Below are 922,746 nucleotides of genomic sequence, written 5' to 3'. Positions count from 1 at the left end.
GCGCCGGTGAGCTCGGTGCGGGTGCGCTCGGCCATGCCGCGGTCGCGCAGACGCTGGCGGAAGGTGCCGTAGCGGTTGCGGGCGTACACCTTGCCCCCCACGCGCATCACCTCCAGGCCCTGGTCCCGACTGTTCTCCAGCACACCATGGAAATCTCCGCTCACACCACCCGGGCCGGCGCGGAAGGTGCGCGTCTCCGTCAACTTGGTGGGGACGGTGCCCTGGGCGCCGCTCCACTCGTAGGTGACGGTGGCCTTGAAGGAATGGGGCCCCAGGCGCTCGGTCACCTCGGCGGCGTCCATAGAGAGGATGCGGCGGGCCACGCGGGGATTGTCCGCCACGTCCTCGGGCGGAAGCTTCTCGGCGGCCGAGGCCACCACCTTGGGCGGATCCTCGGGCGAGAAGATGCGAGCCTTGGCCGCCTTGTCGACAGGGTCCTGGCAGGCCACGGTGGCGAGCGCCAGGGTGGCGGCGAGGGCAAACTTGGGAAAACGGGTCACGACTCCTCCGGCTCCATGCGGGGGGGTTGCCCAAATTACGGGGTGGGTGCTGGAGCGGCAAGGGACGGCTTGCGCGCGCCAATGTACGGGATACAACGCCACCTATGCAGAACCTGCGTGACAAGCTCTTGAAGGCCGGCCTGGTCTCCGAGGACCAGGCCAAGAAGGTGGAGACCACCGCCCCGACCGCTCGCCGTCCCGCCCCGTCGCAGGAGGCCCGGCGCGAGGGCCCGCCCGCCCGGGAGGACAGGGGGCCGCGTGAAGCACGGGGTCGCGACGAGCGGCCGCCGCGCCGCGAGGGCCGGGAAGGTGGGCGTCCGCCGCAGGGTGGCGCTCCTCGGGGTCCAGGTGGGCGGCCGGGTGGCGGTCCTCGGGGTCCGGGTCAGGGTGGACGGCCCCAGGGTGGACGTCCGCAGGGCGCGCGGCCGAGCGCGGAGCCCTCTGGCGGCATCGTGCCCAAGCTGCCTCCGCTGCCGGGCTCGAAGGCGGCCCAGCGGATGGAGTCCAAGAAGCAGGTGGAGCTGGACCGGAAGCTGCGCGAGCTGGTGCTCGGCGGGCAGGTGCCCGTGGACGTGGGCGCCACCGTCTTCTACTTCATGACGCGCAAGGGGAAGCTGCGCCGCCTGGAGCTGACGGAGACGCAGGCCAAGCAGCTCGAGGAAGGCACGCTCGGCGTGGTGGAGCGTCCGGAGCCGGCGCAGATCGAGCACTCGCTGGTGCCCTCCGCGGTGGCCGAGCAGATGTACGCCGTCTCGAAGAAGTCGGTGCGCTTCCTCAACCGGAAGGACTCGCCCATCGGCTTCATGAGCGACGACCAGGTGAAGGAGAAGCAGGAGGCGGAGGCCCGGGGCGAGGCGCCGGTCGAGGAGGCCGACGACGAGTCCACCGAGGGCGAGGAGTCCGCTTCGGCCGAGGCCGCCGCCGAGGGCACTCCCAGCCCCGAGGGCAGCACCGAGCCCACGCCGTCCTGATACCGCGTCCCCTCCCCTCTCCCTCCGGGAGAGGATCCCCCCCGTCGTTCAAAGGGGGGGCAAGCTCCCCGGGGTGAGGGGATCGGTGACCCCGGGTTGCACACGAAGGCCCTGGCCCGAGAGGACCAGGGCCCGCGTATTCTCAGACAGTGACTACCGGTTGAAGTGCGAGGCGATGACGCTGGCCACGCAGCAGGTGAGCTTCTTACCGGTGGGGATGTGGAGGAACTCGTTGGGCCCGTGGGCGTTGCTGTTGGGGCCGAGCACGCCGGTGATGAGGAACTGGGCCTCGGGGAAGCGGCGGCCGAGCATCTCCATGAAGGGGATGGTGCCACCCTCGCCCATGGCCATGAAGGGCTTGCCGAAGAAGTCGCGCGAGGCCTCATGGGTGGCCTGCTCCAGCCACTTCTCGAGCGGCGGCGCGTCCCAGCCGGCGCTGGCCTTCTCCCCCTCGAAGGTCACCTTGGCGCCGTAGGGCGGATCCGCCTCCAGCGTCTGCTTCAGGGCCTGGACGGCGGCCTTGGGATCCAAACGGGGAGGAATCCGCAAGGACAGCTTCACCGAGGTGAAGGGGCGCAGCACGTTGCCCGCGCTGCCCAGGGCCGGCATGCCCTCCACGCCCGTGACGGAGAGCGCCGGGCGCCAGGTGCGGTTGAGGATCTGCTCGGCACGGTCCACCGTCACCGGACGGGCACCGGGCACCCAGGGGAACTTCGAGTACACCTCTTCGCCAAGCACCTCGGCCACGGCGTCGGCCTGCTCGCGGCGAGCCTGGGGAATGTGAACCTGGAGGCCGTCGACGCGGATGAGGCCCGTCTGCTCGTCCTCCACGCGCGAGAGGAGCTGCCGGAGAATCCGGAAGGACGAGGGCACGATGCCGCTGGCATCCCCCGAGTGCACGCCCTCGTTGAGGATGTCCACGCGCAGGTTGCCGGAGACGAGCCCGCGCAGCGAGGTGGTCATCCACAGCTGCTCGTAGTTGGCGCAGCCGGAGTCGAGGCACACCACGAGCGAGGCCTTGCCGATGCGCGGGGCGAGGTGCTCGATGTACGCGGGCAGGTCATAGCTGCCGCTCTCCTCGCAGGCCTCGATGAGCACCACGCAGCGAGCGTGGGGAATCCCCTGCTCCTTGAGCAGACGGAGGGCGGCGAGCGAGCCGAAGGCCGAGTAGCCATCATCGGCGCCACCGCGGCCGAAGAGCTTGTCGCCCTCGCGCACCGGCTCCCAGGGGGAGAGGCCCGCGCGCCAGCCCGTCATCTCGGGCTGCTTGTCGAGGTGGCCGTAGAGCACCACGGTGTCATCACCGGAGCCCGGGATGTCCATGTAGATGACGGGGGTGCGCTCCTCGCCCTTCTCGTTCTTGAGCGTCACCACCTCCACCTTCAGCCCGGGGATGTGCTTCACCTGGGACTCGCACCAGCCGGCGATGAGCTTCACCGCCTTGTCCATGTGCCCCTTCTTCGCCCAATCCGGCTCGAAGGCGGGAGACTTGTTGGGGATGCGGATGTACTCGTGCAGCTTGGGGAGGATCTCCTCCTCCCAGATGCGCTCGGACGAGGTGGCGGCGGTGGCGATGTTCAGCCGGGGGCTGGTGCTCATGCGGAAATGGCTCCGGAATCAAACGGAAGGCTCCTCCATCTACACCACCCCGGGCCCCAATGTGTGAGCCTCGCACGATCGCAGGTCTGCTCCCCGGGCGAGCCCACACCCGGGGTGGAGGCATGACGCAAGGCGCCACGCCCCCCTGAATTCCGAGGAACCTGCCCTTCCTGCTCCCGAGCCACCGCCCGCTCAGGGCTCGGCGCTCGGCGCCCTACTTCTCAAGTCCAGGAGGATTCAGCTGAAGGCATCGAAACCGGTGATGGCCTTGCCGAGCACCAGCGTGTGCACCTCATGGGTGCCCTCGTAGGTGAAGACGCTCTCCAGGTTGAGCATGTGGCGGATGGGCGGATAGGCGTCCGTGACGCCGTTGGCGCCGTAGATGCTCCGGGCCACGCGGGCAATCTCCAGCGCGGCCTTCACGTTGTTGCGCTTGGCGAGGCTCACCATCACGGGGGTGGCCTTGCCCTCATCCTTGAGGCGCGCCAGCCGCAGCGAGAGCAACTGCGCCTTCACAATCTCCTGCAGCATGTCCGCCAGCTTCTCCTGGGTGAGCTGGTAGGCGGCGATGGGCTTGTCGAACTGGCCTCGGGAGAGGGAGTACTCACGGGCGCCCTCGAAGCAGGCGATGGCAGCACCGGTGACGGCGAAGGCGATCGTCATGCGCGCATTGTTGAGACAGGACAGGGGCCCGCGCAGACCCGTCACTCCGGGCAGCACGTTGCTGTCCGGCACGCGCACGTCCTGGAAGGACAGCTCGCTGGTGGTGGAGGCACGCAGGGAGAACTTTCCCGGAATCTCCCGAGCGGTGAAGCCGGGCATCCCCTTCTCCACGAGGAAGCCGCGAATGGACTCGGGGCCGCCCTCGTCCGTCTTGGCCCACACCACGGCCACGTTGGCGACGGTGCCGTTGGTAATCCACATCTTGGAGCCGTTGAGCACCCAGGTGTCGCCATCACGGCGGGCGCGGGTCTTCATGCCACCGGGGTTGGAGCCGAAGTCGGCCTCGGTGAGGCCGAAGCAGCCGATGAGCTCGCCACGGGCCATGCCGGGAAGAAAGCGCTGTTTCTGCTCCTCGCTGCCGTAGGCGTGGATGGGGAACATGCACAGCGAGCCCTGCACGGAGGCGAAGGAGCGCAGTCCCGAGTCCCCGCGCTCGAGCTCCTGAAGGATGAGGCCATAGCTGACGGTGTTCATCCCGGCGCAGCCGTAGCCCTGGAGGTTGGCGCCGAGCACCCCCATTTCACCGAGGCGCGGCACGAGGTGTGCGGGAAAGGTGCCCTCGCGGAAGTGCTTGCCGATGATGGGAAGCACCTCGGTGTCGACGAAGCGGGCGACGGTGTCGCGGGCGGCCTTCTCCTCGGCGGAGAGCAGGTCGTCGATGCGGAAGAGGTCGGTGATGTCCGCGCGCGGCATGGGGAGGATCCTCCAGGAGTTGGGGCGAGGCTGGGGGCTTGTATCACCGGGCGGGCCAGCGGAACGAGGGCCGGGTATGGTCCGGAGCCATGACGACATCCAAGAAGACAGCGGTGGTGACGGGCGCGAGCCGCGGAATCGGACGGGCCCTGGTGCAGGCCTACGTGAAGGAGGGCTACGAGGTGTGGGCGCTGGCACGAGCGGCGGACGCGCTGGAGCAGCTGGCGCGCGAATCGGGCGGTGCGGTGCACCCGCTGGCGGTGGACGTGGCGGACGAGGCGGCGGTGCTGGCCGCGTGCAAGAAGATTCTCGAGGCGGGGACGCCGCGGGTGATGGTGAACAACGCGGGGATCGCGGTGTCGGCGCCGCTGAACAAGACGACGACGCAGGACTTCCAGCGGGTGATGGCGGTGAATGTGACGGCGCCCTTCCTCTTCAGCCGCGAGCTGATCCCGGCGATGGCGGCGGCAGGAGGGGGCCGGGTCATCAACATCGGAAGCATCACGGCGTGGAAAGGGGCGAAGTACACGTCGGCGTACTGTGCGTCGAAGCACGCGCTGCTGGGGCTGACGCGCGGGCTGGCGGTGGAGTGGGCGCGCAAGAACGTGACGGTGAACATCGTGAATCCGGGCTGGACGGAGACGGACATGCTCACGAACGCGAAGGCGGCGATCTCGAAGAGCACGGGCCGCACGGAGCAGGAGGCGCACGAGGCGCTGGCGAGCATGAACGCGATGGGGCGAGTCATCCAGCCGGAGGAGGTGGCGGCGCTGTGCCTCTTCCTGAGCTCGGACGCAGCGGCCACCATCACCGGAGCGGCCTACAACATCGACGGTGGCGAGGTGGGGTGATCACCACCGCTTGCACCCAGCTCGCCACTCACTGGGCCGTCGCTTCAACCTCGGGGGTTGCCACCGGCACCGCGCCCGGCGGCCTGTCCCAGGAGCCATTCTCGCACTGGAGCAGGCGCTCGAAGACCGCGAGCGCCTGGGGAGACCCCGACGTGCGCAGCTTCTCCTCCATGCCGATGTTGAGCAGCTCCATGTAGAGGCGCTCGGCATAGGCCGCGCTCTCATCCGTCTCCAGCTTCAAGAGTTTGAAGTTGTCGCGCAGGGACAGCCCGGGAAGCAGCCCCAGCTTGCGCACGAGCGACTCCACGACGTACCGCTGCGCCGGACGCCCGCTGCGCATCACCTCCTGGATGGGCGCGGAAGTCAGGCGGCTCCTGTCCCGCCGCTTGACGCGCCGTTGCAACCAGGACTCGGACGTGGAGATGGGCAGATCCGTGGTCTCGCCATCCACCTTGGCGAAAGCATGGGCCTCCGCGTAGCTCACCCGCCCATCCCCATCGTAGTCGGCCGAAGTCACCACCTTACCCGTCCGCCCGAGGCCACTGAGCCCCGCGAAGAAGCTGGAGCTGTAATCCTTGTAGTCCGCCTCATCCACCTCCGGAGTGCAGCCAACGGAGGGGAGATAGTCCACGGTGGCGAAGAAGCCACAGCGGGGCTGGGCCACCACCGGCCGTTTGGGATTGGCGTCCTGGTAGATGAAGTTGGCGAACGAGCCCGCGTAACACTGGGACATCACCGTGACCACGGGCGTGGTGCTCGGGAGCCGGTTCAGGAACAGGCCGAACGCCCGCACCGTCAGCGAGTCCCCCTCCCAGAGCGCCAGGTGGTTGTTGTTCCGGTGCCGGCCGTTCAAGCCCCCGTGCCCCGTGAAGTAGATGAAGACCGGCTGCTGGGGCGTATCCCGCGCGCTCTGCTCCACCCACTCCAGGAAGTGCTCCAGGGTCGCCGGGCCCTTCAAGTGGGGAATCTCCAGGGCCTTGAACTGCTCGCGCGCACCTTCACCGAGGTAGCGCACCGTGGCCTGTCCATCATTCCCATTGGCGAAATAGACGGTGGCGGAGGCGGGCGCGAGTCCGTGCGCCTCGAGCGTCCGCTGGAAGTAGCGGACATTCTTCTCCAGGGCGATCTCATTGCTGGAGGGCTCACCTCCACCGCCCAGCACCAGGAAGTTGGAGGCGCGTGGCGGGGCAACGAGTGACGCCAGGGGAGACACGGGCTCGGCCTCCTCGGCCTCCTTGTCGTCCTCCGGGGAGGGCACGGGCCACTCCGCGGCGTACTCCGTGTCATCGGAGATGGGGGCCCCAGCGCACCCCAACATCCCCATCCACCACAGCACCACCACGCCGCTCTTGGCCCTGAGTCCGCGCCTCATACCCGTGAGTCTACCGCAGGGTCTTCAACGCTTCCGCCCCGAGCCGCCGAAACCGTTCTCCGCGAAGCATGGGGCGCGCTAGAACCCCGGTCTCATGAAGGTTTACGAGATTCGCGACGGATTCGGGTTGGACAAGCTGGTGGCCGCCGAGAGGCCGGACCCCATTCCGGGCCCCATGCAGGTACGGGTGCGGGTGAAGGCCACGAGTCTCAACTACCGCGACCTGATGATGGTGGAGGGACGCTACAACCCGCGGCAGAAGCTGCCGCTCGTCCCCAACTCGGATGGAGCGGGCGTGGTGGACGCGGTGGGACCGGGTGTCACCCGCGTGAAGCCCGGGGACCGGGTGATGAGCCTCTTCGCGCAGACGTGGCTCGCCGGACCCCCCTCGCGCGCCGCGCAGGGCAGCACCCTGGGCGGGCCCCTCGATGGCGCGCTCGCGGACACGATGCTGCTTCACGAGGACGGCGTTGTCCCCACGCCCGCGTACCTCACCGACGAGGAGGCCTCCACGCTGCCGTGCGCGGCAGTCACCGCGTGGAGCGCGCTCGTCACCCAGGGAGGGCTCCAGGCGGGAGACACCGTGCTGCTGCAGGGCACCGGAGGCGTCTCCATCTTCGCGCTGCAGATCGCCCGGATGATGGGGGCGCGCATCATCCTCACCTCCAGCCGGGACGACAAGCTGGAGCGAGCCCGTGCGCTGGGCGCGCACGAGGGCATCAACTACGTGACGACGCCAGACTGGGACAAGGCGGCACGCGCCCTCACCGGCGGCACGGGCGTGGACCATGTCGTGGAGGTGGGCGGCGCCGGCACCTTCGAGAAGTCCCTGCGCGCAGTGCGCGTCGGGGGCACGGTGTCCGTCATCGGCGTGCTCAGTGGTGGCGCGGGGGCCATGCCCCTCACCCCCATCCTCATGGGCAACCTGCGCGTGCAGGGCATTCTCGTGGGCCACCGCCAATCCTTCGAGGCCCTCAACCGTGCGCTCACCCTGCACAACGTGCGTCCAGTAGTGGATCGCGTCTTCTCATTCTCCGAGACGCGCGCCGCCTTCGAGCACCTCAAGAGCGGGGCGCACTTCGGCAAGATCGTCATCCGCGTGGACTGAGGACCGACAATTCTGGTCACCCCACTGGCCAGAATTGTCACCTCACGAAGAGCGAGCAGGCAGGCAGCTTGGAATTCCAGAGGGTTGGCTGAATTCCAGTTCCTGGCACGACGAGTGCTGACGGCATGGCGACCGGCAGGAGTCTGTCGGCTCTCATCCTCGAGGAGAAACCATGCTGAGCAATATGCCCAAGGCTGTCTTCAACGGCCTGGCGGCCGTGACGGTGGCAATCCCGGTCCTGGCTTGGAGCAACATCCTGCCGGTCCACAACGTGCGGTCGTCTGCCCTCTACTTCTTCCACGAGAGCAACTACACCCAGAACCAGCACACCAACCACACGGTGACGGGGGGCTTCGCGACTTTCTCCTGGCAGGAGAACACGCTCCAGGGTTTCGGCAACCTGCGCACGAAGGTGGGTAACGGCGACATGTACGAGTTGAGGATGGTGCGCATCACCTCCACCGACTCCCAGTCAGTCAATGGCGAGTGGGACGTGTTCAAGAATGGCGACCCCACGTGCGCCGGGTGCAAGGGTTCCCTCTACGTTTCCCCGCCGGGAATTGGCACCGAGTACCTCAAGGGCTACGTCGACAACGGCAAGGTCGGCTATTCCTTCGCTGGGAATCTCGACGCCAACACCCGCTACGACTACTGAGCCGGCTCCATGCTGGGAGAGCCTCACGGCTCTTCCAGCACCGTCCCGCTGGTAGCACCGCCCGCGCCGCCCTGCCCCGTTCCCTCATGTACCCACCGGGCCAGCTCCGGTGGACCCGCCTCGGCACGTGCACGGCGCAGCGGTGAGAGCATCCGGCGCAACGCCTCGGCCGAGCCCGGCCTGTCCTCCGGCCTCCGCGCCAGGCAAGCCCGGAGCACCGGCCAGAGGTCCTCCTCCACGTCCGTGAGCGGCCCCACGTCCGCCTCGCGGATGCGCTCCATCGTCTCGAAGGGTGTCTCCCCATCGAAGGGCCGCCGCCCCGTGAGCAGCTCGTGCAGCGTGGTGCCCAGGGAGAAGAGATCGCTCGCGGGGGCCAGCGCGCCGCCTCGCACCTGCTCGGGGGACATGTACGCGTACGTCCCCTTGCGCACCCCGGCGCGCGTCTGCTCCCGCAGCAGCGTGGCCTTGGCAATGCCGAAGTCGGCCAGCTTCACCTCGCCCAGGCGGGACACCAGCACGTTGGACGGCGTGACGTCCCGGTGCACCAACCCGAGCGGCCGGCCCGGCTCGTCCTCCAGCCCGTGCACCGCGGCGAGCGCCAACGCGAGCTCGTCCGCCACGAACAGTGCCAGCGCCGACCCGGGCCGCCCGCGCGCCAGGAGGCTCGCCAGGTCCGCGCCCTCCACGTAGTCCAGCCGCACGTAGTAGGCCCCGTCCGCGTACCCCAGGTCGTGTACCCCCACGAGGTTGCGGTGGCTCAGCCTCGCCCCCAGCCTCCCCTCCTCGAGGAACATGCGCTCGTAGGTGGGATTGCCCACGTGCTCGGGACGGAGCACCTTGAGCACCACGCGCTTCTCGAAGCCACTGGCACCAAAGGCCAGCGCGAGGAACACCTCGGCCATGCCCCCCGCGCCGAGCCGGCGCACGAGGCGATAGGGGCCCAGCTGTCGCGGCAACTCCCTCACCCGCCCTAGACTAGCGCAGCCACCGTGTCCAAGACCGTCCTCTCCACCCAGAATGAGTCCCCCGGGAGCCCCCCGCCCCGGCGCTGTCAGCTCGTCGTCATCGATGGGCCCGACGCGGGGCGCGCGGTGGCGCTCGGAGAAACACCTGTCCGGGTGGGCACGCGCGAGGGGTGCGCGCTGCGGCTGAGCGACCCGCGCGTCTCGGGCGAGCACCTGGAGGTCCACGCGGAGGGCGCGGGCTTCGTGGTGAAGGATCTCGGCAGCCGCAACGGCACGCTGTACGAGGGCTCGCGGATTGGCGAGGTGCGCGTGCGAGTGGGCGCCACCCTCAAGGTGGGGCGGAGCTTCCTGCGCATCCAGGCCGAGGGGCAGCCGTGGGAGCTGGCTCCGAGCCAGGCGCGGCGCTTTGGAGAGCTGGTGGGCGAGAGCCTCGCCATGCGTGAGCTGTTCGCGGTGCTGGAACACGTGGCGCCCACGGACACGACGGTGCTCATCCAGGGAGAGACGGGGACGGGCAAGGAGGTGGTGGCGCGCGCGCTCCACGAGGCGAGCGCCCGGCGCAAGGGGCCGTTCGTGGCGGTGGACTGCGGCGCGCTGCCGGAGGGGCTGGTGGAGAGCGAGCTCTTTGGCCACGTGCGCGGAGCCTTCACGGGAGCACTGGCAGCGCGCTCGGGTGCCTTCGTGCGGGCCAACGGAGGCACGCTCTTCCTCGACGAGCTGGCGGGTATTCCGCCTCCGGTGCAAGCGCGGCTGCTGCGAGTGTTGGAGGAGCGCCGGGTGCGCCCGGTGGGAGGAGACGCCGAGCAGGCCGTAGACGTGCGCGTGGTGGCGGCCTCGCGGGTGGACCTCTCGCTGGCGGTGGCCGAGGGCACGTTCCGGCCGGACCTCTACTACCGGCTGGCGGTGGTGACGCTGCCCCTGCCCCCGTTGCGGCAGCGCCGGGAGGATCTGCCGTTGCTGGTGGCCGAGCTGCTGCGCCGCAGGGGCTTCGAGCCCGGACCCATCCGGGGCCCGGGGTTGGAGGTGCTCTCGGGACACGACTGGCCGGGCAATGTGCGCGAGCTGCGCAACGTCTTGGAGCGGGCGCTGGTGCTCTCGCGCGGGGCCCACGGTTTCGAGGAGCTGCGCCTGTCGCTCCAACCGCAGGGGACGGGGACGGAGGTGCCATTGCGCACGGACCTGCCCTTCGCGGAGGCAAAGCAGGCCCTGGTGGACGCCTTCGAGCGGCACTACCTGCGCGACGTGCTGGCGCGAGCGGGCGGCAACCTCTCGGAGGCGGCGCGGCAGGCGGGAGTAGATCGCAAGCACCTGCGAACCCTGGCCCGCCGCCACGGCCTGCTCCCCGAGGAGCCCGACTGACCCCCTACCGCGTGCCCACACCCACCACGATGGCAGTGATGTTGTCCCTGCCGCCCGCGGCATAGGCCTCCTGTACCAGGGCCTCGGCCACCCCGGCGGAGTGCCCCTGCCCCAACCCGGCGGCGAGCCGCTCCGGCCCGAGCGGCTCGTACAGCCCGTCCGAGCACAGCAGGTACACGTCCCCCTCACGCACCTCGAGCGGCCGCACGGTGGGCTCCGCGTTCTCGGTCCCCAGCGCTCGGGTGATGAGGTGGCCATAGGGGCTCTCCCCACGCGCGGGCGTCTCGACGCCGGACTCGCGCATCTCCTCGAGAACGGAGTGGTCGCGGGTCAACGCCTCCAACTGTCCGTCCCGCAACCGGTAGAGCCGGCTGTCCCCTACGTGTGCCACGGCCGCGCGCCGGCTCCCCAGGGCAAGCGCCACCACGGTCGAGCCCATCTCGCGCAGCTGACCCACGCGGCGCGAGAGCACGGCACGCTGGGCGAGCACAGTGCAGTTGCGCAGCAGCTCCTCCTCGCGGCTGTGGCCCGGCCTCGGGCGATGGGGCCAGGTGGCCTCGGGGTCCCGGGCCAGGCGCTCGCAGAAGCCGGAGAAGGCATCCACCACGCACCGGCTGGCCACCTCACCCCCCTCGTAGCCACCAAGCCCGTCGGCCACTACGAACAGGCCCAGGTCCCCCCGGGCAATCCAGGCATCCTCGTTGTGGGAGCGGCGTCCCACGTGCGTCCATCCCGCGCTGTCGATTCGCATCGGCTCTTCCTCCCTGCCCCGAGCAGGAGCAAGCCAAGGGCCGACGCCAACCCCGCGAAAGGACTCGGGCGCCTGGGGTCTCCCGTCCCCACCGCTTCCGCCTGGGAGTCCACCCGCTGGGGACTCCAGACCCCACCCCGCGCTCTGGCCTGGTCCCTTTCAGGTAGGCCCGCGAAGGAGTGCCACGGCCATTTCCCCTCTCCCCCCGGGAGAGGATCCCCCCGTCGTTCAAAGGGGGGGCAAGCCCCCCGGGGTGAGGGTATCGGGTGAACCTTTCGACCTTACCCATTTTTCTGAGGCCCGAAGGAACTGGCCCAGACAGTGGGTGAGAAGCTCATGGGCTCACGGCGAGAGAACTACCCAACACCGGCAGCGCGAGGCGGGGCTGGGGTAACTTGGCCGCCCTGGGTGCGGCATCTGCTACGGTGGACCGGAGAGGTTCTCCACCCTGGCACTACCATCCCACCTTCTCCTGGCTCTCCTCGCCCTGTCCCTGGGAACGCCCGCGGCAGCCCAAACCCAGCCCCCGGCGCGTGAGCGCCAGGAGCGGCAGGTTGTCCTCCCCAGCAATCCCAATGAATCGGCACCGGAGGCGCGGGTGGCGGCCGGCATTGCCACCTACTTCCGCTTCGATGCCCCCCTCGACAAGGCTTCCTTGGATCTCGAGGGCCGACCGGCGCGCTTCCGGTGGGTGGACGTGGGCGAGCGCCTCATCGCGGTGGAGCCCTCCGTCGACCTGGGAGCCGAAGAGAAGCTCGTGGTGCGGGTGCGCTACAAGGACGGCGCCTCCCCAGCGGTGGCCATGCTCGTGCTCGTCTCTCACCCCACGCTGGTGGACAAAGAGGTGGAGGTGGTGCGCCGCCCTCGCACCGTTGAGGCGCTGGAGGCCACGCTGGCTGATAAGGAGGCGGAGCTCGCGGCGCTCCGCGCCTTGAGCGGGCCCGCTGGGCTCGTGTTTTCCGGGCGGCTCGACCCGGACGGGGTGCAGGCACGGCGCATCATGAATGCACCCGCAGGTGCGCGGGGTGGGCTGAATGTGGCGGGCGGAGAGGGGTATCGCGCCGGCTCCTGGGCTCTCGCCGTCGTCCGTGTGCGCAACCTTCCGGGGCAAAGCCCCTGGATGCCAGGCGTGGCGCGGCTAACCCGTGCGGATGGTACCGCCGTGAAGGTGCGCTCCGTGGACATGAACAAGGCGCAACTCGCGCCGGGCGAAGAGGGCCTCGTCGCGGTGGAGCCTGAGGCCCCCTTCTGGAAGGTGGGCGAGGTCTTCCGCCTCGAGCTGCTGGACAAGAGCGGCGTCCGGCGCCTCCCCATCCTCGAAGTGGCTCTCTAGGAGGCAGGCATCATGACGATGGAAGCCCTGCACCCGGACCACCTTCAACCCGGCCACGTGGTGGGGCCCTGGCACATTGTCCAGGTGCTGGGCCGTGGAGGTTCCTCCCGCGTCTTCAAGGTGGAGCGCGACGGCCGCCCCTACTCCATGAAGATGGCGCTGCTCCCCCTCACCCAGTCCAAGGAGGAACTCACCGAAGAGCAGTACGTGGAGGAGAAGAGCGCCTATCGGCGGCTGGCGCACGAGGCCGCGGCCCTCTTCACCTACGCCACCCATCCCAACCTGCTGCGCGTGTACGCGGTGGACTTCTGGCCCAACCCCACCAAGGGCTACGCCTTCATCATCACCGACTACGTGGACGGGGATACCTGGCACCAGTGGCGCTGGCGCAAGCCCCCTCACGCCGCCGGGCTGGTGGACACCTTCTCCGCCGTAGTGCGCACCGTGGGCGTGCTGCACGCACGCAGCGTGTACCACCGGGACTTGAAGGCGGAGAACATCCTCATCCGCCGGGAGGACGGCAGGCCCTTCCTCATCGACTTCGGTACCGTGCGCCTGCCGGGAGCCCTGACGAAGACGCTGGGCCTGCCCGAGGGCGTCCTGCACCTGTTGCCGCCCGAACTCCTGGCCTACACGCGCACCGAGGCGTGGAAACGGGGCGAGCCCTTCCAGGGGGGCGTGGCCGCGGATTTGTACGCACTGGGGGTGTTGCTCTACCAGGGGCTCACGGACCTCCACCCTTTCGACCCCGAGCTACCAGACAAGGAGCTTCTGGCCGCCATCGCCAGCGTCCCTCCAACCGCCCCACACGTCCTCAACCCCCTGGCACCGCGCGCCCTCAGTGACATCACCCTGAAGCTGCTGGAGAAACGGCCTGAGGACCGGTACCCGGATACAGACGCTGTGCTCCAGGCTCTGGAGACGGCCGTCGAGAGGGTGAGGCAGTCCCCCGCCTGGAAGGTGCCTCTCTTCGCCGTTGAGGATAGCCCGGCGGAGCCACTATCTCAGGAGGTGGCGGAACGGCCGGCCCAGCCGCCGGAGCCAGCGCGCGAGGCCCCGGTGGAGGCTCAGCCACCCAAGGAGGAAGAGAGCCAGGAGGAGTCGGAGCAGACAACCCCTACTGCGCCGGGCGGTCCGCGGCGCGCAAGGCGGCCCCTGTTCCTGCTCGCGGGCCTGACCGTGCTCGGCCTTGCCTTGTGGCTGGTGCACTCCACACTCGCCCCCCCACCCGAGGCGCTGCTGCCTTGGTCTGGCCCCGAAAAAGGAAGCCCACCTGTGTCCACCTCTTCGCGCTCCACCCCCTCGAGTTTCCTCGCCGCTTGGCTGTGCGCTGTCTCCGGCATCGGCTGCCCCGCCGCCCAGGTGAAACCCCCGGAGTCCACCGACTGCCCCAAGGAGGCGACCGAGGCCATGTTCCAGGAGTTGAAGGTTCGGACTGGCAGTCGCCTTCGGGCCGTCGTGGACATGAACCAGCCCGGCGACATGAGCGAGGTGGGTGTCTACCAGGATGGCCCCGTCATCGGCCGCCTCGTGGAGGGCGATGGCAACCTGCCCGAGGGGACGCTGCTACACGGCCGGCTCTGGACTGGCCCCGGCATCTACGACGTCGCTGCGGATGTGGAGCGCCCGGCCGTCATGGGCCGTTACACCCTGGCCGAGTTACCGGATGGACGGAAGTACCCCGTGTGCTTCGTGCTGGGCGACAAGTTCGGGCGCGTGCCCAAGCATGAAGGCTCTAAGGAAGGGGCTGCCGTGCTGAACCGGGAGCTACCGGTGAGCGCCGTCTGGCGCTGGCCTTAGCGCTCTTCTATCTCCCGGAGAGAGGACCCCAGGCAGCGCCGCCTGCAACGAGTGGCTCGAAGGCTCTACGGCAACACGAGGCCATCATGTTCACGACTCTCTGTGGTTAGTGCGCTGGGGGCAGGCGCACCAAGCCGCAAAGGTGCTTTACGATCCAGGTTCTCACCTGTTCGATTCGAGTGACTTGGTTGTTGGCGATGTCCTTTACGAACTGCTCGGCCACGTCGGGCGGCACGTCGACGTCGAGTTTCTCGTGGGCTAAAACCTCACACATGGCTGCCCAGGCGACTCTCTTGTTGCCATCAACGAAGCACTGTTTCTTGGCGAAGTAGAACAGGATGTAGGCGGCGAAGAGGAGCAGATCATCCCCCTCTCGTTCCGCTTGGCCCGGGAAAAACACCATCCCGTTCCACGCTGCGCCCAAGGTGCCCTCCGGGCAGCCCAGCTCCCTCACTCCTGGAAGGCCGGGGTGCTCGCGGATGCCACGTTCATGCAGAGCCATCAGCCGGTCCAAGGTACACAGAGAGTCCCACGGGCAGGGCTCATTCATTGCGACAGCCTCCGCAGCAGTTCCTCCCACTTGCGGAAGATGTGGTCCTCACGCTCCTCGGCCGTCATCATGGGGCTCGGCACGTCAGCAGAACGAATCCAGAGCAGCCGCGGATTGTCGCCTGTCAGGGTCATTGCCTCCGCTGCTTGATTACGCAGCGACACAGCCTGCTCGACGAGTTCCGCTGTAGCAGCTAGCGAAAGGATCTGCCCTTCGTAGGGCGCGAAACGAACCTCGTACCGGAGCGGCTCGCCGAAGGTGACTCCGACCACCAATCCCATCACTTTCAGGAGCTGCGGCATGTCGATGACGGGCTCTGCCAACGTCATCTTCTGAAATTCGAGTCGATCCTCCTCCATGCCGTTATGAATGATGGAGTAGCTTTGCGACTCCAACCCATCGGGGAGTTTGCTGAGGAATTCATACACCCACTTATTGCGCCTGCGGCCTTGGCTTTCCTCTCGAATGCTGGCGAACAACTCGTGGACGACGCTTTTTGCGACGTCGTCCATGAAGAGTGGAACGGAGTGCTTCGATGGGAGCGGTACAATGTCGAGCGTCACATCTGCCGAGCCGGTCTTGTACGCACTCAGCTGCAGGTCAACCAAGCTACGCTTGGTCGCCCTTGTTGTGTCGAGTGTCTCCCCCACTGCCTTGGCGACGTGCTCCGCAGCGACGTTACGCGTGGCCTTGAGCAGAGCCTGAAGCGCGGCGCCGAATGCAGCAAGGCTGAGCCGCCCGTCTGCTAGTCCGGGCGTAGCACCATCCCATATGACGCGCAGCTTCGTGCTCACGTGCCTTCAGTACCACAGAGCCGGCTCTGCTTGACAGAGCGCACTTTGCGGCTATGGCCCTCTTTGCCTCGCAACCCCGATAAGTGGGCAACAAAGAGAGAGCGGCCCACCTCCTTCTTGGCGTCGGCTACAGTCCGACGAACTCACACTCCCGCACGACGACGTTCATCAGCAGCCCATCCACCCGGCCGCGGACGGTGACGCGCGCTCCCGAGGAGAGAGAAGCCGCCTTCTTGGCGTGGACTTCGTCGAAGAGGCACTGCACCACAGGAATCTCGAGCTGCTGGCCAGTGCCCAGGGTCACGTAGATGCTGTCGACGATGTCCCGCTTCACGTCACGGACGATGCCCGTCGTCTGGATGATGCGGCCCTTGTAGTTGGCATCCGCGCGCACCTCGTTGCCGCTGTACTCGCCGAGGAGGGTGCGGATATCCACCGGCGTCGCGGGCTGAGTGGACCTGGCACTCGTCCGAGTTGCCGACGCGCTGCCGCGGTTACCTCCATTCGACAGCGACGAGATGCACGTGCCGAAGAAGCACAGGCCGAAGAGGCCCGCCAGCGCGATGGCCACCTTCTTGCCGATGGAGGCACGTCGAGGCGGCGGTGCTCCGCACTTCGGGCAGGCCGCTGCGTTGGTCGCCACCTCGTTACCGCACTGTTTGCACTTCACCAGCGCCATGTGAGTTCCCCAGGGATGGATGCCTGCGCCACGTTTACGACGCTAGCGGCACGACGCTAGCGACGTGGCCCGCCCGTTGTAGACGCTCCTACGGTCGGTCGCAAGATGCCGCGGCCCCGCCAACGCCGACCCGAACGGGCGGAGCAGTACGAGAGCGCCGCCTACCGTGACCTACAGGCGCGGCTGGCCGCTTCCGTGCGGCACCTGCGCGAGGTCAAGGGCTGGACGCAGGAGGAGGCCGCACACCGCTGTGGCATGACGACACGCCTCTTTCAGCGCGTAGAGGGCGAGGACGTGAACCTCACCTTTACGACGCTCGCGCGCCTTTGCGATGGCTTCGAGGTGGATGTGGTGCAGGTCCTCAAGCCGCGCACATGAGGCACGCCAGGGCGGGCGGAGTCTCATAGTCTCGGGCGTGAAAGGCCAAGCCGGACACGGACTGCGACACTGCTCAGGAGCCCACTCCGAGATGCCCAAAAAAGCAGACGGCCCGAAGCGTAGATAGCTTCGGGCCGCCGCTTGCTGCACCTATGTTCTAGGCGCAACGCCGCCGATTGGGGCAGTTGCGCGCGTGCAGGACGAAGCACGTCTTGCCGATGCTCTTGGCATAAATCCGCTTGCCAGAGCGAGTCGTGATGTACGCAGAGCGCTTACAGTTGCACTCGATGTAGCTGTTCATGTGGGCTCCTTTCGTGTGCCCCGTACTCGCACTCATGCGAGCCAGGGAGTTGACACGGAGGCACCCTCTCCGCGCTGGCCAGACAGGGCCTGCGGTTGACGACAGGCAGTGCAACACGTACTGTCGCCATTACTCGTCCCCACGAGGTAATGGCGGGTTCCGTGTTAGTTCCCGTCGAACGGCCGGACCATGGGTTCATCCCGTGGTTCCCGGCCGAAGTTTTTTCGGGGCTATACCCCGTTGAATGTATCGAAAGTGGCGCGCCCTAGGCGGCGGCCGTGCCTTCCTCCGAGGTCTTCTCGGCCTTCACACGGGGAGGAGGAAGAGGGCGGCTGAACTCTCCGCGACCGTCTTTCTGCAGTACCCCCCGATCACCAGCCATTCGATTCAACCAACTTGCGACGGCGGAGTAGCCCAACTCCGGCCCAACCACCGCCTTCGCCGCATCGTAGACTTCAGCCGTGGTGTGCGTCTTCCCATCGTTGAACACCGCGAGCGCGGCTTCGTGCCAGGCCCCCGGAGCGATGGGGGGCGAGGTTGCGGCATCAGACGACACGGCGCCAGAGACCAACACGCTTTCCGCAGGGCGGGACGGAAGAAGAACCCCGGCGAGCAGCTCTCGCGAGCGCTCGAGCGCCGCGATATCCGCATCAAGGGTTTCACGGGCCCGGCGCTTCTCCGAAAGGAGTGCATCTATGGCAGCCAGGGCAGTAGGCGAGTTCACACTCTCTGATCTACCCGCCCCCTGCCAACTCGTCAACGTGGTCAGCGCGGGGGTGCCAACTTCGGCTTGGTCCTGGGAAATGCGCAGACTGTCGTCCTGCCCTCCCGTGCCGTGATGCGCCGCGTTATGCCCAGGCCCCATTGATACCCCTGGGTGGTCACCATGCACTGGCACGATTCTCCTCCGCATTCGCATATCGCCTCCGGAGTGACGCCCTCGCGCACCCCCATCAACCAGGGCGAGCGCGTAAACACCTGGAACCCTTGGGCATGCTGGTTCCAGCACTCGGCATATCAGCGCGCAGTCCCGGTGTCCTTCTTTCGCCAACAAGAAACATCGTTCCCTGTGGACTGCGCAGGTAGCAGAGTCACCCACCTGAAGCTGTAGGGCTGAATTACGGCCCTCCGTCCATGGTGTCCCGGAGGAGGCCCCCGATGCCCTCAAGCAGCCGGTAGTAGAGGTACTCGGGCACCGGCCCAAAAGCCTTGAAGCTGGAGGAAATGCGCTCCACCTGCTTGCGAGGCCCGTGCACCAGCAGCGCGAGGAAGCCGTAGGCGAGAAGCACGAGCTGCACCATGCGCTTGAGCCCCGTCCACGTGAGGGCGCGCACGTCCTCCAAGTCGAAGCCCTGCTTGGTGAAGCGGTTGGCCTCCTCAATCCCCCACCTGTCCAGGTAGATGTTCGCCACGCGCCGTGCGTCGTCGGCCGTCTTCACCTCCAACGTGGTGAGGATGGCGAGCGGCTCTTGCCCCAACGCGCCGCCGCTGACGGTGACGAGGGAGTAGGGCTTTGCGCCTGGCTTGCCCGTTTGCTTGTTGGAGGAAGGGTGCTGCTGCTGAAGGTGCACGTTGCTCACCCACCCCACCTGGAGGAGCCAGTTTTGCTTCTTGGTGCCACGAGGCCGGTGGAAGTACAGGCGCGGTGTGCTCTCCACCAGCCCCTTCACATTCGTCTTCCCCTCGGGAGTGAAGAGGGTACGGCTGTTGCCCTCGAGGCGCAGACGCACGGCGAAGTCCACGCCCATTTCCTTCATCTTCATGAAGAAGGTGCCACCGTCGAAGCCGCTGTCGAAGGCCCAGAAGGCGTTGTCCGGCACGTGGTTTCGCACCGTCGCGATGGCGTCGAACACCGTGGCATTCTGACTCTTGTACTCGGGCGACTCCGTTGAGAAGAGCCGGGACAGCAGCGGCAGACGTCGTCCGCGCACGCCCACGGCCTCGAGGGAGATGATGTCGTAACCATCCCCCACCTCCTTCGTGGAGCCATCAAGGACTCGGGCCAGGTACGGCATCTTCCTCGCGCGTGGTTTGGTGATGTCGGTGATGTCCACGGCGATGGTGGGCCGTGGGAAGCGCTCGTCCCGAAGAATGGGAGCGACGAGCTTCAGGTAGTCCTGCTCCACCGCCCTGTCGTCGTAGCGCTCGTTGCCGAGGTTGCGCGAGAGGCGCTTCTCCGTGTGGATGAGGCGGCTCGGCTCCTTCAGGGCCCGGCCGATTTGGGAGAGAAGGACGCTCTTCTTCTCCATCAGCCCGAAGAGGGCCTCGCGCAGAAAGCGGCGGTTCGGCTTGTACAGCCGCCCGCCCACCTTCTCCACGTAAGCGTCGAAACGCTCGGCGATGGACTTCTCGCGAGGCACACCTCTCCCGACGCTGGACACGTGCGCCGGTGGTGCCTACGTTTCCTGTGTCCCCTAGCAAGGACAGGAGCGTGGCATTCCAGTGCCCGTTCCAGCATTGAAGGGAAGCAGGGCTGTTCCAGCAGCTCCGCCTCCCGGAATGAGGGCCGGCCTTCCAGGGCTCGGCCTTTTTTCTTTCCCGTCTCCTTCGGCTGCACCTCCTTGGTGTCGGGCTCTCCGGCCCGGTTTGCCGTGCGGCAAACTCGTCGCTCAGGCCACCTCGCCCCACTCACGCGGTAGCGCGGCGCAAGCAGTCCCCGAAGATGGGATCGCCGCGCTCAACGTCAATGGCGGGTAGTGATCAAACGCCGGTGCGGAAGCCATGTTGCCGACATCACGCACCGCACTGCCTCGAGAGACTGCACGGCGCTGCGCAGAAGAGCGCGCGCACGTGCCTTCCAGCAGGCCCGGGGTGGACGCCCTGGCGCGCACTGGCGCGGGCACTGAATGAGCGGTGTCCGGGCCTCGCAGCGACACGGCAGGTGTCGGGGCCACACGACGCGGAAGACGGAACTCAAGAAGCAGGTGGTTCACCACGGCGTTGGTGAACCTGCCAGCCTCGTGAGGTTACGCAAGAAACACGACGCTACAGGTAGTTACAGAGTCCCGATTAAAGACACCGCGGACGGTCTGTTTCTGCGTCCGCGCTCAAGGGCCCTCAGAAGAAATGGGTAAGGTCGAAGTGAACCTGGGTTGAACCCCCAGCCCACACTGAGGGCCACGGGTTGAAGCACGGGTTCGGATACCCTCACCCTGACCCTCTCCCGAAGGGAGAGGGAACATTCATCCCCTTCGGTCACTTTCCTGAAGGGGATTGACGTCGCCGGCCCCAGGGAGGGAGCACCATGCAGGTACCGTCGCGTAAAGCGCTGCTGTCGGAGCTGGACTCGTCGAGCCATGGAGCACGCCTGGCCCGGGTCGCCAAACTGGGGCGCGATGGCCGGGGCAGCCCCGAGCTGAGACAGCTCATGGACGAACTCCTGTCCGGCACGGCCTATGAGGCGAGCCTGGCGCTCGAGCTGGCCCATGGCGCACGCGACGAATCCCTCATCCTGCGAGGCCTCACCCACCCGTCCTGCCTCGTGCGCGGCCAGGCCGCCGCCCTGGCTGGCAGCGCCATCCAGGACGATGCGGCCCTCGAGCGCGTCCTCCCGGAGCTGGCCCCCTTTGTCCGCCGCCGGGTCCTCAAGGGCGTGGCGCTGGCCCGAAGGAACGTGCTCGCGGCCCGGCTCCTCCCCCTCGTCCTCACCCGGCACGGCGCCGCGGAGGCAGCCCTGCTTCTCACCGCCCTGGACGCGGACTCGGTGCGCCGCCTGCTGCCCGAGCTCGAGCACACGTTCCGCGCCTGGCGCACGCTGGTGCACTGTCACCCGGACGCGGTGCTGGACTTCATCCGCGCGCGCCTCACACGCGCCCCGGAGCGCGAGCGCGTCACCCTCTTCTCCATCTACCGCGTTGCGCTGGCCGAGCTGACGCTCTCCCATGGCGAGGCCGTGCTCGTCCTCGTGCGCGACTTCGCGCCTCCAGATGTGCTCCCGCTCTTCGTGCAGGACACACTGCCGCGGCTCACGCGCAACCACCCCGAGCAGCTCTTCGCGCTCCTCAACCGTCCCGCCTATCGCTCAGCGCGGTTCCCCCAGGAGATGACGGCCGGCCTGCTGCGCCAGCTCCGCTTCTTCTCCCACGCCCAACAGCTTGACCTCGCGAGGGCCCTCGCGGACTCCCCCCTCCAGCTCGCCCGCTTCCTGGAGGCCCTGCCCCCCACCCAGCGCGCCGGCCTCTTCGCCCACGCCTTCGAGGGAACACCGCCCCGCTTGCACCCCGGGGCCCTGCTCCAGGTCCTCCCTCATGCCCTACGGGATGCCGAGGCCGCGCGCCAGCTCGGCCTGCGCGAGGTGCAGGAGAACCGAGACCAGCAGCTCGCCATGCACGCCCTACGCACCATCGAGCACGCGCGCGAGCCCCTCCAGAAGGCAGCCTTCGCCAGCAAGGCGGAGGACCGGGCCCGGGCGCTCTCGCTGCTGGTGTCCAGCACGGGCTTGTCCCGCCGGGGCCTGACGGAGACGCTCACGTACCTCTCCCGGCTGAAGAATGAGCAGGACCCGGTGCGCCAGGCGGCCCTGAGCGCGCTCGCCCAGGTGCCCCCGTCCGTCTTCGAGCCCGGGCACATCCCCGCCCTCGAGTCACTGGTGACGTACGTCGTCGAGGCAAGGGACACCTCGCGCGGCACGCAGATCGCTCTGCAGGAGCTGGCCTTCCGGCTCATCCGCACCCACGCCACCACGCCCGAGAGCCCCTTCTTCCGCTTCGCCCTCGACACGCTGAAGCGACTGGCCGGCCAGTCTGGAACCATTGCTCTGCCCCCGCTGGAGCGCGACCTGCCGCGCGGCACCGAGCACCACCTCTTCTCGGCCCTGCTCCCGATGATTCGCGCCGCCAGCGAGAGGGAGAGCTACGGCCTCATCCTCACGCTCACCCAGGCACTCGGCCGGCGGGCGTGGAACGTGGACATGCTCCAGGCGATGCTCGAGCCCATCACCCAGGCTACGCCCGATTGGCTCGCGCAGCAGGCCATCCAGCTCTGGCTCGCCGCGCCGCGCACGAGAGACCTCCGGGTGCGCAAGCTGTTGGAGCGCGACGAGACCACCGTCACCCAGGCCATCGTCTTCGAGCACCTCCACCGGCGCCGCCAGGAGTGGTTGGATCCCTTCCTCCAGGGGCGGCGCCTGCGGGGGCGCTACAGTACGGGGAAGACGGGCTGGGTGCCCCCGGCCCGCGGCGGCTTCCATCGCTGGCTGCCGCGCCAGCAGCTCCGCTTCCGAGACCTGCTGCTGCTCGTGGCCCGGGACACCGAGCGCAGCGCCTGGGAGCGAATGAGCGTGGTGCACATCCTCCCCCGTTTGCAGGTGGTGGAGGTAGACACCCTCACGCCCTTCCTCGAGTCGCAGGATGTGACCACGGTGGAGGCCGCGCTCGGGGCGCTCGCGTGGCTGGACAGACCGGAGCCGGCGCTGCCCCTGCTGTTGGATCACCTCGACGGAGACCGGGCCCGGGTGGCCATGTACGCAGTGCCCCGCGTGGCGAAGCTCGTCTCCCCCGACACGTTGGCCTCCACGCTCGGCGCGCTGCTCTCCCGCGAGAAGCTCAAGGTGACGGTGCACAAGGAGGCCCTGAGGCTGCTCGGCACCTTCCGCTCCACGCGCAGCATGGCCCTGCTGCGCCAGCAGTGGGACAAGCCCAACCTCCACCGGGACGTGCGCATCGCCGTGGGCCACGCCGCGCGCCAGCTCCTCGATGAGCCCGCCGCCTGGGAGCTGCTGGAGAGCATGGCTCGGAGCCCGGACGCCTACGTGGCCGCGAGCCTCCTCGAGGTGCACCCCGGGCAGCTGCCCCTGGAGGTCCGCCCCCGCTATGCGGCGCTCGTCCTCGAGGTGTCCCGCCACCCGGAGCTCACCGTGCGCCGGCAGGCCTTCACAGTGCTCCCAGGCTGGTCCTCCGGAGTGGAGGAGCAGGTGGCACGAGAGTCGGCCGGGCGCGTGCTGGAGCTCTCGGGTGGCGCCGAATGGCTCGAGGCCGCGCGGGCGTTGGTGGAGGCCACACGCGAGGGAAAGGCCTTCGAGCAGGTGGTGGCCTGCACCTCCCAGCTCGTTTCCGCGCCCCCGGCCCCCGACGCCACTCCCGAGCGGGACGTCCCCGCACGCCAACGCCTGAAGGGGCTCCACCGGGTGCTGCTCGGGTTGCCCCGACCGGTCCGCCTACGCCTGAGGACACACCTCGACGAGGTTGCGCGGGTGCTCGCCCGGGACGCCTCGCTGTGGCCCGAGAGCGCCGCACTCCGGCTGGCCAGCCTGGAGTGGCGCGAGGCCCGAGCCGCCTCGGAGGTGCTGCATGAGCTGGCGGCGGAGACACGGGAGGAGCCTCTCTTCGCTCCATCCCTCGCTACTGCCGTGGCCACTCAGGTGGTGGACCCCAGCGCCGAGTGGACTCCCGAGACACTGCTGGAGCTCGCGGACCAGGTGGGCTCCGAGCTGCCGCTCACCGCGGTGGTGCTCGTCTCCGTGGCCGGGCAGCGCTTGAACTGGCGCGAGGACGCGGCCCGCCGCCTGCGAGCCCTGCGTCAGCATCCGGTCGCCGCCGTCCGTACGGCTGCCTACGCCACCGTCACCGCGAACGAGTAGCCCGCCTCTACCTGGACACCGCTTTCGGCGGAAGCGCGAGGGGCCACAGTCGGGCCAGGTCCCCGCGCAGCGCGGCGGCATCCGGGTAGCGCTGCTCCGGGTGCTTCTGCATCAGCTTGAGCACCACGCGCTCGAAGGGCTCGGGCAGGCTCGGGTTGAGCGTGCGCGGCGGCGTGGGTTGCTGCTGCACGTGCAGGAACATGAGCGGCACCGGCTGCGGATGGCGGAAGGGGAGCTGCCCGGTGAGCAGCTCATACGCCACCACGCCCAGCGAGTAGAGATCGGTCGCGGGCGACACAGGGTGTGCACCGGAGATCTGCTCGGGCGCCATGTACTCGGGAGTGCCGAGCACCGCGCCCTGCGCCGTCACACCCGCCACATGCGTGCTCTTGGCGAGCCCGAAGTCCATCAGCTTGAGGATGCCCGGCTTCGTGAGGAAGAGGTTGCCCGGCTTGACGTCACGGTGCAGCACGCCCCGTCCGTGTGCGTGCTCCAGCGCGGCCGCCGCATGGGTGAGCCACCGCAACGCCTCCGCCAGAGTGGGGCGAGGGCCCATCAGGCGGCGCTTGAGGTCCATGCCCACCAGCAGCTCCGTGGTGAGGAAGTGCCGGTCCCCATCCACCCCCACGTCGTGGACGCGCACGATGTTGGGATGGTCCAGCCCCCGCGCGTGCTCCACCTCCTGGCGGAAGCGGGCAATCTGGGAAGCGTCCGCGCCCGGCACGGAGAGCACCTTGAGCGCCAGGTGCGCGCCAGTGGGGAGGTCCGTCACCTCGTGCACCATGGCGCTGCCGCCGGAGCCCAGCCAGCGCTCCACCCGGTAGCGCTCGGCCACCACCTGCCCCGGAATGAGCCCTCGCACCGCCGGTTGACCCGCCGCCACCTCGGGACGCGGGTGCTCACTGCTGCCCATCAGCAGCGTGCGCGCGGGCCCGCTCCCCCGCGACTCGCGCGCGGGCACCGGCCCCTGGGGGGGAGCCACCACCGCTCCCTCCTCGAGATTCAGGTACGCGACCCCGCTGTCGTGCTCCTCGTCCGTCACGGTGGCATCCCCTCCCGCGCCACGTCAGCCGGCGAGCAGCGACACGTTGGAGGGCAGACCACTGCCCTCGATGTCCAGGTGCGGCGTGGGCAGGTTGTACTCGGCAGCAGCCGTGGTGGCCTCCATCATGATGGGGCCGGAGATCTCCGGCGGCTCGCCGCGGCACAGCAGCTCCACCACGTGCTCCACCGTCCACCGCCCCAACCGCTGGATGGACACCTGGCCGTCTTTGATCCGAGCCGTCTCCGGCAGCTCCGTGCTGCCCAGCAGCTTCTCGTCCGCCGAGCCCCCCAGGTAGCCGCGCGCCAACGTCAGCACCCGCTCCAGCACCACGTTCCACGCCTGCAGGTGCGAGCGATCCTGCGCCTCGTCCATGATGTCCAGGCCCACCGGCAGCTTCTCCATCCGGTCCAGGAAGGTCTGGATGAGTGGCCCGCGGATGAGCCGTCCGTGCTGCGGCGCGATGATCTCCACCGCCGGCTCCAGCTTGCGGATGACCGCCACCACGCGCTGCAGCGCCAGGTTCACCGGCATGTAGATTTGATGGAAGGCGCGGATGCCGGTCCAGTCGGACTCATCTGCCCAGAGGCCCTGCGCGTTGACGTCCGTGACGCCGCCGAACAGGTCGCCGGTGAAGAGCACTCGCGTCTCGGGGTCGTAGAGCATCACCGCGCCGCGGAAGTGGCAGAAGGGAGAGGGTACCGGCAGCAACCGGTGACCGGTGGGCACATTGAGCCCGTGGCTGAACTTCTCCGTGGCGATGAATCGGCCACGCGGCAGGTTCTGGTGGACGATGAGCCGCCAGGTGTCCTCGGAGCAGAGGATGCCGGCCTTGGGCGCATAGCGCGCCGAGATGATGCTCGCCGACGAGCCCACGTCTGGATCCTGGTGGTTGATGAAGACGGCGCTCAGCCGATCCAACCCGCCGATGAGCGACGTCACCTTGGTGGACACCGTGGAGAAGTCACTGCTCGAGCCCGGGTCGATGAGCAGGTTGAACTCGTTGGGCCGGCCCGTCTTGGGCTCCGTGCCCCGGAAGCGGCGCAGGTACGGGTTGGAGTAGAAGATGCTGCCGGGATCCCTCTTGCCCACCCAGAAGGTGTCCGGAGCGATCTCCACGGGAACCAGCCGCAAGTCGTTGGTCTGGCTATCGGACGGACGAACGTTGCTCGGCGGGATGTTTCGATTCGGGGACGCCTGGACGCTGCTCATTCGGGCACTCGCTGCGGGGGGGGGATAGCCCCTGAGAAAAGGGGGACATCCCCTGCCGTAGCAAGGCGTGGGCCGACCGGGAGCCAGAGTGCTCCGTGCTCCCGAGCACGCAACCACTGCGCGGCCGTCTCTCCTTGGACCGCAAATCGTGCGCCGGAGCCGGCGTCTACGGGGCCTTGGGGTTCCCCGGCTGCCCGGACAGGTCGTTCAGCGCGTCCTCGGCTTCCTTCACGTCCTTCGCGTACTCGTCCAGGTAGCGCTGGCGCTCCTCGCTCGTCCACTCGTCGGGGGAGAATCGGTCAACCGTGTACTGCTGGGTGGCGTGCACGTAGCCGTAGAGCCCCTTCATCAGCTCGCGGTCTGGATCTCCCTGCTCCCGGAGGAGAAAGCCCTCCACGTCGCGCAGCCGGAGGGGGAAGTCGGGATTCTTGTCGTGAATCATCAGCCCGAAGACGGAGAGCTTCACCTCGCGGGCGCCGGCCTCCAGCTCCTCGTTGAAGTCCACATACGCGAACGGAACACCCGCCTCGTCATCGAGCCGCCCCGCCATCACGTAGCGGCCGGGCTTGCGCACCTGCAGGCCCACGTAGAGCCGCAGCGAGCCCTGCTCCACCACCTCGCGCACCTTTCCAGTGAAGGTGGCGGGCGCGGCCGGGGTGAAGACGATGTCGAAGAAGGCACCGCCCTCGGTACTGCCGGCGCGCACGCGGAACTCGATACGCAGCGTGCCCTCGAACATGGCGAAGCCCTGGCGCGAGGGCTGGAAGCTCCCCGTCCACATGCCGTCACCGGCCACCTCGTCGCCATTGCGACCCGTGTCGTTGAAGTCCAGCGGCACCGGGGCGGTCTGCCCGCCCTGCGTCATGTGCGGGGCCTCGCGGGCTACCGCCGAGTGCACCTCGCACGGCAGCGGCTGGCCGGTGTTCGCGTTCTCGCAGCCCACGAAGAAGCGCACCACCTCATCGCCCACGACGTAGACCTTCTCCTGCTTCAACTTCAGCGAGACGTCCCGCTGCTCCTTGTCGAGAGACTGCTTGCGCTCCGGCGAGGACGGGTACACCAGGTCCGGGTGCTCCGAGATGGGCCGCGAGTCATGCGGGTAGCGCGTGGACTGCCGGTAGGAATCCAGGGTGAAGCGGGCCCGCGCCAGGCGCTTCTCCCACAGCTGTCGCTGCGCCTCGCGCTCGGCCTCCTCGGGAGACAGGGCGGGCTGGCCGGGCTGCTGCGCGAGGACTCCAGGCGAAGGCCGTACTGGCCCGCGAGGCGGTGGCTCGGCCTGGGCAATGCCTGGAGACTCCGGACCGGACGCGGACGAATCCTCCGCACCCGGCCCGGGACGGATGAGCCCCACGGAGAGCAGCAACCCCCCCACTCCCAACACGAGTGGAACGAGCAAGAGGAGCCATCTGCCACGGCGGGAAGGGCGCTGATTCATGGGGTACATCCAATGCTGCCAGAAACGGCCTACTTGGCGTAGGTGACCATGTCGGAGCGCACGGGCCCGACGATGCCCGCCCAGTTGCCGGCGGCGTAGTGGTCGTAGGCCTCGCCGTCATCACGCAGCGACACCGAGTGGTAGCTCCACTTGGCCTTGCCGTTGCTGGTGGCCGCGGTGCCCGTGTTCAGGGTGCCGTCGCAGAACCAGTCACCGGGGTTGCAGAAGCCTCCGGTCGCGGAGACACCGCCGGTGGAGTGATAGGCCACGGCCTCGTCATCCTGGCCGGGGAGCACGCCGGAGTAGGCCGTGCCCCTGGAGCCGGCGAACATGTAGAACCACAGGGAGCGCGTGGTGTTGTGGTTGTACATGGCGCGCGCCGTGGAGGTCACCAGGTCGCTGGTGAGCGGCTCGCTCGTCGCCCAGTCACCGTAGTTGGCCAGCTCGCTGCCGCCGCCAGCGCCCGAGGCCACGTCCACCCACTTGATGTTCCAACCCACCTGGGTGCCGCCCGCGTCGCCGCACACGCCGGAGGCGTTGGGGACGGCGTTCTTCTTGTTGCGCGTGGAGCCGCCGTACATGGACAGCGCGTAGCCGATCTGCAGATTGCCCGCGCTGTGCGAGGCGATGTAGCACCAGTTGGTGCCCGTGCAGAAGCAGTCCAGCGCGTCGCGAACGCGGAAGTTCTCCACGGAGATCTTCTGCGTACCGTTCCAGTTCACGGCCTTCTTGTTGATGCCGGCCGCGGTGCCGCTCGGACCCCAGTAGCTGAAGTCGGCGTAGTTGCCGCGCTGGGTGCTGCCGCCGTTACGGCCGTGGATCCACAGCGAATAGTTGGTGGCCGATGCCTCCGCGCCCACCAGGGCGGTGGCCGCGACGATGGCCGTGCTCAAAAGCTTCTTCATGAGAGAGCGCCTCCTGCTCTTGCTTCCAAGGGGGTACCCGTCTGGCTGTCCGCCAGTCAGGCAAGGCCACTCTACTCGCGCATTCTCAAAAACCGAAAACATTTCATTCCCATTAAATAAGAGATTCCCGACACACCGTGTCAAACCAGGATTCCTCGACGCATTGCGTCAGGCTCCGAGCGGGAGAGCAGGCGCCGCGCACACCGGATGGGGAGAGCACGGGCGGAAGGAGGCCTCCGGGGCGCGGGGCGCGGATGCCTAGCTTGAATCGCGTCCTCTCACCCATTGAGGAGGCCCTGCCCATGTCCTCGATAGATGCGCCCCTGACGCTGTTGGATCCCGAAGGCGGTTGGATCAATGCCCCTGTGCACGTGCATGACCTGCGCGGCCGGCCCACGCTGCTGTACTTCTGGTCTGAGCTGAGCAAGACGAACCAGGAGCAGCTGCCGCTGGTGAAGACGCTGCTGGACGAGTTCATCCCCAAGGGTCTCCAAGTCATCGGCGTCCACGTCCCCATGGAAGGAGAGGACCTGGGCCATGCGCTGGACACCAATGACATCGAGGCCATCGTGAAGCGGATGGGCTTCCGGCACCCGGTGGCGGTGGATGACGGCTCGATGGAGCAAGCGTACGGGGTGGAGGAGGTCCCGACGTTCCTGGTGTACGACGCGTTCGGAATCCTGCGCCTGCGCGTGGCGGGCGAGGCGGCGACGAACCCCGAGCTGCGGCGGCTGTTGGATCGAATCACCGGCCCCGAGGCCACCACTGGCGCGTTTGCGCCCTGAACCAGCGCGCACGAGGGATGACATGGCAGGCCGGAACAAGAAGGAGGCCTCCCGTCTGTCGCTCGGGGCTCTGACCGCCGCGGGAGTAGGAGCGGTGATGGGGCTCCGGGCGCTGTTCCGGGAGAAGGTGAGCTTCAAGGGCCGCACGGTGTTGCTGACGGGCGGCTCGCGGGGACTGGGGCTGGTGATGGCCCGTCAGTTCCTGGCGGAGGGGGCGCGCGTCATCCTCAGCGCCCGGGAGGAGGTGGAGCTGGCCCGGGCCCGGAACGAGCTGGAGGGCAACGGGGGCGAGGTGCTGGCCATCCCCTGCGACGTGAGTGATCGCGTGCAGGTGGAGGCGATGGTGGCGCAGGTGCACGACCGCTTCGGCGCGGTGGATGTGCTGGTGAACAACGCCGGAGGCATCCAGGTGGGCCCGCTGGAGTCGATGACCGAAGAGGACTTCGACGAGGCGATGGACGTGCACTTCTGGGCGCCGCTCTACACGACGCTGGCGGTGCTGCCGGAGATGAAGCGGCGAGGCTGGGGGCGCATCGTGAACATCTCGTCGATTGGCGGGAAGGTGAGCGTGCCGCACCTGGTGCCCTACTGCGCGAGCAAGTTCGCGCTGGTGGGCCTGTCGGACGGGTTGAGGGCGGAGCTGGCGCAGGACGGCATCCTGGTGACCACGGTGTGCCCGTCGCTGATGCGCACGGGGAGCCCGCCCAACGCGTTCTTCAAGGGCGACCACGAGGCGGAGTACGCGTGGTTCGTGCTGGGAGACTCGCTGCCGGGGATGTCGATGAGTGCGGAGCGGGCGGCGAGGAAGATCCTCGAGGGGTGCCGCCGGGGCGACGCGGAGCTCCTGGTGGGCCTGCCGGCAAAGGTAGCGGCCCTGGCGAGGACGTTGGCGCCGAACCTGACGGCAGCGGTGCTGGCGCACGTGAACCGGCTGATGCCGCAGGACAGCAACACGGACCGGTACCGGGGCCGGGACAGCGAGACGCCGCTCACGCGCTCCTGGGTGACGAAGCTGACGAGGCAGGCAGCCCAGAAGAACAACGAGGAGCTGCTGCACTGAGCAGCCCCCCACCCACTCACCACCCATCCAACCCCCTTCCCCACTCCTCCCTCTCCCTCTGGGAGAGGGTCGGGGTGAGGGTATGAGGGCCCCGGCTCATGAACCCATCCGGGGCCCGCGCGCTGATGCGTCAGTCCAAGAGGCTCACGCCTTGCCAGGCTCGCCCTTGTCGAGCTCCTCCCACCAGCGGCCCTTGTCCTCGGCGGCGCGGGCGAGCTGCTCGCGCAGCGCTTCGATCATCTTCACGTTCCCGTCCTGCTCGTAGCCCTTGAGGGCTTCCTGGCACGAGGGTACGCGCTGGAGGAAGTCGCGCAGCCGCTCGAGGGTGAGCTCGGGCGCGTACATCCCGTACCCCAGCTTCTCCAAATAGAGAGCGTTGAGCACCTGCTCGAACTGGCCCTTCACAGGCAGCGAGAGCATGGGCTTGTGGAGGTAGACGGCCTCGCTCATGAGCGTGTAGCCGCCACCGGCGACGACGGCGCGGGCGGTGCGCAGGTCATCGATGAAGCCCTTCTCGCTGAAGGGGCGGTAGAGGAGGTTGCCGTCCCGCACGTCCTCGGTGATGTCGCGGCGCATGCCGTAGATGTGGCAGGGCAGACCGCTCTGCTTGAGGATCTCCGGCAACTGAGCGTTGGTGGTGGAGGTCTGGTAGACGAGCAGGTGCTCGCCGGGCTCGGACTTCGCGGAGAGGATCTCCGGCCGCAGGATGGAGGGCAGCAGCGTGGTGCGCTCCTTGCGGACGGGCGGGTAGAAGAAGGTGGTGACGAGGTAGTGGAAGCTCCCGGGCAGCTTGGACTTGACCAGGGCCTTGGTGGCCTCGAAGTCATCCTCGAAGCCTGCGAGCAGCGCGGGGTCATGCTTGCAGCGGTTGATGATCTGCATGTTGTCCACGCTGATGACGGGCAGGCGGTGGTTGCGGGCGAAGAGGTAGCTGAAGCTCTCGAAGTCGCTCACCACGACGTCCGGCTTGAACTCCTCCACCAGCTCGAAGTACTGGCGGACGTTCTGCGGCCAGCCCTTGACGGCCCCGGAGAGGTTCTGCAGCAGCGTCTGCCACTTCTTCACCGAGTTGCCCTCATAGGCGATGGTGAAGCCCCAGATGCCATGCACGTTCTCGAAGCGCTTGGCCAGGTAGTCCTTGGCACGCCCGGAGACGACGATGTGGACCTCGTGCTCCTTGCTGAGCTCCTCGAGGAGCACGCGGGAGCGGGTGGCGTGTCCCATACCTTCACCAACGACACCGTAGAGGATTCGCATGGGGCGGCAGCATACGCGGGATGTGGCGCGCGAGCCCATGCGGCGGTAGCGTCTCCCCCATGCAACACGAGGGAACGGACGCCAAGAGCCCGAAGAATGCGGCGGGATTGACCCGAGCGGCCCTGCTGGGGCTGACTGGCGGCATCCTCGTCGGAGGCCTCTTCCTGTTGGGTGTGGGACTCAAGACGCGCCTATCACCGGCGGACTGCACGGGCCTGTCCGAGATGGAGTGCAGCTTCATGCGAGAGGCCGCCCTGGAGCTCAGCCGCATGCAGGTCATCGTGGGCTCCGGTCTGCTGGCACTTGGTGCCGCCGTGGTGGTGCTGCTGCGCTCGAAGGCGCGCTCGGACACCCACTGAGGACACTTCGTCCTCCAAGGAGGCCGCCTCTCCCACCTCCACGCCCCTCTTCCGTCAAGCAGCCGAGCGAGCGAGCGGGGTAAGTGCTTTTGCCGGTGCAGCGTAGAGCGGCTAATTAGCTCTAGCCTCGACATAAGGCTTCGGTTAGGAGAGGCCCCCTCTTATGCAGCTTGAATCCTTGAAGATGTTTTGTGACGTGGTGGAGACGGGCTCCTTCTCGAGGGCCGCGCAGCTCAACCATGTGACGCAGTCGGCGGTGAGCCAGCAGATTCGCGCGCTGGAGAACCGCTATGAGCAGAAGCTCCTGTCGCGCAGCGCACGCCAGGTGACTCCGACGCCCGCGGGCGAGCGGCTGTTCCGCGGGTGCAAGGAGATCCTCGCCCGCTTCGCCGAGGTGGAGAACGAGATCCGCGAGCAGTCCACGGAGGTGCAGGGCACCACGACGGTGTCCACCATCTACTCCGTGGGCCTGCACGAGCTGCGCAACGTGCAGAAGCAGCTGCTCAAGACGCACCCCAAGGTGAACATGCGCCTGAACTACCGGCGCAATGATCAGGTCTACGACGACGTGATTCTGGGGGCGGCGGAGATTGGAATCGTGGCGTACCCGCAGCCGCGCGCGGGCGTGGACATCCACCCGTTCCGCGACGACAAGCTGGCGGTGGTGTGCTCGCCCACCCATCCGTTCGCCACCAAGTCGAAGGTGAGCCTCACGGCGCTGTCGGGCGTGCCCTTCATCGCCTTCGATCGCGAGGCCCCCACGCGCAAGGCGCTGGACCGGCTCTTCCGCGAGAAGAACGTGGACATCAACCCGGTGATGGAGATCGACAACATCGAGACCATCAAGCGAGCGGTGGAGATGGGCATTGGCGTGGCCATCCTCCCCATGGCCACGGTGGCGGCCGAGATGGCGCAGGGATCGCTCGTCTCCAAGCCCTTCGCCGAGGGTCCGGTGTCGCGGCCCATCGGTCTGCTCATCCGCAAGGGCAAGTACCTGGATCGCTCGTCCGCCGCGGTGCTCGAGGCCTTCAAGCTCGCCGAGGCCACGGGCGAAGATCACTGACCCCGTGAATCCATCCCCCCTCTCCCTCTGGGAGAGGGCTGGGGTGAGGGTCTGCCCCCCGTCTCAGGCGGCGGTCTCGATACCCGAGGCAGGCGCCAGCACGTGCAGCCAGGGCGTCAGCAGCCGGGCGCACTCCGCGGGGTGGGTGAAGTAGGGCACATGGCCCGCCCCGCGCAGCAGGTGCTGAGGCGTGCCCGGGGGCAGCGACGCCGCCAACCGCGCCATCGTGGAGGCAGGCACCAGCACGTCGCGGTCCCCCTGAATGCACAGGCATGAGACGGGCAGCCGGCGCAGGTCGGGCGGAGGCGGCTCTCCACGAATGGCAAAAGCCCGATGGAGCGTGGTCATCCGCTCCAGCGTCGTGGTGGGCACCACCTCGGGCACCTGCTCAGCCGGAACACGCTTCCACGAGGCCACACAGGCCGTGAGCGGGCCGGGACGTCCCAGGACAGCAATGGGCCCCATCATGGCGATGAGGTGGCCACGCAGCCCCAGGTGCTCGGGCCGGGTAAAGGAGCCGAGGAAGGCCACCCCGCGCACAGCGCCCGCGGCGGCCAGGTGCCCGGCCACCATGCCCCCGAAGGAGCTGGCCACCACCGCATCCACCTGTCCGGCCGCAGTCAGCACCTGACGCGCCAGCTCTCCTGCCCCACAGGCAGCATGACGCCCTTCCGGGTACTCGACGAGGACGGGACGGGCCATGAAGGAGAGCCGCTCGGCCAGAGCCCGGAAGCCCGCGCCCCGTGCACCCAGCCCAGCGAGCAGCAATACCCGTGGACCCGTGCCTCGACCCATCTCCGTCAGCTCAACGACCCGACGCATATTCCTCCTTCGCGAACGCGCTCCGAACACCGCTCGCGCGCCGCTTCTGCCCGCCCGTGCACGCCTCCCTGCCTACCAGGAGACCTCGACCTCCGTCTCGCGCAGGCTCACCTCCCGTCCGGTGGTGTTCACGTCCGCCATCTTCGTGGACTCGAAGAGGCCCCGCACCGCGCCCACGAGATACTCGGAAGGCAGGGTGCTGCCCCTGACGAGGACGAGGCCGCTGTTCGGTCCCGTCCATCGCACTGAGCACTCCCCGTGCCGGACAGACGTGCGCCAGGCGGAGGGAAAACCGTTGAGCATCCGCCTCGGCTCTCCCCCGGCCAGCATCGTCAATACTCGCCCCGCCGCGGACTCCAGGTACTCCGGCGCGACCTGCTGCCCCAGGCACCGCATTGCCGCATCGAAACCTCCGTGCCGCTCGCTCAGCGCCCAGGCCGCGGCGTAGAGCAGCCGGTTCAACGTGCCGACGGGATAGCTGAAGAAGGCCATGAACCTGCTGCCTCCGGCCACCTCGATGCAGCGGTTCAGCACCACCTCGTCGCCCAGGCCGCGCACCACCTCCAGCGCGCCCGTGAAGAAGAAACCACGAAGGGTGTCCTCCGGCCTGCGCAGAGCCAGCCGTTGCTCCAACTCCTGCGGTGAGCCCTTCTCCATCACGTCCCAGTCTCGAGTGGGGGCTCCCCGCCCGGCCCCTGTCCCGGGCGCGAGTATTGGAATTGCGGAGATGGAATCAAGACGCGCCGCATGCCGACCTGCGGCGTCGTCCCACCCTGGGCCACCGCTGGAGACGAGGTAACCGCCTCGTGTTGGAGGATGGACGTCACCCTCGGAGCCCCCTGCCTTCCCCGGGGGTTGTCCGGTCTACACTCCATGCTCATGAGCGCGCTGACCGCAGGTGACGTCCTCGGAGGGGAGTGGCGCATCGTCCGTCCGGCCTTCGGGGACGATCCCGGCTCGGAGTACCGGGTGGAGCCCGTCACAGGAGGGAGCGCCCGGCGGCTCACGCTATGGCGCACGCTGCGGGCCCCCGCCTCCACCGAGGTGAAGCGTTTCGAGGAGCTCATGCGCGCGGGTGAGCGAACGCGACACCCCGCCTTCCCACCCGTGGAGGCCCTCGGGTACGACAAGACCCGCGAGGCGCTGTGGATGGTGCGGCCCTGGTGGAATGGCGAGTCGCTGCCGTCGATGCTGGGAGGACTCCATCCGATAGGGCTTGATCTCCCCTACCTCCACGCACTCGCGGACCAGCTCGCGCAGGCGCTCACCGCCGCCCAGGCCGAGGGCATCGCCCATGGCCGGCTGCGGCCCACGCGGTTGCTCGTCGCCCCCGGCGGGAAAGGCGTGCGGCTGTGCCTCCTGGACCTGGGGTTGGAAGCCTTCCGGCGCACTCACGCCGCTGCCTGGCTGAAGCCGCCCCAGGTGGGTGCGGCCTACGTGGCGCCCGAGCTGGGAGACACAGGTCCCGTGCCGTCCTCGGCCGATGTCTTCTCCTTTGGGCTCATCGTGCGGGACATGCTGGCCACGCGGCGGGATGGGGCCTGGCAGGGACGCTGGGAGCACTGGGTGGAGCGGGCCACGGCTTCGGAGCCAGGCAAGCGGTTCAGATGCCTCACCGAGGCCATGAAGATGCTGCTGCCCGTGCTGAAGGCGCTGCCGGATGACCCACCGCCCCCGCCGCCGAACTACGAGCCCGCCCCCCCCACCTGAGGTTGACGCTCAGTACATCTTGCGCAGGCGCGCGGCGAAGAAGCCGTCCCAGTTCTCGGGGCCCGGCAGCGTGCGCAGGTAGGCTTGGGTGAGCGGGAGCTTCACTGACTCGTGCAGCACCGGCGGCTCCGCCGTCCACTCGGGGTGGCTGCGCAGGAACATCTCCACCTGATCCTGCCCCTCCTGCGGCTCCATCGTGCACACCGCGTACACCAGCAGACCTCCGGGAGGCACCGCCTCCTGGCAGTTCTCCAGGATGCGCCGCTGCAACGTCGCCAGGCGCCCGATGTCCTCCGGCTTGCGCCGGTAGCGCAGCTCCGGGTGCCGCCGCAGCGTCCCCAGCCCCGAGCACGGCGCATCCACCAGGAACGCGTGGAACTCGCCCCACTCCTCTGGCCAGGGCTGCGATGCGTCGTGCGCCTCGGCCTTCAACCGCGCGGCGAGGCCCAGCCGCTTCGCCTCGGACTCAATCTTCCGCAGCTTGTTGGCGTGGAGGTCCGTGGCCACCACCTCGTGCTTCTCGGCCTGGTGGCACGCCTTGCCGCCCGGCGCCGCGCAGGCATCCAGCACCCGCGCCGTCTCCGGGATGTCCCCGTACACGCCCACCAACTGAGCCGCCTCGTCCTGCACCTGCCACAGGCCCTCGGCGTAGCCGTACACGTCCTCCAACCGCCCCACCGGCGGCATGATGATGCCCACCGGAGACACCGCCGTGGGCCGCACCTCCAGCCCCGTCTCGCGGAACTGCTCCAGCAGCGCGTCGCGCGTCACCTTCGCGCTATTGGCGCGGATGACCACCGCCGGCGTCTGGTTGTTGGCGGCGAGCATCGCCTCGGCGCGCTCGCGGCCGAACTGGCGCATCCAGCGCTCCACCAGCCACTTCGGGTGACTCTCCCGCACCGACAGGTACTCGGTGAGGTCTCCCTCCGGAGGCAGCGGCTGCGAGGGCAGCGAAGCCAGCTTGCGCAGGATGGCGTTGACGAAGCCCGCCGCGCGCACCAGCCCTACTTCCTTGAGCGCCTGGACCGTCTCGGCCACGGCCGCACGGGCCGGTACCCGCGTGTAGAAGATTTGGTAGGCCCCCACGCGCAGCGCGGCCAGGACCTTGTCCTCCAGCGCGTCCAGCTTGCGATCCGCGAAGCGGGTGACGGCGTAGTCCAGCGCGAGCTGCCGGCGGGTAGCCCCGTAGGTCAGCTCGGTGATGAGACCTGCGTCCCGGGGATCGGCTGGTGGCGATTCCGAGAGCATCGTGTCGAGAACAACGTTGAGGTACGCATCCGTGGCCCGGACGCGACTGAGGACCTGGATGGCAATGGCGCGCGCGTTCATCCTTCCCTCCCCGTACCACACTTCCCCCCCTGGCGCCCTACCTGCCCATCACCCTGGCGGCCCAGCCGCGCGTCTCCTCGTCCACGTTCTTCATCAGCGAGTCGAAGCGCCCCGCGCGCATCAACTCCACCAGCCGCTCGTCCCGCGCGAGGATCTCGGTCGCATCCCAGGGGAAGATGAGGTCCGTTTCGCCCGTCTCCTGATAGTGCGGGTCCGCGACCAGCGTTTCCAGATAGCGCGAGTAACTATCGAAGAAGCGGTCCACGTTCGAGGCGATGGGCATGACCTTGGGTTCGAACTCATAGGTATCCACACGCACCACTGGCTGCCTACCCCACCGGTCCTCAAGACCAGGCACGGTGGCATAAGCATGGATATCGCCGCCAAAAACAATCACAGGCTCACCCAGCTCTTCCCACCAGTTCTCCCGCCACCATTTGTTGTCTTTTTCCAAAGCACGTTCTTCATCGTTGGATTGCGAGAGCACCCAACCCATCACCTTTGTAGCGAAATCAGCGCGTCCCAATCGCGCATAGACACTCGCCAGTACTGGATCGAAGGGAACACCTTCCAACAAACACCCACTCCTCAATGGTTCACGGGCGGGTGGAGAGATACTCAAACCCAAGCTCAATCTCTCACATACTTCCAACAACCGCTCCAACCCGGACAGAGTCTTGATTCCCATCACCCCTTCTCGTCTTGGCAGAGGGCTCTACCGCCCCATCACCTTGGCGGCCCAGCGGCGCGTCTGACCGTCCACATCCTTCATCAAGGAGTCGAAGCGCCCCGCGCGCATCAACTCCACCAGTCGCTCGTCTCGTGCGAGAATTTCGACGGCGTCGTAAGGAAACCCAATATCCACTTCACCCGACGCTTGATAGCTGGGCTCTGAAACCTTGGCTTCCAGGTAGCGCGCGTAGGTGTCGAAGAACCAGTCCACGTTCGAGGCTACAGGAATGACCCGGGGCTCGAATTCATAGGTGTCCACCATGACCACGGGCTGCATTCCCTGCCCATCCGCGAGACCAGGCACGGTGGCGTAGGTGAAGACACCACCACCGAAGATAACTACGGGTTCTCCCAACTCCTTCCACCAGTTTCCTCGCCACCACTCATTACGTTCCCGCAGCGTTTGCGCATTGTCATCCCATCGAATGAGCGCCCAGCACATTACCTTTTCGGCAAACACAGCATGTCCAAAGCGTGCGTAAACGCTCGCCAGTATTGGATCGAAGGAAACGCCTTCTAGCAAACTCCCAGCCCTCAACGGTTCATGAGCGGGTGGTGAGGTCTCCAGTCCCAGATTCAACCGCTGGCATACCTCCAACAGCCGCTCCAACCCAGGCAGGCTCATGGACTTCACATTGCTCCTCCTTGTCTAGACGGCTAGGCGAGACCAGGAAATCGGCTCTGCAGTTCGCGAAGCGCAGCATCCTTGGCTTGTTCGGCAGTTTTCAAAACCCCTGATGGATCATCAATTCGGTGGTACCAGGGCTCGAACTGCCTATCAATGATTTCGGCCGCTCGTCTCACTTCATCGGCTGTCGGAGTGGGACGGGCTTTTCGAAACCGCGCCCACAAGAAGTTGATTTCTTTGTGAACATACTCCTGCAACATCGTCAAGTTCTCCGCAGCATTGATGTTTTCATCCGGGAAGAGGTGGGCGTATTGAAGCGGACGCCGGTGATGGACGGGAAACTTTGAACCCAGATCTTTCAAAGCTCTAGCGAACTGCGGATACAACTCCGCGTAATAAACGCGAGCCTCCTCTCGAAGTGTGTTTTTCAAATCAATATTGAGCGGCTCCTGGATGGCCTGCTCGAGGCGGACGAAGAGTCCTCGCAGCGTCTTGCGCTCGCTGCGGCTCAGGGCCTGCTCGCCCTCCAGTGCCACCTTCTGCCAGAGTTGCGTGAACGTCGTCCTCTCCTCCTTGGTCAGCCGCTTGAGCGAGGTGCGCAACCACCCGGCCACCACCTCGGGCTCCCGCCCCAGCGCCCTCGTCACCCACTCCAGCCCCTCCGTCGCGAAGAAGCCCAGGCTCCTGGCGATGATTCCCAGCGCGAACCACAGCGCCATCTCCTCCACGCCCCGCTGCGCCAGCCAGGCCGAGCCCTCTACCACCCCCTCCCGCCAGCGCAGGAGGGTGGCCTCGTGCATGGACAGGTACCAACTCTGCCCGGGCTGCACTGGCGGGCGCTCCACCCGCGCGGATTCCACCCAGCCTCGCGCCCGCGCCTCTCCCAGCAGGTGCTCGGCTCGCAGAACCACGAGCACCGTGCGCGGGCCCAGCCCCTCGGTGAAGGGCAACAGCACCTGGACGAGATGCCCCGCTACCTCGGGTGACAGCGCAAGGGGACTCCCTCCCGGCCCCTCGCGCGTGCGCCGCACTTCCCGCAGCTCCCCGCCGGCGAGTCGGCCGTCCTCCAGCCGGACCTCGAGTTCCACCCGCGCCGCGCCACCGGCCGGCACCTGCACCGCTCGCGACAACCTCCTGGCCGCCTCCTGAAGGGTGAGGACGGCACCAGCCGGAGTGCCCGGCGTGCGCACCGGGAGTCTCCTGGCCTCGGGAGGCCGGGCGGACGGACGCGAGGCATCGTAGTCCACCGCCCAACGTGCCTCCTCGCGCCGCAGCCTCACCACCACCTCCCCCGTATGCCGGCCCGCGTACTCGGTGAGGACGAGGCGCAGCACCCGCGCCAGCCCCTCCGCATCCACCGGCCGCCCCACGCGCCCGCCGCCGCGCTCCTCCTGGTAGCCCACCAGCGTCAGCGCGCCCCCCTCCACCCAGAAGGTGAAGGCCAGCACCGCCCCCACCTCCTCCACCCCGCTGCACAGGCCCACCACGCGAGCCAACGCCCTGTCCGCCTCGGCCTCCCGCGCCTCCTCCGGCTCCCTCCCCTCCCGCTGCGCCGCCAACACCAGCGCTTCCGCCCTCGCCTCCTCCACCCGGCGCACCCTCTCCCTCACCTCCTCGGGGTTGGCGAGGCCCTCCAGCCCGTCCCCCCACGCCTCCACGGGGGTGTCCGCTGAAACGGAAGGCACTCCCACGGACCCTCCGCTTCCAGAGGTGCCTGCTGCCTTGAAGAAACGGGGGGCCGGCGGCCGAGAGCCCGAGCCTGTCAGCACGCCAGCCCTGGGTACTCCCGTGGCGCACGCGGCCTGCAACAGGAACGTGATGAGAACCCAGCCCACCACCCAGGGCGACGGCCGTGCCACCCCTGACGAGCACTCGCGGCCCCGACGCTTGGACATGGCTCTCATCCAAACAAGGAGCAAGGCCTGGAAACCAGGACCTCGGAGCTCAGGAGGTGAAGCGGCCCCGGGTTGTGGCGCTCGGTGCGGGACAGCCCCTCACCCTTCCAACCGGGTCATCATGTCCACCAGGTCCGAGTCCGACAGCTTGTTCGTGGGCATGGTGGAGAGGGTGAGCCGCTGCAGATAGTCCTCCAGCAGGTCCCGGTAGCCGCTCTCCGCCGGGGCCCCACTCTGCACGTCCGTCCACTTCGAGCGAGCCCACGTCGCCAGCTCCGCCGGGGTCAGTCGTCCCGCCAGCCGGTCGGCGATCTTCTGCCGCACCAGGGCCCGGGTGAGGAAGTTCGCCGCAGGAGTCCCCTGCGCACCCTTCGCCTTGCGGCCCAGCGTCTTCGAAGGCGTGCCAGCTGCGGCCGGAGCCTCCACCCCCTTGCGGCCCAGCGTCTTGCGAGAGCCACTCACCGGGGCCAGGGCCTTCGCCGGAGCATCAGCGGCGCGCGCGAGGGCCTTTGCTGGCGCCACAGCCAGGGACTTCTCCCGGGGGATGTCCTTCTTGCTACGCCCGAGCGTCTTCCCCTTCCCTGCCTCCTCCGCCTCCTCGTCGTCTCCAGACCAGGCCGCATCCACCACCCCATCGTCCTCCGCGGCCTCTTCGCCCTCCGTCTCCTCGTCCTCCGCGACCTCTTCTTCCTCCACCGCCTCCTCGTCCTCCTCCGTCAGCTCCCCGGCGAGGTCACCGCTGGCGAAGCGCTCGAGCGCCTCGAGGTACGAGTGAAAACCCTGGCCCTCGATGGTGGAGGCGCAGGCCTCGCCCACCACGGACTCCCGCTCGCCGAGCCGCTCCAGGTACACCTCGATGGCGGGCACGCCCACCAGCTCGAGCGCCTCCATGAGCGGGTAGGAGCCGAAGAGACCCGCGGGGCTCACCACCACGCCATCCAGCCCGGAGCGCTCGGCATGCAGGGTGTCGATCAGGACGCCCTCATGGTTGGACTGCACCACCTTCAGCTCCAGCCCCAGCTCCGTAGCCCGGGCCAGCAGGGCGGCATCGAGGTCCGCCAGCCGCCCTCCCTGCCTGCCCTCCCGCTCACCCAGCAGATTCAGGTTCGGCCCGTGCAGTACCAACAGCCTCTTGCCCATGTCGCGTGTCCTCTTCCTACGTCTCGAAGGGCCGGCTGCCCGGCGCCAGTTTGCGGCCAGAGAGGAAATCGCCCGCCGTCATCACCCGCTTGCCCTCGGGCTGCACCTCCAGCAGCACCAGCGAGCCCTCGCCACACGCCACCTCCAGCCCCTGTGGCCCCGCGGACACCACCGTGCCCGGCGCACCCTGTCCCTGCCCCACCTTCGCCCGGTGCACCTTGAACAGCTTGCCCTCCAGCGTGGTGAAAGCCCCCGGCCAGGGGGTGAAGGCCCGCAAGCGCCGCTCCAGCACCACCGCCGGCCGCGTGAAGTCGAGCTTCCCCTCTTCCTTCTCAATGATGGGGGCGAGCACCACGCCCTCCGAGGGCTGCGGCTTCGGCTTCAGCTCGCCATGCAGGTACGCGGGGAGGCACTCGCGCAGCAGCTCTCCGCCCAGCTTGGACAACTTGTCGTGAAGCGTGGCGCTCGTCTCGTCCGGGGCGATGGGCATGCGCTTCTCGGCCAGCACCGGGCCGGTGTCCAGGCCCTCGTCCATCACCATCAGCGCCACGCCCGTCTCCGCATCTCCATGGGCGATGGCCCACTGGATGGGGGCGGCACCCCGGAAGCGCGGCAGCAGCGAGGCGTGCACGTTGAGGCACCCCTTCACCGGCGTCTCCAGCAGATCCTTGGGAAGAATCTTGCCGTAGGCCGTCACCACGGCGACGTCCGGGGCGAGCTTGCGCAGTTCCTCAGAGAAGGGAGGAGTGCGCAGCTTCTGGGGCTGCAGCACGGGCACGCCGCGCTCGAGGGCGTAGGCCTTTACCGGGGAGATGGCGAGCGCCTGTCCACGGCCCTTGGGCTTGTCCGGCTGGGTAACAACGGCCACCACGTCTCCGAGTTCGAAGAGGGCGGCCAGGGAGGGCACGGCGAACTCGGGCGTGCCCATGAAGACGATGCGGGGGCGGGTCATATAGGGGAGTCTTCTGCTGCACCCGGGCGATTCAGGCAACGGACTTCAGCGCACCCGAGGTGGGACCTTCGGTGGCCTGACGTTTCCGGGCACGGATGGAGCCGAGGATGCTGAGCGCGGCCTGGGTCTCCTGGGTGGTGGCCAAGGGCTGCAGGGTCTCGATGACCTCGGAGAGCAACCGGGCCTCTTCGGCCTCGCGCTCGCGGATGCGGTCCACCGCCTCACTGAAACGGTCGAAGAAGCCGCGCAGCTCGTCCTTCTTGCGCAGCGGGCGCATGCGCGGGTAGCGGCCGGCGGCAAGCGTCGCGATGTAGAGGCTCATCACATACACAGGGCCGGCCACGCGGTGGGTGAGCACGAGCCCCATGAGGGCCAGCAGTCCCGCCACGCACAGCGCGCCCAGGCCGGTGAGCCACAACATCGTCTCGCCACTGGTGGCCAGGGCCAGGGGGGAGGCGCCGCTGTCCACCGCGGCCTTGTGCGCCCGGTACGCCAGCACCCCGACGAGCAGCACCCCGCCTCCGCCGAGCGCGGCGAGCCGGAGCATGTACCGGAGTTGGAACCCGGCATCGACCAGATATTTCCGGCGCACAACATGAGGACGGGTGGAAGGTTGAGTATCGACGGACATGGCGTTGAGCAGCGTACTCCAATCTCCGGGGTCGGTTTGCCCCTTCCGACAGGATGGGTTTACAGGGAACGCACCTACAACCCATCGGGGGGTCTCATGTCTCGCCTACTTGCCGCATCGAGCCTGGCGCTCGTGCTCCTTCTTTCCGGGTGCAAGGTGGACCCGGCCTCCCCGGACTACTGGGAAAAGACACTGGGCAAGGCCCGGCGGGCGCAGGACAAGGTCCGGGTAATCGAAACCCTGCGCAGCTCGGGCAACCTCAACGCGAGCTTCCTGCCCTTCCTGCACGGGCAGCTCGCGTCGGACGAGAAGCCGGAGGTGAAGGCCTCGGTGGCGCGGGCGCTCGCCGACGTGAAGAACCCGGCCTCGGTGGAGCCGCTGGGCAATGCGGTAGACCTGAGCGTGACGGACTCGGCCGGCAACCTGATGAACAAGGAACTGGCGTCGGCGTTGGGAGAGATTGGCGACCCCAAGGCAGTGCCAATGCTGATGAAGCTGCTGAAGGCCCGGGACAACTACACGCGAATCGAAGCCGTGGAGGCCCTGGGCCGGATGCGCGTGAAAGAAGCCGTGGAACCGCTCATGGCGCTGGCCACCGATGAGGGGTCCGAGCTCTTCTTGAACAAGAAGGCCATCGAAGCACTGGGCCGTATCGGGGACGCACGGGCAGTGCCGGTGCTGATGCGGATGCTGACGAAGGAGCGCCGGGGGGTGTCCTTCTACGTGGAGAGCTCGTTCTCGCTCTTCCAGTTGGGCCAGCCTGCGTCGGATGCGCTGCTCGCGGTGTTGGAGGGCAAGGACACCGAGCTGTCGAGCTGGGCCCAGCGCCATGGCATCAATCCCGCGAGCTACTCCTTCAAGGCGGCACAGTTGCTGGGAGACCTGCGAGAGCACCGGGCGGAGACGACACTGGTGAAGCAGCTCGAGTTCAAGCACGAGGATCCGCGAATCCAGGCCATCGTCCGGACGCGGGCAGCGGATGCGCTGGCGAGGATGCGCTCGGCGGCGGCGGTGAAGCCTCTGGCGGCGCTGGTGTCCGAGCCGGATGCGGGGGTGCGCGGGGAATACACGTACGCGCTGGCGCGGCTGGGCGGACGCGAGGCGCTGCCGGCGCTGGAGAAGGCTGCGGGCCTGGGGGACTGGTACGCGCGCGAGGCGGCCCTCGAGGCCCTGACGATGCTGGGAGACGCGCGGGAGAAGCCGGTGCTGGAGAAACTGGCGGCGGCGGAGCCGGCGAGAACAGCAGCAGAGTGCGAGGCCCTGGGAGGCGAGGGGTGTGGAAACCCGGCGGCACTGGGGAAGAAGCGGGTGGAGCTGATCGCCCAGCACGGCAAGCGGCTGGAGGCGGCCAAGGAGTGCGGGACGGATACGGGCTGCTGGGTGAAGAAGCTGGGGGACGCGGACAAGGGCGTGGTGGCGCGCGCGGCGCTAGAGGTGGGGCGAGGCAAGTCGGCGACGCACGTGGGGGCGCTGCTGGCGCGGATGACGGAGAAAGATCCAAACACGCGGATGGCACTCATCCTCGGGGCGGAGTGGCTGGTGGAGGATGCGAAGGACGCCGCGGCCCTGGCGCGCAGCGCGCTGCCCACGCTGGAGAATCAGCTCGCCGACGAGAAGAGCAGCACGGAGTACGTGAGGGCGAACGAGGATCTGCGCCGGCTGGTGGCGCGCCTGCAGCGGCAGAAGACCTGAGAGGGCCCCTTTTCAACTGAGCTGGTCCCCGGCCCCAGCTCAACCCCTCGCGCGCCGCCGCGAGCCCAGCACCAGCAGCGCCAGCAGGGCTGGCACCGCGAGGCCGCCTCCGGTGCTGCCGCAGCCCGACCCGCCCTCCAGCCCGATGGAGCGTCCATCCCCCTTGAGCGTCAGGATGAGGGGCTCTTCATCACCCGAGGCCTGCAGGTGCAGCTCGCCCTCGATGAGCCCCGCCTTCTTGGGCGCGAAAGTCACTCCGACCGTGGCCGTCTGGCCCGGAGCAATGGGAGCCTTCAACCCACTCGCGTCCACCTTGAAGACGTCCTGGGTGAGCTCCCTCACCGACACCTGCCGCGGCGTGCTGTAGCGGTTGGTGATGCGGACCTCCCGGGACTGGCTGCTCTTGCCCACGTCCACCCGGCCGAAGTCCAACAGCGCATCGACGGGCTCCATCTCCAGCAGGCTGTCCAACGCCTGGCCGCGCAGGCCCACCTGCGCGGCGCGGGGAAGCTTTGGCACCACGGTATCGAAGACCAGGGTGGCATAGGCCGCGGTGGACACACCGGGCTCGTAGAACACGTCGACGCTGATGGACTCGCCGGGACCGAGCACGTCCGTCTCCAGGTTGGCGCGGAACTGGGCCGGCGGGTCCTGGTTTTCCAGCCTGGGCTCGTCCAGCTGAATGCTCTCCTGGCTGATGTTGGTGAGCGTGAACTGGCCGGCGGCGAAACCCGGCAGGACCACCGTCCCGAAATCCAGCTGAGGGCGCGAGACGGAGAGCACCGAGGAGATGCCCGTCCCACTCAAGTCCAACACCACCTTGGGCGCTCCTGGCTCATCGCACGTCACCACCAGCCGGGCATGGGCCTGTCCGGTCTCCGTGGGAGTGAAGGTCACCGACAGCGCTTTGGATTGATTCTCCGGCAGCGTGAAGGGAAGGGCTGGCGGCGGCACCAGTGAGAACGGGGAGGTCCCCAACCCCTCGATCTCCAGCCTGGAGACCGTCACCGGCAACCACGGGCCATTGGTGATTCTCAGGGACCTGGCCACGGAGGATGTGCCCTGGAGCTGCACACCGAAGTCCAACAGGCCTGGCGAGAACTCGAGATCCGAGCAGACGCTGTAGCCCACCAGTTCCATGAACAGTGTCGGTTGCTTGGGATCGTCTGACGAGACCACCATCCCCGCCAGGTAGTGCCGCTGCGTGGTCGGGCTGAAGGTCACCGGAACCAGCGTGGAGGCGCTTGGATTCAGCGTGAGGGGAAGCGTGGGCAGGGCCAGCGAGAAGAACGCCGCGTCATGTCCAGTCAGCCCCACCGAGTTCACGGTGAGCGGGAGCTTGCCCTCGTTGGTGAGGGTGACGGGGAGCGAGGAGGGGACGCCCGCATGCACCTCGAACTCGAGGAAGCCACCGTCAGGCACCACCGCGAGCGAGGGCTGCCCGCCGGAGCCCGACAAGGAGACGTGAGCAGTGAGGGGCTTGTCGTTCTCGACAATCAGCTCGCCCGAGAACTGCTCGAGGCTAGAGGGAGTGAAGACCAGATTGAGGGTCTCGGTGGCTCCCGTGTCTATGGGGAAGGGAGTGCTCGGCCCCACCACCGAGAAAGCCCCCTGGGTAGAGAGGACCTTCGTGATGACCACGGTCGCGGAGCTCGTGTTGCGCACCGTCACCTGAAGCTGGGTGCTGGGGCTGCCTGGCCGCCGTACGCCGAAGTCGATCAAGGAAGGGCTGAGGACGAAGGGCGGCGTGTCGACGGTTCCGGTGCCGGAGAGCTCCACGGAGGAGAGCGACGTGGTCACATCGCTCGTAAGCTCCAGCCTCCCGAAGAAGTTCCCCGCCCCCGAGGGGGCGAACCGCACCTTGAGGCTCGCCGACGCCCCTGCCTTCAAGGTGAGCGGGGTGACGGGAACGGAGGAGAGCATGAAGGGCCCAGTGCTCCCATTCGGATCGCGCACGATCTGGAGCGAGGACACAGTGATGTCCTCGATGGGGTCCGTGTTCGTCACCGTGACCGACAGATCGTTCGCGGTGCCAACCTTCCGGGTACCGAACTCGAGGGGCGCGGGGGACACCTGGAGGGCTCCACCCAGACGGGCGGTGACGGTCGCCGGGGCCGGAGGTGCCTCCGGTACCAGGGACCCACAGGCGGCCAGCAGGCCCAGGCACATCCAGACCACACAACGGATTCGGATCATGGCACCCTCCAGATGAGGCGCCGCGCTAAGATAGCCGAACCCATGGATGCAAGCCCTTTTCACCGCGCGGCCCTCGCGCTCGCCCTGCTGGCCGCACCGGTGGCCCTCGCCCAGACGGAGACGACCACCGACACGCTGCCGGGCTTCGAGCTGGAGCGCCTGGAGCCCAACCCGGGACGGGGCGCGATGCTGGCCGGCGGCGGCGCGCTGATGGTCCCCGGTGGCCTGCGCCTGATGGTGCTCGGCAACTACCAGCGTCAGCCCCTGGTGCTGCTGGACCAGGACCAATCGCTGGCGGTGGTGGGCGACAAGGTCGTGGGCCTGCTGTCGGGCAGCTACACGGCGCTCTCGTGGCTCGAGCTGAGCGCGCAGGTTCCCGTGGTGCTCTGGCAGAAGGGGGAGGACTTGAGCTCCGCGGGCATCTCCGCGCCCGCGGCCCAGGGGCTCGGCACCCCGTACCTCCAGGCGCGCGTGGGGCTGCTGTCCCAGCGCGAGCGGCAACCCGTGGACCTGGCCCTGGACGTGGGCTTCGGCCTGCCGCTGGGCAACGCGCTGGCACTGTCGCGGGACTCAGGGCTGCGCTTCCTCGCCCGCATGGCGGTGGGAGGAAAGGTGGGCTGGGTGCGGCCGTCGCTCGAGGCGGGCGTGCTGCTGCACCGCGAGATTCCGCTCGGCCTGAGCGAGGGCCAGGGCTCTGCGGCCAGCCCCGAGATTCGCGTGGGCGCGGGGCTGAGCACCGAGAGCGCGCCGCTCCGGGCGGAGCTCTCCGCGCGGGCCACGCTCCTGTCCACCAAGGCCGCGGTGGAGGTGCTGGGCGGCCTGCACTACACGCTCGGCTCCGGCATCGAGGTCTTCGCCCTGGGGGGGCCGGGCCTCGGCTCCATCCCGGGCATGCCGCGCTTCCGCGTGGTGGCCGGCCTGGCCTACAGCATGGAGCCACCGCCCCGGCTCGTGTTCCTCGAGGACAGCTCGTCCGCGCAGCTCCAGAACGCGGGACAACCCACCGTGGGAGGCAATGAGCGCGGACCCCAGCCCGTCAGGACCTGGGACCTCGACACGCTCGACTTCGCCGAGCCCGACTCGCAGCAGCCCCTCCAGGGCAACTCCACCGAGCAGTTCGCGCTGCATGGCACGGTCCTCTTCGAGGATGGCAGCGCGGAGCTGCCCAAGGTGCTGCCGCTGCTGGACCGGGTGGCGCTGATGCTCCAGAGGCTGCCGGAGGGCGCCACCGTCGTCATCGAAGGCCACACGGACGCAGAGGATGATGACGGAACGGACCGGCTGCTGTCGCTGCGGCGGGCGCAGGCGGTGCGGCGTTACCTCACCGCCCGGGGGGTGTCCGCCGAGCAACTGAAGATCCGCGGCTTCGGCTCGAAGTGGCCAGCGGCCTCCAGCCGCGCCGACGAAGCGCGCCAGCTCAACCGCCGGGCCGAGGTCTATGTCCTCACCGAGCCGCCCAAGCCCCCCGTGAGCCGGAGCACGACCCAATAGTCAGGCGCTGGCGCTCAACACCACCACGTGGCCGATGACGGGCTCGCCCCGCTCGGTCCGTAGCACGGCCTCGCGCTCCAACAGGGGGGCCAGTCCCGCCTCGCGGGCACACGCGCGCAGATAGTCCACTCGGTGCACATAGCGACCGGTGGGCTGGAGCTGGTAACCGGGCCCGAGGCCCTTCTCCACCGTAAAGGCAAACAGGCCGCCGGGCGCGAGCCGCTGGGCCACATGCGCGAAGAGCGTCTCCAGGGCGCCGAAGTACACCAGCACGTCCACGGCGGCGATCAGGTCGTGTCGTGACTCAGACGCGGCGAGCCACGCGGTGATCTCGCCCGTGTGCAGGGCGTCGTACACGCCGCGCTCGCGCGCTCGCGCCAGCATGCCCGGAGACAGGTCGATGCCCGACAGGCGCCGGGCCAGGGGCCGCAACAGCACGCCGGCCAGCCCGGTTCCACAGCCCAGCTCCAGCACATCCAGCCCGCTCCGTCCCCCGAGCGTCTCGCGGACTGCGTCAAGGACGTGCTCGGGCCCACGGTACGCGAGATCACCGCGCAGCTTGTCGTCGAAGTGGGAGGCGTACTGATCAAAGAGCGCAGCCACGTAGGGGTCGGCGGCGCGCGCCGTTTCGGAGGCTCCCGTCTCGGCGGCCTCCAGGAAGGAGACGGAGGCCTCCCACTGGTCCTCCGGAATTCCCAGCTCCCGGCAGCGCCTGGCGTGGAGGCGGCGACGCAAAGGCACGCACTCCTCGGAGCGTCCCGTCTCGAGCAGGAGCTTCATCAACGCCCGCAGCGCCCCCTCATCCTCCGGCGCGCGTCCGAGCAGCTCACGCAGAGCCGCCTCGGCTGCGAGCGTCTCGCCCCAGGAACGCAACACCGCCGCCCCGTGCATGCACGGCACCTGCCGGGCGCCCAGGAAGCCTCGCTCCGTCAGCCGCGCGCGCCAGTCAATGGATGTCATGGCTTGTCCTTCCCGCCTTCCGCACGAGCATGTCACCGCGAAACCACCCTGGCGAATTCCCGTCGTTTCCTTGCGCGCACCGGGATGTGGCGGTAACGCCAGACACAACCATGCCCTTCGACGTGAGGAAGATTCTCGAGCAGCTCGAAGCGGGCGCTCCCGCCCAAGAGGGGCTCCCCGCCTGGCTCGAGGAGAGCTGGAAGGACCCGGAGGGCTTCACCGCCGCGCTGGCCTCGGCCCAACCCGGACGGGGCTCGTCCCTCAAGAGCCGCACTGGCCAGTTCATCGACTTCTTCCAGGATCTCGTCGCCCGTCACGCGGGCACGGACCTCATCGCCCTGCGCACCTGGGACAAGACGAATGGCTGGCGGACGCTGAGCTACCGCCAGTTGCAGGAGCAAGCTTCACGGCGGGCCGCAACGTGGGCACAGCAGGGCATCAAGCCCGGGGCCAAGGTGTGCCTGCTCTACCACCCCGGGCCCGAGCTGCTCGTCTCGCTCGCGGCCGCCCTGGGCCTGGGTGCCTGCATCAGCTTCCTCCAGCCCCAGGGTTGGAGCTTCGTCTCACGCCGCCTCGAGGCGCTCGCGCCCGAGCACATCGCCTCCGAGAACCACCAACTCCCCTTGCTCCAGGGCTTCGAGAAGCTCCTGCTCGACAACCGCCGCCCCGCCACCGCTGCCTTCTCCTCGTATGCGTACAAGCCGAAGGAGCACGTGGGCATGCTCTTCTCGCCGCTGGCGGACCCCACCGACAAGCCCGTGCCCCTCACCGCCGCCGACGCCTGGAGCGGAGCGCTCGTGGACGGGACGCTCACCTTCAATCTCGGCCCCGGTGAGCACCTCGCCGCGCCCGGCTTCCACCCGCGCCAGCACCTGCCCGCCCTGCTCTTCTGCACCCTGCTGCGCGGCGCCACCTTCGTCCACCTCGAGCATGCCGACGTCGCCGCCAGGCCCGCCCTGCTCATGGAAAATCCGCCGCGAGCGCTCGGTGTCACCGCGGCCCTGCGCGACGTCCTGCTGGACGCCGGCCTCTCCCTCCAGAAGGTGGGGCACTGGTTCCGCAACCCCGAGGAGCCACTCGACTGGCAGCGCTGGCAGGACTGGGTGAAGCAGTGCGGCCTGTCCGCAGTGCCTACCTCCAATGTCCTCATCGACCCGGCCGCCGGGGGCGCGGTGCTCTGCTCACCGCGGCGCGCCGGAAACCCGCCCAACCCGGCGTTGCACACCCAGGCGTTCCCGGCCCCAGGCCGCGCGTGGATGCTGAAAGACGGCTTCCATGACTGGGCGCAGAAGAACCTCGGCAAGGACGGCCCGGAATCCCCGACGGACTCGGGCCTCTTCACCCTGCTGCCGGACAAGGACCGGCCGCGGCCCTACATCCTCCTCACGAAACTCCGGGGCCAGTACCACTACGTCGGGACGATCGACTCCCGGAAGGAGGGGCGCGTCTATCTCCAGGCCGAGCTTCTCGAGTCGCTCGAGGAGCTCCCCTCGCACCGCGGCACCTCGGTCCTCACGGTCCCCACCGGAATGGCCGGCAAACACCGCCAGGTGCTGCTCGTCTTCACCGGGGCCCCGTCCCGGGAGGCGGCGGTTTCCGAGCAGGACATCCAACGCCGCGTCGAGCTCCAGCTCGGCCCCGAGCACATTCCGGACCGCATCGAGCGCTTCCAGCTCTACCCGCGCCACGACAAGAAGGGCCGGCTCGACGAGGCCTGGTGTCACTCGCAGTACCTGACGGGCGCGCTCCACCGGAAGTCCAAGGACCCCCTCTTCCAGGCCCTGACGGCGCTGCGCGGCCACATTCTGGAGAAGGCGGCGGAACCGGGTGACGATGCCCCGGCGAGCCCCTCTTGAAAGGAAGCCGTCCATGGGAGTCCAGGTCGTCTTGGGAGCCATGATGCAGTGCAGCTTCGGCGTGGCGCCCTCGACGTTGATGGTGCTGCCCGCCAACCGGGTGCTCGCCACGACGCCAGCGGCCAACATCATGGACAACAAGCCGCTGATGAATGTCCTCCCCTTCGGGATGTGCCAGTCGCCCTCCAACCCCACGGTGGCCGCGGCCACGGCGGCGGCCCTTGGGGTGCTCACCCCCATGCCGTGCATCCCCGCCACGGCGGCTCCCTGGGTCCCCGGATGTCCCAAGGTCCTCATCGGCAACATGCCGGCGCTCACCAGCGACTCCAAGCTCATCTGCAGCTATGGCGGCGTCATCCAGATTGTCAGCCCCGGTCAGTTCACGGTGATGGATTCCTAAGATGTCCGAGACAACCCCCGCCCTGCTCGATCTCACCTATCTGGAACCCTCCACGGCCCAGCCCCCGGATGCCGAGAGCACGGAGGACCGGCTGGAGCGGCTCACCGCGCTGGTGAACCAGGGCAACTACCCCCAGGCCGCATCGGAGGCAGAAGCCTTGCTGGGCGAGGGCGTGCGCGACGTGCGGCTGGTGCATCCCTACCTCTTCGGGGCCTTCCTCGAGCATGGTCTTCACGCCCTGCCCTCCCTCTTCGCCTTCCTCTCCAAGCTCCTGACGAGCCAATGGGAGACCTTCGGCCCTGAGGACAAGAAGACCGTCTACCTCCAGAGCGGCCTGCGCTCGCTCTTCAAGACCCTGTACCGGCACCTCGAGTTCCACGCGCGCAGCAAGGACGAGACGTGGCATCAGTGGTGCGCGCCGGACAACCGGGAGCCACTGCAGGATGCGCTCATGCTCGAGCCGGAGGTGGTGGAGGCCCTGGGCAGGACGCTGCCTGGAAGCGGTTGCGAGCCCCAGCTGAAACAGCTCGTCACCTGGCTCGAGTCCCACCTGTCCGCCCTGCCCCATGCTCCCGAGCCACACGAGGAGGACCCGGCCGAAGAGGACGCTCCGGAGCACGACGAGGAGGAGTTCGAGGAGGAGCCACCGAAGGCCGCTCCCCCGCGCACGTCGGCAGCGCCCCAGGCTCCCGCCGCCGGCCCCTCGATTCCCATCTCCCCTGCGCTCGCCCTGCTCATCCGCAAGCTGGATGCCTTCGACATGCTCGTGGAGCGCAAGGACCTGGCGCGCGCCAGCGTGGTGGCCGCGGACGTGCTGCACACGCTCGACCATTTCGACCCGCGCTTGTACCTGCCCACCCTCTTCTCCCGCTTCTTCTCCGGCCTGAGCACGTACGCGGACAGCGTCGAGCGCCTGCTGCAGAGCACCGACTCGCTGGCCTTCCGCTCGCTCGAGCAGCTCTACCGCGTGGACCTCGACGCCTTCCTCGCGCAGCAGGGCGGCGAGCCGCTGGAGTAGTCCCATGGCCGGCCCCTCCCTCGAGGAGCGCATCCGCGAGCGCATCCACCTCTTCGACATCCCCGCGCTGCTGGAGTTGCTGGCCCACTCGGGCTACGGCGATGCCGAGTTCGAGTACCGCAGCCTCCGCACCCACGTGCACAAGGGACACCTCGTGCACGACATCCAGTTCCTCACCGAGAAAGACGAGCGCGGGCGCGAGCGCAAGCGCGTCATCATCACGGTGAACGTGGGACTGCTCAGCGTGCAGTCGCTGCTGCCCTCCTTCATGCTGCGAACGCTGGATCAGCAGCAGGACGGCCGCATGGAGGACTTCCTCCGCTTCTTCGACCATGAGCTGCTGCGGGCGCGCTTCGCCGGGCTCTACCCGAACCGGGACGAGACGCTGCTGCCCGGCTGGGAGAAGTCCACCACCGACCGGCTGCGCCTGCTGCGCCCCACCAGTCCCAGCACCCTGCACTGGCTGTTCGCCAAGGTCTTCCCCGAGACGGACATCTCCGTGCGCCGTCAGGTGCGCCGCCAGCCAATCCCCAGCCGCAACATCCGGCTCGGGGCCTCCGCGCTCGGAGACTCCACCGCCATGGGCGGCTTCGCGCAGGTGCCCACCGGCGGCCTGGAGGTCTCCATCTTCTGTGACGAGCCCTGGTGCGGCACTGGCAAGCCCTGGGCACACGAGGCGCCCGAGCGGCTGAAGACTCGCATCCTCCCGCTACTGGCCGACACACCCCTGTTGCTCACCGTCCTCCTCGTGCTGCGCGACCACCCCAATCACATCCGCGTCGACGACCAGCGCACCATCGAGGACGACAGCTACCTCGGCTACGATCCCCTCAAGGTGGGGAAGGACGACGCGCAGCGCATCATCCTCTTCTCTGGAAACACGGAGCGACAGGCCGCTACAACAGGCCAGGCACCACGGCGGACGATCCGCCGCGCAAGTTGATTTCTTGCCCCGCTCCGGCCTCGCGCTACGTTGTACGCACAACACGTGGCGGTCCCATGGATGTCTGTCCATGGAACGCGCACCGCCTCCGGGGAGGAGTGACAGTGCCCATCCAGGACAGGCTACCCAAGTCCCGCATCACACTGACCTATCGCACAAACATCAACGGCCAGGAACAGGAAGTCGACCTGCCCTTCCGCGTGCTTGTGCTCGGCAATTTCTCACACGGCACCTCGTCTGACTTCAAGGGGACAACCCCAGACGGGAAGCCCAAGGACATCGATCTCGACGAGCGGAAGATCCGCTCGGTCACCGGTGGCGGCAAGCAGCTCGACAAGCTGATGGCGGACATGAAGATGTCCCTGCCGCTCGCCGACGAGGTGCCCAACGCCAATCCCAATCTGCCTCCATTCCCGGTCACGCTGACGATCGACTCGATGAAGTCCTTCCATCCGGACGAGATCGTCAAGCAGGTGCCCCAGCTCCGCGCCCTGCGGCTGCTGCGCAAGCTCCTGGAGAGCATCCAGTCCAACATCGACAACAACAAGATCCTCCGGGGCCAGATCGAAGAGCTGTACAAGTCCGAGGATGGCATCAAGAAGCTGCAGGACGGGCTCGAGGGCCTGCTGGTGCCCGCGCTCCAGGACAGCCTCACGTCCACGTTCGCCAGCTACGACGCGATGAAGGCCGAGCTCAAGAAGTTCTGGACGGACGACGCGCTCGCGACGCTGGCCGCGGACGACGCGCTCAAGGCGCTGAGCAAGGACGACAAGCCCGAGACGCTCAAGGGCCAGCTCCCTGCCATCGCCACCGCCTTCAATGCCCTCAAGCCGGCCGAGCCGCCCCTGGATGCGCTCAAGAGCATCACCGACGCCGCCGCGCTCAAGACGAAGCTCACGGAGCTGGCCGCGGATGCGGCGACCTGGCAGAAGCTCAAGGACGCGCTCGGGTCGCTCCAGACTGGCCTCACGGAGCTCCAGGCGAAGGTCGAGGAGCTCCCGTTGAAGGCGCCCCCGCAGCTCTCGCCCATGAAGAAGGCTCCCAGCTTCAAGAGCCTGGACCTGCCCCAGGACGGTTCTGGAGCCTGACCCCCCGCTACGCCAAGGAATCCTCGCCCCATGGCCGATACGAACGCCACCGAACTGCTGAACAAACTCTTCACAGGGGTGAAGCTCGGGGAAGTGCCCGCCAAGCCCCTGCCCATGCTCGAGACCGGGCTGCAGCCCGCCTACGCGAACGCACTCGACGAGAAGGACGTCAAGGAGAACGACCGCTTCCTGTCCTCCCTGGCCGCGCTCCTCTACAACGTCGAGCCCGTCAAGCGCGATGACGATGCCACCAAGTTGCGCTTCGACAAGGGCTCGGTGGCCAAGGCCATCCAGCGCGTCGACGAGCTCATCGAAACCCAGCTCAACTCCATCCTCCACGACGAGAACTTCCAGAAGATGGAGGCCGCGTGGCGTGGGCTGGAGGACCTGGTCAACAACACCAACTTCCAGGCCAACATCACCATCGAGCTCCTGGATGTGAAGAAGGAGGAGCTCGCCCAGGACTTCGAGAGCAACTCCAGCGACATCTTCTCCAGCTCGCTCTTCAAGAAGGTCTACGTCCAGGAGTACGATCAGTACGGCGGACGTCCCTATGGCGTCATGCTCGGCCTGTACGAGTTCGATCCGTCCCTCCCGATGGAGCTGGCCTGGCTGGAGCGCATGAGCTGGGTGGCCAATGCCGCCCACTGCCCCTTCATCTCCGCCGCTGACTACAGGTTCTTCTCGCTCGACAAGAAGACCTTCGATGCCCAGGGGCTCGAGGCCCTGCGCAGCCTGGATGGTGTGCTGTCCGAGCCGCGCTACAGCAAGTGGAAGATGCTGCGGGACTCGGAGTCGGGCGCCTACATCGGGCTCACCCTGCCGCGCTACATCCTCCGCCAGCCCTGGCACCCGGAGAAGAATCCCTGCGACGAGGTCTCCACCTTCACGGAGAGGACGCTCGAGTACGCCGAGGTGGACGAGCAGACGAAGCGGGTGCTCGAGCTGCTGCCGGACGACGATGAGCGCAAGAAGCCCAAGGCGGTGGAGGTCATCTCCAAGAACTACCTGTGGGGCAACGCCGCCATCCTGCTGGCGCGCAACCTGGTGAAGGCCTTCGAGCAGTCCGGCTGGTGCCAGTCCATCCGCGGCCCCAAGGGCGGCGGGCAGATCAAGGGCCTGCCCGTGGACACCTTCGAGCTGCGCGGCCAGAAGGCCATCCAGCCCCCGGTGGAGATGATCATCCCCGACTACCGGGAGTACGAGTTCGCCCGCAACGGCTTCATCCCGCTCGTGTACCGGAAGAACGAGGGGGAGGCGACGTTCTTCAGCACCCAGTCCCTCAAGTCCACCAAGCGCTTCAAGGACGCCAAGGACTCGGAGAACTCGCAGCTCGTGGCCAACCTGGCCTACACGTTCTCCATCACCCGCATCGCGCACTACATCAAGTGCATCATGCGCGACAACATCGGCAGCACCGCGGACGCGCCCTACATCCAGCGGCAGATCGACGCGTGGCTGGCCGGGTACGTGACCACGGTGATCAACCCGGATGACCTGACGCTGCGCCGCTTCCCCTTCAAGGCCACCAGCGTCAACGTGGTGAACAAGCCTGGGCAGATCGGCTGGTACTCGTGCGTCATCTCCGTGCTGCCGCACATCCAGTTCGAGGGCCTCGATGTGGAGCTGCGCCTGGAGTCGCGGCTCGGCTGACGCCCCCTCACCCTTTCGCAATCAGGAGTAGACGATGCCCCAATTCGCGCGCGCCCTGGATGTGTACCAGGGATTCAACTTCAAGAAGGACAAGCAGACCCCGGTCGGCTACATCATCTCGATGACCATCGGCGGCAAAGCACTCTCCGCCGACCAGGAGACCATCAAGAACCCCGAGGAGCCGACCAAGAACCTGGACGGCAACGTGGTGGCGGTGCTCAACCACTACCTCTGGGAGACGGGCTCCACGGACGCCGTCTACCTGTCCGGGCAGGTCTCCACCGCCAACAAGCAATTGCTGGCATCCATGCTGCTGGGCGACTGGGCCAGCATCGACGTGGTCTTCAAGTACGTCCTCTTCGAGTACGACCCGCTGGCCAAGAAGTATTTCAAGTCCAACTACCTGGACAAGGAGCTCAACGGCCTGCTGGAGAAGAACGGGGACGACCTGAACCTCGCCATCGCGGACAACGAGTCCACCGAGGTACAGTCACCCAAGAACTTCACCTTCCAGGTGGGCATCAAGCCCCAGACGGTGGAGCAGACGATCAACGTGGCCACCGCCGCGTCCAAGAACATCGTCAAGCAGTGGGGTGTTACGGAGACCAAGGCGAAGTAACGCCCTGGTCCCCCGCCAGCGGAAGACCAAGCCATGCAGCCTCACAAGCTTGCGCGGGTCCGCTGGCGGGTTGGCCAGACGCTGCTCCCCGCCCATTTCCAGAAGCAGGAGCAGTCGCTGGCGGCCGAGGCCCGGCTCCAAGCCGGGCTGTCGGGCCTGCCCCAGTACGGCATCGCCTCGCTCGAGTTGGACAAGGACCAGCTCAAGCAGGGCGTCTTCAGCATCAAGGCGATGACTGCGCTGACGCGCAGCGGCTTCCTGGTGGACGTGCCGGGCAACGCCACCGTGAAGGAGTACGCCCTGAAGGAGGCTGGCACCTCCGAGGTCACCCTCTACCTCTTCCAGAGCCAGCAGGAGCCGGAAGAGGACGATGATGGGCCCCTGCCCGCCTCCGGTGTGCCCCTCGTCGTCCACGAGCTGTTCATCTCCCATCTGCAGACCGTGGAGCACGCCCGGCGGCTGATGACGCTGGCCACGGCGACCATCGACCACAAGCGCAACTGGCGCCTGTCCTCGAAGAAGGCACCCCCGCTGCTGCAGGTGGGCTCCAATCCTCTTCTCGATGAGCTGCTCAGGCGGTTGGACAAGCTGCTCAGCCGGGCCCAGGGCGAGCTGCGCACCTTCCTCGGCGGTGCCCAGGACAACCTGCTGCGCAAGGATCAGCTCACCAATGCCCGCCGCGCCTATTGCGAGGTGCGCGCCCTGCAGTCGCTGCTCGCGGACATGGAGGGAGGCATCCATCCGCATCCCTACGTGTTCTTCAATGCCTTGCGCCGGCTCTATTTCGAGATCTGCTGCTACTACCAGGTAGAGCCCGACGACAAGCAGATGCCGGAATACCGGCACGACAAGCCCGGTCTCAGCCTCAGTGGTTGGATGTCGCTGCTCGATTTCAACCTCAAGGCCCGTGGCACGCAGCCCACCGTCAAGGCCTTCACCTTCAAGCCCAAGGAGGGGCTGTTCCTCATCGAGCTCGGGGAGAAGGATGGGATGACGAAGCCCCTCGAGCAGGACTTCTACCTGCTCATCAAGCGCAAGGAGCCGCAGGGGGGCCGCTCGAAGGAGAAGGAGAACCTGAAGGTCAAGCTGGCCAGTCCGGCGCGGCTGGCGGATGTCCGCCGCCTGGCGCTCAAGGGCATCCCCTCCCAGCATCTCGCGGCCCCCGACTTCCCCCACGACATGCCGCTCGACATCGAGTGGCACCAGCTCAAGGCCGAGGGCAAGGAGTGGCCGCACGCCCTGCGCGAGAACGGTCTGGCGCTGGCCTTCTACGCCACGCCCGCGCTCGAGGGCGCCGAGGTCTCCCTCTTCTGGCGAGGGAAGTGAGATGGTGCGCCGCCCCTTCCTGGACAAGCTCCTCGGAGACAAGCCCGGCCCCCAGGCCCACGACGAGCTGGCCCAGGTGATTCGCAACATCGAGGCCGTCCTCAACACCCAGGAAGGCTATGGGTACTTCCGGCGTGACTTCGGGCTCGGGGACTACACCGGGAAGCGGGGCACCAGCGCCCTGGTGAAGACGCTCACCGAGGAGCTCCAGGAGGAGATCGAACGGTACGAGCCGCGGCTGCGGGACGTGGAGGTGAAGATGCTCGGCCGGGACGCCACGCTGTGGCTGCACTTCGAGCTGACGGCGATGCTGAGAGGCACCCCCCTCACGCTGCAGCTCCTCTTCGATACCGTGAGCAGCCGCGTGCGTATCCAGAGGAAGGAGTGACATGCGCGGGCCCACCCCGGACCGGCTGGTCGTCTCCCTCTCGCTCTCCATCGACGGCACCACCCACACCCTGCCCCCCGGCAACATCCAGTCCTTCGAGCTGGAGCTGCACACCTGGGGCCTGGAGGGCCGCGTGGAGTTCATCCTCGCGGACACCCAGGGACACGGCGGCCAGCAGAAGGACGCGCTCCTGGCCGACTTCCTGAAGCCAGACCTGGCCGAGGTGACGCTGGAGCTGAAGGCCGTCCACACCGACGCCCCGAAGCGCCCCACCCCCACCTCGCTGAAGGTGAAGGGGCTGGTGGCGGACAAGACGCTCACCGAGCTGCCCGCCACTCCCGCGGCCGGAACGCCCCTCCTCCACCGCCGCTACGGCGTGCGCTTCGTCGACGCCGCGCGGCTGCTGTGGAGCCAGCACTTCCCCTGCGTCCTCTACACGCAGAAGACCTTCCAGGACGTGCTCGACGCGCACAAGGGAGAGAAGATCTCCCTCACGTATGACTGGGACGCCGTCCTCGGCGCCACCCGTCCCCAGCTCTTCCTCGGGCTGGGCCCAGAGGCGGACGCGAGCTTCTATGATCTGCTGCTCTGGTACGTGGACGCTCACAACGGCGTGCTCACGTACGACTATGAGTCGCAGGGCTACAAGCTCTCCGCCGCCAAGGACACCCAGGGCACGCCCCTGGAGCCGCGCGCCGCGGACGTGGCCTCGCTGGAGGTCGTCTTCCCCGAGGTCATCCGCCACGACGTGCGGGTGCTCAACGCCATCGCCGAGGACCCCACCACCGAGGACCTCACCCAGACCCAGGCCGTCTCCGGCATCCGCCAGGACGTGCTGCTGCGCACGCCCATCTCCGACGAGGTGCAGGCGCGAGTGGACCGGGAGAAGGCCCGGCTGACGGCCCGCGGCCTGGAGCTGGTGTTGGACTGGAACCGCTTCCCCGCGCTCGCCTTCGTGCCGGGCACGCGGATGAAGCTGCCCTCCACCCAGGGCTGGAGCGCTGCCGGAGTGCCCGCCGACGAGACCTTCCGCGTCCGCCACATGTCCCTGCGCGGCACGGCCATGGACGTGCAGCTCGACTCCGGGCTGGATTCACCGGATGCCGGCTTCCACTTCCAGATGCGCACCCGGCTGGAGCTCCAGGACGAGACCTTTCTCGAGCTGCCCGCCTACACCCCGCCGCGCTACCCCCGCTATGTAGAGGGCACCATCGTCAGCGAGGTGGGTGAGGACGCGGACGAGACCTGGCAGGCCTATACCGACTCCGACACCTCGTTGGACCAGTACAAGGTCAAGATTCCGCTCTGGGATGACCAGGTCATCACCGTCCCGTTCAACCCCAACCTGCTGCCGGGCCACTACTACTTCCCCGCCTACAAGGGCGAGCGGGTGCTGGTGGCGCTCGACTTCCAGCAGGCCTGGCTCAAGCGCTTCCTCGACTGGCGCGCCGGAGCCCGCATGCCCCAGGACGGCCAGGGTGTGCAGCTCCTCATGGGCAAGACGACGCAGAGTGGTACGGCGATGAAGCACTTCTACGAGGACTCCAAGCCCGTCTTCCAGTTGATGCGCACGAATGACAAGGACACGGGGACGCTGCGCATCAAGGAGGGCTCGCTCTTCATCCAGGTGAAGGAGGAGGAGGGCTGAGCGGTCGGGAAACTTGCCCTACCCCCCTTCACGGGGTCTCCTCGTCCCGGCCATGGCGAAGCTGGTCTGCACCATCGAGCTGGACAAGGAAAAGGGCATCACGGTGAAGGTCGAGGATACCCAAGGCCAGCTCACCCAGACGATGACCCTGGACGGCGAGGGCATCACCCTGGAGGTGAAGAGCTCTTCCGACACGAGCACCATTGTCCAGAAGGCAGACAGCGTCACCGTGACCTGCAAGGACTTCAAGGTGACCGCGGACACCGTCACGCTCGAGTCGAAGCAAGCCTCGAAGTGGACGAGCCAGCAGACCCTCGAGCTGAAGAGCACGCAGGACATGACCTTCACCTCGAGCGCGAAGCTCACCCAGAGCGCCACCCAGGACCTCGCGCTCTCCTCCTCCACCGGCAAGGCCAGCATGAAGGCCAGCGCCAGCAAGGTGGAGCTCGAGGGGATGCAGGCGAGCCTGAAGGCCACCGCGGGCGAGGCGAAGGTGGATGGGTTGCAGCTCGCGCTGTCTGGCTCGGCCAAGGCGGAGCTGAAGGCCCCCATGGTCACCGTGTCTGCCCAGGGCAAGCTCGGGCTCGAGTCCACGGGCATGGCCGATCTCAAGGGCTCGATAACGAGTGTCGGCGGCTCGCTCGTGAAGCTGGGGTGAGGGACGCATGGACACCACGGATCAGCTCTACCAGGACTTCCTCTCCGAGATGGACATGCTGGAGCGCTTCCGCCAGCGCTACCGGCAGACCCATCCCTCCGCCCCCCTGGAGCGAGAGGATCCCGACGTCCGCCGGTTGATGGAGTCGATGGCCTTCTTCTCGGTGCAGACGCGGCGCGCCACGCTGCACAACCTGCGCGCCACCTGGATGCGCCTGTTCTCCAGCTTCTTCGACTTCCTGCTCGAGCCGCTGCCGGCCACGGCGCTGGTGCGCGCGGTGCCGGACAAGAAGATGGCCGAGGCGGTGGTGCTGCCCCGAGGCACCGAGCTGCGGCTCACTCCCACCGAGGGCGTGGCTGGCTCCTTCCGCCTCCAGAGAGACCTCCGGGTGCTCCCGCTCGAGCTGGAGAGCTCGCGGCTGGTGGAGCTGAAGAACGGAAACCTCCGCGTCATCCTGAGCTTCGTGTCGGTGCTGAAGGACAACAGCCGCAAGGACTCGGTGGGCCTGCTCAGCCTGCACGTGAGACACCTGGACGAGTACCGCTCCTCGCTCGCCGTGTACCACGCGCTGCGCCAGCACCTGGAGTCGGTGAGCGTCTACTACCACGACGGCGACGACAGCGAAGACGGCAACGCCTACGAGACCGCCCGCGGCGCGCCCTGGAAGCCCTGCAAGCATTCCTACCGCCACCCCGACGAGGTGGAGGACTCGGCCGCCTTCTCCCATCCGCTGCACCGCGTGCGCTCCTTCTTCCAGCTCCCCGAGCAGGGCCTCTTCCTGCACGTGAATGTGGCGCCCCACTCCCGGGAGTGGAAGCGCTTCAGCCTCTGCCTGGACTTGAAGAAGGAATGGACAGTGGGGCGCTCGGCGCGTCCCGACTTCCTCGTGCCCTTCGTCGCGCCGGTGGTCAACCTCAAGGCAGAACCGGCGCAGCTCCTCTCCGTCGACGGCACGCGCTCCGAGTTCCCCCTGCTGAGCCAGAGCGCCGGGCGTGAGTTCCGCCTCCAGTCGGTGAAGGCCGTCTACGAGCTGACCCCCTCGGGGCGCTCGCCCATGCGCCCCACCCATCTGCCGGGCAAAGAGGCGAGCTACGAGCTGGAAGAGGAGCTCGCCGAGGACTTGAGCCCGCGCCACCGGCTGGTGGTCCGCATGCCCGAGGCCTTCACCGAGCCGCGCAAGGTGATGGTGGACGCGCTGTGGTACCAGCCAAAGTTCGCCTCGCAGGCCATTCCTCCCTTCAAGGTATCCACACCGAGCCGGCACGTGGAGGGCATGGGCTGGGAGATGGTGGGCGCGCTCCAACCGCACCGCGACAGCCCGGTGCGCGACAACGTGGCCGCGCTCACCCAGCTCCTGGCCTGGAAGACCAGGCCGACGCTCACGCGCGAGCAGCTCCTCCCTGTGCTGGCCTCGCTCGGCACTCCCGCGGAAAACCCGTTCCAGGCCCTCCTTCCGCTGCTGGGCGAGCTGAAGGTCTCCACGCTGCCGGACGGAGCCATGCGCGGCTCGGGCCTGCGGCACGTCTACGAGCTGGAGCTCGACGCCTTCGAGCCCAGCTTCGAGCCGCTGATGGTGTGTCTGTTGGAGCAGGTGAAGGAGGTGCTCGATGCCTGGAACGCCGAGGCCTCCGTCGAGCTGCGTCCCACGGTGCGCGGCTCGGGCCCGCTGAAGCTCTGGGGGACGCCGTGAAGCGCGCACAGTGGAGGAGTGTCTTCGACACCTACCAGCAGGCGTGCACGCTGCTGGAGGAGTACCTGCCCAAGGAGACGGCCACCGGCCCGGGAGACCAGAAGCCGCCGGCTGGGGACCCCCAGGAGCTGCTCCGCGAGCTGCACAAGCTGCTGCGGGAGGGCATCAAGTCGCTGGAGCAAGCGCTGCTGCGCGATGACCAGCACCTGGGCGCCCTGGAGCTCGAAGACGTCCTGCGCCCCTTCGTGTACCTGGAGGACGAGCTCGTCCAACGCCGGCTGGCCGAGACGAAGCGGAGCGAAGAATGGCCGATGTTGCAGTTCGAGCGCTTCCAGGAGGACTCGGGCGGCGATCTCTTCTTCGAGCTGGCCGACGAACGGCTGAAAGACTCGCCGGGCTCCTCGACGCTCATCTACGAGATGCTGCACTTCTGCCTCACCGCGGGCTTCAAGGGCCGCTATGAGGACAGACCGGCGAGGCTCCGCGACTACAAGATGCAGCTAGCGGAGAGGATTCCACAGCCAGAGCTGGCGAGCGCCCCTCCCGTCCCCGTCACCACCGGGGAGACCCGGCTGCCCGAGGTCCCCTACCTCTATTACGGGGTGACCGGTTTCTTCGTCCTGGCCCTGCCAGTGGTACTGTGGTGGTCATCGAGGTGAATCGAGAGGATGAAGGAGGCGACCGTTACCGCAGACAACGGCCGCGCTCCCCGGGGCGTGCAGGAGAGCCGGGGAGTCGCCGGCCCGCGCCCCACCCCGTCGGAGGGCGTCTCGGTGGGCCCGGAGCTGCTACTGCGGCGGCTGGCCCTGGCCATCGAGTCAGAGCTGCCCCCGCGGCTGCGTGAGGGCGTGGACCCTCTGCTGACCGAGGTACGGCAAGGCGTGGCGGCGCTCTACCCGGGACCGGACCGGGCGCCGCTGACGCCCAAGAAGCGTCAGGAGGAGCGCGAGCAGCTGGGCCAGACGTTGGACACGCTGGAGGAGGTCCTCGAGGCCCTCCAGGTCGCCGCGCACCACCTCCAAGGGAAGGGGTGAGGCGTGGAGACGCTCGGCAAGCTCTGGGACGTGGTGGCCGCGCACTGGGTGCTGATCCTACTGGCCGTGCTCGCCGTGGGCGCGGTGGTGGCCTTCGTATGGTGGCGCAAGAAGAACCCGTCGAAGAGGACCCCGGACGCGGGCACGTCCCCGGCCATCGCCTCCAACCGGCTGCTGCGCGCGCGCCAGCGCTTCCTGAGCGGCATGGAGCTGGTCAAGCGCGCCGCCATGCGAGAGCTGCCCACCGTGGTCGTGTTCGGCCCGCTGCGCGCCGGCAAGACGGAGCTCATCCAGCTCGACGCGGACTATGAGGCGCAGAAGCGCCAGTACCTGCCCAGCTACGTCGACGACGAGCTGATGCAGCTGTACGCCGGGCCGAACACGGTGGTGCAGGAGGTGTCGGCGAAGCTCCTCGAGGACGAGTCTCCCGAGGCCCGCCGTGCGCTGCAGCGACTGTGGAAGGAGTGCTTCGTCAGCAAGCAGCAGGGGCTGGCCGTCATCACCCTCCGGGTGGACTGGCTCGTGGACACCCTGCCCGATGATCAGAAGCGCATCGCCCAGTTTCTGCGCGGCAAGCTCAACCTCATCTCGGAAGCGTGCCGGGTGCCGGTGGAGACGCGCATCTGCGTGACGCACCTGGACCTGCTGCCGGGCTTCACGGACTTCGCGGACCTGATGCACCAGCACGGGGGCTCGCTCACCTTCACGCTGCCCCGGCCCTCCGGTCCCCGCGTGGACGCGACCGAGCTGGCGAAGCTGGAGCAGGAGCTCGTCACCCTGCTGGAGGCCCAGGAGCGCTTCCTCTCCCTGGGACTGACCACGCTCTCGGTGGAGGCCTTCGGGCGGCTGGAGCGATTCTTCTCCCAGAGCGGCAAGGCCTTCAAGGCACTCGCCCGCTTCGTCACCTCGCTGCGCGAGGGCAGCGCCCTCTCCCTCCAGCCCGACCTCCAGTCCCTGTACCTGTCCTTCAAGCCCACGAAGAGCACGGAACAGGCCCGCCCGGTGGGGGCGCTCTCGCTGTCCACCACGGAGCAGCAGGCCCTGGAGCAGCGCAAGCGCTACCTGCGCAAGCACCTGCGCAACTGCGCGGTCATCGCGGCCATCTGTTGCCTGCCGGTGCTGGCCGCGCACGGCAACTTCTATCTGCGGCTGCGGAGCTCCGAGAAGCGCCTGGAGCAGTTCGCCACGCAGATGGCTCCGCTCCCGGCCCACCATGACCTGAGCCTCTTCGAGGGCCAGGTGGTCGAGGTGGGGCAGAAGATGAATGAGCTGTGGAAGGCCATGGGCTACTGGCCTCCGCTGAAGTCCAGCCACCCCCAGCGCGTGGAGGGTCTGAAGACAGACCTGGCCGCGGTCCTCCGCCAGGTCCACCTCAAGCCCACCCTCGAGCAGTGCGGCAAGTCTCCGCATGCGTGCCGCCCGGAGCAGCTCGTGCACCTGCTGGCCATCCTCTATTCCTCCCGGGACGAGGATCTCGGCAGGCTGGTCATCAAGGACAGCTGGAGCAAGCATCGCTGGGAGTGGGCACCGGAGACGGAGCACTACAGCTCCCTCATCGAGCAGCGCACCAGCTGGGTCTCCGCGCTCGGCCTGAACGAGTCACTGGTCGAGGACTATGTCCTCTGCAGCAATACGCCCTGGCAGGCCTCGATCGATCCGAAGGATGACTGGGCGCGCTGGCCCTTCCAGCGGGAGCTCTCGGGCAAGGCGCAGCTCCAACGCTGGATGAAGCACCTCCAGGAGTTGAAGCGGGTCATGCAGGCCGAGTCGTGCGAGGAGCTGGCGAAGCTGGAGGAGCTGCGGCCGGAACGGGAAGCGCTGAAGGGGACCATCGAGGACAGCGTGATCTTCGGGAGCTCGCTGAAGCGGATGCGCCCCTACATGGAGAAGGTGCTCCTGAGCGCGTCCTCCAGCACGCCCACTCCGCCGGAAGAGGCGCGCAAGAAGCTCAAAACCATCCAGGGCTCCCTCGATTCCATTCAGGAATCCCTCGACTGGGTGAACGACAACCGGCAGACGCTCACGGCATTGCTGACCATGGAGGAGGACGCCTACGACGGTTGGAAGGCGGTCGAGAAGCTGTCCATCGCCGCGCGGCTCACCCGGGATGGGCTCTGGGACACCTCCAGCGACGACGGCAACCTCAATGTGGTGTCGCCCGCCTCGCAGCCCGAGGCTCCCGCGCAGCCGCTGCCCGTCGCTCAGCAGCCCAAGCTTCCCGCGCAGCAGGCCAAGCCTCCCGCGCAGCAGGCCAAGCCTTCCGCTCAGCAGACCAAGCCCGACGTGCGGCTGGCTTCGCATACGTCTTCCGCCCAAGCGCCGCTCCAGGTGACGGTGGCGCAGAACTACTTCGACTTCATCCCGCAGAAGCACTCGCGAGAGCTGATGCGGATGCTCATCGACAAGGACGCCTGCAAGCCGGCGAACAAGGCCACCGCGGACGCCAAAGACGCCACGGACGCCACGAAGGAGACGGCGGAGCAGAAGCTGCTCCGGCTGAACTTCGAGTTCTACACCCAGCACAAGCCCCTGGTGGATGAGTTCACCCAGCTGATGCAGAGCGCCCAGCTCTCCCCCACCGAAGCCCCGCAGCGCCAGGAGCTCGTGCGCCAGCAGGTGGACACGTTCGCCCTGAACTACCGCGAGGCCCTCTTCGACCGGGTATCCGCCTACAACTTCGAGCCCACCCCCTCCCTGTACAAGGCGATGGGAGAGATCACCCAGCCCGCCTCGAAGCTGGTGGACATGCTGCGCGACGTGTCCAGCCGGGCCAACCTGGAGCCGATGGAGGGGCCCTACTACGACTCGGTGCGCAACGCCGTGACGCCCTTCTCCCCCATCGTCCAGCTCATGGTGCAGGACAAGAACGGCAACTACACCGCGCTCGATGCCTACCGGATGCTGCTCGCGCGCTTCATCGACGAGCTGAACGCCAGCAAGCCTTCTGGCGGCAAGGACGCCAAGGAAGAGAAGGCGGACAAGGCGGACAAGGCCGCGGAGGGCGAAGCCGACGGTCCCCCCAAGCTCACCGAGAAGCTCTCGCCCCTGGGGCGGCTGGCGCTCTCCATGCTCCTCGAGGAGAAGGGCTCCTACCTGCGCGAGGTGGACGCCTGGATGGATGCCCAGGGCCTCATCGGTCCGCTGCGGGTGCCCTTCCGCAAACCCTTCGAGCTGGCGCGGGACCTGGGCAGGCAGGAGATCCAGGACCTGTTGCGGCGCGAGTGGGACGCGGTGGCGTCGCAAAAGCTCTGGCCGCTGCTGGAGCGCTACCCGTTCCGTCCGGAGTCACTGGAAGAGCTGGAGCCCAGCCAGCTCGAGGTGCTTCGCCGCAAGGACGGCTCGTTCTGGCAGTTCGTGGAGCGGATGATCTCCCCGGTGTGCGAGGAGCGCGGCACGCAGTGGGCGCTGCGAAGCGCGCTCAGGGGCCGGCTGGCGCTGCCGAGCAAGATGCTGACCACGCTCGGCAGGGTGTCCGAGCTGTCACGCGTACTGTGGGATGACGAGGGCAAGCCCCGTCCGCTGATGCTCCAGGTGATGCCCCAGCCGCTGCCGCCCTCTCCGGCCAAGGACTGGTTCATCACCATGGCCACGCTCAAGTGCGGCAAGGCCACCGCCTCCAGCTACAACCAGGCCCCCTCCTGGCAGGACTTCCCCGTCACCTGGTGGAGCCAGCCAACGGCCTCGCTCAGCCTGGAGCAGCGCTCGCCCAAGCAGGAGAAGCAGCAGTACAGCACGCTGGAGAAGTCCTCCTCCTGGAGCTGCTTCCGCCTGCTCGAGTCCTCCGCCACCTTCAGCTCCGACCAACTCCGCACGTGGCGCCTGCACCGGCGCGGCGCCGAGCCCAACAGTCCAGCGGTGGAGCTCAAGTTCCGCGTGAGGGGCGAGCCCTGGACGCCGTTCCGGGAGGTGGTGCGGTGAGCACTCTTCTTCGGTCCCTGGCGGCGCTGGCGACCCTGGTGCTGGGAGGGTGCCTGCCGGGCCACCTCTCCCTCAGCGTCAAGTCGCCCGCGGGCAGCAACGAGGGGCGCCCGCTCTACATGCTCGTGCGCAAGGTGGACGCCAAGCAGTACGCCTCCGAGACCTACTCCGAGGTGGCCGCCAGGGTCGTCGACCCGGATGAGTCGGTGCTGCAGCGCGAGGTCATCTACCCCGGTACCCTCCAGAACATCCGGGTCAAGCTGCCGCCGGAATCGCCCGTAGCCGTCTACTTCCTCTTCACCACGCCGGATGGTCCCTCGTGGCAGGTGTTGCTCGAGCCGCCGGTGAAGTCCTCGCTCGACATCGAGCTGGAGGGAAACCGGATCCGGGCCGAGGTCACCTCGGGTCCGGCCATTGGCGCCGAGCCCAAGCCGCCCGAGCTGAAGCCTCCGGAGCTGCCCGCTGCCGGCGAGAAGAAGTAGGCGGCCCCGAGCCTCGCGCTCAGAGGGTGCGCACCTGAGCCCCGAGCGCTTCGAGCGCCGCCGACACCTGCGCCCGGACCGCATCCACCGGCTGGGAGAAGTTGGCGCCGGCCTCGAGCGAGTCGATCACCGCGAGCAACTGCGTGCGGGCCGTGTCGACACGGGACGAGAGCTGCTCGAGCTGCGCCTGCGCCGGCTCCTTCGTGCTGGCCGCGCTCCCCTGGAAGCTGGTCAGCGCCTGATCCACCCGCTCCGTCAGCGTCGACTCGAGCCGCGCCATGGCCTGCCGTGCCGACTCGAGGGCCGTGTCCACCGAGGCGCCCACCCCATCGACACTGGATTTCACCTGCCCCCGGGTGGAGGAGATCTGCGACTCGGCGTTCGTGCGCACCGACTCGAGCTGCGCGAGCGCGGTCTTGACGCCGTTGTTGAGCTGCTCCTGGAGTGAGCCGAGCTGCTGCTTCACCTGGGACTTCAGCGACTCCACACGCTCGGCCACCTGCTGCTTCAAGGCATTCACCTGCTGCACCGCCTGGTCCCGCACCGTGCCGATCTGCTGAACCACGCTGGCCACCACCTGGTCCACCTGCGCCAGGGCCTGCTGGATGCTCTGGAGGATGCTCTGGGTGAGGGTGTCCACCTGCTGCAGGAGCTGCTGCTGCACGCTCTGAAGCTGCGCGAGCGCCTGGGACTGCACGGTCTGCACCTGCGAGAGGATCTGCTCCTCCATCGACTTCAGCTGCGAGGCCACCTTGCTGGCGATGGCGTCGAGCTGGGAGGTGATCTGCGAGACCACCTTGTCGATGGCCTGCATGGCCGGCTTCACCAGGGGCTTGGGCAGGGCCGAGGCGGGAATGGCCTCGAGCAGCTCCATGGCCCGGGCGCGCAAGGCCTCGAGCGAGCTGATCAGGCTCTGGAACAGGGTCTGGAGCTTGTCGAGCTGCTCGGGCAGTACCGCGAAGAGCGCCTCGAGCTGCGCCTGAAGCTGGGCGAGCTGCTTCAGGAGGCCGTCGAGCGTGGAGAAGACCTGGTCGAGCGCCTTCTGCACGGGCTCCTTGATGGACGCGACGGTGGTGGTCGTGGTCCGCACCAGGGTGTCCAGCGTCTGGCCCACCGTGGTGATGACCGAGTCGATCTGCGACTGCACCTGGTCGATGAGCTTCTCCACCAGCTCGATCTGTCCGCTCAGTGCGCCCACCAGGCCCGTCAGCGTCTGTTCGAGCGTGTCGAGCGCTTGCGAGGCCTGGTCCCGCCCGCTCTGGAGCGTCCCCCCCACCTCGGTCTCCAGCGTGTCGAGGACGGTGTTGGCTGAGTCCGCGGCGGACTGAACCTTGGAGCGCAACGGCACGAGCTGATCCCGGAGCTGGCCGATCTGGCGCCGGGCCTCGGCCTTCATCGACTCACCGGTCGACTGGACGCTGTCGTGGATCGTCTGCAACGTCGCGGAAGGGGGAGCGGAGACAGACTCGAGGAATTGGGAGAGCTGGGAGGTCCTCGCCTCGGCCCTCCCGCGCGCCGAGGAGACCTGGCCGAGCACGGAGTCGAGGGCAGCCGTGAGCTGCGAGACCGTGCTGTCGAGCGTGCCCGCCACCTGCGCCTGGGTCTGGTCGATCATCGCCCGGCCCCGCTGCTGCCGGGACTGGAGCGCCGCGGGTGTGCCCCCCTCCGCCTTCAGCCGTGTATCGAGCTCGGAGGAGAGCGCCTCGCACTTCTGGCCCACCTCCTGTCGCAGCGACTCGAGCTGACCCTGGGCGGACTGCCCGGACTCGCGGGCCTTGCCCTCCACGGACTCGCAGCGGGACGAGACATCAGAAGTGAGTGTGTCGAGCGAGCCACGAATCTTGCCCGCGGTGTCCTCGAGCTGCTGCCGGAGGGCGAGTACCTCGGACGCCACCTGCTCGAACTTGGACCACAGCGCCTTCATCCGTTCAGGGCTCCAGCCCGGCCAGCTCGGTGTCGAGCGCCTCGATGCGAGACGAGAGCCCCGACACCACCGTCTCCACGTCGGGGCGGATGCTGGCGATGGTGGCCACGACTCCGTTCACGAGGGACTCGAGCTGGGCCCGGGCCCCCTGCACATGGGTCCCCACCCCCGCCCCGAAGGTCTCCACCTCGCCCCGGAGTTCCGTCACCGCACCACGCAGTTCCTGCATGACTCCTCCTACCGCGCTCCGGGCCTCAGCGCAGCTTCTCGAGCGCCGCCCGAGCCTCTGTCGCCGCCCCTTGCACCTGGGCCGAACGATCCGCGAAGCCATCCAGCGCGCCGGTGAGCTCCCCCTTGGCGGCGGCCACCTTCGCGCCCAGCGCCGCCCGAGCGGAGGCCAGCGCGGCCATCGTCTCGGCAGTGGCGCTGTCGATGCCCGCCTGGATATTGCCCACCGACTGCCGGTAGCTGGCCTTGGTGTCGCCGATGGCTCCGCCCACGGCCATGGAGAAATCCCCCTTGGCGGCCTCGACCTTGGGGGTGACGTCGTAGGTGGACTCGGACTTCTGGGCGCCCTGCTCCTCCTCGACCTTGAGGAGCATCGTGCCCTCGCTGATGCGGACGGTCTGCTTGTCCGCGGCCGAGACGCGCCGCAGGTTCCACACCGGCTTGCTGTCCTGGTAGTCGTGGGAGAGCGCCGTCTGGCTGGTGTCGTTCTTCCCGAGCAACATCTGGTCGCCCTGCCCGTCCTGGGGCATGTGCACGGTGTCGCCCCAGTCGAGGAAGCGGCGCAGCTCGGCCCGCTCGAAGTAGAGCGCCAGCAGCACCCGCCCGTTCTTGTAGGGCGGGAAGTAGAAGTGCCCCGGAAAGAAGCCGGGCTCGGCGGGGATGCTCACCGTCTTGTTCCACAACGGCACCTGCACACGATGCTGGGAGATGGACGTCTTCTCGTCCTCCAGCAGGAACCAGCTCCGGTCCTTCTCCTGGCCTCCCGGGCTGACCACCTTGCCCTCGACGTAGATGGGGTAGCGCGGCGGGCGGTACGCGGGGAAGGTGGGCACCGGCTCGGACTTGGGCTCGAGCCGGGCCGCCATCTCCAGCGAGTAACCGGCGTCGGGGGACTGCTGCTCGTCATGGGGGCCCTCGCGCAGGGCGCGGCCCTCGAGCTCCAGCGAGAGCACCCGCTGGTCCTCCCCTCCCCCCGTCAGCGCGGAGCTCCAGAGGCCCCCTTCGAGCCGCACCAGCGCGCCAGGGTGCACGGCCACCGTGGGGAGCTGCCGGAAGGTGACCTGGAGCTGGCGCTGCTGCCCCCGGAGGCGGCCCTTCTCGAGCGTCTGCCGCTGCTCGGCCACGGAGGTGAGGGGCGTGCGCAGCAGCACGTCGTGCGAGATACCCTGCGCGGCCTGCGACTGCTCGAGCGCCACCGTGGTGGACCCCTGGGCCAGGGCATTGAGCACCCGAGCCGCGTGGCGAATGGGCGGAGGGAGCTGGACGTCGACCCGTTCAACCTCGCGGCGGTCGAGCGTGGCCGCGGTGCCGCCCTGGGGCTTTTTGCCGGAGAGGAGGTACGTGTCCTTCTGGCTGTCGTAGCTCCACACGCCGCCACGCGAGTGCGTGTACCAGAGGACGAAGTCGTAGAAACTGGTCCGCCGATCGTCCTCGCCCAGGGCGAGGCACAGCAGCGGATGCTCATCCTGGAGCACATCCCAGTCACAGGTGAGCTGGAGGGGGCCCGCCTTGTGCGCGGTGAGCAGGTCCGCCATCGTCTTGTCGGTGTACAGCTCGGTGGGGCGGTGCTGGCGCCAGAGCACCTGGGCGGCGTCCGCGAACTCGAGCGAGTAGTGACGAAATGCCCGCTCCTCCCCGTCGAGCCCACCGTGGGAGAGCCCCGCGAGGCTCCGGGTACGGACCAGGCCCTGGACGACGAGCGGTGCGGGGGGCGTGCCCTCCATGGGATACACGCGGGCCACGGACAGCCGGAGCTGGAGGAGGTCCGGCGCGCGGAAGGCGGCGAAGAGCGGGGCGTCCTGCTTCTCCAGCGAGGTCCAGAAGGAGACCGAAGCGGTGAAGCCATAGGGGGCCAGGCGCACGGAGAAGTGCTTCACCTGTCCGCCCGGAATGGAGAAGGACTGGTCGCCCGCGGTGAGCACCAGCTCGAGCTTCAGCTTCTCCTGAAAGGCCATGCCTCATTCAACCCCAGCCCTACCGGGAGGCAACTCCGAGGCCAATCTACGTGCTGGCGCCGGGCGAACGGGTCAGCCCACCTTGCGCTCCGTGGACCCAGCCTCGCTGCTCACGACTTCTCCCTCGAGGCTCACGGGCTCGGACGCGGGCTCGTCTTGGAAGGCACTCGGCAGCAGGTTGAAGGGCAACACCTTCGCCAGGGCCACCAGCAACAACATCCCTCCCGGTGCCGCGAAGATGGCGAGCGCCGGAATCGCCTTCGCCACGTCAATCAATTGCGCCCGCATGCGCTGGCGCTCCTCGGCCGTCAGCGCCTGCCCTCGTGCGGCCTTGGTGAGCAAGTGGTACAGCTCGCCCGTCTCCCGCACCTCCTGCATCAGCCGGTGGAAGTTCCGCTCCAGCGTGTTCTGCATGCGGGACACCATGTCCTCGCCCATCAGATTCGCGGCGGAGGACACCGTGAACACATCCACCACCGAGCGGTTCTTCGCGTAGAACTCGGCCACCTCCAGCTCCAGCTGGTGCACCGTGCTCTCCGGCACCCGGAGCTCATGCGCGAGCTGATCGATGAAGGCGCGCTCGCCCCGCGTCCGCCGGCCATCCACCAGCGAGGCCAGCAGCGTCTGCTCCAGGATGAACCGTCGCAGATCCACGCTGCTCACGTTCTTCACCGTCGTACTCAAGGAGCGGCGGCGCTCGAAGGCCTGCCTCACGGCGACGCGCAGCTCACCCTCGAGCTCATCCGGAAGCCCCAGGTCCTCCACCTGCCGGAGGATGGCGCGGCGCGCGGAGAACGTAGGCTGCCGGTCCACGCAGGCCAGGCCCGTGAGCACCTCCACGAGGAGCGCCTTCTGCCGGGCGGCGAAGTCGATGCGGCGCCGGGCCATCTCATGGTTCAGCCCCCCGCGGGAGAAGTAGTCGAGCGCCTGCCGGCCGAACATGTGTGCGTCGGCGTAGAGGGCCCCGTTGTGCAGGACGAGCCCATACGCTGGATCTCCTGACAGCGAGAGGGCACGGCGCTCCAGCGCATCCTCCACCCGGCCCCACAGCCGCTTTGGAACCTCCTGCCCCTGGCGCACCTTCTCCTCAACGGAGCGCGCCTCGTCGAGCTGGCCAGTGAGGACGGCGAAGAGCAGCAGCAGTTGCTCGCGGCGGGGCCCCTCGGGCGAGCCGGCCAGGATCGCAATGTCCAGGGCCATGCGCGCGAAGGTCCGCATCACCGCGCGGAAGAGCACCTCCTCGGGAGAACCTGTTCCAGCAGACTCGGAGGATGTGCCCTCGGCGGAAACGCTACCGTCCGCGGGAGTGCCGTAGAGCAGCCCGCTGGCGCGCAGCATCCGGCGCACATACGAGCGGGCGCGGGCCCGGCCTGAGCTGGACTCGGAGAGTCCCGACGGCACCACCGGAGCCGGCGCGCGCACATGGGCCGCGACCGACTCCTCGAGCAGCGAGGACAGCCAACCCGCCTTGCCTAGATCCATTCGAATCCACCCCAGGTGCCGCGCGAGGCGGTGTTCCCGGAAATACTCCACTTACGTCCCGACGCCAACGGCCCCACCCCACGAGGAGGTGGAGCCGTTGACAGACACACGCGTGCTACAGCGCGGTGGCCTTGCCGATCTCCAGCGACATGAGCTTGTTGCGCATGTGTGTACTCCTCCTCGGAACGACAGGTCTCCCGCAGTGCCACCGGGGCACCCTGCGGTCGAGGGGCCGCATATTCGGCGAGCGGGCAATCGTCCAGAGGCAAATCTGGCAGCTGTCACAGGCTGGTGGACAGTTGCACCCATCAGGGCGTACGCGTCGCGGCATACCCGCTATAGCCTTCACCGACTGTGGACCATCGCTTTCAGGTCAACCTCCGGGGGGTCATCGACCTCCTCTCCCACCACCTCTACAGCACGCCCGGCGTGTTCGTGCGCGAGCTGCTGCAGAACGCCACCGACGCCATCCGCGCCCGGCGTCACCTCGAGCCCCCCCACCCCGGAGCGGTGCGGGTGGAGCTCATCGAGAAGCAAGACGGTGGCCTGCCTACCCTGCTCTTCAGCGATGACGGCGTGGGGCTGACGGAGGAGGAGCTGCACCGCTTCCTGGCCACCATCGGCGAGAGCTCCAAGCGCGAGACGCTGGAGGCACGCCGCAACGACTTCATCGGCCAGTTCGGCATCGGCCTGCTGTCCTGCTTCATGGTGTGCGACGAGCTGCTGGTGGTGACGCGCTCGGCCAAGGGAGACGGGCGCACCATGGAGTGGCGGGGCCGGCATGACGGCACGTACGCCGTGCGGCCCTCCGAGCACCCGCTGGAGCACCCGGGCACCCAGGTCTTTCTCGTCGCCCGGCCGGACGCCGCTGAGTACTTCACCGCGGAGCGGGTGCGGCAGCTCGCGGTGCACTACGGGGGCCTGCTGCCCTTCCCCATCCACCTCATCGCGGACGGCCGCACCGAGCACCTCAACCCAGCCCCTCCTCCCTGGCGCCGCAAGTACGAGAGCGCGGCCGAGCGCCGTGCAGCGCTGCTGGCCTACGGGCGCGAGGTGTTCGGCCAGGACTTCGTGGACTGCATCCCCCTGCGCGCGGAGGCGGGCCAGGTGGAGGGGGTGGCCTTCGTGCTGCCCTTCTCGCCCCACTTCAACGCGCGCCAGAAGCACCGCGTGTACCTCAAGGACATGCTGCTGTCCGAGAGCGCGGAGAACCTGCTCCCGGAGTGGGCCTTCTTCGTCAAGTGCGTGGTGAATGCCCAGGGCCTGCGCCCCACCGCCAGCCGCGAGGCCTTCTACGAGGACGACACGCTGGCGCGCGCCCGCGACTCGCTCGGCCAACTGCTGCGCCAGTACCTGGTGGACCTGGCCCACCAGGATCCGCGCACCTTGCAGCGGCTCATCGCCCTGCATGGCCTCTCAGTGAAGGCGCTCGCGCTGGACGATGACGACTTCTACCGGCTCGTCATCCACTGGCTGCCCTTCGAGACCACGCTGGGGATGATGACGCTGGGGCACTACCGCCAGTCCTTCCCCATGGTGCGCTACGTCAACACGCTGGATGCCTTCCGGCAGGTGGCACGCGTGGCGGCGGCACAGGGGCTGTGCATCCTCAACGGGGCCTACACGCACGACACCGCGCTGCTGGAGAAGCTGCCGCGCGTGCTGCCGGACGCCCAGGTGGAGCTCTTCTCCGCGGCACAGCTTCCCCAGGGCTTCGAGGAGCTGACGGCGGAGGAGCGACAGGCGGTGGCTCGGCTGCGACAGGTGGCCACGGAGGCGCTGGAGCCGTTCCGCTGCGAGGTGAGCATCAAGAAGTTCCTCCCTCCCGAGGTGCCCACGCTCTACGGAGACGTGGACGACGGAGCCTTCCGGCGCGACGTGGAGCGCGCCCGCGAGGAGACGGACGAGCTGTACGCCTCGGTGCTGGAGGGAGCGCTGGCCGAGTCTCGCGAGGAGGCGCGGCCACAGCTCTGCTTCAACCTCCGCAACCCCGTGGTGCGCAGGCTGGCGCGGGTACGGGACGAGGCGCAGCTCAAGCTGTCGGTGGAAATGCTGTACGTACAGGCGCTGCTGCTGGGACACCGCCCGCTCAACGCGCGGGAGATGGCGCTGCTCAACCGGGGGCTGCTCGGCCTCATCTCGGCGCGCCTGGATGACGACGAAGGTACAGGAGGCATTCATTGACGGAGCAGGACTGGCGCGAGCAGGTGAATCACTTGCTCGGGCGCGCGGAGAGACTGGACCCGGGCGAGGCCAAGGTGATGGCGCTCGAGGAGGCCGCTCGGCTCGCGGACGCGCATGGGGACATGCCGCTCGCCTTCGAGGTGCGGGGCGCCATCATCGACGCGGCCACCTTCGGGGGCTTCCCAGACCGAGCCCTGGTGGCCTTCGCCTGGTGCCGGGGGCAGCAGCAGCGCGACCCGGTGCGCTACCCACCCGAGGATTTGCTGTGGAAGCAGAAGTGGGTGGTGGGCCGGCTCGACGAGTTCCCTCACATCAGCCGCAAGCAGATTGCGGGCGCGCTGGACGATGTAGAGCAGTGCTTCACGAAGGCGGGAGCCGGACGGCGGGCGATGCTCAAGCTGCGCTACCAGGCCGCTCGAGACATGGGCGACACCACGGTGGCGGAGGAGTTCTGGGCGCAGTGGGTTCGCGAGCCGCGCGATCACCTCACGGACTGCCGCGCCTGCGAGCTGGATGACGAGCTGGACCACCACCTCGACCAGGGCGAGTACGCCATGGCGCTGGAGAAGGCACGGCCCCTGCTCGAGGGACGCAGCGCGTGCGCGGAGGTGCCGCACCTGACGCTCGGCAGCGTGCTCTACCCTCTCTTCAAGCTGGGACGGTTGGAGCAGGCGCGCGACTACCACCTGCGCGGCTATGCCCTGGTGCAACGCAACCGGGAGTTCCTCGCCACCGTGGGCGAGCACCTGGAGTTCCTGACACTCACGGGCAATGTGGAGCGCGGGCTGAAGCTCTTCGAGCGGCACGTGGGATGGGCGCTGGAGCATGCCAGCCACCGAGACCGATTCACCTTCCACTCGGCCGCGCTCGCACTCATGGAACAAGCCCTCGCGGAAGGACGGGAGCAGGTGGCGATCTCCCTCCCGCGAGCGTTCACGCTGTACTCGCCCGAGGGGGCCTACGAGACACGGACCCTTCGCGGCTGGCTCGCCTCTCAGGCAGAGGGCATCGCGGCGAAGTTCGACTCGCGCAACGGGACGGACCGCTTCGGCCGGCTGCTCGCACGGACACGGCGGCTCGGCACCGAAGTGGTGCCCTTTCCCATTGACAGTCCTCTCCCAGGATAACGAGCCTTTCGAGAAATACCGGCACGCCTTGTAGTAGGCTCGGGAGCTTCACTCATGCTTCCGAGGGGTGCCTCGTGTCTCTGAAAAAGTCGTTGTTCTCCGTGCTGCTGTCATCGCTGGCGCTGGTGGGTTGCGGGTCCGGAGTGGATGGGCAGCCGGATGACCTCAATGATGGGCGTGGCCCCATCGTCTTCCCCGAGGGGACCGGCTTCACCACGGACGGTGGTGTCGATGCGGGCAACCCGTACGCAGTCAGCGGCAGCCGTGTGATGCACTACCGCATCGACATCGGCGACTTCACCCAGCCCGTGGATCCGTTCTCGCCCGAGCTGAGGGCCTTCACGTTCCAGGACGGCAGCACGCGCTCTATCACGGTGGAGACGGCGCCGGACGGTACCTTCCGTCTCCCGGATGCACCCACCGGCCAGTACTACCTGCAGCTCGGCACCTTCTACGTCGTGTCCGACTCGCGCACGATGAACCTCGACCGCTATGACCTCGGCCGCCGCGATCGGGTCACCGCCGCGACCATCCCCTTGACGCTGACCGCGTCCAACCTCGAGCCCCAACCGTATGAGGACTACCCGACCTGGGATGCCATCAGCTCCAACCTCGGCGCGGCCACGTCCCTGTACGCCGAGACCCCCGTGGCCGCGGGGGCGACATCCGTCGACCAGCTCCCCTTGAGCTCCTTCTCGCTGGTCTCCACGGACGAGCATCTCGTGGACGCGTCGCGAGGCGACCGCCTGTACGTCAACCACTACACCACCCGCGACACCGGCACCTACAGCTACACCACCCTCGACCGGTTCTTCACTCCGGAACCCGTCACCATGAGCCCCACCACGAGCACCGACCTGAGCGGCACGTTCCAGGAGGCGCCCCAGTACACGGCTCGCTTCGAGTGGTGGCGCTCGCGCTTCGAGGCCTATCAGGTCCAGGCGCACCCGCAGTCGATTCCCTATGACCAGTGGATCAGCATCTCGCCCACGCCCTGGAGCTCGGATTCCTGGTACGGCTACTCGGGAGACCTGATGTACGCCAGCTTCTCCGGCATCACCGACCTCGTCACGAGCTTCACCTACGGCAACCCCTACCCCTTCAGCTGGGGCGCAGTGGCCTCCGTCTCCCACACCTTCCAGGTCATCGCCACGCGCCTGCCCGGAACGACGTCCGGCGGCCTCAACGGCGTTCTCTCCGACACGCGTCCTCTGGCTATCGCCACCGCTGGACCCATCGCCCCGCGCATCACCCCGCCGTGGGGCCTCACCGTGAACGGGAGCAACGCCCAGCAGGCACTCACGCTCGGCTCGCTCACGCCTCGCGTCACCTGGAAGGCTCCCCTCGTCGGCACGCCCTCCGTCTACCGCGTCCGCATCTCCCGGCTGACCGTGAGCGGTACGCGGACGAACCCGCTCAGCGTGGCCACCATCCACACGACCTCGACGTCCGTCGACATTCCTCCGGGCGTGCTGCAGCTCGGCCAGAAGTACGCCATCCACGTCCACGCCTACGTCACTCCTGGCGTCTTCCCCGCCGCGCATCCCTACGTGCTGGAGTCCCTCGTCGATGTCGCCAGCGCGAGCACGGTGAGCAGCATTCTCACCGCTCCGTCGAGCATGCCTCTCGCCCCGGAGCTCCAGGTCGAGCCGCAGCCGTCCTTCGAGCCGGAGCCCGGCATCAAGCCCACCCGTCAGTATCGGATGATTGAGCAGCTCCCGGTTCGGCGCTGAGCTGAGACTCGGATTGAACCCGTGGCCCTCTTCTTGGCCACGGGTTGGAGCACGGGGACGGGAACCCTCACCCCGACCCTCTCCCGGAGGGCGAGGGAGAGGGGGCACGGTGGTGGGGGTTTATCGACGGGTCACGGACGCCTGTCCGGGGCCTGCTGGCGCGTCTTCTCCGGATCCTTCTCCACCACCGGGCCGAGGATCTCATCGATGCGCTTCATCACGTCCGCGCTCAGCTTCACCCCCGCCGCCTTCACGTTCTCCTTCACCTGCTCGGGCCTCGAAGCACCGATGATCGCCGACGACACGTTCGGGTTCTGCAGCACCCATGCCACCGCGAGCTGAGCCATCGACAGCCCTACTCCGTCCGCCACCGGTTTCAGCTGCTGCACCCGCGTGAGCACTTCGTCTGTCATGAAGCGCTGAATGAACCGCGAGCCACCCTTCTCATCCGTGGCCCGGCTCCCCTCCGGCGGCTTCTGGCCCGGCTTGTACTTGCCCGTCAGCACGCCCATCGCTATCGGCGACCAGACGATCTGCCCCACCCCGAGTTCTTGCGAGGTGGGCACCACCTTCCCCTCGATGACCCGCCACAGCATCGAGTACTGCGGCTGGCTGGAGACAAGTTGGATGCCCAGCTGCTTCGCCAGCGTCACGCCCGCGCGAATCTGCTCCGCCGTCCACTCGGACACGCCGATGTAGAGCGCCTTGCCCTGGCGGACGATGTCGGCAAAGGCCTGCATCGTCTCCTCGAGCGGCGTCTCCGTGTCGTAACGGTGTGCCTGGTAGAGGTCCACGTAGTCTGTCTTCAACCGCCTCAGCGAGCCGTTGATGGACTCCAGGAGGTGCTTGCGCGACAAGCCCCGGTCGTTGGGCCCCGGCCCCGTTGGCCAGTACACCTTGGTGAAGATCTCCAGGCCCTCGCGGCGCTGCCCCTGGAGCGCACGGCCGAGCACCTCTTCAGCGCGCGTGGCGGCGTAGACGTCCGCAGTGTCGAAGGTGGTGATGCCCTCGTCGAGTGCGGCCCGCACGCACGCGAGCGCCGCTGCCTCTTCAACCTGGGAACCATGGGTCAGCCAGTTCCCGTAGGAGATCTCGCTGACCATCAGCCCACTGCTGCCGAGATGTCGGAAGTGCATGCGCGAGCATTAAACCGCTGAGCGAGACGGCACCACCAGAACCTTCCTGTCCTCCTCCACTGGACGCGCCGGTAGCGAAACAGTGAACACCGTCCCGTCTCCCAGCACGCTGCGCACGGCGATGTCCCCCCCGAGCCGGCGCACGATGTTCCGGCTGATGGAGAGCCCCAGTCCCGTCCCCGTCGAGCCCTTCGTGGTGAAGAAGGGCTGAAAGAGCCGCGACAGCACCTCGGATGGGATGCCAGGCCCCGTGTCGCTGACCTCGATGATGGCCATGTCCGCCTCGCGGCGGGCCGTGACGCGAATCTCCTTGCGCGGGCTATCCCTCGCCTCCAGGGCCTGTGCCGCGTTGACGAGCAGGTTGACGAAGACCTGCGAGACCGGCCCCGGGCTGCCCTTGACCTCCAAGCCCCCGGGCAGCTCCGTCAGGACGCTCGCCTGCCGCATCGTCTCCACCCGGGCAATCCGCAGCGCCGAACGGATGGCCTCGTTGAGCTCGAACCAGCCTCCGGCCTCCTCGTCCGTCTTCGCCAGCGAGCGCATGTCTCGGACGATGTCGCTGATGCGCAGGGCTCCCTCGCGAGCATCCACCACGGCCTGCTCCAGCTCCACCAGGTCCACCGGCTCGCCCTCGCGCAACGCCGCCACCTGCTCCTGGATGTAGCCCAGGTTGCTGAGGACGTAGGCCGCTGGGTTGTTGATCTCATGCCCAATGCCCGCCGCTACCTGCCCCAGCGTCGCCAGCCGCTCCGAGGACGCGAGCTGGCAGGCCAGACGCCAGTTCTCCAGGGCGAGCACCACATGGCTCGCCAGCATCGCCGCGCGGTCCAGCTCCTTCTTGCCGAACATGCGCAGCCCGTCCCTGCGCAGCAGGCCCAGCACGCCCAGCACCCGCTCCCCCACCGCCAGGGGATGGAGGATGACCGACACCTCTCTCCCCAACGCCTGGATGGAGCCGAGCCGCCGATCCTCCAGGCCAGGTGCCGCCAGGGCCGGCGTCCTGTCCGAGGACAGCGCCTGGACCACTCGCTCGCCCAGCTCGCGCAGCAGGCTGCCCTCGGCATCGGAGGACAGGCCGCACGCATGCGCCACCTGGAGCCGCCCCTGCACGTCTTGCATCAACAGCACCACCGCGTCCGCCGCCATCAGACCCCGGCTCCCCTCCACGATGGCCTGGGGAATCCGGTCGAACTCGTTCGTCTCGAAGAAGGACTGGCTGGCCCGCACCAGGTCCGCCGAGATGTTGAGCCGGTAGCGGTCCAGTGCGCGCGTGACGCACGAGTACATCTCTCGGATGTTGAAGGGCTTGCGGATGAGGTCGAACGCACCAGCCCTCATGCACTCGATCGCCGTCTCCACCTCCGCATAGCCGGTGGCGACGATGACCTCGGTGGCCGGCAACACCTGCTTGGCCTCGCGCAGCAGCTCGAGCCCACTCATGAAGGGCATGCGCACGTCGGTGATGATCAGCCCGGGCGAGCACTCGTTCAGGAGCCGCAGGGCGGCCTTGCCGTCGGAGGCCTCGGTGACGGCGTAGCCCTCCTGCTCCAGCTGGTAGCGCAGCAGCAGGCGCATGTCCCGCTCATCGTCCACGACGAGGATCTGCTCAGGCATGGGGGAAGGCCGGGTCGAGGGAGAAGTGCTCGGATTCACGCGGAGACCTCCGTGGGTTGTACCGGCGCCAAGGGGAACCACAGCCGCACCGTGGTGCCGGCACCAAGGGCCGTCTCCACGTCGATGCGGCCACCGTGCGACTCGACGATGCTGCGGGTAATGGACAGCCCCAGGCCCGTCCCCTGCCCCACCGGCTTGGTGGTGAAGAAGGGGTCGAACATGCGCTGGCGCACGTCCGGAGCCATCCCGCTTCCGGTATCCGTCACGAACAGCTCCATCTCATTCCCCGCTGGAATGACATGGGCCCCCATGGACACCGTGCCGCCCGGAGGCGTCGCATCCAGCGCGTTGCCCACCAGGTTCAACAATGCGGACTCCATCTCCGGCACGTTGGCCTCCAGCCCAGGCAAGTCCGCCGGAGGCTCGATGATTTTCAGCTGGACCTCGCCGCGCTGGGCCTGACCGATGGCCAGCTCCTGCACCCGCTCCAGCATGCGCCCCACCTCGATGCGCTCGCGCGCTGGGCCGCTCCTGCGAGAGAAGTCCAGCAGCGTGCGCACCAGCCGGGCACAGCGCTGGGTGTGCGTCTCGATGAGCGTGAACGCCGTGCGCGACGCATTGTCCAGCGTGGGCCTCATCAACTGGGCCTGCGCGAAGCCGAGGATGACGCCCAGCGGGTTGTTGAGCTCGTGCGACAGGCCCGCCACGAGCGTGCCCACCGCCGCCATCTTCTCCGACTGCACCAGCGACTCACGCAGCCGCTGCACCTCGCGCAGGTCCCTCGCGATGCAGACGTGCCCCTGCACCTGCCCGGCCGCATCGAGGATTCGCGACAGGGCGAGGTGCACGGGGATGACGCCCGCCTGCTGCGTGACGAGCGACAGCTCGGCCTCCACCGTCTCGCCGCTACCCGCCCGCGCGAGCAGCCCGGTGATGAGCTCGCGCGACGCCTCGGGCACCATCCGCTCCTGGAAGGACGTCCCCAGCAGCTCCAGCCGAGGCCACCCGAAGAGCTTCTCCGCCGCTTCGTTGCACACGAGCACCCAGCCCTCCACTCCCACCATGAGGATGGCGTTGGGTGAGGAGGAGGTGATCTGCGCCAACAGCGAGAGGTGCTCCCGCGAGCGCTCCAGCTCGGCGCCACGGTGGGCGAGCCGCTCCAGCATCAGGTTGAAGGTGTCCGCGATGGCGTCCAGCTCGTCCCCGGTGCGGACCTGGATGCGCTCGTTCAGGTCTCCCCCGTCGATGATGCGCCGCATGGAGACCTGCAACTGCTGGAGCGGGCGCATCAGCAGCCGGGTGCGCCAGAAGATCAGCAGGATCAGCACCACCGCCATCCCCACGCCGCCTTGGATCATCCGCTGGCGCAGCACCTCCACCGGGCCGGAGATGTGCTCGGCCGGCACGGAGAGGACCAGGGACCAGCCAAAGCCATGCTCCTGCGCGAAGCCCTCCACCGGGACCACCAGGTAGTACATCCCGTCGATGAGCGCCGTGTTGCGCCGACCGGGCGCGGAGGACAACGACCGCAGCTCGCCAATCACCTGCTCGGACAGGTGGCCGGTCAGCGGCACCTCCCCGTCCAGCAACACCACCTCGATTCCCTGGCGCGCGGCGCCGCCCCGCACGAAGGAGAGATCAAACCGTGCAACCAGGGCCCCCTCGGTGTGCTTCTGGTAGACGACGGGGAAGGCGAAGAGCACGCGCGCTCCACGCCCCTCGGAGACCACCAGCGCCTGGGGCTCGCCGCTGGCGACCTTCGACCACCAGGGTGCCTGTGCGAAGGAGCCGACACTCTCGCTCTGGCCGTTGCGGGCGATGACTCGCCCCTTGAAGTCGAGCAGCCACAGATCGCTCTCGCCGGGCAGGCTCAACCGCTGCATGAGGGGCTCGAGGTAGTCGCTCCGGCCCAGCGTATCGATGACGCTGTTGGTCATGAATGGGTTGGAGGCGAGCGACTGCGCCGCGGTCCACCGCAGCCGAAGCTGCTCGTCGATTCCGCCCGAGGCGAAGTGGGCCAGCTCGAGCAGATGCTCCCGGCTCGCCGTCTCGAGCGCCCAGTGCGCTCCGCGGGACACGGTGGCGACGAGAGCGCCCACCATGACCATATCGACGAGCAGGAAGAAGAGGAGGAGCTTGCCTTGGAAGCTCCGGAAGAGATTCACGATGGTTCCTACGGCTGGCTGAGCACCAGCACGCCTCGCGGGTTGAAAGTGGCCAGCTTGAAGTCCGAGGGGCTCAGCGCCTCGTGGCGCGAGGGAGTGAAGGCGGGCTGATAGGTACGCACCAGGCCCTGGTAGGAGCCCAGCCGCTCCAGCGCGTCGCGCACCCGGGGGCGCTCGGTGGACTTCGCCTTCTGAATCGCGAGCGCGAGCAGCCAGACGGCGTCATAGGCCTGGGCTGTCCCCGCATCACTGAAAATCTCCTCGTCGGACTGGGTGCCAAACAGCGTGTGGTACTTCGCGGCGACCGCCCTGGCCTTCGCGCTTGGGTTGCCCAAGAAGGAGAAGGTGTGCACCACGCGCAGGTCCACCCCGGACAGGGCTTCTCCTGACTGCCGCACGAAGTCGCCTCCGATGATGCCCGAGTGCGCGTAGATGGGGAGCCGCTTGCCCGGAGGTCTGCGCGCCACGGTCCTCACGATGGCGGCCCCCTCGGGCGCGTTGGCTACCATGAGGAGCGCCTCGGCCCCCGCCCGCTCCACCGCGGCCAGGTGCGTCTCCATGTCCGCATCGGCCCAGTTGAACCACTGCACGGACGCGGGCTTCAGGTTGCGCCGGGCCAGCGCCGCGAGGAGGGCCTTCTCGTTGCTGCGGCCCCAGGCGCTCTTCTCCAGGATGACCCCGAGCCGCTTGTGGCCCCGCGCCAGTGCCCGCGCGACCAGGAACTCCCCCACCCGCTCGTCGTCTATGGAGACCCGGAAGACGTAGTTGGGAGTCAGCTCGTGTTGGACCATCCCGGTGGCCGCCGCCCAGGGGCTCACCACGATGAGCTGGTGCTCATGGATGAAGGGCAGGTTCTGGATGACCGGCGGGCTGTGCAACCCCGAGAGGATGGCCACCAGGTGAGGCATGCTCGCGAGCTCCGGAAGCTGCTCCGTGGCTCGCGCAGGCACGCCGTGGTGGTCCCTCACCACCAGCTCCAGCTTGCGCCCGTCCAGCAGTCCTCCCTGGGCGTTGAGCTCCGAGATGGCGATGAGTGCCCCGCGGCGGATGGCCTCGCCCGCCATCGCCGAGCCGGAGCTCATGTCCGCGTGCAGCACCAGGACGATGGGCGCCTTCTCCTGCGCCACCGCCACGCCGCAGCACAGCAGCGCGAGACCGAACACCCCTGGCAGCAGTCGTCTCATGGCTCGCCCAGAAATCCTGGGATGCCAGAATATACGAGCCCGACGCGTTTGGGGCCATGCGACCCGAGACCCTCACGAACGCCGGACAGGTACGCCCGGCGTCCGAGCAGGGAATCTCACCGCTTGAGATTGCGGAAGGGGTTGTTGAAGGGCTCGGCCGAGGGCTTCTGCGAGGCCGGAGCCTTGCCGCCCCCCTGCTTGCTGGCCGCCGGAGCGGGCGCGGGTCGCGAAGCGCCACCCGAGGAGCGCGTATCGCTCCCAGAAGAGCGAGGACTCCCAGCGGGTGCCGCCGAGGTGCCCTCGGTGACGGCACGCACGGACAGTGCGAGGCGCTTGCGGGCGAGGTCCACGCTCAGCACCTTCACGGTCAACCGGTCGCCCACCTTCGCCGCCTCGCTGGGATCCTTGATGAAGCGGGTGGAGAGCTGGGACACGTGGACGAGCCCGTCCTGGTGCACGCCCACGTCGACGAAGGCCCCGAAGGCGGTGACGTTGGTGACGACGCCCTGGAGCACCATCCCCTCCTTCACGTCCTCCAGCTTCTGCAGGTCCTCACGGTAGGCGGGCGGAGTGAAGTCGCCGCGAGGGTCGCGGCTGGGCTTCTCCAGCTCGGCGAGGATGTCCTTGAGCGTCATCTCGCCCAGGTCCGGTCCCAGGTAGCGCTTGGGGTCGATCTTCCGCACCAGCGCGGAGTTGCCCACCAGCTGCTTCACGTCCACGCCCAGGTCCTTCGCCATGCGCTCGACGACGCCGTAGCGCTCCGGGTGCACGGCGCTCGCGTCGAGGGGCTCGGGGCCATGGACGCGCAGGAAGCCAGCGGCCTGCTCGAACGTCTTCGGACCCAGCCCGCTCACCTTGAGGATTTCGCGGCGCGTGGTGAAGCGGCCCTTGGCGGCGCGGTGGGAGACGATCTTCTTCGCCAGCGTGGGGCCGATACCGGACACGTGCTCCAGCAGCTGCGGCGACGCGGTGTTCACGTCCACGCCCACCGCGTTGACGCACGAGTCCACCACCTCGCCCAGCTTCTTCTTGAGCAGGCCCTGGTCCACGTCGTGCTGGTACTGCCCCACGCCGATGCTCTTGGGGTCGATCTTCACCAGCTCGGCGAGCGGATCCTGCAGCCGGCGGCCGATGGACACCGCGCCACGCAGCGACACGTCCAGGTCGGGGAACTCCTCACGCGCCGTCTCGGAGGCCGAGTAGATGGAGGCCCCCTGCTCGCTCACGGACACCACGGGCACCTGGGAATCGAGCGCCTTGAGCACCTCGCGCACGAAGGTCTCCGCCTCGCGGCTGCCGGTGCCGTTGCCCACGGCGATGAGCTCGGGCTTGTGCTTGAGGATGATGGCTCCGCACTGCTTGGCGGCGGCCGCGCGCTCACTGCCGCTCCTCTCGGTGTAGAGCGTGGCGGTGTCCACCAGCTTGCCAGTGCCATCCATCATGGTGGCCTTGATGCCGGTGCGCAGGCCCGGGTCCAGCGCGAGCACGGGCCGACTGCCCGCGGGCGCGGTGAGCAGCAGGTGGCGCAGGTTCTGCCCGAAGACGGTGATGGCCTCGCGGTCCGCGCGCTCCTTGAGCTCGTTGCGCAGCTCGGACTCCAGCGAGGGGCCCATGAGCCGGTCCCACGAGTCCTCCACCGCGGCGCGCAGCTCGGGGGCAAAGGGAGACTGGGGCTTCGTCACCACGCGCGAGGACAGCGTCCCCTTCACCTCGTCATCCGGGAGCGCGAGCTGGATGCGCAGCACTTCCTCGGCCTCGCCACGCAGCAGCGCCAGAATCCGGTGCGAGGGCGCCTTGGACAGGTCCTCCTCGTGGTCCGCGTAGTTGTCGAACTTGGTGGCCTCGCCCTTCTTCTTCGCGACGATGGCCGAGCGCAGGCGGCCCTTCTGCACGCACATCTCGCGGGCAGTGCGGCGCAGGCCCGCGTCATCGGCCACGCGCTCGGCGCAGATGTCACGCGCTCCGGCGAGCGCCGCCTCCTGGTCCGGCACTTCCTTGCCCGCGTTGACGAAGGCGCGCGCACGGGCAGCCACGTCCTCCTTCTTCCCGGTCTCCTGCTTCCAGAGCAGGTCCGCGAGCGGCTCCAGGCCCCGCTCCCGGGCGATCGCCGCGCGGGTGCGGCGCTTGGGCTTGTAGGGGAGGTAGAGGTCCTCCAGCTCCGTGCGCGTCTTCGCCCGCTGGAGCGCCTGGGTCAGCTCCGGGGTGAGCTTCCCCTGCCCCTCGATGGTGCGGAGGATCGTCTCTCGGCGCGAGTCCAGCTCGGCGCGCTCGGCGGCCCCGTCCAGGATGGCTTGGATCTGAACCTCGTCCAGGCCCCCCGTGGCCTCCTTCCGGTAGCGGGCGATGAAGGGGACGGTCGCCCCGTCCTCACTCAGGGCGAGGGTCCGGTCCACCTGCTCGGGCTTGATGCCCAGTTCCTTCGACAGCTCGATGGCGTAGACGTGCATGGCGACACAAACCCTACACCATCCCACATGAAAAGGCGAGCCCCCCCGGCTCCCCTGACGGGCACTCCGCGCCCCCACCGAGCGGGCGGGGACGCGGAGGCCCTGACACGAGCCTCAGGGCTTGTCGGACGGCACCTCACCGGTGAGCACGCAGAAGAGCGCCACCGGGTCGCACTTCACCGGGAAGATGGGGTTGATGCCCGAGCCGCGGTAACGGCCCGACGCCGGATCCGGGTTCGGGTCGCACTTGGAGTCATCCGGCTTCCCGCCGGTCCCGCAGCTCACCACGGGCCAGATGCCCTTGACCGTGTACTCGGCGGTGCAGCCGTTCTCGGAGTAGCGCAGCTCGGCGGTGAACTGCGTGCCCGGTATTTCCGGCGTGTTGTAGACGCGCAGGTTGGACCACGCGTAGGTGAGGCTCCGGTTCGCCCCACCCGTGGTGGAGCGCAGCACGACCTGGGTCGGGTTGAGCGAGGGCACCTCGCAGAAGTTGTCCGGGCCCGGAGCGTCCGTGCTCAGCGCGCCCAGGGAGTGGGGCTGGTGTGCGTCCGGCTCCACCTGGTACTTCGGATCCACCAGCAGCTCGCCGACCACGCGCGAGCGCATGGTCACCGAGTCCGGGGCGCTGGGGTCCACGCTGAAGTACTTCTCCATGCCCACGCGCTCCGGCTTGAGCTGGGCGCACTCCTGGGTGGCGTCCTGCCCCTCCTTGAGCGTGTAGACGGTGGCGAAGGCCCCCTTGGCCACCACGCACTGCGGATCCTGCTGATAGGTGCCACAGGCACCCAGGGTGGAGGCGGCCAGCACCGCCCCCGTGCCCAATCCAATCAATCGAAGGTTCATGGCGTTTCTCCCAGGTGCTCGCACTAGAAGCTCAGCTTCATGCCGAAGCGGATGGACCGAGGCGCCTGGTATGAGGTCGGCTTCTTGAAGTTGGGGTTGATCTCGGCCGCGGAGAGGGTCCGAGAGTCCTCCACCGGCTTGTTGGCTTCGTAGACCTTGACCTTGCAGTCGCCCTGCCGGCAGGCCTCCACATCCGCCGCCGTGCCGCCCCCCTCGATGGGGTGTACCTGGGTGAAGGTGAACGTCTGATCAATGCCCGTCACGCCCTGGAAGTTGAAGACGTTGAAGACGTCCAGGGTGAGGCTGAGCGTGTAGTTGCCGAACAGCTTGCGGTTGATGCCCACGTGCGTGTCCAGGTTGTGGATCCACGGCAACTCGCCCCCGCTGCCACGCGGCAGGATGAACGTCTCCGAGCCGCTGCGCCGCGGGTGGTAGCCCAGGTAGTTGAGCGGCGCGCCCGAGCGGGCCCGGTAGCCACCACCCACGTTGAGGCTCAGCTCCTTGGTGAGCTGGAACTCCTTGGCGCCGAAGACCTTGAAGGCGTGCGTGCGGTTACCGGGCAGCGGGCCGTCGCGGTTGACGGTGAGCGACAGCAGGTCGAAGTCGCGCGTCAGGTTGGGCGAGAGCTGGCCGGTGTCCGCGCGGAACAGGCCCGAGTAGTTGCCCTGCAGCGAGGACCACGTGTAGCTGACCTGGGCCAGCCACTGATTGGAGAAGGCCTTGGTGTAGTAGACGTTCACCGCGTCGTAGTCGCGGCGCGCCAGCGGGAAGTCCTTCGAGTAGCCCTTGCCCGGGTTGCCCAGGAAGAAGGTGGTGCCGTCGTCGCGGCTCATGTCCTCGATGACGTCGTTGAGGTAGCGCTTGGTGTACATCAGGCCCACGCGCCCGAGCAGCACCTCGTACTCGCCGCCCACCACGAACTCGTCGCTGGACTGGGCTCGAATGTTGGGATCCACCGGCACGCGATCGCCACCCTCGGAGAGCCACTTCTGACTGGAGCTCTCCGGGCCACCGACGACCCGCCGGTTGTCGTCCGTGTTGCAGTCCCCACCCTGCAGCAGGTCGGCGGGGTCCAGGGGGTCGCACCTGGGCGCGTTGTAGGTGGCCGACAGAAGCTGCTGCTGGGGGAACGACAGGACGGCCATGTCCAGGGGGATGTTCTCGTAGAAGCGCGCGTAGTTGACGAAGAGCTTCGAGCGCCCCTGCTGGGTGAAGTCGTAGATGACGCCGACGCGGGGCGACCACTGGTGGGGCAGGTGCAGGCCCACCTTGCCATCCAGGCCCCAGATGGTCTGCGTGTCGTAGCGCACGCCCGCGTTGACCGTCACCTTGTCGAGGATGGACCAACTGTCCTGGACGAAGCCGCCGAACGTCATCGAGGTGGTGGTGCCCCGCAGGCTGGTGAGGGGCTCGGGCTGGTCCGGCCCCTGGAGGTAGCCGTACTGGACCCGGCTCTCGAAGTTGGTGCCGTCCAGGCTCTCGCGGAAGGTGGTCAGACCGGTGCGCGCGCGGTCGATGAAGAAGCTGGCGCCCTCGGCGTCAACGCCGGCCTTGATGACGTGGTGGCCGAGCGCCTCGAACAGGTAGGTGCCCAGCACCTTGCCCTGGTAGCGGTCCATCTTCGAGATGTTGATGGTGCCGGTCCCGCCCCCCACGTACGAGGTGACGGGGCACCGGGTGGCGTTCAGCCCCGCCGGGGAGTCACAGACGGAGGGGTCGGGAAGCTGCTCGTACTCGGTGATGCTGTGCCAGTCGCGCCGCGTCACCCCACCGGACACGCTGCGCGAGCGCCGCCAGGTGACGTTGGGAATCGCGGAGAGCCCCGTGCCCGAGGAGAGCCCCGAGCCATCGGACGGAAGGGTGGTGGCGTCCTGGCGGTGCCAGCCAACCGTCGCGTCGATCAGCAGCGACTTGTTGAAGAAGGAGGAGCTCTGCTTGGCCACCACGTCCAGCGCGCTGCTCGTGCGGCGAGTGGCGATGGTGTCATAGGCGCCCTGGACGTAGGCCGTGCACGACAAGCCCTCGCACACCTCGGGGGCGCCATCGCGGCTGAAGGCGTAGCGGTTGGCCCCGCCCGACCAGGTCGGCGTGCCGTACACCGACAGCGACAGGTTGTGGTCCTGGTTGAAGAGGTAGGTGAGCTTGCCGATGTACTGGATGGTCCGCTCGTCCGCGAAACGCTCCGTCCGGGCGCCCGCGATGGGCGTGGCGATCTGGTAGCCCGTGGCGGTGTCCTTGCGCGGCACGCCAATGTCCGAGCAGCCGATGTCGTCGTTCTTCTCCGTGCAGATGTCCAGGACGCTGATCTGCCGCGCCACCTGGATGCGGTTGAACGCCGGGGCCACGCCCGCGAAGAACCACAGCTTGTCCTTCACGATGGGGCCGCCCAGTTCGAAACCGAAGTCCCCCTGGTTCCACGGCGTGCCCTTGGCGGAGATGACGCTGCCGGCCTGCAGGATCTCCGGACCCGCCGACTGCAGGAAGCCCGGGGCCACGTTGCCGAACACGGAGCCGTGGAACTCGTTGGAGCCGGACTTGGTGACCACGTTCATCACGCCGCCCGTGGAGCGGCCGAACTCGGGCATGTAGCCACCGGTGATGACGTTGACCTCCTTGACGAACTCCACCGAGAGCGGCGTGCCGATGGTGCCCACGGCCGGGTCGTTCACCGACAGACCATCCACCACGAACTGGTTCTCCGGCGAGGTGCCTCCGTTGATGCTCACGCCGTAGGTGTCCTCCTGGGCACCCGGCGCCATCTCGGCCAGGGACTCGAAGGAGCGCGAGGCCGAGCCCTTCGAGCCCGGGCGGCTCACCGCCAGGTTCTTCAGCATGTTGGCGTCCACGCTCATGCCCGAGGTGCTCGAGGCCACGTCCACCGTCGGCGGAGCGGCCGTGACGGTCATCTCCTCGCTCAGGCCCCCCTCCGGCAGCAGCTCCACGTTGAAGCGGATGGTGCGGTCGATGCGCAGCTGGATGTCGTTGCGAATGAAGAAGCGGAAGCCCTGGGCCTCCACCCGGAGGGTGTAGGTGCCCGGCGGCAGCTGCGGAATCCGGTACTGGCCGCTGGCGTCGGTCACCACTATCTGCTCGCCCTGAAGACTCGGAGACGTGGCCGTCACCAATGCGTCCTGCACTGGCTTCTTGTCGGCCGAGTTGATGATTTTACCGGTGATGACGGCGGTGCCCTGGGCCCATGCGCTGGTCCCCACTAGCAACAGCAGGACACACCACGCGCGCGCGAGTCGAACGTGCGAAGACAAGATGCTGACCCCTCCTGGGAAGTGGGGCGCACATTAGTCACATTTTCGAAACTTGGGAATTCACCGCTCGTAGCAGATGATTCGCTCCACGCGGTAATGCCCCGCGGGCTCCACCGGCCGCAGCAGCATCAGCTCCGCGGGCAGGCCCACGCGCAAGGTGCGCTCGCTCCGGGGCGGCAGGGGCAGCGAGTCCCCCACCTTCACGTCCCCGGAGGGCAGCGGCACGACGGTGAGCCCGGTGCCGTCCACCCTCTCCACGGCTCCATAGACGCGCAGATCTCCCAGCTCCTCGATGGAGCCTGAGAGCACCACGGACGCAGTGCCCTCGCGGGTGCGCACCGCCTGGGCCGCCGCCACGCCCACGTCCGCGAGGAAGGCCTCCCCCGCCTCGCCGAAGACGTGAGCGCCCTGGATGACAAGGTGCAGCATGCCTTTGCTGTCATTGAGGGGGATGGACTCGTAGCGCTCGAGGTCCGCGTGCTCCACCGCGCCGCTGGCGAGCGCATCCAAGGCGGACACCAGGGCCACGAAGTTGAGCCGGAGCAACGGCTCGTCGGGCTCGGCCGAGGGCCACGGACCGGTCTCGATGAGCACGGTAGGCGTGCCCCAGCGCACCAGGTTGTCGCCGAAGGCGCGGACCTCGAAGGAGTCGTCGTAGCGACCAATCTGGCCGGGCGCGAGTGGCTCGAGAGCATCCCGGATGACGGCGCACACCTTCTTGGCGAGCACCCGGCCCGGGTTGTCGCCGCGCGAGGCGTCAAAGGGCGGAGCGAGCAGGGAGATGGAGGCGGGCTGAGCCGTGCCGCCCCCTACCGCCGTGCGCCAGCTCTGGTTGTGAAGGTTGAAGCCGAGCGACGGCTGGAGCCTGTCGCGGAGCGCCTTGAGGGTCCGGCCCTCGGGCGTCTGGAGGGCCAGCGCGTCCCGGTTGACGTCGATGCCCTGGGCATTGCGCCGCTGGAAGCGCTCGGCGCCGTCGGGGTTGAGCATGGGCACGGCGTGCAAGGTGAGCGCGAAGAGCAGCCGGGCCACTCGGGGGTGAGCGCGATGGCGGCGGAGATACTCGAAGAGATCCAACAGGGCCGTGGTGGCGGTGGGCTCGTCCCCGTGCATCTGGGACCAGAGGAGGATGTGCCGGGGGCCAGTGCCCACGCGAACGAGGCGCAGCGCGCGGTCTTCCACCGAGCGTCCTACCTCTTCCAACTGGAAGAGATCCGGCGCCGTCTGGTGGAGGCGGCGGAGCTGGGCTTGCACGTGGACATGGCGGACGAGCGCGGGGGACGGCAGGCCCTGGAGGCGGACATCGGCCCAGAGGGCGAAGAGCTCCTGAGGGGTGGCGGGGGCGGTCACGATAATCCTCTCTTTATCCCGGTGGGTGCCCCGGAGTCGCGGATGGGAGATGATGGCGGGAACCCATGCTGCCTGAACCCATCCGCAACGCGATCGACGTAGCCAGTAATGCCGTCTGGGGCCCCTGGACGATGGCCCTCTTGTTGGGAACTGGTGTGTTCCTGACGATCCGGCTGCGGTTCGTCCAGGTGACGCACTTCCGGGAGGGACTGCGGGCCATGGCGCCGGCCCAGGCGAGTGGCGCTGGAACGCTGAGCCCCTTCCAGGCCTTCATGACAGCGCTCGGAGCGTCCATTGGCACCGGCAACATCGCGGGTGTGGCCACGGCCATCGTGAGCGGTGGGCCGGGCGCGCTGTTCTGGATTTGGGTGTACGGCTTCTTCGCCACGACCATCAAGTTCTGCGAGGCCGTGCTGGGCATCCAGTACCGCAAGGTGAACGGAGAGCGGCTGTCAGCGGGTCCCATGCACTATCTGAAGGACGGGCTCGGCTCGCCGAAGCTCGCCTGGCTTTACGCGGTCATCGCCGGCGTGGCCGCCCTCACGACGACGCCCTTCACCCAGCCCAACTCCATGGCTGTTGTGCTGCAGAGCCAGTTCAACATTCGCCCACTGTACTCGGGCCTGGCCATCGCGGTGCTCACGTGGCTGGTGGTCATCGGCGGCGTGAAGAGCATTGGCCGCGCGGCGGAGAAGCTCGCGCCCTTGAAGGTGGGGCTGTACCTGGCCGGAGGGCTCATCGTCATCCTCACCCATGTCGCGCAGTTGCCCTCGGTGTTCTCGCTCATCCTGCGCGAGGCGTTCTCCATGGAGGCAGCCGGAGGTGGTGCACTCGGGGTGGGGATGATGGCGGCCATGCGCTATGGCATTGCCCGAGGCATCTATGCCAACGAGGCCGGGTACGGCACGGCGGCGGTGGCGTACGGCACGGCGCGGACGGATGCACCGGTGAAACAGGGACTCCAGGCCGTGATGGAGGTGTTCATCGTCTCGTGTGTCACCTCGACTATCAGCGCGCTGGTGATTCTCGCGAGCGGAGTGTGGACGTCCGGGAGCACCAGCACGGCGGTGGTTGCCGAGGCCTTCAACACGGCGATTCCCACGGTGGGCGGATGGGTGGTCGCCTTCTGCGCCTTCCTCTTCGGCTACACGACTCTGATTGGCTGGGCCTACTACGGCGAGCAGTTCCTCGAGTATGCCTTTGGCCTGCGCATCACCAAACCCTACCGGTGGATCTACTGCGGCCTGGTCGTCTTCGGCGCCACGGGCAAGGTGGAGACCATCTGGGCCTGGGGAGATCTGATGAACGGCCTGCAGGTGTTCCCCAACCTCGTGGGCCTGATTGGGTTGAGCGGCGTGGCCGCCTCGGTGCTACGCAAACCCAAGGCGCAGGAGGCCCAGGTGAGCACGGCCGCGCCTCCTCTCGCCTGAGGAAGTAGTCTCGAAGGCATGAGCCTTCCAAGCTTCCATGAAGTGGCTGGCGCTCCTGGGTGAACAAGGCAAGACGCCCACACATGCGCAATTTCAGAATCGAGGAAGACAGGGCTGCAGGATACACGGGCTACATCGACGGCACGCACAAGTGGGGGCTTCCGGGCATCATCTGCCCTGTGTGCAAGGCCACCTGGAGTTCCATTTCCACAGCGTACCCCTCCGTGGACCTGACTCCAGTGGAGTCCCTGGCCGACTTCGAGAAGGCCCGGCCCGAGCCCGCGGACGAGTACGAGAGGTTGTGTGAATTGGTACGTCCCCTGCTGCCTCCAGGAGCCGTGCTCGAACCCGGGACCAGTTTTGGTCCCATCGTGGGCAAAGCCCAGGGGCGATTCGGGCAATTCGTCTCTCCCGTTCCCTGGATCCTGCTGGTACAGCGCGAGGCCCTGGAGAAGCTCCAGGCCGAGGGTCTGCGAGGACTCAAGGGATGCCGCACCGACTTGCGTTTCCGCCAGCGTGCATCACCCGAGTTGCTCGAGCTGGAACTCCTCCCCGTGGGTAAGGTGCACCCGGACTGTCTGCCCCCGACTCGCAAACCACCCTGCGCTCGGTGCGGTCAGAACCGCATCCCCCTGCCCGATAAGCTCTTGCTGGACGCATCCACGCTTCCCAACCACCTGGACCTGTTCCGACTGGAGGACTACTCCACCGAGCTCATCTGCACCGAGCGCTTCGTCGACGCCTGCAAGCGCCTCGGCCTGGGCGGCGTTGTCTTCCACCCCCTCACCACCCGGGGCCACAGTTAGGATGCCGCGCCATGCCGAGCGGCCCACGCATCCTCCTCATCGCGGAACGATTCCCTCCTGACCTGGGAGGCCTCGCGCGCAGCGGTGCTCGCACCGCGGGCTCCCTGGCCCGGCTCGACGCCCAGGTGGACGTCCTCACCTGGACCCGCACCCTGCCCCCCGGTGCCCTCCAGTCGCTCGACGCGGGCGAAGTCGCCGCCTCCGCCCGAGGGGCCACGCTGCACCGGCTCGGCCTCTTCGGACAGACGGACACCTCCATGCAGCACACGCTCGACGTGCTCGACTTCCTGCACTCGCAGCGCCGCTATCAACTCGTCTGGGGGCACTACCTCTCGCCCCCGGGCTTCATGGCCGTCACCTTCGCCGGGCTCGCTGGCATCCCCTCTACCGTCAGCGCTCGCGGCAACGACGTGGACCAGGCCATGTTCCCCCCGGGGGACTTCGCCCGCCTCCTCTGGACGCTCCAGCGCGCCACCGTCCTCACCGCCGCCTCGGGAGACCTCGGACGCAAGATGACCATGCTGCTCGGGCACGACCCGGGCGTCGAGGTCATCCCCAACGCCGTGGACACCACCCTCTTCCGCCCCGGCCCGGCAGACCCCGCACTCCGCGAGCGCCTCGGCATCCAGCCCGGCGAGCTCGTGCTCGGCTTCTCCGGAGAGCTGCGCCACAAGAAGGGCGTCCCCTTCCTCCTGTCCGCCCTCTCCGAGGTGCGCAAGGTGCGACCTGCCTGTCTGCTCGTCATCGGCGAGGTGCGCTCGCGCGAGCAGGAGCACCTCACCGCCTTCCGCGCCGAGCACCCCGAGGATGCCGCGCGCATCCTCGTCACCGGCCGGCTCGATGCACCCGAGGACGTGGCGGCCCACCTGCGGCTGTGCGACGTCTACCTCCAGCCCTCCCTCTGGGATGGCATGCCCAACGCGATGCTCGAGGCCATGGCCTGTGCCCGCGTGGTCGTCGCCAGCGACGCGGGCGGCATCCCCGAGGCCATCGACTCCGGGCACAACGGCTTCCTCGTTCCCAAGGCGCTGCTCAACCACCTGGGGCAGGCAGTCATCGACGTGCTCAGCTTGTCCGAGGAGCGCAGGGCCACCATCGGCGCCGCGGCCCGCGCCCGCATCGAGGAGCGCTTTCAGGCACAGGCCGAGGCCGCGGCGCTCCAGCGGGTGCTGGACCGCACCATCCCGAAGGCCTCCTCGTAGGCCACCACCAGCGACTCCTGCGCCCGCGCCCAGGTGAAGTCCCGCTCGACGTGGGCCCTCCCCTGCTGGCTCATCCGCGGGCCGAGCGCCGGGTCCGCCTTCAACGCACGCACCGCCTCGGCAATCGCCTTGGGCGAGCCCGGACGGACGAGGAACGCGTGCACCCCGTGCTCCGCCACCGCGCGCACCACCGGCAAGTCACTCGCCACCACCGGCGTGCCCGAAGCCATCGCCTCCAGCAGCTTCAACGGGCAGCATCCCTGCACGAGGTTGCGGTCGTTGGGCGGCAGCGGCACCAGCACCACGTCACAAGCATGGTGAAGCCTCGCCAGCTCCGCCTGCGGCAGGGCATCGAGCACCTCCACCGCGCCCTCGCCCACCAGCTCACCGCACATCTCCAGCAGCTCGCGGCGCTGCTCCCTGCGCGCGGGGCCCACCAGGGTGAGCTGGGCTGGGACGTCGCGGCGCAACAGGCGGCACGCCTCGATGGCATGGTGCACGCCCTGCCACGAGGTCATCGTCCCGCTGTACAGCAGGCGCACGGGCCGGTCCTCCCAGGGACGAGGCGCCTGGTAGGAGAAGAGCCCGGTGTCCACTCCGTTGGGGATGACGCGGATGCGGCCGGGCGCCACGCCTCGCGACTCCAGGTGGCGAGCCGTCACCCCGCTCGGCGTGAGAAGCAGGTCCGCATTCTCCAGGCACAGGTCTTCCTGGGCCACCAGCTTGCGCAGCAGCTCGTCGTCATCGGCGACGGCGGGCGCGTGGTACTTCAGCTCGATGGAGGGCAGGCCGTTCACCTCGAACACCAGATGCTCGGTGAGCTGCTCCTTGCGCCGGGCGATGGGGTAGCCCTCGAAGATGGAGCGCACGTGCACCACGGATGCCCGCTCCCTCCCTCGCCACCAAGCCGCGAGCTCACCCCGGAAGCACATGGCCTGCTGGATGAGATCCGGCCCCTGCGCCCGCATCGGGTGGAAGCGCACGCCCTCCGGCGGCGGCTCGCCTGCCTCACCCCCGATGGCCAGCAGATCCAACCCGCCAAAGGCCCGGCCGAGCGCCTCGACGAAGGCACGGATGTGGACCGCCGCTCCCTTGGGCGCGGGAAAGCGGTCGAAGGACGCGTAGATGATTCCGGAGGAGGACACGGCCCGCGCAGTATCCCGTCTGGGGGCGCTCCGCACCAACCCCCGATTGACCATCGAGAGGGCGGACTCCTACGCTCCTCCTCCCCTTCACTCCGAGAGCGGACCTTGGCCGTCGACGTCGAGCTGTTCAGCAAGGAGACCATCTACCGCGCCAGCCTCCCCTGTACCCAGGTGCTCGAGGACCTCCAGCGGATGGGGAAGCTCGATGCCATCAAGGAGAAGCAGCAGGGCCGGGCCTTCAACGTGGGCTGCGGCACCCTGGTCGCCGCCACGCTCCTCTTGTTCGTGGGCTTCGTCGTCGTGGAGGACTTCGAGCTCTCCGTGGTGATGCTCTGGAGCGGAGGGGGACTGGCCCTCGTGGGCATCGTCGCCTTCATCCTGCGCTCCCGCTACGAGCGGTTGAACCTGGAGAACCGGCGCTACGAGCTGGTCTCCCACACGGTGGGGCTCCTCCAGGCCGATATCTCCCCAGACGAGCCGGTGACGCTCGAGCTCGATCTGCGCCCGGAGACGCACTCGGACAAGTACAAGAACGACAGCAGGACCCGGAGCGGCTGGAACGTGAAGCACTACCTGGACCCGTGGCTCTCCCTGCAAGGACGGCTGCTGGACGGGACGCACTTCAGCCTGGAGATGACCGAGCGCATCCAGATGCGCAAGCGGACGAAGACCACGCCGCGGGGAAAGACGAAGTTCCAGAACAAACGCAAGTCGGACGCGCTCCTGCGTCTGCGGCTCCGGGTGAAGCCCGAGCGCTACCAGCACCTCGCACGGATAGGCTCCCAGGCCGAGGGAGCCTTGCAGATCCTCAAGGGCACCCGGCTCAAGGATCTCAGCGTGGACCCGGATCGCATCGACCTGACGCTCGTCGTGGACTCCGCGTGGCGCGCCGGTGACGCGCCTTCCCCGCCGCCTCGGACCCACGGCCCCCCGGAGCTGAACGGCGTCCGGGTGGTGGCGATGGCGTTCCTGAGCCTCTACCAGCTCCTCAACCTGTCACGCGCCCTCGACAAGAAGGCCGTGCACCCGCCCACGGGCTGAGCACACATGTCCCCTTCCCACCACGAGCCGCTCGGCCCCTGCCAGGAGAGAGCCGGGTTCCTCTTCGCGCACGACTGCCCCCGGCCCGCCCTCCAGCATTGCGCCCAGTGCGACAAGCCCATCTGCGCCGAGCACTCTCATCCGTGGAACAGCCAGCAGGTGTGCACGGACTGCTTCAAGGCCACGCGCAAGGAGGAGGCCGGAGCCGCGAAGTTCCGCCGTCCGACTGAGGGCGCGGACTCGGACCCCTACCTCTATTCCAGCTACTACTACCGGGGCTACGGCTACTACAGCCATGGCTACTGGGGCCATGACGTCCTCCACGATCCCAACGACTTCACCGAGGCTGATGGCATGCCCCTGCGCCTGGCCAACAAGGACAGGCGCGAGTTCGAGGAGGACATGGGCGGAAGCTGAGCCATGAGCAAGGAACACTGGCTGCTCTATGCGCTCGGCGGAGGCCTGGGACACCTCACGCGTTCCATGGCGCTCGGACGCGCGGCCCGCCAGCGGGGCCACCGGGTGGAGCTCGTGACGAACAGCCCCTTCGCGCCCGAGCTGCCGCTGGAGACAGAGCTGGGCGAGGGCAACGTCCACCGACTCGGCGCGGAGCTCGACAAGCACGCGGTGCGTGAGGCCATCGAGCAGCTGCTCGACCGTGTCCGCCCCGAGGTGTTCGTCGTGGACACCTTCCCGCGCGGGCTCGGCGGAGAGCTCGCACCGCTGCTGCCAGGAATGAAGGCGCGGAAGGTGCTCGTGCACCGGGACCTGCACCCGGACTACGTCGAGCGTTTCGGACTGGCCCGGTTCATCGACACCTTCGACCGGCTCATCGTCCCCGGCGAGCCCGCGCCATTCGCCCATCACCCGCGTGCCGCGAGCACGCCGCCCTGGCTCCTGCTGGATGCCGGGGAGTTGCTGGATGTCCCCACCGCACGCAGGAAGCTAGGCGTGCCGGCCGGGGAAGAAATGGTGCCCGTGGTGGCCGTGCTGGCCTGTGGCCGACCGGAAGAGGTGGAGGAATCCGCCGCGCTCGCGGAGACCCTCCAACGCGCGCCCAACCTACGAGCCTTCGTCAGACTGCTGTCCCCGAGTGCCCCGCCGCGGCTCTGGCCGGCCCTGTCGGTCATGCGAGGCATCGACGTCCTCGTAGGCGCGGGCGGCTACAACACTGTCCAGGAAGCACGCGCCACGGGGACACCGCTGGTGGCCATCGCCCAGCCCCGACTCTATGACCGACAGGCGCTGCGGCTCCGGGCCTCCGAGCGGATCTCCTCACTCGATGAGGCCCTCGAGCGCGTGAGGGTGCTGCTGCGAAGCGGGTCCTCAGCGTGCTCCGAGCGGCCAGTCCCCTCCTACGTCAACGGGACCCACGAGGCGGTGCGACTCATCGAGGAGACACGCACCGCCCGGTCTGGCTGAGCACACTTCGAGGGGGCAACCCGCGTCAGTGCGCGAGGAGAGAGCCATCCCAATCAGGCACTTCCTCTTGGGAGGATGGCCGCGACTCGCGGGAGGACGGCTGCGGCTGCACTGCTCAGTGGATGAGCAGGTGCACCTGCTCCAGCAGCAGCGCGCAGACCAGTCCGCCGTAGGTGCCCAGCACGTAACCGGCCACCGCCAGCATGACGCCCACGGGCGCGAGCGACGGATGGAAGGCCGCTGCCACCACCGACGCCGAGGCCGCTCCACCCACGTTGGCCTGGGAGCCCACGGCCGCGAAGAAGATGGGTGCCCGCAGCAGCCGCCGCGCCCCCATGATGAAGGCCGCGTGGATGACCATCCACACCATGCCCACCGCCACCAGTGCCGGTGCATCCAGCAACCGCCGGAAGTCAGCCTTCGCGCCAATGGTCATCACCAGCACGTAGAGGAACAGCATGCCCACGCGGCTGGCCCCGGCCCCCTCCAGCTTGCGCAGCGGGGTGAACGACAACACGACGCCCACCGTCGTCACCAGGAGGACCACCCAGGTGAAGCCCGTGATGATGGTGCCGATGTCCGGCAGCTGCTTCGCCAACGCCGTACACGCCACCGTGGTGCCAAACCCGAGGGTGAGGATCCACACCAGGTCCGTCAGGCTCGCGGGCCTCAGCACCGAGGCCTGGAAGCGCTCCACCTGCTCGCGCACCACGTCGATGGCCCGCCGGTCCGCGCCCATGCTCGTGTCCATCGCCAGCTCACGGCCCGCGAAGTAGAGCAGCACCGCCGTCCACATGTTCGACACGCCCACGTCCACGACCACCAGCATGCTCAGCGTGTTGTCATGCGTCCCGATGCTCTGCCCGATGGCCACGAAGTTGGCGCTGCCGCCAATCCACGAGCCGCTGAGCGCCGCCAGCCCCTTCCAGGCCTGGTCTCCGAGCTCCGCCGGCACCAGCCAGCCCAGCAGCAGGTACGCGATGGGCCCCCCGAGGATGATGCCCGCCGTCCCCGCGAGGAAGAGGACCACCGCGCTGCGTCCCAGCCGGGAGATGGCCGGCAGGTCCATGGACAGCACCTGGAGCACCAGGCTCGTCGGCAGCAGGTACGCCGACACGTAGCTGTAGAGGTCCGACTTCGTGGGGATGATGCCCGTGTTCGACAGCAGCGTGGGCACGAAATAGACGAGCACGAGGATGGGCACGACCCGGAAGACGCGCCCCACCACCGGGTGCCGCTCGGCGGCGAACAGCAGCGACAGCACGGCCAGCAGCACCGCGAGCACCGCCATCGGACTCTGGATGAGCGGCTCGGTCATGGGCTGGACTGCGGCTCCACGCCGAGCCCGGGCCCGTCACCCAGGCGGATGCGCCCTTCCACCACCGGGTGCCCCTTGAAGGGGTCCGCCGAGATGAGCAGGTTGCCGTCCAGGTCCAGCCAGTCCACCAGGGGCCCCAGGTGCGCCGCCGCGGCGATGCCCACCGACGTCTCCACCATGCACCCCAGCATGATCTTCAGCCCGCAGGAGCGCGCCGTCTCGATGATGCGCAGCGCCTCGCGGATGCCACCGCACTTCTGCAGCTTCACGTTGATGCCGTGGTAGCCCTCGGCCAGCCGCGGCACATCCGAGGCCATCATCAACGCCTCGTCCGCCACCAGCGGCAGCGGCGAGCGCTGGCGCAGCCACTTCGCTCCCTCGACGTCCGCCGCCGGCAGCGGCTGCTCCACCAGCTCCACGCCCTGCGTCGCCAGCCACTCGATGTGCTTCAGCGCCTCGTCCGGCTTCCAGGCCTCGTTGGCATCCACCCGCACCGTCTTGGGAGTGGCGGCCCGCACCGCGCCGAACATCTCGCGCACCGACTGCGCGCCGAGCTTGATCTTCAGAATGGGGTACGGCTCCGCCTCGCGCACCTTCTGGGCCATGGCCGCCGGATCGTCGATGCCGATGGAGAACGACGTGATGGGCATCCGCGAAGGGTCCAGCCCGAACATGCGGTAGAGCGGCACTCCCATGCGCTTGCCGGCCAGGTCGTGCAACGCAATGTCCAGCGCCGCCTTCGCCGCGTGGTTGCCCGGCAGGGCCTCCTCGATGCGCTCCGACAGGACACGGAAATGACGCGGGTCGCCATCGAGTGCCGGAGCGAGCTTCTGGAGCGCCTCGGTCACCGTCTCGGCGGACTCCCCGTAGCGCACGTTCGGGGCGGCCTCGCCCCGGCCAATCAGGTTGCCCTCGCGCAGCTCAACGATGACGTTGCGCTTCGAGGTGCTGGTCCCCCGCGAGATCGTCCAGGCGTGGCGGAGGGGTAGCTCGATGACTCGGACATCCATCGGAAGTGACATGCGATGAGCCTCCCAGGGAGAGCCGCCATTACCATAGACTGAGAATATGCGCCCCCTGTTCTTCGCTCTCGCCCTCCTGGCCGTGCCGGGTTGCAGCCACGCCGCCGCCCCGTCCCGTAGTGCCCCGCCCCGGGCCGCCGAGGAGATGAGGACGCTGCTCACCGAGCTCATCGCCGTGGACACCTCCAACCCTCCGGGCAACGAGGCCGCCGCCGCCCAGGTGGCCGCGCGCTGGCTCCGCGAGGCCGGCATCGAGTCCCAGCTCTTCGAGCCCGTGCCCGGACGTGCCCACCTGCTCGCCCGGCTGAAGGGCACTGGAGGCGCACGCCCCGTGCTGGTGCTCGCCCACCTGGACACCGTCCCCGCGAAACGAGAGGAGTGGGCGTCGGACCCGTGGACGCTCACCGAGCGCGACGGCTTCCTCTACGGGCGCGGCGTCCAGGACAACAAGGGCATGGCCGCGGCCAGTGTGCTGGCGCTGCGCCGGCTCAAGAGCGACAAGGTGAAGCTGAAGCGCGACGTGGTGCTGGTGCTCAGCGCGGACGAGGAGGCGGGCGGCAAGGCCGGCATCGACAAGCTGTTGGAGCACCACCCGGAGCTGCGAGAGGCGGAGCTCGCCATCAACGAGGGCGGCCTCACGGAGCTGTCCGAGGACCGCAGCCGGGTGCGCTTCGTCAACCTCCAGGCCGCGGAGCGGGTGTCGCGCAACGTGACGCTGAAGGCCACCGGCCCCGGCGGACACTCCTCGGTCCCACCGGCCGCGCCCAACCCCATGGTGCGCCTGGCGGCGGCGGTGGCCCGCGTCGGGACGCTCACCTTCCCCACCCGGCTTACCCCCGTGACCCGGCTGAACGTGGAGGGCCGCGTGAAGGTGACGGGCGGCGAGCTGGGCGAGGCCCTGAAGCGACTCTCGGCCTCGCCGGACAACCCGCCTCAGGAGGCGGTGGATGCCATCGCCCGGCTGGAGCCGGCCCTCGCCGCCGTGCTGCGCACCACCTGTGTGCCCACCGTCTTCAACGCCGGCACCCGGCCCAACGTCATCCCCGCCACCGCCGAGGCCACCGTCAACTGCCGGCTGCTCCCGGACGAGGACATCCAGGCCTTCCGTACTCGGCTCGTCGAGGCGGTGGCCGACAAGGACATCCAGGTGGAGCTGAACATGACGCCGCCGGACTCGCCCGCCTCGCCCGTGGGAGGCAACGCGATGTTCCGCGCCGCCACGGCCGCCGCCGCGAAGGTGTGGCCGGGCGCCCCCGTCTTCCCCCGCATGTCCACCGGCACCACCGAGTCCACCGCGCTGCGTCGGGCGGGCATTCACGCATATGGCATTGATCTCTTCGCCCTCACGCCGGACGACGCCCGCACGGCCCACGCTCCCAACGAGCGGATTCCCGTGGCCTCGCTCCAGCCTGGCGCCGAGTTCGTCTACCAACTCCTGTCCGAGCTGACGAAGTAGCCCCCGGACCCTTTCCCCGACAGCACCCGAGCAAGCCTGATGAAGACCCCGACGAAGACCCGAGTTCCGCTGTATCTGGTCCTGCTGGCCTCGACGCTGACGGCCTGCACGTGGCAGGCCCGGCCAACACCCCAGGAGGAAGGACCGGTGGCGAAAATCTGGAGGAAGAGCGCGCAGACGCGCGACTTCGAGCGCTTCACCCGCCAAGGCACCGCGCTCACCGCGGAGGGAGCGCTCGAGCTCGACGCGGCCACGGCTCTCTCCACGCCCGATCCGTTCCCCAGCCACACGCCGCCCAATGCCCAGACGCCGCTGCCCGCGGGCAGCTACGTCTTCGGCAGCGCGGCCTCGGAGGAGCACACCATCTCCGGCGGCTTCGACAACGTGGTGCCCTCGTTCGACGTGCTGACGCCGCCTGGCACGTGGGTGCGGCTGACGCTCGCCGCTCGCGTGGAAGGCAATTGGACGAAGGACTACGACTTCGGCGTGTGGGCCTTCGACAAGGGCACCGTGGCGCGTCACAGCAAGGACCGGCAGGAGGACGAGAGCGGCAAGGTCTTCACCGACACGCTCGCGCTCAAGAAGAAGGCGGACGCCCTGCGAATGACGGTGTGGCTCTTCTCCTCCAAGCCCGGGGTGAGCCCGCGCGTGCGTGCGCTCACGGCGGCGATGACGCACTCGGACCGCAAGGCCACGGAGGAGCCCTCGGACAAGCGCGCCTGGGGGACGGTGCTGGAAGTGCCGGGCCGCTCGCAGATGCTCTACCCGCCGGATGGGGGCGCGTGGTGCTCACCCACCTCGGTCTCGATGATTCTCGCGTACTGGGGCGGGAAGCTGGGCCGCAACGAGCTCGTGGTGCCGGTGCCGGTGGCTGCCGAGTACACGTATGACACGGTGTACGAGGGCACGGGCAACTGGCCCTTCAACACGGCCTATGGCTCGGCCATCGGGGACGGGGCGCTGCACGGATTGGTGGCGCGCTTCGACTCGTTCACGCAGGTGGAGCGCCTCATCGCCGAGGGGATTCCCGTCAGCATCAGCATCGCCTACGAGAAGGGGGAGCTGAGCGGCTCGCCCATCCAGCGCTCGGACGGGCACCTCATCGTGGTGAAGGGCTTCACCCCGGAGGGGGACGTCATCTGCAATGACCCCGCCTTCCCCAACGACGAGCTGGTGAACGTGACGTACAAGCGCCAGGAGCTGCTGAAGGCGTGGGACCACTCCCGCCGCTCGGCCTACGTGCTGTGGCCCTCGGGCACCGCCCTGCCCGCTGGTTCGCTCACCTTCGTGCAGTGAGGCGGGAACAGGCGCTCCCGGTCCAACCCCCGGAGCGCCTGCGTCACCGGCACCGTCTCTTTAGAATCGTAGGGTGGATCTGGCCCCACCCTACCGCAAGTACTGCGCTCAATACGCTGCGGCGTACGCGGCCTTGATTTCGTCCATCAAAGGCTCGGCGCCATACGTGAGTCCGTCGCCGTCGACCCATTCCACGTCGCCGTTGATCATGATGACGATACCGTCGCCGGTGCTGCGATCGATCTTGAAGTAGGTGCGCGAACCTGGCTCATCGCCCCCGTGATCGACGACACGCGGATAGCCGTCCGCTTCGATCGTGGTGGAGAGTTCGACCCCGAGCCCGGACCAATCGCTTCCATCGTACAGCACCCTGCGGTACTGCCCCGCCACGCACGTCTCCTTCGCCGTGCCGAGGTCGATCGAGATCTCAACCCCTTTGACGTTGACGGTGCTCGTCCCCAAATCGATCGTCGTCGTCGCGCCCGGATTGGAACAGGGCTTGAACGACGACGCTCCGTTCGCGGCCGGCGTCAGGATGGTGTTGACGTCCGACTGCTGCATGACGCGGCGTCCACTGCTAGTGACTCCGCCGTTGGCGAGCGCAACCACCAACTCTGCATACTCACGGGCGTTTGCCAGCAGGCCACTCGCTGCTTTGACGGTGGTTTGCAAAATGCCGGAGCCGCAGTTCTCGCAGCTATAGGGCCTGGCGAGATTCGTCATCGACGTCTGTGCGGTCTCGAAGGTGCTCAGCGACAAGCCCGCGGCGTCGAAGACGTTCTGCTTGAGGTAGTCCTTGAACGCGAGCGGCGATGCGAGCTGGAGGATATGCTCGGCCACAATGAAACCGCCGCCCGAGTACTCAATCCTCGTCTTCGGCGTGTAAAGCGGCTCAATGCCCCCGTCGAAGTAGTCGTTGTGTCCATCCGTGCCCATGAATACGTCCACCATCGAAGGGACATCGCCTGGTGGCCACACACCTATGGAGTCAGTATCCAGGCCTGCGGTGTGGTTGAGCAAGCGGCGCACGGGAATGAGTTGTGGGTAACTCTCGGTACCGCCGCGGAATTTGTCATCCACCCAGTCCGCCAGCAAGCTATTCGGATAGGCATTGGCATAGGATTGCACGGTACGGTCGAGGTCAATGACCTTCTGACGGTCGGCAATCACGAGTCCGATCGAGCTGACAAACTTCGACAGCGAGGCCGTCGAGTAGATCGTATTGGCCGTGGTGCGCCGGGCTGCCGGACGATCTTGACAGCCGTACCAGTGGTGCTGCGTGATGGCTCCATTCTCGATGATCACGACCGAAGCGCCGCCGACGTGGTGGTACTCGACTTGACTCTGGAGCGTCAGGCCCTTGTTTCCCTTTAGCCCAACGAGGCTTGAGGCGAACTTGGCGTAAGTCGCATCGGACGGGGAGGTGGTGCCATGGTAGTTGCAGGTGGCCGTATTCCGCGCGTCCGGGTGGGCCGGGGTGAGGTCAGGGATATTCCCCGTGGTGCCCCCTGTCCCGGAGCTGCTGCCCGTCCCGGGCTCATCGACGGGAACCAATTTGGCCTTCGGATTGCCCCAAAGCACTTCGACCCGACCTGCACCGTCGCTCGCTTTCGGGAAGCCTTGGACCTTGTTAGCCAGGCTGAGCAAGGGCAGCGGCCGGTCCATCGTCGCACCGAAGCTTGGAGCGGAGGCGCCGAGCAGCACGGCCAGCAGTAACGCCGGTGCGACGCGTAGTCGCCACCGCGGCACTCGCATGGAGACCTTCGAGGATTCGATCATCGCTCGTTCTCCAGATTCGCAACCCGTCATGAGAGTTTTCTCCTTCGAATCAAGATGAGTGTGCCGGTGGTGCAGTGATTGGGCAGGTGTGCCTCGGCGGTGGTCAGGTTGGCGCCTCCCAATGGGAGTCGGCTGCAATTCGGGTGGTGTCTGATTTTCTGCTTCCAAAGGAAAGAGAAGCCGAGTGGCGGATGTGACCAGCGTTCACGAATGATGTGATTTTTGATGTGATTTTCTCGGTGGGGACGTCTTCGCCTGCCCCCGGTGTGGAGGGCACAGGAAGCACACCGACCGTCACACGAGAAGGGCACCGTGGTGCGTCACAGCAAGGACCGGCAGGAGGACGAGAGCGGCAAGGTCTTCACCGACACGCTCGTGCGGAGGGGGACGTCATCTGCAATGACCCCGCCTGCCCCAGCGACGAGTTGGTGAACGTGACGTACAAGCGCCAGGAGTTGCTGAAGGCATGGGACCACTCCCGCCGCTCGGCCTACGTGCTGTGGCCCTCGGGCACCGCCCTGCCCGCTGGCGCGCTCACGTTCGTGCAGTGAGTCGGCCCTGGGCGCTCCGGTCCATCCCCGGAGCGCCCGCGTTGGCCTCAGTCGAGAAACGCACGGGTCAACAGGTCCCGGAACGACTCGAAGGCCGGCTGGGCGATTTGCTCCAGCTTCTCGCGGAAGGGAGGCTCGCCGTGGACGATGTCCCCCGCCAGCTCATGGTCAATGAGCACTACGGGACAGTCGCCATCCTCGCGCCGCCGCTGCGTGTCGAAGCAGAGAGGCCCCGCGTCGTTCGTGTCATGCGCGAAGGCCAGGTAGCCCGCCTCATGCAGCGGTGACCAGGCCTCGAGCATGGACTGAAGCTCACCGAGGGGCGCGTCGCTCGGCAGTGCCGGCAGACGCACGCCACCGCCCCCCAGGTCCATGACGAAGCTCGTGGTGAGGAATGCTCGGAAGAGCGGCGGGAATTCGGCACCGAACTGCTTTTCGAGGGCACGGACCTCTGCCTCGGTCACCGTCGAGGGGAGCGGCTTCCATGATACCCAGCCTTCCGGGTCCACCTCTTCGGCCCACATCGCCTGTGGAACGCCCCCATCCTCCGGGTCTGCATCGGGCTCCTTCGCCACCCCCATCATCAAGCCCGTCGCCGTGTAGTCGGCGATGAGGTTCTCGATGAAGCGGCGATCTTCGTCTTTGACGAACGCAGTCATGACCGCGAAGTGTAGCGACCCCACCCCCACCCCGGCAGGTACCAGAGGCCCTCACCGCCCAGAAGGTGACGTGAGCAGTTCCCCCGAGCCATTCGCGGAAGGACAGCGTCTCCAGAGCACCACCGGGCCCCACCGCCGCAGGACGCAGAACCCCGCCGCCGCCACCTGCTGCTCTCCGAGCGCCGACCCGTTGACGAGCACATGGGAGAACTGAGCCTCGGTGAGCGCGCCGTCCAGCTCGCGAACCAGGGGCTTGGGACGCACGAGCAGCGGCACGTCGCGACGTAGGTAGAACCGGCCGCTCACATTCCATTCCTGCTGCCCGGCGACGATGAGCCCGGTGAGCGAGGGGTCCCGTCCAGCGAAGACGAGGGCATCGATCTGCTCCGTGGCGAGCCCGCCCGGCATCACCACGGTAGCCGCTGCCAGCGAGGAGAGCGCGTACACCCCCACGAGCCCGCCGAGCACCCGGCGGGAGCTGACGCGCTGCGAGAGGGTGCGCCAGGCCGGTCCCGCGGCGAGGACCACGAAGAGCGGCAGCAGCGGCGCCAGGAAACGAATCTCCTTGTGCGCAAGCAGGGACATCACCCCGAGGTAGAAGACGAAGGAGCCTGCGAGCAGATCTCTCCGGGCCAGCCCGCGCCCGAAGTGCCAGACGAGCAGCAGCGGCACCATCCCCGCCAGGGTGGGCAGGTACCACCACCAGGGCTTCGTGCCGAACTTCACCGAGCCACCGGTGAGGATGTTGAACTCGAAGTACTTCCAGAGGGTGTGCCAGGGCGCGCCCCAGGTGAGCCAGTCGAGCAGGCCGAGCCCCAGGAGCACCACGCCTACGCCCAGCGCGCCGCCCGCCAGCGAGCGCCAGCGCCGCGCCACCAGCAGGCTCACCGCGATGGGCACGCCGAACACCGCCGAGGGGTAGCGCACCACGAAGGCCAGGCCCAGCAGGACGCCACTCCAGAACCCCGCACGCAGGTCATCTCGGGCACGGGCGCGCCAGGCCCAGAGGAGCGCCCCGAGCAACGGCGCCACGCTCAGTGAGTCCGCCAGGGGCCTCGCGGCGTAGAGGAGCCATCCGCCCCAGGTGACGTGGACAGCCGCCGCCAGGAGCGCGGCTTCGCGACCATCCCGCTCCTCGACCAGACGGAACAACGCCAGGGTGCCCCACGCCTGCACGGCGGCACAGCAGGCCCACACCACCGAGGCCAGGGCCCACGCGTGCTCAATCCCCATCCCTCGGCACAGCGCGAGGATGCCCCCGAGCACCCCAGGGACGGCCCAGTTGCGCAGACCCTCCACCCACTCCCAGGCCATGATCCAATACCCGAAGGCCAGCCCATGGGCCGGCTCCAGGAACTGGAAGACCTCGTCCGGGTGCTGACGGCCGCGCTTGAGTGCCACCACCGCGACGGCGAGCACCGCGCCCACAATGGCGATTCTCCGCTCCCACGCGGGCTTGAGAGGTGAGGAAGGTTTCATCGATGCGGGGAGCCTCCGCTCCCGGCGCGGAGATTGCCACGAATCGCGGCGTCTGGTGCCTGCTCGCTGGCCCTGTTGGAAATCACTGCGTCCGCGACAGGGTGAAGCTGTGCCCGGCGTTGCCGACCTGGAGTTCCAGGGAAGGGTCCAGGAAGAGCAGGACCTTCTCGTCCACCAGCAGATACGTGGCGAACTCCGGCGGCGCCGAGTCGTCGAGATGAATCACGACCGCATCGGCGTCCCAAGGAGTGCCTACGCTCGTCGTCCAGGTGCCCGAGCTGGGATAGCGCTCGTTGCCCTTTCCCACGTAGATCCGCTCCAGGTAGTACCGGCTCGGCGACCCGTCGCTCTCGTTCCGATGCAGCGCGAGGCCGACTTTGATCCGCTCACAGTCGCCACAAGGGACGCGCCCCTCGAAGACGCCGTAGCGGTATGAGCCCGTCGGCGGCAGGAGCCGCCCTGGATCCGCGGGTTGTTCGCTACCGTCCGTCACGCACGAGAGACCGACGAATGCGATCGCGGCGAGAGTCAGCAGGTTCTTCATCGGTAAGCGCCTCCCCATCCATGCACTCCAGACCCATACGGGGTCGGGAACGTGACCGCGACGTTATCAACCGCACGCTGTCGGTGGACGCACGAAACTCGGGCGAAGCCGGCGCCGAGTGCATGATGGTGCTCTCGAATGAAAGGGGTTCCTGTGTTGCCTGTCCGAATCTCATGCTCGACGCTGCTGCTGGCCCTCATGGCCGCCTGTGCACACAACCCGCCGAAACCGGGTGGAGGAATGACCGCCGCCACCGGCTGCGCGACCCAGGAGACCTTGTGCTGGGACTTCGAGGAAGGGGCGCTGCCAGCCGGCTGGACGGCGCATCGCGACGAGTTCAACGGACAGCTTCTCGTGGACGACTCGCGTGCCTGGTCCGGTAGGTACGCGCTGCACGCCAAGGAGCTGGTCGGCGGCAAGGAAGGGACACAGGGCGGCCCCAAGAAGACCATCCGCATCAACCTGCCCGCCCAGTTCGGTCCCGTGCTGTGGGGCCGAGCCTACGTCTACACGACTCCCGAGCGACCCGCGTCACACGCGGGGCTCTTCAACGCACGGTACCCGCGGCCTGGAAGCACCGCGCGTGCGTTCGATACGCTCGACTGGTACGAGGTCGCCACCTACCAGCAGAAGTACATGGCCATCTGGCACCCTCCCGAACCGCCCGGATTCCCGGAGTGGGTGCAGGTCTCCAACACGCCCCTCGTGCTCAATGCGTGGGTCTGCCTCGAATGGCTCTTCGACGGGGCCAATGGCTCTCACCCGGAGGCCGCGGAGCCGCGCGTCTGGCTGGACGGAGTCGAGCTCAAGTGGCCCGAGCGGTTCGTCTTCTCAGATCCCCCCACGACGGTGCCGCCCATGCGGGAGAAGGCCACCGACTTCCTGGTGGTCGAGACCGGCGTCTTTCTCTACCAGGGCCTCTCGGTACCCACCGACTGGTGGATCGATGACCTGGCCATCGGCAAGCAGCGTATCGGCTGCGGACATGGCCGTCTGTCCCAGTAGACACCTTCTGGCCCGAGACTTGCGAGCAAGCCACCGTTGACGGAGGAACGGATGGGCATTCGTGCGGGCGTGGTGGGTGCAGGACTCATGGTCGTTTCACTCCTCGCGGTGGGTTGCACTGACCGGCCCAGGACAGACGGCCCGCCGGTGACTCAGGAGCCCGAGCCCTCGGTGGGAAACGAATTTCCCCCAGAGACGCCTCCCGTATCCCCAGACGATGCCGGCACGCCCCCGACCGATCCACCGGAGGAGGACGCGGGGACTCCGCACGAGCCTGGCGAGCCGCCGGATGCGGGGACTCCGCCGGATGCAGGCCCACCGCCGGATGCAGGCACGCCGCCGGATGCAGGCACACCGCCAGACGCGGGGCCGTGGCCGGTGGACGCGGTGCTCAATTACACGCGGTCGTTTGGCGTCGGCACCCCACAGAGCGTGGGGCTCGATGAAGGGCTGAACTTCTGGTTCCTCGATGGCAACCGCATCGGCGTGATGCGCCCGGGCGATACGGCTCCGAAGTGGACCACGGGCATCGGCCAGGCGCGCCAGCCGTTCGGTTCGGATTCGCTCGCGGTCGACTCGACGGTCATCTGCGGCGGAGAGGCCGGGCGCGCGTACGTGGGATACCGCGCTCGCGAGATGCAGCGGGAAGAAGGGATTTCGCAGCGCACGTACATCCCCGGGCCGGGCGAGCCGAACTACACGCCCGAGCGCTACGCCGAGTACCAGAAGGGAGATCTCGATGCGGTCCGCCTCCAAGCGGACGGGACCGTCGCGCTCGAGGAGCACATCTGGCGCTCCATTGGCTCGTCGAATGCGGGCAGGCAGATCGGCATCCACAACACGAACGACTTTCACTACGAAGAGGATCGCAGCATCCTGAACTGTGCTCGCGTGACGCGCGGCCCGTATCGCGGCGACCTCTACATCACGACGAACCACGGGGTGACGCGCATCCAGGGGCTCACGTACAACAGCCACCGTCATCCGGGCTGGTACCTCATCACCACCAATCCGGACGGCTCGAAGAACGAGTCGCTCCAATGCCCGCCGATGTACGGGCTCGGCCTCGCGCGGAACGGAGACGTCCTCGTGGCGAACGAGCAGATGCTCGGCGTGCTCATTCCCAGCGGGAAGCTCGAGGAGTGGGACCGCGAGAAGACCTGGGAAGGGCCCACGCCCTGGAGGTACAAGGGCTTCAACGAAGTGCTCAACGGTCAGGCGTCCGATGACTACTGGCGCGCCTTCGAGCAGACCACCTCGGGTGTCTACTATCTGGGGAGCGCGGAGTTCGGCGTCTGGGCGATGACGCCGAAGTCTCGTTCCGCGGGGAACTGGTCGAAGCTCGCCAGGCTGCCGACGAATCGGATTCTCGCGCTCAAGTCGACGGACGATGGCGCGCTCTACATCGGCACGAATGGCGAAGGCCTCTGGCGGCTGGAGCCGGACGGCGTGACGTTGACCCGAGTGCAGGAGGTGTCCGGTCAACGCGTCCTGCAGCTCGTCTATGAACCCACCGTGACGCCGAGCATGCTGCTCGTCCTCACCGACCAGGGACTGACCGTCCTCCGCGGACCGTAGGGCGGCGAAGCCCCTGGTGGAGCCAGGGGGTCAGGGGTTGCCCGTGGCGTAGGCGAACAGCTCGATGGGGGTGGCGTAGTAGCTCCACCCGAAGAAGCCGCCTGCGCATGCTCGTCGTATCGTTGCCCAGGCCGCGTCAACGCCCGGGCGCTGCGATCTCCCGTTGACGGCACGGGGCGCGGCTCCGAACATGAGCAGAGGGGCCGGCCAACTCAGGGGAAAACCCATGAATCACCTGCAGCCCTCTGCCCGGGCGGCTCACACGCGTGGCTCCGTGTCACGTCCCGTCGTTCTGTTCCTGCTTCTGGCGCAAGTGGCCGCTACCGGATGCCTGATCGAGCCGGAGCCCATGCCGACCGAGCCGGAGCCCGTGCCGACCGACACGACTCCGACCCCGGCGCACCCCTACACCCTGGCCGCGGTGCCCTCCGAGGAGATGGCGGAGGCCAACCCACCGCAGCAGTCTCGCGCTTTTCGCGGCGTGCTCACCACCGGCTCCCAGCCCTGTCCTCCGTACTTCCATTGCGACGCCTTCGTGGTCACCGCGCAGACGAGCGGGCTCGTGAAGATCAGCTCCGACGTCCTTCAGGTGAACCCGGACGTCTACCCGAACGGCTACGGGTATCCGCTCACCATCGCGCCCATCGAGGAGGGCGTGACCCTCACCCAGTACGGGGGCGAGTACCTCCAGAACGCGCTCGAGGACGGGACGGCGGTGCTCCAGTACCCGGTCCAGAAGGAGCGGCAGTACATCCTCGTCTACAAGACGTTCAGCAGCTTCATGCCGCTCACGCACCGACTCAGGCTGCCCGCCTCCCTGAAGATGGAAGGCAGGATCACGACCCTCTCCGAGCCGGTGTCCCCGTAACCCGAGGCAACGCGGGACCTCAAACCGCCGAGAACCTCTTCGCCAGACGCTGCTGCTGGAAGCGGGCGACTATGAAATCCACGAACGCACGGGTCTTCGCCGGCAGCAGTTTCTGGCTCGGGAAATACAGCGAGATCGGCCCGGCGTCCGTGTACCAATCGGGCAGGAGCCGGACGAGCGCACCGCTCTCCAGGTAGGGCAAGGCGTGCGGCATGACGACCAGGGCGACCCCCAGTCCCATGACCGCGGCTCGGCAGATGGCCTCCGGATCATTCAGGACCACGCGCGGCTTGAGTTCCACCGTGAACGGGTCACCTGCTGCAGTGCGCATAACCCACGAGCGAATCCTTCCGCTCTGCGGCGAGCGCATCACGATGCCGTTGAACGACGCCAGTTCCGCTGGCGACCTTGGCCGCTTCTTGCCCGACAGGTACGCCGGTGACGCCACCGCGATGATGTGAGCCCTCGCCAGCTCGCGGGCCACGACTCCTGGCGTCAGCTCGATGCCACCGCCGATGGCTGCGTCGAAGCCGTCAGCGATCAAATCCACCTGCCGGTTGTCGAACTGCCAATCCGGCAGCACGGCGGGATGGAGCGTCAGGAACTCCTGCAGGAGCGGCAGGACGTAATCGAGGCCGAACGCAGGCGACATGCTGACCTTGAGGGTCCCGGACGGCTGACCCGCGGCGGTGGCCACGTTGGCGATGGCTCCCTGAATGGTCTCCAGGCCGCCGCGGACCTCCTGCAGGAAGCGCTCTCCGGACTCCGTCAGCGTCAGGCGGCGCGTGCTTCGCTGGAACAACCGCACTCCCAGCCGTGCTTCGAGCGTCGCGACGTTTTTGCTGACCGCGGCGGGCGTCAGGCCGAGTCGTCGCGCCGCGGCCGAGAAGCTGCCGGTCTCCGCGCTGCGAACAAACGATTCGAGGTGGCTGAGCGATTCCATGGAGTGATTCTCAACCATGGGTTGAAGGTCATTCAACGGATTACCCGCTACCCGGTTGCAGATGCGGAGGCCATTGTTCGCCTCGTCATCGTTGCTCAACCGGAGACTCACCATGTCGAAGACCCAAACAGACCCACGTCCCCTCTCTGGCAAGGTCGCCCTCATCACCGGAGGCTCGCGCGGCCTCGGCGCGGCCATCGCGAAGCGGCTGGCGCGAGATGGCGCCTCCGTGGCCCTCACCTACACGAGCTCGCCGCAGAAGGCGGGCGCGGTTGTCGCGGCCATCGAGACCGATGGTGGGCGCGCGGTTGCCATCCGCGCCGACAGCGCGGACCCCGAGGCCGTCAGGAATGCCGTCGCGCAGACCGTGAAGGCGTTCGGACGCCTGGACATCCTCGTCAACAACGCGGGGGTCACCTCCCTGGCGCCCATCGACCAGTTCTCGCTGGAGGAGTTCGATCGCCTCGTCGCGGTCAACGTGAGGGGCGTGTTCGTGGCGACCCAGGAGGCGGTGCGCCACATGGGCGAGGGAGGCCGCATCATCAACATTGGCAGCATCAACAGCGACTTCATCCCGTTCGCGAACGGCTCGGTGTATGCCCTGACCAAGGGAGCCGTCACCTCCTTCACGCGAGGCCTGGCCCGGGACCTCGGTCCGCGAGGCATCACGGTCAACAACGTGCAGCCCGGTCCCGTCGACACAGACATGAACCCGGCCAATGGCCCGTTCGCCGATGGTGTGCGGGGCTACATCGCGGTGCAGCGCTATGCGCAAGGTGATGAGGTGGCGGGCATGGTGGCCTACCTGGCCAGCCCCGATGCGTCCTTCGTCACCGGCGCCAGTCTGAAGATCGACGGCGGGTTCACCGCCTGAGCCCTCAACCCTCGCTCACGAGAGGAGTTCGTCATGACATTGGGAATCATCGGTGCAGGTGCCATCGGGCAGGCGTTCGCGCGCCAGGTGGTACGCGCTGGACTCGACGCGTTGATCAGCAACAGCCGTGGGCCGGAATCACTTGCCGAGCTGACGCGGGAGCTCGGCCCGCACATCAAGGCGGCCAGCGTGTCGGAGGCGGCGCAGGCGGACATCGTCCTGCTCGCGGTCAATGGGTGGGCTGGGTGGGGTTGGAGACGTCCAGACGGAGAGCTTCTTGCCCACCAACACCATGTTGTGGATGGAGATCTCCGGGCGGAGCCGGAACGAGCCGATCTTCACGATGTTCGCGGGGTCCGTGACGCCGAGCATGCTGCTCGTCCTCACCGACCAGGGACTGACCGTCCTCCGCGGACCGTAGGGCGGCGAAGCCCGTCGTGGGGGAGGCCAAAACCGCCACCGACGATGAGCGCGACCTTGGGTCATTCCGAGACGGTCTGGGGCGAAAGGAGGTTCTGCCGCACCGGCAGCACACTGAGGAGGGCACTGGCCTATGCGTCTGACCGCTTCACCTCCTCAATGCTCCGGCCGTGCGCCATCACCCAGTCGAGTGCCATTCGCACCCGGGGAGCGAGCAGCCGCCGCGATGGGTACACCGCGAAGAACTCGCGTGGCTCGACCGTGCGCCCCGTCACCGTGAGCCGCACGAGTGCCTTGCCTTGCTCTTCAATCGCCTCGCTGGAAGCGCAGACCACGCCCAATCCATGCACCGCCGCGGCGATGGCCACCCGTGGATCATTCACGTTGAAATGCTCGCGTGGCCGGAGCTCCTCGATGGAGCCGTCCCGCCGGCAAAAGCGCCATGCGCCACCGGGCCGGGTGAGGATCGCGGGCACGGAGCCGAGCGAGTCGCGCTCCAGCCGGGTGCGGCCGTTCAGGACCTGACGCACGAATCGCGGTGATGCGGCGAGTGCGAACGGGATTGACCACATGCGCCGCGCCACCAGTTCCTGGTCGTGAATGGGTCCGGCGCGAAAGGCCAGATCGAAGCCCTCCTCGACCAGGTCCACCACGGCGTTGGTGAGCTTGAGCTCGACGGTGAGGCGGGGATATCGCGCGGCGAAGGAGAACAGCGCTGGCGCGATGAGCTGCGTGCCCGTCTGCACGGGTGCCGTTACCCGGAGCCTGCCGACGGGTTCGTCCTGGTGCTCCGCGGACCTGTCGAGCACGGAGGTCAGCTCGTCGAGCAGCGGCCCCACGCGCTCGAGCAATCGCGCGCCCTCGTGGGTGAGGCCAACGCTTCGGGAAGTGCGCTGGAGCAGCCGGGCCCCCAGCTTTTCCTCCAGTTGCGCCACCCTGCGGCTCACCGTGCTGGTGGGCATGCCCGTGCGCCGCGCCGCCTCCACGAAGCTCAAATGCTGCGCGACCGCCACGAAGATCCTCACGTCATCCAATGACATCATCCCATCCATGGGATGGAGCCTGCCACTCCATCCCATTGAACCCAAGGTTCCGTTTACGTTACCGATGGGCCATGAACCTCGAAAACCAACACGTCGTCATCATTGGGGGCTCGTCTGGCATTGGACTCGGAGTGGCCAGGGCCTGTCTGGAAGATGGAGCCTCCCTGACCCTGGTGAGCCGTTCGTCACAGAAACTCGCCGAGGCCGCCGCCGGACTCGGGGCGACGCACCGCGTGCGCACCTTCTCCGCCGACATGACGCAGGAGGACCAGGTGCGACGGCTCTTCGACGAGCACCCACCCGCCCACCACGTCGTGGTCACGGCAGTGCAGCCCTACTACCAGCCCATTCGCCAGCTCGAGCTGGCCGGGGCGCGCCGCACCATCGAGTCCAAGCTCGTGACGGCGCTCCTCGTCGCCAGGTACGCGCGGCTCGAGCAGAACGGCTCGCTCCTCTTCACCACGGGAATCGCGGCGGACCGGCCCGGGCCTGGCGGCTCGGTCATCGCTGCGGTGAATGGCGCCCTCGTGTCGCTCGTGCGGGCCCTGGCCCTCGAGCTCGCGCCGGTACGGGTGAATGCGCTGTCTCCGGGATGGATCGATACGCCCTTCTGGGACAACTTCGCTGGCAATGCCAAGGCCCAGCGCTTCGAGCAACACGCACGTCGGCTTCCAGTCGGGCGCGTGGGGGCCCCCTCCGATGTCGCCCACGCCGCCCTCTTCCTGATGGGAAACGGCTTCACCACCGGCGAGGTGCTGCATGTCGATGGGGGGCACCGGCTCGTCTGAGGGCTGTTCCCGTCCCGAACAGGTCCATCGCCACCAGTGCGCCGCACCCGCTCCCCAGTCGTTCTCCGAAGTCCCGGCGGAGCTTCGAGGAGGCTGTCTACCCAGCGTCGGACAGTGACTCCGGTTTGCCCGAGACCACCTGCCGCAGCACCGCTCGGAAACCGGAGGGATAGGACTCATCGCGCTCCAGGAGCGCGTTCACGCGGGTCCCCGAGAAGAGGTAGCAGGACTCTCCCTCGGGCAGCCTCCCCGTCCGGCATACCTGCGCCAACACCGCCGCGCGGTCGCGCAGATACGTGAGCGCCGTTCGCACAGTGAGCTCCTCACCGCGCAGGCCTCGCGTCCAGGGCTCCGGCTCCACGGGCTCGAGCGCCGCCACTCGCTCCAGCCAGTGCAGCCACGCCTGGGCCTCCTGCTTCTGCCCCGCCTTCAGGAGGTGTTGATGCCAGTACACCGCCAGATACTCGGGGCTGTTCCAGTACGGGCGAAGGGCCTCGTAGCGGTTCCCTCGCTCGGCGCCATCCAACCAGTAGGGCGTGGCAATCGAGCCCACCAGAACATCTCCTCCGAATCGCGGTGGCTGTGTCTCCGCGAGGAGCTCGTGCAGCCTCGCCCACACGCGCTCTGGCGTCCCCACGAGGGCGCGAGCTTCTGGGGGTGGAAGCGGCACGGAGCGAGCAGCGGCCCGGGCGGCCTCGATCCCGCCCCTGTCCACGCCTCCGCCGGCTGCGCCATCGCGACGAGGCCACGCCGCGAGCGCGAGCACTCCGGGCGTGCGACCCCAGACCTCCAGGCGCCGTGCTCGATCCGGTACGGGCAGCGGAAGCGCCGGCTCCAGAGAGGGCAACATCCGTCCCTCGATCAGCCCGGCCCGCTCGGAGACGAAGTACACCGTGTCCCCATCCACAGCGCCCAGGTTCTCCAGCGCCACCAGTTCCAACCCCGCATAGGGCGGCTCCATCCGAGCCGCGATCGTCCGGTGCTTCTCGCGGTAGATGAGGCTCAGCGTCTCGCCGTACCAGCGCATGAACAGGAGCCGGCAGCCAAAGTAGGGGTTGTACGTCGGCACCTCGAGACGGGTGAGCCGCTGGCCTCGCCAGGCCACGTGCAGGTCGATGCTCACCGGCACGTACCCGCTCTGCGGTACGCCAGACTGCTGCTCGATCCAGGCCACCCGCCCGGTCTCCGGGTCCACCATGCCACCGAGCACCTCGAGGCTCGCGCCGGCGGGAAGCCGCTGCATCGTCCCGAAGCTGATGGCCTCGGCTCGCTCGCCGTGGCGCTCCTCGTAGGGAGTGTCCTGCCCCAGCGCCCGGCCAATCGCCGCCAGCAACGCCAGGTGCTCCGCATCGGATGTATCGGCCGTCATCGAGCCCTCGTCTCTTCGCCGACGTTATGCGAACGGTCCCCGGGCGAGAGGCTCATCTCCGCGGACACATCCGGCCGGATGGACCGCCGCATGGGCATCGCGACGGCCATCCTCCTGTGCGCCATCAAGGGCCGTCAGCGGGGCTGAGGCCCTCGCGGCCCACCGGGTGGCCTACTGCTCGCGCAGGATGAGCAGCCCGCGCCAGGAGTCCGCCACGTAGATGTACCCATCGCCGGGGACGCGGAGGCTGAAGGTCCCGGCGAAGTAGAGCCCCGGGTCCGAATCCAGCTCGCGCCAGGTGTTGTAGTACGCCACCTGGGTGGGCTGGGTGGGGTTGGAGACGTCCAGCACGCGCACGCCCTCCTGGTACCAGGCGACGTAGAGCTTCTTGCCCACCAACACCATGTTGTGGATGGAGATCTCCGGGCGGAGCCGGAACGAGCCGATCTTCACGATGTTCGCGGGGTCCGTGACGTCGAGCACGCGCAGGTGCTCGCCCGGGCCCTCACCGCCCTCGAAGGCGAGGGTGCGGCCCGCGAAGGTGCCCACCGCGTTGGCGTGGCTGTACTGCTCGGGGTATGTGAACTCGCCGAGCGTCCGGATGTCGTTAGGGTTGCTCACGTCCGCCACCATGTAGCCGCGGGTGGCGAAGTTGACGTAGAGCCGGTCCCCCTTGGCGAACATGTCGTGCGGCAGCCCGGGGTACGGCGCGTAGCGGTTGAGCTCGACGGGCTCCAGGGGCGTGGTGATGTCGAAGATCAGGACTCCCGAGGAGGACGCGGCGTAGAGGCGATTGCCCTCGGCGAAGACGGTGTGGACGTTGATGTTGCCGCCGGGCAGTTTGCGCAGCAGCTGCGGGTCCGCTGGAGTGCTGATGTCGAAGACGAGCACGCCCCTGCTTGCGCTGGCCACGTAGAGCGCGTCCCCCTTGGCCCACACACCATTCCAGAAGTTGTCGGTCTCCAGTTGGATCGTCTTCACCTTCACGAGCGCGGATGGATTGCCGACGTCGAAGACGGTGAGGCCGCCGGCCCTGCCCAGCTCGACGGCGGACACCACGTAGGCGTGGCCCTTGGTGACGTAGACGTCCACCGGGGCACCAATGGCCACGGGGTTCTCGGAGACGAGCTCCAGCCCCGAGGCCTCGGACTCTCCATCGCGCCACTTCAGCCGTCTGGCCTGGAAGGTCTCCGTCAGGAGGACCCTCCCGTTGCGGCAGAAGGCGCTGCAGCCGGTGAAGCCAGGGGCCTGGGGCGCCTCGCAGGTGGCGAGCAGCGTGCCGATCGTGCCGCCATCCGCGAAGGTGCGGGTGGAGGAGTAGAAGCGGGCGTTGCCGTCCCTTGCCTCCAGGGTGATGGGCTCGGCGTTGAGGTACTGGGTGCCGCCGTCACTCTTGAGGACGAGGCCGGCGGTGAAGAAGTAGGGGGGCTCGTCCGAGGAGCGGGTGGTCAGCATGTACTGGCCCTCGATCCCCGCGTTCGCGAGCGAGCCCGTGTTGCATGCCGAGAGGTCGAAGATGCTGAAGTCGGTGCAGGAGCTACCGTGGGGGGTGGTGGTGAAGGTGCAGGGCGCGAACGGACCCGTGTCCGTCCACGTGTTGCCCGTCTCCTCGAGCGGCACGTAGCCGCCATCCCACTCGTAGCCCGTGCCAGCGTCCGGAGTGGAGGCGTCCGGCGAGTCCGGCGTGGACGGTGGACAGCCGAGCAGCGCGGCGACGCAGACGAGCAGGGGGGTCCAGGTGAGGCGATTCCAGGTCATGCAGGCAGCTCCCGTGCGAAGAGGGGCTCGCATGCTCCGGAAGGCCCGCCTCCCCGCGCAAACGGAGGGCTCCACCGGGCAAGTGTCAACCCGGGCGGATTGAAGCCAGATGCGAAGCCTTCAGCAGGACTTCACGGGAGGCGTCGGCCCGGGTCACGGGCGCGTCGGGCTCGAAAAGCAAGGGGCCGCCCCCCTCTCGGGAGACGGCCCCTCGGTACTTCAGGCACGCAAGGCTCGGACTACTTCACGGCCTTCACGCGCTGGCGCTTCTCGGAGGGCTCGGCGGGAGCCTCCTCAACCGGAGCCGCGGCGGGCGCAGCCGGCTTGCCGATGCCGTACTTCTCCATCACCTGCCGCTCCACCTCCACGCGCACCTCGGGGTGGTCGCGCAGGTAGTCCTTCGCGTTCTCACGGCCCTGGCCGATCCGCTCGCCCTTGAAGGAGAACCAGCTTCCGCTCTTCTCGACGATGCCGTCGTTGGACGCCAGGTCGATGAGGTCTCCCTCCTTCGAGATACCCGTGCCGTACATGATGTCGAACTCGACCTCCTTGAATGGAGGCATTACCTTCTCGACGCCCCATGACGGGATGATTTCGTGAACGAGTGCAGACAACACACTTCTCGAAATCAAGTCAGAACAATATCAACCTCACCTTGCTTGATTCCGTGATCGCCGAACAAGTGCGTTTGAGTGGGGCGCAAGAATGGCCGCTCCGTGAGTCTGAGCTTCTTTCGCGGAAAGGCGTTTCTCAAAGCGTCCATGGTCGTTTCAAACGTCTCCGGTCGCCTACTTGTCCTAACATAAACAGAAGCGGAGCGCATCAGAATTTCAGACGAGCCCAAGAATACGGAAAATAGCAGTTTTCTGTAAGCCTCAAAATTCTCGAAACGATTCTGATGCACGCCACTACTAGGCTGCCTAGCTGGGGTTGTTGATCCACCAAGCAGCCAAAGCCGAAGCCACTGGTCGTAGTGGTAATTTGTAACTGCAAAGTATGGCGGCGACGTAAAAAGCAACCTTGCTCGTCGCATTTTGCTGCAACGAACTTCTCCAATCAATTTTGGAAGCAACTCGACACTGTCGCCCAACAAGACCCTGCTTTCCGTTCTAGAGGGAATTCCCTTTGCATAGCGCCAAGAAAGCCGACTTATGAGAAACTTTGCAGGATCTATCCGTGGCGGACTCAAGCGCCTTTCAGTCCACCATTTCAGAGCATAGTCTGGAGCCATTGCCTTTGCTTGGTGGAGCTGATTCGACAAGGCAGTTCCCTTTTTACCATGCAAATGAACCAACAATAGGGCCATGGCGGTCCAATCGGTCGCTCGACTCTTCCAACACAACTCCGTTCGCGCAGCCAAAAGGTAGCGCCGCACATCCACGCTGAAGCATTTATGAAAGAACGGAGGAAGGGTCTTGGCTGCTGCACCATAGCTGACAGAACTCTCCCTAAGCTCCAAATAGCGGCGAGAAACCTCCTCACAAGAGGCTGGATGAAGCTTGGCTTGCGAGTAGATCCATCCTACTGGGTTAATCTCAACCCCTACGCCGATTCTTGATTGCGCTGTAGCACTAAATACTGCAGTCCCTCTTCCTGCGAATGGATCAAAAACCAGATCTCCTGAGCTGGTATATTGAGCAATCACTGCATCCGCAAACTGAGAGGGAAACATCGCATAGTAGGGACCTATGCCCGCCCATCGAGCCTCTGCAGTTTTATATGTCTTAGCTGACGCCTCCATTGCCATGGTCGCGGAACGTGTGTCTACCTCAAACGCTCAGCAGTCTCCGCTCTTTTCTATACAATTCAAAACGCCTAACCAGAATTTTAAACCGCTCTCGAAGGCTGCTCTGATCATTAGTATTGCGGCTCAGAGTCTCGTACTTCGAGAGTTCCTCGTCCGCACTATTCCCCTGACGAACTTGTTCCTTGTTTTCATCTCGTTGGCCTTGAAACTCAGCCAGAAATGCGCGAAGGATTTTCCCATCGACTGACGAATAGTGTCGGAAGAACCAATAATAGACAACAACGGGTCCTTCAGAGGACAGAAGCGGATCCTTTTCTGAGAATGCATGAACCATCCGGTTCATATTATCTACAACTCGCTCCTCGGCCCTCTCTAGCTCTGTCGGGTTTGCCTCAGCTCGCGCAGCAAGTCGCTCTGGCTTATGAATCAGCTTGTCCAGTTGGGCCTTTTTAGTATCTGCAAAATCGCCCAGAAACTCGATCAGAAGTAACTTCGCTGCCACGTTGCGATCTTGGGCTCGAGCCGTCTTGAAACTTACGCACGCGGTCAATAGCCGGTGACTGGACAGGCGCCTTACAATCTCAGAGCCTGGGCCCGGCATAGCATTGCGAATTTCGGCGCCAGTTAGAGGCTTACTGCTGTTGAGCCTCACGAACAAGTCGTTGATTCTGGCTGCCTCATCAGAAATCACGCTCATTGTTGTGATATTAAAATTCTCAAACTTACTGGCAATCTTCGGGTACTGCATCTTCAGTTCTTTATATGTAAAACCACCGAGATCAACATCAGGCTGGTCTTCCAGCAAGAAGTCTTTCGCCAAAGGCAATGTGCCATCGAAGAATTCGAATATCGACTCAAGACGCTGGCGCCCATCAATGACCGCATATGGCTTCCTACTAAGATTCAGCGACGTGTTCGTGTACGTAAAATCTGCTATATAAATCTTAGGCAGATCAAACCCATTCAATATTGAATCAATCAAGTACGCCTTTTGCTTGGCTTTCCAGACACCTCCTCGGCGCTGGTAGGGCGGGTTCATATCAATATTTTCCCGCTCATCATTCCACCACGCAAGGGTGCGAGCTTCGAAGGGCCGTATCTTGAACATAGATTCAAACCTGGAATCCGGAGTACCGCTTCAATTCCTTGGCCAACCCATCAAGATCTGGGAATATTACCGAGTCGGTAATACCTATCTTAGCGAGGGAAGAGCGGAGCGAAAGAATCGTACCACTTGGAATCACTACCCTTGTCAGCACATCGCTGTGAGCCTTGATTCTAGCGTGGCTTTCCTCCATAGGAGTTACTTCTTTGCCAAACACAGTGAAGGCTCCACGCTGAGCCACTATTCTTGGGCTATTATGCGTTCCGTACAGAGCAACCGGCTCATTGGGTATGAGGTCTACATCTACATTCTCTGACCGAGGCATATAGCCCTTCAAATGCTCGTCTGTCCCAGACAAGATTCCGCGTTTATACGATAGGTGATTTAGCGCACTTCTGTTCCACGCGACCGGGTCCAAAACCCACACTGCTGCATCATCTGTCGGCGTATTGCTATTCGCGGGCGGAGAAGTCAGTGCGAAGAACAATGCGATGTGAGGATTTTCGGTCCAGTCAAGAAGACGAGTCGGGACTCCGAAGTGCTGCATAAGGAAAAGGTAGTCCCATGGCTCATGCACGGCTCTGGTGAGATAAGGAACAGAGCGTTGCTTGAAGCGCCGAAGCAGCTCAACCTCCATTGCGATGATGCTATTGACATCCTTCTTGGTGGGATGCCTGTAAAGCGAGGGAATAAGAGTGTGTTTGCAGGTTCCACAACCTCGATACCAAAGACCCTGCTCAGAGAACTGGCTCACCTTCTCAACCAGCTCAGAATATTCCCCCAGCGTAGTAATGGTTTTGACCGAATACGAGGGGGCTGGCGCTACAGTAGCAGGGGCTGGCGCTACAGTAGCAGGGGCTGGCGGTGCACTACTGGGGGGCGAACTGGCCGACATGCAGCAATTGTCGGATGCATGTAGTGCTCATTCAAGAGGTAATAGAGGGCTCTAAGCATCCCCCCAAGCGGGAAAGGGGGGATGAGGCAGAAAGACCCGGAGAGCCCGGGTCCTTGATACTAATGTAGCGAACTAGGTTAGCTCACGAGCCTTTGGCAACACATTCTAGCGCTAGAACACCTTGCGAGCCCCGCCGATGTAATGGTAGGCCCCGAAGAGCTACCAAAAGTAAGGGGCCGCCCCCCTCTCGGGAGACGGCCCCTGGGTACTTCAGGCACACAAGGCTCGGACTACTTCACGGCCTTCACGCGCTGGCGCTTCTCGGAGGGCTCGGCGGGAGCCTCCTCGGCCGGAGCCGCGGCGGGCGCAGCCGGCTTGCCGATGCCGTACTTCTCCATCACCTGCCGCTCCACCTCCACGCGCACCTCGGGGTGGTCGCGCAGGTAGTCCTTCGCGTTCTCACGGCCCTGGCCGATCCGCTCGCCCTTGAAGGAGAACCAGCTTCCGCTCTTCTCGACGATGCCGTCGTTGGACGCCAGGTCGATGAGGTCTCCCTCCTTCGAGATACCCGTGCCGTACATGATGTCGAACTCGACCTCCTTGAACGGAGGCGCCACCTTGTTCTTCACCACCTTCACGCGGGTGCGGCTGCCCACCACGTTCTCGCCATTCTTGATGGCGCCCACGCGACGGATGTCCAGGCGCTGCGACGCGTAGAACTTCAGCGCGTTACCGCCCGTCGTCGTCTCGGGGTTGCCGAACATCACGCCAATCTTCATACGAATCTGGTTGATGAAGATGACGCACGTCTGGCTCTTGCTGATGGTACCGGTCAGCTTGCGCAGCGCCTGGCTCATCAGTCGGGCCTGCACACCCATGTGCGCATCGCCCATCTCGCCCTCGAGCTCGGCCTTCGGCACCAGCGCCGCCACCGAGTCCACCACCAGCACGTCGATGGCGCCCGAGCGCACCAGCATCTCGGCGATCTCCAGCGCCTGCTCGCCCGTGTCCGGCTGGCTCAGCAGCAGGTCATCGGTGCGCACACCCAGCTTGCGCGCGTAGCCGATGTCCAGCGCGTGCTCGGCGTCGATGTAGCCGGCCACGCCGCCGCGCTTCTGCGCCTCGGCCACGATGTGAAGGCAGAGGGTCGTCTTACCGGAAGACTCCGGCCCGTAGATTTCAACGATGCGGCCCTTCGGCACACCGCCCACGCCCAGCGCGATGTCGAGCGAGACGCTTCCCGTCGAAATGGCCTGAACATCCCGGACCAGCGGCTCCTCGTTTCCGAGCCGCATGATGGACCCCTTACCGAACTGGCGCTCCACAGCGGACATCGCCAGTTCGATCGCCTTCTCCTTCTCTGGATTCACGGCCATTTCGTCTTGCTCCTTGCGTATGCGGCGAGCCACCCCGGCCCACCTGAACCCGCGTTTAGTATCGCGTAAGGATGACCCTAGTCCATCCCTCTGACATGACCCACGGCGTTCAGCGCCGAGGCAGCATGAGGAGCAGCCAGGCCAACAGTCCAGCCACCCCGCTGAGGGCTCCGTAGTAACCGCCGAAGACACCCAGGTATAGCTGAACGAGCGACAGGACGAGCAGCCCCAGCAGGCCCGCCCGCTTCGACGCCGAGCGTTCAGGGCCCAACACCCCCGGCACCAGGGTCATCAGCATCAGCCCCATGAGGAGGGTGAGGGGCAGCACCGACCCCCGGAGGGGCTCTCCCATCAGGGAGGGGAGCACCCACTGGGCGACGATGCCCGCCACCAGGACCGTCCCGGCCATCGTGGGCGCCCACGGGGAGACCTGGGCGTCCCCGGTCTCGTCGCGCAGCCAGGCCAGGTCCTCCGGGCGAACCTCCAGTGCGTAGGGGAAGCCGAACTTCGTCAGCGCCTCGATGGCCGCGGCCCGGCACGTGCGGCCCCCTGCCTCCTCCAGCCCCGCGAGCTGGCCGTCCTCCAGGAGCTGATGGAGCAGGTCCGCCGCCTCCCGCGAGCCCCTTCCAGCCGCCAGTGCGTCCAGCGCCTGGTTCAGCTTCCCCGCCACCAGCGCGCGCTCGGCCTCGGTGGCCGCCGCCCGCCCCTCCTGCACGAGGGCGAGTACCTGTCCCGGCGCCGGCTCGGGCACGGCGAGGCTGGCCGGCTCCTCCCAGGGAGCCAGGGAGGGCAGCTCCGCGCTCCCTTCTTCCCCTGGCTCGCCCTCACGGGAACCGGAGCCGGGCGGGCGTGTGTGGGTGGTGCTGGACACGGCCGGGACTGTAACGGCCGGCTCCCCTCCCCTTCAAAGCCTCCCGGCGCTCCCTCCTTAATAGAGCTTCCGCCAGCCGACGCCGGGGCCACCCCGACGCCTTCCGGGCGACACCTCCCCGTCCGCCCGAAGAGATGTGGGCCCTCATCCCACCTCCAAAGGAGACGTAGGTGGGGGCTCCAGTAGGCTCGGCGCGAAATTGCCCCGCAACGATTTCTGGGGTCCCGGGTTGGACGAGAGCGTGGAAGCGGACTCGGACGCACAGATGATGCTGAAGGTGGCGGCGGGCGACCGGCGGGCATTCGCGCTGCTGTTCGACCGGTACCACGTGAGCGTGGCGCGCTTCGCGTTGCGCTTCGTCGGAGACCGGGAGCGGGCCGAGGAGCTGACGCAAGACATCTTCGTGAAGCTGTACCGCAATGCGAAGAGCTACAAGCCGTCGGCGAAGTTCAAGACGTTCCTCTTCCGCGTGGCCACCAACCACTGCCTCAACGAGGTGCGGCGAGGAGAGTACCGGGTGGAGCACACCTCGACGGAGGCGGAGGCGGAAGAGGGCGGGCTGGAGGTGGCGGGAGGAGAAGGAGACAGGCCGGACCAGGCGCTGGCGGGGCGAGAGCTGGAGCGAGCGGTGGGCGAGGCGCTGAAGGCGATGAGCGAGCGGGAGCGGGCGGCCTTCACCATGTGCCGCTTCGAGGGAATGGCGTACCGGGACATCGCGGAGGCGCTGGAGGCGAGTGAGGCGGCGGTGAAGAGCCTCATCCACCGGGCAACGCTGACGGTGGCGCGCAAGGTGGAGGAACTGCAGACGGGCTCCGTGCCCGCGAGGAGCAGGGCATGAGTTGTCCATTCGAGGAAGACCTGACGGCGTACGTCGACGGGGAGCTGCCGCCCGCGCGACGCGCCGAGGTGGAGGCGCACCTGGGAGGCTGCGCGGGGTGCCAGGGGACGGAGGCACTGCTGCGGCGCACGGTGGCGCGAATGGCGGAGCTGCCCGAGTTCACGCCCTCGCCGTCCACGCGGCGCGAGGTGCTGGCGAAGATCGACGCGCTGCCGCCGACCCTGGGCGAGCGGCTGAGGGCGCTGCTGAAGCCCTCGGTGCTGGTGCCGGCGGCGGGACTGGCGGCGGTGGCGGGGTTGGCGCTCTACACCACTGCTCCGAGCGAACCCGCCCTGGACGAGGCGGACGCGGGCACGCTGGAGCTGGCGATGAATCTGGAAGTGGTCGAGGACTACGACGTCGTCGGCCTGGAGAATGGCGAAGACCTGGAGGTGATTGCGAACCTCCATGAGCTGGAGGTGCAGTGATGATGGGCCGGAGCAACCTGGCACGAACGGGCATGCTGGTGGCGCTGCTCCTGGGCGGAGCGGGTCGAGCGCAGGAGCCCCAGCAGCCGGAGCCCCCGAAGCAGCAGGAGCCGCAGCGGCCCCAGACGGCGGCCGAGCGCTTCCAGCAGCTCTCCCCCGAGCAGAAGGAAGCCCTGCGGGCGAAGCTGCGCGAGCTCAAGGCGATGCCGCCGGAGGAGCGCGAGCGCATCAAGGGCAACCTGGAGCGCTGGAGGCAGATGCCGCAGGAGGAGCGCGAGCGCGTCCGGGCCAACCTGCGCGAGTTCCAGCGGCTGACGCCCGAGGAGCGCAACCAACTGCGCGAGCGCTTCCGCGAGTTCCGTGGGATGAGCCCCGAGCGCAAGGCGGAGGTGCGCCAGCGGGTGCGGGCGTACCTGCGCGCGCACCCGGAGCGGCGCGAGCAGATGATGGAGAACATGCGCCGCTGGCGGCAGATGACGCCCGAGCAGCGCGAGCAGATGCGCGAGCGGATGCGCGAGAGGCGGCGGCGATGAGTTGGCGCCACGCGCTGCTGCTGGCCGCCGTCCTGGCCTCCGGAACGGCCGCGGCCGCCGAGCCCCCACCTCCGCCCCCCAAGCAACCCCCTCCTCCCACGAGCCAGAAGGCCCCGGCCCCCCGGGACACGACGCCGGAGCTGTCCGAGGAGGACAAGGAGGTGGTGGAGAATCTCGAACTGTTGGAGAGCATGGACGCGGTGGAGGACCTGGACCTGCTGCTGGAGTTGAGCCAAGAGGAGTAGACTGGCGCACCGTGCAGCCTGCCCCGTCCAAGACCGTGGAAATCCCCTCGCGCCGCTTCGGGCGCTACGTGCTCCGCTCGCGCCTGGGCTCGGGGGGTATGGCGGAGGTGTTCCTCGGAGAGGCGAAGGACGAAAAGGGGACTCCCTTCAAGGTGGCGCTGAAGCTGATGCGCAAGGACGTCGCCGCCGAGTCCTTCGCCGACGAGGCGGATTTGATGGGCCTGCTGGAGCACCCCAACCTGGTGCGCCGGCTGGAGATTGGCGAGGCCTTCGGGCGCTACTTCATCGCCATGGAGTTCCTGGTAGGCGGAGACCTGGAGGGGCTGCTCCAGGCACACCACCGGCAGGGGCAGAGCATCCCGGTGGCGGCGGGTGTCCACGTGTGCACCGAGGTGCTGCGGGCGCTGGCCTACTTCCACCAGGCGCGCACGCGCAGCGGCCGGCCTTTGGAGCTCGTCCATGGGGACGTGAATCCCTCCAACATCTTCTTCTCCGGACAGTGCGAGGTGAAGCTCGGCGACTTCGGAGTGGCCAAGGCGCGTGGGCTGGACCTGGGCCCCGAGGACGGAGTGACGGCGGGCAAGCTGCACTACCTGTCGCCGGAGCAGACGCGCGGGGACTCGGTGACGCTGGCCTCGGATCTCTTCTCGATGGGCATCGTCCTGCACGAGCTGGTGCTGGGCGTCCACCCCTTCGAGCGCGACAGCGACGACCCCGAGGTGGTGATGGCGGCCATCCGCGCGGCGAAGCTGAGCCTGCCGGACACGCTGGACAAGCGGCTCGCGGCCATCGTGCGCAAGTCCCTGGCACCGGATGTGAACCAGCGCTACCGCACGGCGGGCGAGTTCGCGGGAGCACTGCTGGCCTGGGCGCTGGACACGGGCCAGCCCTTCAGCCCGCGCGAGGTGCAGGCCAGCCTTCAGCAGGCGCTCTCTCTAGCACTGTGGGAACGAGAGAAGAGCAACCCAAGGTAGTCCAGAAGCGAGACCGCACGAAGGACAACGAATGGTCCGAGGGCGGCGGTACTGATCCTTTGACAGCCCGCGGGGCCCCCCTTACGGTGGCGCGCGTCGCTGGTGCCCGAGTCTCGGCTCGGGCTTGAAAGGGAATCCGGTTTGAATCCGGAGCTGCCCCGCAGCGGTAAGCGAGAACGAACCCGTCCACACACACTGGCCGAGAGGCTGGGAAGGGGACGGTAGTAGGAGCCGGCGATGAGCCGGGGGCTCGCGAGCCCGAAGACCTGCCAGCACCTGCCTCTGGGAGAAATCCGGGGCGGATCGACCTGGACGCCTCGTGGGGAGGCGGGAGGTTCCGTGCGTCACGGGTTCCCCGTGGACGCTCGGCCCGTCCCCTCTCCTCCTGTGGTGCTCCAGTCGCCCGAGGGGGCGAGGGTCGGCCTGGCGAGTCATCGCATGTCGCGCTCGCGACACAGGCAGACCTTTTCCTCCGCGGTTCCACGTGGTCGCGAACGGAGGAGGAGGAGCATGCTGAACGGAACCCACACCACGTCCACGCCGCCCACCACCATGAGGGTGCGCAAGCGCAGCGGGGAGCTTGAAGGCGCGGACCTGAACAAGATCGTCCGGGCAATCAGCCGCTGTTGCGACGGGCTGCGCCAGGTCGATGCCATCCGCGTGGCGACGAAGACGATCGCCGGACTCTATGACGGTGCCTCGACGCAGGAGCTCGACCAGCTCTCCATTCAGACCGCGGCCTCGCTGACGCTGGAGGAGCCCGAGTACGCCAGGCTCGCGGCACGGCTGCTCGCGACGTACATCGACAAGGAGGTCTCCGGGCAGGAGATCCACTCCTTCTCGCAGTCGATCGCCGCTGCCCACCGGGTTGGCCTCGTGAACGAGCGCGTGGCTCGGATGGTCTCGACACATGCGCGCAAGCTGAACGACACGATTGAGCCCTCGCGCAACCGGCTCTTCGAGTACTTCGGGCTGCGGACGGTCTATGACCGCTACCTGCTCAAGCACCCGAAGACGCGCGAGGTGCTCGAGACGCCCCAGCACTTCTTCATGCGCATCGCGGTGGCGCTGGGAGAGACGGTGCCCGAGGCGCTCGAGCTCTACCGACTCTTCTCGATGCTCGAGTACGTGCCGAGCTCCCCCACCCTCTTCAACTCCGGCACGTGCCACGAGCAGCTCTCGTCCTGCTTCCTGCTCGACTCGCCCGGGGACGAGCTGGAGAGCATCTACCAGCGCTACACCGACGTCGCGCTGCTCTCGAAGTTCTCGGGAGGCATTGGCCTCGCGTACCACCGGGTCCGCTCGCGCGGCTCGCTCATCGGGAGCACGAACGGGCACAGCAACGGCATCGTCCCGTGGCTGAAGACGCTGGATGCTTCGGTGGCGGCGGTGAACCAGGGCGGGAAGCGCAAGGGCGCCTGCTGCGTGTACCTGGAGACGTGGCACGCGGACCTGGAGGAGTTCCTGGAGCTGCGCGACAACACCGGCGACGAGGCGCGGCGCACGCACAACCTGAACCTCGCGAACTGGATTCCGGACCTCTTCATGAGGCGCGTGGAGGCGGACGGGTTCTGGTCCCTCTTCGACCCGAAGACGGTGCCGCACCTCACGGACCTCTATGGCGAGGAGTTCGAGCGCGCCTACGAGAGGGCGGAGCAGCAGGGCCTGGCGCTCAAGACGATGAAGGCGCGGGAGCTGTACGCGCGCATGATGCGGACGCTGGCTCAGACCGGGAACGGCTGGATGACGTTCAAGGACAAGTCGAACCGGGCCTGCAACCAGACAGCGCTGCCGGGCCGGGTCGTCCACCTGTCGAATCTCTGCACGGAGATTCTCGAGGTGACGTCGCGGGACGAGACGGCCGTCTGCAACCTCGGCTCCATCAACCTCTCGCGGCACACGTCGGTGGACGAGAGCGGCCGGGTGTCCTTCGACTGGGGCAAGCTCGCGCAGACGGTGCGGACGGCGGTGCGGCAGTTGGATCGGGTGATCGACCTGAACTACTACCCCATCTCCACGGCGAAGGACTCGAACCTCCGCTGGCGCCCGATCGGCCTGGGCATCATGGGCCTGCAGGACGTGTTCTTCCAGATGCGCCTGCCCTTCGACAGCGCCGAGGCCCGGGCCATCTCGCGGAAGATCTCCGAGGAGATCTACTTCCACACCCTCTCCACCTCGGCGGAGCTGGCGGCCGAGCGCGGTGCTCACCCGTCCTTCCCCGAGACGCGGGCCGCACGCGGTGAGCTCCAGTTCGACGCGTGGAACGTCGTCCCCGAGGACACGGCGCGCTGGGACACGCTGCGTACCCGGGTCCGGCAGGTGGGCCTGCGCAACTCGCTGCTGATCGCCATTGCGCCGACGGCGACCATCGCGTCCATCGCGGGCTGCTACGAGTGCATCGAGCCGCAGGTGTCCAACCTCTTCAAGCGCGAGACGCTCTCGGGAGACTTCCTCCAGGTCAACCGCTACCTCGTCGAGGAGCTGAAGACGCTCGGGCGCTGGAACGAGGACATGCGGGCCCGCATCAAGCTCGCCGAGGGCTCCATCCAGTCGCTCGAGGAGATTCCCGCTGACGTGCGGGCCATCTACCGCACGGCGTGGGAGCTGCCCATGCGCTCGCTCATCGACATGGCGGCGGACCGGGGTGCCTTCATCGACCAGAGCCAGTCGCTCAACCTGTTCATGGAGTCGCCGAACATCGGCCAGCTCAGCTCCATGTACATGTACGCGTGGAAGAAGGGGCTGAAGACGACCTACTACCTGCGCTCGCGGCCAGCCACGCGCATCGCGAAGGCCACGGTGGACGCGGCCCGCGGCAACACGGACGTCAAGCCGAACGGCCACGAGGTCCTCCGGGCGGAGCCGAAGCCCACCGACACGGAGGCCGTTGCCTGCTCTCTCGAGAACCCCGAAGCCTGCGAGGCCTGCCAGTGAGTGCCCCCATGAACGAGAGCTGGACCCCGATGAACCTCCCGCCGGTGCACGAGACCTCCAAGGCAGCGCCCAACAAGGCCTCGCACGCGATGCCCAAGACGGGAGCGCGCCTGCTCGATCCGGGCCTGAACCTCACGCTCCGGCCGATGCAGTACCCGGTGTTCTTCGAGATGTACCGCAACGCCATCAAGAACACCTGGACGGTGGAGGAGGTGGACTTCTCGACGGACGTGGGGGACCTGCGCTCGAAGATGACGGCAGCGGACCGTCACCTCATCCAGCGCCTCGTGGCCTTCTTCGCGACGGGCGACTCCATCGTGGCGAACAACCTCGTGCTGAACCTCTACAAGCACGTGAACGCGCCCGAGGCGCGCATGTACCTGTCCCGGCAGCTCTACGAGGAGGCACTGCATGTGCAGTTCTACCTCACGCTGCTCGACACGTACGTGCCGGACCCAGCCGAGCGGGCCACGGCCTTCGCGGCGATCGACACCATCCCGAGCATCCGCAAGAAGGCGGAGTTCTGCTTCAAGTGGATGGACTCCATCGGTGAGCTCGAGCGGCTGGAGACACGGGAGCAGCGGCGCAAGTTCCTCCTGAACCTCATCTGCTTCGCGGCCTGCATCGAGGGGCTCTTCTTCTTCGCGGCCTTCGCCTACGTGTACTTCCTGCGCTCGCGGGGGCTGCTGCACGGACTGGCGGCCGGGACGAACTGGGTCTTCCGCGACGAGAGCGCGCACATGGCCTTCGCCTTCGATGTGGTGAAGACCGTACGCCGCGAGGAGCCCGGCCTCTTCGACGCGGAGATGGAGCGAGAGGTCGTCACCATGCTGGAGGAGGCGGTGGCGTGCGAGCTCCAGTTCGCCGAGGACATCCTGGGGCTGGGGGTCGCCGGGCTCTCGGTGCACGAGATGAGGCAGTACCTGGAGTTCGTCGCCGATCAGCGGCTGGTGATGCTGGACCTGCCGAAGCGCTACGGCGCGAAGAACCCGTTCGGCTTCATGGACCTGCAGGACGTGCAGGAGCTGGCGAACTTCTTCGAGCGCCGCGTCTCGGCGTACCAGGTCGGTGTCGTGGGAGAGGTCACCTTCGACGCGGCCTTCTGACAGCACTCTGAAATGAAAACGCCCGGGGACCTCGCGAAGAGGCCTCCCCGGGCGTGGGAGAGGGCCGGAAGCAGGCCCCCGGGAGCGCGGCGGACTACTCCACCGTCACGCTCTTGGCGAGGTTGCGCGGCTGATCCACGTCGTTCCCGCGCAGATCCGCCACGTGGTAGGCGAGGAGCTGCAGGGGAATCGTGGCCACCACCGGCGCGAGCAGCGCGCTGGCGGCGGGGATGCGGATGACGTGGTCCGCGAGCGAGGCCACGTGCGCGTCATCCTCGTCGATGATCGCGATGACCTTGCCACCGCGCGCCCGCACCTCCTCGATGTTGCCGATGATCTTCTCGTAGGCCACGTGCGGCTGCTTGGGCGCGATGACCACCACCGGCATCTTCTCGTCGATGAGCGCGATAGGACCGTGCTTCATCTCGCCGCCGGCGTAGCCCTCGGCGTGGATGTAGGAGATCTCCTTGAGCTTGAGCGCGCCCTCGAGCGCCACCGGATGCATGGGGCCGCGGCCGAGGAAGAGGAAGTCCTGCGCGTTCATGAACTCACGCGCCACGCGCTTGACCGAGGCCTCGCACTTGAGCACGTCCTCGATCATCTTCGGAATCTCGGTCAGCGCCGTCAGGTGCTCCTGCGCCGCCTTGACGGTGAGCGTGCCGCGCATGCGCCCGAGCTTCACCGCCAGCAGGTAGAGACCCACCAGCTGCGTGGTGAAGGCCTTGGTGGAGGCCACGCCAATCTCAGGGCCCGCGTTGGTGAGGATGGTGATGTCCGCCTCACGCGTCATGGCGCTGCCGATGACGTTGCACAGAGCGAGCGCCGTGGCGCCACGCGCCTTGGCCTCCTTGAAGGCCGCCAGCGTGTCCGCCGTCTCGCCCGACTGGCTGATGGCGATGGCCAGGTGCGAGGGCTCCACGATGGGATCGCGGTAGCGGAACTCACTGGCCAGCTCCACCTCCACCGGCAGGCGCGCCAGGGACTCGATCATCGCCTTGCCAGCAATGCCCGAGTGCCACGAGGTGCCGCACGCCAGGATGGTGATCTTGGTGAGCGCCCGCACCTTCTCCGGGCTCAGGTTCCAGCCCTCGAAGTGCACGTCGCCCTCGGAGAGGAGCATGCGGCCACGCAGCGTGTCCGCCACGGCGCGAGGCTGCTCCATGATCTCCTTGTGCATGAAGTGCTTGTGGCCGCCCTTCTCCGCCATCATCGGCGTCCAGTCGATGCGGCGGGTGGGCCGGTTCACCTTCTGGCCGGTGCGGCCGTAGATGTCCACGTTCGAGGCGGTGATGACAGCCAGGTCACCCTCCTCCATGTAGACGAAGTCGCGCGTGTGCTCGAGCAGCGCCGGCACATCGCTGGCCACGAAGTTCTGACCCTGGCCCAGACCCAGCACCATGGGAGAGGAGTCCTTGGTGCAGACGATCCGGTTCGGGTCGCTGGTGGTCACCACCGCCAGGGCGTAGGTGCCCTTCACCTGGGCGATGGCCGCGCGCACCGCGGCGGGCAGATCCAGGCCGCTCTTGAGCTCATCGGAGATGAGGTGGGCGAAGACCTCGGAGTCCGTCTCGGAGGAGAAGTGGTGCCCCTTGGAGCGCAGCTCCTCCTTGAGGGCCAAGTGGTTCTCGATGATGCCGTTGTGCACCACCGCCACGCCACCATAGGTGTGCGGGTGGGCGTTCTCGTCCGAGGGACGCCCATGCGTGGCCCAGCGCGTGTGGCCGATGCCGATGGTGCCTTGCGGCACGTCTGTCTGGACGCGGGTCTCCAGGTTCTTCAGCTTGCCCGTGGCCCGCACCACGTTCAGGACGTTGCGGTTCATCACCGCCACGCCCGCGGAGTCATACCCCCGGTACTCGAGCTTCTTCAGCCCAGACACCAGAATGGGTGCCGACTCCTTGTCCCCAACGTACCCAACAATGCCGCACATGTTGTCCGTCCTCTCTCACGCCCGAACCCCGGATTGCAAATTCCGGGGGCATCTCCACCCACATCGGGCGACACCTGTCGCCCTGATGACAAGCAAAACTCGGGCCCGTTAGCCCCCGGAGGCCTTGCCCGACTTGGACGGGCCTGCTTCCGCGGACTTGGCCATGCGTGCCTTCTTCCTCTCCACCCAGCCTTCCATGTTGACCTGTGGCGTGCGTGACACAGCGAGGCTCCCAGGAGGCACATCTTTCGTCACCGTGGAGCCCGCGCCGACATACGCACCATCCCCGACTTTCACAGGGGCCACGAGCTGGGTGTCCGAGCCGATGAAGACGCCATCGCCCAGCTCGGTGAGGTGCTTGTTCACCCCGTCGTAATTGCAGGTGATGGTGCCGGCGCCCACGTTGACCCCGGAGCCAATCTTCGCGTCGCCCAGGTAGGCCAGGTGGTTGGCCTTGGAGCCGCGGCCGAGGCGGGCCTTCTTCGTCTCCACGAAGTTGCCCAGGTGCACCTCTTCCGCGAGGTCCGTGCCGGGCCGCAGCCGGGAGAACGGGCCGAGGATGCAGCGCTCGCCCACCCGGGCCTCCTCCAGCACGGTGTACGGCTTGATGGTCGTCCCGTCAGCCACCGAGGAGGCGTGCAGGACGCTGCCCTGTCCGATGGTGACGTTGCGGCCAACCACCGTGGCGCCCGACAGCGTCACCATGGGGGCAAGCTCCGTGTCCGCCCCGATGACCACGCCCTCCTCGATGTACGTGGTGGCCGGGTCCGCCAGGGTGACGCCGTTGCGCATGTGCCAGGTGTTGAGGCGCGCCTGGAGCTCCTTCCCGCGCGCCGCCAGCTCCACCCGGTCGTTCACGCCGGCCGTCTCACCGAACTCGGCGTCGATGGAGCCCACCGGGCCCTGGGCCGCGGCCATCTCCACCAGGTCCGTCAGATAGAACTCGCCCTGCGCGTTCGCGCTGCGAATGTTGGCCAGCGCCTTCCACAGGAAGGAGGACTCCACCAGGTAGATGCCGGCGTTGCACTCACGCACCTGACGCTGCTCGGGCGTGGCGTCCTTGTGCTCGACGATGCGCACCACCTTGCCCATCTCGCGGATGACGCGGCCGTAGCCGGTGGGATCGGCCGGCGAGGTGGACACCAGGGACAGCACGCCGCCGCTCTTCTGGTGCGCGGCGCTCAGTGCCTCGAGCGTCTCGCGGCGCACCAGCGGCACGTCACCGTAGAGAATGAGAACGCGCCCGCTGAAGTCCTTCAGGGACTCTTCCGCTGAGCGCACCGCGTCCGCCGTGCCCCGCTGCTCCTTCTGGAGCGCGAAGCGCAGGGGCGCCGTGGGGAAATGCGAGCGGATGGAGCGCTCCACCTCGCTGGCCTGGTGACCCACCACCGGCACCACGGGAGAGGCGCCCAGTTCCAGCGCTCGCATGAGGGGATAGGCACAGATGGGCTTGCCGAGGATGGGGTGAAGGACCTTGGCCTTCTCCGACTTCATCCGCGTGCCCTTGCCCGCGCACAACACCACCGCCGCCAAAGGAGCTGTCATAAGCGGCGATTACTAGGGACGCGAAAGCGGCGCGTCAACCGCGAGCTGCGGGGCGCGTCGCGCGGATGCCCTCCGGGCGCGCCCTCACTGAGACGGACAGCGTGTTGCTCTGCACGGTGATACCGAACGTCGGTCGGAGGAAGAGCGTTGTCACCGTGGCATCTGGTGAGGTCGACATCGGCTTCATTGTCGTCAGGTTGGCGTTCATGAGTCCCCCGGCATGACCGAGCGTCATGCACAGGATGCCCTCGCCTGTGCCCCGGTCAAACTCCAGGCCGAGCATGCTGGTGTCAGCCGGACACTTCTCAATGATGAAACGATTCGTGGCGAGTCCGGGCGCGCGCCGGGATACTCCAGAACCCGAACCCTGTGAAGCACCTGCTGCACGCCCTGTACGAGGGCCATGCACGTGGAGACGGTAAAGATGCGGGCACACCGGAAGACGTGGTGGAGCGTGGCCTTGTCGCTGCTCGTGGTGGCGATGCCAGCGTGGGCGGCGAGGCCCTACCGAGGCGGAGCGGTGGCCACGGCGCACCCGATGGCGAGCGAGGCCGCGCTGCGGATGCTGGACAAGGGCGGCAACGCGGTGGACGCGGCGGTAGCGGCGGCCTTCACGCTGGCAGTGGTGGGGCCGTACCACTCGGGCCTTGGCGGCGGCGGCTTCGCGCTGGTGCACGACGCGAAGACAAGTGGAACGCAGGTGCTGGACTTCCGCGAGGTGGCGCCCAAGGCAGCCACGCGGGACATGTACCTGAAGGACGGACAGGTGGTGCCAGGGCTGTCCACGGACGGTGCGACCAGTGTGGCGGTGCCCGGTGCAGTGGCCGGCTACCTGGAGCTGCTGGAGAAGCACGGCAAGCTGCCGCGCGCGGTGGTGCTGCAGCCCGCCATTGAAGCCGCGCGCAACGGCTTCTGGGTGTCACCCAAGTACCAGGCACTCGCCACCCTGCGGCGCGACTGCCTGCGGCAGGACCCCGAGGCCGCGCGCATCTTCCTCGCCAAGAACGAGCAGGGCGAGCTGGACGTGCCGCCCATCGGCCACCTCGTGCGTCAGCCGGAGCTGGCCCGCACGCTCCAGACGCTCGCGAAGAGCGGCCCCAAGCCCTTCTACTCGGGCCCCATCGCGCAGGCGATGGTGGACACGGTGAAGGCAGGCGGCGGCGTGCTCTCGCTCGAGGACCTCAAGGACTTCAAGACGCGCGCCCATGCGCCGCTGGAAGGCAGCTACCGCGGCCACCGCATCCTCACCATGCCGCCCCCGAGTGCCGGTGGACTGGCGGTGGTGCAGGTGCTCGGTGCGCTGGAGCGGCTGCGTCCCCAGGGCCTGGAGTTCCGCGAGCCGGAGACGCTCCACCTCTACACCGAGGCGGTGCGCCGCGTGTACGTGGACCGGGTGAAGTACCTGGGCGACCCGGCCTTCGTGAAGATTCCCATGGAGAGCCTCACCTCCTCCGGCTACATCGCGGACCTCGCGGGCAGCATCGACCCGAAGAAGGCCACGCCCAGCGCGTCGCTGCTGCCCCCCGTGGAGGGCGCCAGCGGCTCCACCCTGAAGAAGCCGGACGGCACCTGGTACGACCCCTCCAGCGCGCCGGAGAAGAAGAACACCACGCACATCTCCATCATCGACAAGAACGGCAACGCGGTGGCCCTCACCACCACGGTGAACTACGCCTTCGGCTCGTGCCTGGTGGCCAAGGGCACCGGCATCCTCCTCAATGACGAGATGGACGACTTCGCCGCGCTGCCCGGCGTGCCCAACGCCTACGGACTGGTGACGGGCGAGGCCAACGCCATCGCCCCGGGCAAGGTCCCCCTGTCCTCCATGTCCCCTACCCTCGTCTTCTCCAAGGAGGACCCCAAGAAGGTGATGCTGGCGGTGGGCAGCCCGGGTGGCTCCACCATCCCCACCACCGTCATCCAGGTCATCTCCAACCTCGTGGACCACAAGATGGACGTGGTGCGCGCGGTGGGACAGGGCCGGCTTCACCATCAGTACCTGCCGGATGAGCTGTGGGTGGACCGCTGGGGCCTGGAGGCCGCCACGCAGGCCGCATTGGAGGCCAAGGGTCACAAGATTCGCAGGCAGGAGGCCTGGGGTGACGCCGAGGCCGTTTACAGCGACCCGAAGACGAACCTGCGCTACGCGGCGAGCGATCCCCGCAACGAGGGCGCCGCCCTCGGCCAGGACTGACGGACAGGACCGGACAAGACCGTGGCCACCTCGCTCCTCCAGCTCTTCGACGCGCACCTCCACCCGGAGGCCCTCAGCGACCAGGACCTCGAGTCCATGCGCTTCTTCGGGGTGGAGCGGGCGTTGGTGGTCGCCCACCACCTGCCCGAGCCCACCCCAAAAGCCCTGCGCAAGCACTTCGATGACCTGATGCTCCGGCAGCTTCCTCGCCTGGAGCGCCTGGGCATCCGCGCCTGGGCGGCGCTGGGCGTGCACCCGCGCTGCATCCCCCGCCGCGGCCTGTCCGAGGTGCTCGCGAGCCTCCCCGACTACTTCCGCGGAGGACGCGTGGTGGCCCTGGGCGAGACGGGACTGCACTCAGGCGGCATCGAGGAGGAGGAGGCCTTCCTCGAGCAGCTCGCGCTCGCGCGCCAGCTCAAGCTCAAGGTGCTGGTGCACACCCCGGTGCACGACAAGGAGCGCCATACCCGGCGCATCCTCACCCTGCTGAGGGACTCCGGCGTGCGGCCCTCCCGCGTGCTGGTGGACCACGCCAACGGCCGTACCGTGCGCAACATCCTCGGCTGTGGGCATTGGGCGGGGCTGACGCTGCACCCCGAAGCACTCAAGGCCGAGCGTGCCGTGGCGCTGGTGCGCCGGCTTGGCAGCGAGCGGCTGGTGCTCAACTCCGACGCCGGCGATGGCGCCGGCGACATCCTTGGGCTCGCACGCGTGGCCAACCTGCTGACCAAGGCGAAGCTCTCGGAACGAGTGGTGAAGCGCGTGGCTCATGACAACGCCGCGCGCTTCTACCGGCCTCGTTAGTGAAGCGCGCTGGACTCCTCCGGGTGCAGCGTCAGCCGCTGCGCCTCGTCCAGCCTGGCCTGCACCGGAATGCCCCGATGCCGGTACTGCGCCAGCGAGTCCGCCACTTCGTCCAGCAACAGCTGGTAGCGCTCGTCCAGCTCCACAGCGATCAACATCATCGTCTCGCCCGCGTCCTCGACGCCCGGGCGGTACACCTGGCAACGCTGGAACCGCGCCCAGCGGCCATTCGCCATCTTCACAAGCTCGCCATCGTAAGCCATGCGCAGTCCCCCTTTCGACCGTCCTCGACAGGAAGTCGGGAAGTGAATGGACGCACTGTAAGCACAAATTTTCCGCGCGTCACCCCCCCTGCTGAAAATTCGTGAAAGGCCCCTGATATTGGTCGTTTACCGGACGCTTCCCCTCGAAACAGCCCGCCCCCCCAGCCGAGCGCTGTCCGCTGTGTAAATTTGCTGAGCTGTTAAGTTGTTGATTTCCAATGCTCTGCGTCGTCCGGATGCGTCAACGGGCCAACACACCCAACCTGGGTGGATCAGCCCCGCCCCACCCGGCGGAACACCTCGCACGGGGGTGGTGACGGCGCGCTGCCCGTGAGTCCGGTGGCAAGAGCGAACGCGTTCCCTTACATTGGTTGGAATGAAGTTGACCCAGTTGTTCCGCCGCGACCGGACCATCATCAAGCGCGCGGACGCGCAGGACCAGGCCGAGAAGCTGTTGGCCGAGTCGCTCCGTCTGCTCAGCCAGGTGTGTACCAAGGTCGCGGATCTCATCGAGACCCAGCGGCTGGAGCGCGCTGGCTACTCGAACAACGCCTACCTGAGGCGCGTGGACAACCAGCAGCAAGGGGACGTGGAGCGGAAGAAGGAGTAGAGCTTCGCTCCGCATGCACCACCCCGACGATTCCCCGGCCTGCCTGGGTGCCGCATCTGGCTGGCTGGCGCCCGGTGGCCCAACACTCCCCCTACCGGCCTTGAATGATGAGGAGGGGCCCCGGCTGCCCGAGGGGCTGCCGCCCGTGGTGGATGCCCACGTCCACCTCTTCCCGGACGGCGTCTTCGAGGCGGTATGGCGCTGGTTCGACCAGTACGGCTGGCCCATCCGCTACAAGCTGCACACCCCTCAGGTGGTGTCCTTCCTGCTGTCGCGAGGAGTGCACCGGGTGGTGGCGCTCCACTACGCGCACAAGCCGGGCATGGCGCGCTTCCTCAACAGCTACATCGCCGAGGTGGCTCGGGCCGAGCCGCGCGTGTTGGGGCTGGCCACCGTGCTGCCGGGCGAAGAGGGCGCGGCGGACATCCTGGCCGAGGCCTTCGCATCGGGACTCAAGGGCGTGAAGCTGCACTGCCACGTGCAGTGCTTCGCCCCGGACGCGCCCGCGCTGCACGAAGTTTATGCCGCCTGTGCCCGGGCCGGGCGGCCGCTGGTGATGCACGCCGGCCGCGAGCCCGCCAGCCCCCAGTACAAGTGCGACGTGCACGCCCTCTGCTCGGCCGAGCGCGTGGAGCGGGTCCTGAAGGATCACCCGGGCCTCAAGCTGTGCATCCCCCACCTGGGCGCGGACGAGTTCGACGCCTACGAGCGGCTGCTGGAGCGCCACGACAACCTCTGGCTGGACACCACCATGGCGGTGGCCGGCTACTTCCCCATTCCCGTCCCTCGCCGCTTGCTGGACGTGCGCCCCGAGCGCATCCTCTACGGCACGGACTTCCCCAACCTGCCTTACGCCTGGGACCGCGAGCTCAAACAGTTGTTGGCCCTGAAGCTCGGGGACGAGGCGGAGGCGGGCATCCTGGGGCAGAACGCCCTCCAGCTGTTCGAGGGATGTTGAAAACCGGGCACACCCCTTCCGGAACCGGGGGGGCGTTCGCATCTTGCCCCCCATAGAATCTGCCTTCCCTGCCGGAATACGCATCGAGGCCCCGCCATGTCCTACATCCTGGTCGTCGACGACGACGCGAGCCACCGCACGCTCATCTGCGATGCCCTAGAGGAGATGGGCTACCGCACGGAACAGGCCGCCAACGGCCGAGAGGCCCTCGACACCCTGGAGGGAGAGATTCCCCAGGCCGTGCTGTTGGATCTGCGCATGCCAGTGATGAGCGGCTGGGGCCTGCTGGACGCGCTCAAGAAGATGCCGCGAGCGCGCGGGCTGCCGATCATCATCATCTCGGGCTACGGCTTCGAGTGGGAGGCGGAGCTGGTCGGCGCCGCCGGCTACATCTCCAAGCCGGTGGACCTGGACAAGGTGAGGATGACGGTGCAGCGCATCATCGGCCCCCCGGAGGTGGCCATGGTGCACTGAGCAGCACTCCCGGGAACGCGCCGCTCACGCGAAGACGACGGTCTTGTTCCCGTGTGGCAACACCCTGTCCTCCAGGTGCCAGGCAACCGCGCGCGCCAGCACGGTGCGCTCCACTCGGCGCCCGATGCGGACCAGGTCCGCCACCGCATCTCGATGCCCCACCCGATGCACGTCCTGCTCGATGATGGGCCCCGCGTCCAGCTCGGCCGTCACGTAGTGCGCCGTCGCTCCAATCAGCTTCACCCCGCGAGCATGCGCCGCGGCGTACGGATTGGCCCCCACGAACGCCGGTAGGAAGCTGTGGTGGATGTTGATGATGGGCCGGCCGCAGCGCTCGATGAAGTCCGCGCTCACAATCTGCATGTAGCGGGCGAGGACGATGAGGTCCACCTGGTGGTCCTTCATGAGCTCGAGCGCGGCCGCCTCGGCCTGGGGCTTGGTGCTCGCGGTGACGGGGATGTGGTGCAGCGGGACGCCGAAGGGAGCCACCACCTCGCGCGCATCTGGATGGTTGCTCACCACCAGGGGGATGTGCGCGGCCAGCTCGCCCTTCTTCCACAGCCAGAGCAGCTCCTGGAGGCAGTGGTCCTGCTTGGAGACAAAGACGGCCATGCGCTTGACGCGCGCGGCGGGGGCGAGCCGCCACTCCATCCCGAAGCGCTGGGCCACCGGGAGGAAGGCCTCCTCCAGCGCGGCGAGCCGCTCCTGGAGCCCGGGGAGATCGAACTCCAGCCGCATGAAGAAGCGGAGATCATCGGGCTCGGTGTGCTGGTCCGAGTCGACCACGTTGGCGCCGTGCTCGTAGAGGAGCTGGGACACGGCCGCCACCACCCCGGGGCGATCCACGCAGGTGATGAGGAGCCGGGCGCGATCCACGTTCGTCTGGGAGGGAGAGTCCATACGGGGGTGGATCCTACACGCCAGGGCGGCCCCTCCGGGGGCCGGACCTCGGGCATCAGGGGGATTGCCGGGGGGCGGCGGAGTCGGCTCTGATCCGCCCCACGCATGTCCTCCCCCCCCACTGACCTGGCCGTCGATGCCCACGGGCTCGTGAAGCGCTTCGGCGAATTCACCGCACTCAACGGGATGGAGCTGACCATCCCCCGAGGCTCCTTCTACGCCTTCCTCGGCCCCAACGGGGCGGGCAAGTCCACCACCATCGCGCTGCTCACCGGGGTGTACGCGCCGGACGCCGGCCGCATCTCCCTGCTGGGCGTGGACGCGGTGGCCCGGCCGATGGAGGTCAAGCGCCACATTGGCGTGGTGCCCGAGGAGCTGAGCCTCTTCGAGCGGCTCACCGGCAGGCAGTACCTCACCTTCTGCGGGCGAATGTACGGGCTGAGCGGGGACGAGGCGGCGGCACGGGCGGCCGAGCTGCTCGAGCTGACGGAGCTGACGTACAAGGCGGGCGCGCTGGTGGCCGAGTACTCCAAGGGCATGCGGCGGCGGCTGGCCATTGCCGCGGCGCTCATCCACGCGCCGGAGCTGGTGCTGCTGGACGAGCCCTTCGAGGGCATCGACGTGCTGGCCGCGGGCGTCATCCGCGAGCTGCTGCGCGAGCTGAGCCGGCGGGGCGTGACGCTGCTGCTCACCACGCACGTGCTGGAGATCGCCGATCGGCTGGCCACGCACGCGGGCGTCATCCGCGGCGGGAGGATGCTGGACCAGGGGACGGTGGAGCAGTTGAGGGAGCGCTATGACTCGCCCTCGCTGGAGGCCGTCTTCGAGAAGCTCATCTCCGTGCCGGCCGCGCGCAACGCGAAGCTGTCCTTCTACGGAGACGCGCCGCCCGCCGAGGTGGTGCAGCTGCGCCGGGGGTCCGCGTGAACCGGGCCGCCACGCCGGGCTTCTTCCGGCACCTGTGGTTGTTGTGGGGCCTGCGCCTGGACATCGGGCTCAACCAAGGGCCGGGGAAGAGCCGGCTCATGGCCGTGGCCGCCTTCCTCCTGTCGAGCGCCCCCGCCTGGGGCCTGGGCGTCACGTTCTACGGGCTGATGCGCCTGCGGACCATCGCCGAGAGCGAGATCTGGCCCTTCTTCATCCTCAACCTGCTGTGCTTCGTCACCTCGGCGGTGTGGGTGACGTGGCCGCTGATGAGCGCGGGCGTGGATGACCACTCGGAGCTCAGCCGCTACGCCCCCTTCCCCATCTCGCCCTTCCGGCTGCTCATCGCCTCCACGGTGGCCAGCCTCTTCGAGCCTCGCGCGCTCGTCTTCTACGCGCCCCTGACGGGAGCGGCGCTCGGCTTCGCCTCGGTGCATCCGCTGCGCCTGCAATGGTTCGCGGTGCTCCTCTATGTGCTCTTCGCGCTGCTCAACGCCGCCTGGAGCCGAGTAGGACTGCACCTCGTGCTCAACGTGCTGCGCGAGAAGCACAGTGCCCAGCTCATCGGCGGTGGCTTCGTGCTGTTCCTCGTGGCCGCTTCCCTCATCCCGCCCATCGACACCTCGTGGCTGACCGCCGTGGGCGAGGGGGGCGTGGACAAGCTGGACATGGCCATCATCGTCGACGCGACGATTGCCCTGGGGCGAGTGCCCTCGGGCTTCTTCGGGGACGCGCTGCTGGAGCTCACCTATGGGTACCGGCGCAATGCCCTGGCCAATGGCGTGGGCATGGTGTTCTTCGCCCTGATGGGATTGGGGCTCGCCTACGCGCTGCTGCTGCGCTTCCACCGCAACGTGGGCCGCGCCGGCCCTTCCGTGAAGGAGTCCGGAGACAACGACCCATTCGCTCGCACGCGCACCGTGTCCACCACGCTGCTGGTGCGCGAGGCGTTGGATTTGTGGCGCAACCCGCGCGCCCGACTGCTGGCGTCCGTGCCCTTCGTGCTGGCCATCCTGCTGAAGCTGACCTCAGGCCGGGCCCTCTTCGAGTACCTGCTGGGCGCGAGCGCGGATGCCTGGTTGATGGGCGGCCTGTGCATCTATGGCGCGGTGGTGATGGCCTCCACGTTCTCGCAGAACACGTTCGCCTATGACGGGCACGGCCTGGCCCTGCTCATCGCGGCCCCCGTGGAGTTGGGAGACGTGCTGCGGGCAAAGAACGTGGTGCAGGGCGCGGCGGCAGGAGGCATGGCCCTGCTGGTGGGACTGTTCTACCGGGTGTACTTCGGCAGGGGCTCGGCGCTGGACTTCCTGTGCGCCATGGCGGCCGTGCTGGCTGTCATCCCTGTGCTGCTCGCAGCCGGCAACTTCCTGTCCCTGTACTTCCCCGTGAAGTTCCACGCGAGCCTCAAGCGCCGGGACAAGCTGCCCCTCACCGCCTCCATGCTCGGCATCGTCGCCGCGAGCGTGGGGTGCGCCCCCTTCATCTGGGCCCTGCGATTCGCCGGAAAGAGCGGGCCCAATGGGCAGACACTGGCGATGATCGCCCTGTGCGCCGTGGTCAACGTCATCATGTACCGCGCGCTGCTCCCCCTGGCCCTGCGGCTGCTCGGTCAGCGGAGGGAGATTGTGTTGCGCGCGGTGACGCGGGAGTGACCTATCCGGACCCTCGACGCCGCGGTCCAGGTCAACTCTTGCGAGTGCGCATTGCGCGAGAATCAGCGGAACGGGTTCCAGATGAATCCCGTGCAGATACAGGCTCTATTTCCTGCCGGATCATCTCCAGATTCTTGCGAACAGCCTCGTGCAGGGCCTCTTTCGGTGAAGCAGCCCTGAAGTGCCGCTCAACCAGAGCCACCAAGCGCCGGGGGGCGGGAAGATGAAACGGGTTGGACTGAGCCCATCGCGCCAGTGCGGCAGCACCCCCCGTATTGCCCGGAGGGCATCGAGTCGAGCCAGCGGCTCGGCAAGTACCGCTGGGTCGTGGAGCGGACGCTGGCGTGGTTAGGACTACTTGGTGGTGCAGACCGGCTGTCGCCCCGCCTCTAGTTGGGAGGCCAGCTCGATCTGCGTCTCAATCGGTGACCAGTTCCAGCATGACCAAACGCGCGCCGTGTTGTCCCGGCTGGTGGTGAGGATGCGAGAGCCGTCGGGGCTGAAGGCCGCCGCCTTCACAGCGCCGACGTGACCGGAGAGGGTGTGAAGGAGCGTGCCTGAGACGGCGTCCCAGACGCGCGCCGTCTTGTCCGAGCTGGCGGTGAGGATGCGAGAGCCGTCGGGGCTGAAGGCCGCTGCCACTACTGCATCGGAATGACCGGAGAGGGTGTGGAGGAGCTTGCCGGAGGCGGCGTCCCAGACGCGCGCCGTCTTGTCCGAGCTGGCGGTGAGGATGCGAGAGCCGTCGGGGCTGAAGGCCGCCACCACTACTGCATCGGAATGACCAGAGAGGGTTTGGAGGAGCTTGCCGGAGGCGGCGTCCCAGACGCGCGCAGTCTTGTCCGTACTGGCGGTGAGGATGCGAGAGCCGTCGGGGCTGAAGGCTGCTGCGCGTAAGGAGGCGTCAGCGAAGAGGCTGTAGCGGAGCTTTCCGGAGGCGGCGTCCCAGACGCGCGCCGTGGAGTCCAAGCTGGCGGTGAGGATGCGAGAGCCGTCGGGACTGAAGGTCGCTGCCCACACATAGAGGGAGTGACCAGAGAGGATGTGGAGGAGCTTGCCGGAGGCGGCGTTCCAGACGCGCGTCGTGCTGTCCTCGCCGACAGTGAGGATGCGAGAGCCGTCGGGGCTGAAGGCCGCTGCCATCAAGGGGGCGTCAGCGAAGAGGAAGTGGAGGCGCTTGCCGGAGGCGGCGTCCCAGACGCGCGCCGTGCTGTCCAAGCTGGCGGTGAGGATGCGAGAGCCGTCGGGACTGAAGGTCGCTGCCACCACGGTGGCGGAGTGATCGGAGAGGGTGTGGAGGAGCGTGCCTGAGACGGAGTCCCAGACGCGCGCCGTCCTGTCCGAGCTGGCGATGAGGATGCGAGAGCCGTCGGGACTGAAGGTCGCTGCCATCCCAACACCGGAGTGACCAAAGAGGCATGTGGCGGCTTTGTCAGAATCCACATCCCAAACGCGCGCAGTCTTGTCCGTACTGGCGGTGAGGACGCGAGCGCCATCGGGGCTGAAGGCCGCTGCCGTCACAGCGCCGACGTGACCGGAGAGGGTGTGGAGGAGCGTGCCTGAGACGGCGTCCCAAACACGCGCCGTGGAGTCTTGGTTGGCGGTGAGGATGCGAGAGCCATCGGGGCTGAAGGCCGCTGCCACTACGGCATCGGAGTGACCGGATAGGGTGTGGAGGAGCGTGCCTGAGACGGCGTCCCAGACGCGCGCCGTCTTGTCCGAGCTGGCGGTGAGGATGCGAGAGCCGTCAGGGCTGAAGGCCACTGCCACTACTGCATCGGAATGACCGGAGAGGGTGTGGAGAAGCTTTCCGGAGACGGCGCCCCAGACGCGCGCGGTCTTGTCCGAGCTGGCGGTGAGGATGCGAGAGCCGTCGGGGCTGAAGGTTGCTGCCTTCACAGCGCCGATGTGTCCGGAGAGGGTGTGGAGGAGCTTGCCGGAGGAGGCGTCCCAGACGCGCGCCGTGGAGTCTTGATTGGCGGTGACGATGCGAGAGCCGTCGGGGCTGAAGGTTGCTGCCTTCACAAAGATGGAGCGACTGAAGAGGGTGTGAAGGAGCGTGCCGGAGGCGGCGTCCCAGACGCGCGCCGTGGCGTCGTCCCCGCTGGCGGTGAGGATGCGAGAGCCGTCAGGGCTGAAAGCCGCTGCCACCACGGCGTCGGCGTGACCGGAGAGGGTGTGGAGAAGCTTTCCGGAGACGGCGCCCCAGACGCGCGCCGTCTTGTCCCCGCTGGCGGTGAGGATGCGAGAGCCGTCAGGGCTGAAGGCCGCTGCCACTACGGCATCGGAATGACCGGAGAGGGTGTGGAGAAGCTTTCCGGAGAAGGCGTCCCAGACGCGCGCCGTGGAGTCTTCGTTGGCGGTGAGGATGCGAGAGCCATCGGGGCTGAAGGCCGCTGCCAACACGGAGCCGCGATGCTCGCGCAAGACCATCAGACCTGGCTCCTTGCTCCAAGCGGACAAAGCCTTTGCGATGTCCTCATTTGGAGCGATGCGCCAGGCTTCCTCGATGTCGAGGCGACTCTTCCGCGGATCGTCCCTGAGTTCCATCAGTGACTTCGTTGTCAGTTCTCGTGAGCGGGCGTTATCTCTCTCCTGCTGAGCTTGCTTCCGCTCCTGCTGGGCTTGTTGCCAGAGCACGAAAATACCAAGTCCAGCCACGGCCAGCATCAGGACCAGCACCTTCAGGCGTCGCGCGGACAAAGCTTCCGTGCGCGCTCGTTCCGCCTCGGCCCTTCGTCGTGCCTCGGCCTCCCTGGCCAGTTGCTGTGCGCGCTCGAACTCCTGCTGCTTGCGTGCCTCCTTCTCGCGCCGCTCCGCGTCTCGATGCTCCAGGCTGGCTCGCAGGAAGTCGCGCTCGCGCTGGTTCAACGGCCCGGGATTCTTCGCGAAGCGCTCCTCGGCCTCCAGCAGCCGCGAGCCGGTGTACAGGTAGCTGGAGTCCCGCTTCTGCTTGTCCCACTCGTTGGCCGCCTCGGTCAACCGCCGGAGGACCCGCCATTCCTGCCGGCCCTCGTCCAGCCATTGGCGCAGCGTGGGCCACTCGTGGATAAGCGCCTCGTGCGCCACTTCCACCGTGTCCCCGTCGGCGACCAGGAGCCGTGTTTCCGGTCCCGACAGCACTCCCAGGACGTGCTCCACCTGCTCGGCAGAGACACCGGCCAGCTCGGCGCGTGCCATACGCCGCCGTGTATCGGGAGTGCCCTCGCCCTGAGAGGTGAGTCTCAGGAAGAGCTGGCGGGCCAGGTCCCGCTCCTCGGGATTCAAGGCCTCGTAGCAGGCCTGCGCGCGCCGCTGGAGCGCTCCCGCCACCCCGCCGCTGGCCTCGTAGGCGGACAACGTCAGCCAAGCGCCTCTGCGTGCCCGCCACAGTTCGTAGAGGGCATGCTCCAGTAGGGGCAGGGTGCCCGGCTCCTGGGACACATCCTTGAGGATGGTGCCCACCAGCCCCTTCTCCAGGAAGGCCCCCACTGCCTGGGCCGGGCGAACGATGGCATCACGTAGGGCATCAGGGCCCAGGCAGCCCAGCAGCACCTGATGTTCCTGCATCAGCTCCCGGAGCGCGGGCATGTTCAGGCAGCGCTCGAAGAAGTCCGCGCGCAGGGTGACGATGACCTTGAGGGAGCCGCGTCCCTGCTCGACGGCGTCTCGCAGATTGGAGACGAAGGCCGCCACTTCCTTCGAGGCCCCCTCCCCGGTGGCCAGGGTGAAGAGCTCCTCGAGCTGGTCTACCACCAGCACGAAGATGCCCGGCTGCCCGGCCGTAAGGGTTCGCACCGCGTCGCAGAGGGCCTCCGGCCGGGAGGCGAGGCGCCAGGCAAGGTCCTCGGCGGTGCGCAGCCGGTCGGCGGGGGGCACCAACGTGGCGAGCTGGTCCGCAAGGGCCCGCAGGGGCCTGTCCCCGGGAGTCATCGTCTTGATGTACGGACGAGGGCCGAGCCCGGCCGCGGGGTCCTCCAGGCGCGGGAGGACCCCGCCACGCACGAGAGAGGACTTGCCCACGCCCGAGGCCCCCACCACGGCCACGAAGGGGTGCTGCTTCAGCTTGTCGAGCACCGTCTGGATTTCGGAGTCACGGCCGAAGAAGAAGCGGGCATGAGCCTTGTCGAAGGGCAGCAGGCCTCGATAGGGAGCCGGCTCGTCCGGGAGCCGGTAGGTATCGCTCGCGGGGGCCAGCCCCTTGATGCCGGCCACCAAGCGCTTGAAGGCGTCGGCATCATCCAGCCCCGAGCGGAAGTCCACCCAGGTGCGTTGGGAGATGAAACCCTCAAGGTCCTCGGGATTGGCGCCGGGCAGGAGGATGGGGATGACGCGGCACTCGTCGCGCGAACTCACCGCGCGGGAGAGGGCCAGTCGCAGCTCCGCATGATGCCAGGGGCTGACGCCGGAGGCGCCGAAGAAGACGGCCACCGACTCGCTCTCCCCCAGGGCCTTCTCCAGCTCGGCTTGCCAGCTCTCGCCCGGCACCAGGTGCCACTTGTCCAGGAAGGGCTGGAGCCTCGCTTCTTCCTTCAGGCGATGGGCCAAGAGTTCGACGGCGCTCTTGTCCCGGCTGTTGTGGGACAGGAACACATCGAAGCTTCGCCCTCCCGGGTCGGCAACGCTGTTGCTCATTCGAGACCTCGGGCCGGAGCATGGCCTACGTGTTGGAACCATGTCCATCCGGCGCCCGGGCTCCGTGACGCTGTTCTGAAATGCCTAGACTTTCTTTCCATGCGTATTCCGGCCATCGTGCTCACCCAAATCGGCCGCTCGTGATCACCTGGCTCGGTCATCGTGATCGGAGCGAAGCGACGCTGAGAGGGTGTTGAGCAGAGGCGACCAACTATCTCCCCGACTCGATGAATACCGACGACGAAGATTGAGGCTGGCATGACTTCCGGCGTAAGGTGGCCGTTCCTACGGGAGGAGTCATGCGAACATCCACCGCCGTCCGGGCCGCCGCCCTCGCGCTCACCTTGCTGGCCAGGAGCGCCACCGCTCAGGTTCCTGCCTCCGGGCTGACGCGAACACTCACCGTCCCCGCTCCGCCGGAGGCCGATGCTCCAGCGCCCCCCATCTACCTGCGCAAGCACATGGTGACGACGCTCCAGTTCGAGCTCTCCATCCGTGCCACCACCCTCTCCGGACCCGGTGCGGAAGACGTCACCGTCCAGCAGCTCGGCGAGGATGCTGTCGTTCTCCGCCCCTCGAGAAGCCTGCCCGAGTGGCGCAAGCCCACGCTCACCGTCGTGGCGAAGGATGGTGTCAAACACGCCTTCACGCTCGTCATGGGCGAGACCGAGATGGATGTACAGGTACACATCCAGCGAGGACAGTGCCGCGCCTCGGAACCCGAGGACCTCGACGCACTGGCGGCGGAGCTGTTGCTCCGCGAGCCCGTGCGCACCATCCGCCAGCTCTCGTTCCGGCAGGACAACAAGCTGGTGAGCACTGGAGGAGCCACGCTTCAGGTCTGGGGCACCTTTGCTCTTTCGCGGCTCGCGCTCGTGGCCCTACACATCGAGTCGACCGGCGAGCCCTTCTCTTTCGATCAAGCTCGCTTCGAGAATCCCGCCGGACGCATCCAGGTGCTCGGCACCCGTCAGGACGCCGAGGGGAACATCTCCATCGTGGTCAAGCGCCCCGAAAACGAGGCCGACGGCATTCCCTACTCGGTCGAAGTGAGTGAAAGAAACGGACCTCGAAAGCTCATCGCCAAGGTCATCCCCTGGCCGGCCATGGCAGACTCAACGCCGAGCCAACCACTGGGCACGCAAGGGCATCCCGAAGCTGATCCAGATGGTGGTGTTCACAACCGGGAACTCCCCAGGCCGTAGCTCCTTCAACGCCGCCAGCATCTTTGGATCGTCGTTGCCGACATTCACGCCCGGGTGGGAGCCGGGGCCCCAGCGCTCCAATCCGGGCTCCTTGCCCCAGACGTCATACCCGATGGCGCAGATGGGAAGCTTGCGGCCATCCGCCAACTCCAGTTCCTTGAACTGCACGGACATCCGGTTGCCGTAACTCTTCGCCCGCCCATAGAGCTTCGCCCCCTTCATGCGCCGCCCCAGCTCCGAACGCGGGAAGTCCGGCCCCAGGTGCAGGCCCTCCCAACGCGCCACCAGCGGGCCCTCCTTCATGAAGAGCGGTGTCTCCTGTCGACGAAGGTAATCAGACCCCAACCCCACGTCGTACGGCTCGCCCGTGCCCAGCCCCAGTGCCTCGATGGCCACCCGCGCCTCCTTCGGGCAGTCCTCCAGCCACTCGGTGTCCACCTGACGCACCTGCACCGCCGCGCATGCGCTCGCCGATAGGCCCACGCACAGCGTCAGCACCTTCATGTTCACGCTCACCGCCACCGTCTCCGGCGACTTGCTGCTCTTGGACGACACGGGTTTGCTTCCTTTCTTCTCGTCTCGGGGTCCGTAGAGGTCGATCTCCGGAATCTTGAAGTAGCTGCTCTTGAACATGGGAAGGAGGACTTCGAGCACCTTCGGGTTGTCTCCAAGGGCGTGGATCACTCCCTCCCCCATGTGGGACTCGACGAACAGCTCCACGTAGAGCTCCACGATGCTCGGATGGCAGAGCCCGTGGGGAAGTTCCTCCTCCTGCAGCTTCACTCCTCCCGTGAGCGGCCGGACGCTATCCGTCCACGGTGCCTGGAGCCCCAGCCTCGGCCGCCAGACGATATAGCCCTCCTTCCCAAGGTCCTCGTCCCAACCCAGATCACCTGGGTCCTCCGCCGCGGCGACCTCCCCTTCCCCGGCCTCTCCGGGTTGCGCTCGCGGCAATTCCACCGGGCGAGGTCCGGGTTCCAGGCGGCTCCACTTCCACAGCCTCCAACCTCCCACGCTCGCGAGCGCGAGCATCCCGCCCACCAGCAACAGCGTCTCCATCCGATTCCGCGCAGCCATCGCGAGCAGACCTCCCATGGGGGGCAATCCGCCCTCCGAGGTTTCCTCGCGGAGCATAACCCACCTCGGCGGTCTCTTGTCGAGGCGTACTCTCGGAGTCACCCCGCCATTGGGGCTCGCCCCGTCCCCTCCGTGCTAGAAATCCCCCCATGCCCATCGCCGAGCTCAACCACCAAGGCATCTATTTCGAGGACTCCGGCGGCTCCGGTCCCGCCCTCATCCTCGGTCACGGCTTCCTCATGGACGGCCGCATGTTCGACGCGCAGGTCCAGGCGCTCGCCCCCGAGTTCCGCGTCATCCGCTGGGATGCCCGCGGCTTCGGCCGCACCCAGTGGGACGGCAAGCCCTTCGATCTCTACGACTCCGCCTCGGACTGCATCGCCCTGCTCGACTACCTCGGCATCCAGAAGGCCATCGTCGGCGGCATGTCCCAGGGCGGCTACTGCGCCCTCCGCGTCGCCCTCCGCTACCCCGAGCGCGTCCGCTCCCTCGTCCTCATGAGCACCCGCGGCACCATCGACGAGCCCGAGGTCCGCGCCGGCTACCGCCAGGTCCGCGACTTGTGGGGCACCCCGGGCGCCACCGAGAACATCGTCCAGAATCTCGCCAGCGGCATCATCGGCGACTCCCGCTTCCACTCGCCCTGGCTCGATCGCTGGCGCCAGACGCCCAAGGCCCACTTCGTCGCCGCCATGAACAACCTCATCGACCGCGACGACATCCAGCCTCGGCTCGGCGACATCCGCTGCCCGGCCATCGTCTTCCACGGCACCGATGACACCGGCATTCCCCCCTCCGAGGGCGAGTACCTCCACAAGTCCCTCCCCGGCAGCAAGCGGCTCGTCCTCGTGCCAGGCGCCGCTCACGCCGCCAACTTCACCCACCCCGAGGCCGTCAATCCGCCCCTCGTGGAGTTCCTGCGCGCCCACGCGTGAGTGATGGAGCCCCGTATATGGACATGCACCCCATCGCAGGTGTCATCTGGTACGCCGTCGGGCGCTTCTACGAGGCGCAGGATGGATCCCTCCAGGACCTGGGCTACTTCGCCCACCTCGGCGGCATCCAGCCCCTCTTCAACAGCCATCATCCCGGCGAAGCCTCCGCCTTCTTCACCTTCCGCTCCGAGCCCTTCACCGCCCGGAAGCTCCACAATGGGGATCTCTCGCTGTCGCTCGATGCCACGGGGAGCTTCACGCTGTACCTCAACCGCGAGCCCTGTGGAGACTTCTCCCGCCCCGAGACCTTCTCCCGCGGCGAGCCCATCGCCACCTTCCAGCGACTGTCCGCCGTGGTGGGGACCTCCGTGGGACCGATCGGCACCAACTTGTTCTCGGCGGCGCTGATCTCCAGCTCGACGTTCCACTTCCAGGGCAAGGACTGGAATCTGGAGCGACTCATGCCCCACGGCATCACCCAGATGGGCGTGGCCAGCACCACCGTGATCACGCCGCCGCAGGGTTTCAAGGCGGTGACTCCGTTCGTCGGCTCGGCCATGGCCGTCGGGGGGAACGTGCGCTGGCCTTGAGGCACGTTGCATGATGTGCCCCCCTGTCGGGATGTGGGGCGCGCGAGCGGCCGGGCAATGAGGCGCCTGCTCTCCGGTAGGCACCTCGGGGGTGCTCTCAATCCGAGAGCTGGGGTGATGGGCGCGCACCGGCCGAGCGTGCCCGGTAGTGCTCGGGGCTCTGGCCCGTCCAACGCTTGAAGGCCCGGTGGAAGACCGTTGGATTGGCGTAGCCCAGGAGGTAGGAGACCTCGGCGATGCTCAACCGCTTGTCGAGATAGACCTTCGCCAGCTCTCGCCGCAGCCCATCGAGCAGCGCCTCGTAACGGGTTCCCTCCTCCTTCAGCCGGCGCTGGAGGGAGCGTGGACTCATGTGGAGCTTCGCCGCCACCGCCACCAGGCTGGAGTCCCCTCCGCCCAGCGCCCCGCGCAGCACCGTCCGCACCTGCTCGCTCAACTGGCTCGTGGAAGGCAACTGCTCGACCTTCGCCTTCGCCTGCTGCTCGAAGAAGGAGAGGAAGAGCGCGTTGGCGTGGGTGAGCGGCAAGTCCAGCGTGGCGTTGGAGAAGGCAATCTCCGTGGTCGACGCCCCGAAGGAGACCGGAATGCCGAAGAAGTCCTCGTGCGCGGAGCTGTCGGGAGGAGGCTCGTGCTCGAAGTGAACCCAGAGCGGCCTCACGGGCATGGTGGTGAGCGCACGTGTCGTCAGCAGCAGCTCCGCCAGGATGCACTCCGCGAGGACCCGGTGGATCGGCCGCCGCGGCTCATGAGAGAGGAAGCGGATGCTGCCGCCGCCCTCGCAGGGCTCCAGGGTGAGGCGCTCGAAGTCTTCCCAGAGCCGTTGGTAACGGAAGGCCCGTTCGAAGCCCTCTCGCAGCGTGGGGCTGGCCATCAACACCAGCCCGCTGACGCCATAGGCTTCCAGGGTGAACTCTCGCGCGAGCTCGAGCCCCAACGTGGGCTCCTTCACCCGGGAAGCAAGCGCCTCCATCAGCGCCTCGAATGAGGAGAGGGGAATACGTGCCTCGGGCTCCCGCAGCAAGGAGCAGTCCAGGCCCGCCTCCTGGCACAGCGCGGTCTCATCCAGTCCACGCCTCCGGGCAAGCACCAGCTGGGGGAGTGCCAGACGAGCGGAGATCTGGATGGACGGTTGGGTCATCCGCGTGCGCCTCCAGGAGAACCCTGGGGATGGTGTGGCGCGTCCTGCAAGTCACTCTGGCGCGTCGGGTCAGTCCCCGCGGTGCTCACCACAAGCGTGGTCCGCATCTTCCCAGATGAACGATGCCCATCTGGAGCGCGGCTCCAGCGGGCCTGGAAGAAAGGGAACGGTCATGGAGAGCACGATCGCGGAAATGGGGCTGGGAACGGGCGCGCATCGGCCGAAGGACAAGGCGGAGCTCTTGAAGTGGATTTTCGAGGAGATGGAGAGGGTGGGGGATGTGAAGCCCTTGCTCGATCACCTGGCGGAGGACGCGGTCTGGATGGTGACGATTCCGGACGGAACGCCCCTCAGCGGAGAGTTCCGCGGCAAGCAGGCGGTGGCCGCGTACTTCGCCGCGCTGCCTGGAATCGCCGAGTTCCATCAGGAGCGGCCCCAGGAGTACATCTCCCACGGAGACAAGGTCATCATCCTCGGGGAGGATTCCTTCCTCGTGAAGAAGACGGGGGAGACCTTCCGGAGCGAGTACGCGCTCGTCACGGACTTCCACGCGGGGCTCATCACGAGGATGGTGGTGATCCAGAATCTGTGCGGTATCGCCGAGGCGTATCGCGAGCACTGACCCACTCCCTCGAGTCCACATCCAGGCCCAAGGACTGGAGCTTCGAGGTGAAGAGGTTGGCGGTGGGCTCCTCGCACCGGCATGTCCGTGTGCCCGTGCGAGCTCCCATCCGCCACCTCGCTGCCGAAATCACCCGCCCGGCTTCATGACATGGGGACGGGCCAGCAGCCGCTCGACATAGGCATCGATTGCGGGCCGGCCGGTCGGCGCCGCCCACCTCCGCATCCAGATGCACATCGAGCCGATCATCACATCGGCCGCGGTGAACCAGTCACCAAACAGATAGGGGCCCTTGCCCAGCTCCTCTTCCACCACATTCAGTGCGGTGTCGAAGTCCGTCCAGCCACGCTGGGGCAACGTCTCCACCTTCAGCATCCTGTCGGCCATGGCGGGTTCGAGTTGCGAGGTCGAATACACCATCAGGGAGAGATAGCGCCCCCGCTCCGGTGAGCCGCTCTTCGGCGCGAGCCTGGCCTGGGGGTACTTGTCGGCGAGGTACAAACAGATGGCCGCGCCCTCGAACACCTTCGCCTCGCCATCCACCAGCGCCGGCAGCTTGCCAGCGGGGTTGATCTTCAGGAACTCCGGCGTCTTGTGCTCGCGCTTCAAGAAGTCGATGGGCACGAGCTCGTACTCCGCTCCACACTCATCGAGCATCCACTTGCTGACCACCGCACGGCTGTGGGGATTGAAGTAGAGCTTCATCGGTTCTCCGATGGCCGTCTCGTTCTGTATGCAGAACATTGGCCTGCACTCCGGGTCCAGAACAATGGAGCCGCGAGGCCGTTCATGTGAGCTGGCTCGATCGGACGTGGCGCGTCCTGCAAGTCATTCTGGCGCATCAGGACAGCCACACTGGGGAGCCCCCATGCATCTGGAGCTCCCCAGTCCCCTGCGCTCAGTAGGTGATGCCGTGCTTCGCAGCCTTCTCCTTCACGCCCTTCATCACGTTGGCGTCGAAGGAGTCGTCCTTGTCCGCCACGTTCTTCATCCTCCAGGCATCCCGCTCCGCCGCCAGCTTCGCCGCCTTCTCCTCCAGTGCCTTCCGCTCGCCCGCCAGCTGCTTCACCTTCGCGTCCCGCCCCGCCGCGTCCAGCCCCTGCAGCTCCTGCGGCAGCTCCTCCTCCTTCACGCTCGCCAGCGCCTCCGGCTGCGCCGCCAGGTCCACCGCGCCCCCCACCGCCGCCGGTGCGCTACTCACCGAGGCCGCCGCCCCCGACCCCTTCCCCGCCCCACGCGTCGTCTTCATGAACTGGATGCGATCCGCCGCTGCCTCCGGGGCCAGCCCCGCCATCTGCTCCGCCCGCGCCCGGTTCGCCACCTGCGCCTCCTTCTTCCCCGCGTACATCGTCTTGCTCGCCAGCTCCGCGTTCACCTTCGCCAGATCCGCGTCATACGGCGTCGCCACCGCCACCATCCCGCCCGACTGCTCCAGCGACTCGTACCGCCCATCCGTCGTCTTCGCCGCCAGCTTCCAGTGCACCTCCGTCTCCGCGTCCCCTCCGCAACGCACCGTGTTCACCACGATGTGCTTCTCCGCCGCCCGCTTCACCCAGTGCTTGAAGTTCCAGTCGTCGTTGCGCTGTGCCGGCGGCGCGTCCCCCACCAGGAAGATGAGCTTCATCGTCTCCCGACTCTGGTCCCACGACAGCTTCGACACCGCCTCGCCCAGCCCCCGCCCCACGTGCTCCGGCGTGTCACCGCCTCCGTCCGCCTGCAGCGCCCGCAGGTGCGTGAAGAGGCCATCCAGGTCCTCCGTGAGCTCGTACCGCTTCGTCACGTAGGCGTCCCCCACGTCCCGGTACGCCACCAGCCCCACCCGCACCTGCGGCGTGGGCTTGCCCTGTGCAATCCGCGACGCGATGGAGAAGATCTTCTGCTTCGCCCCCTCGATCAGCCCCGCCATCGAGCCCGTCGTGTCCAGCACGAAGACCACGTCAATCCTCGGACGCGCCTGCTGCTGTGACGTCTGCTGGGACGGCTGCGGCTGCGGCTGCTGCGGCTGCGGCTGCGGGACCGGGGCTCCCGGGGCCTGCGGCGGAGTGGGCTTCGGGGGGACCCCGGCGAGGGCCAGGGAAGAAGCGGACGTAAAGAGGGCCAGCGCGGCCCCGAGCACGGGGCGCGTGAGGGACTTCAGGTTCATGGCAGGGCTCCGGGAGAGAGGTATTCCGGGTCGGATTTCCAGCGGGCTCGCTGGTGTAACGGACGAGCCGCCAGATGGGTCTATCGCTCCCGGTTGCACCCGCTCCGGCGGGGCGCTACGCCTGCTCCCACCCGTGCGCGTCTTCCACTGCGACCAATACGTCGTCCCGCTCCCCCCGGGGCACCGCTTCCCCATGGAGAAGTACCGCCTGCTGCGCGAGCTGCTCCTGCAGCGCGGCGTCCTGTCCTCCGACAGGCTCCGGGCCTCCGAGCCCATCTCTCGCGAGGACCTGGAGCGCGTCCACACCCCGCGCTATCTCGACGCGCTCTGGACGGGCACCCTCTCCGAGGCCGAGGTCCGCCGGCTGGGCTTCCCCTGGTCCGAGGACCTGCTCCTGCGCTCGCGCGCCTCCGTGGGAGGCACCGTGGGCGCCGCCCGGGCCGCACTCGAGGATGGCCTCTCCGGCAACCTCGCCGGGGGCACTCACCATGCCTTCCCCGACCATGGCGAGGGCTACTGCGTCTTCAACGACATCGCCGTGGCCATCCGCGTCCTCCAGGCCGAGCGGCGCATCCAGCGCGCCGTGGTCGTGGACCTGGACGTGCACCAGGGCAACGGCACCGCCGCCGTCTTCGAGGGCGATGACTCCGTCTTCACCTTCTCCATCCACGGCGAGCACAACTTCCCCTTCCGCAAGCAGCGCTCCAGCCGCGACGTGGGCCTGCCCGATGGTGTGGACGACCGCGCCTACCTCGACGTGCTCGCCATGCACCTGCCCGAGGTGCTCGAGGCCGCTGGCGCCGACCTCCTCTTCTACCAGGCCGGGGTGGATCCTCTCGCCGAGGACTCCCTCGGCCGGCTCTCCCTCTCGCACGCAGGAATGAGGGAGCGCGACCGGCTGGTGCTGGAGGCCGCATGGCACCGCGGCCTGCCTCTCGTGCTCACCCTCGGGGGCGGCTACGCGAAGCCCATCACCGCGACCCTGGAGGCCCACGTCGGCACCTACGAGACGGCCCTCTCCGTCTTCCGGTAACGGGGTGACAGCTGCCACCCTGGCGACGGGAACTCCTCGTAGACTTCCAGATGGCTGATTCAGGAGGCCCCTGCGTGAATGCTCGGATGATTGGACGCATTGCTCTCGGCGTTGCCTTGATGGCCGCCCCCCTCGCCCACTCGCACCAGACGCCCCCCGGCGACGTCTACCCGGTCGTCACCCGCTCGGACCGCGGCTTCGTCGTGGCGTTCCGCTCGTCCATCGAGGACCGCTACTACTCCCAGCCGTATGGTCTCGATGGCAAGCCCTCGGCCGCGAAGACGTCCATTCGGAAATCCCAGGTCCCGCCCACCGTGCGGTCCCCTGGCGCGTGGCTCCGAGCGCGCCGTCTTCTGGGTCAACGAGGACCACCAGCTCATGTTCGCCTCCTGGGTGGCCTACTCCGAAGCGCCCGTGCAGACCCGGCTCGTGGGTGACGGATTCGACATGGACACCTCGCTCTCCTCCGCGGTGAACGGCAACGTGGCCCTCGTGGCCGCACACCTCCCCGACTCGAAGGGCCTGTTCCACATCCGCACGTGGACCGCTCCCTGGCCCGTGACCTCCGCCAGGTAGCAGGCGCGCCAGCACGGCCCCGCGACGCCGCGAGAGAAACACCGTGGCCACGTCCATCACCGCCTCGCTCGCCCCCGGCTCCACTCCCGGCAGCCCGTATACCGCCTCCACCCGGAAGCCCTCGGCCGGCGCGAGCGCCATCCGCAGGTCATCGGCAATCGGCGTCACCAGGAAGTCGAAGTCCTCCTCGAACACCTTCCGCGTCCGCTCCGCATCGCTCAGGTAGAAGTAGTTCGACCCGCGCACGGAGGAGATCTTCGTGACCAGCTCCTGCCCGAACGCGATGTTCACCCCGAATACCGTTGTCTCCCGGCCCTTCTGTGCGTGGCTGCTCAACAGCTCCATGAACTCGCCATCACCCGTGGCGCCCACGTTGGGCATCGCGTCCGTGAAGAGGAAGAGCCGGCGCGAGCGCGAGGGATCCACCTGCCTCGTGGCGAGCTGGTTGAATCGCCACTGTTCATGGCACCACCACAACCCATCAGCGTGAACGCCGCACCCAGCGCGGCGAGGAGCCTTCGCGTCATGTCTTCCTCCAGGAAAGGGGTGCTGGCGCCACAGCAAGCCCCGTTCCACGCGAAAGCCTTTGATTTCACGGAGAGTGAGCCCCCGGAGGCCCGTGGCCCATGACAGCCATGCCCTATGACACGTCTGGATTTACCAGCGGCGGTGCGACAGGGCCCGCCCCGTCCCTCCATGGCCTTCCTCGAGTGAGCCCATCCATCCTGGGCGTTGGCGGGAGCGAGGCTCAGGGGCAGGTGCCGGGATCGCACGCGTAACAGAAGCGACGCAGGTACGGCGCGAAGAGCCGGCTGCCAGGCGCGGTGGCGGCAATCGCAGCCGCCGAGAGGTTGGCCGGCATGCACTCGTCTCGCGCCATCGAGGTGTGCTCCGAGCACTGCGCCGGAGGCTCCGCAAAGCTCTGGTTCGTATACGAGAACGGCATGGGCGGGATGGTGTCGATGACACTGCGGCCCCACCCAGTGCCGTCGAGCGACGTTCCGCTCGTGCCGAGCCCGAGCGCTTGCCACGTCGCCGAGGGGGCATAGGGCATTGGCTCGTTTCGCCGGTGCGTGACGCCGTACTTTCGACGCCCACTGCTGGCGTCCGGCAGGAGGGTGGTCCACTCGGCCGGCAAAGGGCCGGCGGCGCCATTGCACGTGTCATTCCCGCCGTCGATGATGAACAGGCCATGTACCTGCATCTTGCGCGAGATCAGCGCGGCGTGTCCGGCCCCCTGGGAGAAGCCAGAGATGATGATCTGGCTCCAGACGATGCTGGCGGACGTGATGTTCCCTGCTGTCGGCACGTAGTAGCTGGACCAGCCTCCCGCCGGGTCGTTGGCGTCGAGGTACTCCAGCACACGGTAGAGGCGCTCGAGCACCGAGTCGCCGCGCTCGATGTTGGCCTCGGAGGAGACGTCGGTGCCGAGGACCGCCTCCATGCGCGCGAGCCCCTGGCAGTCGTTACCGCAGGGATTGGCTCCGGAACACGCATCCTTCACGGAGACACGATTCTCGTAGGAGAGCCCGATCGTGCGGTATCCCGCGTAGGCGGCGGTAGCCAGCACGAGATCGTGCTTGTCCGGCTCCATGTGTGTACCCGGTAGGAACACGACCAGGGGCGCACGAGGCGTCACGGCGGCATTCGGCTTGTAGACGTGGGTCCTCGCGCACGGAGTCTCGTTTGAATTGAACCCGCCGACGCACGCGGTAGGCGCTCCCGCCAGCAAGGCCACGGGATCGATCCGAGCGACGAGAGAGGGTGGCTGAGCTGTGTACGCGCTCGCCGATGGGCAGCTTTGCACGGGAATCACGACTCTTGTGGTGGACTCTGTTTCCCGTGCCGGCTCTCGAGCCAGAGCGCCGCACGCGGCCAGTGTGAGGCACAGGCCAGCGGAAGCAGCATATCGGCGTGTTCCGGGTATGCTCATGACTCTCTCCGTCTGCCCCGAAGGGCAGCATCCATTGGTACGTCACCTGAGCGCGCCGCTTCCCACCTGCGGCGATTCACACCAAATCACCGGGCTATCAAATGGGTAGAGGGCGGTAGCGCGAATGTGATGACGCGCCGGCACGTGGGGCCCCGGACAGAACGGGGCGGGCCGAGCCGTGAACCAAAGATGCTTAGGGTCTGGCCTTCCTCCTTGGACACCTCCCTACTCTGAGTCAGGTGGATGGTCGGTCGAGGGTTGGCATGCCAGCCAAACTCATTCCAACGCTTGACGCCCACACACTCAGGGGCGCGCGGTGTCACCTCCGCCACGGCTCTCTACCTTCGGGGGGAGTGAGTGCGTGGCGACCAGGCCACGCGCTCACCCAACCCGGGGCTACGCCTCTTCCCGGCTCACGCCAGGTCGAAGAGCAGCGCCTCCAGCGGCTCCGTTGCCGACAACACCAACTGCGACTCCTCGGACACAGCCACCCCGTCCCCGGCCTTCAGCGCCACGCCGTTGAGCGTGCCCGCGCCGCGCGCCACCTGCAGCCAGACGTGCCGGCCCGGCGCCAGCGAGAACCCGGTCTTCTCGCCCTTGCCCAGCAACGTGCTGTACAGCCGCAGGTCCTGGTGCACCTTCAGCGCTCCGTCCTTCCCCTCCGGCGACACCACCAGCCGGAAGCGACCCTGGCGCTCCTCCTTCGTGAACGCCTTCTGCTCGTAGCTCGGCGTCAGGCCCTTGCTCTCGGGGATGACCCAGATCTGCAGGAAGTGCAGCTCCTCGCCGCTCCGGTTCATCTCGCTGTGCAGCACACCCGTGCCCGCCGTCATCCGCTGCAGCTCTCCCGCGCGCAACACCCCGAGCGTGCCCATGCTGTCGCGGTGCTCGATCTGCCCCGAGAGCACGTAGGTGATGATCTCCATGTCCCGGTGCGGGTGCGTGCCGAAGCCACTGCGCGGCGCCACCCGGTCCTCGTTGATGACGCGCAGCGCACGGAAACCCATGTGCTCCGGGTCGTAGTAGTCCGCGAACGAGAAGGTGTGGTGGGAGTCCAGCCAGCCGTGGTTGGCATGGCCGCGCGCTTCAGCGGGTCGAACGTTCAACATGGGGTACTCCTTTTCTCCAGTCCTCTTGGATGCATCAGGGGCCCGTGGCGATTCGCCGCGTGCGAGCAGCGTCCCGCCCATCAAGCCCGTTACTCCGGCCACCAGCCCGCCAGCAAACTGTCGCCGGTTGAGCTTCCGGCCAGCCTCTCTCCGCTTCACGCCACCTTCTCCACCGCCACCGCCTTCACCACCTGCACGTCCAGCTCGATGTCGATGCGCTCACCCACCAGCACCCCGCCCGTCTCCAGCGCCTTGTTCCACGTCAGCCCGAAGTCCTTGCGCTCGATGCTCGTGCGCGCGCTGAACGCCAGCCGCTCGGTGCCGAATGGATCCTTCACCCGGCCGAGGAACTCGGCGTCCAGCACCACCTCGCGCGTGGTGTCCTTGATGGTCAGGTCCCCCACCACGCGGTAGTGGTCCCCGCCCGCTGGGAGCACCCGCCGGCTGTGGAAGATGACGCGCGGGAAGGCCGCCACGTCGAAGAAGTCCTGCGAGCGCAGGTGGTTGTCCCGGGCCTCCACCTGGGTGTCGATGCTCGACGCGTCGATCTTCACCTCCGCCTGCGCCTTCACCAGGTCGCCGTTCGTGAACAGCCTCCCCTCGTAGCGGGTGAAGCGGCCGTGCACTCGCGCCACCACCATGTGCCGCACGATGAAGCCGATAGAAGAGTGGGTCGGATCAAGCTGCCAGGTCTCGATGGACATTGAAGTCAGCTCCTGTGGAAGTGCTTCTCTGGCCTCTCCCTAGAGCAACCCGCTTGCCAACACCCAACCCCCTGGAATTACAGAAGCCGAGCCCGCTGGAGCAGGTTCATGCTCTCAAAATGAGAGTACATGCCTATCATGTGGAGAGCGCCTCCCCCTCCATCCAGGAGCCGCCCGCCTGGCCCTCCGCGGCCTCCGGTGCCTCCGGGCGAGCGCTCAGTGTTGGGACCCCGGTGGGTGCCTACCTCATCCGAGAAAGTCCTCAAGCACGGGGGGTAGCACCATGGACGTCAACGAGGTCATCGACAGGGCTCGCGACGCCTTCAGCGTCCGGCGTGTCTTTGGAGATCCCATCCAGCAGGGCGAGGTGACGCTCGTCCCCGCGGCCAGGGTGAGCGGAGGCGGCGGAGGAGGCGGCGGCGAGGCCCCCGCCACCGCGGGCGCGGAGGCCGAGAGCACCGGCAAGGGCTACGGCAGTGGCTTCGGCCTGAACGCACGGCCCGCCGGGGCCTTCGTCCTGCGCAATGGAAAGGTGCGCTGGATGCCGGCGGTGGACGTCAACCGCATCATCCTCGGGGCCCAGGTGCTGATGGGCATCGTGCTGCTGACGTTCGGCCAGCGGCTCGCGCGCTACCTGTTCCTGGAGAACAAGCCCCTGCGCCGCAAGCACTTCGCGCGGTGAGGAGACGGGAGCGCGGCCCATCCCCTGCTTCGGGTGGGCCGCGTGCGCTGCTCCAGGCGTAGCGCCCGTCAGAGCACCTCGCCCACGAGGAAGCCCGGAGAGCCATCCCCCAGCTGCCCGTACTCGTTGCTCCCCCACGTGCTGATCGAGCCGTCCGAATTCAGCGCCAGGGAGTGGGCAGCGCCGGCGGCGACGGCCGTGGCGTCCTTGAGCTCCCGTACCACGACCGCCATGGTCTGCGCGGTGGTGGAGCCATCTCCGAGCTGTCCGTCATCGTTGCCACCCCAGGCCCACACCGAGCCATCGCTCAGCCGGGCCAGGGAGTGCGTCTTGCCGGCCGCGACGGCCGTGACATTCGTCAGGCCCTCGACCTGGACCGGAGTGGCGCTCGAGGCAGTGGTGCCGTCCCCGAGCTGCCCGGAGGAGTTGTAACCCCAGGCCCACGCCGTGCCGTCGGACCTCACCGCCAGCGAGTGGTAGTCCCCGGTGGTGAGCGCCTGGATGCCCGTGAGCAACGGCAGGACCACCGGGATGAGGCTCGAGGTGGTGGTGCCGTCTCCAAGCTGGCCGAACGCATTGCCACCCCAGGCCCACACCGTTCCATCGCAGCGCAGCGCCAGGGAGTGGCCAGCGCCGCCCGTGACGGCCTTGACGTCGAGGAGGCCCTGCACCTGCACCGGAGTGGAGCGCGAGGTGGTGGTGCCATCCCCGAGCTGGCCCGAGGAGTTGTCACCCCAGGCCCACACCGTTCCATCCGCGCGCACTGCCAGGGAATGGTGGGTGCCTGCCCAGAGGGCCACGACATTGGTGAGCCCCTGTACCTGCGCCGGGGTGGCGCGCGAAGTGGTCGTGCCGTCCCCGAGCTGGCCGGAGGAGTTGTCACCCCAGGCCCACACCGTTCCATCGCAGCGCAGCGCCAGGGAGAAGGCGGCGCCGCCCGACACGGCCTCGATGCAGCGGAGGTCCGGCACCACGACGGGAGCCAGGCTGGAGGCGTACCCGTCCTCGCCGAGCTGCCCGTGGCTGTTGTTTCCCCAGCTCAACACGACGCCATCCTTGCGCGCGTAGAGGGAATGGCCGGAGCCCGCGGCGAGCTGCGAGGCGCGAGGCATGCCCTTCACCTGTCCAGGGAAGGGGTACACGTTGGTGGCGCCATTGCCGAGCTGGCCGGTGGAGTTGTCACCCCAGGCCCACACCGTGCCGTCCTCGCGCAGCGCAACGGAGATGCGGCCACCGGCCGACGGGGCCGTGACGCGCGAGAAGCCCGGCACTCGCACCGGAGTGGACACCGCGGTGTTGGTCCCCAGTCCAAGCTGGCCCGTCGCATTGCGACCCCACGCCCAGAGCTGGCCGTCCGTGCGCAGCGCCAACACATGGCTGCCCCGGCAGGAGAGGGCCGAGATGGAGCCCGAGATGCCAGCCACCTGGGCAGGCAGGGAGCGGGGGGTGGTGGTGCCATCCCCGAGCTGGCCCTGGCCATTGTCCCCCCACATCCACACCGTGCCGTCCCCGCGCACGGCCGCCGAGTGGTAGGGCCCGACTTCAATGGACACGACGTTGGAGAGTCCCTGGACCTGCACGGGGACGGTGCGCGAGGTGGTGGTGCCATCCCCGAGCTGGCCATAGGAGTTGTCACCCCAGGCCCACACCGTGCCGTCCGACTTCAGCGCCATCGAGTGGTAGAGGCCGGCGGCCACGCGGGTGACGCCCGTGAGTGACACCACCCGCTGGGCCGGGGTCCGCGCAGTGAAGGAGGTGGTGCCATCTCCGAGCTGGCCCGCGGTGTTGTCACCCCAGGCCCACACCGTGCCATCCGACTTCAGCGCCATCGAGTGGTAGGAGCCCGCGGCAAGGCTCACCGCGTCCGTCACTCCCGGCACCTGGCCTGGCGTGGAGCGCTTGCCCCCCGAGCTATCGCCGAGCTGGCCGGAGGTGTTGTCGCCCCAAGCCCACGCCGTGCCATCCGACTTCAGCGCCATCGAGTGGAAGCTGGAGACAGCGAGCGCCGTCACGCCCGACAGCCCCGGGAGCTGCACCGGAACCGGGCGCTGGGTGAAGGTGCCATCCCCCAGCTGGCCCTGGCCGTTGTCCCCCCAGGCCCACACCGTGCCATCCGGCCGCAGGGCGAGGGCATGCACATCCCCCGCGGCGACGATCGCGATGCCGGAGAGCCCCTGCACCGGGCCCGGAACGGGGCGCCAGCTCGCGCTGCCATTGCCGAGCTGCCCATGGGAGTTGTTGCCCCACGCCAGGACGGTGCCATCACCGCGCCCGACCAGGACGAAGGAGTTGCCACAGGCGAGGGCCTGCACATTCAAGAAGCCGGTCACCAACCGCGGCAGGCGCAGCGGGCTGGCCACGGACTGGCCCGCCTGGCCCTGGGTGTTGTCTCCCCAGGCAAACACGGAGCCGTCAATGTGCCGGGCCACCGAGTGGTAGGTGCCGCTGGCGACGGAGACGATGTTCGACAGGCCGTGCACCTGCACCGGCGTGAGGGACGAGGCCGTCCCCTCATCTCCGAGCTGGCCGCGGGAGTTGTCCCCCCAGGCCCACACGCCGCCCGCGGAGCTCACCGCCACGGAGTGGGAACCGCCTCCGGAGATGGACACGATGCCCGTGAGGCCGGACACCTGCACCGCCACGGAGCGCGTGGTGGTGGTGCCATCCCCAAGCTGACCGGAGGCGTTGTTACCCCACGTCCACACCGTGCCGTCCTCGAGCAGGGCCATGGAATGGGAGTCGCCAGCGGCAATGGCCTTCACCCTCGACAGTCCCGACACCTGCGTCGGGGAGCCGCGGCTGGTGGTCGTGCCATCCCCCACCTGGCCCAAGGAGTTGTTGCCCCACGCCCACACCGTGCCATCCGACTTCAACGCCAGCGAGTGGAGGTTGCCCGCGGCGATGGCCGTCACGCCCGACAGCCCCGTGAGCTGTGCGGGGAGCGAGTGCGCGCTGGTGGTGCCATCCCCCAACTGGCCATCCCCGTTGCCGCCCCAGGCCCAAACCGTGCCACCCTGGCGCAAGGCCAGCGAGTGGTTGTTGCCAGCCGCCACGGCCGTCATGTTCGTGAGCCCCACCACCTGCGTGGGAGTCAAACGTTGCGCGGTGGTGCCATCCCCGAGCTGCCCCTGGGCATTGTTGCCCCAGCTCCACACCGTGCCAGCTGGCGTGACGTACAGCGAGTGTCCCAACCCCGCCGCCAGGCGGTAGGGCCGCCCCTGCACGATGACGACGGGAGCCCGCTGTTGCCCTGGCGTCCCTTCGTCCGTCCACTCTCTCCCACCACATCCCACCACCAGCGAGGTCACGGCCAGAAGGAGCGCTACCGGCAGGCTCCTCGACAAGGTGCTCCCCATCATACATCCCTCTCGTTCGTGCCTCGGCAACGACGGATACGAGGCAAGGCTTGCGTCATCCACAGCCCCCCCCGCGTCTCACCCGGGGCACGAAGCCCCGCCCTCCTGACTCCGACAGTCAGGCAATGAGCACACCCATATGCAGACAACCCTGACTTATAAGCAACTGGGTGACACACGACTCTCCGGGTGTCCGGGGTGTCCCACCCTTGCGCTCCACGCCTAGAGCGGCGCGTCATCACCCCCCACGGCGAAGTCAGGCCCGCCCTGCATGCTCCGTCAGGCGCCGAGTGCAGAAGCCACCGCGTGTTACTAGGTTGACGCTCCCATGACTGTTGAACCCTCCCGCCGACAGGCCGCGCTGGAAGCGCTCGCCCTGGATGATGACGCCCTACTCCGCACCTGCGAGGTGGAGTTCTTCATTGCCTCCGGCCCAGGCGGCCAGCACCGCAACACCACTGCCAGCGGCGTGCGGCTGACCCACCCGCCCACCGAGCTGTCCGTCACTGGAACCGAGCGCCGCAGCCAGTCGCAGAACAAGGGCGCCGCGCTCGAGCGCCTGCGCGAAGGACTCCAGGCCCTCACCTACGTGCCCAAGAAGCGCCACAAGACGAAGCCCACCAAGGGCTCGCAGAGACGCCGTTTGGACACCAAGAAACGCGAGGGCGAGAAGAAGGCGCAGCGCAGCAAGAAGGTCCAGTGGTGAGAGGAGATAACCCCATGCCCACCCTGGAAGACGCCATCGCCTTGGCCGTGGAGGCCCACCGGGGCCAGCGCGACAAGGCCGGGCAGACGTACATCCTCCACCCCCTGCGGGTGATGATGCGCCTGGAGACGGAGACGGAGCGCATGGTGGCCATCCTGCATGACGTGGTGGAGGACTCGCCCTGGACGCTGGAGCGGCTGCGCGAGCTCGGCTACCCCGAGGAGGTGCTGGGCGCGCTGGACTGCCTGACGAAGCGCGAGGGCGAGACGTACGAGGCCTTCATCGAGCGCGTCCTCCCCCACCCTCTCGCGCGCCGGGTGAAGCGAGCGGACCTGGAGGACAACATGGACGTGCGGAGGCTGCCGGCGGTGACCGCGAAGGACGCGGAGCGGCTGGCCCGCTACCGGGCCGCCTGGGCCCGACTCCAAGAGGCGTGAGCGCCCACTACCAGGAGACTTCCAGCGCGATGCTGAGCTCTCCCGTCTTGCGCGCGCGGATGTCCACGCCCTTCACCCCGAGCTTCTTGGCGATCGCCTGCGCACCCCCCACGTGGTACGCGAGCGGCATGAAGGTGACCTCGACGGTGAGCACGCCCCGGTTCGTCCCGGGCCAGGTGAGCGCGGGCTTTCCGTAGCTCGTCAACACCCAGTAGAGCGTCTGCAGGGCGATCATGAACTGCTGGGGCGTGTTCCCCGCCTGCTGCAGCGCCGTGCGCCCCACCGGCGTCTCCATGTAGCTGGAGCCGGCCTTGAAACCAATCTGCCGTAGGACTTCCTCGGAGCCGCCGTACTTGCCGCTCAGGGAGCGGGCCGCGGCGGAGAGCAGCAGAATCAGGGAGCGGGTCGGGTAGTTGAAGAACTCGACGAAGGACTTCTCCCCGCTCGCCGCCAGGCAGCGCTGCACCACCGCCTCGTCACCCCCGAGCTCTCGGACCACCCGCAGCAGGGACGTGAACAGGAAGCCGCGCGTGGTGTGCTGCGGCGTCGCCAGGCCCAACCGCTCCTGGAGATCCTGCTCCGCGTCGTAGGCGGTGTCGTTGCCCGGATTCGACTCAGTACTCATCTCTTGGTCCAGCAGCCGCGGGCTCGGTGAGCAGCGCCGCGACCCCGGATACTACAACGGTTCAGTCCAGGACAATGCATTGGGAAGGCATCCAGGACCAAAGCAAACGGCCCAGCGCGCCACGAAGGGCACGCCGGGCCGGCTGTTCGGGGGGCGGGGGAAAACCCCCTCACCCCCACCCTCTCCCAAAAGGAGAGGGAGTTACGCCTTGGCCAGCTGACGCATCACGTAAAGCAGGATGCCGCCGTGGCGGTAGTAGTCGAGCTCGTTGGGCGTGTCGATGCGGCACAGCGCCGTGAACTCCTTGCTGCCGCCCTCGCCCGTGGCCTTCACGGTGAGCTTCTTCTGCGGGGCCAGGTCGGTGGAGATGCCAGTGATTTCAAACGTCTCCTGGCCGGTGAGGCCCAGACTCTGCGCGTCCTGGCCCGCCTCGAACTGCAGGGGCAGCACGCCCATACCAATCAGGTTGGACCGGTGGATGCGCTCGAAGCTCTTGGCGATGACGGCCTTGATGCCCAGCATCGCCGTGCCCTTGGCCGCCCAGTCGCGGCTGGAGCCCGTGCCGTACTCGGCGCCGGCCAGCACCACCAGCGGGGTGCCGTCCTGCTGGTACTTCATGGAGGCGTCGTAGATGCTCATCCGCTCGCGGGTGGGGATGTGGACGGTGACGCCACCCTCCACGCCGGGAACCAGCAGGTTCTTCAGGCGGATGTTGGCGAAGGTGCCGCGCACCATCACCTCGTGGTTACCGCGGCGGGCGCCGTAGGAGTTGAAGTCCTTGGGCTGCACACCCTGGTCCATGAGGTACTTCGCGGCCGGGCTCGTCTTGGCGATGTTGCCCGCGGGGGAGATGTGGTCCGTGGTGACGGAGTCACCCAGCAGCGCGAGCACCCGGGCGGACTTGATGTCCGAGAGCGGCTTGGGCTCGGCCGGGATGTTCTCCAGGAAGGTGGGCTTGCGCACGTAGGTGGACTTGGGGTCCCACTTGAACGTGTTGCCACCCCCCGCCGGGAGCTTCTGCCAGAGCTGGTCGCCCTCCATGGCGCGCGAGTACTGGCTGCGGAACTGCTCCGGCTTCACCGAGGACTTGATGAACTGGCCAATCTCCTCGGAGGAGGGCCAGATGTCCTTGAGGTACACGGCGCGGCCGTTGCGGTCGGTGCCGATGGGCTCGGTGTCCAGGTCCTTACCCACCTCACCGGCCAGCGCGTAGGCCACCACCAGCGGCGGGGAGGCCAGGTAGTTCATGCGCACGTGCGGGTTGATGCGGCCCTCGAAGTTGCGGTTGCCGCTGAGCACCGCGGCCACCACGAGGTCGCCCGAGGTGACGGCGTCGGCCACCGGGTCCGGCAGCGGGCCCGAGTTGCCGATGCAGGTGGCGCAGCCGTAGCCCACCACGTGGAAGCCGAGCGCCTCCAGGTAGGGCATGAGGCCGGCCTCCTTGAGGTAGTCCGTCACCACGCGGCTGCCCGGGGCCAGGCTCGTCTTCACCCAGGGCTTCACGTTGATGCCGCGCTCCACCGCCTTCTTGGCCAGCAGGCCCGCGCCCAGCAGCACCGCCGGGTTGGAGGTGTTGGTGCACGAGGTGATGGAGGCGATGACGACGGCGCCGTGGCCCAGCTCGTAGCTCTGGTTGCCGGACTTCACGGTGACGGTCTGCTTGAGGCGCTCGGGAGGCACCGGGGCCGCGGGGGCCTTGGCCTTGCCACCGCCCTCGTCGTCCTCGCCCTTGCTCTTGCCCGCCGACAGCATCTCCACCAGCGACTTCTCGTAGGCGCCCTTCATGTCCTTGAGCGTCACGCGGTCCTGCGGACGCTTGGGGCCGGCGAGGCTGGGCACCACGGTGGCCAGATCCAGCTCCAGCGTGTCGGTGAAGACCGGGTCCGGGGTGTTGGCGGTGTGGAAGAGGCCCTGCTCCTTGAAGTAGGCCTCGGCCAGGGAGACGAGCTCTTCCGGACGGCCGGTGAAGCGCAGGTAGTTGAGGCTCTCCTCATCCACCGGGAAGAAGCCGATGGTGGCGCCGTACTCGGGCGCCATGTTGGCGATGGTGGCGCGGTCCGGCAGCGACAGGCTCTGGAGGCCGTTGCCGTAGAACTCGACGAACTTGCCCACCACGCCCTTCTTGCGGAGCATCTGCGTGACGGTGAGCACCAGGTCCGTCGCGGTGGCGCCCGCCGGCAGCTTGCCCGTCAGCTTGAAGCCCACCACCTGCGGAATCAGCATCGTGATCGGCTGGCCGAGCAGCGCGGCCTCGGCCTCGATGCCGCCCACGCCCCAGCCCACCACGCCCAGGCCGTTGACCATGGTGGTGTGGCTGTCGGTGCCCACCAGCGTGTCCGGGCACACCACGTTGCCCTGACGGAAGGACACCTGGGCCAGGTACTCCAGGTTCACCTGGTGGCAGATGCCCACGTCCGGGGGCACCACGCGGAAGCTCTTGAACGCGTTCTGGCCCCAGCGCAGGAAGGCGTAGCGCTCCTGGTTGCGCTCGAACTCGAGCTCCGCGTTGGCCCGGAAGGCGTCCGTGGTGCCGAAGACGTCCACCTGGAAGGAGTGGTCGATGACCAGGTCCGCCGGGTTGCGAGGGTTGATCTTCGCGGGATCTCCCCCCATGGCGGCGAGCGCCTCGCGCATGGCGGCCAGGTCCACCACCGCGGGCACGCCGGTGAAGTCCTGCAGCAGCACGCGCGCCGGGTGGAAGGAGATTTCAGTGTCCGGCTCGGCCTTGGGGTTCCAGGCGAGCATCTTCTCCACGTGCTCGCGCTTCACCACGCGGCCATCCTCGTGGCGCAGCAGGTTCTCGAGCAGGATCTTCAGCGAGAAGGGCAGGCGGGCCACGGAAGCGTGGTCCTTACCCACCTTGGCGAGGCTGTAGAAATCGTACGTGGCCGAGCCGACCTTGAGCTGACTCTTGCTCTTGAAACTGTCCGTCATTGTGAGTGCCGTCCTTCCGTCCGTCAGATGACTGGAACGCAGACGCCAGAAACGCGGACTCTGGCGTCTGAAACCTGCGGGTCTTCTAGGCCCGCCGGAAGCGGCTTGCAAAAGGATCTTGCGGGCACTGCCAGGAGCGGACGGTCGGGGTGTGTTTCACCGGCCGTCCGGGTCCCCCGCCGGGGCCGCCCCGCCCGGCGAGCGGTCCCCGAGCAGCCGGGCAGTGCGCTGGAGGCGTTCGGTACCAATCTTCATCAGCGCGTCCCGCATCCCCGGGACGTTGAAGAGGTGCCGCTCGAAGGCGGACCGGTCCAGCCGCAGCAGCACGCTGGGGACGTCCGCCCGCACCATGGCCGTCACCGGCTTGTTCATCAGCAGGGAGATCTCCCCGAACACGTCCCCCTCGCGCAACACCGGGTAGGGCGTCTCCTTGCCGTCCGGGTGCATGTGGTAGGGCGTGCACCGGCCGCGCAACAGCAGGTAGAGGGCATCCCCCATCTCTCCGGCGGTGAGCAGCGTCGCGCCCGCCGCCACCCGCTGGAGCTGGAACTCCCGGGCCAGCGCCCGCCGCTGCTCCAGGCGCAGCGGGGAGAAGATGGGGTGGGTGCGCAGCAGGCTGTCCGCCGCGCGCTTGCGGCAGAAGGCCTGCACCACCCGATCCACCAGCGGATGCTTCTGGGCGAGCTCGAGCATCCGCGCCCGACGCAGCTCCAACAGCACCGAGGGCATCGACGGCATCACCGTGTACAGCCGGGGCCCCTCGGTGATGAGCGCCATCTCTCCGAAGACGCCCCCCTCCACCACCGGCCCCTCCTGAGGCCCCCTGCCCTCCAGCAGCCGCCAGACGTCTCCCCGCCCCTCCACCATGAAGAACATGGACGCGCCGGGGTCCCCTTCGCGAATCACCGGCTGGCTGGTGGCGTACGTGCGCACCTCCACCGCCTCGAGCAGCGAGATGAACGCATCCCGGCCCAGCATGGAGAAGATGGGCACCGCCACCGGATCCTCCCGCTCCGGGAGGAGCTCGAGCTCGGCGGAGACCTGGTCTCCCGCCCCTGCCTCGGGCTGCACCGGGTAGCGCGCATAGAGGTTGGCGATGAAGGCCTGCGTACGGGTGTGCTCCGGCTCCAACCGCAGCAGCTCCTTGCAGGCCACGATGGCACGCAAGAGCTGACTGCCCTGGGCCCAGGCCCTGGCGAGGGCCTCGAAGCCGGCGGCAGCCTCCTCGCGTTGGCCCTGCTGCTCCAGCCTCTTCAGCTCAGCCAGGGCCTGGTCCACCCGCCCGTTGGCGGCCAATTGCCCGGCCAGCTCCCTCGACCGGAGAAGGGTATCGGCTCCGTCACTCATCCGTGCTCACGCTCACAAACGCCGCACGCTATCACTCCAGGGGCCTCAAGCGCTTGGGAGCATCTGTCCACCAGCCAACGCTGGAGTGAACAAATCACCGACCTTGTCCAAGCGTCGGCGCACGGTGTCCAGAGTGAAGCGTTTGGGGTCCAACCGAGGCGTCACCTCGGACCAGGCGAGGGGCGTGGACACGGGCGCGTGAGGCAGGGCCCGCAAGGAGTACGGCGCCACCACCGTCTTGCCCCAGGCGTTTTGCTCTGCGTCCAGGTACAGCCGCCCCTGGCGCCGCGCCTTGGAGCGCTCGGTGGTGGCCAGCTCCGGATGCTCGATGGCAAGAGCCTCGAAGGCCTTGTGCGCAAAGGCCCGGGCCTGCTCGTAGGTGTGACCGGGAGCAATGGGCACCAGCACGTGCAGGCCCCGCTTACCGGACGTCTTCGGCACGCTGGTCAGCTCCAACCGCTCCAGGTAGCGCCGCAGCGAGGTGGCGAGCTGGATGAGATCGTCGAAGGTGCCCGCCGGCCCGGGGTCGAGATCGAACACCACCCAGTCCGGCGCCTCCAGGTGCGCCACCCGGCTCGACCAGACGTGCAGGGTGAGCGCGGACTGGTTGGCGAGCCACAACAGCGACTCGGGCCGGTCCACCACCACGTGGGGAAGCGAGCGCGCCTCGTGGTGGATGCACACCGTGGTGAGCCAGTCCGGCGTGCCCTGCACTCCCTGACGGAAGAAGCCGGGCTCGCCCACGCCCCGAGGCCACTGCTGCAACGTGAGCGGACGGCCCTCGAGCGCCGGCACCATGAAGGGCGCCACGTCTCGGAAGTAGGCGAACACGTCCGCCTTGGTAAGGCCCTTCTCCGGGAAGAGCACGCGCTCGCCATGGGTGAGCACCACGGGCGCCACGGGGCGGGAGGCACGGGTAGTTTGCTTGCGAGCCACGGCAGTCCTGCCCGCGGCCCGCTTCCCCTGACGCACCTTCGTCCCGGTCCGACGGTGGGGGCCCCGCGTGGCGCGCACGGGAGTGCTGCGCGGCTTCTCCCTCACGCACTCCTCGGGACGCTTGTCGGTGCGCAGCCCCTGGAAAGACGGGTGGCGCAGCCGGCCGTCGTCCGTCCACTCGGTGAAGGCCACCTGGGCCACGTAGCGAGGCTTCACCCAGAAGGCGTCCTCGTTGTGCAGGGCATCGCGCACGAGCGGGGCATCCTTTACCGGAGGCTTCTTCACCACGTCGCGGGTCAGGAGCTCGCGCAGCTCGCGCCGCGTCTTCGTGGAGTAGCCCGTGCCCACCTTGCCCGCGTAGCGCCAGGTGTCGCCCTCGCGCACCGCCACCAGGAGCGAGCCCAGCTCCGGCCGCTCGTTGGCCATGGGCGTGAAGCCCACGATGGCGACCTCCTGGTTGGCCTGCACCTTGAGCTTGAGCCAGTCGGCGCCGCGGCCCGGGGTGTACGGGCTGCCCACGCGCTTGGCCATGACGCCCTCCAGCCCGCGCCGCCTCGCCTGCGCCAGCGATTGCTTCGCACTGCCCTCCACCTGCTCGGCAATCGCCAGCGGAGGCTTCACGCGCGCCAGGAGCCGTTCGAGCCTCGCCCGGCGCTCCTCCAGCGGCAGGGCACGGACGTCCTCCCCATCGAGCCACAGCAGGTCGAAGATGACGAAGCGCTCCTCGACGCCCTTGCCGAGCAACTGGAAGCGCGAGCGGCCCTTCGGGTCCAGGGCGACAATCTCCCCGTCCACCACCCCCTCGTGCTCGCCGAGCGACTCGAGCGCCCGGAAGATGGCGGGGAAGCGCAAGGACAGATCGTTCCCGCTGCGCGACTGAAGGGCGATGCTGCCTCCCTGGAGCGCGGCGATGGCGCGGAAGCCGTCGTACTTCACCTCGAAGCGCCAGTCGGCATCAGCGGTAGCCTCTACCTGGGCCAGGGTGGCCAGCATGGGGGGAAACACCTTCGCGAGCAGCGCCTCGGGCGTGCGCACCTTCCCCTTCGCTCGCGAGGAACGAGAGGCGCGCGCAGGCCGAGGTGCGGCGCGTTGGGTGGTGGTGCGCCGGGTGCGGCGGACGGGCCCGCGGGTGGCGCTCTGGCCGGACTTCACGGACTCGGGGTGCTCGACGGTGACGTCGTAGCCGGGCCGCTCGGTGCCATCCTTGGCCTTGAAGCACAGCCACTGTGCCTTCTTGCTCACTGGACGCGTGCGGATGAGATGCCACCCGCCCTCGAGCTTCTGCCCGTGTAGCACCACGTGCAGCCGCCCACGCGCGAGCTGCTCGGAGGCCTGGCCCGACGGCACGGTGTCGAAAGTGCCCTCCTCCCACAGGAGCGAATCGCCCGCCCCGTAGGCGCCCTCGGGGATGCGGCCCTCGAAGGAGGCATAGGCCAGCGGATGGTCCTCGGTCTGGACCGCGAGCCGCTTGTCCGCCGGGTCATGGCTGGGGCCCTTGGGAATGGCCCAGCTCACCAGCACGCCGTCGATCTCCAGCCGCAGGTCATAGTGCAGCCGAGTGGCGTCATGCTTGTGCACCACGAAGATGGGGCCGCCCTCACTCCGTAGCGCCGGGACCTCCGGAGCAGGCTCTGAGGTCAGGGAAAAGTCTCGCTTGGCGCGGTACGTCCCCAGGCGCGCACGAGCGGAAGTCTTGGATCGTCGCGAGGTCGCCATCCCCGCAAGGGTCGGCACGCCCGGACCGTGCGGCAAAAGCCGAACCGGGGGTCCTCAGCCGCCCGCTTCCTTTACCTTCCCCGTCAAGTTGAGAGGGAGACCCCCGGAGTTGGCACGAGCAAGGAAGGCCTCAGCTCTCCTGCCCGGTAGGCGTACACATTGACTACCCTGTTAGGCGGTTGTGATTCCAATCCAGGTGATAGCGTGCCCCCGCCACGAAGGAGGGGCTGTGTACTATCAGGATCTGGGTGAGGAGTGCATGGTGGGGGTAGGCCCGTGGGTACGTGCGGTGGGATGGCTCGACATCGCGTACCCGTACACGCAAGGAAGCGTGGAGCCCGCCTTCCTGGAGGCACTTCAACAGCATCTGAAGAGGCCCTGGACCCCCGTCGCCTCGGCAGGGCCCCACTTCTGCCAGTTCTGCCCGGAGAAGCCTCGGGGTGGAGCCGCGAACGTGTGGATTCCCACGGAGCGCCATGTCTTCATCGCGCCGGAGCTCATCGTCCACTACATCACCGACCACGGCTACCGCCCCCCGGAGGCCTTCATCGAGGCAGTGCTCGCCTGCCCGGCCCAGAGCTCCCCGGAGTACATGGAGCTGATCCGCCCCACCCAGCAGCGCTATGAGGAGATGTCGAGAGTGAGTCGACACCCACGCCGCTGAGGAGGGCTATCCCGGGTCGAGGGCCCAGGAGCCTTTCTCCCACCGCGTCAGGGCTTGCTGGGCGCGAAAGGTGTCGCCGCCCGCTCCAAGCCCGCTACAACAGGGGCGACGGCAAGGGCCTCTTTTCGTGGGGAAGGCGAATCTCGTCTTCCAGCTGGAGCCCGTCCGTCCAGTTCTTGGAGTCTTCGTTGAGCACCAGGTGCCCGCTGAGCCTCTGCAAAACGATGTGCTCCCCGTTGAAGAGCAAGACCCCGTCTCGTCCATACTCCAGCAGGAACATCGTCGCGCGCAGCATGATGCGATTCCCCTGCTCGTATTCGTCGCTATTGGGATCGAGTCGAAATCCCACGGATAGATCTGGCCTGAATTGAAAGGACTCCTCAACCATGAACAAGGATGGCAATGTTGCCACTCTTGATGGCAATGAGTTCCTTGAGTCCAGGAATCGGCCAATCCGAGAGTTGCGGACCCGCGCCGCTGATGCTCCGGCGTCCCGCACTCGTTGACGTCAACGAGTGATGTATGGAATTGTGTGATACTCGTTGACGTCAACGAGTGAGGCCCGGGACTGGCGTTGTCCGCACCTTCAACGAGGCACACAGTAGCGCTGGCGCTTGGCCGGGGGGCTGCGGTTGAGCTCTGGTTTCGCCTCGGGGTCCACCTGACGCACCCTGGGCCGTGGCTCCCCCTCGGGCGGCTCGATGAGGGTCTCGAACCGGTTGGTGTTGAGGATGGTACTGCCCGCGCTGCAATCCACCTGATCCAATCGTGCGTCCGTCAACGCGTATCCCTCGTACGTCGGAGCACCAAACACCTTCTCGAAGGTGCTGACGGCCGCTCCGCAGATGGGCAGCCAGGAGCCGTCGGGCAGTTGGATGCGGTGGAGCCGGATGTAGACGCGCATCGGCGTGATCTCCGCCTCGCCCTCCGCGATGAGCTCCTGATCATCATCAATCGGATAGATGTAGGCCCTGACGGGCCCGGGCTTGAGGTTGATGGGTCCATTCTCGTCGCGGGAAGACTCCGAAGAGGCCTCGGTGCCTGACGCCAGGAAGGTGGGGTGCAGTTCTCCACGAACGAACCCCAGCTTGATGGGAGTGGCACGGGCCTCGGGTGGGCAGCGCGCGAGGAAACCGGAGGGGTCCGGGCGCACGGGAGGCGTGGTGACGCATCCGGCGAGCTGCGCGAGAGCCACTCCCCATACGGCATGGCGCATGGCACACCAGAGCGGCGAGGCTTCGGGCGGAGCAGCGGTGGCGGAAGGGTCCTGGGGGTTCTGGGAAGAAGGCACGGGCGGTGCTCCTTGCTTGGAGAGTGCCGGCGGAGCCGGCGCGGTGGGCTCCACATGAGGGGGCGGGTGAAGCCACCACCACCCTAGCCCGAGCAGTCCCAGCACGAAGCACCACTCCACGAGCACTCCTGGCCAGTGCCTCGCACGGCCCGCGCTCGCGGAGTCCTCGGGCGCTCCAGCGGGACCCGGCTCCGGTTGCGCGCCCTCCAGCGCCGGCGTGCTTCCGCATTCCCCCCCTCCGCCTCCCTTTCCCTTCTTGGAGAGCGGCACCGCGGGCATCCGCCAGGGCTCCGACTGGCCCTCCTCCGCTCGCAGCCGCTCCAGCTCCTCGCGCACGGCCCGGGCGCTGGCGGGGCGCTGTGCGGGCTCCTTCGCCAGCAGCCGCATGGCCAGCGCGGACAAGGAGGCGGGGGCCTGGGGAGCGTGCTGCCGGGGCTCGGCGGGCGTGACGGCGACGATGGCCGACAGCAACTGATCCAGCGGCAGCTCCGGGTTGAAGGGGCGCAGGCCCGTGAGGGCCTCGTAGAGGAGGATGCCGATGGCGTACAGGTCCGCCGTGGGCCGCGCCTCGAAGCGCGAGCCCTCCTCGAGGGCCTCCTTTCCCAGCAGGAAGCGGATGGCCTCGGGGGGCTGGCAATAGAGCGTGCCCGGTGCCAGTCCCTGAGTCAGCGGGCGCGCGCACGGCAGGTGCACGGCCCCCAGGTCGATGAGGAAGGGCCAGCCATCTCCCTCTCGCACCAGGATGTTGTCGGCCTTGAGATCCCGGTGGCAGATGCCTCGCTCGTGCATCATCTCCAGGGGGCGCAGGATGGCGATCAGCACCCCCACCCACTGGTGGGGCGTGGCCCGCACGTTCAAGCGCCAGTCGTGGAAGGTGTCACCCGGGACGTGGTCCGTGATGAAGAAGGAGTAACCCGTCCGGGGATCTGGCCATCTCCCCAGCTCATGGACGGGCAGCAGGTGGGGGTGTGCCAGGTGTTCCAGCGAGACGGCTTCCCGGCGCATCCAGCCGTCCGCGTGGTCCGCCTCCGCGTCCGAGGCGGGCTGCAACGCCATCTTCATGACGTACGGCTGGCCCGCCTTCTCCACCAGGAAGACGAGGGAGAAGCCGCCCGTGGCCAGACGGCGCACCACGCGGTACTCCCGCACGCGATGTCTCGGACGAAGCTGGTTGGGGTGCACAGCCTTCCTCATGGCAACGTGAGCGCCAGCTCCGTGGCATCCGCTCCCTCCCCCTCCAGCCACAGGCGCAGGGTTCCTCCGGGGAGGATGGCCACCAGGATGTGCCGCGCGGCCCTCCTCGGGGAGGCGGACGCCGGGACATAGAGGTGGGGCAACCTCACCGAGGCGCCCCCCTCCAGGGAGGCCCGGAGCCGGAGCCGATTCCAGTCCCGGGCAGAGGGTGCGAGCTTCCGGTTGGCCGGCGTGGAGAGGGTGACGAAGACGTGCTGGCCCATCCGGAGGACCGAGTCCACCTGGGCGAGAAGACTGCCCCGCAGGCTCACCTGGGTCTTCGGCAGGGTCAGCTCCATCCGTCCCTCGGGCGCGTCCTGGAGGAGGCGGACCACACCGTCCACGCCCGCCTCGCCAGCCACGGGCACCTGGAGCCGGATGAGCCGCACCTCTCCATCCACCTCGCCGCGGCGGGTGACGAGCGCGAGCCGGAGAGAATCGCCCGGCGGCAGCGGCACGGTGAGCACCAGGCGCTCCCCCTCGGAGAGCTCGTCGGAGGGCAGGACGATGAAGGAGGACCCGTCCACCGGCAGCAGCCTGACGCGCCCGCGCTCGTCCTCGAGCACCGGGCCGCCGGGACCCAGCGGCACCTCCGTGGCGACGACGGTGGCGGTGCCGCCCGCGACGAGCACCTCGGGCAGCGCCTCGCCGGGGGCCGTGGAGACATGAAGGGTGCGCCTGCGTGACACGCGCTCGGCGGGCCGCTCCCGGGCGGTGGCCGGGAGGAACGGCAAGAGGAGCGGTACGAGGAGAGCAACCCAGGAGATGGAGCGCACGCGAGCCCTTCGCCGTGAGGTGCCGCACGCTAACCGGGGCACCAAGGGGCGGGCAAGCTCCAGTCCACTCCGGCGGTCACGCCCGTGAACGTGACTTCGGAAATCTCCCATGGTACGTGGGAGCCAACCCCGGAGATATGATGACACACCCTACCCTACGCACCCTCCTCCAGCTGTCGTTGCTGCTGCTCCCCCTGGCCGCCAGAGCGGCCCCGGACCCGTCCTGGCTGCACGAGGAATGGAAGCCCCAGTCCCGCGAGCTGCGGCTCCACGAGCGGCCCGCCGCCTCCGAGCTCGAGGTCCGGGTGACGCGGACATTGCTCTCGGTGGTGCAGTTGATGGATGGGCAGGTCGATCTGGAGCACACCACGTTGAAGGGGGCTGGCGAGCGCATCCGGATGAAGCAGCAGGGCGGCAACCTGCTGCTGCTCGACGTGGTGGGGGACCTGAAGCCGGGCGAGCGCCTTCCCTTGTCGGTGGCCTATCGGGGCGGCAAGCGGCTGGAGCTGACGCTGGTGCGGGGCGAGCTGAGGACGGATCTCCGGCTCCGGGTGTACCAGCGCCCTCCGCCCACGAAGGAGGAGGAGGAAGCGGCCCTGGCGGAGTCATTGGCGGGACTGGCCGTCGAGTACGAGGACCATGAGCTGAGCCGGGGGCAGATGACCTGCTCGCCCGAGGAGCCGCAGGAGGCGCCACGGGTGGGCCCTGATGGCGTGCGGGAGTCGCGCTTCCGCTGCGAGCCCGTGCCACACGAGTGCGGGGTGAAGCTGCCCTCGTGGCTGCACCGGCGGGAGTCGCCAGGCCGACTCACCATCAACGGCCGGGAGGGAGGCGGAGGCGTGGTGGGCATGATGGGCAACAGCATCGCCTATCAGATGCCGCTGCAGACGGTGGTGGTCATCTCCGTCTTCAACATGGACCCCGAGCGGCGCTGGCGGCCGGGCGAGTACGCGCTGAGGCGGGAGGCCACGGGCGAGGCGGTGCGCCTGCGCGCCGTGAAGGTGGAGGTGCCCGAGGAGGGCGTGGACTTCGGCGCGGTGGGGTTGATGGGCTTCGTCATCGACACGCCCCGCTCCGGCTCCGAGCGCTTCGTCCTGGAGGTACTCGAGAAGGATGGCGGGCCTCGGAGGATTCGCGTGGAGGGCATGACGTTCGAGGAGCCCGTGCAGGACACACACGCCCGGTAGGGGAAAGCCCCGCCGCCTGGTTGGGCGGGGGGCTCAAGCCCGCTACAACAGGGGCGATGGCATCCTGCTCATGGAGATGCCCAGCTACCCCGGGTCGAGGGCCCAGGTGCCTTCCTCCCACCGCTTCAGTGCCTGCCCGGCTTCAAAGGGCACGAGACCCTGGCCCTTCGCTGCCTCCTCCAGAACCGCTTTGGCCTCGGCCGTCCGATAGCGGAGCAAATGCGCGGCGGCCATGACACGCACGTCCATGCGCTCATGCTTGAGCAGCACGAGGAGGGCTTCACGCCCAGCATCACCGTGGGCCAGGAGCTTATCGACTGCGGCACCGTACTTCCTGGCGTGCTTGTTCCCGGTCTTGGCATCTCCCCTCCAGATGGCGTCGGTCTGCGCGGCCACGTTCTGAGCGAATTGCTCGACCAGTTCCTCCAGCTTCATCACCAGAATCCCTTCGTCACGTTCTCGATGGCCAGCAGCCCGAACTCGCGTTGAGCCTCGTACGACTGCGTGCTCAACCACTTTCGCACGGTCAATCGATCCGAGCCCGTGATGCTACGCCGAATCGACGAGTAGATCGCGCTGATGCGGGTGTGGAAGCCCTTGTCCAACGGGACAATGTTCTCGGTGTTTTGAACGGCCTGCGCCCCGAACCGTTTCTCGTTGCCCGGCGTCTGCTCGACGATGTGGTGCCACTCCTTCCCAGGGCCCGCCGAGCCCATGGCCCGCTTGAAGCTCTTGTACGAGCCCCACGCCCTGAAGCCGTTGGGAGGAGCCTTGGCAGCGGCTCCGCTCATGGCCTGGGCTGTCATGGCGACGGCACCAGGAGCGAGGGCGATGGTGACGGTCTCGGCACTCACGGCGACCGTCTTCACTTCCCCCACCGCCGCGAGCCGGAGGCCCACCTGCGTCTCGGCTTGTACGGCCGCCTGCATCGAGCCGGGTAGCTTCGGCACCTTTGTTGCCAGCCCCGGTGCCGTGTTGCCGATGGCCGCCATGGCGAGCATGGCGAACGCTCTCGCCGCGTTGCGGCCCATGAGCTTGCCGTACCGCTCTCCCGCCTCGCGCAGCTCGTTGAACGGGTGGCTACTCCGGATCGAGCGCCCAGGTGCCTTCCTCCCACCGCTTCAGTGCCTGCTCTGCTTTGAATGAGACCAGCCCCTCCCCCTTGGCGACCTCCTCCAAGACCGCTTTGGCCTCGGCCGTCCGATAGCGGAGCAGGTGCGCGGCGGCCATGACTCGTACGTCCGGGCGTGGGTGCTTGAACAGCTCGGCCAGTGCGTCGCGTCCGGCATCACCGTGGGTCCGGAGCTTGTCGAACGCGGCGCCGTACTTCTTGGCGTGCTTGTTCCCGGTCTTGGCATCTCCCCTCCAGATGGCGTCGGTCTGCGCGGCCACGTTCTGCGCGAACTGTTCGACAAGTTCCTCCAGCTTCATCACCAAAACCCCTTCGTTACTTTTTCGATGGCGATCAGCCCGAACTCGCGTTGGGCCTCGTACGACTGCGTGCTCAACCACTGCCGGACGGTCAAGGTGGACGAGCCGGTGATATCCCGCTGAATGGACGAGTAGAGCGAGCTGATGCGGGTGTGGATGCCCTTGTCCAACGGGACGATGTTCTCGGTGTTTTGAACGGCCTGAGCCCCGAACCGTTTCTCGTTGCCCGGCGTCTGCTCGACGATGTGGTGCCACTCCTTCCCTGGGCCCGCCGAGCCCATGGCCCGCTTGAAGCTCTTGTACGAGCCCCACGCCCTGAAGCCGTTGGGAGGAGCCTTGGCAGCGGCTCCGCTCATGGCCCGAGCCGTCATGGCGACAGCGCCAGGGGCAAGGGCGATGGTGACGGACTCGGCGCTCACGGCGACCGTCTCCACTTGCCCCACCGCCGCCAGACGGATACCCACCTGCGTCTCCGCCTGCACGGCCGCCTGCATCGAGCCGGGCAGCTTCGGCACCTTCGCGGCCAACCCCGGTGCCGTGTTGCCGATGGCCGCCATGGCCAGCATGGCGAACGCTCTCGCCGCGTTGCGGCCCATCACCTTGCCGTACCGATCTCCCGCCTCGCGCAGCTCGTTGAACGTGGTGGCCCGGTCCGCCTCGTTCATCAGCCGTTTGAAGCCAACAACAAGGCCCCAGAAGGTATCGACGCCCACGTAGGCGATGAGCGTAGCAGTCATCACCGCGGCAAGGCCCTTGGAGACCGTCACATCCGGGATGGAGAGGAGCACCAGGTACGTGGTCCAGGTCCAGAGGACCGCCGCCACCATGGCGTGGGGGTCGGCCATGTCCTTGAACGTCTCCAACATCTCGTCCAGTACAGCGCCCCTGGCGAGGGCCAGAGCCAGGGCGAAACGGCCATCTCCGTTGACGGTGGGGCTTTCCGTCAGCAGGCGGAGACAATCCCCGGGCCTGCCGGTTCGCTCGCACCAGCGCAGGTAGTCGCGCGTCAGCTCTACCTCCGTCGAGTCCTCCTCCAGGTGCTCGCCCGGCTCGAACGGCGTGATGCGGTGGCTCGGTATCTCGTACGTGTACGAGCCGCTCCGTGCCGCCACCTCGAACAGCCGCCGGGCGGCTTCCTGGGGTCGGTCGGGAGGTCGCGCGTCCCGGGCAAGCTTCGCCACGGCCTCCTCGAACTCGTCATCATCCAGTTCCACCGGCTCTGCCCTGGAGCGCGGAGTGAAGACGAGGGCTTCGCTCTGACCCGTGTCCAGGCGCACCACCCGGGAGGCAGAACCACACCCGGCGAGGAGCACCAGCAGCACGACCGTGCAGTACGGCTTCATGGGGATTCCTCCCGGTCCTGGCTACCCCGCTACGGGTAGCCAGTCCGGAAGAGTACCCAATGGATACGAAGCAGCCCCACCGGTTCTGAAGACCGGGCGGGCCCCTACCCGCGCCTCAGCGCCCCTTCGAGGTCTCGCGCTGCTCGAGCTGGACGATCTCGTCCACCACCTGCGGCTCGGCCAGCGTGGTGGTGTCGCCCAGGCTGTCCATCTGGCCCTCGGCCACCTTGCGGAGGATGCGGCGCATGATCTTCCCCGAGCGCGTCTTCGGCAGGCCGCTCACCACGCGGATGCGGTCCGGCGTGGCCAGCGGTCCGATGATGCGGCGCACCTGCTCCTTCAGCGCGCCCACCAGCTGCTCGGAGCTCATGTCGCCCGCCTTCACCGTCACGTACGCGCAGATGCCCGTGCCCTTGATGTCGTGCGGGAAACCCACCACGGCAGCCTCGGCCACCGACTCGTGCGCCACCAGCGCGCTCTCGATCTCCGCGGTGCCCAGCCGGTGGCCAGACACGTTGAGCACGTCATCCACGCGGCCCGTAATCCAGTAGTAGCCGTCCTCGTCGCGGCGGCAGCCGTCACCCGTGAAGTACATGCCCGGGTACGTGGAGAAGTACGTCTCGCGGAAGCGCCGGTGGTCTCCCCAGATGGTGCGAGCCTGGCCAGGCCATGGACGCTTCAGGCACAGGTTGCCCGAGACACCATTGCCCTCGATGACCGTGCCCTTCTCGTCCACCAGCACCGGCTCGATGCCGAAGAACGGGAACGTGGCGCTGCCCGGCTTCGCGGGCGTGGCTCCCGGCAGCGGCGTAATCAAGATGCCGCCCGTCTCCGTCTGCCACCAGGTGTCCACCACGTCGCAGCGGCCCTCGCCCGCCACCTCGTGGTACCAGCGCCACACCTCGGGGTTGATGGGCTCACCCACCGTGCCCAGAATCCGCAGGCTCTTGCGCGAGGTCTTCTTCACCCAGTCGTCGCCCTCGCGAATGAGCGCGCGCAGCGCCGTGGGCGACGTGTAGAGGATGGTCGCCTTCAGGTCATCCACCACCTGCCACATCCGGCTCGGATCCGGGTACATCGGCGTGGACTCGAAGATGACCGTCGTCACGCCATTCACCAGCGGGCCATAAATCAGATAGCTGTGGCCAGTAATCCACCCCACGTCCGCGCTGCAGAAGAAGATGTCGTCCTGGCGGATGTCGAAGACGTACTCGTGCGTCATCGACGTGTAGACGAGGTAGCCAGCGGTGGTGTGCATCACCCCCTTGGGCTTTCCGGTGCTGCCCGAGGTGTAGAGGATGAAGAGGGGATCCTCGCTGGACATCCACTCCACCGGGCAGGTGGAGCGGTACTTCGCCATCTCGTCCTCGAGCACCTTGTCGCGCCCCGGCTTCATGGGCACGGCCTTGTCGGTGCGCCGGCTGACGAGCACCGTCTCCACCTGGGTGAGGCCCTCGAGCGCCTGGTCCACAATGGACTTGAGCGCCACGGCCTTGGGGCCGCGCGGCGCCTCGTTGGCGGTGACGACAATGCGCGCCCCCGAGTCGAGGATGCGGTCTCTCAGGGACTCGGCGGAGAAGCCGGCGAACACCACCGAATGCACCGCGCCGATGCGCGCGCACGCCAGCATGGTGTAGGCCACCGCGGGCGTCATGGGCATGTAGATGCAGACGCGGTCCCCCTTCTGCACGCCATGCGCCTTGAGCACGTTGGCCACGCGCGCCACCTGGTGCTTGAGCTCGCGGAACGAAATCCGCTGGTACTGACCCGGCTCATTGGCGGCCCAGATGATGGCCGTCTTGTCCGGCTGCGTGTGCAGGTGCCGGTCTACCGCGTTGTGGCAGGCGTTGATGCGCCCACCGCCGTACCAGGAGAAGTCCACCTCATTCATGTCAACGTCGAGCACGTTGGTGGGTGGGTGGAACCAGTCCAGCCTCTTCGCCTGCTCGCCCCAGAAGCCAGCGGGGTCCTCGAGACTCTGGCGGTAGAGGCGGCGGTACTCCTCGAGGCTCTTCACGCGCGCACGCGCAGTGATGTGCTCCTTGGGCGAAACAAGCATGGTGGTCTCCCCCTGGGGTAGGAATGGGTTCAAGTTGGAGTGCCTACAACGCAAGCGCCATGCCTTCCCAGGAAATCTCGTGCTTCCGGTGGGTTGTACACTGGACGCGGTGCGTCGAGGCGTCACTCGGGGAAACGAACGTTACCTTCCGTAACGTCCGGGCGGATTTGAGGGCCCCCTCGGGGGCGGGATAGCGTGTGCGCCGCCTTCGCTCCCACCCATGCTGCCCCCAAAGAACCTCTACGCGTTCGTGGTCCTCGGAGGGCTCGCCATGGCCGGCGCCCTCGGAGGACTGCTCTACTTCGTCACCGGCCACCCCAATGACGCCGCCGGCTGGTGCGTCCTGCTGTTCGGCACCCCGGCGCTGCTCCTGGTGACGCGGTACGCCTTCTGGTTCCTCGGGGAGGCCCGGCCCGACCAGGAGCGCACCCGCTTCCTCTCCCAGCTCGCGGAGGGGGACCTCACCCACCCCGCCCACGAGAGCATGGGGGACCAGCGCGAGGTACGCCGGCTGCTCATCTCCCTGCGCCGCGCGCTCAGCCAGGTGCAGCGGATGACGGGCAACGTGCGCCGCACCTGCCAGGGTGTCTCCGAAGAAGTGCGAGCCCTGCTGGAGGCCGCGCGCCGTCAGGGCGGAGCCGTGGAGCGCTCGCAAGAGTCGGTGAACAGCATGGGCCAGAGCCTCCAGGCCGCGGGCAAGCGCGTGACGCAGCTGGAGACCTTCACGCGGGAGACGAAGGGCTCGCTGGTGGAAATGACCGAGCGGCTCGGCCAGGTGGCCGAGGCCCTGCTCGCGCTGGACGAGTTCTCGCACCGCACCACCGAGCAGGTGCAGGCCATGAGCGAGCGGCTGCACCACATCGCCTCCTCGGGCGACGAGCTGGGGCGCTTCGCCAGCGAGGCGGAGGCCTTCGTCCAGGTGGTGCACACGGGCATCGACGCCGTGCGCCACCGCGCCACGGAGACGAACCAGCTCGCGCACGCGGTGACGGCCACCGCCGAGCGGGGCGAGGTGCTCGTCAACGACTGCGTCCAGGGCATGTACCGGGTGGAGGAGACGGTCCGCAAGGCCGCCGGACTGGTGGACTCGCTGGGCGTGCGCTCCACGCAAATTGGCCGCATCGTGGACGTCATCCAGGAGATTGCGGACCAGACGAACCTGCTGGCGTTCAACGCGGCCATCATCGCTGCCCAGGCGGGCGAGCAGGGCCGACCCTTTGGCGTGGTGGCCGATGAGATTCGCGGCCTGGCCGAGCGCACCGCCCGCTCCACGCGGGAAATCGCCACCATGGTCGGAGGCATCCGCCGGGAGCTGGACACGACGGTGACCCTGGTGAAGGAGGGCCGCGAGCAGGCCAGCGCGGGCGTGCTGCTGGGAGACCGGGCGGCCGAGGCGCTGATGGAGATCCGCACCATCACCCAGCGGACCTTCTCAGCGGTGGAGGCCACGCTGGCGGAGACGAAGCGCCTGGAAGTACAGGGCTCCACGGTGGTGGAGGCCAGCCATCGGGTGGCGCGGCGCGTGGACGACGTGACACGAGCGGCCATGGAGCAGGCGGGGCACGGGCGCGAGCTGGTGCACCAGACGCAGCGGATGGCGAAGCTGGCGCAGGAGGCCTCGCACAAGGCCGAGGGCCAGGCACGCACGGGCAAGGACCTGTCCAACGCGGTGGGGAAGCTGAGCGCGGCCATCGATGAGATTCGCGCGGCGCACGTCGTGCTGATGCGTGGGGACTCGGCCATCAGCGACGAGGTGTCGCGGGTGCGCGAGGACGCGCTCCAGGTCATCCGCATTGGCGACGGGCTGAGCCGCACGGTGGAACAACTCGCGCACGAGGCGGCCAGCCTGGATGGAGAGGTGTTCCGCTTCCGGCTCCCGGCGCCGAAGGCGGGCGGCACGCTGCGCGCGGGCATCCACCAGACGTCGATCATTCACGCGGTGGGCCGGTTGGATCCGCTCTTCAGCGTGGAGATTCAGATCGCCGAGCTGTGCGCCTGCGTCTTCTCCAACCTGCTGCGGCTGGAGGATGGCGTGCTGGTGCCAGACCTGGCCGAGCGCTGGGAGTCTGACTCCTCGGCGTGCCGCTACCGCTTCCACCTGCGCCAGGGCATCACCTTCCACGACGGCACGCCCCTGACGGCGCGCGACGTGAAGCGCCACTTCGAGCGGCTGCTCAATCCCGCCGAGAAGTCGCCGGACCGGGGACTGCTAGAGGACGTAGAGGGTGCCCGAACGTTCGTCGCAGGCCAGGCGCGCGAGGTGACGGGCATCGAGGTGCTGAACGAGCACACGCTGGAGATCCGCCTGGAGGAGCCCAAGGCCTTCTTCCTCCAGCTCCTGGCGCAGTCCGCCACGGGAGTCGCGCGGCTGGACTCGCGCCAACAGGTGGTGGGGTCGGGCCCGTTCCGGCAGGTGGACGTCGGAAGGGAGCACATCGTGCTCGAGCGCAATCCCACCTACTGGCGCCAGGGACAGCCGTTGTTGGACAGGCTCGAGTTCCAACTGATGGGCTCGCGCGAGGAGGCCATCACGGCGCTGCGCAAGGGGACGGTGGAGTTCGTCTCCTATCTGCATGCCACACATGTGAAGGAGCCCGAGCAGGAGGGGTGGCAGATCGCCACGGGCATCACGCCGTCCACGGCCATCCTCGGCTTCAACCTGAAAGATCCGGCGTACAGCGATGTCCGGGTCCGCAAGGCGCTCCGGGCCGGTCTGGACATCCAAGCGCTGGTGGACCACTTCTACAAGGGGGCACGGCTGGCGAGCACGATGACCCCGCCGGAGCTGCTGGGGGATGACAGCCTGCTGCCCGAGCCGCACCTGGACATGGAGCTGGCCGAGCGGCTGCTGCGCGAGGCCGGGGTGCGGCGGTTGCACATGACGCTGTACCAGACGGAGGAGCGGGACACGTCGGCCGAGGACGCCCTGCTCTTCCGCCCGCTGGTGGAGGCGAAGCTGGTGGAGCTCGAGCACGTGCGGATGGGCGCGGAGGAGTACTCGGCGCGGCGGCGCGAGGGGCGGCTGCCACTCTTCCGGTTGCACTGGATCTCCGACTTCCCGGACCCGGACAACTTCCTCTACTTCCTGCTGAGCTCGCAGGCGCAGAAACTGTACATGCTGGGCTACCGCAACGAGGAGGTGGATCAGCTCACGGCGGAGGCGCGCGTCACCATTGATCCGGAGCGGCGCAAGCAGCTCTACCGGCGCGCGGAGCGGATGGTCCACGAGGACTGCCCCATCGTCCCTCTCTTCCACCCCCGCGTTCATGCCGTGACGAGCGGCCGGGTGCAGGGACTGCGGCTGCACCAGACACCTCCGCAGGTGCGCTACGAGGAGCTGTGGCTGGACACAACGAATGACGAGGCGCGCTAGCGCATGCCCCCTCTCCCAGAGGGAGAGGGGACATCCACGGGCTCTCGGACCAGGTCCAAGAACTTCGTGGGCACTCGCCACCCTCAGAGCACCTTGCGGAAGGCGTACAGCACCCGCTCGAAGAGCTTCTGCCAGAGGGGGCGACGGCGGAATTCGGCCAGGTCCACCTCGCGGCAACTCTGGCAGTCGCCGCGGAAGGACTCCTCCAGCCTGCGCCCCAGCCGCGGATCGGCGAAGACAGCATTCACCTCGTGGTTGAAGAGGAGCGAGCGCCGCTCGAGGTTGAACGAACCGATGGTGCCCCACACCCCGTCCACCACGGCCGTCTTCGTGTGCAGCACGCAGCGCTCCCACTCGAAGATGCGGACGCCCGCGGTGAGCAGCTTCTCGTAGAAGGCACGCGTGGCGTGCACCAGCCAGGGGTGATCGCTCTTGGCGTTGAGCAGCAGGCTCACCTCCACCCCGCGCTGAGCGGCCTCGCGCAGCACTGCCACCAGCTTGCGGTCTGGAATGAAGTACGCGGCCGCCACCAGCACGCTGCGCCGCGCGCGGGAGATGGCGTGCAGGTAGGCGCGGTGGATGCTGCGGCGGCTGGAGAGCACCGCCAGGCTCACCTCGCCACGCCGATGCAACACGGCCGCCCGCCGGCGCCGGCGTGTCTCGCGCCAGGAGCGGAACTTGTCCTGGAAGGCCATGCGCCAGGTGGCCACGAAGCGGCGCTCCAGCTCGTACACCGCGGGCCCTTCCACGCGCAGCACATCGTCGCGCCAGGCACCTCCCTGCCCTTCGGGTGCCCAGTGCGCGGAGATGTTCACCCCGCCGATGAAGGCCATCTCGCCGTCCACCGCCAATATCTTCCGGTGGTCGCGCCGCAGCAGGTGACGCAGGCCGCGACCGAGGCTGGTGAAGGGCTTGAAGGGGCGGATGTCCACCCCGCGCGCGCGCAGGGACTCGAAGAAACCGCGCCGGCTCGTCCAGGAGCCCAGCGCGTCGTAGAGCACCCTCACGTGCACGCCGCGCCCGGCCGCCTCCGCCAGCGCCTCTCCGAACAGCTCTCCCACCGCGTCGGAGATGAACATGTACGTCTCGAGGTGGATGTAGCGGCGGGCGCCCCGGATGGCCGCCAGCATCGCCGGGTAGGCCTCCACCCCGTCGCGCAGCAACTGACAGCCATTGCCCCGGAGCATCAAGTGCGAGCGCGGCAGGTAGTAGCGGGCGAGCAGCGCGGAGGAGACGTGAGGGCTCCACACCGGCTCATGGGCAGGCGGGCAGCCAGCCTCCTGCCTGGGTGACTCCCCGGGCTGCTCCTCGGCCTCCGCGCTGATTCCCACCTCCTGCTCACGCATGGTGGGACAAGGGTGCGAACGGCCGGGCCATCCGGCAACCAGTGGGGCCTGCCCCAGGTACAACCCCGGGGCGGCCCTGACGTCACCTGCTGGACGGTGCGGCTACATCCCCAGGTCAGCGCGTTTGATCTCCGCCATGCGGGCGCAGGGCTGATCAAAGTCACCCGGGAAGTACTCACGCGTATGGTCCAGCGTGGCCGAGGCCGCCTGCCAGTTGCTCTGGTTGACGTACCCCTCCACCTCCAACATCAGCTTGGCGCACACGCGGTCCAGCTCCTTCTGCGTGTCCTTCACGCGCTCGCGCGCCTCGAAGTAGAGGTCCGGCTTGGGCTCGGGGTGGGCCTCCAGCAGCAGCCACGCCTCGCGGAAGGACTTCCACGCCTCGTAGCGGTTGCGGGCACCCACCTCCTTGTTGTCCATGTTCTTGCGAGCGCGCATGTACGCCTTGCGCGCTTCCTCGACGAGCTGCTCGGGCGGAATCTCCGGCAACAGCACCTTCTCCAGCCAGATGTTCCAGATGCGCCACTCGTCCTCGCCGGGCGGGTTCTTCGTGTTGTCGAAGGCGATGCGGTTGACCTCGCCCTTCTTGAGGAGCTGCGAGGGAATCATCAGCTCCAGCACACGGTCCTGGCTGGCCAGCGTGTCCGGAGGCACCTTGCCCACGTCCACGCCGTTGATCGTCACCAACACCTCGCCATCGGAGATGCCCTGCGCCTGGTAGTGCAGGATGGCCAGCGCCCGGGTAGCGGCGGTGTACTCCCACTCGAAGATCTTCTGATCCTCGTTGGGCCACATCACGCCCTCGCCCAGACCGAACGAGTCGTCGATGGGATTGCCGCTGAGGGTTGCGGGCTCGGGGCCCCGCGCCACCTTGGTCTCGCCGCCGAGCACCAGCCAGTACACCACGCCCACGATGCTCAGCGCCGCCACCACGCCCAGGCCGATGAGGCCGCGGCGCACCATGGGGCTCGCATCGGCCCAGAAGAGCCGAGCCTGGGCCACCAGGCCTGGAGACTCGCGACGGATGCGAGCGCGATCCGCGGCGGACAGTCCCCCACCCTGGGCCGCCGGAGCGGAACGCGCCACTGCGTTGGCCGTAGGGCGCCGGGGCGGGGCCGCGGGGGCCGACTCAGAGGCACGCGCCAGGGCACCGGGCCCGGCGGCCGGAGCATTGGCACGGGTGGACGTGCGGGGAGAAACACCCCCAGTAGCAGCAGGCAGCGCGGGCTGCGTCCCCGCACGGGTGGAGGTGCGCAGGGTCTGAATGGGGCGCGTGGTGTTGAGCTGCGCCTCCTCCAGCTCCTCCTCGTTGGCGCCCTCGGGGGCCAGGGCCGAGCCGCGGTTGCGCTGACGCGACACCGCGTCCACGGACACGATGCGCGTGCTGCCGGCACTGTCGCCCACCCCAGCATCCGTGACGGGATCGCCCGCCACCGGCCTGAAGACGAACACCACCGGCCCGAGCGACAGCTTGTCGCCCTCCGTCAGTGCCAGCTTCTCCTTCACCTGCTTGCCATTCACCTGCGTGCCGTTGGAGCTGCCCATGTCCTCGACGAAGTACTCCCCACCCTCGGCGAAGATGCGGCAGTGACGGCGGGAGATGCCCGCGTCGTACAGGACAACGTCACACTCGTTGACGCGGCCGATGAGGACGGAGTCCTGCTCGAACTCGAACTCCTTCCCGGCCTCCTTGCCCTCGGCGATCGTCAGCTGAAAGCTCATGAAAACCTCAGACTCCTAACGCGGCCTTCGCCGCCCGGGCCACGGCCGCGCGGGCCGAAGCGGGCTCGAGCACCTCGGCCTCTCCGCCGAACGATAGCACCCACTGCGTCAACCAGCGCTCGTTGTCGCCCGCAACCCGGACTTCGACGCCCCCATCCGCGAGCAGGCGGGCGTCCTCGCCGAAGCGCTCCCGGACGTAGGGGGCCACCAGCTTGGAGAAGCGAACCCGGACGGCGGCATTGGTCCGGACCGGGTTGGGCACCTCGGCGCGGGCGTCCTCCCGAGGCTGGAAGGCGGTGTCGGTGACGGCCAGCGCCTGCATCCGGTCCACCCGGAAGAGCCGGTCGTCCTGACGGTTGAGGTCCCAAGCTTGGAGGTACCACTGGCCCCGGTGGCTGAGCAGCTCGTGCGGCCGCACACGGCGCGACTCGGGGGCGCCCCGGCCAGGGGTGGCGTAGTCGAAGGACACCTCACGCCGCTCGTGGATGGCTCGGGTGAGCGGCCCCAGCGCCTGCGGGGCCTCCACCGCGGCGTCGATCTTCCGGTACATCTCCCGGAAGCGCTCGCCAGCGCCCGGAGGCAGCACGCCCTCCAGCTTCTCCACCGCGCTGCGCAGCGCATCCCCCGCCGCCGGGCGCAGCAGCTCCGCCGAGGCGGCCAGGGCCGAGGCCTCGCCCACCGTCAGGCGCGGCGGCGCGGACAGCCGCTGGTCGAGGTCCACGTAGACGCGGTCGTTCTCGACGTAGATGTCGATGTAGTCGTCCGGGTTGAAGGGGGGCCGGCCCACGCAGGTGAGCAGGTCCAGGTCCTCCAGCAGGTGCTCCCGGCTGACGTTGAGGGCACGCGCCAGCTCCTCCACGGAGATGCCGGGGCGCGAGGACACGAAGGGAACGAGGAACAGCAGACGGCGCAGACGCTCGTGGACACTCATGCCGCCACCTCCTCACGGGGAGCGTGCTTCTCGAGGATGAGCGCGGCCATCTCCTTCACCCGCTGCCGGGCGTCTTCGGGAGCCTCCACGCGGCAGTCCGGCCCGAGCTGCATGCAGAAGCGCAGCAGGCCATCCATGAACGTCACCGGCAGCTCCACGAGCACGCCCTCCCCGTCCTCGGCCGGGGCCACGGAGGCACCCGGGAAGAGCGAGGCCCCCCGGTTCATCAGCTCGCCGGTGAGACGCAGGCGCGCGTCCACGCGCTCGTGGAAGCGGTGCTGCCAGGGGTAGCTGGCCACGTGGTTGTCGAAGGCGAAGCCCTCGGGCACCTCGAAGTCCGGAGTGCGCGGCCGGGCGGTGTTCGCCTTGAGCGAGCGGATGCGGTGCACGTGGAAGGTGCGCACCCCCTGGCGCAGGTGGCAGTAGCCCACCAGCGTCCAGATGCCGCGGCGGAGCACCAGCCCGTACGGGTCCACCTTTCTATCCGTGAGGTCCGGACGCTTGGGCGAGGCATAGGACATCTGCACCCACTTGTGCGCGGCACAGGCCTCCCAGAGCGCCTCCAGGTGCGCGGCGAGCTGCGGACCATCCTGCTCCGAGCCCAGCTCCATGCGCACACGCGGGGTGGGCAGCGCATTGCCGGCGAAGAAGCCAATCTTCCGCAGCGCGTGGGACAGGTCATCACGCCCGGGGAAGGCCCCGGACGTCAGGGCGGCGCTGCCCGCGGCATAGAGGACGGCCAGCTCCTCCTTGGTGAGGTCCACCTCGGGCAAGTAGTAGGCGTCGCGGTCGACGATGTAGCCGTCCTTCCGCTCGTCATCTCCCTGGATGTAGGTGAGGGGAAAGCCCAGTTCGAGCAGTTCCGCCTTGTCGCGCTCGAACTTGCGTTCGGCGGCGTCATCGGAAATGCCCATGTAGTCGAGGGGGAAGTGCTCACGCAGCTCCGCCCAGGAGATTGGTTCCCGAGCATCCAGGAACAAGGCGACGAGATCGAGGAGGCGTTCGGTACGGTCCATCGGAAGGTTTCGACAATGCGCAAAAGCGTCTGGCCGGGTCAAGGCAGGGAGTCATGACAACGGGCGGATGCCCGCTCACGCTCCGTGGGGGCCTGGATCTACCCGGAGGAACAGTACCTGAACAGCTTTTTGCTGAACGCACGTCCAGGTGTGCCTAAGGGTGAGCTGAACCGACCCGAGGGTTGGCAAGCGAGCGTTCATGGCCTCCGGGCTCGCGAACGGAGCGTATCTGGGATATTCCTTGGGAGCGACGACGAGTGCGCCTGGCCGGGGCGGGCTCGCCTGGCCGCAAGCACTGTGAGGACCCACTATGACGCGCTCCACCCTCATCAAGAAGGCATGGCTCGGGCTGGCGCTGGTGGGACTCGCCTGCATCGCGGGGATGCCCTCGCAGGCCCAGGCCGAGCCGCTGTACTTCGCGCTGGAGGTGAGGCGCGAGGGGCGGCTGGTAGCCCAGCCCAAGCTGCTGGGAGAGACCGGCCGCACGGTGCGTGCCGAGCGGCGCAAGCCGGGCGCGCGAGAGCCGGACTACCGGCTGGTGCTCACCCCCACGGCCGAGGGAGAGGCGTTCCGCCTGGAGCTGGACCTGATGCTGCCGGAGCTCAAGGGGCACTCGGAGCTGGCGCTGCTGCACGGCCAGGAGCGCCGGGTGCAGCTCGGTCGCTATCCGGGGGACCTGGAGGTCTCGCTGCTGCTCATGAAGGTGGATTCGCCCGAGTTCCGCGCGCTGATGGACCTGTCGGCTGAGCCCGCGGTGGGCGGTTCCGGCCGCCCCATCTGAGGCAGTCCCCTACAGCACCGCCAGGTCATCGCGGTGCACCGCCTCGTCGAGGTATCGGTAGCCCAGCAGGGACTCGATATCGGCGCTCTTGTGCCCCGCGATGCGCCGCAGCTCGCCATCGTCATAGGAGCTGAGCCCCCGGGCGAACACCTGCCCCTGCTCGTCGATGAGATCCACGGGGTCTCCGCGGCCAAAATCCCCTTCCACCGAGCGGATGCCCGAGGGCAGCAGGCTGCGCTTGCTGGCGACAACCGCCTCGCGAGCCCCCGAGTCCACGACGAGCTTGCCCTTGGGCTTGAGCGCATGGGCGATCCACGCCATGCGCGCGCTGCGCCGGGAGCCGGAGGTCTCGAAGAGCGTCCCCACGGGCTCGCCGGACAGCACGGAGCGCAGACGGCCGGGCACGGCCCCCGAGGTGATGAGGCAGCGGACACCCAGCTCGGTGACGCGGGCGGCGGCGCGAATCTTGGTGGCCATGCCCCCTGTTCCCACCAGAGAGCCGGAGCCTCCAGCCAGGGCAATCAACTCGGGAGTGACAGCCTCCACCTCGGGGAGCAGGCGGGCGTTCGGGTCCTTGCGCGGGTCGGCCGTGAAGAGGCCCTCCACGTCGGAGAGGACGACGAGCACATCCGCCTCCACCACCCCTGCCACCAGGCCAGCCAGGGTGTCGTTGTCACCGAACTTGAGCTCGTCCACGGAGACGGTGTCGTTCTCGTTGATGATGGGGACGACATTGGCCTCGAGGAGGCGCTCCAGCGCGTGCTTCACGTTGAGGTAGCGCCGACGGTCCTGCACGTCCCCATGGGTGAGGAGCACCTGGGCGACCCGCCGGTCCGCCTTGCCGAAGGCCTCCTCGTACGCCTGCATGAGCCGGCTCTGACCCACCGCGGCGCAGGCCTGCTTGCCTGGAATGTCCTTGGGACGCGCGGGCAGCCCCAGCCGCTCGACGCCCAGGGCAATGGCACCGCTGGACACCACCACCAGCTCCCGGCCCTGGGCCGCCCAGAGCAGATCCTCGCTCAGCGCCTCGAAATGGGCCCGGTTGAAGCGCCCCGTGGCGTTCGTGAGGGCGTTGGTCCCAATCTTCACCACCACGCGCCGGGCGGCGCGCACCGCGTCTCGTCCAGAAGAAGTCACACACCAAAGGTATGCCATCAATGGTGTCAGGCGGGACACCCAAACTTCGTCCTGCCCCGGAAGCACTCGCCACGAAGGCGTGTTGCATGAAGTCGGGCTTTCGGGACCCCCCGGAGATGAATCCGGGCCCGAAGACACCTATCCTCAGGAGTGACAGGGATGGGGCGACGGCGTAGCGCGGACGCCCCTTCCCTCCGCGCGGGAGAAGGACACGTTTGAAGGAAATCTACGGAAACACCCTCGGACTCAAGGCAAGCGAGCAGAGCCGGTTGCGCAACACCTACCGCCGCCGCGTCTCGCCGCATGAGATCGTCTCTCCCGAGCTCGCCCGTCATCTCACCGAGCTGTCGAGGGAGACCCATCGTCAGATCGGCGTCCTCCTCAACCGCAAAGGCGAAATCGAGTACGTGGTGGTGGGCAACGCCCACAAGCTGGAGCTGCCGGACATCGGCCGTGCCCGCGCCGGACAGGTGCGTCTGCGCGGTCTGCGCCTGGTGCACACCCACCTCAAGAGCGAGCCGCTCACCAAGGACGACCTGACGGACCTCGCGCTGCTGCGCCTGGACATGGTCGCCGCGGTGGGCGTGGGCGACAGCGGGCTGCCCGGCGTGCTGCACTACGCGCACCTGGTGCCCGAGAACGGCACCGGCGACTTCTGGAGAGTCAACACCCTGCCGGACGTCCACGACGGCCAGCCGGATGTGCTCGACACCCTGGAGGCGCTCGAGGAAGAGCTCAACCGCAAGGCCGCCGCGCGGACCATCTCCGGCCGCGACAAGGCCATCCTCGTGGCGGTGTGCCTGGACGGCAACCGGGCCCACGCGGAGGCCAGCCTCGCCGAGCTCAAGGAGCTCGCGCGTACCGCGGGCGTCGAGGTCATCGACAGCGTGCTGCAGATGCGCCGCGAGGCAGACCCTCGCTACCTCATCGGCCGCGGCAAGCTGGAGGACCTCAACCTGCGCTCCATGCAGGCCATGGCGGATGTCCTCATCTTCGACAAGGACCTCACCCCCTCGCAGGGCCGTCACATCAGCGAGGCCACCAGCCTCAAGGTCATCGACCGCACCCAGCTCATCCTCGACATCTTCGCCCAGCGGGCACAGAGCGCCGAGGGCAAGCTCCAGGTCGAGCTGGCCCAGCTCAAGTACCGCCTGCCCCGCCTGGTGCAGAGCGACACCTCCCTGAGCCGTCTGGCCGGTGGTATCGGCGGACGAGGCCCCGGTGAGACGAAGCTGGAGATCGACCGCCGCCGCGCGCGAGACAGAATCAACCACCTGGAGAAGCGCATCGACGCACTCTCCCGCGAGCGAGAGGTCCGCCGGGCGCAGCGCAACCGCAGGGAGCTGCCCGTCATCTCCATCGTGGGCTACACCAACGCGGGCAAGTCCACGCTCCTCAACGCCATCACCGGCTCCGAGGTGCTGGTGGAGAACAAGCTGTTCGCCACGTTGGACCCGACCAGCCGCCGGCTGCGCTTCCCCCAGGAGCGCGAGGTCATCATCACCGACACGGTGGGGTTCATCCGGGACCTGCCCAAGGACCTGGTGGCTGCCTTCCGCGCCACGCTGGAGGAGCTGTACGACGCGGACCTGCTGCTGCACGTGGTGGACGCGAACGACCCGTCTCGCGACGACCAGGTGGAGGCCGTCGAGAACATCCTCGACTCGCTGGACCTGATGCAGAAGCCGCGCCTCATGGTGTGGAACAAGGCGGACCAGCTCACCCAGGAAGAGGTGGGCTCGCTGCTGCGCACCCGCGGGGGCGTGGCCATCAGCGCCGTCAAGCGCGAGGGCCTGGCTGCCCTGCTGTCCAAGGCGGACACCACCCTCTTCGCCGAGGGCGCCTCGCAGAACCTCGGCGTCGTCACCCAGGACGCGTCGCACACCTTCGGGACCCTCGGGCTCGTCGAGGGCTCGACCGGGCCTGACTCCAAGCCGCTCGAGGAGCCTCTCGAGGACGAAGAGGTGCCCGAGCAGAACCTCGGGGCAGCGTAGCCCCGGGGTTGCGGGCGGGCACCGGGGCCTTCTACAGTCCCGGTGCCTTGCTCACGCCTTCCCTCATCTCCCTGTCCCTGCTGGCGCAGCTCCCCATCCCCGGCCTGGAGCGGGGCCCCGAGAAGCCCGCCTCCTCGGTGGACCCGAACTACTTCGAGCTGCTCGAGCGCAACAGCCACATCATCTACCCGGCCCTCGCCGTGGCGGTGCTGGGGCTCATCACCATCGCCATCCTCCAGGCCTCCAAGGCCCAGGACATGGATGGTGCCGTGAAGGCCGAGTTCAAGAAGCTCATCGTCGATGAGCTGCGGCGCTACCCGGCGGGACTGGAGACCCCGGCGCTCGCGGCGGCCACGGGGCTGGACCGCAGCAAGCTGGTGCGTCTGTTGGACCAGATGCAGCAGGAGGGCGTGCTCCTCTCGCACACCACCACCCAGCGCCAGACGGTGTGGCGAGTGAAAGGCGTCGGCGGCCGCGCGTACTGAGCGCCGCCCCCGGCCTCACACCAGCTCGGACTTGGGCTGGCGCGTCATCAGCTCCACCACCGCGGCGCGGGCACTCTTGCCCTCGTAGGCAATGGCGTACACCTGATCGCAGATGGGCAGCTCCACCCCCACCTTGCGCGACAGGTCCCTCGCGCTCTTGGCCGTCTTCACGCCCTCGGCCACCTGCTTCATGTCCGCCAGAATCTCCTGGAGCGCGCGGCCTCGGCCCAGCTCCATGCCCACGTGCCGGTTGCGGCTGAGCTCGCCGGTGCAGGTGAGCACCAGGTCCCCCATGCCGGACAGGCCCGAGAGCGTGAGCGGGTTGCCGCCCTTGCGCACCGCCAGGCGCGTAATCTCCGCCAGGCCACGGGTGATGATGGCCGCACGAGCGTTGTGGCCCATGCCCAACCCATCCGCGATGCCAGCGGCGATGGCGATGACGTTCTTCAGCGCGCCGCCATACTGCACCCCCACCACGTCATTGGAGGTGTAGGAGCGGAACGTCTCCGTCTGCAGCGCCTTCTGGCAGCGCACCGCCACCTTGTCCCAGTGCGAGGCGATGGTGACGACGGTGGGCATGCGCTGGGCCAGCTCCTTGGCGAAGCTGGGACCGGAGAGCACGGCGATGTAGGGGTGGTACTCCTCCGGCAGGCAGTCCTCGAGCAGCTCCGTCATGGTGAGGAGCGTCTCGTTCTCAATCCCCTTGGCCACCGTGATGATGGGCGCGTGCTTGGGCAGGTACGGCAGCGCGTGGGAGATGACGTCGCGCGTGGCATGGCTGGGGGTGGCCAGCACCACCATCTCCGCACCCTCCAGCGCCACCTTCAGGCTCGTCGTGGCCTGGACGCGAGGGGAGATGGGGATGCCGGGGAGGTAGCCGGAGTTCTCGTGGCGGGTGTTGATGGCGTCGGCCAGGGCGGCATCCCGGCCCCACAGGCCCACCTGCTCGCAATTCACGGCGAGCACGTTGGCGAGGGCGGTACCGAAGGAGCCGGAGCCGATGACAGCTGCGCGCATGGGACGATTCTCCCGGGGGAAGGAGGGGGGTGGCGCAGCTTAGACCACACCTCTGCCGGGAACGAGGTTTCCCAGCGAGCGAGCGGCGCAGCGTCGGGCAGCAAGCAGGCCAGCACTTCCTCGTGGCCATGCAGGGGGTTTGCCGGTCTACCATCCGCCGCCTCACGGGTGTGCGCACACAGAGGGAGCCAGGGATGAGGGTCGGAAGGGGCGCGGGAGTGGTGCTGGCACTGGCGCTCGGTGCCTGCCGCTCGCGGGACGCGGGAACACCGGACGCGGGCGTGCTGCCGCCTCCGAGCGCCCTCTCCTGCGAGGGACTCGTCACCCCCGAGATTCGCGACGCCCTGCCCGGCTTCAGCTTCAAGGAGGAGCGGACGTGCCCGAGCTGCGGGCCCATCTGCACCTTCCGCTCGGCCGAGCAGAAGGACGTCACCGTCTCCATCGCCTACGACTGCCACAAGCTCCCTGATGGGCAGGACGTGCGCGGACTGCTCGCCCCTACCCTGCGCGCCGGAGGCATCGAGGTGCCCGCGCTGGGCAAGGCCGCCGCCCGCCGCGAGCCCGTCCCCGGCATGCTCCAGGTCGTCACCTGGGACGATGACACCCCCTGCGGCATCGTCGTCACCTGGCTCGGCAAGGACAAGGACCGCGCACTCGAGCTCGCCCGCACAACGCTCTTCGGAATCACCCATGAGCGCCTCATGCACGCCGGCACGCCGCCCCCCGCCCCCTCCCTGGACTCTGCCCCCCAGGGCGTCGGCCTGGCGCCAGACGCGGGCCTGCCCTGACGCTCCCCCTCCCTCCCCAGGGAGGACACCCGAGCCGCAACGAAGTCGAGCACCCGGTCCACCGGAGAGGTAAAGGAGAGGGGCCGTGGCAAGCCCCCAACCCTCCATCATCCTCAGCTTCCGGCGCACCTTCGCGCTGCTCATCGTCCTGGTGGTGCTGCCCTCGGCCGGGCTCTCCGGCTTCGGGGTGGTGGCCATCATCAACGAGCGCGCCGCGGTGGAGAAACGGCTGGAGGCCACCTGGCAGGGAACTCTCGAGACCCTCACCGAGGACCTGCCCGCCGCGCTGCGCTCCGCGCGCTTCGTGCTCGTGGACGGCCAGCCCCGTCTCGTGACCTCCGACGGGCGCCTCCTGTCCACCCCGGCCTCCTTCCGCGTGGAGGGCAAGCAGGTGAGCTCTCCCGACGCCGAGCTCGCCGCCGCCCTGCAGGCCGTGCAGTCCTCGTCCGCGGACTTCCCCGCCGGCACCTCGCACTTCTCCCTCATGGTGGGCGGGCGCGCCACGCTCCTCGCCGCCGAGCGCCAGGGCGACGTGGTGCACGGCGTCCGCCTCTCCCAGGACGCCGTCGAGGCGCTGATCGAAGAGCGGGCCGAGGGCCAGGTGACCTCCAGCGAGCCCGTGCGCTTCGTCCTCCTCGCCCGCCAGGAGGCCACCGGCGAGGGACTCATGGGCAAGCTGGCGTTGGAGGTGGCCCAGGCCCGGGCCAGCGCGCTCGGGCCCCTCGTGCTCGCCGAGCAAGTGCTGCCTCCACCGCTGCAGGACTTCCGGCTCGCCGTGGTGCCCACCGGAGAGGATCCCATCGCCCGCGCCTCCACCCGCAACCGCGTGGTGTACGTGGTGTTGCTCGGCCTCTTCTACGTCACCCTCACCTTCGGCGTCGTCTACACCGGCCGCGTCCTCTACCGCGAGGCCCGGCTCTCACGCATGAAGACGGACTTCGTCTCCTTGGTCAGCCACGAGCTGCGCACCCCCATCACCTCCATCCGCATGTTCATCGAGACGCTCGCCCTGGGCCGCGTGAAGGACCCGGCACAGACGCAGCAGGTCCTGCAGCTGCTCACCCAGGAGACGGAGCGACTGGGCACCCTCGTGGACCGGGTGCTGGACTGGGCCCGCATCGAGAGCGGGCGCAAGGTGTACCACCGCGAGTTCCTCCCCGTCCCCGCCGTGGTGGATGCCGCCGTGACGGCCTTCCGCGCCCAGCGCCTGGAGGGCGAGCTGCGACTCTCCGTGGACCTGCCCGAGAATCTCCCCCAGGTCCAGGTGGACCGGGAAGCCATCGCCGGGGCCCTGCTCAACCTGCTGCAGAATGCCTACAAGTACAGCAAGGAGGACAAGCGCATCTCCCTCATCGTCCGTGCTGATCGCAAATGGGTGGACCTCACGGTGGAGGACCACGGCGTGGGCATTTCGCCCCGCGACCGCAGACGCATCTTCGAGCGCTTCTACCGAGTGGACAATCTGCTCACCCGCAAGACAGAGGGCAGCGGGTTGGGGCTGGCCATCGCCAAGCACATCGTGGAGGCTCATGGGGGGCGCATCACCCTGAAGAGCGAGCTGGGAAAGGGCAGCCGCTTCACCATCCAGCTCCCCGTGGGGAAGGCATGAGCGACAAGCCAACACGCATCCTGGTGGTGGAGGACGACCTGGCCATCCTCACCGGCCTGTCCATGAACCTGAACTTCGAGGGCTATGAGGTCCTCCAAGCCCAGGACGGCCGCACGGGGCTGGCCCGCGCACTCGACGAGTCGCCGGACCTGCTCGTGCTGGACGTGATGCTGCCCGAGCTCAATGGCTTCGAGGTGCTCAAGGAGCTGCGCCAGCGCGGCCGCGACATCCCCGTGGTGGTGCTCAGCGCCAAGAGCGCGGAGATGGACAAGATCCTCGGCCTCAACCTGGGCGCCGACGACTACGTGGTGAAGCCCTTCGGACTCCAGGAGCTGCTGGCGCGCATCAAGGCGGTGCTGCGCCGGCGCTACCCCTCCCAGGGACAGCCCCAGCCGGTGGGCTTCGGCGACGTCCAGGTGGACCTGAGCGCCAAGACGGTCTCGCGCGCCGGGCAGCCCGTGGAATTCACGGCCCAGGAGTTCAAGCTGCTGGCCCACTTCCTCGCGCACGCGGGACGCACCTTCAGCCGCGAGGAGCTGCTCAGCGCCGCCTGGGGCTACGACTACGAGGGCAGCGCCCGCACCGTGGACAACTTCATGCGCCAGCTCCGGCTCAAGCTGGAGCCAGACCCCGAACAGCCCCGGCACTTCCTTACCGTGCGAGGGCTCGGATACCGCTTCGAACGCTGAGGAGCCCATGATTCGCCCAAGCGCACAGCGAAAGTGGAGGGGGATCGCCTTGTGGGCCACGGTGATGACGGGCACGGCCCAGGCCACGGAGACGGATCAATACTTCGCCATCGACAAGCGGCCGCTCGACTCCCTCGGCGCCCTCAACGAGAAGGTCAACCGGGACATCCTCGGGGCCCTGGAGCTCGTCAACCGGCGCACCAACTGGGACTCATACTCCTGCCAGGACGTCGCCCACCGCGTCTACCAGCGCTTCCGCATCTCGGGCCTCCACAAGATTGAGCTCTGGGCCGAGAACTCCCCCCGGATAGACCGGGTGCCCTCCAAGAAGGACCATTCCCACTTCGAGAAGCACTCCTCCATCTACCGCAGCGGGCGCCTCTGGGACTGGGGCCTGTCCTTCGGCGTCAAGGCGACCTTCAACGTCGCCGGTGTCCACATGGGCGCCGACAAGCTCTCCCACTTCTTCAAGACGGGATGGAAGTATCACCAGCGCTACCTCGCCCTCACGAAGGCGGGAGTCCCTGAACGCGAGGCGCTCGAGCAACTGGTCCGCTACGGCGCGGAGACGGAGAGCAGCTCGCTCGGCCTCGCGACAACGGAGGTCTTCTCGTTCGGAGACCTCGAGGCCAACTACCAGGGGTTCCTCTTCTACCGGAGCCTGTGCCAGGACGAGAACCCGCGGCTGCTGAAGACCTCAGAGGGATGGAGGCTGACGCGCCCCTTCGACTGGCGCGAGCATGTCTCTCCCGAGTTCGACGAGACCTGGAACAACTCCGCCTTCACCCCGAAGCGCTGGAGCGAGGTCCGTGCCAACCTGCGGCGGGATTACTGCGAGCGGCTCGACAGCGACACGTTCGTGGAGCACTACCGGTTCTATTCGCGCTACGAGCGGAGCGCCGACGACTTCAACCTCCGCTACGTCCGGGAGTTGGTCGACCGGGGTGAGTTCCCACGCCAGGAGGACTTCTCCATCTGGACAGCGTGTGGACGAAGCCGGCCAGACTTTCACGCGGGCGCGGCGGAGGCTCTCGCGGGCGGAACAAGCGGGAGCGCCGGACCCGGGCCGGAGAACAGTACAGGCGGGCTCCCCGCCCCGGCGCCACAGTACGAGGCCCCGCGTTTCGACGGCTCCCTCTTCCAACCGCAGCTCGAGGCTGGCGGAGGCGGATTCCAGAGCGCCGGCTCCGATTGGAATGCCCTGCTCCGGATGCGCTTCGTGCTCCACGAGACCGTGGTGCCGGAAGACGCGTGGGATGCAGTGCGGACCCCGGAGTACCTGCTCTGGGCCTCACTCGACGGACACCTCGCACTGGGCCGCGGCCCAGCGGAGCTTACGCTGCCGTATGCCGACCTCCGCTTCACACCCGTGCAGCAGCGCTTCGAGCTGAACAACGTTGCCACCGGCGACGAGCTGGCCGTCGGTGTGGTCCTGCTCCCGGCGCGCCTCACGCGTTTCACCACGCTCGACCGGAGCTTCGGCGTCGAGGCCTCCCTCGCCGGAGTCCGCGGGCGGCTGGGAAAGCGCTTCGGTGAACGGCAGCGGGCGGGCGTGTTCGCGTCCCTGGCGCTGGATGCGGTCGGCTACAAGGCGGCGCTCCACCTGTCGGATGGGCACGCGTTCCAGGGAGTGCACGCCGCCACCCTGGCGGTGGAGACCGGCGCGGAGCTGCTGCTCGGAGAACAGCTCCGGCTGGGACTCGTCCTGTGCGGGGGCGCGGGGCTCAGCCTGGGGTGGGACCCTGGCGGTGGTGGATTCACGGCCCCTTCAGACCTCGGGGCCTACGCCGAAGCGCAGGTAGACGTGACGCGCTTCTCCCGCCTGTTCGTCCGCGGCCAGCTCGACGCTCTCCACGAGCCCGGGCGGGACCGGACCCTGTCCACCCCCACCGTCCTTGGCGGCGCCGCGTTCAGGTTTTGAGCCTCACCCTTCCACCACGCCGATGTGCCGCGCGTCCTCGGGGTCGAACGGCTTGCCGTCGAAGCGGCCGTAGCGCTCCCGAGGTGTGAGCCCGCAGGACTTCATCGCCGCGTCCAGCTCCTCAGCGGCAAAGGGCCTCAGCCTGAGGCGGTGGATGCCGAGCGGCGCCCCGGGCTGCCGACGCTCGCGCAAGTGGAAGGCGAACACCGGCCGGCGCGGCTCGAGCGCGGAGCCCGGCTCCTCGTCCTCCCGCTGAGGGGCGGGCTCGGGGGGCGGGTTCAGCACGTCGTAGGCGAAGATGCCCCCAGGCTCCAGGTGGTGGCGCACCGTGGACAGGAAGGCCTCGAGGTCCTCGTGCGAGCCCATCATCCCCAGGGCATTTTGGGGAGCGAGCACCACGGGGAAGCGCTCGGACAGGCGCAGCGAGCGCGGGTCGGCCTGGTGGAAGCGCACACGGCCCGCCACCTCGGGAGACTCCGAGCCGCGGTGCTCCTCGGCCGCCTGGACCATCCGCTCGGAGGGGTCCACGCCCACCACGTACATCCCCGCACCAGCCAGCGCCCAGGCCACGCGTCCGTTGGCCGAGCCCAGCACCAGCACGGGTCCGCCATGCTCGGTCGCCTGGCGTGTGTAGAAGGCAATGTCGGGCTCCTGCCCGACGAGGGAGAGCGGCGTGCGGCCGCGCGCGTCGTTTCCGGCCATCTCTTCCGCACTAGCACGGTTGGAGGCGTAAAGGGGTCAGGACCCTGCCATTCCTGGGCACCGGGCTACCCATGGGCTGTCCGGGAGCCGACGCATGGGCCCGTCTTCCAGAGGAGCCGGGCTGGCACCCCGCTTGCGATGCCGGGCAGCAGGGGTGCCGTGTGGGTACCCGAATTCCACAGAACGGGTGGGCAGCGACATGAAGGGCGGATGGCGGTGGGCGGCGGCGCTCGTCGTGACGGGCGCGATGTGGGCAGGCTGCAAGCAGCAGGCGGGGCACGACCAGTCCGAGCAGGACAACCCCGGACTGGACACTCCCCGGGAGGACGGGAGCGGCACCCAGACGCCTGACTCGGGCACCCAGACGCCCGACTCGGGCACCCAGACGCCTGACTCGGGCACCCAGACGCCCGACTCGGGCACCCAGACGCCTGACTCGGGCACCCAGACGCCTGACTCGGGCACCCCGCCGCCTCCTCCGCCACCTCCTCCCGAGGAAGCCATCGAGTTCACCTCTCCCCCGGGCTGGCGCTTCTACGGCATCCAGCACGGCGGGCCCCGGCGCGTCTACGGCGTGACGGCGGACGAGGGCGGCAACGTCTGGGTGGCCGGCGGCGAGGACGGCCTCTTCTTGCTCCGCCCAGGCGCCGAGCGCCTCCAGCGCTACACCATGGAGAACGGACTGCGCCCCTACGGCTTCATGCCGGACGGCAGCGTCCCTCCGGGCGAGAAGTACCTGAAGGTCATCTCCGTCGCCGGTGGCCCCGCGGGCACCGTCTTCGTGGGCTACGAGGGCAGGCCCGGCAAGAACTCGGACCACTGCGAGGGCAACTGGGACGGCCCCAGCCCGGACCCCTCCCGCTACAAGAGCGGTGACGCGGACAAGGTGACGCTGCGCTCGGACGGCACCCTCGACGTCGTCCACTACGACATCTTCTCCGGCCCCAACGTGGTGCGCGACGAGATGCGCGGCCGAGAGAAGCTCTGCAACATCCTCCGCATCGCCTACGACAAGAACACGAACAGCGTCTGGTTCGGCGGCAACCACGGCTTCGCCCGCGGCGACGCCCGCTACACCGGCAACAACACCTGCAATGGACAGCTCTCCTGCTCGGGCGTCATGGAGCACGTGCACCCGCACGTCAACGCCTTGAATGCCAATGGCGACGCCATCCTCCTCACCGACGCCTACTACGGCGTCTCCGTCCACCCCAGCGGCGATGTCTTCTTCGGCGGCTCCAACCGCTCCACCCGCTTCCGCTACGGCACCAACAGCAACAACTACTGGCGCGCCCAGAGCATGAGCGAGAACCGGGACTACGCCTGGAACCGCTTCGACATCTGGCCTGACAAGGTGGGCGAGCCGAACATGCCCCGCGAGGCCGATCGCGTGGATGACCACGTGTCCGGCCTGGCCGTGGCCGGAGATGACACCGTCTGGGTCAGCTCCTTCACCCGCGGGCTCGCCCGGATGAACGCGGAAGGCGGCGACGTCCGCTACGTCAACGTCGGCGTCCCCCACCTGTCCGCCGTGGCCGTGGACCCCCGCGACGGCAGCGTGTGGACCGGTGCCCGCTGGCTCGGCTCGGTCTTCCGCCTCAGGGGTGGCCAGGTCACCTCCTACGGCTGCGGCGACTTCGGCAGGCGTCTGTGCATGAGCACCGTCTCCGACATCCAGGTGGACCGCCACGGCCAGCGCCGCATCCTCGTGGGCTTCATGGGCAGCAGTGAGAACCGCGTGCCCGGCGCCATCGGCATCTACTCCGGGGACTGAGTTCCACGGGGTGCAGCACGGTTCCCCTCCGTCCTCACGGAGGGGAACCTGGGGGGTCCGATACCCTCACCCCGTCCCTCTCCCGAGGGGAGAGGGGAAGTGGAGGGGAAGTGGGGGTCTTGGAAGTGAAGGGGGTTCAGCTCAGGCGCAGGTGAACGACCAGCGGCAGTTGTTGGAGATGCACTCCCGGTCGGAGGCGCATGCCGCTCCCCGCGACTTCTTGTTCTGGCACTTGCCCGAGTTCGTTCCCCAACCGCAGTACTGGTTGCTCGCGCAGTGCGAGTCGCTGTCGCACAGGCATGAGCCCGTGGGGTTGATGTAGCAGTCCGCGCTGCACCGGTCCGTCGTGCACTCCTTGTCCGACTTGCACGTCTGCCCGTACGTCTTCGACCGCGGCGTGTAGCACCACCCCACCGTGTCCGCGCATCCACCGCACGCCCCCGACAGGCACTGTCCATCCCGGCTGCACGAGGCCCAGTTGGCCTTCTTCGCCACGCAGTCGTTGTCGCCCGGGTTGGCCGGAATCTCGTCCTGGCAGTAGCTCGTCGAGCCGCAGTCCCCATCGTCGTTGCACACGCAGCGCCCGTCGAACGTCGAGCACAGCACCGAGGTGCACTGGTCGCTGATGCACTCCGCGTCGAAGCGGCAGCCCTCGTTCAGCGTCTTCGAGTCCGGCGCGTACGCCTTGCCGCACACCGTGGGGTAGCGCGCCTCGCGCACGGACTTGTCCTCGTAGGCGGCAATCCCGCTCGTGTCGATGTCCGAGGCCGGGTCCGCCATGCCCGTGCGCGGCCCGTTCGCCCGCTCCCACATGCGCAGGAACGTCTCCGACGAGCCAGAGAGCCCCGCCGTGTTCGCCCCCAGCCGCCCCAGGTCCTTCAGCAGGTCCGGCAAGAGGCCCACGTGCGCCAGGCCGTACTCGTCGAAGTCCGTGCCCAACCGCCCCGGCCCGGACACCTCCTGCTGGTGCTCCTGGTCATCCGCCTCGGCCTGGAAGCCGGCCGAGCACGCTCCCTTGGACCCGAAGCGCGGCCGCGTCTGCTGGATGAAGCCGTTGAAGTCCGCGCCAAAGGCCATGGGCACCTTCAGCCCCTGACGGCCAAACTCGTACGCCTGCGCCACCGAGCGGCTGGAGCCCTGGCAGTTGTTGGCGATACCGGACTTCGTGTACGCGCGCGTCTCGTCGTGCGCCGTGCGCAGGCCGAACATGCCTCCCGTCTGCCGCAGGTAGCGCACCACCCACGCCGGCGTCGTCTTCTCGTTCTCCGCTAGCTTCGGGTTCATCACCTCGCGGAAGTGGCCATGCGAGATGTAGAGCGGGTAGTAGTTGTTCGCCTGGGCGATGGCGTAGGCGTCCTGGGTGCTCTTCTCGGACAGGTGCGCCATGTCCACGAGCATCCCCTTGGCCATCATCGCCTGCACCAGCGCCTTGCCATCCGCCGTGAGCCCCTTCGTGTTGCGGCAGTTTCCCGCCGCGTCCCGCGCCACGTCGAAGCCAAGCGTGAAGGAGCCCGTCGTCACCCCGCAGTCGTAGTCGATGTGGCAGTTCTCGGTGAACTGGGCCGCCTGGAAGATGGCGTTGTGCAGCGCCGCGCCACCGAAGCGGTTGTCCAGCTGGTGCACCGGCTGGAGGGAGCGCACGCCCTGGGCGTAGAAGCGGTCGAGCTCGCTGCGCCAGTCCTTGGTGCCGAAGAGCTTGCTCGTCTCGATGGAGAGCACCAGCGCCAGCTTGCCGGCCCCGATGATCTGCCGGGCATGCGCGGGCGACAGGGCGATCTCCGCCCAGTCCGTGCGCGCATCGAAGTCACGCGCCATCTGGAGCTGCACCTCGACGTCCGCCATCTCGTCACACGGGCGCTTGAGGTTCTGGTACGGCAGCACCTTGCACAGGAAGCCGTTGCTCACCAGCGACACCACCACCAGCGACATGCCGCCCTGGTGCGCCTGCCGCAGCCAGCCCTCCCAGGATTGCTGGTGGGCAATGGTGTCCCAGCGGGGCCACTCGGTGCCCACCTCGCGCCGGCCCAGGTGCAGGCCCGTATCCCCCTGCGTGCCCTCCATCTTGCCAATGAACTCCGAGCCCACCGCGCCCGCGATGCCAAAGAGGTCCGAGAGAATCGGCACGCCCCGCAGGTCCACGCTGCCCGAGTTGGGGCACAGGTTGAGCAGCTCGCTCAGGTCCATGCGCACGCGGGCATGGTCACTCTCCGGTGCACCGCCGTCACAGCGCGTCAGCGTGCCGGTGTGACTGCCGTGGAACCAGCCGCCGCCAAAGGCCTCCTCGGCGAACATGTGGTGGTGCAGCTCCGCGAAGCCGCTCACCACCCGCTGCTGGTTCGTTCCTACTTGGAGGGGCTCGGGCTCCGGCGCCACGGGAGTGCACCCCTGGGCCAGGGCGAGCGATAGAGCCAGAACGAGCACGGCTCCGCATTGAGGGGGGGATTTCATGATAGGGCTCCTTTACGAGGAAAGCCCTACTTATAACGGTCATTGCCCCCAAAAATGAAGGGAGAGGCGCACGGAGAGTGCAGCTTCAACCGGTGCGCCGCTCGGCGAGAAGGCCGAAATGGCGCCGGACGCGCTCGGCGGGCCCGAACAGTCCCGCCAGCTCCAACCGTTCCGCGGCCCACGTCACCGCCGCGGGCAGCGAGGAGGCGACGTAGTACGGCGAAGGCATGGGCTTGAGGTGGATGAGGATCCTCGCCCCCAGCGCCATGAGGGGCGAGGTGATGATGCCCGCGGTCCCAAGAGAGCAGCTGCGGAACAGCGCCTCGTGCTCCTTGATGAAGTCCGCCTGCCGCTGGCGCTGCTCGGACGTCGTGTTCTTCAGCAGGTGCGTATCCAGGATGCCGACATACCGCTCCCCCCGGCGCAGGTACGCCAGCAGGCGGCCCAGGTACTGCTCCTGCTGCGAGTTCGTGAACGCACTCGGGAAGCGCACCTGCAACAGCGGCCAGAGGGAATCGTCGATCGTGATCGAGGCCGAAGGGTCCATACGGCTCAGGGGGCGGGGGAACGTTCATCCTACGTCAAGGGCGCGCGATACTTCTCGAGCAACACGCCGCCCATCAGAGTGACCCCCGCTCCGTTTCACTGGTCACCGGTGACCAGTGGAATTGCCCGGCTCCGTTTCACTTGTCACCGGTGACAAGTGGAATGCCCAGTTCCGTTTCACTGGTCACCGGTGACGAGTGGAATGCCCCCCGCTCTATTTGGACACCTGCTCTGCATCACGAAGGAAACTCAGCCGCATGAACGCCGAGCGATTCTGGAAAATCATCGAGTCGTCCCGGAGCGGGTTCGACCCAGACCGACTTGACGGGAACATGGAGCAGCAGTGCCTGGAGCTCAGGCGCATGCTGTTGGAGCTTCCGCCCGAGGAAATCCTCGAATTTCGCAACCAGCTTCTCGAGCGAATGGCCGTGGCATTCCACTGGGACCTGTGGGGGGCTGCATACATCATCGCGGGCGGCTGCTCGGACGATGGCTTCGCGGACTTCCGGAGCTGGTTGATCTCCATGGGGCGCCGCGTCTTCGAGGCCGCGGTAGCAAATCCGGACTCACTCGCCGAGGCCGCCAATGCCCCTGGCGTCGAGGACGTATTCTTCGAAGAGTTTCAATACGTGCCGGCCCAGGCCTACGAGGAGCTGACAGAACAAGAGCCTCCCGCGTACGCAGGACCCTCCCCCGTTGAACCCGCTGGAGAGAGGTGGAGCGAAGACGAGGGGAACCTCGCGCAGAGGCTCCCCAGGCTCTGGGCAAGATACCGGCGGGGTTGAGCCGTCCCCACCGCCCTACTTCGCCAGCGTGCGGTACTTCTCGTACAACGCCTGCTGACGGCTGGTGAGCGGCACCTGCTTCCCGCTCAGCCACATGCCCACCGGACGGCTGCTCACCTCCAGCGGCTCCCCATTCCACAGAACCAGGTCCGCCACCTGCCCCGGCGCCACCTGACCTCCCTCCAGCCCAAAGGCCTCCGTCACGTTGGACGTAATGGCCCGCAGCGCATCCTCGTACGGCAGACCCCACGCCACCGCGTTACCCGCCTCCTGAGCCAGGGTGCGCACCATGTGCGGCTCGCCCATGGTGGAGATGAGCACCTTCACCCCCGCCCCGCTCAGCAGCGCCGCCGAGTCCATCCGGCTGTTCAACCCGTCGAAGCTCGAGGGCAGGTTCTGCGTCGGCTGCACGATGACTGGCACCTTCGCTGCCGCCAGCTCCGGCGCCACCATCCACGCCTCACGCCCTCCGGCGATGAGCAGCTTCAACCCGAACTCGCGCCCCAGCGCCAACGCAGCCCGGATGTCCGACACCCGGTTGGCCGTCACCACCACCGGCAACGCTCCCGTCAGCGCCGGCTGCAGCGCCTCCAGGTCCAACCGGCTCGCCGCCAGCGTGCGCATGCGGTTCTGCTCGAAGTCGCCCTTGCGCTTGTTGTACTCGCGCGCGTCCGACAACAGCTCCCTCAGCCGCTCCAGCACCAGGGCGCGCGAGCCCGACACCGCGTCACGCCCGGAGACTCCCAGATTCACATGCAGGGCCAGCGGCGCGCGGCGCACCGTCCCGTCCGTACCCACCCATGCGCTCTGCCCCGACACCAGCCCGCCCGCCGGCACCACTCCCGCTGCCGTGACGCCTCCCAGCCTCGCCACCGGGAAGGTCTCCGCCGCCGGGTTGAGGCTGTCCGCCACTCGCAGCGCGGCCCGAATGGGCTCCTTGACCGACTCGCCCCTCAGCACGTCGTCCACCGTGCTCTCCTCCATCCCCACCTCCACCACTCCCAAGCTGGTGAGCGGATCCACCAGGCCCGGCGTCAGCACCCGGCCCTTGCCCTCCACCACCCGGCACCCCGCGGGCACCGCGCCTGGCGCCCCAGGCTGCACCCGCGTCACCTTCCCGTTCTCCACCAGCACGAAGGCGTGGGCCTGCCACGTCCCCAGGGAGAGCACCGCCACGTCCTGGAACGCGGTGCACGTGCCAGCCTCCACGTCCAGCGGCCGGGCACACGAGGCCTCCCGCGAGGGCTCGCAGCGCTCACCGAGCCCCGTGTCCTTCAGCAACGGCGGAGCCCCAGGCTTCACCGCCAGCTTCGCCGAGCCCGCGGCACGCTCGCCCAGCTCGAAGTCACTCGCCTCCACCGCTCCACCGTCCGCGTCATAGGTGACGACCCCATCCGCCCAGACGCGCTGCGCGCGGGCGTAGACGGACAGCGGGTGGTTCTTCCACAGCACCACGTCCGCCATCTTCCCCGGCTCCAGCGAGCCCGTCCTGTCCTCCACCCCCATCACCCATGCGGCGTGCAACGTCACCCAGCGCAGTGCCTCCTCCTCACTCAGGGGAATGCCGGACTCGCGCGCCCGCCACAGGGCCTTGCCCGCCTCCTGGTTGAGCCGCTGAATCCCCAGCGCCGAGTCCGAGTGGATGACGGCGCGCCCACCCGCCTGCGACACCAGGCCCGCGTTCTCCGGAATCCCGTCCCAGGCCTCCATCTTGAAACCCCACCAGTCCGCCCACGTGGCCACCGCCACGTTCTTCTCCGCCAGCCGGTCGCGCAGCTTGTAGGCCTCCAGCGCGTGGTGGAAGGCGCGGATGCTGTAACCAAACTCCTCGGCCACCTGGAGCATCACCGCCATCTCGTCCGCCCGGTAGCAGTGGTTCTGCACGAGGATGTTGCCGCGCATCACCTCCACCAGCGTCTCCAGCTGCAAGTCCCTCAGCGGCGCGGGCCCGGCCTCCTCGGGCTTCTTCGCGCGCTTCTTCTCCCATGCCTCCCAGCGCTCCTGGTACTCGCGGGCCCGGGCGAAGGCCTGGCGGTAACCAGCCACGTTGCCCATGCGCGTGGAGGGCGCGCGGCGATAGGCCGTGCCGTAGACGCGGCGCGGGTTCTCACCACACGCCATCTTCAGGCCGTCCTTCGCCCCCGGAAAGCGCATCTCCGCCGCCGCGCGGCCAAAGTGCAGCTTTACCGGGAAGCCCCGCCCTCCAATGAGGTTGGCACTGCCCGGCAGCACCAGCAGCGAGGTGATGCCACCCGCCGCCGCGCGGCGCAGGCCTGGATCCTGCGGCCAGAAGGAGTGCTCGGCGGACACCTCGGCCGTCACCGGGGCCGTGGCCTCGTTGCCGTCACTGGTGGAGGTGGTGTCCGGCGAGGCGTACACGCCTAAGTGACTGTGTGCGTCAATGATGCCAGGCGTCACATACAGCCCTGTTCCATCCACCTCCTCGGCGCCGGGCGGGGTGGTTACCTCCGCGTTACGGCCCACCGCCACAAGCTTCCCCTCTGCGAAGGCCACCGCGCCGTCCTCGATGAACGGGCCCGAGGCCGGCATCACCGTCGCGTGACGCACCACTACCGCGCGTGTCTGGTTCCACACCCGCGCTGGGACGCCCGGTGAGGAAGCAACCTTTGCGGGTGGGTCCCCAGAGGGCAATGTGCGGGAGGAGACGGTTGCGCAGGAGGTCAACAGCAGCAGGGAAATGTGGCGGTAGCGCATGACCGGGCTCGTATCACGGTAGAATCCCGTGCGCCCATGCCTTCCGCCTCCCCTCCCCCACCCCCACGCACACCGTCCTCGGAGATAGGGCTCGCGGCCCTCGAGGACGTGCGGAGCCAGGAGGGCTGAAGTCTCCCGTCTCCCCTCTCCCCCACCGCAGCAGCAAGAGCAGCCCATGACCGCGTCCATTCCCATCCAATTCCCGAGTCAGTTCCGGGGCATGTTCCAGCGCGTCGAGTCCACCTATCGCCCTCTGCTGGAGGATGCGCTGAAGAAGGTCCACCAGGTCCCCATCCCCGTGGAGCTGCGGCCCTTCTTCGATCACGTCACCGTGGAGAGCCCTCAGCCCTCCTTCATGCTCATCCCGCTGATGTTCCTCGCCGCCGCCGAGGCCTCCGGGGGAATCACGCCGCGGCACATCGACGCCCTGCCCTCGATGCTGCTGAGCATGGAAGTGACGGCCATCGCTGACGACACCGTGGACCGCACCCCCATGCGCTCCGGACGGATGAGCTTCCCCCGCCGCTTCGGCGAGGCGAGCGCCACGCCCTTCACCGGCGCACTGCTCATGCTGATGGCCCAGCACGCCCGGCGCTGCCCGCCCGAGTTCAACGACGCGCTGCTCCAGTACGTCCTGCGCATCTTCTCCATGTTCCTCTGGGAGCGGCAGAACACCTACCCGGAGCAGGCCACGTACGAGCACTGGCTCTCCCAGCGCTACGCCGCGACGGGTGTGGCAACGGCGTTCGCCATCGACAGCGCCCTGGCCCTCAACGGCCGCGCGCCCCTGCCTGCCTCCGTGGTGGAGCGCTTCAGCTTCATCTTCCAGGACGTGGATGACCTCGTCGGCCTCCTCGAGCGCCGCGACGAGCAGGGGGAGAACGATGACCTGCAGATGGGCATCGTCACCCGGCCCCTCATCCTGTCGCTCACCCGCAGGCCCGAGCTCGCCTCACTCGTCGAGCAGCTCTGGAAGGAGTACCGCCCGCTCCACCGCGCTTCCCTCATCGAGTTCCAGCAGCAGCACGCGGAGGTCTCGGACCGGACCCGGTTCCTCCACGAGCGCCTGCGCCAGGCGATGCTGGAGATCGGCGTCCCGGAGGCGGCTCGCTGCATGATTGAGGATCTCCGCCTGTGCCTGGAGGAGACCCCTACCCCCATCCGCCCCTTCCTGCGCGAGTTGACCCTCTCCATTATCGACCGCCTGCAGCGCTGTGAGGATCCAGAGGTGAACCGCATCCTCGCGGAGTGCTTCCTCGAGGAGAAGCAGGACGAGGCCACCCAGCCCGGACGGAGCTCCACCCCGGCCCGGGAGCCCCGGACCATCTGCGTCTATTGCTCCTCCAGCGGCGTGGTGGAGCCGGCGTGGTTCGAGCTGGCCGCTGCGCTGGGGGCGGAGATCGGCAAGCGCGGCGACAGGCTCGTCTTCGGCGGCGGCAACACGGGACTGATGGGGGCGGTGGCCCACGCCACGCGCGAGCACGGGGGCGAGGTCATCAGCGTCATCCCAGAGGTGATGCGCGGTACGCCCTATGTCTTCGAGCCCTCCACCGAGCTCGTCGTCACGAGAGATTTGCGCGGCCGCAAGGCGGCCATGGAGACGCGGGCCGACGCCTTCGTGGTGCTCCCCGGCGGATTTGGCACGCTGGACGAGACGCTGGAGATCATCGCCTCCAAGCAGATGCACATGCACCGCAAGCCCATCGTCTTCGTGAATGCGAAGGGCTTCTGGGAGCCGCTGGTCTCCCTGTTCGAGCACCTCTTCCGGGAGCGCTTCGCCAGCGCGCAGCACCACCGCCACCTCTACCACCTGGCCCAGGAGCCTGCGGGCGTCTTCGAGTACCTCGACGCCTACGTGCCCCCGCCCTTCCCCGCCAAATGGTTCTGAGCGCCGACGCAGCACGAGGAGAAAGAGTCGTGAAGAAGATTACGTTCGTGAGCACCAACCGCGGAAAGGAGAAGGTGCTGGCGAAATGCGTCGCGGCAGTGGGCTACGAGCTCGAGCGCCTCGAGCTCCCCATCATCGAGCCCCAGGGCAGCACGCTGGAGGCCGTCGCACTGGACAAGGCGAGGCAGGCCGCCGCGTACTTCGAGGAGCCGCTGGTGGTGGAGGACAGCGGCTTGAGTGTGGACTCACTGGCCGGCTTCCCGGGCCCGGTGACGAAGTACGCGCTGGAAACCATCGGCGTGGCCGGCCTGTTGAGGCTCACCCATGGGCAGCAGCGGACCTGCCGCTTCGTCGGCGCGCTGGTCTACATGGACCAGGACGGCGTGCCCCACACCTTCACTGACAGGCAAGCCGTGGGGACGCTGGCCCTGGAGCCGGACGCAACCCGGGCCACTGACGCGTGGTCATCGCTGTGGAGCATCTTCATTCCGGAGGGCGGCTCGAAGCCCCTCTCCGCAATGTCGCCGGCCGAGCGCGACGAGCTGTTCGCCCGGTGGCAGCCCCACTCGGTATACGCGCAGTTCGCACGGTGGCTGGCGGAGCGGGACGGAGCAGCGCTCAAGAGGAGCGGCGGCGGCGCGCCATGAGTGGAGCGAGCGCCCCCAGCAGCAGCCAGGGCGCATCCGCCGCAAAGCCCGAAGTGCAGCCGCACCCGGAGTCTTCCGGTCCACCGCTCGGGGCGGCCCCCACCCGCACGGTGAAAGAGCAGCTCGCCGTGTTGCCTGCACTGTCGGACGCCGTCACGCGCACCTCGGTGTCGCCCAGGGGGAAGGTGGCACCGGGCGGCGTGCTGTAACCGAGGGTGACGTCCGAGGCGGTGTCCGTCGCCTGCGCAGGCGCGTAGTGGACCACCGCGCCCTCGGTGCTGGTGGCGATGACTTCCACGTCCGCCGGGCAGGTGAGGTCCGGCGGCTTGCAGTCACCGAGGAAGGCCGGGGACAGCGAGTACGGCTCCCTTCCCCGGCTCCCTTCCTGCGCGGAGTAGTAGAGGGTGCCGCCCGTGAACGTCAGCGCCCGCGGCGCCTGGCCCGCCACCGCAGGGTCCACCACGCGCGTCCCCGCCTCCGTTCCATCGCTCACCCATAGCGCGACGCCGGAGCCCTCGTCCGCCGTGAAGAAGAGCCTCGAGTCCGCCGCTGTCAGCGCGAGGGGCGACGAGCCCGCACTCCCGAGACGAATGTCCCTGACGCGCACCGTGCCCGCCTCTGTCCCATCGCTTCTCCACAGCTCGGCCCCGCTGGCTCCATCCTCCGCGACGAAATAGAGCGTCTCCCCCACGCCAGCGAAGAGGCGCGGATTCGAGCCCGTGGCTCCAGCATGGATGTCCCTGACGCGCCGGGTGCCTCCGGACGTCCCATCGCTCACCCAGAGCTCGGCTCCCGTCAGCTCGTCATCCAGGCGGAAGAAGAGCTTGCTGCCCGCCGCCTCCAGTTCGTCGGGCGCGGGGTGTAGCGGCTTGCCGAAGATGTCTCGGACGCGCACCGTGCCCGACTCCGAGCCGTCGCTCATCCACAGGTCATCATCCGTGGTGCCATCGTTGGCCGTGAAGAAGAGCGTGCTGCCCACCGCCGTCAGCTGGCTGGCGTAAGAGCTGCCCTCCGCCGCCGCGATGTCCTTGACGAGCTGCGTGCCCGCCTCCGTTCCATCACTCTTCCACAGCTCGAAGCCGTGGGTGCCGTCGTCGGCGGTGAAGAAGAGAGCGTTGCCCATGCGCCTCATCGAGCGGGCGGAGATGGAGGTGCCAGTGCCGGGATGGATGTCCTTGAGGAGCCGCGTGCCCTCGAACGTCCCGTCCGACACCCAGAGTTCCCGGCCCGTCAGATGGTCGCCGGCAGCGAGGTAGGCCTTGCCGCCCAGGACGAGCATGTCCGTGGGGTTGCCTCCCTCCTCCCCGAGGTTGAGCTCCCGAACCATCACCGTGCCCTCTCGCGTCCCGTCGCTCTTCCACAGCTCGAAGCCGTTGGTGCCGTCGTTCGCGGTGAAGAGAAGCCCCCCGTTCAGCTCGGTCAGCAGCGCGGGATTCGCGCTGTCCGACCCGAAACGGATGTCCTTGACCAGCACCGTGCCCGCCGCCGTCCCGTCGCTCTTCCACAACTCCGCGCCATGCTCCCCATCGTTCGCGACGAAGTAGACCGTCTCGCCGATGCGCAAGAAAGAGGTGGGCGACGCACTGGCCGCCCCCGGAGCGATGTCCGCAAGGGCAGCCGGAGGACGGCACTCGGGTCGTGGAGTGACCTCCGCATAAGCCAGCGAAGTGCTGCTTCCCACCAGCGCGAGCGCCAGAGGCCAACCCCACGCCATGGACCGATGAGACATCCGCTCTCTCCCTTCACAGCGAGGCGCCACCGCGGGGGCACCGCCAAATGACACAGGGGGCGCGGAGCCCGGGAGGTCCCCGGAAGCCTCGCGCCCCCTGCATGAAAGCCCGCTACGCCTTGGATTGCATCACCGGGAGGGCAAACCTCCCGGTCCTCCGGCGAGACGGATTACAGCCCGGTCAGGTCGTAGTACTCCGCCGACGCCTGGTCGTGGTTGCTCGCACCACCCACCGCCAGCACCGTGCCGTTGTTGAGCAGGGTCGCGGTGTGCTTGTAGCGGTCCACGTTCATGGCCGCCGTGTCGCTCCAGGTGCCCGCGGCCGGGTCATACAGCTCGGACGAGTTCAGGATGCCCGGCAACTGGTGGTAACCACCGGCCACCAGCACCCGGCCATCCGGGAGCAGGGTGGCGGTGTGCCACCGGCGAGGCGAGCCCATGCTGCCCGTGGCCGACCAGGTATTGGTGGCCGGGTCATACACCTCCGCCGAAGCACTCAGCGCCACGTCGAGGCCCGAGCCACCCGCCACCAGCACCTTGCCATTGGGCAACAGGGTGGCGGAGTGGGAGGAGCGGCCCGTGCCCAGGCCCGCCGCGGCCGTCCACGTCCCGGTGGCCGGGTCGTAGAGCTCCGCGGAGGAGAGCAGGTTGTCGGAGGCATCGCTGCCGCCCGTCACCAGCACCTTGCCGTTGGGCAGCAGCGTCATGCTGTGGAAGGCGCGCGCCGTGCGCAGGCTACCGGTGTAGGACCAGGTGTTGGTGGCCGGGTCATACAGCTCGGCCGAGGCCAGCGTGGCGCTGTCGTGCTCACCGGTGCTGCCACCGGCCACCAGCACCTTGCCGTTGGGCAGCAGGACGGCGGTGTGGTGGAAGCGCAGGGTGTTGAGTTGGCCCGCGGGCTTCCACTTGCCCAGCGACGCGGAATACACCTCCGAGGTGGCGTTGGTGATGGAGCCCGAGTCACCGCCCGAGATGAGCACCCGGCCATCCTGCAGCCTGGTGGCCGTGTGACCGCGGTGCGTGCCCAGCGTGTTGCCCGTAGAGGACCAGGTCTTGGTCTCCGGGTTGTACAGCTCCGAGGTGGTGTTGAAACCACCGGACACCAGCACCCGGCCATCGTCCAGCAGGGTGGCGGTGTGCAGCAGCCGCGGCAGGGCCATGCTGCCCGTCAGAATCCAGCCACCGCCCGGGTCCTCGCACGAGCCAGAGGCGCCCGGAACCACCGTCACCGTCCGGGTGATGGAGTCAGTCTGGCCGGCCGAGTCCGCCACCGAGTACGTGAGGGTGTAGGTGCCCGGCACGCGGGTGTTGACGGAGCCGGAGACGACCACGTCGGACGATACGTCACCGTCGCAAGCATCGAACGCCTGCACGCCCGTCTCGACGTACGGCTGGCCGCACTCGAGCGTCATCGACTCGTAGCCAACCAGCACCAGCAGCGGAGCGGTGGTATCCGACACCACCACGCGGGTGGTGCAGGTGGACGTGTTGCCGAAGCTGTCCGTGGCGGTGTGCGTCACCAGCGTGGTGCCCAGCGGGAACACGCCGGAGCCGTAGTCGCTCAGGGTCACGCCGCCGCACGCGTCGTAGGCGGACAAGTCGATGCTGACGAAGCCGCCGCCGTAGGAGCACTCGGTCGTCTCTTCTTCCGCGCAGTACAGCGTCGGGGCCGTGGTGTCGGCGATGGTCGCCATCGCCGTGCAGCTCGACGACAGACCGGTGTTGTCGTAGCAGGTCAGCGTGATGGGGATGTTGCCGATGCCCAGGGGTCCGGGCGGCGTCTGGACGCAGTACGCCAGGTCTCCATCCAGGTCATACGAGCCATTGTTCACGTCAACCGTGGCGCCGCAGGTGTCGTCCACCGACACGCTCACGTCCTTGCACTGCGCCACCGGAGGACGGTTGCCGCCGCCAATGGACCGGCAGGAGGCGCTGCACGAGCCGGAGCCGTTGGCCGCGCCGGTGTCGCACTGCTCGCCCGGATCCACCTTGCCGTCACCGCACCAGTGCAGGCGGCACACGGACGAGCACAGCGTGCCCGGCACACCGTTGCTGGCGCCGGTGTCACACTCCTCGGGGTACTGCACCACGCCGTCGCCGCAGCGCAGGGGGATGGCACCGCGGGCCAGCACGTAGGGCACGCCATGCGAGCCATCCGCGAAGTCCTGCGAGCCCGGCAGGCGCGAGCCATTCTCTGGATCTCTCGCGATGACGAGCGGGGTGAAGTTGGCGGCCGGGTAGGAATCAAAGGCCTCGTGCACGGAGCAGTCCCACTTGGAGAGCATGTCATCCGTCAGGCCTGACAGCGCGTCGTGCGTGGCCACGATGTGCGCGTTGTCGTAGCAACCCACGCCTGTCACGGTGAAGGACCCGAACGGCTCCAGCACCTGCACCGGCGTCTTGGGCGCGGTGTCGTGGTAGTAGCAGCTCAGGCTGATGTAGGCGCCCGTCTTGCCCTCCTGCGCGGCAGCGAACCGGACGGCGTTGTGCGTGACCTGATCCTCATTGTGGTACACGGGATCCGTCCCCACGATGATGACGTTGCCATCCACCACGGGGCCCCACTTGTCGCGGGTGTTCACCGCCGCGGCGATCAGCATCAGGGTGCCACCACACGTGGAATCACCCAGGATGATGGCGCGATAGCTGGCGAAGTCCGCCGAGCTCTTCGCGGACCAGTTCGCGGGGGAGACCACGTCCACCGTGTAGCCCAGGCTCCGGGCGGACACCGCCTCGACGCTGTCGTTGCCACCCGTCACCGAGCTGCTGAGGATGAGCACCTTGTTGGTGCTGCTCAGCCCCTGCGGGCGCGTGCTCATCGCGGAGGGAGCGACCTTCTCGGACGACGGGCTCGCGCCGTCCACCTCCGATGGCAGCTCTCCGCCGCAGGCCGCAACCAGCAGCACGCTCAAGGCCATCAGTATCCGGTGGCGAATGCCGCTCCCATGTCTCGTCTGGGTATCAAACTGCATCAGTACCCGCTCCCCTCTGTTCAGACGCATCGCGCTCTCCCCGAGCTGCTCTGCGACCATGGCGGCGTCCCCACCTCCACCGCGTTGTCGGCACTCCCGGTTCTGACCTCGGACGTCCGGTCCAAACGGGCAAATGTAATTTTATACCGGGACTACCCGAATAATAGAATCAATCATTCAAGATGACCATCCGGGTAATGCCGGAATATCACCTTGATGACGCGGTGCGGCCCGGGACTGTGGGGTGCCGTTCAGGGTTGGGTACGAGTGCCCTCCAGAAAGGCCCCCAAGGTGCGCGCATAGTCCACACCCATACGCTGGGGGACGGTGTCGTGGTCGGCGCCCTCCACGAGGACGAGCTGCTTGGGCTCGTGGGCCACGGAGTAGAGGTGCTCGGAGAACTCGGGGCGGATGAAGTCGTCCGCCGTGCCGTGCAGCAGCAGCAGGGGCACACCCTGGAGTGAGCGCACGCGCCCCTCTGTGTCCCAGGTGCCCTCGGAGAAGAAACTGGCGGGGAGGTCCATGTTGCTGGAGTCACGCACCAGCCCCTGCACGGAAGTGAAGGGGGACTCGAGGACGAGGGCCGCGGGCGGCACGTGGGCAGCGAGCTGGGTGGCCACTGCCGAGCCAAAGGAGCGCCCGTAGTAGACGAGGCGGTCCGCCGGCACACCCGCCCGCGCGGAGAGCCACGCGAGCGCCGCCTTGCTGTCCTCGAGCAGACCCGGCTCGGTGGGCTCCACGTCGGTGGAGGTCCCCCAACCGCGGTAATCGAAGACGAGCACGTCGTAGCCAAGGTTGGCCAGGCCCTTGGGCCGGGAGATGTGCGCATCCAGGTTGCAGCAGATGCCGTGGAAGTAGAGGACGTAGGCACGAGGAGGCTGCTGTATGGCTTTGACATACGCGGCCCCCAGCCGCACCTGGCCGTCCACCACGAGCTCCACGGGCTCAATCTGCTCGGGAGACACCGTCTCCTCGGGGGTGTCGCCCTGGGCGGGCAGCGTGTAGTGGTCCACGCGCGTGCGACTGTAGAGGAAGGGGTCCAGGTCATAGCAGGCCCCCACGCCCACCATGGCGCTCAACAGCCCGACTGCCAGTAGACGGCGGCTCATTCCTCATCCCCTCCGAAGCGGTAGCGCACACCCAGCAAGGCACCCAGCGCGCCCATGCCGCCAGGCCCCTGCCAATCCGCCGCGTTGAAGCGGGTGGCGTAGTCCGGCTGGTACCAGCGCAGCTCCAGCTGCACCCCCCACGAAGCCAGCCGCACCTCCTCGCCAACGGCCAGCGACAGCAGAGGCGGCCCACCTGCGAGCTGCACCAGGCCGGTGGCCGACGCATACGAGAGGAAGCGCCCGCCCAGGAGGTAGCTGACGGTGGGCGACACCTCGAGGTAGGCGCGCGGGGACACCTGGCGCGAGGCGAGCACGCTGGTGAAGCCATAGAGGCGCCCGCCGAGGGAGAGGGCCGGCACCGCGCCGTCCTGGGCGAGTGCCAACCAACTGCCGCCCACGTCCAGGCCCGCCACGCCAAAGGAGAGCGAGGTGAGGTGCACATGGGCTGCCACATCAGCGCGCTCGGCCACGCCGTAGCGGGCACCGACGGTGCTCAGCGGCACGGGAATCACGGGACCCACGCGCACCAGGGGCCCGCCAATGGCCCCCTCTACCTGCACGGCGCCTCGAGGCACCGGGCGCACCTGGGTGGTCAACCCGCATCCCGTGGCGAGCAGGGCGGGCAGGAGCAACAGGGCGGTTCTCATCACGTCCCGCCCCATAGCGGAAGTCGGGACAGGTTGCCCAGTCCCCCCTCCCCCATCAGTCCCAGGTCACCACGTACTCATTCTCGTTGGGGGACAGCGAGCGAGAGCTCACCTTCGTGCCCTTCACCTTCGCCACCTCACACATCGCAGTGAGCCCACCCTCGGTGTGCGGCCGGGGCATCACCTCGCGCTTGGCGAGGATGCCACTCCTCGGCCCTGTCAGCGTCACCTTGAGCTCCACGTGCTTGGACGCCATCTGCATGCCCGTGGGGATGTTGGTGAGCAGCCGCCTCGGGTCCCCCTGCGCCATCAGGATGAGCACCTTGCCCGCCGCAGACGCGTAGAAGGCCTTGCCCCCGGCATAGCCAATCTCCCACATGGCCCGCTCGAAGCCGCCGAACCTGTCGCTCATCCGCCGCGCCGCCGCGTAGAGCAGCTTGATGTACGAGTAGTGCGCGTAGTTGAAGAAGTCCAGGAAGCGCGCCTCGCCGCAGGCCGCCAGGCACTCCTTGACGGCCTCGTCACCCTCCAGCCGACGTACCAGCTCCAACACGCTGTTGTGGAACAACCCTCGCATGAGGTCGTCTGAAGAGAGCAGGGAAAGACGCCACTTCAGCTCCTCGTCCGAACCAAGCTGCAACAGCGAACTCCATCCCCACATCGGGTGAGCGAGGTTACTGAGTTCAGGGTAGCCCGGCACGGAGGGCGAAGGTAGAGGAATGGGCTGCGCCGGGAGCAGGGTCGCGGTGACGAGGAAGGCTCTGTTACGGTGAGAGCATGTCTTCGACGCTCGTGCTGGGGGGCTCCGCGGTCGTCCCGTCGCTGCTGTTGCTCTGGTACATCTACGCCAAGGACAGGAACCCGGAGCCGCGCGGGCTGCTGCTGAAGACCTTCCTGCTGGGGGCGGCCATCTGTGCCCCCGTGGTACCGGTGGCCATGTGGCTGGAGTCCCTGGGCCGTCAGTGGGAGACGGGCATCTGGAGCACGGCGCTGGTGCAGGCCTTCCTCGGCGCGGCCATCCCCGAGGAGCTCTTCAAGTACCTGGTGCTACGCCGGTACGTCTGGAACAAGCCCGCCTTCGACGAGCCGCTGGACGGCGTGGTGTACGGCGCCACCGCATCGCTCGGCTTCGCCACGCTGGAGAACATCCTCTACGTGGGTGATGGCGGCATGGGTGTGGCGGCGCTGCGCGCCCTCACCGCCGTGCCGGAACATGCCTTCACCGGGGTCATCATGGGCGCCTTCTTGGGCCGCGCCCGGTTCGCTCAGGACGAGGGCCAGCGCTTCGGGCTCCTGGCCGCGGGACTTGGCCAGGCCATCCTCCTGCACGGCGCCTATGACGCCTTCCTGATGACGGGGACGGGCTTCGCCCTCCTGGCGCTGCCAACGCTCCTGCTCACGGTGCGCTGGGGCCGCGGCCTCTACAAGGGACTGCAGCAGCAGCAGGCCCTCGCGGGCACGGGCCAGGTGGCCGAGCGTTTCGTGGCGGAGGAGCAACTCCTGGTGAGCGAGCCCGCCCGGCTGGCCACGGGGGGCATGAGCTACACTGCGGTCGCCACGGAGCTGAGAGCCGAGCACGTGCGGCTGTCCTCTGCTCTACCGCCTGAGCCCCAGCGCACCTTCTTTTCCTGGCTCAAGCTGGGCCTGGGCGGCCTCGGGCTGACCGCCTGCGGCCTGGGGTGGCTGATCGTCGCCGCCATCCTCTTCGGCGAGCCGGCGGACACCGACGTCGCGGTGACCGTGGTGGTCCTGTGCGCCATTCCCACCGCGCTCTTCCTGCTCCTCTTCCGCTCGGGACTGCGCGGCCCGTTCGAGACGGGCGCTACGGCAGCACTTCGAAGCTGACCAGCTCTTCCGTCTGCCCGCCGGTCTCCTTCACCTTGCCAATGCCGCGAACGTACCAGTAGGTCTTCGTCTTGCTGGTGCCCGCCTTCTGCAAGACGAGCGCACGGAAGGTGCCGGCGGGGACGGTGACGGGCTCGTCGTCGGCAAGCACCGTCCAGCGCTCACGGACGGTCTCCGTGCTCGACAGGCCCTCGGAAGGCAGCTTCGTCTCCGCGTAGACCTCGAGCCAGGTGGCGCCTACCGCGACATGCTCGGGCGCTTCGTCCACATGGAGCTTGGCGGGTGCCCAGTGCTCCTCGGTCTCGACAGTGTCCGTGTTCGCCTGGAAGGACTGCTCCCGGTAGCGGATGATGCTCGTGCCCGAGAGGACCTGCCAGCTCACGGTCTTGTCCGCCGCCCCCTTGCGCGTCACCACCTTGTTGGCGAGGACGTCCCGGTTCGGCCCCGTGCCTCCGACAGGCTCCAGCGCGCCCACCGTGGTCTCCTTCTCCGAGACCTCGCCATCGTCGATGACCCGATAGGTCCAGCGGTTTCCCGCCTTCCACGGCAGCAACGGGCCTGACGTGGGCTCGACAGTGGAGTCACTGGAGCCAGTCCCACCGCAGCCCGCGGCGATGAGTCCCACCATGAACAGCGTCCGCAACAACCGAGCGGTGTGTCTCATCATTGCCCCCGTCCCGGGTGCGGCCGCGCCTGCTTGACCGTCAGGGCTGGCGTCTCACCAGGCTCACCGTCGAACTTGAACTCGACATCCATGGCGTACCACCCGGTGTTTCCCGCACGTGGCCCGTAGGCCGGCGAGAACCGCTGGTGGATGAGCTCGAGCGCCTTGCCGAGCTCGTACACCTGGGCGGACGTGAGCACCGTCTGGCCCGTCACCACCAGGTTGGAGTGAGACAGGTACGTGAGGGGAAGCCCGGGTTGGTTGAACTCGTAGATGAACTGGTCGCTCGTAATGCCCGGTGGGGGATGCACCACCTCGGCATCCCCGCCCACCTGCACGTTCACATAGAACCCAGGCTGCAGGCCCGACGGGTCGAACGGGTTCGCCGTCAGCGCGACACCATTGGCCTCCTCATCGGGGAAGTTGTGGTGCACCAGCAGCGCCATCACGATCGACTTGTGGTCGATGCTGTGGAACTCACGCTCCTCGAACGTGCGGAACAGCCAGATACTCGCCCAGGTCTTGCGAATGGCCTCGAGGACGTCCTCCCAGTCACTGGGGTCTCCCGTGTGCGACTCGTAGCACCCCGCGCAGGGGAAGCCTTCCAGGTCCTCGCTGTTCGTGCTGGTGCGGAACCGCATGGTCAGCCCCGGGTAGTCCGCCGCCAGCTTCTCCTGGAGCATCCGCTGAAACTCCGCGTTCACCGGAGCCGCCTTCATGGCCGCGCGGAACTCCTTCAGGCGCGCGTCACGAACCTCCGGCTTCGCCTGGAACTCGGGGTCCGCCAGCAGCTCATCCAGCCGCGCGTAGAACCCGTTCTCCTCCATGAACTGCACGTAGTACCAGGCAGGAATGGCGAACGCCTTGCGCACGGGGAGATCCTCCGTCGTGGCCAGGACCGAGTAGTGCGCGGCCTTGCCTCCGAACGCCGGGATGGCGGCCTTGAGCGCCTCGCGCAGCGAGCCCGTGCCACCGGTCACGACGTCCTCGATGTCACGAAACTCCTTCACCGTCAGGTCGGCTGAGGGCAGCACCACGGGCACCGGCTTGTGCTCCTCCCAGTACGCATCCGCCTCGGCCACCGTCACCTCCTCGACGCTCCAGTCGAACGCGCCGACGGTGAGCCGCACCCACTTGCCCTCGAGCGCCCGGAGCTGAGCGTTGGTCATGGCCTCGCGCAGCCCCATGTTGGGCGTCTTCCGGTTCTGGGACAGCACGTTCACGTGCGACAGCGGCGTCTGGAACTCCTCGGTGATGATGCCCACCACGGTGGAGATGTCGTTGGGCAGGCGATCCAGCACGACGATGTCGCGGTACGCGAGATAGGTCGTCTCCAACTCCTCGGCCTGAATGAAACGCAGCCGTCCAACCGAGGTGGCGAGGTTGAGCGGCTGGTAGTCGGTGGCCGCGTAGAGCTCGTCCGTCGTCATCACCCGGATGCTGGACGCCAGGTTCTTCGCCTCCGCCTCGACCGCCTGAGACGTGGGGTGGAAGACCAACGCGGAGCCGAAGTAGCCCGCGTCACGCACGGACTCGTAGAGCTGGGTCATCAGCTCCGCCGAGGCGGTGTCGTAGGGCGCGAGCTCGAGAGCCCAGACACCGGGCCCCTCGTAATACGTGACGGCTCCGAGCAGGAAGCGGCGATCCGGCGCGTAGTACTCGGTCTGGTTGAAGTCCGCCAACGAGCCGACGATCGGCAGCCCCTGGCCGGACAGGTGCGAGGAGACGAACTGGTAGTGGATGGCGTACTTCTGGCTGTTCTGGAAGTAGAGCGAATCGCCGTCGAAGCGGTCCATCACGACCTTCACCGAGCGGGCGCCCGGGATGCTCGTGTCGAGCGGCTCCGACGCGAGGACCGTGAAGTCCCCCTGGCACCCGAGACTCTTCAGGAACTCGGGCGCTGGGTCGCCCTCCGCCAGCTCGCAGGTCCACTCCTTCACCTGCTCCTCAGGGGACGGGCTCGAGGTGCACGCGAGGGAGAACGCGACTGCTACCAGGATGAATGTGTATGGACGCAAGACGGCCTCCATCGGAGCGCTCAAGGAGTGGTGGCGAAGCAATAGAGGCCTCCGTAGCCGCCGCCGCCGCCCACGGTGGGCGAGCTGCCGCCAGGTCCGTTGTTGGAGAGGTTGACGCCAGCCGCGCAGCCCGGCGCCTGATGGTCGGAGATCCAATGTCCCCCGTTGGAGGGGTTGCTCGCGCTGCGAGGCCAGGAGTGACCGATGTAGGGCCGCCCTGTAGAGCCGACAGAGCTCGTCCAGTCGTTGCAGGTACTGGCCATGCCGCCGCCCGCGAACTGCCCCTGCTTGTTCGAGCCCGTCAGGGTGTCGTGGTTGTCGACCCCCTGGTGGTTCGGCTCGCCGCGCTCGTTGGGGAGGTCGTTCTTGAGCTGCGCGTCTCCCTGCGGACGCGCGCTCAGGAGCGCCGCCTTGTTCTCGGCTACGAGCCGGCCGCTGCGGTCGTACCAGGGCCCCTCACCAATCCGCTCGATGGCATGGACGGGACCGCCAGTGGCACTGCCCGTCGACGTGCTCAAGAAGGCGCGCCAGACCTTCTGCCCGGCGCCGGCCAGACCCATCTCCGCGATGGTGCGGCAGAGCTCGTCCGCACCTTCCAGCCCCGTCGCCTTGCCGTAACGAAGATCGCCGCCAAAGCCATTCTGGCTGCCGGAGAGTTGGCGCATGGCCTCGATGCTGGTGACGAAGAAGCTGAACTTCTCGAGGTCCCCTGGACCCGGGTCGCTCACCGTCGAACCGTCGCCCGTCCCCTCCCCGCCGCTCCCCGTGCCATCCAGGCCGCACGCCAAGCCACCAACCCCCAGAGCACATAGGGCCGCTGCAGACACCACTCGTATTCTTCTCATCGGGAGAGCCTCCTATCCCTTCGCTTCACTGGCAGGTCAGATCCGGCTGGCAGGTCTTGCCCTCCGGACAGTCCTCATCACCACTGCACGACACGAGTCCGGGAATGAGGATCTCGCGGTCCACCTGGGACAGGACCAGCAACTCCACACATCCGACGCTGGTATCCGCCGAGTCCGCGGAGCGCCGGCTGATGGTGATTTTGGGAAAGCCGGCCACGCCCACGTCGAGCAACTTTGAGATCATTCCCGCGGGGAGGGTGTAACTCCCGGTGTCCGGGAGGCCATCACACTCGAGCGAGGCGGCGATGCCTCCGTGGTGCGCGAGATCCACAACGAGTTGGATGCGTGCCGCCGCAGCAGAGGTGGACGGTGCCCACGACACCGTGGCGGGCTTGCTCCGTTCGAGCGTCATGGCTTCTTCGGGAACGACGAGGGCGCTGACGCCCTGGCCCCGCAGCGTGAAGGACTCCACCTCCGAGCCAGCCGCCACAAGCTTGATGCTCGCGCCCTCATCAAAGCCGGGATGCGGGAGCGTCGTCCCGCTGCTGGAGTAGAACCTCGCGGAGCTCGGCGACAGGGAGAGCTCGGACTTCAATCCCCGCACACGCACGGAGCCCACGTTCCGCGCGGTGGGATAGGGAATGCAGACCCCCTCCTCACCGCAGGTCTGTGAAGCACCGCAGGCCGGCTCGCAGAAGAGCGTGCGTCCACGCAGCAGACGGCACTCGCCCTCCTGGGCCTCCACCTGTCTCACATTGGCTGGAACGACACCGCTGAGCACCCGTCCCTGAACCGCCGTGTATCCCTCCCCAAGCTCGACGATGAATTGCCCCGCCCGCTTGCTCGCGTCACAGGGCGAATAAGTGAGCTCCGAGGTGTCCGTGTCCTCGCTGTCATCCGAGGGAGCCGGAGTCGAGGAGTCACAGCCCAGCACCCATACCGCCAGGAAAAGGGGCCATGCGCGATGAGATGTCTTCAAGACGGTCTCCAGGAGCAGACAGCAAGGGAGCGGCCACCGGACAGGCGTTGTCCACTCCCCTGCGCCGTGCCTCAACTGTTACCACGATGTGCCAGGCTGAAAGACTATCCGAAATGAATTGAAACAAAGACTCTCAACCGGGCACGGATGGACAGCGCGTGCTCAGCGGGGGCCGGTGGCGGAGCCCGAGCCATCCGGATGAGGCCCGCGCCCACCGGGGCCGCCGTCATGCCCGCCGCGCCCACCGCCATGCCCGCCTCGCGGCGCATACGGCTCGCCATCGAGCGTGGCCGTGCCGCACTCCGGGCCGAAGCTCAGCACGTGCTCGGTTCCGTCCTCCAGGACCTGACGCACAGTGCCGGAGATGGGCGAGCGGCAGACGGATGGCGCCGGCCGGAGCAGGTCCGTCACGGTGATGGTGGAAAGACCCGTGTCCGAGTACGTGGCTTCGAAGCTTCCATTCAGTGCGCGGGTCGGCTCCTCGGCGGAACGGTCGATGGTGACGGTGAGCGTGCCCGTGAGGTGGAGACTCCGTGTCACCTGCCCCTGCGCGTCCCGGACCTCGCGCGTGGTGTCCAGCGTACCGGTGCGAGTGGAGATCGTCTCGCTGGCGGACTGGCGCCCCATCGCGGTGGTGGTGCCCTGGAAGCTCCGCACACTGCCGTCCGACAGAGTCTGCGTGGTAGCGAAGGTCGCGCTCTGGATGTTGTCGAAGCTCACATCCTCGGCACCGCAGGTTCCATTCACGGTCACGTCATGGACGAGCTCCACCGTGCCACTGGAGCTGACAGGCCGGGGCCGTGCATCCGCCTGCTGCGCCTCCGAGCCCTCTGGAGGCGGCGGACGATGCCCCTCGTGCCCCTTGCCTGCCTCGCAGTCACTCCACTCGTAGCGCATCCGGGAGGGAATCGTCCGGTCGCACACCTGCACCTCGGTGACCTCCGGCTCCGAATCGCAGCGGACCGCGTCCTGCTGGTTCCGCCCCAAGCGGCCCAGGTCGCGATCCAACCCGACAATCAGCCGCTCCAGCTCCGCGAAGTGGGACGAGTCGCTCGCCGTCCCGAGTGCGTCGCCCGCCTCAGCGACGGCGGCCTCCTGCGCACTCTCGCTCGAGTTGGCTCCACAGCCCGCACCTAGCGCGGCCGCGAGCAGCACGGCCCCCCACAACTTGTCCCGGCCCAGGCCCTTCTTCGCATCCAGCCCACGCTTCATGGTCCTGACTCCTCGACACTCCCGTGTCCACGTCGCGGGGCACCGGCCTGCCCCGCTGAGCATCAAGGTAGGAACCAGATCTTAAGAAACTCTTACGGGGCCTCCCGTACAGCTCACGCGAGCCAGATGGCCTCGACGCGGGAGCGCACCTGGCGCCGCCCCTCGGCGAAGCCCGGCAACGTCCGGAGGGGCACGAGCGCCGGGCAGCGGTCTATCCACTCCAGGTCGATGAGCGCCGTCTCCACGGCCCGGCGGAAGTACCCCATCGCCTGCTCCGCGTGGCCGCAGAGGCCGAGGATCTCGGCGGAGATCTGACACATCAAGGAGACGAACCGCGGGCTGTTCGTCCGAGAGAGCGACTCCTCGAACATGGGGATCAGCTCGAGCGCACTCACCTCGCCCAACGCCGCGGCGGCATAGCGGCCGGTGATGACGGCGATGAAGTCCAAATCCGCGGCCGTCTCGGCCTTGCTGCGCCGTAGCTCCTCCGTGTTCCGGGTCCACCCGGCGACCCGGACCCGCAGCGATTCCGCCGCGGCGCGGTGCGACGGAGATGCGCTCAGCCGCTCCACCGCCCACCAGTAGTCGTCCATCTTCCCGCGCAACGCGCTGCAGCGAGCCAGCTCGAACAGCGCCGTCACCAACGTGGGAGACAAGTCATAGGCCAGGCGCAGCCGCACGAGCCCCTCATCCGCGCGGCCCGCCTCACACTGCAGGCTGCCCAGGTACTGCAGCGTCGGAGCATGACAAGGCGCGATGTCCAAGGCCGTGCGCAGAGACGACACCGCCGTGCGCCAATCATCCACCTGGGCGGAGAGCATTGCCCGAGCCAGGTGCGTCTCGGCTATCTCCGGCGCCAGATGCAGGGCCCGCTCGACGCTGGCGCGCGCGGCCGCGGCATGGTCCCGCTGGGCGTCCTTCATGCCCATGAACATCACGCGCAAGCTCGCGATGGCATGGAGCGCAATGGCCGGCGCGAAGTCCGGCGCCTGCTCCAGGCACGACTCGAGCAACACCAGGGGCCCTCCGTCGTGGCCCCCGCGGAAGGCCGCATGCAACTCGGTATCCGCCTGGCGGTACAGCGCCAGCACCTCAGGAGGAGTACTTGCGCGCCAGGCCAAGAGAACCACCTCGCCTCGCAGCTCCTCGGCGATGCGCGGCACCAGCCGGTCCTGCAGCTCGAAGGCGTCGGTGGAGGTGTACTCGAACCGGCCGCTCCAGACCTGGGTGCCGGACTGCGCCTCCAGCAGCCGGATGGAGACCCGCACCGCCGGACCCGCGCTCTGCACCGTCCCCTCCACGACCAGATCCACCCCAAGCTCGCGCCCCACGGTCCGCGGGTCGCGCTCGTTGCGGAAGCGCGCCGTCACCCCGCTGCCGGGCACGCGCAGCCCGCGCGCCCGGGAGAGCTGATCAATGAGGGCCTCGGTCAGCGAGTCCCCCAGGTACTCGGAATCGCGTGGCCCCTGGAAGCGCAGCGGCAGAATGGCCACGCCCTGCTTCGGCGTCGGCGTGGTGGTGCGAGGCGTGTTGCGCGTGGTGAACGTCGATGCACCGAGCCCGGGGATGTGCCCCCCCGTCATGGGCCCCTGGGTGGGCGGACCCGACAAAGTGGGCTCCCCCACGCTGACGAGCCAGTCCCGCAGCGCCCCGGCCACCTCGAGCGCGCTCGCTGGCCGCTCCTCGGGAGCGCGGCCCAGGCAGCGGTGCACCAGTTCGGAGAGGGGCGCGGGGACGGTGGCGCGCTGCCGCAAGTCCGGAGGAGTCTGGCGCAGGCGGGCCATGGCGGCGGCCCATGGCGTCTCCCCGGAGAAGGGCACCTCGCCGGTGAGCAGCTCGTACAACAACAGCCCCACCGCGTAGAGGTCCGCACGCGCGTCCACCTGCTCGCCGGATACCTGCTCCGGCGCCATGTACATGGGCGTACCCACGGCGCCCATGGTGCGCGAGGCGACCTCCCCTGCCACCGCCCGGGCGATACCGAAGTCGGTGAGGACAACGCGCCCGCCGGCCTCGACGAGGATGTTGGCCGGCTTCAGATCACGGTGCACCACCCCTGCGGCATGGGCCGCTGCCAGCCCCTCGCAGATGGCCAGGGCGATGCGGGCGGCGCGAGACGCGGCGAGCGGGCGCTCCCGGGCCAGCAGCGCGCGGAGATCCTCCCCCTCGACAAACTCCATGGTGAGGAAAGCCTGGCCCTCATGAGTGCCCAGGTCGTGCATCCGCGCCACGTGGGGGTGGGTAATGCGGCGGGCGAGGCGGACCTCGCGGGAGAAGCGCTCGAGGGCGTCCGGGCCCGCGTCCTTGCCAAGTTCCAGCGTCTTGAGGGCCACCACGTCGCCCACGAGGCTGTCGCGCGCCTGATACACCGTGCCCATGCCGCCACGGCCGAGCATGCGCACGAGGGCGTAGCGCCCGGCGAATAGCGGCCCGGGCGAGGGCTCCTGGGTGGGAGAGCCCGCGGAGCGGATGACGGTGTGGTCGCCCCCTTCGAGGGCGGAATCGGGGGGTGGGGAGTTCTCGGGCAAAGCACCTGGAATCTACCCCGGGCCCCCCATGTCCCGCCATTCACGGGGGTACAAAACCCGGCCCGCCCAGGAAAGGTTCCTCACGGCTGCCAGGAGGGGTGTGCATACTCCCGAGCCCGCGAATCCTCGCCAAGAGAGACCCTCGATGACGGATACCTGCATCCGCAACTGTCACGCACTCGTACCGGACGCGAGCGGCTCGCTCACCATCTCCCGAAATCAGGACATCCTGGTGCGGGGCAACCGCATCGCGGAGCTCCGCCCCACCGGGGGCCCCGTGGAGTCCGGCGTCACCGTGCTCGAGGGGCGGGGGATGCTCGCCATGCCCGGGCTCATCAACACCCACGCCCACGTCCCCATGGTGCTCTTCCGCGGGCTGGCCGAGGACGTGCCCATCGAGCGCTGGTTCAACGAGTTCATCTGGCCCCTGGAGAGCAACCTCACCGAGACGGATGTCTACTGGGGCGCGCTGCTGGGCCTCATCGAGATGATTGAGGGTGGCGTCACCACCGTGGCGGACCACTACTTCCACATGGATCGGGTCGCCCAGGCCGTCGAGGAGGCGGGCACTCGGGCGCACCTCGGGTGGGCCATGTTCGGCAGCAATGGACTCAAAGCACTCGCCGAGTCCGCCGCCTTCGCCGAGCGCTGGAGGGGCGGCGCGGGCGGCCGCATCACCACCTGCATGGCCCCGCATGCGCCCTACACCTGCGATGACGGCTTCCTGCGCGCCTCCGCCGGGCACGCCAATCGGCTCGGGATTGGCATCCACATCCACGCCGCCGAGGAGATGAATCAGACGAACGCCAGCCTGGAGAAGCGGGGACTGACTCCCATCCAGGTGCTCAAGGATACCGGCGTGCTCGGCGTGCCCACGATCATTGCCCATGGCTGCGGCCTGCTGCCGCAGGACATCGAGCTGCTCGCGAAGTATCGCGATCACGTGGGCATTGCCCACGCGCCCAAGACGTATCTCAAGCTGGCAATGGGCATCACCCCCATCCGAGCCTTGCGCAAGGCCGGAATCGCAGTGGGCCTGGCGACGGATGGGGCGGTCAGCAATAACACGCTCGACGTCTTCGAGAGCCTGCGCCTCATGACGCTGATGCAGAAGCATGAGGCGCTCAACCCCGAGGCCCTGCCCATTCCCGAGGCGCTCGACATCGCCACGCGAGGCAGCGCGGCCGTGCTGGGGATGGGAGACCGGCTTGGCACGCTCGCGCCCGGCTACCAGGCGGACATCATCCTCGTGGACACGAAGGGGGCGCACTGGCAGCCGCCCCACAACCTCGCCGCCGGACTGGTGTACAGCGCTCGTGCCAGTGATGTGCACACCGTCATGGTCGACGGCCGCGTCATCCTGCACGAGCGCCGTCACCTCACGCTCGACAAGGAGCGAGTGCTCGCCGAGGTCGCGAACACCATGGAGCGCATGGCTCGGCGAGTGCCCGAGTCACGCATCCAGAGTTACAAGCCGTGAGGCTCGACACATTCAGCAACAACTTCGAGGGACTTCTGGGTGCTGAGCTCACCCCACCGCGCGCACGGGCTGGGGCTGGAAGCCATCCAGGAGCGCTTCCATGAGCCGCTCCACCTGGGCCAACGGCACGCCCTGAATGGTGAGGAGCGTCTCGCCCTTCTGGACGCTCGTCTTGAGTTGCACACGGCCGCCCTGGGCGAAATGCCGCGAGAAGCTGTCACGCATGAACTGGATGCGGGCAGCATCGGTGGCGGGCATGGGGGCGCGGGAAGGCTTGCGCATGTGCTTCGCCGCCTGCCTCAGCTCGTCCAGGCTGCACTCGGCGAAGGACTTCTGCTCCACGGTCCCGTCCTCCTGCGGCACGTCAATGGGCGTGAGGCCCGGGTCTCCAACCGTGGGCTGGATGTCGGCCTGCTTCGCGTAGGTGCGCAGCGTGTAGAGCTTCATCACGCCATGCGTCCTGCACGCCTCCTCGGAGAACTCCCGGGCCACGGCACCGTATCGGGACAGGGTGGACTGCGAGAGTTCCTGAATGTGCTGGGTGAAGTACACCTGGGCACTGTCGTAGTTCTTCTGCTCCGCCAGCTTGTTGTCCACGACGTAGTTGTAGAGGCGGCCAATGTTGTAGTGCCCGGCATTGCCCTCCTTCAGATGCGCGAGGATGGCATCCCGCACCTGCTCAAGCGTCAACGTGAGAAGATTGCTGCTTGCGTTCGTTTCCATGATTCCCCCCAAAAATGGAGAAGAGGTGAAACAGCCACGGGTCATCGCGGCTGACCGAGCACATGGCATGTACCGGGCCAGAGGATGGGCTCCGTGAAATCACCTACTTGCGTGAGAGGTGCTCGCAGAAGAGTCCCGGTGCCCGGAGAAAACCGTCCACGCTGCGGGACTCCTCATTCCACTTGTCACCGGTGACAAGTGAAACGGCGCGGATGCATTCCACTTGTCACCGGTGACAAGTGAAACGGCGCGGATGCATTCCACTTGTCACCGGTGACAAGTGAAACGGCGCGGACACCTCCCGCCTCCAGAGGTGTACAACTGCGGGATGAAGAAGGAGTCCACGCGTGGCTGAAAAGAAGACCTGGAAGGGCGGACGCCTGGGACCGTTCCACCTCGGCAAGCGGTACAAGAACGTGGGGGTGGACCTGGGCCGTCTCTACGCGGCGCACAATGTCCACACGGGCGATGCCGCCCTCGTCGTGATGCCCGGAGATCGCACGGACTGGGAGCCCGGCGAGTCCTGGCGCCTGCGCGCTACCGCAGAGTCCGAGCCTCCCTATCTCGCGCTTGAGGTGGAACAGGCGCCTGCCTCGGGCCGGCTGCCAGATTTGTCCAACATGCTCGACCTCCTCACTTCCGCTGTGGAGCGATTGGAGAAGAACGAGGAGGCCCGAGCCCATCTCACGGGCGGCTCGGTGAGCGCCTGGAAGCGGTGGGTGGGGCGTATGAAGCGGCTGCTCCGCTCACCGCGCGGGCTGATGGTCGCGAGCCTCACCGTGCTCGCCCTCGGGGCGCTCCTCCTCTGGCCACTCTTCTGGGGAGATTCAGAAGGACCCAATGGCGAGCGGGCCAGCGCCGGTGCGTTGGCAGTGACCGAGTTCCCAGCGCCCGCGATGGTGGACCTGGACACCGCGAGTGTGCCGGCCATCACCTATCCGCTGCCCGCCAAGCCATTCAGCGATCAGGCAAAGGCCCCCTGCTTCCCCAAGTCTGGCGAGGTGGAGATCAACGGCGGATGCTGGGTGGAACTGGCGAAGCGCCCGCCCTGCTATGAGGACCAGGCCGAGTACCAGGGCAAGTGCTACATGCCGGTCTCTGCGAAATCCCATCAGAAGAAGCTGCGCGAGCCGCACTCCGTGCAACCGTAACCGCGTCATCCGCTATGTTGCGCTCCCCTACCTGGAGCGGAACAACGCATGAGAGGACGCCTCTCCCTGCTGCTGGCCGGCTTGCTGCTGCTCTCGCCCGGTTGTCACCGAAGCACGAGGTCCGACGAGGCAGCCGCCGACTGCCGGCACTCCGAGTCCATCTGCGGCACGGGCACCTCCTGTGCCGCCAACGGACAATGCCTGGTGGACTGCCGGCAGAACCTCGCCGAGGCCTGCGGCTCAGGGCTGCTCTGCAACCAGGGCACCGGTGCGTGCGAGGCCGCCCAGAAGCTGGACTGCAACGCGGTGCCCGGCCTCTGCTGGGAGAACCAGGTCTGCGACGCGCCCACCGGCTACTGCCGCGAGGCCTCCATCGACACCGAGCTCGCCTATGACGTCCAGCTCTACGACTACACGCTGCACGTCGACACCGCCGCGAGCACCTTCTCCGGGCAGGTGAACATCTTCCTGGTGGCCACTCGCAGCGGAACGGGAACCCTCACGCTCGACGTGGGAAAGACCGAGGAGGTCCCCGTCGCGGCAGGCACGGCACCGTACACGCCGTACACCGTCACCTCGGTGCGGGGCCGCTCCGGCGCGGAGCTGGCCTTCACCCAGGACTCCACTGCCGGCACCCTCACCGTAACGCTCGGGACACCGCTCGAAGCCAACGCCTCCGAGGTCCTCACCGTCGCCTACCACGGGCCCCTCAACCCCATCTCCGACAGGAAGCATGCCCTCTACTTCACGGGCCTCATGAAGCGAGAGGGCAAGCTGGGGCACCCGCTCGTGCAGACCTTCGGATGGCCCAATCACACGCGCCGCTGGCTCCCCAGCCATGACCACCCCCGCGACATCGCTCGCGCCATCGCCCGTGTCAGCATCGACAATAGCCTCCCCGTCCAGGCCAACGGCGTGCTCGTCCAGGAGTCCAGCGACGCCACCCGCCGCCGCACCTTCCTCCTGCGCCAGCCGGTGCCCACCTACGCCCTGCACTTCATCGCCTCTCACTCCACCCGCGTTCCCCTGGGAACCGTGGAGGGAGTCCAGGTGGACGCGTACACATACCCGGTGGCCTCGGAGAGCGCTGTTCCCCCTCGCTGGTGGGCAGGAACGCTCGGGGCCATGAAGTACCTCAACGAGGCGCTCGGGCCCTTCCCCTTCGAGCGCTACGCGATGATGCAGGTGCCCTCGGCCCTGGGCGGGATGGAGCACGCCACCGTGGTGTCCATCGCCGACACCCGCTCCGAGGGGCCCGATGAGGACGGCCATGGGCACCGGCTCGTCATCCACGAGATGCTCCACCACTGGTGGGGCGACAGTGCCCACCAGGCGAGCTGGGAGGAGTTCTGGCTCAACGAGAGCCTCGCATCGTTCTACACCGCTGAGGTGGTGGGCGTGCTCGGCAGCAGGAGCGCGTTCCAGGCGGAGTTGGACCGTATGAAGGCGGCCATCTTCAATGCGCCTGCCCGCTACGATGACGACGCGCTCCGCTGGTCACGCCATCCCGAGGAGGTCCCCGGAGCCACCACCCAGGCCTCGTTCGCCGCGCCCTACGTCAAGGGGCCCTGGGTCTGGCAGATGATCCGCCGCCAGCTTGGCGAGCCTGCCTTCGCCGCCTTCATGAAGAAGTTCTACACGGCCACGCGCTTCAAGCCCTACAGCACCGCCCAACTGCTCGCTCTGCTCAACGCCGAGGGCTCGGTGGATTTCACTCCCTTCTTCAAGGAGTGGGTGTACGGCAAGGGCTGGCCCAAGCTCGCGAGCACCTGGAGCTACGACGGGGCCCGCCGGGTCATCCGCCTCACGGTCCGGCAGACCCAGGACGTGGCCCGTTACGGCACCTATACCTTTAGCGGGCCCATGGCGCTGACGTACGCCTTCGACGATCAGAACCCGGCCACCGCCACCTGCACCGGCGAGGTCACCTTCACCGGGGGAGCGCTCGAGTCCACGGTGGAAATCCCGTGCACCCAGGCGCCCACCACAGCAAGCCAGCCGTTCACCCGGGACCTGCTCGTCGAGCTCGTCCCGTAGCGGAGTCAGGACCCATCACCAAGTCCTGGAAACCCGACATGAACACCAGAACACTCCCCCAGAGGCTCATGGCGTTGAGCCTCAACCTGCTCCTTCTCTCTTGTAGCGCCACCCAGCACGTGGTCCCGGGTCCTGCCGGTCCGCACGAACTCTCCAAGTACGTGCTCATCATCCAAGAGACGCCGGACGGGAAGTCGAAGCACGAATGGAAGCCGCTCAGGGATTTCGAACTGACGAAACTCCAGTACGCCATGAACACGGTGACCACCCATCGAGGCATCGTGCGCGTCTCCTCAACAGGATTGGAGGACTATTGCTACGGCAGGGGCCAGCAGTGCAAGGAGGACTGCCTCAGGAGCCGTAACCCATTCCCCGTGGGTCACCTGCGCTATCCCAGGTACAAAGGTCCGTGGCGTGACGGCAAGACCTGGTGGTGTCGAGAGTCCTGCGGAATGCTCGAGGATATGTGCAGGAGGGGGATGGGCGAATGGGCCGAAGAGTACGCTGCGGAGTTCGATTCGACAGAGTCGGCGGTTGATTGGCTCGAGAATCACCGTGAGGAGATTCTGGTGGGTACGGTCATCGTCATCGCGGGGGTCGCCTTCGTCGCAGTGACCATGGCCTCGGGCGGAAGTACCCTCTACTTCGTGCCCCTCTTGATGTTCGCGGATGCCCCCCAGGGAGTGCCCCCCGAGGCCCCGATTGCGGAGAGGACACCGTGAGAATCCAGGAACTCCTCGCAGATGCATCACAATTCATATCGCCCCGGTGGAGGGCGGCGCTGGCCAAGGGTAGAGCACAGGAAAAAGAGCTCTGGGGCTACCTGTACGAGCTCACATCCTTCATCCTGGAAACCGGCCAGGCCTATCGGTTCGAGAACCATCTCGAGGGGCTGGATTCCACCTCCCGTCCACGCGTCAGCGCCGCGCTCGATGCGCGCACGGAGGGGACCTCGCGAAAGGCGATGGAGCTTCTCCTGAAGGTGTGGGACGAGACGCCCGAACCTGGACAGAGACAGTCCGTGCTCGTTCTCATCGGCCTCCTCGGCTTCATTGCTGGCACAGGACAGGTCGATGCTTTCGAGGACTACGTCAAGAACCGGCTCGAGTATGCCCCGCTCGCCATGGCCTGCTTCGCGACGCGCGATGAAGCGGAGGCATGGCTGAAGGGCCTCGCGGAACCGCCAAGCCCTGCCCGGATCATCATCGGCGATGAGTACCATCAGGTCTGGTGCCCTCAAGTAGACAGCACTCGCACCATCATTCGCGATTATGTCATCGAGTCCTACATCGAAGAGCTCACCGCGCGGGGAATACCCCCCGCGGTGCCATCATTCGAGACCCGCGCAGAAGCAACGGCGTGGCTCGCGAACCACCCGGCTGCTCCCTTTGCCTTCGTGTCCATTGCAGGGGAGCGCTACCTCGCGGTGCGCCACAAAAGGCTGAATCGCCATACTCTTCACCATGTCGCCTCCGCGTTGAGCGAATGGGAAGAGGAGAAGATGAGGAGGGCCGGGGAATAGTTCCTCCCCCTCCCTCCTCCAACATTGGAGAGGCTCAGTTCTCCACGGCACCGGAGAGGAAGATCCAGTTCTCGATGGAGGTGAGTTCCTCCTGGGGCAGCGGCGAGTTGCCGTTGAGCGGGTTGATGGGCATGCGGCTGCCGGTGATGCTGCCGTCGCCCGTGAGCTTGAGGAACAGGTAGCTCTTGTCCAGGCTGCCCGGCTGGATGAGGTTGAGCGTGGGCTTCTGCAAGGAGGGCTTGAGCACCAGGCGCTCATAGACGTCATGGGCAGAGCCAAGCAGGTTCAGCCCGCCTTGCGGATTCTCACCCCCGTGGCAGCCACCACAGTTGGACTGGAGGATGGGCAGCACGCGCGCGCCCCACGTATCTCCGGAGCCCGCGAGGCTCAGGGCCGAGGGGTTCGCCGAGTACGAGCACTTGTTGTAGTCGATGGACGAGCCCAGGCTCCACTGGGTGGTGTTCGGGTCGAGTCCCTCGATGAAGCACATCAGCGCCAGCATGTCCTGCACGTTCGGCGGCTGGTTGGCCAGCGGCATGCGAGTGCCGGGGACCGACTGCTCACCCATGTATCCGCGCAGGCGTGCCACCAGGTAGCTCTCCTCGGGCTTGCCCGGCTTGATGAGCGGCACGGTGTTGCCGGCAATGCGCGCGCCGTAGGTGCCATTGCGGTTCTGGTCCCCCTGGACGATCCCGCTGGCCACCAGGCTCTCCACGGTGTCTCGCTGGTTCTCTCTCACCTCGGCGAAGAGGTGCCGCCGGTCATCGAGCACCCACCAGTTCGTGTCGTAGCTGGCGAAGGCCAGCTCCTGCACGTTGCCCTGCTCGTTGACGAAGTTGCGCAGGAAGGTGCCGGTGGCGTTGATGCGGTCCTGGGTCACGGGCACGGGGTCATGCAGGTACAGGTGCAGACCCACCGTGGTGGCGTCCGGTCGCGTTCCCCTGGGGTCCAGCTCCGGCGTCTCCCCGGGGATGAGCTCGAACCAACCAATCTCAATCTCCTTGAAGGACTGCTCAACGAAGCGGAAGCGGTCCCCCAGGCGCTCGCACCGGTCAAACACACCGGTCGCGGTTCCGGACTGCACGTTGCACGGGGCGCCGATGGAGGCCACGAAGGTGCCCGGCGTGTGCAGATCCGGGTACTCCTTCTGGTTGTGGCACACGCCGTTGGTGCCGCTGCACGTGCGCATCACCAGCTTGCGGTGCAGCTCGATACCGGTGGGGTAGATGAGCTGGGCGCCCAGCACATCCACGTCCGAGCCCGTATATGGAGTCCCCACCGAGGAGCCGCCCGGGGTGGGACGCGCCGGGTCGAAGGGGATGGTGCCCGGATCATTCTTGTTGAAGTCCGTAGGGCCGCAGGCCAGCGCCAGGGCCCCGAGAGTGGCGGCAAGAAGAGAGCGCTTCATGCGAAGAAGTCCTGGATGGGGGCGTCAGCGGGGAAGACGCCCTGGTGGTCGGCACCGAGCATGTCCAACATCGTCTTGAGCACGGAGCGGTACGAGTACACCGGGCCGGTGGCCTTGAGGTTGGAGCGGTTCACCGAGCCGAGGCTCTTGCCGCCCTTCCCCGCCCGGGAGATGACGCCGCCCATGAAGGGCATGGACATCCACCGGGTGGCCAGGTCGCTGCCGTGGTCGCTGCCGTTGGCGGAGTTGTAGCGGCTGCCACCCGTGGTGCGGCCAAACTCGCTGCCGAGCACCACCAGCGTCTTGTCCCAGTACGACCCGCCCTCGGGGTGCGTCATCCGCTGGAGGGCCGTGCGCAGGCCACTCACCAGCCGGTTGGCCGCGTCCATCTCGTTCGGCAGCTCCATGTCCTCGCGCGAGTGGAAGTCGTAACCGCCCTGGTTGAGGAACACCGCCGGGCAACCGAAGTGGAAGAGGCGCAGCGCGAGCGCCGCCCGCATGCCCGTGCCGTCCTCGCCCAGCAGCGTCACCAGCTCGCTGTTCTTGATGCCATCCGCTTCCTCCTGCGACTGCCTGTTCACCCGCAGCAGGGGATTTCGGAAGATCTTCCCGTAGTCGCTCGTGGCCTTGCGCGTCTGCTGGTACGTCTCCACGCCTCCGCGCAGTGCCGTGTGCAGCCGTGCCTGGAAGCGGGCGTCCATATTGCCAGCCACCTTGGCCGCCCAGGGCGGCAAGATGGAGTCCGGGTCCGCGCTGAAGCGCTCGAAGCCGCTGCCCTCCAGCACCGGCGGCCGGTAGGTGGCGTACTCGCCCGCGCCCGTGGCCATGCCCGCCTCACCCAGGCTGAAAGCGGGCAGCAGGGTGATGCCCTCCTCGGCCGCCTTCCTCACGCGCTCGCGTACCCCGTAGTTGACGAGCGTGAGGAAGCCGGTAGCGCCACCCACGTAGCCCGTGAGGAAGCGCTCCAGGCCCGTGCCATGGCCACCGTCCGCGCGCGCCGAGAAGGGCTCGTGGTCCACGCACGGCAGCACGCACATCTCGTTGGTGAATTCGTTGACGGGCTTCATCCCCAGGTCGCGCCGGACCTTGTTGGTCTCACCCTCCAGCCAGGTGGCGCGCTCGAGCAGCTTGCCCGCGCCCCACTCGGTGCCGGCGGCGCGCTTGTCCGAGGCCCCGAAGGGGTTGAACTCGTCGGTCACGTCGCTGTTGAAGGCGGTGGTGAAGCGGAAGCCGCCAGACAGGCGGATGTAGATGAGGTGGCGCACCTCGCCAAACCCGGGCGTCTGGGCACGGGCCTCGCGCGGCAACCACAGGTGGGGGAAGGCCAGGGCGGCGGTACCTGCGCCCAGCCCCTGCAACAGCCGGCGGCGACCGAAGGTGCCGGACTTCTTGTCATCAGAGTCGGACATGGGAAGGGCTCCGGGGCTAGTAGAAGACGCGCTCGGCGCTGGAGAGCAGCGCGAAGCAGTAGGGACGGGCGAACTCTTCCGCCGGACACAGGGTGAGGGCGCACTCGGTACCCGCCGCGCGGGCCTCGGCCTTCTCCGTGTCATCCGGCGAGCGGCCAAGCAGCAGCCGATACTGGTGGGTGGCAATCTGCTCGGCCACGTCCGCGTCCACCGCGCGGCTCGGGTCCATGCCACCGGGCAGCAGCTTCTCCACTGCGGCTCCCTTCACCTTGGGGTCCTGCGTGGGGTTGCACAGCTCCTGCACGAAGGACAGCTGGGTGGCGGTGGTGAGGATGCTCACCACGCGGAAGCGCCCGCCCGACACGTTCTCCGGGCAACCGCCCAGGGTACGCGCCAGTTGCGAGTAGCGCTCGTCCAGGTCGCCCTTCTCGTTCAGCTTCCAGCGCGACTGCTGCAGCAAGCTGAAGCTGGCGACACTCCCCGACTCCAGCAGATTCTCCGGCTGGCTGATGCGGTGGTCGCAGCCGGGCAACTCATAGCCGGTGTTGCGGGCCATGGAGTCAATCCACACCTCGGCATCCACCTGCTTGAGCGGGCCGTACGTCCACCGGTAACCGGAGGCCGAGGCGCCCTCGGCGGACTGGAGGTAGGCCGCGGAGGTGGCCACCGCGTAGTGCACCGAGCGGATGTCACCGTTGTGCTGCAGCACCCAGCGCACCAGCTCCTCGCGCACCTCGGGGACACGTGCGGACAGCTCATATCCCAGGTACTGCATGAGCACCTCGTCCACCGCGCGCTCCCAGAAGGCCAGGTCTCTCGCGAGGATGCGGCCCGGCGTCTGCAGCTTCGCCCACTCTTCGGGCTTGAGCAGTCCGCTCCACATCATCGGCTCGCCCGTCCCCGGGTCGCGCGAGGCGCGCAGGTCCGGGGTGAAGACGAGCTCGTTGTAGCCCCACAGCACGCTGGCGCACTCTCCTCGGGACACCTCGTCCACCTGCCCGTTGTCGTCCAGGCAGCGGAAGCGGATGAAGGCATCCGGCAGGCGCATGCCGAGCTGCGGGTGGTCGTAGTAACCCGAGTGCCACAGCTTGTAGAGCCGCGACATGTCCGCGCGCTCATGCTCGAAGGGAGGGCGGCCCAGGAAATGGTTGAAGAGCGCCTCCGCCTTGTCGCCCGGGTCCGCGTAGCGGCGCGTCAGCACCGGATGGGCGCTCACCACCGCGGCGAACAAGTCATACGGCACCCGCCCGCGGTGCAGCTTCTCCACCAGCCGATCCATGTCGTAGATGGCCTGGAGGCTCGTCACCTCGTTGCTGTAGAGGAAGCGGTCCGCGGCCCGGCGCTGCTGGACGAAGATGAAGTCGTCGCTCTCCATCAGCGTCTTCACCGTGGCCCCCCACCCGCCCGAGCACGTCGCCTCGGCCTCGTCCGCGCCAGGCACGCGCCCCAGCATGTCCACGAAGAGCCGGCGGCAGGCCTCGGCATGCACGATGGGGCGGTTGGACAAACCCACGCCCCAGAGGCTGCGGCACAGCCCGCGGTTGACGGGGTTCTGCAGGCCCGCCCCGTTGCAGTACGCCACGCAGTCCGCATCACAGTCAGGCGGGCGCGTCTCGTTGGGCAGCGAGCCGACCGGGCGCGCCGCGGGCAGGGTGTCATCCCCCCCCGCGAAGGTGCCTTCCGTAATGGGGTCCCCGTTGCCCACCATGCCACCGGGGCCTTCGGCCACCTGCTCCGGCTCGAAGGAGTAGGTGGGCTGGCACGCGGCCAGCATTGTGAGTGCAGAGAAGAGAAGCGTCCGAGAGACTGTCATGCACGACTCCCAGCGAAAAAAGGGAATGCCTCAGAGGGAGAACTCGGCTCCGATGGAGAGCCCCAGGCGCAGCCCCAGGGTGCTCCAGTTCTTCGAATAGCGGAACCCGGAGATGTCCTGGCTCGTTGCGAAGAGGAACTGCTGCCCGACCTGGCCGAGCAGATCCGCGCGCAGCCAGATGCGATCGCTCATCTGCCGCCGCGCGCCCAACGACGGGCCCACCAGCCAGCCCACGCGCGGCACGCTCCACGCGTCCACGCCCTGCGCCTGGAGGTTGCGGATCGTCTCGGCGAACTCGAGGCCGGGAATGAGGAAGGAGAGCCCCGCGCGCCCGGCGAAGACGACCTCCATCTTGTCGGCGACGGGCAGGCCGTACTCCCCGGAGACGAACGCCTCGTTGAGGATGCCGAAGCCGAACTGCTGGCCTCCAGACGCGACGTAGTTGCCCAGGATGCGCACGCCCGCGCCCACCCGCAGCCGCTCGCTCACCGTGGGCACGGGGGTGTTCGCCCAGGCCGTGAAGGACAGGAAGCCCGCCGAGTAGTCGAAGGTCTCGTCCAGCTGCACGGCGTTGATGTTCTGCACCCCCGTCATCCGCGCCGATTCCAGGTAGAGATCGGGACTCACGCCGATGCGCATGCGGCCCTGGGCAACGGAGGGAGCCTTCGACTCGGCCGCGGCGGAACGGGACGCCGTGGACTTCGACGCCGGAGTGGGCCGGGCCTCCGCTACGGTTTTTGGCGCGGGCCGGGCAGGCTCCTCGGCGACCTTCGTCTCCACGGCGGGCGCGGGAGGCGGCTTTGCCTCGGCCGCGGGAGCGGGAGCAGGCTCGGGCTCAGCGGGGGCCGGCTGCGCGGCAGGCTCCGCCGGAGTGGTCTTGGAGGAGCTCGTCCGGGACGACTTCGAAGACTTCGAAGTCTTCGAGGACTTCTTGGACGGAGCGGCCTGGACCGCCGGAACGGCAAGGACCAGCAGCGCGGAGAGGAGGCCGCAGCAGACGCGAGGCAGCGGCTGGAACATGGGGCGCGAGCGGAGGGAGGGCAGCACGGGAAGACTCGGGAGCAGGAGGCACGAACCGCGAAGGTCTACTTCAGGACTGCGCTCCTCCCGGGTCCCAGCCAGACACGGGAGGAGTGAGGCAACAGCGGAGGACTCAGTTGCGGCGGCGGCGCAGCAGCGCCAAGCCAGCGGTCAGCGCGAACGCCACCACCGGAGCACCACCGGTGGAGGAGCAGCCACCCTCCTCCTCTACCGGCTCGTTGCTGCCGGTGACGGTCACGCTCAGCGTCGTGACCGCGGCCGCGTCTCCGGTGACGTTGTTGTCACCGTTGACCGAGTTGCCGGCGGCGAAGAGCTTGACGGTGCCCGCCGAGGGGGGCGCCACCAGCGAGAAGTCAAACGTGATGGCGCCGCTGGCGGCGGGCTTGGCCGCCTTATGGGTGAGCTCGTTGCTCTGCTTCTTGGTATCCGTGCCGGGCTCGAGCGACGCCGCCGTGTTGTCCACGGCCACGTTCATGCCGCCCTTCAAGCCAGGGCCCCCGGTGATGGTGAGCTTGTACTGGCCCGTCGCACCTGCGGCGAGCGTGGTGGGGCCGGTGAGCTCGACGGTAGGCGCGGAACCGCCCGTGTGGCAGGTGGAGCACGTCTGGCTCGTCTTGCCAGAGTTGGCAGTCATGCCTGCGGAATTGGCGAGGGCGGGGGCGGACAGCAAGCAGGCCGTGAGCACTCCAGCGGCACCGTACGACGGGAACTTCATACAACCTCCATGAGTGGGGGTTCTCTATTTAACTCGCTTCGCCCCCTTCCTCCCATGGCCCCCTGACAACTCGCGGGGGAGCCGCTCTTCCCTGGACCGTGCCGCCGAAGAAGAGCGGTATGGCCGTAAAAGCTCCCTACATCAGGCGCTTGCACCTCCATGTAATCTGGAGCGGGCTAGCGGGCCCGAGAGCTCACGGCTGCCGGGTGAAGACACAGGCCGGAGCCATCGCCGTCCCCCCAGCCACATGGCCCGGGCAGGAAGCAGTGCCCCCATCCAGGGTGGAGTACGTCTTCGGATAGTCGGTGTGCGCGGTGCGCAGCGTGTAATCCGCTGGTGCGTAGTCCTTCCGGTCCACGGCGCGCACGGACACCTCGACGATGCCACCCCGGATGAAGCGGGGCTCGAGGCAGGCACAGGCGTAGGGCTGCACCGTCACCTTCGTGACGCCCCCTGCGCGCTCGAGTGCGTACAGAGGCTGTAGGCCGCCGGGACTGTCGCTCGGCGAGTGCCAGGCACGCTGCGGCTCTCCGCGATACGTGAGCGTCAGCGGCGCCCCGGTGCTACCGGTGGACACCCGCGTGCAGCCGGTCCCCGACTCCGGCCGCTCCGCATCACAGAAGGTCAGGTCCAGCGCGAGGCCCAGGGGCATGCCCCCATCGGGCAGGTCGGCCACCTCCCACTGCAGTTCCCAGGTGCGGTCGATCGGCTCCATGAGGCCCGCGGGCAACTGGAAGGCGAAGGTGTCCACGTCGCTGGGCACGGCATCGTAGTCCGCGGGGCCGCGAATGCCCTGCCCCTTCGCCGGGTCATTGCCGACGAGCCCGCCCAGGCCGTAGGAGATGGAACCCCTCACCTCGTAGTCGTCACCCCTGGGCGGCTCGGGGAAGGACGTGCCGGCATCGTCACTCGCCAGCACCTTCGGCGTCTTCCCTTCCGTCTCCGAGCTGCGGGAAGTCTCGTCCGGGTCGCTCAGCCACTCCACCTCCAGACGGTAGTCCTGGTCGTCCGCCCAGTGGGAGCCCTCGTCGTGGATGAGGAAGGAGTAGCGCACGGAGGCGGCGTGCGGCGGCACCGGCAACACGCCCTCGAGGTTGCGCAGGTCGGAGAAGGACTCGGACTCATCGCGCGAGGAGTGCAGGCACAGCGGCGTGCTGTTGCTACACCAGCCATCCACCAGAGACGTCACGGCTGGGTCCGTTCCATGACCGTTCCCCTTGGGGCACACCTCTGCCTTCGTGATGCAGTCGGTGGTGGAGCCCGACACCTCCGTGAGGACGCGCACCCGCCGGTTCGGGAGCCCGGGCAGCGGAGGGAAGCGGCCGCCCGAGGACAGTGGCGCCAGCCGGTAGTGCAGCACGGAGTGCGCGGTGTGGGGGGACAGGCGAACTGCATACCAGTCCTTGTCCTGCACCGAACCCAGGCGTCCGGTGAAAGACGTCGTCCTCGACGGGCTACCGGTGAACTCCACCACCTTCGCCCGCCCCAGCTCGTCATTGCCGCCAGGCCCCTCATTCGGGTCACCCTCCTCCAGCACCTTCACGTCCACCATGTACGTCTGGCGAAGGTCTCCCAGCGCCGGGAGGTCATCGGAGGTGTCACCGTCCCAGCCTCGCACCCGCACGTGCCACGTCCCCGCCGCCGTCACCCGGCGCGCGGTGGCCAGGTCCGCAGCCTCGGAATGGGTGCTCACGTGGCCGCCAGCCTCGGTTGTGCCGTCCGGGCGCAGCAGCTCGTACGAGAGGAGCCAGGCCGGAGGAGGCTCGGGCGCCAGGCTCGGCGCCGTCACCCGCACGTAGGCAATCCTTCCGGCCGGCACGTCGAAGGAGAAGAGGTCCACGTCCCCGTCGGTGGCCAGGTACCCGGAGACACTCCCCGCCTGGACATCACCCGAGCCCGTCAGCGGCACGGGCGTAGCCTCCGTGTCGTTGGGCTCGTTGCCGTCCGGGTTGTCCAGCACCTCCACCAGGAGGGAGTACGGGTTGTGCGTGTCGAAGCCGGGGCGGCTGGGGTCGGAGGGCACGTCCTCGAGCCGCAGCACCAGGCTCGCGCCCGGCTCGGTGATGGGAAGGAGGAACCCGACCGGCCCAGGCTGGCCCTGGCCATGCACATCCACCCGCCGGGGCACGAGCGAGTCGCCGTTCTCTCGCAGGAGGCTGACGGACAGGTTCACCTCGGTGAGGGGCACGGGGTAGACGGCGGTGACGCGCAGCACCGAGCGGGGCCCCACGTCCGAGGGGATCCGCACGCTGTACCAGTCGGAGTCGTTCTCGAAAGAGAGGTAGCGGTCCTCCAGGGGCACGCCGAGCGTGAGCTGACAGCCGGGTGAGCGCAGCGCCTGATGGCGGTCATTACAGAGGTCGGCGCGCTCCTGTTCCTTTGGGGGGCAGGCGGAGAGGAGCAGCAGCACGAGCGGCAGCAGTCGAACGGACACCGGGGGGCAAGCCATTCGCAGGGGGGTGCTCATCCGGCGGGATTGTAGAACCGAGCCCGCACTGCGAGCGCAAGAGCCTCTCGTCGAGGGTGGCAGCCGGGTGCCGGAGGGGCCGGGTCACCGACCCCCCTGGGGGGGACAAACGTCTCACGAATACCCACAAGTCCGCCGGGTGAGGATATGGTGAGGCCCTACCCGTTCACGTTGGCCCTCCGCATGTACCTGCGCAGCCTCACGCTCCAGAACCTCAAGCTCCTGCGGGATGTCGCCATCTCCTTCACCCGCTCGGATGGGGAGGTCCGGCCCTGGACCGTCTTCGTCGGGGAGAACGGACTGTGCAAGACGGCCATCCTCCAGGCCATCGCGCTCGCCGCGAGCGGCTCCTCGCTGGGTAGCGAGCTCGCGGACGTCACCTCGCTACCGGACCGGCGGCTGCCCTCCAGCGAGCTGATGCTCATCGGCGCCGAGTTCACCTTCGGTCAGGAGGGCCATAGGACGCGTGGCTATCCCGGCCTGGAGAAGAGGCACTCGCTGCCGCCCTATGTGAGGAGCTCGGTGGCGGCCAAGAGCACCTGGCGCGAGCTGGTGGGCAATTCGAGGTACGTCGGCGTGGAGCACACGCGCGTCTTCGATCCCATCCGAGAGGCGCGCCGCACGCAGCTTCCGGGGTGGTTCGTCGCGGGCTACGGCACGGCGCGCTCCCTGCCCCGCCCCAATGCCATTCAGGGCGAGGGCCTGTCGGATCCCATCAAGCAGCGCCTGGCGAACCTCTTCGACCAGGGCAGTCTCATCGCCACCGGCTTCGCCGACGTCTTCGAGCCGGCCCAGGCCAAGGCCTACAGCCGGGTGCTCCGGCAGGTGCTGCTGCAGGGCAACCTCCTGCCGGGCCTCGTGGGCCTGGAGCTGCGGAGCCACGGCATCGTGCGCACCCGGCAGGACGTGCTGGAGGCCCACCGCTTCGAGCTGGAGATGGGCGGCCAGCGCATCAAGATTCCCGCCACGTGGTTGTCCCATGGCTACCAGAGCTCCATCGCCTGGCTGGCGGACCTGATCGGCCACTTCCTCCTCGAGGCGGGCAAGCCCGTGGCGCCCGAGAAGATGGAAGGGCTCGTGCTCGTTGACGAGCTGGACCTGCACCTGCACCCGCGCTGGCAGACGACGCTCGTTCCCGCGCTGAAGGCGACCTTCCCGCGGCTCCAGTTCGTCGCCACCACCCACTCGGCAATGCTCCTGCCCGGGCTGGAGCAGGAAGAGGTGCTCGTGCTCCGTCAGGACGAGGACGGCAATGTCGACGTCGCCCCGGCACCTGCCTCGCCCTCGTGGCTGACGGGCAGTGAGCTCTTCGACGTGTTCTTCGACAAGAAGGGCAAGCCCCTGCGCAGCAGCCGGAGTCCCGCGCCCCGCAAGAAGCAGCCCGCGCCGGAGAAGGCGCAACGCGCCCCCAAGACGGCCGCCCGGACGAAGCGGAAGTAGGCGCCGGACCTCGACACAGGGAGGCTCCGGCAACGGCCTCAGTCCTCCTGCGTGAGGTACCTCAGCAGCTCTTCCTCGTCGTTCGTCACCAGGCGCCGGATGGTGTCCTGCCTGGCGTAGCGTTTGACCTGCAGCATGCCGACGGCGCTCTGGACGAGCACGCCCACCTTGCGGAAGCCGCCGATCCACCGAGCACGGACGCGCTGCAAGGCGGCTTCGAACTCGGGATCATTCCGGCCAGGAACGGCCCGGATGTCGGCGATGAGCGCGTAGCGTGCCCGGCCCAGGTCGTCCAAGGCCTTGATGAGCGCCTCGAATTCGGCATCGAACTCCTGGAGGGTGCCGAAAGGCTTGTCGCTGCGAATGGTACGGATGATGCCCATCCGCTCGTCGACGAGGACGGTGAAGTAATCGCTCCGGAACACCTGCTTGGACATTGCCGCTACTTTCTACACCGTCAGCGGCTCGGTGGTGAGGGCCTCCGAACCGGGAGGCACCTCCGCGTCCGGTGAGTCCAGCAGGACCAGCAAGGGGATGGCTGCCCCGGTATCCCCGAAGCTGGCCATGCCGCGCACGGTGCCCTCCACGCGCGAGCCATCGGGCCGCTTGAGCGAGAGCGTCTGCCCCACCCGCACGATGGGTGCGCGCCGCGGGATGCCGGGCGAGAGCAGCACGCCTCGGCCATCCAACCGTTGGATGGCATCCACGGTGAAGAGGTAGCGCTCTCCGCCGCCCGCCCCCACCTGCCGCGCGAAGAAGGCGGCCAGCCGCTCCATCAGCAGCATCGCGTGTTGCTGCACTCGCGCCACCCGGGGAGCCTCCCGCTTCAGCAGCTCCTCGGCGGTGAGCCCCACGCGGGTCGCGTCCTCCTGCGAGCTGTGGACCCAGCGCTCGAACAGGCCCCCATCCACCTCGGGGTGGAACTGCACGCCGTAGGACTTGCCCACCCGGAAGGCCTGCTGCGGGTAGCGGGCAGTCGAGGCCAGCAGCTGCGCTCCGGGGACTGGCTCGAAGGTGTCCCCCTGCCAGTGCAGGACGTCGAAGAACTCCTCGAAGCCGGCGAACAGCGGGTCCGACAGCCCCTCCAGCGTCAGTGACACCGGGTGGACGCCCAGCACCGGGCCCTTCTCGCCCGGGTGGACGCGGGCGCCCGCCGCGGCGGCGAGCAACCGCGCGCCCAATCCGAGGCCAAGGCTCGGCCGGCCCGCTTCCAACCGACGGGCCAGCAACCGCCGCTCCTCCTCCAGCAGTGGCGGGGGCTCTCCCTCCTGGAGTCCCAGGGACTTCCCCATCACCACGACGAGATCCGCCTCGGTGTCCTCCGGGCGCGGGTCTCGGCACCGGACATCCAGGGTGAAGCCCGAGCGCCGCAACGCGGGGCCGAGCTGTCCGGGACCCTCGTCTTCGTCGTGGATCAGAACAACGGCGGTTCGGGGGGATGGGGGAGACGCGTTCATGCCGGGAACATTTGCACGCGGGAGGCCGGGTGCAGGGTCCGTCTGTCTACGCAAGAGGGCCCCGGTGCCGCACTCCATCCTCTGGGTGACAGTGGCGGGCGCCAGGCGTTCACGGTCGGGGCCACCCCAGCAGCACGGCCCCGAGCATCACCAGTCCAGCGCCGAAGAGTTGCCGCCGGCCCATCCTCTCCCCCTGGAGTGCTCCGAGCCCCAAGGCGAACGCGATGGAGGTATTGCGCAGGGTGAGCACGGCGCCAGTGCCACTGTGCACCAGCGCCAGGAGCAACAGCGAGAAGGAAAGCGTACACAGCAGTCCAGCCACCACCAGGAGCAGGGGCCGCGTCATCACCTTCCGGAGCAGCGCCCCCCAGCCCGCCTCCTCGCGGCGGCGCATGAGGATGATCAAAGGAAGCGCCACCCCGAGTGACAGCGTGAACAGGGCCGGAGGCTGTGCACCCTCGCCCAGGGCGCGCTTGTAGCTGAGGTTGAAGCCGGCGATGCACGCGGCGCTCACCAGGGCCCAGAGCACGCCCTCGCCCACCGAGCCCCGGGGCAGCACGAGGTTCATCGTCGCCATGCCCAGGGCCACCAGGGCCGCACCGGCCACGGCCCCGGGGGTGAGCTGCTCGCCCAACCACAGCACGGATACGGGCCAGACGAGCAAGAGCGCCCCACCACGGGACACCGTGTACGCAAGCCCCAGCGGAGCCCGGCGCAGCGCCCGGGCGAGCGCGACCAGGTAGCCGCTCTCCAGGACGCCAGCCACGAGGGACCAGACCAAGGCCGCGGAGGTGGGAAACGCCGCCCCCTGAAGGCCGAGCGCCCATAACCCACCGCACACCACGGTGACAGCGATGACGCCCACCACGGCGGACTCTGGGTCCTCGTGACGCTTGAGGAGCGCGTTCCACAGTGCGTGGAAGAAAGCGGACGACAGCACCAGCACCAGCGCGGCGGAACTCAACGCACCTCCGGGAGACGAGCGCGAGAAAGCGGCGCACTCCATGCCATCGCCGCCCCGACTTCAACCCCTCCGGCTCCCGGACACCGCCCCCCAACGCCTGCCCTCCTCCCCTCCGAAACCTGTATTCATGATGCACGTTTTGCGGGGCCAGGACCCATGGACGCACCGGTTGCGTGCACGGAGGGTGCGAGCCCGAGGGGAGACGGCATGGAACGGGGCTTGCTCTGGGAGGCCACACCCTCCATTCAGGAGCCCCCGGTCATGCAACACAAAAAGCTCTGGCTCGGCCTTGGCGCCGTCGTCCTCGTCTCCTTCCTGGTGCTGGGAGGAGAGGGAGTCCGCATCTCGCGCACCCTGCCGCCCATTCCCGAGAAGGTGGTGACGACCGAGGGAACGGTGCTGTTCACGGGCGAGTCCATCCTGCGCGGGCAGAACGTGTGGCAGTCCATTGGAGGCCAGCAGGTGGGCTCGGTGTGGGGCCACGGGGCGTACGTGGCGCCGGACTGGAGCGCGGACTGGCTGCACCGCGAGGCCACCTTCGTGCTGGACACCTGGGCCCGCGCGGAGAGCCGCGCCTCCTATGCCCTGGCCCCGGCCGAGCGCCAGGCGGCGCTGCGTGTGCGGCTCGCGCAGGAAATGCGCACCAACACCCATGACGCGAGCACGGGCACGGTAACGCTGAGCCCGGTACGCGCCGAGGCGATTCGCGTCAACGCGGCCCACTACGCGGACGTCTTCGCCCAGGGCCGCTCGGCCTATGCCATCCCCGAGGGCGCGCTCACGGATGCCCAGAAGCTGAAGGACCTGGGAGCCTTCTTCTGGTGGACGAGCTGGGTGGCCTCGACGAACCGGCCCGGAGACACGATCAGCTATACGCAGAACTGGCCGCACGAGCCGCTCGTGGGCAACCAACCCGCCCCGGGTGTCCTGATGTGGAGCATCGCCTCCGTGGTGCTGCTGCTCGCGGGCGTGGGGGCGATCATCTGGTACTTGAGTGGAAGGAAGGAGGACGAGGAGCTGGCGCCGCCCGAGAAGGATCCGTTCTCCAGCATGCAGCTCACCCCGAGCCAGCGGGCTACGGGTAAGTACTTCCTGGTGGTGATAGCGCTGTTCCTGGCGCAGGTGGGGCTGGGCGGAGTGACGGCACACTTCGGCGTGGAGGGCGCGGGCTTCTACGGCGTGCCGCTGGCGAAGTACCTGCCCTACGCGGTGACGCGGAGCTGGCACACGCAGCTCGGCATCTTCTGGATTGCCACGGCGTGGCTGGCCACGGGCCTCTTCGTGGGCCCCGCGGTGAGCGGGGTGGAGCCGAAGTACCAGCGCGCGGGCGTCAACTTCCTCTTCGTGTGCCTGCTCATCATCGTCGTGGGGGCGCTCTTCGGGCAGTGGGCGTCGGTGCAGCAGCGGATGGGCAGCGGGGACTATTGGTACTGGTTCGGCCACCAGGGCTGGGAGTACGTGGACCTGGGCCGCTTCTGGCAGCTCTTCCTCTTCGTGGGCCTCTTCGTCTGGCTGTTCCTCACGGTGCGGGCGGTATGGCCGGCGCTGAAGAAGCCGTCCGAGGGCCGGCCGCTGCTGATGCTCTTCGTCATCTCCTCGCTGGCGATTGCCTCCTTCTACGGGGCGGGGCTGATGTACGGGCAGCGCAGCCACATGGGCATGGTGGAGTACTGGCGCTGGTGGGTGGTGCACTTGTGGGTGGAGGGCTTCTTCGAGGTGTTCGCCACGGTGGTGATGGCCTTCCTGTTCACGCGGCTGGGGGTGCTGTCGGCGCGCGCGGCGGTGCCGGCGGTGCTCTTCACCACCATCATCTTCCTGGGCGGCGGCATCATCGGCACGTTCCACCACCTGTACTTCTCGGCGACGCCGGCCTCGGCGATGGCGCTGGGCGCGACGTTCAGCGCGCTGGAGGTGGTGCCTCTGGTGCTGGTGGGCCGCGAGGTGTGGAGCCACATCCGCATGTCGAGGCTGCCAGGGTGGATGGAGCAATACCGCTGGCCCATCCTGTTCTTCATCGGGGTGGCGTTCTGGAACCTGGTGGGCGCGGGCCTGTTCGGCTTCCTCATCAACCCGCCGATCGCGCTCTACTACATGCAGGGCCTCAACCTGACGCCGCTGCACGGCCACACGGCGCTCTTCGGGGTGTACGGCATGCTGGGCATCGCGCTGATGCTCTTCTCGTTCCGGATGATGCAGCCGGACGCGAAGTGGAAGACGAAGCCGCTGGCGTGGGCCTTCTGGAGCATCAACGCGGGGCTGGTGCTGATGGTGGTGCTGTCGCTGCTGCCCATCGGGGTGCTGCAGACGAAGGCGGCCATCGAGCGGGGCACGTGGTGGGCGCGCAGCGCGGAGTTCATGCAGACGCCGCTGATGGACACGCTGCGCTGGCTGCGAGTGCCCGGGGACGTGCTCTTCGCGGTGGGGGCGCTGCTGCTCGCATGGTTCGTCGTAGGACTGAAGACGGGCTGGTCGCTCGAGCGGATTGAGGAGCCTCGGACGAGCCCCGAGCCCGAGCGCGTGGGAGTGGCGGCCCCGGCCCATGCCGTCGTCCAGCGCCGCTGACGCCCCACCACCCAAGCCCCCTGCCCAAGCTCCCCCACTCTCCCCCAATTTCCCCTCTCCCCCCGGGAGAGGGACGGGGTGAGGGTGTCGAGCTCCCCGGGTTGAACCCCGTCAGGGGCGCGGCTCGAAGCGGATGGGCAGGCGGGTGGTTCCATGCACGTGGATCGCCTTTCGAGGCTCCCAGGGCGCGTCGCTCGCGAGCGCGAAGCCCCGCACCCGCTCCAGCAAGACGGAGAGACCAACCCGAGCCTCCAGCCGAGAGAGCGGCGCCCCGATACAGAAGTGGATGCCGTGCCCGAACGCGATGTGCGGGTTGGGCTCTCGGGTGATGTCGAACCGCTCCGCGTCGTGGAACTTCCGCGGGTCCCGATTCGCGGAGCCGATCATCGCCAGCACCATCTTCCCGGCGGGAATCACCTGGCCGTGGAGAGAGACCTCGCTCCGCGTCACGCGGAACATCGCCTGGACGGGCGAGCGGTAGCGCAGGACCTCCTCGATGGCCGAGGGCAGGAGGCCGGACTCGGCCCGGAGACGGGCGAGCTGCTCCGGGTGCTCGACGAGGCACAGGAGCGCGTTGTTGAGCAGGTTCGTGGTCGTCTCGTGGCCGGCCGAGAGGAGGAGTTGGAAGAAGCCCAGAAGCTCCTCTTCCGTCAGCCGCGCACCGTCTACCTCGGCCTCGACGAGCCGGGTCAACAGGTCGTCCTTTGGCACCGCCCGCCGCTGCTCGACCAGGTCCCGGAGGTAGACCCGCATCTCGCTCGACACGGAGGCGAACTCCCCCTGTACCCGGGCCGCCTCTTCGCTGCCCGCGACGGCGTAGCCGAGGGCCATGATCACATTAGGGTTGCAGGTCATGGAGCGCTCGAACGAATCGCGGATCGGAGCGGTGCTCACGGACGCGTTCGCGGTACGCGCCTCGACGGCGACGGCCTCGACGCCTCACACGCAGCACGGCGTGGGGCTGCTCGTCGGACTGGACAGCGACGTCACGGTGACGGAGCCGGGTCGAGCGAGCGTGTGCGGGCGAGTCGTCGCGGTCCCCCCTCATCTGCTGCACGCTGTCGACAGCCCCGGGCCCACGCTCGGGTTCCTCTACGACCCAGAGCTGGCGCCGCACGTCGCGGGCTACACGAGCGGGAGTAGAGGGGCCTTCCCGCTCGAGGGCCGGCTCGCGGCACGTCTCGAAGCGGCGCTGGCCACGCACCGCGCGTCCCTGTCCCGGCCCGAGGTCCTCGACGGCCTGGCGCGCGAGTGCTCGGACTGGCTCGCGGGGGAGTCGCCGCGCCGAGAGCCTGACAGACGCGTCGCCCGCGTCCTCGAGGCCTTGAGGGATCCAACCATCGACCGGCGTCTCGTCGTCGAGCGCACCCGGCTCTCCCAGGCGCACCTGCGGGCGCTATTCGTTCGCGACGTAGGGCTGCCCATCCGCACCTTCCAGCTCTGGCGCCGGCTCCTCGTGGCGGTGGCGGCCGGAAGTGCGGCCACTCAGGCCGCGGAAGCGGAGGAGGGCGGCTCCTGCTCCGCGAGCAGCGCGTGGATGCGCGCGCGCAGCGCCTCGGGCTCGAAGGGCTTGTCCAGGCACGGCCGCTGGGTGGTCGCCAGGAACGCGCGCGCCTCCTCACTGAAGGCGCCTCCCGTGAGGAACACCACGCGCTCGGCCTGACCGGGCAGCTCGCGCACCAGCGTCTCGTACAGCTCCAGGCCCGTCATCTCCGGCATCATCACGTCACACAGGATGAGCGAGTAGCGCTCCCCGGCCCGCAGCCGCTCCAATGCCGGGCGTGCGCCTCTGAAGGCCGCCACCTCGTGCTCTGGCGCCAGCGTGCGGGACAGCGCGGCGAGCAGCAGCGGCTCATCGTCGATGACCAGCAACCGGCCGCGAGGGCCCTTTCTCTCGGAAGCGGTGGCGCTCCCGGTGGAGACGACAGGTGAGTTCTCCAGGGCAGAGCGCAGCACCACCTCGAACGTGGTGCCCCGCCCCACCTCGCTGCGCACCCGGATGTCTCCGCCCATGGCCTGCACGTAGCTATGACAGATGGACAGCCCCAGGCCCGTGCCTACCCCCACCGGCTTGGTGGTGAAGAAGGGCTCGAAGATGCGGGAGAGCACCTCGGGAGGAATGCCCGTGCCGGTGTCGCTCACCGACACCACGACCCAGCCCTGCTCGTCCTGGGAGGTGGTGATACGAATCTCATGCTGGCCGGCCTGTCCCTCGGGGATGGCCTGGGCGGCGTTGATGAGGAGGTTGAGGAACACCTGGCCCAGCCGCGTCTCGTCCCCGAGCACGGCCGGCACCGGGCCATAGTCCTTCACCACTCGGGCGCGGTGGCGCACCTCCGCGGCCGCGATGGACAGCGCCAGGTCCAAGGCCGCATGCACCTCCACCAGTTGGTCCCGCTCGGGCTCCACCCGGGAGAACGTCTTGAGGTCCTGGATGATGCGGCGCATCCGCTCCGTGCCCTGGAGGGCCTCGGAGATGGCCTGCTCCACTTCCGCCCAGCGCTCGCGCTCCTCTCCACGTGCCGCCATGTCCCGCACTTCCGTGGCGACGTAGTGGACGTTGGAGATGACGAAGGCCAGCGGGTTGTTGAGCTCATGCCCCACGCCGGCGGCCAGCGTGCCCACCGCCGCCATCTTCTCGGCATGGACGAGCCGCTCGCGGGTGGCCTGCAATTCCTGGAGGCGATCCTCCAGGTCCTCGTTGAGGGAGGCCAGCTCCGCGGTACGCAGGTCTACATGGGCCTGAAGCTCGCGCTCGCGCTGGCGAGCCCGCTGCAGGCGCAGCCACACCCCACCGGCCACCCCCAGCACTGCGACCAGCACACACGCCACGCGGAACGTGAGTGTCTGGTGGAAGCGGGGCTGCAGGTAGAACGTCACCTCCACTCCCGGGGCTGCGCCGCCGCCGTCCTCGTACTCCGCCTCCACGCGGAAGCGGTAGTTCCCGGGCGGCAGGCGGGTATAGGAGGCCACACGCTGCGCTCCGGCCTCCACCGGCTCCGCGTCGATGCCCTCGAGCTGGTAACGAAAGCGCAGCCGCCGGGGAGCGCGCAGGCCCGCGGACGTGAACTGGAGCTCGAGCCGTCCGTCCCCCGCTGGGATGTGACCCCACTCGGAGCGGGGGACAAGGCGACCGTCCACCCGGAGCTCCTCGATGCGCGCGGGCGGAGGCGGCGTGCGCGTCCGCTCCTGCTCCGGGGTGTAGACCACGGCGCCGCGGATGGTGGGAAACCACAGCCGGCCATCGCGGGTGCGCAGGCCCGCAGGTGCGCCCAGCCCGTTGCACTCCTCCGAGCGCATCCCATCTTCCGTCCCGTAGACCCGGGAGGTGACGCGCGCCCGCTTCCCCGCGGCCACCTCCTCCAGCTCCGCCAGGGGCACGCGGAAGATGCCCTTGTTCCCACTCATCCACAGGTGGCCACGCTCATCGGAGAGCAGCTGGAAGGCCCGCTCGTCGAACAGCCCTTCGTCGCTCGTGAAGCGCCGGAGCTGTCCCTTCCGCCACCGGTAGATGCCCTCGCCCGAGGCTATCCAGAGCGTGCCATCTGCCTCCTCGTGGAGCGCCAGGACCTTGCCATCCAGCGGCTGGGCCTCGGAGGCCAGCACGGTGGTCTGGTCGTCGAGGAGATGAACCAGGCTCCCGCCCCTCGTGCCCACCCAGAGGCCCCCCGCGGCGCTCGGCCGCAACAGGGTGAGATCCTGACCGGGCAGGCCTCCGCGTGGCGAGTAGGGCTCGAAGCGCTCCCCGCGCCACCGGAAGAGTCCCGTAGGAGTGCCGACCCAGAGGGTGCCGGCGGCGTCTACGGCCAGCAGGAAGGCCCTCGAGTCCCCCAGCCCCTCGGCCGCACCAAACGAGGTGAACGCGCCCGCGCGCCAGCGGCTGATGCCCCCCCGCGTGCCGAACCAGAGGCTACCGTCCGGGGTCTCGGCGATGGCCCGGACCCGGTCCAGGATGAGCCCGTCGCCCGTGCTCCACGACGTCACCCGCCCCTCCTGCATGCGGCTGACACCGCCTCCCACGGTGGCGAACCAGAGAGCGCCGTCGCGCGCCTCGTGGATGGCCAGCACCATCTCGTGCGCCAGCCCCTCCGGAGGACCATAGGGGGTGAAGGGCGCATCCTGGAGCCGGTGCAGTCCCCGAGCCTCCGTGCCAATCCACAGGTTGCCCTCGGCATCCTCGAGCAAATCACTCACCACGCTGTGCGCCAGCGGATGCGCCTCCTCCAGGACGGTGACCCGGCCCCCCACCACTCGCCGCACGCCGTGGCCCAGACTCCCCACCCAGAGGCTTCCCTCCCGGTCCACGAGCATCGCCGAGATGGGAGCCCCAGCCAGGCTCGCCTCGGGCACCCGCCGCATGACGCCCTTCTGGAGCCGGTACACCATCCCCTGCTCCGTGCCGGCCCAGAGCGTGCCCTTCCGATCGACCGCCAGCATGCGCGCCGCCTCCTGGGGCCCATCCTCGAAAGGCAGAGGCGCCGTCCAGGCCGAGCCATCCCACCGTTGGAGGCCACCGGTGCTGGACACCCAGAGGCCGCCGGCCGCGTCCTCGGCGAGCGCCAGCGGCTCATCGCTGGCGAGCCCGTTGGCCTTTTTCCAGGTCCGGAAGCGGCCCTCGGAGAGCCGCGTCAGGCCATCTTCGGCCGTGACGATCCACAGGCTCCCATCTCGGGTGGCCAGCAGCTGTTGGGGATGATCCAGGACGGTGCCCGAGGGCGGGACAACGGGCTGGAAGACGCCCTCCCGCATGCGGACGAGCCCCTTCTCCAGGCCGATCCACAGCGTCCCATCCGGACTCACCGCGAGGTCATGGATGTTCCGGCCCTGGAAGGCGGGCGTGTTCGTCTTGTTGAAGACGCTGAAGCGGACCCCGTCGAAGCGCACCAGCCCTTCCCAGGTACCGCCCCAGAGGTAGCCATCCGGTGTCTGCGCCAGGGACAGGACGCTGTTCTGCGGGAGCCCGTCCGCTGTCTGCCAGGCTCGGTGAGGGAACTGGCGCGGCGCCTTGTCCGGCGCCAGGGCCATGGCGCTCTCTCCACCTGCGAGCAGCCCCACGAGCACCACGGCCACGAGCAGGTGTGCGCGAAGCCGGAGGGGGACGGGCTCGCGAGGGGCCTCCTTCGGGGAGCCAAGCGTGGGACGCATGCGAGAAATCAGCGTGCACTCACGGTAGCGGGTGAGCCCCTCCGGGGAAAGACGGCGGGTGGACGGGAAGGAGCGGGCAGTGACAAAGAGCCCTTGCCTACCCGGCCCGACACCAGGGGGCCGAGCCGTCGGCAACCGCGGGAAGCTACGAGCCGAGGCGCTTGCGCAAGGTGTGCAGGGCCCACGCGCTGAAGAGGATGCCGAGAGCGCCCAGGCCCAGGAGCACGAAGGTGCGCTGCGCAAGGAGGCTGGAGCCGAGGTAGATGGTGCCCACCGCGTACGGCAGCTCCGCAACGGCCAGGACCAGCAGGTACCTGCGGAGCCCATAGCGCGCCAGTCCGAGCACATAGCCGGGAATCTCGGAGGGGACCGCGAGCTGGAAGAGGAGCACCAGGCCAAAGGAGCTGTGCTGGGAGATGCGCTCCTCGTAGCGGCCGAGCAGCTCGCCGGACACGAGCCGACGGACCACGGGCCGGCCCCAGGAGCGGGCGATGCCGTAGGCGCAGATGCCTCCGAGCATCCAGCCGCACCACAGCAGGACCACGCAGAGGGGCTCTCCCCAGGTGTGGACGGCCACGGGCACGAGCACCGCGCTGCTGAAGAAGGCCATCATCGCCGAGAACGCGGACAGCAGGACGAAGAGCGCCGCGCCCCAGAAGGGATGCGCCTTGATGACGGGTTCGGCCTTCGTGAGGAGCCAGGTCAGGGAGGACTGGAACGGCTCGGAGGAGGCGAACAGCACCAGCCCGCCGAGGAGGAGCAGCAGCAGGAGCACCCGCTTCCACTCCGTGGAGAGCCAGCCTGGCTGGTGGCCCTGCGTCATCGTGCTCCGTCGCATCCAGGCTCCGGAAAGGGCGGTAGACCTGAAGATAGGCAGCGAGGAGGCTCCTACCCGCGCCCCTCTCAGTGAGCGCTCTCTGGAGCCCTCGCGGAGGAGCCATGCGAGCGGTCTTCCCAGGCTGCGCCGGGTGGGAGCCGGGAAGGCGCCTCCCCATCTTTATGGATGGAGTCCGCGAGAAGACCTGGGGGGCGGCATGAGATTCGGAACGAGAGGTTTACTGGCCGCTGTAGCGGCGCTCGTCGTGGTGGCCGGGTGTGAGAAGCGCGAAGCCCGGGAGCGAGAGCGAGAGACGGTGGCGGCCCCGATGAAGTCGGAACCGGGCACGACGAATGATGGCCGGCCTCCCCCACCCTCTCCGGCCACCCAACGGCCCCCGAGGGAGGAGCCCCCACCGACGGCGAAGGTGGCGCGGCCCCCCAAGCCTCCAGCGCAGCCAGCGCCGGACGAAGCCGGAGCGAGCACCACTCAGCCACGGCAGGTCTCGGGAGAAGTGCTGGCCTTCACCGGCAAGGAGCTGGTGGTGCTGTCCGCGAGTGAGGGACAGGACGTGCGGATGCTCGTCATCTCGGGCACCGAGGTGCGCGTAGACGGCCGGCCGGCCACCGCGGCCGACATTCGTGAGGGTGGTGAGGTGCGCGCCACCTATGAGATCGCCGAGGGTGAGCCCGTCGCCCTGCTCGTGGAAGTGCGTAATCCCGAGGGTTCTGCACCTCCGGCGGGTGACACGGCACAGGAGCCCGAGAAGCCTCTCTTGGATCAGCCCAAGATTCCGAAGAGCGACGACTGATCCACGGTGGGGTGCAACACGGGGACGGATACCCTCACCCCGACCCTCTCCCGGTGGGAGAGGGAGGGATGCTCGAAGGGATGCTCGGAGGGTTGCTTGGGCGGATGCGCTGGGGGTGACTCAGCCGATGCGCAGCCGACGATCAACCGCCTCGGGGGGTGCCGCAATCGGAGCAGAAGCGGGCGTTGGGCTTCAACTCCGTGCCGCACTGGGTGCAGTGCGCCTTGGCTGCCTCCAGCGGCTTGCCGCACTCGGAGCAGAACTTGCCTCCCTCCACCCGGGCGTTGCAGTGGGGACAGGCCGCTGCGGCCGCGGTGCGGTGCGCCTTCATGTCCAGCGACTCCACCTGGTCCACCTTGCGCGCCTTGTCCCAGGCCTGCTCCACCGACACCTTCGACTGGATGTGCGCGGCCTCCTCCTGGAGGTTCGGCGCGCATCCCTCACACAGGCCTCGCGACTCGTTCCAGCACGCCTGCGGACACACCCACTGGCCGCAGCGGGTGCAGTGCTTGAAGTGCTTCTTCCCCTCCTCCACCGCCTCGGCGTAGGCGTCGTCCCAGGCGCTTCCGCGCAGCGCGTCCTTCACGTGCTCGCCCGCGTAGGCCGCCCGCGACAGCGAGCCCCCGAAGAACGAGCCCGCCGCCTTCAGGAAACCCGCCGCCATGCCCATCTTGTTGGCGATGAAGGGCGACATGTGCCCGTTGCGGCACTTGTCGCAGAAGAACTCGAACTGGAAGCCGTAGTTGTTGGAGCGGTCGGTGTAGTTGCGGGTGAACTGGATCATCGCCATCGGCGCGAGCCCCCTTCGGCAATCGAATCACCCGCGAGGCTACCCGAGGCCGGCCTACTTCTTCCAGACGGCCCAGTTGGTGCCGGAGTTCACCAGCGTCCAGCCGGTGCCCGGCGACCACGCGCCAGGGCCCACCTTCATCGCCAGGCTGCCGCTGTTGCCGGTGATGATGGCGGCGTACTTCGTCGTGTCCGCGGCCTGGATGCTCACCGCCGAGGTGGAAGTGACGCCCTTCTCCTTGCGCGCCGCGATGAGGCTCTTGATGGCGGCGGCGTTGCCCCAGTCATAGAAGTGCACCCAGTAGACGCAGGGGATTCCCGGGTGCGTCAGGATGTAGGCGTAGCCCTGCATCACCTTGTCGCTGGGGAAGGGCCAGTGATTCTGGCCGCCACTCGGGTGACTCGGGCCGGTGTCGTGGTTGTCGATGAACGTCACCGACTTGGCCGCCCACCAGCCAATGGCACCCGAGGGCTTGCCCGCGCTGTCCTTGAGCCGCCAGAACTCGTTGTACTGCACCGCCTGCTGGAGGATGCCCTTGGTGGTGAAGTCGAACGCCGCCGACTTGCCGGCCGTGGCGTCGATCCAGTTCATGATCTGCTGACGGTGGGCGTCTGGGTTGCCCAGGTTCAGGTCCGTCCACAGCTCACCCACCGAGAAGTAGGGCACCGTGCCGGTGTTGTAGTTGCCAACGTACGAGCCGTTGTAGCCCTTCACGTAGTCATAGCGCCAACCGTCGTAGCCGATGCTGGACTTGAGCCAGTTCATCCACGCCTTGACGTCGGTCTGCACGGTCCCGTTGGTGTGGTCCAGGTCGCGCGCGGCGTTGAAGCCATCCCCGGTGTCGGCATTGCCGGTGGCGCCCGTCCACTCATCGCCCTTCGCCACCGCCCACGAGCCCCAGGTGGGGTTGGTGAAGTCCGCCCAATTGCTGGTGCCCACGCGGTGGTTGACCACGATGTCCGCGATGGCCTTCACCCCATAGGTGTGCAGCGAGCCGATGGCGCCCTTGAGCTGCGCCTCCGTGCCGTAGGAGCTGCTCTGCACGTAGAGCTGCCGCGGCAGGTAGCCCTCATTGGCCGCCGAGTCCCCCGAGGGCGGGAACCACACCATGGTGAAGCCGCTGTTCTTGATGTCGGCGGCCTTGCCCTGGATGACGCCCCACCACGCAGACGTCTCGGTGGACCGCCAGTGGAAGGCCTGCAGCATCACGTCGCTGCTGTTGCCGTCCAGCGGGCCCGCGGATGCGGTGAACGAGGCCACCAGTCCCAGGGCACACGACAAGGACACAACTCCGCCAAGCACCTTCTTCTTGAGCATTCGGCTCTCCGGGGGGGAGGAAAGCGGGCAGGCGATTTACGGCCCGTTTGCTGGTTAAGCGAGTTACGGCGGGCTTAACGTCCTACACACAACCCGCTCTTCGCAAGGCCATCAGAAAATTTTGGCCCTGTTCCACCCTCGAAGCCCTCTGGCCCACCGGGAGGGGTGGGCGGGAGCATGGAAAACGAATGGGGTGCGCGCCGGGTGGGCGTTAGGATGAGAACAATGGCCGAACAGTCCCCCCCCTACTGGGTCCTCATCTCGGTCCTGTTCAGCTCCCAGCCGTTGACGCCTTCGCTGGCCATGACGCTGCATCAGGTCGCGTACGACCTCTACCGGCGCGGCGACACGGTGCAGCCGGTGGCGGGAGATCTGCTCACAGGCAAGGTGCACAACCTGCGCAAGGACGTGCAGATGGGCGCCATCTCAGGCCCCGCCTTCGAGGCAGAGATTGAAACGGAGCGCGGCTCCGGCGTGGTGCGCTTCCTGCTCACCCGTCAGGGGCTGGAGATGATGGAGGCAGTACCTCCTGAGCCGCCGCGCCCCAAGTACCTCAATTAGTGCACCCGGACCTTCTCCACGCGCTCCTTGCGCGGGAGCTTGGGCCCGCTCGCGGGACGAGGCCGCTTGCGCGTCACCATGCGGGCAATGCCGTAATAGAGCTGCTCCTCGGTGTACACCTTGCGCACCCCGCGCGTACCGGGGACATAGGCGGGCCCGGGCCGCTCCAGCCACTGCAGCACCCGGAGCTCTCCCGAGTGCGCGAAGCTCTTGAGCAGCTCGGGCGGGCACTGCCGGAGGTAGCGGCGCACCAGTGGCCGAAGCCGGCGGGGGAAGTCCTTGCCCAGCACCGAGTGCCTGCGCCCCGCATGCAGCGTGCCGTCGAAGCGCCGCGACATGTGGAAGAGCTCGTGCATCACCGTCTCGATGCGGCCCTTGGGCGTGGAGGAGCGGAAGAAGAGCGGGCGCAGGGTGATGCAGTAGAGCATCCGCTTGCCCTTGAGGCGGACAATGGGCTTGCGCCGCCCCGTGCGGTCCGTGCTGCGCCCTCCCCGGAAGCACAGCGGCTTCACCGTGCCACGCGAGGCCCGCCGCGCCTCGCCCGCGATCACCAGGATGCGGCTGGCCTTCACATGGGAGAACTCGGGCATCTTCGCGGCGATGTCGCGGATGAGCGTGCGGATGACCTTGTTGAGGTTCAGGCGACGGTGGGCCACGGTGTAGTCAACAGTGTACCCGAAATGCCCTTGAGGCCAGCCCGAACGCACCCCACCTTGGCGCCATGCGTTCTGCCCCGCGTGCCACCGTCCACCTCCTGACGCTCGCCGCCTGGCTGGCCGGGTGTGCCTCCACACCGCCCCCAGCCCCCGTGGGCCCCGCCTCGCTCGGCGCCGAGGAGACCACCGTCGCCGCCCAGGGCCTCACCGAGGTGAAGTTGCGCTACTCCGGCCAGCTCACCAGCCCCGGCGCCGCCGTGCTGGAGAAGGCGGACTACGAGCTCGTCTCCGATGGGCAGGTGGTGCAGAAGGGCTCGGCGCCCCTGGGGGTCACCCTGGCCCCCCATGCCCCCACGCCCTTCTCCTTCCAGGCCGAGGCCGCCTACGTGCGCACGCCGGAGGACCTGCGGGCGCTGAGCCAGCGGGGCGGCACCCTGCTCGTGGCGCTGCGCGGCACGCTCACCGTGCGCGTGGGCGACTCGGTGCGGACGCTCCCCTTCGCCGCCTCCCGGCCGGTGCGCGTGCCGCGGCTGCCCGTGGTGCGGCTGGAGAGCCTGGATGGGGCCCGCTACTCGGAGGAGCAGGTGGATCTGCTGCTGCGCCTGGGCGTGGAGAACCCCAACCCCTTCCCCCTGCGGCTGGACGGGCTCACCTGGGCCGTCTCCGTGGGAGGCCGGAAGCTGGGCGAGGGCGCTCAGGGCAAGTACGACACCGTGGACGCGTCGGCCACCGGGGTGTATCCCCTGGAGGTGGCGGTGACGAAGGAGACGTGGGGCCAGGACGTGCGGGCGCTCATCGCCAAGGGGACGCTGCCGTATGAGGTCGCGGGCGAGCTCACAGGCCCGCTGGTGCACGTCCCCTACTCGCTGTCCGGAGACGTAAAGCTCAACGTGTCGCGGTAGTGCCCATCTACCTACTCGGAGAAGACCCGGAGCTCTTCCCTCCCCCGGAGAAGGCGGACCGGAGCGGACTGCTCGCCGTCGGAGGGGACTTGAGCCCCGAGCGCCTGCTCTCGGCGTACTCCCAGGGCATCTTCCCCTGGTACAGCCAGGGTCAGCCGCTCCTCTGGCACTCGCCGAATCCGCGCTTCGTGCTCACGCCGGACAAGCTCCACGTGGGCCGCTCGCTGCGCAAGACGCTCAAGGCCGGCGTCTATGAGATTCGCTGGGACACCGCCTTCAAGGACGTCATCACCGCGTGTGCCAGCACGCCGCGTCCCGGCCAGGACGGCACGTGGATTACGGAGGAGATGCGCGAGGCCTACGTCACCCTGCACGAGCTGGGCTTCGCGCACTCGGTGGAGGCCTGGGCCCAGGGCGAGCTGAAGGGCGGCTTCTACGGCGTGTCGCTGGGGGCCGCCTTCTTCGGCGAGAGCATGTTCGCCCATGCGCCGGACGCCTCGAAGGTGGCCTTCACCACCGCGGTGGAGCGGTTCCGCGAGTGGGGCTTCCACTTCATCGACTGCCAGGTAGAGACGGAGCACCTGACGCGTTTTGGCGCCGAGCACTGGCCGCGCAAGCGCTTCCTCCAGGCGCTCGACCGGGCCCTGCAAGAGCCCACCCGCCGCGGCAAGTGGACGGAAACCTGAGCCTCAGCCGGCCCGAGCCTCACTCCCCCGAGCCTCACTCACCCGAGCATCCGTCAGGGGCAGCTCGAGGGTGAAGGTGGCTCCCTGGCCGGGGCCCTCGCTCGAGGCGTGGAGCTCACCGCCCAGCTCCCTGGCCGCCAGCGCGCTGATGTGCAGCCCGAAGCCGTGCCCGTCCTTCTTCGTGGAGAACCCTTGTGTGAACAGGCGCACGAGGTTCTCCGGGACAATGCCCACCCCGTTCTCCTTCACGATGATGCGCAGCCGCTCTCCGGCCTGCTCCACACGGATGAGGAGCTGCTTGTCCGCGCGCCCGCTGTCCATCAGCGCATGGCGCGCATTGCTCAGCAGGTTCACCAGGATCTGCAGCAGCTTGTGGCGATCCACCATCACCGCGGAGAGCTGGGTGCCATACTCGCGCCGCAGCTGAATGCCCAGCTGCTCGTAGGACACGGCGTGCAGGCGCATCGCGTCGTCGATGAGGCAGGGCAGCTCCACCCGCTCCACCACTCCGGCGAAGCACGCGTGCTGCTGCTGCATGCTCACCACGGACTTGATGTGCTCCACGCTCTCGTCCAACACCCGCACCTCATCGAGGACCGCATCCCGCTCCCGCATGAGCTGCTCCGCGAGCGCGTGGAGGTAGCCCGGCACCTGCCGGAGCTGCGGATTGGCGGTGAGGAGGGAGCCTGGCGCCTCGGAGTGCTCGCGCAGCAGCTCCGCCGTCTTCGTCAGTCCGGACACCCGCAGGGCGCGCAGCCGCTCGGCCACGACTCCCGCGGAGACATTCACGCTGTTGAGTGTATTGCCCACGTTGTGCAGCACACCGGTGGCGATCTCCGCCATGCCCGCCCGGCGCGACACGTCCAACAGGCTGCGGTGCAGCTCGGCCAGCCGGGACTCGGCCTCCTTGCGCTCGGTGATGTCCCGGCCGAAGAAGGTCAACCCCACCACGCCCCCGCCCTCCTCCAAGATGGGGTTGATGACGATCTCCACAATCAGGAGCCTGTCCCCCAGCTGGAAGCTCGCCTCCGTCTTCGCGCGCTGTCCCGCGAGCGCCTGGGTGAGAGGTCCGCGCAGGTGCTCCTGAATCTCCAGAGGGAAGGCATCGAGGATGGGCTCACCCGGCTGTCCCTCCCTGCCAAGCGTCCGCCGCAACAGCTGCCGCATCGACGGGTTGGCGGTGAGGAGCCGCCCCTGCCTGTCGAGGGACATCACCAGATCATCCGTGCTCTCGAAGAGGCTGAGCAGCTTGCTCTCGCTCTCGCGCAGTGTCTTCAGGGCCCGTTGCAGCGCCGAGTGGGAGGCCTCGCGCGCCGTGACGTGCAGCCAGTTCAGGGCCCACCCGCCCAGCAACGAGAACCCAGCCAGGAGGCTCATCCGCTGCGCCATCTCGTCCGGGAAGAGCGGGCGCGACAGCTCGAAACCCACCTGCTGGAGCGGCTGCAGAAGCAGCGCGTTGAGACCGAAGAGCACGGTGAAGGCGAGCCCCATCCTCGCCCCCAGCAGATAGGCGGCCAGGGCCGGCAGCAACATGGTCGCCGCGTGGGTGGAGGCCTGCTGGACGCCCATGGAGCGCATGGCGGCCAACATTCCCACCCCGAGGATGGAGCACAGCAGCAAGGAGGCCAGCCGGGGCGAGCGCCCTCGTCGCGCGAGCACCAGCACGCTCAGGTAGCCCGCCAGCACCAGGGGCCCCGCCACCAGGTAGAACGAGCGCTCTCTGGACGACAGGCCGGAGACCGTCATCTGCACGGCCATCACCAGGTTGAGGGCCGCGGCCCCCACCAGCACCCGGAGACGGCCGAGCTCCTCCGGAGGCAGTCGCCGCTGCTCCTCCGACAGGAGCTGGTCCAACCCCTCCAGGAACCAGGCCCGGAGTCCACCTTCCCGCGGCCACGTCCTGGTGGACAAACTCGACATGACAACCCCCCCGGTGCGACATCCAGCAGGGAAGTATGACCGAGAGCCTGGGTTTGCTTGCAAATCAGAGGGTAGGACGGACGCCTTCACCCTGGAGGGGCAGCTCGAGGGTGAAAGTGGCCCCCTGGCCAGGGCCCTCGCTCTCACACCGGAGGGTACCGCCCATCTCCTCGGCGGACAGCGCGCTGAAGTGCAGCCCGAAGCCGTGCCCGTCCTTCTTCGTGGTGAAGCCCTGGGTGAAGAGGCGCGCCAGGTTCTCCGGGGCAATGCCCACCCCGTTGTCGGCCACGGCGATGCTCAGCCTCTCTCCAGCCTGCGCCACGCGCAGGGTGAGCTGCTTGTCCGCGCGCCCGCTGTCCACCAGGGCATGGCGCGCGTTGCTCAGCAGGTTCACCAAAATCTGCAGCAGCTTGTGCCGGTCCACCATCACCGCGGAGACCGGAGCGCTGTACTCGCGCCGGAGCTGGATGCCCAGCCGCTCGTAGGACACGGCGTGCAGGCGCATCGCATCGTCGAGCAGCCCGGGCACCTCCACCCGCTCCACCACTCCGGCGAAGCGCGCATGCTGCTGCTGCATGCTCACCACGGACTTGATGTGGTCCACGCTCTCGACCAGCCGCCGCAGCTCCTCCAGCACGGACTCCCGCTCCTGGGTGAGCTGGCCCGAGAGCGCCGCCAGGTAGGCCGGGAACTGCCGGCCCCGCGCGTCCTCCTCGAGGAAGGTACCCAGCCGCGAGGCATTCTCCCGCAGCAGCTCCACGGCCCGCTCCAGGCCGGTGACACGCGAGCCGCGCAGCCGCTCCACCACGAGGTTGGCCGACACGTTCACGCTGTTGAGCGTGTTGCCCACGTTGTGCAGCACACCGGTGGCGATCTCCGCCATGCCCGCGTGGCGCGACACTTCCACGAGGTTGCGGTGCAGCTCCGCCAGCCGGGCCTCGGCCTCCTTGCGCTCGGAGATGTCCCGGCTGAAGAGCGTCGCGCCTACCACCCGTCCCCCTTCCCACACCGGGTTCAAGATGATGTCCACCGTCAGGGAGCGGCCCCCCAAGACGGTGTGCTCCTCCGCGCGCACCCGGCTCCCCTCCAGCGCCTGGCGGAACTGCGCCTGGAGCGCCGGAGAGGACATCTCCAGGAAGGACGCGCCCGCTTCGAGCGACCTGCCCTGGAAGCGCTGGAACAGCAACCTGGCCTTCTGGTTGGCGGTGATGACGCGCCCTTCCGTATCGAGCGCCAGCACCACGTCCTCCGTGCTCTCCAGGACGCTGAGCAGCTTGCTCTCGTTCTCGTGCAGCGTCTTCAGGGCCCGCTCCAGCACCCCGTGGGACTCCTCGCGCACGGCGTTGTAGAGCCAGCTCAGCGCCCAGCCCATCAACAGGCTGAGGCTGGTGATGATGTTGCCCATCCACACGGCCGGGTTCTGGAAGAGCGGCCGCACCTGGCCAAAGCCGGAGTGGTAGAGCTGGTGGCCCAACCCCACGTACACGATGAGGAGCGTGGTGAAGAAGAACCCGCGGCGCGGCCCCAGCAGGTAGACGGCCAGGGCCGGAAGCAACATGCCCACCGCGTGCGAGACAGTCCCCTGCGTGTCCCAGGGCAGGGTGCCCAGGATGAAGCCCGCGGACAGGGCCGAGCACAGGAGGTAGGACGGAACGGTCGGCGAGGGCAGCCGGCGCGCCAGCACCAGCACCAGCACGTAAACCCCCATGGCCAGCCCCGCCACCAGGCCTTGGGCCAGACGTTGCGCGGGCGGATGGAGGGGGATGGTGAGCAGGTACAGGCCGTTCAACAGCATCAGCAGGCCCGTGGCTCCCAGCAGCGCCCGGTAGCGCCAGAGCTCCTCGGGAGGCAGCCGACGCTGCTCCGGCGTCAGCCACCTATCCAGCCGCTCCAACACCCATGCTCGCGGGCCGCGGCCCATTCAAGCCCCCTCTTTCACACCGAGCGCTTCAGCGCCAGCAGGGCACTCTCCGCGGCCTGTCCCGTGGCCATGGGCAGCAGCACGCGGAAGGTGGTGCCCTGGCCGGGGGAGCTGTCCACGGCGATGTCCCCGCCCAACCGCGTCACAATACCATGGCAGATGGACAGGCCGAGCCCCGTGCCCGTTCCCACCGGCTTCGTTGTGAAAAAGGGCTCAAAGAGGCGGCTGAGATGCTCCGGCCGGATGCCGCTGCCGTTGTCCTGCACCTCCACCGCGACCATGCCGTCCTCGCGCGACAGGATGCCCACTCGCAGGAGGGGCTGCTCGCGGCCCGCCAGGGCGTGGGTGGCGTTGACGATGAGGTTGAGGAACACCTGCCCCAGGCCGTGTTCGCTACCCCACACGGGCGGCACCTCTTGGAAGTCGCGGACCAGGCGCAGCTCCGGACGCAGCGCCCGCGCCGCCATGGAGATGGACAGCTCCATCACCTCGCGCACGTCCACTGGATCCCTCGGCGGCTCGTCCATCCGGGCGAAGATGCGCACATCCTGGACGATGCGCTCGATGCGCTCGGCCCCGACGGTGGCATCGCGACAGGCGTCCGTCAGGCTATCGCGGGCCTTCAGCCCTTCCTCCTTGCACGGCAGCTTCTCGAGCCCATGCACCACGTGGCGCAGGTTGGAGAGGATGTAGCTCAGGGGGTTGTTGACCTCGTGGGCCAGGCCCGCGGACATCCGCCCCAGGGCCTCCAGCTTCTGCGCGTGAATCAGCCGGGCATTGGCCTCCTCCAGCGCCCGCGTCCGCTCCTCCACCATCCGCTCCAGGTCCTCCATCCGCTGGTGGCTGGCGCGCAACAGCTCCCACTTCTCGCAGAGCGCGTGCGCCATCTGCCGCACCTCGATGCTGTCGAAGGGCTTGCGCAGGATGAGCAGCCGCTCACTCGTCCCCAGCTTGCGAGACAGCTCGTCCCAGGAGTAGTCGGAGTGGGCCGAGCAGAGCACCACCTGCAGGTCCGCCTCCTCCTGCCACATGAGCCGAGTCGCCTCCACGCCGTCCATGCCCGGGGGCATGCGGATGTCCACGAAGGCCACTGCGTACGGGCGCCCTTCACGCACCGCGTCTCGCACGCGACGTACGCCCTCTTCCCCGCCCAGCGCGAAGTCCAGCTCGAAGCGGGTGGTGCTGCTCTGGGGCGGTGCATCCCCGAAGAGCATGGACTCCATCGCGTCCAGCTCCTCGGAACCCTCGCCGCTCCTGGCGAGGATCTTCCGGAAGTCCTGGTGGATGGCACTGTTGTCGTCGACCACCAGGATCCGGCGGCACTCCCCCGTCGGAGGACTCATGGGACAATGGGTACCACGTGACAAAAGCCACGGGCAACGTGCTCGCCCGTGGCTCTGTCGCCTCCTCGGCCCACCCACATCCACATCCACATCCCGCGGGGACAGCTGCCTGCCCGCTCACACCGCGGGTGGGCGCCTGCCCGCTGGAGCACCGGGCCTTAACTGGCAGGCACCTCTCGGAAGGCGGCGAGCGAGCGGCCTGTCAGCTCAAAGGGGCCGGCGGGCACGGGCTCCTCGGGGCCCCGCCGGTCATCCGCGGTGTAGAACTCGATGACCCACCGAGAGCCCTGCGCCGGGGACGGCACGGTGAAGCGAACGGTCTCGTGGTGGGCGTTGAGCAGCACCAGCAGGGCGTCTCCGATGATGCGCTGGCCGCGCTCGTCGGGTGAGGGGATGGCGTCGCCCCCCAGGAGGAACGCGAGGGAGCGGATGAAGGGCTTGTTCCAGTCCTCCTGGCTCATCTCCGTGCCGTCCGGGCGGAACCACGTCAGGTCCTTGTACTCCGAGTCCCAGATGTGTTTGCCCTGGAAGAAGCGCCGGCGTTGCAGCACCGGCTGGCGGTGGCGGAACTGGATGAGGCGCGAGGTGAACGCGAGCAGGGCCTGCCGGCGCTCGTCGAGGTTCCAGTCCACCCAGGACAGCTCGTTGTCCTGGCAGTAGGCGTTGTTGTTGCCACCCTGGGTGCGGCCCATCTCGTCGCCGGCCACCAGCATGGGCACGCCCTGGGAGAGGAAGAGCGAGGCCAGCAGGTTGCGCTTCTGGCGCTCGCGCAGGGAGATGACACCAGGGTCCTGCGTCTCGCCCTCGACGCCGCAGTTCCACGCCTGGTTGTCGTCGGCGCCGTCGCGGTTGTGCTCGCCGTTGGCCTCGTTGTGCTTGTGGCTGTAGGTGACGAGATCGTGCAGGGTGAAGCCGTCGTGAGCGGTGACGAAGTTGATGCTGGCTTGTGGCCGGCGGCGTGCCTCCTGGTAGAGGTCCGCCGAGCCCGCCAGCCGGTAGCCCACCTCGCCCGCGGTGTCCTCATCGCCCTTCCAGTAGCGGCGCAGGGCGTCGCGGTACTTGCCGTTCCACTCGCGCCAGGGCGCGGGGAAGCCACCCACCTGGTAGCCGCCGAGCCCCACATCCCACGGCTCGGAGATGAGCTTCACCCGGCCGAGCACGGGGTCCTGGTTGATGATTTGGAAGATGGGGGCGTTGGGGGAGAACTCGCCCTTGCCCACGCGGCCGAGCACGGTGGCCAGGTCGAAGCGGAACCCGTCCACGTGCATCTCCTCCACCCAGTAGCGCAGGCTGTCCACGATGAGGCGGGCCGTCTGGGGGTGGGAGGCGTTGAGGCTGTTACCGCACCCGGTGAAGTCCAGGTAGTAGCGCGCCTCGGGCATGAGCCAGTAGTAGCTGGCGTTGTCGATTCCCTTGAGCGACAGCGTGGGCCCCAGGTGGTTGCCCTCGCACGAGTGGTTGTAGACGACGTCGAGCAGGACCTCGATGCCGGCGGCATGCAGCGCCTTCACCATGCCCTTGAACTCGTTGACGGCGCCCCCCGGGGTGCGGCGGCTGGCGTAGTGCGCCTCGGGGGCGAAGTAGCACAGGGTGTTGTAGCCCCAGAAGTTGGACAGGCCCTTCTCGCCCAGGAAGGAGTCATCCGCGAAGGCATGCACCGGCAGCAGCTCCACCGCGGTGACACCCAGCTCGAGCAGGTGCTCGATGACAGCCGGGTGGCCAAGGCCCGCGTAGGTGCCGCGCTGGTGCTCGGGCACCTTGGGGTGGCGCATGGTGAGGCCCTTCACGTGGGCCTCGTAGATGACCGTCTTGCGCCAGGGCACGTCCGGGCGGCGATCATTGCCCCAGTCGAAGTAGTCACCCACCACCACGCCCTTGGGCACGCCCGCGGCGCTGTCGCGCTCGTCGCGCATCAGGTCCTGCTTGTCGTTGCCGAGCGTGTAGCCGAAGACGGGCTGGGACCAGTCCACGTCGCCATGAAGTGCCTTGGCGTAGGGGTCCACCAGCAGCTTGTACGGGTTGCAGCGGTGGCCCTTCTGCGGCTCGTAGGGCCCGTGGACGCGCAGGCCGTAGAGCATGCCCGGCTCCAGCCCCGGCACGTAGCCATGCCAGACGCCATCCGTCATCGCCGCCAGGTCGAAACGCTCCACCTCCTTCGAGGGGTTCTGAGCATCGAAGAGACAGACCTCGACGCGGGTGGCGACCTGCGAGAAGACCGCGAAGTTCACTCCCGTGCCGTCGAACGTCGCGCCCCGCGGGTACGGCTTGCCCGGCCAGACTTCCCTCGTCATACGCTTCGCTGTCCTTTCCAACAGAATGTCCCGGAATCTGTGTGTGGGGTACCCACTCTTCAAGGACTCCACGTTGCGTCCGACCCGGGACAGATGAAGCGTCCGCCAGGCATCAGGACAAGAGCCCCTCCGTACGCTTCCACACGCTCTGGACTGCGGACCCATGAAGTCCGTTGGCGCTCCCGGCCAATGTGCGCGCCCGCTTCTCCCCAAGAAAGGAAGTCCGCACATGAAGCAGACGATTCAGGGATTCCTCCTCGCCGGCACGCTGGTTCTCGGTGGCACCGCGCTCGCGCAGCAGGGGGTCAAGGAGAACAAGAAGGGCACGGCCGAGCTGCGTGGATTCGTGGTGCCCACCGACGAGAAGGCCCTGCTCGAGCGGCTGCACTACACCAACCAGCTGGAAATCAAGCTCGGCCAGCTCGCCCAGCAGAACTCCAACAACCCGGACGTGAAAGCCTTTGGCGAGCAGATGGTGCGAGATCACACCGCCGCCGACCAGAAGCTGGTGACGCTGGCCCAGGGCCGGGGCCTGAAGCTGTCGGACACGCCCAAGCCAATGAACGACGCGGAGAAGAAGGCCATGGCGGCCGACAAGGCCATCATGGAGGAGCTCCAGGCGCTCAAGGCAGAGCCGTTCGACTCCTGCTACATCTCCGGCCAGGTGGGCGACCATGACGCCACACTCGGCAAGCTGATGGCGGGCCGGCAGGCCGTCACCGGCAACACCCAGCTCACCGCGCTGATGGAGGAGATGACGCAGCAGGTCTCCCACCACCGCCAGCAAGCCTACTCGGTGCTCGGCAAGCTGGGCCAGGCCATGGGAGTGGGCGGCGCGGGCACCGACATGCAGAAGGGCAGCGAGTCGGGCACGGGCGGCCACATGGATGGCCACATGGGCACGGGCCAGTCCGGCTCCGGCATGCAGCAGCCGAAGAAGTAACGGGGCCCCCGGCCTCCACCCTCAGCCGATGGAGGGGGATGAGCGCAGCTGGCAGTAAGCGATGTCGGCCAGGTCGTCGAAGGTGGGGGTACTCCAGGGGAGCGCACGCGCCACGCGGCGCTCCTCGGCCCAGGCCATGAAAGTCTCGAGCTGCTCGGGACTGGGCGAGACGCGCTGGCGCTGGCGCTTGGCCAGGGAGAGCGCGTCCAGCGGCGAGTGCCCGAGCTCCACCAGCACACACAGGGCCAGCAGCGCGCTGCGGCCGATGCCGTGCTCGCAGTGGATGTAGACCTTGTTCCCCTGCGAGAGGTGGCCGTGGACCCAGCTCACGCCCTGGTCGAGCATGGGGCGGCTGATGGCACACAGGTCCTCGGTGGGCAGGTGCAGCAGGGTGATGCCGTGTTGGCGCAGGACGCGCTCGTCGTCACAGCGCTCCCGGCGCACATCGACAATGTGACGGATGGCGAGCCTCCGGGCCAGGTGCTCCGCGGCCTCGATGGGGAAACGTCCCCCCACGGCCAGCTCGGGTGTCACCCAGTTCAAGTTCAAAGACCACGAGTGCTGAACCATCCACGCCCCTCCCCCCACCGCCCCGGCGCTCCCGTGCGCCGCCATTGCTCGAAGCTAGGCACCTCATGGCCGGAGGGACCGAGCCCTCGGGTACGAGTCCATGGCTGCTTGCCTGGAGGGCGGAGAGGCGCCATGCGCTCCGGGCTCGGGGGCAGACGCGCTCCTTGCTCCCTGGTGGAGGGAGAGTCCCTGGCACCATTGCCCCGGGGAGGGGCTACTCCCAGTTTTGCACCATGTCCGCGCACCCTCGCTCCGAGAGGGGAGGGATGAGCGCCAGTCTCAAGCTCCTCGCCCCGCTGTGCTTCTCCGTCGGGCTGCTGGTGGCGCTCCGGCTGCTGGGGCCTCAGTACCTGGATCAACGGCAGCTCTCCGACTGGCTGCGTCCCCTGGGGTTGCTGGCGCCCGTTGTCTTCATCCTGCTGCTGGCCATCCGGCCGGTGACGCTCCTGCCGGGTCAGTTCTTCACCGCCGTGGGTGGCCTGCTCTTCGGCATGGCGCACGGAACGGTCTATGCCCTCCTCGGCAGTGTCCTGGCCACGGGGGTCATCCACCTGGTGGCCAGCCGGCTCGGCCGCAAGCCGATGCGACGGCTCGCGGGCCGGAGGCACACCGCGCTCCAGCACGTGGCACGCGGGCACGGGTTCCAGCTCGGCTTCCTCGCGTGCATCAACTCGGTGATTCCGGCGGACGTGCTGCTCGCGACGGCCTCCGCCTCCGGGGCGCGCTTCTGGCCCCTGGCGTTGGGCGCGCTGGTCGGCACCGCCCCGGGGACGATGCTGACGGCGCTCTTCGGAAGCGCGCTGGGACAGGGGAAGACGTGGACGACGTTGGCCTCGGTGAGCGGGCTGCTGATCAGCCTGTTGCTGGGGCTGGCCCTGGGACGGCGGCTCATGCGTGAGCTGCTCGTCGAAGATCACCCGGAGGAGCACGCGTCCGAGGACAAGGAGCGCCGGGGAGGGCCGCCCCGAAGCCCGGCGGTGGGAAGACCTCGTCCAACAGCAGCAAGCACCTCCAGTTCTTCCTGAAGAGTGCCTTGGCCCAGGCTATTCCAGATGGTAGTGAGAATTTGAGCCTCAATCTTCATGAGAACCGCTGACCACGCCGCCAGGCGCGCCCCCTCGAGCGCCCGATGGATGGCCCTGGAGGGTGCGCTGTGTGCCCTGCTGCTGGCCATTGGGGTCGGCGTGTGTTCGATGAGCGCCCGTGCGCTCGGGCACACGGACACCCGGCGGGTCACCACCGTGCGGGAGCGGCAGCGCGAGAACTCGCTCTCCGCCCATGTCTTCGGGCCGCAGCGGCTGGTGGGCGTCCATGCGGCACCGTCCCAGGGCCATCTGGAGCTCCCGCGCCCTGGCGGCAAGCCACCTCCCCTGCACCAGCGCTCCGACACGCGGCTCAACCCCGCGCTGCGGCCGGAAGCACTGCTCGCGGAACGCACGAGGATGCGGCTGTCGTGCGTCTCGCCGACGAGCCACCACGGACGGGTCGCGGATCGGCCCGTGATCGCCAACTGCCCCGCGCAAGGACCTCCGCGGACCGCGTGACGTTCCGGTCCCAGAGGTAGAGACGCACGGCCTCGGACACGGCCCGCCGGGACGGCAGCTTCTCCAGGGAAGCGCCGCGCTGGACGGGCCGCTCGAGGCTGCGCGCTGTGACTCCATCCCTATACCGGCGTGTCGGCACCCCGACGCGCACGAGGCACACCTTGCACAACGAACAGAACGATACGAAGACCCCTGTCCCCGCCAACGGGGGACACGACTCAGGACTGGCGGGACGGCTCATCCTCGCGCTGGTCGTCTGCCTGATCATCGTTGGAGCCGCAATCGCCTACGACAAGTTCGGCTGACGGAAGGGGGTGCGCACTGGCCCTCGCCATGGACCGGGGCCAGTGCGCACTCCCGGCGCCCCTCCGCGCGCCGCGCGGAATGAATCCGGTGACTACCCTTCCCTTACAGCTTCTCAGCAGGTGAATCAGCGATGCACGGTGCTCACGACTTCCTCAAGGCTCTGGCAATGGTCCTCTGCGTCGCGGCGGTGACGTCCGTCATCTTCCAGCGACTGCGCCAACCCATCGTGCTCGGGTACATCATCGCGGGCCTCATCATCGGGCCTCACGTCCCCATTCCGCTCGTCGCGGACTCCGCCATCGTCCAGACCCTGTCGGAGCTGGGCGTCATCCTCCTCATGTTCTCGCTCGGGCTGGAGTTCAGCCTGCGCAAGCTGTTCCAGGTGGGCCCCACGGCGGGAATCACCGCCGTCATCCAATGCAGCCTGATGGTCTGGCTCGGCTTCGTCGTGGGCCGGGCCTTCGGCTGGACGCCGCTGGAGAGCATCTTCACCGGCGCCATCATCGCCATCTCCAGCACGACCATCATCGCCAAGGCGTTCGCGGAGCAGGGCATCCAGGGCAAGCTGCGGGAGATCGTCGTCGGCGTGCTCATCGTCGAGGACCTCATCGCCATCCTGCTGATGGCGACGCTCACGGCGGTCTCCTCCGGCGCGGGACTGTCGGCGGGACAGCTCACCTTCACCATCGGCCGCCTGGCGCTGTTCCTGGTGGGGCTCGTCGTGGTGGGGCTGCTGGTCATCCCGCGCGTGGTGCGCTTCGTCCACCGGCTCGAGCGGCCGGAGATGCTGCTGGTGACGAGCATGGGCATCTGCTTCGCCATCGCGCTGCTGGCGCAGGAGTTCGGCTACTCGGTGGCGCTCGGCGCGTTCCTCGCGGGCTCGCTCGTGGCCGAGTCCGGGAAGGAGAAGGACGTCGAGCACCTGGTGGAGCCGGTGCGCGACGTGTTCGCGGCCATCTTCTTCGTGTCGGTGGGCATGCTCATCGACCCGGCGCTCATCGCCCAGCACTGGGTGGCGGTGCTCGTGCTGACGCTGGTGGTCATCATCGGCAAGCTCGTGGGCGTGGGCCTGGGCGTGTTCCTCACGGGCAACGGGACCCGCACCGCGGTGCAGTCGGGCATGAGCCTGGCGCAGATTGGCGAGTTCTCCTTCATCATCGCCGGCCTGGGCCTGTCGCTGAATGCCACGGGACAGTTCATCTACCCGGTGGCCGTGGCCGTCTCCGCCATCACCACCCTCACCACCCCGTTCCTCATCAAGGCCGCGGGTCCGGTCGCCAACCTCGTGGACCGCAAGCTGCCCAAGCCGCTTCAGACGTTCGCGGCCCTCTATGGGAGTTGGGTGGAGGGCCTGCGCACCGCGCCGCCGCAGAAGACCATGGGCGCGAGGATCCGCCGCACGCTGCGCCTGCTGCTGCTCGACGCGGCCATGCTCGCCGCGATCGTCATCGGCACCTCCGTCTCCCTCGAGAAGCTCACCGCGACCCTCGAGAACCGGGGCGGGTTGGGGGCCTCGGTGGCGCGCCTGCTCGTCATCGGCCTGGCGTCCGTGCTCGCGGTGCCGTTCTGCGTGGGAATCGTCCGGCTGGCCCATAGCCTGGGAGAGCTGCTCGCAGATCTCGCCCTGCCTCCCGGAGCCGAGGGCAAGCTGGACCGGGCCGCTGCGCCCCGCCGCGCGCTCGTCGTGACGCTCCAGTTGGGGAGCCTGCTGCTCGTGGGCGCGCCCCTCGTGGCCGTCACCCAGCCCTTCCTCCCCGGCTTCCAGGGAGCGGCCGTGCTGCTCGTCCAGCTTGTCGTGCTCGCGGTGGGGTTCTGGCGCAGCGCCACCAACCTCCAGGGGCACGTGCGCGCGGGCTCCCAGGTCATCGTCGCGGCGCTCGCGTCCCAGTCCCAGCCCCGGAGCACGGGCGAGAAAGGACATGGCGAGGAGCAGCTCAAGACGCTCCATGCCATTCTCCCCGGGCTCGGCGAGCCGACTCCCGTCCGGCTCGAGTCCTCGAGTCCCGCCGTGGGGCGGACGCTCGCGGAGCTGAACCTACGCGGGATGACGGGCGCCACGGTGCTCGCCATCCAGCGGGGTGAGGGAGAGGCAGTCGTCCCCACCGCCCAGGAGGTGCTACGAGCGGGAGATGTGCTCGCGCTGGCCGGTACGCACGACGCCATCGACGCGGCCCGGGCCGTGCTCGAGACGCCTCGGAGTCCGGAAGCCGTGGCGCCCTAGTCGGCGGACGTTCCGGCGTCGGGGGGGACTGGCCGCCGCACGGTGACGCGGTCCTCCAGCGGCACGCGGCCCACGGACTGGCGGAACAGCTCCCAGAGCGCCCGGCGGTGGCCCTCTGGGGTGGTGGAGCCCTCCAGCAGCAGCCCTGCCCCGCGGTAGCTCACCGTGAGGCCCTGGCCCTTCAACACCGGCGTCAGGGCCGCGAGCTGCTCCTGGAGCTGGGGCAGCTCGAAGGTCAGCTCCAGCTCGCGCGCCACGTACGCGTCCGTCTTCAGCAGCGAGCGCAGCGCCTCACGGCAGCGCGCGTCCTTCACCTCGGCCGTCAGGCCCCGCGCGGAGCCCTCCGTCACCTTGAGGCCCGGGCAGGCCTTGCGCGCCGCGGCAATCAGGGGCTCCGCGGAGGGCTCGGAAGCAGCGCCCACCACCAGCCGCCACACCGCGAACTTCCCCTCCGCGTACAGCAGCAGCAGCGTGCGCCCGGGCTTGAGCCCCGTCAGCAGCAGCTCGTTGCTGCCCTCGAGCACCTCTGCAGTGGCGATGGAGGGATCCTCCACCTCCACGAACTCCACCACGCTCAGCTTGTGGAAGCGCTCCTTGCCCGGCTCCAGCGGCATCACCAGGTCCACCGGCCAGGCGGACGCTGGGGACGGGGACACCGCCACCCAGAGGGCGGCCAGGGGGGCGAGCAAAGCCAACACCCTCCCCCCTACCCTCTCCCAGAGGGAGAGGGGGTTCGTGACCGGGCAGGAGCGGCTCACTGGTGGACGCATGCGCATCCCAACCCTCTCGGAAAGTGTGCGTCTCCTCTTACCACGGGCTATGTAGAGGAACCCTATGCCTACTTGGGTCCTCTGGACCGCCTGCCTGGCCCTCATCCTCCTCCGGGGCTTCGTCGCCGCCGCCGAGTCCGCCCTCTACGGGACCTCCGACCTGCGCGCCCAGGACCTGGCGAAGTCCAACCCGAGCGCCGGCGGCCGGGTGCTCCGCCACAAGACCGAGCGCGAGGCCACCGCCACCGCGCTGCGCATGGGCAGCGTCCTGTGCGGCTTCCTCGCCGCCGCCATCGGCTCCTTCGTCCCGCCGAAGCTGCTCGACTTCACCCGCTGGGGCGAGTCCGCCTGGCTGGACGTAGCCACCGTGCTCGCGGGCGCCCTGCTGGTGGGTGTGCTGGCCGCCCTCATCGAGGTGACGATGCGCGGCCTGGCCAATGCCGGTCCCGAGCGCTGGGCGCTGCGCCTGTCCGGGCTCGTCTCGGTGCTCGTCGTCCTCTTCTACCCACCCATGCGCCTGCTCATGGTGCCCATCAACCTCGTGGCCCGCGGCTTCGGCCGCACCCTGCGATTCGAGCCCCCGCCTCCGCCCCTCGAGGAGCTGGAGAAGCTGCTCGCCGCCCAGGCCGCCAAGGAGGAGGTGGACCAGAGCGCCCCCCAGCTCATCCGCTCCATCTTCGAGCTGTCCGACAAGCGCTGCCGCGACGTGATGGTGCCGCGCACCGAGGTGGTGTGCGTGGACATCTCCACCCCACCCGAGCAGGTGCTGCGCCTGCTGGCCGAGGAGAACCACTCGCGCATCCCCGTCTACCGGGATGACGTGGACCACATCCTCGGCGTCCTGCACGCGAGAGATCTGATTCCGCTGCTCCAGCACCCCGAGCTCATCGTCCTGCAGGACATCATCCGTCCGGCCCACTTCGTACCGTGGCTCAAGCCGATTGGAGATCTGCTGCGCGAGATGCAGCGCAAGAAGATCCACATGGCCATCGTCGTGGACGAGTACGGCGGCTTCATGGGGATCGTGACGTTGGAGGACATCCTCCGGGAGATCGTCGGCGACATCGGCGACGAGTTCGAGGTGGAGGAGAAGCAGGTGGAGAAGCAGGCCGACGGGAGCTTCCTGGTGGACGCCGCCATGGAGGTGGATCGGTTCACCCAGGCCTTTGGCTTCTCGCTGCCAGAGGGAGACTTCGACACGCTGGGCGGCTTCCTGTCCTCGATGGCCGGGCACCTGCCGGACGTGGGCGAGCGCTTCACCTACAACGGCTGGGCCTTCACGGTGCACGCGAAGGAAGGCGCGCGCATCGACCGGGTGCGGATGACCAAGCTCAAGACGCCGAGCAAGGAGCCCGCGCCGCCCAAGGAGCCGGCGGGCAAGGAGTCCGCGGGCCAGGAGCTCAAGGCCTGAGCTCCGTGGCTGGCTAGAACTTGCGGGTACCCAGCTCCACCGCTTCGCAATCTCCGTTGAAGGAGGTACCGACTCCGGTGATGATCATGTCCCCCGTGACCCAGTCGATATTGGCGTTCTCCTTGGCTTGCTGTGGACACGGGCACACCCAACAGCGCTCCCACGTAAGCTAGACGCCAACGAGAGGGCCATCACCGAACGCTCTCTGGGCCGCCTGGAGAGCAGGGTCGCCGGAAGCGTGGTGTCGCGCGGGGCGGGTCTACGGCTGAAGGCTCTCCTTTGAATCGACTTGAACCGGGTACGGACAGGTCGCGAGCACCAGGGAGTTCTTCGACGGCGTGACCTTCCCGTAGAACCAGGACACACCAGGTCCTGAGTTTGTTGGAGGATGTAGTCATGCGTTTCCGAGCGTGCATCGCCCTTCTGCTCTTTGTCTCAGCCTGCACTACGTCAGCGCCGAGCCCAAGAGAGCCAGCGGCCCGGGACCCGAGGCTCGCCAACCTCCAGCGCGCGGCGACACTGCCCTGGACGGACGGGGGGCGGTGCGTCGTCGAGGAGGCATCCCAGCCCTGGCCCGTGCTGGTGGAGCGGTGCTTTCAGGCCCTCGACCATGACCGAATCGAGTTTCACGACACCACGGGAAGCTGCGCGGTCGCCTCCGCTGGTGCCGCTGCCGTGGGAATCGGGGTCTGCGTCCTGGCGGCACCGGAGATCGTCGTGGGAGCGGTGATCGTCACGGGCATGGTGGTGGTGGGATTCGCCATCAAAGAGGCCCTGGATGCATATGAACTGAGTGGGGACTACCCCGAGGTAGGGCCCGTGCCTGAAACACGCCCCGTGCCTGAAACGCAGCCCGCCCCACAGGAACCCTTGCCGAAACAAAAGCCCAAGCCGGAGCCCAAAGGACCGGATTTCCCTCCTCTGGGGCCAACCGAAGTCACGGAGCGAGGCCGCCGCCCGGAGTGCAAGCCTCAACGGGTGAAACACTTGGGCGGTAATGACCTGCACAACAAGTGTGCCGACAGGGTTCCGCTGAACAGCTTCCCCGGCTGGGATGTGCTCATAAATGGGAAGAACTTCGACGCGCTACAAATGGCCACGCGCACGCTGTGGGACGTCAAAACGGATGACTTTGACAAGCAAGACTCGCGCTCCCAAGACTTCTTCATCCAAATGAAGCTGCCGGAATACAAACGCGAGAAGAGACTCGCAGAAGCGTGTGGATATGACTTTGTCGTTGGCGTGCGCAGCAAAGCACATAAAATCGCGCTGGAACGCGCGGACAGCACCCTCCAAGTCATCCTCATGAACTGGTGCTGAGATGGATGCCCATTCAAATAAGCTTAGCATCATCATCAACGCACCCGCCCTCGTGAGTGGCGATGCGCGGCCTCTCGCAATCGTCCATGGAATGGAGCGAGCGCTCCCTGGATTGAAACTAGGATGGACGCTCACTGAAAAGGGGGACATCGTTGCATTGCCTGACCGCGATGAGTGGGTCGTGGCCGGCAGGACGGACGGCGGGTTTCCGTTCGTTTGCAACGATGACGATAACTACCCCATGACGCTATTTGGGTTGGAAAACCCAAATAGTCTTTACGCGGGGGGCGGGCCACACTTTGAAGTCCATGGGTCGCTGCACCTGGACGCAGTCGGCATCGCGCCGGCAGCGGATGTGCTGAAGGCGCTAGGGGAGGCTGCTCGCGCATACTGGGGGGATGCGACGCCGCTCGGTGCGGGCGCCGAAATTTCGCGGCAGACGCTCGATCCACGGCGCAAGCCGGGGAGCCCGCCACGGGGATTGCCTGCGCTCAGGTTCCCAGACCACATCCGCTCACCCGAGATTCCGCATCGCCTGGGGTGGCTGAACTATTGGTCTGCCGCTACCGCTCGAGCCATCGGGTTTCCGGACACAGCGCGCGACGCGGACCTGCTCTCGCGCTCACTGCGTACCGCGACGGGCGGATGGGTGGTCCGGCTCACCGATGCGCCGCTCGACCTGGACAACCCCGCCCACCTCGACGCGCTCCTACGAGCCTACGCGCGCTTCCCAGTGATTGGCGGGCGCTCAGCGCCTTGAGGTTGCGCTGCTCCCCAGGAAACACCAGGTCCCGAGTTTGTTGGAGGATGTAGCCATGCGTTTCCGAGCGTGCATCGCACTTCTGCTCTTTGTCTCAGCCTGCACTACGTCAGCGCCGAGCCCAAGAGAGCCAGCGGCCCGGGACCCGAGGCTCGCCAACCTCCAGCGAGCGGCGGCGCGTAAGCCTCCGGTCCAGCCCATGGTGTCGGCCACCGAGGAGCATGGCACGGTGGCCGCGTGATGGATGGCGCGTCGACAAGCCTATCGCTGCTGAGCCTGCTGCTGAGCCCACGACTCGGGGAGGAGCTCCGCGAGGCGGGAGGCGGGGAAGCGGGTGTCGCCGAGCTTGGGCAGCACGTCGCGGAAGTAGGCCCACGGGTCCATGCCCAGCCGGTAGCAGCTGAGCACGAGGGAGTAGACACTGGCGGCCCGGTGGCCAGCGGCATCGCTGCCCAGGAAGAGCCAGTTCTTGCGTCCGAGGACAATGAGCTTGATGAGGCGCTCCACCTCGCCGTTGTCCACCGGAAGGCGTCCGTCCTCGAGGAAGCGGCCCAGGGGGAGGTAGCGGTTGCGCGCGTAAGCAATGGCCTTGCCCAGCGGCGTCTTGGCGGGCACGTGCGGGGCCCACTCCTCCAGCAAGCCGAAGAGTTCCTCGTAGACGGGGCGGCTGTGCTCGAGGCGCAGGCAAAGGCGTGCCTCGGCGGAGAGCCCCGCGTCCTGGGCCTGCCGCTCCACGGCGTACAGCTTCTGCACGAGCGTGAGCACCGTGCCGCCGCGAGCGTCTCCGGCCACGTATGCGCGCTCGAAGCCACGCCGGGCGTGCATCCAACAGCCCACCTCAATGCGTGGAGAGGTGGGGCCGAAGAGGGACTGGTAGCCCTTGTAGCCGTCCACCACCAGGTAGCCCCGGAAGTCGGCCAGCACCCCTTGGGGGCCCGTGCCACTCCAATCGGGGGTGTACTCCACGAAGACGTTGCCGCCCACTCCCACGTACGGCCAGAGGTGTCCGCGCTTGATGCCGCGGGCGTCGTCCCTGTCCAGCACGCGCACCCCGGTGTCGTCGGTGTGCAGCAAGGCGTCCGCCAGCGTGCGCTGCTTGAGCAGCGCCACCACGGGCGCCAGCAAGTCACTGGCCCCCGCCACCCAGTCGCCCAGAGTGGAGGCGGGCAGCCTCACCCCGTGGCGTTTGTCGAAAATGGCCTGCTGGCGGTGCAGGGGCAGCCCGTCGCGGTACTTGCCCACCAGTAGCTGCGCCAGCAACCCCGGGCCGGGCAGCGCTCCCGGCAATGGCGCCTCACCGGCGGGCGCGGCGGCCACCCCCTCCTTGCAGCGCTGGCACCCGAGCTTCGGGCGCTTCTCCACCCGCACGTAGAAGCGCGCCGGCTCCAATTCCAGTCGCTGGCTTACCTCCTCGCCCATGGGCTGCCTCTGCTCACCGCAACCCGGGCAGACGCACTCCTCGGCCGCGGGTTGCACCAGCACCTCGCGCCTCTCCAGGTGCGCGGGCAGGGCCTGGGCGCCGCGGAGGGGCGCGCGTCTGGGCGTCTTCTTCGGCGCGTCGGCCGGCGGGGCCGCTGGGGCGGCTGCCTGTGCACCGTCGACGGTGGCGGGCACGGCCTCTGGCTCGGCGGACTGCTGCTGGGTGAACAATGACAGCAGGAGTTGGAGCTGACTGGCGGGAGTCTTCTCACTGCGCCGCCCGTACAGCTGCCGCAGCGCCTGCTGGAGTCGCACCGTCGTGGAGCTGTGCTCCTCGCGCAGCCGACCCAACAGGCCCAACAACATCTCAACGGCCTGCTCGCCGCGGCCCTCCATCAGCAGTTGCAGCATGTAGGCGCGCACCGCCTCCATGTCGTCCGCCTCGAAGGCGGTCGGCTGGGCTTCTTCCTGCTGGCCCCTCTCTTCTTCAATGGTGACGGGAAAAGTCATGCGCACCGTGCCTATGCACGAAGTGGGGCCGGGCGCGCAAGCGCGGACTCAATGCACCTCGCCTCGCCGTACCGCGCTGCTGGCCTCCACCAGCGACAGCAACTCCGCGAGCTGCCGCGCTTCCAGGTGCACCGCGGCCTGGCCCTCTACGGGCGCCGGCACCCGAAAGCGCCCCGCCTCCAGTCTCTTGCTCACGGTGCAGTAGCCGTTGGCGTCCCAGAAGAGAATGCGCACGAAATCCCTTCTCCTCGAGAAGAAGACGAAGAGGTGGCCCGACTTCGGCTGCTGCCCAAGACTGCCCTGCACCAGCGCGCTCAGCCCGTCGGCCTGCTTGCGCATGTCGCACGGCTGCGTCGCCACCCAGATTCTCACCCCCTCCGGTAGCCTCAGCACCCCTGCACCTCCTTCACCGCCCGCAGCACCCGCGCCACCAACTCCTGGCTGGCTCTCGCATCCACTCTCACTCTCACCCCGCCCACCTCCACCTGCACCGCCTCCCCCTGCTCCCGCCCCACCTCACTCCGCTCGGCGGGCGCCACCTCCACGGGCACGAAGGCCATGGCCGTCCGCGCTCCCTCCTTTCCCTCTCGCCTGCGCGTCCAGAAGCGCAGCCTCTCGCGCGGTAACCCGTACTTGCGCATGAAGGCCGACTGCGTACCTCCTTCCGCCTCCCACGCTCGCACCACCTCTGCTGCTACCTCCGGGGTCCACCTCGGCTGCCGCGCTGCTTCCAACCACGCCGGCTCCGTCTTTGTCGTCGCTGTGTTCGTCGTCATCGCGCCGCGCACTCTGCGACCCCTCCAGCACCTCCACTACCTGGGCTGGATCGGAGGCTTACGGCGGCGCTGCCCTGGACGGACGGGGGGCGGTGCGTCGTCGAGGAGGCATCCCAGCCCTGGCCCGTGCTGGTGGAGCGGTGCTTTCAGGCCCTCGACCATGACCGAATCGAGTTTCACGACACCACGGGAAGATGTGCGGTTGCCTCTGCTGGTGCCGCGGCCTTGGGGCTTGGAGTCTGCGTGCTGGCGGCCCCGGAGCTCGTGGTAGGCGCGGTGGTCGTCACGGGCATGGTGGTGGTGGGATTCGCCATCAAAGCAGCTCTGGATGCGTACGAGCTGAGTGGGGACTACCCCGAGGTAGGGCCCGTGCCTGAAACGAGGCCCGTGCCTGAAACAACGCCCGCTCCGCAGGAACCCTTGCCGAAACAAAAGCCCAAGCCGGAGCCCAAAGGACCGGATTTCCCTCCGCTGGGGCCAACCGAAGTCACGGAACGAGACCGCCGCCCGGAGTGCAAACCTCAACGGGTGCCGCCCAAGGGTGGAAACAGGCTGCATAATAAATGTGCTGACGGAATTCCGTTCAACGCCTTCCGTGGCGCCAACGCGCTCGTTAACGGTAAGGCTTTCGACGCGCTGCAAGTTGTCGCGGGCGTGCTTTGGGAGGTGAAGACTGACAACTTCGACTCATACCCGCTCGAACTTCAAGACATTGTGGTGAGAAAGCAAGTGCGTGATTTTCTGATCGAGCGTGAGCTTGCGAGGGCATGTGGATTTGACTTCCGGGTCGGCGTGCGAAGCGCCAAACACAAAAAGGCACTGGAGTACGCGGATTCGAGGCTTGAAGGTCTCATCGTCGTCATGGATTGGTGCTGAAATGCCGGCCACACAAGAGAATCAAATCGGCATGATCGTCTACGCGCCTGCGCTCGCGGGGGATGATGGCCGCCCCTTGGCTGTTGTTCGTGGGATGGAGCGCGCACGACCCGGCTTGCGCATCGGGTTGATGATTTCTGACGAAGGCCAACTTATCCCGTTGCCGGATCGCGACGCATTCGTCGCCCGAGAGAGCAGTCGCGGGGAAATGCCGCCGCTGCGCAGCACCGATAACGACTTCCGAGTGAGCGTAACGGGATGGGGAATACCGGCGGGGCTTTGTCCTGGGGGTCGGGCTCAATTTGAATTCCATGTGGCGCTGCCTCTGTCGGCTGACGGCATCGCGGCCGCGGCAGCTTTGCTAGAGGCCGTGGCGGAGGCAGGGCGCGCGTTCTGGGGGCATGCGACACCGTTTAGCGCGGGGGTTGATATCGCGCGCCAAACAAGAGGAGGGAGGACTGACCGGGAAGCGCCTCCCAGGGGCCTGCCGACGATCAAGCTCCCAGAGATGATTCGCTCACCTGAGATTCCGCATCGCCTGGGGTGGCTGAACTATTGGTCGGCTACTGCCGCACGAGCCATCGGGTTTCCGGACACAGCGCGCGACGCGGACCTGCTCTCGCGTGCACTGCGTACCGCGACGGGCGGATGGGTGGTCCGGCTCACCGATGCGCCGCTCGACCTGGACAACCCCGCCCACCTCGACGCGCTCCTGAGGGCCTACGAGCGCTTCCCAGAGATTGGCGGGCGCTCAGCGCCTTGAGGTTGCGCTGCTCCCTTCACGCATATCGAGGCCGAGCCGACCCATCCCCAGGACGAATAGAGCCTCGCCTCACTGGCCCGTGGGCGCTCCTGGCCGGAAGTGCTGGAGCCGCAGGTAGCGCTCGGCGCGGAAGGGCAGCAGGCGTACCGTCTCATCAAAGGTCAGCGCCACCCCGCCGCCCACCTCTACCCGCCACGTGCGGGGAGCCGCGCCCGCCGAGGACTCGACGTGGAGCGGGAAGGACACCGTAAGGGTGCGTTTCTCATCCGCGGCCAGGGGCTGGCCCTTCACCCCGCGCGTACCCACCGCATAGCGCTTCCCGTCCAGGCGCAGCTCGAAGTCCACCCCCGTCACCTCGGCGTCCCAGAAGGTGGGGTTCTCCACCTCCAGACGCAGGGTGAGCGCTCCAGAGCCGTCCGGGGCGAAGGCGAGCCCCACCTCCTCCACCCGCACCGCCTTGTCCATCGCATGCGGGCGCAGCGTCACTCCGGCACACCCGGCCAGCCACGGCAGCAACAGCACCAGGAGCGGAAAGCGGCGCATCATCCCCCCAGGAGGGGCTTGAGCGCCTCCACCGTGAGCGGCCACCCGTTGCGGCGGGCCAGCACCTCCAGGGCACGGATGAACTCCGTGGCCGACTGGAAGCGGCGGGCCTTGTCCGCGAAGAGCGCCTTGCGCACCACCTGCACCGCGTAGTCCGGCAGCTCCGGCACGAGCGTGGACAGCAGCGGCGCCCGCGCATCCCGCACCTTGTGCATCAGCTCCGCCTCGCCCTCCGCGAGGTGCAGGCGCCGGTTGGCCAGCAGCTCCCAGAGGATGACGCCCACCGAGTACAGGTCGCTCCGCGCATCCACCGTCTGGCCCAGCACCTGCTCCGGGCTCATGTACGGCAGCGTGCCGCGCAGCGCGCCCGCGTCCCCGCGCATCACGCCCTCCACGTCCGCCACGCCGAAGTCGGTGAGCTTCACGTCCCCCGTCACGCTCAGGAGGATGTTGGCGGGGTTGACGTCGCGGTGGATGATGCTGGCTCCACCCTCGCCCAGCTTCGCGCGGTGGATGTAGTCCAGCGCCTTGAGGACGCTCCAGCAGATGTAGCAGGCGGCCTCCGGCGGCATCGCCGCCTTCGCCTTCACCAGCAGCTCCTGCATGAAGCCCAGCGTCCGGCCCGCCACCAGCTCCTGCACCATCAGGTAGTCCGGCCCGGCCTTGAAGAGGCGGAAGGTGCGGACGATGTTGGCATGGCGCAGGCGCACGGTGAGCTTCGCCTCGTCGACGAAGGCCTTCACGTAGGCGCCATCGTTGCGGTACGCAGGCAACAGCCGCTTGAGCACCACCTCGTCCGGCTCTCCCGGCGAGCGCTGCGTCGTGGGCTTCGCACGTGCCTGGTACACTTCGGCCATCCCGCCCACCGCGAGCCGGCCGACGACCTCATACCCACCCAGGTCAGGTGTTTGCTGCGACACGTTTCCAGCCTACTCCGCTTTGCGTTGGAGCCCCACTATTCCGTCAGCAGTGAGGCGAAGAGCCTTTCATATCTACGCGCGGACGAGGCCCAGGAGAAGTCCCGGCTCATGCCCCGGCGCCGAAAGGCCAGCAACCGCTCCGGCTCGGCGTAGAGGGCCTGGGCCCGCCGCAGGGCCGCCAGCAGCGCCGCCGGGTGGAAGGCCTCGAAGAGGATGCCATCCCCGTCCATCCCTCCCTCCACCGTGTCCGCCAGCCCTCCCGTGGCCCGGACGATGGGCACGGTGCCGTAGCGCAGCGAGTACATCTGGTTGAGCCCGCACGGCTCGTAGCGGCTGGGCATGACGAAGAAGTCCGCCCCCGCCTCCACCAGGTGGCTCAGCCCCTGGTCGAAGCCGATGAAAGTTCCCACTTGTTGAGGGAATTGGAATTGGAGGGCGCGCAGCCCCTCTTCGTAGCGGCCCTCTCCACTGCCCACCGCGACGAAGCGGATGTCCGACTGGAGGGCCTGGGGCATCACGTCCAGCAGCAGGTCCACCCCCTTCTGCCAGGCCAGTCGCGAGACGATGCCGAACACCGGGGCCTGCGAGTCCGCGTCCAGCCCGAAGCGGCGCAGCAGCTCGCGCCGGCAGGCCGCCTTCCCTGTCAAATCCCTCGGCCCGTAGCGCTCCGGGAGGTAGGTGTCCGTCTCCGGGTTCCACTCGTGCACGTCGATGCCGTTGAGGATGCCGGTGAGCACCCCCTGGCGCCGGCGCAGCAACCCATCCAGGTTGGCGCCCCCTTCCGGCTGCTGAATCTCCCGGGCGTACGTGGGCGAGACAGTGGTGAGGGCGTCGGAGAACTGGATGGCGCCCTTGAGGAAGTTGACCGAGTCGTAGAACTCCAGCCCCTGCTCGGCGGTGAAGAGCTCCCAGGGCAGCCCCAGGTCCCCCATGATGTCCTTACCGAACTGGCCCTGGTAGGCGAGGTTGTGGATGGTGAGGACCGTCTTGGCCCGCCCCAGGGGGGTGCCCTGGTAGCCGCGCCGCAGCGCCACCGGGGTCAACCCCGTCTGCCAGTCGTTGAGGTGGACGATGTCCGGGGTAAAGCCCAGGCGCTGGGCGGCCTGGAGCGCGCCGATGGAGAGATAGGCGAAGCGGCGGTGGTTATCGCCGAACTCGCCCCAGGCATCCCCGTAGATGCCGCCGCGGCCGTAGAAGTGCTCGTGCTCCAGGAAGAGCAGCTCGAGGTTGGGTGCCTGGCGCAGGGAGAGGATGGGCCCGCGCGGGGTGCCGAAGGGGAAGCGCAGCTCCAGGTGGTGGCCGGTGGGGGTGAGACGATCCGCCTTGATGGAGGCATAGCGGGGCGTGACGACCTTCACCTCGTGACCGAGCGCCGCGAGCTCCGCGGGCAGCGCGCCGGCCACGTCCCCGAGTCCGCCCGTCTTGGAGAAGGGGGCGACTTCGGAGGCCACGTAGAGAATCTTCATGGAATGAGACGATGCCGTGTGTGACGCGTGAGTCAACCCCAACACGCGGCTCGCACTCCGGGAGCGGGTTGGTATGGTGGGGGGCGTGGAACTTCCCAAGGATCCGATCGAACGCTTCGCGGCCCTCTACGAGGAGGCGAAGCGCGTCATCCCCGTGGACCCCAACGCCATGACGGTGGCGTCGGTAGGGCCCGAGGGCCGGCCGTCCACGCGCGTGGTGCTGCTGAAGGACTTCGACGCGCGGGGCTTCGTCTTCTACACGAACCTGGAGAGCCGCAAGGGGCGGGAGCTGTTGAGCCACCCATGGGCGGCGCTGAGCTTCTTCTGGCAACCGCTGGAGCGGCAGGTGCGAATCGAGGGGCGGGTGGAGCAGGTGTCGGACGAGGAGGCGGATGCGTACTTCCAGAGCCGGCCTCGCGGGAGCCAGGTGGGCGCGTGGGCGAGCCTGCAGAGCCAGCCCCTGCCCTCGCGCGAGGTGCTGGAGGCACGGGTGGAGGAGCTCACCCGCGAGTACGAGGAACAGCAGGTCCCCCGGCCGCCGCACTGGTCCGGCCTGAGGGTGGTGCCCGACCGCATCGAGTTCTGGCACGCGCGCCCGAGCCGGCTGCATGACCGGCTCGTCTACCTGCGAGAGGGCAACGGCTGGAGGACGGAGATCCTCTACCCGTGAGCCCTCACCGCAGGGCCTCGGTGACACTCGTGGCGGTCAGGGCCTGGACGAGCCAGCGCTGAAGCGTGCCCAGGTCCTCACAACCCTCCAGACGGGCCTGCTCCTGGGGTCCGGGTACCAACCCGCGCTGCCGAAGCATCTCGGAGAGCGCCTCGCGCAGGGCATTCAGGCCCTCCTGCTTCCCCTCCCGCAGGCCCTCCCGCAGGCCCTCCTTGCGTGCCAGTGACAAGGCCCCGCGCTCGTCCTGGAGGGCCATGCCAGCACGGATGTAGGCTTCCCACTCCTCGTCCGTGAAACGCGCCACCCGTGCCGCCTCCAGCGCATCCTTGAAGGGCCGCTCCGCCAGCACCTCTGGCACCATCTGCAGGTTGCGCGTCTCCCGGAAGAAATAGGCCCACTTCTCCACCACAGTCCGCGGTGGACGCGACGCGTCGTACTTGGGTAGCTCCAGGAAGACGAACTGGAGCTGACCCAGGCCCCGCGCGCCCCCGTGCTGCTCCTGCATCCGCCATCGGCTGAGCATGGGTACCCCCGGCACCTCCCGCTGGGGCCACAGCTCGAAGTCGCAGATGGTCACTCCGATGACGTCATCCAGGTCCGGATACCTCTGCCCCGCGTCGAGCTGACCGGTGTACGCCTTGGCCACGTTGTACACCACGCGCTTCTCGAAGCCCTCCACGTTGAGCACCTGCATCTCCACCACGTAGTGCGTGCCTCGCGCGTCGGTGCACTTCACGTCGACGATGGAGTACTTGAGCTCCTGCACCTTCGGCCGCTGCTCGGCGGACAGCAGCTCCACCTCCACCACCCGGTGGGCCTCGTCCAGCTCCAGCAGGCCGTTGAGCAGCGCCATCAGCAGCGGCTTGTGCTCCTCGGCACCGAAGATCTTCTTGAAGACGAAGTCGGTTCTCGGGTCCGCGAACAAGGGGCGCATGGCCCTCATGTAACGCGCCTCGGGGCGGTTGTCGCCTCCCCGCCGGCCGGCACCCGAGGACACCGGCTGGACTTCCGCCGTAGGGTGACGTGGGATAACTTCCGCCGTGGGGCTCTGAATCAAGCTTGGGGGAGGCCATGAGGCAGAACGACGACTGGTATGGCACGCTCACTATCGCCCACCGGACGGCCGGAGCGTGGGAGGACGAGGACGCCCGGCAATGGCTGCTGGCTGCACTCACCGCCCTGGAGAAGGTGCTGGACGGAGCGCCGGACCCCGAGGCTTCAACGCCATTCCCGGGCTGTACGGCTTCCGTCACCGGGTTGCTCGCCTGAGCGCCGACGAGCGCCAGTGGGCCGAGCGGCTCGGCGAGCGCCTGTGGAGCGCGACGGGCACGGGGCGGACGCACACCGAGGAGGCACTGCTGGGGCAGGTGGGGGTACAGGCCAGCCCGGACTCCCTCCCCTTCTTCCGCGCCGCGCTGGAGGCCAACCGGGAGCGAGACCCCTTTCAACGCCAGCGCAGGAGGATCGCCGTGGCCTCGGTCGCGTTCATTGCCCGTCAGACGGGAGATGCAGCGGCGCACGCGCAGCTCGACGCCTGGCTGGTGCACCCGGATGTCACGGTGCGGACCGAGGCCACGGTGCTCTACGGAAGCATCCACCTTCGGGAGGATGGAAGGCTGGACGAGGCAGCGCTCGCACCGCTGAAGCGCGTGGCGGACGAAGACCGGGCCTTCGCGCCACGCTTCCTCGCCCGCGGCTGGCTACACACCGCAGGCATCCCGGTTCCTGTCGAGCCGCCCGACGGGGTCTACGCCTTCAAGGCCTCATTGGGGCGCACCTCGCGCACCGTGGAGCTGACAGCCGCCCAATCACTCGACCAGCTCGCCTCCGCCATCCTGAACGCCTTTGGGTGGGACCATGACCACCTGTACGAGTTCGCGCTCACCGGAGACCTTCAAGACCACCGCTTCATCTACCCGGACAGGGACTATGACCAGGCGCCATTCGACTTCGACTGGACCGCCGACGAGGCCTCCGAGGAGGAGCAGCCGCCCGATTCACCGGAACCGCTACACCTTCCCCTGGGTGCGTTCGGGCTCACCCGGGGCCACGAGTTCATCTTCCGCTACGACTTTGGTGATGACCACCGCTTCCGGGTAACGGTCGCGGACGTCCAGGAGAACCGAAGCCCTCGAGCGAAATACCCCCGGGTGGTGGCCAAGACGGGCAAGGCCCCCAAGCAATACCCAAGCGACGCCTGAGAGAAGGCGCGAGCTACCAGGGAATCTGCTGTCCCTCGTAGCTGAAGAACCGCCCGCCATCCTCCGCCTTGAGCTGGTCGATGACGTTGATCATCCCGCGCACGGACTCCTCGGGGCGCAGCGGCGCCTGGGGGCCGCCCATGTCCGTCTGCACCCAGCCGGGGTGCAGGCCGATGGTGACGAAGCCCTCGGGATGCAGGTCCACGTGCATGTTGCGCATGGCCATGTTCAGCGCGGCCTTGGAGATGCGGTAGCCGTACGAGCCCCCCATGCCGTTGTCGCCGATGGAGCCCATCTGCGAGGTGATGTGGATGATGCGCCGCGCCGAGCCGCGCCGCAGGGCCGGCAGCAGGGCCGCGGTGAGACGCAGGGGCCCCAGGGTGTTGATGGCGAACGTGTGGGCCATCGACTCATAGTCGAGCTCGGTCAGCGCGCCGTCCTTGCCGTAGACGCCCGCGTTGTTGATGAGCGCGTCCAGGGGCTGGCCCTGCCCCACCGAGGTGGCGAAGGCTTCCACGCTCTTGGGGTCGGCGACGTCGAGCGCGTGCAGCCGCAGCCGCCCCTCCGACCCCTGGGCGAGCTCCTGGAGCTGCCGTGCTTCGGAAGGAGAGCGGACTCCCGCATCGATGGAGTCTCCTCGGTTGAGCAGCTGACGAACGAACTCGAGACCCAGGCCCCGGCTGGCTCCGGTAATGGCGTAGCGCATGACGTCCATTAAACGCGCCCTCCATCCTGAAAGACACGCCGCTCTGCGGCACTTGACCTGGGAGTGACCGCCGGAGGAAACCCGATTGCACTGGGAGTGGAACCAAGCATGAGCGTCGTAATCATTGGAGGCGGAATCAGTGGTTTGGCGCTGGCCCACGGGCTGCGCTCGCGCGGCACCGGGGTGACGCTGCTGGAGTCGGGCCCGAGGCTGGGGGGTTACATCCAGTCGCGAAGCCAGGACGGGTTCATCACCGAGGCGGGTCCCAACAGCTTCGTGGACCGGGAGCCCGCGCTGCGCACCCTGGCGGCGGAGCTGGGCATCGAAGGGCGCATCCGCACGGCGGACCCGGCGGCGAAGCGACGCTACATCTATACGCGAGGCAGGCTGCGGACCGTGCCCCAGTCGCCCCCCGCCCTGGTGAAGTCGGACGTGGTGCCGCTGGGGGCGAAGCTGCGGATGATGGGCGAGCTCTTCACCCGGCGCGGGCCCGACGGGGAGGAGTCGCTGGGAGACTTCGGGCGGCGGCACGTGGGGCGCACGGCGACGGCGGTGCTGGTGGACGCGATGCAGCTCGGCATCTACGCGGGCGACGTGGAGACGCTGAGCGTGGGCGCCATCTTCCCCAAGGTGGTGGAGCTGGAGCGCAAGCACCGCAGCCTCGTGCTGGGCATGGTGCGGACGCAGGCCGAGGCGCGCAAAGCGCTGCCCCCGGGCGAAGGCGCGCCAAAACCCTCGGGCCAGGTCGCCTCCTTCGACGGAGGCCTGCAGGTGCTGGTGGACGCCCTGGTCCAGTCCATCGGACCGGCGGCGCGCACCGGGGCGAAGGTGGTGGAGCTGCGGCGTGAGGGGAGCGGCTGGAAGCTCGCGGTGGAGGAGCACGGACAGCAGGCAGAGCTGGCCGCGGAGAAGGTCGTGCTGGCGGTGCCGGCGTACGTGGCGGCGGAGCTGCTGCGGCCACTGGACGAGAAGCTCGCGACACGGGTGGCGGGCATCGCCTACGCCCCCGTCGCGGTGGTGCACCTGGGCTACGCACCGGGCTCCGTGCCACCGCAGGACGGCTTCGGCTTCCTGGTGCCCACGCTGGAGCGCAAGCGCGTGCTGGGCATCATCCACGCCTCCGCCACCTTCCCCTGGCGCGCCGAGGGTGGACGCATCCTCTACACGTGCATGGTGGGCGGGGTGAAGCGGCCGGATCTGGTGGAGCTGGACGACGCGGCCCTGGTGACGCTCGCGCGCGAGGAGTTGCGGGAGCTGGCCGGAGTCTCGGCCGAGCCCGTCTTCACCGAGGTCTTCCACTGGAAGCGGGGCATCCCCCAGTACAACGTGGGCCACCTGGCGCGGATGGAGGCCATCGACGAGGGCATGGCCCGCCTGCCCGGGCTGTACCTCACCGGCAACGCCTACAAGGGCGTAGGCCTCACCGACTGCGTCCGCAACGCCCAGGCCCTGGCGGAGACACTCGCGCGCTGAGGCCCACCGGGAGACCGCTCACCGAGCGTTTCCGACCGCTCGGCCGGCCGGTCCCCCATGTCAGAGGTGGACGAGACAATCTGTGGATGACCCCCCACAGTCCGGAGCAAACCATGGCCCCGCCCCGCCGTGCCCTGCTCGTCCCCCTGGCCGTCCTCCTCTTCCCCCTCGTCCTGCTGGGCGCCCTGGCGCTCGGCATGTCGGGGACGAGGGAAGCCCGCACGTGAGCCGCACCGCCTGGGCCTGGACGGGGTGGTATGCTGACACCCGGTCCGCCATGAACGAAGGCTCCATCGTCCGCGCCACCCTCAAGGCGCTCTTCGTGCCCAGGCGGCTGCTCCCGATCATCCTCATCAGCCTGCCGCTGGTGGCCGCCCAGGCCCGCTTCAGCTTCGGTGAGCCGATGGCCGCGCCCCTGGGCATCCTGCTGTGCGCCCTGTGCGTGGCCGTGGCCCCCGTGTCCTACCGCGTCCTCTTCCCCGAGGGCCTCGACTTCAGCCACGGCGGCATCCGCCTGCTGCTCTACGCCACCGTGGGCGTGGGCGTCGTCCTGTCCGTGGGCGCCGTGGTGCCGAAGGTGCTCGACATGGGGCCCACCTTCCTCACCGACCGCTACAGCCTCTCCGTCTGCGCGGCCCTCTTCCTGGTGGGGGGCTGGGGCCTGGGCCGCGACATCGGCTTCGAGGAGAGCCTCGCCCTGGAGCGTGCTCGCGCCGCCCGGCTCGAGGTGGAGGCAGAGCAGGCCCAGCTGCTCGCCCTGCGCAGCCACCTGGACCCGCACTTCCTCTTCAACACCCTCAACGCCATCGCCGAGTGGTGCCAGACGGACGGGGTGGTGGCCGAGGCCGCCGTGCTGCGGCTCTCCGCCATGCTGCGCAGCGTGCTGGCCGGAGTGCGCGCCGCCACCTGGCCCCTGGAGCGCGAGCTGGAGCTGGTGCGCACCCTCTTCGAGCTGCACCTGCTGAGAGACCCGGACCTCTTCCAGCTCTCCGTCGAGGTGGCCCCCGGCCTGGAGTCCTTCCCCGTGCCGCCGCTCGTCCTGCTGCCGCTGGCGGAGAACGCGGTGAAGCACGGGCCCGCCGCTGGCCACCGGGGTCCTATCTCCCTCACCATCCAGACGCGGGGGGATGCGCTCGTCTTCACCCTGGAGAACCCCGGCGCCTCCAAGGGGCCTCGCGAGGGCAGCAGCGGCCTGCCCACCGTGGAGCGCCGGCTCGCCCTCGCCTACGAGGGCCGCGCGAGCCTTGCCCTCGCCTCCGACGACACGCGCACCCGCGTCACCGTCACCCTGCCCCGCTCCGGCCCCGTCCCCGGCGTCGTCACCTGAGCGGCAGCGGGCTCGGCTCCATCACTCGCGCGCCCTCCTGGGATACGCGTACGCTCCCAGGCATGAGAGTCAGTGCCCTCCTGTTCCTCACCTGGATGGTCGTCACCTGGCCCGTGCCCGCCGACGCCTGTAGCTGCATTTTCGGGTCCGGTGACCTGGCGACGAACCTCCGCGAAGCCCTGGACAGTGCGGATGCCGTGTTCCACGGCCGGGTGGTGTCAGTGGAGCGCAGCGGGGGCTTTCTCGGACTCTTCGGCCGGGGCTCTCCAGAGGCCACGTTCGAGGTCATCGAGCGCTTCAAGGGCTCCCTGGGCACGAAGGTCGTGCTGCCCTCCAGCTTGGGGGGTGGCTCTTGCGAGTCCCAGTTCAAGACCGGAGACGAATACCTCGTCTATGCGTTCATGGACGAAGGGCACCTGGTCACCACTCTGTGCTCCCGGACCCGGCCAATCACCCCCAGCACCCGGAGGAAGGTCGAGCTCGACTGGCTCAGGACGGGAAGGCTGCCCCTCGTTCCCGTGGCGCTCCAGCGCGAGACGGTCCAATGCCAGACGTGCAACCTCGACACGGTGACGTCCAACCTCGTAGGCCTTCCTCCCGGCAACACCTGCAACCTGGGCCTGCAAGACCCCGAGGCCGCGATCGCGCTCCGGGAAGGGCGTCCGTTCTGGACGGGGGGGTACTACAACTGGGACGACCCGACCCGCATGACGGCGGTGGGCCTGTCCCGGGAGCTGCGGCCGTTCGAGTTGATCCAGACGCCCGACGCCAGCACCGACGAGACGTGCCGGCAGCGCGTCTCACTGAGGTGGTGCGAGCGGCTCGAGGCCTCGAGTGCCAAGGCCCGAGGCCAGCCAGAGCTCCGGTGTATCAATCCGGGCCCGGAGCAGGAGGTGTGCGACGAGACGAAGAGCCGCACGGCGGTCTGGGGCCCCAAGGAGAGCCTCCAGACCGCGACGTGCACCTGGAACACACCCGACATGCCCACTTGCGAGCTCCAGAAGGAGCTTCAACCCCTTGCCGAGAAGGCCCCGACTTCGCCGCTCCTCGTCTGCTCGCCAGCAAATGGGCTCCTCGGGACCTACCGGTGCCGGGTCGTGGCGGGAGACGCGGCCCCGTGAGCTACTGCTCAATGAGGCTATTGAGCTGACGCTGGTAGCCGCCCTGGAGCCCGACGACCTTGCCGATGTTGGTGGCGAAGAGGAACACCGACAGCAGGGTGATGACCACGAACATCAGCGTCCGCAGCCAGCGCATCGCGGCCTCCGAGTGCCTGCGCGACACCTGGGCGAGGATGGGCTCCAGGTCGCCGGTCCGCTCTCCGGTGGCGAGTTGCTGGAGTGACTCCCCATCGAGCACGCCGAGCCACTCCACCACGTCCGTCAGGCTGGCGCCGGAGCGGAGGCGGTGGACGGCCAGCTTCACCCGCCCGCGCAGCAGAGAGCTACCGGTGGCCTCGAGCGCCAGTTGCAGGCTCCGCCCCGCCTCCAGCCCGGCCCCGAGCGCCACCCCCAGCACGAGGCTGAAGCGGCTGGCCTGCTGCTCTCGGTGGAAGCGGCCCAGGACGGGGAGGCGCATGCGCAGGCCCTCCCAGTGAGGCTCGAGGGCCGGCAATGCCAGCACCAGGGGCGCCACGAAGAGCGCCAGCCCAAAGGACGACACCGTCAGCACCTTCTGGACGAAGTGCGTGACGAACACCTGGAGGATGTCGCCCTTGCCCCCAGCAGCCATGAGGCTGCTCGCGGTGTCCAGGAGGGCACCACCGAAGATGAACGCGACCAGCAGGTAAGCGGGATAGGCGCAGAGCGAGACAGCTCGCCAGCGCATCCGCTGCGCCTCCTCCAGCTGCGCGGTGATGCGCGCCAGGGCCGACTCGAGGGTCCCCGTGGCCTCCGCCGCGTTCAGCAGCTCCACCACCTGCGGCTCGAACCACCTGGGCTGCTGCCGCATCGCCTCGGCCAGACCAGAGCCGGCGGCCACGGCCTCACCCACCTGGGCCACGGCGCGACGGAAGGGGTCCTTCGCCGCGCCCCGGGACAACTCCGAGAACGCAATGGGCAGAGCCACCCCAGCCCGAATCATGCTGTGCAGACCCTGGAAGAAGGTGAGGCGCGGCCGGTGCCGCACCATCGCCACGAGCGGATGCCGGGCCCAGGCGCTGGCCAGCCATGACTTCTCCTCGCTGTGCGGGATGGGACGGCGCGCCGAGCGGACGGCCTCGCGGGCCGGAGCGCTCGCCTGGGACCTGGCCGGGGAGGCCGGCGGCTCCGTCCTGGGAAGGGGAGGCTTGTTCTTGGGAGGGTTCTCTCGCGCTGTCACCCCCCGCAGGTTAGGAGCAAACGGCTGCCCGTTGCCAACCGGGCCTCCGGAGCCATGAAGCCCGAGGGCCCCCCCTCCACCCGAGGGTCCCCCAGGGACTCAGCGGATGGCGCCCCCCACGCAGGGAGCGCCGCGGTACTTGCGGGTCGTACCCTCGCTCCACGCTCACGTGTTGTCGAGCCACCCGCCCTGGCGGAACAATGGAGTCAATGCCAGGAGGCGCTGCATGTCACGCGGGTGGGCTGTGCTGCTCTGCATGTTCCTCATGGGGACGTGAGGGAGAGAGGGCAACGCTCTTATCCGCTGGGCTCGCCAGAGCCCCTGTCTCGTCGGCCGTCGTTCTTACCTGGAGGAGCAGGGGAGGTTCAGACTTCCTCGTCGGGCAGGAGTAGGCGCAGTAGCTCGTCGTCGGGGCCGAGGGGGCGCCAGCCGGGCGGCGGTGGCGCGGCGCGGAGCGCTGCCCTGGCCTTCCTGACACGCTCCTCATGAGTTCCAGGGGTGTACGCGGACCAACTGCCGAGTGCCTCGGCAACCTTGAAAAGGTTGTCGTCGTCCATCACTGTCGGCCAACCCTCTGGGACGCTCTGGGTCCACAGGCGCACGAATATGTCGCGCACAAACCGCGTGACCTGTTTGCGTCGCTCCGCCTCGGCGAGCAGCCCGCGCAGTACCTGCACCCCAGCGACGTCGTCCTTGCCCAGTTCCTTGGCAAGCAAGTGCAGCGGCATGGTGGGGCGCGCATCAGCGAAGGCGGTGAGCGAGTCGTAACCCCGCTCGCGTACCCGCTCGTACAGTCGTGCCACCCAGTTGCCCTGAAAAGGATGTCCGTCACTCATCGCCCTCTCCACGCGATGAAGTTCATCGGGATGTAGTAGTCCTCCATGCGCTTCGCGACGATGTTCAGGATCGCATTGCGCGTCAACATCCGGCCAGCTTCGGCCTCTGCTTCGAGCAGCGCCTTCATGATCATCCGGTTCCATTCACCCGGCCATATGCGCCCCAGCTTCCAGTCGCCACCACCGTGAATGGCCTCGTGATGCGCCTGCTCCAGCTTGACGCAGAACTCGTCAATGTCCATCTCGCCGGTGAAGCCGCGCTTTTCGAACCACTCGCGGAACTCTTTGGGCATGACGTGGTGCCGCGGCGGCTCGGCCATGCCAGCTCCCGCCTTGCCCGTCTCGTGCATGGCCCCCACCTCGGGCCCATCGCCCAGCGCCTCGCGCACGCCCCGCGGCAGCTCGCCGTGTACCTGAGCCAGCAGCACCTGGCCCGCCTGAATCCGCACGGTGGCGCTGACGACGGGGAGCGAGAGGACGCCCGCGCGCACCAACTGGCGCACCAACTCCACCCACTCGGCGGACACGACAATCCGCGTGCCCATCATCACGCCGTCGCCGCCTACCGCCAGGCCGATGAGATGCGGCGGGTGGAGCCCGACACGTCGAGAACGGCACTGCGAAATGCCAGCTGGGCCGTGAGGGCGCTCTTCCGCGCGGCCCTCTCGGCGCTGTCCGGGCCCACTGCCGTCACCTCCTCTCGGGAGGCCCGGCGCCGGTGCCGCCGCTGTGGTGTCTCGGGCTCAGGCGGGGTGGGGAGGGCGTCCGGAGCTTCGACGCTGGGCCCCGCCGCCGACACGGGCGGGACAGGCTCGCGCGGCGTGTAATGCAGGCGCATCCCCCGGTTGGGTGGTGGCGTCAGCGACACACAGCCGGTGGCCAGCAGGGCCATGGCGAGCAGCAGGCCCGACCACCGGGCCCGGGGCAAGTCAGCGCGCATTGTCCACCCCCAGGCCCACGGAGGCGAAGGCCCCCGGCTCGTGTGGGCTCCACTTGCGCGAAGCCCTCCTCCGCCGCCCACACCTGCACGCGGCAGCAGCGCCAGCGTCGTCACCTCCGGGCGCGTCAGGTAAGGCCACAGTCCAGCCGAAGAAGCCGACAGCGGTGGCTCCATTGCCCCATCGGGCGGGTTGTCGGGCCCTTCCGCCTGAGAGAGGAGCAGTTGCACCAGCAGCGTGGACGTCATCAGCGCCTCCAATGGGTGACTCCCATGCGAGTGGGCGGCCCTGACAAATCCGGACAGTCTGGACAGCGCGGGCAGAATGCGCCTCGCGGCGTAGGAACCGTGACCCAACCGCACGGGTCACCTGGGGCAGCTCGATGAACCCCCTGGTGCAGAAGGCGAGCACATGCCCCTCGCAACCAATCCCCCTCGGGATAATGGGTTGAGGCAGCCCTTCGAGGCTTCTTCCGCCAGGCGGGGCTCACCCTTAACTGACTTCTCCGAGGGGATTAGGAGCAAACGGCTGCCTGTTGCCAACCAGGCGCCCGAAACCTCGAGGCCCGAGGGCCCCGCACCTTCCTTCACGTGCGGGGCCCAAGCGGACTCAGCGGATGGCGAAGCCCCACGTATAGAGCACGCCGCGGTACCTGCAGGTCGTCCCGTCGCTCCAGGCCCAGGTGTGGTCAAGCCGCGCGCCAGCGCAGTACTCACCCGCGTAGTCCGCCAGGTGGCCCTTGGCGCTCCTCTCCCCATCGCTGTCACACGCGTATTCCGGGTAGACGCCCCCCCTGTAGCTGTAGTCGATGCACCCCATCATGATGAGCGAGCCGCTCGGCCCATAGGTGCCCTGCTTGAAGGCGGTGCCCACGTCACCGATGGACATGTTCGTCGAGGTGGCGGGCCAGGTGGACGCGGCGTAGGTCCGCGAGAAGCCCTCGTCGTAGGTGCGGTTGAAGACCCGGATGGTGGAGTACGGCAGACAGGCGAGCTCCTTGGACCAGGCCTCGCCGCCAGGCGTGCCCCAATTGCTCACGCCCAGGCTCGTCTTGGCCGAGGCGGCCTGCCAGCCCGCCACCGTCCAGCCACCGCCATCCGTCGTCATGTCGCAGTAGTAGCTGGAGGGACCCGTCCCGCAGGGGTCGAGCGTGTACACACCGCTGGCCAGTGAGGCATCGCGGTTCTTCAGCTCGAGGCAGGAGCGCGCGGGAGCCACCGTGCCCAGGCTGAACAGCTCGGAGGAGGACTGGTCGGTGTTGCTGGCACCACCCACCGCCAGCACGCGTCCGTCATTCAGCAGCGTGGCCGTATGGGAGAAGCGGTCCACGTTCAGGCTTCCCGCCGGGCACCAGGTACCGGTCTTCGGATCGTACAGCTCCGCCGCGGTGAGGATGCCGGTGTAGTCGTGGTAGCCAGCGGACGCCAGCACCTGGCCGTTCTGCAGCAGCGTGGCCGTGTGGTGGCGGCGCGGCTTGTTCATGCTGCCGGTGGCCTTCCAGGTGCCCGTGGCCGGGTCATACAGCTCCGCCGACATGCTGCTCACGTCGTCCAACGCACCACCGCCGGCCACCAGCACCTTGCCGGTCGTCAGCAGCGTGGCCGAGTGGTAGCGGCGGCCCGTGGCCAGACTACCCACCGGCGTCCAGGTGCCCGTGGCCGGGTCATACAGCTCCGCCGAGGTCAGGCGCTCGCTGCTAGCGTTGTTGCCTCCAGCCACCAGCACCTTGCCGTTGGGCAGCAGCGTGGAGGTGTGCTCGCGGCGGGCCGTGCCCAGGCTCCCGGTGAGCGTCCAGGTGCCCGTGGCCGGGTCATACAGCTCCGCCGAGGTCAGCACGGCGCCGTTGGAGTCCTCGCCGCCCATGACCAGCACCCTGCCGTCCGGCAGCAACGAGGCCGCGTGGTGGGTGCGGGACACCACCAGGCTGCCGGTGGAGAGCCACCTGCCCTGGTCCGGGTAGTACAGCTCGGAGTTGGCGAACGTCACCGGGCAATCGCCGCCACCCGTGATGAGCACCCGCCCATCCAGCAGCCGCGTCATGGTGTGATAGAGGTGGCTGGCCAGCGTGTCCCCGGTGCGCGTCCAGGTGCCCGTGGCCGCGTCATACAGCTCCGAGGTGGTGTTGAAGCCACCGGCCACCAGCACGCGACCATCCTGCAGCAGCGCGGCCGTGTGCATCAGCCTCGGCAGCCCCATGCTGCCCGTGGACGTCCAGCTTCCCTTCACCTTGCAGACGGGCGCGGCGCCCGGGGCATTGGAGCGGAAGTTGTTGAGGCCCGAGGTGAGCCAGTTGGTGGCCGGCTTCGCGGGGATGGTGCCGTCGTCGTTGATGTTCGTCACCGAGTAGGCGTGCTGGTTCCAGATGCCGCGCGTGCCCACCCAGGCATCCTGCGCGTCACGGAACACGCGGATGCCGTTGAAGCCCGGGGCCGCGTGGTTGTTGGCGGCGATGATGATCTCCGCGCTGCCGTCAGCGTCCACGTCCGCGACGATGGGGAGGTCGTGCGTGGTGCCAGAGCTGGTGCGCGTCTCCCAGCGCAGCGCGCCGGTGGCACCGTCGAGGATGCGCAGATGGGTCTCATCGGCGTAGATGACCTCCACCTGTCCATCGCCCTCGAAGTCGAAGGTGGTGGAGGTGGACTTGCCGGAGCTGTAGTCCTGGACGGTGCGAGTCCACTTCACCGAGCCGTCGGTCGCGTAGACGGTGTAGTTCCAGTCGCCGGCCAGGCCGATCTCCAGCTGGCCGTCGCCGTCGAAGTCCGCGAGGTTGGGCGCGCCGCCATGACCCGGAACGACCGGGAAGGAGACGCCCGGATCGGTCAGGTGGACCGTGCGGGTCCACAGCAGCTGGCAGTTGTCATCGAGCAGGCTCACCTTGCCGTGACCGGCCACGGCGATCTCTCCCGCCGGGTCCTCATCGAAGTTGCCCACGGCGGCGAAGCCGTGAGGAATCTCCGTGTTGGTGCACTTGAGCGAGCCGTCATGCCGATAAACGGAACGGCCGTTGATCACCTCCTGCAAGCCGTCCTGGTCGATGTCCGCCGCGAAGGAGATGGGGCCGGTGTACAGGGCGCCGCCCATGCCATCCGAGCCCACCCACTTCAGCGCGCCGGTGTGGCTGTAGACGCGGTTGCCGTCGAGAATCTCGACAGTGCCATCGCCGTCCAGGTCCGCCAGCGAGGGACCGCCCCACTCGTTGTAATCGTACGCATCCGGGGCCGAGCGGAACTTGAAGGTACCGTCGTTCTCGAAGCAGATGATGCCGCGGCCCGTCTCGGGGATGCCGCAGATCTCCACCAGGCGGTCACCGTCGATATCACCGGCGGCAATGCTCGCAGCGGGCTTCACCCGATACTCCGGGTTCGCCACGGCCCACAGCTCGTGTCCGTCCTTGCCGCTGATGGCCCGAAGCACGCCATCCCGGTTGTTCGCACCCGGAGGTGCGTTCCAGACGGCGCCCGAGAAGGAGCTGAAGACGATGTCCGGCGTGCCGTCCCGGTTCACGTCCACCACCACGGGCGTCATCATCACCTGGTTGTGCTCGGGCAGCACCGCGCTGCCCTTCCACTCCCACTGGGACACCACGTCGAGGGTGAAGGCAGAGGACGCCGGGGTCGGAGCGGAGGAGCCATCGGTGAGCACCGGCTCCGTTCGAGGCTGCTCTTGCGCCTCGCGGGTGGGCATCGGGGCCGGCTGCTCCGGCTGGGCCTCCGCCTGAGCCCCATGGGTGAGTGCCTGGGCCGGCTGCTCGCGCTCAAGCTGCTGCTCGTCCTGTGTCCCGCTGCAAGCCGTCAGCACCGCCAGTGCCAGCGCCGTCGAGCGCCTCAGAACGAGCCGGGTTGCCTTGTGTCCCCGGTCCGTGCTTCGCGTCCTCATCTTCATGCAGAGCCCTCTCCCTTTTCGTGCCGGTCCTCATGCTCGGAATCCAAAGACCGGAGGCTTATTGTCGAGGAGAGAGTCATTGTTTTCCAAGCAGCAAGATGAAACAAAAACATCCCCACGCGATTTCCATTCTTCGAGAGAACTCGCGGCAAGAGCGCGGTGCGCAAAGACATACATCCGGTGCCGGATGGCTCCTGACCTCGCCCTGCGCTTCACCTGGTAGCAGAGCATCCGGTAGGTTGCCGACATGGCGGTGAATGTCGTGGCGTGGGCGGACCCGGTCCGTCGCTCCAAGCCGGTCCGGCTGCGCTCCTGGTACCTCGCGTGTCCGTCCGAAGCCCTCCGGCCGGGACAGGTGATGGGCTGGAGTCTCGGTGGACGAGAGCTCGTGCTCTTCCGAGGCCAGAGCGGCCGGGTCCAGGCACTCTCCGCCCACTGTGCCCACATGGGGGCCCACCTCGCGCACGGCACCGTCATCGGCGAGCACCTGCGCTGCCCGCTGCACCACTGGCAGTTCGACGGGAGTGGCATCTGCCGCGCCGCGCCAGGACGCTCCGACGCCACGGACAGGCCCGGACAGCGGGCGTACCCCGTGGTGGAGAGGTACGGAGCCATCCTCGTGTTCAACGGGCCCGTGAGCCTCTTCCCCCCACCCGAGGTGGGCAGCCCGGAGCTTCGGTGGCGCACCGCCCCACCCGTCACCGTCGGGTGCTCGTGGCTCCCGATCGCGGCGAACTCCTTCGACATCGAGCACCTGCGCACCGTGCACCATCGCGAGCTACGGGATTCCCCTGTCGTGGAATGTCCGGACCCCTTCACGCTCCGGCTGCGCTACACCTCGCGCGTCATCGGCACGGGGCTCAGCGACAGGATGATGAAGGCACTGTCGCGCGACCGCATCGGCGTGACCATCACCCTGCATGGCGGCACGCTCATGTCGGTGGAGAGCGACCTTGGCCGCACCCGCAGCGCGCTGCTCGCCGGGTTCCGCCCCTGCGCTGAGGGGGTGTCCGTGCAGATGTCGTTCGCCGCACGCCCCGCCCGCGTCCCAGGGATGGATCACCTCCGCCTTGCCGTGTCGCGGTGGCTCTTCACCTCGTTCCTGCGGCGAGACCTCTCCGTGCTCAACAGGATGCGCTTCAACCCGAGCGCCGCCGCGGCCGACCCCGTGCTGCGCCAACTGCTCGACTTCGCCGCCCAGCTCCCGGAGGACCCCGATGACGAGCGCGGGTGACGACGCCCCCATTCCTGCCACGCTCAACGCCGTGCTCCTCGCCGCCGCCCTGGCCGCCTGTGCTGGGTGTCTCTGGCTCGCCTCGCACGCGGAGTGGCTCGCCACGAGGCTCCTGGCCGCCGGTGCATTCTCCTATGTGAACAACACCGTCTTCTCGCTGCTCCACGAGGCGACGCACGGCGTGCTCCACCCCTCCCGGAGCACCAATGACTGGCTCGGGCGGCTCGCGGCGGCCTTCTTCCCCACGTCCTATACGCTGCAGCGCACCTTCCACCTCACCCACCACCGCCACAACCGCACCGAGCTGGAACAGTTCGACTACCTGCGGCCCGGGGACAACCGCTTCCTCAAACATGCCCAGTGGTACTCCATCCTCACCGGGCTCTACTGGGCCTTCGTGCCGGTGGGGTGCTTCGCCTTCGCCCTCTTCCCGAGCCTGCTGCAACGGCTCCGGGGCACGGGCACCCGCTACGGGGAACAGACCGGGGCCGAGGCCTACCTCGGACGGCTCGAGGACGCGCCGGGTGCCACCATCCGGCTCGAGTTGCTGTTCACGATGGCCGTGCAGGCCGGGCTGGTGCTGGCGTTGGACCTGAGCGCATCCGGCTGGGCGCTGTGCTACGCGGCGTTCGCGGTCAACTGGAGCTCGCTCCAATACGCGGACCATGCCTGGTCTCCGCTGCATGTGCGCGATGGAGCGTGGGACCTGCGCGTGGCCGCGCCCGTGCGCTGGCTGTTCCTCAACTACCACTACCACCGCGCCCACCACCGACACCCCCGCGTGCCGTGGCTCTACCTGGGCCGCTATGTGGACGAAGACGTGCCCCGGCCCTCGTTCCTGAGCATCTGGCTGTCCATGTGGCGAGGGCCTCGACCCCTCCCCGCCACCGCGGAGGAGCGATGAGCGGAAGTCCCCCTCTCTTCGGCTGGCCCCGACGCGACACCCTCGTCCTCACGGGCTCGATGACGCTCGGCTTCACGCTCTTCTTTCTCCTCGTCTACGGCGGCGCGAGCTGGGTGACCGGCTTCTACACGTGGGGCGTGCGCATAGACCTGCCCTTCGAGCAGCACATCCCCTTCGTACCAGCCTGGGCGGCCGTCTATGTGAGCATGGACATGCTGCTGCTGCTCTCGTTGCTCGTCTTCCGGACGTGGCGCGAGATGGTGCCCTTCGTGCTCGCGCTCTGTCTGGAGACGGTGGTGGGCGCAGCCTGCTTCCTGGTGCTCCCGATCGAGGTGGCCTGGCCGCCCCGAGAGGTCAGCGGGAGCTGGGCCAGCATCTTCTTCCTGGCCGACACGATGAACCTCGAGCGCAACTACCTGCCCTCGCTGCACGTGGCGTTCGCATGTACGGCCGCCCTGGCCTATGGCGAGCGCGGGGGCTGGCTCGCCCGGAGCCTGTTCGGCCTCTGGGCCGCGGCCATCGCGGCGTCCACCCTGCTCATCCACGAGCACCACCTGGCCGACGTGGTGGCCGGTGCGCTCCTAGCCTGGGGGACATGGCGCTTCGTGGCGGCCCGAGCCTCCCGCGAGGACTTCCTCGAAGCGCTCCGGGTGGAGGCACTCTGCGCTCGAGAGCTGTACCACTTCTCCCGCCGCCACCCGCGCTACCTGCTGATCGCCCTGGGCCTCTACCGCTACTCGCTACCCCAGTGGCGCGCCACACAGGTTGCCCGCGCGGGCTTCTGCTTCCTCCAACTCGTGGATGACGTACTGGATGGAGATCGCCCCATCCAGGGGGAGCCGCTCGACTGGGTGGACGCCCTCCTCGTCCAGATGGAGACCGGCCGCTGGAGCGACACGGAGGTGGCCTCCACGTTGGGCCGGGTGTTCCTTGCCAGGCTCGGGGACGAAGGGGCGCGCGCCGATGCGGTGCGGCTCGTGCGCATCATGCGGCGGGACCGCGAGCGCGTGCTCCACCGCCAGGAGCTCGAGGCCGAGGCCCTTCGCGCGCACCACCGGGACACCTTCCGGCTGTCGGTGGGCCTGATGCTGCACGTGGCGGGAGTCGAGGTCCGTGCATCGGACGCGCCGGCGCTGCTCGAGGCGTTCGGCTGGTGCTCCACCCTGCGCGACCTGGGCGAGGACCTCGACAAGGGCCTGCTCAACGTGCCGGCCGAAGTGGCAAGGGCGGTGCGGACCGAGGGCCTGGAGCCGAAGCGCTACGAGGACCTGATGGGCTCGGTGGCGGGGCGGGCCTGGGTGGTGGCCGAGCATGGCCGTGCACGCGCCCTGCTCGACCAGTCGGCGGTGGAGCTGGCCGGACTCGAGGGCCGCTCCGGAGTGGCCCTGCTGCGGCTGTTCCACCGCTCCATCGAGAGCTTCTGGTCGAAGCGGTTGCCGCGGAAGCTCCCGTTCCTGCGCGAAGCCGCCAGGGTCAGCTCGTGGCCTTCCGGCGCGCCGTGAGCCGGCCAACGACGATGCCGATGACGAGCATGGCCACCGCCGCGATGCCGCCGAAGGTCATCGCCGCTCCCTTCACCTTGTCGAGCACGGGGTTGTCGAACACGTTGGTCGAGTAGTGGAAGGCGGCGATGAGCCACCGGTCCCCCTCCTTCACCAGCGTGCAGGTCCACCGGCCGTGGACGGTGATGTCCGAGCCATCGGTGAGCACGTAGCGGTCGGTCGAGGAGCCCTGGGCAACACCCGTGCTGCCGTAGAGGCGCGTCAGCTCATCCACCTCGAACTTCGCGGTGAGCTTCTGCACCACGCGGTCCGGGCCGTTCATCATCTTGTCGTAGTAGGCGCGGATGGCATCCTTGCCCACGCGGACGTCGTTGTTCATCGTGGTGAAGACCACGTTCGGGTGGACGTGCAAGAGCAGCTTGTCGAGGTCCTGCGCGTTGAGCGCCTGCTCCATGTCGTTCTTGATGGTACGCAGCGCCTGGTGGGTAGCCTCGACCTCCGCCGCGCTACCACCAGACTCCTGGGCCCGGAGCGACAACGGCAGGCACAGCACCAGACACGCCATCACACAGCCGAGAGTCCGATTCATGGGGTCTCCAGAAAAGGTGCCCATCCTAGACACAGGTGCCGGGGCAATCATGTTCTGATTGTGGTGTCGGTTGGCGTACCTCCGTGGCCACATGACCGTTGCCGTCCAAGCGACGAGCCCTAACACTGGCGCTCCACCGCTGGAGGAACGGATGTCCCCCGCCGATGCCCCCAAACCGTCTCCGCGCAAGAAGACCGCACGAGAGACCACCGCCCCCGGACCCAGGACGTTGGCCATCGACATCGGAGGAACCGGGCTCAAGGCACTCGTCCTCGGACCGGATGGGAGGTCACTCACCGAGCGCCAGCGGGTGGCCACACCGCGACCCGCCACGCCCCAAGCGGTCATGGGCGCGCTGACGAAGCTGATAAAGCCCCTCGGCGCGTTCGATCGCGTCTCCGTGGGCTTCCCGGGTGTGGTGGAGGAGGGCGTGACGAAGACGGCTCACAACCTCCACAAGGGGTGGGTGGGCTTCCAGCTTGCCGAGGAGCTGACCAAGGCCACGGGCCGTCCGGTCCGCGTACTCAACGACGCCGGAGTGCAAGGGTTCGGCATCATCGAGGGACGCGGAGTGGAGATGGTCCTCACGCTGGGCACCGGCATGGGCTGCGCGCTGTACGTCGATGGCAAGTACGTGCCCAACCTGGAGCTCGCCCACCATCCGTTCCGCCATGGGAAGACCTATGAGGAGTACGTGGGCAGCGCCGCGTTGAAGCGGGTCGGCCAAAAGAAGTGGAACAAGCACGTGCAGCGGGTACTGGAGCAGATCCAGCCCATCTGGAACCCCCGGAAGATCTACGTGGGAGGCGGCAACGCCAAGCTGCTCGACATCCCTCTCCCTGGGAACGTGCAGCTCACCGAGAACGTCGCCGGACTGCTGGGCGGCTTCGCACTCTGGAAGGACGAGCCGCGGCCGCGTTGAAACCACCAGAGTCACTCCCGCCCGGCCATGCCGGAGGGGATGCGGACCCGGCAGAACGCGCGAGCCCGCGTGAGGGTCTCCTCGACTGCGCGGATCCACGGCTCGGGAAAGCGTGAGGGCTCGCACATCCACGCAGCGAGGCTCGGAACCGCTTGGGCGAGGCCGCAGCACTCGTCCGCGACGGCGGCCGCGAGCAGCTCCCCCATCCCGCGCAGTCGCTGGCTCCACTCCGGCCCCACACGCACATCGAAGTCCTCCCCGAACGTGCGCAGCTCCTGGTCGTCGAGAAGCCGACGCCGCTCCTCGGCCATGCGCTCCGCCACCTGCCACAGCACGTCGTAGGCCCGCCGTTGCATGGGCTTTGCGTGGACAAGCTCCTGATAGAGCATCCGCAGGTGGCGCTCCAGCATGAGGCGAGGCATGCCGCGGCCGGCCAGCAGCCCACCCAGCCAGGAGATGTGTTTCCACACCTGCGCCTCGGCCTGTCCACTCAGCGTCACCAGCCATGCGCTGTCGCTCCAGGAGAACTGGCGACCGTGCTCGCCATAGCGACAGGCGTAATAGGGGAACTCCTCCCAGGAAGCCTCGGCGGCACGCAAAGCGGCCTGGAGCTCATCGAGATCCATGGTCATGGGATGCTCTCCCGCATCACGGTTGAGCCACCAGGTGGGCGGAAGCTCGCGAGCAGGATGGAGCGCGTCGAGCAGCCTCCGAATCAGGGAGAAGGCCTCGCTCGCCGCACGGACCAGCCCTTCTTCCTCCGCGGCCTCGATGGTCACGCCTTCGAGCCGCTGTGCGAACTCGCGCCAGGGTGACGTACCAGGCAGAGGGAAGAGGGCCAGGCGCAGCGCGTAGTGATAGCCGAGGAGTGACAGGGGCTCGCGGTGTGCAGCGGACCGCATCCGCACCCCGAGGGCGATGGCGCCGATGAGGGCATGGCTCTCGAGTCTGTCCTGGGGCACACCGGAGACGAGACCTTGTTCGAGGAGTGGATGAACGGGCAGAGCCTCGGCCCCGAGTGCAACCAGGACGGGATGGGACGTGGCGGCGAGGGCCTGAGTCAGTGCCTGTTGAAGGATGGCGAGCGCCTGATGCAGCGCCCGATGGCAGTCGGGCGGCAAGGTACCGGCCGCGAGGGCCTGGACACAGATCAAGGTCTCAAGTCCCGCATAGTGCGCACGGGTCTCGTTCTGCAGCCGGTCAACGAGCGGCATCTTCGTCCCCCTCGGCCCTGTCGGGCCCATTAGCGCCCATAACCATGGCTCGCCTCCATGCCCGCTCTCCAGCCATTCCACAGAGGGCAAGGCGGTGCAGCGCCAAACTCTGTCTCGCGATGCACACGATGAAGGGACAACACGTGTCCGTCCCGGAACGCGTGGCGCAGGTACTCACAGCCGGAGTGACACCATGGACAAGAAGGAATGGCTCAAGCGACCCATGGGCATCCCCGTGGACCCCAACAAGCAGAAGGACCCGGAGGAGCATGGTGACCGGGTTCCCGCCGAGGGACGAGCCGAGCACTTGAACGACGTGACCGAACAGAACGGCGGCCAGCGCTCCGAGGTCGGCGTGCCCTGGAACGACACGAGCCTGGAGCGGGGCCTGTCCAACGAGTACGACAAGCACGGCGGCCGGGGTGAACCCAAACGGGATGAGCCCAAGGAAGACTGACGCCCATCCGGTCAGCAGGCAGGGGGAAGGCGCTCAATCGGGGAGCGAGCCTTCGCCCTTCTCTTGCAGTTCGCGCGGCACGGGAGCGCGCAGTTCCAGGCGCTCTCCCGAGAGCGGATGGATGAAGGACAAGCGCTCCGCGTGCAGCAGGTAGCCGAGATCTCCGGGCAGGCCCGGCTGGCTGGCGTAAGGCACGCCTCCCACGGCGTAGAGGGAATCGCCTTCGAGCGGATGACCGATGGCGGCCAGGTGGATGCGGATCTGCTGGGGCCGGCCCGTCAGGATGTCGACCTCGAAGAGGGTACTCGCCGTGCGCCGCTCGAGCACGCGCGCCAGGCTCCGGGACGCCTTTCCGTCTGGAGTCACACCATGGGTCATGCCCAGGCGCGGATGCGCCACCATGCCAATGGGCGCCGTGATGTCGTAGTAATCCTCGGTGGCCACGCCGCTCGAGAGCGCCCGGTAGCGCTTGTCCACCTCGTGCTCGCGCCAGGCGCGCGACAGCTTCGCCGCCGCGTCGTGTGTGCGAGCGAAGAGCACGAGCCCCGAGGTGCCACGTCCCAGCCGGTGCAGGGGGCTCGCCTCCGGGAAGCGCTCCCGGACGACGCCCAGCAAGGTGTTGGCGAGAAAACCCCCGCCCGGCATCATCGGCAATCCGCTCGGCTTGATGACTCCGAGGATCGCCTCATCCTCGTATACGAGCGAATAGTCGCGCGGCGCATCCTGCTCCTCCCAGGGAGGCCGGTTCCAGACGAGCCACTGGCCGGGCCGCAGGAGCTCCTCGCCCATCGCGGGGGAGTCATCCAGCAAGACCTCGCCCCGGGCCAGCCGCTCCCGCCACACGGCCTCCGGGGAGTGCCGATACGCATCAATCAGATAGGAGAGCGTGCTCCGTCCTCGCGCCCGAGCTCCCAGCTGTTCACGGTAGGCGTAACCCTCGTTGAGCCGCATGCCGTCAGCCTCCCCCGTTCTCCACCTGCTCGCAACAACGCCCGGAGAGCAGGCAGGTGAGAAGGCCACGGCCGCCCTGGCCGTCCCGTGGCCGCACCGCCCCGTGATCGTTATCCCAGAGGCCGGATGAATGTCTCCCCCGTGCTCGACAGGCCACCACTCGTGACGGTGACCCCCGATGGGCTCTTCTGCCCGCCCGGGAACTTCCACATCGATCCCTGGCGGCCCGTGGCCCGCGCCCTCATCACCCACGCTCACGGGGACCATGCCCGGTGGGGGAGTCAGCGCTACCTCGGCGCGAGCCCCTCCCTGGACCTGCTGCACAAGCGTCTGGGCCCGGACGCGAACATCTCCACGCTCGGCTACGGCGAGCGGCTGTCCCTCGGCGAGGTGACGGTCAGCTTCCACCCCGCGGGCCACGTGCTGGGCAGCGCTCAAATCCGCATCGAGCACCGCGGCGAGGTGTGGGTGGTATCCGGCGACTACAAGCGCGACCCGGACCCGACGTGTCTGCCCTTCGAGCCCGAGCGCTGTGACACCTTCATCACCGAGGCCACCTTCGCCCTGCCCATCTACCGCTGGGACGACACGCGGCTCGTCGCCGAGGAGGTGTTGCGCTGGTGGGATGGCAACCGCGAGGCGGGCCGGGCCTCGGTGCTCTTCTGTTATGCGCTGGGCAAGGCGCAGCGGCTGCTCGCCGAGCTCGCCCGGCTCACGGACCGCGAGGTGCTGGTGCATGGCGCCACACACGCACTGGTGGAGTGCTACCGCGAGGCCGGCGTGCGAATGCTCCCCACTCGCCCCGTGTCCGAGCTGGAGAAGGGCACCTCCTATGCTGGGGCACTCGTGCTGGCGCCACCGAGCGCCGCCGGCTCCACGTGGATGCGCCGCTTCGGCGAGCATGAGACAGGCTTCGCCTCGGGGTGGATGCGCGTGCGAGGCAACCGGCGCCGCCGTGGCTATGACCGGGGCTTCGTCCTCTCCGACCACGCGGACTGGCAGAGCCTCCTGCGTACCGCGAAGGAGACGGGGGCCTCGCGCATCCTCGTCACCCATGGCTCCAGCGACACGCTCGCTCGCTACCTGCGCGAGAACCTGGGCCTCGACGCTGCTCCCCTCTCCACTCCCTTCGAGGGCGAGACGGAGGACTGACCCGTGCACCGGCTCGCGGACCTCTACGATGCACTGGACTCCACCACCTCCACCAACGCCAAGGTGGAGGCGCTGGTGGCCTATTTTCGCAACACGCCCCCCGAGGACGCCGCATGGGGGCTGTTCTTCCTCACGGGTCGCCGCCTCAAGCGCATCATTCCCTCGAAGGCCCTGCGCCAGTGGGTCCGCGAGCTGACCGACACCCCTGAGTGGCTCTTCGACGAGACGTATGCCGTTGTCGGTGACCTCGCCGAGGTCATCGCCCTCTTGCTTGACCAGGCCGAGCGTCCTGCCACCACCGAGGAACTGCCTCTGTCCCGCTGGCTGGAGGAGCGACTGCTGCCGCTCACAGGGCTCTCCCTGCCCGAGCAGCGCGAACGCGTCACCGGCTGGTGGCACGTGCTCCCCCGCCGCGAGCTGTTCCTCTTCAACAAGATGCTCACCGGTGAGCTGCGAGTGGGCGTCTCCGACACGTTGGTGGTCCGTGCGTTGGCCCAGTACGCCGGACTGCCTCCGGCCGCCGTGTCCCATCGGCTCATGGGCACATGGGCCCCCTCTCGCGCCTTCTTCGAGCAGCTCGTCGCCCCGGATGTCTCCGATGGGGACCGCTCGCGCCCCTATCCGTTCTACCTCGCCAGCCCGCTGGAGCAGCCACCGGCCCAGCTTGGTGACCGTGACGCATGGCTCGTCGAGTGGAAGTGGGACGGCATCCGCGGCCAGCTCATCCGCCGTCAGGGCGGCGTCTACCTGTGGAGCCGCGGCGAGGAGCTCATCACCGAGCGCTTCCCAGAGATTGCCGAGGCCGCCGCCAGCCTCCCCGATGGCACCGTGCTCGATGGCGAGGTGCTCGCCTACGCGGACGGACAGCCCCTCCCCTTCAGCCGACTCCAGCGCCGCATCGGACGCCAGAAGCTCACGGCCAAGGTGCTCGCCGAGGCTCCCGCCGCCTTCATGGCGTATGACCTGCTCGAACAGGACGGAGAGGACCTCCGCGCCCTCCCGCTCCGCGAGCGCCGCGCTCGCCTGGAGGCCCTGCTGCGCGACAGGCCGATGTTCCCTGTGTCACCGGTCATCGAAGCCCCAACGTGGGGGGCTCTCGCCGAGGTCCGGCATGAGTCCCGCTCTCGCAACGTCGAGGGCTTCATGCTCAAGCGCCTCGAGTCTCCCTACCAGCACGGCCGTAAGCGCGGGGATTGGTGGAAGTGGAAGATCGATCCCTTCACCGTCGATGCCATCCTGCTCTACGCGCATCCCGGTCACGGGCGGCGGGCCTCTCTCTATACCGATTACACATTCGCCGTATGGAATGGCGAGGAGTTGTTGCCCATCGCCAAGGCGTATTCCGGCCTCACCGATGAGGAGATTGCTCGGCTCGACCGGTGGATTCGGGCACATACGCGCGAGAAGTTCGGTCCCGTTCGCTCCGTCGAGCCCCTCCAGGTCTTCGAGCTCCACTTCGAGGGCATCGCCGCTTCCCCCCGCCACAAGTCTGGCATTGCCTTGCGGTTCCCTCGCATCGCCCGGTGGCGCTCGGACAAGACGCCGCGTGACGCGGACTCGCTCGACCGCCTCAAGGAGTTGCTCCATGCCCCCGCGTAGGCGCTCACGGAGCAGCACGGGTCTTCGTGTAGACCCTCACCCCGTCCCTCTCCCAGAGGGAGAGGGTTCAACCCGGGTACACGCTGCACCCTCACCCCCAACCCCTCTCCCGGAGGGCGAGGGAGAGGAACTGCACTCGTGGTTTCGGGAGCAAGGCTGGGAGCCGTTTCCCTTTCAGCTTCAGGCCTGGGAGGCATACTCCCGCGGGGAGAGTGGGCTGCTCAATGTCCCCACGGGCGCCGGGAAGACTTATGCCGCCTATATCGCCCCCCTCGCCGAGGTCGCTCATCATCGGCAGAAGGGGTTGCAGATCCTCTATGTCACGCCCCTCCGCGCCGTCTCCCGGGACATCGAGCTCGCGCTGAACGCTCCTCTGGTCGCGCTCGATGCCGACATCACCGTGGAGAGCCGCACCGGAGATACCACCTCCTCCGTCCGCCGCCGACAGCGCGAGCGGCTCCCCGAAGTCCTCATCACCACCCCCGAGTCCCTCTCCCTCCTGTTGTGCAACGAGCGCGCGCATGAGCTCTTTGCCTCCCTGCGCTGTGTCATCGTCGACGAGTGGCACGAGCTGCTCGGCTCCAAGCGTGGCACCCAGGTGGAGCTCGCCCTCGCCCGGCTGCGCCGGTTCGCTCCCGCTCTGCGCACCTGGGCCCTCTCCGCAACTCTTGCCAACCTCGAGGAGGCTGCCCGCGCTGCCGTGGGTCCCCATGCCACGCCCGCCTTCATCCGCGCCAACGTCGAGCGCCCCGTCCGCATCGAGACCCTCCTGCCGGACTCCGTCGATGCCTTCCCATGGGCCGGGCACCTCGGCTTCTCCATGCTGCGCAAGGTCGCCGACTGGCTCGACCCGGCACGCTCCACCCTTCTCTTCACCAATACCCGTTCCCAGGCCGAGCGCTGGTATGAGGGTCTCCGCTTCCTCCACCCTGAGTGGGAGGACGTTCTCGCCCTCCACCACGGCTCCATCGACCGCGAGGCCCGCGAGCGCGTGGAACGTGGACTCAAGGACGGCGGCGTGCGCCTCGTCGTCTGTACGTCCTCGTTGGACCTCGGCGTGGACTTCGGCCCTGTGGAGCGCGTGGTGCAGGTGGGCAGCCCCAAGGGCATTGCCCGAACCCTCCAGCGCGCTGGCCGCAGCGCCCATCGCCCCGGCGCCACCGCGCAGCTCCTCTTCGTCCCCACCCATGCCCTCGAGCTCGTGGAGATGGCCGCCGCCCGGGAGGCGCTCGCCCGCTGCGAGGTGGAGCCCCGCGCGCCCCTCCGCCAGCCGCTGGATGTGCTCGCCCAGCACCTCGTCACCTGCGCGCTCGGCGGCGGCTTCACCCGCGACGCCCTGCTCGCCGAGGTACGTGACACGCACGCCTACCGCGACCTCTCCGCGGAGGACTTCGACCGCACCCTGCTCCTCGTGACGGAGGGAGGCCCCACCCTGCGTGCCTATCCGCAGTTCCGCCGTGTGCAGCGGCTCGAGGACCGGTACCTGGTAGCAGACGCGCGCGTGGCCCGGCTCCACCGCCTCAACGTGGGCACCATCGCCGCCAACGCCTCCGTGGAGCTGCGCTACCTGAAAGGCGCCCGGCTCGGCACCGTGGAGGAGTCCTTCGTGAGCCGCCTGCGGCCCGGCGACACCTTCCTCTTTGCCGGCAAGCGGCTCGAGTTCCGCCTCATGAAGGACCTCACCGCCTACGTGAAGGTCGCGAAGGAGCGCGCCTCGGCCACGCCCCGCTGGAGCGGTGGACGACTGCCGCTCTCTGGCTCACTCGCCGCCGCCATGCGTCGGACCTTCCAGGCCGTGCGCCACGGACACCTCGACAGTGCCGAGCTCGAAGCAGCCCGCCCCGTGCTGGAAGCCCAGGCCCGTCTGTCCCGGCTGCCCTCGCGCGACGCCTGCCTCGCCGAGCTGTGCGACACCCGCGAAGGCCACCACCTCTTTCTCTATCCCTTCGAAGGCCGGCTGGTTCACGAGGGACTCGCCGCGCTGCTCGCCCTGCGCCTGACGCGGCTTCAGAAAGCCACCTTCAGCCTCGCGGTGAATGACTACGGACTGGAGTTGCTCACGCCCTCGCCGTTCCCCTTCGAGGAAGCATTGCGCCCCGCCCTCTTCACCCGCGAGCGATTGGTGGAGGACATCCTCGAGAGCGTCAACCTCGGAGAGCTAGCGCGGCGCCAGTTCCGCGACGTGGCCCGAGTGGCCGGACTGGTGCTGCCTGGGCTGCCCGGAGCGCGCAAATCCACCCGTCAGGTGCAGGCCAGCGCCGGCCTTCTCTATGACGTCTTCGCCCGCTACGAGCCGGAGCACCTGCTGCTGGCCCAGGCGCGGCGAGAGGTGCTGGAGCAGCACTTCGAGCAGGTACGGCTGGTGAGCACCCTGGAGCGCCTGGAGCGCTCGCCAGTGGAATGCGTCCACGTCCCACGGCCCACGCCGCTGGGCTTTCCGCTCGTCGTCGAGCGCATCGGCGCCACCCTCTCCAACGAGTCGTTGCAGGAGCGGGTGGAGCGAATGAAGGAGCGATGGCTGCGCGAGGACTCCCTGTCCGCCTAGGCGGCACTGAGGTAGAGCTGCGCCCCGAGCGCGCCCTGCATTGGCCTGGGGGCGGAGTGCTCGCGGTGGCGGACCTGCACTGGGGCAAGCCGGAGAGCTTCCACCAGCACGGCATTCCCCTACCGCCCGAAGTGCTGGAGGACGACCTCTCCCGGCTCTCCGCCGCCCTGCACGCCACCGGGGTCCGCAGGCTGCTGCTGGTGGGAGACCTCATCCACTCGCGCCGGGGCCTCACACCGGAGGTGGTGCAGCGCGTGGCCGCCTGGCGCACGGGCCATGACGTGGAGATGGTGTTGGTGCGCGGCAACCACGACCGTCACTTGGACGCGCTGCCCGCCGCGTGGAGCATGTCCCTGGTGGAGCCGCACCTCGACGAGGGCCCCTTCCGCTTCTCCCACCACCCGGAGCCCGCCCGCGGACATTACGTCTGGGCCGGGCACCTCCACCCCACCGTACGGCTCAACAGTGGAGCGGATCGGCTGCGCCTGCCCTGCTTCCATCTGGGCGCCGACGTGGGCGTGCTGCCCGCCTTCAGCGCCTTCACTGGAGGAATGGACATCCGCCCGCGCACGGGCGAACGCCTCTTCGCCATCGCCGGGGACACCGTGGTGGAGGTGCCCCCGCCGCGCTCCTCACGCCGCCACGTCTGAGGATTCGCGCTGCTGGGAGGTTGCCGCCCGCTCCTTCAGGTACACCCACACTCCATCCTTGGTCCGGAGGTTGGTGCTGAACTTCGGCGTGGGCTCCCGCCCGGGCACGGCCGACACCAGGAAGCGCTGTACAGCGCGGAGCATGATGAGCTGGGCCTCCATCAGGGAGAATCCCTTGCCGATGCACTGCCGCTGACCGGCACCGAACGGGAGCCACGCCAGCTTGTGCCGCCCCTCGGAGTTCTCCGGCGTGAACCGGTCCGGATCGAAGGTCATCGGATCCTTCCAGACGTCCGGGTGACGGTGGAGCAGGTACGTGAAGATCACCATCATCCGTCCCGGCGGAACCTGGTAACCGAACATCTCGTCTTCCTCCACGGACATGCGGGGAAGCCAGATCGACGGCGAGTACACCCGGAAGGACTCGTGCAACACCCGACGGCAGTAGTCGAGCCGCGACAGATCCGCGAAGGTGGGCGAGCGATTGCCGAGCACCTCATCCACCTCGGCCAGCATCCTCGCGGCGATCTCCGGATAGCGGGTGAGCACATGGAACACCCAGCACAGTCCCGCCGCGGTGGTCTCGTAGCCGGCGACGAAGAACGCCACGGCCTCGTCCCGCAGCTGCTTGTCCGTCATCCGCTCGCCCGTCTCGGCGTCCACCATGTTCAGCAGCAGGGAGAGCAGGTTGTCCTCCTGCTCGGCGTTCGCGCGTCCCCGGTTGATGATCCGCTGCAGGACCTCGTCGATGTTGCGGATCTCCTCGCGGTAGCGGGCCCGGCCCGGGACCGGGAGCCACTCCGGCAGGGGGTTGGTCGCCATTCCCAGCACGAAGTAGTCCAGGATGTACGTGAAGGATTTGGCAACCCGCTCCGCCTCTTCCAGCTCCAGGCCAGAGCCGAACATGGTGCGGACGAGCACGCTCATGGTCACTCGGGACAGATCATGGGCAATGTCGAAGGGCTGCCCCTTCCTCGCCACCTGCACCCAATCCGCCATGCTCGCATCAATGGCTTCCACCATCTTGGTGGTCAGCTCCGCCAACCTCTGCTGGTGGAACATCGGCTGAATCATGCGCCGCTGCCGCAGCCAGAAGTCACCTTCACTTACAGGCAGCGCATTACCCATGAAAGTCCGCAGCGAATCCCACATGGGGCCGCTCTTGGAGTAGTTACGCGCATTGTCTACCAGGATGTGCTGGGCGTACTTGGGATGGCACACCACGAGCGCCTCGGTGAAGCCAAGGTCGAGCGTGAAGATGTCGCCATGCTTCCGCTGGGCTTCCGCCACGAAAGACAATGGATCCGCTGCCAGGCCAGGCAAACTCCCCACCAGAGGGTAGCCAGACACCTTCGGAGGCAATACCCCAGCAGCTCGCTTCGTAGCGGAAAGGTCTTTCATGAAAGGACTCGGACACCCCAAGAAAGAAAAAACGTGCGATCTGAACTGTAGCGCTCAGGATCGCACGTATGAGTATACAGCGGGGATCGCGAAAGTGATTCGAAACCCGCTTAAGCAGCGGACTTGGACTTGTACCGCTCCGACATAATCGACCAGTTCATGTTGGAGCGCATCCAGCACCGCAGCACATCGAGGTAACCCCGTACGCCATCGATGGTGGACTGAGTCCACGTGCCGATGTTCTTCAAATCCTCGGAGTCGCTGGCCGACGCTTTTCCGGAGGCCAGCTCGGACTTCAGCTTGGCCTCGCGCTCGGTGAGCTTGAGCTCCAGCTTCGCCTGCTCCTTGAGGAAGTCCGAAATCGCCTTGTTATGCACCTGGGCGGTCCGCTGGATGGCCTGCGCCCGGGAGCACGCCTCCTGCTTCGCCTTGGCCTCCTCCTCGATGATCAGGACGAGGTTGTGCGTGTCCCCCTTCGCCAGCTCCTTCTCCAGGGAGATGAGATCGTTGAACACGGTGATGACGTCATTGGCGTGATCACTCAGCGCCACGAGCTCCTTCCGATTCAGCACCGTGGGAGGCACGTTGACCAGTCCGAGCACGCCCGCGAGCTCGAAGCTTGGCCGCACCCCACTCGTGGCCCTCCGCATCGGGAGATACTCCTCCACGCTCGAGACCTTCTTGTTGTGGTGTCTGGCCTTGAACTCTCGGTTGCAGCACGTCTTGATGTAGTTCTCGACCTTACCGGTGAAGCGCTCCAACCACTCCTTGGAGCTATACCCACCCTCTCGAATCCGGCGCCCGAGGTTGGCCAGCGCTTTCTCCTTGGCACTGGCGCTGTCACGCAGCTTGCCCCGCAGGGCCGCCATCAACCACTCCGACACGTCCTTCAGGTGCTCATCACCAACCTGGTCATCCAAGACCAGGTCGACCAGGTAGAAGAACGTCATCCAGTCGTTGATCTGCGCCAGCCGAGGCAGATCCGCGGTCGGAAACGCGTACGCAGACAGCCAGTAATAGTCGAGCTTGTTCTCGAAGTACCAGAGCAGCTTCGGGTCGCGAACGAGCGAGTGCGTCTTCACCCACTGGACCGTGAGAGGCCAAGCCTCCTGGGCAAGAGGGTTGGTCTTCAGCGGAAACGGCATGTCGAGTTCAACTTCGACGCCGCAGGAGGACAGACGATGCTTTTCCATGATGTGTCGTTCCGTTACGCCCCAAGGGGGGTTCAGCCCACGTTGGCCACGGAGCCGCCAGACTGCGCGGGAGCGTCCGTGAACTGAAGCACCGGAGGCGTACCGCCTCCCGAGCCGCGAGGAGCACTGAATGCGCGCATCACCATCTGCGGGCTCACCAGCAGCAACGGGGACGACGTCATGTGCATCATCTTGGCGAAATTCGTGGAGACGACCGAGTCATACGCCGCACGCTCGTGCAGGCGGCTGGCGTAGCCCTGCATCATCTTCCACCACAGAGGCCGGGGACCCTCCACCGAGGGGTAGATGAGATCCTCGCTCGTGGCCATGAGCCACGGCAGCTCCAGCACGCTGGCGACCTTGGACTGGAACCGAGCCCCGAGACCGGCGAGGTCCCCCTGGGGCTGCACGGCCAAGCATCCCTCCAGGGTGTTCGCGGCCAGCGCGGACAACGTAATGCCCTGCCCATAGAGCGGGTTGAAGCTGCACATCGCGTCGCCCAGCACCAGCAGGCCCTCGGGCAGCTTCAGGCGCTCGTAGTGACGGCGCATGTTGGAGGGGAACTTGTGGGTGGCGATGGGCGTCAGCGGCTCCGCCCGCTTGAGAATCTCGTAGAGGTGGGGCTGCGGCAGGCTGCGCGCGAACTCCAGGTAACCGGCCTCGTCATTGGGCGGATGATCTCCCAGCGAGCCGGCCTGGGACACCAGCCAGATGTCCTCCTCGATCGGGCTGAGCGCGCCCATCCGCGTCTCCTTGGGAGGCGTGGGGTAGATGGACAGCGCCTTCCAGTTGGTGACGAGGTTCTTGGGCTTGCGGTACCTGCGGCTGGCATAGCCCACCTCGATGCGCACGTGGCTCTCCTCCACGCGCGGCAGGCCCAGGTCCTCGAGCCAGCGAGGCATGCGGGAGCCGCGACCGCTCGCGTCGACGACCAGGTCCGCCTCGAGCACCTCGGTGGCCTCCTGCTTGCGGCGGCGCAGCTCCACTCCCCGAATGAGGGAGCGGGTCTCGTTCGCCACCAGCTTCACCACCTCGCACTCGTCCAGGAGGGTCAGGTTGTGGATGTCAGGCAGCCGGCCGCGGATCACCGAGTCCAGCAGGGGCCGGCTCTGGGTGTACATGGTCAGCCCCGGCTGGGAACGCGCCTGCCAGTTGCCGAAGTGGAACCACGCCGCCTCGGACATGTCCCAGACGTTGGCCCCCGCGCTGACGAGCTGCTCGAACAGCCCGGGGAAATACCCCTCGATGAGGTCCACTGCCTTCTTCAGCAGTCCGTGAGCGTGCTGCTCCTGGGGGACGCCCTTGCGCGGCTCGGTGCCCGAGTGCCGATCCCGCTCCAGGAGCGTGACGCGCTCGAAGTGCGCCGAGAGCACGCGGCTGGCGAGCATACCCGCCATGCTTCCGCCGATGACCACGGCATGACGTCCTCCGAACCGCTTGGAGGAGTGGGGTGACGTTGAGTCCACTGCCATATGACCTGCCCGGGGGGTGAGGGGTGTAACGGGGGGGATGACCTAGGCTTGACTGTTGCGCCGGGCGCGCTCGGCCGCTTCCTTCCAGCCGTACGAGTCGACGGAGCCCGACACCTGGTCCGCCACGTCCTTGACCACGTTGGCGGCCTCTTCCGAGGTCTGCATCTCGACCATCGTCTGATTCATCATCTCGTTGAGGTCGTTGACGGCCTGGAAGATCTGGCTGATGCCCACGTTCTGCTGGGTGACGGCCACGGTGATCTGCCGGATGGAGTCCGCGTTGTCGCGCACGATGCCGGACAGCTGCTGGATGTTCCCCTCGAAGCCCTTGACCGTCTTGAGGCTCGACTCGACCTTCTCGAAGCCCTTGGCCGTCATGGCCACCGTGGAGCGGATGGCGTTGTTGATGTCCAACAGGATGCTGCGCACGCTGTTGGTGGCGCGGATGGACTGGTCGGCCAGCGCGCGGATTTCGCGAGCCACCACGCCGAAGCCCACGCCGTGCTCGCCCGAGCGAACGGCCTCGATGGCGGCGTTGAGCGCCAGCATGTTGGACTGGTCCGCCAGATCCTTCACCGTGCGGGTGATGCTGGCGATCTGCTGCGTCTTCTTCTCCAGCGAGCGGATGGAGTTGGCCATCTCCGACACCTGCTGGCCGATCTCCTGCAGCCCCTCGAGGCTGCTCTGCACGGCGGACACGGCGTCCTGGCTGATCTGATTGGCGCGGGTGGTCTGCTGCAGCACGCTCTCGGCCTTCTGGGAGGCGAGCGTGGAGGTCTGCTTGATCTCCTGCGCGGTGACCTGCGTCTCCTGGAGCGCCGCGGCCTGCTGCGTCAGCACCGTGCTCTGCTTGTTGGCGGAGGCGCCCAGCCGCTCGGCGGACAGGCGCAGCGAGTTGGCGGAATCACCCAGCGAGAGCGAGAAGGCGCTGAGCTTCTCGAAGGCCCGCGCGGTCGAGCTGGACAGGTCGCCGATCTCGTCGGTGGAGATCCACTCCGGCAGCTTGGGAGAACCGGACGCCAGACCCTCGATGGCCTCCTGGACGCTCTTGGCGCCCATCTCCTGCCGGCGCGCCAGCAGCCACGCGGCCACGGACGCGATGATCAGCAGGTACCCACCCATGAGCGCCAGCGGGGTGGCGGTGCGGGAGACGACCTGGGTGACGAGCGTGCCGAGCTGGGTGCCGATCTGCTCGGGGGTCGTCTGCATCACCTGCTGCAGGCCCTCGAACGTGACGATGACGTTCTTGGCGATGATGGTCGTGGTCAGCATCAGCGTGGAGGCCACGAACACGGCGAAGGCGTAGGGCAGGTACCACTTCTGCCGGGGCCAGAAGAAGCCCGTGCCCCGGATGCTCGCCTTGGGATTGCGGTGGAACTCCTCGATGGCGAAGGGCCGCAGGATGCGCTCGTAGATCAACCGCTCGCTGATGAAGTTCAGCATCAGCACGAGCAGCACCGTGCTCATCACCCACGGCAGCGCCGTCAGGCCCTTGTTGAAGACGATGAGCGGAACGAGAACGACGGTGCCCGTGCCCAGCGCGCCGGACAGGATCATCAGGGCCTCGAGCTGACCCGGAATCTTCAGCAACCGCTCGAGCTTGGAGCCCTCGTGATCACCGGGCAGGGTCGCGAAGGCCCGCCGCACCGTGTAGTTCATCACCAGGTAGGGCACCAGCAGACTCAGGAGCACGAACACGATGGGGTTCGTGTAGGCGTTCGTCTTCGCCATCTCCTGCTCGGTCGAGCCCGAGAGGTTGTTGATGAGGTAGAGGTTCGCGGGAGACATCACCACGGAGCCGAAGAGCTGCCGGGTGATGAAGAGCTTGCGAACGATTGTGGTGATCTGTTTGTCGGCGGGCATGGCGTTATCCAGGTCTGCGACTGCGGCAGGAATTCCCAGGTCGGGCGGCGGGCTCGAACATCAGCCGGCCATCGGAAGCAGGTGGAGGGTCCACTTCACTTCCCGAAGCACGGCACCGTGACTCCCAACGAGTGGGAGCGGACATCGTTGTTCGATTCTTGCCGTAGGGATGTTCATGCTCCGGTACGCGACCACATCATCAATCGGACTGGGGCCACGGAGCAAGTGACGAGCCAGATTCCGCTCCGGCCCCATTCCGCGGGTACGGACCGGGAGGCGGACGCGGCACTGGGGGAGCGGGCATAGCGGGCAGGCAGTCCCTTGCCGCCTCCCCGCCGGGCACCCGGCCAGGAGGGCGCAGGGAGCCCCTCAGCGCCTCTATTCCGCTCCAGGGCGGGGGGATTTCGCCCGGAGTCGAAGGCGCGGGGTCACCACTGGACGTTCAGGGACGTGATGCTACGGATGATGATCCCTGGCTTGACCTGCGGCGGCTTCGTCTCGTCCAGGCGAAGGTCGGGCAGACGATCCAGGAGCATCTCGATGGAGATCTCCAGCTCGCGGCGGGCCAGACCGGCACCCAGGCAATGGTGCGACCCGAAGCCGAAGGTCAGGTGCTTCTGGTGGAGATGATCGCGGGTGATGTCGAAACGCTCCGGCTCCGTGAAGACCGCCGGATCCCGGTTGGCGGAGGCCAGCGACATGAAGACGGTGCTGCCCTTGCCGATGGTCTGGCCCCGCAGCGGGATGTCCTCCTTGGCGATACGGAAGTTGTAGGGCACCGACGGGGAGAACCGCAGCATCTCCTCCACCGCGGACTTGAGGAGGGTGCGGTCCTTCTGGAGCAACAGGAGCTGGTCGGGGTGGGTCAGCAGGTCGTGGACGCCATTGCTGATCTGATCCGTGGTGGTGAGATGCCCCGCCGTGAGGATGAGGATGGCGTTGGCCACCAGATCCTCGTGCGTCATCTGGCCCAGCTCCTGGGCGTGGATCATCAGGCTGAGCATGTCCTCGCCCGGATGGCTGCGACGCTCCTCGATGATTCCGCCCAGGTATGCACTCAGCTCCGTCATGGACCTGCTGGCGTTGCGCGCCACCTCGCCCATGTCCGCGCCCGGAGAAGGGTTGGAGAACTCGGCCTGGGGCCGGGCCAACTGCTGGAAGCGCTCACGGTCCTGCTGGGGAATGTTCAGGAACTCGGCGATGACGCGCGGGGGCAGTTGGTAGGAGAGCTCCTGCACCAGGTCCATGCGGCCCAGCGGCTGCACCCGGTCCAGCATCGCCCCCATGATGAAGCGGATGGCGGGACGGTAGGCATCGAGGCGCTGCGGGGTGAAACCCGGGCTGGTCTGCCGGCGCACGCGGATGTGATCCGAGCCGTCGCGCATGGTCATCTGCCGGCGGGCCACACTCAGGAAGCCCTCGGCGAATTCCGGGCCAAAGCCCGCGAGCTGCTGCTGGTAGAAACCGGAGCGGTCGGCGCTCAGGCGCGGATCTCGATAGCAGGACAACACGTCGTCGTAGCGCGTGATGACCCAGGCGTGCATCCCTGCCGACCAGTAGACCGGCGCCCTCTCGCGCAGCTCCGGGTAGAGCGAGTGCGGGTTGAGGAGGTTCTCGAGACTGACTGGATCGAGGTCCGTCTTCTGGCCTGCGCTGCCCACGGGCGTCTCCATTGCTGGCGAGTCTGAGCTGATCGGACTTGGCACGAGGGGGCAGATTAGTGATGACCCCCTGGCTTGTCGAGAACTGCTCTAGCAGGAACCACGCCACTGTATTCCACGCTACGACTCGACGTGATGGATGGGGTGGTTTCCTGCCGACCCACCCCCTCGCCTACACTCGCTGCCCGTGAACACTCCCTTGCGCGTCCTCATCGCCGATGACGAGCTCGTCGCCCGCAAGCGGCTCGCGCGCCTGTTGACGGCCTTCCCCGAGGTCACCGTGTGCGGCGAGGCCGCCGATGGCGAGGCTGTGCTCGAGGCCGTCCGCGCCGGAGGAGTGGATGTGGTGCTGCTCGACATCCACATGCCCGGGCTCAGTGGCATGGATGCGCTCGCGCTGCTGCCCACCGGTGGCCCCCACGTCATCCTCGTCACCGCGCATGCGGACCACGCGGTGGAGGCCTTCGAGCACGGCGCCGTGGACTACGTCCTCAAACCCGTGGAGGCCTCGCGCCTGCAGAAGGCGCTGGAGCGGGTGCGCATCCGGCTCGCGGCCAGGTCCCCCGAGCCGGGCAAGGGCTCCGCCACCGAGCAGCTCGCGCGTCCCCTGGCCCGCCTGCCCATCCCCACTCGCCAGGGCATCGTCCTGGTGGACCCCGAAACCATCTCCCACGCAACACTCGAGGACGAGCTCGTCACCGTCTTCACCTCGCAGGGGGACTACCTCACCGACTTCACCCTGCAAGAGCTGGTGGACCGGCTGCCCACCGAGGGCTTCTACCGAGTGCACCGCCGCGCCCTGCTCAACCTCGCCCACGTCACCCGGCTGGAGCCGCTGGAGACGGGCGGGTACCTGGCGCGCACCGCCCGCGGGCACACGGTGGAGGTGAGCCGCCAGTCCGCCCGCGAGCTGCGCAGGATGCTCGGCCTGCGCCGCGGCACCGAGGACGAGCCCGGGGCGTGAGTCCTCGCGTCCTGGACCGCGCGCATGGACGCCATTCCAACTCAGGGCGCCAGGCCGAAGCTCCTCCGGAAGAAGTCCACCATGGCCCGCCGCGACGTCTCCGCCGTCTCCGGCGACGGGGCGATGTTCACCTGCCCGCCCTGTCCCGTGTGTGAGTACGGATCGCTGATCTGCACGGCCGGCTCCAGCCGATCCCACCCGTGCGTGGCCCCCGGATAGACAGTCAACGACACGCTCTCGCGATCTGCCGGAGCCAGGCTGTCCACCAACTTCTGGCACGAGTCCGGGTCATCGTATTGATCGGCCGCACCCGCCTGGATGAAGACGGGAGCGCCCGTGAGGTCGCCGAACTCGTAGCTGGGAACACGGTTGTAGGCCCAGCACACCGGATAGAAGGGCGCGTGCGCCGCGAATCGCTGGCCCGACTCGGCTCCCGCGACGTACCTCCGGGTGGCGCTCAGCATGGACATCAGCCCGCCCCACGAGAACCCCATGATGCCGATGCGCGTGCCGTCGATGGACGGGTGCGCGGACAGATACTTCAGCGCGCCCCAGGCGTCGGGCAGCGTCTCGGCCACCGCCCTCGGCCGTCCCTCCGCACCTCCAGCGAGGCCTCGGGCGGACCACATGTCGAGCTCCAGCGTGGCGATGCCCGCTGCGTGTAGCGCCTGCGCGTGGAAGCTGCCCCGGGTGTCCACTCCCGCGGAGCCGTGGGCAATCACCACCGCGGGCACCTTCCCCTGCGCATTCGTGGGGAAACTCAGCCGCCCTGCCACCTGCAGCGGCGCGGGAGTTCCCAACGCCGGAAAGGACACGTAGGCGTGGCGGGCTACCGGTGTCGGGACGGGGTCCTGCTGCTGCGGCTCCTGCTGCGAAACACACCCGCTCAGCACGGCCGCGAACGACAGGCCCATCATCCACGGCCTCACGACGGACTTCTTCATGACTCGGCTCCCAGGGAAGGGGGGTTGAGCCCACCATCCCAGGGAGGGGACCGGAGCGCCGTCAGCCCTCCGGTCCACCTGTCCGCCCGCCGACACGCGGGCGGATGTTCCTAGCGAGGAGCCAACACCAGGCGGTTGGGACCGCTCGCCTTGGAGGCTCGCAGGGCCTTCTCCGCGGCGGAGATGAGCTCCTGCTCGTTGCGGGCCTGGTCCGGGAAGACGGCCACCGCGGCCGTCACCGTCACCTCGCCCACCCCGCTGCCGGTGCCCTCTGGGAAGTCCAGCTCCTCCACCGCCTTGCGGAGCTTCTCGGCGTAGGTGCGCGCCCGCTCCACGTCCGCGTTGCAGAGGATGACGCCGAACACATCCCAGTCGTACCGGGCGGCGATCTCCGAGGAGTTGTCGCTCCGAGCGTGGGTGACGGGGTCCTCCATCATGTCCGTCACCATCTGCGCCACCCGGCGCAGCAGCTTGTCGCCCTCGGCGTAACCCCGCGAGAGGTTGATGCGGCGGAAGCCATCGATGTCGATGAGCACCAGCGCCAGCTTCTGCTCCCGCCGCCGCGCACTCAGGAGACCCGCGCTGAGCGCCTCCTGGAAGTAGCGGTGGTTGTAGAGCCCCGTCAGGCCGTCACGGAACGCCAGCCGCTCGCTCTCGGGGATGAGCGACTGGGACGCGGCGCCCTTGGCATCGGCTCTCTGGGGCTCCGCCGTCTTGGGACGAGGCGTCGCGGCAGGCGCACCCGGCTTACCCGCTGCCGGCTTGCCAGCTGCCCCTCGACCCAGTCCGAGCTGATCCTTGAGCTCCTGCACCATCTTGTCGCGGATGGACAACAGGGCGGCGTTGTGGACCGCCTGGCCCACGGTGTTCTTCAACTCCTGTTCTGTGAACGGCTTCGTAAGGAAGTGGTTCACCCGCGCTTCATTGATGGCCTTCTGGGCGTCCTCCAACTTCTGGGAGGCCGTCACCAGAATGCGCGCGGCATGGGGTTGTAGCTCGGCGACGCGCTTGAGGAGGTCTACCCCCATCAGCCCGTCACCAAGATTTTGATCCGATACGACCGCGTGCAGTTGTTCCCGCTGGAGGACTTCGAGCGCTTCCTCAGCGGACCGGGCAAGGAACACCGTGAAGTCCTTGCTCAGGTAGTACTGCATCAAGGCCAGCATCGTCCGGTTGTCCTCGACGACGAGGACCTTCGCAGCAACAGGCTCACTCACCAGGGCAGACCAACGCAACGAGGGGCATGAAAGATGGAGTGAGCGTCGCGCAGGAAGGGGGCAGGCCGCAAGTCTCGAAGAGGGACCCCCCCCACATCACTCCAGCGGCCACTCGTGGACCGGCCTGCCGGACGCAGCCAGGAGCATGTAACGTTCCAGCAGGGCCGCCAAGGCGTCCGCTCGGGGCATGTGGGCTTCCAACCGGGCCAACATCTTCCGTTGCCAGCGTGCCCCGGTACACTCTGCGCGTAACCGGGCCTGCACAACGCCGAGCAGGGCGTCCGCCTCCTCGGCCACCACCCCGGCGCCCACCAGGCCCGCCCGGGCCACGGGCAGCAGCCGCTCCACCAGGGCTACGGCAGGCACCAACTGAGGAGAGGGTGCGTGGCGCTCGGGCCACAACAGCCTCGCGTCCAGGCCCTCCTTCGCCGCGCGGATGAAGTTGCCCCGAGCACACGGGAAGGGCAGCCCCGGCAGCAGCGCCTCCACCTCCTCGCTCAGCCCCAGCGTGAGGCCCAGCAGCAGCGCCCCGTTGGCCAGCATGTCCACCACCGTGGGGCCCGCCGGCAGCGCGCGCATCTCAATCCGCACGTGGCCGCCATCGCTCGGGTCATAGATGGCGCGATTCCAGCTCCACACCGTCCCCTGGTGCAGCCGCAGCTCGTCCAGCCGGGGCAAACCGCCCCGCTCCAGGCACTCCAGCGGAGACTCCGGCCCCAGCACCGGCAGCAGCGGCGGGTAGAGCGCCACCGACTCGGCGAACAGCTCCAGCGAGCCCTGACGCACCCAACCATGGCCATAGGTGACGCGCCCGTGCTGCGGCGCCTCGGACTGCGGCTCGCCCCGGTCATCCACCGCCTGACGGAAGAGCGCCACGCGCGTCTCGTCCCACAGCCGCTTCCCCAGCAGGAAGGGCGAGTTGCTGCTCACCGCCAGCACCACTGGCGTCGCGAGCTGGGCCGCGTTGTACATGCGCGCGAAGTCCGCCGGGTCCACGCGCAGGTGGTACTGCAGCGAGGTGTTGGCGCCCTCCAGCGTCACGTCGTCCCACGCCAGGGTGAGCGAGTCCTCGCCTCCGATGACGACGCGCAGGGGCTCCTCTCGACGCCGGCGGCGGATGGCGGCCGACAACGCCCGGTAGCGCGGCAGCGCCGTCATCGCCCCGCTGCCCAGGTCCTTCTCACGCAGCGTGGGGAGAATGCCCGTCACCACCACGCGCGCCCCCTGAGTGGCCGCTGCGCGCCGCACCTCGGCCAGGGCGCTCTCGAACTCCTCGCGCATCGCCGTGAAGGGGCGCCCCGCCAGCGGTCCCGGCCGCAGGTTGCACTCGAGGTTGAACCGATCGATCTCCACCGTCACCCGCGGATCCATCGTCTGGCCCAGCACCTGCCGGTTCACCGGCAGCGGGTAGCCCGCGGCGTCCACCAGGAACATCTCCAGCTCGGCGCCGATGGTGCGCGGCCCCACACCAAAGCCGGGACGCGCCAGGACCTGACGGAGGGCTTCGAGGCTGTCGGCCAGCCGCTGACTGAAGTGCTCGTACTCCTCGGGCTCGAACGTCTCTCTCTGGATTTGAAGGCCCATATGGCAGCGGTGGCGCCTAGGGAAAGGTGGGCGGTGGAGGAGCACTCACTGCGGCGGGCACGTCGGAGTGGGAGGCGAGCCGCTCCAGCAACCGCCGCGAGAGGGAGAGCGCCTGCACGCGAATCTCCGGGATGGCCGTGGTCTCCCACAGGTCGCCCCGGCGCAGGGGACCCAAGGTGAAGAACAGCTCCGAGGCTCGGCCCTGGGCGTCGAGCAGCGAGCCCTCCGCATCCGTGGCCAGCCCGAGCCCCAGCGCATCCGTGCGGGCGAGCCCGGACTCCAGCAGCCCGCGCAGCAGCGAGTGCCCCCGACCAATGGAGGCGTCGGGACCGGTGCAGTTGATGACGTGCTGCACGCGGAACGTGGCCTCACGCGAGAACCCCCGGGGCCGTACCCGCGCCAGCACCCATCCCTCGTCCGAGAGCTGGAAGTTGCGCACGCGGGCCGCGTGGATGCGCAGCACCCCAGAGGCCTGGAGTTGCAGGAGGATGTCGTTCACCGCGGGCGCCATCCGGTGGCGGTGCACGTCCCAGAGGGAGCGCAGGTGGCGCAGGAAGCGACGCCGCTCGGGCTCGGACAGGCCGCGCCACAACGAGGCCGTCAGGGGTCGCAGCGAGTCCACCGTGGCACGCCAGTCCCCGCCCTCCCCTGCTCGCCGGGCCTGGTCCCGCAGCGCCCCCAGAATGGAGCGAACCCGGCGGGGCTCGGCGGGTGCCACGGGCGGGCCCGCCACCACGCCGGGACGGTGCACCTGCGGAAGCAGCCCGTGCCGGGAGATGGCGTGGATGCGCCCCTCGTGGTTGCGCTCGGCCAGCGAGAGCACCGTGTCCACCATCGTCAGACCCGTGCCGACGAGCAGCACCGGGTGGTGGGGCCGCACGTGCTGCAGCGCCCCCTCGGCCCAGGGCGAGCGGACATAGCGAGGGCTCGCATAAAGGCCCCCATCCGCCACTGGCAGGTCTGCCGGCAGGGCGTTGCCCACCGCCAACACCACCGTGCGCGCCTCCAGGACCGGACCCTGGGCCAGCACCACCCTCGCGACGTCCCCCACCTGGGAGATGGACAGCACCTCCCCCTGGAGCAGCTCCAGGCCAACCCCTGGGGCCGCGGCCTCCCTCGCCTCGTGCAGCACCTTCTCCAAGTACTGGCCGTAGCGCTGGCGCTGTACGAAGTCACCAGGAGCCGTGGCCGGCTCGAGACGGCGAATCCATCGAAGGAAGTGCTCGGGATCCTCCGGAAAGGCGCTCATCCTCCCAGCGGGGACGTTGAGGAGATGACTGGCGCTCTCGGTGGAATAGGCGAGGCCGGGACCCACACGCCCCGTGCGCTCCAACATGGCCACCCGGAGGGGACCCGGAGCATTCCTCAAGAGCTGGACCGCCAGCAGCGTCCCGCTGGCCCCTCCACCGACAACCAGTACGTCCCACCGCTGCTCGATTCTCACCCCGAGACTCTAAACCTCGCGGCCGACTCCCACATCCCCCCTTGACTGTCTACGCTCCAGGCAGCCGTGCACGATTTTTGGGACCGGAGGGCCTCGTAGGTGCTCAAAAAGCGGACCCAGGGCCTGCGGAACACCTCCCTATAAAGGAGGGAACGGCCCGGGCCCTGCTCGGCCGCCTGCCTCCCATGAGTCTACCGCCCAGGTGTGTTATCGCTCCGTGACGATGCAGCCCACGCCCCCCACACCCCTGGTCAACCTGTACGACCTGCCACGTGCCGCCCTCGGCGAGCTGCTCGCCGGCTGGGGCTACAGCGCCTACCACCGTGACCTGCTCTGGGAGGCCCTCTACCGCCAGCAGGTGGAGTCGTTCGACGCCCTCACCGGGCTACGGCCGGACCTGATGGAGAAGCTGCGCGAGCGCACCCGGCTGGAGCGCCCCACCACCCACCACGAGGTCTTCAGCACCGACGGCTACACCCGCAAGCTGCTGCTGCGGCTGCGAGACGGACAGACGGTGGAGACGGTCCTCATGCGGTTCAAGGACCGGGCCACGGTGTGCCTCAGCACCCAGGCCGGCTGCGCCATGGGCTGCGTCTTCTGCGCCACGGGGCAGATGGGCTTCGTGCGCCACCTGTCGCCCGGAGAGATTGTCGGCCAGGTGCTGCACGTCACCCGCATCCTCCGCGAGACGAATGAGTCGCTGCGCAACGTGGTGCTGATGGGCATGGGCGAGCCCCTGCACAACTACGACGCCACGATGGAGGCGGTGGACATCCTGGTGGACCGGTCGGGACTGGCCCTGGCGCCGCGCTTCATTACCTTGAGCACCGTCGGAGTGGTGCCCGGCATCCGCCGGCTCGCGGACGAGGACCGGCCGGTGCAGCTCGCCGTCAGCCTGCACGGGGCCACCGAGGCGGAGCGCAGCGCGCTGGTGCCCGCGGCTCGCAAGTGGCCGCTCGCCGAGCTGATGGAGGCCTGTCGCTACTACTCGGAGAAGCGCAAGCGCCGCATCTTCTATGAGTGGGCGCTCATCGCCGGGCAGAACGACACGCCCGAACAGGCGCATGCTCTGGGCCAGCTGCTGCAAGGGATGGACGCGCACATCAACGTCATCCCCCTCAACCCCACGGTGGGCTACGCCCAGCGGCCCAGCGGCCCCGACGCCGTGCGGGCCTTCCAGGACATCCTCGCCGGGTATGGCCTGCCCAGCACCGTGCGACAGCGCCGCGGCATCGACATCGACGCCGGCTGCGGCCAGCTCAAGGCCGCTGTGGAGCGCCCGCGTCGCACCCCGCAGCCCACGGCCTCCTGAGGCCCGGCTTCGAGCCGCCGGGCAGAACTCCGCTTCCCGGCGTGCCTGCCCAGAGAGCCTTGCGGCGCTCCCACCGCGTCCCAAGCGTTTGACGAGGCTCTTCAGGTAGAGACTCCGTGCGAAGCCTCGTCAGGGTGGCTGGTCTGTTCCTGTTCCTCGTCGTGTCGGCATGCACGCGGGAGGACGAGCTCCCCCTGCGCGTCGGCACCTTCCTCTGGTCGGGAAGCGAGCCCCTCTTCCTCGCGCGGGACCTCGGCTACCTCGACGACGGCTCGAGCCGTCTGATCGAGTACTCCTCCCTGGGCGAGGTCAACCGCGACTTCCGCAATGGGAGGATCGACGCGGTGGCCATCTCGCTCGACATGGCCCTCGAGTTCCAGCAGCAGGGCTTCGAGCCCCGCGTGGTGCTCGTCCTGGACTATTCGAACGGGGCGGATGCGCTCCTCGCCCGGCCGGAGGTGCGGCGGCTCGAGGATCTCCGGGGCAAGCGGGTGGCGGTGGAAGCGATGTCGACGAGCAACTACATGCTGAGCCGGGCGCTGGCGAAGGCGGGACTCCAGCCCTCGGACATCGAGATCCTCCGCATTCCCATGGACCAGCACGAGCGCGCTTATGCGTTGGGCCAGGTGGATGCCGTGGTCACTTTCGAGCCCTTCGTGAGCAAGCTGCTGGCCGAGGGAGCCCACAGGCTCTTCGACAGCAGCCACCTTCCGGGAGAGCTCGTGGACGTGCTGGTGGTGCGCGAGGACATGCTCGAGCAGCGTCCGGAGCAGGTGCGGCACCTGCTCCAGGGCTGGTTCCGGGCCTTGCGCTACCTGGAGGAACACCCGGAGGACGCGCTGAGCCGGATGAGCCCCCGCCTCGGCACGAGCCCCGCCGGGCTCGCCTCCCAACTGGAAGATCTCCGGCACCCCTCCCTGCGGGAGAATCGCTCCCTGCTGGGCGAGCCCGCCTCGCCGCTCCTCGACTCGGCGTACAGCCAGCAGCGGTTCATGCTGGAGGCAGGGCTGCTGCACGCGCCGGTACGGCCTGAGCAGATGCTGGACGCGCGGCCGCTCGAGGCCCTCGAGGAGGAGCGGTGATGAAGCGCACCCGGGAACAGGGCGGAGTCCGGCCGGGGAGCCCTCGGGGGCTGCCCCCACTTCCGCCCCTGCGTATCACCATCCCGGTGGTGCTGCTGCTCTTCGCCATCACGGTGGGCCTCTACGACCTGCAGCAGAGCACACGCCTCGCCTTCCGCCGGGTGGAGGAGCACTCCCACCAGGAACTCACCCAACACATGGGCGAGCAGCAGGATCACCTGGAGCTGCTCCTGCGCCTGCACGAGTCCGAGCGCGTCCAGGAGGAGCTCGCCAGCTTTGGGACGGATCCGCACGTCAAGACCGCGCTGCTCCTCGACGAGACCGGCCGGGTGGCCGCCTCGCTCCGGCGCGTGGAGATAGGCCAGCGGGGTCAGGCGCTCCACCCCGAGCTGTTCACCCCGGAGATGGAGCCGCGTCTCCAGCGGGCCCGCGAGCACCTCGCCGCGAGCATCCAGGTCACCCCGGATGGCCAGTCTCTCGTGGCCTGGTACCCCGTGCTGGCGCCCGGCGGCCCCGGAGAGCTCACCTCCGGGAAGGTGTGGATGCTGGTGGTACAGCGGGATCTCTCCGTCCTCAAGAACCAGGCGCGCGACCAGGTGCGCGCCATCGTGGTGCAGCGCAGCGCCCTGCTCGCGGTGCTCGCGGTGCTGCTCTGGCTCTTCTTCCACTTCGTCCTCATGCGCCGGGTGGACCGGCTGGTCACCACGGCCCAACGCTTCGCCGCGCGCGACTGGGAGGCCCGCAGCGGTCTCACCGGGCGCGACGAGCTCTCCCGGGTAGGGCGCGCCTTCGACGAGATGGCCGAGCGCCTGCGCACCACCCAGTCCCAGCTCGAGGAGCGAGAGGCCCACATCCGGCTGCTGCTCGACTCGGCCGCGGAGGGCATCTTCGGGTTGGATCTCGAGGGGCGCAGCACCTTCGTCAACCGCTCCGCGGCGCGGATGCTCGGCTACACGGACCCCGAAGCGCTGCTGGGCCGGGATGCGCACAGCACGTGGCACCACTCGCGCGAGGATGGCTCGCCCTATCCCCGGAGCGAGTGCCCCATCTTCCAGGCCATGGAGTCCGGCACCGAGAACCACATCGATGGGGATGTGCTCTGGCGCGAGGACGGCACGAGCCTGCCGGTGGAGCGCTGGTCGTACCCCATGCGCCAGGGCGGCAGGCGGGTGGGTGGCGTATCGACCTTCGTGGACATCACCGCACGCAAGCGTGCCGAGGAGAGCCAGCACTTCCTCATCGAGGCCAGCACGCAACTGGCGGAGCTGCTCGACGAGAAGCGCACCCTGGAGCGGGTGGCGCGGCTGGCCGTGCCCCAGCTAGGCCGGTGGTGCATCGTGGACTGTGTGGACGACGCGGGCCACCTCCACCGCGCGGCGTGGGTGCACCAGGAGCCGGCCCGGCAGGTGCTGCTGCGAAAGCTGGTGGAGCACACCCCTCCGGACTGGAGCTCGCGCCAGCCCACCGTCCAGGTGCTGGGCAGCGGCAAGACACTCCTCGCGGACGAAGCCCTGGCGGCCCTGCGCCAGGCCGGGGACTCCAACGCGCTCTACCCGGAGCTGCTGCGGCGGCTCGGGGCTCGGACCGCGCTCGCCCTCCCCATCTCCGTGCGAGGGCAGACGCTGGCGGCCCTGCTGCTGGTCTCGGACACACCCGGCTTCCAGTACGGCCCGCATGAGCTGGCACTCGCCCAGGATCTGGCCCGGCGCGCCTCGGTCGCCATGGACAACGCCCGGCTCTACCGCCAATCCCAGGAGGCGGTGCGCCTGCGCGAGGACTTCCTCTCCGTGGCCTCCCACGAGCTGCACACCCCCCTCACCCCCCTGCGCCTGCACCTGCAGACACTCCAGCGTGCGCTGGCCTCTGCTGGCGACGGCCGCCTCATGCCCAAGGTGGACAAGGCGCTCGGCCAGGTGAGGCGCCTGTCCCAGCTCGTCGATGATCTGCTCGACGTCTCCCGCCTCACCTCCGGACGGATCCGCCTGCGGCTGGAGCCGGTGGACCTGGTGGAGCTGACCCGGGACCTGGCCGAGCGCTTCTCCGAGCAGGCCCGCGCCGCCGGTTGCACGCTGCACGTCACCACCGCGGGCCCCGCCACCGGCCAGTGGGACCGGATGCGCCTGGAGCAGGTGCTCACCAACCTCATCACCAACGCGTTGAAGTACGGCGTGGGCCACCCGGTGGAGCTCCACGTCTCCGCGTCCGGAGAGCAGACGCACTGGAGCATCCGGGACCACGGCATCGGCATCGCTCCCAAGGACCTCGAGCGCATCTTCGGGCGCTTCGAGCGGGCGGTGTCCACGCGGCAGTATGGCGGGCTGGGGCTGGGCCTCTACATCTCCCAGGCAATCGCCCGAGCGCTCGGGGGAGACATCCACGTCGAGAGCCGGCCAGGAGCCGGAGCCCTCTTCACCCTGGAGCTGCCGCTCGAGCCTGCCTGGGACGCGCGCGAGGGACCGGAGCCCGCTACCCAGGGGACGCCCCGGCCAGAGCCGCCCGCCGCGCCACCCGGCCCCTGAGTGCTGGAAGCTGGCGGGGGTGGAGCCCGGGCGCTACAACCCGCGCGATGAAATCCCTCCACGTCGCCATTGTCGGCGCGGGACCGGCCGGCTCCTCCGCGGCCACGTTCCTCGCGCAGCAGGGTGCCCGGGTGACGATGCTCGAGCGCAACCGCTTTCCCCGGGACAAGATCTGCGGGGACGGCTGCACGCCCCGGACCCTGTGGATGCTGGAGCGCCTGGGGCTCGGCGCGCTGCCCACCAGCACCGAGGCCGCGCCGGTGGATTCCGTCTATGCCCTCTCCCCTGGCGGCGTCGTCCTGGAGGAGCCCATTCCGGCGCGCCTCTTCGGCGGCAAGGCCAGCGTCATCACCCGCCAGGTGCTCGATGAGCGGCTCGTCCAGCGCGCGGTCCAGGCAGGCGCCGAGCTGCGCGAGGGCGTCTTGGTGGAGGGACTCGAGCGGGACAGCCAAGGCCTCCTCCTCCGCTGCCGTGACAGCGAGCCGCTGCGCGCCGACCTGGTGCTGGGGTGCGACGGCTCGCCCTCCGTGGTCCGGCGCGCGCTCGGAGCCCCCGACTTCCCGCGCCACGAGGGCGCCTTCGCGGTCCGCGCCTACTACGAGAACGTCCGCCTCTCCCACCCGCGCAGCTTCGCCTTCTTCTGGGAGAAGGAGCTGCTGCCCGCCTATGGGTGGATCTTCCCGCTGCCGGACGGCCGGGCCAACGTGGGGCTGGGCATGCGGGCGGACCAGCTCGACATCTCCGAGACGAAGCTGCCCGCGCTGCTGGAGAAGTTCTGCGCGAGCCCGCGCGTGGCGGCGGAGCTGGCGGGCGCCCGGCGCGTGGGCAAGGTGAAGGGACACCACCTGCCCTACGGCTCCTTCTCCCGGCACACCCTCTTCGATCGGGCGCTGCTGCTGGGAGACGCGGCCGGCTTCGTCAACCCGCTCACGGGCGAGGGCATCGAGTTCGCCCTGGAGTCTGGAGCCTTCGCCGCCGAGGCGGTGGCCGAGGCGGTGGCGGCGGGAGACCTCTCGGCGCGAGGGCTCAGCGGCTACGCGCAGCGTTGGGAGACACGCTTCCGCACCGCCTTCCGCCTCAACCGCCGACTGATGTGGGCCTTCGAGCGGCCCCGGTTGCTGGACCGCATCTTCCGCACGGCCAACCGCAGCACGTACGTGCGCGGCGAGCTGAGCGACATCCTGGCGGGCGAGGCCACGCGCATCTCCTGGCGCTTCGTCGCGGAGGTGGCGCGCGGGGGCTGATGTACCACACGACTCTGACACCTGGATGACGTCTGGGGATGACGCACCGCGAAGGGGTCCCCGCCCCCTTGCACGCCCTTGGCACGTGGGCACATTCTTCCTGGCGGACGGTCACACAGGGAGGTGGGCATGCTTTCCATCCACGAGCACGCAACGCTGGAAGAGGCGAGCGAGGAGTTGTTCGAGTACGCCCTCGAGCCGTCCAACTGGATGACGCCGCAGCCAGCCGAGCAGGCGGCTGCTTCGGTGTCCCAGGACGTGCGGTACCAGCGGCGCGTGGGCCCGCTGCGCATCTACGCGGTGCTGGAGGTGGCACCCTCGCTCGAGGTCTTCCTGCGCGTCGCCTTCCGCGCGCCCGGCCTCACGCCAGTGAAGGCCGCGGACCACCTGGAGACCTTCCTCAAGCAGCGCCTGCCGCTGACGCCCAACAGCGAGTGGCAGGTGGAGGTAGACGAGCGCCGGTGGATTCACTTCGTGCGGCGCTACGCGGCTCCGCGCCTCCAGGCCTGAGTCCCTCTCGGCGGGCTCAGTGCACGGCCCCACCGGGGACGTGCTTCTGCCCGCCCACCACCTGGCCGTCCTTCACCTCGATGAGCCAGTAGCCCTCGCGCCCTGCCTGAGTGGAAGAGCCCGCGCTGAAGATGTGCGGGCGCTCGGCGGTGGACGGGTGGTGGTAGCGCTTGTGGATATGGCCGTGCAGCACCGCGTAGCGAGGCCCGGGAATCAACCGGAAGAGCGCCTCCGCGTCCCGCAAACCATGGAGGTAGCTGTCCGCCTTGCCGTGATGGGTGAGCGGAGCGTGGTGCACCGCCACCAGCACGGCCCGCCCGGCGAGCCTCGGGTCCTTCACCAGCGCCGCCAGCCCGTCGAGCTGCGCCGCACCAATGTGGCCATGGGCGATGCCCGGCAGCGAGGGCACGCGCGCGGACAGCAGGCCCACCACCGCTGCCTCCGTGCCCAGTAGCCGCACGAAGGGGAAGGCGCCCTCGCGGCGGTACTCGGGCAGATCGCTCTCCAGCAGATGCCCGAAGTGCCGTGCGAAGCGGCCCTTGCGGTGGCTGCCTGGGGTGAAGACGTCGTGGTTGCCGGGGATGACAGTGCATCGGCTTGGATCCTCGGCCAGCGCGCCGAGTGACTCGCGGGCCATCTGGAACTCTGGATCCAGCGCATACGCGGTGACATCCCCGGAGAGGATGAAGTGGTCCACCCCGTGCTGCTCCGCGTCGCTGGCGATAACGGCGAGCGTCTCGGGAGCCCGCGCATAGGCCTTCCTACGTCCGCCCACGGACAGCTCGGCCATGGCGGCCCACCGCCTCCAGCCGAGCCGCAGGAAGGGCAGGGAGAAGTAGTCGGCGGTGATGTGGACATCGGAGCAATGGAGGAAGCGCATCGCGGTCATCCCATAGCACACAGGCAAGAGCGGGCACGCCTCCTCGCCCGCTCCCTGGCCGGGAGGAAGCTTCCTCGAGGCACGGGGCCTGGAAAAGCTGCGCACGCCCTGCCCTGCCACCAAGGAGGAGTGCTCAGCCTCAATAGAAGCGCGGACTGGGGCGCTGCAAGTAATGATCGAGCTCGCGCAGCAGCCGCTCCGACAGCTCGTTGGCGGTAGGCAGCCAGGCCACGGTGAAGCGAGCGTCCAGGCCCGTGCGCCGGATGCGCTCCAGCCACTCGATGGCCACCCGCTCCGGGTAGCCCGCGGACAGGGCCGCCTCGTGCAGCAGCGAATACTCCCGCAGCAGCCAGGTACTGAAGGTGATGGGGTCGTCCGAGCCCACGGCGATGGGCACCGGCGGCGAGTCCCCCTCCCGCAGTTCCGGAGGGAAGAGCCGCAGGATGGGATGGTTGCGCAGATCCAACAGGTCTCCAATCAGCAGATTGCTGGAGGGATTGACCTCCACCACGAGCCCTCGGTGGGCCACGCCCCGCCGCAGGGCGTTCTGCACGGCGTAGAGCGCCGACACTTCAGAGGCGTCCAGGGAGACGTCCACCGGCTCCTGCCCGCGCAGGAAGACCTGCTCGTCCTCGCGGTATTGGTGGAGGATCTGGCTCACCACCGGAAAGCAGCGCACATGCTCCGGGTCCAGCATCCGCAAGCCCCGGTCGAACCCATCCAGGCTGCCCTCCGGCCGTACGCGCGCCACGGGGATGCAGAAGAGCTGGTGCAGCACGTGATGGACCTCGGCCAGCACCTGGGGCTCGTAGCTGCGGCGGAAGACGAGACTGGACAGCTCCCGGATGCGGTTCTCCACCTGCTCGGGACGCCCCGGGGGCGCCTCCGCTCTCAAATCCGGATCGATGCGATAGCTGCTGTACAGCCGCCATTCGAAGATCAAATCCCACAGGCGATCCTCGGCCGTCGTCAACACCGAGCCGGTTGACTCCGACCAGAGGCGGGGCTCCACGCCGAGCGCCGTGGCGTGCCCCAGCCGTCCCCGGGAGCGGCCCAGCAGGTACTGGATACACTCGAAGATTCGCCGCATGCCCTCCATGAGATGGCGGAAGTCCTCGCCCACGTGGGCCGTGAGCTGCAAGGGCGGGGGCCGCTGGAGACAATGCTTGTCGGTGAAGGTCGTCGCGGACAGGTTCGCCTGCCACTGGACGTAGCGGTAGAGCGGCACGAGCACCCAGGTGGGGACCCCCAGCTCGTCGGAGGCCACGTCCAGCCCGCGCAGCAACCACAACACCAGCGGCACCTGCTGCAGCAGATTCGTGACGGCGCGGGCCCGCACCACCTGCTCCGAGAAGAAATCCGCGTAGCGTCCCCCCAGGCGGATGACGTCGCGGGGGTGGGGTTCGGCATGGCTCCGCCGATCGCCCGCCGGAGGAGCTCCGGTGGCCCAGAGCCTGCCCGGGTCGCGCTCCTTGGTGAAGTGGATGAGCACCCCGAATTCGGGCTCACGCCGTCCGTGCCTCGGAGCCTCGCTGAGCTGGAGCACACGCCGCCACGAGCGGGTGAGCGACCAGAGCTCCTCGGCGAGCATGAAGGAGTCGGAGGCGGGAGCGGTGCGCACCTCCAGGGCGGTGAGGAGCTGACCCCGGCCCGCGACATGGAAGGACACCTCGGCGCGGGCGGCACGCAGGGGGGCGCGCACCCAGTGCAGGCGATCATAGAACCGGACGAACCATTGAAGACCCGCCGTCATCGGCCGCTGCACCACCGTGCGGTAGTACAGGCACCGCACCCGCTGCGCCTGCCAGAAGAGCTGGGAGAACAGCCCGTCGCGTCGGGAGGAGTTTCCGTCCCGCTCACACTCCGCGAGGTAGGCCAGGCCATGGCGCATCAACCAGCGCTCGCCGCCGTTATCGGTGCGCAGGCCCAGGCGCACGGCGATGGGATCGCAGCGCCGCCAGATCTCCTCGAGTGTCCTGGGAGGCTGGTCCGGGAGGACACACCCGACCGGATGGAGCTGCGCGTAGAGGTCCTGCAGCCGATAGAAGTCGGGCAGCTCCGAGTCGTCGCCATGCACCAGGGCCCGGAGCGCTCTGTACAGCACCTGGAAACGGTAGGGGTGCCAGGCGGGCTTGTCGCCCAGGTTCTCCAGGAAGCCGCTCAGTTGCAGGGAGGAACGGCTCGTGTCACCGACTTCCCGGAGGAACTCGGCGAGCACGCAGCGGGCCACGGCCGCGGCCAGCAGCCATCGCAGCATCGTCTCGCCCGTGAAAGGGAGGGCGGGGCTCTGCAGCTCATCGTGCGAGAGGGTGGGATCCGCCAGCCTCGCCAGCAGCGAGGCCCAGAGGAGGGAGAAGTCCATGCCCGCCCCGACGTGGTGATGGATCTCCGCCACGCCGCTGTCCATCAGCCGCCGCAGCAACAGGGGAGGCTCCACGTTGACATGGGAGGGAGGGGGCTCCGCCGGCAGGGCGGAGAGCAGCAGGTCCTCGGGGAGGGCGAAGGTGAGCCAGCGGTAATGGATGGAGGCGTCGAAGACGTTGGCGTCGTAGCTCTGGACGATCTCGGTGAGGCCGGGACGTGGCTCGAGGAAGCTGCCGGCCAGCTTGCGCACATAGCGCAGCAGGGAAACGGGGCCGAGGGTCGAGAGCCTCCGGCGGCCCGGCACCGCACCGAACCAGAAGAAGTCGCGCGCCATGATGAGCCGATCCAGGGACCAGCCGCTCGCGTGCTGCGACAGCTTCTCCTCGCACTCCATCCACAGCTCCCGCGTCCGCCCGCCGCGGAAGTCATCGAGCTCGGGATTCAGCTCCACCATGGCCTTGCGGAAGGCCATCGGGCTGGCCAGGGGGTAGCTGGCGATCTCCGCTCGGACATAGGCCTCGGGAACGCGCCGCGGCGCCAGGGGCGTGCTGGGCGTGGCATGGGTGCCGTTCATTTCCTGGGGCCCTTCCTCTTCGTGGGCACCCGTCCCCGCCTGTGCGCTGTCTGGGTTTGGATCCGTCCCTTCTGTTTCGGCGGCGTTTCCTCCCAGAGCGAGAGCCACTCCTCACAACACCGCGGGAGCCAGTCACGCGGCGGGCGGGCCTCCGGGCCCCGCTCCCGGGCATGGAACCTCTTGTGGACCCTGTAGGCCTTGGAGCGCGCCACCGCACTGCGGAACAGGTCATACCGGCGCTGGAGCAACACCTCCGAATCCGGCTCCTCGAGCCTGCGCCACCACCGATAGTCCTTGCTCTCCGAGGGCGGTTTCTTCAGTTCCTGCTCGAACGGCAACCTGCTCCTGGGCGGAATGAACTCGGGACCCAGCAGCACGGGCAAGCAATGCTCGAGCCAGGAATTGGCAATCCCCAGCCTGTGGTAGTCGGCACGCGTCCCCCTGGCCTTGTTGGAGAGCTCCTCGACATGGCCCATGACCTCGCGCACATAGTCGGAGAGGGCATTGCCGCGCCGAAGCGACAGGTCCTCCTTCTCCTTCTTCGCCTCCTCCACTTCGGGAACTTCGGGCACTTCGGGCAGACGACGCCAATCCCATCCCCCGAGGCGCTCACCGGCCACGGAGCAGACGTTGTCGATCCACGCCGCCATGACGAGACTGAACTTGTCGGCGGCGAGCGTCTTGTCGGCGGCGGACGTCCAGTGGGGGTTCTGGAAGAGCACCTGGACCTTGTGGAGGAACGCCTTCCATTGGGCGATGAAGATGACGTAGTCGGTGAAGGTGTTCCAGCTAGGAAGCAACCACCAGAACCTGAGCCTGGCGTCGAGTCTCTCGGCGCTGATGGGGTGGAGTACGGCCTCGTGCAGCGTCACCGTCAGCTCGGGGATGACCTCCTCTGGAGCGGCCACCCGGTTCATCACCCGCCGATCCGGGGTGAGCACGAGCATGTCGTGCAGCAACATGAACCAGCCGGCGACGTTGGGAGGCATGAGGGCCTTGCGGCTGGGATTGTCGAGGTCGCGCAGCTCGAAGAGAACGTCCTGGAAGTTCCGCAGGTGCAGCTCGGTTCCCAGCAGGCTGATATGGGCGCTCTTGTGCTTGTCGTAGTCCCACTCCAGCACGTCGGACAGGATGGTGCGCTTGAGCCGCTGAACGGGTCTGCCGGTGAGATCCAGGCAGATACGCCCCTGCGCGTTGTGGCGCATGATGCGATTGAGGAGCTGTTCGCTGGCCCAGCCGGGAAGCTCGCTCTCGTCGATAGCGGCCCGCAGCATGGTCTCGGCGATCTGGACGGACTGCTCGTCGCAGCTCTCGCAGGGCGCATCCTGGCCTTTCTTCGAAAATTCACCCGGGAGCCGGTGGCCCTCCTCCGCGTGCCGCTCCGTCTCCTCGACCGCGGCCTTGAGGGCCTGCCAGAGGTCCAGGACGGTCCGGGCCGACAGGGTGAGGGCGAGCCTGGCCGCATAGCTGAAGACGGGGGGTGCGGCGTCCTCACTCCCCTTCGAGCCGTTGACGAGCCTGGCGTCCTTCTTGGCCTTCAGGGACTCGATGAACACGCGCAGACGTATCGAGTCCGCCAGCGTGTAATCCCCCTGCTCCCGCAGGACCTGCCCGTACTCCTCCAGGAGCGTGGTGTCCTTCACCTTGCCCTCCTCGTCCCAGACGAGGAGCCGGTCCCGGATTTCGAACAGGTCGGCGAAGCACTTCAGTCCGTGCGACGACTCCCCCGTCTTGGGCAGCCGGAGCTTCCTGAGGAAGTACGAGAGGCTCTTCGCCGCGGGCCTGCCGTCCCGGAACGGAGCGGGCGCATTGAAGTCCCAGGCCCTTCTGGGGCTGACCGATTCGATCTGGATGCGATGGACGGGAGGTAGCACCCGGCGCATGGCGGCAGCGGCCTGGCGGCGCGCGATGGCCAGGGTATCCTCCCGGCTCTTCGGCACCAGAAGGGTCTGACCGGACGAGGTCAGCTCCATCTGGAAGGAGCGCTCGAGGAAGAGCTGGAACTCGGAGCGCCCGGAGGCGAGGACGAACCAGAGCTGATGGCTCGCCACCATTCGCGTCAGTTTGAGGATGAGGTGCAGGTGCTGGATGCTGCGGTCCACGTTGTCGATGGGCAGCACCAGGAGGATCTTCTCATGGCTGCCGTGGCCGAACCTGCGCTCCGCCAGGCGTCTGGACACGGACTCCATGGCCTCGCGGAAGTCGCGCCGGAAGGTGGCGTAGATCTCCGCCGCCTTGATCTGATGCTCCGCGCGCTGACGGGGATCCTTCCCCTGCACCGGCATGTCTTCCCACATGAAGGTGGCATCCCGGACGAGCTTGTCGATCCTCCCATAGGGGTCATTCAAGCCTTCCTCGAGAAGGGAGGGAGGCGCCCATCGCTCCTTGCGCTTGAGCTCGAGGCCGACGTCCAGCGCGTTGCGCACGCGCACCAGCAGCGTGGCCAGGAGGTTGGCATGGGTGGGCAACGGCTCCATGTCGAGAGGGTCCAGCCAGAAGATGTGCTCGCGGATCTCCGAGAGCTTCGAGACCAGCCGCTTGCAGCGCTCCTTCTCCCGCGGGTCCACGGGTGTGCCAGCGTCGCGTGGCGTGGAGAACTCCTTGGGATCATGCAGGGCATAGGCCGTCGACAGCAGGATGGTGGTCTTGCCAAAGCCCCTGTCGCCGGAGACGAGCGCACTCGTCGCGAGCTGCACCTCGCCCCCCTGGATATTGGAGCCCGGCTCGGCCGCTCCCGCTACCTGCTGCGGACGGCAGGCCGCGTACAGCCAGTTGATGAGTTCCTCCATGGCCTGCTGGGTGGCCGGGAGGAGCTCGAACCACCCGAGTGCCGCGGCCTCTGGCCTGGGGCCTCGAGCGGCCCCGAAGCCAACCTCATGCGACGTCTCTTGGGTGGAGTCCATGCCATCCCCTCCTCCAGGGCCACATCCAAAAAGCTGCAAAGGAGAGGTGGGGTTGGTGGGGAGCGAGGAAAACGGACTGGAAGGCAGGATGAACCGCAGGCCGTCCGTCCGGGCACCAGGCTGCCAGAAGAAGGAGACCGGACGCCCAATCGCGGGGACATCGGGTAGGCTGCCGAGGACCTGATGAGCTTCCGCGGACGCTTCGCGCCCAGTCCCACCGGCCGCATCCACCTTGGTAATGCCCGCAGCGCGCTGCTTGGCTGGCTCCAGGCCCGCGCGGCCGGCGGCCAGTTCCTGCTGCGCATCGAGGACCTTGACCGAGCGCGCTGCAAGCCCCAGTTCCTCGAGGACCTGTACCGGGACCTGCGCTGGCTGGGCCTGGACTGGGACGAGACGCCCCTGGTGCAGAGCCAGCGCGACGACATCTACCGGGAGGCGCTGGAGAAGCTGGAGCGCACGGGCCGCGTCTACCCGTGCTTCTGCACACGCGCGGAGATTGCCCGGGCGGCGAGCGCCCCGCATGGCCTGAGCGAAGAAGGCCCGCGCTACCCGGGAACGTGCGCCACCCTGTCGCCCGAAGCCGTCGCCGAGCGTGCTCGGACGAGAGTGCCAGCCCTGCGCTTCCGGGCGGCCCCCGGCGAGTGGTGCTTCGAGGACGGGCTGCATGGCCGCACCTGCCAAGACGTGGCCGCGCTGGTGGGCGACTTCGTGGTGCGCCGCAACGACGGGGTGGCCAGCTACCAGCTCGCCGTGGTGGTGGACGACGCGGCCAGCCACATCACCGACGTGCTCCGGGGAGATGACCTCCTGACCTCCACCCCGAGGCAGCTTCAAATCTACGAGGCGCTCGGCCTCACGCCCCCGCGCTTCTGGCACGTGCCCCTGGTCCTCGGAGAGGACGGCAAGCGGCTGGCCAAGCGAGAGGGCGCCTTCGCGGTGGCCGAGCTGCGCGAGCGGGGCATCGCCGTGGAGCGGGTGCTCGGGCTGCTGGCGGCGTGGAGCGGGCTGGGGGATGGCGCTCCGGTGGCACTCCAGGAGCTGGTGCGACGCTTCCGGCCCGAGCTGCTCCCCCGCTCGCCCGTCGTGGCCCGGGAAGCGATGTTGAACGAGGCCCTGGGGCTCGGGGGTTGAAGGAGCACATGCGGGGCAGAGCCGTCTTCCTCTGGGTAGTCATCCCCTTCGTAGCCCTGAGCGCGCTGGCGCTCTGGCTCACGCGGGACACGCCGGCACCCGCCGTGGCCGTGGACGTCCCAGCCTCGCCCGCGCCCGAGCCGCCCTCCCCCACCCCCTCACCCGAGGTACCCGCGGAGAGAACGCCCCCCTCTACCCCACCCCCCCCAGCGCTCCCGGCACCGCCGGAGGACGAGCCCAGGCTCGAGCTGCCTCCGGGCACCTGGACCGAGGAGGAGGTCCGGGTCGCCCTCCAGTCCGTCCAGCCGCTGGTGCGCTCGTGCCTGGCCGATGCCTCGGTGCGTCATCCGGGTCCACAGACAGTGAAGCTGCGCTTCACACTCGAAGCGCGGGGGGAGCACGGCCGTTTCCAGGGCAGCGAGGTGGTGGAGAACGCCCTCCAGGATCCCTTCGTGGACGCCTGCCTGCTCGATGCTTTCGCCGACGCGCAATTTTCCGCCCCACCTGGGAAGGCCCCGGTGACCCTGACGCATCCGTTCCACTTCCGGCCAGGTAAGCGCGGAGACCCTTGAAATCCCTAGCGGGACGTATGGTGTACTCCGACCCGTATTCAATGCCCGTCACCGTCCAACAACTCGCCCCCGCGGACAGCGATGCGCTGCGGGCGCTGCTCGCGAAGGATCCGGCGCACAACCTCTACCTGCTGGGGTTGCTGCAGGAGTTCGGCATCGCGCCGACGGACCACCGCAGCAGCTTCGCCTATTGGGGACGCTTCGATGGGAAGACGCTCACCGCAGCGGTCTTCGTGGGAGGCGGGGGCGGACTGATGGTGCCCTCGGCGGGCGACGGCTCGGCAACGGGCGTCATCGCGGACGCGCTGGCGGAGCGCGTGAGGCTCAAGGCGTCGGTGGGCGAGAAACCAGCGGTGGACGCGCTGGTGCGCAGCCTGTGCCCGGGCAAACCCCGGCTGTCGAAGAACTACCGGCTCTTCTCCGTGTCGGCCGATGACCTGGGGCCCTTCACCAACCCGCTGCTGCGGCTGGCGCGCGATGAGGATGTGCCGCGGCTGCTGCCGCTGGCGGTCGGAGCGGTGAAGGAGATCCACGACCGGGACGCCCTGGCGGAGGATCCGCACTTCGAGGCGCGGGTGGCGCAGCGCGTGAGGGCGAAGCGCACCTACGTGCTGGAAGAGAACGGCGAGCTGGTCTTCAAGGTGGACATCGGCAGCCGCTCGCAGTTCGGGGCGGAGCTGGAGAACCTGTACACAGTGCCCTCGCAGCGGAAGAAGGGCCACGCCCTGCTGTGCCTGGGGCAGATCTCCCGCTTCCTGTTGTCCTCGCTGCCGAGACTCACCCTCCGGGTGGAGGAGAAGGACGAGTCGCTGGCGCGGATCGCTCGCAAGGTGGGCTACCTGGCCGGCCGCACCCAGCGCCTGGTACTGGCGGAGTAGCATCCGCGAGCGGGGCGGTTACACTCCGCGCCCCCCGGAGTGCACCATGTCCCGTCCCACCCCTGAACGCCGTCCTCTCTCTGGAGAGGGCCCCGTCATCCTCAGAGTCCCCTCGGATCCACGCTGGCTGCCCCTGGCGCTCGAGCGCTTCGATGAAGTGCTCGTGGACCATGCCCACTGCGAGAAGAAGGCGGCAGCCAATGCCCTCTCGCTGCTGCAGGTGTACCCGGACCTGCCCGGCCTGCCTGCGCAGATGGCGCGGCTGGCTCGCGAGGAGAGCGCGCACCTGGCGCGGGTGCTGGACCTGATGGCGGCCCGGGGCCTGACGCTGGGGCGCGACGCGGGCGACCCGTACGCCCAGGGGCTGCAGAAGTTCGTCCGAACCTCCGCGGACGGGCGCCGGATAGACCGATTGCTGGTCGCCGCGGTCATCGAGGCGCGCTCGTGTGAGCGCCTCTCACTGCTGGCCGAGGGACTGGAGGACCCCATGCTGCGCCGCTTCTACGGAGAGCTGGCGCAGTCAGAGGACGGACACCAGTCGCTCTTCTACCGACTGGCCGTCACCGCAGCGGGTGGGGACGAGAGCACGGTGCGCACGCGGCTGGATGAGCTGCTCGTGCTCGAGGCCGAGGTGCTCGAGCGCATCGGTCTGCGCGCCGCCATTCACTGAGCCTGTTCTCACGACGTTCGGAAGGTCGGGTCTCGTCTCATGCAAGGCCGTCGCGTCCTCTCACCAGTCCTCCTTATCGGCGCCGGCACCGGCGAGGCCACCTGCGGAATCCTCTACCTCGCGGGCTACCTGCGACGCAGCGGGATCGAGGCCTTCGTCCGGCTCTACGACGGGGACGAATCCGAGGACGAGGTGACCCGCTCGCTCGAAGCCCTGGTGGCCCGCGTGCGCCCCCGGCTCGTCGGGATCAGCCTCAAGTGGTTCCACCACATCCACCGCGCGCTGCTCCTGGCTCGGACGCTGCGAAAGATCGACCCCGAAATCCGAATCGCCGTCGGCGGCAACACCGCGTCGTTCTGGTGGCGGGAGCTGCATTCGTATGACTGCTTCGATCACATCGTCCTGGGCGACGGCGAGCTGCCGCTGCTGGCGCTCTGCCAGGGCGATCCCTCCCCACCCAACTGCGTCACCCAGACTCAGGACGGCACCCCGCGGCGGTTGCCACTGGAGTACGTGCAAGGCACCGCGAACAGCGAAGACGTCTACTACTCAAACTTCAACGACATCTTCCTGAGCCACCAGGATCGCCACGCCTTCTCGGGGTGGGTCGCGCCCGGCAAGGGGTGCGGCGAGAACTGCCTCTATTGCGGTGGGGCCCGCGGCAACCAGAAGGCGGCCTTCGGACGCGCGAAGCCGTTCCTGCGCTCCGAGGAGAGTGTGCGCCGCGACCATCAGGAGCTCGCCCACCGGACATGGCAGTTCCGCTATGACTTCTCGGGAAGCTCGGCGGGGTTTCTGCAAAGCACCTGGGCGGGAGTCGATCTCTCGCGCCACTCCTGCATGTATTTCCTATGGGGGGTGGCCCGGATGGAGCTCATCGACGCCCTGGCCCAGACCTTCGAGCACGTCCACATGGTGCTCGACATCGGCTGCTTCTCGGAACAGCAGCGGCACGAGCAGATGCGTCGCGGCCTGCTCAAGCCCTGTGCCTCGGACCAGCAGCTCCTCGAGCTCATCGACGGCTGCCGCCGCCATAAGAACCTGGACGTCGAGGTCTCCGGAATCGCGGGCCTCCCCTTCGCCAGCACCGCCACGCTCAAAGAGGAGGTCCGCCTGGTGGAGCGAGTGATCAGCCTCGATTGCCTGGTGGGCTACCAGCGGCTCGAAGCGCAGCCCGGGGCGCTCGCCACCGAGCACCCCGCGCGGTTCGACATGGTGACCGAAGCACGAACCTTCTCGGAGTTCCTCGAGTACTTCGAGCAACGCGAGCCGGGCGACGTGTCGGTGCCGATGCTGCGCTTCCGCGACGCGGCGCTCGAGAAGGCGGTGCAGCGCACGTCGGAGCACGTGGATGCCCTCGCGAGGAAGCACGAGGAGAAGAAGCAAAGGGTCTTGATCAACGGGCGCACGCGCCTGAAGAACACCGCCCCCTCGACGCTCCGGTTCAAGCTCGGCGATTGGTTGGGAGAGCACCGAGTCCCTGCGAAGGTAGCGCAGGAACAGGTGACCGTCGTCCGGTCAGTGAACGGAACGGCCCTGGCCTGTGCACCCTCGGTCAGCCCGCGAAGGTTCATGGATCCAACGCTGGACCTGGGCGATGACGGGAGGGTCCTCCTGAGCACCCTGGCAGCCTTCGAGCACCCGACGACGGTCGCCAACGCGGTGACGCAGTTGAGTGCGAAGGTGAAGATCGACCCCCACTCGGCGCACGAGGTCATCGAGCATCTCGTGAACGGACGCTTCCTGCAGCCGGCGTGAGGTGCAGGGTGCCGTAGGGCTGAGCACCAGACTGCTGGCTCGAGGGAACTCAGACGCGGCGGTCGTGCACCTCGGCCTGGGTCGCGGCATGCAGCAGCTGGACTCCGGGAGACATGCTCTCGAGGGCCCGTGCATCGGGACGAGTGCGCCCTCCCCTGTGGACCTCGGTCGTGCTCACGCGGAAGAAGCTCACCAACTGGAGCAGGCTCTCCGCTTGCGCCGCCATCTCTTCCGCGGTGCTCGACAGCTCCTCGGCCGCCGCCGCGTTCTGCTGCGTCACATCGTTCAGGCCGAGCATCGCCTTGTTGATCTCCCCGACGCTCGACGACTGCTCGCTCGACGTGGCGGCGACGTCCTTCACCAGGTGCGACGTCGTGTCGATCGATGGAACGAGCGCGTGGAGCAACTGGCCGGACTGCTCGGCGATCTTCACGCTGCTGGACGCAACCGAGCTGATCTCCTTCGCGGCGGTCTGGCTTCCCTCCGCGAGCTTGCGGACCTGGGACGCAACGACCGCGAACCCCTTTCCGTGGTCGCCTGCACGCGCGGCCTCGATGGCGGCGTTCAGGGCCAGGAGGTTCGTCTGATAGGCGATCTCCTGGACGACGGAGATGTGCGAGGCGATCTGCTTCATCGCCTCCACTGTCTCGATGACCGCCCGGCTGCTCTTCTCAGCGTCGGCCGCGCCCTGGGACGCGATCGTCTCCACCCGGCGGCTGCTGTCGGCGTTCTTGATGATGGACGCGCTCATGTTGTCGAGGCTGCTGGTCACCTCCTCGAAGGTGGCAGCCTGCTCGCTCGCGCGGCTCGAGAGCGACTGAGACGTCGCCGAGAGCTGTGACGCGACCGACGAGAGCGCCGTGGCGCCTTCACGGACCTGTCCGATCACCTGCGCCAACCGGTTGCGCATCGAGCGGAACGCGTCGGCGAGAACACCGATCTCATCCTCCGAGCGGTGGTCGAGCGCGCCGGAGAGATCGCCGTTCGCGATGCGGGTGGCGACGCTGGAGATCGTCTCGATCGGCTTCGTGATGCGGCGGATGACGATGAGGACGGCACCACCGAGCGCGAGCAGAGCAAGTGCCCCGAACAGGAGCGTGAACTCGCGCAGCTCATGAGCCGGCGCCAGCACCTTGTCGAGGGGAGCGAAGACGGCGAGCGCCCACGGCGTCACGGTCTCGCCGATGTGGATGGGGACCACCACCTCGATGGCACGGGCCCCGAGCACGTCCGAGTGGACCTGCCCTGAGCGCGCGCTGTCGCTCGCGAGAGCGGTCTTCATCAGAGCCTCCGCGGGCGAGGCGCCGAGCTGCTGCGCGCGACGCTCCTCCGAGGGGTGCGCGACGAACGTGCCATTGTTCGAGACGAGCAGCGCGAACCCCGTCCCCAGAGGGGTGATCTCCGAGACCTGCTCCTGGATCTGCTCGAGCGAGAGGTCCGCGCCGACAGCCCCGACGAACCTGCCGTCGAGCAGGATGGGCACGGTGACGCTCGTGATCAGGGTGGGCTTCCCAGCGACGGGGTAGACGTAGGGGTTGACGATCGTCTCCCTCTGGGTCTTGCGCGCGAGGAGGTAGTAGTCACCCACGCCCTCCTTCTCGTAATCGACGTTGGCCTCCAGCTTGATGTGCCCGGTACCGCGGTTCCAATACGAGATGAAGCGCCCGGTGGCGTCCGAGGCGGGCGTGTTCACGTATTTCGCATCGAGCCCATCGAACGCATTCGGCTCCCACGTGGTCCAGATGCCAAGGATCTTCGGGTTGCCCTCGAGAACCTTCTTGAGCGCCGCCTCCACCAGCAGGCGGTCGGTCGATCCGGCGACCTTCTGGGCCTCCAAGGTCTGCGCGAGCGTCCGGACGGGGATGAACGCATCGTCGAGCTCCGAGTTGACCATCAGCGCATAGCGCTCGGCCATCTGCATGACCATCTGGTTCGCCTGCTCTTCAGCGACTCGCGATGACTGTCGGCTGACGACGAAAACGAGGATGGCGAGGGCGATGCTGATGACGCTGCACAGGGAGAGGAGGAGCTTCGTCGCAAGGCTCTTGCTGAATGACATGGGGTTGATGGGGAGTAGCATGAGGCGCGGTGTTGGTTTGAGCGCCTCATGGGCCAGCGCTCGGCCGTCATCTCGCTCCTTGGATAGAGCTGCTTGGAGCAAGCGACCGAGCGGCCCCTTCGGTAGGCTCGAGCGATGGTCATGGAAGCTGCCCGGCTCGAAGGTGGTGGCGCTGGAGGGCGCAGAGCACGACGTGTGGTTGAGCCACCCTGAGCGGGTGGTGCGCGAGATGAAGGACTTCCTCGGGCCGTAGTCTCGTCGCTCGTGCCTCGGACACCATCGACGGACACCCTCGACGCTGCCCTCTTGGGTACATTGAGAGGGGGGGTCTGACGTCCAACACCTGAAGCGAGGCCAGCTGCGCCAGGTGCGAACCATTGGCCGGCGCACCTTCGCCGTCGGCATGGGCCGTCAGGTCTACCGTCGGGATGGCGAGAACCAATGGACCCGTCTGGACCAGCAGCTCCAACCGCTGATGGGCGAAGTGAAGGGATTCGAATCAATCGATGGCTTCTCCGAAACCAACCTCTACGCGGTCGGTTGGGACGGCGAAATCTGGCATTTCGACGGCAACGCCTGGACGCAGCAGCAATGCCCGGTCGATGTCGTCCTGACCCGTGTGCTGTGTGCCGGTGATGGCAATGTCTACGCCACGGGCCGCCAAGGACTCTTGCTCAGGAGCGGAGGCGCTCGTTGGGAGGTCGTCGAACATGACAGCCTGCGCGAGGACATCCAAGACATGGCCTGGTACGAAGGCCGTCTCTACCTGTCAACGCGCCGCCAACTCTTGACGTTGTCAGGAGACCGCCTGGTGCCGATCCATTTCGGAGATGACGCCCCGGCGACTTGCTACCACCTGAGCGCGGCGAACGGCGTACTGTGGTCGCTCGGCGCCAAGGACATCCTGGCCTTCGATGGGAAGAAGTGGACTCGCGTCGATTGATGATGCCGGGGGGAGGTGCCGAAGGATTCGTCCCCCGGCACCGCCCTGGTGCAGAGAGCGTGAGCCCTGACGTAGTCTTGATTCGACGGTGAAAGGTATGACCCAGCTGACGAGCGCAAAGAAGCTGTGGATAGAAGCCAGTTTGGAGTGGCCCAAGCATGGGAGCTGCACCGGCCTGGACTCTGGCACCTGGCCAGGGTCCCTCCTGCACCGACGACTCCGCATGCGTTGCTCAGGGCTACGTGCGCTGCGCGAAGTCGGGCTGCTGCACCACCGTGCCACGCCAGGGAAGAATCTCGAGACCGCTGTCTACAAGGGAGTGCGTACAATGCGCTTGTCACTTCAACGGAATGCATTTGTCACAGGGTTGTGTGTCGGAAGCCTGCTGTTGCAATTGCTTGCGAGCACGGAAGCGGGCGCGGCCTACGTTCCGCCAGCCGATCAGGGCGCGAACGTTCCACCGCCCACCCTGGCCAGCAAGGCCAAGGGCCTGACGGCCGATGGAAGCAACAACGACATCGGCTACTGCCATTCGGGCTACTGCATCTCCTCCGTTTCGGGCACCTACCACAACGCCCTGCGGATCAAGTTCAACGTGGACCTGATCGCCAACCGCAATGACCCCAACCTGCATCAGGTGCTGGCTCGGGCGTTCCATCCCTACTACGTCACCAAGGACGAGAACTTCAGCGCGAATGACTGCATGGGCGGCTGGAGGTTGTGCGACCCCAAGGCGGTCTACGACATGGCCGTGAGGAAGATCACTTCCTGCTCCGGAATGCCCACCGACTGCATCCTCAACGCCTGGACCTTCCAGATGCTGCACTCGTACCTGTGGGGCAACCAGGTCGCCGGCTCATCCGATCACTGCGGGGACGCGGAGGGAAACATCGTCGTGATTCGGGTAGACCCGGCCGATTCGACCGTGGCCTACGTCTGGTACGTGAAGGCCAGGGACGACGGCTACACCGTGCACCCCAGCAACCTGGACTTCACCGGCGCCCATCCGCAGTTCGCGAACGGCCGGGACGGTTGCGGCATCAGCGGCTGCATGGGCTCGCACCACAAGCAGTACGCCCGCCGGACCAACGATGGCGACGCGCATGGCTGGACCGTGGACAACACCGTCGTCTTCTTCCATCCGGGGCTCGAGTACGACTACAAGCGCGACGTGAACCCGTCGCTCACCTGCGTGATGCCGTACCACGGCTATCGCTGTGCCGGTGGGACCGTGAGCGAAGGCCACGACAAGGACGACGCGCGCTGTAACCGGACCGGCTATACCCAGGCACTCATCAAGAGCACCAACACGGCGGGCAGCGGCGGCCCGTGGGGCGCGGCCAGGTCGGGGGCGGGGGCGTTCTACGGTGGCTACCTGAACAGTTGCCCGCTCACCAGCGACAGCGCCTCCGGATGGGGAATCGGGCTGAATGCGAGCTGGACCTACGGGGACTCGGACGTCAAGGCCGGACACCCCAAGGGCGCGCTTCAGTAACGCGGCGCCGTGGGCTTGAACGGCGTGCATCCTGAGCATCCGCTTCTATTGAAGCCCCTGCATGTCAGGCCCGCCACGGGGCAGGGCTCCTCACCCGGGCCCTCCCCTCCCGCCTGCGCTCCAGCGCCAAGCTCCGCGTTCTCTGTCGCGCCACAGTCACTCCAGACCCTGCCGCGCCTCGCGGGTTCGCGCTCGTGGGACCTCCAGCTCTGATTATGTGATATGGCCGCCCCCGCCTGGCCCATGTTCAGGCTCTGGTGTGAATCAAGGGGGGATTCATGGTGCTGCAAGCAAACGGGGTACGGCGTCTCGCGTTGTTGTGCATGGTGCTCGTCGTGGGCTGCACGGGGCAGAAGTCCGAGGCTCCCGCCCCGGAGGCACTGACCGCCCGGCCGCCGCGAGCCCCGGTCCTGGCCACTGAGGAAGCTTGTCAGTCCGAGCCAATCCCGCCCCGGGCCACCCAGCTCATCTACCAGGGCGCCACCGCAGTCGAATACGGCGATGCCGTGCCCCTGGTGGCGCGGCTAACGGACGATTCCGGACAGCCGCTGTCCGCGCGGCAGGTGCGCTTCCTCCTGGACACGGAGGAAGTCTCAGCCACCACGGATGAGCTCGGCATCGCGCGCGTCTCGGTGTTGCCCACCCAGGCGCCGGGCGAGCTGTCGCTCCAGGTGCACTACGCGGGCGACGCGACCACCCTCGCCACCAGCACCACCGCCACCATCACCCTGGTGAAGGCCGACACCGCGGTGCGCGTGCTGGGGCCCTCACTGCTGGCCACTGGCACGCCCCAGCCGGTACGGGCGTCGCTGGCGGACGCGGATGACCAGCGCCCCATCGTGGGCCGCACGCTCGTCTTCGAGGCGGGGGGGGCGCGCGCCACGGCCCTCACGGACAGCTCGGGCATCGCCACCGCGGTGCTCTCCTGGAGCACCAACGCCACGGGCCCCTCCGTCCTGAAGGTGTCCTTCGCTGGTGACGCGTACTACCTGCCCTCGGCGGACGAGCTCCCCATCACCCGCTACCTGCCCACCGCCTTCGCCATCTGGGGTGGCAACACGCCGGCCCCGCGGCTCGGCGAGCGCGTCAATTTCTGGGGCCACTCGTGGGCGAAGCAGGTGACGGGCGGCGCCTATGACGCGCAGGCGGACTTCAAGGGCTGGGCCCCGGGCCTCGCGGCCTTCGCCCTGTGCCAGCCCTCCGCGCGGCCTGGTGGCAACCCCGCCCTTACGCAGGAGTGCTGGAACAGCAAGACGGGCCAGAGCTTCCCGCCCGCTTCTCTGCCCGAGTACATCGGCGTCCTCGTCCCCGACGCCATCGCCAAGACCAAGGGCGTCGTCTTCGGCAACGTGGCCGCCCTGGCGGTGCTGAAGGTGGACCCGAATCCCCCGTACGGTCCGGTGCCGGGCAAGCCGGGCTGGGGCACCCTGGTGGCCATCGCCGACGGAGGCAACGTCTTCCCGCAGCCGGCGGTCCTGGTGGCCAGCCAGCGCCAGCCCCTCACGGTGGCGCCAGGGGAGACGTTCGAGGTGGCCATGGACATTGGCAACCCGACGCAAACCCCCGCCGAGTCCGTCGTCGTCACCGAGCAGTTCGAGGGCACGACGCCCGCGACGGGCGAGCAGGTGGTGGGTACCATCGCTCCCCTGGCACAGCGGACGGTGACCTTCTCGCAGAAGGTGGCCGGAGTGGAACCTCGCCGCGCCGGCGAGTCCGTGGCCGACTACCAGACGCGCCTGGCCGCGCTGGACAACCGCGTTCTGCACTCGCTGGGTCACGTGCGTTTCATGGACCCCGCGGGAACCACGCCGCCGGTCATCAACGTGGTCTCCTTCAGCCGGCTGACGCTGCCCCGCCTCACCGCGACGCTGGCGGCGCCCTCGTGCGCGGCTCCGTGCACGACGATTCCATACGTCGTGACGGTGGCCAACATCGGTGCGGGCAAGGCCGCGAGCGTCACTGCCACCCTCACTCTGCCGGACGGCACGCAGCAGGTGCTGGAGCTGGGCGGGCTCGGGTCCAATGCCCTCGCCACGCGCACGGTGGAATGGGCCGTGCCAGGCCTCAACCCCCGGGGTGAGCACGAAACCATCGACTCCTACCTCGCGCGCCTCCAGGAGGCGGCGCAGAAGGGATACGCGGCCTCCGTTCAGGTGGTGTGGAAGGACGGCAAGGGCAATGCCTACGGCTCCGTCGACCGGCAGGTGACGACGGGAGTGCGACTGCCCATCCTGGCCGTCTCGGCGGAGCATCCCACCTCGGTGCTGCCGAGCCAGACATTCCCCCTGCGGTTCACCGTCAGCAACCTGGGAAACGCGCGCGCGGAGGACGCGCGGCTGCAGATGGAGGGCGGCGCCTCCGTGCCAACCTTCTCGCTGGAGAGCGGCCAGTCCACCACCTTCACGGTGGACGTGGTGGCGCCAGCCGTGCCTCCCAAGGGCGCGGAGGAGCCGGATGCCGCGTACCAGGCACGCCTGGAGGCAGTGGACGGCAGCCTCGTCTCCTACGGCTATGGCCTGGACTGGGGCAGCGCCTGTGAGTCCCGTTTTGGCCCACTTCCCGGCACGGTCAAGACGTTCATGGTGCTGCCGGTGGTGACGGTGGGCCTGGAGGGCCCCACCTCGGCCGACGCAGGGGAGACGCTGCAGTACACCGTGACGCTGGCCAACGTGGGGCATGGGGACGCCTCCGGCCTCGTGCTGGAGGTGGTGCTGCCGGACGGCTCCACCCAGACGCTGGCGGTGCCAGGGGGCATGCTGGCCCGGAACACCAGCGTGCAGGTGCCCTTCACCTTCGACCTTCCAGCTCAGCGGCAACCGGGACCGGTGACGGCGCGCACCTCCATCCGTTGGATGGACGCGGTGGCGAACGCCTATGGCCCGCAGTCGGCGGCGGCCATCACCCAGGTACGCCGCAGCAACCAACCCCCCGTGGTGGACGCCGGGCCGAGCCTGATGGTGACGCACCCCTCGGGTACCACCCTGCTCGGCAGCATCACGGATGATGGGCTGCCCGCGGGCGCAGCGCTCACGTCCACCTGGGTGCAGGTGAGTGGCCCCGGCATGGCGGTGTTCGCGGACGCATCCCAGCAGACGACGGGCGTCACCTTCACGGAGCCCGGCACCTACGTGCTGCGGCTGATCGGCAGCGACGGCGAGTTCTCCGCCAGCGACGAGACGACTGTCACCGTGAAACCCCGCGAGGGCAGCGGCACCACCGTTCCCGGGGACTCCTCGGTGCCAGGCGAGGTGCTCATCAACGTGGTGCGGGACGGCAATCAGATCCGCCTGGACAACACCACTCGCGCCTTCAACTTCATCTGGGTGGCCGTGTCATCCAAGGGCACGGTGGTGAAGCTCGACACGGAGACGGGCAAGGTGCTGGGCGAGTATTGGACGTCACCCACTGGCCAGCCGAAGAACCCGTCGCGCACCACGGTGGACAAGAACGGCAACGTCTGGGCCACCAACCGTGATGGCAACAGCGTCGTCCACATCGGCCTGGCGGAGAACGGCCAGTGCGTGGACCGCAACGGCAACGGCGTCATCGACACGTCCAAGGGCTACGGGGACATCAAGGGCTGGGCGAACACGGGCGGCGCGGACACCAACGGGGGCGTCACCACCGCACAGGACGAGTGCCTCCTGCACTACGTCCGGGTGAAGGCGTACGGCACGCGCCACGTGTCCGTGGACGAGAACAACGACGTCTGGGTGAGTGGCTATGGCAGCTCCTACTCGGGCTTCTTCGATCTCATCGACGGGCGTACAGGCACCATCAAGCGCCGTGAGAATGCCGTAGGTTACGGCGGCTACGGCGGCCTCATCGACCACAACGGCGTCATCTGGTCCGCCGGAGTGATGCTGCGCTGGGACACGGCGCTGCCCCTCAATGGCGCCAACGGCATCAACTGGCGCGGATACAGCCACGCCAGCTACGGCCTGTGCCTGGCGCCCGATGGCAGCGTGTGGAACTCGGAATATGGCAGCTACATCCGCCGATTCTCGCCGACGGGTGAGTTGCTGGGCACCTACTACCATGGCTTCTCGGCGGCACAGGGCTGCGTGGTGGACGCCAAGGGCCACATCTGGGTGGCCCACTCGCTGAACGGCAGCTCGGTGGGCCATCTGCTGCCCAACGGCACGTGGTTGGGCAACATCGCCGTGGGCAGTGGCCCGACGGGCGTGGCGGTGGACGGCTCCGGCAAGGTGTGGGCCACCAACCACTACAGCCAGACCGTCATGCGCATCGACCCGGCGAAGGGGCCGGTGGGCTCGGACAAGGTGACGCCCGTGGGCGCGGTGGACCTCACCTCGGGCAACCTCGGAGGACTGCTCTACAACTACAGCGACATGACCGGCAGCACGCTGGCGGGCGCGCCGGACAACGGCACCTGGACGGTGGTGTACGACAGCAACACGGCGGGCAGCGAGTGGGGCAAGGTGGTGTGGACGGGCCAGGCCTGCGGAGATGGTTCGCTGACGGTGACGGCGGCCAGCAGCAACGACGGGGTGACCTACGGCGCTCCGGTGGTGGTGCGCAGCGGCGTGGACCTCGATGTCCCCAATGGCCGATACCTGAAGGTGAGCGTCGCCTTCAAGCGCAGCAGCAAGGGCGAGAGCCCCGTGCTGTACAACCTGAGCATTGGCACCGCCCAGTACGTGATGCCAGAGCAGGCCAACGACGCGCCCTCGGTGGACGCGGGCCGCGACCGCACGATGACGTCCCCCCACCCGCTGCGGCTGATGGGCTCGGCGTGTGATGATGGCCTGCCCATGGGCGGCACGCTGGGGCTGGCCTGGACGCGGGTGAGTGGCCCCGGCACGGTGACGTTCTCCGCGCCCGATGCCGAGGCCACGGACGTCTCCTTCAGCGTGCCCGGCATCTACGTGCTGCGCCTGACCGCGACGGATAGCGCGCTCGGGGGGCACGACGACGTCACCATCACGGTGCTGCCCAACAACGAGCAGCCCTCGGTGAGCGCCGTGGCGCCGGGCTCGGTGGACCTGCCCGAGCCGGCCAACCTGTCCGGCTCGGTGTCGGACGACGGCTTGCCCTCCGGCAGCGCGGTAACGGTGACGTGGAGCAAGGTGAGCGGCCCGGGGACCGTCACCTTCGTGGACCCGAACGCGCTGGCGACCTCCGCGAGCTTCAGTGCGGCCGGCACCTACGTGCTGCGTCTCACCGCGAGCGACTCGCACCTCACCACCAGCGCGGACGTGACGGTGGTGGCCAATCCGGAGCCGCCGGTGAACCAGGCGCCCATCGTGTCGGCGGGCGCCAACCAATCCGTGGCCCTGGGCGCGACGGTGACCTTGCGTGGCTCCGTGACGGATGACGGCCTGCCCGTGGGCAAGACGGTCTCCGTCACGTGGACCAAGGTGACCGGACCTGGCACGGTCGGCTTCGGCAACGCCAGCTCGGCCACGACGACGGCGAGCTTCAGTGCGGCCGGGGTGTACGTGCTGCGCCTCACCGCCACCGACTCGGCGCTCTCCAGCAGCTCGGACGTGAGCGTGGCGGTGGGACAGCCCGCGCCAGTGAACCAACCGCCGCAGGTGGTGGCAGGCGCCAACCAAGCCATTACCCTGCCCGGAACGGCAACGCTGGCGGGCAGCGTGCAGGACGACGGCCTGCCCGAGGGCGGTACGTTGGCGGCGCAGTGGACGAAGGTGAGTGGCCCGGGCACGGTGACGTTCAACCCTCCGGGGCAGCCGGCGACGGTGGCGAGCTTCAGCGCGGCGGGCACCTACGTGCTGCGCCTCACGGCGAGCGACGGCCAATTCGCCAGCACCTCGGACCTGTCGGTGACGGTGAGCGCGTCGGTGCCCTCCAACAAGGCGCCGGTGGTGAACGCCGGTCCGAGTTGGAACCTGCGGCTGCCCACGCGCACCGTGACGCTGACGGGCAGCGTGCAGGATGACGGGCTGCCCACGGGCGCGGCGGTGACGCAGCAGTGGAGCATGGTGGAGGGCCCGGCCAGCGTTGCGTTCGGCACGCCCACCCAGCCCACGACGACGGTGACGGTGAGCAAGGCCGGCATGTACCGGCTGCGGCTGACCGCCAGCGACACGAAGCTGACGGGCTCGTCGGACCTCACGTTGAACGTCGCCGAGGCGTCCCCGGACAACGCGCCGCCGGATGTGGACGTAGGTTTGAACCTGACGGTAAGCCTGCCGGCCCCGGCGGTGACCCTCCAGGGCAGCGTGACAGACGACGGGCGGCCCGTGGGCAACACCTTGGAGGTGCACTGGGAGCAGGTGAGCGGCCCCGCGCCGATGACGTTCGCCGACGCGACCAAGGCGGCCACCACGGCGGCCTTCACGGTGCCAGGCGACTACATGTTGCGTCTGGTGGCGAGCGATGGCGAGTGGGTGGCGAGCGCGGTGATGTCCGTGAAGGTGCAGCCCAACGTGGTGAACAAGCCTCCCACGGTGAGCGCCACGGGCCCCGCCACGGTGACGCTGCCGGGCGCGGCCCAGCTCTCCGGCGCGGTGCGCGACGACGGCCAGCCCGCCTCGGGTGCGCTGGTGGTTGCGTGGACGAAGCTGAGCGGCCCTGGCACGGTGTCCTTCACCCGGCCGGCCCAGGTGTCCACGGCGGCCAGCTTCAGCGCGCCCGGTGACTACGTGCTGCGCCTCACCGCCAATGACAGTGCGCTCACGGCGTCGGCGGACGTGGCGGTACGCGCCCTGGTGGTGAACGGCGCGCCGACGGTATTCGCGGGCGACAACCAGATGCTGGAGTTCCCCGCGCGCACGCTGACGCTGGCGGGAACGGTGACGGACGACGGCCTGCCTGCGGGTGGCACGCTGACGATGAGGTGGAGCCTGGTGGCGGGCGCGGGGACGGTGTCCTTCGGCAGCCCGGATCAGGCCGTCACCACGGCCACCTTCAGCTACCCCGGCAGCTACCTGCTGCGGCTGACGGCGAGCGACTCGGACAAGCTGTCCAGCTCGGAGATGGTGGTCAACGTGGGCTCTCCGCCCGGACCACTCCCCGTGGTGACACTCACCGGACCCGTGGACGGTACGACGGTGAGTCAGCCGGTGGCGGTGACGGGCACCGTCAGCGAGGGCGTGTGGAAGCTGGAGTACCAGCTCGGCAACGGGGAGGATCCGACGCAGCCGTGGACGGTGTTCGCCTCCGGTACCGCTCCGGCCAGCGGGACCCTGGCCACCTTCGATCCCACGGTGCTGCTCAACGGCACCTACACCGTGCGGCTGGTGGCCAGCACCTCCGCGGGCGACTCGGTGGCCACGCTGAGCGCGGTGTCCGACAAGAACCTGAAGCTCGGCGCCTTCAGCCTCTCCTTCGAGGACCTGATGGTGCCTATGTCGGGCGTGTCCATGGAGCTGACGCGCACCTACGACAGCCGCGACAAGCGGGTGGGCGACTTCGGCGTGGGTTGGAACCTGGGGCTGCGCAACGTCCGCGTGGAGAAGAGCGGCATCCTGGGCAAGGGCTGGCAGCAGACGAAGAGCGGTGGCCTCTTCCCGAACTACTGCCTGACGCCAGCACGCCCGGCCTTCGTCACCATCACCTTCCCCTCGGGCAAGGTGTACAAATTCCAGGCCTCCACCTCGCCCCGGTGCCAGCAGCTCTTCCCCATCCAGACGGGAGACATGTCCTTCGAGCCCGCGGAGGAGACGAAGGGCAGCCTCGTCCCGCTCGGCGGCGGGGACTTCTTCGTCAACCACTTGTCCGGCATTCCCGGCCCGGTCACCCTCAGTGACCTCGAGCTGCAGCCCATCAACCCCTCGAGCTTCCAGCTCACCACCGAGGACGGTACCCGCTACCAGCTCGACGAGAAGCGGGGCGTCCAGGCCATCACCGACCCCAACGGCAACACGCTGCACGTGACGCCTGCTGGCCTCATCCACTCCAGTGGCCGGAGCGTGCTCTTTGACCGGGACTCGCTGGGACGCATTACCCGCGTGACGGACCCCAACGGCAACACGATGACCTATACGTACGATGCCCGCGGGGACCTGCGAGAGTTCAAGGACCGCGAGGGCAACGTCGCGAAGTTCGCCTATGACGGCACGCACTACCTGACGGCCATCACCGATCCGCGCGGCATCCAGCCCGCTCGCAACGAGTACGACGAGCAGGGCCGCATCGTCCGCCATACGGACGCCTTCGGCCGCTCGGTGGAGTATGCGCGCACCGTGGGCACCCGCCAGGAGATCCTCACCGACCGGCTCGGCCGCGCCCGGGTGCTGGAGTACGACGGAAGCGGCAACGTGGTGCGGGAGACGGACCCGGAAGGCCGGGTGACCACCCGCACCTTCGACTCGCGCGGCAACAAGACGAGTGAGACGAACGCGCTCGGCGAGACCCGGCACTGGGAGTACGACGCGTACGACAACAAGCTGTCCGAGACGGACCCGAAGGGCCAGACCGAGCGGTGGACCTACAACACGCGCGGCCAGGTGCTCACGTACACGGACGCCACGGGCCGGGTGGCGCGCTCCGAGTATGATGCGAGCGGCAACCCCACCGCCGTCACGGACGCGCTGGGGAACGTCACCCGTGCCACCTACAACGCCAGTGGAGACACGCTCTCCGAGACGGACGCCCTCGGGAACGTGACGCGCTACGCGTACGATGCCTCGGGCCGCGTGCTGAAGGAGACGGATGCGCTCGGCCGCGAGTCTTCCTACACCTACGACGCCAACGGCAACCGTCTCACCGAGACGCGCACGCGTGTCACTGCGACGGGTGTCGAGACGCTCACCACCCATCACGAGTACGACAAGCAGGGACGCCGGACGAAGACGACGCATCCGGACGGCACCTCCACTCGCACCGAGTACAACTCCCTGGGGCTTCGCTCCGCCACGGTGGACGAGCTGGGCCGCACCACCCGCTACACGTACGACCTGGCCGGCAAGCTCCACCTCACCACCTTCCCAGATGGAACGACGGAGGAGGTCGGCCATGACGCCGAGGGGCGGCGCGATCGGGTGACGGACCGCGCCGGCCGCACCACGCGCTACGAGTACGACGCGGTGGGCCGGCTGGCCCGCACCGTGTTCCCGGACGGCACCGCGGTGGCCACCACCTACGATGCTTCCGGCCGCCCCATCACCCACACGGACGAGCTGGGCCACGTGACGCGCACCGGGTACGACGACGCGGGCCGGACGACGAGTGTCACGGATGCGGCGGGCCAGGTCACCCGCTACACCTACGACGCGAAGGGCAACCCGGCGACCATGACGGACCCGCTGGGCCGCACCACCACCTACGAGCACGATGCGATGAACCGGCGGGTCCGCACCGTCCATCCGGACGGCACGGACCACCGCGTGGCCTATGACTCCAGGGATAGGAAGGCCTCCGAGACGGATGCCGAGGGGAAGACGACCGCCTTCACCTACGACGCGGTCGGCCAGCTCATCACCGTGACGGACGCGACCGGCCAGGTGACCCGCTTCGGCTACGACGAGCTGGGCAGGCCCGTCTCCCAGACAGACGCCCTGGGCCGCATCACCCGCCTGGCGTACGACCGCCGAGGCCGGCTCATCCAGCGAACCCTGCCCACGGGCGAGCCCGAGTCGTGGGAGTACGACGCCGCGGGCAACGTCCTCCGCCACACGGACCTCGCGGGCCGCACGCGCACGAACACCTATGACATGTCCAACCGGCTCATCACGCGGGAGGACTCGGACGGCGCATCGGTGTCCTTCAGCTACACGGCCACGGGTCTGCGGCGAAGCTACACGGATGCGCGCGGCACCACGCAGTACAGCTATGACACCCGAAACCGGCTGACCGGGCTGGCCTACCCGGACGGCCGGCGCCTCACGTACAGCTACGACGCGCGCGGCCTGCGCACGGCCCTCACCGCGCATGTGGGCGGTAGTGAGCGCATCACGTCCTACGCCTACGACACGCGCGGCAGCATGGTGAAGGTGACGGACCCGCAGGGCCGCGAGTACTCGCAGACCTTCGACGCCGGTGGGCAGCGCACCCAGCGCGTGCTGGCCAATGGCATCGTCACCCGCTACGGCTACGACACGCTCGGCCGCCTGAAGTCACTGGTATCCGAGCGGGCAGCGGACGTGCTCCAGTCCTACGCGTACACGCTGGGCTCCACGGGGCACCGCGTCCGCATCGACGAGGCGGGCGGCACGGCCACCACCTACGACTACGATCTGCTGGACCGGCTGACACGGGAGTCCGTCACCGGCGCGCCACAGTCCACCTTCGAGGAGACCTTCACCTACGACGCAGTGGGCAACCGGCTGCAGCGAACTCGAGCGTCCGCCGCGGGCACCCAGGCCTGGAGCTACACGTATGACTCCCGTGACCGGCTGCTGACGGACGGTGCATCCACGTACACCTGGGGCGAGGACGGTCAGCTCGCCTCCACGGCGGGCGCCGACAACGTGGCGTACGTCTGGGACGTGGACGACCGGCTGCGCAAGGTCACGCTGCCCGACGGCACCGTCATCGAGCACGAGTACGACCCGGATGGAGTCCGCGTCCGCACCCGGTACGCGCCGCCCACCGGACCGCCCTCCGTCACCGACTACCTCGTCGACCCTTCGAGCAGACTGAGCCACGTCGTCGCGGAGACGGACGCGGCGGGGGCGCTGAAGGCGCACTACGTCCGCGCCGGGGATGAGCTGCTGTCCGTCATCCGGCCCGAGGGCTCGCGCTTCTACATCGCGGACGGCCTGGGCTCGGTCCGCCACCTGACGGACGAGTCGGGTGCCGTCACAGACAGCTACCGGTACGACGCCTTCGGCACGCTGCTGGGACACCAGGGGACGGACGCCAACCCGTACCTCTTCGCCGGCGAGCCGCTGGAGACGCTCTCGGGCCTCACGTACCTGCGGGCCCGCTGGCTCGACACGGGGACGGGCCGCTTCCTCAGCATCGACCCGGTGGCGGGCGTCAACGAGCTGCCGAGCACTCTCCACCGCTACAGCTACGCGCTGCAGGACCCGGTCAACAAGGTCGACCCGACGGGCGAGTTCTTCTCCTTCAGCTTCTCGGGCTTCAACTTCTCGTTCCTCATCCACGCCAATGCCTGGGCCATGCGCGGCGGCGCGGCGGCGGGAACGCTCAATACCGTCCGCCTCCAGCTCGCCCGCATCAACATCGCCCCCTACAGCACCCTGATGCGCCAGTGGGCAGGCAAGCTGAAGCCCCAGGACCTGCAGATCCACCACCTCATCGAGCAGCGGATCTGGCTCCGGAGCCCGGCGCTCCAGCGGCTCTGGCCGAACGTCAACGACATCCCCAGCGTCGTCCTCAAGCGGGCGGACCACCAGGTCTTCACCAATGCCTGGCGCACCTGGTTCCCGTACAGCAACCAAGCGAACTACAATGCCGCTCCCACCGTGGAACAGATCATGCGCGCCGCGCAGCAAATCTACAGAAACGACCCCCAGATGCTCAGAGCCATCTTCATTGAGTTGCTCTGAGCAGGCGCGCTAGAGCCCCGGCGATGAAAATCAACCTCTACCTCTGTTATGGCGGGGACGTCGAAGCGGCGCTGGCCGCGGACCCCGACATCGCCGGGCAGTTCAAGCTGGGCGTCTCGGCCTTCTGGGTCGATGGGGAGTCCGAGGCCTTCGACCGCATCCTGGAGCTCACGAAGACCACGTCCGGGCTGCGGCTGACGCCCGACTGCGTCTTCACGGCGAAGGAGCAGTCGCAGGCCCGGTACTTCCAGGTGCTCTCCCGCAAGCGGGTGAAGGCGAGCATGCCGGACAACCTGGCCAATCTGGCCCACGTGAAGGCGCTCACACCCGTGAAGACGGCCGAGGGGCTGGCCATCAAGCGGATGGAGCGTATCGAGCTGTCGAAGGTGGTGCTGGACGCGAACACCGTGGCGGTGCTGGACGACTGGGCCGCGGAGTACCTCACCGGCGCGAACGTGGCGGAGTTGCTGAAAAAGGCGGGCCTGAAGGGGCTGGAACTGCGCCCCGTCTACCACCGGAAGACGAAAGCCCCGCACGAGGGCGTCTTCCAGCTCTACACGGAGAGCGTCATGCCCCCTGTGGAGCGGAACATCTCCGTGCTGGGGGTGAGGGCTGCGGCGTTCTCGGAGGACTCCCCGGTGCGCATGTTGGGGGCGCTCTCCTATGCCCTCGACGGCGCGCCGGAGCTGGCGGACTTCAACCGCACCGCGGAGCCCTTCAGCAGCAACCAGCTTCCCTTCTGGGTGGTGAGCCGGAAGGTGGTGGAGCTGTTCCAGGAGCACGAGGTGAAGGGCTGGGTGTTCCGCCCCGTGCTGGAGACGGGCACGGCGCTCTACAAGGACCACCTGGCGAGGTGGGAGGTGCTGCGAAAGAAGCTCGCCTCCAACCCGCGCCACCACTTCGCGGTGTGAGGACCTGGGTCGGCTCTTGCTCGATCAGATATCGAGAAGAAAGGGCTCAGGTTCGAGCCCGGGCACTGGAAACTTGATTTACTTGATTTCCAGGGTCCTGCCGAGGTGGGATGTACGGTTCCCCCCTCCTCACGAGGAGAAGCCGCGCATGTTTCGACGCCCCCTGGCCCTGCTGTCCGCGCTCCTGTTGTTTCAAGCCTGCAACCCGGTGACCGAGGAACCGCCGGCCACCGCACCCGAGCCGACGGCCGCTGTCGAGCAGAAGGCAGCGGTGCCTGGCTTCGCCGAGCTGCACCACCACATGTTCGCCGAGGAGGCGTTCGGCGGTGGCTGGTTCCACGGCAGCCACACCGGCACGCTGGTGAGCTGTGACGGAGGCGCGCCCGAGAGCGATCACGCCCGGGTGCGCATGGACCTGAGCAACATGCTCAACCTGTGCCCCAACTCGGGGTCGGTGAACCTGGGCTCCGTGCCGATGTTGGCGGCGCTGTTCGGGGTGGGCGGGGCGGTGGCCTCGGAGTTCATCGGAAAGATTGAGGGGACGGAGGGAGACACGGGCCTGCACCTGGGCCGCATGCAGGTGCCCACGCAGTGGCCGCGCTGGGACACCATCGCCCATCAGCAGTCCTGGGAGGGCTCGCTGCGGCAGGCGCACCAGGGTGGCCTGTCGCTGGTGACGGTGTCGCTGGTGAGCAACGGCTTCCTGTGCAGCGCCCTGCCCTACCAGAACCTCAACCGCCCGTGCGACGAGATGGCGGACATCGAGGTGCAGCTCCAGATGGCGCGTGACTTCGACGCGCGCACGGACTGGGCGGAGATTGCCCTGTCGCCCGCGCATGCCCGGCAGATCATCGGCTCCGGCAAGCTGGCCATCGTGCTCTCCATCGAGGTGAGCAAGCTGTTCGGCACCAAGGACTGGCGCTCGGAGCTCAACCGATTCTACTCGCTGGGGGTGCGCTCGCTGCAGCCGGTGCACCAGCTGGACAACCGCTTTGGCGGCGCGGCGCTGCACAACGTCATCTTCCAGGCCGCGCAGTTCCTGGAGAACTGCTACGTCGACTACGACTGCGGCGCCACGGGCAACGGCTTCACGCTGGGCTTCGACGTGGACGCCAACTGCCGCAACACCAAGGGGCTCACGGCGGAGGGCAAAGCCCTGGTGCAGGAGATGATCGCCAAGGGCATGCTCATCGACATGGCGCACCTGTCCGAGCGCTCCGTGCAGGACACCTTCGCGCTGGCCCAGGCCAACAACTACTACCCGCTCTACATCTCCCACGGTCACTTCCGCGAGGTGATGAACCCGGAGCTGGCGAAGACGGAGAAGACGACGCCGGCGTGGGTGGTGCGCTACCTGCGGCAGACGGGCGGCATGTTCGGCCTGCGCACGGCGCATGACGAGACGCTGACGTACACGCGCACGGCCATCGCCAATAGCTGCCAGGGCTCGACGCGCTCCCTCGCGCAGGCGTACGAGTTCGGCCGGCAGGGGCTGAAGGTCCCCATGGCGTTCGGCGCGGACCTCAACGGCTTCATCCAGCAGACGCGACCGCGCTTCGGCGACTACGGGGCGTGCTCCGCGGGATTCAAGGCGGAGGCGGACGCACAGGCCAACCAGCAGCGCCTCACCGGGCCCGCGCGCCTGGGCACGGACTTCGACGTGTACGGCCTGGCGCACGTGGGCCTGCTGCCGGACGTGCTGCGCGACCTCAAGCAGCTGGGCGCCAACACCACGGGCCTCGAGGGCTCGTCGGAGTCCTTCCTGCGCATGTGGGAGCGCGCCCAGACGCCGCGCTCGGGCATGGCGGACGCGGCGGCGGACATCGACACCAGCGGCGTGGCGCCCTACGTGGAGAAGGCCACCCGTGAGGCCCAGTACCCCCAGGTGTGCGGCAAGGCCTACGCGCCCGACTCCAAGGTGCTCGGTCAGACGTGCCGCTTCAACGAGGAGTGCATCAGCGACAAGTGCACCTCGGCGGACTGCGGCAACATCACCGGCACCTGCATCTGCGATGGTGACAACGACTGCACCACCACCCAGTACTGCGGCTGGGGCCTCAACACCGGCAAGTGCCAGAACAAGAAGGCGCGCGGCGCGCTCTGCGCGGAAGGCCGCGAGTGCCTCTCGGGCACCTGCCGCTGGACGTTCACCTGCGGTTGAACCCCTACCGCGGAACCACGCGCTCGCTTACCGGGTCCCGAGCGCGGACCGGCTCGGGCCCGGCCTTCTGGAAGGGCCAGAAGACGGGGACGGCGGCCACGAGGAAGGCCACCAGCACCACCGTGAGCGGCGTCCCCAGCCGGAAGAAGTCGCTGAAGCGGTAGTGGCCGGGTCCGTAGACCATCACGCAGCTCGGCTCGAGGGGCGTGATGAACGAGCAGCTCGCCGCCACGGTGACGCCAATGGCGAAGGGCCGCGGCTCCAACCCAAGCTGGTTCGCGGCGTTGATCGCCACCGGCAGCATCACCAGCGCCGCGGCCTGGTTGCTCATGGGCGCTGACAGGAGGATGGTCAGCGTCATCAGCAGCAGGAGCAGCACCCGGGGGCTGCCCCCTCCCACCAGATCGATGACCTGCTGGCCCAGGAACATCCCCGCCCCGCTCTTCTCCATTGCCACCCCGAGCGCGAACATGGAGCCGATGAGCAGCACCACCCGCCAGTCCACCCGGAAGGCCAGCCGCGAGTCCACGCACCCGGTGGCGATCATCAGGATCATCCCCACCAGCCCCGCGACCGACAGCGGCACCACGTCCAGCGTGCCCGCGGAGAGGGCCCCGAGGAACAGGAGCGTGGCCAGGGCGGCCTTGGCGTAGCGGGGCGGCTGGTACTCCACGTCGGTGACGACCACCAGGTTGCTGCCATCGGCCAGCTCCTTCACACGCGAGCGGGGCCCGCGCAGCAGCAGCACGTCGCCCGCGCTGAGCGGCAGGACGGCCATCGACTGTCCTCCGAAGAGCCGCCCCAGCATCTGCAGCTTCGTCAGCCGCTGGATGGCCGGCCGCCGGTGGATGGCCAGCACCACCAGTCCATAGCGCTCGGCGAAGAGCACCTCCTTGAGGGTTCGTCCCACCAGGGGGCTTCCCGGGGGCACACTCGCTTCGATCAGCACGGTGTCCTTCAGCCGCAGCTCACTGTCCGACAGCCTCAGGTCGGGGCGGATCTCAATGCCCTGCAGGTCCTTCACCCGGAGCATGTCCTCGCGGCGGCCCTCGATGATGAACCGGTCCTTCTCGGTGAGCACCAGGGTGGGGTTGGCCGGCAGCGCCTGGCCATCGCGCACCAGCCCGATGACGCGCAGTCCCAGCCCCTCGGAGATCTCCGCGAGCTGCTTTCCGATGTAGCGGCTGCCCTCTGGCAGGACGGCCTCGGTGAGGTAGTCGCGCAGCGCCCACTCCCCCATGTCCGAGTCCCCCGTGCGCGCCGGCAGCAGCAGCGGCCCGAGCAGCACCACCATGGCCACTCCGATGATGGTCACCGGAATCCCCACCGGGGCCATCTCCCACACCCCGATGGGCGCCAGCCCCAGGTTCTGCATCGCCTCGGACGCCACCAGGTTCGTCGAGGTGCCGTAGATCATGATCATCCCGCCCACCATGGACGCGTAGGCGAGCGGCAGCAGCACCTTGCTCCGGGGCACCTTGGCCCGGGTGGCCGCACCAATGGCCACCGGCAGGAAGGCCGCGGTGGTCACCGCGTTGGAGAGCGCCAGCGAGAAGATGACCACCACCACCATCATCGCCAGGACGAAGGTCTGGTGGCCGTAGCGCGCGAAGAAAGCGAGCCTCTGCCCGACCAGCTGCACCACGCCCGTGGAGGCGAGCCCCTGAGTCATCACCAACAGGGTGAAGATGAAGATGACGGTGTCGTTGCTGAAGCCCGCGAAGGCCTCGTCGGGGGTGAGGACCCGGAACAACACCAGCAGGCACACCACGATGAGCGAGCTCAGCTCCAGTGGAATGGCTTCCACGGAGAAGAGCACCACGGCGATCACCACGATGCCCAGTACGATTGCGATGCTCATGGACGCCCCCAACCTGGGACTCCATGTGCCCGGAGGTGAGACCCCTCCCCCCGCGAACGTCCGCTAGCCGAGAGCCCCACCCCTCCGAACGTCTGCTACTGAATAATGGAGGTTCAATAAGTGAAATTGAAGGAAGGCGGCAGCGCCGGGACAGGCTTCACCCCGGGGCGTTGTTGCTTTTACAGGGGCCACCCAGGAAGGTTCGCCCACCAACTTAGGAGACAAGCGAATGGCTTCGACCCAAAACGCAGCGCTCCAGGGCAACGCTCCCACGAAGAACGCGGAGTTGCTGGCCTGGGTGGCGAAGATGGCGCAGATGACGCAGCCGGACAACATCGTCTGGTGTGACGGCTCGGAGGAGGAGAAGAAGCGCTTCACCGACCTGGCGGTGAAGGAGGGCATCCTCATCCCGCTCAACCAGCAGAAGCGCCCCGGCTGCTACCTGCACCGCTCCAACCCCAATGACGTGGCGCGCGTGGAGCACCTCACGTTCATCTGCACCACGAACAAGGAGGACGCTGGCCCCACCAACAACTGGATGGAGCCCGAGGCGGCCTACACCAAGCTGACCCACCTGTTCACCGGCTGCATGAAGGGCCGCACCATGTACGTGGTGCCCTACGTCATGGGCCCGCTGGGCAGCCCCTTCGCCAAGATTGGCGTGGAGCTCACCGACAGCGTCTATGTCGCGCTCAACATGCGGATCATGACGCGCATGGGGAAGGCCGCGCTGGACATGCTCGGCGACTCCAACGACTTCAACCGCGGCCTGCACAGCACGGGCGATCTCAACCCGGACCGCCGCTTCATCTGCCACTTCCCCCAGGACAACACCATCTGGAGCTTCGGCAGCGGATATGGCGGCAACGTGCTGCTGGGCAAGAAATGCCTCGCCCTGCGCATCGGCAGCTACCTCGGCCAGCACGAGGGTTGGCTCGCCGAGCACATGCTGATTCTGGGTGTCACCAGCCCCAAGGGTGAGACCACGTACGTGGCGGCCGCCTTCCCGTCGGCGTGCGGCAAGACGAACTTCGCCATGATGATTCCGCCCAAGGAGTACGAGGGCTGGAAGATCGAGACCGTGGGCGACGACATCGCCTGGATGCGCGTGGGTCCGGACGGCCGCCTGTGGGCCATCAACCCCGAGGCCGGCTACTTCGGCGTGGCCCCCGGCACCAACTACAAGAGCAACCCCAACGCCATGGCCAGCGTGTCCAAGGACACGCTCTTCACCAACGTGGCCATGACGCCGGACGGCGACGTGTGGTGGGAGGGCATGGACGGCGAGGTCCCCGAGGAGCTCACCGACTGGCAGGGCCGCCCCTGGAAGAAGGGCAGCACGGAGAAGGCCGCGCACCCCAACAGCCGCTTCACCGCGCCCGCCTCCAACAACCCCGTCCTCAGCGCCAAGGCGAATGACCCGATGGGCGTGCCCATCTCCGCCCTCATCTTCGGCGGCCGCCGCTCCAACACCGTCCCGCTGGTCATCCAGGCCTTCAACTGGACCCACGGCGTGTTCCTCGGCGCCACCATGGGCAGCGAGACCACCGCCGCCGCCACCGGCAAGGTGGGCGTGGTGCGCCGCGACCCCATGGCCATGCTGCCCTTCTGCGGCTACCACATGGGTGACTACCTCCAGCACTGGCTGGACATGCAGAAGAAGATCGCCCACCCGCCGAAGATCTTCCAGGTCAACTGGTTCCGTCAGGACAAGAACGGCAAGTTCATCTGGCCGGGCTTCGGCGACAACATGCGCGTGCTGGAGTGGATTGTGAACCGCGTCCACGGCCGCGTTCCCACCGAGGAGACGCTGCTGGGCTGGGTGCCGCGCTCCGACCAGGGCCTCAACCTCAAGGGCCTGGACATCTCCCAGGAGGCCGTTGCCGAGGTCACCTCCATCAAGGAGGACGAGTGGAAGGCCGAGCTCAAGAGCCAGGAGCCCTTCTTCGAGTCCCTGGGCCTCAAGGCCCCCGAGGCGCTCACCCTCACGCGCAAGCTGCTCATCTCCCGCCTGGGGAGCTGAGCCAACGGCCCGGATAGGGCCCGCCGTCCTTCGGGGCCGTCCCTCCGTCAAGGTGGGGCGGCCCCGCTGTTTTCAGGCCCCTTCGCCCGGCGGGGAGTTCAGGAGTAGGCTCCGCAACCATGCGATTGGTCTTGGTTTTATTGGCGGCCCTCCTGTTCGCGCCCGCCCCCGCCCATGCCCAGCGGGGCGGCTCGCGCAATCCCAAGGAGCTCATCAAGCAGGCCGAGAAGCTGTACGACCAGAAGAAGTACCTGGAAGCGGCGGCGTTGCTGGAGAAGGCGAGCGAGTCCCTCTCCGACACGCGCATCATCTACAACATCGCCCGCGCGTACGATCAGGCCGGCAAGGAGACGGAGGCCATCTCCTACTACGAGAAGTACCTGACGGACGGCGAGGACGCGCAGCTGCGCAAGCGCTCCCGCTCGGCCATCGACCGGCTCCGGCTGCAGAAGGAGAAGGAGGAGAAGGCGGAGGTCGAGCGCAAGCGGCTGCAGGCGGAGGCCGCGGAGGCCCAGCGGCGGGTGGAGACGGAGCGAGCGGCGGCCAAACGCGCCGAGGAGGCCAACCAGCTTCGCCTGAATGCGGCGCGCGAGGAGACCCAGGTCTCGCGCAAGCGCATGCAGGTGACGTCCTTCGCCCTGGGCGGCGTGGCGCTGGCGGGCGTGGGCATGGGGACCGTCTTCGGGCTGATGGCCAACGGCTCGCGCGCCGACTTCAACGGCGCCACGGATCTGGAGTCCAAGCTGGCGGCGAGGAACACCACCCGGAGCAACGCGCTGCTGGCGGACATCGGATTCGGGGTGGGACTGGTGGGCGCGGTGGCGGCCGTCCTGCTCTATCCCAAGGAGCCCGTAACCAAACCCGGCAAGGCCCGGCTGACATCCGCGCCCCGGGGCACCGGAGCGGGTGTGGAGGTGAACTTCTGATGCGCGCGCTATTCATGACGGGAGTGGTGTCCGTGCTGGCCACCGGGTGCAGCCTCACCGTGGCCGGCGGACTCGATGAGTGCGCGACGAGCGCGGACTGTGAGAGCGATCAGGTGTGCGTGCAGCAGCTCTGCCTGCCGCTGCCTGCTGGCTGCCTGGCCGATCCCTACGGCTCCACCGAAGCCGATGCCATCCGGATGGGCGCCCTCTTCCCCCTCCACACCAGCCCGGAACCGGGCGCCAGCCTGGACGAGTCCGACGTACAGGGGCTCAACGCCGCGCTGCTCGCGCTGGACGAGGTCAACCAGCGCACCCTCAACGGCAAGAAGATCGCCCTGTTCTTCTGCGACACCGGGAGCAGCAAGGACGTCGCGGAGAAGCAGGCCCGGTGGCTGGTCGATGACAAGAAGGTGGCGGCGATACTGACGGCCGGCAGCAGCCAGACGCTCGCGGCGGCGGATGTGACGATCCCCGCGGGCGTGCTCACCATGAGCTACAGCGCCTCCTCACCGGAGCTCACGGTGAAGCCGGACACCAACGGGGGCTCGGTGGGCCTGCTGTGGCGCACCTCGCCCTCGGATGCCATCCAGGGCAGCGTCATCGCCAACCTGCTGCGCACGAGGAGCGACCTCTTCGGCGGCACCATCCCGAGCAAGGTGGGCATCCTCTACGTGGAGGATCAGTACGGACAGGGCCTCTCCAACATCATCTCCGAGCAGCTCAACACCGGCCCGACGCGGGTGGCCAACCGCACCTTCCTCTATCAGCGGGGGGGTGACGTGAAGGTGGTGCTGGACTCACTCGACATGACGTACGACCCGGACGTCACCGTGCTGATCGGCTTCGCCGATGACGCGACGGCCATCCTCAAGGAGGCCTCCACCCGGACCAACCTCAAGCGCGAGAACGGCCACCGCTGGTTCTTCTCCGACAGCGTGAAGGACTCGACCGTGCTGGCGGACTCGCTGGCGGCCAGCCAGGCCCGGGCCTTCTACGGCACCGCCCCGGCGCAGGGCACCGGCCAGGCCTTCAGCACCTTCAGCGCGCGCTTCAACGACAAGTACAAGAAGGACCCGGCCGGGTACGCCTACACCTCCAACGCCTACGACGCCATGTACCTGCTGGCGCTGAGCGCTTCCTACTCGCTGAGCACCACCAACGCCGTGACGGGCGTGAAGATGGCCGAGGCGCTCACGCGCGTCTCCAGCGGCTCGAGCAGCACCAATACCCAGCTCACCAACTCCAACTTCACCTACCTCGCGGCGGAGCTGGCCGCGAACCGGCCCATCAACGTCGAGGGCGCCAGCGGTCCGCTGGACTTCGACTCCAACGGCGAGGCGCGTGCCCCCGTGGAGTTGTGGCAGGTGGGGGACTCGGGCTTCGTCACCATCGCGTCCAACCTCGAGCCGCCTCAGTAGAGCCCAAGCGTCACCCCGCCCGTGAGCACTCGCGGGCGGGGTGCAGACGCTCAGGGGCCATGCCCCTCGAACACCCTCACATGGAGGGAGCAGGCTCCTCGAAGCCCCTGGAGCCCTGCTGAATCTGGGCCGGCACCCCGCTCCCCTCGAAGAAGATGAGCGTCTTGCCGTTGTCCTGATCCTCGACCTCCATGCAGTCGATGTTCCCGTCGTCGTCCACCTTGAGGTACACGCGCGTCGGGTTGTCGATGTGGTGCGTGAACTCCTGACGCTCGTCGCCCACCGTCACCTCGATGTCGCCGGCCTCGGAGCCCTTCGTCTCCAGATCGAGCCCCACCAGGGGAAGCCTGCGAGTCATCTCCTGGTCGCCGATGTCCCGGTTCTCCACCTCGATTCGAACGGGCTCGCTCAGCGCCCGCTTGTTCAGGTTGTCGAAATAGACGGCCCAGGTCTGCTTCGGAATCTCGATCGTGCGTCCCATGACCTACCTCCGCACCTGGGAAGTTAGGACCGAGAAGACACGAGCAACGCCCCCACCCGCCACGCTGGGGGAATGACGGTCCCCCTTCCGGCCGCAATCCAGCCAGGGTGCCATCCGATGGCTACCTGTTTGCCACGGCCTCCTTCTGGAGATCGCGCGAGGAGACGTCCGCATCCGCGCCCTCTCCACCCGGCGAGCCATCCGCGCCATAGGCAGTGATGACGGGCTTGCCACCCTCGCTGAGGTACACGTACTCGTTGCCCCAGGGGTCCTTGGGCATCTGCTCCAAGGTCTGCGTCTCCACCAGCGCGCGCAGGCCCGTGCTCGTGTCGGGGTACTTGCCCTTCTTCGCGTAGTAGAGCTTGAGCGCGTTGTGGAGGTTGGCGATGTCCAACCGCGCGGTGTCCCGCTTGGCCTCCTCGAGCCTCGGAATGACGGCCACGCCCACCGCGGCCATGATCAACCCGAGGATGGTGATCACCACCATGATCTCAATGAGGGTCATGCCGCGCTGGCGGCGGCTCTGCTGCTTGCGCATCTTCTTCAGGCTCATGTCGTTCTCCTCGTGTGTGGCCTGCCGTCAGGCCACCGGGCTGCCTGTGCAACCCCCGCGCCCACCGCCGTGACGCGAGGGGCCCCAAGGAGAAACGGGCCTTTTGACGCAGGCCGTGCAGCACCACCGCGCCAGCGTGTCGCGCCAGCGCTTGGGCCACCTGACAGGCCGTCAATGCCAGTGCGCGAGACCGCGCTCCCCGTTAACAAAGCTCGGGTGATCGCCCCCCAGGCAGCCAGCCTGCCTGCTCCCTGGCCGCGCTCGCCACCCAAGCGAAGTCCCCCCACCTTCACATCCCCCTCCACCGCACGAGCCGCGTGGTAGGATTGGGCTCCCCTGCGGTCATCACCTGAGTAGGCCCCCCCACTGGGTTCGACCCGATCAACAGAGAGAGCCTGAATGGATGCCATCGCCGTGGTAGGATTGGGCTGCGTCCTGCCAAATGCCCTTCGTGTGTCCGACTTCTGGGCCAGCATCTCCACGGGCAAGGTGTCGCTCACCAAAGTGCCCGCGCGGGCCTGGGACCACTCGCTCTACTTCCACCCGGACCGCACCATGCAGGACCGGGCCCATGCGGAGCTGGGCGGCTTCATCAACGACTTCGTCTTCGACTGGCGCAAGTACAAGGTGACGCCGGCCGACGCGCAGCAGGTCAACCCCTTCCAGTGGATGGTGCTGGAGGCGGGGACCCAGGCGCTCTCCGCGGTGCGCGTGCTACCCCGGGACACCACCGGCATCATCCTCGGCGCCACCAGCCTCGGTTGGCAGCGCGACAGCGGCATGCACATCCGCCTCGAGGACATGCTAGACGCGGTGCGCGCCACGGACGAGTTCCGCGCGCTGCCCACCACCCGGCAGCAGGAGGTGCTCGAGGTCACCGCTCAGCGGCTGCGCGCGCGCCTCAAGGAGTGCAGTGACGACAACGTGGTGGGCTCCTCGGCCAGCGTGGCCGCCGGGCGCATCAACATGCAGTTCGACCTCAAGGGCCTGCACTACTCGGTGGACGCGGGCTACTCCTCCTCGCTGGCGGCCCTGGACCTGGCGGTGCGCGGGCTGCGCGACGGGGAGTTCGACCTGGCGGTGGCCGGCGGTGTGAGCGAGATGCTGACGCCGCTGGAGTTCATCGCCTTCTCCAAGCTGGGCGGGCTCTCCCACAAGGGCCACGTCAAGCCCTTCTCGGATGAGTGTGACGGCACCCTGCTGGGTGAAGGCGTCTCGCTGTTCGCCCTCAAGCGGCTGGAGGACGCGGAGCGGGATGGGGAGACCATCTACGCGGTGCTGCGCGGGGTGGGCGGCTCGTCGGATGGCCGGGGCAAGTCGCTGGTGGCGCCCCGGCGCGAGGGTCAGGCGATGGCCATGCGCCGCGCCGTCGAGGACGCGGGCGTGGAGCTGGACTCCATCCAGTACGTGGAGTGCCATGCCACGGGCACCCCGGTGGGGGACGTCAGCGAGGTGCAGGCGCTGGCCAGCGTGTACACCGGCGCGGCGGGCTCCATCGCGCTCGGCTCGGTGAAGGCCAACATCGGCCACCTGCGCGCGGGCGCGGGCGGGGCCGGGCTCCTCAAGGCGGTGCTCGCGCTGCACCACGGGCAGATTCCCCCGCAGCCGGGCGTGGAGCGCGTCAACCCGAAGCTGGAGCTGGAGCGCACGCCCTTCTACATCCCCCGCATGGCGCAGCCGTTCCGCGCTGGCACCCTGCCCCGCGCGGCCGTCAGCTCCTTCAGCTTCGGCGGCAACAACTTCCACGCGGTGCTGGAGGCCTGGCGCCCCGGCAGTGAGCGCAGGCCCGCCCCCCGCCGCCGCCAGGACGAGCCACTGGCCATCGTCGGCATGGGCGGCATGTTCCCCGGCGCGGCCAATGTCGAGACGCTCTGGAAGCGGCTGCTCGAGGGCCACGACGCCACGCGCGAGGTGCCCAGGGATCGCTGGAAGGTCGAGCGCTACCACCACGCGGACCGCAAGGACCGGACGTACACGAAGCTCGGCTGCTGGCTGGATGAGCTCCCCTCTCCGACCATGGAGATGCGGATTCCTCCCGCGGCCTGGGCCTCGTTGGACCCCTCGCACGTGGTGACGCTGCTGAGCACCGAGCAGGCCCTCAAGGACGCGGGGTACTCGCCGGACAAGTGGGACCGGGACCGTGTAGCCCTGGCCCTGGGCTTCCTGCCCTACCAGGGCATCAAGTTCCTCGCCGACTCGCGCGTGCGCTGGGCCGAGTTCGCCAAGGAGCTGCGCGAGACGCTGGAGAAGTCCGGCCTGCCCGACGAGCTGCGCGGCGCCATCCTGCGCAACGCGGAGGAGCGCTACAAGGCGGGCCTCCCCCCCATCAGCGAGGACAGCCTCACCGGCTACCTGGGCTGCCTCAACGCCGGCCGCGTCGCCTCGCTCTATGACTTCCACGGGCCGCACATGGTGATGGACTCGGCCTGTGCCAGCTCGCTGGCCGCGCTCCACGCCTCCTGGAAGTTGCTGCAGCATCGCGAGGCAGACGTGGTACTCACCGGCGGCGTGTGGGCCGACATGTCGCCCGAGTTCTTCATCGCCGGCTGCCGCTTCAACGCGCTGTCCGCCAAGGGAAGCACGCCCTTCAACGCCCAGGCCGACGGCTTCGTCCCCGGCGAGGGCGCTGGCATCCTCGTGCTCAAGCGGCTGTCGGACGCCGAGCGCGACAAGGACCGCATCCACTCCGTCATCCGCTCCGTCGCCGGCTCCAGCGATGGCAAGGGCCGCTCCGTGCTGCCCCCCAGCGAGATGGGCGAGACGCTCGCCATGCGCCGCGCCTTGGCCGCCGCCAACGTCCCCCCCACGAGCGTGGACTACGTGGAGTGCCATGGCACCGGCACCGCCCTGGGTGACGTGGTGGAGACGAAGTCCACGCACAACGCCTACAGCGAGGGCCGCACCCGCCCCATCCTCATCGGCTCGGTGAAGTCCAACATCGGCCACCTCAACGCCGCGGCCGGCGCGGCCGGGATGATCAAGGTCACCCGTGCCATGCAGGAGCGCCTCATCCCGCGCTCACTGAAGAGCGAGCCGCGCAACCCGAAGATTCCCCAGGGCGTCGATGTGGTGACGGACAACCGCGACTGGCCCGCCCCTCCGGGTGGAGCCCCGCGCCGTGCCGGCGTCAGCGGCTTCGGCGTCGGCGGCTCCAACTTCCACGCCATCCTGGAGGAGTACAAGGGCCCGCCCTCCCGTCCGGAGAAGAAAGAAGGCGAGCCGGCGGAGGGAGATCCGAAGCTCGTCGCCGTGGCGGGCACGGACGCTCGCGCGTGCATGGAGCAGCTCAACGCCCTGTGCGAACAGCAGGGGCCGCTGGAGGACACGCGCCGCACGTCCGGCGGGCCTTGGCGTGTGGCCATCACCGCACGCACCCGTGAGGAGCTGCGCAAGAAGCGGGACTTCCTGCGCAAGACGCTGGAGGCAGGCGGGGACACCGAGCCCCTGGGCCAGTCCGGCATCTTCGCCGCGGGCCCGGATGCGCCCCTGCGCGGCGCCAAGGTGGCCATCACCTTCCCTGGCCAGGGCGGCCAGTACGCCAACATGCTGCGCCCGCTCGCCCGCGCCTACCCCGTGGTGGCCCGGACGCTGGAGGAGGCGGACCGCGTCTACCTGCGCCTCACCGGGCGCACGCTGACGAGCAGCTTCTATACGGAGGACGCGAAGAACTACCGGCAGAACGACGAGGACATCCACGCGGCCGTCTTCCTGGTCAACGTGGCCCTCTACCGCCTGCTGGTGGCCCACGGCATCCACGCGGACATGGTCATCGGCCAGAGTGCGGGCGAGCTGGCGGCGCTGGTGACCGCGGGCAGTCTCACCCTCGAGGAGGGCCTGCGCGCCATCCACTCGCGCACCGTGGCCGTGCTGGAGATGCCCACCGAGGACCCCGGGCAGATGGCGGCGCTCGCGTGCCCCTCCGAGCAGGTGCCGGAGCTCATCCAGGGCCTGCCCGGCTACGCCACGCTGGCGGCGGACAACGGGCCTCGCGCCTGCATCGTGTCCGCGGACCGCAACGCCCTGCCCGGCCTGGTGGAGCGCTGCACCGACCGGGGCATCGAGTGCACCGTGCTCGCCGTCTCCCACGGCTACCACTCCGAGCTCATCGGCGCGGCGCGCCCGGCCTACCAGCGCGTGCTACAAGGGCTGAGCTTCCGCGCCCCAGCCGTGCGCCTCATCTCCACCATCGACGCGGCGGACTACGGCGACCGGCCGCTGCGCGAGTACCCGGCCTTCCTCACCAGTCAGTTCGTCGAGCCTGTGCGTCTGCGCCAGGCCATTGGCGAGGCACACCGCCAGGGTGCCCGCATCTTCATCGAAGCCGGCCCCAAGTGGTCTCTCACCCAGTTCACCCGGGAGATCCTCAAGGGCAAGCAGCATGGCGCCATCGCATCGATTCATCCCAAGGTAGGTGACATGGAACAGTTCAAGCGCGTGGTGGGATACTCATTCGTGAATGGCGTCGGCCAGCTCTCGGAGGATGCCACGACCGCCGTGGCCGAGGTGGAGCAGGCGCTGCTCCAGCTCCCCCTCGAGGGAGTCCTCGAGCCCGCCTCCGCCCTGAAGGTGGCCATCGCCCTGGGACGCGAGTTCGGCGTGGATGCCTCCGTGGCCCAGCCGGAGAACCTGCGGACGTTCGAGGCCATCGTCGCGCTCGTGGAGCAGCTGCGCACGGGCCAGGCCGCCGTGGCGAGTGCCCCTCCCGCCGCGAAGGCGCCCCCGGCCGAGCCTGCCCCGGCCGCCCACGCAGTCACCACGGTGCAGAAGTCCATCGCGCTGGAGGAGGAGGTCCGCCGCGTCCTGCTGGACACGGTGGTGACCAAGACGGGCTACCCCGAGGACATGCTGGAGATGGACCTCGACCTCGAGGCCGACCTCGGCATCGACACCGTCAAGCAGGTGGACATCTTCGCCCGCACCCGCGAGCACTTCGGCGTGTCGCGCGATCCCAATCGCGCCCTGCGTGACTTCAACACCCTGCGCAAGGTCATTGACCACATCGTCGAGCGCGTGCTCACCGTCGGTGGCGCCGCCACCCAGGCTCCCGCACCAGCCCCCGCCGCAGCCCGGCCCGCTCCGGCGGCTCCGCCCCCCGCTGCTCCGGCCCCGGTCGCGCCCCCCGCTCCGGCCGCCCCGGTGATGCCGACCTCCACCATCGCCGCTTCGCTGGACCTCTTCGAGCAGGTGCGCGAGGTCCTCCTGCGCACCGTGGTGGAGAAGACGGGCTACCCCGAGGACATGCTGGAGATGGACCTCGACCTCGAGGCCGACCTCGGCATCGACACCGTCAAGCAGGTGGACATCTTCGCCCGCACCCGCGAGGCCTTCGGTGTGTCGCGCGATCCCAACCGCGCCCTGCGTGACTTCAACACCCTGCGCAAGGTCATCGACCACATCGTCGAGCGCGCGCAGAGCATGGGCGCTCCGGCCGCCGCTGCTTCCCATGCACGGGCCGCCGCGCCCGCCCCCGTGGTCGAGGAGCCCGCGAAGCGCTCCGGCGGTGGAGGCCCGCGCTCCGTTCGCGACGCGCTCCTCGCCTTGGATCTCCGCCAGGCGGGCGTGAAGGACGGAGAGCTGCGCAAGCTGGGTGAGGCGATGTCCTCGCGCGTGGGCACCGCCGCGCCGGAGACGGAGTCGGTCCGCACGCTGAGCGAGCTCGCCCAGAAGATCGTGAAGGGCCGCTAGACCGTGCAACCCGATACCTCACAATACCCGCTGCTGGAGGATGTCTCCGAGGTCTTCCGGGGTGAGAGCGCCGTCGCCAAGCGCGACGTGTGCCTCCCCCGGGAGCTCGACGAGGAGACGCGGCCGCTGCCCGCCTCGATGGAGCTGGAGTTCCTGGCCGAGGTGGGCGCGCTCGTGTACCCGGATCGCGTGCTGGTGGGGATGCGGGACGTGCGCTGGTTCCTGCGCTCCTCGCAGCCCTCGTCCGCCGCGCGGCTGGTGGGGCGTGCCCGCCGCGAGGCGGACGGTGAGGTGTCGGTCTTCTTGTCGGTGGAGACGGTGAGCGCCGGCGCCAGCACGGGGCACGAGGAGATGACCGAGGAGCCCATCCCCGTCTGCCGCGCCATCCTCCAGTTCGCCCATGCCTACGGGCCCGCGCCCTGGCCCCAGCAGCAGCAGATGCTGGCCCCCAAGTCGGAGAACCTCCAGAACGGCCGGCAGCTCTACACCTCGGCGGGCGGACAGGGAGATGTCCCCGAGTCGCTCCAAGTCATTTCCTGGGCCCGGCTGTGCGAGCTGGGCCGCATCCAGGGTGGGCTCGTCCACCCCCGCGTGATGTCCAAGGTGCTGCCCGCCAGCCGCATCCAGGTGGCCCCCGCTGCCATGGAGGGCGCGCTGCACATGGTGAAGTGGCTCTGGTACGCCTTCTCGGGCGAGGGCTCGCGCGAGATGGCCATCTCCGAGGCCACCTGGTTCCGAATGCCCCGGCGCGACGAGCGCCTCATGTGTGACGCCCGCCTGTCCGGCGCCAGCAGCGGACTGGCTTCCTTCGACGCCCACCTCCTCGGTCAGGACGGAATTCCCGTCCTCGAGCTGCGCGGCATTGGCATGGCCTCCCTGCCCTCCGAGGACGTCACTCCCACCTTGCCCCGTCTTGCCTGGCAGTCGTTCGTCAAGAGCCTCACACCGCGATGACCTCTTCCACGCACATCCCTCTGGCCATCATCGGGCTCGGGTGCCGGCTGCCCGGCGCCGACTCCCCGTCGCGCTTCATGAACCAGTCCCTGGAGGGAATGCGCGCCTTGACGCGCGTTCCCGAAGACTGGAGCGCCGGGCTGAACCTGAGCCATCCGCTGCTGGGCGGCTTCGTCCCCGAAGAGGGCAAGGACTGGAAGAAGTTCCGCCTGCCGCCCGCCCACGTGGAGAAGATGCACCGCATGGAGCGGCTGCTCCACCTGACGCTGCTGCAGGCCACGGAGGATGCTGGCTACAGCCCGGAGAAGAGCCCGGGCGGCCGGTGCGCCATCTACCTGGGCTCCACCGGCCTGGGCCTGGACATGAAGACCAACCAGGCCCTGCGGCTGCGCACGCCGGAGCTGCGAGAGCACCTGGCCACCCTCCTCCAGGGACGCGCCGACGGCGACCGGCTGCTGGCGGCCGTGGACAAGCTGATCAACGAGGTGGCCCCGCCCATCATCACCGAGTCGGTGCCCATGACGGCCACCATGGTGGCCAACCGCCTCTCCAGCCTGCTGGACACGCGCGGTGGGCACCTGGCGGTGGACGCGGGCACGGCCTCGTCGCTGGCGGCGCTGAGGCTGGCCTCGCTCTCGCTGCAGCTCGGGCACTGTGACGTGGCGGTGGTGGGCGCGGTGTCGCCGCTGCTCAGCCCCTCGTCCTTCGGGCTGCTGTCGGCGCGCGGCTGGCTGGCCCAGCAGGAGCTGCTCGCGCTGGATGAGCGCTCCGCGGGCACGCTCCCCGGAGAGGGTGCCGTGGCGCTCGTGCTGTGCCGGCTGGACGACGCGCTCGCCGACAAGCAGCGCATCTACGCCGTCCTCCACGGCGTCTCCGCGGAGGTGAACCTCAAGCAGGGCCTCTCGCGGCTGTCGCGCATGGTGGACAGGGCCGCGCGCACGTGCCTGGACATCGCCGGCATCGAGGCGGAACAGGTGCGCCACGTGGAGCTGCAGGCGTGCGGCGTCCCCGGCCTGGAGGACCAGGAGCTGGTGGGCCTCAAGGCCGCGCTCACCTCGTCGCGCTCCGAGCCCCTGTCGTTCTCCACCGCAGCGCCCCAGGTGGGCTTCCAGCAGGCGGCCAGTGGACTGGTGTCGGTGATGCGCGCCGCACTGTCGCTGCATGGCGGTGTGCGCGCGCCCGTGGCCGGACTCACCTCGCCGCGGCATGGGGTGGAAGGCGCCATGGAGTGCCTCACCCGCCCGGAGAAGCTGCCGCCCCGCAGCTACGTGGGCGTCAGCTCGCTGGGATGGAGCAACATCGCCTACCACGCACTACTCGGGCCCGCGCCGGCCCGTGAGGCGTGGGCGGACATCCGGCCCGTCCGGCTCGTCAACCAGAAGTACGCCATCGTGGGCATGGGCGCGATTGCTCCGGGCGCCCCGGACTCCCAGGCTCTCTGGACGAACATCATCTCCAAGGCGGACGCCATCGGCGACCTGCCGCCCTCGCGCTTCGACGTCAACCGCACCCTGGGCGCGCTCCTGAGCGAACAGGAGGTAGTGCCCCGGCTGGCCGGTACGGTGGAGCTGCCACTGGCCGATGCCCGCTGGCTCAAGCTGCCGCCTCCCCAGGCCGTGGCGCTCGACCCGTCCGTCACCCTCTTCGTCAAGGCGGCGGAGGAGGCGCTCGGCCAGGCCGCCTACGAGCCCGGTGCGTGGAACGGGCGACGCGTGCAGGTGGTGGTGGGCCAGCTCCCGGTGCGCGCCAAGGAGTTCGAGACCGAGCTGCGCTTCGTCATCGAGCAGTACCTGAAGGTGGCGACGGAGGCGCTCCGAGCCCAGGGTCTGAGTGCTGAGCAGGTGGCGCCGCTGCTCGACGCAGTCCGCCAGCGCATGCTGGGCACCCTGCCGCCGATAGACGAAAACACGTCTCAGTACTACTCGGGGCTGGCGTGCGCGGCACGGCTGGCCGCCATGCATGACTTCACCGGCGGCGTCATGACGGTGGACGCGGCCTGTGCCAGCTCCCTGGCGGCGGTGCACTCCGCCATGCTGTCACTGGCCAACCGCGACGCCGACGTGGTGATTGCGGGCGGCGTGGCCTTCAACCTCGTGCCCGAGTACGCCGCCGCGCTGGCCGTGCTCGGCATCCTCTCCCCGCGAGGCACCTTCCCCTTCGACGATCGCGCGGATGGCTTCGTGCCGGCAGAGGGCGCGGGCGCGGTGGTCATCAAGCGCCTGGAGGACGCGGAGGCGAACAAGGACCGCATCATCGCCGTCATCTCCAGCATCGGCTTCTCCAGCGACGGACGGGGCACCTCCCTGTTCACGCCCAACGCCAAGGGCCAGGCCCGGGCGGTGGCGCGCGCGCTGGAGGAGGCGAAGATGCACCCGGACCAGCTCGGCCTGCTGGAGGCGCACGGCACGGGCACGCGAGTGGGCGACAAGGTGGAGGCGGACGGCTATGGCGAGGCCTTCGCCCTGCGCGGCCGGGACAACCCGGTGCCCATGGGCACGCTCAAGTCGCAGATCGGCCACACCTCGTCGGCCTCCGGCATCCTGGGCATCATCAAGACAGCCTTCGCGGTGAGCGAGGCCTTCCTGCCGCCCATGAACGGCGGTGAGTTCCCCAAGGCGGAAATCCCCTTCGACAAGCTGCCCATCGCCCTGTCGCTGGAGGGCCGCCCGTGGCCCGCGCCCCGCGAGGGACGGCGGTGCGCCGGGGTGAGCTCGTTCGGCATCGGCGGCACCAACTACCACGTCATCCTCGAGGAGCACGACAACGCCCACCGGAAGCCCCAGACGGCGGATCCGCTGAGCGCCACCGCCAGCTACCCCATCCCCAGCCGTGGGCTGTCCGCTCAGCGCTGGCGTGTGGACCTGGTACCGCTGTCGCTCTCCTCGGAGAAGCGCTACCAGCTCCAGGGCAAGAAGCTGCTGCTCGTCGGAGACGAGCCGGGCCTGGTGGCCGCCTTCAGCCGCCTGCTGCTGGGCAAGGGCGTGCGGCTGGCCACGGTGTCGGTGGCGGGCATCACCGATGCCATGGAGGTAGAGCGCCGGGTGCGTCGTGCCAGCGAGGAGCTGGGCGGAGCCGACGGTGTCATCGACCTGGGAGCCTTCGGCCCGGTGGAGTACTTCCTCACCCTGGGCAGCGCACGCTTCGGGCGGCGCATGGCGGAGACCACGGCGCGCTGGCACGGCACCGGACGCGCCATGTACGAGCGCCTGCAGAACGCCAAGGGGCGCACCGGCTGCTACGTGGCCGTCACCTCCATGGGCGGTGACTTCGGCTTCGTGGGAGATGGCGGCAACGTGATGGGCGGCTCGCTCGCCGGCTTCCTCAAGGGGCTGAAGCAGGAGGTGCCCGGCGCCATCATCAAGACGATCGACTTCGAGCCGCGCGCCTCGCACTGGGTGGTGGCCGAGACGGTTGCGCGCGAGCTGGAAGAGGGCAGCGACCGGACGGAGATCGGCTACATGGCCAGCCGCCGCTTCGTGGTGGGCCTGCGCCGGGCGGACCATCCCAAGGAGGGCAGCCAGGTGCTGCGCCGGGTGGACCCGAGCTGGGTGCTGCTCTTCTCCGGCGGTGGCCGCGGGGCCGTCTTCGAGGTGGCCAAGGCGGTGGCGCGGCTGGGCCCCAAGGTCATCGTCACCGGGCGCACCCCGGCCCCCACGGGCGACGAGCCCTACCTGGCGCTGGACGACAACGACTTCGAGAACTTCCGCAAGGAGGAGATGATCCGCCGCAAGAAGGCGGACCCCACCCTCACGCCGGTGAAGTTCCGCGAGTCCTTCGAGGCCTACGAGCGCGCGCGCGAGCTGTGGCGCAACCTCCAGGAGGTCTACGCCCAGGGCCTGTCCATCGAGTACGAGACCTGCGACTTCCGCAACGCCGCGGACGTGCGGGCCATGGTGGACCGGGTGCGCGAGTACCACGGCCACATCGACGGCATCGTCCACGGGGCCATGGTCGAGGCCTCCAAGAGCCTGCCGGACAAGACGCCGGGCATCGTCGCCGCCACCATGGAGGTGAAGGTGCTCGGCCTCATCAACCTGCTGGAGGCCACGCGGCGCGATGACCTGAAGCTGATGATGTGCTTCGGCTCCGGCGCGGGCCGCTTCGGCAACAAGGGCCAGACGGACTACAGCGCCGCCAATGACTTGATGAGCAAGTGCGCCATGGCGTACGCGCACCGGGCGCGGCCCCACATGCGCTGCGTCACCATCGACTGGACAGCGTGGGAGAGCGTGGGGGCCGCGGCACGCAACAAGGAAGTGGTGCAGAGCACCGGCGTCTCCTACATCACCCCGGCCGAGGGCGCGTACTGGTTCATCAACGAGCTGCTGCTCGGCCGCACCGAGCGCGAGGTGGCCATCTTCGAGGAGCGACTGTTCCGCGAGTGGCCCTTCCTCGGGGCCGCCGCCGATGGCCCGGATGAGCGCACCGTCTACGACGACCGCGGCTTCCTCCTCGTCCCCTCCGACTATCCGATGATCGACTGCGTGGAGCAGCACGGCGCGGAGGGGCTGGTGGCCACGCGGACGTTCGATCTGACCACGGACCCGTTCGTGCTCCAGCATCAGCTGGACTCGGTGCCCATCATGCCGGGCACCTTCGGCTTCGAGATGCTGGGCGAGGCCGCCGCCCTCTTCCGGCCGGACCTGGCCGTGCTGCGCGCGGAGAACCTGCGGATCGAAACCCCGCTCAAGTTCTTCAAGGCCCCGCTGGTGGGCGAGCGCGCCAAGGGCAAGCCCGTCCACGTCACCCTCACAGCCAAGGTCATCAAGCAGCAGGGTGACGAGGTGACGCTCTACGTGGAGTCCGTGAGTGACCTGGCGCTGGGAGGCCGCTCCGACCAGACGCAGCGCCGCATCCACCAGCAGGGCATCTACGTGCTCGGGCCTGCACCGAGCGTGGAGGAGGGCACCGGCAAGCTGCCAGAGGCGCTCCCGGGCTCGCGCGCGCGCTCCATCTTCCACCTGGCCAAGGAGCCGCTGTACCTCGGCCCGCTCTTCTGCCGCGCCGAATGGGTGTACGTGGGCGAGCGCGAGGTGGAGGGCATCATCCGTGCCCCTCGCCAGCGGGACATCTTCACCCACGTGGCGCGGCCGCGCTTCCAGTTGGATCCACTCCTGCTCGACGCAGCCTTCCAAGTGGCGGCCAACTGGGACGGCCACCACAACAACCTGGTCTCCGTGCCCATGGGCGTGGACCATCTGGTGCGCGGGAGGCAGCGGCGCATCGACGAGTCGGGACACGTGAAGGCGAAGATGGTGAGGGTGGAGGGCGACGACGTCATCTACGACTTCGAGGTCCGCGGCGAGGACGGCGCCCTGCTGCTGGGCGGCACCGGGCTGTGGTTCCGGAGGTTGCACCGCAGTGAGCGCCGGAGCGCGGAGATCTGAGCGGCTGACGCTGCCCGGCGGCCGGGAGGTGGTGCTCGGCTGGGGTGAGGTGGGGCGGGAGCAGGACTCCGCCCTCTCGCCCCTGGAGCGCGAGGGCCTCGCCCGGTGCAGGACGGACAAGCGGCGGCAGGAGTTCATCGCGGGCCGGCTCGCCGCGCACCGGGCCCTGGCGCTGCTGGAGCCGGGGTTGCGCGCGGAGGTGACGGCACGCGAGGAGGGGCCAGACTCCGGGCGTCCCCTCTTCTCTCCCGAGCGGGGACTCGCGCTCTCCATCTCTCACTCGGCGGGGCTGGCGGTGGCGGCAGTCTCGCGAGGCGGCGCGCTGGGTGTGGACCTGGAGCAGCGGGTGGAGAGCGGCGAGGCCTTCCTGGAGGAGGCCTTCGCGCCGGGCGAGTGGGAGGGCTACGTCCCCGTGTGCACGGGACGGATGGACCCAGTCACCGCCGCGTGGGCCATGAAGGAAGCGGTGCTCAAAGTGTGGGGAGTAGGCCTGCGCGCGCCTTTACAGAAGGTGGCGGTGAGGCCGGAGCTGCTGCACGCGAGCGAGGACCAGGTATCCCTGCGGTTGATGCTCGAGACGGAGGGGCTCCCACCCGGCTTGGGGGAGCCACCCTCCTCAACGGCCGCGCTCCTGGTGGCGTTGCGGGACGGGCGGGTGCTGGCACTCGCCGGCTAACGGCTTCGTCCTGAAGGCCTGTGGATGTCCCCTCTCCCTCTGGGAGAGGGTCAGGGTGAGGGTCTTCCCCCAAGGCAGGCACGCAGGCGACAACCCTCCCCCCCGCCCTCTCCCAGAGGGAGAGGGAGCAGGCGGGCTCAGCCCACCTCTTTGCGCGAGGCATTGGCTTCCTGGGCGAGCTGCTGCTGGCGGGTCTGCCAGTCGTACTCGCCCACGAAGACGGCCACGCGCGAGGCCACCATGCGCATCTGATCCGCGGCCTCGTCGCTGGTGCGCAGGCTCGTCATCGTCTTGTCCATGACCTTCGTCAGGTCGTTCACCGCCTGGAAGATCTGGTTGATGCCCTGGTTCTGCTGGGTGACGGCGGCGGAGATCTGCCGCACGGAGCTCACGTTGTCGCGCACGATGCCGGACAGCTGCCGGATGTTGTCGCCGAAGGACTGGAGCTGCTGCACGCTGCCCTGGACCTTCTCGGTGCCGCTCTCGGTCATGTCCGCCGTGGTGCGGATGGCCTCGCTCAGGTCCATGAGGATGTTCTGCACGCTGTAGGTGGCCTTGACGGACTGATCCGCCAGGCTGCGGATCTCCCGCGCCACCACCGAGAAGCCCTTGCCATGCTCACCGGAGCGCACCGCCTCGATGGCGGCGTTGAGCGCCAGCATGGTGGACCGGTCCGCCAGGCTCTTCACCGTGGTGGTGATGTTGGCGATCTGCCGCGCCCGCTCATCCAGCGCGCGGATGCTCTGCGCATGTCCATCACCTGCTTCTGGATGTCGTGCATGCCCGAGAGGCTCTGCTCGAGCGCGGCCTCACCAGCGCGGCCGATCTGATCCGCGCGCTCGGCCTGCTGCAGCACGTCCTCGGCCTTCTGGGCGGCGACGAGCGACGTCTGCTTGATCTCCTGCGCGGTGACCTGCGTCTCCTGGAGGGACGCGGCCTGGACGGAGAGCGCCTCGGTCTGCTCCTGGTGCGAGCTGTTGAGCGACTGCGCGGACTGGCCCAGCAGCTGCGCCGAGTCGCTCAGCGAGGACGAGAACGTCCTCAACCGCTCGAAGGCCCCGCCGGTGGAGAGCGCCAGGTCACCCACCTCGTCGGTGGCCACCCAGTTGGGCAGGGCCGGCCGGCCCGAGGCGATGGACTCGATGGACTTCTGCACGGCCTGGGTGCCCTGGCTCTGGTGCCGCGCGATCTCCCAGGCGCACCACGCCGCCGCGGCGATCATGAAGCCACCGACCGCCACCACCGGGAGGACGATCGAGCTGAGGATGTCGGCCACCCGCGTCTGCAACAGCGCCACCAACGCCGGGGCCGCCTTCTCCACCTCCAGGAACAGCTCGCCAAAGCCGGAGCCCGTCTTCTTGAAGACGATGATGCTCGTCACCGTCAGCGTGGCGAACACGATGAGGGCGAAAGTGTAGGGCAGGTACCAGCCCTGCTTGGGCCACAGGAAGCCGCGATCCTCCACCCGCAGCTCCGGGTACTTGTGGAACTCCGCCAGCGCGTAGGGGCGCAGCAGCCGCTCCAGACGGATCGCCAGCCGGATGCCGACGACCATCGCCAGCAGCACGAAGCACGCCACCGCCTGCGGGATGATCCACGGATTCAGTCCGTAGAGCAGCGTGGGCCAGCCCGCCCAGATGAAGCAAGACACGCCGTAGCTCACCAGCAGTCCGTACTCGATCTTCCGCGGCGCCTTGAGGATGCGCTTGAGGCGGTCACCCGGAAAGTCCTGCGGGTTCTCCGCGAGGGCGTTCCTGTACGTGATGTAGATCATCACGATCGGGATGATGATCCCGAAGATGGGACTGTTGCACGTGGCATTGATGATCGACACGCGCATCGCCTGCTCTGGGGGCAACCCCATGACCAGCGAGAGCATGTAGGCCACGGGAGCCAGCGCCGTCAGCATGGACAGCTGCTGCTCCAGAAAGCTCTTCAGGACCAGCCGCTTCAACTCACCCTTATTCATCGCATGCCCATCCTAGCACCCTTCGCCCACAATGCCGTTTTCCAGCCGTCACGGTTGGACGCACTCCAGGCATGGCCGCCCCCTCGGTAGCACTCTGGGAAAAAGACCCATGGCGTCTAGTACGGGTCACCCTTCGCAAGAGGGTGGGTGGCTTTGCCCACCGAACAGGTCGGGCGCAACGGGTGCCCCGGCCTCGCTTCCCCAGGGAAGGCAAGAGACTCACCGCATGAGGTAGCCACCATTTACGCCAAGCGTCTGACCCGTCACCCAGCGGGCGTCCTCGGAGGCGAGGAAGGCGACGGCGCCGCTGATGTCCTCGGGCCGGCCCACCTTGCCAATCAGCGTCTGGGCGGCGATCTGCTGGCGCATCTTCAGGGGCACCTCGGCGGCCATGTCTGTAGCGACCTGACCCACGATGAGCGCGTTGACGCCGATGTCGCGCGGCGCGAGCTCGGTGGCCGCGGTGCGGGTGAGCGACTCGACGGCCGCCTTGGTCGCCGCGTACAGGCCCCCGCCCGCGAAGCCCTTGTGAGCACCGATGGAGGAGAAGTTGATGATGCGCCCCCCATTGGCCATGTGGCGCCCCGCCAGGCGCAGGCCCAGGATGAGGCCCCAGATGTTGACGTCCATGAGCAGCTGGAACTGCTCCCGCTCGATGTTCTCCAGCGGGTTGGAGGCGAAGGCGGCCGCGTTGTTGACCAGGATGTCCAGCCGGCCGAAGTGCTGCAGGGTGGTAGCAAAGAGCGCCTGCATCTGCGCCTCGTCGCCCACGTTGGCTCGCACGGTGATGACCTCACCCCCCGCGGCCTGGATGGAGTGGGCCACCATCGCCGCGGCCTGCTCGCTCTGCGCGTAGTTCACCACCACCTTCGCGCCATCCGCCGCCAGCCGCCGCGCGACGGCGGCACCGATGCCGCGAGAACTTCCCGTGACGATGGCCACCTTGTGCTCGAGCCTGCGCATGAGCGTTGCGTCCTCGTTGGCTGTTGGGGACGCCCAGGCTACCTCGCTCGCCGGGCTCGGACAGCTTTCATACAGCCAGCGAATCATTCTTCACTGGGACAGGATGTCCCTTCACCCAGCGCCTGGGTCACTAACCGCTCCGCCCCCAGCTCGCATATCTTGAGAGTTCCGGAAGGTTCGCGGAAGCCAGCTAGCTCATCGGGAGGAATCGGGTGCAATCCAGCAAGCGCGGATTCGGACAGGCCGTGGTTATCGGCGGCAGCATTGCCGGGCTTTTGAGCGCACGGGTGCTGTCTGACCACTTCGAGAAGGTCATCATCCTCGAGCGAGACCCATTCCCCGAGGGCCCGGAAGCACGCAAGAGTACGCCTCAGGGGCGCCATATCCACGCCCTGTTGGAAGCCGGGCTGAAGGTGCTGGATGGCCTGTTCCCCGACCTGGTGCAGGAGATGGTGCGCGAGGGGGTAGACATCGTCGACCTGGCCCGGGACGCCGCCTGGCTCCAGTCGGGAAGCTGGAAGGCCCGCTACGAGGGCGGCCCCCAGTCCATCCTCGTCTCCCGTCCCTTCCTGGAGTGGAAGGTGCGCGGCCGGGTCACCGCACTTCCGAACGTCGAGGTGAAGCAGGGCTTCGGGGTGGAGGAGCTGCTCACGGACGCCGCGCGCACGCGCGTCACTGGGGTGAAGGTGAAGGGGCCGGATGGCGAGCAGACTGTCGAGGGAGACCTGGTGGTGGACAGCAGCGGCCGGGGCTCGCGGGCTCCCCACTGGCTGGAGCTGCTGGGCTACGGCCGCCCCGAAGAGGAGCATGTAGGCATCGACCTGGGGTACACGAGCCGGTTCTACGAGCGCCCCGCGGGCTTCGACGACTGGAAAATCCTGGTGGTGAACGGCCGTGCCCCCGAGGCGCGGCGCGCGGGCTTCATCTCCAACGTGGAGGGCGGGCGGTGGATCGTCAGCCTCAACGGGTACTTCGGAGACCATGCCCCCACCGATGACGCGGGCTTCCTCGAGTTCGCACGCGGGCTGCCCACCCCCCACCTCTATGAGTACATCCGCCACGCGAAGCCGCTGACCGCGCCCGTCTCGCACAAGATTCAGGCGAGCCGCTGGATGCACTACGAGAAGATGGCGCGCTTCCCGGAGGGCTTCGTGCTGCTGGGCGACGCGGTCTGCGCCCTCAACCCCGTCTTTGGCCAGGGCATGACGGTCATCGGCCTGGGAGCCAGGCTGCTCGGGGAGCAGGTGGCCCAGGCGCGCAACTCGTCCGGCGGCCTCCACCAGGGGCTGGGGCGGAGCTTCCAGAAGGAGCTCAGCAAGATCATCGGCACGTGCTGGTTCCTGACCACCACCCTGGACCTGGCCCACCCGCAGACCCGGGGCAAGCGGCCCATCGGGCTGAAGGGCCTGCTGTGGTCCGTCCAGAACATGATCGACCTGACCTCACTGGACGTGAAGTCCTGCATGGCGTTCTACGATGTGCTGCACATGCGCAAGGGGGTGGAGGGGCTGCTACAGCCGGGGTTCGTCGCGGCGCTGATGGCCTACAACGCCAAGAGTCTGGTCGTCCCGAGGGAGAAGCGGGCCAACCTGACCACCCTGCCGCCTCCGCCGGGGCGGAAGCGCAGCCCGGCCCCCCCCGACCAGCAGGACGCCGCCGCATAGCGTCACGCCCGCCTGCCTGGGCTCCAGCTCCCGGCAGCCATTTGGCGGACGGGTGTGGGAGTTGTAGAACTCCCACCCGACACGGACGTCCCCCATCTGGGAGCCCCCATTGAAGCCTGAAGCAGCCAAGACCGAGGCGGCTCGGAACGTCGCTATTCCGACCGGTTCCGCCCCGAACGAAGTCAAGACAGCGGAGTTCCAGCCGTACATCCCCGCCGATCGCAGCGACGTGGCCGAGTTCACGCCCAAGGCCATTGGCATCGGCGTGCTCTTCGGCGTCATCTTCGGTGCCGCCACGGTGTACCTGGCCCTGAAGGCGGGCCTGACGGTCTCGGCCTCCATCCCCATCGCGGTGCTCGCCATCTCCCTGCTCAAGAAGCTGGGCGGCTCGACGATCCTCGAGAACAACGTGGTGCAGACCATCGGCTCCGCGGGCGAGTCCATCGCCGCGGGTGTGGTGTTCACCCTGCCCGGCTTCCTCTTCCTGAGCACCGACAGCAAGGGCTCCAGCTTCTTCGAGTACTGGACCATCTTCACCCTGGCGCTGCTGGGCGGCGTGCTGGGCACGCTGATGATGGTGCCGCTGCGCCGCTCGCTCATCGTGAAGGAGCACGGCAACCTGCCCTACCCCGAGGGCACGGCGTGCGCCTCGGTGCTCATCGCCGGTGAGAAGGGCGGAGACCTGGCGAAGATCGCCTTCCAGGGCGTGGGCTTCGCCTTCGTGTACGCGCTGCTGCAGAAGATCGTGAAGCTCATCGCCGAGACGCCGGCGCTGGTGACGGAGCAGAAGAACAAGTACTTCCCGTCCGCCACGCTCAACGGCGACATCACCCCCGAGTACCTGGGCGTGGGCTACATCGTCGGCCCCAAGATTGCCGGCGTGCTGGTGGCCGGTGGCGTGCTGGCGTGGCTGGGCCTCATCCCGCTGCTGGCCTCGGTGGTTCCGCCGGACACCGTCGCGGAGCAGCTGGTGAAGCTGGGCTACCTGACGAGCCTGACCACGGCGGGCGGCCCGGGCGGGTGGGATCCCGTGACGCACAGCTTCGGCAACACGGCGACGGCCATCTACCGCGCGTACGTGCGGCAGATCGGCGCGGGCGCGGTGGCGGCGGGCGGCTTCATCACGCTGCTCAAGACGCTGCCCACCATCGTCGCGGCCTTCAAGGAGAGCATCGCGTCCTTCAAGGAGGGCGCCGCGGGCGCCGCGCAGAAGCGCACCGAGCGCGACCTCCCCATCACCTTCGTGCTCTTCGGCAGCGTGGGCCTCATCGTGACGATGGCCATCCTGCCCTTCCTGCCGGGCAGCGTGTTCGGCCGGCTGCTGCTGGGCGTGCTCATCGTGGTGTTCGGCTTCTTCTTCGTGACGGTGGCCTCGCGCATCGTGGGCATCATCGGCTCGTCGTCCAACCCCATCTCCGGCATGACGATCGCCACGCTGATGGCCACCTGCCTCATCTTCATCGGCATTGGCTGGACGGGTGACATGTACCAGCCCATGGCGCTGTGCGTGGGCGGCATGGTGTGCATCGCCGCGGCGAACGCGGGCGCCACGTCGCAGGACCTGAAGACGGGCTACCTGGTGGGCGCAACGCCCCGGGCGCAGCAGCTCGGCCTGATGATTGGCGCGGTGGCGGCGGCGATCGTCATCGGCCTCACCATGAAGGTGCTGGACACGCCGACGGAGGCGATGCGGGCCCAGGGCATCCAGCACATGATTGGCACGGACGCGTTCCCCGCGCCGCAGGGCACGCTGATGGCCACGCTCATCAAGGGCCTGCTGTCCTTCAACCTGGACTGGCAGTTCGTGCTGGTGGGCGTCTTCCTGTCGGTGACGATGGAGCTGTGCGGCGTCAAGTCGCTGTCCTTCGCGGTGGGCGCGTACCTGCCGCTGTCCACCACCGCCCCCATCTTCGTGGGCGGCGCCATCAAGGGCCTGTCGGACTACATGGCCACGCGCAAGGGTGAGCACGTGGAGGAGTCCGAGCTCGGCCCCGGCAACCTCTTCTCCACGGGCCTGGTGGCCGGCGGCGCGCTGGCCGGCGTCGTGGTCGCCATCCTCTCGGTGAATGAGGGCGTCAACGCCGCCATCTCCAAGCTGTCGGTGGAGCACGCCCTCCAGGGCGCGGTGGGCGCCAACGGCTACAACCTCATCGGCGTCATCGCCTTCGCCATCATGGGCTTCGTGCTGTACCGCATCTCCCGCAAGCCCTCGCAGGCGTAGCACTGCCGCGAGCCTCGGGCTCGTGAATGGAACAACTCGGAGCGCTCGGAGGGAGGCCTTCCCGCCGGGCGCTTTGTTTTTTCACCGGCCGACACTGGCTGACACCGGCTGGTGCCGATGCTTACGGGACCTCTAGAATCATACCGCCTCCCTGGAAAATCCAAGAAGGCAGGAGCGTCCCGAAGCCATGACCGCGCTGACCCGCCCCAGCACCTTCCCCGCCGATGTGCTGACCGAAGGCCTCTTCCAGGTCCAGCACCAGGCCCTCCTGAGCACCATCCTCAACGGCATCTCCGAGGGGGTGATCATCGCCGACGCCTCGGGCCACCTGCTCTACTTCAGCCCGAACGCCCACAAGCTCCTGGGCATCGGCCCAGCGGACATGGCCCCCGGGAGCTGGAGCAGGCACTACGGCATCTTCTACGCGGACACCCGGACGCCGTGCCCCTCGGAGCGGCTCCCGCTGTACCGCGCCCTCCAAGGAGAGGAGGCACCCGAGGAGGAGTTGTTCCTCCGCAACGCCCAGCTCCCGGAGGGCCAGCACGTCCACGCGAGCGCCAGGCCCATGCGTGACGAGCAGGGAAGGCTCCTCGGGGCCATGGTCACCCTGCGCAACACCCAGGGCCAGCGCCAGGCCGAGGCCAGCCAGCGCCGCACCGAGCAGCAGTTCCAGCTCATCGTCGAGGCCGCCCAGGAGGGCATCTGGACGATCGACACCGAGCAGCGCACCACCTACGTCAACCGCTTCCAGGCCGAGATGCTCGGCTACACGGTCGACGAGATGATGGGCAGGCACATCAGCGACTTCATGGACGAGGAGAACCGTGCCATCGCCCGCCAGAACATCGAGCGGCAGCGTCAGGGCCTCACCGAGTTCCATGACCTCCAGCTCCGCCACAAGGAGGGCCGGCCCATCTGGACCATGGTGTCGTCCAACCCGATGTACGACGAGCAAGGCCGCTACACCGGCGTGCTGGCCATGGTCACCGACATCACCCGGCGCCGCGCCGCCGAGGAAGAGGTGCGCCAGCTCAACGCGCAACTGGAGCAGCGCATCGCCGAGCGCACCGTCGAGCTCGAGTACACCAACCGCGAGCTGGAGTCCTTCGCCTACTCCGTGGCGCACGACCTGCGCTCCCCCCTGCGCTCCATCTCCAACTTCACGCAGGCACTCGACGAGGACTGCGGCGACAAGCTCGACAGCACCGGCCACGACTACCTCGGGCGCATGCGCGCCGCGTGCAAGCGCATGTCCGAGCTCATCGACGGCATCCTCTCCCTCTCCCGCGTCAATCGCACCGAGCTCGTGGAGTCAGAGGTCAACCTCTCTGCCCTGGCGCACTCCGTCTCCGAGCAGATCCAACGCTGGCAGCCGGAGCGCACCGTGCGCTTCACCATCCAAGACGGCCTGGTGGACCGAGGTGATGCCAAGCTCCTGCGAGGCGTGCTGGAGAACCTGCTGGGCAACGCCTGGAAGTTCACCCGCGATCGGCCCCAGGCGGAGATCGAGTTCGGCTCCACCCTGGCTGAGGACGGCAAGCGGCGCGTCTACTTCGTTCGGGACAATGGGGCCGGCTTCGACATGGCCTTCCAGAACAAGCTCTTCGGCGTCTTCCAGCGCCTGCACACCCAACAGGAGTTCGAGGGCAACGGGGTGGGACTGGCCACCGTGCAGCGCATCATCCGGCGCCACGGGGGCACCATCCGGGGCGAAGGCCGGGTCGGACACGGCGCCACCTTCTCCTTCTCCCTCCACGACCCTTCCCCCACCACGCCTGGCAACGAGCCGGGTCTCATCAACTGAGGAGAACGTCCCATGTTCGAGCTGAGCCAGCGTGTCGTCCTACTCGTCGAGGACAACGCCGATGACGAGCTGATGACCCTCCGGGCGTTCCGAAAGAGCAACCTGCATAACCCGGTGGTCGTCGTGCGCGATGGGGCCGAGGCCCTCGACTACCTCTTCCTGCAAGGCCAGCACGCGGGGAGAGACCCTTCCATCTGGCCTCAGGTGGTCCTGCTGGATTTGCACCTGCCCCGCATCGACGGCCTGGAGGTGCTGCGGCGCATCCGCACCCATGAGCAGACCCGGAACCTGCCCGTGGTCATCCTCACCTCCTCAAAGGAGGAGCGCGACCTGGTGGAGGGCTACCAGCTCGGCGTCAACAGCTTCGTCCACAAGCCCGTGGACGTCACCGAATTCTTCGAGGCGGTGCGGCAACTGGGCATGTACTGGCTCGTCCTTAACGAGCTGCCCTCCACGGCCGCCACCCGAAAGAGCGCGTAAGGGCCTGTCCGGCGGCACACACACCCGGAGTCTCACAGGGTCCCCCTTTGCGGGCTGGAGAACGATCGCCCTCTCGTCAGCATGAAGATTGACCGGGCGCTCCTTATTTCTCGTCAGGCGCATCACGAAGCTGCGTCAGGCGTCTCAAACTGATGATGGAGACGAGCCCAATTCCGGGCCTCTAGGGAGGAGCCGATGAGCACAGCCCTGGTAAAACGAGCCTCGGTGCGCGCCGAGGAAGCGCGTGTCCTGGATGCACGGGAGCAGCGTAACAAGGTGCGTCAGGAGCTCGCCCGGAGCATGTCCGGCCGTTCGCTCATCGAGCTCGCCTTGGATGTGCCCCGGAGTGCCGCGTCGAACGAGGACGGCCAGCACCACTTCCTCGCCGGGCTGCAGCGCCTGGAGCAGGAGCTGGGCGTGGCCCCAGCGGAGATGTTCGAGGACGCGGCGGGCTACTACGGCCTCTTCGTCACGGAGTTACCCGCCCTGCTGGCCCGGCGCCGAGCCTCCCGCATCGAGGGAGAGACCGCATGGGACCGCCAGCTCGGCATCGAGTGCTACGGGCTCGCAGGGGGAAACCTCGGCACCACGGGCAAGGTCCCCCGCGAGGCGGTGGGCGGCCCGGCCATCCGGTAACCCCGGCCGCTAGCCGCTCCTGTCCAGCACCCGCGCGAGCGGCGCCAGTGCGGCGGCGAAGACGTCCGGCGGAGGCAACAAGGACAGCACCAGGAAGGCTGCGCTGGGGAAGTCGTAGAAGTAGCCCGGCTGCACCGCCACCCCCTCGTCCAGCAGGGCCAGGCACGTGGGCTCCTCGCCCAGCGCCAGCGGGATGCGCAACACGGTGCTCCATCCCCCATGCGCGGGCAGCACATCCCAGAGGGCCTCCCTCGACCGGGCCTGGAGCAGCCGGCGCCGGTTCTCCTTCACCCGGGCCAGCAGCGCCTCCTGGAAGCGCGGCGCGTGGGCCAGCAACCCAGGCAGGGCGAGCTGCACCGGCGTGTTCACCGGCAGGTAGGTGTCCGCCACCAGCTCCAACCGGGCCAGGGCCTCTTCACGCAGAGTGTCGGGCCCGCCCACGTGCGTCCACCCCAGCTTGAGGCCGGGCAGCCCCGCCACCTTGGACAGGCCCGAGAGGGAGAAGGTGAGCATGGGCAGCTCGCGCCCCGCCACCGTGGGCACCCGGCCCGCCTCCTCGTCCCAGGCGAAGTCGGAGAACACCTCGTCCGAGATGAGCGCCAGCCCCTCCTGCGCGCACAGCCTCCCCAGCGCCTCCAGCTCACCCTCGTGGAGATAGTGGCCGGTGGGGTTGCCGGGGTTCACCACGAGCACGGCGCGGGTGCGCTCGTCCCTCGCCGCGGCCACCTCCTCCACGTCCAGGCAGAAGCCGTGCCCGCGCGGCAGGCGGTAGGGGCGCGCCTCCACCCCCTCCAGACGCGTGAGGTACTCGAAGAGAGGGTAGCTGGGCGCGGGGATGAGGACGTTGTCCCCGGGCTCGCACAGCAGCTTGAAGAGCCAGCTGTAGGACTCGCTGGTGCTGGCGGAGAGAACGAGGTGCTCGGGCGAGACGCGGGCGCCGCGCCGGGCCAGGTGCGCGGCCACGGCCTCCCGAGCAGAAAGAAGTCCCTGGGGCTCGGGGGCGTAGCCGAGAGCCTCCGGAGAGGCCAGCAGGGCCGGCTCGGGCGTGGGCAGACCCACGCGGGTGGGGTTGGTCTCGGTGAGGTCCAGCAGGGGGAGCCCGCGAGCCCGGCGCTCGGCGAGTGCCTGCGCCAGGGGGTTCCAGGTACGGGAGAAGCCGGTGCGCGCGGAGAAGCGGCTCACAGCCCCGTCTGTAGCATCGCGGAGGCGACGAGGCGGATCAGCTCGCGACGGACCTCCTTGCGGCAGTGCTCGACGGCCTTCGGGTGGGGGGCCGGCAGCGTGTCGTTGCGCGAGCGGATGGCAGTACGGACCACGAGCTCGACCTTGGTCGGCTCGATGTGGAAGAGCCGCTGGCCATCCTTCTGAAGGAAGTAGGAGAGACCGCGCGCATCGAGCAACTTGGAGAGGTAGCGCCTTGCGTCGGCGAGGAGCGAGAGGTCGATGATGTCCGCCATTCGCGTGGCGTTCTCGCGCAGATCGAAAGATGCGTCCATTTCACGGCCGTGCAACACGAAAACTTGCACTTGCGCGCGCCTTCGGATCGCCGCGGAGGCCGATTTATCGGCCTCGCGCGCGTTTGGACACGAGTGGAGCGAGGGCCTTGCGGAAGGCCGCGTGGCATCGGCGTGGCTCCACGAGGTAGGGAACTGGACCGAGAACCTGGATGTGATGGCGCTCGGCGATGAGGGCGGCGTTGTCGCGCTCGGAGGGATCGCGAGAGGGAGTGCTCCGAGAGAGGAGCACGGCGGCAACAGGGATGTTGCGCGCGGCGAGGGCCTCGAGGGAGAGGGCGGTGTGGTTGAGCGTGCCCAGGCCGGCGCGGGCGACGAGCAGGACAGGAAGCCCGAGGGTGGAGATGAGATCGATGACGTCGTGGGAGGAGTCGAGGGGGACGAAGAGACCACCGGCGCCCTCGACGACGACGGGCCCGTGGCGCACGCGCTCCCAGGCGGCGAGGGTGGTGTTCCAATCGGGCTCTCGGCCAAGGCGGCGCGCGGCGATGCCAGGAGCCAAGGGAGCGCGGAAGCGATGGGGACAGACGACGTCCAGGGGCAGGTCGCTCCGAGCGGCCTCGCGCAGGGAGAGCGCGTCGGAGGGGGCGGAGAGGGAGGGGCACCCGCTCTCATAGGGTTTGAAGCCCTGGGGGGAGAGCCCAGCGTCGACGAACAGGGAGAGCAGGGCCCGGGAGGCTTGCGTCTTGCCTACGCCGGTATCCGTGCCCGTGACGAAGAACCGCGGCACCATACTCACAACCTCAACGAGCGCAGCCCCTCCAGAGCGAGGTCCACATGGCCCTCGGTGTGGGCGGCGGAGAGACAGAAGCGAAGGCGGCTGGTGCCCTCGGGGACGGTGGGCGGGCGAATGGCCTTCACCAGCAGCCCCCGGGAGCGCAGCGCACGAGCCGCGGAGATGGCGAGCCCGGGCTCGCCCAGGATGACGGGGAAGATGGCGCTCCGGGGCTCGGCGGCGAAGCCGAGCGAGCGCAGGCCCTGAGAGAAGCGACGGATGTTGCGCCACAGGCGGGCGCGCAGGGCGTCGTCGTGCTCGACGATGTCCACGGCGGCCTCGGCAGCGGCGCACAGGGCGGCGGGCAGCGCCGTCGAGAAGACGAGGGGCCGGGCGCGATTGAGGACGAGCTCCACCACGGGGCGGGAGGCACAGATGTACGCCCCCAGCCCGCCGAAGGCCTTGCTCAAGGTGCCCATGCGCACGTCGACAGCACCCTCGAGCCCCAGCTCCTCACACAGCCCGGCGCCGCGCGAGCCGAGGACGCCCGTGGCATGGGCCTCATCCACGAGGAGGGCCGTACCGTGGGCCCGGCAGACGCCCACAATCTCCCGCAGGGGCGCGTGGTCCCCGTCCATGGAGAACACGGTGTCGGTGACGACCAGGCGGCGGCGGGCGGGGGTGGAAGAAAGAGCCCGATCGAGCGCCTCGACGTCGGCATGCGGATAGACAACGGTGCGAGCGCGCGAGAGGCGGCAGCCGTCGATCAGGGAGGCGTGGTTGAGGGCGTCGGAGAAGACAGCATCCTCGGGCCCCACGAGCGCCTGCAGTGTGCCGACATTGGCGGCGTAGCCCGAGTTGAAGAGGAGCGCGGCCTCGGAGCGCTCGAAGGCAGCGAGACGAGCCTCCAGACGCTGGTGGACGGTGGAGTCCCCCACAACGAGCCGGCTGGCTCCAGAGCCGACCCCGTAGGACTCCAGGGCGGCGATGGCGGCGGCACGCGCGGAGGGCGAGGCGGCGAGGCCCAGGTAGTCGTTAGAGGAAAAATTGACGAGCGTCTCGCCCCCCAGCCGGACGAGGGGACCCTGGGGAGAATCGAGCGGCTCGAGGAAGCGCTTCAGCCCTCGGGAGGCCAGGGAGTCCAAGTCCTCCCGGGCCCACGCCGTGGCCACCGTGGATGCGCCCTCTCCCTCTGGGAGAGGGCTGGGGTGAGGGTCTTCCTTCCAGGGTCCGCGCGTCATTACCGCGACGTATCCGGCTCCAGGGGGCGGATGCCGGCCTTCTCCAGGAGGGCCATGTCCTGGGTGTACTCGGGGTTGCCGGTGGTGAGCAGCTTCTCGCCGAAGAAGAGCGAGTTGGCCCCGGCGAGCATGCACAGGAGCTGAGCCTCCTCGTTCATCTGCATACGGCCGGCGGAGAGGCGCACCATGGCCATGGGCATGAGGATGCGAGCAGTCGCGATGGTGCGGACCATCTCCACGGTCTGCACGGGCTTCTGGTCCTGGAGCGGCGTGCCCTTCACGGCGACGAGCGCGTTGATGGGAACGGACTCGGGGTGGACCTCCTGGTTGGAGAGCGTGAGCAGGAGCTTGCAGCGGTCTTCCACGGACTCGCCCAGGCCGATGATGCCGCCGGAGCACACGGAGATGCCGGCCTGGCGCACGCGCTCAATCGTATTGAGCCGGTCCTCATAGGTCCGGGTGGAGATGATGTCCCCGTACTTCTCCTCGGAGGTGTCGAGGTTGTGGTTGTACGCGGAGAGGCCGGCCGCCTTGAGGCGCTTCGCCTGACTCTCGGTGAGCATGCCGAGGGTGGCGCAGGCCTCCATGCCGAGCGCCTTCACACCGCGGACCATCTCCAGGACGCTGTCGAACTGAGGGCCGTCCTTCACCTCGCGCCAGGCAGCGCCCATGCAGAAACGGGTGGCGCCAGCGGAGCGGGCCTTGGAGGCGGCGTCCAGCACGGTCGGCACGGACATGAGCTTCTCGGCCTGCAGGCCGGTGTCCTTGTGGTAGCGCGCCGCCTGGGGGCAGTAGCCACAGTCCTCGGGGCAGCCGCCCGTCTTGATGGACAGCAGCGAGCAGAGCTGCACCTTGTTGTCCTGGAAGACAGCCCGGTGGACGCCCTGCGCCTTGTGGATGAGCTCCAGCAGGGGCAGCTCGTAGAGGGCGCGCACCTCGGGGAGCGTCCAGTCATGGCGGACGACGACACCCGGAGGCGGAGCGGCGAAGTGGGCGTGACCGTGGAAGTCGTGGGCGGCGGAGTCGGACATGGGCTCCTCGGGGGAATGGAGCGCGCAAAGTGCGTGGACGGACCGCCCTTGTCAACCACGCAGCGCGCCCGGGTTGACGACCCCGGTCCCCCCGAGGAGACGGGTCCGGGAGAGGGAGCCCGCGTCATGAGCCCCCTGCCCTACCGGACCCCGGACCTCATGCGTGGATGCGACGGCCCCTGCCCGCCCAGCCCACCAGGAGTAGGACCACGATGGCGCCTACCACGGACATGATGATCCCCGAGGGCTGCAGGTCAAAGACGCGCCGACTCGGCGAGAAGAGCGAGCCGATGAAGCCGCCCACGAACGAGCCCACGATGCCCAGCAGCAGGGTCGCCACGAGACCCATGGACTGGCGGCCCGGCATGAGAGCACGCGCGAGGAGACCCGCGACCAGACCCACCACGATGAACCAGATGATGCTCATCTCCGTTCTCCCTTTCATGGGGCAACGCGACGTGCGGCCCCGTTTGGGACCAAACGTGGGGAGCCCTCCCCGTGGGCACAACTTGACGGAGAGACCTGGGGGGAACACCCCCGGCTGGCCGCTCGGTCTCCGGACTGCCCCGGAGGGAGGGTTGTCAGGCGTGAGGGAAAGCGAGGGGAAACGTGGGTGGCCTGCGCTAGACATGGGGTCCCATGGCGAAGGCGAAGACGCACTACACGTGTCAGGCGTGCGGGTACCAGTCAGCGAAGTGGTTGGGGAAGTGCCCCGACTGCGGCGCGTGGAGCTCGCTGGTGGAGGAGACCGAGGCGAAGGTGGACGAGAAGCGTCCAGCGTGGGGGGCCTCGGGAGGGGCGACCAAGCCGGTGCGGCTGCGCGAGGTGAGCGGCGAGCAGGAGGAGCGCCGGCGCACGGGCATCGCCGAGTTCGACCGGGTGCTGGGAGGCGGAGTGGTGGACGGCTCGCTGGTGCTGCTGGGCGGAGACCCGGGCATCGGCAAGTCCACGCTGCTGCTGGCGGCGCTGGACAGGTTGGGACGCTGGGGTCCGGTGCTGTACGTGTCGGGCGAGGAGTCGCTGCGGCAGACGAAGATGCGGGCCGAGCGGCTGCGGGTGGAGAGCGAGGCCATCCATCTCTTCGCGGAGACGGATGCGGACCGGGTGCTGACGGTGGCCGAGGGACTCAAGCCGCGGGCGCTGGTGGTGGACTCCATCCAGACGATGTACCTGCCGGAGCTGGGCAGCGCGCCGGGGAGCATCTCGCAGGTGCGCGAGGTGGCGGGGCGCTTCATGGCCTTCGCCAAGCGCAGCGGGGTGCCGACGTTCCTGGTGGGGCACGTGACGAAGGAGGGCTCCATCGCTGGCCCGCGCGTGCTGGAGCACATGGTGGACACCGTCCTCTACTTCGAGGGCGAGCGCGGTCACCCATTCCGGATTCTGCGGGCGCACAAGAATCGCTTCGGCTCGACGAACGAGATTGGCGTCTTCGAGATGAAGGGGGCGGGGCTGGTGGAGGTGGCGGACCCCTCGGCGCTCTTCCTGGCCGAGCGGCCTGTGGGCAAGGCGGGCAGCGTGGTGACGTGCACGCTGAACGGGACGCGGCCGCTGCTGGTGGAGGTGCAAGCGCTGGTAGCGCCCACGGGCTACGGCACGGCACGGCGCACGGCGATTGGCGTGGACGGCAACCGCGTGGCGCTGCTGGCGGCAGTGCTGGAGAAGAAGGAGGACATCCCGCTGGTGGGGTGTGACCTCTTCGTGAACGTGGCGGGAGGCATGCAGTTGTCGGAGCCTGCGTGCGACCTGGCGGTATGCGCGGCGCTGGTGAGCAGCCTGCAGAACCGGCCGCTGGGTGCGCACACGCTGGTGCTGGGTGAAGTAGGACTGGCGGGGGAAGTGCGCGCGGTGGGCCAGGTGGAGCCGCGGCTGGCGGAGGCGGCGAAGATGGGCTTCCAGCGGGCCATCATCCCCAAGGGCAGCGCGCGGCGGCTGGAGAACACGAAGCTGGAGGTGGTGGGAGTCGAGACGCTCTCCGAGGCGCTGGGAGCGATGTTCGACTGAGGGGTTCCCAGCCCTCAGGGAGAAAGGGACATGCCCGCAGCGGCGGGCACCTGGGATGAGGGCGCGGTGGGTGGAGGTCGTGCTGGGGGTCCACCCATTGCGCGTCCTTGTATGCCGCTGCCTCCGAATCAAAGGGCTTCTGGCTGCGCGTCCACCGGTACTGAACCACGCCTGGTTCGGAGGTCTTCCACTCCAGTCGCCAGATGTATTGCCCTCTCGCGAAGCGAACCAGGATTTCGCCTTGGAAATCCGTGCCACCCGTGAAGCGTCTGTCATCACGGATGGTCCGGTTCAGTGCGGCCAGGTACTTCCGCACCTCCTCGCGGCCTTCCCTGAGGGCTTGCTCATTCCAGGGCTTGATCTCGAAGAGCACCAGGCGCGAGACGTCCGTGATATCCGGGCATATCTTACGCTCGTCCGGGCGCAGACGGGACAGGTCTCCAAAGCCCATACCGTCAACTATGACTTCGATTGACCTGGTGTTGAAGTATGCCACGCTCCTCGGATGGTTGACGCCATACATGTAAGCAATCAGCCGATGTGAGGCATTGCCCATGAAGAACTCCCAGGGCATCTGCGAATCCGGCTTCCGACCGGGCACATTGTAGCCCTGGACTGCGGGGCCAGGTGGCATCCCACCCGCCGCTGAGCCGTCGCTCATGGCCAGCAGGACTCCCTGCCGCAGAGCAGCGGCTCGTGTCGTCTCGACCCCTGGCCTCTCCGAACTCCAGGCAGAGGAAGTCCGTTCGCCGGAGGCCGTCACACAGCCAGCGAGTACTGAGACGAGGAACAGGGAGACATACCGCGCAGCCAGGCTCCTGGTTGGACAGCCAATGGTCGTACTCACGTAGACCTCCCGCTCCGCTCATGCGAACAGTCGCGGGGCTAGTGAAGAAGTAGAGACGGAGAGCCACGGGCAACTCCAGGCCCTCGGCCGTCAGGTCACTCGGTAAACCCCACCCACCGGCACACCTCCGGGAAGTCACCCACAAGGAGAGCGCCGGACAAAGCGCTTCCTACTGCTTCTCGAGTTCACGATCCCAGATGGTCAATAGCCAGATGAGGTCCCCTGAACGTGCACCGGAAACCCGCTCGAAAGACCACGAGTCGAGAGTGGCGAGGCGCTCGCGTTGGAAGTCAGGATCAGCCACCACGCTCCGGTGCATCAGCTTGCCAGCGTGCTCGAGGGCGCGTGGCATCTCCCGGAAGATGGCCTCGAGGCAGTCCTCCCGCGTCGCCCGCGCCATGCGCTCCGCCGCCATCGCCAGCCGCTCGCGCACCGAGGTGTCTCCCAGCGGGCACCACGCATCCATGGCCCAGTCGCAGGAGGCCACCATCACCTCCTCAAGCGTCTGCGCCATCCCCAGCTTCTTGAAAAGGTAGCGCGCGGACTCGAGCGGTTCCCAGAAGTTCAACACCGCCTGGAGGCGCTTCGCAGTGCGCTGGGCACTCACCGGGCCCATCTGCTCGAGGACGAAGTAGAGCGCGCCCCAGGCTGTCTCCAGGCAGAAATCCTCGTAGGCATCCCTCATGGGCAACGTGTTCTGCCAGTTTACCGCTTCACGCAAACCGCTCATGACATCCGACACCATGTACAGCCGCCAGGCCGGGCGCTCGTGCTGGAAGTCCACCACATCGTGCGCCACCACCACCTCACCCGGGGGGACATCCACCATCTGCCTGGGAAGAAGGAAGGTGCCATCCTTCTGGTACTGCTCGCCACAGCGCAGGCCCTCCCGCTTCGCCTTCTGCCGCGCCGAGCGGAAGGTGCCATGCAGGAACGACGGCAGTTTCAGCGCTGCGCTCTGTCCAGACGTCATGGAACGCGTCCTATCAAACCGGCTCCTCGAGGAGGAAGCACACCCCGGGCATCCGCCAGGTGTCCCGGAACCTGGATGGACAACTCAGGCAACCAGGCGCCGGTGTAGAGTGCGGAACCGTCTTCCCTCATGTCCACCCCGGCTCCCCTCACCTCCCGCCTGAAGGACGCGCTGGGCTCGCTCTCGGCGCGCCTGCTCGTGGCCTTCTTGCTGCCCACGTTGCTCTTCCTCGCGCTCACGGGGACGGCGGTCTACGCGCTGGCCCGCTCCATCCTGGAGGAGGAGCTGGGCACGAGCCTCTCCGCCATCGCCGCGGCCACGGCGAGCCAGGTGAGCGGAGATCGAATGCTCACCATCGAGCCCGGGGACGACACCATGGGCACGCGCACGTGGCGCAACCTGGTGCGCCTGCTCACCGAGGTCCGTGACTCGAGCGGTGTGCGGCGCCTGTACGTGGTGGACACGCAGGGCCGCGTGCGCGCCGACGTGGGAGGCGAGCTGCCGGTAGGCACGGAGGTACCGGAGCTCGCGCGAGACAGGCTGGAGCTGTCCCGCGTCTTCTCCGGTGAGCGCGCGGCCAGCCAGGTGCTCTTCCGGGGCTCGGACGGACGCCTCTACAAAACAGGCTATGCCCCGGTGCACCGTGAGGGCGAGGTGGTGGGCGCAGTGGCGGTGGAGGGCAGCGCGGCCTTCTTCGGCCCGCTGGCGACTCTGTCCCGCAGCTTCGCGGCGGCGAGCGGCGTGGCGCTCGGCGTGCTCGGACTGGTCGCCATCCTCACCGCGCGGGGACTCGCACGGCCGCTGCGGCGGCTGATGGCCTCGGCGCTGCGCATCGGCCGGGGCGACCTGACGACGCCGGTGCCTCCGGAGCCCACGCGGGAGATTGGTGTGCTGGCGCGCGAGCTGGAGGTCATGCGTGGCGCACTCGAGAGCCGCGATCGGCAGCTCAAGCTGATGCTGGCAGGGGTGGCTCACGAGGTGCGCAACCCGCTCGGCGGCATCTCCCTCTTCTCGGGGATTCTCGCGGAGGACCTCAAGGCCGGCGCCCACGCAGAGGCCACCGGACACGTGGAGCGCATCCAGCACGAGGTGGAGTACCTCCAGCGCATCGTCGAGGACTTCCTGGCCTTCGCTCGGGAACAGCCGCTGTCGCGCTCGCCCGTTGCGGCGCCCGAGCTGCTCGAGGAGGCCAGCGTCCTGCTCGCAGCGGATGCGGCGGCCCGCGAGGTAACAGTGGAGGTGGTGGCGGAGCCGGCGGTGCTGGAGGCGGACGGAAGCCTGCTGACGGCCGCGCTGGTGAACATGGTGAAGAACGCGGTGCAGGCCTCACCCCCGGGCGGCAAGGTGCGGATAACGGGCCGGGGCGAGGGCCACGACTACACCATCCGCGTCGAGGACTCCGGGCCCGGCGTGCCCGAGACCGAGCGCGAGCGCATCTTCGAGCCCTTCTTCACCACCCGCGAAAAGGGCACGGGCTTGGGCCTGCCCCTGTCTCGCAAGATTGCCCGCGCCCATGGGGGAGATCTGCGGCTCGTCGCCGCCCCGGGAGCCACCACCTTCGAGCTCACCCTTCCCCTCGTCTCGGTGGGTCACTCCCAGTGAACCAGCCAGCCTGGCGAGCCCTTGTCCAGCATGTGTGCCTCCAGGAAATGTGCGGGCCTGGGTGACCTGTTGCGCGGACGACAGCCCGTCCGCCGTGCCGGACATGAGGTCGCCGGGACGCAGTAAGAGATGAGGTGGGAGTGCCGCACAAGCGGCGACGGATGGCTGCTCGGCTGATTCCATCTCCTTTTGCCCCGCGGAGGGCCGCTCGACGTGTCCCGCCAGTCCGACGGAGATCTCACCGCGTACGATCCTCTGCACTCCGTCTTCGGGGTCTCGGGACCGGAGCAGCGGCTCGACACCGAGCGCGAACAGTTCCGTCTCCTGGCCGAGGCCCTGCCTCAGATCGTCTGGACCTCCCGGCCCGACGGGGTCCAGGACTACCTCAACCGGCGCTGGTACGAGTACACCGGCCTGGACCACGAGGAGTCGCGGGGCAATGGCTGGACGCAGGCCTTCCATCCGGACGACATGCCCGAGGCCGACAAGCGCTGGCGCCACAGCCTCAGCACCGGCGAGCCCTTCGAGATGGAGTACCGCTGCCGCCGGCTGGATGGCGTCTGGCGCTGGTTCCTCGGCCGCGCCATTCCCGTCCACGACGCCCAGGGCCACATCATCCGCTGGTTTGGCACCTGCACGGACATCGACGACCAGAAGCGCACCGCCGACGTGCACGGCTTCCTCGCCGAGGCCAGTGCCCTGCTCGCCCTCACGCTGGACCCCGAGGAGACGCTGCGCAACCTCACGCGGATGATCGTCCCGCGCCTGGCTGACTGGTGCACGGTGGACCTGGTGCGGCCGGACGAGACGGTCGAACGCGTGGCGGTGACCCATACCGACTCCACCCGGGAGTCGCTCGCCTGGGAGCTCGCTCGCCGAGAGCCCGTGGATCTCCACCATGCCAGCCACGGGCTCGGCTACGTGCTGCGCACCGGTGAGCCAGAGCTGCTGGAGGTCATCCCGGACGCGCTGCACACCCAGCTCACGCGCGACGAGGAGTGCCTGCGAATGATGCGGGAGCTGGGGCTGCGCTCCTCCATCATCGTGCCGCTGGTGGTGCACGGACGGACGCTGGGCAGCATCACGCTGGCCCAGGCCGGAAGCACCCGGAGCTTCTCCGCCGCGGACCTGTCGCTGGCCGAGGAGTTCGCGCGCCGCGCCGCGCTCGCGCTGGACAACGCGCGTCTGTACCGCGAGAGCCAGGACGCCATGCGCCGGGCCCAGCACGAGCAGTACCTGGCCGAGCAGGCCCGTGCGATGCTGGACACGCTGCTGGACGCGGCGCCCGCCGGCATCGCCCTCTTCGATCGGACGCTGTGCTTCGTACGCGTCAACCGCACCCTGCAGGACATCAACCGCAAGCCCGCCGAGGACCACCTGGGCCACACCATGCCCGAGGTGCTCTCCGCGCAGGGCCCCGGCGTGGACCTCGTGGTGAAGTCGCTGCGGCGGGCCCTGGAGACCGGAGAGACGCAGACGGTGGAGTCGTCCACCCGGCTGCCCTCGGGCGAGGAGCGGGCCTGGCTGGCGCGCTATGCACCCGTGCGCTCGGCGGAAGGTGCCACGCTAGGCGTAGCCACGGTGGTGCTGGACATCACCGAGCGCAAGCGCGCCGAGGCCGAGCGCGAGCGCCTCATCGCCGCGCTGGAGCGCAGCAACCAGGAGCTGGACCAGTTCGCCTACGTGGCCAGCCACGACCTGAAGGCCCCGCTGCGCGGCATCGCCAACCTGTCTCAGTGGATAGAGGACGACCTCCAGGACGTGATGACCGACGAGGCCCGCGAGCAGATGCGGCTGCTGCGCGGGCGCGTGGAGCGCATGGAGGCGCTCATCAACGGCATCCTCGACTACAGCCGCGCGGGCCGGATGAGAGGCCGCCCGGAACAGGTGGACGTGGGCCGGCTGCTCCATGAGTGCGTGGAGCTGCTCGCTCCGCCGCCCGACACGCAGGTGGAGCTGTCGCCCGGCATGCCCACCCTGCACGCGGAGCGGGTGCCCTTGCAGCAGGTGTTCCTCAATCTGCTGGGCAACGCCTTCAAGCACGCCCATTCGTCCGAGGCGCGGGTGCGGGTGGACGCACGCCAGGTGGGGGCCTTCTGGGAGTTCTCCGTGGCCGACAACGGCCCGGGCATCGCACCGGAGTACCATGAGCGCATCTGGGGCATCTTCCAGACGCTGCGCTCGCGTGATGAGGTGGAGAGCACCGGCATTGGTCTGTCGGTGGTGAAGAAAAGTGTAGAGGCACGCGGGGGGCGTGCCTGGCTGGAGTCTGCCCCAAGCCAGGGGGCCACCTTCCGTTTCACCTGGCCGAAGCACACCCCCGACGAGGGGCGCTGAGAGCGTATCCGTGAAGACGCTGAACATCCTGCTGGTGGATGACGACGCGGTGGACGTCATGAACGTCCAGCGCGCCTTCAAGAAGAGCAACATCCACAACACCCTCTACGTCGCCGGCGACGGACGACAGGCGCTGGAGCTGTTGCGCAACGGCACGGTGCCGTCCACCAACCGCCTCATCCTGTTGGACCTCAACATGCCGAGGATGAACGGGCTCGAGTTCCTGCGCGCCCTGCGCGCCGACCCCGAGCTGCGCTCCACTCCGGTGGTGGTGCTCACCACGTCCAATGACGATAGAGACAGGCTGCAAAGCTACGCGCATAACGTAGCCGGATACCTCGTCAAGCCCGTAGCCTCTCCGGCCTTCGTGGAGTTGATGGCCGCACTCAACGCATACTGGTCTCGGGTGGAGCTGCCGTGAGGGCCGAGGAGCGCATGGAGGAGCAACCGCTGCGTCTGCTGGTGGCGGACGACGACGAGGTGGATCGGCTCGCGGTGAGGCGCGCCCTGCTCAAAGCGGGGGTGGAGGCGCAGCTCGTCGAGGTGACCGACGGCATGGCCGCGCTCGGAGCCCTGCTGGAGCAGTCCTTCGACTGCGCCCTGATGGACTTCCAGATGCCGGGCCAGGACGGCCTGGAGGTGCTGCGCAAGGCCCGTGCCGCCCTGGTGGAGACCCCCATCATCATGCTCACCGGGCAGGGGGATGAGCACATCGCCGTGGAGCTGATGAAGGCGGGCGCCACGGACTACCTCGCCAAGTCGGCGCTCACCCCGGAGCGGCTGGAGCACCTGCTGCGCCAGACGCTGCGCCTGCACGAGGTGCAGCAGCAGTACCGCACCCTGGCCGAGGTGCTGCCACACACCATCTGGACGAGCCGGCCGGACGGAGTGCTGGACTACATCAGCCGCCGCGGCTACGAGAACAATGACCTTCCGCTCGGAGAGCCCGGGCAGTGGCCGAGGGCCGTCCACCCGGAGGACCTGCCCAGGCTGATGGAGCGCTGGCAGCACAGCCTGCGGACCGGCGAGCCCTATGAGGTGGAGGCGCGTCTCTGGCAGACCGGAGGCACCTGGCGCTGGCACCTCATCCGGGCCCTGCCCATGCGCGACCCGCGCGGCCGCGTCGTCCGCTGGTTCGGCACCAATGCCGACATCGACGACCAGCGGAGGACCCAGGAGCGCATCGCACGCCTGCAGGCTGTCACCGCCGCGCTCTCCGAGGCTCCCTCGCCCCGGCAGGTGCTCGACGTCATCATCACCCAGGGCGTGACCACGATGGACGCGCAGGCGGGGGCGCTGTGGCTGCTGTCCGAGGACGGGCGGTTCCTGGAGCTGGTGGGGACCACTCCCAACGCGCGAGAGCAGATGCGGAGCCTCGAGCACGTCCCGCTCGAAGCCCCGCTGGGAATCACCGAGGCGGTGCGCCATGACAGGCTCGTCACCTGCGCCAATCGGCAGGAGCGAGAGCGCCGCTACCCCGCGCTCGCCGGGCTCCTGACCTACGAGGGCTCGGCGGTGATGCCGCTGCGCGGCAGCCGGGGCGTGATGGGAGCCCTGGTGATGAACTACGCGCGGCCACGCACCCTGCAACCCGACGAGCAGGAGTTCTTCCTCGCGCTGGCGAGACAGGGAGCGCAGGCGCTGGAGCGGGCTCGCCTCTACGAAGCCGCGCAGCAGGCACGCGCCCAGGCGGAGGCAAGTGAGGCCCAGTTGCGCGAGTTGCTGGCGGAGCGCGAGCGGATGGAGGCCACGCTCCAGGAGCGCGACGAGCGGCTGCGCGCGGCGCTGTGGGCGGGAGGCACCGGCACCTTCCGCTGGGACATCCGCACCGGGGCGCTGGAGTGGGACGAGAACCTGGACCAGCTCTTCGGCCTGCCACTGGGGCGCACGGTGCAGACGATGGGGGACTGCCTCGCCCTGGTGCACCCGGATGACCGGGCCGAGGCCGCACGACGCAACGAGGCCTGCGCGCGCGAGGGCGCGGACTTCGAGATGGACTTCCGCGTGGTGTGGCCGGATGGCCGGGTGCACTGGCTGAGCGGCAAGGGAAAGACGTTCGTGGACGCGACCGGGCGCCCCCTCTACATGACGGGCGCCTACGTGGACATCACCGTGCAGAAGCAGCAGGAGTCCGAGGCGCGCCAGCTCGCCGAGTTCGAGCGGCAGATTCTGGGCATCGTCAGCCACGACCTGCGCAACCCGTTGAGCGTCATCCGCATCTCGGCCTCCGTGCTGCTGGCGCGCGAGGGGCTGGACGAGCGGCAGAGCAAGAGCCTCACCCGCATCATCTCCGCGTCGGACCGGTCCACCCGGCTCATCCGCGACCTGCTGGACTTCAGCCAGGCGCGGCTGGGCGGCGGCATCCCCGTGGAGCGCAAGAAGATGGATCTCTTCGAGCTGGCGCGCGGCGTGGTGGAGGAGCTGGCCGCCAGCCACCCGGAGCGGCGGCTGGAGCTGACGCAAGAGGGAGATGGCGGGGGCGAGTGGGATGAGGATCGGCTCGCGCAGGTGCTCGGCAACCTGGTGGGCAACGCGCTCCAGCACAGCCCGCCGGACACGGCGGTATCGGTGCGCTGCCGGGGCGAGCCCGGAGAGGTCTTCCTCGAGGTGCACAACGAGGGGAGCGCCATCGAGGAGGCCATCCTGCCGAATCTCTTCGAGCCCTTCCGCCGGGGCCGTCACGCAGGCAGTGGAGCGGGAAGCGTAGGGCTGGGGCTCTACATCACCCGGCAGCTCGTACTGGCCCATGGGGGAGGCATCACGGTGACGTCGCGAGAGGGACAGGGCACGCGCTTCACGGTGCGGCTGCCGCGACGAGCTCCGACGCCCCCACCGCTCCCGAAAGCCTGACCTACCCCACGAGGCGTCCCCTCTCCCACTGGGAGAGGGTTAGGGTGAGGGAATGACAACCCCCGCCCCCATCCTCGGACTGCGAACCACCGTGTATCACGTGACGGACCTGGCGAAGGCGAAGGCCTGGTACAGCCAGGTGCTGGGCGTCTCGCCGTACTTCGACGAGCCCTTCTACGTGGGCTTCAACGTGGGCGGCTTCGAGCTGGGGCTGGACCCGGACCCGAAGTCGGGGAAGCCGGGCGCTGGAGGCGCGGTGACGTACTGGGGCGTGGAGAACGCGGACCAGTCCTGGGAGCGCCTGATGAAGCTCGGCGCCGAGCCCGCCAGCCCCGTGCGTGACGTGGGCGGTGGCATCCGCGTGGCCGCCGTGAAGGATCCGTTCGGCAACGAGTTCGGGATCATCGAGAACCCGCACTTCCCCAACACGGCGGCCTGAGCCTTGCCTCAGCGGTGGACGGACTTCATTCCCGCCTCGGTGTAGCGGGTGCCGGCCGCCACGCCCTTGGGGACAATGGCGTCGATCTCCCGCAGCTCCTCGGGGGTGAGCCGGATGTCCGCCGCGGCGATGTTCTCCTCGAGGTACTTCACGTGCTTGGTGCCGGGGATGGGGACGAGGTCCTTGCCCTGGGCCAGCACCCACGCGAGCGCGAGCTGCGAGGCCTTCACCTTCTTGCGCGCGGCCAGCTCGTTGATCTTGTCCACGAGCTGGAGGTTCTTGGCGAAGTTCTCGCCCTGGAAGCGCGGGTTGTTGCGGCGCCAGTCATTGGGCTCGAGGTCCTCGAGGCGGCGGTAGCGGCCAGTGAGGAAGCCGCGGCCCAAGGGGCTGTAGGGGACGAAGCCGATGCCCAGCTCGCGCACGGTGGGGAGGACGTCATCCTCCGGATCCCGGCTCCAAAGCGAGTACTCCGTCTGGAGCGCGGAGATGGGATGCACCTTGTGAGCGCGGCGGAGGGTATCGGGCGCGGCCTCGGACATGCCGAGGTAGCGGACCTTGCCCTGCTTCACCAGCTCGGCCATGGCGCCCACGGTGTCCTCGATGGGAACGGTGGTGTCCACGCGGTGCTGGTAATAGAGGTCGATGTGGTCGACTCCCAACCGCTTCAGTGAGGCCTCGCAGGCCTTGCGCACGTAGTCGGGCTTGCCGCTGATGCCGAGGAAGGAGCCATCCTCGGCACGAACGTTGCCGAACTTGGTGGCGACGATGGCCTTGTCGCGCCGATCGGCGATGGCCTTGCCCAGCAGCTTCTCGTTGGTGAACGGCCCGTACATGTCCGCCGTGTCGAAGAAGTTCACCCCGAGTTCCAGCGCCCGGTGGATGACGGAGATCGACTCCTTCTCGTCGCCCGCGCCGTAGAAATCGCTCATTCCCATGCAGCCCAGGCCCAGGGCGGAGACCTTCAGCCCCTGCTTTCCAAGTGCCCTCTGCTCCATGACATCCCTCCTTGTTGGGGTACGGCCGCCGCCAGGGCGGACGCCCGTGTGACGCCCTTGTTAGCGGCCCGGACCTTCCGGGGCCATGAGAAGCGCGGGCCCCTGTGTTCCCTTCGACAGGGAAAGTCCGCTACACCTGTGGCATGCCGTCCAAGCCGCCCAGCGCCTCCCTGGGTCTGTCCGCCCTGGTGCTGGTGCTCGCCCTGGCGATGCCAGCGTGGGCCGAGGCTCCCCTGCAGACGGATGCGGCATCACTCGAGTCGCTCGTGGAGCGCGTGGTCACCGGGCAGCTCGCGGCATACCGGATTCCCGGAGCGACGGTGGCGGTGGTGCGGGACGGACAAGTGGTGCTGGCCCGAGGCTACGGCGACGCGAACGCCGAGAACCACACGCCCGTGGTGGCGGACAGGACCCTCTTCCGCGTGGCCTCCATCGGCAAGCTGTTCGTCTGGACGGCGGTGATGCAGCTCGCCGAGCAGGGGCGGCTCGACCTGGACGCCGATGTCCACACGTACCTGGAGGACGTGCGGTTCCCCGCGGCGTACGCCCAGCCCCTCACGCTCGCGCACCTGATGGCGCATGCGGGAGGCTTCGAGGTGCACGAGCGCCTCTGGGCCGAGGGCCCACCACCCGGCCCCCTGGCGGAATACCTGCGGGAGCGCATGCCGGCCCGGGTGCGGCCCCCGGGCGAACTGTCGGCGTACTCCGACTACGGGACGAGCTTGGCCGAGCACATCGTCGAGCGGGTGTCCGGCCAGCCCTTCGAGCAGTACCTCCGGGAGAACGTGCTGGAGCCACTGGGCATGAGGCGCACCTTCTTCCGCAGGACGGTGCCACCGGAGCTCGCCGCAGACATGGCCCTGGGACACACCGTCGAGAACGGAAGCCTGCGCGCGCAGCCTCTGGAGCAGGTGGTGGTGGCCTCCAGCGGCTCGCTGCTCACGACGGCCACGGACCTGACGAGGTTCATGCTCGCGCACCTCCAGGGAGGACAGCACGAGGGCCACCGCATCCTGCGCGAGGAGACAGTGCGGCAGATGCATCGCCAGCACTTCACGCATGACTCCCGGTTGAGCGGATGGGCCCACGGCTTCATGGAGTTTCACCTCCAGGGCCAGCGGCTCATCGGGCACTTGGGGGACGCATACCTCTTCCACTCGCTGCTGGTGCTCATACCCGAGCAGGGGATGGGGTTGTTCGTCTCGTACAACAGCCCAGGGGAACAGGATGCCGCGCAGCGAGCTCGGATGGAGCTGCTGCGCGCCGTTCTCGAGCACCCCCACCCAGCCCCGCCCTCGCGTGCACTCACGCCCACGACGGACTTCGCCGGACGGGCAGCACGATTCGCAGGGGGATACCAGACGACGTGGCGGGCCTACGGCACGGCGGAGGCCTCGCTGGGGTGGCGCCAGGAAATCCGCGTGCGAGACGGTGGCGATGGCACCCTGCATATCCGGGAGCCCGGACACACTCCCCGGCGCTGGGTGGAGGTAGAGCCCCACCTCTTCCGTCCCTCCGAGGACCCGGCCTCACCGGAGCGCGTGGCTTTCCGTGAGGACACGGAGGGCCACATCACGCACCTGTTCTTCGAGAACCAGCCCGCGGCGGCATACGAGCGCGTGCCTTGGTACGAGACGGCTTCCTTTACCTACGGACTGCTCGTCGTGTGCGCCGTGCTCTTCGCGCTGGCCGTGTTGGCGGGCGTTCTCCATCGGTGCCCGGCCACGGGTCTGCTGGCGCTCATCGGCCTGCTGCACCTGCTGTTTCTCACCGGATTCACGCTCCTGGTGCGCCACCATGCCGAGCTGGAGTACGGCGATACGCCCCGGCTGCTGGGAGCCTCGATGGCCTGCGCGCTCGGGGCCACGGTGCTCACCCCGGGAGCCCTCGTCTGGAGCGTACGTGCTTGGTGGAAGCGCTCCGGGAAGCTGGCCCTGCGCCTAACCCTCACCGGCGCCACACTGGCCGCGGCAGCCTTCGCCGCCTGGCTCCACCACTGGCACATGCTCGGGCTCTAGCAGCCAAGCTCTGGCTGGCTCCAGCACGCCAGGCGCACCACCCCACGCGATGCTTGCCTGTTTTTTGAAAGGCATTCACCGCCCCGGACAGCTCCGAGGCGGTGAACGCTGACGCGGAATGGAGGGGATGTCTCAGCTCAGCACGCGTAAGGACCAACCACCGTCGAGCCGATGTAGTCCATCACATACACCGTGTTGGTACACTGGTCGTACAGGGCATTGTAGTAATCGGTCGCGACGTAATAGTTGCAGCTCGGGGAGTCGAAGTAGATGTAGTACGTCACGGAGTAGGTCGCGGGGAAGAAGCACGTATCCTGCTGGAGCGAAGGGTCATTGGAGGGGGACAGCTCCGCTCCGCGCTGTGCCTTGACGATGACGTGAGGCGTCGCACCTTCGGGAACCTGGACCTTCCCCTCGCGGATCAGGCTCTGGAGGCGCTCCTGGACGATGCTCTGGAGCTGCGCGCCACGCGCACTGGCGCCATGGGCCTGCCCGAGCACGTCCTGCGCCTCGGGCGAAACCTCGATACGCGCGCTCTGGGACTGGTTGTTCACCATGAGCGCCACGTCAAACACCGAGTCCGGCCGGCCGGGCTCATTGCGCGAAGCCGCGTCCGCCTTCGGGGCAAAAGCAACGTGTGCCAGTACAGCCATGAAAAGCGCCAGAGCTGCACTTCTACCGCCACGGATGAAGCTCATAGGGACTTCCTCTCGCTGGGTTGAATGGGAGTACGGATTCACAGGAGGGGTCTTCCGCAAGACCGAGCAAATTCCCCTCAAATGAATGGAGTCAGCGAGCTGGAAAATAATGCAGAGAATCTGCGAGGAGCCGTCACGCGAGCGGAGAAGGGTCGTACGTGCCCCGGTTGCGTGCTGTTGAACAGCTAACCCGCGCGTACCGCCGCCCGCGCCTTCTCCATCAAGCGACGCAGGGGCGCCTCGTCCGCGCGCGCCAGGGCCTCGTCCCACGTCAGCCACTGCGCGCCCGAGGACTCCCCCGGATCATGCGCCAACGCCTCCGGGTCCTCCGCCACCACCAGGTAGCGCACGTCCAGGTGCAGGTGCTCCAGCTCGTCCTTGCGCGCCGGAATGGTGTGGATGTCCACGTCCAGCGGCCTCGGTGCGCTCGCGTGCAGCCTCACCCGGCACCCCGTCTCCTCCCGCGCCTCCCGCAGCGCCGTGGCCTCCATGCTGCCCCCGTCCCCCGCCTCCGCATGCCCGCCCGGCTGCAACCACCGCTTCAGCTTCCCGTGGTGCACCATCACCACCCGCTCGCCTGCTGGGTCCACCACCACCGCACTACCGGTGAAGTGCCCTCGCTCCTGCCCTCGGGAGAAGGGGCGCGCCAGCTCCGCGGCCAGGACGCGCATCCGCGCCAGGTCCTCCCGCTCCTTGTCGTCGGTGGGAACGTGGCGGGCCAGCAGCTCGTACAGGGAAGTCAGGGGGGGATTCATGGGGGGGCGGATTGTGCCCACTTCGACGCCGGGCGCCAGGACGATATAGGGTGCCCCTCCATGGCCCGTATCCTCGTCATCGACGACCACGACACCCTCCGCGAGGGTATGGCCGTCACCCTCACCCGCTCCGGCCACACCGTCACGGCCGCCCGCTCTGGCACCGACGGTGTCTCCGCCTACAAGAAGACGCCCTTCGACCTCGTCGTCACCGACCTCAAGATGGACGGCATGGACGGCATCGCCGTCACCCGGACGCTCAAGTCCCATGACCCGGCCGCCGTCGTCATGGTCGTCACCGCCTTCGGCACCATCGAGACGGCCGTGCAGGCCATGCAGCAGGGCGCCTACGACTTCATCACCAAGCCCTTCACCCCGGATGTGCTGCGCGCCAAGGTGGAGAAGGGCCTGGAGCTCTCCTCCACCCGCCGCCAGGTGGAGCGCCTGTCCGCCCGCACCGAGGCGCTCGAGACCGACGCCGCCCTCGCCCATGGCAATCTCCTGGTGGGCGACAGCGAGCCCATGCAGCGGCTCGTCGGCATGGTGCGCAAGGCCGCTGCCACCGATGCCACCGTCTTCGTGCGCGGCGAGTCCGGCACCGGCAAGGAGCTCGTGGCGCGCATGCTCCACCAGCTCTCCCCGCGCAAGGATGGGCCCTTCATCGTCGTCCACTGCGCCGCCCTCGCCGAGACGCTCCTGGAGAGCGAGCTGTTCGGCCACGAGCGCGGTGCCTTCACCGGTGCCATCAAGCGCAAGCTCGGCCGCTTCGAGCTCGCTGACGGCGGAACCCTCTTCCTCGACGAGATTGGCGAAATCCCCCACTCCGTCCAGACGAAGCTGTTGCGCGTACTCCAGGAGAAGGAGATTCAGCGCGTGGGCGGCGAGGAGACGCTCAAGGTGGACGTGCGCGTGGTGAGCGCCACCCACCGGGACCTCCAGGCCGAGGTGAAGGCCGGACGCTTCCGCGAGGACCTCTACTACCGGCTGCACATCGTCCCCCTCCAGCTCCCGCCCCTGCGCGAGCGTCCCGAGGACGTCACCATGCTCGCCCAGCACTTCGTGGCCAAGCACTCCCCACGGGTGAACAAGCGGGTCAAGGGCCTGGATGACAGCACCCTGCGAGCGCTGGCCCGCTACGCCTGGCCGGGCAACGTGCGCGAGCTGGAGAACGTCATCGAGCAGTCGCTCGTCTTCGCCGAGGGCGAGACGCTCACCGCGACGGACCTGCCCCCGCACCTCACCGGCACCACCCCCCGGGCTGACGCTGGCCTGCCCGTGCCCATGGGGGACCGACCGCTGCCGGACATCCTCGAGGACCTCGAGCGCCAGCTCATCGCCCGCGCCTACGAGAAGGCCGGCGGAGTGAAGACGGAGACAGCCCGGCTGCTCGGCATCAAGACGTCCGCCCTGTACTACAAGCTGGAGAAGTACGGCTTCATCTCCAAGGGCGAGCGTCCCGAAGAGAACTGATCCGCGCCGGAGCGGGGCGTAGCGAGTGGCGGACCGTCGCGTCCGGCTGTAAAAAAGAAACCGCCCTTCTCGAAAAACTACCGCCCCCCCGCCCCCACCGTGGTTTTCCGTCATTCCCCCTCAGCAGCCCTGGCCCATCCGTGCGCGAAGTCCGCGGAACCCTTCGGGTTTTGCGGGCAACGAAACGCCCGGCCCTGGAGTGGCTCTGGCATCTGGCTTGCTGTTAGGAGGGGGTTGATGAAGCGCGTCTTGCTCCCCGCCTTGCTGTGTCTCTCCCTGGGTGCGCCTGTGTGGGCTGCCTCGGGGGTGGACACGCTGCGGAGCGAGGCCCGCACGGCGCGGAGCCAGGTGCGCGACCTGAGGGATCGCCAGCAGCTGCTCCGGGCGGAGCTCAACACCCTGGCCGGACACATCGAGCAGCTCAAGGCCGAGCAGAAGGGCCGGCTGGTGGCGGGCTCGGAGCTGGAGACGGCGCTGCGCAAGTCGCAGGAGCTGTCCGGACAGCTCACCGGGCTGGCCCAGTCGCTCGCCGGGGCCGAGACGGACGCGGAGCGGCGCAACCTGGCGCTGCACACGGCGCTCTCCGATGAGTTGACCCGGGTGCGCGCCGCCTGGGACGCCACCAGCGACCGCGAGGCCCGCGCCCGGCTGATTGCGCGCATGCGAGACCTGCGCACCGAGCGCGACGCGCTGCGCTCCGCACTCCCCGCCTCTCAGATGCCGGCCCTCGTCCGCCGGGAGTCGAGCGACGATCCCGAGGATCTGCTGGAGCAAGCGGACACCCTGCGCGACTCCGAGGACAAGGTGCGCCAGCGCCTCCAGGCCCTGCGCTCCCGCATCACGGAGATACGCGAGGAGCGCGAGCTGGACCGGCGCATGAGCGACTTCCTCGGCGAGGAGTCGATGTTCGACGAGCAGGACCGGCAACTGCGCGTGCGCTTCGACTCCTCCACGAGGTCCATCTCGGTAGAGGCCTCCCAGCGCAGCGGCGGAGGACTTTTCTCCCGCTCGCCACAAGAGAGCTTCGCGCCGGGGGGCTCGGTGGGGGATATACCCTCGCCAGCTCCGCCCCCCGGCGGAGGGGAACCCTCGCCGGGTGCGCCGGGAGGAGGGGGCGGAGGCGGAACGACCTCACCCGATACGGGAGGAGGCCTGTCGCCCGGGGAGTACCATGCGCCCGTCTACCGCGCCTCCGACAGCCGGCCCCAGGTGGGCACCGTGCGCGCCCAGGCGCTCGCCAGCGGCAACCCGGAGGACCTGCGGAGCCTGGAGTCGGAGGCCGCCCGGCTCGAGTCGCTCGCCCGCGAGCTGGACGCTCGCGCGGACTCCTTGGAGCGCAAGGCCCGCGAGCTGCGTTAGTTGAGCAGCCGCACCTGCACGTCCAGCTTCACGTCCACCTGCAGGCGCACATCCTTCGGGGGCTTGCGACCCTTGCCACGCACGCTGATGCTCATGGAGGGCGCGGTGATGAAGGGCTGCAGCTCCGCGCCCGCCAGGTCCAGCACCAGCACCGGGTTGGGCGCCTTGAGGTCCAGCGAGGCGATGTTGCGCTTGGAGGCCACCAGCACCTCCTGATCCCCCGCCTTCGCGTAGAACTCCAGCGTGTCGAGGAAGGAGAAGTTCTGGTCCGCCGGGGAGAGGATCTTCAGGCTCAGGGACTCCAGCCTGGCAGAGGACACCTGCTCCTTGGAGACGCCCTGGTTCTTGAAGTCCTGGTTCTGGTCGAAGTCGAGGCTGGAGAAGCTTCCGATGGACGGAAAAGCATCAAGAACACCGGAGATGCCCGTCGGGTCTCCGGCCACGGTGGTCTCGCCTTTGACCTCCGCCACGAAGCCAGGGGGGGCGCAGGCCACGAGCGAGAGCAGGGCGCATACAGAGAGTACAGAGGTGAGTCTCATGACACCCACTCTACCGATCGTCCGGGCGCGCAGTCATCGCCCCGCCCGGTTGGCTGCCCTCTCGTGGACAGGGCATGCGGTCATGGCCCGGAGTATGGTGCGCCCATTGAGACGGCTCCTTCGCGCGCTCGTGGTGATTCCCCTGGCGCTCGGCGGTGGCGCACATGCCGCCGACGTGGAGGGACAGCTGCGTGTGACGGGCCGGCTGATGGTGGATGGCAACGCGCCGCGCGACTTCTCGCAGGGGAGCTCGGGCGGAGACACCCTGGATGCGGTGTTCGGCCTGCTCGCCACGGGGGAGGGCCGCTACACCGCGGACCGCTGGCAGGTAGTGGGCCGCTATGATGGTGGGGGCCGCAAGTACGTGGCCTTTCCCGGCGAAGACGTGCTGGTGCAGGCCGCTGCGCTGGAGGGCTCGCTCGCCGTGGGCGAGACGCTGGGGGTGGGCATGGAAGGGCGCGCCAAGGACCGGCGGGGCGGCAGCCGCGCGTACACGGACCTGGCGGCGTCCGTCTTCTTCGAACATGCCCCGGATGCCCGGCTCTCCCTGCGAGTACGTGCCGGAGCGCACCGCTTCATCTATCGCCCCAACTTCGCCGCGAGCTTCGGCAGCCCCGAGGTCGGCTTCCTCGCGCGCTACCGCCTGGACAGGCGGCATGCCTTCACCGTCACCGGCGAGTACGGCCAGCGCCGCTACAACGCCTCCGTGAGGTACCCGCCCGGCAGCTCACCGGCGTGGACCGGCCGGCGCCATGACGGGGTGCTGATGGCGAGCGCGGGCTACAGCTACAAGGGCCCGCTGGCGTTGGGGCTGACCTACTCGTACGTGGAGACCAGCTCCAACAGCTATGGCGAGTCCGTGCAGCGCCACCGGCTGAGCGGCACCGCGGGGGTACTGCTGCCCTGGAAGCTGACGCTGATGGCCCAGGGGGCGCTGGGCATCAACTCCTACCCGGACGGCGTCTTCCTCTCGCCGGAGATCACCCTCCTGGACGATGACGAGGCCCAGCACATGCTGTCGCTGAGGCTGGCCCGACCCCTGAGCGAGCGGGTGGACGTGGAACTCTCGTTCGCGATGTACGGCACCGAACTGTCGCGCAACGGCCTCTTCTTCTTCCGCCAGGTGGGGGGCGTGGGCATCACCTGGCGGCCGTAGCGGACCTCAGTCCAGCCCGGACAGCCGCTCGTCAATCTCCTCGGCGAGGCTGGCGTGGCTCTGGGCGAGCGCCGTGTCGCGGGCGCGGGTGAGCACCTCGCGGGCCTTCCCGCTCTCCCCAGCACCGATATAGGCGTCACCCAGGGACACCATGGCCGCGGCGTACTGGGGATCCAACCGCACCGCAGTCTCCAGGGCCTGGGCCGCCTCGGCATACTGCTTCAGCTCCAGGTAGGCCTTCCCCAGGGAGAAGTGCGCCATGGGCGCGTCGGGAAACTCGGCCGCCATCTGCTTGAACTGTTCCAACCGGGCGTTGCTCATGGGGCGGTGATAGAGGAGAGGCATGTCCGTTGCCAAGGAAGACGTGCGCTCCCTCGCCGAGACCGCCCGGGCGGCCTCCCGTGTGCTCGCCACCGCCCCCACCGGCCAGAAGGATGAGGCCCTCCGGGCCATGGCACGCCACCTGAGGAAGTCCCTCCCTACCCTGCTCGCCGCCAACGAGGCGGACATGGCCGCCGCGCGGACCGCCGGCAAGGGAGGGGCCTTCCTGGACCGGTTGCTGCTGGACGCCTCACGGGTGGAGGCCATGGCCCGGGCGGTGGAGTCGGTGGCCAGCCTGAAGGACCCGGTGGGCGAGGTGACGGAGGAGTGGGACCGGCCCAACGGCCTGCACGTGCGCAAGGTGCGGCTGCCGCTGGGGGTGGTGCTGATGATCTACGAGGCCCGCCCCAACGTGACGAGCGACGCGGCGGCACTGTGCCTCAAGAGCGGCAACGCGGCGCTGCTGCGCGGGGGGAGCGAGGCAGCGCGGTCCAATGCGGCCATCGCCTCGGCGCTGGCGGCGGGCGTGAGCGAGGCGGGACTGCCGGCCGCGTGCATCCAGCCGGTGCCCCCGGGCGAGCGCGAGACGCTGCTGGAGCTGCTGAAGCTGGAGGGGCTGATTGATTTGTGCATCCCCCGAGGCGGCGAGGGCCTCATCCGCTTCGTGGCGGAGAATGCGCGGATTCCGGTGGTGAAGCACTACAAGGGCGTCTGCCACGTGTACGTGCACGCGGCGGCGGACCTGGACATGGCCACGCGGATTGCCGTGAACGCGAAGACGAGCCGCCCGGGGGTGTGTAACGCCGCCGAGTGCCTGCTGGTGGACCGTGCGGTGGCGGAGCGCTTCCTGCCCCAGGCGGGGCGGGAGCTGGTGGCGAGGGGGGTGGAGCTGCGCGGGGACCCGGCCACGGTGGAGGTGCTGTCCCGCGCCGGGGTGCCGGTGACCCCGGCCTCGGAGGACGACTGGGGGCGGGAGTACCTGGACCTCATCATGGCGGTGCGGGTGGTGGACGGGCTGGACGCGGCCCTGGGGCACATTGCCCGGTACGGAAGCGAACACACGGAGGCCATCGTCACCTCGGACGAGGCGGTGGCGGGACGCTTCACCCGGGAGGCCCAGGCGAGCGCGGTGGCGTGGAATGCCTCCACCCGCTTCAACGACGGAGGCGAGCTAGGGCTGGGGGCGGAGATTGGGATTTCCACCAGTCGACTGCACGCTTTTGGTCCCATGGGGTTGCGAGAGTTGACCAGCCAGAAGTACGTCATTCTGGGACAGGGGCAGGTGCGCTAGGGTGCCCGGACACGTATGGCAACCAAGAAGAAGACGACCAAGAAGAAGGTAGCGACGAAGAAGAAGAGCGCGACGTCGCTGACCGCACGCACCAAGGCCGCGGCGAAGAAGGGAGCAGCCAAGAAGCTGCCCGCGCGCAAAAAGACGACCAAGAAGAAGGCGCTGACGCCCGGAGGCGCGGCCGCTGGCGCTCCCGCGGAGAATCCGCACGCCCATGCGCTGGCGCGAAAGATTGGCACCCTGCTCTCGGACAAGAAGGGGCTGGACATCGTCCTCCTCGACGTGCGCGGGATGACGTCCTACGCGGACTACTTCGTGGTGGCCTCGGGCGAGAGCGACCGGCAGGTGTCGGCCATGGCCGAGCACGTGCTGAAGAACCTCAAGGAGACGGAGGACCTGCGCCCCATCGGCCACGAGGGTATGGACACGGGCCAGTGGGTGCTCCTGGACTTCGGCGAGGTGGTGGCTCACCTCTTCTTCTCCGAGGCGCGCTCCCACTATGACCTCGAGGGCCTCTGGGCCGACGCGGCGCGGGAGAAGGTGGCCTGAAGGTCCGTCTCCTCTCCATTGGCAAGGACCGCTCGGGCCTCTACGAGCCCGCGGTCCAGGAGTACGCCTCGCGCCTGGCCCACTACACCCGCTTCGAGCTGCTGGAGCTGCCCGAAGCGGGTGGAAAGAAGGGCAAGGCGCCTGACGCCAAGGCCGCCGAGGCCGAGGCCATCCTCTCGCGCCGCAAGCCGCAGGACCTGATTGTCGCGCTCGATGAGCGGGGCAAGCTGCTGGACTCGGTGGAGTTCAGCCGGTACGTGGGCCGGGCCCAGGATGGCGCGAAGGACCTGCTGCTCGTCATCGGCGGGGACGAGGGACTGGACGAGCGGGTGAGACAGTCCGCGGACCTGGTGCTCTCGCTGTCGAAGATGACGCTGCCGCACCGGCTGGCGCGGGTAGTGCTGGTGGAGCAGCTCTACCGCGCCTTTACGATTCTCAAGGGCGAGCCCTACCACAAGTAGGCGGCCGGGCGGCTCCGTCAGGCCGCGGACACCGCGCGCGTCCGAGGGAGCATGAATTCGCCCGCCCCTCACGTCCGTGTCATCGCCTCGCCCCAGTCGTGGGTGGAGGGTGAAGCCGTCCGCCAACTCGAGGCCGCCGCACGACTTCCCGGCATGCGCTCCGCAGTAGGCCTACCAGACTTGCACCCGGGCAAGGGAGCACCGGTAGGCGCCGCGTTCGCCTCCGAGGGCCTCTTCTATCCCTTCCTGGTGGGCAACGACATCGGCTGTGGGATGGGCCTCTGGCAGCTGGACCTCCCCGCGCGCAAGGCGAAGCCGGAGCGCTGGGCAGCGCGGCTGGACCTGGATGGGCCGTGGGAGGGCAACACGGACGCGATGCTTGCCGAGATGGGCGTGAAGCCCTGCGGCTTCGAAGCGGCGCTCGGCACGGTGGGGGGCGGCAACCACTTCGCCGAGGTGCAACGGGTGGACGCGGTGCACGACGCGGAGACCTTCACCTCACTGGGGTTGGCAACGGATCGGCTCCTGCTGCTCGTGCACTCCGGCTCGCGGGGACTCGGCGAGGCCATCCTTCGGGCGCACGTGGACCGGCATGGCACCGGGAGCCTCGCGGAGGACTCGGACGAGGCGCGGCTGTACCTCTCGCGGCATGACCACGCCATGGCCTGGGCTCGGGCCAATCGCGCCACCATCGCCGGAAGGATGATGCAGGGCATTGCGGCGGCAGGGCGACGGGTGCTGGATATCTGTCACAACAGCGTCACCCCGAAGCAGTACGAGGGACACACCTGCTGGCTGCACCGCAAGGGTGCGGCGCCCTCGGACCAGGGGCCGGTGGTGATTCCCGGCAGCCGGGGCTCGCTGAGCTACCTGGTGCTGCCGCTGGGCGACGGCGCGGGCAACGCCCACAGCCTGGCTCACGGGGCCGGCCGCAAGTGGACGCGCACCAGTGCCCGCGAGCGGATGCGCGAGCGCTTCACCCCCGAGGCCCTCACCCGCACCTCCTTCAAGAGCCACGTCATCTGCGAGGACCGCGACCTGCTCTTCGAGGAGGCACCTCCCGCGTACAAGGCCATCGACCGCGTGGTGCAGGATCTGGTGGACGCCGGGCTCGTCCGGGTGGTGGCAACGCTCGCCCCCGTGCTCACCTACAAGACGCGCACCCGGCGCGAGTAGACGGAGCCCCACCAGCCAGGCACCCGCTTCCACGGATGCCCCTCCCCTACCCCACTCCACCTCCGGGAACCGCCCCTTAGGTTTCCGGCATGAAGCCCGCGCACAAGATCCTGCTCTGCATCCTCGATGGCTGGGGCGTCCGCAAGGAACGCGAGGACAACGCCATCGCCCTCGCCGGCACCCCGCGCCTCGACGCGCTCACCCACGGCACTCCCTATACCGAGCTGCAGACGTCCGGGCTGGCCGTCGGTCTCCCCGAGGGGCAGATGGGCAACTCCGAGGTGGGCCACACCAACATCGGCGCCGGCCGCATCGTCTACCAGGACCTGGTACGCATCAACCGGGCCTGCGAGTCCGGGGAGCTCGCCGCCAACCCCGTCATCCGCGCCGCGCTCGACAAGGCCAAGGCAGACGGAAAGGCCTTCCACCTGCTCGGGCTGGTGTCCCCGGGTGGCGTGCACTCGTCCATGGACCACCTCTACTGCCTCCTCAAGGCAGCGCACGAGCGGGGCGTGCCCCACGTCTACGTCCACGCCTTCACCGATGGACGTGACACCCCGCCCCAGAGCGGGCTCGGCTACGTGGAGGAGTTGGAGCAGTTCCTGCGCGAGACGCGCACTGGCCACATCGCCACCGTGGGCGGGCGCTACTACGGCATGGACCGCGACAAGCGATGGGACCGGGTGCAGCTCGCCTACGAGGCCATCGTCCACGCGAAAGGCCCCAAGGCCCCTGATGCGCTCTCCGCCATCCGCGCCTCCTACGCGGAGAAGATAACGGACGAGTTCATCAACCCCACCGTCATCACCCACGGCGACGGCACCCCGGTGGGCCGCATCCGCGACGGTGACGTGGTGATGTTCTTCAACTTCCGCGCGGACCGAGCCCGCGAGCTGACGCGTGCGCTCGCCTTCGACGACTTCAAGGAGTTCGACCGAGGCGGCCTGCACCTGGGCATGTACGTGTGCCTGACCCAGTACGACGAGACCTTCGGCCTGCCAGTGGCCTTCGCGCCCGACCAACCGAGTGAGATCTTCCCCGAGGCCATCTCGCACGCCGGCTGGCGCCAGTTCCGCACCGCGGAGACCGAGAAGTACGCGCACGTCACCTTCTTCTTCAACGGTGGCCGCGAGGTGGTGTACCCGGGCGAGGACCGGCACCTGGTGCCCTCACCGCGCGACGTGAAGACGTACGACCTCAAGCCCGAGATGAGTGCGCGCGAGGTGACCCTGGAGCTGGTGCGGCGCATCGAGTCGGGGGCCTACGACTTCGCGCTGGTGAACTTCGCCAACCCGGACATGGTGGGCCACACGGGGCTGTTGGAGCCAGCGATGAAGGCCGTTGCCACGGTGGACGAGTGCCTCGGACAACTGGGCCAGGCGTGTGCTCGGCACGGGTGGGTGCTGGCCATCTCCGCGGACCATGGCAACTGCGAGCAGATGCGCGACCCGGCCACGGGAGAGCCTCACACAGCCCACACGCTCAACCCGGTGCCCTTCCACCTCATTCACCCGGACTTCCGTGGGCAGAAGCTGCGCCCCGGCATCCTCGCGGACATCGCCCCCACGCTGCTCCAGGTGATGGGACTGCCCAAACCCTCCGCGATGAATCGGTTGGGACTGTTCGGGTGACGGGCTCACAGGACCAGCCAGAGCCGGCGAGCATCCCAGTGCCGGTCCGCCGTCGTGGCGCCATGACACCCGGCTGAGCACCTGCTCGTTCCTGCTTCACTTCCTTCCGGAACGGGCCAGGTTTGGGGCGAGGAACGAAGACGTAGGCCATTGTGAGGCTGGACGCTAATGAGTACGAATCAGGCCAGCGAGCGCACCTCGGGAGCATGGATGAACTGCCGAACAGGCGCGCTCAATGGAGACTCCGCTCATGCTCAAGCTCTACCAGTTCCACCCCTCCGGTAACTGCTACAAGGTCCGCCTCCTGCTGCACCAGCTCGGAATCCCCTTCGAGGCGGTGGAGACGGAAATGGGCGCCGGGGGGACCCGCTCCCCGGAGTTCAAGGCGAAGAATCCCATCGCCAAGCTGCCCACCGTGGAGCTCGAGCCCGGTGTGTTCCTCGCCGAGTCCAACGCCATTCTCTGGTACTTCGCGGAGGGCACGCCGTTCATCCCCTCGGACAAGCTGGAACGGGCGCGGATGCTCCAGTGGATGTTCTTCGAGCAGTACAGCCACGAGCCGTACGTCGCGGTGGCCCGCGCGTGGATTGCCTACTTCGGCATTCCTCCCGGCAAGGAGCGCGAGCTCGAGGAGCGCATCCAGAAGGGGTATGCCGCCCTGGACGTCATGGAGGGCGAGCTGGCGAAGCGTCCCTTCTTCGCGGGCGAGCGCTACAGCCTCGCGGACATCGCGCTGTACGCGTACACGCACGTGGCGGAAGAGGGACGCTTCGAGCTGGTTCGGTATCCAGCGCTCCGCGCCTGGCTCGAGCGTGTCCAGTCCCAGCCGAAGCACCTGCGCATCACGGACGCCGTGCCTCACGCCACCCGCTGAATCGCCCTGGGGAGCACGGTGTGGCGGATCGCCGCACCCACCCAGAATGCCGCACCTCCCAGTGGGGAGAATCGCCACAGCCCCGTCCCCATCCCAGGGCAGGCCCGGTGGCATGCCCCTCGCAACGTGTCAGGCAGGAGACACCGGGTGAAACCACCTGCCCGGGGGTCCCGCACGCGAGGTGAGCACGATGATGGCGCAAGGCATGGGGGGATCGTTCGTGGTGCAAGAGACTCGCGCGGAGTCCATACGCACCCGGCTCCAGCGGGCCGAGGCCGAGCTCTCCGACAAAGACATGCGCCACTACAACGCCCTGCTGGAGGAGACCGTGCGGCAGCGCACCGCCGAGCTGGAGCTGGCCAATGCCCGGCTCCAGGAGAGCCTGCAACAGCTCCAGGCCGCGCAGGCGCAGCTGCTCTTCGCCGATCGGCTGGCGACCATCGGCCAGCTCGCGGCGGGCCTGGGACATGAGATCAACAACCCGCTCGCGTTCATCGTCGGCAACCTCGACTACGTGCAGCAGCAACTGGTCCGCACCGCGGGCGCCGCCACGCCGGAGGAGCAGCAGGAGATGATCGAGGCCATCGCCGATGCGCGCGATGGCGCCGAGCGCGTCCGCCTCATCGTGCGCGACCTCAAGGTGCTCTCCCACCCCAACGACATGGAGCGCGGCCCAGTGGACGTCGTGGCCAGCCTCCGCAGCGCGGTGAAGGTGGCGGCGTACGAGCTGCGTGACCGAGCCCACCTGGTGGAGGAGCTGGTCGCTGTACCGCCCGTCAACGGACACAAGGCGCGCCTGTGCCAGGTGTTCCTCAACCTGCTCATCAACGCAGCGCATGCCATCTCGCCGGGGCGAGCGACGCAGAATGAGATCCGCATCTCCACCCGGATGGGTGGCCCTGGCCAGGTGGTCGTGGAGGTGAGCGACACGGGCTGCGGCATCCCGGCAGAGAACCTGGAGCGCATCTTCAACCCGTTCTTCACCACCAAGCCCGTGGGCGTAGGCACGGGACTGGGGCTCTCGGTGTGCCACGGCATCGTCACCGCGCTGGGCGGGGACATCTCCGTGCGGAGCGAGGTCGGCCGGGGCACCACCTTCCGCGTGAGCCTCCCCGTGTACGAGGCCCGCCCGGAGCCACAGCCCGCCGCGCAGGAAGACTTCGTCCAGGCCGGCCTCGCCCGGGCCGCCTGACACCAGAGGGACACTTCGGTTCGAGGGCGCGTCGGCTATCGTCGCGCCGTGGCCTGCTCCGCGCCCCGGTTGCGAGACAGGCCGATGCGCTCTTCTTCGTCCGGGAGGTAGGGCCCCTGCGACTGCACGCACACAACGACGGCCCGTCCCCCAAGGACTGAACACTCGGAGGGACAGGCCGGTACCCGACCCTATTTCGCCGGGCCCCCCGTCGGCTCCACAGGAGCCTTGGCGGCAAGCCCCAACTCCACGTCGACCGCCACCTCGGGCTCGTCCTTCACCAGATGGTGGAACTGCTCGCGGAAGGCCTCCGGCGTGAGACGAACGGCCTTGGCGAACCGGGCCAGCTCCTCCGGATTGTCGAAGTCCTGCCGCTTGAGCCGCAGCATGAAGCTCCGGGCGATCTTGTAACGGTCCGAGTCGACATCCACCAGCCGCACCCGGGGCCGCCCCGTGGCGGGATCCTTCATGTCCTGGAAGGAGATGGGCTGGAACCGCCCATTGACCATCGACACCACCACCTCGGTGCCACCCTCGATGATGTAGCGGGCCGCGCAGTAGCCCAAGTCGCGCGTGTACTCCATGTCGAGCGGAATAGGATCCGCGCAACGCACCTCGTAGCCGATGTACTTGGTGATGAGCGTGGCCTTGATACCCAGGCCGGCGAGCCGCTCCTTCACCGCCTTCTCGAGCACCTCGCCCAGGTTGATCTCCGCCACGTGGACGTTGCCCATGTGGTCCCGGGGGATGTCGGTGTGTTTGGCCAGGTCCTCGGGATCGATGCAGTCAGCGAGACCCTCGGCCAGGAGGACAATGCCGTCCTGGCGACCGTAGGCCAGCCGCTTGATGACCGAGCCCGCCAGGATGTCCACCACGTGGTTGAACGGGACGGGGCAACCCTTCTGGAACTCCTCGGGGATGATGATGTTGGTCGCCCCCACCGCTTTGCCGATGGACAGGGCCAGGTGCCCCGCCTTCCGCCCCTGGGCCACGACGAAGTACCAGCGGTGGGTCGTCTTCGCGTCCACCATCAGGTTCTTCACGATCTCCACGCCGACGTGGCGAGCGGTCTGGAAACCGAAGGTGCTCACGTCGTAGGGCAGGTCGATGTCGTTGTCGATCGTCTTGGGGACGTGGACCACGCGGATCTTCCCTCGGGTCTTCTCCGAGATGATCTGCGCGAGTGTCGCGGTGCCATCACCCCCGATGGTGAGGAGCATGCCCACGTCGAGCCGATCGAGCGCGTCGAGCGTCTTCTGGAAGTGCTCGGGGGAACGGGTGGGGTTGGCGCGGGAGATGCCGATGTACGAGCCGCCGCGGAAGTGGATGCGGCTGGTGTCCTCGATGGTGAGGGGGACGACGTGGGAGATGTCCCCCTCGGAGAGCCACTTGAAACCATCCTGGATGCCGAGCACCTCCACCCCCGAGAGACGAGCGCGGATGGTGGCCGCTCCAATCACACTGTTGATGCCCGGGGCCGGTCCCCCGGCGACGACGATGGCGAGCTTCTTCATGAGGCCAATCCAAGCCGAAGACTTCTTTCAGGTCCAGGGAACCTTCCCCGCCGCCGTCCATCCGTATTAACTCCCGGCCCGTGCTCCAAGCGCTCCTCGAGCTCCTCTATCCGCCCGCGTGCATCGCCTGCGCGAAGGTGATGCCCGTGCGCGCGGCCTTCTGCGAGACGTGTGACCTCGCCGTGGAGCGGCTCCCGCCCTCGCGCTGCCGCACCTGCGCCGAGCCCGGCACCTTCCCTCGCGACACCTGCCCGCGCTGCCACCTCTCGCCCCCGCCCTTCACTCGCGCCTGCGCCCCCTTCGCCCACGAGGGCCCCGTCGCCCGCGCCATCCACCGCTTCAAGTACGAGGACCACCCGGAGCTCGCCCCCGCCCTCGCGGAGCTGCTCGCCACCGAGTGCCGCCAGTTCCTCGAGCAGGCCCCTTCCGTGCTCGTCGCGCTGCCCCTGCACGACCAGCGCTTCCGCGAGCGCAAGTACGACCAGACGCAGCTGCTGTCGGGAGAGCTGGCGCGAATCACGGGTCGCGAGGCCCCCGTGGGACTGCTCAGCCGTGCCCGGGAGACGAAGCGTCAGGTGGGACTGTCCGAGGCCGAGCGAGCCCAGAACGTGGCCGGGGCCTTCACCGCATCTCCGTCCGTGACGGGCCGGGAGTTCCTCCTCGTGGATGACGTGCTCACCACCGGGGCCACCGTCCGAGCCGCCGCCACCGCGCTCCGCGAGGCCGGTGCCATCCGCGTCGAAGTCATCACCCTCGCCCGGGCCTTTTCTCTATGAATCCTTGCCCGGCATTGTCCCAAGACCGGGCATCAGCGTGGGAGTGGACCTGATTTCGTGGAGGGTTCTCGGATTTCGACCTCGACGACCTATTGCAGACGTACCTTCAGGTGCTCCACCGAATCATTGGGCCTCCCCATGAAGGTGTCGAGCAGGCGTTCCTCGACATGGTGCTGTTCCCAAACAGCCATTCGCTCGAGCCCGACACACTCCTGGGGCTCGGCACTTCTCGAATTGCCGACGGTGTCGAAGATCGTGCAGCGACGGAAGCTCCCAATGTCCTGCCTGAATTGGACAATCGGTTGAGACAGAGACTCCTCAATCTCTCTCCACCCAATGACATCCCACGAGCTCGGCTCCAAAATGCGGACAGCAATCTTGAAGAGGATGGGCTTGGAGGCGATCCGGTCCAGGTCCGAGTCAGGGCTTTCGGTCCTGTACTCGTAGAAGGCATCAAACGGTGGTTCGAGGGCCCTCCCGTATCCGAAAGTGCCGTCGGCGAGGGGAATCCTCAAGAAGGTCCCCGGTCTATGCATGCGCACTTTCGTCATTTCCTAATATCCCGTGCAAGGATGAAGCTGTCCCCAGCGCTCCGTGGCTGCGTCGGGCGCCAGGATTCGGATGTTTCTTATTGCAGGCGTACCTTCATACGCTCCACGATGCCACTGGGCCGCCCCATGAAGGTGTCGAGCAGGCGTTCCTCGACATGGTACTCGTCCCAAACAGCCATTCGCTCGAGCCCGACACACTCCTGGGGCTCGGCACTTCTCACATTGTCGGCGGTGTCGAAGATCTCGCAGCGACGAAAGTCCCCCACGTCCTGCCTGAATTGGACAATCGGTTGAGCCAGGGACTCCTCGAGCTTTCTCCGGCCAATGACCTCCCACGAGCTCGGCTCCAAATGGCGGACAGCAATCTTGAAAAGGATGGGCTTGGAGGCGATCCGGTCAAGGTCCGAGTCAGGGCTTTCGGTCCTGTACTCGTAGAAGGCATCAAACACGCGCGTAAGCGCCCTCCCATAACCAAAAGTGCCGTCGGCGAGGGGAATCCTCAGAAAAGACCCCGATCTATGTATGCGCACCTTCTTCATTTCCTAATATCCCGTGTAAGAATGAAATTGACCCCAGCGCTCCGTGGCTGCGTCGTGAAACCGCCTGCCCCGCGGATTGTCTTTCGCCACACCGCGCACGACATTCTCGGTCCGATAGGGCTTTCCGGTGTCGGACTGGGCGCCCCCATGGGAATCAATCAACTGCTGCTCTCTTCCGCGGATCCGCCAATATGCGGCGTCTTCATATCTGCGGCCATAGTCAATGGCGGCCCCGACATCGAATTGATCAAGCGTCGGCGGGTCGAACCCAGCATCCTTCGGCTCGTCGTTCTCGTCAATATGATGATTCAGCGATCGAAGAATAACGGCCAGAGCCGCCTGTTCTCTGAGGGACTTGTTGAGATCGACGACCATGCTGGTTCGCCCCGCGTAGTAGCGGTTGGCATTCTTATTGAGCCTCGTGTAGGTCACATATATGCGCCCCCGCCTTGCTTTGTCATTCTTGCCTGGTTCTGATTTTGGCGATGCGCCTGGAGGAGCGAGCGTGGCGGACGCCGGTCCCGCTTGGGCCTTGGAAGCCCCTGTGACTGCACCGTTGGGTGCATTGAATGGATATTGACCCTGGACCCACCCGGACACATCGCCGAAGTGCGTGCCGTAGAACTCGTCCGCGATGTCGATCGGGGTCTCCGACCCATCCACGGCCGCCTCGACGGTCAAGCAGAGCAAGAGCACACTACCGGCTGCCGCAACAACCGCGCCTCCAGTGACGACGAGCTCTCCCGCCGCACCACCGGCCCCTACTTCTCCCGCCGCCGTGCCGCCTTCTGGCACGAGCCGGAGCACGCCGCGTGGTATGCCATTTCCCAACCCCTCGCCAGAGAGCCCCTCCAACGGAGGTGACGAGGGTGGGCTCAGCGGCACCGCTGGCGAAGCCGCCCCCAACACTGCCGCCACAGGCACCACTTCCACGCCAGCGCGAGCTGCATGAAACGCTTCTTTCAGTGCCCCCGACGCAACGTAACGGCGCGGGACATAAACGCAGCGCTCTTGCTGACTCGTAGCGTGGCGGACGCTCTGGGCAGCGCCGCTACACCCCACGAGAAACATGCAGAGCAGCACGGCCCACCCGCGTGACATGCAGCGCCTCCTGGCATTGACTCCATCCGCAACGAGCTCGATTCGAGGCTACAACACGGTCCGCGTGTAGACGTCCGGGCAGAGGGCTCCCTCGAGCAGGGGCGGAGCCGGAGCCGGCAGAGGCGAGCCCGCCGCCTTTGGCAGCGACAGGGGCTGAGGCGGACTGATTCAGAGGCAGGGGAAAGTACCGCTCACTCGTTGACGTCAACGAGTGAAATACCACAAACACCCACATCACTCGTTGACGTCAACGAGTGAGTCGTCCGGCAGGGTATTTTCGCGGACTTTCGCACGGCCATTGCGAGCGCTGCCGGCGTCAAGGCGGGTTCCAGCGCGGCTTTGTGTGCGGCGCTCCACAGGCCCTGGCGAGCTCACGCGCACGCCGCACCTCGGGTCGCCGCGATGGAGGGACAGGACCTCGTGAGTTCTCCCATCGGAAGGAACTCCCGCCGTGGTATGAATCAAACGCACCGGGCTTCCGTTGACGCCACTCCGGCGTGGTAGGGAAGAGCGATAGAGGACTGCGCATGACGGCCACGAAGAAGAAGGACAGGAGGTTGGGCCCGTTCCAACTCGGAAAACGGCACAAGCACGCGGCGGCGGAACTGGGCCACATCCACGAGGCGCGCAACGTCCAGACGGGGGCCCCGGCCCTGGTGATGCTGCCCGGCTCGAGGCCCACCTGGGGACCCAAGAAGAACTGGCAGGTGCGCGCCTCCTTCCAGGTCACGCCCCCCTTCATCGCGCTGGAAATGGAGCGGGCACCGATCTCGGGCAGGTTGGCGGAGCTGGCTGACTTGCTCACCCTACTGCTCGCGGGGCTCGAGGCCGTGAGAGACAACGCCAGGATGCGTGCCCACCTGACCGGCACGCCAATGGGCCGGAGGCTGGGGTTCCCTTCGCTGAAACGACTGGCGGTAGCGGGACTCGCCGTGCTCGCGCTGGGCGGGGGCTTCTGGTTCGGCATGGGAATCCGTTCGATGGAGTCCCCCACTCCACCACCTTCGATTCCCGGCATCGGTGGGTTGGCGGACTATGGGCGCCCGTCTTCATTCCTGGTCGACGGAGAGACGCGGGGACCGGCGGGTATCTCATACCCGCTTCCTGACAAGCCCTTCTCAAACCAGGCCAAGCCACCCTGCCGCACCGGGCGAGACGAGGTCGCAATCAACGGCGGCTGCTGGGTAGCTCTGGAGCGCCGTCCGCCGTGCCATGAGGAACAGGCCGAGTACCAGGGGAAGTGCTACCTGCCGGTGTCCACCCGGGAACCACGACCGCCTCAATCCCTCTCCCCGTGAGCTGTCTCGTTTTCGGGATGCGCTCTGGTGCCGCGCTTCGAGTACCTGTTGGGTGACCTGAGGGCCGAACGGTTACATTCGATGATGGATGAGCAACGAGCGGAGGAGTTGATGCGCAGCTATGGCGAGGAACTCATCGAGCAGGGATTACGACGGGGCCGAGAAGAGGGGCTGGCGCGTGGGCGTGCTGAGGACGTCCTGCGGATTCTCACCGCGCGGGGTGTACACGTCGACGAGGCCTCTCGGCAGCGCATCCTCACCTGCGCGGATGTGGCCACCCTGGATCGCTGGTTCGATCGCTCCCTGAACGCCGCCACCCTCTCCGACGTGCTGGACGACCTGGCTCAGTAGAGGCTCTATTGGACCTTCCAGTACCGTCGGCCATCCAGTGAGCGATCGAGCAAGCGCACGTCGTAGAGATCGCGCCGCAGGAGTGCCCAGTCCCCGAAGGTGTGCAGGGACTTCAGCAGCTCGTTGAGCTCCCGCTCGCTCCACTCCACGCCGCCCGGCAGGCGGGCCGCCAGGTAGCGCAGGGCGTCGAGCTGATCCGAGCGCTTGGAGGGCCAGCCCTTCAGCCGCCCCTCGGCATCCAGATAGCGGGACAGCTTCTCCGAGACAGCAGGCGTGGGGAGGGTCGGCTGCATAGAGACCCTCACCCTAGCCCTCTCCCAGAGGGAGAGGGAACCTCCGACCTCCCGCCTTCCGTTGCCTGCCAACCGATGGGGCTCCTCGCCCGCCCCGCGGCCGACATTTCAGTTGCTTGTCCGCCCATGTCGTCGCATGCAGGGGAAGGCTCTCCGCAGCCCGGCTGTTCACCCGCGCCGACTCTCACCCCCGGCCCCCTTTTCGACGGACGAGGAACACGGATGTCCCGTACCCCACCGCTCGCCGTGCTCTCGCGCACCACCTGGCTCGTCGCCCTGCTCGCGTTCGCCAGCCCGCTCCTCACCCGGGCCGCCACCGAGACCAGCGTCACCGCCTCTCGCGAGCAAATCGAGGAAGCCCTCAAGCTCGCCCCCTCACCCCGCGGCGCGGCGCAGCTCATCCGGCTGCACGCTTTCTCCGAGGACCTCGAGGACCTCACCCCCTTGGGGAGGACCTATGCCGAGGTGGCCACCCGGCGCGACACCGACCCCGGCACTCGCGCCACCGCCTGGCTCCTCTTCATGGACCTGGAGCGCTCGCGCGGCCGGCTCACCCGCGCCTCCGAAATCCATGACTCCTCCCTCGGCTTCATCGGCGACTATTACGTCGTCGGCGGCTTCGACAACGAGGGCAAGGCTGGCTGCGACACGGACTTTGGCCCCGAGGCCGCCAACCTGGACCTCTCCGCCACCTACCCGGGCGCCAAGGGCCGTCAGGTCTCCTGGCGCCGGCTCTCCGTCAGCCCCACCCAGGGCTATGTCGACCTGTCCTCCGCCGTGCGCCCCAACCGCGAGGCCGTGGCCTACGCCCTCACCTGGCTGGAGGCTCCGGCCGAGACGCGCGTGGCGCTCGGCGTAGGCACCTCCGGCGCCTTCCGCCTCTGGGTGAACGGCGAGAAGGTCTCCTCCAGCGACCACTACAATGCTCCCCGGCCGGACCAGTCGCGCGTCTCCGTGCGCCTGCGCAAGGGCCTCAACCGCGTCCTCCTCAAGGTGTGCCAGGAGTCCGGCCCGCTCGGCTTCTACCTGCGCCGGGACCCGCCCGCGCGCCTGCGCGCCACCCTCCCCGCCACGCCTCCCGCGCTCACCAAGGGCCCCACCGCCGCGCCTCAGCCGCTGCCCACCGTCACCTCCGCCCTCGCGGCCCTGGTGGCCAAGGCCCCCGCGGACGCGCAGCTGCGCGGCGAGTACGCCACGGTGCTCGACTTCTACCGCGCCTTCGACGAGCGCGAGCACACCGCCACCATGGAGGCTGAACGCGCCGCCCGCGAGGCTCCCCAGGACGAGCGCCTGCAGCTCCTGGCCGCCGAGACCCATCGGGATGACCTCAACCTGCGCCGCCGCTTCCTCGAGGCCGCCCTGCGCGCGGACCCCACCTCCACCCCGGCCCGCGTGGCGCTCGCCGAGCACGAGCTGGAGCGCGGCCACCCCGAGCGCGCCATCGAGCTGCTCAAGCCCGTGGTGGAGCTCACCCCGGACTCGGCCGCCGCCCGCCTCACCCTGGCCCGCGCCCACGAGACGCTCGGCGAGTCCGCCCGCGCGCACATGATGGTGGAGGAGACGCTCCAGCGCCTGCCTCGCATCCCCCGCGCGGTGCGCGCCGCCGCCTCCTCCGCCCGCATGCTGGACCGCCCCCAGGACTCCGTGGCCCGGCTGCGCGTGGCGCTGGCCCTGCGCTTCGACGACCGCCACAGCCGCGCCCTGCTCGGTATGCAGCTCGCGGACCTGGGCCAGGTGGAGTCCGCGGCGCACGAGTTCACGCAGATGCTCACCCTGGACCCCTTCGACAACGCCACCCGCCTGAAGCTGGCGGAGCTGCGCGCCGCCAACGGCCAGCTCGACGCGGCCACCGCCCACTTCGCCGAGGCCCGGGCCCTCTCTCCGGACGAGCCCGAGGTGTATGAGCGCGAGGGCCGCGCCCTGATGTCCGCCGGCCGCCGCGAGGAGGCCCTCTCCTCTTTCGAGCGCTCGCTGGCCTTGCGCCCGCAGAACCCCGCCCTCCGCGAGGCCGTGCGCACCCTCAAGGGTGAGTCCGCCGCCACCGCCGCCCGCTACCTCACGGACTTCAAGGGTCTGCTGAAGGAGGCCGACGGCTACACCACCGAGGACGCCGTGTACCTGGTGGACAACACCTACGTGCGCGTGCAGAAGAGCGGCCTGTCCAGCCGGACGCACCAGTTCGCCGTGAAGGTGCTCAACACCCGCGGCGTGGACGCCTTCCGCTCCTACCCCGTCACCTACTCGCCGGACCGCCAGGAAGTGCGCATCCTCCGCGCCCGCATCACCAAGGAGGACGGCTCCGTGGTGGACAGCTACGGCGAGAGCGAGCGCAACATCAATGAGCCCTGGACGGGCATGTACTACGACGCTCGCGCCAAGATGCTCTCCTTCCCCGCGCTCGCCGCCGGGGACGTGCTGGAGCTGCAGTACCGCGTGGACGACACCGCCCAGGAGAACCTGCTGTCCGACTACTGGGGTGACGTGGAGAGCGTGCAGGGCGTCTACCCGAAGGTGGCCTACCAGTTCCTCGTGGAGATGCCCAAGGAGCGGCCCCTCTACTGGAACGAGAAGAAGCTGCCCGGCGTGACGCACGCGCGCGAGGACGTGGAGGGCGGCAGCGTCCTCTACCGCTGGAGCGCCAGGCACGTGTCCAAGGTAGTGCCGGAGCCCGGCATGCCTGGCTGGGCCGAGGTGGCCGCCAACCTCCACATCTCCACCTACCGCACCTGGGATGAGGTGGGCCGCTACTGGTGGGGCCTCGTCCGCGACCAGCTCACCCCCAACGAGGAGCTGCGCCGCACGGTGGACACCGTGCTGCAGGGCGTGGACCGCAAGGACCAGCAGGCCGTGGTGCGCGCCATCTACAGCTTCGTGGTGACGAACACCCGCTACGTGGCGCTCGAGTTCGGCATCCACGGCTTCAAGCCGTACCGGGTGGACCGCGTGCTGGCGCGCCGCTTCGGCGACTGCAAGGACAAGGCGAGCCTCATCCACTCCATGCTGAAGGTGGCCGGCGTGGACAGCCGCCTGGTGCTGCTGCGCATGCGCAGCCTCGGCTCCATCGGCGAGGAGCCCGCGAGCCTGGCGGCCTTCAACCACGCCATCGTCTACGTGCCCCGCTTCGACCTGTACCTGGACGGCACCGCTGAGTTCCACGGCGCTCGCGAGCTGCCCAGCGCGGACCGCGTGGCCAACGTGCTGGTGGTGGAGCCGGACGGCAAGGCCACCTTCTCCACCACGCCCGAGGCTCGCCCCGAGGACAACGCCACCCGCCTCACCATGGACCTCGTCCTGCGGCCGGACGGTAATGCCGATGTCACGGGCGCCACCCGCGTGGGCGGCCAGATGGCCCCCGAGTACCGCCGCGCCTACCGCGCCGTGGCCTCGCGCAAGTCCACCTTCGAGCGCTCCTGGGCCCAGAGCTTCCCCGGCCTCACCGTGCACGACGTGAAGCTCAACGACACCACCCGCCTGGATGACGACGTGCAGGTGGACTTCCGCATGTCCATTCCCCGCTTCGCCGAGGCCGTGCCCGGTCAGGTTCGCTTCCTCCCCTTCGGCACCGGCCGCTCCTACACCCAGTCCTACGCCTCGCTCGCCGAGCGCCGCTTCGACCTGGTGATGCAGAGCCCCTGGGTCAACAACTTCACCTTCCGCTACACCCTGCCCCAGGGCTTCAGCGTGGCCGAGTTGCCTCCCGCGCATCAGGAGGAGACGCCCTTTGGCCGGGTGCGCCTCGGCTTCCGCCAGGAGGGCAACCAGCTCATCTGTGACGGCGAGGTGGCCATCACCTCCGCCCGGGTGAAGGCGGACGACTATGCCGCCTTCCGCGCCTTCCTCGGACGGGTGGACCAGGCCTTCGCGCGCAAGGTCACCCTCCGCGGGCCTGCTTCGTCCACCGCTGGACGGTAAAAATTGAGGGCTCCGGTCTTTTTTCGAGGATTTACAGATTATCCTCGTTAACAGGACCCACGGGGAGACGCCGTGATGACGATGCGCTCGAAGGTATGGCTGTTCGTGGTGGTGGCCATCACCAGCGTCTTCGCCATGGGGGTGGAGCTCTTGAAGGGGAGCCGGCTGGGGCTGAGCTCCCGCCAGCACCTGGCCCTCATCCAGGATCGGATCGACCTCTACGGCCAGATGCACAACAGCACCTGGCCCTTCGTGGATGCCCTGCGGCACGCCCAGCGGAACGAGGCGGACATCGCACAAATCCTGCACGACCAGGACGTGCACATGGACCAGGGCTTCGAGCGGCTGGAGGCCCTCCTCCAGGAGGAGCTGCAGCTCCCGACGGTGCAGGACAGGCAAGCCCGAGAGGAGCACGTCCACGAGCGCATCGCTGGGATTCATGAGGCTCAGCACCAATGGGCCACGCGGGCCAGGGGGCTCGCGCGCACGATGGAGGAAGGGGACACGCTTCCTCCGGACGCCTGGTGGGACCTCTTCCAGGACTTCGAGGAGACGGTGGGCACCCCCCTGGAGATGGCCATCTCGGAGGAGCGCGCCAGGATGGACGAGCTGCGGCAGACGTGGGACGCGCGCGCGCGGCGCGGCAACCAGATGGCGAAGCTCATCCCCGCCCTGGCGCTGGTGCTGGTGGTGGGAATCGCGCTCGCCATCCTCGAGCCCATGCAGCGCTCCCTGCGTCAGCTGCGCTCAGGTGCGGAGCGAATCGGACACGGGGACTTCGAGCACGCGCTGCCCGTGAAGGGGAGCGACGAGCTCGCCACGTTGGCGGGCGTCTTCAACCGGATGGCCGCCGAGCTGCACGACCTGATGCGCGAGAAGCAGCGCTACAACACCCTGCTGGAGGAGACGGTGCGCTCGCGGACCGCCGAGCTGGCGTCGACCAACGCCCGGCTGGAGCAGAGCCTCCAGCAGCTCCAGGAGGCCCAGAGCCAGCTCCTGCTGGCGGACCGGCTGGCCACGGTGGGCCGGCTCGCGGCGGGCGTGGGCCATGAGATCAACAACCCCCTGAGCTACATCCTCAGCAACCTGCGCTACCTGCAGGAGGAGCTGAACCGGACGCAGGGCACGGCCTCCGAGGAGGAGTGGCGGGAGATGCTCGCGGCCGTCAACGAGGCGTGCGAGGGCACCGAGCGAGTCAAGTTCATCGTGCAGGACCTCAAGCTGTTTGTCCGGCCGGACGACGCCGCGGTGGGCGCGGTGGAGCTGAGCACGGTGGTGCGCGGCGCCATCAAGATGGCCGCCCAGGAGATCCGCCCCCGCGCGCGCCTCGTCGAGGACTGCGCGAACGTGCCCCCAGTGCGCGGCAACGGGGCGCGCCTGAACCAGGTGCTCCTCAACCTGCTCATCAACGCGGCGCATGCCATCGAGCCGGGCCGGGTGGAGCACAATGAAATCCGCGTGATGGCGAGGCAGAGCGGGCCCGGCCACGTCACGCTGGCGGTGAGCGACACCGGGTGCGGCATCCCCCCGGAGAACCTCGCGCGCATCTTCGAGCCCTTCTTCACCACCAAGCCGGTGGGCATCGGGACGGGGCTGGGGCTGCCGGTGTGTCAGGGAATCATCACTTCGCTCGGGGGTGAGCTCACCGTGGAGAGCCAGCTGGGCCAGGGCACCACCTTCCGCATCACCCTGCCCATCGCCGAGGACGCCGAGGCTCCGAGCCAGGCCGCCTGAACCTTCAGGAAAGTGATGAATGTTCCCTCTCCCTTCGGGAGAGGGGATATGGCCGCGGCCCGCGAGGCCATGGAGGACGGGCCTCAGCCTGGCAGCAGCGCGGCGAGCAACTGACGCACCTCGGCGGGGCCCATCACCCGGTAACCGGCACGCGTGTCCTTGCCGCCCGCGTGGATGGCGACGCTGCCCTCCGGCAGCGCGGCGAAGAGGTCCTCGTCCGTGCGATCGTCGCCGAGGGCCACCACCAGCGTCCCAGGAGCCATCCCCTCGGTGATGGAGCCCACCACTCGGCCCTTGTTCACCCCGCGCGCGCGCACCTCCACCACCTTGTCGCCGGGCAGCACCTCCAGCGGACCCTGGGCGAACACCTCCCCGAGGTGCAGCCGCAGCTCGCGCGCCTGCCTCGCGCCGAACACCCGGTCCACCTGCCGGTAGTGCCACGCCAGTGAGGCCGATTTCTCCTCCACGAAGGCCCCGGGCACGCGGGCAGCGAAGGCCTCGAGCACCGGACGCACCAGGGCCTTCCAGTCGGTCGTCACTCCATCCAGGGACGTCCAGGGCTGGCCCGGCGAGGGACGGGACCAGAGGCCGTGCTCCGCATGCAGGCCCACGGGGAGCGCGCCGAGCCAGGCCTCCAGCGTCTCCTTGGTCCGCCCGCTGACGATGTGCACCCGCGTGCCGGGCCGGGTGGTGAGCCGCTGCAGCAAGTCCAACAGCTCCGCGTCCGGCGCGGCCAGCTCCGGCCTCGGCGCGAAGGGGACGAGCGTGCCGTCGTAGTCGATGAGGAGCAGCACGCGCTCGGCCTTGCGCATGCGCTCGAGCGCCACATCCGCGCCCGCGGGCTCCACGCGCGGCGGAGGCGTGGGCATGGACTCGAGCGTGTCCAGGAAGGAGCGCACCCACCAGTGCACGTCGTACTCCTTCACCCGGGTGCGCAGGGTGCGCATGCGCGTGCGCCGCTCCTCCTGCGGCATCTCCAGCGCCGACTCCAGCGCATCCGCCAGCCCGTCCACATTGTAGGGGTTCACCATCACGGCGTCCCCCAGCTCGTCCGCCGCGCCGGCGAACTCGCTGAGCACCAGCACCCCATCCTCGTCCGGGCGCGCGGCGCAGAACTCCTTGGCCACCAGGTTCATCCCATCGCGGATGGGGGTGACGAGCATCACGTCCGCGGCGCGGTAGAGGGCGGCGAGCTGCTTCTCGTTGAAGGAGCGGTAGAGGTAGTGCACGGGGACGTTGTGGACGCCGCCGTAGAGGCCATTGATTCGCCCCACCAGCTCGTCCACTTTCTCCCGGTAGCTGGCGTAGTCCGCCACTCCGGTGCGGCTGGGGACGGCCACCTGGATGAAGCGCAGCCGGCCACGCCAGGCGGGCTCGCGCTCCAGCAGCCGCTGCACCGCCATCAGCCTCCGGGGAATTCCCTTGGTGTAGTCCAGCCGGTCCACGCCCAGCACCAGCCGCAGCCCCTCGCTCTTCTGCCGGTGCACGCGCACCTCCTCGAGCACCGCCGGCTCGTTGGCCAGGTTCTCGAAGGACTGCGCGTCAATGCCCATGGGGAAGCCGCCCAGCCGCACCTCGCGTCCGTCATAGTCGACGCGGTCCACCACCGTCTCCAGCCCCAACAGCCGCATGAGGGAGCTGGCGAAGTGGCGCACGTACGTGAGCGTGTGGAAGCCGATGAGGTCCGCGCCCAACAGGCCCCGCAGCAGCTCCGTGCGGTGCGGCAGAGTGCGGAAGATCTCACTCGAGGGGAAGGGAATATGGTGGAAGTAGCCGATGCGCGCCTGGGGCAGCCGCGCGCGCAGGAAGGCCGGCACCAGCATGAGCTGGTAGTCGTGCACCCAGATGGTGTCCCCGGGCTGGTATTGGCGCGCCACCAGGTCGGCGAAGCGCTCGTTCACCCTGCGATAGATGTCCCAGTCCCGATCCTGCCGGGGGATGCGGTCGATGAAGTAGTGGCACAGCGGCCAGAGGACCTGGTTGGAGTAGCCCTCGTAGTAGCGGCCGACCTCGCTGGCGCTCAGGTGGAGGGGGACGCAGCGCAGCTCCGCGAGCTGGGTCTCCACCGACGCGCGCTGCGAGGGCGTGAGGCGCGAGACGTCCCCGGGCCACCCTATCCAGAGCCCTCCCGAGCGCTCATGGGGGCCCCGCAAGCCCGTGGCGAGCCCTCCGGCGCTGCGAACCACGGAGACCCCATCCTTGTCCGACTTGACAGTGACGGGGAGACGATTGGAAACGAGCAGGAGTCGGGACATACGTCCCAAACCCTTACTCAGCCGAGCCGGAGATGGCCACCCCGGAAATGGGGGCCGTGCCACCTAGAGAACCTTGGCTCCCGCCGCGTGTCCACCCGAGCCGCGCAAGAAGCCTGGGCTCCCGGCTCGTCTTCCAGATGAAAGCGTCCAGCACGTAGTGCGTGGCCTGCGGCAGCGCAAGCAGCGGCACCACCAGCGCCAGCACGTCCGCGGGCAGCACCGGGCCGCCCTCGCCGAAGAGGCGGGACCGCTCGTGCCACACCAGCTTGTCCCAGAGGAGTTCCTCCCCGAAGGCGAGCACGCACAGCACTCCCAGGAAGCCGGGCAGGCCCGCGCGCACCACGGGCGCCAGCCAGCCATAACCCCCCTCGGCGAGCCGCCCGCGCGTGTAACGGAAGAGGAGCGCGAAGTAGGGCACACCGTGCAGGACGACATTCATCACCGTGAAGGTGAAGTCGTCCTGGGCCAGCACGATGCCGCCGAACCACGTCACCCAGGTGGCGAGCACGAGCAACACCTTGCCCACCTGAAGGCCCTCACCGCGCACGACGCGCGACACCTGGAAGCCCGCCCATGCGGCGAGCACCAGCCCGTGGAGAACGAGCGCCCCGGTCCCCACCCAGGCGGGCAGACCGGAGAGGAAGTCGTTCTCCACGAACCACCAGAAGGCCCGGGGAAGGTGGGCATGCCACCAGAGGACGGGGCCGAGCGTGGCGGCATAGATGGCGGCAGCGTCGAGGAGGTGCTCGGTGCTGGAGACGCGAGCCTTGCGGCCATAGAGAGCCACCCAGCCGTACTGCTGGCGGACGAAGTGAAAGAGCGCGGTGTACGCGAAGAGGCGCCAGAAGGTGCCCGGGGAGAGGAGATACGCAAGCACCCCCAGCAGGTACGCGGCGAGCGGGGCGGTGACGTAAAGGCCGGGCCGGCGCTGCAGCTCTTCCCCATCAAAATAGGTGCGAAAGAGGGTGGACCAGACGTGGGCCACGTCGACACAGACGACGAACAGCGCCCACGCCCACAACGGCGTATCCCCCACGGCGCCCAGCGCGGGCGCGGCGAGCACGAGCCCCACCGACACGAGCGCGCTGCCCGCGAAGACGGTGAGGTCCACACCTCGTCCGAAGAGCCAGGCCTGGGAGGGAGCGAGAAAACGAGACATCACCCCGGAGGGTAGCAGCCCCGAACGTCAGATGGAGGGCCGTCGATTGGATCAATGCTGAACATGGCCGCGGCCTGCTCCCTTTTTTCCCACCTGCCCGCCCGGAGGACAGGGAAGCTCCCGGCGCGGCCAGGAGCCGCCGCATCTGGAGTGCCATGCTCGCAGACTCTTCCGTCACCTTCGATGATTCGCGCTGGCCACTCCGATTCGTTCGGTTCGTGGGAACGCCCACGCCCTGGCAGTACGAGCACTACCTGCGAGAGGCGACAGCCAGCCTTCAGAGGCGGGAGAGGCACCTGAGCATCACCGACCTGACCCAGGCAACCCTTCCCACCCCCGAGCTGCGACAGCGGCAGATCCTCTGGATGCAGGAGCACGAGGGCCTCATCCGCGAGGTGGTCCTCGGAGCGGCGTTCGTCGTCACCACCCCTCTCCTCCGGCTCTCGCTGAGCGCCGTCCTGCACTTCAAGCCACTGCCGGTGCCGTACCTCATCACCGCCCAGGAGGTGGAGGCGGTGGGCTGGGCGAGCGCGCGCATCGAGGAGCAGGGGCTGCGCCTCGTGGCCGAGCGCCTCCGGAGCCAGTACGGCCTGCCCACCCGGGTCTACGCCTGAGTCCAAAGCTGGAAGCAAACCCCGCGTGGCGCCAACATCGCCCCGCCGATGCCTTCCGCGCTACCGCCGCCTCCCTCAAGCTTCCGCCGCAGGCTCCTCGCCGTGATGCTCGTCACGGGACTGGTGCCGCTCGTGCTGCTCGGCTTCATCGCCCGGCAGGCACTCGAGGACCTGCTGTCCGTCTCCCTGGCCCCCGTGGAGCAAGTGCTCGAGGACGTCTCCGCGGGGCTCGCCCGCGAGGGCCACTCCCAGGCCGCGCTCGACGAGGCCCGCCTCAACCTCGCCCAAGCCGAGCTCGCCCGCCGTGCGCTCGCGCGCCGCACACCCTGGCTCATCGCCGCGCTGCTGCTCGTCTCGGCCGCGGTGCTTACCGCCGCTGCCGTGCTGCTGGGCCGCGCCCTCACCCGCCCTGTCTCCACCCTCACCCAAGGCATGTGGGCCTATGCGCGCGGAGACCTCTCCGTCCAGCTCCCCGCCCCCGACGCGCCCCGCGACGAGCTCCAGTTCCTCCTCGTCCAGTTCAACCGCATGGGCCGCGAGCTCGCCGCCCAGCGCGAGCGCCTCAAGGCCGCCGAGCAGATAGCGGCCTGGCAGGACGTGGCCCGCGCGCTCGCCCACGAGCTGAAGAATCCCCTCACCGGGATGAAGCTCGCGCTGGCGCGGCTGTCGCGCGGTGACGCGCCCCCGGACACCACCCGCCTCACCGAGTCCGTGGCCCTCCTCCAAGAGGAGATAGAACGGCTCATGCGGATGACCCGGAGCTTCTCCGACTTCGCCCGCCTGCCCGCGCCGCGCTTCCAGCCCGTTGCCCTGCGTCCCCTGCTCGCCGACGTGTGTGCCCTCTACCGGGACACCTCGCCCGTGCCCGTGGAGCTGCAACCCGGCCCCGAGCCCTCGCTCTCCGCCGACCCGGATGGCCTGCGCCGCCTCTTCGGCAACCTCCTCAAGAACGCCACCGAGGCCTCCACCTCCGGTGCGTCCCCCGTGCGCCTCTCCATCGAGGCCCTGCCCTCCTCGGTGCGCGTCTCCATCCGCGACGGCGGCAGCGGGATTGCCAGCGTGCTCGAGGGCCCCGCCCTCACCCGCGGCCTCTTCAGCACCAAGCCCGGCGGCAGCGGCCTGGGGCTCCCCATCGCCCAGAAGGTGGCCCACGAGCACGGCGGCACCCTGCGCCTGGAGCCCGCGCCTGGAGGCGGCACGCTCGCGCTCGTGGAGCTGCCCCTCAGTCCTCCGCCCACCGCGGAGGCTCGACCGCAGGCTGAACAACAAGCTTAAGGAGGAAATCATGTAAAGTGCGCGCAAGCGGGAGCGCAGGGTGACGGAGTCAACAGCCAGGCCGCTCCACCGGGAGGAGAGTGAAATGAGAGCTCGTCGCGGCGAAGTGCGAGCCTGTGTCGCCGGAATCCTGATGGTGCTCGGCGCGTGCACGGAGCCCCAGAAGGGGCCGGACACCTCGGACGCCGGAGTCCCTTCCTCGGATGGAGGAAGCGAGGGCACCGAGCTCTCGCCGAACCTGATTCCCCAGGAGGAACTCTTCACGTGCAATGGGGCCGCCTCGGACGCGCCCACCCGCATCCGCCGCATCAACCGGTGGCAGTGGACCCGCAACGTCGGTGGCGCCGTGACGCGCGGATGGACTGGCTTCAGCTTCTACGACAATCCGCTCGATCCCAATCCACGCTCTCCCTACGGCAGCTACGCCGCCGACGACACGGTCGATGAATCCATGGTGGAGATCATCCTCCCCATCGTGGACGAGTACGGCGCGACGTGGGCCGGGCCCTACACTGGCGGAAACAGACTCGATCTCCTCCGCGAGGACCGGTCGTTGCGTTGCATGTGGGAGCAGGCGCAGCCGAGCACCGCGTGCATTCGCAACTACCTATCCACCCTGCTCGAGAAGGGTGTGATGTACAGGCCGGCGCGCGCGGATGAACTGGACCGGTTGGCCGCCTTCACCCAGTCGGTGCTCGCGCAGGAAGTCCCCGATGGAAGCCAGGACCCACGTACCCACAGCCTCTCGCGCGTCGTCACCGCGGCGTCATTGATGAGCGGCGCGTTGTTCCGCGAGGAGCTGGGCACGCCGATCAGCGACGGCCGGGTCGGGCTCGGGGACTGGGAGCTCGCGCAGCAGCTCACCTATGCGTTGGGAGATCGTGCCCCGGGCGCGGTTCCCACCTGGAGGTGGCCTGACACCTCCGCGTCCTCCAAGGGCCACTACGGAGACATCGCGGACGCGGCGCGTGACGGAGGGATTCGCTCGCCGGAGGTCGTGAGCTCGCTGATTGATCAGCACTTCGGCGGCATGGATGCCACCCGCTTCGATCTGGTCCAGGACTTCGGCGAAGGGGAGCGTCCCCGCCGGGGCGAGTACTGGCTCTCCGATGGCGTGGCGAACTTCTTCCGCCAATGGCTGGGCTACACGCAGGTGGAGGCGATCTTCAAGGAGCGCCCGGAGGCGACCAGCGCCTTCGATGATGGGGAGCTGAGTGGCTACCGCGCACAGGCCGCGGCCTGGGAGAATCTGCTCTCCGGCTACTACGGCGACGAGTCGACGCTGATCCAACAGATGGACGACTTCGTCGCACGTGCGGTGGTGAATGACGTCGCGGTGCTCAAGACGCTGTTGACCTCCCGGCGGTTCTTCCTCGCCGCGACCCAGGACTCGGGCTTCGACGGCAACGCCACGCGGTACACGGGCCAGCCCTACGGCACCAACGCGGAGATCGCCGCGACCCCCGAAGCGCGCTGGCGGATGCTCCCGGAAGCGGAGCGCGCGGGCGTGCTCACCCACCCGGCGTGGTTGGCCTCGCATGGCGGAAACTTCGAGGACGATCCGTCCGCGGTGCACCGGGGCAAGTGGGTGCGGGAGAACCTGCTCTGCGGCTATGTGCCCCCCCTCAGCTCGGTGCGCGTGCGGGCGCAGGTAGGTCCTCACTCCCCGGACAAGAACGCTCGTGCGCGGCTCGAGGACGCCACCGGCAAGAGTGAATGCCAGGGCTGTCACTCGCTGATGAACCCGCTCGGCTTCCCGTTCGAGATCTACAACCATGCCGGCTACCTGCGGACGAGGGACCATGCACCCTCCGGGGGATGGATGGCTCCCAATGGGCAGGTGACGTTGAGCAATCTACCGGACCCGGCCTTGAACGGACCCGTGCGGGATGCGGTGGAGCTCAGCGAGAAGCTCGCCGCCTCGGGCTACGTGAAGCGCTGCTTCGTCCGGCAGACCTTCCGCTACTTCATGGGCCGAGACGAGAACCGGAGCGACGCCTGCACGCTGGTGCGGATGGAGCAGGCCTATGACGAACACCAGGGCTCATTCAAGGCCCTGCTGAGAGCCCTGATGACCAGCGACACCTGGACGACGCGCCGCGCGCCGGCGCAGGGAGAGTGACCATGCTGACCCGACGCGCGTTGCTCAAATCCGCCGTGGCCGCTGGACTGTTCGCACCTTTCTACCGCGAGGCGCTCGCCCAGACGGCGAAGCCCATGAGGCTGGTGCTGGTGCTGGAGTGCAACGGCATCTACCCCGAGGCGTTCCTGTCCAGCGGGACCCGCGCGGCCCTCGGCCCGAAGGTTGGCAAGCGGCACAACTTTCTCGACGTGTATCCCGAGACGCCATTGCTCCGCACGGGCGATGACCTCTCCAGCGCACTGTGTCTGGGGTCGCTCGCCGGAGGCAGTGGCGCGCCGTCCCTCGTGAACCGTGCGGCGGTGTTGCTCGGGCTGTCGTCGACGATCGCCGGAGGTGGGCACTCGTCGGGGACGGGGGCGCTGAGCTGCGCGGTGCATGGCTCGGCCGCCACCTTGGATGCGGTGCTGGCACCGAGGCTCAAGCGCACCGCGCCCTTCGACGCCATCCGACTGGGCACCAGCTCCGCGCGCACCCCCATCGTCTACGAGACGTGTTCGTACGGTCCGCGCAAGCCCGCCGGCATCCTGGTGAACCCGATGCTCGCGTACAACACGATCTTCGGCTCGCTCTCGGCCAACACGGCGGTGGGCCAGGAGCGCCGGATGCTCTTTGACTTCGTGCATGAGGACGCGAAGGCCGCGCTCGCGACCTTCAAGGGCAACTCCCACGAGCGCACGAAGCTGGAGCGGTACCTGACCTCGCTCGAGTCGCTGCGTGCCAGGGAGACGCAGCTGCAGGGAATGGCGGCGCAGGTGAAGCCGCTGCTTCCCCCAGACCCGTCCGTGAATCCGTTGCTGCAGGGAGGCACAACCCCGCCCGACTCACTCAAGTGGCTCGAGGCCCAATTCGAGATCGCCACCACCGCGCTGCTGGGCGGGCTGACGAACCTGGTGGTGCTGGCGGCGGGGACCTCGGGCTTCGACGTCGCCTATGACCCGAGCATCGCGAACGTCGGGCGTCATGACCTCCAGCACGGCATCGACAACGCGGCCAACTGGACCGGCATCGCGGCCGTCACCCGGAAGCACGTGGCCCTGGTGGCGAAGCTCGCACGCGCGCTGGCGGCGACGCCGGAGCTCCATGCGTCCGGCTCGATGCTGGATCACACGGTGATCGTCTTCATGTCCGACAATGGCGAACAGCACCACTCGGAGGCGAGGGAGTGGCCCAAGCTCGTCCTCGGTGGCAATGCGCTGGGGCTGAAGACGGATGGACGGACCGTGGTGTATCCGGCCGAGGGCACGGCACGGAATCGCCAGGTGTCCAACCTGTTCAACACCCTGGGCCACGCCTCGGGCGATACCGACTTCAACACCTTCGGCTCGGAAGGACCGACGAGAATCGCCGAAGGACCCCTGCCGGAGCTACTCGGATAGGCGGCGAGCAGCGACCCGTGGAGCTGCCCCTCAATCCTCCACCCACCGGGGAAGCTCGATCGTGAAACTCGAGCCCCGGCCCTGCTCGCTCTCCACGCGGATGTGGCCCCCGAGCTGGGAGACGATCTGCTGGGAGATCCACAGTCCGAGCCCCAGCCCACCATAGTGGCGCTCGGACACCGCCCGCTCGAAGCGTCCGAAGATGCGCGCCTGATCCCTCGGGGAGATGCCGATGCCCTCATCCTGAACGCGCACGCACACTCCCTCGGGCGTGGACGAGGCCGAGACCTCGATGGGGCGGCCCGGTCCATACTTCATCGCGTTGGCGAGGAGGTTCGACAGCACCTGGTCCAGGCGCGACCGGTCCCACCGCCCGGCGAGCGGTGAGCGCAGCTTCAGCACGAGGCTACAGCCCACCTTCTCCAGCTCCGGCCTCATGCGCGCCGCCACCTCCTCCACGAGCGCAGCCAGGTCCATCTCCTCCAGCACCATGGGCAGGCGCCCGGAGGTGATGCGGCTCACGTCCAGCAGGTCTCCCACCAGTCTGCCCAACCGCTCGCCCTGGCGCTGGCAGGTGGCGGCCCACTTCGACAACCGCTCGGCATCTTCATCTCCCAGCGCGGCACTCTCCCGGACGAGGCGCTGGAGCCCGAGCTTCAGGGCCGTGAGGGGTGTGCGCAGCTCGTGGCCGGCAATGCCGAGGAACTCATCGCGCAGGGCCACGGCGTCCCGAGCTTCACGGTAGAGCCGCGCGTTGTCGATGGCATACGTCGCGTGGGCGGCGTACTCCTTGGCGAAGGTGAAGTCGTCCTCGGTATAGGTCCGATCCGTCGAGCCGAGCGCGAGCACGCCGGCTACCCCCTGGGAGGTGGCGAGCGGAATGAGCATCACGGAGCGAATGCCGAACCGCTCGCTCGGGCCGTTCCGCAGAGTCCAAGAGAAGGCCTCTTTGACCACCGGGATGAGCCGGGGCAGGCCCGTGGCGATGAGCTCGTGGACAGGATGCTCCTCGGAAATGACGAGGGTGCGAGCCATCTCGTCCGCGAGCGGCTGGAGGGAGGGGTCCGCATGGGACATCGACACCAGCCCGAGCGCCCCATCGGGCCGCCTGCCGCAGAACATCGCCAGGGTGGCGAGCGCGGGGACGCACAGCCGGACCAGCGTGCGCGAGGTCTGCTCCGGGTCGAGCGACGAGGAGAGCACCGCACTGGACTCGGCCAGGAAGCGCTGCGCCTCCATGGCCCGCTTGCGCGCGGTGACGTCCTGGATGGTGCCAATGGCACCGCGGGGGCGGTGCGACGCGTCGAAGAGAGGGACAGCGGAGATGACGAGCGTGCCGCGCCGGGCCCCCTGGACCTCGAGGTCCAGCTCAACGTCGAGCACCTCCTGGCCCGTCGTCACCGCCCGCTGCATCGGCAACTCCTCGGAGGGGAGCGTGCGGCCCTGGGCGTCGCGGTAGCGGATGGGTTGGCGCTCGCCATCGGGCGCACTGAGCGAGATGTTGCTGTCGAGCGGCAGGCCGTGCAGCCGCGCGAACCAGCGGTTCTGCTGGATGTGCTGGCACTCGCGGTCGCGGGCGATGCCGATACCCACCGGGATGACGTCGAGCAGCGTCTTGAAATCAGCGGCTTGATGCTCCAGTTCCTGACGGAGCCGGTCCGCCTCGAGCGCGAGCGCGACACACCCGGCCAGGTCCTCGGCGAGCGCCAGCGCCGCTCCGTCCAGGCGCAGCTCCGGTTCCCGCGAGGCGAAGGAGATGACCCCGATGAGCTGCCCCGCCAACCACAGGGGCACCGCCATGCAGTCCAGCAGCCCGGCCTCCTGGATGCGAGGAAGGTTCTCCTCTTCCGGGGACAACAGGAGCGCTACCTGCTCGGAGAGTCCTTGGTGCAGCTCCGGACTGCCCGACCGCGCCACCCGCCAGGCCAGTGGTGAGGGCGGACCTCCTGGAGGTCCATGGACCTGGCCATGGGGAGCGCGAAAGGCGGCAACCCGCTGGAGCACGCCGTCCTGGAGCACATCGAGGTCACACCAGCCCCCCAGCTCCGGCAGCGCCACCCGGCCAAGGCAGCGGAACACGTCATACCGTCCGGAGCACTGGGCCAGCTCGCGGCTCATCCGACCGAGGAGCTGACCGCGGGAGCGCTGAAGGGACGACAAGAGGTCCGGTCCCTCCAGACCGGCTCCGGACATGGACGGCACCTCGAGCTCCAACATCAGTCCCACCTCCCACGGGAAGGTCCGGTGGGAGCGGTAGCAGGCAGGGGAGCGCCATGCACGCCTGCTTGCGTCAGGAGACCCGCCCTACCCCGTGTCGCACCTCATCGCCCCACTCCTTGGAGAACAGGGAGGAGTCCCTTCTCCACTCCCCAGCGGCCGGAGGTCCGCGCCAAGGCTTCCCCGGTCCCCCTCGCGCCGCGCCGCTATGAAGCCCTTGCCGAGGGGAGTGGAAGCTCCAGCGTGGCGACGGCGCCCTGGCCCGGCCCCTTGCTCATCAGGGTGAGCTGGCCCTTGAGCATCTGCGCCGCCAGCGCGCTCGCGTGGAGCCCGAAGCCGTGGCCCTCCTTGCGCGTCGTGAAGCCGTGCATGAACAGCTTCCCCATCAGCTCCGGTGCGATCCCCACCCCATCATCCGCCACCTGGATGCGCGCCACCTTGCCCTCTGCCTCCAGCTTCACCCAGAGGTTGCGCTGACCCTCGGGCACTCCGTCCAGCGCTTGTTTCGCGTTGCTGAGCAGGTTGATGAGGATCTGCAACACCTTGTGCTTGTCCACGTACGCTCGAGGCACCTGCGACACCTCTCGATGGACGGTGACGCCGTGACGCCGCAGCGCCGCCATCTGGATGCGGAGCGCGTCGTCGATGAGTCCGGACAACTCACACTCCTCCATCATCAGCGAGTTTCGCGCATACGTCTGCTGCACCTGGACGATGGCCCGGATGTGCTCGATGTGCCGGTTCATCTCATCCAGGTCCTCCATCAGGTGCATCTGCTCGCTCATCATGTCCTTCCCGAGCGCCGTCAGGTAGTCCGGGAGCTTGCCGCCACGCGGGTCCTTCGTCAGGAAGTCCGCCAGCTCCCCGCGGTGTTCCACCATCAGGGCCGCGGCCTGATTCAACCGGCCCACGCGCAGGGAGCCCACGGCCTTGCGCATCATCTCCAGGTTGACCACGGCACTGGTGAGCACATTGCCCACGTTGTGCAGCACGTTGGAAGCCACCTCCGCCATGCCCACCTCGCGCGCGGTGTCCACCAGACGCGCTTGGGCTTGCTTGAGCTCGTGCGTGCGCTCCTCCACCCGCCGCTCCAGCTCGTCATTGGCCTGACGCAGCTCCGTCCGAGCGCGCTGCACGTCCGCGTACAGCCGTGCGTTCTCGATGGAGATGGCCGCCTGCGAGGCGAGGTGTCCCAGCAGCACCAGGCGCGCCGGGCTGAAGGCGTTGGTGGTCAGGTTGTTCTCCAGGTACAGGGCCCCGGTGAACTGCTCCCGCGTCATCAGTGGCAGGCACAACACCGAGCGCGCTCCGCTGCGCGCCAGATAGGCATCGGAGGCGAAGGAGTGGGGCTGGGAGGCATCCCCAATGAGCACGTGTTCCCGCGTGCGCCGGACATAGGAGAGGAGCGTCCAGGGCACCGCGTGGTGACCGCCCTCGTCCGACGCCTCCATGGCACCGTCCGGGGAGGTCTGGAAGAGGGCCGCCACCGAGAGCGTGTCCCCATTGGAGAGCAGCAGCGCGCCTCGCTGGGCGCCCGCGTTCTCGAGCGCCGCCTGCATCAGCGCCGTCACCAGTCGCTCCAGTACGATTTCGCCAGAAATCGCCTGCTGCGCCTTGACCACCGTGAGCACGTCGATGCGGGTGGAGTCCGTGCTGCTGGTGGTCAGCGGATCCTGGGGAAGCACCGTGGAGGCAAGCGCCGGCCACTGGGACTCCAGGTGCTGGACCTTGGCCCGCGCTCCCCATTGCTGGTAGGCCGCCCGGGCTTCGCGCGCGAAGGCGTGGGCGACGATGGGCGACTGGCGTGTGCGCCAGAAGTTCGCCGCCAGCTCACTGGCCAGCCCCAGGTACGGCGTGGCCCCGTTCTCCCGGGCCACGCGGATGGACTCCTCGTAGGCCCGCGTCGCGTCCTCCGAGCGTCCGAGGAGGCGGGCCCGCTCCGCGAAGACGAGCCGCTCGAGCGCGCGGAAGTTCTCGGGACACAGCTCCGCCCATTGCGCGAGCTGCTGGTAGTGCTGCTCGATGGCCTCGAGGAACTCCCGCTGCTGCTCGGGAGAGGCCTCCTCGAAGCACGCGGCCAGCGTCAGGGCACGGAAGAAGTGGCCTTCGCGGGAGTTGAGGGTGCCCAGGTTGGCCCACAACAACCCGGCCGCCTTGTCCGCCGCTTCACGGGCTTCCGCGTAGGCGCCGCACATGAAGCGAGACTGCATCTTGAAGACCCAGTAATGGCACCGCGTGCCGCCCAGCCGCTCGGGCGTCATCCGCGCCTCGAAGGCCTGTTCGTCGAAGCCCTCCCCGCTCAGGGTCTGGAACGACAGGGAGTGGCCCCGCAGCTGTTGCACGTAGCGCTGGGTCACCAGGTGCCACTCCAGGGGATCCAAGAAGCCCGTCTTGCTCAGGTACTCGCCGCGCACGAGCGACTCCTGGTAGACCTCGTCCAGGGGGTGCCCCATGGCGAGGCGGTTGATGACGAGATAGACGCTGCAATAGGTGGCGGGCGCGACCGCCCCCTCTTGAAGCGAATGGTGCAGGCCGTTGAGGAGGATCTCCTGCGCCCGGGCGAGGGGCTGGACCCAGTAATGGCTGAACTGCATGCCGAGCAGCACATCTCCCCGGAGGGCGGACAGGTTGTAGCGCTCGACGAAGCCGAGGGAGAGCCGTGCGAAGGCCAGGCCCTCCCGGTGGCGCTTGAAGAACGAGCCGGTGATGACGGCGAACCAGACATATCCGAGCACGGCGGCGTCCACGAAGCCGTGGCGCAGGGTGAGGGAGACAATCCGGCTCAGGATGACGATGAGCAGGTGGGGGTTGGAGGAGTAGGCGCCCGGGAAGAGCTTGAAGAGGGTGGCGACGGTCAACTTCACGTCCGGGTCGGTCATGAGGGGCAACTCGATGAGGCTCTCGATGGGACGCTGCCCCAACAGGGCCCACACCTCTTCATTGGCGGCGACGGCCTCCTCCCACGTGGGCCGCATCGGCACCGGCATGCCCAGCAGCTCCAGGCACTCCCGGATGCAATTCATGCCCTGCAGGTACTCACCCGTGGCGAAGTGGATGTCCTGGGACAAGAGATAGGTGGCCACGGTGTCCGCGCGGGTGCGTGCCCGAGAGCGGAGCTCCGCGAGTTGGCGCTGGGCCTCGGAGGGGGAGCCGCTCATGAGCTCCGTGCGCACCTGGGCCATTCGCACCTGGAAGGCCAGGGCGTAGTCCGTCTCCCAGGGGTCACCGGGAATGAGCGAGAAGGCCGTCGTGAAGTAGGTGATGGCAGGGCGCAGCGCGAGCGCGGCCTGGGCCTTGTCGCCCGCCTCGGCGTTGAGCCGCGCGAGCTGGTGGCGCTCGGCGGGGTCCTCCATCAGCGCCACCCCGGCGTTGAGCTGGCTCACCACCTCGAAGAGTGACTCGCGCACCTGCTCCGGGGACAAGCTCTGGAGCAGCAACCGGCCGATGCGCAGGTGCACCTCCTGACGCTGCGCCTCGGAGCTGAGCGAATGGGCCGCCTGCTGGATGCGGTCATGCAGGAAGCGGTACGTCTCCGCCCCCACGCGCCCCAGCATGCCTTCGCGCAGCGCGGGCTCGAGGCCTTGCTCCACCGCCTCCACCTCGGAGAGTCCCGAGAGGGTGCCCAACATCTGGAGCGAAAAGGCGGTGCCCGCGCACGCCGCCAGCCGCAGCAGGTGCTGGGTGTCCGGAGGGAACTGGCGCAGCTTGTCCACCATGAAGTCGACGATGTTCTCCGAGTAGTCCCGGGCTCGGACGCCCTCGGCATCCCACCGCCAGCCGCCCTGAGGCAGGCGCACGAGCAGGCCCTCTTGATGGAGCGTCACCAGCAGCTGCAGCAGGAAGAAGGGGTTGCCCCCCGTCTTCTCGTGCACCAGCACCGCCAGGGGGGCCACCACCTCCCGGCTCGCTCCCGGGAGCGTCTCGCCCACCAACTCCTCCACCTGCTCCAGGTGCAGCGGCTCCAGCCGGATGTCCGTGATGCGCGTTCCCACCTCGCGCAACTTCCCCAACACCACCATCAGCGGGTGGGAGGGGCTCACCTCGTTGTCCCGGTAGGCGCCGAGCCACAACACCGGGGGACTCTCCGGATGGGACATCAACTGCTCGAGCAGCTTCAGACTGGAGGGGTCCGCCCACTGCAAATCATCCAGGAACACCACCATCGGGTGCTCCTGCGTGGCGAACACCGACAGGAACTGGCGGACCACCTGGAAGAAGCGGAGCTGCGCGTCGCTGGCGGGCAATGCTTGGAGCACGGGCTGCCGGCCCACCAGCGCTTCCAGCTGGGGCGCCATGTCCACGAGCAGCTGCCCCTGGCCTTCCCAGGCCTGATTCACCTGCTCGCGCCACCGGGCGAACTCCTCCTCGCTCCCAGCGAGCAGTTGCTGCACCAGTCCACGGAGGATCCCGGTCAGGGTGGCGTAGGGAATGTCCCGCTGGAACTGGTCGAACTTGCCGCGCAGGAAGAACCCGCGCCGCCGGACCACGGGCTTGTGCAGCTCGTTCACGACGGAGGACTTGCCGATTCCCGAGTACCCGCTGACGAGCAGCAACTCCGGCCGGCCCGTGCGCGCCACGTGCTCGAAGCCCCCGAGCAGCGCGGTCACCTGCGCCTCACGCCCGTACAGACGTTGCGGCAGTTGGAAGCGCTGGGGCTTGTCCTGCGTCCCCAGCGGGAAGACCTCCTGCGCGCTCCGGCTCAACGCCTCGCGGCAGCGCACCAGGTCCGCCCTCAAGCCCTCGGCGCTCTGGTAGCGCTCCTCGGCCACCTTGGCCAGCAGCTTCATCACGAGGGCGGACAGAGCCAGCGGCACCTGCGGATTCAGCTCATGGGGCGGTTTGGGCTTCTGCGCCATGTGAGCGTGAAACCACTCGAGCGCGTCCTGGGCCTGGAAGGGCCTGCGCCCCGTCAACAACTCGTAGCAAGTGACGCCCAACGAATAGAAGTCCGTGCGGTAGTCCACCGTGCGGTTCATCCGTCCGGTCTGCTCGGGCGACATGTACGCCAGCGTGCCCTCGATGAGATGCGTCGGCGCCGCCTCCAGATGCTCCACCTGCTGGAGCGTCGCCACGCCGAAGTCGATGAGCCGCGCCTCTCCTGACTGCTCCACGATGATGTTGGACGGCTTGATGTCCTTGTGGATGACGTCGCGGCTGTGGACCTCGGCCAGGGTGGAGGAAAGCGAGAGGGCCAGACTCAAGAAGCGGGAGACCTCCATCGGCTGGCCCGTGGACTCGGACAAGGCCTCACCATGCACCCGCTCCAGCAAGAGCAGGGGTCGCCCGTACAGCCGCTCACAGGCATAGGGCCTGGCCACCCCGCGCACGTCCCGGAGCCGCTGGAGGATGGCGAACTCCCGCCGGTACCGCTCGTTCTCGCTGGAACTGGGAGCGGGCGCCATCGGCGTCTTGATGATGAGGGGCACACCATCGGCTTCGCGCACCGCTTGGAACAGCACGCTCGACCCCGTCGCTCGGAGCGTGCCCAGAATTCGGTAACCCGGGATATCCAACATGAAGAAATGCCCCTGTGAGCCAGAGCCGCACCTCGAAGCTGCGTGGCGCCAGCCCCCTCTGATGGTATGCGGTTCCAGGTGGGGAGCGGTGACTGGGAATCGCTCCCACTCGTGAAAGCTCCTCGGACGCTCGCTGGTCGTGGGACCGGGAACGGAGCCTGGCTTGTGGACAGCCTGCCCCTGTCAGGCCGCGGTGACCCGCAGAGGACGTCCCGCCCGCTGCGGCCCCCGCTCGCCGTCAAGCAACGCGAGCGCCCCATTGACGAGCACCGCGCGGACACCTGTGGCATACGCGAAGGGCTGGGCATAGGTAGCCTGGTCCGCGACGCTGGCCGGGTCGAACACCACGACGTCCGCCGCCATCCCGGGTGCGAGCAATCCGCGATCCTTCAGGCGCGCACGCGCGGCAGGAAATCCCGACAGCTTGTGGATGGCCTGCTCGAGCGTCAGCACCTTCTTTTCACGCACGTACACGCCGAGCACCCGGGAGAAAGTCCCCAACGAGCGCGGATGCGGATGGCCGCGGCGCGCAGGCCCCTCCAGCGCCATGGCGGAGCCATCACTCGCCGCCATCCAGAGCGGGTGCGAGATGATGCGCACGAGGTTGTCCTCGCTCATGGCGAAGCCCACCATGCCCACGTTACCGCGGCTGCGCTGGAGCAGACCGACGGCTGCCTCATAAGGAGAGGTGCCAAGTGCCGCGGCATAGCTGCCGAGCCGCTGCCCTTCGGCGGCCCGGTCCGCAGCATGGGCCACCGCGGACACCATCACGTTGTCCCAGCCACCGATGCTCTCCACCTTCGTCATCGCCGCTTCCCGCAGGCGCTCTCCCATCCCCGGCTCCGAGAGACGCGCGAGAAAGGCGTCCGCACCACCATCCCGGCTCCAGGCGGGGAAGAGGTTGGTCAAGGTGGTCTGGTACGCCGTGTAGGGGTAGCGGTCGAAGGAGAGGTCGACACGCTCCTCCGTGCGCGCCCGCTCCAGTCGCGCGAAGATCTGCTCGAGCTTGCTCCAGTTCCTGCGTCCCGAGGTCTTCAAGTGGGAGATGTGGAGCGGGCAGCCCGCGCCACGCGCGACGGCAATCGCCTCGTCGATGGCTTCGAGGAGCTGCTCATCCTCATTGCGAATGTGCGTCGCGTAGACGAGCCCTCGCGCGCCGAGCGGGCGGCAGAGGGCAATGAGCTCCTCGAGGGAGGCGAACGCACCGGGCGTGTACTCGAGCCCGGAGGAGGCACCGCACGCACCTTCGGAGAGCGCGGCCTCGACGAGGGCCACCATCCTGGCCAACTCCTCGGGCGTGGCGGGACGATTCTCCTCGCCGATGACCGCCTTCCGCACCGAGCCGAGCCCGACCATGTTCGCGACGTTGACGGCGGGCGAGAGGCGCTCGATTGCCTCGAAGAACGCATCCATGCTCTCGAAGCGGTCCGAGCCACCTTCCGCCACGGAGGCACGCAAGCGGGGCGCTCGCGAGTACCCATCCTGTCCGGTGACCACGGTCGTCACACCCTGGCGAAGGACGGACTCGGCATTCGGGTCGTCGAACAGGGTGCCATCCGTATGGGAGTGGAAGTCGATGAAGCCCGGAGCAACGGCGAGCCCGCGCGCATCGATCAGGGTGCTCGCCCCGGCGCCCGCCAGCGCACCGATGGCGACGATGCGCCCTCCCGCGATGCCAATGTCCGCGGCCACGCCTGGCGCGCCCGTGCCATCATAGACGGTGCCGCCCTGGACCAGGACGTCGTAGGTTTGACCCGCCCCGGGCCTCTGTCCGCGTCCCGCACAGCCGAGCGCGCTCGCGCCGGCCAGTCCGAGCGCCGAGCCGAGCACCGTGCGGCGTGTCAGGGGAGCGGATGCGGTAGAGGTGGCCTGGCGGCGAATGGTGGGATGGGAGGGCGCCATGGGCACTCTATAGCCCGGACCCAGAGCCACCCACAGTGCCCTTGCGCTACGCTGGGCCCGCGCATCCTCCCATGCTCCAACGCCTGCTGATTCTCTTCGATGCCGGTTCGGCTCCAGCCCCGCTGCTGACCGCGGCACGGCGTCTCGCCCCTGCACCCGCGAGCATCCACTTGTATGGCCTCGCTCCCGAGCGCAGTGAGCCCGAAACCGACCCGCCCCCCTGCCTCACCGTCCTCGCCCACCTCCAGGAAGCCACCCGCGACTGGCCCGTGCCGGCCGACGTCAGCCACCAACTCGAGACCCACCTCGACGTTGGGGCCTTCACCCGGACAGTGGCGCAACTCGGCTCCGAGCTGGTCATCGTGGGACCGCTGCTCGGCACGTCACCCCGGGCGCGCGTGGGCGTCATCCTCGCGCTCACACTCCGCGAGCACATCCACGTGCTCTCGGTCGGCGCACACTGTCAGGGGACGCAGGCGCCCGGCGCTCGGATCGGCATCACGCTGGCCCCGGATGGCAGGGGACTGGGCTCGGTGGCGGCCTTTCTCACGGGGCACGCTCGGCCCGTCGAGCTCATCGCCCTCACCTCAGAGGCATCGCCGGACCGGGCCGGCGAGCTCCAGACGCTCTCGCGTGCCCTGGGCATCACCGAGACGCTGCGGGTCGAAACCCTCGAGGGAACTACGGACCAGGCGGAGGCGTTCGACTCGGCCGCGCTGCGATGTGGAGTGGACCTCCTGCTCGTGCCCACCGATGCCGTCGACGACCTCCACGCACTGAGCCTCGGCCTGTTTGGCGCCAGGGCCATGCAGGAGGCGCACGTCCCCACGCTGCTGCTGCCGCGCACGCTGCCCGCGGCCTCGCTCTTCGAGGAGCGCTACAGCGTGTCGGACGCGCTGGTCCTGCCGGGCCTGGAGCCCCGGTTCGCGGTCGAGCGCGTCGGCTTCCTGTCGAACGTCTCGGTGCCGGAGCCGGGCGTGTTGACGGTCTTCGAGGGCGGCGCACCCCTGGGTGGAGCACGGCACCAGGACGGCATCGCGGCCCTCCCCTCCGCCTGGTTCTCCCACGTGCGCGGAGAGCACTCCCTCGCCTTCGCCTTCACGGGCGGCGCCGCGGCCCGGGAGCTCGCCCCGAGTCACGTGCTCGCCCCCGAGCGGCCGCTGCTGCTCCTCGACAGCGGGCTCGACCAGGCCCCGCTCGAGGCCGCCTTCTCGGCCTTGGGCGAGGTGGCCCACCTCGTCTTCGTCCGCATGCGCGACAGCGAGCCGCTCGACATGCACCGGGAGCGCCTGCGCAGGAGCGTACCGGGCCTGGGGAGGCCTCTGCTGCTCGACGCCAGTGCATGGCTCGATGACGCGCGCGCCGAGGACATCCCGCGCCAGGTCGATGCCCAGCGCCTGCTGCGCGTGGCCAAGCGCCTCGTAGCTGGTGGAGCCCGCCTCATCGCGGTGGTCACCCGGGACGAGCACAAGCCCCGCAACCCGTTCATCCGGACGCTGACCCCGGACGAGCTCCTGCTCCTGCCAGGAAACCCCGTGCCGGAACCACTGCCGGTGCCTGAGGAGCCCGACCCCTTCTTCCGCGAGCTGACCCTGGCCGGGGGTGATGTCTACCTCGGGGGCCATGCCATCGACTTCGAGCTCGACAATGCCCGGGCGCGCGAGTCAGTGCTCGCCGCCATCGACGGCGCCCGGAGCACCATCCACTGGCAGTGCTACATCGTCGAGGACGATGCCATCACCACGTGCTTCACCGAGGCGCTCGAGCGGGCGGCGATGCGGGGCGTGCGCGTGCGCCTGCTCGTCGATGCGGTCTACAGCGGACACGGCTCGTTCGGCGCCATGAACCCGGCCCTCGCCAGCCTGTCCAAGGTGCCCAACGCCGAGGTGCGCGCCATCGCGCCCCTGACAGGGGTGCCGAGCCTCGCCGAGCTCAAGCAGCGCAACCATCGGAAGGTCATCCTCATCGACACGGAGCAGGCCATCATCACGGGCCGCAACCTGGGCGCGCCCTACTACACGGGCTTCGACGAGGTCCCCCTCCAGAGGACCTCGAGCTACCGCGAGGTGCCCTGGCTCGACTGCGGCGCGCGGCTCGCCGGACCGCTGGTCTCCGTGCTCGAAAGCGCGTTCCTGGCCGAGTGGACGCGCGCGGAGGGTCAGCCCTATCCGGTGCCCCCCGCCGCACCGGTGGGCCCCCTGCCGGCACGGCTCGTCCTGCACGAGGGCCTCGCGGACACCCACACGCTGGACACCCAGCTCGCGCTCATCCGCCATGCACGGTCGCGGCTGGTCATCGTGAACACCTTCCCGTTGCTCCTGGAGTTGCGGAACGCACTGGTCGCCGCGCTCCAGCGAGGTGTGCGCGTGGAGGTCCTCTTCGGCAGTGTCCGTCCCCACTACGGCCAAGGAAGCTATTTCCCCGGTGGAGCCATTCGCGAGGTGGCGGACTGGTACGTCCGCAGCCGCCTCGACGAGGTAATCGCCGCGGGCGGAGTGGCCTATGAGTTCGCGAGGCCTCCGGCGCCCACCTGGGAGCCCGAGCTGGAGCGGGTCTTCCCGCATGTGCACGCGAAGATCATGGTCTGCGATACGACCGCGGTCGCGTTGGGCAGCGCCAACCTGGACGTCACCGCGGCCTACTGGGAGAGTGAGGCCATGCTCGTCGTGCACGACGCGCCCTTCGCCGGGAGGATACTCTCGGCGCTGGAGCCGCTGCTCGCCGGCTCGCGGAGGATCGATCGCGAGGACGGCCAGTGGCGGACCGAAGCCGGGCAACGCGCCTGGGTCGGCCGCAACTGGCCATCGCTCATCGGCTGAGGGTGGCGTTCCACCGCCTCGGATCAGCCGCCCTCGAAGTGCGAGTGCCGTTTACCTGGATGTGTAGCTGGAGGAACACCTCATGCGTGGATTACTCATATCGACCCTGCTGCTGCTCTCCCTGCCGACGCTCGCCACCGAGACCCGGGTGGTGGTGCGCGCGCGAGCGAAGGACGGCAAATTCGTTGGCACCTCCATGGGCGGAGCCCGCGTGGTGCTGCGCGATGCGGAGACCGGCCAGGTATTGGCCAGCGGCCTCGCCACCGGCACCACGGGAGACACCCAGCGGTTGATGAAGCAGCCCCACGCGCGTGGCACGCCGCTCGCGGACGAGCAGGCCGCGAAGTTCGAGGCGGTGCTGGAGCTCGACGAGCCCCGGCTGGTGACAGTGGAGGTGTCCGCCCCCGAGGCCCAACGACAGGCGAGCGTCCGCGCCTCCACGCAGGTGTGGCTGCTGCCGGGCAAGCACCTGCAGGGAGATGGCCTCATCCTCGAGCTACCCGGCTTCGTGGTGGACGCGCTCGCGCCACAGGCACACGAGCGCCTCAAGCTCACGGGTGGCAAGCTGACGGTCCCCGTCCGGGCCAACGTCGTGATGATGTGCGGCTGCCCCACCGAGCCAGGGGGGCTGTGGGACTCCAGCAAGTACGAGCTCCAGGCCGTGGTGAAGCACGATGGCAAGCCCCTCACGAGTGTGCCCCTGTCTTACGCAGGGAAGACGAGCACCTTCGCGGGCGAGCTTCCCGTGCAGCAGAAGGGCGTCTACGAGGTCACCGTCACCGCGTATGACCCCGTCACGGGCAACACCGGCGTGGACCGGACCTCCTTCCTCGTCGAGTAGTCACAGCCCGCTCCCGGAGGCAGCCCGAAAAGCCCGTGCCGAGCCGTCCCCCGTGCCCTTGCGCTACGCTGGGTCCGTGCACGCCCCTCTTGCTGCCCCGAGCCCCCAGGTGTCCGGCCCGCGCATCCTCCTGGTGGATGATGACCCGGGCGTCCTCAAGGGCCTGCGGGGCCTGCTCTCCGACGAAGGCTTCTCCCCCGTGGAGGCCCGCTCCACCGCCGAGGCCCTGCGCCTGCTCGACGCACCCGGCCAGCCCCCGGCGCTGATGCTGTTGGACCTGCGCATGCCTGGAGAGACGGGACTGGAGCTGCTCGCGAGGCTGCCCCGTCCCCTTCCCGTCCCGGTGGTAGTGCTCTCTGGCGAGGCCTCCCCCGCCGAGGCCGTGCAGGCGCTGAAGCTGGGCGCCACCGACTTCGTGGAGAAACCGCCCTCGCCCGAGCGGCTCCTCACCGCGCTGCGCAACGCGCTGGCCCTCAGCGAGCTGCGCGAGGAGCAGCAGCGGCTGAGGGAGGAGCTGGCGCGCCCCGGGCACCTCGTGGGGGACAGCCCCGCCATGGAGTCCCTGCGCACGCTCATTGCCCGCGTGGGGCCGAGCGACACGGCCATCCTCATCACCGGCGAGACAGGTACGGGCAAGGAGCGCGTGGCCCGGGCGCTCCACCTCGCCTCCGGGCGCAAGGGGCGGCTGGTCGCGGTCAACTGCGCCGCCATTCCCTCCACGCTGCTGGAGAGCGAGCTGTTCGGCCATGAGCGCGGCGCCTTCTCGGGCGCCACGGCGCGGCGACTCGGGCGCATCGAGCAGGCCCATGGCGGCACGCTGTTCCTCGACGAGCTGGGGGACATGCCGCTGGAGCTGCAGGCCAAGCTGCTGCGCGTGCTGGAGACGAAGGAGGTGGAGCGGCTGGGGGGCGGAATGCCCGTTGCCGTGAACGTGCGCATCCTGGCGGCCACGCACCGGGACCTGACGCTCGCGGTGCGCGAGGGGCGCTTCCGGCAGGACCTCTACTTCCGGCTCAACGTGCTCCCCCTCGCCCTCCCTCCCCTGCGCGAGCGGCCCGAGGACATCCTCCCACTGGCCCGCGCCTTCGCAGCGGAGCTGGCCGGGCCGAACGTGCTGCTGGTACTGGCGCCCGGTGCCGAGGATGCCCTGCGCGCCTGGCCCTGGCCCGGCAACGTGCGCGAGCTGCGCAACTTCATCGAGCGCCAGAACCTGCTGCGAGGCGGGGGTCCTCTCACCCTGACGCCCGAGTCCCTCACGGGTGCGGCGGCACTGACGGCAGCGGCCCCCGCGCGACTCGTGCTCGGACAGAAGAGCTACCGCGAGCACGTGGACGACTTCGAGCGCACCCTCATCAAGGCCGCGTTGGAGGAGGGAGGCAGCATCGCCGGGGCCGCGCGCCTGCTCCAGGTGGACCGGGGCAACCTCCACCGCCGCCTCAAGGCACTCGGCATCCCCGCGACATGAATCCCCTCTCCCCCTGGGAGAGGGCTGGGGTGAGGGTCTTCCCCCAACCTGGGCCCACGGTCCGCCGATGTCATAGGCACATCACCCCGAGACATCAGGATGTCGGGATGACATCCTCGCCGCTGCGCAAACCTCGTGGTTTCGCGTACTTGCAGCGCCAGCCGGCCTGGAACGCCACGTGCTCCTCCTGTCCCGCATGAACCGCATCCCACTCCTTCTCTGTTTCCTGTCGCTCGCGGCTGGTGCCCAGGACACGGCTGGCGCCAACACCCCGGCGGCGCCTGTGCCTGCCGCGACCCAGACACCCGAGCCCTCCCCGCCCGCCCCGGCCCAGGAGGCCCAACCCTCGCAGCGGACGGAAGATCCCTGCCTGGACGAGCAGGACGGTGAGACGAACTCCGAGGTGCTCGGCGCGCTGCGGCTGAGCATCAACGGGGAGAACCGCGAGCTGGCGGAAGTGAAGCTCGAGGGCCTCGGGCGCCTTCCCGAGCCGTTGGTGCGCGGACTGGCCCGCATTCCCGCGAAGGGCTCGCTCACCCCCGAGCAGGCGGCGATCATCCTCCAGCGGCTCGTGCGCACGGGGCTGTTCACGAAGGTGACGCCCACGGTGCGGCTCGCGGAGGGCTCGACGCCGGTGCTGGTGGTGACGCTGGAGGAGCAGCCCTACGTGGCGAGCGTGGACATCACCGGCCTGCAAGCGGACGAGCAGCGGGATGTGCAGGAAGAGCTCTTCCGGTTGCCGCCGTATCCCTCCGACGACGACGACGACGGTGACGACGACGACGGTGATCGCGAGGACGGTGACGACAACGACGACGATGAGGACTCGGTAGCCAACGTGCGCATCGAGGCAGAGGGAATCCGGGTACATATCTCCGCCCGGAAGTGCCCTGCGCCGTACCCGCCGAGGGAGCTGCTGGCCTCGTTCGACAAGGGGCGTTTCCACCCCGGCTTCGTGTGGCGAGGCCTGCCCGACGCGCTGGAGCGCGCGCAGGACGAGGTCGAGGACGAGGGCTACCTGCTCGCGAGCCTCGACGCCACGCTGACGGCGGAGGGGCAGCTGCGGCTGCGAGTGGACGAGGGGAAGGTGGAGGCGGTGGAAGTGCAGGGCGTGGAGGAGGACGTGGCGGCGCGGGTGCGAGAGGTGATGGGCATCAAGCCGGGCGACGTGCTGCTGCGCAGCGATCTGCGGCGTGCGAAGGGCCGGCTGGCGCAGGAGATGCCCTTCCTGTCACTGAGGGACGTGGAGACGCTGCCCAGGTCGGCCACGCGCTTCGAGGAGGAGCGCGGAGAGGACGGCACGCGGCACTACCGGCCGGTGGCGGAGGAGAGCCGGCGCAAGAAGAAGCACTGGCAGGAGGAGGTGGAGCTGTCCTGGGACATGCTGGCGGACGAGTGGAGCCGCGGAGACGAGGAGGACGCCATCACCACCGTGGGCCGCCGCGTGGTGGTCCATGTACGCCCGAGGGGCTCGACCTTCAGCGCGGAGCTGCTTCCCATGCACACGCAGGTGACGGGCTTCGCGCCTGGCCTGGCGGGCTCGCTCACGCTGTGGGACGTGCGCAACCGGGCGCACGTGACGCTGGACGCGGCGCTGACCATTCCGCTGCGGTGGGGCGGCCAGCGGATTCCAGGAGACCCTGAGCGGACGGCGTTCCAGCGGCGCCTCAACTGGCTGGTGGGGGCGAAGGTGCAGGTGCCTGTGCTGCGGCTCGCGGAGGTGGGCGTCCAGCTCTACGACTTCACGGACACCAACGACCGGTGGCGGATGGGGGCGATCGACTCCTACATCTACTCCGCGCTGATCAATCGCCCGGACTCGGAATACTTCCGGCGCAAGGGATACACGGGCTTCGCCACCTGGCGCTTCGGGCCCCAGTGGCTGGTGGGAGCGGAGTATCGCCGGGACACGTACGACTCGCTGGTGAGCTTCGCGCCGCCCTTCTCGCTCTTCCGACGCGACTCGGCGCCCTTCCCCAACCCGCTGGTGGACGAGGGGCGGATGACGTCGGTGGTGGGCCACCTCGAGTACGCGAGTGACGCGGAGCGGGCCGAGCGCGTGGGCTCGCTCTTCCGCAACCCCGAGCTGTCGCTGCTACGCAACGACTGGGAGTGGCCGGCGCGGACGTCGGTGCGCAGCCTGCTGACGGTGGAGGTGGGCAGCCCTGAGCTGGGCGGCGGCGCGGAGTACCGCTTCTGGAAGGTGGTGAGCGACAACGTGCTGTACGTGAGCACGGGCCATAACGACGGCCTGCGGCTGCGCGTGCGTGCGGCGGGAGGCGAGGATCTGCCGCTGCAGAAGCAGGAGGCCCTGGGCGGGTGGAGCGCGCTGCGCGGCTACGCCTTCAAGGAGTTCCGGGGCGACGCCTCGCTGCTCGCGAGCGCGGAGTACCGGTGGGGCTTCATCGGAGCCTTCGCGGACGTGGGCTCGGTGCACCAGAACGAGCTGGGCTGGCGGGACCCGAAGCTGGGCGTGGGCGCTCAGCTCTACTTCGGAGACACGGTGCACCTGTCGGTGGCCTGGCGCACGGACGAGCGGGCGTCGCTCACCCCCGAGGCGCGGCTGCTCTTCGTGCGGCCCTTCTGAGGAACCATGAAGGCACCCGGAGCGAGCACGAGGAGGAGGCTCGGCGTGGCGCTGGTGGCCGCGCTGGGCCTGCTCGCGCCCATGGCCCGGGCGGAGGAGCCACCGCGGGTGACGTGCTCGGCGACGCGGGTGGGGAGACGCGTGGTGGTGCGGCCCGAGGCGCTCGCGCTGGTAGCGCCCGAGTTGGAGCGGTTGATGCGGCTGGGGCTCGCGGGGCGGCTGGAGGTGGAGCTGACGCTGCTGCGGCGCCGGCCACTGTGGTTCTCCGAGCGAATGGACGCGGCGCGGCTGACCCAGGTGCTGGTGTACTCGGCGAAGGAGGGCGGCTGGGTATTGGACGGCAGGCTGCTGGCGGGAGTGGGAACGCTGGAGTTGGAGCGGGTGGCGTGGACGCTGGAGGAGGAGCCGGAGGCGGAGGCGACCTTCGTGGTGGAGGTGGGGGTGCGGCTGCAAGTAGTGACAGCGGCGAGCCTGGGGAAGGTGGCGCAGTGGCTCACGCAAGGGGAGAAGACGGAGGCAGAGCGCTCGGCACTGACTCGAGGCCTGCTGCGCACAGTGGCCGAGGATCTCACGCGCCGCGCCGAGGGCCGTTGCAACGTCCAGTCCCCGTAGCGGGAGATGGCCAGGGACATTCGGACGCGGGTTCGATTCCTGCCGCCTCCACTCCGTATCTCCCGGAAAGGGCTCCGCTTTCCGGGAGGCTGTAGCAAGGGATGTAGCAAGGCCCGGGATGTCCCCCTCGGACGTCGCGGGGCTTTTTTCCGCCGAAGCCGCCAGCGGCAACCGGGCGAGCTGGCCTCGCTCGTGGCGCTGCACCTTGAGCTTTACCACCTCGGCGCAAGCGGGTGTCGAGCTGGACGTATTCGGAGTATGCGGGCATCACCGGCGTCTTCGTACACGACAAGCACAACCTGGGCGCCCAGCAGGGCTACTGGGGCGGCTCTAGGCACCCCGGAAGAATCCGATGTCCCGCTGCGAGGGAACCCCGACGACGACCCCGCGATCCAGGAAGCGGTTGAACTGCTCGCAGGCTGTTTCAGGAACCAACCCGCACGCATGACAGGCAGCCAGGTTGCACGAATCTGGGCCCTGTCCGCCAGCCTCCCCCATCTCCATGCAAACAGGGTCGGCGGAGCACCAGTCAGCCCCCTCAAGCGCTCGACGGATGACGGCTTCCAGACGGCCCGGCTTCCCCATGCGTACGAGCCCTCCCATGGTCCCATCCGCATCACCGGCCGCTGTGTAGATGAGCAGGCCCGCCATACGTGCGGATTCATCCGAGGAGACATAGAGGCGCTCCTTGAGTGAGGCGGAGCTGTAGCCGCACTCGAACGTAAGCTGGTTGATCAGCAGATGGGCCAGGGTGTGCACGAGCAGCGACCGGGCGGAGAGCTGGGCTTGGCCCCCCCAACCGCGATCCGCCAATGCTTCATAGGCCTTGCCGAGCCGATTCGCCCGCCTGTGGGCGGCCCCCCCCTTGCGCTCCCACTCCTGGAGGAACGCCTCGTTCAGGATCAGGAAGATTCCCTCTCCGTAGACCGTGTAGGCCGGAAGCCATTCCTCCGAGGGTGGAAGTTGCCTGCGACGCAGCTGGGCCTTCTGCTGTTGAAGGCTGAGGCCGTTTTCCGGCTTCACACGTGTGAAGCCGTAGAGTGCCCGGGTTTCCCGGAGACGGTCGATCAGGCTCACTGACGAAAAAAACCGCGAGAACGGCTGTCCCGAGAGAGACTCGGTGTACTGGGAGACAGGGACCACCTTCACTCGGAGCTGCTCGCGATCTTGTGGGTCACTCAGGATCTCGAACTCCTCCCGCCGGAACATCACCGGGTCGTCCGTATCCTCTGCTTCCGCCTGCTCCCTGCTGTCGCCTGACGAGAGCGCCGCGCTGATCTGCTCATCGCTGTACCTGGCAAGCTCCTTGCCCCACTTCTTGCGCAGGGTCAGGACATTGAGTGCGTCAAAACTCCTGAGGGTCGTGATGGCACTTGCCTGCACCGGCGAGGAGAGGAAATCGACGAGCTCGACAGGGGCTGTCGCGCCCGCCATGGGGGGAAGGTAGATGGCGCTCGCAACGCTGGCGAAGTACAGGTTGCTCGCATTGAGGAGGGTGCCCTGAAGGTGTCTCTTGCAGCCCTCGGCGGCCTCCGCCCCGAGCCAGGGGCGTTGCCCCGTGCACAGGTAGAGTGCACCCGAGGCATCCAGTTTCCGCGTGAGGGCTGTCTCCGTCTGGCCTCCTTCGCCCGTCTCCGCATCCATGGTCTCCGAGAGGTTCCGCTTCCGGCCACATGCACACTCGACGGTGATGGCCGCCAACGAGGCACCAGCCCCTCCTGTCATGCGAAGCTTCTCGTGACACGTCGGCGAGACATCCCGGTGAACCCACTCTCGCCAGGGAAAGTCCTGCAGGTGCCCCCCCTCACACATGGCGGCGAAGCGCACCTGGAAGATCCGACGGGCCCGGCCACGCTCCTGCCGGCACCTCCCGGCGCAATACTGTGTTCCCCTGGCGGCCATCGAGACCTCCACCAGCTCGCCACAGTCATTGCAGACGTGCCACCGTGGGAAACGCAGGAAGTGGATCTTGAGCCCGACGTTCCGGTTCTCGGAGCCTGCCTGGTAGCGGCGATAATCGGGCGGGGTATAGAGCTTCTCCACGCCCAGGAGTTTCCGGAGCCGCGGCTCGTCTACCTCGAACTCTGAAGCATCGACTCCTTCTTTCGGGTCGACGCTGTCGGAACGCTCGAACCAGTGGTCGATACCCGCGCAGATGACGGAGGTACCGCCCTTGATGACGGTGATGGCCCCGACACCCGACGGTGCGATCAGCTGCGCCCTGCGGACATAGTCACTCATCGGTACGCACCTTCCCAGCAGAGGCGCTGGTCGGTGAATCCAGGAACCTGGAGGAGATCTCCACTTGGCACTCCGCGTCGACGTTGCGCATGGAGGAGGGTGTGACCCAGGAACGCGCGACGAAATCAGGCGGAGCGTACTTCCCGGGCCAACGAAGGAGCGGCGGGTCCTCCTCCACACCCCAACTGTTCCAGAGAGAAGGCGACCATCTCTCCCATTCGCTGATACGTCTCTGGAAGATGGCGTTCACGGTCTCTACCTCGGAGCCATCGACCAGACCGGCTCGCGCGAGCGTGATGTCGCGAAGCTTCTCGAGGAGTGCGTAGGGAACCTTCGAGGGAGTCTCGATCTGTCTCATGTCTCCGGTCTGGCGCACGTAGATGGCCATGATCGCATGCAGCGCGCGGAGGAGCGCGGGCTGCGAGAAAGGGGTGACGCTCGTCGGCTCTACCTGGGCGTACAGGCGTTCGTGGTAGGTGCGGAACTTCTCAAAGTGCGACCGGTCGCGAGGCTTTGAGGCGCTGTAGATGGTCACCACCAGCCCTGGCCTCTCCTGCCACCTGCGGCCCACGCGGCCCGTCACCTGGATGTACTGGGCCGTCGTCTTCGGCTGGCCGACCACGGCCATCAACGAGAGGCGGTCGATGTCCACGCCGACTTCGATGATGTTCGAGGCCAGGCATGCGTCGACCGCCTGACCCGGCCGGCCCGCCTCCACCTCGAGTGCCGACAGCGCGGAGGTCACCTCATCATTTTCCAGACGGCCTGTGAGCTCGATCAGCTTCCACAGCCGCCGTGCCCCTGGAGTCGTCTGCTCCAGGCGGCGCCGCAAGGCCTCCAGGTACCCTGGGATATCCGAGTGGAACAGCGTGAGGGCGCCACCGAGCTCCCGGAGGCTGTTGTAGAACAGCAGGAGCGTCCACCATGGGTCGCGCTGATCCGGTGCATAGGCCAGGGATTCCTGCAGGAGCGCCGAGAAGGTACGGACCTGCGCGGTCTGCGAAGAGCCGAGCGCTGGCGCATGGACTCCCACGTACACCCTGCCCCTCAAAGGGCGGCCTTGGGCGTCGAGCGCCACACGGGCGAAGAAGGAGTCGGAAGAGGTGAGACCGGGTGGAGGAAAGAGGCTGACTGCTTTCCGGCCGAAGACGTCGCGAACCTGGTCGCGGTAGCGCCGGATCGTCGCGGTGGACGTCACGATCTTCGGAGGCACGCTGGTGCCATGACGGCGATCCGTGCACAGTTCCTGGATGACAGTCTCATAGATGCCCACCATGGAGCCCAGGGGACCCGAGATGAGGTGCAGCTCGTCCTGGAGGATCAGTCCCGGCGGGGAGACCTGTTGCGAGCCGTCCTTGCCACGCCCGAAGATGGCCCTCGCCTCTGGCCTGTAGGCGAGCATCGCGAACTTGTCGACCGTGCCTATGAGGAGCGACACGGGGTTCGAGCCGGGTGACTGCTCGTAGATGTCCTCATCCACGAACTCAACGGGTAGCTTCTGATGGAAGTCGCAGAGGGGGTCCGGGCACCGGGCAACCACCGTCTCCACTCCAGCGGGACTGGGGCGGCTCTCATACCCATGCACGGGATACTGCTGTCCGACCTTGCTCGCTCCTACTCCCAACTCCGCTCGGCACCACGGGCACTTCTCGAGGACGACGATGTTGTCCTCACCTGACTCACCGTTCTGTTGAAGATGGCGAAGCGCCTTCCGGGCGGCCTCGCGCCGGTTCGGTGTTCCGCCAACCCAGATACCGATCGCGAAGTGCCTCTTTCCCAGTAGCCCTGGGTTCTTTCGCCGCAGGTACTCCATCGCGCAGAGGAGCGCCGTGGCACGCTGGAACTGCTGGCTGGTCAGCAGCCGGAGCGTGTACCGCATCAGCACATGAACCCCGGCGTCCTCCGACGCGCCCCCCTTGTCGAGTGCGCGGAGACGCCTGAGGAAGATCGCGAACGCAGTGAGTCCGAGATAGGCCTCGGTCTTTCCGCCGCCGGTGGGAAACCAGATGAGTTCAACCGTCTCCCGCTCGGACGCGCTGGGCTCCGAGCTGGGCTCCAAGGTGGACTCCAGGCTGATGAGGAGGAACGCGATCTGGAAGGGCCGCCACCGGCCGCGGGACTCGGAAGGATCGGGCAGACGGACGGGCTCGATGGGGGAGCTCAGCTTCCAGCGTTTCTCCTTCCTGTCGTACTCGCGGCGGCGTACCTGCCGGCTTGCCGTACGAACCTGCTGGAGGAGCATCGCGTGATTCGCGAGTTGGAAGGCCTTCAGCGCGAGCTCGTTACGCCTCAGGTACGCAAGGCCCCCCTTCATCCGTCGATGCGCATCCTTGCAAAGCGCCAGGTGGCGGGCAGCCGCTGGCTGGTGCCCTGCCAGGAGCTTCGCCGCCTCCTCCTGGGTAGCGATCCACTTGCCGTACAGCTCGACCACTTCCTCAAGCGAGGAGAACCCGTCGTCTCCAGGCTCCAGTCCCGCCAGCGGGGCCATACGGACCTGCAACAGGGATCCATCCGGGCGCTGGATGTCCGGAGTGACGCTCGGGGCTTCGAATGTCGGCAGGCACTCCGCACGGACCCATTCGACCCGGCTTCCCTCAGCGGAAGTCGCGCTCCACTCGGCGGCACAACCATGGCCAACCGCGAAGGTCTGGGCATCGCGATAGAGCATCGCGATCTCCTGCTCCTCCTCATCCATAAGCTCCGCGGGAGCCCGCGGATACGGCGCGATGAGCGCACTCGGGCCAGAGGGGCTTCGCAGCGTCACCGTGAATGCAGACTGGAAGAGGCATGCCTCGTCAGGAGCGCCATCGACCGACTTGCGGTTGAGCAGACAGACGGTGACGAGGAAGAGGCGTGAGTCCGGATCCGCACCCACGAAAGGCCGGCAGAGTGTCTCGACGCGCAGCTCGGGCCCCACAGGTGAGGTGACGTGGGGCTTTCCTGGAAGGACCCTGCTAGAGCTGGCGATGAGCTGCTCAGCGGTAAAGCTCGTGCCGCCAGCGACCGGACTCCGCACCCACCACGTCCTCCCGGCGGTACCCACGGTCACCTGCAGAGGGCGGTATCGCCCACCAGAGTAATCGACGCTCAGCACCGCTCCCGGGACCAGCTCCGCAAGGAAGGTGACCGCCATGGAGCTGGGCCGGTATCGGTTGGCTTCCGAGAGATCGAAGTCCTCAGCCCCCTGGTCGCGACCTGACCGCCCGGCCATCTTCTCGAGCGCCCTCTCGGCCTCTTCTGTCACGACCTCGCTTGCTTCACCCCGGCCTGCCGTGGGCTCGGGAGTCTCGTTGGACTGTGTCCCTTGATCCTCGGAAGGTACCTTCATGGGGTACAGGACACCGACGCCATAGCGTTTGCAGGGCCGGTCCCCGTTGAGGATCTCCTCGCCGGTTCCTTTCTCGGTCCATGGTCCGTACGAGTCCTTCCGCTCTTCGAAGCGAACTGTTTCGAGCGCAGCCCCCGTGGGAGCAGGCCCTACCAGCTCTCGTCGCAGGGATGCGAGGAGCCTCTCGCGGTTCTCGACATGGATGGTCATGAGCCTCTTTCCCTGTTCCTCACCGCGTGGTGAGCATTGAGACTACCTGCTCCCTCAGGGAGTTGTGCATCAGGATGGTCAGGTGATTCTGCGCGCGAGTGACCCCGACATAGAGCATTGCCTGGGGTCCCGGACCCGCAATCTCCTCGATATCCGTCAGGATGACTGCCCGGGCCTCGAGTCCTTTGAAGGCATGGATGGTGCCGAATCCAACACCCCCCGCCGAGGCGCTCTTGCGAAGCGGCCTGAGCTGGCGATGTCCTGCTGAGTGCAGCATGCCGGCCACACTGCTGTCATCGGCTCTGGGAGAGAGGACCACGATGTCCTGCTCTCGCAGGCCGACTGCCAGGAGGCGGTCCATCGCTCCAAGGAAGAGCTGCCTCTGTTCGGCCGCCGTGCTGTAGCGTTCGATGCGGTGATCCACTTGGTCATCAGGGCGGAGGACCCGGTCGTAGCCGGGCTCGAGCCCTCCCAGGAGCTGGACGAGCGCCGCGATGCGGGGCGTGTTCCTGCAGTTCTCCCTGAGTTGCAGACGGGCCACATCTTTTCCCTGAAGGAGGGCATTCATGCCGCTCTGCACCACTTCAGGACTGGTATGGATGGCCTGCCGCTCGAAGTCGCCAAAGAAGGCCGATCGCCCCTCCGCGAGTCCTCCCTTTAGCGAAAGGTCAAGGAAGTCCAGGTACGCCGGTGCGAGCAGATCCTGCGCCTCATCAATGACAAGCGCGTCGAACTGGTACAGGCCGGGGGCCTCCAGGAGCCGATCCAGCGCGCGACCGGGCAGCTCGCGGCTCCAGAAGTCCTCCCCTGCCTCGGGCGGCGCCTCTGCCATTCCACAGACGTCCATCATGTGCCTGTGGAGGGTACCCGCCTTGATGCCTGGGACGTCCTTGACCTCTTCCTTCAACCAGGCGCCGAGGAGCCGGGTGTAGCAGGCGAGGAGAACGTGGCCACTCGCGCCACCCGTCCCAGGCTGCAGGACGTCTTGCGGCCGGGGCCGCTGCGCTTCCCGCCTGGCCGTCTCGATGGCGAGGAACGTCTTCCCGCTCCCGGCAGGACCCCTGACCAGGAGGCGAGGGTGCTCGCCGGCCGCGCGTACATAGCGATACTGATCCTCGGTGAACCGCCGGAGTTCACCGTCAACCCGTCTCGCCCAGGCGGCCGCCGACTCATGCGCCTCGAACTGGGGCCGGAGCAACTGGGTCAGTGCCCCGCATTGCTCCGGTGTCGGTTCTTGAAGCTCTGGCCGGAACCATGGGGCGCGGATCTCTTCCAGTCGTGCCCTTGCACGTATCAGGACGGTCCGGAGCTGGTCGCCCAGCGGCCGCTGTCCGTAGGTCCGGCTATCGATGACCTGCCAGGGGTGCCACTCGGGCGTGACGGCCGGCAGCGGACAACGCGGGAAGATGCAGGCGGTCCAGAACACGGTCCGCGCGAGGTCTGGCCGCAGCTTGCCAACCCACTTGCGCAGGCTATGCATCGCCTCGGAGGCCTGCCGGAAGGGGCCACGTCGGTCCGGTGACGGATCGCTCCCATAGTACCAAGCGCCTCCCGCATCGATCGTGAGGGAGTTGCACGCCTTCACCTCGATGCAGAGCACCCCGAGCCGCGGGACGATGACAACGAAGTCGATCTCCCCCTCGACCCTGTGCAGATGCCTGGCAACGGAAAGCGAGTGAAGAACCGTCCAGTCCTCCGTCCCAGGCTCGGTCTTGAGCCTGTTGAAGATGTCGATCTCCCCCGGGCTCTTGCAGTCCGGGTGGGATACAGCCGGGATCATCTTGGCCATGTGAAGGTTTGCTCTCTACTCCTCGAACACGCTGTCCAGCAGGTCCTCGTCAAAGAAACGGCGGGCCCTGCCGCGCGGGATGACCAGGTCCTCTTCAGGGCAGCTCTCGATGCGGCTCGCGCTCAGGCCACTGTTCTCGATCCCCTTGAACTCGAGTTCCATGTAGCCGCGTGCCGCCAACTCCGCGGGGTCCACGTTCTCCGTCAGCTCCTTTAGGAGGCGCTGAGACATTTCCCTGCCGGTGTCGCGATTCATCGCCTGGAGCGCCTTCCCGACCAGCCAGAGGAACTCCGCATTGTCACCGAACCCCAGGAACTCCATCAGGGCCCGGAAGTGCTGCGGGTCCTCCGGCAGGAAGACCCGGTCACTCGCCCAGTTGCGAAGGTTCACGGGAGTCGTGGGGCAGCGCTCCGACAGCTCGTCGCAGATGGACCTGATACCTCGGTTCTCGATGGCCTGGGAAAGCCGCTGCTTCCACTTCGACTGGATCTGTTCCAGACCCTGGCGATCCCTTCCGTGCAGCCTGCGGGCGAGGAGGTCGATCGAAGATCCTCCTCTGCCCCTCCGTTCGATGAGGAAGAGCCCCGGGACCAGCTTGTCCACGTCTAGCAGGCGCCCGACGAGCCTTGGGGGGCCACCTCGATGCACTCCTTCATCACTGGAGCCATCAGCACCTTCGGAAGCCGCCCCATCATCAGGGCCGGCGTGCTCTGGGAGTTGCAGCACACGAACCCGGCTGCCGACTTCCAGGAAGATACACTTGCCGCCCGCCAGTCTCACCAACCTGACGGAAACAGGGTCGCTTGCGTGCGGCCCCTCTTCATCGTCCACGGCGTCACCATCAACGTCGAGACGCCTCAGCAGCTCGTGCAGCTTCCCTGGGTTGGAGAGAAGAGACGACTCCGCGGCGGACACCCGGGCCCGAGATGGCACCGGCCCGGACCACTCGTGAAGCTGTACGGCCTTCCCGCGAGCATCCGGGAGCAGCTCTGCTTCACAACGCGCCGAGTTCGACCACTCGTACCTGACGACGTGCAGCGTTGATGCACGGGGCGCCAGCGTGATCTGGGGGGGGAACCTCTGCAGCGGTCCGGAGATCACCAGTGTCCCGCCGATGGAAACCTCGCCGAGCTGACTCTTGCGAAGCACACGAAGCTCCGTCTTTCCCGTCCTCTCGCGAAGGAACTGTTCGGCCGCGCCACGCAGTGCCTCGTTGTTGGTGAAAAGTCCAACCTCCACCTGCTCGTTGCCGAGCAGGAGCTCAACCAATCGATCCCCGACCGGGCTGCCAGACGAGGCCCGGCAGGCTGAGAACGCGTCGCGGAGAGCTGCGATCCGCTCTTGATGCTGTGGGTATTGGGCTATTACCAGGTCACTGGCACGTTGGTAGCGCTGGGCATCCTCGCTCGAAAGCAGTTCGGGCCGGTCAAGGGGAAGACCCGAGGCATACACATCCCGGCGGAAGCGCAGCACCGGGATCCAGAATGCTCTCCAGGTTCCATCTTCCTCAGCCTCCCGGTTCACATCATGGAGATGCTGGATGGCCCATTCGAGAGCCCGGAGCAACGGAGGGTCGATAACGTGATCGTGAAGGCCCAGCCCCCTGCTGGCCTCATATAGCCGCGTCGCCTCGCTCAGCCTCATCGCATCCTCGCGACTCTGAAGAGCGTGACCTCGATCCCATCTGGGACGGTGGGAAGGTCAGGCCCATCCCCGTCCAACCGGTTCGCATACATCTCAAGAATGGTGTTCGCTCCATTCACGACGTCCGGCGCTGAGCGATCGAGCGCCATGACCAACTCGGACTCCGGGAAGCTGCTGCACCATCGCCTGCAGGCCTGTGCCCCGTCGAGCACCACCAGCTCCGGTCTCTGGGCTGCAAGCGCCGCAACCTGCGGACTGTGGGTGCCGATGACCCGGCTGTGCCACGACTGGCCGATGCCTTCGAGCCCAAGTGGCCGGACAATCTCCGCGAGATTCCCGCGAGCCTTCCCTGAAGGCTCAACGGCCCACAGCTCGGGGGATGAGAGCTCCTCAAGCGTCTCACGTACCGACCCGATCATGAGGCAATCGAGCCCGGGCGTGGCCAGGAAGGTTCCCACGTCCCCCTTGAGCAGTTGCTCGCATAGGGTCGACGTCGCCGGTGTGTGCTGGTCATAGGTCTTCCTCGAGCCGTTCAGCTTGTGTGCACGCGCCGACCTACGGATCCGCCGCGCCTTTCGAGCAGGGAGCAACTCCCGGGCCCCCTTGGCGATCGTCAGATTGAGAGCAGGGCTCCCATCCGGAAGCACCGCAGGACGCTCGACAATGGCCTTGAACCAGCCCTGTCCGTCCTGAACGAACACGGAGGCGCCCAGCTCGAACGAGGCGGCCCCTCCTACCTGCTTGTAGATCGACCGCTCACAGAGAAAGCCCGCCGTGAGCATCGGCCCGGCATATGCGCGGGTAGGGAGAGAGACCGCGGCCACGAGCCGCTCAGCAGGGTGGGTCCAGGCCCCCAGCACCGCACCCAGCTTGAAGAGGAAGAGGGCCCAATCAGGGAGGGGAGCCCAGTGCTCACCTTCCGAGAAGAGCAGCGGAAGCTCCTCATCGTCGGGTGCTTCGCTCAATGGATTGGCCCCCAACTGCTCCTCCTGGAAGGTCGTTGTCCGTCCACGATCGACAAGGTTACCACCAGACCCGGATCCCTCTGAAGGCTGCTGCGTATGGGGCCATCCCAGGTTCCAGAGCACCTCCGTCGCTCTGACCACGTCATTCCTGACTTCGCGTTACAGGGTGTGGCTGACTGGTAGAGTCCGCGGCTGAGCACCCGGTAGGTCCTCACCTCGATCTCCGCGCCCTGCCCGAAGCAGCACCCATCGCACCCGGTGCGGAAAGGGCCGCGTCCACCGCCGGTAGGGCACGCGCGGCAGCACTCGCTCCTCCAGGTGCACGGCCGTTACCTGCGCCCGCTTCGCGTTACAGGGGGGCACACCCCTCGCCCCTTGCTCGAGAATGCGACGAGAAGCTCGTCCTTGCAACTTTCGCAGCGCACCCGCGCAAAGCCGTGCGCCAGCACTCCGCACTCCAGGTACCTGGCGAAGTCCCGCTCCACATACCGGGGCAGGCCGAGCCACACCTCGCTGGCCTCCGCCAGCAGCGTGGCGAGGTTGTCCCTCACCGCCTCGTACAGCACCGTCCCCTCCGGCGGCCTCCGCCGGTACTCCTCCACCTGCCCCTCCCCCAGCCACACCTCACCAGGGCACACACTACCGTCAGCCTCCCACGGGCCTCCGTGGAGCCCCTGCCTGTTTGTGGAGTTCGGGGCCTACGAGAGCAGGAGGCACAGGAGGGTCGCAGCCCGCGCCGGATTGCCCCTTCCAGGGCCTCCAGGGCCGCTGCGACGTGCCTTGCTACATTGCTACAGCAGGCCCGCGCTGGAGCGCTCTCAATACAGCTCGGCATGGGGCAGGGGACTGCGTAAGCGGCCGGAAGTCCTACGAGAACCGCTCTCGACCGCGCTGTAGCACTCTCGCCGGAAGCCTCCGGCGGCGGGTTCGATTCCCGCCACCTCCACAGTGAGCGCCTCCAGCTAACAGTTGATGAACCAAGCGGGACGGTGCCCGGTCGCCTTCCCACCCGCCTCACTGAACCCAGCACTCAGTCCGTGCTGCCGAACCTCTTTCATGGCCAGAGTGAGTTCCACTCCGCCGACTACCCAGAGAGCGCCCTTTGCCGGAACCTTGTTGATGACCTCAAGCCCTACTGGTTCAAAGGCCTTGGCCAGCGCGTCCGCGACCGAAACCGCATCACGCCCACGGCCTTCACGCGCCAGTCTGCTCAGGGCGTCATTTACGGCACGCACGAGTTCTGGCACGGCCGTCTTGCGAAGGTTTTCCTGCACTTCAGACAAGCTCACCTTCTTTCCATTCCGAGCAGCCTTCGCAACAGGCTCCTCCAGGATGGACGGCAGTGGGAGCGCCATGCCCTTGATGGCCTCCCAGCATTCCTCTTTCTTGCACCATTCTGTGACGTTGCGGCCATTCGCATTGCTCTTGATGGCCTCCTCGATGGGACTGATGAGGCCGCGAAGGGCATCCTCTAGTCGAGGAGACAGCTTCTGGGCACGCCAGATCGCGGCAAGGTCCAGTTGCTCAGCTGTGCGAGAAGCGAGATATGCAACAGTGTAGGTGACGATGTTCGCCCTGTAGGCCCCCACCCGGGCTTCCCTCGCCAGAGATTGGGTCCTGCGGAAGATGATGGCCTTGGCCACCAACTCGAAGAAGTAGCTCTCGTCAGGCACGAAATCGGGCCGCTCCTCCTCAAACCTGATCGTGAACTCCACGAAGTTCTTCTGGGCGCCCTTGCTGACCAGATGCGGGAGCTGCCCCCAGCTGTGCTCGAAAACAGCCAGGTCGGTCTTCGTGAACATCTGGGACGTCGGGTGGATGCTGTCGAACTGGCGCTGCTGCGCAAGCGTCACGGCCTTTGCACGAGCCACAAGGTACTGACCGCGTGCGCGCTCATAGAACCAGCGGCTTTGCTCCCCCGGCGCCCAGATGGTACGCGACAGGCCCTCCAATCGTTGATGGAACGGATCATTGGCGGAGAAATCAGCCTCGTTCACCTTGTTTTGACTGTTGGCGTACAGGGAGATGCGGGGAACGAGTGTCTCCAGAAGCTCCGTCTTCACCTCTGAGAGTTTCATCTGCACGTAGACCCGAGAAAGGTCCGCCTGGTCCTTCTTGCCGGCGCGATGAAGAGAGGCTGTCGTCTGTCCCCCGTTGACGATCTGCAGCCCCTTCACCCAGGTCACCGACGGGGTCCCGTCCGGAAGCTGCCCCGTCTTGACCTCCTCCGCCACCGCGGTCAGTCCGTTGTTGTAGGCAAAGAAGAGCTGTGGCTCCTTGAGGATGGTATCCCGGATGCCACGATTGATCTTCCCACGTGCCTGGAGGAACGAGCGCACGTTGAGTTCGAGAAGCCGTTCGCCATATTCGTCGTAGAGCTTGTGGAGCACATCCCCCGGTACGACTGCCAGGTAGGCTCCGTACTCTCCTTCTGAAATGGGTACCGGCAGACAGGGAATGGGGCACCCGAACTCCTCCACGAAGTCGATCTCGATGGCCTCTCGAGCACGCCCTGAGCTCAGGCTCCGGTGAAGACGCTCGATGTCCCAGATGTCCGCGCGTACGTCGATGTGCGCGTGCTTCGCGACCTTCAGCGGCTTCTGCAACTTGTACTCGCGAACGATGCAGTCGGTGAGAACGACCACATTCACGCGTTGTAGGCGACCGTTCGAGAACAACTCCTTGATCCGGTCCGCCATGTCGTATGCGGGATGGGCATCCTCCATTTGGTTCGAGAGGCTTCCCGCAGCAGCCTGCACGAAGTTCAGGGCATGTTGGATCCCCTGATACACCTCCGTCATCCGGAGGCTTTCTGGCTCAGCGACATCGCGATAGAGGCTCGTGATGATGTCGAGCTGCTCTTCATTCTCATGCACGCTGTAGCCATTGACCTTGAGCTGGCGGTTGCCGAGCTCCTTCCGGAAATAGACGGTATGGCCGTCATTGATGGCACCGACCTCCGAAATGATCTCCACCACCCGCTCCGTAAAGGCGTTCTCCTTGAACTCTGCGGGCTGGGCGGAGCCAGAGTTGCCCGTAGGCTCCCCTCGGGCATGCGAGACGATCTCAGCGTGGAACCCACGGGCGAAATCGAGAAGCTCAGGACTCAGTGTCATTGCCCTTCTCCAACGATGAGCGTTCCTGCGGTCTCCATGGACACGCGGTAGGGAGCACAAGCCGCTAGCCCGACGGAATAACGAACGCTCCCAACACCGGCAGGGAGGTCCATTTCGGTGAGCCGGGGGAAGTTCCCCTCCACACGATAGACGTCAGACGAGCGCACGACGTAGGAACACGCCTTGTAACGGGAGGCATGGATGTCGAGGTAGCCCCAGTCTCGAAGCTTCTCCTCGAAGAGTGATAGAGGGAGGGCACCCGGTTGCAGCGTCGCCCGGAGAGCCTCCACCATGTCTACGAGCGTCTCCCCCGCTTCCCGGTGGAGCTCCAGTCCCACGTGCAACAGGAGCAAGGCAGGCACGTGGGTCTCATCGAGCTGACGGATGTTGGAAACCGATACCTCGTGGTGCGGGCTGCTGGCAGTCGTCTTCACCTCGACGGCGCACGATGGGAACTGGAAGTCCTGATTGCTCCGGTCTGGTCCGGTCCAGGCGGAAATGGCGCGCTCGGCTCCTGCCAGCGGTATGGCTTGGTGACGCAGGAACCAGAGTTCACCATAGAGGCCACGTTGGGCAAGGTCGCCCAGGCCTTCGGAGCCATGCTGCTCCAGGAACTCCTGCCACCGGCGGAGCCGCTCAACGAAGGTCGAGACCGCAGCCCGCTGCTCCCCAGCCTGGGCGACGCTATCGACCACATCCTGAGCAAGGACGCCGAACACGTCCCGGTAGCGCGGGACCGAAAGCCTCAGGCTGAGTCTCACCGGGTTGGGACCCGGGTGGGGATTCTCCTCGCGTTGCACCAGGAAACCGGCTGACGAGGGAAGCTCCACCACCGCACGAAGGGCGGCCGGCTTGATGTGGATGCAGACCACTTGCTCAGCGACAACTACACCTCCCCATCAACGACAACTACACCTCCCCATCCTGAGTGACGGCAGCCGTCGGTAGAAACCCGGTGACTCCGGAGGTTCGGATGGGCGGGTGAGGACGACGGATGCCCAGGTGAGGAAGCTGATGGAAGAGATGGCGAAGCACGGTCGCCTGGGGCTGGCGTCGGCCCGGGCGGGGATGGACCGCAAGACGGCACGCAAGTACATGAAGGAGGGGAAGTTCCCCTCGGAGCTCGAGCAGGAGCGCACCTGGAGGACACGGGAGGACCCCTTCGAGGAGCAGTGGGACAGCCTGGCCGAGCGGCTGAAGGAGGCGCCGGAGCTGGAGGCCAAGACGCTCTTCGAGGAGCTGTGTGCTCGCGAGCCGGGCCGCTACAAGCCGGGGCAGCTGCGCACGTTGCAGCGGAAAGTGCGCCAGTGGAGAGCGCAGCAGGGGCCGGAGAAGCAGGTGTTCTTCGCCCAGGAGCATCGGCCCGGGGAAGCGATGCAGACGGACTTCACGTGGGCCAATGAGCTGGAGGTGACGGTGGGAGGCGAGCCCTTCGCGCACCTGCTGTGCCACCCGGTGCTGCCCTACTCCAACTGGGAATGGGCGACGGTGTGCCACTCGGAGTCCATGGCGGCCATCAAGCGAGGAGTGCAGGCGGCTGTTTTTCGGTTGGGGAAGGTGCCGCGCTACCACCAGACGGACAACTCCACCAGCGCCACGCATGACCTGCGCAACGGCAAGCGGGGCTTCAACGCCGAGTACCTCGCGCTCATGAAGCACCTGGGCATGGAGCCGCGCACCATTGAGGTGGGAAAGAAAGAGCAGAACGGGGACGTGGAGGCGCTCAACGGCGCGCTCAAACGCCGGCTGTTGCAGCACCTGCTGATGCGCGGCAGCCGGGACTTCGAGAGCGCCGCGGCGTACGAGAGCTGGGTGCAGGGAGTGCTGGAGAAGGCCAACCGGCTGCGCGGAGGGAAGGTGGAGGAGGAACTCGCGGCGATGAGGCCGCTGTCGGTGCAGCGGCTGGTGGAGTACAGCGAGCAGGAGGTAGTCGTCACGGCGTGGAGCACCATCCGGGTGCAGCACAACACGTACTCGGTGCCCTCGCGGCTGGTGGGCCAGCGCGTGCGGGTGCGTGTGTATGACGACAGGCTGGAGGTGCTGCACGCGGGAAAGCCGCAGCTGGTGGTGGACAGGCTGGTGGGTCGCAACGGGCACCGAATCAACTACCGGCACATCATCTGGTCATTGGTGCAGAAGCCAGGGGCCTTCGCGCAGTATCGCTACCGGGAGGACCTCTTCCCCTCGCTGGTATTCCGCCAGGCGTACGACGAGTTGCAGCGGGTGCACGAGGGGAGGAGAGCCGCGGATGTGGAGTACCTGCGGATTCTTCACCTGGCGGCCTCCACGCTGGAGTCCCAGGTGGAGCAGGTGCTGGCGCGACTGCTGGCCGAGGGCGGACTGCGCGGTGCCGAGCAGGTGAAGGCGCTGGTGGCGCCAGCCAGGCCTGAGGTGCCCCAGCTGGCACAGCCCGAGGTGGACCTGAGCAGCTATGACGCGCTGCTGGTGGAGCAGCGGGAGGTGGCCTCATGAGCACCACCTCCACTTCCCTGCGAGCAGCGGCGAGCGCCGAGGGCGAGCAGCAGCAGACGCTGGCCATGCTGCTGCGAGCGCTGAAGCTGCCGGCATTCGCAGCCCACCACGAGGAGCTGGCCAGGCGCGCCGGACAGGAGGGCTGGACATGCCCGCACTACCTGCGCCAGCTGGTGGAACTGGAGCTGAGCGAGCGCCGGGGCCGACGGATAGAGCGGCTGCTCAAGGCCTCGGGGCTGTCCACGGACAAGACGCTCGCCACGCTCGAGCAGGAGAAGCTGCCGGCCAAGGTGCGCCGCCAGCTACCGGCCCTGTGCGAGGGTGGCTTCATCGAGCGCGCGGAGAACGTGCTGGCCTTCGGGCTGCCGGGCCGCGGCAAGACGCACGTGGTGAGCGCCATAGGCCACGAGCTGGTGCAGCGTGGTTACGAGGTGCTCTTCATCCCGGCGGTGCTGCTGGTGCAGCGGCTGCTCCTGGCCAAGAAGAGCCTGTTGCTGGAGAAGGAGCTGCGGCGGCTGGACGGCTACGACGCGGTCATCATCGACGACATCGGCTACATCCAGCAGGACCGGGAGGAGATGGAGGTGCTGTTTACCTTCCTGGCCCAGCGCTACGAGAGGAGGAGTGTCCTGATTACGAGCAACCTGGTGTTTTCGCAGTGGGACCGAATCTTCAAGGACGCGATGACGACTGCGGCGGCGATTGACCGGGTGGTGCACCACGCGCTGATTCTGGAGCTCACCGGCGACAGCTACCGCAGCGAGAAGGCCAAGAGCCGGGAGACGGTCGACAAGGCCCCGCGTAGGGCGCCCGGGGACGAGTAACACCACGGCACAGGAGGTGACCGACTCAGAGGCTCCGACGGACGTAGCGACGACTATGGCGACGATGAAGTGAACGCAGTCAGAACATCAACCCGATGGGGAAGTGTAATTGTCGCCAAGGGGAAAAAGTAATTGACGCTGGGCACCACTGGTACGTCCGAAGGTCTGTCGAGTCCGGCATAGATCTCCAACTCGGACTGAGGGTGGAGGCGCCGGGCAACCAGTCCGGGTTGGCTCTTTACCTCCCCGGCAATGAGCGCCCAGGCCGCCTCGACCGAATTCACGCCTCGCCCCCATACTCCTGGGCCCAGAAGATGCCGTTGACCCGGTATGACACCTTCGCTGCCGTCTTCGAGCCCGGGAAGCTGACAGCCCACCCGATGGGGGTCACTGGGGCCTCGAGTACACCATTCGTGTAGTCGGGGTGCGGATCAAGCGGATAGAGGATGAGAACGCCGCGCTCCTTCGGTCGGACGTCGCGGATGAAGGTGCCGCTGGGAACCTCCGGCTCCGTCTTGCGTCGTGTGCGCCCCGGATCGCGATGGAAAGCTGCCTTCGTCAGCTCGATCGCTCGCATGTATGCGCCTGCATCCAGGTCGACGGTCTCGTCCTTGGGATTGACCAGACGAGGAATGACGTACCTGTCCCGGATGTCCAGGCTCTTGACCTCGCGCTGGGTCAGGTTGATGGGAAGCCCAGCAAGAACGTCTGCTTGTCCTCCACTGCGCCCGATGAGCACCACCGTCCAGTGAAGCAGCTCATTCCGGAGGAGCTGCTTCTGGATGAATTCAGCGAGCAGCTCTCCTCGTGCCTTGGTCGGGCCTTCAGGTACCTGTAGTTCAGCCAGGAAGGCCGCCACCGCCGCGCCCGGCACCTGCTGCCAGACGTAGGACTGCTTCCACTCCTCAGGTTTTTCGGGGCGGGATTGCGTCCAACCTTGTGTCTTCGGTCCAAGCTTTTCGAGGAACCTGACCGTGGTGGCCCGGTTGTGCTCCAACACCGACTTACGACGATCGAAAACCGTCGTCTCGACGATGTCTCCAGCAAAGGAGAGCTGGAGCTCCACTCCATTTCGCATCTTGACGGGAGAGGTCACCAGGAGCGTCGGATGCGAGCGGACCCGCAGGCCATAGTCAGCAGGAGTTCCACCCACTGCGGCCATCCGGTCGAACTCCTGCCGCAGCTCCTCGTTCGCCTTCGTCACGTGCTGGAACCACTCATCAAGTTCCTCGGTCATGTACAACCGGCAGAGGTCGAGATAGCCAGGCCGATAGCCAAACCACCGCCCCATCTGCATAAGGGTGTCGTACATCCGAGAGGCGCGAAGGAAGTAGCTGACGGAGAGTCCTTCGAGCGTCAGACCTCGCGCGAGCTTGTCCCCACCTACGGCAATGACACTTAACCCCGTTGCCTTGTGGTCCTCGTAGTCGAGCACATCGCCAGCAGTGCCGTTGATCTGCTTGACCTTGACACCGGCAACCGCGGCCTTGAGATGCACCGAGACATCAGCCCAGGCTTGCACGGGCAGTTCAACCTCGTTGATGCGCTTGGTGGTAGGGATGAAGTCCTTTTCCCAGAGCTGCCGGAGTTCGTCCAGCTTGCCTGTGAGCCCGGCGCCTTCGCCCAACTCCAAGTGATCCTGCAGCTCCTTGAGCGCACGCTTGACCTGTGTAAACACCAGCTCCTGCGCATCCGTGAAGCGTGTCACATGCACGAGCATCGAGTTGTGCTCGTTGAGCTGGCCTCGGGCCCGACGGGCGGAGCAGGAAAGAACGAACGAGTACAACGCCGTCCGGAGTGAAGGAGGAACTTCATCCTTCTCATTGTAACGAGGCTTGTGCTCTTTCTTGTGGACAGGCGGCATCCATCCCTTGCGCTCATTCGGCTGGAGCGAATCGGCATGGTCCGAGATGTGACGGACAAGCCCGAGCGGCTCGCTTTCTTCGAGACCAACTGAGGCGTCTGGCTCAAGCCCGAAGACCCTGACGGGGCCAACGTAGTCTGACGGTGCAGGCAGGTTGGTGATGAAGCTCTTGGGAAAGAGATCTGCGCCGTACTCATCGGTTGTGCCCGCGTCGTGGATGAAGATGTTCGCGAACGGCGTGGCCGTGTAGCCGACATAGGCGCTGCGCTCGAAGAGGTGGAGCAGCTTTCGCACCTGCTTGTTGATGGCGGTCGGATCGTGGTCGGGATCCGGTCGCCCCTCTTCATCGAACTCCTGGGAGCGGGTGTCGATGGACGCATGATCCGCCTCGTCATCAATGACGAGGAGCGGTACATCGGCGACCACGCTCCTTTCGACGCCTCCGACCGTGATCTTCTTCTGTGCGGAGCGCTCCACCCACGAATTGAGGTTCTGGAGGACACGTGCGTTCTTCTTGACGACGAAGAGCAGGGGCACGCGCAGGCTTTCCGGACCGATGTGGAAGTTCCGCCTGACGCTGACCTTGAAGTCACCATCATCAGCTCGCGTGGTGATGGTATTCGCACTGATGCTGGGATCGATCAGGCCAACGCCGATGAACTTCCGTGCTGCGGTTGCTCCGTCGATTGCGTCATCCTTGCTCTCGTAACCCAGGAAGCCTTCATCCAGGCGGATCTGCGTCTGGCTGCGCAAGCTTTTGTGGATGCCTGCCAGCACGATGATGACCTTGTATCCCGCGTCTGCGGCCTTGCAGATGAGGCCCGTATAGTTGGCCGTCTTGCCCGACTGCACGTGCCCTACGACCAGTCCACGGCGGCTCCACATACCTGTCCGGGTTGGCTCTTCGAGCCGGCCCAGCGTCTCGTCCGTGAGTTCGTTGAGTTTGTCGATACTGGTGGCAGCCCACCGCTTCCGCTGGAGGAGGATCTGATAGCGCCTCCAGAATTTCCATTCGATGCTCGACTTGCGGTTGTTCAGCCACGCAACATGATCCTCGTTGTTTTCGAGGGTCACCGAGCTGCCCATCCACACCGTGAACGAGGACTCCAGGTCTGCGATGAGTCGCTCGCGGTCGACCCGGTTCTTGTAGGCCGGGTCCATCAGGAGAACCGTGTCGACCTTCGACGCAATCACCTCCCGGGTCAACACCGTACCTTGCTGGAGCTGCCCCGTGATCAAGACCTGCGCGATGGTCCAGGCATTGGTGTATTCGGTACTCATCTCGTGCTTTTCTCTTTGAGCACAGGTGGCAGGCGAATCAGTGCCGCCTCGTCCCCAGTGCGTTGACGAACTTCGTGTACTGATCGAAGGGACTCATCGTGAGGATCCGCTGCCTGGCGGAGTCCGCAGTCTCTCCAGCCGCACGTAGCGCCTTGAAGAGTTCTTCAAGGACCTCGACCACCTTCGCGGGTGGATCGCTTTCGAACGCGGCCGCATGTGCCTCGGGCTTTTCCGCCGCATCCAGCCAGATGCGCTGCACTGGCACTGTCTCCTCAAGCAGGCGGAGGAGGGCATTGAGCGGCTTGGAGTCGGCCCCTTGCCTGTCCATCACGAACTTGACGAGGGGGTGGTCCCTCCGAATCCGATACCCGAGCCGACCGCGCGTGGTGACCGAGTACCAAGCATCTTCGATTGCAACGGTACCCGGTGAGTGTCCCCTCGCCCCTCGGTGCACGAACACTTCGCGGGCCCTCTTGCGGACCGTGTCCGCAAGCTCCCTCAGCCGTTCTTCCAACACTGCAGGAGGGCGAGCGCGAGACTTCTTCACGTCGATATCCCAGTCGGCATCCGTCGAGTTGGGGATGTCCACTCTCAACCGGGCGAGCTTGTAATGCTCCTCGTTGGCATACCCGAGGTTGAGCCAGCCTCCCGCCACGAGCAGGCGGCGTTCACGGTACACATAGAAGCCTTGCTGGGCATTCCACCCGCCCGGTCCACCCGCAGCCTCGTGCTCATCCTCCTTCATGCGGTCCTTGTGCGGCAGGACGTATCCCGTCACCAGGACGCGATTGCCCTGAAGCTCGAGCACATCCTCGGGAAACGAGTCCGTGGCCACATGGGTCGAACAGAAGGGATCCCACGGGTGCACCAACGAGTCGGTCTTGGTCCCGTTGAGATAGATGCGCAGAGGGGACTTGCCATCCTCCGCTTCGAGGTAGCGATGGAAGACCATGCCCAGGTGACGCCCGACCGAGCGCGCCAACGCAAGGAACCGATTCTGTGCCTGGACGTCGTCCTTGTGTGCCTTGCCGACGATGCGATCCATCTGCTCCCACAGAACGAGCGTCCCGTGGGTCTGGTCTCCCAGCGCGGAAATGCGTGATGCTGAACTGCGGGCCTCTGCTTTCAGCAGGCGCCACTGCCCGGTCCGTCCTACGTAATCGAGATCCCACCGACGGACTGTGCGCTCGTGCCCGGCCTTGATGGAGGCTACCGTGAGACGGCGGGCCTGTGAGAACGAGGCGGTCTTCAGACCCAGGCCGAACCGGCCCAGATCGTTCGGCTCCCGTTCATCCAGGGGGCTGCGGTTGCCGGGGCGCATGGCATCCGCCAACTCGGCCTCGCTCATCCCCCGGCCGTCGTCTCTCAGGGTGATGTACGAATCCGCCCCATTCCAGTGGAAGGTCAGCCAGACGTTCCGTGCGCCTGCGGTGATGCTGTTGTCAATGAGGTCGGCGAGGGCCGTCTGCACGCTGTAACCCACAGCCCGCAGCGCCTCGAGCATCGACGAGGCCCTCGGCTCGACAATCTCGTAATCGTCCTCTGAAGAAGCCTTGCCCGCTCGGCCTGCCATCGGGGCTCAGCGTATCTGGAGAGCCCCGCCATCAAAAGACCTGGAGGATGCAACCAGGCGTGCAGCACGGTGACGACTCAGTAGGTAGGGCGGCCTCGCGTATTCAACTGCAGGTGGAATTTCTCAACACCAGGAGAGGAACGCGCATGCCAGGGTCGGCCCGTTCAGCTTGACCTTTGAAGTAGCCCGCAGTGAAGTCAGACTCAATGCTGGCACGGGCACTTCACAAGGAGGGGGGGGCATGACACTCAGCCGCTCCGAGCAGATGTCGCGAATCCGAGGGAAGGACACTTCACCGGAGCGACTCCTGCGCTCTGCACTCTGGAAGGCCGGGCTCCGGTTCCGGCTGCAGGCGAGGACGCCACACGGAAGACCGGATGTCGTCTTCCCCAAGGCCCAGGTGGCCGTCTTCATCGACGGCTGCTTCTGGCACGGATGCCCGGAGCACTACGTCCGCCCCCGGACACGCAATGAGTTCTGGTCGGCCAAGCTCCTCGAAAACGTGGAGCGCGACCGCCGACAGACACTCCAGCTTGAAGCCGAGGGCTGGCGTGTGAGCCGGTTCTGGGAGCACCAGATCTTCGAGTCCCTGCCAGAAGTCGTGGAGACCGTACGCGCGGCCCTGGAGCAGGAGCAATGGAGCCCTCCCATCTCCTGGCGGGTCGTGAGGGTCGACGCGATTCCTGGGGAAGGCGACATGGAGCAGCGCTGGCAGGAGGAGTTGCGGCGCGCGCTGCCACAGCGCTCCGTGGTAGTCCAGAGGAGCACGAAGAAGTGGAAGAGGACACAACGTCCTTCCAGTAGCACCCTGTAGAAGAGTGAGAAGAGGGGCGGGAGGTGGCGACCCGAGTCTGCTGCGCTATAAGCCCCAGCGACATGGCGAGCATCGAGGCGAAGCTGAAAAGAATCCGCGCAGGAGAACCGCCCCGGCTGCTGGACCTGTTCTCAGGCTGTGGAGGCCTAGCGCTTGGCTTCGTCAGCGCAGGCTGCGTTAGCGTAGGTGGGGTCGAGCTCGACGCGGACGCCGCCAGGTCCTATGCCCGGAACTTCCACCCCCTCGAGAGCGGAAGGCCCGACGAGTGGCACGCATCGTCCAAGAACATCCTCCAGTATCCGCCAGAGGCAATGCTCAAGCACTTGGAGCGGAGTTCCTCCAAGGATGGGAAGGAGGGGGTCGATCTGATCGTCGGAGGGCCACCTTGCCCGGCGTTTACCCGAATCGGGCGCGCCAAGCTCCGGCAGGTCCGTCAGCATCCTGAAGCCTTCAAGCATGACCCCCGGGCGACGCTCTATCTGGAGTACCTCAAGTACGTCGAGGAGCTCAAACCCGTTGCCCTTGTCATGGAGAACGTCCCCGATGTGCTCAACTGGGGAGGGCTCAATCTGGGTGACATCATCTGCTCGGAGCTGGATCGGCGTGACTACAAGTGCGCCTATACCCTCTTGAACGCCGCTAACTACGGCGTCCCGCAGATGAGGGACCGGTTCTTCCTGGTGGCCGTCCACAAAAAGGCCCGGATCGATCCGGTCTTTCCTTTTCCGACCCGAAGGGTCGATTTTCCACCCGGATACTCCGGCACGCGCAAGGTCGCCCTGAAGAACATCCTGGCTGGCGACCGGTTATCGAGTCCCTGGTACAAGGAGCCGCCGCTGCCTGACTCCAATGCACCGCCGCCGGTCACTGCCGGAGAAGCACTGGGGGACCTGCCCAGGATCCGTGACCATCTCAAGAATGCCGGACGCCGTGGCCCTCGGAATCTGGATGGCCACCTGGAGTATGGAGATAAGTCACCCAGCACCTATGCACGGCTCCTGAAGAACTGGCCCCGCTTCGAATCGCCCGGATATTTGAGGGATCACGTCACGCGATATCTCACCCTGCGTGACTACCGGCTCTTCAAGGTGATGAAGCCAGGAGAGGACTACCCGAAGGCCTACGCCTACGCGGTGAGGGCCTTCGAGAAGAGACTCACCAGGGAACGACGCAAGGGACAAGTCCCGCCGGAAGGCTCGCGCGAGTACAAGGAGCTCCGCGCCGAGTACGTGCCTCCGTATGATCCGGGCAAGTTCCCGAACAAGTGGCGCAAGATGGGTGCGACAGAACCAGCCAGGACGCTGATGGCGCACCTGGGCAAGGACACGTACAGCCACATCCACTACGATTCGAACCAGAAGCGGGTCATCTCCGTCCGAGAGGCTGCCCGACTTCAATCCTTCCCCGATGGTTTCCGATTCGAAGGGAGGATGAACTCCGCGTTCCGCCAGATTGGCAACAGCGTTCCACCTCTGCTCGCGTGGGCCATCGCGGACGAGCTGCTTCTGCACCTGGAGGTCAAGACCCGGAACCCCTGGCCGGAACGTGTCCGAGAGAACGACCCGGCCCAGGGTACAAAGGTACGGGTGGCCTGAGGGGGCGAGTAGACGACGAGGGCATCCAGGCGCCTCCGAGCCCGTGCACGCGGGAACCGGGAGCATTAGATGACACGCATGCTCAAGCAGACATCTCCTCCCTGAGTCACTCGACGGCGTTGGACGATTGCCCTGCTGGCGGTGGCGTTCACCGATGAGCTGGCCACGGGCGTCGTTCCCTCCGGTACACCGGAGTTCCTGGCCACGTTCGAGCTGACGCCCGCGCAGGCAGCGGGCTGGACCCTCGTTGCCTTCCAGGTGCTCGGGGCGGTGCTTGAGCCCCCACTCCTGGCGATGGCGTACGGCCGCCGCGAGCGGCCGATGCGGGGGTAGGGCCTAGCGCTGATGTCGCTCACCACCCTTGCGGCGGCGCTCGTGCCGTCGTTCTGGCTGCTCCTCGCGGCGCTGATTCTCTACGGCCCGGCCAGTGGCCTCGGCACCAACCTGGCCCAGGCGGCGCCCGTCTTGGGCAACCCGCTGCGGGCGGAGACGGTGCTCGCGCGCTGGGAGCTGCTCGGCGCCCTGGGGGACCTGCTCGCCCCGCTGGTGCTGGCGGTGTCCGTGGTGCTGGGCTTCGGCTGGCGAGGGGCGCTGCTCGCGGTGGGTGCACTCGCGGCGGTGCAGGCGGTGGTCGCGCTGCGGGCACGCGGCACCACGCAGGCCCTGGACGGCTGCTCGCGAGCGCGGAGTACCGATGGGGATTCATCGGAGCCTTCGCGGACGTGGGCTCGGTGCACCAGAACGAGCTGGGCTGGCGGGACCCGAAGCTGGGAGTGGGCGCGCAGCTCTACTTCGGGGACACGGTGCACCTGTCGGTGGCCTGGCGCACGGACGAGCGGGCGTCGCTCACCCCCGAGGCGCGGCTGCTCTTCGTGCGGCCCTTCTGAGGAACCATGAGGGCACCCGGAGCGAGCACGAGGAGGAGGCTCGGCGTGGCGCTGGTGGCCGCGCTGGGCCTGCTCGCGCCCATGGCCCGGGCGGAGGAGCCACCGCGGGTGACGTGCTCGGCGACGCGGGTGGGGAGACGCGTGGTGGTGCGGCCCGAGGCGCTCGCGCTGGTAGCGCCCGAGTTGGAGCGGTTGATGCGGCTGGGGCTCGCGGGGCGGCTGGAGGTGGAGCTGACGCTACTGCGGCGCCGGCCACTGTGGTTCTCCGAGCGAATGGACGCGGCGCGGCTGACCCAGGTGCTGGTGTACTCGGCGAAGGAGGGCGGCTGGGTATTGGACGGCAGGCTGCTGGCGGGAGTGGGAACGCTGGAGTTGGAGCGGGTGGCGTGGACGCTGGAGGAGGAGCCGGAGGCGGAGGCAACCTTCGTGGTGGAGGTGGGGGTGCGGCTGCAAGTAGTGACAGCGGCGAGCCTGGGGAAGGTGGCGCAGTGGCTCACGCAAGGGGAGAAGACGGAGGCGGAGCGCTCGGCACTGACGCGAGGCCTGCTGCGCACAGTGGCCGAGGATCTCACGCGCCGCGCCGAGGGCCGCTGCTCTGTCCAGGCACCGTAGCTTGGATAGCGAGGACGGCTACCACCATCCTTTGCGCCTGGCCCAAACGAGCAGGGCAGCAGACATCACCAGCATGATCAGCAGAGCCATCATCAGGAGCTCGAGGTGGGTGCTCTCGCTGACAATGACGTTCATCCCGAGGATCGACGACAGGGCCGTGACCGGCAAGGTGACCGCGGCGATGACGGCCAGTCGTTCAGCGGCGATGGTCATCTTGGTATTGGTGCGTGCCTGGTAGAACTCGATGGTTCCCTCCAGATAATCCTTCTGCGCGTCGGCCATGGCGCGCAGGCGATCGAACTGATCGACGATGTCCTCGATGTACGACTGGCCCGCCTCCTGGAAGACAGCGATGGTCGCCATCCGCCCATACACTTCCCGGCTGAGCGCGCACATCGTTCGAGCGGTCAGCAGGCCATGGCGGGTCCTGAACATCTCTTCGAGGAACTGCTCGGGGTCTCCAAGTTGTCCCGCCGTGACCTGCTGCTCCAACCTCCAGACTTCACGGGTGAGCGCCGCCGTGTGGTCACGCAGCCGGGCCGTCAGCGCGGATACGATGGCGTGCGACAGCCGGTACGCGGAGGTCGGGCGCAGCCGGCCCGATTCGATGCGCCCCCGCACGGCCCGGACTTCAACCATGGCGGCGTCGAGGCTGACCGCCGCGTTCCACGGACCGTGGACGGTGATGAGATAGTTGCGGCCGATGAACTGGTCGAGCTCGACGTAGTGCACATGTCCTCTCGCGCCCAACTCTGGGGCATGCAGGACGACGAACACGTGGTCTGCATACACGTGCACCTTGGGAACCGTGTTGCGCTCCTTGCAGTCACGAACAGCCAGCGGATGGAGCTTGAACACATCCGCCAGGACTCGCTCTGCCTCGGCGTCCCAGGTAGGAATATCTACCCAGACCAACCCATCTTTGCGGCCGAGCAGAGCGGCAAGCTCATCGACCGAGTGCTGCTCGATGGCTGTGGGAGTCAGAAACCTGATGTCCAATCCGAGTTCCTCCTCCGGGGCATGACGCCGCTCCGGAGGGAGATAACACGCAGGGATCGGCCCAACCCAACCGTGGAGTCTCGCCACGCGACCCGATGTGTCCTGCGCCAACGGTTTGCGCCAGTCACCGGGCCAGGGAAGGAACAGAATGTGAGTCAAACCACGCAATCATCTCCCGGTCGCCCTCTTCATTTCGTGAGACTTCCCTCCCCCTTCGCGTGCACTCTGCGCGTGTGCAGACACGACTCGGTGAACTCCTTCAGGCGTGGAGTCCTCCCGCGGGCAGCGCGGAGGCAACGTATGCAGCCAGCTTTCAGCGCATGGCCGAGCTGCTACTCAACACAGCCCTCTGCTACGTCGGCGGACGACCCCACCGCTTCACCGAGCTCGAGTTCTACGCCACCAGCCCAGACCATCCAGACCCGTTCACCCATGGCGACCCGATGCAGTGCGAGCGGGGACGCTGGTACTTCCACCGCTCGGGGCCCGGCCCTACCGGTTCCTGACGGAGCCGGCACGCATCAAGAAGGGACGGCTGCATGTCGCCGTGGCGCTCCACGCCCAGGGGCACCCGGCGGAAGAGGTGGCACGGTTGACGGGCTCCAATGTGTCGCAGGTGCGCCGGTACATCGCCCAGTACGAAGCGGGCAGGGGTCTCGCTCCCGCGGAGTTTGCCCGGGACCTGTCCGCGGACGAGACCTGCCAGCTGCTCGGTGCCTGCGCGCGTTGAAATGCGCTATCTGCTCCATCCGACGAAGCAGGCGCTGTGAAGACGGCCCGCCCCTCATCCCGAAGCCTACGGTGTCTCGGCCCGAACGGTGTGGTTGCGGACCCGGAACTCGTTGTCGAAGTGGCCGCTCTTGAGTGCCACCTTGCCGAGATCATCGGTGGGAGGCGCGTCGGAGCGGAAGGCGAAGCGGTCGGCCAGGAGCACCTCGCTGCCACCCGGGGGCGGAGGGGCCGAGAAGGGCCCCAAGCAATCGACACGTCAGCGCGATGCCGACCGCACGCGCGCCGCGCTCATCGACGCCGCATGGCCCCTGTTCTCCACGCAAGGCTTCGCCAACACCCGCCGCTGGCTGGAGGCCGCGACCCAGGCGATCGCCGACGAAGGCGAGACCTGAGGGCAGTCCCCCTCCCTCGAGCGGGGTGCATGTGCGCCTCGAAGCCACCAGCGGAGACCGCTCCCCTCCTCACCAGGCACACATTTAAGTCAATTGACTTTTTCAGTCATCCGACTTAGTTCTTATCCCGTGGGCTTGAGGACGAGCAATCCCCCCGGAGAGCGTGATGAGTGCCAACGACAGCAAGCGAAAAGGTCCTGGTGCGCCGGTGAGCCCGAGCAAATCCGACCGGGGCAGCGAGACACGCGAGCTGATCCTCGCCACCGCGGAGCGGCTGTTCGCCGAGCACGGGGTGGAGGCCGTCTCCAATCGCCAGGTGAGCGAGGCGGCGGGCCAGTCGAACAACTTCGCGGTCGGCTACCACTTCGGCACCAAGGATGACCTCGTGCTGGCGATCGTGCGCCGTCACTCCGAGTCGATCGAGCGGCGGAGGACCGACATCCTCGCGGAGATCACCGACTCACCCGACCTGCGCGACTGGGTGTCCTGCGTCGTGCGGCCGATGACCGAGCACCTCGCCTCGCTGGGCACCCCCACCTGGTACGCGCGGTTCATCGCCCAGGTGACGACCCATCCCTCCTTACGAGAGCTCGTGATCAACGAGACGATCTCCACGCGGTCGATGCAGCAGACCATCGAAGGTCTCTTCCGGCTGCTCCCGCGTCTCCCCGAGGAAGTGCGGCAGGAGCGGAGCTACATGAACCGGTTGATGATCGTGCACATGTGCGCCGAGCGGGAACGCGCGCTGCACGATGGCACCGCGACGCCACGCTCCTCGTGGGAGGCCACCGCGACCGGACTGGTCGACGCGCTCGTCGGAGTGTGGCTGGCCCCCGTTACCGCCCGGCGGTGACCCGGGCCGCTCGCCAGTGGTGGGACCGCTCACGACTGAGCCGTCCAGACGTCGGAAATAACCGAAAGGAAGTGCGCTGATGAATGCGAATCAGGTCAGCAGCCCCCCCATGCTCGACTCCGAGCCCCTGACCCTGCCCGACAACGCATCCCTGTTCACCCGCCTGCGCGTGGCACTCAAGTGCCTGAAATTGGTCAGGGGCGACGAGGGAAATCCCACTTACGGCCAGCTGCTCAATATCTGCCTGGACCTCAATGTCTATGAATCGCTCGTCCAGCAGCTCCAGCGCACCGACGAGGGGCGCCGCCTGCTGTCCGAGCGTCCTTCCCTACAGGGCAAGGAGCTGGACCTGGCCGCGCTGGAGCGCCTGCCGGAAGGTACGCTCGGCCATGAGTTCGCGCGCTACTTCCGCGACAACAAGATCTTTCCCTTCGAGACGACGCTCGAGCTCAAGAACGACGTCGACTTCATCGGCAAGCGCTACCGCGAGACGCATGACCTGTTGCACGTGCTGACGGGCTACAAAACGGACGTGATGGGCGAGATGGAGCTGCAGGCGTACGCCCTGGGCCAACTGGGGATCCGGACCGCGATGCTCATCCTGCTGGTTGGCACGCTCGCACAAATCAAGGCGCCGCAATCCGGCCTCGGTCGGTCCGAATACCTGCAGCGGGTATGGGCCGCGTACCACCGTGGCCGCGCGTCCCAGCGGTTCCTCGACTTCAGGTTCGAGGACCACTGGGAGACCCCCGTGGCCACGCTGCGCGAGCGGCTGTGCGCCCCCGTGGAGCGGATGAACTGACGGCGTGAATGACCCGCGGCACACCGGGAACAACCCAATGGAAGAGCGCATCATCATCGTAGGAGCCGGCCAGGCCGGTGGCGAGCTGGCTGCCGGCTTGCGAAAGCAGGGCTACAAGGGGCGCGTCCTCCTGTTGGGAGACGAGGCGCATCCGCCCTATCAGCGGCCTCCGCTCTCGAAGGGCTTCCTGCAGGGAAAGGTGGCGCTGACCGACCTCTACCTCAAGCCGCTGGCGACCTATGAGCGCTTCGACATCGAGCTGAAGACTGGCACGCGCGTCGAGGCCATCGACCGCTCCACTCGGGAGCTCTCCCTGAAGGATGGGAGCCGGCTGGCCTATGACAAGCTCGTTCTGGCCACGGGAGGCCGAGCACGTCCCTTGAGCTTTCCCGAGCTCGACACCGCGCGGCTCGAGAACCTGTTCTCCGTGCGGTCCATCTCCGACGTGGAGGCGATGCGCGGTAAGTTCGTCCCCGGCAACCGCCTGGTCATCATCGGCGGCGGCTACGTGGGGCTCGAGGTCGCGGCCGTCGCTGTGCAGCTCGGGCTGCATGTGACGCTGCTGGAGGCGGCGCCTCGCCTGCTCTCCCGAGTGACGGGGCCGGAGGTGTCCTCGTTCATCGAGCAGCTCCACCGCGAGCGGGGCGTGGAGTTCCGACTCTCCTGCCAGGTGCGGGGCCTGGAGCTCGACGAGGCACAGCGCCAGGTGCGAGGGGTGAGCCTCGCCTGTCACGGCGTGCCCGAGCGACTCGAGGCCGACCTGGTGCTGGTGGGAATCGGCCTCATCCCCAACACGGAGCTGGCCTCCGCGGCGGGACTGGCCGTCGACAATGGCATCGTCGTGGACGAGTACGCCTGCACGGCCGATCCGAACATCCTCGCCATCGGGGACTGCGCGAATCAGCCCAGCACCTATACAGGCGGACGCCTCCGGCTCGAGTCCGTGCCCAATGCCATCGAGCATGCGCGCATCGCGGCGGCCACCCTGATGGGCAAGCGAGAGCCCTATGCCGCCATTCCCTGGTTCTGGTCGGACCAGTACGGCTTGAAGCTACAGATGGTGGGGCTCTCCACCGGCTACGAGCAGTGCGTCACGCGGGGCTCCGTCGAGGGCAAGGAGTTCTCGGCCTTCTACCTCAAAGACAGACGGGTCATCGCCGCGGATGTCATTGGCCGCCCCGCGGAGTTCATAGCCGCGAAGCGGCTGGTCTCGAGCCGGGCGGAGGTGGACGCCACCCGCCTGGGCGACGCAGCCGTCCCGCTTACCAGCCTCGCCGCTTGAAGACAGTCAACACCCGGAAGGAACACCCAGGAGAAACCATGGCGAAGATCAAATTCATCGAGGCGGACGGGAAGGAACACCAGGTCGAGGCGCAGGAGGGACAGTCCGTCATGCAGGCGGCGATGGACAACCTCGTGCCAGGAATCGTCGCCGAGTGCGGAGGCTTTGCCAGCTGCGCGACCTGCCACGGCTACGTCGATGAAGCCTGGATGACGAAGCTCCCCTCTCCCGATGCGGCGGAGGCGAGCATGATCGAGTGCGCCTTCCACGTGCGGCCCAATAGCCGGCTGACCTGTCAGCTCAAGGTGACGCCCGCGCTGGATGGGCTGGTGGTCCGTCTTCCCGTCTCGCAGACGAGCGAGTGAGGACCGGGCAGGCCACCGCGCTTTTTCTCCAACACCCAGAGAGGTTCGAACATGAGTTCATTTGGCAGCGGACAGAAGTTGGACAAGCTTCCCGCGCACGTCCCGCCGGAGCTGGTCTACGAATACGACAACGCCAGGGATTCGCGGATGCTCGAGGATCCGCACGCCCGGATGCGCTCCCTCGTCCTCGAGGCCCCGCCCATCTTCTTCTCCCCGCATAATGGTGGCACCTGGTTCGTGACCCGGAAGAAGGCCATCGTGGACATCACGATGAACCCGGAGGTCTACAGCAACAGCTTCATCTCCGCCGCGGCCTCGGGGGAGCACGGGGAACACAAGGAGCAGCAGCAGGGCTTCATGCTGCTGCCCATCTCGGCGGATCCGCCGCAGCACACCGCTTACCGAGCGCCGCTCAACCAGCCGCTGTCGGCCAAATCCGTTGCCGGACTCGAGACGGCGATCCGGGAGATGACGAACGAGCTCATCGACAAGGTGCTCGCCACGGGACGCTGCGACTTCCTCTCGGACGTCGCCGAGCCGCTGCCCGTCACGTTGTTCATGAAGCTGGCTGGCATGCCGACCGACCGCCTGGCGGAGTTCCGTCACCTGGCCACGCAGGCGACGTCCGCCACGGTGGATCACGCAACCCGCGAGGGTGTCTTCAAACGCATCGCGGGGATCCTGGCGGAGACCATCAAGTCCCGGCAGGAGAAGCGTGAGGATGATCTGGTCAGCCGGCTGCTCGACTCGAACATCAACGGCCGCAACCCCAACTTCCACGAGATGCTGGGCTACAGCATCACCTTGTTCCTCGGAGGGCTGGAGACCGTGGTGAATGCCCTGAGCTTTGGCGTCCGGCACCTGGCGCGCGACCAGGAGCTGCAGGCGAAGCTCCGGGCCGACCCCAGCCTCCTGCCCGGAGCCATCGAGGAGCTGCTGCGGCTCTACGGCATCGCGTCCACGCCCCGACGGGTGATGCGCGACGACGTCTGCCATGGCGTCCAGTTCAAGAAGGGCGACACGGTGTTGTTGCTCCTGCCAGCGGCCAACTACGACGACACGGCGTTCCAGAACCCCGAGCAGTTCGTCATTGGCCGGACGGAGCAGCACATGACGTTCAACACGGGCCCGCACCGGTGCGTCGGGCTGAACCTGGCCCGCCTGGAGATGAAGGTGTTCTACCAGGAGTGGTTGAAGCGCGTACCTCCGTTCCGGCTGGACCCCGAGAAGAAGCCGCAGTTCATTGGCGGCTTCAACCTGGCGATCACGAGCCTGCCGCTGGTCTGGTAATAGCCAGGGACCCATGCACCCATCCGAAGCGCCGCGAGCCACCCGATTCTGGCCCTTCATGTTCGCCCTCTTCGTGGGGTCGTTCATGTCCGTGCTGAGCTCCAGCACGATCACCATCGCCATTCCCGAGCTGCAGCGGCACTTCGGCGCCGAGCTCTCCCTGCTCCAGTGGACCCTGACGGGGTTCATGCTCGCCATGGGCACGAGCGCACCGCTCACCGGCTATCTCGGTGGGCGCTTCAGTTTCAAATGGGTGTACGTGGCCACCCTGGTGGGCTTCATCCTGGCGTCCGTGCTGTGTGGATTGGCCTGGGATGCGCGCTCGCTCGTGGCCTTCCGGTTCCTGCAGGGCGCGTTCTGCGGCGCCATCATGCCGGTGACCATGACGCTCATCTACCAGGTCGTTCCACGGGAGCAGCAGGCGCTGGCCGCCAGTCTCTGGAGCCTGGCGTCGAGCCTCGCTCCCGCGTTCGGGCCGACCTTCGCGGGCTGGTTGATCACCCTGGGCAACTGGCGCTGGTTGTTCTTCTTCAACGTTCCGCTCGGCCTCGTCGCCGTGGGCCTGGCCGTGCGGACCATTCCCTTCTACCGCCTGCAGGTTCCCAAGGCGTTCGATCTGCCCGGGCTGCTCTCCGTCATCACCGGCACCCTGTCGCTTCTGATCGCCTTGAGCCAGGGTCGGGAGTGGGGGTGGAGCAACGGGAAGACCGTGTCCCTGCTCATGCTCGGGACGCTGTCGCTGACCTTCTTCGTCATCAGGGAATTGAGGACGAGCGCTCCGCTGCTCGACCTGCGCGTGCTCGCCAACGGCCGCTATGTGGTGACGCTGCTCGTCTCGAGCATCATCACGATCAGCCTGTACTCGGGCGCGTTCCTCGTGCCGCTGTTCCTGCAGAAGATCCAGGGGGTGACGCCGCTCGAGACCGGGTTGATCCTCCTTCCGTCCTCCCTGGCCATGGCGCTCCTGATGCCTCTGGTGGGACGCCTGTACGGCACGATCGGGCCGAGCACGCTCATGACGGCCGGCGTCCTGATGATCGCGGGAGGCACGTATGCCTTGAGCCGTTTGACGCCGGAGATTCCACACTCCTACATGCTGGCGTGGATGGTGGTGCGCAACGTGGGAATCTCGCTCGCCCTGATGCCGGCCAGCAACGCGGGCATGGAGCAGATTTCCCGCGAGCTGAGCGGCCACGCCTCCTCCATCAGCAACTGGCTGCGAAACGTGCTCGGGGCGTTCTCGATCGCCATCTTCACGTCGCTCCTGTCCACCTTCACCTCCCGGGAGGCGGAGGTGCTCGTGCAGCAGGGGATGACGGAGCGCCGTCAGATCGAGCTGTTCTCGTTCGTGGCGGGCATCAACGACGTCTACCTGGTGGCCACGCTCGTTGCACTGGTGGCCGTGCCACTCAGCCTGGGAATCCGCAAGCAGCCGGCGGTGCTCAAGACCCCCGCAGAAGCGCGATAGGGCCCGGCGGGGCACGTCACCACCAGCAGGAGGGAATATGGAGCCTCCGCTCCCTGCTGGGATGCGACTCGACCACCGGACTCCGGGGGAGGGAGGTCACCTCGCCCCGGAGCGCGGGGAAATTACTCAGCCCAGTAGGTGTCGGTCAGCACGCTGAAGCCGTTCACGGTGTCGACGAAGATGGAGACGCTGTGCCCGCTCCAGGGGTCGTTCGCGTAGCCGAAGGTGCAGCCCTTGAACGAGCGGCCCGCGGTCAGCGCATCGAGGTTCGCCAGGCCGGCGGAGACCACGCTGCTGGGGATCACGTTGTTCCGGTTGGCGATGGCCAGCGCGGAATTGACCGCGGAACGCACCTCGGCGGCATTGGCCAGGTTCGGCCGGACGGTCGCGCCAGACGGGACGCTGCTCGGCTCGAGCCCGAAACACACCAGCCCACCGTAATTGTAGCTACCGTTGGTCGTCACGTACTGCCACCAATCGAAGTGGCGAGCCATGTACGCACCGGTGTGCCCCACAGGCGCCGCGTTCGCCGCGGCGATGAGCGCCTCGAAGGGCCGGCTCAGCGTGGCCGAGTTCCGGATGCTCCGCAGGCTCACCTCGCCAATCCCCGCGGTGTTGGAGATGGCCTGGACCGACGTGAACGGACGCGCGTTGAGGAGGTTCACGGCGCCATTCCACGCGTCCGGCAGGACGTCATGCAGCTCGCTGTCGTCGATGGTGTTCACCAGCGACACGATCGCGGCGGCGTCATCGGTGGAAACCGCGAGGCCGTCCAGGACGCCAACACAGCTGGAGCCGATGAAGCCCTGGCTCCGGGCACCGCCCGCGAGCTGCTCGAGACGAGCCTGAGCGACCAGCCGAACCGAGGACACGTCCGCCAGGGACACGAACGGCGACGTCGTGCGCCGGGCGACGAGGTTGGAGACGACGTCGCTCGGCAGGTACAGGTCCAGCGTCTGGAACGACGCAGTGTTCACGAAGGTGAGGATGCCCTGGCACTCCGGGGCCACGTCCACGTCCGTGCTGGTGAGCGCCGCCTGCTGCTGGGCGATGGGCTCGGAGGACGGCTCGAGTTCGGCACCACAACCGGCGAACACACCTACTGCGAGAAGCGCTGCACTGAGACGACGCATCGGGGACTCCTTTGGGGGGGATACGACAAGGGGGGGACTGCTCGAGACACCAGGCCCACCCGGCTCACAGGCGCCGCTCCTACACGTGGATTGGCCAGGGCCGTGGACTGGAGCCACGGCGCCCTCCTGCTTCGCGGGGAGCGTTCTGGGCAGGACTGCCTTCCAGGTGATACTGGAATAAGCAGAAAAATTCAATCACGATGAGACCATTTGCCCTCCTACTTGCCGGTGACATTTCGGTGACACGCTCCATGCTGAGAGGCGCGTGCATGACTGCCTGCCTCACATCGGGAGCCGGGCATGTCTGTTCCTGCGACGACCGCTTCCTGGGGTGACCGGGACCGTGGACATGGCGCCCCGGGGTAAGGCGGCGGAGGGAACAGTCCATGAGCAAACTCCGGGCCGGATGGCTGGCCGGCGTTGCCTGCATCGGCATCGCGCTGGGAGGACTCTCGTGCGCCAAGCGTCCAGCATCCGAGGAGGCCACGGGAACGGGAGGGTCGGGAGAGAAAGCGCCTCTGGGACAGGCGAGCGCGAAGCAGGGAGGCCAGGAGATCTTCCTGGAGGTGCTCGAGCTGTCGGTCGGCAAGCCGGAGAAGGACGAGGCCTCGCGGACCTCCTTCGTGACAGGGGAGCCCATCTCCACGCGAGGCCGCGTGCGCAACGCGAAGGAGCTCGAGAGCCGCATCCAGTGGCACCTCCAGCCGGTGGGGCCGCAGACAGCGGACGCGGATCCCACCACGCACGAGGGGCAGGACGCTGTCTTCCGCGCCTTCTCGCGCGTGGGCACAGCGGGCAGCCGCCAACCCAACCCCCCGCTGGAGTACGAGCTGGTGGCCTCGGTGCTCCTGGAGAATGGAGAGGTGCTCCAGGTTCGCCTGCCTCCCACCACCTTCCTCCGGCAGGATCTGGAGGACGTGCTCCGGCAGGAGTACGTGGACTTCGGAACGAGCTTCCGGCCGAGCCGCACGCAGCTCTCCATCCCAGGCCGACGCACCTTCAACACCGGTAACTACACCGTCATCGCCGAAGAGGACGCGGGCGGGCTGGCGCACCTGCTGGAGCAGCTCGACGGGAAGATCCGGGCACTCCTCAACAACGACGTGCAGGAGAAGCCGGTAGGGACGCGCGGGCTGTCACCGGGGACGGTGGTGGTCTCGCCTGGTGGGGCCATTCTCGAAGTGGGGGCACTCGGAGACACCGACCCTCAGGGAGACGACCTCTGCGCAGGTCCCCGGGTTGGCAATCGGTGCACGGGTTCCATCCTCGCCGGGCCCAATGGCACCGCCGACACGCGAGCCAACAACCGCGAGCTGACCTGGAAGCTGGAGGACTTCGTCAGCAGTGCCTTCCGCAATCCGCAGCGCAACCGCGCCGCTGGCTCCGTGGTCATCAACAGCCACCACACCCGTGGGCGCGCGCTGGACCTCGACCCGCGTCGGATGCCTGTCCCAGGGAAGACGCCCCAACAGTTGATGTGCATCGTCGAAGCGGCCGGGGACGCGGTCGTCGGCGAGCGTGACTCCTTCACCGAGCGCGGCGCCACCCGCTTCCTCGATTGCAACGACCCGATGGCCGACCACGTTCATGTCGAGCGCTGACAACAGGAAAGGAAGCCCGAACATGCGTCGTTACACCTTCCCTCTGTTCGCTTGCTCCATGCTCCTGGCCGCGGCGGCCTGCACCCACCGGCCCACCCCGGCCCCGAGTCGCTCCTCGGCAAGCCCTCCTTCCTCATACGGCCCCACCACGGGCACGGGCGGCTCCTCTACGAGTGGCTCCTCCGATAGCGGCCCCTCTCCGGGTGACGACTCCAAGAGCCCACCCGCTCCGAGCGGCCTCGCCCCCCTCGCGCAGACGCCTTCCCTCGTGCCCTCGCCGCCCTCACCGGCGGCCCGCGAGGCCCTGCAACTCTTCCAGGTGGGCTGCCCGGCCGAGGGCTTTGATGACATCACCTGCGAGAAGGCGGTGCGCCAGCTCGAAGCCGTCGTGCGTGAGGACCCACGCCAGCTCGACGCGAGACTCGCGCTCGCGGATGCCGTCTGGAATCAGGCCTTCCGCCAGCCCGCGGGCAGCGCGGAGCGCGCACAGCTCCGCCAGCGCTCACTCGACCTCTACCAGCAGCTCGTGAGCCAGGATGTTCCCGATGCACGGCCGTACTACGAGCTCAGCGTGCTGACACGAGACCCGGACACCCGTATTCGGCTGCTGCGACGCACCCTGGCTCTCGAACCGAAGCACCCCGAATCCCATGCGGCTCTGGCGTGGCTGCTGCTGGAGCAGGGCAAGACGGACCAGGCCGTGCGCGAATACCTCACCCACCTCTCGCTCAACCCGAGCCGGGAGCGTGCGAACGCGCTCGAGGACATCCGCTTCGCCAGCAGGCTCGGCGAGCTCGGGCACGTACGCGAGGCGGCGCGGATATACGACGCCATCTGGGATGCCACCCGCGAGGAGAGCCGCGCCGAGCGTTGCCAGATCTTCAAGACCGTGGATCTGGACCCCTACGAGCGCATCGGCGCCCGCTTCGCGAAACAAGTCCGCGAGAGCCGCGCCTACTGCTCCGACATGCCACGCGTGGAACGAGCACAGGAGATGGAGCGCCAGGGGCAGGACGAAGCCGCTGTGAAGGAGTTGGAGCGCCAGATTCAAGAGAACCCCGTCCCCGTGGAGCCGTACCTCGCGCTGGAGAGCATTCACCAGAAGCAAGGCCGGGTGGCGGAGGCCGCGGCCGTCATGACGCGCTACTTCCAGCAGGAGAAGCACCCCGAGGAGCGCTGCCGGCACTTCAGGACGCTCTCTCCTGAGACGGTGCGGGCCATGGACCCGCCCCTGGTCCAGGAATTGGACCGCGCCTGCCGTGGACGGTGAAGACCCTCATGCCGGAGCCGCATGACCGAGGGCGTTGCACCGTCTCGGCTCAGCGCCGTGGCCACAACAACGAGGCCGCCTCGTACATGCTGTCGTTCTCGAAGGCCACCCGGGCCGAGGTGTCCGACTCCAGCTTCGCCTGGACGGACTCGGGGAGCTGCGCGTACAGGTCCTGTCCCAGCAACTCCTCGAGGCGGTCCACCGAGGTGCGCGAGGCCTCGAGGAAGGGCGTGATGTCGGCCTTCTTCGTCGGTGCGTCCTTCAGGTTGGGCACCATGTAGGCGAACATGCTGAGATTGCCATTGGGCAACTCCAGCAACACTGTCTTGAATTGGTGCGTGGGCACCGCGATGCGGCGCTCGTTGGCGCCCATGGTCTCGCGAGCCTCGGGCGGCAACGGCTTGCCCTGGGCATCCAGGTACAGGTTGCCGGTGATGATGGAGGCCTTGCCTCCAGTGGCCTCCACCAGGTCGTTCACCGCGCCCTCCAGCGTGCGCCACGTCTGCCGGTTCAGGTCGGGGTACTGCGGCGCGACGTTGCTCAGCAGGTGGCTCTCGTCCATGGCCTCCTGCGTGGGCGAGTCCTCCGCCGGCTTCATGTGGCCGCGGTCGAATCCCGTGCCCGTGTAGTCCGAGTCCACCACTCCCGCGCTCCCCAGCTCTGGATCTGTGTGGAAGTGGCTCTTCTCCCGGTCCACGTCCACGGGGGTCTCCTGGATGTCCGCCGCGGACAGCAGGTAGCTGACGAAGGTGGGCACGTTCGTGGCGTCGTCCACGGACAGCCGCATGTACTCCTTCACTCGCGACAGTCCGCCCTCAGAGCCCGTGGGGCGCAGCGGGTCCACCTCTCCCGCGCTCTCGGCCACCTTGCTCTCGAACATGGCCACCTTCTGGTCCGGCAGCCACGTGGTGTCTTTCACCCTCCCCTCCTTCATGTCCTGGAGGTAGATGTCCAGCTCGGCACGCGAGAGCTTCCCGTCCGCGTTGCCTCCGAGCAGGTCCGCGCGACGAGCCACCGTGTCCTGCCAGTTACTGTCGAAGGAGTCCACCTCGGTGGAACGTGCGCCCCCCGCCAGCTTCTGCTCCATCGCCGCGCGCTGCTGTTGCAAGGCCGTCGAGGTCAGGAAGCGCGAGTCCTCGGGCCGCGCAAGATAGGCGTCCACTTCCGCCGCGGACACACTGCCGTTACCGGAAGCCCCATCCGCCGCCTTCAGCAGCCCCGCTTCCCAGCTCCCGTCCGCCCAGCCGAACTTCCTCTGCAGTTCGGCGATAGGCACTTCACGTGAGGCGGAGCGGCGCCAACTCCCGGACTCGGAGGGGACGGTGTTCTCCACCGTGATGAGGGATTCCCGCTTGGGCACCGCGGACGTGCTCGTCGGACGGATTTGCATCCGCGTGACTCCCAGGGGTTGTCTCCCCGCCCGGCGGGACGTGGAGAGGGGGTACGGAATTATCGGATCCTGCCTCCGGAAAGTTGCGTCCGGAGAACCGCCTCCAAGCACGTCAGGGCTGGCGAACCCGCTGGGCCTGCGCTCGCTGGACGGTCTGGACGAGGCGGGCTTCGGCCTGGAGCCGCTCCACCTCGTCCGCTGGCAGCTTCGCGTGCTCGGCGGCTCGGGCCAAGGCCACGAGGAAGGCCACGCTCACCGGACCCCGAGCCGGATGCCGCGGGGCAGCTGGAGTGAAGGCTCGTGCGGAGATCAGGGCTCCAGAGGCCGTACGGACGCGAACCGGACGCTCCCGAGTGGCCTCGGCCAACACCTTCTCCACTCGCGCCACCAGGGGCCAGGTGGGAGGAGGCAGGGTCCTGAGTTGCCCGAGGACGCGTCGGCCCGGAGCGTCCACGAGCCTCGCCACCCGCCCCTTCCAGACAGCGGAGGGCACGTCGTAGACGAGCTCCACGTCCAGCGCCTCGGCCAGCTCGCCCTCTGGAAAGGATGGGAGGGACACGCCCCGGAGCCGCTCGCTCGCGAGCTCTGGCGCGAGGGCCAGGGAGAAGGCGAACCAAGGCAGGGGCGTGGGGCCAGGGCCAGACATGTGCCCAGTCTGCCTGGGACGCGGCTGGGAAGGAATCCGCGGACACCTCGAGACCCGAGAAGTGAGCAGCAGAGCGCACCGCGAGCAGTTAATTCTCGCCTGCTGAAGCGGGCAACGGGAAGACTCGGGGCTCCGTCATCCACCATGACCGGATCGGAGCCACCATGTCCCGACTCATCCTCCACCACTACCCCCGCTCCCCCTTCTCCGAGAAGGTCCGCACCATCCTCGGCTTCAAGGGCCTGCAATGGACCTCCGTCTTCATTCCCGCGATCATGCCCAAGCCGGATGTGCTCGCCCTGACGGGCGGCTATCGCAAGACTCCGCTGCTGCAGATCGGCGCGGACATCTACTGTGATACGGCGCTGATCGCGGACGTGCTGGAGCGGCTCGCGCCAACGCCCACGCTGTATCCGGCGGAGTCAGCGGGGCTGTCGCGCATCCAGGCGCAGTGGGCGGACTCCACTCTGTTCTGGACCGTGATTCCCTACAGCTTCCAGCCAACGGGCGTGGCGAGCCTCTTCGGCAACATGCCGCCCGAACAAGCCAAGGCGTTCCTGGCCGACCGCGCGGCCTTCCGCGCCAACGTGCCGTCCATGCGAGCACCGGAAGCAACCGGGGCGCTGACGCTGTATCTCGAGCAGCTCAACGCCCAGCTCGGGGACGGACGGCCTTGGCTGCTTGGCGGGTCCACGAGCATTGCTGACTTCTCCGTCTACCATGGGCTCTGGTTCGTCCAGCGGGCCGGCCCGCTCGCGGGCATCCTCGAGCCCCACACACGCGTGGTGGCCTGGATGGAGCGCGTTCAGGCGTTCGGCCACGGCACCTCCGACAAGATGGAGAGCAGCGAGGCTGTCGAGCTCGCGGCCTCCAGCAAGCCGCTGCCTACGGAAGGAGAAGCCTTCCTCGACCTGCACGGCCTCTCGCGGGGTGCTCGCGTGACGGTCGCACCGACGGACTACGGCGTGGATCCGCTGGAAGGCGAGCTCGTGCTGTCGCGCCCGAATGAGCTCGCGGTCCGGCGGGTCGACGCGCGCGCGGGCGAGGTCGTGGTGCACTTCCCCCGCCTCGGCTTCCAGGTCCGAAAGGTGGAGTGAGCCCGCCGCTTCCGGCCCCTGCATGGGGCCTCGTTCGCGGTGATGTTGACACTGGATACATTCGATGTTTACATTAGAAACATGAACGCGGGCGAACCGCTGGAGGAGCCATGGACGGCGAGCTGGTACTAAAGGTGCTGAACGTTCCGGTACTGCTGGGCTGGGGGGCGATGCTGTTGGCGCCCCGGGCCCGGGTCACACGGTGGGTGCTGGAGAGTGACGTCATCCCTCTGGTGATTGGCGTCGTCTACCTGACGCTGGTGGCGCCGCACCTGCCGGGTCTGCTCAGCCAGTTCGACACGCTGGAGCACATCGGGGCCGCCTTGCAGCGCCCCGGGATGCTGCTCGCGGGGTGGATCCACTACCTCGCGTTCGACTTCCTGGTGGGCAGGGTCGTGCTGGCGGACGCCCAGCAACGGGGCATCCCCCACCTGCTCGTCGCGCCCTGCCTCGTCCTGACCTTCATGCTCGGCCCCACTGGCTACCTCGCCTACGCGGCCGTCCGTCTCTTCACCCGGCGCTTCCTGCCAGCCATCGCCTCGCTGCCCAAGCCGGCCGCGCCCCTGGCCACCGAAGGAGTCCGCTAATGTCCGCCTCCACCGCCCCCCTGTCCGCGCGCTCGCTCTGGAGCCGAGCCTGGTCCCTCTCTCCGACCCTCGCCGTCGCCACCGTTGTCATGGCCCTGGGCGCGGTGGTCACCACGCTCGGGCTCCTCCTGGATTCACGGCAGCTGGTGGGTGAGCCCGTCTGGCTCAAGCCGACGAAGTTCTACCTGTCGCTGACCGCGTACAACGCCACGGTGCTGTACTTCTTCTCCTTCCTCACCGAGAAGCGGCGGCTCGTCCGGCTCTCGGGGCACATCCTCGCCGCGGCTGGCGTCATCGAGATGGTCGCCATCACGCTCCAGGCGGCACGCGGGGTCCGCAGCCACTTCAACGTGGCCACCCCCTTCGACGCCGCCATCTTCAGCATGATGGGCATTGCCATCACGGTGCTGTGGGTGACGATGATCGTGCTCGCCATCGCGCTGCTGCGCTCCCGGCTGGCAGATCGCCCGCTCGCGGCGGCGCTGCGCATCGGCTTCATCGCGGCGGTGATTGGCATGGGGCTGGGTTTCTTCATGTCGAGCCCGAACGCGGCGCAGCTCGAGGCCATGAAGGCTGGGCAGCGGGTGGTCGAGTCGGGCTCGCACACCTTCGGCGTACCGGACGGTGGCCCGGGGCTGCCCCTGGTCGGCTGGAGCACCGAGGCCGGCGACATGCGGCCGGCGCACTTCCTCGGGCTGCACGCCATGCAGCTGCTCCCCATTCTCGCGACGCTGCTCGCGCGCCGGCGGCACCTCTCCGAGACGCAGCGCCTGGCGGCCATCCGCGCCACGGGCGTCGCCTACACCGGGGTGACACTGGTGCTCGCGGTGCAAGCGCTCCGGGGCCTGCCCATCATCCGCTGGGACGCAGTAGGCATCGCGGCCCTGGCGCTGGTGGTCGCGGCGTCCCTTGCCACGGCCGCCGCTACGCTGCGACACCCGCGCATCTCCACTGCGGTGGCCTGAGCTCGGAGATGTGACGCCGCGGCGCCGAAACCCGGCCCCGCAGCGGGCAGGCGGCGCCGACGACCCTGCCCAGGACATGGCCGACGCCAACTGCGAGTTCCCCAACAACATTCCGTGAGGCGGAGAACAGCGGGTGTCGACCTTGTCCACACACCCAGCGCCAGGGGGCCGCCCGAGAAATAGCGCGCGAATTTCCTGCATGATTGCGCAAGTCACCGGCTCTCTTCGTTGCGGGCCAGCGATTCAAGCCCAACGCCTTCAATGCAAAGGAGAGAGCGCGCCATGACCGCGACGAAGAAGTATCTGCTTGCCTGGATGTGCCTTCAGCTTCCTCTGCTGGCACACGCCGAGTCCCCCAAGCCCGCGAACGTGGCGCCTCAGCTGTCCGACGCCGAGCGCTATGCGCGGCGATGCCAATCCCAAGCGCCCCACCGGGCCATCAAGCCCCAGGGGACAATGCTGTGGGGCACCCGGCGGCACTGGGACACCGAGAAGGGGGCCGACGAGCGCAGCAGCGTGCTCGTCTCAGCCAACCTCAATCCCCTGAAGCAGTCCAATTCCCAGGTGAAGGCCCTGAAGCTCGAGGGCGGGCGCCTGGTGGCTGCATCCACCACCGCCCTCGCGCCAGTGCCTCCCACGGAGAGGGGAATCATTGGCAGCGTGCTCCAGGGAGCAGCGAGTGACGGCAGTCCGGTGGAGGTGGCCATCTGCGGCGCCGAGCCCTCCGCCGAGGACCCCGGGGTGATCTGGTACCGCATCGAGGCCTGGAACGCGGTGGCCCAGGAGTGGGAGAACCCCTGTGTCGCCCTGGACCGAGTGCCCGACCCCCGGGCGTTCGCTGTGAGCGGCGTCTGGGACGCGAGCGGAAACCACCACGACCCCCCGGATAAAATCACCTTCGCCTGTGAGAACGGCGCCATCACCAAGTGCATCCGCTGGGGCTACAATCCCTGGGCGAGCCGCGATGGACACTCGATGGCCGACCTCCACCAGGCCTGCACGCGCATGGCCCGCGCGGACTACTGCGGCAACGGCCGCAGCCACACGCACGAGGACACCGCCCTCGACATCTATGATCAGCGCGGCGTGCTCTCGCGGACGACCGAGTCCTCGGCGGACTGGGATGTCGCGCGGGCCTCGTTCGAGGCGGCATGGGCGCCCGATGGAGCCACCTGCCTGGCGCGGACTCGCGACGGCCGCGCTCTGGCAACGATTCTCCAGGAGTGCCCCAACCGCTTCCGCACGGACACCTCGCTGGAGCTGGGCAAGGGAGACCGCTGCACGATGCGGCGCACGGACGTGGACCCCGCGACCTCGCTGCTGCGCAACCAGTCCTATGGACCCCCGAAGGACGTCAGCTCACAGAGCGACAGTCTATAGGACTCCTCGTGAATTGCCCCCCGCGTCAGCCCTGGCTAGCTCATATCCAGTTCGAACTTGCTATCGAGCGCGGAGATGAAGCTTTCGAAATCACGGCGGGAGAAGTCCAGCTCCTCCCGCAGTCGGCGCTCCGTCTCATCACGGACCATCTCCCGAGCAGTCTTCAACCAACGGGAGACCGTCGATTGATTGACGCCAAAGAGCGCGGCCAGCTCGTACGACGACAGCCGATCGACGACATGGAGGCGGATCAGATAAAGCTTGTCGGCCGGAAGCACGGAGAAGGCCCCGTTGATGGCCTGACGGAGGATGGCGCGGGAGCGCTCGCCGATGAGGGCCCGCTCAGGGCCGTCGCCAGGCGTCGGCAGGTCCGGGAAGAAGATGGTCGGGTCCATGGGCTCGGCCTTCACGCCTTCCCGCTGCTTGTTGGCAATGCGCGCGGCGGTCGTACGCACCCAGCTCAGCAGCGTGCCTCGCCCTGTGTATTCAGCAATCTTGGGGCCACTCTCGGGCGTGGAGACCAGGAGTTTCACGCGCACCAACTGGCACACGTCGTCAATCATTGCGTCGGGGTGATTGGAGCTCCTGAGCATCCGCGGCAGCTGCGAGAGGTAGTCTCGCTCGAGAAACTCGATGGCAGGGCCAATCCTTCGCATGCAAGCACACGCGAGATAGAGCTCCGTCAGGGAAAGCTTCTCGAGGAGTGGCTCGAGAGGGCTGTTGGGATCTGCCTCGGGCAGCCGCGCGGCGAGGTGCGTCAGGAATGACTCGGCGGGCACATTCACGGCCGGCCATGGCGCACGAGAGGTCTCCCAGGTCTGGATGAGCAGGCGTTCAAAAGCGTCGGTATCTTCGGGAGGAGCGAAGCGCACTTTCGCGTGCGCGAGAAACGTTGCAGTCAACCCGGGCATTCTCATTGCTGTACCATGCGCTTCGCCGGGCCAGCAATGGGTGCCATCGAGCACCGACCGGTCCACGAATAGCCTGAGCCCTTCGACGCCATGCGTCCATCTGCCTCCAGCGACGACCAGTCGAACGCATCTGAATGCCTGACAGACGAGATCCTGGTCGATCTCCTCGATGGCCAGCTGTCTGACGACACGCGGGCCAATGTCCATCGGCACGCCGCCGAGTGCGACAGCTGCCGGACCCTCCTCGCCTCGGTCGCACCCTGTGTCCCAGGCCCACCACCAGGAGTCCAAGACGACTGCGTCGACGCAGAGGAGCCGGGGACCGACTGGAAGCCGCCCGACGTGTTCGACGAGTTCCGCATCGTGTGCGAGCTCGGTCGCGGCGGCATGGGTGTTGTCTATCTGGCATACGACACCACGCTGGAGCGGCATGTAGCGGTGAAGTTCATCGCTTCCAGTCAGCCCGGGCCCCAGCTCCGTGCGTTCTTCGAGACCGAGGCCCGCGCACTCGCCCGGCTGCAGCACCCGAACGTCGTCAACGTGTTCCGCGTCGGTGAGGTCAGCGGGCACCCCTATATCGTCTCCGAGTACGTCTCTGGCCCGAGCCTTGCTCAGCTCTCACTGCCGGTGCCATGGCGCCGGGTCCTGTCGCTCGGCGCCGGCCTTGCCCGGGGGCTCGCGGCGGCGCATCGCCAGGAAGTGCTCCACCGAGACATCAAGCCTTCCAACGCCCGCCTCACCGAGGACGGCGAAGTGAAGCTGCTCGACTTCGGTCTGGCCGAGCGCGTTGAACCCGGTGCGGCCTCGCCATCGTCCAGCACGCGCTTCATCGTCGGCACGCGGCCCTTCATGGCACCCGAACTCCTAGAGGGAATTCCAGCCTCACCCCAAAGCGACCTCTATGCCTTGGGCGTCGTCCTCCACGAGCTGTGGACGGGCGAGCTGCCGCGGCGCCCATCCCATGGGCCAGAGGCGGGGGCTCCGAGGGCTGGAGAAGACTCGGAGATCGATCCGGACTTTGCTGGGATCATCGCGAGGTGCCTCGCGCCCCACCCGCTCGATCGCTTCGCCTCGGCCGAGGCGCTCTGCGAAGCCCTCGAACGCCTCGAGCGGCTCCTCACCCCCGTTCCCCTGGTTGCCGACAATCCCTACCGCGGCCTGGCGCCCTTCGAGGCCGAGCACCGGGCACTCTTCTTCGGCCGCGATGCGGACATCAACACCGTGCTCGGACGTCTCCGGCACCGGCCGCTCGTCCTCGTCGCCGGGGACTCGGGTGTCGGCAAGTCCTCGCTGTGCCGCGCCGGCGTGTTGCCGCGGGTGGACGCGGGGATGCTGGGCGGAGCGCGTGAGCCCATCACGGCCACGCTGTGGCCCGGCCGCCGCCCGCTGGAGGCCCTGGCCGCCGCGCTCGCGCCTGTCCTGGGCCGGAAGGAGGCCGAGCTCGTCACCGCGCTCGCGGACACGCCGGACTGGCTCGGACGGGCGCTGCGCGAGGCACACCAGCAAGGGCGTGGACTGCTCCTCTTCGTCGACCAGCTCGAGGAGCTCATCACCCTCGCCGAGCCAGTCCAGGCGGCGCACTTCGCCCGCCTCCTCGGCGAGCTCGCCCTGCCGTCGCAGACGGTGCGCGTGCTTCTGACGGTACGCGGCGACTTCCTGACACGCCTGTGCGCGTTGCCCGGCCTGGGCGACGAGGCCGAGCGAGCGCTCTACATCCTTCGCCCCATGCCCCCCGATGGGGTGCGTGAGGCCATCGTCGATCCCGCGCGCAGCCGTGGCGTGGTCTTCGAATCCGCGGAGCTCATCCAGACGCTCGTCGAGTCCACATCGCACGGCGTGGGCAGCCTTCCCCTGCTCCAGTTCGCGCTCGCGGAGCTGTGGGAGCGGCGCAACCCAGCACAAGGCCGCATCACCCGGGCGGCGCTCGAGGAGATGGGCGGCGTGGCCGGAGCGCTGTCGCGGCACGCGGATGGGGTGCTCGCGCGCTTGAGTCCCGACGAGCGCGGGGCGGCACGGCGCCTCCTACTCCAGCTTGTGACGGGAGAGGGCACACGCATCGAGCGCGCTGAGGAGGAGCTCGTCGAGCCCTCGGACGAAGCCTCCCGTGCCGCCCTTCGCGCACTCGTCGAAGGCCGGCTCTTGCACACGCGCACCACCAGCGGCCAGGCGCGCTGTGAGATTGCCCACGACTCGCTCATCGAGAGCTGGGGCACGCTGCGGGATTGGCTGGACGACGACACCGGACATCGCGCGGTGCGTAAGCGGCTCGAGGCGGCGAGCGCCGAGTGGGAACGCCTGCGGCGAACCCGAGAGGCCCTCTGGGGGCAGCGTCAGCTCGACGAGGCGCGTCCTCTCGAGCCCTCCTCCCTGGGTCCGCGCGAGCGTGCCTTTCTCCTCGCCTCCCGCCGCGCCGTGGCACGCCAGCGTTGGGGCCGCTGGCTCGCCGTGCTCGTTGTCGCACTCACCATCGCAGCCTCCTATGGAGGTCTTCGCCTGCAGACGTACTTCGCGGATGCGCGCTTCGTCGAGGCCCAGCTCGTCTCGGCGCGGGAAGCGCTCGCCACGGCCCGTGCTCTCGCCCAGCGAGCCAGCACACGCCGAGAGGAGGCGCTGGTGCTGTTCGACGGTCGGCCTTCTCCGTCCGTTGGCCCCGCGACCTTTCCAACCCCGTATGACCGCAGGAATGCCGCTGAGCGGCAATGGACCGAGGCGCTCGCCCTGAAAGATCAGGCCGATGCGGAATATGCCCGCGCGAACCAGTTCCTGGAGAAGGCCCTCGATCGCTCTCGCGGCCACGTGACCACGCGCCGGCTCATCGCGGAGGTCACCTATGACCGGGTCCTCCTCGCCGAGCGCTTCCACCAGCGACGCGAACGCGACGCCTGGGCGAAACACCTGGAGCAGGTGACCGATACCTCGAAGGAGGGGGCGGAATGGCGCCAACGGCTCCAGGCCCCGGCCGAGCTGGAGATCGTGACGGATCCTCCCGGCGCGCGCGTCGAGCTCGAGCGCTACGTCGACCTCCAGGGGAGGCGACACCTCCAGCCCGTTCCGAACGTGGGTCCCCTGAGCCCGACGCCCATCTCCCACCTGCGTCTGCCCGAGGGTTCCTATCGCCTCCACGTCACGTATCCGGGCCGCGTACCCGTGATATTGCCTGTGCTCCTCACGAACGGCGCCCGCGAACAGGTCCGCCTCGTGCTCCCCACCTCAGTGCCCACCGGCTATGTCTACATTCCACCGAGCTGCTTCCTCCTGGGCAGCGCGGATCCGGAGGAGCTGCGGCTCTTCTTGAACAGCTCGCCGCTTCACCAGTTCTGTCTCAACGAGGGATACCTGATTGGGAAACGGGAGGTGACGTTCGGCGACTGGATGACCTACCTCAACACGCTGCCCCTGGATGCACCCGCGAGACGGCTGCTCGAGCAACCTCGCTTCGGCACCTCCGGGGCCATCGCGCTGCGGTGGCAACCCGGTGAGGGGTGGATCTTCTCCTTCTACCGCTCGCGCGAGGACATGACCTCAGCGAAGGAAGGGGAGCCCTTTCACTATACGGGGCGGACGCGGCGCAGCACGGCTGACTGGCGCAAGTTTCCCCTGTCCGGCCTCTCCTCAAAGGACCTGGAGCCCTACTTCTATTGGCTCGACCACTCGGGGCGCCTGCCGGGAGCGCGCCTGTGCAATCAGAACGAGTGGGAGTACGCCGCCCGTGGCGCCGACGGCCGCCGCTACCCTCACGGCGAACAGATACAGCCCGACGACGCCAACGTCGACGAGACGTATGGCCGGCAGCCCACGGCCTTTGGGCCCGACGAGGTCGGCTCTCGCCCGGCCTCGGCGAGCCCCTTCGGAGTGGAAGACATGGCTGGAAATGCCTTCGAGCTCACACGTTCGCCGACAGAGGAGTTCGGGCGCATCGTCCTCCGGGGGGGAGGCTGGTACTTCGAGGCCGCCCTCGCGACCACGTCGAACATCTGCGCGGGAGATCCAACGGCGCGTGATGCGGCAATAGGCGTGCGCGTCTGTGCTTCATTCTCTCCGTGAGGGAGTGATGCTGCGCAGAGGAGCGTCGCTCCCCAATGCGATGAAGGGGGCCCAGTGGTGGGGATGGGGACGGGACTCGCGCATTCTGACGCATCACATGCACTGGTACTGGCCAGTGCCGCCGGGAGCCGCGGTGTAGCCGTTGGCCAGGGCCGATACGTCCACGACACGCGAGCAGGAGCAAGGGTAGGCGCCTTCCACCAGCGTACTCCCAGACGTTCGTGACCAGATATGGGATGGCCTACGCCAGGGGCCGCACCGCACCGCACGCAAAGCCTTGCGCCCCTTCGCGTCCCGCGATCCCGCGTATGCACCCCACAACGTCCTACAGGATACAGGGCCCCACCCGGCGGCCGCATGGCACGAGCCCTACGCGGTTTCCATGTTGCTCCCGCGCCTGACGGCGTCCGCGCAAACGCTCATGGTCGCATGGCCAACGCCGCACGTGGTTTGGGGCGCAGCTCCACCGCTACCCAAGGAGAAGACAGATGTGCACTTCCAGGCGGAGTTCGAATCCTGGCTCTCGTTGGCGCGCCTTGCTCCTCCTGCTGGCCGCTGTCGCTCCCTATCAGGCCTTCGCGCGCGCACCGGCCGAAGCGACGGGGGGCTCGTCCGTGGAGTCGAGCGCGGACAGCACGCCCGCATGGCCACGCATCGGAGGTCACCTGGGACTCGCCATCCCCATCGTGAAGTTCACCACCGATGGCACCACGGCGATTGGAGCAGACTTCCTCCAGGTCGGCCTCGCGCCCGGCATCACCCTCAAACTGGATGAGCACTGGGCCATTGATTTCGAGACTGTCGCCTACACGACCTGGCAGTTCGCGCAGGGAACAACTCCGGCAAAGGCCAGCACAGCCGTCGTCGTGGATCCCGGCGTCATCTATAGCTTCGGCTCCCTCGCGACCGGCCTCCGCGCCGCCGTGCAGATCGGCGAACAGGTCCCCTTCAACGTGGGGTTGATTCCTCTCGTGAACTGGGGCCTCTTCCCCTTGGGAAAGCTCAAGTGGTTCATCGAGTTGGATCTGCCGGTCTTCGTTCTCGGACAGCCCGGAGCAAACACCTCGGTGAGCTTCTCGCCGCAAATCCACACCGGTGTGAGCTTCTGAAGCTCACCCCAGGCGACGCAAGCCCTCCGCGAGCTCACCTCAGAGCCAGCTCGAGTCCGCGCGGCCCAGGCCCTTCAGTGCCTTCTCGGCCGCCTTCACGCCAAACCAGTTGGCCTCCTCGAAGAGGGCCATGCCGCCCAGGTCCGAGTGCGCGAAGTGCAGCGACTCTCCCAGGCTCTCCTGCGCCGCGAAGCGCGCCGGACCCCAGAGGAAGCCGGGCGTGGGCCGCACCATGGCATGCCCCCAGCGCATCACCTCCAGGCGCCGGGCCTGCTCGGCGATGCCCGGGTGCGCGGGCAGCATGTCTGCCATGACCAATCCCTCCCACTCGGCATAGCCGGCGGAGAGCACCTTCTGACGCTCAGCCTTCACATCCAGCCCGGCCATGGGCAGGTACCAGGTGAGCACCGTAGGTCCGCGCTCATCCATGCGCAGCGCCTGGTGCGTGGCCACCACGTAGCCCAGGCTGCGGCTCTCATAGAAGACGTTGTCCCAGGCCAAGGGGAAGCCGTGCGACTCCGGCATCTCCGAGAGCGTCAGGTTCGCCACCACCCACGGCCCGTACTGGAAGGCCCCCAGCCACTCGGGGCGCTTCTCCCGCCACGGGGCCACCACGTGCGCCGCCACGAAGTGCGGGCAGGCCAGCACCACCTGGCGCGCCCTGTACGCCCGGGGCTTGCCCGTCACCGCCTCCACCGCGTCCACCCGGCAGCCGCCCTCCACGGGCTCCACCGAGTGCACCAGCACATCCCGCTCCACCTGTCCCGGCGCCAGTGAGGACAGGAGCTGTTTCACCAGCCGCCCGTTGCCCTCGGGCCAGCTCAGGAAGCCCTCGCTGCGCTCCCCCTTCCCGTCCTGCCGCGCGGCGAAGTACCAGATGCCCGCCCATGCCGACACGCCCTCGGCCGTGGTGCCGTAGTCATCCCGGCACGCGTAGTCCACCAGCCAGCGCAGCCGCGGCGAGCGGAAGCCCTCCGCCTCCATCCACCGCGCCATCGTTACCTTGTCGAGCGCCGTCCACTCGGCGTCGTCGCTGGAGAGCGCCGTAGGCACCGCGAAGGCCTTGCGCCCCTTCGCATCTCGCGCCGCCGCGAAGGCGTTCATCCTCGCCTCGAAGCGCTCCAGCTCCGCCAGCTCCGCCGGGCTCGCCCCCGCGCGCAGGTAGAGGCCCTCGTACCAGTCGCCCTTGTAGAAGAGGCGCTCCTCGGGCTCGCGGATGAGCAGCTCCTCCTCGTAGGCGGGGTAGCCCTGCGCGTCCACGCCCGTCACCGCGCCCATCTCACGCAGCAGCCGCATCACCGGCCCGGAGTCCACCAGCGGGGCCGGCAGGTAGTGCGCGCCCCACGGGTACGCGGACACCTCGTTGCGCCCCGAGCGGGACGTGCCTCCCGGCTCCGACTCCAGCTCCACCACCCGCACGTCCTTCACGCCCGCGGCCGCCAGCCGCCACGCCGCGCTCAGACCCGCCATGCCCGCGCCCACCACCAGCACGTCCACCGCCTGGGCCTCCGCCGCGCGCGGCAACGCTCCGCCCCGCAGCTTGTGCCCCACGTCCACCGCCCGGTCCACGATGGCCCCAGGCACTGGCGCGCGCGGGCGCTCCCTCCGGCATGCACTGGCCGCCACCGCCGAGCCGAGGAACGCGGCAACGAGCTCCCGCCGCGTCAGTTCCACCGCCGCCACTCCTCCTCGTAGTAGTGGACGAGCACCTGGTTGTTCAGCCGATTCACTTCCGCCGGTATCGGGCTCATGTCCATGGGGAACTGGAAGAGGCCCTCGTGCGTTCCCTCGGAGAGGAAGCGCAGCCCCTCGGGCAGAGGGCGGCGCGGCGGCGTGGGCTCATGGGCCACCAGCACATAGCCCCACTCGCCGAAGGAGGGCACCAGCGCGTGGTAGGGCTGCGTCCAGAAGCCCGCCGCCTTCAGCGTGGTGTCGATGCACCAGAAGGAGCGCCGGGCGAAGAGGGGCGAGGTGCTCTGGATGACGGCCACCCCGTCTGGCGCCAGCCGCCGCTTGAGCAGCTTGTAGAAGCCCGTGGTGTACAGCTTGCCCAGCGAGAAGTTGTTGGGGTCCGGGAAGTCCACCACGATGACGTCCCAGGTCTCCATCTTCTCCCGGAGGTACTCCATCGCGTCCGTGTTGATGACGTGCATGCGCGGATCCGCCAGCGCGTGCGCGTTGAGCTCGGCCAGCTCCTCGTAGCGCGTGGCGAGCCCCGTCATCGCCGGATCCAGGTCCACCAGGGTGACGTTCTTCACCTCGGGGTACTTGAGGATCTCCCGCGCCGCGAGCCCGTCTCCACCGCCGAGCACCAACACCCGCTCCACCTTGCCCGCGCGCACCAAGGCCGGGTGCACCAGGGCCTCGTGGTAGCGGTACTCGTCCAGGCTGGAGAACTGCAGGTTGCCGTTGAGGTACAGCGAGAAGCCCCGCCTGCCGCGCGTCAGCACGATGCGCTGGTAGGGCGAGCTCGAGGCGTGCACCACGTCATCCGCGTAGAGGTGCTCCTCGGAGAAGTTCGTCAGCCGGTCCCCCAGCACGAGCCCCACCACCAGGAAGAGGCTGAGCGCTACGGCCTTCACCCGCAGCCGCAGGGGGTTGGCCAGCACCGGCGCCAATAGCCACGTGCTCCACAGGCCCACCAACGCGTTGAGCAGCCCAAAGAGCAGCGAGGTGCGCACCAACCCCAGCTTGGGCACGAAGAGCAGCGGGAAGGTGATGCTCGCCGCCAGCGCCCCCAAGTAGTCGAATGTCAGCACCTGGCTGACCAGGTCCTTGAACTTGAGCTGGTCCTTGAGGATGCGCAGCAGCAGGGGAATCTCCAGCCCCACCAGCGTGCCGATGACCAGCACGGTGCCGTACAGCGCCACCCGGAAGACATCCGTGAGGGCGAAGGTGAGGAAGAGCAGCGGCGCGCATAGGCCGCCCACCAGAGCCACCCCCAGCTCTATCTCCACGAAGCGCTGAGGGACCCCGCGCTCGATGAAGCGCGAGAGCCAGCTGCCAATGCCCATGGCGAACAGGTAGCTGCCAATCACCGTGGAGAACTGGGTGATGGAGTCGCCGAGGAGGTAGCTCGCCAGCGCACCGGCGATGAGCTCATAGATGAGCCCACACGTGGCGATGACGAGGACGGTGAAGAAGAGGAGCGTCTTGTTCAAAGCGGGTACTGCCTGCCGCGGGGCGTCAGCCCGAAATGGCCGCGGCCACGATGATGGCCAGGCCGAGAATGAAGGAGCCCATCACAAGACCGAGCGCCGTGTTCTGGTCGACCTCGATTTCCTTGTGCACGTCGAAGGGCATGATGAGCCGGAAGACGAACAGGCCCGCGACGAAGACCGCCAGACCCACCAGCGAGTACACGAGGCTCGCCAGCAGGTTGTCCAGGCTCACCACCACTGACAGGACACCCAGGAACATCACTTCCCTCCCATGAAACCGCCGGTCCAGGTTCGCACGCCGCTGCCACGTACCACCGCCTGGCCACGCTGCGAACGGGTGAAGGGCTCACAGCCCGAAAATGCCACCACGGCATAGAGGATGACGATGACTCCACCGATGTACTTCATGGACACCCTCTCTCAATCATCCGAGCTGGAACCCAGGTTGCTCTCCGCCCAGCGCGCCGACTCGAAGCTGGAGGAGCGGAAAAAGGCCAGAGCCGGCGCAATGAGCAGCAGCACCAGCGCGCTGCAGAACCAGGAGCCACGCGGCGTGTCGCTCACGAGCGTCACGGTGTAGCTCCTCCCCTGCGCCCGGCCATCGAAGAACGCCGTGGTGCGCAGCACGTAGCGCCCCGGGGCCACCGCGGACAAGTACTCCGTCTCCGTCTGGTTGCCCTCGCTCCACGAGCCGTCCGAGTCGCTGCCGGAGTAGTAGCTCACCTCGTCGTAGAAGCTGACGGCCTCGCCCGTCTGCTCGTTGACCAGGTCTCCCTGGACACCGAGCCAGGCGTTGTTCACCGGCGCCACCACCATGGCCTGCACGTTGCCCCGCTTGCGAATCTCGAAGGGCTCGCTGAAGTGCATGGCCGAGGGCGAGCCGGACTGTGCGTCCGAATCCAGCACCACCTGCTGCGTCAGCACCGTCCGGTTGTCGGCCCGCACGTTGGCGAAGAGGAAGACGAGCAGCAGCGCCGTCGCCCAGATGCCCGTCCACTTCCAGGTGCCCGCGCTCGAGTGCGGGTTGGGCTGGCTGGGCGCGATGCCATGGGGCTCCGGCAGGGGCTCCGTGAGCTTGAAGGCCTCCTTGATGACATGGGGCGCCAGGTACTCGCCGAACGTGTACGTCACCTCGTTGTCGGTGCGGTCCACGTTCACCGAGAACGGCGGCGCCACGTACTCCTCGGCCTCCGCGGTCTCACCCGCCTCGACCTCCCAGTAGAACTCGCCGAGCACCGTCTCGGTGACGGCCGTCACACTCTGGAAGGCGCGGTAGCGCTTGCTGTCCAGGTGCGCGGCAACGCCAGGGGCCACCGCCACATCACCCGCGGCCAGCGGCTCGAGCACCACCCAGTGCCCGTTGGACTGCATCAGCCAGAGGAAGCCTTGCTGCCGGTTGAAGAGGAGGTACTCCTCCCACGGGTAGCGGACGCCCTCCACCGTGCACGAGCGCACCAGGAAGCCGATGCACACCCACTCGGCGTCCCGCAGCGTGCCCTTGGCGCCCAGGGGAATCAGAGGCGCATGGTCCGGCTTCTCCAAAAGCTGGAGGAAGGCCAGCTTGCCTCGGCTCGCGTCCAGGAGCGCGCCGCAGTAAGGGCAGGCCACGCGCTTGGTGCGGTCCGGAGCACGCAGCTCCAGCGAGCCGTTGCAGTTGGTGCAGCGCGCCTGCTGCAGGGCGACCTTCTTTACCTTCGGCCGGAGCTGGTCCGGGGAGATGCCCAGCTCCGTGAGCTTCAGCTTCTTGCCGACGTAGACCTCGGGGTCGGTCGTCCCAGTGCCGAAGTCCAGCGTGACGAAGACGCCGCGAGCGCCCGTGGCATCCACGTAGCGGCTGTCCGCGGTGGGGTCTACGTCGCTGGGGAGCTGGCCTGCCGCGGCCACCACATGGCCATGTCCAAGCTCCTCCACCACCAGCCGGTGGCCCTGCAAGGTGAAGCGGTGGCCGGGCGCGAAGTCGTCGATCGACAGACCCTGCTCGGAGCCGGAGGCAATCAGCAGGTGGAAGGCGCCCTCGGACTCGGAGAGCCAGCCGGTGCGCCCGTCGTCGAACTCGACGTACCACTCGTCCCAGGGCCCCGCGCCGTGGTCCTTCTGCAGGTGGCCCACGATCCGGTAGGCGTCGCGGCCGATGCGGCCGTCGGCGTTGAGCTGGAGGGGCGAGTCGGTGTCGACGATGGCGCCAATCTTCCCGTGCGCCTCGAGGTAGTTGCCCTGCCTGGCCACCACCGTCTGACAGTGGCCACACACCACCACCAGCGCGGTGCCGGCGGAGAACTCGACCGGAGCTCCACACGAAGGACAGTTGCCCTGCGTCACGCCTCCACCCCCCGGGGCAGCTCACGGACGCGGCAGGAGGCCGCGCCCAGGTGCCGCGCCAGCAGCGCCTCGAAGTCCGGGCACTGGCGGGTGCGGCAGCAGTAGACATTGAGCGCGGCGAAGCCGTGCTCGGGGAAGGTATGGATGGCCAGGTGGCTCTCCGCCAGCAGCGTGAGGCCGGTGATGCCGCCCGGCTCCGGGAACACGTGCCACTGCGGCTGGCCTACCACCTTCAGCTCCAGCAGCACGATGAGCTCCTCGAACAGGGCCGCGAGCGCAGCCGCGTCCTTCAGGCGCTCCGGCGGGCACCCGCACACATCCACCAGCCATTCCTGTCCGGTCGTCAGTGTCCTTCCTCCCCTTCGAGCCCCACCTTCTACCATGAGCCCCTCCCTTGTGTGTGCTGGAGAACGGACGGGCCCGGCCCTGGTACTCTTCGGGTCAGCATGTCGCAGAAGGACCTCGTTCCCCGCTCCCCTCCTCCCCCCCTTCTCGAGGGGGAGCGCCCCACCCCCAACACCCTCCGGACACCCGCTACGGGCCCGGTGGCCAGGCTATTGCGCTCGCTGCGCGAACTGCCCGAGGCGGTGCGAGAGCCCGGCCCTGGCAGCACGGGGCTGGCCGGGTGGTTCAAGGCGGAGACACCGCCGCCTACAGACATCACCGCCCGCTTCCGCGAGGTGCACCAGCGGGTGCGCGAGGGCGAGCCGGTGCTGCCGGACGAGGCCCGGCGCCACCTCTACCTGCTGGTGAAGGGGATGCTGGGGGACGAGATGCCCGGCTACCTGGAGGACAACCAGGCACGGCTGGAGAAGCGGGGGCTGGAGACGCGAGAGGTGGCGGTGGACACCGAAGGGCGGCTCCTGGACAACGTGAAGGTGGTGCGCGAGGCGCTGCTGGACGCCCTCCACTTCGGCCGTACGGTGGTGCTGGTGGGACACAGCAAGGGGGGCGTGGAGGCCCTGAGCACGTTGGCGCTCTATCCGGAGTTGCGCCAGCAGGTTCGCGCGGTGGTGACACTGCAGTCGCCGTTCGGCGGCTCGGTCATCGCCAATGACCTGGTGACGACGCCCTCGCTGCGGCGGATGCTGGACATGACGTTCCCCTCGCTGTTCCAGGGGGACGCGGGCTCGGTGGAGGACCTGTCGTACGCGCGGCGGATGGAGTTCGTGCGCCAGCACCCGCACCCGGTGGACATCCCCACGGTGTCACTGGCGACGTCGCGGCTGTCGAGGCGCTCGCTGCTGCGGCCACTGTGTGCCTACGTGCACGAGCGCTACGGGTGGGCGTGCGACGGGCTGGTGAACGCGGTGGACGCGGAGGTGCCGGGTTCGCGCGTGGTGCGGTTGGACGACATGGACCACGCCGAAGGGGCCCTCACGGGCCTGCCCGGCTTCTCCAACTACTTCCCGAGCGACATCACCGAGACGATGGTCGCCCTCGCGCTCGAGTCGCAGCCCTGAGGCTCACGCCGCGGCTGTGCGAGCCGCGGAGACGGCCTGTTGCGGCAGCCGCGCCATCACATCCCCCACGAAGACGTAGGCGAGATACGTGGGGGACGTGTGCGCCTCGCGCTCGCGCAGGGCCCGAAGCGCCTCGCCCACAGTGAGGCCATTCTCCCAAAGGTCGGCCACCAGTGCCTTCACCACGCTGCGGGCGTGTGCATCCTGCACGGGCCAGAGCGGTGCGAGGAAGCCGGAGAAACGCTCGCTCACGAAGGCCTCAGCCCACCCGCCCACACTGCCGAGCACGTCGGTGGCGGCCCCCACCTCGCAGGCATTGAAGAGCACGAGTGGCCGGGACCTGCGTCCGAGCGACACCGTGGGGTTGCGCACATCGAGGGTGCGCAGCACCCCATCCTCCAGGTGGATGTGGGAAGGCGTCACTGGATCCCCGCTGTACTTCCCGTGTCCGGCGAAGTGCAGCAGGCCCACGCTGTTGAAGTGGCCCTCCTTCAGCACGCTCAGCACACGCTTGCGGCTGCCGGGCACGCGGATGGCACTGAAGCTATCGGTGAGCAACTGTGCCTCCTTCTGTGCCTCGGGCAGGGGCGCCAGATGCGGGTGGTACTGGTAGTCCGGGGCGATGGTGAGGATGTCTCCCTTCGACAACCGGGACGTGAGCGACGTCTGGTAGTCGAGGAACCAGCGCGCCACCGCGTGCTCCACGCACAGCAGCCCCGCCCCCTGCCCGTCCGTGGTGGTCATCAGCTCCCACGGGATATGCGGATCATCGGTGATGAACTGGATGGGGAAACCCTTGCCGTACTGCTGGCGAAGGGCGCGAAACGTCTCCCGGAAGGCCGCGGGTGTCCGCTGGTAGAGCAACTGCCCGAGCCCCAGGAACCAGTCGTAATGCTCAGGGGCCTTCTGCTCGCGGGCGGCATTGGCCACGCTCTGGAAGAAAGCGGCCGGGTCCGAGCCCAGGTCCATCTCGCCGGAGAGCCGGGACGGCAGCCCCTCGCAGTCCACGGGCACCTCGAGCATCCAGTACAGCCGGCGCGGGTTGCCCCGCTCCAGGCGGTGGATCTGCACCGTCAGGTGGGGATTCTGGGCATCGGCCTCGATGGCGAACGAGCTATGTCCCTTGCCATCCTGCTGCTTGCTCTCGGAGGACGGCTCCGTGGACGCCGAGGAGAAGGACGGACCGGGCATGCCAGCCTCACCCGGCTCGATCGGGATGGTCCGGCGGGCAGCCCCGCAGAAGCGCCCGCCGTACTCGAAGGTCGCCACGACGGTGAGCTCACCGGAGGCGTTCGGATTGACGGTGCCCGAGAGCATGGCGGCAATCGACTTCTTGTTGCGCCGCACCATCACCACACCCGTATCCGAATCGGGCTCGAACGCCATCTCCGAGCAGAGCAGGCGCACCTTGATGGGCAACTCCTTCCAGTCGGGAGCCAGCTTGGAGAGGGTGAGGCCCGCGGACTCCGTGTCCGCATCCAGGTTCTTCAGCAGCAGATCCACGGACAGACCGAGGAGTTGCCCCGGACGCGCGGCCCCGAGTGGCTTCAACGAGGGATGACGGACGATGGTCTGCCCCTCGTCCTGCGCCTCGGGAACGGGCACGTTCTTCGGCACCGAACTGTCATCCCGGTTCACCGGCTCCGGCTCCGGGCGCACCCAGAAGTCCAGGTCCGGCAGGAAGTCCTGCAGCGAGGCATCACTGTTCCGCGACAGCGCGTCCGACGAGGGCGCCGGAGCCAGACGGCGGCGAGCGGGGCGCGCGGACGGCTCACCCGGCTGTCCCTTGCTCAGCTCGCTCTCACCGGGGAAGACGGCGAAGACGTTGGCCACGGGGACGACCTCGGGGCCGCCCTTGACGACCACGCGATACACCCCCGGAGACAGGGGCTTGAACGTCCCCTCGTGCAGACCGTCCTCCCCGCGTAAGAGCACCACCTCGGAGGACTGGTTCGTCTCCACGTTCACCGCCCAGGCCTTCAGCGAGACGGGCTCCTCCGAGGGGCGCACGCGCACGGTGACGGGCTCGTCGTGCGCATAGGCATCGTCGAGGTGCAGCGAGAGGCTCCGGGGCGCCTCGCGGAACTCACTGAAGTTGATCTGCTGACTGGTGAGCACGCCCTCCACGTGGGCGAGCACCTCGAAGGCGTTCTGCAGCGAGGCGTGCGACGTGGGGCTGTACATGGCGCGCGAGTGGTCCCGCTCCTCCACCGGCAGGGCGGACACGCGCGGCACGGTGCCGTCACCCATCATGTCCCGGCCATCGGGCAGGGTGTAGAGCATCTCCAGCCCCGAGGTCCCGAGCCGCGCGCCCTGCAACGTGGGCTGGAAGGTGCCCACCACGGGGTGGAGGAGGTAACCGCGCTCGAGGTACTCGGAGTCCTTGGAGTTGGACTCCACGGCGCTCTGAATCTCCCGCTGGAAGGCGAGACCCTCCGCGGCCTTGGCTGGATCCAAGAGGGCAATGCCCTGGGCCTCGCCCGGACGAACGACGCGGCCGTCAGGCATCTGCACGCACGGGTAGGTGGGCAGAAGCTGGTAGGCCGAGGGCATGGAGCGCACCAGCGCGGACAGATCGAAGAGCTTCACCGGCCCGAGGTCCTTGCGGAATCCCAGCGCGAGCGCCTGCATCGCCATGAAGGAGCCGCGGTGGGGCGTGCCGAAGGTGATGAGGGCGCGGGTGTGCTTCCAGCCGCCGAGGCACTCGAGGAAGTAGCGCGCGACGATGCCGCCCATGGAGTGGGCCACGAGGATGAGGCGCGAGTCCGCCGAGCCGCCATTCGAGTTGCGCCACTTGTAGAGCCAGCCCTCGGCCTCGTAGGCGAACCGCTTCGCGGTGATGCGGATGTCGCGCCGCCAGTCGTAGGGGAAGGTGAAGAAGTTGGCGCCGGGAATGAGGTTGAGCCGGCTCTCCAGCGTCCGGGCCACCTGGGTGTAGCCATCCACCTTCCAGAAGCCGGGCAGCAGCTGGGTGTCCGGCAGGAGCTTCGTGGCGCGCACACCATCGTCCGCGAACTCGCCCCCGCTGTCGGACTTCAGGGCGAGCGATTCCACGCTGCCACCGAAGCTCGTCAGCGCACGCAGGAGGGCTCCGCTGGAGAGCCCCCAGAGCTCCTTGTTGCCCCGCTCCAGCACGCTGCCGAGAAGGCCTGGCAGCAGAACGACGACATCCTTGGCGACGGCGGACATTGCATCCTCCAGAGAGGGACACCCACTCCCAGGCCCCTACGGGCGGGCTCCAGGAGAACTGACGATAGCGGGGATTCTACGGTTCCACGCCAACGAGCCGGATCATGCGGACGGTACGGGACTGAACGCTCGGGACGCACGTGAGCGGTTCTGAACAACGGTTCAGAGGACCGAATTCCCCCATGGCTCGGGTTGCGAGCATCCGTTCGCTCTGTAGGATGCCCGCCCCATGCGCAACCGACTCCTGAAGACCGGACTCCTGCTTCTCGCTCTGACTGCCTGCTCCAAGGACAAGGAAAAGCAGGCCGAGGGCACTCCTCCCACGGGCTCGACGCCCCCGACGGCCCAGCAGACGCCTCCGGCCACGACGCCCCCGCCCGCGACGCCTCCTCCGGCGGACACGCAGGCGGCCCCCGAGCCCAAGGTCCACGGCTCCAGCCCGGCTCCCCGCACGCGGCCTCCCGCGGAGGACCCGGGGCCTTGGCAGAAGAAGGCGCTGCAGGGCCAGGAACTGTTCGCCACGATGGAGACGAACCAGGGCAACATCGTGCTGAGGCTCTTCTCGAAGGACGCGCCGCTCACGGTGGCGAACTTCGTGGGACTGGCCACCGGTGAGCAGACGTGGACGCACCCGCAGACGGATGAGGTGAAGAAGAACACGCCGCTGTACAAGAACGTCATCTTCCACCGCGTCATCCCCAACTTCATGATCCAGGGTGGAGACCCGCTGGGAGTGGGGATGGGTACGCCGGGCTACAGCTTCGAGGACGAGGTCAACAACGGCCGGACGTTCGACAAGGTGGGCCTGCTGGCGATGGCCAACCGGGGACCGGCGACGAACGGGAGCCAGTTCTTCATCACGACGGCGCTGACGGATCATCTGAACGGCAAGCACACCATCTTCGGTGAGGTGGTGAAGGGCTACGACGTGGTGGAGCGCATCTCGCAGGTGCCCACCGCCGAGCGCGCCAAGCCGGCGAAGGACGTGGTGATCAAGAAGGTGACCATCAGCGACGAGCAGCCGAAGTAATGAGCCAAGCGATGCGACGTGTGAGCACGCGCCTGGGCGAGCTGGACTGCCAGGTGGTGGATGCGGTGCCCGAAGGAGCGAGCCCGGAGCTGGCGGTGGTGCTGTGCCACGGCTTCGGGGCGCCCGCGACGGACCTGGTGCCCCTGGCGATGGAGCTGGTGGACCTGAAGCCGGAGCTGGGGCCGAAGGTGCGGTTCGTGTTCCCGGCGGCGCCGATCTCGCTGTCCGCGCTGGGGATGCCTCATGCGCGGGCCTGGTTCAACCTGCCCCAGGAGGTGCTGATGGGGCAGGAGCGCGACTGGGACAAGTTCGCGGGCTCGACCCCGGACGGGCTGGTGCAGGCGAGACGCGGGTTGATGAGCCTGCTGTCCGCGCTGTCGGCGGCGACAAAGCTGCCCTATGGGCGGATCGCCCTGGGAGGTTTCAGCCAGGGAGGGATGATCACCACGGACGTAGCGCTGCGGTTGGAGGAGGCACCAGCGGGGTTGTGCATCCTGTCGGGAACGCTGATCAGCCAGGACGAGTGGAAACAGCGCGCAACGAAGCGCACGGGCCTACCGGTGCTGCAGAGCCATGGACGCTTCGACACCGTCCTGGCGTATGGCCAGGCGGAGCGGCTGCGAGACCTGCTGACGGACGCGGGGCTGCCGGTGGAGTTCATTCCCTTCAACGGACCGCACACGATTGCGCCGGAAGTGCTGGAGCGGATGGCGGAGTTCCTGCACAAGCGGCTCGTGAACCGCTGAACCAATGCCCCGGACCCGAGGAGGCGAGCCATGTATCGCGCGAAGGAACTGACGGTGGCGACGCGGGGCCGGGGCTTCTACGACATCACGAGTGACGTGCAGCGCGCGGTGGAGGAGATCGGTGCACGGGAAGGGCTGTGCACCATCTTCATGCACCACACGAGCGCCTCGCTGCTGCTGTGCGAGAACGCGGATCCAGACGTGAGGAAGGACCTGGAGTCCTTCTTCTCGCGGCTGGTGAAGGACGGGGACCCGCTGTTCCGCCACGACGCGGAGGGCCCTGACGACATGCCGGCGCACGTGCGAACGGTGCTGACGCAGAACTCGCTGAGCGTGCCGGTGAAGAACGGAGAAGCGAACCTGGGAACGTGGCAGGGCCTCTACGTCTGGGAGCACCGGACCTCCCCCCACCACCGCCGTATCACCGTCTCCGTGGTGAGCTGAACCCTACATCCCCTCGCCCTACTCCACCGGCTCCTGGGCCTCGAGCAGCTTGTAGAGCGTCTTGCGGTCCACGCCGAGCATCCGGGCGGCCTCGCTCTTGTTCCCGCCCACATGCTGGAGCACATGGGCCGCGTACCGCCGTGACAGCTCGGCCAGACTGGGCATGTCTCCGGCCAGACCACTGAGCTTCTTGGGCGCATCACCAATCGGCTCGGGAAAGTCCTGGGGACCCAGCACACCGGTGACATTGAGCGCGAGCGCCCGGGCCACCACGTTCTCCAACTGCCGCACGTTGCCGGGCCAGTCATACGCGGTGAGCCGCGTCATCACCTCGGCCGTCACCACGGGCGCCGCGCCTCCCCGGGCATGCAGGGCGGCGAAGTGCTCCACCAGAGCGGGGATGTCCTCGCGCCGCTCGCGCAGAGGCGGCAGGTGCAGGTGCACCACATCCAGCCGGTACAGCAGATCCTCGCGGAACAACCCCTCGGCCACCCGCTCCTTCAGGTCCTTGTTCGTCGCGGCCACCACCCGGACGTCCACCTTCACCGGCGCGCTCTCTCCAACGCGGCGAATCTCCCCCTCCTGCAGCGCGCGCAGCAGCTGCGCCTGCACCTTGGGGCCCACGTCACCAATCTCGTCGAGGAACAGCGTGCCACCGTGGGCCTCTTCAAAGAGGCCGCGCCGGGCGCCCGAGGCCCCGGTGAACGAGCCGCGCGCATGGCCGAACAGCTCGCTCTCCATGAGGGACTCGGCGATGGCGCCACAGTCGACGGGAATAAATGCCCCACCCGAGCGCGGCGAGCGCCGGTGCAGCGCGCGGGCCACCATCTCCTTGCCCGTGCCCGTCTCGCCCGTAATCAGCACCGGCACCGACGTGGCCGCCGCCCGGGCCACCTGCTTGTAGACCTCCAACAGCGCCGGGCTACGCCCCACCATGGAGCCGCGCTCCACCTGCTTGCGCAGCGAGCGGTTCTCCTCCACCAACCGCTTCTGCTCCAGCGCCCGCTTCGCCACGCGCACGATGGCGTCTACGTCGAAAGGCTTGGCGAGGTAGTCGAAGGCCCCCTGCTGGATGCTGTCCAGCGCGCCCTCGATGTTGCCAAAGGCCGTCACCACGATGACGGGCGTGTCCGGAAGCTGCGCGCGCACCTCATGCAGCACGGTGAGCCCATCCCCCGCGTTGGGCATGGCCATGTCGGTGAGCACCAGGTCGAACGGCCCCTCCTCGGTGAGCCGCGTGCTGGCCTCCTTCGGGTGCGAGGCCTGGAACACCTCGCCCAGCATGCCAAGCAGGCGCTTGAGCAAGTCCCGCGCGTGGGGATCATCATCGACGACGAGGATACGGGCGGGACTCATGTACCGACTCCGCGGACAGGGGGCACGGCCTCGGCCGCGAGGGGAAAGCGGACCGTCACCCGGGTACCCGAGCCCGGCTCGGAGCGCACCAACAAAACGCCGCCGTGGGCATCCACCAGCCGCTTCGTGGTGGCCAGGCCGAGCCCATGGCCGGGAATCCCCCGGGTCTCCGGGCCTCGGAAGAAGGGCTGGAAGAGCTTCGCCTGCGTCTCCGAGCTCATGCCGGCGCCGTTGTCGACCACCTCCAACACCGCCTCGTTGCCCTCACGCACCACCTTCACGGAGACGCGCGCTTCGGGCCGGCCCGCCGTGTACTTCACGGCATTGGAGAGCAGGTTCTGCGCGATGATCTGTAACAGCTGCGAGGGGCACGACACCTTCACATCGGTCTCCAGCGAGCGCTCCAGCGCCACGCCCTGCGCGGCAGCCGTCTGGCTCACCTCCAGCAACAACGTGCTCACGGCAGTATCCAGCTCGCCTACCGTGGGCTCTCCCCGGGTGCCGGCGCGGCAGAAGCGCAACAGGGCCTCGATGAGCTCGCCCATGCGCACCGCGCTGGACTCGGAGAGCGACACCAGCTCCAGCGCCTGCGCATCCTTCACCGCCCCCGAGCGGCGCAGCAGCGTGAGGTACCCCTTGAGCGGCGACAGCGGCCCCATCAGGTCATGCGCCACGCGCCGGGTGAAGGCGTCCAGCTCCTGGTTGCGCCGGTCCAGCTCCTCCATCTGCGCCTGGATGGTGGCCTCCTGCCGCTCCAGCACCGAGGTGATGCGCCAGCCCACGACCAGCGAGACGAGGACCGCCAGCAACGTCACCACACCGCCGAGTCCGAGGTTGCGCACGCGCAACGAGGCCAGGTGACCCAACAGCATACGGGCCTCGTCCGCGTTCTCCCGCGCGAGCTGCCCCGCCAGTCCATCAATCTCCTCGGCCAGGGGGAGCACCTGCTCTACCAGGTGGTGCCGGGCCTGCTCGGCCTCCTGGCGACGGGAGAAGACCGCCGCGGCACGCACCTGCTCGGCCAGCCGGGTGCAGGCCATGTTGAAGCGGTGCCACACCACCAGCGTGTCGTCGCGGGGCAGATCTCGCGTGTACTCCTGGGTGGCCTCGCGGATGTCCGCGAGGATGTCCTCCATCACCTCGTCCGCGGCCTTGCGCTGGGGCTCATCGGTGGCACGGATGTGGGCCTCGATGGCGGACTCCAGCGAGAGCGCATCCACCCGGATGCGCCCGATGAGGCCGGCACGGTCCAGCGCCTCCTGGACACGCTCGGCCACCTGACGGCTGGTGCGCACCTCCGTCCAGAGCGTGAAGGCGGCCACCGCCGACAGCAACATCACCGCGAACAGGAAGCCGACGCGGTAACCACGAATGGACGTGGGAGAACTCACGGACTACCGGCGGGCATCGGCGGAGACGGAGCCTGCACGGGCTCCTGCGAAGGCTGAGGCTGGCTGCGCCGCCGGGCCCGGGAAAGCGCCGCCTGGTACCACACGTCCTCCAACTCCTCTTGCAGCGCCGTCAGCTCTCGCTGCCGGGACACCAGCTGCGCGTTGTGCTCGACCAACGAGTGCCGCACCGCCGCCGCCCGGCCCAGCTCGTCCTCCAAGAGGAGGGTGAGCTGCGCGGACTCGGCACGCTCCTGGGCTGCCACCTCGAGCGCACTCTCCGCTTCGGCGAGCCTTACCGCGAGTGCTTCCGCACGTTCACGCTCCTCCTGATACCACCGCTGCCAACGCTCCACCTCCACCGACATTTGGGGCTGAGAGGATACCCGCGGGGTCGCGCATCCCACTCCCAACCCGCTCGCTGCCAACGCGATGAAGAGGTACCGCATGCCTTCGCGCTCCCGTCCTCCAGACACGCGGCATGCGCATCCGGGCTAGACCGGGCTGTACTGTCTCCGGCTGACATAGCCAGCATCCCCAAGACGCGGGGTGTCGTCAAAGACCTCCGGCGCTTTCTTGGGGAGGGTGCCCCCAGGCCGGGCAGGCAGAATGGGGAGAATCTCCGCAACCCCGCGGCCCCTTCCCTCGGGAGAGGTCCTGGCACGCCGAGTGCTCTGTCTCCGTCACGCAACGCCGCAATGAAGCGACGTTCGGTTGCTGATTCGGAGATTCCCCATGAAGAACATCATCGCCGCCATCGCCCTGACCGCCTCCATGTCCGCGTTTGCCTCCGCGCCCGCGAAGGCCGAGACCAAGCCGGCCCCCGCCGCCACGAAGAAGGCCGAGGCCAAGCCGGAGGCCAAGGCCGAGGCTAAGCCGGAGGCCGCCAAGGCCGAGGCCAAGCCGGAGGCCGCCAAGGCCGAGGCCAAGCCGGAGGCCGCCAAGACCGAGACGGCCAAGGACTCCAAGTAGTCCTTCCGCTTCGTCTTGAAGCACAGGTGAGGGCGCCCCCTGCGAAGGGAGGCGCCCTCGCCGTTTCTCAGGCCCCGAGAGGCAAGAGCCTCAGTGCGCTCCAGCGGCCTTCAGGGCTTCGGCCTGGAAATCGCCCGTCACCATCTTCCCGTCCTGGATGTGCAGCGCCCGCCGCGCGTGCCTCACCACCCGCGGATCATGCGTGGAGAAGAGGAACGTCACGCCCTTCTCCCGGTTCAGCCGCAGCATCAGGTCGAGGATCTGCTCGCTCGTCGCTGAGTCCAGGTTCGCCGTGGGCTCGTCCGCCAGCACCAGCCGAGGCTCGGTGATGAGGGCCCGAGCGATGGCCACGCGCTGGCGCTGGCCGCCCGAGAGCTCGTCCGGCTTGTGGTGCAGGTAGGGCTCGAGGCCCACCGCCGCGGCCAGGGCCACCACCCGCTGGCGCAGCGCGGCCTTGCCCTCGCTCTCCTTGCGCACCATGCACGGGAACTCGATGTTCTCCGCCACGTTCAACACGGGGATGAGGTTGAAGCTCTGGAAGATGAAGCCGATCTTCCGGTTGCGCACGTCGGCGAGCATGTCGAAGTCCCGGTCCCCCACCTCCTCGCCGTCCAGCTTGTAGGAGCCGCTCGTCGCCCGGTCCAGGCACCCGATGATGTTGAGCAGCGTCGTCTTGCCGCTGCCCGAGGGCCCCGTCACCACGGTGAACTCGCCGGCGGAGACCTCCAGGTCCACGCCGCGCAGCGCGCTCACCTTCGTCTTGCCCAGGAGGTAGTCCTTGGTGACGGCCTTCAGCTCGAGGAGGTTCTGCGAGGGCATGACACACGTCCTTCAGTAGAAGAGGCGAACCTGGAAGAGGCCGCGGTATTCGAGGGGCATCAGGCTGAGCTCGCTCACGTAGGTGTCGCTCTCCGGCACCCTGACCGCGAGCGAGTCCGGGCCCTGCCAGGGCACGAAGCCGGAGAGCGAGAGCGTCATCCACTCGGTGGCCGCCCAGGAGAGGCTCGGGGAGATGAGGCCCGACAGGTCCTGCAGGCTGGCCATCACCACCACGTTGAAGGTGAAGTCGTCGCGAATCTTCGGCTTCTGGTAGCTGAGGAAGGCGTAGTGCCGCCCGAGCGGCTCGAAGCTGAACTTCTGCGGCAGTCCCGCATCCACGCTTCCACGCGGGTCCACCACCGACGGGTCCAGGCCGAAGTCCTGCGCCACCCGCAGCAGGCCAAGTCCGTTGACGTAGTGCTGGAGCTCGTCCCGCATCAGCCCATCCGCCTGGTACAGGTACTCCACCGAGAGCAGCGACTCGTCGCCGAACATGTAGCGCGTGCCGGCCAGTACCCGCGGGCGGAGCTTCTGCTCGTCCAGGCGCTTCGTGGAGAAGAAGGTTTCGCCCCGGAGCACACAGCCCACCGCCGAGAGCCGGTCCTCCAGGCACTCGCCCACCGGGTAGCGCCGCGCCGCACCGAAGCCCACCAGCCCCTCCACGTGCAGCTCGTAGTCCGTGAAGAAGTAGCGCGAGAAGGAGAAGCCCAGCCGCGTCTTGTCCTCGAAGGCGTCCCCGTACAGGTTGGAGTGGAAGAGCATCAGGTTGACGTCCGCGTCCGCCACCAGCGCGTAGGCGCGCGCCGCCACCAGGTAGTGCAGCTCGTCGTCCTTCTTGTCCCAGCTGGGGTACGCGAGCAGCGCCTGCGGCAACCCGTTCTGCTGCTTCAGCACCGCCGGGCTCGCCAGCAGCGTGAAGGCGTAGTTCTCCAGCGGCACCTCCACCCGCACCATGTACGCCCCGGCCCGCTGGAAGTTCGGGTCCGTCGGGTCCTTCGGCGGGTTGATGAGGTCCGTCGGGTTGAACGCCATCCCCGCGCCCCAGATGACCCGCTTCTTCCCCGCCAACAGGTGCAGCTGGGGCACCACTTCGTGACTCACGTACAGCTCATTGAGCGACAGCAGCGGCTTCGCCGCGCTCGACTCACGCTCCGACACCGAGATCTCGCGCCCCTCCCCGTCCAGACCCCGGTAGCGCCCCGAGGCCTGGAGAAGCAGCGACAGGTCCGCCGCCACGAAGCCCCCAGGACGGTACTCCTGCCGCGGCTGCACGTTCAGCTCTAGCAGTTGCTGCAGCTCCGGCTGCGAGTCCGTCGGCAGCAGCCCCGTGACTCGTGAGCGCTGGTACTGCGTGCGGCTCTCCACGTAACCCGTCACCTCCGCGGCGAGCACGGGGGCGGCGGTCAGGAAGAAGAGGCTCGCGAGTAGGGTGCGCATGGTGGGAACCCTTGGGGCAGATACCCTCACCCCGTCCCTCTCCCAAAGGGAGAGGGGTTGTTGGGCCTGGTGGGGTTGGGGGTCGTGGGACAGGGGGTTGTGGGGGTCAGCGGCCCAGGTCCGCTTGCGTGAAACGCTGGGCCGGCGCTTCCACGTTCAGCTTCATCCCCTTCAGCACCATCTCCGAGCGCCTCGCCTTCACCAGCTCGTTGCGCATCACCACCTTCGCCGGCCTCGTGTAGCCCTTCTCGAACTCCGTGTACTCGGTGAACTCCGCGCTGCGCAGCATCTGCCCGCTCGTCCCGTAGTACTCCCCCTTCACCGGCATCCCATCCTTCTTGCGCAGCCACAGCTTGATGGTGTCGTACGCCGTCTCCGCGCTCTTCGCCTTCAGCTCCAGCGCGTACGTGTCCGACACCTCCGAGGCCACCACCTTCCCCGTGTAGTCCTTCGTGTAGTTCACCCGCATCACGTCCGCGTTGTTGAAGTCGCCTCCCTGGAAGCTGTCGCGGTTCGCAATGCGCGTCGCCCTCTTGAGGTTGGGCAGGTACACCCACATGTTGTCGCCCGAGCGCAGCATCTCCTGCCCCTTCACGCTCGCCGGCCCCTTGAACCAGACGCGGAACTTGTCGTCCTCGCCGCGCAGCATCTTCATCACGTAGGTCCGGCTGCTGCCGTCCTCGCGGTAGGCCGTCATCTCCGACTCGGTCTCGAAGGTGTGTGGCCCCATCACCGCGTCGTACTTCGCCAGCAGCTCCTCGGCGGTGGGCTCCGCGGCCAGGGCCGGTGCCGCCACCAGCAGCGTCATCAGGGCGAGGGTGAAAGCTCTCATCTGCAAGCTCCTTGGAAGGAAGAAGAGGAAACGGGATTCACACCGAGCGCAGCGCTTCCACCGGCTCCAGGCGGCTGGCCCTCCACGCTGGCCACGCCGCCGCAACCAGGGCGCCCACCACCGCTACCACCAGGGTGAGCCCCACGAACGAGGGGTTCAGCTCCGGGCGCAGCACGGACTGCGAGCCACTGTTGACCACCATCGACATGGGAATGCCCCGCGCCGCGATGCCTCGCACGATGGCGCTCCCCAGCAGCACGCCCCCGACCCCGCCCAGCACCCCGAGCAGGGTCGCCTCCACCAGGAACATCGCCAGCACCTGCTTGCGGCGCATCCCCACCGCCAGCATGGTGCCAATCTCCCGCACCCGCTCGAACACGCTCATCAGCATGGTGTTGATGATGCCCGTGATGATGATGACGAAGAGGATGAGGGAGATGAGCCCCATCACGAACCGCTGACGGCTGATGACGTCCCGCACGAAGGGCTGCAGGTCCTGCCAGGTGTGCACCTCGTACTGGGGACCGAGCGTCCCACGCAGGTCCGCCGCGATGCGCTCCAGGTTGCGCAGCTCGTCCACAGCCACGGCGAGCTCCGTAACGCGCCCCTCCAGACCCAGCAGCTCCTGCGCCAGCTTCAGCGGCACCGTCACCACGCGCTTGTTCTCGAAGGGCAGGCTGGACACGCTCAGTCCCTCCACCGACACGTCCAGCGAGTTGGCGCGGCCCTTGGGGCTCGACGAGGCGAGCGTCACCCGGTCCACCAGGGCCTCGGCCCCTGCTGCCTTCGCCTTCTCCGCCGGCGTCACCGCATGGAAGGACTGCGCCAGCTCGTTGCCGAGAATGGCGTGGGCATGGTCTCCCCCTGCGAGCGCCCGGCCTCCCGGCAGCACGTCGAAGCCAGCCCGCGGCACGGCCTGCTTCTCCGTAGCCAGGTCCAGCCCGCGGCCCACGAACATCGTCTGGGACACGCCGTTGCTCACCAGCCCGGAGAACTGGATGCGGCCCGTGACGCCAGTGACTCCAGGCACGGCACGGATGCGGGCCAGCAGGGCCTCGTCGTAGGGAATGCTCGGCTCCAGCAGCAGCGCATCGCTGCTGTCCATGTAGCCGGTAGTGTGAATCTGCAGGGCGCCCGTCTTGCCCTGGACGATGTCGTCCACCATGAGGCGTACGAAGCCGTCGATAAAGCCGCGCAGCACCAGCACGGCCGTAACGCCCAGCAGGACGGCGGCCAGGGTAACGAGGCTGCGGCGGCGGTTACGCGCCACGTTGCGCGCGGCGAGAGCAGAAAGAGAGCTCATGAGTGGGCCAAGGCCTCCACCGGACGGAGCTGGGCGGCACGGTACGCGGGCCACAGAGCGGCGAGCGCCGCGCCCACCGTGGCCATGCCCACCGCGCGCACCAGGTACAGCACCGAGACATGGGGACGGATGATGCTGTCCGCCACCGCACCGGGCGCCGGCAGGTGGATGCCCCGCTGGCCGAGCCACAGCGTCACCGCCCACCCCACCAGCGCTCCGAGAATGCCGCCCACCAGCCCCAGCACCGCCCCCTCCAGCAGGAAGAGCGTCACCACCTGCCGTCGCCGCGTCCCCACCGCGAGCATGGTGCCAATCTCCCGCACCCGCTCCAGCACGCTCATCAGCATCACGTTGACGATGCCCAGCAGCACCGTCAGCAGGAACACCGACGTCATGATGCCGAAGATGAAGTCCTGGTGGCCCACGAGCTGCGCGATGAAGGGCAGCACCTGATCCCACGTATGGACTTCGTACTCGGGCCCGAGCACGGCCTGCACCGCGTCGCGTACCCGGGGCGCGTCCTCCATCCGTGTCACCGCCAAGGCGTACTCGGTGACGCGGCCCTCCATGCGCAACAGACGCTGTGCCGTGCCCAGCGGGACGTAGCCCTGCCTCCGGTCTCCCGGCGTCGCACTCACCAGCGTGCCAGCCACGCGCACGGCCTCACCATTGAGAGCCCCATCCCGGTCCGCAGACAGCAGCGCGGGCCAGCGCTCCGATGGCACCTGGGCGTCCGTCACCTCCGCGCGCAGGCTCTTGGCCATGTCCGCGTTGAGGAGCAGCTCCGGCGCCTCCACCCCGGACAGGTGCGCCCCCTTGCCCAGCCACGTCGAACGCTGGGGTGTCACCTTCGGCTCCAGCGTGGGATCGAAGGCGGTGATTTGAAGGAAGCCCGTCTTGCCGGCACCCTCGTCCTCCGTGGCGCCCTCCGCATCTGGCAGGGAGAGCATTCCGCCAAAGGCGAGGCGCGGCGACACGGCAACCACGTCCTGCACGGACGCGATGCGTCGGCGCAGCTCCTCGGAGTCCGCCATGTCCAGCGTCAGCGGCGAGCCCTGCACGTTGGCCAGGTAGCCCTTCTTGTGCACCTGCACCGCGCCCACCTGTCCGAAGACGAGGTTCTCGAGAATCACGCGCTGCTGACCGTTGACGAAGCCGCGCAGCCCCACCATGGCCCCCACGCCCACCACCAGCGCGACGAGCGAGATGGTGGTGCGGCGCCGGTTGCGCAGCAGGTTGCGCGCGGCGAGCGAGAGGAGCCTCATGAGCGCCTCCGCGAAACGGACTTCACGGTCATGGTTTCTCCCGCCTTCACGGACTCACAGAAATGGTGCACATGCGCGTCCACTTGCGCGAGCAGGCGCTCCACGTCCGGAGTGCCCTCGGCCAGCACCAGGTACATCAGCCGCATCATCAGCATCGGCCCCATGAACTCGAAGGTGTACAGCTCGAAGTCCCCGGGCCGGATGGCTCCCCTGCGCACCAGCTCCGCGAAGAGCACGCCCAGCCGGCTTCGGCTCGTCATGACCGAGGCGTGGACCAGGCCCATGTCCTTCAGCCTCGGGCCCTCGGCCATCAGCATGCGGACGAACTTCTGCGCACGCGGGGTGTTCCAGCTCTCCACCATGGCGTGAGCAATGAAGCGCAGTAACGGCTCGAGGCCCTCCCGCAGCAGCGCATCCAGGTCCAGCGACTCGAGCCGCTCCGACCTGCCCGGTCCCATCTCCTGCAACAACGCCTCGAAGATGGCCGCCTTCGACGGGAAGTGGTGGTACAGCGCGCTCTCGCGCACTCCCACCGCCCGGGCGATCTGCCTCATGGACGTGCCCGCGAAGCCTCCCTCCGAGAACAGGTCCAGCGCCGCGTCCAGAATCAGTTGGCGCGTGTCCCGAGCTTCCTCTTTCGTCGGCCTCGCCATACGTGGGGCCCTTACTTAACGAACGTTCAATAAGTTAGCAAGCAGGGGGGCGGATACCCTCACCCTGTCCCGCTCCCAGGGGGCGAGGGGAGATTTGGTAACCTGGGGGCTTCCGGCGTTTCGGCTCGCGGATGCTCTTCAACTCGCACGTCTTCCTCTTCGCCTTCCTGCCCGCGGCCCTCCTCGTCTACTTCGGGCTGGGGCACCGCGGCCGCACGCGCGAGGCCCTGTTCTCCCTCCTCGCCGCCTCCCTCGTCTTCTACGGCTGGTGGTCCGCCGGCTACGTGCTGCTGCTCGTCGCCTCGCTGTCCTTCGACTACCTGCTCGGCGCGCGCATCGCCGCCCTCTCCTCCGTGGACAAGCGGCGCGCCCGCTGGCTCCTCATCGCCGGCCTCACCATCGACCTGGGGCTGCTCGCGTACTTCAAGTACTCGGGCTTCCTCGTGGAGAACCTCCAGGCGCTGCTCGGGACGCGGTGGGACTACTCACCTCCCCGGCTGCCGCTGGCCATCTCCTTCTATACCTTCCAGCAGGTGGCCTACCTGGTGGACTGCTACCGCACCGGCCACCGCGAGCCGAGCGTCCTGCGCTACGGCCTCTTCGTCACCTTCTTCCCGCATGAGATCGCCGGCCCCCTGGTGAATCACCGGGAGATGCTCCCGCAGTTCGCCTCGCCGGACGTGGCGCGCCTGCGCTCCGAGCGCCTCACCGTGGGGCTCACCTGCTTCTTCCGCGGGCTGTTCAAGAAGGTAGCCGTGGCGGATGTCGTCGCGCAGTTCGCCAATCCCGTCTTCGCCGCCGCCGCCCAGGGCGTGCCGGTGGGCCTCGTGGATGGTTGGGTGGGCGCCATCGCCTTCTCGCTGCAGCTCTACTTCGACTTCTCCGGCTACTCGGATATGGCCATCGGGCTGGCGTGGATGTTCAACATCCGCCTGCCCCTCAACTTCGACACGCCCTACCGCTCGGCGAGCATCGTCGAGTTCTGGCGCCGCTGGCACATCTCCCTCTCTCGCTTCCTGCGCGACTACCTCTATGTGGCGCTGGGCGGCAATCGGAAGGGCCGCGTCCGCCGCTACGTCAACCTGATGCTCACCATGCTGCTCGGCGGGCTGTGGCACGGAGCCGGGTGGAACTTCATCATCTGGGGCGGGCTGCATGGTGCCCTGCTCGTCGTCACCCACGTGTGGACCTCCGTGCGCGAGCGCTGGGAACTGGCGCCACTCGGGCAGGAGGGTCGATGGACTCGGCCCCTGGCCATTGCTTCCACCTATCTGGCGGTGGTGGTGGCCTGGGTCTTCTTCCGCGCCGAGACGCTCGAGGGGGCGCTCGGCGTGCTCCGGGGCATGGCGGGACTGGCGCACGGTGCGCAGCCGGGACTCGCCTTCCGCGCGGTGTGGAACGACGACCTCTCCGGCTTCTTCCGAGCGGCGACGAAGACGGCCGTGCTGCTCGCGGCGCTCCCGGTGGTGTTCCTGTCGGGCGGCCTGCACCGCTGGATGGGGCCTCACAACCCCGCGCTGGTGGAGGACTCGCCTCGCGCGTTCCCAGCGTCGCGTTGGGGCTGGCAGCCCACGCCGGGACAGGTGCTCGCCTGCGCCGCAATGGCCGCGGTGGCCATCCTCCGCCTCAGCGAAGTGAGCGAGTTCATCTATTACAACTTCTAGCGTGGACACGCCCGTGAGCATGGACAGGTACCTCAAGCAGTGGGCGGTGGCCACGGCGGCACTGGTGTTGGGTGCGCTCGCGCTCAACCTGCTCGTGGATCCGCTCTGGTACGGCCGGGGCAACCGCCTCACCGGGCGCAACTACGAGTTCAACGAGCGCGTCTCCAAGGCCAACCTCTTCTTCCAGGACCCCGCCCGCTACGACTGCATCATCCTGGGCAGCTCCACCTCCACCATCGTGCGCCCCTCATTGCTGGAGCCGCACCGCTGCCTCAACCTCGCGTTCAGCGCGGGGGTGGTGGGCGAGTTCCTCTCCTATGCCCGGTGGTTGCGCGCCCATGGGGCGAAGCCCTCACTCGTCATCGTCGGAGCGGACTTCGTGAACTTCGACCCCCGGGTGGACGCGCAGGTGGACGTGCCGGACTTCGTCGCCCGGAGCGAGGCGCCTCCCCCGCGCTGGAAGAGCTACCTGTCGTTGGACGCGCTCCTCTGGTCGATGCTGGCGGTGCTGGACCAGTCGCCCTACCCCAAGTTCTACGACGAGCGCTTCGAGGTGGTGGTCCGTCCCGACGCCGGCACCTTCGACCCCGAGGGCCTGCGGAGTTCCCCGCGCACGCTGGAGCCAACCCGGGTGGCACGCTTCCGCGAGCTGCGCGACCTCTTTCCCGAGGCCCGCTTCGTCGGATGGATGCCGCCGCTGTCCGCGTGGCACGTGGCCGAGCTGGAGCGCACGGGTGTGCTACCGGACTACCTGCGCAGCCTGCACGCACTCACGTCCGTGTTCGACGAGGTCTATGACTTCGCTGTGCCCTCCGACGTCACCTCGCACACCGGCAACACCTACGACGGGCGCCACTACGGCAACGAGGTCAACGCCCGAGTCACCCGCAGGCTCGCGGGGCACGAGGACACATTTGGCGCCCAGGTGAACGGATTGCCGCTGGAGTCCTACCGCGCCCTCTATGACGAAGGGTTGCGGCGCTTCCGGGCAGGTGGCGATGCGAGCCCTTCCGCTCCGGTGAGCGGCCCCCCAGTGCCGTAAGCACGCGGACTCTCGTACTCTCAGCAAACTCCAGCGCTGCGGTGTAGGTGGAAAACCGTACACGGACCGGAGACGCTCACACGCTCTCTTCCCGTAGCATCCTGGATCATCCTGTACGCCAGGAGCCGGCAGGTTCTGCTAGCCTGAGCGCCCTCTTCCGGACCCCTCCGCTCATGCCATCGCTCGACGTAACCTCGACCGCCATCAGCCGGACGCACTCGCCGGATCTCATCCCCGGCTATCGCTTGGAGAGCCTCGTCGGCGCTGGCGGCATGGGAGAGGTGCACAAGGCCACCCAGCTCTCCCTGGGCCGCACCGTCGCCGTCAAACTGCTCAGCCAGCAGCTCGCCCAGGAGGAGAGCTTCGTCGCCCGCTTCCAGAAGGAAGCCGCGGCGCTCGCCACCCTGCGCCACCCCAACATCGTCTCCATCGTCGACAAGGGCAGCACCGTGTCGACGTATTACCTGGTGATGGAGTTCGTGGACGGGCCCTCGCTGCGAGAACGGATGCGCGCGCCCCAGGAGGATTCGCAGGACACGCTGCGGGTAATGCTGCAGATCTGCCGGGCCATCGAGTACGCGCACGGCCGCGGCGTCATCCACCGGGACCTCAAGCCGGAGAACATCCTCTTCGACGAGCAGGCCGGTGACATCCCCAAGGTGACGGACTTCGGCCTGGCCTCGTTCCTCGAGGACACCAGCACGCGCTTCGCCCTCACCGGCACCCATATGGCCATGGGGACGCTGTCCTATATGGCGCCCGAGCAGCGGGTGGACGCGAAGAACGCGGACGGGCGCGCGGACATCTTCGCGCTCGGCCTCATCCTGTACGAGATGCTGGTGGGCGAGTTGCCCGCGGGCAGCTTCGAGCCCCCCTCGCGCCGCAAGCCGAAGTTGGACCCGAGGCTGGACGGCATCATCGCCAACTGCCTCAAGCAGCAGCCCGCGGATCGCTACGCGACCGTCTCCGACCTCATCCGGGACCTGGAGCCGCTCGCGCCCCACTACTACACCACCATGCGGCCGGCGAAGCTCAGCCGGATGCAGCGCGTGGGCCGGGCCGTGCGCAAAGCGGTGCGCGTCTTCATGCAAGGAGTGGCCGCGCTGCTGGTGCTGTCCGCGATGGGCGTGTTGGCCCTGGCGTACCAGCGCACCCTGGAAAGGCGCGTGCCAATACCGCCGGGCATCGCGCTCACCGGGGCGCTCGGACCGGCTTCGGCGGAGCGCTTCGCGGGACGGTTGTCGTCCTCGGACGGCGAGCCGCGCAAGGTGACGTTGGGAGAAGGGCCCGACAAACCCTCAATGCTGGTATCTGGCCGTCGCCTCGAGCTCGATGACAAGAAGCTCGTCTTTCCGGCCGTGGAAGGCCAGTCGCGAGTGGGCCTCATGCGCGTGGACCTGCCGGGCATGAAGGGTGACACCGCCCGCTTCGTGGCCCGGGTGAATACCTTGCGCCGCGAACCCACGTTCCCAGAGACACTCCGGCATGCATTGCTCCAAGATCCTCTGCCGGACTCGCAGGTCGCGCTGTTGCTGCTCGAAGAAACGGCGCAGCCCGACGACCCGAAGAGGTACGTGGCCCTGGTGTATGGCGGTGCCGGTGTCCCCATCCGGCTCGAGTGGAGGCTGGGAGAGAAGCGGGGAACCATGCTGGGGCCCGATTCCCCTGAAGGTCCCGTGGAGCTAGAGCTGGCCGTGGACGAGGAAGGAGCCCTCGTCGCCTTGCTGGGTAGCAAGGGAGACAAGCGCCCCATCTTCGAGCCCCTCCAGCTGGGGCTGAACTGGCAAGAACTGAGGTTCGGCGGCCCACCAGCCCCTGCCTTCGGCTGCATCGAGGGTATCTGCCAGGCCGAGAGCTTCAGCTATCAGGTCAAGCCCGCGCCGCCCAAGCCCGCCGGGGTGGTCCAAGCATCGGCGCCTGTCCGGGCAGAGACGCCCAGGCCTGTCGCTCCCACTCCCGCCAAGCGGCCCCCGCCCAAGCCCGCCCCCGCACCGAAGGGCAAGCGTTCGAAGTAAGCAGAAGAGGGGCCAACCGCTGCAAGTGGATGTGGCCTCACCCGTGGGATTGAATTATCCCTGTGCGCTCCATGCGCACGCCCACTCGCCGCCTCACCGCGCTGCTGCTCGTCGCCGGCCTCATGGCCGGCTGTGCCCACTCCACCTCGCCCACCGAGGTGCTCGAACGAGCCGCCACCGCGGCGCAGAAGGGAAACAGCGAAGCGCGCACGCTCGCGCTCGCTGGCTTCCACTCCTGGTTGATGACGGGGGACCCGGCCGCGGCCCAGGCCCGCTTCGATGAGGCCGGCGCCAAGGACCCGGCCGACCCCTACGCCCTCTACGGCCAGCACCTGCTCGCGCGCCGTGCCGCCCAACCGCGCCGCGCGCTCGACGCCGCGCTGGCGGTGGCCACCCGAGCCCCGCACCATCCCCTCGCGGTGCCCTCCGCCCGCTACGTGCTGGACATGGTGGGCTCCTCCCCCGCGCTGGATGACGTCATCCTGACGGGCCTCCAGACCGCGCTCGACGCCGGTGCCTCGGGCGAGGCCGCTCAGTTGCTGCGCGCCAGCCAGGTGGCCATCCTCGGGCTGAGGGATGACCGGGCCGCCCAGGCCCGCGCGCTCAAGGACATGGGCGCGGTGGACACGGCCACGCTGGTGGGGCCCTACTCGCCCTGGCACCTGCTCGCCTTCGACGAACTCACCCCGCCGGAGAAGGACGGCTCGCTGGCGGGCCCCTTCACCGGCCCCTTCGGTCCGCTCGTGCCGCGCACCCTGCGCGCGCCGGACAGCCGCCTGGACGTGGCGGGCGAGCCGCCCAGCGGCGACATCTACCTGATGGCCGTGGACGCCGAAGTGCCCGAGGCCGGCGTCTACCTGGTGCGCGCCGTCTCCGCCTCCTCGTTCAAGGTGATGGTGGATGGAGCGCCCCTGCTGGAGCGCCGCGACTTCACTCGCGCCGCGTCCACGGTGGCCGTGCGTCCCGTGCAGCTCTCGGCGGGCCGGCACCGCATCCTCATCAAGCTGCTGAAGGACCAGCAGCGCGGGGCCAACGTGTCCTTCTCCCTGGCGCGCGCGGACGGACGCCCGTCGGCCATCCGCTACAGCCCGGCCACTGGGCCCGCGCCCTCCTCGTGGGGCTCGGCGCCCCGGGAGGCGAAGGCGGAGCTGGTGTACCCCCGCGCGGAGGACCTGGCCGCTGCGCTCGCCGGTGAGGCGGGCCCGCTGCTGGCGGACTTCGCCGCGGTGCGCGACGGAATGGGAAGGGACTCCGATGGGGCCTGGCGGCTGATGACGCGCCTGCAGCAGGCGACGCAGGTGGCCGCCGTCCTCTCGCTGCGCGCCGAGCTGGCCGCGCTGGACCGGAGCATTCCCACCAAGGTGGCGCGCGGACGCGCGACGAGGGACATCGAGGCGGCGCTGACGAAGGACCCGGGCGACGTGACGGCGCTGCTGCTGCGCGCCGAGCTGTCGCTCAACGACGGGCAGAATTCAGCGGCCATGGAGGCGCTCAAGACGGCGCGGGCGGCGGTGAAGCAGCCGGGCTGGCCCGTGTACCTGCTGGAGGCGCGCACGGCGATGGCGCTGGAGGTGGAGAGTGCGGCCGAGGAGAGCCTGGAGGCGGCACTCCAAGCGCAGCCGGGGCTGTGCGATGCGCTGGGGATGCGCTACGGGCTGGCGCGTCGCCGCGACGCGGTGGCACGCGCGGATGAGCTGATGGCCTCGATGGCGGGCTGCCCGGGCGCGCTCAGCCGTGCCGCCGATCATGCGCGGATGCGGGGAGACCCGGAGCGCTCCGCTGCCCTCTACCAGCAACAGCTCATGCGCAACCCGGGCGACATCACCACTGGCCTCTCCCTGACGAGCGCGTATGTGGCACAGCGCCGCTTCGACGATGCCACGGCCACGATGAAGAACCTGAGCGCGCTCTGGCCACGAAACCCGCGGGTGCTGGAGAAGCTGGCGGACGTGCGCGAGCTGGCCGGAGACACGACCGGGGCGCTGGCCCTGCGCGAGCAGGCCCTGTTGCTGGATGGCGACAACCTGGCCCTGCGCCGCGCCGTGGTGCGCGCGAAGACGGGGCAGGAGATTCTCCAGGCGTACGCCATCGACGGGCGGCAGGCCATCAAGGACTACGAGGCCAACCCGGGCGCCCAGGAGAGCGCCGCGGTCTTCGTGCTGGACGCGGCAGCCACGCAGGCCTGGCCGGACGGCTCGCAGATTACCCGCATCCACAGCATCCAGAAGGCGCTGGAGCAGAGCGGCGTGCAGGAGATCGCCGAGGTGAATCTGCCTTCAGGCGCGCAGGTGTTGGCGCTGCGCACCATCAAGGCGGATGGCACGGTGCTGGAGCCGGAGAGCATCGCGGGCAAGGACACCATCAGCCTGCCGGGTGTGCAGGTGGGGGACTACGTGGAGGTGGAGTACCTGCTGGCGGAGGGCTCTCGCGGGCCGGCGCAGCCGGGCTTCAAGGCATCGGACTTCTACTTCCGCATCGCCAACATGCCGGATCACCGGGCCATCTACACGGTGGTGGCACCCAAGGGCACGGGCATGAAGGTGGACGCGCACAACATGAAGGTGCCGCAGCCCGTGGTGAAGGGGGACGAGGAGGTCTTCACCTTCGAGGTGAAGAACGTGCCGCCCTTCATCCCCGAGCCGGATGGTCCTCCGTCGAGCAAGGAGTACCTGCCCTTCGTGGTGGTGGGCGCGGGCACGACAGGCAACGACAAGCTGGTGGCGGTGTACTCGGATGCATTCCTCGACCGGGGCGCGCTCAACTGGGAGCTGGAGGCGTTTGCGCGCGAGGCAGCCGGAGACAAGCGCGGGCTGGAGGCGGTGAAGGCGCTGTACACGGCGGTGATGAAGCGCTTCAGCGGCCGGGATGCGGGGCTGACGCAGTCGGCGTCGGCGTCGGTGGCGCAGGACCGGGGCAGCCGGATGTGGGTGCTGAAGGCGGGACTGGAGGCGCTAGGGATTCCGACGCGCATCGTAGCCGTGCGCACCTTCTCGGCGGATCCAGCGGAGTACCTGTTCCCCGAGGAGTCGCTGCTGCCGTACGTGACGCTGCGAGCGGAGGTGCCGGGAGAGGAGCCGGTGTGGCTGGACACCACCACGCGGTTCGCGCCCTTCGGTGAGCTGCCCGAGTCGGCACTGGGCGGGCGTGACGCATACCTGCTGCCCGAGCCTGGCCGTGCGATGGAGAAGGTGAAGACGCCGCCCGTGAAGCAGCGGCCCGGCAAGCTGGTGAAGCTGGCGCTGGAGGTGGATGGAAACGGTCAGCTGCTCGGCAAGGGCGAGGAGCAGTACACGGGCTTTGATGCGGCGCAGCTCGCGGAAGCCTTCGAGGCCATCTCCGGGGAGCGCCGGCGGCAGGCATTGCAGGGCGCTGTAGGCCGCTACTTCGGCGGGGCGGAGCTGACGGACCTGAAGCTGGAGCGCTCGGAGGAGGTGGGGGCGCCCTTCACGGTGCGCTATGCGTTCAAGGCGTCCGGCTTCGCCCGGGCGGACAAGGACAAGCTGGTGCTGCCGCCCATCACCATGCCCTCGAGCCTGGGACGCCAGTACGTGCAGATCAGCACGCGCACCACGCCGCTGTACATCGACGACACCGAGGAGAACCGCACGGTGGTGACGCTGACGATGCCGCAGGGCTTCCGGCTGTCGGACCCGCAGGCCCAGCTCAAGGTGGAGGGCCCCTTCGGGCGCCTGCTGCGTACGGAGAAGCAGGAGGGACGCACGCTCACCATCGACGAGACGCTGCGGGTGGAGCGCGCCCGCATCCCGGTGAAGCAGTACGACGACTTCGCGCACTTCGCCGGCGAGGTGGACCTCATCCAGTCGAGGGACCTGGTGCTGGTGAAGTAGGGAGCAGGCGCCATGTCCCTGTCCGAGCTGTGCCGGAGCTGCGGCCTGTGCTGCGACGGCAACCTCTTCAGCCACGTTCCGCTGCAGCGCGCCGAGGCCGACGCCGCCCGGCGGAACGGGCTAGAGGTAGTGTCACTCGCGGATGGCTCGCCGGCCGTCCGCCAGTGCTGCACGGCCTTGAAGGGACGCAGTTGCACCCTCTACGCGGAGCGCCCGGAAGGGTGCCGCCGCTACGCCTGCCGGCTGTTCAACGCGCTGGCGGGTGGGACGGTCTCCTTCGAGGAGGCGCGCTCGGTGGTGGAACAGGCACACGCCCTGCTCTCGGCCGTGGAGCGGGGCCTCGCGCCCGACACGGACCCGCGCCCCACTTCGGTGCTGGAGCGCGCTCGCTTCGCAGCCTGGGGTGAAGCCAGTGGATTCTCGTCCGAAATAGACGCCGCTCGGGAGCGGGCCGAGGCCTTTCTCGATCAGCACTTCCACGGTAGCCCGAGACGCTTCGAGGACCCGACCTGAGCTCGAGGAAGGTGCCGTGAGGTGCTGCGCCACACGCGGTGGAGAACATCGTCCACCGCGTGCGGGTGCTTCCGCTTACGGAGCCGGGCTAGTGGCATCCTGCGGGCCCACGTCAGGGGCCGTCTCAGCAGGAGCCGGCTTCTCGGCGCTCGGCGGAGGGGACTTCTCGGCACTCGGCGGAGGGGGCTTCTTGGCGCTGGCAGCGGCCTGCTTCACCAGCTCGCGGGCCCGCTGAGCGACCTTCGGCGTGGGCGCGAGAATCATGAACATCATGCGCCCTTCCATCCGGGGCGCCATCTCCACCACCGCCACGTCCTTCAGGTCGTTCGCCACGTCTGTCAGGATGGCCGTGCCCTGTTCCTTGTGGGTAATTTCCCGACCCCGGAACTGGATGACGACCTTCGCCTTGTTGCCGTCCTCGATGAAACGGCGCGTGTTGCGGACCTTGAACTCGTAGTCGTGCTCCTCGGTCTTCGGGCGCAGCTTCACTTCCTTGAGCTGCACCACGACCTGCGCACGCTTCGACTCCGCGGCCTTCTTCTTCTCCTCGTACTTGAACTTGCCGTAGTCCATCACCTTGCAGACAGGCGGATGGGCCATGGGGCTGATCTCGACGAGGTCGAGTCCCTGGTCTCGGGCCAGCGAGAGGGCTGCCTCGAGGGGCATGACACCAAGCTGGCTGCCATCGGACCCCACGACGCGGACTTCGCGGGCGCGGATACGGCGGTTCGTTCTCTGATCGCGGCTACCGCCGCGGGCACTTTTCTGATCGCGAATGATGTGCGCTTCCTCCGAATAGGGGTTCAAACCTGCTCCCGGGAAAGATGGGGCAGGTCCCTGCGGTACGGCATGAAGTGGGACGCGGACGGCAGGTGGCCCACCTGGCTGACATCTCCGCGCAGCGGGAATGCCTCGAAGCACCCCCTCTCCTACTGGGAGAGGGAGCGTACGAACAGGCGGACAACGTGCCCGTGGCCATAAGAGCACACATAGCACCTGGTTCGCCTTTCCGCCGAGGATTCACATGGGTACTACGGCGTATAAACAACAGTGAGCGTGGCGTTCGTCCCATCCTTGACGAACAGGTAGGCCGTCCCCGCCTGATCCTGGGTGAAACGCAGCCGGAGCTGGGTCTTGCCCGTCTTGTGGATGGAGGAGAGCCCGGCACCGCTGAAATCCTCCGAATTCGTGGTGCCCGCCGTGAACTTCGCGATGCCCGCCACCGCGCTCGCACTGGCGGCGGCGTCCCAGTCGCTCACCTCGGTCGTGGCCGCGTTGAAGGTCCCCGAATTCACGTCGATGACCAGCGTGTTGTCAGCGGGGCTCGCCCACGGGTCGCCCGAACCGGACGAGTAGCTCACGGAGAGGTAAGCGCGGCTGATGGTCGCGCCGTCCGGGAGGCTGGAGGTGTCAAACGACAGGAAGGAGCGGTTGAACTTGCCGTCCGTGCCCTTCCCCAGCGCCAGGTTGGTGAGCGTGCCGAGCGCCGCCGCGCTACCATCCGCGTTCGCCTTCAGGTAGCCATCGTCCGCGGCGATGCTCGTGAAGCTCACCGTCACCGGCGTCGAGCCACCACCGCTGTTGCTCACCGTGACGGACGTATCCGCGTCCGTGGCCGAGTTGCCCGCGGCGTCGAAGGCCTTAGCGCTGAGCGAATGGGTACCGTTGGCCACGCCGGTGCTGTCCCAGCCCAGCTCGTAGGGGGCGGCGCTGTCAGAGCCGGCCAGGGAGCCATCCACGTAGAACTCCACCCGGGTGACGCCCACCGCGTCCGAGGCGCTCGCGGTAAGGGTGACGGTACCGCTCACCGTGGCGCCATCGGCCGGCGCCGTCAGGTTCACCGTGGGCGCGGTGGTGTCGCCCGTGCCGCCACCGCCACCGCCCGTGAGCCCGAAGAACTTCGCCTGGTAGTACGAGGCGCAGATGTTCACATCGGACATGAACGAGCCCGTGGCGCCGCACACGGTGGAGCTGCCCGGGTAGCTGTACTGCGGGTCGATCGCCACCCCGTGGCCCATGCCGGTGAGGTCGTAGGTCTCCACGAGCGTCGTGCCCGCGCTGTCGCGGTACTCCTTGTGCGGGAAGCCCGCGACCGTCTCGGTGAAGTCCGCCGTCTGGTCAATGCCGTGTACGTTGGTCCACTGCTCCATCGCCTCGGTCGCGTTGGAGTTCTTCACCGTGAAGTCGCTCGTACCGTGCCAGATGGACACGCGGGGACGGGCGCCCGTGTAGCCGGAGTAGGCACCGCGCACGAGGTCTCCCCAGGCCGCGGGGGTCTTGTCGACGCCCGGGCTCATACAGGAGAAAGCCGAGGTCATCGAGGTGGCACACTTGTAGGGCCCGCCCGAGTTGACGGCGCCCGCGGAGAAGACGTCCGGGTAGGTGGCGAGCATGACGGGCACCATGTACCCACCGCCCGAGAAGCCCGCGACGAACACACGCGCCGAGTCGACGGAGTAGGCGGACTTCATGTTGTCCACCATCTGCTTGATGGAGAGCGCCTCGCCTCCTCCACGCGCGATGTCACCCGGCTCGAACCAGTTGAAGCAGCTGGTGGAGTTGTTGCTGCTCTGCTGCTGCGCATAGACGACGTAGAACTTGTAGACGTTCGCCGCCGCCGTCCAACCGGTGGACTCCATGGCCGCGGCCATCTGCGTGCAACCATGCAGCACCACCACCAGCGGCGCGTTGGCCGGCATGCTGGCGGGCACGTGCCGGTACATCAGCAGGTTGCCCGGGTTGGTGCCAAAGCCCGTGACCTGCGTGAGCCCACTCTCTACCTGCGCCACGTCAGAGGCTGCCTGCTCCTCGGGAGCGCCTCCCTCGAGCGGACCACAGCTCGCGCCTGCAAGCAGGAGCGCCGCGAAGCGCATCCCACGAGATGGCGTGAACAGCGAACGATGACTGGAGCCGCGATCGTGCATGTTGCCTCCGGGGCCGCCACAGGGGGGAAGTAGGCAGCCTCGGGGTGAGACGAGACTTTCACCGACCGTCTCTGCTCAATACGCGTCGCGTTAAAACAGGCTGAAACATGAACCAGTATTCAGCGAAACCTGAACCAGCATTCAATTGTTGCGTTTTCGCCGCCCCCTGCCCTTCCCTACTCGAATCTGCCGTGGCGGCCGGCGCCCTCCGCGAAGCGCTTCGCGCCACCCAGCGACTCCTTCTCCAGCACCTGGATGCCACGCTGAAACTCCTGGAGAAGCGCCTCCTCCAGCGGGAGCCCGGCCTGCTCATACGCCGAGCGCCGGTCCGCGTTCATGCAGGCCTGCGGGAAGGCGGCGATCTCCCGGGCCAGCTGCTCCGCGGCCTCGCGCGCACTGCCTCGGGGCACCACGCGGTTGACGAGCCCCATGCCCAACGCCTCCTGCGCCGACACCGGACGGCCCGTGAGGATGAGGTCCAGCGCGCGCGACAGGCCAATCAGCCGGGGCAACCGCACCGTTCCCCCGTCGATGAGCGGCACGCCCCAGCGGCGGCAGAACACGCCCAGCACTGCATCCTCCTCGGCCACGCGGAGGTCGCACCAGAGGGACAGCTCCAGCCCTCCCGCCACGGCGTGGCCCGAGATGGCGGCAATCACGGGCTTGCTCAACACCATCCGCGAGGGCCCCATCGGCCCATCCCCTTCCGGCGCCAGATGCGGCAGCCGCCCCTCGGCCACCGCCTTCAGGTCCGCGCCCGCGCAGAAGGTGCCTCCCTCGCCGAGCAGGACACCCACCCGGGCCTCGGCATCCGCCTCGAACTCCCGGAAAGCGCGTGCGAGGGCCTCGGCCGTGGCTCCATCCACGGCATTGCGCACCTCGGGTCGACTGAGGATGACAGTGGTGACGGGACCGTTCTTCTCGATGCGGATGCTCATGGGAGCCCTGTCTCCCACCCTCGGGCGCGCCTCGCAATCCAACGCGACACTCACTCGTGACCCGGACGAGCAGACAGGCCGGGGAGCAACACCCTCACTGATCGTGTAGGCTGATGAACACTCAAGGCAAGACCCAACTCGGGTCCATGCCTCCACCCCAGGAACCCTGAATGTCCACCCCTACGTCCACCCAAGCCCGTCCCAGCCAGTGGCAGGAGAAGCTCGGCGTCGTCCTCTTCTTCGTCCTGTGTGCACTGCTCGCGCGGCGCGTGGTGCAAGCGGCGGGCTCGCAGACGGTGGTGATGATCGCCGTGAGCGGGGTGCTGGGCTTCGTGACGGCCGACCTCGTGTCCGGACTGGTGCACTGGCTGTTCGACACGTGGTTCTCGCGGACCACGCCGGTGCTGGGGAAGACCTTCGTCACCCCCTTCCGCGTCCACCACGAGGATCCGCTCGACATCACCCGCCACGGCTTCGTGGCCACCAACGGGCACAACTGCCTGGTGAGCGTGCCGGTGCTGGCACTCGCGCTGCTGCTGCCCTCGGGGCCCGAGGCGCCGCTGGCCTCGTCCGCGCTCACCTTCGTGCTGATGCTGTGCCTGGGCGTCTTCGGGACCAACCAGTTCCACAAGTGGTCGCACGCGCCGCACGTCTCCCCCGTGGTGGCATGGCTGCAGGCCCGAGGCATCATCCTCGGCCGCGAGCACCATGACGTGCACCACACCGCGCCCCACACGCGCCACTACTGCATCACCACCGGGTGGCTCAACCGGCCCCTGGAGGCCATCGGCTTCTTCGGCCACCTGGAGACCCTCATTACCGCCGTCACCCGGCAGCAGCCCCGCGCGGAGGAGCTGAACCTCCCGCCCGCGCCGGCGGCCCCGGAGAGCGCCCCGGCGCCGGACCTCGCGACGCCGTGAGCTCGCGCTGGGGCCGGCCTTCCGCCGGCCCTGCTCAGAACGTGTAACGGCCGGTGACCTGCGAGCCGGCGAAGCGCAGCTCGACCGCGCCGTGCTCGCTCTTGTTCTGCTCACGCCAGCGCTGCTTCAGCGGGCCAAGCTCGAAGCTCGCGGTCCGGTTCAGCAGCGCCTCGCACGAATCCCCGTTCGCGTCGTGGGCCAGCACCAGCTCCGCCTGCGCCTCACCCGCCGCGGACTTCTGGAAGCTGCCATTCCAGAGCAGCTCGTACGTGTGCTCCTTGCAGCCGCCCCCGTGCATCACCCTCACCACCAGCGTGTCGCCCTGGAGCTCGACGCCCTTGATGATGATGTCGTCCTTGGAGGCTGGAGACGCAGTCACCTGAAGCGGCTTGGGCGTGGCGGCTGCGTCGGCGGGAGCCCGCGGCTCGGCCGGAGGTGCCTCCACCGGTGCGGCCGTGGGGCTCTCAGCGCTGGGGGATGGCTGGGGAGCCTCACCCCCCGTCGAGGACTTCGGCCCCGAGCATCCGAGCAGGGCACAGAGAACGAGACCACTCCAGACTGGCTTTCGCATATCCCCTCCTGACGGCCCGGCTCGGGCCTGAATTCAGACCCTCACCCTAACCCTCTCCCAGGGGGAGAGGGGACACGCACAGGAGGACCTGGGGCTACATCCACCCGAGCTGCAACCGCGCCACGTCCGACATGCGGCTCTGGTCCCATGGCGGCTCCCACACGAGCTGGACGTCCGCCTCCTTCACCCCGGGCAGGCCCGTCACCTTCTGGCGCACGTCATCCACCAGCACCGGCCCCATGCCGCACCCTGGCGCCGTCACCGTCATCTGAATCTCCACCCGGTGACCGCCCTCGGGCAGCGGCGTGGCCTTGCAGGAGTACACCAGCCCCAGCTCCACGATGTTCACCGGAATCTCCGGGTCGTACACCGTGCGGAGCTGCTCCCAGACGCGCTCCTCGTCGAAGGTGCCCTCGGCGGGCTGGGCCTGGGGCTCGGCGGACTTCGGGTTCTGCGCGAGATAGTCGGCGCCCAGCACCTCGGCGTCCTTCTCGTCGATGCGCATGAGCTGCCCGTAGTCGCCCTGCACGGTCACGTTGCCGCCGAGCGTCTGGAGCACCCGCACCTCAGTGCCCGCGGGCACCGTCACCCGCTCGCCACTGGGAATCATCGTCACTTCGCAGTCGCGCGCGAGTGGCGTCAGCAAACCTCTCATCCGAGCTTCCTCCCTACTCCGTCGAGACCGAGGACTCCTTGCCCTCGAGCGCCGCGCGCAGCGCATGCCACGCGAGGCTCGCGCACTTCACCCGGGCCGGAAACGCATTCACCCCGGACAGCACCGCCATCTTGCCCAGGGCCTCTGTGTCCAGGCCCTCGGGGCCCTCCGTCACCAGCTTGTGCACCAGCTCGAAGAGCCGCTCCGCGTCCTCTCGGGACAGCTCCTTCACCGCCCCCGTCATCAGCGACGCCGAGGCCCGGGAGATGGCGCACCCCTGCCCCACGAAGCCCACGTCCTTGATGACGTCTCCCTCCATCCGGAGCGTCACCGTGAGCTGATCCCCACAGAGTGGGTTGTAACCGTCGGCCCGCGCGGTGGCGCCCTCCACCTCGCGGAAGTTGCGAGGACGCTTGCCGTGCTCCAGCACCACCTCTTGGTAGAGGTCCTGCAGGTCCGAGCTCATGCGAACACCTCCCGCACCTTGTGGAGGCCACGCACCAGCGCGTCGATGTCCTCGCGCGTGTTGTACATGGCCAGCGACGCACGCACCGTGGCCGCCACCCCGAAGCACGACAGCAGCGGCTGCGCGCAGTGATGCCCGGCCCGGATGGCCACGCCCTCACGGTCCAGGATGGTGCCCACGTCGTGCGCGTGCACATCCTCCATGAGGAAGGACAGCACTCCGGAGCGCTCTCGCGCCCGGCCGAACAGCTTCAAGCCCGGCACGCTCTCCAGCGCCCGCGTCCCGTACTCCAGCAGCGCCTGGTCATGCGCGGAGATGGCGTCCAGCCCCACCGAGTCGAGGTAGTCCATCGCCGCCGCCAGCCCCACCGCGCCGGAGATGTCCGGAGTGCCCGCTTCGAGGCGGTACGGCAGCCGGTTGTAGACCGTCTTCTCCATGGTGACGGAGAGGATCATGTCTCCACCGCCCTGCCATGGCGGCATCGACTCCAGCACCGAGGCCTTGCCGTAGAGCACGCCAATGCCCGTGGGCCCGAACATCTTGTGCCCGGAGAACGCGTAGAAGTCGCAGTCCAGGTCCTGCACGTCCACCCGGAAGTGCGCCAGCGCCTGGGCCCCATCCACCAGCACCGGCACGCCCCGCGCGTGGGCTCGCTTGATGATGTCGCGCACCGGGTTCACCGTACCGAGCGCGTTGGATACGTGCGTCACCGCGAGCAGGCGCGTGCGCTCCGTCAGCATCGACTCGAGCTGCTCCAGCCGCAGGTCTCCCTTCTCGTCCACCGGGAGCATCTTCAGCGTGGCGCCCACCTGCTGGCAGAGCATCTGCCAGGGGACGATGTCGGAGTGGTGCTCCATGGCGGTGATGAGCACCTCGTCACCGGGGCCCACCTTGCTGCGCCCGTAGGACTGCGCCACCAGGTTGATGGCCTCGGTGCAGCCGCGCACGAAGATGATCTCCTTCGTCTCGCGCGCGTTGATGAACCGGCGCACCCGCTCGCGAGCACCCTCGTAGGCCAGGGTGGCCCGCTCGGAGAGCGCGTGCACGCCGCGGTGCACGTTGGCGTTGTCGTGCGTGTAGTAGCGAACCAGTGCGTCGATGACGGCCTGGGGCTTTTGTGTCGTCGCCGCGCTGTCCAGGTACACCAGCGGCCGACCCCGCACCTCCTGGTGAAGGATGGGGAAGTCCGCGCGGATGCGCGCCACGTCGAAAGGTGCTCCGCTCATGCCCGTCCCTCCTTCGCTCCCGGGAGCTTGCGAGCCAGCAGCTCCTCCACCTGATCCCTCAGCGACGCCAAGGGAACAGCGCCCACCACCTCGGTAGCGAAGGCGTGCGTCAGCAACGACTCCGCCTCCGCCCGGGAGATGCCCCGCGAGCGCAGGTAGAAGAGCGCCTGCTCGTCCAGCCGGCCCACCGTCGCACCGTGCGCGCACTTCACGTCATCCGCGAGGATTTCGAGCTGCGGCCGAGCATCCGCCATCGCCGCCTCCGAGAGCAGGAGGTTGCGGTTGGCCTGTCGCGCATCCGTCTGCTGCGCGTCCGGACGCACCAGCACCTTGCCGTGGAAGGTACCGCGCGCCTTGTCGTCCAGCACGCCCTTGTACAGCTCGCGGCTGGAGCAGCGCGGGTGCGCGTGGTCCAGGTTCGTCCAGTTGTCCAGGTGCTGCGTGCCGTGGCCCACGTACAGGCCCTGCAGGGTGCACTCGCCGCCCTCGGCCCCGAAGGCGGAGTGCACCTCGTTGCGCGCGAGCGCCCCGCCCAGGGAGATGAGGTGCGAGGCGAAGCGGCTGTCACGCCCCAGCTCCACGTGCAGGCCGCCGATGTGGAAGGCCGCCTCCGACTCAGCCTGCAGCTTGAGGTGCGTGAGCCGCGCCCCAGCGCCCAGCACCACCTCCGTCACCGCATTGGTGAAGGAGACGCCCGGCGCCGCGCCTACGTAGCTCTCCACCAGCATCAGCTCGCTGTTATCGCCCGCCTGCACCACCACCCGGGGGCTGGACAGCGCCACGTGCTTGTCACCTCGCGCGAGGAAGAGCAGCTGCACGGGCTCGGAGCACACCGTCCCCGGCGCCACCTTCACCACCGCCCCCTCCTCCAACAGCGCCGCGTTGAGCGCGGTGAAGGCACTGGCCTCCGCACGCGCCCGGCTGCCCACCAGCGTCTCCAACGGCTCGCCGTCCTGCAACGCCTCGCGCAGGCTGCGCACCGTGAGACCCTCGGGCAGGCCCTCCAGCCGCGACAGCTCCCGGACGTACCAGCCATCCACGAACACCAGCATCGGCCCCGTCCCCGGCAGCGCCAGCCGCGCCACCGCCGCCTCTACCCCCGCCTCGTGCACGGTGCGCACGGGGCTGAAGGCCTGGCCGGAGATGGGAGCCACGTTCGTGTACTTCCAGTCCTCGAGCTTCGTCGTGGGGAAGCCCTGCCGCGCGAGCTGCGCGATGCCCTCCTGCCGGAAGGCCCGCAGCCACGCCGGGGCGCCCGCGGCCCGCTCCGCCTGGAAGCGCTCGGCCAGGTCCAGGTAGTGCTGCAGCCCCGCCTCCGTCACGGCCTCGCCTCCTTGCCGCCAGTGCCCTGACCCTGGCCCAGCCACGCGTAGCCCTTCTTCTCCAGCTCCAGCGCCAGCTCGCGCCCGCCCGTGCGGACGATCTTCCCGGCCGCCAGCACCGACACCTTGTCCGGCACCACGTACTCCAGCAGCCGCTGGTAGTGCGTGATGACGAGCATGCTCCGCTCCGGCGTGCGCAGCCCGTTGATGCCTCCGGAGACGATGCGCAGCGCGTCGATGTCCAGCCCCGAGTCCGTCTCGTCGAGGATGGCCAGCCGCGGCTCCAGCACCGCCATCTGGAAGATCTCGTTGCGCTTCTTCTCACCGCCGGAGAAGCCCTCGTTCACCGAGCGCTGCATGAAGGCCTGGTCGAGCTGCACCAGCTTGGACTTCTCCCGAGCGAGCTGGAGGAAGTCCATGGCGTCCAGCTCCTCCTTGCCCTCGATGCGCCGCCGGGCGTTGAGCGCCGTGCGCAGGAAGTGCAGGTTGCCCACGCCCGGAATCTCCACCGGGTACTGGAAGGCCATGAAGACGCCCGCGTGGGCCCGGTCCTCCGGCTGCATGGACAGCAGGTCCTTCCCGTCGAAGAGCACCTCGCCCTTCGTCACCTCGTACGTATCGCGCCCGGAGAGCACTTGCGACAGCGTGCTCTTGCCAGAGCCATTGGGGCCCATGATGGCGTGCACCTCGCCGGGCATGAGCTCCAGATCGATTCCCTTGAGGACTTCGCGGCCCGCCACGCGCACGTGCAGGTCCTTGATGCTGAGCAGCGGCTTCATCCCACGCTCCCTTCCAAACTCACGCTGAGCAGCTTCTGCGCCTCCACGGCGAACTCCATCGGCAGCTCCTTGAAGACCTGCCGGCAGAAGCCATTGACGATCATCGATACGGCGTCTTCCTTCGAGATACCCCGCTGCTGGCAGTAGAAGAGCTGGTCCTCGCCAATCTTGGACGTGGACGCCTCGTGCTCCACCTGCGCCGAGGAGTTCTTCACCTCGATGTACGGCAGCGTGTGGGCGCCACACTTGCTCCCCAGCAGCAACGAGTCGCACTGGGTGTAGTTGCGAGCACCCTCAGCGCTCTTGAGCACCTTCACCAGGCCCCGGTAGGTGTTCTGCCCCAGGCCCGCCGAAATCCCCTTGGAGACGATGGTGCTCTTCGTGTTGCGGCCAATGTGAATCATCTTCGTCCCGGTGTCCGCCTGCTGCCGGTGGTTGGCGAGCGCCACGGAGTAGAACTCGCCCACCGAGTCATCCCCCTTGAGGATGACGCTGGGGTACTTCCATGTGATGGCCGAGCCCGTCTCCACCTGCGTCCAGGAAATCTTGGCGCGGTCGTGGGCGATGCCGCGCTTGGTGACGAAGTTGTAGATGCCGCCGCGGCCCTGCTCGTCACCGGGATACCAGTTCTGCACGGTGGAGTACTTGATGGTGGCCCCCTCCATCGCGACGAGCTCCACCACGGCGGCGTGGAGCTGGTTGGTGTCGCGCATGGGCGCGGTGCAGCCCTCGAGGTAGCTCACGTAGGCGCCCTCGTCGGCGACGATGAGGGTGCGCTCGAACTGGCCGGTGTTCTCCGCGTTGATGCGGAAGTAGGTGGACAGCTCCATGGGGCAGCGCACGCCCTTGGGCACGTAGACGAACGAGCCGTCGCTGAACACCGCCGAGTTGAGCGCCGCGAAGAAGTTGTCCGAGTGCGGCACCACCGAGCCCAGGTACTTCTTCACCAGCTCCGGGTGCTCGCGCACCGCCTCGGAGAAGGAGCAGAAGATGACGCCGGCCTTGGCCAGCTTGTCCTTGAAGGTGGTGGCCACCGACACCGAGTCGAACACCGCGTCCACCGCCACGTTCTGCATCAGCTTCTGCTCGTGCAGCGGGATGCCGAGCTTCTCGTACGTCTTGAGGATCTCCGGGTCCACCTGATCCAAGCTGTCCAGCTTCGGCTTCTTCTTCGGAGCCGAGTAATAAATGATGTCCTGGTAGTTGATGGGCGAGTACTCCACCTTCTGCCAGCGAGGCTCCTTCAGGGTGAGCCAGTGCCGGTAGGCGCGCAGGCGCCACTCGAGCATGAAGTCCGGCTCGCCCTTCTTGGCCGAGATGAGGCGGATGACGTCCTCGTTGAGCCCCGGAGGGATGGCCTCGGACTCCACGTCGGTGACGAAGCCGGCCTCGTACTGACGCTTGGTGAGCTCCTGAATGGTCTGCGTGCTCATGAGTGGGCTCCTCCGGCCGTGGCAGGGTTGGGGGTGGAGTTCTGGGCGGGAGCGGTCGGGTGGGCAGGCACTCCGAGGCCCACCAGGCGAGGCACTGGCGCGCACAGGTCCGCGAGCGTCAGCCGCCCCAGTGCGTCCTGGATGGTGCGGTTGATGACGCGCCAATGGCCGCGCACCCGACACACCGTCTCCAGCTCACAGGTGCCGGACGGCGCATGGGCGCCCTGCACCCCACACTCCGTGAGGGACACGGGACCCTCGAGTGCGGAGATGATTTCCGTGAGGGGAATGCGGTCGGCGGGCCGGGATAGGCCGTAGCCGCCACTCGCGCCCCGGTGAGATACCAGCAGGCCAGCTCCCTGCAACCCCTTGAGCACCTTGCTCACCGAGGGCAGAGGCACACCGGTACCGGCCGCCAACTCCCTCGCCGTGCGCGTCTCGTTCCCAGCGCGCGCCAACTCGGTCAGCAGCACGATGCCGTAGTCGGTCATCTTGCTCATCCGGAGCATTTGGAATCTCTCCAGCCATGGGGCGCCCCCAGCTTTGGGGGCGCCTGTGCGTGGTGGCTCTTTAAACAGGACTAAGTTGGTCCGCATTAAAAATCGTGCCACCACGGGCTCGGCGTGCTGGCCGCCCAACGACTGGGAGTGAAGGCGCGCGCGTGCCCCCTCGCTCAGGGTGTCAGGCAGGGCCGCTCGAGAGCCGGTGCGTACCTCTTGAGGGGTACAGACACGGCGCGCTCCACCGGCGCATCTTGCGCGCCGAGCACGGGCCCTGGCCGGTGCTCCCGGGACGGGCCTTCGAGAGGGGGAAGGGCCCGTCCCGGTGTCGTCCCCACCTCCAGCACCCTCCCCCCTTCATCGAGAAGACATGAACAGGTTTCTGGCAGGGGTCGTCGTCGCGCTGTCCGTACTGGTTGGCTGCGGCGGTGACGACGGCGATTCAGGAAATGGAAACACCGGCAACCAGCAGAAGTGCAGCGCCTCGAACTGCGCGGGCTGCTGCTTCAACAATGTCTGCCAGACGGGCACCACTGCTTCAGCCTGTGGCAAGACGGGAGCCGCATGCATGGCTTGTGGTTCCACCCAAGTGTGCAGGACGGACCAGACGTGCGGCGTGGACCCGGACAGCGTCTGGCGCGTGCAGCCCGTCTCGGCCCGCATCGCCTCCAACGACAATGGCACCTACTGGGACGGTGATGGCTCCGCACCGGACGTCGTCGTCACGATGCGGTGCCCAGGGTCGACCAGCGTCACTGAAACGCCTGAGGTGGAGAGCTACACTCCGGCGTGGACCAGCGGTGGGTGCACCGCGAGGGCGAGCCAGTTGCTGGCGGAGCCGTGGGTGTTCCAGGTCTGGGATATCGACGTCAGCAGCAACGACACCATCACCGGTGGCCTGGCGTTCCAGCTCACCGAGCAGCACCTCTCTGCGGGCACAGTCAACCTCGGTGCCTCGGGCGGAATGACGTCACTGACGCTCCAGTTGCAGAAGCAGCCCTGACGGCGGCTCCTTCCGCATCGGCGTGGGCGGGCAGGCATTGGAGCTGGCCGCTCACTCCCGTTCCTCTCGAGAGAGAACAGCCGCCTGATACAGGAGCTCCGCCCGGTCCGCCACCTTCAGCTCGTTGCGGATGTTCTTCCAATGAGTATTCGCCGTGTGCCACGTGATGCCCAGGAGAACGGCAATGGACTCGATGAAATAGCCCTGGAGCAGGAGGCCGAGAACCTCGGTCTCGCGCCAGGTGAGTAGGGGCCGCCAGACCGAGGGCACGGGAATGAAGTACGACGGTTCCTCCTCGAGCACCAGCGTCCACAACCGCCGGCCTTCCTGCTCCGGCATCCGGATGAACGTCACCCTCAACCTCCGGTCCCCGCGCACACACTCCCATCTGTCCAACCCGGGTTCGCCGTCTTCCTGCAGGCTTCCGAGCCAGGCCAGCCGTTCCACCCACTCTATTGGAAGCCCCGAAGGACCGAGCTCGGAGGGGGAGAACCACGCCTCCAGCCATGCGGTGACCCGGGCCGTGCGCAACACCTCCGCGAAGGCCGGGGTGAGCACGAGGCACTCCAGGTCGCGCTGGTGCAGGAGCACCTCAGGAAACGGGTGGCCCTTCACCACGGCGCCAAGCATCCGGCAGTTACGAACCGTCCGCGCCAGCGCGGGCGTCAGCCCTTGCAGCAGGGCCCGCTCCCGCTCCGAGAATGACAGGCGTTGCTCCCGGTAGACCGTCAATCCCCCGTGCCAGCCCTGTCTCATGTCCAGCCGCACCGACATGACGTGCTCCAAGGGGGTGCGCAGCTCACGGCAGAGCTGGTAGGGCCGGCTGCGCTCCAACACCGCGCGCGGAACCATCTCCGAGTCCCGGAACACCACGTTGGGCAGGTGCGACACCGTGCCACGCACGAAGTCGCCGCCCGCCATCTCCCGGTACCGGGCCAGGAACGCAGCCAGCCTGTCCGTTGCCACCCATTCATAACCGGCGGGGAGGCCCTGCTTGGACATGCACCACGCCGCGTGCTCTGCCGGGAACAGTTGGAACAGCGCGCCCTTCATCCGGGACAGCACCACCGAAAGCTCCAGGGAGCTGGCCAGTGCCTCCTTCAGCTCCAAGGTGAGCGCCCGCTCGCGCGAGTCGAGGTCCATGGATGTTCCTCCTCGGAGTCCATTCATGAGAATGCGTCCGATGATGGACTTCGAGGAGCCCTCGGTCCCTACCCCGCAGGAGGTAGAGCCGCTCGCTCGAGCACGCCCGAAGTGCTCGTGAAGGCTGGCACTCGACCAGGAGCTGACAAGGCCGGAAGCCGCTGCTGGCTGCGTCCGAAGCCCCCGCGCTAAGTCCCCGGACCAGGGGAGGAAGCGCATGAGAGAGATGAGCTATCGGACAGCGCTGGTAACGGGGGCCTCCAGTGGCCTCGGACGCGGTCTGGCACTGTGGTTGGGCAGGCGCGGCGTGAAGGTGTATGCAGCCGCCCGGCGCCGCACCCAATTGGAGGTGCTCGCGCAGGAGGCGAAGGCAGCCGGCGCCCACATCGAGCCGGTGGAGCTGGACGTCTCTCACTCCGACACCACGCTCGAGCGAGTCCGTGCGCTGGACGACTCTTGCGGCGGACTGGACCTGGTGGTGGCCAACGCGGGCGTGGGCGGGCAGACCCATGCCCGGAACTTCCCCTGGGAGCATGCGAAGAAGGTCATCGACGTGAACGTCACCGGGGCCGCAGCCACGCTGTCCGCGGTGCTGCCACGAATGGTGGAGCGCAACCACGGGCATCTGGTGGGCATCTCCAGCCTGGCGAGCTGCCGGGGTCTGCCCCAGAACGCGGCCTACTCGGCGTCCAAGGCCTTCCTCAATACCTTCCTGGAGAGCTTGCGGGTGGATCTCCAGGGAACCCAGGTGCGCGTCACCTGCATCAAGCCCGGCTTCGTAAAGACGGAGATGACCGCCAACATCCAGCACACCATGCCCTTTCTCCTGGAAGCGGAAGCGGCCGTGGAGTTGATGGGTCAGGCCATCCTGCGCGCGGAGGCCGAGTACGGCTTCCCCTGGCAGATGGCCAGTGCCGTCGGAGTGGCGAAGTGGGTGCCCAACCTCCTTTTCGACGCCGTGGCGAGCAAGGTGCTCTGAGCAGGGCGCCCGGAATCCGCCCCGCGTCCTGATAAGTCCTTGGACCTAACTCACGGGGAGCGTCCGCCAGGGCAGCAAGCAGGACGAGTCCGCCGAGGAAGAGGCGAACCGCCACGAGTCATTTTACTCAACGTGGGCATCAGCTCACACAAACGGAACCCCAGGCGTCGGAGTCCGGCACCTGGGGGGGCGAGGGGGGCGAGCCAACGAGAGTAGACATGCACGCGGACGAGCAACGGGTGGCTGAGAATTCGCACGAGCAACACGCGCCCCGGGAATGGACCTCGGAGTGGCGGCTCCCTCTCACACAGGGCCTGGACCTGGCCCATGCGCAACTGGTGGGCGGTGAGGTCTCTCAAGGCATGCGCACCCTGTTCTCGGTTCTGGGGCACGCGCGCGCCACACTCGTCCCGGAGGACTGGCGGCGCTTCTGCATCGACACCTGCCATGCCCATCCGATCCAAGCCCTCGTCCATCAGGACCCGTTCACGCGCCGGGGCTTCGAGAAGCCGCGCAGGTACGCGGGGGATGCGGTGATGCTCGACTTCGTCTACGAGGACCATGCGCCCGAGCGCCTCGGCACCACGCCCACCGGGGTGGAGATCAATCGCTTCTTGTGCACGCAGCCGAGCACCGCCTCCCTCCGAGGGCGGAGGAATTACCTGGCGCAGTGCATCGACAGGGTGTCCGGGGAGCGAGCCGATGCCCGCGTCCTCTCCGTGGCGTGTGGTCACCTGCGAGAGTCCCAGCGCTCACTTGCCGTGCGACAGCGGCGGGTGGGTGAGTTCCTGGCACTCGACCAGGACTTGCGGAGCCTGGGGGTGATCGACAGCGAGCTCGGGCACCTTGGCATCAAGCCAGTGCCCGGCTCGGTGAAAGAGCTCCTGCGCAACCAACTGCGGTTCGAAGAGATGGACTTCATCTACGCGGCCGGGCTCTATGACTACCTCCCACAGCCCATCGCCATCCGCCTGACGGCACAGCTCTTCTCCATGCTGCGCTCCGGCGGGAAGCTGCTCCTGGCCAATTACGCCGATCCGCACAAGGACTCCGCCTTCAAGGCTTACATGGAGGCCTGCATGGATTGGTGGCTCATCTACCGCGAGGAGTCCGACGTCGCGGGCTGGATGAGCGAGGTTCCCAGGAACCAGCTCCGCCTGCAGGAACTCTTCAGGGACGAGACCGAGAACCTCATCTACCTCGAGCTCACCCGCCGCTGACGCTACTCCACGAGCAGCCGCTTCACGGGGGCTGGGTCCACCGCGACCATCAACGGCCGGGTGAAGTTGCTGAACGACACGAGGGCTTGCCCGGGTGCGAGCCTGGACACCCGGTTCCAGAGGCTCTCGTCGATGGTGCCCGCGGTCTTCTGCATCCGGGAGATGACCGTGCTGTCCGTAATCTTGTGGATGATGAAGTTGTTGAGCAGGCCTAGTACCTCGTTGGGAAGGTGCTGCGGCAGTTGGGTGACGAAGACGAGTCCCAGCCATCGCTTGCGTCCACGCTTGGCAATCCGGGCCACCTGTTCAAATAGCACGGGCATCTGGGAGATGCGGCTGGCCGACAGGAACTCGTGGGCCTCCTCGATGATGATGAGGACTGGCGTGACGGATTGTCCCTGCTCATTGGCCCGTTGATAGCGCGCCTCCTGGGTCTCCTGGAGTCCGCGGAGGATGTCGGCGATGACGAGGTTGTTGAGCTGGGGCGAATCCGTGTCCGATAGATCGATCACCGACACCCGCCCGGGAGTCAGCATCGAGCCATAATTCACCCCGGGCGCCGAACCGACGTCGAAGAGCTTGAGGCGCCGCAGGTAATGGAGCTTGCCGGCCAGCACCTTCCAGCTGATCTCGTTCTTGCTCGCATGGGCCATCACCCGGCCCATCACCCGGCCGAAGTTGCTCTGGAACTCGCTGTACAGGGTGGGGAGGTTGTCCTGGGGTGGCTCCGGACTGTCCGCCTCGGCACCTTCGGATGACTCCAAGAGGTTGGCCTGCCGCCGGGACGTGGATTTCGACCTGCTCCGGTTCTCAGCCTTCCCCTCATCACTCAGGGTGTAGATATAGGTGCTCACGACATCCAGGAGGTGCTGGATGGTCATGCGGGGGTAGCCCGTCGACAGCTCATCGAGCTCCAACACCTGCTGACGCTCCTCTGGAGTCTTCGGGAAGATGCCGAAGTCCTCCAACAACAGCTTCGTGACGTCGTAGGCCTTGTGGAAGCGCTCCCGCTGAGCGTCCGTCAGGTCGAGGATCTCCGCAATCGCGAAGGGGGAGAGGCTCGAGAAGTTCAGCGCGAACGGGTGCAGGTTCTTGTGCCTGGCATTCCGGCTGTCCCGGCCGAACAGGTGATGGATGTGCAGTTCCTTCACCCCCTGAGGTTTCTGACCGCGGCGCTTGAGCGCCTCGAGCATCGCCGGGTCGTCGGTGGGCTTGTCCACATGCGTGTACTCACCCTCCACGTCGAAGACGATGGTGGCGATTCCCGCCTCCTGCGCGCGGTGGATGAGCGTGGCAACGGTCGTGGACTTGCCTCCGCCCGTCGTTCCGATGATGCCCGTGTGGCGAGGCAGGACGGACTTGTCCATGGGGTGGAAGCGGGCCTCCATGTACTCGTAGCCCACCACCATGCCCAGGCACAGGTCCCCACTCATTCCGAGCACGTGCTCGCTCTCCGCGTCATCGAGCACGAAGACGGGGCTCTTGGGCCGGGGCCGGTGGCCGGGAGGAACCAGTTTCCCGTTGAATTCCTCGCCGAGGATCTCGATCTCCACGCGCCCGTGGTAGTCGAAGGTATAGGTGAGCTTCTTGCCCTGGACCACCACGCCAATGGCGATCGTCGAGTTGGCGGAGACGGCATCGGGCTCAGCGAAGGGTCCGCGGACGACGAGGCCCAGATAGGAGCGGTTGTCCTCCTTGGACTTCACCCTCACGAGCGTCTGGGACGCCAGCAGGTGGAGATCGCTCCGGGTCGTCAGGACGGTGATGAGATTGTCGTGGCTCGATGCGGTGTCGAAGTGGGTGAAGCCCACGGCCTTCTCGAGCTCGGGGTCCAGGTCCTTGGTCGCCAAGGCCGCCTGGGACTCGAGCGCATCGAGCTCTCCGAGCACGTCGTCCGGGAGGGGCCGGACGATCTCGTTGTGCCGGGCGTGCACGCCTGGCGCCGGTGGGGCCCTGTGCTCCGCCGGAGAGACTGGACGAGCGGACCCACCCCGGGCCGGGCCCCTGTCCTTGGATGGCGCAGGCCTCGCGGAGGCCGACGGGGGCGGCTGCGTGGGCGCTCCGCGCGGAGGACTCCCTGCGGAGGGTGGAGCCCCTCTGCCCGTTGCCTGGGGAGTGGGGCTCATGGGACGTGGAGCGCCCTGCCCCACCGGGGTGGTCATGGGACGGGCTGGCGCTCCACGCGGACCGGTGGCGCCCTGAGGAGGACCAGACCTGGGCATCCCCTGCGAGGCCATCGGGCGAGCCGGTCCGTCTGGAGGCGCACCCTTTTCCGGAGACTTCGGAGTCTTGTCGTCAGCCATGTCTCTTGTCCCCCCCACACGGTCAGCGTCTGCCGAAGTAATGGGTTTGCGCGCCTGCGCGCGTATACGCGTCGTTCACCAAACCCAAGAAGGATTCAGCACCGAAGACGCCACGGCACGACGCGTCCGCGACATCGAGGAGCATCGGGAAGCCCCGCTCGGGCCGCAGCAGGCTGTCCGCCAGGGCGATATGGGCCGCGATGTGGACGTGCTCCCGGTGCGCGTAGAAGAGCCGCGGGGGAGCCTTCTCCGAGACCCGGAAGAGCCCGATGAAGACATCCGGGCAGCACTCCCTCACGAAGGCGAGTGCCTCCTTCCTCATCTGCTCATCGTAATGCCAACGATCGACGAAATAGGCGCCGTCCTCCTCAAGGGTATGGAGGATGGCGTACTCGCCCGCCTTCAGCGCATCTCCGATCGTCAGATAGCCCTGCTCTTCCAACCCCTGGGGTACGAAGACGAACTTCTTGTGCTCACGAATGAGCCGCCGCAGCACTCCGAGTGAGGCCCTTAACAGGGGCTTGTACCTGTAGCCGGAGAGCATCTCCCGTGAGCAGGGATTCCCCGGCCCCATGCGCCACTCGGACTCGGACCGGTCCAGGAGGATGGCCCGCTCGGCATAGGCCCGGATGTAGCGGCGCATCATCATGGACAGCTCGTCCCTCGGGCCGCGCTCATGCCGCCGCTCCAAACAATCCATCACCACCTTCAACACGTCTGGATTCCGGGCGGCCACGTCCTTGCGGAAGAGGCGCTGGGAGAAGGTGCCGGACAGGCCTCCGTAGCCCACGACCGCCACGCCAATCTGGGTGATGCCCAGGGACAGGCTGTCATGGGTGGCGGCGATGCTGTTCACCGCCTCGACCCGTCCCGGGAAGAGCAGGCTGTCGAAGACGGTCGCGAGCCGCTTGGGACTGGCCTCGTAGACACCCGCCTCCGGAATCTGGGCCTGCCGCTGGAGGTCGGGGAAGATCTCGTTGCGGATGGCGGCCCGGATGCCTGCTTCCGCCGTCTCGGCGCTGGCGACCTGGGACCGGATGCGGGAGATCAACCTTTCGATCTCCCATCCCTTCTCCCAGGTGCGGAGGTCGAGCGTGAAGGACAGCTCCTCTCCCACAGCCGCCTCGTAGTCCGCGTCTCCGACGAAGCGCCGCTCTCCTCCCGGCGGGATGTCATCCGCCATATGACCGCTCCTGCCTGGACACGGACTTCAGGAAGAAGGGACGGCGGACGGGCTCCCGGGCCAGCAACAACCGGACGTAGCACCGGGCCTCCTGGGGAGGGAGCCCGAAGCGCGAGACCAGCTCGGCCTCCGCTTCCTGCTTGGAGAAACGCCTCACGAGGGGAACCACCTCCTCAGCCGGGGCGAGCAGCTCGAAGGCAAGGCGATCCGCGTTCAGCTCAGCCTCCATTGCCCTCCCCGTGCGGGGGTCACCGGAAGCGTTGCGCTCCATGAGCCGGACCTGGACACCGAAGGAGATCCGCTCGAGCACCGAAAATAGGGACTCGTGGGGCGAGGGGGCACGCTGGCCATCGAGGACCTGGAGGATGTCATTGCCCAGGACGCGCCGTGCCCGCTCCCGTAGCAGGAGGTGGTCGAGCACGAAGTGCGCCACTTCGTGGACCAGAGTGAAGCGTTGCTGGGCCTCGTCGTCCTCGCTGTCGTAGAAGAGGACACCCTTGCCCGCCTGCGCCACCATGCACCCGTGCAACCGCCTGCGCTGCTGGGGCAGCGCACCGTGCGCGCGGCCGCGTGATTTCAGCCAATCCCGGACATGGTCCGACGTGAGGTGAGGCTGGGGCTTTGGCAGGAGCTGGAGTGCCACGCGGACACGCTTGAGCAGCTCATCCAGGGAGGGAGCGGGTGGCAGATGGCACGCCTTCACGGCCTCTTTCAGCCAACCTTCGGTCATGAGCTCGTCTCGTCATCGGAGGAGTGATCTCTCGCCGCCAGCAGGAAGGAAGCCGCCCCCTCGCCATCCCCGCCCTCCCGCTCAGCGGGAAGAACATCCAACACTTCGACAGTCCGAAGCACGTCCGCGAGTCGGTGAGCTTCCACTGCGAAACGTTTCTCGATGATGTCCAGGTGCTCAGCAAACCGGTCTTCGTCGGGGCGCCGACACAGCGACAACCAATCCAGTGTCTCCAGCGAGCAGCCCAGGTCCTCCGCGAGCGCCTCGGCGGACTTGCCTTCGTATTTCCGGTACTGCTCGAAGACGTAGCCGAGCGTCCAGGTGTACTGCCCGCTGTGCCGGGCCACCACCTCGAGCCACTTAGGATTCGTCATCGGAATCCTCCTTTCCAAACCGCTCCAGCAACTTCATGAGACGGTCCCGATGCCGCTTCACCTCTCGCCGCAGCTCGAGCGTGGGCATCGGGGGTAGCCCCAGGGCTCTCGCCAGCTCCTCTGTCGAGCGCTCGCCCTGCAAGATGAGCAGGAGGGCATTCTGGTCCCGCTCGTCCTTCAAGTATCCGCGCTCCACGAGCCGTCTCATGGTGAGCCCTGCCTCCACCTGGTTCTCTAATTTCTCTTTCGGAGTCCTCGACCCTTGTTCGACAACGCTGATGAAATCCCGATTGCGCTGGGCCTCCGATTGCGCGGTGCGTCGTTGATCCAACGCCCGGTACTTGGCCGCCTGCAGAAGGTAGGCAAACAGACGTCCCTTGCCGGGGTCATACCGTCCGGGTCGCTCGATGTAGGAGAAGATCACCCTCATGGCGGCCTCACGAGAGGTGTCCTCGTCACAGCGCAGGCGCTGCATCAGGATTCCCGAGATCCGATCCATGAACATCAGGAGGGCGTCAGCGAGAACCACTGGATCGTGCCGGACGGCACGCTCATGCAATACCCGTTCATCCTCCGGTGATGGATAGCTCATCCCCTCTCCTCGCCAGGTCTCTTTCACCCACGCGTGCATCGCGTCTCACCTCATCTTTCGGCCCCGCACCGTGGAGTTCGACGGGCTCACCTTCCGCAAGGCGGAAGAGGTTGGGGGACACCGGGACGCGTTGTCTGTACCCCTTGAGGGGTATGGACAGGAGACCCCTCCCGACCTCCATCCCAAGCGGGGAGGAAAAAGAGGCCCGGCGAACTCGCGCCATCGGCAACGAAAGAGACAGTGAGGGCACGGCGCGGGGCCGTGTCACTTCATGAGAGGGGAAGCATGACGACACTGTCTTGCCGCGTCGCCACCACCCAGCGGCAGCTCGACGACGCGCTGCGCGTTCGCGCGGCCGTCTTCGGCACGGAGTTGGGGCTGCTCGGAACCACAGCCGCCGCGACACTGCGGGAGGTGAACTGCTTCGACACCCTGGAGACCACCGTGCATCTCGTCGTCTACGCGGACGACACTCCGGTGGCCACCGCGCGGCTGCTGTTGCCCAACCCCGAGGTGGCACGCGCCACGGGGGGACACCTGGGCATCGACCTGGAGCAGAAGCTGGATCTCTCCGGAGTGGGTGGACCGGGGCTGGTGTTCGCGGAGAGCACGCGATTCTGCATCCTCAAGGAGTGGCGCCACTCCGAGGCGCTCGTGTGGCTCCAGGCCGGACTCTCCGCCGAGAGCCGGCGCCGGGGGGTCACCCATTGGATCGCCTCCGCCAACATGGAGACGGACTCTGCGGAGGACGCCCGTCTCATCTTCCAGGTGGCAGCGCACCAGGGACTGATGAGCCAGCGCTGGCACGCTCGGGCTCACGCGCCTCCAGTGTCTCCAGCCATTCCGAGCGCGCCCTACTTCACCGCCCAGGAGCGAGCGCGCGCCCAGCAGGGGCAGCTCGATGGGCTGCGGATGCCCCGGGTGTTGTCGTTCTTCGCCCACAAGATGGGCGCGCGTTTCATCGCGAAGCCCCTCTATGACACGGGGTTCCGCCGATTCTCCCTGCCGCTTGTCGCGGCACTGGATGAGCTTCCCGCCACCACCGTAGCCCGTTTCGACGCCCTGGGTCGTAGCACCGCCCAGGGCTCCCAGGCCTGAGCCGCTCCACACCCATTCCCCCTCACCCTCGGGACCGGAAACGGCCCCGGACAGGAGACGTACATGCACACGCAGACCGGAACGCAGCCCCAGAAGGATTGGACGGAGGCCCTGGAGCACGAGGCACGCACTCTGTTGGAGGAGTTGGACACGCACCCCGCGGCCCGGCAGCTCTTCGATGGGACTCTCGACGCGCGCAGCTATGCCCGCTACCTGGTGCAGACGTATCACTACGTGCGTTGGACCACGCCGCTGCTCGCGGAGGCGGGCCACCGAATGAAGCGACTGGGGCGGCATGCTGCATTGGGGGATTTGCTCCTCCAGAAGGCCGCGGAGGAGCGAGGACACGAGCGCTGGCTCCTCGCGGACCTGCGGAATCTGGGATGGCCAGCCGAGCGAGTGGAAGGCGCGGGACGCTCCCCCTCGGTGACCGCATACATCGCATGGAACCGGTACACGACATTCTCCGGCATACCCACCGCGTTCCTCGGCACGGCCTACGTGCTGGAGTACCTGTCCTTCCACCGCGCCAGCAGCACCGTGGAGCACCTGCTCGCGGCGAACACCATCCCGAACATCCGCAAGGCCGTCACCTTCCTGCGGGGACACGGCAACGTAGACGGAGCTCACGCAGCCGAGCTGCTCTCAGTGTTGCGCACCTTGACGGATCCGGGAGAACAGGCCGCCCTGCTGCTGTCGGCCCGCACCACGCGCGCCCTCTACACCGGCCTCTTCTCCAGAGGAGAAGCGAGAGACACAGCACGTACTTCCTAGGAGGTACAGACGCGGGCTTCTTCTCGACGCATCTTGTTCCTCGAACGTCGGCACCACGTGGTGCGTGTCAGCACGGAACTGTTCCGGCGTTGTGCCACGCCACCACGGTGATTCATCAACACGTCCGACACCCAAGGAGTAGCCATGGTCTACATCACGGAAGTCCACATGTCCGGTGGCAGCAGCCACGAGCACATCGCCGAGGTGCGCTGGTACGAGCCTAGCTCAGGAAAGGACGATCGGAGTTCCCGGTCGGAGATGGTTGATTGGATCCTCAATAAGGGCGGCGACGCTCGAGTGAAGGACTATCGGGGCGAGGTGCAGGTGAAGGTCGTTCGCGCAAATCCGCCGTACTTGCGGACCTATGCGGACAACCGCCCCACCGATAACCTGCTCTCGCTGCCGCGCTACTGACACGCCCGTCTCGCATCCCCAGGCATCAGCATTCCCGCCCGGGGATGGAGCTCATGGACGAAGCGCTCTTGAGATGAAATCAGCCCGGCCATCCACGCCCAGCGTCTTATAGATGCGCGTCAGCTGCTTCTTCACCGTGCCTACCGCACAATGAAGATCCCCGGCGATATCTTCATTCGTATATCCCAGGAGCAAGCAGTCCGCGATCTTGGCCTGGCCAGGGGTGAGCATTCGGCGCCAGGTCGAGAGCAAGTCTCGCGGAACCTCCTCCAGAGTCAGAACCCAGAGCGGACGGCCCTCCACCGGCAAGCGAACGAACGCCACCTTGAGCTTGCCGTCCGGGCCCTCTCGCTCCCAGGTGTCCAGCCCAAGGCGCATGCCCCCCTCCGCCCGCACCAACACGCTCAACTTCTCCAGCAGCACCTTGGGAAGACCAGAGTGGCCACGCTCGGAGACCGTGAACCATTTTTCCAACAGCTCGGTGGTAAGCCCCGTGCGCTTCACCTCCATGGAAGGAGGTGAAATCACGAGCAGCGAATCCTTCTGATGGCGTCCGAGCGCATCCAGAAACTGCCTGTGCTTTACCTCCTCGGCGAACCTCCGGCAGTTGTGGACCGTGGCCGTCAAGCGAGGGGTCAGCCACTGGAGAAGCTCCCTGGTGCGTTTGGAAAAGGGCCGGCGTCGTTCCCGGTACAGCATGAGTCCCGCATGCCAGTCCTCGTTCGCGGCCAGCATCACCGCCATGACGTGCTCCATCGGCATCCCCAGCTCACGACCATGCCGGTAGAGAGAGCTACGCTCCAGCACCTCACGCGAGACCATTTCCGTGTCCCGCAGAACCACATTGGGTTGGCTCACTGCCGAGGTGCGCACGAAGTCATCACCAGTCAGCTCGGGGTATTTGTCGAAATACGACACCGGCATCTCCGCCACCAACCATTCATAGGTGGCGGGCTGCCCGGGTCTGGACACGCACATGGCCGCGGAATCCGCTGGAAGCAGTTGGAACAAAGACCCCCTGGCGTGGGAAAACACTTCCGAGAGGTCTAGCGAGCTGCTGAAAGCGTCCAGTAAGCTGAACGCGAGCTTCCGCTCCCGCGAGTTCAGGTTCAGCATGTCCATGGCAAGAGGCCTCCATGTCCAGGGTGCGGAACAATCCCGAGCCTGACGTCGGAACGGTACGTATCCACGAGGCTACCCGGGAAGCCGCTCTCCGTACCACCTAGGTGGTATGGCCGCGCCTGCTCTGTTCCCCTAGGAGCTTGTCGGAGAATCGCCGAAAAACGACTCCTACATACCAACCATAGCGGTGTGTTTGAGTCGCACTACCCCTCATGTAGTGGGTAGCCGAGGTATTCCGACAGGCTCCTAGAAACAACCGCATCGTCACCAGTTCATGCCCCGTCTCTCCTGAGACAAGGCCCGAGCCGGGAACGTGGAGGAGCACAGCGGTGGAATCACGAATGATCGACGGCAGGTACGTCCCGCTTCAACAGCTTGGACGCGGCGGGTATGGGAGCGTCTTCCTCGTCCAGGACAGCCTCACGAACCGGCGGGTGGCTCTCAAATTCCTCATGGACGCCTCAGCGGATGCGGTCACCCGCTTCCAGCGAGAGGCACGGCTGCTCGGAGAGGCCGCCAACAATCGTTATGTCGTCGAGCTGCTGGGCTGCAACCTGAAGCACACGCCCCCATACCTGGTCCTGGAGTATTGCGAGTACGGCTCGCTGCGCTCCTGGGTAGGAGCCCAGCGGCCATGGCAGGACGTCGCCGCCGCGTTGACCCATGCGCTCAACGGCCTGCACGGCATCCATGCCGCCGGTGGGTTCCACCGGGATCTGAAGCCCGACAACCTCCTGGTAACCCGTCATCCTGAACAGCCCACTCGGGTGCTCATCAAGATTGGCGACCTGGGGCTCGCGCGAACCCCGGGCCCAGAGACCCAACCGATGACCCGGAACGCCGCAGGAACGGAAGGCTACATCGCGCCGGAGATCAAGGCCGGAGCCCCCTTCCAGGCCAGCGCGGACATCTACTCGCTCGGGATCGTCGCGGCAGAACTCCTGACGGGTGAGCGGTCCACCCAAAAGCTCGGCCAGACGAAGCTGCCCGAGCAGATGCGCGCCATGGTCCGCTCGATGCTCTCCGCCAATCCCAGGGAGAGACCATCAGCTCAGCAACTCGCCCAGACGCTCACGAATCTGCTCCAGGATCCCCATGTCATCGCCGAAACCGAGGAGCAGTCCTCCGGCATTGGGGGGGTCCTCATCACCAGCCTGCTTGCGGGTGGCGCGCTGCTGGCGCTCGCCGCACTCGCGGGAGGTGACGAGGCCCAGTGGGACGAGCGAGTGCAACGATTCCGAGGGCCCGATGGCAAGTTCAAGAGCGAGTAACATACGGCGGGCTCGACGTCCCCCCGCCAGTGCACCCAAGCCCAAGGTCAGACATCTCACATTCCTTCTGCTTCGCAGGGACATCAAGAAGCCGGAAGCTGCACTCAAGACCCCCGGACTACTGCACAGAACTCCGCTCCCCGCCGGCTACGAGTTCGAGGGGATCCTCTACGTGTTCGCTCCCCCGCCCAAGGAGCCGCGTTGGGTCGCCTTCGTCAAAGAAGGCTTTCCCGATGGCATCTCCTTTTCACCGAGCGCGGCGGCCGCTGCAGTGCTCTTCGTCAAGGCCGACTCACGGTGGTTCGCCGTTACCTTCGGCCAGGGCCGACACCTCCTCACGTCCGACAGCTACGAGATCGACTTCGGCCTGAGGGTCACCCTCAACACCGTCGACGAGAAGAAGCTCCGCAGCCTCGATTCGCGCACCTTCGATGAGCTGACGGTCCACACACGCCGACAGGTTAGCCGCAGTTCCGCCCTTGATGCCTTCAGCGTCGACATCGCGCAGGACTTGCTGGGAGCGGTCACGGGCGAGCCCTCCGACTCCACACTTGCCAAGCGGCTCGCGGGACGGGACGCCCTGGCGCTCACAGGTCCCATCACCTTCTTGGAGTTAGCCACCCGCTGCAGGGCCCTTCTCACGGCGTACAAGGGAACTCAGTACCAGCAGAAGTTCCCATGGGTCGACAACATCCGTCTCGTCCGGGATTCAAAGGTTCTCGAGGCCCTTAACGACGAGTTGCTGCGTGCTCTCAATGCCGGTGACCTCCAGAAGATCCATCTGGCTCCCCCGGAAGTCATTCCATGGGATGACGTGGCGGGCTTCCGCTACCCAGGAGAGCGAGATGGAAGTGGAGAGCCACATCCCGACCTGGACCTGACGGAGTGTCTCGCGGTCCTGGCCGCACGCGAAGGCCTGGAGGTCGAAGACCTCGACCTGTCGCTGGATGACCTCAAACGCATCAAGATTCGTGCCGTGTTCGAGGAACACTCCTCCGAGGTGGAGAAGTGGACCCTCTACAACTGCCTCGTCGCCGAGTTACGGAGCGCCGACGCGCTTCACGTCCTCTCGGCTGGGCAATGGTTCAGGATCGAGAAGAACTTCGCCACCCAGACACTCCAGGAGGCCGCCGCACTCGTCAAAGAGTTCAAAGGCCTCCCGAGTGCCACGCCCCACGAGGATGAGGGAACCTACAATGAGAAAGCAGCCCGAACGTCCAGCGGCTTAGTGCTCCTCGACAGGAAGTTGATCAAGAGCAAGGGAGCGCAGACTGCAATCGAGGCGTGCGATCTCTTCTCCTCCAGCGGCCAGTTCATTCACGTCAAGCGCAAGGTGCGCTCGTCCACATTGAGCCACTTGTTTGCGCAAGGAACCGTCGCGACCGAGACCTTCCTGCGCGATGAGCACTTCAGAAAAGACCTCAAGGAGCTCGTCGAAAAACAGAATCCCGGCGCCGCGAAGCTCCTGGGCAATCCAGCGCAGAAACCGGACCCCACCCGATACGAGATCGTCTTCGCCGTCATCACCGACGCCCCCAAGGAAGACTGGCCTCAAGCATTACCATTCTTCAGCCAACTCAATCTCGTACGCAACGCGCGGCGGCTCAGCATGTTCGGGTTTCGCGTCTCGCTTTGCCGAATTGGCGAGGCGGTCCCCTAAAACCGCGCACGCCCCACTCACTCCCAGGAGACCTCCAGATCGAGGCTGAGCGGCCCCGTGGAATGCGCGCGCACCTCCACGTTCTTCAACCCCAGACGGGCCGCGATCATGATGGCTCCCCCCTCGTGGAACGGGAGCGGCGTGAAGCTCCGTTGGACGGAGAGAATGCCTCGATTTGGCCCTTTCCAAATCACCGTCGGCCCCGAGTAGGACATCGAGACCTTGTAGAGCTCCTCGAGCGTACGCACCAGGCGCATGGGATCCGACGCGGACACCAGCTTCGCGGACCGGCCCACCACGGAGGCCATGTAGAACTCCCCGGTCTTCTTGCCGATCTCCCGTAGGACCTCCTCGTAGCTCCCGAACCGGTCCTTCAGCAACCGCGCCGCGGCGGCAAGCATCTGGAGCAGGCCGCGCGTGGGGTAGTTGAAGAACTCCACGAACGACGTCTCCCCACTGGCCTCCAGGCAGCGCCTCTCCATCTCCTCGCCACCGAGCTCCCGGACCGTCGTCAACGTGGCCAGAAACAGGATGCCGCGCGTGGTGTACTCCGGCGTCGCCAGGCGTATCCGGTTCTCCAGATCCTCCTCGGCATCGTACGAGCGGCCACGGCCCTTCTCCGTCTCATCGCTCATGCGTCGTTCCCAAGCGTTCCCGCGGCGCCCCGCCGTCCGCCTGGGAGTCTACCCCGTGCAGCTACGGGTCCCCTGTGCCCACACACTCCTTTGTCGGGCACTTGCAGATCCGCTGGGGCTCCTCGCCGCTCAGCGCCTCGCAGCGCTCGGCATTCGGGGGGCAGTCCACGAGGGTGGTACAGCGCTGCACGCAGATCTTCTCGTCCGGATGGCAGAGCTCCGACTCGAGGCAGTCCTTGGGCCCGGAGCACGTCAGATCGATCGGCCCCGCCCCGCAAGCCGTCAGCAGCATGCCCAGGGCCCCCAACGCAATGCTCCCCCAAGTCCTCTTGCGAAGCTGCATTCCCGGCTTCCTCCTGAATGGCCCACGTTGCCGAGGCGAGCACCCCGGGTGTGGATGGAAAATCTCACGGAGGAGCGAGGCGCGCCAGTGAGGCAGGAGTGCGGTAGAAGGCGAGCGCAGTTGCCCCGTGGAGGAAAGCAATCATGCGCCGTCCCTTTGTCCCAATGCTCCTCGCCGCGCTCACCGTGCTGGTGGCCGCCTGTGAGAAGAAGGCGCAGCCCGCGCCCACTTCCGAGCCCGCTGCGGCCTCCACCGGGGCGCCCTCTGCGAACACGGACACCGTCCTCATCGGCCAGGTGGGCAGCCTCACCGGCAGCGAGGCCACCTTCGGTGTCTCCGCGCGCAACGGCATCGCCATGGCAGTCGCGGAGGCCAACGCCACGGGCGGGGTGAAGGGCAGGAAGCTGGAGGTGCGCGTCTACGACAGCCAGGGCAGGCCCGAGGAAGCGGCCCAGGCAGCCACCCGGCTCATCACCCAGGACAAAGTGGCCGTCATCCTGGGCGAGGCGGCCTCCACCAACTCCATGGCCATGGCGGACAAGGCCCAGGCGGCTGGGGTGCCGATGATTACCCCTTCGTCCACCAACCCCGCCGTCACCCGCAAGGGCGACTACATCTTCCGCGTCTGCTTCATCGATCCCTTCCAGGGCTATGTGATGGCGAAGTTTGCCCGCGACCACCTGAAGCTCGGCCGGGTCGCGGTGCTGCAGGACAACAAGAGCGCGTACTCAGTGGGGCTGACGGACGTGTTCAGCCGGAAGTTCTCCGAGATGGGCGGCGCCATCGTCGCCAATGAGAGCTACTCCAAGGGCGACACGGACTTCCGCTCGCAGCTCACCGCCATCAAGGAGACCAAGCCGGAGGCCCTCTTCGTGCCCGGCTATTACACGGACGTGGGCGTCGTCGCCCGCCAGGCGCGCGAGCTGGGATTGATGGTTCCGCTTCTCGGCGGCGATGGCTGGGAGTCCGACAAGCTCTTCGAGCTGGGCGGCGCCGCGATCGAGGGCAGCTACTACTCCAATCACTACTCGGTGGATAACCCGGATTCGCGTGTGCAGGACTTCATCACGAAGTACAAGGCCACCAACGGCGCTGTGCCGGACAGCGTGGCCGCCCTGGCCTACGACGCGGCGCGGCTCGCCATCGACGCCATGAAGCGCGCGCCCAACCTGTCGGGCGCGGCCATCCGCGACGCGCTGGCCTCCACCCAGGACTTCCCGGGCGTGGCCGGAACCATTGACCTCGACAAGAACCGCGACGCAGTGAAGGAGGCGGTGATTCTCAAGGTCGAGGGTGGCAAGACGAAGTTCATCACCACCGTGAAGCCGTAGCGCCCGGAAGGTCTCCGGGCAGCTGGGCAGGCGCTTCCCTCGCCGTCCGCGGCGAGAACGGACCCTGGCTTGCCCCTGGCGCGCCCCGCCCCACCCTGACGGTATGGGGGCCCTCGCCCCCGCTTCCTTTCCTGGAGGAGCGGCCGTGATCCACCACATCCTTGTCGCCATCGATGGCTCGGAGACCTCTCGCAAGGCGGCGCGCTTCGCCCATGACCTCGCACAGCAGACGGGCTCGCGCATCACCCTCCTCTTCGTGCTCGAGCCTCCTCGCATGCTCTCCTTTGGCTTCCTCGACTCGGAGATCATCTCCGGGCCCCAGCGCTCCCCAGAGGAGCTGGACTCCGTCCGCCGCATGCTCGATGAAGTCGCCTCCGACCTCCCCAAGGCCCAGGTCGAAAAGGTCGTGGAGATCGGCCGCCCCGCCGACACCATCGTCGCCATGTCCGATAAGTTGGGCGCAGATCACATCGTCATCGGCGCCCGCGGCCTCAACCCCGGCGGCAAGTGGTTGCTCGGCTCCGTGAGCGATCGGGTCGTTCAACACGCGGGTCGCCCTGTCACCGTGGTGCACTGAGACGGGGTGTTTCACGGACTTTCTGCACGGGCTCAACCTGGGACCTCCGATACCCTCACCCCGTCCCTCTCCCGAGGGGAGAGGGGAAGTAGGCTTCGGTCATGGTCCGGGTACTCGTTCTCCTGTTTCTGGCAGCCTGCGCGACTCCTCCGCGTCCGCCTCCTTCTGCGCCCCCCGTCGTCTCCGAGCCTCCTCGTCCTCTTCTCAGGCTGTATGGGCTCTATCCGGACGATGCCCCCATCGACTGTGGCGTGCTGCCAACGAGCACCGTCTCCTGCGAGCTACCGGGCGCGGCCATGTACGCCGTGCCCCTCGCCCCCGTTCGCACCGAAACGGAGGCACTCGCGCTGGCCTCGGTGCTGCGCGAGTACCAGGTCCCGGGCCTCTCCTTCGCAGGGCACGGGATTCCCGAGCCCGCCGTCCTCGCCCGGCTCGTCGAGGGCACCCAGCTCGACACCCTGTATCTCTCCGATTCAGCTTTTGGTGATGCCCACCTCGCCGCCCTCCGCAGCCTGGAGACACTGGAGGTCCTCTACCTCGAGCGCACTCAAGTGACGAGCAAGGGGCTCGTCCACCTGGAAGGGAGGACGCGTCTCCGGGTGCTGATGCTGAATGAAACCGTCGTGTCGCTCCGGGGCCTGGAGCCCCTCGCCAGCCTCACCGGGCTGCAATTCCTCGGTCTCGGAAGCACCGCCGTCGGCCCTCCCGGACTCGAGGTCCTCGCCCACCTGCCCCACCTGGAATGGCTCGACCTCTCCGACACCATGTCCGATGACAGCGTGCTCGCACGGCTGCCCGGCTCGCTCCTGTACACGCTCATCCTCAGTGGGACCCATGTCACCGACGCGGGGCTCGCCGCGCTCCGCCGCATGCCCAAACTCGCGCGGCTCGGGCTGGCCAGGACCGCCATCACCGACGCGGGGCTCGCCCATCTCACCGGACTACATACCCTGGAGGAGCTCCACCTCGGAGGCACCCGGGTGTCGGACGGCGGGCTCGAGCACCTCGCCGGACTGACCTCCCTGCATGTCCTGGTCCTCAGCAAGACTCGCGTCACGGGTCCCGGGCTCCGCTGGCTCTCCGAGCTCCGTAAGCTGGTGATACTCCAGCTCGATGACTCAGCCCTCACTGACGCCGGTCTCCCGCACCTCTCCGCCCTGCAACGGTTGCGCGAGTTGGACTTGTCACGCACCGCCGTCACCAGCACCGGGCTGCGCGTCGTCGGAGGCTTCGAGGCGATGGAGTCCCTCTCCCTCTCCGGACTCGCGCTCGATGACGCCTCCCTGGAGGCACTCGCGCCCCTGCAATCGCTCTCCCGGCTCGACCTCAGTTCGACCTCGGTTGGAGCGGAGGGCCTGCGCCGGCTGGGCCCACGCGAGCGCCTGCGCCACCTCGACCTGAGCCGCACCGGTTTCACCGATGAAGGGCTCGCCACGCTCCAGCAGCTCTTCCCGGGCCTCCGGTCCTTGCACCTCGTGAAGACACAAGTGACGGATGCAGGGCTCCAGCACCTCACCGCACTGACGGAGTTGGAGACACTCTACGTCCGCTCCTCGCCTGTCCAGGGACCGGGGCTCTCAGCGCTCGAACGGCTGCCTCGTCTCACATCCCTGGACCTGGGTGGCACGTGGCTCGATGACGCGAACGCACCACTGCTCGCGAAGTTGGGCCAGCTCACCTGGTTGAGTCTGGCGAACACCCGCATCACAGACGCGAGCCTCTCCCACCTACCCCGCTCACTCCGCACACTGTATTTGACGCGCGACACGGTGACGGACGCAGGAATGACCGCGCTCCTCCAGTTGCAACAGCTGCGCGAGCTCGACCTGCGCGGCACAGGCGTGTCCGCTGAAACGCAGACCATGCTGGAGCGCGAGCACGGCGTGCGTCTCATGCGCCCCTCGCCTTGAGCGCACTGCGTCAATACGCACTGCCCGTGCATGGGCCTGCACACAACCGCCAAACCCTCTTCGCAGGGGTCAGAAGCAGCCCCCGCAACCCCCTGGAAGTCCGAGCCAAAACAGTCGGCATGCCAATGGCTAGACTGTCGATGCTTCAACATCTCCTAAGGGGGCAGCATGAAGGGTCAGCGGACGCGCATCGTCGGGGCAATCGCCTTGCTACTGGTCGCGGGATGCCAGACACCTGGAGCCGTGGGCTCGGGCGCCATGAGCGCCTCGGACTCCAACTCGGGTAACTCGTCGGGCAACTCCAACTCGGGCGATTCGGGCTCGGGCAACTCGTCGGGCAACTCCGACTCGGGCTCGGAGGGCTCGAGCAATAGCGACTCCAGCCAGTCCCAGTCGAGCCAGTCGACCAATAGCGACTCCAGCCAGTCTCAGTCGAGCCAGTCGACCAATAGTGACTCCAGCCAGTCTCAGTCCGAGTCGAGTCAGTCGAGCAAGAGCGACTCCAGCCAGTCTCAGTCGAGTCAGAACGAAGCGAGCCAGTCCCAGTCCGGGGGAAGCTCGGAGAACTCGAAGAGCAGCCAGAACAGCTCCGGCGGCGGGAACGTGCTCACCTTCAGCACCGTGGGCGCAACCGTGGGCGGGCTCGGCCTGGCCTTCTGGATGATTCTCAAGGCCCCGCCTGTCGGCCCTCCGCCTCCCGCGAACGTGGGCGAGGCCGCTCAGGCGTATCTGCGCGCGCGCACCCACCAACTGCGTGAGGACCTGGCGCTGGGAGCCGGCCCCAGCATCGAGGATCTCGCCGCCATGGCGCGCATCCGCCGCGAGAACCTCCGGCTCTTCGGCCGGCTGCTGCGCGAACACCGCGGTGAGCTGCTCTCGCTCGCCGAGGCCTCCACGCTCACTCCCGAGCGCGCCCTCGGTTGGCTCGAGCGGGTGGGACAGCTCGCACGCACCGAGCCGCGGCTGGAGGAGGATCGGCGCGCGTTCCTCGCGGTCTACGGAGTCGTTGAATGAGGACCCTGGTGGCGTTGGTGACCGGGCTCGTGGTGGTGCAGCCAGCCGCCGCACAGACACTGGCAGAGCGCGTCCGCACGCTGGAGACGGAGCATGGACTGGTGCTGCGCGCTCCGGCTTCGGAGGACGCGGCGCTCGTCGCGGAGGTGGAGGCCGGGCTCGCCGCGCTTCCCCCCGCATTGCGCCGTGCTCCCGGCGGCCCGCTGGAGTTGGTGCTGCACCCGGAACCGGCGCCCCTGGGCATGGGCAATGACTCCGAGCGCCGGCCCGACTGGAGCGAGGACCGGCGCAGCTTCCATCTCTACGACTTCGTCCCCTCGCAGGAGCGCCGGGCCACGCTGCGCACGGCCCGCCTCACCGACGCGGAGCTGGAGCAGTTGTGGCGTCGTCGCGCGGTAGTGCACGCGGTGATGCAGCGCTGGGACGATGCGCGCAGATGGAGCCGCAACCCGCTCTGGCGCCGGCTGTCCGGCTGGCTCGTCCCCTTTGAGCGGCCGCTGACGCTCCGAGAGGAGTCCCTCCTCTCCTATGAAGGTGCCTTCAGCCGAGCGCGTGGACAGAAGAGCGCATCCCTGGACCTGGTCACCTTCGCCGAAGAGCTGTTCGTCCCAGTGGAGTCCCTCCGTGAGGGGGCCCTGCCCGTGAATGAGCGGGTACGGTGCCAGGAGTTCTCCAAGACTCGGGCCCTCGGGGAGCTGCTGGCCACGGACGGGCTCGGGACGCTGCCGCCTCGCGCGCCGTGCCCCGCCTTCGACACCTGGGCTGATACCGAAAAGCTGTCGCACTTCGAGCTGCTCATGGCGGCCTCCACGGGCCGGCAGCCCGAGTCTCTCTTCGGCCACCTGTTGATGAGGCCGGTATGGCACGAGGGTGCAGCGCCCCGAGGACCGAGCTTCGAGGCCGTGGTGCAGCCCGTGGCCCTGACGGGGATGGAGACGGGAGGCCCTCGCTACATCGTGAGAGGGCTGTCCGGTGGTTTCTCGCTGGGCTTCCTCACCTCGACGTTGGGGGACCTGACGCACGAGACGCTGGAGCTGGAGCAGCGCACCGTCCGCCGATTCCGCCTGCACCTCACCCCGAGTGAGCAGGTGCGGCTGCTGGAGCGTGTCTGGGAGATGGAGCGGCGCGGCTACATGCCCTACTACTTCCTGACGGACAACTGCGCGAACGCGCTCCTCTTCCTCATCAATGGCGCGCTGGAGGAGGGCCGGAAGGTGCGCTCGCCCGGCTCCCTCTGGGTGATGCCCGGTGCGGTGCTGGACGCGTTCACCCGGGTGGAGGTGACGAGGCCGGACGGTGCGCGCCAGCCCCTGCTGGAGCACATCCCGGACAACTTCGAGTCCACGGGCGAGCGGGCCCTGCGTGCCCATGAGTCCCGCGAAGAGGCGCTCGAGGCGCTGTCCACGCGGGTGGAGTCCGAGGTGCGCAGGAAGCTGCGCCTGCTGCACCGGCGGCTGCAATCCCCCGAGCCGGAGAAGCGCCGTGAGGCCTGGTCCCGGGTACCCGCGCTGGTCGAGGCCGTACTCGCCTCCGCGCCGGAGCCGGAGCGCGAGTCCGTGCGCACGCTGCTGCATGCGTACCTCGCCTGGTCGGTGCGGGTGGAGCGCTCGGAGGTGGACCGGGCCGAGGATGAGCAACTGAAGGTAGAGCGGGCCCGACTGGTGAAGATCCACACGACCGTGGCTACGCCCCAGGAGGATGTGAAGGAGCGCCAGCTCCTCTTCGAGCGGGAGGACGTGCTGCAGCGCAAGCTCGCGACGCTCGACCGCATTGCCCTGCTGAAGGAAGCGCTGGCCACCGCGGAGCGGCGTGAGCCCACCGAGGAAGAGGCGCGAATCCTCGCGCGGGCTCAGGCCATCGAGACCACCTTCATCACCGCCACCGAGGTGCAGGGCGAGCTCCATTCGGGGCTCCTCTCCGAGGTGGACCCACTCGCCTTCCTGGAGAAGGACCGTACGCGCAAGCTGCAAGCGGAACAGGCGCTGGCCTCGCGCTCCCTGTGGACCTCGGGCGCGGCGAGGACAGCGGTGACGGTGGGCATGGACCTGGGGCCCTCGGGGCAGGTGCGGCCGGTGGTGGGGCTGCGGACGGCGGGCCTGAGCCAGGCCCTGGGCGAGTCGTACCTGCACGGCTACCGGCCCAGCAGCGAGCTGCGCGCGCTCGACGGCGAGATACGTGTGGAGCCGAGGCGAGGGATGCCGCGCATCTTGGACTCGCGGCTCACCCTCCTGGGCTACCGCACCCTGCTGCGCGAGCCACCCTGGCACCGGAGCACGCTGTTCGACGAGCTGGGCTGGGGCATGGAGACCTGGCTCGAATCGAGGGAGGCGGGACGGAGTCTGCCGCACCGGGCCACCGCACAAGCCGAGGCGCTCCTGGTGGTGGACGAGGGCCCTCACTTCGAGCACTACGCCGCACTGGGACTGGGCGCTCGGGCCGCGCTGCGCTGGGGAGGCGCCGAGGTCGCTCCCGCCGTGGGCCCCCGCCTCTCCTTCTCACAGCGCGTGGGGCTGCCCGGCTCACTGGCCAATGCGGTGCGATTGGAGGCCGCCTGGGCTCCCACGTACACCCTGCACCGGGGCCTGCAGCACGAAGCCGAGGCCTCGCTCCGGATGGACCTGCTCGTCGGCCAGTGGGGACACCGGGGCGTCCGACTCTCGCCCCGCGCCCAGGTGCGCTGGGAGGGACGGTTCGACGGGATGCCCTCGGGCCAGCTCGAGCCCCGCCTGGACCTCGCCGTCGAGGTGATGTGACCCGAAGCGCCTCCCTTCCCGGGAAAGGGTTGCCGGAAACTCGGGAAACTTTTATAGTTTCCTGAGTTTCCAGCGCCGTTCCCAGGAGGACGAGCCATGACCACCCCTCAGCTGCCGTCCGGGCCCCGGATCACCCCGGTGCAGACGTTCCGCTTCATCCGGGACGCCACCCGCTTCTTCGTCGACTGCCGCGAGCGCTATGGAGATCCATTCACCGCGCCGCTGCCGGTGGGCAACGTGGTCGTCACGGGGGACCCAGAGGGCCTGCGCGACATCTTCAGCGCGGACCCCGCCGTCTTCGAGCCGCTGGGCCAGCTGCCCCTGGCGCCCGCGGTGGGAGACAACTCGCTGCTGCTCATGGGCGGGCAGCGACACAAGCGCGAGCGCAAGCTGCTCATGCCGCCCTTCCACGGCGAGCGCATGCGCACCTACGGACAGCTCATGCAGCAGCTGGCCCTGCGCTCGGTGGAGCAGCTGCGCCCGGGAGGTCCCTTCCGCGCCCAGGACGTCACCCAGTCCATCTCTCTCGAGGTCATCATCCGCGCTGTCTTCGGCATCGAGGAGCCGGAGCGCGTGCGGCGCTACCGCGAGGTGCTGGTGGGCTACATGGAGTCCTATACGCCACTGCTGATGATGGCGGTGCCGCTGCGCCGCTCCTTCGGGGGCATGGGCCCCTGGGCTCGCTTCCAGCGCTACGTGGCGGAGCTGGACCAACTGCTGACGGAGGAGCTCGCCACCCGGCGCGGGCACGAGGCGGGCCACACCGACATCCTCAGCCTGCTGCTCGCCGCACGGGACGAGGACGGCCAGCCCATGTCCGATGCGGAGCTGAAGGACGAGCTGCGCACCCTGCTCATCGCCGGCCACGAGACGACGGCCATCGGCATGGCCTGGGCGCTCTACCACCTGCACCGCGCCCCCGAGACGAAGCAGCGGCTGCTGGAGGAGCTGGCCCCGCTGGGCCCGGTGCCCGAACCAGAGGCGCTCGCGAAGCTGCCCTACCTCACCGCGGTGTGTGACGAGTCGCTGCGCCTCCACCCCATCGTGCCGGTGGTGGGCCGCCGCACCGTGGCGCCCTTCACCCTGCGCGGGCGCGAGCTGGCGCCCGGCACCGCCCTCATGGCCGCCATCGCCCTGGCGCACGTGAACCCGGCCATCTACCCCGAGCCCGAGCGCTTCCGTCCCGAGCGCTTCCTGGAGCGCAAGTACTCGCCCTTCGAGTACCTGCCCTTCGGCGGCGGGGCGCGGCGCTGCATCGGGGCGGCCTTCGCGCAGTACGAGATGCGCATCGTCCTGGGCTCGCTGCTGGCCGCGCACCGCTTCTCGCTCGCGAACGACAAGCTGGAGCGCCCGGTACGCCGCAACGTCACCATCGGCCCCGGAAACGGCGTGGAGATGGTGTATGAGGGACCGCGACAGGGAGCCCTCGCGTGACGGAAGCAGACGATGCGCGCAAGCGCATCCTGGAGAAGGCCGAGCAGTTCTTCCTCACCCACGGCTACTCGCGCGTGACGATGGATGACCTCGCCACCGAGCTGCGGATGAGCAAGAAGACGCTCTATCGGCACTTCTCCAGCAAGGAGGAGTTGGGCGAGGCAACCATCTTGGCCAGCTTCGCCCGCATCGGCGAGGAGCTGCGGGCCATCCTCGAGGACGAGCGGCTGGACTTCGGCGAGCGGCTGGAGGGCTTCGTGCGCACGCTGGCGGGCCGCTACGCCCGCTCGGCCACGGTACTGAGGGACTTTCAGCGAGACGCCCCCACGCTCTGGCAGAAGCTGCTGGAGCTGCGGCGCGAGGCGGTGCAGGCCCGCTTCGGCGCGTTCCTCGCCGCGGGGGTGAAGGCCGGTGCGCTGCGCGCGGATGTGGAGCCCCGGCTCGTCGTCCGCATGATGCTCACGCTGGTGGACCAGCTCCTGCGGCCAGATGTGCTGGCCGAGCTGGAGATGACGGCGGAGCAGGCCTACCCCCGCATGTTGGGAGTGATTCTCGACGGCATCCGCACGAAGCAAGAGCGCCACACTCCCCCGGCGCGGAAGCCGCGCGGCACACGGACGTAGCGGCGGACCGCCTCCAGGCCCGTCTCCAGGCGAGTGAGCACCCCGTCCCCCCTTGACCAAAGTGCCCCAGAAAAGCGGGGCATAGCCTTCGGGTGGGGACAGGATGGAACCTTCCAAAACAGCCCATCGGACCTCACTGCGGTTGGAGGCGAGGGCGGGTGGGTGCGCATCGCGGTGAGGGACCACGGCATCGGCATCGCCCCCGAGGCCCTGGAGCGCATCTTCGAGCGCTTCGAGCGGGCGGTGTCATCCCGCAGGTATGGAGGACTGGGCCTGGGGCTGTTCCTCACCCGGCAGCTCGCCGAGTCCCACGGCGGGACGATTCACGTGCAGAGCCGCCCCGGGCAGGGGTCTACCTTCGAGCTGCGGCTCCCGGTGGGACAACAGCCCGTGGCCGGGGAGGTGGCGGAGCACCTGTCCCCGGTGTGAGCTCAGCGCTTCACACGCTTCATCGTGTCCTGGATGAGGTCCACGTACTGCCGGTTCTTCGGGTTGAGCTTGAAGGCCTTGCGGTAGGCGTCTTCGGCCTGCGCCCACTGGCCCTCGCCGCGCGACACCTCGCCCGTGAAGAACCACGCCTCCTCACAACCGGGCTCCTGCTTCACCACCTCCAGCAGCTCTTGCAGCGCCAGCTTCCCGTGTGACTCCGGCTTCATCAGGTAGCGCGCCCAGGCCCGGTACGCCCGATACAGCGGCTTGGGGTCGATGTCGCACGCGTACTCGAAGTACTCGAAGGCGCCCGCGTAGTTCTCCGCCTTCAGCCGCTTGCGCGCCTCTTCGTACTGCGTGCTCGCGTCCAGCAGGTCCGTCCGGATGCGGAACTGCTCCTCCGTCGACGGCCTCCCCGTCCCCACCTTCTTCTCCCTCGCCGCCGCCCTCCGCTTGCGCCACAGCGCCGCCTGCTCCACCTCCGACAGCGCCCCGTACGCCCTCGCGTACCCCACCAGCAGCCCCTCCGCCTTCTCCTTCAGGTCCGCCGTCTGGAACCGCAGCGGCGAGAACTTGTCCGTCAGCGCCAGGAACGCCTTGCGCAGCGCCACCGGCTGCACGTTCTCCGGCACCCCCAGCAGATCGAACGGATCCTGGCTCCGGTGCGACAGGAAGGCGCTGAGCAGCGCGTTCTTCACCGCCTCGTCCTCGTCCGAGAACGCCAGCCCCGTGGCCGCCGGCACCAGGGCCGAGGGGTCCACCGTCTCGAGCGTCCCCGGCATTGGCGTCAGCGCAGGGCCCGGCATGGGGGCAGGCATTGCGGCCACCGCCGAGGGCGTCGGCTGCGGCCGCTTGTCCACCTCCTCCGCGAAGTCCACCAGCCCCAGCAGGCAGAAGGCATAGAGCCGCCGCAGTGCCGAGTCGGTGTCCAACCCCGAGCGCTGCTGCAGCTCCGGGAAGGTGGGCCGGAAGCGCAGCGCCTGGAACAGCCGTGCGTCCTTCGCGGACAGCCTCGGCCCCTCCACACCCGGCACCTGCGCGAAGCGCCGGTCATCCGTGAAGACGAAGTGCGTGGTCACCTCGTCGAAGGGCATCATCGTGGCGATGCCCGTGAGGATGAGCTGCGCCGTGTTCATCCGCACGCTGGTGTCCGGCGGCTCGATGTCGGCGATGAGGCGGAAGCGCGCGTCCGTCCACCGGAAGCAGTCCAGCAGCTTCATCGCCATGTTCGCCTGCATCTGCTTGTACAGGTCGAACGGGCTGATGAGCCCCTTCTGCACCAGCAGCCCCCCGATGGGGACCTCCGTCTGCACGCTCTCCGCGAGCGCCTTCTGGTAGTCCGCCTCCGAGAGCTTCCCCTTCTCCACCAGGAACTTGCCCAGCGTCTCGTGCAGCAGGTTGCTGGAGCACGCCACCGGCGCGCCGTCCTCGAAGGTGATGCGCTTCTCGCGCTGGCGCACCTTCAGCTCCAGCGTGCACGTGCGCTCCTCGATGGCCAGCGCGTGCAGCAGGAGGGCAAATGGAGTCTCGGCGAGCGCCCCCTCGCGCTGCCTCAGGACCTGGGCGGGGGTGGAAAACATGGGGCCCGCACCTTAGCAGGCCCCATCACTCGCTGTCGGCGGCCATGCCCGGGTCGTCACCGTAGTAGCCGTAGCCGTCCGGCGAGGGCTCGGGAGCGGTCACCCGGCTGAGGAGGGAGATGCCGAGCGCCAGGCCCACCACCAGCATGGCCCCATAGGCCAGCGGCCGGCTGGGGCGGGCACGCCAGGCCCAGAGCCGCTCGCGCCGACGCTGGAAGCCGGGGGCGACCACGTACTCCTTCCAGGCCTCCTCGCGCATCAGCGCCGCGTCCGCGTCCCGGCCGCTCCCGTCCAACGCCCGAGCCAGCAGCACCCGCCCCTCCACCGTCCCCTGCCGAGTCCCACGCAGGCGCTCCAGCGCCTCGATGGCCCCCTTCACGTCCCCGCGCGCCAGCCGGAAGCGCCCGCGCTCCAGGTCCACCGCCCCCATCTGGTAGCCCGGCTCCAACTTCGCGGCCTCGTCCAGCAGCAGCTCGCCCCGGGCCGCGTCCCCCGCCCCCAGGTAGGCCACCCCGAGCAGGAACAGCGTCCCCACATCGTCGTCCCCCGCCTCCAGGTTGGGCTTGAGCACCTCCACCGCCGCCGCGTACCGCTTGCGCTGCACCCACAGGTCCGCCAGCTCGTAGCGCGCCCGCCGGTCATGGGGATTGGCCTGCAGCAGCCGCTGCAGCTTCGAGGCGCGCTGCCACCGCCCCACCGCCCTGAATGGGCTGGGAAGGATGCCCACCGTGTAGCGGTCCGCCACCAACACCACTGCCAACACCACCAACGCCGCCATCACCGGGCTGCCCGTCAGCGAGGAAAGGATGATCCAAAGGAGCCAGCTCGCACTCATGGGCGCCGCTCATATCAGGTGGGAGCACGGTGCCGCATGCTGCACCCCGAGTGTGGCGTAGCGTTTCGCCACAGGGGCGTTCCGCCACACCGCCCCGCCCATCCCTTCGCGCGAGAAACGGTTACGCGAGTTCCCTGGAATCCCAACCATCGGCCCGGGAGAGACCGGGCAGGCGGGGCCCGAAATTCGCGGCCGGGAATTGAACTGACATAAGCTGAACACCTGGACGACCGATGGCTCCGACTTTGCACAGGGGGCGCCCTGGTCATCCACCACCCATTCGTCACCCCCGTGGCCTCTATGAGAAATCACCTACCGCCATCCCCGGCCGCGAGCCGGAGCCTTGCGCCACTGAAGTGCGCATCGGCGCTGATGCTCGCACTCGCGGTGCTGCTGACGGCCGGCAGCGCCCGGGCCCAGACGCCCACCAACAACGCGGACCCCAAGCTGCGCTACACGGGCGACCTGTACGGCAACTTCGCGCTCATCGGTAACACGCTCGGACAGGACTGCCGCTCCACGACGCCGCCACCGCTCACCGGCCGGATGCCGCCCGTCGAGACGACGGTGCCCGGAGAGACCGCGTGCTACCAGAAGGACACGTCCCCGGACTTCTTCTGGACGCTGAACGACTGGACGCTCGAGAACACCGGGGCCGCCACCCGCCCCTTCACCCCGCCCAGCGGCTCGCCGACCACCATCAACCCCCTGCACGCCCGCAGCCAGGCGGTGCTCACCCTGCCCACCGGCGCCAGAGTGGTGTACGCGCGCCTGTACTGGGCAGCCACCCGCTTCAACAACGCCGCGGGTGACAAGGTCGCCGCTCCGGACCTCACCGCCACCCTGTCGCGCTCGGGCGTGGCCGGCTTCGAGAAGTTCCTCACCGCCGACGACTACGCCTTCCAGACCGAGGCGAACGCGGAGTACCAGTACCAGTCCACGGCGGACATCACGGACCTCGTCAAGGCCTATGGCCCGGGCGTCTACCAGGTCAGTGATGTGCAGGCCATTCCCTTCGAGGCCACGTCGGGCGAGTACCTCTTCGACGCGTGGTGGATGGTGGTCTTCTACGAGGAGCAGACCACGATCAAGCGGCACCTGAAGCTCTTCGACAGCATGCGGGTGGTCGCGGGCACTCCCGGCACCACCATCACCCTGAACGGCTTCCACGTGCCGACCTATGCCCAGGACGCCAAGCTGGGCGTCATCGCCTTCGAGGGTGATGACCCGGCGCCGGACATCAACGACACGTTCGAGTTCAACGGTCAGCTGCTCAGCAACGACCTCAACCCGGCCAACAACTTCTTCAACAGCACGCGCTCGTGGACCACCAAGAACACCGGGGTGCGCACGGACACGCCGCTGGCCGGAGTGCCCGCCGGCCCGGACAACGTGCTCGACACCCTCCCGGTGAGCCACCGGTATGACCGGCCCCAGCTCACCGGCACCGCCGGCAGCATGTCCGGTATGGACCTGGACGTGGTGGACGTCACGGTGGCCTCGGGCACCAAGTCCGCCACGGTGAAGGTCAACACCAGCGGCGACAAGTTCTGGCTGGGCGGCTTCATCACCTCCATCACCACCCAGGCCCCGGACTTCACCAACACCATCAAGTCGGTCCGCAACACCTCCCGCACCGACGGAACGGTCCGGGCGGGCGACATCCTCGAGTACACCATCGTCACCCGTAACGTGGGCGATGACCACTCGCGGGACACGGTCCTCACGGACCCGCTGCCCTCCCAGCTCGAGTACGTCGCCAACTCCCTGCGGCTGGTCACGGTGGCGGCCAGTGACACCACAACTCCTGTCGGTCCGCTCACCGACGCCCAGGGCGATGACGTCGGCTTCTACGACGCCGCCACCCACTCCCTCACCGTCTACCTGGGCACGGGCGCCACGCCCACCCAGGGCGGCATCATCCGGGGCATCGTGGCCACGGGCGATGTGGGCGAGAGCACCAGCATCTCCTTCCAGATGAAGGTCAAGCCCACCACCTTGGGCCTGGTGGAGAACCAGGCCTTCATCACCGCGGGCGGCCTGCTGGGCATTGATCCGGTGACGACGCCCTCGCACAGCCCGGCTGGCAGCGGCCCCACGCGCATTGAGGTCGCCGACGTCCCGAGGCCCACCATCACCGCTCCGGCCAACGGCTCCATCACCAACGACAACACGCCCACGTACACCGGTACGGCCATGCCGGGCACCACGGTCACCGTGACGGGCCCGGGCGGCGCGGTACAGTGCACCGCCACCACCGCGGCCAACGGCACCTGGTCCTGCACAGGCACCACGCCGCTGCCCGATGCGACCCATACCGTCACCGCGATTGCCACGGACAGCGGAGGCAAGCCGAGCCAGCCGGTGACCACCACCTTCACGGTGGACACGACGGCGCCCAACCCGCCCGTCATCACCTCGCCCACCCCCAACCAGGTCCTCACCATCCAGCGGCCCGTGTTCACCGGTACCGCCGAGCCCAACGTCACGGTCATCGTGAGCGTGGATGGCGTGGTGATCGGCCGGGTGGTGGCGGACAGCTCGGGCAACTGGACGTTCCCGGCTCCGACTCCGCTCGCGGACGGTCCGCACACCGTGAGCGCCACGGCGAAGGACGCGGCCGGCAACACCAGCTCCGCGACCGACGTCCCGTTCACCATCGACGCGAAGCCGCCCGATACGCGCATCACCGCCCAGCCGCCGCTCCAGACGCTGAGCACCACGGCCAATTTCAGCTTCGACGCCTTCGGCGCCTCCGTCTTCGGCTACGACTGCAGCCTCGACGGCCGGACGTTCGTGTCGTGCACGGATCCGAAGAACTACACGGCGCTGCCCGACGGCCGTCACACCTTCGCCGTGCGCGCCAGGACGTGGGGCGGCGTCGTGGACCCCACCCCGGCCACCTACACCTGGTTCATCGGCGTCGACAGCGACAATGACGGCATCGCCGACAGCATCGAGACGGCCACCGGCACGGATCCGAACGATGACGACACGGACGACGACGGCATCACGGATGGCAACGAAGACACCAACCTCGACGGCTACGTGGACCCGGGCGAGACCGACCCGCGCAACCGGGACACGGATGGTGACGGCATCCAGGACGGCACCGAGCTGGGCCTGACCGCGCCCCAGGGCTCGGACACCAACACCGCCATCTTCCGGCCGGACGCGGACCCCACCAAGACGACGGACCCGCTCGACGCGGACACCGACAACGGCGGCGTGCCCGATGGGAAGGAGGACGTCAACCACAACGGCCGCCTCGACACGGCCGAGACGGATCCACTCGACCCCGCGGACGACGCGCAGGCGGCGCTCGACACCGATGGTGACGGCATCACCGACCTCATCGAGAACGCCACCGGCACGGATCCGAACGATGCCGACTCCGACGACGACGGCATCCAGGACGGTACCGAGGACGCGGACCACGACGGTGTCGTGGACGCGGGCGAGACCAACCCGCGCGATGCCGACACGGACGATGACGGCCTCCAGGACGGCACCGAGAAGGGCCTCTCCTCTCCCGAGGGCCTGGGCACCGACCTGGGCGTCTTCATCCCGGATGCGGACCCCCTGACCCACACGGACCCGCTCGACGCGGACACCGACAACGGCAGCGTGTCCGACGGAACCGAGGACGCGAACCACAACGGCCGCGTCGACACGGGCGAGAGGAACCCCCTCAACCCCGCGGACGACGTTCCCACCGGCACCGACACGGACGGCGACGGCATCCCCGACGACGTCGAGACGTCCACCGGCACCAACCCGAACCACCCCGACACGGACGGCGACGGCATCCCGGATGGTGTCGAGGACAAGGACCACGACGGCGTCGTGGATCCGGGCGAGACCGACCCGCGCAATCCCGACACGGACAGCGACGGCCTGCCGGATGGCATCGAGGACAAGGACCATGACGGCGTCGTGGACCCGGGCGAGACGGATCCGCTCAATCCCGACACCGATGGTGGCGGCATACCCGATGGCCAGGAGGACAAGGACCACGACGGCGTCGTGGATCCGGGCGAGACCGACCCGCTCGACCCCGCGGACGACAAGGACACGGACGGTGACGGTATCCCCGATGTGCGCGAGGTGGAGCTCGGCCTCGATCCGAACGACGCGGACACCGACGATGACGGCGTCATCGACGGCACGGACGGCATCACCGACACGGATGGGGACGGCATCATCGACGCGCTCGACCCGGACAGCGACAACGACGGCATCAAGGACGGCACCGAGCTGGGTGTGACGCGGGACAACGCTCCCACGGGCACCAACACCAACTCGCCCAACTTCGTGCCGGATGCGGACCCGACCACCACCACGGATCCGAAGAAGGCCGACACCGACGAGGACGGCCTGTCCGACGGCATCGAGGACAAGGACCACAATGGCCGCCGCGACTCGAGCGAGACCGACCCGAAGAAGGCGGACACCGACGAGGACGGCCTCACCGATGGCTCCGAGGACAAGGACCACGATGGCAACTGGGACTCGGGCGAGACCGACCCGCTCGACGCCGACACCGACAAGGGTGGCGTCTCCGACGGTGACGAGGTGAAGAACAACCGCAACCCGCTGGACGACACGGACGACTTCATCATCGCCGGCCGTGGCTGCAGCACCTCGGGTAGCGGCTCTCCGCTGGTGTGGCTGGCGGCGATGGTGCTGCTCGCCATGCCCCTGCTGCGGCGCGGTGCGCGCCGTGGCGGCACGATGGCCGGTGGTCTGCTGGGTCTCCTGGGTGTGCTGTCCGCTCCGGCGGCGGACGCCCAGGCTCCCACGCCGTCCCCGCTGTCCCAGTCCATCGACGTGCAGCGCTACAAGCCCGGCCCGGGCGCCACCGACATCCTCGGCGTCCACGGCGCCAAGGTGGACGGACACCTGGGCTGGCACCTGGCGGCCTCGCTCAACTACGCGAGCAACCCGCTGGGCTTCCTCGACCCGCGTCAGGACGACTTCATCTACTCCATCGTCGCCAACCAGGTGACGGTGGACCTGATGGGCTCCATCTCGCTGTGGAACCGGTTCGAGCTGGGTGTGGCCCTGCCCATCACGTACCAGTCCTCCGAGAGCGGCGCCCCCGTCATGCCGGCCTTCCAGAACGGCGTGAGCGGCGCGGGCCTGGGTGACCTGCGGCTGGTGCCCAAGGCCCACCTGCTGAACGCGGGCGGGTTCGACCTGGCTGTGGCCGTGCCCGTCCTGCTGCCCAGCGCGGGCGGCACGGGCTTCCGCGGCGGCTCGGGCGTGAGCGCTCGGCCGCAGCTGGTGGGCGAGTGGGGCAATGGCGAGGGACTGCGGGTGGTGGCCAACGTCGGCGCCAACCTCCAGCCCGAGCAGCAGGTGCGCAACCTGCGCACGGGCACCGAGCTGATGTACGCGGTAGGTGCCCAGGTGCCCCTGACCGAGAAGCTCGCGCTGCGCGCCAACCTGGCGGGCGCCTTCGGGTTCAACGATCCGGACATGGAGGGGCGTCCGCTGGAGCTCCTCGCGGCGGTGCAGTACCGCTTCAGCCCCGGGCTGGCGGCCCACGTGGGCGGTGGCCCGGGCATCACCCGCGGCTACGGCACCCCGGGCTTCCGCCTCTTCGCCGGCGTTGACTGGACGCAGCCCGGCGAGCGCACCCCGGCCCAGCCGGCCACGCCTCCCGCGCCCGTGGACACGGACAAGGATGGGGTGACGGACGACAAGGACCAGTGCGCCCAGGGCCCCGAGGACCTCGACGGCTTCCAGGACGAGGACGGCTGCGCGGATCCGGACAATGACGGGGACGGCATCGTGGACGAGAAGGACCAGTGCCGCGACCAGCCCGAGACGGTCAACGGCTTCCAGGACGAGGACGGCTGCCCGGACAAGGCGCCCGTGGACTCGGACAATGACGGCCTGATGGACGATCAGGACAAGTGCCCGACCCAGCCCGAGGACAAGGACGGCTTCCAGGACGAGGACGGCTGCCCGGATCCGGACAACGACAAGGACGGCGTGCCGGACTGGGAGGACCAGTGCCCGATGCAGCCCGAGGTCATCAACGGCGTGAAGGACGAGGACGGCTGCCCCGACGAGGGCAAGTCCAAGGTGCGCCTGGAGGCCAAGCGCATCGTCATCCTGGACAAGGTCTACTTCGCCACCAACAAGGACGTCATCCTGCCCAAGTCGTTCGATCTGCTGAAGCAGGTGGGCTCGGTGCTGCGCGCCAACCCGCAGATCGAGCTGCTGCGCGTGGAGGGTCACACGGACAACCAGGGCAAGCCGGCGGCCAACCAGAACCTGTCGGAGCGTCGCGCGGCCAACGTGCGCACCTTCCTCATCAAGGAGGGCATTGCCGCGGAGCGCCTGGAGTCGGTGGGCTACGGGCAGACGAAGCCCGTGGACACGAACAAGACGGCGGCGGGCCGTGAGAACAACCGCCGCGTCGAGTTCAACATCCTGAAGGTCGCTGGCGAGGACGCCGAGCAGCCGAAGTAACGAAGCACCCGGCCCCGGCCGGACATAGGCGGCGCGAGCAGGCGAACAACCTGCTCGCGCCGTTTTCGTTTCAAGTCCCCTCCCCGCGAGGAGGGGGTTAGGGTGAGGGACTTTTCCCCGAGAAGCGCACCATGGTCTCCACGCTCCGCCCGCTCGCCCTTCCCCTGCTCGTCCCCTTGTTGCTGGCAGCGGCGCCTCCGTCAGCCGCTCCCGCCACGCCGCGCCTGGAGGATGCAGTGCCCGACACCTTCTCTGGCGTAGAGCGCGTGGTGGCCGTGGGGGACGTGCACGGGGACGTGGACGCACTGAAGGACGTACTGCGGCTGGCGAAGCTCATCGACGAGAAGGGCCGGTGGAGCGGTGGCAAGGCCCACCTGGTGCAGACGGGAGACATCCCCGACCGCGGGGAGCGCACGCGGGAGGCCTTCGAGCTGCTGATGCGGCTACAGGGTGAGGCACTCAAGGCAGGAGGCCGGGTGCACACGCTGCTGGGCAACCACGAGGTGATGAACATGCTCGGGGACCTGCGCTACGTGGCCCCGGGCGAGATGGCCTCGTTCGCGGACCAGAGCCCAGAGAAGGATGCGGCTGGCACGCCACCTGGGAGCAACGGGCACCGCGCGGCATATGGGCCACAGGGACGCTATGGCCGGTGGCTGCGCACGCATCCCGCGGTGGTGCGCATCAATGACACGCTCTTCGTGCACGGCGGAGTCGCCCCGGAGGTGCCATCGAAGACCCTGCCCGAGCTCAACCGCTGGGTGCGGCAGGACCTGTTCCCTGGCAACCCACCTGGAGGGGCCAAGAATCCGCAGGGGCCGTTGTGGTTCCGAGGCTACGCACTGGGCGAGGAGGAAGTCGCGGCGAAGGCCCTCGAGACGGTGCTGCAACGCTTTGGCGCGAAGCGAATGGTGATGGGGCACACCACCGACCGTGACGGGAAGATCCGGGCGCGGTTCGGCGGGAAGGCGGTGTTCATCGACACCGGCCTGAGCACTGGCTACGGCCGCAAACTCTCGGCGCTGGAGCTTCGCGGCGGCCGAGTCACCGCCCTCTATGTCAGCGAGCGCGTGGAGTTGGTGGCGCCCGAGGCGGCCCCCGCTGGCAAGGTCAGCCCCTGACGCCGCGCAGGTCGCCGTGCACCGCGAGCCAGATGCAGGGAGGCTCGCGCGAAGTCCACTCCACTCGGTGCCGCTCGTGTGCGGGGAGGAAGACGTGGTCGCCCGGAGTGAGCTCGCGGGTGCGCCCGTCCTCCCAGACGAGCTTCGCCCGTCCCTGAAGGAGCACCACCCACTCGTCCCGCTCCTGGTCGTACCAGTGGCCGGGAGGAGAGGCCTGTCCCGTGGAGATGATGCGCTCGATGAGGATGCCCCGGTCCGGCAGGAGCGGCTCGAAGGTCTCCTGCTCCGGCAAGGGATGGGGGAGCGCGAAGAGGTTGTCCATCCAGGTATCTCCAGTCGGCCATTCGGTGGAACTCGATGAAGATACCGGGGACTACAGGAGCCGCGCGCTGATGGCGCTGTGCACATCCGCGCCCGCCTCGGTGAGCACGAGCCTCGGGCCCTCGAGCCTCGCCAGGCCGTGCTGCACCAGCCGGGCGATCTCCTTCCGGCGCGGCTCCGGGTCCTGCCCGTAGCGCGTACACACCGTCTCCCAGTCCACGCCGGAGCGCAGCCGCAGCCCCATGGCCAGACGCTCCTCGAAGAGCTCCAGGGCGCTCAACTCCTCGCGGCTGGACTCCGGCAGCTTTCCCTCCTCCGCGGCCCGCATGTACGCGTCCGAGCCGCGCAGGTCCACGTAGCGGTAGCCCGCGGGCTGCTCGCCCGGCGCGGACGTGAGCAGCATCCCCGTGGCCCCCACGCCCAGCGCGAGGTACTCGCCCCCCGTCCAGTAGAGCGCGTTGTGCCGCGAGCCGTACCCGGGCCGGGCGTGGTTGGAGATCTCATAGCGCACCAGCCCGTGCTCGCCGTAGGCGTCGCGGATGGCCTTCGTCATCTCCACCACCTCCTCGTCCGGAGGCAATGCCAGCTCGCCCTTGTCGAGTTGCCGGGATAGGGGCGTGGCCACCGCCAGCGACTCGCGCTCCACCGTCAGCGCGTAGGTGGACAGGTGCTCGGGCCCGAGCGCCGCGGCTCTGCGCGCATCCGACTCGGCCTGTGCCCGCGTCTGCCCGTGCACCCCGTAGATGAAGTCCATGGACACCACGTCGAAGCCCGCCCGCCGCGCCGTCTCGTACGCCGCCACCGCCTCCGGGCCAGTGTGCTCGCGCCCCAGCGCCTTCAGCAGAGGATCCTCGAAGGACTGCACGCCCAGCGAGAGCCGGTTGACGCCCGCGGCCCGGTAGCCCGCGAAGCGCTCGGCGTCCGCCACGCTCGGGTTGGCCTCCAAGGAGATCTCCGCCCCTGGTGCCACCTTCAGCCGCGCCGCCACCCCCTCCAGCACGAGCGCCACCCAGCGCGGGTGCCAGATAGAGGGGGTCCCTCCACCGAGGAAGATGGACTCCAGCGTCCGCCCGCGCAGCGAGGGCTCCGCCGCCAGCCGTGCATCCAGCTCCGCCAGCACCGCACGCGCATAGCGCTCCTCGGGCACCTGGCGCACCACGGCCACGGCGAAGTCACAGTAGGGGCACTTCGAGAGGCAGTACGGAAAATGCACGTACAGCCCGAAGCGCGCCGCTGCGGTCCCCGTGAGAGGGTCGATGGGTCCCGCGAAGTCCATAGCGCCCTACTTCGCTCCCCGGAGTTGCGCGAGCTGCGCCTCCAGCTTCGCCACCTTCATCTTGTAGCTGGCTGCCGACTCCAGTGCCGTCTCCGCTGCCATCAGCTTGCGCTTCATCGCCGCCACGTCCTCCTTGAGTTGGTCGCGCTCGGCAAGCACCTCTTCCGCCGCCTGGCCGCCCTTGCTGCGCGAGGCCTCCAGCGCGCCCTCCAGCATCTTCACCCGCTGCCGCAGCCGCTCCGCCTCCTCCTCGGCCTCGCGGGCCCGGCTCTCGTCATCCAGCTCCTCCACCCCCAGCTCCTCCTCCGCCGCGCGAGCATCCTGCTGCTGGTCCACCTGCTCCCGCACGCGCCCCAGCTCCGCCTCCACGTCCGCCAGTGAGCGCGAGAGGTCCTGCCGGTCCGCGTCCACCGCCGTCAGCTCGCCCTCCAGCTCCGCCACCCGCGCCTCGGACGCCGCCGCGCGCTCCGAGTCCTGTTGCGCTCGCGCCTGCACGCGCCCCAGCTCCGCCTCCACATCCGCCAGCGCTCGGGACAAATCCTTGCGGTCCTCTTCCACTGAGTGCAGCTCGGCCTGCAGCGCCGCCACCTGCCCCTCCGCCTGCTCCGCCGCATCGGTCAGCGCCGCCGCGTCCGCCTCCATCCGGTCGCGCAACCCCACCGTCTCGGACTCACTCAGGGCCAGCGACTCGCGCAGCGCCGCGAGCTCCGCCCGTGTCTCCTCCAGCGAGCTGCCCGTGCCCTCGGACTCCGCGAGCGCCTCCTCCAATTGAGCCACCCGCGCCGACAGCCCCGCCCGCTCCGCCTCGACGAGCTCCTGCTCCCGCAGCAGCGCCTGGTGCTGCTCACCGGTACTCTCCAGCTCGCCCAGGTTGGCCTGGTACTGCTCGCGCACGGCCTCCAGCGCCCCCTGCATCTCGGCGCGCTCCGCCGCCAGCTCCCCCACCCGATCCTGCGCCAGCGACAGGGCCTCCTTCGCCCCGATGAGCTCCTCGGCGATGGCTGCCCGCGAATCCCGCTCGTGCTTCAGCTCCCCGGTGAGGCGCGACAGCTCCGCCTCCACCTCAGCCAACGCGCGCGAGAGATCCTTTCGCTCCTCCTCCACCGAGTGCAGCTCGCCCTCGAGCTGCGCCACCCGCGCCTCGGCCACCGCCGTACGTGCCGCCTCGCGAGACAGCGCCGCGGAGGCCTGCTCCAGCTTCGCGGGTGCGTCCTTCAGCGCGGCGAGCTGCTCGCGCGCCTCCGCCACCTGTCCACGCAGCGTGGCCTCGGACACGCGCAGCGCCTGGAGCTCGGACTCACGCTCGGCGTACAGCGTCCGCGCGCGGGCCAGCGTCTCCGTCTTCTGCTTCAGCACCGAGCGGAAGTGCTCGAGCTTCTCCTCCGGGGCACCGCCCATGGGCGGGCGCGGCTCGGGCGGCTCGGAGAAGGGGTCCGCCGTTCCCACCGGACGAGCGGGCATGGGCGGGGGCTCGGGAGCCTTGACCGAGGACTGCACGGAGGGCAGCGACATGGCGGGCCGGAAGGCGGCCGGCGCGGCGGGCGCTCCCCGACGAGGAGGCAATGGTGGAGGCACACCCGGAGCCGCAGGACGTGCGGGCGCAGAGGCTGCGGCCCCCACGGACGCCGCTTCCTCCCCCAGGCTCTCCCTCAGGTCCGCGAACGGATCCATCTCCTCTGACGACGACCCCATGCGCGCCGAGGTTAACCCCCGGACTGTCTCTTCTCCACAGCACTCCACACTCCGCGCGCACCCCGCCCTCCCGTCTGGTCTCCAGGCTCACACAGGGTCGCGGCCAGGACTTCCGGGCGTTAGGGACTGGGCGGAAAGGCCTCCGGCTCGCCTTGCCTACCCACACAGCCGGTGTCAGGTTCGGACGTTCCATGGCTCAGCGCTACACACTTTCCAACGGACTCACCGTCGTCTTCGAGGAGCAGCACGCCGCCCGGGTGGCCGCCTTCCAGGTGTGGGTCAAGGCCGGCAGCGCCGATGAGCGCTCCGACCAGGCCGGCCTCGCGCACCTGCACGAGCACATGCTCTTCAAGGGCACGGGCCGCCGCGGTCCCGGGGAGATCGCCCGCGACGTGGAGGCCCATGGCGGGGAGATCAACGCCTGGACGTCCTTCGACCAGACGGTCTACCACATCGTCATCGCCAGCCAGTTCGCCCGCATGGGCCTGGACATCCTCGGCGACGCCATCCGCGCCTCCTCCTTCGACACGGACGAGCTGTCGCGGGAGATCGAGGTGGTGTGCGAGGAGATCAAACGCAGCCAGGACACCCCGGCCCGGCGCGCCTCGAGAGATCTCTTCTCCACGGCCTACCAGGAGCACCCCTACCGCTTCCCCGTCATCGGCACGGCGGAGAGCGTGCGCAGCTTCAGCCGGGACAAGGTGCTCGAGTTCTACCGTCGGCACTACACGCCGAAGAACCTGGTGCTGTCGGCCGCGGGAGACTTCACCGAGGCGGAGCTGCGCCGGTGGGTGGAAGAAATCTTCGGGGGTGACTGGGGCCGGCCCTACGAGGGAGGAGTGTCCCGCACGCGCGAGCCCGTGGCCGCCCGCCGCCGCGTGCTGCTGCGCCCGGACGAGGTGAAGGAGGTGTACTTCAACCTCGCCTTCCCCATCCCCCAGGCAGACCACCCGGACGTGCCCGCGCTGGACGCGCTGGCCATGCTCGCCGGCCAGGGCGAGGCCTCGCGACTGGTGCTGGAGGTCAAGCGCAAGCGCAGCCTCGTCAACGACATCCACGCGTACGCCTATACCCCGAGGGACCCGGGCCTCTTCTCCGCCAGCCTCACCCTGCCGCCCGCGACGCTGCCCCAGGCACTCGAGGAGACGGTGCGGGTGCTGAGCGCGCTGCGCACGGGCCTCGTCCCCGCGGACGAGCTGGCCACGGTGAAGGCCCTCATCGAGGCCGAGGCCGTCTACCAGCGGGAGACGGTGCAGGGACTGGCGCGCAAGATGGGCCACTACCAGTCCTCCATGGGGGACCTGGAGGCGGAGGCGCGCTACTACGAGGCCATTGCCAAGCTCACCCCCGAGAGCATCCGCGAGGTGGCCGAGCGCTACCTGCGCTTCGACCACGCCATCGTCACCGGGCTGCTGCCCCCGAGCACCCCCTTCAGCGCGGAGCAGGCCGAGGAGATTCTCGACCGGGTGACCCGCGAGGCGCCTACCGCTCCGCCCGAGCGCCGCGCCCCCAAGGCCGCGCCCGCCGGGCCCGCGCTGCAGGTGGGCCGCACCGCCCCCGCCTCTCCCGGCAAGGTGGTGGAGGAGCGGCTGCCGTCCGGGGCTCGCATTCTCGTGCGTGAGGAGCGGGCCGTGCCCCTCTTCGCCCTGCGCGCCGCCTTCCCTGGCGGTCTGCGCTACGAGACGACGGAGAACAACGGCCTTACCACGCTGCTCGGCCGCTGCCTCACCCGCGGCACGCCCTCGCACGACGCGGAGGAGATCTCCCACCTCATCGACAGCTTCGCCGGCTCGCTCACGGGCCAGGGCGGGCGCAACTCGGTGGGCCTGCGCGGCGAGTTCCTCTCGCGCCACTTCCAGGCCGCCTTCCGGCTCTTCGCCGATTGCCTCCTCAACCCCAGCTTCCCCGAGGCCGAGGTGGCCCGCGAGCGCGCCCTGCTGCTGCAGGACATCCTCACCCGCGAGGACAAGCCCAGCGGCGTGGCGTTCGACCTCTTCGGCCGCACCCTCTTCCGCACGCACCCCTACCGGCTGTCCACCCTGGGCGAGCCCTCCTCGGTGGAGAAGCTAGGACCGAACGCCTTGCGTGCCTACCACGCGGCATACATGGACCCGTCGCAGCTCACCCTCAGCGTGGTGGGCGACGTGAAGACGGACGAGGTGCTCGCCCTGGCGCACGAAGCCTTTGGGGCCTCCCGCGGCCGCGCGGCGCCTCCACCCAAGGTGCAGCCCGAGCCACCGCCCGAGGCTCCGCGCTCCAACAAGAAGGAGCTGGCACGAGCGCAGTCCCACCTGGTGCTGGGCTTCCAGGGGGTGCGGGTAAATGACCCGCGACGGCATGCGCTGGAGGTGCTCTCCACCCTGCTCAGTGGCCAGGGCGGACGCCTCTTCGTGGAGCTGCGCGACAAGCGCTCCATGGCCTACAGCGTCAGCAGCTTCTCCATCGAAGGCGTGGACCCGGGCTACTTCGCCGTCTACATGGGCACCAGCCCCGAGAAGGTGGACGCAGCACTCGCCGGTATTCGCGAGCAGCTCGCCCGCGTGCGCGACGAGCCCATCCCCGAGGCCGAGCTCTCCCGCGCCAAGCAGCACCTCATCGGCACCCATGAGATTGGCCTGCAGCGCAACGGCTCGCGCGCCGCGCTGCTCGCGCTCGACGCGTGCTACGGCCTGGGCCAGGAGAACTTCCTCCACTACGCGGACCGGGTGGCAGCGGTGACGGCTGAGGAAGTGCGCGCGGTGGCCCGCCAGCTCATCGACTTCGAGCGCAGCGCGCTCGTCCACGTCGGCCCCTGAGCCGGGCCCCTCTGCCCCGCAAAACAAAATCCCCTCTCCCGCGCATGGGGGAGAGGGGATGGAGCTCACCGGGCCTCGGTGGAGGCCCGGCTCACCGGGAAGCCCGCCTTACTCCTGGGCGCAAGCCTCGGCGTTCTCGTGGCGGCACTCGTGCAGGTTGCGCGGCACCTCCATCCAGTAGATGTCCGGAGTGACGTTCGTCTGGTCACGCAGCTTCTCCGTCATGGGCGCGTCACCCGGGCTCGTCACCGCCACCTCGTAGCGGATGCCTCCCGTGGCCGACAGCGAGATGATCGGCGAGCCCTCGCCCGGAGGCGCGTTCGTGCCGCGACCCTTGCTGTCGATGTAGCCGAGCCCCACCTTGAAGCCCGAGGCCATGTCTGGCAGGCCGGTGATGACATCCGCCTGCCACGAGTAGGACATGTCACCCGTGCCCGACAGTGAGCACGCCGCAGCCCCCACACCCGAGGCCGGAGCGAACGAGGGCCAGAAGACGACACCCGCGAGCACCGTCGAGCCAGCGGCCGTCCGCTCCGACAGGCTGTTGTTGTAGTGAACGAACCAGCCCGGCCCCTCCGCCTGCCCGCGCTTGAGGCCGGCCATCTTGGCCGTCGGCACGTAGCGCTGCCTGAATCCGGACGAATCCGGGGGCAGGAAATCGTAGGCGCTGTCCGGAATGGTCACGTCCACCAGCGAGCAGGCGACGCCCGTACCGCACGAGACGCCGTCCTTGTCCGTCACTCTCAGCCCGTCGAAGGCGACCGCCCCGTCCTTGTCGGTGAACTTGCGCTTCACTCCACCATACGAGTGGAAGCCGAAGTAGCTGTTGTTGGCCACCAGCGCCTTGTCGGCGTCGCTCAGCTTCAGGTCGGGATGCTCGCTCGTGTTGAGGTTGACGCGGTCGCACGACCACGTGCCGCCCGAGACCTTGCACCAGGACTCCGTCTTGAACGTCCGCGCGGTGCCGGTCCAGGGAGCCGGGTAGGTGTTGGAGCCGAGCGCCGCATTGGGGCAGGCGATGCGGAGCGCGGTCAGCTCCATGCGCGAGCCGGTGCACGCCGCGTCCAGGCTGCCGGACAGGACCTCCTCGTTCTTCTTCAGCTGGCCTCCCTTGTACTCGATGATGCTGGTGCGCTTCTGGCCGTTGACGTCCGCGACGAAATTGGCCTCCACGTCGCACTGGAGCCGGATGCACGCCAGCAGATCGTCCGGACCGCAGTCGGTGCCTGGCGTGGTGCGCATGTGCTGCCGGTCGCCGGTGCCCACGAAGCTGCGCAACCAGCCCGTCTCCGGCTGCAGGACGTTGGAGGCGACGTGGTAGAAGGGCGCCTTCTGGTTCAGGTTCACCGGCCCAGCGGTAGCGCCCTCCTCACGTGCCATCTCCAGCGAGCGTGCGCCAAACCAGTTGGTCACCTTGCCGCTGCCATCCAGCTTGCCCGGCTCCTTGAAGCGGAACGTCCACACCTGGCCGCCCATGTCGCCAACGACCAGGGTGTCGAAGAAGCCGTCCAGGTCGAGCTGGATGTTCTCCGCCTTGCCAATGTCCACCAGGGCTGGCGAAGCCGCCACGGGCATCATCTGGTTGAGCACCTGCTCGTACGCGGTGGCCGACGCACTGGTGGGATGGGCCTCCGCGGACCACAGCATCTCACCCGACCACGAATCCACCATGTAGACGCCGCGGCCGCGCGACAGGTCCGGGCTGAAACCACCGTTGAGCACGGTGACCCAGCGCTCCTGCCAGCCACGCGTGGCGTCGCTGGCCGCAACCGACTCGAGGCGCACCGGCCCCATGGGAGGCGGCTTGGGCGCGAAGCTGGACCAGGACTGACCCATGCGAGCCGACTCCGGGTCGCACGCGTTGGGGAACATCCAGCGGAACGGCTTTTCGCTGGTGGACGAGTCCTTGAGCCCCGCGAGCATCATGTACGGGTCCGTCACGTCCAGCGCGACGTAGCGCTGGCCACCACCGCGCTCGGTGATGACGGCGATGGAGCGGAACTCATCCTTCTCCTTGATGCCGTTGCGCTTGGGATCCGCGGCGGTGCCCGTCAGAGCGCCGTCCGCCCAGATGTCACGCACCATGGGCGTGCCGTCCACGAAGTACTCGTGGCCGTTCACCATCATCCCCAGCTTGGGCAGCAGATCCGGCGGGATGAAGGCCCAGATTTCCTGGCCCGTACCCACGTCGTAGGGATCGGCAAACCCCTTCTTGGCCGCGGGGCTGGGAGGGGTGGAGTCATACTTGCCCACGTGGATGGCGTGAATCATGCCGCCGTTGGAGCCCACCAGCGCGATGCGGTCGCGCTTGCCATACTTGGCCTCCTCCCGGTACGCGTCATAGGCACCGTAGCGCTTGCCGGAGCCGCGGGGCGGATCCATCGGCGTGGGGGCGTAGCAGGGCTTGCCGCCGCCGCCCGAGGCGCACCGGGGCTCGGAGGTCACCGAGTTGGAGAAGTCCTCGTAGAGGGTGGACACGCACTGGCCGGTCAGGCCGAGGGTGCAGAGGAAGGGCTCGGCGGGCGGCTCCACCGTCACCGGAGTGGAGTGGAAGATGTCCGCGAGCTTGCAGGACGCCGTATCATCCGGCTTCTTGTTGTCCGCGCACGGCCGCTCCTCGTTGATGACGGAGTCGCCGTCGTAGTCGAAGACGTCCAGACCGCGCACGAAGCGGATGAGCTGCGTGGCGCAGTCGTCCTGCTGCGCGGCCGTGCCCGTCCACGTGCCCTTCTTCTGCTTGGCGAAGAGCGTGACGCAGATGGTGTCACCGCCCGCCAGCAGGTAGCTCTTGAGCTGGCTGAGGTTGTCCTCGTGGAACTCGATGGGCGGGTTGTCGTACTGGTCGAACTTGCCGTCGTCGTTCCTGTCGATGAGGGTGAGGATGCAGCGGCCACCATCCGCCTTGAGCGGACTGTTGGGATCGCACTTCAGGGCGGCCTTGCGATTGCCGATCGTCTCCCCCGCGTTCCAGAAGGGAGTAGCCGGCGTGCCGCCCTCCAGCTTGCCGTCAGCCAGGCGGCTGGCCGAGTTGGCCTTGACCCAGATGCCCTCCGTGTTCTCCTGAACGATGTTGTCGGCGGTGAAGAGGGTGGGATTCACCACGCCCCCCGAGAAGCCCGCGTACTTCTCCACGAAGAAGGAGTCCTCGCAGTCACCGTCCTGGTTGAGGTCGCGCGTATCCTTCGCCGTGCTCGCCGCCTTGACGGCATCACAGCCCTGGCCGAACTCGCTGTAATAGAAGAAGCGGTAGAGATGACCCTCGTACGGACGGCCCCGGCGCGGGATGAAGCGGGGGACGTACACCGAGGACTGCATACCGGCCGTCTGCACGCCGGAGATGTTGGCGGTGGCGAACGAGGTGGACAGCTGCTTCAGGTCGCCGAGCGCGTCGATGATGGAGTCACGCAGCTCGGTGGCGTTGTTGGCGCGGTAGAACTTGCCCTTGCCAGCCAGCGCGATGCTCTGGAGCATGGCGCTGTTGTCGCCGTAACCGATGGTGTACGTGCGCATGGACTGCGTGCCCGGCATGTCGTCGCGCAGGTCCGAGTTGGCCAGGAAGAAGGCCACGTCATCCATGAAGTTCTTGTTGCCCACGCCCAGACCGGTCGGCCAGTTGTGGTCCGACATGCCGTAGTCGCAGTCCGCCTTCGTGTAGAAGACGCCCGGCGACTTCTCGAACTTGTCGCAATAGTTGATACCGCCCACGTCCAGGTTGGTCTCGGGGTTCGCCGCATCGAAGCGCAGCGGCGTGCCGTCCGCGTGCTTGACGCCGCGGGCCGTCAGCAGCTCCATCATCTTCGTGATGGGCACCGAGTTGTCGTACTTGGGCGCGCCGTCCGTGAGCACGATGACCGAGTTGACCTGGCAGCCGAAGCACACGCTGCGATCCTGCGGATCCCACCCCTCGAAGGGCTGACCCGGCAGGTAGACACCAGCCACCGTCTTGGGCGTCTTGACCCACTCGTCAGCCGTCACGGCGTAGAAGAGGCCTTCCTGACCCGTGTCCGCGTTGTTGTAGGTACCGCCATTGCAGCACCCCGGCCAGCCGAAGTAGCCCGGATTGAGGGGCTGCTTGAACCAGCTCTCCCACTTGTTGTCCTTGCGCTGAGAGGAGAAGTAGCCACCCAGGCCGAACAGGGCCTCACCGATGGAGCGCTCGTAGTTGCGGAACTGGATGTCGTTGACGGCCTTCCTCAGCACGGGACGATTCAGCGACGCCTCGTTGATGCTGGGGAAGGACAGGTCACAGCTGGGACGCAGCGTGGCCATCATCTCGGGCGGATCGAACCAACCGTGGTCCTTGCCGAAGGTGGCCACGCCCATGCGCACGTTGGGCGCCATGTTGATGACATCCTTGAGCACCTTGCGCGCCACCACGAACTTGGGCGGACGCAGGTTGAGCATACCGCCACTGATAATCCACTTGCGGTACGCCTCGGGCGGGGGCGGCTCCTGCCCGGTGATGTTCAACTTCCGGTTGGGAGGGAAGTCGTCGTCGTTGAAGGAACTACCCGTGTTCGCGGTGATGAGCGGTCCACGCCACCAACCCTTGGTGGCCAGACACTGCTCGCACTCCGTCATCACTTCCGAGCCCCACCAGCCATCACTCGTCTTCCAGTTGGTGAGCTGGTAGCAGGCACTCTGAGCATCCGACTGCGAGCTCAGGGACGAGGTGGCCGCGCTGACCGCCCACGGGAAGTCCTCCGTCTCCCAGGCCAGCCGCCGACCGCGTGCATGGTAGTACTTGTTCTGCTCGAAGTACGGGGTCGTGCCGAAGTCGGAGTCGCTGTCGTAGACGACGGAGCCGCTCTTGGCGGGATCCGGGTCGCCCTTCTTGAACCAGCTCATCGCGGCGACCAACGCCGGGTCATCACAGCCCGTGTTGATGAAGTGCCCGAACTCGCTGTCCTGGCCGCGCTGACCGTTCCCGGGGCTGGCACCGGGGGGCTTATGGCCGGGCGTGGAGACCTCGGGCAGGAACTCGGGGAAGTCCAACATGGACTCGTTGTTGCCGAGCAGGAAGATGGCGCTCGGAGGGCTGGAGGGAACTTCGAAGAAGTCCTTATCCGCCCCGACCGAGGGGGTCATCATCGAGTCGCCAATCGCCAGGGCGCTCGAGCAACAAGCCGCCTTGGCCGGCGTGGGAACCGCACCCGAACGGCTCTCCTGGGCCACCAGTCCCACGGCCCCCGCAACCACCACCCCCGCAACAGCGCCGACCCCGCGGACCAACGGCTTCCGCAGGGTGCGTCGCATGGTGTCGAAGTCGATGCGCATCATCAATGGCTCCTAGAGACCGAATCGGACCACAAATTCCACTTCAGTCCCACGACCGTTTTCATCCACACAGTGGACCGTAATCTTATGCGGAACACCACCCAAGGTGCTCTTTCCAACCGTATTGCTCAAATCCCGCAGCGCCCGCCGGTTGCCGCCCGCAGTGGACTCGACGGCGGTGACACCCGCCACTGACATCTGCCCGATGTGGCCGCTACGCGCACACCTGGAGTCAGGGGGGACGTCGCCGGCGGGGGGGCAGTCCGTAGCGCCGGCGGCGTTGAGGTCCACGTTGACGGCGGAGAGATCCACCGGCGCGCCATCCAGGAAGCTGAAGCGCGAGAGCATGTACTGACGGCCCGCGTCAGCGCACGCGAGCAGCTCGTCGCCGCTGCGCTCGTTGCGCGCCGCGCCCAGCTCACTGTGAGAGAAGGAGACGGCAGCGGCAGCCAGCAGGCTGATGACCGCCAGCAACACCACCACCAGCAACAGCACGGAACCACGTCTGCCGAGGCGTTTCTTCATGGCAAATCCTCCTAGCCTCCAGCGCAATTGAAGTCATCCTTCGGAAGGGTACCCTTGCAGGCGCCCGGAGTCGTCGCGTCCAGCGTATAGACCGGCACGGGCATTTCCGAGGAGCGCATGTTACGCACGTGCACCGACATCTCGGAAACGATGCGGCGGAAGCCGTAGTCCAGCGGCTTGGGGATGGGGTCCTCAGCCACCGGGGTGAGCTTGCCGCCCGAGAGCATCAGCTTGCTGCCGAACGAGGGAATCTGGTTCATCGACTGGTTGCTGACTCCCGCGTCGCGGGTGGTGCTGCGCGCCACCAGGCCAATCACCACGGCGCGGATGTTGGCCGGGTTGTCGTTGCTGCGCTTGGGATCGTCCAGGAGCGTGTCATAACCGGGCGCCGGATGGGCCGGGTCATCGTACTTGGTGGGGATGAAGAAAGAGCCATCACCCCTCAAGAAGGAAACGCGCAGCGCCTCGATGTCTTCGGCCACTGGCTCGCCATACGCGGTCAGCGGATTCACCTCGGCCAGTCCGTGACGACGGAACAAGTAGGGCCGATCCGGCGTGGCGGGATTGGCGTCCTCGTCGACGAGCTGGATGGAGTAGTCGTAGACGTCGATCTTGAAGACGTTCACGCCCAGCCCACCGGCGCCGACACCGAAGCAGGTCCCGGAGAAGTCGTTGAGCCGGGGGAACCTGCCGTTGGGCGGCTCCAGCTGCAGCGACATGTCGCCCTTGGCCGCATCCGAGCTCAACTGCGCGTAGCTCCAAGCGAGCGCACCCGGGCACACCACCTGGATGATCTGCCCCTTGCGCAGCAACTCGGGCAGGGCCTTGCTCAGGGTGATGCTCGTGGACGTCAAGGTCGAGGCAAAGGTGTTGAACGACGGGTTGCGCATCCGGAAGACGAGCCGATCCGACCTGTTGATGGCGCCGGGAGATTCACGCGACCAGTTATCCGGGAAGTCGAAGGCCAGCGGCGGCTCCATGCCGTAACCGGCCATGCGCAGGTTGCGAACCGCCATCAGGTGCGTCTGCCGCAGCGAGGCCTGCCCGCCGCGGATGCCCGCCTGCGTGTAGAAGGACTGGGTGTAGCCGAGGAAGGCCGCGGAGACCGCGAGCACCGTGAGGAAGGTCACGGCCGAGCCCACCATCAGCTCGATGAGGGTAAAGCCACGCTGGCGCCGCATCACACGCCTCCCATCTGGATGCGCATCGTCTGGGTCGTCACGACGCGCGGCTCCCCCGCATCCGTATAGAGCACCTTCACCCAGACCTGCATGCGCCGCACTCCTTCACGCACGTCCTGCACGCGCACGATGTAGTAGCGCTGGTAGACGGTCTCGTTCCGAGTATCGACCTTGTCCTCATCCTTGAAGGCGGCCCGCTGCAGGCCACCAAACGAGGCGCCTCCCAGCCGGAGCATCACCTCGCCGTGCATGCAGGCCACGTAGGCGTTGTGCTCGGCGGAGCCCGGCTTGAGCATTGCATCCGCCTTGTCCAGCGGATCATCCGCGCACAAGGAGGCGTTTTGCGCGAGCCGCGGATCATTGAAGTTCCAGAGTTGGATCTGCTCGGCCAGGTCGTTGGCGACGTCGGTGGCCTGCATGAGCCGGCGAGCCTGACCGGTGGCGCCGCGTGCCTGGACGAGCGCGCCGAGCAAACCGGCGAGCCCCACCAGGAACACCACCGCGGCAATGAGCGATTCGATCGTTGTGAAGCCGTTGCGTGGGCGGAAGGGAGCGCGTCGCAGCATGACAATCACCTCGCAGCCGAGAAGGTCCGCACGAGACCGGTGTTGGTGATGACGATGGCCTGCGCGCTCTGCAGACCACCGCCGCCCACCGGGAGGAAAGTGATCGAGGCGGCGCCCTCCGGGATGGTGTCGCCATCGACGTCGGCCGGCTTGCCCTCGGAATCCGCGAACCACACCCCACCATCCGGCTCGAAGAAGATGGCGCCGCGGAACGCCGCGCTGATGCCGTCTTCCTTGCAGAAGGTGCACCCCTTCTCGCTGGGGACAAAGCAGAAGGGCGGCGGGAAGATGTCGGAGCGCACCTTGGGCTGTCCCTGCGCCAGGCCGATCCGGTCCCCCATCGCCGCGGTGCACCCCTTGTGCGCCACCCGGCCCACCGCGTGGGCGAACCCCTGGGGCACCACCCGCACCGAGGGATTGAAGTTGCCCGAGTCGAACAGCGGGAACTCCGACCCCGGAGGCGCGGGAGTCCCGGGCAGCAGATCCTCCAGGGCGCTCCAGTTGGGCTTGGCCTTCATCGCCGCGGCCAGGTTGGACCACTTGTCCACCAGCACCCAGTAACGGATGGGCTTGCCCGCCGACTCCACGTCCGCGTTGAGCAGCACCGCCACGCGCTGGTTGCGGCCATACGCGTGTGAGCGGGCACTCGAGATGACCGCGGCGAACTCGAGCGCACCACCCGTCAGCCGGGTGCGCTGCGGCAACACCTCCAGCGCGGCGTAGGCGAGCGCGGCGAGGATGGCGACGATGCCCACGACAGTCGCCATCTCGACGAGGGAGAAACCGGAATTGCGGCGGGTTCGCTTCATAGGGAATCCATCGTCCGGCGCCCCCGAGCAGAACCACTCACCATCCGAACACCGGGCGCACAAAAAAGGCTGAACTTCGAGGCCACGCTTCAAGGCCACTACATGGCCCTTGGCGTAGCAGCTTACCGCAAATTCCGTTGAGGGATCATCGCATCCTCGGCTCCCCCGCGGGACGAGCGGCGGAGCAGACACGCTGCCTCGGAAATTTCTTTCCCCGCTGCAGGCATCCCGGCATCTTCGGGAAAGCAACGCCAGACGCGAGAAGGGCCATATGACGGGGACGTACCAGACACTCACGGTGGATCTGCCGGAAACAGAGTCGGAGAGCGCGCAGGACCTGCTGCACGAGATGGGCGCCATGGGACTGGAAGTACGGGACCGAGAGGGTCCCACCATGCCGGGAGTACGGGCGCCCGTGGCGGGCGAGTCCATCCTCGTGGCCTACTTCGAGGACGCGGACACGGCCGAGCAGGCACGAGAGGCGCTCGCCGAAGCCCACCCCTCGGCGCGGATGCAGCTGGCCGAGGAGCAGCAGCAGGACTGGAGCAACGCCTGGAAGGCCCACATCAAGTCCGTGCAGGTGGGTCGGCTGTGGGTGGGCCCGCCCTGGGAAGCGCAGAACGCCCCGGCCGACAAGGTGCGCCTCGTCATCGAGCCGAAGATGGCCTTCGGCACCGGCGACCATCCCACCACCTCGCTGTGTCTGGGTGCGGTGGATGAATACATGAGCACCCATCCGGGGGCGAGTGTGCTGGATGTAGGCACGGGTACGGGCGTGTTGGCGATCGCCGCCAAGAAGCTGGGCGCCGGGCGGGTGGTGGGCACGGACAACGATCCGGTGTCGGTGGAGCTGGCGAGGGAGAACGCCGTGGACAACGGCACGCCGGACGTGGAGCTGTCGGGCAAGGAGCTGACGGCGGTGGAGGGTACCTTCGAGTTGGTGGTGGCCAACATCCTCGCCAACACCCTCATCGAGCTGGCGCCGCTGATCGCCCCCAAGGTGAAGGACAAGCTGCTGATGGCGGGCGTGCTCGCGCACCAGAAGGACGAGGTGGAGGCGGCGTACGTGAACCTCGGCCTGGTGCCGGAGCCGGGCGCCCAGCAGGGCGAGTGGGTGCGGCTGGACTTCCACCGCGCGAAGTAACGCGGGTTGCCTATCATTCAGTCCGAGGAGGGTTAGAGTCCCCACATGCTGAAACCACAAACTCAGGCCCTCTTCGACGAGTACATCTCCGCCCACCAGCACCCCACCAACCGGCTCACGCACAAGCTCGCCATTCCCCTCATCGTCCTGCACATCGTCGCCATGCTGGACTGGGTGCGGCTGGTCCCTGTTCCCTTCCTCCCCGGTGGCTCGCTCACCCTCGCCTTCGTGGCCTGGGTGCTCACTTCCATCTGGTTCCTGCGCGCCGATGCGAAGCTGGGACTCATCGTCTCCGTCGCCACGGCCCTCTGCATCCCCCTCGGCCGCCTCCTGCCCACCGGAGTCGTCATCGCCATCGCCATCGGCGGCTGGCTCGTCCAGCTCGCCGGCCACGCCGTCTGGGAGAAGAAGTCTCCTTCCTTCCTCACCAACCTCGTCCACGCCCTCGTCGGACCCCTGTTCTTCGTCGCCCTCCTCACGGGTGACTACAAGATCGCTCCCCAGATCCAGGCGGCTCCGCAGACGGCCAGGTGATGGACTCGAGGGGTTGTCTGATGTTGGCCTCCAATGCCTGACAAAGACGACTCATCAAAATCATCGCCACTCACACCTGGATGGAGCGGATTCGCTGGCACTCGTTCCAGGTGAGTCAGGGGGAGGGGGCGGCGGCCCTCTGCATCCTCGGTTCGGGCTCCGTGTTCGCCGCAGGCGCCCGGCCCTTGAGCGAGTAGACCACTACCGCCTCTTTCCTCCCCTTCACCCGCTCCTCGGACATCCGCGCCCCCTGGAACCGGCCCTCCCCTGCCCTCCAGGTGCTCTCGCTCACCAGGATGTCCACCCCCAACGCCTTCGTCAGTCCCTCCACCCGCGAGGCCAGGTTCACCGCGTCCCCAATCACCGTGTATTCGTGCTGCTCGGCCCCGCCCAGCATCCCCGCCGCCACCACCCCCGTATGCAGCCCGATGCCAATCCGCAGCGCCGGCTCACCCTGCTGCACCCTCCACGCGTTGAGCTCCTCCAGCTTCTTGCGCATGTCGAGCGCCGCCTGCATCGCGTGCGCCGCGTGATTCGCGTCCCCGTCCGGCACTCCCCAGCACGCCAGCATCCCGTCCCCCAGGAACTTGTTCACGATGCCCCCGTGCCCCATCACGATCTGTCCCATGTGCCCGAAGTAGTCGTCCAGCAGCCCTAGCACCGCCCTCGGCGGCAAGGACTCGCTCAGCGTCGTGAAGTCCCGGATGTCGCTGAAGAGGATCGTCACCTCCCGCTGCACCGGCTCCAGCGTCCCGTCCCCCGTCTGCAGCACCCGCTCCACCACCTGCCGAGGCAGGAAACGCGAGAGGTTGTCGCGCCTCCGCAGCCCCAGGAACATGCTGCCCACCGCCGTGTTCGTCCACCCGATGAGCAGCCCCAGCGCGATGTAACAGCCCAGCACGAAGCTCACCTTCGAGAAGGAGAAGTCTCCCGCCTTCCAGCTCACCAGCACGAACGTCACCGAGGCCATCCCCGTGGACATCACCGCGTGCAGCCAGCTGTAGCGCGCCACCGAGAAGGCAATCACCACCGCGCAACTCGCCGCCAGCATCTGCGGGGTGAAGTCCCCGGTGATGGAGATGATCCGCCAGGCCATGAAGCCGAAGAAGCCACAGTCCATCAGCGTGGAGTTCACCGGCATCCACATTGCCCGGCGCGGGTTCGGCGTCTGGCGGTGCAGGACCAGCGCGACGACGATCGCGAACACCGTGTAGATCAGCATGGCCGCCAGCCGAGGCGGATCCTTCGGCAGCAGCTCGCCCGACACTCGCGCGATGACCGCCTGGCTCAGCGCCACCAGCACCACCAGCGCGATGCGAACCAGCGACACCACGCGCTCGCCGCGCAGCGCGCTCTCCGCCAACACCCGCTCCTGGTTGGCCCGGGCTATCTCGAACCGAGCCACTGTGCTGTTGTCACTCGCGCGGCGCGCCATGGTGGCCTCCTTGCCCATCATGAGAACCGCAGCCGCCCCACCGCGCGCAAGCTGCCCGTCACCACTCCCCGGGTGTTGCGCAGCAGCGGCTCCACGTGAGGCCCCAACCCCTCCATCGGCACCGACACCCGCCGCTCGTATCGCTCGAATACCTGCCGCAGCACCTCCAACAGCGCCGGCGGCGAGCACCTCATATCCCCATCCTCCACCTTCAACGCGATTCCCAGCCCCAGCGCCGGCACCGCCGCGCTGTAGATACCCTCAGCCCCTACCTTCGCCAGCACCACCCCCCGCCCCGCCGCCATCAGCTCCGTGCACAGCCGGCCCGTGCCCGCCACCAGCTCCGGGTGCGCCCACATCGCCTCGCGCAGCCGCCTCGCCGCCTCCAGCTCCGACACGCCGAAACGTGCGTACGCCATCGCCATCGCCCGCAGCGGCAGTCCGAAGCACACCGCCGTGCACCCATCCACCGCCTGCAACAGCGCGTCCGCCGACAGCCCCGTCCAGTGCGCCACCTCCTCCAGGATGCGCGCCTGCACCGGGTGCCCCGAACGCTCGTAGCCCTCGGTGTGCCAGCCGTGGTGCTTCGCCAGCGCCAGCATCCCCGCGTGCTTTCCCGAGCAGTTGCTCCACTTCGGGGTGATGGGTGTCCCCATGCGCATCGCCTCGTCCGCCACGGCCTGCGACAGCGGCGGGTGCGGTCCACAGGCGAGCTGCGACTCCTCACACCCCGTCGCCCTCAACATCCCCGCACACACCTCACGGTGCACCGGCTCGCTCGAGTGCGAGGCACAGGCGAGCGCCAATTCCCGCGGGCCGAAGCCAAAGCGGTCCGCTGCTCCGTCCCTCACCAATGGCAGCGCCTGGAAGGCCTTCGCCGCCGAGCGCCACATGGAGACCCGCTCCGGGTCCCCCGCCCACGCCACCAGCTCGCCATGCGGGTCCACCACCGCCACCGATACGTGGTGCACGGACTCGACGAAGCCGGAGCGCGTCGATTCGATGAGAAGAGAGGACATGTCGCGCTGCGCATAGCAGGTGTGCCGCCGCTTTGCCTCGCTCCCAATGGCTCGCTCGCCTGCCTCCCCTCCCCCGAGGGCGGATTGCTGGGTTGGCGGGTGCCACCGGGCGCCCGACATTGATGGAAGGCACACCACCTTCCGTCAGGAGCCCACCATGGCAGGCAAGTTCAGCAAGACCACGCCCCCCGGCGGGGGCTACACGGACGCCGTCACCCAGTCCCGCGGCCTCACCGACACCTCCGGACGCGGTGTCCCCGATGAGCGGCGCACGTTCTCGGACCAGCGAGAGGGCTACGGGTCCGACCCCACCAACACGCCTCCCGGTCTGTCGGCCGAGGGAGCAGGCGGCTCCGAGGACGCTGGCACGGAGAGCGACGAAGCTCCCAGTGGTCGCGTGCAGGGCGGGTAATGCGCAAACAGTAGAGACCCATGCCAGGACAGGCCCTCTCGCGATTACTGGATCGTCTCCCCTTCGGGAGGAGCATCATCGAAGGAGTCCCCGCCGCACCGCCTCAGCACCTGCCGCACCACGAGCCCACCCAGGTCTTCCAGGGCTTCGAGTCGCTGCCGGTGGCTGACGGTCCGCGCCGGCTCGGGACGGGAACCACGCTGCTGGTGCACCACCCCCAGCCGCGCTCGCCTCGCGACCACATGCTCCGCGTGATGACGTACAACATCCTCCTGGGCGGCGAGCGCCGGGAACTGCTGGAGCGTTACTTCGCCTCGTTGGAGGAGCTCGGCCGGATGCCGGACGTCATCGCGCTCCAGGAGGCCAGCCAGCCCACCGCGGTGGAGCTCGCACGCGACTACGGCTTCCACCTCGTCTACCAGGGCCGGGATGTGGCCGGGCCCGTCATCAACGGCAAGGCCATCCTCAGCCGCCACCCCATCCTCGAGGCCGTGCACTACACCTATGCCTTCCCCGAGGACGCCCGCACTGCCGCCATCTCGCGCCAGGGCTTCGTCGGCGAGCTGGATGAGGACCGGGGCGCGCTCTTCTCGCTCCTCGACGTGTTCGGCATGCCCGTGGCCCTCTACAACGTGCACCACACGCTGGGAGACAGCGGCATCAACGCTGGCCAGCTCTGGCAGCTCCAGGCCACCCTGCATGCCCGCGATGGCGTGCCCTCCATCGCGCTGGGCGACTTCAACGCCAACATCAACGTCAAGCACCACTACTCGCTGATGCCCAACCCCATCCGCAAGCACGAGCCCACCGAGACGGTGAAGGACTACGAGTCGCGCTACGGCGACGTGCACCCCAGCGTGGGCGACTGGGGCGTGGGAAACATCGGCGACGTGCGCGTGCGCCGCGCCCTCCATGCCCTCGAGCACGAGCTGCCCGACCCGCTCCGCCGCGCCCACGAGCTGCGCGTGCGCATGCCGGACGGCTCCCACATGAACCCGAACGAGGCCCGCGAGCTGCTCGTCGCCGGCACCTACCCGAAGAACTCGGAGCAATGGCTGCGGCTCCAGGACGTGGCCGACATGTCCACCCTCAACTCGCTGCCCGATGGCCGCGGCGTGGTGCCCGCCACCGGCAAGCGCTTCGATACCTTCTTCGCCTCCCGCCAGCTCGTGCCCTTGCTGCTGGAGGTGGACCACGCCACCGAGGCGTCCGACCACCTGCCCTCCGTCGCCGACTTCGAGCTGCGCGGCCTCCGCCACTGAGCCAGCCCTGGTAAAAGGGCCCACCCTCCTGGAGGACAGCCCACCCGTGGTCCGACTCTTCGTCCCGCTCCCCGAGCCCGCTCCCCCCGAGGTGACCCTCTCGGGCGAGCGGCGCCATTACCTCGTCCACGTCCTGCGGCTCGTCGAGGGCTCCTCCCTCGAGGTCTTCGACGGTGCAGGCCGCGCCTTCGAGGCCCGCGTGGCTTCGCTGGACGCGGACTCGGTGCGCCTGGTGCTCGGCGAGGCCCGGCATACCCCTCCGCCCCGGCCGCTGCACATCCTCCAAGGGCTCCCCAAGGGCGACAAGCTGGAGCTGGTGCTGCAGAAGGGCACCGAGCTGGGCGCCACCGCCTTCCACCCCGTGGCCACCGCCCGCAGCGTGGTGAAGCTCGAGCCCAAGCGCGCCGAGGAGCGCACCACCCGCTGGACGAAGATTGTCGAAGAAGCCGCCCGCCAGTGCCGGCGCAATGACATGCCCACCGTCCACCCTCCGCGCCCCCTCGTGGACGCGGCGCGCTCGCTCGCCCCCGGCACCACCCTGCTGGTGCTCGATGAGGAGGAGTCCGCCGTGCCGCTCAGCGAGGCCTTCCGATCCTGCGCTCCCGGCTCCCCCGTGGCCCTGGTGGTGGGCCCCGAGGGCGGCCTGGCCCGCGAGGAGGTCTCCGCGCTCCGGGCCCTCGGCGCTCGCCCTGTCACGCTCGGCCGCCGCATCCTCCGCACCGAGACAGCTGCCCTCGCCGCGCTTGCGGTCATGGGCTTCCTGGATGGAGAGCTTGGCTAGGTGCCGGGAGGACAGGCCCTCGCTGCGCCGCGCATGCCCACCCCGTCACTCCATCCCTATTTTTCCTCGGCAACGGCACCCTCATCCCGAGGTGCCAGACAGGGAGCGGCTCTCATGGCCATCTACGCCTATGCGCTCATTGGACTCATCGTGGGCATCCTCGCGCGGATCGCCTTGCCGGCGTCGCGCTCGGTGGGACTCATCGGTAGCGCATTGCTCGGCGCTTTGGGCGGAGTCGTCGGCGCCCTCCTCAGTTCCATCTTCACCCCAGGGGTCGTCACCACCCGCTTGGAGCCCTTGGCCATCGTGATGGCCATCATCGTCGCGGCGCTGGTGTCCATCGGGATCATCGTCGGCACCCGGAACAAGCGCTTCGCCTGAGGCCAGCGAGGTCTCCCGGGCCATCTCCAGGCCCGCTCTGGACTTCAATGGTCACCAGGCGGGGAACCCCGGCTTCCGGCGGTTTTCTTGCTCCCGGAGCGAGGAGGGCGTTTCATGGTGCTACAGCCTTCTTCATCCGGGAGGAACCGTTGTCCAAGTGCCTGAAGTGCGGAGCTTCGCTGCCGCCTGTAGGGGACTGCCCCACCTGCGTCGCCGCGTCCCAGCCCGCGGCCCGGGCCGTCCCGAGTTTTCTGGACAAGGAGATCCAGATCGACCGCCGCCGCCCGGATCGCGACGCGCCGGCGATGCCTCCCATTTCTCCCGCCGCCGCGGCTACACCGCCCGGCATGACCACCCGTGCCCCGACGCCTCCCGGCATGACCCCGGCGGCCTCGCGCCAGCAGGCTCCGGCCCAGCCCGCGCCTCGCGCTCCAGGTCTGCCCGTCATGCCCCCGCGCCCGCAGGCTCCGGCCGCTCAGCAGATGGCACCCGCTCCCGCGCCTCGGCCCCCGGCCTCCGCCGCTCCGGTGCCTCCGGCTCACGCTCAGGCCGCCGCGCCCCGCCCTCCGGCTCCCGCGCCTCGGCCCCCGGCCCCTGCCGCTCCTGTGCCTCCGGCTCACGCTCAGGCCGCCGCGCCTCGTCCTCCGGCCGCGCCTCCTCAGGCCCCCTCCTTCAACCTGCCTGGCGTCGCGGCCCCGGCTCCGCGCGCGACCACTCCGGCCTTTGGTGTCCCGAACGCGCCCGCCCCCACCGCGGCTCCGCAGCAGGCTTCCTCTCCGGGCCTGCCCGTGATGCCGCCGCTCCAGCAGGCCCCTGGCCTCCCGAATCTTCCTCCCTTGCAGGCCGCCGCTCCCGCGCCGCTGGACCTCGCTATTGAGGAGGAGTCCTTCCCAGTCGACGTCGAGGAGTCCGAGCCCGCCGCTCCGCCGCCAGTGGTCGCCCGGCGCCCGGCGCCTTCCGCTCCGGCCCCGACGCCCACGGCCGCGCCCAGGCTCACGGGCTCGGCGTCCAAAGAGACGGAGATCCACGCGCGCCCGGCCTCGCTCTGGCGCCGGCTGCTGGCCCTCACCATCGACACCGGCGCCATCGCCGTCGTGGCCGCGCTCTACCTCATGCTCGCCTCCTCCGTGGCCGGCGTGCATGCGCCCCAGACGGGCCTCTCTGGAATCGACGCCTTCGTCGCCCAGGTCCGCGCCCTCCAGTCCGTGCTGCTACCCGGCGCCGCCCTCCTCCTGGTGCTCTCGCTCGTCTACTGCGCCGTGTCCGCCTTCCTCTGGAATGGCCGCACGCTGGGCCGGCGACTGCTGGGTCTGAGGCTCGTGGACACCCACGGGCTCGCCCCGGCGCCCGGTCGCGCCATCGTCCGCGCCATGCTGGCCACCCTGTCCTTCGGGCTCTTCCTCGCAGGCTTCTGGATGGCCCTCTTCGACCGCCGCGGCCAGACGCTCCACGACAAGCTCACCTCCACGTACGTCGTGCAGCCGAGCTAGCGCCTCCTCAGACCTCTGAGGGAGTGAGCGCTTCGAGCGCAACTTTCAGCGGCCATCACGGCAGGTTCAGTCCTCGACCTGGCGCTGTGGCCGCTGCGGTGTTTTGGATCCATAAAAAAGGGCTGTGACCGCTCCATCCCAGTCCTTGCCGAGCACCGCGGAAGTGAGCGCTCCATCGGCCCGCGGCGCCCGGTTGGCATCACTCGCCGTGGCCAGCGCGCTGTTCATGGAGTTCATCGACTCCACGGCGCTGTCGACCGCGCTGCCCGCCTTGTCCACGGCGTTCGGCACCGACCCGGTCCATCTGAAGCTGGCGCTGACTTCCTACATCCTGGCGCTAGCGGTGCTCGCTCCCGCGAGCGGCTGGATTGCCGACAAGTATGGTCCCCGGCGCGTGTTCGTGGCCGCGATGACCGTCTTCCTGGTCGGCTCGGTCCTGTGCGGCTTCTCGCAGACACTGGGCCAGATGGTCCTCTTCCGCACCCTCCAGGGACTGGGCGGCGCGTTGATGACCCCAGTCGGCCGGCTGATCGTGGTGAACTCAGCGCCGCGCGAGCGGCTCGTGTCCGCGATGAGCTGGTTCACCATGCCAGCACTCGTCGGGCCACTCGTCGGACCGCCGCTCGCCGGCTTCATCCTGGGCGTCGCGAGCTGGCCGTGGATCTTCTTCATCAACGTGCCGATTGGACTCCTCGGCATGCTCGCGGTGCTGCGCTTCGTGCCCGATCAGCGCCCGCCCGATCCGGGTCCGTTCGATGGGAGGGGCTACCTTCTCGCAGCCATCGCCATCACCGCGCTGATGGGGGCGGCCGAGACCGTTGGCATCGGCCTCGTTCCCCTGTCCGTGCAGCTCGTGGCCACGGGCATCGCGCTGGTGGGGATTGCCGCCTACATCGTGTACGCGCGGAGGAAGGAGCGGCCCGTGCTGAACCTGAGGCTGGTGCGCTTCGACACCTTCCGGGCGAGCCTCGTCGGCGGCACTCTGATCCGGATGGGGTTGGGCGCGACGCCGTTCCTCCTGCCACTGATGTTTCAGGTCGGGCTGGGCTGGAGCCCCTTCGAGGCCGGACTCGTGACCATCGGCACCGGAGTCGGGGCGCTGGCCTGTAAGCCCGTGGCGCCCGCACTACTCAAGCGGTTCGGCTTCCGCTCCATCTTGATCGTCTCCAACCTCGTCACCGCAGTGCTGACTGCCCTCCCGGCCTTCTTCCGGGCCTCGACCCCCATTGCCTTCATCGTCGTGGTGCTGGTGGTGGGCGGTTTCATGCGGTCAGTGCAGTTCACCGCCCTCAACACCGTGGCCTACGCGGACATCCCCCAGCCGGCCACCAGCAACGCCTCCACCCTGTCGGTGGTGACGCAGCAGATAGGGCTGAGCCTCGGCATCAGCTTTGGAGGCTTGATGCTTCACCTGGCTCGCGGGAGCGATGAGGCACCCCTGACGCCCGAGCGCTTCATCCTGCCCTTCATCGCCGTGGGCGTGGTGTCGATGCTGGCCGGGCCCATCTACCGGAGGATGTCACCCGACGCGGGCTCCACCATTGGAGGGCGCGCAGCGGCTTGACAGGTGGCTCCCCCACCAGGGGTGCGAGGCCCCAAGCAGGAGAGCAGGCAGGTTTTTGAAGGATTCGTTGTGCCTGCCGCCCACGGCTTTAAGATGCCGCGGTCTCCCATGCCTTCCCATCTTGCCCACACCCTGATCGCGCAAGGCCTCCTTCCCCAGGACAAGGCCGAGGAAGCCTTGCGTCATCACGCGGCGCAAGGTGGCTCCATCGACACCGTGCTGATGGAGCGGCGGATCCTCCCCGAGCCCCAGGTGCTGCACGCACTCGGCGAGGCCTCCGGGCTGCGTCCCGTCAACCTGGCGGACTTCGAGCCCAACGCGGACGTCGCTTCCTTCATCCCTCCGAAGATCGCCGAGCGCCTGTGCGTGGTGCCGCTGTCGCTCGATGGCGCCACCCTGCACGTGGCCTGCGGCTACCCGGTGCCGAAGAAGGAGCTGGAGGAGGTGGGATTCCTCCTCGGCAAGCCGCTCGAGCTGTGGGTGGCCACCGAGGCCCGCGTCCGCGAGTGGATCTCCGTCATCTACCGGCAGCCCCTCTCCTCGCGCTACACCTCCCTGCTCGCCTCGCTCGATCCCGAGCGAATGGGCGCGGCGGCTCCCGCGGTGGCCCAGCCTGTTCAGCCCGCGCAGCCGGTCGCAGCTCCCGTTCAGCCAGCACCTGCTCCGGCCGCGAAGCCCGCCCCCGCGCCCGCTCCGCCTCCGAAGCCCGCCGACGATGCGGCCCTCACGCTGGAGATGGTGGAGCGTCTGGCGCGCTCCGTGGCCGCCGAGCCCTTCCCGGTCGCTCCGCCCCAGCCTCAGCCCGCGCCCCAGCCTCAGCCTCAGCAGCCCCAGCGCGTCAACGGCGCGCCCCCCGCTCCTGCCGCTGGCGCCGCCCCCGCCCAGCCTCAGCGTCCGGCTGCCCCGACCGCACCTCCCGCCTCCGCCGCGCCCGCGCCCGCCGCGACGCCACCGGCCGCCGTCCGTGAGCCGCTGCGCCTGAACATGCCCGAGCCCGCACGTCCCGCGGCTCCGCCCCCACAGGCTCAACCCGCTCCCGCAGCGCGCCCCGCCGCCGCGCCTCCGCAGGCTCAGGCCCAGCCCGCTCCGGCAGCGCGCCCCGCCGCCGCGCCTTCGCAAGCCCCGGCACAACCCACCGCTCCAGCCGCCACGCGTGCCCCGGTGCAGCCTCCGCCCCAGGCGCAACCCGCTGCCCCCGCGCCCGCGCCGCAGCCTGTCGCCACCATGGGAGGGCCGCAGCCGCGCCCGCAGCTCGAGCCGCGCGTACCCGCTCCCGCCGCGCCGCAGTCCGCCCGCGACGACGTGCCCGAATGGACGCTCGCGCAGGCCCGCGCCGCCCTCAAGGAGTCCACGCGCGATCGCGATCGCCTCATCGACACCGCCCTGCGCTTCGGCCGCCGCACCTTCGACTATGTGGCCGCCTTCGCCGTGCTGCGCGGTGCGGCCGAGGGCTGGGACGCACGCGGTGATGGGCTGACCAGTGAGCAGCTCGCGCAGGTGTCCATCCCGCTCGACGCCTCCAGCGTCTTTCGCACCGTGGCCATCACCCGCGGCAGCTACGCGGGCCCCATGCCGCCGGACAGCCTGACGAAGCACTACCTGGAGCTGTTCGGCCGTCAGCCGCCCCGCACCCTCTTCCTCTACCCCGTGGAGGTGCGCGGCCGGCTCGTGGCCATCCTCTACGGTGACTGCGGCCAGAAGCCCATCAGCCAGCGCCGCCTGTCCGACTTCATCCTGTTCTGCCAGGACCTGCCCGCCGCCTTCCAGGAGCTCATCCTCTTCCGCAAGCAGCGCCTGGGCGAGCTGCGCAACTCGCTGGACTTCGACGTGGACGTGGAGGAGCAGTCCGCCCCCGCCACGCCCACCGCCCCGAACGCTCCGGTGCCCACCATGGCCGCGGGCCTGGGGTGGAGCCCCTTCGTCAACCGCACCGCCAGCGCGCTGGGCCGCGCCGCCTCCATGGCCCCGCTGGTGATGTCCCAGGAGGAGCGTCCGCCCCCGGACTTCGGCCCCCTGCTCAAGCGCCTCACCGGCCCGGACGCCAACCAGCGCGCGAGCGCCATGGCCGAGCTGGCGCGCTCTCCCGAGGCCAGCGCCAAGGTGCTCGCCACGCACTTCCCCGGCCCCACCGCGTGGAGCCGCCTGCCGGTAGTGGAGCTGCCCGAAGCCGACGAGCTGGGCCCCATCCCCGGCGCGCTCTCGCGGCTCGGCCGGCCCGCGGCTCAGGCCCTGGCGCCGCTGCTGGACTCGAGCGACGCGGACACGCGCTACTTCGCGCTCCTCACCGCCGGCAGCCTCCCCTACGTGGAGCTGGTGGACGGCGTGCTGCGCGGCCTCTTCGACTACGAGCCGGACATCTCCAGCGCCGCGCGCGTGGCCGCCGCTGCCCTCAAGCACCTGCCGCGCCTGGACGCCGCCCGGAAGGAGCTGCGCCAGGAGCTCATCAGCCGGGATGCGCTGCGGCGCTCGCTGGCGGCGCGCGCCCTGGGCACGCTGCACGACCGCGAAGCCATCGAGGGTCTCATCAACCTCACCGGCAGCGACGACGAGATGTGCGCCCAGGCCGCCGCCGAGGCCTTGCGCGAAGTGACGCGCGCCACGATCGGCCTGGACAAGCGCGCGTGGACGGCGTGGTGGGCGGCCAACAGCACTCGCCGCCGTGCCGAGTGGCTCGTGGCCGCGCTGCGCCACCCGGAGCTGGACATCCGCCTGGCCGCCATCGAGGAGCTCAGCCGTGGCCTCAACGACACGCTGGGCTACTACGCGGACGCGCCGGACGCCGATCGCGAGGCAGCCGTGCGCCGGTGGGAGGCCGTGGTGGCGGACCCTGCCCGGTCGCGCCGGCTGGCCCTGCTGTAGAGCACGGGTAACGGAGAGGGAATGATGACCCAGGCGTGGATCAGCCTCGGGGCCTGCGCGGGGCTGCTGGCGGTGGCGGTCCTGGCCCTGGCGCGCGTGGGGCGCAGCGTGCTGGCGCTGCCGTTGTCGGTACTGTGCATCGCACTGTCCACGTGGAACTTCGCCGACTTCGCTCTGGCGCACTCGGGCGGGCCGGGCTGGCGCTTCATGGCTGCCGCCGCGGCGCTGATGAGCGCTCCGTCCGCGCTGCACTTCATCCTCTCCTTCGTGGGCGAGCGGCGCCGGCTGGCGTCGGTGATGTTCTCCGCGTACGGCGTCTTCGGCGTGCTGGCGGCCACGGCCCTGATGGGGCTGGCCTCGGCGCGCGTGGGCGAGACGGTGAACTCGCGGGGCTTCGTCCTGACGGTGCTGGCCTTCACCGTGCCGCTGCTGCTCGGAGGCTTCCACCTGCTCGCCCAGCACCTGCGCCGCGAGGTGCGAGCCACCGAGCGCACCCGGGCGGGCCTGATGCTCACGGGGCTGGCGCTGCTGGTGACGCTGCTGGGCACGGACCTGGTGGTGGTGCTGGGCCAGAACGTGCCACGCCTGGGCAACCTGGGCACGCTGCTGGGACTGCCGGCCATCGCCGTGGTGGCCCTGCGCCTGCGCCTCTTCGGCCAGGAGCTGTCCAACGTCCACGCGGCGTACGCGCTGCTGCTGGCGCTGATGGGCGTGCTGGCCTACCTCACCATCTTCCGGCTCTTCGCCGCGCAGTACGGCGCGCTGGTGGTGGGGACAGCGGCCATCACCCTGTCGCTGCTGGCCATCATGCGCCGGGGCGCCATCGTATTCGTGGCCCAGCGCGAGCGGCTGGAGCAGATGGCCACCCTGGGCCGCTTCTCGGCGCAGATGGCGCACGACCTGAAGAACCCCATCGCCGCGCTCAAGGGGGCCGCGCAGTACCTCAAGGTGGAGCACTCGCAGGGCCGGCCCTGGGACGACAAGGGCGAGTTCCTGGACCTGCTGCTGGAGCAGGTGGAGCGGCTGGACCGGGTGGTGAGCACCTACCAGCGCCTGGGCCGGGTGGAGCCGCTGCGGCAGCCGCTGGACCTGAACCAGCTCGCGGCGAGCGTGCTGTCCCTACAAGCCTTCACTGGACGCCCCGAGGTGGAGATCCAACGCGAGCTGGCGGTGAACCTGCCGCGCTGCATGGGGGATTGGGATCTGCTGGCCAACGCGGTGGAGAACCTGGTGCGCAACGCCTTCGAGGCCATGCCGCGCGGAGGCACGCTCACGCTGCGGACGAGGCTCGACGGGACGGGCGTGGCGCTCAGCGTGGAAGACACCGGCGAGGGCATGAACGCGCGCACGCGCGAGCGGGCCTTCGACGACTTCTACACCACCAAGGCGACGGGAAGCGGGCTGGGGCTGGCCTTCGTGCGTCGAGTGGTGGAGGCCCACGGCGGGGAAGTGGTGCTGACGAGCCACGAGGGACGAGGCACCACGGTGACGCTGCGCCTACCCGTCTCCGATGCGCCCGCTGGGGCTCCCGTGACGGGAGATGCGGAACCCTGGCCGGGCTGATGACTCTTTCTGCTGTGACTCCGTCCGCAACTGGAGGCATGTGCAGTGGGAAAGAGACAACCCTGACTTCGGCGAGGGGGAGTTCCTTGAGACCTTACGTGCATGGAGAGCCCGCGAGGCAGGCACGCATGACTTTGTGGTCTGGGCTGGGCGGACGCTTCCCAAGCCGCCAACTGGCGGCTACTGCGGCGCTTCTCCAGCCGCCCCCTTGAGGCACAAGAGGGCACGTGCCACTGTGCCAGGGGAGCCCCCCTCTCTGCCCATGTCGATCCCCGGTAAGGACGAGCCGACACTCGAACCAACGCTCGCGCCAGAACTCACCGCCCCCCCCGCTCTGGACCGCACGCTTCCGGGAGAGGGCGAGGCCCGGGCCGCGGACCTCCCGATACCCGTGGCCGCCCCGAGGCCGGGCGAGGAGTTCCCGGTCCCCCACTGGGAGCGCTACGAGTTCCTCGAGCCCCTGGGCAGCGGAGGAATGGGTGAGGTCTACAAGGCGCGGGACCGGCGCCTGGGCCGCGTCGTGGCGCTCAAGTTCATCCGGGGGGCGGACCCCGACAAGGTGATGCGCTTCCTCCAGGAGGCCCGCGCGCAGGCGCGCATCGACCATCCGAACGTGTGCAAGGTGTACGAGGTCGGCGAGGTGGGCGGAAAGGCCTATATCGCCATGCAGCTCATCGGTGGTGAGCGGCTCGACAAGGCGGCCCAGGGCATGTCCCTGCCCGAGAAGGTGCAGGTGCTCAAGGAGGTCGCCGAGGCCATCCACGAGGCGCACAGGCTCGGCGTCATCCACCGGGACCTCAAGCCCTCCAACATCATGGTCGAGCGCGGCGAGGACGGGCGCTGCTTCCCGGTCGTGATGGACTTCGGCCTCGCCTACGACATCGGCCAGGGGCACGGCCTCACCCAGACGGGGGCGCTGATGGGCACGCCCTCGTACATGGCGCCGGAGCAGGCTCGCGGCGAGGTCCGCAGCATCGACCGCCGCTCGGACGTCTACAGCCTGGGCGCGACGCTCTACGAGCTGCTCTCCGGCGTGGTGCCATTCACCGGCGATTCGATCATGGGCACGCTGCAGAAGGTGCTCCACGAGGAGCCGCCCTCCCCGCGCGCGCACGTGCCCCAGCTCCCGGGCGACCTGGAGGTCATCACCCTCAAGTGCCTGAGCAAGGAGCCGGACCAGCGCTACCCCTCCGCCCGGGCGCTGGCCGAGGACCTCGGGCGCTACATCGATGGCGAGCCCATCCTCGGGCAGCGTCCGAGCCTGCTCTATCGGCTGCAGCGGCGGGCACGGAAGCACCGGACCCTGGTGGCCGTCTCGGTGGTGTCACTCGCGAGCATCCTCGTCCTCGCCGCCTTCGGTGCGCGCTCGTGGCTGGAGGCGCGCAGCACCCGGCAACGCTCCGAGGAGCGCGCACGACTGGCTGGACAGCTCGGGCAGCAGGTGAAGGAGATCGAATGGTTCCTGCGCGCGGCCCACACCCTGCCCCTGCACGACACCACCCGCGAGCAGCAGCTCGTCCGCGAGCGCATGGCGCGGATCGCCTCGCAGCCGCATGAGCTGGGCAGCCACGGCGAGGGGCTCGTGCATTACGCCCTGGGGCGCGGCTACCTGGCCATGCACGAGCTGGAGCTGGCCCACGAGGAGCTGACGCGCGCCCAGGAGAAGGGCGTCGACACCCCCGAGCTGCACTACGCACGCGGCCGTGTACTCGGCGAGCTGTACCACCGGGCCCTGGAGGACGCGCGAAACAGCGGTGGCAAGGAATGGGTGGCCGAGCGTCAGCGTGTCCTGGAGAAGCAGTACCTGGAACCGGCGCTCCAGTCGCTCGAGCGCAGCAGGGACCTGGAACTGGAGTCACCCCGCTACCTCGAGGGACTCATCGCCTTCTACCGCCGGGATTACGACGCGGCGGCGCGGCTCGCGGCCCAGGCCGCGGCGGAGACTCCCTGGGTGTACGAGGCGCGGACGCTCGCCGGAGACGTGGCCTACACGCGCGCCATGGAGCACCTGGAACGGGGCGAGTACGACGAAGCACGCGCCGGTCTCGCGGAGGCGGACCGCTTGTATGCGCAGGCCATCGAGTCCGGCCGAAGCGATGCGCGCAACTACGAGGCCCTCGCGGAGGCCTGGCTGCAACAGTCGGTAATCGACTCGCGTCAGGGAAAATCGCGCAAGGCCTCGCTGGAGCAGGCACTGGCGGCGGGTGACAAGGGCCTCCTCGCAGCCCCGGGACACGCCTCGGGATACACCAAGAAGGCCCAGGTCCTCATGCAGTGGTACCGGCTGATGAACTTCGAGAAGGGCGGCCTGGACCCGGAGCCGATCCTCACCGAGTGGACCGCCACCGCCGCGCGCGCCGTGAAGCTGGACCCGCGTGACGTGTATGCCTACGACATGCTGGGCTACAGCCACTTCATGCGCGCGCTCCGGTTGGCCCGGGACGGCGCGGCTCCCGACGCCTCCTGGGACGAGGCCATCTCCTGGCTGACCCGGGCACTGGAGCTCCAGCCCGAGTACCCGTGGGGGCACAATGACCTGGCCCAGGTCTATCGCTGGAAGGGCAGCCATCAGTGGGAGCACGGCGGGGATCCGCGCGAGTCCTTCGCTCAAGCCGAGCATCACCTGCTTCAGGCGGCGCGAAGCGATCCGGCCTACCTCTTCGCGCACATGAACCTGATCGACGTGTACAGCCACCGGGCCTCATACGAGCTCTCGCGCGGGCTCAACCCCCAGGCGGACGTGGACAAGGCGCTCCAGGCGGGCCAGCGAGCCCTCTCCCTCGACGGCAACTACGTCCTGGCGCTGAACCAGGTGGCCCACGCGGAGCTGAAGCTCGCGCGCTACCTCGTTGACAGCGGCGGTGACCCGCGCCCGCGTTTGGCTCAGGCGTTCCAGCACCTCGAGCGCTCCGCGGCCATCAACGCCACCTTCGGGCGGACCCCGCTCTACCGCGCCATGGGCCACCTCCTGGAAGTGGACCACGCGATGCGAGATGGCCGGGAGCCCACGGCCGCTTTCGAGGCTGCTCGGCGCGCCCTGTCAGAAGCGCACCGCCTGGACTCCGGTTGGGTCGAGTGCCGACTCGTGAGTGCGCGGATGGCCTTGTTGGAGGCGGCGTGGGCAAAACGGCAGGGACGCCCGGAGCTGCCCCACCTCCAACAAGCGCTCACCGAGGCCCGGCGTGCCGTGGAGATGTATCCCTATTACGAGACCCACCAGCAACTGGCTCAGGTCCACCTTCAACTGGCGGAGGCTCAACCGCCGGGCAAGGCGCTCTCCTCCATTGCCGAGGGCCTGACGCAGGTGGACCTGGCGCTCCGGCTCAACCCGAATCTGGCGAACGCCCATGCCCTGCACGGAGGACTCCTCCTGAGCCGGGCGCGGACGATGCGCGAAGCGACGGAGCGCCTCGACACCGTCCGCCAGGCCCAGGCCGCCCTCGCCCGAGCCCTCGAGCTCAACCCTCTGTTGCAGCGGGAGTATGAGGCACCGCTGCACGAGGCGAAGACACTGCGCTCCTCTGCTGGAGCCGACGGCTCAGGGCTTCGCTAGCGCCTCGGGACGGATACCGGTGAAGAGCTTCCCCTCGACGGTGAAGTCCTTGGACGTGCACGGCCCCACACCGTAGGTGTTCAGCATCTTGGGATCCTGCGGCTGTCCCCAGGCCTCCAGTTTGCGAACGTTCTCCTTGTTGATGCACACCGCGCCCTGCGGGCTCCAGAGCGCCTCGACACGCTCGACCGCGTTCCCATCGCCGTACGCGTACTGGTCCCACTTGAAGATCGTCGTGCCTGACTGCGTGTAGCTCTTGGTGTTCCCCTTGCCGACGAAATAGGCGGCTCGCTTCGCCTGCAGGCAGGAGCGGAAGACGTAGTCGCGCGTCTCGTCCCTCACGCCCGTGCTGGGCTCCCAGGGCGTGTAGCCCCAGGCCAGACAGGTGACGATGGAGCCCTTCTCGCAGCCCATGGTGGTCACGTTGGGGTCGAGCTTGACGCTGGCGTTCACACCACTGACCCGCTCACCCTGGAGGAAGGAGACGACAGCCCCCAGACCATCCTTCTCACAGTGCTGGGCCCACTCGGTATCCGCTCGGACATCCCGGTACTCGAGCTTGTAGCGATGCACCTTGTCCGTCGTCGCCTCCCGCCCCGGCGGCTTGTAGGCGGTGAACCGCAGCTCATACAGGATGGGCACGCCCGTACCTCCACTCCTCATCGGCATGGTATCGAGGCGGAGGATCAGCTTGCTCAGGTCGTCGCCCTTCGCGACCTTCACCTCCTGCTCCCCCTGAACCCGGTACTTGATGGCGAGCTCGGTCCGATCGCTGGTGATGGCGAGCACATCCACGCGCTGGGTGTTGGCCTCGAGCCTGCCCTGGACCTGCGTCCTGATGACGCCAGATTGGGTCAGATACCGGACGTCGAGCATGACCCCCTGGGGCGTGTTGATGAACGCTTCCGGGCAGAAGTGCTGCTGCCCCATGGCCACGAAGCAGTAGTTACCGCCCTCGATGGTGTAGATGCCCCGGGCATTGCCACTGCCTCCCGGGTCACAGTTACCGGTGGGGCAATCGGGCTCCTCGACCTCCTCCATCAGGGCCTTCGAGATGCCGCAGGTGGGCCCACCGGGGCAGGTCGAGATCGAACCGGTGGGATCCATCGGGAAGGGCTCCCGAATCATTTGCTGGCACCCGCCGCACCCGCTGGCCACCGTCACCAGGGCCATGCAAACGAGCCATACCGACATCTTCCCGCTGACCTCGCGGGTGTCCGCTCCATGTGTCTTCGTCGTATCCATGTTGCTCTACCCCCTCGTGCTGGCGACACAGGCGGGTTCCCCCCGGCCGGGCCCGCCTGTGCCGCCGCGATGACTGCTTGCCCGTCCGCTTAGCCAAAGCCATGCCATGAGGTCAAAGCGCCATGGCACCGGTAGAGAGCTTCTCGAATCGTGAGAGTGCCAAGGAATCACGGGCACATCGCGCGCCAGGCGAGCCCAGAGGCCCGCGACGTGGCACAGCGGATGGCACAGGTGCAGGCACAACAAGCTGTGCCTGGCACACCTGCCTATAATGCCCGCGCATGGAACAGGACGGGTCGACCCTCAAGCCGAGCGGAATCCTGGGTGACAAGAACGCTGCCGTGTCACGTGTCCCGGGTTTGATGCGTCTGTTCGCTGCGGGCACCGCGATGGCCGTGGCCCTGCCGCTCAAGGGTGGAGAGCTGGAGCTGGGACGGGGCTCCCCCGCGCTGGGCGAGGCGCAGGATCCCCGGATGTCCCGCCGCCATGCGCGGATCCAATTCGATGGGCGGCGCTTTCTCGTCACTGACCTGGGCAGCCAGAACGGCACCTTCGTGGATGGGGAGCCCGTGCCCGCCAACACGCCTCGCGAGGCGCAGCGGGTCATCCGCATGGGGGACTCGCTCTTCGTGCCCTGCGCGGATGTGAATCCCCTGGAGCAGCACGGGGTCGTGACGCAGGGGAGCTTCGTGCGGGGCCCGGCCCTCCAGGCGCTGCTCGATGAGGTCGCACGCGCGGCCCGGCTCGGCTTCCCGCTGCACATCCACGGGGAGAGCGGCACGGGCAAGGAGGGCGTGGCACGCGCGTTCCACGAGAATGGGCCGCGGAGCTCGGGGCCCTTCGTGGCGGTCAACTGCGCGGCGATTCCCCAGAGCATCGCCGAGCGGCTCCTCTTCGGCGCCAAGCGCGGCGCCTACTCGGGTGCCGATGCCGATGCGCCGGGCTATCTCCAGTCGGCGGACGGGGGGACGCTCTTCCTCGATGAAGTGGTGGAGCTGGACCTGGCAGTGCAGGCCAAGCTGCTGCGGGCGCTGGAGACGAAGGAGGTCCTCTCCCTCGGAGCGGCGAAGCCAAAGACGGTGGACATCCACATCTGCTCCGCGAGCAATAGGGATCTGCGCGCACTGGTGGCGGCCGGGAAGCTGAGGGAGGACCTGTATTTCCGCATCGGCCGGCCAGAGGTGTCGCTGCCGCCCCTGCGTCAGCGCCCCGAGGAGATCGCCCTGTTGCTCCAACGCGAGGTGCGGCAGGTGGCCCCCACGCTGACGCTGCACCTCTCCTTCGTGGAGGCGTGTCTGCTGCGGCCCTGGCCGGGCAATGTGCGCGAGCTCCTGGTCGAGGCCCGCAGCGCCATCCAGGCGGCGCTCATGCAGGAGGCCCCGCGCGTGGAGGCTCGGCATCTGAGCCCGAATGCCGGCACCGCGTTCGGCTCCGGGGCATCAGCGCCTCCGCCCGCCCCGCATTCTCCGCCGCCGGAGCACCGGGAGCCTCCGCGGGAGGCATCATCGCGGGCGAAGCCGCTCGATGACGAGGAGCGGACGCGCATCGAGGAAGCTCTGCGGCAGAACGGGGGCAATGTGGCCGCCACGGCCCGGGCGCTCGGAATGCACCGCACCCAACTGCGGCGGTTGCTCGAGCGTCACGCGATCGCCGCTCCCGCCGACAGTGAGCAGGATTAGGCGGTGAAGGACAGCGGGTGGGAGCAGAGCGGCAAATGATTGACAGATGTGACGTAGGCGTCTGATCAAGCCGGGCTGCTGAGCAGGACTACACGAGCATCTTCCGCGGGGGCTTCAGCAACGGCTTCCTGGCCGCGTCGGCGCTTCCACCGCCGGGTGCGTGGCGGTGCGCTCTAGGACCGAGCCCTTGCCTGAGGGCCTCCGCCCCGGGCGTCACATCCCACCCCGTCGTATCCCTCACTTCCTGGCGCCTACCTTTTCTGAGGACCGCTGCTCGAAGGAACAGCGACGTCGCCGGGAGGCAGGATGAGCAGGGATGCCACGCAGGAGGGCGAACACGACGGACAGCCCGCGAGTGGGGGTGAGGCCTTCTCGAGGGCCTCGGACTTCGAGGACTCCCTCCTGCTGGAGTTGCGTCAGTCCGAGCCGTTGCATGGCCTCCCGCTCCCTGGAGCACGGCTTGGGGGACCGGATGGTCGCAGGTATCACATCCTCGCGTGGATGGGCGGTGGGGGAATGGGCCAGGTCTTTCGCGCCGGGGACGAGACCCTCCAACGAGAAGTGGCCCTCAAGTTCCTCCTGCCACGCTCGGGCTTCGAGGCGGAAGCGCTGCGGGAGGCCCGGGCCGTCGCCCGGCTGGACCATGAGAACATCGTCCGCATCTTCGACGTGTCCGAGTGGCGGAGCAGCCCCGACGAGCCGGGCCTGCCCTTCCTGGTGATGGAGTGCCTGGAGGGGGAGCCGCTCTCGGCGCTGCTGAAACGGGGACGGCTGGAGGTGAGGCACGCGCTGGAGGTGCTGGAGGGCCTCGCCACGGGGCTGGCGCACGCCCACGAGCGCGGCCTCGTCCACCGAGACCTCAAGCCGGCCAATGTCTTCCTCACCCCGACGGGGACGGTGAAGCTGTTGGACTTCGGCCTGTCGCACCTCCTGGCGTCCAGCGACCGGCGTGTCCCCCTCCTGCCCGGGGCGGGGACGCCGGGGTACATGGCGCCGGAGCAATGGCGGGCCGGACTCCAGGACGCGCGGACGGATGTGTGGGCGGCCGGTGTGGTGCTCTACGAGATGCTCACCGGGGAGCTGCCCTTCCCGCTCGCCACACTCCTGGAGCTGCGCGAGCGGGTGACGTCCGAGGAGGCGATGCCTCCGGTTCGCGCGCGCAACCCGGAAGTACCATCGGAGGTGGAGTCCCTCCTGGCCACCGCACTGGCCAAGGACCCGGCCCGGCGCTTCCCCACGGCCCGCGAGCTGCGGCAGGAGCTGCACGAGCTGCGGGCACGCCTCGCCCGACCTGGCTTCGACGAGTCGGGTCCGGTGACGCGGCAGCGCCGGCGGTTGGTGCTGCTCTCCTGCCAGCTCACGGGCCTCTCCGGGCTCGCGGGGCGGCTGGATGCCGAGGACCTGGGAGACCTGGAGGTGGGCTTCCACCAGGAGTGTGACGAGGTCATCCGATGGCACGGCGGCAGCGTCAACCTGGCCATGGGCGGCGAGGTGTTCGCCTGCTTCGGCTGCCCCCAGGTGCGGGAGGACGATGCGGAGCGTGCGGTGCGCGCGGCGCTGCACCTGGCCCACGCCGTGCCGGAGTTGCTCCAGCGGAAGCTGCCGCACCTCTCCCTCGCTGGACTGGGCACGAAGGTGGGCCTGCACACGGACCGGATGGTCCTGGACACACGCGCCATGCAGGGGGAGGCGCCGCGGGTGGTGTCATGGCTCGCGAGTCAGGCCGGGCCCGGGGAGGTGCTCGTCGGAGAGGCGACGTGGAGGCAGGCGCGCGGGGCCTTCGAGACGGAGTCCCTCGGCGCTCGAACCTTCACGGGCCTGATGGGGCCGACCCCCCTGGACGTCCACCGCGTGCTGCGCGAGCGGGAGGTGCGGGTCCGGTTCGACCGGACGCTGGTGGCCGGCGGACTCACGCCGCTGGTGGGGCGGGAGCCCGAGTTGCGGCGGCTCATGGAGCTCTGGGACGCGGCGAGGGAGGGACGAGGTGCCTTCGTCCTGCTGCGCGGCGAGGCCGGTCTCGGCAAGTCCCGCCTCCTCCAGGAGCTGCGCGAGCGGGTCCCCCCGGAGACAGCCCTCCGCTTGCGATTCCAGTGCTGGTCCAGTCCTGGCGCCAGCGCGCTCCCTCCCATTGCCGAGGGACTCCGGCGCCCCTTCCAGTTCTCTCCAGGGGGCTCGCCCCAGCAGCACCTGGAGGAGTTGGAGGCGCGACTGGGAGCAATGGACCAGCCCAGGGAGAACATCCAGCTCCTGGGGTTGCTCCTCGCGCTCCCTGTTCCAGAAGGCGCTCCGGTGTACCGGCTCACGCCCGCGCGCCGGATGGAGAAGACATACGAGGCCCTGAGAGACCTGCTCCTGTGTGTGGCGAGGCAGCGCCCGGTGCTCCTCGCCGTCGAGGACCTGCACTGGGCGGACTCCTCCTGGCTCGAGCTGCTCGGCCACGTGCTGGAGCGCGTCGAGGGCGCGCGCATCCTCGTCGTCCTCAGCGCCCGTCCCGAGTTCCAGCCAGCCTGGCCCTCCCGCCCCTGGCTCCACCAGCTCACTCTGGAGCGCCTACCGGACGGGCTCGCGACGGCCCTGGTGAAGGAGGCGGCCCACGGTACGCCCCTTCCGGAGCAGACGGTGCGCGCGTTGGCGGAGAAGACGGATGGCATTCCGCTCTTCATCGAGGAGATGACGCGTCTGGTGTTGGAGGGAGGTACGGTGGACTCCATCCCGGTCACCCTGCACGAGCTGTTGCTGGCGAGGTTGGACATGCTTCCCTCGGGGCGGAAGACGCTGGCCCAGGCCGGTGCGGTGGTGGGGCGGGAGTTCTCATTGGCCCTGCTCGCGACCGTCACGGGACGCGAGGAGACCGACCTGCGACGCGAGCTCGGGGGGCTGGTGGATGCGGGGCTGCTGCTGGAGGAGCAGGAGGGGTCGGACGAGCCCGACTACCAGTTCCGGCACGCGCTCTTCCAGGAGGCGGCGTACCAATCCCTGCCGCGTGACGAGCGGCGGCGGCGGCACCAGCACATCGCTCGGGTGCTGGAGGAGCGCTTTCCCGCCGTGGTGAAGGCGAGGCCCGAGGTGCTCGCGCACCACCATACGGAGGCAGGAGAGCTCGCACTGGCAATCCCTTACTGGTGCCAGGCCGGTGTACGCGACATCCAGCGCCTGGCCAACCCGGAAGCGCTGGCACACCTCACCCGGGCCCAGGAACTGGTGGGCAAGCTGCCAGAGGCCGAACGGGACGCGGGCGAGGAGTTGACGGTGTTTGCGGCCCGGGGCCTCGCCCTGGTGCATGTGCGGGGCTACAACTCACCGGAGGCGGCGCGGACCTATGCCCGGGCGTTGGAGCTGCTGCGGCGGATGGACGAGTTCCCCCCCCAGGTGGAGTTGTGCATCTGGAGCCTCTCCACCTACTACTCCATGCGGGCGGAGCATCACCTCTGCCGAGAGTTGGCCGAGCGGGTGGTGCGTCTGGGAGAGCGCCAGAAGAACCAGGAGTTGCTCGCCATGGGCTACCAGATGAGAGCGGCCACCTTCACCGACCAGGGACGATTCCGGCTCGCGCTGGAGTCCAGCGAGCTCGCGCTGGCCTGCGTGCGCTCCGACCTCGCGCGGGATTGGGATGCGCCGTTGGCGGTTCATCCAGCGGGGCTCCTGGCCGTCGCCGCGTCCATCCTTTCCATCTCGGGGCGGCTGGAGCAGGCCCGGCGATACAGCCGGGAGGCGCTGGAGCAGCTCCGGCGAATCGACCATCCACCCACCACGGCCCTCGTCCTGACGAACACGGCCCTGGCCTGCCAGCTCCGTCGGGAGGTCCAGCAGGCCTCTCGGTTCTCGGATGAGACCATCGCCATCTGCAGCGGACGCAGCCACGAGGGGTGGCTGACGTGGGCGAGAGTCCTCCAGGGCTGGGTCCTGGCCGAGCTGGGGCAGCCGCGCGAGGGACTGGCGCTCATCCACCAGGAGCTCGCTCGCTGGCGGCGCTCGGGAATCCGCTCCAGGCTGCCCAACTTCCTCTGCGTACTCGCGGGAGCCCACTTGCGGCTGGGTCAGCTCCGCGAGGGCCTGGTCGCGGTAGACGAGGCACTGAGCGAGGCGCGAGAGACAGGAGAGCACAATATGGAGGCCGAGCTGTACCGCCTGCGCGGAGAGCTGCTGCACGCGGGGGGGCAGGAGCGCGAGGCGCGGGACGACTTCTCGCGCGCCATCACCGTCGCCCGTGAGCAGGAGGCGCTCCTCTTCGAGCTGCGCGCGACGGTGAGCCTGGGCCGGCTGCTGCGGGACACGGGACAGCCCGAGGTGGCCCCGAGGCTCCTGACGCGGGTCCTCACCCGGTTCGAAGCGGACGAGGACTCGGTCGACCTCACGGAGGCGCGGACATTGCTGGAAGAACTCTCCGCCGAGCGGGGGGACAGACCAGGGGCCGGGGCTGCGCGAGAATGAGCGGGGCAGGCTCACTCTGCGCCCTTCGTTGCGGTCCACGTTCCCCTGGTGCCCTCACCCATCCACCCGCCCGATTCGATGTCGGCGTCCGCACCACCTCCAATCGCCGCGAACATGGTGCGTTGCCCTTGTCCCGTTTCGTGGGAAATCCAGAGTCAGCGAATTTCGCTGGTCAACCGCCACAATTGGCAGGCACCTGCCGCGTATGTCGAGCCGGCATTCAGCGCCACCTGGTCTGAACAGTACGAGGCGTCAAGGTACTTTCCGCCTTGTTTCAGCTGGAGCCGGTTCCAACCATCGCCCGCGGGCACAAAACGCCACAGCTGGCAGGCACCAGCCGCATACGTCGAGCCGGCATTCAGCGCCACCTGGTCTGAACAGTTCACCGCGTCAAGGTACTTTCCGCCTTGCTTCAGCTGAAGCCGGTTCCAACCATCGCCCGCGGGCACAAAACGCCACAGCTGGCAGGCACCAGCCGCGTATGTCGAGCCGGCATTCACCGCCACCTGGTCTGAACAGTTCACCGCGTCAAGGTACTTTCCGCCTTGCTTCAGCTGAAGCCGGTAGTACGTCTCTTGCCCGCCGGTGGCGCGACATTGGGCTTCGAGGTTGGACGCGGCGGGTGAGTTTCGCGCCCGCGCGTCTTGAGCGGCTTCGCAGATCGGCCGCGCCGGACCAGGCGCCGATGGCCTTTCCCTTCCCAGTGATTTCGTTGGCGGGTTACTCGATGGCTGCGGCGCGGCAGGCGTTGACGGGCCCTCCGTAATAATGAAGGCCTCTTCCCAGGGAGAGCAAGTTGACGGTGCCAACGTGCGTGAATGGCAACCTTGGACACTGAGCTTGTAAAGATGGTTTGGACGTGTGTTTGTAAAAGTAAAAGATCCGGTCCAGTCAGACGCGCTACGGTCGTCTCAAATGTGGGAACAGTTCGGAAGAGAGCAGGCCGTGGCGCCATTCGTTGGGCCATCTGCCTTCCAGCAGGCGAATGCACTCCTCCCATCGAAGGCTTCCGTCAGCTGCAACCGTGCAATCGGTGAGAGTGTTGTTGTCGGCCGTGAAGTCGAGGGCACTCGGGTCGACAGGAGGCGTGTACACCGCGGCGCTGCTGTCAGAGTCGATCGAGAGAGTGCCGCTCTCCTGGGCAATGGCGAACTGCGGTGCGCGGTCGCCTTCTTTTCAGGAAGAGGAGCCAGGTGCCGGATGTGATAGGCGATGTACGTGAATAGCCAATTGTTTATGAATCAGGCGAGGCTTACCTACCGAGCGAGGCATTGCCGAGCCCGCGTCCGCTTCTCGGACTCCCCCCACCTTCATGCGCCGCGGCCGTGCAGGGGACCGAGCAACCCCTTGTGAGCCCCCTGCTCCATCTACTGCTGTAGCCCCTCAAGCCGCAGGCGCGCCCCTACGTCCCTGCCTCGTCGCCCCAGACCTCCCGCAGGCGTGCATCCCGACCACAAGATTGGGAGAACCGTCCCGAAGCATCCAGCGCCCGCTTGGACTCCTCGGCGAGCCGCCGCTGTGCCTCGTCATGCACGAAGATGGCCGAGCGGTACTGGCTGCCCTTGTCGCAGAACTGCCCGTCCCCCGTGAGTGGATCCACGTTATGCCAGAAGACCGCCAGCAACCGCTCGTAGGTGACCTTTGCCGGGTCGTACACCACCTCGACAGCCTCGAAGTGGCCCGTACCGCCGGAGGAGACCTCAGCGCAGGTCGGGCCCTCCTTCTGGCCGCACGAGCACCATGAGGGTCCGGTAGAGCCTGTTCATGGGGGATGCGCCTCCTGGGAGGCTCCATAAGAGGTAACCCCCGAGCCCGCCCCTCCCCTGCGCGCGCCCCCCTCCGGCTCGCCATCCGAGCGGGGCTCCGGGGCCCGGAAGGACGGGCAATCTCACGCAGGGTGCGGGCCAGCAGCGTCGGCGCTGACGCGCCAGGACGGGCGGGGTAGCATCACCTGGCCCCGTACCAGGAGACGAAGCACCGTGGCCGAGCTGCTGAAGGGAAGCGTGTTGCTGGTAGACGACGACCCCGCCGTGGCCAAGGTGCTCGGTGCACTGTTGGGCCAGGTAGGGCTCACCGTGCACACGGCGTCCAATGGTCAGGAGGCACTTGGCCTGCTGGGCCGCAAGCCCATCGACGTGGTGGTGAGCGACGTGCGCATGCCCGGCATGGGCGGAATGGAGCTGCTGGCTGAAGTGGGGCGCTCCTGGCCGGACGTGCCCGTCATCCTCCTCACTGCCCACGGCACCGTGCCGCTGGCCGTGGAGGCCATGAAGGCTGGCGCCGCGGACTTCGCCCTCAAGCCCTTCGACCGGGAGGAGATCCTCTTCAGCATCCGCAAGGCGCTGCTGCGCGCGCAGCAGCAAGAGGAGGGAGCCCGCCCGTTGGCGAAGGAGGCCAGCTCCTTCGTGGGCACCAGCACCGCCATGGCCGAGGTGCAGGCGATGCTGTCACGAGCCGCCACGGGCACGGCCACGGTGCTGCTGCGCGGCGAGTCCGGCACGGGCAAGGAGCTGGCCGCCAAGGCGGTGCACGACGCCAGCCCTCGGCGCGGCGGGCCCTTCGTGAAGCTGCACTGCGCAGCGCTGCCAGACACGCTGCTGGAGAGCGAGCTGTTCGGCTACGAGAAGGGCGCCTTCACCGGCGCGGCCACCCGCAAGCCCGGCCGTGTGGAGCTGGCCAACGGGGGCACCCTCTTCCTCGACGAGATTGGCGACATCACCCCGCAGGTGCAGGTGAAGCTGCTGCGGCTCCTCCAGGAGCGCGAGTTCGAGCGGCTCGGCGGCACGCAGACGCTGAAGGTGGACGTGCGCTTCGTGGCGGCCACCCACCGCAACCTCGAGGAGATGGTGCGCAAGAGCGAGTTCCGCGAGGACCTCTTCTACCGGCTCAACGTGGTGCCGGTGTGGCTGCCCCCGCTGCGCGCCCGGCCCGAGGACATCGAGCCGCTCGTGCGCCACTTCCTCGAGGTGCACGCGAAGGCCAACGGCAGGCCCCCCTTCACCCTGACGCCAGACGGACTCGACGCCCTGCGGGCTCAGCCGTGGCCCGGCAACGTGCGCCAGCTCCAGAACTTCATCGAGCGCCTGGTAGTGCTCTCCGACGGCCCCATCCTCACCGGTGATGAGGTGAGGCGCGAGGTGGCACGACAGCCGGGCATCGTCCCCGCGGCTCCGGCTCCCGCGCCGGTAAGCCTCTCTCCCAGCTCCCCGGCAATCCCCGCCGTGGGCGGCACCGGAAACGAGGGGCGCACCCTGGAGTCGCAGCGCAAGGAGATGGAGCGGCAGGCGCTGGTGGACGCCCTGAAGCGCGCCGGAGACAACCGCACGCTGGCCGCGCGCCTGCTCGGCATCAGCCGGCGCACCCTCTACAACAAGCTCGAGGAGCACGGGCTGGTGTGAGCTACCGCCGCGCGGCCAGGCGGCGGATGAAGACGGGGGCGACGAGGAAGACGAGCAGCAGCCGCCCCACCTGCACGGCGACCACCAGGGAGAGGGTGGCGTGGGTCCCCAGGGCGATGGCGAGCACCGAGTCGGCCCCACCGGGCGAGGTGGCGAAGTAGGTGGTGAGCAGATCCACCCCGCTCACGGAGGACCAGAGCCAGGCGAGCAGCAGGCACCCAGCCACCATGGCCACCGCGGCCACGAGGGCGCCGAGCGCCACGCGCTTCAGCTCGTGCACCGCCGCTTCATCGAAGTGGCTGCCCACGCGCGTCCCGAGCGCCCAGAGCGCCACGGGCAGCACGCCCGGAGGCCACGCACCCACCGGCACATCCAGGGCCGTGAGAGGAATGCCCAGGAGCATGGGCCCCAGGAAGCCACCCGCGGGCAGCTTCAGCCACGTCCCCATGGCTCCGCCGATGAGGGCGACGAGGGCCGTCACGCCCCACGCCATCACGGGAGACGGAGCCCCAGGCAGCGCCGCGACGGTGGCCACCTGCGTGTCCGGCACACTCCCCGTCCACCGGCCCACCGCCGCCGCCACGAGGATGACCACGCCCAGACGCAGGTACTGGAAGAGCGTCACCAGGCGCGAGTCGGCACCGAGCTCCTCGCTCAAGGCCACCATGGCCGAGGCGCCTCCCGGCATCAGGCCAATGGTGGCGGTGCGGACATCCACGCCTCCCAGCCGGGCGAAGACGAGCGCCACTCCCTGGCCAATGGCCACCACCCCCACCACGTTGACGAGCGCGACGGGCCAGTTCTCGGCGAGTGCACTCCACGCAGCGGGCTTGAAGGAGGAGCAGAGGGCAGCGCCCAGCACCGCCTGCGCGCCCAGCAGCAGCGGCCTTGGCACGGGGACGTGAACCGACAGCGAGAGGGCGGCCACCAGCGACACCAGCATGCCGCCGAGGAGCGCACCGGCGGGCACATGGGTCCACTCGCCCAGGGCGGCGCCCAGCAGCGTCGCCACCGTCACCGACCATACGCGGGAGCGCGACTGTCCCTCGGGCCTGGAATCCTTCTCCATCTCGCCGCGGAAGGTAGCGCAAAACCCTATGCCAGGTGGACCCAGGTCTCCTGGACCCGAGGGTCCACGTAATAGCGGAGGGCCTTCAACCAGCCCTCGGCACGGGTCGCTCCTTCCACCGGGGTCTTCACCGGCAGTGCTCCGCGGCCCGTCTTCCGGTGCAAGGCCCACGTGAGACTGTCGCGAACCTCCTCACGAACCGGGCTGGCCTCTTCGAGCCGGGCACGCGCCTTCTCCTCGAAGTCCGGGGCGGTGAGGAGCGCGGCCACCGTGAGCTGCGCGTGGGCCGCGCTCCAGCGGTCGAGCAACTCCCACAGCGCCACCCGGGTGGATTCGCTCGAGCCGCCGAGCACCAGGGCCGCGGCGGCCACCACGTGGAACTGCCATTGCTCTTCCTTCAGGAGCGCGAGGATCTCCGCGCCCGGGTCGGGGCTCGCATCCAGCGCCGCCTCCACGTGCAGAAGGGTGTCCTTCTTCGAGAGGAAGCGAAGCGAGAGCACCCCCGGAGGTAGCAGGAAGGTGTCGAGGAAGGAGGAGAAGCCCGCCTGGGTGGCGTATTCCACCAGGCCGTTGTCCTGGAGCTCATAGGTGCGTGGCCAGTCCCGCCGGACACAGGCGACGTGGGCCTCCTCCAGGTCGCACCACGCCAGGTCCGCCCCGCGCAGGTCCGCGCACCGCAGGTCCGCCTTCATCAACGAGGCCGCGGTGAGCCGGGCATCGCGGAGCTTGGTTCGTCGAAAGGAGCCTCGCGCCAGGTTGGACGCCGTGAGCACCGCGCCCTCCAGGAGCGCGTCATCCCAGCGCGTGTCCAGGGCCACGCACGCCACCAGGCTCGCGCGCTCCATCCGCGCCCAGGTGAGCGAGGCCCCCGAGAGCGTCGCCAGATCGAGCCGGGCCTCCGCGAGCCCGCAGTCGTCCAGCCGCGCGCCGTCGAGCCGTGCCCTCAGCAGGTCCGCCTCGGGCAGCTCCTCCCCGCTCAGATCGATGCCCCGCAGGTCCCCCAGGTTGTCCCCGAGCTCGGCCGTCCCCGGGAAGCCGACGAGCACCTCGCGCCAGGACCCTCGCAGCCCGAGCGTCACGAGGCGCTCACGGCGGCGGCGGCCCTCTGGGGTGTTCCATCGGGTGAGAAGCGCGGGACGCATGACGTCTCCCTACCCCAACCCCACCCGGATGGGCATAGTGTGGGCGCCGCATGAGCATGGATGAGCACGTCTTGGAGAAGCTCGGCTGGGGGCCCCCCTTCCAGGAGGCCTGGCGCTCCCGCGCGAGCGATGTCGAGGAGCCGGCGCGCATCGGCGCCGACTTTGGCGTGGAGTACGTGCTCTATTCAGCGCGCGGGGACATGCGGGCCACCATCCCGGGGCGGCTGCGCATGGCCATCCGCAAGGGACAGTCCGTGCGCCCCGTCGTCGGGGACTGGGTGTCCTTCGAGCCTCGCATCCAGGAGGGCACGTCCATCATCCAGGCGGTGCTGCCCCGGCGCACCCAACTCGTCCGAAAGGCCGCCGGCCGGGCCGACGAGGAGCAGGTGGTGGCCGCCAACGTGGATGTGGTCTTCCTCGTCTCCGCTCTGACGCGGGACTTGAATCCGCGGCGACTCGAGCGCTACCTGACGGTCGCCTGGGACAGCGGGGCCCAGCCCGTGCTGGTGCTCACCAAGTCGGACCTCTGCGAGGACTTGGTGGCCGCCCGCGAGCGCATCGCCACCCTGGCACCGGACGTCCCCCTGCACACCGTCAGCAGCCTCACTGGCGAGGGGCTCGACGCGATCTGGCAGTACATCGGCGGCAACCGGACGGTGGCGCTCATCGGCTCGTCCGGCGTGGGCAAGTCCACCCTCATCAACCGGCTGGTGGGCTCGGCGCGCATGGAGGTGGGCGCCGTGCGCGAGGACGACAAGGGCCGGCACACCACCACCCACCGCGAGCTATTCGTGCTGCCGCAGGGGGGCCTCGTCATCGACACGCCGGGCATGCGCGAGCTCGGGTTGATGGAGAGCGAGGAGGGCGTGCGCACCGCCTTCGTGGATATCGAGGAGCTGTCGGCCGGGTGCCGCTTCAGCGACTGCCGCCACGAGAAGGAGCCCGGCTGCGCCGTCCGGGAGGCGCTCCGAAGCGGGCAGCTCGCCCCGGAGCGCCTGGAGAGCTACCGCAAGCTCGTCCAGGAAGTGGTCCGCCCCAAGCAGGACACCCGGAAGACCACGCGCGCTCTCAATGATTTCCAGAAGAAGCGCGGTCGCTGAGCACCACCTCCTCCCGAGGTGGACCCTGCGAATCCTGGGAGTGGAGCGCCGCCGTGGCCAGACTCAGGACGGCCCGGGCCTGCACCACCAGCAGCGCGGACAGCACCACGAGCACCACGAGGAGGAAGGGTCCTCGCTGTCTCTCGGGGAGCTGACGGAGACCGCTGTGGAAGAACAGCCAGGCGAACAGGAGCGAGAATCCGAGTGAGCCTCCTGCGACCGCCGTGAGGAAACGTTCGGGCGGTGCGGCGTGGATGACGAGCGCACCGGCAACGAGGAGGGCCACCGCGGTGGTCTTCACCTTCCGGGATGCGAGGAGCTTCGCGAGCTGCGTATAGGCGTGGTGGCACATGGCGCTCTCCTTGCGTCAATGAGCAGAACGAGAATGTGGATTTCCCAGGCCAAGGACCGGTGCATGCACGCGCACCCCGGCCCAGGCTTCGGCTCCAAGAGAGGGCGAAGCGGGAGAGGTGCACCTCGGGCAGGAGCCCGAAGGGCATTGGCCGGATGGAAAGGGAGAGGTTGGAGAGCTGGCGGCCACTCCGCCGTGGGTTCAACAGCAGCGCGGCGGAGTGGCCCGGCCAGCCCCGCGCATTCCAGGAATGGACAAGCCACTCCCCCGGCGTTGGCTGTACCGGACAAGCCACGGGCTCGGCCGTACCAGGCTGGTCCTCGTGGTCTCTTCACGCTGCTCGGGATGCATGACCGGTGCTCCTCGGCGAGTTGAGTCCTCCAGGAGAATGGACAGCCTGGCCAGGGTTTGTGAACACGGCCTGCCTCTGCCCGCTCTCACAGGTACGGACCCGCCTGGGACTCGATAGGCTCAATCCAGGGCTCTCGATACCCTCACCCCGTCCCTCTCCCGAGGGGAGAGGGGTTGGTGGCGGTGGGTGATGGGTGACGGTGGGTGATGGGTGGCGGTGGGTGATGGGTGGCGCGGGGTTGGTGACAGGGCTCAGTGCAACGGACTGGAGTGCCCGGACTCCCTCACCGCCTCGGCCAGGGACTCGAGCTCCTCCTCGAAGTCCTCGATGAGCTCCCGTGGATCCGGCACCAGGCCCTCATCCGCCGCCACGCCCAGCGTCACGTGGCCCGCGTAGCTGAAGATGCTCAGCCCCACTCCCAGCCGCGCCGCCATCGGCACCCAGAACATCACGCCCGCCAGCCTCGCCCCCGCCAGGTACACCGGCCGCTTCGGCCCCGGCACGTTCGTCAGCACCACCGAGGCCTTCTTCCTCATCACATCCACCGCCATCCGCTCCACTGGTGCCGGTGCCAGCCCCGCCGCGGACAGCATGCCGAACACCACCGCCGCCTCCGGCGAGCGCTTCAGCTTGTCCATCCGCTTCTTCAACTCCCACAGTCGATCCACCGGGTTCTCCAACCCGAGCGGCAGCGGCAGGAACACCACCCCGAACCGGTTGCCCAGCTCGCGTGGAATCGGCTCCCTCAGCGGCCTCAGGTTCACCGGCACCACCGCCCGCACATCCTCGGGCGGCTGTCCCCGCGCCGCCACGTAGCGGCGCAGCATCCCCGCCACCACCGCCATCACCACGTCGTTCACCGTGCTGCCCGTGCCGTGGCCAATCTCCCTCACCTTCCCTACCGGCACCGGCCTCGACCAGGCCACCTGCTTCACCCGTCCCAGCTCACCCGTGAGGGGCGAGGGCGGGTCGTGCATCAGCGTCAGCACCCGACTCAGCGCCGAAGCGCCCCGCGCTCCCTCCACCGCCAGGTCCATGAGCTGGATGGGCTCGGCCAGCAGCTCCGCGCCTCGCTTCCACGCCGCCCGCGTCGAGCCCACCACCGTCCGCGCTCCCCGCAGCAGCCGCGCCAACCTCCCCGACGCCTCTTCCACTTCCTCGAAGTCCTCGGCCCTCGCGCCACCGGCCGCGCGCTCGTCCGTCAGCGACAGCAGCACCCGCGCCAGCGAGATGCCATCCGCGATGCAGTGGTGCACCCGCATCAGCAGCGCGCACCCGTCCTCGTACCCTTGGATGACGTGCAGCTCCCAGAGCGGCCAGGAGAAGTCCAGGGGCGTGCTCATGGACTCGCCCACCATCCGCTCCAGCTCGGCGCGGCCCCCGGGAGGCGGCAGCCTCGTGCGCCGCAGGTGGTTCTCCAGACGAAAGCCCGGGTCATCCTCCCAACGCGCCGTCCCCAGCAACCCTCCCGTCACCACCTTCTGCCGAAAGCGCGGGTAGCGCTCCACCAGCCGCTCACGCACCACCTCCTTCAGCCGCTCGAAGTCCACGGGCTCGTCGCACCAGAGCACCGCGGTGATGACCATGAGGCTGGTGGGCTCCTCCATCTGGAGCCAGGACGCGTCGGAAGGGTGCATCCGCTCGGACATACGTCTACTCTGCCTGCTCCGTTGTCTGACGGCGGAACTGAAACGTCTGCAGCGAGGGCGTCTTCGCGGTCAGGGTGAGCGTGTCTCCCTCCACGTCATACTTGTACGAGGTCGGCTGGAACTTCCCCTTGGACAGGCCGATGACGCGCGGCTTGCCACACACCGGCCCCACCGCCTGCCCGGACTTCGTCCGCAGCTCCACCGAGTCGTCCTTCTCGTTCACCTGGAAGGCGCCCCAGGAGCGAATCTCCAGCGCATTGCCCCGACCCAGCGTGGCGTCCTCCAGCTTCGTGCGCATGAGGAAGCACCCTCCGGGCGTCACCACCAGCGAGCGTCCGTAGTCCGGGCGAGGCTTCGCGTCCTGGCTCTCCAGCCCCTCGACGCGTGGCTTCTCGTCCGGGAGGAGGCTGGCCGCCTCCAGTAACCAGCGGCCCACGACCTTCTTGGGCACCGCCCCCGCCCCCATCGAGGCGTCCGCGCACGGGTCCGGGAGCTCCTTCTCGGGGCTAGGCGGTGCGGGCTCGAAGGTCCGCTCGCATTGCTTGCCGCACACACGCGCCACGCAGGCCGAGTCGTCCGGACCACAGCCGGACCTCGCAGCGCACTGCCCGAGCGCCCCTAACGCCTTCTCGCACCCCTCGACCAGACATCGGTCCACGCACGTCACATCGATGCACTGGGCCGCGCACACCCAGTTGGCCGAGCCGCACCGGCCGGCCAGGGTGCGCGGCTTGCCCCCGGCCTGCGCGCCCCCAGGGGTCTGTGCACCAGCGGACGAAGTCAACAACAGGGCGAGCAGGACGAAGCGGGAGACACGCAGACAGGTACCCTCACATGGAACTCCATCGCCATGTGGTGATGTCCGACAGCTCCGGCAACGAAATCTCCAGGCGGATCGTCTCGTAACGGGCAAAGTCCCGAGGATCCATCCGCAGCAAGAGTACCGGCGTACAGGCCTGCTGGCGCTCCGGGAAGGTGTCGAAGGACAGCTCGGAATCGAAGCGGGCCCGGAAGAAGAGGCACAGGCCGTCCATGCGCCCCTCGTGCACCACGGGCCGCTCCAGGCGCAGGCGCTGGGGCAGCGAGCCCGCGCGCAGCGTCTCCAGGTCGAGCGCGAAAGCGGGCTCTGGGTAGCACAGCAGCCGCTCCACGTCCTGCGGCCGGACGAAGCGGGTGAAGTACGCGGGGCTCAGCGTGTCCCGCAGCGCCTGCAGGCAGCTGAAGTCCACGTCCGGCAGGCGCTGGTTCCAGATGAAGGGCAGGCGCGCCTCCTCACGCAGTTGCACCGGCTCGAAGAAGACCTCGAAGCGGTTGGGGAGGATGCGGCCGCCACGTACCAGCAGCCTGTCACGCAGGCCCAGCAGCCGCGGTACCAGCCCCGCGTCGAAGAGCGCGTCTCCCAGCTGCTCGTGCAGCAGCACATCCACCTTCTCCGGCGGGTGGAAGCGCGAGCTGTCCGCGCGCACGAAGTCGATGTCCGACAGCCCATTGCGACGGGCCACCCAGCGCGCCGTGTCCAGGTTGCGCGAGGCATCCACCGCATACAGCTTGCGCGGGCCACGCCGCGAGGCGAGCAGGGCCCGCAGCCCAGTGCCCGTCCCCACGTCCACCACCACCTGGCCCGGCCGCACATAGCGCTCGATGGCGCGCTGGTACGCCTCCACGCGCCCGGCGTCCACCAGCCCCGAGTCCCGAGGCACCGGGCTGGACAGCTCGGGGGCATCCACGAGCATGTTGCGCAGCGTCCCCACCAGCGGCAGGTGGCGCAGCTTCGACTGCAGGTCACCCCAGGCCTGACGAGGCAGGTCTCTCAGGTTCGCCATAACTCCCCCCACGGCGCATGACGCCGGTTGCCGGCCCTTTACAGCAGGAATCCCCTGAATACCTGGAAGGTGAGGCACCGGAAAGAGCCGGAGCCCTCTACGTCACTTGCAGAGCAGGAGGAGTTTTCGGGGATGAACACTCGCGGGGGTGAAGCGTTTGCTCCGGGTCTTCGCCATGAAGCTCCGGCTGCGCGCCGGCCATCAGGTGACCGTCGTCGCGTCCTCCCCTTAGCCGAGCCCGGGCCTGAGTCGGCGAAGGATCAACAGCAAGAGGGGAACCCCGAACCCGAGGATGAAACTCGTCAGCACCATGGCCGAGGCCTTGCCAAACCCCGTCATGGCCCCGAACCCGCTCTGGATGACGAGGGCCGTCGTCAGGGTGAGGACCCAGGGCACGGGCTCACGGGTGGGGGGAATGGAGCGCTCCGGGGAGGGCTCGAACACAATGCTCTTCCACCGTGGATAGTCCCAGCACACCAGGTAGAGCACCGCGAGCAGCATCAGCCCGGTGATGAGCCACGTTCCCTGGAAACCCACCGCCACGGTGATGACGAAGATGTTGAGGATGACGGGCAGGAACACAAGCGCGCCCACCGTGGGCCCCGAGCGGGGCATCAACAACAGCAGCGCCGCGGTGACCTGGGCGACGCCGATGAAGCGCCAGTAGCCCCCGGTCTGCTGCATCGCATCGAAGAAGCGGCCGACGGCGTCATCCCCCGGACTGCTGGTGAAGGGCAGGCCGAATACCTTGATGAGTCCCGGCCGGAGGAAGCCAACGGCCAGCAAGCCCCGCGTGAAGGCAGTGAACCTGCGCAACCACTGGCTCGCGACCACCCGGGCGTGAAGGGAATCCAGAGATGCTTCGAGACTCATGTTCGATTCAGGAGCGGCCCAGCCATCTCAGCTTCAACATCCCCTCGAAGGGCTGGGTGTAGTCGGTAGCCGTATAGCCCTGCATCCGCATGTACATCTCCGCCTCAGGGCGGGTGCGGAAGATGCTCCAGGGCTTCTCGGCGATCGTCGCGACCGTGTAGAGCATCATCCGCGGAATGGGGCCGGGGATGGCGCACACCACTTCCGTCGTCCGCTCCGCCAGCTCACGATCCAGCTCCTTGAACGCGTTCGCGTAACCGATGCGCGCGTTCACCATCCCGGTGCCATCGTGGAAGAAGCAGAAGGTGCCCGGCTGGTTCTTCAGGAGCTTGCGGATCTGATCGCACAGCTCCTTGCCGTTGAGCTCATCGCCCTGCTCGGGATGCTTGATCAGCACCAGGCAGCTCGCCAACGTGGGGGCCCTGAGACTTCCCAGGGACACTCGCGTCAGGGTCGAGCGGTTGGAGGCATGAGGTTCTGGCTTGGATGAAACGGGCATGACGACTCGATTCTATCCCCGAGAACGACATTCCTCGGAGCGACTCGATGTGCGCCATCGTTCACCTTGATTCATGACGCGACTCAAACGGAAAGATGTGCCGAATCGCGCTTGGAATTCCCACGTGCTCCAGGAGAGCGGGGAACCCGTGGCGGTAGATCTCCCTCCCCAAGCCCCCGAGGATGTGCTGCGCTACGCGCGTTTCGTCCGGCTCGCGGCGCGCGGTGTCGCGAGACGGGTCTCCGGTGGGGAGGCGCCATGAGCAGGAAGAAGCACAGGGATGAGGACTCTTGGGTCCCCATCCGGGAGAGCCTCGACGACTTCAAGCCCGCGCACCTCGCGGCACACCTCCGGCAGTACCTGGCGTCCCATATCTCCCCGGAGACTCGACACCTCGACGAGCAGACGCGCCGCACGCTCTTCGAGGGAGTCGACGCGCTGCTCGCCGAGCAAGCCGGGGCCTGGTACACGAAGGCCGACGCGCGGCTCGGCAACGAGAGCCTGGGCAGCTACGGCTTCCACCACTTCTTCCCCAACCCTGGCGGGCCGCCCGACCTGCGCGTGGAGAGCAACATCGAGCGCATCCTCTCCGCGCTCGGCGTGGCCCACGAGTGGCTCTGCACGCTGGACACGTACTTCCGCTCCGTGGCGCTGCCGCCAGACGAGGAGGATCGCGCGGCGGTGCTGTCGGACGCGGTGCGACGGGTCCTCGAGCTCACCGCCGAGGCCACTGGCGGCGAGGAGGCCTGGCACCACTACGCCCTCCTGAGCGTGGGGTGGTTGTTGGAGTCACAAGGCCTCCGCCGCACCGAGCGCGTGGAACAGGCCCTGAGTGAGGCCCTGGCGGACTTCACCCACGTGGCGCCCTCCACCGAGGAGGCGCGCCAGGCCGCGGACACCATCGCCCTGGCGGCGGTGAAGGAGGACGTCTCCCGCCGCTACCCGGACGAAGGCGTCTCCTGAGCGAGGGGAGAGCGCGCTCAGGCCGGCAGGATGCCGAGCCGCTCATCCCTGCGCCGGAGCCAGGAGATCAGCGGGAGCGACACCAGCACCATCCAGGCCTTGCCAACCACCTGCCCCGCCAGGAAGTCGAGGCTGCCGAAGGCGAGCTGGAGGAAGAGGAGGCTGTCCACGACGAGGCCGACGAAGCTGCTGGCGAGCACGGCCAGCACCAGGCCACGCCGCTGCAGGGGCGTGTAGACGGCGAAGTCAGCCAGCTCCGAGATGGCGAAGGCACTGCTCGAGGCGACGACCAGCGGCGGAGGGGCGAGCAGCGCCGAGAGCACCGCCCCCAGGGCGATGGCCAGCAGCGTCCAGCCCTTACCCAGCCGGCGCTGCACCAGATCGCGCAGGACAAAGGCGATGCCGACGACGAGGACACCACTGGGGGCGAGCAGGCCCGGCCCCACGGGGAGCAGACATGGCCCCTGGTCCGGGCACACCACGCCCACATGGCCGATCATCCAATTGGACAGCGGAATCGAGGCTCCGAAGCCCGCCAGATAGATGAAACCCTCGGTTCGACGCTGCTCCATTGCGACCTGCTCCACGACGAGAACGAAGGCGGCCGGGCCGCCCAGGTCGCGCGCAATAGCACGTTTCCGAGAGGCTGTCAGAATGGGGCCCATAAGCCACACCCGCGGCGGCATGGTGCTCCGCGGGAGCTAGGGCTGGGATTCGGCTGACATGCCCGCTTTCGACAGGGCCACCTTCGATGATTCGCGCTGGCCCCTGCTACACCTGCGGCTCCCGGGAACACTCCCCGCCCATGGGCACGAAGAGTGCCTCGCCACCTTGTCCGGCTACCTGCGGCGCGGCGAGAGGTTCCTCCTCCTCGTGGACCTGAGCCGAATCGGGCTGGTGCCCATCGAGCAACGCTGGCGCCAGGTGGAGTGGTTCGAGCAGCACGAGTCTGTCTTGCGCGAGCGGGTGGTCGCCACGGCCATCATCGTCGTGTCGCCCATCGTCCGGCTGTCGCTCAGCGCCATCCTGTTCTTCAAGCCCCTCCCCGTGCCGCTGAGCACTTTCCCCCACCTGACCGCCGCGGAGGCCTGGGCGGCCGAGCGCCTCCAGGAGGCGGGGCTCACCCAGGCCGGGAAGGGGCGCTGAGGCGCGCTACATCATCGGCGCCGTCGACTCGAGCTCCTGCGTCTCCAGCAGGCCCGTCTGCTTGAGCAGGGGCTGGGTGCTGGGAGCGCGGCCGCGGAACTCCTGAAAGACATCCAGCGGGTGACGGCTGCCGCCGAGCGCGAGCACGGTGTCGCGGAAGCGCCGCCCGGTGCGGGACAGCGCCTGCGCATCGGACAACCCCGCCTCCTCGAAGGCGGAGAAGGCATCCGCGGAGAGCACCTCGGCCCACTTGTAGCTGTAGTAGCCCGCGGCGTAACCGCCCGCGAAGATGTGGGTGAAGGCGCAGAGGAAGCGGTCCTCCGGCAGCGGCGGGAGCACGGTGTTCTCCCGGGCCACGCGCTTCTGCACCTCGAGGAAGCCGGCCTGTCCGTCCCCTCCGGGCTGGTAGCGGTGGTGCAGCTCCAGGTCCAGCGTGGCGAAGTACACCTGGCGCAGCGACATGGAGGCGGCGCGGTAGATGCGCCCCGCGCGAATCTTGTCCTGCAGGTGCTTGGGCAGCGACTCTCCGGTGTCCACGTGGCGGGCCAGCCGGGAGAGCGTCTCCTCGTGGAAGCACCAGTTCTCCATGAACTGGCTGGGCAGCTCCACGGCGTCCCACTCCACGTTGTTGATGCCCGCGGCCTCGGGGTAGTCCACGCGGGTGAGCATGTGCTGCAGGCCGTGGCCGAACTCGTGGAAGAGCGTCTCCACCTCACGGAAGGTGAGGAGCGCGGGCTTGTTGCCCACGGGCGGCGTGGCGTTGCAGACGAGGTAGGCCACCGGCAGCCGCAGGCTCCCATCCGGCTTGCGCTTGCGGTCGAGCGCACCATTCATCCACGCCCCGCCGCGCTTGGTGGCCGGGCGGCTGTAGGGGTCCAGGTAGAAGGCGGCGATGTCCTTGCCGGACTCGTCGGCCACGCGGAAGAACTGCACGCTCGGGTCCCACACGGGAACTTCCCCGTTGGCGGCGCGCACCGTGACGCCGAAGAGCCGCTTCGCGGTGTCGAACAGGCCGTCCAGCACGCGCGGCAGCGCGAAATACGGCCGGAGCTCCTCGTCGGTGTAGGCGTAGCGCTCCTCGCGCAGGCGCTCGGCCCAGAAGGGCACGTCCCAGAGCTTCAGCTCGAGCGAGGCATTGCCCGTCTTGCGGCGGGCGTACTCGGTCAGCTCGGTGTTTTCGGCGCGGGCGCGCGAGCGGGCGGCGTCGCGCAGCTCACCGAGCAGCTTCTCGACGGCCTGCACGCCGGGCGCCATCTTCGCCGCGAGGCTGACCTCGGCATAGGACGGGTAGCCGAGCAGGCGCGACTTCTCCAGGCGCAGCGAGAGGATGCGCTCGATGAGCGGACCGTTGTCCTGGTCTCCCGAGGAGGCGCGGGTAACGAAGGCGCGGTAGAGCTTCTCGCGCAGCTCCGGCCGGCGCGAGTGCTCGAGGAAGGGCACGTAGCTGGGAGCATCCAGGGTGATGCGCCAAGGCCCATTCTCAGGGGTGGGCTCGGGGGCTCCCTCGGCCAGTCCCTCCATCGCCATGTAGGCGGCCATGGCCAGCGCGCTGGGCGGCAGGCCCTCCACCTCCTCGGGCTTCGTGAGCGTCATGGACCAGGCCTTGTTGGCGTCGATGACGTTGTTGGTGAAGCGGGTGGAGAGATCGGCCTGCTCGCGCTCGATGGCCTGGAAGCGCTCGCGGGCCTTGCCCTCCAGGCCCACACCGGATAGCTCGGCGTCGCGGATGGAGGCCTCGATGACCCGGTGCTGGGCCGCGTCGAGCTTCTTCCACTCCGGCCCCTCGCGCAGGGCCTTGAGTGCCCGATAGAGGGGCACGCTCTGGCTGATGCGCATGAGGGACTCGACGACGTCCCCCTCGACGGCGGAGTGGGCCTGGCGGAGCTCGGGGCTGTTCTGCACGCCCATGAGGTGGTTCACCGCGCCCCAGGCGAGGCCAAGCGGCTCGGTAATGGCGGACAGGCGCGCCACCGCCCCCTCCCACGTGGGCTGGACGTCCCGCTCGAGGGCATCGAGGTCGGCATTCAGGCGCGCCAGCAGCTCGCGAATGGCCGGCTCGACATGCTCCGGGCGGATGCGGTCGAACTTCGGAAGTCCTTCGTTCTGAAGCAGCGGATTGTCGGCAATGGTCGCAGTCATCACCCGCTGACGTTAGGGCAGCCGTTCGCGATTGGCAGCAATCACGAAGGGGATGCCGGGCGGGCAGTCAGGGAGTGCACGTCCCCCGCCCCAGGGAGACCTCCGGGACGTTGGAGGGGAACAGACATGCCCCGGGACTTCACCTTGACAGGGCACCGGGCGCGCTGCTCTCACGCGAGGCCATGCTCTCCCTCGTCCTCGCGGCCTCGCTCGCCGCCGCCCCCGCGCCCCGCGCTGCCACCTCCTCGGGGACTGTCGTCCACATCCCGCGGCTGGACGCGCTCCAGGGAGTCACCGCCTTCCTCGACCGGGCGGGACAGTACGCCGCCCTGCTGCGGCCCGTCGTCTGGTTCGCGGAGCTGCACCCCTTCCTCTCGCTCGACCCCAGCCAGCCGGACAGCCTCAAGAGCCTGGGAATCGACCCCACCGGCCCCCTGACCGTCTCTCTTCGCTCCAATGGCCGCATCTCCTGCACGCGACTGACGGACCCGAAGCTCTTCCAGGAGAAGGCCGCCGCGGTGCTGATCTCCGGCAGTGGCAAGACAGAGGCGAAGCCGACAATCCTCAACGGGGTCACCCGGGTGCTCATCCCGCGCGAGTCCGGTGGCCATGCCGGCTATGCCCTGAAGGGCCAGGAGGCGTGCGCCTTCACGACCCCGAGCGGGGGATTCGTCGATGATGGACAGGGCGCGGCGATGCAGAAGGAGACCTCGCGGCTGGTGGGCAGTCCGCCCAAGCCGGACGCTCGGCTGGCGCAGCTTCCCGGCGCCATCTACGTGCTGATGCCCGGGCGCGGCATGGTGGTGGGCATGGACGGAAGTGCCACCGAGCTGCGACTGGAGGGGACCGCCACACAGCTTCCGCTGCCGCCCTTCCAGACAACGGGGACGAGCCCCTACGGGACGATGAAGCCCGAGGGGATGCTCTTCTCGCGGGCGCGGGTGGCACCAGCCGGGGTGAGCCAGGCGGTAGCGAGCGTACGCGCGCTCATCCAGCAGGCATGCCCCGCCTGTCCCCCGGCAGAGGTGTCCTCGGTGTCGCGGGCGGTGGCCGAGCGCCTCACGGGCAACGTGCTGGTAGCGGTGGACAGCGTGAAGTCGCGCCCCAGCCTGCGCACGCCCGAGGGTCGCTTCTTCGCCATGCGTCAGGCAGTCGCCGCCGAGGTGATGGACGCCGCGGCGATGAAGACCGCACTCGCCCCGGTGGCGAAGTTCCCGGGCGCGAGGGCGCTGGAGGACGGGTACGCGCTGGACGTGAAGGGGGGCACCCTCTTCGTCCGACTGAAGGGCAAGCAACTCGTGGTGGGCAATGACGAGGCGGTGGTCCAGGCGCTCCAGACAGCGCTGCCGCAGGGGGGCGCGAAGCTGCCGCACGCGGTGGACTTCACCGTGGACCCGAAGCGGCTGGCGAGCGGGTTGAATCAGGTGTCGCTGATGGATGTCGTCTCCGACCAGCAGCTCGCTGGCCTCTTCACCGTGGGGCTGGAGTTGGGGCCGCTGCTGGCCCGGAGCGAGCGCATCTCGGGCTGGCTCGACAGCACCTCCGGAGGCCACCGCTTCTCTACCCTCTGGACGCTGCCCGCCGCGCCTTGAGGATTACGCCGGAAGCGCGCACATCCAAGGCCCGGCCAATAATCAAAGAGCGGGATTGAAGGTGCCCGCCTTCCATTGCTGCAGCGTCAGCTCCGCGGTGAAGCCCACAAAGCTCCTGGGGATTTTCGCGAGCTCGGCAAGCACGAGCTCTGCTTCGCTGGGGGCGAACTCGAGCGCATACGAGGCAACCCAGTAGCGAGTTCCTGGCTCAGGAGAATCCATCAACTTCAGTAGTTGCCGCTGTGCCTCGGGGCCTCGCTCCCTCAACTCCCTACGGATCGCCACGAGGACGTCGAACTTGCGATTGGCTGCCTTGGGCTTTGCCCCTTCGATGTCACGTCCATGCTCGGCGGACAGGGTTCCAAATTCCTCGACCAGACGTTCCGTCGAGAGAGTCTTCCACTGCGCCTTTTTCATAGGATGACTCCAAACCGCTTCAAGAGAAGTCCGTAGGCAGGGGTAGCGAAGACCCGGGCCTCCCCATCCTCTACCGCCTCACTCATGGGCGGTGCCGCCGTGGCGCATCCCACCAGCAGCACGCTCACCGCCAGGGCCAGCACGCACAAGCGCGTGCACCGCCAGGTACTCCGGGGGAATCGTCCGACAACGCGATGAGTCATACGGCTGGGAATGCTGCTATGCCGGCGACCCGGCGTGAAGAATCGAGGGGTACGAGCACGCGTCACTTCTGGACGTCCAGAAGTGACGATCATCCCTCGCAATCCAGACGGAACCACGGAAAAGGCTCCCCCCAGGACGATCATCCCCACGAGCACGGCATTGACGCGGATGTTGTCCGGCCCGAGTTCTTTGGAAAGCACCTTGGTCAGCGCCATTCATTGTCGCGCGTCAGGCCCACTCCGCCGGGTAGAGCCATGTCCGAGGTGTGCCGGTACTCTCCCGGGGACCGGCTCGCCTCCTCCTGGCCTCGTCCATCAGCAGCATTGGTGCTTCGCCGCCTGCGACAAGCCCATCAACCAGCCCGCATGGTAACGCGGAGGGAGTGAAAGCCGGCGGCTGAGCCATTGGAAGCCCCTCGAACTCCCAGTAACTTCCCGCGCATGACGCCCCCCCTTCCATCCTTGACGGAGCGGATCGACCGAGGTGCCCCCGGTGGCCATGAGTTCGAGCGGCTCATGCATCAGCTCCTGCTCCAGCACGCCAAGAGCCACGGCTTCGCCTACGAGCCGAGGAGCGGCGCGGGCGGAGACGGAGGGCTGGACGGATGGGTCCAGAGAGGCGTGCCGGGCCTCAAGGGCTCCGTGGCCTTCCAGTTCAAGTGGCTCTGGGAGGACATCCACAAGGGCTCCAAGGCGGCGCAGATCAAGGACTCACTCGAGCGCGTCTCCAGGCTGCGGAAAAAGCCTCGACACTGGGTGCTCGTGACGCCCTGGGATCTCAAGCCTTCCGAGCGGGAGTGGCTCTCGGACCTGGGAGCCTCCCACAAGCTCACCGTCCACCACTGGGGGCAAACAGAGCTCGAGCACCTGCTCATGCGGCTCCCGTCGCTGTTCGCCCGCTACTACCCGCACGCGGCTGGGCTGCTCCCAGAGGATCGCCTCGGCCTGGACTTCAGACAGTTCGCCCTCAGCTACCAGGCGAAGGTGGTGCAGAGGCACCGCCACCTGCGGACGCTGGGACTGCCGCCGGAGACGCTTCGCGAGCGGGATGCACGCACGGAGATCCCCCTGCGCGATCTCTTCGTACCGCTGCGCTTCCTGAGCGAGGACGGGCAGCACCGGGCCGCTCCCCTCGCGAGTCTGCTCGCCGAGCGCAAGTCGGTCGTAGTCCTGGGAGACCCGGGAGCGGGCAAGTCCACCCTGCTCGCGTTCCTGTCCTTGCTGCTCGCGGGCGAGGCGGAGCTGGAGGGCTTCACCCCTGCCCCCCGCACCGTGCCCATCCTCGTCTCGCTCCGACAATTCGTGCGGGAACGAAGCGAGCAAGGCGGCGGTCTCTCGATCTTGGAGTACCTGGTCCGCCACGCCCAGACTGACTTCAGCCTCGAGCAGGCCCACTCCCACTTCTTCGACGCCGCCCTGAGAATGGGCGAGGCGGTCGTCCTTTTTGATGGCCTCGACGAGGTGGGCAGCGCGGCGGCCCGGCACCGGATTGCTGGGATGATCAACTCCTTCCGCTCGGAGTACCCGCAGTGCCCGGTCTGGGTCACCTCGCGAATCTACGGATACACGCCGGACGTTCGACTCCCAGCGAGCGAGCTCGAGCACGTGCGTCTCGGGCGGCTGGATGACGCCCAGGTCGGGGACTTCATCCACCGCTGGTACACCCTGCAGTGTCCTCACAATGAGCGAGAGCGCGCTGAGTTCACGGACTCGCTGCACCGAGCCGTGCAGCGGACCCCGAGCGTCCGCCGCCTCGCGGGCAACCCGCTCCTGCTCACGCTGATGGCGTTCATCCACCAGGGGACCAAGAGGCTGCCAAAGGATCGAGGCGAGCTCTACTCCAAGTGCACAGAGATGCTGCTCAAGACATGGCAAGAGGCCAAGTACGGGGAAGACGAGCAAGCGCCCCATGCCTTCAGCCGGCTGAACCTGCCAATCCAGACCCAGAAGGACTACCTCGCCCATCTCGCACTCCACGTACAGGAGCGTAACCAGCAGGGAGAGGACGAGGACAGCCGGGGCCTCATCTCCCGCCCGGATGCGCTCGAGAGCCTCGCCAACCGCCACCTCGCACTGGGTAGGCGCGAGCGTCCTGGGCTCACGCCAGGTGAGGCCCGCGAGGAGATGAAGAATTTCCTCGACTACATCAGCGATCAGACGGGGCTGCTGCTCGACCGGGGAGGAGACCAGCTCTCGTTCATCCACCTCTCATTCCAGGAGTATCTGGCGGCCTGGGTCTTTACCTGCCAGCCCGAGCTGCACGACAACCCCACCTTCTTCATCAAACACCTGGGGCTCTCCGCCTGGGAGGAAGTCCTGTTGCTCCGCCTCTACATCGTTCGCTTTGAACAGGGGGGGACCAGCGGCTTCGACACCATTGTGGGGGCGGTGCTGCGCCATCTTGAGCGCGGAGGCCCCTCTCAGGGTTGGTTGATGCTGGCACGAGCCCTGCGGGACAACCTCGACTTCAGCTCGGGCGACCAGGACACGATCCTCAAGAGGGCCATCGGGTCTTGGGTGGACTCGCCGCAGGAGCGAGGCACGTGGTTCTCCGCGCTCGAGGAGATCAAGCTTTTCGCGGAGGAAGAGAAGGCCCGAAAGAGGCTCAAAGAGCTGCTGGACGAGGCTTGTAAGCAGGAAAACCCCGCCCGTGCCGTCGCCGCCCTGCATCTGCGGACAAGGCTGCTCGAGTTCCCCGCCGAGGCTACAGCCTGGCTCGAGGGGCACCGCAACAGGGAGCAGATGCTCCCCGATCTCGTTGCGTTCATGGGGGCCCCGGGCATGGATGTATTCCTGGCCGAGAGAGCCACCCTTACTGATTGGGAGGTAGCCCTCAGCGCACTGGATGGCAGGCGGCTCTACCTCTCAAGTCTAGAGTGGGCCTTGGGCGTCAACTCCAACAAGGCAGGGGAGAAGGCGCTCCGCGCTGCAACGGCAGTGCTGAACAAGAAGACCCTCATGGAGCTGCAATCGCGGAGGACCTTCGCAGACGTTCATCGCAAGAGTAGTGCGGCAAGCCTGTTTGTGCGGCCTGGGCGCATACTGAGTGAGAATCTATTTTATAAGGTGGGGTTTCCACTCTCGGCGATGCTCGCTGGTCCTGCCTTCCCCGAACCTCCAGCTGGGACGTTGGACTCTCTCTTGAATCCAGCTCTTGCGGCCGAGCAGGTGGAGAGTTCCACCATGTCAAGCTCGGTCTTGGAGTCCGCCGTGCAAGCATGGGTGGAGCGATTCATCGGCGCCCAGATGAATCGCGTCACTTCAGTTGAAATATCAATATCAGGCATAGCAAGAGTCTTCAGCCGCGCCTTCAGCAGCGACTTCAGCAGCGACTTCGTCCGCGACTTCAGCAGCGACTTCGTCCGCGACTTCGTCCGCGACTTCGGCAGCGACTTCGTCCGTGACTTCGGCCGCGACTTCGTCCGTGACTTCGGCAGCGAATTCGTCCGTGACTTCGGCCGCGAATTCGTCCGTGACTTCGGCCGCGAATTCGTCCGTGACTTCGGCAGCGAATTCGTCCGTGACTTCGGCAGCGAATTCGTCCGCAACTTCGACGGCGCCTTCGACAGCGACTTCGGCCGCGACTTCGGCCGCGACTTCGGCCTTGATCCTGGACGCGGAGATTGGGAGCAACAGTGGACCCAGTTCGTCTCAAGCGAAGAAAATCTTATACGCATGCTCCAGGATTGGCGATTCTGGGATTACAATTTCTTCTTTCGGACTAATCGTTTCGATCTGGAACTCGACCCTGGAGGGGAGGAACTTACTGCCGTATTTGAGAACCCGCTGGCTATCCCACTGCTCCTAGTTGACGCTCTAACGATAGCCGCGAATAACCATCTGTTCTCCTTGGGGAGGCATGCCGCCGTCGCGGCTCCAGGTGGTGGTAAATACTGGAAGGATGTCGCTCGCCAATGGTCGCGGAAGAATCCCTTTGACGTCTACGTCGTCTCGCTGTCCTGGGAGGAGCATGCACGCATCTATGCCTCTCAGCACGGGCGTCTCACGGGAGCCGCTGGGGCTTTGATGCTAGCGCACGCTGCGTATGCCCGGCTGATGTCGGGCCTGGCGCTGTCGGGACCGGTCTGGGCCCGGCTCGTAGAGGAGAGAGATCGCCAGGATCCACACATCCACGCTGGCTATCTGCTGCATGAGATCTGCCACTTCCGCGACGTGGAGCAGAACGTGTTGGCTTGGGAGGAACTGATAAAGGCAGTCCCGGCAGAGAGCCGAACCTCGAGCCCCACGCCTGCGAGCCCAATGAATGTCGCTCACGAGGGCACCAGGTCACCGCCCGCCTCTACACCGGCCCGCGCTGCCGCTCGAAGGCCAGAGACCGAGCCACCGCCCGAGCCGCTCTTCGCCTGGGTCCACCTGTCCGACATCCACATCGGCCATGGTGGGGCGGGGCATGTGTGGGACCAGAAGCTCGTGCTCTCCGCGCTCCACAAGGACATTGTCGAAGAGCAGAAGCGGGGCCAACTCCCACGCCCGGAGGCGCTGCTGGTGACGGGTGACATCGCCTTCAGCGGAGAGCCCAGCCAGTACGGGGAGGCAAAGAAATGGCTGTTGGGCGTAGCCAAAGCCACGGGCCTGGATGAGCGCAGAATATTCACCGTTCCGGGCAACCACGACGTCCAGCGCGCGGCGGACAAGGAATCCACCATCAAGCGGCTGATGCGGGGCTTGCGTGAGGGCGCTGACGACCTGGATGAGGTGCTCAAGAACGAGACCGACAGGGGATTGCTTGCTCGGCGAATGGAGAGCTACCTCGCCTTCGCGGCCCAGCTCGCGCCAGGCTGCCTGCCCGAGGCAACCACCTCACTCGCTTCGTGGATGCACCGCCTGGTGGCCCGAGGAGGGCTGCGCGTCCGCCTGGTGGGGCTCAACACCGCCATGCTGTCGGCGGATGACCAGGACAAGGGAAAGCTGAAGCTCGGCAAGGAGGCAGTGGGGCACGCGCTGAATCCCCTGCCGGATGATGACGAGCTCGTGCTGGTGCTCTCACATCACCCACTGCGAGAGGGCTGGCTGGCTGACCAGCGCGCGGCCGAGTCCTGGATGAAGTCCCACGCCCATGTCCACCTTTCCGGCCACGTGCACGAGGCCGAGCTCGAGGAACTGCGTGCGGGCTCGGGCAACAACCTGTTGCGTATCATCGCCGGGGCCGCGCATGGAGACCACCAGCCGGCTGGAGTGCCCGCGAGCCATGGCTACAACATGGTAGCCGTCTATCCTCGACCGGCCGGGGGGCTGCTGCTGCGCGTCTGGCCTCGGCTCTGGTCCGACAACAATAAAGACTTCCGCCCAGACATCCACAACCTCCCAAAGGGGCGAGACTATGCCGAGCACGCCGTGGAGAGCATCCGTCTCCCCCCGGTGGGACAGTGAGGCTGGGCCAGCCTCTATGCGGGATGAGGGCCCTGTTGAGGGTGAGGGCTGGAGCCGAGGGGCGTCCACGAGCCGGCCCCACTGGGCCAGAAGTCTCCAGGCCCTCCTGGTGGTGAGCTGCCTCGTGGCCGGCATGAGCGCGGCCGGCGAAGAGCCGAGACGAGAGAGGGTGAAGCTCCCGGCCGAAGCACATCCGCAAGCGGAAGCCCTCGGCCCCCGCCTGGAGGTCTGGCGGGAGGGGAGCGTGCTGGAGGACGAGCCGTCCGAATCCGAGTGGGAGGACACACTGGAGGACGAGGCCGGCATGTTGGCTTTCTTCTCCCACCAGGAGGTCCCGCTTCCCGTCCAGGTGGACCCGGAGCGGCCCGAGTTGCTCTGGGTTGCCGGCCAGGCCTCGCGAGAGGAGCTGGCATCGGGGCTCTTCGGGGATGCGTCCGCGGTGGACGCCTTCACCTTCGAGCCCCGCGCGGTTCCACCCGACACCGAGGGGAGGCCGCGAGTCTGCGTGCGTGTGCACCAGCCGGGGGCGCTCCTTCCCGGGCTTCTGGCCGGCATGCGCGGCGCCCTGGACGCGCAACTGGAGGCGGATGTTGCATGGACGCGCTCCCAGCTCACCGCGACGTCCCTCGACGAGACCAGAGTCGCGGCGCTGGTGGAGCGCAGCCTGCGTTGGTCCCAGCGCTCGGACATCCTGGACGACTCCGGGCAGAGCTACTTCGACCGCTACCTCGAGGTGCTCGCGCCGTGGCGGGACGAGCCGCCGCGGCACCTGGGGGACACTCTCGCCCAGGACTGGCACTTCCTCGGAGAGTCCTCCGAGCCATTGCAGAAGACCATCGCCCTGCGCTCCACACGCTGGAAGACGAGCTACAGCGTGACGGATGGCTCGCCCGTCCTCTCACCGGGGGACGTGGTGGGCCGCTTCTATTATCCGGACGGCGCCAGTGTGCAGGTGTACCTCCAGGTGCTGCTCACCGAGGAGTACTCCTTGGAGCGCGCGGAACTGCGGGTGCGCAACCTTCCTGGCAGCAGCCCGCGCGTCCTCATTCCCGGGGAGGATGGGCGCTGGCGCGGCTACAGCGCCGGCTTCCGCCTCGCCGCCGGCGCCTCCGAGCCGCTCGAGCACCCCGAGGGCAACTATTACTGGTACTACCCGGGGACGGTTTTCATCCACCCTGGAGACTGGCAGCCGGGGCTGGGGAGCGGCACTGGCGAGCTGACGGCGCTGCGGCGGGAGATTCTCACGACAGCCCTGGCCAGGGCCACGGAGCAAGCGCCTCAGCCCCTCTTCGGGTTGGACCATGACGTGCTCTCCCTGCTCACCGCGGAGGAGCGCCAGGGCGTCTTCGACACCGTGCTCGCGGGGCCAGAGCCCACTTCGGGACTGGAGGGGGAGGCCGTGCACCTGCTGGGGCGCGTGGTGCTGGCCATGGCGGCCCGGGAGTTTCCCGCCCTGGAGCGCGAGCTCACCTCGAGCGGTGTGCTGGAGAAGCTGCTGGGCAGCAACGCGCCGGAGAAGGTGCTGTTGGGGCGGGCCTTCACCCAGAAGGCGCTGGCCTCGTTTCCTCTCGTGCTCGGCTCGCTGGAGTCCCTGCCCACCTTCCACCTGGGACGCGAGGGGGAGACGACACACCTGTTGAACGTGCCCACCGGGCTGGTGTCCACGACGCTGGTGGCGCCGGAGGCGTGGGACATGAAGCAAGGGGTGCGCCTGGGCGCGGAGCCCGCACTGCCGGGAGAGGCGGCGGGGGCCTCCCAGCGCATGGCCCTGTACTTCGAGCCGGTGCGGCACCACTTCCAGGCGCGCTACCTCTCCTCGGTGGAGGAGGGACCCCGCAGCCGGGCCCTGCACCCGCTGGAGTGGGTGCGCGTGGAAATCCATGGGCCGCAGCCGCGCACGCACCTGATGACGGCCATGGAGCTGGCGCTGCTCGCTTCCCTGCCGGACACATCGCTCTTCTGGGCGGCGCTGGGCCGCATCAGCGAAATGCACATGGTGTCCGGCGCCGTGTCGGCATTGGCGCGGGCGCCGCTGATGACAGAGGTGGCGGCCACCGCCACGCAGAGCGGCCCGGCGGCGCGTCAGGCGGCGGTGCACCAGTTCATCGGTCGCATGTCCCTGGTGGGAACCCTGGCGGTGGTGGACACCCGGCGTGACGAGCTGTCGCGCACGCCGAAAGGACGGGCCTTCCTCGCGGTGCATGACGTGGCCATGCTGGCACTGGCCGGGAGGGATATCTCCAAGCTGGCCAACTCGGGCATATGGCGCGAGCTGGCACACCGGGGGGGGCTGGTGGTGAGCAAGTCTGGCGCGAGGGCCTCGGCCAGACTGCGCGAGTCAGTGGAGTCCATCCAAGCCCTGGCCAGGACGATGGAGCGGATGCTCGCCGAGGGCAAGGCCGTCGCGACACCGGAGGGACTGCGGTTTTCCCTGACTGACGGAGCCGAGGCCTTCAAGCAGGCCTTCTTCGCCATCCGGGGGGAGTTGGCCGCGGCACGGGCGCTGGGTGGAATTCGCCGCGCGGGGCTGGTGGCCCAGGAAGCCGAGAAGACGCTGGAGGCGCTCAAGCTGCTGGCAGCGGAGAGCCAGGAGATGGCGCTCGCCTATAACGCCGTGGCGAGGCGCGCGGCGGCCTTCCCAGCGGACAGAGCCCAGGCGTACCTCGCTGCGGTGGAAAAGCTGCGCACCTCCGCCCGAGGCAACGTGAAACCGGCACTGGCGCAACTGCTGAGGCGCTCAGGAGCACGGAACCTGGCCGACCCGCTTGTCTTCCTGGAGGAGGCCAGGTGGCTCGTCAGTCACCCGGAGTTGAAAGCCGAGGCAGTGGCTGAGCTGGCGAGAAAAGCCTGCAGGGGCAGCGTGGACCTGGGCTGGCTGCGCTCGACAGCGCTGACCCTGGAGGACCTCGACTTCATGGCCAGGAACGAGAAGACGGCTTGGAGACTCTTCCGGCGCGCAGCGGCGGAGCCGGGGAGTTTGAAGCTGCAACTGCAGGCGCGTGAGCAACTCCGAGGCATCGCGGTGGAGATGCTGACAGAGCGCAATGCGCGGAAGCTCTTCCCGGGCTTCCGGGTGACCGGGCGGCAGGTGAGAATGAAAGACGGGCACATCATCGACAACGAGATTACGGCGCTGCATGGCTCGAGGCTTCAACATGGAGTGGAAGCAAAGGGGTGGAACGAAAACCGATGGCGTAAGTCGCTCGACACCTGGCGGGCCAAGCAGACCGGCAAGAAGCTCAATGAACAGCAGGAGGCACTCGTAGAGAACCTCCAGCGCCTGCTCGGCCAACTCGCGGACGCGGCGAAGGCACCTCGAGGTAAACCGTTCCTGGTCAGTACAGACAAACTAAGCCTGCCCACCAGCGAAAAATTGACAGACTTCCTACAGAGAAACGCACCAGGCACTCAGCTCATTCAATTGGAAGAGGCCCAAATACTGGGGAAGACGAAGCAGTTGCGCGCAGCATTCAAGCTGCCAGAGGACTTATCCGGAGGTGCGCCATGAGCCTGTGGCCTCTCTGGGCGGTCCTGACTCCAGGCGAGCCCGCACGGCTGGAGAGCCGGGCCCGCGCCATCGTGATGACGGAAGAGGACGAAGAGGATGGAAAAGAGCCGCCCTTCGAAATCATCCCGGGCAGTGGTCGTTACCACGCCATCGTGAGTACGGAGCCCAGCTACGTGGGCGCCGAGATGCAAATCGCCGAGACGCTGTCGCTTGAATGTGATGAGCCCGTGTACTCGATCGAGCGCACCAATGATCCGTGGACCGTCATGTCGTGGCGAAACGGTGCGCTAGACGTCCTGGACGTGGGCCCAGAGGCGCTGGCGAAGTCCCTCGGTTGTCCGCTGCCAGGCAGCGAGGAGTCTTCGGATTCGCCCCCAAGAAAGCCGCTGCGGAAGGTCGCATTGGTGGAAGGAGTCCGCGCGCAGGAGGCGCACCGCGTATTGGAAGAAGATGCGGGTGAGCCACTTCCTCCAGGGTACTACCGACTCGAGGACACGCCGCGAGGGCTCCTGCTTGCCAGCTGCACAGCGGACATCGGTTACGCCGACATGACCGTGTCGGAACGGTTCCCTCTTGCGACCGTGTATGCGGTGATTGCCTCGCCCGGCCTGGACATCTTTTTTGTCACCGTGAGACGGGGGGGGGCGCGCATCGCACAACTCACGCAGCCGCCAGATGAGTTTCCGCCTGTGCCGGAGGTCAGCGAAATCAAGGGCGAGCGCTCGCCTGAGCGGATTCTCGCGGCACTGGGCATCCCCGCGGAGTGGTTCATGCATGAGTGAGGGGTGCTGGAACACATCCCCCCACATCACTTCTGGACGTCCAGAAGTGACGCTCATCCTTTCACCATCCAGGTCCTGCCCGCGTCCACGCCCCGGGTCCCCCTCCCGGCCCCAATCGTGCTAGATGCGCGCCACATGGACGGAACCACGGAAAAGGATCCCCTTCGCGCCCGGCTGCAGCAGATGGAGAAGCAGGCCGAGCTGGGCGGTGGCGCTGACCGCATCGCCAAGCAGCACGAGGCCGGCAAGCTCACCGCTCGCGAGCGCATCGATCTGCTGCTGGACCCCGGCTCCTTCACGGAGATGGACAAGTTCGTCACCCACCGCAGCAACGACTTCGGCATGGGTGACAAGAAGATCCTCGGCGACGGCGTCGTCACCGGCTACGGCACCGTCGAGGGCCGCCAGATCTTCGTCTTCGCCCAGGACTTCACCGTCTTCGGCGGCTCGCTCTCCGGCGCCTATGCCCAGAAGATCTGCAAGATCATGGACATGGCCATGCGCGTGGGCGCTCCCGTCATCGGCCTGAACGACTCGGGCGGCGCGCGCATCCAGGAGGGCGTCGAGAGCCTCGCCGGCTACGCCGACATCTTCCTGCGCAACACCCTCGCCTCGGGCGTGGTGCCGCAAATCTCCCTCATCCTGGGCCCGTGCGCGGGCGGCGCGGTGTACTCGCCCGCCATCACGGACTTCATCATGATGGTGAAGGACACCTCCTACATGTTCATCACCGGCCCGGACGTCATCAAGACGGTGACGCACCAGGAGGTGACGAAGGAGGACCTGGGCGGCGCGCTCGCGCACAACCAGAAGTCGGGCGTGGCCCACTTCGCCGCGGAGAACGAGCACAACGCCATCGTCATGACGCGCGAGCTGCTCTCCTTCCTCCCCTCCAACAACCAGGAGGACCCGCCCGTCCAGCCGTGCGATGACGATCCGTTCCGCGCCGACGAGGGCCTCAAGACGGTTGTCCCCAGCAACCCCAACAAGCCCTACGACATCAAGGAGATCATCCGCGCTGTCGTGGACAACAAGCACTTCTTCGAGGTGCAGGAGCACTTCGCCAAGAACATGGTCATCGGCTTCGCCCGCATGAACGGCAAGTCGGTGGGCATCGTGGCCAACCAGCCGGCGGTGCTCGCGGGCGTGCTGGACATCGACGCGAGCGTGAAGGCCGCGCGCTTCGTGCGCTTCTGCGACTGCTTCAACATCCCGCTCATCACCCTGGTGGACGTGCCTGGCTTCCTGCCCGGTACCGACCAGGAGTGGGGCGGCATCATCACCCACGGCGCCAAGCTGCTCTACGCCTTCGCCGAGGCCACCGTCCCCAAAATCACCCTCATCACCCGCAAGGCGTACGGCGGTGCCTACGACGTGATGGCGTCCAAGCACATCCGCGCGGACATCAACTACGCCTACCCCACGGCGGAGATCGCCGTCATGGGCCCCGAGGGCGCGGTCAACATCATCTTCCGCAACGAGCTGCTCAAGGCCAAGGACGCCAACTCCGAGCGCACCCGGCTGGTGAATGAGTACCGCGAGAAGTTCGCCAACCCCTTCAAGGCGGCCGAGCTCGGCTACATCGACGAGGTCATCCGCCCCGAGGAGACGCGCGCCAAGATCATCCGGGCCCTGGAGATGCTCAAGAACAAGCGCCAGGAGAACCCGCCGCGCAAGCACGGCAACATCCCGCTGTAGGCAGGCAGGCAGGCAAGGGCCTCGCCCCGAGAAACAGTGGAACGCCTCCCCGGGAAATTTTAGGGGGGGCGTTCAGGCTTTGAAGGGACGCACCACATAAGGAGCCCCCTTTTGTCTCAACCCCGCCTCGTCCTCTTCCTCGCCGACATCGAAGGCAACCTCACCGCCCTGCGCCAGACGCTCTCCCGGGCCTGTGAGTCCGCCAACGTTCCCCTCCCGGAGGTCCGCTGGGTCGAGTCCGCCACCGCCCTGGCGGATGCCGGCTGGCGCGTCGCCGAGCTGAAGCTGACCCCCTCTGGTGGCAAGGCCGTCCCCGAGGACCACCTCGACGCCCTCGTCCGCTCCGTGGCCCGTGACTTCCGCGATCAGGCGGTGGGCCTCTACACCGACAAGGTCGGCAGCTACGGCCGCGCCTCCCTGAGCGAGCCCGGCCGCCCCTCCCGCTCCCTCGAAGGCGAGTACATCGACGTGGTGCGTCAAACCGCCCGCTGGCTGGGCGTGGAAGCGCCCCTGCTCGGCCGCCTGCTCGATGGTGGAGCCACCGCCCGCAACCTGCTCGCCGCTGCGGTGGACTTCGGTGGGGACGATCCCCACGCCCCTGCCCCCACGGGCAAGTCGCGCCGCCAGGAGCAGCCGCCCCCTCCGCCCGAGCCGGACGAGGATGACCGCTTCGTCGAGGCCAAGCTGGGCGAGGCCCGGCGGCTGATGGAGCAGTACCTCAGCAACCGCAAGTAGTAGCTACAGGCTCCGAGTAGCAGCGCGTATTGGCGGACAGGGGGGACTCTGGCCGCCATCGCGCTCGCCGGGCACGCGCTCCCCTGTGCTAAAGGGAGCGTCCATGCCCAAGATCCGCAAAATCCTCGTCGCCAACCGCGGCGAGATCGCCGTCCGGGTGATGCGCACCTGCAAGGAGCTCGGCATCGCCACGGTGGCGGTCTACTCAGAGGCGGACCGCTCCGCCCTGCATGTCCGCACCGCTGACCAGGCCTTCCTGGTGGGCCCCCCGCCCTCGCGCGAGAGCTACCTCGTGCAGGAGCGGATTCTGGAGGCCGCCAAGAAGGCCGGCGCGGACGCCATTCACCCTGGCTACGGCTTCCTCTCGGAGAACGCGTCCTTCGTGCGCGCGTGCGAGAAGGCCGGCATCACCTTCATCGGCCCGCCCGCCAGCGCCATGGACGCCATGGGCGAGAAGACGCGCGCCCGGCAGAACATGATCAAGGCCGGCGTCCCCGTCGTCCCCGGCACCGCCGAGCCCATCGCCACGGTCGAGGAGGCCCGCGCCTACGCCGAGAAGATCGGCGTCCCGGTGATGCTCAAGGCCGCTGGCGGTGGTGGCGGCAAGGGCATGCGCAAGGTGGAGCGGATGGAGGACTTCGAGTCCTCGTGGCGCGCGGCCAAGAGCGAGGCGATGAACGCCTTCGGCAACGACGCCGTCTACATCGAGAAGTACCTCGAGAAGCCGCACCACGTGGAGATTCAGGTGTTCGCCGACCAGTACGGCAACACCATCCACCTCAACGAGCGCGAGTGCTCGGCGCAGCGCCGCCACCAGAAGGTGGTGGAGGAGACGCCCAGCCCCATCCTCACCCCGGAGATGCGGGCGAAGATGGGCGAGGTGGCGGTGAAGGCCGCCAAGGCCGTGGGCTACGTGGGCGCGGGCACGGTGGAGTTCCTCGTCGACGTGCACCGCAACTTCTACTTCCTGGAGATGAACACCCGCCTCCAGGTGGAGCACCCGGTGACGGAGTGGGTGACGGGGCTGGACCTGGTGGCCTGGCAGATCAAGGTCGCCGAGGGCGAGAAGCTCCCGTACACCGAGGCACCCAAGCCGAACGGACACTCCATCGAGGTGCGCATCTACGCGGAGGACCCCGCGCGCAACTTCATGCCGAGCCCGGGCCGCATCAACTACCTGCGCGTTCCGGGTGGCCCGTACCTGCGCGACGACTCGGGCGTGTTCCCCGGGTACACGGTGCCCAACACGTATGATCCGATGATCTCCAAGCTGTCCGTGTGGGCCCCCACGCGGCGCGAGGCCATCGAGCGGGCGAAGCGGGCACTGACCGAGTACGTGGTCAAGGGCATCACCACCAACACGCGCTACCTGAAGGGGATCCTCTCGCACCCGGAGTTCGTCGAGGGCGACTACGACACGAGCTTCCTCACGCGCGAGCACGAGACGCTGCTGGGCAAGGGCGAGGATCCGCAGCTGACGGAGGCCGCGCTGCTGGCGAGCGTGGTGTACGCGTACCAGAGGGATCAGAAGCGGGCGAAGACCCTCACCCAGGCGCCGACCGAAGGCGGCAAGGGCGGCATCTCGGCGTGGCGGCAGGCGAGCCGCCGCGGGCGCTAACTCCACGGGGAATCGATTCCAATGCGTTACTTCGCGAAGCTGCAGGGACAGAAGGAAGCGGTGCCGGTGGACATCGAGCCGGCGGGAGAGAACCGCTTCAAGCTCACGCACGGCGGGAAGTCCTTCATCGTGGACGCGCTGACGCTGGACCACGGCGCGGTGTCCATGCTGGTGGATGGCACGTCCTACAGCGTCGAGTTCGACGAGCAGGGCGACGAGGTGCAGGTGTCGGTGCGGGGGCAGACGACCCGCATTGACGTGGCGGACGAGCGGCGGCTGCGGCTGCGCGCGGCCACGGCGGGCTTCTCGGTGGAGGGCAAGCAGCTCATCTCCGCCCCCATGCCCGGCAAGGTGGTGAAGGTGCTGGTGAAGCTGGGCGACGAGGTGAAGGAGGGCCAGGGCCTGGTCGTCGTCGAGGCGATGAAGATGGAGAACGAGCTGAAGAGCCCCAAGGCCGGCAAGGTGGTGGAGCTGCCCGCCAAGGAAGGCACCGCGGTGGAGATCAACGCGAAGCTCGTGGTGGTCGAGTAGAACAGGTTGCGCATGCTCCCTCTCCCTCTGGGAGAGGGCGGGGGGTGAGGGTCATCGCCCGTGCATCCGCCCCGGACCAGCATCGCGGCGGGCAAACACCCACAGACCGCATGCCGCTCCCCCCCCTTTTCCAGCTCACCTGCGGATACACGAGGCGGGTGAAGACCCTCACCCTAGCCCTCTCCCAGAGGGAGAGGGGACATCCACGGGTCTTTACGTCCGGGAGCCAGAGAGGAAGGCCCCCAGGACACGCCGGGCGGCCAGCGTCGGGGTCGCACGGCCCTCCCGTACGTCGCGCTCCAGCGCGGGCCCGAGCTCGGCGACACCAGGGTGCGCATGCAGGGCGGCGCGCAGTCCGTCCTCGATCATCGACCGCATCCACTGGACCTGCTGGACCCTCCGGCGCTGCTCCAGCGCTCCCGAGGCCCGCTGTGTGTCCAGGCGCTGCTGAATCGACGACCACACGTGCTCGATGTTGGAGTTCTCCAGCGCACTGCAGGTCGTCACCACGGGCTCAGCACCCGGGCGCATCAGGTGCAGCGCCGCGCGGTACTCGGACCGAGCCCGCTCCGCGCGGACCACGTTGTCGCCGTCCGCCTTGTTGATCGCGATCATGTCCGCGATCTCGAGGATGCCGCGCTTGATGCCCTGCAGCTCGTCCCCGGCGCCCGACAGCATGAGCACCAGATAGAAGTCCACCATGTCGGCCACGACCGTCTCCGACTGGCCGACGCCGACAGTCTCCACCAGCACCACGTCGAAGCCGGCGGCCTCGCACAGCAGCAGCGTCTCGCGCGTCTTCCGGGCCACGCCTCCCAGGGTTCCGCTGGAAGGACTGGGACGGATGTACGCGAGGCTCTCGCGCGACAGCCGCGCCATCCGCGTCTTGTCGCCCAGGATGCTCCCGCCCGAGACCGTGCTCGAGGGATCGATCGCGAGTACCGCCACGCGCTTGCCGAGCCCCACCAGGTACATCCCGAGCGCGTCGATGAACGTGCTCTTCCCCACGCCCGGCACGCCGCTGATCCCCACCCGCAGCGCCCCACCCGTGTAGGGCAGCAGCCGCGTGAGCACCTCCTGCGCGAGCACCTCGTGCTTGGGGTGCTCGCTCTCGATGAGCGTGATGGCGCGGGCGAGCATCGCGCGCTCGCTCGCCCGGACGCCCTCGACGTACGTCTCGACCGGCAAAGCCTTCAAGCATCCCCCAGCGCGGCGTCGAGCTTGTCGAGCAGCTCGATGGCCGCCTTCCCGATGACCGTGCCCGGGCCGAAGATCGCCGCGGCGCCGGCCTCTCGCAGGGCCTCGTAGTCCTGGGCGGGGATCACCCCTCCCACCACCACCATGATGTCCTCACGGCCCAGCTCCCCGAGCGCCTTCTTGAGCTGGGGAACGAGCGTCAGGTGCCCCGCGGCGAGCGAGCTCGCGCCGACGATGTGCACGTCGTTCTCGACGGCCTGACGGGCGGACTCCTCGGGAGTCTGGAAGAGCGGACCGATGTCCACGTCGAAGCCGAGATCCGCGAACGCCGTCGCGATGACCTTCTGCCCGCGGTCGTGCCCGTCCTGGCCCATCTTCGCGATGAGGATGCGCGGACGCCGCCCGTGCTTCGCCAGGAACCCATCGGCCTTCTCACGGGCCTTGATGATGCCCTGCGCATCCTTGCCCGCCTCGCTGGAATACACCCCTGAAACACTCCGCACGGTGGCCTCGTAGCGCCCGAAGACCTTCTCCAGCGAATCGCTGATCTCTCCCACGGTGGCCTTGGCGCGCGCTGCGTCGATCGCCAGGGCGAGCAGGTTGCCCTCATTGCGCTGAGCGGCCTGGGTGAGCGCATCGAGCTTCTGCTTCACGTCGCTCGGGTTGCGCTCGGCGCGCAGCTCGCGCAGCCGGGCAATCTGCGCCTCGCGCACCGCGGTGTTGTCCACCTTGAGGATCTCCAGGGACTCCTCGCGCTCGAGCGGGTACTTGTTCACGCCGATGATGGCCTGACGTCCCGAGTCGATGCGCGCCTGCGTCCGCGCGGCGGCCTCCTCGATGCGCAGCTTGGGCAGACCCTTCTCGATGGCCTTGGTCATGCCTCCGAGCGCCTCGACCTCCTGGATGTGCGCCCACGCCTTCTGGGCAAGCTCATGGGTGAGCCGCTCGACGTAGTAGCTGCCGCCCCACGGATCGATCACCTTCGTGGTACCACTCTCCAGCTGGAGATAGAGCTGGGTGTTGCGGGCAATGCGCGCGCTGAAGTCCGTGGGCAGCGCGATGGCCTCGTCGAGCGAGTTGGTGTGGAGGCTCTGGGTGTGTCCCTGGGTGGCCGCCATCGCCTCGATGCACGTGCGGACCACGTTGTTGTACACGTCCTGCGCGGTGAGGCTCCAACCGGACGTCTGGCAGTGGGTGCGCAGCGCCATGCTCTTGGCGCTCTTCGGGCTGAAGCCCTTGATGAGCCTGGCCCAGCTCATCCGGGCCGCGCGCATCTTCGCCACCTCCATGAAGAAGTTCATGCCGATGGCCCAGAAGAACGACAGGCGCGGCGCGAAGGCATCCACGTCCAGCCCGGCCGCCAGTCCCGCGCGCACGTACTCGACACCGTCGGCGAGCGTGTACCCGAGCTCCAGGTCCTGCGTCGCCCCGGCCTCCTGCATGTGGTAGCCGCTGATGCTGATGCTGTTGAAGCGGGGCATCTTCTCGGCCGTGAAGCGGAAGATGTCCCCGATGATGCGCATCGAGGGCCCGGGCGGGTAGATGTACGTGTTGCGGACCATGAACTCCTTGAGGATGTCGTTCTGGATGGTTCCGCTGAGCTGCTCGGGACGTACGCCCTGCTCCTCGGCCGCGACCACGTAGAGCGCGAGGATGGGGAGCACCGCGCCGTTCATCGTCATCGACACGCTCATCTGATCGAGCGGGATGCGATCGAACAGGATGCGCATGTCCTTGATGGAGTCGATGGCCACGCCCGCCATGCCTACGTCGCCGGTGACCCGGGGATGATCACTGTCGTAACCCCGGTGCGTGGCGAGATCGAAGGCGATGGAGAGGCCCTTCTGACCGGCCGCGAGGTTGCGGCGGTAGAAGGCGTTGGAGGCCTCGGCCGTGGAGAAGCCGGCGTACTGCCGGACGGTCCAGGGCTGCTGCACGTACATCGTCGAGTATGGGCCCCGGACGAAGGGAGGCAGACCCGGCATCGTCCCGAGGTGCTCGACGCCCTGGAGATCCTCGGCGGAGAACACGGGCTTGACGGGAATGCCCTCGGGCGTGACCCAGGGCTCGGCGCGCTGGGTGCTCTCCTGAGCGTGCTGCCGCAGCGAGTCGCGCGCGGACGCGGGCGAGAGCGTCTCGGGGGCGTCGAAGTCGATCTCCGCGAAGTTCGGCACGTTGCTGCGCATCAGGACACTCCGAGCTGCTTGTGCAGCGAAGACAAGGTCTCGAACAGGTCGCCACCCGCGTAGATGAACAGGTCGACCCCCGCCGCCCGGAACGCCGCCTCGTGCTCACCAGGGCGGCCCGCCACGGCCACGATTCGTCCGCTCTGCTGCTTCAAGGCCGCGGTCAGGGCAGGCACCCACTCGGGGTACATCGCGTCCGGACCAGAGAGCACCACGAGCCGGGCCCCGGAGGCGGCGATGAGCGAAGCGGCCTGGGCCACATCGGCGAAGCCATGGTGCTGCACCGGCTCGATTCCTCCCGCAGCCAGCGCGTTGGCAATCCACATCGCACGGGCCGTGTGCTCCGCCACCGTACCGAGATTGGCCATGAACGCCCGGGGACGATGCCCGTGCGCGGCGAGGTGGCGATCACTGGCATCCCGCAGCAACTCGAAGGCATCGGCCAGACGCACCGGACGCAGCGGCGTCATCCGCAGCTCGGCAGGTCCAGCCGACACGGGGCTCGCGGTCTCGGACGCGCGAGACGTTCTGCTCACGGCCTGCTCGTCGAGGTTGGGGAACTCGCTCACGCCCACGATGGGCAGGCGGCGCGTGCGGATGGACTTGTTCCGGGCCGCGACCGTCTCCGCGAGCACCCGGGCGATGTCACCCTGCACGAGCGCGGCCGTCATGCCGCCGAGCGCCTCGATGCGCCGCAGCTCGGTCCAGGCGGCGCGGGCCATGTCGCGGGTGAGCTGCTCGATGTAGTGGCTGCCGCCAGCGGGGTCCGCGACGCGGTTCAGGCTCGATTCATCACGCAGGATGAGCTGCGTGTTGCGGGCGATACGGCGGGAGAACTCGTCGGGCAGCCCGATGGCCTCGTCGAAAGGCGACGTGGTGATGCTGTCGGCCCCACCGACGACGGCCGCGAAGGACTCGGAGGTGGACCGCAGCATGTTCACCCAGGGGTCCCGCCGCGACTTGGTGGCGGCCGCGGTGCGGGCGTGGAGCACCATGGCCTGCGCCTCGGGAGAGCCGCCCGAGGCCGCGACGACCTTGGACCACAGGAGCCGCGCCGCTCGGAGTTTGGCGATCTCGGGGAAGAACTGGCTGCCCACCGAGAACGAGAACTGGAGGGAGCGGGCTACATCCTCGGGCGGGATTCCGGCGCGCTCGAGCCCTCGCAGGTACTCCACACCAGTGGCGATCGCCCAGGCCAGCTCGTGCACGGACGTAGCGCCCGCATCGGCGTAGGCCCGCGTCGAGACGAGCAGCGCGCGCAGCCCCGGAGAGCCCTTGCGCGTGGACGTGATGAGCGGAGCCGCTTCGGTGAAGGCCGCCTGGAGCCCGCTCCGCAGCGCGCCCGTGCGAGCCAGAACACCAAGCGGATCCAATCCGAGGCAACCCTGGAGGGCCTCTTGCGAAGTCCGGGTGCGGTCGGCGACCTGAAGCAGGAAGGTCGCAGAGAGCGTCGGGTCCTCCTCGGACTCGAGATAGACGGGAGTCCTGGAGAGCGGGACCGAGGCGAGGAGACGCTCCATGTCCGCGGTATTCCGCACGCGGATGCCCTGGGTCTCTCCAAGGCGGAGCCACACACCCAGGACACCCCGCTCGAGATCGACCCGGATGGCTTCGGCCGCGGTAGCCACGTCGGGCTCGCTGTACTCCTGGCAGACGAGCCAGCCGCCCTCCGTCAGGCCGAGCGCATTCGTCCCTCGAACGAAGGGGGCGACGCCCGGTGGCTCGGGCGCAGCGGCCGGGCCCGCGTCCTCTCGCGTGTACAGCGGCTGGAGCGTGAGGCCCCCTTCGAGCGCGGACTGGAGCGAGGTGAAGGGTTTTCCCTTCAGGTCCTTGTCCACGAGGCGACGCCACTCCTCGACCGAGGTGGCAGGAAAGTCCTGGGCGATGTGCAGAGGGGTTTGCGACATGCAGCGTCCTCGAATCAGTGGCGGGGGCCTAACTCACGAACGGGGTCAGTTACCTCTTAGGTCCAATCCACCCCATGGGGCAACGGTGCCCGTGAGTTGCCCTATCCTTCTTATACGCACCATTGTTCTACGTTCTTCGGCGGCCCGGCAGGAAGGCACCCATGCGCACCCAGGGTTCCAAGCGGAGGCGAGCACTGGGCCAGGAGCTTGCCGGAGTACCCCACCGTAGAGGGTAGAGCCTACCTGCGTCCCTGGCGGGAGCTCCGGGGCGGTGAGCGGCTCACGGGCCTGCGCCCACCCGCGGGCTCCTCGAACAGGTTCGGGCCGAGCAACTCGAGGCACTCGGCGAGAACCTCGCCCGAGTCGCGCTTCCGTCCCGCGGAGAACGGCTGCTCCAGCGCGAGGCGTCCCGCGGTGGCCAGGACGGAACCGGCCAGGCGCGCCCGCTGCGAGTCCGGGGAGATACCCAGCCGCTCGGCGACGACGTGCGCGAGAGCAACCTCCGCGTCGGTGAGGATCTGCAACCACACCGCGCGGAGAATCTCCGTCTCGTTCAGCACGGGGAGGAGGTTCTCCCAGTTCATGGCGCTCCCCTCCGCGAGGGATCGGCTGAGCGCCTCCACCATCGCCTCACCCAGGGGCCGGCTGCGGGGTGCGGCACGCATGTCGGAGACGATGCGCGCGAGCCCCGCGTCGACAGCAGGGCGGATGGCGTCTTCCTTCCGGGGAAAGTACCGGTAGAAGGTCCGCTCGGAGAGGCCCGCGTGGGCCGCGAGCTCCTTGACGGTGAAGTCGCTCGTGCGCTCCCGCATGAACAGGCCGATGACGGCACGCGAGGCCTCGAGCATCGCCCAGTCGCGCCCCTCGCGCGGAGCGATGGTGAGGGGCGGAGGCTCCCGGTCCGCACCTGCGGCCGGTCGTTCCTGAAGTTGGGGGCGCACTCGCTGAGACATGGCACGGAGCCTAACAAGTCGTGGCAGGAACTGTCACAACCGGGGGCGGGGGCGCACCTCTCCCCACTCTGACGCGGGTGGCGGTTTCTGCCAGTCCTGTGGCATAAACTGCCAGGGTTCACTTACCGGCGGAGAACCGCGATGAACTTCAGCTCACCCACCTCACGCATCGAAGATGGTCTCTTCCTGCCCGAAGGCGCGTCACTGTTCACACGGCTGCGTGTGGCAGTCCGGGCACTGAAGGTCCTCGAGAAGCGCCCCGATGACGGCATCGCGGCGCCGTTGTTCAACGCGAGCCTCGACAGCGACATCTTCTATCGGCTCTGCACGGAGCTGGCGAAGAGCGAGAACGGCCGGGAGCTGCTCACCTCACGCCCCAGCCTCCAGCGCAGCAACATCGACCTCGCGGCGCTCGGCCGGCTTCCCGAAGGGACGCTCGGGAACGCATTCGCCCGCTACTTCTCGGACAACGGCATCCAGCCGTTCGAGAGCCCGTACGAGGTCCGCAACGACGTGGACTACCTCATCAAGTGGTACCGGGAGACGCACGACCTCCACCACGTGGTGACCGGCTACAGGACAGACGCGCTCGGCGAGATGGAGCTCCAAGCCTTCGTGGCCGGCAACCTTGGACTCCGCACGAGCGTCCTCATCCTCCTGTTCGCCGCGCTGGCTCGTCCGCATGGCCTCCCTCCTTTCTGGAAGTACGCGCGAAAGGTGCGCGCGGCGTACCGGCGGGGCCAGCAATCCGAGAAGCTTGTCAGCATGAGGTACGAGCGCTCCTGGGAGGCGCCAGTCGAGGCGGTGCGTCAGCAGCTCAACATCCTCCCTTTGGCCCCGGCCTGACTCCACGACCATGAATACGGCACTCTCCATCGACACGCCCCGTCCCCTCAAGGAGTACGCCCCCTCCAAGCTCGAGCTGCTCAAGGCGATCCGGCGAGAGGGGTTCCTCGGCTGGATGATGAATACCTGGCGCCAGCACGGGGATCTGCTCCGCGTCCGGATGGGTTCGCAGTCGTTCGTGCTGGTGACCCACCCGGACCACGTGCGCCACGTCAACGTCACGGGCCGCGAGCACTATGACAAGGCCGAGAGCTACGACGTCCTGCGCGAGCTGCTGCTCGGCGAGGGCATCGTCACCGCCACCGGGGATGCCTGGCGCCGGCAGCGCAAGCTCATGGCGCCGTTCTTCACCCCTCGCGGCGTGGAGAAGTTCTTCCCCATCTTCATCTCCGACACGCAGCGGCTCATCGAGCACTGGCAGTCCCAGCACCAGGGCTCCGGCCGCCCTGTCGAGATGCTCGACGAGATGATGCAGGTCACCGCCGCCGTCATCCTCCACTCGGTCTTCAGTACTGACTCGGGCGAGACCCTGATGCGCATCAAGAACTCGATCGAGACGCTGGTCACCCACATCTCGAGCCTGCGGACGCGCCCCATCCAGGTGCCCATGTGGTTTCCCACCCCCGGGAACCTGCGGTTCCACCGGGCTCACAAGCTCGTGACGGCCTACATCCAGGAGCTCATCGCGCGGCGCCGGGCGCTCCCCACCGAGCAGTGGCCGGATGATCTGCTGACGAAGCTGATGACCACCAAGGACGAGGAGACGGGGACGTTCATGGCGGAGCAGCTCCTCGTGGACAACGGCCTGACCATGTTCGCCGCCGGGCATGAGACCACGGCACGGACGCTCTCGTTCTTGTGGTACGCGCTGTCCCAAAACCCGGAGGTGGAGCGGCGGCTGCACGCCGAGCTGGACGCGGTGCTGGGCGACGCGCCTCCGACGCTCAACGACTTGAGGAAGCTCCCGTACACCCTCCAGGTCGTGAAGGAGGTCCTCCGGCTCTATCCGGCCGCGCCGATGTACGCCCGTGACGCCGTCGCCGATGACGAGCTCGATGGGGTCCGCATCCCGGCTGGCACGATGACGCTCGTCTTCTCCTACGCCACTCACCGGCACCCCGACTTCTGGGAGGAGCCGGAGCGCTTCGAGCCCGACCGGTGGTTGCCCGAGCGCGAGTCGGCGCGTCATGCGCACGCCTACCACCCGTTCGCCATCGGGCCGCGCATCTGCCTGGGCAACAACTTCTCCCTGCTCGAGACCCACGTGATGGCGGCGATGCTCGCGCGCCGCTTCAAGCTGCGGATGAAGCCCGGCCACGTGCCGCAGATCGACATGTCTGGCACCCTCGGCTCGCGCAACGGCCTGCCGATGCTGATTGAGGCGCGGTGAGCCCCTCCCTCACTGCCCACGGGTGACCTCGAGCCCAGGGCCCGCGCAGCCGGGTGCTCGCCCGCCCGGCTGCCCCCTCCGGCCCTTGCCACCGCCAGCGCCGAGGCATAAAAGAGAACGAGCCGTTCACTTATGGCGGAGGTGGGTGATGGCGCAGTACCTCAAGGACGAGGTCCAGGAGGCCATCCAGGCGGCCGCGCTCGAGGTGTTCGCACGCAAGGGCTTCCGGAGCGCCAGCATGGCGGAAATTGCCTCCGCGGCCCGGGTCTCCACCGGCAACATCTACCGCTACTTCGAGAACAAGAGCGCCCTCTACGAGGCCGTCATCCCCGACACCTTCGTCACCACCCTGCAGCGGCTCCTGAGACAGCGCGTGGAGGCGGCCCGGGGCGTGGAGGACATTCGGAGGCTGGAGCCCACCGCGCCCTACCGCCTGGTCTCCGAGGAAGTCCTGGCCTTCTGCCTGGCCAACCGCCTGCGCGTCGTCGTGCTGCTCTCGAGCCCCGAGGGCACCCCGCATGAGCACTTCGCGGAGGAGCTGGTCCAGTTCCTGATCAAATCCGCCATCGCCCACTTCCAGGCCCGGCCTGCCCGCCCTACGCGCTTCGCGCTCGAGGAGCTCTACCGGAACTACGTCACAACCTTGGGGCGCCTCCTCTGTCACCTCGATGAGGAGCAGGAAATCCGCGAGGCCGTGGGGGCGCTCTCCCGCTACCACCTGGTCGGGCTTACAGCACTCTTCGAGTCCTGAGCTGGCGCGAGGCCCCCCGCTCGCCCGGCAGCATCTCTTCTTCCCCCAAAAATGAATCCACCGTTCACCTATGAAGGGAGTCATTCATGACGTCGAGCCAGCTGATGAAGGGCGTGGGCACCCAGTCGCTGCTCAACCGCATCCTCGAAAGCCCGGAGCAGGTCTCGGCCCTCCAGCACCTGCCACCGCCCACCCTGGCGCGCCTCATCCACCATGTCGGGCTGGAGGACGCGGGAGAGCTGGTGGCACTCGCCACGACCCAGCAACTGGCGCGCATCTTCGACGAGGACCTGTGGCGCAGTGAACGCCCCGGCCAGGAAGAGCGGTTCGACCCGGAGCGCTTCGGCCTCTGGCTGGAGGTGATGCTCGAGATGGGCGCCGACCGTGCAGCCGCCAGGCTCGCGGAGATGGACGAGGACTTCGTCACCTTCGCGCTGTCCGGTCAGATGCTCGTGCTGGATCTGGACGTGTTGACGATGAGCCGCCTGCGCTCGAACGAAGGGCTGGAGGACGAGGCCCTCGTGGACAAGGCGCTGGAGAGCAGCCTGAGCCATGAGCTGGACCGGTTCCTGCTCATCTCCCGCCGGCCGGAGTCGTGGGACGCACTTCTCTCGGTGCTTGTCGCGCTCGACGAGGCGCACCATGAGCTCCTCACGCGCCTGCTCGAGCGCTGCTGCCACCACGCCTCGGAGTACATCGAGGACAACGGGGGGCTGTACGCCGTCCTCACCACGGCGGAGCAGCTCGAAACGGACGTGGCTCAGGCGCGAGAGGAGCGGCGGGAGCGTGAGGGCTTCGTTGCCCCAACGGACGCGGCGGCCTTCCTGGGCCTCGCGAGGTCCGGGCAAGTGGGAAACGACCCCGTCACTCGCGGCTACACCCAGGCCCAGCGGGAGGCCGCACAGACGCCGCCCCCTGGGATGGAAGGCGCACAGCCCGAGCAGACTTCCCCCGCCATGCCCCTCGTCCATCTCCTCCAGGAGGCAGAGGTGCTGACGTCGCAGACCCCCGCGGCCCTGCTCGGCGCGGGCGACGGCTCCGGGACACACGCCTTGCCTACGACGCTCCGGGAGGCGCTGACGACGCTCCAGGGCGAGGCTCCCGAGGCCTTCTCACGATGCATGCAGGAGCTGGGCTATCTGTCCAACGTCCTGGTCTCCGGCTGCGGCCACGCGGGCCGTCCCCTGCGCGCACTGGAGGCCGCGCAGGTGGCCATCGCCACGTGCAACCTCGGGCTGGAAGAGAGCCCGGAGGCCGACGAGGACCGCTCGCATCCCGGTGGACTGCTCGCTCGGGAGGGGCTCGTTCCCTCCTTTGGCCGGGGCTGGCGGGTGCTCCACGAGGACGTGGTGATGCGGAGCGCTCGCGCGTTCGAAGCCGCCCTCGCCCGCCGGGTGCCCGCGGAACGACGAGAGGCCGCACGGACGCGCGCCGAGCTCGCACGGGACATCGCGGCCGGCAAGCCCTGGGCCTCCCGCAAGCGGTGGATGCACCTCGCTCCCTTCCTCTCGAAGGCAGCGTTCGCCGCGATGCGGGAACTCGTGGACGAGTGCCCGGCATTCAACGGGGCCTTCATCGCCACCCGGGAGCAGGTGGCGGAGGTCCAGCGACGCGTGGAGGAGCTGCTCTTGCCCTGAGTGCCTACGGCATCGGCCTCGAGCTGGCGGACGGCGCCTCGGGCATCGCGGGCCAGCCGTTGCTCCAGAGGATGGGGTCGATGAGCATGACGCGCGCGGTGTGAGCGCTGTTCCACGCGTGATAGACCATGGTGGTGGTGCCCGCGGGCGAAAGGACGACCGAGCCATGCCCCGGGCCAACCCACCCGCCCGCCGTCTTGAGGATCGGCGCGCCGAGCTTCGTGTACGGACCCAGCGGGCTGGTCGCACGGGCAACGCCAATGGCGTAGGTGCTGTTGTAATAGGCGTTACCGCTGTAGAAGAGGTAGTAGTAGCCGTCCTTCGCGACGACCCACGGGGCCTCGACGACGCCGCCTTCCCAAGCGAGGTTGTTGGAGATCAGCGTCCTGCGCGTGCCGACGAGCGACCTGCCATCCGCCGAGAGCTGCTGTCCATAGATGGGCGTCGGCTGACCGACCGCGTTGCCGTCCGCCTTCCACACGAGGTAGCGCGTCCCGGCGGTGTCCACGAACATGGTGGCATCGATCATCCCCATGGCCGAGTCGTGCACGAGGGGCGCCCCGATGTCGGTGAAGGGCCCTAGCGCGCTCGTGGCGGTAGCGGCACCGATGGACAGCTTTCCGTCCGCATGACGCGCGGTGTAGTACGCGATGTAGCCAGAACCGACGCGGTGGATCTCCGGCGCCCAGTAGTCACCCCTGGCCCACGTGGGCTTCCGGGCCGACGGGAAGATGAAGCCCGCGCTCGTCCAGGTCACCAGGTCCTTCGAGGTGCGGAGCGGAAACGCGTCGGCAGCACCACCCGACGTGCAGGTGGCGATGTACTGGGTCCCATCATGCACGACGCCCGGATCCGCGCAGTCGTTGGGGAACACCGGGTTCTTGTAGAGGCCTCCACAGTCCGTGTACCGGAACGACATGGCGCACGCGTTCGAGCCGGTGAAGTACGGCTTCCAGTTGTTCGAGAGCACCGCATAGGAGTTGGTGCCCTCGTTGACGCAGCCGCGGTCCCAGAACACCCGCCCGCCAGCGTCGTCGTACATGGCCGGGTGCGACGGGTGGATCCACGCCGCGCCATAGGTGATGCGCGTCGAGCACGTGGGCGCGGTGTTGCACGTCGAGTCGAACGCCATCACGCAGGAGTTGAGGCCCAGGAAGTACGGCCTCCACCCATTCGAGAGCACTGCGTAGGAGTTGACGCCGTCGTTGTAGCAGGTGCCGTCCCAGGTCACCGAACCGCTGGCTACATCGAACTGGGCCGTGTGCCCCGACGGGCGCATCCACGCGTCGCCGTAGGTGATCGTCGTGGTACACGCGAGACCAGCCTCGGTGCTCGCGACGGCCGCGACCTCGGTCTTGGACTCGAGGTCAACGCCCTCTCCGCCGCATCCGTACATCAAGGCCGGAACGGCACTCACGATGGCCAGGGTCGAAACGAACTGATGCTTCTTCATGAGACAACCTCCAGGGCAGCGGCTCCGCGCTACCGGGTGGGGATGAACTGGATCTCCACCCAGAGGGAGACCCTGAAAACAGTCTCATCCAAGAAAAATGAGAAAAACACCTGAATCCGGGAGAGTTGCCCCCCCACTTCGGCGGATGCATCCTCGTGAGCTCAATCCTTTCGGGGGGTTGAGAACCGCTGGTAAGGTCGGCCCCCCCGTGACCCGGGCAGGAGAAACGGATGGAGATGCTCTGCACCCTGCGCAGCCTGACGGACCCCCAGCGCCAGAAGCTGTTCGAGCACCCCGACAAGCTCGAGGAGTTCATCGATGACGAGGAGGACTTTGGAGACGCGGAGGGCGCGCGCTTCCTGGACCTCGACATCGGTGAGACGTGGCACGGCCTGCAGTACCTGCTGACGGGCACGGCGTGGGAAGGCAAGGCGCCGCTCGACTTCCTGGTGCGTGGAGGCCAGGACGTGGGCGACATCCCCTCGGACGAGGGCACCGCGCGCGTCTTCACCCCCGAGCAGGTGAAGGAGCTCGCCAAGGCGCTCGGCGCGCTCCCCGAGAGCACGCTGCGCAAGCGCTATGACCCGAAGCGCCTGCAGGAAGAGGACATCTACCCGGGCTTCTGGGAAGAGCCGCCGCCCGACCTGGATCCGGAAGAGGAGCTCTTCTCCTACTTCGAGGAGCTGAAGAAGTTCCTGGCCACCGTGGCGAAGCGCGGCCACGGCCTGCTCGTGTTCATTGGCTGAGTGGGCTCAGCCGGCGAACACGTCCCGGCCCAGCTTGAGCACGAGCGCTGTCACCACCAGCAACACCACCTTGCGCACCAGCTTGTCGCCCCCGCGCACGGCGAGGTGCGCCCCAATCCACCCGCCCATGAACTGGGCCGCCGCCATGGGCAGGGCCACGTGCCACAGCACCAGGCCCCGGTAGGAGAAGAGGCTCACCGCCGCGAGGTTCGAGGCGAAGTTCACCACCTTGGCGTCCGCCGAGGCCCTCGTCAGCCCGTGCCCCAGCAGTCCCGAGAAGGCGATGATGAGGAACGTGCCCGTCCCCGGCCCGAAGAAGCCGTCATAGGTGCCGATGAGCAGCGCGATGACGGCGCCCAGCGCCAGCATGCGATTGCGAGGAGGCGCCGGCCGCTCCCCAGGCGGTGGCCCCCGGCGGAAGGCCAGGAAGACAGCGACAATCACCAGCAGGACCAGCACCAGGGGCTTGAGGACCTCGGGGCGCATCAGCAGCACCAGCCCCGCGCCAAGAAACGAGCCCACCAGCCCCAGCGGGAAGGTGACCGTCGCGAGCTTCCTGTTCAGCAGCCCCGCCCGCGCGAAGCGCACCAGCGCCGCGAACGAGCCGAAGACGGACTGCCCCTTGTTGGTGCCCAGCGCCACGTGCGGCGGCAGGCCGGTCGCCAGGACAGCGGGCAGCGTCACCAACCCGCCTCCTCCTGCGATGGCATCCACCACACCTGCCGTGAGGGCCGCGACACACAACAGGACAAGTTCGAGCTGGGTGACATCCACGAGCGGGCACCTACCACGTCCAAAGCTTGCGCGCGCGTCGACTCTGGGCGTCAATTCGGGGAAACGCCCCCCGCCGAGGTCCCCCCGTGCTCGCGCCCCTCATCTCCGTGATGACCCTCGTGCTGCTGTCCGCCGCCCCCGTGGATCCAAAGGGTCCCACCTGCCGGTCCATCGATGGGCACGTGGCATGTGGCTACCAGTGCAAGTCGGACGGGCGGCGCGTCCAGTGCGCGCAAACTCCCCAGGGTTCTTGCCAGATCCTCGACGGCCAGGCCGTCTGCTTCGATCCGCCGCCCCACATCGTCCGCATCTACGGCAGCGCGCTGCCCGAGCCAGAGTGCAAGGTCATCGACGGACAGGTGGCCTGCGGCTACCAGTGCGCCACGCAGCCCGGCAAGGTGAAGTGCGCGCGGACACCCGCCGGCGTGTGCGTCGGGCGCAATGACGAGATCATCTGCTTCGATCCGCCCCCCGAGGTGTACGCCGTCCATGGCAAGGACACGCCTCGCGCCGAGTGCCGCAGCAATGGCGTGGAGAGCGCGTGCGGCTACAAGTGCACCACGGGCTCCGGGAAGGTGGCCTGCAACAAGACGCCCGTGGGCGCCTGCAAGAGCGATGGCATCCAGCTCACCTGCTTCGACCCGCCCGCCGAGACGCTCTGCACCTGGGGCAAGAACCTGCCCGCCCTGCAGTGCCAGCTCAGCGACGGCCAGCCGGTGTGCGGCTACGGCTGCACCAAGGCCTATTCCAAGGTGGCCTGCGCCGCTACCCCCAAGGGCCTGTGCAAGGTGTTCGACACCGAGGTCCACTGTTTCGACCCACCGAGCGCCCAGGAGGCGGACCCCACCTGCCTGAGCATCCTCGGCCTGGCCTCCCTGGAGACCCCCTAACGGTGACTTCGACTGGCAGCTTGCTTTCCCTGTCCCGGCGACGGGGTTAGGGTGGTCCAGGCATACAAGGAGCGACATCCGAGATGGCGGAGGGAGAAGTCCGGCAATACTTCGTGCGGAACGAACAGGGGACCATCTGGGGCCCGCTCGCCCTGCCGACCATCGAGCTGCTCATCGATAACGGCATCATCCAGGGCAAGCTCCAGGTGTCCGAAGACGGCATCAACTTCGCCTTCCCCGGGCGCTTCCCGCACCTGCGCGACGCCTTCCCTCGCGAGACGTGGGGCGACGTCGTTCCCCCCGGTCCGCCCGCGGCCCCGGCCGCGCCCGGTGTGCCCACGGCGGCTCCTCGTGCCGTCACCCGTCCTCCCGTCGCCGGAGCGGGTGTGCCCGTTGCCGGCCCTGGCGCCGTCGCCCGTCCTCCCGTTCCCGGCCCTGGCGTGCCCGTGGCCGGCCCAGCCGTCACCCGGCCTCCCGTTCCTGGCGCAGGGGTCCCTATTGCCGGCCCGGGTGCTGTCGCCCGTCCTCCCGGCCCTGGTGTTCCCGTCGCCGGCCCGGGTGCTGTCGCCCGTCCGCCTGGTCCCGGTCCTGGTGTTCCCGTCGCCGGTCCGGGTGCTGTCGCCCGTCCTCCCGTCGCCGGCCCGGCCGTCACTCGCCCTCCCGTCCCCGGGGCAGGTGTGCCCGTCGCCAACCCCGGTGCCATGCCTCCGGGTGCTCCCGCTGCTGCCGCCCGCCCGCCGCCCACCATGGCGCCTGGGCCCGCCTCGGCCGCCCCACGCCCCGTCGCGCCCACCCAACCCGCCCCGGCAGCGCCTCCAGCCGCCGCTCCGGCACCGGTCCCCGCGCGCCCGTCCGCCACCTTCGCCGCCGTTGCCCCCTCGGTCCCCGAGGAGCCGCCTCCCACCAGCGGACAGCTCGAGACGCACTCCCCTGTGCGCCTCTACGGCCTCATCGCCGCCGGCAACCACTCGGGGCTGCTCAAGCTCACCCTCGCGGACTGCGCCGTCAGCATCCACTTCCGCAAGGGCAACCCCGAGTTCATCGACTCTTCCCACCCCGAGGACGCGCTGGGCAACTGGCTCCTCCAGGCGAAGCTCGCCACACCCGAGCAGCTCCAGCAGGCCGAGGCCGCCCGGGGCCGCTTCGGCGGAGAGCTGCTCGGGGCCCTCTTTGGCTTGGGACTCCTCCAGCCCGCCTCCGCCTTCACCCAGCTCGCCCACCGCGCCCAGTCCATCCTCCTCAAGGGCCTGCGCGCCGAGTCCGGCACCTTCACCTTCGAGGCCAAGGAGCTGCCCCCCGCCAAGGCCATGCCGCTGGGCAACAAGTGGGCCGTGCTGAGCGACCTGGTGCGCCGCATCCCCAGCGCGGACCTCCGCCGCCGGCTGCAGCCCGTGCTGAACCTGCCGGTGATGAAGGCCAGCGGCCTCGTGGCAACCGGTGACCTGCGGCTCACCCCTCACGAGGTGCGCGTGCTCGCCCTCATCGACGGGGTGCGCTCGGCTGGCCAGCTCCTCAATGACCTGCCCCAGGACGCTGATCACCTGCTGCGGATCGTGTTCCTCCTCAAGGAACTCAACGGCGTGTCCTTCGCGGCCGTCGCCCAGCGCACGGCGCCACCGCCCGGCGCGCAGGCGAACCCAGCCGGGGCCCAGCCCGCCGCCAAGACAGCGCCCCCCGTAGCCCCTGCCGCCAAGACGGCGCCCCCCGTAGCCCCCGCCGCCAAGACGGCGCCCCCCGTAGCCCCCGCCGCCAAACCCGCCGCCGCGCCCCAGGCCGCCCGCCCGGGTACGACAGCTCCAGGTGTCGCCCAGGCCGGCGCCACGCCCCAGGCCACTGCCCCCCGCCCGGCCGCCGCTCCGCAGGCCCCCGCCGCGGCGAAACCCGCCTCACCTCCTCCCGCCGCGACCCAGGCGCCTCGTCCAGCAGCACCCGCCGCCGCTCCGCCCGCAGCGAAACCGGCCGCTCCCGCCCCAGCCCCCGCTGCTGCCGCCGCGGCCCCGGGCTCCGCACCAGGCGCCAACGAGATTCCCGCGCTCCGAGAGCTCGCTGAGAAGCTGAAGGAGCAGAACCACTTCGAGCGCCTGGGCCTGGGCGCGGACACCAATGGCCCGGCGGTGAAGATCGCCTACTTCAAGATGGCCAAGCAGTACCACCCGGATACGCTGCCTCCCGGCGCGCCTCCGGAGCTGGAGAAGCTCAAGGCCGACATCTTCGCCTACATCGGCGATGCCTACCGCACGCTCTCGGATGACAAGAGCCGCGCCGCCTATCTCGAGGATCTCAAGACCGGTGGAAGCCAGCCGGCGCAGGTGGACGTGGAGGCCATCCTCAAGAGCGAGGAGCTCTTCCGCAAGGCCGGCCACTACATCAAGGCCCGGAAGTTCGCCGACGCGGCCAAGCTGCTCGACGAGGCCATCCAGCTCAACCCCGAGGAGCCCGAGTTCTACGCGTGGCGCGGCTACGCCCGCTTCTTCACCTTCGAGGACAAGAAGGCGGGCTACACCGAGGCCTACCGCGACATCCAGGCGTGTCTGAAGCAGAACGAGAAGGTCGCCTCGGCGCACTATTTCCTGGGCGTCATCGCCAAGCTATGTGGCGACAACAGCGGCGCGCTGAAGCACTTCCAGAAGACGGTGGAGATTCAGCCAAATCACATCGACGCACAGCGGGAGATCCGCATGGCGGCGCAAAAGAAGTAGGGTGCGCCACCCCGGGAGTGCCTCCAAGCGCTCCCCTACACGAGGAGAAGCATCTTGCCGTTGACCGGAAAACAGCGCCGCCATCTTCGCGGGCTGGGACACCACCTGGAGCCGGTGGTCATCGTAGGCCAGTCGGGCGTCACCGAGGGCGTCATCGCCGCCGTCGAGCAGGCGCTGAACGACCACGAGCTCATCAAGGTGAAGATCAACGAGGGCCCGGAGGACCGCCACGAGGCCGCCAAGAAGCTCGCCGAGGGCACTGGCGCCGAGCTGGCTCAGCTCCTGGGCCGCACCGCCCTGCTCTTCAAGAAGCGTGACGAGGACTCGAAGTTCGAAAAGCTGTGAGCGCGCTGCTCAGCGCGTGAAGCCCGCGGCCCGGGCGGCCTCATCCGCCCCCGTGGCCAGGCGCTCCAGCAGTGTGGGGCCGAAATACTGGCGGCGTGCCTCGCCCTCGCGCGCCTCCACCCGCTCCGGCGTCTCCACGTAGCCCAGGTAGCCGTCCGCCAGCCCCAGCACCCCGGTGGCGCCCGCGCGCTGCACCAGCACCGCCCCCGCTCCCACGGTGGGCTCGCCCGGTAGCAGCAACAGCTCCAGCGGCCCCAGCGTCAGCGCCCCCACCTCCGCCGTCCGTGAGGTCGACGCGCACAGGAAGTTGTCCCCCGCCGCTCGCGAGTACGACGGCACCAGCCGCGAGGCGTCCGGCCTCGGCAGCGCCACCTCCACCCGTGCGAAGGCCAGCCTCGCGCCACCGGCCGCCATCGGCACCGCGCGCTCGGCCAGCCCCGACACCGCCTGCGCATAGCCCTGCGCCTTCTCCACACCCTCGCCCTCGTTGAAGGCCACCGAGACGTTGCCCCCCGCCCCCTGCAACACCAGCGTCACCCCACCCTGCGCCTCGCGAAGCTGGCTCAGCCTTCCCGGCCAGTCTGAATCCACCACGTCCCGCTTCCTCGGCACCACCGCGGGGTGCGCGGCGAACACCAGCAGCTCCGCCACCGGCCCCTCCGCGCCCCGCAGCAGCGCACGGGTGAGCGCTCCATCCGGGGTCTCTCCCGCCGAGCGCGAGCGCACCAGCCCCGGCTCCCCCGCCGCCCCCACCTCCAGCGTGACGTCGGCGAGCCGCTCCACGGACTGACGCAGCGCCTCGCTGGCTCCGGCTACCGCGGCCTCCAGCGCGGCCTTCCGGAAGCGCCCGGTGCCCATCAGCTGCGACGCCAGCCGCGGGTCATATCCTCCAAAGGACGAGTGCGCGTGCGTGGCCATCACCACCACGTGCTGAAGCCCCAAGCCGGCGGTCCGCTCCCGCACCGCGGCCACGAGCGCGTCAGGCGCCAGCAGCAACTCCAGCGACACCAGTCCCACCTTCACGTTCCCCACCGCCAACACCACGGCCCGAGCTTGGGGCACTGGGTCTGCCTGGTTGGCCTCGGGGCGGGGAGGCCCATAACCGGCCACCACTACTGGATAGGGCGGAGCCAGGGGCACCTTCGCGGCTCCGGCCCTCAGCGGCCCCTCGGCGCTCGCCTGCCCTAGCACCACGGGTGCCCGCTCGCCCCACCGCCCGCACCAGTTCCAGGATGCGAGCGCGTACGCCGAGCCCACCGTCAGGAGCATCAAGGGAAGCAAGGTGCGCAGCAGCCGCCGCCAGCGGGAAGACATGAAGAGGCGAAGCCTACCTCCAGACGAGGAATTCCTGGTGACTGTCTGCCTGCCTGGCTGCTCCCCACCTTCACTCCCGGAATACCCCGCGATAGGACAACCGTTCTCCAGTTCCGTTCGGCACCCGAAGGGGGTAAGGCTCGCGCCATGTGTGGGATCTTCGGAATCGTTGGCAACCCTGAGGCCTCTAACCTGACGTACCTCGGCCTGCATGCCCTGCAGCACCGCGGGCAGGAGTCCGCGGGCATCGTCGCCTCGGACAGCCAGACCCTTCGGGCCCACCGAGAGATGGGCCTCGTGGCGGACATCTTCACCGCGCCGACGCTCGAGAAGCTGCCGGGCCACTCGGCGATCGGCCATGTGCGCTACTCCACGGCGGGCGTCAGCCAGCTCAAGAACGCCCAGCCCCTCACAGTGGAGTACGTGGGAGGCCAGCTGGCCGTGGCACACAACGGCAACCTCGTGAACGCGCAGGAGCTGCGCACCCAGCTCGAGGGCGACGGCGCCATCTTCCAATCGGACTCGGACACCGAGGTGGTCATCCACCTCATCGCCCGCTCCAAGCAGCCCACCTTCGAGCAGAAGGTCGTCGAGGCCCTCTCCAAGGTGAAAGGCGCCTACAGCATCCTCTTCCTCACCGACAAGAAGCTGGTAGCGGTGAGGGACCCCAACGGCTTCCGCCCGCTGGTGCTCGGCATGCTGAAGAACAGCTGGGTGCTGGCCAGCGAGACGACAGCGCTGGATCTCATCGAGGCGGAGTTCCTGCGCGAGCTCGAGGCCGGGGAGATGGTGGTCATCGACGAGACGGGCCTGCACGCCAGCCAGCCCTTCCAGCCCACGCGGCTGGGCCGCTGCATCTTCGAGCACGTGTACTTCGCCAAGCCGGACTCGGTGCTGTTCGGCACCAGCGTGTACGAGACGCGCAAGGAGATGGGCCGACAGCTCGCCAAGGAGCAGCCGACGCCCGGGGCGGACCTGGTCATCGCCGTGCCGGACTCGGGCGTGCCCGCGGCCATTGGCTATGCCCAGGAGAGCGGCATTCCGTACGACGTGGGCCTCATCCGCAGCCACTACGTGGGCCGCACCTTCATCGAGCCCCAGCAGTCCATCCGCCACTTCGGCGTGAAGCTGAAGCTGTCCGCGGTGCGCCAGGTGCTCAAGGGCAAGCGCGTGGTGGTGGTGGACGACTCCATCGTGCGCGGCACCACCAGCCGCAAAATCGTGAAGATGCTCAAGGCGGCCGGCGCGGCGGAGGTGCACCTGCGCATCTCCTCTCCGCCTACGCAGTGGCCCTGCTACTACGGCATCGACACGCCGAGCCGGCAGGAGCTCATCGCCTCCAGCCACAGCGTGGAGGAGATTGCCCGCTACGTGACGGCGGACTCGCTGGGCTACATCTCGCTGGAGGGCCTGGGCACCTCGGTGGGAGACCGCGAGCGCACCACCTTCTGCACCGCCTGCTTCTCCGGCAAGTACCTGACGGGCAACCTCAACCCGGGCGCCACCTCGACGTCCGAGTCCGCCCCGAAGCTCGCCAGCGCCTGAGGCGCACCTGCTTCCGGAGATGGCCGGCCCTTCCCATCCCGAGGCCTTCCGCGCGGAGCGGCAGTTCACCCGCTCCGTGTTCGCCGGCCTCGTGCTGCTCGGCCTGGTGGCCGTGGCTGGGCCACTGCTCTCCTACCGCGGCGACGTCCTCGAGGTGCGCGGCCAGTTCCGCACGCGCACTGCACGCGAGGCCCGGGTGTACGCCCAGGCACTCAGCCTGCACCTGAAGCTGCTCAAGTCCGAGCTGTCGCGTGTGGCCGCGGGCGTGGGCCCCGACATGCAGGAGGACAAGGCCACCGAGGACATGCAGGACCTCGCCACCCCAGACGCGGGCCTCTTCCGCCAGGGCATCCTCTTGTTGGATGCGGCGGGCCGACCCGTCTGGAGCGAGCCCCCCGGGCTGCCCGTGACGCCCTCGCTGCGCGAGCGCCCCTGGTTCCAGCGCGTCCTGGCCCAGCAGGCTCCCACCGTGGATGCGCTCGCTCCGGGCTCGTCCACCTTCGTCGTCGCCGTCCCCGTGGTGCGCAAGAATCGCACGGCGGGCATGGTCGTCGGCCTGCTCGACACGGGCGAGGAGCTGCCCGGGGCCCAGCCCACCGGCGAGAACCTCACCCTGCTGGTGCTCAACCGCCATGGGGACCTCTTCGTCCCCGAGTCCCCTCCCGCCTGGGCCACCGCGCCGGGCTTCGCCGCGAAGGTGGAGTCCCTGCTGACCGAAGGGGGCCAGGAGTGGGAGCTGCTCGCCGGGAAGGTGTTCGCCTGGGCCACGCCGGTGCCGGGCACGGAGCTGCGGCTGGTGCTCGCCGCGGACGAGACCGCCACCCTCGCCCCCATCCGCGACCGGCTGCTGCTGCAGCTCCTCGTGCTCGCCGTCTTGCAGGTGGGCACGCTGCTCCTCTTCAGCCTGCACTGGCGGCGCGTCTACCAGCTCTACCTACGGATGGAGCGACGCGCGGCGGAGAAGGAGACCATGGCCGCGCTCGGCTCGGCCGCCAGCCTCATCGCCCATGAGGTGAAGAACTCGCTCAACGGCCTCAAGGCGGCCATCGGGATCCTCTCGCCCTCGGAGGAGCAGGGCCTGGCGGTGCGCACGATACGCGGACAGATCGACAGGCTGGCCCACCTGGCCACCTCGCTGCTGCACTTCGGCAAGCCGTCGCGCGTGCATTGCATCCCGGTGGATCTGCCGCACCTGGTGCGCGAAGTGCTCGACGGGCTGCGTGTGCTACCCGAAGCCGAGGAGGTGCGCGTGGAGGCCCAACTCGGTGGGGAGCTGCTCCTGTTGGGAGATCCGCTGCTACTGGCCACCGCGCTGGATAACCTGGTGCGAAACGCCATGGAGGCAGCCGTAGCGGCCAAGGACCTGGGACAGGTGGCCTCGCCCGAGGTGCGGGTGAGGCTGCGCCGGCAGGACGGCGAGGCGGTGGTGGAGGTAGAGGACAACGCGGGTGGACCGCCCCCCGACTTCGAGAACCGGCTCTTCGAGCCCTTCGTCACCAGCAAGCCCAAGGGGGTGGGCCTGGGACTGACCATGGCCCGGCGCGCGGTGGAGCAGCAGGGCGGACGCCTGACCTTCACCCGCATCCCTGGCGGCAGCCGCTTCTCCCTGCACCTGACCGTGCAGCCGCCCCATGACTCCCCGGACATCCAGGAGCTGTCGGCATGAGCGTTCCCCTCCTCTTCGTCGATGATGACCGGGCCTTCTCTTCGATGGGCGCGGCGGCCCTGCAGCGCGAGGGCTACTCCGTCACCCTGGCGCGCTCGCTGCATGAGGCCCGCGCCGCGCTCGGGCGCCTCACGCCCGCCCTGGTGGTGCTGGACCGGAGGCTGCTGGATGGAGACGGGCTCACCTTCCTCCCCGAGCTGAAAGCCCAGGCGCCCGGAGCGGCGGTGGTGATGGTGACGGCGCACGGAGACATCGCCAGCGCGGTGGACGCGATGCGCGCGGGGGCGGTGGACTACGTGGCCAAGCCGGTGGAGCTGGCGGACCTGGTGCTGCGCGTGCGCCGGGCGCTGGACACGGGACGCCTGAAGGAGCGACTGGCCGCCGCCGAGGCCGAGCTCTCTGGACGGCGCCGGCTCGTCGCTCCCGCCTCGGCCGAGATGCAGCGGGTGCTGGCCTCCCTGGAGCGCATCGCCGCCTCGCCCCGCAGCGCCGTGCTGCTGCTAGGGGAGACAGGGGTGGGCAAGGAGATGCTCGCCCGTCACCTGCATGGCTTCTCCTCGGGAGGAGAGGGCGCCCCCTTCGTCCACGTCAACTGCGCGGCCCTGCCCGAGCAGACAGTCGAGAGCGAGCTGTTCGGCCACGAGAAGGGCGCCTTCACCGACGCGCGCACTGCCCGCCGTGGACTGGTGGAGGTGGCCCACGGGGGCACCCTCTTCCTCGACGAGGTGGGCGAGCTGCCCCTGAGCCTGCAGGCCAAGCTGCTCACCTTCCTCGACTCGGGCCGCTTCCGACGCCTGGGCGGCACCACCGAGCACTCCAGCAGCGCACGCATCGTCGCCGCCACCAACCGGGACCTGCCCGCCCTCATGGTCCGCGGCGAGTTCCGCGAGGACCTGTGGTTCCGCCTGAGCGTCTTCCGCATCGACATCCCCCCGCTGCGGCAGCGGCGCGAGGACATCCTCCCCCTGGCTGAAGGCATCCTCGCGGACCTGCGCCGGGAGCTCGGGCGGCGCGAGGCGGTGCTCGGTGAGCGCGCTCGGGCTCGGCTCCAGGCCTATGCCTTCCCCGGCAATGTGCGCGAGCTGCGCAACCTCCTCGAGCGCGCACTGGTGATGGAGCCCGGCCCGGAGCTGCAACTGGACGTGCTGGCGAGCGTGAAACCCGCAGCCCCAGTCCCCACGGGCTCGGCGGCTACGGACAGCCCGGAATCCTTCACCCTCTCCGCCCCACCCCGCCCCATGGAGGAGGTGGAGCGCGCCTACGCCCGCTGGACGCTGGAACGCCTGGGCGGCCGGCGCGTGGAGGCGGCCAAGGTGCTCGGCCTCGCCTATGCCACCTTCCTCAAGCGGCTCGGCGAGGACTGAGCCTTACCCGAAGGACGGGGGAGCCTCATCGTCCACCTTCACCACCCGCGTGTCCGCGATGTGATCGTGAAGGCAGCGCTGGTCCTCGGCGTAGATGAAGAGCACATCGACGAACCAGAACAGGCCGCAGCCCAGGTTGACGAGGTAGGGCACCACGTTGCGCAGCAGGATGACCCGGACGAAGTCGGCCTGGCTCCCATCATTGCGCACCACCCGGATGCCCATCATCCGCTTGCCAATGCTCTGACCGGTCACGACGGTCTGGTACGCCTGATACCCGAGCACGCCCAGTGACATCAAGAACGCCAGCCCGAACATGCCCACGCCGATGAGGGCTCGCGACTCGTCATCCCCGACCTTCGCGAGCATGAGGACGAGAAAGATGCCCATCGCCACGAACAACGGGACGCTCATGACGAGGCTGTCCACCAATTGGGCGAGCAGACGGGTGGTCCGAGGCGCGGGCGCGAGCACCGCCACCTTCGAGATACACGTCTGGCAGTAGTACTCGCGATCAGGGCCCAGGACGGTGCACTGCGCGCAGGCATAGGTTCCGCAACGTGTGCAGGTGGCGATGGCCTGCGCCTCGACATGCACGGCGCACCGCGCGCCCGTCATCCGGGACGGCGGGGGTTCATACTGTGATTGCATGGGGCACATCCTCTCAGGTTGGCGCACGGCCTCAACCCCGATTGCAGATTCTGCAATGTCAGGATTTGGAACTCCGGCCCGCCATGTCAGCCGCTGCAACTGGCCCAGCGGGATAAGCCCTCGAAACCACTCGGAATGAAGCGGGCACGCGGATTGCCAAGGGGACTCCCGAACCTCACTGGGAGCCTCCTCCTTGCGCCGCGTTCCACCGCTGCTCATCTCCTGCCTGCTGCTCGGGGCCACCACCGCCCCCGCCCAGGCCCCCTCCGCCGCTCCGCCCCCTGCCTCCTCGCCTGGCTCACTCGCCCTGGCCTCGCTGCCGGATGAGGACAGACTGGCCTCGCTGCTGTGGGAGCACTCGCCCGAGCTCGCCACCGCCCGGGCCCGCGTGGCCTCGGCGCGATCTGACCTGACGCGGGCCGGACTGCTGCCCAACCCCGAGCTGGAGCTCGGCGCCAACACCCTGCCGCTGGGCCCCACCAATCCGCCCGGCCTCAACCGCCTCACGGAGGTGCCCAACTTCAGCGTGGGCCTCTCCCAACTCATCGAGCCGGGCAAGCGCGGCCCCCGTCAGGATGCGGCCCGTGCGGCCCTCGCCTCCACCGCGCTCGAGGTGCAGGCCGGGTTGCGCGCACGCACCTATGACGTGCTGGAGCGCGCGGCGGAGGTGGCCACCGTCGAGGTGCGCCTGTCCGAGCTGGAGCGGCTGGCCGGGGATGCAGCGAGGATCACGGAGCTCCAGCGTGCCCGTGCGCAGCGAGGGGACACCTCGGGCCTGGATGCGGACCGGGCCATGCTGGAAGAGGCTCAGCTTCAGGAGCAGCTCTCCGGAGAGCGCAACCACCTGGCCGAGGCGCTCCTGGAGTGCTCGCGCACAGCAGGCCTCACCTGCATGCCCTTCGGAGGCTCGGAGGCGGCGGCCGGGTTCCTCGCCACGCGCCTATCGCACCCGCGGCCCACCGCTGAACTGGAGCAGCGGCCGGACCTGCGAGCGCTGGAGGCCCAGCAGCGCAGTGCCCAGGCCGCCCTCACCCTTGCTCGGCGGCGCTGGATTCCGGACCCCACCGTGCGAGCCGGCTACGTGTACGACCAGTTCGTCATCTCCGGCAATCAGCTCCACTCGGTGGGCATCAACCTCAGCATCCCCCTGCCCCTCTTCGACCGGGGCCAGGCGGACGTACTGGCCGCGAGCGCCGCCTCCGAGGCCGCCGCGAAGACCCACGCCCAGCTCACCACCCAGGCTCAGAGGGAGCTGACGTCCCTGTCCGCCCAGCGCGATGCGATGGAGGCTCGACGCACGCGGGTGCGCACCCAGACCCTGCCCCAGGCCTCCCAGCTCGTGCAGCGGCTGGAGGCAGCGGTGAGGGCCGGAGGCGCCTCGATGCTGGAGCTGCTCCTGGCTCGCCGCACCTATGGCCAGCTCCTGTTGGACGCCGCGGAGCTCGACCTCTCCGCCTTCCGCCTCGCGGTGGCGCTGGAGCGCGTGCACGCCGGAGGCCCCAAGCCCCCTCCCGAGCTGAGCGAGCACTTCTGAACCCCTTTCCCTCGTTGGAGACCCCCATGACCTCGTCTTCCTCCCGTCCTCCCCGCCGTCCTTTCTGGCTCGCCGCCGCGGGCCTCGGCCTGGGCGCCGCTGTCACCGCTGGACTGGTGCTCGGTCGCCCCACTCCGGCCGAGGCCGAGCCCGCTCCCCCCGCCAGCCCCGTCGTGCGGGGCGAGAGCGTGCACCTGCCGCCCGAAGGGCCGCAGTGGCAGTACATCGAGCTCGCGGTGGCCGCTGAGGCGCCCATGCTCGCACCGCTGCCGGCCCCGGGCCGGGTGGACCTGGACGAGCGCCGGACCGCCTCGATGGGTGCGCCCCTGGCTGGCCGAGTGGACCAGGTGCGCGTGCGCCTGGGTGATCGGGTGACGGCCGGCGAGCGCCTCTTCTCCGTGCGCTCCGGAGCCTGGGCGGACCTCGAGCGCGAGGTAAAGAGCGCCGAGACGGAGGTGGCCAACAAGCAGCGCATCGCGGACCGGGTGCGCGAGCTGGTGGGCCTGCAGGCCGCGCCGGAGAAGGAGCTGGTGGCCGCGGAGGCAGAGCTGCGCCAGGCCCAGCTCGCCCTGCAGGCCGCCCAGGCCAAGAAGGCCAGCCTCGCGGTGTCCGCCGAGGGCAACAACCTCTTCTGGGTGACGGCCCCTCGCGCGGGCACGGTGGTGGACCTGGACGTGGTGGCAAACCAAGAGGTGACGCCGGAGCGGGACGGGCCGCTCGTACGCCTCTCGGACCTGAGCGAGGTGCGGGTCATCGCGGACGTGCAGGAGACGGACGCCGCGGACCTGCGCGAGGGCCAGCAGGCGCTCGTGCGCACGCAGTCCGGCGCGGTGGAGCGGCGCGGCACGGTGGAGCGCATCTCCGAGGTGGTGGACCCTCGCCGGCGCACCGTGGAGGTCCGCCTCCGAGTCACCAACGAGGACCGGGCCCTGCGGCCCAACGCATTCGTCGAGGTGACGCCCGAGGCAGCCACCACGGTGAAGCGCGTGCGAGTACCAGCCAGCGCGGTGGTAACGGACGGAGCGCGCTCGGTCATCTTCGTGGCGCGCGAGGCGGGCCAACTGGAGCGCGTGGCGGTGATGACCGGCCGCCGCCGAGACGGCGAGGTCGAGGTACGCCAGGGACTGGAACCCGGCAGCCGCTACGTCGCTCGCGGCGCGCTGTTGCTGGAGAACACCATCGAGCTGGCCAACTAGGCCCGCGGGGAAACGCCCATGTTCGAGAAGCTCGTCGAATTCAGCCTGAAGAACCGCGCGGCCGTCCTCTTCCTCACGGTGCTGGTGGCGCTCTGGGGATGGATGGCCTTCACCGACCTGACAGTGGAAGCCTTCCCGGACTCCACCGACACCCAGGTGAACGTCATCACCCTCTACCCAGGACAGCCCTCCGAGGAAGTGGAGCGGCAGATTGGCATTCCCCTGGAGCGCGCCCTCAACGGCACGCCGGGCCTGGGGCGCCTGCGCAACCTTTCGCTCTTTGGCCTGTCCTTCGTCACCCTCACCTTCAATGACGGGGTAGACGCGCTCTTCGCCCGCCAGCAGGTGCTGGAGCGGCTGCGCGACGCGGAGCTGCCCGAGGGCGTGGTGCCGGAGCTCGGACCCCTGGCCACGCCCATTGGGGAGATCTACCGCTACACCCTCGATGGCGCGAAGGGAGACCCGATGAAGCTGCGCACCCTGCAGGACTGGGTGGTGCGACCGGGCCTGCTGCGCGTGGACGGCGTGGCGGACGTGGTGAGCTACGGCGGCCTGCTCAAGGAGATCCACGTCCAGCCGGACCCCACGCACCTGGCGGCCTTCGGCCTGACGCTCGAGGACCTGGAGAACGCGCTGCGGGATGGCTCGCTCAACGCGAGTGGCGGCACGCTGGAGCGTGGCAGCGAGCAGTTCGTCATCCGCAGCGAGGGCCTGTTCCGCACCCTGGACGACATCCGCCACGTGCGCGTGGCCACGCACGAGGGCACGCCCGTCTTCATCAAGGATGTGGCGGAGGTGACAGAGGGCTGGGCGCCGCGCCAGGGCGTGGTGAGCCGCGAGAACAACACCGACGTGGTGGAGGGCATCGTGCTGATGCGCCGTGGGGAGAACCCCTCGGTGGTGCTGAGCCGGGTGCGGGACGCCGTCGTCGGCCTCAACATGCGGCTGCAACCGGACGAAGCGACGATCTCCCCCTTCTATGACCGCACGGAGCTGGTGAACACCACGCTGCGCACGGTAGGCCGCAACCTGCTGGAGGGCGCGCTGCTCGTGACGCTGGTGCTCTTCGTCTTCCTGCTGGACCTGAGAGCGGCCCTGGTGGTGGGCACACTCATCCCGCTGTCGCTACTCACCTCGTTCATCTACCTGAAGCTGCGGGGCATGTCGGCCAACCTGCTCTCCATGGGCGCGGTGGACTTCGGCGTCATCGTGGACGGCGGCGTGGTCATCATCGAGAGCATCCTCCTGCGCCTGTCCAAGCATGGTCACCCTGGCGAAACGCCGCAGACGCCAATGGAGCGCATCAAAGCGGCCACCCAGGCGGTGGTGCGGCCCACGGTGTTCGCGCTGCTCATCATCATCGCGGCCTACCTGCCCATCTTCATGCTGCAACGAGTCGAGGGGCGCATCTTCGCGCCCATGGCCAACACGGTGGTGGCCGCGCTGGTGGGAGCGCTCGTCTTCTCGGTGACGCTGATTCCCGTGCTGGCCTCGCTGGTGTACCGCAAGCCGGTGGAGCACAAGGAGTCGCCGGTACTGCGCGCGGCGGCCAAGGCGTACGCGCCCACGCTGCGCTTCGCGCTGAGGAAGCCCTGGCTCGTCATCGCGCTGGCCACGCTGGGCCTGGCCATCTCCGGGTGGATGCTGCCGCGCATGGGCAGCGAGTTCCTGCCGGATCTCAACGAGGGCGGCCTCTACATGACGTTCACCCTGCCCTCCAATGTCTCGCTGTCCGAGGGCCGCAAGCTGGTGCCACGCATCACCCAGCTCATCCGCCAGGCGCCGCAGGTGGACGGGGTGCTCAGCCAACTCGGCCGGCCCGAGGACGGCACGGACGCCACGCTCACCAACAACCTTGAGTTCTTCGTGAAGCTCAAGCCACCCGAGCAGTGGCCCAAGGAGACACCGGACCTGCCCTCGGTCATCGCCGTGCTGCAGAAGACCATCGACGAGGTGCCGGGCCTGGAGGTGAACTTCAGCCAGCCCATCCGCGACAACGTCAACGAGAGCATCAGCGGCCAGTTCGGACAGGTGGCGGTGAAGCTCTACGGGGATGACCTGAAGGTGCTGCAGGAGCAAGCGGAGAAGGTGAAGGACGTCATCTCCGGTGTGTCGGGCGTGGCGGACCTGGGCATCGTGAAGAGCGGCGAGGTACCGGACATCAAGGTGATACCGGACCGGGTGGCGCTGGCTCGCCATGGCATGTCCCTGGGCGAGTTCCAGAACGTCTTCCAGACGGCGGTGGGTGGCCGTCCGGTGAGTGAGTTCTGGGAGGGAGAGCGGCGCTTCGACGTGGTGATGCGCCTGCCGCTGTCCAGCCGTGACGACGTGGAGAAGCTGGCCGGGTTGCGCGTGCCGGTGGAGGGAGGCGTCACGGTGCCGCTGGAGACCCTGGCGCGTGTGGAGACGGGCTTTGGCCGAGCCTCCATCAATCGTGAGAATGGCCGGCGCTACATCGGCATTCGCATGAATGTGCGCGGGCGAGACCTGGGCTCGTTCGTCAACGAGGCGCGCGAGAAGGTGCAGCAGCTGGCGCCCAACCCTGCGGGCATCTCCCTCGAGTGGGGCGGCGAGTTCGAGAACAAGGAGCGGGCAATGAAGCGGCTGATAACGGTGGTGCCGGTGGCGCTCCTCCTCACCCTCCTCCTGCTGTTCAAGGCGTTCGAATCGTTCGGGCGAGCAGTCATCACGCTGATGAACGTCCCGTTCGCGCTGATGGGCGGGGTGTTTGGCCTGTACCTCGCGGGCATGCCGCTGTCGGTGGCGGCGGCGGTGGGCTTCATCGCGCTCATCGGCCAGGCGGCGCTCAATGGAGTGCTGGTGATGTCGGCCATCGCCGAGCGGCGCGCGGCGGGCGAGACACTGGACGAGGCCATCCTCAACGGCGCGCAGGAGCGGCTGCGACCGGTGCTGATGACAGCGGCCCTGGCCGCCCTGGGCCTGGTGCCCGCCTGCCTGAGTCGCGGTATCGGCTCGGAGACGCAGAAGCCTCTGGCGGTGGTCATCGTCGCGGGGACCATCTCCGCCTGCGCGCTGACGCTGGTGCTGCTGCCGGTGATGTACCGCCTGTTCACGCAGTACACGGAGCAGCTCGTGGACAAGATGCCCGTGCGACTGCTGAGGGCCGTGCCGGCCGTGGACAAGCCGCGCAAGACCGGCACGTGAGACCCGACCGCTCAGGGCTCGGCGGCCAACCAGCGCTGCACCTCGGAGAGGTAGTCGCGCGGCAGTGCGTGGCCGCTGTCGAAGGTGTGGTGCACCTTGTGCCGGGAGGGGGCCGCGGTGAAGAGGGCCTCGTTCTGCTCGGGTGTCGCGAAGCCATCTCGCCTGGCCGTCAGGATCAGCCAGCGCTGCTGGATGCGTCCAGCGGCGAGCACGGGCGCCACCTCCGTGAGCGTCGGGTCCACGTACGGCGGCACCATCGTGACGAGGTGCGTGACACGCGGCTCCCGCGCGGCCAGCAGTAGCGCCACCTGGGCACCCATGCTGTAGCCGCCGAGGAGGACGCGCGGGGGACGGGCGCCCTCGAGCGCGTGGGCGAGCACGGCGTGTGCGTCCTCGATGGTGCCCGCCACCATCGAGCGGTAGGGGCCGCTGTCGCCCTCGTGCGAGCGCTTCACCCGCGCAGAGGGCTTGTCCCCCTCGACCGCACGCGCGCCGTGCAGCCGCGCATCGAACAGGTAGACGCGGTAGCCCGCCCCGCGCAGCGCCTCGGTGAAGGCGCCGCCGAAGGTGGGCTTCGCGTCCACGAGCCAGTCCTCCTTGCTGCGCGTCAGGCCGTGCACGAGCACCGCCACCGGCGCCGGGCCTTTGGCCGGCCGGTGCGGCTCGAGAACGAGCAGGGGAATGCGCTCGCCATTGGTGGCGCGTACCTCACGCGTCACGGCGCCCGTGACAGTGGGCGCGGGCGCGGGCGCGGGTGCGGCCTCCGACGCGGGCGACAGGCGCGGGGTGAGCAGGACGAGCGCGGACAGCAGCAGGTGCTTCATCTCGGGAACCTCCTGTGAAGAGAGGCGCTCACCCTGCACCGGAGGGGGTCGGCCACGGGTCAGCCGCGCGTTGACGTGGGATTGACATGCGTGAGGTAACGTCTCCCCCAGGAGGGCCTTCTCGCGATGCGCGTACTGGTGGTGGAGGACAACCGGGATCTACAGGCGAACATCGCCAGGTTCCTCGAGCCGGACATCACCCTCGACTTCGCCTCCACGGGCCCCGAGGGACTGGCGCTCGCGCTCGCCCACCCCTACGACGTGATCGTGCTCGACCTCATGCTGCCGGGCATGGACGGCCTGCGGGTGTGCCGACACTTGCGGCAGACGGCCCCGCGGCTGGTGCCGGTGCTGATGCTCACCGCGCGCGACACGCTCGAGGACAAGGAGGAGGGCTTCGCCGCCGGCGCCGACGACTACCTCGTCAAGCCCTTCTCCCTGCGCGAGCTGCGCTGGCGCCTGGAGGCCCTGGCACGCCGGCCCGTGCCGCCCAGCGGTCGCACGTTGTCCCTGGGTTCGCTGCTGCTGGAGCCCGAGAGCGGGTGGGCAAGCCGGGGCGAGCGGCGGGTCCGGCTCAGTCGCACCGAGGCGCGGGTGCTCCAGCTCTTGATGGAGGCAGCCCCGGAGAGCGTACCGGCAGCGACGCTCGCCGACCGGCTGTGGGGAGAGGCACCTCGGGAGGGCAGCGCGCTGCGCACCCACGTGTATGGCCTGCGCAAGGCACTCGGCGAGCTGGGCCTCGAGCAGCTCGTGGTCACCCGGCGCCACGAGGGATACGCGCTGGAGGTTCGCCTTGCGTGAGGGGCTTCGCCCTCTGCGCGCGGTGCTCCGGCGCACCCTGCTGCTCTCGTCCGTGTTGGCGCTCGCGGTGATGAGCGGCATCTTCGTGCTCTTCAGCTACGACCTGGAGGACGTCCTCTTCGAACGCCTGGTGGCGGCCGAGGCTGACCGGCAGGCGCAGGCGCTCGCGTCCGGCCAGGCTCCTGCGCAGCCGGCGGTGGGCATGAGCGTGCATCGAGGGCACGCGGCCCTGCCGGCCGCACTCGCGCAGGAGCTGTCTCCCCTCCTCGCGCACGGGGAGTACGAGGTGGCGGCGGGCAAGGCGGGGCACTTCCACGTGGCGGTGCGCCCTCGGGCGGCCTCGGGCGACACGCTGTACGTCGCCTTCCGCGCCAATGCCTTCACCCGCACGACGTCGAGTCTGCTGCACAGAGGGGGCCTGCTCGCATCGAGCGCGGCGCTCGCGCTGCTGGCGGCGGCGGTGATTGCCAGCCGGGCTGCCCGCCGCCTCAGCGAGCCGTTGGAAGGACTCAGGCGCTCGCTGCAGTCCGAGGGCGCGGCGCTTCCCGAAGAGGACGGGGCGGTGGCCGAGGTGCACGCGCTGCTCGAGGCGCTGCGCGCGCGAGACGCCCGCATCCAGTCCTTGCTCGAACGCGAGCGGCAGTTCAACCGCGACGCGAGCCACGAGCTGCGCACGCCGCTCGCCGTGGCGCAGGGGGCGGTGGAGATTCTCGAGCGTCACCCGCCGCAAGACCGTGAGACATTCGCACGGCTGCGCGATGCCGTGCACCAGATGGGCCTGCTCACCGAGGGCATTCTGTGGCTGGCACGCGAGCGGCACACGGGCGAAACCTGTGACCTCACCTCGGTCTCGCGCGAGGTGGTGGCGCTCTACGACGGGCTGCGCAGCCCGGAGGTGGCGGTGGTGGTGGAGGCGAAAGGCGCGGTGTACGCGCCGGTGCCGTCCTCGGTGGCGCGCGTGCTGCTCGGCAATCTGGTGAAGAACGCCTTCAGCTACACGCGCGCCGGGCAGGTACGCGTGCGGGTGGAGGCGGGCTGCTGGAGCGTCAGTGACAGCGGCGAGGGCCTTGGCGCGGTCGCGCCCGAGCGCAGCGGCTTCGGCGTGGGGCTGTCGCTGGTGGAGCGCCTGGCGCAGCACTTCGGCTGGCGGGTGCTGCTCACGCCCCTCTCTCCGCACGGCACCCGGGCGGAGCTGCGCTGGCCGGAAAGGCACTCGGAGCGCTGAGGACTACGGCGAGACCGTCGTGCCCTCGCCCATGTACGGCAGGGCACCGATGGCTCGCAGCAGATTGCCCAGCACCTCGTCGAGCGTGGTCCAGCCGCGCACCACGTGGATGGGGTGCTCGAAGGTGAGCCGGCCATGGTGGATGGCTTCGTCGAGCTCCTCCAGGAGGTGGGCCACCTCCGCCGAGTAGCCCATCCCCATGAGCATTGGCACCTGGGCCGCTGGCGTGTGCTCCTCCACGCGGATGGGCCGACCGAGCAGCCGCGCCAGTGTGTCCGCGACCTCCAGAGGGCTGTACTCCACCGGCCCCGCCAGCTCTACCACTCGCCGGCCGAGCGTGGGCTCGCGCAACAACCGTGCTGCGAGCTCGCCCACGTCCCGCGTGGCCACCATGTGGAGCTTGCGATCCGCGGGGGCGATGAAGTCCGGCATCACGCCCGAGTCCACCACCGCGGGCAGCCCTTCGCCCCAGTTCTCCATGAAGTACGCCGAGCGGAGGATGGTCATCGGCCTGCCCAGCGAACCCAGCTCCCGCTCCGCGAGGTAGAGCGTCTTCACGAAGCCCGTTCCCTCCGGGTGCTGCGCGCCCACCGACGAGAGCAGCACGAAGTGCGGCAACCCGCTCTCCTCCACCGCCCGCCTCATCGAGTCCACCACCGACCAGCACGCCTCCATCACACCGGTGCTCGCGGGCACGGGAGGTGGCACTATCAGGTACGCGCCTCGAGCGCCCACCATGGCCATGGCGAGGGCGGCGACGTCGCGCAGGTCCGCCAGCACGACCTCGGCGCCCCATTGCCTCCACGGTTCGGCCTTTTCCTCGTCCCGCAGGATGACCCGGACCCGCCGCCCCTGCTCCAGCAGCGTCCGAGCTACCACCGACCCCGTATGCCCCGATGCTCCCGTCACCACGAACATGGCCGTCTCCTCACGTCTCGCCGGGGCCGGGTCCTGGCCCCTCGCTCCAGCCCTAATCTGCGCCTCCCTTCGCCATCGGAAGGGCACGCCACGCCGGGGAGCAGAGAGAGGGACCGCCGCCCCCTGGCTTGACAGGTCTGCGAGGCTTCGCGAGCGTTCCGGTATCGGACGCCATGTCGGCGTCCTCCGCGCCGTCCCTAGGGGGAATCCATGAAGGAAGCCGAAGACCAGAGCCAGGGGCGCAAGCTCCTCACCGCCGTCGAGCGCATCCTCTCGGACACGGACAGCCTCATCGCCCTTGCCGAGCAGCACCTGCGGAAGGCGCGGGAGGACAAGCGCGAGGCCTCCGAGGAGGTGGTGCGGTATTTCTCCACGCGCGCCGCCATCTCCGGAGGCCTCGCCGCCGCGCCCGCGCTGATTCCCGGAGCCGGCACCCTGGTGGCGGCACTGGGCGGAGCCCTCGCGGACATGGGCTTCCTCCTCAAGTACGAGGTGGAGATGGCGCTCGTGCTCAGCTACCTGCACGGCTTCGACATCCGCAAGGACGAGGAGCGGCAGCTCGCGTTCCTGCTCGCCTCGGTGAGCACCTACGACGCCAAGAGCGGCGAGAACGCCCTGGTGGACATGGCCAAGGCCGAGGGCGTGGCCATCTGGAAGTACGCGCCGCGCGAGGTCTCCAAGCACCTCGTGAGCGTGATGACGAAGATTGCCCTCCTCCAGCTCTCCAAGGGCCTGGTGCGGGCCCTGCCGCTGGTGGGCATCGCGGTGGGCTCGTCGATGAACAAGGTCCTCACCAAGCGGGTGGGCGAGCGGTGCATCCGCGACCTCCAGACGCGCCGCGAGTTCCTCTCCACCGAGTCCGCGCGCAAGGAGCAAGAGGAGGAGGTGGTGGAGGCGCGGGTGCGCCCGCCCGCGACGAAGAAGAGCGCCGCCAAGAAGAGTGCGAAGGCACCAGCCCGCCGGGCCGCTGGGAGGAAGTCATGAAGAACGAGTCCCACGCCCCCCTGGCCCAGGCCCTCTGGCCGGACGCGAAGCAAGCTCCCGTGAAGCTGCTGGAGTGTCGCCACTGCGGCCGGCGCAACCGGGTCCAGGTGCCCCGCGCCATCCTGGAGCCCCACCACTGTGAGTGCGGTGCCTGCGGCGAGCCGCTGTTCCTCGCGCCCCACGAGCCGCTCACGGGTATCGCCTCGAATGCCTACGAGCACTCGCTGGACCGCACGACGCTGGCGGCCCTCAAGGGCATTCCGGCTTCCCCGCGCTGATGCGCTGGCTGATGACCCAGCTGGGCGAGCGCAGCCTGCGGCTGCTGAACCTGTCCAGCTCCGTCCTCTGCGGAGAGGACCAGTTCCCCGAGCTGGTGGAGCTGCTGGAGCGCTCGCGCAAGAGCCTGGACCTGAGCCAGCGGCCCACGCTGTTCCTCTCCGAGTCCCCGCACGCCAACGCGACCACCTACGGCAGCGAGGAGCCGGCGGTGACCATCTATGCGGGCCTGCTCGACCAGCTCGATGATCAGGAGGTGCTGTCCGTGATGGGACACGAGCTGGGCCACATGCACGCGGAGCATGGGCTCTACCGCACGGTGGCCACGGTGATGGCGAGCGGTACCCACCTGCTGGGCACGGTGGGACAGGTGCTGAGCTTCCCGCTACAGAAGGCGCTCTATAAGTGGATGCGCTGCTCCGAGCTGACGGCGGACCGCGCGGGCCTGCTGGCGTGCAGGGACCTGGGCGCCTCGCTCAACGTGCTGATGAAGCTGGCAGGTGGCCACCGGCCGGGCGTCACCCGGCGCACGAAGATGCAGCTGGCCCCCTTCATCCGGCAGGCGCGCACGCTCGCGAAGTTGGAGGAGGACAACTGGTTCGATGGGTTGCTGGCGACGCTGATGACCATGGACAGCAGCCATCCATTCGTCGCCTGGCGGGTGATGCACCTGCTGGAGTGGGTGGAGCACGGCAACTACCTGGAGATCCTCGCCGGCCACTACGAGCGCGCGAAGCGCCCGATCGCAGCCTGAGCACCGAGCCCGCCATGCGCCACACCTCGAACCGTCACGCCCTGCCCTTCGGCCTGCTGCTGCTGGCCGCCACCGCCTCCGCTGCCGAACCGAAGGGGGGCACCTGGGCCGAACTCCAATCCGTCCCGGCCCGCCTGCCCGCGGCCCAGCAGAAGCCTGCCGAGCCCGCTCCATGCCAGCCGGAGAACTTCATCCCAGGCGAGACACGCTACGAGCGCGTCGAGCTCGAGGGCACACCCCCGGCGCTCTACCGGCTCTCCACCGGCGAGGAGATGAACATCAATGGCTGGCTGAAGGAGAACGAGCGCGTGGTGAAGCTCCCCAGCCCGTACGCTCTCACCCATTACACCTTCGGATGCGCGGGTGAGTTCTCGTCCGTGCTCGACATCTCGCGCAACGGCAAGCGCCACGGGCTCTACCAGCACGTGCTCCACTTCGAGGCGCATCCCACCAGGCCCGTCCTCTTCTTCCGCCAGAACGAGCGCAAGAACGGCCGCTACCAGGAGTTCCTCGGCCTGGTGGACCTCGACACCAAGCGCAAGACGCCGCTGCCGGCGCTCCCATGCGTCTCGGGCTCGAACGCGCGCTTCTCGGGAGACCGCCTCATCACCTACGGCGAGGCTCGGGCGGGCAAGGACGGGAAGACGGACGTCTGCGTGTGGAGCCTCGATGGCAAACCCCAGGCCCGGCTGCTCGCGGACCTCGACTGGACGGCCGGCTCCGGGGACATCCTGCTCGACCAGGTGGGCGTATTGCCGCGCGAGCCCGGAACCTTCTACGCCCTCCATCAAGACCGCTTCGGCAACCCCGCCCATTGTGAGGTCCGGCTGCAGAGCCTCACGCGCGCCAACCAGTCGCGCCGGGTCGACCTCGGCGTCTCCGAGTCGCACGAGGCCTGCCTGCGCAACGAGACGAAGCTCGGCACCCTGAGCCTCACGGGGCGCTGAGGAAGGCTAGTAGCGCGAGGGCGAGTCCGGCCCCATGTCCAACCGGTCGGCGGCCTGCAGCACCTCGCCCAGGCTGGCCTTCTGGAGCTGGTCCCTGTCCAGGGAGAGAAGGATGTCATCACCCTCGATGGTCTCCACGGAGCGGAAGGGGACCCGATAGTCCCTGGCGTAGAACACGCCCTTCTCCACCACGAAGGCGTCATCCGCCAGACCAATCACCTTGCCCATCCGGTGGCCGTCCCTGCTCTTCACATCCATGCCGACCCGAACATCCATCCGCTGAGCCATGGCTCGCTCCTCGCTGCGGTAGGGAAACGGAGCGAAGATGGGAATCGGGACTGTCCCGAGCAGCAGGGCCTCGTCCCCTCGCTTGCCGGGCTCACCGACAACAAGCCCCTGGCAGCTCCCTCTCCCTCTGGGAGAGGGCTGGGGTGAGGGAGTTGCTACCCGGCGCGAGGAGTCCCCGTAATGGCCTCCGCGCGCCGCACATCTCGCTCCAACTCAGCCTGCCGGGCCTGCCGCTGTGCCTCCAAGGTGAAGGGCACACGGCCCAGGTCCTCCTGGGCAGCGCGGACCACGCGGGCAACTCCGTCCCGGGCGATGACACCTACCTCGAAGGCTTCCACCGCGGCACCCACGTAGTTGTCGAAGAAGAAGATGCGCCTGCTCCGCCACGTCTGGCGAACAGACTCCGGGGTATCAACCACGTCGTGGATGAACACGGCCCGCACCGACTCCGGGTACTCCGCGAGCATCCTCTCACCGAAGGCCACGTCGCCCTGGCCGCTGTCCCCCGTGAAGACGAAGCCGTACTCGGGATAGAGCTGGATGTAGCGGCTGAAGTTCTCGAACTTCATCTCGGCGATGCGCGAGTTGCCCAGCAGGTGCGTGAACGCGCCGGAGAGCATCACCGCCGAGGACACGCCGTGCCCGCGCAGCGTCTCCAGCGTGCGGTCCTCGATGAGGCCGAGCGGATCCTGCGGCCGCGCGCTGATGAAGGTGAGGTCCCCCTCGCGCCCGGGGATGATGCCTGGCCCCCGGTCCAGCTCTCGGTAGAACTGGAGCACGCCCGGGTACACCGTCTTCGACGGGTAGCGATCGTCCTTCCAGTTGGCGAGGAAGGTGTCGTCGATGTCGCTCAGCACTTTGTTCTCGCCACTCGGGGCACCCACGGACTCCTGGCGGATGTGCGTGAGGATCTCCTGCCGGATGCCCGCGTCGTCCACGTCGTGGAAGAGCAGCTGCTGCAGATCATGGGAGCTGCCACGGCCGTCGAGCAGGTTCTTGAACTCGGACAGCTCGCGTCCGCGCAGCCCGAGGAACAGGGCGCGCACCATGCGCTCGGCCAGACCGGGGGTCTCTCCCTTCTGGAGCGCGGTAATGAGCGCGGCGCGAAGGGGCAGACCCAGCTCGGGTGCCCGCTTCACGCACAACAGTTCCAGCAACGCGGTGAGGTTGTCCGGGCCGACGACGCGGTCATCCACGTCGCCGAGCAACGCGTCCAAGTCCACGTTGGAGAGCAGGTAGTTGAGCTCGGCGGCGGTCGCGCCGGTGAACAGCTCGAGAATGCGCCGCTCCTCGCTCCGGTCGGTGTGACCGGTCATCAAGGAGCGGAGCGACTGGAGTTTCTTGGCAGCGGCGGTCAGGTCCACGCAGTCAGCCTACCGCGAGCCCCCCTCTTCACCGCCAGAGGTCCCCCCCGTTCCCTGTGTACTGCCGGCCAGACTGCCCGGTGCACCGGGTCCCTGCATCGTGGCGGAGGTGCTGCCGGGCGCACCGGGGCCAGCGAACGTCGACACACCCGGCGCGCCGGGCGCACCCGGCCCGGAGAACGCCGCATATGACCCGGGACCACCAGGCGCTCCAGGGCCGGCGAAACCCGTGCTCGCGCCGGGGGCTACTGGTGGGGCGAAGCTCGCGACCGGGGCGGGGGCAACCATGCCGTACATATAGACGTACGCCGGCACGAGGACGGGGAACACGGCCGGCATCTGCGGAGCGGCCATCATGGGCATCATCATCGGTGGAGGCATGAACGGAGCCCCCACTCCGGCCGCGGGCTGTGCACCCGGAATCGCCACCGCGAGCGTGCTCAACGGCACCTCGGTCAGGTCTCCCGCTTCACCCAGGCGCTCCAGCTTCACGGCTGCACCCGTCGCCGAGTCCACCGTCAGCAAGTACTTCGTCTGCTTCGACATCACCCCTCCCTTTGGTTGTCAGTGAGCTCTCGCGAGCCGCTCCGTCCGCAGTCCTTCCGGAAGCATCGCCAACGTCACCAGAAGCGAGCCCATGTTGGCGATGATGCCCCGCTCGAGCAGCCGGGACAGCTCTCCCTCCAGGGCCTCGGCCTTCGAGGAGCCGGTGGCCTCGGCCGCGGTCCGCAGCGCCTGCTCGCGAGAGACGGGCGCATCGCATGCCAGCAGCAGCGACACCGTGGCCTCGGCCAGGCGCTCGCTGGCGGGCGTGAGGTTGAAGCGGCTGTCGACGAGCACGAAGCCTCCCTGCCAGTGCGGCTTCACGGCGAGCTCTCCGTTCTCCCGCCGCCGGTGGCGTTCCTGCCACTGGAGGATGAAGGACTGAAGCTGCGCGCCCCGTGCGAGTACCTCGCTGAAACGCGGGTGCTCGTAGTCGAAGTAGTAGGCCAGCTCGTGGAGCGTCTCGTCCGGCAGCGGGAAGACATGCCGATAGGCCGGCATGGGCTGGATGCGGGTGAAGCCCTGCTCCCGCCAGCCCGCGTGGTTGGGGCTGAAGCGATCCATGCGGATGGGCGAGCAGATGTCGGGGGGCCGCAGGTGCGCCATCTTCTGGAGGAGCGCGAGCGTGCGCGCGTAGTCGTCCATGTCCTCGCGGGGAAAGCCGTAGATGACGTTCCAGAGCGAGTCCACGCCCAGCTCCTGGCACCAGCGCAGCAGCGCCACGTTCTGCGCACCCGACACGCCCTTGCGCATCACCTTGAGCGTCCCGTCCGCCAGCGTCTCCACACCGGCCTGCACCCGGGTGATGCCCGCCTCGCGCAGCAGCCGCACCTGGCGGCGCTTGAGGTTGGATTTGATCTCGAAGAACTTCTCCGTCCGCACCGGCTGGCCCGCCCAGTGGGGCAGCAGGTCCTTGAAGTAGTCCATCGCCAGGATGTTGTCGGCGTACTGCACGGGTGTGGCGCCATGGCGCCGGCCCACCTCTTCCAGTTCCTCCACCACGCGCCGCCAGCTCTTGCGGCGGAACGTCATCGCCTCGCCGTTGAGGCCGCAGAAGGTGCAGTGCGAGTGCTCTCCCCACCAGCAGCCGCGCGAGGCCTCCAGGGGCAGCCACATTCCAGCCGCCAGCTCCGGCGCGCTCGTGCGCACCAGGTGGAAGAAGTCCTCATAGTCGGGCGTGGGCAGCGCATCGAGGTTGGCGTAGCCCGGCTCCTTGCGCCGGGGTGACTCGCGCACCGCTCCGCCCTCTCGGTAGAAGAAACCCGGAGGCACCTCGCCGCGACCCTCGCGCAGGTTCTCGCAGAGCTGGGGAAAGGAGACGTCCGCCTCGCCCGTGGCCACGTAGTCGAGGAACCCGTACTGCTCCATGTACTGCCGGCCCATCCCCGCCTCGAAGTTGGCGCCGCCGGCCACCAGCTTCACCCGCGGGTAGCGCTCGCGAATCATCCGCGCGAGGCAGAGCGAAGGCATCGTCTGCTCGAAGGTGCTGGTGAAGCCCACCAGGTCGTACTGGCTCCAATCGCAGGACTCGAAGACCACGCGCAGGAAGGCGGGCGCCACCTCCTCCAGCGCCCACACGTGCCCGCGCAGCGCCGGTGGCAACCCCCACACCGGATGGTCCAACACCTCGCGCGCGTACGCTTCCCGCGCCCCCTCACGCCGCCCGTGGAAGGCCTGCGCGAAGGCCCACTCCCCGGCCAGGGCCGTCATGGGCGCCTCATGGCAGAAGAAGCGATAGGACTCCGCTCCCAGCATCTTCCAGAGGGTGACGTTGAAGTGCTTCGTCTGGCACTCGATGCCCCGGGCCTTCACCGCGGCCTGGAGCAGGCCCGCGGCGAGACTCGGACGGTGGACCGCCGCCAGGGGCATCACGACCAGGGCGATCTTCATGAGCCGGGCAGCATAGGAGAGCCCTCCCCCCTCGCCAATGCGTGTCCGTACGTATGGCAGAATCTCCGAAATGTCCGCGCCCATGCCCCAACCGCTCGACGCCCTGCGCCGCCAGCTCGAAGGCCGGTGGGAGCACATCGAGCAGGCCCGAGAGCGCTACACCCAGCTCACACGGCAGCTTGGCTCCTTCCAATGGAAGCGCGCACTGCGCAGCCAACCGGAGTTGCTGAAACAGACACGGGAGCACGAGGCGGAGCTCACCGAGGTGCTCGCCTACGTGGAGCACCGCGCCAGCAGGGAGCAGTGGCCCAAGGAGCATCCGGGGCGCCGCGTCCTCCAGGAGTTGCGGGCCCTGCGCGCGAAGCTGGAGGCCCTGGTCCACGAACGGCTCACACAATCCCTCTCCCAGGTCGGCGCTTCTTTCGAGGAAGCGTTGGGCGCACTGGAAGCGGTGGCCGCCGAGCCCTTGCCCCAGCTGCCTGGAAAGGACGAGCCCATGCTCTTCGAGGACTGGATGCTCTCCTGGACCTCTCCCGGGCGGGTCTGGCTCACGCCGAAACGGCTGCTCTGGCAGCCCTGGTCCGGTGAGCCAGTGCAGGTGCCGCTGGGCACGCTCGAGCGCGATGCCATCACCCTGCTGCCGGGTTGGATCGGCCTCCACGTGAAGAAGGTGGGCCTCACCCTGTTCTCCCTCTCCTACGCCGACACACTGGCCTCGCTGCTCCAGTTCGGAGCCCGGGTCGCAATCCAGTGGCACGAGCAGCCCCAGGTGCCCGACGTGGTCACCAGCCCGGCATACCTCCGTCATGAGACCCACGAGGCGCCCAAGCGCTGGGGCCTGAGCGTGTTCGGGCCTCACGGGTTGGCCCTCCTTCCGGTACGCCACCGCGCCCTGCTCGACTTCTGCCGGAACCTCGTGGGCCTCAAGCTCCACCGGCCCCCGCCTCAGGAGCTGCAACGACTGGAGTCGTTGGTGGAGATGCTGCGGCGGCTGCCCACCCATGCGTTCAACCAGGCGCTGTGGGAGCTCACCCAGGCCCGTGGCGGGACGTTCTGGCCCTCCACCGAGTTCCAGCGCCTCGAGAACACCGCACTGAGCGTCAGGCTCCAGGCTGGGAAGCAGCTCCTCGTGGTGGACTCGTCATCGGGCGCCGTCCTCCAGTTCCTCGAGCGCCATCCCCCCGCGCAGCCCAGCCAGCAGAGCAAGCGCCATCCCCTCGCGCGTTTCACCCAGCCGCTGAGGAACTGGTGGCAAGACCACAATCACCAGGTGGCCATCGCCGCCAGCATGGCCCTCTTCTACGTGGGGGCCTATACGGGGCCGGGGCCAGAGAACGCCTCCCCGCTCATGCCCGCGGGTTTCGCGCTCTTCGCCTGGACCTGCATGCGTTACTCGAAGGCCAAGGGCCACTCCGTGCTGCCCGGACTGCTGGCCTCCCTCTTGTTCCCGCTGTTCGTGTGCTTTCCCTTGGTGCCCCTCTTCCTGGTCTTCGGCTCGAAGAGCAAGCAGCCGTGAACAGGTAGGACACACACCCGGGACCTGGCGAGACAGGGGGCCCCTTCCGTTCACTAAAAGTGGAATTCCACTTACAAGGTTTCCAGCGCCCCTCCTTTGGCTGTAGCACCCTGTTCCCGACATGGCTGGGGGAGCGCCTCCCGGATGGCGTGTGGCACAATCCGCCACGATCCCGGCGTCCGGAACGGCTCCGATGACCCAATCTGGTAGCGAGCGGCTCTTCGTGGGCCGCTACAAGCTCCTGCGGTCCATCACCCTCGTGGGTCGGGACGAGACGTACGAAGCGTTCGATGTGGAGCGCCAGCAGCACGTCGCGGTGAGAATGGTCCGCACGAGCGCCGGAGACCCGGAGTCGCTGGAGCGCCTCGAACGCGAGCTACACCGGGCCCGAGACGTGGTGAGTCCCCATGTGCAGCGCATCCTGGAAGTGGGTCGCCACCAGGACGAGACGTCCGGAGTGGAGCAGCCCTTCCTCACCACGGAGCTGCTCGAAGGCGAGAGCCTGGAGGAGCGGCTGCTCCAACGGGGTCCGCTGACGCCCCAGGAGGCGCTGCCCCTGGCTCGCCAGCTCTGCGAGGGCCTGGCCACGCTGCATGACGCGGGGCTCGTCCACGGGGACCTGCGCAGCGCTCGGGTGAAGCTCGTGGCGGCGCCAGAGGGGACTCGCGCTGTCCTCGCCGCCCCCACGTGGACGTGGGAGAGCGGAAACCTGGTCACCACCGCGCCCCACCAGGCACCCGAGCGGCACAAGGGCTCTGCCCCCACGGGCGCCTCGGACCTCTATTCGTTGGGGCTCGTCCTGCTGGAGCTGCTCGCGGGGGCCCTGTCCTCGCCGGAGTCCGAGACGCCCGCCCTGCTCGAACAGCTGCGCCGCGGCTCGGCGTCCTCGGAGACACTGGGGCTACCCCACCGCTGGGTGGTGGTCATCCGCCGCTGCATGGATCCACTGCCGCGCAAGCGCTTCACCAGCGCCCGCGAGGTGGTCCGTACGCTCGTGCAGCCCAGCGGGGTGCCCCGCCCGCTCGACGAGCCGAGCGTGGCCATCCGCACCGTGTTGCTGTTGGACCTCATCGACAGCACCCGGCTCGTCGAGTCCCTGGGCGATGCCCGCGCCGCCGAGCTCTTCGCCCGGCACGACCAGCAGGCCCGAGAGCTGCTGCACCAGCACGGTGGGCAGGAGATCGACAAGACCGACGGCTTCCTGCTGCTCTTCGAGAGGCCGGTGGACGCGACCCGCTACACGCTCGCCTACCACGAGCGGCTGGCATTGATGGAGCAAGAACAGGGGGTGCGGCTGCGAGCACGCGCGGGCATCCACCTGGGCGAGGTGGTGCTGCGCGAGAACCCACCCCACCTGGTGGCCCAGGGCGCCAAGCCGGTGGACGTCGAGGGGCTCACCAAGCTGATCGCCGCCCGCATCATGCCGCTGGCCCGGGGCGGGCAGACGTTGATGACGCGTGCCGCCTTCGACATCGCCCGCCGCGCCTTCGTGGGCACCAGCGGGACAGGGCCGGAGCTGGCCTGGCGAGCCCACGGCTTCTACCTGCTGGCCGGGGTGGAGGATCCGGTGGAGGTGTGCGAGGTGGGCGTGGTGGGCAAGGCGCCGCAGACAGCGCCCCTGGACACGGCCAAGGCCCGGCGCATCACCCTCTCGAGCCCCTCGCTGCCCGCCATTCCCGCGGTGCCCGGGCCCGAGCAGGGCCGACGGGTGCGCGGAGGTCTGCTCATGCTCTGCGGGCTCATGCTCGCGGCACTGGCCGGCGGCTACGCGGCGCAGAGGAAGGATGCCCCCGCTCCCGTCAACGTGGAGGCACGGCAGGTGAAGCCACGCCGCTCGGTGGCGGTTCTTGGCTTCAAGAACCTCTCCGGACAGGCCGAGGTCTCATGGATGTCCACGGCCTTCTCCGAGACGCTCACCGCCGAGCTCGCCGCGGGGGAGGATCTCCGCCTGGTGGCAGGCGAGACCGTCGAGCGAATGAAGCGCGAGCTGTCCCTGGCGGACAGCGAGAGCCTGGCACCGGACACGATCTCGCGCATCCGCGCGCACCTGGGCGTGGACTTCGTGGTGCTCGGCTCCTACCTGGCGCTGCCGGAGAAGACGGGCGGCCAGCTCAGCCTCCTGCTGCGGCTGCAGGATGCCTCCAGCGGTGAGGAGGTGGCCATGCTTCGGGAGCGGGGAACGCAGGCGGAGATCCTCGAGCTCGTCACGCGCATGGGCGACCAACTGAGGGGAAGGCTCGGTCCGCCCAGCATGGCGGAGGATGCCGGGCGCTCCACCGCTGCGCTGCCCGCCAACACCACCGCACTGCGCCTCTACGCCGAGGGCCTCGCCCGGCTGCGCGCCTACGAGCCGCTGAAGGCCCGGGACTTCTTCACCCAGGCCATCGAAGCGGACCCCCGCTTTGCTCTGGCCCACTCCGCCCTCGCGGAGACCTGGGCGGTGCTTGGCTACGACACGCACGCGCTCGAGGCAGCCCGCCGGGCCTTCGCGCTCGCCAAGGGCCTGTCCCGCGAGGAGCAGCTGCTGGTGGAGGGCCGCGTCCACGAGATGGAGAAGAACTGGGTGAAGGCGGTGAACGACTACCGCACCCTCTCCAGCCTCTTCCCGGACAACCTGGACCACGGCCTGAGGCTCGCCAGCGCCCAGTCCGCGGGAAGCCAGGGGCGCGACGCCCTCGACACCCTCGCCGCGCTGCGCCGCATGGACTCACTCGCCTCCGGGGATGGGCGCATCGACCTCGCCGAGGCCCAGGTGCGGCACAGCCTCTCCGACTACAAGGGTGTGCTGCCCCTGGCCGCGCGCGCGGTGGAGAAAGGCACCGCGCGGGGCTCTCGCCTGCTGGTGGGCCGCGCCCGCCTGGCTCAGTGCAATGCGCTGCTGCGCCTGGGCGACCACGCTGATGCCACCGAGGCCTGCCAGCAGGCCCTCCGCATCTTCGTCGAGACAGGGGATCCGGGCTCCGAGGGCCAGACGCTCAACCGCCTGGCCAACGTCGCCTATGAGGAGGGCAACTACGAGGAGGCCAAGCGCGTCTTCTCCGAGGCGCTGCGCATCTGGAAGGGCATCAACCACCGGGGAGGCGTGGCCCTGGCGCTGCAGAACATCGCCGACACCCTGATGATGCAGGGCGAGCTGGCCCAGGCCGAGCCCCTCTTCGAGGAGGCGCTGGCCATCGAGCAGGAAATCAACGACCGGCGCAACGAGGGGCTGACGCGCGTCAACCTGGCCCAGCTGCGGCTGATGCGCGGAGACATCGCCCGGGCGCGCAACCCCGGAGAGGAGGGCGTGCGCCTGAACCGCGAGACAGGCTACCGCTATGCCCTGCAGGTGGGGCTGTGGACACTGGGCAACCTCGAGCTGGCGGAGGGCCATCCAAACGAAGCGCGGCGCCACTATGAAGAGGGGCTGGCCCTGTCGAGGCAGACCCAGGACGACCGCTATACCGCCTACCTCCTCCAGGGCATCGGCACGGTGGCGCTGTTGGAAGGGAACCTGGTGCGTGCACGCAGCCATTACGAGGAAGCGCTGGGCCTGCGCCGGAAGCTGGAGGGTCGCAGCGAGGTGGCCGAGACGCAGGTAGCGCTCGGGCTGCTGGCATTGGAGGAGAACAAGCCCGAGGCCGGACTGGAGCCTTTGCTCGCGGCGGTGGAGACGCTGCACAGCCTGGGGCTGCCGGATGGAGAGGCCCAGGCCCACACCTCCCTGGCCCTGGTGTACCTGGCACAGAACCAACCCGCCCAGGCCCGCGAGGCGAGCACCCAGGCGCAAGCCCTCGCGGCCCGAAGCCAGAACGTGCAGACGCGGCTCGGCTCAGCCCTGGTGGCGGCGCGGGTGCTGTCCGCGGAGGGCAGGCACAGCGAGGCGGTGAAACGACTGGAGACGGTGCTCGCCGAGACACGGCGCAAGGGGCTCATCCCACTGGAGTACGAGGCCCGGCTGGCACTCGCGGAGGTGGAGTTTGCGTGGGGCCGACTCCCCCTGGCCTGGCAGCGCCTGCGAGTGCTGGAGGAGAACGCTCGGGCGCGGGGACTGTCTGGCTTCGTCCGGAAGGCCGAGTCCCTCGGCGCCCGCCTCAGCGGCGCGGCCCCTCGCGTGGCAACTCCACCGTGAAGGTGGAGCCCTCGCCCGGGCAACTGTCCACGCTCACGCGTCCTCCGAGCGCCTCGACAATCTGCCGGCTGATGTAGAGCCCCAGGCCCAGGCCGCCGTAGTGCCGGACGCTCACCGCGCGCTCGAAGCGCCCAAAGAGGCGGGGCAAATCCTCAGCAGCGATGCCAATGCCCTCGTCTCGCACGGTGAGCCGGGCGCTGTCGCGGTCTCCTTCCACGGTGACGATGACGGGCCGGCCCTGCCCGTACTTGGCCGCGTTGGTGAGCAGGTTGACGATGACCTGATCCAACCGAAGCGCGTCCCACCAACCCACCATCGGCCCCCGGGACTGGAACGTCACGGCACAGCCGGCCTGGGTAAACACCTCGCGCAGCCGCTCCAGTGCCTCATGCACGGCGAAGGAGATGTCCACCTCGGACAGCTCCAGGCTGATGCGGCCGGTGGCGATACGGCTCACGTCCAGCAGCGTGGTGACGAGGCTGGCGAGCCGGTCCACCTGGCGATGCGCCCCTCCCAGCTTGCCGCTGACCTGCTCCAGCGAGTCCGGGCTCATGAGCCGTGCGAGCAGGGAGAGCTGCAGCCGCAGCGAGGTGAGCGGCGTCTTCAGCTCATGGCTGGCGATGGAGAGAAACTCGTCGCGCAGGCGGACGGCCTCCTGGGCCTCGCGGTACAGCCGCGCGTTGTCCACGCTGAGGGCGGCCCGGTGCGCCAGCTCCTCGGCCAGCCGCAGGTCCGCCTCGGAGTAGTGCCGGCTACTCCCGGTCTGCAGCAAGGAGAGACAGCCGAGCACCCGGCCGCGTGCCACCAGCGGCACGCACAGATAGGAGCAGACCCCGAGACTTCGCAGCATCGGCAGCACCGCGGGACCCCGGGCCACGGTGGAGAACAGCGCGTCGGTGACGTCCGGGACCCACTCCGACTGGCCCGTGCGCAGCACCTTGCCCGCTCCTGTTTTGGCGGACACATCAATGGGAGTGCGGCGGATGACCTCCCGTGCCGCCTCCAGCCTGGAGGGGTCCACATGCGCCAGGGCGACGTTCTCCACGCGGCCCTCCGCGGTGAGCATGTCCACCGCGCACCAGTCCGCGAGCTCGGGCACCACCAGCCGCGCCACACTCTCCATCGTGGTGGTGTAGTCGAGCGAGCCGGCCAGCAGGGAGCTGGCCTCGGAGAGGAAGCGCTGCCGCCAGGCCACGGCCTCCAGCTCGCGGCGTGCACGCACCTGATCCGACACATCGGACTCGGCCTCGGCGCGCGCGGCGTGTTCGCGGTCAAAGAGCCGGGCCCGGTCGAACGCGAGCGCGCCGTGGTGGGCCAGCACCATGATGAAACCCCGGTCCTCCTCACTGAAGGTGCGGGACCGGGCGAAGGCGAGCGTGATGGCGCCCAGGGACGTGTCCTTGGCACGCATGGGCACATAGGCGCCCGCATGACTGGGGGAAACCCGCACGAACTCCACCAGGTGCGGGTAGCGCTCCTCGAAGTCCGCAAGTGAGCCCAGCCACTCAGGCTCACCGGTGAGGCAGACCCGGGCGAGGGGCAGCGCGGCATCCAGCGGGAGATGCTCGTACTGGCGCCGCAGCTCGGGAGGAACGCCCTCGCTGGCCACCATCCGCAACCCCCTGCCATCCGGCTCCAGCAGGCCCACCCAGCCGAGCTCCGCGCCCGTGGCCGCCACGGCGCCGCGCACGAGGACCGCCCCCACCTCCTCGGTAGAGACCGCCGCGGACAGCCTCGCCGTCATCTCCTGCAACAACGAGAGCCGGGCGGCGCTCCGCGCCTTGGCCTCCTCCGCCTGGCGGCGCACCGTCACGTCGCGGAGGAACACCACGAGGTGGCTCCCGCGCGGCACCATGCGCGCCTCGAGCCAGGCCTCCTGGGGGGCGTAGAACGCCTCGATGGTCATGGAAACGCGCTCGCTCAAGGCCCGCTGGGCGGCTGCGCCGAGGGGAGTCTCCCGGAAGTCGGGGAAGATCTCCCCCACTGCGCGGCCGAGCAGCTTCTCACGCGGGAACCCGAGCACCCCCTCCGCCATGGTGTTGAGGTACGTGAAGCGACCGTCTGCGTCGAAGACCGTCACGCCGTCAGAGAGCACATCCAGGAGGGCCTCGGGAGGTACCCCGTCCCTCGTGCTGACATCAGCTGGAGGCCCCTGGACTTCGCTCATGTGACAGTCCGTCCGGCAATGAAGTCCTGGAGATCCTCAGGCAGTTGCGAGTCGAAGCTCACGACCGTCCCAGTGCCCGGGTGCGGGAAGGAGATGCGCGCGGCGTGGAGGGCGTGGCGCGGCAGGCGCAGGCGCTCCCAGGCCTCGGGCTCCAGGCAGCGCTTGCTGAAGCGGTCGAAGTAGCCGGGGTCCGGGCCGTACATCTTGTCGCCCACCAGGGGGAAGCCGGCCTCGCGCAGGTGGATGCGAATCTGATGCTGGCGCCCCGTCTCCGGGTAGCAGCGCAGCAGGGCGAAAGGCTCGCCACCGCGGGTGAAGCGCTCGAGCACCTCGAAGCGGGTCCGGCTCTCCTTGCCCTCCACGGCGTCGACGCGCACGGCGATGCGGATGAGCTCGGTGCCCTCGGCGATGGGGGCATCCACGTGGAAGAGGTCCTCGGGCGGGTGGCCTTCGCACACAGCGAGGTACTCCTTGTGGACATCGCGGGAGACAAAGAGGCGGCCGAGGACACGGCAGGCCTCGGTGGTGCGCCCGCAGACGACGAGGCCACTCGTCTCACGGTCCAGCCGGTGGGCGGGCTCGGCGAAGGCCTCGCCGAAGCGCTCGCGCAGCAGGGTGACGAGCGTGCCCTTGTGGTAGCGGGCCGTGGGGTGGATGGGGAGCCCCGCGGGCTTGTCGAGCACGAGCAGCCAATCATCCTGGAAGATGGTGGGCAGCGTGGTGGGCGTCTCGGGCTCCGCGCTGACGGGACGGCGGATGCGGAAGGAGAGGCCCGGGTAGACGGGCGTGGAGGGCTTGAGCCGACGCCCCTCGCAGAGGACTCCCCGCTGGATGATGCCGTGGAGACGTTCGCGCGTCAGACGGCGGAGCTTTTCAGAAAGGTAGCGGTCGAACCGCCAGCCGGCATAGTTCGGCTCGACGACGAACGGGATGTCGACGTAACCCTCGGGGGCTCCGTCAGACGGAGTGGGAGTGTCCTCGCTCTGCTCTCTCATGCGGCAGTGCCGGCTTAACACAGAGGTAAGGCCGCTTTCTCCCAGGGTCCGTTACCCTTCACGGAGAGAGCTTCGAAGCCCTCTGCCCTTCTGGCAGCGGGACGGGTACACGGGGTTTCGCACGAACCTCCCCTTGCCCTGCCAGGGGTGTACGTGGAATCACCCCAGCCCCCCCGCTGTGACAGGAGCAGAGAAGCACATGAAGGACCCGACCGCCGCTCGCCACTCGCCGCCACCCGGCTCCGAGGAGGAGTTGCGCGGGCTCCTGGCCTCGCTCCCGGAGAAGGCCGCCGTGCGCGGGATGCTCTTCAACGCGGTGCTGGAGGTGATGCGGCAGTCGGACGGCGAGACCGCGGTCCAGCAGTGCCTGGCGGTGACCGGAGAGAAGACGTTCCTCGACTACTTCAGCTATCCGCCGGGCAAGTACCTCGAGCTGCTCTACGCCGCGGCGCGGCTGCACAGCGGTGGCCGGGAGGGCTTCGAGAGGGCGCTGCGCTACCTGGGACAACAGTCGGCGACGAACTTCCTGGTGTCGGCGGCGGGCAGGACGCTGCTGGTGCTGGTGCAGGGAGATCCCTACCGGCTGCTCAACAGACTGCCGTGGGCCATCCTGGTGGGGGTGAGTGGCGTGGAGGTCAGCGTGAGGCCAACGGGGCCCTGGAGCGGGATTCTCACCGTCAAGCGCGACTTCAGTCCCCGCCCGTATGTGGAGGGTGGCTTCCTGGCGACGTTCGAGGCCGCGAGGGTGAAAGGGGCCAAGGTGCGCTCGTGGCAGGCGGGGCCCCACGTCAACGAGTACGAGCTCTCCTGGGAGTAGAGGCGCCCCTACCAGCGGTCGTCGGTGAAGAGACAGTCGATGAGCCGGGCCTCGCCGAGACGGGTGTGGCGGCACTGGATGTCAGGAACCGGCATGAAGAGCGTTTCATGAGGCAGGGGCCGCACGTCCAACTCCGAGCGCACCAGCGCCTCCACCTTGTCCGCGTAGGGCTTCGTCTCCGGTACGTCCTCGTAGAAGAGCCCTGGCGTTCCCCATAAGTGGGGTCCGCTGTACCTGCGAAAGGAGCTGTAGCACACGTACACGGGCGCCAGGATGCTGACGAGGACCACGACGGCCCGGTGTTCCTTGATGCCTCCCTCGTGTTGCAGGACCTCGGGCAGGTAAACCCGGACACGCCAGCAGTTGTCATCGGAGAACAGCACACTCCAGTCTTCGACACTGCATTCCGGCAGCGCCTCCCGAAGCCTGGACAGCAGACGCTTCCATTGCCCGGAGTTCTCCAGGGCTTCCCGGCGCGCCTTCAACAAGCGCTGGTACTGCTCCGACTCGACATAGCCCTCCTCGCTCGTCCAGAGATTGGCCGGGTAGTGCTGGTGAACCACTTCGAGCAACCTGGTAGGGAATGGGCCCGTGGGGGTCATATCGATCTCTTGCGAGGGCGGCCTTGTGCCTTGGCTTCCATGCGGGACGGTGAATTACATGGCTTTGATGACGCGAGCGCCGTCAATTCTTTTCCTCAGCAGGCTGTCCATTTCCGTTTCGAAGTTGTTGCACATCGTCGCTGTGAACCCTCCCGTTTTCAACACCCACTCCGCCGCGATGTCCGCCGCAACCGCAGCCTCCAACTGCGCAATCTCATCCAGCACGATACCGTACTTATTGAACTCCGGTACCTGTACTTCGATGTGACACGTCACGTTCCTTTCAATTCCCTCCGGCGTCACATGTAACAGTTGGATCGTCACCCGGGCGCTCTTCCATCCACCGGGCCCAGGCTCCCGCAGCGGAACGATGGACCGGAACTGGAACTGGGAGGGCGAGATACCCCACCGCCCGCCCACGAAGGACATGCACGCCGTCAGGCACAGCAGCGCAACAATGCCGGGAATGAAACAAGAACGCCTCATAGGGCCTCCGGGGCTCGTGCTGCCCGGAAACCCTACGCCTCCCCACTGACGCTCCTTTGTCTTGAGCAACCCATTGGGTCTGGCTTCAATCCTCCGGCGGTTCCTCCCCGCGCATCACCCTGTCCACCAGGGACTGGTAATCCAGCTTCAATATCAGACATATCTTCTGGAGCGTCGGCACGGTGGGAATCATCCCCGCGCGCTCAATCCGGCCGTACACCTCCGTGTAGAGTTCCGCCGCCTGGGCCACCTGATGCTGGGTGAGTCCCGCTTTGACCCGGGTGGCGCGCAGCCACAGCGCGAGCTGGCGGAGGCGTTGGGTGGGAACAGGCAACGAGGACATGGGCGGCTCCAGCGAAGAGACCCGCCGAGGTTAGCACGCGCTTGAAGACCTGTTGCGTCTTGCCCTACGGAAAAGTCACCCCCGAGAGGGTGACCGTCCGGGTCGTGCTCGCGTCCCAGAGCTTGAGCAGGTAGCGGCCGGGAGCCGCGTTTCCAGGCCGCTCCACCTCCGTCAGCACGCGACCCCGTTCGCCCGGAGCGATGGGCTGCGGCGGCCACACCTCCAAATCCCATCGCCCGCCCTCACCCACGAGTTGCGCGTGCGTGGGAGTCCAGGGCTGGGTGCCCCGGTTCAGAAGCTTCAGCTCCACCGCCAGCCTCGTCACCGAATCATCTTTCTCTCCACTCGTGGCGAGGTAGCTCACCGCCTCTTTCACGGTGAAGGCTTCTCCAGGGCGGAGGGTGACGTCCTTGGTGATGCGCTTGGAGCGGATGCCCTTCTCGTTCATCTGATTCAAGGCCAGCAGGCCAATAACCCCCCGGGGCGCATCACGCTCCGCGCGCTCCCGTGCAAGCTGCGTCTGGTACTGCCGGGCTCTCGCCTCCGCCTCCTCGGCCTGCTGCCGGTACGAGTCGCACGGGCGCAGCTCCCGGTAGACCTCCACCTGCGGCTCGGCTCGCGCGGACACCACCAGCGTGAAGTCCAGGCTCTTGGGCGTTGCCCCATCCGCGAAGCGCACCGTCAGCCTCAACCGCTTGCCCGGCTTCAGCTCGTCCGAGGGCAGCAGCATGAGCATGAGCCCGTCCTTCGACAACTCAACCTGACGGAAACGCTCACGCTCCTCCACCACGGCGCCCTCGCCTTGGACGGGCGTGTCGAAGACGAATGAGAGGGTACGATTCGGGCTGATGGGCACTTCCCGTGCCTCACCCGCCGTGTCCGCCGTCACCGTGAAGCGGGGCGCGCCCGACATGTCCCAGGGAGTGGTGACGGGCTGGCCGAGTGCGCTCGATTGAAGGAGGAGCAACAGGGCGGCGGTGGGAAACCAGGTGGGCATGGGAGCGACCTCCGAAGTGGAGATATTACCAAGAACCTCCCACGTTGGATCCCCCCTTCTTCCGCTCCCGCTCCGCCCGCTGTCTCTACTTGAAGCGCTCCACTGACCTGAGCTTCACCGAGGAGTAGATGATCGCGGCGTCCTGCCGGCTTCCGGGTTCCATCCACACACCGCGCTCGCCGTCTGTCGCAGCATCGTCGAGGTCGAAGCAGACGGAGTACGTCAGCCCGTCGGGGGTGCGCGCCTGGGTGAAGCGCCCGTAGACGCGCCCCTCCCCGAAGAGGAGCTGCCCGGAGTACACGGTGTCTTCTGGCAACTTCCCAAACGCCTCATACATGCTGAGCGTGACCATCTGACCCGGGCGCACGGTGATGTATTGACGGCTGAGTAGCTCTCCGTCGATGAGGAATTCGGCGCCGCCTCTCCCACCGAAGTTCTTCACCCCCACCACTTCCCTCATCGTCTCCACGGAGCCGGTGGGGCACTCCGCGGGCGGAGGCAGGCGCGCGGAGGTGGTGGCGACGGGGCGCAGCTGGGGCTCGGGGCTGGCGCAGGCGAGCTGACCCGCGGCCCAGACCAGGACGCATGTCTTTCCAGCGGCGTCGAGCAGCGAGCCCTGTGTGTCCCGCTGCGTCTGCTGCCGGGGGGTGGAAGCCTGCTTGGGAGTCTTCACGCGCGTGCCGTCCTTCCGGGGCGTCGCAACCGCGACGGGCGCAGGGGTTGGCGCCTTCCGGGGCGCTGCGCCTGCGTCACCTTCCGGCGGCTTCGCGACTCTCGCCACTTCCTGGCCGGATTCCGTTACCCGTTGAATGGTGGATGCGGACGTCACCTCGGAAGTGGGGGCGGACTGCTCGGGCGCGGGACCGGACGGGGAACGCAGCAGGAAGAGCAACCCCACCAGTCCCAACGCCAACGCGGCACCGCCCCAGGCCAGCGCGTGCCAGGACACGAGCCGTGGTCGCGGCGATGGCGGCCCCTCTCCCTGGGGAGCACGGCTCGCGCCGGGCGGCGTGTCTTCCGGGGAGCGCGCGAGCGTGGAGGCCTCCGCCAGGGGCTCGGGCCGGCCACGCCGGGGGTACCGCCGCGCGTACGCCAGCAGCCGCCGCGCCTTGTCCCTCACGTCTCCCCAGCCCAGCCACGTCTCCTGGGGCGTGGTGGCATCGTCCGGGCCCCATTGCTCGCACAGCGGCACGTCCCAGGCAGCGTCCGCCTCCGCCAGCACCGCCTCCAGCGCCGCACCCAACGCCTCTGCATCCACGAAGCGCGCCTCGGGCGACTTCTCCAGCATGCGCAGGCACAGCTCGCTCAGCGCCCGGGGCACTCGCGGATTGAGCACGTGCGGGGGCTCGGGCTCGTGCTTCAGGATGAGGTCCGCCAGCGCCCCTTCGTCCACATCCTCGGTGTCGAAGGGATAGCCGCCCGTGAGCAGCCAGTAGAGGACAACGCCCAGGGCCCACAGGTCATCCGAGGCCCTCGCCGGGGAGTGCTCACCCGCCCTCTCGCGCCGGAAGCGCAGCGCCTCGGGGCTGCGGTAGTGCCGAGTGCCCGGCAGCCCCAGCGGGCTGGTGATTTCGGGCGCGCCCACGTACGTGCCCACCCCGAAGTCCACCAGCACCGGCCGCCCGTCCTTCTTGCCCACCAGCACGTTGCTGCCCTTGATGTCCCGGTGCACCACGCCGGCCGCATGCACCTGCGCGAGTTGCCGCGCCAACCACCTCACCACCCAGGCCCCCTTCCGCGCGGTGGGATTCTTCTCCCGGGCCCAGGCGTACAGCGGGCGCCCGTGCACGTAGGGCGTGACGAGGTAGAGGAAACGCGGGGCCTTGTGCGGCCACAACCCGTGGCTCTCCACCGCCAGGCTGCCCACGCGCCGCAGTCGCAGCCGCACCTCCAACTCCCGCCAGGCCCAATCCGGCGAGTCCAGCGGCAGGAACTTGACGGCATACAGCCTCCCGCCCCGGCGCGCCCGGTACACCGTGCCCTGTCCGCCCTCCCCCAACCGCCGCTCCAGCCGGTAGCCGTCCACCACCGTTCCAGACGCGGGCGGCCCCGCGTCCTCCCACTCCCGCTCCGCCCAACGCGGCCACTTCGCCACCCACCGCCGCTCCGCCGCAATCTGCCCCTCCATGGCCTCGCTCATGCGCGCTACCTCCGGAGTGGGAAAGCCTAACATGACCGCTGACAACCGGTGGGCGCGCTCGCGGGCCCTGGACGCCAAGAGCCGCGGCCGGGGGACACCCGTGCTCGTACGGGCCACTCGTTGACGTCAACGAGCAAGAATATCAAATATGTGTGATAAAGAATTATTACTCATTGACGTCAATGAGTGCGGGCACCCGAGGCCCGGAACGCTCCCCTGCTTCAAGGAGCCCGAGAAGCGCGGCCGACAGTGCTCAGCCGCAGGACTCGGACACGACGGCCAGCAGCTCATCCAGCTCGAAGGGCTTGCGCAGGAGCCCCTGTGCTCCGGGAGGCACGTCCCGTCCGCTCGCGGTGCAGAGGATGACCTTCACGGTGTCGTAGAGGGGATTCTCGCGGAGCAGGTGAAGGAACTGCGCCCCATCCATCACGGGCATCATCCAGTCGAGCAGGACGAGGCACGGCGGGCCCATGGTCCCCAGCAGCTCCAGCGCCATCTGGCCGTGGAACGCGAGGACGACGCTGTAGCCCGCGTCGTCGAGGATGTCGCGAAGGGCCTCGCGGATGTCCGGGTCGTCGTCGACTATCAGGATGGGGGTGGCGGTGGCTGTGGAGTGGAGGGGCTCGGTCATGGGAGCAGCCAGGAGCGCGGGTCAGGAGCTGTGAGTCGAAGGCCGCCGGGGCGGACGCACGGAGAGGGGGGGATACCTCCGAGAGGGCGGAGCGTACGCCAATACCGCCCGCCTGGCCGAGGACCCAGTCCATGCGCACACGCTCGCTACGTCGAAGGTCGTCGTCATCACCGGTTCGTAGGAGAAAGTGCGTCTGGTCCTCCGGAAGTGTTCGGGGCCGGACGGGGGCCGGAGCAACGCGGCGAGTCACCCGGCCGCCAGTCCCGGCACCCGCGACGTCCCCATCGAAGCGCTGGTGATGAGCCAGCTATCGCCGCTCGTGCTGCATCTCGGTCATCAACTTCGGCGTGGAGTGCAACACGCCCTGTGGTCAGGCGCGATGGACACGCGACCATCATCCGGGCGTGGAAGGACCCGCGCTTCCGGGCGAGCCTTACCTCGGAGCAGCGGGACTCGTTACCCGAGGGCACCTGCGGGAAGTCGATGGCAGAGCTCTCGGAGGAAGACTGTCAGGGCATCACGGGAGGAGCGCTGCTCCTCAATCCGCAAGTGCTGCAGCTCAACAGGCCCATCCTGGCGAAGACGGAGTGCGTCTGCACGCATCACTGCGGGCTGACGAACCTCACGGAGGCGGTGTACCCGAGCCCCGGAGGCCTGCCACCGCGCTTCTAGCAAGCACGGGGAGCACTCCCCGTGAACAATGAGCAGGAGCGGGCGAGAACCAGCGTCCCGCCCGGCCGCCCCCTCAAACGGGGTGGTGCTCCGCTCCCGGAGTGGAGGAAAGAATCCGGCTCTCGGTCGCGCGCCGCGGCGCCTTCCCCAACCCGAGGAACTCCTCGTAGAGACGAGCGATGCGCTCGCCGGTGCGCCCGTCCCACAGGTCCGGGACGCGGCCCTTCTTTTCATAACCATCGAGGATGCGGTCCGCGGCCTGCCGGATGCGGACCGGGTCGGTGCCCACCACGAGGTTGGTGCCGAGGTCCACGGTGATGGGGCGCTCGGTGTTCTCGCGCACGGTGAGGCAGGGAATGCCGAGCACGGTGGTCTCTTCCTGGAGGCCGCCGGAGTCGGTGAAGACGAGTCGGGCCTGGGAAGTGAGCGCGAGGAACTCCAGATAGCCCATGGGGTCCACCAGCCGCAGGCCCGGGGTGCGCTCCAGCGAGGCGCCCAGTCCCAGCTCCGCGATGCGCTTACGGGTGCGCGGGTGGACGGGGAACACCACGGGCAGGCGGCTGGCCACGTGGCCCAGAGCGGAGAGCAACCCGGTGAGCACCTGGGCGTCATCCACGTTGGAGGCGCGATGCAGGGTGCACACCGCGTAGCCGCGGGCGTTGAGGCCCATGTCCTCGAGCGTGGACAGCCGCAGCGCCTTCTCCCGGGCCGCCAGCAGCGAGTCGATCATCACATTGCCCACCAACCGGATGCGTTCGGGCTCCAAGCCCTCGCGGATGAGGTTGGCGTCCGCGTCGGCCGAGGGCGTCAGCAGCAAGTTCGAGATGCGGTCGGTGAGGACGCGGTTGATCTCCTCGGGCATGGCGGGGTCGAAGCTGCGCAAGCCCGCCTCCACGTGGGCGATGGGGATGCCCATCTTCACCGCCACGAGCGCGGCGGCCAGGGTGCTGTTGACATCGCCCACCACGGAGACGAGGTCGGGCTTCTCGCTGGCGAACACCTTCTCCAGCTCGAGCATCACCTTGGCGGTCTGCTCCGCGTGGCTGCCCGAGCCGACGCCGAGATAAATGTCCGGGGCGGGCATGCCCAGGTCGGTGAAGAAGACATCACTCATCTTCACGTCGTAGTGCTGCCCGGTGTGCACCAACTTCTGTTCGAGCGCGTCGCGCTCGGAGATGGCCCGATGGATGGGGGCCACCTTCATGAAGTTGGGACGAGCGCCGACAATATGGAGGACCTTCTTCATGGTGGCGGGAAGGTAGGCACGAGCCCCTGACTGCCTAGTGCCCCCCTCCCTCCGAGGCTTTGCAGCGTCGTGGATCTGATAGAGAGGGGCGCACCATGTCCGCTCCTCGTACTGTCGCCGTCATCCCCGCCCGCTATGCCAGCACGCGTTTTCCCGGCAAGCCGCTGGCCCTCATCGCCGGCCGGCCGATGATCGAGCACGTCTGGCGGCGCTGCCAGGAGGCAGGCGTCTTTCACGAGGTGGTGGTGGCCACCGACGACATCCGCATCCAGGAGACGGTGGAACGCTTCGGTGGCAAGGCGGTGATGACGTCGCCCGAGTGCGCCACGGGAACGGACCGGGTGGCGGAGGTGGCGCGGGCCCGGCCGGAGGTGGACGTCTGGGTGAACGTGCAGGGCGACGAACCGCTGGTGGACCCGGCGTCACTGCGGGTGCTGGCGGGTCTCTTCGCTGACGCGTCGGTGGAGATGGGGACGCTGGCGCGCCCGCTGGAGGCGGCCGAGGAGGACAGCCCGCACGTGGTGAAGGCGGTGCTGGCGCTCAACGGGGACGCGCTCTACTTCAGCCGCAGCACGGTGCCCTTCGTCCGAGAGCCGGGCGAGTCGGGGGCGGTGAAGCGCTGGGCGCACCTGGGGCTATACGGCTACCGGCGCAACACGCTGCTGCGGCTGGCGGAGCTGAGCGCCACCCCGCTGGAGCAGGCAGAGAAGTTGGAGCAGCTACGAGCGTTGGAGCACGGTATCCGCATCCGCTGCGGGAAGGTGACGGGGCGCTCGGTGGCGGTGGACGTGCCCGAGGACGTGGGCAGGGTGGAAGCGGCGATGCGGGACCGCTGAACCTGGCCCCCTGTCCTCCAGGTAGACATGCGGAGTGGCACGACCCGCGTTAGTCTGCGCGCGTGTCCGACGCCCCCCAGAAACCCGACGCCTCCAAGAAGCCCAGAATCTCCCGCGTGACGGTGCGCCGCGTCCTGAGCCTCGCCCGCCCCCAGGCGCGCAGGATCATGGGCGGCATCGCCTTCCTGCTGATCGCCAGCGGCCTGATGCTGGTGTACCCGAAGGCCATCGGCGACATCATCGACCAGGCCCTCAAGGCGGGAGACCGCTCGCAGATCGACAAAATCGCCCTGAGCATGGTGGCTGTCTTCCTGCTGCAGGGCGTGGCGATGGCGCTGCGCTACTACCTCTTCACCACCGCGGGCGAGCGCGTGGTGACGAAGCTGCGGCAGGACCTCTTCGCGAGCCTCATGGCCCAGGAGGTGGGCTTCTTCGACGAGCGCAAGACGGGCGAGCTCACCAACCGGCTGGCCTCGGACACCACGGTGCTACAGAACGCCGTGAGCGTGAACATCTCCATGGGCCTGCGCAACGCGGCGCAGGCGCTGGGCGGCATTGCGCTGCTGCTCTACACCTCGCCAATCCTCACGGGGCTGATGATGGCCATCGTGCCGGCGGTGGCGGTGGGGGCCGTGACGTACGGCCGCAGGGTGCGCGGGCTCTCCAAGCAGACTCAGGACGCGCTGGCCACCGCCAACGAGGTGGCCGAGGAGAGCCTCTCCGGCATCCGTACCGTGCGCTCCTTCGCCGCCGAGCGGCACGAGGTGGAGCGCTACCGCTCTGCCACTGAGCGCGCCTATGACGTCGCGCGCCGCCGGGTGCGTCAGTCCGCCGTCTTCATGGCCGCGGCCTCCTCTGCCGGCTACCTCGCCTCGGCGGCAGTGCTCTGGTTCGGCGGCCGGCTGGTGCTGGACGGCAAGATGACGGTGGGCAGCCTCACCTCCTTCCTCATCTATTCGATGATGGTGGCCTTCGGGCTGGGTGCCTTGACGGACCTGTGGGCCGACTTCATGCGCGCCGCCGGTGCCGCCGAGCGCGTCTTCGAGCTCATTGACCGCCAGCCCGCCATCCCCGCCTCGGTCGGCGAGCGCTTGGCGTCCGTGCAGGGCCGCGTCGAGTTCCAGCAGGTGCGCTTCGCCTACCCCACGCGCCCGGACGTGCCGGTGCTGCAGAGCATCGACCTGAAGCTGGACCCGGGCGAGGTGGTGGCCATCGTCGGCCCCTCGGGCGCGGGCAAGTCCACCATCGCCGGGCTGCTGGCCCGCATGTACGACCCGCAGGGCGGGCGCGTGGTGTTGGATGGCAGGGAGCTGGGCTCGCTCGACCCCGAGTGGCTGCGGCAGCAGATTGGCACGGTGGCGCAGGAGCCGATGCTCTTCGCCACCTCCATCTCGGACAACATCCGCTACGGCCGCATGGACGCCACCGACGCCGAGGTAGAGGCCGCCGCACGTGCCGCCAACGCACACGAGTTCATCTCCCGCTTCCCCGAGGGCTACCGCACGATGGTGGGTGAGCGCGGCGTGCAGCTCTCCGGCGGCCAGAAGCAGCGCATCGCCATTGCCCGCGCGGTGCTCAAGAACCCGCGCCTGCTGGTGCTGGACGAGGCCACCAGCGCGCTCGACGCGGAGAGCGAGCACCTGGTGCAGGAGGCCTTGGATCGACTGATGAAGGGCCGCTCCACCATCATCATCGCCCACCGCCTGTCCACGGTGATTGGCGCGGACCGCGTGCTGGTACTGGAGGGCGGCAAGGTGGTGCAGAGCGGCAACCACGCGGCGCTCATGGGCCAGGAGGGCCTCTACCGCCGGCTGGTGGAGCGTCAGTTCGTGGCAGCCTGAGGAGCGCTCCTCCTCCTGCCTGCCCTCCCCCTAGGCGAGGCACACCTCTCAAGCAGAGTGGCGCGGTGAAATACCCGCCATTACATATGGCGCCGCAGAAAGGAGGTGATGCCTTGACCGACAGCAAGAGTCAGGCGTCCACCTCCGCTCGTCTGGCGCGCTGAAGAAGCCACCAGGCGGCGGAAGTGTTGACGCTGGCAGTTCGGGCCCGCCCGTTTCGCGCACCCCTCCACGCTTGGGGCCGCGGGACGGGCGGTCCTTTTTTTGCCGGGTCCTCGGGAATGCGCGTGCAACAACCCTGTTGCAGGTGCGGGGGGAAAGGCCCGTTCATCCGCTGGAGGCCCAGACCTTGTCCATCACACCCTGCCCGAGTCCTCTGCCTTCCGCCCTGCGTGACGAGACGGCGGTGGAGGTCCAGCGCAACCTGTTCTGCTTCAACTATGACGCCTGTCTTCATCTCGCGGTGAAACGCGGCTGGGACGGGTGGTCCTGCCGCCACTGTCCCCTGCGGGAGCAGCGCAACTGCGAGCCCCGGGCTCGCGACTACGCCGAATCCCGCCCTCGGACCCAGAGCCAGGAGTGAAATGCACCCCTTGCTGGACTTCCGCGACCAGGCGACCGTCCGGGGGCGTTGACAGAATCATTGACGCCCCCGGGGTCTCTTGGCAGGAAGGGCCATGCGCTCCAAGAAGACCAAGTTCATCTTCGTGACCGGCGGGGTCGTGAGTTCGCTGGGCAAGGGGCTCGCCTCTGCTTCCATTGGCGCCCTGCTCGAGAACCGCGGGCTCGACATCACGCTGCTCAAGCTCGACCCGTACATCAACATCGACCCGGGGACGATGAGCCCGTTCCAGCATGGCGAGGTCTTCGTCACCGACGACGGTGGTGAGACCGACATGGACCTGGGCCATTACGAGCGCTTCACCAACGCGCGGATGTCCCGGCTCAACAACTTCACCTCCGGGCGCATCTACCACGCCGTCATCCAGAAGGAGCGGCGCGGCGAGTACCTGGGCAAGACGGTCCAGGTGATTCCGCACATCACCGATGAGATCAAGTCGTGCATCCGCCAGGCGGCGCAGGGCATGGACGCGGTCATCGTCGAGGTGGGCGGCACCGTGGGCGACATCGAGTCGCTGCCCTTCCTCGAGGCCATCCGCCAGATGCGCTACGACGTGGGCGCGGGCAACACCGTCTACATGCACCTCACGCTGCTGCCCTACATCGGCGCGGCCGGCGAGGTGAAGACCAAGCCCACCCAGCACTCGGTGATGAAGCTGCGGGAGATCGGCATCCAGCCGGACTTCCTCATCTGCCGCACCGACCGGGAAATCTCCCGCGAGATGAAGGACAAGATTGCCATGTTCTGCAACGTGGACCCGGGCAACGTGTTCACCTCGCCGGACGTGAAGAGCATCTACGAGCTGCCGCTGGAGCTGCACCGCCAGGGCATCGACGAGCGGCTGGCCGAGACGCTCAACATCTGGACGCGCGCCGCCCGGTTGGACCGCTGGGAGGACATCATCCGCAAGGTGTACTCGCCGAGCCGCGGCGAGGTGAAGGTGGGCATCGTCGGCAAGTACGTGGACCTCAAGGAGAGCTACAAGAGCCTCAACGAGGCGCTGCTCCACGGCGGTATCGCCAACGACGTGAAGGTGGACCTGCAGTTCGTGGACTCGCAGGACGTCGAGGAGAAGGGCGCCGAGGCGCTGCTGGGCGGGGTGGACGCCATCCTGGTGCCCGGCGGCTTCGGGGTGCGCGGCACCGAGGGGAAGATTACAGCGGTGCGCTACGCCCGGGAGAAGCGGGTGCCCTTCTTCGGCATCTGCCTGGGCCTGCAGATGGCGGTGGTGGAGTTCAGCCGCAACGTGCTGGGCCTGGCCGACTCCAACTCCTTGGAGTTCAATGAGCACACCCTCCACCCGGTGGTGACGCTCATGGAGAGCCAGGTGAAGGTGCAGGACAAGGGTGGTACCATGCGGTTGGGCAGCTACGCCTGCGCGCTCAAACCGGGCTCGCTGGCGCACAAGCTGTATGGGGAGGACGTCATTCAGGAGCGCCACCGCCACCGCTACGAGGTGAACAACGCCTACCGCGGCCGGCTGCAGGAGGCGGGCCTCGTGGTGTCCGGCCACAACCCTGAGCTCAACCTCGTGGAGATGATTGAGCTGCCGGACCACCCCTACTTCATCGGCTGCCAGTTCCACCCGGAGTTCAAGAGCAAGCCCTTCGCGCCCCACCCGCTCTTCTCCGGCTTCATCCGTGCGGCCCTCGCGCAGCGTGACGCGGGGAGGACGCAGGCATGAGCCAGCAGATTACGCTGTGCGGCCACCAGGTCGGCCCCGGCCAGAAGCTCTTCGTCATTGCCGGCCCGGACAGCATCGAGTCCGAGGAGATGGCGCTGCGCCACGCGAAGTTCCTCAAGGAGATGACGAGCCGGCTGGGCGTGCCCTACGCCTTCAAGTGCTCCTACGACAAGGCCAACCGCACCAGCGGGAAGTCCTTCCGGGGCCCCGGCCTGAAGGAGGGCCTGCGCATCCTCGACCGCATCAAGCGCGAGGTGGGCGTGCCCATCCTCACTGATGTCCACGAGACGAGCCACGTAGGCCCGGCCGCCGAGGTGGTGGACATCATCCAGATTCCCGCCTTCCTCTGCCGCCAGACGGACTTGGTGGAGGCGGTGGCGCGCACCGGCAAGGGCGTCAACCTCAAGAAGGGCCAGTTCGTCGCCCCCAAGGACATCGTCCACTCGGCGCGCAAGGCCGTGGAGGCGGGCAACCCCAACGTGCTCGTCACCGAGCGCGGCGCCACCTTCGGCTACAACAACCTGGTGGTGGACATGCGCGGCTTCGCCCAGATGCGCGAGGCCGGGCTCGTCGTGTGCTTCGACGCCACCCACTCCGTGCAGCTGCCCTCCTCCGGCGATGGCCAGACGGGCGGGGAGCGCAAGTTCGTGTCCCTGCTGGCCCGCTCCGCTGCGGCTGCCGGAATAGACGCGCTTTTCACGGAAGTACATGAAGACCCGGACCGTGCCCTGTGTGACGGTCCATGCTCGCTCAATCCCCAGATGTTCGAGGACGTGCTACGTCAGGTGCTGGCCATACGGCGGGCGTTGGGTCACGAACCTGCGTAGTGGGGAAATTCGCGGTAAGTAGTGTGAACGAAGTCGTGGGGAGGGAGTCCTAGGGGCACGACATGACGGAGCTGCCGCCCAAACCGAGCAGGGACGAGCTGACAGAGCGCGCGGCACGCGTGCGTCTGCTCGTCTTCGACGTGGACGGCGTCCTCACGGATGGTGGCCTGTATTACGGCGATGGCGGCGAGGCGATGAAGCGCTTCGACGTCAAGGACGGCCACGGTCTGGTGATGGCGAGGCTGGCGGGGTTGCGTACCGCCATCCTCACCGCGCGCAGCTCCTCCATCGTGGAAGTGCGTGGCCGGGAGCTGGGCCTCACCGCGGTGCTGCAGGGCCGCAAGAACAAGGCGGCCGGCTTCCGAGAGCTTCTGACCCAGCTCACGGCATCCCCCGAGGAGTGCGCGTACATGGGGGATGACGTCAACGACCTGGGACCCCTGGGGATGGCGGGCCTGTCGGCCTGCCCGGCGGACGCCGCCGCCGAGGTACGTCAGTCAGTGCATTACGTGGCGCGGAGCCGGGGAGGTTACGGGGCCGCTCGCGAGCTGGTGGAGTTGTGCTTGAGGGCATCGGGACGGTGGGAGGCCACCGTTCAACACATGAGGGACCCTGATGCCCTACAAGCTGTCAAGTTGTGAAATCGAAGAATTTTCGCTTCCGGCTTAGGTGTCTTATCCTATGAAGGCCGGAACGTAGCAGTGCAGAGTGAGGGGAGTTCGATGACGGATCAGCTCTACACGACCCATGACATCAGCCGGTTGCTCCAGGTGGACCCGTCCACGGTGAGCAAGTGGATCGACCGCGGCATCCTCATGGCGTTCCGGACGCCGGGTGGGCACCGGCGCGTGCGCTCGGCGGACCTTCGCACCTTCCTCATCACCCACCAGATGCCGGTGCCTGAGGAGCTGGGCAGCAGCACCGTGCGCCTGCTGGTGGTGGATGACGAGCGGCAGGTGCTCGACGCCATCAAGCGCGCCTTCAAGCCCTACGCGAACCAGGTGGAGCTGCAGACGACCACCAGCGGCGTCGAGGCGCTCCTGCTCGTGAGCGAGCAGAAGCCGCACGGCATGCTCATCGACCTGAACATGCCGGACATCGACGGTATCGAGGTGTGCCGCCGCATCCGCGCCCGCAAGCAGATGGAGGGCGTGCGGCTCATCACCATGACGTCCGCCCACTCGCCCGAGGTGGTGGAGAGCTCCAAGCAGGCCGGCGCCGTGGCGTGCCTGCCCAAGCCGCTGGACGTGCAGCAGGTGCTCGACCTGTTCCGCGTGCCGCTGGCGCTCGGCGGCACCACCACCGCCGTCAAGCGCTAGTCCGCGCCAACGACACGAGCGGCGAAGCGTCTCCAGGGGCCTGTTCCGAGGCCCCGGTGAGTGCGCATCGCCGCCCGTGTGTCCTGCGCTGCCTGCGAACGGACGGGACGAGCCACCCCAGAGGCCCGTCCCGCCCGTCCGCTACCGCTTCCCCATCAGCACCGCTTCCCCATCAGCTGTTGACCTTCACCTCGACCACGCGGGGCCGGGACTCCTCGCGCCGCGGCAGCGTCAGGGTGAGCACGCCATTCTCGTAGCGGGCCTCCACCCGGGACGCGTCCACGGTGCGCGGCAGCACGAAGGAGCGGACGTACACGCCGAAGCTGCGCTCCAGGCGCCGCGCGCTGTCCTTCTCCGGGCGCTCGACCACCTTGCGCTCCGACTTGAGGGTGAGGGTGTCGTTCTCCACCTTCACCTCGATGGCCTTCGGATCATGCCCCGGCAGGTCCACCTGCAGGGTGATGCCCTCGGCCGTCTCGTAGATGTCCGCGGGCGGGACGAGCTCGCGCGAGTTGCCCTGGCGCACGTTCAGCTCGCGGAAGAGCTGGTCGAACTCCTTGGCCATGAGGGGGCCCAGCGCCACAGCACCATTGCTCATCTCGAACGGGTTCCAACGGTTCAGCATGGACGTCTCCTTATCGCGTCGCACTCCGGGCGGAGCAGCGGCGCGCTGGTTGAGTTGAAAGCGAGTGGTTGTTTGTTGGCGCCGCGCCCGCTGTCTTCAGGGCCCGGCGTCTCTCACAGCTTCAAGAGAACCATGCTTCGGAACGTGTCAAGGCGACGCGCCGCGGGCCCATTCCGGCCGGCTCAGTCGTCCTCGCGCCCGAGGTAGACGGACACCTCCTCCCCCTCTCGGGAGACGTGCACCACCCACGGTCGGCAGCACACCGGGCAGTCTTCCACGTACGTCTCCGACGAGGGGCCACCCGGGTCCACCGTCACCTCCACCTCCTCACCGCAGTAGGGGCAGAGCAGCAGGGCGTCGTCCACGAAGGGTTGCATCAAGAGTCTCCTGCCTGGTGGGTAGACAGCCGAGCGAGCTGGGGCCGAGCGCTGGCACCGCCCTCACGCCAGCACGCCACCTGGGGACGCAAGCGGCCTAAGTCCACGCCCTCACACAGGGGTGGTAGAGACTCGAGCCGGTCCAGGGCGCGGGAGAAGAGCGTCCAGGCGCCCCGGGCATTGCCCGCGTCGCGTTTGAGCCACCCCGCCGCCACGAGAATGAGGCCCTGCAGCAACAGCCGGCGCGGGCCGCGCTCGTACAGCCAGGCCTCCTCCCAGGCCTCATGCGCCTCGTGGAAGTGCCCGGCGTTGAAGAGCGCCACCCCCTCCGCCAGGCAGGTATCGAATCCACGCGGCATCGAACGCGACTCCGGGCTCCTTCCTCCGTAGACTGGCGGCCATGGCCGCACCTCGCAACCGTATCGGAGAGATTCTCGTCAAGGCCCGCGTCATCGACGAGATGCAGCTGCGCAGCGCCCTTGCCCAGCACGACCAGTGGGGCGGGCGCCTGTCCCGCATCATCAGCGACATGGGCATCGCCAAGGAGGACACCCTCACCGAGGCCATCGCCCAGGGCCTGGGCATGCAGCGCGTCCAGCTGGGCACCGCCAAGGACGTGGGCGCCCTCGCCAAGCTGGACGTCGGCGTCGCCGAGCAGAAGGGCATCTTCCCCGTGTCCCTGCGTGACAATGGCAAGACGCTCGTGCTCGCCATGGCGGACCCCACCGACCTGCAGACCATCGACCAGGTGGCCGCTCGCAGCCGCACGCGTGTCGTCCCCGTGGTGGCCGGCGACCGGGAGATTCAGAACGCCATCCTGCGCCACTACCGCAACCAGGATCCGGCCGTTACCCACTCGGCCCACACGGCCCCGGGCAGGAGCGGCGGCTCCTCCGGTGGTGACGAGGACGAGTTCAAGATCGTCGACATGAGCGGGAAGACGGTGGTGAAGGCCATCGCCGACATCGCGCCGAACATGGCCAGGGAGAACGCCGCCCGGCAGCCCACTCCGGCCCCCGTTCCTTCTCGGGCCGCCAGTACGTCGAGCGCCGCGGACCTGCTCGACGAGATTCTCAGCGCCTCGCCCGCCCCGACCGAGGTGTTCTCCCCCGAGGAGATGCAGCGGCTGCAGGCGGTGCAGGCCAACCAGGAGAAGAGCTCCAAGATTCTGCGCGCCCTGCTCGAGCTGCTGCTGGAGAAGAGGATGGTTCAGCAGCGGGAGCTGGCGGCGCGCATGCGCCCCTCCTGAGGTGCCCTACCCCAACACCTCCTGGAGCTCGCGGCCAGTGAGTCCCAGGAGGTAGAGAATGGTGTCCAGGCCGCCGGCGGAGATGGAGGTATCGGCCGCCTGGCGCAGCTTGGGCTTGGCGCGGAAGGCAATGCCCAGACCCGCGCGCTCCAGCATCAACAGGTCATTGGCGCCATCGCCCACTGCGATGACCTGATCGAGGAGGATGCCCTCCGCCTGGGCGATGCTCTCCAGCAACTCGGCCTTGCGGCGCGCGTTGACGATGGGCCCCAAGGTGCGGCCGGTGAGCTTGCCGTCCACTTCCTCCAGCATGTTGGAGTGGGCCTGGTCGATGCCCAGCCGGGCCTTGAGTGCCTCGGCCGCCACGGAGAAGCCCCCGCTGAGGATGGCGGTGCGGTAGCCCAGCCGCTTGAGCACCCGGATGAGCGTCTCCGCACCCTCGGTGAGCGGGAGGTTGGCGGCGATGTCGTGCAGCACCTTGGCGTCCAACCCCTTCAGCAGGGCCACGCGCTGCCTCAGGGACTCGTCGTAATCCATCTCCCCGTGCATGGCGCGCTCGGTGATGCGCGACACCTGCTCGCCCACGCCGTAGGCTCGCGCCAGCTCATCGATGACCTCGATGCGGATGAGCGTGGAGTCCATGTCCATCACCACCATCCGCTTGCTCCGCCGATAGAGGCTCTCGCGCTGCAGCGCCACGTCGAAGGCGTTGGTGGACATGGACAGCTCCAGCAGCGAGCGCTTGAGCTCCTCCGGCTCCCGCTCCGGCGGCAGGGCGATGTGGATCTCCACGGAGCCAAGCTCCGCCTCGGACAGGCGGTGGACGCGCTCGATGTTGGCTGCGTGCTGGGCCAGCCGCTCGGTCACGGCGTGCAGCTCGCGCGTGCCCAGGGAGCGCCCCACCAGGGTGACGACATGGCGGTTGGGGGACGAGGCCACCGGAACTTTCGGCGTGGCCACCGGCTGGAAGTCGAGCGACACGCCCAGCTCACGAGCCACGAAGAGCAGTTCCTTGAGAACGCTGCGCGTCTCGGGCAGGCGCACCAGCAGGCACAGGGTGAGTTGCCCCTGCACCACCACCTGCTCGATGTCGAGCAGCGCCGCACCCACCTCGGAGAGGATGCCCGTCAGGCGAGCGGTGATGCCGGGATGGTCCTTCCCGGTGACGGTGATGAGCACGGCGTCCTTCGGGTTCGGGCTGTCGCTCATGATGAAGCGAGTCTGACAGCCCGACCCGCCCACCGCGAGCACTCGTCACACGGCAGTCGCTACTGCGGCTCCGAGGAGAGAATGAGGTCTCCCTTGGCGAGGAACTGCGCCTCGGGGAAGGACTTGTAGAAGTCCTCCAGCATCGCCTCGAGGTCCGGGTAGCGCTGGTCCACGCGGTCCTGGGTCATCTTGTCGAAGATGGCGTCCAGGCCGGCAGGGGCCTCGGAGTTGACCTCGGAGGGCAGCGGCGAGCGGCGGCCCGGAATCTGCCCGGTGAGCATCTCGTAGAGGAGGATGCCCAGCCCGTAGACGTCCGCGGCGGGACCGGCGTCCTTCGCGCGCTGCTGATGGATGAGCTCGGGGGCCAGGTACACCATGCCGCCCGCGCCCACGAAGACCTGGGGCAGGCCCTTGGAGGCATCCTGCTCCACCACGCGGACCAGGCCGAAGTCGCCCAGCTTCGCGTTGCCGTAGACGTCGAAGAGGATGTTCTCCGGCTTGAGGTTGTGGTGGGTGAGGCCCACGGCGTGCGCGGCACGCAGCGCGTAGGCGATCTGCAGGAAGCAGCGCAGGGCGAGCGCCACCGGCACTCCCTTGCCTCCGCCCTCCTCCAGCTTGCTCTTGAGGCTGCCGTGCAGCAGCTCGAGCACGTAGTAGGGGCGGGCCGTCTCCGTGTTCTGATCCAACACCTGGACGATGCCGGGGTGGCGCACCTGGGCCTGGGCGCACAGCTCCTTCTTCAGCCGCTTGAGCACCTCGCCGCGCTGCAGGAAGGAGAAGTAGCCGAAGATGTCCTTCAGCTCCTTGACGCAGATGTCCAGCCCGAGCGCGTTGAAGCGGCCCTTGTAGGCAGTGGCGAGCGGCCCGGCGCCGAGGGCCTCGAGCTTCTGGTAGCGCTGATCCAGCAGTTCCGCGGCCCTGGCCACGGGAGAGGCGGCGACGGGAGCGGGAGGTGCCATGGGCGCGATGGGGGGAACGGGCGCGGCGGGAGGCAGGGGAAGGGCCTCGTTTCGAACACTGGCCACCGGAGGCGGCGCCGGCAGGGGCGCGGCCACCGGAATCTCGAGGCCGAACGGCGCGGACGTACGAGCCCTCGGCAGCGCGGGAGGCGGAGGCTCCACGGGCCGCACCACATCCGAGTCCTCCAGGTACATGTCCGGCGGAGGCGGCGGCATCGTGGGATCAGCCACCTCGTCATCGCGATGGGCGGAGGACGCGTCGGTGCCGAGTTGCTCGGCGAAGAACTCCCCCACCTCCATGGCGAACTTGTCCTGCAGCTCGCCATCCACCACACGCTCACCCAGCTCGGTGAGGCGCAGCTGCGCCTCGCGGTGATCCAGCGCGATGTAGAGGTACTTGCGCAGGAAGAGGTAGTAGCTGTCGAACTCCAGCGAGACGGACGGCTCGAGGGCGGCTTTCACATCGGCCAGCTTGCTGGAGCGTCCCAGACGGCCGTTCTCCCTCAGGCTCTGGAGGATGAACAGCGCCTCGCCGCAGACGGTATCGCGGTGGATGGAGGGCTTGGGCATGTGGGGCGGACTCTACGCGTCCCGGCGCCCTGCCTCAAATCAGCCCCCCTGGCTGGCCGTCAGGGAATGTGCAGCAGCTGCTTCACCGTCTCCAGCACTTCCTGGAAGCGCACCGGCTTGCGCAGGTAGATGTCCACGCCCAGCTGCATGGCACGCTCGCGCGCCTCTGGGCCTCCCGCGGAGATGGCCACCACGGGAATGGACTTCAGCGGCTCCTCGGCGCGGATGCGCTCGATGAGCGCGAACCCATCCATCACCGGCATGTACAGGTCCGTCATCACCAGGCTGAACTGGGTGGAGCGCAGGGCCTGCAGCGCGTGGTGCCCGTCCGGCGAGAAGTGGACCTCCAGCGGCACCTTGCCCGCCAGCTCGCCGCTCGCCAGCTTCTTGAGCACGTAGCTGTACATCTCGACGATGTGCGGGTTGTCCTCGACAATGAGCACACGGTAGCCCTCGGCGGGGAGGGCCGTCCGGTCCGACGCGCGGGTCTGTCCTGCCGAACTCAAGATTTCACCCAATCGCTGCCGGTCCTGATCGCGCACCACCCGGATGCCGACACCACCCGGCGCCTCGGCCGTCGTTGGCCGTACCCAGGCCACCGTCCCCACGACTTCTACCGGATTCAAGAGCCCCGGGAAAGAAAGTGCCAGTCCTAGCTCTTGCCCGGGCGTGAATGTCCGCTCGGTCTGCACGAAGATCCCCCCCTTGGAGAGGTTCTCCGTGACCGCCACCATCCGCTCCTGATTCGGGAACTGCACCCGCAGCATGAGCGGCACCCGGGGCTCGTCGCGCTTGTCGTCTGATCCCCGGTTCATAACAAGGGCTTGAAATCGCTCGGCATTTCGCTGATGGGGCTGAGTGTAGCGCCGTGGGTTTATGTTGACAACGAAGCCTTTCGGGACTTACGAAGCGCCCGCCATGGCGGAGCCCCTGTTCACCCCCGAAGAGCAGAAGAAGTTCGATGCGGAGATCGCAGAGATTCTCTCGCACTACCCGGCCGATCGTAAAAGCGCCGCGATGCTCCCCGCGCTGCGGTTGCTGCAGGAGCTGAAAGGCTGGCTGCCCCCCGAGGGACTCAAGCTGGTCGCCAGCCGGCTGGACGTCACGCCCGAGCGCGCCTACGAGGTGGCGAGCTTCTACGTGATGTACCACCTCAAGAAGCCCGGCAAGTACGTGGTGGACGTGTGCACCAACCTCTCCTGCTCCCTCTGGGGCGCGGAGAAGATGCTCGCCTACTTGGAGCAGAAGCTCGGCCTGAAGGCCGGTGAGGCCAACGAGCGCTTCACCTTGCGCGAGACCGAGTGCCTCGCCTCTTGCGGCACCGCGCCGTGCCTGCAAATCAACGAGGACCACCACGAGAGCCTCACGAAGGCCAAGCTGGACGCGATCTTCGAAAAGCTCTCCTGACCTGCTCCATCAAGGAACCTGATTCCATGGCGACAACGGCATTCGAACCGATCATCTCGGCCGCCTGGGGGAAGCCCAACTCCTGGACGCTGGACGAGTACAAGAAGCGCGGTGGCTACAAGGGGCTGGAGAAGGCCCTGGAGCTGGCGCCGGCGCAGATCATCGACGAAGTGAAGAAGTCCAACCTCCGCGGCCGCGGCGGCGCGGGCTTCCCCACGGGCCTCAAGTGGAGCTTCGTCCCCAAGGACAGCCCCAAGCCCAAGTACCTGGCCGTCAACGGCGACGAGTCCGAGCCGGGCACGTTCAAGGACCGCTACATCCTCGAGCAGGATCCGCACATGATGCTGGAGGGCATCGCCATCGCGTCCTACGCGCTGGGCGTGCACACCTGCTACGTGTACCTGCGCGGCGAGTTCAAGTTCCAGGCGGAGCGCACCAACGCGGCCATCCGCGAGGCGTACGCCGCCGGCATCTTCGGCAAGAAGATGCTGGGCAAGGACTACCAGCTGGACTGCTACGTGGTGCGCGGCGCGGGCGCCTACATCTGCGGCGAGGAGACGGCGCTGCTGGAGAGCCTCGAGGGCAAGAAGGGCTGGCCCCGGCTCAAGCCGCCGTTCCCCGCGGTGGTGGGCCTGTTCGGCAGCCCCACGGTGGTGAACAACGTGGAGACGCTCGCCAGCGTGCCCCACGTCTTCACCCGCGGCTCCGCCTGGTACGCCGGGCTGGGCACCGACAAGTCGGGCGGTACGCGCCTGGTGTGCCTCTCCGGCACGGTGAACCGGCCGGGCGTCTACGAGGTGCCGCTCGAGGCCACCTTCAGCCAGCTCATCTTCGACGACAAGTACGGCCGGGGCCTGCCCGCGGGCCGCAAGGTGAAGGCCGTCATCCCCGGCGGCTCCTCGGCGCCCATCCTCAGCCCGGACGAGCTGGACGTGGCCATGGAGTTCGAGGCCGTCAAGGTGAAGCAGACCATGGCGGGCTCCGGCGGCGTCATCGTCATGGATGACACCACCTGCATGGTGCGCAGCCTGTGGCGCGTGGCGCGCTTCTACGCCGAGGAGTCCTGCGGCCAGTGCACCCCGTGCCGCGAGGGCACGCCCTGGCAGACCCGCCTGCTCCGGAAGATTGAAGAGGGCCGGGGCGAGCCGGGTGACGTGGAGATCCTCTCCAACGTGGCGTCCTCCATCGCGCCCTACCCGCCGATCGGCCTGGGCAACACCATCTGCGCGCTGGGCGATGCCGCGGCGCTGCCGACCCATTCCTTCCTCATGCGCTTCCGCGACGAGTTCGAGGCGCACATCCGCGAGCACCGCTGCCCGTTCGGCGACAAGCCCTGGGGCGCGTTCGGAGACTGGTCGTGAACGTCGAGCTGGTTCTCTTCGGAGCCTTTGCGCTCCTGACGCTGCTGTCCGCCGGACTGGTCATCTTCGCCAAGAGCCCCATCAGCTCGGCGATGTCGCTGGTGGCCACGTTCTTCTTCCTGGCCGGCATCTACGTGCTCCTGTGGGCCCACACCGTGGCGGTGCTGCAGGTGCTGGTCTACGCGGGCGCCATCATGGTGCTCTTCCTCTTCGTCATCATGCTGCTCAACCTGGGTGAGGAGACCTCCTCGCCCGGGCCGCGGCTGACGCTCTCGCGGATCGCGGGCGGCGGCGCGGCGGCGGGTCTGCTGGTGGTGCTGGTGATGGCCATCTGGCGGATTCCGGCGGGCGCCAAGACGATGTCCAGCGAAGCCATCCAGAGCTTCGGCACCCTGAAGGCCATCGGTGGGGTCATCTACACGCAGTGGCTGCTGCCCTTCGAGGCCGTCAGCCTCCTGCTGCTGGTGGCCATGGTGGGCGCGGTGGTGGTGGCCAAGTCGCGGATTTGAGCCCGTCCCCTTCAACCCTCTGCTAGAAGGCGGGCCGCGCTCGCCCTTCAACCGGCCATGGTCCCGATCTCCTACTACCTCATCCTCGCCGCCGCGCTGTTCTGCCTCGGCATGTTCGGTGTGCTCATCCGCCGCAACGCGCTGGTGGTCTTCATGTGCGTGGAGCTGATGCTCAACGCGGCGAACCTGACGTTCCTCGCCTTCGCCAAGCAGAACGGAGACCTGGTGGGACACGTGTCCGCCTTCTTCGTGATCGCCGTGGCGGCGGCCGAGGCGTCCATCGGTCTCGCCATCGTCATCGCAGTGTTCCGCAGCCGGGGCACCATCAGCATCGAAGAAATCCGGACGATGAAACACTGACGGTCCGGCACCTCATTCCGCCAAGAGAGCCCCTCTGCCCATGGAAGCCCTCAAAGACGTCCTTCTTCAATTGCGGCTGGATCCCTCCGCCCTGTGGCTGATCATCGCCCTACCGCTGGTGGGAGCGTTCATCTGCGGCGTGTTCGGCCGGATGCTCGGCCGCGCCAACGTGTACCTGGTGGCCTGCGCCGCGGTGGCGGGCTCCTTCCTGCTATCCGTCTCGGCGTTCCTGGCGGTGAGCCCGCTGGAGGCCGCCCAGGCCGCGTCCCTCCCGAACGCCTACTCGTCGGGTGTCATCCGCTACGCCTTCGGGTTCGACTACGGGACGTGGTTCTCGGCCGGCACGTTCCGGGTGAACTTCGGCATGCTGGTGGACCACCTGTCGGGGACGCTGCTGCTGGTCATCACCGGCGTGGGCTTCCTCATCCACCTGTACTCCACCAGCTACATGTCCCACGACGAGGGCTACTGGCGGTACTTCGCGTACCTCAACCTCTTCGTGGCGGCGATGCTGACGCTGGTGCTGGCCGACAACCTGGTCCTGCTCTTCGTGGGCTGGGAGGGCGTCGGTATGGCCAGCTACCTGCTCATCGGCTTCTGGTACTCGGACACGGCCAAGGCGTGGGCAGGCCGCAAGGCGTTCGTCACCAACCGCATCGGTGACTTCGCGTTCCTCATCGCCACCTTCCTCATCGTGCTGCTGGTGAGCGCGTTCAACACCCAGGCCACCCCGGCCAACTTCAGCATGGTGGGCGGCAACGCGGAGACGGCCCAGGTGCGCTTCCGCGAGGGCCTGCAGCAGAAGGGCCCCGTGGCCTTCCAGGGCTTGGAGGTCATGGCCAACGCGCTGCACGTGACGCCGGAGAAGGCACAGGGCGGCATCAACCTGCAGACGCCCATCTCCGAGGGTCCGCTCAAGGGCCGCACCTTTGGTGGCGTGCTCACGGTGACGCTGCTGCTGTTCCTGCTCGGCGCCGCGGGTAAGAGCGCCCAGTTCCCGCTGTACGTCTGGCTGCCGGACGCCATGGCCGGCCCGACTCCCGTCTCCGCCCTCATCCACGCGGCGACGATGGTGACCGCGGGCGTCTACCTCTTCAGCCGCATGAGCTACCTGCTGGTGCTCAGCCCCACCGCCATGGTGACGGTGGCCATCATCGGCACCATCACCTCGCTGCTGGCCGCGCTCATCGCCTTCGCGCAGGACGACATCAAGAAGGTGCTCGCCTACTCCACCGTGTCCCAGCTCGGCATCATGTTCATGGGCGTGGGCATGGGCATCTTCTGGGCGGCCGTGCTGCACCTGGTCACCCACGCCTTCTTCAAGGCCTGCCTCTTCCTCGGCGCCGGCAGCGTCATGCACGGCAACGCGGACGAGACGGACATCAAGAAGCTGGGCGGCGTGCGCCGCGAGATGAAGCAGACGTGGTTCACCTTCCTGGTGGCCACCCTCGCCATCACCGGCATCTTCCCGCTCTCCGGCTTCTTCTCGAAGGACGCCATCTTCCACGGCATCCACCACAACCACCTGCACGGGTACGAGTGGGCCTCGAATGGCATCTACTACGTGGGCCTGCTCATCGCGGCCTGCACCGCCTTCTACATGTCGCGCGTGTACCTGCTCACCTTCGAGGGCAAGCGCTCGCCGGAGGCGAAGATTCCCCACGCTCACGAGAGCGACTGGCGGATGACGACGCCCCTGTGGGTGCTCGCGTTCCTGAGCGTGGTGGCACTGACCTACGCGCTGCCGCTGATGCCGGCGAGCCGCGGTGGTGGCATGCAGCCGGTGATGGAGAACTTCCTGGGTCCCGTGTTCTCCAGTGCCGAGCGCATCGCCGCCCGCGGCGGTGAGGTGGCGCTGGACCACAGCGTCCCGAGCCTCGCGGACTACTTCAAGGCGTGGCTGGTGGCGCTGTTCGGCGGTGGTCTGGCGGGCTTCATGTACCTGAAGTTCTTCCCCTCGCGAGCGGGCCAGCCGGCTCCGGCCTACGCCCGCGCGGTGCGGCGCTTCACGCAGAACAAGTTCTACGTGGATGAGGCCTACGAGTTCCTGGTCATCCGGCCGGTGAAGAACGTGAGCGCCATCCTCTACAAGCTGGTGGACACCCTCCTCATCGACACGGTGGCGGTGCACGGTACCGCGTGGGTCACGGCCCGCGTGGGTAGCGTCCTGCGCTACGTGCAGACGGGAGACGCACAGGCCTACGCCGCCGTCATGGCGCTGGCCCTGCTCGGCGGCGCGGTGTACGCGATCATCCAGGTGCTGCAATGAGCTTCTTCGATACCCATCTGCTCAACCTCGTCGTCTACCTGCCGCTGCTCTTCGCGGCGCTCATCTGGCTGCTGCCCGGTGCGGAGCGCGGGCAGATCCGCACCATCACGTTCATCGGCATGCTGGTGGACCTGGTGTTCGGCGTCTGGGCCTACCTGCGCTTCGACGCGGCCGGCCCCGAGTTCCAGCTCGAGTACCGCACGCGGTGGCTGGAGCAGCTCGGCGTCAGCTACCACATCGGCGTGGACGGCCTGGCCGTCAGCCTGCTGCTGCTCACCGTCTTCCTGGGGCCCCTGGTGGTGATGGCCTCGCAGACGTACATCACCGAGCGCGTGAAGGAGTTCCACCTCGCGCTGCTGGTGCTGCAGACGGTGATGCTCGGCGCGCTGGTGTCGCTGGACGTGCTGCTCTTCTACATCTTCTGGGAGGCGATGCTCATCCCCATGTACCTGCTGGTGGGCGTGTGGGGCGCCGAGGATCGTCAGAAGGCCGCGGTGAAGTTCTTCCTCTACACCCTGGCCGGCTCGCTGCTCATGCTGGTGGCCATCGTCGCGCTGTACTTCATCGCCAGCACGCCGGGTAACCGCTCCTTCGACTACGCCACCATCTACAACAGCCTGGTGGGCGCCAACTCGCAGATCTCCTCGTGCATGGCCACCGGCGACTGCTCGGGGCTGACGGGCATGGCGGCCATCCTGCACCGCTGGGGCCCGTGGATGTTCGCCGCCTTCGCGATCGCCTTCGCCATCAAGGTGCCGATGTGGCCGGTGCACACGTGGCTGCCCGACGCCCACGTGCAGGCGCCCGTGGCCGGCTCCATGATTCTGGCCGGCGTCATGCTGAAGATGGGAACGTTCGGCTTCTGGCGCTACGCCATCCCGTTCTTCCCGTCCGCCGCGTACCAGGCCCGCTATGTCCTGGCCACGCTCGCGGTGATTGGCATCGTCTACGGCGCGCTCATGTGCCTGGCTCAGCGGGACATCAAGAAGCTCATCGCCTACTCGTCGGTGAGCCACCTGGGCTACTGCATGATCGGCCTGCTGGCCCTCACGGCCGAGGGCGCCACCGGCAGCGCCTACCAGATGCTCAACCACGGCGTGTCCACCGGCGCGCTCTTCCTCCTGTTCGGCTTCCTGTACGAGCGGCGCCACACCCGCCTGATGTCCGACTACGGCGGCATCGCCAAGGTGGTGCCGGTGTACACGGCGTCCTTCCTCATCATCACCTTCTCGTCCGTGGCGGTGCCGGGCACCAACGGCTTCGTGGGCGAGTTCCTGGTGCTGCTGGGCACCTTCAAGAGCACCCTGGGCATGGCCTTCGGCGCTCTGGCCACCCTGGGAGTCATCCTCGGCGCGGCGTACATGCTGTGGATGGTGCAGAAGGTGTTCTTCGGCCCCCTCACCCATCGCGAGAACCAGGGCCTCACGGACCTGAGCCTGCGCGAGTTCGCCACGGTGGTGCCCTTCCTGGCGCTGGTGCTGGTGATGGGCCTGATGCCTCAGCCCTTCCTGGATCGCATCAACCCGTCCACGGAGCGCTTCATCGCGCGCGGCCACCTGGGCATCCCCGGCAACCAGATTCAGGCCAGCGATGTGCAGATCTCCGTGATGGGCCTGCCCCCGGCCGGCCTGGCCGCTGCTCCCAACGCCCCGACGACGGGCCCGCTCGCCGACCGGCGCTAGTCGAGAGTCTCCACCATGAATTTGCCCAACCTGACCTCGGCAGACTTCCTCCCGCTGCTGCCCGCCATCATCCTGGTGGTGGGAGCGTGCGTCCTGTTGCTGTCGGAGGTGTTCCTCTCCGCCACCTCGTCGCGCGGCTACCAGGCGGTGCTGTCCACCGCCACGTCCGTCATCGCCGGCATCGTGTCGCTGTCGCTGCTGGGTGAGCCGGCCCGCGAGGTGTTCCTCGGCTTCGGAGCGTTGGATCCCTTCTCCAGCTTCCTGACGTTCATCGTCTGCGTGTCGCTGGCACTGGCCTCGCTCACCTCGGCTGGCTTCCTGCGCAAGCGCGGCGCCGAGCGCGGTGAGTTCTACGCGCTCATGCTCTTCGCGGGCGCGGGCATGAGCCTCCTGGGTCTGTCCAACGAGCTCATCACCCTCTTCGTCAACATCGAGGTCCTCTCCATCGCCACCTACGCGCTGACGTCCTATCTGCGGCGCGGCACTCGGCCGAGCGAGGCGGGCTTCAAGTACTTCATCCTCGGCGCCTTCTCCTCCGCGGTGCTGCTCTACGGCTCCGCCCTGCTGTACGGCGCCGCCCACACCACCATGCTGGGGGAGATCGCCCAGCCGCTGCGCGCGGCGATGGCCAGCAACAACGGGGCGCTCGTCTACGCGGGCGCGGTGCTGGTGGCCGCCGGCTTCGCCTTCAAGGTGGCCGCGGTGCCCTTCCACATGTGGACGCCGGACGTGTACGAGGGCGCTCCCACCCCCGTCACCGCCCTCATGAGCGCGGGCGTGAAGGCCGCCGCCTTCGTGGCCCTGGTGCGCGTGTTCGTCAGCGTGGGCAGCGGCATCGACGCGAAGCTGCCCTTCGCCATCTTCTCCACCCTGGCGCTCCTCACCATGGTGGTGGGCAACCTGCTGGCCATCCCGCAGCGCAACGTCAAGCGCATGCTGGCCTACTCCTCCATCGCCCACGCCGGCTACCTGATGCTGGGCGTGGCGGCCCTCTTCGTGTCCACCCCGGGCCAGGAGTTCAAGCTGCTCGGCCCCACCGCGCTCTTCGGCGCCAGCCCCGAGGCCGTGGCCCGCGTCGAGGCCCTGCGCGGCATCCTCTACTACCTGCTCGCCTACACCTTCACCGCGGTGGGCGCCTTCGCCGTCGTCTCCCTGCTCGAGCGCCGCGAGGACGAGGAGAAGGGAACTGCCTGGGATTTGGAGCGCTTCAACGGTCTGGCGCAGCGCCGTCCGGGTTGGGCCTTCGCCATGGCGGCCTTCATGCTGTCGCTCGCCGGCATCCCGCCCACCATCGGCTTCATCGGAAAGTTCATCCTCTTCCGCGCCGCCGTGGACGCGGGCCTCGTCGGACTCACCATCATCGCGGTGCTCTCCAGCGCGATCGGCGCCTATTACTACCTGCGCGTCATCGTCCACATGTACATCCGGCCCGTCCCCGAGGGGGCTCACCCCCTGGAGCGCAGCTGGATGACCGAGGTGGCCCTGGTGGTCTCCACCGTCGCCGTGGTGCTGCTGGGCATCCTGCCCGGCCCCCTCACCGAGTGGATCGCCCAGGCGGGCACGCTGTTCACCCGCTAAGGCGCCCCTCCTCCGGTTTCACCAGCGCCCGGGCGGCTTCCGCCCGGGCGTTTTCATTGCGGGCTCGGCAGCGGCCCACGCATCGCCAGCGTCCGCAGCACCACCCGAGCTCCCGCCTCGTGCAGCAGGGGCTCGAGCACCGAGTCTCCCGTCACCACGCGCAGCTCCTCCGTGCCGCCAAGCTCGAGGAAGGCCGCCTCCAGCAAGGCGCTCGCGTGCGCGGGAGTCGCCGCGAAGAAGGGCACCAGCACACGCGCCAGGGGCCGCACGTCCATCCACCCCAGCTCCGCCAACTCTGGGTGCTCCGGGTCCACGAGGCGCCGCAGCCGGTGCGTGGCCTGTGTGGCGAAGCGGGCCAGCTTGCCAGGCACCAGCCCGAAGGCCCTCGTGAGTGGAGCGAAGTCCAGCTCGGCCACCGGAACCACCTCGAGCCCCTCGGGCGCTAGCGGCAAGGCCTCCAGGTGATGCCACGACAGGCGCCACGTGGTCTCCAGCCGTCCCGCCTCCATCCCCATCGAGCTGTACAACGTCCGCGCCGGCACATTGTCCGGCTTCACGTACAGCATCCACTCGCGGCAGCCCCTCGCCCGGAAATGGGAAGCGAGCTCCCGCATCACCTTCCTCCCCAACCCCTTTCCCCGCTGGCCCGGCGCCACCACCAGGTTCACCACGTAGCCGGTCTCTCCCAAGACGTCGACGACGGCATACGCAGCCGCGCCCTCCGGCCCATCCACGAAGAACGCGCGCTTCACGAGGTCCGACACCCACACGTCCAGCGGCGGCGGTGGATCCTCCACTCCCAGCTCAGCAAACAGCCGGACGAAGTCGGCGTGGTCCTCCACCCGCCCTGGCCGCAGCTCCGGCGCCTCGCCGTGTGCATCGCGCATGTCGGAAAGCCCCTCCCTCCGCGCCACTCGCCCAGGCGCGAATCACGGAGCGTATAAAAGAAGGCGGCCCGGAATCCTCAGGAAGGACACCGGGCCGCAGGTCTTCTCAAGAAGCGCACCGTAAGGTGCTGAAGCGGTGGGGGGGAACCTCTTCAGCCTCACTTCGACGTGCTCTGTCTCTATCCTTTAGCACTCGTCGTGCCAGCCCCTCTTCGAAGAAGAGTCCAATGATTCCGGGTACCTGGCGGTAGGGGGCGGTCCGCAGCCGCGAGCCGATTGCAGCCCTGCATTGCAGCCCTGAAATCGCTTGCAAAAGTGAAAACCACCTCGCGTGGGAGCTGGCCCAGAGCCCTGAGCCCCAAAAAGAAGGCGGCCCGGAATCCTCAGGAAGGACACCGGGCCGCAGGTCTTCTCAAGAAGCGCACCGTAAGGTGCTGAAGCGGTGGGGGGGAACCTCTTCAGCCTCACTTCGACGTGCTCTGTCTCTACCCTTTAGCACTCGCCATGCCAGCCCCTCTTCCGTAGAAGAGTCCAATGATTCCGGGCATCTGGCGATAGGGGGCGGTCCGCAGCCGTGAGCCGATTGCAGCCCTGCATTGCAGCGCTGAAATCGCTTGCAAAAGTGAAAACCACCTCGCGTGGGAGCTGGCCCAGAGCCCTGAGCCCCAAAAAGAAGGCGGCCCGGAATCCTCAGGAAGGACACCGGGCCGCAGGTCTTCTTAAGAAGCGCACCGTAAGGTGCTGAAGCGGTGGGGGGGAACCTCTTCAGCCTCACTTCGACGTGCTCTGTCTCTACCCTTTAGCACTCACCATGCCAGCCCCTCTTCCGTAGAAGAGTCCAATGATTCCAGGCATCTGGCGATAGGAGGGGTGCTCCGCAGCCGCGAGCTGATTGCAGCCCTGCATTGCAGCGCTGAAATCGCTTGCAGAAGTGAAAACCACCTCGCGTGGGAGCTGGCCCAGAGCCCTGGGCCCAAAAAGAAGGCGGCCCAGCACCCTCAGAAAGGGTACCGGGCCGCGGGTTCTTCTCAGGAAGCTCACCGGAAGTACTGAAGGGGTGGGGGGGAACCTCTTCAGCCTCACTTCGACGTGCTCTGTGTCTACCCTTTAGCACTCGCCGTGCCAGCTCCACTTTCGCAGGAGAGCCCAATGATTCCGGGCACCTGGCTCCGCTCGCGTCCCCGTCCCCTCTCCAGCGGCTTGCAGCCCTGCATTGCAGCCCTGAAATGCCCTTTCAGAAGTGAAAGGTGGGACGCCGAAGCCCCAAAAAGAAGGCGGCCCGGCACCCTCAAGAAGGGGACCGGGCCGCGGGTTCTTCTAAATTAAGCGCATCGGAGACGCTGAAGTGGTGGGGGGGAACCTCTTCAGGCCACGTCGACGTGCTTCGGGTCTGTTCCTTAGCACTCTCCATGCCAGCGCTTCCGAACTCGCTCCGAAATCTCAGAGTCCAGTAACTTCAAGCACTTAGCAATCTGACTGTCGCCCCAGAACCCCTTCCACTGCATTGCAACCCTGAAATCCCCTTGCAGAAGTGAAAATCCGCAATCATCTCGGGCACTTCTGCTTTTCAGGATTGAAGGGCGATTTCATTCCTGGCGAGGTGTGCCGTACAGGACACCGTCCGTACAGAGTCAGTCCCGGTGATCCGGTCCGGGCGGACGCAGGTTGAGGCGCTTCATCTTGCGCCACAGCGTGGTGGAGGACACGGCCAGATCCTCGGCCACCTGGCCCAGGTCCACCCCGTGCCGCTCCAGCGCCTGGGCAATCGCCCGCCGCTCGGCATCCTCCACCGCTTCGGCCAGCGTGGGCATCCGGGTACTGGGGTCCAGGGAGGACAAGGTGGGTGCCGTCCCCACTGGACCACTGGCTTCCACGCGAGCGTTGGGGCGCAGCGGGAAGTCCTCGGGCAGTAGCTCCACGCCCTCGGCCAGCGCCGCCGCCTGCTCCACCAGGTTCTCCAGCTCGCGCACGTTGCCGGGGAAGCTGTAGCCCATCAGGTGCCCCACCGCCGCCTCCGACAGGCGCTTGGGGTTGGGGCTGCGCGCGTTGGCTCGCTTGAGGAAGTGCTCGGCCAGCTCGGGCACGTCCTCCAGGCGCTCGCGCAGGGGCGGCACGCGCAGCGTCACCACGTTGAGCCGGTAGTAGAGATCCTGGCGGAAGCGCTTCTCGCGCACCTCCAGCTCGATGTCCCGGTTGGTGGCGGCGACAATCCGCACGTCCACCGTCACCGAGGAGGACTCGCCCACGCGACGAACCTCGCCCTCCTGCAGCGTGCGCAGCAGCTTGGACTGGAAGGCGGGCGTCGTCTCCGTCACCTCGTCGATGAAGAGGGTGCCACCGTCCGCCTCCTCCACGAGGCCGCGCCGGGCCCGCACCGCACCCGTGAAGGCCCCCTTCGCGTGGCCGAACAGCTCGCTCTCCAGCAGCGTCTCGGAGATGGCGGCGCAGTTGACGGGAACGAAGGGCTTGTCCTTGCGCCGGCTGTGCGCGTGCACCGCGCGCGCGACGAGCTCCTTACCCGTGCCGCTCTCGCCCTGCACCAGCACCGTGGCGTCACTCTGCGCCACGCGCATCAGGCGAGACGTCAGCTCGCGCATCGCCGAGCTGCGGCCCACCAGCGCGCTCAGGCTGTGGCGCTCGTTGAACTCGCCGGCCAGCAGGTCCACCGTCGTCTGCAGCCGAGCCCGCTCCAGCGCACGCTCCACCCGGTAGCGCAGCTCACCCTCCTTGAAGGGCTTGGTGACGTAGTCGAACGCGCCCTGGCGCATGGCCTCCACCGCACTCTCGATGGAGCCGAAGGCCGTCATCATGATGACCTGCAGGCGCGGGGCCACCTCCAGCGCCTTCTTCAGAAGGGTGAGCCCGTCCATCGGCTCCATCTTCAGGTCCGTCAGCATCAGGTCCACCCCGTTGTTCGACAGGGTGGAGAGCGCATCCTCCCCTGTGGCGGCCTGGAGGACGGTGTAGCCCTCGGAACTCAGGAGGAGCGCGGTGGTGGCTCGCATGTTCCGCTGGTCGTCTACGACCAGGATGGTACCGCGAGGCTGGGGCTTCGATGCGTCGTTCACGGCGGGCTCGTCGGCTGGGTGAGGGGAAGACGGAAGGTGAAGGTGGTGCCACGGCCCGGAGCGCTCTCCAGGGCCAGCTCTCCATGGTGCTCGTCGATGATGCGTTTGACGACCGCGAGCCCCAGACCCGTTCCCTGGGCCTTGGTGGTGAAGAAGGGCTCGAAGACACGGTGCATCAACTCGGTGGGAATGCCGCAGCCCTGGTCCGCCACGTCGATGCGCAGCACATCCTTGTTGCCGTGCGCCTCCCGGCGGGCGCGCACCTGCACCACCCCACCCTGCGGCATGGCCTGGATGGCATTGACGAGCACGTTGACCAGCACCTGGCGGATGAGGCGCCGATCCAACGGCACACGGGGCACATCCGACTCCACGTCGACAGAGACGGCGACGCGGTGGGAGCCTCCCTGCTGGGAGTGCGCGGCATCTAGCGCGTCCTGCAGCACGCGAGGCACATCCTCTGCCTGCAAAATGAGCTCGCGCGGGCGGGTGTAGTCCAACAGGTCTCCCACCATGCGGTTGAGCCGATCACTCTCCTCCGAGAGGATGTCCAACAGCATGGCCGCGTCGCCCTCGGCCTTGAGCAGGCGGCGCAGCGAGGCCACAGCGTTGAAGATGACCCCCAGCGGGTTGCGCACCTCGTGGGCCACGATGGCGGACAGCTCGCCGAGCGCGGTCAGTCGCTCGCGCTGCACCATCTCCGCTCGCGCGGCGGCCAGCTCCGCGTACGAGGCCCAGAGCGACTCGTAGAGCCGGGCGTTGGCGATGGCCAGGGCAATCTGCCCACACGTGGCCTCGGCCAGCTCGATGAAGGCGGAGTCGAAGTTGCGCGGCTGGCGGGTGTCGTCCAGCAGCACCACGCCAATGAGCTCATCGCGCGAGGTGAGCGGCAGGGCCAGCAGGGCCTTCTCCTCGAAGCGGCGGACGAGCTCACGCTGCTCCATGCCCTCGACCTTGGACACGTCCGGCATGGCCACCGGCCGACGCTCGCGGGCCACGAGCGCGGTGACGCTGCCCGGCTCGTCCACCGGAATCACCACGCCGCGGAAGAAGTCGCGGTGGGTGGCGGAGGCGGCCGCTCCCCGCAGGACACCGGCATGCTCGTCGTGCAGGAGGATGAAGCAGTTGGAGACGTCCAGCAGCTTGACGAGGAAGTCCGAGGCCACATCCAGGATGCTGGCCACCTCCAGGGTGGCGGTGGTGGTGCGGGCCAGGTCCAACAGCAGGCGCGTGTCGGCGAGCTGCCGGGCAGACTCGCTACGAAGACGGCGCTGATCCAACAGCGTCATCAACAGCTCGGACAGCGTTCCCAGCAGCCGCAGGTCCGCCCCACCGAAGGGGCGACCCGGGGAACGCAGCACCTGGAGGAGCCCTCGTGGGTGGCCACCATGGGCCAGACGCACCGCCGCGCCACAGCCCAGACGGCCGCCGGTGGCCTCCATCAGCGCGCGCTCCTCGGCCTCGTTGGAGAGCACCGCGCCCCGAGCCACCACCGCCGACGGAGACATGCCCCCCAGCGGCGCGGCGAGCATGGCCCGCAGCTCACCATCCAGCCCCACCTGCGCCGTGAGGACGAGCTCCTCCTCGGGAGCCGCGGGGGCATACAGCAGCACGGCGTCCGCGCCGATCAGCGACGCCAGGCGCGAGAGAAAGTCCTCGGGCGAGGGCGGCTCCGGCTGGGCGACAAAGCGCGCCGCCTCGGCCACCGCCACCATCTCCCACCGGCCCCGCTCCACGTCCGTCAGCAACCGCGCGTCGGTGAGCGCCGCCCCCACCACCTTGGCAAAGAGCGCCAGCACCGAGCTGTACGAGGGGGACAGCCCCACACCAGACACCCACAGCACCTCCGACAGCGTGGTGCCCAACGGAAGGTAGACGGGAGTGGACTCCTCCCCGCCGGAGGCGCCGAAGACAGGCCGTCCCTCGGACAGCGCCCGCAGCCCCAGCGCCCCATCCTCCGGAGGCGGACTTCCGTCTCGGGTGAGGAAGCGCTCCCCATCTCGCACCAGGAAGCTCGCCGAGAAGCCCGCACTGGAGAGGCCCACCAACGCCACCCGCCGCACCGCCTCCTCCGAGCGCGCCGCGACAAGCTCCGCGCTCGTCTCCACCAGGCGCTCGGCCACCACCAGCTCCGCCGGCCGCTGGCCCAGCACCAGGCAGTTGATGAGCAGCGCCGCGCCCACCCCCTCCACCTCCACCTCCTGCACGTGGGACGCCACCTCCAGCGTCCCCCCGTCCGGTCCTGGCAACAGGTAGCGCTGAGGGCCCGTCTCCTTCAGCGTCCCCTCCTCGCGCCGCCGGTAGCGAGCCTCGAGGCGCACCCGGTCCTCCGGACGCACGAAGTCCAGGAAGAGGCGGCCCTCGACCTCCGCCCGGCCCCGCCCCAGCATCTCCAGGTAGGCCTCGTTGGCCGCCCACACCCGGCCCCCGCGGGCCACGTACATGGGGTTGCCCAGGGACTCGATGAGGGCCCGCAGGGCTGCCTCGCTGTAACGCTTCGTCGTCATGCGCGCCGCAGCACCCGTTTCTCTCCGACCCGGAGCGTCACCTTTTCGCGGTCGAAGTACTCCGAGAGGGGAATGACGAACTTCCGGCTCTGCCCCACCAATTCCTTGAACGCCTGGGTGGAAATTTCCTTCTTCTCACGAAGGTGGGCAACCAGCCGCTCCTTCAGTCCGGTCAGCGCCCCCGCATCGAAGAATAGCTCCTCGCTGACCCGCACCACCCGCCCCTCTGCCACCGCCACCTTGAGCAGCTCCGCCACCCGGGCCGCTGGCAACCGCAACCTCTCGGACAGCTCGTTGAGGGTGGGCGGCGCCAGCCCCGCCGCGGAGAGGTCCACCACCAGCCGAGTGCGCGCCGCGTCCTCGTCCAGCGAGAGCGTGCGGCCACGCCCCTTGAGGCGCACCACCTCCTTGTCCACCTCCACCTTCCCCGCGTCCGTCAGCGCCTGCACCACCCGGGTGAAGAGGCGCGCGTCCAGCTCGCCGGACAGCCGCTGACGCAGCTCCTCACGCGACAGGCCCTCGCGCAGCGGCTCCCGCTCATGAAAGGCGGCCAGCAGCGCCAGGGCACGCGCCTGCAGTCCCTCGAAGACCTCGCCCGACAGGTAGAGCCGCCGCTCCCGGTCCACCAGCAGCGCCGTGCCTCGCGCGCCGAGCAGCTCCAGCGTCCGGGTGAGCACCTTCGGCGCGAGCGCCGAGCGGGCGAAGAGCTCCTGCTGCGTGAGTCCCCGGTAGCCCACCTGGCGCAGCAACCACGCCACCTGGCCCCCCGCGTCCGCCTCCAGCAACGGGGCCACCACCTCGGCACCGCCCTTACGACGGCGCGGCGGAGTAATGGACAGCACCCGGCCACCGGCGAGCGTGGCACCCCGGCCCGGCAGCGCGCGAGAGCCCCGGAGGATGAAGCGCTGGCCCGGCAGCGCCGCCAACGGCTCGGACAGACGCAGCTGCGCGAGCGCCGTCTCCCCCGGCTCCAGCTTCTCCAGATCCAACAGCGCCACCGTGGCCTCTACCTGCGCCGTGCCCAGGTGCAGCAACAGCTTGCGGCGCCTGGGGAGTCCCTCCTCCGCCGCGGGCAACAGGCTCAGCTCCACGTCCAGCATCCGCGTCTCGGGCACCTCGCCGGCCTTCACCAGCACCATGCCGCGAGCAATCGCCTCGGGCTCCACGCCCGTCAGGTTCACCGCGGTGCGCTGGCCCGCCGCCACCTTCTGCACCGCCTCGCCGTGCATCTGTAGCCCACGCACGCGCAGGGGGCCCGGCAGGCCCGGCAGCAGGGAGACCGCATCCTCCACCCCGAAGGTGCCGGACAGCAGCGTGCCCGTCACCACCGTGCCGAAGCCCTTGATGGTGAAGGCCCGGTCCACCGGCAGGAAGGCGGGGCCCTCGGCGGGACGCGAGGACAGGCCCCGGGCCGCACGGGTGAGCGCGGCGCGCAGTGCATCCAGCCCCTCCCCCGTCTTCGAGGACACGGGCACCACCGGCGCGCCCTCCAGGAAGGTGCCCCCCACCAGCGTGGCCAGGTCCGCCTCCACCAGCGCGCGCCACTCAGCGCCCAGCTCCACCAGCAGGTCCGCCTTGGTGAGCGCGATGACCCCGGCCTTCACGCCGAGCAACCGGCAGATGTCCAGGTGCTCGCGCGTCTGGGGCATCACGCCCTCGTCCGCCGCCACCACCAGCACCGCCAGGTCCACCCCGCCGGCACCCGCCGCCATCGCCTTGACGAAGCGCTCGTGGCCGGGCACGTCCACCACGCCCGCCATCGAGCCATCGTCGAGCTTCAGGTGGGCGAAGCCCAGCTCCAGGGTAATCCCCCGGCGCTTCTCTTCTTTGAGCCTGTCGGTATCGATACCGGTGAGCGCCTTGACCAGTGACGTCTTGCCGTGATCGATGTGCCCAGCGGTGCCGATGATCATCTCGCTCCAGGCTCTCCCCTCGTCTCAGGCCCCCGCCTTGTCCGGGTCCACGTCGAAGCGCCCGTCCTCGGTGACGGCCTCATAGTCCCACGGGAAGACGACGAGGGCATCCGTCGGCAGCGCACAGAAGGTCGGGGTGAAGCCCCCGGGGCGAGCCACCAGCGAGGCGGTGTGCACCTCCCGGGCTCCCACCTTCTGAGCCAGGGTGATGGCCAGCTCCAGCGTGTCGCCGCTGGAGACGACGTCGTCCACGATGAGCACACGCTTGCCCTTCAGCTCGCGCGGCATCTCCCCGCTCAGCTTCGGCCGGGGCGCGCCCTTGTCCCGGCTGCGCCGGCTGATGCGCACCGGGTAGAACTCGCAGCCGAGCGCGCTGGACAGCGCCCCGCCTACGAACACCCCGCCGTGCGCCACGCCCACCACGGCCTGGGGCTTGAAGGACTGGCTGATGGTGCGCGCGAGCTTCTGCACGGCGCGGTCGAACTCCGCCCAGGACAGCTCCTGGACGCTTCGGTTCGAGCGCGACTGGTCACGCCCGGTGTGTTGGCGTGGCGCCTCCACTTGAGGCGCGAGGATCATGTCCGCTGGGATGGAGACGAGCTTCTCCACCTGCTTCTGGGAGGGCTTGCCCTTCGAGCTCTTGGGCATTGCCTTGGTGGGCGCTGCCTTGAGCGTTGCCCGCTTGGTGGCCACGGGGAGGACTCCGGTATGGGGTGCGGGCCGCGTCATACCCCGGGCCGCGCGGTGCCGCCACTCCCGCCGGAGCCCGCCCGCCTGCTTGTAGCCCCCTCAGCTCGACGCCTGGGACATCGCCGCCAGGAGCTCGCGAATCTCGTCCCCGGTAACGACGTAGTGCGTCGTACAGAAGTGGCAGTCGGCCGTGGCCTCGCCCTCCTTGGCGAGGATGTCCTTCAGCTCCTCGCTGCCCATGGATACCAGGGCCCGCTTCACCCGCTCCTTGCTGCAACCGCACGTGAAGGAGACGGGGTAGCGCGACATCACCTCCAGGTCCGGCAGGGGTACCAGCGCCTTGAGGAGCGCCCCCGCCCCCTGAGCGGCGTGCGCCTTCACGGTGGGCTCGAAGTCCCGGGCCAACCTGTCGCCCAGCTCCCGGAAGGCCGTCTGGTCCCCATCCGGCAGCGGTTGGAGGAACAGGCCCGCCACGGTGCCCAGCGGCTCGGGGGCACCATTGGCAACGCCCGGCAGCACCGTGAGGTAGACACGCGTGGGCAGCTGATCCGAGATGGCGAAGTAGTGCTCCAGGTCCTTGGCCAGATCGAAGGCCTCCAGCTCCACCGCTGAACGGTAGTACTCGCCACCACCCAGGTCGCGCATCACCGAGAGGAAGCCCTTGTTCCCCAGCGCCGGACGCCAGTGGTACGTCCCCTCGGCGCCCAGGTGGGAGACCAGGGGATTCTTCGCGTAGCCGCGCAGCACGCCCGTGGTGTCCGAGTCCACGAAGAGGCCCCGCAGCGGCCCGTCGCACTCCAGCTGGAGGTTGATGCGCGAGTCGCTCTTCTGCAGCGCGGCGAGCAGGGCGCCAGCGGCGAGGCCCTCGGCCACCAACGAGGCCGAGGCCGTCGCGGAGCGGTGCAGCTCGCGCGCCCGCCGGGCGAGCTCGCTGGCGGTGACGAGCACCACGCGCAGGTCGGCTTCCTTCAACAATCCACTGACGAGTTCATCGGCCATAAGGTCTGGAAGTAGCGTGCCCACCCGCGGGCCGCTCGCCAATGACAATCCGGGACGAGGCTCCCCCGCCCGGGGTCCGGCCAGCGGGGCCTCCTGGGAAGCATCACCCCGGCTGATACCTTCGTGCGCCCCGGCTGCCTCCGCTGATGGCAGAAAATCCTACCCGCTCGCGGGACGGGCTATAACGCCCTGTCCGTCCGACTGTGTCACTCGATGCGGCCCCCAACCGCGCGAAGTCCGGAGTATCGATGAGCACGCACGCCGCCACCGCTACCGCTATCCCCCAGAAGACACCGCTCCTCCAGTCCCGCCTGGGCTCGTTCCTCGCCGTGGTGCCGCTGAGCATCTGGGTGGTGAACCACCTGTGGAACAACCTCGCCGCCTTCAACGGTGGCGCGGCCTGGCAGACGTCGGTGACCCAGTACAAGCACCCGTACGCGCAGGCCTTCACGTTCCTCATCGTGATGCTGCCGCTGCTCTTCCACACCGGGTGGGGCCTGGTCCGCATGTTCAGCTTCAAGCCGAACAACCTCGCCTACCCCTACTACGGCAACGTCAAGTACCTCGTTCAGCGCGTGGCCGGCCTGGGCGTGCTCTTCTTCATCGGCGCCCACGTGTGGCTGGCCTTCCTGCAGCCGCGGCTCATCTACGGCGGCGCGGAGCCCTTCGCCGCCATCGCCTATGAGATGCGTTGGCACCCGCCCACCCTCATGGTCTACGTCCTGGGCGTGCTCGGCACGGCGTACCACCTGGCCAACGGCCTCCAGGGCTTCGCCATGGGCTGGGGCCTGCTGGCCTCCGAGCGCTCCATGCGCCGCTTCGAGCCGTGGTCCATCGTCATCTTCCTCGTGCTGCTCGGCATGGGCTGGGGTGCCCTCTTCTCGCTGTTCAAGGCGGGCGAGACGGATGAGATCAAGGTGGAGCGCACGCGCATCATGCAGGAGCGCGGTGTGCAGTCGGACCACTAATCCCCACCTCGAGCTGGAGCTCCCAGGCTCCGGAAGCGACAACGGCCGCCCCGGTCTCCCGGGAGCGGCCGTTCTGCTTTCAATTCCACGCTTCCCCGCTCACCCGCCCGAGACGCGGAAATAGACCCACCGCCCTGGGTCCTCCGTGTCCTCGTCCGTGCTCGGAACGAGCCTCCCCCACGACTTTCGTCTTCCGACAAATCAGTGAGGCCAATCATATACAGCCCGCGTGTGCACTCCGCGGCCTGTCAGCGGCAGCCCTGCTGAAGAGGAAGTGCCTGCACTGGAAATAGCGCGCGCTCCCCACCTCAGCGGGTTTGGATTGACTCGCCCGGGTGTAGCGACCCTCCCACCCGAGCGGTGTGGGCCATTTCACAAGGCCAGTCATTCCAAAGAGATACATCTCGAGAGCAGGGCCCAAAGCCCTTTCGAAGCGCATGCAAGGCAATGGCACCGTTCTCGCTATTCGACTTTCCCAGTCGCAGGTCAGCGGCCAGCGGTCATCCACGAGGGGGTCAGTCATGCGCACCATGCCATTCTTCATTGCTCTGGTTGTCATGCTGGGCGTCCACGGCGTCAGCCAGGCCGCGGAGCCCTACCAGGAGACGGAGCTGGCTCGCGGCTCTCGGGGCGAGGAGGCGGCCATCATCAAGGCCGTCGAGGGCTTCATCGTCGGCTTCGCCAACATGGACGTGGACATGGTGATGGACCTCTGGGATGCCAGCGCCGCCGACGAAGTGTCCTTCACCCAGGTGGAGAACGATGTGCCCGTCGTCGGGCTCGAGAACTTCCGCGACTACTACGCCGGGCACATGCGGCACATCCAAATCCTCGGCGGCGAGGTGAGTGACGTGCACATCCAGCGCATGGGTAATCTCGCCATCGTCTCCTGCCGCTACAACTGGTTTTCCAAGTACCTGGCGACGGGGCGTGTGGCGATGGATACCACGCGCGCCACCATCGTCCTGCGCAAGCATGGCAGGCGCTGGCTCTATCTGAACATGCACGAGTCCTTCACCGCGGGGCAGATCCCCAACTGACGGTGCGAGCAGACCAGACTCGACCATGGCCGCCCCGGGTTCTCCCAGGAGCGGCCGTCTGGCTTTCAGCTCCGCCCACCGCCCGGGACAATCTCCAAACACCCGGAGTCTCATCATTTGGGAAGGGGTCCTGTCGGAAGGTATGCTCAGCTGCACCCGACCATGGACCGCGACGAAACGGAAGACGGCGCCGCCGCCCCCACGAAATACATTCCAGGCACGACGGTCCTCCAGGGAGTCACCATCGCCGACCGCTTCACCGTCGAGGACCTGGCCGGCCGCGGCGGCATGGGCTTCGTCTACCGGGCCATCGACTCACGTACCGGCCAGCGCGTCGCCCTCAAGCTGATGCACGCCCTCACCTCTCCGGAGGCGGCCTACCGCTTCAAGCGCGAGGCCTTCCTGCTCTCGGAGCTGCGCCACCCCGCCATCGTCTCCTACCTCGACCATGGCGTCGCCAAGGCGGGACAGCCCTTCCTGGCCATGGAGTGGCTCGAGGGCGAGGACCTGGCCCGCCGCCTGGCCCGCCAGCCCCTCAGCCTCACCGAATCCCTGGCCCTGCTGCGCCGCGCCGCCGAGGCCCTCGCCACCGCCCACCAGCAGGACATCGTCCACCGCGACATCAAACCCTCCAATCTCTTCCTGCGAGGGGGCCGCCCCGAGGACGTGGTGCTGCTGGACTTCGGGCTCGCCCGCTATGCCGTACCCACCCTGGTGGCGGTGACGGGAAACAACATGGTGCTGGGCACTCCGGGCTACATGGCGCCGGAGCAGGCCTCCAGCCAGCCCCACATCACGCCCAGCGCCGACATCTTCTCGCTGGGGTGCGTGCTCTATGAATGCCTCACGGGGCAGCCCCCCTTCGCCGCCCCCCACTTCGCCGCCGCCCTGGCCAAGATTCTCTTCGCCGAGCCGCCGCGCCTGAACACCCTGCGCCCCGGCCTGCCCCCGGGACTGCAGGTGCTCGTGGACCGCATGCTGGAGAAGGACCCGCGGCGTCGGCTACCGGATGCCCCCAGTCTCCTGGCGTCGCTCGCGGCGCTGGAGTCCGTGCCCGAGCTGTTGTCGGTGTCCCCGCCTCCGCCGCGGGAGCCGCTCCCCGGTCTCGCCGGGGCCGAGCAACAGCTCGTGAGCATCCTGCTGGTGTCGCTCCATGCCCTGGTCAAGGGAGAGGAGGAGGCGGACACGGCCCACAGGCTCGCGCTGCGCGACGCCCTGCGCACGGCACTGACGCCCTATGGGGGCCGGGTGGAGCTGCTGGCGGACGGCTCGCTGGCGGCCACGCTGGTACCGGAGCGCGGCACCGCCACGGACCAGGCGGCCCTGGCGGCCCGCTGCGCCCTCACCTTCAAGGAGCGCTGGACGGAGGCCGAGGTGGTGCTGGTCACCGGCCTCGGCGTCTTGAGCGAGAGCCTGCCGGTGGGCGAGGCCATGGACAGGGCGGGGCAACTGCTGCGAGAGCTGGAGGGGCTGCGCGCCTCCTCGGCCCTCGTCGTGCTGGACGAGGTGACGGCCGGATTGCTCGGACCCGGCTTCCTGCTGTCCCGCTCCGAGGCGGGCACCTACCTGCTACACGGCGAGCAGCTCGGGGCCGATGAGTCCCGCCCGCTGCTGGGCAAGCCCACTCCCTGCGTGGGCCGAGCCCAGGAGCTGGCCCTGCTCGAGTTCACCTTCACCTCCTGCGTGGAGGAGCCCGCCGCCCGCGCCGTGCTGGTGACAGCTCCCCCGGGCATGGGCAAGTCGCGAGTGCGCCACGAGTTCCTCCACCGCCTCGGACGCAAGGACTCCCAGGCGCTGGTGTTGCTGGGGCGGGGAGACGCGATGAGCGCGGGCGCCTCGTCCAGCCTGTTGGGCCAGGCGCTGCGGCGGCTGTGCGGCATCATGGAGGGCTCCAACCAGGAGGCGCGCCGCGCCCGCCTGTACCAACGTGTGGCCCAGCACCTGTCACCCGCGCAGGCTCAGGAGTCCGCCTGGTTCCTGGGCGAGCTGTGCGCCATCCCCTTCCCGGAAGAGGACAGCCCCCGGTTGCGCGCAGCCCGGCAGGATCCGCGACTCATGAGCGCCCAGATGGCCAAGGCGCTGGTGACCTTCCTCCAAGCCGAGTGCGCCCGCGGTCCGGTGCTGCTGGTGCTGGAGGACCTGCACTGGAGCGACGCGCTCACCGTGCGGCTGGTGGACGAGGCGTTGCGGGAACTGGCCGACCAGCCCTTCATGGTGCTGGCGCTGGCGCGGCCGGAGGTGAAGGAGCTCTTCCCCGGCCTCTGGTCCCGACGCATGCTGGAGGTTCCCCTCAACGGACTGAGTCCCAAGGCCGGCGCCCGGCTGGTGCGCGAGGTGCTGGGGCCTCGGGCGACCGACTCCGTCATCCGGCGAGTGGTGGAGCAGTCCGACGGCAATGCCCTCTTCCTGGAGGAGCTCATCCGCATGGAGGTCGAGGGGCGAGGGGAGGCACCACCGGAGACGGTGCTCGCCATGCTCCAGGCCCGTCTGAGGCGGATGGAGCCGGAAGCCAGACAGGTGCTGCTCGCCGCCAGCTTCTTCGGACGCACCTTCTGGCCCGGAGGCATCCAGGCCCTCCTCGGAGAGCAGGCGGTGGGTGGCCGGGTGGAGAAGCACCTGCGGCGGCTGGTGGAGCAGGAGGTCATCGAGCCGCAGCAGGACAGCCGCTTTGCCTCCGAAGCCGAGTACCGCTTCCGCCATGCCCTGGTGGGTGACGCGGCCCATGGTCTGATCCCCGAGGACCACCGGCCCGTGAGCCACCGCCTGGCGGGGGCCTGGCTGGAGCGCATGGGCGAGACCGATGCGATGGTGCTCGCCCGGCACTATCAGCTCGGCCTGCGGCCGGAGCGCGCCGCCCTGTTCCATACGCGGGCCGCGGAGCAACTCTTCGAGCGGCATGACCAGCAGGGGGCAACGCGGTGCATCGAAGCGGCGCTGGCCTGCGGCGTCAGGGGTGAGTCCCTGGCGCGGCTGCGGGCGCTCCAAGCGCTGGTGGCCCTCTGGATGGAGCAGGTGCCCCGGGCCCTGGAGCTCGGCACCCCCGTGCTGCGCGAGCTCAAGGCGGGCAACCGGCTGTGGTGCTGGTTGGTGGGAGGCCTGATTCTCGGGGGCGCCGCCGCCGGACACCAGGAGGAGGCGGCCAGGCTGAGTGAGTTGCTGCTGCGCACTACGCCGGAGCCCGAGGCGCTCGCGGCCTATGCCGAGGCCCTCGCCTTCCTGGGCTCCGTCTCGGGCACCTGGGTGGGTGCGCGACAGCAGGCGGAGGCCATCCTCGGGCGCCTCCTGGAGGTGAGCACCAGCGTCATGGAGCATGACGGCCTGGTGCGTGGCTGGGTGAGGTTGCTCAAGAGCCAGCTCCTCGGCCTCCTGGAGCAGGCGCCCTGGCAGGCCTTCTCGCTGGCCGAGGCGGGGTTTCATGACTTCCGCGAGCTCGGCTCGGAGCGGAACGCGACCATGCTCCAGGTCAGCGCCGGCATGTTCCTGAGCGGGCTGGGAGATCAGGTCCGCGCCGTGGAGTTCCTCCGGGAGGCCCTGGCCACCGGCCTGCGTTCCGAGCAGCACCTCACGGCCACACATGCCCGGCACTACCTGCTCCAGGCGCTCGCCACCAGCCCCGACCCGGCGCATCGCCAGGAGGCCTACGCCCTGGTGCATGAGTGGATGGACGACGAGGACTCGCCCCCCTTCAGACTGGGCGTGGGCTACACCATCGTCGCCCAGGTGTTGCTGGCCCATGGCGAGTACTCCGAAGCCGAGTCGTACGCGCGCAAGGCCTATGAGCTGCTGGTGCCCTTCGCGAGCTTCCGGGTCTTCGTGAGCCCGGTTCTCAGCGCCGCGCTGCTGGCCCGGGGGCAAAGCCTGGAAGCGAGACAGGTGGCGGAGCTGGGTGTCCAGGAGCTGGAGCGGATAGGCGGTAAGGGAATCAGCTCGGTGGCCACACACCTGGCGCAGGCGGAGGCCTGCTTCGCCCAGGGCGACACCCACGCGGGTGAGTCCGCCCTGAACCAGGCGCTGAGGTGTGTCCATGAGCGCGCCGCCGATATTCCTGACGCCGCCGTGCGCGAGCGCTTCCTGCGTCAGGTGCCCGAGAATGCTCGCACCCTCGAGCTGGCCCATCAGCGCTGGGGCAGCTCCAGGCTGGGTTGATTTTCACCGCCCCCCCTCCCCCACCCGCGGGCTCCAAACCCTTGCAGAAGGGCATGATGAGACGAGGCCTCCGCGACTGGGTTTGAACTGACTCGGCAAGGCGTGATTGACCCGCCCACCCGAGCGGTGTGACGCATTTCACAGAACCAGTGTTTCCAATGAGATGCGACCCCCCGGGACACGTTGGAAACCGTGCGAAGGCGGCACAGAAGGGTCGGCACCATTCTCGCTAAGCATTGCGAGTGCATCCGGCAAGTGCGGCGGATGCGGCGAAGGCCACAAGCCACGTCAGACGAAGAGCATCACCGCAGTCGACAGGTCAGTCGTTTCATCGAGGGGGGAAGTCATGCGCACCATGCAATTCGTCATCGCTCTCGTTCTCGTGTTGGGCTTCCACGGCATCAGCCAGGCCTCCGAGCCCTGCTGCGAGCAGGACAGGACTCACAGCGGCACGCACCAGGGACGGAGGGACGAGGCCGCCATCCTCCAGGCCGTCCAAGACTTCGCGGAGGGCTCCATCCGCCGGGATATGCGGATGTTGATGGGCCTCTGGGATGCCAGGGCCGCGGACGAGGTGTCGTTCATCCAGGTGGAGAACGAGCTGCCTGTGCGCGGACTCGAGAACTTCCGCGCCTACTACGAGGGCTTCCTGGCCCACCTCATCATCCTGAGTGGCGAGGTGAGCGACGTGCAGATCCAGCGCTTCGGGGATATGGCCTACGTCCTGTGCCGCTACCACTGGGTCGTCAAGAGCGTGGCGGGCGGCCCGGAGATGTACCAACCCACTCGCGCCACCCTCGTCCTGCGCAAGCAGGGTCAGCACTGGCGCTACCTGCACCTACATGAGTCCATCACCTACCAGCCGAAGGCCGACACGGCACCGTGAGCCTTCCCGCGGTGCTCGCGAGCCCTGACGACAACGGCCGCCCCGGACCTCCGGAGCGGCCGTTTCGCTTTTCTCGCCTCCGCACCTGAGTGCCACCTCGCCGAGCTGGCTTCCAGCGACCAACGATGGGCCGGAAGGCGCCTTGTCCTTCTCTAATAAATCAGTTTTGCTGATGGAAAATGACGAGGAGCGTCGGTCCGATGTGACGGATTGCGTCACGAGGGCATGGGCGGGAATTGACTCGTCAAGACGTATTTCTCTCTTTAATCCAAATGTGTGGAGTATTTCACATCGTCCAAGACTCCGGTAAGCTACAATTGACGTGATTAGGCCTCAAACCCCGTAAAGTCGGATCGACACCAGCGGCAGTACGCCGCTCCAGACACAAGGGCCTCGGCCCGGTGACTCAGATGCAACGGAAGCAGCAAGTCAGATCCAACGCAGAGAATCGGTCCAGTCGCAGTTCCGCCGTTCAACGAGGGGGGCCAATCATGCGCATCATCCCAATCGCCACCGTTCTCATTCTCGTCCTGGGCATCCCAGGTGTCGCCAGGGCGTCGGAGGCCTATACAGAGCTAGAGCTGGCTCGCTATGGCCTGGACAAGGGGAGGTCCGACGAGGCGGCCATCCTCCAGGCCGTCCAGGGCTTCGCCGTCGGCTTCATCCAGGGAGACCTGGACATGATCATGGGCCTCTGGGATGCCAGCGCCGCCAAGGAGGTGTCCTTCATCCAGGTGGAGAACGAGCATCCCGTTGTTGGCCTCTCGAAATTCCGCGCCTACTACGCCGGGCACCTGAGACAAATCACCACGCTCGACGGTGACGTGAGCGACGTGCACATCCAGCGCATGGGCAATATCGCCATCGTTTCCTGCCGCTACACCTGGGTCTCCAAGTACGTGGAGAATGGACACGTGGCTGTGAACAGTACGCGCGCCACCATCACCCTGCGCAAGCATGGCCAGCGCTGGCTCTACATCCACATGCACGAGTCCATGATCTACTCCTGACGCCTCAGGGAGGTGCAACGGACTCCAGACATGACAACGGCCGCCCCGGTCTCCCGGGAGCGGCCGTTTCACTTTCGTGCGCCGAGACGCCGCGCAACCTAGAACGGGATGTCGTCGTCCCCGCCACCGCCACCGCCACCGCCGTTGCCACCACCCTCGTCCATGCCCATCGGCGGCGGGCCGTAGTCGTCGTAACCGCCCTGCTGCTGGCCGCCCCCGCGCTGCTGCTGCGAGTAGCCGCGGCCACCACCGCCACCACCGCCCGAGCCCGCTCCAGCGCCGTCACGCCCGCCGAGGAAGGTCACCGCGTTGGCCACCACCTCCGTGGTGTAGTTCTTCCGGTTCTCCTTGTCCGTCCACTCCCGCGTCTGCAGGCGACCCTCGACGTAGCACTGGCGACCCTTCTTCAGGTACTCGCCGCAGAGCTCCGCGAGCTTCCCCCACACCACGATGCGGTGCCACTCCGTGCGCTCCTGCTTCTGGCCGTTCTTGTCCGTCCAGGCGTCGCTGGTCGCGATGCGGAAGTTGGCAACCGCCTGGCCACCTGGGGTGAAGCGCACCTCCGGATCCGCGCCGAGGTTGCCGATGAGGATGACCTTGTTGACTCCGCCAGCCATGATGCCGTGCCTTTCTCCGAGAACCGGTCCATCACGGACCGGTCGCATGAGACTGGGGCGGGCCTGCTGCCCGCCACCGGCCTCGCTCTATAGCATACCGGTCGAGTCCCCACCTGAACAGGGATTCACCCGGTCAGGTGTTGCCTGCCGGGACGTGGAGCAAGCGAGCAACCGACTGGCTCACCCGCCCGGACGGGTCTCGGCAGTGCGCTCGACGGCACCGGGCCCCACCTGGACGGCGGCGGCCGGAGCCACCACCTGCGCGGGCACCGACTGCGGCTTGGGCGCCTTCTCCTCGGCCACCTTGCGCGACAGCGAGCCATCCAGCGAGCGGGCAAAGTCCGCCAGCTTCGCGTCGGTGGAGCCCAGGCTCTTCTTGAGCGCCTTCCAGAACGGGTGCTCCGCCTCACCGGCCACCACCAGCCCGCGCGCCAGCAGCGTGGTGGCCTGCTCGCGGTCCTTCACCGCGGCGCCCTTGAGCGCCAGCACCAGCTCCTCCGGCGCCGTGCGGGCCACCGCGCCCAAGCCCTCGGCCATCTCGGACTCGGAGGTAGCGTCACCCGAGGAGGCCGAGGCCAGCTCGATGACGCGCGAGAGCGCCTCGGCGTTGCCGCTGGCCGCCAGCTCCACCATGCTGCCCAGACCAGGCACCTCCACCGACAGCTCCCGCGCCACCGAGCGCAGCCGGCCATACACGTCCGTGCCCGCCGAGTAGCTGTCCAGCAGCGTGCGCACCCCGAGGTAGTCCTGCGGGTTGGACTGGTAGAGGCTCTCGGCCACCACCGCCCGCACCGCAGGATCCTTCTCGCTGCGCCACGCCGTGCGCAGGAAGCCGATGTTGCGCGCGTCCCGCTGGCTGCCCAGCGCCAGGTACGTCTTCACCCGGCTGACCACCTCGGTCTGGGGGCTGCTGGACTGCTCGCCGCTGGCCAGCTCCGCCACCGCGCGCCCGGGGCCCATGGTGGAGCCCACCGAGGCCACCGCCGCGCCCAGCGCGTCCAGCCCGCGCACCACCGGCCCGGAGCGGCCCGGGTAGTCATTCACCATCATGGAGAAGATGAACTTCTCCCCGCCGGCCGCCTGCACGTAGCCGCTCAGCGCCGACACGTTCTCCAGCGTGCCCGTCTTCGCGCGCAGCCGGCCCACCGCCTCCGTGCCATCGAAGCGGTACTTGAGCGTGCCGTCCTTGCCGGCGATGCCCAGTGAGGACAGGTACTCGGGCGCCAGCGGGAAGCGCTCGTACATGTAGCGGAGAATCCGATCGAACTGCGTGGCGGAGAAGCGGTTGGCGTCGTTGAGCCCGCTGCCGTTCTTCATCACGTAGGTGCCGCGGGGGATGCCCACCTCGCGCGAGAGGAAGTCCTCCACCACGTCGATGCCCTTGGCGAAGCTGCCCGGCGCACCCCGCGCCTCGGCGCCCATCGTCTTGAGGAGCGTCTCGGCCACGAAGTTGCTGGAGAGCTTGTTGAGCCGCTTGAGGATGATGTCGAACGTGTCCGAGCTGGCCACGTACACCAGCTTCGCCTTGGAGGGCGTGAGGCCCAGCTTCACCTTGCCCTTCATCTTCACGCCCCGCGCGTTGAGCATCTGCTTGAGCGTCTGGCCAAAGTACATGGGCGGGTTGTCGATCTTCTTGTAGACGCTCATGTAGGCGCCGCCGAGCGGCACCTGGCCCCGCACGACAATCTTCTGCTGGTTCCCCGCGGCGTCCGAGGCCACCGAGAAGCGGCGGGCCCGGGCGTTGCCGGTGGTCAGCGCGTTCTCCACCACGAAGAAGTCGCTCTGCGGCTCGAGCTCCACCACGCCCTTGGCGCCAATGGCGTCACCGGGACGCAGGTACACGCCCACCGCGTTCCAGTTGAGGCTCAATGCACCCGTGGGAGCCATGTAGGCCCGGTCCGAGTCCTCCTGATCGAAACCGGGCGGGGTGCGCTCGGCGTCGAACCAGGAGTCATCCACGATGATCTCCTGCACCTCGCGCAGGCCGGTGTGGAAGAGGTCGTTCACCATGCCGAAGAGGCGCTCGGAGGTGATGGAGGGATCGCCCTTGCCCCGCACGTAGAGCGTCTTGGCCTTGAGACCATCGGACTCGGCCTCCACGAGGAACTCGGTCTCGTAGCGGTACTCGGGGCCCAGTGTGGCGAGCGCCGCCGCCGAGGTGACGAGCTTCACGTTCGAGGCGGGGTTGAGCAGCTCGTCGGCGTTGTGGCTGAACACCACGCTGCCGTCATCGAGGCTCATCATGTGGACGGCCACGCGGCTGGCGTTGAGGGGCTCGCGCTGCAGCACCTGCATCAAAGAGGCCTTGAGCGCCTCGCGCTCCGCGCGCTTCTTGTCGTCCGGCGCGGCAACACCCGCGCGCGGAAGCGTGACGAAAATGGCGATCGTCACGGCCAAGAGTGTTCTGGCTCGGTGGACCTGCACGTGCTCTCCGGGAAAGGTGACGGCCATTATGGGAGGGGGACTGGGGGGCGGCAAGGGAGACACTTCGTTGGCACCGACGTCCTGGGCGCCCGGCCTTCCACCAGGCGGCAAAGCGTTGCCCCATCTGTGGACCAGTGTTCTCTTGGCGAGAGAAAACGGGCAGGCGAGCAGGCGGGATTCCCGAGGGAGGAGCCTACCCACCGGTGCCGACATGGCGGCGATGTTCCCATGGAGTAAGAGGGCCTCCGACAGCCCAGGGACGGTGACGCGGGTGCGCGCCTGACTACCAGGGGATGAGCCGGCGGTTGCGGAAGAAACCACCCGAGGGGCCACCCGGGGGAAGGGTCGCGGCCCAGACGAGGGTGTCCGCCCCTTCCTCCACCCCGCGTTGAGCCCCACCTTCGAGACACGGTAGGCCGAGCCCGGCCAGCCCTTCTGCGCGTACTGGCAGCTCCGTACTACCCCGCTCGACACCATGCAGGGGCCCGGGAGGTCAGCGTGCCCTCCGGCGCGAGACGAACAGCGCCAGCCCGACGAGCACGCCGAGCGAGAGGGCCCTCCATCCCCCGCCATCGTTCGTGGAGTTGCAGGACCAGCCCAGCGGAGACACCGGGCCACCCGCCCCCGCGTCCGAAGTCGTGCCCGCATCCGGCTCACCCGTGCCTGCATCCAGAGTCGTGCCCGCGTCCGGAGTCGTGCCCGCGTCCGGCTCGGGACTGCCCCCGTCTGGCAGGGCGTTCACGTCCACCGCCATCAGGAACATGTCCTCGCTACCAATCTGGGTCGGACGGTAACCCGCGTCGGAATAGCGCAGGTTGCCCGAGCTGCTGTAGCCGCCAATGAACAGGCGCTCTTCATTCAGGTCGTCGACCTTCAGCGCGTAGACCTCGTCGAAGCCGGTCCCGCCAACGAACGAGGCCCACTCCACCATGGGCGTCCCCTCGAGTTGCACCCTCGCCACGAAACCATCCAGCCCCACCTCGTGCTGGGAGTCGAAGGCGTTCCGCACGGGAAAGTCCGGCGAAGTGGTCGAGCCGCCCAGGTAGACGCGCCCAGACGAATCCGTCGTCACGGAGTAGAGCTCTTCCCCATTCTTGCCCCCGATGAAGCGCGTCTTCTCTACCGGCATGGTGCCATTCGAGCTCAACCAGTCCCCAACCACCGCCGCGAAGATGTCGGACACTCCATTCGGCGTCCCGGCGTCCGAGGGGAAGTTGGACGACTCCGTGACCCCCCACATCACCACCTTCGAGGAAGTGAGGCTCAACCCGCGGCCCTCATCCTTGTTCGAGCCCCCCAGACGGACAACGCGCGACGAAAAGACCGGCGTGTCGCCATGGGCGGCCACGATCGTCCCCAGAAAGGCGTCCATCGACATATCCGTCTGGGAGCGGGTCCCTCCCGTGAAGTAGGCGATGTGTCCGGTCTCGTCCTTGTAGACGACGTCCGTCACGGTTTCGTCGCCAGGCGCCTGGATGACGATGAACCAGTCCGTCTTGGGCTCGTTGAGATCGACACGGGTGATGAACCCCTCCCAATCCACGACGGGGAGAGGCATGGGACCCGCGATATTGGGCAGATCCTCCGACCGGGTCTCTCCAACGGCGAACAGCTTGCCCGCCCCGCCCAAGACCATCTTGTTGACGGTCTCGTCGCTGCTTCCACCGATGTGGAGCAACCAGTCGAGCGCGGCGCCAGAGGGACTGAGCCTGGCCACGAAGCCATCCGAGTTTCCCCGCAAGGAGTCCCCCACCCCACCATCGGCCAGTTTTCCCCGGAGGTTCGACGACTTCGTGGTCCCCGCGACGTACACCTCATTCGCGCTCCCCACCAGGATGGCCTTGCCAACATCAGAGCCATCGCCACCGAGCAGCGTCGACCAGGAGAGCCCACCATCCGGCTTGAAGCTGGCGACGAACACATCCGCGCTGCCTCCCAGACTTCCAAGGCCTGCGTCTGGCGAAGGAACCACCGGGGAACCACGCACCGTGCCGACGACGTACACATCGCCGGCGCCGTTCTGTGCGATGCCCCGGAGCTCGTCGAGGCCAGCGCTCCCGAGGTAGGTGTTCCAGAGGACGAGCGGGTCCACCACCACGGGGCGCTCGGGGTCCTTCACATCCACCTCGATGGCGTACTCCCACCGGTCCAGCCCCACCGGCCGCGCGTCCGCGAAGCGGCAGCCCACCGCGCACGGGGAGCCATCCGCGGCCTCCTGCTCGCACCGCAGGCCCCGCTCGCGCAACACACCCTCGCCCAGGTCCACCTCCAGCCCACGCCCTGCGTCCACCACCCGCACCGCCCGCGCCCCGGTGTACTCCAACCGCACCCGGCGCAGGTCCGCTCCACGCTCGGCACGAAAACCGTACTCGTGGCCCTCGGCACGCTCCTCGAACCACAGGTCCACGCCCGGCAGCACGCCCCGGTAGTGCAGGCCACCGTAGGTGGGCACGTCCTGCTCCCAGTCCTCCCGTGGCCCCACGAGGCGGTGCAACTTCGCATCCCGGAGCTGTTCCGCCCGCGGTGTCACCCGGTGCCCGCCCGCCACGCGCCAGCCCAGCTCCCGCGACGGCTGAAGCCGCGAGGGCAGCGACATCGTCAGGCCCGCCTCACCAAAGACGACGCGGGCATGCGGAGAGCGCAGCTCATAGTGCCCCTCGGAGCCGGCGGACACGGGGGCGATTCCCATCCGCACTACGGGCGTTCCCCTGGAGGAGGCACGGGGCTGGCTCACCGCTCCCCAGGACACGAGGACGACGCCAGCCACGGCCAGCGCACTCAACACACGTCGTGACACGAGGAACTCCTAGAACAGGCTGTAGCCCACACCAGCGGAGATGACGAACACGCCGCCGTTGAACGTCTCGGACGCACCGACGAGGAGCTCACCGCCCACATCCGCCAGGAGCGTGAGCTGGGGGGTGAGTGCCAACCGCCCGCCCACCGCGCCCCCGAAGCCAAAGCGGGCACCCCCACCGTTGGGATCATCAGCGGGAGGCTCTCCAATGCCCGGGAACAAGGTGCTCCGCACCGACAGCCGCGGCTGGAAGGCGCCGGTCCCAAAGAGGTAGCCCGCCTCCAATTCCCAGGCCCAACGCTCCTTGCCAATCAGCGTCCGCACCGTCGCCTCCACCGGCCCGACACCGGCGGTGAGAGCTACCGCTGGACCAATCGAGAGCTTGCCCCCAGGGGTAAAGGCTCCCGCGACGTCGCTGTAGCCGGTGAGCTCCGGACGCAGCCGGAAGGAGGAAGCGGGCTGAGCGGTGGCCGTGTCCTGGAGCTCGCCCTGCGGCTCCACCTGCGCCGGGTTCCGGGCCGCCGCCTCCTGCTCACGCTTGCGCCGCTCGGCATCCTCGGCGGCGGCGATCCGATTGAGCTCGGCCTGCTCGGCCTTCTCGGCCTCCTCGCGCAGCCGCTCGATCTTCAGCCGCTCGCGCACCTCCAGCTCCAGCTCCACCAGCCGCGGAGGAAAGAGGGAAGGATCCACCCGCTGCTCCGGGTAGGTGCGAGCCAGTTCCTCGAGCTGTAGGTACGCCTCGTCCTCCTTCTTGAGCGCCAACAACGAGGCGGCGAGGTAGACACGAGCCAGGGCCCGCTGCTCGTCGGAGAGCTGTGGGCTGCTGATCTCCCGCTTCAGGGTGCGGCTCGCCTTGGCGTACTCACCTCGCTCATAGTACCGGAGGCCCTGGAGCCGCGCCGCCCAGGCAGAAAGGGGCAGGAGCACCAGCAGCAACAAGAGCGAACGCGGGAACATGGGGAATGGCGGCTCCTGGGAGAGAACGCGTCTCTCCCTTCCTTCTCTACGGTCTTACTTACATGGCGGGGCTTTGTATTCGAGCGTCTTCCCCGCTTCGATGACGATCGCCTCCCGATGGTTCTTCAGCGCGGGATTCGTGCCGAGCAGCGAGAGGGTGTACTGACCAGCGGGCAGGACAAGGCGAGCCAGCGGCGCATCGCCCCTGCGCTTGCCGTCGATGAACACTTTCGCCCAACACCCTGACACGACCCGGAGCACTCCCGTTTCATTGCCAGGAGAACGGCGCTTCGTCCCAGAAGTCGCATCTGGCCGCGCGGAATTCGTCTCGGTCTTCTGAGAAGCCGGATCTTCGACCGCGGCCACGGCCTGGGCGGAGGGCGGCGTCTCCGGCTGGGCGGGCGTCTCGACCTTCGGCTGTGCGTCCGGTGAAGGCGTGGCGGCCTGCTGCGCACCGGTCTCCCCCTGGGGCTCCTTCCCCGGAGTAGGCGGGGGCTGCGCCGAACCGGTCCCTGACGCCGGGTCCTTCGATGCGGACGCCCCGCTCACGTCGGGCACGGGCTGACCGCTGTCGCGCTTGAGCGCAACCACGCCCACACCGCCCCCTATGAGGACAGCCGCCAAACCCACGCCCAGCCACACCTTCATGGAGGGGCCGGATCGGACAGGCGCGATCTCCGCGGTGTCGGGAACGTCCGCGCCGCGGCTCAAGCCCTGCACCGGAACCACATCGGTGGTGGGTGGAGTGCGGGGGGCGGCGGCCCGCGGGCGCGCGGCCTGGGGGCGTGCCGCTGGGGGACGCGCGGATGGGGCCGGGCGAGCCGCCACTGCGGCCTCGGACTCCGGCGATGGGAGGGCCTGACGCGAACCGGCGATCGTCTTCGGGGCCTCCACCGTCTCAGCAGGAGGCGGGGCGGTCGGACGCGCGGGACGCGGGGGCGCCGCGGAGGCCTGGGGAGCGGGACGCGAGGCGGGCTCGGGAGCCTCCGGCACCGCCCGGGCGAAGCCAGAGAGCTGGGTCATGTCGACCGCCAGCGTCCGGGCGATCGCCTTCAGCTCGCGCGTCAATGCCTCGGCTGAAGCGGGCCGCTGCTCGGGCTCCTTTGCCAGCAGCCGCAGCACCAGGTCATCCAGTTCCGGCGGCAGACCCTCCACCAGGGACGCTGGCGAGGGCGGCTGGGCCTGTACCTGCTGGATGGCCACGTGCATGGGCGAGTCGCCCCGGAAGGGCAGCCGTCCCGTAAGCATCTCGAACAGGATGATGCCCACCGCGTACAGGTCGGTGCGTGGGCTCACCGGCTGACCGCAGGCCTGCTCCGGCGCCATGTACTCCGGGGTGCCGACAATCATGCTCGCGCGCGTCTGCGGCGTGGGGCCGTTGGGCGTGGCGCCCTGCTTGGCGAGCCCGAAGTCGAGCACCTTCACGTACTCGGAGCCGTTGGACTCCAGCACGACGAAGATGTTGCCAGGCTTGAGGTCGCGGTGGATGACGCCCACCGCGTGCGCGGCCGACAGTGCGCCGAGCACCTCGATGATGAGCCGGATGGCCTCGGAGGGCGGTATCGGCGCCCGGTCCAGGATGACCTCATCGAGCGGCCGGCCGTTGAGGTACTCCATCACCAGGTACTGGCCGATGCCCGGCAGCGTTCCGAAGCCGAAGATGTCGATGATGCCACGGTGGCGGATGGCGCTCACCGCGCGGGCCTCGCCGACGAGATCTCTCGCGCGAATGCCCTCGGAGGAGTCCGGGCGGATGATCTTGATGGCGACCTTGCGGCCGATGACCGGGTGCTCGCCCTCGTAGACGACGCCCATGCCGCCGCTGCCGATGCGCCGGCGCACCACGTACTCGCCGATGCGCTGGCCCACCATGATGTCCTTGCGAACGGTGGACTCCCACACCTCCTCCGGCTCGTCCGAGTCCGCGGAGGCACCTGCCTCCAGCTCCGAGGGCGCGGCGTGCACGACCGTCCTCTCGTCCGGATAGGCCTCAAGGGACACGGGAGTTCCGTCGCGGGGACATTCCTTCGCACCCTCTGGAAGAGCCCCCCCACAGGTGCGACAAGGTCGCTGAACAGTCATGCTGTCGCGCATCCTATGACACCCCCTCCGGCAGGTCATCTGGACACCCCCTCCGGGATATTCGCCCCGAGAGCAGGCGGATTTGCCTGGGAGTAACGGCCCCAGATACGTTCCCGGCGGTCCAGTCGTTCCTTCCCCCACCAGCCATCCGGCCTCAGCCCGCCCTCTCCCATGAGCCCGAGCCCCGAAGCCAGGATGGAGGAAGGTGTGCCAGAGGGCTGGGACGAGGAGATGGAGCGCCGCTGCGAGCTGGCCACCCCACAGGACACCGCGCGTGGGCTGTTCTTCACCAGCATACTGGAGGCGGTGCGGGCGCTCGGGGACGAGGCCGCGCTGGCCCGCTGCCAGCAGGTGCTCGGAGGGCAGAACTTCGTGGGCTTCTTCAACTACCCCATCGAGCAGCTGGTGCGGCTGAGCGGAGTGGCGACGCGCGAGCTGAGCGGCCGGTACGGAGGGCCGGACAAGGCAGCGCGGGCCCTGGGCCGCAAGGCCATGGTGGACTTCCTGGCCTCCGCGGTGGGCAACGCAGTGCGAGTGGTGGCTGGCAAGGACATCCGGCTGTTCCTGGGCAGCGTGCAGACCATCTACCGGATGGCAGCCAGCTACGGCGAGCGCACGGTGACGTGGAACGGGCCGAGGAGTGGCAGGCTCCTCATCCGGCGCAGTTTCCTGCCCGTGGAGTACCACGAGGGCGTATTGGAGGAGCTCTTCACGCTGTATGGAGTGAAGGACGTGAAGGTGCGCGGCCAGCGGGAGTCCCCGCTCGACGGCGCCTACGACTTCTCCTGGGAGTGAATACAATATGAAGGCAGTGGTGCAGCGCGTCCTGGAGGCCTCCGTCACCGTCAACGGCGAGCGCGTCAGTCAGGTGGGCCCGGGGCTGCTCGTGCTGCTCGGGGTGGGCAAGGGTGACACCGAGGCGGATGTGGCCTGGATGGCGGAGAAGCTCGCCACCCTGCGCATCTTCGAGGACGCCGCGGGGAAGATGAACCTCTCGCTGGAGGACACCTCCCGGCAGCTCATCGTCGTCAGCCAGTTCACCCTCTACGGCGACGCGCGCAAGGGCCGGCGGCCCAGCTTCATCGACGCCATGGAGCCCGCGGGCGCCAAGGCTCTCTACGAGCGCGTCTGCGAGGTGCTGCGCGGCCGGGGCCTCACCGTGGGCACCGGCATCTTCGCGGCGGACATGAAGGTGGCGCTCGTCAATGACGGCCCCGTCACCATCCTCTTGGAGAGCCCGGGGAGCGGGGCTCCCACCACCGCGCGCTGAGCAGGCGTCCAGCGCCCCTCAGGGCCGGGCGTCTTCCTGGACGATCAGCGCGTGAATGTCCGCGACCGAGGTGGCCTCCAGGATGGAGGCGCGGAAGCGGGGGTTCTTGAAGAGGCGCGAGATGCGCGCCAGCGCCTTGAGGTGGACACCGGCGCTGTTCTCCGGGGCGACCAGGGCGAAGAACAGGTGGGTGGGCTTGCCGTCGATGGCCTCGAAGTCCACCCCCTGACGCGACACGCCGAAGGCGGCCACCAGGCTGGTCAGCCCGGGCAGCTTCCCATGGGGAATGGCCACGCCCTCGCCGATGCCGGTGGAGCCGAGCTTCTCGCGCTCGCGCAACACCTCCACCAGGCGCTCCTCCTTCAAAGAGGGATGGGCCCGGGCCAGCACTGCGCTCATTTCGCGCAGCACCGCCTGCTTGTCGCGGGCCTGAAGGTCCGCGATCAGGGCTTCTGGGCTGAGGAACTCGGAGATTCGCAAGCTGGCCCTCCCGCGGTGGCGCTCCCTGAGCGGGCAATTACTCCTGAGCCCGGATTCGCGCAAGAGTCGCCTGCCTGCCCTGTCCGCATCCGGGTGGATTCATCTGCCATCTGAACTGTAACCGGAGCCTCTTCAACTTCTCAGGCCAGAAAATGGAGGGCACGGAGGGCTCGTCTAGGCTCCAGGGCCACCGTGTTCCCCCGGCCCCTCCGCGCCCTCATCCTCTCGCTCGTCCTCTGCTCGGGGGCCTGTGCCACCACCTCCGGCCAGCCCGAGGCCGCCGGAGCTCACGAGCCCCAGCCTCCCACCCAGCCCGAGGAAGCCCCCGCCCCGGTCGTCCCTCTGGTGGAGGACGCGCTCCCGGCCCGGGTCGAGCGCCTCATGGTGGGCCTGTCCCTCGAGGACAAGGTGGGCCAGTTGATGATGGTGGGCTTTGGGGGCACGGAGGTGACCGAGTCCGTGGAGGCGCTGGTGCGCGGCCGCCGGGTGGGCGGGGTGTGCCTCTTCAAGCGCAACATCGCCAACGGCGAGCAGGTGGCCCGGCTCAACGACGGCCTGCGCCGCCTGCTGGCCGACGGCATCCCCCCCTTCCTCGCGTTGGACCAGGAGGGGGGCAACGTGGTGCGGGTGAGGGACGGGGTGGTGGTGCTGCCGGGCAACATGGCGCTCGGGGCCACCCGCTCGGCGGAGCTGGCCTACGCCGCGGGGCTCGCCCAGGGCGAGGACCTCAAGCGCCTGGGCTTCAACATGAACCTGGCGCCCGTGCTGGACGTCAACCTCAACCCGCGCAACCCCGTCATCGGCATCCGCTCCTATGGAGACTCGGTGCCGCTCGTCTCCGAGCTGGGGCGCGCCTTCGTGCGCGGCCAGCAGGACGCAGGGCTCGTCACCGTCGCCAAGCACTTCCCCGGCCATGGCTCCACCGACACGGACAGCCACACGGCCCTGCCCATCATGAGCGAGTCTCGCGAGGAGGTGCTCGCCCAGATGGAGCCCTTCCGCGCCGTCATCCAGGACGGGCTGGACGGGCTGATGACGGCCCACGTGGCCGTGCCCGGCCTCACCGGGGATGACCTGCCGGCCACCCTCCACCCCCAGGTGCTGGACAGGCTGCTGCGCCAGCGGCTCGGCTTCGACGGGCTGGTGCTCACCGACGAGCTGGAGATGGACGCCATCGCTCAGCGCTACGGCGTGGGCCGGGCCGCGGTGATGGCGGTGAAGGCCGGCGCGGACATGGTGCTCGTCCCCTGGCGGGCGGAGAAGAAGACGGAGGTGTACGAGGCCCTCATGACCGCGGCCTGGAGCGGGGAGCTACCTCGGACGCGGTTGGACGAGGCCGTGCGCCGCATCCTCTCCTCCAAGGTGCGCCGCGGCCTCTTCGAGCAGCCCCCCCTGCTGGAGGAGCGCCTGGCCACCCCGCCCTCTCCGGAGAACGCCGAGGTGGCCCACCGCATCGCCCGCGCCGCCGTCACCCTGCTGCGCACCGACGGCAAGCACTTCCCCCTGTCCACCGGGACGCGCCTGGGCCTCATCACCCCCGAGCACTCGCTGGGCGAAGCCATCCTCGAGCGCGTGCCCGGCGCCCAGGTTCTCGACGTGCCTGCCTGGCCCACCCTTGCCCGCCGCTCCGTCCTCAGGCAGCAGGCCCGCCGCCTGGCGCTCTCCGCGGACGTGGTGGTGGTGGGGGTCATCAACTCCCGCCAGCTCGAGCTCGTCACCATGGCCGCCGCCACCGGACGCCCGGTGGTGGTGGTGTCCATGGGACTGCCCTACCTCGCCGAACAGGCCGACGAGGCCCGAGCCGTGCTGGCCATCTACTCGCACCAGCCCGCCGCCACCGAGGCCGCCGCCGCCGCCCTCTTCGGGGAGATCGGCACGCCGGGCCGGCTGCCTGTGGGGCTGAGCCGGCTCGCCTTCGGTCACGGACTGGAGTCGCCGGGCCCCCGGAGGACCGCCGCCGCCCAGAAGAAGCAGGACGGCGACACGGTCATCCGCTCGGAGCGCGACGCGCGTTGAGGCTCAGCCCCCGGTGGGCGTGGTGCCGTGCGTCGCGATGAGGCCGTACTGCCCGTCCTCCTTGCGCCGGTACACCACGCAGACCTCGTGCGTGGTGGCGTGCTGGAAGACGTAGAAGTCCTGGTTCATCAGGTTCATCTGCATCACCGCCTCGTCCACCGGCATGGGCCTCACGGTGATCTCCGAGGTGCGGACGATCCGCGTCGAGGACTGCTCGGCCGCCGGAGTGCTCGGCGCGGGCTGCGCGGCGGGAACCTCCGCGGCCTCGTCCATCAGCTCCTCGGGCAGCTCGAACACCTTGTGGCGCACCTTGAGCTGGTTCACCAGCCCCTGGCGGTGGTGCACGCGATCCCGCCCGTGGTGGTTCTTGATCTTCTCCTTGTACTTGCGGAGCTGGGCTTCGATCTTGTCCATCGCGAGATCAATGGACGCGTACATGTCCTCGCTCTTCTCCCTGCCGCGCAGCACCCAGGCACCGGAGTGGATGGTGATCTCCGCGTGGTGCAGATGCCGCTCGAGCGACAGCACCACGTGAGCCTCACCGGCTCGATCCAGGTACTTGTTCACCCGCTCGACCTTCTCCTTCGCGTACTCCTTGAGGGCATCGGACGAGCCGAACTGGCGGAAGGTGATGTTGAGCTGCATGCGTTGAATGCCTCCGTTGGGGGCTTGGAGTGAGACGACCGGAACTCCACTACGGATCAGAAACGCTCTGAAGGGACGAAAGCAACCCGCCCACTTCAAAGGACGGTCGATCGCACTCCACTCAACAGGCAGTGTCGGCTTGACTTTCCAGCGCGACTGAACTCCTGACACACCCAGTGCGGGCGGGGGAATGACGGGGAATGGCTGGACGAACGCCCGAGTTACAGAGGCAACTCGACTACGAAGGCAGCACCCCGTCCGCCAGGCCCCGGCTCCGCATGCACGTGGCCGCGGTGGCCCTCGACGATCTGCCGCACGATGAAGAGGCCGAGGCCCAGGCCACCCGCCCGGGCCGCACCCTTCACCTGCTCGAAGCGAGCGAAGATGCGCTCGCGGTCGGCCTCGGGAATGCCAGGTCCCTCGTCACGCACCACCAGCCGAGCGCCCTCGAAGGTCCGCTCCAGCCGCACCTCCATCGGGTGCCCCCCGCCGTGGCGCAGGCCATTGGACAGCAGGTTCGTCACCACCTGCTCGAGCCGAAGCCGATCAAAGCGCCCCACCAGCGACGGGGTGATGAACGCGGCGAGGGACACGCCCGCCAGCCGGGCCTCGTCGCGAGTGCGCTCCACCAGCTCTGACACCAGCGCCGACAGGTCCCCCTGGGAGAAGAGGAAGTCCAGCTTGCCGTGGCGCATGCGCCCGACGTCCAGCAGGTTGTCCACGAGCAGGCCCAACCGTCGCAGGGAGCGCTCGATGGCCTCCATCCGCGCTCGCACCTTGGGGGAATCCAGTGACGTGGAGGGGGCCTCGGACTCCAGTCGCCGCACCATCTGCATCTGCAACAACAGGCCGGTGAGCGGGGTCTTGAGCTCGTGGCTGGCGAGCGACAGGAAGTCGTCCCGCACGCGCACCGCCTCCTGCAGCGCCAGCTCCGTCTCCTTCAAGGCGGTGATGTCGAGGATGGCGCCACGCACCACCATGGGCCGGCCCTCACCATCGCGCATCACCGTGGCGCGGCTGGTGAGCCAGTGCCAGGTGCCATCCTCCCACCGGGTGCGGAAAGTGGAGGTATAGGACTTCACGTCGTTGGAGAAGATGCCCGAGACCTGAGCCTCCACCTCCGGACGGTCCTCCGGGTGGAGCGAGGCCAGGAACTTCTCGTGCGTCCACTCCGGCAGCGGCTCGGGGTAGCCGTAGAGCCGATCATGCCCCTCGGAGCGAAACACCTGGCCGGTGACGAGGTTCGTCTCCCAGACGGCCATCTGCGCGGAGTCGAGCGCCACCTGGAAGCGCTCACCCAACAGCCGAAAGCGCTTCTCCGTCTGCTCCACCAGGGCCTGGGCCTCCTCGCGCTGGGTGATGTCGGAGGCAAGCACCCACAGCTCGTCGCGCACGGGCACGACGGAGACCTCCATCCAGGAGCGCGGCGGCAGCGACGCGAGGAATCTCGCGGGCTGGCGCGTCTCGAGCGCCGTCAACAACCGCCCGTGCAACGTCCGGCCTGCCAGCACTGGCACCGCCGTCCAGGGCTCCTGGCCGCGCAGCTGCTCGGGCGGCACCCCGAACAGCGTCCCCGCCCGTGCGTTGCACTCGAGCACCCGCCCGCGCGTATCCAGCGAGAGGAAGGCCTCGGACATGTGTTCGAGCAGCAGCCTCAGCCGCTCCGAGGCTGGTAGAGCGGAGCCATCGGACTCGGGAGGAGGCGCCTGGCCGGAACCGGGCGCGCGAGGAACTGAGGGCGCGCTCACCTTCACACGGTCGCTGGCATAGTCCCCCCCGTCAAGAACGCAATACGACGAGTGAAGGGGAATGGACGGCGCGTGGGTTGGGACCTCGGCACAACGCTGTTGTATGAGGGCGCACCGCCCCCCGGGACTGGCCCACCGAATGGAAAAGACCCCATCCTCCCAGCCCTCCTCGCCCGTCGTGCTCATCGTCGAAGACGACGAGGCCAAGCGCTACCTGCTCGCGCGGGCACTGGAGCTGGCAGGCTTCAGGACTCGGGAGGCGGCCACCGGGAATGAAGCACTCATGCTCGCCCGGGAGGCGCCCGATGTCCTCCTGCTGGACGTGCGCCTGCCGGACGTGTCGGGTTTCGAGGTGAGCCGCAAGCTGAAGCAGGACCCGGCCACCGCCTCCATTCCCATCATCCAGATGTCTGCCAGCTTCACCACCACGCACGACCGGACCCAGGGACTGCTCGGAGGCGCGGACGGCTACCTCGTGGCCCCCGTGGAGCCCGAGGAGCTGGTGGCCACGCTGCGCACCGTGCTGCGCACCCACGAGGTGTCCCGGGAGCGAGAGCAGCTGCTGGAGTCCGAGCGCTCGGCCCGCGCCGCCCTGGAGGCCGCCAACGCCCAGCTCAGCACCCAGGTGGAGATCCTGGCGAATGTGCATGACAGCGTCATCGTCACGGACCTGTCCGGCATCATCTCCTACTGGAATAGGGGGGCCACGCAGCTCTTCGGCTACACGGCCGAGGAGATGCTGGGCCGCTCGGTGTCGACCATCTATCCAAGCCAGGCCACCCGGGAGCGGGAGCTGGCGGAGCAACTCGACCACATCATCGAGCACGGCGAGCGCACGACCGAGTGGCAGGGAAAGCACAAGGACGGAAGCGAGGTATGGGCCACCGTCCGAACCGTCACCATGCGCTCGGCCCGGGGAGAACCCATCGGCTTCATCGGGGTGAGCCGGGACATCACCGAGGTGCGGCGCCTGCGCGCCGAGGCCCTGCGCCGGGCCGAGCTCGCACAACAGCTCGTGGGCATCGTCTCGCATGATCTCCGCAACCCGCTCACCGCCATCACCCTGGCGGCGGAGTCAGGCCTGCGCAAGGAGGGCCAGGACGCGGCCACCCAGGTACGCCTGCTCACGCGCATCCGCAGCAGCGCCGAACGAATGACCCGCATGGTGAGGGAGCTGCTGGACTTCACCCAAGCCAGCGTCGGAAACGGCATCACCCTCAATCCCCACCCCGAGGACCTGCACGAGCTGGCACGACAGGTGGTGGAAGAGGTGCAGTTCGCCCATCCCGGACGAACAGTCCTGCTGGAGTGCACGGGCGACGGCAAGGGGACGCTGGACGCCGACCGCATGGCGCAGATGCTGACGAACCTGCTGACCAATGCCCTCCAATACAGCCCGCCTGACACCGCAGTGACCGTGAGCAGCACGAGCGAGCCAGACGCCCTGTTGCTGCGTGTACACAACCTGGGCCGCCCCATTCCGCCCGAAGACCTGGAGCGCATCTTCGAGCCCCTGCAACGCGGGGCGGCCGGGACGGACAGCGCCCAGCGAAGCATTGGCCTGGGGCTGTTCATCGTGAATCACATCGTGCGCGCCCATCGCGGCGACATCCAGGTGCGCTCCAGCCAGGAGAAAGGCACCACCTTCACGGTGCGCATTGCGCGCCACGCGAAGACCGCGGAGGACGCCGGGTCGTCAAACACCTGACCCGGCCGTCCCATCCGCGTTGGGCCGTCTTCGGCCCGCCTTACCGGCAGGTGCCCGTATCCGTGTGCCGGCACGTGTGCAGGTTGCGCGGCACCTCCAGCCAGTAGATGTCCGGCGTGGTGTTCTTGCGCTCGCGCAGCGTCTCGCTGACGGGCGCCGTGCCCACTCCCGGCATCACCACCTCGTAGCGGATGCCGCCCGTCGGCGACACGGAGACAACCGCCACTGGATCCGGAGGCGGAGCCCACGCATCCCGCGTCTTCGCGGGCACGTAGCCCAGCAGGTTGCCGTCCTTGTCGTCCACCCGGAACCCCTCCGCCTCGTCCGGCAGACCGGTGATGACGTCCGCCTGCCACGAGCGGCTGAGATCGCCGCCACCCGCCAGCTTGCAGGCAGAGACCGTGGCCCCCGCGGGAGGCGTGAGGCTCGGCCAGAACACGATGCCGCCCAGCACGGCCGAGCCCGCCGCTGTCTTCTCCTGCGGGCCTCCATACTGGAGGAACCAGCCCGGCCCCTCCATCGTGCCGCGCGGCAGCGACGCCATCGTGCTCGCGGGCACGTAGCGAAGGGTGCCCAGCGTCGGGTGCACGTACGTCGCATACGCGCTGTCCGGAATGGTGACATCCACCAGCGAGCAGTCGACTCCCGCACCACAGTTGAAGGCTCCATCCGTCACGCGCTTCTGATCAAACGCCATGGCCTCGGTGGCGCTCGCGAAGTGGCGCTGCCAGCCTCCATACGCGTGGAAGCCGAAGTAGCGGTTGTGCGGCACCTTGTCGAGGTCCGCGCCCAGGTTCAAGTCCCCGTGCGAGTCCGTGGCCAGACTGGCCAGCGAGCACGACCACTCGCCCGCCACAATCCCGCACTCGGCATCGGTGCTGGCCGGCGGCGAACCCACCGCGGGGAAGGCGTAGGAGCCACTGCCCAGCGCCGTGCTCTTGTCGCAACGGATGCGAAGGCTCGTCAGCTCCATCCGCGCGGACGAGCACACGGGCGACGTCGAGCCCGAGACGGACTCCGCGTTCTTCACCAGCACGCCGTCGTCGTACTCGATGACAGACGTGCGCAGCAGACCGTTGATGTCGGCGGTGAGCTCCGCCTCCACGTCGCACTTCATCCGCACGCAAGCCAACAGGTCATCCGGGCCGCAGTTCGTTCCCTCCTTCGAGCGCAGGTGCTGCCGGTCACCCGTGCCCAGGAAGCTGCGCAGCCAGCCCGTCTCCGGCTGACGCACGGTGGAGGCGATGTGGAAGAAGGGCTGCTTCTGGAACGCCTTGCCTCCGCGTGCCATCTCCAGCGAGCGCGCGGCAAACCAGTTGTTCACCAGGCCATCGCTCCCGAGCACTCCCGGCGTGTGGAAGCGGAACGTCCACACCTGGCCGCCCAGGTCACCGACGACGAGCGTGTCGAAGAAGCCATCCAAATCCAGCTGCACATTGTCCGCCTTGCCAATGTCCACCAGGGCCGGCGCGGCCGCGATGGGCTGCATCTGGTTCAGCACGTCAGTCGTGTACGCATCCGGCGAAGCCGCACCGGGCCGCGCCTCCACGGACCACAGCTTGCTGCCCGTCCACGCATCCAGCATGTACACACCGCGCCCGCGCGAGAGGTCCGTGCTGTAACCACCGTTGAGCACGGCCACCCAACGCTCCTCCCAACCGCGAGCATTGCCCTTCGCGAGCCGCACCGGACCGATGGGCGGCGGCTTGGGCGCGAAGTTCGTCCACGACTGGCCCACCCGGGCCGACTCCGGCTCGCACGCGTTGGGGAACATCCAGCGGAAGGGCTTGCCGCTCGGCTTCAACATCTCGCGCGGATCCGTCACGTCCAGCGCGGCGAAGCGCTGGCCACCCGAGCGCTCGGTGAGGATGGCGAGCGTGTGGAACTCATCCGCCTCCTTCACGTCGTTGCCCAGGCCCGTGCTGCTCGCCGAGCCGTCCGCCCAGAGGTCGCGCACCATGGCCGTGCCGTCCACGTAGAACTCGTGGCCGTTCATCATCAACCCCAGCTTGGGCAGCAGGTCCGGCGGGATGAAAGCCCACAGCTCCTGGCCGGAGCCCAGGTCGTGCGCGTCGTCGATGGCGCTCGTCTTGTCCCGGCCGAGCGACGTGCCCGCGTGCACGGCGTGCAGCATGCCGCCGTTGGAGCCCACCAGCACGATGCGCTCCCGCCGAGCGTTCGCCTTGCGGAACACGTCATAGGAGCCGAACCTGCTGGCGCTGGAGCCACGCGGCGGGTCCATGGGCGTGGGCGCGTAGCAGGGATTTCCCGCGGCCGGCGTGGCGCACGACGTCTCGGACGACACCGAAGCGGAGAAGTCATCGTAGAGCGTGGACAAGCACTGGCCGCTCAGCCCCAGCGTGCACAGGAAGGGCTCGATGGGCGGCTCCACCGTCACCGGCGTGGAGTGGAAGATGTCCGCGAGCTTGCACGAGCGCGACGTGGAGCCCACGCACGGTCGATCCTCATCCGTGAGCAGGTCTCCGTCGTAGTCGAACACGTCCACGCCCCGCACGAAGCGGATGAGCGTGTCCACGCACTCGGCGCGCTCCGCGGGCGTGCCCGTCCAGGCCTTCTTCAGCTTCGCGAAGGCACCGGCGCAGAAGCCGTCCCCCGCCGCCAGCAGGTACTCCTCCAGCTCGCCGCGATGGGCCATGTCGAAGGGCATGGGCGGGTTGTCCGCCTCCGTGAAGCGGCCGTCCTTGTCGCGATCCACGAGCGTGAAGATGCAGCGGCCTCCCGTGGGGTTCAGCGGATTGGACGGGTCGCACGGCGCGCTCGCGCTGCGCTGGCCGAGCGTCTCCGCCAGGTCCCAGAAGGGCTGCGCCGGCACGCCGCCCACCAGCCGGCCCTCGCTGTTGAGCGTGGCCGTCTGCACCTTCACCCAGACACCCTCGGTGTTCTCCTGGACGATGTTGGCGCGCGTGAAGCTGGAGACGTTCAGCACCGCTCCCGGCGCGGGCGTGAAGCCCGCCGGCTTGTCGAGGAAGAACGAGTCATCGCAGTCCTTGTCTCCGTTCAGGTCCCGAGCGTCTCCCGTCGGGCTCTTGGCCAGCGCTGCCTGGCAGCCCTGCGAGAACTCGCTGAAGTAGAAGAACCGGTAGAGGTGGCCCTCGTAGGGGCGGCCCTGGCGCGGGTTGAAGCGCGGCACGAAGGAGGACTGCGAGCCACCGGCCTGCACGCTCGCGACACTGGCGGATGCGAACGCCGTGGAGACCTCCTTCACATCCCCGAGCGCGGCCATGAGGGCATCACGCAGAGAGCTTGCGTTGTCCGCGCGGAAGAACCGGCCCTTGCCCGCCTTGGCGATGCTCTGGAGCATCGGGCTGTTGTCGCCGTAACCGATGGTGTACGTGCGCACCGACTGGTCCCCCGCGAGGTCATCGCGCAAGTCCGCGTTGGCCAGGAAGAAGGCCACGTCGTCCATGAAGTTCTTGTTCGTCTGCGCCAGACCCGTGGGCCAGTTGGCGTAGTCGCAGTCCGCCTTCGTCGCACCGAACTCATCGCAGTAGTTGACGCCACCCGGAGCCAGGTTCGTCTCCGGGTTGCTCGGGTCGAACGTGAGCGGCGTGCCGTCCGCGTGCTTCGCATTCCTCGCCAGCAACACCTCCATCATCTTCGTGATGGGCACCGTGTTGTCGTACCGGGGCGCGCCATCCGCCAGCACGATGACGGAGCTGGCCTGGCAGGCCGAACACACCGAGCGGTCCTGGCCCATGCCCTCCCAGGGCTGCGTGTCCTTGAGCCACTCGTCGGGCGACTGCGAGCCCCACGGCAGTCCCGCCTTGCCCGTGAGCGGATCATCCACCGTGCCGCCATTGCAGCACCCCGGCCAGCCCCAGCCCGGGTTGATGGGGTTGGAGAACCACTTCGCCCACCGGTCATCCGCCTTCTGCGAGGAGAAGTACCCGCCCAGTCCGAAGAGCGCCTCACCGATGGAGCGCTCGTCGTTGCGGAAGGAGATGCTGTTGATGGCCTTGCGCAGCTCGGCCCGCGCGAGCGCCGTCTCATCCAGCAGCGGATGGGACTTGTCGCACGAGGGCTTCAGCGGACGCAGCAGCACCGGCGGATCGAACCAGCCATGGTCCGGGCCAAACGTGGCCACGCCCATGCGCAGGCCCACCGCGGTGGACACCACGTCCTTGAGCACCTTGCGCGCCACCACGAACTTCGGTGGGCGCACGTTGAGCACGCGCCCGCTGAGAATCCACTTGCGCCGCGCCTCCACCGGCAGCGTCTCGCCCGGCGCGGGCGTGGGATTGCTCGCCAGCGGCCCACGCCACCAGCCCTTGTCCGTCAGGCACTTCTGGCACTCCGCGTACACGGGCGAGCCCCACGGCTCGCTCCACTCCATCGCGTTGCCGCACACCTGCATCAGGTCCGTGAAGCCCAGCGTGCTCCGCATGTCCACCGGGAGCGAGTACGGACCCTCCTCCACCTGCCACGCCAGGCGCCGGCCGCGCGAGTGGTAGTACTTGTTCGGATCGAAGAAGTGCGTCTCCGTGGTGGAGAAGTCCGGGTCCGCGTCGAACGGGATGGAGCCGTTGAACGCTGGATCCGCGCTGTTCAGGTCGAACCACTTCATCGCGTTCACCAACGCGGCGTCCGAGCAGCCCGGCTTCGAGGTGTCACCCACCTCGGGCAGGTACTCGGTGTACTCCTGCATGGACGCGTTGTTGCCCAACAGGAAGATGGCGCCCGGTGGACTGGAGGGCACCTCGAAGAACTCCTTGTCGCCTCCACCCGAGGCGTTGATCATCGTGTCACCCAGCGAAGCCGCACCTGTGCAGCACGCGGCCTGCCCAGGCACCGGCACGCTGCCGGAGCGGCCCGGCAGGGCCACCAGCCCCGCGGCTCCCGCCACCAACAGCCCTGCCGTCAGTCCCACGCGACGGTTGAACCACCGCTTCCTCGCACGTCCCACGGTGTCGAAATCCATGCGCATATTCCAGGCTCCTAGAAGCCGGCCCACCCCCCACGGACTCTCCTCGTCCTCGCATCCGGACAGAGTCGACGTGGCGGGCTGTCTCGCCGAGGAGGCGCTCCCACGCGCCCCCCTCCAGGAGAGCCCGGAACCCTGACACTTGACGCGCAACGTCAGAGTAAAAGTGCCGCGACAGCAAACCGCCCTGAATTGAGGTCATAATGGGCGCGGATTCGGTGGGGGGAATCCCCGCTTCAGGAGACACCTCTTCATGCTCGCTCTGGCGCTCCCCGCTCGTGACACCCTGCGCGTCCGCGCCCTCCAGGCGGATGACGCTCGGCTCGTCTGGATGGTGGATGAGGCAGGACGGATGCAGGAGCCCTCCCCCTCGTGGACGGCCTTCACCGGCCAGTCCTCCGGGCAGGTGATGGGCTGGCACTGGCAGCAGGCCATTCATCCCGAGGATCGGGGCCCGTTGGATCCAGAAGGTGCGTTGCTCTCGCCTGGCCGCACGGGCGGCGGGGAGCTCACCTGCCGCGTGCGCCGGGCAGACGGCGTCTGGCGCGACGTATTCGCGCGGGCGCTCCCGGTGAAGGACGAGACGGGGCGGCTCGTGGAGTGGCTCTTCCTGGGCGAGGACGTCACCGAGCGGCGTGGAGGGGAGCACACCGAGGCGGCGCTGAACGAGAGCGAGGAGCGGTTCCGCTCGCTGGTGCAGACGTCCGCGTCCGCCATCTGGACCACCAATGCCCAAGGAATTCCCGTGGAGGACGCCCCCACCTGGCGGGCCTTCACGGGCCTCACGCTCGAGCGGTGGTTGGATGGCACCTCCTGGCTGGAAGCCATTCACCCCGAGGACGCCCCGGCGGCCCGCGAGGCCTGGCGGAACGCCGTCACCACGAAGACGCCCTTCGCCAACGAGTACCGGCTGCGCCACGCCAACGGGAGCTGGCGCTGGGTGATGTCGCGCGCCGTGCCCGTGTTCAACCTGGACGGCAGCGTGCGCGAGTGGGTGGGCACCAACACGGACATCTCCGAGCGGAAGAAGGCCGAGGCGGAGCGCGACCGGCTGCTGGCGGAGCTGGAGACCAATGAGCGGCTGCTGTCGGCCATCCTCGAGCAGATGCCCTCGGGCTTCCTGCTGGCGGGCCCCGAGGGGGAGCTGACGTACGCCAACGCCCAGGCGGAGGCCATCTGGGGCCACCCGCTCATCCGGGCCTCGGACGTGAAGGGCTACGCGGCCTACCGCCAGCACCGCCTGGACGGCACCGAGTGCCCGCCCGAGGAGCTGCCGCTGGCGCGCAGCGTGCTGCACGGCGAGGTGGTGCGCGGCGAGGTGCTGTGGATGCACCGGCCGGACAAGGACAACCGCTTCATCAAGCTCAACTCCGCCCCCATCCGCGACGAGCGCGGCCGGACGATCGCCGCGGTGAGCGTCTTCGACGACATCACCGAGGCACGGCAGGCCGAGGAACATGCCGCGCGCCTGCAGGTCGTCACCTCCGCGCTCTCGCAGGCCCTCACTCCCGGCGACGTGGCCCAGACGGTCCTCTCGGTGGCACTGGGCGGCATGGGCGCCAAGGCGGGTGCCGTCTACCGCCACCGCCCGGACGGCTCGCTCGAGACCCTCCATGACGTGGGCTACCCGGAGAGCTTCGTCCGCCACATCCGCAGCCTTCCCGCCGATGCGAACAACCCCGTCCTCGACGCGGTGCGCACCGGCCGGGAGCTCTGGTTCCGCTCCACCGCGGAGCTGGCCACGAAGTACCCGGAGCTCGTCGCTCAGCGTGCCTCGCCCGCCGATCATGCGGTGGCGGTACTCCCCATGTGGGTGCATGGACAGGCCGTGGGCGCGCTCGTGCTGAGCTACCCGGACCCGCGCAGCTGCGGCCCCGAGGAGCTGCAGTTCCTGCAGATGCTCGCGCAGCAGTGTGGCCAGGCCCTGGAGCGTGCGCGCCTGTACGAGGCAGCCGAGGCGGAGCGCCAGCGTGCGCAGCAGGCCAGCCGTCTCAAGGACGAGTTCCTCGGAGTGCTCTCCCATGAGCTGCGCACCCCGCTGACGGCCATCCTGGGTTGGGTCCAGATTCTGCGCACGCGGCAGTTGCCGCAGGACAAGCGCGAGCGAGCCCTGGAGACCATCGAGCGCAACGCGCGGGCGCAGACGCAACTCGTGGAGGACCTGCTGGACGTCAACCGGATCGTCAGCGGCAAGCTGCGGCTGGACGTGCGCCCCACACAGTTGGAGAAGGTCATCGAGAGCGCGGTGGACGTGGTGCGCCCTGCCGCCGAGGCGCGGTGCATCCACCTCCAGGTCTCCCTGGGGCCGCAGCCAGTCCCCCTGCATGGAGATCCGGACCGGCTGCAGCAGGTGGTGTGGAACCTGCTGTCCAACGCGGTGAAGTTCACGCCCCAGGACGGCAACGTGATGGTGTCCCTCGGCTGGCGCCCGTCACACGTGGAGCTGCAGGTGCGGGACACCGGCGATGGAATCGCGCCGGGCTTCCTGCCCCACCTCTTCGAGCGCTTCACCCAAGCGGATGCCTCCTCCACGCGTCGCCACGGAGGGCTGGGACTGGGGCTGGCCATCGTGCGCCACCTGGTGGAGCTGCACGGCGGCACGGTCGAGGCCCAGAGCGCGGGCAAGGGACAGGGCTCCACCTTCACCGTCCGGTTGCCGCTGGTGGCGCCTCGCACGGACTCGGCCGAGCCGGCACGCGCCCTCCTCGAGCACCCGCCGCAGCTTCCCACCGATTACCCGAAGGAGCTGCACGGGCGCCACATCCTCGTGGTCGACGACGAGACGGACACCCGCGAGCTGGTGGCCACGCTGCTCCAGGAGGGAAAGGCCCGGGTCTCTACCGCGGCCACCGCGGCCCAGGCCCTCGAGCTGCTGAGCCGGGAGCAGCCGGAGCTGCTCATCTCGGACATCGGCATGCCGGAGATGGATGGCTACGCGCTCATTCGCGAGGTGCGCACCCGGGCACCCGAGCAGGGCGGGCGAGTTCCAGCCGTGGCGCTCACCGCCTATGCCCGTCCGGAGGACCAGGCCGCGGCACTGCGGGCGGGATTCAACTCGCACGTGGCCAAGCCGCTCGAGCCCGCAGAGCTGCTGTGGGTAGCAGCCACACTGCTGCGTCAGCAACAGTAGCGCCCCTCCTCCTGTCCGGTGGACAGGCCCCTGTGGAACATTCCGGGATTCGCCGGCCTCATTGGCTGGCATGGTGGCGAGGGTGCGTCAAAGCGCTGTCCGAGAAACCGGTCGCATCCATTTTAGAGCGGCAGCCATGCCGCGACGCGACCCCCATTGCCCGGCTCCGGAGCGTTCGGGCAGCCGGCACCGCGCCCTGCCCCTAGGAGACATGCTGGGATGAAAAAGCCACCTCTCGGGAGGTCATCGACGTGAGCGGGCAGATCCGCAAGCTCCTGGTCATCTCCAGTCACGCCGGATTGCGTGCCGAGCTTCGTCGGTGGCTGGAGAATGCTCCCGAGAATGGCTACGAGCTCACCGAGTTCGTCACCGGCCCGGCCGGGGTGCGCGGACTGAACGCTGGAGACCTGGTGCCTGACTGCGTGCTCCTCGCGCATGAGCCACCTGCACTGGATGCGCTGGAGGTGCTGGCCGTGCTCCAAGCGGATCGTCCCATGCCACCCTGCCCGGTCGTCATCCTCCCGGTCGCCACGGCGGATGGACGCGAAACTCGACGAGCGGCGCTGCGGGCTGGCGCCATGGACTTCATCGAGAGAAACGCGCTGAACATGCAGGCGCTGAACCGAGCCATCGAGGACGCGATCGATCGCTTCGCTCCCTGGCGGACGGACCCCACCTTCACACGAAGCATGGACCACATCGGGAGCAGCCGGGCGCAGCTCTATGCGGTGATCAACGCGATGGCCGACGGCGTGGTCGTCTTCGACATGGCGGGGAGCGTCGTGCTCCTCAATGACGCGGAGGCGTGGATCAACGGCTTCGAGACAACCTCGGAGATGATGCGAGATCTGTCGTTCTTCGCGGAGTGCTACGAGCTCTCCTCGGACGACGGGCAGATCATTCCGGTGACAGAGTGGCCGGTCTCGCGAGTGCTGCGAGGAGAGACCATCACCGAGTTGCGGCTCCGTGCCCGGCGGCTGGATACCGGACAGGCGTGGCACATCCAGTTCAGCGGCGCGCCCGTCCGTGACGAGACGGGAAAGCAGGTGCTCGCCCTTGTCATCACCCGAGACCTTACGGACCACGTCCGTGCCGAGCAGGCGCTGCGCACTTCGCAACGGCGCTACCAGACGCTCTTCCAGTCCATCGATGAGGGCTTCTGCATCGTGCAGATACTCTTCGACGAGCACGGCAAGCCCAGCGATTACCGGTTTCTCGAGACGAACGCCGCCTTCAAGCGACACACGGGGCTCGCGAACGCTGTCGGCAAGACGGCCCGCCAACTCGTCCCGCGGCTCGAGGAGTCCTGGTTCAGACTCTATGGAAACGTGGCGCTCACCGGCGAAGCCATCCGCATCGAGGATCATGCCCTGGCGATGAAGCGCTGGTTCGAGGTCTACGCGACCCGCGCGGGCGAACCAGAGGAACGGCAGGTCGCGATCGTCTTCAAGGACATCACCGTGCGCAAGCAGGCCGAGCAGGCGCTCCGCGAGAGCGAGGCCCGCGCGCACCAGGCCGCCGCCAAGGCCGAGGCCGAGAGCCGACTGCTCGACGCCGTACTTGAAGCGGCACCCGCGGGCATCATCCTGGCGGATGCCAGCGGCAGGGTCGTCCGGATGAATCCCGCCAATGAGCGCCTGTGGGGACCCGCGCCCGCGACCGCGGGCGTGGATGAGTACGGCAACTGGAAGGGCTGGTGGGCGGATGGCTCGGAGCGGCACGGGCGCGGCGTGACGGGGGAGGAGTGGGCCCTGGCCCGTGCCCTGCGCGGAGAGCTCATCCCCGGAGACATCGTGGAGATCGAGCCCTTCAATGCGCCGGGAACACGCCGCACCATGGTCAACTCCGGCGCGCCGGTGCGGGACGCGGCGGGACGAATCCTCGGGGCCGTGGTCGCGCAGATGGACATCACGGCCCGCCTCGAGGCCGAGAAGGCCGTCCGAAGGAGTGAGGAGCGGTACCGCCTCGTCAGCCGCGCCACGAACGACGTCATCTGGGATTGGGATCTCACGACGGACTTGGTCGACTGGAACGACGCGGTGCTGGTGCATATCGGCTGCACGCGCGAGGAGCTCGGCCCCAGCATCCAGGACTGGAGCAACCGCATCCATCCGGAGGACCACGACCGGGTGGTCGCAGGAATCCGCGCGGCGATCGACGGCGGCCAGGAGACCTGGACCGACGAGTACCGCTTCCGCAGGAGCGACGGCTCCTATGCCGCCTTCCTGGATCGCGGGCACATTGGCCGGGATGCCTCCGGCAAGCCCATCCGCATGATTGGCTCGATGCTGGACCTGACCGAACACCACCGGGCCGAAGCCGCTCTGCGAGAGAGCAAGGAGCGCTTCGAGGCGCTCGCCGACAACATCTCGCAGCTCGCCTGGATGACGGACGAGACGGGGTACATCTTCTGGTACAACCAACGCTGGTTCGACTTCACGGGCACGACGCCCGAGGAGATGCAGAGCTGGGGCTGGCAGAAGTTCCACCACCCGGACCATGTGCAGCGCGTCACCGAGCGATTCATGCGGCACATCGCCACGGGCGAGGTGTGGGAGGACACGTTTCCGCTGCGCAGCAAGACGGGGGAGTACCGCTGGTTCCTCTCCCGCGCCCGCCCCATTCGTGATGGCGCGGGAGGACCGGTGCGACGCTGGTTCGGCACCAACACGGATATCACCGAACAGCTCGAGGCCGAGGAGCGGCTCAAGGAGGCCCTGCGAGCCCGCGACGAGTTCCTCTCCATCGCGAGCCATGAGCTGAAGACACCGCTCACGTCACTGAAGCTGCAGTTCCAGATGATGCATCGCCGTATCGAGCGCGGGGACCCGGATGCCCATGAGCCGGAGCGGGTGGACAAGCTCGTGGAGCAGGCACACGACCAGGTCTCACGGCTCGCGCGGCTGGTCGGCGACATGCTCGACATCGCGCGCATCCAGACGGGTCGGCTCGCCATCGAGCCGGGACCGGTGAACGCCGTCGAGCTCACCCGCGAGGTGCTGGAGCGCATGAGCCCGCATCTGGCCGAGGCGGGCACCCCCGCGACGCTGGAGGCACCAGAGCGGCTCGAGGTCGAGTGGGACCACTTCCGCATCGAGCAGGTAGTGACGAACCTCCTCACGAATGCCATGCGCTATGGCAACCACAAGCCGGTGGACGTGAGGCTGCGCTCACACGAAGGGTGCATCCTGCTGAGTGTGAAGGACCAGGGGATCGGCATCGCGAAGGAGAGCCAGGAGCGCATCTTCAACCGCTTCGAGCGGGCCATCTCCGCGAGCGACGTGTCGGGGCTCGGCCTGGGACTCTTCATCAGCCGTCAGATCGTGGAGGCCCACGGCGGCCGCATCTGGGTGGAGAGCGAGGGCCCCGGCCTAGGTGCGACCTTTTTCGTCGAGCTGCCGGCGCACCCGGGCGTCCATCCACTGAGGCGCGCGGGCGCGGAGCGATGTGCGAGCCCACGCCGGCCAGGCCTTAGCGCGTAAGCGGGTGGGGATGCGCCAGTAGCCGGTAGCGACCGGGGGACACGCCCGTCCAGCGCCGGAATGAGCGGCTGAAGCTGCTCACGTCCGAGAAACCCAACCGGAAGGCCACGTCGGCCAGGGCCAGGTGCTCGTCGCGCACGAGCGCCCGCGCCTTCTCCGCGCGTACCCGGTCCACCAGCTCCTGGAAGGAGAGACCGCCCTCCTCCAGCCGGCGCTGGAGCGTGCGCTTGCTCATGTGCAGCCGCGCGGCGATGTCCTCCGCGCCCACCCCAGAGCTGAGTGCTTCCTCGATGCGTGCGGCCACCGTGGCGGTGAAGTCCTCCGTCGGGGCCCGCGCCTGCAGTGCCGAGTCGGCAAGCTGCTCGGCCGTCACGAGCAAGCGAGGGTCCGCGGTGGTGAGCCGAGCCTCCATCCACTTCGCGTCGAACAGCAGGCCATTGTCGGCGCGACCGAAGTCGAGCTGCTCCGTGCCAAAGAAGCGGTGCGCGGCATCCACGAGCCTCGGACGCGCGTGGATGAACCACACCGCCCGCGGCACCACCGACAGGCCCGTCAACGTGCGCGCGTGCGCGAGCACCGAGGCGAGCACGTACTCGTGCGCGTGCCGGGTGAGACCCCGAGGATGTCCGGCCACGCGGCAGGTGAAGGCCACCGCGTCTCCTCGATTCTCCAGCGCGAGGACGAGCCGATCGTTGTCCAACGGGGCATAGCGCACCATCCGCTGCAGCGCCTCTCGCACCGTAGGGCTCGCGCGCACCGCCAGCTCGCCCAGCCCATAGCCGCGCGGCACCAGCTCCGCGGGCAGCCTCAGCGCGAGGAAGGGGTCATCCAGCTCGCCAGCGGCCGCCTCCAACAGCCGGCCGAAGTCCACGGCGGTGATGGATGCGTCCACCTGGTCCTCCACTCCCGCCGGCAGGCCGAAGCGACGGACGAGCAGCTCCGCGTCCCCGCCGTGCGCGCGCACGAAACGGACGAGTGCCGGCACCAACCCGGAGCGGAAGGGAGTCTCTTTGCGCACGCGCGCCACGGGGCACGGATTATGGCACGCTCGGTCATGCTTTCCGGCATCCCGGGTCATACCGGTGCCCCGGGGCCGCCCCGTACATTGGTGCGCGTCACTTCACCGGAGGACGAGCGATGACGCAGATCAAGAACAAGGAGGGCACGGAGCTCTTCAGCCACAAGGGAGATTGGCGCGAGACCCTGGAAGCGGCAGCCGAGGAGGGAGTCGACCTCACCAAAGCCGTGCTCGACGGGGTGGACCTGTCCGGGGCCAACCTGGAGAACCTGAACCTGCGGCAGGCGAGTCTGCGCGGAGCGAACCTGCGAGGCTCCAACCTGGAGCACACCAACCTCGCCGGTGCCAACCTCCACGAGGCCCAGCTCCGCGGCTCCAACCTGGAGCACACCGACCTGCGGGAGGTGGTCCTGGCGGGCTGCAACCTGGAGGGCTGCAACCTGGAGGGCGCGCGGCTCGTCGGCGCCAACCTCGTCGGCATCAACGCGCAGGGGTCCAATCTGGAGCGCGTGGACCTGGCCCGCGCGAACCTGGACGGCGCCAACCTGGAGGGCTGCAACCTGGAGGATGCCCGGATGAGCGAGGCCAACCTGACGCGCGTGAACCTCCGGCGCTCGAACCTGGAGGGCGTGGACCTCGATGGGGCGAACCTGGCGCGCGCGGACCTGCGCTCGGCCAACCTCGAGAAGGCCGACCTGCGCGACAGCCGCCTCGAGGGCGCCAACCTCCGGGACGCCAACCTCGAAAGGGCTCAGCTCGACCGGGCCAACCTGACGAACGCCTGCTTCGACGGCGCCAACCTGGAGCGCGCCAGCTTCGCGGCTGCAACCCTCACCGGCGCGAGCTTCCACGGCGCGAACCTCGAGCGGGTGAAGGGCTTCATCATGCCCGAGCCCGAGTGAGTCCAACGCCGGCCGTAGAGAGAAGAAGGGAGCCCGCCGGCGGCAGGCCCCCATTCCGAATGGCCCGACTCAGGTAGCGCGGTATCTCGTGCGGTGAATGGCCCTCAACAGGAGGAGCAGAATGCACGCTCCCACGAAGGCGACGATGATGGTGGACACGATGCCACCCCCGGGTGCGCCGACGCCCAGGGCCCGGAAGAGCCAGCCTCCGATAAAGGCGCCGACAATACCGATGACGATGTCTCCCACGACGCCGTAGCCGCCGCCCACTACCGCCGAGGCCAGCCAGCCCGCGATGAGGCCGACGACGAGCCAGATGACGAGTGTTTCGATGGACATGAGAAGTACCCTCGGGTTCGAGTCCCCCATCAGGTAAGCACCCGAGCATCCGGAGCCGAGGGGACAGGCAGGCAGGAGAGCGCCGCTTCGTCCGCCGGCAGGGATGAGTGTCACGCGGGACGGCGGTGCTCCACCCCACCCGGTCCAGCCACCACCAGCTCGGAGGTCAGGCCGATGAACAGGCCATGCTCCACGATGCCGGCCCGAGCCTCCAGCCGCGCGGCCAGTTCCTCGGGATGCTCAATGGGACCGAAGGCGCAATCGAGGATGAAGTTGCCCTGGTCCGTCCGGTAGGGCGCTCCCTCCCGGCCCTCCCGGCGGGTGATGCGCGCGCCGAATCCCTCCAGGAAGAGCGCCTGCGAGCGCCAGCCGAAAGGCAGCACCTCCACCGGCACCGGCCAATGCGTCCCCAGCCGAGGTGACAGCTTGCCCGCGTCCACCACGATGAGCACCCGCCGGCTCGCCTGGGCGACGATCTTCTCGCGCAGCAGCGCCCCTCCCCCACCCTTGATGAGACGCAGCTGGGGATCCACCTCGTCGGCGCCGTCGAGGGTGAGGTCCAACACCGGCTGCTCTTCCAAGGTGGTGAGGGGCACGCCCAACGAGCGCGCCAGCTCCTCCGTCCCCACCGAGGTGGGCACGCCCACCACGTCGAGCAGCTTCCCCTCGGCGCGCAGGGCGGCCAGCCGGCGCACCACGAAGGCGGAGGTGCTGCCCGAGCCGAGCCCTACCACCATGCCCGGTTGGATGGACTCCACCGCGCGCTCGGCGGCCAGGCGCTTGAAGCGGGCGACGTCACTCTCACCGGATGCGGACATGGCGCGCCCTCTCGGCTTGAAGGTGCACACCCCTTCCGAGGTGCGCAGTCCCGGGCCCGCCTCCCTACCCCGCGGGCGTTCGACGGCTCACGGCGTGAAGCGCACGGAGGACGGCAGGGCCACGCTCCCCGCAGAGCCACCGATGATCTGCACCGCGCCCGTGTCCAGCAGCGTAGCGGTATGGGCGGTGCGCGGCTCGGGCATGGAGTCGATCGTGAACCACCGGTTGTACTGCGGGTCGTACACCTCGGTGCTGGTCTCCGGCGTGGAGCCGTTGGTGCCGCCCGTCACCAGCAGCGCGCCCGAGTAGAGCAGGATGGCGGTGTGGTCCCTGCGCGGCCGGTTCATCGGCGGAGCGGTGAACCACCGGTCGTTGTACGGATCGTACACGTCCACCGAGCTCAGCACGGGGTTGCCGGAGGTGCTCGGGTCGAAGCCGCCCGCGACCATCACGTAACCCGAGTAGAGCCGCGTCGCGGTGTGGCCCGAGCGCGTCACCGGCATGGGCTGCACCTGCCGCCACGTGTTGGCAGCCGGGCTGTACAGGTCCGCCTTGTTGGTGGTCGCGCCCAGGCCGCCCAGCACCAGCACCTCGCCCGAGTAGAGCTGCGTCGCGGTGTGGAAGAAGCGGGAGGCGGACAGGGAGCCCGCGAGGCTCCACGTGCCGGTGGCCGGGTCGTACAGCTCGGCGCTGGTGGACACGCTCCCCGAGGGCATCATTCCGCCCGAGGCCAGCACCTTGCCCGAGTCGAGCAGCGTGAGGGTGAAGAAGGCGCGCGGCACCACCATGGAGCCCGTGAGGCTCCACGTGCCGGTGGCCGGGACATACAGCTCCGCTGCGCTGGAATAGGGCAAGCCACTGCCGTCCTGCCCACCTGCCACCAGGACCTGGCCCGAGGCGAGCCGGACGCCCGCGAAGTTCTGATGCGGCACGTTCAACGAGCCCGTGCTGCTCCACGAATTCGAGTACGGGTTGTACAGCTCCACGCTCCGGGTGAGGCCGCTCGTGCCGCCCCCTGTCGAACCGCCCGCCACCAGCACCAGCCCCGAGTCGAGCAGCGTCGCCGTGTGCAGGCTGCGCGCGGTCCTCATGGCCGCACTGGTGCTCCAGCGCGACGAGGTGAGTGCCCGCCCCTCGGAAGAACGCACCGCCCCCGCCTCCGGCACTTCCGAGCCCCCACACCCGCCCCCCACCACCGCTCCCGCCAGCAACAACGACCAACAGATCGCCTTGAACATGGAACCCCATCCCCAGAAGAACCCCACCCCAGCCCGGCCGCTGGAAGCGCGTGCGCATATTGCACAGATAACGGATAATTCCAAGTATTTCGGAAATCCGATATAGGCGGTGAAGGTAGGCGAAACGGTTACCGGGCGAAGCGGCGGAAGAAGCTGGAATCGTTCCAACGCGGGCGCTCGGGCGCGTCCGCCACGGTGCGGGAGAGGTCGGCGAGCATCCGGACGAACTTCGCCGCGCCCTCCTTGTTCACCGGCTGGGAGAGGTCATCCGACGGCGCGTGGTAGCGCTCCTGGTACCACCGCCGCAGCAACTGCTCCTCCTTCGAGCCCGGCTCGGCGCCGAACTTGAAGGCCAGCGCCGGCACGCCCTCGCGGATGAAGGCGTACTGGTCGCTGCGCACGAAGCCCATGCGGTTGGGCTGCGGGTCCGCCAGCACCTTCACGCCGTGGGCCTCGGCCACCTGCTTCAGCGACACGCCGAGGGAGGACTCCTCCATGCCGTAGGCCACCACATGGGTGAAGGGCGTGAGCGGTAGGAACATGTCCATGTTGAAGTCCGCCAGCAGGCCCGCCGCCGGCACGGTGGGACGGGCAGCGAAGTACTTCGCGCCCAGCAAGCCCTTCTCCTCGCCCATCACCAGGGCGAAGAGCACCGAGCGCTTGGGCTTCTCCGCCGCGCCCTGGAGCACCCGCGCCACCTCGAGCGCCGCCGCCACGCCCGAGGCATTGTCCATGGCGCCGTTGTAGATGCGATCCCCCTTCACCGGCTCGCCCACGCCCACGTGGTCCAGGTGCGCGGAGATGACCACGTACTCCCCCGCGAGCTTGGGATCGCTCCCGGGTAGTACGCCCACCACATTGGCGGCCTTCACCGGCGCGTTCTCGAAGGCGACCTCGGCCTTCAGGCGCGCGGGCAGCTCGAAGTGCGGCATCGGCTTGTCCGCATTCGCCAGCGCGACCAGCGACGCGTAGGTATGCGGAGCGCCTGCGAACAGCTTCTGCGCGTGGGCCTGGTTGACGACGATGCTCACCTTCAGCCCTTCATCCTCGTTGAGGGACGAGTCGGCGAACATCATCGAAGGCTTTTTGCGCGCTCCGGCAGCGCGCTCCCAGGGAACCTCCACGAGCTTGGGGTTCTGTAGGGTGACGAGCCCCACCGCTCCCGCCTTCTTCAGTACCTTCACCCGTTCACTCATGGAGCTGTGGTGGGCACGCAGCGCGCCCGGGACCTTCTCGGGGCCTCCCTGGAGGACGACCGCGATCTTCCCCTGGAGGTCCACGCCCGCGAGGTCGTCGTACCCGGCCTCGGGGATGGACAGGCCGTAGCCCACGAACACCATTGGAGCGTCGACCGTGCCGGCCACCCCCGTACGGGAGGAGATGATGGCATCCTGGCCCAGTGTCAGCCGCGTCTCCTTGCCACCGCGCACCAGCGCCAGGCGCGAGCGCTCCTCCACCAGCCGGCGTGACACCAGCTCCACCTCCTGGAGGTAGCTGTCGCCTGCCCCGGGCTTCACGCCAGCCGCCGCGAGCTGCTCGATGACGTAGGCCGCGGCCTTGCGGTAGCCCTCGCTGCCCGTGTCCCGGCCCTCCATCGAATCACTGGCGAGGAACTCCACGTGCTTCCACCAGCTCGCACCATTGTGAGCGGGGGCTTCAGCGCGAGCGGCGGGAGCGCACAGGAGGGCGAGCGCAGCGAGGAGGGAAGCACGAGAAGAACAGCGCATGAAGGACTCGCTTTCGGCCCGGAGAAGTCCGAGCGCGGAGAAATCAGCGCGGCCCCCAACACCCGACTGCGCGGATCATTTCCGGCGACGATGTCCCCTCTCCCTTTGGGAGAGGGTCAGGGTGAGGGTCTTCCCGCAGGCAAAACCCTCACCCCCCGCCCTCTCCCAGAGGGAGAGGGAGCATGCGGAATCAGAGGGCCCAGTGAACGGACACGTGGAGCTGAGCGGAAGGCCGGAGGTCCGTCGAGCCATCGTGGCGAGGCGCTTGCGTGAGACCCGCCGCGCCCTCCACTCCCACCAGGAGACGCTCCGCCAACGGATACGTCACGGAAGCGAAGGGCCCCAGGCCCCAGATGAGTCCCCAGCGCGGAGGCTCCTTGATGCCGAAGATGCGCCCGGCCTGCTCCGCGTCCACCCGGCGGATCGTCTGCCGCACCCAAGTTCCCTGGCCTTCAGCACCGAGCGTGAATTCCACAGGTCCCGCGTGCAGCAGAAAGCCTCCGCCCAGGGACAGCCGAAACTCCGTCTGCGACAGGGAGAAGAGTTCGCGCTCCATATAGGCGCGCGTGAAGCCCAGCCGTGCATGCGCCGCGGCCCGTGACCAGCGGTGACGCAGCCCCACTTCGCCAAAGTGCTCCGCCCCCATTCCTCGCACCGAGCCGGTGGACAGCGCGTAGCCCGCGCTCACATCCCAAGGGCGCAGCACCAGCGGACCACTTCCCCTCAGGCGGGCCCGCTGCAGCGGAACCCGGACGAAGTCCGCACGCGTCAGCACCCGCTCCGCATTCCAGCCCACCCGCACGTCCGTGGCCTCCGCGAACTGTCCTTCCGGACGCACCACCCGGTAGAGGCCGGGCCGCACCGCCAGACGCGTGGACTCACCCGGGTATTTGCGGATTTCGGCCACCAACTCCTGCCGGTGGTCCGCCACCCAGAGGCTTCCCTCCACGTCCTCGCCGAGCACCAGGCTGGCCCCGAGTCGCGCCGGACGTGCCATCACCCACTCGCCCCAGCCACTCAGGCGGATGTCGAAGCCCGGGTGCTGCGTCCCAGCGCCGCTGCGCGTGGAAGCCGCCAGGGTGTGGCGCCAAGCATAGGCATACAGCTCGGAGAGGGTGATGGCCCCATCCCCATTCCCATCCGCCAGGCCGTGCAGCGCCGCGAGCACATGGTGTGTGAAGAGCGAGCCGCGCAGCGAGGGCCACTCCTGAGCCGACTCGCCCTCCGCGGCCGACATCAACAGCACCATTCCCTCTACCTGGGAGGGCACCTCCAGGCGGACCGGCGCCTCGTCCGAGACAGGCACGCCGCCCTTGGCGCGGGAGACCACAGGCGTCCGGCATGCATCCAGAATGGCGAGCCGCAAGGTGGCCGGCGCAGCCGTGAGAAGTTGCCGCAGCTCAGCCAGGGGCAACCGTGTGCCCTCGAGGTGCAACGCCTCCGCGTCGGCATGGGCGGAGACGTAGAGCACCAGCGTGCCCCGTCCGTGAGGACGAGAACGGGCCAGCAACCGCTGCGCCTCGGCCAGCGCGCGCCGGACCGCCGAAGCGTCTCCCGCCGTCACCAGGAAGGCGTGCTCGGGAGAGACGCCCCCCACCCCGAGCAGCAGTTGGTGGAAACGCCGGGCATCCGCCTCGGCATACTCCAGTGGTGCGTCCCCGCTGACTCCCGTGTTGCTCCCCACCACCACCGCTACCCGCAACTCCTCCGCCACTCCAGCGGCCCAAGCCCCGGAGCACAGCAGCAGCGCGGCCAGCACGCCCCACCTCACCGCGTCCCCTTCCGATGGAAGTGCACCACTGACTCGCCCGGCAACCCGGTGTCCTCGAAGCGCAACCCACCCGCCAGCTCGAAGGCGCGGCGCAGCGCCGCCTCGATGTCCCGCTCCTCCAGCGGCGCCGGGCTGAAGAACAGGGTGATGCGCTCCTCGCCCCGCCAGTCATCCAGCACGACACCACCCGGCAGCAGGTGCTCTCCCGGATCGAGCGGCACGCTGCGTGAGCCACTGGCGGGGAAATAGCGGGTGAATTGGCCCGCCCCATCTTGGTTGGCGATGAAGACATAGCCCCGTTCCGGGACGGTCACCCGGAAGCGCAGCGCGTCTCCCGGAAGCAGGGGCACTCCTTCAGGGAGCGAGACAGCGGGTTGACCCTCGCGGCTGACGAGCACCTCCAGCCGCACCGCGGGCGCGCCCTTGAGACGAACGGGGAGCTCGCCTCCCGACTCCCCGTCCCGAGGCGCCACGCGAGGCAACACCACCAGGAGGACCAGGGCCACGGCCACCGCGGCGGGGAGCGCCCCGAACGCCCAGATGGGCCGCCTCCACCAGGGGACACGGCGTGCCCGCTCCTCGATGCGCGCCGCGAAGGCACGCGCCGGCCGGGCCTGAAGGAATCGGACCCGCTCCTCGCGAAGGGCCGCCACATGCGACTGGCAGGAGGCGCAGGCTCGCACGTGCTCCTCCACGTCCTGGGGCCGGGGTGTCCCCTCGGGCGCGAAGGCCAGCAGCTCGAGGGCCCGCGCCGCGGGATGGCCCGCCTCGCGCGAGCCTCGGAGGGACTCGAAGTCGCTCATCCTGTACCTCGCTTCGCCCGGCCACCCGTCAGCAACCGGGCGGCCACGGTCTTGAACTGGGCGAGCCGCTCCTTCACCGTCTTGCGCGAGCAACCGAGGCTCTCGGCCACCTCATCCTGCGTGAGCTCGTCCAGGTAGTAGAGCACCGCGGCGTCCCGCACGCGCTCCTTGCACGCCGCGAGCACCTGGCCGAACAGGTGCATCTGCTCGGATGCGTCCGGAGCGGAGGCCTCCTCAGGCAGAGGCCCCTTCACGTCCTCGGTGGGAACCTGACGCGCGCGCCGACGCAACACATCGAGGCAATGCCGGTCCGCGATGCGGTAAAGCCAGGGCAGCGGCTCCTCACCCTGGAGCGTATGGGCGTAGCGCCAGGCACGCAGGAACACCTCGTGCAAAGCATCCTCCGCCTCGGCCTCGGATTGCAGGAGGCGGACGCAGCGGCGGTGCACGGCGTAACCGTACAGCGCGTACCAGTGCTCGAGCGTCGCCGCGTCCATCCCACCTCACGGGCACGCGTGCCGCGAAGCCTCCAGCGACAACGAGGTGGAGGCCGGGAGCGCGGCGAAGGACGGAGGCCCACCTCCAGCGCGCTCTACCCCAAGGAGGCTGAAACCCCGAGGTACCTCGCGAGGCCACTGCGTCCAAGACCCCGAGCGGTCTGGCGGGAGGGCACCATCCAGGAAGAGCACCGCCAGCCCCGAATCGAGCGAGGTGGCCACCACACGCTCTGGCTTCTCCGAGCCCAGGTCCAGCGCTCCGTTTCGGTTGTCGTCCTGGAAGAAGACGACCCACCCGAGCGCCAGACGGCCCTGACCACCGAGAGGCTCCAGCGAGAGCTGCGCGGCCGGCACGGGAGTGGTGGACAGAGGCAGCGCGAAGCTCGAGGGGAAATACGGCTGGAAGGACATGGGCTGCAGCAACGCCCCACGCTCCGTGCCGCAGGACGAGCCCTCCGCCAGTAGCAAGGCGGCGAGCCGCTCCGTGGCAGCGAGGTCGGGCGCCCAGGCCAGGGTCATCGCCGTGGGGCCTTTCCCGCTGCCGACACCCGCGCGGAGCTCTCCCTCCAGAATCGCTACCGGCTCGACGGGATACGTCTCGTCCGCCAGCCCGTATTCACCGCAGCCGACCACGCCCAGCGCGAGCGTAGCCAGCCACGAGGTGAGCCTCGGTACACGTGGATGAGTCATCCGCCGTTCTCCCTCCTCCTGCGCCGCAACAACATCAGAGCCACCAACCCGGACAGCATGGACCCGCCGCCCCCGGTGACCGCGCTGCATCCCCAGGACTCGAGCGGTTGCTGGGACTCGTCCGTCTCGGCCACGCAGTCTACAGCGGGAGCCCCGCGCGGGTAGATGGTGCACATGGCCTCCCGCGAGCCCGCGTCGACGAGCCGCTGGTCCGGGGTGGACGTGGGGTACATCGTCGAGCGTGGATCCGTCGAGTGGTCCAGGCCGAGCGCATGTCCCAGCTCGTGCGTCATCGTCCCCTGGAGGTCCCGCGTCTGGTCCGGGGAAGCGAAGGCCACGGCGTTGAGCTCCACGTCCGCATCGAGCACCTCGCCCGTACGCAACTGGAAGGTGACCGTCGTGAGGGCCAGGGTCTCCGCCGCATACCGCCAGCAGTCCTCGCCCTCCGAGGAGCCCCCCGCCTGCGTACAGGCCCGGTCCCGCAGGACGATGATGTTCTCGTTCTCGCCGTTCAGCACGTAGCCCACCTGCCGCGAGGCCGTGGCGGCGCCTTCGGAGACACGGAGACTCGCGCACTCCGCGAGCACGTCATCCCAGCTCCGCAGCGCAAGCCCCACCGCCGCCTGACGCGCCGCGCAGTCCGCCTCCCCAGACATGCACTGCTGCTGATGGAAGGTGAGCGTGCTGCCTCCTGGCCACCACAGGCAGTGGGCCCCTTCTCCAGGCTGGGTGCGCGTGCGGGAATAAGGAATTGGAGGAGCCTGGGTCTCCAGGGCCTGGAGGGGCGTGGAGCGGAGAACCGGAGATGCCGCGTCACGGGCCGTCGCGCGAACCCGGGCCCGAAGCTCCTCGAGGTCCAGCGGCCGCGCGGTGCCAGAGACAGGCTGGAGCGACCTCGGGTCCAGGAGGCGCAGGTCCTCGGGGAGCACCGGGGTAGCAAGCACCTTCTGGCCATCCTCCGAGCGCTGGACGCGGAATGCGCCCTGGGCCAGGCCCACCACGCGAGGGCCGTCTGTCCCGGGCGCGAGAAAGAGCACCACCTCCTCACCGGGTGTGAGCTCCGGCGCACCGCTGACGTGCTGGCGGAGGTCTCCGACGGTTCCTCCCGGTAGGACGATCCTCACGGAGGGAGACGGCACCGAGCCCAGCAGCACCTCGGCCACCGCAACCTCCACGTCGGTGACGATACGCCCCGAGCCCTGAAGCGAACGGCTGGTGGCCTGCACCACCCGGCCGTGGATCACCCATTCCGAACCTCGCGTGAGCGCGGGCACATCGAGCGCCATCAAGGTGGAGGCCTGGACGGTGGGCGGAAGCATGAACAGGGCCAGGGCCCAGAGCAGGTGAAGCGAAAGCCAGCGTCTCATCGTGTGTCTCCCAGAGGGGTTTGCGTCACATCGACCCCAGGACCGAGGCAGCGGGAAAAACTGGCACCCTCTTTTTTCGCCCGGGTGTCACATCCACCCGCGTCTCCCCTCCATCCAGGGCGAATCGCGGCGACACGGACCCCCGGAGCGCCGCACCCCCAAGAGGAGAAGACGATGAAGAACCAGAAGCGTGCCCGGCTGCAGATGACCCAGATCGAGTCGACCCAGAAGAAGCTCGGCGAGCGGGAGCTCAGCGAAGTTGAGCTCAAGGTCGTCGCGGGCGGCATGGCGAGCCAGGGCGGCACCTGCTCCATGTGTGGAGACTGTGACGAGTAATCCCTGGTCCACGATGGGCTCCCTGGTCCGGCAGGCCGCGGACCAGGCGAGCCCGTGCTCACGCTGAATACTCCATGATTCTCATCCTGACCGAGCCCAATGACCCGCACGCCAATGCCGTCGAGGCCAGGCTGCGGCAACGTGGCGCCAGCGTCTGCCGCTTCGACTGGAGCGAGTTTCCCGGCACCGCGTCGCTCTCCACCGAATTCCGCGCGGGCCGCAAGCACGTCTGGCTGAAGAGAGGCGGCGAGAGGCTCGACCTGACCCGGTGCACCGCGGGCTGGCTGCGGCGGCCTGGCAAGCCCATTCCCTCCGGACGCATCGCGGATCCCCTGCTCGAGACCTACGCAGAGGAGGAGTGCATGCGCCTGCTCCAGGACACCTGGAACGCGCTCAACATCCCCTGGCTGCCCGGTCCCATTCACGCCATCCGGCGTGCCGACAACAAGCAACTCCAGCTCCAGCTCGCCACGGAGCTCGGGATGGACATTCCGCCTACGCTCATCACCAGCGACCCCGACGAGTTCCTCGAGTTCCACCGCCAGCACGGCGGTCACATCATCGACAAGTTTCCCAGCACCATCATGGCCGCCAGCCAGCGCACGGGCGGAACGCTGATGCGCTTCACGCAGGCCGTCACCACCCGCGACGTGGGCTATGCGCGGCGCCTGCGCCACAGCCCCATGCTGTTTCAGGCCCAGGTCCCCAAGCGCTTCGAGCTGCGCATCACCGTGGTCGGCGACCAGGTGCTCGCCGCGGAGATTCACTCCCAGGCGACCCGGCGCACCCAGCTCGACTGGCGCCACTATGACTGGGGGCACACGCCCTATCGCGTGCACTCCCTGCCCGAGGCCATCCGCCACGCCTGTCTGGAGCTGGTCGCACGGCTGGGGCTGCGCTTCGGCGCCATCGACATGATCGTCACCCCCGACGGCCGCTACGTCTTCCTGGAGATCAACCCCAACGGCCAGTGGCTGTGGATCCAAGACGAGACCGGTTTGCCAATCGCCGAGGCCATCTGCACCACGCTCATGGACCCCGCGGGCCATGCCCCCACGCCGTCCCCATTCCCTGCCCTGGAGGCCCACCCATGAACGAGTCCCTCTCCGCGGCCGTCCGCGACGCGCTCACCTCGCTGGTGAAGTGGCGCGAGGAGCACCTCGAGCCCGAGCAAGCCCAGGAGTCCTTCCAGCTTCTGAAGGCCCGCCACCCCGGACACTGGATGAACATGGTCTGGGAGCAGGAGACCTATGGCAGCACGGTCCACTACGACATCCTCGTCGCCGATGACGCGGGCACGTACTCCCTGAGCTACTGCGCGGACGAGGAAATTCCCTGGCCGGCGCGAGGCCTCCAGCGCGTCAACGAGTCGCTCGTCCTGCGCGTCAACGATGACCCGGTGTTCATCACCCAGGCCATCACCTCGCTGGACCATGCCTGGAGCACCCTGCACATCGGCCGGCACCTCATCAACATGAGTCTGATTGACCAGGAGATCCGCAACAGCGGGCTGGTGGTAACGGACGAGGAGCTCGCCGAGGCCCTGCACGACTTCCGGACGAAGCGGCGACTCTTCAGCGTGGAGGACGTGGAGCGGTGGATGGCCGAGCACGGCACCACCCAGGTGCAGCTCGAGCAGCACCTGCGCGAGGACGTGTCGCGCCGGAAGCTGCGGCACAAGGTGGCCGCGGGCCGCGAGGAAGCCTGGTTCCAGCGCCACCGGGCCGACTTCGAGCGCGTCCAGGTCGCGCGGCTATATGTCCCCAGCCGGGAGGAAGCCTGGCGGCTGTACGAGCAACTTCGCGAGGCGCCCGGCCGGTTCCTCGAGCTGGCGCAGGTGTCCTTCCTGGAGCGAGGCGGCGCGGGAAACCTGTTCGCCACACTGCGGCGCGGGGAGCTCGAGCCCGAGCAGGCAGAGCGACTGTTCTCCACCGAACAAGGCCGGATGGCCGAGCCCGTTCCCAGCGGGGAGGGCTACGAGCTGGTGCGCGTGTTGCGCTTCCTGCCGGCCCGGCTCGACGAGGCCACCTGCGAACAGGTGCGGGACCAACTCTTCGAGGAGTGGCTTGCGGAGGGACGGCGCCGCGCACGCGTGGAGTGGTTCTGGGGCGCCGCGGAGGCCGCTGAGCTGCCAGCCCTGTCTCTGTGAGACCGTGTGATCCGGTCCACAGCGCGGGGGAGGCGTGCCGGGATAGATTCGCGAGGCCGCCCAGCGGAGGAACAGACGCTGGCTCTCGACGGAGACTCCGTGGCACACCGGTCAGGGTACACCCTTCACGAGCAGCTCCACTCCAGCAACCGCTCGACGCTCTTCCGGGCTACCCGGCTCCGGGACCAGTGCCCCGTCATCCTGAAGCTGACCGGCAGCGACTATCTCGATCGGCGCCGGACCCTGGAGCTCCGCCGGGAGTACGCCATCGCCCGCCGCGTCGAGGGGGACGGCATCGTCCAGGTCCTGGGGCTGGAGCAGTTTCCCGATCGGGCGGCACTCGTCCTGGAGGACTTCGGGGGCACCTCCCTGCGCCATCTGCTGGATGAGAGTGGGCCGCTGGACGTGACGACCTTCCTCGACTTCGCCGTACGCATCAGCGCGGCGCTGGGACACATCCACCAGCACGGCGTCATTCACAAGGACATCAAGCCGCACAACATCATCGTCAATCCCGCCACCAGGGTGCTGAAAATCACCGACTTCTCCCTCTCGGTGGGGCTCTCGCTGGAGACCGTCCCGCCCGAGCTCCCCACGCTCCTGACGGGCACGCTGGCCTATATGGCGCCCGAGCAGACCGGACGCATGAACCGGGGCGTGGACTACCGCGCGGACTTCTACGCCCTGGGCGCCACCTTCTTCGAGCTGCTCACCGACCGCCGCGTCTTCTCCACGAACGCCCCCCTGGAGCTGCTCCACGCGCACGTCGCCCAGGTGCCGCCCTCGCCGCGGGAGCTCAACCCCGAGGTGCCGGAGCAGCTCGCCGCCATCGTGCTCAAGCTGCTGGCCAAGGAGCCGGAGGACCGCTACCAGAGCACCTGGGGACTCATCGCTGACCTCGAGCAGTGCCAGCGCCAGCTCCGCAAAGGGGCCACGCTCCCGCTTTTTCCCATAGGTCTCTCGGACCGACCCCACCAGTTCCGCCCGCCGCAGGGACTGCACGGACGCGACTCGAGCGTGGCCCTGCTGACCCGGGCATATGCGCGCACCGCGGCCGGCCGCGGCCAGCTCCTCCTCATCTCCGGCCCGGCGGGCATTGGCAAGACCTCGCTCGTCAACGAGCTGTACCGGGTGACGGCTGTCAGCCGGGGACACGTGGCCATGGGCAAGTGTGACCAGCTCTTGCGCAGCGAGCCCTTCGATGCCGTCCACCAGGCGCTGCAGCATCTGGTGCGGCAGACGCTCGGGGAGGGCGAGGCGGAGACCACCCTCATGCGCGAGCGCCTCCAGGAAGTGCTCGGGGCGAACACCTCCGTCCTCGTCGAGGCCGTCCCCGACACCCGCGCGCTGGTGGGCGAGCAGCCCCCACCCGTTCCGCTCCCCTCCTCCGAGTCCAAGAACCGCCTCAACCTCGTGCTCGCGCGCACGCTTCAGGCGTTCGCGACCCCAGAGCGCCCACTCGCCCTCTTCCTGGATGACCTGCAGTGGGCCGACAGCGCCACGCTCACGCTGCTGCAGACACTCGCCAGGGATCTCTCCACCCGGCACCTGCTGCTCGTCGGCGCCTACCGCGATACCGAGTTCTCCCCGACCTCCCCCCTCACCTTCGCACTCGACGAGCTGCGCACCGCCGGCACCACCTGGGAGCAGCTCCACCTCACGCCCCTCGGCCTCAAGGAGGTGGCCCGGATGGTGTGCGAGAGCACCGCCGTGGAAGCCAAGCGTGGGCTGGAGCTGGCCCGCCTCATCCACACCAGGACGGGTGGCAACCCCTTCTCCGTCAAGGCGACCCTCCGCTTCCTGCACGAGCGGGACCTGCTCCGCTTCGACCCGCGCAGCCGCCAGTGGGAGTGGGACCTCGCTCGCATCGAGTCCCAGGAGCTTCCGGAAGACGTGGCCGCGCTGATGGTGGCCGAGAGCCTCCGGCTGCCGCAGGAGACCCGGGCCCTGCTCCAGGTCGCGGCGTGCCTGGGCGTGACGTTCGGCTTCCATGACCTCATGGTGGCCTACGGGGCCACGGCCGGGGAGACGGCACGCGCCCTCTGGACCGCCCTCGAGCGGAGACTCGTGCTCCCGCTCAGCAAGGACTACGTGCTGCTCGATCCCCAGGGCGGCGCGGTGGAACCTACGGACCTGGACGTCTCCTTCCGCTTCGTGCACGACCAGGTCCGTCAGGCCGCCTATTCACACATTCCCCAGGACGAGCGCGCCACGCGTCACCTGGAGGTGGGCCTGCGCCTGTACGAGGATGCCCGCGCCACGAAGACGCTCGACGAGCGGGTGTTCGCCATTCTGCCGCACCTGGGCCATGCACCGGAGCGCATTGGCCCGGACTCGCTGCGGCTGGAGCTGGCTGATCTCCATCTGGCGACGGGCCGGCGGGCGAAGACCTCGGGCACCTACCGCACCGCCTGTGAGCTCTTCCAGACCGGCGAGGTGCTCATCCCTCCCGCGCTCCGGGAACAGGAACACGAGCGGCGCTTCGCGCTCCAGAAGGAGCTCACCGAGTCCCTCTACCTCGCCGGAGAGATTGAAGCGGCGGCCTCCGGCTTCTCCACCCTGCACGCCCAGGCGCGCACCCCGGCCCAGCGAGCCAGTGTGCTCTGCCTGCAGGCCATCTTGAGCACCCTCCACGACCGGCACACCGATTCGCTGGAGTACGGTCTCGAGGGGCTCCGCCTGCTCGGAATCGACCTTCCCGCCCACCCCGACGACGCTGCCATCGCCGCGGAGCTACGGGCGCTAGAGACCGCACTGGCGGGCCGTGACACCTCGGAGCTGCTCGCGCTGCCTCTGATGAGTGAGCCCAACGCGAAGCTCGCCTCCGAGCTGATGAGCGCCATCGCGCCCCCCGCCTACTTCACCGCCCAGAAGCTCCTCGTCCTCATGACGTTCCGGCATGTCAGGCTGAGCCTGGAGCACGGCAACAGCCGCTTCTCGCCTTACGCCTACGTCTGCCACGGCCTCGTCCTCTCGGCCTTTTTCGATGACCCCGCCGCTGGCCGGCGGTTCGGCCTGCTCGCCTTCGAGCTCGCCACCCTCCTCCGGGACCCGCTACAGCAGGCTCGCGCCTTCTATCTTCACGCGACCTTCATCGATCATTGGACCTGGAGCACCCGCACCGGCGTCCTCCAGCTCACCGAGGCCTACAGAATCCTCTTGGACAGCGGAGACTGGCAGCTCGCGGGGCATTGCTTCACCGTGCTGTCCTGGCGGCGCCTCGCCCTGGGAGAGCCGATCCAGGAGCTGCTGGAGGAAAACCAGAAGTTCCTCGACCTGCCCAAGACCCAGAAGGACTCCGACAACACCTCCGTGCTCCTGGCGTTCCGGCAGGCGTTGCTGTTGCTGACTGGCGCCCAGGAGCTACCGCGGCAGACCCTCCCGCTCTCCCACCTTCAGTGGCCGGCAAACAAGGCCCATGCCGGGCTGGTGCTGCTCGAGCAGCACTATCTGCTCCGTCAGCTCGAACAGGCGATGGCGGTGGCGGAGGAGAGCGCCGCGATGATGCGCTCGGTTCCCGGACTCTTCCTGCTGACCACGCACGCCTTCTATTACGCGCTGAGCGCGGCCGCGGTGTACCCGCGTGCCAGTGAGCGCCGGAAGCAGGAGCTGCTCGCCATCATGGAGCAGCAGCGTGCGTACCTGGAGAGGTGCGCCCACCGCGCACCGGAGAACTTCTCGCCCTACCACCTGCTGGTCCGCGCGGAGCTGGCCCGCGTGAAGGGGCAGCACGTCGAGGCACATACCCGCTACGAGGAAGCCATCTCCGCGGCGCGCGCCAGCGGCTTCACCAGCGTGGAGGCCATCGCCTGTGAACAGGCCTGCCGCTTCCAGGCGGAGCTGAGCCGTCCACCCCTGGCCGCTGCCTACCTGGTGGAAGCCCTCAACGCGTACGAGCGGTGGGGTGCGGCGGGCAAGGTGCACATCCTCTCCGCCGAGCAATCATACCTCCTGCATTCCTACAGTGGCACCCTTCGGGCTTGGGACCACAAGCTCCAGGGTACTGGCCTCTCGATGGCACGGCTCCAGGGAAGCGAGTACCCGGAGCTCACAGTCACCTCCGACCTGTCCAGCACCGACTCGCTCGCCGAAGTGCTCGACGTGTCCTCGATGATGAAGGCCTCCCAGGCCATCTCCAGCGAGCTGCACTTCCCACAGCTCGCCGCCAACCTCGTTGACATCCTCATGGAGAGCACGGGCGCCCAGCGCGGCGTACTGGTGCTCCAGCGGGAGGAGGACTTCTTCGTCGAGGCCTCGGGTGAGGTGGGCAGCGGCAGCGCTCCCCTGCTTCCCGTGCAGCGCATGGCGGAGAGCGATGCGCTCTGCCACACCATCGCCGAGCTCGTGCTGAGCACCGGCGGCCCCCTGCTCCTCGATGATGCCTCCACGCAGGAGCCCTTCCGGAGCGACTCCTATATCGTCCTCCACCACGTCCGCTCGGTGCTCTGCGTCCCCATTCTCCACCGCAAGCAACTGCTCGGCCTCGTCTACCTGGAGAACAACCTCCTCGCGGGCGCCTTCAATGCCAATCGCCTCAAGGCGGTCGGCATGCTGTCAGCCCAGGCCGCCATCTCCATCGAGAACGCCGGGCTCTACCGCAGGCTCGGGGAATCCCACCGGACCCTCGAGCACCGGGTCCAGGAGCGCACGGAGCAGCTGCACTCCAAGAACGCCGAGCTGCAGCGCGCGTTGGAGAGCCTCAAAACCATGCAGGCGCAGATCATCACCCAGGAGAAGCTCGCCTCGCTCGGCTCGCTCACCGCGGGCATTGCCCACGAGCTGAAAAACCCCCTGAACTTCGTGAAGAACTTCTCCGAGCTCTCCCTCGAGCTGGTGCAGGAGCTGCGCGAGACGGTGGAGAAGCGGGAGGAGCCCGGCCCCCTGCTGAAGGAGCTGGAGCAGAACATCTCCAAGGTGTGTGAGCATGAGCAGCGGGCCAGCGGCATCATCAATGGGATGCTGCGGCACGCGCGCAACAACCGGGGTGAGCAGCAGCCCACCTCCATCAACCAGCTCGTGGAGGAGGCCGTGCGTCTCGTCCAGCACGGGCAGCGGGCCATGCGTCCCCCGCGTCAGGTGACCATCGACACCTTCCTCGACGACACCGTGCCCCAGTGCCACCTGGTCCCCGAGGATCTCCGCCGCGTCATCCTCAACCTGCTGGACAACGCCTGCTACTCGGCTCATGAGAAGGCGCAACGCCCCATGGCGGAGCAACCCCGGTTGAAGGTGTCCACGCACTGGACAGGCAGCTCGGTGGAGCTCCGGGTGCGCGACAACGGCAAAGGTGTCCCCGCCATGGTGCGCGACAAGCTCTTCACCCCCTTCTTCACCACCAAGCCGACGGGAGAGGGAACAGGGCTGGGCCTGTCCCTCAGTCACGACATCATCGCCGCGCTCGGAGGAAAGATGCGGGTGGAGTCCGAGGAGGGACAGTACGCGGAGTTCACGGTGGAGCTCCCGGGTGAGCTCACGCGGAGCCCGGCCCGGGGCTGACGTGACTCAGAGGTACGTCACCGACCCATCCTGGAGCGTGCAGGAGCCATCCTGACGGGGGCTGCCCACCGTGCGAATGACCTCCGTCCCCGAGGCAGGCACTCGCCGTCCCTCCAGCTCGGAGCCAATGGCGCGGATGAGGAGGTTCTTGAGGAGCTGCACCTGGTAGCAAGGGATGTGCGGCTCCGCGTGAGGGGCGCCGATGCCCGAGTCGTCCGTGAGGAAGATGTAGCGGCCCAGGGTGAGCTGGGCGGCGAGGCGCATCAGGTACTCGGCCTCATCGGCCACCCCGCTGGCGGCAACCGGGTACACCTTGATGCCGGACAGGCGAGCGCGGTTGGCCTCGCGCAGGAAGGCCTGGTAGTGCGGCGTGTGCGTCGGCGCGTCCGCCACCAGGAAGGTGAGACGCGCGGTATTGCCCGTGCGCCACGAGAGCTGATGGATGGCGCCCAGCCCGCGCTCCATGGCCTCGGGGTAGTCTCCGCCGCCCTCCGCGGACTGCGCATCCAGCTGCTGCCGGAAGAGGCCCACGTCCGAAGTGAAGTCGAAGGGCCGCACGACGTACGCGTCTCCATCGTCGCGGTACATCACCAGCGCGAAGCGCGCCGAGACATTCGGGAAGGAGCCCTGCACCGAGTCGACGATGTTCTGGAGCTCCGCCTTCAGGTAGCGAATCTCGTCCCCCATGCTGCCGGTGGCATCCACCACGAAGGCCACATCCAATTCGGAGGGCAGAACGCCCTGCACCCCCGGGAGGGTGAGGTTCCACGCGGTGCCCTCAAGGGAGGTGGTGAGCGGCTCGCCGCTCTGGCCGGGCGGAGGCGCCACCGTCACCGAGAAGGTCGCGTTGGCCTGCGCGCCATCATGGGTGGGAAGGAAGAGCAGCCGGCCATCGGAGGCAGTGGGAGCCTCGAGCCGCTTGCCCGCGGCATCCCCCACGGTGACACGTGCATTGGGAACCGGCCGGCCCTCGGCGTCACGCACGGTGATGATCACGCGATCCGTGCTGGGATGCGCGGGCATGCCCTGGGGCGCATCGGAGAGGTACTTCTGGAAGAAGGGGAAGTTGCGGTTGTCGTCCCAGTCTCCAGCGGTGAGCTGCCCAGGCGACTGGGAAGAACCGCCTCCCGAGCCCGAGTCCGAGTCCACACCTCCCCCGGCTCCATCCCGAGGCGGAGTGCCCGGCGAGGTGGGCGAGCCCCCACCTTCCGAATAGTTATCCTGGTTGTTGCCCTGGCTGGACGCGCCACAGGCTGAGAGCAGGGCCAGTGCCACGACCAGCCCGCCGAGACCGAACAGCTTGTGTCTCATGGTCTGCCTCCGGGTGAGGGATTCGGGGCCGCGCGACTGCAAGCGCCTTGCCTCTCAGCCCCCGAGAGCCCTGCAAAGCAGACCCCAGAGACAGAATGCGCCCTCTCGGTTTTCCACCACGAAAAACCGAGTCGGTGAAGGGGGGCGAAAAAAGAATCGGGGAGGAGCCACCCCCGTAGCTCCTCCCCGATCCACTTCCCCGTTACTTCCCCCGAAGACTGCTCTGCTTCCCCGAAGACTTCTCTACCCGTCACACCGCACGACCCCGACCGACCCGCCCCCCAACAACGCCCTACCCTTCAATCTGTTCCCGACCCCCGTCCACCACCCCAACCGACCCCGTCACGCCCCAACCGCCCCGCCCGTCCTACCCCTCGTACCGCCCCACCCCGCCCTACCCCGTCCTGCCCCGCCCTACCCTGACCACCCCACCCGCCCTGCCCCGCTGACTTCTTGCTCCAGAAACAAAGCATCCCGCGTGCCAGCAGAGCGCTCGGAATGAACTCCTGTGATTTCAATGGTTTGCGCGCTAGCCGCGATGGGAACCTGCCCCAAAGTCGGTAAGACTTACAGGAGAAAATTTCCGTGGGGCAGTAAGCCACAGGGGCACCAGCGGGGCCTCAGCTAAGTAAGGAGGCATGGCCAAACCACTCGCTGGGAAGATCGCCGTCGTCGCCGGAGCCACCCGCGGAGCAGGACGTGGCATCGCCACGGCGCTCGGCGAAGCGGGGGCGACAGTCTATTGCACCGGCCGCAGCGTCCCCGGAAACCCGGGGATGAAGAACCGCCCGGAGACAATCAACGAAACGGCGGAGCTGGTGACCGCGCGGGGTGGCAAGGGCATCCCCCTGCGGGTCGACCACACGGTGGCCTCGGAGGTCTCGAGCCTCTTCGAACGCGTCGGCGAGTTCGACATCCTGATCAACGACATCTGGGGAGGCGACGAGCTGGTCGAGTGGGGAAAGAAGCTCTGGGAGACGAAGCTCGAGGATGGGCTGTTGCTGATCGATCGCGCCATCAAGACGCACATCATCACCAGCTACTACGGCCTCCCCCGGCTGCGCTCCGGTGGGCTGGTGGTCGAAATCACAGACGGCGATGCTTACTTCTACCGGGGGCATTTCTTCTACGACCTGGTGAAGACGTCGGTCATCCGGATGGCCTTCGGGCTCTCTCAGGAGCTGAAGGGACGCGGCATCACCTCGGTCGCGGTAACCCCCGGCTTTCTGCGTTCGGAGTGGATGCTCGACAACTTCGGCGTCACCGAGGCGAACTGGCGCGACGCAGCGAAGAAGGTGAAGTCATTCATCGCCTCCGAGACACCTCTCTTCGTTGGCCGAGGGATCGCCGCGCTCGCTGCCGACCCGAACGTCGCGGCGAAGAACGGGCGGGTGATCGCTTCCTGGGATCTCGGCGACGAGTACGGCGTCACCGACGCGGACGGCTCACGACCGCACTTCGTGCGATGGCTGCGGGAGAACGAGCCGACGGTCGCGGAGGCGTGGAAGAAGCTCGACGACACGTTCTACTCGTACTGGGGGTCGATGCCGTACGAGATGCCGGGCTCGTAGCCCCGGGGATCGATTTTCGGTCCGTCGCGCGCCGCTACGCTGTGGCTGGCAATAACCACGCGTAGGCCCGCACGAGCGCAGCACATGGAAGAGCACCCCAGTCCAGAGCGCTTCTTCCGGGCGAGCCGTCAGCACCTCGTCAATCTGCGCCGGGTGGCGGCGACGGAGTTTCGGCCCGGGGAACGGCTGGTGTTGCGGCTGCCGGGAGGCCGGGAGGAGAAGACGCCACGCCAGCAATCCCAGAAATTCCGCGAGCGGACGAGCCCAGAAAGGAGGAGGCCGTGCTCTGGCGCATCCCGTAGTTTGCAGACGAGAAGGAATTGGCCTTCAATCTGATATAACGCCAGTCCTCGCCCAGATACCCCATTACGTGTGTGCCATGTTCCACAAGAGAATCATCCCCGTCCTACTCTTCGCCTGCTGGACGCCGTTCCTTTCCGCGCACGCGGTGGAGGAAGGGACTGTCGGCGCCAAGAAGGAGCAGGTTGTCGACGCCAAGAAGGAGGGCGCCGCCGACCCGAAGAGGGAAGGGGTTGTCACGATTGACATGATCATCCATGCCCGCCAGAACGGCGATTACGAGCTGGCCCTCGAGCTCATCGGGCGCGCGCGTCAGCGTCCGTTGGGGACACGCGCGCTGGTGACCCTGTCCCTCTACGAGGGAATCCTCTTGTATGAGGTGGGAAGGTTCGTGGAGTCCGGTGATGCCTTCGAGATGGCACTGCTGATCGAGCCCGACGCCACGCTTCCCAAGCCAGTTTCGCCCAAGATCGAGAGTCACTTCGAGACCGTCCGGAAAAAGGCTCAGCAGGAGCCGAGCACTACCTCGGGCGGCAAGCAGAAGCCTTCTCCGAGGGCTTCGACGAACTGCCCGTCCGGGCACATCATCCCCCCTGGCAGGACCTTGAAAGCACAGCAGTTGTGGCGCCTGGCCATGATGGAACAGATGCTGTGCTTGCGAGATATACGTGGTGGAGAGGTGGCCAGGCGCTTGTCGGAATTCAAAGCCCAGGTCTCGCAAGCGGGCTCGCCCACCGAGTGGGTCCGCGCCATTCAGGAGGTTGACCAGTTCGCCAAGGAGTACGCCGTCTATCCGTTCAAGGCGGACTGGGATCACGCGAAGTCTCTCGTGCCAGAAGAGCGCTGGGAGCTCGGGGACGAGGACCAGGACGTGGCCCTACCCGCGGCCCCCGAGTCACCCGATGAAGAGCCGGCGAGTCTCTTCGGGTGCCGGGCAGCCGTTGTTCCCGACTGCGAGCGGCTCATGCGGCGCCTGCTTCTGCTCCAGAATCAAATCTCCGGGGTGGCGTCCGAGAAACAGCTCACCGCGAGAGCAGAGCTGCTGCGCCTGGGCAGGAGGGTTCGGGAGGCCGACACCAAAGAGAAATTGCGAGCCACCACGCTCGACATCGATACTTGGCAGAGCACGTGGCATTGAAGCGCCGCCCTCCACGACTCCTGGGATGGAGCCATGGAGGGGGCACGCTCCTCAACCCTCGAGCATGTTGATCTTGAGGGTGTTGTCCTGCCCGGCTTTGACGTCGACCTCGCGCTCGATCGTCCTGTCCGAGTGGACGAACTTGATGATGTGGAGCCCCGCGGGCAATTGCAGGGGCTGCATGGGGGTGTCTCCCATCTTCCGACCATCCACGAAGACAGTGGCGTAGGGATAGACGCGCAGCACCAGGGTCCCCTTGCCCCTGACCTTGGGAGCAGGCGGAGGGGCGGGCGTGGGGTCGACAGGAGGCGGCGGAGAGACGGGCACGGATGGCTGGGCGGATCCCCCCTGCGCGGGTTGGTTGTTCGCCACCTGCTCAGGTTGGTTGTTCACCTCCTGCTCGGATGACTTCGTCGCCTGGCTGGGCTGCGCATCGGCGTTCTGCTGGGGCAAATCACAGCTTCCCGTGGAGGTGAGCAGGAACACCAACAAGCCAAGCGCCCATGACGGCATCGAAGGCCGACGCATCGTCGGAGCCTGCGGCGGGAGACTTCTATTGGATGCCGGGATCTCGATGGGCCCGGACGGCCGTCGGGGCCGCCCCGGGGCAGTCTGTGGCTCGGACGAGAGGCGCCGGGATGGAGGTGAGATGGGGGCCCCTTGTGCCTCCTGTTTCGAGACCTGGGGGCCACGGTGGTTCGCCGTCACCGCCTCATTCGGCGGTGAGGAGGAACGCTTCCTGGTGAGGCCCGGGGGCACAGGAGAGGAAGTCTTGAGCGGCTCCTTCGCAACGGGGATGCTCTCCCCTGGGTCCGTGTTGGCCCGGTTGATGAGATGCGCTACCTGCTGCATCGTCACGGGCGTCCCAACGGAGAGAATGAACTTCTCCAGGTCGGCCTGGAAGGCGTGGCAATCCGCGTAGCGTTGGTCGCGGTCCTTGGAAAGCACCTTGTTGAGGATACGCCGCAGCGGGAAGGGAAGATCCTCACGGATCTCGGCCGCCGGGGTGTGCGGCTCGAAGAGGATGGCCTGCATCAGCCCGGCCTCCGACTCCGAGGCGTACGGCCGCTGGCCCGTGAGCAGCTCGTAGAGCACCACGCCAAGCGCGTACACGTCCGCGCGCCGATCCAATGGCTTCGCGCGCAGCTGCTCGGGCGGCATGTACGGGAGCTTGCCCTTGACGACACCGCTCTCCGTCTTGCGGCTCTGCCCGGTGGCCTTGGCGATGCCGAAGTCCACCACCTTCACCGCGCCCTGCCGGGACAGCAGGATGTTGTCCGGGCTGACGTCTCGGTGGATGAGGCCTTGCGCTTCGCCCGTCTCGGGGTCGGTGAAGTCGTGGGCGAAGGCCAGCCCCTCGCAGGCAAGGGAGATGATCCGGGCGCACACCTCGGGAGGCAGGGGCTTCCCCTGGGCCGCGGCGCGCTTGATGAGCGTGCGCAGACTGGGCCCATCAATGTACTCCATGGCCAGGAAGTAGCTTCCCTCGGACTCGCCGAAGTCGAAGATCTGCACGATGTTCGGGTGCGTGAGCCGGGCAGCAAGCTTGGCCTCGGACAGGAACATCTGAACGAAGTCAGGTTCCGCGGCCAGCTCAGGCAGGATGCGCTTGACGACCAGGGTCTTCTCGAACCCCATGGGCCCGACGGCCTTGGCGAGGAACACCTCGGCCATGCCCCCCGCGGCGAGCTTCCGCACCAATTCGTACTTTCCCAGCTGTTGCTGTTGCGTCACGGGTCCCCTCTTTTCCCAGCGGATCCGACAGTTCCATGCCGGACTCCCGCGAGGACGCGCTCTCAGGTTCAGCGGGCACCTAAATATCAGGTGGCATTCAACCTGTCGTGCTCTTGCCTGCACGCGAGTCGCTCGCGACACATTTTAAATCAATACAGGTCTGGAGGTCGGGCAAGCCCTGTCTGAACCAACCAGACTTCAGTGACTCACGAGGATGTCAGGGTTTCAGCGCCACAGGATCATCCTCTACACCGTACTCACCTTGTCTCTCGCCACCGCAAGGCGGTTGCACTTCCCGAGTCAGAGCATCCGAGCTCCCTTCAGGCAGGCCAGCATGGCCGCGTCAGCGGCCCCCCCTCGGCCACTCCGCACCCGCCAGCCCCCCGCAACCGTCCTCTCCTTGTTCAGGGGGTGAAGATCGGCGAGTAGCTCGTCGAGAACACGCCGGGTCCCGACAGCATGACCCGGCCCGAATCCAGGAGGACGGAGGTGGCGCCGAACGTACTGGTCCCCATGTCACTGAGGGGGGTCCAGGTGTTGCTCAGTGGCTCATAGAGCTGGAAATAGGTCATGAAGGTCTCGGGGTTCGCAGCGCCTCCCGCGCTCAGCAGCTGCCCCGAGTAGAGCGGGGTCGCCGTATGGCCCCAGAAGGGAGCGCCTACGGGAGCGGCGGCGGTCCACCGGTCATTGTAGGGGTCATACAAATCCACCGAGCTACCGCCAACCACGAGCACCGAGCCCAAGTACAACCGAGTCGCGGTGAAGGTGTTGTGCGAGTACGCGTTGGTCCGGTCGGTGGGAATGGAGGCCACCTGCCTCCAGGTGTTGGTGTCTGGGTTGTACAGGTCCACCTGCTGCGTGTCGCCGTTCACCAGGAGCACCTCGCCCGAATACAACCGCACCGGGGCGGAGCGGCTGGTGTCGTGACCCAGGTCTCCCGCCGGACTCCACGTGTCGGTGGCCGGATCGTAGAGTTCCGCCGTCGTGGCCCCGTCCCCACCGGTGACCAATACCTTTCCCGAGCCGAGCAACGTAGCCTAGTGAGAACTGCGTGGCCGCAGCATCCTGCCGCTCAAAGGTGGTCCAGGTGCCGGTGCTCGGCTCGTACAGTTCGGCGGAGTCGAGCGGCCCGTTCCCCCAGGAGGGACCCCTGCCGCCCGCGAGCAGAACCTTGCCTGACGGGAGCCTCAACATGGCGGCCTGGTAACGCGGCGTGTTCAGATTGCCCGTGGGCTGCCAGGTGTTCGAGTAGGGATTGTACAGCTCGACCGACCCGAGCACGGAGGTGGCGCCCCGGGAGCTGATGTAGAACCCGCCCGCGGCGAGCACCAGTCCGGAATCGAGCTGGGCCACCGCGCTCTTGGCGCGAGAGATGCTCATCGGGGCGCTGAGGGCCCAGGGCGTCGACGTCACGGCACTGGCGCTGGTGCCGAGAGAAGATGAAGTGCTCGTGTCCGCACGGACCGGCTCGTCCGCCACACCACAGCCGACGGTGGCGACAACTCCCCACAGCAACCCTGACAACCGAAGTAGCCTGTTCATGAACGCTCCCAACCAGGTCCCCCCCCGCGTTGAATGCAGAAGGGTCTCCGAGGGTACAGCATCCTGCCCTCGCGGAGGACACGCCCCGGGGAGAAGAGCACCGCCTTCTACCGGGCGCAGCGGAGCGCCGTGTCCGACAACGATTCGCCAAGTGAGCCGACAATTTCGAAGCTCCGCACGGCGCGTGCGACGACCTCCTGAGCCATGCGCAACCTACGGACTCAGCTGAAGCGCTTTCGGACGAGCAGCTTGTCGAACATCTTGTTGCTGGCGCTGTTCGAGAAATTGAACGTCAGCGAGTCCGTCACACTGTTGTGGCTCTCGATCGTCTTGAATCCGAACGAAAGGCTGCTGCTGCTCAGAGTCCCCATGTTGGTGTCGCCGAAGAGCGCCGAGACCTTATCCTCCTTCAAGAAGTCGCCCACGCTCTTATTCTTGGCCATCTTGTTCAAGATGTGGCAGCCCAACAGGGTGCACTCTGAACTGGTGCCGGAATCGCAGACAATCTTCGCGGCGTTGCCGAGATCGGTTTTTTCAACCGAGAATGAATAATCGGATGCAAGAGAAGGCTCGTATATCATGGTGATATCATTTACCCCCGACTCCCCCTTCGCGTTGTTGGTCTTGCGTATCCAGTTGGGGTCGATGCTTTGCTGGATCAGCTGATTGGCTTCTTCCAGACCGGCCTCGGCGAGAATGATGACGTTGATGTTGGGCTGCGAGGCCATGAGCTTGAACAGCTGCTCCGCGAACCCCACTGCACCTCGCAGGGAGGTGCCATGGTCGAGCGGGCCCGTAAAGGGCAGCATGCCCCCCATGGTTCGAACGGAGGTCGAGCCGGAAAACTGGCTCGTGGCATCGAGGGATTGATAGTAGATGTAAAGGTCCGGTTTGCCGTCGACCTGCGCATGGATAAGCAGCCCGTGGTGGTCGCTGAAGACGGCGCTGGAGTATCGATTGACGAGGCCTACGAGCTTGATCTGGCCCACCTTCTTGTCTTTCGGGCTCAGCAGCGAGTGGTAACCGTCGGAGGTCTGGTCGAAGCTAAACTGCTCGAGAGATCGCGTGACCGGGATCGCGGTGGGCAACGTCGTCACGTCGTCCATGTCCAGGTGAAACTGCAGCGTGGCGATCATCTCTCTCAGCTCGTACAGGCAATCCAGCAGCTCGTCTTCCCGGGACGGCTGATTCGTGAGGGTGCCGAAGCCGATGGGAGGAGACTTGGTGAGCAGCTGTTTCTTCAGGCTGGCGTTGACGGTTCTCAGCTGATTCTTGACGAGCTGGATGCCGAGCGCGGTCGCCTGGCCCCTCTTGACGAGGGTGTCTCGAGACCGGAGCCTCTTGAGCCATTGTTTGCGGAAGTCGTCTTGGCTGGGCTTGGGCGTGAGCTTGGACTGCTTGACGATCTTGTTGGTTGGCCCATCGTCTGAAAAGCGGGTGAGCGAACGTTTTTTGGTCTCGTGCTTTGGCATTTTTGGGCCCACTGCAATCTATCGTGGTCCAGCAAGGGGGGCCAAAAAACATCGCGCTACAGGGGTGACGCTAGGGCCTTGGATCCGTTTTCTGATTGTAGAGTGGGATTTCACTCGGCAGGGAAAACGCCGCGTGAAAATAGTTATCGCGGAATGGCTGGCCTCGATAGACAACACCTCAAACGGAGGGAGTCTGGGCCCATCACTTGTGATTCTGGCTCTACTTCAGGTGAACAAGTTCTCGCCGAAGCGCCGCTCATAGACTGCGTAGGCGATAAGCTCGGGCGCGAGGTATCCATGCCCCATCGGCGCTCGGCGCTCCATCATATGGAGCGCTCGTCTCATCCAGGTGGAGCGGAAGCTGGAGTTGCTCCACACCTGACGCGACATCCTCTCTGCTCCCCTGCGAGCGGCGGGCGTGGTATCAGCGGACCCCATCCATGCTTCCCGTCCCACCCGTCAAGCTCGGCTGGACGCGCACGCTCGCCCTGGCCGTCGCGGTCACCGTACTCACCTGGTCTCTCGCCACCGCAGGGCGGCTGTACTTCCGCCAGTACAGCACCAGTGGTGCAGAGGGCATCTGGCCCACCCTCTACCCGCTCCACGCCCTCATCCACTGGGACTCGGGCTGGTACGAAGTCATCGCGACGAGCGGCTACTCGTACACCCCCGGCGAGCAGAGTCCGGTGGTGTTCTTTCCCGGCTACCCCATGGCGGTGCGAGGCGTCTCCTGGCTGCTGGGGGTCCACCCCTTCCTCGCCGGGGTGATGGTGAGCACCCTGTGCGGGCTGCTCGTGCTGCCACTCTTCTTCGCCTGGGCCCGGCGGGTCGGAGGTGAGCGGGTGGCCTGGCTCGCGACGCTGCTGCTCGCCGCGTACCCCTACGCCTTCTACCTGTTCGGGGTGATGTACTCCGAGCCCTTCTTCCTGCTGCTGGTGGTGGGCAGCTTCCTGTGCCTGGAGCGCGATGTGCTCTGGGGAGCGGCACTCCTCGGGGCGCTGGCCACCGCCACCCGCCCGGTGGCACCGGCGATCCTGGTCGGGCTGGTGGTCCGCCAATGGGAGCGCAGGCGTCAGCAAGGGGAGTCGCCGCGGCGCTCGGATGCAATCCTCCTGCTCTCCGGGGCCGGCATGGCGGGCTTCATGCTGTTCCAATGGCTGTCTTTCGGCGAGCCACTCGGCTTCGCCAAGGCGCAGGCCGCCCCGGGCTGGGACCACGTGCCGGGCTGGGATACGTGGCTCAAGATGGGCTTCTTCCGGGTCATGGCCAGCAGCATCATCTTCGCGCGCAAGGCGCAGTTCGCCCTGCACGCGCTGCTGACCTTCGGGGCGCTGGCGCTCGCCTGGCCCATGCGCCGCCACCTCGGCTGGGGCTACAGCGTCTACGTGGTGATGGTGCTGGCCATCCCCGCGCTCAACATGAAGGACTTCTGGGGAATGGGGCGCTACGTGCTGGCGGCCTACCCATGCTTCCTCGAGCTGGCGGTGTTGCTGGAGAACCGTCCGCGGGTTCGCGCTGCGGCGCTCCTGGCGAGCCTGTCCTTGTTCTGCACGCTGGCGTTGGCGTTCGGCCGCGGCGCCTGGGTGGCGTAGGGGTTCCTCGAATGGGGGCAGATTTGCGAGTGAGCCAGGGACAGGCCCGGTCCCACACGATTCAGGGGGAGATCGGCGTGCAGAGCTCCACGAGCACTCCGTCGAGGTCCCTCACGTAGGCCACCGTCTGCCCCCAGGGCTTCTGCTTGGGAGGCTGCGCGGCCCCGGCGCCCGCCTTCACCGCGCGCTCGTAGGCGGCCTGGACGTCTGGCGTGACGAGCGCCACCTCCACCGCCGCCGCGTCCTGCTTCGGCCGGTTGAAGCGCACGGTGAGGCCATTGTCCTTCGCCATCTCCTCCGCGGCGAAAGCCAGCGCCGTCGCGCCGGTCTCCATCTCCGCGTACTGGCCACTCTCGTGGAGGAAGCGGCGTTGCAGGCCAAAGGCCTTCTCGTAGAAGTCGACGGTGGCGGGCACGTTCGCGACGTAGAGGATGACGTAGCCGAGCTTCATGGCGGCGGACTCCGGTGCACAAGTGGAACAGCGTGCGGCGGTATTCGCACAGCCCGCCCCGGCCTGTCTTGAAGGAATCGGACAGGGTTCATCCCTCGAGCTGAAGCGCCGTGGGAGTGAGGCCCGCCAGGTCTCGAACTTCTCGTGAGAGATGCGCCTGGTCGGCGTAACCGCACGAGAGCGCCACGGCACTCAGGTCCTCCCCTCCGCTGGAGCGCAGCATCGCCACGGCTCGCTGGAAGCGCAGCACCCGGGCCAGCAGCTTCGGTGGCACGCCCGCCTCGTCCAGCACGTTCCGGTGCAGGGTGCGCTCGCTCACCCCCAGCGTCCGCGCCAGCGAGGACATTCGCACCTGTCCTCCCGAGGACTGGAGCCAGCGCAGGGCCTGGGTGGCTCGGGGCCGCGACGCCTGTCCGAAGGACGCCAGCTGCCGGGCGACGCTCTCCTGAAGGAGGGCCTGGGCCTCCGCCGGTGAGCGACAGTCCTCGAGCCGCCGCTGGAGCAGGGCGAGCGCTGGCGAGCAGTCCGCGACGGGAACACTGAGTCCACGGAGCTCACGGGGACTCACGCCGAGCAGCGGCAGCGCCCACCCGGGCTTGAACCGGACGCCCAGGCTCACCGAGCCGGGCTCGATGGAGACAAGGGCGAAGCGCTCCATGGGGCCGACCACCTCCAGGGACGGGTCGGCCATCCACACCGGGCCTCCCGTGTCTCGGAAATGGAAGATGAGGTCGGTGCAGCCGTCCGGCAGTATCCGATGGAGCTCGGGCCCGGTTCCGGCGCCACGAGGTGGCGCGGAGTAGCGCCAGAACGCGTCCACCGCATCCGCCATGCTGGCCGGGGGAGCCAGCTCCTCGTAGCCCTTCATCGCCGCACCCGCTGACATCGCGCACCTGTTCCCCGGCTCCAGGGATACAGCGTGCCCGAAGCGGCACCGGGATTGCCAGCGACGTGAAGCAAGCTCACCTCGCGCTATGCCGCTCCTCGGCCATGCGGAACTCCAGGCCCGGTCGTGTCTCGGCGTGGCAGCGCGAGGGCCGCGAGGGCCGAAACCGCCAGCGCTCCTCCGAAGACGGCCATCGCGGCGCGGTGCTGCTCGAGCGTCGCCACCGCTCCGCCCTTGGCCAGCACCCCTCCGAGCACCGCGATGCCCGCCACGCCTCCGAGGTAGCGAATGGTGGACATCGCCCCGGCGGCCATTCCGCTCCGCGCTTTATCCACGGCCCCCATCGCCGCGGCCTGGGACGGCGCGGTCGCCAGCGCCAAGCCGAAACCCAGGAGCATGAGCGGCAGGATGGCTTCATTTGGCACGTCCAGCGTGCGCATGCCCAGCAGCCCCACTCCCGCGAGCGCCAGGAGCGCGCCCGCCACCGAGGTCACGCGCGCTCCGAGCTGCTCGGAGAGCCTCCCTCCCAAGGGCGTGCCAATCACCATCATGGACATCATCGCGAGCATCGTGCGACCCGTGCGGCCCGTGTCCTCTCCAAACCGCTGCGCGAAGAGATAGGGGAGCTGGAAGAGCAACCCATACATGGCCAGGTTCTGGAGCGCGAGGATGCAGCTGCCCGCAGTGAAGGCACGCGAGCCGAAGAGCTGGAAGTCGATGACCGGGTGGCTCTGGCGCCGCTCCCAGCGGTACATCAGCACGAGCACCCCGGCTCCCGCGGCGAGCAATCCCGCCATCCACGCCCCCTGGCTCTTGCCTCCCACGACGAGCAACGCCAGCCCCGTGCCGAGCAACACGCTGCCGAGGACATCGAACGCGGGACGCTGGGCGGGAACGGGCTCGGCGGGTACCTCCCCGCGCCCCAGGAGGAGCGCGAGGCAGATCACGGGGACGTTCACCATGAAGATGAAGGACCAGCCCAGGCGGGCCACCAGCTCTCCGCCGAGCATCGGGCCCGTCGCCGCGGCCAGGGACATGATCGCCCCAAAGAGCCCGAAGGCCCGCGCCCTGCGGTTCGCCGGCAGCCCGTTGCGCAGCAAGGCCATGGCGCTGGGCGCGATGACCGCGCCCGCTGTCGCCATGAGCACCCGCGCCAGCGCGAGCAGGGCCACATGCCGGGCCAGGAAGCCCGTCATGGCGCCCAGGGCGAACAGCGCCTGCCCCACGCCCAGCACGCGGTGATGACCCCAGAGATCTCCCAGCTTTCCGCCGGGGCTCTGCAGGACGATTCCCACCAGCAGATAGCTGGTCACCAACCATTGGCTCAACGTGTCGGGCCCCGCGCCCAACTCGCGGCCAATCGTCGGGAGCGCCACGGCGATCATCGTCGAGTTGAGGGGCACCAGCGCCATCGTCAGCGCGAGCGACGCCAGGGTCCGGGAGGACAGCGCTTGCGGCTCGGCGTGGGCGGCCACCTCCGAAATCTCAGCCGACACGGGTCACCGCCCGGCGCTGGAGGAGGAAGAGTTGGGGGCCGGCGAAGGCCCACTCGAGGTCCTGCTTTCTTCCGAAATGGTTCTCACACCGGGTGGCGAGCGCGTGCAGTTCCTGCAAGCGCTGCTCGTTCAAGCACAGGGTATTCACCCGCTCGGGCGCCACCGCCACCTCGCGCGTACCCCCGCTCGGGAGCGGTTGGATCTCCAGGTCCTTCTCTCCCGCTGCCCGTTCGAGGATGAGACCCTCCCGGCTGATGCGGTAGCGATCCGGCGTGACGAGTCCCGCCACGACGGCCTCGCCCAGGCCCCAGCTCGCCTCGATGACCCGCTCGTCGGCCCCGGTGAGGGGATCGCACGTGAACAACACGCCCGCGCACTCGGACGCAACGAGATGCTGGACGACCACGGCCACGCGTGGTGTGCCCTCCTTTCCGAGCTTGCGGCGGTACGCGAGGGCCGCCTCCGAGCGGCCCGAGGCCCACACCTGCTTCACGGCGTCGATCAAACCGTCCTGGGTGCGCACAGCGAGCGCGGTGAGGTGCTGACCCGCGAAGCTCGCATTGGCCGAGTCCTCGCCCACGGCGGACGAGCGCACCGCCACGGAGGGGCCTACCCGGTCGAGCAGGCCGCGGACCTGGGCCACGGCGCCAGGCTCTCCCGCGGAGACCCGCTCCACCAGCCCGACCGAGAGCGCGAACCCTGGGGGGACGGGCAGGTGGGCGCGCAGCGCGGCTCCAAGATGGACCGCCTTGCCGCCGAACTCCTCCTCGGACAGCGCTTCATTCAAGGGCACCAGACTCATGACAGCACCTGCAGCTCTCCGGTCGTTCCATTGACCCGCACGCGAGCGCCGTCGCGCACCACCTTCGTGGCCTCCCGGGTGCCGACGATGCCCGGAATCCCATACTCCCGCGTCACGATGGCGGCGTGGCACAGCTGCCCGCCCCGGTCCGTCACGATCGCCCCGAGCAGGGGCAGCACGACGTTGAAGTAGGGCGACGTCGTGGCCGCCACCAGCACGTCGCCCTTCTCGATGCGGCCGAGGTCGGTCTGCTCCTTCACGATTCGCGCGATGCCCTCGTAGATACCCGGGCTCACCGGCAGGCCGCGGACCGACGTCTCCGTCGTCTGGGCCGGGGGCGACTCGAAGACGCCCTGCATGTAGAACATGATCGCGTTGTTCACGCGCAGCGCCGCCGGGGGAAGGAAGTCCATGGGAGGGGGAGGCGAGGGGGGCGCGCCCAGCCAGGGGGGCGCATCCGCGTGGGTCTTCGTCTTCCTCCACTGCGCGCGCCGCTGGAGCTCCTCGCTCGTCGGGTGGTTGGCGGCGCGCAGCAGGCCGAGCAGCTCTTCATGGCTCGCATCGATGGCCAGCTCCGCGTCGGTGAGCCGCCCCAGCTCCTTCAGGCGAGCCCCCACGGCGAGCACCGCCCGGCGAGCCAGACCCAGGGCCCAGCCATCACTGTAGGTATTGCGCTCGTCCCGGAGCCGGTAGACGAGCCTCGCCTCGGCGAACAGCTCGTCGAACTCCTGCCGGTGCGCCTCCGGCACGGCCTCTCGCACCTGCTCCATCAGCCGGGGGTTCGAGGCGCCCTCCGTCTGCGTGCGTCCCGTCACCGCGCCCTGGATGCCGTGCACCAGCGCTTCGGGAACCTCCAGGGCATATTGATCGGAAATGTCATAGCCCAGGCTGCGGTAACCAACCCACTCCAGGTAGGTCCGCAGCTGCTCGCCCACGGCGCCGGGCATGGCCACCAACTGCTCGAGGACCTGCTTCGCGGGGGTGTTGGAGAACAGCAGCTCGCGTGCCGCCGCATCCGCGCGCAGGGCCTGGATGAGGGCGGGAGTCTCCTGGGTGGCGAGCTGAGCGGACAGAGGAGAGTCGCCCTTGAAGAGCCGCGCGAGCTCTCCGGCGCTCTTGCCCGTCCACCGCTGCGCATGGACGAGGAAATCCCCCACGGGGAGGATGTGCGCGACATTGTAGAGGTGGTGCAGGCGGGCCATGGCGACCAGGTGGTCGCGGCACGCCACCAGGTGCGTCTCCAACTCCGCGGTGGGAAGCGTGGAGGGCTCCACGGCCTGCAGGGCGAGGTGCGCGCGGATGGCCGCCGGCTTCTCCACCGTATCCCAGTACCGCAGATCCTCGCGCCAGCGCTTGCCTTCCAGGGCCTGCTTCGAGACGTTCAGCCGGCGGCGGATTCCCGGGTGCAGGCGCGTCATCAGCTTCATCAGGAACAGGGGGGGCGGTGAGCCCGAGGCGCCCGCGGGGGCCCCGAAGGGGACGAGCTGGGAATACATGAACCCGTGGATGCTCACCGCGCGCATCGCGTCGATCATCAGGCCATACCGGGCCGCTCCCTCGGTGAATCCCGCGCTGAGCCCGGCGATGAACAGCTCAGAGGAATACCGGGACCCGGGGCGATGGGTATGCGCTGTCTCCAGCTCCCAGCTTCCCGGACCGGGGGCTTCGAACTTCACGTCTGAAGAAGTAAGGCTTTGCATTCGTGATTCCTCTGGCATGGAGCCGCTGCGCGGCAGGCGACCGTGTGGCCGCGGGGCTCTCCATAATTTCGTGACAATAATGTTTCACGGATTTTGCTGACAGAGCGTAGCTTGGGGCGGAAATCGGCCTGGATTGGGATCGAAGGGAGTGGCGTGCGCGGCTTCCGGGGTGGCTGAACGGAGGGACATACTCGCCGTCCATGACTCGCACGCCTCAGCGCTCGCCTCCCCATCTCCTCACCCTGGACGCGATGGGTGCTGGGGGCCTGCCCTTGCGTGTCGTTCGTATCCCAGGAGACGGGCCCGTGCCTCCGCCCGTGCCGCTCGTCTCGACCTTCTTCATGGTCTTCGTGCTGACGGCGGGAAGGGGGCGAGCCCGTCACTTGGAGGAGCTCGAGCTCCATGAGGGGGACATCCACCTCGTCCCCGCGGGCGTAGAGCACCAGCCCCTCGATGTTGGCAACCTCGAGGGGTGGATCGTGGGGTTTGATCCGCTGCTGCTCCGCTCGCTCGGACCGGAGTGGTTGCCAGCACCGCCTCGAGGCACTGGAAAGACGAAGCCCCCTCCAGCGCGGAGCCTCTTTGTCCGGGGACTGCTCCGGCTGCGGCCCGGACAACCCCGGTGGCGTCGAATCGTGCAGTTGGTGGCCGAGCTGGAAGCCGAACTGCGAGAGGCCCAATGGGGCGTGGAGCACGCCGCGCACGCATGGTTCATCTTGCTGGTCACGGAACTCGTGCGCGAGTTGCAGGAGCACACGCCTCTCGCGCCGCCCATGATCGGCGGGCTCGTGCACGATGCGCTCGCCTTCATCGAGGCGCACTGCTTGCAGCCGCTCTCGCTCCAGGACGTCGCGGCGGCGGTGGGGTGCACGCCCTCGCACCTGGCCAACGTCATCCGGAAGGAGACAGGGCTGACGGTGGGTGACTGGCTGCGAGAGCATCGCATGGCCGAGGCCCGGCGGCGCCTGCTGGACACGGAAGCCAGTATCGAGCGCATCGCAAGCCAGGTGGGTTACACCGACGTCACCCATTTCATCCGCACCTTCCGGCGCGTCCACGGAATGACCCCCCGGGCCTGGCGCGCGCAGCGCCGCCGCTAACCCCAATCCAAGCCGATTTCCGACCCAGACCACGCGCTGAAGACAGACGCCGCTGCTCTTGACTGTCTGGCCATCATGACGAACTCAACGACACAGCGTCGCCGCGTTCTATACGACCCGGCGACCCTCCGCCTGTTGAGGCACAACCCCTTCGCAGATCGCCCGCCGCGCGCGCCCCCGGACCCTAGGGCTTGTCCGCGCACAGTGCCCCCGCGAGCAGCGATTGGGAGTCCCACTCGGTGCGCTGGGATGAGCTCGCCCGGGCCCAGGCCTCCTTGTACCCCGCCGCCACGAATGCCTGGAACTCCGTCGTCGCCACCCGGTAGGTGCGCTCGGGCACCACGGGCTCGTCCCCCCGCTCGGGAGCGGCGGGGTTCACGAGCACCCTCAAGTCCACCACCCTGCCCTGTTGTACCGAATAGCGCACCCCGCTGAGCTGACTGTAGGCATCCGTGCCTCGCTTCGACTCGCTCAGCTCCACCCACGCCTTGAGCTGCGCGCCCGTCATCTTCGCCGTCACCAGCGTGTTGCGGTACGGGAAGGCGCCAAAGAAGTCCTCCGCCGCCACCGGGCCCGCGGGAAGTCCCGCCCGGAAAGTGGATGCCGTCGCGAAGAAGGCATGGGCGCCCACCGCCCGCCGCCACACCTCCGTGGCCCAGACGCCCACCTCTGACCTGCCCGTCGTGACGTCGCCGTCCCGCAGCGGCGCCGCCAGCCTGCCCACCTCCACGAAGCGCTCGGGCCGATCCGCCTCGAGCGCCGCCTGCATCCGCGCCACCTCCGCCGCTGTCCGGGGGTCCTCCGGCTTCGAGGCGTCCATCTTCACCAGGCCTCCGTCCACCCCCACCAGCCTTCCTTCCCGGAAGCGCAGCCGGACCTCGGACAGGTAGGTGAGGTACTGATAGGGCGACAGCGCGTACGTGTCCGTCCCGGGTACCCGCCGCAGCTCCTCCTTCTGGTGCGAGTGCGAGCCAAGAATGACGTCGATGCCTCGGACCGCCCGCGCCAGCGCCACGTCCTCCTCGCGCGTCTGGTGTCCGATGAGCACCACCGCGTCAACCCGCTCGCGCCCGCGCAGCTCCTCCACCACCGCCCGGGCCGCCTCGGTCGCAGCCGTCCACCGCGTGCCCGGCGGCAGGTGCTCGGCTTTCACCAGGTGCTGCATGTCCGCTCCCGCCAGGGCGAAGAGTCCCACCCGCAGGCCCCCCAGGTCACGCACCAGGTACGGCTTGCCGTCCACCTGGAAGTAGGGCTTGCCCTCCGCGCCCACCAGATTGGCGCTGAGCACCGGGTACGAGATGGAGGCCCGGCAGCGCGCGAAAGCCTCGGCTCCGTAGTCCAGGTCATGGTTGCCCAGCGCCATCACGTCCACCACCCCGTTGAACCACGGCCACTCCACGCACCCGTAGACATCACTCCACGTGGGCACGCCTTTGTTCACCGTGTCTCCCCCGGAGACGACGATCGTGTCCGGCCTCGCCCGGGCCGCGCGCAAGTAAGCCATCGCCCGAGCCACCCCTCCTTGCCCGGGTTCGCCCTCCGAGAACATGGGCAGCGCGTGCGAGTGGTAGTCTGACATCCCCACCAGCGTCACCGTGCGTGTCGTCTGGCAGGCGCTCAGCAGCAGCAGGCTCGAGAGGAGAACAAGAGAGTGCTTCGAGAAGGGAGGGAACATGGGTGCTGGCATCCCTCCCGCTTCTACCACGGCCCGGCAAGGCCCCCCTCCAGGTCAGTGACGGTTGCGCTCGTCCACCCACCATCGGGTTGCCTGCTCGGGTTCGCGCGGCGGGCCACGGCGCCTTCGCGCGGGGGATCGATGGGCTGCACCTGACACCTGGGCAGGTGGACCGAGAATGAGGTGCCCTGCTCGGAGGTGGAGCGCACCCCGATGTGCCCGCCATGGGCCTGGATGATCTGTTTCACGATGAAGAGCCCCAGACCCACCGAGCCACGACCGTCGCCCCGTCCCCTCCGGAAGGGCTCGAACAGGACCGGCAGGAGCTCTTCGGGAATGACGGGGCCGAAGTTGTGCACCTCGACACAGGTCTCACCGTCCCGAGCCTCCACGCGCAGCGTGACCGGCCGCTCCGGATGGCCATACTGGAGCGCGTTGCCGAGCAGGTTCCCCATCACCTCGGACAGCCGGAGGGAGTCCCATGTTCCGTTCGTCTCCTCGGCGATGAGCTCGATCCGGCGTCCGGGAAACGCGGTCCTTGCCTCCTCGACGACGGAGCGTGCGACGTCATCCAGCCGCGCGTCCTCGAGGTCCAATGGCAATCCTCCCCGCGCCTTGAGCCGCGCGTACTCGAGCACCTCCTCCACCAGACGCCGGGCACGCTCCACGCTGGAGAGGATGCGCCGGACGTTCAGGAGCTCATCCCCCCCGAGCCCCCCCCGCCGGATGAGCGACTGGGACGCGAGCGAGATGGCACCGAGCGGATTCTTCAGGTCGTGCGCGACCACGGGGAGGAACTGCGCGAGCGAGGGCTCCTCCTCGCCACGAGACGTCCCCTCCACGGGAGCGAGCCGCGACCGGAGGTGCTCCACGTCCTGCTGGAGCGAGGCCCGGGTCAGGGCGGAGAGCGAGGCCTCGGCGAGCATCTCCACCAGGAACAACTCGCGCTCGGTCGCCTTGTGGTTTCGAGCCCAGTACACGCCAATCGAGCCGAGCGGCTGCGCCTGTCCGATCGGCACCATGGCGAGGCTCCTGACGAACGTGGGACGGTAGGCCTCGATGGGGATGCGAGGATCGGCGTAGATGTCCTCGATCACTGCCGCCTGGCGGTTCATGATCGCCCAGCCGGAGATGCAATGCTTCGCGGGAAACCTGCGCCCCTTCCAGAGACGCTCGGGCGACTCCTCCTCGGCGTAGTAGACGAGCTCGCCTTCGCTCAGAACGAACGTGACGCCGTCCGCCCCCACCAGCCTCTTCACGAGCCCACAAACACACTGGGCGATGCCGCGGACATCCTGTTCCCGGGCGAGCAGACGAGAAGCGTCCAGGAGTTGAAGGGCATCCTGGAAGGAGACCCCCGCCTCTTCCGCTCGAGTTACCAGGTCCATCGACAAGAACGTCTGCACATCCACCTCCAGGGCGCTCCGCGAACTGGCAACGCCTCCCCGCCTGAGCACAAACTCTCAACCCGATGAGGGGCGGCGCCGTTCCCGAGCCACCCCTCCCCTCGCCAGCTTCCAGGCGATGGCCGCTCGCATGCCGTCAGGTGCCTCGGGAGGGGACGAGCGAGGCCACCACGGAGAGCAGCGTCGAGGTGTTCAACGGTTTGGCGAGGTGCATGTCGAAGCCCGCGGCCAGGGCGCGCCGCCGATCCTCGCCCCGGGCAAAGGCCGTGAGCGCGACCGCGGGAAGGTGCTGCCCGTCACGCTCCTCGGCGCGAATCCGGCGAATCAGGCAGTACCCGTCCTCGCCTCCCGCCATGCCGATGTCCGAGACGAGCACGTCGGGCCGGACGGAGCCGAGCAGCGCCAGCGCCTCCCGGGTGCTCGCCGCGCGCAACACCTGGGCGTGGCTGCCCTCCAGTACCTCGGAGAGGAGGGCCTGTGTATCCGGCTCGTCCTCCACCACCAGGATGCGAAGTCCTTCCAGGGAGGGCGTCTCGGCCGCCGGGAGCTGGGTGTGATGATCCGGCCGGGCCAGACGGGCCGGTGGCGGCTCCGGTGCGCGCGGTGGAGTCAACGGCAGGCGGATGCAGAAGGTGGCGCCCCGGCCTGGCCCCTCGCTGTGCGCCGACACGGAGCCTCCATGCATCTCCACCAGGTGGCGCACGATGGCCAATCCCAGGCCCAGTCCACCATGGGCGCGGGTGGTGCTGCTGTCGGCCTGGCGGAAGCGCTCGAAGACATGCGGCAGGAAGTCCGGGGCGATGCCCTGGCCCGTGTCCTCCACCTCCAGCCGAGCCTCGCGCTCCCCGCGCTCCAACCGCACCACCACCTGGCCTCCCGCCGGCGTGAACTTGATGGCGTTGGTCAGCAGGTTCCACACCATCTGCTGCAACCGCTCGGCGTCCACGGGCAAGGGCCCCACGTCGGGGGAGATCCGCAGCTCCAGCCGCACGCCCCTGGCCTCCGCCGCCGGGCGGACCGCTTCGAGTGCCGCCTCCAGCACGGATTGGGGCTCGAGCGGATGCACGTCCAGTCGCAGCTTGCCGGTGACGATGCGGCTGATGTCCAGCAGATCCTCGATGAGCCGTGTCTGTGCCCGCGCGTTGCGCTCGATCGTCTCCAGGGCCCGCTGGCGCTTCTCCTCGGACATGGGACGGGTGCGCATCAGCTGGGCCCACCCGAGGATGGAGGTGAGGGGCGTGCGCAGCTCGTGGGAGAGCGTGGAGAGGAACTCGTCCTTCATCCGGCTGGCGGCCTCGGCCTCGTGGCGGGCCTGGCGCTCGCGGGCCAGCAGGCGCTCCCGCTCCCGCTCGGCCTGGGCTTTCTCCAGCGCCACGGAGGCAATATGGGCCATGGTCTCGATGATGTGCAGCTCGTGCGGCTCGGGGGCGCGCGGCTCGTTGTAGTACATGGCCAGCGTCCCGAGCACCCGCCCCTCGGAGGAGAGGATGGGGCCGGACCAGCAGGCCTGGAGCCGATATCCCTTCATGTTGTGCCGGAAGAACGCCCAGTTGGGGTGGGTGTTGATGTCCGTCACCACGACCATGGTCTTCCAGTAGGCGGCCGCGCCGCAGCTGCCCACGTTGGGGCCGATGGCCAGCCCCTCGACGGCGGCGTTGTAGGCCAGCGGCAGGCTCGCCGCCGCGCCCATGCGCAGTCTGCCCTCCTCGTCCAGCAACAGCACCGAGGCCATCATTCCCGGGGCCAGTTGCTCGATGCCACGGGTGATGGCATTCAGCATGTCTTGCAGCGGCGTGCCTCTCGCGACCAGCTCCAGCAGCCTGCTCTGCATCGCCAGGCGTGCTTCCACTGGACCGCGCTCGCCCGTCCCCTCGTCCCCGTCCCCGGTGAGCGCTCGCTGCTCTTGAACCGGTGCGTTCGGCGTGTCACGCGGGGACTCGGGATTGTGCTCCATGCGAACCTCACCATGCGAACACCCGAGAGGGTGGTGCACACTTCCTACTCTACTCCTCGCGGAAGGACCTCACATCAGGCGGCCCACCAGGAAAAGGCGAGGAGGCCGCGGCTTCCAGAGCGAGTGCCGACGCCGCCTGCCGCCCAGAACGGCGAGGAGGGCACAAGCCCCCGAACCCCTGCCGCGCCATGTGTCCCAAAGGGCTGCACGGCCTCTCCTCCGGCCCCGCGCACAGCACCCGTCAGCGGCCCTCCCCGGCCCAATCCAAGCCGATTCCCGCCCCAGGCCACGCTCTGGAGACAGACGCCACCGCTCTTTACTGTCTGGCCATCATGACGAACTCAACGACACCTCGTCGCCGCGTTCTGGTGGTTGGACTTGGCATCAGCGGCATCGCCACGGCCATCCGGCTTCACAAGCTCGGCTGGGAGCCTGTGCTCATTGAACGGGCACCCGAGCGCCGCAAGGGCGGTTACTTCATCGCCCTGTTCGGTACCGGCAAGGCCTCCGCCGAGCGGTTCGGCTTGATGGAGACCCTGGTCGATCGAAGTTCCCCGCATATGCAGACCTACGAGATTGACCGGGCCAGCCGTCGGCACCAGGGAATGAACTTCGTGGACGCGCCCGGCGCGCCTCGTCCGCTGCTGCGCGGCGACATGGAGAACTCCTTGTTCTCCGCGTTGCCGGAGGATGTGGAGCTCCGCTTCTCGACGGTGCCCACCCGGATAGAGCAGGACGAGCGCGGGGTCGACGTCACGATGACTCACACGAAGAGCGGCACGACCACGACCGAACGCTTCGACCTCGTGGTGGGCGCTGACGGCATGCGCTCGACCGTCCGTCAGCTCGTCTTTGGTCCGCACGAGAACTTCCTGCATCCGCTGAACTACATGATCGCCGCCTTCGTCCTGCGCAACCCCGTGCAGGGCTACGCCACGCACGAAGGACTGGTCCTGGCCGAAGCGGGAAGGTCGGCGTGGGTGTTTCCTTTCGCGAATCACAACCCCACCGTGCTGTTCTCCTACCGCGTCGAGGACGTGGCCGCGCAGTTCCGCGGCCGTCCCATCGAATCGCTGCGCAAGGCGTACGGACCGGAAAAGACGGGGCCCGTTCTGAGCCATCTGCTCAATGAGTTCGAGACCGCGGACGAATATCTGTTCGACTCGACCAACCATGTCCGCATGCCGAGCTGGCACAAGGGGCGGGTCGTGCTGGTGGGCGATTCCGCGTGGTGCTTGACCCTGTATTCAGGGATGGGCGTGTCGACCGGTCTGGCCGGGGGTGAGCTCCTGGGTGACATGCTGGAGAAGCATCCAGACGACCTGGAACGTGCGCTGACCCGGTGGGAGGAGAAGCTGCGCCCGTTCATCGAGTACCAGCAGCGCGACTCGCTGAAAGCGAGACCGCTCTTCACTCCGGCCAACGAGGCTCAGCGAGTCTTTCGCACAGTGCTCATCCGCCTCATGAGCAATCGCCTGACGGGTCCGATCCTCAAAAAGGTGACGCGCGACAAGGACCTCAAAGCGAAGATGATCGACATCGTCGCGCAGTAGTTCCACCGCGCCTGCCCACCCTGGAGGCGGCCCCCGGCGAGGCACGTCCGGCATCAGGCCTCGTGTGAGCACGTCCCAGCTGGGGCCAGGGCCTCGGCCAAGACCTTACCGCAGCGAGCCAGCTCGCGCGGCAACTCCACCGTAAAGATGGAGCCCTCGCCGGGGTGGCTTTCCACGCGGATGCGACCGCCGTGCTCCTCGATGATCTGCCGGGTGACGTAGAGGCCGAGCCCGAGCCCGGCGAACTGGCGTCCGGAGACGGCCCGCTCGAAGCGGCCGAAGATGTGCTCGAGCTTGTCGGGCGGGATGCCAATCCCGTGGTCGCGCACGCTCAGCATCGCCAGTCGCTCGTCCTCCCACACCCGCACCTCGACGGGCTTGCCCACTCCGTACTTCAGCGCATTCGAGAGGAGGTTCGTCACCACCTGCTCGAGCCTCATCCGGTCCCAGTGGCCGGGGGCTCCTTCCGTCAGCTCCAGGTGGAGCTCGCAACCGGCGGCGGAGAGCGTCTCCCGCATGCGCGTCACGACCTCGTTCACCAGGGAGGCGAGGTTCAGCTCCTCCGGCTCGAGCTGGAGCTGGCCGACCCGGATGCGGGAGATGTCCAGCAGGGTTCCGATCATCCGGGAGAGCCGGTCGGCCTGCTGGGCGATGACCTGGATGCCCTCCCCGAAACGGCCGTCCTGTTCGGTGGCGGGCTGCTTGCTCAGTGAGCGTTGGAGGACCTGGGCCTTGAGATGCAGGGCGTTGAGCGGTGTCCTCAGTTCGTGGGCCGCGATGGAGAAGAGCTCGTCCCGGGCGCGGATGGCGTCCCGGGCCTGCTGGTAGAGCCGGGCATTGTCGATGGCCAGCGCAGCGCGGCGGGCCAGCTCCTCCACGGTCGCCAGCTCCTGCTGGCCGAAGGGGCTCTCCCTTCGGGTGGACACGTAGCCGATGATGCCGATGATGCGGCCCCGGGCCACCAGGGGGACGACCACATAGGAGACGAGAGGGGCCTCACGGAACTGGCGCAGGCGCTCCTCGTCCAGCGCGAGGGCTCGCAGATGCTGCTCCCCTACCTCGGGCACCAGCACCGGCCTGCCCGTCTCGAGCACCTCACCCACCGTGTGCCGAAGGACCGCGTGGAGCAACGTGGCCCGGGCAGGGGGGGCGTCCGCCGAGAGCCGCTCGGGACTCCCATCCTCTGCCAGGAGCAGGAACCCGCACCCGTCGGTGCTCTGGTGGAAGTCCAGATGCTCCAGCCGCGTCAGCGTCTCCTCGAGCTCCAGCGACTCGCCGAGGATGCGGCTGGCCTCCGCCAGGAAACGCTGGGACTCCTCGGCCTTCTTTCGCTCGGTGACGTCGAAGAGGGTGAGCACGGCCCAGATCGGCTGTCCCTCCGCGTCCAGTACGGGCGCGGCACTCACGAGCAGGATGCCCCAGGTCCCGTCTCCCCGCTCGATGACCACCTCCTCGTCCTTCACCACCTCGCCCGTCAGGACCGTCCGTGCCAGGGGTAGCTCGTGCGGCTGGTAGGCTTGGCCGTCCAAGCGGCGGTACCGGTAGTGTTTGAGCTCCTCGAGCGAGGAGAAGGGCTGGAAGGGCTGACGCGTTATCTCCTCCATCTGCCGGTTCCAGAGCACGGTCCGCCCGCTGGGGCTCTCCGCGATCATCACACCCGCGGGGAGCTGTGTCAGGACGGCGGCCAGGCGCTCCTCCTCCGCGAGCTGCTCCAGCAGCCGCCCCCGCTCTTCTTCCGCCTGCCGGAGCGAGGTGAGGTCCTTCATCACCAGGGAGAAGCCCCGGAGGGCACCTCCCGGGGCGTACAGCGCGGTGAGCACCATGTCCGCCCAGAAGCGCGAGCCGTCCTTGCGGACACGGTAGCCCGTCTCCTCCAAGCGCCCGTCGGCCTCCGCCCTCTGCAGTGCGCGGCCCGTCTTTCCCCGGGCCGCGAGCTCGGCGGGATAGAAGCGGGAGAAGTCCTGGCCGAGGATCTCCTCGGCCTTCCAGCCGGTGAGCCGCTCGGCTCCGGCATTCCAGTCCGTCACGTGCCCGATGGGACTCAGCAGGCAGAGCACGTAGTCCTGGAGCTCTCCGGCGAGCAGCTGGAGCCACTCCTCGAGCTGTCGCTGCGTCTCGAACTGCCGCTGGAGCCGGATGGCGCGCGTGAGCACCCCAGCCACGCCCCGGGCGAAATGGAGCTCCGCCTGGGTGAAGCTCCGCTGCCTCCGGGTGTACGCCCCGAGGACGCCGAAGGAGGAGTCCACTCCCTCGATGATGACGCAGAGCCCACTGACGGCCTCGTGGTCGCGGAGCCGTGGAGGCACCTGGAAGCGCTCATCCTCCGGGAGTGCCTCGATGAGGACCGGCTCGCGCGTGAGCAGGGCGAAACCGGCGGGTGAGCGCTTCCCTGTCTCATGGAGCGGCTGGCGCACCCTCTCCTCCTTCCAGCCTGCTCCCGCCCGGAGGTGGAGGGATTGACGATCGCTGCTCAGTTCCAGGAGCTCGACGAGCTCCACCTCGAGGGTGTTGGCCAACAGGAAGGCCGCCTCGTGAAGGAGCGAAGGCACCTCCGGACGGGCCAGCAGGCTCTGGCCGAACCGCTCGATGACGGAGTGGAAGAGGGCCTGGTCCCGCTGAGCCTTGCTCCAGTCCCGCCGGAGGAACTCCCGCTCCGAGTCCAGCCGAGAGGCGAGCCGGCGCTCCGAGGGGCTTCTCACCTGCGTGCTGAAGATGGCGAGCCCCATCGCCAACGGGACGAAGAGCCCGAACAGCCTCATCTCGGGGTGGAAGGCAAACACCAGGCATTCGAGCGCGAGGGTGAGAAGCGCCGGTCCGAGCCCTCCATACGAGGCGCTGACCGCCACCATCGCGAACGCCAGCAGGAGGAAGGCCGGCTCGAGTGGCTTGAGCAACAGGCTGGCTCCGAGTGCCAGCCCGGCGGCCAGGACGGCGGCGGCCCAGCGGAAGCTGGGGAGTTTCACGGGGGCGGCGTTGGAGGAGCGGAGTTCGGGCGGGCAGGGAGCGGAGGGCGCCGCGCACGATCGAGATTCCATGTCCTGATAACCCCATGCAGGACGCGTGATTCGAGCGCGGACTGGAGTCAACGTCTGCCACCACCCTCTGCGAGCAAGCACGGGCGTCGACCACGGGCTCTACCCCCCTGTGTCCAGGGAGGGTGTCAGACGATTCGTAGGAGACGTGGCTGGGGAGATGAGGCCATGGTGGAAGCGGAGGAAGCAGAGGTAGCTCCATGACCTCTGGTACTTCCATGGCGGGAGCTATTCCGCCGGGCGGACGGGAAGGGCTTCGGGGCCATTTCCGTCGTGAGGCGGCTGCGGAGCGGGCCGGCAGTAGCCCGCTTCGGCCATCTGCTGTCCCATGACGCGATACATCTCGGCGTCCCTGGGCTGCCAGGTGCCCAGTCCATCCACGTAGCGGTTGTACATGCAGAAAGCCGCCGCGATCAGGATGGTGTCGTGGAGCTCGGTGTCGGTGGCGCCATGGCGCCGTGCTTCGTCGACGAGCTCCTTCGTGACGCGCTTGCCGTCCACCTGCACCTCGGCTGCGATGGCGAGCAGGGCCTTGAGCTTCTCGGGGATGGGCGCCGTTGTGTAGTCGCGGCACACCGCTTCGACCAGGTCGGCGTTGCCGCTCAGGTGGGCCGCTGCCGCGCCATGGCTCGTCTGGCAGAAATAACAGGTGTTGCGGGACGACACGAAGGTGGCGATCAGCTCCCGGTCTCGGGCACTGAACGAGGTGTTGCCAGCGGTGTGCAGCAGCACGTGGGCGAGCTCGCGCAGCGGCTTCGCGGTCTCCGGGCGAAAGGCAAAGCCGCCGGTGATTCCGGGCAGCCCTTCGGGAAGTGGAATGTGAGGCATGGTCGGCGCTCCAACGGGGGACTCGGGTGGGAGCGGAGTGTACCCTTCCCTGGCCCGACGCCTCACACCTCGACGAATCGCGTGCCGGTGAGCCCTTCAGGCGTCGCGACTCGTGAGTGGACCCCCCCGGCCGACACATCACCCACGCGTTGCCAACGTGTCTGGCTTTGGCGCTGGCTCGAGCTACGGCTGAAGGTAGACCACGGAACTCGGCATGTAGACGAGCGGCTGAGCCACGTCCGCCATGTAGTAATCCTTGGACGTGTCCCAGGCACTCACGCCCAGATCGTTGATATTGGGCGTGGGGGAGGGCGGAGGGGGGACGTCGACCTGACGGCCATCCTCGTACCCCGTGTTCATCCCCATGGACGCCTCGTAGGCGAGGGCCTGCAGATCATCGTCTATCGCGGACTTGAACGCTGTCTTCTGCGTGACTTGTCCTCGCACCACGAAGACGGCCTTGTAACTCTTCACGTCGAACCCGAAGGCATAGAACGTGCTGGGTATGGTGGGGAAGGTGTAATACACCGTGTAGGCACTCTTCACGGTCGACGGGAAGAAGCGCGTGGGCCAGGCCCGGACCGAGGACAGATCCAGCAGGGCCGGCTGCGGCGGCTGGTACACCTGCGCCACGGGCATGTAGACAGGGGTCAGCACGGGCGTCAGCACCAGTGACGCTTGCGAGGCCTCTCCCACCGGCTCCTGCTCCGCCGTCTGTGTCGCCTCCTCCAGTGCCTCCGGACCACACGCACTCAACGCCAGCAGCATCACCGCGGACAGCGGATACACGTATCGCTTCATGGCTTCCTCCATGTCCTTGTTTTTCTTGATTTTAATTGATTACTCGAATGTGACAACCGTGCGCACCCAGCTCTGGGGATTGCTGGAGAGCAGGCGCAGGCGCTCATTGCGCACGGCAACGGCGGGGGACTCACCGGCGCGGATGCGGGCGCGCACGGCGTCGAAGAAGGGGCCGGCCTCGTCGTCGGGGATGTCCACGGGCGAGGCGATGACGGCACGGGCTCCTGCCTCGAGGAAGGCGACCGGGAGGCTCCAGGGCTCGTGGTAGTAGGGCGCGGTGCGAGCCGCGCGGCAGGAGGCCAGCAGCACCACCGGGGCACGCTCCAGGCGGTGGCGGCGCACGTCTCCGGCCGTCAAGGCGTAGTGGCCATCCGCCTCGGGGGCGAGCACCACCAGCGAGGCGTCCGAGAGGCCCAGGTTCACCAGACCGTGGGCATGAAGATCAATCTCATCCGCGCGCGCCATCTCCGCCAGCACTCGGGAGGGCGTGGCCTCGGCGCCGATGAGGTCCACCCGGCCTGGGGTCTGCTGGGCGAGGGTCCATGCGGCCAGCCGGGGCAGCCCCAGGGCCGCCGGGGCGGCCACATCGCTCACCACCAGCGAGCGGGGCGTGCCAGCGGGTGGAGGGGCGGCATGGAGGGGGCCGCGGCGGTAGCTCCAGGCGAAGTCCGCGGGCAACAAGCCCTCGCGGCCATGCAGCGGGTAGCGGGCATATACGGACACGGAGTCGCAGGGGCGTAGGGCCGTCAGCACGGGCTCGGGCACCAGCCGGCCCAGGTCCAGCTCGGAGGTGCGGCGGTTGGCCTCGTACGCGCCCACCTGCTGCCCGTCCGCGCCGCGCGCGACCACCAGCGTGCGCCCCTCGGAGAGCTCCACGCCCAGGGTGCAGCGCTCGGGGGCGGGCCCCTGGGCCTCCTCGGCGAAGAGCGCCAGGGCCTCGGCGTACTCACCCGCCTGACCCGCGTCGAGAATGAGGGCCGAGTAGCTGTCCGCACGTGCCTTGAGGGCGGTGGTGTCCTCGAGGGGCAGGCGTCCGGCGGCGGCCACCACCTCGCGCAACAGGCGCTGGCCCTGGGCCCGGTCCCCCAGCAGCCGCAGCCTCCCCTCCACATGGTCCACCACCAGCAGTTGTCCGGGCCGCTGCCCGGGTTGTGCCCGCAGCTCCGTCAGCCACTGCTGCGCCTTCTCCACATCCCCCGGCCGAGGCTCCCGCCGCGCCAGCTCCATCAACGTGTACGCGCTGAGGATGGAGCGGGGGGCTCCACAGGAGGGCACCCGCTCCAGCTCGGCGCGCGCCTGGGCGGGCTTCATCTCCGCCAGCCGGAGCTGGGCGAGCGTCTCCGCCACGTACACCTGGGTGCGGCAGTAGTCCGGCTGGCGCAGCGCGGACTCCTGCAGCCATGCGCGCGCCAGGGCCGAGGCATCCCGGAAGTATTCGATGCTGCCCAGATCCTGGATGAAGCGCGTCTCCTGGTCCGCGTCATTCAGCCGCCGGGCACGCTCCAGGCCACGCAGCGCGTGCTCGCGCGCCTCCACCAGCCGGTGCTGCACCCGGTAGAGATAGGTGAGCAATCCCTCCAGCTCGCCGCAGCGCGAGCCGAGCCGCAGGCGCTCGCAGCCAGGCAGCGCCTCGAGGAGGATCTGCTCCGCCTGGGCCAGGCGGCTGACCGCCACCTGCGCCTGGGCCCGTTGCAGCTCCGTGCTGGCGTCGAACCAGGGGTCTCCCACCGAGCGGGCCGCGGCGGCGTACTGGTCGAGCTGGGCGGGCAGCCGGTTGAGCATGGGCAGCGCGCCCAGGAGGATGTCCAGCTCACCGGCGGCCTCGAGCTCGCGCAGGAAGCGCTCGGCGGCGGCCGGCTCCAGGGCCTTGCCGGCCAGCACCTGGGAAAAGGTCGTGGCCAGGGGTCCGCGGGTGCGGAAGTCACGCCGCGCGGTGCGCTCCACGTAGCGCTCCAGCACCTGCCCGCCATAGCTGGTGTCCAGCTCGCGGGCCACCGGCAGCAGGGCGCGCACGCGCTCGGCGGTGGGCGCGGACCAGGCCGACAGGTACAGGTACTTGCGCACCAGTCCAGGGGCCTCGCGCACGGTGCCCTCGGGCAGAGGTGTGCCCTGGGCGGCCAGCGCCTTGCACGCCTCCCAGGCCGCCTTCCACCGCTGCTGGCGCTGCTGAGTGGCGCGCTCCACGGCTTCGGCGCGCTGGCGACCCTCCTCGCTCCAGCCCGGCTCGCCCAGGGCCGCCACCTGGCGGAAGCCCTCGGCGGACAGCAGGTCCAACCCCAGCTCGCGCAGCACCAGGGCCCGGTTCCACAGCGCCGCGGGGTGGCGGGGCTCCCGCTCCAACACCCCCTCCAGCAGCACCAGGGCCTCCTCCAGCGCACCGCGCGAGAGCGCGAGTGCCGCCCTATCATTGTCCTCGCCGGGCGAGTGTCCCGCCTGCTTCAGCGCCTCCACCGCTCGTCCCGACTCGCCGGCCAGCAACTGGGCCACGGCCAGCCCGTGCCAGTCCCGGGCCTCCTCCAGGGCCGCCAGCGCCTTGAGGGACAGTTGCTCTCGGGGGCGCTCCTCGCCCGAGCGCCGCACGCCGTAGGGCCGCCAGCCGGAGGCCCCCTGCCAGCTCAGCCGCGCCTCCAACGAGCGCGTGGGCGCGAGTGCGAGGGCCACCGGCTCCGCTCCCAGCCCGGGGCGCAGCACCACCAGGGCGAAGAGTGCCGCCAGCGCTCCGCCCAGCCCCACGGCCAGCAGCGCCTGGCGTCGCCGGCTCCAGGCCGGGCGGAAGGCGCGTGCCTTCTGCTCCACGGGTGCCACCGCGGGCTGCGCGCCCAGCCTCTCGCCCATGGCCTGCATCTGGAGGATGTCTCCCAGCTCGGCCTGGCACTGCTCGCAAACCCCCAGGTGCTGGCGGAAGGCCTCGGCCTGGGCGGGCTCCAGCTCCCCGTCCGCGAAGGCATGCACCTGGTCGTGAATCTCACTCATGGCGCTCCTCCTTGGCCTCGGCCCCTTGCACCGGGCCGGCCAGCAGCTCGCGCAGCATGCGCCGCGCGCGGACGAGCCGGGTGCCCACCGTGTTCTTCGCGATGCCCAGCCGCAGGGCGATCTCGTCGTACGAACGCCCCTCCAGGCAGTGCATCTGGTACACCTCGCGGAAGGGCTCGGGCACCTGGCCCAGCACCTCGCGCAGCTGCTCGAGGCTGATGGAGGCCCAGGCCGGAGCGGCCTCACCCTCTGGGGCCGCCACCCGCTCCGCCAGCTCATCCGTGGACACGTCCGCGCGAGGCTCGCGCGTGCGGGAGCGGCACCTGTCGATGAAGAGGCGGTGGAGGATGGTGAGCAGCCAGGCCCGTCCATCCGTCCCCACCTGGAAGCGCTCCAGGTTGCGCAGCCCCCGCTCCAGCGTGTCCTGCACCAGGTCGCGCGCGTCCGCCGCGTTACCACACAGGCGCAGCGCCGTGGTGTGGAGGGCGAGCTCGTGCTGCCGCGCGAAGGCGGCGTACCATCTGCTGTCCAATCGAGGCGTGGTGGGAGGCCGGACTTCCACGCGTGCACCTTGGCCCGCGCGCTCCAGCTCCGTCAAGGCGGCCCCCCGGAGCATTCGTCGTTCCTCTAAGGGTCGTGTGACTGCCACCTGGGCGAACATGTGTGCCGCGCCTCCTGCCCCGGACTGGCCGGGGAACTCCACACCCCCTCAACGGCACGGCGCGATTTTCTTCCCGGCATTTTTTCTGTTTCTGGTTGACGCCCTCTTCTTCCTGAATGAGCGGGAAAAATCCGGCTGGCGGGAAGATTAATTGGCGGGCTCGTTGGAAGGGTGAGCCGCGGAACTGAGCGAGTGCCGCCGCGGCGAGTCCGGCCCCGCTGTCCCCTCCGCCAGGGTGGTGGAGGGCACGGCGGGCCTTCCAACTCAACGAGCGAAGTCCATGTCCCTACCACTGCGCTGGCTCGCGGCTTCTCTGGCCGCGAGCGGGCTGTTGCTGTCCGCTGCCGCCGAAGCCGCATCCACCTCCCCCACGGGCCCCATCATCATCGACCCGTGCGTCCTCTATACGTACACGCTGCAGGGGTGCCAGAACCCCGCCAACAGTTGTGATCAGCGGGCGCGTGATGCGGCGAAGACCGACCCCAACGCCCTTTGCAACACCCTCATCCAACAGGCGGGTGAGGAGCAGGCGGCGTCCATGCCGACGCGCACGGTGAAGGTGCCCGTGTTGACCAAGGCGGATGGCACGCAGGTGCAGCCCACCGAGTCCACGCACTCGGTGGCCTACAAGCCGGACAACCCCAACACCCGGACCGGCAGCGGACTCAACAGCTTCGCGCTCGGCCTGGTGCTGCGCGAGCAGACCTACCTGCAGCAGACCAGCGCCTACGCGACCTGGCTGACCTCCTATCGCCAGAGCCTGCGCGACTCATGGAACGCCAACGGCTACGTGGTGGACTCCTGCCGCGAGTACGTCCACGAGAAGTACTACGATTACACCACCTTCGAGGACCGCTTCACCACGCTGGGCTCGGACTACCGGGCCATCTACAACTCGGCCTATGCCGTCGGGCGGTTGGGCTTCCCCGCCCCCGCGTATGCCATTGGCACCCGGGGCATCGCCGACCCCGTGCAGCGGGGCAAGGATGGCACGCCCCTCAACCCGCCCATCACCTTCCCCGTGGACCAGCCGAAGAACCGTTTCTTCACCGTGCCGCTCCACACCAGCAGCAAGGTGCAGATCAGTCATGGCCCCACGAACTCGGTGACGGAGATGCCCGGGGGCATCGCGCTCATCACCCTGGCCAACCTCACCCGCCCGGGGCTGAGCCTCAACGGCGTGGTCTTCCAGGACACCACCTTCAACAGCACCATCGCCGCGGGCCAGGAGTACTACGACGAGAGCTGGGCCTGGCATAAGAGCATGTCCGAGCGCAACGCCCGGGTGCTCGACGAGGACATGTACGAGCTGGAGCGGCTGCAAGACGACTTCGAGGCGTTGCTGCGCAAGCGCGAGGAGACGGTGGCCGCCATCGCCAGCCATCTCAACCCCAAGCCCCTGCCGCAGCCCGTGCCCATCTACTCGGGCCAGTGGTGGCGGGACCCGGTGTGGAACCCGGACCCCATCGCCCTGGACAACATCATCGACTCCATTTCGACCCCCACGGCGGGCCTGACCGCACCGACCACCAGCTCCACGCTGAGCGCCAGCTCCACGTCGAGCACCAGCTCCACGCTGCAGGCGACTGCCCTGCCGACTCCCATCAGCACCATCCCCATCTACGCGCAGGTGCTGGACACCACCGTGGTGCGGACCGCCTGCCTGCAGCACCCCATCTTCTGTCTGCTCTACAAGCTGGAGGCCATCGACAACGCCATTGAAGCGGCGCTGGTCAACGCGCGCAACCGCGGGTGCCTGACCTTCAACACCACCGGAGCGGTGACCTGTGACTGGTCGCCCAAGCGCTTCGCCCAGCGCGTGCTCTCGCTCTACCAGAAGGAGCGCGAGACCGCGTTCCAGAAGTGCATGGACTACACGGACAACAACTTCGCCCTGCTCAAGAACCGGGCCCTGGTGGCGGGCACCGTCAACTACCCGGCGCAGGACTACACGACCAGCCCCACCCGGCTCGAGCAGTACTTCACCCGCCGCGACCTGTACCTCAAGGCGCTGCGCAAGGTGACCGGAGACCTGATCGATCCCGTCACCTGCCAGGCCCGCCTCAACTGGGGCGCGAGCGACACGTACAGCATGGGGGATGAGACCTTCGGCGCCTCGGCCAGCTACAACGTCTCGCTCAGCCTCAACAACCTGAGCGCCACCAACAGCACCTGCCCCTCGCCCCGGGCCATCGGCACCTTCAACGCCACCGGCAGCGCCCTGGGCATGAGCGTGCAGCTCATCAACGCCTCCGCCAACATCTCCTCTACCCGCGCCGACATCGACCTGGACGTGCTGGACAACAGCATCCACCTGGTGGACGTGCACAAGGATCTGCCGCTCGGCACCTACAACATCGTCTCCGGCAGCAAGAGCAAGAGCCTCACGTTCGTGGATGTGAGCACCACCTTCATCATCGTCGTGGTGCCGGTGGAGCTGGGCGCCCGGCTGGGTGGCACCGTGGGCTTCAACTACGGGCTGGACGTGGAGCACAAGGTGAGCACCACCTCCAATGGCTGCAACGTCAACAGCGTGGGCCTGGGCGGGCGCCTGGAGCCCTTCGCCTCGGTGGACGGCGAGCTGTATGCCGGGGTGGACCTGTTCGTCGTCTCCGCGGGCATCAAGGGCCGGCTGCAGCTCGTGCATGCCGGGGTGCCGCTCAACGCGAGCGTGGGCCTGGCCTACGGGCTGGGCGGCTACAACACGCTGGCGCTGGAGGTCGCGGGCCGTGCGGACCTGAAGTTCGTCTTCATGTCCGGCAGCATCGACGTCTACGTGGCGCTGGGCCCCTGCCCCTTCTGCGTCGAGTACGACGAGTCCATCGTGAGCTGGGACGGCATCCGCCACGACATCCCGCTCTTCAAGAAGAGCTTCGCCGTGCCGCTGGTGGACGTCCAGGCGCTCATCGGCCAGGCGGCGTGCAGTAACTGATTCCTTCCTTTCCCCTTTCTGGAGAGCACAGTCATGAAGTCTCGCAAGGTCCTTGCCGCCAGCGTGCTGGTGGTGCTGGCAGTCCTGACCGTCACCTACCTGTTTGTCCGGACGCCGGAGTCCGTCACCGGGCTCGTCCAGGAGCAGCGCACGCGCCGCTTCTCCTATCCCCGGGGGCAGAGCTGGAGCTACCGGCTGGAGTATCACGCGGACAGCCGGGTGCGGCTGAGCACCGTGGCCTCCGGTAATGGCTCGGAGGTGGGTGGCAAGGTGGACCTGGTGGGGCGGCTGGTGCTGCGCGGCCTGGGCCAGAAAGGGGAGAACTGGAGGGTGGGCCTGAGCCTGGAGCCCGTGCAGCAGCACTCGCTCCAGGTGTTCGGCCAGGAGCTGCTGCCGGACGAGGCGGCGGTGCGGAGCCTCTTCCACGGCCGCGAGGCCATGCTGGAAGTGGGGCCGGAGGGAGACGTGCTCAGCGTCTCCTTCCGTCCCGAGGACCCCAGCCTCTACAAGAACACGGTGCAGACGGTGTTGGGGGAGCTGCAGGTGGTGCTGCGGCAGGGGGAGCAGTGGGCGGTGAGTGAGAGCACGGCGCGGGGCCGTGCGCGCGCCGAGTACCGGCTGCTGGAGGAGGACGGGGACAGGGTGCGCGTGAGCAGGAGCCGCGTGGGGTATGAGCAACTGGTGGGCCTGGGCCAGGGTGGCACGGTGCGGGTGGGCTCGAGCTGGGAGGCGGCGGTGGAGGGCGGGGTGCTGGAGCATCTGGAAGGCGAGGAGCGTGTGGAGCGGCTGGGCGAGGATGGCAGGCCCGCGGGACACATGCGGTTCGCGCTGAAGGTGGTGCGCGAGTCCGAGACCGCCTTCGACACGGCGGCCGTGGCGACACTGGAGCAGGGAGCGCAGGAGAAGCTGCCCCCGGGCCGGTTGGTCGTGGACCCACTGGCGCGCAAGAAGATGCTGGACCAGCAGGTGGCGGGGCTGACGGCGGAGCAGCTGATGGCGGTGCTGCGCGCCTCGGTGAATGGCGGCGTCTTCCCCGACCACAACCATTTCCTGCTCCAGGCGACGGGGTTGCTGGAGCGCGAGCCCGAGCTGTGCGCGAAGCTGGTGGAGCTCTTCGGTCAGCCGGGCACGGACGTGAGGGGCCGGGCGGTGCTGTTGGATCTGCTGGCGGGAGCGGGCACGCCCGAGGCGCAGGCGGCGATGCTCGAGGCGCTGAGCACCCCGCAGGCGCGCGGGGACGAGCAGTACCACATGCTGCTCAGCCGCCTGGCGCTGGTGCAGGAGCCCACGGAGGCGACGGTGGACTTCGCGCGCCGGGAGTATGAGAAGAGCCAGGGGGCGGTGCACACCGCGAGCACGTACGTGCTGGGGGCGACGGCGGGCGCGCTGCACCGCAACGGGGGCGCGGACCAGGCGCGGGCGGCCGTGCAGCGGCTGGTGGAGGATCTCCGGGCCTCGGACGCGTCCGAGCAGCAGATGCACCTGCTTCTGGGTCTGGGGAATGCCGGGGTGGCGGAGCACACGCCGCTGATCGCCAGCTATGCGCAATCCTCGAGCGAGGAGGTGCGGCGGGCGGCGGCGAAGGCCCTGCGCAAGGTGCCCTCCGAGCAGTCCCAGCAGGTGCTGCTGGGGCTGGTGGGTGACGAGGCGTCGCGAGTGCAGGTGACCGCCCTGGACACGCTCACCCGCTTCAAGCTGGAGCCGCAGGCCCTGGTGCAGCTGCGCGACGAGGTGCTCAACGGCCAGTTGGATCCCCAGAGCTACGGCTCGCTGGTGACGCTGGTGGAGCCCTACCTCGCCCAGGAGCCCGCGGTGCGCGACGTGCTCGAGTACCTGCTCACCCAGGACAAGACGGAGCGCAGCCTGCGCACCCGCATCCACAACCTGCTGGAGACGTGAGCGGGTGGCGAAGGGGGGCCTGTTTCCAGGCCCCCCCTGTTCGCCAGGCGCGAGGCATGACACGAATATAGACAATCCGCCGGGAGCGCCGGGTCAACAACCCTGACACAGGGAGACAGGCCTACCAACTCGGCTCGCGACACTGGCCGTAGCGGAACCGGCCCGCGGGATGGTCCTCGAAGTGAAGGTGAGGACCCGTTGTGCGGCCTGTCGCTCCCACACGGCCGATCACCTGCCCGGCCTTGACCAGGGCGCGGGTGTTCACGGCACGAGCCGACAGGTGGCAGTAGACGTAGACACGGCCGTTGTCGGCCTTGAGACCAATCCAGTTGCCATAGGCACGGCCGGCGCCGTTCGACCAGGCGATTCTGCCAGCGCGAACCGCGATCACTGGAGTTCCGGTACGGGCAGCATAGTCGTCTCCGGTGTGGAATCCCGCCTGGTATCTCCGATTGCGCACGCCGAAGCGATAGGTCACGCGATGGCCTGGAACCGGGCTCTTGACCCGGCCAGAGGCAGCGACCTTGCCGCCGCCATCCGCGGCGCTCACGGAGAATTTGTACTTCTTTCCCAGGGCCTTGAGGGACTTCGTTCCTGGCACGCCATCGGCATCAGCACCGCGGAGCCCGAGGCTCTGCTGCCACTTCGTGTAGGCAGCCCTGGTCCTGGATCCGAAGAACCCCGGAGCAGACGAGTAATCCAGACCTACAGCAGCGGCGAGGGCTTTCTGGACAATGAGCACGTCACCGTTCCTCTTGCCCGGCCGTATGTTGACCAGCTTGACGGTTGCCATGTGCATCTCCTTGAAATGAGCCATCCTGAGATGAAAAGCGCGTGCACCTCCTCTCATGTATAGAGAGAGCACTCCATTCATGTGATGAGAGTCGAGGTCCATGCGCTCGACGGGTTGGACGCTGACTTCGACATGCGTCGCGTGCAACACCGCCTCCCACCCCATCGGCGCCCGCTGCCTCGCCGCCGCCCTCCGGGGCCTCGGCCCCGAAGCTCTACCGCTTCGAGAGCGCGGAGGTGCTTGGCTCGCGCCGCTACCCGAAGGAGGCACTCCTCGCGGCCTTCGGGGTGACGCCCGGCGGACTGGTGGACTTCTCGAGCGAGGACTTCATGCGCGAGCTGCTCACTCCGGGCCCAGGCGCTGCGAGAGGCCGGGGAGGTGTTGAAGCAGATGGTGGGCATGCGCCAGCGCTCTGACCTCGAGGCGGCGCTGCTCGCCTTGCGCGCGCTGGCCGGGCGGGACCTCGGCGACGAGCCCTCGGCATGGCGCGCCTGATGACTTAGGATGGGCGACATGCCCATCCGAGATCGACGCAGCCATCCCCTCCGCACGACCCCGCTCGCATGGCTGATGGTGGCAGGCGCTCTGGCTAGCAATTGCAAGTCTTCGGAGGCGCCAGCCGCCGTGGATGCAAAGGCACTCCCTGACCGGGGAGCGTCTCCCTCGGCGCTCGCCGATGCGGGGGCACCTCTGGAGGCGGTCGCCCCCAGTGCGAAACCCTGGTGGGCCTCGAGCGGGTTCGCCTCCGAGGAAGAGGCCCGGGCCCAGTGGGTAGACGCCGTGAAGGCACAAGAGCGTTTTCTCTCCGCGCTTCCCGCCGACGTGAAGGCCTCGCTCCGCAAGGCCGCCCCCGACTTCACCCCGCTCGGTATCCTGGATCCATCCGCAACAGGACCGGAGGCAGTCAAGGGTGACTTCAATTGCGACGGCGCGGTGGACTATGCGCTACCGGGCTTGAGCTCCCAGTCGGAGCTCGCCCGGGGGTTGACCTCCGAACCCAATCCTTCTGGCCCTCGATTGGAGACGCTTTCGAACGAGCTCCGTCGGTTCAGGTACGACGATGCGGCCGAGGTCCGGGTGGGTCTGAGCAGTCCGTCCGGTCTGAAGTGGCAATCATTTCCGGGCAGCCAGCCGAGCAACCGCGGACCGTTGCCCGCGGATCGCACGCTGGGTTGCACCGAGGTGACCCCCAAGGATGTCGATGTGAATTGGGCGCAGAAGCACCACTGTGATGTCCTCTATATCGGGTGCTGCGAGAAGGATGGGCGCTTTCTGCTCTGGGATCAGCGGTCGCGGAGGTTGCACAACGTCGGCGGTTGCTGAAACGTACCGAGGCGCGCTCGGCGCCGTCGCGCGGCCCTTGAGGAGAAATGTGGCCTGAGCGCCTGGGACAACCGTGGACCCCCCGCCCGGCGGCGGAGGGCCCCCGGTGAATCACTACAGGCTGTTCAGGAGGCCCGTCTTGATCGCGGTCAATGTGTCCGCGCGGGTGAACGTGCCCTGGCCCGCCTTGGAGATGCTGTAGAGCATGGGACTCTGGTCCCCGAAGCCGACCACGGACGTGCGGACCGTCTGGTCGCCCGTCGTGTCACCCCGCAGGTCCGAGTGGGACAGGAAGAACGCCACGTCGTCCATGAAGTTCTTGTTCCCCGCGCTCAGGCCCGTGGGCCAGTTGTAGCTGGTGTAGTCGCAGTCCGCCGCGGTGTAGGTCCCCGAAGGGAGCTTGGGCGCGTCGCCGCAGTAGTTGATGCCCCCCACGGGTGAGCCCGTGGGATTGAACTGCACCAGCGTCCCATCCGGGTGCCGCGCCCCCTGGGCGATGAGCAGGCTCATCATCCGGGTGATGGGAACCGAGTTGTCCTCGTAGCGGGGCGTGCCGTCCGTCAGCACGACGATCGAGGTAGCCTGGTCGCCGGAGCAGATGGACTTGTCGTTGCCCGTCCCCTCCCAGGGCTGGCCCGGCAGGTTGCCGTACACCGGGTCCGAGTAGGGCGCCTTCAGCCACTCGTCGGGTGAGCCGGCCCAGGTCGAACCTGGCTGGCCTGTGTCGGGATTGTCCGTGGTGCCCCCATCGCAGCAGCCCGGCCAACCCCAGCCCGGGTTGATGGGCTGTGCGAACCAGCTGGCCCACCGCCCGTCCTGCACCTGCGAGGAGAAATACGCCCCCAGGCCGAACAGCGCCTCGCCCAGGTTGCGATCCGGGTTGTTGAAACGAATGTTGTTGACGGCACTCTTCAGCGCGGGCCGATTGAGCGCAACCTCGTCGATGGTGGGCGAGGACTTGTCACACGCCGGGCTCATCCCCTTGACGAGGGAGGGGGGATCGAACCACCCCTGATCCTGGCCCTGGGTGGCCACGCCCAGGCGCTTGTCGGTCACCACGGAGAGCACGTCCTTGAGGGCCTTGCGCGCCGTCACGAACTTGGGAGGACGCACGTTGAGCACGCGGCCACTGATGACCCACTTGCGGAAGGCCTCGGGGGGCAGGGGGGGTTGGCCCACCACCTGGGAAGGACCATTGAGCCCGGGCGCCGTCTTGGCGGACACGATGGGGCCGCGCCACCAGCCCTTGGTGGCCAGACACGCCATGCACTCGTCGATGATGGGAGAGAAGAAGTAGTCGGACGACCAGTTAGGAACCGTGTAGCAGGCGGAGAACGCGTCACCGTAGGAGTTCAGCGAGCGGAAGTCGGCGGAGACCGCGTAGGGGTACTCCTCCGTCTGCCAACCCAGGCGCCGTCCACGGGATTGATAGAATTGATTGGGTTCGAAGAAAGACGAACCCAGGTCGCTGTCCGCATCGACGGCGACGGAGCCATTCTGGGCGGGATCCGAGCTGTCCTTGTCGAACCAGCTCATCGCGGCAACCAGCGCAGGATCCGAGCACCCTGTATTGATATTGTATCCCGCAGACCCGTCCCCTCCGAGATCTCCTGGGGCGGGATCCGTGGGCGTCGGGTAATACCCTGGCGTGAAGGCCTCCGGGAGGTACTCGGGGTAGTCCTGCATGGAGGTGTGGTTGTCCAGCACGAACAGGGCGTTGCCGGGGGTCGCCGCTTGCACAACCCCAGCCACCAGCCCCACCGTCAATCCCAGCCATGAGCTAAGCGTCTTCTTTTTCAAGGAACCTTCCCTTTTGAACGAATCACTTCGCATATCGCTGGCTCCTGAAGGTCAACCCGAACAAGCCTGTCTGCCTACAGCAGCGATACGCTGCCATTAATACATCAATCAGCCTCCGGAACCAATGTGATTCGCGCGATACCCGTCATCCTGGAAAGATCGAATCCCGCGAGAAGAGGGGCGTCACGCGGGCATCCACGTGCCATGGAATGTGAAGGGAAATGGATGTTCAAACCAGACACGCGCCCGGGGACCGGCCTCGGGTGACCGCGCATCCAGGATGGCCATGTAGGTCCTGTCGCGCGTCGCGTCGTACTCGGCCCGGCTGCCCGGACGCGGGACGAAGACGGGCTCAGCGGCATAGTGCTCCCCCCCTGTGTCAGGGCGGTTGACGCGTCATCCCCCTCCGCTGTCGTGTCATGACGTGTCAACAGCGCGCTGTGACGCGGAGACACGCGTGTATCTCCTCGACAGCATTCCGCATGGACGTGGCATGCGGCTTGCTCATGTCCGCGTCACTTGAAACAGGAGGGCGCCTTGCGCTTCGTGAGCGGAGTGGTCGTCGCGGTCAGTCTTCTGGGGTGTGGCGGGGGGGAGATGGACATGGACGAGGCCGATGCGGTGGGCCGCATGGACCAGGAGATCGTGGGAGGAATCGAGGCCCGTCCCCACTCCTTCCCGTGGATTGTCAGCCTGCAGCAAGGCGCAAGTCACTTCTGTGGTGCCTCCATTGTGAGGGTAGGCCCCAAGGAGGAGAGCGATATCATTCTCACTGCTGCCCATTGTGTCGCGGATGGTATTTCCGGCGTCTATGCGGTCGCAGGGGCCCATGACTTTTATCAGCCATCATCCGGGCAGACCTCTGTCCGCGTGGCGCGCTCGGTCTATCACCCGGCCTACGACCCGGACACGACGATGAACGATATCGCTGTCCTCAAGCTCGAAAGGCCCATCAAGTTCAGCGGTGGGGGGTGCGGCCAGACCCCCGTCGCGCCACGCCCCAATAGTCTCTCTCCTGGCCCTCAACTCAGTTCTGGAGCTGCGATCCTGCCCGTTTGCCTCCCGGCCTCTGGGGAGATGGTTCCAGACAACACGGAAGCGACGGTCGCGGGGTGGGGACTGACGAGGGAGGGTGGATACGACACTTCCAGCATCTTGATGCAAGTGGGGGTTCCCACCGTCAATTCTCGGGCTCTGGCCAGCGCGTATGCGAGTCAAGGGATCCTCATCGACCCGTTGGCGATGCTCGGGGCTGGGTACTCCCAAGGGGGCAAGGACGCATGCCAGGGTGACAGCGGAGGGCCGCTGGTCATGAAGTCTGGTTCCAAATACGTACTCCAGGGAATCACGAGCTTTGGCGTTGGCTGTGCGAGGGCGGGCTTGCCCGGCGTCTACACCCGGGTCTCCAACTACATTCCTTGGATCAGCACGCAGATCAAATCTCTCAGTAGTGTCAGGTAGGGCGCTCGAGAGAGGGCCCGGCGGAGCCATGGGACGAAGTGGCTCCGCCCGGCGAGTAACCCTGGCGCCGAGACTTCAAGAAGCGAGGCTCAGGCCTTCTCGAGAATGAGCCGTCCGCAGCGGTCGCCGACCATCATCGCGGGCGCGTTGGTGTTGCCCGAGGTGATGATAGGCATGATCGCCGCGCTCGCCAGCCGCAGGCCCTGGACACCTCGCACGCGCAGCTGCGGATCCACCACGGCCAGCTCATCCGTGCCCATCTTGCACGTCCCCACCGAGTGGAAGTCGGACTCGGAATACTGACGGAGGGCCTCCACCAGTTGCTCGTCGGTGACGATGCCGGGGCCCGGCGAGTGCTCCACGTCCTCCACCGCGTCGCGCAGGCCCGGCGACCCGAGGAGCTGGCGAACGAGCTTGTAGCCCTCGAGCTGGTTGGCGATGTCCTCGTCCGTGCTCAGGAAGTTCGGATCGATGATGGGGGCGTCCCGGTAGTCCGCCGAGCGCAGCTTCACGGTGCCGCGGCTCGTCGGGTGCAGGTTGATGAGACCCAGGGCGAGTGCCTCGGAGGGATAGGAGCCCCAGCCGTAGCGCATGTAATACGACTGGACCTGGAACTTCGGGGACCCCGGGCGGGGCCCGTTGCCGGCGAAGAGGTTCACGTCCATGGTGGTGGTGTGGGCGGCGGGCTCGGGCTGGCGCAGCTTCCGCACCGCCACCGAGACCAGGTGGTCATGCAGGTTCTTCCCCACGCCCGGCACGTTGGCCACCACGGGAATGCCGTGGGCCCCGAGCTCCGCCGAAGCGCCGATGCCCGAGAGCATCAGGAGCTGGGGCGTCTGGATGGTGCCGGTGCAGACAATGACCTCGCGCCTGGCCCGCACGGACATCTCCCCGCCCTGTTGGTCGATGATGACGCGGTCGAGCTTCTTCGAGCCATCGAAGGAGAGGCGCTTCACCCAGGCATTCATCATGAGCGTGAGCCGGGGGTTGGCCAGGTGCTGCGAGACGAAGGCGGAGAAGGCGTCCTGGCGGATGCCCTCCACCACGTTGAGCTGGCTATAGGTAGCGCCGAGCTGGTTGTCGCCGTTGTAGTCCTCGTTGAAGGGGTAGCCGAGGTTGACGGCGGCCTGGACGATGGCCTGGGACAACGAGTGACGAGAGGTCAGTGCGTTCGAGGGGCGGATGGGCCCGCTCAGGGCCTGGAAGGAGGGCTGGACGCTGGCGAAGTCCCAGCCGGAGCACCCGGCCGCGGCCCACCCGTCGTAGTCGGCCCGGTTGCCGAGAACCCAGACCATGCCGTTGATGGCGCTGCTGCCGCCGAGCACCCGGCCGCAGGAGTAGGACTGGGTCTTGCCCTTCAACGCCGCTTGCGGCTCGGACTTGAAGGCCCAGTCGGTCTCGGCGCCCGGCTGGGTCAGCCGGTAGGACTGGGTGAAGTCCCGGATCTCCTCGCGGTCGTTCGTGCCTCCCGCCTCGATGAGCAGGACGCGCGCGTCCGAGTCGGTGAGGAGCCGGGCGGCCAGGGTACAGCCCGAGGAGCCGGCACCGATGATGATGTAGTCGTACTCGGTGGAGTCCGAGCAGCCGATGAGCGTGGGCATCGCGAGCGCCGCGCCCGAAAGACCCAGCAGCTTCAGCAGGTCGCGCCGGGAGTACCGGCCGGCCGCCGCCGTCTGGAGAAGCCCTTTCATGTCGGGGGACTTCATGTTCCTACTCATGGGAGTTCTACCTTTCTGAGAGAGTGGAGTCGGAGAGCCAGGAAGAGCACCGCCACGACAGTGCACCACTACCCGGGTGTGAGGCGGTGCCACTGTTCTTCACTCACCGGCGTGGAGTAGCAAGCTCAAACTCAGCAAGCGCCAGATGTACGGCCGCGCCAGCTTCGACTTGCTGCACCGTCGCGTCCTGCTCGCCGCGTGAGCAAGTCGCTCACACAGACCGCGAAGAGCCACAAACCGGGGCAGGCTCACTTCTCCACGATCTGATACCCCGAGCCGCCGAAGTTCTCCCGCAGCAGCACCACCTCGCCGTTGCGCGTGTGGAACACCTTCACGACGCCCAGGTGCTTGCCTTCGTTCTTGTAGATGCGCTTGCCCTCGAGGAAAAGCTCGCGGTCGCTGCTCTCCTCTCCGCTCTGGACCTGGAGCTTGCCCACGCGGGTCTCCACCGTCTGTTCGACGATGATTCCCTCCTGCGCGAACGACACCGTGGACACCAGAAGAAGGCTCAACAGCAGACGAGGCATTATTGTCTCCAGTTCGTGGGGGCCGGGAGCACCGTGGTTCGGGATGGGCCGTTGCCCGGCGGCCTGCCCATCCCAGCCTCCCCTGCCCTGTTCTACCAGATGCGCACGCGCTGCTCGGGGGCGAGGTAGAGCGTCTGCCCGGGCGCGGCACCGAACGCCTCGCACCAGGGGCCTTGGAGGAAGCAGATGGAACGCAAGCGTCTCAACCGTGCGGAGTCCATGGCCGTCCTGGCCTTGCTGCTCCTCTTCCTTGGGTGCAGGGGTCCTCGTCAGACGAGGGAGGCCGTCGTGCCGGAGCCCGCGCCCACCCCTGGCCGGATGGGGACGGGGCCGTGGCTCCTGCAACTGCATCAGTCGAACCTGTGGGTCCGCACGCCCTTGGGAGACGCAGGCTACGCGTTGACCCGGTCAGGCCGGGTGGTCTCCGAGATGCTCGGCGGGCATGAGCTGGGATGGACGGGTGTGGCCATCTCTCCAGATGGGCGCCAGGTGGCCTATGTCGAGACCGCCGAAAACCCAGACGCCAACACCATCGGGGGATGGAGTCTGCTCTGGGTCGTGAACGCCGACGGCTCGGGCCGCCACCTGCTCGTGGACCTGCGCGAACACCTCCCCCCCGAGGGAGTCATCCGTGCCGGGCCCATCCTCTGGTCCTCGGATGGAAGCCGGGTGGCGTACGTGCTGTATTCCTATGAGAAGAAGCCCCGCTCCCGGACACGCCATCCCCTGGCCATCGTCGACGCCGTGGAGCTCGCCTCCGGCCGCCGGGAGACCTTGTTCCAGTGGCCGGAGCGCGGGTCGTCATTTGAACCCCGGGGCTGGTCCGTGGAGCGGGGGGAGTTCTACTTCACTTTCGAGCGCGAGACTCCGTCTCCACCTGAGTTCACGCCCTGGGGGGTCGGTGACTTCGTCACCCTGCGGCTAGGCTCCGGGGAGAGCACGCGGGCCCTTCCCGCGCAGGGTTCCCTGTCCCCGGATGGCCAGCATCTGCTCCTGCTTCCCTCCATGCTTCGCTGGGGAGACAAGCTCGGGCCCCCCCTGTGGGATGGCCAGGAGCTGGTGGTTCCCCAGGACTTCAGCTCCTTCCTCGTGCAGCGCGTGGCCTGGATGCATGGGCAGCCGGTGGCCTACATCACCACCTACCGCGGAGCCGAGTGTATCTTCCGGACGCCACCGCCCGTGCTCTACCGCCTGGAGGTGGGCGGGAGCTCGCCCCGGGTGGAGCGGCGCACGGAGCACCCCTGGCTGCTGGTGCTCGAGCTCTCCCCCGACGATGCGTACGTGCTGATGGCCGTGGTCGCGCGCCACCCGCAGGACAGGGACGGGTGTGCGCTCCACTCCTTCGAGTCACTCCTCGTGGCCGAGCGCTCACGCTTCGAGGCCAGCACGTCCCTGGAGGAGCTGATCGCCGCCAGTGTCCGGGTGGATGCTCCTGTGTCCCAACTGGGCCGTCCCCTGCAGGGCTTCATTGGTTGGTTGCGCTGAAGCCGGCGACGTTAGACCAGACCGGGCAGGAGCACGCCCCCGAAGTCGTAGGCCTTCACGGGCACGCGGGCGGCGGGGCTCTTGGGGTACTCGCTCGCCAGCAGGGAGAAGTACCACGTGTCCTCCGCGGGGCCTCCGTCCCCGCGAGCCCGCTGCCGCAGTGTCCCCTCCAGCGCGAAGCCCAGCCTGCGTGCCACCGCGGCACTGGCCTCGTTGCCCACCGCCACCTGGATGTCCATGCGCTCGAGCCCATCCAACTCGAAGCCCACCCGCACCAGCGCCGAGACCATCTCGGTGGCCACGCCCTTCCCCGTGTGCCGCGAGTGCACCCAGTACCCCAGCTCCCGTGCCCTCTCTTCCCCCCGCGCCAGCAGCGCCAACTCACCCACCAACTCCCGCTGCTCCCCATCGAGCACCGCGTGGATGCGGTTTTGATCCAGATCGAACTTGCCCCGTAGCTGGCGCACGAGCTGGAGGTGCTCCGCCACGGGACGGGGCTCGTCCTTGGCCCAGGTGAACCACGGCAGGAGGGCCTCCCGGGTGGCCGCGACGGCCGCCTGACGCAGGGGCGCCAGCTCGGGTGAGTAGCAGCGCAGCACGAGGCGCTCGGTGCGGATGAGATAGGCGGGAGAGGGGGCCATGGCCCGAGACCCTACCGGAGCCCTGTCCCGGGGTGGGATCTGGAGTCCCCGGTGCGTGGACTCCCCGGCGGGGGAAGTGGGGACGGGAGACCCCGGGCGCCCGAGTGCTTTCGCGGGGTTGGCGTCGGCCCTCGCATTGCTCCTGTCCAGAGCAGGGAGCTTGAGGTGTGCAGGCAGCAGGCGGCTCTTGGCGTACGTGAGCGGATTGACACTTTCAGGAGGCCTGGCGGAGGAGCTCGCGTACGGGCAACGGGAGCTGCTCGAGCAGGGAGTCCGGAATGGCCTGGGGCGTGTCCCAGACGTGCGGTTGCCCCAGGGTGAAGCGGAGCTGATCGAGGCCGCGCAGAGGAGCGAACACAGGCGGCTCGGCGAGAGCCAACACCTTGCAGGGCGCGGTGCGCACACCCGCCACGGCCAGGATGCCGTTCACCGCGCGCCGTGCCGCCTCATTGGCTCCCTCCATGGTGACGAGGTCCGTGTGCGTGCGCACGAAGTCTCCCGCCAGGAAGAGGTTGGCGATCCGCGTGGTGGCCTCGGGCCGGGAGAACCATGAGCCGCGGGTGTTCACCATCAGCGGCTCCTCGTTGGTGAAGGTGCCGTCCTCACCCTGGACGATGCCTGGATCGAGGTGCCAGCCGACGACGTCTTCATCCCGGAGGACCGTACGGCCGGGGCGATTGAGACTGGCCTTGAGCTGGGCCCACACCTCGTCCCGGATCTCCTCCTTCGAGCGCGCCAGCCGCGCGGGACGCCCGGTCAGCAGGCCGGGCGTGTTCCAGTCGGACACGTCCACGGACAGGAGGGTCTTCACGCCTCCGTCGCCATAGCTCGAGGGCGCCCGCTCCCAGTACGGCCCCTGGGAGATGGCCGTGAGCGCCCAGGGGCTGTCCGGGTACATGGAGTGGCCGGAGCCCACGTCCACCTCGTGGCGCAGGTAGAACTGGATGCCCACCATCCACTCCGTGCGCAAGCGCTGGATGCCCTCCAGCGAGGGGTCCGCCGCCAGCAGCGCGGGGGTGAGGTGCTGCCCCAGGACGTGTACCGGCAGTGCCGCGACGTAGTGGTCCGCCACCACGTCCCATCGGCTCGAGGCTCCTTCCACGGAGACATGGGTGATGCGCCCCTGGGCACAGTGGATGCGACCCACGCGGGTGCCCGGCAGGAAGCGCACGCCGCACGCCTTCAGGTACGCCACCCAGGGATCGATCCACCGCTCGTTGGTGGGCCCGTTCAGCACGCGGTCCGTCACACCTCCCGGGAGCAGGATGCCGGCATAGAGCTGGGCAAGCGTGTTGCCCACGGTCCGCGCGCTTCCGTCCCGAGGGCTCATGGCCACCAGCACCTGGGTGAGCCCGTGCGCGAAGCGCTGGCGGTACACCTCGGAGTGCTCCTGGGCACGGATGAAGTCCCACCATGAGAGCCGCTCGTACTGCTCCAGGCGGCGGCCGTGGCAGCTCGTCAGCAACAGCAGCAGCCGCTTGAAGAAGAACAGCAGCTCGCGAGGGGGGATGTCGTCGAAGAAGCCCAGCGAGGCCACCAGCGCGGGGACATCCGACAGGGCCTTGGGGAAGCGGCTCAGCAGGATGCGCGAGGGCCCCTCGTGGCAGAACAGCTCGGTCTGCGGCACGTCGACGAGGTTGTCCAGCACGCCGCGCCGGTTGCGGCCGAAGGGGATGCGCGCCAGGGTGTCGTCGAGGTGGCGGTAGAAGCCGGGGAAGAAACGGAAGCCGTGCTCGCCCGGCAGTGCATCGCGGCCCTCCCGGTCCGTGCCGGGCACGCCCATGCTTCGCGCCTTGCCCCCGAAGAGATGACGCGCCTCCAGGACGTCGACGTCGAAGCCCCGCTCGATGAGCTCATGGGCGGCGGTCAGTCCGGCGATACCGCCCCCGAGGACGGCGACTCTGGGGCGCCGAGAGGAAGGACCCTTGCGCTGTCTCATGGCTGGCTCTGGAGGAAGGCGGCCAGGGCTGGCAGCTTCCCGGCCGGCACGAAGGCATAGCGGTGGTGCAGGGAGTGGTGCTCCACCGCATGGACGTTGTCGAAGCTGAAGAGTGCCCCCCAGACGAGGCGGATGGGCCCGCGCAACGGCAGGTACTGCCCCCGGCCGAAGAAGCGCGGCTGGTGCAGCCAGTAATCGAAGACGTACCAGGCCAGGGTGTTGCCGAGACGGGTGAGCGCGAACCAGTACACGGCGAACCGCCCCGTGAGGGCGATCAGCACTCCTGTCATGACCAGGTGACGCAAGGTGGCGAGCACGAAGTCGCGCGAGGCGCCATGCCGGCGGAGGTGGAAGAGCCAGGCCACCTCGGCCTCGATGAGGCTCAGCAGGAAGCCGGTCACTGGAGAACGGCATTCCGTCAGCCAGGAGGTCGGATCCTTCTCCGTGCCCACATGGGCGTGGTGGTGGAAATGGTCCTTCTTTCGTCCGCAAGGAGGACCGCCAGGGACTGTCCGCACTCTCAAAGTGCGGATGCGCGGTCCCGACAGTCACGGAGCGTGTCATCACAACCACGGCTCCAACGAATGTTCCCACGCCCCTCTCGCCTCGACCTGTAGAGTGCGCGGCCTCTCGCCGAGCCCCTTCATGTCCGACTCAGCGCTCCCCCACTGCCAATTCCATCCCAGTGCCGCCGCCGGCTGGTTCTGCCCGGCGTGCAAGGCAAACCTGTGCCCCGGCTGCACCGTCCTCGAGTTGCAGGAATCCAGCAACACCGAGCTGCTCTCCTGCGGGCGCTGTGGTGGAGCGGCGGAGGTGCTGAAGGTGCACCGCTCGCAAGCGCCCTTCGGCAAGCGGCTGCTGGGGGCATGGCTCTATCCCCTGCGGCCCTCGGGGCTGTTCGCCCTGGTCGCGGTGGGCGCGGTGGTTGCGTTCTCCCGATGGGTGTTCCAATACGCTCCCCTGCTGCCCGGGCTCGTGGCCCTCGCGGCGTGGTTGGGCAGCTTCTGGGGCTCGCTCTTCTGGATCGTCCGCAGCACCTCGATGGGCGCCCAGCATTTCACCGCGCCCGACTTCCAGAGCATCCATGACGACCTGGTGGACCCCGCCATCCGCGGCGTGGTGGCCACCGCGCTGATCTGGGTCCCAGGGGCGCTCTTCCTGTGGCACTTCGACGAGACGCACAGACCGCTCCCGCTGTTCGGGCTGATGGTGCTCGTCACCCTGCTCTACGCACCCATGGCCCTGCTGTTCGCGGCCACCGGTGAGAGCAAGCTGTCCCTGCTCAACCCCATCAAGGTCGTGGGCATCAGCGTGAAGCTGGGCCGTCCCTACCTGATGGTCGTGGCCTGGATGGTGCCGCTCGCCCTCGTGCACGCGCTGGTGATGATGGTGGCCGCCTGGGTCTCCTCGCTGCCCATCCCCCTCATGGCGCCGCTGGTCGCCGAGGCCATCTCCCTGTTCGCTCCGTTCGTGATGGCGCGCCTGATCGGGCTGCTGCTGTACGCGTACGGGGACCGGGTGGGTTACGGGGTGGACTCGGAGTTCTACGAGCCGGCGCTGCCCGGCGTGAAGCCTCGGGGGAAGAAGCGCGCCGCGAAGGTGCCCGCCCCCCAGCAGCGGGAGACGCACCGTCCGGAGCTCCAGCGCTTCACCGAGATAGAGCCCGCGTCCGCCCCCGCCGCGCAGCCCGCGCCCCGCCAGCGCTTCATCGAGCTGGAGCCAGAGCCCGCCCCCGTAGCCGCGCCAGAGCCCCTGGAGGCCCGGCTGGTGCGCGCGGTGGAGGCGAACGCGCTGGACGAAGCCCTCGCGCTCTACCGGCAACTGCCCGAGCGCCTGCCGCCGCTGCCCGCCGCCTGTCACCTCGCAATGGGCCAGAAGGCGGCGACGGTGGGCGATTACACCCTGGCCGTGCGGGCCCTGAAGCAGGTGGCCCAGCACAGCCCGGAGGATCCGCTCGCGCCGAAGTCGTGCGTGATCCTCGCGCGGCTGTACGGAGAGCGGCTCGGGGACGCGGCAAGCGCGCAGAAGCTCTACCGGCACGTGGTGGGCCGATACCCGGGCACGGATGCGGCCCGGTTCGCCCAGTCCCGGCTGCCGCCCGCGTAGCCTGCCATGCCACTCGGTTCTTCAAGATTCAGAATCTCAACCAAGCAGGGGCGAGGCCGGAGCCGGAGGAGGAGAGCCCGTCCTTTGCAGCGACGCTGGAAGAGCTGAAAAAGGAGCGCACACCACGACTGGACCAGGCCGGGCTGCTACTCAGGACGTTCGCGCTGGCCTGCCCAGGCCGCCCTCCCACGGGCTCATCGGCTTGCGAGCCCGCCGGAGAATGGGTTTCATGGCATCCCCCTCCGATGCTCATCATCCGCAGCCAACAGATGGCCGCATTGTGCGCGGCGATGCAGCGGCGATTCACCGATCGCCTGATGCCCCACCTCCGGCGCCTCGCTCCCGCGCAAACCCGGTCGCTGGACGACGCCGCCCTGCGTGCGGTCGCGGAGGCCGGACTGGCCCGGGCCGCCGGACATGGCATCACCACCGAGTGGGACCTCTGCCGCTTCGTGCTCCACCACCTCCGACTGGGCAGCGGATTCGAGACCGACCCCCGCTTCGCCTGGGCCCGTGACATCCTCGCCCGGAACGACCTGGATGGCCGACGGAAGCTGGATCGGCTCGACTATCACTACTTCCACGTCCTGATGCGCCATCCTGAAGCAGGCGGGCGAGACGAGACGGAGACCCGATGACGTACATCCCGCTCCGATGTGCCCACGCGCACTTCGCGCCCTCGGTGGAGGACGTGGCTCTCGACTATGACCCGCCGGCGCGGGGCCGTTTCCTGGCGTTGACCCTCGAGGTGCGGGACGCGGATGACACGTTGCTCTTCGAGCAGCGCCATGACTGCACCAGTGGCCTGCCTGTCATTCGCTGGGACGGCAGCCTCAACCAGGGTGTGGACCTGGCCGCCGAGCCGTTCGCGACGCCGCTCCGCTCCCCATACACACTCCGCCTCCTGGCGGACCTCGAGGATGCGCCCATCCCACAGGAGCGCCCGAGCGACCTCTCGGACTCCCAGGAGCCGCCAAACGAGCAGACCCACTGCCCCCGCCCCGAGCTCTCGGGGCTCACCGAGCCGCAGCAACCGCGACAACCCGAGCCCACCAGCGTCGTCCAGGTGTCGGTGCTCTACCACTCCGTCGAGATCGTCCGGGGCCCCTGGCTCGCCACGGGCCAGACATTCCCGCCGAACTCGGACGAGGCGCTCTGCCACCAGCTCAACGAGTTGGGCTACTACGCCGGCCCCCCCGCCCGGGCCGCCCACGACGCGACCCTGCTCCACCGGGCCAAGGAGCGCTTCCGGAGCAACCACGGCACGCTGCGCACCCGCGACAATCTCGCCAACCCGGACTACGCCCAGGCCCTGACGCAGGTGGCGAACACGCAACGGCCGACACTCGTCACCCACCAGGGCGCTCCCGTGGAGGCCGGTGCGGTCCTCCCAACCTCTGACGCCCAGCCGCTGCGCGTCTATGTCGAAGCCATCGGCTTCGAGGTCGACCTCGCCAACAACCGCGACGAGTTCAACCTGCAGTACGACAAGCAGCACCCCACGAGCAAGCCGGCCCAGGAGGCGCAGCGGCTGAACCGTCCGCTCATCCCGCTGGAGGCGGTCATCTACCTGAAGGCCCGGAATGACTCCCGCATCTCCGCCCCCCGCGCCGTCGGCCCCGTCCGCGTCGACTGGCGCGCCACCGAGCCACCGGAGGACACGAGCCTGCTGCCGCTCGATGCATCCGTGTCGAGCCACACGCGCTCCTACATCCAACGTGTGTACAGGCAGCTCGTGGACAACGGTCAGGGCGGCACCAACTGCCTGGACAAGTACGGTGGCATCCGCACCCCGCAGAACAACCACCGCAACCCGTTCTGGCGCGAGGCCCAGCCCTACGCGCCCTACGAGCCGGCCCAGGCGGATGACACGAATGCCTCGGTCTACGTCCACGCCAATACCGACTCCACCTACGCGGAGCGCGTGGGCCGCGCTGGCCTCTACTTCCACCCATCCATCATCGCGGGCGACCGCTACCGTCTCAGCGCCGAGCTGCACTTCACCGGTTCCCGCGCGGTCGCGCTCCAGCAGGCCAACGGCACCCTCCGGGCGGAGACCGCGACCCTCGAGGTCTGGCGACGCACCGCGGTGGTCGCCATCGTGGGGTGGCCCACGCGCCAGCTCGGGCCGCTCGCACAGAAGTGCAAGGAGGAGTACGCGCACGCCTTCGTCGAACTGGACTTCGGCGCCACCACCTACCCCGCGCTCGACACGGTGCTCGGCGACGCGCAGTACCAGCAATGGATGACGCACCTTCGGACGCTCGGCGCGAAAATCTCCGACCTGGAGCCCTTGATCGACACGCAGAACGTGCGGCCGAATCCCATCCACCTGCTCTCGCCGCAATACGATGATATCGGCAAGATGCAGATCAGCTTCTTCGTGGACCGGATGTTCTCCGAGCTGCGAGTGAATACCGGTGAGGGAACTACGGTCCATCCCTCGGCTGCGGAGTTCCTCTCGGAGCTGGTCGCGTCCCAGGTGCGCGTCGGCCACCCATCCGGCGGGCTCCTCTTCATCGAGTACAGCCAGAGCCAGCGGGTACGGGAGATCTGCGAGACGGTGTTGGGCCAGGTGCCCACCCTCTCCTCGGGCAACGGGGACCTGACCGGCATCATCGATCAGTCGGTGCCCGGTGCGCCCTACTACATCTTCTCGCATGAGGCGGGCCACTGCTTCTGGCTGCGCCACCACGAGAATGCCCCCGACAGCAACCGTTCCCGGCAGGACCATGACCCGCTCGATCACAACTGCGTCATGAGCTACACGAAGACCGAGGGGCCGAGCCACCAGAAACCTGAGAACTATGCGCCGCACTTCTGCGGCAAGTGCAACCTCAAGCTCCGGGGCTGGAACATCCTCCACCCGGACTTCCAGGAGAGCGAAGCGGCCGACACGCTCACGACGGTGTTCACCTACGATGCGGCCGACCCCGGCCTCATGGCCACCACGGAGCTCGCTACCGTGCGCAACGCGGTGACGAGCGCCTCCCGCGCTCCCTTCAAGGTCCTGGCGTTCGACAGGAACCCGGTCGTCTACAACTGGTTGAGGATGCTCGACTGCGACATCTTCCACCACGTCTCCCACGGCAACGTGCGTTGCAGCCGCCATGGATGGCGGGCCCCTTCCATGGACCTGGCGACGCCGCGCTACCCGTACTGCTGCCTCGCCGACGAGCAGCTCATGCGTGCCTTCTGTCTGGAGCACGGTGCCATCTTCGACAGCGACTCCAAGCTCAAGAAGGTCGTGGCAGGCATCCGGTCCCACCCGCAGAAGCCACTGCCGGACGAAGTGGTCCAGACGCTCATCCAAGGGGCTCACGCCGCCTACGAGAAGACCCTGGGCTCGCGCGTGCGCGCCCGGAACAGGTTCCGGGAGTTGCTGACCGCCTCCTTCTCCGACGAGGAGGTGACGCACCTCCGCGACAAGAACGAGATGGAGAAATGGGCCGCCCGGAAGCTCATCCATCCCGAGGACGACAGCCACCCCATGCGCGGCGTCATCCAATGGACGGTCGAGCTGGACGACTCGTCGAAGGACGTCGAGCTCACGTTCGAGACCCTCCAGAAGTACCTCACCCAGAAGGATGTCCCCGTGCCGCGCGTCCTCGCGTTCTTCAGCTCATGCCTGCTCGGGTGGAACAGCGCGATGGCCCGGCTGTTCATCGATGCCGGGACACGGTACGTGATTGCCTTCCGCAGCCGCTACGAGACTGCCCAAGCCCTGCACTTCGCGAAATTCTTCTACGAGAAGTGGGCCTCCCTCTCGCTGAACCCAGACTCCGTGCGGCTGTGCTTCATGGATGCCGCGGTGCAGTTCCCGCATGCCGAGCCAGTCCTGTTCGACAAGGACGGCATCTTCCGGGCCCATGCCAGGACGATGCAGAACGGCTCGGGCGAGATCACCCTCATTGAGTGGGGCGCTCCCGGCTTCAGCCGGCCCCTCTTCCCGCAGCGCAACTGAGACCCGGGGATGCTCCGGGTCGGGGCCTACGGTAGAAGCGATGCGTGATTGGAAACCCAAAGAGCCCATCCGTCGGATGACGGACGAAGGCACGCACGTCCTCGGCAGAGAGGACTGCGGGCACTCTCCTCCCCACTCTCGCGGAAAGGACCGTGTCAGCCGTCGGTGAAGCGCATCGGGACCACGATCTGGAACTCAGGGTCATTGGTGTTGCGAGGGAACCGCACCTGCTCCACGCGGCTCTCCAGGCACCGGGCCAGGTCCGGCGCCAGGCCAGCCGGCTCGGACACCTGCGCACTACGCACCTCCCCCGAGTTCTTCACTGTCAGCTTGAGCAGCACCCGGCGGTCCGCGGGAAGGTCGAGCAGGTGCGTCTTGCCACAGTCGAGCACCTTGCCGTGGTACTTCATGAGCACCCGGTTCACCGCCCTGCTCGTCAGCAGGACGGGCGCCTTCGGCCTCGCCGAGGGCGTCTGCACCTGAGCCTCGTCGGGATCGGGCGTCGCCGGCTCGGGCGGCTGCGCCTCGGCCGGGGCTGGGGTGGCGGCAGCAACCGGCATAGGCGACTCCACCGCAGGCTCGGGGGCTGGGGCAGGCGGTGCCACGACCACGAGAGGAGCCGGTGCGGGCGTGCGGGGCAGCCAGTACCACGCCGCGCCCCCTCCCAGCCCCAGCAGCACCAGCCCGGTCAGGGCTCCGATGACCACCGGCCTGCCGGTACTCCGCGGGACAACGGCCGCCGGGCTCGTGGGAACCTCGGTGAGTGGACGGCTCGGTTCGGCCAGGGGCTGTGCCTCACCCCCACCCGTACCCCGCACCAGCGTCTTCTCGAACCCGATGCGCTCCTCCGCGGGAGCCTGGAGCGGCAAGGGCACGGCCAGCTCGGTGAGCGAGGGAATCTTCGTCTTTCGCTCCACCTCGGCCTGGCCGAACAGGCCCCGCATGTACTGGCCGAGCTGGGACATGCCCGGAACCGACGGCGTCGAGCGGAGGAACTCCTCCAGATCGGCCCGCATCGCCGCGGCGCTCGAGTAGCGGTCATCGGCCTGGCGCTCCAGCGCCTTCATCACGATCCGGTCCAAAGCCGGAGGAATCTCGGCGCGGCGGGTGCTGGGCGAGGGGATGGGCTGGGCCATGAGCGCCAGCAGCACGCCGATCTCGTTGTTGAGCTCGAAGACCCGGCGGCCGGTGAGCAGCTCATGAAAGGTGATGCCCAGCGAGAACAGATCGCTGCGGGCGTCGATGGCCTCGCCCCGGGCCTGCTCGGGCGACATGTAGCCCCACTTGCCCTTGAGCAGCCCCGGCTGCGTCTGCGTCATCCGGGAAGAGGCCTTGGCGATGCCGAAGTCGAGCACCTTCACCGTGCCCTGGAAGGTGACGAAGATGTTCGAGGGCGAGATATCGCGGTGGACCAGCCCGACGGGCTGGCCCTGCTCCTGGTAGCCGTGGGCGAACTCCAACCCCTCGAGCACCGAGAGCATGATGCGCGCGGCGATCGGGATGGGAACCGGCTCGCCCGTGTGGCGGGCGAGGCGCAGGATCGACTCCAGATCCCCTCCCGCCAGGTACTCCATGCAGATGAAGTAGCGGCCGTCCACGATGCCCAGATCGCTGATTTGAACGATGTTGGGGTGGTGCAGCCGCGCCGCCAGCCGCGCCTCGTCCAGGAACATGGAGATGAAGTCCTGGTTCTGGGTGAAGTGGTCGAGCATGCACTTGATGACCACATCGCGCTCGAAGCCCTCCGCGCCGAGCCGCTTGGCGAGGAAGATCTCGGCCATGCCTCCCTCGGCGAGCTTGCGCAGGAGCATGTACTGGCCGAACCGGCGCGGAGAGAGGGCCGGCTCGGTCAGTGGAATCGGGATCACGCCTGTCGAGGGACCAGTCACCGATCGCTCCGGAGGGTACGCACCCAGTATGCCTCACCCTGAGCTGAAATGAGGCGGAACACCAGCACCCGCGCGGGCGCCAGACGCTGTGAGAACCGGCCCTTGGCATCGAGCGCCACGGGCTGTCCGTTGACGAACAGGCGGGAGCCCATGGGGGCCACCCCCTCCAGCGGCACCCCCTTGCCGCCCACGCGCTCTCCGGACCGGGGACGGCGGATGGCCAGCCCGCGCCGGGCGTTGTCGTACACCAGCTCGAGCTTGTTCATCCGGCCGCCGGACAGCTCCTCGCCGCCCGGGCCCAGAGCCGCCACGTACCAGAGGTAGCTGCCCTCGCCCAGCGCGCCCGCCTCCAGCGTGTACTCCGTGCGGCTCGCCGCGCGCTCCAGCAGCGGCTTCTGGGGGTCGCTGGACCGGTAGAGCCGGAGCCGGTAGGTGCGGGCGCCCTCTCGAGCGGAGAAGTTGAAATGCAGTGTGGGGACGGCTCCCTGGAAGAGGATGGAGGCCTTGAGCCCCGTCTCCAGGACCTCGGCGCGCGGGCTGCCGTCGGACAGCTCCGAGAGGCCGCGATCAGGCTGGAAGCGCGCCGAGCCCTGCGCGCGCGGCGTCCCATCCTCCGAGAGGAAGCGCCAGTACAGCTCGCCCCGAGCAGGGGCGGGGAGCATCACCCACTTGGAGCCCGCCCGCCCCGCCAGCAGCGGCTCACGGAAGGCGGAGTCACCCGCCACCTCCACCCGCAGCTTTCCCTCCGAGTTCTCCGGGACCTGGACCCCCGCCTCGCAGACGCCATCGCAGAGGATGCGCGCCTTCGCATCCGGTGCCATGACCAGCGCCGGCTCCGTGTCTGGGAGGGCGCTGGGCTCGGCCACGGCGCGGCTCAGCTCTTCGCCCGCCTTGAGGACGGCGGCCTTCCCGTCCGTCACCAGCTCCACCTGGCCGGTGAGCACCGTCACGGTGGAGCCCTCCTGGGGGTTGTTGATCGCGATCGCGCTCTGCTCGGAGACGTTGAGCTCGAACTCGCCCTTTCCGTCCGTCAGCTTCAGGGTGTGCTGCCCCGGCGCGAACTGGAGCTGAGCCTGGCCCCGGCTGAGCTGCAGGCCGTAGGAGCGCCGCTCGCCCTGGCGGGAGGCGGCGGTGAGCGTGCCCGCGGTGTCCCCCTGGAGGTTCACCTGAAGCTCGCCAGAGGACAGGCGCGCACGGGCCTGTGGGGGAATCTCGAAGACCGAGCCAGGGCCCAGCTCGTGAGTCTGGCCAGAGGAGACCTCGGTGAAAGCGGACTCCTGGGCGGCTCGCACGCGGGCCTTGCCCCCCTGCGGCTTGAGGATGAAGACGATCTCCTCCGCGGTCGCCACTGGCTGGGGGGCCGGCTTGGGCTTGCCCAGGGACAACACGAGCTCCTCTCCCATCACCAGAGGCACCTGCTTCCCGTCCGGGCCCACCACGCGGATCTCCCCGAACTCGAGGCCCAGCCGCGGCTCCCCCGAGCTCAGGTCGAACACCATCTCCGCGGCGGTCACCAGCTCCGCCCGGCCAAAGCGTCCGGTGACGGTGAGCCCGGTGCCGGCGTCCGCGGGCGCGGTGGAGATGATGAACCCCTCCTCCAACTCCAGCGTGAGCGCTCCGGGCACGCCGCTGATCCGGAAGCGGCTCTTCTCCTTCACCTGCACCTCGACGCCGTTGACGTAGCGCACCCGCGCCGTGCTGGCGGGCCCGGTCGCCAGGATGTCTCCCGAGTAGAGCGGCTGCTCCGCCGCTCCCGCGAGCGACTGCGCGCCATGCTGCACCGTGACCTGGCCCTGGACCTGGATGAGTGTCGCCAGCCCGGGCTCGACCGGGGCCTTCTTGCAGGCCCCGAGCACCAGGAGCAGCGACAGCGTGAGGAACAGCGTGCGCAAGGCTCAGTTCTCCAGGGGAGACAGGTCCACGTAGAATATCGCCTGGTCGCCCGCATTCACGTCGACGACCTTGTCCTGCGAGACATGGCCTCGCGCCTCGAAGGTCACATGATAGCGCCCTGCGGGAAGCCGGAGCTCGAACTCCCCCGTCGGGCGGGTGCGGGTCTGGCGCTTCGTCTCGGCAATCCTCAACGTGGCCACCAGGGGACGGCCCCGCGTGGAGCGGACGCGCCCGCGCATCCACGCCAGAACATCCTCGGCCTTCCGCATGATGACCTCGATGGAGGCCTCACCGTGGGACGGCACCACCACCACTTCCTCCTGTGACTTCACGCCCGCGCCCGCCAGCGCGAGCGCCACGGGCCCCGGTCCCACCGAGGGCAGCACGAAGTAGCCATCCGCGTCGCTCCGGGCCAGCACCTGGCCACCGACCCGCACCTCGACGTCGGCGATCGGCACCTTCGAGCCCTCCACGGCCTCCGGGCCGATGACGCGGCCTCGCACTGTCCCTGGCCCTGGGAGGCGGTTGAGCGGCAGGAGGACACTGGTCTGCCCGCCCGCTGGCAGCCACACCTTGTGCGCCAGAGGCTGGTAGCCCTCCGCCGAGGCCTGGATGGCCACCCACCCGGCCGCGAGCCCCTCCACCCGGAACGCCCCGCCCGACTCCGCCGTGGCCTCCTTGCCCTCGACCTGGACGCGCAGGCCCTCGAGAGCCCCCGAGGGCTGGGGTCGGACGGAGATCCACATGGTCCCGGCCGCGTCCGGTGCCGGGGCCGCGCCCAGGGTCAAAGCGCCCAGGAGCAGCAGCCCGAGACTCACCGCGCACCGTCTCATCGACCCGCACCTCCGAAGAGCGGAAGCTGATACCCCACCCCCACCGACAGCCCGCCCAGGTTGCCGCGCACCTGGTCGCTGCCCGGCGCGTAGGCGAACTGGATCTGCCCGACGACCCGCCCCGCGCCCAGCGGCCACCCCAGCCCCCCTCCCACCGAGGCGGCCAGACCCTGCGAGCGGATCGGCAGGGCCAACGTGCCCCCGCCACCGGTCAGCTCCAGGTCTCCCGTCATCACCAGCAGGCCCACGGTGGCGTCCGCGAACACCACTCCCGGGCCCAGGAAGGGCTGGCTCCAGCGCGCTCCCAGCCTCGCGCTCACGCCTCTCAGCGTGAAGGCCTGCTGCACCTCGGTCCCCCCAACGGGAGAGATTTGCTGGCTCTCTCGCGCGTTCTGGCGACCCTCGACTTGCAGCAGCGCCTCCCACGGCAGGTCCGCGATCCGCAGCGAGCCCTCCAGCCGGACTCCGAGGCCTTTGGAGAGCGCCGTATTGCTCTGCGCAAACAGGAGCAGGCCCACGGCGGGCTGCCACGGCTCGCGCGGAGCTCGCACGCTGACAGTGCCCGTGGCCAACACGGGGAAGCCCTCCGGCTGAAGCTCGAACGTGCTCGGGCCGGCGGGCTGCCCGGGCGCCCGTGTGAAACGAAACCGGTAGCGGCCTTCACCCAGCGCCTCGGGACCCTGGAGGTTTCCGCCGGGCGAGGAACCCTTGACCTGCAGGCCGTCGACCGGATTGCCCCAGGCGTCCACGAACCGGCCGATCACCTCGGCGTCCCCTCCTCCCGTCTGGGAGGCAGGCTGGACAATGGCCTCTCCGCGCACGGGCGGGCCGCTCTGGAGCGGCAGCGCCACCTCGCCCTGGAGCGCTCCGGCCTGAACGCGAAGGGCCAGCGCCTTCCTCGCGCCGAAGGCGTCGGGCGGCCGAAGCCGTGCGCGCCGGCCTCCGCTCTCTGCCTCGAGCGTGCCCAGCTCGGTAAAGAAGGTCGCGGGAGGCGCCGGCAGGAGATTGCCCTTGGCGTCGTAGCCCACGACCTCGACGGTGATCGGCTCGTCCGAGCCCGCCGTGAAGCTCGGCGATGACAGGGTGAGCCCGAGCCGGGCCAGAGGGCCCGGCCTCGGCTCGAGCTTGAGCGAGGCGGAGCGCTCGGGCTCCTCCAGGGGGGCCGCGGAGAGCGTCACTGGCTCTCCAGTCCGCTCCGGAGCGGTATAGGGCACCTCGAAGGTGGCCCCCTCCCGAGGCTCGATCGGGCCGAGCCTGCCTCGATCCACGCTCACGGCCAGGGGCGGGAGGGAGAGCACCGGACTGCCGCTCTCGTCCACGACGAAGCCCTGTAGCCGGACCGGATGCTCCCCGCCCGGCGACTCGGGGGGCGACACGATCCGAACACGGGCGAAGCGCGCCGCTGGCAGCGGCACCTGCAGCGTGCGGCGGCGCCCCGAGCGCTCCGTCAGGGTCACCTCGGCGCTGGTGACCCCCGGCGGAACCTCCACTGACACCACGGCGCTCCCTCTGGCCCCGGCGGCCACCGGCCCGAAGGAGGCGCTCCCGATCGACACGCTCACTCGCGCACGCGGCGGCGCCGGGACCCGAAGCTGATGCTGGCCATGTACCGGCAATGCGAGCCACCCGACCGAGCCCGCCGCGGCACCGCTCCTCACCACTGCGTGGAACAGGGCCACCTGGGGCCCCTCCTGCGCGGGAGGCCGGTAGGTGGCCGCGAGCGCGCCCTCTTGCGTGGCGGTGGGCTCGGTGACGGACCCGACGTTGACCGTCAGTGAGACGCTCGCGTCGCGCAAGGGCCGACCCGCCTCATCGAGCACCTGCAGCTGGATGCGAACGCTGTCCCGGGGCGTGGCGAAGGGCGTTTCGGAGCGCAGCTCGACGGTGTGACCCGCCAAGGCGAGGACCATGAGTGTGAGTGTCGCTGCCGACATGGTGCCTACGGATCGATCCTTTCGCCCCGCCTGACTCTACGCGATCGCGCACGGGCGTGCGAAAGGGCGGCCAGCCAGGCCAGCAATGGCAGAAGCTGGCTCGACAGCGGGCCAGCCTGGCAGCCGCAGCCGACGTCCACCAACCCCGCCGACGGCTCGAACGCCAGGTCGACCCGCTCGGTGAGCGCCGCGCCCTCGGCGTTCGCGTACCACACCGAGGCCCCCGCGGAGAGCTCGGCCGACACGGAGGCCTGGGCCTTGGCACGGATGGTCAGGGTGGCGCCCGGGGCCAGCTCGGGGAGGACAAACCCTCCCTTGCGCAGCGCGAGGGGCTGGCCGTCCAAGGTGGCCTCGAGCAGGGTCAAGTCCTTGGCGGAGACCATGAGCAGGCCCTGGAGGAAGCGCTCCTGACCCATATTCTGGACCTCCACCACGAAGTCCACGACCGCGCCGGGAGCCACCTGCTTCAAACCCTCGGGCTCGGTGCGCAGCGAGATGCGCACATCCGAGGGGAGGCATACCGGCTGGACGGCCTGCTTGAGCTTCGTTCCATCGGGCTTGAGGACAGGCTCCTGGTTGAGGGTGGGAAAGATCCGCAGTGGCTGCTCTCCCGTCGTGGGGCACTGGGGCAGGCGCACGTCCACCGTCCACCGTCCGTCCTGCTGCTCCACGGGCGCGCTGAAGAACAGGGGCGCATCGCCCGTGAAGGAGAGGACCTTGTCCGCGGGAAGCTTCACGAGGCTGCCACAGGTGTCGCGCGGCTCGAACCACAGGCCCAGCTGGCCGACGAAGCTCCGGAGCTGGGGCACGTCGAGAGTCTTGTTCTGAAACACGAGGGTGGAGTGCGCAGGGCTGAAGGTGGGAGGCCCCCAGTTGACGCGGAGGGCGGTATTCCAGGAGGCCTTGTCCGAGAGCACGAAGGTGACGAGCTCGGGCTGCGGATTTCTCCACTTCACGTACCCTGTGCCCCGGAGGGTCCCCTCGAGGCACCCCGCGACGGAGCCGCTCGCCGCCAGGGACAGGTTGTTCTCCACGAGAGTCACCGAGGACGTGGCCGGCTCCGTGCAGATGTGCACCAGGTGAGCCTCGGGCACGATGTTGTCGTAGTGATCCAGCGCCTTGAGCGCGAGCTTCACCTCGGTGCAGGCCACCACCAGATCCGATGGCTCCGGGGTCACCACGATCCGCTCGAACGCGGCGGGAAGCACCTCGGTGGACGCCGCCCCTTGGAGCTGGGGCCTGGCCACGTCCGAGGCCACCAGACTCCAGGTGCCAGCCGTGCCGAACGAGAAGTCCACATACATCATTCCACCGTCATTCGAGGTGAACTGGACCGCCCCCGGCAGGCGCGCCTTCGGGTCGGCCGAGGTGAACTGGACCTTGCCCAGGTAGCCCGCGGCGATGTTGCCGGACTTGTCGAGGGCCTTGAGATGGGCGGTGATCGTGCTCCCCGCCTGCACGGACTGGGGAACCCCCCAGAACTCGAAGCGGACGGCCTCGGCGGGTAGGACGTGGATTTCACCCTGGAGCCCCGTCACCGGGGCGGCGTGGTCCTTGGCGTAGATGACATGAAAACCCGTGACGCCGAAGCGCGCCGTGAAGTTCGCGCGTCCGCGGTCCTGCGCCGTGAAGGTGTAGGGGGAGGCCGGCAAGACTCCGGCGCCAGCACTGGTGTCGTCGAGCCAGACTTCTACCTGGCCCGTGTAGTCGCTCTTCTGGTTGCCGAACGCGTCGTACGCGACGACGCTGAAGGGGTGCTCCTCGAGGGCGGGGATGGTGAACGGAAAGCCTTCGACCTTGAGGGACTTAAGTGCACCGGGCTGCACGGGAACCGGCCCGTACGTGTCGCTCGCCAGTCCCCCCCCGCTCGCGGAGGCGTCGAGCGACACGTCCGTGGCCAGGGTGTCGCTGTACCAGACCTGCTGGCGCGTGGAGCCCGGGCCGAAGAGCAGCATGGTGGTGGACCCGGTGCAGCCACGCCCGTAGAAGTGGCCCGTGGAGTGGCTGCTGCTGAGCACCACCCAGGTGTCCGTGGAGGCCGTGCTCGGCTGGCCTGAGGAGTCTTGAAGCTCCACTGTCATCGCCTGACACTCGCCCGCCACGAGCGGCGCGGGCATTTCGACGAATTTCAAGCGAGCCGGAGCCCCCGGATCCGGAAGCCCGCCATCCAGGTTGAGATCGACGCCAGCGTCGATACGCGTCGGGACGCCCGCGTCGGGAAGCTGCAGGCCACCAGCAAGAGCGCCGGTGTAGCCCAGCAGGGCCGGGATGAGCAGCAGGAGATAGCACGTGCGGAGCCGGCGGCTCAGGGCCTGTCTCATGGTTACGCTCCGGGGCAGGTCGCAGCCGCACCGCACGGCTGAGCTGGAGTGCCCGCCATCCTACCCGCTCAACAGCAAGTTCGCAGTACACGGCCAGGCAGAGGCCGCCCCTCGGCCCAGGGCACCCGCGACAGCTTCACCAGCCCCTGGCAGCGGGCCGCTCGAAACTCATGGAAAGCCGCATGGTTGCCGAGCGCGCAGCCGACCAGTTCCGATGGGCGGCCGATCGTTGTAGCTCAACTCGCATTGCACGGCTGTGAAGATAGACGCTGCCGCCAGTGCTCGAGGGTCCGCGCCACGACCTCCGCTCCCTCCCCTGGCAGCCCTATGCGCCACTCATGGGATTCCGTAGACTCGAACGCTTCAAGGCAGGGGTCCACACACCGAGATACTACGTGATGCGTTGTTCACGGGTGCTGCTCTGCGTGGCCCTGGTGGGGTGTGGCGACGCTGCTCCAAGCGTCCGTCATGCCCCGGATGCACAGAGACGCTGTGCCTATGTCCCGTCCCGTGCAGAAGGTTCCACGCCGCCGCGACGGAGTTGTGGGGCCAACTTCACCCTTACACGGGATACTAGGAGTGTGTCGGACTTGAGCGCTCGGCTGTCTGGGAAGAGGTGGGAGTCGAGCAACGCCTGCTCGACACCTTCATGGGGCGGCCCAACGATGACGTGGAGCGCTTGAAGGTGCGCCTGAAATAGGCACGCTCATAGGAGCGGACGCGGCTCGAAACGGCGGGTTGTTCTGCATGGAGCGGCGGGAATCGAAGCCGCCGCCTCTCACGCATAGCCCCGCCGCTCAGGCGAGGGCCTTGCCACCGGTGACGCCGAGGATTTCGCCGTTCACGTAGCGCGACTCATCAGAGGCGAGGAACACGAACGAGGGCGCGAGCTCCACCGGCTGCGCGGGCCGGCCCATGGGCGACTGCTGGCCGAACTTCTTCACCTTCTCGGCGTCGAAGGACTGGGGGATGAGCGGCGTCCACACGGGGCCCGGGGCCACGGCGTTGACTCGGATGCCGCGCTCGATGAGTTCCTGCGCCAGGCCCTTGGTGAAGGTGACGATGGATCCCTTCGTGCTCGCGTAGTCGAGGATGCCCGGTGACGGCTGGTAGGCCTGAATGGAGGCCACGTTGATGATGGAGCCACCGGCCTCACCGGGGGAGGGACCCTTGCTCCGTCCGGGGTGTCAGACGATTCGTAGGGACGGCTCGGAGAGCGCGAAATGTCGGAACGAGTTCTTTGACACCTACTCGAGGACACCTACTCGAGCGTCAGCACCGCCCACCCAAACCCATGACACTGGTGCTGCGCTTCGTTCTGAATTCCGTGGAACAGGTTCATCTTCTTCTCCGGACGTCGAGGTGTTCCGGAGTCCAGAGCAAGTTCCGAACCAGGGCGCTCCCCCGCTAATGGGTTCCGCAGTACGTCGCCTTGAAGCTGCCCTGGAGTGTTCCTCCGTCCTCGGAGGTCAGATCGAGCGTGCCGGTGACACCCGCGGCCGGGTCCGCATCGAACTGCACGGTGAAGGAGCCCCCGAGCCAATCGACCCCCAGGGGCTCTCCACCGTCGGGGTTGAACTGAAGCCGGTAGATGTTGCTGCCCGTGGACTCGAACGTTCCCTTCGCGGGAGTGCCCGACGGCCTCCTGGCCTCCAGCGCCAATCCCCAACCCGGGCCCTTGATCGGGCTGCCGAGCTGCTCGCAGGAGACGTCCATGCTCGTCATCCCGATATCCAGCCGCGAATAGTCCGGCCCCCCATCGGGCAGGGTTCGCGCCTTCACCTGGGCGGACTTCACCTCGAAGGCCAGCGACCCGGACAGCGACGCTTCGCCGTTGTTCGGGTTCTCCGTCTCCTCGGGGCCTCCAGGGCATCCGCCCAGCACGAGTGCGGTCAACAGCAGGGAACTGCGGAGAAGTCTTCTGTTCATGCCCTGATAACGATGAACAGGCCCCAAACCGGTCACCGGTCCTGATTTTTTTGTCCGGCGCCCACCTGCCCGAGCGCATGCTCCGCCGCGGCCTTCACTTACCCGGGGCCTATATACCCTCACCCCGTCCCTCTCCCGGGAGGAGAGGGGAGGTTGTGGGCAGAGGGGTACAGCAGGGGAGGAGTGCTCGTCAGAACGCCGTGCCGAGGCTCGCGCCCACGAACGTGTCGTCCTGGTAGCCGCGCCGGAATCGCATCAGCTCCACCCGCCACGCCAACCGCACGTCGAACCAGAGCTCCCCCAATGTGGAGGCAGGCGCCGGGTGTTGGCGTACCTGACGGCACCCAACGCCGTGCGCGCCATTCTGGAGCACCTGTCACTGTCCACGCGGCCTGCTCAGCTGGCTGCAGCGCTGGGGCCACCCCAGCACGCTTGGTGTTGAGCCTCGTGCAGTCACGCTGCCAAAGACGCCCACTCCCCTGCTTCCTACCCCTGGGGAGGCCACTGGGCCGACGTGTGCCCCATGGGGCTGCACCTCGTCTCCTCCAGCCCGGCTCACAGCCCTCGTTGCTCCCGTCCGCAGCCCTCCTCGACCCCTCGGCTCCTGCCCTCTCCCTCAACACCGCCCCCTTCCCTCCTATACGCGACGAGCAGGAAGAGCGCCCGGAGTAGCGAGGCGCCAGAGGCTTTCCGCGAAGAGGAACTCCACGATCTTGCTCGCTGCTCGAACGTGCGCATGCATCCTCCCAGCGTGATACGGTTTCACGGATTGTGAAATGACAGGTACCAGATGAGCCGGGACTTCACCATCGTCGCGAGCCGGTGACTCACATTTTCGTCGGCGCCCCTCCATTCGGAGAGGAGGACACCATGAAGCCTTTCGATCTGGAACTCGAGACGCCGTACCAGGTGACGCCGCTTCCGCTCTCGAACGGGCAGGCGGTCCACCGCATCGCCATCTCCGCCAACGCGGGCGCGGCGCGGGTGTCGCTGGACCCGAACATCTGTCAGTTGGATCCCTTCGGCGACACCGCCGGATGCACGAGGATCGCCATTCGCATGTTCGAGGCGAAGCTCTCGCTGCTCGAGGAGCGCGACGGCAAGCGGCTGTTCTCACTCGAGCCGCTGCGCGCCGAGGAGCCCGCGCTACGACTCGTGCTGCATCCGGCGCGGAAAAGCCCCGCCGTGTCGGCCCGCCTGCTCGTTCTCGACGCGGCGGGCGCCATCAAGGCCGTGGTCGCGCTCGAGCAGCTCCCGAGCACGTCCCAGAGATAGGCCGGCAGCGATGAGCGAGGAGGCCACCAGGGACGGGCGCGGAGGTGTGCGCGTCGAACGTCCTCCTCAGCAGTTCTGCCCAGTCCACCCCCGACGTCCTCTCCTCCATCGGCTCCTTTCCTGGTCGCTGCCTCGAGCGCCACCCTCGCCTCCTCCTCACCTGCTTGGGGGAGCTCTGGCTGGGCACGGGGGACGTGTAACCCCCCGTTCGCGCCTCCGCCCTTCCGGCTCCGTCAGGCGCGCTCGACGCGGATGCGGGCAGGGTGGCTGACGTCCCTATCGGTGCAGGACCATCCGCTTCGTCACCCCCGATGACAGGCACTTTGGCCGCGAGGCTCAACTGCTGGCTCGCCGCCACCAGGTGCACCAGCGCGCTCGCTACCGTCACCCCGAGCGCTGGCGCGGCAACACCCGCGACTGGACTCCCACTGGTCCCGTTCGCCTCAACCCCTCCCCGCCCCCCACCCCTGTTGTGCCTTCGTTTCAGATCTCTGCTTGAGTCAGCTTCTCGCGACAACTGCGTTGACACTCACCGTCGCGAGTGTCCGGTACGAGTGAGCGTTACTCGGGCTCCCGGCTCCAGGCGCGGTAGTGCTCGAGCAGCGCCTTCCTCACCTGGGGCGGTGGAGGCTCCTCGGGCAGCTTCCCGAGCGTGGCGATGGTCACCCGCATCTGCCGCACATACCGGCGGCAGTGCGGGCACACCGCCAGGTGACACCGGAACGCCACCCGCTGCCTCCACTCCATCTGTCCCTCGAGATACCGGGTGACCAACTCCGTGACTTGCTGGCACGTCAGCATGGGCCTCACCTCGCTTCCCCGAAGCGTTCCTCCAGCGCCCGGCGCAGCTTCGCCCGGCCCCGGTGGAGCAACACCCGCTGGTTGGACTCGCTGAGCTGGAGAAGCTCACGGACCTCCTCCGCCTCCAGCCCCTCCACGTCTCGCAGCGTCACCACCGCACGCTGGTTGGCTGGCAACCGCGCCAGGACCTCCTCGATACACTCCATCGCCTCGCCTCGCAGCACCAGGGCCTCCGGGCTCTCCACTCCCCAGGATGAAGGGGGTACCGCCCACATCCCCGCGGCAGTGAAGCGCTCGGGTTCCTCCACCGGCCCTTCCTCGGCGGGCCCCAGCGCCGAGAAGGGCAGGCTCCGCCCCTCCTTCGCCGCTCGGCTGCGCGCCCGGTTCAGCAGGATGTGGAACATCCACGTCTTCAACGAGCAGCGCCCCTCGAAGCCCGCCAGGCCGTCGAGGATCGCCAGCCAGGTGTCCTGGACAGTCTCCTCGGCCACCGAGCGGCTGCCCACAAGGGGGAGGGCCAGGCGCAGGAGCCGGAAGTGGTACGTGTCCACCAGCCTCACAAAGGCCGCCTCGTCCCTCCTCAACAGGCGTTGAACGAGCTCCTGGTCACTGTCACTCCCGAGCCACGCTGTATCTCCAAGCGTGCGCATCTCCGACCCCCGGTCCATGCGCTTCTGGTTCACGAGATGGCCTCGCTCTTCCTCGGGCTGTAACGCGTGGCCTCGAGCGAAGACATCTCCTTCAGAAGGTACGAGGCGCTGTCCCGGTCCGCAGGCAATACAGCCCGCCCCGGGGACGGCGAACGCAGGGAGTCCCTATGAGCAAGCAGACAATGAGAGGCGCCCGGATGCTCCTGGTCGCGGTGACCGCGCTGGGGGTGAGCACGCCCGTCTGGGCACGGCAGGACACGGCGATGAAGCACGGGGAGATGTCCCAGCACGGGGAGATGTCCCAGCACGGGGAGATGTCCCAGCACGGGGAGATGTCCCAGCACGAGGAGGGCCCCACGCGGCTACGCTCCGGGCTCTTCAAGGGACTGGCGCATGAGACGTCCGGCTCGGCCAGCGTGTACCAGCTTCCGGATGGACGGAGAGTGCTCCGCCTGGAGGAGCTCCACACGTCCAACGGGCCCGACCTGCACGTCTACCTGGTGGAAGGGGATGACGCCTCGGACGATGCGGTCATCAAGGCGGGCCGCTTCGTGTCACTGGGGGCACTCAAGGGGAACATCGGCAACCAGAATTACGAGTTCCCCGCGGACCTCGACCTCGACCGGTACCGCTCGGTGAGCATCTGGTGCAAGCGCTTCGGGGTGAACTTCGCCGCGGCTCCACTGTCGGCCAGCTCCGGTGAGGCGTCATGAAGAGACTGCTCTGGTGGCTCCTGGCCGTCGTGGCCCTGGTCAGCCTCTGGTTCCTCTTCCGGCCAGAGCGCCTCGTGCTCGACGAGAAGGTGGACGAGCCGCTCTCATTCGAGCTTCGGACAGCCCCTCAGCGAGCAGGCTGACCATCACATCCAACGCTCAGCCGCTCTTCCTGAACAGAACACCCCAGCAAGGAGCGGCTGAACATGGATGTCGCAATCTATTGGAGTGATGTCGTCGACGACTTGAATGCCCGTGACCACTCCGGGACTCCCATCCTGGCGGATCAGGCGGGGCCGACTCGGACCGCACGAGCGGGGGCGCTCGCGATGCTGGCGGTCCACGATGCCTTCTTTGGCATCCAGGGCCAACCGACCTATCTCAGCTCGGTACCACCGGCGGTCGCGCTGGCCTCGCCGCAGTTCGCGGGCGGGGTCGCCTGCGCCCAGGTCTTGTCCGTGCTCTATCCCAAGCAGCGGGCCTTCATCGAGGAGCGGCTGGCCAGCGCTCCGCGGGGGACGGGTAATCCCAACACGGCCGCCACCTACGGGGAGGCCATCGCGGAGGCGCTGATCGCCCTACGTCAGGGGGACGCAGCCTTCGACGAGCGAAGTCCAACACGGCCGAGCCATGTCGCGAGCCCCGCCTACGGCCATCACCGGCCCGATCCGATGAGCCCGGGCCAGGGGTTCCTCAATGCCTTCTGGGGAGAGATGCCGTTCTTCGCCACCCCGGCACCGGTCTTCCTCGCGCCGCCTCCCGGGCTGGACGCCGCCACGGGCGTGCTGACCCCGACGGACCCGGTCTACGCGGCCCATCACGAGGAGATCTACCTGCTGGGCGGCAGCCCCACCTCGTCGGAGACGACTCGCGAATCGGAAGAGTCCCTCATCGGTGTCTTCTGGGCCTATGACGGTTCGCAGAAGCTCGGAACCCCGCCGCGAATCTACAACCGCATCATCAAGACAATCTCCACCCAGAAGGGGCTCACCGAGGCGGAGAACGTCAAGCTGCTCGCGCTCGCCAACGTGGCGATGGCGGATGCGGGCATCCATGCCTGGTTCTACAAGTTCCACTACGATCTGTGGCGGCCGGTGCTCGGCGTCCGCGAGCATGAGCCGTTCTTCGGTCCCAGCGCGGATCCCGGAGCGGCGCGGCTGCCGTTCTCCGATGTGTTCTGGAAGCCGCTCGGCGCGCCCAAGACGAACGAGTTGACCACGACGGGCTTCACGCCCAACTTCCCGGCCTATCCCTCGGGCCATGCCACCTTCGGTGCGTCCGTCCTGCACATCACGCGCCTCTACCTCGCGTCGATTGGCAAGGCCACCATCTACCCCGACGGGAGCGATGACGTCGGCTTCGACTTCATCTCGGAAGAGTTCGACGGGGTGAACCGGGAGGTCGATGGCAGCGTGCGCCCCCGGCACGTCCGTCGCTTCGCGAGCCTGCTCCAGGCGATCGTCGAGAACTCGGTGAGCCGCGTCTACCTCGGGGTGCACTGGCGGTTCGACGGCACGACGGGCGGCTACGACTCCGACGGCCCGGGCGGCGAGGGCCCCTCCGCCACGTTCAACCCCGATCCCGACAGCGTGGTGGTGCCGCGCGACTCCATCGGAGGAGTGCCGCTGGGGCTCGACATCGCCGAAGCCATCTTCAACAACGGGCTGAAGCCGAGCACCGCGAGCCTGGCCAAGGGGGTGCCCCCGCCGCCGGCCACGCCCTACAAGGCGGAGCCCCTGGGCTGCCGGCGCCGGGACAAGAAGGACAAGAAGAAGTAGCGGTGGTGGCGTGGTGGCCCGGTAGTGGGAAGCTTGTTGCGGCCCCACGCCCCTCGTCTGCCCGGCTGGACGGTGGCCAGTCATTGGCGGTCTTTTGCTGGCGGCCTGGACCTGCCCAGCCTCGAAGCCCTCTCCCCCAAGCAGGTGAGGAGGGGGCGAGCGTGGCACCCCAGGCAGCGGTCAGCAAGGAGCCGAAGAAGGAGCGGATGCCGCGAGTGGACCAGGCGAAGCTGCTGCGCAGGACGTTCGCGTTGGATGTCTTCACCTCTGCCTGGTGTGGAGGCAGGCGCCGGGTGTTGGCGTACCTGACGGCGCCCAACGCCGTGCGCGCCATTCTGGAGCACCTGTCCCTGCCCACGCGCCCTGCTCAGCTGGCCGCAGCCCAGGGGCCACCCCAGCACGCTTGGTATTGAGCCTCAAGCCGTCACGGTGCCCAGACGCCCACGCCCCTGCTTCCTACCCCTGGGGAGGCCACTGGGCCGGCGTGTTCCCCATGGGGCTGCACCTCGTCTCCTCCGGCCCGTCGCACTTCCCTCTTTGCTCCCGTCCTCATCCCTCCTCTACCCCTCGGCTCCTGCCCTCTCCCTCCACACCGCACCCTTCCCTCCTATACGCCACGCTGCCCGAGAAGGAGCAGATCGACCGGATGTTCCGGGATACGTACATCGCCGAGAGCAATGACGCCATGGCGCGAATGTATGGCTTCAGCAGCGCCTCGGAACTCACGGGCACCCGGCTGGACGCGCTGCTCGTTCACGAGGACCCGCGCAACACCGAGTTCCTGCGGGCCTTCCTCCAGAACGGCTACCGGCTCGAGGACGCGGAGTCCCGGGAGCTGACCCACGACGGCACGCCCAAGGTCTTCCTCAACAACCTGGTGGGCATCGTCCAGGAAGGGCACCTGCTGGGCGCCTGGGGAACGCAGCGGGACGTGACGGAGCAGCGCCACGCCGAGAAGGAACGCAAGCATGGCATGCACCGCGAAGAGACCGCCGAGGGAGTGGCCCACCAGGAGGCGGTAGGAGCGAAGGATCGCCATTTGTGGCTGCCGCCAGTGATGAGTTGCTAGGCTGACTCAATGTCCTCTGTCGACAATAGCCGCGCCTGGGCCCTGCTCGTCATCGCCGTGCCCTTCTTGGCGGTTGGCGGCTTCGGTTTCCTTCGCACCTCGCGCTTCGTATTGCACGCCGAGGCGGCGCACGGAGTGGTGGTCTCTTCGAGCACACGGGGGGACGGCCAATACATGACGTTCATTGGCTACCCGGAGGTGATCACGTTCTCGGATTCATCCGGCAACGCCCACACCACAACCCTCTACAATGGGCAGCCGAGCAACCGTCAGCCGGGGACTACCGTCAAGCTCCTGTACTGGCGGACCAACCCGGTCGGTACCGCGCGCTACGGGGACGCGAAACAACTCTGGGGCATGTCGGGCGGCCTCTTGTTCATCGGCGCCTTGTGGCTGTTCGGCATGTTCCGGTCCTGGAATCGCGGCAACTGATGGCACACGCCTGCTCAGGCCGCGCTCCCCGAGCGGGCGCGCCTGCCCTGGACGACTACCCGCATCTGCTGGCGTGATTCGACCGTGTGCGAGAACTGCCGGCGTGGCGCAACAGCGAAGCGGTCTGTTGAGCACCATCGTAGCGAAAATCTTTTTCGCGCGCTTGTCGATTTCATGCGTCATCATTCGTCGTCCGGATGCAGGACCCGTTATTCAACTCACCTTTCGACATGGGGACGTCATGAACAAGCAGATCATCATCAACCTGCCGGTCAGGGACCTGGACAAATCCAAGGCTTTCTTTTCCGCTCTCGGCTTCAGCTTCAATCCACAATTCAGCAACGAGAGCGCGGCGTTCATGGTCATCGCGGATGGCAGCATTCATGCCATGCTGACGACCGAAGCGTTCTTCAAGACCCTCATCGACAAGCCCGTCGTGCAGGCGAAGGAGGCCAACGAGGTCGTCATCTGCCTGAGCTGCGAGAGCCGGGAAGAAGTGGACAGTCTGATCGCCAAGGCCGTCGCCGCCGGCGGCCGTACTCCGCATCCGCCCGAGGACCGCGGCTTCATGTATGACCAGGGATTCGAGGACCTCGACGGCCACCTGTGGAACCTGGTCTGGACGGCTCCGCAGGCCTGATGCGGCCGGCCGGACTGCTCAGCGCTCGTCCCAGTAGCGCCTGAGCAGCCCGTAGTTGACGGTGTCGGCCATCTCGCCGTGCACGATCCAGCGCTCGGGCATATCGCCTTCCTTCCTGAACCCCAGCTTTTCCAGCACCCGCGCCGAGCCGATGTTGCGCGGGTCGATGTCGGCCTCGATGCGGTTCAGGTTCAGGGCGACGCGGCATGTCCGGGACTTCGCTCTGATGCTCGCCGCGGGTTGAAGAGCTCCGACGCGCGCTGGTACCGGACGGCGTCTTCGTGCCGCGGGAGGGCGGCGTGCGCTTCGAGGCTTTGCCCCCGCCCACGCAAGGTGAGGTGGAGCGACTGCTGCGGGTGGTGCGTCACCGGGTGCTGCGCCTATACGCCGGGGCCTGGGCAGGCGTGTACCCCAAGGGGGCTGCGCGGCCTGTCCACCGGACGGGAGCATCACTCGGGCGGCCCCGTCAGCGGCCCTCCTCGGCCCCTCTGCACCCTCCCGCCCCCTCAACAGGGCCCCCATCCCTCTTATGCGTCGCGCACGGCCTTGCTGGCCCCAGCCCTCTCCTCCTCCGCCTCCCTGCTCCAGCCCGCCGCCGAGCAAGCGGGCCCCCATTCCGCCTATACATCCAACCTGCTTCAGGGAAGTCCGGTAAGGCGCAGGCTCGGCATCGCTACTCGAAGACTCGAGGTGGCGGGAGCCAGTGACTTACATGAAGCCACCACGACATGGCCCACATCGCGGTCCCGGGATAGGCCATGCTCCAGGGTCTCGTCGCATCTCCATCCCCATGAGCAGGGCTGCCCCTCGATGAAGAAGTCCTCTGTCACCGTCGCCACCGTCCGCGCGCTCGACCAGGAATTCCAGCTGAAGAAGCGCTTCGACCTGAAGAAGCACTCGAGCGGACGGGTAGCTGTCCTTCGCGGCTCCATCGTGCTCGACCACATTCCGCTCGACTTCTGGCAGCTCGATCGGTTCCTGGGGATTCCGCGCCGCGACCAAGGCGGGAACTCCCTGGATGCGCTGAGCGGTCTGATCATCGACGGCGACGTGACGGTGGAGGGCGCGGTCATGAATGCCGAGATGGACTTCGGCCCCTTCCTGCTCGTGCGAGGCGACCTCCGCGCGCGCGACGTCGCCTGCGGCGGCAGCCAGGTGCGAGTGGAAGGTGCGCTGACGTTGTCGGGCGCGTTGTTCGGCTTCTACAACCACGGCTCCATCGTCGTGGAAGGGCCGACGCAGGCAGCGTGCGTGCTGACGGAGGAGCATGCGATCCGCCTCGAGGGAGGGCTCGTCTCACCCGTCGTCCCAGGGGGGAAGTTCCTCGAGGTGTCGGGCAAGGCCGTGCCCGAGGAGCCGTTGGCGCTCCAGCAGCTCTCCCCGGAGTTGTTCAACTGGTCCTCCTGGGTGGAACTCGGGCCCGCGGGCCAGAAGGCGTCGAAAGCCGGAGGTGAAACAGAGCTCGCCTTCATCAGGCTCGAGCGGGAGCTCATTCTCGATGCGATTGACGCGGGCCGCCCGCTGGTGCGAGGAAAGCGGGCCTTCAAAGCGCCACCACGGAAGACGCGGACGCCCACCGGCCGCTGGCGTGCGAACGTGCACTATCTCGATGGCATCTGCGTGCGAGCCGGCCTCGCGGCCTTCGCCGTGTGCCACACCTCGCGGTGGCGCGAAGCGGAGTTCGGCCGCTACTACACGTACTCGGCCCAGCATGGCTGGTGTGCGTCGTCGACTCCGGGCGGGGCTCCGGTTTCCATGTGCTTCTTCATCGGCGCCGACCAACAGCGCTCGATACGCATGCTGCTCAACGATGGCGTCGTCGCCGTCGCGTTCAGTGGCAGCGAGCACCTTCGGATCGATGTGCTCAACGCTCCCGCGCCCCTGCACCGTATCCGCGCGGTGGCTGATGGACTCGTGGTGTGTGGTGATGACCTCCTCGTCTATGCCTCGTCGGGCAAGACCTGGAACCGCCTGGAAGCAGGGCTGCCAGAGGATGCCACCGGAGCCTTCCGGGACATCACGGGCCATACCCTGCGCGACCTGACCGCCGTGGGAACCGGCGGGCGGGTGATGCACTTCGATGGCGAGTCGTGGAACTCACTGAATGCACCGGTCCAGGTCGAGCTGCACGCGGTAACGGCCACGAAGGATGGAATTGCCGTCGTCGGCGACCAGGGGACGCTCCTCGTTCGCGGAGCGGAGGGCCCCTGGAAGACATATCGAACCGGCGACGAGGCCCCACTGATTGGCGTCGCGGTGCTCGGGGACCGCCTCTACGTTGCTTCCCGGCTCGACATCCTCGTGCTCGAGGGCGACACGTTGAAGCCTGTCGAGACCGGACTGACGCCCTCCTTCGGCGGCGGCCTGCTGCACGCGTGCGACGGCGTGATGTGGTGTATCGGGTTGACCGACCTCGCCCGCTTCGACGGCTCGACGTGGGAACGGGTCACCTGCCCCGATCAGCACATCACCCTGGAACAGGAACCAACCACCGCGCAGCCTCCGCCAGGGTCCATCCACCTGGAAGGGCTGGCCTGATGATGACGCAGTGACTGCGGGCGAGGTGGCGTTCCTGCTCAGGTGCCACGCTCGCCCCCTCCGCTCCTGCGTGGGGGAACAAGCGCGGGTCCTCCTCGGCTCCACGAAGCAGCGCCTCCACACGGCCTGGCGCCGCGCGCTCAGTATTCCTTCAGGAGCGCGACGGCCGTGGTGAGGCCCAGCCGCTTGAACAGCGCCGAGAGCTTCGCCTTGGGAATCACCTTCTTGGCGGCCGCCTCGACACGCAGGAGCGAGAACGCGAGGTGGTCGAGCGAGGCGAAGGCCTGCGCGACAGTCCCTTCCTCGTGCGCGTAGCGGACGACTTCTCCCGTGGTGACGTCGAGCAGGAACATCTCGCCGGAGCCGTCGCTCGCGATGCCGACGTACTTGTCATCGGCCGCGCCGTACAGCTCCTCCTTCTTGCAGTCGAAGCCGTAGCTGTCGAAGTCGAAGGCGGTGGTCATCGACGGCACACCACCGTCCTTCACCAACTTGTCCAGCGCGAGACCCGCGGGAACGGCGCGGACCTTCTCGCTGCCGGGCTTCGACACGCGGGACGCCTTCGGGAAGAAGCGCGCCGCGTCCGCCGCGAAGTCGCCGCGCTCGATGTAGCCAGCCAGGGAGCCCGCCTCGACGGTCTCACCCCACTCGGTGAGCGTCGTCTTGCTCACGTCCAGGGTGTTGCCGTCCTTGTCGAAGTACGTGGTGCTCTTCAGCTTGCCCTTGGCGAAGACCGCCGTCAGGCGATGGGGCCACGGCTTCGGAAGCTTGAAGGCCTTGGGCAGGAGCCTGGTGTCACCGTGCTCGAACAGTGCTCCCTCGACCGGCCCGACGACCCACTCGACGGTGCCGTCGATGACACCGTCACGCAGCTCGACCCGCAGCGTGTCCGGGAAGTCGAAGCCAGGACGGAAGCGCACCTCGACCAGCACGCCGTCCGCGAACGTCGCGAGCATCGTGGTTTTCGGCCCCTTCGGCAGACCGAGCGCCATCTGCATGGCCACGCGCGGCGCGTACTCGGACATCTGGTGGTAGGCGAGCGACCACTTGAGCTCACCCTCGAGCTTGCCGTCCTTGCGCGTGGCATCGAGCAGCAGGAGGCCCGACGGATGAATCCACAGGCGCTCGCGCGGGTCGTTGGGGCTCCCCTCACGCCAGAGGTTGGCGTTGGCATCGAAAGTGGCTTCGGGAGGTACGTCCTTGGGGCGTGGGTCGGTCGTCATTGCGCCAGACAATACCTGTCGCATCCCTCATTTCCCAGGAAGGGTGTCAGACGATTCGTAGGGACGGCTCGGAGAGCGCGAAATGTCGGAACGAGTTCTTTGACACCTACTCGAAGCCTGATCCGGTGAACGCTTACTGCGGAATTTCTCTGGGATCGACATGGGGTGTTCTTGTCCCAAAGCATCAGAACGTATCACGAACGGGTTTGACGATTCCTCCCCAGTCATCATAGTAGCCCCCAAACAAATAATGCCGCAGGTCTGGGTCCTCCGGCATCAGGCGAGCCAGGGGCCAGTCTTTGTCAGCGGGCAGCAGCGTAATATCCCAGCCGAGCACCGTGAGCCCTTGCTCTTCTGCTTTGCGTATGATCTCCAGGGCCATCGGCTTGTGTTCGGTGTGCCCCGCGAACCATTCCTCACTGAGGAAGTCGAACATCTCATGCTGTCGCATGCCATCGCGGATGAAGAAGCGATGCCAGACCCCGGCAACTACTGGTGCCACGGTGCTCAGCAGCAGTTGGAAGTACTCCGCGGGCCCTTCCTGCTCTAGCTGATCGTAGTCGAGCTCAGCTCTGCTCTCGGGGAACCCCGAGGTCAGTGGGCACTCGATATCGTAGTAGTCGTTGATATCTCCTGGAGTGGTTTGCACCGTAGCGGTACAACCCAGGCACCTGGACACGCACTCCCGCAGCACTTCGACCTGGCGCTCTATGCGCTCCATATAGTCCGGCGGGTCTTTCCAATAGACCCACCCATCAACGTAGATCTTGCGGAGGCGGTCTCTCAACTCACGTTCCAGGGGGCTCATCTAGAAACCTCGTGCGAAGCGTGCGGCAATCTCGCGGCGGATATCATCCACGCTACGTGTCCCGGAGGTTACGGCATTCGCGTACGCTTCGACTTGTGCCGGGTTCAACGTGTTTGGTCCGCCCTTGATGTAGATGGAGTTGGCCTTCAAGCCTACAGCGGGCTGCTTCAACGGCCCTACATAGACTTCAAGCTGGTATCCACGGAGATTGATCAGGAGTTTGTTGTTCGTAGCCGGATTGAGGCCTCGTGCGCCCTTGCCTCCGAGCGCCTGCTTGATGAGGGTGTAGAGCTCGCGCTGATTCGTGACCTCTTTCATCCGCGAGCGAGTCGAGGACAGCGCCCGGGCTGTGCGTGTCCACGGTGACTGGCTGGGCAGCCGCGCTGGCGCCTCCACCGCCCGTGCTCGCGGCCGCACCACCGCCCATGCCCCTGGCGCCGGCCGCACCGCTTTCCGTCTGGCGGGCCGGCTTGGCGCCCGCGGCTTGGCGCAGGAAGAGCGGAATGCCAGTCCCGGAGTCTTTCTTTCCCGCCTCGGGTTGGTGTTGCACCCCCGGGCCACGTCCCCCCAGGTACCTGGGCACTCCCACACCGCCGGCGGGTCCCTGTCCCCCGAGGTAGCGCGGCCCCCCCTGCTGCACGGGCACGGCCTCCGGGGCGGGTCCCTGTTCCCCGAGGTTGCGCGGCACACCCTGCTGCGCGGTTCCTGGCTTCTGCACGCTGTTTCGCAGCGGAGCCGCGTCGGGTGACGCGGGCCGATTCCTCCGGCGGGAGTTGGGCAGGAACATGCCGCTCAGTAAAACACGCTGACACTGTGCGTAGAACGGTGCGGAGCCGCCGGTGACGAGAGGCCCCCGTGCGGTGCGCCAGGTGGCATGAATCCTCCCGTGTCACTGCGCGCCGCGTCGCAGGGTCCGAGTGTTGGGTAGCGGACCTGTTAGCGATTCCGCTGGCTCCCGCTCCAACGTGGCGCTCACCAGCGTGGCGGCCGTGGCGCCGGACCACGCCAGCCCCCTGTGCGGCAGGCATGACGCCCTACTGGGGCGCGCCCGGGGTGGTCGCTACGAGCCGAACACCCCCATGTTGGGACGGCTCGTCATCGCCACCTCCTACGACAAGGGCCACACCAAGACGAAGCCCGAGAAGGTGTCAAAAAAGGACTCGAACGGCGCCACGATCCCCTTGCTACAGCCTCTCGGAAAGCTGAGTCCTTTCCAGAGATACAGAGTGGAGGCGGCGGGAATCGAAGCCGCCGCCTCCCACGCGTGGCCCCGCCGCTCAGGCGAGGGCCTTGCCACCGGTGACACCGAGGATTTCGCCGTTCACGTAGCGTGACTCATCAGAGGCGAGGAACACGAACGAGGGCGCGAGCTCCACCGGCTGCGCGGGCCGGCCCATGGGCGACTGCTGGCCGAACTTCTTCACCTTCTCGGCGTCGAAGGACTGGGGGATGAGCGGCGTCCACACGGGGCCCGGGGCCACGGCGTTGACGCGGATGCCTCGCTCGATGAGCTCCTGCGCCAGGCCCTTGGTGAAGGTGACGATGGCGCCCTTGGTGCTCGCGTAGTCGAGGATGCCCGGTGACGGCTGGTAGGCCTGAATGGAGGCCACGTTGATGATGGAACCACCGGCCTTCATGTGCGGCAGCGCGAAGCGCACCAGGTGGAACATGGCGATGATGTTGGTGCGGAAGGTGCGCTCGATGCGCTCGGCGGTGAGCTCCTCGAACTTCTCCACCGACTTGCCCTGGTAGGCCGCGTTGTTGACGAGCACGTCGATGCGGCCGAAGCGCTTCACCGTGTCCTCGATGATACGGCGGCAGACACTCTCATCGGTGAGGTCGCCCTTGAGCGCAAGCACCTGGTGGCCCGAGTCCTCCACGGCGCGCCGGGTCACCTCGGCGTCTGGGTCCTCGTTGAGGTAGGCGAAGGCCACGTCGGCGCCCTCTCGGGCGAAGGCCAGGCACACCGCCCGGCCGATGCCGCTGTCGCCTCCGGTGACGAGCACCACCCTGTCCTTCAACCGGCCGAGCCCCTTGTAGCTGGTGAGGCCGTAGTCCGGCTCGGGGGTCATCTCGACCTCGAGCCCAGGGGGTGGCTGCTCCTGGGGAGGCAGCGGGGGCTTGGGTCCTGCGTCGCGCGGATTCTTCTGAGCCATGGTGGGGTCCTCTCAGGTTGCCTACCCTGCCCACGGTGGGGAGGCGGCCGGACCCCGGCAACCACCGGGGGAGGGACCCTTGCCGGGAAGGCGAGCGGGCTCAGTTGCTGACGTTGACGTCGACGTCGCCCGAGTGGAAGAGACCTCCCTCGCAGCCGGCTACGCCCTCGCAGGAGAGCACCTGCGCGACGGCAGTACCGCTCATCCGCAGGATGTACTGACCCTCGACGGTCTCGGAGGGAACGGTGAAGTGGGCCGCGTTGCCCTCCTGCTGAACATCGAGGATGGCCAGGGCGCCACTGTTCTTGTGGATGAGGCTGACCTTCGCGGGAGCCTGGAGGACATCGGTCTCGGGCAGCCAACCGTAGGTATAGGACTGCCCGCGCCGCAGGGTGCCCGGGGAGCTGCTCCCGCTGCGCAGGAAGCGCCGCTTGGCCTTGGCATCCCGCAGAACGAGCACCATCGAGTGAGTGTCGTCCTGGAGGATGACGCGGAGGTCCTCGGTGGGCTCGTTGTCCCAGCGCTCGGGGTCGAAGTCGAAGGTGGCGCGCGGCGGCTCGCACACGTCGCGCCCGCCGACACCGGTATCGGGCACGCCACCGGGCTCGAGCTTCATGGCCTGGCCATTGAGGGTGGCGGTGGCGCCGTCAGCGAGCCGGGCGCAGGAAGTCCCCTCGGAGAACACGAGGGTGAAGCGGTACGCCCCAACGGTCGAGTCCCGCTCCAGCGAGTCCACGTCCGTGAGCGTGAACTTGAGGGTGCGCTCCTGGAGGTCAGCGAGGGTAGCGGGCTGGGCCACGGTGCGGCCACAACCGGCGAGAAGCCCACACGCGGCGAGCGCGCCCAGAACGAAACGGAGAGACGAAGCGGAAGCCATCAGGTCACCCTACCATCACCCTTCGGAAGGTCCCGGTCCATGACGCTCCTTCCTACTCCAACCAGGCAGCCGAGCACTCCCAGGTCCCCCTCACAGGCCGTCCCCCGGCCTTCCATCCTGGAATCGGAAAGGAGATGCACCTCATGCCCTCCATCAACCGCCAGTTCCTCCTGGCGCGCAGACCCGAGGGCCGGCTGCGGGAGTCCGACTTCGACTACCGCGAGACGCCGGTCCCCGTGCCAGGAACCGGAGAGGTGCTGACACGCACCCTCTACCTCTCCGTGGATCCAGCAAACCGGGCGTGGATGTTCCCCGACCCCACCTACCGCCCGCCCATCGGGCTCGGCGAGGTGATGGCCGGGTTCACGCTCAACGAGGTGGTGGACTCGCGGGACGCGCGCTTCCGCCCCGGAGACCTCGTCGAGTGCGAGGGCGGCTGGCAGGACTTCGCCCTGCTCCCAGGAGATGCGCTCTACAAGCTGGAGCCGCACAAGCCCTTGTCCCACTGGATGAGCGTGCTCGGGATAACGGGCAAGTCGGCGTACTTCGGCATGCTGGAGGTCGGGAGGGTGCGCGCCGGAGAGACCGTGCTCGTGTCGGCGGCGGCGGGGGCGGTGGGCTCGTTCGCCGGGCAGATCGCGAAGCTCCAGGGTTGCCGCGTCATCGGCATCGCCGGAGGCCCGGAGAAGTGCCACTGGCTCACCGGGGAGCTCGGCTTCGACGAGGCCATCGACTACCAATCGGAGAACCTTCCCGAGCGGCTGGCTGCCTGCTGCCCCGAGGGCGTGGACGTCTACTTCGACAACGTGGGCGGCGCGGTCTTCCAGGCGGCGCTGTTCCGGATGAAGAAGCACGGGCGCATCGTCTGCTGCGGCTGCGTGTCCATCCTCGACACCGAGACCCCACCCCCGAGGCTGCTCGGTGTTCCGGGGCTGCTGATCAGCCTCCGCCTGCGCCTGGAGGGCTTCATCGTCATGGACTTCTACGAGCGGCGGAAACAGGCCGAGCAGGAGCTGGCGGGCTGGGTGGCCGAGGGACGGCTGAAGGTCCGCGAGGACATCATCGACGGGCTGGAGAACGCGCCGCGGGCCTTGATGGGCCTGCTGCATGGGGCCAACATCGGCAAGCGGATGATTCGCGTCGCGCCGGAGCCCACGGGGATGGGGTAGGACGCGGCAGCGAGGAGGCAACGTGGCTGGCCGAGTGCTCCATCTGGCGGCGGGAAACCTGTACGGCGGAGTGGAGACCTTCCTGGTGACGCTGGCGAAGTCATCGCGACGGCTGGAGCACCGCTTCGCGCTGTTCTTCGAGGGCCGTCTGGCCACGGAGCTGCGGGCCGCGGGCGCCTCCGTGGAGGTGCTCGGCCCGGCGAGGCTGGGGCGTCCGTGGACGCTCGTGGGGCCCCAGCTCCGGCTGCGCCGGCTCCTGAGCGCGTGGAGCCCGGACCTGGTGGTGTACCACTCCACGTGGCTGAAGCTCGTCGCGGCCCCGGCGCTGCTCGGCTACCGGCAGGCTCTCTTCGTGCACAGCCTGGTGGACCCCCACAACCGGTTGGACCGGCTGATGGCCCGGTTCCCTCCGGATGCGCTCCTCACCAACTCGGCGTTCACGGCCGGGTCCGTCTCAGCCCTGGTGCCCCAGCCTGAGCCTCGCGTCGCCGGCTGTCCCGTCGAGGACCGCATCCCGAAGGAGCCCGAGGTGCGCCGCGCCGTGCGCCAGGAGCTAGGAGTCGCGGAGGGCACGACAGTCATCCTCCAGTTGAGCCGGATGGAGCCGGGCAAGGGGCACGCGCTGCTGCTGGAGGCGCTCGCGCGGTTGGGACGGGACACGGCCTGGGAGTGCCTGGTGGTGGGCGGCGTGCAGCGTCCGGAAGAGCGAGCCTACGAGGAGCGCCTGCGAGCCCAGGCAGCGGAGTGGGGACTGACGGACCGGGTGCGCTTCCTCGGCCAGCGCGCGGACATCCCGCGGCTGTTCACCGGAGCGGACGTGTTCTGTCATCCCAACGTGGTGCCCGAGGGCTTCGGCATCGTCTTCGTCGAGGCGATGTACGCGGGCCTGCCGGTGCTGACAACGGACATGGGCGGAGCGCGGGAGATCGTCGACGAGACCTGTGGAGCGCGGGTGCCGCCCCGAGCAGACGCCATCGCCGAAGTGCTCGCGCGCTGGGTGGCGGACCCCGGGACGAGACAGGCCCTGGGACGCGCGGGCCGTCAACGGGCGGAGAGCCTCTACCATCCCTCCGTCCGGGTGCGCCTGCTGGAGGACGCGCTCGAGCTCAGCGCGCGGCCAGCATCGCCTCCAGGCGGGTCTTCGCCTCGGGCCACTCACCGTCAATGAGGCCGTAGTAGGCGCTGTCGCGGACCACGCCGCCGCGCACCAGCATGTGCTGGCGGAGGATGCCCTCGAAGCGCGCGCCAATGCGCTCGATGGCCGCCCGCGAGCGCACATTGCGCCGGTCCGTCTTGAGCTGCACCCGCATCACCTTCAGCTCCTCGAAGGCGTGGCGCAGCAGCAGGTACTTGCACTCGGTGTTCACCCGCGAGCGCCACACGCGCCTGGCCAGCCACGTGCTGCCAATCTCCAACGTGCGGTGCTTGCGCTGGATATCCAGGTAGCGCGTGCTGCCCACCGGCGTGCCCGTCTCCTTCTCGATGATGACGAAGGGGCACTCCACCCCGCGCTCCGCCGCCGCCAGCGCGTCGGAGATGTACGCCTCCATGTCCTGGAGCGTGCGCAGCACTTGAGGGAACTGCTCGAAGAGGTCGGGCTCGGCCACCGCGGCCAGGGCGGGCGCATGGCTCATCGCCAGCGGCTCCAGGCGGACCACCTGCCCCTCCAGCGTCACCAAGGGGATGACGAGGGGCGTGGGCTCTCGGTAGAGGATGGGGTCGGTCGAGGACATATCGATGGGCGACACGTACAACACAGAGGACCTCCCCGCCACCGCAGGGAGGATTAAGCTCACGAGCCGCCGCTCTCATCCGGACCAGGTACACCATGCCCATTGATTCCACTGGCTCCTCGACTCCCCCCGCGGCCGCACCTCCGGCAGGTGCTGGCAGCCAGACCCCTCTGCGCAACGAGCGCTTCGCCACCCAGCCAGAGCTGGCGGGAGTGCTCGCCGGTCAGACCTCGCTCACCACGGGCTCCAAGGGGCCGGGCGTGCGCGCCGTGCAGCAAGCCCTCGCGGAGATGGGCTTCAGCGTGCCCGGAGGCGCGGATGGCGCCTTTGGCGCGCAGTCGGCCAAGGCCGTGCGCAACTTCCAGGTGCATGCCCGCCCGGCCTTCCCCGCCGTGCTGGCCACCGGCAAGGTAGACGCCGTCACCCTGCGCGCCCTGGACGCGCTCGCCCCGGCGCCGGGACAACGTGGGCAGACGCAGCACCTGCCGGGCTCCCGCTACAAGGGCACACCCGTGCGCGTGGTGGTGGTGAAGAACGAGCACCGCACCTTCCTCTTCGACGCCCAGGGCCGGCTCCAGTCCATCTTCGGCAACGCCGTGGGCACTCGCGCCACCCAGACGGACCCCGGCCTGAAGCTGGTGACGGGCAAGCTCAACGAGGCCCAGTCTCACGCCCTCGGCAAGAAGCTGTGGGGCGGCCCCGTCTTCGGGCCTCGCATCATCGACCTCTCGTGGCCCGATGGCTCCCGCTCGGGCGAGGAGCTCCATGGCACCAGCGCTCCGGCCCAGCAAGGAGGCGATGTGTCGCATGGGTGCGTCCGACACGACAACGCCGACATCATCGTCCTCTACGACGCACTGAAGGTCGGGGACATGGTGGCCATCGTCGACAGCATCAACGACCCGCACCTGAGCACCCCGCCCGCCACCCCGACCGAGACGCCCGACCTCTCGGGGGCAGTGGCCTCGCGCAAGTAACTTCAGTGCCGGGCGAACCAGGGGCTCAACCCGGGGTCCCCGGCACCCTCACCCCGGGGGGCTTGCCCCCCCTTTGAACGACGGGGGGCTCCTCTCCCAGTGGGAGAGGGGAAATGGGCTCAAGGGGAAGTAGGGGGAAATGGCTCAGAAGTAGCGCTTGCGCTTGCTGCTCGGGAGGATGCCCAGCACCTCGCGGTACTTGGCCACCGTGCGCCGGGCGATCTCCGTGCCCTGCGCCTTGAGCAGCTCGACGATCTTCTGGTCCGAGTACGGGTTGCGCGTATCTTCCTGCGACACTAGCTGCTTGATGTGGTGCTTCACCGCCTCGCTCGCCGTGTCCTCTCCGGACACGCGGGCGATGGACGAGTTGAAGAAGTACTTCAGCTCGAAGATGCCCTGCGGGGTGTGCACGTACTTGTTCGTCGTCACGCGCGACACCGTGGACTCGTGCATCCCGATGTCCTCGGCCACGTCCCGCAGAATCAGCGGCTTGAGGTGGGCAATGCCCTTGTCCAGGAAGTCCTTCTGGAACTTCACGATGCTCTCAGTGACCTTGTAGATGGTGCGCTGGCGCTGGTGGATGGAGCGGATGAGCCACTGCGCGCTGCGCAGCTTCTCCTGGATGAACTCCTTCGTCTGCCCCGGCCCCACCCCGCCGCTCTTCAGCGCGTTGCGGTACGTGCCCGAAATCCGCAGCTTCGACAGGCCGTCATCGTTCAGCACCACCGTGTACTCGTCGTCGCCCATCTTGTAGACGAACACGTCGGGGGTGATGTACTGCGCGTCGTCTCCGCTGAAGTTGCGGCCCGGCTTCGGGTCCAGCTTCGGCAGCAGCTTGGAGGCCTCCACCACCTCCTCGAGCGGCACCTTCAAGTCCTTCGCGATGGCCGGAAGGTTCTTGCTCTCGAGGTACTTCATGTGGCGCTTGATGATGAGGCCCAGCAGCGGCGCGGACTTGTCCTTGAGCGCCGACACCTGGATGAGCAGGCACTCCTGCAAGTCCCGGGCGGCGCAGCCCTTGGGATCCAGGTTCTGGATGCGCCGCAGCGTCCGCTCGGCCAGCCCCATGGGCACGTCCGCCTCGTTGGCCAGGCGGATGAGCGGATCTCCCTCCACATCGTCCAGCTTCAGGTACCCGTCGTGGTCCAGGTTGCCCAGAATCAGCATCCCGATGCGCCGCTCGGCCTCGTTGAGCCGCAGTGTCCCGAGCTGCTCCTGCAAGTGGTCAACCAGGTCCTCCTTCTCCACCAGGTTGGCTTCGAAAGAAGGCAGGTCCTCGGTTGCCACGTTGCCCTTGTTGGAGGCAGTCGTGGGCTCGTTGAACTGGTAGCTGTTGAGGTAGGCCTCCCAGTCGATCTCCGGCGGGCCATCCCCATCCGCCTTGAACTCGGGGGCCGCGTCCGGCGTCCGGGCTTCCACCCCCGCGGGCAGCTCCGTGTTCGCCGCCTCCATGGAGGCCTCACCGGGCTCCTTGTCGGTCGTATCGCCAAAAGGCGTCTCGTCGGGCTGCTCCAGGAGGGGGTTCTGGTCCATCTCCTCACGGACCTGCTCCAGCAGCTCCATCCGCGAGAGTTGCAGCAGCTTGATGGCCTGCTGCAGCTGGGGCGTCATCACCAGCTGCTGCGAAAGCTTCAGGCTCTGCTTGAGTTCCATCGCCATTCTCTGTCTCCCGCCCGTTTCAACAATCGACTCGACGGCGGCCCGCCATCAAGGACCGTGCCAAAGTAGCAAGGCCCCCTGACTTCGTCCAGTGTCCGAGAGTCCGGCCCGCACTTTGCATTTCGTGAAATTCTTCTTTTATTCCGCCTACTTGCACTGTCTCATCCCAACGTGCAGACGTTGGAGAATGGACGTGCGGGCAACCAACCGCGAGGGGTGGTAGCCGGCCTACCAGGGGCCCGCGAAGCCGGAATTTCGGCCCTCAAACCGACTGCAAGCGGAATCGCTCGCCCAGGTACACCGCCCGCGCCCGGGCCGAGGAGGCAATCTGTTGCGGCGTGCCCTCTTCCAGGATTTCACCCTGTGCGATGATGTAGGCGCGATCGCAGATGCCCAGGGTGTCCTGGACGTTGTGGTCGGTAATGAGGACGCCCAGGCCACGGGACTTCAGGAGGGCGATCTGCCGCTGGAGGTCGCCCACGTTGATGGGGTCCACGCCGGCGAAGGGCTCGTCAAAGAGGATGAAGCGAGGGTTGGGGATGAGCGAGCGAGCAATCTCCGCGCGGCGGCGCTCGCCCCCGGAGAGCGTCTCGCCGAAGGAGTGGGCCACGTGGCTCAGGCCAAACTCCTCCAGCAGTTCGCGGGCGCGCCGCTCCCGGCTGGCCTTGTCCAGGTTCTTCTGCAGCTCGAGCACGGCCAGGAAGTTCTCGTGCACGGTGAGCTTGCGGAAGACGGAGGCCTCCTGGGGGAGGTAGCCCAGACCGCGGAGGGCGCGCCGGTGCATGGGCAGGGGCGTGAGGTCCTCGTCGTCCACGCGCACCCGTCCGGCGTCGGGCCGCACCAGGCCCACCACCATGTTGAAGCTCGTCGTCTTGCCCGCGCCGTTGGGGCCGAGCAGCCCCACCACCTCGCCCTGCGAGACGTGGAAGGAGACACCCTGCACCACCTTGCGGGCCCGGAAGCTCTTCTGCAGGCCCTCGGCGAACAAATGACTCATGGCTGCTTCGTCCCCCCAGACTGCTCCGTGTTACCCACCGCCCCACCCGGGGCACCCTTGCGCTGCTGCTGCTCCTTCAGGGGCGCCGTCTTGAAGACGACGGTGGTGTCCTTCCCCTCGAAGCTCTTGCCCCCGAGCGTCATGCGGACCTCGGTGCCCTTGATGTGGATCATCGGGTCCTCCGCCTCGGGATTGCCCGTCACCACCAGCGTACCAGAGGGCACGTTGAGGCGAGCCCGCTCGCCCTTGGCCCGGCGATCTCCATCCACCGCGCGCACGTTGCCCGTGCAGTCCGCCCGCGTCACCTCGCGAGCATTGTTGTAGGAGGCCGTCAGCTTGTCGCATCGCAGGTCCATGGTGCGGTGCTTCACCACCACGTCGCCCGTGAATACGGCCTGGGCCCGGGTTCCATTCACCCGCTTGGAGGTGATGACCACCGGGCTGTCCTGCTGAGAACCCTTCGCCTCGAGGGGCGCCGACTTCAGGGTGATGGTGGCGTCCTTCACCTCGAAGTTCTGGCTGCCGAGCAGCAGGCGCAGCTCTGAGCCCTTGAGGTGGGCCGAGGGCTCCTGCGCCTCGGGGTTGCCCGTCACCACCAGCAGGCGGTTGGGCACGTCGAAGTCGGCCCGCTCGCCCTGGGCGGTGCGCTCGCCGTCCACCGCGCGCACGTTGCCCACGCACTCGCCGTGCGTGGCCGTGTACTTGCCCTTGAGCTGGGCGTAGTGGGCGGTGAGCTCGTCGCACCGCAGGTCCAGCGTGTCGCGCTTCACCCGCACCTCGTCCTTGAACGAGAGGGTGGACTGGTCGCGCAGGATGGTCATCCGCTTGGAGGTGATCTCCGTCTCGCTGCCCTGCGGGGCGGCCACCGCCGAAGTGGGGGCGCGCGTCTCCGCGCTGGAGGCCACCAGGGTGGGCTGCACCGGCTGGGTGACGAAGAAGGCCGTGGCCAGGTACTCAATCACGCGCGGCTCCCTGGACGATGGTCTGCACCGAGCCCTCGAAGTCGAACTGCCCGCTGGCGAAGGACAAGGAGAAGGAGTCCGCGCGCATACGGCCGCTCGGCCCCGTCACCACCACGCCCTCCGTGCCCCGCGCCACCTGCTGGGTACCGTCATAAGTGGCCCGGGGGGTGAGCGCCACCATCCCCGAGGAGGTACGCACCTCCACGTCGCCCGAGGCCACCATCTGCCGCGTGCCGGGGCTACCCTCCATGAGCTTCGCGTACACCGTCGTACTGCCCGCCTTCTGTCCGGACGGAGCGCCCTTGTCTGGCACGCGAACGGTGGCCCGGGTGGCGGTGAGGTCGCCCGTGCGCTCCCAGGTCGCCTGCTCGGCCTCGCCCGTCATGCTCAGGGTGCTGCCGTCGTACGAGCGCAGCCGCACCCCGTGCATCACCACTGCGGGAGGCGCGGAGGCGTTTTCAGGCGCCTGCTTCGGGGTGCAGGCCGCCAGGAGGGCAAGGAGGCTGAGGAAGGTACGGGGCACGAGGCCGATCTCTATCACTGGCTGGGCGTGGGACGGGTCTTCCAACGCTGGTGCATCCACACCCATTGCTCGGGGGCCCGGCGGATGGCTGCCTCGATGCTCAGCGAGAGAGCGGCCGTGAGCGTCACCGCATCGGCCTCGCGGTCTCCGCTCGCCTGCCAGGGGACTTCCTGCATCCACAGTCGGTAGCCGTCGCCCTCGCGCTGACAGAAGCCCACCACCACCGCGGCGCCCGTACGCAGGGCCAGGTCCGCCGCCGCCCGGGGGGTGGCCGCCAGCTCGCCGAAGAAAGGGACGAAGACGGACTGCACCTTCGTGTCCTGGTCGATGAGCAGCCCGAGAATTTCCCCCGCCTTGAGGGCGCGCAGCATGGCCCGCGCCGCCCCCTCCTGGCCACGCCAGATGCTCCGCACCCCGCCCTGGGCCCGGAAGCGCTCGACGAGCGTAGTGAGCCGTGGGTCCGTGGTCTCCTTGGCGATGCTCTGGCTGGGGTAGCCCGCGCGCGCCACCCGCCGGGCCAGCAGCTCCCAGTTGCCCACATGGCCGGAGACGAAGACGACCCCCTTGCCCCGAGCGAGCGCCGCCTCCAACACGGCTCGATCCTCCGCCTGCCAGAGGACCAGGCGCTCGAGCTGCCGGTCCATGGAGGCGGTAGCGCCTACCTCGAAGACGGCCATGCCCAGGTGGAGGAAGGAGGCGCGGGCGAGCTCATGCCGCTCCGCGTCGGACTTCTCCGGAAAGGCTCGGGCCAGTGACTTCAAGGCCTTGCGGCGCTCCCCACCGGCCACGGCGAAGGCGAGCCGGCCGAAGCCCACCCCCAACCACCGGGCGAAGCCCAGCGGGAGCCGGCTGACAATGGCCAATACCACCCGGACGAGCAGGTAGCGGAGGAAACGCTTGAGGCGCTTTGCTAAGGGAGGGCGCTCCACAAGCGGTTCCATATCCCATGCGCGAATACAACTTCGACGGCATCGTCGGTCCCACCCACAATTACGGCGGCCTGTCGCCCGGCAACCTGGCCTCCGCCCTCCATGGCGGCGAGGTGAGCCACCCCCGCGGGGCGGCCCTCCAGGGCCTGGAGAAGATGCGCTTCGTGGCGAACCTGGGGGTGGGACAGGCGGTGCTGCCGCCCCAGCCGAGGCCCTCGCTCAAGGCGCTGCGCGCGCTGGGCTTCAGCGGCACGGACGAGGAGGTCATCACCCGAGCCGGCAAGGAGGCCGAGCACCTGCTGCGGCTGACGTCCAGCTCCGCGGCCATGTGGACGGCGAACGCGGCCACGGGGGCGCCGTCGGAGGACACAGCGGATGGGCGCATGCACCTGACGCCGGCCAACCTCCAGCAGATGTTCCACCGGGCGCTGGAGGCGGAGACGACGCACTCGGTGCTGCGCTCCATCTTCGCGGACGAGAAGCACTTCGCCGTGCACGCGCCACTGCCCGGCGGCGGGCACTTCGCGGACGAGGGCGCGGCCAACCACACCCGGCTCGTCACCCCGGGACACAAGGCGGTGCACCTGCTCGCCTGGGGCCGGAGCGCGTGGCGGGACGATGTGCGCCACCCCACCCGCTTCCCCGCCCGTCAGACGTATGAGTCCAGCCAGGCCCTCGCGCGGCTCCACAAGCTGGACCCGGCACAGGTGCTGCTGCCGCAGCAGGCCCCCGAGGGAATCGACGCGGGCGCCTTCCACACGGACGTGCTGGCGGTGGGCAACCAGAGCTTCCTCATGCTGCACGAGCTGGCCTTCGTGGACCCACAGGGGCTGCTGAAGACGCTGCGCGAGAAGCTGGGCGAGGGCTTCACCTACGTGCTGGCCAGCAACGACGAGCTGCCGGCGCGGGACGCGGTGAAGGCGTACCCCTTCAACTCGCAGGTGCTGACGCTGCCGGACGGCACCATGGCCATCATCGCTCCCGAGGAGAGCCGGGAGACGGAGCCGGCGCGGCGCTTCCTGGAGCGCGTGGTGGCCGAGAACAACCCGGTGAAGCGAGTGCATTACCTGGACGTGCGCCAGTCGATGAACAACGGCGGCGGTCCGGCGTGCCTGCGCCAGCGCGTGTGGCTCACCGACACCGAGCGCGCCGCGGTGAAGGCCAACGTCTTCTACACGCCGGAGCTGCACGAGGCGCTCGCCGGCTGGGTGAAGCGGCACTACCGCGAGGACCTGCGCGCCGGGGACCTGGCGGACCCGAAGCTGGCCCGCGAGACGATGACGGCGCTGGACGAGCTGACGCGCATCCTCAACCTGGGCAGCGTCTACGACTTCCAGAAGTGAGACGGTGAGCCTGCCCTCTGAGGGCGGGACTCGAGGAAGAAGGCACCGCGCGCGGAGACGAAGGCCGCCGCGCGCGGCGCCGGAACATCACGGGCCGGTGTAGGACTGAATCCACGACACGTACGAGTACACGTCCGCGAAGACGGTGTACGAGTCGCACGAGACGCCGCGGCCCCAGCTCACCACGCCAAACAGCTGCCCGCCGTAGGCCAGCGGACCACCGCTGTCACCGTGGCAGCCACCCGAGACACCGTTCGAGTAGCCCACGCACAGCTCCAGGCCGGCGTACAGGTTGCGCGCCAGCCAGCCGTTGCACGAGGTGACGGGGTTGACGGGCAGGCCGGCGTACTTCAACTGGTCGGAGGCGCCGTAGGCACCGCCCCACGGCCAACCCCAGCCGCTCGCCGTCATGGACGTCTGCGGCGCCGGGTAGGAGGGCAGGGCAATGGTCTGCACCGCGCCATTCAGCCAGAACGAGCCGTTGAGCAGGATGACCGCCACGTCGTGCACGGGCGCGCCAGAAATGTACTGGAAATAGGGGTACTTCGCATGGCCATACACCGTCTGCGACTGCTCGGTGGACTCGTAGCCGGTGATGGTGTGGTCACCCGCGACAACCGTCATTCGCGACGGGTCAATGCCATCCACGCAGTGGCCCGCGGTGAGTACCCAGTTCGGCTTGATGAGCGAGCCGCCACAGTAGGTGTTCCCGTCCACCAGGATGCGCACCTGGTAGGGGAACTGGTTCTGATAGGCGTACGCGCCGCCGACGATCTCCTGCTCCTTCTGGCCCGTCGCCTCGACCGCCGGCTGCTGCTCGGCGGAAGCTTCGTCCATGGGCTCGCCGCACCCCGTGAAAAGGCTCGCCGACACGAGTGCCGCCAGCAAAATCTGCTGCTTCATGGTGTCTCCAGTCCGGCCATGAGCCGGTCTCTCGGTTGTGGTTGATGTCATGCCACAGGCGCTACTCCGCCCTGCGACATGAATTCTCGTATCGCATGCCTGTCTGACTAATCAAGCATTACAATCCCAACCCATCATTACACCACGCAGCGACACGATTGTGACAAAGGCTTGCGCTGCGCCACCATGAACACAAAACGGCTCGCCGATAGAGACTCGCCTGGTGAGAAAACGAGAGGGCCCTGAGCGTGACGGAGCTAAAACAGGGCCACCTCGGAAGCGCCGCGCGTCAGCACGGGAGGGTGTTGCCTCCGCGGTCCAAGATGGCCAACACCGCCGGGTAATCCATACGCAGAAGCGTACAGAGGCGTCGGAGCATCTCGTTGGATGGCCTCCTCTGCACGTTCTCGATCTCGCTGCATACTCCCGGGTGCATGCCAGTGGCCTCGTCGACCTGCTGCTGGGTGAGGCCCGCCTGCTCCCGTGCGGTCCGAAGAGTGATCGCGAGCACGAGAAACCCGCCCCAGGCATAGCGAATGTCAGACATGAGTAATCTCCGAGTAACGAGGTGAATTGAAGCTGCTCTGCATTTGAAGACTCCTGTTGTCGTGAATCACGGGAACATCACTCCCGAAAGCGTGAGCGTCCGGGCGGTGCTCTCGTCCCAAAGTTTGAGCAGGTAGGGGCCGGAGGCCGGCTCTCCAGGCACCTCCACCTCCACCAGCACACGAAGCGACTCGCCCGGAGCAATGGGCCGAGGCGGCCACACCTCCAAATCCCACCGCCCCCCTTGGCCCACGAGCTGCGCGTGCGTGGGAGTCCAGGGCTCGGTGCCCCGGTTCCAGAGCTTCAATTCCACCGCCAATCGCGTCACCTTGGCGTCCTTCTCTCCACCCATGGCGCGGTAGCTCACCGCACGGTCCACGGTGAAGGCTTCTCCGGGGCGGAGCGAGATGTCCTCGGTGATGTGCCTGGAGCGGATGCCATCCTCGTCCATGTGATTCAAGACGAGCAGACCGATGAGCCCCCCAGGTGCATCACGCTCCGCGCGCTCCCGTGCCAGTTGCGTCTGACATTGCAAAACTCTCGCCTCCGCCTCCTCGGACTGTTGCCGGTACGAGTCGCACGGGCGCAGCTGGCGGTAGACCTCCACTTGCACCTCGGCCCGCGGAGACACCACCAACGTGAAGTCCAGACTCGTGGGCGGTGCTCCATCCGCGAATCGCACCGTCAACGTCAACCGCCTGCTCGGCTTCAGCTCGCCCGAGGGCAGCAGCGTGAGCATGAGCCCGTCCTCCGACAGCGACACCTGCCGGAAGCGCTCACGCTCCTCCACGATTGCGCCCCCAGCTTGGACGGGCGTGTTGAAGAGAAAGATGACAGCGCGATTCGGGCTGATGGGCACTTCCCGTGCCTCATCCGCCGTGTCCGCCGTCACGGTGAAGCGGGGTGTGCCCGACAGGTCCCCAGAGGTCGTGAACGGCTGGGCGACTGCGGGCGCGCCAAAGAGCAAGAGCAGCAGAGCGGCGTTGGGGAAGCAAGCGGGCATGGGAACAAGACCTCTGAAGTGGAGATACTAGCAGAACCTCCCACGTTGGTCTCGCTTCTTTCGCTCCCACTCCGCCTAGCGCTTCACTGCATAGAGAAACACCGAGGAGAAGATGATCGCGGAGTCCTGACCGCTGCCGGGCTTCATCACCACACCGCGTTCGCCGTCCACCGTTTTGTCATAGAGGTTGAGGCAGACGGAGTACGTCAGCCCATCGGGGGTGCTCGCCTGGGTGAAGCGTCCGTAGACGCGCCCCTCCCCGAAAAGGAGCTGCCCGGAGAACACGGTGCGGGGCGGCAACCTCCCCCACTCATCCCCCATGGTGAGCGTGACCGCCTGACCCGGGCGCACGGTGATGCGTTGACTGATGACGAGCTCTCCGTCGATGAGGAAGACGGCGTCGTTGCGCGACGTGACGGGCATCCTCAACTCCTTCATCGTCTCCACGGAGCCGGGGGGACAATCTATGGGCGGAGGCTGGCGCGCGGTGGTCGTGGCGACGGGGCGCACCTGGGGCTCGGGGCTGGCACAGGCGAACTGACCCGCGGCCCAGACCAGGACGCATGTCCTTCCAGCGGCGTCGAGCAGCGAGCCCTGTGTGGCCCGCTGCGTTTGCGGCCGGGGGGTAGAAGTCTGCTTGGGAGTCCTCACGCGCGTGCCGTCCTTCCGAGGCGTCGCAACCGCGACGGGCGCAGGGGTTGGCGCCGTCTCGGGCGCTGCGCCTGCGTCACCTTCCGGCGGCTTCACGGCTGACGCCACTTCCTGGCCGGACTTCGTTACCTGTCGCATGCTGGGGGCGGGCATCACCTCGGGAGTGGGGCCAGACGGAAAACGCAGCAGGAGGAGCAAACCCGCCAGGCCCAAAGCCAACGCGGCACCGCCCCAGGCCAGCGCGCGCCAGGAGCTGGACCGCGTGCTCGCCGCGGGCGGAGTGTCTTCAGGAGCGCGCGGAAGCGTGGACGCCTCCGCCTGGGACACGGGCCGGCCACGCCGGGGGTGCCGCCTCGCATACGACAGCAGCCGCCGCGCCTTGTCCCTCAGTCCTCCCCAGTCCAGCCACTTCTCCTGGGGCGTGGTGGCATCATCCGGGCCCCATTGCTCGCACAGCGGCACGTCCCAGGCAGCGTCCGCCTCCGCCAGCACCGCCTCCAGCGCCGCACCCAACGCCTCTGCATCCGCGAAGCGCGCCTCGGGCGACTTCTCCAGCATGCGCAGGCACAGCTCGCTCAGCGCCCGGGGCACTCGCGGGTTGAGCACGTGCGGGGGCTCGGGCTCGTGCTTCAGGATGAGGTCCGCCAGCGCCCCTTCGTCCACCTCCTCGGTGTCGAAGGGATAACCACCCGTGAGCAGCCAGTAGAGGAGAACGCCCAGGGCCCACAGGTCATCCGAGGCCCTTGCCGGGGAGTGCTCACCTGCCCTCTCGCGCCGGAAGCGCAGCGCCTCGGGGCTGCGGTAGTGCCGAGTGCCCGGCAGCCCCAGGGGATTGGTGATTTCGGGCGCGCCCACGTATGTACCCACCCCGAAGTCCACCAGCACCGGCCGCCCATCCTTCTTGCCCACCAGCACGTTGGAGCCCTTGAGGTCCCGGTGCACCACGCCGGCCGCATGCACCTGCACGAGCTGCCGCGCCAACCACCGCGCCAACCAGCCCCCCTCACGCGCGGTGGGATTCTTCTCCCGAGTCCACGCATACAGCGGGCGCCCGTGCACGTAGGGAGTGACGAGGTAGAGGAAACGCGGCGCCGCGTGAGGCCACAACCCGTGGCTCTCCACCGCGAGGCCGCCCACGCGCCGCAGCCGCAGCCGCACCTCCAGCTCCCGCCAGGCCCAATCCGGCGAGTCCAGCGACAGGAACTTGATGGCGTACAGCCGCCTTCCCCGGCGCGCTCGGTATACCGTGCCCTGTCCGCCCTCCCCCAACCGCCGCTCCAGCCGGTAGCCGTCCACCACCGTCCCGAGCGCGGGCGGCCCCGCCTCCTCCCGCTCCGCCCAACGCGGCCATTTCGCCGCCCACCGCCGCTGCGCCGCAACCTGCCCCTCGACGGCCTCGCTCATGCGCGCTACCTCCAGAGTCATCCAGCCTAACATGACCGCTGACAACTGATGGGCGCGCTCGCAGGGCATTCACCCCGCAGCCGCGGCCAGCAGAAACTGGCACCCGCGCGGGTTACTCATTGACGTCAACGAGTAAGATAAATAAACATGTGTGATAAAAAATTCTTAATCATTGACATCAACGAGTGCGGGCATGCGAGTCGCGGGGCGTGAGTCCGCCCGCCTGGGAGGCACGCGCCCGGCCAGCCATGGCCTGAAGGGCAAAGACAGTCCACCTTCGAGACAGAAGGTGCCACCATGATTCCCGAGCCCATCCAGAACTATCTCCAGCAGCAGCACGTGCCGTTTCTTCGCCACTGGCATCCGCGCGCGGTCACGGCGCAGGAGTTGGCCCAGGCGCTCCATGTGACGGGCTACCGCGTGGCCAAGTCCGTCATCATCGAGGCCGACGGGCAGTTGTGGATCTGCCTCATTCCCGCGGCGGACATCCTGGACCTGCAGAAGGTGCGCGAGGTGCTCGGCACCCAGGAGGCCCGGCTGGCCACCGAGGACGTGTTCGCGGACCGCTTCCCCGAGTGCGAGCTGGGCGCGGAGCCGCCCTTTGGCCATCTCTACGGGCTGCCGTTGCTCATGGACGAGAAGCTCGAAGGGGCCGAGGACCTGCTGCTACGCGCCGGCTCCCATGAGGAGGCACTGGAGGTGAGCGTCAAGGACTTCATCGGCCTCGAGACACCCAGGACGGCCTCCATCTCGCTGGAGCACCCGGAGCGGAACACGGTGCAGCACGACCTGCACGCGTGACCTGTCTGACTCAGGGCTCCTCGCCCTCCACCGTCCCCAGGTCCTCGTCCGCGCCCATCGCTCGCAGGAGGATTGAATCCGCGCCCGAGCCACCCCGCTCCCGGCGCCGAGCCTCCACACGCTGGCGCTCCGCCGTCTCCAGGCGCGCCACCCACGCCTCCCCTTCCGCGCGCTGTGCCTCTGGCAGCAGCTGCACGCCCTCACGCACGGCCCGCGCGGCGGCGTCGAACTGGTGCAGCGACTCGTGCAGGCGCGCCACCTTGAACCAGGCACCCGGACCCGGCTGCATGCGCACCACGGACTTCCAGGACTCCAGCGCCCGCGTCCGCAGCCCCTCCCTCTCGTAGCTGGCGGCCTCGAGCATGAAGATCTGGGCCCGCTGCGACAGGTTGGACACGAAGGGGCTCACCTGCTGGAGCGACTCCCTCGCGCGCCGGGTCAGCCCCAGGTCCACCTGCAGCCGCGCGAGCGTGAAGGCCAGCTCCACATTGCCAGGAAAGCGCGGGCCCAACGCCTCGAGCGACTCGAGCGCTTCATCCTTCCGGCCCAACGCGTGGAGGACGTCCGCGCGCAGCAGGTACGAAGAGAGCGCGTCCGGGGCCCGGCGGGACACCTCCGCACTGGCCGCCTCGGCCTCCGCCAGCTCGCGCCGAGCGAGCCGCACCCGGGCCTCATGCTCCCAGAGCTGAACCGATTCCGGCGCTGCGTCGAAGCGCTCACACGCCCAGGCGAGCCAGGGCAAGGCCTCCTCGTGGCGCCCGGCGCGCTGGAGCTCGGAGGCGAACTGCACCACCTCCCGAGCCGCGTCCGGCGTGAGGGCCTGTAGCTCAGCGAGGGTCCGCGCCCGCCCGAGCGCCTCGCGCCACAGCAGCCCCCGGTCCCCGGCCTCGAAGGCCAGCCGGTACTCGAGGAAGGCCTGCGTGCGACGTCCCAGGTTGAGTAGAGCGCGCGCGGCCACGCGGTGGGCCCGCGCATCCACCGGGTTCAGGTAGAGGGCACGGTTGGCGAAGGCAAGGGCCTCGGCCGCGCCCTCACGTCCCGCGTTCGCGTAGGCCAGGCCCACCAGGTCTTGCAGGGCATGGTCGGCCGGATGCCGGTCGATGAGGGCCAGCCCGCGAGCGCGTACCTCTTCGAGCGGGGCTCGCGCGGCGACGAGTGCTCCGAGCTCCGCCTCCGCCGTCTCCAGCGTGCTCCGGCCAGGGACGAGCGCCAGCAGGGCTACCACGGTGAGGGCCACTCCCGCCGCGAGCCCGCGCAGGGGCGCATGGCCACGCGAGGCCTCGGCACGCTTCCGGTCCTCGGGACGGGCCACGCTGGCCAGCACCACCCAGGCCGCCACCGCGCTCGCGGGCAGCTCCAGGCTGAAGTCGAAGAGGTCATGCAGCCCGAGCGCCGCCACCCCCGCGAGCACCGCCAGCTCCGCCGCGCCCAACCCCTCCCGGCGCAGCAGCCGGCCAAAGCCCCATAACCCCACGACGAGCAGCAGCAGCCCGGGCACGCCAAACTCCGTGGCGAGCTGCAACACCGCGTTCTCCGGGTGCGTCGAGGTGTTGATGACGGGCCGTGTCTGGTAGCGAGGGAAGACGGACTCGAAGGCGCCGCGGCCCAGGCCGAGCGGGTAGGCCCGCGCGACCGAGGCCAGGACGGGCCACTGCTCCAGCTTGCTGTGTCGCAGCTCCGCCACGCTGTCGGCCGTCTCCAGCTCGGCCACGAGCCGCTCGGAGGCGACCTGCCCCCCCACCGCGAGCACCGCGAGCAGACACAGCAGCACGGCGCCACCCCGGCGCCACGAGAGGACTCGCTCCGTCCCTGCACGGCGCATGAGCAACAGGAGCGCGAAGGCGAGCATGCCGAAGACAAAGAAGGCGATGCCCCCGCGCGAGAGGGACAGCAGCACGCCCGTTCCGCCCAGCACGGTGGCCAGCACGTAGGGCGCCGCACGCCTCCGCCCCTCGCTGGAGAGCGCGAGCCCCAAGGACACCGTGGCCGACAGGCCGAGGAAGGCCGCGAGGTGGTTGGGGTTGCCGAAGGGCGTGACGAGCGGCGGACGCGCGTGGACGAAGGAGATGACGCCCAAGAGCTTGTCGACGCCGAGCAGTGCGTGCAGCAGGCCCAGCACGGACACCGCCGCCCCCGTGAAGGCGAGCGTGGTCAACAGCCGGCGGCGCGAGCGTCCGGAGCGGCACACCTGCACGGCGGCGACGAAGATGAGCAGGTACGCCAGGTGCCTGGCCAGCTCACGCCAGGTGGCCGGGGTATCCATCGACAGGGGCCGCGAGCCGTCCAGTCCCAGGGGGACGAGGACGAAGTCGCGCAGCTCGGCGGCCTCGGGACTGAGGACGGCGAGGAGCCCTGGCGGCAGCGGAACGAGCTGCAGCAGGCACAGCAGCGCCCCCGCTCCGAGGGGCAGCGCGAGCAGGGGCAGGTGCAGCGACCGGTGCTGCCGCCAGGCCCCCACACACGCCAGCACGAAGGCGAGGCCCGCGAGCACCACCAGGGGCCCGTGCACCCACGTGGGCGCGCTCCCGAGCGACAGGGGCAGCAGCACCAGCAGCACCGCCATTGCTCCCTCGGCACCGAGGGTGTACCTGGACGTGCGCGAGCGGGAGTGGGACGCGGGGGACATGGAGGGCGCCCGAGTATGTCACGGGTCCTGGGAGACGCCCGGAAGTGGACGGCGCCGGACCCGGGGAGAGCGGACCCGCCCGCCTGCTCAGAAGGAGAGCGCAAAGTGAGCAGACGAAGAAGCTACCATCCGACCTTCCGGCTGCCATTGCTTGCATCCCGGGCGCCTTCTGGCATCTTCGCCCACCCCATGCGCCGCTCCGCCACCATCACGCTGCTCTTCTCCGCCCTGCTCGCCCTCGCCGGTTGCAAGAGTCCGTGCCGGGAGCTGTCGGAGCGACTCTGCGACTGCGTCGAACAGTTCCAGCGGGACGAATGCATCCAGGCGGTAGCCGACCGCGAGCGGAACATCGAGACGACCGACGAGGAGCTCGATACCTGCCAGGCGCGGTTGGATACCTGCAGGATCGACTCGAATGACCGGAACACCTGCGACCTCCTCCTGACGGACGAGGGCAAGCAGGCCTGCGGTCTGGCGCGCTGAGCCAAGCCCCCCCTCTCCCGCTGGGAGAGGGTTGGGGTGGGGGTCTACTTCCTGCCGAGCCCCATGTACGTGAAGCCCAGCTCGCGCATCCGCGACGGGTCGTAGATGTTGCGACCGTCGAAGATGACCGGGGACTTCATCAGCGACTTCATGCGGTCGAAGTCCGGGTGACGGAACTCGTTCCACTCGGTGACGACGAAGAGCGCATCCGCGCCCTCCAGCGCCTCGTAGGGCACGTTCGTGTAGCGGATGCGGTCACCCAGCACGCGGCGCGCGGTGCGCTCGGCCACGGGATCATGCGCCGCCACCTTGGCTCCCTTGGCCAGCAGGCCCTCGATGACCTCCACGGACGGGGCCTCGCGCATGTCGTCCGTCTTCGGCTTGAAGGCCAGGCCCCACACCGCGAAGGTGCGCCCCTCCAGCGAGCCGAAGTGCTTCAGTGCCTTCTGCACCAGCACCTTCTTCTGCCGCTCGTTGGTGCGCTCCACCGCGCGCAACAAATCCAACTCCAGCCCCTGCTCGCGGCCCTTGGCCACCAGCGCCTTCACGTCCTTGGGGAAGCAGCTTCCGCCGTAGCCCACGCCCGGGAAGAGGAAGGGGTAGCCGATGCGCTTGTCCGCGCCCATGCCCTTGCGCACGAAGTCCACGTCCGCACCCACCCGCTCACACAGGGCGGCAATGTCGTTCATGAAGGAGATGCGCGTGGCCAGCATCGCGTTGGCCGCGTACTTCGTCAGCTCGGCCGAGCGCATGTCCATGTAGAGGATGGGGTTCTCCGTGCGCACGAAGGGCGCGTAGAGCTGGCCCATCACCTTGCGCGCCCGCTCCGACTCGGCGCCAATCACCACCCGGTCCGGCTTGAGGAAGTCGTCCAGCGCCGCGCCCTCCTTGAGGAACTCGGGGTTGGAGACGACGTCGAACTCCACCTCGGTCACCCGGGAGATGACCTCGCGAACCTTGTCCGCGGTGCCCACCGGCACGGTGCTCTTGTCCACCACCACCGTGTACTGCCGCATGGCCCGGCCAATCTGCTCCGCCGCCGCCAGCACGTACTGGAGGTCCGCTTCACCGCTCTCGCCCTCGGGCGTGCCCACCGCGATGAACACCACCTGGGAGCGCGCCACCGCCGGGGCCAGCTCCGTGGTGAAGCTCAGGCGCCGGTCCCGCGTGTTCTTGCGGATGAGCTCCTCCAACCCTGGCTCGTAGATGGGAACATCACCCTGCTGGAGCTGGGCGACCTTCCGTGCGTCGATGTCCACGCAGATGACGTCGTTACCCGAGTCCGCGAAGCAGGTACCCGCGACCAGTCCCACGTAGCCGGTTCCAATGATGGCGATATGCATGAGCGTCCTGGCTAGAAGCAGCAGGAAATGCTCTTACGCCGGGACAGGCATCGGGGGGAAGAGGCCAGTAGCGGTCCACCCCTCGCCTCACTGACCGGTGAGCAGCCGGCGCAGCCGCTCCGAGCCGCGGATATGGCTCATCTTCCCCGGCTCGCTCGCCGGAAGGACGACCAGCCGCTCGAGCAGCTCGCGCGTGGCGCGGCGCAGGGGCGGCAGCGCCGGCTTCAACCCCTCGGCCGTCTCGGGGAAGAGCCGCGCCACGATGGACAGGGAGGTGTAGAGGGCACGCTCCAGCCGCCACGCCTTCGCCCGCTCCAGCAGCACCGCCACGTCCACGGGGCGCGAGTAGACGCCCCCCATCGACTGCGCCCCCGTCATCAGCTCGCGCAGGTCCAAGAAGGACAGCCAGGGCACCTGGTAGCCCTCACGCGCCTGCTCCAGGCACACCAGCAGCACCGCGTCCTCCAGGTCCGGACGGAACATGGAGGGGCCATACATCTTCATGGGCCTGGCCCGGTCGAAGATGCCCTGCACCTCGGCGCGGCGATCGGCGCCGAGCACGTCCGCATAGAGGAAGATGGCGGTGCGGCCGTCGGACACCACCTTGAGCGCGCCATGGGCCGGCTCATCGGGCTCCGGACGGAACTCGTGCTGGGCGAGGTAGCCGGCGAAGCCATCCACGTCCATGCGCCGCAGCAACACCTGGAGCTCCAGCACGGGGCGGAAACCCACATGAGGGTAGAGCGTGTCGGCAAAGGCGGCCGCGCCAATAAGGAGGAGCTTGCGGCCCTCCAGCTCGTCCACGCAGCGCTTGAAGTTGACGAGCTTCATCACGTTGTCGTTGACCGAGCCCGAGTAGACGCTCAGCAGTCGGTCACGCACCCACTCCGGCGCATCCGCTCCGGGCAGGCGGTACTGGAGGTTGTAGGAGGCCAGCGGCGCCAGACCCTGCGCGATGGCCCAATCCACGTACTCCTCCCAGGGGGCCCCGCGCAGCGAGCCACGGGGCGGGTCAAAGGAGGAGAGGACGCGAACGGTGTCGAGGAGGCTGATGGCCATGGCGCCGCAGCTTTAACGACTCCCACGTACATGACGCAATCGGAAGCCGCCGGGCCTGTCACATCGCGGCCTTCGGGGCGGGGTTGTCCGGATATGGAACGGCGCTGTCCGGATACGGACAGCCGGAGGGGGCTGGACCGGGGGGTCACCTGGCTGCAGGGAATAGGGGCAGGCTGGCACAAGTTCGGCATGCCTTTTCCCGCCATGAGCCAACCGCCCTCGTCCCTTCCCGCTCCACAGGCCGAAGCCCGCCCGGTCGACAGCAGCGAGCGACTCGCCCTGCTTGACGTCCTGCGCGGCTTCGCGCTGTGCGGCGTCTTCATCTCCAACGTCGTGATGTGGTTCTCCGGCCGTGCCTACCTGACGCGCCCGCAGATGGAAGCCGCCATGGCCTCGGCGTCGTGGCTGGACACCGCCCTGATGTACACCAACGGGACGCTCATCTTCGGCAAGTTCGTCACCATCTTCTCGTTCCTCTTCGGCCTGGGCTTCTCCGTGCAGATGATGCGGGCCGAGTCGCGTGGTGCGGCCATCGCCCCGCTCTACATGCGGCGGCTGGGAATCATGTTCCTCATCGGGTGCGCGCACCTGTTCGGGCTGTGGCTCGGCGACATCCTCAGCACCTACGCGGCCCTGGGCTTCGCGCTGCTGCTGTTCCGCAAGCGCGGTGACAAGACGCTGCTCATCTGGGCCGCCGTCCTCATCTTCGTCGCGCCCATGGTGGTGACCAGCGCCATGAAGGTCCTGCCGGTGCTGCTGAGTGGAGGTGGCGCGGAGGCTGGGGCCGAGGCGGCCAAGGCGGCCATGGAGCGCACCAACCAGCTCAAGGCCGAGACGATGGCGTCCTTCACGAGCGGCACCTACTTCGAGGTGGTGCGCGCCAACGCCCGCTACTACTTCGGCCAGTTCGTCCAGAACCTGGGGCCCTTCCTGTTCGCCCTGTTCGGCCGGTTCCTGCTCGGGCTCGTGGCCGGGCGGCGGCGCCTCTTCCACGACGCGCCCCAGCACCTGCCATTCTTCCGCAAGCTGTTCCGCTGGAGTCTGGGCATCAGCGTGGTCGCCAGCGCGGTCGGAATCGTGGTGGGGTACATGATGCGCCAGAAGATGATCGATCCGCAGGCGTCGTGGACGATCCTCCTGTCCCCGGTGCGGCAGCTCAACGAGGTGGGCGTCGCCACTGTCTACGTCACGGGGCTCGTGCTCCTCTTCCAGCGAGAGGCGTGGCAGCGGCGGCTGATGGTGCTCGCCCCCGTGGGCCGCATGGCGCTGACGAACTACCTGAGCCAGACGGTCATCAGCCTCTTCATGTACTACGGCTTCGGGTTGGGGCTCATCGGGAAGATCAGCCCCGCGACGACCATCGGGCTCACGCTGGCTGTCTTCGCGGTGCAGACGGTCATCAGCCATTGGTGGCTGGCGCGCTTCCGCTTCGGCCCCGCCGAGTGGGTGTGGCGCTCGCTGACGTACGGCAAGGCTCAGCCGATGCGTCAGCCCGTGGTCCCCACCGCCGCGGCCGCTACGGCCATCTGACACCCACGCGGTGAAGTCGAGAGGCACAGTCCGGCCCTCCCGAGCTCAGGGGGCCGGGCGCAGCGCCGCGAGCCCGTCCTCCCGCAGCCGGCGCAGGGTGTAGCGCGCCATGGGCAGCAGCCGGGGCGCGAGCAGCAGCTTGGCCGCCACCCACGCCGGCTTGTGGTTCATCAGCTCCGTCTCCAGCAGCCGCCCAGCGTGAAGAAGCGCGCGGCCATCCGCCGCTGCCACGCAGGTGGAGCCAGGGCCGCCAGCACCTCCTGCGGCACCGGGGCTCCCACCAGCCTTTGCGCCGCCTCCAGCGCGTACCAGGCCAGGTGCGGGAAGGCCGTCCCCCTCGCCACCTCCACCACCCGTCCCCAGTCCACCCCCGGGCTCGCCAGCACCCGCAGCTTCAGGTCGAAGAGCCACGCCAACCGCTGCAACAGGTGGTTGCTCGCGTGGATGGCGAGGTACACGAGCTCGTCCTCCGCACGCAGATAGCGCACGCGCCGGCCCTCCAGTACGGCCTCCTCCGCACGAGCCAGCAGCGCCTCCGCCTCCAGCGTCTGGCCGTACCCCACCAGCGCGCGGAAGTGCAGCTCCACCATCCCCGCCGCACCGGTGAACGTCAGGTGGTGCTCGTGCGCTCGCGCATGCGCCGCCGCCGCCTCTCCAAGCGGCCTCAGCCCCAGTCCCACCAGGGCACTCGACGCCTTCCCCACCTCCGCGTCCGCCACCAGCAGGTCCACGTCCGTGGTGGCCCGCTGTAGCGGCTCCGGGTAGAGGCGCAGGGCCAATCCGTACCCCTTGAGCAGCACCGGCACCACGCCCACGGCCGCCAGTGCGTCCAGGCTGCGCATCAGCAGCGTCTTCACCCGCATGCCCCGAGCGGCCTGGGCCAGAGCCTCGCGGCGCAGACTCGTGCGCACCGGCTCGTCCAGCGTCAGGCCCGAGCGCCCCAGCGCGTGCTGCACGAAGCCCGCGAGCCCATGCCGGGCCGCCGCACTCACCAGGGCCTGCGCGTCCACGGGCATGGCGTCACGTGGAGCCTCGGGCCAGGCCCGGAGCACCTCCAGGAGCGCCCCTGCCCCCACGCTACTCACCGCCGCATCGCGACGACACGCTGGGGATCCGCCTCCGCCCGGGCCAGCAGCTTCGCGGCCCGCTCTCCCACCGCGTCCGCCACCAGCTCCAGCGCCAGCTCCTCGTCACGGTTGATCTCCGAGCGCCCGTCGCTCCAGACAATCGTGAGGCGACCGAGCGCCTCGTCCCCGCCCTTCACCTCCAGGAACACCTCCAGCGGCAGCGCCGAGCCCGCGGACCGGTGCGTCTCGAAGGTGAGGCCATCCCGGATACCCTCGCGCTGACGCTCCAGGCGCAACTCCAGACGGGAGACCTCGAGCGCGTCGGACAGCGGGCGCACCGCGTCCCAGAGGTCCTTCACCCGCTCTCCCACGCGCACCGCATCCGTCACATCCTTCA

Annotated in this window: 715 protein-coding genes, 10 pseudogenes and 1 riboswitch (2 of these 726 only partly in view); of the genes and pseudogenes, 350 read left to right on the top strand and 375 right to left on the bottom strand. The window is 68.2% G+C overall.

The window, feature by feature from the left end; all coding sequences use genetic code 11:
- Positions 1-500 carry the beginning of a hypothetical protein gene (locus tag OV287_RS11905; protein WP_267534145.1) on the bottom strand. It extends 541 nt beyond the left edge of the window, so only the first 500 of its 1,041 coding nucleotides appear in the window; its start codon is at positions 498-500; its stop codon lies beyond the left edge, outside the window.
- 104 nt (positions 501-604) lie between these two features.
- On the opposite strand from OV287_RS11905, the gene OV287_RS11900 reads away from it, so the two are divergent.
- Entirely contained in the window at positions 605-1,471 is an 867-nt protein-coding gene (locus tag OV287_RS11900) for a DUF2058 family protein (RefSeq protein ID WP_267534144.1), read from the top strand.
- 153 nt (positions 1,472-1,624) lie between these two features.
- Here the strand turns inward: OV287_RS11900 and OV287_RS11895 are convergent, their stop codons facing one another.
- Together OV287_RS11895 and OV287_RS11890 are read right to left on the bottom strand one after the other, a co-directional pair.
- Positions 1,625-3,070: a M20 family metallopeptidase gene (locus OV287_RS11895; RefSeq protein ID WP_267534143.1), complete on the bottom strand. Its 1,446-nt coding sequence runs from the start codon at positions 3,068-3,070 to the stop codon at positions 1,625-1,627.
- A gap of 237 nt (positions 3,071-3,307) precedes the next feature.
- Positions 3,308-4,486 (bottom strand): acyl-CoA dehydrogenase family protein, encoded by a 1,179-nt coding sequence (locus OV287_RS11890; protein WP_267534142.1) that lies wholly within the window; start codon positions 4,484-4,486, stop codon positions 3,308-3,310.
- 89 nt (positions 4,487-4,575) lie between these two features.
- Between OV287_RS11890 and OV287_RS11885 the strand changes: the two genes are divergently transcribed.
- Positions 4,576-5,337, top strand: a complete 762-nt coding sequence (locus OV287_RS11885; protein WP_267534141.1) for an SDR family NAD(P)-dependent oxidoreductase — start codon at positions 4,576-4,578, stop codon at positions 5,335-5,337.
- Positions 5,338-5,365: 28 nt separating this feature from the next.
- On the opposite strand, the gene OV287_RS11880 is transcribed toward OV287_RS11885, so the two are convergent.
- Positions 5,366-6,709, bottom strand: coding sequence for a Caspase domain-containing protein (locus OV287_RS11880; RefSeq protein ID WP_267534140.1), 1,344 nt, complete (start codon positions 6,707-6,709; stop codon positions 5,366-5,368).
- Between the two features lie 94 nt (positions 6,710-6,803).
- Between OV287_RS11880 and OV287_RS11875 the strand changes: the two genes are divergently transcribed.
- Together OV287_RS11875 and OV287_RS11870 are read left to right on the top strand one after the other, a co-directional pair.
- On the top strand, positions 6,804-7,817 hold the full coding sequence (locus OV287_RS11875) for a zinc-dependent alcohol dehydrogenase family protein (protein WP_267534139.1): 1,014 nt from the start codon (positions 6,804-6,806) through the stop codon (positions 7,815-7,817).
- Positions 7,818-7,989: 172 nt separating this feature from the next.
- Positions 7,990-8,472: a hypothetical protein gene (locus OV287_RS11870; RefSeq protein WP_267534138.1), complete on the top strand. Its 483-nt coding sequence runs from the start codon at positions 7,990-7,992 to the stop codon at positions 8,470-8,472.
- 23 nt (positions 8,473-8,495) lie between these two features.
- On the opposite strand, the gene OV287_RS11865 is transcribed toward OV287_RS11870, so the two are convergent.
- Positions 8,496-9,428, bottom strand: a complete 933-nt coding sequence (locus tag OV287_RS11865) for a serine/threonine-protein kinase (RefSeq protein ID WP_267534137.1) — start codon at positions 9,426-9,428, stop codon at positions 8,496-8,498.
- Between the two features lie 33 nt (positions 9,429-9,461).
- Here OV287_RS11865 and OV287_RS11860 point away from each other — a divergent pair, with 33 nt between their 5' ends.
- Positions 9,462-10,796: a sigma 54-interacting transcriptional regulator gene (locus OV287_RS11860; protein WP_267534136.1), complete on the top strand. Its 1,335-nt coding sequence runs from the start codon at positions 9,462-9,464 to the stop codon at positions 10,794-10,796.
- 4 nt (positions 10,797-10,800) lie between these two features.
- Here OV287_RS11860 and OV287_RS11855 read toward each other — a convergent pair whose 3' ends face one another.
- Positions 10,801-11,547 (bottom strand): PP2C family protein-serine/threonine phosphatase, encoded by a 747-nt coding sequence (locus OV287_RS11855; RefSeq protein ID WP_267534135.1) that lies wholly within the window; start codon positions 11,545-11,547, stop codon positions 10,801-10,803.
- 415 nt (positions 11,548-11,962) lie between these two features.
- Here OV287_RS11855 and OV287_RS11850 point away from each other — a divergent pair, with 415 nt between their 5' ends.
- Positions 11,963-12,880 carry a DUF2381 family protein gene (locus tag OV287_RS11850; RefSeq protein WP_308809830.1) on the top strand — a complete coding sequence of 306 codons (918 nt, stop codon included), beginning with the start codon at positions 11,963-11,965 and terminating at the stop codon, positions 12,878-12,880.
- Between the two features lie 12 nt (positions 12,881-12,892).
- Positions 12,893-14,680 carry a serine/threonine protein kinase gene (locus OV287_RS11845; RefSeq protein WP_267534134.1) on the top strand — a complete coding sequence of 596 codons (1,788 nt, stop codon included), beginning with the start codon at positions 12,893-12,895 and terminating at the stop codon, positions 14,678-14,680.
- A gap of 106 nt (positions 14,681-14,786) precedes the next feature.
- Here OV287_RS11845 and OV287_RS11840 read toward each other — a convergent pair whose 3' ends face one another.
- The 3 genes from OV287_RS11840 to OV287_RS11830 form a co-directional block, all read right to left on the bottom strand.
- Positions 14,787-15,182 carry a type II toxin-antitoxin system death-on-curing family toxin gene (locus OV287_RS11840; RefSeq protein ID WP_267534133.1) on the bottom strand — a complete coding sequence of 132 codons (396 nt, stop codon included), beginning with the start codon at positions 15,180-15,182 and terminating at the stop codon, positions 14,787-14,789.
- 44 nt (positions 15,183-15,226) lie between these two features.
- Entirely contained in the window at positions 15,227-16,024 is a 798-nt protein-coding gene (locus OV287_RS11835) for a hypothetical protein (RefSeq protein ID WP_267534132.1), read from the bottom strand.
- Between the two features lie 127 nt (positions 16,025-16,151).
- Positions 16,152-16,703, bottom strand: a complete 552-nt coding sequence (locus OV287_RS11830) for an OB-fold protein (RefSeq protein ID WP_267534131.1) — start codon at positions 16,701-16,703, stop codon at positions 16,152-16,154.
- A gap of 105 nt (positions 16,704-16,808) precedes the next feature.
- Here OV287_RS11830 and OV287_RS11825 point away from each other — a divergent pair, with 105 nt between their 5' ends.
- A complete protein-coding gene (locus tag OV287_RS11825; RefSeq protein WP_267534130.1) occupies positions 16,809-17,081 on the top strand; it encodes a helix-turn-helix domain-containing protein in 273 nt (90 codons plus the stop codon).
- 157 nt (positions 17,082-17,238) lie between these two features.
- Here the strand turns inward: OV287_RS11825 and OV287_RS11820 are convergent, their stop codons facing one another.
- From OV287_RS11820 to OV287_RS11810, 3 genes are all read right to left on the bottom strand, one after another.
- Positions 17,239-17,382, bottom strand: coding sequence for a hypothetical protein (locus OV287_RS11820; protein WP_267534129.1), 144 nt, complete (start codon positions 17,380-17,382; stop codon positions 17,239-17,241).
- Between the two features lie 265 nt (positions 17,383-17,647).
- Complete coding sequence (locus OV287_RS11815; RefSeq protein WP_267534128.1) at positions 17,648-18,106, bottom strand: hypothetical protein; 459 nt, start codon at positions 18,104-18,106, stop codon at positions 17,648-17,650.
- A 394-nt stretch (positions 18,107-18,500) separates the two neighbouring features.
- Positions 18,501-19,742, bottom strand: a complete 1,242-nt coding sequence (locus OV287_RS11810) for a transposase (protein ID WP_267534127.1) — start codon at positions 19,740-19,742, stop codon at positions 18,501-18,503.
- An 884-nt stretch (positions 19,743-20,626) separates the two neighbouring features.
- Between OV287_RS11810 and OV287_RS11805 the strand changes: the two genes are divergently transcribed.
- Positions 20,627-23,959: a hypothetical protein gene (locus OV287_RS11805; protein WP_267534126.1), complete on the top strand. Its 3,333-nt coding sequence runs from the start codon at positions 20,627-20,629 to the stop codon at positions 23,957-23,959.
- A 7-nt stretch (positions 23,960-23,966) separates the two neighbouring features.
- Here OV287_RS11805 and OV287_RS11800 read toward each other — a convergent pair whose 3' ends face one another.
- From OV287_RS11800 to OV287_RS11785, 4 genes are all read right to left on the bottom strand, one after another.
- Positions 23,967-25,001, bottom strand: coding sequence for a serine/threonine-protein kinase (locus OV287_RS11800; RefSeq protein ID WP_267534125.1), 1,035 nt, complete (start codon positions 24,999-25,001; stop codon positions 23,967-23,969).
- Between the two features lie 24 nt (positions 25,002-25,025).
- A complete protein-coding gene (locus OV287_RS11795; protein WP_267534124.1) occupies positions 25,026-26,213 on the bottom strand; it encodes an oxygen-binding di-iron domain-containing protein in 1,188 nt (395 codons plus the stop codon).
- A 166-nt stretch (positions 26,214-26,379) separates the two neighbouring features.
- A complete protein-coding gene (locus tag OV287_RS11790; RefSeq protein ID WP_267534123.1) occupies positions 26,380-27,648 on the bottom strand; it encodes a choice-of-anchor X domain-containing protein in 1,269 nt (422 codons plus the stop codon).
- Positions 27,649-27,677: 29 nt separating this feature from the next.
- A complete protein-coding gene (locus tag OV287_RS11785) occupies positions 27,678-28,553 on the bottom strand; it encodes a hypothetical protein (protein ID WP_267534122.1) in 876 nt (291 codons plus the stop codon).
- 302 nt (positions 28,554-28,855) lie between these two features.
- Here OV287_RS11785 and OV287_RS11780 point away from each other — a divergent pair, with 302 nt between their 5' ends.
- Positions 28,856-29,338 carry a TlpA family protein disulfide reductase gene (locus tag OV287_RS11780; RefSeq protein WP_267534121.1) on the top strand — a complete coding sequence of 161 codons (483 nt, stop codon included), beginning with the start codon at positions 28,856-28,858 and terminating at the stop codon, positions 29,336-29,338.
- Between the two features lie 22 nt (positions 29,339-29,360).
- Positions 29,361-30,398, top strand: a complete 1,038-nt coding sequence (locus tag OV287_RS11775; protein ID WP_267534120.1) for an SDR family NAD(P)-dependent oxidoreductase — start codon at positions 29,361-29,363, stop codon at positions 30,396-30,398.
- A gap of 144 nt (positions 30,399-30,542) precedes the next feature.
- Here the strand turns inward: OV287_RS11775 and OV287_RS11770 are convergent, their stop codons facing one another.
- Positions 30,543-31,655, bottom strand: coding sequence for an MJ1255/VC2487 family glycosyltransferase (locus OV287_RS11770; protein WP_267534119.1), 1,113 nt, complete (start codon positions 31,653-31,655; stop codon positions 30,543-30,545).
- 59 nt (positions 31,656-31,714) lie between these two features.
- Between OV287_RS11770 and OV287_RS11765 the strand changes: the two genes are divergently transcribed.
- The gene (locus OV287_RS11765) at positions 31,715-32,014 is read left to right on the top strand and encodes a hypothetical protein (protein ID WP_267534118.1); all 300 of its coding nucleotides are present in this window, start codon (positions 31,715-31,717) and stop codon (positions 32,012-32,014) included.
- A gap of 163 nt (positions 32,015-32,177) precedes the next feature.
- The gene (locus OV287_RS11760; RefSeq protein ID WP_267534117.1) at positions 32,178-33,077 is read left to right on the top strand and encodes a LysR family transcriptional regulator; all 900 of its coding nucleotides are present in this window, start codon (positions 32,178-32,180) and stop codon (positions 33,075-33,077) included.
- A gap of 63 nt (positions 33,078-33,140) precedes the next feature.
- Here OV287_RS11760 and OV287_RS11755 read toward each other — a convergent pair whose 3' ends face one another.
- Entirely contained in the window at positions 33,141-33,899 is a 759-nt protein-coding gene (locus OV287_RS11755) for an alpha/beta fold hydrolase (protein ID WP_267534116.1), read from the bottom strand.
- Between the two features lie 72 nt (positions 33,900-33,971).
- A complete protein-coding gene (locus tag OV287_RS11750; protein WP_267542327.1) occupies positions 33,972-34,556 on the bottom strand; it encodes a TIGR02265 family protein in 585 nt (194 codons plus the stop codon).
- A gap of 222 nt (positions 34,557-34,778) precedes the next feature.
- Here OV287_RS11750 and OV287_RS11745 point away from each other — a divergent pair, with 222 nt between their 5' ends.
- Entirely contained in the window at positions 34,779-35,609 is an 831-nt protein-coding gene (locus tag OV287_RS11745; RefSeq protein WP_267534115.1) for a protein kinase family protein, read from the top strand.
- Positions 35,610-35,618: 9 nt separating this feature from the next.
- Here the strand turns inward: OV287_RS11745 and rsmB are convergent, their stop codons facing one another.
- The 7 genes from rsmB to OV287_RS11710 all read right to left on the bottom strand — a co-directional run bounded on the left by rsmB (position 35,619) and on the right by OV287_RS11710 (position 42,832).
- On the bottom strand, positions 35,619-36,938 hold the full coding sequence (rsmB, locus tag OV287_RS11740; protein WP_267534114.1) for a 16S rRNA (cytosine(967)-C(5))-methyltransferase RsmB: 1,320 nt from the start codon (positions 36,936-36,938) through the stop codon (positions 35,619-35,621).
- Positions 36,939-36,975: 37 nt separating this feature from the next.
- A complete protein-coding gene (locus tag OV287_RS11735; protein WP_267534113.1) occupies positions 36,976-37,512 on the bottom strand; it encodes a hypothetical protein in 537 nt (178 codons plus the stop codon).
- A gap of 141 nt (positions 37,513-37,653) precedes the next feature.
- Positions 37,654-38,304 carry a hypothetical protein gene (locus OV287_RS11730; protein WP_267534112.1) on the bottom strand — a complete coding sequence of 217 codons (651 nt, stop codon included), beginning with the start codon at positions 38,302-38,304 and terminating at the stop codon, positions 37,654-37,656.
- Positions 38,305-38,327: 23 nt separating this feature from the next.
- The gene (locus OV287_RS11725) at positions 38,328-40,193 is read right to left on the bottom strand and encodes a serine/threonine-protein kinase (RefSeq protein ID WP_267534111.1); all 1,866 of its coding nucleotides are present in this window, start codon (positions 40,191-40,193) and stop codon (positions 38,328-38,330) included.
- Positions 40,194-40,292: 99 nt separating this feature from the next.
- Entirely contained in the window at positions 40,293-41,333 is a 1,041-nt protein-coding gene (locus OV287_RS11720) for a type II 3-dehydroquinate dehydratase (protein ID WP_267534110.1), read from the bottom strand.
- Between the two features lie 16 nt (positions 41,334-41,349).
- Positions 41,350-42,285, bottom strand: coding sequence for a methionyl-tRNA formyltransferase (gene fmt, locus OV287_RS11715; protein ID WP_267534109.1), 936 nt, complete (start codon positions 42,283-42,285; stop codon positions 41,350-41,352).
- A 31-nt stretch (positions 42,286-42,316) separates the two neighbouring features.
- Positions 42,317-42,832, bottom strand: a complete 516-nt coding sequence (locus OV287_RS11710; RefSeq protein WP_308809559.1) for a signal protein — start codon at positions 42,830-42,832, stop codon at positions 42,317-42,319.
- 180 nt (positions 42,833-43,012) lie between these two features.
- Between OV287_RS11710 and OV287_RS11705 the strand changes: the two genes are divergently transcribed.
- A complete protein-coding gene (locus OV287_RS11705) occupies positions 43,013-44,608 on the top strand; it encodes a HEAT repeat domain-containing protein (protein WP_267534107.1) in 1,596 nt (531 codons plus the stop codon).
- A 39-nt stretch (positions 44,609-44,647) separates the two neighbouring features.
- Here the strand turns inward: OV287_RS11705 and OV287_RS11700 are convergent, their stop codons facing one another.
- Positions 44,648-46,804 carry a choice-of-anchor D domain-containing protein gene (locus OV287_RS11700; protein WP_267534106.1) on the bottom strand — a complete coding sequence of 719 codons (2,157 nt, stop codon included), beginning with the start codon at positions 46,802-46,804 and terminating at the stop codon, positions 44,648-44,650.
- A gap of 42 nt (positions 46,805-46,846) precedes the next feature.
- Here OV287_RS11700 and OV287_RS11695 point away from each other — a divergent pair, with 42 nt between their 5' ends.
- Positions 46,847-48,295, top strand: coding sequence for an OmpA family protein (locus OV287_RS11695; protein ID WP_267534105.1), 1,449 nt, complete (start codon positions 46,847-46,849; stop codon positions 48,293-48,295).
- Here the strand turns inward: OV287_RS11695 and OV287_RS11690 are convergent, their stop codons facing one another.
- Complete coding sequence (locus tag OV287_RS11690) at positions 48,296-49,255, bottom strand: class I SAM-dependent DNA methyltransferase (RefSeq protein ID WP_267534104.1); 960 nt, start codon at positions 49,253-49,255, stop codon at positions 48,296-48,298.
- Between the two features lie 110 nt (positions 49,256-49,365).
- Between OV287_RS11690 and OV287_RS11685 the strand changes: the two genes are divergently transcribed.
- From OV287_RS11685 to OV287_RS11610, 16 genes are all read left to right on the top strand, one after another.
- Positions 49,366-51,111 (top strand): AMP-binding protein, encoded by a 1,746-nt coding sequence (locus OV287_RS11685; protein WP_267534103.1) that lies wholly within the window; start codon positions 49,366-49,368, stop codon positions 51,109-51,111.
- A gap of 13 nt (positions 51,112-51,124) precedes the next feature.
- Positions 51,125-51,511 (top strand): DUF4280 domain-containing protein, encoded by a 387-nt coding sequence (locus OV287_RS11680; RefSeq protein WP_267534102.1) that lies wholly within the window; start codon positions 51,125-51,127, stop codon positions 51,509-51,511.
- A 1-nt stretch (position 51,512) separates the two neighbouring features.
- The gene (locus OV287_RS11675; RefSeq protein ID WP_267534101.1) at positions 51,513-52,529 is read left to right on the top strand and encodes a type VI secretion system protein IglI family protein; all 1,017 of its coding nucleotides are present in this window, start codon (positions 51,513-51,515) and stop codon (positions 52,527-52,529) included.
- 4 nt (positions 52,530-52,533) lie between these two features.
- Positions 52,534-53,472, top strand: a complete 939-nt coding sequence (locus OV287_RS11670; RefSeq protein ID WP_267534100.1) for a type VI secretion system baseplate subunit TssG — start codon at positions 52,534-52,536, stop codon at positions 53,470-53,472.
- Positions 53,473-53,576: 104 nt separating this feature from the next.
- Positions 53,577-54,560, top strand: coding sequence for a type VI secretion system contractile sheath small subunit (gene tssB / locus OV287_RS11665; RefSeq protein ID WP_267534099.1), 984 nt, complete (start codon positions 53,577-53,579; stop codon positions 54,558-54,560).
- Between the two features lie 30 nt (positions 54,561-54,590).
- Positions 54,591-56,213, top strand: a complete 1,623-nt coding sequence (gene tssC / locus OV287_RS11660; protein WP_267534098.1) for a type VI secretion system contractile sheath large subunit — start codon at positions 54,591-54,593, stop codon at positions 56,211-56,213.
- Positions 56,214-56,247: 34 nt separating this feature from the next.
- Positions 56,248-56,832, top strand: coding sequence for a hypothetical protein (locus OV287_RS11655; protein WP_267534097.1), 585 nt, complete (start codon positions 56,248-56,250; stop codon positions 56,830-56,832).
- A 33-nt stretch (positions 56,833-56,865) separates the two neighbouring features.
- Positions 56,866-58,158 (top strand): type VI secretion system baseplate subunit TssK, encoded by a 1,293-nt coding sequence (tssK, locus tag OV287_RS11650; protein WP_267534096.1) that lies wholly within the window; start codon positions 56,866-56,868, stop codon positions 58,156-58,158.
- A 1-nt stretch (position 58,159) separates the two neighbouring features.
- On the top strand, positions 58,160-58,546 hold the full coding sequence (gene tssE, locus OV287_RS11645; RefSeq protein ID WP_267534095.1) for a type VI secretion system baseplate subunit TssE: 387 nt from the start codon (positions 58,160-58,162) through the stop codon (positions 58,544-58,546).
- 1 nt (position 58,547) lies between these two features.
- On the top strand, positions 58,548-60,194 hold the full coding sequence (locus tag OV287_RS11640) for a hypothetical protein (RefSeq protein ID WP_267534094.1): 1,647 nt from the start codon (positions 58,548-58,550) through the stop codon (positions 60,192-60,194).
- 52 nt (positions 60,195-60,246) lie between these two features.
- Positions 60,247-60,852, top strand: coding sequence for a hypothetical protein (locus tag OV287_RS11635; protein WP_267534093.1), 606 nt, complete (start codon positions 60,247-60,249; stop codon positions 60,850-60,852).
- Between the two features lie 7 nt (positions 60,853-60,859).
- Positions 60,860-62,542, top strand: coding sequence for a type VI secretion system baseplate subunit TssF (locus OV287_RS11630; protein WP_267534092.1), 1,683 nt, complete (start codon positions 60,860-60,862; stop codon positions 62,540-62,542).
- Positions 62,539-63,201, top strand: coding sequence for a DotU family type IV/VI secretion system protein (locus OV287_RS11625; protein ID WP_267534091.1), 663 nt, complete (start codon positions 62,539-62,541; stop codon positions 63,199-63,201). The genes OV287_RS11630 and OV287_RS11625 overlap by 4 nt, the downstream gene beginning before the upstream one ends.
- A gap of 9 nt (positions 63,202-63,210) precedes the next feature.
- Positions 63,211-63,576 (top strand): hypothetical protein, encoded by a 366-nt coding sequence (locus OV287_RS11620; RefSeq protein WP_267534090.1) that lies wholly within the window; start codon positions 63,211-63,213, stop codon positions 63,574-63,576.
- 3 nt (positions 63,577-63,579) lie between these two features.
- Complete coding sequence (locus OV287_RS11615) at positions 63,580-67,494, top strand: type VI secretion protein IcmF/TssM N-terminal domain-containing protein (RefSeq protein ID WP_267534089.1); 3,915 nt, start codon at positions 63,580-63,582, stop codon at positions 67,492-67,494.
- Positions 67,491-67,976: a hypothetical protein gene (locus tag OV287_RS11610; RefSeq protein ID WP_267534088.1), complete on the top strand. Its 486-nt coding sequence runs from the start codon at positions 67,491-67,493 to the stop codon at positions 67,974-67,976. The genes OV287_RS11615 and OV287_RS11610 overlap by 4 nt, the downstream gene beginning before the upstream one ends.
- 19 nt (positions 67,977-67,995) lie before the next feature.
- On the opposite strand, the gene OV287_RS11605 is transcribed toward OV287_RS11610, so the two are convergent.
- The 4 genes from OV287_RS11605 to OV287_RS11590 all read right to left on the bottom strand — a co-directional run bounded on the left by OV287_RS11605 (position 67,996) and on the right by OV287_RS11590 (position 73,565).
- Positions 67,996-69,900: an apolipoprotein A-IV repeat region-like domain-containing protein gene (locus tag OV287_RS11605; protein ID WP_267534087.1), complete on the bottom strand. Its 1,905-nt coding sequence runs from the start codon at positions 69,898-69,900 to the stop codon at positions 67,996-67,998.
- Between the two features lie 4 nt (positions 69,901-69,904).
- Positions 69,905-70,129, bottom strand: coding sequence for a hypothetical protein (locus OV287_RS11600; protein ID WP_267534086.1), 225 nt, complete (start codon positions 70,127-70,129; stop codon positions 69,905-69,907).
- 25 nt (positions 70,130-70,154) lie between these two features.
- Complete coding sequence (locus OV287_RS11595) at positions 70,155-72,083, bottom strand: hypothetical protein (RefSeq protein ID WP_267534085.1); 1,929 nt, start codon at positions 72,081-72,083, stop codon at positions 70,155-70,157.
- Positions 72,084-72,155: 72 nt separating this feature from the next.
- The gene (locus OV287_RS11590; protein WP_267534084.1) at positions 72,156-73,565 is read right to left on the bottom strand and encodes an LETM1 domain-containing protein; all 1,410 of its coding nucleotides are present in this window, start codon (positions 73,563-73,565) and stop codon (positions 72,156-72,158) included.
- Between the two features lie 354 nt (positions 73,566-73,919).
- Between OV287_RS11590 and OV287_RS11585 the strand changes: the two genes are divergently transcribed.
- The 3 genes from OV287_RS11585 (at position 73,920) to OV287_RS11575 (ending at position 78,609) form a co-directional block, all read left to right on the top strand.
- Positions 73,920-75,749 carry an HSP90 family protein gene (locus OV287_RS11585; protein WP_267534083.1) on the top strand — a complete coding sequence of 610 codons (1,830 nt, stop codon included), beginning with the start codon at positions 73,920-73,922 and terminating at the stop codon, positions 75,747-75,749.
- The gene (locus tag OV287_RS11580) at positions 75,746-76,876 is read left to right on the top strand and encodes a hypothetical protein (RefSeq protein WP_267534082.1); all 1,131 of its coding nucleotides are present in this window, start codon (positions 75,746-75,748) and stop codon (positions 76,874-76,876) included. The genes OV287_RS11585 and OV287_RS11580 overlap by 4 nt, the downstream gene beginning before the upstream one ends.
- Before the next feature lie 74 nt (positions 76,877-76,950).
- Positions 76,951-78,609, top strand: a complete 1,659-nt coding sequence (locus tag OV287_RS11575) for a hypothetical protein (RefSeq protein ID WP_267534081.1) — start codon at positions 76,951-76,953, stop codon at positions 78,607-78,609.
- 131 nt (positions 78,610-78,740) lie between these two features.
- Here the strand turns inward: OV287_RS11575 and OV287_RS11570 are convergent, their stop codons facing one another.
- The 8 genes from OV287_RS11570 to OV287_RS11535 all read right to left on the bottom strand — a co-directional run bounded on the left by OV287_RS11570 (position 78,741) and on the right by OV287_RS11535 (position 92,608).
- Complete coding sequence (locus OV287_RS11570) at positions 78,741-79,745, bottom strand: aldo/keto reductase family protein (RefSeq protein ID WP_267534080.1); 1,005 nt, start codon at positions 79,743-79,745, stop codon at positions 78,741-78,743.
- Positions 79,746-79,754: 9 nt separating this feature from the next.
- On the bottom strand, positions 79,755-81,398 hold the full coding sequence (locus tag OV287_RS11565) for a hybrid sensor histidine kinase/response regulator (RefSeq protein WP_267534079.1): 1,644 nt from the start codon (positions 81,396-81,398) through the stop codon (positions 79,755-79,757).
- Complete coding sequence (locus OV287_RS11560) at positions 81,395-83,524, bottom strand: sensor histidine kinase (RefSeq protein WP_267534078.1); 2,130 nt, start codon at positions 83,522-83,524, stop codon at positions 81,395-81,397. The genes OV287_RS11565 and OV287_RS11560 overlap by 4 nt, the downstream gene beginning before the upstream one ends.
- A gap of 8 nt (positions 83,525-83,532) precedes the next feature.
- On the bottom strand, positions 83,533-84,708 hold the full coding sequence (locus tag OV287_RS11555; RefSeq protein WP_267534077.1) for an ABC transporter substrate-binding protein: 1,176 nt from the start codon (positions 84,706-84,708) through the stop codon (positions 83,533-83,535).
- Positions 84,709-84,824: 116 nt separating this feature from the next.
- Complete coding sequence (locus OV287_RS11550) at positions 84,825-87,155, bottom strand: Tex family protein (protein ID WP_267534076.1); 2,331 nt, start codon at positions 87,153-87,155, stop codon at positions 84,825-84,827.
- 114 nt (positions 87,156-87,269) lie between these two features.
- Complete coding sequence (locus tag OV287_RS11545; RefSeq protein WP_267534075.1) at positions 87,270-87,998, bottom strand: hypothetical protein; 729 nt, start codon at positions 87,996-87,998, stop codon at positions 87,270-87,272.
- A 23-nt stretch (positions 87,999-88,021) separates the two neighbouring features.
- On the bottom strand, positions 88,022-91,261 hold the full coding sequence (locus tag OV287_RS11540) for a TonB-dependent receptor (protein ID WP_267534074.1): 3,240 nt from the start codon (positions 91,259-91,261) through the stop codon (positions 88,022-88,024).
- Positions 91,262-91,321: 60 nt separating this feature from the next.
- The gene (locus OV287_RS11535) at positions 91,322-92,608 is read right to left on the bottom strand and encodes a M14 family metallopeptidase (protein ID WP_267534073.1); all 1,287 of its coding nucleotides are present in this window, start codon (positions 92,606-92,608) and stop codon (positions 91,322-91,324) included.
- A gap of 65 nt (positions 92,609-92,673) precedes the next feature.
- Between OV287_RS11535 and OV287_RS11530 the strand changes: the two genes are divergently transcribed.
- The 3 genes from OV287_RS11530 (at position 92,674) to OV287_RS11520 (ending at position 96,046) form a co-directional block, all read left to right on the top strand.
- Positions 92,674-94,038 carry an alanine/glycine:cation symporter family protein gene (locus tag OV287_RS11530; RefSeq protein ID WP_267534072.1) on the top strand — a complete coding sequence of 455 codons (1,365 nt, stop codon included), beginning with the start codon at positions 92,674-92,676 and terminating at the stop codon, positions 94,036-94,038.
- 83 nt (positions 94,039-94,121) lie between these two features.
- Positions 94,122-94,844 carry a SitI6 family double-CXXCG motif immunity protein gene (gene sitI6 / locus OV287_RS11525; RefSeq protein ID WP_267534071.1) on the top strand — a complete coding sequence of 241 codons (723 nt, stop codon included), beginning with the start codon at positions 94,122-94,124 and terminating at the stop codon, positions 94,842-94,844.
- 11 nt (positions 94,845-94,855) lie between these two features.
- Positions 94,856-96,046 carry a glycosyltransferase gene (locus tag OV287_RS11520; protein WP_267534070.1) on the top strand — a complete coding sequence of 397 codons (1,191 nt, stop codon included), beginning with the start codon at positions 94,856-94,858 and terminating at the stop codon, positions 96,044-96,046.
- Here OV287_RS11520 and OV287_RS11515 read toward each other — a convergent pair.
- Positions 95,977-97,191: a glycosyltransferase family 4 protein gene (locus OV287_RS11515; RefSeq protein WP_267534069.1), complete on the bottom strand. Its 1,215-nt coding sequence runs from the start codon at positions 97,189-97,191 to the stop codon at positions 95,977-95,979. The genes OV287_RS11520 and OV287_RS11515 overlap by 70 nt on opposite strands.
- A 105-nt stretch (positions 97,192-97,296) precedes the next feature.
- On the opposite strand from OV287_RS11515, the gene OV287_RS11510 reads away from it, so the two are divergent.
- The 3 genes from OV287_RS11510 to OV287_RS11500 are packed head-to-tail and all read left to right on the top strand — an operon-like array spanning position 97,297 to position 99,654.
- Positions 97,297-98,232, top strand: coding sequence for a hypothetical protein (locus OV287_RS11510; RefSeq protein ID WP_267534068.1), 936 nt, complete (start codon positions 97,297-97,299; stop codon positions 98,230-98,232).
- Positions 98,233-98,238: 6 nt separating this feature from the next.
- On the top strand, positions 98,239-98,649 hold the full coding sequence (locus OV287_RS11505; protein ID WP_267534067.1) for a hypothetical protein: 411 nt from the start codon (positions 98,239-98,241) through the stop codon (positions 98,647-98,649).
- A 3-nt stretch (positions 98,650-98,652) separates the two neighbouring features.
- Complete coding sequence (locus tag OV287_RS11500) at positions 98,653-99,654, top strand: hypothetical protein (protein WP_267534066.1); 1,002 nt, start codon at positions 98,653-98,655, stop codon at positions 99,652-99,654.
- A 115-nt stretch (positions 99,655-99,769) separates the two neighbouring features.
- On the opposite strand, the gene OV287_RS11495 is transcribed toward OV287_RS11500, so the two are convergent.
- The gene (locus tag OV287_RS11495) at positions 99,770-100,972 is read right to left on the bottom strand and encodes a DUF819 family protein (protein WP_267534065.1); all 1,203 of its coding nucleotides are present in this window, start codon (positions 100,970-100,972) and stop codon (positions 99,770-99,772) included.
- Complete coding sequence (locus tag OV287_RS11490; RefSeq protein WP_267534064.1) at positions 100,969-101,994, bottom strand: dipeptide epimerase; 1,026 nt, start codon at positions 101,992-101,994, stop codon at positions 100,969-100,971. Before OV287_RS11490 ends, OV287_RS11495 begins: the two co-directional genes overlap by 4 nt.
- Before the next feature lie 46 nt (positions 101,995-102,040).
- Here OV287_RS11490 and OV287_RS11485 point away from each other — a divergent pair, with 46 nt between their 5' ends.
- Together OV287_RS11485 and OV287_RS11480 are read left to right on the top strand one after the other, a co-directional pair.
- Complete coding sequence (locus OV287_RS11485) at positions 102,041-103,450, top strand: M20/M25/M40 family metallo-hydrolase (protein ID WP_267534063.1); 1,410 nt, start codon at positions 102,041-102,043, stop codon at positions 103,448-103,450.
- A 39-nt stretch (positions 103,451-103,489) separates the two neighbouring features.
- Positions 103,490-104,746, top strand: a complete 1,257-nt coding sequence (locus OV287_RS11480) for a C39 family peptidase (protein WP_267534062.1) — start codon at positions 103,490-103,492, stop codon at positions 104,744-104,746.
- 108 nt (positions 104,747-104,854) lie between these two features.
- On the opposite strand, the gene OV287_RS11475 is transcribed toward OV287_RS11480, so the two are convergent.
- The 4 genes from OV287_RS11475 to OV287_RS11460 form a co-directional block, all read right to left on the bottom strand.
- Positions 104,855-106,525, bottom strand: coding sequence for a serine hydrolase domain-containing protein (locus tag OV287_RS11475; protein WP_267534061.1), 1,671 nt, complete (start codon positions 106,523-106,525; stop codon positions 104,855-104,857).
- 598 nt (positions 106,526-107,123) lie between these two features.
- On the bottom strand, positions 107,124-107,735 hold the full coding sequence (locus OV287_RS11470; RefSeq protein WP_267534060.1) for an SMI1/KNR4 family protein: 612 nt from the start codon (positions 107,733-107,735) through the stop codon (positions 107,124-107,126).
- Between the two features lie 51 nt (positions 107,736-107,786).
- Positions 107,787-109,214 (bottom strand): glycosyltransferase family 39 protein, encoded by a 1,428-nt coding sequence (locus OV287_RS11465; RefSeq protein ID WP_267534059.1) that lies wholly within the window; start codon positions 109,212-109,214, stop codon positions 107,787-107,789.
- Between the two features lie 82 nt (positions 109,215-109,296).
- Entirely contained in the window at positions 109,297-109,758 is a 462-nt protein-coding gene (locus OV287_RS11460) for a copper resistance protein NlpE N-terminal domain-containing protein (RefSeq protein ID WP_267534058.1), read from the bottom strand.
- 240 nt (positions 109,759-109,998) lie between these two features.
- Between OV287_RS11460 and OV287_RS11455 the strand changes: the two genes are divergently transcribed.
- The gene (locus OV287_RS11455) at positions 109,999-110,763 is read left to right on the top strand and encodes a hypothetical protein (RefSeq protein WP_267534057.1); all 765 of its coding nucleotides are present in this window, start codon (positions 109,999-110,001) and stop codon (positions 110,761-110,763) included.
- A gap of 171 nt (positions 110,764-110,934) precedes the next feature.
- Positions 110,935-112,341, top strand: coding sequence for a ligand-binding sensor domain-containing protein (locus OV287_RS11450; RefSeq protein WP_267534056.1), 1,407 nt, complete (start codon positions 110,935-110,937; stop codon positions 112,339-112,341).
- A 30-nt stretch (positions 112,342-112,371) separates the two neighbouring features.
- Here the strand turns inward: OV287_RS11450 and OV287_RS11445 are convergent, their stop codons facing one another.
- On the bottom strand, positions 112,372-112,569 hold the full coding sequence (locus tag OV287_RS11445) for a hypothetical protein (RefSeq protein ID WP_267534055.1): 198 nt from the start codon (positions 112,567-112,569) through the stop codon (positions 112,372-112,374).
- A gap of 121 nt (positions 112,570-112,690) precedes the next feature.
- Between OV287_RS11445 and OV287_RS11440 the strand changes: the two genes are divergently transcribed.
- Entirely contained in the window at positions 112,691-113,209 is a 519-nt protein-coding gene (locus OV287_RS11440; RefSeq protein ID WP_267534054.1) for a hypothetical protein, read from the top strand.
- A gap of 19 nt (positions 113,210-113,228) precedes the next feature.
- Here the strand turns inward: OV287_RS11440 and OV287_RS11435 are convergent, their stop codons facing one another.
- On the bottom strand, positions 113,229-114,251 hold the full coding sequence (locus tag OV287_RS11435) for a LysR family transcriptional regulator (RefSeq protein ID WP_267534053.1): 1,023 nt from the start codon (positions 114,249-114,251) through the stop codon (positions 113,229-113,231).
- A 13-nt stretch (positions 114,252-114,264) separates the two neighbouring features.
- On the opposite strand from OV287_RS11435, the gene OV287_RS11430 reads away from it, so the two are divergent.
- Both OV287_RS11430 and OV287_RS56400 read left to right on the top strand, forming a co-directional pair.
- Complete coding sequence (locus OV287_RS11430) at positions 114,265-115,026, top strand: 3-oxoacyl-ACP reductase family protein (RefSeq protein ID WP_267534052.1); 762 nt, start codon at positions 114,265-114,267, stop codon at positions 115,024-115,026.
- Positions 115,027-115,059: 33 nt separating this feature from the next.
- Positions 115,060-115,200, top strand: a pseudogene (locus OV287_RS56400) (NAD(P)-binding domain-containing protein); the annotation flags it as partial.
- Here the strand turns inward: OV287_RS56400 and OV287_RS11425 are convergent.
- Positions 115,165-115,398, bottom strand: a complete 234-nt coding sequence (locus OV287_RS11425) for a hypothetical protein (protein WP_267534051.1) — start codon at positions 115,396-115,398, stop codon at positions 115,165-115,167. The pseudogene OV287_RS56400 and the gene OV287_RS11425 sit on opposite strands and share 36 nt — an antisense overlap.
- A gap of 179 nt (positions 115,399-115,577) precedes the next feature.
- A complete protein-coding gene (locus OV287_RS11420; RefSeq protein ID WP_267534050.1) occupies positions 115,578-116,489 on the bottom strand; it encodes a LysR family transcriptional regulator in 912 nt (303 codons plus the stop codon).
- A 71-nt stretch (positions 116,490-116,560) separates the two neighbouring features.
- Here OV287_RS11420 and OV287_RS11415 point away from each other — a divergent pair, with 71 nt between their 5' ends.
- On the top strand, positions 116,561-117,277 hold the full coding sequence (locus OV287_RS11415; protein ID WP_267534049.1) for an SDR family oxidoreductase: 717 nt from the start codon (positions 116,561-116,563) through the stop codon (positions 117,275-117,277).
- A 97-nt stretch (positions 117,278-117,374) separates the two neighbouring features.
- Here OV287_RS11415 and OV287_RS11410 read toward each other — a convergent pair whose 3' ends face one another.
- The 8 genes and pseudogenes from OV287_RS11410 to OV287_RS11375 form a co-directional block, all read right to left on the bottom strand.
- On the bottom strand, positions 117,375-118,646 hold the full coding sequence (locus OV287_RS11410) for a hypothetical protein (RefSeq protein ID WP_267534048.1): 1,272 nt from the start codon (positions 118,644-118,646) through the stop codon (positions 117,375-117,377).
- Between the two features lie 171 nt (positions 118,647-118,817).
- Positions 118,818-120,404 (bottom strand): LVIVD repeat-containing protein, encoded by a 1,587-nt coding sequence (locus OV287_RS11405; protein ID WP_267534047.1) that lies wholly within the window; start codon positions 120,402-120,404, stop codon positions 118,818-118,820.
- Between the two features lie 239 nt (positions 120,405-120,643).
- A pseudogene (locus OV287_RS11400) lies at positions 120,644-120,973 on the bottom strand (recombinase RecA); the annotation flags it as partial.
- 59 nt (positions 120,974-121,032) lie between these two features.
- Positions 121,033-122,151, bottom strand: a complete 1,119-nt coding sequence (locus OV287_RS11395) for a DNA methyltransferase (protein WP_267534046.1) — start codon at positions 122,149-122,151, stop codon at positions 121,033-121,035.
- A 22-nt stretch (positions 122,152-122,173) separates the two neighbouring features.
- Positions 122,174-123,259, bottom strand: a complete 1,086-nt coding sequence (locus OV287_RS11390; RefSeq protein WP_267534045.1) for a DUF262 domain-containing protein — start codon at positions 123,257-123,259, stop codon at positions 122,174-122,176.
- A 4-nt stretch (positions 123,260-123,263) separates the two neighbouring features.
- The gene (locus OV287_RS11385) at positions 123,264-124,010 is read right to left on the bottom strand and encodes an FRG domain-containing protein (protein WP_267534044.1); all 747 of its coding nucleotides are present in this window, start codon (positions 124,008-124,010) and stop codon (positions 123,264-123,266) included.
- Positions 124,011-124,441: 431 nt separating this feature from the next.
- Positions 124,442-125,527 carry a recombinase RecA gene (recA, locus tag OV287_RS11380; protein ID WP_267534043.1) on the bottom strand — a complete coding sequence of 362 codons (1,086 nt, stop codon included), beginning with the start codon at positions 125,525-125,527 and terminating at the stop codon, positions 124,442-124,444.
- Positions 125,528-125,636: 109 nt separating this feature from the next.
- The gene (locus OV287_RS11375) at positions 125,637-126,398 is read right to left on the bottom strand and encodes a hypothetical protein (protein WP_267534042.1); all 762 of its coding nucleotides are present in this window, start codon (positions 126,396-126,398) and stop codon (positions 125,637-125,639) included.
- A 199-nt stretch (positions 126,399-126,597) separates the two neighbouring features.
- On the opposite strand from OV287_RS11375, the gene OV287_RS11370 reads away from it, so the two are divergent.
- From OV287_RS11370 to OV287_RS11340, 7 genes are all read left to right on the top strand, one after another.
- Positions 126,598-127,236 (top strand): RNA polymerase sigma factor, encoded by a 639-nt coding sequence (locus OV287_RS11370; RefSeq protein ID WP_267534041.1) that lies wholly within the window; start codon positions 126,598-126,600, stop codon positions 127,234-127,236.
- Positions 127,233-127,703, top strand: a complete 471-nt coding sequence (locus OV287_RS11365; RefSeq protein WP_267534040.1) for an anti-sigma factor family protein — start codon at positions 127,233-127,235, stop codon at positions 127,701-127,703. Before OV287_RS11370 ends, OV287_RS11365 begins: the two co-directional genes overlap by 4 nt.
- Entirely contained in the window at positions 127,703-128,236 is a 534-nt protein-coding gene (locus tag OV287_RS11360) for a DUF3106 domain-containing protein (protein WP_267534039.1), read from the top strand. Before OV287_RS11365 ends, OV287_RS11360 begins: the two co-directional genes overlap by 1 nt.
- Positions 128,233-128,481 carry a hypothetical protein gene (locus OV287_RS11355; protein ID WP_267534038.1) on the top strand — a complete coding sequence of 83 codons (249 nt, stop codon included), beginning with the start codon at positions 128,233-128,235 and terminating at the stop codon, positions 128,479-128,481. The genes OV287_RS11360 and OV287_RS11355 overlap by 4 nt, the downstream gene beginning before the upstream one ends.
- A gap of 11 nt (positions 128,482-128,492) precedes the next feature.
- Positions 128,493-129,455 carry a serine/threonine-protein kinase gene (locus OV287_RS11350; protein WP_267534037.1) on the top strand — a complete coding sequence of 321 codons (963 nt, stop codon included), beginning with the start codon at positions 128,493-128,495 and terminating at the stop codon, positions 129,453-129,455.
- A gap of 82 nt (positions 129,456-129,537) precedes the next feature.
- Positions 129,538-129,743: riboswitch (cobalamin riboswitch) on the top strand.
- A gap of 222 nt (positions 129,744-129,965) precedes the next feature.
- Positions 129,966-132,389 (top strand): ribonucleoside-diphosphate reductase subunit alpha, encoded by a 2,424-nt coding sequence (locus OV287_RS11345; protein WP_267534036.1) that lies wholly within the window; start codon positions 129,966-129,968, stop codon positions 132,387-132,389.
- An 89-nt stretch (positions 132,390-132,478) separates the two neighbouring features.
- Entirely contained in the window at positions 132,479-133,495 is a 1,017-nt protein-coding gene (locus OV287_RS11340) for a ribonucleotide-diphosphate reductase subunit beta (protein ID WP_267542326.1), read from the top strand.
- Positions 133,496-133,589: 94 nt separating this feature from the next.
- Here OV287_RS11340 and glmS read toward each other — a convergent pair whose 3' ends face one another.
- The 3 genes from glmS to OV287_RS11325 form a co-directional block, all read right to left on the bottom strand.
- Positions 133,590-135,425 (bottom strand): glutamine--fructose-6-phosphate transaminase (isomerizing), encoded by a 1,836-nt coding sequence (glmS, locus tag OV287_RS11335; RefSeq protein WP_267534035.1) that lies wholly within the window; start codon positions 135,423-135,425, stop codon positions 133,590-133,592.
- 108 nt (positions 135,426-135,533) lie between these two features.
- Positions 135,534-136,970: a bifunctional UDP-N-acetylglucosamine diphosphorylase/glucosamine-1-phosphate N-acetyltransferase GlmU gene (gene glmU / locus OV287_RS11330; RefSeq protein ID WP_267534034.1), complete on the bottom strand. Its 1,437-nt coding sequence runs from the start codon at positions 136,968-136,970 to the stop codon at positions 135,534-135,536.
- 34 nt (positions 136,971-137,004) lie between these two features.
- Positions 137,005-137,253, bottom strand: coding sequence for a hypothetical protein (locus OV287_RS11325; protein ID WP_267534033.1), 249 nt, complete (start codon positions 137,251-137,253; stop codon positions 137,005-137,007).
- A 141-nt stretch (positions 137,254-137,394) separates the two neighbouring features.
- Here OV287_RS11325 and ggt point away from each other — a divergent pair, with 141 nt between their 5' ends.
- Together ggt and OV287_RS11315 are read left to right on the top strand one after the other, a co-directional pair.
- Positions 137,395-139,164 carry a gamma-glutamyltransferase gene (gene ggt / locus OV287_RS11320; RefSeq protein ID WP_267534032.1) on the top strand — a complete coding sequence of 590 codons (1,770 nt, stop codon included), beginning with the start codon at positions 137,395-137,397 and terminating at the stop codon, positions 139,162-139,164.
- Positions 139,165-139,185: 21 nt separating this feature from the next.
- Positions 139,186-139,968 carry a TatD family hydrolase gene (locus OV287_RS11315; RefSeq protein WP_267534031.1) on the top strand — a complete coding sequence of 261 codons (783 nt, stop codon included), beginning with the start codon at positions 139,186-139,188 and terminating at the stop codon, positions 139,966-139,968.
- Here OV287_RS11315 and OV287_RS11310 read toward each other — a convergent pair.
- On the bottom strand, positions 139,965-140,231 hold the full coding sequence (locus tag OV287_RS11310; RefSeq protein WP_267534030.1) for a hypothetical protein: 267 nt from the start codon (positions 140,229-140,231) through the stop codon (positions 139,965-139,967). The two genes, OV287_RS11315 and OV287_RS11310, sit on opposite strands and share 4 nt — an antisense overlap.
- Positions 140,232-140,607: 376 nt before the next feature.
- On the opposite strand from OV287_RS11310, the gene OV287_RS11305 reads away from it, so the two are divergent.
- From OV287_RS11305 to OV287_RS11295, 3 genes are all read left to right on the top strand, one after another.
- Positions 140,608-140,841: a hypothetical protein gene (locus OV287_RS11305; RefSeq protein ID WP_267534029.1), complete on the top strand. Its 234-nt coding sequence runs from the start codon at positions 140,608-140,610 to the stop codon at positions 140,839-140,841.
- A 13-nt stretch (positions 140,842-140,854) separates the two neighbouring features.
- Entirely contained in the window at positions 140,855-141,799 is a 945-nt protein-coding gene (locus tag OV287_RS11300) for an amidohydrolase family protein (protein WP_267534028.1), read from the top strand.
- 96 nt (positions 141,800-141,895) lie between these two features.
- Positions 141,896-142,273, top strand: a complete 378-nt coding sequence (locus tag OV287_RS11295; RefSeq protein ID WP_267534027.1) for a response regulator — start codon at positions 141,896-141,898, stop codon at positions 142,271-142,273.
- 24 nt (positions 142,274-142,297) lie between these two features.
- Here OV287_RS11295 and purU read toward each other — a convergent pair whose 3' ends face one another.
- Positions 142,298-143,173, bottom strand: a complete 876-nt coding sequence (purU, locus tag OV287_RS11290; RefSeq protein WP_267534026.1) for a formyltetrahydrofolate deformylase — start codon at positions 143,171-143,173, stop codon at positions 142,298-142,300.
- A 105-nt stretch (positions 143,174-143,278) separates the two neighbouring features.
- Between purU and OV287_RS11285 the strand changes: the two genes are divergently transcribed.
- The 3 genes and pseudogenes from OV287_RS11285 to OV287_RS11275 form a co-directional block, all read left to right on the top strand.
- Entirely contained in the window at positions 143,279-144,100 is an 822-nt protein-coding gene (locus OV287_RS11285) for an ABC transporter ATP-binding protein (protein ID WP_267534025.1), read from the top strand.
- A complete protein-coding gene (locus OV287_RS11280) occupies positions 144,097-145,752 on the top strand; it encodes a hypothetical protein (protein ID WP_267534024.1) in 1,656 nt (551 codons plus the stop codon). The genes OV287_RS11285 and OV287_RS11280 overlap by 4 nt, the downstream gene beginning before the upstream one ends.
- Before the next feature lie 265 nt (positions 145,753-146,017).
- A pseudogene (locus OV287_RS11275) lies at positions 146,018-146,103 on the top strand (IS5/IS1182 family transposase); the annotation flags it as partial.
- Between the two features lie 3 nt (positions 146,104-146,106).
- Here OV287_RS11275 and OV287_RS11270 read toward each other — a convergent pair.
- Positions 146,107-150,366: an nSTAND1 domain-containing NTPase gene (locus tag OV287_RS11270; RefSeq protein WP_267534023.1), complete on the bottom strand. Its 4,260-nt coding sequence runs from the start codon at positions 150,364-150,366 to the stop codon at positions 146,107-146,109.
- Between the two features lie 299 nt (positions 150,367-150,665).
- On the opposite strand from OV287_RS11270, the gene OV287_RS11265 reads away from it, so the two are divergent.
- Positions 150,666-151,571, top strand: coding sequence for a DUF2381 family protein (locus OV287_RS11265; protein ID WP_267534022.1), 906 nt, complete (start codon positions 150,666-150,668; stop codon positions 151,569-151,571).
- On the opposite strand, the gene OV287_RS11260 is transcribed toward OV287_RS11265, so the two are convergent.
- On the bottom strand, positions 151,482-152,648 hold the full coding sequence (locus tag OV287_RS11260) for a hypothetical protein (protein ID WP_267534021.1): 1,167 nt from the start codon (positions 152,646-152,648) through the stop codon (positions 151,482-151,484). The genes OV287_RS11265 and OV287_RS11260 overlap by 90 nt on opposite strands.
- Positions 152,649-152,797: 149 nt before the next feature.
- On the opposite strand from OV287_RS11260, the gene OV287_RS11255 reads away from it, so the two are divergent.
- Positions 152,798-153,583, top strand: coding sequence for an alpha/beta fold hydrolase (locus OV287_RS11255; protein WP_267534020.1), 786 nt, complete (start codon positions 152,798-152,800; stop codon positions 153,581-153,583).
- Between the two features lie 23 nt (positions 153,584-153,606).
- Entirely contained in the window at positions 153,607-154,173 is a 567-nt protein-coding gene (locus OV287_RS11250; protein ID WP_267534019.1) for a hypothetical protein, read from the top strand.
- Between the two features lie 97 nt (positions 154,174-154,270).
- On the opposite strand, the gene OV287_RS11245 is transcribed toward OV287_RS11250, so the two are convergent.
- The gene (locus OV287_RS11245; RefSeq protein WP_267534018.1) at positions 154,271-155,311 is read right to left on the bottom strand and encodes an AraC family transcriptional regulator; all 1,041 of its coding nucleotides are present in this window, start codon (positions 155,309-155,311) and stop codon (positions 154,271-154,273) included.
- Positions 155,312-155,483: 172 nt separating this feature from the next.
- Between OV287_RS11245 and OV287_RS11240 the strand changes: the two genes are divergently transcribed.
- Positions 155,484-155,933: a nuclear transport factor 2 family protein gene (locus tag OV287_RS11240; protein WP_267534017.1), complete on the top strand. Its 450-nt coding sequence runs from the start codon at positions 155,484-155,486 to the stop codon at positions 155,931-155,933.
- Positions 155,934-156,062: 129 nt separating this feature from the next.
- Here the strand turns inward: OV287_RS11240 and OV287_RS11235 are convergent, their stop codons facing one another.
- Both OV287_RS11235 and OV287_RS11230 read right to left on the bottom strand, forming a co-directional pair.
- A complete protein-coding gene (locus tag OV287_RS11235) occupies positions 156,063-156,677 on the bottom strand; it encodes a glutathione S-transferase family protein (protein ID WP_267534016.1) in 615 nt (204 codons plus the stop codon).
- 154 nt (positions 156,678-156,831) lie between these two features.
- Complete coding sequence (locus tag OV287_RS11230; protein WP_267534015.1) at positions 156,832-158,076, bottom strand: vWA domain-containing protein; 1,245 nt, start codon at positions 158,074-158,076, stop codon at positions 156,832-156,834.
- A gap of 193 nt (positions 158,077-158,269) precedes the next feature.
- On the opposite strand from OV287_RS11230, the gene OV287_RS11225 reads away from it, so the two are divergent.
- The 3 genes from OV287_RS11225 to OV287_RS11215 all read left to right on the top strand — a co-directional run bounded on the left by OV287_RS11225 (position 158,270) and on the right by OV287_RS11215 (position 159,911).
- Positions 158,270-159,109, top strand: a complete 840-nt coding sequence (locus tag OV287_RS11225; protein WP_267534014.1) for a histone deacetylase family protein — start codon at positions 158,270-158,272, stop codon at positions 159,107-159,109.
- Between the two features lie 378 nt (positions 159,110-159,487).
- On the top strand, positions 159,488-159,685 hold the full coding sequence (locus OV287_RS11220) for a hypothetical protein (RefSeq protein ID WP_267534013.1): 198 nt from the start codon (positions 159,488-159,490) through the stop codon (positions 159,683-159,685).
- Between the two features lie 43 nt (positions 159,686-159,728).
- The gene (locus OV287_RS11215; RefSeq protein ID WP_267534012.1) at positions 159,729-159,911 is read left to right on the top strand and encodes a hypothetical protein; all 183 of its coding nucleotides are present in this window, start codon (positions 159,729-159,731) and stop codon (positions 159,909-159,911) included.
- A 522-nt stretch (positions 159,912-160,433) separates the two neighbouring features.
- Here OV287_RS11215 and OV287_RS11210 read toward each other — a convergent pair.
- The 3 genes from OV287_RS11210 to OV287_RS11200 form a co-directional block, all read right to left on the bottom strand.
- Positions 160,434-161,618, bottom strand: a complete 1,185-nt coding sequence (locus tag OV287_RS11210) for a BPSS1187 family protein (RefSeq protein WP_444546329.1) — start codon at positions 161,616-161,618, stop codon at positions 160,434-160,436.
- Between the two features lie 413 nt (positions 161,619-162,031).
- Entirely contained in the window at positions 162,032-162,727 is a 696-nt protein-coding gene (locus OV287_RS11205; RefSeq protein ID WP_267534010.1) for a pirin family protein, read from the bottom strand.
- Between the two features lie 155 nt (positions 162,728-162,882).
- Positions 162,883-163,431: a YceI family protein gene (locus tag OV287_RS11200; RefSeq protein WP_267534009.1), complete on the bottom strand. Its 549-nt coding sequence runs from the start codon at positions 163,429-163,431 to the stop codon at positions 162,883-162,885.
- Positions 163,432-163,714: 283 nt separating this feature from the next.
- Between OV287_RS11200 and OV287_RS11195 the strand changes: the two genes are divergently transcribed.
- Positions 163,715-164,113, top strand: a complete 399-nt coding sequence (locus OV287_RS11195) for a spore germination protein GerW family protein (protein WP_267534008.1) — start codon at positions 163,715-163,717, stop codon at positions 164,111-164,113.
- Between the two features lie 68 nt (positions 164,114-164,181).
- Here OV287_RS11195 and OV287_RS11190 read toward each other — a convergent pair whose 3' ends face one another.
- Entirely contained in the window at positions 164,182-167,472 is a 3,291-nt protein-coding gene (locus OV287_RS11190) for an RCC1 domain-containing protein (RefSeq protein ID WP_267534007.1), read from the bottom strand.
- Between the two features lie 325 nt (positions 167,473-167,797).
- Here OV287_RS11190 and OV287_RS11185 point away from each other — a divergent pair, with 325 nt between their 5' ends.
- Both OV287_RS11185 and OV287_RS11180 read left to right on the top strand, forming a co-directional pair.
- Positions 167,798-168,175 (top strand): peptide chain release factor family protein, encoded by a 378-nt coding sequence (locus OV287_RS11185; protein ID WP_267534006.1) that lies wholly within the window; start codon positions 167,798-167,800, stop codon positions 168,173-168,175.
- 14 nt (positions 168,176-168,189) lie between these two features.
- Positions 168,190-168,612: a GTP pyrophosphokinase gene (locus tag OV287_RS11180; protein WP_267534005.1), complete on the top strand. Its 423-nt coding sequence runs from the start codon at positions 168,190-168,192 to the stop codon at positions 168,610-168,612.
- 7 nt (positions 168,613-168,619) lie between these two features.
- Here the strand turns inward: OV287_RS11180 and OV287_RS11175 are convergent, their stop codons facing one another.
- The 4 genes from OV287_RS11175 to ligD form a co-directional block, all read right to left on the bottom strand.
- Positions 168,620-169,237 carry a TIGR02265 family protein gene (locus tag OV287_RS11175; protein WP_267534004.1) on the bottom strand — a complete coding sequence of 206 codons (618 nt, stop codon included), beginning with the start codon at positions 169,235-169,237 and terminating at the stop codon, positions 168,620-168,622.
- A 201-nt stretch (positions 169,238-169,438) separates the two neighbouring features.
- Positions 169,439-172,171: an aconitate hydratase AcnA gene (gene acnA, locus OV287_RS11170; RefSeq protein WP_267534003.1), complete on the bottom strand. Its 2,733-nt coding sequence runs from the start codon at positions 172,169-172,171 to the stop codon at positions 169,439-169,441.
- A 156-nt stretch (positions 172,172-172,327) separates the two neighbouring features.
- Positions 172,328-173,518, bottom strand: a complete 1,191-nt coding sequence (locus OV287_RS11165; protein ID WP_267534002.1) for a cyclic nucleotide-binding domain-containing protein — start codon at positions 173,516-173,518, stop codon at positions 172,328-172,330.
- A 45-nt stretch (positions 173,519-173,563) separates the two neighbouring features.
- Positions 173,564-176,170 carry a DNA ligase D gene (gene ligD, locus OV287_RS11160; RefSeq protein WP_267534001.1) on the bottom strand — a complete coding sequence of 869 codons (2,607 nt, stop codon included), beginning with the start codon at positions 176,168-176,170 and terminating at the stop codon, positions 173,564-173,566.
- Positions 176,171-176,399: 229 nt separating this feature from the next.
- On the opposite strand from ligD, the gene OV287_RS11155 reads away from it, so the two are divergent.
- Positions 176,400-176,834: a DUF7919 family protein gene (locus tag OV287_RS11155; protein WP_267534000.1), complete on the top strand. Its 435-nt coding sequence runs from the start codon at positions 176,400-176,402 to the stop codon at positions 176,832-176,834.
- Positions 176,835-176,928: 94 nt separating this feature from the next.
- Here the strand turns inward: OV287_RS11155 and OV287_RS11150 are convergent, their stop codons facing one another.
- The 3 genes from OV287_RS11150 to OV287_RS11140 form a co-directional block, all read right to left on the bottom strand.
- Entirely contained in the window at positions 176,929-177,222 is a 294-nt protein-coding gene (locus OV287_RS11150) for a SitI3 family protein (protein ID WP_267542325.1), read from the bottom strand.
- 198 nt (positions 177,223-177,420) lie between these two features.
- On the bottom strand, positions 177,421-179,319 hold the full coding sequence (locus OV287_RS11145; protein WP_267533999.1) for a serine/threonine protein kinase: 1,899 nt from the start codon (positions 179,317-179,319) through the stop codon (positions 177,421-177,423).
- Positions 179,316-180,134: a DUF2381 family protein gene (locus OV287_RS11140; protein ID WP_267533998.1), complete on the bottom strand. Its 819-nt coding sequence runs from the start codon at positions 180,132-180,134 to the stop codon at positions 179,316-179,318. Before OV287_RS11140 ends, OV287_RS11145 begins: the two co-directional genes overlap by 4 nt.
- A gap of 137 nt (positions 180,135-180,271) precedes the next feature.
- Between OV287_RS11140 and OV287_RS11135 the strand changes: the two genes are divergently transcribed.
- Positions 180,272-181,321, top strand: coding sequence for a DUF2381 family protein (locus OV287_RS11135; protein WP_267533997.1), 1,050 nt, complete (start codon positions 180,272-180,274; stop codon positions 181,319-181,321).
- A gap of 84 nt (positions 181,322-181,405) precedes the next feature.
- Here OV287_RS11135 and OV287_RS11130 read toward each other — a convergent pair whose 3' ends face one another.
- The 5 genes and pseudogenes from OV287_RS11130 to acs all read right to left on the bottom strand — a co-directional run bounded on the left by OV287_RS11130 (position 181,406) and on the right by acs (position 186,154).
- A complete protein-coding gene (locus tag OV287_RS11130; protein ID WP_267533996.1) occupies positions 181,406-181,756 on the bottom strand; it encodes a DUF2019 domain-containing protein in 351 nt (116 codons plus the stop codon).
- Positions 181,756-182,394 (bottom strand): annotated as a pseudogene (locus OV287_RS11125) (AHH domain-containing protein); the annotation flags it as partial. The gene OV287_RS11130 and the pseudogene OV287_RS11125, both read right to left, overlap by 1 nt.
- 7 nt (positions 182,395-182,401) lie before the next feature.
- On the bottom strand, positions 182,402-182,752 hold the full coding sequence (locus tag OV287_RS11120; RefSeq protein WP_267533995.1) for a DUF2019 domain-containing protein: 351 nt from the start codon (positions 182,750-182,752) through the stop codon (positions 182,402-182,404).
- On the bottom strand, positions 182,752-184,095 hold the full coding sequence (gene sitA5, locus OV287_RS11115) for a SitA5 family polymorphic toxin (protein WP_267533994.1): 1,344 nt from the start codon (positions 184,093-184,095) through the stop codon (positions 182,752-182,754). The genes OV287_RS11120 and sitA5 overlap by 1 nt, the downstream gene beginning before the upstream one ends.
- 115 nt (positions 184,096-184,210) lie before the next feature.
- Positions 184,211-186,154, bottom strand: coding sequence for an acetate--CoA ligase (gene acs, locus OV287_RS11110; protein WP_267533993.1), 1,944 nt, complete (start codon positions 186,152-186,154; stop codon positions 184,211-184,213).
- 271 nt (positions 186,155-186,425) lie between these two features.
- Here acs and OV287_RS11105 point away from each other — a divergent pair, with 271 nt between their 5' ends.
- Positions 186,426-189,527 carry an ABC transporter substrate-binding protein gene (locus tag OV287_RS11105; RefSeq protein WP_373371820.1) on the top strand — a complete coding sequence of 1,034 codons (3,102 nt, stop codon included), beginning with the start codon at positions 186,426-186,428 and terminating at the stop codon, positions 189,525-189,527.
- Positions 189,528-189,610: 83 nt separating this feature from the next.
- On the opposite strand, the gene OV287_RS11100 is transcribed toward OV287_RS11105, so the two are convergent.
- The 4 genes from OV287_RS11100 to OV287_RS11085 all read right to left on the bottom strand — a co-directional run bounded on the left by OV287_RS11100 (position 189,611) and on the right by OV287_RS11085 (position 194,542).
- Positions 189,611-190,873 carry a phospholipase D-like domain-containing protein gene (locus OV287_RS11100; RefSeq protein WP_267533991.1) on the bottom strand — a complete coding sequence of 421 codons (1,263 nt, stop codon included), beginning with the start codon at positions 190,871-190,873 and terminating at the stop codon, positions 189,611-189,613.
- A 102-nt stretch (positions 190,874-190,975) separates the two neighbouring features.
- On the bottom strand, positions 190,976-192,595 hold the full coding sequence (locus OV287_RS11095; protein WP_267533990.1) for an FHA domain-containing protein: 1,620 nt from the start codon (positions 192,593-192,595) through the stop codon (positions 190,976-190,978).
- Between the two features lie 7 nt (positions 192,596-192,602).
- Entirely contained in the window at positions 192,603-193,526 is a 924-nt protein-coding gene (locus tag OV287_RS11090; protein ID WP_267533989.1) for a helix-turn-helix transcriptional regulator, read from the bottom strand.
- Positions 193,523-194,542, bottom strand: coding sequence for a helix-turn-helix transcriptional regulator (locus OV287_RS11085; protein ID WP_267533988.1), 1,020 nt, complete (start codon positions 194,540-194,542; stop codon positions 193,523-193,525). The genes OV287_RS11090 and OV287_RS11085 overlap by 4 nt, the downstream gene beginning before the upstream one ends.
- A gap of 310 nt (positions 194,543-194,852) precedes the next feature.
- Between OV287_RS11085 and OV287_RS11080 the strand changes: the two genes are divergently transcribed.
- Positions 194,853-195,323, top strand: coding sequence for a hypothetical protein (locus OV287_RS11080; RefSeq protein ID WP_267533987.1), 471 nt, complete (start codon positions 194,853-194,855; stop codon positions 195,321-195,323).
- A gap of 9 nt (positions 195,324-195,332) precedes the next feature.
- On the opposite strand, the gene proB is transcribed toward OV287_RS11080, so the two are convergent.
- On the bottom strand, positions 195,333-196,478 hold the full coding sequence (gene proB, locus OV287_RS11075) for a glutamate 5-kinase (RefSeq protein ID WP_267533986.1): 1,146 nt from the start codon (positions 196,476-196,478) through the stop codon (positions 195,333-195,335).
- A gap of 197 nt (positions 196,479-196,675) precedes the next feature.
- Between proB and hflX the strand changes: the two genes are divergently transcribed.
- Positions 196,676-198,454: a GTPase HflX gene (gene hflX, locus OV287_RS11070; protein WP_267533985.1), complete on the top strand. Its 1,779-nt coding sequence runs from the start codon at positions 196,676-196,678 to the stop codon at positions 198,452-198,454.
- A 47-nt stretch (positions 198,455-198,501) separates the two neighbouring features.
- Complete coding sequence (locus OV287_RS11065) at positions 198,502-198,939, top strand: hypothetical protein (protein ID WP_267533984.1); 438 nt, start codon at positions 198,502-198,504, stop codon at positions 198,937-198,939.
- Between the two features lie 15 nt (positions 198,940-198,954).
- Here the strand turns inward: OV287_RS11065 and OV287_RS11060 are convergent, their stop codons facing one another.
- Complete coding sequence (locus OV287_RS11060) at positions 198,955-199,956, bottom strand: NAD(P)H-dependent glycerol-3-phosphate dehydrogenase (RefSeq protein WP_267533983.1); 1,002 nt, start codon at positions 199,954-199,956, stop codon at positions 198,955-198,957.
- A 194-nt stretch (positions 199,957-200,150) separates the two neighbouring features.
- On the opposite strand from OV287_RS11060, the gene OV287_RS11055 reads away from it, so the two are divergent.
- From OV287_RS11055 to OV287_RS11040, 4 genes are all read left to right on the top strand, one after another.
- Positions 200,151-200,744 (top strand): hypothetical protein, encoded by a 594-nt coding sequence (locus OV287_RS11055; RefSeq protein ID WP_267533982.1) that lies wholly within the window; start codon positions 200,151-200,153, stop codon positions 200,742-200,744.
- An 85-nt stretch (positions 200,745-200,829) separates the two neighbouring features.
- Complete coding sequence (locus tag OV287_RS11050; RefSeq protein ID WP_267533981.1) at positions 200,830-202,353, top strand: sensor histidine kinase; 1,524 nt, start codon at positions 200,830-200,832, stop codon at positions 202,351-202,353.
- On the top strand, positions 202,350-203,042 hold the full coding sequence (locus OV287_RS11045) for a response regulator transcription factor (protein WP_267533980.1): 693 nt from the start codon (positions 202,350-202,352) through the stop codon (positions 203,040-203,042). Before OV287_RS11050 ends, OV287_RS11045 begins: the two co-directional genes overlap by 4 nt.
- Before the next feature lie 7 nt (positions 203,043-203,049).
- Positions 203,050-204,963 carry a hypothetical protein gene (locus OV287_RS11040; RefSeq protein ID WP_267533979.1) on the top strand — a complete coding sequence of 638 codons (1,914 nt, stop codon included), beginning with the start codon at positions 203,050-203,052 and terminating at the stop codon, positions 204,961-204,963.
- A gap of 3 nt (positions 204,964-204,966) precedes the next feature.
- Here OV287_RS11040 and OV287_RS11035 read toward each other — a convergent pair whose 3' ends face one another.
- Positions 204,967-205,665, bottom strand: coding sequence for a class I SAM-dependent methyltransferase (locus OV287_RS11035; RefSeq protein WP_267533978.1), 699 nt, complete (start codon positions 205,663-205,665; stop codon positions 204,967-204,969).
- A 199-nt stretch (positions 205,666-205,864) separates the two neighbouring features.
- On the opposite strand from OV287_RS11035, the gene OV287_RS11030 reads away from it, so the two are divergent.
- The gene (locus tag OV287_RS11030) at positions 205,865-207,439 is read left to right on the top strand and encodes a ligand-binding sensor domain-containing protein (protein WP_267533977.1); all 1,575 of its coding nucleotides are present in this window, start codon (positions 205,865-205,867) and stop codon (positions 207,437-207,439) included.
- Positions 207,440-207,580: 141 nt separating this feature from the next.
- Here the strand turns inward: OV287_RS11030 and OV287_RS11025 are convergent, their stop codons facing one another.
- The gene (locus tag OV287_RS11025; protein WP_267533976.1) at positions 207,581-209,887 is read right to left on the bottom strand and encodes a membrane dipeptidase; all 2,307 of its coding nucleotides are present in this window, start codon (positions 209,885-209,887) and stop codon (positions 207,581-207,583) included.
- A gap of 85 nt (positions 209,888-209,972) precedes the next feature.
- Positions 209,973-210,434 (bottom strand): hypothetical protein, encoded by a 462-nt coding sequence (locus OV287_RS11020; protein ID WP_267533975.1) that lies wholly within the window; start codon positions 210,432-210,434, stop codon positions 209,973-209,975.
- 256 nt (positions 210,435-210,690) lie between these two features.
- Here OV287_RS11020 and OV287_RS11015 point away from each other — a divergent pair, with 256 nt between their 5' ends.
- The gene (locus OV287_RS11015) at positions 210,691-211,218 is read left to right on the top strand and encodes a DUF4240 domain-containing protein (protein ID WP_267533974.1); all 528 of its coding nucleotides are present in this window, start codon (positions 210,691-210,693) and stop codon (positions 211,216-211,218) included.
- A gap of 15 nt (positions 211,219-211,233) precedes the next feature.
- Here OV287_RS11015 and OV287_RS11010 read toward each other — a convergent pair whose 3' ends face one another.
- Positions 211,234-213,813, bottom strand: coding sequence for an amidohydrolase family protein (locus tag OV287_RS11010; RefSeq protein WP_267533973.1), 2,580 nt, complete (start codon positions 213,811-213,813; stop codon positions 211,234-211,236).
- A gap of 295 nt (positions 213,814-214,108) precedes the next feature.
- Between OV287_RS11010 and OV287_RS11005 the strand changes: the two genes are divergently transcribed.
- Together OV287_RS11005 and OV287_RS11000 are read left to right on the top strand one after the other, a co-directional pair.
- Entirely contained in the window at positions 214,109-215,821 is a 1,713-nt protein-coding gene (locus tag OV287_RS11005) for a TIGR00730 family Rossman fold protein (RefSeq protein WP_267533972.1), read from the top strand.
- A 29-nt stretch (positions 215,822-215,850) separates the two neighbouring features.
- Positions 215,851-216,468, top strand: a complete 618-nt coding sequence (locus OV287_RS11000; RefSeq protein ID WP_267533971.1) for a non-canonical purine NTP pyrophosphatase — start codon at positions 215,851-215,853, stop codon at positions 216,466-216,468.
- Here OV287_RS11000 and OV287_RS10995 read toward each other — a convergent pair.
- The 5 genes from OV287_RS10995 to OV287_RS10975 all read right to left on the bottom strand — a co-directional run bounded on the left by OV287_RS10995 (position 216,440) and on the right by OV287_RS10975 (position 223,565).
- The gene (locus tag OV287_RS10995) at positions 216,440-218,197 is read right to left on the bottom strand and encodes an ELWxxDGT repeat protein (RefSeq protein WP_267533970.1); all 1,758 of its coding nucleotides are present in this window, start codon (positions 218,195-218,197) and stop codon (positions 216,440-216,442) included. The two genes, OV287_RS11000 and OV287_RS10995, sit on opposite strands and share 29 nt — an antisense overlap.
- Positions 218,198-218,367: 170 nt before the next feature.
- Positions 218,368-221,199 (bottom strand): Kelch repeat-containing protein, encoded by a 2,832-nt coding sequence (locus OV287_RS10990; protein WP_267533969.1) that lies wholly within the window; start codon positions 221,197-221,199, stop codon positions 218,368-218,370.
- 221 nt (positions 221,200-221,420) lie between these two features.
- Positions 221,421-222,278, bottom strand: a complete 858-nt coding sequence (locus OV287_RS10985; RefSeq protein WP_267533968.1) for an alpha/beta hydrolase — start codon at positions 222,276-222,278, stop codon at positions 221,421-221,423.
- On the bottom strand, positions 222,275-222,925 hold the full coding sequence (locus OV287_RS10980; RefSeq protein ID WP_267533967.1) for a hypothetical protein: 651 nt from the start codon (positions 222,923-222,925) through the stop codon (positions 222,275-222,277). The genes OV287_RS10985 and OV287_RS10980 overlap by 4 nt, the downstream gene beginning before the upstream one ends.
- 55 nt (positions 222,926-222,980) lie before the next feature.
- Positions 222,981-223,565, bottom strand: a complete 585-nt coding sequence (locus OV287_RS10975; RefSeq protein WP_267533966.1) for a TIGR02265 family protein — start codon at positions 223,563-223,565, stop codon at positions 222,981-222,983.
- A gap of 137 nt (positions 223,566-223,702) precedes the next feature.
- Here OV287_RS10975 and OV287_RS10970 point away from each other — a divergent pair, with 137 nt between their 5' ends.
- Positions 223,703-224,770 (top strand): PrsW family intramembrane metalloprotease, encoded by a 1,068-nt coding sequence (locus OV287_RS10970; protein WP_267533965.1) that lies wholly within the window; start codon positions 223,703-223,705, stop codon positions 224,768-224,770.
- On the opposite strand, the gene OV287_RS10965 is transcribed toward OV287_RS10970, so the two are convergent.
- The 6 genes from OV287_RS10965 to OV287_RS10940 form a co-directional block, all read right to left on the bottom strand.
- Positions 224,748-225,437: a hypothetical protein gene (locus OV287_RS10965; RefSeq protein WP_267533964.1), complete on the bottom strand. Its 690-nt coding sequence runs from the start codon at positions 225,435-225,437 to the stop codon at positions 224,748-224,750. The two genes, OV287_RS10970 and OV287_RS10965, sit on opposite strands and share 23 nt — an antisense overlap.
- A complete protein-coding gene (locus OV287_RS10960) occupies positions 225,434-227,452 on the bottom strand; it encodes a PEP/pyruvate-binding domain-containing protein (RefSeq protein WP_267533963.1) in 2,019 nt (672 codons plus the stop codon). The genes OV287_RS10965 and OV287_RS10960 overlap by 4 nt, the downstream gene beginning before the upstream one ends.
- Before the next feature lie 20 nt (positions 227,453-227,472).
- Complete coding sequence (locus OV287_RS10955) at positions 227,473-228,297, bottom strand: hypothetical protein (protein ID WP_267533962.1); 825 nt, start codon at positions 228,295-228,297, stop codon at positions 227,473-227,475.
- A 25-nt stretch (positions 228,298-228,322) separates the two neighbouring features.
- Complete coding sequence (locus OV287_RS10950) at positions 228,323-229,276, bottom strand: hypothetical protein (RefSeq protein ID WP_267533961.1); 954 nt, start codon at positions 229,274-229,276, stop codon at positions 228,323-228,325.
- Between the two features lie 162 nt (positions 229,277-229,438).
- Positions 229,439-230,488: a hypothetical protein gene (locus OV287_RS10945; RefSeq protein ID WP_267533960.1), complete on the bottom strand. Its 1,050-nt coding sequence runs from the start codon at positions 230,486-230,488 to the stop codon at positions 229,439-229,441.
- 113 nt (positions 230,489-230,601) lie between these two features.
- Complete coding sequence (locus OV287_RS10940; protein ID WP_267533959.1) at positions 230,602-233,016, bottom strand: serine/threonine-protein kinase; 2,415 nt, start codon at positions 233,014-233,016, stop codon at positions 230,602-230,604.
- A 145-nt stretch (positions 233,017-233,161) separates the two neighbouring features.
- Between OV287_RS10940 and OV287_RS10935 the strand changes: the two genes are divergently transcribed.
- On the top strand, positions 233,162-234,496 hold the full coding sequence (locus tag OV287_RS10935; protein WP_267533958.1) for an amidohydrolase: 1,335 nt from the start codon (positions 233,162-233,164) through the stop codon (positions 234,494-234,496).
- Positions 234,497-234,544: 48 nt separating this feature from the next.
- On the opposite strand, the gene OV287_RS10930 is transcribed toward OV287_RS10935, so the two are convergent.
- Complete coding sequence (locus OV287_RS10930; RefSeq protein ID WP_267533957.1) at positions 234,545-235,219, bottom strand: hypothetical protein; 675 nt, start codon at positions 235,217-235,219, stop codon at positions 234,545-234,547.
- A gap of 347 nt (positions 235,220-235,566) precedes the next feature.
- Between OV287_RS10930 and OV287_RS10925 the strand changes: the two genes are divergently transcribed.
- From OV287_RS10925 to OV287_RS10910, 4 genes are read left to right on the top strand one after another with little or no spacing between them, the layout of a single operon-like run.
- A complete protein-coding gene (locus OV287_RS10925) occupies positions 235,567-236,370 on the top strand; it encodes a hypothetical protein (protein WP_267533956.1) in 804 nt (267 codons plus the stop codon).
- Positions 236,371-236,418: 48 nt separating this feature from the next.
- On the top strand, positions 236,419-238,407 hold the full coding sequence (locus tag OV287_RS10920; protein ID WP_267533955.1) for a M1 family metallopeptidase: 1,989 nt from the start codon (positions 236,419-236,421) through the stop codon (positions 238,405-238,407).
- Between the two features lie 38 nt (positions 238,408-238,445).
- Positions 238,446-239,129 carry a hypothetical protein gene (locus tag OV287_RS10915; protein WP_267533954.1) on the top strand — a complete coding sequence of 228 codons (684 nt, stop codon included), beginning with the start codon at positions 238,446-238,448 and terminating at the stop codon, positions 239,127-239,129.
- A complete protein-coding gene (locus OV287_RS10910) occupies positions 239,126-239,929 on the top strand; it encodes a hypothetical protein (protein WP_267533953.1) in 804 nt (267 codons plus the stop codon). The genes OV287_RS10915 and OV287_RS10910 overlap by 4 nt, the downstream gene beginning before the upstream one ends.
- Positions 239,930-239,963: 34 nt before the next feature.
- On the opposite strand, the gene OV287_RS10905 is transcribed toward OV287_RS10910, so the two are convergent.
- The 6 genes from OV287_RS10905 to OV287_RS10880 form a co-directional block, all read right to left on the bottom strand.
- Entirely contained in the window at positions 239,964-241,337 is a 1,374-nt protein-coding gene (locus OV287_RS10905; protein WP_267533952.1) for a hypothetical protein, read from the bottom strand.
- The gene (locus tag OV287_RS10900; protein WP_267533951.1) at positions 241,334-242,746 is read right to left on the bottom strand and encodes a DUF1501 domain-containing protein; all 1,413 of its coding nucleotides are present in this window, start codon (positions 242,744-242,746) and stop codon (positions 241,334-241,336) included. Before OV287_RS10900 ends, OV287_RS10905 begins: the two co-directional genes overlap by 4 nt.
- Positions 242,747-242,762: 16 nt before the next feature.
- Positions 242,763-244,559 carry a hypothetical protein gene (locus OV287_RS10895; RefSeq protein ID WP_267533950.1) on the bottom strand — a complete coding sequence of 599 codons (1,797 nt, stop codon included), beginning with the start codon at positions 244,557-244,559 and terminating at the stop codon, positions 242,763-242,765.
- A gap of 30 nt (positions 244,560-244,589) precedes the next feature.
- The gene (locus OV287_RS10890; RefSeq protein WP_267533949.1) at positions 244,590-245,606 is read right to left on the bottom strand and encodes a hypothetical protein; all 1,017 of its coding nucleotides are present in this window, start codon (positions 245,604-245,606) and stop codon (positions 244,590-244,592) included.
- 106 nt (positions 245,607-245,712) lie between these two features.
- Complete coding sequence (locus OV287_RS10885) at positions 245,713-246,315, bottom strand: MXAN_6652 family MXYO-CTERM-anchored protein (RefSeq protein WP_267533948.1); 603 nt, start codon at positions 246,313-246,315, stop codon at positions 245,713-245,715.
- A 193-nt stretch (positions 246,316-246,508) separates the two neighbouring features.
- A complete protein-coding gene (locus OV287_RS10880; RefSeq protein WP_267533947.1) occupies positions 246,509-248,764 on the bottom strand; it encodes a cell-cell cohesion protein MtsF in 2,256 nt (751 codons plus the stop codon).
- Positions 248,765-248,929: 165 nt separating this feature from the next.
- On the opposite strand from OV287_RS10880, the gene OV287_RS10875 reads away from it, so the two are divergent.
- The gene (locus tag OV287_RS10875) at positions 248,930-250,222 is read left to right on the top strand and encodes an AAA family ATPase (RefSeq protein WP_267533946.1); all 1,293 of its coding nucleotides are present in this window, start codon (positions 248,930-248,932) and stop codon (positions 250,220-250,222) included.
- A 38-nt stretch (positions 250,223-250,260) separates the two neighbouring features.
- On the opposite strand, the gene OV287_RS10870 is transcribed toward OV287_RS10875, so the two are convergent.
- From OV287_RS10870 to OV287_RS10860, 3 genes are all read right to left on the bottom strand, one after another.
- Positions 250,261-250,659 (bottom strand): hypothetical protein, encoded by a 399-nt coding sequence (locus OV287_RS10870; protein ID WP_267533945.1) that lies wholly within the window; start codon positions 250,657-250,659, stop codon positions 250,261-250,263.
- A gap of 12 nt (positions 250,660-250,671) precedes the next feature.
- A complete protein-coding gene (locus OV287_RS10865; RefSeq protein ID WP_267533944.1) occupies positions 250,672-251,679 on the bottom strand; it encodes a glutamine amidotransferase-related protein in 1,008 nt (335 codons plus the stop codon).
- A gap of 109 nt (positions 251,680-251,788) precedes the next feature.
- Positions 251,789-252,643, bottom strand: coding sequence for an EamA family transporter (locus OV287_RS10860; RefSeq protein WP_267533943.1), 855 nt, complete (start codon positions 252,641-252,643; stop codon positions 251,789-251,791).
- Between the two features lie 261 nt (positions 252,644-252,904).
- Here OV287_RS10860 and OV287_RS10855 point away from each other — a divergent pair, with 261 nt between their 5' ends.
- Positions 252,905-255,205 carry a nitric-oxide reductase large subunit gene (locus OV287_RS10855; protein ID WP_267533942.1) on the top strand — a complete coding sequence of 767 codons (2,301 nt, stop codon included), beginning with the start codon at positions 252,905-252,907 and terminating at the stop codon, positions 255,203-255,205.
- A gap of 111 nt (positions 255,206-255,316) precedes the next feature.
- Here OV287_RS10855 and OV287_RS10850 read toward each other — a convergent pair whose 3' ends face one another.
- From OV287_RS10850 to OV287_RS10835, 3 genes are all read right to left on the bottom strand, one after another.
- Complete coding sequence (locus OV287_RS10850; protein WP_267533941.1) at positions 255,317-256,060, bottom strand: cytochrome P450; 744 nt, start codon at positions 256,058-256,060, stop codon at positions 255,317-255,319.
- A 630-nt stretch (positions 256,061-256,690) separates the two neighbouring features.
- Positions 256,691-260,350, bottom strand: coding sequence for a two-component regulator propeller domain-containing protein (locus OV287_RS10840; protein WP_308809558.1), 3,660 nt, complete (start codon positions 260,348-260,350; stop codon positions 256,691-256,693).
- 145 nt (positions 260,351-260,495) lie between these two features.
- Positions 260,496-261,188, bottom strand: coding sequence for a TVP38/TMEM64 family protein (locus OV287_RS10835; protein WP_267533939.1), 693 nt, complete (start codon positions 261,186-261,188; stop codon positions 260,496-260,498).
- A 196-nt stretch (positions 261,189-261,384) separates the two neighbouring features.
- Here OV287_RS10835 and OV287_RS10830 point away from each other — a divergent pair, with 196 nt between their 5' ends.
- Positions 261,385-261,978: a hypothetical protein gene (locus tag OV287_RS10830; RefSeq protein ID WP_267533938.1), complete on the top strand. Its 594-nt coding sequence runs from the start codon at positions 261,385-261,387 to the stop codon at positions 261,976-261,978.
- Positions 261,979-262,120: 142 nt separating this feature from the next.
- On the opposite strand, the gene OV287_RS10825 is transcribed toward OV287_RS10830, so the two are convergent.
- Positions 262,121-262,768: a zinc ribbon domain-containing protein gene (locus OV287_RS10825; protein WP_267533937.1), complete on the bottom strand. Its 648-nt coding sequence runs from the start codon at positions 262,766-262,768 to the stop codon at positions 262,121-262,123.
- Between the two features lie 54 nt (positions 262,769-262,822).
- Positions 262,823-264,085, bottom strand: a complete 1,263-nt coding sequence (locus tag OV287_RS10820; protein WP_267533936.1) for an alpha-amylase C-terminal beta-sheet domain-containing protein — start codon at positions 264,083-264,085, stop codon at positions 262,823-262,825.
- 225 nt (positions 264,086-264,310) lie between these two features.
- On the opposite strand from OV287_RS10820, the gene OV287_RS10815 reads away from it, so the two are divergent.
- A complete protein-coding gene (locus OV287_RS10815; RefSeq protein ID WP_267533935.1) occupies positions 264,311-264,646 on the top strand; it encodes a hypothetical protein in 336 nt (111 codons plus the stop codon).
- On the opposite strand, the gene OV287_RS10810 is transcribed toward OV287_RS10815, so the two are convergent.
- Positions 264,643-265,302 carry a hypothetical protein gene (locus OV287_RS10810; RefSeq protein WP_267533934.1) on the bottom strand — a complete coding sequence of 220 codons (660 nt, stop codon included), beginning with the start codon at positions 265,300-265,302 and terminating at the stop codon, positions 264,643-264,645. The genes OV287_RS10815 and OV287_RS10810 overlap by 4 nt on opposite strands.
- A 65-nt stretch (positions 265,303-265,367) precedes the next feature.
- On the opposite strand from OV287_RS10810, the gene OV287_RS10805 reads away from it, so the two are divergent.
- Positions 265,368-266,204, top strand: coding sequence for an LEA/WHy family protein (locus OV287_RS10805; RefSeq protein WP_267533933.1), 837 nt, complete (start codon positions 265,368-265,370; stop codon positions 266,202-266,204).
- Positions 266,204-266,890, top strand: a complete 687-nt coding sequence (aat, locus tag OV287_RS10800; RefSeq protein WP_267533932.1) for a leucyl/phenylalanyl-tRNA--protein transferase — start codon at positions 266,204-266,206, stop codon at positions 266,888-266,890. Before OV287_RS10805 ends, aat begins: the two co-directional genes overlap by 1 nt.
- Before the next feature lie 3 nt (positions 266,891-266,893).
- Here the strand turns inward: aat and OV287_RS10795 are convergent, their stop codons facing one another.
- The 4 genes from OV287_RS10795 to glgX all read right to left on the bottom strand — a co-directional run bounded on the left by OV287_RS10795 (position 266,894) and on the right by glgX (position 274,365).
- Positions 266,894-268,810, bottom strand: coding sequence for an ATP-binding protein (locus OV287_RS10795; protein WP_267533931.1), 1,917 nt, complete (start codon positions 268,808-268,810; stop codon positions 266,894-266,896).
- A gap of 64 nt (positions 268,811-268,874) precedes the next feature.
- The gene (locus OV287_RS10790; RefSeq protein ID WP_267533930.1) at positions 268,875-270,731 is read right to left on the bottom strand and encodes a two-component system sensor histidine kinase NtrB; all 1,857 of its coding nucleotides are present in this window, start codon (positions 270,729-270,731) and stop codon (positions 268,875-268,877) included.
- A gap of 14 nt (positions 270,732-270,745) precedes the next feature.
- On the bottom strand, positions 270,746-272,074 hold the full coding sequence (locus OV287_RS10785) for a sensor histidine kinase (RefSeq protein ID WP_267533929.1): 1,329 nt from the start codon (positions 272,072-272,074) through the stop codon (positions 270,746-270,748).
- Between the two features lie 158 nt (positions 272,075-272,232).
- The gene (gene glgX / locus OV287_RS10780) at positions 272,233-274,365 is read right to left on the bottom strand and encodes a glycogen debranching protein GlgX (protein WP_267533928.1); all 2,133 of its coding nucleotides are present in this window, start codon (positions 274,363-274,365) and stop codon (positions 272,233-272,235) included.
- Between the two features lie 229 nt (positions 274,366-274,594).
- On the opposite strand from glgX, the gene OV287_RS10775 reads away from it, so the two are divergent.
- Positions 274,595-275,308, top strand: a complete 714-nt coding sequence (locus OV287_RS10775) for a DUF4142 domain-containing protein (protein ID WP_267533927.1) — start codon at positions 274,595-274,597, stop codon at positions 275,306-275,308.
- Between the two features lie 21 nt (positions 275,309-275,329).
- On the opposite strand, the gene OV287_RS10770 is transcribed toward OV287_RS10775, so the two are convergent.
- Positions 275,330-275,878 (bottom strand): protein-tyrosine phosphatase family protein, encoded by a 549-nt coding sequence (locus tag OV287_RS10770; protein ID WP_267533926.1) that lies wholly within the window; start codon positions 275,876-275,878, stop codon positions 275,330-275,332.
- 233 nt (positions 275,879-276,111) lie between these two features.
- On the opposite strand from OV287_RS10770, the gene OV287_RS10765 reads away from it, so the two are divergent.
- The 4 genes from OV287_RS10765 (at position 276,112) to OV287_RS10750 (ending at position 279,949) form a co-directional block, all read left to right on the top strand.
- Positions 276,112-276,903, top strand: a complete 792-nt coding sequence (locus tag OV287_RS10765) for a TVP38/TMEM64 family protein (RefSeq protein ID WP_373371819.1) — start codon at positions 276,112-276,114, stop codon at positions 276,901-276,903.
- A gap of 57 nt (positions 276,904-276,960) precedes the next feature.
- Positions 276,961-277,422, top strand: coding sequence for a hypothetical protein (locus OV287_RS10760; RefSeq protein WP_267533924.1), 462 nt, complete (start codon positions 276,961-276,963; stop codon positions 277,420-277,422).
- 161 nt (positions 277,423-277,583) lie between these two features.
- Complete coding sequence (locus OV287_RS10755) at positions 277,584-277,727, top strand: hypothetical protein (RefSeq protein WP_267533923.1); 144 nt, start codon at positions 277,584-277,586, stop codon at positions 277,725-277,727.
- A 131-nt stretch (positions 277,728-277,858) separates the two neighbouring features.
- Positions 277,859-279,949: a monovalent cation:proton antiporter family protein gene (locus OV287_RS10750; RefSeq protein ID WP_267533922.1), complete on the top strand. Its 2,091-nt coding sequence runs from the start codon at positions 277,859-277,861 to the stop codon at positions 279,947-279,949.
- On the opposite strand, the gene OV287_RS10745 is transcribed toward OV287_RS10750, so the two are convergent.
- Positions 279,946-280,647, bottom strand: coding sequence for a pilus assembly protein N-terminal domain-containing protein (locus tag OV287_RS10745; RefSeq protein WP_373371818.1), 702 nt, complete (start codon positions 280,645-280,647; stop codon positions 279,946-279,948). The genes OV287_RS10750 and OV287_RS10745 overlap by 4 nt on opposite strands.
- Positions 280,648-280,783: 136 nt before the next feature.
- Here OV287_RS10745 and OV287_RS10740 point away from each other — a divergent pair, with 136 nt between their 5' ends.
- Positions 280,784-282,130 carry a hemolysin family protein gene (locus OV287_RS10740; RefSeq protein ID WP_267533920.1) on the top strand — a complete coding sequence of 449 codons (1,347 nt, stop codon included), beginning with the start codon at positions 280,784-280,786 and terminating at the stop codon, positions 282,128-282,130.
- A gap of 13 nt (positions 282,131-282,143) precedes the next feature.
- Here the strand turns inward: OV287_RS10740 and OV287_RS10735 are convergent, their stop codons facing one another.
- The gene (locus tag OV287_RS10735) at positions 282,144-282,278 is read right to left on the bottom strand and encodes a hypothetical protein (protein WP_267533919.1); all 135 of its coding nucleotides are present in this window, start codon (positions 282,276-282,278) and stop codon (positions 282,144-282,146) included.
- Positions 282,279-282,526: 248 nt separating this feature from the next.
- Between OV287_RS10735 and OV287_RS10730 the strand changes: the two genes are divergently transcribed.
- The 3 genes from OV287_RS10730 to OV287_RS10720 are packed head-to-tail and all read left to right on the top strand — an operon-like array spanning position 282,527 to position 284,451.
- A complete protein-coding gene (locus tag OV287_RS10730) occupies positions 282,527-283,450 on the top strand; it encodes a DUF6310 domain-containing protein (RefSeq protein ID WP_267533918.1) in 924 nt (307 codons plus the stop codon).
- A 1-nt stretch (position 283,451) separates the two neighbouring features.
- On the top strand, positions 283,452-284,210 hold the full coding sequence (locus OV287_RS10725) for a DUF5953 family protein (protein ID WP_267533917.1): 759 nt from the start codon (positions 283,452-283,454) through the stop codon (positions 284,208-284,210).
- A gap of 55 nt (positions 284,211-284,265) precedes the next feature.
- On the top strand, positions 284,266-284,451 hold the full coding sequence (locus OV287_RS10720) for a hypothetical protein (protein WP_267533916.1): 186 nt from the start codon (positions 284,266-284,268) through the stop codon (positions 284,449-284,451).
- A 20-nt stretch (positions 284,452-284,471) separates the two neighbouring features.
- Here OV287_RS10720 and tnpC read toward each other — a convergent pair whose 3' ends face one another.
- From tnpC to tnpA, 3 genes are read right to left on the bottom strand one after another with little or no spacing between them, the layout of a single operon-like run.
- Complete coding sequence (gene tnpC / locus OV287_RS10715; protein WP_267533915.1) at positions 284,472-286,139, bottom strand: IS66 family transposase; 1,668 nt, start codon at positions 286,137-286,139, stop codon at positions 284,472-284,474.
- 48 nt (positions 286,140-286,187) lie between these two features.
- Entirely contained in the window at positions 286,188-286,499 is a 312-nt protein-coding gene (gene tnpB, locus OV287_RS10710; RefSeq protein WP_267533914.1) for an IS66 family insertion sequence element accessory protein TnpB, read from the bottom strand.
- A gap of 26 nt (positions 286,500-286,525) precedes the next feature.
- The gene (tnpA, locus tag OV287_RS10705) at positions 286,526-286,915 is read right to left on the bottom strand and encodes an IS66 family insertion sequence element accessory protein TnpA (RefSeq protein WP_267533913.1); all 390 of its coding nucleotides are present in this window, start codon (positions 286,913-286,915) and stop codon (positions 286,526-286,528) included.
- A 243-nt stretch (positions 286,916-287,158) separates the two neighbouring features.
- Between tnpA and OV287_RS10700 the strand changes: the two genes are divergently transcribed.
- Both OV287_RS10700 and OV287_RS10695 read left to right on the top strand, forming a co-directional pair.
- Entirely contained in the window at positions 287,159-287,791 is a 633-nt protein-coding gene (locus OV287_RS10700; RefSeq protein WP_267533912.1) for a DUF6310 domain-containing protein, read from the top strand.
- Position 287,792: 1 nt separating this feature from the next.
- Positions 287,793-288,554 carry a DUF5953 family protein gene (locus OV287_RS10695; RefSeq protein WP_267542324.1) on the top strand — a complete coding sequence of 254 codons (762 nt, stop codon included), beginning with the start codon at positions 287,793-287,795 and terminating at the stop codon, positions 288,552-288,554.
- A 69-nt stretch (positions 288,555-288,623) separates the two neighbouring features.
- Here the strand turns inward: OV287_RS10695 and OV287_RS10690 are convergent, their stop codons facing one another.
- From OV287_RS10690 to glgA, 3 genes are read right to left on the bottom strand one after another with little or no spacing between them, the layout of a single operon-like run.
- Positions 288,624-289,100, bottom strand: coding sequence for a hypothetical protein (locus tag OV287_RS10690; RefSeq protein WP_267533911.1), 477 nt, complete (start codon positions 289,098-289,100; stop codon positions 288,624-288,626).
- Positions 289,097-290,017, bottom strand: coding sequence for a serine/threonine protein kinase (locus OV287_RS10685; protein WP_267533910.1), 921 nt, complete (start codon positions 290,015-290,017; stop codon positions 289,097-289,099). The genes OV287_RS10690 and OV287_RS10685 overlap by 4 nt, the downstream gene beginning before the upstream one ends.
- Before the next feature lie 35 nt (positions 290,018-290,052).
- Positions 290,053-291,483, bottom strand: a complete 1,431-nt coding sequence (gene glgA, locus OV287_RS10680; protein ID WP_267533909.1) for a glycogen synthase GlgA — start codon at positions 291,481-291,483, stop codon at positions 290,053-290,055.
- Between the two features lie 73 nt (positions 291,484-291,556).
- On the opposite strand from glgA, the gene pdxH reads away from it, so the two are divergent.
- Positions 291,557-292,153, top strand: coding sequence for a pyridoxamine 5'-phosphate oxidase (pdxH, locus tag OV287_RS10675; protein ID WP_267533908.1), 597 nt, complete (start codon positions 291,557-291,559; stop codon positions 292,151-292,153).
- 4 nt (positions 292,154-292,157) lie between these two features.
- Here pdxH and OV287_RS10670 read toward each other — a convergent pair whose 3' ends face one another.
- Complete coding sequence (locus OV287_RS10670; RefSeq protein ID WP_267533907.1) at positions 292,158-293,087, bottom strand: Rpn family recombination-promoting nuclease/putative transposase; 930 nt, start codon at positions 293,085-293,087, stop codon at positions 292,158-292,160.
- A 220-nt stretch (positions 293,088-293,307) separates the two neighbouring features.
- Here OV287_RS10670 and OV287_RS10665 point away from each other — a divergent pair, with 220 nt between their 5' ends.
- Entirely contained in the window at positions 293,308-294,354 is a 1,047-nt protein-coding gene (locus tag OV287_RS10665; RefSeq protein ID WP_267533906.1) for an IS1096 element passenger TnpR family protein, read from the top strand.
- A 13-nt stretch (positions 294,355-294,367) separates the two neighbouring features.
- Here OV287_RS10665 and OV287_RS10660 read toward each other — a convergent pair whose 3' ends face one another.
- Positions 294,368-295,069 carry an SDR family oxidoreductase gene (locus tag OV287_RS10660; protein ID WP_267533905.1) on the bottom strand — a complete coding sequence of 234 codons (702 nt, stop codon included), beginning with the start codon at positions 295,067-295,069 and terminating at the stop codon, positions 294,368-294,370.
- Positions 295,070-295,168: 99 nt separating this feature from the next.
- Between OV287_RS10660 and hemG the strand changes: the two genes are divergently transcribed.
- The 3 genes from hemG to OV287_RS10645 all read left to right on the top strand — a co-directional run bounded on the left by hemG (position 295,169) and on the right by OV287_RS10645 (position 298,981).
- Positions 295,169-296,533: a protoporphyrinogen oxidase gene (hemG, locus tag OV287_RS10655; RefSeq protein WP_267533904.1), complete on the top strand. Its 1,365-nt coding sequence runs from the start codon at positions 295,169-295,171 to the stop codon at positions 296,531-296,533.
- Positions 296,534-296,810: 277 nt separating this feature from the next.
- Complete coding sequence (locus OV287_RS10650; protein WP_267533903.1) at positions 296,811-297,860, top strand: sensor histidine kinase; 1,050 nt, start codon at positions 296,811-296,813, stop codon at positions 297,858-297,860.
- Positions 297,861-297,922: 62 nt separating this feature from the next.
- Entirely contained in the window at positions 297,923-298,981 is a 1,059-nt protein-coding gene (locus OV287_RS10645) for a hypothetical protein (protein ID WP_267533902.1), read from the top strand.
- Position 298,982: 1 nt separating this feature from the next.
- Here the strand turns inward: OV287_RS10645 and OV287_RS10640 are convergent, their stop codons facing one another.
- From OV287_RS10640 to OV287_RS10620, 5 genes and pseudogenes are all read right to left on the bottom strand, one after another.
- Positions 298,983-300,179, bottom strand: a complete 1,197-nt coding sequence (locus tag OV287_RS10640; RefSeq protein WP_267533901.1) for a type II secretion system F family protein — start codon at positions 300,177-300,179, stop codon at positions 298,983-298,985.
- Between the two features lie 365 nt (positions 300,180-300,544).
- Positions 300,545-301,015, bottom strand: a complete 471-nt coding sequence (locus tag OV287_RS10635; RefSeq protein WP_267533900.1) for an NUDIX hydrolase — start codon at positions 301,013-301,015, stop codon at positions 300,545-300,547.
- Positions 301,012-301,593: pseudogene (locus OV287_RS10630) on the bottom strand (DUF2380 domain-containing protein); the annotation flags it as partial. The gene OV287_RS10635 and the pseudogene OV287_RS10630, both read right to left, overlap by 4 nt.
- The gene (locus OV287_RS10625) at positions 301,578-302,201 is read right to left on the bottom strand and encodes a hypothetical protein (RefSeq protein WP_267533899.1); all 624 of its coding nucleotides are present in this window, start codon (positions 302,199-302,201) and stop codon (positions 301,578-301,580) included. The gene OV287_RS10625 and the pseudogene OV287_RS10630, both read right to left, overlap by 16 nt.
- 361 nt (positions 302,202-302,562) lie before the next feature.
- Positions 302,563-305,835, bottom strand: a complete 3,273-nt coding sequence (locus OV287_RS10620; RefSeq protein WP_267533898.1) for a Kelch repeat-containing protein — start codon at positions 305,833-305,835, stop codon at positions 302,563-302,565.
- Between the two features lie 247 nt (positions 305,836-306,082).
- Between OV287_RS10620 and OV287_RS10615 the strand changes: the two genes are divergently transcribed.
- From OV287_RS10615 to OV287_RS10605, 3 genes are read left to right on the top strand one after another with little or no spacing between them, the layout of a single operon-like run.
- Positions 306,083-307,069: a Rieske 2Fe-2S domain-containing protein gene (locus OV287_RS10615; protein WP_267533897.1), complete on the top strand. Its 987-nt coding sequence runs from the start codon at positions 306,083-306,085 to the stop codon at positions 307,067-307,069.
- On the top strand, positions 307,053-307,973 hold the full coding sequence (locus tag OV287_RS10610; RefSeq protein WP_267533896.1) for a fatty acid desaturase: 921 nt from the start codon (positions 307,053-307,055) through the stop codon (positions 307,971-307,973). Before OV287_RS10615 ends, OV287_RS10610 begins: the two co-directional genes overlap by 17 nt.
- Complete coding sequence (locus tag OV287_RS10605) at positions 307,970-309,475, top strand: phosphatase PAP2 family protein (RefSeq protein WP_267533895.1); 1,506 nt, start codon at positions 307,970-307,972, stop codon at positions 309,473-309,475. Before OV287_RS10610 ends, OV287_RS10605 begins: the two co-directional genes overlap by 4 nt.
- Here OV287_RS10605 and OV287_RS10600 read toward each other — a convergent pair.
- Positions 309,447-310,064: an SgcJ/EcaC family oxidoreductase gene (locus tag OV287_RS10600; protein WP_267533894.1), complete on the bottom strand. Its 618-nt coding sequence runs from the start codon at positions 310,062-310,064 to the stop codon at positions 309,447-309,449. The two genes, OV287_RS10605 and OV287_RS10600, sit on opposite strands and share 29 nt — an antisense overlap.
- 151 nt (positions 310,065-310,215) lie before the next feature.
- On the opposite strand from OV287_RS10600, the gene OV287_RS10595 reads away from it, so the two are divergent.
- Positions 310,216-310,986 (top strand): ROK family protein, encoded by a 771-nt coding sequence (locus OV287_RS10595; protein WP_267533893.1) that lies wholly within the window; start codon positions 310,216-310,218, stop codon positions 310,984-310,986.
- A gap of 11 nt (positions 310,987-310,997) precedes the next feature.
- Here the strand turns inward: OV287_RS10595 and OV287_RS10590 are convergent, their stop codons facing one another.
- Positions 310,998-312,200, bottom strand: coding sequence for a heme oxygenase-like domain-containing protein (locus OV287_RS10590; RefSeq protein ID WP_267533892.1), 1,203 nt, complete (start codon positions 312,198-312,200; stop codon positions 310,998-311,000).
- Between the two features lie 193 nt (positions 312,201-312,393).
- On the opposite strand from OV287_RS10590, the gene OV287_RS10585 reads away from it, so the two are divergent.
- Positions 312,394-312,657 carry a hypothetical protein gene (locus tag OV287_RS10585; protein WP_267533891.1) on the top strand — a complete coding sequence of 88 codons (264 nt, stop codon included), beginning with the start codon at positions 312,394-312,396 and terminating at the stop codon, positions 312,655-312,657.
- Between the two features lie 33 nt (positions 312,658-312,690).
- Here the strand turns inward: OV287_RS10585 and OV287_RS10580 are convergent, their stop codons facing one another.
- The gene (locus tag OV287_RS10580; RefSeq protein WP_267533890.1) at positions 312,691-313,608 is read right to left on the bottom strand and encodes an RluA family pseudouridine synthase; all 918 of its coding nucleotides are present in this window, start codon (positions 313,606-313,608) and stop codon (positions 312,691-312,693) included.
- A gap of 126 nt (positions 313,609-313,734) precedes the next feature.
- On the opposite strand from OV287_RS10580, the gene OV287_RS10575 reads away from it, so the two are divergent.
- From OV287_RS10575 to pdeM, 4 genes are all read left to right on the top strand, one after another.
- Complete coding sequence (locus OV287_RS10575) at positions 313,735-314,760, top strand: ligase-associated DNA damage response exonuclease (protein ID WP_267533889.1); 1,026 nt, start codon at positions 313,735-313,737, stop codon at positions 314,758-314,760.
- Positions 314,761-314,763: 3 nt separating this feature from the next.
- Positions 314,764-316,359, top strand: a complete 1,596-nt coding sequence (locus OV287_RS10570) for an ATP-dependent DNA ligase (protein ID WP_267533888.1) — start codon at positions 314,764-314,766, stop codon at positions 316,357-316,359.
- A gap of 130 nt (positions 316,360-316,489) precedes the next feature.
- The gene (locus OV287_RS10565) at positions 316,490-318,904 is read left to right on the top strand and encodes a ligase-associated DNA damage response DEXH box helicase (RefSeq protein WP_267542322.1); all 2,415 of its coding nucleotides are present in this window, start codon (positions 316,490-316,492) and stop codon (positions 318,902-318,904) included.
- Positions 318,874-319,554, top strand: coding sequence for a ligase-associated DNA damage response endonuclease PdeM (pdeM, locus tag OV287_RS10560; protein WP_267533887.1), 681 nt, complete (start codon positions 318,874-318,876; stop codon positions 319,552-319,554). Before OV287_RS10565 ends, pdeM begins: the two co-directional genes overlap by 31 nt.
- On the opposite strand, the gene OV287_RS10555 is transcribed toward pdeM, so the two are convergent.
- From OV287_RS10555 to OV287_RS10535, 5 genes are all read right to left on the bottom strand, one after another.
- The gene (locus tag OV287_RS10555; protein WP_267533886.1) at positions 319,537-320,955 is read right to left on the bottom strand and encodes a cytochrome P450; all 1,419 of its coding nucleotides are present in this window, start codon (positions 320,953-320,955) and stop codon (positions 319,537-319,539) included. The two genes, pdeM and OV287_RS10555, sit on opposite strands and share 18 nt — an antisense overlap.
- 110 nt (positions 320,956-321,065) lie before the next feature.
- On the bottom strand, positions 321,066-322,148 hold the full coding sequence (locus OV287_RS10550) for a terpene synthase family protein (RefSeq protein ID WP_267533885.1): 1,083 nt from the start codon (positions 322,146-322,148) through the stop codon (positions 321,066-321,068).
- 32 nt (positions 322,149-322,180) lie between these two features.
- Positions 322,181-323,620 (bottom strand): FAD-dependent oxidoreductase, encoded by a 1,440-nt coding sequence (locus OV287_RS10545; RefSeq protein ID WP_373371816.1) that lies wholly within the window; start codon positions 323,618-323,620, stop codon positions 322,181-322,183.
- Positions 323,621-323,662: 42 nt separating this feature from the next.
- Positions 323,663-325,483, bottom strand: a complete 1,821-nt coding sequence (locus OV287_RS10540; protein ID WP_267533883.1) for a methyl-accepting chemotaxis protein — start codon at positions 325,481-325,483, stop codon at positions 323,663-323,665.
- A 428-nt stretch (positions 325,484-325,911) separates the two neighbouring features.
- Positions 325,912-327,144, bottom strand: a complete 1,233-nt coding sequence (locus OV287_RS10535; RefSeq protein ID WP_267533882.1) for a cytochrome P450 — start codon at positions 327,142-327,144, stop codon at positions 325,912-325,914.
- 187 nt (positions 327,145-327,331) lie between these two features.
- Between OV287_RS10535 and OV287_RS10530 the strand changes: the two genes are divergently transcribed.
- A complete protein-coding gene (locus tag OV287_RS10530; protein ID WP_267533881.1) occupies positions 327,332-328,108 on the top strand; it encodes a LytR/AlgR family response regulator transcription factor in 777 nt (258 codons plus the stop codon).
- 41 nt (positions 328,109-328,149) lie between these two features.
- Here OV287_RS10530 and OV287_RS10525 read toward each other — a convergent pair whose 3' ends face one another.
- From OV287_RS10525 to OV287_RS10510, 4 genes are all read right to left on the bottom strand, one after another.
- Complete coding sequence (locus OV287_RS10525) at positions 328,150-329,052, bottom strand: dienelactone hydrolase family protein (protein WP_267533880.1); 903 nt, start codon at positions 329,050-329,052, stop codon at positions 328,150-328,152.
- 110 nt (positions 329,053-329,162) lie between these two features.
- Entirely contained in the window at positions 329,163-330,269 is a 1,107-nt protein-coding gene (locus OV287_RS10520) for a GGDEF domain-containing response regulator (protein WP_267533879.1), read from the bottom strand.
- 96 nt (positions 330,270-330,365) lie between these two features.
- On the bottom strand, positions 330,366-331,853 hold the full coding sequence (locus OV287_RS10515) for a glutamate-cysteine ligase family protein (protein WP_267533878.1): 1,488 nt from the start codon (positions 331,851-331,853) through the stop codon (positions 330,366-330,368).
- A 16-nt stretch (positions 331,854-331,869) separates the two neighbouring features.
- Entirely contained in the window at positions 331,870-333,297 is a 1,428-nt protein-coding gene (locus OV287_RS10510; RefSeq protein WP_267533877.1) for an FAD/NAD(P)-binding protein, read from the bottom strand.
- 223 nt (positions 333,298-333,520) lie between these two features.
- Here OV287_RS10510 and rlmN point away from each other — a divergent pair, with 223 nt between their 5' ends.
- The 5 genes from rlmN to OV287_RS10485 all read left to right on the top strand — a co-directional run bounded on the left by rlmN (position 333,521) and on the right by OV287_RS10485 (position 339,964).
- Positions 333,521-334,609: a dual-specificity RNA methyltransferase RlmN gene (gene rlmN, locus OV287_RS10505; RefSeq protein ID WP_267542321.1), complete on the top strand. Its 1,089-nt coding sequence runs from the start codon at positions 333,521-333,523 to the stop codon at positions 334,607-334,609.
- 116 nt (positions 334,610-334,725) lie between these two features.
- Complete coding sequence (locus tag OV287_RS10500; RefSeq protein ID WP_267533876.1) at positions 334,726-335,691, top strand: ABC transporter substrate-binding protein; 966 nt, start codon at positions 334,726-334,728, stop codon at positions 335,689-335,691.
- On the top strand, positions 335,691-338,210 hold the full coding sequence (locus OV287_RS10495) for an ATP-binding protein (protein ID WP_267533875.1): 2,520 nt from the start codon (positions 335,691-335,693) through the stop codon (positions 338,208-338,210). Before OV287_RS10500 ends, OV287_RS10495 begins: the two co-directional genes overlap by 1 nt.
- A 47-nt stretch (positions 338,211-338,257) precedes the next feature.
- A complete protein-coding gene (locus OV287_RS10490; RefSeq protein WP_267533874.1) occupies positions 338,258-339,454 on the top strand; it encodes an NAD(P)/FAD-dependent oxidoreductase in 1,197 nt (398 codons plus the stop codon).
- 129 nt (positions 339,455-339,583) lie between these two features.
- A complete protein-coding gene (locus OV287_RS10485; RefSeq protein WP_267533873.1) occupies positions 339,584-339,964 on the top strand; it encodes a hypothetical protein in 381 nt (126 codons plus the stop codon).
- A 16-nt stretch (positions 339,965-339,980) separates the two neighbouring features.
- On the opposite strand, the gene OV287_RS10480 is transcribed toward OV287_RS10485, so the two are convergent.
- The 3 genes from OV287_RS10480 to OV287_RS10470 all read right to left on the bottom strand — a co-directional run bounded on the left by OV287_RS10480 (position 339,981) and on the right by OV287_RS10470 (position 346,685).
- Complete coding sequence (locus tag OV287_RS10480) at positions 339,981-340,844, bottom strand: metallophosphoesterase family protein (RefSeq protein WP_267533872.1); 864 nt, start codon at positions 340,842-340,844, stop codon at positions 339,981-339,983.
- Positions 340,845-340,983: 139 nt separating this feature from the next.
- A complete protein-coding gene (locus OV287_RS10475) occupies positions 340,984-343,782 on the bottom strand; it encodes an amidohydrolase family protein (RefSeq protein WP_267533871.1) in 2,799 nt (932 codons plus the stop codon).
- Positions 343,779-346,685, bottom strand: a complete 2,907-nt coding sequence (locus tag OV287_RS10470) for a hypothetical protein (RefSeq protein ID WP_267533870.1) — start codon at positions 346,683-346,685, stop codon at positions 343,779-343,781. Before OV287_RS10470 ends, OV287_RS10475 begins: the two co-directional genes overlap by 4 nt.
- Positions 346,686-346,868: 183 nt before the next feature.
- Between OV287_RS10470 and gluQRS the strand changes: the two genes are divergently transcribed.
- From gluQRS to OV287_RS10445, 5 genes are read left to right on the top strand one after another with little or no spacing between them, the layout of a single operon-like run.
- Complete coding sequence (gluQRS, locus tag OV287_RS10465) at positions 346,869-347,816, top strand: tRNA glutamyl-Q(34) synthetase GluQRS (RefSeq protein ID WP_267533869.1); 948 nt, start codon at positions 346,869-346,871, stop codon at positions 347,814-347,816.
- An 8-nt stretch (positions 347,817-347,824) separates the two neighbouring features.
- Positions 347,825-348,388: an AgmX/PglI C-terminal domain-containing protein gene (locus OV287_RS10460; RefSeq protein WP_267533868.1), complete on the top strand. Its 564-nt coding sequence runs from the start codon at positions 347,825-347,827 to the stop codon at positions 348,386-348,388.
- 41 nt (positions 348,389-348,429) lie between these two features.
- A complete protein-coding gene (locus tag OV287_RS10455; RefSeq protein ID WP_267533867.1) occupies positions 348,430-349,266 on the top strand; it encodes a DUF4081 domain-containing protein in 837 nt (278 codons plus the stop codon).
- Positions 349,267-349,312: 46 nt separating this feature from the next.
- Entirely contained in the window at positions 349,313-349,936 is a 624-nt protein-coding gene (locus tag OV287_RS10450; protein ID WP_267533866.1) for a MiaE family protein, read from the top strand.
- A gap of 39 nt (positions 349,937-349,975) precedes the next feature.
- A complete protein-coding gene (locus OV287_RS10445; RefSeq protein ID WP_267533865.1) occupies positions 349,976-351,694 on the top strand; it encodes a B12-binding domain-containing radical SAM protein in 1,719 nt (572 codons plus the stop codon).
- Between the two features lie 49 nt (positions 351,695-351,743).
- Here the strand turns inward: OV287_RS10445 and OV287_RS10440 are convergent, their stop codons facing one another.
- The gene (locus OV287_RS10440; protein ID WP_267533864.1) at positions 351,744-353,855 is read right to left on the bottom strand and encodes a methyl-accepting chemotaxis protein; all 2,112 of its coding nucleotides are present in this window, start codon (positions 353,853-353,855) and stop codon (positions 351,744-351,746) included.
- Between the two features lie 265 nt (positions 353,856-354,120).
- On the opposite strand from OV287_RS10440, the gene OV287_RS10435 reads away from it, so the two are divergent.
- The 5 genes from OV287_RS10435 to OV287_RS10415 all read left to right on the top strand — a co-directional run bounded on the left by OV287_RS10435 (position 354,121) and on the right by OV287_RS10415 (position 370,704).
- Positions 354,121-354,696, top strand: coding sequence for a beta propeller repeat protein (locus tag OV287_RS10435; protein ID WP_267533863.1), 576 nt, complete (start codon positions 354,121-354,123; stop codon positions 354,694-354,696).
- 388 nt (positions 354,697-355,084) lie between these two features.
- Positions 355,085-356,191 (top strand): hypothetical protein, encoded by a 1,107-nt coding sequence (locus OV287_RS10430; RefSeq protein ID WP_267533862.1) that lies wholly within the window; start codon positions 355,085-355,087, stop codon positions 356,189-356,191.
- 278 nt (positions 356,192-356,469) lie between these two features.
- Positions 356,470-367,632 carry a PKD domain-containing protein gene (locus OV287_RS10425; protein WP_267533861.1) on the top strand — a complete coding sequence of 3,721 codons (11,163 nt, stop codon included), beginning with the start codon at positions 356,470-356,472 and terminating at the stop codon, positions 367,630-367,632.
- Between the two features lie 23 nt (positions 367,633-367,655).
- On the top strand, positions 367,656-368,543 hold the full coding sequence (locus OV287_RS10420; protein ID WP_267533860.1) for a hypothetical protein: 888 nt from the start codon (positions 367,656-367,658) through the stop codon (positions 368,541-368,543).
- Positions 368,544-368,691: 148 nt separating this feature from the next.
- Entirely contained in the window at positions 368,692-370,704 is a 2,013-nt protein-coding gene (locus tag OV287_RS10415; protein WP_267533859.1) for a membrane dipeptidase, read from the top strand.
- A 4-nt stretch (positions 370,705-370,708) separates the two neighbouring features.
- Here the strand turns inward: OV287_RS10415 and OV287_RS10410 are convergent, their stop codons facing one another.
- A complete protein-coding gene (locus OV287_RS10410; protein WP_267533858.1) occupies positions 370,709-372,565 on the bottom strand; it encodes an SLC13 family permease in 1,857 nt (618 codons plus the stop codon).
- Positions 372,566-372,794: 229 nt separating this feature from the next.
- On the opposite strand from OV287_RS10410, the gene OV287_RS10405 reads away from it, so the two are divergent.
- The 3 genes from OV287_RS10405 (at position 372,795) to OV287_RS10395 (ending at position 376,932) form a co-directional block, all read left to right on the top strand.
- Positions 372,795-374,588: a phosphoenolpyruvate carboxykinase (GTP) gene (locus OV287_RS10405; RefSeq protein WP_267533857.1), complete on the top strand. Its 1,794-nt coding sequence runs from the start codon at positions 372,795-372,797 to the stop codon at positions 374,586-374,588.
- Between the two features lie 140 nt (positions 374,589-374,728).
- A complete protein-coding gene (locus OV287_RS10400) occupies positions 374,729-375,514 on the top strand; it encodes an outer membrane protein assembly factor BamD (protein ID WP_267533856.1) in 786 nt (261 codons plus the stop codon).
- Positions 375,514-376,932, top strand: a complete 1,419-nt coding sequence (locus OV287_RS10395; RefSeq protein WP_267533855.1) for an ABC transporter substrate-binding protein — start codon at positions 375,514-375,516, stop codon at positions 376,930-376,932. Before OV287_RS10400 ends, OV287_RS10395 begins: the two co-directional genes overlap by 1 nt.
- Before the next feature lie 76 nt (positions 376,933-377,008).
- Here the strand turns inward: OV287_RS10395 and OV287_RS10390 are convergent, their stop codons facing one another.
- Both OV287_RS10390 and gspG read right to left on the bottom strand, forming a co-directional pair.
- Positions 377,009-377,413, bottom strand: coding sequence for a DUF5335 domain-containing protein (locus OV287_RS10390; protein ID WP_267533854.1), 405 nt, complete (start codon positions 377,411-377,413; stop codon positions 377,009-377,011).
- A gap of 121 nt (positions 377,414-377,534) precedes the next feature.
- Positions 377,535-377,966, bottom strand: a complete 432-nt coding sequence (gene gspG, locus OV287_RS10385; RefSeq protein ID WP_267533853.1) for a type II secretion system major pseudopilin GspG — start codon at positions 377,964-377,966, stop codon at positions 377,535-377,537.
- A 399-nt stretch (positions 377,967-378,365) separates the two neighbouring features.
- Between gspG and OV287_RS10380 the strand changes: the two genes are divergently transcribed.
- Genes OV287_RS10380 through OV287_RS10365 form a run of 4 tightly spaced genes read left to right on the top strand, consistent with a single transcriptional unit; the run spans position 378,366 to position 390,668 of the window.
- Positions 378,366-383,651, top strand: coding sequence for a type I polyketide synthase (locus OV287_RS10380; protein ID WP_267533852.1), 5,286 nt, complete (start codon positions 378,366-378,368; stop codon positions 383,649-383,651).
- A 3-nt stretch (positions 383,652-383,654) separates the two neighbouring features.
- Positions 383,655-384,605: a hotdog family protein gene (locus OV287_RS10375; protein ID WP_267533851.1), complete on the top strand. Its 951-nt coding sequence runs from the start codon at positions 383,655-383,657 to the stop codon at positions 384,603-384,605.
- Complete coding sequence (locus OV287_RS10370) at positions 384,602-389,992, top strand: SDR family NAD(P)-dependent oxidoreductase (RefSeq protein WP_267533850.1); 5,391 nt, start codon at positions 384,602-384,604, stop codon at positions 389,990-389,992. The genes OV287_RS10375 and OV287_RS10370 overlap by 4 nt, the downstream gene beginning before the upstream one ends.
- The gene (locus OV287_RS10365; protein WP_267533849.1) at positions 389,967-390,668 is read left to right on the top strand and encodes a 4'-phosphopantetheinyl transferase family protein; all 702 of its coding nucleotides are present in this window, start codon (positions 389,967-389,969) and stop codon (positions 390,666-390,668) included. The genes OV287_RS10370 and OV287_RS10365 overlap by 26 nt, the downstream gene beginning before the upstream one ends.
- A gap of 137 nt (positions 390,669-390,805) precedes the next feature.
- Here OV287_RS10365 and OV287_RS10360 read toward each other — a convergent pair whose 3' ends face one another.
- The 3 genes from OV287_RS10360 to OV287_RS10350 all read right to left on the bottom strand — a co-directional run bounded on the left by OV287_RS10360 (position 390,806) and on the right by OV287_RS10350 (position 393,600).
- Entirely contained in the window at positions 390,806-391,357 is a 552-nt protein-coding gene (locus OV287_RS10360; protein ID WP_267533848.1) for a methyl-accepting chemotaxis protein, read from the bottom strand.
- Positions 391,354-392,637, bottom strand: coding sequence for a methyl-accepting chemotaxis protein (locus OV287_RS10355; protein WP_267533847.1), 1,284 nt, complete (start codon positions 392,635-392,637; stop codon positions 391,354-391,356). The genes OV287_RS10360 and OV287_RS10355 overlap by 4 nt, the downstream gene beginning before the upstream one ends.
- A gap of 219 nt (positions 392,638-392,856) precedes the next feature.
- Entirely contained in the window at positions 392,857-393,600 is a 744-nt protein-coding gene (locus tag OV287_RS10350) for an SDR family NAD(P)-dependent oxidoreductase (protein ID WP_267533846.1), read from the bottom strand.
- A gap of 212 nt (positions 393,601-393,812) precedes the next feature.
- On the opposite strand from OV287_RS10350, the gene OV287_RS10345 reads away from it, so the two are divergent.
- The 5 genes from OV287_RS10345 (at position 393,813) to OV287_RS10325 (ending at position 400,405) form a co-directional block, all read left to right on the top strand.
- Positions 393,813-395,264: an NAD(P)/FAD-dependent oxidoreductase gene (locus tag OV287_RS10345; protein WP_267533845.1), complete on the top strand. Its 1,452-nt coding sequence runs from the start codon at positions 393,813-393,815 to the stop codon at positions 395,262-395,264.
- A gap of 109 nt (positions 395,265-395,373) precedes the next feature.
- The gene (locus OV287_RS10340) at positions 395,374-397,485 is read left to right on the top strand and encodes an OPT family oligopeptide transporter (RefSeq protein ID WP_267533844.1); all 2,112 of its coding nucleotides are present in this window, start codon (positions 395,374-395,376) and stop codon (positions 397,483-397,485) included.
- Positions 397,486-397,672: 187 nt separating this feature from the next.
- Positions 397,673-399,289 carry a PAS domain-containing sensor histidine kinase gene (locus tag OV287_RS10335; RefSeq protein WP_267533843.1) on the top strand — a complete coding sequence of 539 codons (1,617 nt, stop codon included), beginning with the start codon at positions 397,673-397,675 and terminating at the stop codon, positions 399,287-399,289.
- 12 nt (positions 399,290-399,301) lie between these two features.
- Positions 399,302-399,769 (top strand): response regulator, encoded by a 468-nt coding sequence (locus tag OV287_RS10330; RefSeq protein WP_267533842.1) that lies wholly within the window; start codon positions 399,302-399,304, stop codon positions 399,767-399,769.
- 195 nt (positions 399,770-399,964) lie between these two features.
- Positions 399,965-400,405, top strand: coding sequence for a citrate lyase holo-[acyl-carrier protein] synthase (locus tag OV287_RS10325; protein ID WP_267533841.1), 441 nt, complete (start codon positions 399,965-399,967; stop codon positions 400,403-400,405).
- Positions 400,406-400,414: 9 nt separating this feature from the next.
- Here OV287_RS10325 and OV287_RS10320 read toward each other — a convergent pair whose 3' ends face one another.
- From OV287_RS10320 to OV287_RS10295, 6 genes are all read right to left on the bottom strand, one after another.
- Positions 400,415-401,587 carry a pyridoxal phosphate-dependent aminotransferase gene (locus OV287_RS10320; RefSeq protein WP_267533840.1) on the bottom strand — a complete coding sequence of 391 codons (1,173 nt, stop codon included), beginning with the start codon at positions 401,585-401,587 and terminating at the stop codon, positions 400,415-400,417.
- Positions 401,584-401,901: a hypothetical protein gene (locus OV287_RS10315; RefSeq protein WP_267533839.1), complete on the bottom strand. Its 318-nt coding sequence runs from the start codon at positions 401,899-401,901 to the stop codon at positions 401,584-401,586. The genes OV287_RS10320 and OV287_RS10315 overlap by 4 nt, the downstream gene beginning before the upstream one ends.
- A gap of 64 nt (positions 401,902-401,965) precedes the next feature.
- The gene (gene bioD, locus OV287_RS10310; protein WP_267533838.1) at positions 401,966-402,652 is read right to left on the bottom strand and encodes a dethiobiotin synthase; all 687 of its coding nucleotides are present in this window, start codon (positions 402,650-402,652) and stop codon (positions 401,966-401,968) included.
- 2 nt (positions 402,653-402,654) lie between these two features.
- Positions 402,655-403,806: an 8-amino-7-oxononanoate synthase gene (gene bioF, locus OV287_RS10305; protein ID WP_267533837.1), complete on the bottom strand. Its 1,152-nt coding sequence runs from the start codon at positions 403,804-403,806 to the stop codon at positions 402,655-402,657.
- A gap of 68 nt (positions 403,807-403,874) precedes the next feature.
- Complete coding sequence (gene bioB, locus OV287_RS10300) at positions 403,875-404,906, bottom strand: biotin synthase BioB (protein ID WP_267533836.1); 1,032 nt, start codon at positions 404,904-404,906, stop codon at positions 403,875-403,877.
- Between the two features lie 157 nt (positions 404,907-405,063).
- Positions 405,064-405,333, bottom strand: a complete 270-nt coding sequence (locus OV287_RS10295; RefSeq protein ID WP_267533835.1) for a GlsB/YeaQ/YmgE family stress response membrane protein — start codon at positions 405,331-405,333, stop codon at positions 405,064-405,066.
- 212 nt (positions 405,334-405,545) lie between these two features.
- Between OV287_RS10295 and radA the strand changes: the two genes are divergently transcribed.
- Together radA and OV287_RS10285 are read left to right on the top strand one after the other, a co-directional pair.
- Positions 405,546-406,907, top strand: a complete 1,362-nt coding sequence (gene radA / locus OV287_RS10290) for a DNA repair protein RadA (RefSeq protein WP_267533834.1) — start codon at positions 405,546-405,548, stop codon at positions 406,905-406,907.
- A 241-nt stretch (positions 406,908-407,148) separates the two neighbouring features.
- A complete protein-coding gene (locus OV287_RS10285; protein ID WP_267533833.1) occupies positions 407,149-407,382 on the top strand; it encodes a hypothetical protein in 234 nt (77 codons plus the stop codon).
- Positions 407,383-407,923: 541 nt separating this feature from the next.
- Here the strand turns inward: OV287_RS10285 and OV287_RS10280 are convergent.
- Entirely contained in the window at positions 407,924-408,727 is an 804-nt protein-coding gene (locus OV287_RS10280) for a hypothetical protein (protein WP_267533832.1), read from the bottom strand.
- Between the two features lie 129 nt (positions 408,728-408,856).
- On the opposite strand from OV287_RS10280, the gene OV287_RS10275 reads away from it, so the two are divergent.
- From OV287_RS10275 to OV287_RS10255, 5 genes are all read left to right on the top strand, one after another.
- A complete protein-coding gene (locus OV287_RS10275; protein ID WP_267533831.1) occupies positions 408,857-410,329 on the top strand; it encodes a sensor histidine kinase in 1,473 nt (490 codons plus the stop codon).
- Between the two features lie 213 nt (positions 410,330-410,542).
- Positions 410,543-412,666 (top strand): PAS domain-containing sensor histidine kinase, encoded by a 2,124-nt coding sequence (locus OV287_RS10270; RefSeq protein ID WP_267533830.1) that lies wholly within the window; start codon positions 410,543-410,545, stop codon positions 412,664-412,666.
- Between the two features lie 10 nt (positions 412,667-412,676).
- A complete protein-coding gene (locus OV287_RS10265) occupies positions 412,677-413,087 on the top strand; it encodes a response regulator (RefSeq protein ID WP_267533829.1) in 411 nt (136 codons plus the stop codon).
- Entirely contained in the window at positions 413,084-415,516 is a 2,433-nt protein-coding gene (locus tag OV287_RS10260; RefSeq protein WP_267533828.1) for a PAS domain-containing protein, read from the top strand. The genes OV287_RS10265 and OV287_RS10260 overlap by 4 nt, the downstream gene beginning before the upstream one ends.
- A gap of 52 nt (positions 415,517-415,568) precedes the next feature.
- The gene (locus OV287_RS10255) at positions 415,569-415,955 is read left to right on the top strand and encodes a VOC family protein (RefSeq protein ID WP_267533827.1); all 387 of its coding nucleotides are present in this window, start codon (positions 415,569-415,571) and stop codon (positions 415,953-415,955) included.
- 8 nt (positions 415,956-415,963) lie between these two features.
- Here the strand turns inward: OV287_RS10255 and OV287_RS10250 are convergent, their stop codons facing one another.
- Entirely contained in the window at positions 415,964-416,950 is a 987-nt protein-coding gene (locus OV287_RS10250; protein ID WP_267533826.1) for an aldo/keto reductase, read from the bottom strand.
- Positions 416,951-417,093: 143 nt separating this feature from the next.
- On the opposite strand from OV287_RS10250, the gene OV287_RS10245 reads away from it, so the two are divergent.
- A complete protein-coding gene (locus tag OV287_RS10245) occupies positions 417,094-418,968 on the top strand; it encodes a serine hydrolase domain-containing protein (RefSeq protein ID WP_267533825.1) in 1,875 nt (624 codons plus the stop codon).
- Between the two features lie 137 nt (positions 418,969-419,105).
- Here the strand turns inward: OV287_RS10245 and OV287_RS10240 are convergent, their stop codons facing one another.
- Complete coding sequence (locus tag OV287_RS10240) at positions 419,106-419,621, bottom strand: hypothetical protein (RefSeq protein WP_267533824.1); 516 nt, start codon at positions 419,619-419,621, stop codon at positions 419,106-419,108.
- Positions 419,622-419,851: 230 nt separating this feature from the next.
- Positions 419,852-420,421 (bottom strand): NUDIX hydrolase, encoded by a 570-nt coding sequence (locus OV287_RS10235; RefSeq protein WP_267533823.1) that lies wholly within the window; start codon positions 420,419-420,421, stop codon positions 419,852-419,854.
- Between the two features lie 60 nt (positions 420,422-420,481).
- Here OV287_RS10235 and OV287_RS10230 point away from each other — a divergent pair, with 60 nt between their 5' ends.
- Complete coding sequence (locus tag OV287_RS10230) at positions 420,482-421,891, top strand: sigma-54-dependent transcriptional regulator (protein ID WP_267533822.1); 1,410 nt, start codon at positions 420,482-420,484, stop codon at positions 421,889-421,891.
- A 237-nt stretch (positions 421,892-422,128) separates the two neighbouring features.
- The gene (locus OV287_RS10225; RefSeq protein WP_267533821.1) at positions 422,129-423,250 is read left to right on the top strand and encodes a TetR family transcriptional regulator; all 1,122 of its coding nucleotides are present in this window, start codon (positions 422,129-422,131) and stop codon (positions 423,248-423,250) included.
- On the opposite strand, the gene OV287_RS10220 is transcribed toward OV287_RS10225, so the two are convergent.
- Entirely contained in the window at positions 423,247-423,789 is a 543-nt protein-coding gene (locus OV287_RS10220) for a hypothetical protein (protein ID WP_267533820.1), read from the bottom strand. The two genes, OV287_RS10225 and OV287_RS10220, sit on opposite strands and share 4 nt — an antisense overlap.
- Positions 423,790-423,886: 97 nt before the next feature.
- On the opposite strand from OV287_RS10220, the gene OV287_RS10215 reads away from it, so the two are divergent.
- The gene (locus OV287_RS10215; RefSeq protein WP_308809829.1) at positions 423,887-424,945 is read left to right on the top strand and encodes a hypothetical protein; all 1,059 of its coding nucleotides are present in this window, start codon (positions 423,887-423,889) and stop codon (positions 424,943-424,945) included.
- A 6-nt stretch (positions 424,946-424,951) separates the two neighbouring features.
- Here the strand turns inward: OV287_RS10215 and OV287_RS10210 are convergent, their stop codons facing one another.
- Positions 424,952-425,290: a tetratricopeptide repeat protein gene (locus OV287_RS10210; protein WP_267533818.1), complete on the bottom strand. Its 339-nt coding sequence runs from the start codon at positions 425,288-425,290 to the stop codon at positions 424,952-424,954.
- Between OV287_RS10210 and OV287_RS10205 the strand changes: the two genes are divergently transcribed.
- The 7 genes from OV287_RS10205 (at position 425,289) to OV287_RS10175 (ending at position 432,440) form a co-directional block, all read left to right on the top strand.
- Complete coding sequence (locus tag OV287_RS10205) at positions 425,289-426,557, top strand: glutamate-5-semialdehyde dehydrogenase (protein ID WP_267533817.1); 1,269 nt, start codon at positions 425,289-425,291, stop codon at positions 426,555-426,557. The genes OV287_RS10210 and OV287_RS10205 overlap by 2 nt on opposite strands.
- Positions 426,558-426,572: 15 nt before the next feature.
- The gene (gene rsfS, locus OV287_RS10200; RefSeq protein ID WP_267533816.1) at positions 426,573-427,106 is read left to right on the top strand and encodes a ribosome silencing factor; all 534 of its coding nucleotides are present in this window, start codon (positions 426,573-426,575) and stop codon (positions 427,104-427,106) included.
- Positions 427,103-427,567, top strand: a complete 465-nt coding sequence (locus tag OV287_RS10195) for a 23S rRNA (pseudouridine(1915)-N(3))-methyltransferase RlmH (RefSeq protein WP_073568288.1) — start codon at positions 427,103-427,105, stop codon at positions 427,565-427,567. Before rsfS ends, OV287_RS10195 begins: the two co-directional genes overlap by 4 nt.
- Before the next feature lie 51 nt (positions 427,568-427,618).
- Positions 427,619-428,743 carry an RNA ligase RtcB family protein gene (locus tag OV287_RS10190; protein ID WP_267533815.1) on the top strand — a complete coding sequence of 375 codons (1,125 nt, stop codon included), beginning with the start codon at positions 427,619-427,621 and terminating at the stop codon, positions 428,741-428,743.
- 89 nt (positions 428,744-428,832) lie between these two features.
- On the top strand, positions 428,833-430,374 hold the full coding sequence (gene gpmI, locus OV287_RS10185) for a 2,3-bisphosphoglycerate-independent phosphoglycerate mutase (protein WP_267533814.1): 1,542 nt from the start codon (positions 428,833-428,835) through the stop codon (positions 430,372-430,374).
- Positions 430,375-430,624: 250 nt separating this feature from the next.
- Positions 430,625-431,248, top strand: coding sequence for a glutathione S-transferase family protein (locus OV287_RS10180; RefSeq protein WP_267533813.1), 624 nt, complete (start codon positions 430,625-430,627; stop codon positions 431,246-431,248).
- 190 nt (positions 431,249-431,438) lie between these two features.
- Entirely contained in the window at positions 431,439-432,440 is a 1,002-nt protein-coding gene (locus OV287_RS10175; protein ID WP_267533812.1) for a sensor histidine kinase, read from the top strand.
- Between the two features lie 191 nt (positions 432,441-432,631).
- Here the strand turns inward: OV287_RS10175 and pfp are convergent, their stop codons facing one another.
- Positions 432,632-433,954, bottom strand: coding sequence for a diphosphate--fructose-6-phosphate 1-phosphotransferase (gene pfp / locus OV287_RS10170; protein ID WP_267533811.1), 1,323 nt, complete (start codon positions 433,952-433,954; stop codon positions 432,632-432,634).
- An 80-nt stretch (positions 433,955-434,034) separates the two neighbouring features.
- Here pfp and OV287_RS10165 point away from each other — a divergent pair, with 80 nt between their 5' ends.
- Complete coding sequence (locus OV287_RS10165) at positions 434,035-434,730, top strand: ComF family protein (protein WP_267533810.1); 696 nt, start codon at positions 434,035-434,037, stop codon at positions 434,728-434,730.
- Positions 434,731-434,819: 89 nt separating this feature from the next.
- Here the strand turns inward: OV287_RS10165 and OV287_RS10160 are convergent, their stop codons facing one another.
- The 3 genes from OV287_RS10160 to OV287_RS10150 all read right to left on the bottom strand — a co-directional run bounded on the left by OV287_RS10160 (position 434,820) and on the right by OV287_RS10150 (position 436,627).
- Positions 434,820-435,281, bottom strand: a complete 462-nt coding sequence (locus OV287_RS10160; protein WP_267533809.1) for an immunity 26/phosphotriesterase HocA family protein — start codon at positions 435,279-435,281, stop codon at positions 434,820-434,822.
- 77 nt (positions 435,282-435,358) lie between these two features.
- Positions 435,359-435,820 (bottom strand): immunity 26/phosphotriesterase HocA family protein, encoded by a 462-nt coding sequence (locus tag OV287_RS10155; protein ID WP_267533808.1) that lies wholly within the window; start codon positions 435,818-435,820, stop codon positions 435,359-435,361.
- Positions 435,821-435,823: 3 nt separating this feature from the next.
- Complete coding sequence (locus OV287_RS10150) at positions 435,824-436,627, bottom strand: hypothetical protein (RefSeq protein ID WP_267533807.1); 804 nt, start codon at positions 436,625-436,627, stop codon at positions 435,824-435,826.
- Between the two features lie 821 nt (positions 436,628-437,448).
- Here OV287_RS10150 and OV287_RS10145 point away from each other — a divergent pair.
- On the top strand, positions 437,449-438,219 hold the full coding sequence (locus OV287_RS10145; RefSeq protein WP_267533806.1) for a hypothetical protein: 771 nt from the start codon (positions 437,449-437,451) through the stop codon (positions 438,217-438,219).
- A 27-nt stretch (positions 438,220-438,246) separates the two neighbouring features.
- Positions 438,247-438,570 carry an RpnC/YadD family protein gene (locus OV287_RS10140; RefSeq protein WP_267533805.1) on the top strand — a complete coding sequence of 108 codons (324 nt, stop codon included), beginning with the start codon at positions 438,247-438,249 and terminating at the stop codon, positions 438,568-438,570.
- 5 nt (positions 438,571-438,575) lie between these two features.
- Here OV287_RS10140 and OV287_RS10135 read toward each other — a convergent pair whose 3' ends face one another.
- Positions 438,576-438,863, bottom strand: a complete 288-nt coding sequence (locus tag OV287_RS10135) for a DUF2087 domain-containing protein (RefSeq protein ID WP_267533804.1) — start codon at positions 438,861-438,863, stop codon at positions 438,576-438,578.
- A gap of 222 nt (positions 438,864-439,085) precedes the next feature.
- Between OV287_RS10135 and OV287_RS10130 the strand changes: the two genes are divergently transcribed.
- A complete protein-coding gene (locus tag OV287_RS10130) occupies positions 439,086-442,775 on the top strand; it encodes a DUF3857 domain-containing protein (protein ID WP_267533803.1) in 3,690 nt (1,229 codons plus the stop codon).
- A gap of 75 nt (positions 442,776-442,850) precedes the next feature.
- Positions 442,851-444,509: a sensor histidine kinase gene (locus tag OV287_RS10125; RefSeq protein ID WP_267533802.1), complete on the top strand. Its 1,659-nt coding sequence runs from the start codon at positions 442,851-442,853 to the stop codon at positions 444,507-444,509.
- Between the two features lie 83 nt (positions 444,510-444,592).
- On the opposite strand, the gene OV287_RS10120 is transcribed toward OV287_RS10125, so the two are convergent.
- Together OV287_RS10120 and OV287_RS10115 are read right to left on the bottom strand one after the other, a co-directional pair.
- Positions 444,593-446,764: a bifunctional alpha,alpha-trehalose-phosphate synthase (UDP-forming)/trehalose-phosphatase gene (locus tag OV287_RS10120; RefSeq protein WP_267533801.1), complete on the bottom strand. Its 2,172-nt coding sequence runs from the start codon at positions 446,762-446,764 to the stop codon at positions 444,593-444,595.
- Between the two features lie 13 nt (positions 446,765-446,777).
- Entirely contained in the window at positions 446,778-447,923 is a 1,146-nt protein-coding gene (locus OV287_RS10115; RefSeq protein ID WP_267533800.1) for a hypothetical protein, read from the bottom strand.
- Between the two features lie 155 nt (positions 447,924-448,078).
- Between OV287_RS10115 and OV287_RS10110 the strand changes: the two genes are divergently transcribed.
- The 4 genes from OV287_RS10110 (at position 448,079) to OV287_RS10095 (ending at position 453,331) form a co-directional block, all read left to right on the top strand.
- Entirely contained in the window at positions 448,079-448,537 is a 459-nt protein-coding gene (locus OV287_RS10110; RefSeq protein WP_267533799.1) for a hypothetical protein, read from the top strand.
- Positions 448,538-448,585: 48 nt separating this feature from the next.
- Positions 448,586-449,812 carry a sensor histidine kinase gene (locus OV287_RS10105; protein WP_267533798.1) on the top strand — a complete coding sequence of 409 codons (1,227 nt, stop codon included), beginning with the start codon at positions 448,586-448,588 and terminating at the stop codon, positions 449,810-449,812.
- Between the two features lie 85 nt (positions 449,813-449,897).
- Positions 449,898-451,934 carry a DUF1588 domain-containing protein gene (locus OV287_RS10100; RefSeq protein ID WP_267533797.1) on the top strand — a complete coding sequence of 679 codons (2,037 nt, stop codon included), beginning with the start codon at positions 449,898-449,900 and terminating at the stop codon, positions 451,932-451,934.
- A gap of 2 nt (positions 451,935-451,936) precedes the next feature.
- A complete protein-coding gene (locus tag OV287_RS10095) occupies positions 451,937-453,331 on the top strand; it encodes a DUF1552 domain-containing protein (RefSeq protein WP_267533796.1) in 1,395 nt (464 codons plus the stop codon).
- A gap of 30 nt (positions 453,332-453,361) precedes the next feature.
- Here the strand turns inward: OV287_RS10095 and OV287_RS10090 are convergent, their stop codons facing one another.
- From OV287_RS10090 to OV287_RS10080, 3 genes are all read right to left on the bottom strand, one after another.
- Positions 453,362-455,548, bottom strand: coding sequence for a sensor histidine kinase (locus tag OV287_RS10090; protein WP_267533795.1), 2,187 nt, complete (start codon positions 455,546-455,548; stop codon positions 453,362-453,364).
- Between the two features lie 206 nt (positions 455,549-455,754).
- Complete coding sequence (locus tag OV287_RS10085) at positions 455,755-461,064, bottom strand: trifunctional serine/threonine-protein kinase/ATP-binding protein/sensor histidine kinase (protein WP_267533794.1); 5,310 nt, start codon at positions 461,062-461,064, stop codon at positions 455,755-455,757.
- Between the two features lie 183 nt (positions 461,065-461,247).
- Positions 461,248-462,966 carry an N-acyl-D-amino-acid deacylase family protein gene (locus OV287_RS10080; RefSeq protein ID WP_267533793.1) on the bottom strand — a complete coding sequence of 573 codons (1,719 nt, stop codon included), beginning with the start codon at positions 462,964-462,966 and terminating at the stop codon, positions 461,248-461,250.
- A 71-nt stretch (positions 462,967-463,037) separates the two neighbouring features.
- On the opposite strand from OV287_RS10080, the gene OV287_RS10075 reads away from it, so the two are divergent.
- The 5 genes from OV287_RS10075 (at position 463,038) to OV287_RS10055 (ending at position 471,290) form a co-directional block, all read left to right on the top strand.
- Positions 463,038-465,785, top strand: a complete 2,748-nt coding sequence (locus tag OV287_RS10075; protein WP_267533792.1) for a phospholipase D-like domain-containing protein — start codon at positions 463,038-463,040, stop codon at positions 465,783-465,785.
- 82 nt (positions 465,786-465,867) lie between these two features.
- On the top strand, positions 465,868-466,626 hold the full coding sequence (locus OV287_RS10070; protein ID WP_267533791.1) for a hypothetical protein: 759 nt from the start codon (positions 465,868-465,870) through the stop codon (positions 466,624-466,626).
- Between the two features lie 52 nt (positions 466,627-466,678).
- Positions 466,679-468,091: a sigma-54-dependent transcriptional regulator gene (locus OV287_RS10065; protein WP_267533790.1), complete on the top strand. Its 1,413-nt coding sequence runs from the start codon at positions 466,679-466,681 to the stop codon at positions 468,089-468,091.
- Positions 468,092-468,269: 178 nt separating this feature from the next.
- Positions 468,270-470,678 carry a BamA/TamA family outer membrane protein gene (locus OV287_RS10060; RefSeq protein WP_267533789.1) on the top strand — a complete coding sequence of 803 codons (2,409 nt, stop codon included), beginning with the start codon at positions 468,270-468,272 and terminating at the stop codon, positions 470,676-470,678.
- A gap of 6 nt (positions 470,679-470,684) precedes the next feature.
- Positions 470,685-471,290, top strand: coding sequence for a hypothetical protein (locus OV287_RS10055; RefSeq protein WP_267533788.1), 606 nt, complete (start codon positions 470,685-470,687; stop codon positions 471,288-471,290).
- Between the two features lie 330 nt (positions 471,291-471,620).
- On the opposite strand, the gene drmB is transcribed toward OV287_RS10055, so the two are convergent.
- The 8 genes from drmB to OV287_RS10015 form a co-directional block, all read right to left on the bottom strand.
- Complete coding sequence (drmB, locus tag OV287_RS10050; RefSeq protein WP_267533787.1) at positions 471,621-473,531, bottom strand: MrfA Zn-binding domain-containing protein; 1,911 nt, start codon at positions 473,529-473,531, stop codon at positions 471,621-471,623.
- Entirely contained in the window at positions 473,524-476,859 is a 3,336-nt protein-coding gene (locus OV287_RS10045) for a helicase-related protein (protein ID WP_267533786.1), read from the bottom strand. Before OV287_RS10045 ends, drmB begins: the two co-directional genes overlap by 8 nt.
- 229 nt (positions 476,860-477,088) lie before the next feature.
- The gene (locus tag OV287_RS10040; RefSeq protein ID WP_267533785.1) at positions 477,089-478,858 is read right to left on the bottom strand and encodes a nuclease-related domain-containing DEAD/DEAH box helicase; all 1,770 of its coding nucleotides are present in this window, start codon (positions 478,856-478,858) and stop codon (positions 477,089-477,091) included.
- Positions 478,859-478,873: 15 nt separating this feature from the next.
- Entirely contained in the window at positions 478,874-480,502 is a 1,629-nt protein-coding gene (locus OV287_RS10035) for a DISARM anti-phage system protein DrmE domain-containing protein (protein ID WP_267533784.1), read from the bottom strand.
- A complete protein-coding gene (locus OV287_RS10030; RefSeq protein ID WP_267533783.1) occupies positions 480,499-481,326 on the bottom strand; it encodes a hypothetical protein in 828 nt (275 codons plus the stop codon). Before OV287_RS10030 ends, OV287_RS10035 begins: the two co-directional genes overlap by 4 nt.
- 470 nt (positions 481,327-481,796) lie before the next feature.
- Positions 481,797-482,105, bottom strand: a complete 309-nt coding sequence (locus OV287_RS10025) for a transposase zinc-binding domain-containing protein (RefSeq protein WP_267533782.1) — start codon at positions 482,103-482,105, stop codon at positions 481,797-481,799.
- A gap of 324 nt (positions 482,106-482,429) precedes the next feature.
- Positions 482,430-484,583: an AIPR family protein gene (locus tag OV287_RS10020; RefSeq protein WP_267533781.1), complete on the bottom strand. Its 2,154-nt coding sequence runs from the start codon at positions 484,581-484,583 to the stop codon at positions 482,430-482,432.
- Complete coding sequence (locus tag OV287_RS10015; protein WP_267533780.1) at positions 484,580-485,383, bottom strand: PD-(D/E)XK motif protein; 804 nt, start codon at positions 485,381-485,383, stop codon at positions 484,580-484,582. Before OV287_RS10015 ends, OV287_RS10020 begins: the two co-directional genes overlap by 4 nt.
- Before the next feature lie 181 nt (positions 485,384-485,564).
- Between OV287_RS10015 and istA the strand changes: the two genes are divergently transcribed.
- Both istA and istB read left to right on the top strand, forming a co-directional pair.
- Positions 485,565-487,055 (top strand): IS21 family transposase, encoded by a 1,491-nt coding sequence (gene istA / locus OV287_RS10010; protein ID WP_267533779.1) that lies wholly within the window; start codon positions 485,565-485,567, stop codon positions 487,053-487,055.
- The gene (gene istB / locus OV287_RS10005) at positions 487,052-487,879 is read left to right on the top strand and encodes an IS21-like element helper ATPase IstB (protein ID WP_267533778.1); all 828 of its coding nucleotides are present in this window, start codon (positions 487,052-487,054) and stop codon (positions 487,877-487,879) included. Before istA ends, istB begins: the two co-directional genes overlap by 4 nt.
- Before the next feature lie 280 nt (positions 487,880-488,159).
- Here istB and OV287_RS10000 read toward each other — a convergent pair whose 3' ends face one another.
- Both OV287_RS10000 and OV287_RS09995 read right to left on the bottom strand, forming a co-directional pair.
- A complete protein-coding gene (locus tag OV287_RS10000; protein ID WP_267533777.1) occupies positions 488,160-491,024 on the bottom strand; it encodes a Z1 domain-containing protein in 2,865 nt (954 codons plus the stop codon).
- A 37-nt stretch (positions 491,025-491,061) separates the two neighbouring features.
- Positions 491,062-492,597, bottom strand: coding sequence for an ATP-binding protein (locus OV287_RS09995; protein WP_267533776.1), 1,536 nt, complete (start codon positions 492,595-492,597; stop codon positions 491,062-491,064).
- Positions 492,598-492,838: 241 nt separating this feature from the next.
- Here OV287_RS09995 and OV287_RS09990 point away from each other — a divergent pair, with 241 nt between their 5' ends.
- From OV287_RS09990 to OV287_RS09970, 5 genes are all read left to right on the top strand, one after another.
- A complete protein-coding gene (locus OV287_RS09990; RefSeq protein ID WP_267533775.1) occupies positions 492,839-493,411 on the top strand; it encodes a very short patch repair endonuclease in 573 nt (190 codons plus the stop codon).
- Between the two features lie 62 nt (positions 493,412-493,473).
- On the top strand, positions 493,474-495,006 hold the full coding sequence (locus OV287_RS09985; protein WP_267533774.1) for a DNA cytosine methyltransferase: 1,533 nt from the start codon (positions 493,474-493,476) through the stop codon (positions 495,004-495,006).
- A 141-nt stretch (positions 495,007-495,147) separates the two neighbouring features.
- The gene (locus OV287_RS09980; protein ID WP_267533773.1) at positions 495,148-495,339 is read left to right on the top strand and encodes a hypothetical protein; all 192 of its coding nucleotides are present in this window, start codon (positions 495,148-495,150) and stop codon (positions 495,337-495,339) included.
- Positions 495,340-495,728: 389 nt separating this feature from the next.
- Complete coding sequence (locus OV287_RS09975) at positions 495,729-495,893, top strand: hypothetical protein (RefSeq protein ID WP_267533772.1); 165 nt, start codon at positions 495,729-495,731, stop codon at positions 495,891-495,893.
- Positions 495,894-495,938: 45 nt separating this feature from the next.
- Positions 495,939-496,505, top strand: coding sequence for a hypothetical protein (locus OV287_RS09970; protein WP_267533771.1), 567 nt, complete (start codon positions 495,939-495,941; stop codon positions 496,503-496,505).
- Between the two features lie 18 nt (positions 496,506-496,523).
- On the opposite strand, the gene OV287_RS09965 is transcribed toward OV287_RS09970, so the two are convergent.
- On the bottom strand, positions 496,524-497,504 hold the full coding sequence (locus OV287_RS09965) for a magnesium transporter CorA family protein (RefSeq protein WP_267533770.1): 981 nt from the start codon (positions 497,502-497,504) through the stop codon (positions 496,524-496,526).
- A gap of 448 nt (positions 497,505-497,952) precedes the next feature.
- Between OV287_RS09965 and OV287_RS09960 the strand changes: the two genes are divergently transcribed.
- From OV287_RS09960 to OV287_RS09925, 8 genes are all read left to right on the top strand, one after another.
- Entirely contained in the window at positions 497,953-498,234 is a 282-nt protein-coding gene (locus tag OV287_RS09960) for a helix-turn-helix domain-containing protein (protein ID WP_267533769.1), read from the top strand.
- Between the two features lie 142 nt (positions 498,235-498,376).
- The gene (locus OV287_RS09955) at positions 498,377-498,628 is read left to right on the top strand and encodes a hypothetical protein (RefSeq protein WP_267533768.1); all 252 of its coding nucleotides are present in this window, start codon (positions 498,377-498,379) and stop codon (positions 498,626-498,628) included.
- 166 nt (positions 498,629-498,794) lie between these two features.
- On the top strand, positions 498,795-499,481 hold the full coding sequence (locus tag OV287_RS09950; RefSeq protein ID WP_267533767.1) for a TetR/AcrR family transcriptional regulator: 687 nt from the start codon (positions 498,795-498,797) through the stop codon (positions 499,479-499,481).
- Positions 499,482-499,560: 79 nt separating this feature from the next.
- A complete protein-coding gene (locus tag OV287_RS09945) occupies positions 499,561-500,283 on the top strand; it encodes a Coq4 family protein (RefSeq protein ID WP_267533766.1) in 723 nt (240 codons plus the stop codon).
- Between the two features lie 37 nt (positions 500,284-500,320).
- A complete protein-coding gene (locus OV287_RS09940; RefSeq protein ID WP_267533765.1) occupies positions 500,321-501,565 on the top strand; it encodes an NAD(P)/FAD-dependent oxidoreductase in 1,245 nt (414 codons plus the stop codon).
- Positions 501,566-501,603: 38 nt separating this feature from the next.
- The gene (locus tag OV287_RS09935) at positions 501,604-501,930 is read left to right on the top strand and encodes a 2Fe-2S iron-sulfur cluster-binding protein (protein WP_267533764.1); all 327 of its coding nucleotides are present in this window, start codon (positions 501,604-501,606) and stop codon (positions 501,928-501,930) included.
- Between the two features lie 51 nt (positions 501,931-501,981).
- Positions 501,982-503,220: a cytochrome P450 gene (locus OV287_RS09930; RefSeq protein ID WP_267533763.1), complete on the top strand. Its 1,239-nt coding sequence runs from the start codon at positions 501,982-501,984 to the stop codon at positions 503,218-503,220.
- Between the two features lie 13 nt (positions 503,221-503,233).
- Positions 503,234-504,688: a DHA2 family efflux MFS transporter permease subunit gene (locus OV287_RS09925; RefSeq protein WP_267533762.1), complete on the top strand. Its 1,455-nt coding sequence runs from the start codon at positions 503,234-503,236 to the stop codon at positions 504,686-504,688.
- Positions 504,689-504,810: 122 nt separating this feature from the next.
- On the opposite strand, the gene OV287_RS09920 is transcribed toward OV287_RS09925, so the two are convergent.
- Positions 504,811-505,821 (bottom strand): hypothetical protein, encoded by a 1,011-nt coding sequence (locus tag OV287_RS09920; RefSeq protein WP_267533761.1) that lies wholly within the window; start codon positions 505,819-505,821, stop codon positions 504,811-504,813.
- 386 nt (positions 505,822-506,207) lie between these two features.
- Here OV287_RS09920 and OV287_RS09915 point away from each other — a divergent pair, with 386 nt between their 5' ends.
- Both OV287_RS09915 and OV287_RS09910 read left to right on the top strand, forming a co-directional pair.
- Positions 506,208-507,422 carry a M15 family metallopeptidase domain-containing protein gene (locus tag OV287_RS09915; protein ID WP_267533760.1) on the top strand — a complete coding sequence of 405 codons (1,215 nt, stop codon included), beginning with the start codon at positions 506,208-506,210 and terminating at the stop codon, positions 507,420-507,422.
- A gap of 22 nt (positions 507,423-507,444) precedes the next feature.
- Positions 507,445-508,692: a tetratricopeptide repeat protein gene (locus tag OV287_RS09910; RefSeq protein WP_267533759.1), complete on the top strand. Its 1,248-nt coding sequence runs from the start codon at positions 507,445-507,447 to the stop codon at positions 508,690-508,692.
- A 49-nt stretch (positions 508,693-508,741) separates the two neighbouring features.
- Here OV287_RS09910 and OV287_RS09905 read toward each other — a convergent pair whose 3' ends face one another.
- Entirely contained in the window at positions 508,742-510,082 is a 1,341-nt protein-coding gene (locus OV287_RS09905; RefSeq protein WP_267533758.1) for a DNA/RNA non-specific endonuclease, read from the bottom strand.
- Between the two features lie 112 nt (positions 510,083-510,194).
- The gene (locus tag OV287_RS09900; protein WP_267533757.1) at positions 510,195-510,728 is read right to left on the bottom strand and encodes a gamma-glutamylcyclotransferase family protein; all 534 of its coding nucleotides are present in this window, start codon (positions 510,726-510,728) and stop codon (positions 510,195-510,197) included.
- Between the two features lie 164 nt (positions 510,729-510,892).
- Here OV287_RS09900 and OV287_RS09895 point away from each other — a divergent pair, with 164 nt between their 5' ends.
- The 4 genes from OV287_RS09895 to OV287_RS09880 all read left to right on the top strand — a co-directional run bounded on the left by OV287_RS09895 (position 510,893) and on the right by OV287_RS09880 (position 514,757).
- A complete protein-coding gene (locus OV287_RS09895; RefSeq protein WP_267533756.1) occupies positions 510,893-511,825 on the top strand; it encodes a glutathione S-transferase family protein in 933 nt (310 codons plus the stop codon).
- A gap of 134 nt (positions 511,826-511,959) precedes the next feature.
- Positions 511,960-512,412, top strand: a complete 453-nt coding sequence (locus tag OV287_RS09890; RefSeq protein WP_267533755.1) for an ABA4-like family protein — start codon at positions 511,960-511,962, stop codon at positions 512,410-512,412.
- On the top strand, positions 512,412-513,377 hold the full coding sequence (locus OV287_RS09885; RefSeq protein WP_267533754.1) for a hypothetical protein: 966 nt from the start codon (positions 512,412-512,414) through the stop codon (positions 513,375-513,377). The genes OV287_RS09890 and OV287_RS09885 overlap by 1 nt, the downstream gene beginning before the upstream one ends.
- Positions 513,378-513,659: 282 nt before the next feature.
- Complete coding sequence (locus OV287_RS09880; RefSeq protein ID WP_267533753.1) at positions 513,660-514,757, top strand: ADYC domain-containing protein; 1,098 nt, start codon at positions 513,660-513,662, stop codon at positions 514,755-514,757.
- A gap of 35 nt (positions 514,758-514,792) precedes the next feature.
- On the opposite strand, the gene OV287_RS09875 is transcribed toward OV287_RS09880, so the two are convergent.
- The gene (locus tag OV287_RS09875; protein ID WP_506344831.1) at positions 514,793-515,668 is read right to left on the bottom strand and encodes a sigma-70 family RNA polymerase sigma factor; all 876 of its coding nucleotides are present in this window, start codon (positions 515,666-515,668) and stop codon (positions 514,793-514,795) included.
- A 90-nt stretch (positions 515,669-515,758) separates the two neighbouring features.
- Here OV287_RS09875 and OV287_RS56805 point away from each other — a divergent pair.
- The 3 genes and pseudogenes from OV287_RS56805 to OV287_RS09865 all read left to right on the top strand — a co-directional run.
- A pseudogene (locus OV287_RS56805) lies at positions 515,759-515,866 on the top strand (hypothetical protein); the annotation flags it as partial.
- A 144-nt stretch (positions 515,867-516,010) separates the two neighbouring features.
- Positions 516,011-519,712: an nSTAND1 domain-containing NTPase gene (locus tag OV287_RS09870; RefSeq protein WP_506344834.1), complete on the top strand. Its 3,702-nt coding sequence runs from the start codon at positions 516,011-516,013 to the stop codon at positions 519,710-519,712.
- A 536-nt stretch (positions 519,713-520,248) separates the two neighbouring features.
- Positions 520,249-520,821, top strand: coding sequence for a hypothetical protein (locus OV287_RS09865; protein ID WP_267533750.1), 573 nt, complete (start codon positions 520,249-520,251; stop codon positions 520,819-520,821).
- Between the two features lie 39 nt (positions 520,822-520,860).
- On the opposite strand, the gene OV287_RS09860 is transcribed toward OV287_RS09865, so the two are convergent.
- The 6 genes from OV287_RS09860 to speD are packed head-to-tail and all read right to left on the bottom strand — an operon-like array spanning position 520,861 to position 526,684.
- Complete coding sequence (locus OV287_RS09860; RefSeq protein WP_267533749.1) at positions 520,861-522,495, bottom strand: FAD-dependent oxidoreductase; 1,635 nt, start codon at positions 522,493-522,495, stop codon at positions 520,861-520,863.
- A complete protein-coding gene (locus OV287_RS09855) occupies positions 522,486-523,982 on the bottom strand; it encodes a polyamine aminopropyltransferase (RefSeq protein ID WP_267533748.1) in 1,497 nt (498 codons plus the stop codon). Before OV287_RS09855 ends, OV287_RS09860 begins: the two co-directional genes overlap by 10 nt.
- A gap of 25 nt (positions 523,983-524,007) precedes the next feature.
- Entirely contained in the window at positions 524,008-524,235 is a 228-nt protein-coding gene (locus tag OV287_RS09850; RefSeq protein WP_043402496.1) for a DUF350 domain-containing protein, read from the bottom strand.
- Between the two features lie 5 nt (positions 524,236-524,240).
- Positions 524,241-524,390 carry a hypothetical protein gene (locus tag OV287_RS09845; protein ID WP_267533747.1) on the bottom strand — a complete coding sequence of 50 codons (150 nt, stop codon included), beginning with the start codon at positions 524,388-524,390 and terminating at the stop codon, positions 524,241-524,243.
- A gap of 12 nt (positions 524,391-524,402) precedes the next feature.
- Entirely contained in the window at positions 524,403-526,301 is a 1,899-nt protein-coding gene (locus tag OV287_RS09840; protein ID WP_267533746.1) for a DUF4178 domain-containing protein, read from the bottom strand.
- A complete protein-coding gene (gene speD, locus OV287_RS09835; protein WP_267533745.1) occupies positions 526,298-526,684 on the bottom strand; it encodes an adenosylmethionine decarboxylase in 387 nt (128 codons plus the stop codon). Before speD ends, OV287_RS09840 begins: the two co-directional genes overlap by 4 nt.
- Before the next feature lie 63 nt (positions 526,685-526,747).
- Between speD and OV287_RS09830 the strand changes: the two genes are divergently transcribed.
- Entirely contained in the window at positions 526,748-527,764 is a 1,017-nt protein-coding gene (locus OV287_RS09830) for an alpha/beta fold hydrolase (RefSeq protein ID WP_267533744.1), read from the top strand.
- Between the two features lie 3 nt (positions 527,765-527,767).
- On the opposite strand, the gene OV287_RS09825 is transcribed toward OV287_RS09830, so the two are convergent.
- Positions 527,768-530,953: a lipase/acyltransferase domain-containing protein gene (locus tag OV287_RS09825; protein ID WP_267533743.1), complete on the bottom strand. Its 3,186-nt coding sequence runs from the start codon at positions 530,951-530,953 to the stop codon at positions 527,768-527,770.
- Between the two features lie 229 nt (positions 530,954-531,182).
- On the opposite strand from OV287_RS09825, the gene OV287_RS09820 reads away from it, so the two are divergent.
- Genes OV287_RS09820 through OV287_RS09810 form a run of 3 tightly spaced genes read left to right on the top strand, consistent with a single transcriptional unit; the run spans position 531,183 to position 533,173 of the window.
- A complete protein-coding gene (locus OV287_RS09820; RefSeq protein WP_267533742.1) occupies positions 531,183-531,983 on the top strand; it encodes a peptidylprolyl isomerase in 801 nt (266 codons plus the stop codon).
- 11 nt (positions 531,984-531,994) lie between these two features.
- Positions 531,995-532,729, top strand: coding sequence for an alpha/beta hydrolase (locus OV287_RS09815; RefSeq protein ID WP_267533741.1), 735 nt, complete (start codon positions 531,995-531,997; stop codon positions 532,727-532,729).
- A gap of 30 nt (positions 532,730-532,759) precedes the next feature.
- Positions 532,760-533,173, top strand: a complete 414-nt coding sequence (locus OV287_RS09810; RefSeq protein ID WP_267533740.1) for a secondary thiamine-phosphate synthase enzyme YjbQ — start codon at positions 532,760-532,762, stop codon at positions 533,171-533,173.
- An 18-nt stretch (positions 533,174-533,191) separates the two neighbouring features.
- On the opposite strand, the gene OV287_RS09805 is transcribed toward OV287_RS09810, so the two are convergent.
- From OV287_RS09805 to OV287_RS09795, 3 genes are read right to left on the bottom strand one after another with little or no spacing between them, the layout of a single operon-like run.
- Positions 533,192-534,529, bottom strand: a complete 1,338-nt coding sequence (locus tag OV287_RS09805) for a sigma-54-dependent transcriptional regulator (protein WP_267533739.1) — start codon at positions 534,527-534,529, stop codon at positions 533,192-533,194.
- Entirely contained in the window at positions 534,526-535,920 is a 1,395-nt protein-coding gene (locus OV287_RS09800; protein WP_267533738.1) for a sensor histidine kinase, read from the bottom strand. The genes OV287_RS09805 and OV287_RS09800 overlap by 4 nt, the downstream gene beginning before the upstream one ends.
- Complete coding sequence (locus OV287_RS09795) at positions 535,917-536,366, bottom strand: hypothetical protein (RefSeq protein WP_267533737.1); 450 nt, start codon at positions 536,364-536,366, stop codon at positions 535,917-535,919. Before OV287_RS09795 ends, OV287_RS09800 begins: the two co-directional genes overlap by 4 nt.
- 286 nt (positions 536,367-536,652) lie before the next feature.
- On the opposite strand from OV287_RS09795, the gene OV287_RS09790 reads away from it, so the two are divergent.
- Positions 536,653-536,889: a hypothetical protein gene (locus OV287_RS09790; RefSeq protein WP_267533736.1), complete on the top strand. Its 237-nt coding sequence runs from the start codon at positions 536,653-536,655 to the stop codon at positions 536,887-536,889.
- 90 nt (positions 536,890-536,979) lie between these two features.
- On the opposite strand, the gene OV287_RS09785 is transcribed toward OV287_RS09790, so the two are convergent.
- The 6 genes from OV287_RS09785 to OV287_RS09760 all read right to left on the bottom strand — a co-directional run bounded on the left by OV287_RS09785 (position 536,980) and on the right by OV287_RS09760 (position 543,198).
- Positions 536,980-537,708 carry an ABC transporter ATP-binding protein gene (locus OV287_RS09785; protein ID WP_267533735.1) on the bottom strand — a complete coding sequence of 243 codons (729 nt, stop codon included), beginning with the start codon at positions 537,706-537,708 and terminating at the stop codon, positions 536,980-536,982.
- Between the two features lie 12 nt (positions 537,709-537,720).
- Positions 537,721-539,145, bottom strand: coding sequence for a hypothetical protein (locus OV287_RS09780; protein WP_267533734.1), 1,425 nt, complete (start codon positions 539,143-539,145; stop codon positions 537,721-537,723).
- A gap of 106 nt (positions 539,146-539,251) precedes the next feature.
- Positions 539,252-539,977 (bottom strand): outer membrane lipoprotein-sorting protein, encoded by a 726-nt coding sequence (locus tag OV287_RS09775; protein WP_267533733.1) that lies wholly within the window; start codon positions 539,975-539,977, stop codon positions 539,252-539,254.
- Between the two features lie 37 nt (positions 539,978-540,014).
- Positions 540,015-541,280, bottom strand: coding sequence for an ABC transporter permease (locus OV287_RS09770; protein ID WP_267533732.1), 1,266 nt, complete (start codon positions 541,278-541,280; stop codon positions 540,015-540,017).
- Complete coding sequence (locus OV287_RS09765) at positions 541,277-542,545, bottom strand: ABC transporter permease (RefSeq protein WP_267533731.1); 1,269 nt, start codon at positions 542,543-542,545, stop codon at positions 541,277-541,279. The genes OV287_RS09770 and OV287_RS09765 overlap by 4 nt, the downstream gene beginning before the upstream one ends.
- Positions 542,542-543,198: a TetR/AcrR family transcriptional regulator gene (locus OV287_RS09760; RefSeq protein ID WP_267533730.1), complete on the bottom strand. Its 657-nt coding sequence runs from the start codon at positions 543,196-543,198 to the stop codon at positions 542,542-542,544. Before OV287_RS09760 ends, OV287_RS09765 begins: the two co-directional genes overlap by 4 nt.
- Before the next feature lie 131 nt (positions 543,199-543,329).
- Here OV287_RS09760 and OV287_RS09755 point away from each other — a divergent pair, with 131 nt between their 5' ends.
- The 5 genes from OV287_RS09755 (at position 543,330) to OV287_RS09735 (ending at position 552,280) form a co-directional block, all read left to right on the top strand.
- Positions 543,330-544,862 (top strand): MBOAT family O-acyltransferase, encoded by a 1,533-nt coding sequence (locus OV287_RS09755; RefSeq protein WP_267533729.1) that lies wholly within the window; start codon positions 543,330-543,332, stop codon positions 544,860-544,862.
- A gap of 13 nt (positions 544,863-544,875) precedes the next feature.
- The gene (locus OV287_RS09750) at positions 544,876-545,904 is read left to right on the top strand and encodes a hypothetical protein (protein WP_267533728.1); all 1,029 of its coding nucleotides are present in this window, start codon (positions 544,876-544,878) and stop codon (positions 545,902-545,904) included.
- Between the two features lie 173 nt (positions 545,905-546,077).
- Positions 546,078-547,919, top strand: a complete 1,842-nt coding sequence (locus OV287_RS09745) for a serine/threonine-protein kinase (protein ID WP_267533727.1) — start codon at positions 546,078-546,080, stop codon at positions 547,917-547,919.
- 71 nt (positions 547,920-547,990) lie between these two features.
- Positions 547,991-551,767, top strand: a complete 3,777-nt coding sequence (locus OV287_RS09740) for a DUF3858 domain-containing protein (protein WP_267533726.1) — start codon at positions 547,991-547,993, stop codon at positions 551,765-551,767.
- Positions 551,768-551,779: 12 nt separating this feature from the next.
- The gene (locus OV287_RS09735; RefSeq protein ID WP_267533725.1) at positions 551,780-552,280 is read left to right on the top strand and encodes a YkgJ family cysteine cluster protein; all 501 of its coding nucleotides are present in this window, start codon (positions 551,780-551,782) and stop codon (positions 552,278-552,280) included.
- 75 nt (positions 552,281-552,355) lie between these two features.
- Here the strand turns inward: OV287_RS09735 and infC are convergent, their stop codons facing one another.
- The 3 genes from infC to OV287_RS09720 form a co-directional block, all read right to left on the bottom strand.
- The gene (gene infC / locus OV287_RS09730) at positions 552,356-553,060 is read right to left on the bottom strand and encodes a translation initiation factor IF-3 (protein WP_267542320.1); all 705 of its coding nucleotides are present in this window, start codon (positions 553,058-553,060) and stop codon (positions 552,356-552,358) included.
- 251 nt (positions 553,061-553,311) lie between these two features.
- The gene (locus OV287_RS09725) at positions 553,312-555,204 is read right to left on the bottom strand and encodes an extracellular catalytic domain type 1 short-chain-length polyhydroxyalkanoate depolymerase (protein WP_267533724.1); all 1,893 of its coding nucleotides are present in this window, start codon (positions 555,202-555,204) and stop codon (positions 553,312-553,314) included.
- Between the two features lie 176 nt (positions 555,205-555,380).
- Positions 555,381-556,142 carry a crotonase/enoyl-CoA hydratase family protein gene (locus tag OV287_RS09720; protein WP_267533723.1) on the bottom strand — a complete coding sequence of 254 codons (762 nt, stop codon included), beginning with the start codon at positions 556,140-556,142 and terminating at the stop codon, positions 555,381-555,383.
- 170 nt (positions 556,143-556,312) lie between these two features.
- Between OV287_RS09720 and OV287_RS09715 the strand changes: the two genes are divergently transcribed.
- Positions 556,313-557,062, top strand: a complete 750-nt coding sequence (locus tag OV287_RS09715; RefSeq protein WP_267533722.1) for a fatty acid desaturase family protein — start codon at positions 556,313-556,315, stop codon at positions 557,060-557,062.
- A 34-nt stretch (positions 557,063-557,096) separates the two neighbouring features.
- Here OV287_RS09715 and OV287_RS09710 read toward each other — a convergent pair whose 3' ends face one another.
- The 8 genes from OV287_RS09710 to OV287_RS09675 all read right to left on the bottom strand — a co-directional run bounded on the left by OV287_RS09710 (position 557,097) and on the right by OV287_RS09675 (position 564,023).
- The gene (locus OV287_RS09710; RefSeq protein ID WP_267533721.1) at positions 557,097-557,633 is read right to left on the bottom strand and encodes a hypothetical protein; all 537 of its coding nucleotides are present in this window, start codon (positions 557,631-557,633) and stop codon (positions 557,097-557,099) included.
- 94 nt (positions 557,634-557,727) lie between these two features.
- A complete protein-coding gene (gene sufT, locus OV287_RS09705; protein WP_267533720.1) occupies positions 557,728-558,288 on the bottom strand; it encodes a putative Fe-S cluster assembly protein SufT in 561 nt (186 codons plus the stop codon).
- A gap of 13 nt (positions 558,289-558,301) precedes the next feature.
- Positions 558,302-558,754, bottom strand: coding sequence for a Fe-S cluster assembly sulfur transfer protein SufU (sufU, locus tag OV287_RS09700; protein ID WP_267533719.1), 453 nt, complete (start codon positions 558,752-558,754; stop codon positions 558,302-558,304).
- The gene (locus OV287_RS09695; protein WP_267533718.1) at positions 558,751-559,980 is read right to left on the bottom strand and encodes a cysteine desulfurase; all 1,230 of its coding nucleotides are present in this window, start codon (positions 559,978-559,980) and stop codon (positions 558,751-558,753) included. The genes sufU and OV287_RS09695 overlap by 4 nt, the downstream gene beginning before the upstream one ends.
- A complete protein-coding gene (gene sufD / locus OV287_RS09690) occupies positions 559,977-561,302 on the bottom strand; it encodes a Fe-S cluster assembly protein SufD (RefSeq protein ID WP_267533717.1) in 1,326 nt (441 codons plus the stop codon). The genes OV287_RS09695 and sufD overlap by 4 nt, the downstream gene beginning before the upstream one ends.
- A complete protein-coding gene (gene sufC, locus OV287_RS09685; RefSeq protein ID WP_267533716.1) occupies positions 561,299-562,081 on the bottom strand; it encodes a Fe-S cluster assembly ATPase SufC in 783 nt (260 codons plus the stop codon). The genes sufD and sufC overlap by 4 nt, the downstream gene beginning before the upstream one ends.
- Positions 562,078-563,514, bottom strand: a complete 1,437-nt coding sequence (gene sufB, locus OV287_RS09680; RefSeq protein ID WP_267533715.1) for a Fe-S cluster assembly protein SufB — start codon at positions 563,512-563,514, stop codon at positions 562,078-562,080. The genes sufC and sufB overlap by 4 nt, the downstream gene beginning before the upstream one ends.
- Positions 563,511-564,023 (bottom strand): SUF system Fe-S cluster assembly regulator, encoded by a 513-nt coding sequence (locus OV287_RS09675; RefSeq protein ID WP_267533714.1) that lies wholly within the window; start codon positions 564,021-564,023, stop codon positions 563,511-563,513. Before OV287_RS09675 ends, sufB begins: the two co-directional genes overlap by 4 nt.
- A 361-nt stretch (positions 564,024-564,384) precedes the next feature.
- Here OV287_RS09675 and OV287_RS09670 point away from each other — a divergent pair, with 361 nt between their 5' ends.
- A complete protein-coding gene (locus OV287_RS09670) occupies positions 564,385-565,017 on the top strand; it encodes a hypothetical protein (protein WP_267533713.1) in 633 nt (210 codons plus the stop codon).
- A 51-nt stretch (positions 565,018-565,068) separates the two neighbouring features.
- On the opposite strand, the gene OV287_RS09665 is transcribed toward OV287_RS09670, so the two are convergent.
- Positions 565,069-566,160 carry a response regulator transcription factor gene (locus OV287_RS09665; RefSeq protein ID WP_267533712.1) on the bottom strand — a complete coding sequence of 364 codons (1,092 nt, stop codon included), beginning with the start codon at positions 566,158-566,160 and terminating at the stop codon, positions 565,069-565,071.
- Positions 566,161-566,386: 226 nt separating this feature from the next.
- Here OV287_RS09665 and OV287_RS09660 point away from each other — a divergent pair, with 226 nt between their 5' ends.
- Together OV287_RS09660 and OV287_RS09655 are read left to right on the top strand one after the other, a co-directional pair.
- Positions 566,387-567,139, top strand: coding sequence for an SDR family NAD(P)-dependent oxidoreductase (locus OV287_RS09660; RefSeq protein ID WP_267533711.1), 753 nt, complete (start codon positions 566,387-566,389; stop codon positions 567,137-567,139).
- Between the two features lie 239 nt (positions 567,140-567,378).
- Entirely contained in the window at positions 567,379-568,359 is a 981-nt protein-coding gene (locus tag OV287_RS09655; RefSeq protein WP_267533710.1) for a class I SAM-dependent methyltransferase, read from the top strand.
- Between the two features lie 2 nt (positions 568,360-568,361).
- Here the strand turns inward: OV287_RS09655 and OV287_RS09650 are convergent, their stop codons facing one another.
- From OV287_RS09650 to OV287_RS09630, 5 genes are read right to left on the bottom strand one after another with little or no spacing between them, the layout of a single operon-like run.
- Positions 568,362-570,662: an ATP-binding protein gene (locus OV287_RS09650; protein ID WP_373371815.1), complete on the bottom strand. Its 2,301-nt coding sequence runs from the start codon at positions 570,660-570,662 to the stop codon at positions 568,362-568,364.
- A 22-nt stretch (positions 570,663-570,684) separates the two neighbouring features.
- Complete coding sequence (locus OV287_RS09645; protein WP_267533709.1) at positions 570,685-571,845, bottom strand: hypothetical protein; 1,161 nt, start codon at positions 571,843-571,845, stop codon at positions 570,685-570,687.
- A complete protein-coding gene (locus OV287_RS09640; RefSeq protein ID WP_267533708.1) occupies positions 571,835-572,575 on the bottom strand; it encodes an ImmA/IrrE family metallo-endopeptidase in 741 nt (246 codons plus the stop codon). The genes OV287_RS09645 and OV287_RS09640 overlap by 11 nt, the downstream gene beginning before the upstream one ends.
- A complete protein-coding gene (locus OV287_RS09635) occupies positions 572,572-572,949 on the bottom strand; it encodes a hypothetical protein (RefSeq protein ID WP_267533707.1) in 378 nt (125 codons plus the stop codon). Before OV287_RS09635 ends, OV287_RS09640 begins: the two co-directional genes overlap by 4 nt.
- Positions 572,936-573,541, bottom strand: a complete 606-nt coding sequence (locus OV287_RS09630) for an RNA polymerase sigma factor (protein WP_267533706.1) — start codon at positions 573,539-573,541, stop codon at positions 572,936-572,938. The genes OV287_RS09635 and OV287_RS09630 overlap by 14 nt, the downstream gene beginning before the upstream one ends.
- A 285-nt stretch (positions 573,542-573,826) precedes the next feature.
- Between OV287_RS09630 and OV287_RS09625 the strand changes: the two genes are divergently transcribed.
- The 3 genes from OV287_RS09625 to OV287_RS09615 all read left to right on the top strand — a co-directional run bounded on the left by OV287_RS09625 (position 573,827) and on the right by OV287_RS09615 (position 575,827).
- Positions 573,827-574,639 carry a GNAT family N-acetyltransferase gene (locus tag OV287_RS09625; protein ID WP_267533705.1) on the top strand — a complete coding sequence of 271 codons (813 nt, stop codon included), beginning with the start codon at positions 573,827-573,829 and terminating at the stop codon, positions 574,637-574,639.
- A 63-nt stretch (positions 574,640-574,702) separates the two neighbouring features.
- Positions 574,703-575,413: an iron-containing redox enzyme family protein gene (locus OV287_RS09620; protein WP_267533704.1), complete on the top strand. Its 711-nt coding sequence runs from the start codon at positions 574,703-574,705 to the stop codon at positions 575,411-575,413.
- A 144-nt stretch (positions 575,414-575,557) separates the two neighbouring features.
- On the top strand, positions 575,558-575,827 hold the full coding sequence (locus OV287_RS09615; RefSeq protein ID WP_267533703.1) for a DUF3892 domain-containing protein: 270 nt from the start codon (positions 575,558-575,560) through the stop codon (positions 575,825-575,827).
- A gap of 51 nt (positions 575,828-575,878) precedes the next feature.
- Here the strand turns inward: OV287_RS09615 and OV287_RS09610 are convergent, their stop codons facing one another.
- Entirely contained in the window at positions 575,879-576,949 is a 1,071-nt protein-coding gene (locus tag OV287_RS09610) for a helix-turn-helix transcriptional regulator (RefSeq protein ID WP_267533702.1), read from the bottom strand.
- Between the two features lie 329 nt (positions 576,950-577,278).
- On the opposite strand from OV287_RS09610, the gene OV287_RS09605 reads away from it, so the two are divergent.
- Together OV287_RS09605 and OV287_RS09600 are read left to right on the top strand one after the other, a co-directional pair.
- The gene (locus OV287_RS09605; RefSeq protein ID WP_267533701.1) at positions 577,279-578,220 is read left to right on the top strand and encodes a serine/threonine-protein kinase; all 942 of its coding nucleotides are present in this window, start codon (positions 577,279-577,281) and stop codon (positions 578,218-578,220) included.
- Entirely contained in the window at positions 578,198-579,880 is a 1,683-nt protein-coding gene (locus tag OV287_RS09600) for a TIGR04141 family sporadically distributed protein (RefSeq protein WP_267533700.1), read from the top strand. Before OV287_RS09605 ends, OV287_RS09600 begins: the two co-directional genes overlap by 23 nt.
- A gap of 17 nt (positions 579,881-579,897) precedes the next feature.
- Here OV287_RS09600 and OV287_RS09595 read toward each other — a convergent pair whose 3' ends face one another.
- Positions 579,898-580,515, bottom strand: a complete 618-nt coding sequence (locus tag OV287_RS09595; RefSeq protein WP_267533699.1) for a TIGR02265 family protein — start codon at positions 580,513-580,515, stop codon at positions 579,898-579,900.
- Between the two features lie 61 nt (positions 580,516-580,576).
- Complete coding sequence (locus OV287_RS09590; RefSeq protein WP_267533698.1) at positions 580,577-580,858, bottom strand: hypothetical protein; 282 nt, start codon at positions 580,856-580,858, stop codon at positions 580,577-580,579.
- A 143-nt stretch (positions 580,859-581,001) separates the two neighbouring features.
- Between OV287_RS09590 and OV287_RS09585 the strand changes: the two genes are divergently transcribed.
- The 8 genes from OV287_RS09585 to OV287_RS09550 all read left to right on the top strand — a co-directional run bounded on the left by OV287_RS09585 (position 581,002) and on the right by OV287_RS09550 (position 590,929).
- A complete protein-coding gene (locus tag OV287_RS09585) occupies positions 581,002-582,189 on the top strand; it encodes an ABC transporter substrate-binding protein (RefSeq protein ID WP_267533697.1) in 1,188 nt (395 codons plus the stop codon).
- A 145-nt stretch (positions 582,190-582,334) separates the two neighbouring features.
- Positions 582,335-582,766: a universal stress protein gene (locus OV287_RS09580; RefSeq protein ID WP_267533696.1), complete on the top strand. Its 432-nt coding sequence runs from the start codon at positions 582,335-582,337 to the stop codon at positions 582,764-582,766.
- Between the two features lie 251 nt (positions 582,767-583,017).
- The gene (locus tag OV287_RS09575) at positions 583,018-584,676 is read left to right on the top strand and encodes a leucine-rich repeat domain-containing protein (protein WP_267533695.1); all 1,659 of its coding nucleotides are present in this window, start codon (positions 583,018-583,020) and stop codon (positions 584,674-584,676) included.
- 168 nt (positions 584,677-584,844) lie between these two features.
- Positions 584,845-585,690 (top strand): hypothetical protein, encoded by an 846-nt coding sequence (locus OV287_RS09570; RefSeq protein WP_267533694.1) that lies wholly within the window; start codon positions 584,845-584,847, stop codon positions 585,688-585,690.
- Positions 585,687-588,443 (top strand): Lnb N-terminal periplasmic domain-containing protein, encoded by a 2,757-nt coding sequence (locus OV287_RS09565; RefSeq protein ID WP_267533693.1) that lies wholly within the window; start codon positions 585,687-585,689, stop codon positions 588,441-588,443. Before OV287_RS09570 ends, OV287_RS09565 begins: the two co-directional genes overlap by 4 nt.
- A gap of 96 nt (positions 588,444-588,539) precedes the next feature.
- Positions 588,540-589,877, top strand: a complete 1,338-nt coding sequence (locus tag OV287_RS09560; protein WP_267533692.1) for a cytochrome P450 — start codon at positions 588,540-588,542, stop codon at positions 589,875-589,877.
- Entirely contained in the window at positions 589,874-590,500 is a 627-nt protein-coding gene (locus tag OV287_RS09555) for a TetR/AcrR family transcriptional regulator (RefSeq protein ID WP_267533691.1), read from the top strand. The genes OV287_RS09560 and OV287_RS09555 overlap by 4 nt, the downstream gene beginning before the upstream one ends.
- 162 nt (positions 590,501-590,662) lie before the next feature.
- Positions 590,663-590,929 (top strand): ATP-binding protein, encoded by a 267-nt coding sequence (locus tag OV287_RS09550; protein ID WP_308809556.1) that lies wholly within the window; start codon positions 590,663-590,665, stop codon positions 590,927-590,929.
- A gap of 2 nt (positions 590,930-590,931) precedes the next feature.
- Here the strand turns inward: OV287_RS09550 and OV287_RS09545 are convergent, their stop codons facing one another.
- Positions 590,932-592,509, bottom strand: coding sequence for a DUF4388 domain-containing protein (locus OV287_RS09545; RefSeq protein ID WP_267533690.1), 1,578 nt, complete (start codon positions 592,507-592,509; stop codon positions 590,932-590,934).
- A gap of 25 nt (positions 592,510-592,534) precedes the next feature.
- Positions 592,535-593,344: a tetratricopeptide repeat protein gene (locus tag OV287_RS09540; RefSeq protein WP_267533689.1), complete on the bottom strand. Its 810-nt coding sequence runs from the start codon at positions 593,342-593,344 to the stop codon at positions 592,535-592,537.
- A 372-nt stretch (positions 593,345-593,716) separates the two neighbouring features.
- Between OV287_RS09540 and OV287_RS09535 the strand changes: the two genes are divergently transcribed.
- Positions 593,717-599,827 (top strand): Ig-like domain-containing protein, encoded by a 6,111-nt coding sequence (locus tag OV287_RS09535; RefSeq protein WP_267533688.1) that lies wholly within the window; start codon positions 593,717-593,719, stop codon positions 599,825-599,827.
- Between the two features lie 131 nt (positions 599,828-599,958).
- Positions 599,959-600,948 (top strand): metallophosphoesterase, encoded by a 990-nt coding sequence (locus tag OV287_RS09530; protein WP_267533687.1) that lies wholly within the window; start codon positions 599,959-599,961, stop codon positions 600,946-600,948.
- On the opposite strand, the gene OV287_RS09525 is transcribed toward OV287_RS09530, so the two are convergent.
- Genes OV287_RS09525 through OV287_RS09515 form a run of 3 tightly spaced genes read right to left on the bottom strand, consistent with a single transcriptional unit; the run spans position 600,938 to position 604,108 of the window.
- A complete protein-coding gene (locus OV287_RS09525; protein WP_267533686.1) occupies positions 600,938-601,270 on the bottom strand; it encodes a cupin domain-containing protein in 333 nt (110 codons plus the stop codon). The genes OV287_RS09530 and OV287_RS09525 overlap by 11 nt on opposite strands.
- Positions 601,271-601,321: 51 nt before the next feature.
- Positions 601,322-602,545: a radical SAM family heme chaperone HemW gene (gene hemW / locus OV287_RS09520; RefSeq protein ID WP_267533685.1), complete on the bottom strand. Its 1,224-nt coding sequence runs from the start codon at positions 602,543-602,545 to the stop codon at positions 601,322-601,324.
- A gap of 6 nt (positions 602,546-602,551) precedes the next feature.
- The gene (locus OV287_RS09515; RefSeq protein ID WP_267533684.1) at positions 602,552-604,108 is read right to left on the bottom strand and encodes a coiled-coil domain-containing protein; all 1,557 of its coding nucleotides are present in this window, start codon (positions 604,106-604,108) and stop codon (positions 602,552-602,554) included.
- A 320-nt stretch (positions 604,109-604,428) separates the two neighbouring features.
- Here OV287_RS09515 and OV287_RS09510 point away from each other — a divergent pair, with 320 nt between their 5' ends.
- Positions 604,429-607,032, top strand: coding sequence for a M16 family metallopeptidase (locus OV287_RS09510; RefSeq protein ID WP_267533683.1), 2,604 nt, complete (start codon positions 604,429-604,431; stop codon positions 607,030-607,032).
- A gap of 108 nt (positions 607,033-607,140) precedes the next feature.
- Here the strand turns inward: OV287_RS09510 and OV287_RS09505 are convergent, their stop codons facing one another.
- From OV287_RS09505 to OV287_RS09485, 5 genes are read right to left on the bottom strand one after another with little or no spacing between them, the layout of a single operon-like run.
- Positions 607,141-612,312 (bottom strand): pilus assembly protein, encoded by a 5,172-nt coding sequence (locus tag OV287_RS09505; RefSeq protein ID WP_267533682.1) that lies wholly within the window; start codon positions 612,310-612,312, stop codon positions 607,141-607,143.
- Positions 612,313-612,321: 9 nt separating this feature from the next.
- Complete coding sequence (locus OV287_RS09500) at positions 612,322-612,834, bottom strand: hypothetical protein (RefSeq protein WP_267533681.1); 513 nt, start codon at positions 612,832-612,834, stop codon at positions 612,322-612,324.
- A gap of 11 nt (positions 612,835-612,845) precedes the next feature.
- A complete protein-coding gene (locus OV287_RS09495) occupies positions 612,846-614,015 on the bottom strand; it encodes a prepilin-type N-terminal cleavage/methylation domain-containing protein (RefSeq protein WP_267533680.1) in 1,170 nt (389 codons plus the stop codon).
- Entirely contained in the window at positions 614,015-614,581 is a 567-nt protein-coding gene (locus tag OV287_RS09490) for a type IV pilus modification PilV family protein (RefSeq protein ID WP_267533679.1), read from the bottom strand. Before OV287_RS09490 ends, OV287_RS09495 begins: the two co-directional genes overlap by 1 nt.
- Before the next feature lie 5 nt (positions 614,582-614,586).
- Positions 614,587-615,390 carry a pilus assembly FimT family protein gene (locus OV287_RS09485; protein ID WP_267533678.1) on the bottom strand — a complete coding sequence of 268 codons (804 nt, stop codon included), beginning with the start codon at positions 615,388-615,390 and terminating at the stop codon, positions 614,587-614,589.
- Positions 615,391-615,661: 271 nt separating this feature from the next.
- Here OV287_RS09485 and prmA point away from each other — a divergent pair, with 271 nt between their 5' ends.
- Positions 615,662-616,534: a 50S ribosomal protein L11 methyltransferase gene (gene prmA, locus OV287_RS09480; RefSeq protein ID WP_267533677.1), complete on the top strand. Its 873-nt coding sequence runs from the start codon at positions 615,662-615,664 to the stop codon at positions 616,532-616,534.
- A 45-nt stretch (positions 616,535-616,579) separates the two neighbouring features.
- Positions 616,580-617,068, top strand: coding sequence for an Mpo1 family 2-hydroxy fatty acid dioxygenase (locus tag OV287_RS09475; RefSeq protein WP_267533676.1), 489 nt, complete (start codon positions 616,580-616,582; stop codon positions 617,066-617,068).
- A 115-nt stretch (positions 617,069-617,183) separates the two neighbouring features.
- Here the strand turns inward: OV287_RS09475 and OV287_RS09470 are convergent, their stop codons facing one another.
- A complete protein-coding gene (locus OV287_RS09470; protein WP_267533675.1) occupies positions 617,184-618,503 on the bottom strand; it encodes an adenylate/guanylate cyclase domain-containing protein in 1,320 nt (439 codons plus the stop codon).
- Between the two features lie 17 nt (positions 618,504-618,520).
- Positions 618,521-619,522, bottom strand: coding sequence for an asparaginase (locus tag OV287_RS09465; RefSeq protein ID WP_267533674.1), 1,002 nt, complete (start codon positions 619,520-619,522; stop codon positions 618,521-618,523).
- Between the two features lie 157 nt (positions 619,523-619,679).
- On the opposite strand from OV287_RS09465, the gene OV287_RS09460 reads away from it, so the two are divergent.
- The 9 genes from OV287_RS09460 to OV287_RS09420 all read left to right on the top strand — a co-directional run bounded on the left by OV287_RS09460 (position 619,680) and on the right by OV287_RS09420 (position 633,387).
- Positions 619,680-619,934, top strand: a complete 255-nt coding sequence (locus OV287_RS09460) for a hypothetical protein (RefSeq protein WP_267533673.1) — start codon at positions 619,680-619,682, stop codon at positions 619,932-619,934.
- Between the two features lie 20 nt (positions 619,935-619,954).
- Positions 619,955-621,196, top strand: coding sequence for an endonuclease/exonuclease/phosphatase family protein (locus tag OV287_RS09455; protein WP_267533672.1), 1,242 nt, complete (start codon positions 619,955-619,957; stop codon positions 621,194-621,196).
- A 46-nt stretch (positions 621,197-621,242) separates the two neighbouring features.
- On the top strand, positions 621,243-621,977 hold the full coding sequence (locus OV287_RS09450) for a 16S rRNA (uracil(1498)-N(3))-methyltransferase (RefSeq protein WP_267533671.1): 735 nt from the start codon (positions 621,243-621,245) through the stop codon (positions 621,975-621,977).
- Positions 621,978-622,091: 114 nt separating this feature from the next.
- Positions 622,092-622,358 (top strand): GlsB/YeaQ/YmgE family stress response membrane protein, encoded by a 267-nt coding sequence (locus OV287_RS09445; protein ID WP_267533670.1) that lies wholly within the window; start codon positions 622,092-622,094, stop codon positions 622,356-622,358.
- Positions 622,359-622,507: 149 nt separating this feature from the next.
- A complete protein-coding gene (locus OV287_RS09440; RefSeq protein WP_267533669.1) occupies positions 622,508-623,848 on the top strand; it encodes an RDD family protein in 1,341 nt (446 codons plus the stop codon).
- 163 nt (positions 623,849-624,011) lie between these two features.
- Complete coding sequence (locus OV287_RS09435; protein WP_267533668.1) at positions 624,012-625,412, top strand: DHA2 family efflux MFS transporter permease subunit; 1,401 nt, start codon at positions 624,012-624,014, stop codon at positions 625,410-625,412.
- A gap of 108 nt (positions 625,413-625,520) precedes the next feature.
- The gene (locus OV287_RS09430) at positions 625,521-628,271 is read left to right on the top strand and encodes a GspE/PulE/PilB domain-containing protein (protein ID WP_267533667.1); all 2,751 of its coding nucleotides are present in this window, start codon (positions 625,521-625,523) and stop codon (positions 628,269-628,271) included.
- Between the two features lie 21 nt (positions 628,272-628,292).
- Positions 628,293-629,834 carry a two-component system sensor histidine kinase NtrB gene (locus OV287_RS09425; RefSeq protein WP_267533666.1) on the top strand — a complete coding sequence of 514 codons (1,542 nt, stop codon included), beginning with the start codon at positions 628,293-628,295 and terminating at the stop codon, positions 629,832-629,834.
- A 262-nt stretch (positions 629,835-630,096) separates the two neighbouring features.
- The gene (locus OV287_RS09420; protein ID WP_267533665.1) at positions 630,097-633,387 is read left to right on the top strand and encodes a serine/threonine-protein kinase; all 3,291 of its coding nucleotides are present in this window, start codon (positions 630,097-630,099) and stop codon (positions 633,385-633,387) included.
- On the opposite strand, the gene OV287_RS09415 is transcribed toward OV287_RS09420, so the two are convergent.
- A complete protein-coding gene (locus OV287_RS09415; RefSeq protein ID WP_267533664.1) occupies positions 633,373-634,632 on the bottom strand; it encodes an ADYC domain-containing protein in 1,260 nt (419 codons plus the stop codon). The genes OV287_RS09420 and OV287_RS09415 overlap by 15 nt on opposite strands.
- 362 nt (positions 634,633-634,994) lie before the next feature.
- Here OV287_RS09415 and OV287_RS09410 point away from each other — a divergent pair, with 362 nt between their 5' ends.
- A complete protein-coding gene (locus tag OV287_RS09410) occupies positions 634,995-636,311 on the top strand; it encodes an FHA and sigma-54 interaction domain-containing protein (RefSeq protein ID WP_267533663.1) in 1,317 nt (438 codons plus the stop codon).
- Between the two features lie 306 nt (positions 636,312-636,617).
- A complete protein-coding gene (locus OV287_RS09405; RefSeq protein ID WP_267533662.1) occupies positions 636,618-640,742 on the top strand; it encodes a protein kinase domain-containing protein in 4,125 nt (1,374 codons plus the stop codon).
- Positions 640,743-640,897: 155 nt separating this feature from the next.
- Here the strand turns inward: OV287_RS09405 and OV287_RS09400 are convergent, their stop codons facing one another.
- Together OV287_RS09400 and OV287_RS09395 are read right to left on the bottom strand one after the other, a co-directional pair.
- On the bottom strand, positions 640,898-641,551 hold the full coding sequence (locus tag OV287_RS09400) for an RICIN domain-containing protein (protein ID WP_267533661.1): 654 nt from the start codon (positions 641,549-641,551) through the stop codon (positions 640,898-640,900).
- Positions 641,552-642,144: 593 nt separating this feature from the next.
- Positions 642,145-642,459: pseudogene (locus OV287_RS09395) on the bottom strand (peptide-methionine (S)-S-oxide reductase); the annotation flags it as partial.
- Positions 642,460-642,721: 262 nt separating this feature from the next.
- Between OV287_RS09395 and OV287_RS09390 the strand changes: the two are divergent.
- Positions 642,722-644,140 carry a sigma-54-dependent transcriptional regulator gene (locus OV287_RS09390; RefSeq protein WP_267533660.1) on the top strand — a complete coding sequence of 473 codons (1,419 nt, stop codon included), beginning with the start codon at positions 642,722-642,724 and terminating at the stop codon, positions 644,138-644,140.
- Between the two features lies 1 nt (position 644,141).
- On the opposite strand, the gene OV287_RS09385 is transcribed toward OV287_RS09390, so the two are convergent.
- Both OV287_RS09385 and OV287_RS09380 read right to left on the bottom strand, forming a co-directional pair.
- Positions 644,142-645,209, bottom strand: coding sequence for an AbrB family transcriptional regulator (locus OV287_RS09385; protein WP_267533659.1), 1,068 nt, complete (start codon positions 645,207-645,209; stop codon positions 644,142-644,144).
- Positions 645,210-645,235: 26 nt separating this feature from the next.
- A complete protein-coding gene (locus OV287_RS09380; RefSeq protein WP_267533658.1) occupies positions 645,236-646,351 on the bottom strand; it encodes a pentapeptide repeat-containing protein in 1,116 nt (371 codons plus the stop codon).
- A gap of 50 nt (positions 646,352-646,401) precedes the next feature.
- Here OV287_RS09380 and rsgA point away from each other — a divergent pair, with 50 nt between their 5' ends.
- Positions 646,402-647,451, top strand: a complete 1,050-nt coding sequence (gene rsgA, locus OV287_RS09375) for a ribosome small subunit-dependent GTPase A (protein ID WP_267533657.1) — start codon at positions 646,402-646,404, stop codon at positions 647,449-647,451.
- On the opposite strand, the gene OV287_RS09370 is transcribed toward rsgA, so the two are convergent.
- The 6 genes from OV287_RS09370 to OV287_RS09345 form a co-directional block, all read right to left on the bottom strand.
- Positions 647,420-647,803: a hypothetical protein gene (locus OV287_RS09370; protein ID WP_267533656.1), complete on the bottom strand. Its 384-nt coding sequence runs from the start codon at positions 647,801-647,803 to the stop codon at positions 647,420-647,422. The two genes, rsgA and OV287_RS09370, sit on opposite strands and share 32 nt — an antisense overlap.
- Before the next feature lie 603 nt (positions 647,804-648,406).
- Positions 648,407-649,804, bottom strand: a complete 1,398-nt coding sequence (locus tag OV287_RS09365) for a WS/DGAT/MGAT family O-acyltransferase (RefSeq protein WP_267533655.1) — start codon at positions 649,802-649,804, stop codon at positions 648,407-648,409.
- 4 nt (positions 649,805-649,808) lie between these two features.
- Positions 649,809-650,588 carry a hypothetical protein gene (locus OV287_RS09360; protein ID WP_267533654.1) on the bottom strand — a complete coding sequence of 260 codons (780 nt, stop codon included), beginning with the start codon at positions 650,586-650,588 and terminating at the stop codon, positions 649,809-649,811.
- Between the two features lie 46 nt (positions 650,589-650,634).
- Complete coding sequence (locus OV287_RS09355) at positions 650,635-651,627, bottom strand: methyltransferase domain-containing protein (RefSeq protein WP_267533653.1); 993 nt, start codon at positions 651,625-651,627, stop codon at positions 650,635-650,637.
- 228 nt (positions 651,628-651,855) lie between these two features.
- Positions 651,856-652,500 (bottom strand): hypothetical protein, encoded by a 645-nt coding sequence (locus tag OV287_RS09350; protein ID WP_267533652.1) that lies wholly within the window; start codon positions 652,498-652,500, stop codon positions 651,856-651,858.
- Positions 652,501-652,507: 7 nt separating this feature from the next.
- Entirely contained in the window at positions 652,508-652,897 is a 390-nt protein-coding gene (locus OV287_RS09345; RefSeq protein ID WP_267533651.1) for a hypothetical protein, read from the bottom strand.
- A gap of 360 nt (positions 652,898-653,257) precedes the next feature.
- Between OV287_RS09345 and OV287_RS09340 the strand changes: the two genes are divergently transcribed.
- The gene (locus tag OV287_RS09340) at positions 653,258-653,962 is read left to right on the top strand and encodes a hypothetical protein (RefSeq protein WP_267533650.1); all 705 of its coding nucleotides are present in this window, start codon (positions 653,258-653,260) and stop codon (positions 653,960-653,962) included.
- A gap of 17 nt (positions 653,963-653,979) precedes the next feature.
- Here the strand turns inward: OV287_RS09340 and OV287_RS09335 are convergent, their stop codons facing one another.
- Positions 653,980-654,534: a VUT family protein gene (locus tag OV287_RS09335; protein WP_267533649.1), complete on the bottom strand. Its 555-nt coding sequence runs from the start codon at positions 654,532-654,534 to the stop codon at positions 653,980-653,982.
- Positions 654,535-654,685: 151 nt separating this feature from the next.
- On the opposite strand from OV287_RS09335, the gene OV287_RS09330 reads away from it, so the two are divergent.
- On the top strand, positions 654,686-655,108 hold the full coding sequence (locus tag OV287_RS09330; RefSeq protein ID WP_267533648.1) for a SpoIIAA family protein: 423 nt from the start codon (positions 654,686-654,688) through the stop codon (positions 655,106-655,108).
- A gap of 6 nt (positions 655,109-655,114) precedes the next feature.
- Here the strand turns inward: OV287_RS09330 and OV287_RS09325 are convergent, their stop codons facing one another.
- A complete protein-coding gene (locus tag OV287_RS09325; RefSeq protein ID WP_267533647.1) occupies positions 655,115-657,247 on the bottom strand; it encodes a M3 family metallopeptidase in 2,133 nt (710 codons plus the stop codon).
- A gap of 182 nt (positions 657,248-657,429) precedes the next feature.
- Between OV287_RS09325 and OV287_RS09320 the strand changes: the two genes are divergently transcribed.
- On the top strand, positions 657,430-658,839 hold the full coding sequence (locus OV287_RS09320) for a hypothetical protein (protein WP_267533646.1): 1,410 nt from the start codon (positions 657,430-657,432) through the stop codon (positions 658,837-658,839).
- 42 nt (positions 658,840-658,881) lie between these two features.
- Here OV287_RS09320 and OV287_RS09315 read toward each other — a convergent pair whose 3' ends face one another.
- The gene (locus tag OV287_RS09315) at positions 658,882-659,256 is read right to left on the bottom strand and encodes a DUF2019 domain-containing protein (RefSeq protein WP_267533645.1); all 375 of its coding nucleotides are present in this window, start codon (positions 659,254-659,256) and stop codon (positions 658,882-658,884) included.
- Positions 659,257-659,588: 332 nt separating this feature from the next.
- Positions 659,589-659,675, bottom strand: a pseudogene (locus OV287_RS56205) (short-chain dehydrogenase); the annotation flags it as partial.
- A gap of 300 nt (positions 659,676-659,975) precedes the next feature.
- Between OV287_RS56205 and OV287_RS09310 the strand changes: the two are divergent.
- The 7 genes from OV287_RS09310 to OV287_RS56200 all read left to right on the top strand — a co-directional run bounded on the left by OV287_RS09310 (position 659,976) and on the right by OV287_RS56200 (position 673,722).
- Positions 659,976-664,850, top strand: a complete 4,875-nt coding sequence (locus OV287_RS09310) for a metallophosphoesterase (protein ID WP_267533644.1) — start codon at positions 659,976-659,978, stop codon at positions 664,848-664,850.
- A gap of 169 nt (positions 664,851-665,019) precedes the next feature.
- Positions 665,020-668,358 carry a hypothetical protein gene (locus OV287_RS09305; protein WP_267533643.1) on the top strand — a complete coding sequence of 1,113 codons (3,339 nt, stop codon included), beginning with the start codon at positions 665,020-665,022 and terminating at the stop codon, positions 668,356-668,358.
- Positions 668,355-669,140 (top strand): hypothetical protein, encoded by a 786-nt coding sequence (locus OV287_RS09300; protein ID WP_267533642.1) that lies wholly within the window; start codon positions 668,355-668,357, stop codon positions 669,138-669,140. The genes OV287_RS09305 and OV287_RS09300 overlap by 4 nt, the downstream gene beginning before the upstream one ends.
- A 135-nt stretch (positions 669,141-669,275) precedes the next feature.
- Entirely contained in the window at positions 669,276-670,838 is a 1,563-nt protein-coding gene (locus tag OV287_RS09295) for an acyl-CoA carboxylase subunit beta (protein WP_267533641.1), read from the top strand.
- Between the two features lie 111 nt (positions 670,839-670,949).
- Positions 670,950-671,573 (top strand): hypothetical protein, encoded by a 624-nt coding sequence (locus OV287_RS09290; RefSeq protein ID WP_267533640.1) that lies wholly within the window; start codon positions 670,950-670,952, stop codon positions 671,571-671,573.
- A 103-nt stretch (positions 671,574-671,676) separates the two neighbouring features.
- Positions 671,677-673,191 carry an acetyl-CoA carboxylase biotin carboxylase subunit gene (gene accC, locus OV287_RS09285; RefSeq protein WP_267533639.1) on the top strand — a complete coding sequence of 505 codons (1,515 nt, stop codon included), beginning with the start codon at positions 671,677-671,679 and terminating at the stop codon, positions 673,189-673,191.
- A gap of 21 nt (positions 673,192-673,212) precedes the next feature.
- Positions 673,213-673,722, top strand: coding sequence for an acyl-CoA carboxylase biotin carboxyl carrier protein subunit (locus OV287_RS56200; RefSeq protein WP_308809555.1), 510 nt, complete (start codon positions 673,213-673,215; stop codon positions 673,720-673,722).
- Positions 673,723-673,935: 213 nt separating this feature from the next.
- Here OV287_RS56200 and meaB read toward each other — a convergent pair whose 3' ends face one another.
- The 4 genes from meaB to OV287_RS09260 all read right to left on the bottom strand — a co-directional run bounded on the left by meaB (position 673,936) and on the right by OV287_RS09260 (position 679,965).
- Complete coding sequence (meaB, locus tag OV287_RS09275) at positions 673,936-674,919, bottom strand: methylmalonyl Co-A mutase-associated GTPase MeaB (RefSeq protein WP_267533638.1); 984 nt, start codon at positions 674,917-674,919, stop codon at positions 673,936-673,938.
- Positions 674,916-677,105 (bottom strand): methylmalonyl-CoA mutase, encoded by a 2,190-nt coding sequence (scpA, locus tag OV287_RS09270; RefSeq protein ID WP_267533637.1) that lies wholly within the window; start codon positions 677,103-677,105, stop codon positions 674,916-674,918. Before scpA ends, meaB begins: the two co-directional genes overlap by 4 nt.
- Positions 677,105-679,012: a methylmalonyl-CoA mutase family protein gene (locus OV287_RS09265; RefSeq protein ID WP_267533636.1), complete on the bottom strand. Its 1,908-nt coding sequence runs from the start codon at positions 679,010-679,012 to the stop codon at positions 677,105-677,107. The genes scpA and OV287_RS09265 overlap by 1 nt, the downstream gene beginning before the upstream one ends.
- A 239-nt stretch (positions 679,013-679,251) precedes the next feature.
- The gene (locus OV287_RS09260; RefSeq protein ID WP_267533635.1) at positions 679,252-679,965 is read right to left on the bottom strand and encodes a TetR family transcriptional regulator; all 714 of its coding nucleotides are present in this window, start codon (positions 679,963-679,965) and stop codon (positions 679,252-679,254) included.
- Positions 679,966-680,106: 141 nt separating this feature from the next.
- On the opposite strand from OV287_RS09260, the gene OV287_RS09255 reads away from it, so the two are divergent.
- The 4 genes from OV287_RS09255 (at position 680,107) to OV287_RS09240 (ending at position 684,589) form a co-directional block, all read left to right on the top strand.
- Entirely contained in the window at positions 680,107-680,811 is a 705-nt protein-coding gene (locus tag OV287_RS09255; protein ID WP_267533634.1) for a Coq4 family protein, read from the top strand.
- Positions 680,812-680,821: 10 nt separating this feature from the next.
- A complete protein-coding gene (locus tag OV287_RS09250) occupies positions 680,822-682,201 on the top strand; it encodes a cytochrome P450 (protein ID WP_267533633.1) in 1,380 nt (459 codons plus the stop codon).
- A 148-nt stretch (positions 682,202-682,349) separates the two neighbouring features.
- Positions 682,350-682,952: a TetR/AcrR family transcriptional regulator gene (locus OV287_RS09245; protein WP_267533632.1), complete on the top strand. Its 603-nt coding sequence runs from the start codon at positions 682,350-682,352 to the stop codon at positions 682,950-682,952.
- Between the two features lie 86 nt (positions 682,953-683,038).
- The gene (locus tag OV287_RS09240) at positions 683,039-684,589 is read left to right on the top strand and encodes a DUF6178 family protein (protein WP_267533631.1); all 1,551 of its coding nucleotides are present in this window, start codon (positions 683,039-683,041) and stop codon (positions 684,587-684,589) included.
- Between the two features lie 4 nt (positions 684,590-684,593).
- Here OV287_RS09240 and OV287_RS09235 read toward each other — a convergent pair whose 3' ends face one another.
- Positions 684,594-686,042 carry a glycoside hydrolase family 43 protein gene (locus tag OV287_RS09235; protein ID WP_267533630.1) on the bottom strand — a complete coding sequence of 483 codons (1,449 nt, stop codon included), beginning with the start codon at positions 686,040-686,042 and terminating at the stop codon, positions 684,594-684,596.
- Positions 686,043-686,272: 230 nt separating this feature from the next.
- Between OV287_RS09235 and OV287_RS09230 the strand changes: the two genes are divergently transcribed.
- The gene (locus tag OV287_RS09230) at positions 686,273-686,788 is read left to right on the top strand and encodes a YfbM family protein (RefSeq protein ID WP_267533629.1); all 516 of its coding nucleotides are present in this window, start codon (positions 686,273-686,275) and stop codon (positions 686,786-686,788) included.
- Positions 686,789-686,794: 6 nt separating this feature from the next.
- Here OV287_RS09230 and OV287_RS09225 read toward each other — a convergent pair whose 3' ends face one another.
- A complete protein-coding gene (locus OV287_RS09225; protein WP_267533628.1) occupies positions 686,795-687,562 on the bottom strand; it encodes a TSUP family transporter in 768 nt (255 codons plus the stop codon).
- 86 nt (positions 687,563-687,648) lie between these two features.
- Between OV287_RS09225 and OV287_RS09220 the strand changes: the two genes are divergently transcribed.
- From OV287_RS09220 to yhbY, 3 genes are all read left to right on the top strand, one after another.
- Positions 687,649-688,452: a hypothetical protein gene (locus OV287_RS09220; protein ID WP_267533627.1), complete on the top strand. Its 804-nt coding sequence runs from the start codon at positions 687,649-687,651 to the stop codon at positions 688,450-688,452.
- Between the two features lie 83 nt (positions 688,453-688,535).
- A complete protein-coding gene (locus OV287_RS09215) occupies positions 688,536-691,151 on the top strand; it encodes a J domain-containing protein (protein ID WP_267533626.1) in 2,616 nt (871 codons plus the stop codon).
- A 54-nt stretch (positions 691,152-691,205) separates the two neighbouring features.
- Positions 691,206-691,496 (top strand): ribosome assembly RNA-binding protein YhbY, encoded by a 291-nt coding sequence (gene yhbY / locus OV287_RS09210; RefSeq protein WP_267533625.1) that lies wholly within the window; start codon positions 691,206-691,208, stop codon positions 691,494-691,496.
- A 9-nt stretch (positions 691,497-691,505) separates the two neighbouring features.
- On the opposite strand, the gene OV287_RS09205 is transcribed toward yhbY, so the two are convergent.
- The gene (locus OV287_RS09205) at positions 691,506-692,810 is read right to left on the bottom strand and encodes a hypothetical protein (RefSeq protein WP_267533624.1); all 1,305 of its coding nucleotides are present in this window, start codon (positions 692,808-692,810) and stop codon (positions 691,506-691,508) included.
- 147 nt (positions 692,811-692,957) lie between these two features.
- Here OV287_RS09205 and purF point away from each other — a divergent pair, with 147 nt between their 5' ends.
- From purF to OV287_RS09190, 3 genes are read left to right on the top strand one after another with little or no spacing between them, the layout of a single operon-like run.
- Positions 692,958-694,355, top strand: a complete 1,398-nt coding sequence (gene purF / locus OV287_RS09200) for an amidophosphoribosyltransferase (protein WP_267533623.1) — start codon at positions 692,958-692,960, stop codon at positions 694,353-694,355.
- A gap of 19 nt (positions 694,356-694,374) precedes the next feature.
- The gene (locus tag OV287_RS09195; RefSeq protein ID WP_267533622.1) at positions 694,375-696,021 is read left to right on the top strand and encodes a sensor histidine kinase; all 1,647 of its coding nucleotides are present in this window, start codon (positions 694,375-694,377) and stop codon (positions 696,019-696,021) included.
- Entirely contained in the window at positions 696,018-697,385 is a 1,368-nt protein-coding gene (locus OV287_RS09190) for a sigma-54-dependent transcriptional regulator (protein WP_267533621.1), read from the top strand. The genes OV287_RS09195 and OV287_RS09190 overlap by 4 nt, the downstream gene beginning before the upstream one ends.
- Positions 697,386-697,388: 3 nt before the next feature.
- On the opposite strand, the gene OV287_RS09185 is transcribed toward OV287_RS09190, so the two are convergent.
- Positions 697,389-698,036, bottom strand: coding sequence for an RDD family protein (locus OV287_RS09185; protein ID WP_267533620.1), 648 nt, complete (start codon positions 698,034-698,036; stop codon positions 697,389-697,391).
- A gap of 193 nt (positions 698,037-698,229) precedes the next feature.
- Between OV287_RS09185 and OV287_RS09180 the strand changes: the two genes are divergently transcribed.
- From OV287_RS09180 to OV287_RS09170, 3 genes are read left to right on the top strand one after another with little or no spacing between them, the layout of a single operon-like run.
- On the top strand, positions 698,230-699,570 hold the full coding sequence (locus OV287_RS09180) for a TolC family protein (RefSeq protein ID WP_267533619.1): 1,341 nt from the start codon (positions 698,230-698,232) through the stop codon (positions 699,568-699,570).
- A gap of 26 nt (positions 699,571-699,596) precedes the next feature.
- Positions 699,597-700,766, top strand: a complete 1,170-nt coding sequence (locus tag OV287_RS09175; protein ID WP_267533618.1) for an efflux RND transporter periplasmic adaptor subunit — start codon at positions 699,597-699,599, stop codon at positions 700,764-700,766.
- Between the two features lie 18 nt (positions 700,767-700,784).
- On the top strand, positions 700,785-703,931 hold the full coding sequence (locus OV287_RS09170; RefSeq protein ID WP_267533617.1) for an efflux RND transporter permease subunit: 3,147 nt from the start codon (positions 700,785-700,787) through the stop codon (positions 703,929-703,931).
- A gap of 11 nt (positions 703,932-703,942) precedes the next feature.
- Here the strand turns inward: OV287_RS09170 and OV287_RS09165 are convergent, their stop codons facing one another.
- On the bottom strand, positions 703,943-704,755 hold the full coding sequence (locus OV287_RS09165; RefSeq protein ID WP_267533616.1) for an alpha/beta hydrolase: 813 nt from the start codon (positions 704,753-704,755) through the stop codon (positions 703,943-703,945).
- Between the two features lie 126 nt (positions 704,756-704,881).
- On the opposite strand from OV287_RS09165, the gene OV287_RS09160 reads away from it, so the two are divergent.
- Both OV287_RS09160 and OV287_RS09155 read left to right on the top strand, forming a co-directional pair.
- Complete coding sequence (locus OV287_RS09160) at positions 704,882-705,556, top strand: response regulator transcription factor (protein WP_267533615.1); 675 nt, start codon at positions 704,882-704,884, stop codon at positions 705,554-705,556.
- A complete protein-coding gene (locus OV287_RS09155) occupies positions 705,549-706,781 on the top strand; it encodes a sensor histidine kinase (protein WP_267533614.1) in 1,233 nt (410 codons plus the stop codon). The genes OV287_RS09160 and OV287_RS09155 overlap by 8 nt, the downstream gene beginning before the upstream one ends.
- A 3-nt stretch (positions 706,782-706,784) precedes the next feature.
- Here the strand turns inward: OV287_RS09155 and OV287_RS09150 are convergent, their stop codons facing one another.
- Positions 706,785-707,699, bottom strand: a complete 915-nt coding sequence (locus tag OV287_RS09150; RefSeq protein ID WP_267533613.1) for an NmrA family NAD(P)-binding protein — start codon at positions 707,697-707,699, stop codon at positions 706,785-706,787.
- A gap of 210 nt (positions 707,700-707,909) precedes the next feature.
- Between OV287_RS09150 and OV287_RS09145 the strand changes: the two genes are divergently transcribed.
- From OV287_RS09145 to OV287_RS09130, 4 genes are read left to right on the top strand one after another with little or no spacing between them, the layout of a single operon-like run.
- Entirely contained in the window at positions 707,910-708,683 is a 774-nt protein-coding gene (locus OV287_RS09145; RefSeq protein ID WP_267533612.1) for an EcsC family protein, read from the top strand.
- Positions 708,680-708,961 carry a hypothetical protein gene (locus tag OV287_RS09140; RefSeq protein WP_267533611.1) on the top strand — a complete coding sequence of 94 codons (282 nt, stop codon included), beginning with the start codon at positions 708,680-708,682 and terminating at the stop codon, positions 708,959-708,961. Before OV287_RS09145 ends, OV287_RS09140 begins: the two co-directional genes overlap by 4 nt.
- Before the next feature lie 11 nt (positions 708,962-708,972).
- Positions 708,973-709,713: a M48 family metallopeptidase gene (locus OV287_RS09135; RefSeq protein WP_267533610.1), complete on the top strand. Its 741-nt coding sequence runs from the start codon at positions 708,973-708,975 to the stop codon at positions 709,711-709,713.
- Between the two features lie 14 nt (positions 709,714-709,727).
- A complete protein-coding gene (locus tag OV287_RS09130) occupies positions 709,728-710,660 on the top strand; it encodes a hypothetical protein (RefSeq protein WP_267533609.1) in 933 nt (310 codons plus the stop codon).
- A 6-nt stretch (positions 710,661-710,666) separates the two neighbouring features.
- Here OV287_RS09130 and OV287_RS09125 read toward each other — a convergent pair whose 3' ends face one another.
- The 4 genes from OV287_RS09125 to OV287_RS09110 form a co-directional block, all read right to left on the bottom strand.
- Positions 710,667-710,948 carry a hypothetical protein gene (locus OV287_RS09125; protein WP_267533608.1) on the bottom strand — a complete coding sequence of 94 codons (282 nt, stop codon included), beginning with the start codon at positions 710,946-710,948 and terminating at the stop codon, positions 710,667-710,669.
- Between the two features lie 155 nt (positions 710,949-711,103).
- Positions 711,104-712,312 (bottom strand): phosphatase domain-containing protein, encoded by a 1,209-nt coding sequence (locus OV287_RS09120; RefSeq protein ID WP_267533607.1) that lies wholly within the window; start codon positions 712,310-712,312, stop codon positions 711,104-711,106.
- A 9-nt stretch (positions 712,313-712,321) separates the two neighbouring features.
- Positions 712,322-712,858: a hypothetical protein gene (locus tag OV287_RS09115; RefSeq protein ID WP_267533606.1), complete on the bottom strand. Its 537-nt coding sequence runs from the start codon at positions 712,856-712,858 to the stop codon at positions 712,322-712,324.
- Between the two features lie 18 nt (positions 712,859-712,876).
- Entirely contained in the window at positions 712,877-714,745 is a 1,869-nt protein-coding gene (locus OV287_RS09110; RefSeq protein ID WP_267533605.1) for a RiPP maturation radical SAM C-methyltransferase, read from the bottom strand.
- Between the two features lie 70 nt (positions 714,746-714,815).
- Here OV287_RS09110 and OV287_RS09105 point away from each other — a divergent pair, with 70 nt between their 5' ends.
- On the top strand, positions 714,816-716,261 hold the full coding sequence (locus OV287_RS09105; RefSeq protein WP_267533604.1) for a coiled-coil domain-containing protein: 1,446 nt from the start codon (positions 714,816-714,818) through the stop codon (positions 716,259-716,261).
- Positions 716,262-716,454: 193 nt separating this feature from the next.
- On the top strand, positions 716,455-720,372 hold the full coding sequence (locus OV287_RS09100; RefSeq protein WP_267533603.1) for a tetratricopeptide repeat protein: 3,918 nt from the start codon (positions 716,455-716,457) through the stop codon (positions 720,370-720,372).
- Here the strand turns inward: OV287_RS09100 and OV287_RS09095 are convergent.
- Both OV287_RS09095 and OV287_RS09090 read right to left on the bottom strand, forming a co-directional pair.
- Complete coding sequence (locus OV287_RS09095; RefSeq protein WP_267533602.1) at positions 720,335-722,539, bottom strand: ATP-binding protein; 2,205 nt, start codon at positions 722,537-722,539, stop codon at positions 720,335-720,337. The genes OV287_RS09100 and OV287_RS09095 overlap by 38 nt on opposite strands.
- Positions 722,536-723,534 (bottom strand): RluA family pseudouridine synthase, encoded by a 999-nt coding sequence (locus tag OV287_RS09090; protein ID WP_267533601.1) that lies wholly within the window; start codon positions 723,532-723,534, stop codon positions 722,536-722,538. Before OV287_RS09090 ends, OV287_RS09095 begins: the two co-directional genes overlap by 4 nt.
- 199 nt (positions 723,535-723,733) lie before the next feature.
- Between OV287_RS09090 and OV287_RS09085 the strand changes: the two genes are divergently transcribed.
- Positions 723,734-724,351, top strand: a complete 618-nt coding sequence (locus OV287_RS09085) for a DUF2378 family protein (protein ID WP_267533600.1) — start codon at positions 723,734-723,736, stop codon at positions 724,349-724,351.
- Between the two features lie 8 nt (positions 724,352-724,359).
- Here OV287_RS09085 and OV287_RS09080 read toward each other — a convergent pair whose 3' ends face one another.
- From OV287_RS09080 to OV287_RS09055, 6 genes are all read right to left on the bottom strand, one after another.
- A complete protein-coding gene (locus OV287_RS09080) occupies positions 724,360-724,953 on the bottom strand; it encodes a hypothetical protein (protein ID WP_267533599.1) in 594 nt (197 codons plus the stop codon).
- A gap of 54 nt (positions 724,954-725,007) precedes the next feature.
- Positions 725,008-725,382, bottom strand: a complete 375-nt coding sequence (locus OV287_RS09075; RefSeq protein WP_267533598.1) for a hypothetical protein — start codon at positions 725,380-725,382, stop codon at positions 725,008-725,010.
- 142 nt (positions 725,383-725,524) lie between these two features.
- Complete coding sequence (locus OV287_RS09070; RefSeq protein ID WP_267533597.1) at positions 725,525-725,782, bottom strand: helix-turn-helix transcriptional regulator; 258 nt, start codon at positions 725,780-725,782, stop codon at positions 725,525-725,527.
- Positions 725,783-725,846: 64 nt separating this feature from the next.
- A complete protein-coding gene (locus tag OV287_RS09065) occupies positions 725,847-726,779 on the bottom strand; it encodes a DUF2381 family protein (protein ID WP_267533596.1) in 933 nt (310 codons plus the stop codon).
- An 85-nt stretch (positions 726,780-726,864) separates the two neighbouring features.
- Positions 726,865-728,919, bottom strand: a complete 2,055-nt coding sequence (locus OV287_RS09060; protein ID WP_267533595.1) for a serine/threonine-protein kinase — start codon at positions 728,917-728,919, stop codon at positions 726,865-726,867.
- Positions 728,920-729,172: 253 nt separating this feature from the next.
- Positions 729,173-729,550 (bottom strand): response regulator, encoded by a 378-nt coding sequence (locus OV287_RS09055; RefSeq protein WP_267533594.1) that lies wholly within the window; start codon positions 729,548-729,550, stop codon positions 729,173-729,175.
- A gap of 366 nt (positions 729,551-729,916) precedes the next feature.
- On the opposite strand from OV287_RS09055, the gene OV287_RS09050 reads away from it, so the two are divergent.
- Complete coding sequence (locus tag OV287_RS09050; protein WP_267533593.1) at positions 729,917-730,222, top strand: mersacidin/lichenicidin family type 2 lantibiotic; 306 nt, start codon at positions 729,917-729,919, stop codon at positions 730,220-730,222.
- A 73-nt stretch (positions 730,223-730,295) separates the two neighbouring features.
- Here the strand turns inward: OV287_RS09050 and wecB are convergent, their stop codons facing one another.
- A complete protein-coding gene (gene wecB / locus OV287_RS09045; protein WP_267533592.1) occupies positions 730,296-731,468 on the bottom strand; it encodes a non-hydrolyzing UDP-N-acetylglucosamine 2-epimerase in 1,173 nt (390 codons plus the stop codon).
- A gap of 95 nt (positions 731,469-731,563) precedes the next feature.
- Between wecB and kdsB the strand changes: the two genes are divergently transcribed.
- The 7 genes from kdsB to OV287_RS09010 all read left to right on the top strand — a co-directional run bounded on the left by kdsB (position 731,564) and on the right by OV287_RS09010 (position 738,597).
- Positions 731,564-732,304, top strand: coding sequence for a 3-deoxy-manno-octulosonate cytidylyltransferase (gene kdsB, locus OV287_RS09040; RefSeq protein WP_267533591.1), 741 nt, complete (start codon positions 731,564-731,566; stop codon positions 732,302-732,304).
- 167 nt (positions 732,305-732,471) lie between these two features.
- Positions 732,472-734,145 carry an ABC transporter ATP-binding protein gene (locus tag OV287_RS09035; RefSeq protein ID WP_267542318.1) on the top strand — a complete coding sequence of 558 codons (1,674 nt, stop codon included), beginning with the start codon at positions 732,472-732,474 and terminating at the stop codon, positions 734,143-734,145.
- A gap of 349 nt (positions 734,146-734,494) precedes the next feature.
- Positions 734,495-734,728, top strand: a complete 234-nt coding sequence (locus OV287_RS09030) for a hypothetical protein (RefSeq protein WP_267533590.1) — start codon at positions 734,495-734,497, stop codon at positions 734,726-734,728.
- A gap of 94 nt (positions 734,729-734,822) precedes the next feature.
- Positions 734,823-736,451: a CTP synthase gene (gene pyrG / locus OV287_RS09025; protein ID WP_267533589.1), complete on the top strand. Its 1,629-nt coding sequence runs from the start codon at positions 734,823-734,825 to the stop codon at positions 736,449-736,451.
- The gene (kdsA, locus tag OV287_RS09020) at positions 736,448-737,278 is read left to right on the top strand and encodes a 3-deoxy-8-phosphooctulonate synthase (RefSeq protein WP_267533588.1); all 831 of its coding nucleotides are present in this window, start codon (positions 736,448-736,450) and stop codon (positions 737,276-737,278) included. Before pyrG ends, kdsA begins: the two co-directional genes overlap by 4 nt.
- Before the next feature lie 62 nt (positions 737,279-737,340).
- The gene (locus tag OV287_RS09015) at positions 737,341-737,919 is read left to right on the top strand and encodes a KdsC family phosphatase (protein WP_267533587.1); all 579 of its coding nucleotides are present in this window, start codon (positions 737,341-737,343) and stop codon (positions 737,917-737,919) included.
- Between the two features lie 81 nt (positions 737,920-738,000).
- Positions 738,001-738,597, top strand: coding sequence for a response regulator (locus OV287_RS09010; protein WP_047855425.1), 597 nt, complete (start codon positions 738,001-738,003; stop codon positions 738,595-738,597).
- A 172-nt stretch (positions 738,598-738,769) separates the two neighbouring features.
- On the opposite strand, the gene OV287_RS09005 is transcribed toward OV287_RS09010, so the two are convergent.
- The 3 genes from OV287_RS09005 to OV287_RS08995 all read right to left on the bottom strand — a co-directional run bounded on the left by OV287_RS09005 (position 738,770) and on the right by OV287_RS08995 (position 739,958).
- On the bottom strand, positions 738,770-739,222 hold the full coding sequence (locus OV287_RS09005) for an Hsp20/alpha crystallin family protein (RefSeq protein ID WP_267533586.1): 453 nt from the start codon (positions 739,220-739,222) through the stop codon (positions 738,770-738,772).
- 182 nt (positions 739,223-739,404) lie between these two features.
- Positions 739,405-739,599 carry a CPXCG motif-containing cysteine-rich protein gene (locus OV287_RS09000; RefSeq protein ID WP_267533585.1) on the bottom strand — a complete coding sequence of 65 codons (195 nt, stop codon included), beginning with the start codon at positions 739,597-739,599 and terminating at the stop codon, positions 739,405-739,407.
- Entirely contained in the window at positions 739,599-739,958 is a 360-nt protein-coding gene (locus tag OV287_RS08995) for a DUF309 domain-containing protein (protein ID WP_267533584.1), read from the bottom strand. The genes OV287_RS09000 and OV287_RS08995 overlap by 1 nt, the downstream gene beginning before the upstream one ends.
- A 41-nt stretch (positions 739,959-739,999) precedes the next feature.
- Here OV287_RS08995 and OV287_RS08990 point away from each other — a divergent pair, with 41 nt between their 5' ends.
- Positions 740,000-740,848, top strand: coding sequence for a GspE/PulE/PilB domain-containing protein (locus tag OV287_RS08990; protein ID WP_267533583.1), 849 nt, complete (start codon positions 740,000-740,002; stop codon positions 740,846-740,848).
- A gap of 6 nt (positions 740,849-740,854) precedes the next feature.
- Here OV287_RS08990 and serB read toward each other — a convergent pair whose 3' ends face one another.
- From serB to OV287_RS08975, 3 genes are read right to left on the bottom strand one after another with little or no spacing between them, the layout of a single operon-like run.
- Positions 740,855-742,057 carry a phosphoserine phosphatase SerB gene (serB, locus tag OV287_RS08985; protein ID WP_267533582.1) on the bottom strand — a complete coding sequence of 401 codons (1,203 nt, stop codon included), beginning with the start codon at positions 742,055-742,057 and terminating at the stop codon, positions 740,855-740,857.
- Positions 742,058-742,116: 59 nt separating this feature from the next.
- Positions 742,117-743,586, bottom strand: coding sequence for a serine/threonine protein kinase (locus OV287_RS08980; RefSeq protein ID WP_267533581.1), 1,470 nt, complete (start codon positions 743,584-743,586; stop codon positions 742,117-742,119).
- Positions 743,587-743,645: 59 nt separating this feature from the next.
- The gene (locus tag OV287_RS08975; RefSeq protein ID WP_267533580.1) at positions 743,646-744,401 is read right to left on the bottom strand and encodes a TIGR02266 family protein; all 756 of its coding nucleotides are present in this window, start codon (positions 744,399-744,401) and stop codon (positions 743,646-743,648) included.
- Positions 744,402-744,504: 103 nt separating this feature from the next.
- Between OV287_RS08975 and OV287_RS08970 the strand changes: the two genes are divergently transcribed.
- The 7 genes from OV287_RS08970 to OV287_RS08940 are packed head-to-tail and all read left to right on the top strand — an operon-like array spanning position 744,505 to position 752,752.
- Entirely contained in the window at positions 744,505-744,993 is a 489-nt protein-coding gene (locus tag OV287_RS08970; RefSeq protein WP_267533579.1) for an NADH-quinone oxidoreductase subunit NuoE family protein, read from the top strand.
- A gap of 26 nt (positions 744,994-745,019) precedes the next feature.
- The gene (nuoF, locus tag OV287_RS08965; protein WP_267533578.1) at positions 745,020-746,354 is read left to right on the top strand and encodes an NADH-quinone oxidoreductase subunit NuoF; all 1,335 of its coding nucleotides are present in this window, start codon (positions 745,020-745,022) and stop codon (positions 746,352-746,354) included.
- Positions 746,351-746,863 carry an NADH-quinone oxidoreductase subunit J gene (locus tag OV287_RS08960; RefSeq protein WP_267533577.1) on the top strand — a complete coding sequence of 171 codons (513 nt, stop codon included), beginning with the start codon at positions 746,351-746,353 and terminating at the stop codon, positions 746,861-746,863. The genes nuoF and OV287_RS08960 overlap by 4 nt, the downstream gene beginning before the upstream one ends.
- A 57-nt stretch (positions 746,864-746,920) precedes the next feature.
- Positions 746,921-747,223, top strand: a complete 303-nt coding sequence (gene nuoK, locus OV287_RS08955; protein ID WP_267533576.1) for an NADH-quinone oxidoreductase subunit NuoK — start codon at positions 746,921-746,923, stop codon at positions 747,221-747,223.
- Between the two features lie 40 nt (positions 747,224-747,263).
- Positions 747,264-749,492 carry an NADH-quinone oxidoreductase subunit L gene (gene nuoL / locus OV287_RS08950; RefSeq protein ID WP_267533575.1) on the top strand — a complete coding sequence of 743 codons (2,229 nt, stop codon included), beginning with the start codon at positions 747,264-747,266 and terminating at the stop codon, positions 749,490-749,492.
- Positions 749,489-751,174: a complex I subunit 4 family protein gene (locus tag OV287_RS08945; RefSeq protein ID WP_267533574.1), complete on the top strand. Its 1,686-nt coding sequence runs from the start codon at positions 749,489-749,491 to the stop codon at positions 751,172-751,174. Before nuoL ends, OV287_RS08945 begins: the two co-directional genes overlap by 4 nt.
- Positions 751,175-751,189: 15 nt before the next feature.
- Entirely contained in the window at positions 751,190-752,752 is a 1,563-nt protein-coding gene (locus OV287_RS08940) for an NADH-quinone oxidoreductase subunit N (protein WP_267533573.1), read from the top strand.
- 53 nt (positions 752,753-752,805) lie between these two features.
- Here OV287_RS08940 and OV287_RS08935 read toward each other — a convergent pair whose 3' ends face one another.
- The 6 genes from OV287_RS08935 to hslO all read right to left on the bottom strand — a co-directional run bounded on the left by OV287_RS08935 (position 752,806) and on the right by hslO (position 762,816).
- Positions 752,806-753,639, bottom strand: coding sequence for a GNAT family N-acetyltransferase (locus OV287_RS08935; protein WP_267533572.1), 834 nt, complete (start codon positions 753,637-753,639; stop codon positions 752,806-752,808).
- Between the two features lie 1,631 nt (positions 753,640-755,270).
- Positions 755,271-756,707 (bottom strand): sigma-54-dependent transcriptional regulator, encoded by a 1,437-nt coding sequence (locus OV287_RS08930; protein WP_267533571.1) that lies wholly within the window; start codon positions 756,705-756,707, stop codon positions 755,271-755,273.
- Complete coding sequence (locus tag OV287_RS08925; protein WP_267533570.1) at positions 756,704-759,214, bottom strand: ATP-binding protein; 2,511 nt, start codon at positions 759,212-759,214, stop codon at positions 756,704-756,706. Before OV287_RS08925 ends, OV287_RS08930 begins: the two co-directional genes overlap by 4 nt.
- On the bottom strand, positions 759,211-761,127 hold the full coding sequence (selB, locus tag OV287_RS08920) for a selenocysteine-specific translation elongation factor (protein WP_267533569.1): 1,917 nt from the start codon (positions 761,125-761,127) through the stop codon (positions 759,211-759,213). The genes OV287_RS08925 and selB overlap by 4 nt, the downstream gene beginning before the upstream one ends.
- Before the next feature lie 24 nt (positions 761,128-761,151).
- The gene (locus OV287_RS08915; protein ID WP_373371814.1) at positions 761,152-761,856 is read right to left on the bottom strand and encodes a phosphoribosyltransferase; all 705 of its coding nucleotides are present in this window, start codon (positions 761,854-761,856) and stop codon (positions 761,152-761,154) included.
- Between the two features lie 60 nt (positions 761,857-761,916).
- Entirely contained in the window at positions 761,917-762,816 is a 900-nt protein-coding gene (gene hslO / locus OV287_RS08910; RefSeq protein WP_267533568.1) for an Hsp33 family molecular chaperone HslO, read from the bottom strand.
- 248 nt (positions 762,817-763,064) lie between these two features.
- Here hslO and OV287_RS08905 point away from each other — a divergent pair, with 248 nt between their 5' ends.
- From OV287_RS08905 to OV287_RS08885, 5 genes are all read left to right on the top strand, one after another.
- Entirely contained in the window at positions 763,065-763,784 is a 720-nt protein-coding gene (locus tag OV287_RS08905) for a succinate dehydrogenase/fumarate reductase transmembrane subunit (protein WP_267533567.1), read from the top strand.
- 521 nt (positions 763,785-764,305) lie between these two features.
- Positions 764,306-764,824, top strand: coding sequence for a YybH family protein (locus tag OV287_RS08900; protein ID WP_267533566.1), 519 nt, complete (start codon positions 764,306-764,308; stop codon positions 764,822-764,824).
- Between the two features lie 162 nt (positions 764,825-764,986).
- Positions 764,987-768,970, top strand: coding sequence for a serine/threonine-protein kinase (locus tag OV287_RS08895; protein WP_267533565.1), 3,984 nt, complete (start codon positions 764,987-764,989; stop codon positions 768,968-768,970).
- A gap of 346 nt (positions 768,971-769,316) precedes the next feature.
- Entirely contained in the window at positions 769,317-769,856 is a 540-nt protein-coding gene (locus tag OV287_RS08890; protein ID WP_267533564.1) for a YybH family protein, read from the top strand.
- A 491-nt stretch (positions 769,857-770,347) separates the two neighbouring features.
- Positions 770,348-770,866, top strand: a complete 519-nt coding sequence (locus OV287_RS08885) for a YybH family protein (RefSeq protein ID WP_267533563.1) — start codon at positions 770,348-770,350, stop codon at positions 770,864-770,866.
- 98 nt (positions 770,867-770,964) lie between these two features.
- On the opposite strand, the gene OV287_RS08880 is transcribed toward OV287_RS08885, so the two are convergent.
- The 5 genes from OV287_RS08880 to OV287_RS08860 all read right to left on the bottom strand — a co-directional run bounded on the left by OV287_RS08880 (position 770,965) and on the right by OV287_RS08860 (position 779,662).
- Positions 770,965-771,483 (bottom strand): single-stranded DNA-binding protein, encoded by a 519-nt coding sequence (locus OV287_RS08880; protein WP_267533562.1) that lies wholly within the window; start codon positions 771,481-771,483, stop codon positions 770,965-770,967.
- Positions 771,484-771,663: 180 nt separating this feature from the next.
- The gene (gene dacB / locus OV287_RS08875) at positions 771,664-773,907 is read right to left on the bottom strand and encodes a D-alanyl-D-alanine carboxypeptidase/D-alanyl-D-alanine endopeptidase (RefSeq protein WP_267533561.1); all 2,244 of its coding nucleotides are present in this window, start codon (positions 773,905-773,907) and stop codon (positions 771,664-771,666) included.
- A gap of 493 nt (positions 773,908-774,400) precedes the next feature.
- Complete coding sequence (locus OV287_RS08870) at positions 774,401-776,704, bottom strand: DUF7948 domain-containing protein (RefSeq protein ID WP_267533560.1); 2,304 nt, start codon at positions 776,702-776,704, stop codon at positions 774,401-774,403.
- Between the two features lie 9 nt (positions 776,705-776,713).
- Positions 776,714-777,661 carry a tetratricopeptide repeat protein gene (locus tag OV287_RS08865; protein ID WP_267533559.1) on the bottom strand — a complete coding sequence of 316 codons (948 nt, stop codon included), beginning with the start codon at positions 777,659-777,661 and terminating at the stop codon, positions 776,714-776,716.
- Between the two features lie 54 nt (positions 777,662-777,715).
- On the bottom strand, positions 777,716-779,662 hold the full coding sequence (locus OV287_RS08860) for a serine/threonine-protein kinase (protein WP_267533558.1): 1,947 nt from the start codon (positions 779,660-779,662) through the stop codon (positions 777,716-777,718).
- 288 nt (positions 779,663-779,950) lie between these two features.
- Here OV287_RS08860 and OV287_RS08855 point away from each other — a divergent pair, with 288 nt between their 5' ends.
- Positions 779,951-780,538: a TIGR02265 family protein gene (locus OV287_RS08855; RefSeq protein ID WP_267533557.1), complete on the top strand. Its 588-nt coding sequence runs from the start codon at positions 779,951-779,953 to the stop codon at positions 780,536-780,538.
- Between the two features lie 7 nt (positions 780,539-780,545).
- Complete coding sequence (gene dtd, locus OV287_RS08850) at positions 780,546-781,013, top strand: D-aminoacyl-tRNA deacylase (protein WP_267533556.1); 468 nt, start codon at positions 780,546-780,548, stop codon at positions 781,011-781,013.
- An 18-nt stretch (positions 781,014-781,031) separates the two neighbouring features.
- Here the strand turns inward: dtd and OV287_RS08845 are convergent, their stop codons facing one another.
- Positions 781,032-781,493, bottom strand: a complete 462-nt coding sequence (locus tag OV287_RS08845; RefSeq protein ID WP_267533555.1) for a PTS sugar transporter subunit IIA — start codon at positions 781,491-781,493, stop codon at positions 781,032-781,034.
- Positions 781,494-781,685: 192 nt separating this feature from the next.
- Here OV287_RS08845 and nagZ point away from each other — a divergent pair, with 192 nt between their 5' ends.
- On the top strand, positions 781,686-783,509 hold the full coding sequence (gene nagZ / locus OV287_RS08840) for a beta-N-acetylhexosaminidase (protein ID WP_267533554.1): 1,824 nt from the start codon (positions 781,686-781,688) through the stop codon (positions 783,507-783,509).
- A 3-nt stretch (positions 783,510-783,512) separates the two neighbouring features.
- Here the strand turns inward: nagZ and hpf are convergent, their stop codons facing one another.
- Together hpf and OV287_RS08830 are read right to left on the bottom strand one after the other, a co-directional pair.
- On the bottom strand, positions 783,513-784,154 hold the full coding sequence (gene hpf, locus OV287_RS08835; protein ID WP_267533553.1) for a ribosome hibernation-promoting factor, HPF/YfiA family: 642 nt from the start codon (positions 784,152-784,154) through the stop codon (positions 783,513-783,515).
- Positions 784,155-784,375: 221 nt separating this feature from the next.
- On the bottom strand, positions 784,376-785,902 hold the full coding sequence (locus OV287_RS08830) for a sensor histidine kinase (RefSeq protein ID WP_267533552.1): 1,527 nt from the start codon (positions 785,900-785,902) through the stop codon (positions 784,376-784,378).
- A 139-nt stretch (positions 785,903-786,041) separates the two neighbouring features.
- On the opposite strand from OV287_RS08830, the gene OV287_RS08825 reads away from it, so the two are divergent.
- Positions 786,042-787,610 carry a sensor histidine kinase gene (locus OV287_RS08825; protein WP_267533551.1) on the top strand — a complete coding sequence of 523 codons (1,569 nt, stop codon included), beginning with the start codon at positions 786,042-786,044 and terminating at the stop codon, positions 787,608-787,610.
- A gap of 40 nt (positions 787,611-787,650) precedes the next feature.
- On the opposite strand, the gene OV287_RS08820 is transcribed toward OV287_RS08825, so the two are convergent.
- The gene (locus OV287_RS08820; protein ID WP_267533550.1) at positions 787,651-792,555 is read right to left on the bottom strand and encodes a pilus assembly protein; all 4,905 of its coding nucleotides are present in this window, start codon (positions 792,553-792,555) and stop codon (positions 787,651-787,653) included.
- A gap of 250 nt (positions 792,556-792,805) precedes the next feature.
- Between OV287_RS08820 and OV287_RS08815 the strand changes: the two genes are divergently transcribed.
- Positions 792,806-795,682 (top strand): PAS domain S-box protein, encoded by a 2,877-nt coding sequence (locus OV287_RS08815; protein WP_267533549.1) that lies wholly within the window; start codon positions 792,806-792,808, stop codon positions 795,680-795,682.
- 251 nt (positions 795,683-795,933) lie between these two features.
- Complete coding sequence (locus tag OV287_RS08810) at positions 795,934-799,164, top strand: PAS domain S-box protein (RefSeq protein WP_267533548.1); 3,231 nt, start codon at positions 795,934-795,936, stop codon at positions 799,162-799,164.
- On the opposite strand, the gene OV287_RS08805 is transcribed toward OV287_RS08810, so the two are convergent.
- Entirely contained in the window at positions 799,154-800,182 is a 1,029-nt protein-coding gene (locus tag OV287_RS08805) for an AraC family transcriptional regulator (RefSeq protein WP_267533547.1), read from the bottom strand. The genes OV287_RS08810 and OV287_RS08805 overlap by 11 nt on opposite strands.
- A gap of 119 nt (positions 800,183-800,301) precedes the next feature.
- Between OV287_RS08805 and OV287_RS08800 the strand changes: the two genes are divergently transcribed.
- A complete protein-coding gene (locus OV287_RS08800) occupies positions 800,302-801,084 on the top strand; it encodes a pentapeptide repeat-containing protein (RefSeq protein WP_267533546.1) in 783 nt (260 codons plus the stop codon).
- A 69-nt stretch (positions 801,085-801,153) separates the two neighbouring features.
- Here the strand turns inward: OV287_RS08800 and OV287_RS08795 are convergent, their stop codons facing one another.
- The 9 genes from OV287_RS08795 to OV287_RS08755 form a co-directional block, all read right to left on the bottom strand.
- Positions 801,154-801,423: a GlsB/YeaQ/YmgE family stress response membrane protein gene (locus OV287_RS08795; RefSeq protein ID WP_267533545.1), complete on the bottom strand. Its 270-nt coding sequence runs from the start codon at positions 801,421-801,423 to the stop codon at positions 801,154-801,156.
- Positions 801,424-801,533: 110 nt separating this feature from the next.
- A complete protein-coding gene (gene rpiA / locus OV287_RS08790) occupies positions 801,534-802,241 on the bottom strand; it encodes a ribose-5-phosphate isomerase RpiA (protein ID WP_267533544.1) in 708 nt (235 codons plus the stop codon).
- 87 nt (positions 802,242-802,328) lie between these two features.
- The gene (locus OV287_RS08785) at positions 802,329-803,480 is read right to left on the bottom strand and encodes a Kelch repeat-containing protein (RefSeq protein ID WP_267533543.1); all 1,152 of its coding nucleotides are present in this window, start codon (positions 803,478-803,480) and stop codon (positions 802,329-802,331) included.
- A 128-nt stretch (positions 803,481-803,608) separates the two neighbouring features.
- Complete coding sequence (locus tag OV287_RS08780; RefSeq protein WP_267533542.1) at positions 803,609-805,207, bottom strand: M28 family metallopeptidase; 1,599 nt, start codon at positions 805,205-805,207, stop codon at positions 803,609-803,611.
- A gap of 190 nt (positions 805,208-805,397) precedes the next feature.
- Positions 805,398-806,978, bottom strand: a complete 1,581-nt coding sequence (locus OV287_RS08775) for a caspase family protein (RefSeq protein ID WP_267533541.1) — start codon at positions 806,976-806,978, stop codon at positions 805,398-805,400.
- Positions 806,975-807,781: a DUF4384 domain-containing protein gene (locus OV287_RS08770; protein ID WP_267533540.1), complete on the bottom strand. Its 807-nt coding sequence runs from the start codon at positions 807,779-807,781 to the stop codon at positions 806,975-806,977. The genes OV287_RS08775 and OV287_RS08770 overlap by 4 nt, the downstream gene beginning before the upstream one ends.
- The gene (locus OV287_RS08765; RefSeq protein ID WP_267533539.1) at positions 807,778-808,278 is read right to left on the bottom strand and encodes an RNA polymerase sigma factor; all 501 of its coding nucleotides are present in this window, start codon (positions 808,276-808,278) and stop codon (positions 807,778-807,780) included. Before OV287_RS08765 ends, OV287_RS08770 begins: the two co-directional genes overlap by 4 nt.
- 6 nt (positions 808,279-808,284) lie before the next feature.
- Positions 808,285-808,968, bottom strand: a complete 684-nt coding sequence (locus OV287_RS08760) for a hypothetical protein (protein WP_267533538.1) — start codon at positions 808,966-808,968, stop codon at positions 808,285-808,287.
- Positions 808,965-810,335: a matrixin family metalloprotease gene (locus tag OV287_RS08755; RefSeq protein ID WP_267533537.1), complete on the bottom strand. Its 1,371-nt coding sequence runs from the start codon at positions 810,333-810,335 to the stop codon at positions 808,965-808,967. The genes OV287_RS08760 and OV287_RS08755 overlap by 4 nt, the downstream gene beginning before the upstream one ends.
- Positions 810,336-810,509: 174 nt before the next feature.
- Here OV287_RS08755 and OV287_RS08750 point away from each other — a divergent pair, with 174 nt between their 5' ends.
- The 4 genes from OV287_RS08750 (at position 810,510) to OV287_RS08735 (ending at position 818,316) form a co-directional block, all read left to right on the top strand.
- The gene (locus tag OV287_RS08750) at positions 810,510-810,671 is read left to right on the top strand and encodes a hypothetical protein (protein ID WP_267533536.1); all 162 of its coding nucleotides are present in this window, start codon (positions 810,510-810,512) and stop codon (positions 810,669-810,671) included.
- Positions 810,672-810,745: 74 nt separating this feature from the next.
- Entirely contained in the window at positions 810,746-811,765 is a 1,020-nt protein-coding gene (locus OV287_RS08745; protein WP_267533535.1) for an MvdC/MvdD family ATP grasp protein, read from the top strand.
- On the top strand, positions 811,762-812,820 hold the full coding sequence (locus OV287_RS08740) for a TIGR04500 family putative peptide maturation system protein (protein ID WP_267533534.1): 1,059 nt from the start codon (positions 811,762-811,764) through the stop codon (positions 812,818-812,820). Before OV287_RS08745 ends, OV287_RS08740 begins: the two co-directional genes overlap by 4 nt.
- Positions 812,821-812,919: 99 nt before the next feature.
- The gene (locus OV287_RS08735) at positions 812,920-818,316 is read left to right on the top strand and encodes a trifunctional serine/threonine-protein kinase/ATP-binding protein/sensor histidine kinase (protein ID WP_267533533.1); all 5,397 of its coding nucleotides are present in this window, start codon (positions 812,920-812,922) and stop codon (positions 818,314-818,316) included.
- 6 nt (positions 818,317-818,322) lie between these two features.
- On the opposite strand, the gene OV287_RS08730 is transcribed toward OV287_RS08735, so the two are convergent.
- Positions 818,323-819,627 (bottom strand): vWA domain-containing protein, encoded by a 1,305-nt coding sequence (locus OV287_RS08730; protein WP_267533532.1) that lies wholly within the window; start codon positions 819,625-819,627, stop codon positions 818,323-818,325.
- A 638-nt stretch (positions 819,628-820,265) separates the two neighbouring features.
- Here OV287_RS08730 and OV287_RS08725 point away from each other — a divergent pair.
- The 3 genes from OV287_RS08725 to OV287_RS08715 all read left to right on the top strand — a co-directional run bounded on the left by OV287_RS08725 (position 820,266) and on the right by OV287_RS08715 (position 822,636).
- On the top strand, positions 820,266-821,198 hold the full coding sequence (locus OV287_RS08725; RefSeq protein WP_267533531.1) for an SDR family oxidoreductase: 933 nt from the start codon (positions 820,266-820,268) through the stop codon (positions 821,196-821,198).
- A gap of 84 nt (positions 821,199-821,282) precedes the next feature.
- Entirely contained in the window at positions 821,283-821,534 is a 252-nt protein-coding gene (locus OV287_RS08720; RefSeq protein ID WP_267533530.1) for a LytTR family DNA-binding domain-containing protein, read from the top strand.
- A gap of 43 nt (positions 821,535-821,577) precedes the next feature.
- A complete protein-coding gene (locus OV287_RS08715) occupies positions 821,578-822,636 on the top strand; it encodes a hypothetical protein (RefSeq protein ID WP_267533529.1) in 1,059 nt (352 codons plus the stop codon).
- Between the two features lie 51 nt (positions 822,637-822,687).
- Here OV287_RS08715 and OV287_RS08710 read toward each other — a convergent pair whose 3' ends face one another.
- From OV287_RS08710 to OV287_RS08695, 4 genes are all read right to left on the bottom strand, one after another.
- The gene (locus tag OV287_RS08710) at positions 822,688-824,310 is read right to left on the bottom strand and encodes a serine/threonine protein kinase (protein WP_444546338.1); all 1,623 of its coding nucleotides are present in this window, start codon (positions 824,308-824,310) and stop codon (positions 822,688-822,690) included.
- A 464-nt stretch (positions 824,311-824,774) separates the two neighbouring features.
- The gene (locus OV287_RS08705) at positions 824,775-825,401 is read right to left on the bottom strand and encodes a Kelch repeat-containing protein (protein WP_267533527.1); all 627 of its coding nucleotides are present in this window, start codon (positions 825,399-825,401) and stop codon (positions 824,775-824,777) included.
- Between the two features lie 732 nt (positions 825,402-826,133).
- Positions 826,134-827,384, bottom strand: coding sequence for a hypothetical protein (locus OV287_RS08700; protein ID WP_267533526.1), 1,251 nt, complete (start codon positions 827,382-827,384; stop codon positions 826,134-826,136).
- 225 nt (positions 827,385-827,609) lie between these two features.
- Entirely contained in the window at positions 827,610-827,774 is a 165-nt protein-coding gene (locus tag OV287_RS08695; RefSeq protein WP_267533525.1) for a hypothetical protein, read from the bottom strand.
- Positions 827,775-827,824: 50 nt separating this feature from the next.
- Here OV287_RS08695 and OV287_RS08690 point away from each other — a divergent pair, with 50 nt between their 5' ends.
- Positions 827,825-828,976 carry a putative hexosyltransferase gene (locus tag OV287_RS08690; protein WP_267533524.1) on the top strand — a complete coding sequence of 384 codons (1,152 nt, stop codon included), beginning with the start codon at positions 827,825-827,827 and terminating at the stop codon, positions 828,974-828,976.
- A 61-nt stretch (positions 828,977-829,037) separates the two neighbouring features.
- Here the strand turns inward: OV287_RS08690 and OV287_RS08685 are convergent, their stop codons facing one another.
- The 5 genes from OV287_RS08685 to OV287_RS08665 form a co-directional block, all read right to left on the bottom strand.
- On the bottom strand, positions 829,038-829,427 hold the full coding sequence (locus OV287_RS08685; protein WP_267533523.1) for a VOC family protein: 390 nt from the start codon (positions 829,425-829,427) through the stop codon (positions 829,038-829,040).
- Positions 829,428-829,515: 88 nt separating this feature from the next.
- Entirely contained in the window at positions 829,516-830,313 is a 798-nt protein-coding gene (locus tag OV287_RS08680; RefSeq protein ID WP_267533522.1) for an AraC family transcriptional regulator, read from the bottom strand.
- Positions 830,314-830,399: 86 nt separating this feature from the next.
- Entirely contained in the window at positions 830,400-831,809 is a 1,410-nt protein-coding gene (locus tag OV287_RS08675) for an MFS transporter (RefSeq protein ID WP_267533521.1), read from the bottom strand.
- Positions 831,799-832,611, bottom strand: a complete 813-nt coding sequence (locus OV287_RS08670; protein WP_267533520.1) for a PEP/pyruvate-binding domain-containing protein — start codon at positions 832,609-832,611, stop codon at positions 831,799-831,801. Before OV287_RS08670 ends, OV287_RS08675 begins: the two co-directional genes overlap by 11 nt.
- Positions 832,608-834,311, bottom strand: a complete 1,704-nt coding sequence (locus OV287_RS08665; protein ID WP_267533519.1) for a PEP-utilizing enzyme — start codon at positions 834,309-834,311, stop codon at positions 832,608-832,610. The genes OV287_RS08670 and OV287_RS08665 overlap by 4 nt, the downstream gene beginning before the upstream one ends.
- 200 nt (positions 834,312-834,511) lie before the next feature.
- Between OV287_RS08665 and OV287_RS08660 the strand changes: the two genes are divergently transcribed.
- Positions 834,512-835,411: an AraC family transcriptional regulator gene (locus tag OV287_RS08660; protein WP_267533518.1), complete on the top strand. Its 900-nt coding sequence runs from the start codon at positions 834,512-834,514 to the stop codon at positions 835,409-835,411.
- Between the two features lie 184 nt (positions 835,412-835,595).
- Here OV287_RS08660 and OV287_RS08655 read toward each other — a convergent pair whose 3' ends face one another.
- The 3 genes from OV287_RS08655 to OV287_RS08645 form a co-directional block, all read right to left on the bottom strand.
- Positions 835,596-837,086: a bifunctional metallophosphatase/5'-nucleotidase gene (locus OV287_RS08655; protein WP_267533517.1), complete on the bottom strand. Its 1,491-nt coding sequence runs from the start codon at positions 837,084-837,086 to the stop codon at positions 835,596-835,598.
- Between the two features lie 23 nt (positions 837,087-837,109).
- Positions 837,110-838,492, bottom strand: a complete 1,383-nt coding sequence (locus OV287_RS08650) for a GAF domain-containing sensor histidine kinase (protein WP_267533516.1) — start codon at positions 838,490-838,492, stop codon at positions 837,110-837,112.
- A 136-nt stretch (positions 838,493-838,628) separates the two neighbouring features.
- A complete protein-coding gene (locus OV287_RS08645; RefSeq protein WP_267533515.1) occupies positions 838,629-840,446 on the bottom strand; it encodes a hybrid sensor histidine kinase/response regulator in 1,818 nt (605 codons plus the stop codon).
- 332 nt (positions 840,447-840,778) lie between these two features.
- On the opposite strand from OV287_RS08645, the gene OV287_RS08640 reads away from it, so the two are divergent.
- Entirely contained in the window at positions 840,779-841,999 is a 1,221-nt protein-coding gene (locus OV287_RS08640; protein WP_267533514.1) for an FAD-dependent monooxygenase, read from the top strand.
- Positions 842,000-842,052: 53 nt separating this feature from the next.
- On the opposite strand, the gene OV287_RS08635 is transcribed toward OV287_RS08640, so the two are convergent.
- The 5 genes from OV287_RS08635 to OV287_RS08615 form a co-directional block, all read right to left on the bottom strand.
- A complete protein-coding gene (locus OV287_RS08635; RefSeq protein ID WP_267533513.1) occupies positions 842,053-845,034 on the bottom strand; it encodes a sensor histidine kinase in 2,982 nt (993 codons plus the stop codon).
- A gap of 225 nt (positions 845,035-845,259) precedes the next feature.
- Complete coding sequence (locus tag OV287_RS08630; RefSeq protein WP_267533512.1) at positions 845,260-845,859, bottom strand: carboxymuconolactone decarboxylase family protein; 600 nt, start codon at positions 845,857-845,859, stop codon at positions 845,260-845,262.
- A gap of 183 nt (positions 845,860-846,042) precedes the next feature.
- Entirely contained in the window at positions 846,043-846,660 is a 618-nt protein-coding gene (locus OV287_RS08625; protein ID WP_267533511.1) for a hypothetical protein, read from the bottom strand.
- 39 nt (positions 846,661-846,699) lie between these two features.
- On the bottom strand, positions 846,700-849,633 hold the full coding sequence (locus OV287_RS08620; RefSeq protein ID WP_267533510.1) for a CHAT domain-containing protein: 2,934 nt from the start codon (positions 849,631-849,633) through the stop codon (positions 846,700-846,702).
- Positions 849,626-850,249, bottom strand: coding sequence for an RNA polymerase sigma factor (locus OV287_RS08615; protein ID WP_267533509.1), 624 nt, complete (start codon positions 850,247-850,249; stop codon positions 849,626-849,628). Before OV287_RS08615 ends, OV287_RS08620 begins: the two co-directional genes overlap by 8 nt.
- Positions 850,250-850,574: 325 nt before the next feature.
- Between OV287_RS08615 and OV287_RS08610 the strand changes: the two genes are divergently transcribed.
- Both OV287_RS08610 and OV287_RS08605 read left to right on the top strand, forming a co-directional pair.
- The gene (locus OV287_RS08610; RefSeq protein WP_267533508.1) at positions 850,575-853,226 is read left to right on the top strand and encodes a hypothetical protein; all 2,652 of its coding nucleotides are present in this window, start codon (positions 850,575-850,577) and stop codon (positions 853,224-853,226) included.
- 33 nt (positions 853,227-853,259) lie between these two features.
- The gene (locus OV287_RS08605) at positions 853,260-855,125 is read left to right on the top strand and encodes a HEAT repeat domain-containing protein (protein WP_267533507.1); all 1,866 of its coding nucleotides are present in this window, start codon (positions 853,260-853,262) and stop codon (positions 855,123-855,125) included.
- Positions 855,126-855,246: 121 nt separating this feature from the next.
- On the opposite strand, the gene OV287_RS08600 is transcribed toward OV287_RS08605, so the two are convergent.
- Positions 855,247-855,918 carry a peptidoglycan DD-metalloendopeptidase family protein gene (locus tag OV287_RS08600; protein ID WP_267533506.1) on the bottom strand — a complete coding sequence of 224 codons (672 nt, stop codon included), beginning with the start codon at positions 855,916-855,918 and terminating at the stop codon, positions 855,247-855,249.
- Between the two features lie 236 nt (positions 855,919-856,154).
- Between OV287_RS08600 and OV287_RS08595 the strand changes: the two genes are divergently transcribed.
- Positions 856,155-856,334, top strand: a complete 180-nt coding sequence (locus OV287_RS08595) for a hypothetical protein (RefSeq protein ID WP_267533505.1) — start codon at positions 856,155-856,157, stop codon at positions 856,332-856,334.
- A gap of 208 nt (positions 856,335-856,542) precedes the next feature.
- Entirely contained in the window at positions 856,543-857,241 is a 699-nt protein-coding gene (locus tag OV287_RS08590; RefSeq protein WP_267533504.1) for a hypothetical protein, read from the top strand.
- 114 nt (positions 857,242-857,355) lie between these two features.
- On the opposite strand, the gene OV287_RS08585 is transcribed toward OV287_RS08590, so the two are convergent.
- Both OV287_RS08585 and OV287_RS08580 read right to left on the bottom strand, forming a co-directional pair.
- The gene (locus OV287_RS08585; protein ID WP_267533503.1) at positions 857,356-859,041 is read right to left on the bottom strand and encodes a hypothetical protein; all 1,686 of its coding nucleotides are present in this window, start codon (positions 859,039-859,041) and stop codon (positions 857,356-857,358) included.
- Between the two features lie 183 nt (positions 859,042-859,224).
- Positions 859,225-859,404, bottom strand: a pseudogene (locus tag OV287_RS08580) (carotenoid oxygenase family protein); the annotation flags it as partial.
- A 240-nt stretch (positions 859,405-859,644) separates the two neighbouring features.
- On the opposite strand from OV287_RS08580, the gene OV287_RS08575 reads away from it, so the two are divergent.
- Positions 859,645-860,502, top strand: a complete 858-nt coding sequence (locus OV287_RS08575; protein ID WP_267533502.1) for a serine protease — start codon at positions 859,645-859,647, stop codon at positions 860,500-860,502.
- Positions 860,503-860,591: 89 nt separating this feature from the next.
- Here the strand turns inward: OV287_RS08575 and OV287_RS08570 are convergent, their stop codons facing one another.
- Positions 860,592-862,193 carry a GMC family oxidoreductase gene (locus OV287_RS08570; RefSeq protein WP_267533501.1) on the bottom strand — a complete coding sequence of 534 codons (1,602 nt, stop codon included), beginning with the start codon at positions 862,191-862,193 and terminating at the stop codon, positions 860,592-860,594.
- Positions 862,194-862,468: 275 nt separating this feature from the next.
- Positions 862,469-862,747: a hypothetical protein gene (locus OV287_RS08565; RefSeq protein ID WP_267533500.1), complete on the bottom strand. Its 279-nt coding sequence runs from the start codon at positions 862,745-862,747 to the stop codon at positions 862,469-862,471.
- 186 nt (positions 862,748-862,933) lie between these two features.
- Here OV287_RS08565 and OV287_RS08560 point away from each other — a divergent pair, with 186 nt between their 5' ends.
- Entirely contained in the window at positions 862,934-864,232 is a 1,299-nt protein-coding gene (locus OV287_RS08560; RefSeq protein WP_267533499.1) for a hypothetical protein, read from the top strand.
- A gap of 11 nt (positions 864,233-864,243) precedes the next feature.
- Here the strand turns inward: OV287_RS08560 and OV287_RS08555 are convergent, their stop codons facing one another.
- The 3 genes from OV287_RS08555 to OV287_RS08545 all read right to left on the bottom strand — a co-directional run bounded on the left by OV287_RS08555 (position 864,244) and on the right by OV287_RS08545 (position 867,213).
- Complete coding sequence (locus tag OV287_RS08555; RefSeq protein ID WP_267533498.1) at positions 864,244-864,873, bottom strand: GNAT family N-acetyltransferase; 630 nt, start codon at positions 864,871-864,873, stop codon at positions 864,244-864,246.
- Between the two features lie 214 nt (positions 864,874-865,087).
- Positions 865,088-866,812, bottom strand: coding sequence for a hydroxysqualene dehydroxylase (locus OV287_RS08550; RefSeq protein WP_267533497.1), 1,725 nt, complete (start codon positions 866,810-866,812; stop codon positions 865,088-865,090).
- Entirely contained in the window at positions 866,809-867,213 is a 405-nt protein-coding gene (locus OV287_RS08545; protein ID WP_267533496.1) for a hypothetical protein, read from the bottom strand. The genes OV287_RS08550 and OV287_RS08545 overlap by 4 nt, the downstream gene beginning before the upstream one ends.
- A gap of 244 nt (positions 867,214-867,457) precedes the next feature.
- On the opposite strand from OV287_RS08545, the gene OV287_RS08540 reads away from it, so the two are divergent.
- The 3 genes from OV287_RS08540 (at position 867,458) to OV287_RS08530 (ending at position 872,882) form a co-directional block, all read left to right on the top strand.
- Positions 867,458-868,918 (top strand): tetratricopeptide repeat protein, encoded by a 1,461-nt coding sequence (locus OV287_RS08540; RefSeq protein ID WP_267533495.1) that lies wholly within the window; start codon positions 867,458-867,460, stop codon positions 868,916-868,918.
- Positions 868,919-869,187: 269 nt separating this feature from the next.
- The gene (locus OV287_RS08535) at positions 869,188-869,556 is read left to right on the top strand and encodes a hypothetical protein (protein ID WP_267533494.1); all 369 of its coding nucleotides are present in this window, start codon (positions 869,188-869,190) and stop codon (positions 869,554-869,556) included.
- Entirely contained in the window at positions 869,553-872,882 is a 3,330-nt protein-coding gene (locus OV287_RS08530; RefSeq protein WP_267533493.1) for a zinc metalloprotease, read from the top strand. The genes OV287_RS08535 and OV287_RS08530 overlap by 4 nt, the downstream gene beginning before the upstream one ends.
- A 155-nt stretch (positions 872,883-873,037) precedes the next feature.
- Here the strand turns inward: OV287_RS08530 and OV287_RS08525 are convergent, their stop codons facing one another.
- From OV287_RS08525 to OV287_RS08490, 8 genes and pseudogenes are all read right to left on the bottom strand, one after another.
- Positions 873,038-874,750 (bottom strand): protein kinase domain-containing protein, encoded by a 1,713-nt coding sequence (locus OV287_RS08525; RefSeq protein WP_267533492.1) that lies wholly within the window; start codon positions 874,748-874,750, stop codon positions 873,038-873,040.
- A gap of 17 nt (positions 874,751-874,767) precedes the next feature.
- Complete coding sequence (locus tag OV287_RS08520; protein ID WP_267533491.1) at positions 874,768-876,663, bottom strand: FecR family protein; 1,896 nt, start codon at positions 876,661-876,663, stop codon at positions 874,768-874,770.
- Between the two features lie 3 nt (positions 876,664-876,666).
- Positions 876,667-877,497 (bottom strand): MSCRAMM family protein, encoded by an 831-nt coding sequence (locus OV287_RS08515; RefSeq protein WP_267533490.1) that lies wholly within the window; start codon positions 877,495-877,497, stop codon positions 876,667-876,669.
- The gene (locus OV287_RS08510) at positions 877,494-879,431 is read right to left on the bottom strand and encodes a hypothetical protein (RefSeq protein ID WP_267533489.1); all 1,938 of its coding nucleotides are present in this window, start codon (positions 879,429-879,431) and stop codon (positions 877,494-877,496) included. Before OV287_RS08510 ends, OV287_RS08515 begins: the two co-directional genes overlap by 4 nt.
- Positions 879,432-879,436: 5 nt before the next feature.
- Positions 879,437-881,752, bottom strand: a complete 2,316-nt coding sequence (locus tag OV287_RS08505) for a hypothetical protein (protein ID WP_267533488.1) — start codon at positions 881,750-881,752, stop codon at positions 879,437-879,439.
- 797 nt (positions 881,753-882,549) lie between these two features.
- Positions 882,550-882,900: pseudogene (locus tag OV287_RS08500) on the bottom strand (SDR family oxidoreductase); the annotation flags it as partial.
- A 259-nt stretch (positions 882,901-883,159) separates the two neighbouring features.
- Positions 883,160-883,681, bottom strand: a complete 522-nt coding sequence (locus OV287_RS08495) for a hypothetical protein (RefSeq protein WP_267533487.1) — start codon at positions 883,679-883,681, stop codon at positions 883,160-883,162.
- 190 nt (positions 883,682-883,871) lie between these two features.
- On the bottom strand, positions 883,872-884,054 hold the full coding sequence (locus OV287_RS08490; RefSeq protein WP_267533486.1) for a hypothetical protein: 183 nt from the start codon (positions 884,052-884,054) through the stop codon (positions 883,872-883,874).
- Positions 884,055-884,551: 497 nt separating this feature from the next.
- Between OV287_RS08490 and OV287_RS08485 the strand changes: the two genes are divergently transcribed.
- Positions 884,552-884,956 (top strand): hypothetical protein, encoded by a 405-nt coding sequence (locus tag OV287_RS08485; protein ID WP_267533485.1) that lies wholly within the window; start codon positions 884,552-884,554, stop codon positions 884,954-884,956.
- 561 nt (positions 884,957-885,517) lie between these two features.
- Here OV287_RS08485 and OV287_RS08475 read toward each other — a convergent pair.
- Both OV287_RS08475 and OV287_RS08470 read right to left on the bottom strand, forming a co-directional pair.
- A complete protein-coding gene (locus OV287_RS08475; protein WP_267533484.1) occupies positions 885,518-885,757 on the bottom strand; it encodes an anti-sigma factor family protein in 240 nt (79 codons plus the stop codon).
- Between the two features lie 5 nt (positions 885,758-885,762).
- A complete protein-coding gene (locus OV287_RS08470) occupies positions 885,763-886,440 on the bottom strand; it encodes an RNA polymerase sigma factor (RefSeq protein ID WP_267533483.1) in 678 nt (225 codons plus the stop codon).
- 134 nt (positions 886,441-886,574) lie between these two features.
- On the opposite strand from OV287_RS08470, the gene OV287_RS08465 reads away from it, so the two are divergent.
- The 8 genes from OV287_RS08465 to OV287_RS08430 all read left to right on the top strand — a co-directional run bounded on the left by OV287_RS08465 (position 886,575) and on the right by OV287_RS08430 (position 893,577).
- Positions 886,575-887,120, top strand: a complete 546-nt coding sequence (locus tag OV287_RS08465) for a DM13 domain-containing protein (RefSeq protein WP_267533482.1) — start codon at positions 886,575-886,577, stop codon at positions 887,118-887,120.
- Positions 887,117-887,263 carry a hypothetical protein gene (locus tag OV287_RS08460; protein ID WP_267533481.1) on the top strand — a complete coding sequence of 49 codons (147 nt, stop codon included), beginning with the start codon at positions 887,117-887,119 and terminating at the stop codon, positions 887,261-887,263. Before OV287_RS08465 ends, OV287_RS08460 begins: the two co-directional genes overlap by 4 nt.
- A gap of 63 nt (positions 887,264-887,326) precedes the next feature.
- Positions 887,327-888,898: a vanadium-dependent haloperoxidase gene (locus OV287_RS08455; protein ID WP_267533480.1), complete on the top strand. Its 1,572-nt coding sequence runs from the start codon at positions 887,327-887,329 to the stop codon at positions 888,896-888,898.
- Between the two features lie 161 nt (positions 888,899-889,059).
- Entirely contained in the window at positions 889,060-889,311 is a 252-nt protein-coding gene (locus OV287_RS08450; protein WP_267533479.1) for an ATP-dependent helicase HrpA, read from the top strand.
- A 233-nt stretch (positions 889,312-889,544) separates the two neighbouring features.
- Positions 889,545-889,967: a PAS domain-containing protein gene (locus tag OV287_RS08445; protein ID WP_267533478.1), complete on the top strand. Its 423-nt coding sequence runs from the start codon at positions 889,545-889,547 to the stop codon at positions 889,965-889,967.
- Between the two features lie 9 nt (positions 889,968-889,976).
- Positions 889,977-890,399, top strand: coding sequence for a DUF3592 domain-containing protein (locus tag OV287_RS08440; RefSeq protein ID WP_267533477.1), 423 nt, complete (start codon positions 889,977-889,979; stop codon positions 890,397-890,399).
- A 241-nt stretch (positions 890,400-890,640) separates the two neighbouring features.
- A complete protein-coding gene (locus tag OV287_RS08435; RefSeq protein ID WP_267533476.1) occupies positions 890,641-891,039 on the top strand; it encodes a VOC family protein in 399 nt (132 codons plus the stop codon).
- 810 nt (positions 891,040-891,849) lie between these two features.
- Positions 891,850-893,577 carry a WD40/YVTN/BNR-like repeat-containing protein gene (locus OV287_RS08430; RefSeq protein ID WP_267533475.1) on the top strand — a complete coding sequence of 576 codons (1,728 nt, stop codon included), beginning with the start codon at positions 891,850-891,852 and terminating at the stop codon, positions 893,575-893,577.
- 140 nt (positions 893,578-893,717) lie between these two features.
- On the opposite strand, the gene OV287_RS08425 is transcribed toward OV287_RS08430, so the two are convergent.
- The 5 genes from OV287_RS08425 to OV287_RS08405 all read right to left on the bottom strand — a co-directional run bounded on the left by OV287_RS08425 (position 893,718) and on the right by OV287_RS08405 (position 898,641).
- Positions 893,718-894,800: an SMI1/KNR4 family protein gene (locus OV287_RS08425; RefSeq protein ID WP_267533474.1), complete on the bottom strand. Its 1,083-nt coding sequence runs from the start codon at positions 894,798-894,800 to the stop codon at positions 893,718-893,720.
- 184 nt (positions 894,801-894,984) lie between these two features.
- Positions 894,985-895,608 carry a hypothetical protein gene (locus OV287_RS08420; protein WP_267533473.1) on the bottom strand — a complete coding sequence of 208 codons (624 nt, stop codon included), beginning with the start codon at positions 895,606-895,608 and terminating at the stop codon, positions 894,985-894,987.
- A complete protein-coding gene (locus tag OV287_RS08415; RefSeq protein ID WP_267533472.1) occupies positions 895,609-895,926 on the bottom strand; it encodes a hypothetical protein in 318 nt (105 codons plus the stop codon). It lies immediately after the preceding gene.
- A gap of 959 nt (positions 895,927-896,885) precedes the next feature.
- Positions 896,886-897,764 carry a glucose 1-dehydrogenase gene (locus tag OV287_RS08410; RefSeq protein WP_267533471.1) on the bottom strand — a complete coding sequence of 293 codons (879 nt, stop codon included), beginning with the start codon at positions 897,762-897,764 and terminating at the stop codon, positions 896,886-896,888.
- A 100-nt stretch (positions 897,765-897,864) separates the two neighbouring features.
- Positions 897,865-898,641, bottom strand: a complete 777-nt coding sequence (locus OV287_RS08405) for a hypothetical protein (RefSeq protein ID WP_267533470.1) — start codon at positions 898,639-898,641, stop codon at positions 897,865-897,867.
- Positions 898,642-898,784: 143 nt separating this feature from the next.
- Here OV287_RS08405 and OV287_RS08400 point away from each other — a divergent pair, with 143 nt between their 5' ends.
- On the top strand, positions 898,785-899,810 hold the full coding sequence (locus OV287_RS08400; protein WP_267533469.1) for an NADP-dependent oxidoreductase: 1,026 nt from the start codon (positions 898,785-898,787) through the stop codon (positions 899,808-899,810).
- A 22-nt stretch (positions 899,811-899,832) separates the two neighbouring features.
- Positions 899,833-900,978: a glycosyltransferase gene (locus OV287_RS08395; RefSeq protein WP_267533468.1), complete on the top strand. Its 1,146-nt coding sequence runs from the start codon at positions 899,833-899,835 to the stop codon at positions 900,976-900,978.
- On the opposite strand, the gene OV287_RS08390 is transcribed toward OV287_RS08395, so the two are convergent.
- Positions 900,917-901,543, bottom strand: coding sequence for a GNAT family N-acetyltransferase (locus tag OV287_RS08390; RefSeq protein WP_267533467.1), 627 nt, complete (start codon positions 901,541-901,543; stop codon positions 900,917-900,919). The genes OV287_RS08395 and OV287_RS08390 overlap by 62 nt on opposite strands.
- A 95-nt stretch (positions 901,544-901,638) precedes the next feature.
- Here OV287_RS08390 and OV287_RS08385 point away from each other — a divergent pair, with 95 nt between their 5' ends.
- Positions 901,639-902,520 (top strand): L,D-transpeptidase family protein, encoded by an 882-nt coding sequence (locus OV287_RS08385; protein WP_267533466.1) that lies wholly within the window; start codon positions 901,639-901,641, stop codon positions 902,518-902,520.
- 144 nt (positions 902,521-902,664) lie between these two features.
- Here OV287_RS08385 and rpoN read toward each other — a convergent pair whose 3' ends face one another.
- The 5 genes from rpoN to OV287_RS08360 all read right to left on the bottom strand — a co-directional run bounded on the left by rpoN (position 902,665) and on the right by OV287_RS08360 (position 907,590).
- Positions 902,665-904,179: an RNA polymerase factor sigma-54 gene (rpoN, locus tag OV287_RS08380; protein ID WP_267533465.1), complete on the bottom strand. Its 1,515-nt coding sequence runs from the start codon at positions 904,177-904,179 to the stop codon at positions 902,665-902,667.
- 262 nt (positions 904,180-904,441) lie between these two features.
- Positions 904,442-905,176: an LPS export ABC transporter ATP-binding protein gene (lptB, locus tag OV287_RS08375; RefSeq protein WP_267533464.1), complete on the bottom strand. Its 735-nt coding sequence runs from the start codon at positions 905,174-905,176 to the stop codon at positions 904,442-904,444.
- The gene (locus OV287_RS08370; protein ID WP_267533463.1) at positions 905,173-906,138 is read right to left on the bottom strand and encodes an LptA/OstA family protein; all 966 of its coding nucleotides are present in this window, start codon (positions 906,136-906,138) and stop codon (positions 905,173-905,175) included. Before OV287_RS08370 ends, lptB begins: the two co-directional genes overlap by 4 nt.
- The gene (lptC, locus tag OV287_RS08365; RefSeq protein ID WP_267533462.1) at positions 906,131-906,661 is read right to left on the bottom strand and encodes an LPS export ABC transporter periplasmic protein LptC; all 531 of its coding nucleotides are present in this window, start codon (positions 906,659-906,661) and stop codon (positions 906,131-906,133) included. Before lptC ends, OV287_RS08370 begins: the two co-directional genes overlap by 8 nt.
- A 14-nt stretch (positions 906,662-906,675) precedes the next feature.
- On the bottom strand, positions 906,676-907,590 hold the full coding sequence (locus OV287_RS08360) for a lysophospholipid acyltransferase family protein (RefSeq protein ID WP_373371813.1): 915 nt from the start codon (positions 907,588-907,590) through the stop codon (positions 906,676-906,678).
- 17 nt (positions 907,591-907,607) lie between these two features.
- Here OV287_RS08360 and astB point away from each other — a divergent pair, with 17 nt between their 5' ends.
- Positions 907,608-908,933 (top strand): N-succinylarginine dihydrolase, encoded by a 1,326-nt coding sequence (gene astB, locus OV287_RS08355; protein ID WP_267533460.1) that lies wholly within the window; start codon positions 907,608-907,610, stop codon positions 908,931-908,933.
- A gap of 87 nt (positions 908,934-909,020) precedes the next feature.
- On the opposite strand, the gene OV287_RS08350 is transcribed toward astB, so the two are convergent.
- The 4 genes from OV287_RS08350 to OV287_RS08335 form a co-directional block, all read right to left on the bottom strand.
- On the bottom strand, positions 909,021-909,836 hold the full coding sequence (locus OV287_RS08350; protein ID WP_267533459.1) for a S1 family serine peptidase: 816 nt from the start codon (positions 909,834-909,836) through the stop codon (positions 909,021-909,023).
- A 289-nt stretch (positions 909,837-910,125) separates the two neighbouring features.
- The gene (locus tag OV287_RS08345; RefSeq protein ID WP_267533458.1) at positions 910,126-910,383 is read right to left on the bottom strand and encodes a helix-turn-helix domain-containing protein; all 258 of its coding nucleotides are present in this window, start codon (positions 910,381-910,383) and stop codon (positions 910,126-910,128) included.
- Positions 910,384-910,449: 66 nt separating this feature from the next.
- On the bottom strand, positions 910,450-911,385 hold the full coding sequence (locus tag OV287_RS08340; protein ID WP_267533457.1) for a DUF2381 family protein: 936 nt from the start codon (positions 911,383-911,385) through the stop codon (positions 910,450-910,452).
- 75 nt (positions 911,386-911,460) lie between these two features.
- Positions 911,461-913,440, bottom strand: a complete 1,980-nt coding sequence (locus OV287_RS08335; RefSeq protein WP_267533456.1) for a serine/threonine-protein kinase — start codon at positions 913,438-913,440, stop codon at positions 911,461-911,463.
- Between the two features lie 297 nt (positions 913,441-913,737).
- Between OV287_RS08335 and OV287_RS08330 the strand changes: the two genes are divergently transcribed.
- Positions 913,738-914,241, top strand: coding sequence for an aminoacyl-tRNA deacylase (locus OV287_RS08330; protein WP_267533455.1), 504 nt, complete (start codon positions 913,738-913,740; stop codon positions 914,239-914,241).
- 10 nt (positions 914,242-914,251) lie between these two features.
- Here OV287_RS08330 and OV287_RS08325 read toward each other — a convergent pair whose 3' ends face one another.
- The gene (locus OV287_RS08325; protein WP_267533454.1) at positions 914,252-916,867 is read right to left on the bottom strand and encodes an O-antigen ligase family protein; all 2,616 of its coding nucleotides are present in this window, start codon (positions 916,865-916,867) and stop codon (positions 914,252-914,254) included.
- A gap of 105 nt (positions 916,868-916,972) precedes the next feature.
- Here OV287_RS08325 and OV287_RS08320 point away from each other — a divergent pair, with 105 nt between their 5' ends.
- Entirely contained in the window at positions 916,973-917,350 is a 378-nt protein-coding gene (locus OV287_RS08320) for a hypothetical protein (RefSeq protein ID WP_267533453.1), read from the top strand.
- 44 nt (positions 917,351-917,394) lie between these two features.
- Here OV287_RS08320 and OV287_RS08315 read toward each other — a convergent pair whose 3' ends face one another.
- Together OV287_RS08315 and OV287_RS08310 are read right to left on the bottom strand one after the other, a co-directional pair.
- The gene (locus OV287_RS08315; RefSeq protein ID WP_267533452.1) at positions 917,395-918,693 is read right to left on the bottom strand and encodes a UDP-glucose dehydrogenase family protein; all 1,299 of its coding nucleotides are present in this window, start codon (positions 918,691-918,693) and stop codon (positions 917,395-917,397) included.
- 87 nt (positions 918,694-918,780) lie between these two features.
- A complete protein-coding gene (locus tag OV287_RS08310) occupies positions 918,781-919,752 on the bottom strand; it encodes a nucleotidyltransferase family protein (RefSeq protein WP_267533451.1) in 972 nt (323 codons plus the stop codon).
- A gap of 189 nt (positions 919,753-919,941) precedes the next feature.
- On the opposite strand from OV287_RS08310, the gene OV287_RS08305 reads away from it, so the two are divergent.
- Positions 919,942-921,282 (top strand): DUF418 domain-containing protein, encoded by a 1,341-nt coding sequence (locus OV287_RS08305; protein WP_267533450.1) that lies wholly within the window; start codon positions 919,942-919,944, stop codon positions 921,280-921,282.
- Between the two features lie 45 nt (positions 921,283-921,327).
- On the opposite strand, the gene OV287_RS08300 is transcribed toward OV287_RS08305, so the two are convergent.
- The 3 genes in view from OV287_RS08300 to OV287_RS08290 are tightly spaced (each overlapping or abutting the next) and all read right to left on the bottom strand, a layout consistent with a single transcriptional unit that may run on beyond the window.
- A complete protein-coding gene (locus OV287_RS08300) occupies positions 921,328-921,453 on the bottom strand; it encodes a hypothetical protein (RefSeq protein ID WP_267533449.1) in 126 nt (41 codons plus the stop codon).
- Entirely contained in the window at positions 921,453-922,367 is a 915-nt protein-coding gene (locus OV287_RS08295; protein ID WP_267533448.1) for a nucleotidyltransferase family protein, read from the bottom strand. Before OV287_RS08295 ends, OV287_RS08300 begins: the two co-directional genes overlap by 1 nt.
- Positions 922,364-922,746, bottom strand: partial view of an MraY family glycosyltransferase gene (locus OV287_RS08290; RefSeq protein WP_267533447.1) — the final stretch only. 1,102 nt of this gene lie beyond the right edge of the window; only the last 383 of its 1,485 coding nucleotides appear in the window; the start codon falls outside the window, past its right edge — the gene reads right to left on this strand; its stop codon occupies positions 922,364-922,366. The genes OV287_RS08295 and OV287_RS08290 overlap by 4 nt, the downstream gene beginning before the upstream one ends.

This window comes from Archangium lansingense (assembly GCF_026626635.1).
Classification (GTDB): domain Bacteria; phylum Myxococcota; class Myxococcia; order Myxococcales; family Myxococcaceae; genus Archangium; species Archangium lansingense.
The sequence above is the reverse complement of the archived record's forward strand: the minus strand, read 5'-3'. Positions and strand labels throughout refer to the sequence as shown.

Bases quoted from the DNA above. Each gene is read 5' to 3' on its own strand.
- OV287_RS11900 (WP_267534144.1), top strand. From the start codon at position 605: ATGCAGAACCTGCGTGACAAGCTCTTGAAGGCCGGCCTGGTCTCCGAG.
- OV287_RS11895 (WP_267534143.1), bottom strand. From the start codon at position 3,070: ATGAGCACCAGCCCCCGGCTGAACATCGCCACCGCCGCCACCTCGTCC.
- OV287_RS11890 (WP_267534142.1), bottom strand. From the start codon at position 4,486: ATGCCGCGCGCGGACATCACCGACCTCTTCCGCATCGACGACCTGCTC.
- OV287_RS11885 (WP_267534141.1), top strand. From the start codon at position 4,576: ATGACGACATCCAAGAAGACAGCGGTGGTGACGGGCGCGAGCCGCGGA.
- OV287_RS11880 (WP_267534140.1), bottom strand. From the start codon at position 6,709: ATGAGGCGCGGACTCAGGGCCAAGAGCGGCGTGGTGGTGCTGTGGTGG.
- OV287_RS11875 (WP_267534139.1), top strand. From the start codon at position 6,804: ATGAAGGTTTACGAGATTCGCGACGGATTCGGGTTGGACAAGCTGGTG.
- OV287_RS11870 (WP_267534138.1), top strand. From the start codon at position 7,990: ATGCTGAGCAATATGCCCAAGGCTGTCTTCAACGGCCTGGCGGCCGTG.
- OV287_RS11855 (WP_267534135.1), bottom strand. From the start codon at position 11,547: ATGCGAATCGACAGCGCGGGATGGACGCACGTGGGACGCCGCTCCCAC.
- OV287_RS11845 (WP_267534134.1), top strand. From the start codon at position 12,893: ATGACGATGGAAGCCCTGCACCCGGACCACCTTCAACCCGGCCACGTG.
- OV287_RS11840 (WP_267534133.1), bottom strand. From the start codon at position 15,182: ATGGCTCTGCATGAACGTGGCATCCGCGAGCACCCCGGCCTTCCAGGA.
- OV287_RS11830 (WP_267534131.1), bottom strand. From the start codon at position 16,703: ATGGCGCTGGTGAAGTGCAAACAGTGCGGTAACGAGGTGGCGACCAAC.
- OV287_RS11825 (WP_267534130.1), top strand. From the start codon at position 16,809: ATGCCGCGGCCCCGCCAACGCCGACCCGAACGGGCGGAGCAGTACGAG.
- OV287_RS11820 (WP_267534129.1), bottom strand. From the start codon at position 17,382: ATGAACAGCTACATCGAGTGCAACTGTAAGCGCTCTGCGTACATCACG.
- OV287_RS11805 (WP_267534126.1), top strand. From the start codon at position 20,627: ATGCAGGTACCGTCGCGTAAAGCGCTGCTGTCGGAGCTGGACTCGTCG.
- OV287_RS11795 (WP_267534124.1), bottom strand. From the start codon at position 26,213: ATGAGCAGCGTCCAGGCGTCCCCGAATCGAAACATCCCGCCGAGCAAC.
- OV287_RS11790 (WP_267534123.1), bottom strand. From the start codon at position 27,648: ATGAATCAGCGCCCTTCCCGCCGTGGCAGATGGCTCCTCTTGCTCGTT.
- OV287_RS11785 (WP_267534122.1), bottom strand. From the start codon at position 28,553: ATGAAGAAGCTTTTGAGCACGGCCATCGTCGCGGCCACCGCCCTGGTG.
- OV287_RS11780 (WP_267534121.1), top strand. From the start codon at position 28,856: ATGTCCTCGATAGATGCGCCCCTGACGCTGTTGGATCCCGAAGGCGGT.
- OV287_RS11775 (WP_267534120.1), top strand. From the start codon at position 29,361: ATGGCAGGCCGGAACAAGAAGGAGGCCTCCCGTCTGTCGCTCGGGGCT.
- OV287_RS11770 (WP_267534119.1), bottom strand. From the start codon at position 31,655: ATGCGAATCCTCTACGGTGTCGTTGGTGAAGGTATGGGACACGCCACC.
- OV287_RS11765 (WP_267534118.1), top strand. From the start codon at position 31,715: ATGCAACACGAGGGAACGGACGCCAAGAGCCCGAAGAATGCGGCGGGA.
- OV287_RS11760 (WP_267534117.1), top strand. From the start codon at position 32,178: ATGCAGCTTGAATCCTTGAAGATGTTTTGTGACGTGGTGGAGACGGGC.
- OV287_RS11755 (WP_267534116.1), bottom strand. From the start codon at position 33,899: ATGCGTCGGGTCGTTGAGCTGACGGAGATGGGTCGAGGCACGGGTCCA.
- OV287_RS11750 (WP_267542327.1), bottom strand. From the start codon at position 34,556: ATGGAGAAGGGCTCACCGCAGGAGTTGGAGCAACGGCTGGCTCTGCGC.
- OV287_RS11745 (WP_267534115.1), top strand. From the start codon at position 34,779: ATGAGCGCGCTGACCGCAGGTGACGTCCTCGGAGGGGAGTGGCGCATC.
- rsmB (WP_267534114.1), bottom strand. From the start codon at position 36,938: ATGAACGCGCGCGCCATTGCCATCCAGGTCCTCAGTCGCGTCCGGGCC.
- OV287_RS11725 (WP_267534111.1), bottom strand. From the start codon at position 40,193: ATGTCCAAGCGTCGGGGCCGCGAGTGCTCGTCAGGGGTGGCACGGCCG.
- OV287_RS11720 (WP_267534110.1), bottom strand. From the start codon at position 41,333: ATGGGCAAGAGGCTGTTGGTACTGCACGGGCCGAACCTGAATCTGCTG.
- fmt (WP_267534109.1), bottom strand. From the start codon at position 42,285: ATGACCCGCCCCCGCATCGTCTTCATGGGCACGCCCGAGTTCGCCGTG.
- OV287_RS11710 (WP_308809559.1), bottom strand. From the start codon at position 42,832: ATGCTCCGGCTCGCCGCGCTCGGCGGAGGCGGGGTGCTGCTCGTCGGG.
- OV287_RS11705 (WP_267534107.1), top strand. From the start codon at position 43,013: ATGTCTCGCCTACTTGCCGCATCGAGCCTGGCGCTCGTGCTCCTTCTT.
- OV287_RS11700 (WP_267534106.1), bottom strand. From the start codon at position 46,804: ATGATCCGAATCCGTTGTGTGGTCTGGATGTGCCTGGGCCTGCTGGCC.
- OV287_RS11695 (WP_267534105.1), top strand. From the start codon at position 46,847: ATGGATGCAAGCCCTTTTCACCGCGCGGCCCTCGCGCTCGCCCTGCTG.
- OV287_RS11690 (WP_267534104.1), bottom strand. From the start codon at position 49,255: ATGACATCCATTGACTGGCGCGCGCGGCTGACGGAGCGAGGCTTCCTG.
- OV287_RS11685 (WP_267534103.1), top strand. From the start codon at position 49,366: ATGCCCTTCGACGTGAGGAAGATTCTCGAGCAGCTCGAAGCGGGCGCT.
- OV287_RS11680 (WP_267534102.1), top strand. From the start codon at position 51,125: ATGGGAGTCCAGGTCGTCTTGGGAGCCATGATGCAGTGCAGCTTCGGC.
- OV287_RS11675 (WP_267534101.1), top strand. From the start codon at position 51,513: ATGTCCGAGACAACCCCCGCCCTGCTCGATCTCACCTATCTGGAACCC.
- OV287_RS11670 (WP_267534100.1), top strand. From the start codon at position 52,534: ATGGCCGGCCCCTCCCTCGAGGAGCGCATCCGCGAGCGCATCCACCTC.
- tssC (WP_267534098.1), top strand. From the start codon at position 54,591: ATGGCCGATACGAACGCCACCGAACTGCTGAACAAACTCTTCACAGGG.
- OV287_RS11655 (WP_267534097.1), top strand. From the start codon at position 56,248: ATGCCCCAATTCGCGCGCGCCCTGGATGTGTACCAGGGATTCAACTTC.
- tssK (WP_267534096.1), top strand. From the start codon at position 56,866: ATGCAGCCTCACAAGCTTGCGCGGGTCCGCTGGCGGGTTGGCCAGACG.
- tssE (WP_267534095.1), top strand. From the start codon at position 58,160: ATGGTGCGCCGCCCCTTCCTGGACAAGCTCCTCGGAGACAAGCCCGGC.
- OV287_RS11640 (WP_267534094.1), top strand. From the start codon at position 58,548: ATGCGCGGGCCCACCCCGGACCGGCTGGTCGTCTCCCTCTCGCTCTCC.
- OV287_RS11635 (WP_267534093.1), top strand. From the start codon at position 60,247: ATGGCGAAGCTGGTCTGCACCATCGAGCTGGACAAGGAAAAGGGCATC.
- OV287_RS11630 (WP_267534092.1), top strand. From the start codon at position 60,860: ATGGACACCACGGATCAGCTCTACCAGGACTTCCTCTCCGAGATGGAC.
- OV287_RS11620 (WP_267534090.1), top strand. From the start codon at position 63,211: ATGAAGGAGGCGACCGTTACCGCAGACAACGGCCGCGCTCCCCGGGGC.
- OV287_RS11605 (WP_267534087.1), bottom strand. From the start codon at position 69,900: ATGAAGGCGCTGTGGTCCAAGTTCGAGCAGGTGGCGTCCGAGGTACTC.
- OV287_RS11600 (WP_267534086.1), bottom strand. From the start codon at position 70,129: ATGCAGGAACTGCGTGGTGCGGTGACGGAACTCCGGGGCGAGGTGGAG.
- OV287_RS11595 (WP_267534085.1), bottom strand. From the start codon at position 72,083: ATGGCCTTTCAGGAGAAGCTGAAGCTCGAGCTGGTGCTCACCGCGGGC.
- OV287_RS11590 (WP_267534084.1), bottom strand. From the start codon at position 73,565: ATGGATCTAGGCAAGGCGGGTTGGCTGTCCTCGCTGCTCGAGGAGTCG.
- OV287_RS11570 (WP_267534080.1), bottom strand. From the start codon at position 79,745: ATGCACTTCCGACATCTCGGCAGCAGTGGGCTGATGGTCAGCGAGATC.
- OV287_RS11555 (WP_267534077.1), bottom strand. From the start codon at position 84,708: ATGAGACGACTGCTGCCAGGGGTGTTCGGTCTCGCGCTGCTGTGCTGC.
- OV287_RS11550 (WP_267534076.1), bottom strand. From the start codon at position 87,155: ATGCACGTCTACGCCATCGAGCTGTCGAAGGAACTGGGCATCAAGCCC.
- OV287_RS11545 (WP_267534075.1), bottom strand. From the start codon at position 87,998: ATGAACCTTCGATTGATTGGATTGGGCACGGGGGCGGTGCTGGCCGCC.
- OV287_RS11530 (WP_267534072.1), top strand. From the start codon at position 92,674: ATGCTGCCTGAACCCATCCGCAACGCGATCGACGTAGCCAGTAATGCC.
- sitI6 (WP_267534071.1), top strand. From the start codon at position 94,122: ATGCGCAATTTCAGAATCGAGGAAGACAGGGCTGCAGGATACACGGGC.
- OV287_RS11520 (WP_267534070.1), top strand. From the start codon at position 94,856: ATGCCGAGCGGCCCACGCATCCTCCTCATCGCGGAACGATTCCCTCCT.
- OV287_RS11505 (WP_267534067.1), top strand. From the start codon at position 98,239: ATGTCCCCTTCCCACCACGAGCCGCTCGGCCCCTGCCAGGAGAGAGCC.
- OV287_RS11500 (WP_267534066.1), top strand. From the start codon at position 98,653: ATGAGCAAGGAACACTGGCTGCTCTATGCGCTCGGCGGAGGCCTGGGA.
- OV287_RS11495 (WP_267534065.1), bottom strand. From the start codon at position 100,972: ATGACCGAGCCGCTCATCCAGAGTCCGATGGCGGTGCTCGCGGTGCTG.
- OV287_RS11490 (WP_267534064.1), bottom strand. From the start codon at position 101,994: ATGTCACTTCCGATGGATGTCCGAGTCATCGAGCTACCCCTCCGCCAC.
- OV287_RS11485 (WP_267534063.1), top strand. From the start codon at position 102,041: ATGCGCCCCCTGTTCTTCGCTCTCGCCCTCCTGGCCGTGCCGGGTTGC.
- OV287_RS11480 (WP_267534062.1), top strand. From the start codon at position 103,490: ATGAAGACCCCGACGAAGACCCGAGTTCCGCTGTATCTGGTCCTGCTG.
- OV287_RS11475 (WP_267534061.1), bottom strand. From the start codon at position 106,525: ATGATCGAATCCTCGAAGGTCTCCATGCGAGTGCCGCGGTGGCGACTA.
- OV287_RS11470 (WP_267534060.1), bottom strand. From the start codon at position 107,735: ATGACTGCGTTCGTCAAAGACGAAGATCGCCGCTTCATCGAGAACCTC.
- OV287_RS11465 (WP_267534059.1), bottom strand. From the start codon at position 109,214: ATGAAACCTTCCTCACCTCTCAAGCCCGCGTGGGAGCGGAGAATCGCC.
- OV287_RS11460 (WP_267534058.1), bottom strand. From the start codon at position 109,758: ATGAAGAACCTGCTGACTCTCGCCGCGATCGCATTCGTCGGTCTCTCG.
- OV287_RS11455 (WP_267534057.1), top strand. From the start codon at position 109,999: ATGACCGCCGCCACCGGCTGCGCGACCCAGGAGACCTTGTGCTGGGAC.
- OV287_RS11445 (WP_267534055.1), bottom strand. From the start codon at position 112,569: ATGGGTTTTCCCCTGAGTTGGCCGGCCCCTCTGCTCATGTTCGGAGCC.
- OV287_RS11440 (WP_267534054.1), top strand. From the start codon at position 112,691: ATGCCGACCGAGCCGGAGCCCGTGCCGACCGACACGACTCCGACCCCG.
- OV287_RS11430 (WP_267534052.1), top strand. From the start codon at position 114,265: ATGTCGAAGACCCAAACAGACCCACGTCCCCTCTCTGGCAAGGTCGCC.
- OV287_RS11425 (WP_267534051.1), bottom strand. From the start codon at position 115,398: ATGCTCGGCGTCACGGACCCCGCGAACATCGTGAAGATCGGCTCGTTC.
- OV287_RS11420 (WP_267534050.1), bottom strand. From the start codon at position 116,489: ATGATGTCATTGGATGACGTGAGGATCTTCGTGGCGGTCGCGCAGCAT.
- OV287_RS11415 (WP_267534049.1), top strand. From the start codon at position 116,561: ATGAACCTCGAAAACCAACACGTCGTCATCATTGGGGGCTCGTCTGGC.
- OV287_RS11410 (WP_267534048.1), bottom strand. From the start codon at position 118,646: ATGACGGCCGATACATCCGATGCGGAGCACCTGGCGTTGCTGGCGGCG.
- OV287_RS11405 (WP_267534047.1), bottom strand. From the start codon at position 120,404: ATGACCTGGAATCGCCTCACCTGGACCCCCCTGCTCGTCTGCGTCGCC.
- OV287_RS11395 (WP_267534046.1), bottom strand. From the start codon at position 122,151: ATGGCAATGGAGGCGTCAGCTAAGACATATAAAACTGCAGAGGCTCGA.
- OV287_RS11390 (WP_267534045.1), bottom strand. From the start codon at position 123,259: ATGTTCAAGATACGGCCCTTCGAAGCTCGCACCCTTGCGTGGTGGAAT.
- recA (WP_267534043.1), bottom strand. From the start codon at position 125,527: ATGGCCGTGAATCCAGAGAAGGAGAAGGCGATCGAACTGGCGATGTCC.
- OV287_RS11365 (WP_267534040.1), top strand. From the start codon at position 127,233: ATGAGTTGTCCATTCGAGGAAGACCTGACGGCGTACGTCGACGGGGAG.
- OV287_RS11360 (WP_267534039.1), top strand. From the start codon at position 127,703: ATGATGGGCCGGAGCAACCTGGCACGAACGGGCATGCTGGTGGCGCTG.
- OV287_RS11355 (WP_267534038.1), top strand. From the start codon at position 128,233: ATGAGTTGGCGCCACGCGCTGCTGCTGGCCGCCGTCCTGGCCTCCGGA.
- OV287_RS11345 (WP_267534036.1), top strand. From the start codon at position 129,966: ATGCTGAACGGAACCCACACCACGTCCACGCCGCCCACCACCATGAGG.
- OV287_RS11340 (WP_267542326.1), top strand. From the start codon at position 132,479: ATGCCCAAGACGGGAGCGCGCCTGCTCGATCCGGGCCTGAACCTCACG.
- glmS (WP_267534035.1), bottom strand. From the start codon at position 135,425: ATGTGCGGCATTGTTGGGTACGTTGGGGACAAGGAGTCGGCACCCATT.
- glmU (WP_267534034.1), bottom strand. From the start codon at position 136,970: ATGACAGCTCCTTTGGCGGCGGTGGTGTTGTGCGCGGGCAAGGGCACG.
- OV287_RS11325 (WP_267534033.1), bottom strand. From the start codon at position 137,253: ATGCTCGGCCTGGAGTTTGACCGGGGCACAGGCGAGGGCATCCTGTGC.
- ggt (WP_267534032.1), top strand. From the start codon at position 137,395: ATGCGGGCACACCGGAAGACGTGGTGGAGCGTGGCCTTGTCGCTGCTC.
- OV287_RS11310 (WP_267534030.1), bottom strand. From the start codon at position 140,231: ATGGCTTACGATGGCGAGCTTGTGAAGATGGCGAATGGCCGCTGGGCG.
- OV287_RS11305 (WP_267534029.1), top strand. From the start codon at position 140,608: ATGAAGTTGACCCAGTTGTTCCGCCGCGACCGGACCATCATCAAGCGC.
- OV287_RS11300 (WP_267534028.1), top strand. From the start codon at position 140,855: ATGCACCACCCCGACGATTCCCCGGCCTGCCTGGGTGCCGCATCTGGC.
- OV287_RS11295 (WP_267534027.1), top strand. From the start codon at position 141,896: ATGTCCTACATCCTGGTCGTCGACGACGACGCGAGCCACCGCACGCTC.
- purU (WP_267534026.1), bottom strand. From the start codon at position 143,173: ATGGACTCTCCCTCCCAGACGAACGTGGATCGCGCCCGGCTCCTCATC.
- OV287_RS11285 (WP_267534025.1), top strand. From the start codon at position 143,279: ATGTCCTCCCCCCCCACTGACCTGGCCGTCGATGCCCACGGGCTCGTG.
- OV287_RS11270 (WP_267534023.1), bottom strand. From the start codon at position 150,366: ATGAGCAACAGCGTTGCCGACCCGGGAGGGCGAAGCTTCGATGTGTTC.
- OV287_RS11265 (WP_267534022.1), top strand. From the start codon at position 150,666: ATGCGAACATCCACCGCCGTCCGGGCCGCCGCCCTCGCGCTCACCTTG.
- OV287_RS11260 (WP_267534021.1), bottom strand. From the start codon at position 152,648: ATGGCTGCGCGGAATCGGATGGAGACGCTGTTGCTGGTGGGCGGGATG.
- OV287_RS11255 (WP_267534020.1), top strand. From the start codon at position 152,798: ATGCCCATCGCCGAGCTCAACCACCAAGGCATCTATTTCGAGGACTCC.
- OV287_RS11250 (WP_267534019.1), top strand. From the start codon at position 153,607: ATGCACCCCATCGCAGGTGTCATCTGGTACGCCGTCGGGCGCTTCTAC.
- OV287_RS11245 (WP_267534018.1), bottom strand. From the start codon at position 155,311: ATGACCCAACCGTCCATCCAGATCTCCGCTCGTCTGGCACTCCCCCAG.
- OV287_RS11240 (WP_267534017.1), top strand. From the start codon at position 155,484: ATGGAGAGCACGATCGCGGAAATGGGGCTGGGAACGGGCGCGCATCGG.
- OV287_RS11235 (WP_267534016.1), bottom strand. From the start codon at position 156,677: ATGTTCTGCATACAGAACGAGACGGCCATCGGAGAACCGATGAAGCTC.
- OV287_RS11230 (WP_267534015.1), bottom strand. From the start codon at position 158,076: ATGAACCTGAAGTCCCTCACGCGCCCCGTGCTCGGGGCCGCGCTGGCC.
- OV287_RS11225 (WP_267534014.1), top strand. From the start codon at position 158,270: ATGGAGAAGTACCGCCTGCTGCGCGAGCTGCTCCTGCAGCGCGGCGTC.
- OV287_RS11220 (WP_267534013.1), top strand. From the start codon at position 159,488: ATGTTCGCCTCCTGGGTGGCCTACTCCGAAGCGCCCGTGCAGACCCGG.
- OV287_RS11210 (WP_444546329.1), bottom strand. From the start codon at position 161,618: ATGAGCATACCCGGAACACGCCGATATGCTGCTTCCGCTGGCCTGTGC.
- OV287_RS11205 (WP_267534010.1), bottom strand. From the start codon at position 162,727: ATGTTGAACGTTCGACCCGCTGAAGCGCGCGGCCATGCCAACCACGGC.
- OV287_RS11200 (WP_267534009.1), bottom strand. From the start codon at position 163,431: ATGTCCATCGAGACCTGGCAGCTTGATCCGACCCACTCTTCTATCGGC.
- OV287_RS11195 (WP_267534008.1), top strand. From the start codon at position 163,715: ATGGACGTCAACGAGGTCATCGACAGGGCTCGCGACGCCTTCAGCGTC.
- OV287_RS11190 (WP_267534007.1), bottom strand. From the start codon at position 167,472: ATGATGGGGAGCACCTTGTCGAGGAGCCTGCCGGTAGCGCTCCTTCTG.
- OV287_RS11185 (WP_267534006.1), top strand. From the start codon at position 167,798: ATGACTGTTGAACCCTCCCGCCGACAGGCCGCGCTGGAAGCGCTCGCC.
- OV287_RS11180 (WP_267534005.1), top strand. From the start codon at position 168,190: ATGCCCACCCTGGAAGACGCCATCGCCTTGGCCGTGGAGGCCCACCGG.
- OV287_RS11175 (WP_267534004.1), bottom strand. From the start codon at position 169,237: ATGAGTACTGAGTCGAATCCGGGCAACGACACCGCCTACGACGCGGAG.
- acnA (WP_267534003.1), bottom strand. From the start codon at position 172,171: ATGACGGACAGTTTCAAGAGCAAGAGTCAGCTCAAGGTCGGCTCGGCC.
- OV287_RS11165 (WP_267534002.1), bottom strand. From the start codon at position 173,518: ATGAGTGACGGAGCCGATACCCTTCTCCGGTCGAGGGAGCTGGCCGGG.
- ligD (WP_267534001.1), bottom strand. From the start codon at position 176,170: ATGGCGACCTCGCGACGATCCAAGACTTCCGCTCGTGCGCGCCTGGGG.
- OV287_RS11150 (WP_267542325.1), bottom strand. From the start codon at position 177,222: ATGGTTGAGGAGTCCTTTCAATTCAGGCCAGATCTATCCGTGGGATTT.
- OV287_RS11145 (WP_267533999.1), bottom strand. From the start codon at position 179,319: ATGAGGAAGGCTGTGCACCCCAACCAGCTTCGTCCGAGACATCGCGTG.
- OV287_RS11135 (WP_267533997.1), top strand. From the start codon at position 180,272: ATGATGACACACCCTACCCTACGCACCCTCCTCCAGCTGTCGTTGCTG.
- OV287_RS11130 (WP_267533996.1), bottom strand. From the start codon at position 181,756: ATGAAGCTGGAGGAACTGGTCGAGCAATTCGCTCAGAACGTGGCCGCG.
- OV287_RS11120 (WP_267533995.1), bottom strand. From the start codon at position 182,752: ATGAAGCTGGAGGAACTTGTCGAACAGTTCGCGCAGAACGTGGCCGCG.
- sitA5 (WP_267533994.1), bottom strand. From the start codon at position 184,095: ATGAAGCCGTACTGCACGGTCGTGCTGCTGGTGCTCCTCGCCGGGTGT.
- acs (WP_267533993.1), bottom strand. From the start codon at position 186,154: ATGCTTGTTTCGCCCAAGGAGCACATCACTGCGCGTGCGCGCGTGAAG.
- OV287_RS11105 (WP_373371820.1), top strand. From the start codon at position 186,426: ATGGCCGGCGCCCTCGGAGGACTGCTCTACTTCGTCACCGGCCACCCC.
- OV287_RS11100 (WP_267533991.1), bottom strand. From the start codon at position 190,873: ATGCGTGAGCAGGAGGTGGGAATCAGCGCGGAGGCCGAGGAGCAGCCC.
- OV287_RS11095 (WP_267533990.1), bottom strand. From the start codon at position 192,595: ATGAGCTTTCAGCTGACGATCGCCGAGGGCAAGGAGGCCGGGAAGGAG.
- OV287_RS11090 (WP_267533989.1), bottom strand. From the start codon at position 193,526: ATGAGTGTCCACGAGCGTCTGCGCCGTCTGCTGTTCCTCGTTCCCTTC.
- OV287_RS11085 (WP_267533988.1), bottom strand. From the start codon at position 194,542: ATGGACCGTACCGAACGCCTCCTCGATCTCGTCGCCTTGTTCCTGGAT.
- OV287_RS11080 (WP_267533987.1), top strand. From the start codon at position 194,853: ATGACGCGCTCCACCCTCATCAAGAAGGCATGGCTCGGGCTGGCGCTG.
- proB (WP_267533986.1), bottom strand. From the start codon at position 196,478: ATGGCATACCTTTGGTGTGTGACTTCTTCTGGACGAGACGCGGTGCGC.
- OV287_RS11060 (WP_267533983.1), bottom strand. From the start codon at position 199,956: ATGCGCGCAGCTGTCATCGGCTCCGGCTCCTTCGGTACCGCCCTCGCC.
- OV287_RS11055 (WP_267533982.1), top strand. From the start codon at position 200,151: ATGAGGGTCGGAAGGGGCGCGGGAGTGGTGCTGGCACTGGCGCTCGGT.
- OV287_RS11045 (WP_267533980.1), top strand. From the start codon at position 202,350: ATGAGCGACAAGCCAACACGCATCCTGGTGGTGGAGGACGACCTGGCC.
- OV287_RS11040 (WP_267533979.1), top strand. From the start codon at position 203,050: ATGATTCGCCCAAGCGCACAGCGAAAGTGGAGGGGGATCGCCTTGTGG.
- OV287_RS11035 (WP_267533978.1), bottom strand. From the start codon at position 205,665: ATGGCCGGAAACGACGCGCGCGGCCGCACGCCGCTCTCCCTCGTCGGG.
- OV287_RS11030 (WP_267533977.1), top strand. From the start codon at position 205,865: ATGAAGGGCGGATGGCGGTGGGCGGCGGCGCTCGTCGTGACGGGCGCG.
- OV287_RS11025 (WP_267533976.1), bottom strand. From the start codon at position 209,887: ATGAAATCCCCCCCTCAATGCGGAGCCGTGCTCGTTCTGGCTCTATCG.
- OV287_RS11020 (WP_267533975.1), bottom strand. From the start codon at position 210,434: ATGGACCCTTCGGCCTCGATCACGATCGACGATTCCCTCTGGCCGCTG.
- OV287_RS11015 (WP_267533974.1), top strand. From the start codon at position 210,691: ATGAACGCCGAGCGATTCTGGAAAATCATCGAGTCGTCCCGGAGCGGG.
- OV287_RS11005 (WP_267533972.1), top strand. From the start codon at position 214,109: ATGACCGCGTCCATTCCCATCCAATTCCCGAGTCAGTTCCGGGGCATG.
- OV287_RS10995 (WP_267533970.1), bottom strand. From the start codon at position 218,197: ATGTCTCATCGGTCCATGGCGTGGGGTTGGCCTCTGGCGCTCGCGCTG.
- OV287_RS10990 (WP_267533969.1), bottom strand. From the start codon at position 221,199: ATGCGTCTGAACAGAGGGGAGCGGGTACTGATGCAGTTTGATACCCAG.
- OV287_RS10985 (WP_267533968.1), bottom strand. From the start codon at position 222,278: ATGAGCCGCCGTCTACTGGCAGTCGGGCTGTTGAGCGCCATGGTGGGC.
- OV287_RS10980 (WP_267533967.1), bottom strand. From the start codon at position 222,925: ATGAGAACCGCCCTGTTGCTCCTGCCCGCCCTGCTCGCCACGGGATGC.
- OV287_RS10970 (WP_267533965.1), top strand. From the start codon at position 223,703: ATGTCTTCGACGCTCGTGCTGGGGGGCTCCGCGGTCGTCCCGTCGCTG.
- OV287_RS10965 (WP_267533964.1), bottom strand. From the start codon at position 225,437: ATGATGAGACACACCGCTCGGTTGTTGCGGACGCTGTTCATGGTGGGA.
- OV287_RS10955 (WP_267533962.1), bottom strand. From the start codon at position 228,297: ATGAGAAGAATACGAGTGGTGTCTGCAGCGGCCCTATGTGCTCTGGGG.
- OV287_RS10945 (WP_267533960.1), bottom strand. From the start codon at position 230,488: ATGAAGCGTGGGCTGGATGCGAAGAAGGGCCTGGGCCGGGACAAGTTG.
- OV287_RS10935 (WP_267533958.1), top strand. From the start codon at position 233,162: ATGACGGATACCTGCATCCGCAACTGTCACGCACTCGTACCGGACGCG.
- OV287_RS10930 (WP_267533957.1), bottom strand. From the start codon at position 235,219: ATGGAAACGAACGCAAGCAGCAATCTTCTCACGTTGACGCTTGAGCAG.
- OV287_RS10920 (WP_267533955.1), top strand. From the start codon at position 236,419: ATGAGAGGACGCCTCTCCCTGCTGCTGGCCGGCTTGCTGCTGCTCTCG.
- OV287_RS10915 (WP_267533954.1), top strand. From the start codon at position 238,446: ATGAACACCAGAACACTCCCCCAGAGGCTCATGGCGTTGAGCCTCAAC.
- OV287_RS10905 (WP_267533952.1), bottom strand. From the start codon at position 241,337: ATGAAGCGCTCTCTTCTTGCCGCCACTCTCGGGGCCCTGGCGCTGGCC.
- OV287_RS10900 (WP_267533951.1), bottom strand. From the start codon at position 242,746: ATGTCCGACTCTGATGACAAGAAGTCCGGCACCTTCGGTCGCCGCCGG.
- OV287_RS10895 (WP_267533950.1), bottom strand. From the start codon at position 244,559: ATGACAGTCTCTCGGACGCTTCTCTTCTCTGCACTCACAATGCTGGCC.
- OV287_RS10885 (WP_267533948.1), bottom strand. From the start codon at position 246,315: ATGAAGTTCCCGTCGTACGGTGCCGCTGGAGTGCTCACGGCCTGCTTG.
- OV287_RS10880 (WP_267533947.1), bottom strand. From the start codon at position 248,764: ATGGCTTGCCCCCCGGTGTCCGTTCGACTGCTGCCGCTCGTGCTGCTG.
- OV287_RS10875 (WP_267533946.1), top strand. From the start codon at position 248,930: ATGGTGAGGCCCTACCCGTTCACGTTGGCCCTCCGCATGTACCTGCGC.
- OV287_RS10870 (WP_267533945.1), bottom strand. From the start codon at position 250,659: ATGTCCAAGCAGGTGTTCCGGAGCGATTACTTCACCGTCCTCGTCGAC.
- OV287_RS10865 (WP_267533944.1), bottom strand. From the start codon at position 251,679: ATGAACGCGTCTCCCCCATCCCCCCGAACCGCCGTTGTTCTGATCCAC.
- OV287_RS10855 (WP_267533942.1), top strand. From the start codon at position 252,905: ATGCAACACAAAAAGCTCTGGCTCGGCCTTGGCGCCGTCGTCCTCGTC.
- OV287_RS10850 (WP_267533941.1), bottom strand. From the start codon at position 256,060: ATGACCTGCAACCCTAATGTGATCATGGCCCTCGGCTACGCCGTCGCG.
- OV287_RS10840 (WP_308809558.1), bottom strand. From the start codon at position 260,350: ATGCGTCCCACGCTTGGCTCCCCGAAGGAGGCCCCTCGCGAGCCCGTC.
- OV287_RS10835 (WP_267533939.1), bottom strand. From the start codon at position 261,188: ATGCGACGGAGCACGATGACGCAGGGCCACCAGCCAGGCTGGCTCTCC.
- OV287_RS10830 (WP_267533938.1), top strand. From the start codon at position 261,385: ATGAGATTCGGAACGAGAGGTTTACTGGCCGCTGTAGCGGCGCTCGTC.
- OV287_RS10825 (WP_267533937.1), bottom strand. From the start codon at position 262,768: ATGGCGATGATCCAGTTCACCCGCAACTACACCGACCGCTCCAACAAC.
- OV287_RS10820 (WP_267533936.1), bottom strand. From the start codon at position 264,085: ATGCTCAAGAAGAAGGTGCTTGGCGGAGTTGTGTCCTTGTCGTGTGCC.
- OV287_RS10815 (WP_267533935.1), top strand. From the start codon at position 264,311: ATGGCCGAACAGTCCCCCCCCTACTGGGTCCTCATCTCGGTCCTGTTC.
- OV287_RS10805 (WP_267533933.1), top strand. From the start codon at position 265,368: ATGCGTTCTGCCCCGCGTGCCACCGTCCACCTCCTGACGCTCGCCGCC.
- OV287_RS10795 (WP_267533931.1), bottom strand. From the start codon at position 268,810: ATGTCGAGTTTGTCCACCAGGACGTGGCCGCGGGAAGGTGGACTCCGG.
- OV287_RS10790 (WP_267533930.1), bottom strand. From the start codon at position 270,731: ATGGGCCGCGGCCCGCGAGCATGGGTGTTGGAGCGGCTGGATAGGTGG.
- OV287_RS10785 (WP_267533929.1), bottom strand. From the start codon at position 272,074: ATGAGTCCTCCGACGGGGGAGTGCCGCCGGATCCTGGTGGTCGACGAC.
- glgX (WP_267533928.1), bottom strand. From the start codon at position 274,365: ATGACGAGGGAAGTCTGGCCGGGCAAGCCGTACCCGCGGGGCGCGACG.
- OV287_RS10775 (WP_267533927.1), top strand. From the start codon at position 274,595: ATGAAGCAGACGATTCAGGGATTCCTCCTCGCCGGCACGCTGGTTCTC.
- OV287_RS10770 (WP_267533926.1), bottom strand. From the start codon at position 275,878: ATGGTTCAGCACTCGTGGTCTTTGAACTTGAACTGGGTGACACCCGAG.
- OV287_RS10765 (WP_373371819.1), top strand. From the start codon at position 276,112: ATGTCCGCGCACCCTCGCTCCGAGAGGGGAGGGATGAGCGCCAGTCTC.
- OV287_RS10760 (WP_267533924.1), top strand. From the start codon at position 276,961: ATGAGAACCGCTGACCACGCCGCCAGGCGCGCCCCCTCGAGCGCCCGA.
- OV287_RS10750 (WP_267533922.1), top strand. From the start codon at position 277,859: ATGCACGGTGCTCACGACTTCCTCAAGGCTCTGGCAATGGTCCTCTGC.
- OV287_RS10740 (WP_267533920.1), top strand. From the start codon at position 280,784: ATGCCTACTTGGGTCCTCTGGACCGCCTGCCTGGCCCTCATCCTCCTC.
- OV287_RS10730 (WP_267533918.1), top strand. From the start codon at position 282,527: ATGCGTTTCCGAGCGTGCATCGCCCTTCTGCTCTTTGTCTCAGCCTGC.
- OV287_RS10725 (WP_267533917.1), top strand. From the start codon at position 283,452: ATGGATGCCCATTCAAATAAGCTTAGCATCATCATCAACGCACCCGCC.
- OV287_RS10720 (WP_267533916.1), top strand. From the start codon at position 284,266: ATGCGTTTCCGAGCGTGCATCGCACTTCTGCTCTTTGTCTCAGCCTGC.
- tnpC (WP_267533915.1), bottom strand. From the start codon at position 286,139: ATGACTTTTCCCGTCACCATTGAAGAAGAGAGGGGCCAGCAGGAAGAA.
- tnpA (WP_267533913.1), bottom strand. From the start codon at position 286,915: ATGACGACGAACACAGCGACGACAAAGACGGAGCCGGCGTGGTTGGAA.
- OV287_RS10695 (WP_267542324.1), top strand. From the start codon at position 287,793: ATGCCGGCCACACAAGAGAATCAAATCGGCATGATCGTCTACGCGCCT.
- OV287_RS10690 (WP_267533911.1), bottom strand. From the start codon at position 289,100: ATGATGCGCCGCTTTCCGCTCCTGGTGCTGTTGCTGCCGTGGCTGGCC.
- glgA (WP_267533909.1), bottom strand. From the start codon at position 291,483: ATGAAGATTCTCTACGTGGCCTCCGAAGTCGCCCCCTTCTCCAAGACG.
- pdxH (WP_267533908.1), top strand. From the start codon at position 291,557: ATGGTGGGGGGCGTGGAACTTCCCAAGGATCCGATCGAACGCTTCGCG.
- OV287_RS10670 (WP_267533907.1), bottom strand. From the start codon at position 293,087: ATGCGCCCCTTGTTCGCGGACCCGAGAACCGACTTCGTCTTCAAGAAG.
- OV287_RS10665 (WP_267533906.1), top strand. From the start codon at position 293,308: ATGGCTGCTGGCTGCACTCACCGCCCTGGAGAAGGTGCTGGACGGAGC.
- OV287_RS10660 (WP_267533905.1), bottom strand. From the start codon at position 295,069: ATGGACGTCATGCGCTACGCCATTACCGGAGCCAGCCGGGGCCTGGGT.
- hemG (WP_267533904.1), top strand. From the start codon at position 295,169: ATGAGCGTCGTAATCATTGGAGGCGGAATCAGTGGTTTGGCGCTGGCC.
- OV287_RS10650 (WP_267533903.1), top strand. From the start codon at position 296,811: ATGAACGAAGGCTCCATCGTCCGCGCCACCCTCAAGGCGCTCTTCGTG.
- OV287_RS10645 (WP_267533902.1), top strand. From the start codon at position 297,923: ATGAGAGTCAGTGCCCTCCTGTTCCTCACCTGGATGGTCGTCACCTGG.
- OV287_RS10635 (WP_267533900.1), bottom strand. From the start codon at position 301,015: ATGAGTGACGGACATCCTTTTCAGGGCAACTGGGTGGCACGACTGTAC.
- OV287_RS10625 (WP_267533899.1), bottom strand. From the start codon at position 302,201: ATGACGTCCACGCTGCTGGTGCAACTGCTCCTCTCTCAGGCGGAAGGG.
- OV287_RS10620 (WP_267533898.1), bottom strand. From the start codon at position 305,835: ATGAAGATGAGGACGCGAAGCACGGACCGGGGACACAAGGCAACCCGG.
- OV287_RS10615 (WP_267533897.1), top strand. From the start codon at position 306,083: ATGGCGGTGAATGTCGTGGCGTGGGCGGACCCGGTCCGTCGCTCCAAG.
- OV287_RS10610 (WP_267533896.1), top strand. From the start codon at position 307,053: ATGACGAGCGCGGGTGACGACGCCCCCATTCCTGCCACGCTCAACGCC.
- OV287_RS10605 (WP_267533895.1), top strand. From the start codon at position 307,970: ATGAGCGGAAGTCCCCCTCTCTTCGGCTGGCCCCGACGCGACACCCTC.
- OV287_RS10600 (WP_267533894.1), bottom strand. From the start codon at position 310,064: ATGAATCGGACTCTCGGCTGTGTGATGGCGTGTCTGGTGCTGTGCCTG.
- OV287_RS10595 (WP_267533893.1), top strand. From the start codon at position 310,216: ATGTCCCCCGCCGATGCCCCCAAACCGTCTCCGCGCAAGAAGACCGCA.
- OV287_RS10590 (WP_267533892.1), bottom strand. From the start codon at position 312,200: ATGCCGCTCGTTGACCGGCTGCAGAACGAGACCCGTGCGCACTATGCG.
- OV287_RS10585 (WP_267533891.1), top strand. From the start codon at position 312,394: ATGGACAAGAAGGAATGGCTCAAGCGACCCATGGGCATCCCCGTGGAC.
- OV287_RS10580 (WP_267533890.1), bottom strand. From the start codon at position 313,608: ATGCGGCTCAACGAGGGTTACGCCTACCGTGAACAGCTGGGAGCTCGG.
- OV287_RS10575 (WP_267533889.1), top strand. From the start codon at position 313,735: ATGAATGTCTCCCCCGTGCTCGACAGGCCACCACTCGTGACGGTGACC.
- pdeM (WP_267533887.1), top strand. From the start codon at position 318,874: ATGGCTGCGCGAGGACTCCCTGTCCGCCTAGGCGGCACTGAGGTAGAG.
- OV287_RS10555 (WP_267533886.1), bottom strand. From the start codon at position 320,955: ATGAAAGACCTTTCCGCTACGAAGCGAGCTGCTGGGGTATTGCCTCCG.
- OV287_RS10550 (WP_267533885.1), bottom strand. From the start codon at position 322,148: ATGGAAAAGCATCGTCTGTCCTCCTGCGGCGTCGAAGTTGAACTCGAC.
- OV287_RS10545 (WP_373371816.1), bottom strand. From the start codon at position 323,620: ATGGCAGTGGACTCAACGTCACCCCACTCCTCCAAGCGGTTCGGAGGA.
- OV287_RS10540 (WP_267533883.1), bottom strand. From the start codon at position 325,483: ATGCCCGCCGACAAACAGATCACCACAATCGTTCGCAAGCTCTTCATC.
- OV287_RS10525 (WP_267533880.1), bottom strand. From the start codon at position 329,052: ATGAAGAAGTCCGTCGTGAGGCCGTGGATGATGGGCCTGTCGTTCGCG.
- OV287_RS10515 (WP_267533878.1), bottom strand. From the start codon at position 331,853: ATGGGCCTTCAAATCCAGAGAGAGACGTTCGAGCCCGAGGAGTACGAG.
- rlmN (WP_267542321.1), top strand. From the start codon at position 333,521: ATGCAGCCCACGCCCCCCACACCCCTGGTCAACCTGTACGACCTGCCA.
- OV287_RS10495 (WP_267533875.1), top strand. From the start codon at position 335,691: ATGAAGCGCACCCGGGAACAGGGCGGAGTCCGGCCGGGGAGCCCTCGG.
- OV287_RS10490 (WP_267533874.1), top strand. From the start codon at position 338,258: ATGAAATCCCTCCACGTCGCCATTGTCGGCGCGGGACCGGCCGGCTCC.
- OV287_RS10485 (WP_267533873.1), top strand. From the start codon at position 339,584: ATGCTTTCCATCCACGAGCACGCAACGCTGGAAGAGGCGAGCGAGGAG.
- OV287_RS10480 (WP_267533872.1), bottom strand. From the start codon at position 340,844: ATGCGCTTCCTCCATTGCTCCGATGTCCACATCACCGCCGACTACTTC.
- OV287_RS10475 (WP_267533871.1), bottom strand. From the start codon at position 343,782: ATGAACGGCACCCATGCCACGCCCAGCACGCCCCTGGCGCCGCGGCGC.
- OV287_RS10470 (WP_267533870.1), bottom strand. From the start codon at position 346,685: ATGGACTCCACCCAAGAGACGTCGCATGAGGTTGGCTTCGGGGCCGCT.
- gluQRS (WP_267533869.1), top strand. From the start codon at position 346,869: ATGAGCTTCCGCGGACGCTTCGCGCCCAGTCCCACCGGCCGCATCCAC.
- OV287_RS10460 (WP_267533868.1), top strand. From the start codon at position 347,825: ATGCGGGGCAGAGCCGTCTTCCTCTGGGTAGTCATCCCCTTCGTAGCC.
- OV287_RS10455 (WP_267533867.1), top strand. From the start codon at position 348,430: ATGCCCGTCACCGTCCAACAACTCGCCCCCGCGGACAGCGATGCGCTG.
- OV287_RS10450 (WP_267533866.1), top strand. From the start codon at position 349,313: ATGTCCCGTCCCACCCCTGAACGCCGTCCTCTCTCTGGAGAGGGCCCC.
- OV287_RS10445 (WP_267533865.1), top strand. From the start codon at position 349,976: ATGCAAGGCCGTCGCGTCCTCTCACCAGTCCTCCTTATCGGCGCCGGC.
- OV287_RS10425 (WP_267533861.1), top strand. From the start codon at position 356,470: ATGGTGCTGCAAGCAAACGGGGTACGGCGTCTCGCGTTGTTGTGCATG.
- OV287_RS10420 (WP_267533860.1), top strand. From the start codon at position 367,656: ATGAAAATCAACCTCTACCTCTGTTATGGCGGGGACGTCGAAGCGGCG.
- OV287_RS10415 (WP_267533859.1), top strand. From the start codon at position 368,692: ATGTTTCGACGCCCCCTGGCCCTGCTGTCCGCGCTCCTGTTGTTTCAA.
- OV287_RS10410 (WP_267533858.1), bottom strand. From the start codon at position 372,565: ATGAGCATCGCAATCGTACTGGGCATCGTGGTGATCGCCGTGGTGCTC.
- OV287_RS10405 (WP_267533857.1), top strand. From the start codon at position 372,795: ATGGCTTCGACCCAAAACGCAGCGCTCCAGGGCAACGCTCCCACGAAG.
- OV287_RS10395 (WP_267533855.1), top strand. From the start codon at position 375,514: ATGCGCGCGCTATTCATGACGGGAGTGGTGTCCGTGCTGGCCACCGGG.
- OV287_RS10390 (WP_267533854.1), bottom strand. From the start codon at position 377,413: ATGGGACGCACGATCGAGATTCCGAAGCAGACCTGGGCCGTCTATTTC.
- gspG (WP_267533853.1), bottom strand. From the start codon at position 377,966: ATGAGCCTGAAGAAGATGCGCAAGCAGCAGAGCCGCCGCCAGCGCGGC.
- OV287_RS10380 (WP_267533852.1), top strand. From the start codon at position 378,366: ATGGATGCCATCGCCGTGGTAGGATTGGGCTGCGTCCTGCCAAATGCC.
- OV287_RS10370 (WP_267533850.1), top strand. From the start codon at position 384,602: ATGACCTCTTCCACGCACATCCCTCTGGCCATCATCGGGCTCGGGTGC.
- OV287_RS10355 (WP_267533847.1), bottom strand. From the start codon at position 392,637: ATGAATAAGGGTGAGTTGAAGCGGCTGGTCCTGAAGAGCTTTCTGGAG.
- OV287_RS10350 (WP_267533846.1), bottom strand. From the start codon at position 393,600: ATGCGCAGGCTCGAGCACAAGGTGGCCATCGTCACGGGAAGTTCTCGC.
- OV287_RS10335 (WP_267533843.1), top strand. From the start codon at position 397,673: ATGACCGCGCTGACCCGCCCCAGCACCTTCCCCGCCGATGTGCTGACC.
- OV287_RS10330 (WP_267533842.1), top strand. From the start codon at position 399,302: ATGTTCGAGCTGAGCCAGCGTGTCGTCCTACTCGTCGAGGACAACGCC.
- OV287_RS10325 (WP_267533841.1), top strand. From the start codon at position 399,965: ATGAGCACAGCCCTGGTAAAACGAGCCTCGGTGCGCGCCGAGGAAGCG.
- OV287_RS10315 (WP_267533839.1), bottom strand. From the start codon at position 401,901: ATGGACGCATCTTTCGATCTGCGCGAGAACGCCACGCGAATGGCGGAC.
- bioD (WP_267533838.1), bottom strand. From the start codon at position 402,652: ATGGTGCCGCGGTTCTTCGTCACGGGCACGGATACCGGCGTAGGCAAG.
- bioB (WP_267533836.1), bottom strand. From the start codon at position 404,906: ATGTCCGACTCCGCCGCCCACGACTTCCACGGTCACGCCCACTTCGCC.
- OV287_RS10295 (WP_267533835.1), bottom strand. From the start codon at position 405,333: ATGAGCATCATCTGGTTCATCGTGGTGGGTCTGGTCGCGGGTCTCCTC.
- radA (WP_267533834.1), top strand. From the start codon at position 405,546: ATGGCGAAGGCGAAGACGCACTACACGTGTCAGGCGTGCGGGTACCAG.
- OV287_RS10280 (WP_267533832.1), bottom strand. From the start codon at position 408,727: ATGACGTCTGGACAGAGCGCAGCGCTGAAACTGCCGTCGTTCCTGCAT.
- OV287_RS10275 (WP_267533831.1), top strand. From the start codon at position 408,857: ATGTCCACCCCGGCTCCCCTCACCTCCCGCCTGAAGGACGCGCTGGGC.
- OV287_RS10255 (WP_267533827.1), top strand. From the start codon at position 415,569: ATGACAACCCCCGCCCCCATCCTCGGACTGCGAACCACCGTGTATCAC.
- OV287_RS10250 (WP_267533826.1), bottom strand. From the start codon at position 416,950: ATGGAGCAGAGGGCACTTGGAAAGCAGGGGCTGAAGGTCTCCGCCCTG.
- OV287_RS10245 (WP_267533825.1), top strand. From the start codon at position 417,094: ATGCCGTCCAAGCCGCCCAGCGCCTCCCTGGGTCTGTCCGCCCTGGTG.
- OV287_RS10240 (WP_267533824.1), bottom strand. From the start codon at position 419,621: ATGGCTGTACTGGCACACGTTGCTTTTGCCCCGAAGGCGGACGCGGCT.
- OV287_RS10235 (WP_267533823.1), bottom strand. From the start codon at position 420,421: ATGAATCCCCCCCTGACTTCCCTGTACGAGCTGCTGGCCCGCCACGTT.
- OV287_RS10230 (WP_267533822.1), top strand. From the start codon at position 420,482: ATGGCCCGTATCCTCGTCATCGACGACCACGACACCCTCCGCGAGGGT.
- OV287_RS10225 (WP_267533821.1), top strand. From the start codon at position 422,129: ATGAAGCGCGTCTTGCTCCCCGCCTTGCTGTGTCTCTCCCTGGGTGCG.
- OV287_RS10220 (WP_267533820.1), bottom strand. From the start codon at position 423,789: ATGAGACTCACCTCTGTACTCTCTGTATGCGCCCTGCTCTCGCTCGTG.
- OV287_RS10205 (WP_267533817.1), top strand. From the start codon at position 425,289: ATGTCCGTTGCCAAGGAAGACGTGCGCTCCCTCGCCGAGACCGCCCGG.
- OV287_RS10210 (WP_267533818.1), bottom strand. From the start codon at position 425,290: ATGCCTCTCCTCTATCACCGCCCCATGAGCAACGCCCGGTTGGAACAG.
- rsfS (WP_267533816.1), top strand. From the start codon at position 426,573: ATGGCAACCAAGAAGAAGACGACCAAGAAGAAGGTAGCGACGAAGAAG.
- OV287_RS10190 (WP_267533815.1), top strand. From the start codon at position 427,619: ATGAATTCGCCCGCCCCTCACGTCCGTGTCATCGCCTCGCCCCAGTCG.
- gpmI (WP_267533814.1), top strand. From the start codon at position 428,833: ATGAAGCCCGCGCACAAGATCCTGCTCTGCATCCTCGATGGCTGGGGC.
- OV287_RS10180 (WP_267533813.1), top strand. From the start codon at position 430,625: ATGCTCAAGCTCTACCAGTTCCACCCCTCCGGTAACTGCTACAAGGTC.
- OV287_RS10175 (WP_267533812.1), top strand. From the start codon at position 431,439: ATGATGGCGCAAGGCATGGGGGGATCGTTCGTGGTGCAAGAGACTCGC.
- pfp (WP_267533811.1), bottom strand. From the start codon at position 433,954: ATGAAGAAGCTCGCCATCGTCGTCGCCGGGGGACCGGCCCCGGGCATC.
- OV287_RS10160 (WP_267533809.1), bottom strand. From the start codon at position 435,281: ATGACGAAAGTGCGCATGCATAGACCGGGGACCTTCTTGAGGATTCCC.
- OV287_RS10155 (WP_267533808.1), bottom strand. From the start codon at position 435,820: ATGAAGAAGGTGCGCATACATAGATCGGGGTCTTTTCTGAGGATTCCC.
- OV287_RS10145 (WP_267533806.1), top strand. From the start codon at position 437,449: ATGACGGCCACGAAGAAGAAGGACAGGAGGTTGGGCCCGTTCCAACTC.
- OV287_RS10135 (WP_267533804.1), bottom strand. From the start codon at position 438,863: ATGCAGCCGACCCTCCCCACGCCTGCTGTCTCGGAGAAGCTGTCCCGC.
- OV287_RS10130 (WP_267533803.1), top strand. From the start codon at position 439,086: ATGTCCCGTACCCCACCGCTCGCCGTGCTCTCGCGCACCACCTGGCTC.
- OV287_RS10125 (WP_267533802.1), top strand. From the start codon at position 442,851: ATGACGATGCGCTCGAAGGTATGGCTGTTCGTGGTGGTGGCCATCACC.
- OV287_RS10120 (WP_267533801.1), bottom strand. From the start codon at position 446,764: ATGTCCCGACTCCTGCTCGTTTCCAATCGTCTCCCCGTCACTGTCAAG.
- OV287_RS10115 (WP_267533800.1), bottom strand. From the start codon at position 447,923: ATGTCTCGTTTTCTCGCTCCCTCCCAGGCCTGGCTCTTCGGACGAGGT.
- OV287_RS10110 (WP_267533799.1), top strand. From the start codon at position 448,079: ATGCTCGCAGACTCTTCCGTCACCTTCGATGATTCGCGCTGGCCACTC.
- OV287_RS10105 (WP_267533798.1), top strand. From the start codon at position 448,586: ATGCCTTCCGCGCTACCGCCGCCTCCCTCAAGCTTCCGCCGCAGGCTC.
- OV287_RS10100 (WP_267533797.1), top strand. From the start codon at position 449,898: ATGAGAGCTCGTCGCGGCGAAGTGCGAGCCTGTGTCGCCGGAATCCTG.
- OV287_RS10095 (WP_267533796.1), top strand. From the start codon at position 451,937: ATGCTGACCCGACGCGCGTTGCTCAAATCCGCCGTGGCCGCTGGACTG.
- OV287_RS10090 (WP_267533795.1), bottom strand. From the start codon at position 455,548: ATGTTGGAGCTCGAGGTGCCGTCCATGTCCGGAGCCGGTCTGGAGGGA.
- OV287_RS10085 (WP_267533794.1), bottom strand. From the start codon at position 461,064: ATGTTGGATATCCCGGGTTACCGAATTCTGGGCACGCTCCGAGCGACG.
- OV287_RS10080 (WP_267533793.1), bottom strand. From the start codon at position 462,966: ATGGCGCCCTCCCATCCCACCATTCGCCGCCAGGCCACCTCTACCGCA.
- OV287_RS10075 (WP_267533792.1), top strand. From the start codon at position 463,038: ATGCTCCAACGCCTGCTGATTCTCTTCGATGCCGGTTCGGCTCCAGCC.
- OV287_RS10070 (WP_267533791.1), top strand. From the start codon at position 465,868: ATGCGTGGATTACTCATATCGACCCTGCTGCTGCTCTCCCTGCCGACG.
- OV287_RS10055 (WP_267533788.1), top strand. From the start codon at position 470,685: ATGAAGGCACCCGGAGCGAGCACGAGGAGGAGGCTCGGCGTGGCGCTG.
- drmB (WP_267533787.1), bottom strand. From the start codon at position 473,531: ATGAGTGACTATGTCCGCAGGGCGCAGCTGATCGCACCGTCGGGTGTC.
- OV287_RS10045 (WP_267533786.1), bottom strand. From the start codon at position 476,859: ATGAAGGTACCTTCCGAGGATCAAGGGACACAGTCCAACGAGACTCCC.
- OV287_RS10040 (WP_267533785.1), bottom strand. From the start codon at position 478,858: ATGGCCAAGATGATCCCGGCTGTATCCCACCCGGACTGCAAGAGCCCG.
- OV287_RS10035 (WP_267533784.1), bottom strand. From the start codon at position 480,502: ATGAGGCTGAGCGAGGCGACGCGGCTATATGAGGCCAGCAGGGGGCTG.
- OV287_RS10020 (WP_267533781.1), bottom strand. From the start codon at position 484,583: ATGACACTGAGTCCTGAGCTTCTCGATTTCGCCCGTGGGTTCCACGCT.
- istB (WP_267533778.1), top strand. From the start codon at position 487,052: ATGAGCACCACCTCCACTTCCCTGCGAGCAGCGGCGAGCGCCGAGGGC.
- OV287_RS10000 (WP_267533777.1), bottom strand. From the start codon at position 491,024: ATGAGTACCGAATACACCAATGCCTGGACCATCGCGCAGGTCTTGATC.
- OV287_RS09995 (WP_267533776.1), bottom strand. From the start codon at position 492,597: ATGGCAGGCCGAGCGGGCAAGGCTTCTTCAGAGGACGATTACGAGATT.
- OV287_RS09990 (WP_267533775.1), top strand. From the start codon at position 492,839: ATGACACTCAGCCGCTCCGAGCAGATGTCGCGAATCCGAGGGAAGGAC.
- OV287_RS09985 (WP_267533774.1), top strand. From the start codon at position 493,474: ATGGCGAGCATCGAGGCGAAGCTGAAAAGAATCCGCGCAGGAGAACCG.
- OV287_RS09950 (WP_267533767.1), top strand. From the start codon at position 498,795: ATGAGTGCCAACGACAGCAAGCGAAAAGGTCCTGGTGCGCCGGTGAGC.
- OV287_RS09945 (WP_267533766.1), top strand. From the start codon at position 499,561: ATGAATGCGAATCAGGTCAGCAGCCCCCCCATGCTCGACTCCGAGCCC.
- OV287_RS09940 (WP_267533765.1), top strand. From the start codon at position 500,321: ATGGAAGAGCGCATCATCATCGTAGGAGCCGGCCAGGCCGGTGGCGAG.
- OV287_RS09935 (WP_267533764.1), top strand. From the start codon at position 501,604: ATGGCGAAGATCAAATTCATCGAGGCGGACGGGAAGGAACACCAGGTC.
- OV287_RS09930 (WP_267533763.1), top strand. From the start codon at position 501,982: ATGAGTTCATTTGGCAGCGGACAGAAGTTGGACAAGCTTCCCGCGCAC.
- OV287_RS09925 (WP_267533762.1), top strand. From the start codon at position 503,234: ATGCACCCATCCGAAGCGCCGCGAGCCACCCGATTCTGGCCCTTCATG.
- OV287_RS09920 (WP_267533761.1), bottom strand. From the start codon at position 505,821: ATGCGTCGTCTCAGTGCAGCGCTTCTCGCAGTAGGTGTGTTCGCCGGT.
- OV287_RS09915 (WP_267533760.1), top strand. From the start codon at position 506,208: ATGAGCAAACTCCGGGCCGGATGGCTGGCCGGCGTTGCCTGCATCGGC.
- OV287_RS09910 (WP_267533759.1), top strand. From the start codon at position 507,445: ATGCGTCGTTACACCTTCCCTCTGTTCGCTTGCTCCATGCTCCTGGCC.
- OV287_RS09905 (WP_267533758.1), bottom strand. From the start codon at position 510,082: ATGCAAATCCGTCCGACGAGCACGTCCGCGGTGCCCAAGCGGGAATCC.
- OV287_RS09900 (WP_267533757.1), bottom strand. From the start codon at position 510,728: ATGTCTGGCCCTGGCCCCACGCCCCTGCCTTGGTTCGCCTTCTCCCTG.
- OV287_RS09895 (WP_267533756.1), top strand. From the start codon at position 510,893: ATGTCCCGACTCATCCTCCACCACTACCCCCGCTCCCCCTTCTCCGAG.
- OV287_RS09885 (WP_267533754.1), top strand. From the start codon at position 512,412: ATGTCCGCCTCCACCGCCCCCCTGTCCGCGCGCTCGCTCTGGAGCCGA.
- OV287_RS09880 (WP_267533753.1), top strand. From the start codon at position 513,660: ATGACCGCGACGAAGAAGTATCTGCTTGCCTGGATGTGCCTTCAGCTT.
- OV287_RS09875 (WP_506344831.1), bottom strand. From the start codon at position 515,668: ATGCCCGGGTTGACTGCAACGTTTCTCGCGCACGCGAAAGTGCGCTTC.
- OV287_RS09845 (WP_267533747.1), bottom strand. From the start codon at position 524,390: ATGAAGTACATCGGTGGAGTCATCGTCATCCTCTATGCCGTGGTGGCA.
- speD (WP_267533745.1), bottom strand. From the start codon at position 526,684: ATGGTAGAAGGTGGGGCTCGAAGGGGAGGAAGGACACTGACGACCGGA.
- OV287_RS09830 (WP_267533744.1), top strand. From the start codon at position 526,748: ATGTCGCAGAAGGACCTCGTTCCCCGCTCCCCTCCTCCCCCCCTTCTC.
- OV287_RS09825 (WP_267533743.1), bottom strand. From the start codon at position 530,953: ATGTCCGCCGTCGCCAAGGATGTCGTCGTTCTGCTGCCAGGCCTTCTC.
- OV287_RS09820 (WP_267533742.1), top strand. From the start codon at position 531,183: ATGCGCAACCGACTCCTGAAGACCGGACTCCTGCTTCTCGCTCTGACT.
- OV287_RS09815 (WP_267533741.1), top strand. From the start codon at position 531,995: ATGCGACGTGTGAGCACGCGCCTGGGCGAGCTGGACTGCCAGGTGGTG.
- OV287_RS09810 (WP_267533740.1), top strand. From the start codon at position 532,760: ATGTATCGCGCGAAGGAACTGACGGTGGCGACGCGGGGCCGGGGCTTC.
- OV287_RS09805 (WP_267533739.1), bottom strand. From the start codon at position 534,529: ATGAGTCCCGCCCGTATCCTCGTCGTCGATGATGATCCCCACGCGCGG.
- OV287_RS09795 (WP_267533737.1), bottom strand. From the start codon at position 536,366: ATGCGGTACCTCTTCATCGCGTTGGCAGCGAGCGGGTTGGGAGTGGGA.
- OV287_RS09790 (WP_267533736.1), top strand. From the start codon at position 536,653: ATGAAGAACATCATCGCCGCCATCGCCCTGACCGCCTCCATGTCCGCG.
- OV287_RS09785 (WP_267533735.1), bottom strand. From the start codon at position 537,708: ATGCCCTCGCAGAACCTCCTCGAGCTGAAGGCCGTCACCAAGGACTAC.
- OV287_RS09780 (WP_267533734.1), bottom strand. From the start codon at position 539,145: ATGCGCACCCTACTCGCGAGCCTCTTCTTCCTGACCGCCGCCCCCGTG.
- OV287_RS09775 (WP_267533733.1), bottom strand. From the start codon at position 539,977: ATGAGAGCTTTCACCCTCGCCCTGATGACGCTGCTGGTGGCGGCACCG.
- OV287_RS09770 (WP_267533732.1), bottom strand. From the start codon at position 541,280: ATGAGCTCTCTTTCTGCTCTCGCCGCGCGCAACGTGGCGCGTAACCGC.
- OV287_RS09765 (WP_267533731.1), bottom strand. From the start codon at position 542,545: ATGAGGCTCCTCTCGCTCGCCGCGCGCAACCTGCTGCGCAACCGGCGC.
- OV287_RS09760 (WP_267533730.1), bottom strand. From the start codon at position 543,198: ATGGCGAGGCCGACGAAAGAGGAAGCTCGGGACACGCGCCAACTGATT.
- OV287_RS09755 (WP_267533729.1), top strand. From the start codon at position 543,330: ATGCTCTTCAACTCGCACGTCTTCCTCTTCGCCTTCCTGCCCGCGGCC.
- OV287_RS09745 (WP_267533727.1), top strand. From the start codon at position 546,078: ATGCCATCGCTCGACGTAACCTCGACCGCCATCAGCCGGACGCACTCG.
- OV287_RS09740 (WP_267533726.1), top strand. From the start codon at position 547,991: ATGCGCACGCCCACTCGCCGCCTCACCGCGCTGCTGCTCGTCGCCGGC.
- OV287_RS09735 (WP_267533725.1), top strand. From the start codon at position 551,780: ATGTCCCTGTCCGAGCTGTGCCGGAGCTGCGGCCTGTGCTGCGACGGC.
- OV287_RS09725 (WP_267533724.1), bottom strand. From the start codon at position 555,204: ATGCACGATCGCGGCTCCAGTCATCGTTCGCTGTTCACGCCATCTCGT.
- OV287_RS09720 (WP_267533723.1), bottom strand. From the start codon at position 556,142: ATGAGCATCCGCATCGAGAAGAACGGTCCCGTCACCACTGTCATCCTC.
- OV287_RS09715 (WP_267533722.1), top strand. From the start codon at position 556,313: ATGTCCACCCCTACGTCCACCCAAGCCCGTCCCAGCCAGTGGCAGGAG.
- OV287_RS09710 (WP_267533721.1), bottom strand. From the start codon at position 557,633: ATGCGAAAGCCAGTCTGGAGTGGTCTCGTTCTCTGTGCCCTGCTCGGA.
- sufT (WP_267533720.1), bottom strand. From the start codon at position 558,288: ATGAGAGGTTTGCTGACGCCACTCGCGCGCGACTGCGAAGTGACGATG.
- sufU (WP_267533719.1), bottom strand. From the start codon at position 558,754: ATGAGCTCGGACCTGCAGGACCTCTACCAAGAGGTGGTGCTGGAGCAC.
- OV287_RS09695 (WP_267533718.1), bottom strand. From the start codon at position 559,980: ATGAGCGGAGCACCTTTCGACGTGGCGCGCATCCGCGCGGACTTCCCC.
- sufC (WP_267533716.1), bottom strand. From the start codon at position 562,081: ATGAAGCCGCTGCTCAGCATCAAGGACCTGCACGTGCGCGTGGCGGGC.
- sufB (WP_267533715.1), bottom strand. From the start codon at position 563,514: ATGAGCACGCAGACCATTCAGGAGCTCACCAAGCGTCAGTACGAGGCC.
- OV287_RS09675 (WP_267533714.1), bottom strand. From the start codon at position 564,023: ATGCTCCGGATGAGCAAGATGACCGACTACGGCATCGTGCTGCTGACC.
- OV287_RS09670 (WP_267533713.1), top strand. From the start codon at position 564,385: ATGAACAGGTTTCTGGCAGGGGTCGTCGTCGCGCTGTCCGTACTGGTT.
- OV287_RS09665 (WP_267533712.1), bottom strand. From the start codon at position 566,160: ATGGACCTCGACTCGCGCGAGCGGGCGCTCACCTTGGAGCTGAAGGAG.
- OV287_RS09660 (WP_267533711.1), top strand. From the start codon at position 566,387: ATGAGCTATCGGACAGCGCTGGTAACGGGGGCCTCCAGTGGCCTCGGA.
- OV287_RS09650 (WP_373371815.1), bottom strand. From the start codon at position 570,662: ATGGCTGACGACAAGACTCCGAAGTCTCCGGAAAAGGGTGCGCCTCCA.
- OV287_RS09645 (WP_267533709.1), bottom strand. From the start codon at position 571,845: ATGGCGGATGACATCCCGCCGGGAGGAGAGCGGCGCTTCGTCGGAGAC.
- OV287_RS09640 (WP_267533708.1), bottom strand. From the start codon at position 572,575: ATGACCGAAGGTTGGCTGAAAGAGGCCGTGAAGGCGTGCCATCTGCCA.
- OV287_RS09635 (WP_267533707.1), bottom strand. From the start codon at position 572,949: ATGACGAATCCTAAGTGGCTCGAGGTGGTGGCCCGGCACAGCGGGCAG.
- OV287_RS09630 (WP_267533706.1), bottom strand. From the start codon at position 573,541: ATGAGCTATCCATCACCGGAGGATGAACGGGTATTGCATGAGCGTGCC.
- OV287_RS09625 (WP_267533705.1), top strand. From the start codon at position 573,827: ATGACGACACTGTCTTGCCGCGTCGCCACCACCCAGCGGCAGCTCGAC.
- OV287_RS09620 (WP_267533704.1), top strand. From the start codon at position 574,703: ATGCACACGCAGACCGGAACGCAGCCCCAGAAGGATTGGACGGAGGCC.
- OV287_RS09615 (WP_267533703.1), top strand. From the start codon at position 575,558: ATGGTCTACATCACGGAAGTCCACATGTCCGGTGGCAGCAGCCACGAG.
- OV287_RS09610 (WP_267533702.1), bottom strand. From the start codon at position 576,949: ATGGACATGCTGAACCTGAACTCGCGGGAGCGGAAGCTCGCGTTCAGC.
- OV287_RS09600 (WP_267533700.1), top strand. From the start codon at position 578,198: ATGGCAAGTTCAAGAGCGAGTAACATACGGCGGGCTCGACGTCCCCCC.
- OV287_RS09595 (WP_267533699.1), bottom strand. From the start codon at position 580,515: ATGAGCGATGAGACGGAGAAGGGCCGTGGCCGCTCGTACGATGCCGAG.
- OV287_RS09590 (WP_267533698.1), bottom strand. From the start codon at position 580,858: ATGCAGCTTCGCAAGAGGACTTGGGGGAGCATTGCGTTGGGGGCCCTG.
- OV287_RS09585 (WP_267533697.1), top strand. From the start codon at position 581,002: ATGCGCCGTCCCTTTGTCCCAATGCTCCTCGCCGCGCTCACCGTGCTG.
- OV287_RS09570 (WP_267533694.1), top strand. From the start codon at position 584,845: ATGAAGGGTCAGCGGACGCGCATCGTCGGGGCAATCGCCTTGCTACTG.
- OV287_RS09565 (WP_267533693.1), top strand. From the start codon at position 585,687: ATGAGGACCCTGGTGGCGTTGGTGACCGGGCTCGTGGTGGTGCAGCCA.
- OV287_RS09560 (WP_267533692.1), top strand. From the start codon at position 588,540: ATGACCACCCCTCAGCTGCCGTCCGGGCCCCGGATCACCCCGGTGCAG.
- OV287_RS09545 (WP_267533690.1), bottom strand. From the start codon at position 592,509: ATGTTTTCCACCCCCGCCCAGGTCCTGAGGCAGCGCGAGGGGGCGCTC.
- OV287_RS09540 (WP_267533689.1), bottom strand. From the start codon at position 593,344: ATGAGTGCGAGCTGGCTCCTTTGGATCATCCTTTCCTCGCTGACGGGC.
- OV287_RS09535 (WP_267533688.1), top strand. From the start codon at position 593,717: ATGCTCGCACTCGCGGTGCTGCTGACGGCCGGCAGCGCCCGGGCCCAG.
- OV287_RS09530 (WP_267533687.1), top strand. From the start codon at position 599,959: ATGGTCTCCACGCTCCGCCCGCTCGCCCTTCCCCTGCTCGTCCCCTTG.
- OV287_RS09525 (WP_267533686.1), bottom strand. From the start codon at position 601,270: ATGGACAACCTCTTCGCGCTCCCCCATCCCTTGCCGGAGCAGGAGACC.
- hemW (WP_267533685.1), bottom strand. From the start codon at position 602,545: ATGGACTTCGCGGGACCCATCGACCCTCTCACGGGGACCGCAGCGGCG.
- OV287_RS09510 (WP_267533683.1), top strand. From the start codon at position 604,429: ATGGCTCAGCGCTACACACTTTCCAACGGACTCACCGTCGTCTTCGAG.
- OV287_RS09505 (WP_267533682.1), bottom strand. From the start codon at position 612,312: ATGATGCGCATCGACTTCGACACCATGCGACGCACCCTGCGGAAGCCG.
- OV287_RS09500 (WP_267533681.1), bottom strand. From the start codon at position 612,834: ATGAAGAAACGCCTCGGCAGACGTGGTTCCGTGCTGTTGCTGGTGGTG.
- OV287_RS09495 (WP_267533680.1), bottom strand. From the start codon at position 614,015: ATGCGGCGCCAGCGTGGCTTTACCCTCATCGAGCTGATGGTGGGCTCG.
- OV287_RS09490 (WP_267533679.1), bottom strand. From the start codon at position 614,581: ATGCTGCGACGCGCTCCCTTCCGCCCACGCAACGGCTTCACAACGATC.
- OV287_RS09485 (WP_267533678.1), bottom strand. From the start codon at position 615,390: ATGAAGCGAACCCGCCGCAATTCCGGTTTCTCCCTCGTCGAGATGGCG.
- prmA (WP_267533677.1), top strand. From the start codon at position 615,662: ATGACGGGGACGTACCAGACACTCACGGTGGATCTGCCGGAAACAGAG.
- OV287_RS09475 (WP_267533676.1), top strand. From the start codon at position 616,580: ATGCTGAAACCACAAACTCAGGCCCTCTTCGACGAGTACATCTCCGCC.
- OV287_RS09470 (WP_267533675.1), bottom strand. From the start codon at position 618,503: ATGGCGCGCCGCGCGAGTGACAACAGCACAGTGGCTCGGTTCGAGATA.
- OV287_RS09465 (WP_267533674.1), bottom strand. From the start codon at position 619,522: ATGTCCTCTCTTCTCATCGAATCGACGCGCTCCGGCTTCGTCGAGTCC.
- OV287_RS09460 (WP_267533673.1), top strand. From the start codon at position 619,680: ATGGCAGGCAAGTTCAGCAAGACCACGCCCCCCGGCGGGGGCTACACG.
- OV287_RS09455 (WP_267533672.1), top strand. From the start codon at position 619,955: ATGCCAGGACAGGCCCTCTCGCGATTACTGGATCGTCTCCCCTTCGGG.
- OV287_RS09445 (WP_267533670.1), top strand. From the start codon at position 622,092: ATGGCCATCTACGCCTATGCGCTCATTGGACTCATCGTGGGCATCCTC.
- OV287_RS09430 (WP_267533667.1), top strand. From the start codon at position 625,521: ATGCCTTCCCATCTTGCCCACACCCTGATCGCGCAAGGCCTCCTTCCC.
- OV287_RS09425 (WP_267533666.1), top strand. From the start codon at position 628,293: ATGATGACCCAGGCGTGGATCAGCCTCGGGGCCTGCGCGGGGCTGCTG.
- OV287_RS09420 (WP_267533665.1), top strand. From the start codon at position 630,097: ATGTCGATCCCCGGTAAGGACGAGCCGACACTCGAACCAACGCTCGCG.
- OV287_RS09415 (WP_267533664.1), bottom strand. From the start codon at position 634,632: ATGGATACGACGAAGACACATGGAGCGGACACCCGCGAGGTCAGCGGG.
- OV287_RS09410 (WP_267533663.1), top strand. From the start codon at position 634,995: ATGCGTCTGTTCGCTGCGGGCACCGCGATGGCCGTGGCCCTGCCGCTC.
- OV287_RS09405 (WP_267533662.1), top strand. From the start codon at position 636,618: ATGAGCAGGGATGCCACGCAGGAGGGCGAACACGACGGACAGCCCGCG.
- OV287_RS09385 (WP_267533659.1), bottom strand. From the start codon at position 645,209: ATGGAGAAGGATTCCAGGCCCGAGGGACAGTCGCGCTCCCGCGTATGG.
- OV287_RS09380 (WP_267533658.1), bottom strand. From the start codon at position 646,351: ATGCGTCCCGCGCTTCTCACCCGATGGAACACCCCAGAGGGCCGCCGC.
- rsgA (WP_267533657.1), top strand. From the start codon at position 646,402: ATGAGCATGGATGAGCACGTCTTGGAGAAGCTCGGCTGGGGGCCCCCC.
- OV287_RS09370 (WP_267533656.1), bottom strand. From the start codon at position 647,803: ATGTGCCACCACGCCTATACGCAGCTCGCGAAGCTCCTCGCATCCCGG.
- OV287_RS09365 (WP_267533655.1), bottom strand. From the start codon at position 649,804: ATGTCCGAGCGGATGCACCCTTCCGACGCGTCCTGGCTCCAGATGGAG.
- OV287_RS09355 (WP_267533653.1), bottom strand. From the start codon at position 651,627: ATGGCGAACCTGAGAGACCTGCCTCGTCAGGCCTGGGGTGACCTGCAG.
- OV287_RS09350 (WP_267533652.1), bottom strand. From the start codon at position 652,500: ATGAGTCTCGAAGCATCTCTGGATTCCCTTCACGCCCGGGTGGTCGCG.
- OV287_RS09340 (WP_267533650.1), top strand. From the start codon at position 653,258: ATGAGCAGGAAGAAGCACAGGGATGAGGACTCTTGGGTCCCCATCCGG.
- OV287_RS09335 (WP_267533649.1), bottom strand. From the start codon at position 654,534: ATGGAGCAGCGTCGAACCGAGGGTTTCATCTATCTGGCGGGCTTCGGA.
- OV287_RS09330 (WP_267533648.1), top strand. From the start codon at position 654,686: ATGCCCGCTTTCGACAGGGCCACCTTCGATGATTCGCGCTGGCCCCTG.
- OV287_RS09325 (WP_267533647.1), bottom strand. From the start codon at position 657,247: ATGACTGCGACCATTGCCGACAATCCGCTGCTTCAGAACGAAGGACTT.
- OV287_RS09320 (WP_267533646.1), top strand. From the start codon at position 657,430: ATGCTCTCCCTCGTCCTCGCGGCCTCGCTCGCCGCCGCCCCCGCGCCC.
- OV287_RS09315 (WP_267533645.1), bottom strand. From the start codon at position 659,256: ATGAAAAAGGCGCAGTGGAAGACTCTCTCGACGGAACGTCTGGTCGAG.
- OV287_RS09310 (WP_267533644.1), top strand. From the start codon at position 659,976: ATGCATCAGCTCCTGCTCCAGCACGCCAAGAGCCACGGCTTCGCCTAC.
- OV287_RS09300 (WP_267533642.1), top strand. From the start codon at position 668,355: ATGAGCCTGTGGCCTCTCTGGGCGGTCCTGACTCCAGGCGAGCCCGCA.
- OV287_RS09295 (WP_267533641.1), top strand. From the start codon at position 669,276: ATGGACGGAACCACGGAAAAGGATCCCCTTCGCGCCCGGCTGCAGCAG.
- accC (WP_267533639.1), top strand. From the start codon at position 671,677: ATGCCCAAGATCCGCAAAATCCTCGTCGCCAACCGCGGCGAGATCGCC.
- OV287_RS56200 (WP_308809555.1), top strand. From the start codon at position 673,213: ATGCGTTACTTCGCGAAGCTGCAGGGACAGAAGGAAGCGGTGCCGGTG.
- scpA (WP_267533637.1), bottom strand. From the start codon at position 677,105: ATGCGCAGCAACGTGCCGAACTTCGCGGAGATCGACTTCGACGCCCCC.
- OV287_RS09265 (WP_267533636.1), bottom strand. From the start codon at position 679,012: ATGTCGCAAACCCCTCTGCACATCGCCCAGGACTTTCCTGCCACCTCG.
- OV287_RS09260 (WP_267533635.1), bottom strand. From the start codon at position 679,965: ATGTCTCAGCGAGTGCGCCCCCAACTTCAGGAACGACCGGCCGCAGGT.
- OV287_RS09255 (WP_267533634.1), top strand. From the start codon at position 680,107: ATGAACTTCAGCTCACCCACCTCACGCATCGAAGATGGTCTCTTCCTG.
- OV287_RS09250 (WP_267533633.1), top strand. From the start codon at position 680,822: ATGAATACGGCACTCTCCATCGACACGCCCCGTCCCCTCAAGGAGTAC.
- OV287_RS09245 (WP_267533632.1), top strand. From the start codon at position 682,350: ATGGCGCAGTACCTCAAGGACGAGGTCCAGGAGGCCATCCAGGCGGCC.
- OV287_RS09240 (WP_267533631.1), top strand. From the start codon at position 683,039: ATGACGTCGAGCCAGCTGATGAAGGGCGTGGGCACCCAGTCGCTGCTC.
- OV287_RS09235 (WP_267533630.1), bottom strand. From the start codon at position 686,042: ATGAAGAAGCATCAGTTCGTTTCGACCCTGGCCATCGTGAGTGCCGTT.
- OV287_RS09230 (WP_267533629.1), top strand. From the start codon at position 686,273: ATGGAGATGCTCTGCACCCTGCGCAGCCTGACGGACCCCCAGCGCCAG.
- OV287_RS09215 (WP_267533626.1), top strand. From the start codon at position 688,536: ATGGCGGAGGGAGAAGTCCGGCAATACTTCGTGCGGAACGAACAGGGG.
- OV287_RS09205 (WP_267533624.1), bottom strand. From the start codon at position 692,810: ATGTCTTCCCGCTGGCGGCGGCTGCTGCGCACCTTGCTTCCCTTGATG.
- purF (WP_267533623.1), top strand. From the start codon at position 692,958: ATGTGTGGGATCTTCGGAATCGTTGGCAACCCTGAGGCCTCTAACCTG.
- OV287_RS09195 (WP_267533622.1), top strand. From the start codon at position 694,375: ATGGCCGGCCCTTCCCATCCCGAGGCCTTCCGCGCGGAGCGGCAGTTC.
- OV287_RS09190 (WP_267533621.1), top strand. From the start codon at position 696,018: ATGAGCGTTCCCCTCCTCTTCGTCGATGATGACCGGGCCTTCTCTTCG.
- OV287_RS09185 (WP_267533620.1), bottom strand. From the start codon at position 698,036: ATGCAATCACAGTATGAACCCCCGCCGTCCCGGATGACGGGCGCGCGG.
- OV287_RS09175 (WP_267533618.1), top strand. From the start codon at position 699,597: ATGACCTCGTCTTCCTCCCGTCCTCCCCGCCGTCCTTTCTGGCTCGCC.
- OV287_RS09170 (WP_267533617.1), top strand. From the start codon at position 700,785: ATGTTCGAGAAGCTCGTCGAATTCAGCCTGAAGAACCGCGCGGCCGTC.
- OV287_RS09165 (WP_267533616.1), bottom strand. From the start codon at position 704,755: ATGAAGCACCTGCTGCTGTCCGCGCTCGTCCTGCTCACCCCGCGCCTG.
- OV287_RS09160 (WP_267533615.1), top strand. From the start codon at position 704,882: ATGCGCGTACTGGTGGTGGAGGACAACCGGGATCTACAGGCGAACATC.
- OV287_RS09150 (WP_267533613.1), bottom strand. From the start codon at position 707,699: ATGTTCGTGGTGACGGGAGCATCGGGGCATACGGGGTCGGTGGTAGCT.
- OV287_RS09145 (WP_267533612.1), top strand. From the start codon at position 707,910: ATGAAGGAAGCCGAAGACCAGAGCCAGGGGCGCAAGCTCCTCACCGCC.
- OV287_RS09140 (WP_267533611.1), top strand. From the start codon at position 708,680: ATGAAGAACGAGTCCCACGCCCCCCTGGCCCAGGCCCTCTGGCCGGAC.
- OV287_RS09135 (WP_267533610.1), top strand. From the start codon at position 708,973: ATGACCCAGCTGGGCGAGCGCAGCCTGCGGCTGCTGAACCTGTCCAGC.
- OV287_RS09130 (WP_267533609.1), top strand. From the start codon at position 709,728: ATGCGCCACACCTCGAACCGTCACGCCCTGCCCTTCGGCCTGCTGCTG.
- OV287_RS09125 (WP_267533608.1), bottom strand. From the start codon at position 710,948: ATGGCTCAGCGGATGGATGTTCGGGTCGGCATGGATGTGAAGAGCAGG.
- OV287_RS09115 (WP_267533606.1), bottom strand. From the start codon at position 712,858: ATGTCGAAGCAGACGAAGTACTTGCTGACGGTGGACTCGGCGACGGGT.
- OV287_RS09110 (WP_267533605.1), bottom strand. From the start codon at position 714,745: ATGAAGATCGCCCTGGTCGTGATGCCCCTGGCGGCGGTCCACCGTCCG.
- OV287_RS09105 (WP_267533604.1), top strand. From the start codon at position 714,816: ATGTCCGCGCCCATGCCCCAACCGCTCGACGCCCTGCGCCGCCAGCTC.
- OV287_RS09100 (WP_267533603.1), top strand. From the start codon at position 716,455: ATGACCCAATCTGGTAGCGAGCGGCTCTTCGTGGGCCGCTACAAGCTC.
- OV287_RS09095 (WP_267533602.1), bottom strand. From the start codon at position 722,539: ATGAGCGAAGTCCAGGGGCCTCCAGCTGATGTCAGCACGAGGGACGGG.
- OV287_RS09090 (WP_267533601.1), bottom strand. From the start codon at position 723,534: ATGAGAGAGCAGAGCGAGGACACTCCCACTCCGTCTGACGGAGCCCCC.
- OV287_RS09085 (WP_267533600.1), top strand. From the start codon at position 723,734: ATGAAGGACCCGACCGCCGCTCGCCACTCGCCGCCACCCGGCTCCGAG.
- OV287_RS09080 (WP_267533599.1), bottom strand. From the start codon at position 724,953: ATGACCCCCACGGGCCCATTCCCTACCAGGTTGCTCGAAGTGGTTCAC.
- OV287_RS09075 (WP_267533598.1), bottom strand. From the start codon at position 725,382: ATGTCCTTCGTGGGCGGGCGGTGGGGTATCTCGCCCTCCCAGTTCCAG.
- OV287_RS09070 (WP_267533597.1), bottom strand. From the start codon at position 725,782: ATGTCCTCGTTGCCTGTTCCCACCCAACGCCTCCGCCAGCTCGCGCTG.
- OV287_RS09065 (WP_267533596.1), bottom strand. From the start codon at position 726,779: ATGCCCACCTGGTTTCCCACCGCCGCCCTGTTGCTCCTCCTTCAATCG.
- OV287_RS09060 (WP_267533595.1), bottom strand. From the start codon at position 728,919: ATGAGCGAGGCCATGGAGGGGCAGATTGCGGCGGAGCGGCGGTGGGTG.
- OV287_RS09055 (WP_267533594.1), bottom strand. From the start codon at position 729,550: ATGACCGAGCCCCTCCACTCCACAGCCACCGCCACCCCCATCCTGATA.
- wecB (WP_267533592.1), bottom strand. From the start codon at position 731,468: ATGAAGAAGGTCCTCCATATTGTCGGCGCTCGTCCCAACTTCATGAAG.
- kdsB (WP_267533591.1), top strand. From the start codon at position 731,564: ATGTCCGCTCCTCGTACTGTCGCCGTCATCCCCGCCCGCTATGCCAGC.
- OV287_RS09035 (WP_267542318.1), top strand. From the start codon at position 732,472: ATGGGCGGCATCGCCTTCCTGCTGATCGCCAGCGGCCTGATGCTGGTG.
- pyrG (WP_267533589.1), top strand. From the start codon at position 734,823: ATGCGCTCCAAGAAGACCAAGTTCATCTTCGTGACCGGCGGGGTCGTG.
- kdsA (WP_267533588.1), top strand. From the start codon at position 736,448: ATGAGCCAGCAGATTACGCTGTGCGGCCACCAGGTCGGCCCCGGCCAG.
- OV287_RS09015 (WP_267533587.1), top strand. From the start codon at position 737,341: ATGACGGAGCTGCCGCCCAAACCGAGCAGGGACGAGCTGACAGAGCGC.
- OV287_RS09010 (WP_047855425.1), top strand. From the start codon at position 738,001: ATGACGGATCAGCTCTACACGACCCATGACATCAGCCGGTTGCTCCAG.
- OV287_RS09005 (WP_267533586.1), bottom strand. From the start codon at position 739,222: ATGCTGAACCGTTGGAACCCGTTCGAGATGAGCAATGGTGCTGTGGCG.
- OV287_RS09000 (WP_267533585.1), bottom strand. From the start codon at position 739,599: ATGCAACCCTTCGTGGACGACGCCCTGCTGCTCTGCCCCTACTGCGGT.
- OV287_RS08995 (WP_267533584.1), bottom strand. From the start codon at position 739,958: ATGCCGCGTGGATTCGATACCTGCCTGGCGGAGGGGGTGGCGCTCTTC.
- OV287_RS08990 (WP_267533583.1), top strand. From the start codon at position 740,000: ATGGCCGCACCTCGCAACCGTATCGGAGAGATTCTCGTCAAGGCCCGC.
- serB (WP_267533582.1), bottom strand. From the start codon at position 742,057: ATGAGCGACAGCCCGAACCCGAAGGACGCCGTGCTCATCACCGTCACC.
- OV287_RS08980 (WP_267533581.1), bottom strand. From the start codon at position 743,586: ATGCCCAAGCCCTCCATCCACCGCGATACCGTCTGCGGCGAGGCGCTG.
- OV287_RS08975 (WP_267533580.1), bottom strand. From the start codon at position 744,401: ATGAACCGGGGATCAGACGACAAGCGCGACGAGCCCCGGGTGCCGCTC.
- OV287_RS08970 (WP_267533579.1), top strand. From the start codon at position 744,505: ATGGCGGAGCCCCTGTTCACCCCCGAAGAGCAGAAGAAGTTCGATGCG.
- nuoF (WP_267533578.1), top strand. From the start codon at position 745,020: ATGGCGACAACGGCATTCGAACCGATCATCTCGGCCGCCTGGGGGAAG.
- nuoK (WP_267533576.1), top strand. From the start codon at position 746,921: ATGGTCCCGATCTCCTACTACCTCATCCTCGCCGCCGCGCTGTTCTGC.
- nuoL (WP_267533575.1), top strand. From the start codon at position 747,264: ATGGAAGCCCTCAAAGACGTCCTTCTTCAATTGCGGCTGGATCCCTCC.
- OV287_RS08945 (WP_267533574.1), top strand. From the start codon at position 749,489: ATGAGCTTCTTCGATACCCATCTGCTCAACCTCGTCGTCTACCTGCCG.
- OV287_RS08940 (WP_267533573.1), top strand. From the start codon at position 751,190: ATGAATTTGCCCAACCTGACCTCGGCAGACTTCCTCCCGCTGCTGCCC.
- OV287_RS08935 (WP_267533572.1), bottom strand. From the start codon at position 753,639: ATGCGCGATGCACACGGCGAGGCGCCGGAGCTGCGGCCAGGGCGGGTG.
- OV287_RS08925 (WP_267533570.1), bottom strand. From the start codon at position 759,214: ATGACGACGAAGCGTTACAGCGAGGCAGCCCTGCGGGCCCTCATCGAG.
- selB (WP_267533569.1), bottom strand. From the start codon at position 761,127: ATGATCATCGGCACCGCTGGGCACATCGATCACGGCAAGACGTCACTG.
- OV287_RS08915 (WP_373371814.1), bottom strand. From the start codon at position 761,856: ATGACGCGGCCCGCACCCCATACCGGAGTCCTCCCCGTGGCCACCAAG.
- hslO (WP_267533568.1), bottom strand. From the start codon at position 762,816: ATGGCCGATGAACTCGTCAGTGGATTGTTGAAGGAAGCCGACCTGCGC.
- OV287_RS08905 (WP_267533567.1), top strand. From the start codon at position 763,065: ATGAGCACGCACGCCGCCACCGCTACCGCTATCCCCCAGAAGACACCG.
- OV287_RS08900 (WP_267533566.1), top strand. From the start codon at position 764,306: ATGCGCACCATGCCATTCTTCATTGCTCTGGTTGTCATGCTGGGCGTC.
- OV287_RS08895 (WP_267533565.1), top strand. From the start codon at position 764,987: ATGGACCGCGACGAAACGGAAGACGGCGCCGCCGCCCCCACGAAATAC.
- OV287_RS08890 (WP_267533564.1), top strand. From the start codon at position 769,317: ATGCGCACCATGCAATTCGTCATCGCTCTCGTTCTCGTGTTGGGCTTC.
- OV287_RS08885 (WP_267533563.1), top strand. From the start codon at position 770,348: ATGCGCATCATCCCAATCGCCACCGTTCTCATTCTCGTCCTGGGCATC.
- OV287_RS08880 (WP_267533562.1), bottom strand. From the start codon at position 771,483: ATGGCTGGCGGAGTCAACAAGGTCATCCTCATCGGCAACCTCGGCGCG.
- OV287_RS08865 (WP_267533559.1), bottom strand. From the start codon at position 777,661: ATGTTCCCGCGTTCGCTCTTGTTGCTGCTGGTGCTCCTGCCCCTTTCT.
- dtd (WP_267533556.1), top strand. From the start codon at position 780,546: ATGAAGGCAGTGGTGCAGCGCGTCCTGGAGGCCTCCGTCACCGTCAAC.
- hpf (WP_267533553.1), bottom strand. From the start codon at position 784,154: ATGCAGCTCAACATCACCTTCCGCCAGTTCGGCTCGTCCGATGCCCTC.
- OV287_RS08825 (WP_267533551.1), top strand. From the start codon at position 786,042: ATGGAAAAGACCCCATCCTCCCAGCCCTCCTCGCCCGTCGTGCTCATC.
- OV287_RS08820 (WP_267533550.1), bottom strand. From the start codon at position 792,555: ATGCGCATGGATTTCGACACCGTGGGACGTGCGAGGAAGCGGTGGTTC.
- OV287_RS08815 (WP_267533549.1), top strand. From the start codon at position 792,806: ATGCTCGCTCTGGCGCTCCCCGCTCGTGACACCCTGCGCGTCCGCGCC.
- OV287_RS08800 (WP_267533546.1), top strand. From the start codon at position 800,302: ATGACGCAGATCAAGAACAAGGAGGGCACGGAGCTCTTCAGCCACAAG.
- OV287_RS08795 (WP_267533545.1), bottom strand. From the start codon at position 801,423: ATGTCCATCGAAACACTCGTCATCTGGCTCGTCGTCGGCCTCATCGCG.
- rpiA (WP_267533544.1), bottom strand. From the start codon at position 802,241: ATGTCCGCATCCGGTGAGAGTGACGTCGCCCGCTTCAAGCGCCTGGCC.
- OV287_RS08785 (WP_267533543.1), bottom strand. From the start codon at position 803,480: ATGTTCAAGGCGATCTGTTGGTCGTTGTTGCTGGCGGGAGCGGTGGTG.
- OV287_RS08780 (WP_267533542.1), bottom strand. From the start codon at position 805,207: ATGCGCTGTTCTTCTCGTGCTTCCCTCCTCGCTGCGCTCGCCCTCCTG.
- OV287_RS08770 (WP_267533540.1), bottom strand. From the start codon at position 807,781: ATGAGCGACTTCGAGTCCCTCCGAGGCTCGCGCGAGGCGGGCCATCCC.
- OV287_RS08765 (WP_267533539.1), bottom strand. From the start codon at position 808,278: ATGGACGCGGCGACGCTCGAGCACTGGTACGCGCTGTACGGTTACGCC.
- OV287_RS08760 (WP_267533538.1), bottom strand. From the start codon at position 808,968: ATGACTCATCCACGTGTACCGAGGCTCACCTCGTGGCTGGCTACGCTC.
- OV287_RS08755 (WP_267533537.1), bottom strand. From the start codon at position 810,335: ATGAGACGCTGGCTTTCGCTTCACCTGCTCTGGGCCCTGGCCCTGTTC.
- OV287_RS08750 (WP_267533536.1), top strand. From the start codon at position 810,510: ATGAAGAACCAGAAGCGTGCCCGGCTGCAGATGACCCAGATCGAGTCG.
- OV287_RS08745 (WP_267533535.1), top strand. From the start codon at position 810,746: ATGATTCTCATCCTGACCGAGCCCAATGACCCGCACGCCAATGCCGTC.
- OV287_RS08740 (WP_267533534.1), top strand. From the start codon at position 811,762: ATGAACGAGTCCCTCTCCGCGGCCGTCCGCGACGCGCTCACCTCGCTG.
- OV287_RS08730 (WP_267533532.1), bottom strand. From the start codon at position 819,627: ATGAGACACAAGCTGTTCGGTCTCGGCGGGCTGGTCGTGGCACTGGCC.
- OV287_RS08725 (WP_267533531.1), top strand. From the start codon at position 820,266: ATGGCCAAACCACTCGCTGGGAAGATCGCCGTCGTCGCCGGAGCCACC.
- OV287_RS08720 (WP_267533530.1), top strand. From the start codon at position 821,283: ATGGAAGAGCACCCCAGTCCAGAGCGCTTCTTCCGGGCGAGCCGTCAG.
- OV287_RS08715 (WP_267533529.1), top strand. From the start codon at position 821,578: ATGTTCCACAAGAGAATCATCCCCGTCCTACTCTTCGCCTGCTGGACG.
- OV287_RS08710 (WP_444546338.1), bottom strand. From the start codon at position 824,310: ATGGCCGAGGTGTTCCTCGCCAAGGCCGTCGGGCCCATGGGGTTCGAG.
- OV287_RS08700 (WP_267533526.1), bottom strand. From the start codon at position 827,384: ATGCCAAAGCACGAGACCAAAAAACGTTCGCTCACCCGCTTTTCAGAC.
- OV287_RS08695 (WP_267533525.1), bottom strand. From the start codon at position 827,774: ATGTCGCGTCAGGTGTGGAGCAACTCCAGCTTCCGCTCCACCTGGATG.
- OV287_RS08690 (WP_267533524.1), top strand. From the start codon at position 827,825: ATGCTTCCCGTCCCACCCGTCAAGCTCGGCTGGACGCGCACGCTCGCC.
- OV287_RS08685 (WP_267533523.1), bottom strand. From the start codon at position 829,427: ATGAAGCTCGGCTACGTCATCCTCTACGTCGCGAACGTGCCCGCCACC.
- OV287_RS08680 (WP_267533522.1), bottom strand. From the start codon at position 830,313: ATGTCAGCGGGTGCGGCGATGAAGGGCTACGAGGAGCTGGCTCCCCCG.
- OV287_RS08670 (WP_267533520.1), bottom strand. From the start codon at position 832,611: ATGAGTCTGGTGCCCTTGAATGAAGCGCTGTCCGAGGAGGAGTTCGGC.
- OV287_RS08665 (WP_267533519.1), bottom strand. From the start codon at position 834,311: ATGCAAAGCCTTACTTCTTCAGACGTGAAGTTCGAAGCCCCCGGTCCG.
- OV287_RS08660 (WP_267533518.1), top strand. From the start codon at position 834,512: ATGACTCGCACGCCTCAGCGCTCGCCTCCCCATCTCCTCACCCTGGAC.
- OV287_RS08655 (WP_267533517.1), bottom strand. From the start codon at position 837,086: ATGTTCCCTCCCTTCTCGAAGCACTCTCTTGTTCTCCTCTCGAGCCTG.
- OV287_RS08645 (WP_267533515.1), bottom strand. From the start codon at position 840,446: ATGGAGCACAATCCCGAGTCCCCGCGTGACACGCCGAACGCACCGGTT.
- OV287_RS08640 (WP_267533514.1), top strand. From the start codon at position 840,779: ATGACGAACTCAACGACACCTCGTCGCCGCGTTCTGGTGGTTGGACTT.
- OV287_RS08635 (WP_267533513.1), bottom strand. From the start codon at position 845,034: ATGGAATCTCGATCGTGCGCGGCGCCCTCCGCTCCCTGCCCGCCCGAA.
- OV287_RS08630 (WP_267533512.1), bottom strand. From the start codon at position 845,859: ATGCCTCACATTCCACTTCCCGAAGGGCTGCCCGGAATCACCGGCGGC.
- OV287_RS08625 (WP_267533511.1), bottom strand. From the start codon at position 846,660: ATGAAGCGATACGTGTATCCGCTGTCCGCGGTGATGCTGCTGGCGTTG.
- OV287_RS08620 (WP_267533510.1), bottom strand. From the start codon at position 849,633: ATGAGTGAGATTCACGACCAGGTGCATGCCTTCGCGGACGGGGAGCTG.
- OV287_RS08615 (WP_267533509.1), bottom strand. From the start codon at position 850,249: ATGCTCCGGGGGGCCGCCTTGACGGAGCTGGAGCGCGCGGGCCAAGGT.
- OV287_RS08610 (WP_267533508.1), top strand. From the start codon at position 850,575: ATGTCCCTACCACTGCGCTGGCTCGCGGCTTCTCTGGCCGCGAGCGGG.
- OV287_RS08605 (WP_267533507.1), top strand. From the start codon at position 853,260: ATGAAGTCTCGCAAGGTCCTTGCCGCCAGCGTGCTGGTGGTGCTGGCA.
- OV287_RS08600 (WP_267533506.1), bottom strand. From the start codon at position 855,918: ATGGCAACCGTCAAGCTGGTCAACATACGGCCGGGCAAGAGGAACGGT.
- OV287_RS08575 (WP_267533502.1), top strand. From the start codon at position 859,645: ATGGACGAGGCCGATGCGGTGGGCCGCATGGACCAGGAGATCGTGGGA.
- OV287_RS08570 (WP_267533501.1), bottom strand. From the start codon at position 862,193: ATGAAAGGGCTTCTCCAGACGGCGGCGGCCGGCCGGTACTCCCGGCGC.
- OV287_RS08565 (WP_267533500.1), bottom strand. From the start codon at position 862,747: ATGCCTCGTCTGCTGTTGAGCCTTCTTCTGGTGTCCACGGTGTCGTTC.
- OV287_RS08560 (WP_267533499.1), top strand. From the start codon at position 862,934: ATGGAACGCAAGCGTCTCAACCGTGCGGAGTCCATGGCCGTCCTGGCC.
- OV287_RS08555 (WP_267533498.1), bottom strand. From the start codon at position 864,873: ATGGCCCCCTCTCCCGCCTATCTCATCCGCACCGAGCGCCTCGTGCTG.
- OV287_RS08550 (WP_267533497.1), bottom strand. From the start codon at position 866,812: ATGAGACAGCGCAAGGGTCCTTCCTCTCGGCGCCCCAGAGTCGCCGTC.
- OV287_RS08540 (WP_267533495.1), top strand. From the start codon at position 867,458: ATGTCCGACTCAGCGCTCCCCCACTGCCAATTCCATCCCAGTGCCGCC.
- OV287_RS08535 (WP_267533494.1), top strand. From the start codon at position 869,188: ATGGCCGCATTGTGCGCGGCGATGCAGCGGCGATTCACCGATCGCCTG.
- OV287_RS08530 (WP_267533493.1), top strand. From the start codon at position 869,553: ATGACGTACATCCCGCTCCGATGTGCCCACGCGCACTTCGCGCCCTCG.
- OV287_RS08515 (WP_267533490.1), bottom strand. From the start codon at position 877,497: ATGAGACGGTGCGCGGTGAGTCTCGGGCTGCTGCTCCTGGGCGCTTTG.
- OV287_RS08510 (WP_267533489.1), bottom strand. From the start codon at position 879,431: ATGTCGGCAGCGACACTCACACTCATGGTCCTCGCCTTGGCGGGTCAC.
- OV287_RS08505 (WP_267533488.1), bottom strand. From the start codon at position 881,752: ATGAGACAGGCCCTGAGCCGCCGGCTCCGCACGTGCTATCTCCTGCTG.
- OV287_RS08495 (WP_267533487.1), bottom strand. From the start codon at position 883,681: ATGAACAGAAGACTTCTCCGCAGTTCCCTGCTGTTGACCGCACTCGTG.
- OV287_RS08485 (WP_267533485.1), top strand. From the start codon at position 884,552: ATGAAGCCTTTCGATCTGGAACTCGAGACGCCGTACCAGGTGACGCCG.
- OV287_RS08475 (WP_267533484.1), bottom strand. From the start codon at position 885,757: ATGCTGACGTGCCAGCAAGTCACGGAGTTGGTCACCCGGTATCTCGAG.
- OV287_RS08465 (WP_267533482.1), top strand. From the start codon at position 886,575: ATGAGCAAGCAGACAATGAGAGGCGCCCGGATGCTCCTGGTCGCGGTG.
- OV287_RS08460 (WP_267533481.1), top strand. From the start codon at position 887,117: ATGAAGAGACTGCTCTGGTGGCTCCTGGCCGTCGTGGCCCTGGTCAGC.
- OV287_RS08455 (WP_267533480.1), top strand. From the start codon at position 887,327: ATGGATGTCGCAATCTATTGGAGTGATGTCGTCGACGACTTGAATGCC.
- OV287_RS08445 (WP_267533478.1), top strand. From the start codon at position 889,545: ATGTTCCGGGATACGTACATCGCCGAGAGCAATGACGCCATGGCGCGA.
- OV287_RS08440 (WP_267533477.1), top strand. From the start codon at position 889,977: ATGTCCTCTGTCGACAATAGCCGCGCCTGGGCCCTGCTCGTCATCGCC.
- OV287_RS08435 (WP_267533476.1), top strand. From the start codon at position 890,641: ATGAACAAGCAGATCATCATCAACCTGCCGGTCAGGGACCTGGACAAA.
- OV287_RS08430 (WP_267533475.1), top strand. From the start codon at position 891,850: ATGAAGAAGTCCTCTGTCACCGTCGCCACCGTCCGCGCGCTCGACCAG.
- OV287_RS08425 (WP_267533474.1), bottom strand. From the start codon at position 894,800: ATGACGACCGACCCACGCCCCAAGGACGTACCTCCCGAAGCCACTTTC.
- OV287_RS08420 (WP_267533473.1), bottom strand. From the start codon at position 895,608: ATGAGCCCCCTGGAACGTGAGTTGAGAGACCGCCTCCGCAAGATCTAC.
- OV287_RS08415 (WP_267533472.1), bottom strand. From the start codon at position 895,926: ATGAAAGAGGTCACGAATCAGCGCGAGCTCTACACCCTCATCAAGCAG.
- OV287_RS08410 (WP_267533471.1), bottom strand. From the start codon at position 897,764: ATGGCTCAGAAGAATCCGCGCGACGCAGGACCCAAGCCCCCGCTGCCT.
- OV287_RS08405 (WP_267533470.1), bottom strand. From the start codon at position 898,641: ATGGCTTCCGCTTCGTCTCTCCGTTTCGTTCTGGGCGCGCTCGCCGCG.
- OV287_RS08400 (WP_267533469.1), top strand. From the start codon at position 898,785: ATGCCCTCCATCAACCGCCAGTTCCTCCTGGCGCGCAGACCCGAGGGC.
- OV287_RS08390 (WP_267533467.1), bottom strand. From the start codon at position 901,543: ATGTCCTCGACCGACCCCATCCTCTACCGAGAGCCCACGCCCCTCGTC.
- OV287_RS08385 (WP_267533466.1), top strand. From the start codon at position 901,639: ATGCCCATTGATTCCACTGGCTCCTCGACTCCCCCCGCGGCCGCACCT.
- rpoN (WP_267533465.1), bottom strand. From the start codon at position 904,179: ATGGCGATGGAACTCAAGCAGAGCCTGAAGCTTTCGCAGCAGCTGGTG.
- lptB (WP_267533464.1), bottom strand. From the start codon at position 905,176: ATGAGTCATTTGTTCGCCGAGGGCCTGCAGAAGAGCTTCCGGGCCCGC.
- astB (WP_267533460.1), top strand. From the start codon at position 907,608: ATGCGCGAATACAACTTCGACGGCATCGTCGGTCCCACCCACAATTAC.
- OV287_RS08350 (WP_267533459.1), bottom strand. From the start codon at position 909,836: ATGAAGCAGCAGATTTTGCTGGCGGCACTCGTGTCGGCGAGCCTTTTC.
- OV287_RS08345 (WP_267533458.1), bottom strand. From the start codon at position 910,383: ATGTCTGACATTCGCTATGCCTGGGGCGGGTTTCTCGTGCTCGCGATC.
- OV287_RS08340 (WP_267533457.1), bottom strand. From the start codon at position 911,385: ATGCCCGCTTGCTTCCCCAACGCCGCTCTGCTGCTCTTGCTCTTTGGC.
- OV287_RS08335 (WP_267533456.1), bottom strand. From the start codon at position 913,440: ATGAGCGAGGCCGTCGAGGGGCAGGTTGCGGCGCAGCGGCGGTGGGCG.
- OV287_RS08330 (WP_267533455.1), top strand. From the start codon at position 913,738: ATGATTCCCGAGCCCATCCAGAACTATCTCCAGCAGCAGCACGTGCCG.
- OV287_RS08325 (WP_267533454.1), bottom strand. From the start codon at position 916,867: ATGTCCCCCGCGTCCCACTCCCGCTCGCGCACGTCCAGGTACACCCTC.
- OV287_RS08315 (WP_267533452.1), bottom strand. From the start codon at position 918,693: ATGCATATCGCCATCATTGGAACCGGCTACGTGGGACTGGTCGCGGGT.
- OV287_RS08310 (WP_267533451.1), bottom strand. From the start codon at position 919,752: ATGGCCATCAGCCTCCTCGACACCGTTCGCGTCCTCTCCTCCTTTGAC.
- OV287_RS08305 (WP_267533450.1), top strand. From the start codon at position 919,942: ATGCCTTTTCCCGCCATGAGCCAACCGCCCTCGTCCCTTCCCGCTCCA.
- OV287_RS08300 (WP_267533449.1), bottom strand. From the start codon at position 921,453: ATGAACCACAAGCCGGCGTGGGTGGCGGCCAAGCTGCTGCTCGCGCCC.